Source organism: Pseudonocardia cypriaca (assembly GCF_006717045.1).
Classification (GTDB): domain Bacteria; phylum Actinomycetota; class Actinomycetes; order Mycobacteriales; family Pseudonocardiaceae; genus Pseudonocardia; species Pseudonocardia cypriaca.
In genome coordinates, this window is sequence record NZ_VFPH01000002.1 from 170,212 (window position 1) to 1,092,957 (window position 922,746).

Here is a 922,746-nt window from a genome sequence, read left to right on the forward strand (position 1 = left end):
TGTCCGCCGCCGCCGTGATTCCGCTTCCCACCCCGCTTCGGACTATGTCGACTCCAGCGCTGGAATCGGAGTTGTTGGGTTTGGCCGGGCACATCGCCGCCGCGGAATGCCGGTTCCTGCACCTGCTCGCCGAGTTCGACGACCGCGGCGGCTGGTGCGGGGACGGGATCCGCTCCTGTGCGCACTGGCTGTCCTGGCGGGCCGGGATGAACCTGCGCACCGCCACCGAACACCTCCGTGTCGCCCACGCCCTGCAGAGCCTGCCCCGCATCGCCGACGCCTTCGCCGCCGGGCGGATCTCCTACTCGAAGGTCCGGGCGATCACCCGCATCGCGGGGTCCGATGTCGCCACGCTGACCCGGATGGCGGCCGAGATCGCCGCTGCGGAACCGGAACTGCGCCACACCGCGGTCGCGGACCCGGAGACCGCGGAGCGGGTGCTGCTCAACGTGGCGTTGTCCGGTACCGCCAGCCACGTGGAGACCGTGGTGCGGGCGGTGCGCCGCCGCCACACCCCACCCGAAGACACAGCCGCCCGCCGATCCCTGACCTGGCACTGGGACGAGGACGGCTCCCTGATCCTGCGCGCCCGACTCACCCCCGACGACGGGGCCGCGCTCATCGCCGCCATCGAGGCACTCGCGCCGCCGAACACCCCGGCACGTCATCCCATCCAACCGGCACCGAAAGACCTGGACCAGCAAGCGCAGGAGCACGAACCAGGCCCGGCCGCCGACCGAGAAGCCGCCCGGCGCGCGGATGCCCTGCTCACCCTCGTCAGCCGGGAGGGTGGAGAGGAAAGCGGTCCGGTGGTCGAGCGCGGGCAGGCCCAGGTGATCGTGCACCTGGACGCCACCACCGGTACCGCCCGCCTGAACGACGGCCCGGAGCTACCCGATGCCACCGCGCAGCGGCTGGCCTGCGACGCCCGCGCCCAACTGCTGCTCAACGATCGGGAGGGCAACCGGCTGTACCTGGGCCGCTCCCGCCGGCTGGCCACCCCCGCCCAGATCGCCGCGCTCACCGTGCGCGACGGGGCGGGCTGCCGGTTCCCCGGCTGCACCCACACCCACTACCTACACGCCCACCACGTCCAGCACTGGCTACACGGCGGCCGCACCGACATCGACAACCTGGTCCTGATCTGCAGCTTCCACCACCGCCTGATCCACGACCACGGCTACCACATCCGATGGACCTCCGCCGGCTGGGTGTTCAGCCGCCCCGACGCCACCCCGATTCCCACCGTCGCGCCGGTGTTGACCGGTAGCAGCGAGAGTCTGATCGAGATGCACACCCGCGCCCGGCTACGGATCACCCGCACCACCCTCACCCCCGACTGGTACGGCGAACGGCTCGACCCGCAGCCGATCCTGGACGCCCTGCTACCCCACCGGATCAAGTCAGCGGCCTGACCCCACACCGCGTTCAGCGGAACGCGGGGTCCGGGGGTCGCCGAGTCGCTCCCAAGGCGACCTGCCGCGCTCACCCTGCGAGAACCGAAACGGCACCACAGGACAGTCCCCGCCCACCCGGCAGCGACCGGCTCGTCCGGAACAGCCGTGCCCCCGCGCCGGGGACGGCCGTCAACGCAACCACGAAGTTCGGTAGTGAACCCAACCCGGCCACGACGAGAACGGGCCAGGTCGACACGACCGGGATGAATGCACCGGAAGCCTGGATCACGGGGTGGCGGCGGGCGCAGCAGGGTGCCGGGAACGGCGCGCCAACCGCAGCGATCACCCAAGCAGGCGGCCTCAGCGCCGGGCTGCCAGCAGGCGCTCGATGGCCGTGGCGACGTCGGGGAAGCTCTCGACCGGCTCGGCGGTCACGCGGTCGCGCAGCACGGGCGCGCCGCCGTCGAGGTCGACGGTCAGCAGGTACAGGTCGCTGTCGCCCAGCACGAGGTAGTCCTCCCGGCCCGGCACGTCGCGCCACAGCTCGTTGGCCGCGACGAGGCCCTGCCAGAACCCGCCCGGCCCGCGCGCTTCCGGGCTCTGCCGGCTGCCGTAGAGGACCAGGCCGTCCACGTCGACACCGTCCTCGCGGCGCAGGAACTCGGCGTACGCGTCGGGCAACGACGCCCCGAACTGCGCTCGCAGGCGTTCCCGCACCGCCGCGATCGCGGCCTCGTCGGCGCCGGGCTGGACCGGCTCGTCGATCGGTGACCGCACGCGCACGACCTTAGGACCCATCCCGGCCGCTACGACACCCAGATCGGCGACGACCACGCCATCTCGCCGTCCACCTGGAACACGCGCGCGTAGTAGAACGCCGACACGGTGGAGTCGTCCACGAGGGGAACCTCCAGCTCCCGCACGCCGAGGCCCAAGAGCGCACCGACCGCCGGTTGCAGCGCGAGCTCCCCCGGCAACCGGTCGTCGAACACGACGCCACGCGCCGCAAGCTTCGCGAGCTCGACGGAGACCGCGCGGCCGGCGCACTCGACGTGCACGACCGCATCCGGGGGCCCGCAGACGCTCACCTCCACCCCGCCGCGCTGCGCGCCGTACGGCTCGCCGAAGCTGCGGGTCACGTGCTCCCAGGTGACCGACTCCTCGTCCATCGCCACCACCTCGGGACCGACGAACTCCGGCAGCAGCAGGCGGCCACCGGACACCCGCAGCCGGCCGTCCCAGCACGTGGTGACGTCGGCCTTGCCCCACTCCACCCGCAGGTCGACCCGCATGTGGCCGAGCGGGAGCTCCGGTTCGCCGCGCACGGTGTGCACGACCTCCCCGTCGCGCAGGATGTCGATCCGGGCCAGGTCGGTGTAGCCGAGGGCGTGGACGGTGAGCGGGCGCGGCCCGTTCCAGATGACCTCCGAGCCCATCAGGTGGGGGCCGAGCCGCAGGTCGGCGACCACCCCGCGCGTGGTGGACGCACAGGTGCGGCGCGACCACAGCCCGTCGAAGACGTCCGCGCGGGAGAGCGAGCGGGCGAGCAACCCGACGTAGCTCGCGCCGTGGCCGTGGTCGGAGGACGCGATCAGCCCGAAGCGGTGGCCGCGGCGCAGCCCGTCGAGCATGAACGTGCCGCCCGCGGTGCCGTCGGAGTACTGGCGGAAGCAGCTGTCCGACTCGTAGTTGCCGCGGCACGCCTGGAACACCTCGACCAGGCGGCTGTAGCGCGGGTCGTGGTAGTCCCAGTCGTTGTGCACCATGGCCGAGCCGGGGTGGTGCGGGATCGTGATGGCCGGGTGGTCGGGGTGCTGCGCCAACGCCTCCCACAACCCGTCCGGGGTGGTCGTGCCCGCGGCGAACGCCGAGAAGATCGGGGCGCCGCGCGCCACGTCGCCGTAGATCACGTTCTGGTGGCCGGTGTCGGCCGAGGTCCACTCGAAGCCGTACAGCGGAACGAACCGGCCGGGCACGTGCAACAGGTCCGCGATCTTCTGCAGGCTCCACCACTGGTAGGCGGTGGAGTTCTCGGCGTGGTCGGTGGCCGCCCAGAAGTCGTAGGAGTTGACGTCCCACGCGTAGCGGTAGAAGTCCTCGAGCGATGGCTCGTCGCCGGAGGTGCAGCGGCTGACCAGCGAGTGCCGGTGCAGGTCACCCCAGTACAGGGTGTAGCCGGAGGCCTCGTACCGCTCCGCTCGCTCACCGGTGACCCACCGCCGGTCCTCGGTGCGCCCGTCGGAGCTGATCACGGCGGCCCGCTCGCCGGCTACCGCGGCCGGCCCCGCCGACTCGACGTTCGCCAGCACGACCTGGCCCGCGCCGTGCACGCCGTGCCAGATCACCGCACCGTGGTGGTCGGCGAGGTAGGGGCACTCGCGCCCGCCGAACCCCTCGGTCCAGCCGAGCGCGCGGTCCAGCCGGCCGTCGGACTGGGTGACGAGCACCCCGTCCGCGAGCGACACCTCCTCGAGGGTGGCGTCGGTTCCGGTGAACGTCGTCGGGGGCAGCCAGCCGTCCGGGCCGAGCACCTGCGCGGCGGCCTCCCAGTAGTAGGTCATGAGCGGCAGCTGGCGGTGCACCCGGTAGCCGACCACCAGGCCGCCGTCCGCGGTGGCGTGCAGCCGGGGCAGCGCCGACGGGACGACGTTCAGCCCGGGCGCGAGCTCGCCGGGCGGCGTGACGAGGTGGTCGCCCTCCACGCACACGACCCGGATGCCGGCGCTCACCTCGGGCAGCAGCTCCGGGGGCACGCTGTCCCCCGGTTCCCGCATGCCGGCGAAGGTGTCCCTGCGCTCGCGGGGGCGCAGCCGCGTCGGGCCGCTGCCACCGTGCCCCTGCACGGTGATCACGTCGAACGCGCACCACAGCCTGCCGTCCGTGGTGCCGGCGAGGCTCGGGTGCAGGGCGTAGTCGCTGCCGCCGGTGAGCCGCCGGAGCGCGACGCCCCGGCGCAGCACGATCGCGTAGCTCCCGCCGTCGTACTCCGACCAGGCGTAGGCCATCCCGTCCGGCACGGCGGCCAGCGTCGGGTCCCACGCGTTGCCCGCTGCGCCCTCGCTCACCCACCGGGGTTCCTCCCAGCCGCCGGCGAACCGGCGCGCGAAGATGCCGAAGCGGTCGTCGACCCGACCCTGCCAGCAGACGTGCAGGCTGCCGTCGGCGTGCGCCAGCACCTCCTGGTTGAACGACGGCCCTTCGGTGGTGCTCACCAGCTCCGGCTCGGTCCACGTGGCGCCGTCGAACCGGCACGCCCACACGGCGACCCGGGCGTCGATCGAGCGGCCGAACAGCAACCACGGCGTCCCGTCGGCCGTGATCGCCGCGGTGGGCCGGAACAGGTCCTCCGGGCCCTCGACGACGACTGCGATAGCGCCGTCCAGCTCGGCGACGAGCCGGTCGCCCCGGTCGGGCACCCACTCCAGCCAGGCGACGAGCATGCGGCCGCCACCCGTCGCGACCGTCGGCCGCGCGGCGTTGCGACTGCCCGGCAGCGGCCGGGCGGCCCCCCGGGTCTGACCGGCCAGCCGGGGCGCGGCATCCAGCACGGCCGCCGCCCCCTCCAGCTGGGCCGGGATGCGGCCGGCACCCTCGTCCACCCACATGTAGCGCAGCGGGTCCGGGTCGAGCGCGGCGATCGTGTCCGTGATGTCGACGCAGTCCTCCACCGCGTGCGCGAGGCGGTGGTTGAACGCCAGCACCAGGTCCAGATCGGCCCGCTGGCGGTCGGTGTACTCACCGCGGTGGTGATCCGCGGTGCACCCGTGCCCGTGTCCGTGTCCGTGCCCCATCCTCAGTTCCCCCTCCACACCGGCCGGCGTCGCTCGGCGAACGCCTTCGCCCCCTCCAGCTGGTCCTGCGAGCCGTAGAGCTTGGCCACCGCCGGGAACTCGCGGTTCCCGATCCGGCGCATCGCCTCGGCGAAGGTCAGCCGCTGGCTCTCCCGCTGCACCTCCTTGATCGCCGCGAAGACCAGCGGCGGCCCCTCCGCCAGCCGGGCAGCGACCTCCAGGACCCGGTCGGCCAGCCGGTCGGCCGCGTGCACCTCGTTGACCAGTCCCCAGCGGTGCGCCTCGGCCGCGTCCATCCACCGGCCGGTGAGCAGCAGCTCCATCGCGACGTGGTGCGGGATCCGGGTGGGCAGCCGCAGGGTCGCGGCGTCGGCGAGGGTGCCCGCGTCGATCTCGGGCAGCGCGAACATGGCCGTCTCGGCGGCGTAGATCAGGTCGGCGGACAGGGCCAGCTCGAAGCCGCCGCCGACGGCCATCCCGTCGACGGCCGCGAGCACCGGCTTGTTCAGCCCCGGCAGCAGCTGGATCCCGCCGAACCCGCCCTCCCCGTAGTCGCCGTCCACCGGATCGCCCGCCGCAGCCGCCTTGAGGTCCCAGCCTGCGCTGAAGAACCGGTCGCCGCCGGTGCGCAGCACCGCGACCCGCAGCTCCGGATCGTCCCGGAAGCCGGCGAAGACGCGGCCCATCGCGCGCGACGTGGCCAGGTCGATCGCGTTCGCAGGCGGGCGGTCGAGGGTGACCTCGAGGACGGCGCCGAGCCGCCTGGTCCGCAGTGGATCTGTCACTCGCCCTCCCCGACGACGGTGACCAGCGCGTCGCAGGCCCACGCGCCGCTCGGGGTGACGACCAGCGGGTTGATCTCCAGCGAGACCGTGTGCACTAAGATCGGGTTCAGCGCGGTCCCGACGATCCGCCCCACGGTGGCGACCAGCCCGTCCAGGTCGGCGCCCTGCGCACCCCGGTGGCCGGTCAGCAGCGGGGCGCAGCGCAGGCCGAGCAACGCCGACCGGATCTCGGCCGGATCGGCCGGCAGCATCACGTGGGCGACGTCGCGCATCAGCTCGGTGAGGACTCCCCCGGCGCCCACCGTGAGCACCGGGCCGAACACCGGGTCCGGCTCGATGCCGATCAGCAGCTCGGCGATCACCCCGGGCACCATCCGCTCCACCAGCACCGCGGGGAACCGGGCAAGCAGCTCCGCGGCCGCACCGCGCACCTGGCGCGCGCCGCGCAGACCGAGCCGGACGGCCCGCTCGTCGGTCTTGTGCGCCGTACCGAGCGCCTTCACGGCAACCGGCGCGGCGATGCGAGCGGCGGCCCGCACGGCGGCGGCTGCACTCGTGCAGACCTCGCCGTCCGGCACCGGGACCCCGCGGCGGCGCAGGAGCGCCTTGCCCTCGGCCTCGTCGAGCACCCGCGGGGTTCCGGTGTCAGCATGGCCACCTTCATGACTCCTGGCGTCATGAAGGTGGCCATGCTGACATCCGGTGCGCCCCACCACCGGAGCCGGGAGTGGGGCAGCCCAGGAGCGGCCGATCGTCGCGGCTGCCTGCACCGCCTCCATCGCGACAGAGGGCGGGGCGAGGACCGGCAGCCCGCGCCGCACCCACTCCGCCGCCCGGGGTCCGACCAGGTTGCCGGCCATCGCCGCCACGAGGGCGCCCCGCGCCCCCGCTCCCGCGCACGCCCGCGCGAACGCCTCGATGGCGCGCACCCAGTCGTCGTCGGCGCAGCGGTCGGTGCGGGGCAGGTCGGCGAAGAGGAGGGTGAGGTCGGCCGGGCCGCGCACCATGGCGTCGAACGCGGCCGTCATCGCCTCCGCATCGCCCCAGATGTAAGTGTGGAAGTCGAGCGGGTTGGCGAGCGCCACGCGTTCCCCCAGCACCGCGCGCAGCCCGGCGCGTTGCCGCCCGGTCAGGTCGGGGAACCGCGCATCACGGCCCATCGCGGCGTCGCCTATCAGAGCGGCCTCGCCGCCGGAGGAGCTGAGCGAGCACAGCCGGGCGTCCGGTAGCGGGCCGCCGCAGTGCAGCAGGCACAGCGCGCCGAGCAGCGCGTCGATCGAGGTGACCTCGCCGATCCCGGCGCGGCGCAGGAACGCCGAGGCGACCGCCGCGTCGCCGGCCAGCGAGGCGGTGTGCGTCTGCACGGCCCGACGGGCCTGCTCCCCCCGGCCCAGCACCAGCGCGACGACCCCGACGCCACGGTCCCGGGCCGTGGCCGCCAGCCGTTCGAGGCCCCGTACGTCCGCGAGCGTCTCCACGATCATGCCGACGGCCGAGGTGCGCTCGTCCGCCAGCACCGCGGCGGCGGCGCGCGCTGCGGAGGTTTGCGCCCCGTTGCCGACGGTGACCACGTAGCCGAGCGGCAGCCCGATGTCCGTCATGGTCACGCTGATCGCGATCGAGGACGACTGCGACACGATCGCCACCCCGCGCTCGCCCGGCCGGAGCGGGACGCCGCCGTGCTGGTCGGGCCAGATCAGCACCCTGTCGAGGTAGTTGATCATGCCGTAGCAGTTGGGTCCGAGCAGCGTCATCGCACCGGCCGCCTCGACCAGCTCCCGCTGCCGGGCGGAGCCGTCGGGGCCGGTCTCGGCGAAGCCCGAGCTGTAGACGACCGCCGCGCCGCACCCCACCGCGGCCAGCTCGGCGACCACCCCCGCACAGGCCGGGGCCGGGACCGCCACGAACGCCGCGTCCGGCACATCGGCCAGGTCCGCGACCCGGGCGACCGCGCGCTCCCCGGCGATCACCGCCCGCCGCTCGTGCACCGGCCGCACCGGCCCGCCGAACCCGATCCTGCGGTTCTGCTCGATCACCCGCGCCGACGCCCGCGAGTCGCCGATCACGGCGATGCTGCGGGGGCGCAAGAGCTCATCCACCGTGTGCTCGCAGCAAGGCCCGCGAGACGATGTGCCGCTGGATCTCCGAGGTGCCGTCCCAGATCCGCTCCACCCGGGCGTCGCGCCAGATCCGTTCCAGCACGAGCTCGTCCATCAGGCCCATGCCGCCGTGGATCTGGATGGCCTCGTCGGCGATCATCGCGAGGGCCTCGGTGGCGTGCAGCTTGGCCATCGCGATCTCGGCGTCGGCGTCCCCCAGGTCCGCGAGCCACGCCGCGCGCCAGGTCAGCCAGCACGCCGACTCCAGCGCCACCTGCATGTCGGCGAGCTTGAACGACACGCCCTGGTTGCGCCCGATCGTCCGGCCGAACTGGCTGCGGGTGGCCGCGTGCCGCACGGCCAGGTCGAGGGCCCGCCGGGCCCGGCCGAGGCAGCTCGCGGCGACCTGCAGCCGGGTGGTGCCGAGCCACGTGGTGGCGACGTCGAAGCCGCGTCCCACCTCGCCCAGCACCGCCGCTCCCGGCACCCGGCAACCGTCGAAGGCGAGCACCGAGTTGGTGTAGCCGCGGTGCGAGACGCTTCGGTAGCCGGGCCGCACGGCCAGGCCCGCGGCGTCGGTGTCGACGAGGAACGAGGTGATCTCCGCCCGCCCGGCCCGGTCCTCGCCGGTGGCGGCGAACAGGATGACGAAGTCGGCCTCGTCGGCGTGGCTGATGAAGTGCTTCGTGCCGGTGATCACCCAGTCGGCACCGTCGCGGACGGCCCGGGTGCGCATGCCGCGCAGGTCGGACCCGGCCTCCGGCTCCGTCATCGCCAGGCACTCGACGCGCTCGCCCGCCACCGCCGGCAGCAGGTACGCCTCCCGTTGCGGTCCCTCGCAGGCCAGCAGGATCCGGGACGGGCGGGCCACGGCGAGCATCTGCAGGGCGTAACCGGTGTGCCCGAGCTCGCGCTCCATGAGCATCCAGGTGAGGGTGTCCAGCCCACCGCCGCCCACGTCCTCCGGCATGTTCGCGGCGTACAGACCGGCCCGGATCGCGCGGCCGCGCAGCCGGCGCACCAGGTCGGGTTCGAGCCGCCCGGTGCGCTCCACCTCGTCCTCGTGCGGCACGAGCTCGCGGTGCACGAACGCCCTGGTCGTCTCCATCACGGCCCGCTGCTCGTCGGACCACTCCAGGTGCACCGGCGCTCACCCCACCGCGATCCGCCGGGAGGCGTGCTCCGGCACCGGCACGCGCATCGCCTCGACGCGTTGCCGCAGCTCCTCGGGGAACGGGCTCGACCGGCCGGCCCCGGCGTCGACGTGCACGGCGAGGACCTCCTCCGTGGCGCGCAGCCGGCCGTCGGACCACATCTCGTGCCAGAGCCAGAGCAGCTTGGCGGTCACCCCGATCACCGAGGTCCGCACCTCCAGCCGCGCCCCGGGCGGCACCTGGTCGAGGTAGCGGACGTGCGCCTCAACCGTGTAGAGCGAAGTGCCGGTGACGGCCGGGTCGATGCCCAGCCCGAAGATCACGGCGTCGGTGGCGTGCCCGAACACCAGCACGTAGTAGGCCTCGGACAGGTGGCCGTTGTAGTCGATCCACTCCGGCCGGACGTCCTCGGTCCAGGTGGCCGGCTCAGATACCACCGGGCACCTTCCCGAGCACCCGCAACATGTCGACGAGCCGGCGGTCCCGCTCGCGCACCAGGTCGGCGATGGTCCGCCCCGCCGCCTCCTCCTCGGTGCCGGCCACGACGGCGTCGCGCAGCTCCGGCGTGAGCTCGGGCGCGTCGAGGCGCGTCCACGGCGAGAGCAGGGACGGCCCGAAGTGGTCGAGCATGTGCGCCATCCCGCCCGGGCCACCGGCCAGGTGGAACGTGAGCATCGGCCCGTGGAAGGCCCAGCGCAGGCCCGGCCCGTCGGTGATCGAGGCGTCGATCTGGGCCGGGGTGGCCTCGCCGTTGGCCACCATGTGCAGGGCCTCCCGCCACAGCGCCTCCTGCAGCCGGTTCGCGATGAACCCCGGCACCTCCTGGTCCATGACGATCACCGACTTGCCGACGTGCCGGAGGAACGCGGCAGTCCAGGTGACGACGTCGGCGGCGGTGCGCTTGCCGCCGACCACCTCGACCAGCGGGATCAGGTACGGCGGGTTGAACGGGTGCGCGACGACGAGGCGGTGGCCGGACACGGCGTCGACCGCCATCTCGGTCATCCCGTAGCCGGAGGTGGAGGAGCCGATGACGACGTGCTCCGGGGTGACCGCGTCGATGTCGGCGAGCAGCCTGCGCTTGAGGTCGAGCTGCTCGGGGGCGCTCTCCTGCACGTAGTCGGCGCCGGACACGGCATCGGCCAGGTCGGCGGTGACCGTCAGGTCGTCCGGGCTCGCGCCGGGGGCGAGGCCCAGCTCCGTGAGGGCGGGCCAGGCCGCCTCGACGAGCGCGCGCAGCCGGGACTCGGCGTCCGGTGCGGGGTCCCAGGCGCGCACGCGGAACCCGTTGGCCAGGAAGTAGGCCACCCAGCCGCCGCCGATCACCCCGGCCCCGATGCACGCAATGATCCGAACCCCGTCGGGAGGAACGCGGTCGGTCATGCGCGGGGCCGCAGGGAGAGGATCTCCCGCGCCTCGTCCGGCGTGGCCACCTCGGCGCCCATCGCCTCGATGATCGTGACCGCGTTGGCGACGAGCGCCGCGTTGCCGACCTTGTTGCCGCGCCCGAGGTAGAGGTTGTCCTCCAGCCCGACGCGGACGTGCCCGCCGAGCAGCACCGACTGCGCCACCCACGGCATCTGCATCCGGCCGATCGCGAAGGACGCCCACACCACGCCGGGCGGGATCTGCGCCACCATCGCCGCCAGCAGCGCCGGCTCCGCGGGCGCGCCGTAGGGAATCCCCATGCACAGCTGGTACATCCCGGGCCGGTCGATCAGGCCCTCTTCGAGGAGCTTGTTGGCGAACCAGAGGTGCCCGGTATCGAAGATCTCCAGCTCGGGACGGACGCCGAGCTCCTGGATCCGCTTGGCGCCTGCGCGCAGCATGTCCGGCGTGCTGACGTAGACCAGGCTGCCCTCGCCGAAGTTCAGGCTGCCGCAGTCGAGCGTGCAGATGTCGGGCAGCAGATCCTCGACGTGCGCGAGCCGCTCGATCCCGTTGACCAGGTCGGTGCCCTCGGCGAACCCGGACGGGTCCTCGGGGTCGAGGAATAGGTCCCCGCCCATGCCGGCCGTCGTGTTGATCACGACGTCCACGTCGCTCTCCCGCAGCCGCCGCACCACCTCCCGGTACAGCGCCACGTCGCGCGATCCGGCGCCGGTCTGCGGGTCGCGCACGTGGACGTGCACGACGGCCGCCCCCGCCCGGGCGGCCTCGATCCCGGACTCGGCGATCTGCTCCGGGGTGACCGGCACGTGCTCGGACTTCCCCACGGTGTCCCCGGCACCGGTCAGCGCGCAGGTGATGACGACCTTGCGGTTCAACGTGCCCCCCTCAGCCGACGGCCGGCGAGTTGCCGATCAGCCGCTTCGTGTACTCCTGCTTCGGCGAGTCGAGCACCTCGACCACGAACCCCGACTCGACCAGCTCGCCACCGTTGAGCACCTGCACCCGCGCCGCGATCGAGCGGACGAGGGCCAGGTTGTGGGTGACGAACAGCATGCTGATCCCGCGGCTCTGCCGGAGGTCGTCCAGGAGCGCCACGATCGAGCCCTGCACCGACACGTCCAGCGCCGAGGTGATCTCGTCGCAGACCAGCAGGTCCGGCTCGGCGGCCAGCGCCCGCGCGATCGCCACCCGCTGCCGCTCGCCACCGGAGAGCCGGTCGGTGCGCAGGTCGAGCACGGTCGGGCCGAGCGCCACCGCGTCCAGGAGCTCCACCACCCGGTCCCGCACCGCCTTGCCCTTCGCGATGCCGAACAGCTCCATCGGGCGGGCCACGATCTGGGCGATCGTCAGGCGCGGGTTCAGCGAGAGGTACGGGTTCTGGAAGATGTACTGGATCCGCTTGCGGTCCTCCACGCTGCGGGCCCGCGCGCCCTTGGCGAGGGCGCGCCCGTCGAACCTCACCTCGCCGCTCCACTCCTTGTGCAGGCCGCCGATGCACCGCGAGATCGTGGTCTTGCCGCTGCCCGACTCCCCGACCAGCGCCACCACCTCGGCCCTCGCCACGTCGAAGCCGACGCCGTGCACGACCTCCTTGTGGCCGTAGAACACGTGCAGGTCCTCGACGGTGAGGACGATGTCCCGCTTCTTGTTCGGGTCGGTGTCGTGCGTGTTGCCGCGGTTGATGTCCCAGGTGCCGATCTCGCCGACGCGGATGCACTTCGCCGTGTGGTCCGGGCCGACCTGGACGTCCGGCGGGTCGATCTGCGTGCAGCGGTCGCGGACGTACTCGCAGCGGTCGTGGAACCGGCAGCCGGCCGGGCGGCGCCCCGGGCCCGGCGTGCTGCCCGGGATGCCGGTGAGCGCACGGGCCCGGGACAGGTGCGGGATGGCGTCCAGCAGCGCCCGCGTGTACGGGTGTGCCGGCTGGGAGAACATGACCTCGCGCGGGCCGAGCTCGATGATCCGTCCGGCGTACATCACGGCGACCCGGTCGGCGATGTTCGCGACGACGGCCAGGTCGTGGGTGACGTACAGCGCCGCCACCCGGTAGCTGCGGCACAGCTCGGCCATCGTGCGCAGCACCATGCCCTGGGTGGTGACGTCCAGGCCGGTGGTCGGCTCGTCGAGGACGAGCACCTTCGGCCGGGGCAGGAACGCCATCGCCAGTGCGACGCGCTGCACCTGGCCGCCGGACAGCTGGTGCGGGTAGCGGGCGAGGAACTCGTCGTCGTCGGGCAGGCCCACCTCGCGCAGCCCTGCCCTGGCGCGTTCGAGGCGCTCCTCGGTGGTGCCGATGCCGTGCAGCTCGAGGAGCTCGACGATCTGGCGCCCGATCCGGATGGCCGGGTTGAGCGCGGCGCCGGGGTCCTGCGGCACGTACGCGATCTTCATGCCGCGGATCGGGCGGACCTGCTCCCACGGCATCGCCAGGATGTCCTGGCCCTCGAACAGGAGGCTGCCGCGCTCGATGAACGCTCCCTGGCGCGCGTAGCCCAGGATCGCCGTGCCGGCCGTGGTCTTGCCGGAGCCGGACTCGCCGACCAGCCCGACCACCTCACCGGCGCGCAGCTCGAGGCTGATCTCGTCGACGACGTCGACCGTGTCGTCACCCGGGCGTCCGCTGAGCGCAACCCGCAGGTCGGAGAGCGTGCACCCCGCCCCTGCATCGTTCACCGTGGTGGTCATCGATCGCCCCGTCCCGCGAGCTGTGCGATCCCGTCGGCCATCAGGTTGGTGCCGACGGTGAAGATGCCGATCACGATCACGGGCGCGAGCACGCCCCACGGCTGCACCAGCAGCGCCAGCCGGTTCTCGTTGATCATCTGCCCCCAGTCGGCCGCGCCGGGGTTGGCGGCGAACCCGAGGAAGCCGATGCCCGCGACCATGCCGATCGAGTAGGTGAGCCGCAGCCCGGCCTCGGCGAGCAGCGGGGCGTTCATGTTGGGCAGGACCTCGGCCAGGATCACCCGCAGCCGCGACTCCCCCAGCGCCTCGGCGGAGTGCACGAAGTCTCGGGACACGATGCCCAGCGCCACCCCGCGGGCCACCCGCGCCACGCGCGGGGCGTGCGAGACGCCGACCAGCAGCACGATCATCCACCATGCCGGCTGGTCGACGGCGGTGAGCACGAGCAGCGCGAGCAGGATCTGCGGGAACGCGAGCGCGACGTCGTTCACCCGCATGATCGCCTCGTCGAGCCAGCCGCCCGCGTAGGCGGCGACGACCCCGATGATGATCCCGAGCACCATGCCGAGCGCGGTGGCCAGCACCGAGATCGCGAGGATCGACCCACCGCCGGCCAGCACGCGGCTCCACACGTCCTGGCCGAGGTAGTCGGTGCCCAGCCACGAGCCCTCCATCGTGAAGGGCTTGCCGACGATCTCGTTCTCGCCGTAGGGGGCGAGCCACGGCCCGATGATCGCGACCAGCGCGACCACGAGAGTGATCACCAGACCCGTGACCAGCCGCCGTTGCCGCCCGATCCGGCGGGTCGTGGTCATGATGCTCATGACGTGATCGCCGTCCTCGCTCGCGGGGTGAACAGGATGGACAGGACGTCGGCGAGCAGGTTGACCCCCACGTAGACCGCGGCGATCACCATGGCCAGCACCTGCACCATCGGGAAGTCGGAGTTGCGGACGGAGTCGACGAGGCTCGCCCCGATCCCGGGGTAGGAGAACAGGTACTCGACGATCACGATGCCGCCCGCTAGCCACGCCAGCTGCAGCGCGATCACCTGGATGCCCGGGACGATCGCGTTGAGCAGGGCGTGCTTGCGCATGACGATGCGCTCGGGCACGCCCTTGAGCCGGGCCAGCTCGACGTAGTCGGAGTCGAGCACCTCCAGGAGGCTGGAGCGCACGATCCGGGCCACGTACGGCGCCACCGCGATCACCAGCGTGAGGACCGGCAGGATCATCGACGCCGGGACGAACCAGGGTGGGGCGCCACCGCCCGCGATCGTGACAGCGGGCAACAGGTGCATGACCGTGGTGGAGAACAGCGCCACCAGCAGGATGCCGACCACGAACTCGGGCAGCCCGGCCAACGTGATCATCACGATCTGGATCACGCCGTCGGTGCGCTTGCCGCGGTTGTTGGCCGAGACCATCGCGATGCCGAAGGCCACCGGGATCATCACGATCGCCGACACGATCACCAGCACCGCGGAGTTGACGATCCGGTCGCCGACCAGCTCGCCGACCGGCAGGCCGTTGGCGACCGAGTTGCCGAGGTCGCCGGTGAGCAGCCCGCCCAGCCACTCGAAGTACCGGACGATCACCGGCCGGTCGAGGTGCAGCTCGGCCTGCAGGGCGGCCACCCGTTCCGGGCTGGAGGCGTAGTCCTTGCCCAGGATCGCCCGCACCGGGTCGCCCAGCGCCGCGGTGGCGAAGAAGACCAGCACCGAGCACAGCCACAGCGTCAGTACGGCCAGGCCGATGCGGCGGGCGAACCACTTGAGCCAGGCGGAGCCGGCCCGGGCGGGGGGCCTGACCGGGGTCTCGGTCGCCTGGTCGGACGTCAGGAGGTCGGTCACGCCCACTCCTCGCTTGCGCTCGTCGCGGGCGTGCCCGGCGGTGCTGTGTCGAATGATGACCTCGCAAGCTCGGTCATGTCTGCCTCACGAAGGATGCTCGGGAGAACCGGAAGTTGGAGCACGGCAGGTACCGGTGCGGTTCGAGGCCCTGGACCAGGTTGGAGTAGGCGTCGAGCTGGCGCTTGAAGCCCCAGATGATGTAACCGCCGGTCTCGTACTCGATCACCTGTGCGTCGTGCAGGAGCTGGGTGCGCCGCGCCGGGTCCGGCTCCCGCTTGGCCTGCTCGATCAACGCGGTGAACGTCGGGTCCTCGAAGTGGGTCTCGTTGTAGGTGGCGCCCTTCACCGACGAGGTGGCCACCTGCGGGATGTAGTTGCGGGTGTTCCAGAAGTCCTGGGCGAAGTTCCAGGACAGGTACCGGTCGCCGTAGAAGACGTTGGCGTCGGCCTTGTTCAGCCGCACCGTGACGCCCGCCTTGCGGGCCTGCTCGACGAACAGGTTGGCCGACTCGACCGCGCCTGCGCCGACGGCGCTGGAGGTGACCAGCTCGACGTCGAGGTTCTCCTGCCCGGCCTGCCGCAGCAGCGACTTCGCCTGGTCGATGTCCTGCACGCGCTGCGGCAGGTCGCTCGCGTACGCCGGGTCGAACGGGGCGTACAGGTCGTTGCCGAGGATGCCGAAGCCGTTGAGCGCCTGGTCGATCATCTGCTGCCGGTCGACGATGAGCCGCAGCGCCTGCCGCACCCGCACGTCGGAGAACGGCGCGACGTCGACCCGCATCGTGAACGGCACCCACGCCCCGGTCTCGGAGACCAGCGGGGAGGCGCCCTGCTGCTCGATCGTGCCTGCGAGGTAGTTGGGCAGGTTGTCGATGCTCTGCACCTGGCCGGCGAGCAGGGCGTTGACCTTGGCCGCGTCGTCGGCGAAGTCGTAGATGAACAGCTCGTCGACCCACGCCGGGCCGTCCCAGTAGTTCTCGTGCCGGACGAACTGGGAGAGCTGGCCCGGGACGAAGTGCTTGTAGGCGAACGGTCCGGTGCCCACCGGGCGGGAGACGTCGAAGTCGGTGGGGATGATCCCGACGGTGTACTCGGCGAGCAGCTGGTCGAGCACCGCGTACGGGGAGTTCAGCTGCAGCACGATCGTCCGGGGATCGACGACGGTGGAGTTGTTCAGCTCGAGGACGGTGGCGAGCTCCGTGCCACCGGAGCCGGTGTTGTTCGGGTCGGTGACCGTCGCCAGGCTGTGCATGACGTCCTCGGCCGTGACCGTCTTGCCGTGGTGGAACTCCACGCCCTCCCGGATCCGGATCGTCCACTGCGTGTTGTCGGCGTTCGGGGTGACCGACTCGGCCACGGACGGCTCGATCTCGTAGTTCGGGTCCCACCGCAGGAGCGGCTCGTACAGCTGCATGCAGCGGCTGATGTCCGGGTTCGTGACCGGGAAGTACGGCTCGAGCGTGTCCTTCAGCCCACCGCCGGTTGCACCGTGGCTGTACACCCCGCCGCGGACCGGCGGCGTGCCCGGATCCGGCCGGCTCGGCACGGCGCTGCAACCGGGCAGGCCGGCGAGGGCGGCCCCGGTGAGCAGGCCGAGCTTCAGCACATCTCGACGGGACGCCGTTGTCTGTCGCATGATGCGAACCCCCTCGGAGTAATGTGAACGTAGTCACACGGGGGTGGACCGTCAATGCGGGTGATCAGGATGTTGCGTCGTGGAAACACGTGAGCCGGCGGCGTCCGTCCGGATCCAGTCGGTCGACCGTGCGGTGGACCTCCTGCTCGCCGTGGCGGCCGCGCAGCCGGAGGCGGCCACCGTCCCGGCGCTGGCGCGCGCGTGCGGGCTCAACCGGGCCACGGCGTGGCGCCTGCTCAAGACCCTGCAGGTACGCGGCCTGGTGGCCGTGGACGGGTCGACCGGCCGCTACTCGATCGGGCTCACCACGATGGAGCTCGGCAACGCGGCCGGACCGGACGCGCTGATCGCCGCGGCCCGCCCGATCCTCGAGCGGATGTGCGAGCAGACCGGGGAGACCGCCTCCCTCGCCGTGCCGGGGATGGGCGGGCTGACCTACCTCGACGAGGTCACGCCGACCGCCGTGCTCACCGCGAGCTGGCTCGGTCGCTCGGTGCCGCTGCACGCCACCTCCACGGGCAAGGCGCTGCTCGCCTTCCTGCCCGCCCCGCAGGTGCGCCGTGTGCTGGCCGGCCCGCTGACCCGGTTCACCGACACCACCATCACCGACGCCGACGCGCTGGCCGCCGAGCTGACGGTCACCCGCGACCGCGGGTACGGCGTGTGCGCGGGCGAGCTGGAGTCGTCGCTGTACGGCGTGTCCGCACCGGTGCTCGACCGGAACGCGCGGCCGCTCGCCGTGCTCTCCGTCTGGGGCCCGCGCGACCGGGTCACGCCGGAGCGGTTCGCCGAGCTGGGGCACGTGGCCGTTCGGGCGGCAGGAGAGATCGGCTCGGCCCGCCACGGCGGTGGTGGACACCACCCCGGAGCCCCGATCGTGGCGTGACCCGTTGGGTTGCGTCGCACCAGAGGGCGACCGAGGTGACGTCCGGCGGCAATGGACGGGACCTCCGTCCCTGCCGATGCCGACCACGCTCGGCGCACGCTGGACGGGAGCCCACCTCTGGAGGACCCATGTCGGCCGCCCGGCAACTCGCAGCGCCATCCGTGAGTCGGTCATGACGCGCGCCGTCGTCGCATGCGCGGACCGGTCGCCCGCCGGTCTGCGCGCCTTGCGCTGGGCAGGTGCGGAGGCCCGGCGCCGCAGGCTCCCCCTCACGGTGGTCGCCGAACCGCAGCAGGCGCGGCGCGGGCGGCAGTCCGCGTTCGCCGGCGCGCTCGCCGCCGTCCGGGCCGCCGTGCCGGCACTGCCGGTGCTGAGCGGGCCGTCGGGCGAGTCCCTGCCCGCGACGCTGCGCCGGCTGTCCATCGGCGCCGCAGCGCTGGTCGTGCCTGCGACGCTGGCCGGACTCGCGACCGTCGTTGCCGACTCCTACTGCCCCGTCGTCGCGGTGCCCGCCGACGATCCGTCGCCGAAGACCGTGCGCGGCCCCGTCGTGCTCGGTGCGGCGCCCTGGACCGCCGTGCCCGTCCTCGAGCTCGCCTTCCAGGAGGCGGCCGACCGCGGGGCGACGCTGCACGCGGTGCGGGCCTGGTCGGACCCGCGCATCGACATCGGGTGGCTGCGACCCGACCGCATCGCCGAGTGGGACTGCGCGGAGGAGCGCGCCCGGTGCGAGCTCGAACACGCGCTCTCCGCCTGGCGGATCATCCACCCCGGGGTCCCCGTCGAGACGATCGTCGTGGAGGACCGCCCGGCCGACCTGCTGGTGGCGCTCTCCCACCACGCACAGCTGCTAGTGCTCGGCCGCTCCTCGCGCGGTGCCCTGCTCGCCGGCATCGCCGGATCCCCCGTGGACGTCCTGCTGCGCAGCGCCGCCTGCCCCGTCGTGGTCGTGCCCGACCGGGAACCGACCCGTATGGCCTGGCTCCCGACCCCCGGTCGGGCGCGAGCGCTGACCGGGCCCTGACGCCACGCCCCGCCGAGGCCACCTCCCACCGGGCCTTCGGTGGCGCCGCGCATCGTGCGGGGCCGCCGAAGGCCGGTCTCACGACCATGATCACGGCCTCGGTGCGAAAACGGCGAAAACAAGCCGGGAACGCGCCGAACCGCCGATCATGGAGCGGGAGCCAGGTCGCGGCAGCCTGATCGGCGAGAGGAGCACACCAGGGTCGCGGGCGAGGCCGTCGTGTACTGCTCGGGGGCGATCGGCAAGGTTCACGCACTCGTTCTCGGCCCACGCTGCCCGTCGACCGGGTGCGTGGACCGACACGGGGGTGCGCGAGCCCAGACCCGGTGCGCGAGGGCAACCAGATGCGCGACACCGGCCTCCTGGCGGCGCCGCGCACCCAGGAGGGCAGGCCCTTGGGCCTGCCCGCGAAGCGGGCCTGAAGGGGTCGCAGAGGCTCGCAGGTCAAGGGTCGCGAAGCGATCGCGCAGCGACGCCGAAGGCGCCCTTGAGCTGTGAGGGGCGGCCCGGCACAATGCGCGGCGCCGCCAGGAGGCCCTGAGAAGGCACACCTCGAGACAGAGAGCCTTAAGACAGAAGGCCTTAACCCGGAAGGCCTCAAGACAGGAGTCCTGACCCCAGCCGCAGATGCGCACCCCGTCGCCGTACACCCCGACGACGAGGTGGTCATCCCGCGGCAGCAGACTCCGGCCGGACGACCGCGACCGGGCAGTGCGCGCGCTGCAGGACGGCGTGGCTGATCGACCCGAGCAGCAGGCCGACGACCCCGCCCCGGCCCCGTGTGCGACCACGACCAGCTGGGCGCGCATCGACTGCTCGACCAGGGCACGCGACGGCCGGTCGCGCATCACGAGGCGCTGCGGGTTCCGCGGCCGGCAGCGGCTCCGGTCCTCTTGTCGGGGGCCTTCCGACCCGAGATCCGGCTGCAGGAGGTCGCGGGAGCTGTTGTGCGCGTCGACCGGGCCGAGCAGCATGGGAGCGCGGGCGGGGCCGGCCTATGGCGGCGCCCGAGGAGGCGAGGTAGGGCGAGCGGTGTCTTCCGAGGACCGGGCTGCGAGGGCCGACGGGAACGAGCGGGGACAGGACGGCAATGGCCAGTACGCCCAGGGCCTGGTCCGCCGCGACGTCGACGAGTCCCACCATGGCGAGCTGACGTTCCCGGACCTGCCCCGGATGGAGCTCGACCAGCTGCTCACCCAGCTCGTGGAGCGGGCGCAGGAGGTGATTGCGACCCAGGGCAGGCTGCGCGGGTTGCTGCGGGCCAACCAGCTGGTCATCGGCGGCCTGGACCTTCAAGCGGTGCTGCGCCGGATCGTGGACGCGGCCCGGGAGCTCGTCGGCGCGCGGTACGCCGCGCTGGGGGTGATCGCCCCGGCAGGCGGGCTCGCCGAGTTCGTCCACACCGGGATATCGGAAGACGCGGTCGAGCGCATCGGTCATCTGCCCCAGGGCAAGGGGCTGCTCGGCGCCCTCATCGACGACCCCCGCCCGATCCGGCTCGCCCGGATCACCGATGACGAGCGCTCCTCCGGATTCCCGCCGGCCCATCCTCCGATGACGAGCTTCCTCGGCGTGCCGATCCGGATCCGGGACGAGGTCTTCGGCAACCTCTACCTCACCGAGAGCACGCGGGGCGAGTTCAGCGCCGAGGACGAGGAGCTGTGCACGGCCATCGCCGCGACCGCTGCCGTCGCGATCGAGAACGCCCGCCTCTACGAGGCCGCCCGCAGCCGCGGTGAGTGGCTGCAGGCATCCGCCACGATCACCCGCCAGCTGCTCTCGCCCGACGAGGAGCACGCGCACGCTCCGCTGCAGCTGATCGCGCGGCGCTGCCTCGACGTCGCGGACGCGGACCTGGTCACGGTCGCACTGCCCGACGGCGGCGAGCTGCGGATCGAGGAGGTGGCCGACTCCGGTGAGCAGTACCTGCGCGGGGTCCGCCTGGCAGTGGCGGGCTCGCTGCTCGGTCGCGTGTTCACGACCGGCCGACCGGTGCGGATGCCGCACCTCGACGACGGTGCCGAGCGAGCGGCCCTGAGCGCCGGTCATCTGGACGTGGGGCCGGTACTCGTGGTGCCGCTGCTCGGCGCGGCCGGTCCGCGCGGAGTGCTGGCCGCGGTGCGGGAGCACGGCAGGATCGGGTTCACCGACACCGACCTCGACATGGCGAGCAGCTTCGCCAACCACGCGGCCATCGCGGTCGAGCTGGCCGAGGCCCGCGCCAAGCAGCAGCGCGCCGCGATGCTCGACGAGCGCGACCGCATCGCGGCGGACCTGCACGACCAGGTGATCCAGCGGCTCTTCGCTGCGGGGCTGTCGCTGCAGAGCGTGGCCATGAGCTTGGGACAAGGCCGGACCACGGACCGGATCCTCGCGACGGTGGCCGACCTCGACGCCACGATCAGCCAGATCCGCACCACCATCTTCGAGCTGCACGACCAGCGCTCGAGCGGACCCGACGGACTCCGGGCCCGGCTGGTCGACGTCGCGACCGACGCCGCGAAGGCCCTCGGCTTCGACCCGTCCGTCCGGTTCGACGGCCCGGTCGACACCGTCCCGTCCGAGACCGCGGACGACCTCGTCGCGGTGTTGCGCGAGGCGCTGACCAACGTCGCCCGCCACGCCCGCGCGCGCAGCGCGTCCGTCGAGCTCTCCGTCGGCCGCGAACAGGTGAACCTCTGCGTCCACGACGACGGGATCGGGTTCACCGCCACCTCGCGCGCGAGCGGCCTGGCCAACATGCACCGCCGGGCAGAACGCCACCAGGGCGAGTGCCAGGTCGTCCAGCGCAGGCCGAGCGGAACCACCGTGCGCTGGACGGTGCCCGGCAGCTGAGGCTGCGCGGGGCGCGACCGGTCACGCCACCATCCGCGACGCCTCAGCGCGGATGGTCCGAACCACCGCCCGAGCGGCCGCCGATGGCGACTCCGCGGTCACGATCTCGACCGACCCCTGTGCGCTCGTGGCCGGGTCCAGGACGGGGAGCCATCGCACGCCGTGCGGGACCGACTCCGCCGCGAGTCCCGGGACCCGGGTGATCCCCATGCCGGCCGCGACCAGTCCGAACCGGGTTGGCCAGTTCCGCACCGCGTGGCCGATCCGCGGCCGGTCGAGCCCGGGCCACGGCCCGAACTGCGGCTCGCCGGCCGGGCCGGTCCCCACGATCCACGTCTCGTCGGCCAGGTCGGCGACGGCGACGGCATCCTGGTCCGCCAGCCGGTGGCCGCTCGCGACGGCGATCCCGGGGCCGCGCGGGATCTCCACCGCCTCGTGGCGCAGCCCGGCCAGGTGCTCCTCCGGCACCACCTCCCCCGTGGCCACCAGCGCGACCTCGGTCCGCCCTGCGCGCAACCGGCGCAGCTGGACCGGGCTCGCCGCCTCCTGCAGCTCCACCTGGAGATCGGGATGTCGCTGCCGGAGCAGGGCGATCGCGCGTGGCAGCAGGACCGCTGCGGCGGCGGGGAAACCGGAGACCACCATGCGGCCGGCCAGCCGGTCGCGCACCCCCGAGACCTCCTCCAGCGCACCGTCGACCTCTCCGAGGATCCGTGCCGCGCGCCGCGCCAGCACCTCCCCCGCGGCCGTCGGCCGCACACCCCGGGCGAGGCGCTCGAACAGCGTGGTGCCGGCGGCCGACTCCATGGCCCCGACCTGGCGGGACACCGCGGACTGCGTGTAGCCCAGCGCGACCGCCGCGGCGCTGAACGAGCCCTGCCGGGCGACCTCGTGCACGACCCGGAGCCCCGCGAGCGTCATCTCGGCCACGACCCGATGGTATGCGCTCCACTCATGGGATGCGTGCGAAAGCATCGCTTGTCGCACACCTCGGGGCGACGCAACCTGGATGCATGGCAACGAACGAGAAGGTCTGGTTCATCACCGGCGCGTCCCGCGGCTTCGGCCGCATCTGGACGGAGGCGGCTCTGCGGCGGGGAGACCGGGTCGCCGCCTCCGCCCGCGACCCGCGTTCCCTCGACGACCTCGTCGCCACCCACGGCGACGCGCTGCTCCCGCTCCGACTCGACGTCACCGACCGGAACTCGGTGTTCGAGGCGGTCGGCCGGGTCACCGAGCGGTTCGGTCGGCTCGACGTCGTGGTGAACAACGCGGGGTACGGGCACTTCGGCGCGGTGGAGGAGCTCACCGAGGCCGAGATCCGCGCCCAGATGGAGACGAACTTCTTCGGCGCGCTCTGGGTCCTTCAGGCCGCTCTGCCGATCATGCGGGAGCAGGGCTCCGGGCACCTGGTGAACGTCACCAGCGAAGGCGGGGTCCGGGCCTACCCCGGCATCGGTGCATACCACGCGTCGAAGTGGGCGGTGGAGGGTCTGAGCGAGTCCCTGGTCAAGGAGGTGCGCGACCTCGGGATCCGGGTGACCAACATCGAGCCCGGACCGTACGACACCGACTGGCTGGCCGTCGGGTCCCGGCACAGCACGCCGATCGCCGCCTACGACCGGTTCCGGGCCGACGCCGACAGCTTCGAGATCGGCGACCCCGCGGCGACGGTATCGCCGCTGTTCGCCGTCGTCGACGCGGAGGAGCCGCCGCTGCGGGTCTTCTTCGGCAAGTCGTTCGAGCCGGTGCGCGCCGAGCACCTGGCGCGGATCGCCGAGTGGGAGCGCTGGCAGGACGTCGCGCTCTCGGCGTTCGGGCCGGTCGCCGCGCCACGCTGACGACTCCGGCTCGGGTCGCTCCTTAGTCCTGCGCGAGCGCGCCGACCGGAGCAGACTCTGGCGGATGAAATGGCGTCGAGTGCTGCCACTGGCCGCCGCAGCCGGGGTCGCCGCGCACGACCTCGCACAGCGCCGACACGCGTTGCTCCGCAACTTCCCCGTGATCGGCCACGGCCGCTACCTCCTCGAGAGGATCGGGCCGGAGCTGCGGCAGTACATCGTCGCGGGCAACGACGAGGAGCGCCCGTTCAGCCGCGACCAGCGCCGCTGGGTGTACGCCTCGGCCAAGCTCGAGAACAACTACTTCGGCTTCGGCACCGACAACGACGTGGAGCACACACCGGGCTACGTGATCGTGAAGCACCGGACGTTCGGCGGCGCGGTGCCCGCGTCGAGTCCCCACGTCGGGCAGGAGGCGTTCATCCCGTGCGCCAAGGTGCTCGGTGCGGCCCGCGGGCGCAGGCGGGCGTTCCGACCGGAGTCGGTCGTGAACATCTCCGGGATGAGCTTCGGGTCGCTCTCCGGCAACGCGGTGGCGGCGCTGAACAAGGGCGCGGCGCTCGCCGGGTGCATGCAGAACACCGGAGAGGGCAGCGTGTCGCCCTACCACCTGCTCGGCGGGGAGCTGGTGTGGCAGATCGGCACCGGCTACTTCGGCTGCCGCGACGAACATGGCCGATTCGACCTCGGGCGGCTGAAGGACGTCGTGGCAGCGGCCCCGATCCGTGCGCTGGAGGTGAAGCTCAGCCAGGGTGCCAAACCCTCGCTGGGCGGGCTGCTGCCGGGCGTCAAGGTCTCCCCCGAGATCGCCTCCACGCGCGGGATCCCCGTGGGGCGCGACTGCGTGAGCCCGTCCCGGCACGCCGAGTTCACCAACACCGACGAGCTGCTGGACTGGGTGGAGATGCTCGCCGAGGAGACCGGTCTCCCCGTCGGCATCAAGTCCGCGGTGGGCGACATGACCTTCTGGGACGAGCTCACCCGCCTCATGGCCGACACGGGACGCGGTGTCGACTTCGTCAACATCGACGGCGGCGAAGGCGGGACGGGAGCGTCACCGCTGGTCTTCACCGACTCCGTCTCCCTGCCGTTCCGGATGGGCTTCAGCCGGGTCTACCGGACGTTCGCCCGGCGCGGGTTGCACGAGCAGGTCGTGTTCGCCGGAGCGGGGAAGCTCGGGCTGCCCGACAACGCCGTCGTCGCGTTCGCGCTCGGTGCCGACCTGGTCTACGTCGCGCGCGAGGCGATGCTCGCGGTCGGCTGCATCCAGGCCCAGAAATGCCACACCGACACGTGCCCGACCGGCGTGGCCACGCAGAACCGCTGGCTCGCCCACGGCCTCGACCCGGAGCTGAAATCGGTGCGGGTGGCCAACTACATCCGGACCCTCCGGCGCGACCTCCTCAAGGTGGCCGAGGCCACCGGCGTCGAGCACCCGGCCATGATCGGCACCGACGACGTCGAGATCCTCACCGGGCAGACGGTTGGCACGCCGCTGCGCGAGATCTACGACTACGAACCCGACTGGGGTCATCCGTCGGCCGCCGACCAGGCCGAAGTGGCGAAGCTGATGGCGGGCACGGCGTCGAAGGGTGGGTCGGCCGCGCCCTCGCCGACCGCCGCCGGGCGGTCCTGACCGACCCGGTGCTCGTCGAGGGCGGTTCCTCACGACCGTCCCCATTGCCTCGTCAGCGGGGGAACCGGGTGGTTGGCCCGGATCACGTCGTCGGGGTCGACGGCGGTCTTGATCTCCCGCAGGCGCTGGTAGGCCTGGGCGGGGAAGACGGGTACGGCGGGACGGCGCTCGGCGAAGTTGAGGTACGTGGAGTCCGCGGCCCATGGGGCGAGGGCGGCACGCAGCCCGTCCAGGGCCGCCCGGGCGGCGACGACCGAGTCCCGGTCCGGTGTCAGGTCGGCCGAGAAGACCCCCGCGGCTCCGGCGAGCTCGGAGACCGCGCCACCGCTGCCGCGGCCGCTGGTCAGCGCGCCGCCGAACTGCCGGATCTCGGTGCTCAGCATCGTGAAGTCCGGCGCGGTCGTCACGGACAGGTACGCGTCGAGGGTCTCGCGGGTCAGCTCCGCGAGCTGGACACCGTCCCCGGTCGCCGGGACCGGGCCGGGCGGGTCCATGTGCAGGTCGGCGAGCTCCGTAACGGGGATGCGCCGGACGGTCTCGATCTCGGGGTCGAGCTTCCACAGGGGGACGAGATGCCCGTCGGTGGCCTCCTCGTCGAGCTGCGAGGCCAGCTCGACGACCACGAAGGACCGGCCGCGCAGGGGTTCGGGCACCTCGGGCAGCGGCGGGAAGCGCAGCAGTCGCGCGACGGTTGTGATCTCGTCCGGGACGGCGGGCAGCCACTCGCGCCAGGCCTGCAGCACTTCCGACGCGTACTCGATCGGCCAGAACATGGCGCCCGCGGTCACGTGGGTGATCGGGAACAGCCGGAACTCGAGGGCGGTCACGACGCCGAACGAGCCGCCACCGCCGCGGATCGCCCAGAACAGGTCGCGGTCGTGGTCCTCGTCGACGTGGCGGAGTTCGCCGTCGGCGGTGACGACGTCGGCGGCGACCACGTGGTTCGCCGCGAGCCCGTGGGAGCGGGCGAACCAGGACAACCCGCCGCCGAGCGTGTAGCCGACGACGCCGACGTCACGGGCGGAACCGGCCAGCCCGGCCAGACCGACCTCGGCCGCCGCCGCGGACACCTCGCCCCACACGACACCGGCCTGCACGCGGGCGGTGCGGCGCTCCGCGTCGATCTCGATCCCGCGCATGCCGGACGTGCGTAGCAGCACCGTGTCGCCGAGCGGGCCGAGCGGGCCGAGCGGGTTGGCGTTGTGGCCCGTGCCCTGCGCCGCGACCCGCAGGAAGCACGCCCGCGCCGCCCGGACGGTCGCGATCACGTCGTGCTCGGACCCGGCGAGCACGACAGCGGTCGGCCGCTGGTCCACGGCGAGCTGCCACGGCGTCCGGGCCTCGTCCCAGCCGGCGTCGGCTGCGGTGACCACGCGCCCGTCGAACCAGTCGCGCCCGTTGAGCAGGCGCCGGACGAACCAGGAAGCGTGGGTGTGGCGCGCCACGTCGGCCGGTGGCTCGGAGGTGCGTGGGTCGTCCATGGTCTCTCCCCCGTGATGCGGACGTGGCCGGGCGGTCGCCCCGCCACGTACGGGATCAGCTCGCGACACCGTCACCGAGGTAGGCCGCGCGCACGCGCGGGTCGGCCAGCAGCTGCGCCCCGGTGCCGGACAACGTGGTGCGGCCCAGGTCGATCACGTAGGCGAAGTCGGACAACGACAACGCCGCCAGCGCGTTCTGCTCCACCAGCAGCACGGTCGTGCCCGAGTCCCGCAGCTCGCGGACCGTCTCGAGGATCTTCCGGGTCATGATCGGCGACAGCCCCATCGACGGCTCGTCGAGCATCAGCAGCTGCGGGCGCGACATCAGCGCCCTTCCGATGGCGAGCATCTGCTGCTCGCCGCCGGAGAACAGCCCGGCCTTGTCCCCGCGGCGCTCGCCGAGCACCGGGAACAGCGCGTAGATCCGCTCCAGGTCGCTCTTGATCCCGGGCTCGTCGCGCCGGGTGTAGGCGCCGAGGCGCAGGTTCTCCTCCACCGTCATCCGCGCGAAGAGCCGCCGCCCCTCCGGGCTGTGCGCCACGCCGCGGGCGAGGATCTCGTGCGCGGGCAACCGGTGCAGCGGCTCGCCGTCCAGCAGGATCCCGCCCGACACGGGCCGCAGCAGACCGGAGATCGTGCGCAGGATGGTGGTCTTGCCCGCGCCGTTGCTGCCGATCAGGCTGACGATCTCGCCACGGCCGACGACGAAAGACACACCGCGCACCGCCTGGATCGCGCCGTAGGCGACCGTGAGGTCGCTGACCTCGAGGAAGCTCATCCGCGCCGCCCCCCGCCGACCTGCTCCGGCGGCGTACCCAGGTACGCCTCGACAACCCGTGGGTCGCCGCGCACCTCACCGGGCCGGCCCTGCACCAGCACCTCGCCGCGCACGAGCACCACCACGCGGTCGCACAGGCCGAAGATGAACTTGGTGTCGTGCTCGATGACGACCACCGAGATCCCGAGGCGGCGGATCGCGAAGACCAGCTGCCGGGTGGCCTCCGTCTCCTGGGCGTTCATGCCGGCGGTCGGCTCGTCGAGCAGCAGCACTGCCGGATCGGTCGCGAGCGCCCTTGCGATCTCGAGCCGGCGCTGGTCGCCGTAGGGCAGGTTGCGGGCCAGCTCCTCGGAGAACCGGGACAGCCCGACGAACTCCAGCAGCTCGGCCGCTCGTCCGGCGGCCTCCGCCTCGCTGCGCCGGAACGCCCGCCCGTGCAGCAGCGACGACAGCGGGCCCTGCTTCATCCGGACGTGCCTGCCGACCAGCACGTTCTCCTGCGCGGTCATGCTCGGGAAGAGCCGGATGTTCTGGAACGTCCTGGCCACCCCGCGCTCGGTGACCCGCGCGGGGTCCTGCGGCAGCGGCAACCCGCGCAGCGTCACCGAACCCGACGTGGGCGTGTACAACCCGGTGAGGCAGTTGAACAACGTGGTCTTGCCGGCCCCGTTCGGTCCGATCAGGCCGATGATCTCCGCTCGGGCGAGGGCGAACGACACCTCGCTCAGCGCGGTGAGCCCGCCGAACCGCATGGACACGCCGGCCGCTCGCAGGATCGGTTCGCCGTGCACCAGCGGGGGACCGAGATCGTCTTTCGGCCGCTCCGGCATCAAGGGGCCACCTTCGCCGTGACCACCGGCAGCACGACCGTGGCCGGTTCCGCGTCGGGTGCGAGCTCCGCCCGCCGGTGCGCGTCGGACACCAGGCCCTGCGGCCGGAACCGCATGATGAGGATCAGCGCGATCCCGAAGAGCAGCAGCCGGTAGTCGGAGAACTCCCGCAGCTTCTCCGGCAGCACGAAGAGGATCGACGCGCCGAGCACCGCCCCCGGGACCGTTCCCATCCCGCCGAGGATCACCGCGGCGAGCAGGGTGACCGACTCGATGAACCGGAAGCTCTCGTACGACACGGTTGCCGTCTTGTGCGCGAAGCACGCGCCGGCCAACCCGGCGAGCACCGCGCCCGCGAGGAACGCGAGGATCTTGATGGGCCCGGTGCGGACGCCCATCGCGCGTGCCGCGTCCTCGTCCTCGCGGATCGCGATCCACGCCCGCCCCAACCGCGAGTCCTTCAGGTTGGCGAAGACGAGCATCGCGCCGGCCACGACGAGCACGATCAGCACGTAGTAGAGCACCCCTGGCGGCAACCGGACCTCCCCGACGACCAGCTGGTCGTCGAAGCCCTGGCCGAACATCGACAGCGGCGGAACCCCCGGAATGGCGTTCGAGCCCCCGGTCAGCCCACCGATGTCGTTCTGGGCCGCCCGGACGAAGATCTCCCCGAAGGCGAGCGTGACGATCGCGAGGTAGTCGCCGCGGACCCGCAGCGTCGGCGATCCGACGATCGCACCGAAGATCCCCGCGACCACCGCGCTGATGACCATCACGAGCGGGAACGGCAGCTCGATCCCGATCCCCGACGCCGCGGCACCGGAGAGGTTCGCCGCGACGAACGCCCCGATGCCCAGGAACGCGACGTAGCCGAGGTCGAGCAGCCCGGCCAGGCCCACCACGATGTTCAGCCCGATCGCCGTGGCGGCGTACACGCCGATGTTCGCCGCGACCGTCATCCAGTACTCGGTGCCGGCGTCGGTGAGCGGCAGCGCGAGCGCGCAGAGCAGCAGCACACCGACGCCGAACCCCCGGTGGCGCTCCGACAGCTCTCCCACCCACGACAACAGTCCCGACGCGTGGAGCGCCCCGATCCCGGCCCCCGCAGCAGCGAGGAACGACAGGAACACCGCGCCCGCGTACCCGTTCGCCGCACCGCTCTGCCCGCCGCTGGTGAGCAGCGCTGACACCAGGATCAGCAGCAGGACGAACACGCCCAGCAGCACCAGCCGCTCCCACCACGGGCCGAGCCGCCACCGCCACTGCGGAACCGGCTCTCCCGCGGCCCTGGCCGCCAGGATCAGGATCCCGCCCGCCAGCGCGACGGGAGCCCCGAACGCCACGTCGCCCTCGGACATGGTGACGGCTCCGAGCCCGCCGCCCTCGACCGCGATCCACAGCCCGTTGACGACGCTGACGGCGACGACGCCGACACCCAGCGCGCGCAGGATCCGGTCCCGCCCCGGAACCGCCACGAGCGCGAACACCACCGCGAGGACCCCGAAGACCAGCAGATGCAGCCGGTACCCGACCACCCCGAACGGCTCCGTGAAGAACTCGAGCGTCGCCTTCGCCGGGTACGGGCCCCCGTTGAGCACGAAGGTCGCCCAGGGCAGACCCGTCCCGACGATCGTGAGCACGCCGCCTGCCGCCCGCAGAGCGTTCATGCGCGCACCCGCTCCGTCTCCCCGAAGAACCCCTGGGGCCGGAACACCAGCACCGCGATCAGCACCACGAAGATCCAGACGTAGTCGTAGGCCGTTCCGCCCGGCAGGTACTGCCCCCCGAGCGCCTTCACGAGCCCGACCACCAGGCCGCCGACCACTGCGCCCCGGATGTTGCCGATACCGCCGAGCACGGCGGCGGTGAAGGCGAAGATCCCGGTCTGGAAGCCGATGTCGATGTTGACGAAGCCCAGGTCGGCGCCGTACAGGATGCCGGCGACGCCCGCGAGCACCCCGCCGAGGGCGAACGTCGCCACGATGACCCGATCCGGGTCGATACCCATCAACCGCGCCGTGTCCCGGTCCTGCGAGATGGCGCGCATCGCCCGTCCCAGCCGCGAGTGGTCGATGAACCGCTGCAACGCGACCGCCAGCACGACCAGCACGACGATGATCAGTGCGCCGGTGTAGCGGACGGGCACGCCGTCCCCGATGGGGAGCACGTAGGCCCCCTCGACGAACACCCTGGGGAACGGCAGCGGCGAGATCGCCCCCGGGTAGAAGACGCGCACCGCCTCCTGCAACGCGACCGACACCCCGAGCGCCGTGATCAACGGTGCCAGCCGCGGCGCGTCACGCAGCGGCCGGTACGCGAACCGCTCCATCGCCACCGCAACCGCCACCGAGACCACGGCGCCGCCCACGAGCAGCAGCGGTAGCGCGAAGTACCACTGCTGCTGCACGAACCCGGGGAGCAGGTAGGTGGACATCGCCAGCCCGCCGTACGCGCCGACCATGAAAACCTCGCCGTGGGCGAAGTTGATCAGCTGGATGATGCCGTACACCATCGTGTAGCCCAGCGCGATCAGCCCGATCAGCGAACCGAGCACCAAACCGTTGACCGTCTGGGAGAGCAGTGTGGACAAGGTGGTTCAGTTCGACTGCTCGAAGACACCGGTCTCGAGGGGCTCGAACTCGCCGTCCTTCACCGTGGAGACCGTCAGGACCTTGTTCGTCGTGTCGCCGAACTCGTCGAACGCCACCGTCCCGCTGGCCCCGGGGAGGTTGGTCCGCTGCACTGCTTCGACGAGCCGCTGCCGGCTGGACTCCTCGAACGGGCTGTTCCGCACGAGCCCCGCGAGCGCCCCGATGATCACGTTCGTCGCGTCGAAGGTCATCGGCCCGTACGCGCTGGACGGCTCGGGGTAGCCCGCCGCCGCGTAGGCGTCGACGAACGCCCGCGCGCTGGACAGCGACTCCACCGGGGCGCCGATGTTCGTCGCGAAGTCACCGGGCCGCCCACCCAGCTCGATGTACTGCGGATCGGCGATGCCGTCGCCGCCCATCAGCGGGACGTCCAGGCCCGCCTCCGCGAGCTGCCTCGACAGCGGGCCGGCAGCCGGGTACTCGCCGCCGTAGTACACCGCGTCCGGCCGGCTCGAACGGATGGCGGCGATCGTCGACGAGAAGTCGGTGTCCTTCTCCCCCACCTTCTCCCGGGCCACGATGCGAGCACCGAGGCGCTCGGCCTCCTTCACGAAGTTCTCCACCAGCCCGACGCCGTAGGTCTTGCCGTCGTCGATGACCGCGATCTTCTTCTTGCCCGCCTCCTGCACGAGGTAGCGCGCACCGAACGGGCCCTGCACGAGGTCGTTGGCCGCCACCCGGAAGTAGGTCGGGAAGGGACGCCGCGGCTGGGTCGCGGCCTTCTCCCCCCTCGTCAACGCGGGCCCGGTGTTGGCGGGGGAAACCTGCACGATCGACCGCTGCGCCAGGATCGGGGCGGCCGACTGCGCCGTGGAGGAGTTGTACGTCCCCACGACCGCCGCCACGTTCGGGTCCGAAGCCAGCTTCGTCGCCGCCTGCGCCGCGATCTGCGGGAGGCTCTGGTCGTCCTCGGGCTGGAAGACGAGGCGGTAGCCCGGCACGGTGCAGTTCTCGTTCGCCTGGTCGATCGCCAGGTCCGCGGAGTTGCGCATCCCGAGGCCGAACGCCGAGACGCCGCCCGACATCGGCGCGATCATCCCGATGACCAGCGTGCCCTTGCTGGTGTCGCACGACGAACCACCGGCGGCGTCGCCCTCCGAACGGTTCGTCCCGCATGCCGAGAGCAGAGCCGCGGCGACCAGGACCACCCCGGTTGCGGCGACCGCATATCTGCGACTCATCGCTGTTGCATCCCCCATCACGTCCCCGATCGGGCGTGGAGCCCGACGCCGGCGTGACGCTAAACGGGTGAACAGCTGCGGTCGTCCCACTCAGATGGCAACCACAGCTACCCCGAAAGGGGTAGCTGCCACTACCCACTACCCCGAACGAGGGATCCGTGGCGAGGCGGGCTGAACCAACCCGGTCTCGTACGCCACCACGACGGCCTGCGCACGGCTGGTCAGCTGGAGCTTCGCCATCATGCGCTTCACGTGCGTCTTCACGGTGGCCTCGCTGAGCACCAGCCGCTGGGCGATCTGGCCGTTGGTGAGGCCGTTGCCGACCAGGCGCAGGATCTCCGTCTCCCGCGGGGTCAGCTCGGACAGGTGGGCGTTGGCCGCCGCCGCGGTGCGGTGGTGCTGGGCGTAGGCCTCGACCAGCCGGTGGGTGATGCGCGGCGTGATCAGTATGTCGCCCGCCGCCACGGTGTGCACGGCGGAGATGATGCGGTCCGGCGGGGTGTCCTTGAGGAGGAAACCCGACGCGCCTTCACCGAGTGCGGTGTAGACGTACTCGTCGAGGTCGAAGGTGGTGAGCACGACGACCCGCGGCGGGTCCTCACCAGCCGCCGCCAGGATCCGGCGGGTGGCCGAGATCCCGTCCAGCACCGGCATCCTGATGTCCATCAGGATCACGTCGGGGCGGGTCTCGGCCGCGAGCGCGACGGCCTCGGCGCCGTCGACGGCCTCGCCGACGACCTCGAGCCCCGGCGCCGCGTTGAACAGGGCGACCAGCCCACCGCGGATCAGTGCCTGGTCGTCGACGACGAGTACGCGAATCATGGTCGGTCCTCGCTGATCGGCAGGCGCAGGATCACGGCGAACCCGCCCTCCTCACGTGGTCCGGCGGTGAGGACGTCGCCGTAGAGCTCGGCACGCTCCCGCACACCGCGGATACCGTGCGAATCCGCGGACGGCCGCCCCGGCGCGGACCCGGTCCCGTCGTCGCTCACCGAGAGGGTGAAGGTCCTCTCACCGTAGACGATCTCGATCCGCGCCGTCGACGGACCGGCGTGCTCCAGGACGTTCGGAGGGAGCGGCCGAGCGGAGGGCAGACGGACCACGCCGTGGTGCGGCACGATGGCCGCCACGGCCGATGGGCCCGGTCTGCACCGGGTGGTGGCGGCCCTACGCGCCGCAGGTGTCGCCCGACCCGAGGAGTGAGCTGCCATGACGGAGCCGAACCGCGACATCAGGACCGACGTGCCCGGCGCGGCCCGCATCTGGAACTACTGGCTCGGCGGCAAGGACAACTACGAGGCCGACCGGCTCGCCGCCGAGGCCGCGCTGAAGTTCTACGACATGGCCACCTTCGCCAGGCAGTCGCGCCAGTTCCTCACCCGGGTCGTGCGTTTCCTGGCGGGCGAGGCCGGGATCCGTCAGTTCCTCGACATCGGGACCGGCCTGCCCACCATGCAGAACACCCACGAGATCGCGCAGGCGGTCGCGCCGGAGTCCCGGATCGTCTACGTGGACAACGACCCGATCGTGCTCCTGCACGCGCGGGTGCTGCTGAGGAACACCACGCCCGAAGGCGTCACCGACTACATCGAGGCCGACTACCACGACCCCGACCTCATCATCGACCGGGCACGTCGCATCCTGGACTTCGAGCAGCCGATCGCGGTCATGTTCATGGGCGTGCTCGGCCACGCCAAGAGCTTCGAGGCATCGCACGCGACCGTTGCGCGCATGGTGGACGCCGTGCCCTCGGGCAGCTACCTGGCCATCTGGGACGGCAACGACACCAACCCCGATCTCAACGCGCTCGCCGAGAACTACGCGAAGTCCGGGGGCGTGCCCTACATCCAGCAACCCGTCGAGCACATCCGCGGCTACTTCTCCGGGTTGGACATGGTCGAACCCGGCCTGGTCACCGTCACCGAATGGCGGCCGGACGCCGCCGAGGTCGGCGACGTCGAGCCCCTGCCGGAGACCACGTGCGGGGTGGCGCGCAAGCCCTGACACCAGGCCGGCCATCCCGGCGCCGGCGGAGCACCCCTCGGCACCGCGGCCCCCCACCCCTCCGGAGGGCTCGCCGGCCGAGGGGCGTTCCGGCCGGGACATCGGTCAGACGCGGCCGGCCGACGACCGGGACACCGACCGCCGCTGCATGGCGGGCAACCGGGCCGCCTGGTACAGCGCGGACAGCCCGACGAGCGCGTAGACGAGGCGGGTGACCACGTTCGTCTCGCCGAACGACAACCCGAATATCGCGGCCACCAGGTCGAACTCGGCGAGCGCGACGAGCCCCCAGTTGAGCCCACCGATGATCAGCAACACCGCGGTGACAACGTCAGCGATCTTCACTGTCCTACCTCCGTCCAGAGACTGTCCAGATAAGGTAGGTCGCGCCGCCGCATTTGTCAAAGGCTTGTCCAAGGTTCGTCCGCGCGGGCCGCCCAGCTGCTCGCGCGTCGGGTATGCGTGAGCCGGAGAACGCGTCCGCTCAGGCCGACGCCCGCTCCGGCTTCCCCAGCCCCTCCAGCGGAACGCGGTAGGTCTCGCGCATGGTGAGGGCGGCGATCATCGCGACGAGCGCCGCGCCGGATCCGAGCATCGCGACCGGCACCCAGTTCTCCAGCTGCGGGCCGGCGAGGGCTGCGGCGATCGACGGGGCGAAGCCGCCGAGCGCGAAGCCGAACTGCGTTCCGACCGCCACCCCGGACATCCGGACCCGGGTGTCGAACTGCTCGTTCCACAGCGCGAACGCGGCCCCGCTGTACGCGCTGTAGACGATCCCCGACTGCAGGATGCCGAAGACGAAGACCAGTGCGATGTTCTGCTGGCTGATCGCCCAGATGAAGGGCCAGATCAGGATCGCCGGACCGAGGGCGCCGACGACGTAGACGGGCTTGCGGCCGATCCGGTCGGCGAGCATCCCCCACAGCGGGATCGCGCCGAGCGCCACGACGTTCGCGAGGGCGACCATCCAGAGCATGCTCGTGCGGGACAGTCCCATCGTGTTGACGCCGTAGGTCAGGGCGTAGATCGAGAAGAGCGTGCTGATCACCGAGACGAGGGCCGCGAAGAGCACCTTGAGCACCTCGGGCGTGTAGTTGCGGAACAGCACCGGCAGGGGGGCCCGGCGCACCTCCTGGCGTTCCTTCTCCTCGACGAAGACGGGGCTCTCCTGCAGGGCACGCCGGATCCACAGCCCGACGAACATCACGATGGCGCTCAGCAGGAACGGGATCCGCCAGCCCCAGCTCAGCAGCGCGTCCTCCGGGAGCGCGCCGACCGGGATGAACACCAGCGTGGCGAGGATGTTGCCGCCCTGCGTGCCGGCGAGGGTGAAACTCGTGTAGTAGGCGCGGCGGTCCTCCGGGGCGTGCTCCAGGCTGGCGGAGCTCGCACTCGACTGCTCACCCGCAACCGCGAGGCCCTGCGCCACGCGCAGGACCAGCAGCAGGATCGGTGCGGTGATGCCGATCTGCTCGTACGTCGGCAGGAGCCCGATCAGGAACGTCGCCAGACCCATCCCGACCAGCGTGATCACGAGGACGTTCTTGCGCCCGATGGTGTCACCGAGGTGCCCGAGGATGAACGAGCCGACCGGGCGGGCCACGTAGGCCACACCGAACGTCGCGAGCGAGGCGATCGTGGCCGCGGCCGGGTTGCCCGTGGGGAAGAAGATCTTCGGGAAGACCAGCGCCGCGGCCGTGCCGTAGATGAAGAAGTCGTAGTACTCGAGGGCGCTGCCGATCCAGGAGCTGATCGCAGCCTTCCTCGGCGTCTTCACGTGCTTCAGGGACTCGTCCATGTCATCCCCTCTGATGACCTCGGACCGCCGATCTAATGTACCGAACGGTGAGGTACCAGATGGTGAGTTAGCTCCCCGGCCCTGTCAAGCCGAGCGCCCTCAGGCGCGGCCGACGTGAGCGGTCAGGTACTCGAGGACGAGATCACCGATCATGCGCCGGTGGTGGTCGGCCGACCGGGGATCGAGCATGTCGCGGCCGAAGATGGCCTGGAAGGTGTGCCGGTTCGCGATGCGGAAGACGCAGAACGAGCTGATGATCATGTGAACGTCGAGCGCGTCGACGTCGTCGCGGAAGAGCCCGGCCGTGCGACCGCGCTCGAGGATGCGGCCCAGTACGTCGACCGCGGGTGCCGCGAGGCTGGACAGCACCGGCGATGTCCGCAGGTGCTCGGCGTGGTGGATGTTCTCGATGCTCACCAGGCGGATGAACGCCGGGTGCGACGCGTGGTGGTCGAGGGTCAGCTCGGCGAGCGCACGCATCGCGCGGGCCGGGTCGAGGTGCTCGACGTCGAGCCGCTGCTCCAGGGAGCGGATCTGCGCGTACGCGCGCTCCAGCACCGCCACGTAGAGACCCTGCTTGCTGCCGAAGTAGTAGTAGATCATCCGCTTCGTCGTGCGGGTCTTCGCGGCGATCTCGTCGACCCGGGCCCCGGCCAGGCCGCGCGTGGCGAACTCCTCGGTGGCGACGTCGAGGATCTCGGCACGGGTGCGGTCGGCATCGCGCTGCCGCTGCCGCGTGCTCTCCGTCCCCGTTGCCACGTCGCCTCCTCCGATGCGTGATCCGACACTAGGTCAGCGGCCTCGGCCTCGCCCGCACGCCTTCCGGCGGCCCCCGATTCGGGGTACAACTAACTATCCAGTCCGTTCTCTCGGGAGTCACGTGAGCATCGACGCCAGCACCGCCGACCTCCTCGTGGGGCTCATCGGGTCCGGCATCGGCCCGTCCCTGTCGCCGGCACTGCACATGCGGGAGGCCCGGGAGCTCGACCTGCGCTACCGCTACGTGCGGCTCGACCTCGATGTCCTGAAGGTGCCGCCCGAGGCGATCGGCGACCTGGTGGAGCAGGCGCGGGCCGCGGGGTACCGCGGGCTCAACGTCACGCACCCGTGCAAGCAGCTCGTCATCCCGCACCTGGACGCGCTCGATCCCGCCGCGGAGGCGATCGGTGCGGTCAACACGGTCGTCTTCGACGACAGCGATCGTCGTGGCGGCGCCATCGGGTACAACACGGACTGGACGGGTTTCCGCGACGGTCTCCTGGACGGGCTGCCGGACGCACGGCTCGGCCGTGTCGTGCTGATCGGCGCAGGCGGCGCCGGTGCGGCCGCGGGCCACGCACTGCTGTCGATCGACGCCGGCACGGTCGACGTCCTCGACGTGGACGCCGCGCGCGCCGTTCGCCTCGCCGCCGCGCTGACCGACCGCTTCGGACCGGGCCGAGCCACCGGCGGGGGCACGAACGACCTCGTCGCCCGGCTGGAGGCGGCCGACGGGCTGGTGCACGCGACCCCCATGGGAATGTCCGAGCATCCGGGCCTGCCGGTCCCGCCGACGCTCCTGCGCCCCGAGCTGTGGGTCGCCGAGATCGTCTACCGCCCGCTCGACACCGAACTGCTCCGTGCGGCTCGCGCAGCGGGCTGCGCCACGCTGGACGGGGGCCGCATGGCGGTGCACCAGGCCGCCGAGTCGTTCCGGCTGTTCACCGGGCTGCACGCCGACGTAGACCGGATGCGCCAGCACCTCACCGAGCTGGTGCGCAGCGAGCCGGGAGGGGGAGCTGGTCGTGTCGCATGAACGCTCGATCGCGACGGTCTGCCTGTCGGGCACGCTCGAGGACAAGGTCGCCGCCGCGGCGGCGGCCGGGTTCGACGGGATCGAGGTCTTCGAGCCCGACCTCGTCGCATCGCCGTGGACGCCCGCCGAGCTCGCGGCCCGGTGCGCCGACCTCGGCCTGACGATCGACCTCTACCAGCCCTTCCGCGACCTCGACTCGACCGATCCCGACCGCTTCGCGCGGAACCTGCGCCGCCTCGATCGGAAGCTCGACGTCATGGCGCAGCTGGGGACGTCGACGCTGCTCGTGTGCTCCTCGGTCGCGGCCGACGCCGTCGACGACCGGGGACGGCTCGCGGAGCAGCTCGCCGCGGCCGCCGACCGGGCCGCCGCCCACGGGCTGCGGATCGCGTACGAGGCGCTCGCGTGGGGCCGGCACGTCGGCACCTGGGAACGCTCGTGGGACGCCGTCCGCCGCGCCGACCACCCGGCGCTCGGGCTGTGCCTGGACAGCTTCCACGTCCTGTCCCGCGCCGGCGACCCCGCCGGGTTCGCCGACATCGCACCCGGCAAGATCTTCTTCCTCCAGCTGGCCGATGCCCCCCACCTGCAGATGGACGTCCTGCAGTGGAGCCGCCACCACCGCCTCTTCCCCGGCCAGGGCGCCTTCGACCTGCCCGGCTTCCTCGCGCGCGTCCTCGACGCCGGGTACACCGGGCCGCTGTCGCTCGAGGTCTTCAACGACGTCTTCCGGCAGGCCGACCCGGCACGCACCGCCGTCGACGCCATGCGCTCCCTGCTGTGGCTCGAGGACCAGGTGGCGGGCGAGCGACCCGACCTCGGCCTGCCCGCCCGTCCGGCAGCCCCGCGGCTCAGCGGGTACTCGTTCGTCGAGCTGGCCGTCGACGGGGTCTCCGGACCCCGGGTCGGCGACGTGCTGGCCCGCCTCGGGTTCACCCACGCCGGGCAGCACCGCAGCAAGCCCGTCCAGCTGTGGGTGCAGGGGGACGCCGCGCTGCTGCTCAACGCCTCGGTCGTACGGCCCGCCGAGACCGGGGTGGCCGAGGTCGCCGCACTGGGGTTGGAGAGCGAGGACCCGACGGGCTCGGCGCTGCGGGCCACGTCGCTGCTCGCCCCCGTGCTCCCCCGCACCCGCGGCGTGGCCGAGGCCGACCTCTCCGCCGTCGCGGCCCCCGACGGCACCCAGCTGTTCTTCACCCGCACCGTCCCCGACGGCTGGCCCGCCGACTTCCTCCCCACCGGCGCGACCGGCGACGGCGGCGCCGGGATCACGCGGACCGACCACGTCGGCCTCACCCAGCCGTTCGACTCCTTCGACGAGGCCACCCTCTTCTACCGGGAGGTACTCGGGCTCGGCCCCGAGGAGGTCACCGAGATCCCGGCACCCTTCGGCCTGGTCCGCGACCGCGCCGTGACGAACCCCGAGCGCTCCGTGCGCCTCAGCCTGACGGCCGCCCTGCTGCGGCGGGGCGAGTGGTCCCCGGGTGTCCCGGCACCCCAGCACGTCGCGTTCGGCACCGAGGACATCGTCACCACGGCTCGTGCGCTGCGCGCGGCGGGCGCACCGCTGCTGGAGGTCCCCGCCAACTACCACGACGACCTCGACGCCCGCTTCGACCTCGACCCGGTCCGGCTCTCCACGATGCGCGAGCTCGGCGTCTTCTACGACGAGACCGCCGACGGGGCGTACCTCCACCTCTACACGGAGGTGCTCGGCGGACGCGTGTTCTTCGAGGTCGTCCAGCGGATCAGCGGCTACGACGGGTACGGAGCGGCCAACGCGCCGGTCCGGATGGCCGCCCACCGCCGAGCTCGCCTCGCGACGCCTTGAGCGAGCCGATGTGGGTGCGGCCGCGTCACCGGCCTGCCGACCGTTCCAGCGCGATCGCCACGAACTCCTGGACGAGCCGGCTGCGGCGGGAGGCGTCCCAGGCCAAGCACACGTGGTTGGGTCCGAGGTCGCGCACGGCAGCGTGAACGACGTCGGGGCGGGTGTAGAACGTGGCCGTCGACAATGGCAGCACCACCACCCCGCGCCCGGCGGCGACGTGCTCCAGCTTCTCCTCGACCGTGCGCACCTGCGGCTGCGGCACCCGCGTCCCGGTACGCAGCTCGGTGGCGATGTCACGCCACTCCGGGACGGCGTCGGGGTCCTGCAGGAGGTGCTCGTCGGCCAGGTCCGCGACCGCGACCGACTCCTTGCCCGCCAGCCGGTGGTCGGCCGGCAGTACGACGACCCGTGGTTCGGTCAGCAGCGGCCGCATACCCAGCCCGCGGGTCTCGACCGGTAGCCGCACGTAGCTGACGTCGGCCCGGCCGTCGTGGATCACGTCGGTCTGGTCGTCCCAGCTGGTCCGCAGCACCTTCACGTCGAGCTGCGGGTGCCGAGCGAGCAGGGTGCGCACCGCGGAGGTGACGACCAGGCCCGGCATGAACCCGATCGTGAACGTGCGCTTGCCGGCGGCTGCCTCGGCGACCCGGCGGCGCAGCGCCTCGGCCCCGGCGAGCAGGGGGCGGGCGTCGGCGAGCAACTGCTCCCCGGCTTCGGTGAGCGAGGTGGAGCGGCGGTTGCGGTCGAACAACGACACCTTGAGCTCGCCCTCCAGAGCCCGGATCTGGCGGGAGAGCACCGGCTGCGCGATGTGCAGCGCGTCCGCGGCACGGCCGAAGTGCAGGTGTTCGGCCACCGCGACGAAATAGCGCAGCTTGCGCAGGTCGACGTCCATCACAGCCCCACCTGCGCTCTCCCACCAGCGGTAAGACCTCAAGGGTATGACAGCGGGGCCAGAAGGTCTTGGACGGCCGACCCGAGCCGGGCCCACCGTGGACGTGTCCCCAAGACGAAGGAGCTTCCACGATGGACCTCGAAGGTTCACGCGTCGTCCTGCTCGGCGGCACGTCCGGCATCGGGTTCGCGACGGCGGAGGCCGCCGCGGAACGCGGCGCCGAGGTGACCGTCGTGTCCGGCAACCCGGCGAGTGTCGAACGCGCGCTCGCAGCACTGCCGACCGGCACGCGTGGGCATGCCGTCGACCTCAACGACCCGGCACAGGTCCAGTCCCTATTCGCCGGGCTCGATCTCGACCACCTCGTGTACACGGCGGGCGAACCGCTCGCGCTCATGCCGGTGGCCGAGCTCGACCTCGACAGGGCGCGGGCGTTCTTCGGCCTGCGTTACTTCGGCGTGCTCGCAGCGGTCCACGCCGCCGCCCCGCACATCCGCGCGGGCGGTTCGATCACCCTGACGACCGGCACCGCATCGGTCCGCCCCGGGCCGGGCTGGTCGGTGGCGGCGAGCATCTGCGGGGCCGTGGAGGCACTGACGCGGACGCTGGCCGTCGAGCTCGCGCCGATCAGGGTCAACGCCGTGCAGCCCGGCGTCATCCGGTCGCCGCTCTGGTCGGGCATGTCCGAGGCCGGCCGGGAGCAGATGTACCGCGAGGTCGGCGCGTCCCTCCCGGCAGGACGCGTCGGCGAGGTCGAGGACATCGCCGCGGGCTACCTGTCGCTGATGACCCAGCCGTACGCCACCGGCACGATCCTCACCCTGGACGGCGGGACGCTCGTCGCCTGACCCGCGCAGCGAACCCCGACCCGCTAGCGGGTCGCCTGCCCGAGCGCCAAGAGGTTCCCCTCGCTGTCCCGGAAGAAGGCCCCCCGCTCGCCGCTGCCCTTGCTGGGGTAGTTGTCGGGAACGGCGACGATGTCGTCCTCGACTTCGAAGCCTGCGATGTCGAACGGCTCGAACCGCACCCCGCGCGCCCGTAGCTCGGCCACGGCCGCATCGATGTCCTCCACCTCGAAGCCGATCTGCGTCGACTCCCCCGAGGCGACCCCGGACGACTGGAACAGGTGGAACTCCGTCGCCCCGCACACGTAGCGCAGCCCGCCCTCGCGCTCCTCGACGGCCTCCAGACCAAGGCGATCGCGTTAGAACCGCCGCGCCCGGTCCAGGTCCTGCACGGGGAGCTTGGTGACGGCGCGTGCGGAGTCGAGCGGCCCAGCCATACGGGTTGCCTCCCTCTTGGTGATGATGCCGAACAGTCACGCGTGGAGACCGTGCCCGGCACGGAAACTCATCGGTCCTCGAGTGCCGGGGGATCTGACGCGTGTCCGCGGGCGAACCGCTGATCACGGCGCTCGGGTGCGTTCCGCGGAACGCATTTCGGTGCCGTCGTGGTCTAACCAACACGGCGCACCATGATCCGAACTGGCGGTTGCCCATGGCTGCGGCCACGACCACGGACGCCCGATACACCGGATCATGCCCACCAAGATCGCGAGTATCGGTTGCCCATGGCTGTGGGTACAGCCATAGCGAACCGCTACTCCGGATCATGACCAGCCGGTCGAATCTGTCGCCTCGCCACCACCACTTCCGGTGATCATCCGGGGATATGCGCCGACCGGGTGATCCGCCGCGCGCATCGTGTCCGCCGGCGCACCCCGTCGACGGGTCGCGGGGCCACGCACCAGCCGCGCCGGCCGGCACGAGGTGCGTCGCCGCGCCTGCTCATGCCGGCGCGGAGTTGGGCCGCAGATCGGCGACATGATCACGATCTTCGCGGTAGTACTAGACCACGCACTCCGCGTCCAGCCCTCCTACCTGCGACTCCGCCGCTGGACGGCTCGCTCTGGTCCAGCCCGGTCGGCTCCTGGTCTATTGCCGGACGAGGCGGTCTCGCTAGCGTCCGCGGGCAAGCCGCGAGGAGGTGGCAGATGGCGTTCCCCGGAAGGTCCAACGACCGCGCGGCCGAGGCCAGGGCCCGCCTCCTCGACCTGATCCAGACGCTGGAGACCGGTGAGCGGATCCCGGCCGAGCGTGAGCTCGCGCTGCGATGGGGCGTCGCCCGGATGACGCTGCGGAAGGCGATCGACCGGCTCGTCCTCGACGGTTTGCTCGAGCGCCGCAACCGGCTCGGCACCTACACGAGCAGGCCGCGGGTTCCGCGGCACCTGTCCATCTCGTCGTTCACGGAGGAGATGACCCGCCGCGGCATCCGCCCCCCAGCAGCCGGACCCTCGGCCTGCGTCGCATGAAGGCGACCACCGCCGTCGCGAGACGGCTGCGGCTTCCGGTCGGCGACCCCGTGATCCGGTTCGTGCGCCTGCGCCTCGCCGACGGTGAGCCGATGGCGGTGGAGACGAACCACGTGCCCGCCGCGATCGTGCCCGGCCTCGTCGAGGCCGACCTGGCCGGCTCGTGGTACGCCCTGCTCAGCGAGCGCTACGGGATCGAGATCAGCTCCGGTGTCGCCAACCTCGAACCGGCGATGCCGGACGAGCGGACCGCCGAGCTGCTCGCGATCACGACGGCGCAACCGTGCTTCCGGGTCCGCACCATCGTCTGGGACCGCGGCGGCCGCGTCGTCGAGTCGGGCGAGTCGGTGTACCGCGGCGACGACTTCACCCTCACCGTCGAGCTCCTGCCGGCCGCCGGTGCGGCCGCCCAGGCGCGCCCCCGGCGACGAGCCACCTGACCGTCAGGAGGAACCCCATGGTCCGACACCACCGGTTGGCCGCCGCTGCCGCCGCCGCACTGCTCGGCACGGCCCTCGCAGCGTGCGGTTCGTCCGGCGACGACAACGCCGCGGGCGGACCCGTCACCGTGACGTTCTGGACGCACACCCACCCGCCGATGGTCGAGCTCAACGAGACGATCATCGCGGAGTACGAGGCCGCGCACCCGAACGTGCGGATCGAGTACCAGACCGTGCCGAACACCGAGTTCGGCACGAAGATGCTCACCGCGCTGAGCACCGGCAGCGGCCCGGACGTCATCAACATGGACGACGGCGCGCTGCGCGGCGAGTACATCGCGAAGCGGCTGGTCACGCCCGTCGACCCGGCGGCGCTCGGCAAGGCGTCCGCCGCCGAGGTCGAGGCCGGGTACGTACCGGGCACCCTCGACGGCGCCAAGGGCCCCGACGGGCAGCTGTACGGGCTGCCGAGCGAGTTCAACGGCACGGTGTTCGCGATCAACAAGGAGCACTTCGCCGACGCGGGGCTCGACCCGGCGAACCCCGCCGCGAACGTGGCAGCAGGTGATCGACGCCGGCAGGGCGCTCAACGCAGCGGGCCACGAGCAGGCGTTCAACTTCCTCTACCTGCACTCCGGCTGGTACGCCCAGTGGTTCCAGACCCTGGCCAACCAGACCGGGGGAACGCCGCTCTCCCCCGACGGCCGCACCGCGCAGCTCGACTCCCCGGGCAACATCGCTGCCCTGCAGCAGTGGGTCGACCTGGCGAGGTCCTCCGGGATCTCCGATCCCCGCACGTCGTCCCGGGACGCCACCTCACCGTTCCAGGACCTCGCTTCGGGCACCCAGTCGATGGCGGTCACCTACCCGTGGGCGCTCGAGCAGATCCGCGAGTCGAACCCGGACACGTACCCGCAGCTGGAGGTCGTGCCGCTCCCCCGCGTCGACGCCGCGCAACCCGCGGTCAACCGCCTTTACGGGTACTTCTGGGCCGTCAACAGCGCGAGCGAGCAGCAGACCGAGGCCTGGCGCTTCATCGCCCACCTCGCGGCCCAGCACGAGCGCTGGCTCGGGGACGTCAACTTCGTCCAGCCGGTGGTGGGCTGGGACCAGAGCCCGGCCGCGAAGGCGATCCCGTTCATCGACGTCATCGCCGACGCCTACGCGAGCGGGCGCTACGACCAGGTGGGCCCGCACTGGAGCGAGGTGCAGGACGCGATCCGGACCGCCGTCGACAAGGCCGTCTTCGACGGGGTGCCACCCGCCGACGCGCTCCGCGAGGCGAACGCGTCCGCGCAGCGCAGCATCGGCTGACCGTGGCGGCACCGACACTGCCGGTCGCGGACCGCACCGTGCACCACCCGCCGTCGACCCGCCGCAGACGCCGTGGGGTGGAGCCGCGGCGCGACCTCGTCGGTGCGCTCCTGTCGCTCCCGGCACTCGCGTTGTTCGCGCTGTTCGCGATCTACCCGGGCCTGCGGGTGTTCTACCTGAGCCTCTACGACTACAGCCTGACCGCGCCCCCGGAGTTCGTCGGCCTCGACAACTTCACCTACCTGGCGTCCGACCCGCGGTTCCTCGCGGCCCTGCGCAACACGGTCTTCTACACGGTGGCCACCTACCTCCCCGCGCTCGTGCTGGCCCTCCTGCTCGCCATGGGGTTGCGCAGGCGGTTGGCGGGGTTCGGGCTGGTCCGGCTGCTCTACTACCTCCCCGTCGCCACCAGCTGGGTGGCGATCGCCGTGGTGTGGCGGCTCGTGCTGCACCCCGACGGCCTGCTGAACCAGGCACTCGGCATCGACGTCGACTGGCTCACCAGCTCTGCCGCGGCCCGCTGGGCGTTGGTGGTGATGGGGGTGTGGAAGGAGACCGGCTTCTTCCTCATCCTCTTCCTCGCCGGACTGTCCCGGCTGCCCGGCGACGTCTTCGAGGCGGCGCTGGTGGACGGCGCGAACGCGTGGCAGCGGTTCCGGCACATCACGTTCCCGCTGCTCAAGCCGATCACGGCGGTCTGCTGCGTGATAGCGGTGATCAGGGGCTTCCAGGCGTTCAGCCCCCAGGTCGTGCTCACGGGAGGGGCCTTCGACACGGAGGTCGTCAACCTCTTCGTCTACAAGACCGCGTTCGAGAGCGCCCGGATGGGGCGGGCGAGCGCGGTGGCGGTGCTGATGTTCGCGGTGCTCCTCGTGGTCACGCTCGTCCAGCTGCGGGTGTTCCGGAGGGAGGACGCATGACGACGAGCCAGACCCGGCGGCGGCTTCCGAGCGCGCTGCTGTGGCTCGTGCTGACCGCGGGCGGGGTCGCCTTCGCCGCCGTGCTCACCTACGCCGTCGTGTCGGCCCTCAAGGAGCCGGGGGACGTGCTGACCGTGCCGCTCTCGTGGTGGCCGGACCGTCCGATGTGGGGCAACCTCGTGCTGCCGTTCACCGAGACACCCTTCGCGCGCTACTTCCTCAACAGCGTGGTCGTCGGCGTCGCGGTCACGCTGCTCAACGTCGTGACGTGCACGCTCGCCGGGTACAGCTTCTCGAAGTTCTCCTACCCCGGCCGGGACACGGCGTTCGTGGTGGTGCTCGCGACGCTCATGGTGCCGCTGGAAGTGATCTACGTGCCGCTGTACGCGCTGGTCTACGACCTCGGCTGGGTGAACAGCTTCGCGGGGCTCATCGTCCCGGCCGGCACCAGCGCGTTCGGGATCTTCCTCATGCGCCAGAGCATCGACGCGGTACCGGACGAGCTGATCGAGGCGGCGCGCCTGGACGGGGCCGGGGTGGTGCGCACGCTGCTGCAGATCGTGGCACCGCTGCTGCGCGGGCCGGTGGCCGCGCTCGCGCTCTTCATCTTCCTCATGAACTGGGACAGCCACCTCTGGCCGCTGCTCGTGGGCAGCGACGACGAGCACCGCACCCTGCCGGTCGGTCTCGCGGCCATGCAGGCGAACAACCTCGGCGCGAGCGGCCTGCCGATGATGATGGCCGCGGCGGTGCTCGCCCTCCTCCCGACCGTGTTGCTGTTCGTGTCGCTGCAGCGCCGGTTCGTCGAGGGGCTGACGATGAGCGCGGGCATCCGGTGAGCGTCCACGTTGGCGTCGACGGCGGACAGTCGGAGCTGCGCCTGACGATCGCGGGCTCCGGACGCGTGCACACCGGCCCGGGCTTCGTGTACGGCTGCGACGTCGTGCCGGGCACCGTTGCCGCGGTGCGGACCGCGTGGGCGCAGGTGCACGGGGCACCGCAGGTGGCGAGGGCGGTGCTGGGCCTGACGGGGCTGCCGGTCACCGCCGAGGGCCGGGAGCGCCTCGCGGTGGCGGTCGCCGAGCTGGTGGGAGCCGAGGAGGTGCTCCTGTGCGCCGACTACGTGACCGCGCACGCCGGCGCACTCGGCGCCGGGCGCGGGGTGGTGCTGGCGGTGGGAACCGGCGTCGGCTGCCTCGCCGTCGACCCGGACACCGGGACGTGCCACAAGGTCGACGCGTGGGGGCACCTGTTCGGCGACGACGGCAGCGCGTTCGCCATCGGCCGGGCCGGGATCGCCGCGGCCCTGCGCGCCGTGGACGGGCGCGGGCGGGCGACCGTGCTCGTCGAGCTCGCCGAACGCACCTTCGGGCCCGTCGGCGAGCTCGCGCAGCGGCTCTACACGGCACCGAGCGTGGTCGACGAGACCGCCCGGTTCGCGGTGCAGGTGGCGAGCGTGGCGGGCAGCGACGAGGTCGCAGCTGCCCTCCTGCGCACGGCGGCCGCGGAGCTGGCCACGACCGCCGCGGCCGCCGTCGCCGCCATCCCCGACGCCGGGTCGGTGCCGGTGGCGTGCACCGGGCGGCTCGTCGACTCCACTCCAGCGCTGCGCGAGGGCTTCCGCGCCGAGCTCTCGGCCCGCTGCCCGCAGGCGCGGCACATCGCCCCCGCCGGCACCGCGCTCGACGGTGCCTGCCTGCTCGCGGGCCGGCCGGACCCCGGCGCCTACCGCCCGCTCGTGCACGTCCACCGGCGCCGAGGTGATCGATGATCCCGTTCCCGAGGGGCTCGCTCGTGGTGTCCTGCCAGGCGGGCCCGCGGAGTCCGCTGCACGGGCCCGACGCCATGGCCCGGATGGCGCGCGCCGTGGCGTGCGCCGGTGCGGCGGGGATCCGGGCCAACGGGCCGGCCGACGTCGCCGCCATCCGCGCCGCGGTCGACCTGCCGATCATCGGCATCCACAAGCTCGGCGACCCGAGCGGGGTCTTCATCACCCCGACCGCAGCCGCCGCGGCCGAGGTGATCGAGGCGGGTGCCGATCTCGTCGCCGTCGACGGCACGCTGCGCCCGCGCCCGGGAGGCGGCACCCTCGCCGCGCAGATCAGCGCGATCCACGACGAGTTCGGGGTACCGGTGATGGCCGACGTCGACACGCACGCGGCCGGGGTCGCCGCACGGGACGCCGGGGCGGACATCGTGGCGACCACCCTCTCCGGCTACACCGGCGGCCCCGTGCCGGCCGGCCCGACCTGGAGCTGGTGGCCTCACTGGCGGCTGAACTCGACTGCCCGGTGATCGCGGAGGGACGCATCACGACACCGGAGCTGATGCGTGCGGCGTACGACGCCGGCGCGCACGCCGTCGTGGTCGGCGGCGCGATCACGGACCCCGGACAGATCACGCGGCGGTTCCTCGAGGCGGTCCCGTGACCGGCGCGCTCGCGGTCGGGTACGGCGTCGCCGAGCTACCCGTGCCTGCCGGCACCGAGCTCGGCGGCTACGCCGACCGGCCGGGTCCCTCCACCGGGGTTCTCGACGAACTCCAGATCGCGGCGCTCTCCATCCGCTCCCACGGCGGCCGGTTCGTCTGGGTCGTGGCCGACCTGCCGTGCGTCAACACCGACCTCGCCGCCGCGGTGCGGGCCGCGGTCCGGACGCAGGTGCCCGACGTGCCGGCCGAGGCCGTCTGGGTCTCCGCCACGCACACCCATGCCGGCCCGGAGACCGGATGCACCCCGGGGGGCGGCGACACCCCCACCGCGTGGCTGAACGCCGTACCGTCCGCCGCCGCGCGCGCCGCAGCCGCTGCCGTCGCGACCGAAGTGCCCGGAACACTGCAGCTGCGCAGGCTCCGCCTCGCCGGGGTCGGCGGGCAGCGCTCCGGTGCCCGGCCCCGGCGGACCGTGCCGGTGGAGTTGATCTCGGTGCACCGCGGCGCCCAGCGGCCCGCGGGCGTGCTCGTCGTGCTCCCCGTCCACCCCACCGTGCTCGCCGCCGAGAACCGGCTCGTGAGCGCCGACCTCGCCGGTGCGACGCGGCGGGCCATCGGCGCGCACCCCGCGTTCGCGGGAGCGTTCGCGACGGTCGTCACCGGTGCCGCGGGCGATGTCAGCACGCGCACGCACCGCAGGTCCCAGACCCCCGCCGAGTGCGACCGGCTCGGCTCGGTCGCTGCGGACGCGGCCGCCGCGGCGATGCTCCGGCCGCCCGAGCTGGTCGTGGCGGCCGGACGGCTGCGCACGGCGAGCACCACCGTGCGGCTCGACCCCCGACCGCCCGCCGCGCCACCACTCGGCGAGCTGGCCGCGGCGCTCGCCGCGGCCGAACGCCGCGGCGACCCGGTGGGAACGCGCACCGCGTACACGGCGCTGCAGGCCGCCCGCCTCGCCGACGGGGCCGCACGGCGGGAAGAGCGGCCTCGCGCCGTCGAGTGCGCGGTGGGAGCCATGGCGCTCGGCCCGCTGCGCCTGCTCGCGATGGGGGCCGAGCCGTACCTGGCGCTCGCGGGCGCCGCCGCGCCCGCCGTGCTCGTCGGCTACACGAACGGCTACCTCGGCTACCTGCCGACCCACGACGCCTACCGCCGACCGACCTACGAGGTTCTGCGCACCCCCGTGGCGCGGGGCGGCGCGGAACGCGCCCTCGCCGCCGGGCTCGCCCTCCTCGCCCTGGCGCGCTGACTCAGCCCCGATGAGAGGAACCCGTGACCGACTCGACACTCGACCAGGCCCTCGAGGTGCTCCAGAACGCCATGGACCGGGTCGTGCGTACCCAGTACGACGGGATCACCAGCGCCGCGCGGCTCGCCGCCGACGCGCTCGCGGCGGGTGGTGTTCTCCAGGCGTTCGGCACCGGCCACTCCCGCGCGTTCGCCATGGAGCTCACCGGGCGCGCAGGCGGACTCATCCCGACCAACCAGCTGTCGGTCAAGGACCTCGTGATGTTCGGCGACGCCGACCCCGCCGAGGTCCTGGACCCGATGTGCGAGCGCGACCCCGGGCTCGCGCCCCGCATCCTCGCCCACCACCGCGTCCGGCCGGAGGACCTGTTCCTCATCGCCTCCAACTCCGGCATCAACGGCACCGTCGTCGAGATGGCCCGGGTCGCGCGGGCGAACGGCAACAAGATCGTGGCGGTCACCTCGTTGTCCCACTCCGCCGCCATGGCGTCCCGGCACCCGTCCGGCGAACGCCTGCACGACCTGGCCGACGTCGTCATCGACAACTGCGGTGTGCCCGGCGACGCGGCGTACCCGCTCCCCGGCGGGGGCGCGATCGTCGCCACCTCGACGATGACCACCGTCCTCGTCGCGCAGCTGATCACGGCCGAGACCTGCGCGGAGCTCATGGCGAGAGGCATCGATCCGCCCGTCTACCGGTCCAACAACATCGAAGGGGGCGACGCGCACAACGCGGCCCTGCTCGCGTCCTACCGGGACCGCGTCCGGGCGATGGAGCCCTGACCCGAGCAGCCGCCGAGCCGGTGCGAGCAACCGCTGTCAGGCGACACCGGGTCGTGGAACCGCGCATCCGAGTCGGCGGAGCTCCGCGCGGCCCTCGTCCGCCCGATCCGGCAACAGCACGAGGGCGCAGGCGCGTTCCGCGCGGGCGCCGATCCGTTCGAAGCCCGCGGCCGCCGCCGCGATGGCGGCCGGATCACCGTCGAGCCGCCCGCGAGCCCGAGCCAGACAGGCAGCGGCCCAGTCGTTCTCCGGGCCGTGGTGCGCGGCCGCCGCGAGCCGGTCCGATGCGTCCGGCAGCGCCGCAGCGACGGCCAGCTCGGCACCGGTGACCCGGGCGTAGCTCTCGTGCCAGCGACGCCGGAAGCCCGCGAACGCCCGATCCACCAGCCGAGCCGCGTCCGCGAACCGGCCGGCGTGGATCGCGACCCGGGCGTCGACGAACGCGGAGAACGCGGCCAGGTACCGGGACGCGGCCGGGTCGTCCACCCGAGCCAGCTCGCACGCGCGCGTCCGCCAGACCTCGAACTGCTCCAGGTCGCCCAGCATGCCGTGGGCCAGCGCGGCTGCGGCCGCGTGCGGCGAGAGCCACTCCTGCACCGGGCTGCCGTTCCGCCGCCAGTCGTCCCACATCGTGGTGGCCCGCTCGATGGCCTCGGGGAACCGCCCCGACAGGGCCAATGCCTGGACGCTCTGCAGCCCGAGGTACGGGTGCTCGCCGAGCGGGTCGGTGACACCGGGCCGCTGTCCGACGGCGAGCGCGGCCGGCAGGTCCCCCGCGCACAGGGCGTAGACGGCGGCGACGTAGTGGGCGTCGACCATCTCGACCGCGACCGACGGTTCGTGATCGGGCAGGGACTCGACGATGCGTAGGCGGTCGGTGGCGATCCGATGCGCCTCGCGCATCCGCCCCGTCCGGGTGGCCGCGATCCCGAGCGCGTCCAGCGCAGCCGCGACGAGATGGGGTTCACCGACCCGCTGCGCCGCGTCGACGGCCATCCGGGCCAGGTCCGGGTCGACCTCGTCCGCACCGCGCTCCCAGGCCCGCGCGGCAGCGAGCATCGCCGCGGCACGGAGGTCGGACGGATCGGCGGCGGCCGCTGCCTGCTGGAGCAACACCGAGGCCCGCCCAGGTGGCACGGCTGAGGTGAGACCCACGCTGAAGCGGTGCGTCACGATCACCGCCTCGGCGAGCGCGACCGCGTGGAGGTCGTCGGCACCGGCCGCCTCGGCGAGGGCGGCGGCGTCGAGCAGCAGCTGGAAAGCCGCGACCTGGTCCGAGACCGCGATCGCAGTGGCAGCGGCCCGGCGCAGCTCGGCGACCGCCGCCCTCGGGTCGCCCGCCCGGTCGGCAGCAGCCCGGTAGTGCTCCCGCGCCTCGACGAACGCCCGTTTCGCGAACGTCAGGTGGGCGAGCGATCGCGCCAGCCGGTAGGCGGTGGGATCGGGAGCCGGGCCGGCCGACGCCGACGCCGCCCGGAGATCGTCGACGACAGCGTCGAACTCCGACCGCCACTCGCCGCCGATGCGGTCCTCCAGGTCGGCCGCGGTCTGCGCGGCCCACGCCAGCCGGCGCCTGCCGACGTCGTCCACCTCCCCGGCGCCTGCCAGCTCGTCGCGGGCGAAGGCGCGCAGGATCTCCAGCATGCGCCATCGGCTCGTCGCCGCCTGCCGGTGGTGGACGACCATGCTCTTGTCGGCCAGCCGGCCGACGAGGTCGGCGACCGTGCTGCGGCTCATGCCTGCGCTCACCGCCACCGCGGCGTCGAGGTCGAACCCGCCGACGAAGACCGAGAGGCGTCGGAACAGCGAGCGTTCGTCGGGGTCGAGGAGCTCGTAGCTCCAGCCGACCACCGCGCGCATCGACCGGTGTCGCGGGTCGTGGTGCCGGCCGCCCGCCAGGAGCCGGAGCCGGTCGTCGAGTGCGGAACGCAGCCCGTCGACGCCGAGTGAACCGGCGCGCGACGCGGCCAGCTCGATCGCCAGCGGCATGCCGTCCAGGTCGGCGCACAGCTGCGAGACCGCCGACGGATCGGCTTCGAACTCCGGGTCGACGGCACGCGCCCGGTGCGTGAACAGCCGCTCGGCGTCGGAGGCCAGGGGCAGCGGTGGGAGCCGGATGACCCGTTCCCCGGGAACGGCCAGGCGTTCGCGGCTGGTCGCGAGGACGAACAGGCCCGGAGAGCCGGCGAGCATCTCGGCGACGAGCGCGCCCACCTCGTCGACCAGCTGTTCGCAGTTGTCGAGCACGAGCAGGGCCCGCCCGGCCGAGAGACGGTCGAGCAGGGTCCGTACCAGCGGCGTCGGCGGCCGCTCGACGACCCCGAGCGCATCGGCGACGGCGTGGGCGACGAGCCCGCTCCCGACCGGCACCAGGTCGACGAAGGCTCCCCCTGCCGGGAAGCTCGCCGCCGTCCCGCCGGCAACCACGGCGGCCAGCCGGGTCTTGCCCATCCCGCCCGGGCCGACCACCGTCACCAGCCCGGGCTCGCCGAGCGCCGCCAGCACCGCGTCCCGCTCCCGCTCCCGGCCGACGAAGCTCGTCGGGCTGGCCGGGATGCCGAGGATCGGACGGGCCGAACGCGGCGACGCGGCGTCGGGGGCGTGGGCCACCAGCTCGCGCCGGTTGGCGGCACCGTACTTGCGCAGCAGCGACGAGACGTGGCTCTCGACGGTCCGTACCGAGATGTGCAGCCGGTGGGCGATCTGCACGTTCGACAGGTGCTCGCCGATCGCGGACAGCACCTCGGACTCCCGCTCCGAGACGTCCACCCGCGGTGCGCCGTGCACCCCCACATCATGTCCGATCGGGACCGCACCGGACGTCCGGGAAGCCGAACGTCGCGACGAGCGCCGGGTCGTGGAACTCGACCACGCGGGAGACTCCGGCGGCGGTCACGGCCAGCACCACGATGCCGTGTGCGCGGAGCACGCCGTCCGGGTGCCGGTTGTACACGGCGGCGGCGGGTTGGCCGTTGGCCGTGGTGGCGGTCATCCGCCAGTCGCCCGGCGCGCCCAGCACGTACGCGTCGAGCACGTGGATGCAGTGCACCCGGCCCGCGTACCACTCGCGGAACGGCGTCGCCTCCAGCGTGGCGTCCGCGCGCAGCACGCGTTCCAGCAGGACCGCGTCGGAGCGTTCGAACGCCGCGATGTAGCCGTCGAGCAGCGCACGCGCCCGTTCATCGGTCGGTTCGAGCAGTTCCTCGGGCGCCTGTTCGAGCTCGCCCAGCCGGGCGCGGGCGCGCTGCAGGCCGCTCTTCACCGCCGCCGTGGTGGTGCCGAGGATCTGTGCGGTCTCGGCGGCGGAGAACGCCAGCACCTCGCGCAGGATGAGGATCGCGCGCTGGCGGGCGGGCAGGTGCTGCAGGCTCGCGATGAGCGCCAGCCGCAGCGACTCGCGCGCGACCACCGTCGCGGCCGGATCGTCGGCAGCCGGGCCGACCCACCGGTCCGGGAACGGCTCCAGCCACGAGACGTCGCCCGGCGCAACGTGACTCGGCGGGCGATCGGATCCGTCATGAGGACCTGACAGGCCCGATGGCAGCACCCGGATCCGGCGCGGCTCCAACGCCGACAGGCAGACGTTGGTGGCGATCTTGTAGAGCCAGGACCGGACCGACGCACGGCCGTCGAAGCCCGCGTAGGAGCGCCACGCCCGGAGGTACGTCTCCTGCACCAGGTCCTCGGCGTCGTGCGCCGAGCCGACCATGCGGTAGCAGTGCGCCAGCAGCTCGCGGCGGAACCGCTCGGTCTCGGCGGCGAACCGGTCCGTGCCTGCCATGCGCTGCTCCTCGTCCGGACCGGTCCCGCCAGTCGGGCCCGCCTACCCCGTTACGACCGGGACGCCGTTGCGAAGGAATCGAACCGCAGGTCAGCGCGCACGCACCCGGTGGGCCGGTCGTCAGGGCAACAGCGCCAGCTTGCCGACGGACGCCCTGGACCCGAGCTCCGCGAGGGCCTTCGGGCCGTCGGCCAGCTCGTAGGTGGTGGGGCGAGCTGGCGCGAGGACACCGGCGGCGACGAGTGCGGACAGCTCACCCATGACCTCGCCGAAGATCCGGGGGGCGGCCTGGATCAGCACGCCGATGTTGAGGCCGATGAGGTGGACCTGGTGCTCGTACACCAGCTGCCAGTTCGTGACCGGGGCTTCGCCGCCCGCCACGCCGTAGACGACGACCCGGCCGGTGACCCGCTTGGCGGCGGCCAGGCCGGCGGCGAAGGTGGCCCCGCCCGCCGATTCCAGCACCAGATCGGCACCGGCACCACCGGTCAGCCGCAGCACCTCGGCGGCGAGGTTTCCGTCGAGGGAGTCCAGGACGTGGTCGGCGCCGAGTGCCAGCACCGTCTCGTGCTTGCGCGGCGAGGCGGCGGCGATGACCGTCGCGCCGTAGTGCTTGGCCATGGTCACCGCAGCCTGGCCGGTCGCGCCCGCCGCGGCGTGGACCAGCACGGTCTCCCCCGCGGCGAGGCGGCCCAACGGTTTCAGCGCGGCAAGCGCGGTGGGCCGGTTCACGACGAGGCCCAGCGCCTGCTCGGCCGTCCAGCCGGGCGGCACCGGCATCGCCGCGCCCGCCGGCAGGACCATGTACTCGGCGAAGGCCCCGTACCCGACACCGACGACCTGGCTTCCCGGCCCGGGAACGGTCACCGAGCCGCCCACCGCCACGACCTCACCGGCGGCCTCGAAACCCGCCAGGTAGGGCGGCTGCGGGCCGCCCAGGAACGTGCCGTACGCCCTGGAGATGTCGGCGAAGTTGACACCGGCGGCGGCAACCCGGATCAGGACCTCGCCCCGGCCGGGGCGGGGTACCGGCGCGTCGGTGATCGAACGCATGTCCTTCGGACCCTCCAGTGACGTCTGCTGCAGGGCGCGCATGGTGGCGGGGATGTTCACGGCGATCAGCTCTTCCTCGGCCGGCCTCAACACGGTCGGCCATGTAGACCCCCGCCACCGCCGGAAGGAATCGACAGCCGTCCGCCCGCCACGGTCAGCGCGGCCGATAGCCGCGCACCGCGCCGACCTCGCCGATCTTCGGGTAGTCGGCAGGCTCGCGATCCGGGCCGGTCGGGAACTCGAACAGGTCGATCATCAGCTGGAGCGGGTACGCCAGACCCTGCGGCACGACCCGGACCACCTCGTCGTCGACGAAGAAGCGCGTCTCGTCGGCGGTCCAGGCCGCGGCGTAGGTGTGCCAGCGGGTCGCGTCGATGTCCAGCGCGAGGTCGGCCATGTCCGTCGTCAGACGGGGATCGTGGTGTGCCTTGACGCCCGAGCGCACCGTCGAGCCCCCGGGGCCGACGGCGTGGCCGTACAGCTCGGCGATGCAGATCTCGCCGGACTGGTCCGGAGAGGTCTCCTCGACGGCGACGAGCCAGACGGCGAGCATGCACGTCGGCTCGGGGGTGGCGCGGAGCCGGGCCTCGACCAGGCCGCCGCTCGGCGTGTAGAGGCGGCGAGTGGGCGTCGCGGTCCGCACGCGCAGGTCGGGACGGTGGCGGTGCGTTCCCCGCGACGAACCGACCGGCCCGGAGAAGCACGCCGTCTGGATGTTGGAGACCCGCAGCTCTCCGTCTTCGGGCCGCCAGGCCGGCTGGTCGGCGTCGATCCGCAGCCGCAGCGTTCCCGGTCGCAGGTCGTACCGCGCCCCCGACCGCTCAGGGGTCGTCCAGTGCGGGAGGTAGTGGTCCACCCACTTGCCGGCATCGAGCTCGGCACCGGTGAAGTCCTCGTCGAAGACGAGTTCGTATCCGGAGCGATCCAGCCGTCCGATTCCGTCGCTGCCCATCGCGGAGATCCTTCCAGGGATCGCACGCTGCGCTCGGCGCGGCTAGCGTGAGCGCACCTTGCTCGGCCAGGACGGGGGGTGGGCCGGTGAACCTCGAGAAGGTCGTGTTCGGCTTCTTCGTGCTGCTCGCGGCCACGCTCAACTTCGGTTTCTTCATCGGCGACATCGCCGACCCGGCGCTGCACAACATCTACGAGCTGTTCGCGGCCGTCGTCGTGAGTCTCATCGCGACCGTGCTGAAGTTCGGCGACCGCACCCAGATCGGCGCCGTCCACCTCGCGACGAGCCTGGTGGCCGACCTGCAGCTGATCACCGCGGCGATCGCGTGGACCTATGCAGCGCACATATCCGCCGACGGCCTCACGCCCGCCGCGATGGCCAGCGTGGTCTCCCTCTCGGGTGGCGCACTTTTCGCCAACGTCGTGTCCGTGGTGCTGCTCGTCGTCGAGACCGTCTCGTTCCACCGCCGTTAGGGGGCGAGGGTGAGCAATCCGCTCCTCGCATTCTGGTTCCGGCTGTTCGGCCCGGACGACGACCGGACCTCCCCCCGGATGCGCAGCCGCGTTCCGGTCGTGTCCGCCGCGCGGGCATCGGCGACGATCTTCCTGATCCTGCGCAGGATGCGCGCGCCGTTGATCGTCCTCATCACGATCTTCGCGATCAGCGTCCTCGGTCTGACCCTCGTCCCCGGCCACACCGAGGACGGGCAGCCATGGCGGATGTCGATCTTCGACGCCTTCTACTTCATGAGCTACACGGCGTCGACGATCGGGTTCGGGGAGCTCCCGCAGACGTTCAGCGACGCGCAGCGCCTGTGGGTCACGGTCTCGATCTACCTGACGGTGATCGGTTGGGCGTACGCGATCGGGTCGCTCCTCGCACTCGTGCAGGACCGTGCGTTCCGGCAGGCGCTCGCGCTGCAGCACTTCATGCGCACGGTGTCCCGCCTGCGTGAGCCGTTCCTGCTGATAGCCGGGTACGGCCGTACCGGCGAGCTGCTGGGTGAGTCGTTCGATGCGCTCGGCAAACGGTTCGTCGTGCTCGACGCGGACGAGGACCGCATCGAGGCCCTCGAGCTCGCCGCCTACCACGCGGACGTGCCCGGGCTGGTGGCCGACGCGCGCGATCCCGGCCACCTCGCGGTGGCCGGCCTCGCCAACCCCCACTGCGAGGCGGTGCTCGCGCTCACCGACGACGACGAGGTCAACCTGGCGGTGGCGATGGCGGCCGCCCTGCTCCGGCCCGACCTACCGGTGATCGCGCGCACCATGTCACCGGCGGTCGCCGAGCGCATGGCCGCGTTCGGCACGCCGACGGTGGTGAACCCGTTCGACCGGTTCGGCGACCACCTGCGGATCGCGCTCCGCGCACCGGCGTCCTACCAGCTGATGACCTGGCTGGAGAGCGGGCCCGGGGCCGAGGTGCCCGCCAGGGGCGATCCTCCCGGAGAGGGTCGATGGGTGGTGTGCGGGTACGGGCGGTTCGGGCGGGAGCTGATCCCGGACCTGCACGCGGAGGGCATCGACGTCACCGTCGTCGACCCGGTCGCCGACCAGGCGGGGCACGGAAGCGGGATCGTCCGCGGACACGGGTTCGAGCCCGAGGTGCTGCAACAGGCGAACGTTGCGGACGCCGTCGGGTTCGTCGCGGGCACGGACAACGACACCACCAACCTCTCCCTCGTCGCCGCCGCTCGTCGGGTCAACCCGGGGCTGTTCGTGGCGGCCCGGCAGAACCGCCCGTCCAGTGCCCCGCTGTTCGCGGCGATGAACGTGGACTCCTTGCTCGTACCGACAGAGGTGCTGGCCCACGAGGTGTTCGCGCAGCTCAGCACCCCGCTGCTCTGGCGGTTCCTCCAGGAGGTGCCCGCGCGTGGCGACCAGTGGGCGGCTCGCCTCGTCGACTGCATGACGCGCAGGTGTGGTCGCCACCTCGACGCGCTGTGGAAGGTCCGGATGAGCCGCGCCGATGCTCCGGCCCTCGTCCCGTGGATCGACAGCGGTGGGGCCCGTCTCGGTGATCTCCTGCGCGACCCGGACGACCGCGACGTCCAGCTACCCGTCGTCGTGCTGATGGTCGCCCGCGACGGCGAGTGCGTGCTGACGCCCGACGACGACTTCGTGTTGGCCCCCGGCGACGAGCTGCTGCTCTGCGGTCGCCACGCAGCTCGTCGCGCCCTGGACACCACGATGGTGGTGGAGGCCGCCCGGGAGTACGTCGTCTCCGGCCGGCACGTACCGGTCAGCTGGATCTGGCGGCGGTTCTCGGGTGCGGCGTGAGGTGAGGACGTCGATCGTCCCGCGGCGAGGCGGCACGACCGGGCCATCGGCCGACCTGTCACCCGATCCCTAGCGCGGCTCGAGGATTCGCTTGATCGAAGCCAGGTCGTTGTCGTTGGCGCGCCGGACCGCGGCAGCCATTACCGGTGCGATGATCTTGCCGAACCCGGCGGGTTCACCCCGGTTGCGCAAGGTCATGCGGGTACGACCCTCCCCCACGGACGTCCACGTGTAGGTGGTCTCCATGGGGAACGGGCCCTGGGCCGTGCGCATCACGAGCCTCTCGCCAGGCAGCCACTCGACGACCTCGTAGGTGTAGGCAAGCCTGCGCCCCAGGAACCTGGCGACGAAATCGAGCCGGGAGCCCACCACCAGCGGCGGCGGTGTACGCCACACCACGGACTCGATGTTGGCGTACCACTCCGGGGCGTTCGACGGATCCGATGCGTACCCGGCCACCTCGTCGCGTGGGCGCTCGATGACGACCTCGGTGCAGACGTCGACAGCCATGTACGCCTCCGGTACCCGTCCGATCCGGCGGATCGTAAGGGTGGCAGCTTCCCCGCTGGACCGACGAGCTCGCGGCAGCCGGTCACCCGGGCCTTTCCCCCGGGTGACCGGCCGGTGCCGTCAGTCCAGCAGATCCTCGATCGTGATCGGGATGTGCCGGACGCGGATGCCGGTGGCGTTGTGGACGGCGTTGGCGACGGCGGCGGCCATCCCGACCGTGCCGATCTCGCCCACACCCCTGGCGCCCACCGGGTTGTGCAGCGTGTCCGGGTGCTGCACGAAGTGCACGTCGACCTCGGGGATGTCGGCGTTGACCGGGAGGAGGTACCCGGCCAGGTCGGCGTTGGCGAGCCGGCCGTTCTCCTCGATCTCCAGGGCCTCGTGCAGCGCCGCGGAGACGCCCCAGATCATGCCGCCGATCATCTGGCTGCGGGCGGCCTTCTCGTTGATGATCCGGCCGGCGTCGAACACACCCAGCATGCGGGACACGCGCGCCTCGCGCGTCCACCTGTGCACCCGAACCTCGCAGAACTGGGCGCCGAACGAGGCGAACGAGTGCTTGGTCAGCTCCTCCCCCGGGGCGGACGAGCCGCTGGCCGAGATCGACTCCCGGCCGAGGGCGGTCAACAGCTCGCCGAACGTCAACGACCGGCCGCCACCCAGCAGCCGCCCGTCGGCGTACGTCACGTCCTGGCCGGCGAACGGTGCGCCCGGCGCGCTCGCCACGGCCTGGAGGTCGTCGATCACCGCCGACGCGGCGACCATGATCGCCGAGCCGACGCTGGCCGTGGCCGTCGAGCCGCCGGACAAGCCGCCGGGCGGGTACGCCGAGAGGCCCAGCCGGGGCGTGATCCGCTCCGGTGCGATGTCCAGCGACTCCGCACCGATCAGTGCCATCACGGTCAGCAGGCCGGTTCCCGGGTCCGCACCGCCGACCGAGATCACCGCCGTGTCGTCGGCCCGCAGCGTGATCTCGGTCGTGGCCGGGAACCGGAGGGCCGGGAACACCGCCGTCGCCATGCCCATCCCGACCAGCCAGTCACCGTCCGCGCGACCGGTGGCCGACCGGCGGGACCAGCCGAAGCGCTCGGCGCCGATCCGGTAGCAGTCCTCGAGGTACTTGCTCGACCACTGCAGGTCGCTGCCGACGGGTCCGATCGAGCCGTTGCGCAGCCGCAGCTCGATCGGGTCCATGTCCAGCGCGACGGCCAGCTCGTCCATCGCGCTCTCCAGCGCGAACGAGCCCGGCGCCTCGCCGGGCGCACGCATGAACGTCGTGCGCGGGATGTTCAGCGGCACCACCTTCTGGCTGACGGCCAGGTTCGGGGTGCGGTACCACTCCTTGGACGTGGCGTGCGAGGTCTGCTCCACGAACGACAGGTCGGTCGCCGCGCTGCACCACGAGTCGTGGCGCACCGCGATCAGCGTTCCGTCCCGGTCGGCGCCCAGCGCGATCTCCTGCAGCGTCTCCGCGCGGTTCGCGGTCGCGGTGAAGACCTGCTCGCGGCTCAGCGCCGCTTTGACCGGCCGTCCCAGTACCCGGGACGCGGCCGCCGCCAGGAACGCCGGGGTCGACGTACTGCCCTTCCCGCCGAACGCGCCGCCGACGAACGGGTTGACCGTGTGCACCGAGGACGGCTCCACCTCGAGCGCGGCCGCCATGTCCGCCTGCTGGAAGCTGGCCCCCTGGTTGCCGCTGTAGATGGTCAGGCCGTCGTCGTCCCAGTGCGCGACCGCGGAGTGCGGCTCCATCGCCGCGTGGTTCTGGGCTGCGGTGTAGTAGGTGCCCTCGACCACGACCGGGCTCGCGGCCAGCGCCTCCTCGATGGACTCCACGCCCGGGGCGAGCACCACGTGCGTCGGCGGGGCGCCGTCCATGGCCGGTGGCCCGTCCTCGGCCAGGTCGAGGTTGGCGCGGAGCGACGTGCGGGCCGGCCGCTCGTCGTAGGACACCTCGACGAGCATCGCCGCGTCGCGGGCCTGCTCGTAGGTCTGCGCCACGACGAAGCCGATCGGCTGTCCGTAGTGGGCGACGTCGCGGTCCTGCAGCGGGACCCAGGTCTCGCCGAGGATCGGGCTGTTCGGCTTCCGCAGCGTCAGCGGGTCGAACGGCGAGTAGACGGCCACCACGCCGGCAGCGCCCTTGGCAGCGGTGACGTCCATCGCGACGATCTCGCCGTTCGCGATCGTGCTGGTGATCACGTAGCCGTGGAGCATGCCGGGGAAGTTGTGGTCCAGCCCGTACCGCGCACGGCCGGTGACCTTCAGTGGACCGTCGATCCGACTGGTCATGCGGCACTCCCTTCGGTCAGCTCCAGCAGCGCCCTGACGATCGTCCGCCGCAGCAGCGGCAGCTTGAAGCCGTTCCCGGACAGCGGTGCGGCGCCTTCCGTCGCACGGGCCGCGGCGTCCTCGAAGGCCGCCTGGGACACCGGCGCACCGCGCAGGGCCTCCTCCACCCCGTTCAGGCGCCACGGCACCGTCGCCACGCCGCCGACGGCCACCCGGGCGTCGACGACGCGGGAGTCGCGCACCTCCAGCGCGACCGCGGCGGAGCACAGCGCGAACTCGTACGACTGCCGATCGCGCACCTTGACGTAGGTGGAGTTGGCCGCCCAGTCGAGCCGCGGCACGACGACCTCGGTGATCAGCTCCCCGGGCCGCAGATCGTTCTCCACCTCCGGCGTGTCGCCGGGCAGCCGGTAGAAGTCGGCGAGCTCCACCGTTCGCGTTCCGTCAGCGCCGGCCAGCGTGACCCGGGCGTCCAGCGCGACCAGGGCGACCGCGACGTCGCTCGCGTGCGTCGCCACGCACGAGTCGCTCGTTCCCAGTACGGCGTGCATCCGGTTGGCGCCCGAGCGGGCCGGGCAGCCGCTGCCCGGTACCCGCCTGTTGCACGGCATCGCGACGTCGCGGAAGTAGGTGCACCGCGTGCGCTGCAGGAGGTTCCCGCCGATGCTGGCCATGTTGCGCAGTTGCTGCGACGCGCTCTGCTGAAGCGCCTGGGACACCGCGGGGTACACGCCGGGGTGCCGCGCGATGTCGCTCATCCGCTCCAGCGCGCCCAGCCGCAGCCCGTCGCCGGTGTCGATGCCGCGCAGGGGAAGCGCGTTGATGTCCAGCACGTGCTGCGGCGTCAGCACGTTGAGCTTCATCAGGTCGACCAGGGTGGTGCCCCCGGCGAGGAACGTGCCCGGCTCGGCGAGCGCGTCCTCGACGGTCGTGGGGGCGGTCAGCTCAAACGGACGCATCGGACCGCCTCGCCTGGTCGATCGCCGCCACGATGTTCGGGTAGGCGGCGCAGCGGCAGATGTTGCCGGACATGAACTCCCGCACGTCCGCCACGTCCTGCTCCACCGCGGCGACGGCGGACATGATCTGGCCGGAGGTGCAGAACCCGCACTGCAGCGCGTCCTGGTCGACGAACGCCTGCTGCACGGGGTGCAGCTCGCCGTCGGTGGCGAGCCCGTCCACGGTGGTCACCGGCTCCCGGACGGTCGCGGCGAGCGTCAGGCACGACAGCACCGGGCGCCCGCCCACGTGCACCGTGCACGCGCCGCACTGGCCGCGGTCGCACCCCTTCTTGGGACCCGTGATGTCCAGCCGCTCACGCAGCGCGTCGAGCAGCGTGACGCCGGGTTCGACGTCGAGTGTCTCGGTCCTGCCATTGACTCTGAGAGAGATGTCCACGGGACTTCTTCCCCGGCGGTCGCCCGCACACGGACGATCGCACGGCATCGTGTGGTGGTGGTGGGGCTCGTCGAGCTCGTAGGATGGAACCGGATAGACATCCGGTACACGCCGTCACCGTAGCGGATAAAAATCCGCTCGGCAATGTCCAAAGGACCCTGGCGTGGATTACCGTTCAGCGGGACCCAGCCAGGAGGTGACGACGGTTGACGACGGGATCGGTGAGCCCGAGGCGCGCGGACACGCGGCGCAACCACGAGCGCATCCTCGCCGCGGCGGGCATGGCGCTGGCCCTGTCGGGTGAGGTCTCGTTCAACGCGATCGCCAAGGCCGCCGGGGTCGGCGTCGGCACCGTGTACCGGCACTTCCCCACGCCGGAGGCGCTCGTGCTGGCGGCCTACCAGCGCGAGGTGCAGCACCTCGTCGACGTCGTCCCCAGCCTGCTGCGCGACAGCTCCCCCGAGGAGGCGTTCCGGGTGTGGACCACCGACCACCTCGCCCGGTACATGATGACCAAGCGCGGCCTCGTCGAAGCCCTGAGCGCCGCCACGAGCTCACACGAGGACATCGCCCGCAAGGCCTACGAGGCCATCGCCGGCGCGGTGTCCACCCTGCTGGCGGCGAACGTCGAGGCGGGCACCGTCCGCGCCGACCTGGATCCGGCGACCGTGCTACGGGGGCTGAGCGGCCTGTTCCACCTCGACCCGCGCGGCGACTGGCACAGCCAGTCCGAGGCGCTCACCGACCTGCTGTGGCGCGGCATGTCGCACCGGCGGGACTGACGGCGCTCTCAGGCCGATGCGCGAGGGTGTGAGGTGAGATATCCGCCCATGTGCGGGAAGAAGTCGGCCGCGTCGAACTCCCTCCCGTCGTCGGTGCGCACCCGCTCGATCACGACACCCCTGCTGCGCCCGCGCCGGGCCTCGGCGCCCGCGACGATCACGACGCCGCTCCCCCGCCGGATCACGATCCGCCCGGGCGTCCCGCCGATGGCGTCCTCGGTGACGCGGGCGCGCAGGACCCGCAGCCGCTCGGCACCGTAGAAGCAGTAGGCGTTCGGGTACGGGTCCACCTGGGCGCGCACGAGGTTGAAGACGTCGCGCGCCGGCCAGGTCCAGTCGATGCGGTTGTCCTCCTCGCAGCGGCGGTGGAAGTAGGAGGCCTTCGTCCGGTCCTGCGGGGTCCCGTCGCGATGCCCGGCCGCCACCCGCTCGAGCGCCTCGACGGTGATCGGGCCGAACATCGCGAGCGTGCGGTCGAACAGGTCGACGACCGTGTCGTCGTCCGAGACCGGGGTGGACCACTGCAGGATGATGTCGCCCGCGTCGAACTCGGCGTTCATCATGTGCGCGGTGACCCCGACCTCCGGCTCGTCGTTGATCAGCGCCCAGTTCAGCGGGGCGAACCCGGCGTAGGCGGGTAGCAGGGCGTCGTGGACGTTGACCGTGCCGAGGCGCGGGAGCGAGTACACCTCGGGCGGCAGCCAGGTGCGCCAGTTCGCGACCACCATGGCGTCGGCGTCCGCACCCGCGACCGCGTCCCGCACCTCGGCGTCCTCGGCGCGGTTGCGGACCAGCAGCGGGATGCCGTGATCGGCGGCGAGCTCGGCCACCGACTCGTTGAAGATCTTCTCGTAGGCGTTGTCACCGTCGGGGTGCGTGACGATCAGCGCCACGTCGTGACCCGCCTCGAGCACCGCCTCGATCGTCCGCCGACCCCACGTCATGTATCCGAACACCACAACCCGCATCCGCGATCCCCTCTCCGACAGCGTTCGTTGGCCGAGCCCTACTGCGCGCCGCGCTCCATCTGCTCCACGAGGCTGCGCGGCCGCATGTCGGACCAGTTGGTCTCGATGTGCTCGAGCACCTCCTTGCGGGGGCCGGGACCGTGTACGGCCGTCCAGCCGGCCGGGATCTCGGCGAACGCGGGCCAGAGGGAATACTGACCCTCGTGGTTGATCAGCGCGAAGAACTCGCCGTCCTCGTCGTCGAACGGGTTGGTGGACATCTGTTACCGCACCTCCATGTCAGCCAGAACACTTGCGATCGCCGGGAACCACCGGCCGATCACCTCGGGATCGAGAAGCTCCGAATGCGCGCAGTCGATCGGCACGACCTCCAGGTCGCCGGTGACGTGCGCGCGCCACCGCTGTGAACCCGTGCCGGTGAAACCCTGCTCGGGCACGGTGGCCTCGACGAAGACGACATCGCTCGCGACGGGGGCGAGCTCGGCGTGCTCCATCATGTGGTCGGCGGCGAGGTAGTTCTCCACCACGCGCGCGATCCCGTCGTCGTCGAGCACGGAGATCGTGCCGCCGTTGGCGCGCACCACCGCGACCGCGTCCGCCACCGTCATCCCACCGGTGTGCTCCGGGGGAACCGGGTAGCCGAGCTCGGTCAGCAGTCCCTCGACCGCCGCGGAACCGTCCCACCCGTCGAGCTGCCGCGGCCCGTCGGGCAGGTGGGTGTCGAGCATCGCCAGCAGACCGATCCGGCGGCCGCGCGCCGCGAGCTCCGCCGCGACCTGGTGGGCCACCGCACCACCGAACGACCAGCCGACCAGCTGGATCGGCCCGTCCGGCGCGAGGCGCGCCACCTCGTCGGCGTACCGCTGCACCGTCTCGGCGAGGGTCATCGGCGCGGTGTCCGGGTCCTGCAGGCGCGGCGACTGCAGGCCGTAGAGCGGGACCTCGGCCGGCAGGTACTGCTTCAGCCCGGCGAACTGCCAGCTCAGGCCGCTCGCCGGGTGCACGGCGAAGAGCGGTGGCCACCCGGCGCCCTCGTTCAGGACGAGGACCGGCGCCAGTCCCCCGGTCTTCTCCCCCGTACCGGCGATCCGGCGGGCCAGCGCCGTCACCGTCGGGGTGGCCATCAGCTCGTGCACGGCGATGTCGACGTCCAGGTCGCGCCGCAGCGCGGTGGCGAGCTTCACGAGCAGCAGCGAGTGCCCGCCGAGGACGAAGAAGTCGTCGTCGCGGCCGACGCCGTCCACGCCGAGGACGTAGGTGAAGATCGCGCAGAGCCGACGTTCGAGGTCGGACTCCGGGGCGGCGCCGGAACCGGTCGTCGCGACCTCGGGTGCGGGCAGCGCCGCGCGGTCGATCTTGCCGTTGGGAGTCTGCGGCAGCGCTTCCAGGACCGTGACGATCGACGGGACCATGTAGGCGGGCAGCCGTTCGGCGGCCGCCTCGCGAGCGATCGCCTCGACGTCGGCGGAATCGGCCGCCAGGTAGGCGACGATCCGGTCCTGGTGCGCCGCAACCGCAGCGCGCCGGACGCCCGGGACGGTCTCGAGCACGGCCTCGATCTCGGCGAGCTCGATGCGGAAGCCCCGCACCTTCACCTGGTGGTCGCTGCGGCCCAGGAACTCGAGGGTCCCGCCGCCATCGGTACCGGCAGCGGTCCAGCGGACCAGGTCGCCCGTGCGGTACAGCCTGGCCCCGCTCCCGAACGGGTCGGCGACGAAGCGGGTGGCGGTGAGCCCGGCCCGGTTCAGGTAGCCGCGGGCGACCTGCGGTCCCCCGAGGTACAGCTCGCCGACCACCCCGGGCGGCACCGGCCGCAACGTCTCGTCCAGCACGTGCGCGGTGGTCCCGGCCATCGGCCGCCCGATCCCGGTCTCCCGGCCGACGGCGGCGCTCGTGGCCCAGACGGTGACCTCGGTCGGGCCGTACATGTTGGTCAGCCGGGCGGCGCGCCGCCCCAGCTCGGCGGCCAGCCGCGCCGGCAGCGCCTCGCCGCCGACCAGCGCGGTGACCCGTCCCAGGTCCGGGTCGGCGGCCTCCAGCAACGCCGTCCAGAGCGACGGCGTCGCCTGCATCGCCGTGACCGACCCCGTGATCGAGTCCGTGATCGACTCGGCACGGAGCACGTCCGCGAGCAGGCTCGGGTCCCTGACCTGCTCGGTCGAGGCGAGCACCACGCACGCCCCGGCGGCGAGCGGCAGCATCAGCTCGAGCACCGCGATGTCGAAGGACAGCGTGGTGACCGCGAGCAGCCGGTCCTCCGGCGTCAGCGGCAGGGTGTCCCGGGCGGCGGCGAGGAAGGCGGCCAGGTTGCCATGCTCGACCACCACGCCCTTGGGGCGCCCGGTCGAACCGGACGTGTAGATCACGTACGCCGCGGTCGCGGGATCCGGTTCCCGGAGCGTCACCGCGCCGGTGCCGGCGAGCTCGCCGACGGTCAGCAGCTCGGCGGCGCACCCGTCGAACAACCCGCGGGTCCCGTCGTCGACGACCACCACCGCAGGCTCGGCGTCCGACACCACGTACCGCAGCCGGGCGGGCGGGAACTCCGGGTCCAGCGGCAGGAACGCGGCACCGGTCTTCGCGATCCCCAGCAGCGCGACGATCATGTCGGCCGATCGCGGCAGGGCAAGGCCCACGATCGTCTCCGGCCCGGCACCGCGCGCCACGAGACCCGCGGCGACCGCGTCGGACGCGGCGTCGAGGCCGGCGTAGGTCAGCGTCGTCCCACCGGAGCGGCAGGCGACCGCGTCCGGGGTACGGGCGGCCCGCTCGGCGAACCGCAGGAACCACGCGGGCTCCGTCGACGCCTCGCCGCCACGCGACCAGCGCGCGATGGCCTGTGCGTCGTCGTCGGTCAGCAGGTCGAGGGTCGGGTACGGGGCGTCGGGGTCGGCGAGGGCGCTGCGCAGCAGCACCTCGAAGCGGGCCGCCAGCGACCGTGCGACCTCGGCCGTGCAGCGGGCAGCGTCGTACTCGACGGACAGCTCCACCGGCCGCCCCGCCCCCGCGTCGACGACGGTGAACGTGAGGTCGACCTTCGGGTCCGCGGTGAACGACGGGGCCTCCGCGACGGGCAGGCCGAACACCTCGCCGCTCCCCTCCGGCCGCCGGTGGTAGCCGAGCAGCACCTGGAACAGCGGGTTGCGGCCCGGCACGCGAACCGGGTTGACCGCCTCCACGACCTGCTGGAACGGCAGGTCCGCGTTCTCGAGCGCGGCCAGCCCCGTCTCCCGCACGCGCTCGAGGAGCTGCGCGAACGAGGGCGCGCCGGTGAGGTCGGTGCGAACGACGACCGTGTTGACGAAGAAGCCGACCAGCTCGTCGAGGGCCGCGTCGCCGCGGCCGGAGGTCGGGCTGCCGATCGGGATGTCGGTGCCGGCGCCCATCCGGGACAGCAGCATCGCGAGCGTGGCGTGCAGGGCGAGGAACACGCTCGACGACGACGCCCGGGCCCGTTCCCGCAGGCGGTCGACGAGGTCGGCGTCGAGCTGGACGGAGACGGTCCCGCCACCGGTCGCACCGGTCGCGACGGTGGGCAGCGCCAGCTCCTGGGGCACTCCCGCGAGCTGCCGGACCCAGAAGTCGCGCTGCCTGCTGTACCGGCTGTCCGGGTCGTCCGGCGATCCGAGGAACTCCCGGTGCCACAGCGCGTAGTCGGCGTACTGGACGGGCAGCTCGCCGAAATCGGGCGCTGAGCCGGTTCGGCGGGCGCAGTAGGCGGCGTCGAGGTCGGCGAGCAGCGGGCGGTCCGACCACTCGTCGACTGCGATGTGGTGCAGCACGAGCACCAGCACCGTGTCGCCGGTGTCGGTCTCGCGGATCAGCGTGGCGCGCACCGGGATCTGCGACGACAGCGCGAACGGCCGGGCGATCGCGGCGGCCACGATCGCCTCGGTGTCGCCGCTGATGGCGTCCCGGACCTCGACCTCCGGCACCGCGTCGTCGAGGATGCGCTGCTCGGGGCCGGGCAGCACCAAGGTGCGCAGGACCTCGTGACGGCCGACCACGTCCGTCAACGCCGCGTTGAACGCCTCGGCGTCGACCGCGCCGCGCACGCGCAGCAGCAGCGGGTAGTTGTAGGCCACCGACTCCGGGGCGAGCTCGTGCAGCAGCCACAGCCGTTCCTGGGCGGGCGACAACGGCAGCCGCTCCGGCCGCTGCTTTCGTGCCACCTGCGTCGGCGCCGGCGCCGACCCGCCGACCACCCCCGCCAGCCGTTCCGGCGTGGGGTGGTCGAACAGCTGCCGCAGCGAGACGTCGGCGCCCAGCTCCTCGCGGATGCGGCCGATCACGCGGGTCGCCAGCAGCGAGTGTCCGCCGTGCTCGAAGAAGTCGTCCTCGACGCCGAAGGGACCTCCGAGGGCGTCCGCGAAGATGGCGACCAGCGCGCGTTCGGTGTCGGTCGCGGCCTCGCGGCTGTTCATCGAGACGGTGCGCGGCGCGGGCAGCGCGGCCGTGTCGAGCTTGCCGTTGACGGTCAGCGGCAGCTCGTCGACCACCGCGTACGCGCTCGGCACCAGGTAGGCCGGCATCCGGTCGCGCAGGTGCCGCCGCACCTCCTCGATCAGCCGATCTTGATCCGCGGCAGGCTCCGCCGGGATCAGGTAGGCGACCAACCGCTTGCCACCGGCGCCGTCGGTGTTGTCGCCGGCGGCGGCGACCACTGCGCTCCGGCGCACGCCGGGTGCCGCGGTCACGTTCGCCTCGATCTCACCGAGCTCGACCCGGTAGCCGCGGATCTTCACCTGGTCGTCCGTGCGGCCGAGGAAGTCGATGTTGCCGTCGGGCCGGACCCGCACCAGGTCACCGGTGCGGTACAACCGCGTGCCGGAGCCGGTCGGGTCGGCGACGAAGCGCTCCGCGGTGAGCGCGGGCCGGTTCAGGTAGCCGCGCGCCATCCCGACGCCCGCGATGTACAGCTCCCCCGCCATCCCGGCGGGCACCGGGCGCAGCCACTCGTCGAGCACGAGGGCACGGGTGTTCCAGATCGGGGTGCCCACCGTGGCGGTGCGGCTGTCCGCGGTGCCCCCACCAAGGGTGTTGATCGTGTACTCGGTCGGGCCGTACAGGTTGTAGCCGAGCACGCCGTCCGCGTCGCGGAGCGTGGCCCAGAGGCTCTCCGGGACCGCCTCCCCGCCGAGGAGCACCAGCGCGGGCCGGTGCCCGTCCAGCAGGCCGACCTCGACCAGGTGCTGGGCGTAGGTCGGGGTCACGTTGACCACGTCGATCAGGTGGCGATCGCAGTACTCCACCAGGGCGCGCGCGTCCCGCCGCAGGTCCTCGTCGCAGACGTGCACGTGGTGGCCCTCCACGAGCCACAGCAGCTCCTCCCACGACATGTCGAAGGAGAACGACACGGTGTGCGCGATCCGCAGCCCCCGCCCGGCGGCGGCGACGGTGGGTCCGAAGATCGCCTCCCGGTGGTTGAGCAGCATGTTCGTCAGCCCGCGGTACGGGGTGACGACGCCCTTCGGGCGCCCGGTCGAGCCGGAGGTGTAGATGACGTACGCCGGGTGGTCCAGCCGTCCGGGGGTGCCCGGCGCGAAACCGACCCGTGAGTGGATACGAGTGCTTGAGCCCTCGTCTCCACTCACGACCTCGGGGGAGTCCACACGGATCGTCGGCACGCCCCACCCGGCCAGGCGCGGCGCCACCGCCGTCGTGGTGAGCAGCAGCGCCGGTTCGGCGTCGTCGACGATGGTCCGCAGGCGCTCGTCCGGGTGGTCGAGCTCGAGCGGCAGGTAGGCCGCGCCCGCGCGGAGCACCGCGAACAGCGCCGTCACCATCTCGATCGACCGGGGCAGCGCGAGCCCGACGATCGTCTCCGGCCCGGCGCCGCGGGCGATCAGGACCCGGGCCATCCGGGAGACCGCGCCGTCCAGTTCCCGGTAGGTGAGCGTGGTGGAGCCGAAGGTCAACGCGGGAGCGTCCGGCGTCGCGAGCGCCTGCCGCGTGAGCAGCTCGGCGATCGTGACGTCCTCGAACGGGTGCGCGCGGGCGGCGTCGGCCGCCTCCAGCTCCGCCACCTCGGCCGGGGTCAGCACCGGCAGCGCGGCGACGGGGCCGCCGATGTCGTCGGCCAGGCGGTGCAGCAGGTGCTCCAGCCGCGCGAGCAGCGCAGCGGCCTCCGCCTCGCCCACGACGTCCGGCCGGTACTCGAGCTTCACCCACAGCCGCTTGCCGGGCATCACGACCCAGGTCAACGGGTAGTGCGTGGCATCGACGCTGCGCACCCCGACGATGCCGTTGCGGGTCTCGAGATCGGAGAAGGTCTCGTCGTCGAGGAAGTTCTGCAGGACGTACAGGCTGTCGAAGAGGGGACCCCGGCCCGCCGCACGCTGGATGTCGCCGAGCCCGAGGTACTCGTGCGGCATCGCGTCGAGGCGGTGCGCCTGCGCCTGCCGCATCGTCTGCTCAACCGTGCCCGCCCGGTCCAGGCGGATACGGGCGGGCACGGTGTTGAGGAAGACACCGACGACGTCGTCGATGTCGTCGAGGTCGCTGGGCCGGCCGGCCACGGTGGTGCCGAAGACGACGTCGTTGCTGCCGGCTGCGTGCCCCAGCACCACGGCCAGCGCCGTGCTGATCAGGGCGTTCATCGTCACGCCCGCGGCACGCACCTGCTCGGTGAGCCGGGCGGTGACGTCCTCGGGGATCTCGGCCGAGATCCGTTGCGCCAGCACCGGCTCGGTGCCCACCGCCTGCGGGTACAGCAGGGTCGGCGCGGCGAGATCGGCGAACGCCGACCGCCAGAACCCGGTGGACTTCCCGACGTGCTGGCGCCGCAGCCAGTCGAGGTAGTCGACGAAGCTCCCCCGCGGCGGCCGGGGCGGCTCCCCGCGGTAGGCGTCGAAGAGCTGGGTCAGCACCAGCTCGCGCGACCAGCCGTCCCACAGCAGGAGGTGGTAGGTGAAGAGGAGGTGGTCGCCCCCTTCGGGGCGGTGGATCACCGTCATCCGCGCCAGCGGGGGTTCCCGCAGATCGAAGGGGGCGGCGCGGTCGGCGTCGGTGATCTCGGCGATCCGGCGCTCCACGGCGGCCGGGTCGAGGTGCGACAGGTCGACCTCGGTCATCCGGCACCGCAGCCCGCCGCCGACGAAGGCCACGGCGCGCCCGTCACCGATCGCGGTGAAGCCCAGCCGCGTCGCGGTGTTGGCGGCCAGCACCTGCTCGAAGGCGGCGGCCAGCCGGTCGGCGTCGAGCCTGCGGTCGAAGTCGAACCCGTTCTGCGCGAGGTAGACATCGGCATCGGCGGCCAGCTCGGACTGGAACCAGATGCCCTCCTGCAGCGGGGACAGCGGCCACACGTCCTCGACCGCTGCCGTCGTCGATGCCGTCACGGCGTCGAGCTCGGATGCGGTGAGGTCGGGGTGGTGCACGTCCGCGGGGCTCAGGCGACCGTCGCCGGCCCCCGACTCCGCGAGCTCCCGCAGCGCTCCGGCGAAGGCGTCCCGCAGGGAGCCGAGCTCACCGTCGCCGAGCCATCCGTCGGCGTAGGTCAGCACCACCTGCAGTTCCGGCCCGGTCGGGGTGTCCTCGCAGTAGGCGTTGACCTCCAGCAGGTACGGGGTGCCCATGTCCGGCGCGGGTCCCACGCGCAGGGCGGAGGACTCCGGAGCCGACTGCCACGCCTCCGAGCCCGGCGCTCCGAAACGCCCGAGGTAGTTGAACAGCACCTGCGGCTGCCCCAGGCGGGCCAGTGCGGCTGCGGTGCGGGCGTTGCAGTAGCGCAGCAGGCCGAAACCGCAGCCGCCGTCGGGCGCGACGCGCAGCCGGTCGCGCACCTCGCCGACGCGGGCGTGCAGATCGCCGGTCGCCACCGGTAGCCGGACCGGGGCGATCGAGGTGAACCACCCGACGGTGCGCGAGAGGTCGGCTATGTGGGATGGGTCGCGGGACAGGTCCTCGCGCCCGTGCCGTTCCAGGTCGATCGTGAGGTCCCCGTCGGCGAGGCCGCGCGCCTCCCGCCAGCGGGACACGGCGACGCGCAGGCCCGTCACCAGCGTCTCGGTGACGTCGGCCCGCGCCGCGGCGGGCACCGTGGTCAACAGCGGCAACGTCTCGTCCGCGGTCAGCCGGAACCGGTGCTCCCGGGTGTCGCCGACCGTGCGGCCCACCACGACCTGGGCCGGGTCGAGCTCCGCGCCCGGTGCGAGCACCTCGCTCCAGTGCGTGAACTCGGCGAGCCTGCCGTCCTGCGCGGAGGCCTCGTTGAGCAGCCGGGCGTAGGTCCGCAGCGACGTCGCGACCGGTTCGAGCGGGACGCCCTCCCACGCCGCCCGCACGTCGTCGAGCAGGATCCGCCACGAGACGCCGTCCACCGCGAGGTGGTGCACCACCAGCAGGAGGCGGCCCGGTTCGCCGCCGCGGTCGAAGAACACCGCGCTGACCAGCCGGCCCTCGTCGGGACGCAACCGGTCGGCCGCCGCGTCGGACTCGACGGCCAGCAGCTCGGCGAAGGCGGCCTCGTCGGTCCCGCGGGCGTCGACGACGGTGAACACCTCGTCGAGCGCGGGCAGCTCCCGCACGGTCTCCAGGGCCCAGAGCATCGGCGCCGGCCGGGACAGGCGCAGCCGCAGCGCGTCGTGCCGCTGCAGGAGCGCGGTGACGACCGCACGGACCCGCTCCGCCGTCGCCCCCGCGGGCGTGAGCAGCAGCTCGGACTGGTTGAAGCGATCGATGCTGCCTCCGAGCTCGGCGAGCCGGTGCACGATCGGCGTCAGCATCACCGAGCCGATCGCGTCCGGGTCCTCCTCGGGGACGGCGGGTGCCGCGGGGGCCGCCAACGCGGCGAGCGCCTCGGGGGTCCGGTGGGTGAACACCTCGCGCGGGGTGACGCGCAGCCCGAGCCGCTTCATCCGGTTCACCAGCTGCAGCGCGATTATGCTGTCGCCGCCGAGGGTGAAGAAGTCGGCGTCGACGCCGGGCGTCTCGACGCCGAGGATCTCGCCGAACAGCGCGGCGAGCGCCCCGGCCGAGACGCCTGCGGGTGCCGCAGGCGGGGTGACCGGGCGCGGCTCGGCGATCGCGGGCAGGGCGTCGCGGTCGAGCTTCCCGTTGATCGTGAGCGGCAGGCTCTCGACCACGGCGAACACCGCCGGAACCATGTGCCCGGGCAGCACGGTCGCCGCGTGCCGGCGAACCACATCGAGATCGACCTCAGCGCGCGCGACGAGGTGCGCGACCAGCCGCGGCCGCCCCTGGGCGTCGCGCTGCACGCTCACCGCGGCGCCGTCGATCTCGTCGAGCTGGAGCAGCGCGGCCTCGACCTCGCCGGGTTCGATGCGGTACCCGCGCAGCTTCAGCTGGTGGTCCGAGCGGCCGAGGTACACCAGCTCCCCGGTCTCGGTCCACCGGGCGAGATCGCCGCTGCGGTAGAGCCGCTCCCCTCCGGGGCCGGCGACGAACCGCGAGGCGGTGAGGCCCGCGCGGTCGAGGTAGCCGCGCGCCAACTGGGCTCCGGCGACGTAGATCTCGCCGGTGACCCCGACCGGCACCGGCTGCAGGTACCGGTCGAGGACGTGCACCGACAGCCCGGCGAGCGGCGTGCCGATCACGCTGTCGGCGCGCGCCGCGTCGCCGCGGGTGAGGGCCCGGACCGTGACGTGCACGCAGGTCTCGGTGATCCCGTACATGTTCACGAGCGCGATGTCGTCGTGCCGCGCGAACCACGGCTCCAGCCTGCGCAGGTCGAGCGCCTCGCCGCCGAAGACGACGTAGCGCAGCGCGAGCGGCGCCGTGCTGTCCCGGTCGGCGGCGATCAGCGAGTAGAACGCCGACGGCGTCTGGTTGAGCACGGTGACGGCCTCGTCGGACAGCAGCGCGCGGAACCGCTCCGGATCCCTCGCCACGTCGTGGTCGACGACCACCAGCCGCCCTCCGTGCAGCAGCGCTCCCCAGATCTCCCACACCGAGAAGTCGAAGGCGTAGGAGTGGAACAGCGTCCACACGTCGTCATGGCCGAAGTCGAAGTCGGCGGCCGCGCCGGCGAACAGCGCGGTCACGCTCCGGTGCGGTACGGCGACGCCCTTGGGCAGTCCGGTGGAGCCGGAGGTGTAGATGACGTAGGCGTCGGAGGCGGCGTCCCCGGCGACCCGCACCGGGCCGGCTGCCGGCCCCGCCTCGTCGAGCCGCAGCACGGCCGGGCCGTCCGCTGGCAGCACGTGCGCCGTCTCGGGCACCGCCAGTACGCATTCCGGGGCTGAGTCGTCGAGGATGTAGGAGATGCGGGCCGTCGGGGAGCCCGGGTCGATCGGCACGTAGCAGCCGCCCGCCTTGAGCACCCCGACGATCGCGACGATCAGGTCGACCGAGCGCGGCAGCACGATCGCCACCCGCGACCCGAGCCGCACCCCCTGCGCTGCGAGCCGACCCGCCAGCGCGTCCGACCGCGCGTCCAGCTCGGCGTAGGTCAGCTCGGTGCGCCGGTCGCGCACGGCCACCGCGTCCGGACGTTCGCGCGCGACCTGCCGGAACCGGTCGGCCAACGTGCGGTCGTCGGCGTCGGACACCGACGGACCCGTGACCGTCGGGGCTGTGACCATCGGGGCGGGGGCCACGCGGAGCCCGGCGACCGTGATCGCGGGGTCGTCGGCGAACTGTTCGAGGAACAGCGCCATCGCCTCGACGAGCCGCCGGGCGAACGCCACCTCGACGAGCCCGGTGTCATAGGTGATCTTGAGGCGCAGCCGTTCGTCCGGGTGCACCACGAGGGCCACCGGGTAGTGGGCGGCGTCGGTCCCGTCGATCCACTCCGCCGTCGGGAGCCCGTCGGCCGGCGCCTGCGGGTCGGAGACCGCGAAGTTCTCGACCACGACGATCGTGTCGAAGAGCTCGCCGACGCCGGCGATCCGGGCCAGCTCCACGAGCCCCAGGTGCTGGTGGTCGAGCACGGCCAGCTGCTGGTCCTGCAGCCGCGCGAGGACGGCGTCGAGGGGTTCGTGCGCCGCCCACTCCATCGGCACGGGCACGGTGTTGATCATCGGGCCGACGATCTCCTCGATGCCGGCCGTGTTGCCCGCCCGGCCCGACACCGTGGAACCGAAGACCACGCGCTCCCGGCCGAGGGTGCGGCCCAGCAGCAGGCCCCACGCCCCGTGCACGGCGGTGGACAGGGTCACCCCGGCCGCCCGGGCGCGCTCGGTGAGCCGCGCCGTCACCGCGGGCGAGAGCTCCCGCTCCACGCCGGCGTGCGACCCGACCTCGGCTCCCTGCGGGACGTCGACCAGCTTCGTCGGGCCGTCGACCCCGGAGAGCGCCTCGGCCCAGACGGCCCGGGACGCGTCGGTGTCCCGGCCGGCGAGCTGCGCGACGTGGTCGGCGAAGGTGACGGCGGGCGCGGGCAGGTCGGCCCGGCCGGTCCGCACGAGCTGCCGGTAGGCGGCCATGACGTCGTCGAACATCAGCGGGTACGACCAGCCGTCGGCCAGGATGTGGTGCATGGTCTGCATCAGCCGGTGCCGGTCGTCGGCGAGGGTCACCAGCGTGTAGCGCAGCAGGGGTGGCGCGGTGAGGTCGAAGACGGTGCGGAACCGCTCGGCCGCCAGGTCGGCGAAGTCCTCGGGACGATCGCGGAGATCGACCACCGACCAGTCGAGGGACACCTCGCCTGCGATCACCTGCACGACCCGGCCGTCGGCGAGCTCCCGGAAGCCCGCGCGCAGCACGGGGTGCCGGTCGACCATGGCCTCCACCGCCCGCCGCAGCAGGTCCGGGTCGACCGCGCCGCGCAGTTCGAGGACGTGCTGGATCACGTAGGGGTCGCGGTCTGCCAGATCCGACAAGACGGCCTGCGCCGAGTGGAAGTACATCCCCTGTTGCAGCGGCAGCAGCGGCAGGACGTCCGCGGGGCCGCCGGGGATCGTCGCCTCCAGCTCGGCGACGTCGTCCATCGTCATGCCGACCAGCGGGAAGTCGGACGGCGTGTGCCCGGCCAGCTCGGCGCTGCTGGCGATCGCCCGGAGCGCCTCCTCCCACAGTCGTGCCAGCTGCTCGATCTCGGCGCGCGACATGATGCCCGTCGGCCAGGTGAGCATCGCCGAGAACTCGGGGCCGGCCGTGGTGTCGTGCGCGATCGCGTTCACCGACAGCGCGCGTACCTCGGAGCTGGGGTCGACGCCTTCGCCGAGCGCGTCGTAGTCGGCGACCGGTTCCCAGTCCGCCTCCGTGCCGGCGCCGAAGCGGCCCAGGTAGTTGAAGAGGATCTGCGGCTCGACGTCGGGCAGGTCGACGCTCGTGTCGAGGTCGTTCAGCACGCCGTAGCCGATGCCGCGGGCTGGCACCCGCAGCTGCTCCTTCACGGCCTTGACGGCGCGGGCCAGACCCGGCCCGGCCGCGGCGACCTCGGCCCAGCCCGACACGCCGGGGTCGAGGCGCACCGGGTGGAGGGAGGTGAACCACCCCACGGTCCGCGAGAGGTCCAGCGGCGTGCCGGTCTCGAACGGTTCCGGCTCGCGGCCGTGCCCCTCGAGGCTGAGCAGCACCGCAGAGGATTCGGCCTGCCCGCGGGTGCGGCGCCAGTGCGCCACCGCGAGCGCGAAGCCGCTGAGCAGGACGTCGTTGACGCCACCGAAGATCGCGGCGGGCACCGTCGACAGCAGCGGGCCGGTCACGTCGGCGGGCAGGCGCAGGGTCACGGTGTCGGTGGTCGCGGCGACGTCGACCGACGGGTCGAGCGTTCGGGAACCGAGATCGGGGTCCGGTGTGGTCACGATGTCGCGCCAGTACTCGACCTCGCCGCGGAAGGCGCCGCGGTCGGCTGCCGACCGCACCTGTTGCGCCCAGGTGCGGAAGGACGTGGCGACCTCGTCGAGCTCGGGCGCCCGTCCGGCCCGCACCGCCGACCAGGCGTGGGCGAGGTCGGCGGTGAGGATGCGCCAGGACACGCCGTCGATCACGAGGTGGTGCACGACGAGCAGCAGGCAGCCGGAGCCGGACTCGTCCCGGAACCAGTGCGCGCGGACCATCGTCCCGCCGCGCGCGTCCAGAGCGGCGGCCGCGGCGCGGGTGGCGGCCGCCATCTCCTCCGGGCTCGGACGGCCGGTGCGCTCGGTGACCGCCAGGAGGCGGGCGACGTCCGTGGTGCCGGCTTCCGGTACCGACAGGTGCCAGGGGCCGGCCCCGTCGACGCGGGCCCGCAGCAGGTCGTGCCGCTCGAGGATCGCGCCGAGCACCGTCTCCAGCTCGGCACGGGTCATGCCGGCCGGGGTGCGGACCACCATGGACTGGTAGAAGTTCTCCAGCGGCATCCGTTCGAACGCCGCGAGGATCGGGGTGTTCGGCACGGCGCCGACGCCCACGTCCCGCGCCGCCCGCGGCCGGGCGCTCTCGACCGACAGTCCGGCCGCCATCGCCTGCACCGTCCGCTTGCGGAAGACGTCGCGCGGGGCGAGCTCGAGACCTGCTTTTCGGGCCCGCCCGCACAGCGTGATCGAGGAGATGCTGTCGCCGCCGAGGGTGAAGAAGTCGTCGTCGACGCCGATCTCGTCCACGCCCAGTCCGACGACCGACGCGACGATCTCGACGAGCACCCGCTCGGCCTCGGAGCCGGGTGCCCGGCCGCCACGGCGCGCCACCGGACGCGGCTCGGGCAGCGACGCGGTGTCGAGCTTGCCGTTGACGGTCAGCGGCAGGTCGTCGACCACGCCGTACAGCGCCGGGACCATGTAGTCCGGCAGCACCCTCGCCAGCGCCGCCTGCAGCGACGGCGGCAGCTCGGCCCGGTCCACCCCGGCGTCGGGCACCACATAGGCGGCCAGCCTCTTGATCTCACCGTCGGAACGGGCGATCACCGCCACGCGTCGCACCCCGGGCTGCCCGGCGAGCACCGACTCGATCTCGCCGAGCTCCACGCGGTAACCGCGGATCTTCACCTGGTCGTCGGTGCGGCCGAGGAAGTCCAGGTTGCCGTCGGGGCGGCGCCGCACCAGGTCGCCGGTGCGGTACATCCGCCCGCCGGGCGTCCACGGGTCGGCGACGAACCGCTCGGCGGTGAGCGCAGGCCGGTCCAGGTAGCCGCGCGCCAAGCCGGAACCGGCGATGTAGAGCTCGCCGACCACGCCGACGTCCACGGGCCGCAGCCAGCCGTCGAGCACGTGGGCGCGGGTGTTGAAGATCGGGTGCCCGACCGTGGACGTCGCGCTCTCCCCGGTGCCCGCGCCGAGGGTGTTGATCGTGTACTCGGTGGGACCGTAGAGGTTGTAGCCGAGGGTGCCGCTCTCGCGCAGCGCGGTCCACAGGCTGTCCGGCACCGCCTCGCCGCCCAGCAGCATCAACGCGAGGGGGTGCCTCGTGACGAGCCCTTCCTCGATGAGGACCTGGGCGTAGGACGGCGTCACGTTCACGACGTCGATCCCGTGGCGCTCGCAGTAGGCGACGAGCGCGCGGGCGTCGCGGCGCAGTTCCTCGTCGCAGACGTGGACCTCGTGCCCCTCGACGAGCCAGAGCAGCTCCTCCCAGGACATGTCGAAGGAGAACGACACCGTGTGCGCGATCCGCAGCCGGCGGCCCCCTGCCGCGGCGACCGTCGGGTCGAAGATCTCCGCGCGGTGGTTGAGCTGCATGTTGGTCAGCCCGCGGTACGGCGTCACGACGCCCTTGGGGCGTCCGGTTGAGCCCGAGGTGTAGATGACGTACGCGGGGTGGTCGAGGCGACCGGGCCGGTCCGGCGCGAAGGCGCCGAGGTCGTCGGCGCTCGGGGCCGCCGCCGGGTAGGCGCCGAGGTCGAGGGTGTCGAGGTCGGTGACCGGGGCGGCCGTACCGGCGAACCGCGACGAGACCGCAGAGGTGGAGAGCAGCAGCATCGGCCGCGCGTCGGCGATCATGCCCGCCAGCCGCTCGTCGGGGTACTCCAGGTCGAGCGGCAGGTAGGCCGCGCCGGTGCGCAGCACCGCGAACAGCGCCACGACCATGTCGATGGACCGCGGGAGGGCGAGGCCCACGATGCGTTCGGGCGCGGCACCGGCGGCGAGCAGGTGGTGCGCCAGCCGGTTGACGCGCGTGTCGAGCTCGTCGTAGGTGAGCCGGGTGTCGCCGAACACCAGCGCGGTCTCGCCCGGCACGGCGGCGGCCCGCTCGGCGAGGAGGTCGGCGATGGTGGCCGACCCGATCGGCTGCACCGCCTTCTCCCACTCGGCCCGCAGCGCGGCGTCGTCCGACGGGGTCTGCAGATCGAGCTCGCCGACCGGCTGCCCGAGACCATCTGCGAGCCCGAGCAGCACCTGCTCGAGCCGTGCGAGCAGGGTGGCGGCGGTCTCGCGGGGCACGACGTCGCTGCGGTACTCGAGCTTGATCCACAGTCGCGTGCCCGGGTAGACGACCCAGGTCAGCGGGTAGTGGGTGGAGTCGACGCCGTTCGCGGCGATGATGCCGTGCTCGGCCTCGAGGTCGGTGAAGGTCTCGTCGTCGACGAAGTTCTGCAGGACGTAGAGGTTGTCGAAGAGCTGCCCCCTGCCCACGGCGCGCTGGATGTCACCGAGGCCCAGGTACTCGTAGGGCATCATCTCGATGCGCTGCTCGTGCATGCCGAGCACGGCGTCGGACATGGCGACGCTCGGGTCGAGGTGCACGCGGGCCGGGATGGTGTTGAGGAAGACGCCCACCACCGACTCGATGCCCTCGATCTCGGTGGGCCGCCCGGCGACGGTCATGCCGAACACCACGTCGTCGGTGCCGGCTGCGTGGCCGAGCACCAGGCCGAGAGCGGTACCGACGACCGAGTTCAGGGTGACGCCGAGCGAGCGCGCCTGCTCGGACAGGCGTGCGGTCACCTCGGGGGTGAGCTCCACGGACATGCGGGTGGCGATCACCGGGTCGGTGCCGATCGCCTCGGGGAAGAGGATGGTCGGGCCCGTGACGTCGGCGAAGGCACCCGACCACGCGGCCGCGGACGCCTCGTCGTCCTGCTCGGCGACCCAGGCCAGATAGTCGGGGAACGCCGCGGCAACCGGCGCGGGCAACGCGTCTCCACGGCGCACCGCCGCGTAGGCGCCGAACAGCCTGCGCAGCACCAGCTCCCGCGACCAGCCGTCCCACAGCAGGAGGTGGCGGGTGAGGAGCAGGCGGTCCCGCCCGTCGCCGCGCAGCACCGTCAGCCGGACCAGCGGTGGGCGCGTGAGGTCGAACGGGGTGCGCCGGTCCGCCGCCATGATCGCCTCGGTGCGCTCGGCGCGCTCCTCTGCCGTCAGCCCGGAGAGGTCGATCTCGGTGATCGACGGCGCCACCCGGGCGGCGAGTACGGCGACGGGACGGTCGAGCCCGATGTCGGTGAAACCGAGCCGTAGCGCGGAGTTCTGCTCCAGCAGGTGCGCGCACGCCCCGGTCAGGGCGTCGACGTCGAGCCGCGAGTCGAAGTCGAACGTGTCCTGCGCCAGGTAGACGTCGTCCTCGCCGGCGATCCGGGCCTGGAAGAACAGTCCCTCCTGCAACGGCGACACCGGCCAGATGTCGGCGATCGGCACCGTCGTGGCCGCCTCGATCGCCTGCACGTCGTCGAGGGAGAGGTCGACGAGCGGGAAGTCCGACGGCGTGTGCCCGCGCAGCTCCGGGCAGCCGGCGAGGGCGCGCAGCGCGTCGACCCACAGGGCCGCCAGCTCGGTGAGGTCGGCCGCCGGGAGGATGCCGGTCGGCCAGGTCAGCGTGGCCCGGCCCTCCCCCATGACGTTGATCTCGAGCGCGTCGACGGGCGAGCGCGGGTCCAGCCCCGAGCCGACGGTGGTGAAGCCCCAGTCCTCACCGGGGCCGCCGGTGCCCCGGCCGCGGTAGTTGAACACGATCTGCGGGGTGACCGCCGGCAGGTCGGCGTCCGCGTCGAGGTACCGCAGCACGCCGTAGCCGACGCCGGCCGATGGCACCCGCAGCTGCTCCTTGACGAGCTTCGCCGCCCGCGCCAGCTGCGGACCGGCCGCCTCCACGTCGGTCCACGACAGCTCGCCGGGGTCGAGCCGCACCGGGTAGATGCTCGTGAACGACCCGACGGTGCGGGACAGGTCGACGTGCCGGCCGAAGAGGTCGCCCTCCCGGCCGTGCCCCTTCACGCGCAGCAGCACCTGCGAGCCCGCGTCCACCCCGCGGCCGCGCCGCCACTGCTGCAGCGCGAGGGCGAACCCGGTGAGCAGGATGTCGTCGACGCCGCCGTGGATCGCCCGCGACAGGTTCCCGAACACCTCGGCCGGCAGGTCGACGTCGAGGGTCGCGGTGGTCGCGTCGACGTCGATCCCCGGGTCGAGGGCCCGCTGGCCGAGGACCGGATCGGGCGTGTCCAGCACCTCGCGCCAGTACCCGAGCTCGGACCGGAAGCGGCCGGTGTCGGCGGCCTGCCGAAGCACCTGCGACCACGCCCGGTACGACGTCCCCACCGGCTCCAGCTCGGGCTCGCGTCCGGCGGTCAGCGCCTGCCATCCGGCAGCCAGGTCGGCGGTCAGGATGCGCCACGAGACGCCGTCGACGACGAGGTGGTGTGCGACCAGCAGCAGGGAACGCGCGTCGCGGAACCAGTGCGCCCGCAGCAGGATCCCGCGGCGTGCGTCGAGCAGGGCGGCCGCGTCGAGGGTCGCGCGCTCGACCTCCTCCGGCGACGGATCGGCGGTGCTCTCGGTGATCGGGACGGGAGCGTCGGCGGCCGGGGGCACGTCGAGCACCCACGCACCGGTCGTGTCGACCACGGCCCGGAGCAGGGCATGCCGGTCGACGACCGCCCGCAGGACGCGTTCCAGGTCGTCCCGCGTCATCGACGCGGGCGTGCGCACCAGCATCGACTGGTAGAAGTTGTCGAGCGGGATGCCGTCGTGCGCGACCTCGGCCATCACGGGCGTGAGCGGCACCGGCCCGACGCCGTCGTCGGCTGCCGGGGCGGGAGCCGGTTCGAGCTCCTCGCCCAGCCCGGTCACCAGGGCCTGCACGGTGCGCAGCCGGAAGATGTCGCGCGGCGTGATCCGCATCCCGGCGCGGCGGGCCCGGCCCGAGACCGCGATCGAGGTGATGCTGTCGCCGCCGAGTGCGAAGAAGTCGTCGTCGATGCCCACCCGGTGCAGGTGCAGCGCGTCGGCGAACAGCGAGCAGAGCCGCGCCTCCCGCTCGGTGCGGGGCCCGCGGTCGGACACGAGGCTGCCGAAGTCGGGGTCCGGCAGCGCCTTGCGGTCCAGCTTGCCGTTGGGGGTGAGCGGGAACGCGTCGAGCACCACGACCATCGAGGGCACCATGTGCTCGGGCAGGACCTGCGCCACCCGCTCGCGCAACGATTCCGGGTCGACGGATCCGACGACGTAGGCGACGAGGCGGCCGTCCCGCACGACCACCACCGCACGGGTGACCCCGTCGGCGGCGACGAGCGCGGCCTCGATCTCCCCCGGCTCGATCCGGAAGCCGCGCACCTGCACCTGGTGGTCGCTGCGGCCGAGGATCTCCAGCACGCCGGTGTCGTCCCAGCGGGCGAGGTCGCCGCTGCGGTACATCCGCTCACCGGGCACGAACGGGTCGGCGATGAACCGCTCCGCCGTCAGCCCCCGCCGGTCGAGGTAGCCGTACGCCAGCTGCACCCCGGCGATGTAGAGCTCACCGGGCGTGCCGGGCGGCACCGGGCGCAGCGCGCCGTCCAGCACGTAGAGCCGCGTGTTGAAGACCGGGCGTCCGACGGGCACCGACCGCTCGACGGGCCGCTCCGTGGTGTCCCAGCCGGTGACGTCGATGGCGGCCTCGGTGGGGCCGTAGACGTTGTGCAGCTCGCAGCCGCGGAGTTCGGCGATGCCGCCGAACCGGGCCACGACATCCGCGGGCAGCGCCTCACCACCGCAGATCACGCGCCGCAGCGACGTGCACCGGCGCACCGAGGGCTCCTCGAGGAACACCGAGAACATCGACGGCACGAACTGGGCGGTCGTCACCTCGTGGGCCTGGATCAGCTCGGCGAGGTATGCCGCGTCCTTGTGCCCCTCCGGCTTCGCGATCACCATCATCGCGCCGGACATCAACGGCCAGAACAGCTCCCGCAGCGACGCGTCGAAGCTCGACGGCGTCTTCAGCAGCGTCGGCTCGCCCGGCTCCAGCCGGTACGTCTCCTGCATCCACGACAGGAAGTTGCCGGCGGCCCCGTGCGGCACGACCACGCCCTTCGGGCGGCCGGTGGACCCCGAGGTGTAGATGACGTACGCGGGATCGGCGGGTGTGACCGGCACGTCCGGGTTCGACGCCCCGAATTCCGACGAGCCGTCGGTCGGGAAGACCGCCGGGTCATCGATCACGTGGGCGGGCCGGGCGTCGTCGAGCACGAAGGCGATCCGCTCGGCGGGGTAGCCGGGATCGATCGGCAGGTACGCCGCACCCGCCTTGTGCACCGCGTACAGCGCGACGATCAGCTCCACGGAGCGCTCGAGGGCGACCGCGACCACGGACCCGCGCGTCACGCCCTGCGCGATGAGGCTGTGCGCCAGCCGGTTCGCGCGCCGGTTCAGCTCGCCGTAGCTGACCGCCTCACCCTCGAACACCACCGCCGTCGTGTCGGGGGTGCGCTCCGCCCAGTGCTCGAAGCGGTTGCGGAGCGTGGGCACGCCGACGTCGTGGCGGGTGTCGTTGAAGGTGTCGAGGACCTGCGTCCGCTCGGCCGGGTCGATCAGCTCCAGCCGGCCGACCGGGACCGCCGGATCGGCGGCGAGCTGGGCGAGGATCCGCGTCACCTGCCGCAGCAGGCGCCGGGCACGCGGCTCCTCCACCAGCCCGACGTCGTACTTCACCTCCAGCCGCACCCGCTCCCCCGGGAAGGCGACCAGCGACAGCGGGTAGTGCGAGAAGGTGGTGGAGGTGAACCCGCGCACCGACAGCCCGTCGTCCGCCGGGGCGTAGACCTCGGGGAAGTTCTCGACGATCACGAGCGTGTCGAACAGGGTGCGCACGCCGCGGAGGCGGGCCAGGTCGGCCAGCCCGGCGTGCTGGTGGTCCAGCACCGCGGTCTGCTCGTCCTGCAGGCGGCGCAGCACGGCGCGTACCTGCTCGGTCCTCGACCACGACATCGGCACCGGAACGGTGTTGATCAGCAGCCCGACCACGGAGTCGACCCCCGGCACGGACTGCCCGGCCCGCCCGGACACCGTCGACCCGAAGACGACGGAGTCCTCGCCGAGGGTGCGGCCCAGCAGCAGCCCCCATGCCGCGTGCAGCACGGTGCTGAGGGTGACGCCGAGGTCGCGAGCGGTCCGGGTGAGCGCCGCCGTGACATCGGCCGGCAGCTGCTCGGCGACGATGCGGTGCTCGCCGACGGCGGCCCCCGGGTCGGCGTCGACCAGCAGGGTGGGTTCGTCGACGCCGGCCAGCGCGTCGGCCCACACCGCGTTCGTCTCGTTCGCGTCGGCGCGGGCGATCGCGGCGATGTGCTGGCCCAGCGCGACGGCGGGCAGGCCGCGCAGCGTGCCGCGGTAGGCGTCCACGATGTCGTTGAACATCAACGGGTACGACCACCCGTCGGCGATGATGTGGTGCATCGTCTGCACCAGCCGGTGCTCGGTCGGAGTCAGCGACACCACGCTGTAGCGCAGCAGCGGCGGCTCGGCGAGCACGAAGGGCCGGGCCTGTTCGGCGGCGGCCACCCGCTCCAGCTCGGCCACGGCGTCGGCGTGGGAACGGTCGGTGAGGTCGACCACCTGCCAGTCGAACTCGACGTGCCCGCTGACCACCTGGACGATCCGCCCGTCGGCGAGGTCGCGGAACCCGGCGCGCAACGCCGGATGCCGGTCGACCATCTCGGCGACAGCGCCCTTCAGCGCGTCCGCGTCGAGCGGGCCGGTCAGCTCGGCGATCTGCTGGATGCGGTACGCGTCGACCGTGTCGCCGTCGGTGTCGTCATCGGTGCCGCCGCCGTAGTTCGCGTGGAAGTACATGCCCTGCTGCAGCGGGAGCAGCGGAAGCACGTCCTGCAGGTCGGGGACCTCGCGCTCCAGCTCCTCGACATCCGCCCGGTCGAGCTCGACGAGCGGGAAGTCCGACGGCGTGAAGCCCGCGACCGCTTCGTCGGTGGCGATGGCGCCGAGCGCCCGCAGCCACAGCTCGGCGAGCCTCCTGACCTCGTCCTCGTCGAGCACGGCCGCCGGCCAGCTGAACCGCGCCGACAGCACCGGTCCGGTGGCGGTGTCGACGGTGACGGCGTTGATCTCGAGCGCGCGCGGCAGCGGCATCCGCGGGTCGCGATCCTCGCCGACCTCGGCGCCTTCGGCGAACCGGCCGAGGTAGTTGAACAGCAGCGCGGGCGCCACCGCGAGACCCGGCGCACCCGCGAGGTAGCGCAGGGCGCCGTAGCTCAGCCCGCCCTGCGGCACAGCGCGCAGCTGTTCCTTGACCGACTTCACCACCTCGGCCACCCCGCCGGTCGGGACCTCGACGGCGACGGGGTAGAGCGTGGTGAACCAGCCGACGGTGCGCGACAGGTCGAGGTGGTCGCCCGGCAGCAGCTCGGCCTCCCGCCCGTGCCCCTCCATCTCCAGGAGGAGCCGGCGGCCCGCCGACTCGTCGCGCCACTCGATGACGGCGAGAGCCAGCGCCGCCACCAGCACGTCGTTGACGCCGCCGTGGATCGCGGCGGGCACGGCGCCGAGCAGCGGCTCGGTGAGCGCGCCCGTCAGCGTGACGGCCAGCTCCCGCTCGGTCGCGACCGTGTCGACGGCGGGATCCAGCGCCCGGCGGCCGATCACCGGGTTCGGAGCGGCCGCGACCTCGCGCCAGAACGGCAGGTCGTCGTCGAACGCTCCCGCCCCGGCGGCCTCCCTGAGCGCCAGCGCCCACCCGCGGAACGAGGTCGGCACCGGTTCGGGGGTGTCTCCTGCCCACAGCTCCCGCAGGTCCTCGGCCAGGATGCGCAGCGACACGCCGTCCACCACCACGTGGTGGACGACGATGACCAGCCGGCCCGGCAGCTCACCCCCGCGGTCCAGCCACACGAACTCGACCATCCGGCCGGCGCCTGCGTCCAGCCGCGCCGCGGCGGCCGCAGTCTCCTGCTGCACACGGTCGTCGACGTCGTCGTCCGCGCCGATCCGGACGTGCGTGATCGACGGCGCCGGGACCTCCGCGGGCACCGTGACCGTCGGCCGGCCGTCGGCGCCGGTGCCGACCACCGCGCGGAGCATCTCGTGGTGCCGTACCAGCGCCGCGGCCGTCTCGGTGAGCCGGTCGAGGGTGAGCGCGGCCGGGCTGCGCACGGTGATGGACTGGTAGAAGCCCGCCGACGGCCCGGTCTCCCAGAGCCACTCGACCACGGGGGTGGCGGGCAGCTCGCCGACCGGGTCGACGACCGCGGCGCGCTCGGCCGATTCGACCTCGCCCGCGGCCAGCGCCAGGGCCGCCGGCGTACGCAGCTCGAACAGCTCCCGCGGCCGCAGGACGAGCCCGGCCCGCCGCGCCCTGCTGACCACGCCGATCGCGACGATGCTGTCGCCACCGTGCGCGAAGAAGTCGTCGTCGGCACCGACCTCGGTGAGCCCGAGTACCTCGGCGAAGATCGCGCACAACGTCCGCTCGCGCGGGGTGCGCGGAGCCCGCCCGCCACTGCCCTCCCGTCGCGGTTCGGGCAGGGCGTTGCGGTCCACCTTCCCGTTGGGCGTCAACGGGAACGCGTCCAGCACCGTGAAAGTGCTGGGGACCATGTACTCGGGCAGCCGGTCGGCACACCACCGGCGGAGCTCCTCCTCCGCCACGGCGGTGGCGAGCGCGTACCCGGCCAGGTACTTCGCGCCAGCGGTGGACTCGCGCGCCGTCACGACCGCCTGCCGGACACCCGGGTGGGTGGTCAGCACCGCCTCGACCTCCTCGAGCTCGAGGCGCATGCCGCGGATCTTCACCTGGTTGTCGGCCCGGCCGAGGAACTCCAGCGACCCGTCGGGGTGCCACCGCGCGAGATCGCCGGTGCGGTAGAGGCGGGAACCGTCGTCGGCGAACGGGTTCGCGACGAACCGGGCGGCCGTCAGCCCCGGCGCGTTGACGTAGCCCCTGCCGAGCAGGAACCCGCCCGCGTAGAGCTCGCCGCCGACGCCGACGGGGACCGGACGCAGGTGCTCGTCGAGCACGTAGAGCTGCGTGCTGGGGTTGGGCCGCCCGATCGAGGTGGCGATCCGCTCCGCGTTGTCCCGGTAGATCACGTGCGAGACGCCGATCGTGGCCTCGGCGGGCCCGTACCCGTGGTACAGCGTCGTGGTCAGCCGGCTCCGGAACCGCTCGAACAGCTCCGGCGTCAGTACTTCGCCGCCGCACCAGACGTGCTTCAGCCCGTCGAGCTTCGCGGTGCCCCGCGACATCTCCAGCAGCACGTCGAGCATCGAGGAGACGAGGTAGACGAACGTGACGCCCTCGGTGGCGATGAGGTCGAGGAGGTACTGCGGGTCGCGGTCGCCGCCGGGCTCGGCGACGACGACGTAGCCGCCGGATACGAGCGGCAGCAGGATCTCGTTGACCGAGATGTCGAACGACAGCGGCGCCTTGAACAGCGAGGCGTCCCCCGGCCCGAAGCCCAGGATCTTCTCCACCTGCCACTGCAGCCGGTTGCAGATCGCCTCGTGCCGGATCATGGCGCCCTTGGGCTTGCCCGTCGACCCGGACGTGAACATCACGTAGGCGAGGCGTCCGGGCTCGATGCGCACCGCGGGTTGCCGGGTGGGCAGGTCCCCGTACGACCACGCGTCCAGATCGACCACCGCCACCGGCACGAGCGGCTGGGCGTCGGCCGCACCGGTCACCATCAGCACCGCGCCTGCGTCGTCGAGCACCTGCCTGCGGCGCTGCTCGGGCCACTCCGGGTCGACCGGCACGAATGCGCCGCCGGCCACCATGATCGCCAGCACCGATACGACCATCTCCGCCGACCGCGGCAGGTGGACGGCGACGACCTGCTCCGCGGTGAGCCCGCGGTCCAGGAGGTGGTGCGCGAGCTGGTTGACCCGCTCGGCCAGCTCACCGTAGGTCAGCTGCGTCGAGCCACCGCTCCCGGCGACCAGCGCCAGCGCGTCGGGATGCGCGCGCACCGCCCGGTCGAACATCTCGGCGACGGTGGTGGTGTTCGACGGCGACGTCGAGTCGTTCCACGCGGCCAGCGCCTCGAGACGCTCGGCCAGGGTGTCCACTCCTGAGTCCCGCTCGATGGTCATACCTCTCCCACCAGGTCCTTCCGCCAGATGTCTTCGGCGAGCTAGTGATCGGCCGTGGCCCGTGACCGCCACGCGCCCCAGAGCTGGGCGTACCGCCCACCGGTCGCGAGCAGGTCGGAATGGGCGCCGGCCTCGACGATGCGTCCGTGTTCGAGCACGATCACCCGGTCGGCCGCCGCGGCCTGGGTGAGCCGGTGGGCGACGATCAAGGTCGTGCGGCCGGTCGTCGCGGCCGCGGCGGCCTGCTCCAGCCCGCGCGCCCCGAGGCTCCCCGCCTCGGCGGTTGCCTCGTCGAGGATCGCCACCGCCGGATCGCGCAGCACCAGCCTGGCCAGCGCGAGCTGTTGCGCCTGGGCCGCCGTGAGGGCGCGACCCCCCTCCCCCACCGGCGTCTCGACGCCCTCGGGCAACGCGTCCACCCAGTCGAGCGCGTCGACGCGCCCCAGCGCGGCGCGCACGTCGTCGACCGTTGCGTCCGGGCGGGCCAGCCGGAGGTCCTCCACCAACGGCCCGGCGAAGACGTGCACCTCCTGGCTGACGATCGCCACCTGCCTGCGCACCTGCTCGGCGGTGAGCTCGCGCAGCGGTACCCCGCCCAGCCGGACCGAGCCCGCGGACGGGACGAGCAGCCCGGCGGCGATGGCCGCGAGGGTGGTCTTCCCCGCCCCGGTGGAACCGACGAGGGCGACCCGTTCCCCCGCCTCGACCCGCAGGCTGACGCCGTGGAGCACCGGGACGCCGGGTTCGTAGCCGAACTCGACGTCCGTCAGCTCGAGCGAGGAGTCCGCCGGCACGCGGGCCACCTTCAGCGCGGACGGGGCCTCCTCCCGGATGCCCAGTACCCCGACCAGCCGAGCCAGGCCCGCGCCCGCCGACTGCACCTCGTCGAAGCTGTGCAGCACCGTGCCGACCGGGTCGAAGAGCCGGTGGAAGAGCAACGCGGCGGCTGTGGCCGCACCGACCGTGACCATTCCCCCGCGGACCAGCACGAACCCGACGACCAGGATCACCGCGAGGCCCACGAACTCGGCCCGGTTGGTGCGCCCCACGAAGCGGGTGAACAGCGTGACGATCGAGATCGACAGGTCCCGCGCGCGGACCGCGGCGGCGTCGATCTCGGTGAGGTGCCGCCGCTCCAGGCCGTAGGCGTGCACGGTCCTGGCCCCGAGCATGCTCTCCATCAACGCCTGGGACCGCGCCGCGACCGCCTTGCGCTGGTCGGCGTACATGGGGGCCGACCGCGGCAGGTACCAGCGCAGGCCGAGGACGTACAGCGGGACCGCGGCCAGCCCGGCCAGCCCGAGCCGCCAGTCCAGTCCCGTCATCGCGACGATGCCGAGCACCGCCACCAGCAGCGAGGAGATGACCTTCGGCAGCACGTCGGTGACGGCGCGGCCGATCGTGTTGACGTCGTCGCCGATGCGCGACAGCAGATCGCCCTTGCCGGCCTTCTCGATCATCGCGGTCGGCAGCGTCAACGCCCGCTGCACGACGCGCTCGCGCAGCGTGGCCAGCACCCGCTCACCGAGGCTGCTGGTGAGGTACGTCGCCGCCCCCGAGGAGATGCCGCCGACGACCGCGGCGACGAGCAGGACGACCGAGATGGTGACGATCGACGACGACGGCTCCTGACCACGGACCCGGTCGACCAGCTCGCCGAAGACGTACGCCGGCAGCACGGCGGCGGCCGCCGCGACGACCCCGACGCCGAGGGTGCCCGCCGCGAGCGAGAGGTGGTTGCGCAGCTCGGCGAAGAGCCACGACCAGGACTCGCGCGCCCCGGCGATGGGTAGCAGGTCCATCAGCGCAGCACCGCCTTCCGGTACTCGCCGTCGCGCTCCACCAGCTCGTCGTGGGTGCCGGTGGCGCGAACCACGCCGCCGTCGACCACGACGACCCGGTCGGCGGTGGCGAGCAGGATCGGGCTGCACGTCACCAGCACCGTGGTGAAGGTGTGCTCCGGGCCGTGCCGCTGTGATCCGTGCCGCAGCGCGGACAGCCCGCGCGCGATGGCGTGCTCGGTGACCGAGTCGACAGCGGTGGTCGGGTCGTGCAGCACCAGTACCGGCGGCCGGGCGTGCAACGCCCTCGCCAGGGCCACCCGCTGCCGCTGGCCACCGGACAGGCTGGCACCCCGTTCCGACACCGCGGTGTCGAGCCCGCCGGCGTGGGTGTCCACGACGTCGGCAGCGGCCGACGCCCGCAGAACGTCGTCGAGGAAGGCGCGATCGGCCGGCGGGTCGTCCACGAGGATGTTCGACGCCGCTGTGATGTTCGAGAGCACGGTGCCGGTGAAGATGTCGGTGTTGTGCGGCTCGACGAGCAGTGCCGCGCGCGCCTCGCCGTGCTCGACGGACGCCAGGTCGGTGCCGCCGACCGCGATGGTGCCGCGGTAGTCGTCCGGCGGCAGCTGCCCGGACAGCACCGTGACCAGCGCCTCCGCATCGGCGGCCTGCGGCGCGACGACACCGACGAGCTCCCCGGGCGCCACCGAGAGGTCGAGCCCGTCGATGCTCCCGTAGCGCAGGTCCACGATGTCGAGGCCGTGGGGCGGGGCGTCGAGCGAGCGCTGCCCCTCCGGCACGAGCGCCGGGGCCGACAGCACCATCGCGACGCGGTTGGCCGATGCCCTGGCCTCGGCGACCCAGCTGGGCACGACGGTGAGCTGGGCGAGCGGCTCGATGAGGAACTGGGCGAGCCCGATCACCGTGACGAACTGCCCGACGCTGATCGCGCCGTCCAGCGCCAACCAGCCCGCGGCGATGGCGATCCCAGCGGCCAGCAGGTTGCTGATCGTCGCGGAGGCCCCCTCGAAGCCGCGTTGGGTGCGGGCCGCACGGAGCGTCGCCCGCAGCGAGCGCCTGCTCACGTCCCGGTAGCGCCGGGCGGCTGCCGTCTCCGCCCCGATACCGCGCAGCGGTCGCAGGCCCGAGACCAGGTCGGTGGCCACGGAGGCGGCCCGCCCGGCCGTCTCCTGCTGGTGCTGGATCCGGCGCGTGATGAGCGGAGCGCTGAAGTGCAGGAACAGCAGCACCAGCGGCGTTCCCAGCACCACGCCGAGCCCGAGCGGAACGTTGATCGTCAGCAGGGCGACGGCGCACACGGTCGTGGCCGTCAGGGAGGCGACGATCCGGGGGATGTAGTCCAGTAGGTAGGAGGCGTTGTCGGCGTCGCTGCTGGAGATCGTGAGCAGTTCGCCGGACCGCAGATCGGTGCGTATGCCGCGCGGCTGCAGGATCTTCCCGGCGACCTCCACGCGCAGCGTGCAGCCTTCGCCCGCCTCCGCGTAGGTGAGCAGCCGAGCGCCGAACCGCCACATCAGCGACAGCACCACGAACAGGACGGCCAGCACCGCGATCCACAGGACGAGCGCTGCGACGTCACCCGTCGCCACCGCTCGGTCGATGATCACGCCGATGACCACCGGGACCAGGGCCTCGCAGATCTGATGCGCCCCGTACATCGCCGACCCGAGCGTGAGCCACCGTCGGTTGCGGACGATCCCGCCGATCAGGACTCGTGAACCAGTGATCTGCATCGGTGGCTACGCGGAGTCCCGGGCCGGCAGCAGCGAGTCGGTGATCGACTCCAGGATCTCGGCGGAACGCACGGCGATGTTCGACAGCAACGAGGAGCTCAGGCCGTGGGTGTGTTCCGTGCCGCCCTGGAGGTAGATGCCGCCCGAGAGCCGTTCCGAGGCCTGCAGGCGGTAGTCGCGCGTGACGTGCGGCTCGTCGTCCAGCTGGTCCGGGTCGCAGACGTCCGCGAGGAGGCCCCGGAGCGGCATCGGGTCGAATCCCGTGGCGTACACGACGGCGTCGCAGTCGAGCGCCGTCACCGTCCGGGTCGGGTTGTGGACGATCTCCACGCGCACGCCGTCCGGCTCCTCCTTCACGGCGCTGACGCTCGATGCGCCGTGCAGGAAGAGCCGCCGCTCACCGGAGACCAGCTCGGCGTACTCGCGCTGGTACAGGCTCTGGATCAGCGGCAGGTCGACGCACGAGTAGTTCGTGGACCGGTGGTAGTCGAGCAGCTGCCTGCGCACGGCGGGATCGGCTGCGAAGAAGTCGTCGACGGCCGCGGGGTCGAAGACCCGGTTGGCGAACGGGCTGTCGTCGGCCGGGCTGTAGCCGTAGCGGGCGAAGACCCCGTGCACCTCCGCAGCGCCGAAGCGGTCGTGCAGGTACTCCGTGACCTCTGCCGCGCTCTGACCCGCACCGAGCACCACGAACCGCTGGTGTCGCAGCTCGGGGAGCTCGTCGAGGTGGTCGAGCAACCGGTGGTTGTGGAACTGGCGCACCGAGGGCTCGACCCCGCTCGGCAGCCGCGGTGTCAGGCCTCCGGCGAGCACGACGTTCCGGGTGCGCAGCACGGCCGGGCCATCCGGTCCGGCCGTCTCCACCTCGAGCCACCGGCCGGTGTCCCGCACCGCGACCGCCTTGGTGCCGTACCGCACGAGGGCCGACACCGACTCAGCCGCCCAGAACAGGTAGTCGTGGAACTCGAGCCGGGTCGGGAAGAAGGTCTGGTGGTTGATGAACTCGGTGAGCCGGTTCCGCTCGGCGAGGTAGTTGACGAAGCTGTAGCGGCTGCGCGCGTTGCGCTGGGTCGCCAGGTCCTTCAGGAAGGAGATCTGCATCGTGGTGCCGGGAAGCAGCATCCCGGTGTGCCACCCGAACCGTTCCTTGGCTTCGACGAACTCGGCTCGGACGGGCCGCGGGCTCGCCGCGTTGTGCTCCTCGATCGCGATGGCGAGGCCGAGGTTGGACGGCCCGAAACCCACCCCGACGACATCCAAGGGCTCGTCGCCCTCGCCCTCTGACCCTGCGATCCCCGGAGGCAGCGTCCCCTCGGACATGACGAGCGACATGATCACCTTTCGCCGAGTTGATCTTAGGATAGCCTAGCCTAAGAACGCGGCCCGTCAACAGCAGTGCTCCACATCACTGCGGCCGCCATTGGCCCGGAGCCTCGGACCGCTACACACTGCCTACCTCGTCCTGCGAGGTAATGCTAGCCTCAGCTAACTTTTCCGAAGGAGCGTTGATGCGACCGAGTCACCCGGGCCTCTCCGGCAGAGACAACAGGAAGTTCCCGGGCAGCCGGGTCCGGTTGGGCACCGCACTCGTCGCACTGCTCGTCGCCATCGTCACGGTGACCGGCTGCAGTTCGGCCACGACCACTGCACCCTTGCAGGAAACGGTCACCATCTCGCACAAGTTCGGCGAGACGAAGGTACCGAAGGATCCCGCTCGGGTCGTCACCGTCGGCTGGAACGACCAGGATTTCGTGCTCTCGCTCGGCGTCGTCCCGATCGTGACGCGAGCCTGGTTCGACAGTTACAACAACTACCCATGGGTTCAGGAGGCCACCGGCGGAAAGGGGGTCGCCACCATGGGCGGAGACGGGATCGACTACGAGGCCGTCGCCGCGGCGAAACCCGACGCCATCTTCGCCGTCTACGAAACGGTCGACCAGCCCACCTACGACCGGCTCTCGCAGATCGCGCCGACGGTGATCCAGTCCGCCGAGTACCCGGACGAGGAGACCCCGTGGCACGTCCAGCTGCTGCTCACCGGTAAGGCCCTGGGCAAGGAGGCCGAGGCGCAGGCCCTTCTCGACGAGGTGAACGCCAAGATCGACGCGGCCAAGGCAGCGAACCCGGCCTTCGCCGGCAAGGTCCTCGTCGAGGACTTCGGCCCGGAGAACGGTGGTCACTACCTCATCGGCAAGGGCGATCCGCGGCGCGCGCTGTTCGACGCACTCGGATTCGATGCGCAGGAGCACACGGGCGACCTCAGCGAAGAGCGGCTGGCGCTGATGGACCGCGATCTGTTGTTCGTGAACGGGGCCACCAAGGAGCAGATGACGGCGTCCCCGGTGTTCGCCCGGCTGAACGTCGTGCAGAGCGACCGCGCCCTTTACACAACGTTCGATTCCAACCTGAGCGGCGCGCTGTCCTACAGCGGCCCGAAGGCCCTGTTGTACGCACTGGACCAGCTGGTGCCGCAACTGTCGAACGCCGTCAACGGAAAGCCGGTCGCCGACCTGTCCAACGCCTGAGAGGCGTCCGGACGGGATGGATGCCCGCGCCGACTTTCAGAGATCCATACGTCGGCTCCGTCAGATCCGCCCGAGGAACTCCACGATCCGCTCGGTCAGCAAGGTGGTCGCTGCGGCGTCGTACGACGCGAGTGAGCTGTCCTCGAACAGGTGCTCGTCGCCGCGGTAGAGGTACAACTCGGCAGCCGCGCCGACCTCGTCCACGATCTCTCGGGCTGCGTCGATGTCGCCCTCGCCTGCGAAGTACTCGTCGGCGTCCATCCCGTGGATCTGCACGGGGACGCCCTCGGGCCAGGGACCGACCGCCCACTCGCCGGTGATCGGCAGGCAGGACTCCATCAGGATCGCGCCGGCCGCCCCCGTCCGCGTCTGGGCCAGCCGCTGGGCCTGCACGACCCCCCAGGAGATTCCGGCGTAGACGAGCGTGGACGGGAGGTCGGCGGCTGCGGCGTTGGCCAGCGCGGCGAAGTCCGGCGCCACCTCGCCCTGGCTGAACGCCGCGCCCTCCTCGATCGAGGGGAAGGTGCGGCCGCCGTAGAGATCGGGGGTGTGGACGGTGTGACCGGCGGCGCGGAGACGGTCGGCGAGCTCGACGACACCGGGCGTGAGTCCCTGGACGTGGTGGAACAGCAGGACTTCGACCATGGCGAGGCTCCTCCGCCGATCGGCAACCTCTGGGCATTCTGGACCAGTTGTACCCCGGGGCGGCGTTCAGACGGTGTCGGCGGCGCGGCCTCGGCCGAGGAGCACCCCGAGGGCGATCATGCCGATGGCCAGGGCCAGGTGCAGCCAGTTGTCGGCGGTGTTGACCGGGACGAAGTTGGCGGCGCTGTCGTGGTCGATCACCAGTCCGTAGACCCACAGGACGGCGTAGACGACGCCGCCGTAGATCAGGAAGTTGCGGGCACCGCCGAAGGTGCGGGCGAGCACGAGCCCGGCGACGCCGAAGCCTGCGTGCACGATGTTGTGCAGGATCGACACCGCGAACAGGCCCAGCAGCAGCGCGCCGGATCCGTGGCCGGCGAACGACAGCTGGTCGTAGCCGGCCGTCACGCCGGGGACGAACCCGAGGATGCCGACCAGCAGGAACACCCCGCCCACGATGGCCGCGGCGAGCTGGACCGGGTGACGGCTGGCGCGGACGCGCGAGCCGGGAGTTTGCGACATGAGTGTGCCTCTCTTCGATCTGGTATCAAATCTTCCGGTGTTCATCGCCGATCACGATGCGATTCGGGAGAACTGGAGCCGGCAGGGGCGGCCCGTTGAAATCGACCGCCCCTGCGCGGGTTTCGTGCGGGATTCACCGATCCCGCTCACAAGGCGGTCAGCCTGCGGGCATGAGGACCTTGTCGATGACGAACACGGTGGCGTTGTCGGTCGGGATGTTGCCGCACAGGACGTTGGCGGTATTGCCCTGACCGTCGGTGATGGTGGGGGCCGCGGCGGTGCCACCGATGGTGACCTGCCCGCCTGCCAGCTCGGTCACCGTCTTGGCCTCGGCGAGGCCTTCGGCGTCGTAGCGCTTGGGCACGACGTGGTAGGACAGCAACCCGCCGAGCTGCTGCTGGTCACCCAGCAGTTCGTTGAACGCCCTGTTGCCCAGCGCCTTCTTGACCTCGTCGAACGCGCCGTTGTAGGGGGCGAAGACGGTGATCGCCTCCTGCGAGTTGAGGGTGTCGGCGAGCCCGTCGACCTTCCCGACCGCGGTGACGAGCGTGGTGAGCAGCGGGTTCGTGCTGGCGGCGCTGGCCACCGGCTGCGGGCCCATGTTGTTCAGCGACCCGGGCGCCTCCCCCTGTGGGAGCTGGGAGCAGGCGGGGCCGAACACGTCCTCGTTGGTGGTCACGCCGTCCGCGGCGGCTGCGGCCGGCGCCGGGGTCATCGGCGCGGCCGGTGCACCGGATGCCGTTCCCTCCGCACCGCCGCCGCAAGCAGCCAGGGTGAGGGTCAGTGCGGCCAGGGCGCCGAGAGCGCCGACTCGGTTGATGCGCACAGAAATCTCCTTCGGAAAAGCATCCCCGGATGGGCCGGGCTCGTAGAGCGTTCGGTGCCGCGATCCGAACGGTTCACCGATACCGGTAACGGATCGATAACGCGAGCGGCGGCTGTTCCGACTCACCCATCGGAATTCGATCGCGCGCGGATATCAGGCGGTCGTGAAGATGGTGGCGGGCCAGCCGGAGGCGCCGTCGGGGATCGGGTCGGCGCGCTGTTCGGTCTGGGTGACGCCGTTGCGATCGGTGGCGCGGGTCTGCACGGTGTGGCTGCCGGGGGTCAGTTCGAACTCGGTCCGCCACATCCGCCAGGTGTCGCCACCGACCTCGGCCGAGAGCTCCGCCCCGCGCCACGGGCCGCCGTCCATCCGGACCTCCACCCGGCTGATGCCGGTGGGCTGGGACCAGGCGATCCCCGCCACGGTCACGCGGCCGGCGGGGACGGTGGCGAAGCCGCGCGGGGTGTCGATGCGGGACTGCACCTTGATCGGTGCCTTCTGCGCCCAGCCGCGTTCGAGCCAGTAGCCGGGTGCGGCGTCGAAGGTGGTGACCTCCATGTCGACGACCCACTTGGTGGCCGAGACGTAGCCGTAGAGGCCGGGCACGACCATCCGCACCGGGAACCCGTGCTCCGGCGGCAAAGCTTCGCCGTTCATGCCGATCGCGAGCAGGGCACCGCGGCCGGGTTCGAGCAGCACGTCGGTGGGCGTCCCGGTGTACCAGCCGTCGATGCTCGTGGTGAAGACCTGATCGGCCCCCGGCCGCACCCCGGCTTCGAGCAGCAGGTCCCTCAGCTCGACCCCGACGAAGTTCGCCGTCGAGATCAGGTCCCCGCCGACCGGGTTGGACACGCACGTCATCGTGATCGTGCGCTCGACCAGCGGCCGGGCGAGCAGGTCGTCGAACGTCAGCGTGAACGGGTTGTCGACCATGCCGTGGATCGGCATCGACCAGTCCTGCGCGCGCTGGGCGGGCACCCGCAGCGCCACGTCGATCCGGTAGAAGTCCCGGTTCGGGGTGATGAAGGTGGGGGTGCCCAGCTCGGGGAACGCCGCCCCCGCGGGGATCGCCGGCGCCCGCTCGACCAGCCGCAGCCGGGCCAGCTGCTCGGTGACCCGCTGCCGCGAGTCGCCCACCCCACTGAACAGCAGCCCACCCGCGCCGGCGCCGAGCGATGCCACGGTGACCGCGGCCGATGAGCCGATCAGCACGCTGCGCCGTGACGGTCCCGCACCGGCACCACCGTCGGTGCGGGCGCCGGGGTCGACCGGCCGGTAGGAGCGCACGGCGATCGCATGCAGCCCGGTGAACACCGCCGAGCCGACCACCAGCGCGACGACCGGCGCGACGAGATCAGCTGGGGCGAACACCGGGGCGGACACCACCGCGGCGAGGGCGAGCACTCCCAGGACCGCGACCACGACCACGCCCGGGGTGCTGCGGCGGCGGGACGCGAGCCCGGCGCCCGCGGCCACGGCCACGATCACCACTGCCATCCCGGCCAGCAGGATCGGCTTGTCCGCCACCCCGAAGGTGGTCTTGGCGAACTCGGTGAGGGTCCGTGGGGAGAACCGGATCACCGTGTCCCCCACCGCCAGGAACGGTGACGACGCCGGCGAGACGACCCCGGCCACCAGATGCCCGAAGCCCACCGCCGCGGCCACCGCCAGCACCCCGACCACCGCGGCCGGGAGGCGTGGGACCCCCGCTCCCGGTGGGGCGGGCTCGGACCGGGTCACGGTGGCGCTCATGCACGGTGTTCGCGGCACGCGCGCTTTCGGTTCGATCCTCCGCCGAATCTGCTCGGACGGTCGCCGGCGGCGGACCGGTGGTCAGCTCTGCACCTGACCGCTGGCCACCACGATCGTGGGTGCGGCCGGTGCGACCCGGCCGGGCTCGAGCGAGACCGCATAACCGATGAACGGCTGTTCCCCGGCGGCCGGACCGAGCTGGTGCACGCCGGGGCCGGGTGCACCGTCGGCGACGTCGAACGTGCCGATCGGCTCCGGGGCGGCGTCGGTGCTCACGCCCCACAGCACGTAGATGCTGGTGGCGGCGTCGTTGGCCGGCAGACCCGCGGTGACCACCGTCCGCGCGGACGTGCCCGCGACGACTGCGCCGACCGGCCGGCCGTCGCTGGTGCTCAGCGTGGCGTGGCTGGTTCCGGGGCGATCGACCTGGGTGAGCACGTCGGCCAGGGCCTGCGACTGCGCGATCTGCGCGTCGCGCTGTTGCTGCAGCTGCACCGTGTACGCCGCGAGCCCACCGACGCCCGCCACGGCCACCACCGCGACCAGCGCGAGCGCGGCCACCACGAGCCGGCGCCTACGTCGTCCCGGGCCGCTCGTCCCGCGCCCGCGCTGGGGCTCGGCACCGGCCTGCGACCGCCGAGGACCAGAACCCCCGCCCGACCGGGTTGCCGATCGGGCCGGGTCGGTCGGGGGGCGAGCTCCGGCGACGTCCTGCCCGGCGGGACGGCGGTAACCGGTGGAGTAGGTCGCATCGGGTGTGGGATCGCGGCCGGTCTGGGGGGTCCGCGCCGCCTGGGCGAGGATGTTCCCGCGCAACCTGGCCGGCGGGTCGACCTGCTCGACCGCTGCGGCCAACGCGGCGGCGGTGAGCTCGGTGTCGGCGACGGTCGCCCGGCACGACGCGCACCCGGCGAGGTGTTCGCGCAGCGCTGCTTCCTCGTCGGGTTCGAGTGCGTGCAGCGCGAACGCCACGGCGTCCTCGCTACGCCGGCAGGTGTCGTCCACGCCGCTCACCACGACCCCCGAGCATCCTGCACATCATCGGCGTTGCCGGCCGGGTCGTCGAGCGAAGGCCCGAGCAGGTCCCGCAGCCGCCGCAGACCGGTGAACATGCGCGACTTCACCGTCCCCACCGCCACGCCGGTCATCAGCGCGACCTCGCTCTGGGTGTAGCCACCGTAGTAGGCCAACGCCAGCGCTTGGCGCTGCGGGCCGGACAGCTGCGCGAGCGCGTCCCGGACCTGACCGGCCGCGACGGCGTCGATCGCGGCCTGGTCGGCGCCCGGCGCGACCGACTGCCCGGTCGCGGGGTCGTCCTCGACCCGCTCCCCCCTGCGGCGAGCCGCGCTCTCCCGTCGTACCGCATCCACCGCCTTGTGGTGCACCAACGTCAACAGCCACGTGCCGAAGCTGCCCCGCTCCGCGTCGAACCGGCCGGGATCGCGCCACACCGCCACGAACGCCTCCTGCACCACGTCCTCGGCCAGGCCCTCGTCCGCGCAGACCCGACGAGCCAGCGAGTACGCCCGCTTCCCCCATCGGTCGTACAGGTCGGCGAGAGCCGACGACGATCCCGCGGCCACCCCGCGGACCAGCTCCACGTCGGTCACGTCACCGGGCGGGCGCGGTGACCCAACGGCAGCGGACCTCGACGGAGGCGGCTCCCGGCGGTTGCGCCCACCTTGTGCGTCGGCACCAACCACGAGGCTCCTCACACACGGTCTTCGCCGCGACTCAGCATCCGGTTCACATCAGTCTTCCCGGAAGGTTCCTGGAAGGCGAGCGTGACGAGCAGGGCCGGGTGGTCGGTGGCTCCGCGCATGTCGATCGTGCGGGAGCTGTCGACGACGAGCTCGGGCGTCGCCACGACGTGCTGCACGCCGCCGTCGTCGGCGTCCGCGGAACCGGCCGGCAGGCAGGACTCGAGGTCCGGGCTGCTGCCGGAGCCGAGGTTCAGGTCACCTCCCAGCACCACCGGCGGGGCCCCGTCCCGCGCCCGCACCTGCGGGATGATCGTGCCGAACAGGTACCTGCACTGGGCACCCGCCACCTCCCGCTCGGAGTGGGCCAGATGCGTGGTGCAGACGGCGACGGCCGAGGTGGCGACGCCGTCCAGACACAGCCATGCCCGCCCCTCCGAGCTCTGCTCGTCCTGGATCGGGTAGATCCCCCCGCCGGCGGCCGCCCCGGACGGGGTCGGCCATCGGGAGACCATCCCGATGCCGTACTCCTGGCCGTTGCGGCAGCGGACCGCCTCCCCGGTGGCCCCGTCGAGCGCCGCGTGGAATGCGGAAGTGACCACGCCGCCGGGCACCACGTCGGCGAGCGCTCGCTGCAGCACCGGCACGTCGCCGTGGCAGACCTCGTTCAGGGTGACCACGTCGGGCCGCTCGACGTGGATCACCGCCGCCGCCTCGGCCGTCGAACGGCCGGTGTAGCAGCCCGCGAACCCGCTGCCGCAGAGGTTCAACTGCAGCACCTGCACGTGCACCGGCGCTGCGACGGCCGGGGCTGGCGGACGAAGCGCGGGCTCGCCCGCGTCGAAACCGCTCGCCACCGTGGCGCACCCGACCAGGCACGCGATCAACGCCGCCCCCATCGCTCGGTACCACCGGTCGGCGGGGCCGCGTCTCGCCGGCCCACCGTCCGGGTCGTCCGCCGACGCGCCGCGGTCGGCCGACCGCTGCACCACGTCCTCGGCGGTTGTGCCCACCTCGGGCGTCAGGCCCGAGGCCGCAGGCGGACCGGGAATCAGCGACAGGCTCACACCGGCGTGTTCGCAAGCCGACCGTCAACGGTTCGACCCCGTGCGCGGTCCCGCTACGGACCGACCCGGACCTCCAATCAGGACGTCGCCGCCTCGAGGAACTTCTCGAGCTCGGCACCCGGGTCAGGTCCGCAGGGCTGGAACACGAGCTCGGTGACCCCGTGGGAGGCGAGCTCGTCGAGGCGGCGCCGGACCCGATCGCGGGTGCCGCTGATCGTCACGTCCTGGAGCATCGCGTGGCCGCCCGCGTCCCACGCCGCCCGGTCGGCCTCGTTGAGGTGGACGCAGTGACCGGTGTGGACCGCCAGGTGCCGTTGCTCGAGGGGCGCCTTCTCCACGACGCCCATCCACTCCTCCCCACCCGGGAGCGTGCGCACGGCGTCGGGGCCACCGAACTCGTAGGCGCCGTGGTAGGCAAGGGCCCAGCCGGGGCCGCCTGCGACGCGAGCGTGGTCGGAGTCCGACGCCTCCCCCTCGTCGAGCACCGTGCCCCACGCCAGGTAGGGCACCCACGAGTACTCGCTCATGAACTCCGGGAGCTGCAGCGTCACGTAGAGCCCGTCACCTAGCTCGCGGGCGACCTCGTGGCCCTTGGGTCCGAGCGCGCCGACGAGAACGGGGACGTCGACGGGCCGGGCGGGGGCGTGCCCGTCGGGATGCAGCATCTGCATCTGCGCGCCCTCCCACTCGACGACCTCGCCGCGGAGCAGCCCCCGGTACGCGCGGATGTAGGACTCCATGTACGACCACGTGATCGCGCGGTACCCCATGGCCCGGCGCCCGGTGAAGCCCGTGCCGAATGAGACGGCGACCCGGCCGGGGGCGAGGGCGGCGAGGGTGGCGGTCGCGGCTGCGTTCACCATCGGGTGGCGCAGGCTCGGGACCAGGACGCCGGGGCCGAGCCCGATCCGCTCGGTCCGTTCGGCCGCCAGCGCGAGGGTCATCCACACGTCGGGGCTCTGCTGAGGCGTGTCGTAGACCCAGGCCCGGGCGTAGCCGAGGCGTTCCGCCAGAACGATGTTGTCCGGCGAGTCGAGTGCGGTCGGGAAAGCGCAGGACACCTCCATGGTGCCTCCTGTTCGCGGACGGATCGGTCGGGGTCAGGGCAGCCCGGCGTGCGGGACGTCGACGTGGACGGCCAGCAGCTGGGCCTCGCGGACGGGCCTGCGTTCGTGCTCGGGGAACGAGGGTGCCGCGCACAGGAACAGGGTGCGGCCGTCGTCGCCGCCGAGCATGCAGGCGAAGACCCCGGTCCCGGGGGCGATCTCGTCGATGATCTCGCCGCCTTCGCGGACCCGGATCACGCGGGAACCGACGGCGTCGGCCACCCAGATCGCACCCTCGGCGTCCGCGCAGATTCCGTCGGGAGCGACCTGGAGCCGCTGCACGGCCTCCCCGACGTCCTCGGTCTGCGGGGCCTCCCCGAACTGCGCCCACACCCGCCGGTTGCGCAGCCCGCCGTCCTCGTCGATGTCGAAGGCGGTCAGCCGCCCGGCGAAGGTCTCGGCGACGACCAGGACTCCCCCGTCGAGGATCACCATGCCGTTGGGGAACCCGAGGTCCTCGGCCACGGTGCTGACCGTGCCGTCCGGGTCGACCCGGGTGAGCGTGGTGTAGCGCAGGGCGGCGCCGCCCATGAGGTCGAAGCCGAAGTTGCCCACGTAGGCGCGACCCCGCTCGTCCACGATCATGTCGTTGAGCACTCCGGTGACGGCGCCGGACAGGTCGGCGTGCTCGGAGAGCCCGCCCGACCCGCTGCGCACGAGGATGCGGTGATCGCGCATCGACACGATGAGCGCCCGCCCGTCGGGCAGGAAGCCGAGCCCGGACGGCTGGCCGGGCACCTCGGCAACGACCTCGGTGGTGCCGCGGCAGTCGGTGGCCACGACCTGGTTGGTGTAGAAGTCCGAGACCCACAGCCTGCCGTCACGCCACCGCGGGCACTCCAGGTAGGAATACCCGTCCAGCACGACCGTCGGCTCGCCGGCCGTCAACCGTCCTCGCCCCATCCTGATGCTCCTTCGTCGTGGTCCTAGACCGATCCGGGCACGGATGCCGCGCCGGCGCGATCGTGGTTCCGCTCGCGACGCATGGCAACCGCGAGCGCGGGCACCAGTGCGAGACCGACGCAGCCGACGGCGACGATGACGTAGTACGGCGCGATGAGGCTGCCGGTCTCCTGTTCGACGAGCCCGTAGACGTAGGGGCCGACGAACCCGCCGGTGATCCCGACGGTGTTGATGAAGGCGAGCCCGGCCGCCGCGACGAGGCCCGACATGCGAGCCATCGCCACCGACCAGAACAACGGCAGGGTGCCGAGGGCGAAGAAGTTCGCCAGGAAGACCAGGCCGACGCTCAGCACCGGGTTGGTGGACAACAGGAGGCCGGTCATGACCAGCACGCCGGCGCCCGCGCACACCCCGATCAGCACGACCTCGCGGTGGTAGCGGCGCGCCAGCCACGGGAAGAACAGGACACCAGCGAGCCCGGCGATGCCCCCGCCGCCCGCCACGACGCCGATGAGGAACGGGCTCTTCAGGCCGAGCGACTGCAGCAGCGCCGGGAAGTTGAACCCCACCCCCGAGCTGATCGCCTGGTTGATGACGTAGATGCCGGCGAGCAGGAGAACCGCGGGGCGGCCGAACGCCAGGCGGAGCCGGCTGTGCCCGCTCTGCGACGAGGCCGCGTCGCCTGCGGCCCGCTCCGTGAGCGCCGCCGCTTCCTCCTCGGTGAGCCATTTGGCGTCGACCGGCCGGTTGGGCAGCGCGAACCACACGACGGCGCCGACGACAACGGTGGCGAGGCCCTCCACGAGGAACATCCACTGCCACCCCTGCAGGCCGCCCAGGCCGTCCAGCTCCATGAGCGCCCCACCGATGGGCGACCCGATGAAGATCGCGATGCAGGGTGCGGTGTAGATCAGCCCGACGACCGTGACGCGGTGCTTCTGGGAGAACCACACCGTGACCAGGTACATCAGGGCGGGGAAGAGCCCCGCCTCCGACGCCCCGAGCAGCAGCCTCAGCAGGTAGAAGGACCACTCGTCCTGCACGAACATCATCGCGGCCGAGACGGCGCCCCACGTCACCGCGATCCGGCTGATCCACAGCCGGGCACCGACCCGGTAGAGGACCAGGTTGCTCGGCACCTCGAGGAGTGCGTAGCTCAGGAAGAACAGGCCTGCACCCAGCCCGTAGGCCGCCGCGCTGAGCCCGATGTCGGCTTCCAGAGCCGTCTTCGCGAGCGCGATGTTGGTGCGGTCGACGTAGGACATGAAGTACGCGATGCCGAGCACCGGCAGCAGCCGTACCACGGCTTTCCTGGTCGCGGTCTCGTGCAGCAGGTCCTTCGCGTTCGTCATCGAACGGTCCTCCGCTTCGAGGTGTGGTCGGCGAGGTCTACTGCTGACTAAGCGCATAGTCATCTGAGAGAGTAGGTGTGTCAAGGCGCACACCGGGCCCACCGCCGCCGACCACCCCTTCGTCGCCGGAGCCGGCGCCCGCCCGGAGCTAGGATCGGCCCGGAAGGGCAGGAAGGGACGTCTCGGCATGGCGAAACGGCAGGCCCGCTTCACGCCCCAGGAGCTGGAGGACGACCCCCGGCTGCAGGACCACTCGCCCGACCTGTGGGGCGACGAGTTCGGGGACGTCCCCCGTCGACTGCTGACGTCGGCGGTCCGCTGCTTCGCCGCCAACGGGTTCCACGCGACCACCACCCGCGACATCGCAGCGGGGGTCGGGCTGAGCCCGGCCGCGCTGTACGTGCACTTCCCATCGAAGGAGCTCGTGCTCCACGAGATCGTCCGGATCGGCCACGAGCGCGCACTCGCCCACGTGCAGGGGCCGGAGATCGACTCGGTGGCCGGGGCGGCGGAGCGGCTGCGCGTCCTCATCGCCAGGTACACGGCCTGGCACGCGCGTCACCACGTCGCCGCGCGCGTCTGCCAGTACGAGCTCAACGCACTGGCCCCCGACCACTACGACGAGATCCGCGAGCTGCGGCACCGCACCAACGAGGTCTTCCGCGCCGCCGTCGCCCGCGGCGTCACCGACGGCACGTTCGCGCCGGTGGACGTGAACCGCGTGGTTCGCGGCATGTTGTCGCTCGGGATCGACCTCGTCCGCTGGTACCGGCTGGACGGCCCCGACTCGCCCGAGCAGCTCGGCGAGTTCTACGCCGGTCTCGCCCTGAAGATGGTGCTCGACACGGCGCCGGACGGGCACTCCGGCGACTCGTCCGCCCGTCCCACCCTCACGGCGAGCGCATAGGGGCCGGCGCTGGCACCGTGATCGGCCCGCGCGCGGTGTCGTCTGGCGGCGCACCCGGTCGACGGGGCGCGTGGCCGCACGCCGGTCGCGTCGGCCGGCACGAGGTGCGTGGCCGCCAGCAGCGCTCCGGGCTTTGTGCGTTCCGCGGAACGCAGCCTGTGCCCTGGGCTCTTGTGCGTTCCGCGGAACGCAGCCGGTGCCCTGGTGGTGCCGTTGTGGTGGCCAGCGGTTTCGGCGGGCGCGCCGTCCCCGGCTCGGGCCTCCCTGCCTCACCTGTCCGCCCGCGGCTGCTGGTGTGGCGAGCCGATTCGCCCCTCCCCACCCCTCGTGGAGATGGCTGGGTTGGGTCAACTACCGAATTCTGTGGTTGCTCGGGCGGCCGTCCCCGACGCGGGGCACGGCGGTCCCGAAGAGCGCCCGACCTGGGTGCCAGGCAACCGGCTGTGGTCCCGTTCCCACTCCGAGCAACCCCTGCCAATCGGGCATGATCACGGGAATCGGGACATGAGCCGCACCCATGCACCTCAGGTCCCATTCCTGCCCATCATGGACCTCAACGCGGACCGCCTCGTCCCTGTTGGTCTCGCCTGACCGTGCGGGCGTGAGCTGGGGGTGAGGGTCGGGACCACCGCCGGTTGCGTGGCACCAGACCGCGGCGGTCTCGTCCCCCACCGCCGTGCCCCCGCGTCGGGGACGGCCGCCCACGCACCACGGAACTCGGTAGTTGACCCAACCCGGCCACCCCCCACAGCCGAATGGGCCGACGAGAACCCGGGCGAACACGCGAGATGCCGGCAACGGGGGCGAGCGCCGAGAGGCCCGAGCCGGGAACGGCGCGCCCACCGGCAGGTTCTCCGACCCTGCCGACCCGACGGGAACCGATCAACAGAAGCCGGGACCCGCGCCAGTCGGACGACCATGATCCGAACTGGCGGTTACCCATGGCTCTGCCGGCAACCTTGGACGCCCGATACAGCGGATCATGCCCACCAAGATCGCGAGTATCGGTTGCCCACGGCTGTCACCGCAGCAGTAGGGAACCGATACTCCGGATCATGCTCGCGACCCGGAACGGGCCCGGTGACAGCACGCCACCCAGCCGCGGTAAGGGCCGAACTCGATCTAGTGCCGGGGTCCCGGCGGCCGCCGTGCACACCTTCCCGGCACGAAACACGCCGCCGGCCATGTGCACCGACGCCCCACGGCGTGCACGCCCGTTACTCGTCCAGCCCACCGGGCGGCTCGCCGGCCCACGCAGCGCGCAGGAGTGCCGCGACCCCGTCCGCGGTGACCGGCGCCGGGTTGGCGTAGGGGTTGGCGACCACCTGCTCGGCGATGCGGTCGATGTCGGCCTCGGCCATACCGAGATCCACCAACGCGCGTGGCGCTCCGAGCCGGCCGGCCAGGTCCCAGAGACCGCGGGCCGGGTCGGCGGAGTCGATGGCGCGGCCGATTGCGGCCGCCGCCTGCGGGGCCGCGTGCTGGTTGTAGGCCAGCGCGTGCGGGAGCACGACGGCGTGCGTGGGGGCGTGCGGTAGGTCGAGGGTGCCGCCGAGGGCGTGGCAGAGCTTGTGGTGCAGCGACATCGTCGTCGCGCCGAGGCAGGCGCCGCACAACCAGGCCCCGTAGAGCGCCTCCGTGCGCGCATCGAGGTCGGTGCTGTGATCGACGAGGGTCGGGAGCGCGCCGGTGAGCGCGCGTATCCCCTCCTGCGCCATCAGCGAGATGATCGGCGAGGCATCGGGCGCGTACAGCGCTTCCACCGCGTGGGCGATCGCGTTGAGCCCGCTGGTCACCGTCACCCCGACCGGCAGTCCCACGGTCAGCTCGGGGTCGTAGACGACGGCGGCCGGGAGCACTCGCGGGTCCCTGCCGGTGCGCTTCCGCCCGTCCTCGGTCAGCCCCCACACCGGCGTCATCTCCGAGCCCGCGTAGGTGGTCGGCACTGCGACGACGGGCAGGCCGTGTTCGAGCGCGATGGCCTTGCCCAGACCGACCGCCGAGCCGCCACCGACTGCGACACAACCGTCCGCGCCGAGCTCGACGGCGCGCTCGCGCGCGCGGCGGGCGACCTCGACCGGAACGTGCATCCGGGCCTCGGCGTGCACCCCGGCCGACAGCTCACCGAGGGTCTCGGCGATCAACTCGCCCGTCCCGGTCTGCTCGGGAGAACACAGGACCAGCACCCGCCGCAGACCCAGGCGGGCGACCTCCCCCGCCAGCGCGCTCACGGACCCCGCACCGAACCGCACCCGCATCGGGAGCGCGTCATAGGAGAACGACCGCATGACCCGGGATCACGCCTCGCCGTCGTCGCCGGCCCGGAGCCCGACGTCGAAGTGGACGGTCCGGAACGGGTTGGGCAACCCCACCTCGGCCGCCCGCTCCGGATCATCGACCGTGGGGAACTCGCGAACGAGGCTCTGCTTCACGCCGAAGACCGCGTCGGAGTCGATGTAGGGCGTTCCCTCGACGAACAGGTGCGTCGTCAGCGTCCGCAACCCGGGCGCGGTCACCTCGAAGTGCATGTGGGCGGGGCGGTACGGGTGTCGCGACGTCGCCTGCAGGAGCCGGCCGACCGGGCCGTCGACCGGGATCGGGTAGAAGCGCGGCACGATCGTGCGGAACCAGAACCGGCCCTCGTCATCCGCGGTGAACAGCCCGCGCAGGTTCAGCTCGGGCTGCACGCCGGGCTGCTGGACGTCGTAGAAGCCTTCGGCGTTGGCCTGCCAGACGTCGACGAGAGCGCCCGGCACGGGGGTCCCGCCCGGTCCGGTGACCGTGCCCGTCACCAGGCACGGCTCCCCCTTGCCGTCCTCGGCGATGTTCACGCCGAGCTCGCGCCGCGGGGACTCGACCATGTGGAACGGTCCCTCGACGGTCGACTCCGTCACCGTCCCGCCGGCCCGGTTGTTGATCGTCTCGACCAGCATCGAGGCGCCGAGGACGTCGGAGAGCAGGATGAACTCCTGCCTGGTGCCGGAGCACATCTTCCCGGTCGCGGTGAGGAACGCGATGGCCTTCGCCCACTCGGCCTCGGTCAGTTGGACGTCCTTGACGAACCCGTGGAGGTGCTCGACCAAGGACACCAGGATGGTGCGCAGCCGCGGGTCGGGCGTGTCGGCGAAGCTGGCCGCCACGACCTCGGCGGAGCGCTCCTCGCTGAACAGCTCGGAAGCGCGGCCCGGCCCGGGTCCGGGTTCGTCGAAGGGGCCGCCGTTCCCGCTGTCGGGTTCGCTGACGGTTCGCCGTGGCTGGTTCATGCCCATCGTCCTCTGCTGGCGAGTCGAGACCTACCGACCGGACCGGTGTACACCGCCGGGCGGCAGGACGGTCGGTTGGTAGGCCAGCAACCGCCAGTCCCCGTCGGCGCGCACCCACACCGCGAGCGAGCGGTTGGCGAGCGTCTTCTCGACCCCGCCCACCGTGAGCTCGGAGTGCATCTCGCCGATGACGACCGCGGTGTCGCCGGTGACGACGATCCGGTCCACCGGGTGGTCGATGCGGTGGTAGACGTAGTGGCCGGAGCGGCACTTGGCCAGGTAGGAGTCGAGGTCGTCGAGCTCGCCGTTCGAGTGCGTGTAGGCGAGCTCCGGGTGGGCGAGCGCGGCGAAGGCGTCGAAGTCGCCGGAGACGACGGCGGCGTAGCGCCGGTCCTCCAGCGCGCGCACCCGCTCGGCATCGGACGTCATGGGGCCATCCTCCCGGTTTGCGCGCGCAGCGCGGTGAGCACACGTGCCATGTCCTGCTCGGCGAGCCCGGCCGCGGCGGCGCCGTCGAGCCCCGCGGCGACGGACTCGGCGACCGGCAGCTGCAGGTCGTGCGCGGCGGCGAGGTCGAGCGCGAGCCGCACGTCCTTGCGGATCAGCGACACCGGGGCGGCGACCCCGGCCGCGTCGGGCGCGAGGAACGCCTCCCGCTTGTACTCGACGTACGGGGCGCCCGCCGCGCTGGTGCGCAGCACGTCGTAGAAGACGCCCGCGTCGAGCCCGCCGGCCTCGGCCAGCAGCATCGCCTCCGCCACCGCGTGGTTGAGCGCGGCGAGCACGGCGTTGACGGCCAGCTTCGCCGCCTGTCCCGAACCGACCGCACCGGTGTGGTGCTGCAGCCGGGTCATCGCCGCGAGCACCGGCCGGACGTACGCGAACTGCTCGGCGGTGCCACCGACCATCGTGGTGAGCTGCGCGGACCCGGCGTGGGCCACGCTGCCCGACACCGGGGCGTCCACGACGACCGCGCCCCGCCCGGCCGCAGCGGCTGCGAGCGAGCGGACCGCGTCCGGCCCCACGGTCCCCATGACGACGTGCACGTGCCCGGGCTCGACGGCCGGGAGCAGGTCGTCGACGAGCAGGCCCCGGGTCGCCGCGGCGTCGGGCAGCATGCTGATGGACAGCGCGGCGCCCGCCAGCTCCGCCGCCGACCCGGCGGCCCGCACGCCGTCGGACGGCGCGGCAACCGGGTCGAAGCCCAGCACGGTGTGTCCGGCCCGCGCGAGGTGGGCGGCCATCGGCCCGCCCATCCGCCCGAGCCCGGCGAATCCGATCAGCACGGGCTCAGGCGTTCAGCGCGGCGACGAACTCGGACGGGTACCGGTCCCCCGCTGCCGCTCCCGGCGGGGCGGCCGCGTCGATCGCGGCCAGGTCGGCACTGGTCAGCTCGATCGCGACCGCCTCGGCGTTGCGCTCGAGGTTCGCGGTGCTGCGCGTACCCGGGAGCGGGATCACGTGCTCGCCCTGGTGCAGGAGCCAGGCGAGGGCGAGCTGCGGCAGCGTCACCCCGCGGTCCTGGGCGATCGGGGCGAGCGCCCGGGTGATGCGCAGGTTCGTGTCGAGGTGGGCCTCGCCGAAGCGCGGGGCGCCGCGGCGCCAGTCGTCGGCCGGTAGGTCGGCGCTGCTGGTGATCGCGCCGGTCAGCGCTCCGCGCCCGAGCGGGCTGTAGGCGACGAACGCGATGCCCAGCTCGCGGGTGAGCGCGAGCAGCTCGCGCTCGGGCTCGCGGCTGAACAGCGAGTACTCCGTCTCCAGGGCGGAGACCGGGTGCACGGCGTGCGCGCGGCGGATCGTGTCCGGGCCGGCCTCGGAGAGCCCGATGCGCCGGATCTTGCCCTCCGCCACGAGCTCGGCCATCGCGCCCACGGTGTCCTCGATCGGCGTGTCCAGGTCGACGCGGTGCAGGTAGTAGAGGTCGACGTGGTCGACGCCGAGCCGCCCCAGGCTGGCCTCCAGGAAGCCGCGGACCCGGTCCGGCCTCCCGAGCGCCGCGCCCGGCTCGGTGGGGCCGCCGCCGAACTTGGTGGCCAGCACGGCCCGGTCGCGCCGGTCGGCGAGCGCGCGCCCGACGAGCTGCTCGTTGTGGCCGTCGCCGTAGACGTCGGCGGTGTCGATCAGGGTGACGCCGAGGTCGAGGGCGCGGTGGATCGTGGCGATGCCGTCGTCGTCGGCGCTCGGGCCGTAGACGCCGGACAGCCCCATCGCGCCGTAGCCGATGGCGCCGACGGACGGGCCGCCCCGGCCCAGGTGACGTTGCTGCACGGGATGCTCCTGCTCGTGGTGGCGTGCGTCAGTCGAGGCGCACGGTGATGGTCTTGGTCTCGAGGAACTCCTCGATGCCCTCGCGGCCGCCCTCCCGGCCCACACCCGAGGCCTTGTAGCCGCCGAACGGGGTGCCGGGGGTGAACACGAACGGGCCGTTGATGCCGACGGTGCCGGTGCGCAGGCGGCGTCCGACGCGCAGCGCCCGCCCCACGTCGCCCGTGTAGACGCCCGCGGACAGGCCGTAGGCGGAGCCGTTGGCCAGGCGCACCGCCTCGTCCTCGTCGTCGAACGGGATCACCGCGAGCACCGGGCCGAAGACCTCCTCGTCGGCGATCGGCATCCGCGGGTCGACGTCGGCGATCAGGGTCGGTTCCACCCAGTTGCCGCCAGCGGCGGCACCCGGCGGGGTCGCCGGTCCGCCGCCGGTGAGGAGCCGGCCCCCGTCGGCCACGGCGCCGTCCACGAGCCGCAGCACGCGCTGCGCCGCGGCCGGGGTGACGATCGGCGCCGACGTGGTGGCCGGGTCGAACGGGTCGCCGTAGCGGACGTCCGCGGTCTGGGCGCGCGCGGACTCCAGGAACGCCTCGTACACCCCGCGCTGCACGAGCGAGCGGGTCTGGGTCGAGCACACCTGGCCCGACAGGCCCATCGACACGAGGCTCATCGCGGTGCGGGCGGCCGCGTCCAGGTCGGGGACGTCGTCGAACACGATGCTCGGGCTCTTGCCGCCCAGCTCCAGCGCCACGCTGCGGGTGCCGGCGCCGGCCACGACCCGCTCCCCCACCTCGCGGCGCCCGGTGAAGGTGATCTTGTCGAGTCCCGGGTGCCCCGCGAGCGCCGCGCCGGTGTCGCCGAGGCCGGTGACGAGGTTGAACACCCCCGGCGGCAGGTCCAGCTCGGCGATCAGCTCGGCGTAGCGGTGCGCCACCCCGGACGCGAACTCCGACGGCTTGACCACGACCGTGCAGCCGGCCGCCAGCGCGGGCGCCACCTTCTGCGCGAACTGCAGCACCGGCCCGTTGAACGGGGTGATCGCGCCGACCACCCCGATCGGCTCCTTGAGCACGAGCGCCTGGGTGGGGGTGTCCGCGCTGAACGGGGGCGGTGCCGCGCCGCCGAGCTTGTCGATCCAGCCGACGTGGTACTCGACGATGTCGGCGGCCATGCGCGCCGACATCCGGTAGGAGCTGCCGAACGTGATCGGGATGCCGTTGTCACGGGTCTGCAGGTGGTGCAGCTCGTCGGCGTGGGCGCGCAGCAGGTCCGCGAGGGGGCGCAGGGCGAGCTTGCGCTCCCGCGGCGGCAGGTGCGGCCACGGCCCCTCGTCGAACGCCCGCCGGGCCGCGCGCACCGCCCGGTCGACGTCCGCGGCCGACGCGATCGGCACCGTGAAGTCGGCGCGCCCGGTCGCCGGGTCGACGTGCTGCCAGGCCGCGGCGTCGGGTTCGACGAACCGGCCGTCCACGAAGTTGCGGACCGGCGCGGTCGGGGGTGCCGGGAGGTCGAGGGCGGTCACGGCACGACCGCCACGCGTGCGACGTCGCCCCGGTCGGCGGCGCGGAAGGCCTCGTCGATCTCGGCGAGCGGGAACGGCGCGCTCGTGACCTCGTCCCACGGGTAGTCGTCGCGGGTGCGCGAGAGCAGCCCGAGCGCCCGTTCGAGGTGGACGGGCTCGTAGTAGAAGTTCGCGTGCACGGTGGCGTTGCGGAACACCAGCTCGCTGACGTCCACCGGCACCGTGGTGCCCGGGTGCAGGTTGCCGATCTCCAGGTAGCGGCCGGTGCGACCGAGCATGGCGATCCCTTCGACGAAGGCGGACGGGTGCCCGGCCACGTCGACGACGACGTCGCCGCCCCAGCCGTCGGTCAGCTCGCGCACCAGCGCGGTGCGCGCCGCGGCCTCCGGCAGCTCGGTGAGGCTGATCGTGCGGTCCGCGCCGAAGCGCTGGGCGAGCTCCAGGCGTTCCTCGTGCGCGTCGACCACGATCACCTGCCCGGCGCCCAGCTCGCGCGCCACCGCGGTGGCGAACAGGCCGAGGCCGCCTGCCCCCTGGATGACGACGTGCTCGCCGGCCTGCAGCCCGGTCTCCGCGAAGCCGCCGACCACCTGGCTGAGCGCGCAGTTGACCCCGGCGACGACGGCGTCGGGCAGGTTGTCGGGCACCCGGAACAGCGACGTGCCCGGGCGGACGTAGTAGTAGTCGCCGAACGCGCCGTTGAAGTGCGGCGGGTCGGTGCACGGCGCCCGCAGGTAGCCGCGCGCCTCCGGGCAGGCCCGGGTGACGCCCTTCAGGCAGGCGCGGCAGTGCCCGCACGGGGTGAAGTAGCGGAACACCACCCGGTCCCCGACCGCCAGCGGGGCGCCCCCGCTGTCGCGGTCGACGCCGTCGCCCAGCGCGAAGACCACGCCCGTCATCTCGTGCCCCAGCACCTGCGGGTAGGGCCGCCCGAACGCCGTCACGTCGAACTCGCCGCGCCACTGGTGCAGGTCGGTGCCGCAGACGTTGGCCACGAGCGTGCGCACCACCACGGCGCCGGGCTCGGGCTCGGGAACCGGGTACTCCAGCAGCTGCATCGGGCGCCCCGGCCCGGTGAAGGCCGCCACCCGCCCGCTATCCACGGGCGGCCGCCCGCTCCGGGTCGGGCGCGGCCGTGGCGTCCCAGCCGTAGGGCTCCTCGTCGAAGACGCCGCACTCGCCCAGGCGCACCCGCAGCCGCTCGGTCGCCTCCGCGTCGAGCGGGAGGATCGGCAGCCGGGTCCGTCCGACCGGGCGGCCCATGATCTCCATGGCCGCCTTGATCGTGGCCGGGTAGCCGGGCTGCAGCAGGAACCACAGCTCGGAGATGCGGTGCTGCAGCGGCAGCGCGGCCGCGAAGTCGCCCGTGGACACGGCGTCGTAGAGGGAGCGCAGCAGCCGCGGCGCGATCATGCCCGTCGCCGAGAACGAGCCCGCGCCACCGACGGCCATGTTCGGCAGCAGGTACTCGATGCCCGTGAACACCGAGAAGTCCGGCCGGAGCGCGGAGGTGACGCGGCAGAGCTCGGTGAAGCTCTGCATGTCGTAGCTCGCGTCCTTGGTGCCCCGGTAGTTGGGCAGCAGCTCGATCAGGCGGGCGGCGAGCGCGGCGTCCACCTCGACCTGCATGGCGTCCGGGTAGCTGTAGGTCAGCAGGTCGATGTCGATCGCCTGCCCCACCGCGGTGAAGTGCGCCTCCAGCGCGTCGGGCGTGGAGCGCCAGTGGTAGGGCGTGGTGACGACGACGCCGTCGGCGCCGACGCTCTGGGCGTGCCGGGACAGCTCGATCACGTGGTCGGTGCCAGGAGCGCTGGTGTGGATGGTCACCGGCACGTCGCCGCCCGCGGCGTCGACCGTCAGCTTGGCGAGCTCGGTGCGCTCGTCCACGGACAGGTTGAGCGACTCCGCGAGGTGCATCGGCCAGCACAGCGCCGAGATCCCGGCGTCGACCATGAAGCGGACGTGCTTCACGTACGCGTCCCGGTCGACCTGCAGGTCGTCGTCGAAGGGCGTGAGCGGGGTGCCGAAGAACCCGCGGAAGCGGCCGGTGCTACCGAACAGACCCATCGGTCCCCTCCTCGGGCCAGACGTAGGTGGGCGGCTCGACGTCGCCCGCATAGGTCTCGATCACCACGCCGCCGAGCACGCCAGGCGCCTCGAGGTACTGGTAGGACAGGTTCTTCCCGACGCTGCCGCCCATCGAGACGGCCATGCCCGCGCCGACCAGGCGCTGGTTCAGGGCCTCGGTGCCGTCCGGCGAGGTGCACAGGACGTGGTGCACGCCCTCGCCGTGCTTCTCCAGGAACTCCTCGTAGATGCTCGGTCCGCGCAGCGGCTCGATCAGCTCGTAGTCGATGCCGTCCACGGTCGTGACCGCGATCTGCATCGCGTAGTCGCTCGGCTCGCCGTGCAGGTGGGTGTGGTGGTGGCGCTCGCCGTCGAGCACGAAGACCGACCACGGTCCCCAGCCCAGCGTGCGGTGGTACTCCTCCATCGCCGCGCGCATGTCGCGCACGACCACTCCGATCTGCACGATCCGCGCCGGTGGCGGCAGCGATCCGGTGTGGGGTCCGCTCATGTCAGTCCTTCCTCCTCGAGCTGATGGCTGTGCGGATCCGCGCGGCGTAGCCGGAGAGGATCACCGACAGCAGCAGCGCCGTTCCGTTGAAGACGTACTCGACCCACGACTCCACCCCGAGCTGCTGCAGGCCGGTGACGCCTGCCGCGAGCACGTACACCGCGATCACGGTGCCCCAGACGTTGAACCGGCCCGGGGTGACGGTGGTGGCGCCGAGGAACGCGCCCGCGTAGGCGGGCAGCAGGTACGAGGGCCCGACCAGCGGCTGGCCGCTGCCGAGCTGAGCCGCGATCGCGACCCCGGTGGCGGCGGCGAGGCAGCCGCAGATCACGAACGCGGTGAGGATCGCGCGGGACGTGCGCACCCCCGACAGCCGGGCCGCCTCGCGGTTGCCGCCGGTGGCGACCAGGCGTCGGCCGAGCGTGGTGCGGGCCAGCACGAACCACAGCACCGCCGCGACGCCGAGCGCGTAGAGCGTGACCAGCGAGACCCCGCCGACGTCGGCCTGCCCGGCCGAGAGGAACACGGGTGGCAGGTCACCCTGGATGACCTGCCCGCCGGAGTAGGCGAGCGCGGCGCCGCCGAGCAGGGTCTGCGTGCCGAGCGTGGCGATGAACGAGCTGACCCCGAACCGGGTGATCAGCACGCCGTTGAGCACGCCGATCAGGCACCCGGCGGCGATCGCGACCAGCACCGCCGCCACCACCCCGAACCCGGAGTGCACGAGCAGCCCGACCACGAGCAGCTGGCAGAACCCGAAGATCGCCGCGACCGACAGGTCGAACTCCCCGACGAGCAGCGGCACCAGCACCGCCAGTGCCAGCAGCAGCGTGATCGCCTGGTTGCCCAGGATCGAGGTGACGTTGAGCCACGTCGGGTAGGTCTCCGGGCGCAGCACCGAGAACACCACGACGACCAGCACGAACACGCCCAGCAGCGCGTAGCGCGCCACGAAGTCACCCAGGCCGCCGTGGCGGCTCACCGGCTCCTCGAGCACCGGCGCCGGCTCGGCGAGCGCCGCCTCGGCGGGCGCGTTCATGCCGCCGTCCCGCCCATCGCGGCCGCCGCGACCCGCTCGACGGTCACCTGCGCGCCGGCGAGCTCCTCGCGGACCGTGCCGCGGCCGAACACCAGCACCCGATCCGACATCTCGCAGACCTCCTCCTCGTCCGAGGACGCGAGCACGACGGCGAGACCCGCCGCGCAGGCGTCGTTGATGAGCCGGTAGAACTCCGCCCGGGCGCCGACGTCGACGCCTGCCGTGGGTTCCTCCAGCAGCAGCACCCGCGGCCCGGCCTCCAGGGCGCGGGCCAGCACGACCTTCTGGGCGTTGCCGCCCGACAGCGTGGACACCAGCCCGTCCGGGCCGGGTGCGGCGATGCGGTAGCGGCGGATCAGCCGCCCGGCGCTCGCGCGCTCGCGCCGCGGGGAGACGCGCCAGCCGCGCTGCGCGGTGTGCCGGGGGTTGAGCAGCAGGTTCTCGGCGACGCTGAGCGGGCGCGCGACCGACTGCCCGCGGTCGCCGCCCACCCAGGCGACGCCTGCGGCGAGCGCGTCGGCCGGGGACGCCGCCCGGTAGTGCGCGCCGCCGACCTCCGCCGTCCCGCGCCAGTCGCACAGCCCGTAGAGCGCCCGCCCGAGCGCCCCCTGCCCGGCACCGCGCAGTCCGGCGCAGCCGAGCACCTCGCCGGCGCGAACCTCCAGGTCCAGCGGACCCGCGCCCTCGGCGACCAGCCCGCGCACCCGCAGCGCCACCTCGGGCCGCGGGGCCCGGCGCTCCCGCTGCGCCCGCACCACGGCCGCGCCCATGATGCTGGCCGCGAGCTGAGCCTCCGAGGTCTCCTCGGGCCGCACGGTGAGCGCCGCGACCCCGCCGCGCAGCACGGTGATCCGGTCGGCGAGCGCCCGCACCTCCGCGAGCCGGTGGCTGACGTAGAGCACCCCGACGCCGCGGTCGCGCAGCCGGCGCAGCGCGGCGAGGAGCCGCTCGACGTCGGCGGCGGGCAGGCTGGCCGTCGGCTCGTCGAGGACGACGGCGCGGGCGTCGAGGTGCAGCGCCCGCGCCACCGCGACGAGCGTCCGGTCGCTCACCGGGAGCGCCGAGACCGGGGTGCGCGGGTCGATCGCGACCCCGAGGGCGGCGAGGCTGGCTGCGGTCTCGCGCTGCAGCCGGCGGTCGGGGACGACCACCCGGCTGCCGAACCCGGCGACCAGGCCGAAGTTGTCGGCCACGCTCATCGACTCGACGAGGCCGAGGTCCTGGTGGATGAACGCCAGCTGGTGGCGGGCGCGGGCGAGGGGTTCACCACCCACCTCGACCACGCCCGAGTCCGGATCGTGCAGCCCGGAGAGGATCTTGATGAACGTCGACTTGCCGGCGCCGTTGCGCCCGACGAGCGCGTGGATCTCGCCCGGTTCGAGGGTGAGGTCGAGACCGGCGAGGGCGCGGGTCGCGCCGAAGTCCTTCACGACGCCGACCGCCCTGACGAGCGCGCCCATCAGTGCATCACCATCCCGCCGGAGACGTTGAGCGCCTCGCCGGTGATCTCGCCCGCCTCGTCGGAGGCGAGGAACAGCACGGCGGCGGCGACCGCGGACGCGGGCTGGAACCGCCCCAGCGGCACCTCCGCCAGCCAGCCGTCGCGGACCTCGTCGGCGCTGCGGCCGCGGGCGTCCGCCTGCGACCGGACCTGCTCGGTCACGAGCTCGGTCTCGACGATCCCGGGGCAGACCGCGTTCACCCGGACCGCGGGGGCCAGCTCGAGGGCGAGCGCCCGGGTGAACCCGATCTGCGCGGCCTTCGCCGCGCAGTACGGGGCGATGTTGGCCACGCCGCGCTTCCCGGCCTGGGACGCGACGGTGACGATCGAGCCGCGGGCACCGGCCTGGGCGGCGAACGCCCGGCTGCACAGGAACGCGCCCTTGAGGTTCACGTCGACGACCCGGTCGAAGTCGCGCTCGGACAGCTGCGCCACCGGCGAGACCGTCGAGATCCCGGCGTTGTTGACCAGCACGTCGACCGGCCCGAACCGCTCCGTGGCCAGCGCCATCGCGGCGGCGACCTGGTCGGCGTCGGTGACGTCGCAGGCCACCGGCACGACCCCGGCGGCCGGATCCCCGTCGGCGGTCAGGTCCGCGGCCACCACCGCGGCGCCCTCGCGGGCGAAGGCCGCCGCGATCTCACGTCCCAGGCCGCGAGCCGCGCCCGTGACCAGCGCGACCCGCCCGGCGAAGCGCCCCATCAGGACCCGCTCGCGCCGGCGGCCTGGCCGCTCCAGATGCGCTGGTAGTGGGTGCGGAAGTCCAGCTGCACGAGGTCCTCGACGGTGCCGGTCTCCGGGCAGCTCTGAGGGGTGGCGAGGAAGTGCGGCACGTAGCCCGGGTCCACCGGCGGAGCGCCCTCCACCACGCGCAGCAGCTGGTCGACCCCCGCCCAGGCGTGCCAGCTCACCAGCGAGGCGCCGAGCACGTCCACGTCGCCGCTGCGGCAGTTGCGGGTCTGCTGCTCCTGGCTCTCGAAATCGGCGAGCTTGACGTCGTCGCGGCCCAGCGCGCGCAGCGCCGGCACGGTGAACGACTCGGTGGCGCCGTAGGGCGACACGACGTACTGCAGCTGCGGCCCGAAGCGGTCGCTCGCCGCCTTGATGATCTGCCCGATCCGCGGCGAGAGCGCCTCGGTGTAGACGATCTGCTGCTCGTCGAGGATCTCGCAGCCCGGGCACTTCGCCAGCTCCGCCACCAGCGCGTCGGAGCGCTCCTTCACGCCCGCGAACTCGTCGTTGCGGATCACGAAGACCTTCGCCGTGCCGCCGCTGTCGCGGGCGATCCACTTCGCGATCGCGGCACCCTGCGCGGCCCACGGCAGCGGCGCGACCGCCGAGACCAGCGGGTCGGCGGTGCTCGTGTCGGACTCGCTGACGAACGGGATGCCCTGGTCGCGGGCCAGCTGCAGGGCCGGCCGGATCAGCGCGGGCGGCACCGAGACCGCCATGATCCCGTCGACGCCCGAGGCGACGGCGCTGCGCACGCACTGGTCGTAGACCGCCGGGTCGCCGCGGCCGTCGCACACCTGCGCGTTCCAGCCCAGCGCCTGCGCCGCCTCCACCGCCTGCGCCACCGCGAGCGAGGTGCCGTCCGACGCCTGGCTCGACGAGATGATCGACACCGTGCGGCCGGGGGTCGGCCGGGGCGCCTCCTGCGGCCCGGGCCAACCGGCCGTCGGCGGGGTGATCAGCTGCTGCAGCTCGCCCTCGATCGACGCGAGGTACGCCGCGGACTCGGCGGGGTCCGCTGCCGACTCGCCGCCACCCGCGCCGCCGCCGCAGCCGGCGAGCAGGGCGGCCGCGGCACCGACGGCCGCGAGAGACACCCGCATCCTTGCCTTCATCGCTTCGCCTCCTGTGGGCACCGCGCTCCGTTGCCGTGCCGTCGGGAGGAAGATTGCGCTGGTCGGAGCCTCGGAGTCCAAGACCCGTGGCGATAGCCTGCGGGCATGGATGCCGACCTGCGCCAGCTGCGGTACTTCGTCGCGGTCGCAGAGCGGCTGAGCTTCAGCCGCGCCGCCGAGGACCTGCACATCGCCCAGCCGTCGCTGTCCAAGCAGATCCGCCAGCTGGAGCGCGGGATGCGGGTGCAGCTGTTCCGCCGCTCCAGCCGGCACGTCGAGCTCACCGGCGCGGGCGAGCTGCTGCTGCGCGAGGCGCGGGAGCTCCTCGCCGCGTGGACGGCCGCGCTCGCGTCCGTGCGCGACGTCGCAGCGAGCGAGAGCCAGGTCCTGCGCGTCGGGTTCGCGGCGAGCGCGGCCAACGAGATGACCCCGCTCATCCTGCGTCGCTTCGGCGAACGTCACCCCGGCTGGCGGGTGGAGATGAGCCAGACCGACTGGCAGGACCCCACCGCGGGCCTCGCAGGCGGGGCCGTCGACGTGGCGCTGCTGCGGTTGCCGGTGCCGCTGGACGACACGTTCGGCGTGCACGTCCTGCTGGAGGAGCCGCGCTGCCTGGCGCTCGCGAGCACGCACCCGCTGGCCGGCGCCGACGTGATCCGCCTCGACCAGCTGCTCGACGAGCCGTTCGTGGCGCCGCCGGAGGAGTCGGGCCTGTGGCGCGACTACTGCCTCGCCGTGGACGCCCGCGACGGGCACCCGGTGCGGATCGGCGCGGTGGCCAAGCGGCCCGACGAGTGGCTCATCGCCATCGCCACGGGTCTGGGCGTCGCCTTCACCCCGTCGGCGACGGCCCGCTACTACCAGCGCCCGGACATCGCCTACCGCCCCGTCGAGGGCGTGAGCGGCAGCCAGGTCGGGGTCGTGTGGCCGCGGGCGAGCACCGCGGAGCCGGTCGTGGGGTTCGTGCGCGCCTGCGTCGACACCGCGAGGGAGGCGGGACGGGCGCTGCCGGCCAACGTCTGAGCACCCGGCACGTCTCCCGTTCGATAGCCATCGGCTCTCACCACAGGTCTTGGACATCCCGGTGGTGTGCGCGTGATCGTCGGCCCCGGGACTCGACCACGAGGAGGCAGACGATGCACGGCAGACTCATAACAGCGGTCGGCGCCGCAGCGCTCATCGCGCTCGCCGGGTGCGGCACGACCACGAGCGCCGGACCGCCGACCGCAGGACCGGCACCGCAGGCGGCGGCGCCGTCCCCCGCGGTCGGGCCCGAGCTGGGCGAGGCCCATCGCGGCGCGCTCGCTGCCGCCGACCGCCTCACCACGGCGCTCAACGCCGGCGACGAAGCCGGTGTCCGCGCCGCCTTCGCCCCCGACGCGCGGTTCGACAGCGTCGGGCGCATCTACCCCGACCGCGAGGCGATCATGAGCCGGTTCCTCGTGCCGGAGGTGTTGCGGGTCGGCGGCACCTACCGGACGGTCGCGGTCACCCCCGGGAACGACGACCGCGTCGTCGTCGAGTACGAGTTCACGACGTCGAGCGGCGGCCGGGAGCGGTTCACCTACGACTACCTCGTCGTCGACGGGACCATCAAGGACGTCGTCGGGCGCTACCTGTGACGGCCGGACCGCTCAGCCGAAGGAGCGGCCGACGGCGCCGAGCACGCGCAGCAGCAGGTCCTCCTGGTCCCGCCGCACGCCGGCCGGCCACGGGAGGGTGACGAGCAGTTCGTCCTGCGTCTCCGTGAGCTCGCCGAGACGGTCGGTCACCGCCGCCTCGTCGCCCCCCACGACGAGCGCGTCGATCAGCTCCGGCGACGGCTCGCGGTCCTCGCCCGCGGGCAGGCCCGCCGCCGCAAACATCGCGGCGTACTGCGCGTTCTCGGCGAACGGACGCAGGGCATCCCGGCCGGCGGCGAGGAACTCCGCCCGGTCGCACCCGGCGATGACGTTCACGTGCGTGATGACCGGCGGCGCCGGACGGGACGCGGTGGCGGCACCGCGGGCGACCGCCGGACGGGCAACCGCGTCCACGTGGGCGAGCGGCACGTTCCAGGTCATCGCGGCGTCGGCCACCGCGCCTGCGGCCTCGAACATCCGCGGGCCGAGCGCCGCGAGGGACACGTCGATCTGCGCCGGGTGGGGCAGCTCCGCGTCCACGGTGTAGAACTCGCCCGCGCGTCGCGCCTCGCCGGTGCCGATCGCCGTCCGGACGATCTCGACGTACTCCCGCACGCGGGCAGCCGGCCGGGCGATCGGCGTCCCCAGCTCGTTCGCCGTGGCCGCGAGGTTCCCCGTACCCACACCGAGCCGGAACCGGCCCGGCGCCAGCTCGTCGAGCGTGATGGCCTGGGCGGCGAGGTTGAGCGGGTGCCGGGTGAACGCGGGGACGATCGAGGTCCCCACCTTGATCCGTGCGGTCCGGGCGAGCGCGGCCGCAGCGACGATCGGCGTGTCCCACCCGAGCGGGTGCATCACCATCCACGCCGTGCCCACACCGGCGCGCTCGGCCCGATCGATGAGGTCGACGGCGGCCGGAGCGCCGCTGAGGAAGAAGCCGATGCCGATCTCGGCGGAGCGCCTCTCGGATGTCATGGCGATCACCGTGCCTGCACTCGAAGCCGGGTTCGAGTGGCCCGGACGCCACAATGCGCGAAGATCGGGCCATGAAGGCCGCAGTCCCGCACCGCGCAGCCCCGCACCGCGTCGCCGTCCTCGCGCTCCCCGCCGTGCTCCCGTTCGAGCTCAGCATCCCCGGCCGGCTCTTCCGGGCCGCCACCGATTCCGCCGGGAAGCCGCTCTACGAGGTCGTCACCTGCTCGATGGACGGCGGCCCCGTGCCGACCGCCGAGGACTTCACCGTGGTCGTCCGGCACGGGCCGGACGCGCTCAGAAACGCCGACACCGTGATCGTCGCGCCCGTCGATCCCGCTTCCGGCGACGAACGCGCGCTCGCCGCGGCCGCCGCCGCGCTCGGCGAGATCGGCAGCGGAGCGCGGATCGCCTCGATCTGCACCGGCATCGACGTACTCGCCGCGGCCGGCCTGCTCGACGGGCGCCGCGCCACCACGCACTGGAAGCACGCGGTCGAGTTCCGCCGCAACCACCCTTCGGTCCGGCTCGACCCGGACGTCCTCTACGTCGACGAGGGCGCGATCCTCACCTCGGCGGGCGCCGCGTCCGGCATCGACCTGTGCCTGCACATCATCCGCGCCGACCACGGCGCGGAGGTCGCCAGCCGCGCGGCGCGCTCCTGCGTCGTCCCGCCCTACCGTGACGGCGGCCAGGCGCAGTTCATCGACCACCCCGTGCCGGTCGAGCCGGCGACGTCGACGGTCGCCACCCGGATGTGGGCCCTCGAACACCTCGACCACCCGCTGAGCCTCGCCGACCTCGCGCGCCGGGCGTCGATGAGCAGGCGCACGTTCACCCGCCGCTTCCGCGACGAGGTCGGGCTGAGCCCCAACCGCTGGCTCACCCAGCAGCGGATCGAGCTGGCGCGCCGGCTGCTCGAGACGACCGACCTGCCGATCGACCAGGTGGCGGCCCGGGTCGGCATCGGTAGCGCCTCCTCGCTGCGGCTCCACCTGCGCGGTGCCCTCGGTGTCCCGCCGAGCGCCTACCGCCGGACCTTCCGGTCCCGCGAGGAACGCGAGAGCGCCTGATCTCCCCCGACGAGCCCACTCCGCGAGTGGCGGATCCGGGCCCGCCGATCAGGCGGGTGCCGTCTCCTGACCACTGAGCATCTGGTTCTCCACCAGGCGGGCGTACGTGCCGCTCGCGGCCAGCAGCTCCTCGTGGGTGCCCGTCTCGACCACCCGCCCCTGTTCCAGAACGACGATCTTGTCGGCATCGCGCACGGTGCTCAGCCGGTGAGCGACCATGACGACCGCGCAGTCCAGCTGTCGCAGGGTGTCCTGCACGGCCCGCTCCGTCACGGCATCGAGGTGGGACGTCGCTTCGTCGAGGATGAGGCAGGCCGGGCGGCGGGCGACGGCGCGTGCCAGGACGACCCGTTGGCGCTGTCCGCCGGACAGCGCGGAACCGTTCTCCCCGACGATCGTCTCGAAGCCCATCGGCCAGCCGGCGATGTCCTCGTCCAGCCGCGCCAGGTGGGCGGCGCGCCCGACGTCGTCGAGCGGCAGGTCGGGGTCGTCGAGCGCGATGTTCGCGCGGACGGTCCCGTTGAAGAGGAAGGCGTCCTGCAGGACCACGCCGAACCGCTTCCGGACCGAGGTCAGCGAGACACCGGCGAGGTCGATCCCGTCGAGCAGCACCCGCCCCTCCGACGGAGGCTGCAAGCCCGTGATCAGGTTCAGCAGCGTGCTCTTGCCAGATCCCGTCCGTCCGACGATGGCCACCTTCTGCCCGGGGGCGATGCTGAGGTCGACGTCGCGCAGCACCCACGGCCCGTACCGGTCGTACCGGACACCCGCACCGCGGAGCTGCAGGTGGCCGGCGCCCCCGGGGTGGTCGGGCAGCGCCTCGTCCCGCTCCTGCCGTTCGACGAGCAGCTCCATCACCCGCCTCATCTGGCCCGCGACGAGCTGGAGCTGCTGCGCCGCTCCGAGCACGCGCGCGATCGGGAGCAGGAACAGCCCGGTCAGGGAGACGAGGGCGAGCATCGTGCCGAGACCGAGGAAGCCGTCGAGCACCATCCACGCGCCCAGCCACAGCGCGAGGACCGGTCCGAAGAGCGCAGCGGTCGCGCTCGTCGCGGTCGTGACCCCGCCGAGCAGGCCGCGGCGGGTGGCGTCGCGCATCGAGCGGGAGAACAGGTTCTCCCAGCGCACCAGGGCCGCCTCCTCCGCGCCGTTCGCCTTGAGGGCGGCCATGCCCCGCAGCGCCTCGACGAGGAACGCCTCCGACGCCGCGGCGGAGGACAGCTCGTCGCGGATGCGTTCCCTCATCGGGCGCATGAGCGGCAGGACGACCACGGCGTGTGCCAGTGCGACCAGCAGGGCCACAGCGGCGAATGCGGGCGACACGAGGAGCAGCACGGCGCCGACGGTGACGGCGGTCATCCCGTCGAGGAGCATCCCCATCGTCTGGGTTCCGAGGATCTCCCTGATCACCGTGTTGCTCGTCATGCGCATCAGGAGGTCGCCGCTGCTCCGCCGCTGCAGCGACGGGTAGGGGAGCCCGAGGACGTGCCGGAAGAACCCGCCCATCACCGCCACGTCGACCCGGGTGCGCAGCGCGACCAGCACCCGGTTGCGCAGCAGCTGGACCGCGGCGAACAGCCCGGCGAGCAGGAGCAGGAGCGCGCCGATCGCCCACAGGAGCCGATGTGAACCGCCTGGGAGGACCTGGTCGACGACCACCTTGGTGAGCAGCGGGCCGATCAGCGTGATCACCTGGATCGCGATCCCGGCCAGCAGGATCCGCAGGAGGCACGCCCGCATCCCGGGGATCCGCCCCAGCGCCCGGATGTACTCCGGCCACGGCCGGCGTTGCTCGGGCAGTGCCTGGAAGTCCGGCAGCCGGCGAGGGGCCAGCACGACGCCGGTGAACCCGCGGCCGAACTCGCTCGCGTCGATCCGCCTGCGCCCGATCGCGGGATCCACGACGTGGACCACCGAGCCGACGATGCGTTCCACCACGAGCCAGTGCGAGAAGCGCCAGTGGACCATGACCGGCAGCTCGAAGGCGGTCGGGAGCCTGTCCGCCACCCGGAAGGCCCGCATGTCCAGGCCGAGCCCGCGGCCCGCGCCGATGATCGCCTCCGCGGTGCCGCCGTCGCGACCGACGTCGACGAGCTCCGACGCCTGCCGCAGGCTCGTCGGCAGGCCGAGGGCGCACGCGAGCATGGTGAGGCACGCCACGCCGCAGTCCAGGGCGCCTTCCTGCAGGACCACCGGCACGCGGCCCCTCGGCCACCACGGTGACGGGATCATGCGCACGGCGCGACCACCACGCACCAGAGCGGCCAGGACGCCTCGACCCGGACCCGCACACCGCCGGGTGGCAGCCGGTCGGGCAGCGTGACCCGCTCCCAGCGGGTGTGGGGGCCGTCGACCCGACCGGACGCGCAGGCTCCGGGAGCAGGAGCGGGGACGCCCGAGCGAGGGTCGAGACGGAGGTCCGGGTCCGCCGCGCCGAGCACGACCCGGACGTCCGTCACCTCGGCCGGCTCCGCGAACGGGAGGCAGGTCGAGAGCGATCGGTTGCCGGGGTCGTAGACGGCGTCGACGAACCGGTGCGCAGGTGCGGGCACGAACGCCAGCACGCCGGCCGTGAGGGCCGCCAGTGCGGAGATCGTCGCCGTCAGCCGCGGGGTGGACGGCGTCAGGACGTGAGGCGCGGAGTCCGCGGTTCCCGAGTCCGCGTAGTGCTGCTGGGCCTCGATGCGGAAGAGCTGTCCGTTGTTCACCGCCGGCAGAGCTCCATGACGAGCGGCGAGGGCAGATCACGTCCGTGCTGGATCCGCAGGATCCCGTAGCCGAGCCCGGCGACCCCCGTCATCAGCGCGGGCGTCGGCATCCTGCTGTGCTCGTCTCCGCCTGCCCCTTGGTCGAGGATCCGCTCGGCGACGACGTCCAGGCACGCCAGCGCGTGGTTCCGCACGGCGGGGTCGTCGGCCGCGGCCACCGTGAGGCTCTCGATGTTGCCCAGGCCACCGTGGCACAGCCCGACGTGGCTCGTCTCGCATCCGGTCACGGTGTCGAGCAGCAGCTGACGATGCGCATGGCCGATCGCCCCGGTCGCGATGGCGTGCCCGAGCACGATGCCGGGGGCGCCGTGGCACCACGCCACCATCTCGGGCGGTCCGACGACGCCGTGGCGCAGGTCGTGCCAGCCACCGAGTGCGACGTCGAAGTGGTCGTCCTCCCAGGCGATCGCTCGCGCGGCCGCCTGCCGGTAGGCGTCGTCCCCGAAGTACGCGTGCAACCTGCCCAGCGCCGCGGCGACGCCCGCGTTGCCGTGCGCGAAGCCCGTCATGCCGAGCTCCGGATGCTTCCCGACCGGCCACGAGACGCCGTTCCCATCGGCCCGCATGCCGAAGAGCAGCCGGCGGCCCGCGAGCCCCGCGACCTCCTCGAACTCGCGGTACCCGCGTTCGGCGAGGGCGGTCGCGCACAGCGCGATCCCGGCCGAGCCGCTGATGACGTCGAAGAACTCGTCGGGCTTGGCCGGTGCGGCGAGGACCCTCGCGCACCGGGCGAGGACCTCCCGCGGTGGCTCGGTCTCCAGCAGGTCGAGCGTGGCCACCAGGCCCCACGCGATGCCGCTGAGGCCCTCCCACGCGCTGGGGGGAACCCGCCGCAAGCCTTCCTCGTCGGTCGCCGCGAGGGCGTCCACGACGGCACCCGCGATCGATCCGGCGTCCGCGCGCGCCCGGCGGTCCCCGGTGTACCGAGCGGCGGCCGCGAGGAAGAGCGCGATGCCGATCCGGCCGTCGTAGAGCGTCTCGCCCACCAGGTCGGGGACCCGCAGCTCCCCGCTGTTGCGCATGCCGAACCAGATCGGACCGCGGCTGGTGCGGATCTGGTGCTCGTGCAGCCAGCCGAGGGCGGACTCGACGATGCGCTCCGTCGGCGGTGCCGTCGCCGATCCGGCCGGTGGACGTCCGCCGGGCGATGCCGGACGGGTGGGCCGGGGACGGCTTCCCGCGGTGCGCAGTGCTGCCTCGACGGCCCACTCCTGAGCGCGCAGGTCCTGCTCGGACAAGGCCGCGATGTGCGACTCGAGCATCTCCGACGGCGTTCTCGGGAAGAAGTCGGCGTGGACGCGGCCTCGCGAGTCGGTGAGCGAGCGGTCGTCCAGGCGGAAGGAGAACACCGGGATGTCGAGGTCGAGGAGGTCCTCGACCTCGCTGCTGACCAACCGGCGATGCGGCCCGGAGTGCCGTCTGCCCCACAGGTGTGACAGGTACAGCTCCCGCTCCGCCGCATCCGTCATCAGGCCGGGGTGCGTGGACTGCTCGAGGGCCTGCGCGTAGACGCGCGTCGGACGGACGATGTAGCGCAGGGGCCCGGCCCGCAGCTGCCCGAGCAGGGCGCCGTCGGCCGCGAGGAGCTCGTCCTTCCTGCGCAGGATTCCCCGGTAGGCGTCGCGGAACCCGGCCAGGACCTCGTCGAGGTGGTCGACCGGGTCCACCGTGGTGCCCTCAGCGGTCCGCGGGCGGTTGTCCCACGCCGGCAGTGGCGCCGACCGAGCCGCGAGCCGAGGCGCATCGGTGTCGAGCCCGATGACGGAGGTGGTCGTGATCGTGCCGGCTGCGCCGCCGCTGATGGCGGACAGGTCGAGGCCGTCGGTCCACTGCGGCGTCGGTAGGAGCATGCTGAGCAGGACCGAGTGCTCGGCGTTCGTCTCGTCGGCCTCCGCGGTCCCGTCGAGGGCGGGGGTGGTGAGCACCGGATGGGCGGTCGTCTCGAGGTCGACGAGGACCGGGTGCGCCCCGGCCGCGACGAGGTTCTCGGCGTGCAGGTCGATCATCGAGAAGACGTGGGCGACGGCGATGATCCAGCCCGTGCGGCGGTAGAACGTGGCGAGCTCGGATGCGTCGCCCACCGCCGACGGCTCGATGCGCTCCTGCCATCCCCATCCGTCGCGGGCCAGCACCCGAGGCGCGCGGATGCCGGGGCTCCCCTCGATCCGGTCGAGGGCGGCGGCGAGCGCCGAGTACCACTGCTCGCCGGTGAGCGGGCGCGGCTTGTAGACGACCGCGGACCCGTCGGAGAAGCGCAGGGAGCGCACGCTCTGCCCGCCGCGATGCGGATCACCGAGCGGTCCGGTGATCGACAGGAGGCGCCCGACGGCTGCCGAACCCGTGACGGTGGCCAGCGCGGGGTGGTCGTGGTCCAGCCTGGCGAACAGGGTGCGGATCTCCCGGCTCCAGCGGCGCGCCTCGTGGCGCCACAGCGCGTCCAGCACGGGGTAGTCGGCGAGCAGGTCGTCGAAGCGGTCTGTCGTAGCCAGGTCGGCCGCGAACTCCCGGGCCCGCGACCGCGGCTCGGCGGAGGTGAAGTCCTCGCGCAGGCGCCGGGCGTTCACCTCCGTGACGAGGCAGCGGATCGCGATGCGGCGGAGCCGCTCGGCGAGCTCGCGGGTCAGCTCGCTCTCGAGGCGGTCGACCTCCGAGCCCGGCCACCACGGCGCCGACCGCCAATCCCGGGCGCCGGCCGCGAGCAGGTCGTGCACGTGCGCACGCGCGATGGGCTTGAGGAACCACGTCGGAGTGTCATCGGGATCGTCGTCGTGCAGGGCACGGCGGTGCTCCGGTCTCCCCACGGTGGCGCCGAGTCCGGGTGCGACCGCTCCCAACGCCTCGCGGAAGGCCGCCTCCGGGATCTCGCGCACGGCCAGCCACTCGGAAAGACCCTCCCGGAACCACGGAGCGGCGTGCCACCGTCGCCACTGCTGGTCGGCCCTGGCCGGGTCCACGGCCCACCGCGTGCGGTGGCGCAGCCGGTCACGCACGCTCAGAGCGGAAACTGGGCTGGACACTGGATCGGAACCTCCGCGTCGTCCGGGGTGGATCTCGTTGCGGTGCCGGCGGGGCGCCCCGTGCTCGGGGCGCCCCACCGGTCACTTCTCAACCGGGAGCGCTGCTCACGCCTCGCAGTCGCTCGGGTTGCTCGACGTGCACCCGATCGTGTAGATGGGCCCGGGGCGGATGCAGAGGAACACGATGATGGTCCCGCCCGCGACCCAGTGGAGCTCGTCCTCGGTCAGCTCGACGGCGCCGGCGGGCCCGCCGGCGGACTCCTGGGCATCGACGTAGGACGGCGGCGACCGCCAGCCCTGGATCGTGTCCTCGATCGATTCCTTCACCTGTTCCTCCTCGCCGGCGGGGTCTCCGCCCTCTCCCGACCGATCACCTTCTGGCGATCGGGCCCTACCGTGACGCCGTCCCACGCCGAGCGAAGCCATCGGCGAGGTCCGTTGTTGCGCCACGCGCCTGTCGGTCAGGTCCGCAACCAACCGCGACCGGCACCCGGGCTCTCGTGGAGCCAGGGCCGGGCGAGGCGGCGGACCGGCCGGTCCGACGACCGCACGGGGCCGTCACCGCCCGCGAGCCGGCCGCTCCTGCCGGAAGCGGGCGGCAGGCCCCTCCTGTCGCTACCGGGCGACCACCGAGGGGGTCCGGTCGCCGTTCGCAGAACGACGAGGCTCCGCCATCGCGCTGTCCATCACTTTCCGATGACTGCCGGACCGCACATCCTCCGCCGCATTCTGGTTGTGACTCAGGTTGTTCGCGCCGAACCGTCGGTAGCGCACGTCCATGTGATTCACCTCTGAGCCGGATGCACGTTCGGGCATACGCCGGGAAGCTCGGGAAGCACTGCTCCGCCGACCCGGGGGAACCTTTGTGACGACGGTAGGCCGGAGCGGGCCAACATCCGCTGTAGGCGCTCCACCGGCCAACGGCACATCCCTGGCATGCCTCTGACCTGCATAGATGCGCAGAACGACCTACCCACAGCGCGCTGCACCGGCAGAACTTGAGGCAGATACCCGTACTTCCCCGGAACGGAATCACGCCGATTGGACATCATCTGCACCCCGCCCGGTGACGCCGCCGAACATGCGATGCTCACGCGCATACGCGGCAACCGCGACCATCGTGCGAACGCGGCGGCGTGGGTATGCTGCTCGAATTCACTGCTCGGATTCCCAGCACTCCGGACGGAAGGCCGTCGCCGTGTCCCTGCTGATTCCGCTCTCCATCGCCGACCTCGCATCGGTCGCTCACGGCGAGAGCATTCGCGAAGGCCTCGATGCGAGCGTCACGCTCGCGCAGCGTGCGGAGCGGTGGGGTTTCCGGCGGATCTGGTACGCCGAGCACCACGCGGTCCCCTCGATCGCCTCGTCCGCCACGAGCGTGGTGGTCGGGCACGTCGCGGCCCACACTGAGCGGATCACCCTGGGAGCAGGCGGCGTCATGCTGCCCAACCACTCACCGCTCGTGATCGCAGAGCAGTTCGGCACCCTCGCCACGCTCTTCCCGGGACGCATCGAGCTCGGCCTCGGCCGCGCGCCGGGTGGCGACCCCCGCACGATCGCGGCACTGCGGCGCGACGAGTCCGCCGCGGACCGGTTCCCCCAGGACGTCGTGGAGCTACGCGCGTTCCTCTCGGACGAGAGCGCTGTGCCGGGCGTCGAGGCCTACCCGGGCAAGGGCACGAACGTGCCGCTCACCATCCTCGGGTCATCGCCGTACGGGGCGAAGGTGGCTGCGGCCCTCGGGCTGCCCTACGCCTTCGCGTCGCACTTCGCCCCGGACGCGCTGGAGCAGGCGGTGGCGGTCTACCGGCGCGAGTTCCGGCCATCCGCCCAGCTCGCCACCCCCCACGTGCTGGCGGCCGTGAACGTGATCGCCGCCGACACCGCCGAGGAGGCGGCGGAGCTCGCCGACGCCGTCCTGATCGATCGCGTCAAGCGGTCCCTCACGCGCAAGGGCCGTCCTCTCACCGACGACGAGGCCCGGGCCGCCCTCGACACGACCCAGGGCAGGCAGGTCCGTGCGGCAACCCGGTGCACGGCGTCCGGTACGCCCGACGTCGTCGTGCGGCGGCTGGAGGAGTTCGCCACGCTGGCCGATGCCGACGAACTGATCGTGGCGTTCCCGCTACTCGACCGGCCACGCTGGTTCCGGTCGGCGGAGCTGCTCGCCGAGCAGTTGCGGCCCGCGCCGGCCGGAGCTCGCTGATCGTCGTCCATCGGGGGGTGGAGAAGACCGTGACGAACGGCGGAGGGGATCTTCCAGCAGGCGTTCGGACGTGGCTGCGCTCGGAGCTGGCGCGCGCCGCGGGCGTTGCGGAAGACGAGTACGACCCGGCGGAGCGGTTCCGCCACTACGGCATCGACTCGGTGACGGCCACCGCGATCATCGGGCGGCTGGCGACCCGGCTGGGGCGCGAACTGCCCGCGACGCTCGCCTGGGAACACCCCACGCTCGACGAGCTGGCCGACCACCTCGAGAGCAGGCCCGACACCGCTCCGGCAGCGCCGTCCGGCGGCCGGAGCGCTTCCCGTGCCGCACCCGACGAGCCGATCGCGGTGGTCGGGATGGCGTGCCGGTTCCCGGGTGGGGCCGACTCGCCCGCCGCGTACTGGAGGTTGCTGTGGGACGGCGTCGACGCGGTCCGGGAAGTGCCTGCTGACCGCTGGGACGTCGAGCGCCACTACGACGCGGACGTGAGCGCGCCCGGCAAGATGAGCACCCGCTGGGGCGGGTTCCTGGACCGGGTCGACGGCTTCGACGCCGCCTTCTTCGGCATCTCGCCGCGCGAGGCCACGCAGATGGACCCGCAGCAGCGGCTGGTCCTGGAGCTCGCCTGGGAGGCGCTGGAGGACGCGCGGCGGGCGCCACGCTCCCTGCGAGGCACGCGGACCGGGGTCTTCCTCGGCGCGATGTGGAGCGACTACGCGCGGCTCGGCGCCGACGCGCTCGCCGACGTCGACCCGCACACGGCGACCGGCCAGGACACGAGCGTCCTGGCGGGGCGCATCTCCTACGCGCTGGGCCTCGGGGGGCCGAGCCTGACCGTCAACACCGCGTGCTCGTCCTCGCTGGTCGCGATCCACCTCGCCTGCCAGAGCCTGCTGCGCGGGGAGTCGACGATCGCCCTCGCGGGCGGGGTCAGCCTCATCCTGTCGCCTGCCAGCACGGTGGCCATGTCCAAGTTCGGCGCAATGGCCCCCGACGGGCGCTGCAAGACCTTCGACGCGCGCGCCAACGGCTACGTGCGCGGCGAGGGCGCCGGCATCGTGGTGCTCAAGCCGCTCTCGCGCGCGCTGGTGGACGGGGACGACATCGTCTGCGTCATCCGGGGCAGCGCGGTCAACAACGACGGCTTCAGCAACGGTCTCACCGCCCCGAACCCGCACGCTCAGCAGGCGGTCCTGCGCGCGGCGTACGAGGACGCGGGCGTCGACCCGGCGCGCGTGCACTACGTGGAGACGCACGGCACCGGCACGGTCCTCGGCGACCCGATCGAGGCGAACGCGCTGGGGGCGGTGCTGAGCGCGGGCCGGGATCCCGGCCGGCCGCTGATCCTCGGGTCGGTCAAGACGAACATGGGGCACCTGGAGGGTGCGGCGGGCATCGCCGGGTTCATCAAGACCGCACTCGCCGTGAAGCACCGCGTCGTTCCGCGGAACCTGCACTTCGAGACCCCGAACCCCCATGTCGCGTGGGACGAGCTGCGCCTCGAGGTCGCGCGGGAGCGGCGGCCGTGGCCGGGCCCGCGAGAAGCTCCCCTCGCGGGGGTGAGCTCGTTCGGCTTCTCCGGGACCAACTGCCACGTCGTGCTCGAGGGCCTCGTTCACGAGGCGCGGTTCTTCCCGCTCTCGGCGGACGGGCCCGCCGAGCTCGACCGGCGCCTGCTCGACCTGCTGCCCACGGTCACCCGCTTGGCCGAAGGCACCCCCGCCCTCGCCGAGCTCAGCCGGACGCTGATGACCGATGCCGGCGACGGTCTCTGCCGGACGGCGGTCGTGGCCCGCGACGACGAGGAGCTGCTCGACGCGCTGGTCACCCGGATCAAGCGGCCGAGCGAGCCGGCCGGCACGACGCGTCCGCAGGTGGTCTTCGTCTGCCCGGGCCAGGGCGCGCAGTGGCTCGGCATGGGCCGGTCGCTGCTGCACACCGAGCCGGTCTTCCACGCCGAGATCCGCGCCTGCGACGCCGAGGTGCGGAAGGTGGCCGGCTTCTCGGTCCTCGAGGAGCTCGTCGCGAGCGCCGATCGTTCCCGGCTCGACGAGATCGACGTCGTGCAACCGGTTCTCTTCGCCGTCCAGGTGGCCCTGGCCGCGCTGTGGCGGTCGTGGGGCATCCGACCGGACGTCGTCGTCGGCCACAGCATGGGCGAGGTGGCGGCCGCGCACCTGGCAGGCGTGCTCCGGCTCGACGAGGCGGTGCGCGTCATCTGCGCGCGCAGCCGGCTGGCGAAGGGCCTCGCCGGCAAGGGCGGCATGGCCGTGGTCACGATGTCGGCGGACGAGGCCGACGCGCTGGTCGAGCGGCACCGCGAGCGGGTGGCGGTCGCGGCGTACAACGGACCCTCCTCCCAGGTGCTCTCGGGCGAGCTGGGACCGGTGCTGCGCGAGCTGGAGGAGCGGCAGGTCGAGGTCAGCCGGGTGAACGTCACCTTCGCCTCCCACTGCCCGCAGGTGGAAGAGCTGTCCCGGCCGCTGACCGATGCGCTGGACGGCCTCTCGCCGTCCGCGGCGCACGAGCGACCGCGGATGGTGTCGACGGTGACGGAACGCGAGCTGGCCGGCCCGGAGTGCAACGCGGGCTACTGGGTCCGCAACCTCCGCCACCCGGTCCGCTTCGCCCAGGTCGTGCACCGGCTCGCGACCGAGCGGGCGACCGTTCTCGTCGAGCTGAGCCCGCACCCGGTCCTGGTCCGCGCCATGACCGAGACGCTCCGGGCCGTGGCCGACCCACCGGGACGCAGCATCGCGCTCGGCTCGCTGCGGCGGGACGCGGACGAGCGGTACGCGCTGCTGGAGACCCTGGCCGCGCTCCACGAGGCCGGCGTCCCCCGCGAGCCCGCGCCGCCGGCGCAGCCCGTGCCCGTGCTCCTGTCGGCGCAGAGCGAACCGGCGCTCCGTGCCCAGGCCGGGCGGCTGGCCGAGCACCTGGCGGCGCGCCCCGAGCTCGAGCTGGTGGACGTCGCGTACTCGCTCGCCACCACGCGCACGCACCTCGAGCACCGCGCCGCACTCGTCGCGAGCGACCGCGCCGAGCTACGCGCTGCGCTCGACGAACTGGCCGGAGGGCGGCAGGCGGCGGGTGCCGTGATCGGGCGAGCGGGCCGCGGGGGTGGCCGGGTGGCCTTCGTCTTCCCCGGCCAGGGCTCGCAGTGGGCCGGCATGGCGCGCTCGCTGCTGGCCACCTCGCCCGTATTCCGCGACGAGCTCGAAGCCTGCGCCCGCGCGCTCACCCCGCACGTCGACTGGCCGGTCATGGCGGTGCTCCGCGGCGACGAGGCCGCCGCGTCCCTGGAACGCGTCGACGTCGTCCAACCGGCCCTGTTCGCCGTGATGGTGGCGCTGGCCGCGCTGTGGCGGAGCATGGGCGTCAGCCCCGACGCGGTCGTCGGCCACAGCCAGGGGGAGATCGCCGCCGCCTGCGTGGCGGGCGCGCTATCCCGGGACGACGCGGCGAAGGTGGTGGCGCTGCGCAGCCGCGCGCTCACCCGGCTGGCCGGAGCAGGCGCGATGGCCGCGGTGGAGCTCGGCAGCGACGAGCTGGAGCAGCACCTCGCCCCGTTCGGCGACCGGCTGTCGATCGCCGCGGTCAACAGCGCGACGTCCACGGTGGTCTCCGGCGAGGTCGGGGCGGTCGACGCGCTGGTGCGCGAGCTCACCGCCCTGCAGGTCGTGGCGCGCACGGTGCGCGTCGACTACGCGGCCCACTCCCGCCAGGTGGAGCTGGTCCGCGACGAGCTCGTCGGCCGCCTGGCGGACATCACCCCGCGCTCGTCCACGCTGCCGCTCCACTCCACGGTCACCAGCGCCCTGCTCGACGGGCGCGAGCTCGACGCCGCCTACTGGTACGAGAACCTCCGCCGGACCGTCCGCTTCTCGGACGCCGTCGACGGCCTCGTCGGTGCCGGGCACCGCTTCTTCATCGAGGTCAGCCCGCATCCGGTGCTGACCCGGGCCGTGGCGGGCTCCGGGCGCGAGGCGGTCGCGGTCGGCTCGCTGCGGCGCGAGGACGGCGGACTGACGCGGATCCTGGGGTCGCTCGGCGAGCTCCACACGCGCGGTCTCGCGCTCGACCGGGAACACGTCCTCCACGGCGGGCACCGCGTCGCCCTGCCGACCTATGCCTTCCAGCGCGAGCGGTTCCGGGCCGTGCCGGCGGCGGCCCGGAGTTCGGACGCCGCGTCGCTGGGGCAGACGCCGCTCGACCACCCGTTCCTCGGCGCCGCCGTTGCGAACGCGGAGGGCGGGGACGTCGTCCTGACCGGTCGCCTCTCGCTCGGGGAGCACCCGTGGCTGGCGGGTCATGCCGTCTTCGGCCAGGTGATCCTGCCCGGTGCGGCGGTGGTCGACCTCGCGCTCGCGGCCGCCCACCACGTCGGCCTCGACCGGGTCGACGAGCTGGTCGCGGAGTCCCCCGTCACGCTGCCCGGCCGGGGGGCGCTGCTGCTGCAGGTCCGGCTGGGCGGCCCGGACGGGGCGGGCGGCAGGTCATTCGCGCTGCACACCCGCCGGGAGGACGCGCCGGACGACGCCCGATGGACCAGGCACATCACAGGCAGCCTCACCCCGGCCACCGGGGCGACGCCCGCCGACCTGCGGGCGTGGCCGCCGCCAGGAGCGACCGCGGTCGAGCTGGACGGCCTCTACCAGCGGTTGGCCGAGTCGGGCCTGCACTACGGTCCCGCCTTCCAGGGCCTGCAGGCGGTGTGGCAGCGGGGGAACACGCTCTTCGCCCAGGTCGCCCTCCCCGCGGCGCACGAAGCCGGCCGGTTCGGCCTCCACCCCGCGCTGCTCGACGCGGGGCTGCACGCCCTCGCCGCCACCGACGACGCTCCCGCGGTCCGGCTCCCCTTCACGTGGACGGGGGTGACCCTGCACGCCTTGGGCGCGTCGACCGCGCGAGTGCGCCTCGAGCGCGGGCCGGGCGGCCGGGTCGCGGTGTCGCTCGCCGACGCAACCGGCGAGCCGGTCGCCGCGGTGGAGGCGCTGCTCACCCGGCCGGTCTCGCGGGACGACCTCCGGGCCGCTGTCTCGCACCACTCGCTCCAGCACGTCGTGTGGGACGAGGTCCCGGTCGAGCCGCTCCGGTCGCCGTCCCGGGTGCAGCACTACGCCGACCCGGCGGCCCTGCGCGCCGCCATCGAGAGCGGCACCGCGTTGCCCGAGGTCGCCGTCGTCCCCGTGGCGGCCCGCCCCGGGACCGGCGTCGCAGAGGCCGCCCGCGAGGCCACTGTGGACGTGCTCGCCCTGCTGCAGGCCTGGCTGGCCGACCGGCGCACGCTCTCGGCACGGCTCGTCCTCCTCACCAGCAGCGCCGTCGCGACGCACGGCGACGACGCCCCCGGTCTCGCCCACGCACCGGTCTGGGGCCTGGTCCGCTCCGCCCGGATCGAGCACCCCGACCACGCCATCACCCTCTGCGACACCGACGGGAGCGCGGCGTCGCGCGCCGCGCTCCACGGCGCCGTCCTCGACCAGCCGGAGCTCGCGCTCCGCGACGGTCGTCGGCTCGTTCCCCGGCTGACGCAACCGAGCCCCGCGCCACCGGCAGGCCGGCTCCTCGATCCCGAGGGCACCGTCCTGATCACGGGCGGCACCGGAACGCTCGGTGCGCTGTTCGCGCGGCACCTCGTTCACCGCCACGGAGCCCGGCACCTCCTCCTCGTCTCCCGGCGGGGACCGGCTGCGGACGGAGCGGCGAAGCTCGCGCGCGAGCTGGAGTCCGAAGGCGCCACGGTCACCGTGGCCTGCTGTGACGTGGCGGACCGGGACGCGCTCGCCGCGCTGCTCGCCTCGGTCCCGGCCGTGCACCCGCTCACCGCCGTGATCCACACCGCGGGTGCGCTCGACGACGGCGTCGTAGCCACCATGGACGCAGAGCGCATCGCCGCGGTCTTCGCAGCGAAGGTCGACGCGGCGGTGCACCTCCACGAGCTGACCGCCGACCACGACCTCGCGGCCTTCGTCCTCTTCTCCTCGGTGGCGGGCACCCTCGGCAGCCCTGGCCAGAGCAACTACGCGGCCGCCAACGCCTTCCTCGACGCGCTCGCCCACCACCGCAGGCGGCGCGGGCTCACCGCATGCGCGATCGCATGGGGTTACTGGGAGGAGCGCAGCGGCCTCACGCGCCACCTCACCGACGCCGACACCCTGCGGATGCGCGGCCGGGGGCTGGGCGCGCTGTCCCCCGACGACGGTCTCGGCCTCTTCGACGCCGCACTGGCCCGGCCGGAGCCGGCCCTCGTCGCGGCGCGGTTCGACGCCGTCGCGGCCGCGCGGGCCGTGGCCCGCAACACCGCGCCGGCCGTTCCGCTCACCCAGAGGCTGAGCGCGCTCGCCCCGGCCGACCGCGAGCGCGTGGTCCTCGAACTCGTCTCGGGCGAAGCTGCCGCCGTCCTCCGGCTGGGCTCGGTCGCTCCCGAGCGCCCCCTCCAGGAGCTCGGCCTCGACTCGCTCATGGCGGTCGAGCTCCGCAACCGCCTCGCCGCCGCGTCCGGCACCCCCCTGCCGGCCACGCTCCTCTTCGAACACCCCACCGCAGCGGAGCTCGCCCGGTTCCTCACCTCTGAGCTCCTCGGCGGCGTCCCGGAGCCGTCGCCGGAGGAGCCCGCGCCGCAGGTCCTCGACGACGACCCGATCGCCATCGTGTCCATGAGCTGCCGGTTCCCCGGTGGTGTGCGCTCCCCCGAGGACCTGTGGGCGCTCCTGCTCGCCGGTGACGAGACCGTCTCCGGCTTCCCGGACAACCGCGGCTGGGACCTCGACGCGCTCTACGACCCCGATCCCGCCGCGCCGGGCAAGAGCTACGTGCGCCACGGCGGGTTCCTCCACGACGCCGACCACTTCGACCCCTCGTTCTTCGGGATCAGCCCCACCGAGGCGTTGACGATCGACCCGCAGCAGCGCCTGCTCCTCGAGCTCGCGTGGGAGGCCCTCGAGCGCGCCCGGATCGTCCCGGCGACGCTCAGGGGCAGCGCGACCGGCGTCTTCGTCGGCGCCATGTACCAGGACTACGGCGCCCGCCTCGCCGGCACGCTCGACCGTCCCGAGCTCGAGGCGGCCATCGGGATCGGCAGCGCGGGCAGCGTCGCATCGGGCCGCATCGCCTACACGTTCGGGCTCGAGGGACCGGCCGTCACCGTCGACACCGCGTGCAGCTCGTCGCTCGTCTCGCTGCACCTCGCCTGCCAGGCCCTTCGGCAGGGCGAATGCGACCTGGCCCTCACCGGCGGTGTCACCGTGATGGCCACGCCCGCCCCGTTCGTCGAGTTCAGCCGGCAGCGGGGCATCTCGCCCGACGGACGGTGCCGCAGCTTCTCGGCCGACGCCGACGGCACGGGATGGGCGGAGGGCGCGGGACTGCTCGTCCTCGAACGCCTGTCGGACGCCCACCGCAACGGCCATCCGGTCCTCGGCGTCGTCCGGGGCTCCGCGGTGAACCAGGACGGCAGGAGCCAGGGGCTCACCGCGCCCAACGCCCGGTCGCAGGAGCGGGTCATCCGCCAGGCTCTGGCCGCCGCACGCCTCTCGCCGGGCGACATCGACGCGGTCGAGGCACACGGGACCGCGACCACCCTCGGCGATCCCATCGAGGCGCGCGCGCTGTTCGCGACGTACGGGAAGGCGCACTCGGTGGAGAAGCCGCTCCGGCTCGGTGCGCTCAAGTCCAACATCGGCCACACGCAAGCGGCGGCGGGGGTCGCGGGGGTCATCAAGATGGTGCTCGCGATGCAGCACCGGCAGCTGCCCCGCACGCTGCACGCCGGCTCACCGTCCCCGCACATCGACTGGTCACCGGGCACCATCCGCCTCCTGACCGCGCCCACACCGTGGGAACCCGACGGCCGCCCCCTCCGCGCAGGCGTGTCCTCCTTCGGCGTCAGCGGGACCAACGCGCACGTGGTGCTGGAGGAGGCTCCGGTCGCACCGTCCGAGCCCGCTCCCCCTCCGCGGGAGGCGTACCTCTTCCCGATCTCGGGCGCCACGGAGCAGGCGCTGCGCGCCCAGGCCGCCCGCCTGCACTCGCACGTCGAGTCGGGCCGGGCCACCGAGCTCGCCGACCTCGCCCACTCGCTCGCGGTGACCCGCACGCACTTCGACCACCGCGCCGTCGTCGTGGCCCGCGACCGCACCACGCTCGCGTCCGGCCTCTCCGCCGTCGCGCACGGCCGGCTCGCACCCCACGTCACCCCCGGCACGGCCGTGCCGGCCGGCAAGGTCGTCTTCGTGTTCCCGGGGCAGGGCTCGCAGTGGCCCGCCATGGCCCGGTCGCTCCTCGCCACTTCGGACGTCTTCCGAGAGGAGGCCGAGGCGTGCGCGCGGGCGCTGTCGCCGCACGTGGACTGGTCGCCACTGGCGCTCCTGCGCGGCGACACCGGCAACGCCCCGTGGGACCGCGTCGACGTGGTGCAGCCCGCCCTCTTCACCGTCATGGTCGCGCTCGCGGCGCTCTGGCGCTCGCTCGGCGTCGAGCCGGACGCGGTCGTGGGCCACAGCCAGGGCGAGATCGCCGCCGCGTGCGTCGCGGGCGCGTTGTCGCGGGAGGACGCCGCCCGGCTGGTCGCCCTGCGCAGCCGCGCGCTCGCCGGCCTGGCCGGGAAGGGCGCGATGGCCGCGGTCGAGCAGCCGGTCTTCCCGCTGGAGCGCAGGCTGGCGCGCTTCGGCGAGCGGCTCTGGGTGGCCGGTGTCAACGGGCCGCACTCCTGCCTGGTCGCCGGCGAGCCGGGCGCGGTCGACGAGCTGGTCGCAGAGCTCGCCGGTGACTCCGTCTTCGCACGCAGGATCCGCGTCGACTACGCCTCGCACGGGCCGGCGGTCGAGGAGATCCGGGACGAGCTCGCCGCGAGCGTGGGTGGTGTCGCCCCGCTGACGGGCACGCTGCCGATCTACTCCACCGTCACGGGCGACGGGATCGAGGGCCGCGAGCTCGACAGCGCCTACTGGTTCGAGAACCTGCGCCGCCGCGTGCGGTTCGACGAGGCGACGCAGCGGCTGCTGGCCGACGGCCACCGGTGCTTCGTCGAGGTGAGCCCCCACCCCGTGCTCGGGCTCGTCCTGCGCGAGGCGCTCGACACGGCCAGGACGCCGGGCGCGGTCGTCGGCACGCTGCACCGGGACGACGGCGGCGTCGAGCGCGTCCTGCTGTCCCTCGGCGAGCTGCACGCCCAGGGGCACCCGATCGACTGGCCGGCCGTCCTGCCCGGCGCACGGGCGGTCGGCCTTCCGACCTACGCCTTCCAGCGCGACCGGTACTGGCTCGATCCCCCGCGCCCACGCACGCCCGCTGCGGAGCGAGGCTTCTGGAGCGCGGTCGAACAGGCGGACCTCGACGCTCTGGTCGAGACGCTCGGCGTCGGTGATGGCGAGCGCGGCGCACTGGCCAGTCTGCTCCCGGCGCTGGCCCGGTGGCGGACGGCACAGGAGGAGACGGGAGACGCCGCGCCCGCTGCGGCGGGGGCACCGGCCGATCCGGTGCCCGCACCCGCCCCGGCGGCGTCGCCGGCGCAGCTCCACCCGCGGCCACCCCTCGACACGGCCTACGTACCGCCCACCACCGACCTCGAACGCGTGATCGCAGAGGCGTGGCAGGACGTCCTCGGCATCCGCGGGATCGGGACCCAGGACGACTTCTTCGCGCTCGGCGGCAGCTCGCTGCAGGCGGGCCAGGTACTCACCCGGCTGACGACGTCCTTCCCCGCCGAGATCCGGTTCGACCTCTTCTTCGGCAACCCGACGATCGCCGCGCTGGCACCGCTCGTCGAGGACGCGCTCGTCGCGCACGTGGCGGAGCTGCCCGACGACGAGGCCGAACGGCTGCTCGCCGGCCTGAACCCGCCCTCCTCCGACACGTGACCCGCGAATCCCAGGAGACGACGATGGCGCAGCCAGAACCCCGGTCCGGCCCCGACGAGATGTCCCCCGCGAAGCGCGCCCTCCTGGAACGGTGGAAACGCGGTCAGGCGCAACCGCCGGTGACCACCGTTCCGCGCCGGGCCGACCGGGGCGAGGCGCCGCTGTCGTCCACGCAGGAGCGCGTCTGGTACATCGAGCAGCTCGTACCCGGGACCCCGGCCTACAACTTCTCCGTCGCCTTCCGGCTCACGGGCCACCTGGACCGACCGGCGCTGCAACGCGCGCTGACCGAGGTGGTCCGCCGCCACGAGAGCCTGCGGTCGGTGTTCCCGGCCGTCGACGGGCGCGCCAGGCAGGTCATCAGCGCGCCGTTCGAGCCGGTGATCGGGTTCGACGACCTGTCCGGCGCCGCGGCGGCGCGCGTGGAGGAGCTGATGCGGGACGAGGCCCGCCGGCTCCTCCCCCTCGACCGGGGCCCGCTGTTCGCCGCCCGGCTGCTGTGCACCGGCCCTGGCGAGCACGTCCTGCAGCTCACGCTCCACCACATCGTCTGCGACGGGTGGTCCCTCGGCGTGCTCAACCGGGAGCTCGTGGCGCTCTACGGCGCGTTCACCCGCGACCGGCCCAGCCCGCTGCCCGAGCTGCCCGTCCAGTACGGCGACGTCGCCGCGTGGCAGCAGCGCCGCCGTGCCGAGGGCGCGTTCCGGTCCGATCTCGACTTCTGGCGGCGGGAGCTCGCCGACCTGCCGACCCTCTCGCTCCCGACCGACCGCCCGCGGCCCGCGATGCAGCGCTTCCGCGGCGCACGCCACGATCTCACCCTGCCGGAGCCGCTCACGCGCGCGATCCACGACGCGTGCCGGCGCGCCGACGTCACCCCGTACATGTTCTTCCTGGGGGCGTTCACGGCGCTCCTGTCCCGCTACACCGGCCAGGACGACGTCGCCGTCGGCTCGCCGATCGCGAACCGCTCGCCCGTCGAGACCGAGGGGTTGGTCGGCTTCTTCTCGAACACGATCGTCCTGCGGACCGACCTGTCGGGCGATCCGTCCTTCCAGGAGCTGCTCGCCCGCATCCGGCAGCGGACGCTCGCCGCGTACGGGCACCAGGGCCTGCCGTTCGAGGAGCTCGTGAACGAGCTCGCTCCCGAGCGGGACACGAGCCGCAACCCGCTGTTCCAAGTGATGATGGTCGTGCAGAACGCGCCACTCGAACGGATCCCGTTCGCCGGGCTCGGGACCACCGTCGAGGAGGTCTACACGGGCACGTCGAAGTTCGACCTCTGGCTGCAGCTCATGGCGGTGGACGACGCCTGGACTGCCACGTTCGAGTACGACACCGACCTCTGGGACCACGCCACCGTCGCCCGCATGGCGGGGCACCTCACCAGGGTGCTCGCGTCCGTGACGGCCGACCCCGGGCTCCCGGTGTCGGCGATCCCCCTGCTCGGCGACGAGGAGCGCCGTCGGGTGGTCGTCGAGTTCAACGACACCGCTGTGGACCACGGCCCGCCGCGCCTCCTGCACGAGCACGTCGAGGACCAGGTGCGGCGCACGCCCGACCGGGTGGCGGTGTCCTTCGAGGGCGAGGAGCTGACCTACCGGGCGCTGGACGAGCGCGCCAACGGGCTGGCCCACCGGCTCGTCGGGGCCGGTGCCGGCCCCGACGTGCTGGTCGGGGTCCACGCCGAGCGGTCCCTCGACCTGGTGGTCGCCCTGTTGGCGGTCCTGAAGAGCGGGAGCGCCTACGTGCCGCTCGAGCCGTCGTACCCCGAGGAGCGCCTCGAGCACATGGTCCGCGACACGGCCGCACCGGTGCTGCTGACCGATCGTCCCCTGCCCCCGCGGGTGCGCAACCTCGCGCCGCACGTCATCCACCTGGGCGGCGAGCCCGAGGGGAGCGTGGCTCCGCCTGCGATCGGGATGCCGGCGGACCGGCTGGCGTACGTGATCTACACGTCCGGGTCCACCGGGCTGCCCAAGGGCGCCATGAACAGCCACCGCGCCATCGGCAACAGGCTGCTCTGGATGCAGGACGCGTACGGGCTGACGCCCGGCGACCGCGTCCTGCAGAAGACGCCGTTCAGCTTCGACGTGTCCGTCTGGGAGTTCTTCTGGCCGCTCATGACCGGTGCGACGCTGGTCGTCGCCCGACCGGACGGGCACAAGGACCCCGCCTACCTGATCGACACGATCCGGCGGGAGCGCATCACGACCGTGCACTTCGTGCCATCGATGCTCCGGGTCGTGCTCGACCAGCCGGGCCTGGCCGACTGCTCGTCGCTCGTGCGCGTGATCTGCAGCGGTGAGGCGCTGCCCGCGGGGTTCCGGGACCGCTTCTTCGCGCGTCTCCCGCGAGCGCAGCTGCACAACCTCTACGGGCCGACCGAGGCGGCCGTCGACGTGACCGCGTGGCAGTGCCACCCGGACGACACGTCCCCGGTCGTGCCGATCGGCAGGCCCATCGCCAACACGCAGATCTACATCCTCGACGGCCGCGGCGAGCCGGTGCCGATCGGCGTGCCGGGGGAGCTGCACATCGGTGGGGCGAACGTCGGGCGCGGATACCTGCGCCGGCCCGAGCTCGACGCCGAGCGGTTCCTGCCCGACCCGTTCAGCTCCACGCCGGGGGCGACGGTGTACCGGACCGGCGACCTCGCCCGCTGGCTGCCCAGCGGGGACGTCGAGTTCCTCGGCCGGCTCGACTCGCAGGTGAAGGTGCGCGGTCTGCGCATCGAGCTCGGCGAGATCGAGTCGGTCCTGCGCAGCCATCCGCGGGTCGCGGACGCCGCCGTGGTCGTGCGCACCGACCGGGAGGTCGTCGGCGGCGAGCGCGGCGGCGAGGAGCGCAAGCAGCTCGTCGCCTACGCGGTGCCGGCCGCGGATGCACGGAAGGGCGGGACCTCGCGCCGCCAGGGTCTGTTCGACGCGTACATGAAGGCGGACGCTCCCGCCCAGCCCGGCGCGTCCGACCCGTCGTCCGCTCCCCCGGGCCGCATCTCGATCCCCGAGCTGCGCGACCACCTGCGCGAGAAGCTGCCCGACTTCATGATCCCGCACGCCTTCGTCGTCCTCGACCGGCTGCCGGTGTCATCGAGCGGCAAACTGGACCGCCGGGCGCTGCCGCCGCCTCCGTCCCCCGGTGCGGCCGACGAGGCCGGGGAGGCACCCCGCACCGCGGAGGAGCGGACCCTCGCGAGGATCTGGGCAGACGTACTGGGCGTCGAGCGGGTCGACGTCGACGCCAACTTCTTCGCACTCGGCGGTGACTCGATCGACAGCATCCAGCTCGTCGCCCGCGCCACCGCAGCGGGGCTGCGCGTGACCCCGGCCGACGTCGTCCGCCACCCGTCCGTCCGCCGGCTGGCCGCCCATATCGTCGCCGCCGAGCCGGGAGGGGTGGCGGCGGCCCCCTCGTCGAGCGTCACCAGCGTGATCGGCCCCGACATCGAGGACGCCTACCCGCTGTCCACCTACCAGTCCGAGATGCTGCGCCGCAAGCGCACGGGCGGCCCGGCTTCTCTCTACGTCCAGAGCGTCGTCACCCGGGTGCGGTCGCTCTCGGGAGAACCGCTCGACCTGGACGCGCTCGACGCCGCGTGGCAGGCGGTCGTGGGCCGTTACCCGGTGTACCGCAGCGCCTTCCGGTGGGAGGCGGTGGACGAGCCGGTCCAGGTCGTGCACCGGACGTGCGAGATCACGGTCGAGCGCCACGAGTTCTCGGGGCTGGACGACGTCCACCGCTGGGTCGAGTCCAGCCGGCGGCACGGCTTCGTCCTGGACCGACCGGGGCACCTGCGGGTCGGGTTGTTCCGGGTCGGCCCTGACGAGCTGGTGATGGCCTTCCTCTACAACTACATGTTCGCCGACGGCTGGAGCCTGTCGTTCGTCATGGCGGACCTCCTCGCACTCCTCCACGGGGGTGGCCGGGCCGACCTGGCGCCCGTCATCCCCTACCGCCATTACATCGACCACCAGCGATCGCAGGACCGCGAGGCCCACGAGGCGTACTGGCGACGTGCCATGGCCTCCTTCGAGGTCACACCGCTCGTGGCGGCGCTGGGGGGCACCGCCCGCCCGCTGCAGGAACGCGGCGGCTACCGGCGCAAGGACGCCGTGGTGTCGGCCGCCGCCACCCGCGCCCTCCGCACCGTCGCCCGGAGCGCGAACCTCACCCTGAACCAGGTGCTCCTCGCCGCGTGGGCGCTGCTCCTCGCGCGGTGGACGGGGCGCTCCCGGGTGTCCTTCGGCTCCATGATGACCGGCCGCTCCGCCCATCTGCCCGGCTACGAGCGGATGGTCGGGATCTTCACCAGCGTCCTGCCGATGCAGCTCGACATCGCACCGGACGAGACGTTCCTCGACTGGGTCGAGCAGGCCCGCCGGATCCAGCTCGAGCTCGACGCCCACCACCACGCCTCGCTCCGCGACATCCGGCACTGGGCGGGGCGCCCCGAGGACACCGACCTGTTCGAGTCCTGCTTCGTCTTCCTGAACTTCCCGTTCAGCAGCGACGGGGAGGACGCGATGCGGAGGACGGAGCTGCGGATCGTCGAGGGGCAGACCCAGACCGAACACCCGCTCCGGGTCGCCGTGTTCGCCTTCGGGGAGACCCTGGACCTGCAGTTCTTCTACTACGAACGGCAGCTGCCCGAGCCCGCCGTCGAGCAGCTGGTCAGCGCGACGTGCGAGCTCCTCGAGCGGTTGGCGGACGCCGCGACGGAGCAGGTCGGGCAGGTGCTCTCGTCGATACGCAGAGGTCCGTGACGAGCGGCCGTTCGCCGCGGACGCCGTCGGACGAGCTCGCGGCACGGCCCGAGCCCGTGCGGGCGGCCCGGCGACACACCGGCCGCGCCGCCCGCCCGATACGGCTCGGGCGCCGTCACACGGCTTGCAGCGGCACCGATCGCTGCTCGCCGACCGGCGGCGCCGAGAGCACCGCCCACCAGCGGTTGGCCTGGTCCTTCCAGGAGCGGGCCGACCACGTGTCACCCTCGCCGTTCGCGATGTCGCTCAACGTATCGAGTACGAGCGCCTGACCGAAGACGTCGCCCCGTGCCTCGCACACCGACAGCGCCTCGAGGAGCCGCGCGCGCATCTCGCCGCCCCGGCCCTCGAGGAGCCGCGTCACGGCGAGGGCCCGGGCGGCATAGGCCGCGCGCCACGCTTCTCCCAGCTTCTCGAGCTCGGTCATCGCGTGCTCGAAATGCCCGTCCGCGATGTCGAACCGCCCGGCCATGTGCGCAGCCATGCCCGCGGTGACGAGCGCCATGGCCGCACTGCTGCTGTCCCCGGACGTGCCGTAGAGGACCGCGGACCGCTCGCACTCCCTCACGGCGCCGACCAGGTCTCCCGCGCCGAGCAGCTCCTGACCCCGGGTGTGGTGTCCGGCAGCCGCGTACTGCAACGCCGCGCGGATGGGGGCGGCACGGCGACCCGGTGCTTGAGCGGGTACCTCCTCGGCCAGGATCTGGCCGTACAACCGATGAGCATCCGGTCCCGGCTCGATGCCGAGCTGGTCGACGAGGCGGGCCCGGAGGTCGGCGAACACGGCGATGGCGTCCGCCCGCCGCCCCGCACCGGCCAGCGTTCGCATGAGCAGGATGTGCAGGGGTTCGTCGAGGGGCTCGGCGTGCGCGACCACGCGCAGGCGTTCGGCTGCGTGGTCCTCGTGCCCACCGGCGATGGCCAGCTCGGCGAGGATCTGAGCAGCACCCACCCGACGACGGGAGATCGAGACGGCTGCCGGATGGTGAGCGAGCCGGCCGCTGATGCCGTCGACGACAGGGCCGCGCCACAGGTCGAGCGCCTCGCCGATCTCGGCCTCGGCTCCCGCCGGGTCACCAGCCTCCCGCCTCGCCCTGGCGGCGGCGACCCGCTCGTCGAAGGAGAGGACGTCGAGCTGCGTGGCATCGGCCTCCAGGACGTAACCGGCTCCTGACCACCGGATCCGGGGGGCGCTCCGGTCGTCGAAGAGGGTCCGCCGCAACCGCGTGACATGTGTCTGGAGGATGCTCCGGTAGGTCGCTGGCGGCTCGTCCTCCCAGACGTACTCGACGATCTCGTCGAGGGACACCACGCGGTTCGCCAGCAGCGCCAGCAGCGCGAGCAGCGCGTGGATCTGGGGTGACCAGCTATCGGTGGACCGTTCTCCGCTTCTCACGATGAGCGGACCGAGCGCCTCGATCCGGACGCCGGCACCGATCCCCGGATCGGACATGATGTCGACGAACTCGCTGACCGGCAGATCCAACGCGTCGGCGAGTCGACGCACCGACGCCGTGCGCGGGCGCGCAACCCGCCCTGCCTCGATGTCGCGAAGCGCCCTGAGCGAGATGCCGGCTCGCGCCGCCAGCGCGCCCTGCCCCCAACCCAGGTCTGTTCTTCGGCGGCGCACGAGAACTCCGAGCCGACCGCCTCTTCTGTTCGCCATGGTCTCCCCCCGACGGGACGCCGATGTCCTACCGACCGCGCAACGCTTCGGTCACCCGGCCGAGCAACTTGCCGGTTTTGAATTCCGTGGGCGGCCGGACCGTGATTCCCGAGTACCCCCTTCCCCTCCCCGCCGCCCGTTGCCGAAAGAGTGTGCGACGCCCGTCCGAGTCCTCGGTGCGGACACTCCGGGCTGCGACGATGCCCAACGGTCTCGGCGCACATCCGGAGGACCTCCGAGCATCTCGTGTCGGCACCGCCCTCTCGTTGTAAGTTGCGCTCGGCACCCGAGAGGTTGACCCGCTACGCCAACTTTCTGCGAACTTTTCTACGTTGCGGGGCCGGAGGAAGGTGTACCGCCGCTGCAACAGGATCTGCCCACCAACCGGCGAGTTCCGCATAGGCGGCGGAGCTGCGCCGCAGCGATTCGTGGGTTCCCGTGGCGTTGCTCGCGGTGCCGTCCAGTACCAGAACGTTATCGGCCCGCATCGCCGAGCTCATGCGGTGCGCGATCACCACCAGAGTGCCGCCGCGCTCCGCGAACGCCTGCTCGACGACGGCCTCGCTGACCGGATCGAGGTGGCACGTCGCTTCGTCCAGGACGATCACCGGGGCCGGGGACAAGTGGGCCCGCACGAGCGCCACGAGCTGCCGCTGCGCGGCATCGAGATCAGTTGCGACGATCTTCGCGTCGATTCCCTCGTCGATTCCCCCGCGCACGCGCAGCAGGCACTCGGCGCCCAGCAGGGTGACGGTGGCCGCCACCTCGCGGTCGGTCGCGTCAGGACGCAGGTAGCAGAGGTTCTCACGCAGGGTGCCGTCGAAGACGTAGGACTCCTGCGGCACCACGGTGATGAGGCGCCGGTGGTCGGTCAACGCCACGCCGCCGATCGTGAGGCAGCCTTGTTGCGGCTGGTCGAGGCCGCCCAGCAGCCCTGCAAGCGTCGACTTGCCGATCCCGCTCGGGCCGACGACCGCCCAGTGCGAGCCGGCGGCCAGGCGGAGGTCCAGTGCGCGGATGACCGGCTCGACCTCGGGCCCGTACGCGAAACTCACGCTGCGCAGCTCGACATCGGTGCCGCGCGGCGGCGCGGATCGCGTCGCCGGTGGCAGGGGAGCCCGCTCGACGGCCTCCGAGGTCTCGGCGATCCGGTGCAGCGCCACCGCGAGCCGCAGCGCGGACCCGCCGACGGTGAGCGTCAGGGCGCGCAGCGTCGGCTCGACCGTCCCGACCAGGTAGGTGACGGCGCCGACGAGCGCCCCGGCCGTGACCCCGCGCTCGCCGAGGGCCGGCGCCAGCGCGAGCAGCACGACGACCGGGACGTAGGCCCCGAGGGCGACGGCTGTGGTGCGGGCCGATGTCAGCGCCGCCAGCCGGTGAACAGCGGACCGGTGCTGCTCGAACGCCTCGCCCGCCAGCTCGACGACGTGGTCCTCGGCACGGAACGCGGCGACGTCCCGCAGTCCTACCACCACCTGGCCGGTCACCTCCGCCACCCGCTCCTCGGTCAGCACCTGCGCCCGGTGGCGCCGTACCAAGGGTGTGAGGAGCAGGACGAACACCGAGAGCACCACCACCAGCGGAGGCACCACCGCTGCCAGCAGCAGCGGCTCGAGCACCGTCAGACCGATGACCGCCGCCAGTACGGCGAAGACCGTCCGGCGGGCGATCACGAGCAACCCCGCCAGGACGTCGCGCGCGGTCTCCACCTGCTGCGTCATCCGGCTGACGACCGAGGTGTCGACCGCCGCCCGGCTCGTCGCGGCGCCGGACAGCAGCCCGGTGACGACCCGCGTCAGCAGGCCGTCCCGCACCGCTTCGGCGAGCTCGCCGACCAGCGGGTAGATCCGCCGGGTCGCCTGGCCCGCCACGATGTGGGTCCCGGCGACCAGCGCGAGGTATCCGAGCCCGACCAGCGGGAGGTTCCGGGCGAAGCCCTCGTCGATCGCCAGAGCGAGGAACGCCCCCGATGCGAGCGAGGGCAAGGACTCCACCAGCGACCAGCCGGCCAGGGCGGCGAGGGTCGCCGGCCGGGACCGCAGGTACGGCGCGACGACCGCCCACGGGGTCGGACGGTGAACCCCGACCGCGGTCATGCGCCGACGGGGACGGGTGCGGACCCGAAGACGGCGCGGTACGCGGGGTCGCTCCACAGCTCGGTGTGCGGGGCGACCTGGCGCAGCCGTCCGCGGTCCAGCCAGGCCACGAGGTCGCACCGCGCCGCGGTGCCGAGCCGGTGTCCGACGACGACGGCGCTCCGACCACCGCGTTCCTCGGTGAGGACCTTGCTGACGTGCACCTCCGTCGCGGTGTCCAGGCTCGACATCGCGTCGTCAAGGACGAGCACCCGGGACGGCCGGGCGAAGGCACGCGCCAGACCGAGTCTCTGCAGCTCCCCGCCCGAGAGCGGGGCGTCGGCGAGGTGGGTTGCGTACCCCTGCGGGAGTCGCCGGACGAACCGGTCGGCGTGTGCGGCGGCAGCCCCCGACTCGACCTCGCGATCGGTGAGCGCCGCACCGAGGCGGAGCGCATCGGCGACGGTCCGGCCGATGAGGTGCGGGCGGGCGAACGCGGAGCTCACCAGGCCGCTCGCGGCCCTGGCGGAGAGCTCTCGCAGCGGGACGCCGTCGACCAGCACCTGCCCCGCATCGGGCTCGATCAAGCCTGCGATCGCACCGGCGAGGGCCGAGGCGCCCGACTCGGCGCCGCCCACGAGGGCGATCGAGGTGCCGCCCGGCACGGTCAGGTCGATCCCGTCCAGCACCGTGCGACCGCCGGAACGTATGGTCAGCCCCTGCACCAGCACGGTGCCCGTTCCCTCCGGGGCCGGCCTGCTGCCGCTCGGGCGCACCGGCAGCTGCAGCACCTCGATCACCCGCGCGGCGGCCGAGCGGGCGCGCACTCGCTGGGTCGCGATCTGCGCCAGGCCGAGGACGCCGAGCGCCATCGACGCGTAGGCGGCGGCCGCCAGCATCTGCCCGGGCTGCGTGCGGCCGGTTGCCACACCGAAGCCGACGATCGTGAGGACGCCGAACTGGACGGCGGGGAGCAGTAGTCCGAACTGCCAGCTCACCTCGCCCTGGGCCCGCCAGAAGCGGTGGCCGGCGCGCGACAGGTGCGGGAGCGGCCGGAGGATGCGCCTGACCTCGGGCTGCACCGTTCCGGCTCCGGCGATCGTGCGGATGCCGGAGAGCGCGCCGACGGCCCGACCCGCGATGGCCCCGTAGGCGTCGAAGTACGTGCGCATGTCCGAGGCTGTGTCGGCCACGAAGCGCCTGGCCAGCACGTACCCCACGGGGGCGGCGGCCAGCACCACGAGAAGGGTCCAGGGGGCGATGGCAGCGAGACCGAGCAGCCCGGCCGCCGTGGCCACGCCCATGCTCACGGACGCGGTCCAGACCGTGAGCTCACCGGCTGTGGTGGCGGTGTCGGCGGTGACCCGGCTGACGAGGTCGCCGGACCCGATCCGGCCGGCGTCCGCCGGGCCCACCCGTGCCAGGTGAGCGATGACCTGGCGTCGCAGGCGCTGGGCGATCACCGCGGCGCCGGTCGTGACGAGGTACTGCGCGCCGACCTCGGCAGCCAGCAGACCGGCGAGCACCAACCCGAGGACCAGCACCGCCACCGACACCCGTTCACCGGCGAGCACCGCGTTCACCGCCACGGCGAGCACCGCGGGCAGCACCGCGGCGAGCACGTCACCGATCGCGGACGCCGACATCGCCGCGACGGTCCACCACCCTCCGGCCCGGACCGCGCGACGGGCGTACCGGCCGCTGCCCGACATGCCTCCCCCTTCTGTATCCATGGAAACGGTGGCAGGCGTGATCGGTGCACCGATCACGCCGCCTCCTTCGACGAGCACCTACCGCACGCAGGAGATGCTGAGGGTGCTGTTCGGGCACGGCCAGGACCAGCTGACGGTGCTGACGTGGCCGGGCTCGGCATGAGCGGGCGCCGCGTCCATCTGCTGGAGTTCCAGGATCCTGTGCATGTCACCTCCTCTCGGGGTCGCCCGTGATGCGCACCGAGCCGCTCAGGGCATGGGCCAGCAGACATGAATGCTGAGCGAGCTGTTGGGACAGGGCAGCGAAACGCTGATCGTGCTGAACGGCGTGTTGTCGGCGTGCCCAGGACCCGCCGATCCCGTGCTCTGGAGTTCCAGGATCCTCTTCATCGTTCACCTCCTCCGCCGTCGTCCTGTCATACAACGCGGGCTACCCGCAAACGGTCACGGGGTACAAAGCGAAAGGCTGATGGTGCTGGTCAGGCATATCGCGCCGATACTGAACGTGCTGTACGGGAGGCTGTCCGGGCCCCCGTCAACGCGTACGGGAGCAGCCATCCCCATTTCCTGGAGCCCCAGAATCTGGTTCATTGTTCACCTCCTTCCACTCGGATACCGACGCGGAGTTCATTCCGCCGACTTGTAGCAAAGCCCGGGAATCAGGCTCAGCGTGCTGCCGCAGATGTAAACGCTCACGGCACTGATCTGCGGAGTGACCGCTCGTGGAGCGCTCGCCTGCAGGTCGAGGACTGCCTTCATCGCTGCCATCCGATCTCTCTGGTCAGGGCGTCTTGTCGTCGAATTGGAGACACAGCGACGTCGATATCGTGCTGACGCACCCGACGATGCTCCACAGGCTCCACTGCGGAGTCGGATCGTTCGCCGCATCCAGGGTCTGCAGGTCGAGCACGCTCATCGCTCGGCCCCGTGGTCGTCACGGCCGTCAGGGCGCATGCAGAAGATGATGCTCACACCGCTTCCACACATGGCCGGGCTCACCGTGCTGATCGCCTGCGAATCGACTCCATGGTCCAGCGCCTGGAGCTCCAGAACACGTTCCACCGTTCTCACTTCCCTTCCGCGAATGGGTTCTCACTTTTCCGATCCGGCCGTCGCGATCACGGCCCTTCCGGCTCCTCGACGAGGCAGAACAGGACGCTCCACGTGCTGCCACAGGTGAGCGGGACTGCGCTGATGGTCGACAACTGCGCTCCGACACCGTCGTCGGAGGGCGCCTCCATCTGCAGCCGCAGGACTGGTTCCACATCCGTTCCCTTCTCTTGACCCTAGTTCGCGTCTCTGGTCAGCACGCGAACACGCTTGCCGAGCTGGTGCAGAATGCATAGCTGAGGAAACTCACCTTCAGCTCCGCCCGTGCGCTCGACTCGACGACGGATTGCAGGTCGAGAACCGCTCTCATACTCACCTCCTCACGGGCATCGTTGCGGGGCGGCGGTGTCACACCGCCGCCACGACCGCGGCCGGTGCCGCGGGGACCATCGGGGCGAAGCCGGGCACGGCAAGGCGTCCGCCGCGGGCGGCGCGCAAGGCGAGCAGCACACCGGCCGATCCGGTGGAGAGGTCCATCGAGATGCGCAGCAGACCGTCGCCGGGGAACGCCACGTGCCCGTCGACGTCCAGCGCGTGCCAGGCCAGCCTGCTCACCAGCCGACGCACGATCGGGTCCATGACCTCCGCAGGCCGCTGTCCCGACTCGCGCAGGTGCGCGAGCAGCGCGATCAGCCCCGAACGTCCGTTGAAGAGCCCCGGGAGGATCACGAACTCCGGCTCCGCGGCTCGCCGGATCGGGTCGATCGCCTCCTCGAACCGCGGCACACGCTCGTACCGCAGGTGATCGGCGAGGACCAGCGCGATCCCGGCACTCCCAGTGCCCAGGTAGGGCAGCACGCGGAACCCCTCGTCCAGCTGCAGCGTCCCGTCCGGGACGTCGACGCACGCGTCGAGGTCTCGCTCCAGCTGGATCCGGGACAGGTCGAGGAGGTCCGAGTTGCCGTCGCGCTCGTACCGTCGCTGGAAGAACATCGCGCGACCGGCCGCACCGCGCACGAGCCCGTTCAACCGGGTCGTACCGCCCGGAACCGGGCGCCGGGCGAAGTCCGCCAGCCGGTCGGTGACGTCGTCGGCCAGCGCGGCGAACCGGCTGTCGCCGGTCGCGTCCGCGAAGTGCAGCATGTTGATGCCGATCCCGGCCATTCCGCCCTGCAGGCCGGTCGGCACCAGGTCCAACGGATGGGCCATCACCCGCTCCAGCACCGCGAGCGCACGCTCCCGACGGCCGAGCTCGTCCAGGACGTACGCCACCCCGTGCAACCCGTTGAACAGGCCCACCGGATGGTCCGCCGCCACCCGGTCCACCGCACGCGAGAGCCAGTCCACGTGCGCTTCCGGCACGTCGAACCCGCAGACGTGCAGCGCATGCAGCACCCCTGCCGCACCCCACGCCAACCCGAGCGAATCCTCCAGGAACACGTGGATGTCGCCCGGGAACAGGCGGTCGAGCCGATCCGGGGTGGCGCTGGCCAGGATGCCGTCGGCCACCGACCTGCTCAACGGGTCGATCACGTCACGCCCGGCGTCGAGATCCTCCAGCAACGGGCCAGTCGCACCCCGCTGTGTCGTGCGCACCCCCGCCCGACCGGGGAGCGTCAGCTCGCGCAACATCACGTCGAGGAACTCCGGCGGGACGGGGAACCGGGTGCCGATCGCCCGGACCACATCGCCGACCTTGGTGTCGTCCAGCGGCAGGATCGAGTTGAGCGGGAAGAAGGCCGCGATGCGCAGACACCCCATCGCGTACTCGTCACGGGCGAAACCGGTGACCTCGGGCGGCGCCATGTACCCCGGCGCGCCCAGACCGACCCGCTCGTCCTGGTCCACCGAGGCGATCTCGAAGTCGACGAAACACACCTCGCCGTCGGGGCGGACGATCACGTTGTGCGGATGCAGGTCTCCGAAGACGACGCCGCGCTCGTGCAGGAGGTCCAGTGCGTCCCGGATGTTCTGCAGGGTCGCGAGCGCCCACGCCGTGTACTCGGCGATCTCCTCGTCGCTCGTCTCGGGGTGGATCAGGGGATAGCGCCCGACGGTCTCCTTGCTGAAGGTGCGACCCTCGATGAACTCCTGCACGAGGAACTCGTGTTCCCAGCAGGTGAAGCTGTCGTAGAGCTGGGGCACGCACGGCAGGCCGGCCAGCAGCTCGAGGATCTCCGCCTCCCGGCGGACCCGCGTCACCGCGTCCCGCCCGACCGCGTCCAGTCCCGCATGCGGACGGCCCTCGCGCAGCACGACCGTCCGCCCGTTCCGGTCGATCACCTTGTAGATGCCGCCGCCGTTGGAGAAGTGCAGCGGCTGCTCGACGGTGAACGGGAAGTCGATGCTGTCGTCGTTGCGGGCCGCGAGGTCGGGGGCGAGGAAGTCCGGGATCCGCGCCCACGCCGGTGGTGCGAAGGTGGGGTCGCGCCGGTCCTCCACCAGCTCCCCGTCGGGCGCCTCGATGGCCGGAACCGGCTCCCCGTCGGCCGACCGCAGGAAGCGCCGGGCGAACCCGCCGTACCGGACGAAGAGCGGTCCTGCGCCGATGCGGAGGTCGGAGAGGATGTACGGGCCCTCATGCCCGGCGAGCGCCGGCCGCAGATCGGTGACGAGCTGTTCCAGCTGCTCGTCGTCCGACGGGTAGACCGTGACGAACTTCCCGCTCCCACCGCGGTCGGCGTACTTCGAGTTGCGTGCAACCAGTTCCGCCTGGCTCGGTACGAACTTGAACGGGATCCGGCGGGACACGCAGTGGTCCCAGACGACGTCGAGGATCGCGGGAGCGTTGTCGGGGCACGCGCTCACGTGCAGTTTCCAGCCTTGGTTGCGCAGTCGCGCATCGACCGGGATGAGCATGGTCCACTCGGAGCTCTCGGAGACGTGCCACCCGTCCGGAATCGTTCTCCCGACGAGCAGTCCGTTCTCCTCGGAGACACCATTGCGAACCGGTTCGTAGAACAATCGGTGCGCCATGCAGAACGCCTGATAACGCATGTCCATGCTGTTCACCTCTGAGCCGGGGCGACTGAGCGTCCAACGCAGAACTTTTCCGGCGGTGGCACTTCGACCACCTGGAAGAACCTGCTTGATATGAAGGTAGACGCAGGTGACCAACGACCACTGTTGATCTTCAATGGCCTCCGGCCGAGCTGGCGTGACACTGCCTGAGCACTGGTTATGTTCGCGTGACCGCTCGCCGAAGCCGCGGGAACCGGCAGTATGTGGGCAGTACCGGTTCGCGTTCCGGACAACCTGCGCGGTTGCCGCCGACGAGAACAACACAGGCCGGGGTCGAGAATCCTTGGCCGGATTTCCGGGGAAGTGTTCACGCCGACATCGGCGTCGCGACTACGGCGACCGGGGCGGAAGGTGCACGATCGCCAGGTCGTCACTGCCGAGGTCGAGTGGGATCTCGACGTCGGGCCACCACACCACGACTATTCGGGTGCGGGCACCGTCGGGCGTTCCGTAGTGGTGCACCTCGCTCAGGATGCCGCTGAGCCCGTGCCCTCCAGGCCGCTCGATGAAGATCGGCTTGCCTCGGTGTCCTGAGTGGAGCTCACCGAGGAAGATCGATCTGGGCTCCTGGTCCAACCCGTCCCCGACCTGTCCGCCGCCAACGTGGGTACGGCCGTTCACCGTAGTGGGTGACCGTTCGTCCGATGTGGGTACCTGCTGGTCGCGCGGGCCCCGCCCCTCGACGCGCGGGACGTACGGGTTCTGGTCGGACCGTAGATCGTGATCGTCAGCCGTGGAATCCGTCGCGGGCGTGGCCGCGCAGGTGCTCCAGATCGAACTCGATCCCCAGACCCGGCCCCGGTGGCAGCTTCAACCGGCCACCACCGTTGTCCAACGGCGCAGTCAGGAACCGGTTGTAACTACTCAGGTCATGGCGGCTGGACTCGATCCGGTAGAAGTTCGGCACCGTCACCATCACCTGCCCACCCGCCACCAGATTCACCGGCCCCGCCGCGTCGTGCGGCGAGACCGGCACGTAGTACGCCTCCGCCATCGTGGCGATCTTCTTCAGCTCCGAGATCCCACCGGTCCACGTCACATCCGGCATCACGAAATCCGCCAACCGGTTCTCCAAGACCGGCACGAAGTCCCACCGCGTGTGCAGCCGCTCCCCCACCGAGATCGCCACCCCCACCCGATCCCGCACCTGCTGAAGCGCCCGATAACTCTCCGGCGGCACCGGCTCCTCATACCAGTGGATACCACCCACCTCGTCCAACGCCTGACCGATCCGGATCGCCGTCGGCACATCGAACCGGCCGTGCGCGTCGATCAACAACTCCACATCCGGGCCCGCCGCCTCCCGCACCAGCGCGGTCAGCTCCATCGCCTGCCCCACCTCGGCCCGGCTCATCCCGTCGTCGAGATACCGGTCATCAGCCAACGACACACCCGGCTTGTTCGGGAACGGGTCGAACTTGATACCGGTGTGGCCCGAGTCGACGATCCCCCGGATCTCCTCCACCACCCCGTCCCGGGTCGCGAACCGGCGCTGATCCGGATGCGTGTAGATCAACAGGTCGTCCCGGACCCGGCCACCCAGCAGCTCGTGGACCGGCAGGCCGAGGACCTTCCCGCGGATGTCCCACAACGCGATGTCCACCGCGCTCACCACGTTCGTGCCCGCCCCACGACTGCCCATGTAGGTGAACGCCCGGAACACCTTGTGCCAGATGTCCTCGATCCGAGCCGGATCATCCCCCACCAGCAGGTCACTCACCTGCCGCACCATCCCCGCCACCGCCCGGTTCGCCGTCGGCGTCGTCGTCGTGATCTCACCCCAGCCGCTGACGTCCTCGTCCGTGCGCACCTCCACGAACAGGTACTCACCCCAACCGGTGCCCTCCGCCCCGACCAACCACGGAACCACCTCGACGATCTTCATCAGGTCTCCTCACCATCGTCCTCGAGTGCGAACTCGAGGCGAACGCGCTCACCGGCGGCCACCGGTACCGGCTCGCCGCGGCGGAACGGTCCGACCGCCCGTGGGCAGCGCACCACAACCGCAGCGTCGACGTTCGATCGCAGGACGACGTGGGCGGTCGACTGCTCCAGGTCCCAGGCCAGCTCGGCCACGGTGACCCGGTTCCGGCAGCGGACCCCGCTGACCCGCCCGCGGGCCCACCGCCCCGGCAGCGCGGGGAGCAGCTCCACCACCCCGGGGAGGGAGTCGACCAACGCCTCGATGACCACCGCCGGGATCGCGTGCGCGGCATCGGCGTTGTAGACGTCCAGGCCCGGGTTGTGCGAGGTCATCAGCGACCGGAACACCATGTCGTTGCCGAGCACCTTGCCCAGGTTCGCCTCGACGAGGCCGGGGTCCTTCAGCCGGGCCGCGCACAGGGCCCGGTGCAGGCTCCCGTGCGCCGAGAGGTTCTCGTCCCCGCGCAGCACGAGCGCTCGATGCGCGGCGGCCGCCAGCTCGGGCGTGTCGTCCGGGGTGATCTCGTGCAGCGGCCAGACCGGGTACAGGTGGCTGACGTGCCGGTGGTCGTCCGGGGTCACGAGCCCGGGCCACGCCCATTCGGCCAGCGCGCCGCGGGAGTCCACGACGTAGGGCGGCAGCTGCTTCAGCAGGGTCTGCCAGCGCGTGACCGACGCTTCCTCGATGCCGAGCCGGGTGCACGCCTCGACGGCCGCGGACAGCGCGTGCCGGGCGGCGGCGATGTCCATCGTGGCGTTCACGGCGGCGGCCCCGGTGGACCCGGCCGGGCCCACCTCCGGCGAGTACGACGGAACGAGCACCAGGGAGCCGTGCTCGTCCTCGCGCACCAGGAAGTCCTCGAAGAACAGCGCTGCCTCGACCAGCCACGCCGCCAGCGGATCGGCCAGGAACTCGTCGTCACCGGTGATCTGCCAGTGCTCGACGAGCGGGAACAGGAGCCAGTCCGCGCCCGCGACCCACATCGCCCACGGCCAGTCGGCGTCCAGGTGGAACAGGCGGCCGTGCTCGCCGTCGGTGCGGCTGGGCGCGAGCAGTCCGCGCGCCCCGAACACGGCCTCGGCGTTGGCTCGCCAGTCGTCGATCTGGTCGGCGATCAACGCCCCCAGACTCTCCACCACTTCGGGGAGCGCGCCGATGCCGGCCCCGGCCAGCTGCAGGTTCAGGTTCGCGTCGGTGGTGAAGTCCCCCGACCACGCCGCGCCCCACTCCCCCAGCCACAGCCCGGTGAGCCGCGGCGGCAGCACTCCGGACGAGCTGATCAGCAGGTAGCGCCCGGCGTGGAACATGGCCTCGAGCAGCGCGGGCGTCGGCGCCTCGGCCCGGCGCTGAGCTGCGAGCAGCTCCCCGACCGGCTGCTCCCGCTCGTCGGCGGGCACCCCGAGGTCGAGCTCCACCCGCTCGTACATGGGCGTGTGCAGTGCGGTGTGGCGGCGCAGCAGCGTCAGGTACTCGGCGGGCAGCGCCGCCAGCCGCTCCCGCAGCGGCTCCTCGTCGACCGGCCCGTCCGCCCGGTCGAGCACCGTCAGCAGCAGGAGCCGCGACGCTCCGCGCACCACCGCGACGTCGCCGTCCAGCCGCACGGGCCCGTCGACCGCGACGAGCCGGGTGATACCGGCGAACCCGTACGCGCCGAGGCCGGGCGGGTAGGTGCCCCGCACGGTGAGCAGGGCATCTCGCGGGCCGCCGACCTGGGTCAGAGAGGAGTACCCGACGCCCGCGGGCCGCCCGGGCAGATCGCCCGAGAGCCGCACCGCCAGGTCGAGGGCGGGCCCGGCCAGCTCGTACACCAGCACCCGGTCGGCGCGCGAGACGAAGCCGCGGCTGCGCCACACCCCGCCGATGTCCGTCCAGGTGGCGCTCACCTCACCGGTGCGGAAGTCGGTCTCCCTGCGGTAGTCGCGCGCCGGAGGCGGGTTCGAGCGATCGACCTCGATCACGAAGCCGGGGTGGAACGGCTGGGTCCAGGCCAGCCGCCTCCCGTCGGTGAACGCGCGCTGTGCCGCCTCCGCCTCACCCGCGAGCACGAGGTCCCGCACCTCGTCGAGCCGATCCGCGACCGCGGGCGGCCCCAGGTGGCGGGTCCCGTTGGGCAGCACGAACCGGTGGTGGTTGACGATGAGGCGTTCCGCGGCCGGATCACCGAGGGCCACCAGGCCGTACTCGCCGTTGCCCGACAGGAACCCGTCCTCCCATCGCGCCGCGGGCACGGTGTCGTGGATGCCGTGGCGGGGCCCTCCGTCGCGGACGCTCACCCCTTGAAGGCCCCGTCCAGGATGCCGTTGACCATCTTGCGCCCGACGAACACGAACAACACCAGCAGCGGGAGCGTGGCCAGGAACGAACCGGCCATGGCCAGGCCGAGGTCGATGTCGAAGCTGTTCTGCAGCGCCTTGATGGCGATCTGGGCGGTGAACCGCTCCGGCGACTTCAGCACGATGAACGGCCAGAGGAAGTCGTTCCAGGCCTCCACGAAGCCGAACAGGCCGAGCACGAACGCCGCCGGTCGGACGATCGGGAACGCGATGCGCCAGAAGATCTGCCAGGTGCTCGCCCCGTCGATCCGGGCGGCCTGCAGCAGCTCGTCACTGAGGGTCGTCACGATGTGCTGGCGCATCCAGAAGATGCCGAACGCACTGGCCAGCCCCGGCACGGCCACCGCCTGCAGCGTGTCGACCCACCCCAACCAGGAGACGATCATGTACTTCGGGATGACGGCGAGCTGCGTCGGCACCGTCATCGTGAGCACCACGACGAGGAACAGCACGTCCCTCCCGCGGAAGTGCAGCTTCGCGAACGCGAACCCGCCCAGCGCGCACAGCAGCGCCTGACCGACGCCGATCGTGAGGGCGATGACCAGGCTGTTGATGATCGACTGCAGGAACGGGACCGTGTCGAAGACCTTGCCGGCCAGCTCGAAGAAGTTCTCGCCCGGCAGGATCTCCGGGGGCATCTGCGTCGCGGTGGCCGAGTCGGTCGAGGAGACGACGAACATCCAGTACAGCGGGAACACCGAACCGAACGCGGCGATACCCAGCAGCAGGTAGGTCCACCACCGCACGCGGCCCAGTCGACCCCCCGCCCGGCTCCTGCGGGCGGCGGGCGGCGCGCCGGTCAACGTGGTGCCGATCGTCGTCGCGGCGGTCGCGTCGCTCATCGCCGCCCTCGCCGGCGCTCGGGCGACCGCTTCGCGGACGCGCTGTGCCCATGATTCGCTCGCTGTCGCTCGCTCATCGTCCCTCTCCTCGGATCCGGGTGGAGAGCAGGTAGTTGACCGCGGCGATCAGGATGATCATGAGGAACAGCGCGACGCCGATCGCCGAGCCGTAGCCGAACTCGTACCGGCCGAAGCCCTGCTCGTAGAGGAACAGCGTGAGCGTCTGGCACTGCCGCACGGCCCCGCAGGTGAGGTTCGTCGTGCGGGCGACCAGCAGCGGCTCGGTGAAGATCTGCAGCCCGCCGATCGTCGAGGTGACGATCGTGAAGATGATGATCGGTCGCAGCGCCGGGACGGTGATGTGGCGGAACTGCTGCCACCCGCCTGCGCCGTCGATCGACGCCGCTTCGTAGACGTCGCGCGGCACCGCCTGCAGCGCCGCCAGGTACAGCAGGGTGTTGTAGCCGAACCAGCGCCACGCGACCATCACGGCGATCATGAGGTGGCTGCCCCACACGGTCTGCACGAAGTCGATCGAGGAGATCCCGACCAGTCCGAGCAGCCAGTTCAGCAGCCCGTAGTCGCGGTCGAACATCTGCGCGAAGACGATCGCGGTGGCCGCCACCGAGGTGATGAAGGGGACCAGGATCGACATCCGGAAGAACACCGCGGCCCGCAGCCGGGCGTGGTTGAGCACGTGCGCCAGCACCAGCGCGATCGCCAGCTGCGGGATGGTCGACAGCAGCCAGATCCTGATCGTGTTGCTCGTGGCGTTCCAGAACCGCGGGTCGGCGAGCATCCGGGTGAAGTTGTCGACGCCGATGAAGGTCTGGTCGCCGATCGGGTTCCACTCGAACAACGCGATGTAGAACGTGGCCAGGAACGGGACGAGCCCGAACACCCCGAAGATCAGGAAGAACGGCGCGACGTAGGCGTACGGCGCGATCCGCTCGCGGAACGGGAGGGTCCACCCCCCGGCGCGCTTGGGCGCGCCGGGGGACGGAACCTGCTTGGCCGGCAGGGTCGCGGTCACGAGACCCCCACACGGTCGCGACGCATCGGCGTTACTTCCCGATCGCCGTGCGGATGTTGTTCACGGCGTCGTCCCAGGCCGTGGCCGGGTTGCCGGAACCCTGCTCGACGTTGGTGAGGGCGTTGAGGAACTCCGAGCCGATGGTGGCGGTGTCGGGCCCCATGTGGAACGGCTTGATCCCCAGCACGGCCTGGGTGTAGATCTGCCCGGTCGGCGCGCCGGAGAAGAACGGGTCGGCCTGGCCGGTGAGCTTCGGGTCGTCGTAGACGGCGGGCGTGGTGGGCAGGGACCCGACGTCGAGGAAGTGCTCGAGCTGGCGCTGCGGCGACTGCATCTCCTTGATGTAGTTCCAGGCCGCCTCGGGGTTCTGGGCCCGGGCCGGGATCGCCAGGTAGCTGCCGCCCCAGTTGCCCGCGCCGCCGGGGATCGTCGCGACGTCCCACTTGCCGCTCGTGTCGGGCGCCGCCCGGCGGATCTGGTCCAGCATCCACGCCGGCGCGGACACGACCGCGAAGTCGCCGCGAGGCAGCGCGGCGTTCCAGGCGTCGGCGCCGAAGGAGATCTTGGCCGAGATGCCGGCCTCGAGCGCCTTGAGCGTGGTGTCGAACGCCGCCTTGACCTCCGGGTTCGTGTCGTAGATCAAGTTGCCCGCGTCGTCGTAGTACTTCTGCGAGACCTGGTTGACGGCCTGGTAGAACACGCTGGTCGGCGCGTTGTCGACGAACGGCTTGCCGGTCGCGGCCACGTACTTCTTGCCGGTCTCGATGAACGCGTCCCACGTCGGCCACAGCTTGGAGACCGACTCCCGGTCGGTGGGCAGGCCGGCCGCGGCGAAGAGGTCCGTGCGGTAGACGACGGCCATGCCGCCGACGTCGGTGGGGATCCCGATGATCTGCCCTCCTTCCGCGGTCGCCTGCTCCATCACCCAGTCCAGGTAGTCGCCCTTCATCTGGTCGGCGCCGGACTCGCGCAGGTCGCGGAAGTTCTGCGGCTGCTGCACGAACTTGGGCATGTCGTCGCCCTGGATGAGCACCAGGTCGGGCACCTTGCCCCCGGCGATGGCGGTGGTCAGCGCCTGCGCGGTCTCGGTCGTGCTGCCGACCTCGGTCAGCTTGACCTGGAGGTCGGGGTGGTCGCGGAGGTAGACGTCGACGTCGTGCTGCTGGTCGATCCCGCTGAACGACCAGAACTCGAACGACTTCGGATCCCCGCCGCCCCCGGACGCGGATCCCGGCGAGCATGCGCTGATCACCACGAGCGCGGCTGCGGCGAGCAATGCGAGCGGCGGGCTGGTGCGGAGTCTCACGGCGGTGTGCCTCCTGTTCGGACACGGTGAGCGGCGTGGCACTGACGAGCCGCTCCGCGTCCGAAACTTTCAGACTCGGGACCGGAAGAGCGGCGGCGTCGGCACACTGTCGGGCTTAGTGGCGGACACGGTATAACGTCAAATCTCCGCTGGGAAGCCTCAGCTCTGCGGCAATTGATTCGAAACTTTCGGATCCGCGAGGATCGAGGAAGGATCTCCATGCCAACGTCCAGCGCGCGCGTGGTCGTCGATCTCGACGTCACCGGCCCGACGATCAGCAGGCACCTCTACGGCCACTTCGCCGAACACCTCGGTCGCTGCATCTACGGCGGGTTCTGGGTCGGGGAGGACTCACCCGTCCCTAACGAGGGGGGCCTGCGGCTCGACGTCGTCGAGGCCCTTCGCGCGCTGGACGTCCCCAACCTGCGCTGGCCGGGCGGCTGCTTCGCCGACGCCTACCACTGGCGCGACGGCGTCGGCCCGAAGCCCGACCGCCCGGTCATGGTCAACACGCTGTGGGGCGACGTCGAGGAGAACAACCACTTCGGCACCCACGAGTTCATGGCGCTCTGCGAGCTGCTGGGCGCCGACCCGTACGTCAACGGCAACGTCGGCTCGGGCACCGTCCAGGAGATGAGCGAGTGGGTCGAGTACCTCACCCGCGACGGCGACTCGCCCATGGTCCGGCTGCGCAAGGCCAACGGCCGCGACGCACCGTGGAACGTCCCGTTCTGGGGCATCGGGAACGAGGCGTGGGGCTGCGGCGGGAACATGCGGCCGGAGACCTACGCCGATCTCGCCTGCCGCTACGCCACGTTCCTGCACGACCACGACGGCAACCAGCTCTACCGGATCGCCGCCGGCGCAGCGGACGACGACCTCGCCTGGACCGAGGCGCTGATGAAGGCCGTCAGCTGCTTGGGGTGCACCCGGACGCCGCGCAACGTCTTCCAGGGGATCTCGTTCCACTACTACACGTTCGCGGGCGACGGGATCGCCAAGAGCCCGGCCACCGAGTTCAGCGACGAGCAGTACCACCGCACGATGGCGAAGGCGGCCGACATCGACCGGGTCATCGCCGCGCACAGCGCGGTGATGGACGCCTACGACCCGCTGCGCCGCGTCGGCCTGGTCTGCGACGAGTGGGGCACCTGGTGGGAGGCCGAGCCGGGCACCAACCCTCGCTTCCTGCAGCAGCAGAACACGCTGCGCGACGCGCTGGTCGCGAGCCTGCACTTCGACATCTTCCACCAGCACGCGGCCCGCCTGCGGATGGCCAACATCGCCCAGACCGTCAACGTGCTGCAGGCGATGATCCTCACCGAGGAGAGCGGCGACGGACTCGTGCTCACCCCGACCTACCACGTGTTCGAGATGAACAAGGGCCACCAGGACGCGACCTCCGTGCCCGTGCACCTGGTCGACGGACCGGACGCGGTGGCCGTCGGCGACGACCGGTTCGACCCGCTGTCGGTCTCCGCCAGCACGAAGGACGGCACGGCGCTGCTCTCGTTGAGCAACCTCGCGCTCGACACCGACACGACCGTCCGGCTGGACCTGCGCGGCCGCGGGGCCACGGTGACGCGCGCCCGGATCCTCACGGGCGACAAGCCGCAGAGCCACAACACGGTCTCCGCCCCGGACGCCGTGACACCGGCCGAGCTCGCCGTCGCGCTCCGGCCAGGAGCGCTCGGTTCCACGGAGCTGACCGTCGTGCTGCCGCCGCACTCGTTCGCCACCGTCGAGCTGCACGTGGACTGACCCGCCACTGCCACCCCGTCATGCTCGCCGGGTGGTCTCCCGTTCCACGATCCGCGCCTCGGGCATGACCACCCGGGCCGAGACGGGAGCGGGCCGTGACGCCATCCGCTCGAGCAGCAGTGTGCAGACCGCGTCCGCCATCTCGGCGTTCCCCGGCTCGACGGTCGTCAGCGACGGAACCGTGAACCGGCCGTCGTCGAGGTTGTCGAACCCGACCACCTGGACGTCCTCCGGCACCTTCCGTCCGGCCTCGGCCAGCGCGCGCAGCGCACCGATCGCCGCCGAGTCGGTCAGGGCGAAGATCGCGTCGAACAGCACGCCCCGACCGATCAGATCCCGAACTGCCTCGTACCCGTCCTCGACGCCGAACCCGCAGGAGACGATCAGCTCGTTGCCGACCGCGGTGCCGACTGCCTCGTGCGCATCCCGGTAGCCGCGGGTCCGCAGCCCTTGCATGGACCCCTCGGCGACGCGGACGCCACCGAGCAACGCGATCCGCCGCGCACCGGTGCGGATCAGGAGCTCGGTCGCGAGCCGCGCGCCCCCGACGTTGTCCATGAGCACGTGGTCGAACCGCGCCGGAACCGCCCGTTCACCGATCAGCACGACCGGCGCATCGACGCTGAGGTGATCGAGGTCGGTCACGTCGCCCGCCACCACGCTGAGCACGAACCCGTCGTAGCCGCTCAACCGCGACGCGGTGAGGGCATCGAGCTCGGCCGACCGGCTCGCACCGGTCCGCTCCACCGCCAGCCGCAACCCGTGCGCCGCGAACCGGCTCGCCAGCCGGTCCGCGAGCTGGGCGTAGTACCCCGGCGCGAACCCCGGCACCGCTAGGCCGACCGCCCCGGTCCGGCCCATCCGCAGGTTCCGGGCGGTCAGGTTGACCTGGTAGCCCAGCTCGGCGATCACCGAGAGCACCCGCCGCTTCGTCGGCTCGCTCACCCGCTGCGACCGTCCGTTGATCACGTTCGAGACCGTCATCGTGGAGACACCGGCCCGACGGGCGACATCGGTCATGGTCACCCCCGCCCGCCGGCGTCGTGGGGCTGTGTCCAATCTCCACCTTCTCATCCGGGCCGTGCGGCACAGACTACGCATCCGAACCCGGCGGACAGCTCGGTGCGAGCACCACCCGGCCGGCTACGGCCGCGGCCGGTGCGGCCATCGGACGAGCATCACCTCGAATCCACCACCTGTGCGTGATCATCGAGCGACACAGCGTGACGGCTCGGCTTCCTCGTCGTTGTCCCGGGAGAACGACGGGGCGGGCGGTGCGCACGGATCGACACAGCGACGTCGCCTGGTGAGTTCGAATCCGATGAGGAGTGATGCAACATGATGTTGTCCTGGCCCGCCCCGCTCACCTGGCAGTACGCGCTCGCGACGGCCGGCATGATCCTGTTCTGGACCATGGCGATCTTCGCGGCGATCGTCCTCGTCCACTACCTCGGCCGGGAGCGCCCGGCCACGGTCGCGGTCGGACGGACCGATCGGACGGTCGTCCCGATCACGAGCGCGACGAAGGCGAGCAGGACGTCCCGACCCGACGACGCGGTCGGCGGCGAGGACGTCCTCGGACCGCTTCAGGTGCATGCCGACGGGCTCCCGGGCGGCGATCGCCTCGGCAACGTCCACGTGCTCGGGTTCGGTCGCCGCCGCGTTCCGGGCGTGTTCGTGGAGCCGGTGCACGTGGACATGGCTTCGCAGCCGAGCGAGCGACTCGCGTAACCACGGGTGCGGCTGCCGCCTCACATTCCGCGGTGCTGCCTCGTCGGATCTTCAGAGACGACCACCATCGCCGAAGGAGACCGACACGTGGAACCCGTCAACGCCGCGATCGTCTACTACAGCGCCACCGGCACCGTGCACGCACTGGCGCGGGCCGTGGCCGAGGGCGCGGAGAAGGCAGGCGCCGAGGTGCGGCTGCGGAGGATCGCCGAGACCGCGCCGCAGGCGGCGATCGAGGCCAACCCGGCGTGGGCGCAGCACCTGCAGGAGGCCGCCGACATGCCGGTGGCCGCCCTCGACGACCTGGGGTGGGCCGACGTGGTGCTGTTCGGCACCCCCACCCGCTTCGGCAACCCGGCCGGCCAGCTCAAGGCGTTCATCGACTCGGCCGGTCCGCTGTGGTTCTCGGGCGCGCTCGCCGGGAAGGTGTACTCGGCGTTCACGGCCAGCAACACCGCTCACGGTGGGCAGGAGTCCACGATCCTGGCGCTGAGCAACGTCTTCTACCACTGGGGCGGGATCATCGTGCCCCCCGGCTACACCGACCCCGTCCAGTTCCGGTCGGGCAACCCCTACGGCACCTCCCACGTGGCCGGTGACGGCCCGCCCGGCGAGGTCGCCGTGGAGGCGGCCCGCTACCAGGGCCGGCGCGCCGTCGAGACCGCGGCCGCGCTCAAGGCCGGCCGCGCGGCGTAGGGGACGGACATGGGGAACACGCCCGAGAACGAGGTCGCCGCGCTGCTCGACGAGCGGGTCGAGGCCTGCCGCGTCAAGGACATCGACCGGCTGATGGCGCTCTACTCCCCCGACGTCGTCTACTTCGACGTCGTCCCCCCGCTGCACTTCACGGGGACCGACTCGGTGCGCCGGAACTTCCGGCGCTGGTTCGACGAGTACGAGGGCCCGATCGGTCTCACGACCGTCCACCAGCAGGTCGCGGCGAGCGGGGACGTCGCGTTCGCACACATGATCCACCACGACACCGGCCCGCTCGACGCCGAGAGCGCGACGCACGAGCAGGTCGAGGACCGCAGCCTGTGGCTGCGCTCGACCGTCTGCCTCCGCAGGACCGAGCAGGGGTGGCGGATCACGCACGAACACATCTCGCTGCCCGTCGACCTCCGGACCATGCAGGCCGTGCTGGACCTCACGCCCTGACCGTCGGCCGGCGGTGTCACACCTGCAGCTCGTCGGGCAGGTACGCCTTGTGCGCGGCGAAGAGATCGTCGACCATCGCCCGGATCCGGTCGAGCGTGAGCAGCGCGGAGGTGAGCGGGTCGGCCATCACCGCGTGGTAGACGTGCTCGCGCCGACCGGTCAGGGCCGCCGTCACGGCCAGTTCCTGCACGTTGACACCCGTCCGGTTCACGGCGGCGCACTGCGGCGGGAGCGCGCCGAACACGGTGGGCTGCACACCGTTGCCGTCCACGAGACAGGCCACCTCCACGCAGCAGCCGTCGGGCAGGTTCGTCACGAGCCCGGTGTTGGGCACGTTGCCGTAGATGACGCTCTCCCGGCCGGTCTCCATGCTGTGCACGATCGCGGCCCCGTACTCCACGGAGGGAGCGAGCTCGCGCTTCAGGTCCTCCAGCAGCCGGTCGGTCTGGCCCTGCTCGTCGTGCGCGGAGCAGATCTCGTAGTAGTCCCAACGCTGCGGGATGAACTCCCGCACGAGCTCGGGCGACTTGCGGAAGTAGGGCAGGTACTCCGAGGCGTGGTGGCTGGACTCGGTGTGGAAGTAGCCGAAGGCGTCCATGATCGCCGTCCGGACCCGCTCGTTGCCGCCCTCGTACACCGACGCGCCGCGGTCGGCACCGCTGTGGTCGCCGTGGTCGTCCGCGAGCCCGTCGCCGGATGCCCCGTGCAGGTGCCGCCGCGTCATGACCTGCCGCAGCCGCGGGTACAGGTCCTCGGCGCCGCGGCGGAAGTCGGTGAACCAGGACTGGTGGTTGATCCCGGCCGCCCGGAAGGTCACGTCCTCGTACGGGACGCCGAGCTCGCGGGCGAGCATCCGCGAGGTGCCCTGCACGCTGTGGCACAGGCCGACGGTCCGCGCGCCGAGCGCGTTGAGGTACCAGGTGGACATCGCCATCGGGTTGGCGTAGTTGATCACTTGTGCGCCGGGGGCGACCTCGGCCAGATCGGCGGCGATCTCGCGGTACGCCACCACCGAGCGCAGGAAGCGGAAGACCCCGCCCGGGCCGAGCGTGTCACCCACCGTCTGGTCCACGCCGTAGCGGCGCGGGATCTCGACGTCGTCGCGGAAGGCGTCGATCCCGCCCACCTGGAAGGTGATGATCACGTAGTCGGCGCCGGCCAGCGCGGTGCGCCGGTCGGTGGTGCTCTCGACGACGGTCGGGAAGCCGTGGTGCGCGACGAGCGCACGCGTTGCGGCCGCCGTCCGCTCGAGCCGACCGGCGTCGATGTCCATCAGGGCGAGCGTGCTGTCGCGCAGCGCCGGGTAGCTCAGCAGGTCACCGACGAGCCGGAACGGGAACACGTACCCACCGGCACCCACAATGGTGATCTTCGCCATGGTGGAGCTCCTTCGATCGACGTCCGGTCCGTCCACGCTAGGAGCTGAGGCGCCTAGGATCGGTACGCCAACGTCGGGCGGAGTTCCAGGATCCTCAGGTGCCAGCGGCCGCGAGCATCACCGAGCAACCATCGGGGCTGGCGTGCTGGCAGGGCCGCGGCCACGCCATGGCGAGCGCGCACCGCCACGACGACCTCGAGGTCAACCTCGTCGACGACCAGCCCCTCACCTACCTCTTCGGCGGCGCGCTGGTGACGATCCAGCCCGGCCACGCCGCGCTGTTCTGGGCCGCGGTGCCGCACCGGCTCATCGACACCCCGCAGAACTGGCAGGCCCGCGTGGCGTGGCTGCACGTCCCGCTCGCCCGCGTGCTCGACTGGGGGCTGCCGGGCCGGGCGATCGCAGATCTGTTGCAGGGCACCCCGCTCATCACCCGGCACTCCGGGCACCCCGGCCGCGAGGCGTTCACCCGCTGGTCGGCCGACCTCACCAGCACGTCGGCCGATCTGCGCGCGATCGCCGTGCTGGAGATCCAGGCCGGTGTCCGCCGGCTGCTGCGCACCGCGGCACCGGCGGGCGACGAGGCGCGGGCGGTGCCCGACGCCGTCCGCCACGTCGTCGCGATGGCGCGCTACATCACCGAGAACTTCCGGGAACCGGTCCAGGTGGCGGACGTCGCCGCGGTCGCGCACCTGAACCCGAACTACGCGATGACGCTGTTCCGGCAGGTGCTCGGCACGACCGTGCACACCTACCTCACCGATCGGCGCATCGCCGAGGCCCAGCGGCGGCTGCTGACCAGCACGGCGACGACGCGCCGGATCGCCGAGGACACCGGCTTCGGCTCGCACAGCGGGTTCTACGCCGCATTCACCCGGGCCTGCGGCATGCCGCCGGGCCGCTACCGCCGGCTGCACCGCGGCGCAGCACCGGGCGGCTGAACCTCGGAGCGCCTCACCTGCCGTCGCACACCGCGACCCCTTCGACGTATCAGGCTCCGGTCACCGGACCTCGTCCGACCGAGCCGCGCCCCCGGGTCGGGCGGGGACGAAGGAGACGCGGATGGAACGCGCTCTGCACAACGGGGTCGTGCCTCGACGGAACCGGCCGGCTGCCGGCATCCGACGTCCCGCCCCCGATCCGGCGCCGCCGCCGACCGGGCTCGACGTGGCGAAGGTCGTCGAGTACGTCAGCCTGGTCGCCGCACCGGCAACGCTCGTCAGCGCGCTGGTGTACTGGCTGGGCTTCGAGCTCGTCGACGCCCGCTCGGCCTACTTCGGCATCGGCACCGGCGTGCTCGGCTACTCCGCCACGGACTACCTCCTCCGCGGCGCCGAAGCCGGCGTGGTGCCGCTCTTCGTGCTGTTCACCGCCGCGGTTGTCGTGATCCTGCTGCACGCCGCGGTCACGGCGCTGGCAGCGCGGGTGGGCGGTGCGACCTGGCTGCACCGAACGGCGACGGGCGCCGTCATCGCCGGCGTCCTGGTGTTCGGCGTCGGGCTGATCGGCCTCTTCTCCCCGCTGCCGCCGCCGCTGGACTGGTACCTCCTGCGACCCGTTCTCCTGGCGGGCGGACCGCTCATCGCGATCGAGGCCGCACGCATGATGCGGACCCGGCTGCGCCCGCATCACGCCCGGATGGCGGGCGTCGCGGTGGCGGGCCTCGTGGCCCTCAGCGCGTTCTGGGCCATGTCGATCTACGCGGACGCGCTCGGCCGCGGCCGGGCCATGGCGCTCGGCGCGGACGTCACGAAGGCCCTCCCCGCGGTGAGCGTCTACAGCGAACGATCGCTCGGCGTCCCCGACACCTTGGCGCGTGCCGACCGGGTGACCGGGCCCGACGAGCGCTACCCCTACCGGTACCGGGGCCTGCGGCTCCTGGTGATGTCCGGCGGCAAGTACTTCCTCGTGCCCGATGGATGGACCCGCGCGAGCGGCGCCGTGCTCGTCATCCCCGACAACCCCGACATCCGCGTCGAGTTCTCTCCGGGAGGCTCCTGATGGGCCTGTTCACGCGCGTCCTGCCGCTGCTCGTGGTGGCCGTCACCGGCGCGTGCGCCTCGCCTTCGACCGGCGTCACCGAGGACCGGTCGGGGAACGCCGCGGCCACGATCACCTCGTCGCCGTCCTCCCCGGGGGACGGCGACGGCGCGGACGGCTCACCCGGTGTCGGCGTCGACGGTCAGGATGGTCAGGACGGACAGGACGGGACGAGCGGCCGCGGGGATGACGCCGACGGGAGGGACGGGAACCCACCCACGTCCTCCCGTGGCCCGGACGGCAGCTCCTTCTCCGCGACCACCAACGACGTGCTCATCGGTCCGAACTTCGCGCGCGAGCAGACGGTGTCGTTCGGCTCCACGTCGCCCGGGTCCACAGTGACGAGGGCGGTCGAGCTCGTGGGTTTCGGCGGGGCGACGGTGTCGTCGGTGAGCTTGACCTCCGAGAGCGGCACGTTCCGCCTCCTCAACAACAGCTGCCCGGGCACCGGGCCCTCGTGCGGGGTGAGGGTCATCGCCTCCCCACCGACCGAGGGCGAACACGAGGGCACCCTCTGGGTCAGCTACACGACCGCCGACAACAAGCCCGGAAGCACCGGGGTGGAACTGACGGTCAGCGGCGAAGGAGGCGGTTCCGAGCTGAGGTCGTCGGAGGTCGGGACCACCGAGCCGGAGGTGCCGGAGGAGAGCGCCACCGAGAGCCCACCGACCACCTCGGGCTGAGGCGCCGACCGTTCGGCACAGCACGAATGCACCGCTCCGCCTGGGGCTCAGATACTCCCGGGCGCGGTGACGAGCACGGTGGACTGGGCGCGATCGACCGACAACCGCTCCTGCTGGATCCGGTCGATCAAGCTCTCGGCACGCTCCATCGACCCGATCAGCGCCAGGAGCGCGCCCTTCTCGGTGGCCGGGATGTCTCCGGCGTCGATCACCCGCCAGCGCATGGCCTCGAACTCGGCCTGACCGAGTGCGGCCGGCAGGCCCATGAGCGCATCGGTTCCGGGGCCGGCGGCGGCGGTGAGGGCCGACAACTTCTGCTCCAGATGACCGAGGCCCTCGCCGAGGATGGTCTCCCCGGCGGGGCTGAACTGCTCACGCCGGACCCGCCGGGCGATCTGGTGCAGCGACTCGCTCAGGGAGCCGGTGAAGTCGGCCTCCTCGATCATGCTGGCCACCAGGTCCATCTGTTCGCGCGACAGGTCCTCCTTGAACAGCTGCGCCGAGTACGCGCGGATCTCGCGGGACAGTGCGTCGAGCGACTCGTGGAGCTCGGCGGGCTTCTTCGGCGCACCCTTCTTGTCCCGTGCGATGTCGAGGAACACCTGCCCGGCTCCCAGTGCGCGCGCCACTTCCTGGCGCATCGCGGGAACCGCCCGGTTGAAGTCCTCCAGCGCCCTGCGATCGAGGTACTTGGGCACCGAGTAGTCCTCCAGGTCCTCCTCGGTGGTGTGCCCGATGCGCTTGAGCACCCGCTCGAAGACGTTGACGAAGGGGAACAGCAGCAGCACGTTGAAGACGTTGAAGAAGATCGAGAACAGGCCGACGGCGACCGGGACCAGCGGGAATGTCTCCTGCCCGTCCACCACAACCGGGACCCCCGGGTCACCGCCGAAGAAGCCCATCACCCAGGTGAGGACCCCGATCGCCGGGAAGAAGAGCGCCAGCACGACGCACACGCCGATGAAGTTGAACCCGATGTGCGCGTAGGCGGTGCGCTTCGCGTTCTTCGACAGGTTCAGCGAGGCGATCCACGACGTGATGGTCGTCCCCAGGTCCGCGCCGATCGCGAAGGCGATGGCGGTCTGCCAGTCGAGCACGCCCGCTGCCCCGAGGCCCATGACGATGCCGATCGTCGCGGACGAGGAGTGGATCAGCGCGGTGATGAGCGCGGCGATCAGCGCGCAGGAGACCACTCCGACGAACGTCGAGGAGTCCAGGCCCGAGATGATCGCCATCACTTCCGGTAGCTGGCGAAGCGGCTTGAGGCCGCCGGTCATCAGGTTGAGGCCGTAGAAGATCAGCGCGAACCCCATCGCCGCGAGGGCGATGTTCTTGAGCCGGTCGGTCTTCGCGAAGCAGTACACGGTGGCGAAGATCCCGCCGAACAGCAGGCCGAGCGGACCCAGCGGCAACGCGATCAGGCCGTTGCCGAGCGTGGTGCCGATGTTGGCACCCATGATCACGCCGATGGCCCCGCGCAGGCCCAGCACCCCGGTGTTGACCAACCCGACCGTCATCACTGTCATCGCGGTGGACGACTGGATGACCCCCGTGATGACGGTCCCGGCGACCACCCCCTTGAGCGGGCTACCGGCCATCCTGGCCAGCAGCGCGCGCATCTTGTTCACCGACAACGACTGGATGCCCCGGTCCATGAACTCCAGGCCGAGCAGGAAGATGCCCAGACCCCCGACGACCGGGACCAGGATCTCCTTGAAGACGTCGACTTCCATCCCACTTCCTCTCGGCGAGGGGTATCGATCCGGTCAGGCGCCGGGCGTGAGCGCGGTCGCGGAGTAGGCCTGAACCGCTTGCGCGGCCGCGGGAGGCAACGGCAGGTAGCCCAGGTCCTGGGCGGCGCCGTCGTACTGCTCCATCACGAATGCGAGGTAGCGCAGCGTCCGCTCGGTGTCCTGCCGGAACTGCGGACTGCGCTTCACGACCGCGTAGATGGCCGCCGTGATCGGATAGGCCTGCGGGTCGTCGGCCGTGCTCAGCGGTGTGACGTAGTCGTCGCGGCCGGACCAGTCGTGGCCGGCGACCGCGGCCGACATGGCGGCTGCGCCGGGCACCGTGAACCGACCGGCGGCGTTGCGCAGCGCGGCGACCCGCAGGCCGGCACGCTGGGCCTGGCCCTGCTCGACGTACCCGATCGCACCGGGAGTGCCGCGGACGGCCTCGATCAACCCTCCGGTCCGCTCGGCACCGGTTCCGGTCGGCCGGCTGATCGTGTTGCTGGTCCCGGGGCCTGCCGCCCAGTCGGGGCTCCCGGCGCTGAGGTAGCCGGTGAACCCGTGGGTCGAGCCTGAGCCGTCGCTGCGGTGCACCGCGGTGATGTCGAGGTCCGGCAGCGTGAGGCCGGGGTTGAGCGCGGCGATCGCCGGGTCGTTCCACCTCGTGGTCCGGCCCAGGTAGATGCTCGCCACGGTGGGGGCGTCCAGCTGAAGGGCCTGCCCGGCCGGCAGGTCCAGGTTGTGCACGACCGCCACGGCGCCCAACGCGATCGGCAACTGCACCGCCCCGAGCTGGGCCAGGCCATCAGCCGAGAGCGGGTAGTCCGACATCGCGAAGTCGACCTCGGGGTCGGCCAGCCGCATGATGCCGCCGAGCGAACCGACCGGCTCGTACTGGATCCCCGAGCCGTCCAGCACCCAGTCGTTCCCGGTCTGGGCCGCGCGGGACGGGTTGTCCGCGGCCTGGACACTGCGGAACGCCGCCGCCGACCGCTCGATCAGGGGCTGCGCCAGCGTCGACCCGGCCCCGATGATCTGGGTCTGTTGGCCGCGGCCGGCCAGCAGCAGCGCCACGAGCCCGACCACGGTCAGGATCAACAGCGGCATCAGGATGCGACGCAGGCGCGCACTGCGCGTGCGGAGCACCGGGACACCATCATCGGCCGAGCCAAGCACGAGGTCCCGCCTCTCAGTACCCACTCGAGTGACGGCGATGAGCCGTCCGGGGTATGAGTACTGGGCGGTGGTGAACGCCGTGCAGCCGCCGCACCGTCCTAATGGGAACGGCGCATTTACACGCGCTGCCGGCCGCTCACCCTCCGGTGGGCAGCGGGTCCAGGTGGGTCGTCGTGGGCGGGCCCGGGGTGCGGCCGGGCGGCGGGTACTCGCAGTCGAGCTGGCTCACGTCGACATCCCGGCCTTCCCCGTAGTCCTCACCCTCCTGCGCGGTGTAGACGAACGTGCAGGCACGGCCGTGGGCGTCGGTGAAGCTGCTGACGTAGATCTCGTCGTTGGTGGCGCATCCGACGAGGGCGAGCGCGGCCACGGCGAGGCCTGCGCCGCGGAGGAGCTGCTTCGACGCGTTCACGGCGGGAGTCAAGCAGACAGCGGTGGCGGGCGGATGAACATCGACCGACGCGGGGTCGTCGACGCAGCGCGCACCCGGGCCTCCCTCGGGCACCGGCCGCGGCGTCGTGCCTCACCCGGAGGCCGGCACCGGCGCCGACCGGGTCGGGCGCCGCCCGCCGCTCACCTGCCGGAGCAGCGTGATGGCCTCCTCGGATGGCGACCCGGCCGGCGTCGTGCAGACGATCAGCGACTGCTCCGGTGAGCGGGCGATCGCCAGCGTCTGCTGGGTCACCGTCACCGCACCCACGACGGGGTGGTGCAGCTCGTACGAGGCGGCGTCGCACGGGGTCACGCGGTGGTCCCCCCACAGCGCGACGAACTCAGGGCTCTTCATCGTCAGCTCGCCGATCAGCCCGGCGAGCAGCGGGTCCTCCGGGTGGCGGCCGACGGCGATGCGCAGGTTCCCGACGACGGCGCGCACCTTGCGGTCCCAGTCGGCGTACAGCTCCCGGCAGTGCGGGTCGAGGAACAGCATCCGGCTCATGTTCGGCCGGTGCGCCGGGTCCTCCGGGCTGAACGGGTGCAGGTGCCCGGCCAGCAGGGCGTGCCCGAGCGCGTTCCAGGCCAGCACGTCCGTGCGCCGGCCGAGGACCAGTGCGGGGACGCCGTCGAGGGCGCGCAGGAGGTCGCGCGTCTCGTCGGCGAGCTTCTCGGGCCGGGGACGGCGCACCCGGGGCGCCCGCCGGGACGCGTCGGCGAGCCGCTCGAGGTGCTCGCGCTCGTGGTCGTCGAGCCGCAGGGCGCGCGCGATGGCGTCGAGCACCTCGGCGGAGGCGCCGCGGGACAGGCCCTGTTCGAGCCGGGTGTAGTACGAGACGCTGACGCCCGCGAGCTGGGCGAGCTCCTCCCGGCGCAGCCCGGCCACGCGCCTGCGGGGCCCGAGGTCACGCAGGCCCACGTCCTCGGGCCGCAACCGCGCCCGCCGAGCCTGCAGGAAGTCGCCGAGTGGGCCGGGTCCGTCCATCCCTCCAGTGTGCGGTCCGGTGACCGGCCCAGCCACACCCGGCGAGGGGTACGACAACGCGGGTGTGGTCCGTCCGGGGTCGCGTGTCCAGGCTCGGCCGCATGGACCAGACCCCGGATCAGATCGTCCTGGGCGACGTCACCGTCACCCGCATCAAGGAGTACTACGGCTCGGCCGGGATGAGCCCGGCCCAGTTCTTCCCGGAGAGTCCCGAAGACGCGTGGCACGAGCACCGCGACTGGCTGGCGCCCGACTTCTGGAACCCCCACGAGGACGAGGTCCACGTGGCGATCCAAACCTGGCTGCTGCGCAGCGAGGGCCGCACGATCCTGGTGGACACCGGCGTCGGCAACCACAAGGACCGGCCGTACGCGCCGGTCTGGAGCCGACTGGACACCGGGTTCCTCGACAACCTGGCGGCCGCCGGGGTGCGACCCGAGGACGTCGACATCGTGGTCAACACCCACCTGCACATCGACCACGTCGGCTGGAACACCCGACTCGACGGCCGCACCTGGGTGCCGACCTTCCCGAACGCCACCTACCTCATGCCGCAGCGGGACTTCGAGTTCTGGGACCCCGCGGGCGACCACCGGCCCGTGCTCGGCCGCGGCAACCAGAACGTGTTCGAGGACAGCGTCGCCCCGGTGCACGAGGCCGGGCTGACGCAGCTGTGGGACGGGTCGTACCGGATCGACGCGAACCTGCGGCTCGACCTCGCTCCCGGGCACACGCCCGGCTCGTCCGTCGTCGTGCTGGAGTCCGGCGGCGACCGCGCCCTGTTCGTCGGAGACCTCGTGCACACCGCGCTGCAGCTCGTACAGCCGGACACGAACTCCTGCTTCTGCGAGGACCCGGCGCAGTCCCGCGCCACCCGGCACGCGCTGCTCGGCCGAGCCGCCGAGGACAACGCGCTCGTCTTCCCCGCCCACCTCGGCGGCCAGGGTGCCGCCGAGGTCGAGCGCAACGGCTCGACGTTCGCAATCAAGCAGTGGGCGGGCTTCTCCCGCATCGCCTGAGATCCCTCACGGAGAGGAAGCACCACCGTGCCCCAGCACGCAGATCCGGTGGTCGAGACGCCGGCGGGTGCCGTGCGCGGCGTCCGCGACGGGTCCGGAGAGCGCTACCGCGCGATCCCCTACGCGGCGGCCCCGACCGGCGCCGGCCGCTTCGCACCGCCAGCGCCGCACCCGGGCTGGTCCGGCGTCCGCGACGGCACGCGGCCCTCGCCGACGGCCCCACAGCCGGCGCGCAACTTCGGCCGGCTGGACATGACCCCCTACTTCGGGCCCGGCTGGGTCCGGGGCGACGAGTACCTGACCGTCGACGTCCGCACGCCGGCCGCGGACGACGGCAGGCGGCCGGTCATGGTCTTCGTACACGGAGGTGGCTTCGTCACCGGCTCCACCCGCGCCGCCCTCTACGACGGCAGCGCATTCGCCCGCGACGGCGTCGTCCTCGTCACCGTGAACTACCGCCTCGGCATCCCCGGGTTCCTCGACATGGAGGGCGCGCCCGCCAACCGCGGCCTGCTCGACGTGCTCGCCGCCCTCCGCTGGGTGCGCGACACCATCCCGGCGTTCGGTGGCGACCCGGACGCCGTCACGGTCTTCGGCCAGTCCGCGGGCGCCACCCTCACCGGCGCGCTGCTCGCCACACCCGACGCCAAGGGCCTGTTCCGACGGGCGATCATCCAGAGCGGCAGCGGCACCGGCGCGTTCACCCCCGAGCAGGCACGGCGCGTCACCTCCGCAGCGGCCGCCACCCTCGGCATCGAGCCGACCGCCGAGGCCTTCGCCGCGATCCCGGACGAGCGCTTCCTGGAGACCCTTCCCGCTCTCACCGGGCTCGACCTGCGCACGACCACCGCCACCGACCCGCTGGTCGGCCTCAGCCCGTTCAGCCTGGTGCTCCCGGTCCAGCCCGCCGAGGCGCTCGCCGACGGGCCGGCCGCCGACGTCGACCTGCTGATCGGCACCAACACCGAGGAGGGACACCTGTACCTGGTGCCGCAGGACCGCTTCGAACTCTCCACGGAGACGGACGTCCTCGCCCTCGCCGAGCAGGTGCACGACGCCCCCGAGGCCCTGGTCGCCGCGCACCGGGCGGCACGGCCGGACGCAACGCCGGGCGAGCTGCGCTCAGCCGTGCTCGGGGAGGCACTGTTCGGGGCGGGAACGGCGCGCATGGCCGACGCACACGCACGGATCTCCGGCGGGCGCACCCACGTCTACTCGTTCGCCCACCGCTCCACGGCCCTGGACGGGCGGCTCGGCGCCACCCACACCGTCGAGCTGCCCTTCGTCTTCGACCTCGCCGACGAGCCGTGGCTGCACGGCGACACCGGCCTGCTCGGCCCCACCCCCGCGCCCGCCGGGCTCGCCGCCCGGGTGCACGGCGCCTGGGTCGCGTTCGCCGCCACCGGGGATCCCGGCTGGGCCTCGCACGACCCGCAACGACCAGCGACGGAGGTCTTCGGAGGCTGAGCGCCGGAGCGGGTGCGGCAGCGGAGTCGGACGTGCATTGGCCGGCCGTGCTACTTTCTGACCGTGCGGCCAGAAAACAAGGCGCCCGGTCAGAAGGCCGCCTCCTTCATCGAGGAGGCCCGCCGTGCCCAGATCATCGAGAACGCCATCGAGACCTTCGGGGAGCTGGGCTACACGAACACGTCGCTGGCCCGCATCGCCGAACGCGCCGGCATCAGCAAGGGCGTGATCTCCTACCACTTCGCCGGCAAGAGCGAGCTGATCGAGCAGATCGTCGATCACGTCTACCGCGACATCACCCGGTTCGTCCTGCCTCGGGTGGAGGAGGAGACCACCGCGACCGGCGCGTTGCGGGCGGGCATCCGCTCGGTCGCCGAGTACATGCGCGGCCACCGAGCCCAGCTGCTCGCTCTCGGCGAGATCTTCAACAACGTCCGGACCGCCGACGGACGGCGGCGCTACGGCGTGGCCTTCAACGAGCCGATCCACGAAGCGCGGGCCGAGATGTTCCGCCGGGGTCAGCAGAACGGCGAGCTCCGCTCGTTCGACCCTCGCGTGATGGCCGTGACCGTGCAGGCCGCGATCGACGCGATGTTCGCCTACTGGGTGGCTCACCCCGACCACGACCTGGAAGCGCACGCGGACGAGCTGGCCGACCTGTTCGAGCACGCCACCCGGGCCGAGCGCCCTCGAGGAACGGCAGACCGATGACCCGACCCGTCAGCGAGCCCGTTGCGTCGCCCACCACCTACCCCCGGCTGTTCTACGTCGACAACCTGCGCACCGCCCTGACGGTGCTCGTCGTGATCCACCACGCCGCGATCGGCTACAGCAACATCCAGGCCTGGTACTACGTGGAGCCGCCGACCGACTCCTCCGCGACGCTCCTGGACGTCCTGGTGCTGCTCAACCAGGCGTTCTTCATGGGGGCCTTCTTCCTCATCTCGGCGCTCTTCGTGCCCGGCTCCTACGACCGCAAGGGCGCACGGCGCTTCCTCGGAGAACGCCTGCTGCGCCTGGGGGTCCCGCTGCTGATCTGGCTGCTGGTGCTCCGCCCGCTGGTGACCGTCGGCGACTACGTCGGGGAGCGAGAGGCCGCGATCCGACAGGGCACCGACCTGACGTACTGGCAGTACTACGTGCTCTCGTTCTCACCGGGTCCGATGTGGTTCGTCGAGGTGCTGCTCGTGTTCAGCGCGCTCTACGTCCTCTGGCGGCGCCTGACCGGCCATGGCCGGCACGCAGCGGGATCGGCCCTGGCCCCGGGCCGAGCGCCCGGTGCTGTCGCGATCATCGGGTTCACCGTCGGGCTGGCGCTGGCGACCTACCTGTGGCGCATCGTGGTGCCGATGGACCTCCACGTCTTCGGCATGCCCACACCCGCCTACCTGCCGCAGTACGCGGCGCTCTTCACCGTCGGGCTGGTCGCGAGCCGGCGTGGCTGGCCGGCCGGCCTCTCCCCCACCGCCGGCCGGGCCGGGTTCGCCACCGCGGCCGTCGCCGCGGTGGCGATCGTTCTCGTCCTGCTCTCCAGCGGCGACGCGATCCTGGGCCACGGCACGTGGGCGTCCCTGGTGATGGCGTGCTGCGAGCAGGCGCTCGCCGTCGGCCTCACCCTCGGCCTTCTCGTGCTGTTCCGGGAACGCCTCGACCACCAGGGACGCCGTGGCCGGTTCCTCTCGGTGCACGCCTACGCCGTCTACCTCATCCACCCGCTCGTGCTGGTCGCACTGGGCTACGCCCTCGGCGGTCTCCAGGCGCCCGCCGTCGCGAAGTTCGCGCTCCTGACCGTCCTCGCCGTGCCGCTGTGCTGGATGGCGGCGTTCCTGGTCCGCGCCCTGCCGGGCGCTCGCAAGGTGCTCTAGTGCCCCGCCCCGGAAGGTTGGCGCGTAAATCGGTGGATCCAGGCGTTCGCGCGAGCTGGCGCCGCACGAGCCTCGTACCGGGCGTACTCGGCTCGTGCGGCAACGCGGCCGGCGGACGTCTGGGCCGCCGAGTTACGTGGTGAACCTTTCGGGGCGGGGCACTAGCTCATCGCGGTCGGCGGTAGGCGCGCAGGAAGGCGTCCACCCCGTCCGTGACGATCTCCTTGATCTCCGGCCTGTCCAGGGAGCCCGCCGGGTCCTGGTCGATCGCGTCGAGGACGAGGCGCATGGTCAGGATGCTGAAGTGCTGCACGGCACGGCGCGGATCGCTCACCTCGAGCTCGCCGTTGGCCGCGAGCTGCGCGAACCGTTCCTCCAGCACCCGTTCGGGCTCCTCGCTCGACCCGCCCGGCTGCCGTGGCACGGACGCCGCTCGGGCGTTCAGCCGCCGGAAGGTGGCGTAGGTCGACGACGGGATGGCCTCCGTCATCAGCCGCTGTATGAACGCGAGCAGGGCATCGCGGAGGTCCCGCCCGTCGGTCAGCTCCTGCTCGGTCGCGGCGCGCACGGTCGCGACCAGGGCGTCGTTGACGCGCGCGAGCACGCTCCGGAACAGGGACTGCTTGTCACCGAAGTGGTCGTAGACGGTGCGCTTGGACACCCCGGCCCGCGCCGCGATGGCGTCGACGCTGGTGAGCTCGTACCCGGAGGAGACGAACAGCTCCTCGGCCGCGTCGAGGATGACCGCCCGCTTGGCCTCGGCCTGCCGGCGCCGGCCCGGTGTCTGCCAGGTCGGTCTCGGGGTCGCCACGATCTGATCGTATTCCTCAACGGTGCCACACTGCACGGTTCAGTTTTACCTGGGGCCTCGCCGGCCGGTCGCCGTCAACGAGCGAGGAACCTGCGCCTGGCCAGGAAAGGTCCGATGCCCGATCGCCACCACGGCAGCCAGGCGGAAGGCCGGCGCAACACCGCCTGGATCAGCGGACCCGAGTCGAAGAAGGAGTCCCGGCGGAGGATCGAGCCGGTCGGCGTGAGCCACAGCTTGTCCACCGCCCGGAACTCCAGGGGTTTCCCGCCGAGGGTGGCGCTGATCCGGAGCTCGATGAACATGAGGTCCTCGTGGCCCGCCCAGCTCACCACCTCGCCGCGGATGTCGGGGAGGAGCGTCACGAGGCGCTGCGCCTCGTCGTGCCACGTGCTCCGGGTCGTGCCGGGCTGCAGCAGCGGTTGGTTGAGCTCGATGTTCTCCGCCATGAAGTTGTCCCACGCATGCGGTTCGGGCGTGTCCCAGCCCTTGGCGAACGCGGCGAGGACCCGTGCGTGGACCCTGGACCAGGCAATTGGCGCGAGATAGCTGCGGACATCGTCTTCGGTGGTCACCGCGTTCTCCTCGGAACTGGTCGGGCGAGCGAGGCTCACAGGAACCTACCGCGGCAAGGGCGACGTCATGATCCGCGGTGCCACTTGATCGATCATCGTCCGGTCGGCACTCACCTGCGGAAACGGGCGTTCTACCCCGAACCTGCGCCTTCAACCGCGCCTACCTGGCCCTGCCGGTCCCCCGATCAACAGCACCTGCCAGCGGCCACATCGGTGGCCACGAATCTGCTGACATGAATGTCGGGTCCGGGATGCAGCCCGGAGCCGAAGTGACCGGAATCCTTCGGAGGGAGTCGTTTTGTCGAACTGGTTCGTCACCGGTGCAGGTCGAGGGCTGGGCGCGGAGATCGCCCGCGCTGCGCTCGCGGCCGGTCACCACGTAGCGGTCGGTGCCCGTCGGGTGGAGTCGTTGCCGGACGACCTGAGCGGTCACGAGCGGGTCGTGCCGATCGCGGTCGACGTCACGGACGCAGCGGCGTTGCCCGGCGCCGTGGAGAATGTCATCGCCGAGCTCGGCGGGATCGACGTGCTCGTCAACAACGCAGGCAAGGCCCTGGTCGGCGCGCTGGAGGAGGTCAGCGACTCCGAGGCGAGGTCGCTGTTCGACGTCAACGTGTTCGGCCTGATCAACCTGACCAGGGCGGTGCTGCCGACGATGCGCGCCCAGGGCCACGGGAAGATCGTGAACATCGGGTCGCGATCGGGCTTCGAAGGCGAGCCCGGCGTGAGCATGTACTCGGCGTCGAAGTTCGCCATCGCGGGGATCAGCGAGGCACTGGCGGCCGAGCTGGGCGCCTTCGGGATCCAGTGCATGGTCGTGGAGCCCGGGGTGTTCCGCACCGACTTCCTCGACCCGAGCTCCCTCGCGCTGTCCGCGGAGCGCATCGACGCCTACGACGGCACCCCGGCCCACGACACGCGGGACTGGACCGAGACCGCCAACCACACGCAGCTGGGCGACCCGGTCAAGGGTGCCGCGCTCATCGTCGAGGTCACCGACACCGAGAAGCTGCCCCCGCACCTGCTGGTGGGACGCGACGCCTACGAGCGCTACGCGGTGAAGACCGACGCCATGACCGACGCCATGGCGCAGTGGCGGGACAAGTCGTTCGCCACCGCCCACGTCGACTGATCGGGGCAGTCACCGACCGGTGTGTTCAACAACGCCGGGGTTCAGCTGCTGTCCGGCATCGACGAGCTCCGGGTCGACGATTGGCAGCGCCAGATCGACCTCAACGTCAGCGGTGTGATGAACACCGTCGCGGCGTTCCTCCCGGCACTGACCGCGGCGGCCGAGGCCGGTCGCCCCGCGGATCTGATCAACTCATCCTCCATCGTTCATGGCGGCCCTGCCCCGGCACGTGAACCTCACGGAGATCACCCTGTTCCCGACGGCGCAGGCCGCGTGAGCGGACGGGGTCACCGACCGTCGGGTAGCGGCAGCTGATCGACCCCGCTCCCGGCCGCCGGGGTCCGGAGCCGGGCAGCTCCGTCCGACGCGGGTTCCGCCTGCAGGTGGTGCACGTCCGCGCTTCCGTCCCCGGCCGGCTCGGCCGTCGCCACCTCGTCCGCGGTGTGCCGGAGCAGCTCGAGCGCCGCGGCCGACGGCGAGCCGGGTGCGACGCCGTACACGTACAGCGTCTGGTCGGGATCGGAGTTCACGGTCAGCGCCTGGTAGGAGATCGTCACGTCGCCGACCAGGGGGTGCCGGTAGGTCTTGCTGCCCGTCGTCCGGCGGTGGACGTTGTGCTGCGCCCAGATCCGCGCGAAGTCCGGGCTCCGTACCGTCAGGTCACCGACCAGCTCGGTCAGGAGTGCGTCGTCGGGGTGCCGCCCGGCGTCGAACCGCAGGAGGGCGGCGACGTCGGCGGCGACGCTCTCCCAGTCCTCGTACAGCTCGCCCGCGTCCGGGTCGAGGAACACGAAGCGGGCGATGTTGCGCTCGGTCGCGGGTTTGGCCGTGAAGTCGGTGATGAGCCGGGCCGCGATGTCGTTGTCGGCGAGGACGTCCAGCCTGCGCCCCAGGACGAACGCGGGCCGGCCCACGGAGTCGAACGTCTTAAGAAGATCGAGCGTGGCGGGATCGACCTGCTGACGGCGGGCGGCGCGGCTCCACGACGCCGGTGGCGGCGCGGCGAGGTCGTGCAGGTGCTGGCGCTCGACCTCGTCGAGCTCCAGCGCCCTGGCCAGCGCCTCGATCACCTCGGTGGAGGCCGTCCGGTTCCGGCCCTGCTCCAGCCGCGTGTAGTAGTCCACGCTCACACCGGCGAGCCGGGCGAGCTCCTCCCGGCGCAGGCCAGGGACCCGCCGCCTGCGGGCCGTGGCGTCGATGCCCTCCGGCGGGTCGACGCGTGCACGGGCGGCACGCAGGAAGTCGGCCAGCGCCGATCCCGACCCACGATCCACTGCCACGACCGGCGCTCCCAACGACGAACTCCACACCGCGCTCGGTCGGACCTGGCGGCAGCAGGCAATCTATTCGCGCCGACCACGCCCCGCACCTCGCCGCCGAACCGCGGGCGTGCCCTACGCGGCCCGCGATCAGAGTGGTCGGCGCGCCAGGACGTAGAGGCGGTCGGTGGGCGCCTCGACGTCGCGGAGTGGCGAACGCAGGTACCACTCGACGTCCACCAGCCCGGCGGCGGTGACGGCGGCGACCACCTCGGAAGGGTCGTGCAGCACGAACTCCAGGTCGACGGGGGCGCCGAAGAGCTCGTCGACGTGGTGCACCTCCTCCCCCACGTGCAGGGCGAACGCCAACCGACCGCCGGGGACCAGCACGCGGGCGAGCCCGGCGATCACGGCCGGGAGCTCGGAGGTGGCCATGTGCACGAACGCGTACCACGCGGTGATGGCCGACCATCCCGCCGCGGCGCGCGGGCGCAGCAGGTTCGTCAGGTCACCCACCTCGAACTCCAGGTCCGGAAAGAGCCTCCTGGCCTCGTCGATCATCGCGGGCGACAGGTCGACACCGACCACGGAGGCCCCGGACGCCGCGAGACGGGCAGCAACGTGTCCCGGCCCGGTACCGACGTCCGCGACCGGTCCACCGTCGGCCTCGCCTGCGATGCGGTCGAGCAGCCAGCGGTCGAACGGCTTGTGCGCCAGCTCCGCCGACAGCTCCCGCGCATAGCCGGCCGCGGCGGCGTCGTACCCGGCGAGCACGCGGGCGTCGCGGACTTCGGTGCCCGCGGCGATGACGACGTCCCGATCAACGGGCGGGGGTGGGGCTGCCGCTTCCGGTAGCGGGCCGAGCAGATGCGCCCACCGGTGATCCTGCTGACCCGGCCGGCGTTCCAACTCGACGACCAGGGGCTCGGACAGCTCGGCGAGCCCGCGGAGCGTGGCCTCCACCTCGGCGCGGTCCTCGAACGGATGGAGCCGCGCGGTCCGGGTCCGCAGCTCGCCGGGGGTCTGCGGCCCACGCAGCAACAGCACGGTCAGCACCGCCACCTCGGGCTCACCGATCCCGAGGTGCTCCTCGAGCCGCTGGTGGAACTTCACCACCCGGGATCCGGCGCCGGACCACACCGGCCGGACCAGCTCGCGGTCCCTGAGCTCCTTCAGCGTCGCCTGCAGCAACGAGTCGTCGTAGTCGGTGACCGGATCACGGCTGCTCGCCTGGTTGCAGGCGGTGCGCAAGGAGTTGAGGGTGAGCGGGTAGCTCGCCGGGACCGTGCGTTGCTTCTCCAGCAGCGCACCGAGCACCCGCTGCTCGACGGCGGACAACTGCGGTCGTGACTCGGCCACGCCGGGAGCGTAGTACGCCCCCAGCATCATGATCATCACCGTCGCGATCAAGGGCACGACCGTCAACGCCCGGACCCGGTCTCCGGGTGGTGCAGCAGGGGCAAGGCCAGCCGGAAGCAGGCGCCCTCCCCCAGATCCGTCTCCAGTTCGACGTCGCCGTCGTGGGCACGGGCGAGCGACCGGGCGATGGCCAGCCCCAGCCCGGCGTTGGCGCCGCCGGAGCGGGTGCGGGAGCGGTCGGTGCGGTAGAAGCGGTCGAAGACGCGGTCGGCGTGGTCGGCCGTCATACCCGGGCCCTCGTCGGTTACCTCGAGCACCGCGCGGCCGTCCGCGGTTCCGACACCGATGCGCACCGGCGTACCCGCCGGCGTGTGCGCGGCGGCGTTGCCCACCAGGTTGGCGATGATCTGACGCAGCCGATCCTCGTCGGCGTGCACCGGGGCGGGACCCGGCGGGCCGATGCCGCCCGGGCCGGTCAGGTCGACGGGCCGGGAGGGGTCCAGCGCCCGCAGGTCGTGGCCGGCGTCGGTGGCGAGCGTGCGCAGGTCCATCGGGGCCCGTTCGAGGTGCCCTTCCGCGGCGTCGTCGAGCTGGGCGAGCAGCAGCAGGTTCTCGGTGAGGGCCGTGAGCCGGGTGGCTTCGCGATCGATGCGGTGCATCGCCTCGTCGACGTCGGCGCGTTCGGTCAACCCGCCCATCCGGTACAGCTGGGCCGATCCCTTGATCACGAACAGCGGTGTGCGCAGCTCGTGGCTGGCGTCCGAGACGAAGGTCCGCATCCGCGCCTCGGAGGCGGCCCGCGCGGCGAAGGCCCGTTCCAGCTGGCCGAGCATCACGTTCAGCGATGACGCGAGGTGCCCGATCTCCGTAGCGGGCGCCGCGACCACGGGCACGCGCCGGCTCAGGTCGCCCGACGCGATGGCGGCCGCCGTGTGCTCGATGCGGCGCAACGGCCGCAGGCCCCGGCCGAGGGCGTACCAGCCGGCCGCCGTCAGCAGCACGAGCAGCGCGACGCCGCTGATCACGGTGGTGGTCCGCAACCGGGCCACCAAGGCGTCGATCTCGGCCAGCGGCGCGGCCGCGACCACCGTGCCGTCCCGCCCGACCGTGGGTCGGGCGACAGCGCGCCAGCGGGACCCGTCGGCGGCGCCGAGGTCGGTGGCCGTGCCGTCGGCGGGGATCCCGCGCAGCGCTTCGCCGGTCGGCAGGGCGGCCTCGTCCAGCCGGGACGAGTGGACACCGCGCGCCACCGCGCCACCGGCGTTCAGGAACGCCAGGTACGGGGTGCCGATCAGGTCGAGGGCCGGATCGAACATCGCGAGCGACGCGGTGTCCGGAACGTCGGGCCGGAGGACCGGTGCCTGCGCCAGCAGGGCGGTGAAGGACCTCAGCTGGGTGTCGAGCCGGTTCAGCTGGTAGCGCTGCAGCTGATCGGTCACGACGGCGCTGACGATGCTCAGCCCGGCCAGCAGCAGCGCCGCGGTGAGCAGTAGCAGCCGCAGCCGCAGCGACAGCAGATGCAGCGGACTCCTCATACCCGGGGCTCCCGCATCACGTAGCCCACGCCGTGCACGGTGTGGATGAGCTTGGGCTCCTCGACGTCGACCTTGCGCCGCAGGTAGGAGATGTAGGTGTCGACGATGCTGGCGTCACCGGCGAAGTCGTAGTGCCACACGCGGTCCAGGATCTGCGCCTTGGACACCACGTGGCCGGCGTTCTCCATCAGGTAGCGCAGCAGCCGGAACTCGGTGGCGGTCACCCGCAGCGGCCGGCCGTCCCGGGTGACCTGGTGCCCGTCGGGGTCGAGCGCCAGCGTGCCCACCGTCAGCACACCGGTGTGGTGGCCCGCGGTCCGCCGCAGGATCGCGCGGATCCGGGCGATCAGCTCCTCCAGGTCGAACGGCTTGGTGACGTAGTCGTCGGCGCCGAGGGACAGCCCGGTCACCTTGTCGGCCTGCCGGTCGCGGGCGGTGAGGAACAGGACCGGCACCGGCCCGCCGCGGCCGGTCACCCGCAGGTCGCGCAGCCGCCGGACCACCTCGAAGCCGTCCATGTCGGGCAGCATCACGTCGAGCAGGACGAGGTCGGGTGGGTGCCGGGTGGCCGCGGCGACCGCCTCGCCCGCGGTCGCGGCGGACGTCACCTCGAAACCGGCGAACCGCAGCGTGGCGGAGAGCAGCTCCCGCACGGTCGCCTCGTCCTCCACCACGAGCAGCCGCGCGCCGCCGGTCCGGCCGTCATCTCTCACGTGCTACTCGCATGCGGATCACGATACGAACACCGCGTCACACGTCGCGGCGCTCGAACACCACGAACGCGACGGCGAGCAGGGCGACGACACCGGCACCCATGCCGACGAGGTTCAGCCAGGGCTGCGGGAAGTCGGGGTTGGGCACGGTCGCCAGGACGGCGGCTCCACCCAGCGTCGGCCAGAGGTCGAGCAGGCCGTCGAGCCACGACGGGAAGATGCCCTCAACGGCCGGTATCAGCAGGACGATCCCCACCAGGGTGGCCAGGGCGCCCGCCGTGGCGCGGATGATCGTGCCGAGGGCCACCGCGAGCAGCGCGATCACCGCGAGGTAGAGGCCACCGCCCACCACCGCGGAGAGCGCACGCGGATCGTCGAGGGTCGCGTGCGGGACCCCGGCTGCTGCGAAGCCGGCCTGCCCGATGAGGAAGGCCGCGAACATCAGCGCCTGCCCGGCCACCAGCGCGACGGCCGCGACCACCGCCACCTTCGCGCCCAGCAGCCGGTGCCTGCGCGGCGTGGCGCTCAGCGACGTCCGCATCAGGCCGGTCGCGTACTCGGACGTGACCACGAGGACCCCCAGCACCCCGATGATCAGCTGGGCGACGAAGTACATCATCAGGCTGCGGTACGTCGGGTCCCAGTCCTGCCGTTCCTCGGCCGTCCCGGTGACGTACGACTGCCCGGCGGGGTCCATGGACAGGAGCGTGAGGCCGAGCCCGACCACGACGAGGCCGGCGAGGGTGAGCCAGGTCGAGCGCAGGCTGCGGAACTTGATCCACTCGCCGCGCAGCGTGTCGGCGAAGGCGGGGCTGGTGCTCATGCCGTGGCTCCCTGGTACTCGACGCTGTCACTGGTCAGCTCCATGAAGGCGTCCTCCAGGGAGGCGTGCCGCGGCGCGAGCTCGCTGAGCGCGACGCCGTGGTAGGCGGCGAGCTTGCCGATCTGCGCGCCGGTCATGCCGGAGACGACCAGGGACGAGTCCGCCCCTTCCCGGACGGTCGCGCCCGCGGCCGACAGCCGGAGCGCGAACGCGGCGGCATCGTCGGTGCGCACGAGCACGGTGCCCTCCCCGTTGGCCCGCATGAACTCGCTCATGCCCGTGTCGGCGATCAGCCGGCCGCGCCCGATGACCACCAGGTGGTCGGCGGTCTGCGCCATCTCGCTCATGAGGTGGCTGGAGACGAGCACCGCCCGGCCCTCGCGGGCGAGCGACCGCATGAAGTCCCGGATCCAGCGGATGCCCTCCGGGTCGAGGCCGTTCACCGGCTCGTCGAAGATCAGCACCCGCGGGTCGCCGAGCAGCGTCGCCGCGATCCCGAGCCGCTGCCGCATGCCGAGCGAGAACTCCCCGGCACGGCGACGGGCCACCCCGTCCATGCCGGTACGGGCCAGCACCTCGGCGACCCGGCGGCGCGGAAGGCCGTTGCTCGCGGCCAGCGCGAGCAGGTGGTCGTACGCCGTCCGGCCACCGTGCACCGCACCGGCGTCCAGCAGCGCGCCCACCTCGGTCAGCGGCACGGGCAGGTCCCGGTAGCGCCGGCCGCCGATGGTGACCGAACCCCCGCTCGGGGCGGCCAGACCCATGATCATCCGCATCGTGGTGGACTTGCCTGCGCCGTTGGGACCGAGGAACCCGGTGACCTGCCCGGCGGAGACGGTGAACGACAGGTCGTCCACCACGGTCCGGGGCCCGTACCGCTTGGTCAGCTTTCTCACTTCGATGCTCGCCACAGCCGGGATCGTGGCGGCCCGCGCCGGCCGGTTCCTGGGAGCTTCTGTGCGAACCCTGTGAATCCACGGCTCCGAGCCCGCCCCGCGGGCCCCTCAGCCGCGGGACTCACAGGAAGGTCTCCGAGAGGTGTTCGGAAGGAGGGGTTGCATCCGAGCGGAGCGACGACCTAGATTTTATCAAATGTTTGACACGACTGAGGCCTCCGAGCTCCCGCTCTCCGGAGTGCGGGTCGTCGACGCGGCGACGATCTACGCCGGCCCGATGATCGCGACCCTCCTCGGGGACTTCGGCGCCGACGTGGTCAAGGTCGAGCACCCCCGCGGCGACGGCCTGCGCTCCTGGGCGTGGCACAAGGACGGCGAGTCGCTGTGGTGGGCCCTCGTCGGGCGCAACAAGCGCGCGATCACGCTCGCGCTGTCCGATCCGCGCGGCGCGGACCTGCTGCGGCAGCTGCTGGCCGAGACCGACGTCTTCGTCGAGAGCTTCCGCCCGGGCACGCTCGAACGCTGGGGGCTCGCCCCCGACGACCTGCTGCGGGTCAACCCGCGGCTCGTGGTCGTGCGCGTCTCCGGGTTCGGCCAGACCGGCCCGTACCGGACGCGACCCGGCTTCGGCACCCTCGCAGAGGCGATCTCCGGCTTCGCCGACACCAACGGGCAGGCGGACGGGCCGCCGGTACTCCCCCAGTGGCCGCTCGCCGACGGCGTCGCCGCCCTCGCAGGCGCGTTCGCGACGATGACGGCCCTGCGCCACGCCGAACGCACGGGCGAGGGGCAGGTCGTCGACCTGTCGATCTACGAACCGCTGTTCTGGATCCTCGGCGCCCAGACCACCGCCCACGACCAGCTCGGCATCGTGCCGAGCCGCCAGGGCAGCCGCACCGCCTTCAACGTGCCGCGCGAGTGCTACCGCACGCGGGACGGGCGCTGGGTCGCGCTGTCGGGTGCGACCGCCGCCACCGGACGGCGGATCCTGCGGGCGGTCGGACGCGACGACCTCGCCGACGCGCCGTGGTTCGACGAGATCACCGGGCGCATCGCCCACCGCGACGAGATCGACGAGGCCATCGCGAGCTGGGTCGCCGAGCGCGACAACGACGACGTCCTCGCGACGTTCGAGGCGGCGGGCGCCACCGTGGGGCCGGTCTACTCCATCGCCGACATCGCCACCGACCCGCACTTCGACGAGCGGGGCAGCATCACCACCGTCGAGCACCCCGCACTGGGCCCCCTGCGGATGCAGGGCCTCATCGCGAACCTCACCCGCACCCCTGGCCGCATCCGCAGCACCGGGCCGCTCTTGGGCGAGCACAACGACGAGATCCTGCGCGACCTGCTGGGGTGCCCGCCCGACGAGCTCGCGCTGCTCGAGTCCGAGAGCGTCGTCGGGCCGACCGGCACCCGGCGGGAGGCCCCGTCGCCCGAACCCGCCCCGGACGCACCCCCCGTCCGCACGAGCTGACCGAACGGCATCGCATCTCAAGGAAGAGGACACCCCGGATGTCGACAACAGCCCCACCCGAGCCACGGCAGGTCCGCCGCGTCGCCCTCGCCAGCGGCATCGGCACGATGCTCGAGTACTACGACTTCTACCTCTACGGAGCGCTCTCGGCCACGATCTTCGGTTCGCTGTTCTTCCACAGCACCGACCCGGCGGTCGGCACCCTGCTCGCACTGGCCACCTTCGGTGTCGGCTTCGTCGCCCGCCCGCTGGGTGGGGTGATCGCCGGGCACTTCGGGGACCGCGTCGGGCGCAAGTCGGTGCTGATCGCCACGCTGGGGCTGATGGGTGCCGCGACCGTCGGGATCGGCCTGCTGCCCACCTACGAGACCATCGGCATGGCCGCTCCGATCCTGCTCGTCACGCTGCGCCTCCTGCAGGGCCTCGCCCACGGCGGGGAGTGGGGCGGGGCGGCGATCATGACGGTCGAGCACGCCCCCGAGGGCCGGCGCGCCTTCTACGGCACCTGGCCGCAGATGGGCGTCTACGCGGGGATCGTCGTGTCGAACCTCGTGCTCGGCGCCTTCCTGCTCCTCCCGGAGGACCAGTTCCGATCATGGGGCTGGCGCGTCCCGTTCCTGCTCGGCTTCGTGCTCGTGGTCGTCGGGCTGTACCTGCGTCGGTCGATCACGGAGTCACCGGAGTTCACGCGCGCCGCCGCCGAGGCCCGGGAACCGGTCAAGGTCCCGATCGTCGAGGCCCTGCGCACGAGTGGACGCGGCGTCTTCGTCACCTTCGGCGCCAAGGCGGCCGAGACCGGCACGTTCTACCTGATCACGGTGTTCGCCCTCACCCTCGCGAACCGCGAGTCCGGGCCCGGCCAGAGCGTCGCGCTGAACGGCGTGCTCGTCGCGAGCCTCGCCGCGATCTGCACCGTGGGCCTGTTCGGCGTGCTCGCCGACCGCGTCGGTCGCAGGCCGGTGTACGTCTTCGGCGCCGCGTTCATGGCGGTGTTCGCCTTCCCCTTCTTCTGGCTCGTCGGCACCGGTTCCTCCGGTGCGCTGTGGGTCGCGCTGGTCGTCGGGCTCGCGGTCGGCCACGCCTCGATGTACGGCGCCCAGACCCAGTACTTCTCAGAGCTGTTCCAGGCGCGCGTCCGCTACAGCGGCGCCTCGCTCGGCTACCAGCTCGGCGCGGCGCTCATCGGCGGGTTCACCCCGCTCATCGCCGCCGCCCTGATGCTGCGCTCGGGCGGCGAACCCTGGCCCGTCGCGCTCTACATCATCGGACTGTGCCTGGTGACGGTCCTGGTCATCACACTGTGGGGCCGGGTCCGCACCCGCACGACGACGCCGGCACCCGCGGCCGGCGCACCCACCGCGTTGTGAAGGAGATCCGGCAGATGACGACCATCCCCGACCACACGCTCGCGGCGGTCGTCCGCGCGTTCGGCGAGCCGATCGGTATCGAGGAGGTGCCGGTGCCGCCCACGGTCGAGGCGGGCGGCCTGCTCGTCGAGGTCGTGGCGTGCTCCCTGTGCGGCACGGACGTGCACTGCTGGGAAGGCTCCTTGGCCCTCGACATCCGGCTGCCCCTGATCCTCGGGCACGAGATGGTCGGGAGGATCGTCGCGATCGGCGAGGGCGCGAACGTCGACTCCGTCGGCCAGGACCTGCGGATCGGCGACCGCGTGATCTGGACGCACTCGTTCTGCGGGCGCTGCGAGATGTGCACGCGCAAGCGGCCCGCGATGTGCCTGAAGCGCACCGCGTACGGCCACGTCTCGATGCAGGAGTGGCCGTACCTGATGGGCGGGTTCGCCCGGCACTCCTACGTGCTGCCGGGATCGGGCCGGGTGCGCGTGCCCGATGCGATCCCGGACGCGCTGGCCAGCATGGCCAGCTGCGCGCTGCGCTCCGTGGTCAACGCCGTCGAGCAGGCCGGCCGGGTCGGCCCGGAGCACACCGTGGTCGTGCAGGGGGCGGGCCCGCTCGGGATCCTCGCCACCGGGCTCTTCGCCCAGGCAGGCGCGGGGCGGGTCGTGACGGTCGGCGCGCCCGCAGCACGCCTGCAGCTCGCGACGGAGTTCGGCGCCGACGAGGTGATCTCGCTCGAGGACACGCCCGATCCCGCCGACCGGCTCGCGCGCGTCCGCGAGGCGACCGACGGGCTGGGGGCCGACCTCGTGGCGGAGTTCTCCGGGCACCCGGCCGCCTTCGCCGAGGGGGTCGAGATGGCCGGTCTCGGGGCCCGCTACCTCGTGGTGGGCCAGCTCGGATCCGGCACCACGCCGATCGCACCCGGCACGATCACGAAGAAGAACCTCACCGTGATCGGCTCGTTCTCCGGCGACGTCTCGCACTACCACAAGGCGCTCACGGTGCTGGAGCGCTACGCCGACCGGCTGCCCTTCGACCGGCTCATCAGCGGGCAGTACCCGCTCGAGCAGGTCAACGACGTGATCTCGCGCATGCAGGCGTTCCAGGAGATCAAGCCCGTCCTGCTGCCCGCCGCCACCTCATGACACCACGCACCATGACACCACGCACGTTCGCAGGAGGTTCTCCTCGATGACCGTCCAGGACCGGATCGAGACCGGTACCGACCTCGTCGCCACCCTCGCCTCGACCGCGCGGTCCGGCGCCGGCACCGGGGGTCCCGTCGCCCTGCCGATGCTCGTCGGTGGGCAGTGGACCGGCGCCGTGGACGGGGCGGTGTTCGACTCGTACGAGCCGCGCAACGGCGGGGTCTGGGCCACGCTCCCCCGGTCGTCGGCCGCGGACGTCGACCGCGCGGTCTCCGCGGCCCGCGGGGCGTTGACCGGCGCGTGGTCGCGGGTCAGCGCCGCCGACCGGGCCCGGTTCCTGATCCGCATCGCCGCGGTCGTCGACCGGCACCGCGAGGAGCTGGCCGTGATCGAGTCGCGCGACAACGGCAAGCCGCTGCGGGAGGTCCGCGCCGAGATCGACGCGATCGTGCGGTACTTCGAGTACTTCGCAGGCGTCTGCCAGACCGTCCTCGGCGAGACGCACCCACAGCCGGCATCGGCGTTCAGCTACACCCGCCGCGAGCCCGTCGGGGTGGTGGGCGCGATCGTGCCGTGGAACTCCCCGCTGCTCATGCTGGCCTGGAAGCTCAGCCCGGCGATCGCGGGCGGCAACACGATCGTGCTCAAGCCCGCCGAGGAGACCTCGGTGTCCTCGATCGCCTTCGCGCACCTGATCGCCGAGGTCGGGCTGCCCGACGGGGTGTTCAACGTGGTGACCGGGTTCGGCGAGTCGGCGGGAGCCGCACTCGTGGCACACCCGCAGGTCGACAAGATCGCCTTCACCGGGTCGACCGAGGTGGGCAGGCAGATCGCCGCCACGGCCGCGGCCGACCTCAAGCTCGTCACGTTCGAGCTGGGCGGCAAGTCCCCGACGCTCGTCTTCGCCGACGCCGACCTCGACGCGGCCGTGCACCGCACCGCGTACGGCATCTTCTCGGCGGCGGGCCAGACCTGCCAGGCGGCTTCGCGCATCCTCGTGCAGGACTCCGTGCACGACGAGTTCCTCGACCGGTTCGCCGCGCTCGCCCGGCGGATCCGGGTCGGGGACCCCCTGGCCGAGACGACCCAGATGGGCTCCCAGATCTCCGCGCAGCACCGCGACAAGATCGCCGGTTACGTGGAGAGCGGCACGCAGGAGGGCGCGACGCTCGTGTGCGGCGGCTCCCGGCCCACCGAGCCTGCGCTCGCCGACGGCTACTACTTCACCCCGACGATCCTGGACGGCGTCGACAACTCGATGCGGATGGTCCGCGAGGAGATCTTCGGACCCGTGACCGGGGTGATGACCTTCACCGACGAGGCCGACGCACTGGCGAAGGCCAACGACACCGAGTACGGCCTCGCCGGGTCGGTCTGGACCCGCGACGTCGCCAGGGCCCACCGGGTCGCCGCCGGCATCGAAGCCGGGCTGATCTGGGTCAACACCACCCGGACGATCAACCACCTCGTGCCGTTCGGCGGCTACAAGCAGTCCGGCTACGGCCGCGAGGGCGGCCTGCAGGTCATGGAGCACTACACCCGGGTCAAGTCGGTGTGGGTGGACATGCAGGACGAGCTGCCGAACTGGTACGCGGACTGACGATGGGAGCGAGGAACCCCGCGCACCTGCGGCTGCGCACCCTGCTCTTCGTGCCCGGCGACCGCCCGGACCGGATCCCCAAGGCCGCCGCGGCCGGCGCCGACGGGATCGCGATCGACCTCGAGGACGCGGTCGCCCTGTCGCGCAAGGACGCGGCCCGTCGCTCGGTCACCGAGGTGCTCGGGGCCCTGCCGCCGAGCGGGCGGGTCGTCACGGTGCGGATCAACGCCGTCGACAGCGGCCTCGCCGAGGCGGACGTCGACGCGCTCGAGCCGGTGCTCGACCGCGTCCACCTGGTGATCGTCCCGATGAGCTCCAGCCCGGACGCCGTCCGCGCGGCGGCCGCCCTCCTCGGTAAGGCCGAACGCCGGGCGGGCCTGGAACCGGGCCGCACGGGGATCATCCCGCTGGTCGAGACCGCGGCCGGGATCGCGGAGGCGCGCGACATCGCCGCCGCCGACGAGCGGGTGCACACGCTCGCCTTCGGCCCGGCCGACCTCTCCCGGGAGCTCGGGGTCACCCCCACCGCCGACGGCGAGGAGCTGTTCGTCGCGCGCTGCCAGCTGGTGCTGGCAGCGGCGGCCGCCGCGAAGCCGCAGCCGATCGACGGGCCGCACCTCGACCTCGACGACGCCGATGGCCTCGCGCGGTCCGCGGCGAAGGCGAGGCGCCTGGGGTTCGGGGGCAAGCAGGTGCTCCACCCCCGCCAGATCCCCGTCGTCGCCTCGGCGTTCGCCCCCGCCACCGGGGAGCTGCGGTGGGCGCGGCGCGTCGACGAGGCCTTCCGCGCGGCGGAAGCGGCCGGTGTCTCCTCCATCCGCCTCGACGACGGTACGTTCGTCGACTACCCGATCGCCCACCGTGCCCGGGCCCTCCTCGCCGAGGACGACCCGCAGCACGGCCACGAGCAGAGCCCGAGGAAGCCCCCCGCATGAGCCCCGACTCCCCGCGCATCGTCGTGACCCGCGCCCTTCCGCCCGCCGCGCTGGAGCCGCTGCACTCCGTCGGTCAGGTGTGGGTCTCTCCGCACGACCGGCCGCTGTCCGTCGCCGAGCTGCACCAGGCCGTCGACGGTGCGAGCGCGATCATCAGCATGCTCAACGACAAGATCGACGACGACGTCCTCGACGCGGCGGGCCCGAACCTGCGGATCGTCGCGAACACGGCCGTCGGCTACGACAACCTGGACGTGCCGGCGATCACCCACCGCGGGGTGCTCGCGACCAACACGCCCGGCGTGCTGGTCGACGCCACGGCCGACCTCACCATGGCCCTGCTCCTGGACGTCACCCGGCGGGTGTCCGAGGGCGACCGGCTCGTGCGCTCCGGGGCGGCGTGGTCGTGGGACATCTCGTTCATGCTCGGCTCCGGGCTGCAGGGCAAGCAGCTGGGCATCATCGGGATGGGGCACATCGGCCAGGCCGTGGCCGCGCGCGCCGCGGCGTTCGGGATGGACGTCGCGCACCACTCCCGGCGGCCTGTCGAGGCGGGCGGCTCCCGCCGGCTCCCCCTGGACGAGCTGCTGGCCACGTCGGACGTCGTGTCGCTGCACTGCCCGCTCACGGCGCAGACCCGCCACCTCATCGACGCCGAGGCGCTGCGGTCGATGAAGGGCAGCGCCTACCTGGTCAACACCGCCCGCGGCCCGATCGTCGACGAGGCGGCGCTCGCCGCGGCCCTCGCCGGCGGCGAGATCGCGGGCGCCGCCCTGGACGTCTACGAGAACGAGCCCGAGGTGCACGACGGCCTGCGCGCGCTCCCCAACGTCGTGCTGGCCCCGCACCTCGGGTCGGCCACGGTCGAGACGCGGACCCGCATGGCCGAGCTGGCGGTGGAGAACGTCGTCGCCACGCTCCTCGGAAAGGATGCACCGACCCCGATATCGGTACCGTCCACCTGACGCGAGGACATACCAGGAAGGGGCTCGATGCCGGGCAAGCGGGATCGCGGTTCGACGACCAAGGCCGAAGAGGCCTTCACCGCGATCCGACGGCAGATCGAACGGGGGCAGCTCCCCGGCGGCGCGAAGCTGACCCTGCAGAGCCTTTCGGACGAGATGCAGATGAGCCTGACGCCCATCCGCGAAGCGCTGCGGATGCTCCAGGCGCACGGTCTCGTCGAGTACCGCCCCCACCACGGACACGTCGTCACCCGTTACTCGATCCCCCGCGCCGAGGAGATCTACCTGCTCCGCGAGACGCTCGAGCCGCTGGCGACCCGCCTCGCGGCGCAGCGGGCGTCCGAGCGGGAGCTCGAGGAGATCCGCGGGCTGCACGAGGAGTTCCGCGCCGCCGCCGAGAAGGAGGACGGTGAGCAGGGGGTGATCGTCGACCTCAACGCGCTGTGGCACCGGGCCGTGTACGAGGCCGCCCATTCCGGGTTCCTCGACGACTTCATCGACCGGCTCTGGACGGGCGTGCCGTACCAGGCGATCTGGTTCATCCACCGCCGCCACCGCTCGGTGCTCGACCACTCGGCGGTCACCGAGGCGCTGCTCGCGCACGAGGCCGACGCAGCGGGCTCGGCGATGCTCAACCACATCGAGCGGGGCAAGAAGGCCACGATCGAGCACCTGCGCGCCATCGGTGCTCCCGAGACCTGACGCTCGTAGGTGCCGGCCACGGACCGCGGAGGGCCGGCACCCTTGCCGAACGGGTGGCGCGGTCAGACGCCGCGGGTCCAGAACTCCTGCGCCGACCCCGTGAACGGCGTCGGGTCGCCTGCGAGGAAGAACTCGTCCCACGCCGGTCCGTCGGAGAGCTCCCAGTGCTCCACAGCCAGTCCGTCCACGAAACGCCACGCGCCCATGCCGACGCGCGTCCAGCTCCATTCACCGCGTGACGTGCGGAAGGTCCCGTGGATGACGCCGTAGTGGTCGTCGGCGAGGATCTGGTCGATCTCGAGGGGTTGGACGTTGGCGTCGGCGAGACTCGCCCGCCGCTCGACGTAGCGGCGCAGGAAGTCCATTCCCCCGGTCGCCGCCAGGCGCACGCCACCGGTGTGGATCACCATGTCCGGAGACATCCGCTCCATCACCTCGATGACGTGCTCCTGTTGCCGCCGGAGCCGCTCGTCCTCGCTGAGCCTCGGATCGGTCGCGATCGCCGCACCGCCCCGGTACATCGCGGCCAGCCACAGGGCGTTCGGATGACTGTCGGACAGCATGACCTCTCCTCTACTTCACGCTGTGGGGACGCGAGGTCGTGCCACGGCCGTTGGTCTGGTGCGGGAGCGGACCCGCGCTGGGCGACTCCTCGCTGACCAACTCGACGATGTAGTGCGTCACCGGGTGGTCCTCGAGGTTGCGGATCCGGTGCGGCGGCAACGGGCCGTCACGTCCGACGGTCCTGAAGAAGGCGAAGCCACGCTCCGCCTCCTGCGCCACTCGCCAGTCGGTCTCCCCGTACTCCTGGCCCTGCGACCTGCCCGGCTCCGGCCACAGGACGAGGTGGTCGAAGTGGTGCTGGTGGAACTCGCAGGCCTCGCCGCCCTCGAGGGTCATCGCCCACACCCGCACCCGGTCGTTCGCGAACACCAGCTCGTTGCCGGGGTCCGACGAGAAGCTCGGAGGGACGGGGCCGGATCGAGACATCGAGGACTCCTCCTGATCGGGGGGCGGCGCGTGGAGCGGGCCGGCCGCGCGTCGAGGCCCGTTGCGATTGAACCATAGTACTCTCTCATCTGAGAATGTCGTCTCACTCGAGAATGAGGTCGCTCATCGTGTTCATCTCCGCAGTCACGGACAACCTGTCCGTCACCGCCGGCTGGGAGCGCACGGCGCCGGACGACATCCGCCGCCTCGGCGAGGTGCCCACCGCCAACGTCGGCGACGCCCTTGCCCGGATGACCGTGATCGACGGGATCCGCCTGGTCACCGAGCGCTGCGAGCTCCTCGGCAACGCCCTGACCGTCGACGTCCGGGCGGGGGACAACCTCGCCATCCACCGGGCGCTGGACGACGCGCATCCCGGCGATGTGCTCGTCGTCAACGGGCACGGGGACACCACCCGCGCGCTGATCGGCGACCTGATCGGCGAGATCATGATCTCGGCCGGGGTCACGGGCGCGGTCATCGACGGGGCGGTGCGGGACGTGCGGGCCCTGTCGGAGCTGGGCCTCACCGTCTACGCCCGTGCGGTCACCCCGGCCGGTCCGTTCAAGGACGGTCCCGGCTCGATCGGTGTCCCGGTGGCGGTGGGAGGCGTGGTCGTCGCACCCGGTGATGTGATCGTCGGGGACGCCGACGGCGTCGTCGTCGTGCCACGGCGCCGGGTCGAGGAGGTCCTCGGCTCGGTCGACGGCATCGTCGCGAAGGAAGAGGCCCTGCGGCAGGCCGTCCTCGCCGCTCGGAGCGGCCGTGCGGCGACCGGTCGATGACGCCTCTACCCGGGTCGCCCGCGAGCTCGCCGAGCGGGGCGTGCTGGTTCGCGCCGGCGCCGAGTGCGGGCCCTCGGGCGAGGGGCACGTGCGGATCTCGTTCGCCGCTTCGGAGGACGACCTGCGCACCGGGCCGGCTCGCATCGTCCGTTACGTCGAGGACCAACTCGAATATCTCAAATGAGATATCGTTCCCAGCGGGTCATGGCGAGTCCGAGGAGATCGAGTGAGCGGTCAGCAGGCGTCGCAGGAAGCGCGCAGGCTGCGCAGCGACACCCGCCGCAACCGACGACGGCTCCTCGAGGCAGCCGGCCAGATCGCCAGGGAGTCGCCGGACCAGCTGACCATGAAGGACGTCGCGAACCGCGCCGAGATCGGACCGGCAACGGCCTACCGCTACTACTCCACGATGGACGACGTCCTGGCGGCGTACGTGCTCGGCGTCGTGGAGGAGCTGCGGGACTTCAGCGCCTCCTGCAGCGCCGCGGGCCGCCCGCTGTTCGACGCGGTCGTCGACCGGTGGCTCGACCTGCTGGCCGAGCACGGTCCGGTGATGGTCCAGCTCCGCTCCCGGCGCGGCTTCCTCGAACGGCTCCACGACGGCAACGAGACGATCGTCGCGGTCCGGGACGCCTGGAGCCGTCCCGTCGAGGGGCTACTGGCCGATCTCGGACTCCCGGCGCAGATGCTCGAGCACGCGTTGTTCCTCCACAACATGATGTACGACCCGCGGGAGATCCACGACCTCCTCCAGGAGACCGGCATGTCCCGCCGCGAGGTCGTCGTCCGCCTGACCGAGGCCTACCTCGGCGCGCTACGCGGGTGGGTGAGGGCGGGCTGACCGCTCGCCCCCCATCCCGAGATCATCCGACCGGAACGCTCCCCCGCCGTCGCTGCCGTGCCTTGATGGCGAGACGCAGCACCACCGAGCGAAGTGCCTCGACGGGACGGCTCGACGGCACGAACATCTGCTGCTTCAACCGTGCGATCCGCTGGTGCTTCGTGATGAAGGGGCGCAGCCGCGACTCCCAGGCGGACAGTGCGGCGTCGAGGTCGTCCGGGTTGTCCCGCAGCGCCCTGCCCAGCTCGGCGCCACCTCGGAGGGCGGATGTCGCCCCCATCCCCGAGTAGAGGTTCGGACACCACGCCGCGTCGCCGAGGAGCACGACCCGTCCGCTGCTCCACCGGGGCATCTTCACCTGGTGCACCGAGTCGAACAGGAACTCGGGAGCCTCCTCCAGCGAGTCGAGGGCGTGCCGCACCACGGGGTCGTCCATGCCGGAGAAGACGGTGCGCAGGCGCTGGACCGGAGATCCGGTGAACTGGCCGGCGACGTCATCGGTGCGGTAGGTCAGCAGGACGGTCGGGGCCCGGTCGGCCAACCCGAACACCCACACGGCACGGCCCGAGCGGGCGCTGATGATGCTGTCCGCCGCGGCGAAGGAGGGCACCTGCTCGGGGAGCTGGAACGCGCAGATCATCGCGTTCCACGTCGTCATGTAGTCCTCGTGCGGGCCGAAGACCATCCGGCGGACGTTCGACCGCAGCCCGTCCGCGCCGACGACCAGGTCGACGCTCTCCCGGTACTGCGCGCCGGTACGGGCATCCGCGAGCAGCACCTGGACGTCCACGCCGGTGTCGACGATCTCGACGGGCGTCGTCTCGAACCGCACCTCGACCGGTTCGGCACCCGCTCCGTCCCCGGAGACGGCCTGCCAGAGCGCGGCTTCGACGTCCCCGCGGAGCACTGCTGCGGGATCGCCCGGCTGGTGCAGGAACCCCATACCCGGCTCACGGGTCCCACGACGGGTCAGCGACCACGCGTTCCCGCCATCGGGTGGGTTGCGGGTGTGCAGGTGGCCGTCGATGCCCAGGTCGACCGCCGCCTGCCGCCCCTCCGGCATCAGCCCGACGAAGTAGCCACCCCGTCGGCGCTCCGGCGCCCGCTCGATGATCACCGGCGTCCATCCGGCCTGCCGGAGCCCGATCGCGGCGGCCATGCCGGCGATCCCCAGCCCGATGACCAAGGCTCTCTTCTGCACGGTGCCCTCCTCGTTGTGTCTCGAACCGGCGCGATCAGTCCGGGACGACGACGGCTCGGGTGCGTCCCTGGTGCGCCCACGCCTCGCCGATGCGGCTGAGCGGGTAGGCGGTGTACGGCGCGTCGAAGGTGCCGTCGGCGAATCGGGCCAGGACCTCGGGAACCTCCGCGATCATCTGCGCCTTCGAGACCGAGCCGACACCGCTCCCGGTCACCCGGATCCGCCTGCTGCGCAGCAGCGCGGCGGGCAGGGCCGCCTCGGTTCCGGCGAGCGAGCCGATCTGCACGTACGCGACGTCGGAGGTCTCGTCGTCGCTCGGGCCCGTGCCCGCCAGCGCGGCGAAGGCGGCCTCGGCGACGGGGCCCCACACGAAGTCGAGCACGAGTGCGGGCGGCGCCTGGGCGACGGCAGCTCCGAGGGCGGCCGCCCACGCGGCAGGCTCGCGGTGCGCGAGCGGAACGGTCGCGACGTCGACACCGTGCAGCCGCTCCAGCGCCTCGTGGTCGCGGCCGCTCGCGATGACCCGGTCAGCGCCGAGGGCCAGCGCCGCCCGCACGGCCAGGCTGCCCGACATGCCGGTCGCCCCGAGCACCAGCACGGTGCCGAGCGCGCCCACCTCCTTGCGGCGGGCGATGAGCGGCATCCAGCCCGACATGCCCGGGTTCATGCCGGCGGCCACCGCGAGCGGATCGGCCCCGGCGGGCAGCTCCACGTCGAACGGCGTGACCATGCGTTCGGCCATCGTGCCCCACGGCGACCGGGGAAGGCCCGTGTAGACGAGGCGCCCGTCGCGGGTCCGGGCCACGGCGTCGATCCCCGGCACGAGCGGGAACGCCCTGTTGCTGCCGTAGTGGCGGGCGGAGGCGAGCCCCCGGACGACGTGGTGCAGACCGGCACCCACCAGCTGCAGCGGCTCCCGGTCGGGGTGCTGCTGCGGGTCCGGGAACTCCGCGTAGACGGGTGTCGCGTCCGGGGTGCCGACGACTGCAGCGCGCATCAAAGACTCCTTAACTAAGTTCAGCTCTGCCGGTACCCACCGTGCCTGAACTTTGTTAAGGTGTCAAGCATGGCGAAGGGCATCTCCCGGGAACGGATCGTGGCTGCGGCGCTCGAGCTGCTCGACGAGAAGGGCATGGACGCCCTCACCGTCCGTGCGCTCGCTGCCCGGCTCGGCGTGCAGGCCCCCGCGCTGTACTGGCACGTGCGCAACAAGCAGGAGCTGCTCGACGAGATGGCCACCGTCGTCATGCGCCGCGTCACGGGCGCCATGTCGGAGATCCCTCCCGGCGGCGGCTGGCAGGCCGACCTCGCCGCCTACGCCCGCGTCCTGCGCGCGGAGTACCTGCTCCACCGCGACGGGGCCCGCATCTTCAGCGGCACGCGCATCTCCGACCCCGAGGTGGTGCGGGCGAAGGAGCCATGGCTCGCACGCCTGACCGAGGCCGGGTTCACCCTCGCCGGGGCGGACGACGCCACCGATCTGGTCACCGCGTTCGTGGTCGGCTTCGTCATCGAGGAACAGGAGCGGGGGCAGTCAGCGGAGACCGACCCCGGGAGGTACTCGCTCACCGGGCGCGACGCATGGCTGGGCGAGGACGCCGAACTGGTCAAAGCTGCCGGGCACCTGCGCGACGACGGTGACCAGCGGTTCGAACGGCATCTCGGCATCGTTCTCGACGGGCTCGCAGCCCGGCTGGGCAGCTGACGGCCATGGCCTACACCGTGCTCGTCGCCGACGACGACCGCGCGATCCGCGAGTCACTCGGCCGGGCGCTCGAGCTCGAGGGATACCGCGTGGTCGGGGTCGACGACGGCGTGCAGGCGCTGACCCGTGCTCGTCGTGAAGCCTTCGACGTGCTCGTCCTGGACGTGATGATGCCCGGCCTCGACGGGCTCGGGGTCTGCCGGGTCCTGCGCGCGGACGGGAGCCGGGTCCCGGTGCTGATGCTCACAGCGCGGGTCGAGACGCCGGATCGGGTGCTCGGTCTCGACGCGGGCGCCGACGACTACCTGCCGAAGCCCTTCGAGCTCGACGAGCTACTGGCCCGGCTGCGGGCGCTACTGCGCCGGGCCGCCCCGCCGGACGGGGAGCGCGAGCCCAGCCTGTCGGTCGGCGACCTGCGACTGGATCCGGCGGCCCGGCGCGTGTGGTGGGCGGCCACCGAGCTGACGCTGACCAAGACCGAGTTCGACCTGCTCGAACTGCTCATGCGCAACGCGGGGGTCGTGCTCGAGCACACCCAGGTCTACGAGCGGATCTGGGGCTACGACTTCGGCGTCGACTCGAAGAACCTGGCCGTCTACATCGGGTACGTGCGGCGCAAGCTGGCCGCCGCGGGCGCCCCGCCCGTGATCCGGACGATCCGCGGGGTCGGCTACACGGTGCGCCGGTCGTGAACCTCGGGACCCGGCTCGCGCTGGCCTTCGCCGCCGTCGCCGCCGCCGTCGCCGCAACGGTCGGGGTACTCGCGTTCTACTCGGCGGTCGACCGCGTCGACGGCGAGGTGGACCGCGCCCTGCAGACCGCAGCGACCGCGGTCGTCGACGGGTACGAGGATGTGCTCCACGCCCCGGTCGCCGAACTCCCCGATGGCTCGCCGGACGGGGGCGACGACCGGTCCCGGCCGCTGATCGCGCAGCGCATCGCACCCGATGGCACCGTCACGCCTCTCGGTGGGCGGCCGGTGACCCTCCCCGTCGGACCCGCGGACCGCGCGCTGGCCTCCGGAACCGTGCGGGGCGCGACGAGAACCACCGAGGTGGCCGTCGGCGACGCCAGTCACGTCGTGGCCTACCGGGTGCTGACCACTGCCCTCGGCGGGGGGCGCGGAGCGGTGCAGGTCGGCATCGACATCAACCTGTCCCGGCAGGTGCTGAGCGGGCTCGCGAAGGAGGTCACCCTTCTCGCCCTGCTGGTGACGGTGGTCGCGGCGGGGCTCGGCTGGCTACTGGCGCGCCGGATCGCCCGGCGGCTGGTCCGGCTGACCGCGATCGCCGAGGACGTCAGCGCGGCGGGATCGGGGGGCGGCGACGTGCCGGTGGAAGGGCGCGACGAGGTGGCCCGGCTGTCGTCCTCGTTCAACACGATGCTGCGACGGCTCGCGGAGTCGCGAGAAGCGCAGGAGCGGCTGATCCAGGACGCCGCGCACGAGCTCCGCACCCCGCTGACGAGCCTGCGCACCAACGCCCGCGTCCTGCGCCGCCTCGACCGGCTCGACCCGAGGTCGCGCGAACGGCTGCTCGCCGACGTCGAAGGCGAGACCCGGGAGCTGTCCCACCTGGTCGAGGAGCTGATCACCCTGGCACTGGCCCGTGGCACGGACGAGGAGGAGGACGACGTCCAGCTCGCCGCGGTCGTCCGAGCGGCCGCCGACCGGACCCGGCGGCGGACCGGACGGGTGATCGGCATCGACTCCGACCACACCTGGGTGCGCGGGCGGCGTCAGGCGCTGGAACGTGCGGTCGGGAACCTGCTGGAGAACGCGGCCAAGTTCGACACCGGCGGTACCGGGCCGATCGACATCTGGGCGCGCCGAGGCACGATCACCGTCTCGGACCGCGGCCCGGGGCTCGCGGCCGGCGACGTCCACCGGGTCTTCGACCGGTTCTACCGGGCGGACGCCGCGCGATCGCTGCCCGGCTCGGGACTCGGTCTGGCCATCGTCGCCGACATCGCCCATGCGCACGACGGCACGGCGTTCGCGCGCAACCGGCCGGGTGGCGGCGCCGCGATCGGGATCGAGATCGGCGCGAGCCGTCTCTTACCGGATTCCGACCCGCATCATGATCACGGTTCACCGGTGCCCGAGACAGTGGTGTGGAGCTGATCCCCCGCGCCATCCAGGAGTGCCCGTGCCCGCCCCCGCTCCCCCTCTCGAGGACTCCCCCGCCCGGCCGACCACGACGAGCGCACCCGGGACCGGGCTGACCGCCGCCCAGGTGGCCGAGCAGCGCCGTGCAGGTGCCACCAACGCCCCGGTGACGGGCACCACCCGCAGCTACGCGGGGATCGTGCGGACGCACGTCCTCTCCACCTACACCACGATCCTGTTCTCGATCGGTGTCGTACTGCTCGTACTGGCCCGCCCGGGCGACGCCCTGACCAGCGTCGGGATCGGCCTGGTCAACGCGCTGATCGGGGCGGCGCAGGAGTGCCGCGCCAAGCGCAAGCTGGACCGGCTCGCACTGCTGGACGACGCCGCCGTCCCGGTCCTCCGCGACGGCGCCGAGGTCGTCGTCCCCAAAGCAGAGGTCGTCCGCGGCGACCTGGTGCGCGTGCGCGCCGGTAGGCAGATCGTCGTCGACGGGCCGCTGGTCGCGGGGCACGTCGAGGCCGACGAGTCGCTGCTGACCGGCGAGTCGGACCCGGTCGCCCACGGCGTCGGCGAGACCCTGCTGTCGGGCAGCCACTGCGTCGCCGGGAACGGATGGCAGCGCGCCGAGCTCGTCGGCGCACGGAGTCACGCGGGCCGGCTCACCGTCGAGGCGCGGACGCTCGCGGTCGAGCGCACGCCGCTGCAGCGCCAGATCGACGGCGTCGTCCGCCTGACCATGGTCCTCACCGTCGCCCTCAGCGTGATGGTGCTGGGGCAGGCCGTCCTCGGGGGAGAGTCGTTCCTCGGCATCGTGCAGATCACCGCGGTGCTCGTCGGACTGGTGCCCTACGGGCTGTTCTTCCTCGTCGCCGTCGCCTACGTCCGGGGGGCGACCCGCATCGCGCCGCACGGCGCCCTGGTGCAGCAGGTGAACGCCGTCGAGTCGCTCAGCCACGTCGACGTCGTCTGCACCGACAAGACCGGCACCCTGACGACGGGCCGGCTGACGGTCTCGGAGCTCCGGCCGCTCGGGAACGACCGCTCGCTCGACCTGCGCGCCGTGATCGCCGGCTACGCGGCCTCGGTGACCCACCCGAACCTCACCTGCACCGCGCTGGCGGCCGAGCTTCCCGGCGAGGCGTGGCCGCTGCGCGACGAGATCGCCTTCACCTCGTCGCTCCGCTGGTCCGGGCAGGTCACCCGGGACGGAGCGGCGTGGGTCCTCGGCGCACCGGAGGTGCTCACCCCGCACCTGGTCGCGGAGATCGACGACGAGGTCGTCGCGGACCGCGCGAACCGCGGGCTGCGGGTCCTGCTGCTGGCGCGGGCCACGCGCCGGGGTGCGCCGCTGCGCGACGACGACGGCCGGCCCGCACTACCTGCCTTGGCGCCGGTGGCGCTGGTCGTACTCGCCGACGAGCTGCGCGGCGAGGTCGTGGAGAGCGTTCGCCGCTTCCGCGAGAAGGGGGTGGCGATCACGGTGCTCTCCGGCGACGACCCGCGCACGGTCGCGGCGCTGGCGACCCGGGCCGGGATCGAGGCCGACACCCCGGTCGCCGGCCCGGTCCTCGACACCCTCGACGACGACGCGCTCGACGATCTGGTGGACCGCACCACCGTGTACGGGCGGGTCACGCCGGAGCAGAAGGAGCGGGTCGTCGCCGCGCTGCGCCGCCGCGGGCACCACGTCGCGATGCTGGGCGACGGCGTCAACGACGCACGCGCGTTGAAGCGGGCGCACGTCGGCGTCGCGATGCGCTCCGGCAGCCCCGTCACCCGCGACGTCGCCGACATCGTGCTGGTCGACGACTCGTTCGCCGCGTTGCTGCCCGCCCGCACCGAGGGCCGTCGGATCATCGACGGGCTCTCGACCTCGCTGTACGTGTTCCTGCCCCGGGTCGCCGTGCAGGCACTGGTCATCCTGATCACTGCGGCGCTGGGGCTTGCGTTCCCCTACACCCCCGCCCAGGGTGGTCTGACCGCGCTGACGGTGGGGATCCCGGCGCTGTGCCTGACGATGTGGGCGCGCCCGACCGCCCCCGACCCGCACCTCCTCAGCAGGCTCGCCCGCTTCGTCGCCCCGGTGGCCGTCGTCACCGCGGCGTTCGGCACGCTCGTCTACGCGGTGCTCCTCGCCTGGCTCCCGGCCAGGCTCGGCACGGGCGCGACGGCGGCGGGCGAGTTCGCGAGCTTCGAGGCCGGCACCGGTGTGTCCCGGGGCGAGCCCCGGTTCGTCGAGGCCGCGGCCACCCTCGGTGCGCAGACCGGCATGTCCGCCTTCGTCACGCTCGCGTCGTTCCTGCTGCTGCTCTTCCTGAAGCCGCCACACCGGTTCTTCGCGGCGTGGACCGCGCCGGTCCCCGACCGGCGGCCCGCCTGGCTCACCGCCCTGCTCACGGTGACGTTCCTGATCGTGGCGGCGGTGCCGGTGCTCTCGTCCTCCTTCGGTCTCGCGGTCGTGCCCGAGGTGTTCGTGATCGCCGTACCCGCGGTGCTCGGCTGGTACGTGGTGCTCGGGGCCGCCTTCCGCTTCCGCCTCGTCGACCGGCTGGTCGGGCTCGTCCCGCGGCAGCCGCGACGTACCGCCGACCCGGCCACGCGGTGACGGGCGTCGAGGCCGCGGTCATCACGGCACTGGCCGACGATCCGCTGCGGGCGGTGCTCCTCGTCGTGGTCGGCGCCCTGCTGGAAGGTCCGGTCGTGACGGTCGCGGCGGCTGCCCTGGCCGGCGCGGGCGTGCTGACGTGGTGGAGCGTGTGGCTGGCCGCCGTCTCGGCCGACGTCATCGCGGACACGCTGCTCTACGCGCTGGGCCGGCACGGCGACCGGGGCCGGCCGCGGCGGGTGCTGGCGCGACTCGGGCTGACCGACGAGCGCCGCGACACGCTCACCGGCGAGGTCCACGCGCACCTGCCCCGGGTCGTCATCGCCGCCAAGCTCGTCGACCTCGGCGCGGTACCGGCGTTCCTCGCGGCCGGGCTCGCCGGGGTGGGCCTCCGGCACTTCCTCGCGTGGGTGGTCCCCACCACGATGGTGCGGTCGGGCGTCCTGGTCGGCATCGGGTTCCTCGCAGGCGACCGGTTCTCCGAGGACCTGACCACGCGCCCGTGGCTGCTCGCCGTCGGGGGCCTCGCCACCGGAGCAGTGCTGCTCGCCGGTCGGGCGGTGGTCACCCGGCTCACGACGCGGAGCCACCAGTGGTCGACAGCCCGATGAGAAATAGGCTCGGTGAGGGGCCGGAACACCGGTGGACCGAACAGAGGGGCGCCGGGTGGAGCAGCAGCTGAGCCGGAAGATCAACGGGCAGCAGATCGCCTACCTGGAGAGCGACGCCGACGACGGCAACCACGACGGTCGTGCGGTCATCTTCGTTCACGGCAACTCGTCTTCGGCCAGGACCTGGCTCCCGGTGATGACCGGCGAACTCGGCCGGCGGTTCCGCTGCCTCGCGCTGGATCTGCCGGGCCACGGGCAGTCGGAGCCGGCCGGGGACCTCGATGACTACTCGCTGCCCGGACACGCGGCCGTGCTCACCGGCTTCGCGCAGGAGCTCGATGCCCGCGATGCGATCATCGTCGGCTGGAGCATGGGCGGGCAGATCGCCCTGGAGGCCGCGCCGATGTTGCCGGACGCGAGCGGCTTCGTCATCTTCGGCGCGGCGCCGGTCGCGTCACCTGCACAGTTGGCGGAGGCGTTCCTGCCGAACCCGGCGATGGGCGCCCTCTTCAGCGCGCACGTCACCGAAGCCGAGGCGGCGCTGGCCGCGGAGAGGTTCACCGCGCCCGGTTCACCACTCGACACAGGCGAGTTCGTGTCCGACATCCTGGCCACCGACGGCGCAGCGCGCACCGGGCTGCAGTCCAGTGTCGGGGCGGCCCGGTTCGCCGACGAGATCGCGATCGTTGCGGAGCTCCGCCGGCCGCTGGCCATCGTGCAGGGCGGCGACGAGCAGCTGGTCAGCCTCGACTACCTGCGAAAGCTGGACGTCCCTTCGCTGTGGCGCGGCGAGGTCCAGGTGATCCCGGGCGCCGGACACGCTCCCCACCAAGAGGCACCCCAGCAGTTCGCCGCCCTGCTGGCGGAGTTCATCGGCGATCTCGACCACGGACGGTGAGCGGCACGTCGCCCGCGGAACCGGCCGGTCACCTGGACGTGGCATCCTCCCGGCATGAGTGACGACGAGGTCCGGGGCACCGGCATCGACACGAGCGTCCCGCACTCGGCGCGCATCTGGAACTACTGGCTCGGCGGCAAGGACAACTACGCCGTCGACCGCGCGGCGGGCGACGAGTTCGTGAAGGTGATGCCGGACATCCTGACCGCGGCCCGTGAGACGCGCGCGTTCCTGATGCGCGCGGTCGGCTACCTCGCCGGCGAGGCGGGCGTCCGTCAGTTCCTCGACGTCGGCACGGGCCTGCCCACGGCCAACAACACCCACGAGGTCGCCCAGGCCGTGGCGCCGGATGCGAACGTGGTCTACGTCGACAACGACCCGCTGGTACTGGCCCACGCCCGGGCGCTGCTGACGAGCACGCCGCAGGGGCGCACCCGCTACCTGGACGCCGACATGAACGATCCGCAGACCGTGCTCCGCGGCGCGTCCGAGGTGATCGACCTCGACCGGCCGGTGGCCGTGCTGTTCTTCGGCGTCCTCGGCCACGTCGCCGACACCGCCCACGCCCGGGGCCTGGTGCAGTCGCTGCTCGCAGCGGTGCCCTCCGGCAGCTACCTCGCCCTCTCCGACGGCGTGCCCACCGAGCAGGCCACTGCCGCGCACGACCAGTACGCCGAGACCGGCGCGGTGCCGTACCAGCTCCGCACGCCCGACGAGCTGCGCAGCTTCTTCGACGGCCTGGAGTTCGTCGAGCCCGGTTTCGGGCCGGTTCCGCTGTGGCGACCCGAGCTCGCCGCCACCCCCGACGTGCCGGTCATCGGGCAGCCGGCAGCGGTGCCGGACGCTCCCTGGGGCGGCGTCGCCCGCAAGCCCTGATCGCGAGCGGCTTCCTCGGCCACGAAGTGATCTCGTGGCCGGTTGGCCGGTCACGCGAGCCGGGCGATCTCCTCGGCCACCCGTACCGGCCGGTGCGCGTGGAGATCGTGGTCGCCGCCGCGGAACTCCACGAGCTCCGCGTCGGCCAGGGCGGTGACCGCCTCGGTGAGCTGTTCGCGTTTCCGGGCCGGGGTGGCGTCGCCGGTCGCCGCGAGCAGCAGCACGCTGCAGCGCACCGACGGGTAGAGCGTCCGCGGCCGGTGCCGGAGCAGGCTGCCGATGATCGCGCGGTGCCGCTCGCGCTCCAGCCGCGGCGTCACACTGCCGTCGGCGCGCTCGCGGAGGTTGCCCAGCACCCCTTCGACGGCCGCGTCCGACCAGTCCGGGTGGCCTGCGTGCAAGCTGGCGCGCACCGCCGCCGAGGTCACGCCGTCGAACCGCGGTGGCGCCAGCACGGACCACGCGGCGTCGAGGTCGGGGAACTGGTCACCGAGGTGCAACCACCCACCGTCGACGAGCGCGAGCCCGTGCACGAGCCCGGGACGGTCGGCGGCGAGCTGGAGCGCGATGTTGCCACCCCATGCGTGCCCGGCGACGACGGGCGCGCTCCACCCGAGGTCCGCGCAGGCCGCGGCGAGGTCCTCGGCGGCCAACCGGGTGGGGTCGGTCGGAGCCGCGTCGAGGTCGTCGGTGTCCGTGTCCGGGACGTCCTCGGACGAACCATGACCGCGCAGGTCCACTGCGAGCACCGGGTGCCCCGCCTCGGCGAGCCTCGCGGCGACGCCGTCCCACAGCTGGGCGTTGGACGACAGGCCGTGCACCAACAGCACCGGCCGGCCACCGCCACCGCGCCAGGAGCGCGCGCCCAGCCCCGCCGGTCCGACCTTGACGACCTCGGGCATCAGCACCTGGAGAGCCTAGGGGCGGCCGGGCGGAACCGGTTCGCCGCGGCTCCTTTCGGGACCGACCGTCATCCTCGACGCCCGACCCGCGTGCCCGGCCGGGTTGGCCACGAGGTGCCGGTCAACCCTCGCCGACGCTCGCCCACTCGTGGGCGTGGTCCCGGACGAACTCGGCGAAGGTGCGGGGCGGGCGGCCGGTCAGGTCCAGCACCGCGGTGCTGACCTGCTCTTCCCGACCGGCCTCGATGTCGGTCTCCACGGCGGCGAGGGCAGCCGCGAACGCGGCCGGCATGCCGGCGGCCCGGTAGTTGCCTGCCAGCTCGTCGGCCCGAATGTGTCGCACCCGGATCGGCCGTCCGGTGCGGGCCGTGATGATGGCCGCCGCGTCCCCGTAGCTCAGCGCCCTCGGGCCGGTGAGCAGGTAGTCGGGCGCGACGTCGCGGTTGCCGTCGGGTTCGGTCAGCAGCGCGAAGGCGGTGGCCGCGATGTCCCGCGCGTCGATCCAGCCCAGCCGACCGGCACCCGCGGCGGTGTGGATCTCGCCGTGCCGCCGGATCCGCTCGCCCAGTGGGTGTGCGCCCAGGAAGTTCTGCATGAACCCCGACGGGCGCAGCACCACCCACCCGGGCCGGCTCCGCACCCGTGCGGCCAGTTCCAGCGCGCCGGGTGCGTTCGGCAGCACGATGGCGGAGCCGAGCAGCACCACACGGCGCACACCGAGGCGTTCGGCCTCGGCGAGGAACGGTCCGACCAGCGGCATCGGATCCACGGTGAGCAGCGGAGGCACCAGGTAGACCCGGTCCATCCCGCGCAGCGCAGTGGGATGGCTCGCCGGGTCATCCCAGTCGAACCGGGTGGCGTCCGGATCGCCGGCCGACGGGTTGCGGCTCGCCACCCGGACCGGTACTCCGCTCCCACGCAACAGCTCGGCCAGGGCGCTCCCCGTCTTCCCGGTGCCGCCGGTGACGAGCACGCCGGTCATCGGGTGTCCCCCGGGCGCAGCGAGCCGAGCAGGTCGGGCAGCGTGCCGGCGGCCGAGGCAGCGGCCAGCGGGTTCCAGTAGTCCCGGTAGTGGACGATCTGGCCGTTCCGGACGGTGATCACCGCGATGTAGTCCAACCGGTAGGGCTCGCCGGTGCGCACCGTGCGCCCGTGCGCGGTGAACTCCACGATGACGGTGTCCGGTTGTCGCGTGTGGTGCACGGTGACCACCGGAACGGAATGCACGTCCATGAGGTCCGGATAGCCGGCCAGGTAGTCACGGACGGCCTCGCGCCCGGCCAGCCGCCGGGGCGCGGTGCCCTCGGCGAACGGGAACTCGGCCGTGCCGTCTTCCGCCCACAGGTCTGCTACGGCGTCCATGTCCTTCTTCAACAGCAGGTCCAGCAGCAGGCGGAACGTCTCTTCGGATGTGCGTGGCACGGCGGTCCTTCGATGTCGCGCTGGATATGACCGCACCAGGTTGGGCGCGGGCGCACGGCCACGGAACGGACAGGTGATCCCCGGACCACCGGTCCGTGGATGAGGTGGCGTCGCCGTGCAAACCTGAGCCGTGAGCAAAGGGGAACTGGCAGACTTCCTGCGCCGCAGGCGGGAGGCACTGCGCCCGGACCAGGTGCACGGCGCGCACCCGCCCGGCCGGCGGGCCCGGCGCACCCCCGGGCTGCGCCGGGAGGAGGTGGCCGCGCTCGCCGGGATGTCCACCAGCTACTACGAGCGACTGGAGCAGGCCCGCGGGCCGCGCCCGTCGCCGCAGGTGCTGGCCGCGCTGGGGACGGCATTGCGGCTGACCACCGCGGAGCGTGAGCATCTGACGCGGCTGGCCGGGCAGGTGCCGACCAGCACGGACGCCGATCGCACGCGTCTGCCCGCCGACGCCCGCCGGTTGCTGCACCGGCTCGGGCCGATACCCGCCTACGTGGTCGACGAGCGAGAAGACATCGTGGCGTGGAACACCGCCGCGGCCGCGTTGATCGTCGATTTCGAGCAGTTGCCCGCCGGCGAGCGCAACACCGTGCGGCTTTCCATCCGACTGGGCGACACCCTCTGCTCGGCACCGGCCGGCGCGGAGGGTGAGTTCGCCCGGCAGATCGCTGCCGAACTGCGCTCGACCAGCGCCCGCTACCCGGCGGAACGCGCGCTCGGCGAGTTGGTCAACGAGTTCGCCGCGCACAGCCCGGACTTCGCGGCCGGATGGCGCAGCCACGACGTACGACCCCGACCGACGCTGCGCAAACACCTGCACCACCCCGAGCTCGGCGAGCTCGAGCTGGAGTGCCAGACCCTCCTGCTGCCGGGCACGGACCTGCGGCTGGTGCTCTACACGGCGGACCCCGGCAGCCCGAGCGCCGCTGCACTCGCCCGTCTGGGCAGCACCTCCGGCGGGGCGACGGGCCGGCGGGGCACGTGAGGACGAGCGCGACCCCGCATCAGCTCGTCCGCGCCTCGGTCGAGCGCGGCTGAGCGGTCGGCGGCAGAACGGTGCTGCGGGACGGGAACTCCGGTCGGCGGCGTTCGGCGAAGGCGGCGAGACCTTCGCGGGCGTCGGGTGAGGTGAAGGCCTTCTGCCCGTAGAGGGCCTCGCTGTGGAAGGCCTGGTCCTGCGGGAGGTCGCCGAGCCGCAGCACCGCCTCCTTGATGGTTTCGAGCGCGGTGCCGCTGCGGGCGGCGAGGCGGTGGGCGAGCTCGAGGGCGGTGTCGAGGAGGTCGGCCGCGGGGACGACGTCGTTGAGCAGGCCGTAGCGCAGGGCTTCTGCGGCTGGGATCCGGTCACCGAGCAGCATCAGCTGCATCGCCCAGACGTAGGGGATCTGGCGGGTGAGACGGGTCAGGGTCCCGCCTGCGGGGACGACACCGACGCCGCTCTCCGGGAGCCCGAACTCCGCGGTGTCGGCGGCGATGCGGATGTCGGTGGAGAGCATGATCTCGAAACCACCGCCGAGGCACAGCCCGTTGACCGCCGCGATGACGGGCTTGAAGAGCGTGGTGTGCTTCTGGTGGGCGGGGTCCCACGCCGAGATGTCGAAGCGTCCGTCGGCGAGTGCCGGGATCGACTCGGTGAGATCGGCGCCCACGCAGAAGGCCCGGTCCCCCGTACCCGTCAGGATCGCCACGGCCACGGAGGCGTCGTCGCGGACCTCGGCGAATGCGTCGCCGAGCTCCTCGTACATCGCGAGGGTGAGTGAGTTCAGCTTCTCGGGGCGGGCGAAGCGGATGATCGCGACGGCACCGTCGCGCTCCAGGTCGATCCCCGCCATCAGATCGCTCCTCGCGCGCGGAGGGCCGCGAGCTGCGTGTCGTCGAGGTCCGCCAGGGCGCGCAGGAGCATCTCGGTGTGCTCTCCCACCTTGGGAGCCAGCCCTCGTGGGTTGGTGGGGGTGGCGTCGAGCTTGATCGGCGAGCCGAACATGCGCAGCTCCCCGAAGTCCGGGTAGTCGACGTCGACGACCATGTCGCGCGCGGCGATCTGGGGGTCCTCGACGACCTCGCCGATGTCCTTGACGGCGCTGAGCGGCACCTGGTCCCCGGCCAGCTCCTCGAGCTCGATCTTGGTCCGGTCGGCGAACCACTCGTGCAGCAGCGGCCGGATCCGGCGCTCGTAGACCTCGGGTGTGAAGCGCTTCGCCATGGTGTCGATCTCGGGGTCGTCGGCGAGCTCGGGCCGGCTGAACATCTGGCAGGAGAGGCGCCAGAACTTGTCGGTGTAGCCGCCGAAGAAGACGTAGCCGTCCTTGCAGGGGTAGAGCTCGTACGGCTTGACGAACGGGTGCTCGTTGCCCAGCGGGGCGGCGACCTTGCCGTCGACGGTGTAGGAGACCACCGCGTTCTCGGTGAGGCTCAGCACGGAGTCCTGCTGGGAGACGTCGACCAGCTGGCCGTGGCCGGTCTGCTCGGCGTGCCGGAGCGCGGCGAGCGTGCCGATCACGGCGTAGAAGGTCGCGGAGAGGTCACCGATGATGGTGCCGACCCGCACGGGTGGGCGGTCGGCGTAGCCGTTCATGGACCACAGCCCTCCCGTGGCCTGGGCACTGTTGTCGTAGGCGGGCTTGCGGCGGTACGGGCCGGTCTGGCCGTAACCGGAGATGGCGGTGTAGACCAGCCTCGGGTTCACCTTCTTCAGCTCCGCGTAGCCGACCCCGAGCTTGTCCATCGTGCCGGCGCGGAAGTTCTCGACCAGGACGTGCGCGCGGGAGGCCAGCGTGCGGAGCAGGTCCTTGCCCTCCTCGGTGGACAGGTCGATCGTCAGGCCCAGCTTGTTGCGGTTGTACTGGGCGAAGAAGGCGCTGAACTCCTCACCGGACTCCGCGCGCAGGGTCGGGGGGAAGGCGCGGGCGTAGTCGGGCTCGTTCGGGTTCTCGATCTTGATGACCGTCGCGCCGAGGTCGGCGAGCAGCATGGAGCAGAACGGTCCGGCCACGACGCGGGTGATGTCCAGTACGACGACGCCGCGCAGGGCCCCCGCAGGCAGGCCGGCCGGGTGGAGCGCGCCGAGCGCGTCGATGCCGTGTGGGGACATGCAGATCCTCCGTGTTCGCCGTCGGTCGGTCAGGCCGTCGTGGTCGGTGCGGTCTCCACCCGGATCCGCGTCTCGAGCAGGGTGCCGCACGTGGGGCCGTAGAACTCGTCGATGAGGACCCGCGGGCCGTCGGCGCGCTGCCGGACGAGCACCCCGTGCTCGTGGAGGCGGTCGGCGGCGACGTGGGTGATCTGGAGGGCGTGCGGCCGCCAGTCGGGGCCGGTCCCGAGCCGCGCCCCGCTCGCAGGGCAGTACCAGCCGTCTCCGTCGCGCTGTGGCGCGGAGGCGCCGGCCGTCGCACCGGCGGCGGTCTCCTGGCTCGGGTCGGCGCCGAGGCGGGAGCGGCGGATCCGCGCACGAGCCCGGGCGGTCGCCGCGGCGTCGACGCCGTCGTCGCCCAGGACGACGCCGTAGGTGGATTCGGCGGTGGCCGCGGAGACGTAGCCGTCGGCGACGTCCGCGGCGACCCGCTCGGGATCGCGCAGCAGCGGGTCACCGTAGCCACCGCCGCCCGCGATCCACTGGACGAAGACGTCGCCCGTTCTGATCGGGACCGACTGCTGGTTGATCGCGAGCAGTTCGGTGCTCTCGGCGACGAGGTCGGCCCGGGTGGGGACGGTGCCCCCGGCCAGCAGGGCGGCGACGTTCGCGCCACGGTGGACCTCGTGCCCGCTGCCGCCTGCGGGCAGCCCGCCGCCGAACCCGTCCGCGGTCACCTGGGCGCTCGGGGCGAAGACCGTCTGGGTGACCTCCTGGGCGCCGTGCAGGGTCCAGGCGAACTCCAGCCCGAGGCCGCCGCGCTGCGCCCCGTGCCCGGCGCTGTGGATGTTGAGCTGCTTCCACAGGTACAGCACCGGGTACAGCATCTCGTTCATCTCGACGTCCGGCAGCATGTTGTTGACCTGCGTCATCATGCCCGCGCAGTCGAGGCCGTCCGCCTCCGGCTGGGCCCCTGCGCCCATGCCCCCGCCGTCCATGTTGAACAGCACGAAGTACTCGCCGTCCTCGGTGGTGCCCGCTGAGATGCCACCGGTCCACGAGTCGGCCCACACGCCCTGGGTGCGGGCGCGGATGTCCTCGTCGGCGCTGGTGCGACAGGCCTCGTTCATCAGCTTGGTGACCAGGCGGCTCACCCGGGCGCCGGTGGTGAGGTGCCCGTTGCTGATCGGGGCGGGAGGGGTCGGGTTGACGATGGAGCCGGACTCGGCGATGACGTCGAAGGCCGTCATCACCCCTTCGTTGAACGGGACGTCCCAGGCGAGGATGGGCACGACCGCACTGGCGACGCTGCCCACCAGCGCTCCGTAGCTGCAGTTGACGAACCCGCCCGTCTGCTCGCTGGAGCCGGTGAAGTCGAAGGTGATCTGGCTGTCGCGCTTCGTCATGGTGCAGGCCACGCGGTAGAGGTCGTCGTCGTGCCCGTTGTGCTCGGTCCACTCCTCCGCGCGGTAGCTGCCGTCGGGGATGGCGGCGATCCGTTCCCGGACGATCTGCTCCGCGAGCTGGAAGGACAGGTGGGTGTACTCGCGGAACTGCTCGATCCCGAACTCGGCAATGGTGCCCAACAGCCGCCGGATGCCGGTGTTGTTGCTGGCGACAAGGCTGCGGACGTCGTTCCAGAACAGCGCGGGGACGCGGACGTTGTTGAGCAGGATCCGGCGGACCCACTCCACCGGCTCGCCCTTGTCGAAGATCTTCACCCCCGGCGGCAGGCGCAGGGCCTCTGCGTAGCAGTCGCGGGCACCCGGGGCGAAGCCACCGGGGGTCATGCCGCCCACGTCCACGAGGTGGGCCTGGGACTGGGCCCACCCGATGAGCTCGTCCTCGTGGAAGATCGGGGAGATCACGTTGGTGTCGGGCGGGTGGCTGGCCCCGGCGGTGTGCGGGTCGTTGCTGATGAACGCGTCGCCAGGCGACAGCGGCTCGCCCTCGATCGCCTTGACCAGGTTCTGCACCGCCACGCTGCCGGAGCCGATGTGGAACTGGACGTAGTCGGAGTAGGCGTAGATGCGGCCGGTCGGGTCGAACAGCGCGGTGTTGAAGTCGCCTGCCTCGGTGATGACCGGGGACCCCGACGAGCGGATCATCGCGATGCCCATCTCCTCGACGATCGAGTCCAGGCGCATGCGGATGACTTCGAGGGTGACGGGGTCGTAGCCGGCGGGCAGCGCCGTGGTCGTGCTGGGCATGATCGTCCTGGGCATGATCGTCTCCTTCGACGGTCGTGGGAGGGCGGCCGTCAGAGGCCGGCGTCGAGGCGCATCAGGAAGTGGCCGTCGTCGGTGAGCTCGACCGTGGCGCCGCTGGGGACGTAGACGGTGGTGTCCGGCTCCTCGAGCAGGCAGGGACCGGCGGCCCGGCCCGGCCCGCCGAAGCCGCGGTGCACGTCGACCTCGGTGCGCTTGCCGGTGAGGGGCTCGATGATGCTGCGCCTGCTGATCTCGTGGGTCTCCGCGTCCGCCCCGTCGACCAGGTGCACCTGCTGCACATCGCTGCGTCCGATCGCCCGGACCCGGGAGTTGACCAGCAGGATCTCCGTCTCGGTCCAGGCGGTGCCCGCGCCGAACTCGTCCTCGTAGTCGGCGACGAACCGGGCCCGCAGCTCGTCCTTGTCCGCCTCGGTGAACGTGCCGGCCGGGAGCCGGGTGGTGACCTCGAAGATCTGCCCGACGAACTTCATGTCCGCCTCGCGGTAGAGCTCGCGGCGCTCGGTGGGGATGCCCTCGGCCTCGAACCAGGCCTGGGCCCGCTGCTCCAGCCCGGCGAACTCCTCGTCCAGCTCGGCGGCCGGCTGCTGCATCGTCCACGGGCTGGTCCGGACGGCGGAGAACACCGAGTCGGCGTGCATGAGCCCGTACGCGGAGAAGACCGCGGCGTTGCGCGGGATGACAACCTCCTGCACCCCGGCCTCCGCGGCGATGCTCGCCGCGAACAGACCGCAGGCCCCACCGAACCCGACGAGGGTGAACTCGCGCGGGTCGTGGCCCCGGTTGACGGTGATCTTGCGAAGGGCGTTGGACATCTGCGAGGTGGAGAGGCGGTAGATGCCTTCCGCGGCGGCCTCCTCGGTGATCCCCAGCGGGTCGGCGACGTGCTTCCGGATCGCCGCGCGGGCATCGTGTTCGTAGAGGGCCACGGTGCCACCGAGGTAGAAGTCGGCGTTGATCAGCCCGAGGACCAGCGCCGCGTCGGTGACGGCGGGCCGGGTGCCGCCCTTGCCGTAGCACGCCGGGCCGGGGGTGGAGCCCGCGCTGTGGGGGCCGACCCGGAGCAGGCCGCGGCCGTCGACCCAGGCGAGGCTGCCGCCGCCGGCTCCGATCGTCTCGATGTCGACGGCGGTGAGGCTGGTCGGCAGGCCGCCGATCTCCGCGCGCGGGAGCAACCTGAACTCGTCGTCCATGATCGCGGCGGCGTCGAGGCTGGTGCCGCCCATGTCCGCGGTGAGGACCCGCCTGCGGCCGAGCTGCTGCCCGAGCAGCCGGGCGCCGGTGACGCCGCCGACCGGGCCGGAGTTGAACATCGAGATCGGGGCCTTGCTGGTCTCCTCCACCGAGAGGAAACCGCCGTGCACCTGCATGATCTGCACCCGCGTCCTCAGGCCGCGGGAACGCAGCTCCTCGGCGAGGTGCTCGAAGTGCGACGCGACGATCGGCTTGACCGCGGCGTCGAGCGCCGTTGTCACCATCCGCTCGTACTCCCGGTAGACCGGGGTGAGCGCGCTGGACAGGGTGAACGGGAGGTCCGGGTGCTGCGCCTGCAGGTAGTCGCCGATCGCCTGCTCGTGGACCGGATTGCGGAACGACCACAGCAGGCAGACCGCGACGGCCTCGACACCGGTGGCGAGCAGCGCGTCGACGGCGGTCGCGATCCGCTCCTCGCTCAGCGGGACCAGAACCTGCCCGTGCGCGTCCACCCGCTCGGCGACCTCGACGATGCGGCGCCGCTCGACGATGTCCACGGGGGCGCTCATCTTGTGGGGGTCGCGCTCGTCGGTGCGCGCCGAGCGCGCGATGCGCAACGTGTCGCGGAACCCTTGCGTGGTCAGCAGCCCGACGGCCGCGTACTTCTGCTCGTCGACCGCGTTCGTCACGATCGTGTTGCCCAGGACGAACCGGTCCACCGACGAGAAGAACTCCGCCTCGCCCATGCCCGCCCGCTCCTGCAGGACCTGGAGGGCGCCGAGGATCCCGGTGGTCACGTCCTTGGTCGAGAAGGCCTTCCCGCGGATCGCCCGGCCGTCGACGAGCGCCACGGCGTCGGTGAACGTCCCACCGACGTCAATGCCCACGTGAAGCGTCATTCCGCTGTCTCCTTCGACTGCGTCGGGTCGTAGCGACGGGGCGCCCGCTGGTCAGGGGCACGCTAGAGCCGGCGTGGTCCAGCGCACATGGGCCAGCGGTCACCGATAGGCTCGGTGAGGGTGTACCGACGGCCCATGCCGGTGGATCGGCGGCGTCGGAGTGCTGGACCTGGCGGCACAGCAGGCCCGGCACCCGGAGGTGTGTGAGGTCCGCCCATCAGAGGCGCGGTGAAGATGGTCTTGTGGCCCACCCGGATCCGGAGGCGAGTCGATGAGCAACGACGTCCACTCCATCCCGGTCGACACGGTGGTCACCCTGCTCGAGGCAGCTGCGGCCGATCGGGACGCCGACGACGCCGAGATCCGGGACCTCCTGGCGGGTCTGGATCTCCCGGCGGACGCGGCGGCGCGGGTCAGCGACGGCGTCCGCCAGCTGCGCGTCGGGTCCGAGCGGTGGCGGCGCCGCGGACAGGAGCTCTCCGCCCTGTTCTCGAGCGCCCGGGAGCTGGCGCAGCTCCGCGATGTCGACAAGCTGCTGGAGCGGCTCGTCGAGCGGGCCCACGACCTGGTGGGCACCGACGTGACCTATCTGTCCGAGTTCGACATGCGCACCCGTGAGCTGCGGGTGCGCACGACCCTCGGCACGGTCGCCCCGACGTTCCTCGGGCTGCGCGTACCTCCCGGCATGGGGCTCGCGAGCCTGGTGGTGCAGCGGCGGCAGCCCTGCTGGACCTCCAGCTACTCCGGCATGACGCAGGCCCCGCACGACGCCCACATCGACGCGACCGTGGCCGCCGAGGGCCTGGTCTCCCTCCTCGGCGTCCCCCTGCTCGCGGGCGAGGAGGTGATCGGCGTGCTGTTCGCCGCGAACCGCGTCGAGCACTCCTTCTCACCGGAGGAGATCTCGCTGCTGTCGGCGTTCGCCGATCACGCCGCGATCGTCCTGCAGACCGCACGCCTGCTCGCCCGCACCCAGGACGCGGCCGAGGAGACCCGCCGCGCCTACGGCCAGCTGGCCCGTCACGTCGAGGCCATGGAACGCGCCAGCGGCGTCCACTCCGACCTGACCACGCTGGTTCTCCAGGGCGGGGACACCACCGCGGTCGCAGGCGCGCTCGGGAAGGCCCTGCGCTGCCGGGTCACCGTCCTCGACGCCGACCTCCACCCGACCGCATCGGCAGCAGGCCCGACCGCCGACGCCCCGGCTCCCGTGGGAAGCGGGCGCGACCGCGAGGACGGGCCCCGGAGGGACGAGATCCGGCGGGCCGTGGACGAGAGCCGTCGTAGCGGCCGGTGCGTGACCCTCGGCAGGCCCGGGCACGAGGTGGTCGTCGCGGTCGTCGCAGGCCAGACCTTCCTGGGCGCCCTCGTCCTCGAGCCGGGGACCGTCGAGTTCGGACCGGTCGAGCACCGCACCGCCGAACGGGCCGCTCAGATCACCGCCCTGCTCAGCCTCAAGCAGGAGGCGCTCATCGAGGCCGAGCAGCGGGTCCGCGGCGACCTGCTCGCCGACCTGTTGTCCGGGGATCCGCGACGGCGGGCAGGCGTCGCGCAGCGCGCGCAGTCCCGCGGCATCCGCACCGCCGAGCTCCGCACGCTCGTGGTCCTGTCGCTCCCGGCCGAGCACCGTCGCCTCGCGGCACGCGCGGCCGGACGCGCCGCCGGCGGCGGGCTGATCGGCGAGCACGCGGACCAGGTCGTCGCGCTGACCTGCGAGTCCGACCCGGCCGCGGCGGCGACCCTGATCCACACGGCGGTGCGCCGGGCGATCGACCACCCGACGCTGGCAGTGGCCGCAGCGCTCGGCGACGTGCCCCGCGACGTGCGCGCACAGCTCGAGGCCGCCACGGCGTGCGCCCGGGTGCTGCCGGTACTCGGGATCACCGACTCGGCCGCGACCACCGACGAGTTCCTGCCATACACCGCGCTCTTCGGCCCCGGTGAGACGCGCGTCAGCACCTTCGTGCACAACCTCCTCGGCCCGCTCCTCGAGTGGGACGCCACCCGCGGCGGGAACCTGCTGACCACGCTCGCCGTATACCTGGACAGCCGCCTGAGCCCGGTCGCCGCCGGCCGCGCGCTGCACCTGCACAAGAACACCGTGCTGCAGCGGCTGGAGCGCATCACCGAGCTGCTCGGGGACGACTGGCAGGAACCGGACCGGCTCTTCCGGATCAGCGTCGCTGTTCGGGTGGCGCGGCTCTCCGCCACCACGCTTCGCGACCTGTAGTGGACCAGCAGCCCACGCCCGTAGCCACGTCTGTGGTCGGTTGACACATCCCCTCTCCCCCAAGTGCTCACTAGCGTTCCAACGCGGACGAGAAGCCACGCCGAGGTGGGAGAGGCGATGACGCGCACCAGTCGCATTCAGGGTCTTCGGGACCTGTCCGTGGAGGCCCGTCGCAAGACCGTCGCGGAGTCGGCCGGGCTCGACGTGGAAGGGCTCGCCGCGTTCGCGCCGGAGCGTGGGATCGGGGTCGGGCTGGCCGATCACATGATCGAGAACGTGGTCGGGGTGATGGGGCTGCCCCTGGGGGTCGCGACCAACTTCATCGTCGGCGGCCGCGAGGTGCTGGTGCCGATGGCCACCGAGGAGGCCTCGGTGGTGGCAGCGGCCTCGAACTCGGCGAAGGTCGCCCGGATCCACGGTGGCTTCTTCACCTCGTCGACCGCGCCGATCATGCAGGCCCAGGTGCAGATCATCGGGGTGCGCGATCCGGAGGCGGGACGGGCGCGGCTGCTCGAGGCCCGTCAGGAGCTCATCGACCTGGCCGACGCCCAGGACCCCAAGCTCGTGGAGTTCGGCGGCGGGGTGCGCGACATCGCCGTACGCGTGGTGGAGTCGCGCGCCGGCACCTACGTGGTGGCGCACCTGCAGGTCGACGTCCGGGACGCGATGGGGGCGAACGCGGTCAACACGATGGCCGAGGCCGTCGCCGATCGGGCCGGGCAGATCGCAGGCGGGCGGACGCTGCTGCGGATCCTGACCAACAAGGCGGATCTGCGGCTCTCCCGGGCCCGTGCGATCTTCGACAAGGAGGCACTGGGTGGGGACGCCGTCGTCGACGACATCGTGCACGCCGCGGCACTGGCCGAGGCCGACCCGTACCGGGCGGCCACGCACAACAAGGGGATCATGAACGGGATCACCGCGGTCGTGCTGGCCACCGGCAACGACACCCGCGCGGTCGAGGCAGGCGCCCACTCCCACGCGATCTCCCCGGCGGGGCGGTACACCTCGATGTCGCGGTTCGAGAAGGACGCGGACGGCAACGTCGTCGGAACCCTGGAGCTACCGATGCCGGTCGGCCTCGTCGGCGGCGCCACCAAGGTGCACCCGGTGGCGCAGGCCGCGATCGAGCTGCTCGGCGTGCGCACGGCCGCCGAGCTCGCCGAGATCATCATCGCGGTCGGGCTCGCCCAGAACTTCGGCGCGGTGCGGGCTCTGGCCACCGAGGGCATCCAGCGCGGGCACATGTCCCTGCACGCCCGCAACATCGCCTCCACCGTCGGCGCCACCGCCGACGAAGTGCCCGCCGTCGTCGCCCGGCTCATCGCCGACAAGGCGGTCCGCGCCGACCACGCCGAACGCGTCCTCGCCGAGCTCCGCGCCGAGAACACGTGAACCACTACGGGGTCGAACCGCTGCCCGGCCTACCCAGCAGCGTCACCATCTGCGAGGTCGGCCCTCGCGACGGGCTGCAGAACGAGGCCGACATCGTGCCGACCGAGGTCAAGGTCGAGCTCATCGAACGCCTGGTGGCGGCCGGGCACACCGTCGTCGAGACCACCAGCCTCGTCCACCCGAAGTGGGTGCCGCAGCTCGCCGACGCGGAGGACGTACTGCGCCGGCTCGATCGCAAGCCCGGGATCCGCTACCCGGTGCTGGTCCCCAACCGACGCGGGCTGGAACGCGCCGTCGACCTCGGTGTCACCGACATCGCCGTCTTCGGCTCGGCCACGGAGAGCTTCGCCAAGGCCAACCTCAACCGCACGATCGCCGACTCGCTGGAGATGTTCGCGCCCGTCGTCGCCCGTGCCCGGGAAGCCGGTCTGCGCGTCCGCGGATACCTCTCCATGTGTTGGGGCGACCCGTGGGAGGGCCACGTCCCCATCCCCCAGGTCGTCTCCGTGGCATCCCGGCTCATCGGGCTGGGCTGCACGGAGCTGAGCCTCGGCGACACCATCGGGGTAGCCACCCCGGGCCGCGTCAACGCCCTGCTCGACGCGATCCTGGCGACCGGCGTCCCGATCGACCGCATCGCCGTGCACTTCCACGACACCTACGGCCAGGCCCTGTCCAACACCCTCGTCGCGCTCCGGCGCGGTGTCACCACCGTCGACGCCTCCGCCGGCGGTCTCGGCGGCTGCCCGTACGCGAGGTCGGCCACCGGGAACCTGGCCACCGAGGACCTGATCTGGCAGCTCGACGGCCTCGGCATCCGCACCGGGGTCGACCTGGACCAGCTCGCCGAGACCAGCACCTGGCTGGCAGCCCGGCTCGGCCGCCCGAGCCCGGCGCGCACCGTGCGCGCCATGGCCAGGACCTAACCCATGGTCAGCCGACCCCGGCCAGGAGGATCGACGATGTCCAACCCCCAGTCACCTGCGGATGTCCGTCGACGGCGGGCCGTTGCGGGCGCGTTCGTCGGGACCGCGATCGAGTGGTACGACTTCTTCATCTTCGGCACCGCCGCCGCGCTCGTGTTCGGCCGCGTCTTCTACCCCGACGCATCGCCGGCGACGGCCGTCCTCGCCAGCTTCGCGACCTTCTGGGTCGGCTTCCTCGCACGTCCGATCGGCGGTGTGCTCTTCGGTCACCTGGGAGACCGGTTCGGCCGCAAGAACGTGCTCGTCACGACGCTGTTCCTCATGGGGACGGCGACGACGCTCATCGGCCTGCTGCCGACGCACGCGCAGGTCGGGGCGCTGGCCCCGGCACTGCTCGTCCTCCTGCGCGCCGCGCAGGGACTCGCGGTCGGCGGTGAGTGGGCCGGAGCCACGCTCATGGCCACCGAGAACGCGCAGCAGAGCAGGCGCACGATGGCCGGAACCTGGGTACAGCAGGGCTCACCGGCCGGGTCGATCCTGGCGACCCTCATGTTCCTGATCGTCGGCAGGTTGCCGGACGAGCAGTTCACGACGTGGGGATGGCGCATCCCGTTCCTGTTCTCCGCGGTGCTCGTGGTCGTCGGCCTCGTCATCCGGTCGAAGGTCGAGGAGTCGCAGGACTTCCTCGACGCCAAGGCGCACCACGACGTCGTGCGGGTGCCCGTCGCCGCCGTCTTCCGCACCGCACCCCTGATCGTCTTCTGCGGGGTGGCGGCGAGCACCCTCGGCATCGCCGCTGCGTTCTTCCAGAACACCTTCCTCGTGTCGTGGTGGACGAACGAGCTCGGACAGTCCCGTGCGGCCATCCTCAACCTCGGCTTCGCCATCGCCGTGTGGCAGTTCGTCTGGCAGCCGATCGCCGCCGTGATCGCGGGCCGCATCGGCCGCGACCGCGTCATGGTGCTCGGCGTCGTCCTGTCGATCGCCGTCACGGTCCCGTACTTCCTCGCCATCCTCAGCGGCGACATCTGGCTCGTCGGCCTGGCCCAGTTCGTCCTCATCGTGGGCGCGGCCGGTTACTACGCGATGCTCGCCGGCTTCCTGGCGGAGGCCTTCCCCGCGAACGTGCGGTACACGGGCGTGGCGCTCGCCAACGGACTCTGCGCGATGATCATCGGTGGCTCGACGCCGCTCATCGCGCAGTCGATCCTCGGCGTGGCCGGCCCATGGGGTGTCGCAGCCTTCTTCGTGCTGCTCTCGGTGCTGACACTCGTCGGCATCATCGGAATGCGCACGGTCCAGCGCCGTTCCCGGGCGGTCGGTACCGCCGAGGTGAGCGCGTGAAGGTCGACGCCCTCTTCGAGAACGGCCGGATCTGGACGGGCGACGCGACCCACCCCGAAGCGACGACCGTCGCCGTCCACCACGGCAGGATCGTCGCGGTCGACGACACCGACGGCCTCCGGGCGAGCCGGGCGCACGACCTCGGCGGGGCGCGGGTCGTCCCCGGTCTGCACGACGCGCACCACCACCTGGGACTGACCGGCAACCGGCTCGCGAACGTCGACGTGCGGCCGAGCAGGGTCGCGAGCCTCGCCGACCTGTACGACGCGCTGGCCGCGCGCGCCGCCGAGCTACCGCGGGGCGCATGGGTCAAGGCGAGCGGCTACGACCAGAACTTCCTCGGCGGCGCGCACCCGACGGCCGACGCGATCGACCGTGCCGTCGACGGGCGACCGTGCGTCGTCGAGCACGTCTCCGGTCACATGGTCGTCGCCAGCACCAGGGCCTTCGAGCTCGCCGGCTACCCGGACCGCGCCGGCTACCCGGACATCCCCGGCGGCCGGGTCTTCCGCGGCGCCGACGGGCGGCCCGAGGGGCTGCTGCAGGAGACCGCGATGCACCCGGTGCGCAACGCCGCCGCCGTGGTGACCGACGAGGAGATCGCGCACTCCCTCGGGCTCGCGAGCGAGCAGGCCCTCTCCTACGGGCTCACCAGCATCACCGAGCCCGGGGTCGTCGTCGACGGCAGCATCGGGCGTGGCGGCGCCGCCATGCACCACTACCTCACCGCCGTCTCCGACGGCACGATCGGGCCGCGGATGACCGTGATGCCGTGGCACAACGCGCTGCACCCGCTGGCGGACGGACCCGACGGCTGGCAGACCCTCGACTGGGGCATCCGCACCGGCCTCGGTGACGACCGCCTGCGCATCGGCCCCGTGAAGATCGTCTCCGACGGCTCGCTCATCGGCCGCTCGGCGGCGGTCCACGAGTGCTACTGCGGCGAGCCGGACAACCTGGGCGTCCTGCAGCTCGGCCCGGAGGAGCTGCACACCGCCCTCGTCACGTACCACCTGGCGGGCTGGACGGTCGCCACGCACGCGATCGGCGACCGGGCGATCGACCACGTCCTCGACGCGATCGCCGAGGCCCAGCGCCGCCACCCGCGCGAGGTGCGCCACCGCATCGAGCACTTCGCGATCGCCTCCGACGAGCAGGTGCGCCGGTGTGCCGACCTGGGCGTCATCCCCGTCCCGCAGGGGGCGTTCATCTCCGACTTCGGCGACGGCATCCTCGAGGCGATCGGCCCGGAGCGCTCGGCGGGCACCTACCGCATGCGCTCCCTGCTCGACGCCGGCATGGTCGTCCCCGGGTCCACCGACTCCCCCGTTTCCGACGCGAACCCGCTCGTCTCGATCCACGATCTCGTCAACCGGGTCACCAGCGGAGGGCAGGACTTCGCGCCCGCCGAGCGCGTGAGCGCGGCGGAGGCGCTCACCGCCTACACCTACGGCTCGGCGTTCGCGGTCGGGCGGGAGGCCGACCTCGGCCGGATCACCCCCGGCCGGCTCGCGGACTTCGTCGCGCTGAGTGACGACATCCTCGAAGTCGACCCGGCCGGGATCAAGGACCTGCACGTCACGACGACGGTGATCGGCGGCGAGGTCGTCTTCTGACGGGTCGGCGTGGCTCTCCGCATCGGCTGAGGTCGGGCCCGCGCGTCCTGTCAGACTCGGCCGCGTGGACCTGCGTCAGCTCGAGTACTTCCTCGCCGTCGTCGAGCACGGCGGGGTGCACCGGGCAGCGGCAGCACTGCGGGTCGCGCAGCCGTCGCTGAGCCAGTCCTTGCGCCGGCTCGAGAAGGACCTGCAGACCGATCTCTTCCACCGCGTCGGGCGCGGACTGGTGCTGGCGCCCGCCGGCGAGGCGCTGGTCGGGCCGGCCCGCCAGATGCTGCGCACCGTCGGCTCCGCCTACGACGCGGTGCGCGAGGTCCGCGACCTCGAGGCCGGGCGGATCGACGTCGCCTCCCTCGCCGACCTCTCTGCCGACCCGGCCGCGATCTGGGTCGCCCAGTTCCGGGTCGCCAACCCGCGGGTGAGCGCGCGCATCGAGGAACGAGGAGAGGTCTCGCAGGTCGCCGAGCTGGTGGCCTCCGGCGAGTGCGAGGTCGGGGTCAGCGTGCTGCCCCATCCCCGGGACGGGCTCGTGCACGAACGGCTGCTCACCCAGCACTTCGTGCTCGTCGCCCCACCCGGGACCGACGAGGGGTTCCCCGGCACCGTCCGGCTGGCGGACCTCGACGGTGTCCCCCTGGTGCTGGGCGAGCGGCACGCCACCACCCGCGAGTGGATCGAGGGGACGTTGCGGGCCGCCGACGTCGAGCCGCTGGTCTCGGTCGAGGTGCCGCAGCGGGGCTCGGTCCTGCCGATGGTCCTCAACGGTGGTGGCGCGGCGATCGTGCCGCTGCGCCTGGCGCTGGACGCGCACCTGCGCGACGCGGTGGTCCGGGAGCTCGACCCGCCACTGCGACGCGACATCGGGGTCGTCTACCGGTCGGGCCGCATGGCCGCGGCGACGGCGGCGTTCCTGGAGTTCACCCGGGACCGGGTGCGGTCATGGGAGCGTGCGATCGAGCAGCGGATGGCGGCCGGGCTCGGGCGGGTGCAGGCCGCCGCGGACACCGACCTCGCCGTCCGCCGACGGCAACGCGCCGAGTTCGCCGAACGCTCCCCCGTGGCGCGGATCCCCGACCGATCGCCCACCGACCGATAGGCAGGAGCAATCAGTTTGCGTGGTTTCACGTCTTTGACGCTGTCGATCCGGACGCATTGACTGGTGCCCGGACCGATCGCGGGAGACACCATGGCAGAGACGCCACGAACCGAGCCTCCGACGGCGGGGACGACGCCGGCCGGAGCCGCAGGCCTGCGACGGGGCGCGTGGACGGCCACCTTCCTCGCCTTCGCCTTCATGCTCCTGAACTTCGCCGACAAGGCCGCGCTCGGGTTCGCCGGCAGCGCGCTCATGCGGGACCTGGGCATCACCCCGGCCGAGTTCGGGGTCCTGCAGAGCTCGTTCTTCTGGCTGTTCGCCGTCGGGGCCCTCGTCGTCGGCGCGCTGAGCACCAGGATCTCGGTCCGCGTGCTGCTGCCCACCCTGATGGGCATCTGGATCCTGACGATGGTCCCCCTGCTGTTCCCGGTCGGCTTCGGCCTGTTGCTGGTGTGCCGCGTGGTCCTCGGGTTCGCCGAGGGACCCGCGTACGCGCTGGCGACGCACGTCGTGCACTCCTGGTTCCCGCCCGAGAAGCGCGCCCTGCCCGCCGGCGTGATCAGCGCGGGGAGCTCGGTCGGCCCGCTGATCGCGGCACCGGTGCTGACGCTGGTCATCGCCACCTGGGACTGGCACGCGGCGTTCCTGGTGCTGATCGTCGCGGGCCTGGTCTGGCTGGTCACCTGGTTCCTGCTGAGCCGGCCCTCGCCCGAGGAGGCGGCGACGCGCGCACCGGGGACCGACGGGACCCGGCGCGGGCACACCGGAACGGACTGGCGGCTGCTGGTCCGCCAGCTGCGCACGCCGACGATCCTGGGTGTCGCGCTGCTGGCGTTCGTCGGCTACTGGACCACCACGCTGCGGGTGTCCTGGTTGCCGCTCTACCTCGAGCAGGGACTCGGCTACGACGCCCTCGCCGCCGGGCGGCTGGTGACGGCGCCCTACGCGGTGGCGGCGGTCGCCGCCGTCGGCGCCGGGTACCTGTCCAACCGGATGATCGCCCGCGGGGTGTCCCGGCGCTGGGCTCGCGGCGGGTTGTCCGTGGCCTTCGTGGTCGCGGGCGGCGTGAGCATGTACCTGTTCACCGCGGTACCCCCGGGCGCGGTGCAGGTGGTCATGGTCGCCCTCGCGTTCTCGCTGAACTCGGCCGCGTACGGGGTGGCGCTGACGATCGTCTCGGACCTCGTCCCGCCCGGCCACCGGGGTGCCGTCCTGGGCTGTCTTGTCGCCTTCTACAGCATGGCGGGGGTCATCGCGCCCCTCGTACTCGGCTTCTCGATCGGTGACGGTGCCGACGTGAGCACCGGCTACGGGCACGGCTTCGCGATCAGCGCGGTGGTCATCGTCGTCGGCAGCCTGCTGTCGCTGGTCCTCATCAACCCCGAGCGCGACCTCGGCCGGCTCGACGAGCACGGGCACGGGGAGGTGGCGCCGGCGTGGAGCGGCCGCTGACCGGGGTCCGGGTCGTCGACTTCGGGCAGTTCATCGCCGCGCCGGCGGCCGGTGCGGCGCTGGCCGACATGGGCGCCGACGTGATCAAGGTCGAGCCGCCCCGCGGCGACTCCGCCCGGCAGATCGGCGTCTACGGCCAGGCGATGATCCGCACCTACAACGGGGGCAAGAGGTCGCTGGCGGTGGATCTCCGCACGGCCGAGGGGCGTGCCGTGGCCGGACGGCTCGTCCGGGACGCCGACATCGTCCTGCAGAACCTGCGCACCGGCGTGATGGAGGCCTTCGGCCTCGGCCCGGCCGACGTGCGCGCGATCAACCCCGGCGTGGTCTACGGGTCGGTCAGCGGGTTCGGGCGCCACGGTCCCTCGCGGAACCGCCCGGGGTTCGACATCGCCGCCCAGGCGGAGAGCGGCCTGATGTCGGTCACCGGGGAGGCCGGGCGGGACCCGCAACGGGTCGGGGTCCCGGTGGTCGACGCCGCGGCCGGGCACGTACTGGCCGAGGCGGTGCTCGGCGCGTACATCGGGCGGCTGCGGTTCGGCACCGGTCGCGACGTGGAGGTCTCGCTGCTCGACGTGGCCATCCACCTGCAGGGCACCACGTGGGGCGAGTACTTCCTCACCGGCCGGGTGCCCGAGCGCAAGGGCAACGGGCAGCCGACCGTCGCCCCGGCGGCCGACGTCGTGCCCACCGCCGACGGGGCGATCGTGCTGTCCGCCTACACCCCGGCCCACTTCTCGAAGCTCTGCGCGCTGGTCGGGCGCCCCGAGCTGGCCGTCGACCCGCGGTTCGCCACGAACCCCGACCGGGTCGCCCACCGCGCCGAGCTGCTCGCCGAGCTCGCCCCGGCGTTCCGCGAGCTCCCCAGCGAGAAGGCGCTCGAGCTGCTGGTCGGCAACGGGATCGTCGCCGGCGCCATCAACACCTACGAGCAGGTCGCGGCGCACCCCGACGTCCGCGCCTCGGGGACCTTCGTCGAGGTCGTCGACGACGGGGAGCCCTACACGGTGGTGCGCTCGCCGTGGCGGAGCGGCGAGGAGCCCGCACGCACGCCCGCACCGCGGGTCGGCCAGCACACCCGCGAGATCTTGGCCCAACTCGGCTACCCCGCGGCCGAGGTCGGCGATCTGGTCCGGCGCGGGATCGTCGGCACCGGTGAGGACTGAGCGCCGCACCCGGCGGCTGGAGGAGGCGACGTGCCAGCAGGCGTGGATCGCACGGACGGCGACGGCATCACGACGCTGGCGCTGCGCAACGAGGGCCGCCGCAACGCGTTCGCGGTCGACCTGCTCGACGACCTGGACCGCGCACTGGGCGAACTGGAGAGCGATCCCGGCACCCGGGTCGTCGTGGTCACCGGACACGGGTCCGCGTTCTCGGTGGGCGCGGACCTCGCCGCGCCGCCCGCACGCCGCACACTGCGCGGCGACTCGGTGGACGCGGACCTGGCCCGGCTGCGCCGGGTCGGCCGGATCACCGAACGCCTGCACCGGCTGCCCCAGGTCACCCTGGCGGCCGTCAACGGGGCCTGTGCCGGCGCAGGGCTCTCCCTCGCGTTGGCCTGCGACCTGCGGATCGCGGCCGAGGCGGCCGTGTTCAACACCGCGTTCCTCGGGGCCGGCCTGTCCGGCGACCTCGGCGGCATCTGGTTCGCCACCCGCATCCTCGGCCAGGCACGGGCCCGCGAGCTGTTCCTGCTCCCCGGGCGGCTTCCCGCGCGGGAGGCGCAGGCCGCCGGCCTGGTCAGCAGCGTGAGCCCCGACGAGTCCTTCACCGCCGACCTCGCCGCGCTCACGGCCCGGCTCGCGGCGAGCGCCCCGCGGGCGGTCCGGGCGATGAAGGGCAACCTGCGCGACGCCGACCGGATGTCCCTGGCCGACTACCTCGACGTCGAGAGCGAACGGATGGTCGCCACCTTCCACACCGACGACGCCCGCGAAGCGGCACGCGCGTTCCTCGAACGCCGGGAACCGGTCTTCACCGGCAGGTGACACCGGGCGAGCCCAACCACCTGCGCGACGACATCGCCGATCTCACCGATCGGCGAAGGCCTTCACGAACGACGTGACGCAGATGTCCGGCGTGGTGAGTGACGCGACGACGTGCCCGTCGATGGTCAGGGCCGGGTCGAGCGGGATCGCGCGGACGCGGCGTGACCCGAGTCCGGCGAGCTGTTCGGCGGGCAGCACTGTCCAGGCGTGTCGATCGGCGCCGATCTCGATCAGGACGTTGACCACGGTGCCGCTCGGAGGCCGGACCGACGGGCCGACGCCGGCCCGGCCGAGCGCGGACACGATCGCGTCGTGCAGCGGCGGGTCGACCTCGCGCGACGGCAGACGCAGAGCGGTGTGGTCCAGGTCGGCGAGCGCGGCGGTGGGTAGGCCGGCCACCGGGTGGCTCTCGGACACCACGGCCCACAGCGCCTCGGACCACGCACGGACCACCCGGACACCGGTCGCCGCCACCGGCCCGCGCACGAGCGCCAGATCCAGGTCGCCGTCCCGAACGGCGTCGAGCCGCGCCGGCATGGGCAGGTCCACGAGCTCCGGCTCGGCGGGCCGCTCCGCCACGCGCAACAGCGCCACCCCGCGTTCCAAGCGGTCGGTGAGCCCCGAAGCCACCCCGATCCGCAACCTCGCGGCGGACTCCCCGGCGACCACTCGCACGCGCGCCGAGGCGGCGAGGGTTTCCCGAGCAGCCTCCAGGACCCGGGCGCCGGCCTCCGTGAGCCGGACGTGCCGGGGCGACCGATCGATGAGGCGGACCCCGAGCTCGCGCTCGAGCCGAGCGATCTGCTGGCTGACGGCGGACTGCACGATGTTCAGCCGCTCGGCCGCCCGCCCGAAGTGCAGCTCCTCGGCGACCGTCACGAAGTACTGCAGGGCGCGCAGCTCCACATCCCCTCCACGATCACAAAATGTGATTGCTGCGGAGCGTAACTGGGCCTGGTTCCCGCCGGCTCGGAGGACTGGAATCTCGATCGTGCGAATCGGAACCAGCCTGATCAACCCGGCCGCGCCAGACGACGTGGTGGCGGCCGCAGCCGACGCCGCGCGCCGCGGCCTCGACAGCTTCTGGACGAACCAGAACCCCGGCAGGTGGGATCCGCTCGTCCTGCTGGCCACTCTCGGCGAACGGCCGCCCGAGATGGGCACGGCGATCCTCACGACCTATCCCCGCCACCCGGTGACCACCGCGACCGAGGCCCTCACCGTGCAGGCCGCGACCGGTGGAGGGCTGACGCTGGGGATAGGGCCGAGTCATGCCTGGTACATCCAGGACCAGCTCGGAATCCCCTACACCTCGCCCCTGCGGCACACCCGCGAGTACCTGACCGTCCTACGCCCCTTGCTGCACGGCGAACACGTGCGGCACTCGGGAGAGTTCTTCACCGTCGACACGAAGCTCGACGTCACCGCCCCGCCCCCCGCGCTGCTGATGGCGGCACTCGGGCCACGCATGCTCGAACTGGCCCGGGAGCTCACCGACGGCGTCGTGACGACGTGGGTCACCCCCGAGCTCATCGCAGAGCACGTTGCGCCGCGCGTCGGAACCGACATCCGCATCGTGGTGCAGGTCATAACGCTGCTGAGCACCGAACCCGACCGTGCCCGCGAGGCCCTCGCCCGTGACTTCGGCGCAGTCGGCGAGATGCCGGCGTACCGCGAGTCGCTCGGCCGTGCCGGGCTCTCGAGCCCGGCCGACACCGTCGTCATCGGCGACGAGACGGACATCGTCGACGCCTTGACCCGGTTCCGCGACGCCGGAGCCACCGATGTCGTCCTCTCGCCCCTCGGGACTCCTGCCGACAGAGAGCGGACCCTCGACCTCATCGACGCCTTCTCGTCGTGAAGTTGTGAGGCCGCCGTCGTCGGGCTCGTCGCGCGCGGACTACCCCGATCGGCGCATTCCTCGGAACGGTGGCGACGCCGGCCCGCGATCGGGTACGTCGGCCGTGTCGCGCGCGAGGAGCACGCAGGCGAGCGCCATGAGCGCCGGTGTCCCCATGCTGAACAACCCCACGATGACGGCGCTCTCCTGGATGTCGGCCACCAGGAAGGTCCGCCCTGCGACTGCCACCGCGTCGGTGGGATCCGCCGACACGCCGGTCACGAAGGTGCCGACGCTGGGCAGGTAGACGGCGAGCCACACGACCGGCGGCAGCACCGAGGCCGGGCCGATCCGCCGCGCAGGCGGCGCGAGCAGCGCGAAGAGCTGGAAGGCCACCCAGCCCGTGACGACCCAGCCCAGGAAGTTCGTCAGCGGCACCCCGAACAACCCGCTCGGATCTCCGTAGCTCCACTGGCGCCCCACCGTGGCACCGCCCGGGTCGATCACAGCGTCGTAGCCCGCGAGCACCAGCGCGGCCACCGGCGGGACCACGAAACGCGCCGAACCGATCAGGCGGCCGGGTCGGTCACCGACGATGACCAGCCGGGCGATCGACCACGCCACGTAACCCGCCACGGCGTAGACGACCGGGACCGTGGGCGGGACTCCGAGGATGTGCAGGCCGGGGCTGTTGTGGGTGAAGAAGCCGAAGGGGAAGCCCGTCGCGATGGCCAGCGCCTCGAACGCGAACGCCACCGGGTACACGCAGAGCAGGAAGTCCACCGCGCCGCGCCGGCCGTAGGTCAGGCTGCCGTGCACGACCAGGAAGAGGATCAGCCCGAGCATCCCCAGCGACATCGGCGGGCTCGAACCCGGCACGAGCAGCGGCGCGAGCCCGGCAGCCACGACGATGCCCGCAGCGCCCCAGGCGGCGGCGACGGGCCTCGTCAGCATGCTGCGCTCCCTGCGTTCACCTGGCTCGACGTGGGCATCGTCGTCACCGCGTCGTGCCGGACAGGGCCGGAGCCTGCGGTGCGGTGGCCTCCGCTTCCAGCCGGCGGTGGACGACCTTGCGGATCAGTTCGAGGACGCCCGAACGCAGCACCTCGGTCACACGGTTCGACGGGACGAACCGCTGCTGCTTGATCCGTGCCTTGCGCTGCTCGGCGGTGATGAAGGGACGAGCGCAGCCCGTCCGCGCCGACGACCAGGTCGAAGCTCTCGCGGTACCGGGCACCGGTGCCGGCGTCCTCGAGCAGGACCTGCACCTCGGCGGAGCCTTCGGTGATCTCGATCGGAGTGGTGGCGAACCGCACCTCGACCGGGTCCTGGGCACCGCCATCGACCCCGTCACCGGTCACGTCGCCGGTGATGCTCCGCCACAGCGCGACCTCGATGTCCCCGCGCAGCACCGCTGCCGGCCCGGGCTGGTCCAGGAACCCCAGAGCCGGCTTCCGGTTGCCCCGACGATCCAGCGCCCACGTGATCCCGCCCGGCTCCCAGTCCGGGTTGCGGGTGTGCAGGTGACCGGCGATGCCCAGGTCGACCGCGGCCTGCCGGCCCTCCGGGAACAGGAAGATGAAGTAGCCCCCCGTCCGACGCTCCGGCGCCCGTTCGACGATCACGGGCGTCCAGCCCGCCCGGCGCAGCCCGATCGCCGCGGACATCCCCGCGATCCCGAGCCCCACCACCAGCGCCCTCTTCCGCATGGTCGTCACCGCGCCGCGCCGGACAGGGCCGACGATGCGGTGTACTCCGCCGTCAGCCGGCGGTGGACGACCTTGCGGATCAGTTCGAGGACGACCGAACACAGCACCTGGACCGGACGGCTGGACGGGACGAACCTCTGCTGCTTCACCCGTGCGGAGCGCTGCTGCCTGGTGATGTAGGGACGCAGGCCGGTCTCATAGGCGTCCAGAGCGGCGGCGAGGTCGTCGGGGTGCTCCTGAAGGGCTGCGCCCAGTGCGGCGCCGCCGCGCAGCGAGGACGAGGAGCCCATGGCCGAGTAGGTGTTCATGCACCAGGCCGCGTCCCCCACCAGCACGACCCGCCCCGTGCGCCACCGGGGCATCTTCACCTGGTGTATCGAGTCGAACACGTGGTCGGGGGCCTCGTCGAGGGAGGCCAGCACGTGGCGCACCACGGGGTCGTCGTCCATCCCGGAGAAGGCCGCGCGCACCTGCTCGATCGACGACCCGGCGAACCGGTCCGGGATGTCCTCGGTGCGGTAGGTCAGCCACGCGCAGGGCGCGTGGTCGGCGAGCCCGAACACCCACATCGCACGCTTGGGGCGCGAGACGATGATGCTGTCGCTCGCCTCGTAGGAGGGCACCTGCTCCTTCAGCTGGAACGCGCAGATCATCGCTTTCCAGTTCGCCATGTAGTCCTCGTCCGGACCGAACACCATCCGGCGCACGCTCGAGCGCATCCCGTCCGCGCCGACCACGAGATCGAAGTCCTCGCGGTACTGCTTCCCGGTGCCGGCGTCCTCGAGCAGGACCTGCACCCCGCCGGTGCCCTCGGTGATCTCGACCGGGGTGGTCGCGAACCGCACCTCGACCGCGTCCTCGGTCCCGCCGTCGACCACATCGCCGGTGATGCTCTGCCACAGGGCGGCCTCGATGTCCCCGCGCAGCACCGCTGCCAGCCCGCTGGGCGCGTCCAGCAGTCCCAGAGCCGGCTTCCGCCTGCCCCGGCGATCCACCGACCACGAGTTCCCGCCCGGTCTCCATTCCGGGTTGCGGGTGTGCAGGTGGTCGGCGATCCCCAGGTCGGCCGCGGCCTGCACACCCTCCGGGAACATGAAGATGTAGTAGCCCCCCGTTCGACGCTCGGCTGCCCGTTCGACGATCACCGGCGTCCAGCCCGCCCGGCGCAGCCCGATCGCCGCGGACATCCCCGCGATCCCGAGCCCCACCACCAGTGCCCTCTTCTGCATGACTTTCCCCTCTCCGATCACGTACTTCTGGATGGACGGCTCAATCCGGCACGACGACGACGCGGCTGCGCCCGGTGTGCGCCCACGCCTCACCGGCCCGGCTCAGCGGGAACGCGGTGTAGGGCAGGTGCAGGGATCCGTCGGCGAACCGGGCCATGACCTCGGGTGCCTCGGCGAGCATCTCCTCGTGGGACACCGATCCGGCGCCGCTCCCGGTGATCCGGATCCGGCGGCTGCGCAGCAGGTCAGCCGGCAGCGACGCCTTTTGGCCCGCGAGCGAGCCGACCTGCACGTAGGCCGTGTTCGCCTCGGTGTCCTCGCCGCTGCGACCCAGCACCTCGAAGGCCGCCTCGGCGACGGGCCCCCACAGGTAGTCCAGCACGAGACCGGGCGAGGTCTCGGCCACAGCATCGGCCAGGGCGTTCTCCAGGCCGTCGGGCCCGTCGTGGGCGAGCGACACGGTCGTCGCTCCCGCGCCGCGCAGCCGCTCCAGCGCCTCCGGATCGCGGCCTCCGGCGATGACCCGCTCCGCCCCGAGCGCCAGCGCTCCCTGCACGGCGAGGCTGCCCGACATCCCCGTGGCGCCCAGCACCAGCACGGTGCCCAACGCCCCCACTTCCTTGCGCCGCGCGGTGAGGACCACCCAGCCCGACAGGCCGGGGTTCATGCCCGCGGCGATCGCGAGCGGATCCGCCCCCGCCGGAACCTCCGCCTGGAAGGGAGCGAAGAGCCGCTCGGCCATCGTGCCGAAGGGCGGACGCGCGTAGCCGGTGTAGACCAGGCGCCCGTCGCCGGTGCGGGCGACCGCGTCGATGCCCGGCACCAGCGGATACGTCATCTGGCCGCGGCCGTAGTGCAGCCCGGTGGCCAGCCCGCGAACGATGTTGTGCAGGCCGGCTCCGACGAGGTGCAGCGGCTCGTGACCGGGCGGGACCGTCGGCTCGGGGAAGTCGGCGCAGACGGGTGACGCATCGGGGGCGGTGACTACTGCAGCACGCATCAGGGTCTCCTTAACTAAGTTCAACGATATGGTCAGCATCCCTGAACACCGTTAAGGTGTCAACCATGACCAAGGGCATCACCCGGGAGCAGATCGTCACGGCAGCGCTGGAGCTGCTCGACGACAAGGGCATGGACGGGCTCACGGTCCGCGCGCTCGCCTCCCGGCTCGACGTCCGCGCCCCCGCCCTCTACTGGCACGTGCGCAACAAGCAGGAGCTGCTCGACGAGATGGCCACCGAGGTCATGCGCCGCGTGACCGGCGCCCTCGCCGCGGTCCCGCCCGGCGACGGCTGGCGCGACGACCTCGCCGCCTACGCCCGCGTCCTGCGCTCCGAGTACCTGCTCCACCGCGACGGGGCCCGCATCTTCAGCGGCACCCGGATCACCGACCCGGACGTGGTCCGCACGAAGGAGCCGTTGTTCGAACGCTGGACCGCGTCCGGCTGGAAGCCCGCCGACGCCGACGACGCCGTCGACGTGGTCACCGCCTTCGTCGTCGGCTTCGTCATCGAGGAACAGGAACGACGCCAGGCCGCCGAGACCGATCCGACGCGCTACTCGGCCACCCGGCGCGACGCCTGGCTGGGCGAAGGCGCGTCACTTGTCAAGGAGGCCGGCCACCTCCACGACGACGGCGACCAGCGGTTCGAACGGCATCTCGGCATCGTGCTGAACGGGCTCGCCACTCTGCCGGACGCGTGATTCACCCGCGCCTGCGCACCAGCGCCGTCGCGAGCACCGCGGCCGCGACGAGCGCCGCGCCACCCATCAGGATGTAGAGCTGCACCCCGGCCAGCGAGTTCGCGGCGACTCCTGCGACGAGCGTGTCGGTGGCCGTCGCGTTGAGCAGCATCACGCCGACGAAATTGAGCACGACCGACCCGACGCAAAGCACGACCGCCACCAGGCTGCCGATCGCACCGTGGTTCTCGGGCGGTGTCATGACGGTCGCGAGGTTGAAGCTGGAGGCGATGCCCGCGCCGGCGGCCACCCCGAGCAGGGTGGCGCAGACCAGCCCGATCGGGAGCACCGAGATGCCCACGAGCATCCCGAACGTGGCCAACAGCCCCACCGCGATCCCGGCGAGCAGCGTGCGCGCCGGACCGATCCGGGACGCGAGGACACCCGACACCGGACCACCGATCATGATCCCGACCGCGGACAGCATGAACAACGCGAGCACCACGTCGCCACCGCCGAGGCCGTAGCCGAGGCCGAGCTCGGGCGGCACTTCCGCGACGAGGCTCTTCAGCTGCAGCATGCTCTGGATCGAGCCGGCCGTGAGCGCCACCGCTCCCAGCGTCAACGCCAGCGACCCGCTGTGCCCACGCAGGTCGACGATCGGCTCGGGGACCCGCAGCACGTGCCGCACCCCGGCGGCCAGCGCGATGACGCCGCCGACCAGCGCGGCCAGCAGACCCGGGTTCGCCAAGCCCAGGTCCGGAGCCATGCTGACGCTACCGAGCACCGCGACCAGACCGGAACCGAGCAGCAGCGCCCCGACGAGGTCGACCGACCCGCCGGAGCGGATCGGCGGCTCCGGGATGAACAGCCGCACGGTGACCGCGCAGACAATCGCGAGAGCGATGGCGACGACGAAGACGCTCCGGTAGCCGAACGCGTCGATCGCCGGGTTCAGCAGGAACAGCGCGGGGATCCCCAGTACCGATGCGCCTGTGGTCACGACGCCGACGGCGGCCATCCCGACCCGTGGAGTGCAGACCTGGCGGGTGATCGCCACCGTGAGCAGGACCGCTCCCATGGCCGCGCCCTGCAGGAACCGCCCGAGCACGAAGACGACGACGTTCGGCGCGACCAGGCAGATGAGCGATCCCGCGAGCGTGACGAGCATGGTGACGACGAGGATCCGGCGCTTGCCGTGGATGTCGGCGTTGCGGCCGAGCAGCGGCGCCCACATCGCGCCCGCCAGCATCGCACTCGAGTTGAGCCACGCGGCCTGGTCGGTCTGGAAGTGCCGCATCATGTCCGGCAACGCCAGGAGCGGGGCGACGATGACCAGGTCGGCCAACAGGTTCGCCCCGACGAGGATCACCAACCAGCCGACCAGCCGACCGCTCCACCTGTCCTCCGCGACGCCCGACGGGCGCGCTACCGACGTGACTTGCACCATGAGTTCTCTCCAGGTGGCGGCGGCCGGGAACACCCGACCGCCTCGAGGGTTTCTCTCTCCGGTTCCGGAGAGCGGTCCGTCCGCAGGGGCGCTACACCACGCCCGCGACGCGACGGCTGACGCGCACCCGGGCGGAGCCGCGTCGCACGTCGGCGTACACGTCCTCGAACGCGTCGAGCGTCGCGTCGAGGTCGTGTGCCGCGGCCGCCTCCCGGCCGGCCGCGCCCATCCGCGCTCGGGCCGTCGGATCGCGGAGCAGGGCGGTGAGCGCCGCGGCGAGCCCGGCCACGTCTCCTGGCCCGTACAGCAGGCCGTTGCGCCCCGGGTGGACGAGGTGCGGGAGCGCGACGGCGTCGGCAGCCACCACGGGCCGCCCGGCCGCCATCGCCTCCAACGTCACCAGGCTCTGCAACTCGGCGATGCCCGGCATGCAGAACACGCTGCACCGCCGGTAGGCCGCGGCGAGCGCGTCGTCGTCCACGGCGCCGCGGAACCGCACCCGGCCCGCCTGGCCGAGGTCCCGGGCCAGCGCGCTCCACCCGGCGCGGCGGGTGCCGTCACCGATGATCTCCAGCCGGGCCGGGCCGGGCACCAGCGTGAACGCCCGGATCAGCTCGTCGACCCGCTTCTCCCGCTCCAGCCGGCCCACGAACAGCACCGTGGGTTCGGGTTCGGATCCGGGTTCGGCGTCGCAGGCACCGAACCGGCTCAGGTCGATGCCGCAGGACACCGCGTGGCCCGAGAGCCCCGTGCGGGCGCCGAGCAGCTCGACGGCCCGCGGGGTGGGCGCGGTGACCGCATCGGCGTTCGCGTAGACCCGGGCGAGATCCCGCCAGGCCCATCGGGACACCCGGTCGGCGAGCACGTCCGGCACCCGGGCGTGTTCGAGCATGTTCTCCGGCATGAAGTGGTTCGTGGCGACGGTCGGGTACCCGGCGCCGGACGCGGCCGCGAGCAGACCGCGCCCGACCTGGAAGTGCGACTGCACGTGCACCACGTCCGGGCGCACCGCCCGCAGCACCCGCTGCGCCCCCGCGGCGGCCGGGCCGGGCAGGCAGGCGCGGAACCGGTCCTGGCCGGGGACGCGGTAGGAGCGCAGCCGGTGCACCGCCGGCACGCCGTCCCCCTGGACCGGGGACGAGGCGGCGCCGGCGTCGGACGGCGCCACGACGTGCACCTCGTGCCCTCGCCGGGCGAGGCCTGCGGCCAGTCGCGCGGTGAACCGGGCGGCGCCGTTGATGTCGGGTGGGTAGGTGTCGGCGCCGATCAGGACGCGCAGCGGACGGTTCACGGTCGGTCCCTCGGGAGCGGGGCACCGCGGTCGGCGCCTGCGGGAAGCGGAAGGCGGGCGGCCGGGGCGCCTGCCGTGACGACGAGCCGGGCAACGGCCGTCCGGGCCGCGATCAACAGTGTTGCGACGGCGAGGCCGGTGACGGCGAGCAGCCACGGGCGCGTGGTCATGTGCTCGGCGAACCGGTCGCCGGCGAGGATCCCGAGGCCGACGAGCAGACCCAGGCGCAGCACCGTGGCGACACCGGCTGCGAGCGGCCGGATGGGGCGGAAGTCCTCGGCACGGGCGGCGAGGGCGGGCACGGTCACTCCTGGGGCGGTCGGGGATCGGTTCCCCACCACGATCTCGGCCCCGGGTGAATCGCGATCATGACGCAGTTCGGAGTTCGGTAAGAGACGCTGCCGCTCTCGGCCGGCGTAGGCGCCGCTTGACCCCTTAACAGAGTTCAGGCATGCTGAACCAACCCACCGAACGTTGTTAAGGGCGGTCTTCATGCGCGCTGCAGGTGTCCGCACCCCCCGTCGCGCGCGACCCCGGGACCGGCGGGTGCTGACGTTGGCCGTCCAGGGCCGCGCGCGGATCAGCCCGCACTTCGTGTCGATCACACTGGGCGGGGACGACGTCCGGTACCTCGAGCGGTCCGGGTACGACCAGGCGGGCCGCCTGCTCTTCGCCGGCCCCGGACAGGACCGGCTCGCGCTCCCGAACAGCGCGAAGTGGATGCTCCGGTACACCCTCCAGCCGGCGGGACAGCGTCCCCGAACCAGGGCGTACACGATCCGGCGCTTCAGGCCGGACAAGCGCGCGTTCGACATCGAGATCGCCGTCCACCAGGACGCCTCGGGTGGGTCCGCTGCCCCCGGAGCCGCGTGGGCGCTGACGGCCCGGCCCGGTGACGAGGTCGCCTTCGTCGACGGGGGATACACCTACGCGCCCACCCCGGCCGCCACCTGGCAGCTGCTCGTCGGCGACGAGAGCGCACTGCCGGCGATCCTCGCGATCCTGGAACGCTCCAGCCACACGCTGCCGGCCGAGGTCTTCCTCGAGGTTCCCGACGAGGACGACGTCCGCCGCGACGTCACCACGCCGGCAGGAACGAGGATCCACTGGTTGCCCCGCAACGACCCCGCCACGAGGCCGGGCACGCTCGCCCTGCGGGCCGTGCGGGACGCACAGCTCCCTCACGGCCGCTTCTACACGTGGACCGCGGGCGAGGCATCCATGTCCACCGGGATCCGCAGGCACCTCGTCACCGAGCGCGCCGTGCCGAAGTCCGACATCACCTTCCGCGGCTATTGGAAGTACGGAAAGCCCAGCCCCTGACCACGGCACTGTCCGCCGGCGCAGTACCCGTCCCGCTCCCTCCGCGACACGAGGAAACCGCTGTGACCACCTCCGCCCCCACCGCGCGCGGGTTCGCCCTTTCCGTGCTGACCATCGTCGTCGGCGCCGGGATCCTCAACACCCTCATCGCGGTCGCCGCGCGAGCTCTCGGCGCGGACACCACCGCCGTCCCCGGCCTCACCGCGCCCGCCTACCTGACGTTCACCGTGATCGGCACCGTCCTAGGCACCCTCGGCTGGAGCACCGTGCGCCGCTGTGCCGCCTCCCCCAGCCGGGTGATGTCCTGGTTGGTGCCGCTGGTCATCGTCGTCTCACTGGTTCCCGACGTCCTGATCGCGGTTTCCGCCGGCCCGGTGGCCGGCATCGCGCTGGGCCTGATGCACCTCGCGGTCCTCGCCGTGGCCCTTCCCACCTTCCGGCACTTCCTGCCACTGCCCCGCTGACGGCGGACCGGGCGAGCTCGATCCCCTCGTTCCGCACGAGGGGATCGAGCAGATAGCGCTGGCTGGCGGCCGGGTCAATGGACGGCGGGCGTCGCGGCGGGAGCCGGGCCGCGGACGAAGAACGCGCCGCCGATCGCGAACAGCGACAGGGTGGCCGCCACCAGGAACGCCGCGCGCACCCCGCCCGCGGTCTGCTCCACCAGCGGGAGGCCTTCCGCCGCGAGCGCCGACGAGCGCACCGACAGGACGCTGACCAGCAGCGCCACCCCGGCTGCACCGGCCAGCTGCTGGGCGGTGCTGAAGATCGCGCTGCCGTAGGAGTACAGCTTCGGCTGCACCGCTCCCAGGCCCGCGGTGAACAGCGGCGTGAACACGAACGCCAGCCCGAGCAACAGGAGCACGTGGAAGCCCACCACCTGCAGCAGCGAGGTGTCGGCGGTGAACAGCGTGGTGGACCACAACGCCGCACTCGTGGCGACCGTGCCGGGCACCAGCAGCGCCCGCGCTCCGAAGCGGTCGTACAGCCGTCCGACCACCGGCCCGAGCACGCCCATGAGCACGCCGCCCGGCAGGAGAAGCAGGCCCGTGACGAGTGGCTCGAGCATCAGCACGTTCTGCAGGTAGATCGGCAGCATGGTGCTCGTGCCCAGCAGCGTCGCCATCATCAGCATCATCAGCGCGCTCGCGGCCGTGAACGTGCGCGAGGTGAAGGTGCGCAGGTCCAGCAGCGCGCGATCGGACCGCTGCAGCACCAGCTGCCGGGCGACGAACGCCGCCAGGCCGACGACGCCGATCGCGAACGCGACCCACACCACGACCGGTGAGGCGCCGCCGACGGCATGACCGATGCTGCTCAGGCCGTAGACCAGCCCGCCGAACCCGAGCGCCGACAGCACGACCGACACCACGTCGATCGGCGCGGCGGTGGGCTCACCGATGTTCGTGAGGCGCCGCATCCCCAGCACCAGCACGGTGAGCGCGATCGGCAGCACCAGCCAGAACATGTAGCGCCAGCCCAGCAGGTCCAGCACGATGCCAGACACGGTGGGCCCGATCGCAGGCGCGACCGAGATGACGACCGAGAGGTTGCCCATCAGGGCGCCCCGGCGGCCCGGGGGCACGAGCGTCATCACCGTGGTCATCAGCAGCGGCATCATGATCGCCGTGCCGCCGGCCTGGACCACCCGGCCGGCGAGCAGCACGCCGAAGCCCGGCGCGACCGCCGCGAGCAGCGTGCCCGTGCTGAACAGCAGCATCGCCGCGGCGTACAGGGTGCGGGTGGGCACCCGCCGGATCAGGAATCCGGTGATCGGGATGACCACCGACATCGTGAGCAGGAAGCCCGCGGTGAGCCACTGCCCCACGCTCGCGCCGACCTGCAGGTCGGCCATCAGCACCGGCAGCGCCACGCTCATGATCGTCTCGTTGAGGAGGACGACGAACGTGGAGACCAGCAGCACCCCGATCATGGCGCGGTCGCGGGCGCCGAGCTGCCCGGAGGCGGCAGGAAGGCTTGCTTTCCCGTCGAGCGTGTCCGACGAGCCGATCGTGACCCCGGGCGCGCCGGTCATGAGAACGACGTCCCGGACGAACGAGCTACCGCGGCGATCGCCACCAGATCCTGCAGCACCCACGAACGACCGAGACCCGCCGGCTCGGCGGTGCGCGGCCCGTTCCGGAGCGCACCGGTCTCGCGGACGCCATACGCGAAGACACCCATCGCAACCCTCCATAACTAAGTTAAAGGCTGCGACCAGCATTACTGAACGCTGTTAAGGTGTCAAGTGAGACCGGCCCCTGCCCGCGAGCGCACACCCGCCGGCGGATGGTTCGGGCTCGGCCGCGTCGAGGAGTGACACCGCTCCACCCGCGACCGAGTGCATCCGGCAGGGGTCGAGTCACCGGCGGCCGATCCCGGGTGAGGACGGTGGATGTGATGGCGGATCCGATCGAGCTTCCGGCGTCCGGCAGCGAGGACGCGCTCGTCGACGCGATCGCCGCCGCGACGGCCGGCGACGCGCCACTGCACCTCGGGCCCGGCGTCCACCTCACGAAGCGGGGCCGCCGGAACCTGATCCCGATCGGGGCGCACGGCCTGAGCATCGCCGGGCAGCTCTCAGCCCAGGAGCCGGTCACGATCAGGAGACCGGACGACTCGATCGACCTCGGAGAGCCCGACTGGAATTTCGGACTGTTCTTCGTCCCGGAACGGCCTACGCCTGACGAGGAAACCCAGCTCACGTGGCGGCCCGGCTCCGACGCCGAGGGACCCATCGAGTTCGACGTGATCATCCGCGGCCGGATCACGATCGACGGCCTGCGGATCGACTGCAACATGGGCAACCAGGGCCTCGCTCCGTCGCCGCCGGCGCCGAACGTGGCGGAGCACTCGACCATGCTCGGCTTCCGCGGGAGGGCGTTCACCCTGAGCGGCCCCGGCGAGGTTCCTCGGCGGATCGCCTACGTCGGGTTCGAGTCCGTCGAGCTGACCGACCTGGTCATCGAGAACGGCGGTTTCTCCGGTGACGTCTGGATCTCGCGTGGCGGCTTCTACCCCAACATCGTCGACTTCGTCGTGGACCGGGTGAACTCGACCCCACGGGTCAACCAGAAGAGGGCCGCCCTCGACTTCTCCGGCCTCTGCCGCACCGTGGCGATCACGCGCAGCCGCGTCGCCAGCATCGGCCTGGAGCACACGACCGCGATCACGTACGACCGGCTCCCCCGCGTGGAGCCGGACTTCGTCCCGTCGGCATGGCGCATCGTCGATGTCGCGACGGACGGCGTCGACATGGGAGCCAGCGGCTTCGTCTACGAGATCGAGGCCACCCACCTGACCACTCGCCGGTTCTACTACGTCGACCGGGCCAGTGGCACCGTCTCCGACTCGAACCTCGTCGTCGACACGCGTCGCCGGATGAACCGGCTACCCGGGTTCGAGTTCCACCGGGTGCTCTGGACGCTCCCGCCGGATGCAGGCGGCCACGTGAAGGGACTTCGACCGACGTCGTTGCTGGGTCAGCCCTGCCGGGTGGCGTTCATCGACAACACCTTCAGGGCCCCGGGAGCCGCGACCGGCGAGATCCTCGACAGCGAGTACTCCGCGAACACCGACAACTCCGTCGACGTGACCGCGCTCGGTTGCACCTACCCGGACGACTTCGGCACCGACCCGGCCCGCCCGATCGCCCGTGTGAACGAGCGCGGAATCTGGCGCTTCGCACAAGCCGACCTCGGCACGCTCGACCCGGACGTGGCGCTGCCGAAGCACCCGGAGCCGGACGTCAACCGGCTGATCGTCTGGCTCGACCGGCCCACGGGACGATCAGGTCGGCCGGTAGGGAAAGGCGGGAGACCGGGCGGCCCATTCACGGATGTCGGTCCCGGTCGCGAGCGCCCGCGCGACGGAGGCGTCGTCGACGAGGCAAGGAGCGCTGGAACTCGCCGGGCACAGGAAGCCTGCGAGTGCGTGGAACGCGAGCGGCCGCGACTCGTCCTCCGCCACGACGATCTCGGTCCGCCACTCGCCGTCGTTCTGCAGGCTGGTGCCCCGGGACGCGTACCGGAGCCGCGGGCCGGTGCCGACCGGTCCACCGACGGGTGTGCCGTCCGCCGGCTGCGCCACCACGAAGATGTACGTCTCGGGCGCCCCGTCCATACCGGCGAGAACGCCGAAGACCTGCAGCCGGCGTTCGCCGCCGCCCGATCCCGTCTCCGTGATCGTGGTGATCTCGATCCGCGGCGGCGCGGCCGGGGCCGCAGTCTCGGCGGGCGGGTCGTCGCGGAGCAGGGCGAGGGTGACGGCGAGAGCGGCCACGGCGAGGGCTGCGATCCCGATCGCGGGCACCACCGTGGCGGCAGACGGCCACCGCCGACGGTGGTGCCCGGTCATCGCGCCTCCCCGGGGGTCAGTTCCAGCCCCCGTTGGGCGTGCTCTGCCAGGTGTGCCAAAGCCCCCGGTCCGTCCCCGTGACGAAGGCCTCGAGCCTGCCGTCGGCGTTGCGCGAGACGACCGGCCCGCCGATGAGTCCACCGCTCAGCGTCTGCCAGGTACCCCAGCTGCCGTTCGGGGTGAGCTGCCAGATGTGCCACAGCGCATCGTCGGTCCCCCGGGCGAAGACCTCGAGCCGACCATCGGCGTTGCTGACGACGAAGGGCAGGTCGATCCCGCCGCCCAGCGACGCCCATCCGCTCCAGCCGCCACCCGGGCTGTTCTGCCACTGGTGCCACAGGGCGTCGTCGGTACCGCAGACGAAGACCTCGAGCCTGCCGTCGGCGTTGCTGCCGATCACGGGTGGGCCGACGAGCCCACCGCCGAGCGACGACCAGCCGCCCCAGCCACCGCCGGCGCTGAGCTGCCACTGGTGCCACAACGCGCCGTCGGTGCCGCGCACGAACACTTCGAGGCGGCCGTCCCGGTTGCGCCCGACCGAGACCTTCGACGTCAGCTGTCCGCCGCGGGACGCCCAACCGCCCCAACCGCCACCCGCAGCGGTCTGCCAGATGTGCCAGAGCGCGCCATCGGCGCCTTGCGCGAAGACCTCGAGCCGGCCGTCCGCGTTCACCGAGGCGACCGGGTTGACGATCCACCCGCCGAGCGAGGACCAGTCGCTCCAGCCGCCGTTCGGGGCGACCTGCCACTTGTGCCAGAGCGCGCCGTCGGTCCCGCGGGCGAACACCTCGAGCCGGCCGTCTCGGTTCCGGGTGACGGTGGGGGCACCCTCGATCACGCCGCCCTGCGAGTTCCAGCCGCTCCAGCCGTTGTTGGGCGCGGTCTGCCAGATGTGCCAGAGCGCGCCGTCAGTGCCGCGGACGAAGGCTTCGAGCCGCCCGTCGGCGTTGGCGGCGACCACCGGGTCGAAGACGACCCCGGAGAGCGACGCCCACCGGAACCGGGCACCGTAGATGGAGCGGATGCCCTCGATGTCGTCGGTCGTGAGCTCGCGCCGCGGACCACCGTAGAACGCGAACATCACCGCCGACGTGTCTGCCGAATGGTTGAGGCCGAGTCCGTGGCCCAGCTCGTGCAGTGCGACGGTCGGGAGATCGATGCCGGTCGGTGGCAGGTTCGTCGACCACGTCTCGGCCTCGTCGAAGTGGCAGTCGCCTGCGACGTCGCCCCCGTTGGGCGGTGGGAAGAAGCAGTGTGCAAGCGTCCCGCCGGGCCCGTCGAAGGCGTTGGCGGCCCCGTCCCCGTGGTTGCTGCTGAAGAAGCCGATGCGCATGTCCCCGCCGGCCGGGTTCTCCACGAAGTTCAGCGGCGTCACAGCGCCCCAGCGGTTGAACGCCCCGCGCAGCGCGGCACGCACCTCGGCGACGGAGAGATCGGGGGTGGTGTTCGTGTGCGAGTAGCTCACGGCCGGCCCGGGCCAGCGATTCCCCTGCGCCACGAAGCTCGCCACGTCGTCGTCGACGACGTTGTCCGGGAATCCGCACCGCGGCCGCTGCATCACCTCGACCGTGTCCTGGTCGATCTCCCCCGTGGGGCTCAGCCCGTTCGCCCGCTGGAACAGCTCCACCGCCTTCTGGAGGTGTTCGTCGTACACGCTCGGGTCCGGCGGTTCGAACGCCATTGCCGGGCGCCAGTTGGGATAGCGGCGGGCGAGACTCCGGTTCGGGAAGTACCCGTACTGCTTCAAGTACTCGTAGGTCCGCTCGACCTGCTCGCTCTTGTCACCCCGGGCCGTGGTCTTCTGCGGCGCGATCGGTTGACGCGTGGGCGCCATACCGGCGGCGGCATCCGCCCTGTCGATCTCGTCGGACATGCTCGCGACCCCTCTCGTCGACGTGGCCACGGGGAGGAGGGTCGATTCACGCTGCGGCGTACTGCGCAGAACTGCGTACGTCCGATCCGGATCGCCATCGGCCGGTCCCGACTCCGTCGGCGGCGAGGATGGCGCGCACCTCACGCACCGCGCGCCGCGGATCGACCCGCGTCGGCTCCCCGTCCTCGACCACGACGCCGCCGTTGACCAGGACGAGTCGAGCCCGGGTGGACAGCCCGGTGAAGATCAGAGCAGCCACCGGATCGTGCACACCGGCCCGATCGACCGAGTCGAGGTCCCAGCACGCGATGTCGGCGGCCATGCCCACCGCCAACGAGCCCAGATCGTCGCGACCCAGACACGCCGCCGACCCGCGAGTGGCCGCGGAGAGGAGCTCACGCGCTGACGGCCACTCGGCCGGAGCCGTGCGAAGCGCCCTGTGGGCCAGGGCGGCGACGCGGAGGTCGCCGAGAAGACCGGCCCCGTCGTTGGTCATCGATCCGGTCGTACCGACACCGACCGGGATGCCGGCGTCGAGGTAGCGACGCAACGGTGCAAGACCCCACCCGAGCTTGAGGTCGGCGGCGGGGATGTGCGCGATACCGATCCCGGCAGCGGCGTAGTCGGAGATCTCCTCCACCGGTGGCGTCGTCGCATGCGCGACCCAGACGTTCGGGCCTGCGAAACCGTTGTCGACGAGGATCCGCCATGGCGACGTCCCGTACCGGGCGCGCGCGAAACGGGTGTCCTCGTGGTGGTGGAGGTGCGTGTGCAACCGCACGGTGGGGTGACCGGCCGCGAGATCCGCGAACTCCCGGAAGATCTCCGGAACGTCGCTGACGACTCCCGACGGGGCGAGAACCACCCGCGTCATGGCGAACCGGTTCGGGTCGTGGTGGTCGGCGATCAGCCGCTCGGCGTGCGCGAGGACCGCATCCAGCGGCTCGGCGAACAGGTCGTCCACCATTCCACCTCTGGCCCGGCCGAAGGTGACGCTGCCCCGCCCGGCGTGCAGCCGTACCCCGACCTCCGCCGCGGCCTCGACTGTCGCCTCCACGTACGGCTCGGGACGCTCGCCGGGGAACACGGTGTGCTGGTCGGCGACCGTCGTCACCCCGCCGAGCACCGATTCGGTCAACACGGCACGCGCGGTGGCCCGCACCGCATCAGCGGTGAAGCGCCCCTCACGCCACCGCCTGGCGACCAGTGCATCCTGGGCGGCCAGGAACTCGGGCATGCCGGAGCGCTCCAGCTCGGGGAGCGTGCGCATGGACGCCTGGTACAGGTGCTGGTGGGCGTTGATGAGACCGGGTAGCGCCAGCAGCCCGCGCCCGTCGATCACCCGGTCGACGCCGTCGGTGGCGAGGTCCTCGCCGATCGCCGCGATCCGCGGCCCCTCGACGAGGATGTCCGCATCCCGGAGCTCACGGTCCTCGGCGTCGAACGTTGCGACATGAGCGAGCTTGCGCAGGAGAACCTTCATCGGACGCCCTCCAGATCCAGTAAACGTCCGTTCGCAAACGAACGTACGCAACGAGGCCAGGCGAGTCAACGAAAGTATGCAAACGGGCGTTGTCCTGGGTTTGAGGATGGTGGCCTGCACTGCGGCCCGTGTTCCCCGAGGACCCGCAGGACGGGCCGGCAGACACCAGGTCGCCGGCCCAGGGAGCTAGAGGAGCTTGCGGAAGTAGGTCGCGCTCTCCTCGTAGCCGATGGCCAGGTAGAAGTCAGCCGCTCGACGGGTCGCGAGGGCAACCAGCTTCGCGCCTGCCTCGAAGGCTCTGCGCTCGAACTCCTCGATGAGCAACGCCCCGATGCGCTGCCGCCGCTGCTCGGGCCGGACCGCGATCTCCTCGACCCACGCGACCCGGCCGTTGGCGTAGAAGGCGGGGTGCGTGAAGCCGAGGACGTAACCGCTGACCTCGCCGTCGGTCTCCGCGACGAGCAGCACCGCGTTGCCGGAGGCCAGCAGCTCGCCGAGGCTGCGCCGGAAGCTCTCCCGCTCGACGACGAAGCTGGTGGCCATCTCCGCGGCCAGCGAGTGGACCGCTGGTTCGTCCGTGAGCGTGGCCGACCTGATGATGGTCTGTCGTGCCGTCACGGCGCGACGCTAACGCCTCCGGAGATCGGCATCCGCCCTCGAGGCGCAGGCCAGCAGGCCTCAGCTGTCGGTGAGCTTCCCCGGGTTGAACCACGACGGCTTGTGCCCCGACTCCGTGCACTCGACCGACAGGCCCACGAACGCCGTGAGCAGCGCCGTCGTGTCGACACGGTCGTGTGCGCGGAACGCCTCGGCTGCGGCGACGAGCCGGCCGCCTTCGTCGGCGATGCCCGGGCTCGCCGCGTCGAGCACGCCCTCGCCGACGCGGGTCACCGCGGAGACGGCGTTGACCATCTGCTGGAGGTCGACGTCCATGCTCTTCTGCCCGCTCGCACCGCTCATCATGGGCACGACGAACGTGTCGTAGAGGGTGCCGCCTCGGGCGTCGAGGTCCACGCACACCTTGCGGTCGGCGTCCACCGCCACGGTGGACTGCGCCGACGCAGCGGGCAGCGCCGGGCCGGCGGAGCCGGGCACCATCCGAGCCGAGCACCCGGTCAGCACCACGAACGCGAGCACCCCGCTGATGATCGTCGCCGTCGCCTCGGTGCCCACGTCACACCTGCCCGACGAAGATGGCCGGCTTGCCGAGGAAACCGTGGGAGACCTCGAGCTGCAGCTCGCCCACGGCTTCCCCGAGGGACAACGCGACGGTGAACGTGGTCGACTTGCCGGGCAGCACCGTCCCGGCGGGGTTCTCGCTGCCACCGTTCGCGCTGTCGTAGATCCTCGACACCTGGCGACCACCGTGCGTGGCGTTCACCATCGTCATCACGGCGTCGTACGGCTCGCCGGACCCGTTGACCACGGTGATCGCGATGTTGACGGCGCGGTCACCGTCGTGGCCCGCCGCATACCGGCTCGGCTCGTACAGCTGGGGTGCGGTGACCTCGACGGCGAGCCCGTCGTCGAAGGTGACCCGCTGCCCGAACCCCGCGGTCACCGCCCCGGCCGCGGCGGCCGGCTGCTCCGCCTCGACGGCGGGCTGCTGCCCAGCGGGGCGGGGCACCACCGGAGCGGCGACCGGTGCCGGGCCGGACAGGTCCTCGGCGAGCTGGTCCACCGCCGCGAACACGATGGTGATCCCCCAGACACCGAGCGCCAACGCGCCCGCCCCCAGGACCAGACCGGTCATCGCGGTCTTCCCGTTGGTTGCCCTGCCCCTGCGGACCCGGGACCAGCCGACGAGGGCGAGCGGAATGGCGACCAGGGCGCAGATCACGGCGACGAACCCGGTCAGCGGGACGAGACCGAACAGGACGCCGATGGGTGCGAGGATCGCGGCGGCCAGTCCCGGGCCGTTCCTCACCGCCGGAGCGGCGGGCTGCGTCAGCGGAGGGACGTGATCGTACGGCGACTCGGGCCAGTACGGGTCGGCCACGACGGGGCCCTGGGCGTCCGCTTCGGCGACGTCCCGCTCGGCGCGCATCCGGGCAACTGCGGTGTCAGCAGCCGCCCACTCCTCGGACGTGAGCCCCTCGGGCAGCTCGTACGGCTGCTCCGAGCCACCGTACGAATGCTTGGGCGAGTAGTTCGGGTCCGACATCGCGGTGTCTCCTGTCTGGATGGTCGACGCCGCCCTCGCGGCGCATCGTCGAGCCGGGTACGCGTTCACCTCGCCGTGGCGGGACGCTCCGAACCGGTGACGGACATCGCGACCGGGACATCGCGACCGCGGCGGTCCGGCCGAGGCAGCGGCGGGCGATCAGGACTGCCCGAGGGGCAGGACACCACCGGCCGGGACGGGTTCTTCGGTCGGCTTCTCGGTGGTCGGTTCGGTGGTGGGATCCGGCCGCGGTGGTCGTGTCCTCAGCGGCGGTTGCGTGGGCCGCGGGGGCGTCGTGGTGACCGTGCCGTCCGCCATGCAGATCAGTTGGATGCCCGATCCGTGCTCGGCCGGCTGAACCCGGAACTCGACCGCCTCCTCGACGGGCTGAGCGGCGGAAACGGCGGCATGGGCGGTGCCCCCCACGACCACGCCTGCGGCGACGAGGGCACCGGAGACGGCCAGAACACGAGCAGGACGGGGCACGCGCAGAACTCCTTGCGAGGAACGGCGGCCGTCTCGGGGAGCTCTCGCGGCGCCGCACGGGGCTGGGGGGCACACCCATGCTCGCCGGACGATCCTCGGTCGTTACGGCTGACGTGCTCGCCGACGTGGCACGGAACCCGGAGCCGTCGTGAACCGGCAGCCCCGGCCCGCCGTGTCGTTCTTGGAGCCTGCCCTCGTCGTCGCGGGCGCCGCGTACGCCGCCGGCTCCTCCCCATCGGCGACGCGAACCGCACGACCCGGGACACCACCACGCTCGCCGTCACCGTCTGGATCGGAGCCCGACGTTGCCCGACGCCCCGCTCATCGCCACCCCGCAGGCCTACCCGCTCCTCTGCATCAACGAGCTCGACATGTGCTACTTCGTGGTCGGATGGACCGCCACGGGTACGCCTGTCGGGGTCCCCGAGTCCGCGCTCGCGGCCATGGGTCACACCACCTCCGACGCCAAGGAGATCAAGGGCGGCGGCAAGCTCACCTACGAGATGCCCAGGATGAACGTCTCCACGGCGGAACTCTGACCACCACGGGCGGGCCGGTGCGGTGCTGGAGGAGCACCCCGCCGTCCTGCCGCGGTCAGTACGCCCCGGCGGCGCCGTTGCGCCGCGGGTCGGCGCACGACCGCAGCACCCCCGCGCCGGCGTCCACGGTGACGGCCTCGAAGTTGCCGGTCAACGAGTGCCACGGCCCGAGGTCCTTCAGCCACCGGCCGCGCTCGGTGCAACGCTTGCGGAACTCCCGCTCGACGGCCGGTGCGAACCCGTGCTCGAGGGTCACCCCGGGCAGCCAGCCCGCCGCCGGCTCGTGCGGCCGCACCCCGAACCGCGGCAGCGCCACGACCTGCTCGATGGGCAGGCCGAAGTCCAGCAGGTGGACGAGGTTCTGCAGCACGCAAGCGACCAGGGATACCGACGGCGAACCGGACGCCACGACCGGCACCCCGTCGCGCAGCACGATGTTCGGCGCGAGGTACACCGTGGCCCGCTCCCCCGGCCACGGCATGCCACGCTGGAAGAACGACCCGCCGCCGGAGAGCTGGAAGCCCTCGGCGAACAGGCCGTTCACCCACGGCGAGGCCATGTGCGAGTGCGTGAGCGAAGCGATGTTGCGGTGCTCGTCGACGACCGTGACGTGGATCGTGCCCGGCGTGGGCACCGCGGCCGGCCCGGGTGGGGTGCCCAGCCGTGCCACCCGCCTCGCGGCGTGCTCCTTCGACAACAGCGCCTCGACGTCCGTCGAGGCGGTGCGCGGCGGCGCGTAGTACACCTCGTTGTGCACGGCCACCAGGAGGTCGAGCGTCTCCACGGACTCGTGCGCGGGGCCCCACGCCGGGAGGTCGAACAGCTCCAGCAGGTTCAGCGCCTCGATGAGCTGGCCGCCGCCGTCGTCGGGTGGGGCGGCGGCGAGGATCTCCGCTCCGCGGTAGGTGCCGCGCAGCGGCGCGGACCACATCGCCCGGTACTCCTCGAAGTCGGCCGGGGTGATCACCCCGCCGCCGCGTCCGCACTCCGCGGCGAACGCACTGGCGAAGTCGCCGAGGTAGTAGTCCATGTCGTCGTCGCGCAGCCGCTCCAGGGTGCGCGCCACCCGCTCCTGGCGCAGGATCTCCCCCGGCCCGACGAGACTGCCGGACGGTAGGAACACCTCCCGGGACTGCTCGTGCGCGCCCAGCTCGGCCCGCCGGGCGTACATCTCGCCGAACAGGTACGGGTTGACCGCGAAGCCGTCGCGGGCCAGGTCGATCCCCGCCTGCAGCAGCCGTGCCCGGGGCAGCGCCCCGAACCGCTCGTGCGCCGCCCGGAACGCCGGCCACCAGCCGGGAACCGGCACGCCGCGGCCGGTGGTCAGGTCCGCGCCGGTGAACCCGGGCAGCGGCGCGAGCGGGGCCGCGACGTTGCCGTTGAGGTAGCTCGCCTCGCCGGTCCGTCCGTCCCGGTACAGCAGCGCCAGGCCGCCGGTCGGCGCGGTCATGTGCGGTTCCACGACCAGCTGGGTGGCCGCGGCGGCCAGTGCCGCGTCACCCGCGGTACCGCCCTCGCGCAGGACGTCGAGGCCGGCCCGCGTAGCGAGCGGGTGCGACGTCACCACCGCACCGCGCTCGCCCGCGACGGGAGCCTTCGGCCCGTACCGGGCGTGCCGGGCCAGTTCGGCCGCGGTCTGCCGGTCCATCAGCTCCTCGCGGGAGCCGTGCGACGGTGCTCGTCCACCGCGGCGGGCATCGCGAAGACCGCCACCAGGATCGAGATGACGCAGATGGCCGTCATGTACCAGCCGAAGGCCGCGTTGGTGCCGGTCACGCCGAACAGCCACACCGCGATCAGACCTGCCGTCGACCCCAGTGCGGTGGTGCCGATGTTGTAGTTCAGCGCCGACGCGCTGCCCCGCACCTCGGGCGGGAAGCTCATCACGTAGGCGGTCGTGAGCGGGGCCCCCACGAAGTTGTTGATGAACGTGAACGCCACGACCGCGATCACGGCCAGCGTCAGCGATCCGGAGCCGATCGCCAGGAACGTGGGCACCGTGAGCAGGACGAACAGGCCGTAGCCGACGATCAGCGGAACCCTGCCGCCGTAGCGGTCGGCGAGCTTGCCGCCCCACACCGCGGGGAACGGGCCGATCGCGTAGGTGAGCAGGGACGCCAGCAGGGCGTTCGACGCCCCGAACCCGGCGTTGATCATCGCGGTCACGAAGTAGGCCTGGATGACGAACGAACCGACCCGCTGCCCGGCGCCGAGCCCGATCGCCCGGAGCATGGCGCCCCAGTGCTCGCGCACGGCCGTGCGGAACGGGGTCTGCTCGACCTTGTTCTGCTCGGCGAGCGCGGCCATCTCCCTGAACTGCGGCGTCTCGTCGACGTGCCGGCGGATGTAGACGCCGATCAGCGCCATCGGGATGGCCAGCAGGAACGGGATGCGCCAGCCCCACGCGTCGAACGCCTCGGCCGGCATCGCCGTGATGAGCAGGAAGGAGACCAGAGTGGCGAGCAGCGGGCCGACCGACGTGGAGGCGACGCTCAGGCCGGCCAGGTAGTTGCGCCGGTTGCCCCGCTCGTGCTCGAAGATGAAGTTGGCCGCGGTGGTGTACTCGACGCTCGCCCCGATGCCCTGCAGCACCCGGCAGAACAGGACGAGGATCGGTGCCGCGATGCCGATCGCCGCGTAGGTGGGCATCAACCCGATGCCCGCGGTGCCGATGCTCATCACCACCAGCGTCAGGATGAGCACGAAGCGCCGGCCCTTGAGGTCCGCGAGGGGCCCCAGCACCATGCCCGCCACGGGCCGCAGCGCGTAGGCCAGCACCACACCGGCGTAGGCCGACAGCAGCCCGACCACGGGATCCCCGCTCGGGAAGAACTGGCGAGAGATGATCACCGCCAGGGTGCCGTAGAGGCTGAAGTCGTAGTACTCGACGACGTTGCCGAGCATCGCGGACAGGAGGACCTTGCGCCGCGCGCGCAGGTCCGGGCCCGGATCGCCGGCAGGCGCGGTCTCCCGGATGTCGTTGGTGGTCACAGTCTTCTCCTTGGCGCCGGGGCCGCACTGGCCCGCCGTCGGGGAACGGAAAGGGGTCAGCGGCGGAAGCGCTCGGGCCGGAAGGCCGCCAGCATCGGGTGCCGGGCACCGCTGAGGATCTCGTAGGACAGGAGCTCACCCGCGATGAGTCCGAGCGTGGCGCCGGAGTGGGTGAACGCGACGACACAACCGGGCAGCTCCGCGAGCTCCCCGAACACCGGCTCCCCGTCGCCCGGGATCGGTTTGCGGCCCAGCTTCCAGGAGGCGGCGGACAGCTCCTCGCCGCCCGCCAGCACGGCCGACGCCTCGGCCACGAGCTCCTTCACGACCGACTCGTCGATCGTGCACCCGTCGCCGGTCTCGACGATGCGGTCCTCGTACCAGCTGTGGTCGAGCGCGTAGGTGCCGCCGGGGTTGGGCCGCATCGCCACCCGGGGCGTGTTGAGGACCGATCGCATCCCGGTCCGCGCCGGCTCGGTGAGCACGAGCATGGACAGCGGCGAGCGGTCCGGGATGTGCACCCCGTGCTCGGCCACGACCGCGGGCGTGTCCGCTCCGCAGGCCACGACGACGGCGTCGGCGTCGAACCGGTGGCCCCTGGTCGTGGTGACGCCGCGCGCGGCACCGTGCTGCGCCACGACGCTCGCCCGGCCCGCCTGCCGGACCACGTCTCCGCCGAGCCGGGTGAGCTCGCCGATCAGGTGCTCGATCAGGTGCGGCAGCGACACCCAGCCCTCGCCGGGGTTGTGCACCGCAACCTCACCGATCGCCGCCGGGGCGACGCCGGGGACCCGCTCGGCCGCCTCCGCGGGCTCGGCGAGGTGCGAGTCGTAGCCGTGCGCCACCTCGTGGCGGTGCCGGTCCTCGACCTCGGCGCGCCTGCCGGCCGCCGCCCAGGAGAGGCCGCCGTCGAAGTGCAGCCACTCCCGGTCCGGGTCGGCGGCGAACAGGGTGCGGTAGCGGTCGATGCCGGCCATCCGCAGCGCGTGGTAGGGCTGCGACCGGGCGCCCGCGGAGTTCAGCCACGACAGCGACCGCCCGGACGCTCCGTCGGCCGGCTCGCCCTCGGTCACCAGCACGACCGAGGCCCCGTCCCGCTGCAGGTGCGTGGCCGTGGAGACGCCGATGATGCCGCCGCCCACCACCACGACGCGCTTCGCGGGTCCGTCGGCTCGGGACATGGGTAGATCCACCTCTTCCTCGTAGGTCGGGGTCAGCGCTGCGCGCAGCGGCCGTGGGCCCGCTCGATGATCTGCAGGACGGTCACCGCGTCCCGGGGGTCGACCGGGAGCTCGCCATCGCCGGCGAGCGCGGCGGCGAGCAGCCGGTAGAACTGCCCGTAGTCACCCCGTTCGGGCTCGACCCGCCGGGTGTCGCCGGGGACGCCGAGCGTGCCGCGGTTGTCCTGCGGCTCACGGCCGAAGTCCGGGTCGCTCGGCCACCCACCCGCGACGAGCGCCGCCTCCTGCGGGTCGAGGCCCCACTTCGTGTAGCCGGCCCGGGAGCCGAGGACGTGGAACCGCGGCGCGGGCGCCGCGGCAAGGCCGGACATGTACAGCCGCGACCGGCTGCCGTTCGCGTGCCGCAGGACGACCATCGTGTCGTCGTCGCCGTCGCCCTCGTGGCCGGGCGCCCGGCGAACGACGTCGGCCCACACGTCCTCGACCGGCCCGAGCAGCACGCATGCCTGGTCGATCAGGTGGGTGCCGAGGTCGAACAGGATCCCGCCGCCGTCGGCGATGCGGGTGGTGGCCTTCCAGCCGCGGAAGCCCTGCGGCTTCCACCACTCGAACCGGGACTCGAACGTGTGCACGTCGCCGAGGTCACCGCCGTCGACGAGACGGCGCAGGGTGCGGAAGTCACCGTCCCAGCGCCGGTTCTGGAACACGGTCAGCAGGCGCCCGGCCGCCCGGGCGTGCTCGATCAGGGCGGCACCCTGCGCGCTCGTGGGCGCGAACGGCTTGTCCACCACCACGTGCAGGCCGTGGTCGAGCGCGGCCGTTGCGAGCGGGACGTGGGTCTGCGGCGGCGTCGCGACGACCACGAGGTCGACCTCGCCCGCCCGGGCGAACAGCTCCGCCGGATCGGCGAGGACGGTCGCGCCCGGGTGCGCCTGCTGCGCCTGGCGGGCCCGCTCCGGGTCGCCGGTCACGATGTGGTCCAGCGAGTACGACTCGTCGCAGGCGAGGAACGGGGCGTGGAAGACCCGCCCGGACACGCCGAAGCCGATGACGGCGGTACGCACGGGCGTCGAGCGGCCGCTCACGGCGCGATCCCGTAGACGGTCCTCGCCGTCTCCGCCGAGATGCGGCCCTCGGCCAGGTCCCGGCGCACCTCCTCGGGATCCCGGTCGGCGGGCGGGCCGTAGCCGCCGGCGCCGGCCGTGCACACCGAGACCCGGTCACCGGGCTGCAGGCGGGTGTAGCCGTGGGAGATCGGCTGCGCCCCGTCGGAGAGCTCAACGCCTGCAGAGGCGCCGGGCCCGCCGCCGTCCAGCCCCCACGGCTGCGAGCGCTGCCGCGACGTGTCGAGCCAGAAGTGCACATCGCGCTCCTCGACGCGGACGGTGCGCCGGATGCCCATGCCGCCGCGGGTGCGGCCGGTGCCCCCGGAGTCGTCGATGAGCGCGTACTCCTCGACCACGAGCGGGTACTCGGTCTCCAGCGCCTCCACCGGCAGGTTGCTGGTGTTGGTCATGTGCACCTGGACGCCGTCCATGCCGTCCTTGCCGAGCCGGGCCCCGCAGCCGCCGCCGATCGTCTCCAGGTAGACGAAGTAGCGACCGGTGCGGCTGTTCACCCCGGAGAAGTGCACGCCGGTGTTCGCCCCGTTGCTGGCCGCGGTGACGGTTTCCGGAACCGCGCAGGCCAGCGCCCCGTGGATCAGGTCGACCACCCGCTGGCAGGTCTCGCTGCGCCCGTTCACCGCGGCGGGCTCGACGCAGTCCAGCACCGAGCCGCGCGGTGCGCTGATCGTCACCGGCCGGTGCAGCCCGGCGTTCGGCACGATGTCCGGGTCGACCAGCGTCTTCAGCGAGTAGTAGACGGCCGCGTGCAGCGCGGTCCACACGACGTTGACGCTGGCCCGCACCTGCGGCGGCGCGGTGAAGTCGAAGGCCACCTCGTCGCCGCGCACGGTGACCGTGACCCCGAGCTCGAGCTCCTCGTCCAGCTCCGGGCAGTCGAACAGGTCGGTGAACGCGTAGCGGCCGTCCGGAACCTTCGCGATCGCGGCGCGGGTCCGGCGCTCGGTGTAGTCGAGCAGCGCCTCGCCCGCCGCGACGAGCGTGTCGCGCCCGTACCGGTCGCACAGCTCGGCGAACCGCGTGCACGCCAGGCGGTTGGCCGCGATCTGGGCGCGTAGGTCGGCCTTGCGCTCGTGCGGCACCTGGCAGTTGAGCAGGATCAGCTCGAACAGGTCGGTCTGCAGCTCGCCCCGACGCTCCAGCCGCACCGGCGGGATCCGCAGGCCCTCCTGGAAGATGTGCGCGTGCCCGCGATCGCCGAAGTCGGCGTGGTGGGCGAGGTTGGCCACCCACGCGGTGATCTCACCGCCAACGAACACCGGCGACACCAGCACGATGTCCGGCAGGTGCGAGCCACCGCCGGTGAACGGGTCGTTGCCGATGAACGTGTCCCCGTCGTCGATGGTCTCCAACGGGTAGCGCCGGGTGATCTCGTCCACGATGCCCATCAGCGAGCCGAGGTGCAGCGGCGAGCCGCCCTCGTCCTGGGCGAGCATGCGGCCGCGGGCGTCGAACACCGAGGCCGTGCAGTCGCGGCGCTCCTTGATGTTGGTGGAGTAGGCGGCGCGCACGAGCGTCTCGCCCATCTCCTCGACGATGGACGACAAGGCCGAGCCGATCACCTCGATCAGCACCGGGTCCTGCATGGTCTTCCTCTCGTTGTCCGCGCTCATGAGCCCACCGCCACGACCAGGTTGCGGAGCTCGTCGACGGTGGCCACGTCGCCGGGCAGCAGCAACGTGGTGGTGTCCATCTGCTCGATGACGGCCGGGCCTGCGATCCGGTGGCCGGGCGCGAGGCGTCTCCGGTCGTACACCGGGCACTCGGTGTGCCCGCCGCTCTCCGGCAGGTAGACCTGCCGCGTCGCGCGCACCGCGGCCGCGGCGTCGCTTCCACCGAGCGGGACGCGGTCCAGCTCCGCCCGCGCCACCTGACCGATGGCCCGCAGCCGGAACGTGACGACCTGGACCTCCTCCTCCTGGGCGGAGTAGCCGTACATCCGCTCGTGCTCCGCGGCGAAGCGCTTGGTCATCTGGTCGACGGTGGCGGCGGTGATCTCGCCGTCCGGCACCTGCACCGGCAGCTCGTAGTTCTGCCCGACGTAGCGCATCTCGGCCCAGCGCTCGATCAGGCGCCGCTCGGCGGGCACGTTCTCCTCGGCCAGCCACGCCGTCGCCGAACCGGCCAGCCCGGCGAACACCTCCGTCACCTCGGCCACCGCCGTCTGCGCCGCGGCCAGCGGGACGATGCGGGTGCGCAGGAAGTCGGCCCGGATGTCGGTCATGAGCAGGCCGGCGGCGCACTGCGCACCGGGCGTCTCCGGCACGAGCACGGTGCGCATGCCCAGCTCGCGGGCGAGGCGCACGGCGTGCAGCGGGCCTGCGCCGCCGAAGGGTACGAGCACGTAGTCCCGCGGGTCGTAGCCCCGCTGCACGGAGATGACCCGGATGGCCCGCGCCATGTTCGCGGTGACGACCCGCACGATGCCCTGTGCCGCGTCGAGCACGTCCAGCCCGAGCGGCTCGGCCACGCCGGCCACCGCGCGCCGCGCCGCCTCGGCGTCGATCCGCATCTGACCGTCCAGGAGGTACTCCGGGTTGAGCACCTGCAGCACGACGTTCGCGTCGGTGACGGTCGGCTCGCTGCCGCGCCCGTAGCACGCGGGCCCCGGGTCGGCCCCCGCGCTGGCCGGGCCGACCTTCAGCGCGCCGCCCGCGTCGATCCAGGCGATGGATCCGCCACCCGCGCCGACGGTGTGGATGTCCAGCATCGGGGCGCGGACCGGCCGACCGTCGATCTCGGTACCGCTGGTGATCTTCGGTACGCCGTCCTGGACGAGCGAGACGTCCGACGAGGTACCGCCGACGTCGAACGTGATGATGTCCGGGTAGCCCGCGGCCCTCGCGATCTCCGCCGCGCCGACCACGCCGGTGCTGGGGCCGGACAGGACCATCCGGGAGGGCATCCGCTCGGCCGCCTCGAACGGGATGATCCCGCCGTTGGACTGGGTGACGTGCGGCACCGCACGCAGCCCGAGCTCGGACAGCCGGGTCCGCAGGCGGGCGAGGTAGCGCGCGACGACCGGCCCGATGTAGGCGTTGACGACCACGGTGGACAGCCGCTCGTACTCGCGGAACTCCGGCAGCACGGCGGAGGAGACCGACACGTACACGCCGGGCAGCTCCTCGGCGAGGATCTGCTCCACCACCCGCTCGTGCTCGGGGTGCACGAAGCTGTAGAGGAAGCACACCGCCACCGCCTCGACGCCGTGGCCGCGCAGTCGAAGCGCGAGCTCGCGGACCTGCGCGGGATCGACCGCCCGCTCCACCCGCCCGTCGTGGCGGACCCGCTCGTCGACCTCCAGCCGCAGGTCGCGGGCGACGAGGGCCGCGGGCTTGTCGGCCTGCAGGTCGTACAGGGCGGGGCGCCTGCCGCGCCCGAGCTCCAGCAGGTCGCGGAACCCCGCGGTGGTCAGCAGGCCCGTGCGGGCGCCGCGCTCGGTGAGCAGGGCGTTGGTCCCGACCGTGGTGCCGTGCGCGAAGTAGGTGACGTCGCCGAGGTCGCGCCCGCCCACGTCGTCGAGGATGCGGGAGACGCCGTCGACGATCGCCCGAGCGGGGTCGTCGGGGGTGCTCGACACCTTGCGCACGTGGAGCCGTCCGGTCCGCTCGTCCAGTGCGCAGACGTCGGTGAACGTGCCACCGGTGTCGACGCCGATCCGAAGTGTCATTCCGCGAGCCCATCCGTGGTTGAGAACCTTCTCAGTGCTGCTGGGCGAGAAGGTTCTCAGTCCGTAGTAGGGTGCGTCAAGGGATCGCGCAGAATCCGCGGCGGTCCGGGACCGCCACGGGGGGAGAGCCGCACATGACGACGCACCGGGCGGCCTCACCGTCCCTGATCGACGTGGCGCGGGCGGCGGGCGTGTCCACCGCAACCGCGGGGCGCGCCCTCGGCGGGTACGGGCAGGTGCGCGCCGGCACCCGGGAGCGGGTGCTCGCCGCTGCCGCCGAGCTGGGGTACCGGACCAACGGCCTCGCCCGCAGCATGATCACCGGCAGCACGCAGACCATCGGCGTGGTCGTCACCGACGTGGCCAACCCGTTCTTCGCCACCGCGCTGCGCGGCGTCACCGACGTGGTCCAGCCCGCGGGCTTCGAGGTGCTGCTCGCCAACACCGGGAGCGCGGTCGAGGCCGAGCGCCGGGCGATCACCGTGATGTCGGAGAAGCGGGTCGACGGCGTGATCGTCGCGGCCGCACAACCCTCCCAGGGAGCCCATCTCAAGCACGCGATCGACCTCGGCGTGCCGATTGTGCTCCTCGACCGGCAGGTGGCCGGTGTGGCCGACGCCGACAGCGTCACGATCGACAACGAGCAGGCCGCAGCGGATGCGGTGGCGCACCTGCTCGAGCTCGGCCACCGGCGGATCGGCGTGGTGACCGAGGCGGGCGACCGGCTCGCCGGGCTGCGCGGGGCGGGCAACCGGCGCAAGGGGCTGTTCCCGAGCGCGGTTCGATTGCGCGGCTACCTGCGCGCGATCGGCGCCGCCGGCCTGGAGATCGACGAGGGGCTGATCGGGTCGGCGCGCTACGACCGGGACTCCGCCTACGACGCCACCATCCGGCTGCTGGCCCGGGACGACCCGCCGACCGCGATCCTGTGCACCGACAACGTCCTCGCCTCCGGCGCGTTCCGCGCGGCCCAGGACCGCGGCCTGCGCATGCCCGACCAGCTGTCGCTGGTGGGGTTCGACGACGAGCCGTGGACCACGCTCGTCCGGCCGGAGCTGACGATCGTCGAGCAGCCGACGTACGACCTGGGAACGCGGGCGGGCCGCCGGCTGCTCGACCGGATCACCGGTGCCCGCGACGGCCGCACCGTCCACGTGCAGCTGCAGGCGAAGCTGCTGGTGCGCGGCTCGACCGGCGCGCCGGCCGCCCGCTGACGGCACCGGCGGCGAGGTCCTGCACGAGCGACTCCCCTACGCCACCATCAGCGCATGCCGAAGTACCGGGTCAACGACGCCGCGGTCGACCACGCCCACCACCTCATCGACGCCCGCCGCTACGTCCTGCGGAGCCGCTGGGGAGACGTCCAGCCCTCCGCCGCCGACGGCACCCGCTACCTCAAGACCCACACCTGGGACGAGTACGGCGCCTGGCACCTCGGCCTCACCGACGGCGCGGCCGAGGACACCAAACGGCGCTACGCCTTCGTCTTCGGCGACTACACGCGCATCCATCGGATGGGGATCATCTCCTGCCACTACCGAGCCGCCGAGTGGGGCCACAAGGACATCGAGCTCGCCGCGCACGAGCTCCTGCAGTACCTGGACGACTCCCGCAGATGACGATCAGCAGGCCGTGCGTTCCACGGTGAGCTCGACGCTCCCCCGGTTGTTCGAGTACATCCCCCACGCGTCGTTGGCGAAGGCGTAGAGGTAGCCCTCGCCCCGTACCCGCAGCGTCCGCGGCCCCCGCCCGACCCCCAGCACCTGGTGCGGGAGCTGGTTGCCGGCGCCGTCGAACCCGCCGTTCGCCACCACGACGACCAGCTGCATCCACCGCGCCCCCGGCCCGTCGAACCTCTTCGAGAGCGGCAGCTCGGCGAGCGGGTTCTGCGTGAGGGTGCGCAGCTGCACCTCGATCGAGTCCGCGACGGCGCCGAGGCCGTAGGCCATCCGCCCGACGAACGACGGTTCGTCGATCCCGTCGGGGCCGGCCACCTCGTCCTTGTCGATCCACTCACCGCAGGCGGTGAGCCGGTAGGTGCAGCCGTCTCGGACGTAGACACCGGTCTCGCACCACGGCAGGTGCGCGAAGATCTCGGCGGTGCGCCGCTGACCCGGTTCGAGCTCGACGGAGGGGCGGTACGGATCCTGCCGGGCGGGCGGCTGCAGGCAGCGACGCAGCGCCGAGTCGTGCACCCGGTCCGACTCCGGCCGGATGCGGGGCACGCTGCGGGGTGTCGGGCTGATCCGCTGGTACGGGCCGACGCAGCTGTCGTGCAGCACGTCGAACGGATCGCCCTCGATCTCCTTCGCCTGCGACGAGAACGCGAGCGAGGTGTGCGCGCCCGCCTCGTCGATCATCCACCGCAGCGCGCCGTCGGACAGCCCGCTCTCCCGGTAGCCGCCGCCGACGTCGCTGTGGCAGCCGGGGAACCACAGCTGCTGCACCCGATCGGCGTCCTGGAGGGGCTGGCCGCTCGGTGTGGTCCAGAGGGTCGGCGCGAACGGCCCGCGCCGTTCGTCCAGTGCCACCGCGTGTCGGGCGCACCGCACCCCGGGGTTGAGGTGGGTGTCGTGGAAGGCGTAGCCGGCGTCGTCGTCGGCGAGGTTGAGGAGCCCGAAGAAGTCCGGGATCCCGAGCGAGCCGACCGTGTCCCACACCCCGAGGAACTCGATCCTGGCGCCGAGCGCCGCCCGGTCCGCCGCGTCGGCGGGTGGGCCGAAATCGGGGAAGAACGTGGTGCCGGCGTGCCAGGCCCGGTCGCGTCGCCCGACGCCGGGCACGTAGCCGTCCTCGTAGACGCGGCGCACGACGTCCCACGCACCTCCCGGCGCTCCGCTGCCCGGTGCCGCGACCCGCGCCAGCCCGCACGACGTCAGCATGGCGACGAGGCTGCGCACCGTGTAGGCACCGCGGCTGAAGCCGACGACCGAGATGAGGTCGCCGGGCTCGTAGGTGTTCGCGAGCCAGAGGTAGGCGTTCATGATGTTGCGGGACAGCCCGCGCCCGGTCCCACCGTCGAAGGTGCGCGACAGCAGCGAGCCGTCGGCACCGACCCCGGAGAAGTACCGTGCGACCTGCCGCGTCCCGTCCTGGGCGGTGTCGGCGAGCAGGTTGTGGAAGACCCGGACGTTGGTCGGGGTCGGCACGCCGTCCCTGGCCTGGTCCGCCCGGTTCCACGTGCCGTCGCAGCAGACGACGATGTGCCTCATCGCGGTTTCCCCTCGCCCGTCCCCCCGGGCTGGTTCGACGATGTCTTCACACCGGTCCCTGATACGAGTTGCCGGGCCGTCGAATCAGACCTGCCGGGCCGGGTAGGCGCGAAAACCTCAGCGCCGGCCCTGACGACATGAGCGGTCGGCAGCGCCGATGATCCGCTCGTCAGTGACGCGTGGCGTTCCCCGGCCCGTCGCCCTGGTGCCGGCTGCCGGTGCTGGGTCCGGACGCCGCCCAGCTGGCGAGGATGTCCATGGCCCGCCGTGAGGGCGAGTCGGGTTCGGTGGTGTAGACGAACAGGGTCGTGTCGGGGTCGCCGGGCAGGGTGAGGGTCTCGTACTCGACGGTGAGATCCCCGACGAGTGGATGACGCAGGCGTTTCGAGCCGTGGGTGCGTTGGTGGACCCGGTGCTGCACCCACCACTGGTCGAACTCGCGACTGTGTTCGCGCAGTTCGGCCACGAGCTCGTTGGTGGCGCGGTCGTCGGGGTCGCGGCCGACGTCGAACCTCAGGTTCTCGACCGCTGCTCGAGCTTGATCGCCCCAGTCCACGAACAGCGACCGGGCGTCCTCGTCGAGGAACATCCAGCGGGCGTAGTTGCGCCGGCCCGGCGGCAGGAGGTCGAAGTCGGTGAACAACGCCCTGGCCATCCGGTTGGCGGCCAGGACGTCGGTGCGGCGTCCGAGGATCAGGGCGGGTTCGCCGTCGAGGGCGTCGAGCAGCTGGTAGAGCCCGGGGCGGACGCGCTGGACGGCACGGGAACGTCGACGAGCCGGTGCTGCGCTCAGCCCGATCAGGTCTTCCAGGTGCGCTCGTCCCGCGTCGTCGAGACCGAGGGCACGACCGATGGCCTCGACCACGGCCGGTGAGGGCGTGATGCGCCGCCCCTGCTCGAGGCGGGCGTAGTAGTCGGTGGACACCCCGGCCAGCAGCGCGACCTCCTCGCGGCGCAGGCCCGGCACGCGACGCACGCGCCCGTCCGGCGGCAACCCGGCACGTGCTGGGTCGCCCTGGCTGCGAGCCCGCCGCAGGAAATCGGCGAGTTCCCGGTTCGTCCCTGCCACAGAGCTCATTCTCCCCGATGTCCCCTCCCCGCAACTGGACCTGTGCGTCCTAGGTTGCCGAGTCCGAGGCCGCGCAGGGCGCGAGATGAGCCCCCGGAAGCAACTCCCGCAAGCGAGTCTGGAGCCACGCCCAAAACCCCTTGAGGCGCCTCCAGTGAATAGGAAAGGACGACCATGAGCTTCCCGTCGAATCGACCGGCAACCTGGTTCGTGACCGGCACCTCCCGCGGCCTGGGCATCGAGCTGGTCACCCAGCTGCTGCAGCGCGGCGACCACGTCGCGGCGACGACGCGCTCCACCGAGCGGCTGCTGTCGGCGCTCGACGGCCGCGTCGACACGTCGCGGCTCCTCCCCCTGACCGTCGACCTGCGTGACGAGGCGGCCGTCGAGCAGGCCGTCCACCAGACCGTCGAGCGGTTCGGCGGCCTCGACGTCGTGGTCAACAACGCCGGGTACGGCTTCCTGGCCGCGGTCGAGGAGACCAGCGCCGCCGAGGTCCGCGACATGCTCGACGTCCAGGTCGTCGGCGTGTGGAACGTCCTGCGCGCCACGCTGCCGCTCCTGCGCGAGCAGAAGAGCGGGCACATCGTCAACGTCTCGTCGGTCCTCGGACTGACCGCCGTTCCGGGCTGGGGCCTCTACTGCGCCGGCAAGTTCGCATTGGAAGGTCTCAGCGAGGCGCTCGCCACCGAGGTCGCCGAATTCGGTGTCGAGGTCACCATCGTCGAGCCGGGCTACTTCCGCACCAGCTTCCTCACCAGGGACTCCCTCGCGCTGCCCACCCGTGCCACCGACGCCTACCCGGGCATCCGCGAGATGACCGAGAACCACCTGAAGCTGCAGGGCGCCCAGCTCGGCGACCCTGTCAAGGGAGCCGCGGCCATCATCGACGAAGTCGTGCGTGGTGAGGGCCCGCTGCGCCTGCTGCTCGGATCGGACGCGCACGCCTACGCCACCGCCAAGGTCGACGCCCTGCGCGCGAACCTCGACGCCACCGCGGAGACCGCACCCACCACCGACCACGCCACGGTCTGATGTAGATCGACACTCTCTGCACCGCCGTTCCGGACAGGCTCGTCGGGTGGGCCGGATCACTCTCCGTACGGCTCACGATGCCCGGCGCTGCCCCGTCCTGAAGTCGTGGACATCGCTGCAGTCGCACGGAACACCGGCCCACCGACCTGGCCACGGGCAGGCGATACGTTCCCCTCCCGCGTCACACCGTGAACACCGTTTCTTGGAGTGCCATGCTGTACGGGCGTCAGGTGGAGCTGTCCGTCGTCGCCGAGTTGTTGGAAGGCCGCTCCGGCGCTCTGGTGGTACGTGGCGTGGCGGGCATCGGCAAGTCGGCTCTCCTGGCGTCCTCCGCGGCGGGTGCGCACGCGCGGGTGCTGCGGGTCACGGGTGTCGAGTCCGAGGCGGATCTGCCGTTCGCCGCCTTGCACCTGCTGCTGCGCCCGGTTCTCGAGCACCTCGAGGCGCTGCCGCAGCAGCAGGCGGACGCGCTGCGCGGTGCGCTCGGCCTCGGCGGCGCCACCCGGGGAGACCGGTTCCTCGTCGGGCTCGCGACGCTCAGCCTGCTGGTGGAGCTGTCGGCCGCAGGTCCGGTGCTCTGCCTGGTCGACGACGCGCAGTGGCTGGACGGCGAGTCGGCCGACGCGCTGCTGTTCGCCGCGCGCCGCCTGCATGCAGAGCCCGTCACCGTGTTGTTCGCCGCGCGGGAGGGCGCGTTTCCCGCGAGGGGGTTGCCCGAGTTGCGGCTGGGTGAGCTGGACGTCGAGGCCGCCCACAAGCTCCTCGCCGAGCGGGTGGCCGACCTGCCACCTGCCGTTCGCGACCAACTCGTCGCCGAGGCCGGGGGCAACCCGCTCGCGCTGATCGAGTTGCCCCGCATGCTCACCCCCGAGCAGCGCAGGGGCGCCCTCGTCCCGCTGTCCTTCTCCCTCGGTACGGCACAGCCGGTGACCGACAGGGTGCTGACCGGTTTCCGCGAGCGGATATCGGACCTCCCCGACGCCACCCGCGCCTGCCTGCTGGTCGCGGCCCTCGACGATCACGACGAGCTGGATGTGCTCGCACGCGCGCTCGGTCTGCTCGGTGCCTCGCTGGACGACTTCGCCGAAGCCGAGCGCGCCGGCCTGGTCCGGGTGGGCCCGGGGGGCGTGGCCTTCCACCACCCGCTGGTGCGCACCGCAGTACTGCTGGCCTGCGACATCGCGGCCCGGATGGCCGCGCACCGGGCCCTGGCGGAGACGGTCGACGACGACCGGCGAGCCTGGCACCTGGCCGCCGTCACCCGGCAACCCGACGAGGAGGTGGCCGGCAGGCTGGAGAGCCTGGCGCTGCGCGCGCGGCTGCGCGGTGGGCAGATGGCGGTGTCGGCGGCCTACGCACGCGCCGCCGAACTGTCCGCCGACCCCGGCCATGCCGTGCGCCGGTGGACGGCCGCTGCCTCGGCCGCGGCCGAGGCCGGCCTGTGGCAGCGCGCTGCGGAACTGGTGGAAAAGGCGCGCCACCGCACCGAGGCGACCCCGGCAGGCGCCGTCATGGCAGATCTCGCCCACGTGCGCGCGATGCTGGAGGTGGAGGCGGGTCGGCCGCTCCACGGCGTGCGGCTGCTGCACGAGGGAGCCGAGGCGGCCGAGGACCAGCCGGCCAGGCTGTCACTGCTCAGCTTGGCCTGCTACTACACCTGGGCCAGTGTCAACCACCCCGACCAGCTGGCACTGGCCCGCCGTACCGAGGAGCTGTGCCCGGACGGCGACGAGCCGGCCGTCATGCTGCGCACCTTCACCCACGCCTTCCGCCTGGTCCTCGAGGGCGACGCCGCCGTGACCACGCTGACCTACCGGATGCCGGACGACCCCCAGCGCATACCGTTCGAGCTGCGCGTCCTGCTCGCCCACCAGTGCGTCGTCAGCGCCGATCTCGACGGCATGCTGGACGGCTCGGCCCGGCTCGTCGAGGACTGCCGGGCGGAGGGACGCCTGGGACGGATGCCTCAGGCCATGACGATCCTCGCCATCGCTCAGCTCGTCAGCGGACACCACCGTTCCGCACGAGCCACCGTGACCGCGGGCCTGGACCTGGCCGGCGACGTCGGCCGGCCGCAGTGGCGCAGCTACCTGGCGGGCGTGCACGCGTGGCTGTCCGCGGTCGCCGGCGCGCAGGAGGAATGCCGGGCGATGGCCGCGCGAGCCATCCAGGACGGCGACCACCGCAAGTGGATGCCGGGAGCCTGGTGGGCCGAGTTCGCCCTCTCGGCTCTGGACTTCGGGCTGGGCCGCCACGACGCGGTGCTCGACCGGATCGACCGGGCGATGTCCGGGCCCACGCGCCACGCCTTCCTGTGGCGGTGTTTCTGGCCGGACTACATCGAGGCCGCAGTCCGGGTCGGGGATCCGCGGCGTGCCGAAGTCCATCTCCGTCGCTACACGGAGTGGGCCGAGGCGACCGGCCGGTCCAGGCCGCTCGCGGTGTTGCACCGGGTCCGCGCGCTGCTCGCCCCGGACGGCGAGGCCGGGGACCTGTACGAGCGGGCGATGGCCCTGCACGCGGAGGGCAGGCAGCCCTTCGACGAGGCACGCACCCGTCTGGTCTACGGCGAGTGGCTGCGCCGCCACCGGCGCCGCGCCGAGGCTCGCACCCAGCTCCAGGCCGCCATGGAGGCCTTCGCCCGGCTCGGTGCGGTGCCCTGGACCGACCGCGCCACCGCCGAGCTGCGCGCCACCGGGCTCTCCCTGCCCGATCGTTCCCGCACCGGAGATCCGCTGGCCGTGCTGACACCGCAGGAGCTCCAGGTGGTACGACTGGCCGTCACCGGTGCGTCCAACCGGGAGATCGGCGCGCAACTCTTCCTGAGCCCGCGCACGGTCGCCTCCCACCTGTACAAGGCCTTCCCGAAGCTGGGTGTCTCCTCCCGCGCCGAGCTGATCAGGCTCCCGGGCGTGGCCTGAGGGCAGGTCGCGCCTGCTCGTCGCCAGCGCCAGTAGGCAGCCGTTCACGACGGCGAAGCTGGGCCGAGGCCCTCGCGGATCGCCTCCGTCGCGTGACTGAAGCGCCCCGGATACCCATCAGTCACGTGACGGAGGCGGCCAGGACGGCGAGATTCCTAGGTTCGCGGCCATGACAAATCGACCGGAGCCGGACTCGGCGATCCTCCCGGCGATCGCGACGGGGGCGCCGGATGCCTCCGCCAGGCGCGCCGGGACCGCCGCCGCCGATGCGGCCGGTCGCGCCACATTCCGCAGGCATCGTGCCACCACCTGTTGACGTTTGCGGCCGGATGTCCTACCGTTTGCCTACAAACGTTGACCAACAAGCGTTGCCAAGCTCTGGAGGGACGCATGCCACCCACTGTCACCAACACCGATGTCCTGGTCGTGGGTGCCGGACCGACCGGACTACTGCTGGCCGGCGATCTGGCCGAGGCGGGTCTGTCGGTCGTGCTGGTCGAGCGCCGCCCGCACAAGGTCAGCAACCTGTCCCGCGCGCTGGTCGTACACGCCAGGGTGCTGGAGCAGTTCGACGCCCGCGGCATCGCCGAGGAGGTCGTGGCGACCGGGCACCCGATCAGCCGGCTGGCGCTGTTCGAGGCGGCCAGGCTCAATCCCTCGCGACTGCCCACCCGCTACCCGTTCGTCCTGTTCACCCCTCAGTACGAGGTGGAGAAGGTACTGGAGCGCAGGGCCCGCGAGGCCGGCGTCGCCTTCGTGTACGAAACCAAGGTCGTCGCGGTGGAGCAGGACGCCGACGGCGTCACGGCCCACACCCAGGACGAGCACGGGCAGCCGGGCGCCACGCTCCGCGCGTCCTACCTGGTCGGCGCCGACGGCGTGCACAGCGCGATCCGGCCTGCCATCGGCCAGTCCTTCCCCGGTGAGACGATCCTCAGCTCGCTGATCCTGGCCGACGTCCGGCTCGCCGAGGCACCGGATCTGCCCTTCGTCGTGAACGCCGTCCCAGACGGGTTCGCACTGCTCACCGAGATGGGCGACGGCCTGTACCGGGTGACCGGCTGGAACCGGCACCACCAGCTCCCCGACGACGCGCCGCTGGAGGCGGACGAGGTCGAGGAACTGCTCCGGATGAACTTCGGCACCGACTTCGGCATCACCGAGATCCCGTGGATGTCCCGGTTCCACAGCGACGAGCGGCAGGCCCCGGCCTACCGCGTCGGGCGGGTCTTCCTCGCCGGTGACGCAGCGCACGTGCACTCCCCCGCGGGTGCCATGGGCATGAACACCGGCCTCCAGGACGCCGCCAACCTGAGCTGGAAGCTCGTGGCCGTGCTTCGTGATGGCGCCGACGACCGGTTGCTGGACACGTACCAGGCCGAACGGCACGCGGTCGGCAAGCTGGTGCTGCGGATGAGCGGAACGCTGGTGCGGGCCGCCCTGCTACGCGGCTACGCCGCCCGGCTGCTGCGCCGCGCGGCCGGAACGGTCATCAGCAACTTCCGACCGCTGGCCGACAAAGCGGCGTCCATGATCACCGGGATCGGCATCGCCTACAAGGCCCCACGCGGCGCGCACAAGCTGACCGGACGGCGCGCCCCCGACTTCGAACTGGCCGAAGGACGGCTGAACGAGCTCCAGCGCGGCGGCAGGTTCGTGCTGATCACACCGGCCGGTCAGGACGCGGACGTGCCCGGCCACGTCGTCCACGCGCGCTGGAACGGCGACCGACGCACCACGGCCCTCGTCCGTCCCGACGGCTACTTCGCCTGGGCGACCGACCGCCCCGACGAGGAGGGGCTCCACGCCGCCGTGGCCACCTGGGCGGGAACCGCGTCCACACGGGCCTGAAGGGGTCAGGGGCAACCCTCGTCGATACCGAAGGGATCAATCATGTCGAAGACAGTGCTGGTCACAGGCGCTTCCACCGGAATCGGTCGCGCCACTGCCCTCCTGCTGGCCCGCGAAGGCTTCACCGTCTACGCCGGAGTCCGCAAGGACATCGACGGCGAGGCCCTCGGCCCGACCGTCACCCCGATCAAGTTGGACGTCACCGACGCCGGCCAGATCGCGGATGCGGTCACGCGGATCGGTCGCCTGGACGCCCTGGTCAACAACGCGGGCATCGGCGTCACCGGCCCCGTCGAGTTCGTCTCCCTGGATGCGCTGCGCTGGCAGTACGAGGTCAACGTGTTCGGCCAGATCGCGGTCACCCAGGCCATGCTGCCGCTGCTGCGCGCATCGAAGGGCCGGCTCGTCACCATCGGCTCGGTCGGCAGCTGGATCACGCTGCCCTTCGGCGGCCCGCTGTGCTCGTCCAAGCACGCCATCCGCTCCCTCAACGACGCCCTGCGCATGGAGCTCGAGCCGTTCGGCGTGGCGGCGGTCCTCGTCGAACCCGGCTCGACCCACACCGACGCGGTGGACAAGCTGGAGGACGAGGTCGAACCGCGACTGGCCGCCATCGGCCCCGAGGGCAGGCGGCTGTACGGCGCCGCCTACCGGACCATGGTCACGAGCAGTCTCGAAGAGGAACGTTCGGGCTCCAGTCCCGACGTCGTCGCCCGCGCCGTCCTGCACGCCCTGACGGCGCGCAAGCCGCGGGCCCGCTACCCCGTCGGCAAGAAGTCGCGGCTGATGAGCACGCTCGGCCGCGTCGTCCCCCAGTACACCCTCGACGCCCTGCGCCTGCGCGCGCTGGGCCTGTCCTGAACGGAGCACATCATGCCCCAGCTCGCCGGCGCCGACGCCCTGACCGCGCTCGACCCCGTCTTCGCCCAGTTCGCCGTCGGCGCCGGGCACAACCTGTGGGGCCTGGAACACCTGACGACGCGCGAGAAGGCCTTCGTCTGCCTGACCGCCGACCTGTGCCACCCCCACCTGGACCTCCCCCTGGCCATGCACGTGCAGATGGCCCTGTCCAACGGTGTGGACGCCGAGTCGATCAGGGAGCTCTACCGCCACCTGGCCCCGTACGTGGGCTATCCGATCCTCGTTCCCGCCTTCCAGCGCCTGGCCGAACTCGGCCTGCCCGAAGCGGAGGACACCGAGCAGGTCGAACCGGTGCCGCTGACCGGAGCACTGGCCCGTGCCGTCCACGACCTGGAGGCCGTGGATCCGGGGCTGGCCGCCTTCACCGAGGACCAGCTGGCCCAGCGCTGGGCCCGCCCGTACCTCACCGTGCGCGAGCGGGCCATCGCCTGCCTGGTCGTGGACGCCTTCTACCAGACACTGGGCGAATCCCTGCGTCTGCACGCCGCGGTGGCGCGGGCCGCCGGGGCCACCGAGGAGACCTTTCGCGACCTGATCCGCGGCATCGCCGAGTTCGGGCTCGCCCGATCCTGGGCCACCGCGGCGGCTCTACTCCCACAGCCCGTGACTGCCGACGGGCCGGTCCGGGCAGGTCAACCGCTGTAGGCCGACACCGCAGGTGTCGCTCTGCGGGATCTCTTCCACCTCGTTGGATGTCGCGGGAGCGGCGCCGGCCGGTGGAGCATCACCAGGCACGCCACTGGTGGCCACCGCCTCGCTGGACATGGGCGCCAGACGCTGCAGGACCATGGGGAAGCCCAGGACGGGAGCGTCAGCGATGGAGCCCTACTTCGATCTCGGCACCTACACGCGCGGTACGTCGACGGCCTCGACGAGCGCCAGAACGTGGTTCGACCGCGGTCTCGTGTGGTCCTACGCGTTCCACCACGAGGAGGCGATCCGGTGCTTCGAGCGCGCGGTCGAGTACGACCCGGGCTTCGCACTGGCCCACTGGGGGATCGCCTACGCGATCGGTCCGAACTACAACAAGCAGTGGGAGGCGTTCGACCCCGTCGACCTCGCCGCGTCGCTGGAGAAGGCGTGCGACGAGGTCGCAACGGCGCGCGCGTGCGCCGACCGCGCCGCGCCGGTCGAGCGGGCGCTCGTCGAGGCGCTCGGGAGCCGCTACCAGGCCAACGACCCGTCGGCCGACCTCGTCGCGTGGAACGCCGACTACGCCGAGGCGATGCGTGCGGTGTACCGCGCCCATCCCGACGATCTCGACGTCGCGGCGCTCTTCGCCGACGCGCTGCTGAACCTGACACCGTGGGCGCTGTGGGACCGCTACACGGGCCTGCCGTCCGAGGGTGCGGCGACGCTCGAGGCCAAGGAGGTGCTCGAGCGCGCGCTCGCCCGGCCCGGTGGCCGCAAGCACCCCGGAATGACGCACCTCTACGTGCACCTGATGGAGATGTCGCCGTTCCCCGAGCGCGCGCTGCCGGTCGCCGACCGGCTGCGCTCCCTCGTCCCCGACGCGGGCCACCTGGTGCACATGCCCACGCACATCGACGTGCTGTGCGGCGACTACAAGAGCACGCTCGAGTCGAACCTGCGCGCGATCGAGGTCAACGAGAAGTACGTCGCGCGCGAGGGCCGGGTCGGGTTCTACGCGCTCTACCACGCGCACGACCGCCACTTCGCGATCTACGCGGCGATGTTCCTCGGCCGCTCGCAGGTCGCGCTGGGCGTCGCCGCCGATCTCGAGGCAGCGCTGCCCGAGGACCTGCTGCGGATCGAGCAGCCGCCGATGGCCGACTACCTCGAGGCGTTCGTCCCCATGGGACTGCACGTGCTCATCCGCTTCGGGATGTGGGAGGACATCCTCGCGCAACCGCTGCCCTCCGACCCCGGGCTCTACTGCACCACGACGGCGATGACGCACTACGCGCAGGGCGTCGCGTACGCCGCGACCGGGCGCATGGATGAAGCCGAGGTGGCACGCGAGGCGTTCCTCGCAGCAGTTCAGCGCGTACCCGACTCGCGCTACCTGTTCAACAACACGTGCCAGGACATCCTCGCCGTCGCCGGGGCGATGCTCGACGGCGAGCTCGACTACCGGCGCGGCCGGTTCGACGCGGCGTTCGAGCACCTGCGCCGGGCGATCGCGCTCGACGACGCGCTGCCCTACGACGAGCCGTGGGGCTGGATGCAGCCCACGCGCCACGCGTACGGCGCGTTGCTGCTCGAGCAGGGTCGCGTCGACGAGGCCGAGACCGTCTACGCCGAGGACCTGGGCTACGACTCGTCGATCCCGCGCTCGTCCTGGCACCCCGGCAACGTGTGGAGCCTGCACGGCTACCACGAGTGCCTCGTTCGGCTGGGAAAGGCCGAGCCGGCACGGATCGTCGCGCAGCAGCTCGATGTGGCCCTCGCCCGCGCCGACGTCCCGATCGAGTCGTCGTGCTTCTGCCGCTCGGCACACCGAGCAGGCGGTGGTCCGTAGTTCCTCGTGGGAAGGTGCGTCACCGGGTACGCCGAGCGAGCTCCACCGTGTCGCCCCGTGCGACGGTGCGCAGTCGGTCGTCGTGCCCGCGGCTGCGCATCTCCACGACGAAGTGTTCCAGCGGGCTCCGGAACACGCGGTAGTCGTCGTAGTGCACGGGGACGACGGTGGCGGGCTCGATCAGCTCGACCAGATCCGTGCCCTGCCGGCCGTCCATCGTGACGAGCACGCCGAGCACCCTCGTGCCGCCGAGGTGCGTGATCATCACGTCGATGTCGGGGAAGCGCTCCCGGATCGCGCGCAGCTCGGGGACGCGAAGCGTGTCGCCGGTGACGTACGCCCGCAGCACCCGGAGGTCGCCCCGCTCGAGGTCCACGATGCTGCCCATCACCGGCGGCAGCAGACGGTGGAACCCGACCGGGCCGTGCCGAGCGGGCACCGCGGTGACGCGCAGGCGCTCGTCACCGCGCACGAGCTCCCAGTCGTCCCAGGTCGCCAACCCGGTCGCGGCGCCGAAACCCCAGCGCTGCAGCCGCCGGGCAGCGTGCCGGGTGGTCACGACGGGCGGCTCGCGGGGCAGGTCCCGCTTCGCCACCCGGTCGAAGTGGTCGCCGTGCAGGTGCGACAGCAGCACGGCATCCAGCGGTGGCAGCTCCGAGATCGGCAGCGCGGGGTCGGAGAGCCGCTTCGCGGTCAACCCGTACCCCAGGTGCACCCGCTCACCGCGCCGCACGAAGTTCGGGTCGGTGAGCACGGTGAAACCGCCCAGCCGCAGCACCGTGGTCGCGGTCCCCACGAACGTCAGCGAACCCCCGTCGCCCGCAGCCCCCATGCAGCCGCGATTACCCCTTGGCGCTCGCCCGACACGTCCCTCCGCCGCCCCCGATCCCCCGAGCGGCTCCGCGGGTTCGGTACCAGGTCGCGAACAGCGCAACGGCGAGTGCGACCTCGGCGAGGTCGCCGCCGTAGTACATCAACTGCGCGGCCGCCCGCACCTGGTCGGGATCGGGCGAGCCGCCCGGCGGGAGTTCGGGCGCTCGGGCGTAGAGGAGCTTGGCGAGGTACGCGTGGGCGGCGCCTGCGGCGACGAGCACCAGGGCTCGGAGGGTGATCGGCGGGCGGCGAGGCGCGGGGTCGGGGCCGGCGATCGACCAGGTGAACAGGCAGCCTGCGAGCAGGACGTGCAGGTTCACGACGTGGTGGGCGAGGACGTTCGTGGTGGTGAGGGCGTACAGCGGGGTCAGGTAGAGCAGGTAGAGCCCGCCTATGTCCAGCGCGGCCGCCGTGGCCGGGTGGGCGAGGCCGTGCAGGGCCCGGCTGCGCAGCAGGCCCCGTGCCGTGCCGCGGGCGGCCACCGGCAGCACGCCGAGCAGCAACGTGACGGGGGCGGCGAGCACGAGCGCGAGTGGCGCGAACATGCCCAGCAGGAGGTGCTGGACCATGTGCCCGCGCAGGTCGTGCCGGCCGAGCGCGTGCAGCGCCGGAGACACGGCCAACCCGACCAGCACCAGCCCGATGACGAAGGCGGCCGTTCGCCGGGCGGGCCAGCTCCGGCCTGCGAAGCGCCGGGCACGGGCCGCGCGGAGGTAGGCGATCGACGGGACCAGTACGAGCAGCGCGACCAGCAGCCAGCCGGCGGCATCTGCGCCGCCGGATCCGTGGGCGCCGTGGACGAGCGGCACGGTCGGCGTCACCGCTCCTGGATACGCGGTGCGGCACTACCTTCCGTTCGGCTCCCCCACGCGAGCCCGGCTCCGATCAGCAGCAGGATCGCGGCAGCGGCGTTCCAGGCGAGGTCGTAGGCGAACAGGTCGACGCCGTAGCGGACCTGGTGGAGCCGGAGCAGTTTGTGGTCGACGATGCCGTCGAAGAGCTGGAACGCCCCCGACCCGAGGAAGAACCCGGACCAGGCGGACACCGGGGCGAGGGCACGGCGGCGCCGGAGGTCGGCGAAGGCGAAGAACCCGGCGACCAGGACCACGATCTCGGCGGTGTGCAGCAGGCCGTCCGACAGCAGGCCGATCTGCGGGCTCGAGCGGTCGTAGAAGTGGTGCCACCCGAGGATCTGGTGGAACACGATCTCGTCGACCGCGGCCATGAGCCCGACTCCGATGGCGGCGGCGACGAACATCGATCGGCGGCGTTGTGGACGTGGAGCGGGTGCCGGGTCGGGCTGCTCGTGCCCGGTGGTCGTCCCATCCCTTGGCGCGTCCACGCGAAGGCAGTACCCGCTCGTCGGCTCGACCAACAACGGAAGTGGCCGGCGCGTCCGCGTACGCGGCCGACCCGCACGTCCCGCGGAGTCACCGTGCCGGACGTAGCCTCGGTGACGTGAGCATCGCACTCCCACCGACCGTCACCCTCGACGGCCGCTTCGCGCGCGAGCTCCCGGAGCTGGCCCTTCCCTGGCAGGCGCAGGAAGTGCCCGACCCCCGGCTGCTCCTGCTCAACGAGCCGCTGGCCGCCGAGTTGGGCCTCGACACCGCTGAGCTGCGGTCCCCGCAGGGGTTGCGGCTGCTGGTCGGCAACCACGTCCCCGAAGGGGCCGTGCCGGTGGCGCAGGCCTACGCCGGGCACCAGTTCGGCGGGTACAGCCCCCGGCTCGGCGACGGGCGCGCGCTCCTGCTGGGCGAGCTCGTCGACGCCGGCGGCGAGCTGCGCGACCTGCACCTCAAGGGCTCGGGGCGCACGCCCTTCGCGCGCGGTGGCGACGGGCTGGCCGCGGTCGGCCCGATGGTGCGCGAGTACGTCGTGAGCGAGGCGATGCACGCGCTCGGGATCCCCACGACCCGTGCCCTCGCCGTGGTGGCCACGGGGAACCCGGTGCACCGCGAGACGCTGCTGCCGGGGGCCGTGCTCGCGAGGGTCGCGCGCAGCCACCTGCGCGTCGGCACCTTCCAGTACGCCCGGGCCTTGGGTGACGTCGCCCTGCTGCGCCGCCTCGCCGACCACGCCATCGCCCGGCACCACCCCGCCGCCGCCGACGCCGAGAACCCCGGTCTCGCGCTGTTCGAGGCCGTCGTCGCGGCGCAGGCGGCGCTGGTGGCCCGGTGGATGCTCGTCGGGTTCGTCCACGGGGTGATGAACACGGACAACATGACGATCTCGGGCGAGACGATCGACTACGGGCCGTGCGCCTTCCTGGACGCCTTCGACCCGGCCACGGTCTTCAGCTCGATCGACGAGGGCGGGCGCTACGCGTACGCCAACCAGCCGCTCGCGGCGGAGTGGAACCTCGCCCGGTTCGCCGAGGCCCTCCTCCCCCTGCTGCACGACGACCAGGAGCAGGCCGTCGCACTGGCGGTGGAGGCGCTCCAGGGGTTCCGCCGGCAGTACAGCGCCGCGTGGTCGGCCGGCATGCGGGCCAAGCTCGGCCTACCCGACGGGCTGGCCGACACGGTCGCCGATCCGCTGGTCGACGAGCTGGTCCGGCAGCTGCAGGAGAGCCATGTGGACCACACGTCCTTCTTCCGCGCCCTCGCCACCGCCGCCCGTGGCGACGCCGAGCCCGCTCGCGGCCTCTTCCTCGACCTCCCGGCCTTCGACGCGTGGCTGCAGCGCTGGCGCGCCCTTGGTCCGGACGCCGACGCGATGGACCGGGTCAACCCCGTGTACATCCCGCGCAACCACCTCGTCGAGGAGGCACTCACCGCCGCGACCGCGGGTGACCTGGAGCCCCTCGGCCCGCTGCTGGACGCGGTGACCAGGCCCTACGAGACGCGTCCTGGCCTGGAGCGATTCGCCGAACCCGCGCCGCGGGACTTCGCCGCCTCCTATCGGACCTTCTGCGGGACCTGATGCCCCGGCGGCGTCACCCCGGTCCCACGCCTCAGGCCGCCGGGCGGGGCAACGGCGCGTTCCACCTGCGCCACAGCGCCACCACCCGGAGGGCCGCAACGAGCACCGCCGCGCCGACGGCGACCGGGGTCGGGGGCAGCCCGAGCCGGTCGCCCGCCACGACGACGACGGCACCGATCACGGCGGCGAGCGCGTAGATCTCGCGGCGCAGCACCGTCGGGACGTCGCCTCGCAGCACGTCGCGCAGCACGCCGCCACCGACCCCGGTGATCACTCCGACCAGCACCGCGGTGACGGCCGGAGCGCCCACCCCGATCGCCACGGTGGTCCCGGTGGTGACGAACAGGGCGAGGCCCAGCGCATCGGCCAGCTGTACGCCACAGCGCAGCCGTGCCACAGCCGGGTGCCAGCGGAACACGAGCAGCGCGACGACGACGGGCACCGCGAGGTAGGGCCACTGGCGCAGCGTGCTGGGCGGGGTCACGCCGAGCAGGACGTCGCGGAGGACGCCGCCACCGAGCGCGGTGACGGCCGCCAGCACCATCACGCCGAACACGTCCAGACGAGCGTGCACGGCGGCGAGCGCGCCGGACGCGGCGAACACCGCGACGCCCAGCAGGTCGAGCACGAGCAACATCGTCGAAGACTACGGAGCCGGGACAGCCCTGTCCCCGACGAACGGGTGGTCAGCGGCTGGTCTCCCGCCGCTCCCCCCGCTGCAGCAACGGCAACCGCTCCACCGCGCCCGACGCGCCGGACAAGACCCGGTCCAGGGCCGAGACCGCCGCGGTCAGCCGGCCGCCGGTCAGCTCGTCGAGCCGTTGCAGGTTGTCCCGTACCCGGTCGAGGACGGTCAGGGGCAGGGCGGACAGGGTCTGACCGGGCGGGCGGCGGGAGACGACCGGATGGGCCCGGGTCGGGGACACGCGGCGCACCAGCTCCCACTGCAGGCCCAGCACCTGGAGCCGGCGGCGGGTGAGCACCTGCTGCAGCCGCGGCAGCAGCTCGTCCTCCTCGGTGCGCACGTCCTGATCGAGGACGCTGAGGGTGCGGCGCAGCAACGCGGCGTGCCCGGGGTCGGTCGGGGACGACCGGTCGAGCCGCGCCACCAGCTCGTCGACCTCCTGGTGGTCCTCCTCGATCGCCAGGGTCAGCGGGTCGCCCTCGGGCAGCGCGCGGCGGGCGGCCGGGAACAGCACGGCCTCCTCGGCGAAGGCGTGGGTGAACACGAGCCGCGCGAGCGCACGCAGCGCCGCGGCGTGCTCGCGTCCGCCTCCCGCCTCGGTCGCCCGGACGCGCTCCATCAACCGGGCGAGCCGCTCGTGGTCGGCGCGCTGCCGGGCCAGGATGCTCGCGCGCCCGCCGAGCTGCTCGACGGTCTGCTCGGCGATCGAGCGGTGCCTGCTCGGACCCGTCATGCCACTCCCTCCACCCGGCGACTGCCCCTGGTGGTTCCCGCCGCCATCGGGTTGAACCGCTCGAACCGCGGCGCTCGCGGGCGACAGCACCAAGGCTCCGCCGATCGGTTCCGGACACCTTTGCGGGGGTACCGAGCGCACATGAGTCGATTCGCCCCGTTCGGGCGACGAGCCGCGGGTGGCCCGTTGCGACCCTCCAGGTTGCGGCGGCGGTACCGGGAGCATGAGCCCACTCGGCGCGTAGGACGCGGCCGCTTCGGCTGGTGGGGCCCCATCCCCTACTACTCGACCCGGACCCGGCGAGGAACCGAGGTCTCGGTGGGAGGGTGCGGTTGCTGTCTCCCGATCCCGCTCATCGTCACCCTCAGCACCTTGGTGGGGCTCCGAGCGCTATGGAACCGGGTTCACCGAGGCTCGTCGACGGCGCTATGACCGAGGTGCCGACGGCGCGCGAATCCCGGCCCGCTGGCGGCATCCGAAATCGACTCCCGTGTGCACGCAGTCGTCCGCCACAGCGCGGCGGCCTTGACGCAACTCGACACCGACGGAGCAGGCTCACACCCGCTCTGCGCCGTGCCTGACGGTCAATCCCGATGCTCGGAGTATTCCGCGCGTCACACCGACTAGAACCTGACATTGATGTCATGGATTAGTTTCGCGTCATCTCGGCCGAGCGCCGGACGAGGATGACGAAGGAGAAATCTGCGATGAGCACGGCCTTGGGGTACCGGACTTTCGGTGCCGCCGACGTCCAGGAGTTCTTCGACCGGCCCGATCCGTCGCCCGGTCCTGGCGAGGTCCTCATCCGCGTCGCAGCCGCGGGAGTCAACCCGCTGGACCACCTGCTCCGTTCCGGACACGTCCGCGAGATGAACGGCCATCTGCCCTTTCCCCAGGTCCTGGGGATGGAGGCGGCCGGGACCGTCCTCGCGGTGGGTGACGAGGTGACCGGCCTGGCCGTCGGCGACCGGGTCACCGGGTTCGCCCTGACGGGTGCCGGCACGTACGCGGGGACGACCGTGCTGCTCGCCGAGTCCACGGCCAGCATCCCCGACGCGCTGCCGGAGACCTGGGCGGCGACCATCCCCGTCGCCGGCACCACCGCGCTCGACGTCCTCGACCAGCTCGCGTTGCCCGCCGGGGCGTCGCTGCTCGTGAACGGGATCGGCGGTGGCGTCGGAATCGCCGTGGCCCAGATCGCGCGGGACCGCGGCCTCGTCGTCGTCGGCACGGGCAGTGCGGCCAAGCGGGATCTCGTGACCAGGACCGGGGCGACCTTCGTCGACTACACCGCCGGCGATCTCGTGGACCGGCTCCGGGCGCGGGCCCCGGACGGCTTCGACGCCGTGGTCGACACGGTCGGGGGTGACTCCATGCGTGGCGTCGCCCCACTGGCGGCGAAGCCGGACGCGCTCGTCTCCGTCGGGGACCCGTCGGTGACCGAGCTCGGCGGCGTGTCCGTCCATCGCCGCGTCGACCGGAGCGGCCTCGAGCGCGTCGCCGAACTGATGGTCACCGGGCGGCTCGATCCGAACATCACGGCGACCTATCCGCTCGCGCGGGCGGAGGAAGCACTGGCACTCGTCGAGTCCAAGCACGCGTCCGGCAAGGTCGTCATCGACATGAGGCTCTGACATCGATGCGTGGTCGCGACGGGCTTCAACAAGAGCCGGGATCGCTTTGGCTCCCGCCGAGCCGGTACCGGGTGTTCGCCTCGATCAGCGCAGCGAGGGCGTCCCGGGTCTCGATCAGCCGGGTGATGTCGGCGGTCAGTCGGTCGTGTTCCCTGACCATCGTGTTGTAGGCCTCTTCGGCGACGTCAGCGTCGTCGTCGCCGTCCACGCACGGCAGCAACTGGGCGATCACCTTGCTCCCCAGCCCCGCGTCGAACAGCCGCCGGATCATCTCGACCCGCGCGACCTCCGTCGCGGCGTAATGCCGCTGCCCACCGGCGGACCGGGTGCTGTGCACCAGTCCTTGCTGCTCGTAGTACCGCAATGATCGGGCGCTGACCCCCGTGAGTCGAGCCAGTTCGCCGATCCGCATCGTGGCAGGGGGAGCCGTCGCTGCCGACGTCACCGAGCACGGGATGGGACCTGCAGGAGGCGGCATCGATCTTCGTGGATCAGTACGGCTAGCCGTCGCCCCGGGCCATGCCGATCGCCTCTGCGCACTCGAGGAGGGCGGTCAGATGCGGGTGGCGCGGGGGGAGGGCCTGCTCGGCGTCGTACATCGCCGCGCGGAGCTCGTTGATGGCCGACTCCATGTCGCCGGCCGCGGCCTGGGCGCGGACCATGCCCATCCGGGAGGTGAGGGTGTCCGGGTGGGCCGGGCCGAGCACTCGCGCGCGCTGGGCGGCGACACGGGCGGACAGCTCGACGGCGTCGTCCACGTCACCGGCCAGCCGGTAGGCCACCGCGAGCGCGTCGAGGCCCGTCAAGGTGCGTGGGTCCTCGTCACCGAGCACCCGGGAGCGGTCAGCGAGGTTCGCCGCGATCAGGCCGATGCCCACGCGGCGCCGGCCTGCCGAGACGCGGGCCACGCCGAGGTTGCCGGCAACGGTCAACGTGGCGAGGTGGTCGCGGCCGAGCATCGCCAGGCAGTCGCGGAGGGCGCCCTCGAACAGCTCCATCGCGTCCTTCGCGTTGCCGCTGCTGAACAGTGCTGCGGCCCGAGCGTTGCAGGCGGCGACCTCGTGGATGTTGGTTCGTACCGAGCCTCGCGCATCCTCTGTTCTGACGGAGGCGTGGTCGCCCTCTGCATGGGACCACCAGGACATCCGAACCCCCTCATTTTGCACATCGATGTCAGGACTGTGCCGACATTCACTGGATCAAGGAGGTCCAGTAGACCGGAGGATCCACCAAAAATCAACGATGCATGCGGTAAGCCAACTAACTCCACCGCAGCCCTCGGACTACCCTTATGGAGCAGTTATCTGATGTCTACCGTCATCCATGAGGTGTAGCGCGATAACCCCCCGTCGATTGAACCTTCACCATCACCTGCGGGCGACCAAGGGAGATGCCGAGCGAATACAAATACCTCCGCGGTGAGTCAAGGCCGGTCAATCAGCGGATACCTTTCGACGCCGTGGTCGATGAGCTCCCGCACCTGCACGACAAGCCACTAGTCGCGGTGTGGCCGAGGAGCCCTCAGCCACGCGCGGCCATTCGCAGCGGCACGCCCGAATGCGCAGGCCTCGTCCCCCACAGGTACGTCAGGCACCCCGGCTCGTGCGCTCGATGGGTGCCGATGGCTGCGCAGAGGTGGGATCCGCCGGCCGTCGCAGCTGCTGGAGGCCGGGTCCGTAGCGGGCACGCAGCTCTTCGGGGAAGTCGGCGTAGATCTGCTGCACGTCGAGGTCGTGCCGGATGAAGCCCTTGACGAGCGCGGTGAACAGCGGGTCGGCGGCGACGGCCGCGTCCCAGTCGCTCCCGTTCGGTGCGAGCGCCCACAGGGCGTCCGTGCTGTCCACGACGACCGCGAGGTGACGGGCCTGGTGGTGCCGGTACACCATCCCCTCGGTGCTGGCGTGCTGGAGCATGCGCCCTCGGGGCACCGTCACCTTGCTCGAGCCGAAACACAGCAGGTCGAACTCCACGCCGCGGGCCTGCGCGTCGGCGATGTCCGCGTCGAACCGGGCGAGCTGTTCGGCGTGCGTCGACAGGTAGACGTGCCGGCCGGCCTGCCGCAGCATGTCCGCTGCGCGCGTGGCGATGGAGTCCCAGTCGGTCAACGAGGGCAGCACGTGCGCACGTTGCGCCGAGCGCTGATCGATCTCGGCGAGGCTCTGCTTCGTCCCGATGACGCGGGCGCGGAACTGCGCGTCGACGGTCGAGAGGAGCTGTTCAGCAGGCACGGCGACGAACCGGGCCGGGTCGTCGCCGACGCGGCCCACCGCGTTCTTGGCCTCGAGCCGGCGCAACGTCTCGTAGACCTTCGGCTGCGGGATCCCGGTCCGGTTGGCGAGGGCGTACCCGGTCATCGGCTCGGCCCCGAGCAGCCCGACGTACGCGCGTGCCTCGTACTGCGAGAACCCCAGCTCGGTGAGCTGCTCGACCGCCCTGCCGACTCCGTCCACAGCCACCCCCCGACGTAGTAACGACTGTCGTAGTTAGGCTACCGCGGCTCAGAGTTCGAGCACGCGCTCGGCATTGCCGTGGAACACGTCGGCGAGCACGTCGTCGGCGTAGCCGAGCTCCTCCCACTCCCGGAAGATGCGCTCGTAGGGGAGGCTGGGGTGATCGCTCCCGAACATGATCTTATGGCGCAGGCGCCCGCGGATGTCCTTCTTGAGCTGGTCCGGGAAGTACTTCGGGGCCCAGCCCGAGAGCTCCCAGTGGACGTTGCCCTTGTGCAGGGCCACCGCGGTCATCTCGTCGACCCACGGCCACCCCGGATGGGCGGCGATGATCGTCATGTCGGGGAAGTCGGCGGCGAGGTGGTCCACGGCGATCGGGTGCGCGTGCTCGATCCGGGATCCGAGCCCGCCCGGCATACCCGCCCCCATGCCGGTGGTGCCGACGTCCACCATGACCGGTACGCCGAGCTCGTTGATCGTCTCCCACAAGGGGTACAGCTCCCGGTCGTCGACCCGGTATCGGCCCATGATCGGGTGGAAGTGGAAGCCGAGCACGCCCAGTTCGGTCACGGCCCGCTTGGCCTCGGCGATCGCCTGCTCGCCCTTGTGCGGATCGACCGCGCCCCAGCTGTGGATGACGCGCTCGGGGTACTTCGCACGCAGCGAGGTGACGTAGTCGTTGCTGCACGGAGGCGCCCCGATGACGGACTCGATGTCGAAGGCGACCAGCACGACCTCGACACCCGCCTCGTCGAACTTCTCGATGACCTGTTCCTCGGTCTCCGCCTCCCACGCGCGACCCCAGTACTGGCCGAGTGCCTCGACGAACACACCTTGTGAGTCGATCCACGGCTGCGTGCCCGGGTACGCGTGCAGGTCGATACGACGCACTGTTCTCACCCTTCAGTCACGGAAGCGACGAGGTCCTTCTTGGACACCTTCCCGATCGGGGAGAGCGGGAGCTCGTCGAAGAATTCGAGGCGTTCCGGCAGCTTGTGCTTGGCGATCTCGAACGCCAGCAGGAAGTCGCAGAGCTCGCCGAGCTCGAGCTCCGTGCCGGGCCGCAGCACGACGCAGGCGCACATCCGCTCGCCGAGGACCTCGTCGGGCACCGGCACGCAGGCGACGTTCGCGACGTCCGGGTGGGCGAGGATCAGGTTCTCGACCTCCTCGGCGCTGATCTTCTCCCCACCCCTGTTGATCAGGTCCTTCTTGCGGCCCTCCACCACGTAGTTGCCGGACGGGTGCAGCCGCATCAGGTCCCCGGTGAGGTAGTAGCCGTCCGGGGTGAAGGCCTTGGTGTTGTGCTCGGGCGCACGGAAGTACCCGCGCAGCGTGTACGGACCGCGTACGCACAGCTCGCCGACCTCACCCGGGGGCACGTCCCGACCGTCGTCGTCCACGAGCCGCACCTCGTCGTCGGGACAGATCGGGCGCCCGCACGTCTCCCGGCGCACGTCGTCCGGATCGTCGAGGCGGACGAACATCAGCAGTCCCTCTGCCATCCCGAAGTTCTCCTGCACGACGGCGGTGGGGATCAGCCGGCCGGCGCGCTCGCGGACCTCGGGCTGCAGCCGTTGGCCGCCGCTCTGCAGGACCCGCAGCGACGACAGGTCGTGGCTACCGATGCCCGGGTCGGCGAGCCACCGGATCAGCAGCGACGGGACCAGGTGGATGTGGGTCACCCGATGCCGCTCGACCAGGTCGAACACGTCGGCAGGCCGGGTGGAGGTGCTCAGCACCACCCGTGCGCCGCGCAGCAGGAATCCCTGCAGGCCCGGGCAGGCCAGCGGCAGGTTGTGCTCGATCGGGAGCGCGAGCAGCAGCGCGTCGTCCGGGCTCACGTCGCACACCGAGACGGCCAGCCGCGAGTTGAACACGTAGTCGTTGTGGCTGCGCGGGATCAGCTTCGGCACGCCGGTCGTCCCACCGGACAGCAGGAAGACCGCGGGGTCGTCCGGGTCGATCTCGACCGACGCCAGCGCCTCCTCCGGCGCGTCCGGCTTCCGGAGGAGCAGCTCCTCCAGCGCGACGAACCGGTCGTCCAGAGGATCGTCCGACCCCTGCACCAGGCCGAGCAGCTGCCGCTCCTGGTCCTTGCCGATCCGGCGGACCATGTCGGGGAACGAGAAGTCCCCATCCCTGGAACTCCTGTGGCGCGCGGGGACGGCGCACGCGACCGCGTCGGTGAGGGACACGCAGTGCGCGATCTCCCGGTACCGGTGCGACGGCAGCGCCAGCACCGGGACGGCACCGAGCTTCTGCAGCGCGAAGTAGAGGTAGACGAAGATCGCCGTGTTGGGCAGCTGCACGACCACCCGGTCGCCTGCCCGCAGCCCGAGGTCGACGAGGTTGCGGGCGAGGTGGGTGGATCGCTCGTCCAGCTGCCGGTAGGTGATCTGCTCGGGCCCGTCGACCACCGCGATGCGGTCGGCGTACGTGTGGAACACGTCGTCGAACTCGGCCCGCAGCGGCCGGTCCCGCCAGTAGCCGCGCGCCCGGTAGCGCGCTGCGAACTCGGGAGGGAAGGGGACGACTCCGTCGATCATCGGGCGAGCTCCTCGAGGGTGCGCTGCTTGGTCTCCACGCCGTGGCGGAGGAAGACGACCAGCCCGACGACCAGCACGGCGCCGAAGAGGGCGAACATCCAGGCGATCCCCCCGGCCCGGCCGACCAGCAGGCCGAGCACGATGGGTGCGATCACCGCGGAGCCGCTGCGGAACGTGCTCCCGACCATCGTGGCCCAGGCCCGCATGCGCGTCGGGTACAGCTCGGCGGTGTACATGTAGATCAGCGGCGCGTTGATGTTGACCCCGACGAGCAGGGTGGCGCTGGCGATGAACAGGACCACCCAGCCGGACGCCCCGGCCACGCCGAACGCGATCACGCCGAACGCGGCGCCGACGAGGGCCAGGAGGTAGCCGGCGGTGAACCAGAACCGGCGGCCGAGCCGGTCCAACGTCGCCGCCGCGAGGTAGACCACGAGCATGTCCCCGACCGTGACGGCCGCGGAGAGCAGCGACGCGTGCGACTGCGACACCCCGGCGCGCACGAGCAGGGTGGGCAGGAACGTCGTGAGGCCCCAGAGCGCGAAGTAGGTGGTGAACCACGTGCACCACAGCATCGCCGTGCGGTTCCGGTAGGCCGGCGCGAACAGCTCGCCGAAGCGGGTGCGCGGCTCCTTGACCGCTGGCACCGGGACGGCCACGTCGTCGCCGGTCGGCGCGGGCTTGCCGATCGCGCGGCTCGCCTCCATCTCCTCGACGGTGCGGCGCGCGGTCTCGAGATCCCCCTTGTGCACCAGGTGGCGGGGCGACTCGGGCAACCGGAAGTAAGCCCAGATCGCGGCCAGGGCCGGCACCGCGCCGATGGCGAAGAGGTAGCGCCAGGCGTCGTGCGGCGGGAACACCGCGAGGAGCAGCCCGCCGACAAGCGAGGCGGCGAGGATCCCCCAGATGAACAGGCTCTCGTAGATCAGCACGATCTTGCCGCGGGCCCTGGCGCGCACGAACTCGTTGAACATCGCGGCGGCCACCGGAACCTCGGCGCCCAGCCCGATGCCCTGGACGAGCCGGAACACCAGCAGGCTCTCCACGCTCCAGGCGAAGGCCGCGACCAGCGACAGCACTCCGAACAGCGCGGAGGACGCGATGAACGCGCTCTTGCGGCCGTACCGCTCGCTCACGAAGCCGAACCCGATCGCGCCGACGATCTGGCCCACGTAGCCCGCGGCGATCAGGAAACCGGCGGTCTCCACGCCCGCCCCGAACGTGCCGAGGATCGCGGCCATCGTCACCGCGACGGCCAGCGTGTCGAACGAGTCGAAGAACGTGCCCACCCCGAGGATCGAGGCGACCCTCAGGTGGAACCGCGTGAGCGGGACGCGCTCCATGCGGCCGAGCAGCGCGGCTCCCTCGGCGGTGCGGTCGTCGGCCGGGGCGGCGGGGGGCGGTGGTCTGTCGACGGTCATGGCCCTCTCCTTTGAGGCGGTACCGATCCTTCGAGGCCGGTCACTCGGCGAGCGTCAGCCGCCGCGCGGTGCTGTCGATCACGTCCTTGTCGATCACGTCGAGCCGGCAGCCCCGCAACAGCTCGGCCAGCCGGTCGACCTCCTGCCGGCGCGGACGGGGCATCGGCGGCCGCATGAGCGGGCTGCCGATCAGGCCCCTCAGCCAGGCCGCGGTCTTGTAGCGCACGTGGAGCCGCCCGAAGTCGGAGAACACGTACTCCTGCAGCTCCGAAAGGCCCGAGTTCCAGATCTCCGTGGCGCGCCGGACGTCGCCCTGCCGCCACGCCTGGATGTGGTCGAGCATCGGCTCGAGCGCGTAGTTGAAGGTGCCGGTCGCCGTGCCCTCGAAGGCGTCGTTCGCCAGGTTCTCGTGGAAGTACTTCCCGACCGCGCCAAGGATCGCGACGGGCCGGTCGAGCTCGCGCAGCGTGCGCGTCACCGCGCGGTAGCCGTCGTAGTTGTAGGTCATCTTCCAGCCGACGACCTGCGGCACCTCCTCGCAGATCCGGCGGACCGCGGCGGGCGGCAGTCCCACGCCGTACGCGGGGGTCGTCCTGCCGACCGGGTGGACGACGATCGGCAGGTCCACCGCATCGGTGATGGCGTGCAGCAGGTCGACAAGCACCTCGGGATAGGCCTCGGCATCCCAGGACTGGGTGATGTCGCCCGCGCCGATCGGGGGGAACACGAAGAGACCGTCGACGCCCAGCTCGGCGGCGTCCCGCGCGATCTGCACCGCCCCGGTCGTGGTCACGTCGACCACGCCTGCGAGCACGGGCGCCCGGCCTGCGGTCTCCTCGAGCGCCATCCGGACGACCAGTTGGCGTTCCTCCCGGTCGAGGGTGAACAGCTCGCCGGCCTCGGGGTTGGCGACCAACGCGAGACCGGCGTCCAGCGCGGCCGGGGTGAGGAAACGGCGGAGGAAGGCGCGGTAGCCGGGCTCGTCGATCGTCCCGTCGTCGCCGAAGGGCAGGACGGGGGTGGCGAAGAGGCGGTGGAAGGGCTCGTAGGGCATCTGGGTCACCTCAGGTGGTCACGCGTCAGGTGGTCGCGGTGTAGCCGCCGTCGATCACGACGGTCTCGCCGTTGACGAAGGGGTTGCTGATGGCCAGGTTGACGATCGTCGCGGCCACGTCGTCCGCGGTGACGCAGCGACGCAGCGGGGTCCGCTTGGCGCGGCGCGCCATCAGCGACTCGTAGTTGTCGCCGAGGGCGTGTTCCATCCACTCCCCCTCCATCCAGCCGGGGGCCACCGCGTTCACCCTGATCTCCGGGCCGAGCGCGCCGGCCAGCGTGCGGGTCAGGTTCACGATCGCCGCCTTGCTCGCCGCGTAGGGGAACGGCTGTGGCCCCGGCCGTACGCCGACCACGCTGGCCAGGTTGACCACCGATGCCGGCGCCGACCTGCGCAGCAGCGGCACGCAGGCGCGGGTGACCTGGAAGGTGCCGCGCACGTTGACCGCGAAGATCCGGTCCCAGTCGTCCATCGACAGCCCGTCCAGGTCGGACGGCGGGGTGTCCGTGGTCGTTCCCGCGTTGTTGACGAGGACGTCGAGGCGACCGAAGTGCACGCCGACGGCGTCGGCCATGGCGCGCACCGCCGTCTCGTCGGCGACGTCCGCCTTCACCAGCAGCGTCTTCGCGCCCGCGCGCTCGGCCTCCTCCGCGACGGCTCGCGCGGCGCTCTCGCTGCGGCTGAAGTTCACGGCCACGTCGAAGCCCGCCGTCGCGAAGGCGAGTACCGCACTGCGGCCGATGCCACGCCCCGCGCCCGTGACCAGAACGGTCCGCCGGACCGCCGTCTCTGCCATGGATGACCTCCGCGTCGAAGTAGTAACTACCTTAGTAGGTAGTACGCTGGAGACACAAGGACGTCGAGGAGGACCCGTGCCAGAAGCCCTCGTTGTGACCGGAGTGCGCACCCCCGTCGGCCGGTACGGCGGGGCACTGTCCACCGTGCGGCCGGACGACCTCGCCGCCGAGGCGATCCGCGCCGTGCGCGAGCGCGTGCCCACCGCCGCACCGGACGCGATCGACGAGGTGATCCTCGGCTGCGTGAACCAGGCAGGCGAGGACAACCGCAACGTCGCGCGCATGGCCGCGCTCCTGGCCGGGCTGCCGGAGTCGGTCCCCGGCGCCACCGTCAACCGGCTCTGCGCGTCGGGGCTGGAAGCGGTGGCCGCAGGCGCGCGGGCGATCCGGTGCGGCGAGGCCGACGTCGTGATCGCGGGTGGCGTGGAGAGCATGAGCCGCGCGCCGTACGTGATGGCCAAGGCGGAGACCGCGTTCTCCCGCACACCCGAGGTCCACGACTCGACGATCGGGTGGCGGTTCGTCAACCCGCGCATGGAGCAGCGGTACGGCGTCGACCCGATGCCGCAGACTGCCGAGAACGTCGCCGCGGAGTGCGGGGTCTCCCGCGCCGACCAGGACGCCTTCGCCCTGCGCTCGCAGTCGCGGGCGGCCGCGGCCCAGGAGAACGGCCGCTTCGACGCCGAGATCGTGCCGATCGAGGTTCCGAGACGGCGCGGCGAGCCGGTCGAGGTCGCCCGCGACGAACACCCTCGGCGGACCTCTGCCGAGGCGCTGGCCGCGCTGCGCCCGATCGTCACCGAACACGGCACCGTCACCGCGGGCAACTCGTCGGGCGTCAACGACGGGGCCGCCGCACTCCTGCTGGCGTCGGAGGCGGCCGTGGAGCGGTGCGGCCTCACCCCGCTGGCCCGCGTGGTCACCAGCGCGGTCGCCGGGGTGGCTCCGCGGGTGATGGGCCTCGGTCCCGTTCCCGCCACCCGGAAGCTCCTCGACCTCACCGCGCTGTCGATCGGCGACCTCGACGTCATCGAGCTGAACGAGGCGTTCGCCGCCCAGTCCCTCGCCTGCCTGCGGCAGCTGGGGCTCCCCGACGACGCCGAGCACGTCAACCCGAACGGCGGCGCGATCGCGCTCGGCCACCCGCTCGGCATGAGCGGCGCCCGGCTGGTGCTGACCGCCGCGCTCGAACTGGCCCGGCGCGACGGGCGCCGCGCGATGTGCAGCATGTGCATCGGGGTCGGGCAAGGCATGAGCCTGCTCCTGGAACGCGTGTCCTGAGCCACGCACCGGCCCCCGTCCGGCGGTGGCGGTCGGCCGCCGCCTAGAGGTTCAGGACCAGTTCCTCCACCGGCTCCTCGTCGCGCCGGTGGACGTCGACGGAGAGCAGCTGGCCCGACAGCGGGCAGTGGTGCGCGGTCATCGCCAGGTCCTCGTGCAACCGGATGCGGTGCGCGCTGGGATCGACGCGGCGGCTCACGGCGCCCGCACGCCAGCGGGTCGACCCGCGGGACAGAACCGCGCCTGCGGTGGACCGGACCTCGACGGTTCCGTCCACCCGCACCAGCCGCAACGCCGGGCCGAGCGCGTGCCCCGGAGCGTCGGGATCGGGCTCGGCCGAGGGCGGCGCGCCCAGCCGCTCCGTGCGGATGGCGAGCCGCCGCTCGCGGGTGCCGTCGATGTCGAGGGCGCCGTCGCCGAGCACGACCCCGTACACCTGCGCGGCGTGCTGCGCCGACACCACACCGCGGGCGACGTCGGCGGCGACGTCGGCGGGGTCCCGGAACAGCGGATCACCCCACCCGCCGCCGCCCTGCCACGACACCGCGAAGAGGTCCCCCGGGCGCATCGGGATCTCGCCCGGCTTCGGGCCGAGCTCCCGCCACGTCGGCTCGGTTCCCGCGAGGTGCTCCCGGAGGAGGTCGGTTTCCGTGCCGCCCTCGGCCGTGGCGAAACGCTGCCGGACGGTCGAGCCGGGCCAGCCGCCGAACAGGCCGACGGAGTTGGGCACCTCGGCCCCGTGCGTCATGACCAACGCGGTCGCACCGGGCACACCGCGCAGGGTCAGGCCCATCTCGCCGGACTGCCCGCCCCGGGAGGTGCCCGCCCCCGCCGTGTCCGGGCGCAGGCGCCGGTACAGGTACAGCAGCGGGGAGACCTGCTCGTTGGACTCCACATCGGCGATCGCGGGCGCCGGCACCGCGACCGGTCCGCCCGCGTCGACGCCGTCCCGGCAGGCGAACGCCCCGGATCCGCCCGCGAGCGGGTCGAGCGAGTGCAGCCCGAACCGTTCCCCGAACTGGTTCACGCCGCCGAGGTTGAAGGTGGCCATGGTGCCGGAGCTGACGGCCTGCGCCCGGTCGGCGTACTCCGGGGAACAGGCGAGCAGCAGGTTGAGCGCCCGCTGCACGACGTTCGTGACCGTCCAGATCGTCTCGACCGTCGCGCTGCCGACGGGCGCGGGATGCTGCGCGGTGCACACCAGCCCGTCCGGCGCGACGATGTCGACCGGGCGCAGCAGGCCCTCGTTCCACGCCAGCCCGAATCCCAGCGTCGGGATCAGCGCACCGGTGACGCCGCCGCGCAGGCCCGCCCGGGTGGCATTGATGAAGCCGGGGGCCTGCTGGCTCGACCCGCTGAAGTCGAGCGTCAGCTCCTCGCCGGACTTCGTCGCGACGAGGTCGACGGCGTAGAGCCGGTTGGCGTGGCCGTCGTGCTCCAGGAAGTCCCGCACGTGCACCCGGCCGTCGGGGAGCTCGGCGAGCCGCTCCCGCGTCCGGCGCTCCGTGGTGGCGATCATCCGCCGCATCGCCTCACCGACGACGTCGGCCCCGTAGCGGGCGAACAGGCTCTGCAGCCGTTCCGTGGCGACGTTGAGCGTCGCGATGAACGCTCGGATGTCCAGGCCGAGGGCGGCGGGGAGGCGGCTGGCCGACACGATCATCTCGAGCACGTCGTCGCGCAGCTCACCGGCGTCCACCAGCTTCACCGCCGGGATGCGCAGCCCCTCCTGGTACACCTCGGTGGCCGCCGGGCACCACGAGGCGAAGTTCATCCCGCCCACGTCCGTCTCGTGCGCCATCACCCCGGCCCATGCGACGAGCCGGTCGCCGTCGAAGACGGGCCCGGTCATCTGCACGTCGTTCTGGTGCAACGCGCCGACGTACGGGTCGTTGCCGATGAACATGTCGCCGGCGCGCGGAGGCTTCCGGTGGCTGTTGATGTGCCGGATCAGCGCACCCACGGGCGGCGCCTCGTGGGCCACCTGGAACCCCATGGTCGCGAACTCCCCGTCGGGCAGGTACAGCCCGGTGAAGAAGTCGGACGCCTCGGTCACCGTGGGCGAGCCGGACACGCTCTGCAGCGCGATCCGCATCTCCTCGGTCACCGCCAGGAGGCGGTTGCGGATGATCTCGTACTGGATCGCGTCGATCATCGCGTGCCCTCCTCGGCGAGCGTGACCACGAAGTTGCCCAGCTCGTCGGTGCGGGCGCTCGCACCGGGTGGGACGACGAGCGTCTGGCCGGGGAACACGACCAGGCACGGACCGGCGACAACCTGGCCCGGCGCCGGGAACGCCGTCCGGTAGGCGGGACACTCCACCGGCTTCGCGGGGTCGTCGAAGACCACGTCCCGGATGTCGTCGGCCACCAGCTCGTCCCGCGCGGTCGGGCGAACCGCCCCGTCGAGGGCGCGGGCCGCGATGACGCGGAGGCCCAGCAGCTCGAACCCGGCCTCGCGGAACGCCGATCCCGCCCCGTACAGGGCTTCGTACCGCTCCTCGAACTGCCGCAACGTCTTCTCCAGCGCGGCCGGTGACCCCAACCCGTCGATGATCGGGACGTCGAGGTGGTGCGCCTGGCCGCGGTACCGGATCGCGGCGGTCCGCCGGATCGCGAGCCCGCCCTGCGCGGGACCGCCTGCCGAGGCCGCTTCCGCCTCGGCCGTCATCGCCGCCAGGGCCGCCGCCAGCGGCTCGACATCGCGCACCGCGATCCGGTCCGCGCTGGGGAGCCGCAGGTGGTGCGGGCGGCTGATGGTGCGCTTGAGCTCGCACGTCCCCGTTCCGAACGCGGACTGCCCGGTGGCGGTCGGGGTGACGACGAACGTGCGGATCCCGAGGTCCCGGCACAGCGCCCAGGCGTGCGACGGGCCCTGTCCACCGCCCGCGAAGAGCACGAACTCCCGCGGGTCGTGGCCCTTCTCGATCGTGACGCTGCGCAGGAGGTCGGCCATCCTGGCGTCCAGCACCTGGCGGATGCCCCACGCCGCTTCCACCACGCCGAGGCCGAGCGGTCGGGCGATGCGCTCGGCGATGGCGGCGGCTGCCGCGGCCCGGTCGAGCCGCATCGTGCCGCCCGCGAAGCCGTCCTCGTCGAGCACGCCGAGCACGAGGTCGGCGTCGGTCGCGGTGGGTTCGCTACCGCCGCGGCGGTAGCAGACGGGGCCCGGCCGGGCCCCCGCGCTGAACGGCCCGACCGTCAGCGCGCCGTCGCGCACCCGCGCGATGCTCCCGCCGCCTGCGCCGATGGTGGCGACGTCGATCGCCGGCCGCTGGATGTCCGCACCCCCGACCGTGAGCTGGTCGCGCAGCAGCGGGTTCCCGCGCACGACCGTGCCCACGTCGAAGCTCGTGCCGCCGACGTCCACCGTGAGCAGGTGCTCCTCGCCGAGCCTGCGGCCGATCTGCTGGCAGGCGATCACGCCGGCGGCCGGCCCGGACATCAGCACGGACACCGGCTGGTCGCTCACCACGTCCGCCGAGACGACGCCGCCCTCGCTGGTCATCACGACCATCGGCACCCCGAGCCCGCGCCCGCGCAGCGCCTCGTCGAGCCGGGCGAGGTAGGCGCTCATCACCGGTCCGAGCGCCGCGTTGACCGCCGTGGTCGACATCCGCGCGTACTCCCCCACCGCGGGCGCGATCTCGTGCGACAGGCTGACGAACAGGTCCGGGAACCGCTCGCGCACCGCCGCGCCGATCCGGCGCTCGTGCTCGGGGTTGGCCACCGACCACAGCGTGGCGACGGCGACGGCCTGGACGCCGGCCCCGCCGACCCGGTCGAGGACGCGGTCGATCTCGGGTCGGTCGAGCGGCACGACGACCTCACCGGCGCGGTCGATCCGCTCCGCGATCTCGAACACCAGGGTTCGCGGCACGACGGGCGACCACCGGCCGCGGTTGCGGTAGTCGCCGATCTCCAGCTCGGTCAGCCCGGCCAGCTGCCGCTTGAGCCTGCCGATCTCCAGGGTGTCGCCGAAGCCGGCCGTGGTGATCAGCGCCGTGCGCGCCGCGGAACCCGTCAGCAGCGCGTTGAGCCCGGCGGTCGTCCCGTGCCCGAACCGGTCGACCGACGAGCAGAACTCCTCGACCGACAACCCGAACCGGCCGGCCGCGAGCTCGATCCCGTCCATGATCCCGCCGATGATGTCGGCGGTGGTCGGCGCCTTCAGCACCGCCTGGCGGCCGTCGTCGGCGTACACCCACACGTCGGTGAACGTGCCGCCGACGTCGGTGCCCACGCGGAACCTCACGCCCGGCCCTCCCGCTCCATGCCGTCGAGCCAGCTCAACGCGTCCTCGGCCCAGTGGATCTCGGTGCGGGCCCGGGCGATGTTGCCCTGCATCGCCAGCACCTTGAGCCCGGTGATCATCGGGTGGGCGCTGGCCGGCCGCGAGGCCAACCGCTTCACCAGCCGGGGGAAGACGCCCTGGTGCAGCTCCCGCAGCTGCTGGGAGTAGACCGCCAGCAGGTCCTCGTGGTGCTTCCGGTGGTCCTCCAGGTGCCGCCGGACCACGTCGATCGGGGCGCTGTCGAGGAACACCAGCTTGAGGCGCTCGACGTCGCGCATCGGCGCGTACTCCGTGGGCTGCTCGAGCCAGGACCGCAGCTCGGCCGCACCGGCCTCGGTGAGCCGGTAGGTCCGCTTCTGCTTGCCCGGGTTCCCCGTCGACGTCGTGCTCTGCACCAGGCCCTGCTCCTCGAGCCGCCGCAGCTCGGGGTAGATCTGGCTGTGCGAGGCGTACCAGAACCAGCCCAGCGACTCGCCGAACTCGCGGGCCAGGTCGAACCCCGACGCGGGTTCGGTGCTGAGGAACCCGAGCAGCGCGTGCTTCAGCGACATCGCTCAACCGACCGCGGCCGGCGCGCGGAGCCCGAGCATCTCCCGGGCCTCGGCCGGGCTGGCCGGCTCGAGGTTCAGCTCGCGCAGGATCCGGACCATCCGCTCCACCAGCTCGAGGTTGGTCGCCGGCCGGCCGCGCGCGTAGTAGATGTTGTCCTCCAGCCCGACCCGCGCCTGCCCGCCGAGGATCACGCTGTGTACCGAGGCCGGCAGCTGCGCCGGGCCGATGCCGCTGACGCAGAACACCGAGTTCTCCGGCAGGTCCTCCACGAACCGCTGCAGGTTCTTCGGCGTGTACGGGGTGGCACCGGACATCAGCTTGTGCGTGCCGAGCACGATGTTGATGTAGTACGGCGGCTCGTCGTAGCCCAGAGCGATGAGCTCGTTGACCCACACCAGGTCCGAGAGCGACATCAGCTCCCACTCCGGCTTGATGCCGCGGTCCTTCATCGCCTGCGCCAGCTCCAGGCACCGGCTCCACGAGGTGTCCATCAGCAGCTCGAGGTCGTCCCCGTTGTCGAGCACGCGGTGCATGCACTGCACGTGCGGGTCGAAGGTGCACATCTCGGCCCCCGCGAGGGTGCCCTTGATGCGCTGGTCGAACGCGATCTCCCGGCGGCCGTCCGCGAGCTCGGCGATCATGTCGCCGCTGATCCCACCGCCGGTGCTGTTGTTGATGATGATGTCGGACCGGGAACGGATCAGCTCGTTGATCCGCCCGTAGATCTCCGGATCGCAGGTGGCCCCGTCGTCCGGGCGGCGGGCGTGCACGGCGACGATGCTCGCGCCCGCCTCCCAGCACCGCACCACGTCGTCCGCGATCTCCCGCGGCTGGGTTGGCAGGTGGGGTGTGACCGACTTGTCGGCCATCCCACCGGTCGGCGCGATCGTCAGGATCACTTTCCGGTCAGCCACAGGACCCTCCGTTGGGTGCGATCTCTCGGCTACGTGACCGGGGACGCTAGGGACGAGCCACCCTAAATGTCAAGGTTGACATATAGGACGCCCGCTCCGCTGAACGAACGGCGGGATGATCAGCAGGAGCTCGTGCGAGGGCAATCGCGAACCACCTCGCCATGGTTGCTGATCATGGGGTTGCACGAAGTGCGCCACAACTGCCGCTGAACCAGAAGGAATGTCACTCTTGACGTTCGATGCCGGCCGCCGCTTGGAGATCGCCCGGTACGTCACGACGGTCGGGCCCGGCCTGACCGTCGAGCGCCTGGTCCCGCGGCCTGAAGGGACCGAGTCGCTCCTCCGCTACGGCCGCCGACCGTTCGCCTCCTGCCGGCCGTGACCGCTTCCGACGGGCGCGGTGAAGGTCCGGCGGTACGAGCCCGGCGACAGTCCGATCGTGGCGTGGAGGTGCTTGCGGAGCAGCGTCGCACTGCCGAACCCGGTGACGGTGGCGATCTGGTCGACGGTCAGATCGGAAGTCTCGAGCAAGCGGCGCGCCGCGTCGACCCGTCGCTGGATCAGCCACTGCGCCGGGGTCTCGCCGACCTCGGCCCGGAAACGGCGGGAGAAGGTCCGCACGCTCATGTTCGCGTGCCGCGCGAGGTCGGCGAGACCGATCGGCTCGTCGAGGTGGGCCAGCGCCCAGGTCCGGGTGGCCGCGGTCGACGACTCGGGGTCGATCGGCAGCGGGTGGTCGATGAACTGGGCCTGGCCGCCGTCCCGCCAGGGGGCGACGACGCATCGCCGTGCCGCACCGTTGGCCACCTCGGCCCCGTGGTCGCGCCGGACCAGGTGCAGGCACAGATCGATCCCCGCGGCACCGCCGGCCGAGGTGAGCACCTGGCCGTTGTCGACGAACAGCACGTCGGGATCGACCCGTACCTGCGGGAAGAGGTCCGCAAAGGCTCGGCACAGGGCCCAGTGGGTCGTCGCGGACCGGCCGTCGAGCAGGCCCGCTGCAGCGAGCACGAACGCCGAGGTGCAGAGGCTGACGATGCGACCGGACGGTGGGACGAGCGCGAGCGCCGCGGTGAGCTCGTCGGGAAGGGCACCGGTGGCCAGCAACTCGGGCGTCGGTTCCTGCGTCGCGATCACGACCGTGTCCGCCCGTGCGAGCAGGCGCTCGTCGTGCTCCACCACGACGACGAAGTCCTGGCTGGTGCGCACCGGTCGCCCACCGAGCGAGCACGTGGACACGCTGTAAAGGTTCCGGCCGTGCCGATCGAGGGCCTCCCGGAAGACCCGGGCCGGGATACCCAGGTCGAACGGGATCACCCCGTCGAGAGCCAGAACGGCGACGCGATGGGGCATGGCCAGAATGTTACGCACGATGTCTTTCTAGCCACTGCCCTGCGTTCTCGAGTCGGACCAGGCTGGACGCATGCCCGAACAGATCAACACCATGCGTGCGGTCGTCCAGCACCGCCTCGGTGGTGGCGAGGTGCTCGCCGTCGAGACGCTCCCGCGGCCCGTGCCACTGCCCACCGAGGTTCTCGTCCGCGTCCACGCCGCCGGGGTGAACCCCGTCGACTGGAAGACGCGGCAAGGACACGGGATGGCCGGTGTCCTCGGCGAACCGCCCTTCGTCCTCGGCTGGGACGTGGCGGGCGTGGTCGAGGAGGTCGGTTTCGGTGTCACGACCCTGGCCGTGGGAGACCGGGTCTTCGGCATGCCGTGGTTCCCGCGCGCAGCAGGTGGCTACGCCGAGTACGTCACCGCGCCGGCGCGCCAGTTCACCCACTCACCGACCTCGCTGAGCGATGCGCAGGCCGCGGCGGTGCCGCTGGCGGCGCTCACGGCATGGCAGATCCTCGTCGACACCTTGCACGTGCAGCCGGGACAGCGGGTCCTGATCACGGCGGCGGCCGGGGGTGTCGGCCACTTCGCGGTCCAGTTCGCCCGTCATCTCGGCGCGCACGTGGTGGCGACCGCGAGCACCGCGAACCACGAGTGGCTGCGCGAGCTCGGCGCGAACGAGGTCGTGGACTACCACGAAGCCGGGTACGAATCGCTGATCGAGGACGTCGACAGCGTCGTCGACCTGGTCGGCGGGGGCGAGGACCTGCGGCTGGTCGCCACCCTGCGCGAGGGCGGGTCGATCGTCGCCGTGCCCGGCGGGGTGTCCGAGGCGCTCGCCGCAGCGGTCGAGACCATCGGCGGCCGCGCGTCCGCGTTCCTCGTCGAGCCCGACGGCGCCGCGCTCGCGCGCATCGCCGAACTGATCGACGCCGGCGACGTCCGGGTCGAGGTCGCACGCACCTTCCCCCTCGAACAGGCCGCCGCCGCGCACGCCCTCGGCGAGACGAACCGCACGCGCGGCAAGATCGTCCTGGCCGTCGGCTCCTGAGGAGACCACATGTTCTACGAGATCCGCCGCTACCAGACCCGCCCCGGACGCCGGGACGACTGGGTCCGCTACATGGAAGGCACCGTCATCCCGTTCCAGCAGGCCAAGGGGATGACCGTGATCGCCTCGTTCATCGACGAAGAGGACGAGGACGGCTACGTCTGGATCCGCCGGTTCGACGACGAGGACGACCGCGTGACGCGCTACGCCGCCGTCTACGAGGACCCCGAGTGGCGCGAGCGCATCGGCCCGGCGGTCCGCGAGCTGCTGCTCATGGATCGCATGGTCGTCACCCGGGTGCAGCCGACGCCCGCGTCGGCGATGCAGTGAGCCCCGTTACGTCCAGGAGGAGACCGGCATGACCGGCAGCGGCAACGCCGACCAGGACCGCCGGGCCGCCGAGAAGGCCCTCAGCTCCCTCGGGTTCGACCTTCCCGACTGATTCCGCACCGCGCCGGACCCTCGCAGTCCACCGGCGTCAACCACCCAGCCGGTCTCGCCACGCCACCCAGGCGCGGACCGTGGACAGGTCGAAGTCGGGTCCGTGCACCTCCATCGTGAACGTGGTGACGCCCTGCTCCAGCAGCGCGGAGCCGTTCACATCGGGGTCGCCGCTCACGCCTGCCGACAGCTCGATCTCACCTGGATCGCGACCGAGCTCGGCGCAGTGCTCGGCGAGCACCTGCTTCTTGCGCGTGAACTCCGAGCCGGACGAGAACCAGTGCCAGATGTCGGCGTGCCTGGCCACCAGGCGCAACGTCTTCTGCTCGCCGCCACCTCCGATCAGGATCGGCACCTTGTGGGCGGGCGGCGGGTTCAGCTTGGCGAATCGCTGCTCGATCCGGGGCAGCGCATCGGCCAGTCGCTGCACCCGGCTGCCGGGCGTGCCGAACTCGTAGCCGTACTCGACGAAATCTGTTTCCATCGCACCCGCGCCGATGCCGAGGATCAGCCTGCCGCCGCTGATGTGGTCGACGGTGCGGGCCATGTCTGCGACGAGGTCCGGGTTGCGGAAGCTGATGGCCGTCACCAGCGGACCCAACTGCACGCGCGAGGTCTGCTCGGCCCAGGCGGCCAGCATGGTCCAGCATTCGAAGTGCTTGCCGTGCGCGTCGCCCGAAATGGGCAGGAAGTGGTCCCAGTTGAAGATCATGTCCACGCCGATGTCCTCGACCTGGGCAACGACACGTCGGAGGGCTGAGTAGTCGACGTGCTGAGGAGCGATCTGGACACCGATCCGAACCGGGCGGGAGCGTGGGGTTGGCATGATCGGCACTCTAGGCTCGTCGTCACGAGCGTCGGAGTGGCTGTTTGCGTCGTGCGACGTCAGGGGCGGAGCGCCACCAGGAGATCGACCACGTAGGTCTCCTCCACCTCCTGACGAGGGAAGACCCTGCCCGTCCGCTCACGCTCCTCGACGAAGAACGCCTGACGGTCGGCCTCGTCGAGGACCAGGAACGCCGAGCGGCTGCCGATGTTGGCCAGATGCACGTCCAAGCTGACGGTGCGACTCCAGCGCACCTGACGGCGCGCCACCCGCAGACCCGTCAGCCCCGCCAGCCGGATGGCATCGCTGTCCGAAGGGCTCCCGGCAGGCCTTGGCCTTCCCCGCAGTGGTGCGCAATGCGTTCGTGCTGCTCGCGGATCCACGGCACGTCGAAAGGTGGGTAAGAAGGCCTGCTCGCTGCGTACTGAGCCGCGGCGACGTCGAAGGAGTGAGCGCGAGAGCTGACGTTCACACCTCACATCATCGTCTCTCCGAGCAGGTCCGAGCGGCCATGCGGTTGGGGCGCCTGGCCGTAACGGTCCTACCCCGTGGGCCCGAGCCTGCTGACGCATGACACCTCGGGTCCTTGGTGGCACGTCACCTCGAGACGATCAAGGCGCGGCCCTGGCACGGAATGTGCAGATGAAGGGTCGTCACGGTGATGCTCACCCAGCGGAGGCCGACATGCCGGCACCGGGCACGGTTGCGATGGGTTGGTCGATGGCCGCGCAGCCCGGCCAGCGGTTGGAGCACCGGATCGGGCCGGCGCAGCTGCTGCTGAGCGAATTGCTCGCGCTGCCGGCGGCCGGCCTCGAAGAGCGGATGACCGTCGAGCTCGACGCGAACGCCGCCCTCGAGCTGGCCCCGGCACCGATGTGCGCGAGATGTGGTCGCCCCGCCTGGGGCGCCGACTGTCCGTTCTGCAGCCGGTCGTCGTTGCAACGGCGCCGTGAGCGAGTCGATCTGCCCGATCCGGTCGATCGCGTCGCGGCCCCGACAACCTCGCGCGAGTCGCTCCTCGCCGATGCAGCACATGGCCTGCGCCCGGCCGAACAACTCGTCGCCGCGCACCTGCTCGCCGAGGTCGACGACCTCGGGCTGCTCGCCGAGCCGGTGTCGGTCGTGGCGGCCAGGCTCGGCGTGCCCGTCGGCGCGCTGCAGCGGGTGATCGACGTCCTGCGCGCCTCCGGGTCGCCGGGAATCTGCGCTCCCGGGCTGGCCGAGCGCCTGCGGCTGCAGGTGTCCGCGCTGGCTGAGGTCGGCGTCGTCCCGCACGAGGTCTTCGCCCTCGTCGAACATGGGCTCGGCCACCTCGTCGACGGGTCGGCCGAGGACGTGGCCACGGTGTGTGGTCTGGGTCCGGACGAGGTGTGTTCGGCTCTCGGCTGGATCCGCGCACGTGTCGAGGCCGACCTGTTCGTCCGCGATGACGCCGCGGCATCGGGCGTCGTCGACATCGTGGTGCGGTGGGAGGAGGACCGGCTCGTCCTCGACGTGGCACCGGGGCCGTGGTCCGGGCTGCGGGTCGCCGAGTCCTATCGCGCGGCCACCGGTGATCCACGCGTCGACGAGGACATCGCGCGGGCCCGGAGGTTCATCGACGGCATCTCCCGCCGGGCGAGCACGATGCTGCGGGTCGCCCAGGTGGTCCTCGCCCGCCAGTCGCGCCGGATCGTGGAAGGACCCCGGGCTCATCTACCGCTGCTGCGTCGCGACGTCGCGGAAGAGATCGGCGTCCACGAATCGACGGTGAGCCGCGCGGTGGCCGGGAAGCACCTCCTGCTTCCCTCCGGCGAGACGGTCGCGTTCGGCGCGCTGTTCGGCGCGGCCCGCGGCGTGCAGCACTGCCTCTGCGATCTGGTCGCCTGCGAGACGGTGCCGCAATCCGACGTGGAGCTGATGAACGCGCTCGCGGAACGGGGGCACCGGATCGCCCGGCGGACGGTCGCGAAGTACCGGGCCGTCCTCGGGATCCCCCCGCAGCGCCTGCGCTGATCCGCGCAGGGAGAAACCGCGTTCGCCGCGCACCGAACGGCGGTTCGCCTCCTGTGGAGCTCACCGCCGGAAACACCGGGAAGCGCAGCTGTCCCACAAGGCGGCGGGCGCGGCACGGAACTTGCAGCAGCTGGGTGAGAACCCATCCCACCGGGGCGAAGGAGGCCGCTGTGCACGATCTGGATCGAGCCATGTTCGAGTCCGAGAGATCGGACGGTGAGACCGCGGAAGCCGAACAGCAGGAGTTCCTCGAGACCCTCGGCGAGCTCGTGCACTCCGAAGGGGGCCAGGCGCCGGACTGGGGCCGGGCCGAGTTCGAGACGGGATGCGGGACCGGGATACCGGGTGGTCGCGCAGCCCGGGAGATCGCCATGGCGTCCGAGTTGCTCGAGGTGCAGACCGAGGCCGAACTGGACCGGTTCCTCGGCGGCGTGCTGCGTCGGGCGGCGGGCGCCGCTGGCGACCTCGCCGCTTCGGGCGCAAGCCGCGCACTCCGCGGCGTCCTCAAGAACGCCGCCGGCCGTGCCCTCCCCACCATCGGCCGCGCAGTGGGTGCGCGGATCGGGTTCGGCGACATCGGCGAACGGGTCGGCGCGTCGGCGGGCTCGCTCCTCGGACTCGAGCTCGAGGGACTGTCCGGCGAGGACCGCGAGTTCGAGGTGGCCCGCGCGTTCGTCCGGTTCGCCGACGCCGCGGCCAACGAAGCGGCTGCGGCGCCGAGCAACCTGGCGCCGGCCGACGTCGCGAATGCGGCGGTGACCAACGCGGCCCAGCAGCACATGCCCGGGCTGCTGACGTCGCAATCGGACGACATCACGCGGCCGCCGGCGTCCGGCGGCCGGTGGGCCCGACAGGGCAAAACGATCATCATCTACGGCGCCCCGCGCCCCGAACGAGGAGAACCGCGATGAGCCGCTACGAAACCCAGGAGTGGGAGTCGCTCGAGTTCGAGGGCGGCGAGCTGGAGTCGGAGGAACGCGAGGGCGAATGGGAGTCCCAGGAGTGGGAGTCCGAATCAGAGGAGATGGAGTTGGCCAACGAGCTCCTGGAGGTGACGAGCGAGCAGGAGTTGGAGCAGTTCCTCGGCAAGCTGTTCCGCAAGGCCGCCAAAACCGTCGGCGGCGCCATCAAGTCGCCGGTGGGCCGAGCGCTCGGTGATGCCCTGAAGGGCGTCGTCAAGACGGCACTGCCGATCGCGGGTGGCGCGGTGGGCACCTTCCTCGCGCCCGGCGTGGGCACCGCGATCGGCTCCCAGCTCGGCTCCATGGCGGGGAAGATGTTCGAGCTGGAGCTCGAGGGGATGGACGAGCAGGAAGCCGAGTACGAGGTGGCCCGCCGCGTCGTCCGGCTCGCCAGCACGGCCGCCCGGCAAGCCGCGCGCGCCCCCCGCTCGGCGCCACCACGGGCCGTCGCCAAGGCGGCGCTCACCTCCGCGGCCAGGCGGCACGCTCCCGGCCTCATGCCTTCCGGCGCGGGCGGTCGGAAGGGGCAGCGCCGCCCACCCGGCCGGCGGCGGCAGCGGCAGCGGCGGGGTCAGCAGGCGTACGGCGCCCCCTCGTACGGCGGGTACGGCTTCGACGGATCGGACGACGACGGCCGGCCGACCGATCAGGACACCGACGGCGACGACGGCGGCTACTTCGGCAGCGGCGGCGGGGCCGGCGGTGACTCCGATGGGCGCGAAGCATCCGGACGGTGGTCATGGGAGGACGGCAAGATCGTCGTCCACCTGAAGTCCTGAACGCCGGCGCCATGACACCCACCCCCGCGGCCGTGTTCCTCGACCACGAGGCACGCGCCCTGCTCACCCGGCTGGACCGGGTGCAGCCGTTCGTGGTGCACGAGACCATGGTCACGGCGGCCGCGCCGACCCCCGCTGCCCTGTCCGCCGTCGACCGGTTCCTGATCGACGGTCGCCAGGTGCTCCGGCAGCAGGTGACGGGATACCGGGAGTGGCTCACCGGGCCGGGGGCCGAGGTCGCACCGAGCGAGCAGCAGAGGCGGTTCACCGTCATCCGGCTGGCGTTCAACGAGGTGCTGGCGCAGTTCGACCTGTTCACCGAGGCCGTCACCCAACGCAGCGAGCACCGCACCGGCGTCTGGCTGTCGGGGCTCGACATGCTCGCGGCCGACGGGCTGCGGCTGCCGGGAGGCTTCGTCGTGGCGCCACCGGTCATCTGCTACCTCGCGCGTGGTCCCGGCGCGGCCATTCGCCGGGCCCGGACCCGCCTGCCGGGCGGGGCGCCGAACCCGGTTGCGTTGATCCGGGTGCCGCGGGAACGCATGGTGGGCCACGGCATCGCCTCGTCGTTGCTGCACGAGGTGGGTCATCAAGGGTCGGCGTTGCTGTCGCTGGTGGAGTCGCTGCGCCCGGCGTTGTCAGCCGAGCAGGATCGTGCCGCACCGCAGGACCGGCCCGCGTGGGCGTGCTGGCAGCGGTGGATCTCCGAGATCCTCGCGGACGTCTGGTCGGTGGCCAAGCTGGGGATCGGATCGACTCTCGGGCTCGTCGGGGTCGTCAGCCTGCCGCGGTGGTTCGTGTTCCGTCCCAGCGGCGACGACCCGCACCCGATCCCGTGGATCCGGGTCCGGCTGAGCTGCGCCATCGGCAACGCGCTCTACCCGGCCTCCCAGTGGGGGGAGCTCGCGACCTTGTGGGCCGCCCTGTACCCGCCGCAGGGGGCACCCGAGGCGATGCGCGGGCCACTCGCCCGGCTGGAGGCCCAGATCCCCGGGCTCGTAGACGTCGTGTTGGAGCACCGGCCACCGTTGTTGTGCGGGGAGCGGCTCGGCGACGTGCTGTGCCTGCCGAACCGGCGACGAACCGCGCTGCTGGCGCGCCATGCGTCATGGCGCGACTCCCCCGCCGAGCTCCTGCAGGCCCCACCGGCGCTGGCCTTCGCAGTCGTCGGCCAGGCCCGGTTCGCCGGGCTGATCACACCCGAGCGGGAGAGCGAAGTGCTCGGCGACCTGCTCACCGCCTGGGCGGTCCGCAGCAGTCTCGACACCTCGCTGCTGTGCGGCCGCAGTGCCGTCGCCCCCGCCACCGCCTGAGTCGACAAAGGAGACAGAGCCATGTCCTTCACCATCAGCGGAATACCGAAGCAGCCCGTTCAGGCCGGCGCGATCGTCCGCCTCGAGGCAACCCTCACCGGCCTCACGGGACCGGAGCTGGAGAGTGCGAACACGATCACCTGGAACGTCGTCGGACCGTTCTCCACGGACCGGGAGGCGGTCGAAGGCGGGTGGCAGTTCGACCTCGACACGGCAGGCCGCAGGTCAGGGGCCTACACCGTGTACGCCGTTCGGGCCCCGAAGGGGGGCGTCATCGAGGGCGGAGCCGGGGATGCGGTGCCGGCGGGGACCCCCGCCGGGGCGAGCAGCATGCCCGTCGCGGTCCGGACCAACACCCCTGAGTTCGAGCAGCGCATCGACGTGGCGGCCGATGGCACCCGGAGCAACGACTTCAACGTGACCGTGCTCGCGGCCGGCTCCGTCAGCCCGGAGGGCATCCTCCCGGTGAGCCTGCAGCGCACCCAGGTGGCCGGCACGCCCGATCAGGTGTTGTGGACCTTGATCCGCAACCGGACGAACGCCATCTCGTTCCGCCGCTACCGGGAGTTCATCGACGGTGTGATGTGCCGAGGCCTCGACGTGCGGCACCCGGCGGGCACCGGCAAGGCGCTCAACTTCAGCGGCACGCAGGCGTACGAGGTGCTGAAGCAGGCCACCGACACGTTCCTCATGCAGGAGTGCGGGGTCGTGGACCCCGACGCAGGCGATGCGTGCGTCAGCCCGGTCGGTTTTCTCGACCCGGACCTGATGGAGGACGAGCTGACGGACGCGGCGACCGCGGGCGCATTCCTCGAACAGGAGGCCCGTCGCTACGGACGGCCGGGAACCCCGGTCACCGTTGACCAGCTCCGCGAGCTGCGGGAGGTCTACTACGAGGACCTGGCGCAGGAGAACCACGTCACCCTGCCCTACCTCAAGATCATCAGCGATCGGTTGAGCGACATCCCGCTCAAGAGCCCGACCGACGTCAACGGGAACTGCTACGGAATCCTGCGTTCGAAGCTGACCGGCCCGCTGGCGATCGAGCTCTTCTGGTCCTACTGGCACGAGGAGGGAATGCTCGCGCAGAGCCTCAACGCCATCCTCGGCCGGTTCCAGAACCGGCGGCTCCGCGACAACGGACCCGATCCCCTCGCGCGATTCGACCTGGACCCGCTCCGCCCGCTGAACAACCTGTTCTGGGGTTGGGCCGAGGACGAGTTCCACCGGTTGACGGTGCGCCGCCGGGCATTCGAGTACGACCACGAGTACGGGCTGACCCTTCTCGGCCGTGCCGTCAACGAGCGGCGCACCGTCGACACCAGGTCGAACTTCATCCAGTCGTTCCACACGCTGCTCAACCTCTGCTACGGGTTCTTCAAGGAGGACGACGACACCACCGTCATCGCTGACGGGTTCCCCCTGCTGAACGCGCTGCGCGAGACGCACCTGATCCTCGCCGAGGGCGCGCACAACCAGTTCGGAGACCTACCCTCCACAGCCCGATCCGAGATGCTGATCATGCAGTGGCTGCTGGCGCGACCCGAGATGAGGGAGTTCCTCGGCGGGCGGGTGATGGTTCCCTACGAAGAGCCGTGGATGGACCGCGTCGACACGATGAAGCAGATCCAGGGCTGGACCGACGTGAGCGTCACGCACTTCCGGGACATGGGCGTGTTCGGCGAACAGCTGGTGCTGTCGATGCGCTACGGCAACTGGAGCGTCGTCAACGACCCGCAGCAGGCGGCGAACTGGGCGCGCTACTGGCGGCCGGAGATCCAGCGCTACACCCACGCCTACCGCGCCGCTACCGGGGTGGACCTCAACCAGGAGGTCGACGCGACCTCGCCGGCCCACCTGCTCCGGCGCAGGCTCAGATCCCGCCGGCCGGCGCGGCGCTGAACGGCCATGTGCAGCGATGGCGGACTTCACCTCGTCGCTGTATCTCGGGATGCGCCACGCCAGCGCGGAGCTGCCGCCCTGGTCCGCGCTCACCACCGGGCGGCCGAGCGCGCTCGGGCGCCCGATCGTGGCCGAAGCGGTCGCCACCCTGCTGGCGGGCCTGCAGGGAGCGGACCGAGCGATGCTCGTGCGCTCGACCCTGCACGCGTTCTCGGACTGCCTCGACGTGCTCGCCGGTACCGGATCGGCGCTGGTGGTCGATGCGGCGCTGTATCCGGTAGCGCGGTGGGCCGTGCAACGGGCGGCGGGCCTCGGTGTCCCGGTGGCGTCGGTCGCCCACCACGATCTCGGCGGCCTGAGGCGCGTGCTCGATGGCCTTCGGCGGCGCGGGCTTCGCCCCGTGGTGGTGGCCGACGGCATATGCGGCGGGTGTGCGCGGCCGTATCCGCTCGAGGAGGCAGCGCGACGGACCCGGGCGCACGGCGGAGTCCTGGTCATCGACGACACCCAGGCACTCGGCCTCTTCGGGGGGTCGGGCGGTGGTCCGTTCGGCCACGGAGGCGGCGGGTCCGTTCGACGGGCCGGCATCACGTTCCACGACATCGTCGCCGTCGCGTCGCTGGCCAAGGCCTTCGGCGCTCCTGTGGCCTCCGTCGCCGGCCCGGCCGAGATCATTCGACGGGTCGAACGCCTCGGCGGCTCCAACCAACACTCCAGCCCACCGTCGATCGTCGACGTAGCTGCGGCAGCACGAGCGCTGGAGCGCAATGCCGCCGACGGTGATCGGCTCCGGTGCCGGCTCGCGATCCGGGTGCGACTCCTGCGTCGGCGTTGCGCCGAGCAGGGCCTGCACCTCGCCGGAGGCCTGTTCCCGGTGCAGGCCACCCCCGAGGTGGGCGTGGAGACCGGACTGAGGTTGCTGGACCGGCTGGCCAGCCACGATCTACGGGCGGTCCTGCGCCGGGACTGTGCAGGCGGCAGCGCTGTCGCCCTCGCCCTGACGGCGACACATCGCTGCGCGGATGTGGCGGCCGCAGCCGACATCCTCGCCGCCGCGTGGTTCGCGGATCGACCCAGAGGTGCGAAATGACCATCGTGGACTGCCACTGCCACGCCGGCACCGGCGATGGCCTCACCGGCCCCTGGGACACCAGCGCGCCGCTCCGCTCCTACCTTCGTCGAGCCGATGTCGCCGGCATCGACCGCACCGTCCTGTTCGCTCCGTTCCACTCGGACTACGCGGTGGCCAATCGGGAGGTCGCCCGGATCGTGGCGACCGACCCGCGGTTCCTGGGCTTCGCGTTCGTCCATCCCGAACGGGACCGCGGCCGGGTGGCCGCGATGGTCGGCGAAGCCGTGTCCGTACACGGCTTCTGCGGGATCAAGGCCCATCGCCACGACGGCCGGCTGACCCGTGAGGTGTGCGAGGTCGCCCTCCGGTACCGGCTCCCGCTGCTCTACGACGTGATGGGCGACATCGCACCGCTCGAGCTGTACGCCACCGAGTACCCGGGGGTGGCGTTCGTCGTCCCGCACCTGGGCAGCTTCGCCGACGACTGGCGCGCCCAGCGCGCGTTCCTCGACCTGCTCGCCCGGCATCCCAACGTGCACACCGACACCTCGGGGGTTCGACGGTTCGACCTGCTCGTCGAGGCGGTGCGCCGGGGTGGCGCCCGCAAGGTGCTGTTCGGCTCGGACGGGCCGTGGCTGCACCCGGGCGTCGAGCTCGCCAAGGTCCACGCGCTCGGGCTTCCTGATCACCAGGAACAGCTCGTCCTCGGCGGGAACCTGCTGCGCCTGGTCTCCCGGGTTCGCCGGTCAGGCCCCCGGCGTCCGGTACCGGACGACGGCACCGGGGAGCTACCCGCCGCCACCGACCCCTGGACAACACAAGCTCCGGCGTGAACCGCCGTCGACCCGAAGGAGAACGCGATCATGCGAAGCACCGTCGACACAGAGACAGCCAACACAGAGACGGTCGACACCGAGTTCGAGCAGTTCCTCGGCGATCTGTGGGGCCGGTTCACCGACACCGGCTCCGCGGATGCCACGATCGTGGACCGCACCTCGCTGACGCCCAAGAACCTGCGGAAGGGCACGCGGAAGAAGGTCTACGCCCTCGTCCTCCACCAGATGGCGTTCAACCGGGGCAACGACCGGGGCAGGTACGACACCGTCCCCGCGCATTTCGCCATCCTCCAGGACGGGACGATCCTGCAGTTGCACCCGGAAGCTGCACTCCTCTGGACCTCCAACGGCTTCAACGCCGGCAGCGTCGGGGTGGAGTTCGCGGGGAACTTCCCCAACACGAAGGGCCGGTGCTGGAACTCGAAGGAACACGGCTGCCACCAGGTGACGCCCGAGCAGATCGCCGCCGGCCGCCGCCTCGTGCGGTACCTGATCAAGAAGATCGGCCTGACCCACATCCTCACCCACCGGCAAGCCCACCACGACCGGGAGAACGACCCGGGGCCCGACATCTGGGCCGGGGTCGGCCAGTGGGCGGTGGACCAACTCGGACTGAACGACGGCGGCCCCGGATTCAAGATCGACAGCGGCAACCCGATCCCGGACGAATGGCGGACGTGGAAGGTCACCGCGAAGAGCAAGGAATCGGAGGTCACCTACGCGCCGGGGCGCGGCTCCTACGCCCCGTCCGGCACCGAGGACGCGACGGTGCGCGCGGCGATCCGGGGCGGCGTGACGAGCGAGAACGCGCTGACCGACCTGGTGTTCTTCCGGCGCTACCCCGGCCGGGCCGGCCGGCCCATCTCGCGGGGCGAGCCGGGCTACGCACAGCTCAGCCAGGAATGGCTCCGCATCCGCGACACGTTGGTGCGACCCATTCTGCGCGGCGCACCGTCGGCCCCCTCCCCTGGACCGATCCCCGCACCGGCTCCGGGTGTCGGTGTCACACCGGGGACGCCGGACGTGGTCACGGTGCGCGGGATCACCGTCGCGAGGAAGATCGCGTCGCAGGTCCAAGCGCTGCTCGCCGCGGCCGAGGCGGACGGTGTCCGGCTCGGCGGCAGCGGCTTCCGCTCCCCCACCCGCCAGATCGAGCTGCGGAAGCAGAACTGCGGCACCAGCCAGTACGACATCTACGAGAAGAGCGCGTCGCTGTGCGACCCGCCCACCGCACGCCCCGGTACCTCGATGCACGAGCAGGGTCTCGCACTCGACCTCCAGCACAACGGCGCAAAGATCAACTCTCACCAGAACCCGGGGTACCAATGGCTGGCGGCCAACGCGGCGCGCTACGGGATGTTCAATCTGCCCAGCGAGCCGTGGCACTGGTCGGTGAACGGGAAGTAGACCTCTCTGCCCACCCCATCGCGGAGGTGTCGTCCCGCGCGAGCGCACGGCGCTGCTCCAGCATTCGTCGGGTCACACCGAGCTGCCGCGCGGCGACCATCAGGTCACCGCCCGCCGACTCGACGGCCAGCCGCACCGCCGCCTCGCCAGCAGCGTTGCGGATGTCGCGGTAGCCACAGCCGTCCCGCAACGCGGCCGCCACCACCTGGTCCACCAGCGGCGCCCCGACCGCGCTCTCGACTGCGCTCTCTACTGGGGCTAGACCCGCGGCCGGCCGTTCCTCGTCCGGTACGTCGCCCGGCGTCACCGGCCCGGCGCCGACATGCCGCACGGCAATTCGTAGCGCGAGCTGCCGCAGGTCGCGCACGTTACCCGGGTAGTCGCGGCGCTCGATGAACTCGGCGACCGCGGGGTGCAGCTCCAGATCCGAACCAACGGCCTCGGCCAGGAAATGCGTGAACAGCGGCAACACATCACCGGGCCGCTCGCGCAGCGGTGGGAGCCGGACGACGTTCGCCGCGAGCCGATGGAAAAGATCGAGGCGGAACCGCCCGGCCGACAGCTCCGCGGCCAGATCGCGGTTCGTCGCACACACCAACCGGAACCGGGTGGTCCGCCATCGGTCCGAGCCCACCCGCTTGTACGTGCCTTCCTGGACCACACGCAGCAGCTCGGCCTGCATCACCAAGGGCAGCTCGCCGACCTCGTCGAGGAACAACGTTCCCCGATCGGCGGCAGCGAACGCCCCTTCGCGCGCGCTCATCGCGCCGGTGAATGCGCCCCGCTCGTGACCGAAGAGCTCGCTGCCCGACAGCGTCGGGACGATGGTCGTGCAGTCCACGACGATCAGATCGCCCTTGTCACGGCGTGGGTCGAGGTGGTGGAACAGTCGGGCCGCGAGCTCCTTGCCGGTGCCGCTCTCGCCGACGAGCAAGAGCGACGACGTCGCGAAGTAGGCGATCTCGACGGCCCGCCGTAGCGCGGCCAGCCATGCGCTGCTCCGGCCGACGAGCTGTTGACGCACGAACGGCGCGGCGACGGTCTCGTCGATCTGGCTCCACCGCTCCAGGCGGGACCGCACCGCAGCACCCGGCTGGTCCTCGGGCCGCCACGACATGATGTCCGAGGCTCCGTGGGACAGCAGTTCCCAGGTCAGTCCGTGGGACGGCGGGCACGGCCCGACGACGACGAGGACCCGACAAGCGTTCCGGGCGAGTTGAGCCACCGTCTTCGGCGAGTTCTCGTCGGGCACCGCGCACACGAAGAGGGTGGGCGCCTCGGGGGGCGCGCCGCCGGAGATGTCGGCGACGATGACACCACGCCGGGACAGGTCCTGCGCAACACACCCGGCCAGAAGGGCGTCGCCCGGACCGCCGGCGTGCACGGCGCACGTCAGCTCTGCGTCGCCCACAGGCACGCCCCCCTATGACAGTTCCAGGGGAGCGACGGCCAGCGTAGTGGTCGCCTGAAACGCACGGGTCGTACGAACGGCCCCTCTTGCGTTCGCCGCCGCGGGGGCGTAGACCGGTGCACGACGCGGGAGGCCGTGCAGTCGGTGCGCGTCGGCAAGGATTTCCAGATGCGCGCGACCAGCCGCGTCGCCACGGAGAGGGCCCGGACCGGCCCCCGTGCCCGACGCAGGCAGGAACGGGGCGCCTCGTCCCGAGGCCGGCGCATCCCTCCGGCTCGTTCCTCCCTCACATTGGACCGTTCTCATGTCCGAACTACCCCAACCGGTGGCCGCCGCTCTCGGCGAGATCGAGGCCGACCTCGCCACAGTCACCCCCGCCGCCGACGCCGCGCGCCTCGTCCTCGGGCACCAGGTAGCCACCTATCTGCAAGGACGGCTCGACGACGACCCGATCGCCCTCGCCCTCCTGTCCCGACCGGCGATCTTCGCGTGGTGCCTGGAGCGCGCGGTCCAGGAGACCGAGGCCCCGCCACCGGAGCTGAGCTCGAGGTCGGTGCGCAAAGCCGAACCCCTGCTCGGCGGCAGCGGAGCCGCCGTGCCGGCCGAGGAAGCCACGACGCCGAGCACATCGACCACCCAGGACCCGCCGAGCAAGTCGCGCGACGGGGGCAAGAAATGACCCGGCCCGGCCGCTACCCGTCACCTCGACAGGTTGCCACTCGCGTCCTCGCCATCGTCGAGGCCCAGCTTCGGCCCAGGTTCGTCGCCGCGCTCGCACGTCGCACGTCGGCGCATTACAACCTCGACGCCACGGAGGAGGAGACCGCGGCCGTGACGCGCGAGCTGCCCCGCGCGGTCGCCGGGCGGGCTCCCGAGGATCTCGACCTCGTGGTCGCCGAGATCGTCGCCGATCAGCGGTCACGGACCGCGGCCGACCGGGAGCACCAGAGCATCCTCGCCCGGTTCGGCGCGCGGGCGCGACCGGGCGCCGTGGCTGCCGGTGCCCCACCGGGGGCCGCCACCTCCGGCGGCACAGCGCAGCCACCGCGCCCGACGGCGCCACCCGCGGTGTCGCTCAGCCGTGGCGCACCGTCCGGCGTCGACACCGGTCGAGCGTCCTGGCGGTCCGGCCGGTGCAGCGATCCGTGCGCCGCCGCCGGCGTCGACCTCGACATCCCCGAGGTCGGCGATGTCGACGAACTCAGCAACGACGAGGACGTCACGGCCGCCGCCGTGCTCGCCGTCGTCTACCAGTACGGCGACCGGATCGGGTTCTTCCGCGCGATCGACCGCGCCGTCCAGCAGCTGGACAGCGACCAGCTGTGCGTCGAGGACCACGACCTCCTGAATGCCCTCAGCTGCTGGGCGGAGATCGACTACCGAGTCACCGCGCCGGAGCGCGCCCGCCTGGTCGCGAAGGTCCTCGGGCTCAGCGATCCGCACCTACCTGAGGGCATCGTGCCCGACCCGGGGATCCAGGTTCTGCTGAACGACCTGCTCGACGCGATCAACGCCAACTGCGACCCCGGTGTTTTCCGCGATGAGCCGACCTCGTTCGATCGAAGCGCATTGCATCGGGCGTCCCGAGCCGTACGGGCCCGGATCTCGTCGTCCATGACGACGTTCTCCATATTGAAGATCAAACAGCTGCAGGTCCAGTTCGAGCGGGCCCAGTACATCCTGGCCGGGCTGGCCCCCTACGTGCGCGGGCGATGCCGGGCGACGCAGTACACCGACGCGGTCGCCGCCCCTGAATGGATCGCCGTCAGCGCACTACTCGGAGACCGGCTGCCGGACGGAACCGAGCTGGTGTCCGCGGCCACCACGGCCGACGCCTGGCGGGTCGTCTTCGAGCACCTGGCCGACGACCGGCTGGTCGACGAGGTGGAGGAGGACGACGAGATCTGCCAGGCTGCAGCCCTGCTCCGCCCGACGAAGGTGTCGTGCTCCGGATCGCGCGGCAGGGGGAAGGTCGACAACGCCGACGCCTGTCGCTGAGCGGTCCCACCCAGCTCAGATCAACCCGAGCGCCCTCGCCCGCCGGACCGCGTCCTGCCGGGTGACCACGCCGAGCTTCCGGTAGAGGACCTTCGTGTAGCCCTTGACCGTGTTGATCGACAGGTACAGGGCGGCGCCGATCTCCCGCTGGGTCGCATCGCTGGTCAGCGCGCGCAGCACGGCCTGTTCGCGGTCGGTCAGCTCCTCGATCAGGACACCGGTGCGGCGGGCGACCTGCACCGCGCTGCGCCCGGCCCGCCGCTCCACGTCCTCGAGCAGCCGGACGAAGTGCGGCAGCACGGGCTCGGTATCGACGATCTCGCGGGCCTCCAGCAGCGCCGTTCTGGCGGCGGCGCCGTCGCGATCGTCGAGCTCCACACCTGCCAGCGCGATCAACGCCGCCACCAGCGCCGGGGTCTCGCCGAACGGGCGGGCGAGCTCGGCGGCGCGCCGGAGCTTGGTGCGGGCGGTGCCGAGGTCGCCGTCCCGGTGGGCGAGTCGACCCTCGGCAGTCCGCAACCGGACGATCCCCGGTGCCGTCGCACTGCCCCACCGGTCCTCGGCCGCCTGCACCGCGGGCCCCACGTCCGCGAGCAGGCGGCGGAGCCGGTGGACCTGCCCGGTCTCGGAGAGCGCAGCGGCGAGGATGCTGGCCGCCTGCAGGCCCAGCAGCGGCGGTAGGTCGAGCGCCCTGGCGCGAGACCACGCATCCTCGAGGAAAGGGATCGCCTCGTCGGTCCGCCCGGCGAAGCCGAGCATCGCGCCGAGGACCGTCCGCGCAACGGCGTAGCCCGCCACCGCGGGGTCGGACTCCAGCTCGACGGCCAGAGTTGCCGCCGCAAGTGCCGCCTCGGCGTCGGCTCCGACCACGCCGACCTCGACCGCGCGCAGCGTTGCCCACGCCCCGCGCAGCGTGTGCCAGCCGTCCAGCTCGATGCTGTCGTCGCCGATCAGCGGCTCGCTCGCCTCGAGCCATGGACCCATGCGCGAGAACTGTCCGCTCAGTCCCGCCGCCCATGCCAGGGACACGCACAGCCTCGGGTCGTGCAACACCCGCGCCGAAGGCAGCCGCCGGCCCAGGTGGAGGTACGCGGACAGGGCGCCTCGCTCGAGGAACACGGGCACCGTCGAGCACAGGAGCTCCGCCGCGCCGTCCTCGTCGCCCGCGCTGATGCGGAGCCCGACCGCCTCGACGACGTAGTCGCGGGCCAGGAACCAATCGGCGGCGCGGACGAGCACGCGGGCTGCCTCCGTCGGGTCGCTCGCCTCCAACCGGCGCAGCAAGGCGTCTCGGAAGAGACGGTGGCACCGGTACCACTCGCCTCGCGAGTCGAGGGGCACCACGAACAGGTCGGCGCGTGCGAGGTCGTCCAGGATCGCGGCCGAGCCGTCCCGGCCGAGCACCTCGTCGCACAGCGCCCCCGACAGCCGTTCGAGGACGGACGTCCGCACCAGCAGGTCGCGATGCTCGGCCGGTAGGTCGCGGATGACCTCGTCGGAGAGGTAGTCGAGGATGTGCCGGTCGTCGCCCTGGAGCGCTGCCGCTGCGGCCGCGGGGTGGGGCGAACCCCGGATCGTCAGGGCGGCGAGCTGCAATCCGGCAGCCCAGCCCTCGGTGCGCTCGCACAGCATGGTCGTGGTCACCGCATCGAAGTCGGTGTCACCGACGGCGGTCAGCAGCGCGGTCCCCTCTTCCACCGTGAAGCGGAGATCCACGGCCCTCAGCTCGGTGAGCTCACCCCGCGCTCGGAGCCTGGCCAGCGGCAGCTGCGGGTCCGAGCGACCGGCGATCACCACGCGCAGCGCCGCGGGCAGGTAGGTGAGGAGGAACTCCATGCCCTCGTGGATGCCCTGATGGCCGAGCAGGTGGTAGTCGTCGAGAACCAGGACGTGCTCGGTGTCGAGCGCGGAGAGTTCGTTGAGCAGCGCCGGCAACGCGAGGTCGACCGGGTCGAGCCCGGGGGCGAGCAGGCTCGCCAGCGGCGCACCGGTCAGCCCGGCGACGTCGCGGTGCAGCGCCGTCAGGACGTAGGTCCAGAACCGGACCGGGTCGTCGTCACCCTCGTCCAGCGACACCCAGGTGACGCCGCGCGGCATCGCCGGGTCCCGTCCCCACTGTGACAACAGCGTCGTCTTGCCCCAGCCCGCCGGCGCCACGACGATCGTGAGGCGGGCATCCAGCCCGGCGTGCAGGACGGCGTGCAGCCGCGGTCGCGGCACTGCTGCGGGGCGAACCGGCGGGATCGCCTGCTTCACCGCGATCAGCGGTACCTCACGACGAGTCGGCATGCTCGGGCCCCCGGCCGGCCTTCCACTGTGGCCCACAAGTGTGGCAGGTGCGCGATGCCCGGTAACCGCCGTTCGCCCGGTCCGCGCCCCGGTCAAACGGGTTCGCCGGATCTCATGCCGTGATCCGGAGAAGGCGCACGTCGCCACCCGCATCCCACACCAGGTTGAGCAGGGCCCGCGCGGCCGCCTGATCGGCGATCAGACCCTCCAGCACCGTCAGTCCCGGTGCCGACCCGATCGTCACGTCCCCGAACCGGGCGCGGATCAGTTCCGGCACGGATCGGGGAAGCGGACCCCGGAGAGCCAGGTGATACCTCGACACCACGGTCGCCTCCTCTGGTCGCCTCCACCCTGGCTCCGCACCGCCGGGTCGCACACCACCCCCCGCCGGCATCCACCCGGGTGGATCCCGGGGTGGGTGGTGCGGGCCCACCCGGGTCGCCGCGACTCTCCTCCGTGTCGCCTCGGAGACGTGCGAAGACGGAGGGCCGCGATGGCTGCGATGGAGAAGGCGGTGCTGGGTGAGGCCCTCGGGGCCGACCGCAACCACGTCCCCGTGCCGGTGCGGCACCGGGTCGCGCCGAACGTCCTGCTGCACGACGACATGGCGGCGAGGCCGTGATCACCGACGTCCCCGTGCCACGGCCGGCCGTCGGGTCACCCCGGACGTGGCTGCGGTTCCTCGCAGGCTTCGCAGTGCTGTACGGCGTGCTCGCGGTCGCTGCGGCCGGCGATCCCAGCGGGCGGTGGCACCTCGTGATCGCGGCGGCGGTGCTGCTGACCGCCGTGATCGTCGAGCGGGTCCTGCACCCGGCACCGATCAGCGGGTTCCTGCGTCGCTGCTGGGGGCTCGGCCGCCCGGCCGGGCGCCCGCTGGCCGCCGCCGTGGGTGTCTCGACCATCGTGCTCGGCGTGTACCCGCTGTTCGCGGCGGTCAGCGGGTCGGCATTGGCGTTGCGCCCCGACTGGCCGTGGCTGCTCGTCGGCGTGTTCGCCTTCCACGGGCTCGCCGAGGAGCTGGTCTGGCGGGGCTACGCCTTCCGCCGGCTGCGCGAGGGCCGCTCGTTCCGGTCGGCGGTGCTGTGGACCATGCCGCTGGTCGCCGCCACCCACGTACCGATCGTGCTGACCATGGGCCCGGCGGTCGGCATCGGGGCGATGGCCGTCGCAGCGGTCACATCGCTGCCGTTTGCCCACCTCTACGAGGCCGGACACCGGACGCTCTGGGCGCCCGCCGTGCTCCACACGGCGATCGACAGCTTCAAGCTCTTCGTCGTCCCGGCGGCCGCCGCGACGACCTTCTCGCTACTTCTCGTCTCTGTCAGCCTCGTCGTCCCGCTGCTCGTCCTCGCGGTACCGCGACCGGTCGCCGTTCCCGCCTCGACGGACAAGGCCTTCTCATGATCACCGACACCGACCCGGAAGGACAACCACGATGATCGCCGAGATCGGCCTGGGGCTGAGCGTCGTCGCAGCCGGGCTGTGGTCCGGGTTGCTGCTGACTCTGACCACGATCCTGCACCCCATGTACGCGGCGCAGAACGCGGGCGGTTTCGCCGAGGACATGCGCCGGTTCCTGCCGATCGCCCGCCGGTCCCCGACCAACTACGTCCTCGTCATCGCGTTGGTGCTGGCGCCAGCCCTCGCACTCGTCGGCCTGGGCGGGCAACCGACGAGTGCCGCATTCGTCCTGACCGCGCTCGGGCTGACCGCCACCATCGTCGGCCCGCTGCTGATCTCCACCTTCCTCGCCGAACCGAACTACAAGGTCATCCTGGGTTGGAACCCCCTGCGACCGCCCGCCGACTGGCGCGTGGCCCGTACCCGGTACTTCCGCCTGAACTGGGCCCGGGCCGGACTGACCTGGTCGGCGTTCGCCCTGTTCGTCGCGGCGGCGTACGTCCACTTCAGCTGAACCCCACCGTCCCACCATCCGAGGAGTGTTCCGTGAAGGACACCGATGTCATCGTTGTCGGCGCCGGTCCGACCGGCCTGATGCTCGCGTGCGAGCTCGCTCTCCGGGGTGTTCGCTGCCGGGTGGTGGAGCGGCGCGCCGAGCAACCGAACATCACGCGTGCGTTCGCCGTGCACGCCCGCACCCTCGAGCTCCTCGACGCGCGGGGACTGGGCGACGACCTGGTACCCCGCGGGGTCGTGGTGCGCGAGGTCGGGCCGGCGCCGGGCGCCAACATCGACCTGAGGGAGCTGGGCACCCGGTACCCGATGATCCTCATCGTGCCGCAGAGCGGCACCGAGCAGCTGCTGCTCCAGCGTGCCCGTGAGCTGGGTGTGGACGTCGTCGAGGGCGCCGAGATCGTCGCGCTCCGGCAGGACGCGGACCAGGTCGTGGTCGAGCTCGCCGACGGGAGCGCGCAGGCCGCGCGGTACGTCGTGGGCTGCGACGGGGCGCACAGCACCGTCCGCGGCCTGCTCGGGGTGGACTTCGTCGGGACCCAGTACGAGACCCACATCCTGCTCGCCGACGTCCGGTTGACCGACCCGCCGGAGGACGCGATGTTCGCGAGCAGCAACAACAACGGCGCGGTCGTCGTGGTGCCGTTCGGCGACGGCTGGTTCCGGGCCATCGCCTGGGACCGGTCCCGCGAGCAGGTGCCCCTCACCGAGCCGCTGCCGATGGAGGAGATGCGCGCCGCGTTCGGCCGCATCGCCGGCACCGACTTCGGGATGCGCGAGCAGCGTTGGAGCTCACGGTTCCTCAGCGAGCGGCGGCAGGCCCGGCACTACCGGATCGGCCGGGTGTTCCTGGCCGGCGACGCCGCCCACGTGCACTCCCCGCTCGGCGGGCAGGGCATGAACACCGGCATCCAGGACGCGATGAACCTCGGCTGGAAGCTCGCCGCCGCCGTGCACGGCCGGGCACCGTCCTGGCTGGTCGACAGCTACCAGGACGAGCGGCACCGCGTCGGCGCACAGGTCCTCGCGCTGACGGACGGGTTCAACCGGCTCATCCTCGGCCGCTCCGCGATCGGCAGGGCGGTTCAGTCGAGGGTCCTCCGGCTGATCGTGGGGTTCGGCCCGACCCGCAGGGCCATGGCCGGGCGTCTGACCGGCATCGGCATCACCTATCCCGCCACGGGGCCGGGCCGGCACCCGTGGGCCGGCCGCCGCATGCCCGATCTCCCGTGCTCAGGCGGGCGGCTCTACGAGTTCCTGCGCGACGGACGGTTCGTCCTCCTCGACACCACCGAAGGCGGCGCCGGCGCCGAGGCCGCGAGCGCGGGCCGGGGGCAGGTGAAGATCGCGCGCTGCGAACGCTCGGCCGCGGCAGCCTTGCCCGCGATGGTCCTGGTCCGTCCCGACGGCTACGTCGCCTGGGCCGGTGACGACCGTTCAGACCTGGCTCACGACGCCCGGTCCGCAATGGCGCACTGGTGCGGCACCAGCGCATATGCCGAGGCCGGCGAGGGCCCACGAGCGTCAGCGTGAGAACCGCCGACCACCACTTCCGATACCCACCGCACGCGGCTGTGCGTGAGATCTAGCTAGGAGGTGCGGGTCTCGACGGGCTGCGGGGCCGGGGTGCGGGCCGCGACCAGCAGTGCCACCAGCGCGGCGGCGGCCGCGACGAGGAAGATGATCGTGTAGGCCGAGCCTGCCGGCAGCAGGTGGCCGTCCACCTGGACGACCAACAGCCCGCTCACCGCCGCCGCCACAGCCGTCACGGTGGAGGTCCCGAGCTGGCGCATCAGTGTGTTGAGGCTGTTGGCGGCGGCGGTCTCCGTCTCCGGGACCGCCCGCATGATCAGGAGCGGGAGGGCGGAGTAGGCGAGGGCCGCGCCGACGGCACCGACGGTGGCCGCGACCACGACCAGCCACATGGTTGCGGGGAGGCTCGCGATGCCCGCGTTGCCGACCACCAGCAGCGCCGACCCGGCGATGACCGTGACTCGCGGCCCGTGCCCTCGGGAGATCCGGGCGGACACCGAGGAGAAGATCATCATCGCTCCGCCGATCGGGAGCAGCAGGACACCCGCGGCCAGCATCGACAGCCCGAACCCGTAGCCGGTCGCCACGGGCGCCTGCAGGACCTGCGTGGCGAGGGCGAACGCCGCGAACATCGAGAACCCGAGCAGGACGGAGGCGACGTTCGTGCGCAGCACCGCCGGACGCGCCGCGACCCGCAGGTCGACCAGCGGTGACGACCGCCGCAGCTCGAACCACCCCCACACCGGCAACACGGCGACCGAGGCCGCCAGCAGCCCGAGGACGGCAGGACTCGCCCAACCCCACTCCGAGCCCTTCGAGATCCCGAGCAGGAGGCACACCAGCCCGGCGGCCAGCCCGACCGCGCCGACGGTGTCGAACCGCCCGCCGCTGCGCAGGCCGGACTCCGGCACCATCCGCAGCACGACCACGAGCAGGCCGAGGGCGCCGAGGGCCACGGCGACGAACAGCAGCCGCCACCCACCGTGCTGCGCCAGGATCCCCGTCACCGGCGGCCCGATCGCGCCGCCGACCCCGAGCGACGAGCTCATCAGGCCGACCCCACCCGCCACCTTGGCCGATGGCAGGACGTCCCGCATGAGGCTCATCCCGAGTGCGATCACCCCGAACCCGACGCCCTGCATGGCACGCGCCACGAGGAGGACGGCGAAGTTGGGCGCGACCGCGGCGAGCACCGCGCTCACCAGGATGATCCCGAGGGACAGCACCAGCATCCGGCGCTTCCCGTACATGTCACCGAGGCGCCCGAGCACCGGCGCCGACACCGCGCCCGCGACGAGCGTTGCGGTGAGCAACCAGCTGGCGGACGAGGAGCTCACCGACAGCAGGGCCGGGAACTGCGGGATCAGCGGGACGATCGCGGTCTGCAGGAGCGATACGAGCAGTCCGCTCGATCCGAGGGCGACGATGGCGCCGGTGGCGCCGTGCCTGCCGGTCACGTCGGGAGTGTCGGAGCTGGACAGGACAGGACGGACGGATGCCGGGACGGCGGTCACTGAGGCGCTTCTCCTCGATGAAGGGGCGACTTCAGAGGACCACAGCCCGTTAGCTTCGACAACTATTTTGTTGTCATTGCGAAGTTAATCACCGGGACACCGCTCGTCCGCGACCCGGCCGCGCTCGCGAGCGCCATGGCCGACGACGACCGGGGTGCCTACCTGCAGGACATCGGGGACACAGCGCGCTGCCCGACTACGCGCACCTACGTCTGCCATGCAGGTCGAGGTTGCGGGCGAGCAGGTCCCTCATCGACACGCCGTACAGGCGGGCCGGCCGATCGCTCGCAGCCCACACCGCCACCGGCATCAGAACCAGTGAGCTCGACCGCCTACAGCGCGCCCGGTGCGTCCGAGAACCAGGAGGACAACTCCCACGATGAGCAGAATCGCGCCGACGTAGTAGAGCAGGCTTATGCCGGCGACGTAGCCGATGATCAACAGAATAACACCGAGAATGATCATATTGCCCCTTTCGAAGGAGGATCGGCCGCAGCGTATGACGCAGGGGTCTCACCGGCATGAAGCGAGACTTGATCGTTATAGCAAGATCGGGGGATCGAGCCGGCCTTTGTCGGATTTGGGCACGGAGGCACGGATCGAAGGGTCGAGCAGCTGCGGCACTGCTCGGCGTCGGTGCGTCCGCGGCTCCGCCCGCCCGAACGCCTGGGCGGGTTCGTCGGCGGTTTGTGACTCAGTGCAGAGCACCATCGCCGTACTCGACGGCAAGACGCTCGACGAGGCGCTACTGGTCCCCTCCTGCCTGTGGCTCCCCTGCTCGGTGCGCTTCGGCGGGGGTATCCCCTACACCGAGTCGGCGGGCTTGCCGTGATGTGGTCGCCGTCCCGTTCAGGAGACCGTCAACGCATGGAACCAATCCCCCTCGTGCGGTGTCTCATCGCTGGGTGTGTCGCGCTCGTTCTCGCAGGCTGCAGCTCCACAGTTGCCCCAGCGTCAGCGACGTCGACGCCATCAACGCCGTCGGCGTCAGTCCGAGGCGACGTCGTGTCGATCACCCCGCTCGAACAGCTGGACGCGCCTGCCGTCGTCGCGCGCCTGGGCGAGTTCGGGATCGACGCGGGCCGGGTGGTGAGCGGTGTGCAGGCGTTCCGCGTCGTGTACCGCACGATCGCCCCCGACGGTGCCCCGACCACCGCAAGCTCGCTCGTCGCGGTGCCGCAGACAGCACCCGGCGGCAGGCTGCGGCTGGTGTCGTGGCAGCACGGCACGAGCGTCTACAAGGCCGGGGCGGCGTCCATGTCCGCCGAGAGCTCCGACCGCGCCGTCGCGTACTTCTTCGCCGCGGCGGGAGACGTCGTCTCGGCACCGGACTACCTCGGCCTCGGGGTCGGGCCGGGTACCCACCCCTACGACCACCACGAGTCGGCCGTCACGGCGTCGGTCGATGCGTTGCGCGTCGCGCGTTCGGTGCCGGGAGTCGTCGACAAAGAGCTCGACCCGAAAGTGCTGATCACCGGCTTCTCGCAGGGCGGGCCGGTCACGATGGCGTTGGGCAAGGCGCTGCACGATGGCGCGGAACCAACGTTCCGAGTCGGGGCACTCGCGCCGATCGCCGGTCCCTACGACTTCAGCGGAACGGTCGCCGCGGCCAGGTCGGGAAAGATCGCGCACGCCACGGGATATCTCGCGTACCTGACCGTCGCGTGGAACCGGATCCACCACCTCTACGACGACCCCGCCGAAGCGTTCCGTCCGCCGTACGACCACTCGGTCGAGGCCCTTTTCGACGGAACGCACCCGTACGAGGAGATCGGTTCGACGCTCCCGACAACGCTGCCGGAGCTGTTCACCCCGACGTTCCTGGACCAGCTCCAACACCCGACGGGTGCGCTGCACGAGGCGTTGAGCGCAGCAGACGCGACCTGCGACTGGGCTTCGAATGTGCCGGTGCGGATCTACCACGCTTCCGGCGACCTCGATGTCCCCGTCGCCAACGCCGAGTTCTGCCGACGGGCGCTCGCTGAACACGGCGCGGTGGCCGACGTGGTGCAGCTCGGCGAGATGGAGCACGGTGATTCCATGAGCGCGGCCCTGCCACTGGTGATGGACCAGTTCGCAGCCGGCTGAACCGCACCCGCCGCGAGCAGCCCACATCGAAGTACTCGGCGACAATCGCACCCCCGGGCGACAGCACCCGCGACGGACGGGCCGCCCGCCTGTGGTGACCCGCAGAAATGTTGGGTGCACCTCGTCCATCTCATGGATGACGGACCGAGTCGCCTTGCCTTCCGGGAGCCCTGAGCCCGGCGAGGATCGCCCGTGCCCGCCTCTGGTGCGGCGTCGCCGACTCCGTACCGTCGCGCGCCTGCAGGGCGCGGCCGAGGGACTCCAGCGCCCGTGCCTCCCCGAGCAGGTACCCGATCTCGTGGTGCAGGTCGAGCGCGCGTTCGGCATGGTCCACAGCCTGGAGGAGCTGCCCGCAGGCGGTGTGCGCGTCCGCCAGCGCCGAGAGCGCGTTGGCCTCCCACATGCGAAAGCCGCTGCCCCGGGCGCCCTCGAGCGCTGCCGTGCCGGCGGCGAGCGCCCCTTCCAGGTCACCGAGCCCGCCCGATGCGACCGCGAGCCCGGTGAGGGCCTCGACCTCGGCCCGCCGGAACCCGGTCCGTGCCGCGAGCTCCCTGGCCCGCTCGTGTCCGTCGACCGCGTCGCTGAACCTTCCCTCCAGGGCGTCGACCGTGGCCAGCGTGTTCAGGGCGTTCGCCTCGGTCCGGCGGTCGCCGGTCTCGCGGGCGGTCGCCAGCGACTGCTCCGCGTCGGTGCGCGCCGCCGCGCACCTCCCGGCGTCCCGGTGGACCACGGCGGCGGAGTACAGGGCCGACGCCTCGTGGTAGCGCGTGCCGAGCTCGCGGTAGCGAGCGAGGACCTCCGCGTGCAGGCCGAGCGCCTCTGACCAGTGCCCGAGGGAGGCGTAGACCATCCCTGTGCAGTGCAGGGCCAGCGCCTTGCCGTACCGGTTCCCGGTCCGCTCCGCAAGATCGAGGGCGCACCGGTCGTGATGCAGCGCGTCGTCCCACCGGGCGAGGTCGTCGTAGACGATGCCGAGCCCGATGTGTGCGCTGGTCTCCCCGAACGGTTCCGCGACCTCCCGGTACGCGGCCACCGCACGGCTGAGGTTCGCCACCGCCTCGTGGAGGCGACCCAGCAGCCAGCCCGCGAGCCCGGACCACTTCATGATCTCCGCCTCGACGCGCCGGTCGCCGAGCCGCCGGCTGAGCGGGAGGGCGCGTGACGCGAGGTCGAGGGCCCGCTCGTACGCACCGAGGCAGAAGTGGGCGTCGGCGTGGCTGAGCAGCATCACCATCCGGCCGCCCGGGTCGTGGGCGGCGTCCGCGGCTTGCAGGCCCAGGCGCGCGGTCTCCAGCCAGTCGCCCCCGTTCATCCGGAAGTAGAAGCAGGAGCGCAGCGCGTGGGCCAGGTGCCAGGCGAACGGGTGGGGACCGTGCTCCGCCGTGTGCCGGACGGTGGCAACCAGGTTCGTGCGCTCGGTGTCGAGCCACCCGACCGCATCGCCGCGGTCGCTCGGACACAGCGGTTCCACCTCTGGTTCTCGGGGTGCGTCGGGCAAGCTCGCCACTTCCGGGTAGAGCAGCCGGGCCGCCGCATCCGCGCTGTCCAGGTAGAAGGTGTGCAGGCGGCGCAGGGCGCCGTCGCGCTCCGCTTCGCTGTCCTCGCACCGGGCTCGGTCGGCCGCGTAGAGCCGCAGCAGGTCGTGCAGTTGTGCCCGTCCCGGCGTCGGTCGTTCCACGAGGTGTGCCGCGGTCAGCTCGCCGAGCAGCAGGGTGGCCTGCCCGAGCGGCACACCGCCGAGCGCCGCGGCCGCGCGCGGCTCGGTGTCCGGGCCGGGGGCGAGCCCCAGCAACCGGAACAGTCGCGCCGCGGCCGGCCGCAGCGCGCGGTAGGAGAGGTCGAAGGACGCGCGTACGTCCCCGTACTGGTCGTCGTCGAAGCCGAGCCGATCAAGCCGGTCACTGCCTGCCAGCTCGGCCACGTGGGCGGCGACCGGGCGTCCGCGATCCCCGCGCAGCTGCGCGGCTGCGATGCGCAGCGCCAGGGGGAGGTGCCCGCACAGGCGGACCAGCTGCGCCACGGCATCGGGCTCGGCGGCCGCGCGGTCCGGGCCGATCGTCCTGGCGAGGAGGGTTTCGGCGTCCTGGTCGGGCAGGACGTCGAGGATGATCCGGCTCGCACCGTGGGTGGCCGTGAGACCGCCCGTGTCCCAGCGGGTCGTGACGAGGACCGCGCAGGTGGGACTGCCCGGCAGGAGCGGTCGGACCTGTTCGGCGTTCCCGGCGTTGTCGAGCAGGATCAGCACGCGCTTCCCTGACACCAGCGACCGGTACGACGCGGCCTGCTCTTCCGGGTCGACGGGGATCTGGTCCTGGGGCACCCCGAGCCCGCGCAGGAAGCGGGCGAGCGCCTCGCCCGGCTCGACGGCCGCCGTCCGCGCGCTGCCGCGCAGGTCCACGTACAGCTGCCCGTCCGGCCACCGCTGCGCGGTCCGGTGCGCCCAGTGCAGTGCGAGCGCTGTCTTGCCCACTCCCCCGACGCCTTCGACCACCGCGACGGGCACAGCGCCGGTGGATTGCGGGGGTCGCAGCAGCAACGCGTCGAGCTCCGCGAGGGGGCCGGCCCGCCCGGTGAAGTGCGCCACGTCCGATGGCAGCTGCCGGGGGACCGGCGGTCCCGCGGTGGGGGCGGGCTGCCGGGCGATGACGGCGTCGCCGGACAGGACCCGCCGGTGGAGCTCCTGCAGCGCGGGGCCGGGCCGGACGCCCAGCTCATCGTCGAGAAGGCGGCGGACCTCCTGGTATGCCGCGAGCGCCTCGGCCTGTCGGCCGCAGCGGAACAGCGCGAGCACCAGTTGTTCCCGCAGCCGTTCGCGCAACGGGTGAGACGCGATCGCCGCTCGCAGCTCCGGTACGAGCTCGGCGTCGGCCCCCAGCTCCATCCGGAGCGCGATGTACTGCTCGAACGCGGTGACCTGCTCCTCGTCGAGCACCGCGGCCTGTTGCGCGAGGCGACCGGGGAGCCCGTTGAGTGCCGGACCCCGCCAACGGGCCAGCGCCGATGCGAGCGCCGATGCGGCGTCGCCCGCGCGGCCGGCCGCCGCGGCCGCCCGGGCCGATGTGACCTGCTCCCGGAACAGGTCCAGGTCCAGCTCGCCGGGATGAACGACCAGCTGGTAACCGCCGGGACGGGTGAGGATGCGCGGGGTGTCGCTCGGCTCGACGTCCGCGAATGCCCGCCTCAACCTGCTGACGTAGGTGTGCAGCGCGGCCGCGACGGCGGAGGGTGGCTCGTCCTCCCACACGCTGGCGATGAGCCGGTCGTGCGAGACCGTCCGGTCGCCCTCGAGGGCGAGCGTCGCGAGGAGCATGACGGGCCGCCGCCCGCCGAGCCGGGCCTGCCCGCGCGGGCCGCGCACCTCGACCGGCCCGAGGATCCGGAACTCCATCGTTCCAACCTCCTACCCAGGACGGACCGAAACTGCGGGAGCCGGAACGGTCCTGACTGAGGAGACCGGCGGGCACGCCGGAACTCATCGGTCGGCACGCCCCTTGCACGACGAGCACGTCGTCGGCCATCCAGGGAGGCTTGTCGCCGTGGTCGGCGACACGCCGGACAGCCATGCGCCGACCGCTCGGCGAAGACGCTGCTGCCACATGCGTCTGTGCCCGCGTACGGCGGAGGGCCCGCCCGGCGCCCCGCGCACCGGTGATCGCCGTTCACGGTGGCGGCACAGCGAGGGGACCCGACCTGCCTCGCGACGCGGTGCAGGCCGTGCTGCAAGGCGGCGTACAGGCGATGTTCAGGGCGCACCGGCAGGCTGCTGCGACCGGATGCGACGAGGTGGCGACGAGGGATGCGAGCGGGCGGTCGATGGGGGCGGTGGCGATGACGCGGGCGGTGGTCGTCGACGGCGTCGGGGTCGCGTGGGCGGCCGTTGCGTTGCCGATGATCGGGACCGCTCCGCCACAACGGCGATCCGGCGACCGGCGCAGCCCTGTCGTTGACACGGCCGGACGGCCGCGACCGGCCCGGTGCCAGCCGTGAGCGCAGAGGCGGATCTGGGCCGCGACGGGTCGGTGGGGCGGGAGCGAGCGGTGGTCGCGGCGGTGGCGGGCGCTCCGCTCGTGGCGTTCGCAGCGTTCCCGATGCCGATCCCGGCGTTGCCCGCGATCAGTGCCGAGCTCGGCGTGGGCACGGCCGAGCTGCAACTGCTGGTGAGCGGGTACGCCCTGGGCCTCGGCACGCTCCTCGTCCTCGCCGGTGTGCTGGCCGACCGCTCGGGCGCAGTCCGGGTGTGGGTCGTGGCGATGTCGGCGTTCGGGGTGTGCTCGCTCGGCTGCGCGGTTGCGCCGGCGGTACCCGCCCTGATCGCCGGGCGGATCGGGCAGGGGGTGGCGGGCGCAGGGCTCCTGGCCGCGTCCTTGGCGCTGGTCGCGACGGCGGTGCCGGCCCCCCGCCGCCCTGGTGCCGCGGCCTTGTGGGGCGCCGCCATCGGCGCGGGGCTGGCCGGTGGGCCCCTCGTGGGTGGCGTGTCCCTGGAGTTCGGGCAGTGGCGGCCGGTCTTCGCCGGGCTCGGCCTGCTCGCGCTGCTGGCCGCCGGCGCGGGGTGGCTGCTCCTGCCGGCGGTCGTGCCGGCGGGTGGTTCCGCGGCCCGGCTGGAACCGTTCGGTCCGCTGACATTGGCCGGAGGGCTCGCAGCGCTGATCCTGGCGGTCAACTGGGCCGGTGCGGGCGACTGGACTGCGCCGCGGGTGCTCGGCGGGTTGCTCGTGGCCGCGGCGCTGCTCGGATGCTTCGCGCTGGTCCAGCGCCGCGCCCCCGAGCCGATGCTCGACCTCGCGGTGCTGCGCAACCGGCAGTACCTGGGCGGTTTGGTGGCCGGTCTGGCGCTTGCGCTGTCGGCGCTCTCGATGATGGTCGTGATCGGTCCGTACCTGCAGGTCGTCGTCGGCGCGTCCGCGCTCGTGCTCGCGCTGTGGTTCCTGCCGTTCAGCGGTCTCGCCTTCGCAGTTGCGCTGCTGGCCGCACGGCTCTCCCCACGGCTCTCACTGCGCGCGCGGCTGGTGGCCGGGCTGGGCGCGGCTGCGGCCGGGATGGCCGCGCTGCTGCCGATCGCACCCGGCTGGACCTGGCCCGCGCTCGTGCCCGGGATGGCACTGACCGGTGTCGGCGTCGGGCTGGCGAACCCGGCCCTGGCGATCGCCGCCGTCGGTTCGGTGCCACCGGAGCGCAGTGGCATGGCAGCCGGCGTGGCGAACACCGCCCGTCAGATGGGCAACGCCCTCGGGATCGTCGTGCTGGCCATGGCGATGCAGGTCGCCGCGATCGGCGCCGCCCGGGCAGCCGGCGCGGGCGTCGACGCCGCTGTACTGATCCGGATCGCCGGCGGTGACCTGCCCGGGGCACGAGCGCTGAGCCCGGATCCGGAGCTCGTCACCCGGCTCTACGCCGCCGCGCAGACCAGCGGTGTCCGCGTTGCCCTGCTCGTCGCCATCGCGACGTGCCTCGCGGGGCTCCTCGCGACCGCCTGGCTGATGCGACCGGATCGACGCCCCGACAGGAGCTGAGCGCACCCCCGATTCGGATACGACGAAGGCCGAACAGCCTGAACCGGAAGGAGAGCCCATGGCCCCGACGAGCAAGATCCTGATCATCGTCACCAACACGCCCGAGTACGAGACGGCCGGTTACCGCACCGGCCTGTGGCTCGGCGAGCTGACGCACTTCTACGACTGCGTGCATGAGCACGGGTTCGCTACCACCATCGCCAGCCCGCAGGGCGGTTACGTGCCGATCGACCCCGTCAGCCTGGCACCTGAGCACATGGACGGAACGACCGGGCAACGCTACCGCGACCGTCGCTTCATGGATCTCCTCACGAACACGGTGAAGGCCGCCGACGCCGATGTCGAGGACTACGTCGCCATCTACTTCGCCGGCGGGCACGGGGTGATGTTCGACTTCCGCGGTGCCGACCTCGCCGAACTCACCGCGGCGTTCTACCAGTCCGGGCGGGTGGTCGCCGCCGTCTGCCACGGCCCCGCCGCCCTGCTGGACGTCCGGCTCGGCACCGGCGACCCGCTGGTCGACGGCAAGGACGTAACCGGGTTCTCCTGGCCGGAGGAGGAGATCGCCGAACGCGCCGACGCCGTTCCCTTCAGCCTGCAGGACGAGCTCGTGAACCTCGGCGCGAACTACAGCACCGCGGCGCCTTTCGCCACCCAGTGGTCGAGGACGGGCGCCTGATCACGGGACAGAACCCCGGTAGCGCGCGGGCGGTGGCCGAGAGGGTGGTCGAGCAACTACACGCACAGCGCTAGTGGGACACCGGCGTCCCTGGGGGACCTTGCAGACGCGGCTCGGGTCACCGGCATGTGCGTTGAGCCGGTCCGTACGGGCTTTCGCGGAGGAGCGCCGAACGCTTCCGGCCCCAACTCGTGCTCGACACGCGCGTGATCCAGGACACAGTCATCTCCGTGTCGATGCCCGCCTCGCTCCTTCGCCGCACAGGTAGGGCACCGGCTACGCGGATCCGGTGACGAGCGAGAGGACGAGTAGGCATGACCGAGCACAGCGATACGACGGTGTCCCGGGCATCGCAGGCCCAGATCGACCTCGCGACCGGCACGAAGCAGCAGGTCGAGCGTCGGGTCGTCGGTTGGGCGAGCGTGTCGATGGATGGTTTCACCAGCGGTCCCGGTGGCCCCGCGCATGACCAGTGGCTCTACGAGCACGCCAGCCAAGAGCAGACCCAGTCCTACTTCGAAGGGATCTGGCGGGGGGCCGACACGGGGCTGCTCGGCCGAACCAACTACGAGGGCTTCTACTCGGTGTGGCCCGGCATCACGCGCGATCCGGCGATGCCGGCCCGCACCCGCGAGCTCGGCGCCTGGCTCGACGACGTCGAGAAGGTGGTGTTCTCGCACACGCTGACCGACCTCGCCTGGTCGAACGCCCGGCTCGCAACCCGCCCACTCGAGGACGAGGTGAAAGCGCTCAAGGCTGCCCCCGGCCGGGATATCCTCGTGATCAACAGTGCCACCATCATCCACCAGCTCCTGCGCGCCGACCTGGTGGACGACCTGCGGTTCGCGATCGTCCCCGTCATCGTCGGCGGCGGCCTGCGTCTGCTCCCCGAGGGGCTCGTCGAATCCCGCTGGCAGTTGATGGAGTCCGCGACGCTCGCCCACGGGGCGGTAGCCGTCCACTACCGGCGTCGGCGGTGACCCTGGTGTGCCGCCAGAGGCACGATGTGCTGGGCGTTGTCCCGACAGGGACCCGTCCGCGACGCGGTCACCCACCACACTCCGAACACCCGACCGGCCGACCAACTGTCCTCACCCGACTGCACCAATCGTGGTGACTTTGCGTACGGCCTGTAACGGCCAGGGACGCGACAGCGAGCCCTACTGCGCTGTTCTCGTGAGCGCGCCGTCCGGAGATCGTCGCCCACAGTGACAACGGCGTCGCCGTGTGGCCCGCTCCCGGTGTTCGACTCCGGCCTGCGCGTTCGGCTCCCCGTCAGCTCAGCCGCGGAGGATGCGGATGCGTCGCTCGGTCTGGAGATCTGCCGTCAACCTCGTACCGCACGGGTACGACCTGTCCGATTCGGACTGGCAGCGCCGGCACCGGCTCATGCTGGTCGTGCTGGCGGTGCACGTGCCCGGTCTCCTCGCCTTCGGCCTGTTCCTGCACCGTCCGCCGGACGCCGTCGTGCTCGCGGTCGCGGTCCCCGCCGCCTGCCTGCTGGGCGGCCGGTTGTTGCGGCGGCATCGTCGGGTGGCATCGGTGGCGGTCACCGCCGGGCTCGTCTGGAGCTCGGCGGCGCTGGTCGGCCTCACCGAGGGCACCATCGAGGCCCACTTCCACTTCTTCGTGATCATCGGCTTCATCGCCTTGTACCAGGATTGGGTCCCGTTCCTGTTCAACGTGCTGTTCACCGTGGCGAGCCACGGCGTGGGATCGGCCTGGCAACAGACGCTGATCTTCAACCACGCGCCGGCGCAGTCGAACCCGTGGCTGTGGTCCCTGATCCACGGCGTCGCGGTGCTCGTCGCCTGCGTGGGGATGGCGCTGTTCTGGCGGGTCACCGAGGACTCGCAGCGGGAGAAGGACGCGTTGGCGCAGCAACTGGCCGACGCCGAGATCAACCGGCGGCAGTTCGCCTCCGACCTGCTGGTGAACCTGGCCCGGCGCAACCAGAGCATGCTCTACCGGCAGCTCGAGATCATCAACCAGCTCGAGGAGGCGGAGCGGGACCCGGACGCACGCGCCGAGCTGTTCAAACTCGACCACCTCGCCACCAGGGTGCAGCGCAACGCCGAGAGCCTGCTCGTGCTCGCCGGGGAGGAACCGGCCCGGATCTGGCGGGATCCGGTCGCGCTGCGCGACGTGGTGCGCGCGGCCATCGCCGAGACAGAGGACTTCCAGCGCGTGTCGGTGCTCGTAGACGGGCGCTTCACGATCGCCGGCCGCAGCGTCACCGACGTCACGCACCTGATCGCGGAGCTCATCGAGAACGCGGTGCGGTTCTCCCCTCCCGACAGCGTGGTGCGGATCCGCATGCGCCCCGATCGGCAGCACCCCGCCGACGAGCTGCTCGTGATCGAGGACTGGGGCGTCGGGATGCCTCCCGAGGATCTCGCGACCGCCAACGCGATCCTGACGAAGGCCATCGACGTCGACCTCTCGGTCGCCAGGCGCCTTGGATTCCACGTCGTCGCCCGGCTCAGCGCGCGGCACGGCATCCGGGTCACGCTCTCCCCGACGCCCGGGTCCGGCACAACGGCGGTGGTCGCCCTGCCGACCACGCTGTTCGAGGACGATGCCGGCCGCTACGGGCGCGGGGGCGACACCGTCCGTGCTGCGACCACGGGCCAGGCCGCGCCCTCGGCCATCGGCACCGCCGTGCTGGCACGTTCCCAGGGCAGCGGGGGTGCGCACCGGCTCCACCTCGACGGCGACGGCACCCTCCCGGACAGGCGGGGAACGCACGAGCCCCCGGCCGACTCGGCGGTCCCGGCCCAGCGCGCCCGACCGGCGTGGGTCGACGACGACGCAGGGCAGTCCGTCGGCCTGCGCCGCCGGGTGCCGCAGTCCCACCTCGCCCCGGAGCTGCGGGCGACCCGATCCGCGGACCCCGACCGCCCCGCGCTCCCGCCCGCCCACGCGACGGGCGCAGCACGAGCGCTCCCGCGCTTCCACTCCGGCCGGCCCGCCGCCGACGATCGTGATGACGACACGTGGCCCAGAGGCGCGGGCGCTGCCTGGTTCGAGCCGGCTCCCCGCGACGCGGAGCTTGAACCGGGGACGGGGCGGTGAGGGGGAGCTGACACGATCGCTCCCCGCTCCGAGCAAGAAAGGAACTTGCGTGAAGATCACCGTACTGGGCCGAGGCAACGTCGGAGGCGGCCTCGCCGACCTGTGGACCGCGGCCGGGCACACCGTCACCTCGCTGGGCCGCGACGGCGGCGACTGCACCGACGCCGATGTCCTCGTGGTCGCCGTCCCCGGCGACAGCGTCGCCGACGCACTCGCCCGCGTCACCGGCATCGCCGGCAAACCCGCGATCGACGCCACCAACGTCTACGGCCCCCGCGACCCCGGCCACGAGTCCAACGCGCACCTCGTCCGGTCCCTCACGGGCGGCCCGGTGGCGAAGTCGTTCAGCGCCAACTTCGCGTCCGAGTACGCCAAACTGAGGGCTCAGCCGACCCGCCCGGGCAATCTCGTGGCCGCGGAGCCGGAGATCCGCGAGCTCGTCGACCAGCTCAACCGCGACGCCGGTTTCGAACCGGTCCACGTCGGCGGGCTGGAGATGGCCCGCAACATCGAGGACATGGCCCCACTGCTGATCGGGATCGCCCAGAACGGGACCGGCCCGTACTTCTACCGGGTTTCGCCGACCACGGCGTAGCCGCTCCGCCGAAGCTCACCGCTCGACCTCACGACGTCAGAGGTCGAGATTCGGCGTGGATCAGCCGTGGAACCCGTCGCGGGCGTGGCCGCGCAGGTGCTCCAGATCGAACTCGATCCCCAGACCCGGCCCCGGTGGCAGCTTCAACCGGCCACCACCGTTGTCCAACGGCGCAGTCAGGAACCGGTTGTAACTACCCAGGTCGTAGCGGCTGGACTCGATCCGGTAGAAGTTCGGCACCGTCACCATCACCTGCCCACCCGCCACCAGATTCACCGGCCCCGCCGCGTCGTGCGGCGAGACCGGCACGTAGTACGCCTCCGCCATCGTGGCGATCTTCTTCAGCTCCGAGATCCCACCGGTCCACGTCACATCCGGCATCACGAAATCCGCCAACCGGTTCTCCAAGACCGGCACGAAGTCCCACCGGGTGTGCAGCCGTTCCCCCACCGAGATCGCCACCCCCACCCGCTCCCGCACCTGCTGAAGCGCCCGATAGCTCTCCGGCGGCACCGGCTCCTCATACCAGTGGATACCCCCGACCTCGTCCAACGCCTGACCGATCCGGATCGCGGTCGGCACGTCGAACCGGCCGTGCGCATCGATCAGCAGCTCCACATCGGGCCCGGCCGCCTCCCGCACCAGCGCGGTCAGCTCCATCGCCTGCCCCACCTCGGCCCGGCTCATCGCCCCGTCGAGATACCGGTCATCAGCCAACGGCACACCCGGCTTGCTCGGGAACGGATCGAACTTGATACCGGTGTGGCCCGAGTCGACGATCCCCCGGATCTCCTCCACCACCCCGTCCCGGGTCGCGAACCGGCGCTGATCCGGATGCGTGTAGATCAACAGGTCGTCCCGGACCCGGCCACCCAGCAACTCGTGGATCGGCAGGCCGAGGACCTTCCCGCGGATGTCCCACAACGCGATGTCCACCGCGCTCACCACGTTCGTGCCCGCCCCACGACTGCCCATGTAGGTGAACGCCCGGAACACCTTGTGCCAGATGTCCTCGATCCGAGCCGGATCATCCCCCACCAGCAGGTCACTCACCTGCCGCACCATCCCCGCCACCGCCCGGTTCGCCGTCGGCGTCGTCGTCGTGATCTCACCCCAACCGCTGACGCCCTCGTCCGTGCGCACCTCCACGAACAAGTACTCACCCCAACCGGTGCCCTCCGCCCCGACCAACCACGGAACCACCTCGACGATCTTCATCTGTCTCCTCACTCGGTTCAGACCACTGACGTCGTGACATCGGCCGTCCGCTCGAACGCCGGATCGAGCGCGACACCCCAGCCCGGGGAGGTCGGCGCCGGCACCGCGCCGTCGACGACCTGCAGGACCGGTTCGTAGACCCCCCGGGTCCACGGGGTGTGCTCGATGCTCCATTCCTGGTGCTGGGTGCAGGCGGGCATGGCCGCTGCCAGGTGGAGGGTGAACACCTGCATCAGCGAGTCGTTCGCGCAGTGCGGGGTGCACGGGATACCCGCCGCCTCGGCGAGCACGGCCACCTTGCGGGCGCGCGACACACCGCCGATGTAGCCGATGTCGGGCTGGACGATGTCGACGGCACGCTGGGCGATCATGCGCTGGAACTGCGGCAGCGAGATGTCCTGCTCCCCACCCGACACCGGGATGTCGAGCGCCGCCGCCACCTGCGCGGTCTGTTCCAGCTCCGGGAACGGGCACGGCTCCTCGTAGTGGAAGTAGCCGTGGTCCTCCAGCATCCGGCCGACCCGGATCGCGCGACCGACGGAGAAGCCGCCGTTCGCATCGGCCGAGATGGCGACGCCGTCACCGAGCACCTCGCGCACGTGCGGAACGATCCGTTCGGTACGCCCCGGCGCCGCGTCCGCGTCACGGCCCATCGCCGCCCCGACGCGGATCTTCACAGCGCGGAAGCCCCGTTCGGCCACGAGGCCGGCGAGCCGCTCGGCCTCCGCCTCCGGGGTGATCCCACGCTGCATGCTGGAGGCGTACATCGACACGGACTCGCGGGCGTGCCCGCCGATGAGCTTCGCGACCGGCTGCCCCGTCACCTTGCCCAGGACGTCCCACAACGCCGTGTCGACCCCGGCGAGCGCGCGGTGCAGGAAGCTGCTCGGGAACTTGTAGTGCACCCGCACGCATTCGTCGACGAGCGTCTCCACGTCCCACGGGTCCTTGCCGAGGAACAGCGGCGCCACCATGGTGTGCAGCACGTGAGCGCTGATGGCCGCTTGGTAGGGCGCGGTCTGGCCGATACCGACCACTCCGTCGTCCGTGGTCACCCGGACCACGGCGAGCTGCTCCCGGACCAACGTCTCGATCCGTTGGATCTTCACGAGGCTTCCCCCGATCTCGGTTCGACTAGGATCCCCGGGTGGCGAAGGACCGGGTGACCATCCGGGACGTGGCGGCCCGAGCGGGCGTCTCGGTGGCAACGGCCTCGAAGGCGCTCAACGACCGCTACGGGGTCGCCTCGGACACCGTTCGCCGGGTCCGGGAGGCGGTCGCCGAGCTCGGCTACGAGTCGAGCCTCGTCGCCCGCAGCATGCGCATCGCGCGCACCGGCGTGATCGGCGTCCTCGTCTGGGACATCGGGCCCTACAGCGCCGAAGTGCTCAAGGGCGCGGCCGCCGCTGTCCGCGACACCGACTACGAGCTGCTCGTCTACGCCGCGGTGGGGCGAAGCGCCGACCGCATGGGCTGGGAACACCGCTACCTGCCCCGACTGTCCGGCACGCTGATCGACGGCGCCGTGCTCGTCACACCCACCGTCGAGACCACGCCCGGCTCCACGCCCGTCGTCGCCGTCGACTCCCGCATCGGCGGCGAAGGTCTGCCCGCGGTCGACTCCGACAACTTCGCGGGCGCCCGCCTGGCCACGGACCACCTGCTCGGGCTCGGGCATCGTCGGATCGGCTTCCTCGGCCGCCCGCCGCGCGAGCTCGCGTCCGCGCAGCAGCGCGAGCACGGCTACCGCGCCTCGCTCGCCGCCGCCGGTGTGCAGTTCGACCCGAGCCTGGTGCACGCCGGCGGCTACGGCGCCACCGACCACCAGGACGCCGCCCGCGCGCTCCTGGAGCTGCCGGACAGGCCGACGGCGATCTTCGCCGCCAACGACGTGTCGGCGATCGCCACCGTCGACGTCGCGCTCACGCTCGGCCTGGACGTGCCGCGTGACCTCTCGGTGGTCGGGTTCGACAACGTCCCGGAGAGCGCGCTGTGCCGGCCGGCGCTGACCACGGTCGAGCAGCCCTTGCAACTGATGGGGCAGCGCGCGGTGGAGATGGTCCTCGCCCTGCTCGCGGGCGACCGGCTCGCCAACCCGCACCTGCGCCTCCCCACGCGCCTGATCGTCCGCGGTTCCACGGGCGCTCCGGCACCGGCGACGCCCGACGACGCCGCGGGCGTTCACGCTCGACCCGCCTCCTGACGGACCACGTGGTAGGGCTGGTTCGCCAGCGTCTCGTCCAGTCCCGGCACGATCCAGGCGTCCCCGTCCGCGTGCCTCATCGTGAAGAAGTACGCCAGCGGGTAGGGCGAGTCGGTGTAGTCGCCCGGCACGGTCGCGGTGAGCCGCCCGTCGCCGCCCATCTCGACCGTCCGGTAGTGCTCGCCCTGGTTGAGGTGGCGGTAGTGCAGCACGACGGTCCCGTCGAACGGGCCGTCCGGCTCCGCCGTCAGCACCACGTCGGCAGCCGGGCGGAACGCGGCAGGCGGCACGTGGCGCAACCCCGGCCGGGCGACGGCCGGGATCGCCGCCACGCGGACCGCGACCCCCTCGGCGGGCGGTGCGGCGAGGGCGGCCTCGTGCTCGAGCTCCAGCGCGGCGAGGTCCTCCTCCACCGCGGGCACCCGATCCGCCCAGTGCCCGTGCTCGGCAACGCGATCACCGAAGGTGAGGTCGGGGCGGTAGACGCCGGTCGTCACGTCCGCCACGGCGGCGAACGCGTCCCGGGCCGCCCGGTACGCCCCGACCGCGTCACCCAGGTGCTGCGGGTCCTTCGTGCGCTGGAAGAGCGCGTACGCCAGACCGGCGCGCATCTTCCCGGCGAAGAACCGGCCGAGCCCGGCCTGTGCGGTCACGTCCACCGCGACCCGGCGGAACGCCGGTGCGTTGGCGTCGGGGCTCACCGCAACCGCCTGCTGCAGCGCACGCTCGGCGTCGTCGGAGAGCCGCTCGAGCCACGTCGCCACCTCGGACGGCCCGTACCGGCCGCTGCGCCGCCCGGCGAGCAGGTCGTCGGCGTGGTCGTCGATGCGGTCGAAGAGAGCGGGATCGAAGGGGCTGGCAGCACCGAGGGTGCCGGGCTCCGGGGTGTCGAAGTGGTAGTGCCACGAGCTCGTCCCGCCGGCCAGCGGCATGTTGAGGTACATCTCGGGCCAGTAGTAGTTGTTCGACGCGCTCGGCCCGTGTGCGACGGTGACCAGCGGGAGCACGCGGCTCGCCGCCCCCAGCGCCGCCTCGAGGTCGGACGCGGCCGCCCCGTACTCGTGCTGCAGGAACCGCCGCCACACCGCGGGGTCGGCGTCGGGGTCGTAGAGCAGTCGGCCCCACAGGCGGTAGGTGTAGCGGTACTTCGTCCAGGGGTCGCCTGCCAGCCGCAGCTCGGGGTCGAGGTACGGATCGCGCCCGCCCGGCTCACCACTGGTCTTGCGGCCCTTGAACGACAGCGGCTCGCACAGCTCCGCACCCAGCGCGCCGCCGATCGTCGAGAGGCGGCCGAACCCGGCCGCCAGCACCGGGTCACCCCACAGCAGCAGGCGCTGGGTGCCCGGCCAGATCCGGAAGAGCAGGTCGTAGTCGCGGTCCTCCCGCAGGAAGTCGCCGTAGCCGTAGCGCGTGAACCGCCGCTGGTGCCGGGTGATCGACTTCAGCCCCGTACCGGGTTCCTCCGTCGGCTCCTCGAGCGATCGCACCGAAACCTGGTGGTAGGGCAGGCCGAGGTGCTCGGCCCAGTACTTCGCCGACACGACGACCGACGCCCCCGTCCCGCGGGCCACGTCGACCAGCCCCGCGTCGACCCCCTTGGCGTGCATGTCGATCTCCAGTGGGCGCCCGACCCGCGACACCGCCCCCATCACCGTGCGCCAGAAGTCGTGGCCGGGCTCGGGCACGCCGCCCTCGTAGTGCACCCGGAACGTGAGCCCGTCGATCGCGGGGCAGGCGCGCAGCAGGGCCTCCAGACCGGCGGAGGCGTACGCGGCGTGGTTCTCCGGCGTCACCCCGATGATCGGGTACCGGGGTTGCGGGCTCTCCGGCATCTCGTAGGCGTGGTTCCAGAGCCCGAGCTGGAAGTGGATGCCGCGCCGCTCCGCCTCCGCGCTCACCCACTGCAGGGTCTCGAGGTTGCGCGCGCGCTCCTCGTCCGAGACGCCGCCCGCACGCACGTCGTAGCCGGGGACGTCGACGAGGAACGGGTAGGCGAAGCAGAGGTAGTTGTCCCGGACGTTCAGGTCGTAGGAGTAGTTGTACTGCATGCCGAAGGCGAGCTGCAGCCGGTTGACCCGGTGCGTGGCCAGCTCGGTCAGATACTCGTCCCAGAACGCGCGGTCGTGCAGCCACGGCGTGTCCTCGACGTCGCTGACGAAGATGCGGCTCACGCTCCGCACCGGCGTCGCCGGGACGCCTTCCTCGGGCGCGGTGGCGAGCAGCGCCTCGAGCGGGTCGGCGGCGAGTGCCGCGACGTCGGCGAGGTCGAGCACGGCGTAGGCGAGGCCGCGCCCGTCGCTGCCCGCCACGCCGATCGTCCGGGGTCGGTCAGCGGGGCGCGTGACGGAGAACGACTCCCGTGTCCCCGACGCCCCGCTCCCGCCGAGGGCGAGCGAGATCCGCAGCGGCTCGCCGGGCACGCCGCGCCCCACCGGCTCCCGGACCACGGCGATCCCGCGCCGGGTCAGGACGTCCACCAGGTGCTCGACGGCCCAGCGTCCCGTCGGGCTGGCGCCCACGTCGTCCCCGGCCTCGATGACGACCGGTGCTGCGGAGTGGTGCTCGTCGGGCTGCTCGCCCATCCGTCTCCTCACTTCCCGGGCGGGCGCTCAGCCCTCGAGCCCGTCCACCGTGATGCCCTGGATGAAGTAGCGCTGGGAGATGAGGAAGATCAACGGCCCGAACAGGTCGTTCCAGGTCCCTCGACGAGCGACGTTGAAAACGTTTTCGCACTGGATGAGCACGCGCACGACGGCGGACACGAAGAGGTTCCTTCCGACAAGCGGAAAGCTGGTTTCGACAGACGGTAGGACTCGTGAGCGAGACGGTCAAGAGCGAAGGGGCCGGCCTGCACCCCCGCACTTCACCGCCGGATCCGACGTCGGGTCGGGGTGGTGCGAGACGATCCTGAGATCGGCGATGCCGCTTCCCACGGCTGAGCGCTCAGCGGCAGCGGAGCGCCTCCTCGGCACATTGTGCGTACCACCGGATCCCGCAAGGGTGAATCGGCACCGCCGCCTGCCGCCACGAGCATCCGGCACAGTGCCCCGTGCCGTCGTCGACGTGCAGCCGCAGCAGCTCGGCGACGAGCGCCGGCCGTTGCTCCATGAAGTCGATCACGTCGAATGTCCCCCCAGCGGTCACACGCTGATCTTGGATGCCCCGAGCCACGCGGCGATGTCCCAAAGCAACGATCCCTCGATCGAGTGACACGGTCACTGGGCCGGGGGTTGCTTCGGGTGCCAGTCGAGGCACACGACCGTGGCGTCGTCGCTGATCTCGCCGTTGCACGACTTGGTGACGGCCCGGGTGATGTGTCGTACGAGCTCGGGAGGCGCGAGCTCGTGGTGCTCCGCGAGCAGCGCGGCCAGCCGGCGATAGCCGAACTCCTGCTCACCTCGCTGATGGGCCTCGGTGATGCCGTCGGTGAGCAGCAGCAACCGGTCCCCCGGTTGGAGCGCGATCGGGTGAGTCGGGTAGTGCGTGGCGCCGAGCAGCCCGAGCGGCAGCTCGGGCGGAACGAGGAGTTCGCTCACCGCGCCGTCCCGCACCAGCAGCGGCGGCGGGTGACCGGCGTTGAGGATCGTCCCGACGCCGGTGTCGACGTCGAGTTCGAGGATGAGGCCGGTGACGAAGTCAGGGCCGGGGAACTGCTCCACCAGGTGCCGATTCGCGGTCTCGGCCTGCTCGACGATCGAGCAGTGCGCGCGGCGGGCGTTGCGCATCGCCGTGCAGGAGAGGCTGGCCAGCAGCGACGCGCGCAGCCCGTGGCCGGCCGCGTCGCTGACGGCCACGGTCAGACAATGGGCGCTGACGGCGTAGTCGAAGTTGTCCCCGCCGATCTCGTACGCGGGCTCCAACGCGCCCGCGATGGAGAACGCCGGCAGCTCGAAGGCCAGGCTGGGCAGCAGCTCCCATTGGATCTCCGCAGCCAACCCCAGCTCACGCCTGCGGCGCAGCATCTCGAACCGGTCGGTGTAGCGGCGAGCGCCTGTCAGCACGTGCCCCAGGACGCGAGCGACATCCTCGAGCACGTCCAATGTTGCCCCGCCGACGTCGTCACCGGGCAGGGTGACAGCGAGGACCCCCAGACGCTCGGCACGGACCGACACCGGGAGGTAGACCACAACCGCGGGCCCGGGCGCACCACGATCAGCAGCACCGACCGCGGCAGTATCAGCGGAACGTTCCACGACGGCGGTGACGCGGCGCTGCTCCCGGTAGGACACACCCGCAGCGCTGTGCACCAAGTCCTGGGACAGGATCGGCGCAGTGGCGGGGTCCACCGCCACCGGCTCCAGACTCGCCTCGGCGTAGTCCGACAGCAGCACGACGCAGCCCTGCGCCGACACCCGCCGGGCCAGCCATCGTGAGCAGACATCAACCAGCTCGCTCGGCGGCGCTCGATCCAGATCTCTCAACAGCGCGCCGACGCCGGGCCGAGCAGTCGCCGCATCCCTCATCACCGCGGCCACCCTGCCACCCCCGCCACCGTCACGCGACGGCCCACAGCGAGTCACCGCGTCGACCTGTCCCCGGCCCGCTGGAGCTCGAGCTGTCACAGCCGGCCGCACCGAGACCTCAGCGATGCTTGCCGTTCGCGGTTCGCGTGTGGGTCCGCGCACGTCGGGTATGTCCAACAGACCCCCGACCCGCCCTCGGGCCGATACCCGGGCCGAGATCCAGATCATGGCTGCGAGAGCCCGAGCAGGCTTCACCGGCGTGGTCATGTTGCACAGATCGTCACGACATCCGCCCACGTCGATCACGACAGAGTCGTCTCGCCGTAGGCGCCAGGAGGAACGTCATGGGAATATTCCGCTACGCGGTCGCGGCCGGAATCGGCTACTACGCGGGTCAGCCCGAGGGACGTCGACAGCTGACGACGTTGCGACGGCGAGCAGCCGAGCTCGCTCGCAGCCCCGAGGTGCGACGGCTGCGCGAACGCGGGTGGGACCTGGCCGGTGACGCGGCGCTCGCCACGAGGAACGCCGCCGCGAAGGCGCGGCGGGCTCGCCCCGATTCGGCGGCGACCGCCGATCCCGGCGCCGGGACGGAGCCGGCCGACCTGGACAGGCCGGTCGGCTTCAACGGCACGACGGTCGCCGAGGACTCCAAGGCCGTCACCCTCGGACTCTCGGCGCCCCCGCTGGCCGCCCGCACCGGGCCAGCGGCTCCGCCGGAGGACCGGGTATGAGTGCGATCGACCGCCCGCGATCCTCGGCTGTCACCCACCGCAGGCGCTGGCATTCGTTGTAATCGCGGTATCGACAGAATCCGCTCTCCGCCGGCGGTTGGGTTCCGGCTTCGTCGGCGCCGGCCCGCAGGTGGGCGTCAGCGGCGAACTCGACCGGCACCGTGGCCCACCTCGTCGAACGGGCCGACGTCCACCATCAGCCGGTCCGGATACGACACGAGTTGATGGCGGGGCACCTGGTCTGCGCCTCCGGGCCGGTCGTAATCTGTCGCCCGAACGACCGTGGGGTGGCAACGCCACCGCCGGTACGGACACTGAGGAGAGAACATGCCCGAGGGCACCGTGAAGTGGTTCAACGGCGAGAAGGGCTTCGGCTTCATCGCCCCCGACGACGGCGGCAAGGACATCTTCGTCCACTACTCGGCCATCGCCGGCAGCGGATACAAGTCGCTGGAGGAGGGCCAGCGGGTTTCCTTCGAATCCAGCCAGGGCCAGAAGGGGCCGCAGGCGGACAGCGTCCGCCCCATCTGACCACGAGTTTCACTCGACATTCCCGGCCGGCCGCGCGCTTCGGGCGGCGGACCAGTACTGCCCGCTCACCCCGGCGTCCTGACGGTCGATGCCCCGCTCACCTGGTGCGTTCCCGTGAGGAGGGCACGCACCTGCGCCCCGATGACGAGTTCCTCGCGGCTGTGGACCACGAGGGTGCGGGCGGGGGCCGTGCCGGTGCTGACGTCGGTCTCGCCGTCCGGATCGGCGGCGGCGTTGGCGTGCTCGTCGACGGCCAGGCCGAGGAAGCCGAGCCCTTCGACGGCGCGCCGACGCAGATCCGGGGCGCGCTCGCCGATGCCACCGCTGAACACGAGCACGTCGAGCCCGCCCAGGGCGGCCGCCATCGCCGCGACCGCCGCGCGGAGCCGGTGCAGCCAGACCTCGACCGCGAGCGTGGCATCCGGTCGCCCGGCCCGCTCCCCCGCCAGCACGTCGCGCATGTCCGCGCTGCCGGCGAGCCCGGCCAGCCCGGACTCGCGGTCGAGCGCCCCGGCGACGTCGGCGGCGGCGAGACCGGCTGACTCCACCAGCCACGACGGGACCGCCGGGTCCAGGTCACCGCTGCGGCTGCCCATGACCAGGCCGGCGGTCGGGGTGAAACCCATCGTCGTGTCCACCGACCGGGGCCGGTCCCCGTCCCACGCCACCGCGCAGGCCGAGGCGCCCGACCCGAGGTGCGCGACGACCGTCCGCAGCCCGGGACCCGCGAGGACGGCGGCCCGGCGCGCGGCCCACTCGTGCGCCAACCCGTGGAACCCGTAGCGGCGCACCCCGAGCTCGTCGCGCCACCGGGCCGGGATCGCGTACGTCGAGGCCGCGGCCGGCATGCCGGCGTGGAAGGCGGTGTCGAAGCAGGCGACGGCCGGCACCTCCGGAAGAGCCGACCGGGTCGCGCGGAGCGCGGCCAGCGCGGGTGGCTGGTGCAGCGGGGCGAGCGCGGCCAGCTCGTCCAGCTCCGCCAGGACCGCGTCGTCGACGAGGACCGGTCCGTGGCGGTGCGGGCCACCGTGCACCACCCGGTGGCCGACGGCGTCGATCCGCCCCAGCCCGTCGAGGGCCTCCTCCAGCGCCCCGGGCTCCGGCCGCCCCCGGTCGGCGGAGAGGTCAGTCCGGTGGACGAGCGCGTCGCCGTCGAGCAGGCGGACCTTGATGCTGCTCGATCCGGCGTTGACGATCAGGACCCTCATCGGGCGGTCCACTCCCAGTTCCGGACGTCGGGGGCGTCCTCGCCGGTGTGGCGGGTGTGGTCGCGGCAGCGCAGCCGTTCGTCGAGCATGTGCTGGCGCAGCGCCGCGTACCGCACCCCGAGGCCCGGTACCCGGTCGATCACGTCGGCGACCAGGTGGAACCGGTCGAGGTCGTTGAGCATCAGCATGTCGAAGGGCGTGGTGGTGGTGCCCTCCTCCTTGTAGCCGCGCACGTGGAGCCGCTCGTGGTTGTGCCGGCGGTAGGTCAGGCGGTGGATCAGCCACGGGTATCCGTGGAACGCGAAGATCACCGGCGTGTCCGGCGGGAACAGCAGGTCGTACTCGCGGTCCGACAGCCCGTGCGGGTGCTCGGTCGGCTCCTGCAGGCGCATCAGATCGACCACGTTGACGACCCGCACCCGCAGCTGGGGCAGGTGCTCGCGCAGCAGGCTCACCGCGGCGAGGGTCTCCAGCGTGGGCACGTCACCGCAGCAGGCCAGCACGACGTCGGGTTGCTCACCGGCGTCGCTGCTCGCCCAGTCCCAGATCCCGATCCCGCGGCGGGCGTGCGCGACGGCCGCGTCCGGGGCGAGCCACTGCGGCGCCGCCTGCTTGCCGGCGACCACCACGTTGATCAGGTCGCGGCCACGCAGGCACTCGTCCATCACGGCGAGCAGCGTGTTGGCGTCCGGCGGCAGGTACACCCGCACGATCTCGGACTTCTTGTTCACCACGTGGTCGATGAACCCGGGGTCCTGGTGGGAGAACCCGTTGTGGTCCTGGCGCCACACGTGGCTGGTGAGCAGGAAGTTCAGCGCCGCGATGGGGCGCCGCCACGGGATCCGCCTGCTCACCTTGATCCACTTGGCGTGCTGGTTGACCATCGAGTCGACGATGTGGATGAAGGCCTCGTAGCAGGTGAACAGGCCGTGCCGGCCGGTGAGGAGGTAGCCCTCCAGCCAGCCCTCGGACAGGTGCTCCGAGAGCACCTCCAGCACCCGCCCGTGCGGGCTCTGGTGCTCGTCGGTGGGCAGGATCTCGCCGGCGAAGAGCCGATCGGTCACCTCGAACACGGCCTGCAGCCGGTTGGACGCCACCTCGTCGGGCCCGACCAGCCGGAAGTTCGACGGGTTCGCGCGCACGACCTCGCGCACCCACTCGCCGAGCACCCGGGTGGCCTCCGCGGTCACCGCGCCGGGCCGCGGGACGGCCACCGTCTGCTCGCGGAAGTCGGGCAGCCGCAGGGGCTGCAGCAGCTCCCCGCCGTTCGCGTGCGGGCTCGCGCTCATCCGGCGGGTACCGGTGGGCGCCACGCCGTCGAGCTCGGTGGCCGGGCGGCCCTCCGGGTCGAAGAGCTCCTCGGGCCGGTACGAGCGCAGCCACTGCTCCAGCTGGGCCAGGTGCTCGGGGTTGTCCCGCACGGCCGCGAGCGGCACCTGGTGCGCCCGCCAGGTGCCCTCCACCGGTAGCCCGTCGACCGTGCGGGGACCGGTCCAGCCCTTCGGGCTGCGCAGCACGAGCACCGGCCAGCGCGGCCGCTCCGCCGGCTCCCCACGGACCGCGCCGGCGCGGATGTCGGAGATCCGGTCGACGACCCGGTCCATCGCCTCGGCCATGCGGGCGTGCGCGGCCATGTGGTCCGAGTCGGCGTCGACGTCCACGACGAAGGGCTCGTGGCCGTACCCCTCCAGCAGCGCCAGCAGCTCCCGCTCCGGGATCCGCGACAGCACCGTCGGGTTCGCGATCTTGTAGCCGTTGAGGTGCAGGATCGGCAACACCGTGCCGTCGGAGACCGGGTCGAGGAACTTGTTCGCGTGCCACGACGCGGCCAACGGACCCGTCTCCGCCTCACCGTCGCCGATCACGCACGCCACCAGCAGGTCGGGGTTGTCCAGCGCCGCCCCGTAGGCGTGGGCCAGCGAGTAGCCCAGCTCCCCGCCCTCGTGGATCGAGCCCGGCGTCTCAGGAGCCGCGTGGCTGGGGATCCCGCCCGGGAACGAGAACTGCCGGAAGAGCCTGCGCATCCCGGCGCCGTCCCGTGAGACGTCCGGGAACCTCTCCGAGTAGGCGCCCTCCAACCACGCCGACGCGACCACGGCGGGCCCGCCGTGCCCGGGCCCGGTGACGAACATGGCGTCGATCCCGCGCTGCACGATCACCCGGTTCAGGTGCGCCCAGAGGAACGTCAGACCCGGGGTGGTCCCCCAGTGCCCGAGCAGACGCGGTTTGACGTGCTCAGGACGCAGCGGCTGCGCCAGCAGCGGGTTGTCGAGCAGGTAGATCTGCCCGACGGACAGGTAGTTCGCCGCGCGCCACCACGCGTCGAGGCGGTCGAGCTCCGCCTCAGAGGCCTGCTCGGACGTCGCGGCGGTGCCGCCGCCTGCTGTGATCGTCATGCGAGGAGCTCCCGGGATAGGCGGACGTCGCTCGGCTCCAAGCCAAACAGATCATGGCCGTCCCGGCAGGGCCGAACGGCCCGCGATCGAACGCCGATCGCCGCCGACGACCTCGCGTGCTCGTCGCTTCGCCGACGGCGCAGGGTCCAGGCGGACGCCGGAGACGAACGCGGCCATCCCGCGTCCGAGTACCGCGCCGATCGCGACGAGCAGCACCGCCACCGCCGAGAACGCCAGCAGGGCGATGCCCAGTAGCAGACCGCAGACGATCGAACCTGCACCGCTCACCCGCCACATCACACGCCACCTCCGGTGATCCGTCGCCGGGATCCGTCCCTCCGGTCCTCGGCTGTTCCGCTTCGCAGCGGTCCACCGAGGCTCGCCCCGATGGCCGGCCCGGCGTCAGGTGCGCACGACCCTCGCTCCCCCGGCCGTTGGACCCCGACACACGCAGCGAGCACAGTCCGACCGCGTCCTGGCCGGCGAGGATGCGCCCCGGTCCCGCGCGCACCTCCGCTACGTCGCGCTCGAGGTCGTGAAGGCCGCCGTCCTCGTGGCGCTGGGGCGCTGAGCGCGCTCGCCTGATCGGGACCAAGGTCCCGAACCGATCGGCCCATCCGTCCCAGCGGATCAAGGACCCGTCCGCCCCGGTGACGGGCCCGTCGTCCCTGCCGGAGATCCACCGGTCCGGGCGACGCTGGGTACGAGCCGGGCGATCCGGTCCGCACGCAGCCGGAGGAGCCATGACCCTCGACCTCGCACGGTGGCAGTTCGCCGTCACCACCGTGTACCACTTCCTGTTCGTCCCGCTGACGATCGGGCTGTCGGCGCTCGTCGCGGGGATGCAGACCGCGTGGGTGCGCACCGGCGACGAGCGGTACCTGCGCATGACGAAGTTCTGGGGCAAGCTCTTCCTGATCAACTTCGCGATGGGCGTGGTCACCGGCATCGTGCAGGAGTTCCAGTTCGGGATGAACTGGAGCGACTACAGCCGCTTCGTCGGCGACATCTTCGGCGCCCCGCTGGCCATCGAGGGTCTGCTGGCGTTCTTCCTGGAGTCGACCTTCCTCGGCCTGTGGATCTTCGGCTGGGACCGGCTCCCGAAGCGCGTTCACCTGGCCTGCATCTGGCTCGCCTCGATCGGCACGATGCTCTCGGCCTACTTCATCCTCGCCGCGAACTCCTGGATGCAGCACCCGGTCGGCCACATCGTGAACGACGCCACCGGCCGCGCCGAGCTGACCGACTTCGGCGCCGTGCTGACCAACTCGACCGCCGTCGGTGCCTTCCTGCACACGATCACGGCCTGCTTCCTCACCGCCGGTGTGTTCGTGCTCGCGATCAGCGCGTGGCACCTCGGGAAGGGCCGCCACACCGACACCATGCGCCCATCGATCCGGCTCGCGCTGGTCACCACGCTGATCGCCGCAATCGGCACGGTCGTCACCGGTGACCTGCAGGCCCGCCTGATGACCGAGCAACAGCCGATGAAGATGGCCGCCGCCGAGGCCCTCTACGACACGGTCGCCCCCGCGTCGTTCTCGCTCTTCACCGTCGGCACCCTCGACGGGTCGCAGGAGCTGTTCAGCGTCCGGGTCCCGCGCGTGCTCTCGTTCATGGCCACCGGCTCGTTCGACGGTCGCGTCGAGGGCATCGACGACCTGCAGGCCGCCGCCGAGCAGACCTACGGCCCGGGCGACTACCGCCCGAACATCCCGGTCTCCTACTGGACGTTCCGCCTCATGATCGGATTCGGGGTGCTGGCCGGGCTGATCGCGGCGGCCGGGCTGTGGTTCACCCGCCGCAGGGCCCGACGGCCCGTCCCGCGCTGGTTCTACCCCGCCGCACTCGCCACCCTGGTCACCCCGTTCGCGGCCAACAGCGTGGGCTGGATCTTCACCGAGATGGGTCGCCAGCCGTGGCTCGTCTTCGGGGTGCTGCGCACGGCGGACGGGGTCTCCCCCGAGGTCGGCACCGCGAGCGTCCTCACATCGCTGATCGTGTTCACCCTGCTCTACGGCCTGCTCGCCGTCGTCGACGGCGTCCTGATGGTCCGCTACGCCAAGGCCGGTCCCCCACCCCCGGCGTCGAGCGACGACAGCGCTGTGGGATCCGACGAGCCGCGGCCGCTGGCCGTCGCCTACTGACGAGGACGCGTCATGGCACTCACCGACATCTGGTTCCTGCTCATCGCGGTCCTCTGGACCGGCTACTTCGTCCTCGAAGGCTTCGACTTCGGCGTCGGGACCCTGCTGCCGCTCGTCGGCCGCACCGAGAACGACCGCCGCGTCGCGATCAACACGATCGGGCCGGTCTGGGACGGCAACGAGGTGTGGCTGCTCGTCGCGGGCGGCGCCACCTTCGCCGCCTTCCCCGAGTGGTACGCGAGCCTGTTCTCCGGGTTCTACCTGGCCCTGCTGATCATCCTCGTCGCGCTGATCCTGCGCGGGGTCGCGTTCGAGTTCCGCGGGAAGATCGACAGCGACCGGTGGCGGCGCAACTGGGACCGCGCGATCGTGTTCGGCTCGCTCGTCCCCGCGCTGCTCTGGGGCATCGCCTTCGCCAACATCGTCCAAGGGGTCCCGCTCGACGCCGACCACCGGTTCACCGGCACCCTGCTCACGCTGCTCAACCCGTACGCGCTGCTCGGCGGGCTCGCCACGCTGCTGCTGTTCACCCTGCACGGCGCGGTGTTCCTCACCCTCAAGACCGAGGGCCCGGTCCGTGAACGCGCGGTGGACATCGCCCGCCGCGGGGGCCTGCTCGCCGTGGCCGTCGGCGGCGCCTTCCTCGTGTGGACCGAGCTCGCCCACGGCGCGGGCTGGACCCTCGCCGGCGTCGTCGCAGCCGCGGGCGCCCTCCTCGGGGCCCTGTGGCTCGTCAACCGCCGCGACGGGTGGGCGTTCACGCTCACCGCCGTCGCGATCGTCGCGGTCACCGTCACGCTCTTCGGCTCGCTCTACCCGGACGTCCTGCCCTCCACCACCGACCCGGCGTTCAGCCTGACCACGACGAACGCCGCCTCCACCCCGTACACGCTCACGATCATGACGTGGGTGGCGGTCGTGTTCACCCCGATCGTGCTCGCCTACCAGGCCTGGACCTTCTGGGTGTTCCGCAAGCGCATCCGGCCCGGCGACATCCCCCCGGCCGCGGGGCTGGCCGCCCGCTCGGCTGCAACGGCTCGATGAAGCCGCTCGACCCGCGCCTGCTGCGACACGCGGCGGCAGCCCGACGGTTCGTCGGGTTGGCCGCCGCGGTCGCGGTGGCCACGGCCGTGCTCGTCCTCGTCCAGGCACAACTGCTGGCCGACACCATCACGGCCGCGTTCCTCGGCGGTTCCGCGGTCGCCGAGCTTGCTGCACCGCTCGCCGGCCTGCTCGCCGTGGTCGCCGCCCGCGCCGCGCTCGCGTGGGCGGGCGAGGCCGCCGCGCACCGTGCGGCCGCGACCGTGATCGGGCAGCTGCGCACCCGGCTCGTCGAGCACGTGCTGCGGCTCGGGCCCCGCCACCGGGACCTGCCACCCCGCGGCGAGCTCGCCACCATGGCCACCCGCGGCCTGGACGGGCTGGACGGCTACTTCGGCCGCTACCTGCCCACGCTGCTGATCGCCTCGGTCGTGCCCGCGGTCGTCGCGGCGCGGATCCTCGCCGCCGACTGGGTCTCCGGCCTGGTCGTCGCCGTCACCGTGCCGCTCATCCCGATCTTCATGATCCTCATCGGGCTGCACACCGAGCGCTCCACCCGCCGCCAGTGGCGGGCCCTCGCCGTCCTCGGCCACCACTTCCTCGACCTGGTCGCCGGCCTCGAGGTGCTCGTCTCCTTCGGCCGGGCCCGCAGGCAGGCCTCCCGGCTGCGCACGCTCGCCGACGCATACCGCGCCGCGACGATGCGCACCCTGCGGGTCGCGTTCCTGTCCGCGCTCGCGCTGGAGCTGCTCGCCACGCTCTCGGTCGCACTGGTCGCCGTCTCCGTCGGGCTGCGCCTGGTCGAGGGCCGCCTCGACCTCGCCACCGCGCTGCTCGTGCTCGTCCTCGCCCCCGAGGTCTACCTCCCGCTCCGAGCGGTCGGCGCCCGGTTCCACGACTCGGCGGAAGGCCTCGCCGCCGCCACAGTGGTCTTCGGCGTGCTGGAGACCCCCACCGCAGACCACGAGGACGGCCGGGTCCCCGCCCCCGACCCCTCCCGCCTGCCCGTGGCGCTGCACGCCGTCACCGTCGAAGGTCGCGGCGGCCCCGTGCTCGACGGGCTCGACCTGGTGCTCCCGCCCGGCACCGTGCTCGGCGTCCGCGGCCGCAGCGGCGCGGGCAAGACAACCCTGGTCGACCTGCTGCTCGGGCTGCGCACCCCGGACGCGGGCCGGGTCACCGTCGGCGGGGTCGACCTCGCCGACATCGATCCCGACGCGTGGCACCGCCGGGTCGCCTGGGTCCCCCAGCAACCCGTGCTGCTCGCCGGCACCGTCGCCGACAACATCCGGCTCGCCGATCCCGCCGCGCCGCTCGACCGCGTCGCGGCAGCCGCCCGTGCGGCCGGGCTCGACGTCGCTCTCGACACGCCCGTCGGTGAGGACGGCAACGGCCTGTCGACCGGGCAGCGCCGCCGCGTCGCGCTCGCACGCGCCGTGCTCGCAGACCGCCCGCTCCTCCTGCTCGACGAGCCCACCGAAGGCGTCGACGCCGACACCGAGGCCGCGATCATCGACGCGCTTCCCGGCGTGCTCGCCGGGCGTACCGCGATCATCATCAGTCACCGCGACGCCGTGCTCGTGCACTGCGACCGGATCCTCGACCTCACGCCCGGTGCGGCGCCGGTCGCCGCCGCACCGGCGCGCCGGACCGCCGCCGTGCGGACGATCGGCGCCCCCACGGCCACGGCGCCGCGGGAGGCACCGCCGGCCGTCCCGCGCCCGGCCCGGGCCCTGCGGTGGTCGCTCACCGCCGCACGTGAGCAGCACGGCCGCCTCGCCCTCGCCGTGCTGCTCGGCGGCCTCGCCCTCGGCTGCGGGGTCGCGCTCACCGCGACGTCGGCGTGGCTGATCTCCGCCGCCGCGCTGCACCCGCCCGTGCTCACGCTGATGGTCGCCATCGTCGCGGTGCGCACCTTCGGCCTCGGCAAGGGCGTGCTGCGCTACGCCGAACGGCTCGCCTCGCACGACGCGGCGCTGCGCGCCTCGACCGACCTGCGCGTACGGATCTGGACCGCGCTGGTCCGGCTCGGCCCGGCCGACACCGCCCGGCTGCGCCGGGGCGAGCTGCTGGCACGCCTGATCGGGGACGTCGACGCCCAGCAGGACCTGCTCGTGCGGGTCGTCGTACCGGCCGCCGCTGCCGCGCTCGTCGGGCTCGCCACCGCCGTCGGGCTCGGCCTGCTGCTCCCCGCAGCGGGCCTCGTCACCGCGCTCGGCCTCGTGCTCGCCGGCGTCGTCGCCCCCGCCGCCACCGCCTGGGCCGTCCACCGCACCGAGCGCCGCGCCGCCGCTGCCCGCGGCGACGTACTCGCCCGCACGGTCGAGCTGCTCGACGCCGCCCCCGACCTGCTCGTCTTCGGCGCCGCCGAGCGCTACCGGGTCGCGCTGGGCAACGCCGACCGCGCCCTCACCGGGCTGCTGCGGCGCGCCGCCACCGCCCGCGGCCTCGGTTCCGGCCTGGGGGTGCTCGCGATCGGCGCCACGTCCGTCGCCGCGCTCGCCGTCGCCACCTCCGCGCTCCGCGGCGGGGTCCTCCCCGGCCCGGCGGTCGCCGTGCTGGCACTCACCCCGCTCGCCCTCGCCGACGTGGTCGCCGGCCTCCCCGACGCCGCAGTCCGCCTGCTCTCGGCGGTACCAGCCGCCGCCCGGCTCGCCGAGCTCGAACGGCGCCCCGCACCCGTCTCCGATCCGGCCGACCCCGCCGACGTCGGCGTCCCGACGGGCCTCGCGACCGAGGGCCTCGCCGTGCGCTGGCCCGGTGCATCGCGCGACGCGGTACGCGACGTTGAGCTCGCCCTACCGCCCGGGACGCGGCTCGCCCTGACCGGCCCGTCCGGGTCCGGCAAGTCGACCGTGGTGGCCGCCCTCCTGCGCACCCTCGCACCCCGCGCAGGCCGGGTGCTCGCCGACGGCACGGACACCCGGCAGCTCACCGGTGACCGAGTGCGGGCCGGCATCGCATGGTGCGGAGCGTGGACCCACCTGTTCGACAGCACCCTGCGCGCCAACCTCCAGCTCGCCGCCCCCGACGCCGATGACGCCGAGCTCGTCGCCGCATTGCGCCGCGCCCGCCTCGGCGACTGGTTCGACGCGCTGCCCGAGGGCCTCGACACGCCGATCGGCGAGCACGGCGGGACGGTTTCCGGAGGCGAGCGCCAACGCCTCGGCGTCGCGCGCGCCTTGCTGGCCGACCGGCCGGTGCTCCTGTTCGACGAGCCGACCGCGCATCTCGACCCGGCCACCGCCGACGCGCTCGCCGCCGAACTGCTCGCGGCCACCGACGGACGCTCCGCCCTCGTCGTGACCCACCGTCCCGACCACACCCCCGGGCTCGCCGAGGTCCGGCTGATGACGAGGACGCGGACCTTCGGTCCTGTCCGGTCCGTCGGCATCGGCGCATCGTCCCGGGAGACCGCCTCGGGCACCACCGTGTTAGCTGCTTTCGCAGTTGCTAATGTGTGCAATTATGTGGCGGTGGCCGTCGATGGGCGGCATCGAGGTCGGTCAGCGGGCGATCGGGGTTGACGCCATGGGCAGCGGACGCACCCGGGTCGAGGTCAGGGGGAGCCGGTGAGCAGGCCGCTGTACCAGCTGAAGGCGGAGTTCTTCAAGACGCTGGGGCACCCGGTGCGGATCCGGGTGCTCGAGCTGCTGAGCACCCGTGAGCACGCCGTGTCGGAGCTGCTGGGCGAGATCGAGATCGAGCCGGCGAACCTGTCCCAGCACCTGGCCGTGCTGCGCCGGGCCGGGCTGGTGACGACACGGCGCGAAGGGGCGGCCGTGTACTACTCGCTCACCGGCCCACGTGTCTCGGAGCTGCTCGCGGTGGCCAGGTCCATCCTCACCGGGGTTCTGTCCGGTCAGGTGGAGCTGCTCGAGGACCTGCGTTCGTCCTGATCGAGCTGAGTGGAGTACGGGTGTGTTGAGGTTGTGGCGGACGATCCGCGCGATCGGGCGGGTTGCCGAGCCCGCTCCGGCGGCTCCGACGGCCGCCCCCGCTGCGGCAGACTTCGAGGGCTCGGTGCAGATCCGGCACGTCGACGCGGGCTCGTGCAACGGCTGTGAGATCGAGATCGGGGCGGCGTTCGGGCCGGTCCACGACGCTGAGCGGTACGGGGCCCGGCTGGTGGCCTCGCCCCGGCACGCGGACGCGCTGCTGGTCACCGGCCCCGTCACGCGGAACATGGCCGAACCGCTGCGAAGGACGTTCGAGGCGGTGCCGCGGCCACGGGTCGTGGTGGCCGTGGGCGACTGCGCCTGCGACTGCGGCGTGTTCGCGGGGGCGTACGGCGTGGTCGGGCCGGTGCGGGAGATCGTGCCGGTGGACGCGGAGGTGGCCGGGTGCCCGCCGCGACCGGAGGCGATCGTCGAGGCGGTGCGAACGCTGACCGGCCGATGAACCCGGTGCAACTCGGGCTCGTCGCCGCGGTCGCCGTCGGGCTCTCAGGTGCGCTCGCGACCACCGTCGTGCCGCGCAGGATCCGGCCCGCCGTGGCGGGAGCGAGCGTGGTCGGCACCGGCGCGTTCGGGACCGTCGCCGGGGTGACGGCGATGGGCGGCGAGACGTGGTCGGCTTCGCTCCCGTGGCTCCTGCCGCTCTCGGGGGTCGAGCTCGCGATCGACGGCCTGAGCGGGCTGTTCATCGCCGTTGCCGGGGCCGTCGCGGTGGCGGCGGGGGTGTACGGGGTCGGCTACACCCGCCACGGGCTCGACGGCCGGGTCGTGCAGGCCACCGCGCCGCTCTTCGTGCTGTCCGTGCTGCTCGTGCCGGCCGCCGGGAGCATCGGCACGCTACTGCTCTTCTGGGAGCTGATGGCGCTGACCTCGCTGCTGCTCGTGCTCGCCGAGCACGGGCGGCACGCCGATGTGGTGACGGCCGGCCGCTGGTATGCGGTGATGACCCACCTCGGGTTCGTCGCGCTCCTGATCGGACTGCTGGTGCTGGTCGTCGACGACGGCTCCTTCGGCGCCATCCGCGCCGCGGAGCACCCGCCCGCGGTGGCCGGGCTGGGTTTCGTGCTGTGCCTGGTCGGGTTCGGGTCCAAGGCGGGGATCCTGCCGCTGCACGCCTGGCTCCCCCGCGCCCACCCGGAGGCGCCGAGCCACGTGTCGGCGTTGATGTCCGCGGCGATGGTCAACCTCGGCGCGTACGGGATCGTCCGGGTCGGGTTCGACCTGCTCGGCGGCGGACCGGGCTGGTGGTGGCTCGCGGTGCTGGTGATCGGGGCCGCCTCGGCTGTGTACGGGATCCTGCAGGCCGCCGTCCGCACCGATCTCAAGCGGCTGCTGGGCTACTCGACGACCGAGAACATGGGCCTGGTGCTGGTCGGGGTCGGCGCGAGCGGGCTCTACGCCGCGGCGGGTGACCCCGTCCTCGCCGCGCTGGCGCTCACCGCGGCGTTGCTGCACGTGCTCACGCACGCCGCGTTCAAGACGCTCCTGTTCCTGGCAGCCGGCTCGGTGGTGCACGCGACCGGCGTCCGTGACCTCGACGCGCTGGGCGGGCTGCGCACGGTGATGCCGGCGACGACGGCGGCGTTCGGGCTCGGTGCGCTCGCGGCGTCCGCGCTGCCGCCGGGGCCGGCGTTCATGAGCGAGTGGTTGCTCCTGCAGTCGTTGATCCACGGCGCGGGCACGGCACCGGAGCTCGACGTGGTGGCCTCCATCGTGCTGCCGCTCGCGGTCGCCGCCGTGGCGTTGACCGCCGGGCTCGCGGTGGCCACGTTCGTCAAGGCGTTCGGGGTGGGGTTCCTGGCCCGCCCGCGCAGCGACGCGGCGGCCACGGCGCGGGAGAGCTCCCCGTCGATGCTGGCGGGGATGGGCATCGCCGGGGCGGCCTGCACCGCCCTCGCGCTCGCCCCGACGGTCGTGATTCCCGGCGTCGCCGGCGTGGCCGCGGGCGTGCTCGACGCGCGCCCCGCGGTGCTGGGGGCCCTGACGATCGAGCTGACCGGGGTGGAGGGGGCGATGTCGCCGCTGCTCCTGGCGGCCGCGCTCGCTGTCGCGATCGCGACGGTGGTCGGAGCACTCCGGCTGCTGACGGCCCGGCGCGATGCGGGGGGATGGAAGCCGGTGGGGCCGGCGGGGCGGGTGAGGACAGCCCGACCGTGGGACTGCGGCGGCGGGCCGATGTCGGCGCGCACGGAGTACACCGCGACCTCGTTCGCCGAGCCGCTGCAACGCGTGTTCGACGACGTGCTCGACCCGGTGCAGGACGTCGACGTCACCCACCACCAGGAGTCGCGCTACCTGGTGGCGGCGGTCGCCTATCGGCGCAGCTTGCCCGACAGGATCGAGACCCGCCTCTACGCCCCGGTCCTCTCCGCCGCGGCCGCATGGGGCCGGGCCGGGCGCCGCCTCGCCACGGGCAGCGTGCACCGCTACCTGGGCTACGGCTTCGCCACCCTCTGCGCGTTGCTCCTCGTGCTGGTCGTGACCCGATGACCGGCCTCGGCGTGGCCGGTGGGCTGCTGCAGGCGGTTGTGATCGTCGGCGGGGCGCCGCTGCTGCTGGGGCTGATGCGGCAGGTCAGGGCGCGCATGGAGGGCCGGGCCGGGCCGGGCGTCGGGCAGCCGTGGCGGGACCTGCGCAAGCAGCTGCGCAAGGAGTCGATCACCCCGCGCGGCACGAGCGAGATGTTCCGGGTCGCCCCGGTGCTGACGGTGGCGATGACACTGGTGGTGGCCGTGGTCGCGCCGTTCGTCACGGTGGCGTCGCCGCTGCCGGGCGTGGCCGATCTGTTCGTGGTGGTCGCGCTGCTGGCGCACGGCACCGTCGTCATCGCGCTCGCCGGACTGGACACCGGCACCGCGTTCGGCGGGATGGGCGCGAGCCGGGAGGTCACGATCCTGGCCCTGGTCGAGCCGACGGCACTGGTGGCGATCTTCGCGTTGTCGGTGCCGGTGGGCTCCACCGCGTTGCCCGCGATCGTCGGTTCCGCCGTGGACGATCCGGCGCGCGTCCTCTCCCCTGCCAGCCTGCTCGCCGCGGTCGCACTCGCGATCGTGATCGTCGCCGAGACCGGACGGCTGCCCGTGGACAACCCGGCCACCCACCTCGAGCTGACGATGGTGCACGAGGCCATGGTGCTGGAGTACGCAGGTCCGCGCCTCGCGCTGATCGAGCTCGGCGCGGCCCTGCGGCTCGCCGTCTACCTGGGGCTGCTGGCCACGCTGTTCGTGCCCTGGGGGATCGCCACCGACGCGGGCGTCGTCGCGCTCGCCGTAGGAGTCGTCGCGTTCGTGGTGAAGGTGGGCCTGCTCGGGGGCGCGCTGGCGGCCGCCGAAGTGTTCCTGGCCAAGCTGCGACTGTTCCGCGTGCCCGAGCTGCTGGCCGGGTCGTTCCTGCTCGCGCTGCTCGCGGTCACGGCCGCGTTCGTGCTGGCGTGACGATGGTCGAGGTGCTCAACATCGCCGCGGGCGCGCTGCTGCTCACCGCGGTGCTGGTGCTGTGGCGGCGCGAGATCGCCGTGATCGTGCGGGTGTTCGCGCTGCAGGGTGTGGCGCTGGCGGGCCTGGTCGCCGTGCTCGCTTGGGACGAGGGTTCGGCCGAGCTCGCGGCGGTGGCCGCCGGGCTGCTGGTGCTGCGCGGCGGCGTGCTGCCGTGGCTGCTGCGCAGGGCCATCGCAGGGGCGGCACCGGGCCAACGGGAGAGCCGCCCCGTGCTGAACGTCGCCGCGTCGCTGCTGGCCGCCGCAGCGCTCACCCTGCTGGCGCTGGCCGTGTCGGCACCGCTGGTGGCGCTGTCACCCTCACCCGCTGCACGGGCGGTGCCGATCGCCGTGGCGGTGGTGCTGATCGGCTTCCTCGTCCTCGTCACCCGCCGGCACGCGGTGTCACAGCTGGTCGGGTTCCTCCTGATGGACAACGGCATCACGGCGGCAGGCTTCCTGACCACATCCGGGATCGGGCTGCTCGTCGAGGTCGGGGTGGCGCTCGACGTGCTGCTGGTGGTGCTGGTGCTGCAGGTGCTCACCGGACGGATGCGGGAGACCTTCGGCGACACCGACCTGGACGAGCTGCGGGAGCTGCACGACTGATGGACATCATGCTCGCGGTGGCCCCGATCGTGATTCCCGCGCTCGGCGCCGCGGTGTACGCGCTCGCCGGTTGGCGGCGCGCCACGACGTCGGTGGCCACGGTCTCGGCCGCACTGTCCCTGCTGGCCGCGGCGCTGGTGGCGGGCCGGGTCGTCGCGAACGGCCCGCTGTCCGTGGCCGGCCTGCTGCGGGTCGACGCGGTCGGCGCGTTCATGCTGCTCGTGATCACCGCGATCGCGGTGCTCGTCGCCGTTGCCACGCCCGCCCACCTCGCCGCGGAGCTCGACGCGCGGCGGATCAGCATCCGCACCGCCACCTGGCACGCGACGCTCGTGCAGGCGTTCCTCGCGGCGATGGCACTCGCGGTGACGGCAGCCGACCTCGGGGTGCTGTGGGTCGCGTTGGAAGCGACAACGATCATCACGGCGTTCCTGGTCGGGCAGCGCCGCACGCGCGCCGCGGTCGAGGCCGCGTGGAAGTACGTCGTGATCTGCTCGTCCGGGATCGCGCTGGCGCTACTGGGGATCGTGGTGCTGGGCCACGCCTCCGCCCACTCCGCCACGGGCGCCGGCCTGGACTGGGCCGCCCTCGCGGGCGCCGCGCCGCAGCTCGACCCCGGGGTCACCCGGATCGCGGTCGTGCTGCTGATCGTCGGCTTCGGCACGAAGGCCGGCCTCGCGCCGCTGCACGCCTGGCTGCCCGACGCGCACAGCCAGGCGCCCGCCCCGGTGTCGGCCCTGATGTCGGGGGTGCTGCTCTCGGTGGCGTTCTACGCGGTGCTGCGGGTCAAGGTGATCGCCGACGGCGCGCTGGGCGCCGGGTTCGCCCGTGCGCTGCTGATCGCGGCCGCGCTCGCGTCGCTGCTGGTGGCGGCCTCGCTGCTCATCGCGCAGCGGGACTACAAGCGGATGCTCGCCTATTCCAGCATCGAGCACATGGGCCTGCTCGCACTCGGCGCCGCGGCGGGCGGCCCGCTCGCCACCGCGGCCGTCCTGCTGCACGTCCTCGGCCACGGCCTGGCCAAGAGCGTGCTGTTCCTCGGTGCCGGCCGGATCCTGCAGACGACCGGCACCAGCCGCATCGACGGGGTCCGCGGCCTCGCCACCCGCCAACCGGCCCTCGCCGGTGCCGTCGGTGCGGGGGTCCTCGCGTTGCTCGGGCTGCCCCCGTTCAGCCTGTTCGCGAGCGAGCTCGGGATCGTCCGCGCCGGGTTCGCCGCCGGCATCGGCTGGGCGACGGCCGCCGCGACGGCGCTCGTCGTGGTCATCGGCGCCGCGCTCGTCACCCACACCGGCCGGATGCTCCTCGGGACCGCACCGGAGGGGCCCGGCGCGGCCCCGGCCCCCCGGCCACTCCCCCGCTGTACCGCGACTGCCCTGATCATCGGGATCGTCGGATGCGCGGTGCTGGGCACGACCACCGGGCCGTTGACCGTCCTGCTCGAGCACGCGGCCGCAACCCTCGGGGGCACCCCATGACCTCCACCACCACCTCGACCGTCACCACGACCATCGACCCCGACGACCTGCCCGCCCGGGCGGCGGAGCTGCTCGCCGGCGGTGCGCGGCTCGCACTGGTCGCCGGCCACGACGACCGCCCCGCCGGGGCGGGGCTGCGCGCCGTGTACCTGTTCACCGAGGCGCGCACGGGTGGCCGCACCGAGCTCCACGTGCCCCTCGACCCGGCACACCCGAACGTGCCGAGCCTCGCCGCGCTGTCGTTCCCGGCCGGCCGCTTCGAGCGTGAGATGCGCGACCTGTTCGGCATCGTGCCCGACGGGCACCCGCTCCCCCGCCGACTCGTCCGGCACTTCCACTGGCCGCAGGGCTGGTACCCGATGCTCGCCGACGCCGGCCCCGCCCCGACCTTCGGCGACGTCGACGGCCCCTATCCGTTCCGCACCGTGGAGGGCCCGGGCGTCTACGAGATCCCGGTCGGCCCGGTGCACGCAGGCATGATCGGACCCGGGCACTTCCGCTTCTCCGTGGTGGGCGAGACCATCCTCAAGCTCAAAGCCCGCCTCTGGTTCGTGCACCGCGGCGTCGAGAAGCTCGTGCAGGGCCGCCGACCCACCGACGCGCTCCCGGTGGCCGAGCGGGTCAGCGGCGACACCACCGCCGGTCACACGCTGGCGTTCTGCCAGGCCGTCGAGGACGCGCTCGGGATCACCGTCGACGAGGACACCTGCCGGCTGCGCGCGATCGTCGTCGAGCTCGAGCGGCTCTACAACCACATCGCCGACATCGGAGCCCTCTGCAACGACGTCGGCCACTCCGTGCTCAACTCCCACGCCGGCCGCATCCGCGAACGGCTGCTCCGCCTGAACGAGGACGTCACCGGGCACCGGCTGCTCCGCGGCGCGATCGGCATCGGCGGCGCCACGGTCACCCGGCTGCCCGACCCGGCCGAGCTCGCGGCTCTAGCCGCGGACGTGGAGGACGTCGTCGACCTCGCCCTCGGGCACAGCGTGGTGCGCGACCGGTTCACCGGCACCGCCGTGCTCACCCGCGAGCAGGCCGCCGATCTCGGCACGCTCGGCTACGTGGCCCGCGCGAGCGGCCTCGACGTCGACGCCCGCCACGACCACCCCGCACTAGCCACGGTGTTCTCCCGCCCCGCGCACCAGCACACGGGCGGGGACGTCCTCGCCCGCTTCTGCCTGCGGGCCGAGGAGATCGCCGAGTCGGCCGGCATGATCACGGTGCTCGTCGACCACCTCGGCGCCGTGCCCCCGATCGCGGCGTCGGCGGTGCCCGCGACCGCGACGCCGCGATCGGGGGTGGGCATCGTCGAGGGCTGGCGCGGCACGATCGTGCACCGCGTGGAGCTCGCCGCGGACGGCACCCTGACCCGGCTCAAGATCGTGGACCCGAGCTTCTTCAACTGGCCCGCCCTGCCGGTCGCACTCGCCGACACGATCGTTCCCGACTTCCCGCTGGTCAACAAGAGCTTCAACCTCTCCTACGCCGGCAACGACCTCTGAACGACGCCGTCTCGGCCGGTCGCGTGCCCGCACACCCCCGACGGAGCGGCGGAGCACCGGCGGACGGCGGACCGAGTTCCGCTCGCGCCTGGTTCAGCGGCGACCCGGTGGGGTCAGGCATCTTTTCCGGTGCCGGAGTTCCCGGTGTCGGAGCGGACGACGGCGACGGGGCAGTGCGAGCGGTGCAGCACGGCGTGGCTGACCGAACCGAGCAGCAGCCCTTTGAAACCGCCGCGTCCCCGCGAACCGACGACGACGAGCTGGGCGCGCCGGGACTGCTCGACCAGCGCATGGGCCGGCCGATCCTTCGTGACGATCCGCTGCAAGGGCACGTCGGGGTACTTCTCGCCCCATCCGGCGAGCCGTTCGGCCAGTACTTCGCGTTCCTCGGTCTCGAGGGCGTCCCAGTCCAGCAGGGGGGCCACATCGAGGTCGCCGACCACCTCGCTCCACGTGTGCACGGCCACCAGGGGCACCCCGCGCGCAGCCGCGGCCTCGTACGCGTACGCCACAGCAGCCTCGCTGAGCGGGGATCCGTCCACGCCGACGACGACCGGCGCCGCGGGATCGGGGTCTGCGTCGTCCCCGCGGACGACGACCAGCGGAGATTTCGCGTGCGCACCCAGGCCGGCAGCGACGGAGCCCAGCAGGAGCCCCGACACGCCCCCGAGCCCGCGATCGCCGATCACCACCAGCTGGGCCTGCTCGGACTCGGCGGCGAGCACGGCGATCGGGAACCCGGCGACGAGCTGGTTCTCCACCTCGATCCCTTCGACCGCGCGTGCAGCGACTGCGGTCGCGTCGGCGAGGTTGCGCCGCGCCTGGTTCAGCATGATGTCCCGGTAGCTCGCCCCGAGCTGGATCTCGCCGATCGCGTGGTTCTGGGTCCAGTCGAAGGCCATCACCACGCGCAGGGGGATCCTGCGCCGGGCGGCTTCCGCCGATGCCCAGCGCACCGCGCGCAAGGCGCTCTCCGACCCGTCGATCCCGACCACCACGGTTCGACCGCTGTGTGCATCCATGCTGACGACGCTCCCCTTTGTCGGGGCGCTCGGGCAGGTGCACCCGGCCCTGGATCGCGGGCCGTTGGGCCCGTACCCGGGCAGGTTGCTGCCCGCAGCCACCGCCGGACGTTCCGCCATGTCCAGATCGTTCGCCGGAAGGCCCTTGGTCCTGAGTCGGCGGGGCTTGAAGGACCGTGGACGGCACGGCGCCGCGGCCCGACGATTGAGCGATGAGCGCACCCCGCTGGTCCGGTATCGGTACGGGGCTGCGGCCGGGACTGGCGGCCATCCGTCACGGCGACCGCCCGGGCGTGCGGGCCGACACCGTCGCCGGGATCACCGTTGCCGCCTATCTCGTACCCCAAGTGCTCGCGTACGCGCAGGTCGCGGGGCTCGCTCCGGTGACGGGTCTGTGGGCCGCGGCCGCCGCGCTGGCGGTGTACGCCGTCCTCGGATCGTCGCGCCAGCTGTCGGTGGGCCCCGAGTCCACCACGGCGTTGATGACCGCGATCACCATCGCACCGCTCGCCGCAGGCGATCCGCACCGCTACGCCGCCCTCGCCGCCGCGCTCGCCCTGCTGGTGGGTGGCATCTGCCTGCTCGGGCGCACGGCCCGGCTGGGCTTCCTCGCCGACCTGCTCTCACGCCCGGTGCTGGTCGGCTACCTCGCCGGGATCGCCCTGATCATGATCTCCGGCCAGCTCGAGAACGTGACCGGCGTTCCCACCGAGGGCGACACCTTCCTGGCGGAGCTGGTCTCCTTCGTCGGCGGCATCGGTGAGGTGCACGTTCCGACGCTCGTGCTGTCGATCGCCGTCCTCGCCTTCCTGCTCGCGGTCGGGGCGCTGCTCCCGCGCGTGCCCGGCCCCCTGCTCGCGGTGCTGCTGGCCGCCGCCGGCACCGCGCTGCTGTCGCTCGACCGCCTCGGGGTGCAGGTCGTCGGGGCGGTGCCGAGCGGACTACCCGTTCCTGCGCTACCTGCGGTCAGCGCCGCGGACCTCGCGAACCTGCTGCTCCCGGCGCTCGGCGTCACGATCGTTGCCTACTCCGACAACGTCCTCACCGGCCGTGCCTTCGCGACGAAAGGCGGTTACCCGGTCGATGCGAACCAGGAGATGCTCGCGCTCGGAGGGGCGAACGTCGCGTCGGGTCTGCTGCACGGCTTTCCGGTCAGCAGCAGCGGCAGTCGAACGGCGATCGGCGACTCGTTGGGCGCGCGCAGCCAGCTGAGCTCGGTCATCACGGTGCTCGCGGTCCTGGTCGTGCTCGTCGTCGGCGGACCGGTTCTGGCCACGTTCCCGATGGCGGCCTTGGGCGCTCTGGTCGTGTACGCAGCCCTACGCTTGATCGACGTCGCCGAGTTCCGCCGGTTCGCCCGCTTCCGCCGCTCCGAGCTGGCCCTCGCCCTCGTCAGCGCCGCCGCGGTCCTGACCGTCGGCGTCCTCTACGGGGTGCTCGCCGCCGTGGGACTGTCGATCCTCGACCTGCTGCGCAAGGTCTCCCGCCCCCACGACGGCATCCTCGGCTTCGTCCCCGGCCTCGCCGGGATGCACGACGTCGACGACTACCCGGACGCGACGACCGAGCCGGGGCTCGTCGTCTACCGGTACGACGCCCCGCTGTGCTTCGCCAACGCCGAGGACTTCCGGCGCCGCGCACTCGCCGCCGTCGACACCGCCGATCCGCCCGCCGAGTGGCTGGTGCTCAACACCGAGGCCATCATCGAGCTCGACGTCACCGCTGCCGACGCGCTCCACGCGCTCTGCGATGAGCTCCACCGTCGCGGCGTGGTGCCCGCACTCGCACGCGTCAAGCAGGACCTGCTCGTCTACCTGGACGGGAGCGGGCTGCGCGAGCGGATCGGCGACGACCGGATCTTCCCGACGCTCCCCACGGCCGTTGCCGCCTTCCGCGAAGCACAGGCCCCCACCCCGGCAGACCCGTCCTGACAGCCGCGACACCAGCGCCGGTGTCGGCGGCTGTCGTCAGCGAACGACCCGGTCACGGCCGGGAACGTGCCGCTGCCCCCGCAGCGACGCGGCGTCGCCCCGTGCCACCACGCGCAGCACGTCCCGGCGGGAGACGATGCCCACCAAGCGGCCGTCCTCGGTGATCGGGATGGACCTGATCCCGGCGTCGAGCATCGCCGACACCACGTCGGCGAGGTCGTCGTCGGGCCCCATGCAGACGGGCGCATGCGTCATCACGTCCGCCACCGCCGGCTCCGGCCGCTCGTCCGCGGTCCAGCCGTCCGGGACGAACCGGCCACGCACCAGGTCCGCCTCGGTCGCGATCCCACGACGAGACCGTCGTCGTCCACCACCGGCGCAGCGGTGTACCCGTGCGCGACCAGCAATGCCGCTGCGACATCGGCCGGCACGCGCGGCCTCAGGAAGATCACCGGGCTGCTCATCACATCGCGTGCCTTCATGACCGCCTCCTCGGTTGCGCGGACCCACCGCTCCGAGCGACCAGGGTCTGCCAGCGCCTTGCCCCTGCCCCAGAGGCGATGGACCCGGTGAGGACCCGACAGCGCTCGGGACTCCGGGGACCTGCGTCACCCGGTCCCAGGTGAACGATCACCGAGGAGTACCGGCCCGAACGCGCGCACGCACACCGGTGATGGTGAGCGCGCCTGCGGCGGCCGCGGTGAGCGCGAGCAACACGTACCCGAGCGAGTAGTCGTCGAAGACCCCGTAGGTCAGGCCCATCACCAGCGGCGGGAAGAAGCCACCGAGCCCACCGGCGGCGCCGACGAGGCCGGTCACCGCACCGACCCGCTCCGGCTCGACCAGCCGCGCGACGAGGGCGAACACGGCACCGGTACCGACACCGAGAGCGGCGGCGAGTCCGAGGAAGGCGACGGTCCCGACCGGGATGAGCGGCAACTCGACCGCGGCCAGGACGGCCAGCCCGGTCACCACGACGTAGGAGCCCGTCAGCACCCGAACCGGGTCGTAGTGGTCGCAGAGCCAGCCGCCCACCGGCCGCATCGCGACCGCCAGCACCACGAACCCCGCGGTGCGCAGCGCGGCGTCGCCGCGCTCCAGCCCGAAAGCGGTGGTCAGGTAAGAGGGCAGGTAGACGCTGAACGCCACGAACCCGCCGAACGCCACGGCGTAGAGGAAGGACAGCTGCAGCGCCACCGGCATCCGCAGCGCGGCAGCGAGCCGGGCGAGCACCGACCCCGACGGGACCGGCCGGTCGGGGGGGTCGCGCAGCAGCAGGAAGGCGATCGCCGCGAATACCACGAGCACGACCGCGACCAGGTCGAAGGGGAAGTTCGTCCCGAACGCGGCCGCGAGCTGCACGGTGGAGAACGCCGAGATCGCCGTTCCGCCCATCCCGGCGCCGAAGACGCCGAGGGCGAGACCGCGCCGCTCCGGCGGGTACCAGGAGTTCACGAACGGGACGCCGATGGCGAACGTGGTGCCGCCGAGGCCGAGGAAGAACCCACCGACGAGATAGCCGGCCAGTGAGTCGGCGAAGTGCCCGAGGTAGAGGACCGGCAGCACGGTCAGGAGGGCGACGGTCGGGAACATCCGGCGCGCCCCCAGCCGGTCGGTGAGAGCACCGACCGGGATCCGGCCCAGCGAACCGACGATGACCGGCACGGCCACCAGCAGCGACTGCTGGAACGCGGTGAGCGAGAGCTGCTCGCGCAGGGTCGCCCCCAGCGGTGAGAGCAGCGCCCACGCCCAGAACGTCACCGCGAAACCTGCCGTCGACAACGCCAGCGCCCTGCCGGCCCCACCACCGCCCGGCCCGCCCGGCAGCCGTTCTCCCCGGGAACGCGTGGGCGGGTCCGCCCGCGAGTCACGTTCGGCCATCGGTGTTCCTCCGTCTCCTCCCGCGTGGCCGGCTGCCCGAGCCTCGCCCTCGCACCCGATTGCGTCACGGGAGCCCGACGCGGGACAGGGTCGTTGCGACCGAGTTCCCGGGACCTTCGGTATGGGTGAGGACTGTTCCGCCGTGGTTGGCTGCGATCAGCCGCAGGTGTGCACGGTCCCGACGACGGGCAGGGAGCATCGCGATGGCCGAACCGGCAACGCCCACCACCGCCTCGACCAGCGGGTTCGATGGCCCGGCGGCCGACGTCCTGCTGCGGACGGGCCGCTTCTTCACGCGGCGAGAGACCTCGGACGACCTGCGATCGGTGTACCGGGAGGGCGGCCGCGAGGGCGACGTCTTCTACCGCGACCGCTGGAGCCACGACAAGGTCGTCCGCTCCACGCACGGCGTGAACTGCACGGGCTCGTGCTCCTGGAAGGTCTACGTCAAGGACGGGATCATCACGTGGGAGAGCCAGCAGACCGACTACCCGTCGGTGGGCCCCGACTCCCCCGAGTACGAACCGCGCGGCTGCCCGCGCGGCGCGGCCTTCTCCTGGTACACGTACTCCCCCACGCGGGTCCGGTACCCGTACGCCCGCGGTGTGCTGCTGGAGATGTACCGGGAGGCGAAGGAGCGGCTCGGAGACCCCGTCCTGGCCTGGGCCGAGGTCACGACCGATCCGGAGAAGCGCCGCCGCTACCAGCGCGCCCGCGGCAAGGGTGGGCACGTGCGGGTCTCATGGGACGAGGCCGTGGAGATGATCGCGGCCGCCCACGTCCACACCGTCAAGACCTACGGGCCGGACCGGATCGCCGGGTTCTCGCCCATCCCGGCGATGTCGATGGTCAGCCACGCGGCCGGGTCGCGGTTCATCGAGCTGGTCGGTGGCTGCATGACGTCGTTCTACGACTGGTACGCCGACCTCCCCGTCGCCTCGCCACAGGTGTTCGGTGACCAGACCGACGTGCCCGAGTCCGGCGACTGGTGGAACGCCTCCTACCTGCTCATGTGGGGCTCGAACGTCCCGATAACCCGCACGCCGGACGCGCACTGGATGGCCGAGGCACGTTACAAGGGCCAGAAGGTCGTCGTCGTGTCACCGGACTACGCCGACAACACGAAGTTCGCCGACACCTGGCTGCCCGCCCAGCCAGGCACCGACGGGGCGATGGCGATGGCCATGGGCCACGTGATGCTCAAGGAGTTCTTCGTCGACCGGCGGGTGCCGTTCTTCGTCGACTACGTGCAGACCTACACCGATCTGCCGTTCCTCGTCTCGCTGGAGGAATACGGCGGCGGGCACGTCCCGGGCAAGTTCCTCACCGCCGCCGACCTCGGCGACACCGGTGAGGGCGCGGAGTGGAAGACCGTGCTCATCGATGGGAAGACCGGCGAGCCGGTGGTGCCCAACGGCTCGATGGGCTATCGCTACACATCGTCGGGGGCCGGGAAGTGGAACCTCGACCTCGGCGACGTCTCACCCCAGCTCACGCTGCTGGACGGCGAGACCGCCGAGGTGCTGCTCCCCCGCTTCGACTCGATCGACGGCACCGGCGGCATCCTGCGCAGAGGCGTCCCGGTGCGCCGGGTCGGCGGAAAGCTCTGCACCACCGTCTTCGACCTGATGCTCGCCCAGTACGGCGTGCACCGGCCGGGGATGCCCGGCGTGTGGCCGACCGGCTACGACGACGCCGCGCAGCCCTACACCCCCGCCTGGCAGGAGTCGATCACCTCGGTGCCCGCCGAGCAGGTCGTGCGGGTGGCCAGGGAGATGGCGCGCAACGCCGAGGAGTCCGAGGGCCGCACGATGATCATCATGGGCGCGGGCATCTGCCAGTGGTTCCACGGTGACGCCACCTACCGGGCGGTGCTCTCGCTGCTGCTTCTGACGGGCTCGATGGGCCGCAACGGTGGCGGCTGGGCCCACTACGTCGGACAGGAGAAGTGCCGCCCGATCACGGGATGGGCGACCATGGCGATGGCCACCGACTGGTCCCGCCCGCCGCGGCAGATGATCGGCACCGCGTACTGGTACACGCACTCCGACCAGTGGCGCTACGACGGCTACCGCGCCGACGCCCTCACCTCGCCGTTGGCGCAGGGGCATCTCGCGGGCATGCACACGATCGACACGATCGCACTGTCGGCCCGGTTGGGCTGGATGCCGTCCTACCCGCAGTTCGACCGCAACCCCCTGGACGTGGCGGACGAGGCAGGGGACGGCGACGTCGCGGCCCACGTGGTGGACCAGCTGCGGTCCGGGAAGCTGAAGTTCGCGATCGAAGACCCGGACGCGCCGCAGAACTGGCCGCGGTGCCTCACTCTGTGGCGGGCGAACCTGCTGGGCTCCTCGGCGAAGGGCGACGAGTACTTCCTCAAGCATCTGCTCGGCACCCACAACAACCTCATGGCCGACGAGACGCCGGCAGACCGCAGGCCGCGGGACGTGGTGTGGCGCGACGGCGACCCGCCGGAGGGCAAGCTCGACCTGCTGCTCGCCCTGGACTTCCGGATGACCAGCTCCACGCTGCTCGCAGACGTCGTGCTCCCGGCCGCCACCTGGTACGAGAAGCACGACCTCAACACCACGGACATGCACCCGTTCGTCCACGCCTTCACCCCGGCCATCGACCCGCCGTTCGAGACGCGCACCGACTTCGCCGCGTTCGACGCGATCGCCCGCCGGTTCTCCGAGCTCGCCCGCACGCACTTGGGCGTCCGGCAGGACGTCGTCGCCGTCCCGCTGCAGCACGACACGCCCGGCGAGACCGCACAGCCCGGCGGCCGGGTGCGGGACTGGCGGACCGGCGAGGTGGAGCCCATCCCGGGCAAGACCATGCCGAACCTGGTCGTGGTCGAGCGCGACTACACCGCGATCGCCGACAAGATGGCGAGCATCGGGCCGCTGCTCGACCGGCTCGGCATGACGACCAAAGCCATCACCTACCACCCCGAGGAGGAGCTCGCCCACCTCGCGGCGAAGAACGGCGTGATGCTCGGCGGTGCCGGTGACGGCCGCCCGGCGATCGACACCGACGCCAAGATGGCGGAGGCGATCCTCACCCTCTCCGCGACGACGAACGGCCGGCTCGCCGTCCAGGGGTTCCGTGAGCTGGAGCGCCGCACCGGCACTCGCCTCGTCGACCTGGCCGAGGGCAGCGAGGAGAAGCGGATCTCCTTCGCCGACACCCAGGCCCGGCCGGTGCCGGTGATCACCAGCCCGGAGTGGTCGGGAAGCGAGACCGGCGGCCGGCGCTACGCCCCGTTCACCGTGAACGTCGAGCGGAGCAAGCCGTGGCACACGCTCACCGGCCGGATGCACTTCCTGCTCGACCACGACTGGATGCACGAGTTCGGCGAGACGCTGCCGGTCTACCGGGCCCCGCTGGACATGCAGCGCCTCTTCGGCGATGCCCGACCGGGGCAGCTCGGTGACGACGGCCGGTCGGTGACCGTCCGCTACCTCACGCCGCACTCGAAGTGGTCGATCCACTCGGAGTACCAGGACAACCTGTTCATGCTCTCGCTGTCGCGCGGCGGCCCCGTGGTGTGGATGAGCGAGCCGGACGCGAAGTCGATCGGGGTGCGCGACAACGACTGGGTCGAGGGCGTCAACCGCAACGGCGTGCTCGTCGCGAGGGCGATCGTCACGCACCGCCTGCCGGCGGGCGTCGTGTTCGTCTACCACGCGCAGGAGCGGGTGGTGAACGTGCCGAAGTCGGAGACCACCGGCCGGCGGGGCGGCATCCACAACTCGCTCACGCGGATCCTGGTGAAGCCGACCCATCTCATCGGCGGCTACGCCCAGCTCTCGTTCGCTTTCAACTACCTCGGCCCCACCGGCAACCAGCGCGACGAGGTCACCGTGATCCGTCGGCGCTCGCAGGAGGTGAGTTATCAGTGATCGCAAAAGGACCCCGTCATCCAACGGAACCTCAGGGGAACGTGACGGCGGGTGACCACGATCAACCCACTTTCGCGACGTGCGTACCCCGCGCAACCGCAGTAGAGGTTCCGGGGAGGCGGGAATGCGCGTGATGGCCCAGATGGGCATGGTCATGAACCTCGACAAGTGCATCGGTTGCCACACCTGCTCGGTCACCTGCAAGCAGGCGTGGACCAACCGCAGCGGCGTCGAGTACGTCTGGTTCAACAACGTCGAGACCCGCCCCGGTCAGGGCTACCCGCGTCGCTACCAGGACCAGGAGCAGTGGAAGGGCGGCTGGGTGCGCAACAAGCGCGGCCGCCTCACACTCAAGGCGGGCGGGCGGTTCCGCAAGCTGCTCACGATCTTCGCCAACCCCGTCCTGCCCAACATCCGCGACTACTACGAGCCCTGGACCTACGACTACGAGAACCTCACCGACGCCCCGCTGGGCGACGACTTCCCCGTCGCACAGCCGAAGTCGCTGCTCTCCGGTGAGCCGATGGCCGTGGAGTGGAGCGCCAACTGGGACGACGACCTCGGCGGCGCCCCCGAGCACGGTCCGCGCGACCCGATCGTCGAGCGCATCCGCCGCGAGTCCGAGGACAAGGTCAAGTTCAACTACGAACAGGCCTTCATGTTCTTCCTCCCGCGCATCTGCGAGCACTGCCTGAACCCGTCCTGCGTGGCGTCCTGCCCGTCCGGGGCGATGTACAAGCGGGCCGAGGACGGGATCGTGCTGGTCGACCAGGACCAGTGCCGGGGCTGGCGGATGTGCGTCACCGGCTGCCCGTACAAGAAGGTCTACTTCAACCACCGCACCGGCAAGGCCGAGAAGTGCACGTTCTGCTACCCGCGGGTCGAGGTCGGGCTGCCCACGGTGTGCAGCGAGACCTGCGTCGGGCGGCTGCGCTACATCGGGCTGTTCCTCTACGACGCTGACCGCGTCACCGCGGCGGCGTCCGTCGAGGACGAGCACGACCTGTACGAGGCACAGCTCGACCTGCTGCTCGACCCGCACGACCCCCGGGTGATCGCGGCCGCGCGCCACGGCGGCATCGCCGACGACTGGATCGCGGCCGCCCAGCGCTCGCCCGTGTACAAGCTGGCGATGGACTACCGAGTGGCGCTGCCGCTCCATCCGGAGTTCCGGACCATGCCGATGGTCTGGTACATCCCGCCGCTATCACCCGTCGTCGACCGGCTCACCGAGACCGGCCACGACGGCGAGGACGCCGGCAACCTGTTCGGCGCGATCGACGCGCTCCGCATCCCCGTCGAGTACCTCGCCGAGCTGTTCACCGCGGGCGACGTCGAGCCGGTCCGCTCCGTCCTGCAGAAGCTGGCCGCGATGCGGTCGTACATGCGCGACGTCACCCTTGGCCGCCCGCGCCACGAGTCGATCGCCGCGTCGGTCGGGATGACCGGCGCCGAGATCCTGGAGATGTACCGGCTGCTCGCAATCGCGAAGTACGAGGAGCGCTACGTCATCCCCAGCGCCCACGAGGCGCAGGCCCACGACCTCGAGGAGATCGGTTGCAGCCTCGACGTCGACGGCGGCCCCGGGATGCTGGTCGGCAGCGGCCCGTTCGGGGAGGCGTCCGGGCGCCCGACGCCGGTGTCCGTGGAGACCTTCCACGCCCTGCGCGACCGCCAGACCAGCGACACCTTCGCCGACCCCGGCGATCGTGGTGCCCGGATCAACCTGCTCAACTGGGACGGCAAGGGCCGCCCGCCGGGGCTCTTCCCGCCGCCACGGGAGGCGCCACCGGAGCCCGGTGACATCACCGGCCACAGCCGGCCGGATCCCGCGCCGGCGCCGGCGCCGGGGACCGAGCGATGAGCGAGCAGGCGGTCGTCCTCCAGGCGGCGTCGGTCTGCCTGCAGTACCCCGACGAGCGGATCCGGGAGATGTTCCCGCTGGTCCGGAGCGCGGTGGACGCCCTGCCGCCGGGCCGGCCACGCGAGCGGCTGACAGCGTTCCTGGACCACCTCGAGGACACGGCGCCCGGCGCGCTCGCCGAGCACTACGTCGAGGTGTTCGACCGGCGCCGCCGCTGCTGCCTCTACCTCACGTGGTGGAGCGACGGCGAGACCCGCCGCCGAGGCGGAGCGCTCGCCACGCTCAAGCAGCGCTACCGCGCCGCCGGGGTCGAATGGGACAGCACCGAGCTGCCCGACTTCCTCCCCGCGGTACTCGAGTACGCCGCAACCACCGACCTCGTCGACGGGCTCACCCTCCTGCAGGAGCACCGCGCCGGCCTGGAACTGCTGCGGCTCGCCCTCCTCGACGCCGGCACGCCCTACGCCGCGCCGATCGAGGCGGTCTGTGCACTGCTACCCGGCCCCTCACCCGCCGACGTCGCCGCCGCGAAGGCACTCGCGCGCAGCGGCCCACCACGCGAGCAGGTCGGACTCGAACTCGCCCCGTTCCCGGCAGGAGGAGCACGATGAATGCGCTGGACGTCCTGCTCTGGGGCGTGCTGCCCTACGTGACGATCGCGATCCTCGTCGCCGGCACGATCTGGCGGTACCGATACGACAAGTTCGGATGGACGACCCGCTCATCCGAGCTGTACGAGTCGAAGCTGCTGCGCATCGGCAGCCCGCTGTTCCACTTCGGCATCCTCGTGGTGGTCATCGGCCACGTCATCGGGTTGGTGATCCCGAAGAGCTGGACCGACGCAGCGGGTCTGTCCCAGGAGGCCTACCACGTGCAGGCGCTGCTGCTCGGCGGGATCGCCGGCTTCTGCACCCTCGTCGGGGTCGGGATCCTCGTCTACCGCCGCCGCACCACCGGGCCGGTCTTCATGGCCACCACGAAGAACGACAAAGCCATGTACGTGGTGCTGGTCGCCGCGATCGTCGTCGGGCTGGCAACCACCCTCCTCGGCGCCGCCGGCGGCGAGGAGCACAACTACCGGCTGTCGGTCGCCCCCTGGTTCCGGTCACTGTTCGTGCTGCAGCCCGACATCGAAGCGATGGCCCACTCCGGCCTCGCGTTCCAGCTGCACACACTCATCGGCATGCTGCTGTTCGCGATCTGGCCGTTCACCCGGCTCGTACATGCCTTCACCGCGCCGATCGGCTACCTGTTCCGGCCCTACATCGTCTACCGATCCCGAGGCGGCGGGCCGGCGTCGCGACAGCCGCGACGTGGCTGGGAACGGGTCTGAGCACGATGCAGAAGCTGTCGCTGGACGCGCTCGCCCGCGAGCAGCTCGACGCCGCCCGGCGCAGCCCCGCCGGGCGGGCGGCGCACACCGCGGTGGGTGGGCACGAGCACGTGATGCGCCAGACCGTGATCGCGTTGCTGCGCGGCCGGAGCCTGGCCGAGCACGTGAACCCGGGCGAAGCCACCGTGCACGTCCTGCTCGGCCGCGTCCGCCTCGTGAGCGGCGACAACGCGTGGGACGGCAGGCGTGGGGACCTGCTGATCGTTCCGCCCGCGTCGCACAGTCTCGAGGCGCTGGAGGATGCCGCTGTGCTGCTCACCGTGGCGAAGCGAAGCAGCCACACATCCTCACTGTGAGCAGCCACGGTTGCGACTGGTCCCACCCGATGGCGGACCTTCGGCACGTGGGCGCTCCGGCGAGTCCCGCCTGGGTTCTCAGGCGGTGCTGGTGGCGGCGGTGGCGGCACGGGCGACATCGGCCCCCCACGCCCGTGCCCGGTCGAGCTCGCCCTCGAGCAGCGGCCCCTGTGTACCGGTGACGCGGAACGTCTCGGGGCGGGCGACGAGGTCGTAGCCGAGGTGGCGCAGCTTGCGGGCCGCTCCGGCCGCTGCGGAGCCGGGCAGCCGCGGGCGATCCATCCGCGTGTCGAACGCCGCCGCGCGCACGCCCGTCGGCGCCTGCGCGAGAGCGGCGAGCCACTCCCGCAACCCGGTCTGCGCCGGCTGCGCGCCGGCACCCGCCTGCTCGGCCGCGGACCGGCGGGTCGACATCCGCGTCATCGCGAACGCGTGGGTCGGGCCACCCACGACGAGGAGGTCGACGCCGTCCAGGGGCTCCGGGGAGTGGCTGACGTCCGCGACGCGGACCTGCCCGGACTCGCCCAACCCCCGAGCCAGCCCGTGGGCCACCTCCTCGGCGATCCGCCGGGTGTTGCCGAACATCGACTCCACCACCACGAGCGCGCACATCCGCCGTCTCCTGTCTCTGGGTTCCAGCTCCCAGCTTCATTCGCGGAACGGGGGCGGCGGCAGGGCTGCAGCTCCCCGTCCGGCGGGACGTCCGCGGGGGCCGGTCAGGCCGAAGGTCCCGCCCGGTGCCGCGACCACCACTTCTCGACCGCGACGACCGGCACGACGACCGCGCCCGCGGCGGCGGCTAGGAGCCACTGCCCCGGCGTGAGATCCGCGGTGCGGAACACGGCCTGCATGAACGGCAGGTGCACCCCGCGGCTGAACAGGAAGGGCGATCGCGACGGCGGCCATGAGCGCGCCGATCCAGACCGTGCGCATGACGACGAACCGCGACAAGAGCGGCTCGTCGCCCGGGACGAGGTGCTCGGCCGCTGTCTGCGTCCACTGGCCGTCCCGGCGCATCCTGGCCAGTTCCGACACCAGCCGGGCCAGCGCCTGGATGGCGTGACCGGCGCGGTACTCCTCCACGAACCCGATCAGCGCGTTGCACGATCCGCAGATGACCGCTCCCGAGTCCGATCCGTCGCGATCGACACTCCCGGGGCGACCGGCGCCCTCCCCAGGGCCGGACGTCCCGCGAACACGGACTTTCGGCCCGGCTCGGTGGCCGGTCAGCCGGCGGGCTGGGCCTGGATGGCGGTGATCGCGACGGTGTTGACGATGTCGGTGACGGTCGCGCCCCGGGACAGGTCGTTCACCGGCCGCGCCAGGCCCTGCAGCACCGGCCCGATCGCCACAGCGCCCGCGCTGCGCTGCACGGCCTTGTAGGTGTTGTTGCCCGTGTTCAGGTCCGGGAAGATCAACACCGTCGCCCGGCCCGCGACCGCGCTCCCGGGCAGCTTCGTGCGCGCCACCCCGGGGTCGACGGCGGCGTCGTACTGGATCGGACCCTCGACCGGCAACCCGGGCGCGCGTTCGCGCACGAGCGCCGTGGCGCGTCGCACGTGCTCGACGTCGCTGCCGGAACCCGACTCCCCCGTCGAGTACGACAGCATCGCCACCCGGGGCTCGATCCCGAACAGGCCGGCCGTAGCGGCGGCGGAGATCGCGATGTCGGCGAGCTGCTCGGCCGTCGGGTTGGGCACGACCGCGCAGTCGGCGTAGACCAGCACCCGGTCGGACAGGCACATGAGGAATGCGCTGGACACCAGCGACACCCCCGGCCCGGTCCGGATCACCTCGAACGCGGGCCGGATGGTGTGGGCCGTCGTGTGCGCGGCACCCGAGACCAGGCCGTCGGCGCGGCCCTGGTGCACCATCATCGTCCCGAAGTAGGTCGCGTCGGCCATCAGGTCCAGCGCCACCGGCACCGCCACACCGCGGTGCCGGCGCAGATCGGCGTACACGCGGGCGAACGGCTCCCGCCACGGCGAGGTCGCCGGATCGACGAACCGGGCCGCCGAGACGTCCACCCCCAGCGCGGCGGCCCTCGCGCGCACTTCGTCCTCGCGACCGAGCAGCGTGAGGTCGGCGACGCCCCGCAGCAACAGCTGCTCGGCGGCCTGGAGGATCCGGTCGTCCTCGCTCTCCGGCAGCACGACGTGCCGCCGGTCGGCGCGCGCCCGCTCCAGCAGCTGCTGCTGGAACATCAGCGGGGTCGTCCGCGTCGGGCGGGCGACGGCGAGCTGCTCGCGCAGCCGCTCGTGGTCGACGTGGTCCTCGAACATGGCGATCGCCGTGGCGATCTTGCGCGCACTGTCGACACCGATCGCGCCGCGCACCTCGCGGACGGCCGCGGCCGTCTCGTACGTGTCGGCGTCGACCGCCAGGATCGGGATGCCGGCGACGTCGAACCCGGGGGCCAGCCGCCGGACCGGCTCGGCGACCATCCCGCCCGAGAGCAGCAGCCCGGCCACCGACGGGTACCCGGCGGATGCGCGCGCGGCCAGGATCCCCGCGATGATGTCGGCGCGGTCCCCAGGGGTGATCACCAGATCCCCGTCGGCGATGCGGTCGAGGAAGGCCGGGAGGCCCATCGCGCCGACGATGACCCGCGCGACCTCGCGCGGGGCGGCCGGGGCGACGACCGACCGGGCGCCCAGCCGGTCGGCGATCTCCGCGACCGTCGGCGCCGCCAGCAGCGGCACCTCGGGCAGCACCCCCCAAGGCAGCTCCCCCACAGCCGCGGGCATCCCGTCCCGCACCGCCTCCACCTGGTCGCCACCGACGCGGTTGCAGACCACGCCCAGCACCGCGCACCCGCGGTCGGCGAGCACCGCGACGCCCTGGTGCGCTGCCTCGAGCACCTGGTCGGCGGAGCGAGCGCGGCCGCCGACCACCAGCAGGACGGGCGCGGCGAGGTTGCGCGCAGCGTCGACGTTGAGGTCCAGCTCGACGACGGGCGATGCGGACGTGAAGTCGCTGCCCTCCAGCAACACGACGTCGGCCTCCGCGCCCACGCGCGCGCACCCGTCCAGCACGCGGGCCAGCAGGCGCTCGTACCCGTCCCGCCGGTCCGCGTCGTGCAGGTCGTCGGCCGTGAGCGCGAACGAGCTGGAGTAGGACTGCGGCAGCCCGTACCGGCAGCGGACGAGCTCGACGTCCGGGTCCGGCGGGTCGGCGGCGGCGACCAGCGGCCGGAACAGAGCCAGCCGTCCGGCATGCCGGGACAGCACCTCCGCCAGCCCGAGCACCACCGCCGACTTGCCGGTGCCGGCCTCCATCGCCATGACGTACACGTGCCGGGTCACGGCACCATCTTCGACGGCCCGGCGACGGACCGCAGGCGCGGTCCCGCTCAGGCCGGCCTGCCGCGTCGAACGGCTCCCGGGCAGCGCGGCGCGGGGGCGATCGGCATCCTCTTCGCCCTGCCGTGAGCCGCTCGCCCCATGATCCGCCGTCTCGGTTGTCCATGGCTGCGGCGACAGCAGCGGGTCGACGGTGGCCTCATCGCGCTGCGTTCGTCGAGTGGGTGGCCTGCGCCACCGGCGCCGGGACCGGCGGGGTGACGACGACCGGGCAGGGGGCGAACTCGACCAGCGCGCGGCTCGTCGAGCCGAGCCTCGTGCCCTGTGTGAGCCCGTGGCCGCGATGTCCGACGACCAGCATGCGGGCGTCGTCGGCCCATCGCAGGAGCGCTCGCAGCGCGGTGTCGTTCACGAGGTCGCGCCGGATGTCCAGGGCGGGTCGGGCCTCGGCCGCTGCCTGGATCTCCTCCGCGAGCACCGCGCCACCCTGTTCGGCGAGCTCTGCCCAGTCGTCGTGCCTGCGACGCAGGCCGCCGCCGCTCTCGGCGACGTCGGACCAGGCGTGCACGGCGATGAGCGGAGCACCCACCGACGCTGCGACGTCGACGGCGAGCAGTGCGGCGGCGTGCCCGGTCGCGGATCCGTCGACGCCCACGACGACCGGACCGTTGCGGGGCGGAGCCACCCGCGGCGCGGCGCCCCGCACCACCGCGACCGGGCACGGCACGGTCCCGGCCAGCGCGAGCGCGACGGCGCCGGCGAGCATCCCGGACCAGGCACCCTCACCGTAGCTGCCCAGCACGAGCATCCTGGCGCGGTCGGCCCGATCGGCGAGCAGCTCGACGGTGCCGTGCGGCACGACCTCGACGCGACTCGGGGCGGCACCGGCGTTCTCGGCCGCATCGGCCAGCTCCCGCAGCCAGGCGGGCTGTGCCTCCTGCGCGGGTGCCTCCCCGGGCACGGCGTGCAGCAGGTGCAGCGGGGCACCCCACGCCGCGGCGAGGTCACCGGCCCAGACCGCTGCGGCGCGCGCCGAGTCCGAGGCGTCCACTCCCACCACCACGGGCCGCTCATCGTGTCTCTCCACGGTTCCTCCCTCCGGCCTCGGGGCGCTGATGTGCGCGGCTGGGCCACCTCTCACTCTGCGGCCGCGCCGGCGGCTCCACCAGGGTCGACGGACCCGCCACCCGCGCGAGAGTGGGCCGGCCGGCCCCGCGACCGCGGGAGCGACGAGGATCGTCATCCCGGTTCCCCGGTGTCGGGCCGCACGACTGCGACCGGGCAGTGCACACGGTGCAGGACCGCGTGGCTGACCGACCCGAGCACCAGACCCGCGACACCACCACGGCCGCGGGACCCGACCACGACCAACTGCGCCCGCTGGGACTGCTCGACCAGGGCACGCGCGGGGTGATCCCGCCTCACGAGGCGCTCGATCGGCACGTCCGGGTACTTCTCCCCCCATCCGGCGAGCCGCTCGGCGAGCGCCCGGCGCTCGTCGTCCCCGATGGCGTCCCGGTCCAGCAGCGGGGCCAGTGACGGATCCACGAGCAGGTCCCACCACGTGTGCACCGCCACCAGCGGCACCTCCCGCGCCGCGGCGGCCTCGAAGGCGAACGCCAGCGCCGCCTCGCTCGTCGGCGAGCCGTCCACCCCGACCACGACCGGCGCCGCAGAGTCGGGCGTCTCGGCCTCATCGCGTACGACGACCGTGGGGCAGTCCGCGTGCGCACCGAGCGCGACGGCGACCGAGCCGAGCAGCAGCCCGGTCACCCCGCCGAGACCACGATCACCGATCACGACCAACTGCGACCGCCGCGCCTCCTCGGTCAGGACCGCGATCGGGAAGCCCACCACCAGCTGCGACTGCACCTCGAGCGTCGGCTGCTCGTGCTGCGCCATCCGAACCGACTCGGCCAGCTGCCGGCGGGCCACGCCGAGCATGATCTCCCGGTAGCTCTCCCCGAGCCCGACCTGCCCGATCGGCCGGCCGAACAACCACTCGAAGGCCGTCACCACCCGCAGGGGCACCCGCCGACGCCCGGCCTCCTGAGCCGCCCACCGGACGGCGCGCCGGGCGGGCTCCGATCCGTCCACGACGGCCGCTCGTCCCGCGATGCCGCGCCGTAGGTCGGTCCACCAGGCCGTCCTCGGCGTGACCTCCGGCGGCGCACACGGGCCGTCCGCCCCTGCCAGGCGCGGCCGGCAGGCGAGACGCTGAAGCCGTCCCGACCCGAGGGGAGCAGGCGATGAGGGCAACGGATCATCGGCGGACAGATCGCCGGGGCCTGGCAGCACCACCAGAGGCTCGCGACGAGGACCCGCCGGTGAAGACCCTGATGACGCAGCGGCTCGTCGGGATAACCGCGGACGTGAGCCTGGCGACCGCGCTGCGCCTGATGGCGGAGGGTGGGATCCGGCACCTGCCCGTGTTCGACGGCAGCTGGTGCTGCGGGCTGCTCGTCGAGACCGACGTCGTGGGCCACCTCCTGGCCGGCGTCCCCGAAGAACGGTCGGCGACGTCGGTCGCCCATCTCGTCCGCCCCGCGCCCGCGGTGACCGCTGCTGCCCGGCGGTCGGTCGCCGCACGCTCGATCCAGATCGGCGGGCTCGACGCCGTGCTCGTCATGGAAGGGGACCGGCTGGTCGGGATCGTGACGACCACCGACCTCATCCGCTCGCTCGCCGGACGTCCGGACAGCATCGACGCGGGAACGGCGCCATGACCGGTCCGGTCGTCGTGCGAGCTTGAGCGGAGCTACCGAGGCGGGGGGCCCACGTGGACGAGGCGAAGGCCGAGCAGGCCGCGGCGCTGCACGAGACGCACATCGGCGTCGTGCTGCTGCTCGGCGACCGGGCGTACAAGCTCAAGAAGCCGGTCCGCACCGCGTTCCTCGACTTCAGCACTCCGGAGCAGCGGCTCACCGCGCTGCGCCGCGAGCTGGAGCTCAACCGCCGGCTCGCGCCGGACGTCTACCTCGGGCTCTCCCGGGTGTCGGCGCCGTCCCCCACCGGGGAGGACGTCCCTTCCGAGGACCGTCGCGGGGAGCCGGCCGAGCACCTGCTCGTGATGCGCCGGATGCCGGCCGAGCGGCGGCTCTCGACGCTCGTGCGCGAGGGGGCCGACGTGGAGGGCGCGCTGCGCGCGCTCGCCCGGCAGGTGGCCGCGTTCCACGCCGGCGCCGACCGCGGCCCGGGGATCGCGGCGGAGGGCGGCCGGGAGGCCCTGCGCGCCCGCTGGGCCGCGAACACCGTCGAGCTGCACCCCTACGAGGGCACGGTGCTCCCGACGTCGACCCCCGCTGCGATCGACCGGCTCGTCACCCGCTTCCTCGATGGCCGCGGCCCGCTGTTCGCCCGGCGGATCGCCGAGGACCGGATCGTCGACGGGCACGGCGACCTCATCGCAGCGGACGTGTTCTGCCTCGACGACGGTCCGCGGGCGCTGGACTGCCTCGAGTTCGACGATCGCCTGCGGTTCGTCGACGGCCTCGACGACGTCGCCTTCCTGGCTATGGACCTGGAGCGCCTCGGGCGACCGGACCTCGGCGAGGCGTTCCTCGACTCCTACGTCGAGTTCTCCGGCGACCCGGCACCGATGTCGCTGCGCCACCACTACATCGCCTACCGGGCAGGTGTTCGGGCCAAGGTCGGGTGCATCCGCCACGCGCAGGGCGACCCGACCGCCGGTCCCGAGGCCGCCCACTACGCCGCGATCGCCTTACGCCACCTTCGGGCGGGGGCTCCGCGCCTGGTCCTGGTCGGTGGGCTGCCCGGCACCGGGAAGTCGACGCTGTCGGGTGCACTCGCCGACCGGTTCGGCGCCGTGGTGCTGTCCAGCGACCGCGTCCGCAAGGAGCTCGCCGGGATCGATCCGGCGCGTCCCGCCGGCGCCGCGTTCGGTCAGGGCATCTATGCCCCCGAACGCACCGAGGAGCTATACGCCGAGCTGCTGCACCGCGCGGAGGGGCTACTGGGGCGGGGCGAGTCGGTCGTGCTGGACGCCTCGTGGACGTCGGCGCCGCACCGGGCGACCGCGGTGGACCTCGCCCGGCGCACCAGCAGCGAGCTGCTGCAGCTGGAGTGCCGTGCCGGCGCCGGGACCACGGCCCGCCGCATCGCCGGCCGTCACGGCGACCCGTCCGACGCGACCGTGCCCGTCGCCACGCTCATGGCGACCGTCGCCGACCCGTGGCCGGACGCCGTTCCCGTCGACACGGCGGGGCCGGTCGGGGTCGCGCTGGAGCGCGCCGCGGCGCTCTGGCGGGACGCGGCCGGTTGACCGGCCGGAGCTGTACGCCGGCAGGAGCAACACGGACAGGGCCTTTCGGCCCGCTTTCGCAGGCCGACTGCGGCTCGCCGGAGCGAATACCCGGATCTACCGTTCACCGTGTTCCCAGCCGAGCGAAAAGGTGAAAGCCGTGACGATCTCCGTGTTCCTCCTCGACGATCACGAGATCGTCCGACGCGGGATCGCCCAGCTGCTCGACGGGGTGGACGACATCACCGTCGTCGGCGAGGCGGGCACCGCCGCGCAGGCGTTGGCCCGGATCCCCGCCCTCCGCCCCGACGTCGCGATCCTCGACGTCCGCCTGCCCGACGGTGACGGCGTCACCGTCTGCCGGGAGATCCGCTCGGCCGTCGCCCCGCCGCCTGCCTGCCTGATGCTCACCTCCTACGCCGACGACGAGGCGCTGTTCGGCGCGATCATGGCCGGTGCCTCGGGCTACCTGCTCAAGCAGGTCACCGGTATCGACCTCGTCGGTGCCGTCCGGACGATCGCGGCCGGCGGATCGCTACTGGACCCCAAGGCCACCGCCGTGGTGCTGGAGCGGCTGCGCAAGGGCGACCAGCCGGCCGACCCCCGGTACGCATCGCTGAGCCCGCAGGAGCGGCGCATCCTGCACCTCATCGCCGACGGCCTCACCAACCGTCAGATCGGCGCCGAGATGTTCCTGGCCGAGAAGACGGTGAAGAACTACGTGTCGTCGCTGCTGCACAAGCTCGGCTTCGCCCGCCGCACCGAGGCCGCCGTCTACGCCGCGGAGCTGCGCAAGGACGACAGCACGCGCTGAGGCGCAGTCAGCTCGAGGGCACCCGCCGGCTCACTCGGGTGCCACTCCCGTTCCCCGCCCCGACCCGCAGGGAGCCTGCGCACTCCCGCGCCCGCTCCTCGATGTTGCGCAGGCCGCCGCGCACCACGCCAGGGTCCATCCCGCCGCCGTCGTCGACGACTTCGACCAGCAGCTCGTCGCCCGCCGGACAGGCCCGTAACCCTCGGCGGCCTCCGCGGCCGCGCCCAGGAGGTGGCGCCGCAGCCCGCCTTCCGCCCCTCGCCGGCGGTGTGCAGGTCGAAGATCGACGTCCGGATCTCCCCCACCGTGTCGTCCAGGTCCTCGACCGGACGCCGGGCAAGCCGGTCCGATGTCCGTAGCGTGACGGGCCCTTCGCCCGTACCGCACTCCCGGGCCGCGCCAGGAGAGTGGTCGGGCGAGCACGGACAGCCGGTCCGGGTTCCGAGCGCCAGCTGGACGTGACTGATGATGACCACATTCCCCGAGGCACTGGGCCTGGCTCCCGAACAGGTCGAGGCACTCCTCGTCGCAGTCGGGCAGGCGCCGTCGCTGCACAACGCGCAGCCCTGGCGGCTGCGGCTCGGCCGGGAGGTCGTCGAGCTGTACGCCGATCCGGACCGCAGGCTCCCAGCAGCGGACCCGGACGACCGCGAGCTGCGCATCGGCTGCGGCGCCGCCCTGTACAACCTGCGGCTCGCGCTTCTCTGCAACGGCATCCGGCCGCTGGTCACCGTCCTCCCCGACGTGGACCGGCCGGAGTTGCTCGCGGTGGTTCGCCGCGGCGGGCGCAAACCGCCCACCCCCGAGCAGCTGCAGCTGCTGCGCGCCGTGCCGCTACGCCGGACGAACCGCCACCCGTACGCGGACGAGCCGGTCTCCCGGCCCGAGCAGTCGGCCCTGCGCCGCGCGGCGCTCGACGAGGGTGGCTGGCTGGAGATCGTCGACGATCCCGGCCTGCGCGTGGCTCTGCGGGACATCGCGGCCCGTGCCCACCGCGCCCAGATGGCCGATGCCGCATTTCGCGGAGAGTTCGCCCGCTGGACGGGCCGCACGGACGGCCAGGCCGACGGCGTACCCGCCATCGCGGGCACGCCCGCCGAGCCGCAGGACCGGTGGGTGCTGCGCGACTACACGGGCGGGAACCGGCCCGCACGCCAGCCCGGCAAGGACTTCGAGCCCGAACCACTCATCGCGGTGCTGACCACGCACTTCAGTGGACCCGCGGCCGAAGTGCAGGCCGGGCAGGCGTTGCAGCGGGTCCTGCTCACCGCCACCGCCGAGGGACTCGCGACGTCATTTCTCTCCCACGTCGTCGAAGTGCCGCAGGCGCGCGAGGAGGTGCGACGCCTCATCGCCGGCACCCGGCCACCGCAGGCGGTGCTTCGCATCGGCCACGGCTGGGCGGTTCCGCCGACCAGCCGGCGCGCCCCTGCGGACCTCATCGGGAAGCAGATGGGGACGACGTGACGCGAGCTCGACGGGGCGCAGGCGTCGCTCATGTCGGTCCCGCCGAGCGCGTCGCGCCGACCGTGGGGCCGACCGCGCCCGACCGCGCCACCCGCCCGGCGCCGCAGCGAGATCGGCCCCGGAATCAGAGGGTGGTGCGCCGCCAGTGCGGCTCCACTCGCGCCCAGTCCCGCTCCCACCGCCGGGAGTTGGACCGCCAGGTCAGGCCGCGGACCCCGAACCACGTCGCGAGGAGAGGCGTCGCACCTGCGCACAGCACGCCGATCGCGGCCACGATCCCACCGATCATGGCATTCGCCGAGTGCCCGGGGCACGAGGTGATCTCGCCCGCTGCATCGATCCACACCTCGACCTCGGCGCCGGCGGGCTGCGAGCGCATCGCCGCGATGACGCCTACGTGCTCCCGCCCGACGCGGTCGGCCCAGCGCGCCCGGACCTGCGCGGGCGCGCTTCCGAACTCCCCGGACACCACGTGCGCGTCCTCGAGCAACACGGCGCGCGTCTGCGACGCCGACCTGCTGTTCAGCTCCGCGCGTTCGGCTTCCCGGCCGTGCACGGTGACCCCGGTCAGCACAGCGAAGACGATCACCAGCAGGGCAGCCCCCGTCAGGAGCCACGCAACGAGGTCCTCGACGCGATCAGTCGAGCGGCGCGGAAGCCGCCCCGGGTCAGGTCGCATCGCGATCCCCTCCCTCCTCCGTGCAGCCACTGCCACCGGGCACTCGGCCCGGTGCACCAGAGCGTTTCCGACCGTCCAACACGTGGCCGGTCACGCGGAAGCGCCCAGAGACCCGGCTCGCAGAGGCGAGAGTCCTTCCCGGTACGGGACCACCGCCGCTGGTCGTGGCGGCACCGCGCGGGGATGGTCGGTGGCGAGCGGGAACGGAGGGCCTCCGCTCCGCCGTCCCGAGGAGCAGGAATGATCATCGACGACGTCGACCACCGCACCGTGATCAGTGCGCTCGAACCGGCCGTCCGCGCCCCCTCGGTGCACAACAGCCTCGGCGGCTCCCTCTGCCCGCAGCTGCTGCTGCAGGTCGGCTGGGCGCCGCTCGGTCCACAGCTGCCGGCGACTCCCCGCCGCCCGATCGCGCTGACGGTCAAGCGCGTCCGGGACCGATGACGAGGAAGCGGGCGAGATGACCACAGCGATGACCACGGCAACGAGCACCCTCGAGATCCCGGGCGTCCCCCGGCCCGGCACGCCGTCGCGACGACCCGGTAGAGCGCTCGTCGTCGTCGGCGACGAGATCCCGGGCTGGGCCGTGCGCTGGTGCGACCGTTCGGCTCGGGAGATCCGTCACCGACTCGTCCCCGGCCCGGCGGATCCCGCGTGCGCGGAGCGGGTCGGCGCGATCATGGAGATCACGGCCGACGCGGCGCGCCGCGGGGACCCGGTGCTGGTCCTGCCCGTGCTGCACCGGACGTACGCGAGCCCGCCCCGGGTGGTCGCCGCCGTGCGGTGCTTCCCGGACGACGCGCAGCCCCTGACCGAGGCGGTCGCATGCGCCGGACACATGGGGGCGGACCTCGTCGTGGCGCACGGGCTCCCCACCTCGTTCGGCGAACGGAGCGTCGGACTCGACCGCGCGGTCCAGAACGCCACCCGGCTCCTCGACGCCGCCGTTCGGGCAACGTCGAGCAGTGTTCCCGGTCTCCGTGTGCGGCCGTGGCTCGCCCGGGTCCGGGCCGACGAGCTCGTGGGCGAGCCGCTGGACGCCGATCTGCTCGTTCTGGGTGGCCCGCGTCCGGATCCGTGGGGAGGGCTCGGGCTGGTCGCACGCAGCGCGCTGTTCCACGCCCCGTGCGCCGTCCTGATGATCCCGCGGCCCGCGCTGTCGACGTCCGGGCCGTGGTCACCGACGTTCGGCGAGACAACCGACCCGATCCCAGCAGCCGGTGGCCGACCGTGACGACCACCACGCGACTCGCCGAAGCCGTCGAGGACGCCCTCCACGCACCGTCGGTGCACAACAGCCAGCCGTGGCGTTGGCGGATCGGCTCCGACGAGGTGCACCTGCACGCCGACCCGCAACGCCACCTGGCGGCCACCGACCCGGACCGTCGCGACCTCGTCCTCAGCTGCGGCGCGGCCCTGCACCACCTGCGCGTCGCACTCGCCGCGCGCGGTCTCTCCGCCGATGTCCGACGCATTCCCGACCCCGAGGACACCACCCACCTCGCTACGGTCGCGGTCTGGCCCGGGGGCGAACCGGCCGACGCGGCGTTGTTCCCGGCGACCGCGCGGCGCAGGACCGACCGCCGCCGCATGAGCCGCCGGGCGGTCCCGGCCGAGCACCTGCGCACCCTCGTCGAGCTGGCCGCCCGCAACGGGGCGACCCTCGTCCCGGTCACCCGGCCGGCGACGCGGCAGCGGCTCCTCGCGGCGATCGTCGCCGCCGAGCACCTCCAGCGCGAGGAAACCGGGTACGCAGCCGAGCTGCGGATGTGGACCAACCGCCTCCCCGGTGGCCGTGACGGTGTGCCGGCCGCCAATGTCGCCGCGCCGCCGATCGATACCCTCGACCCTTCACCGCTGCGCCGCTTCGGCCGGGCAGAGCTCGCCCAGGCAGCACAGGCTCCCGGGCACGGCCGCGGTGACGACGCCGCCGAGCTGCTCGTCGTCACGACCGGTGCGGACGAGATCCTGGACCGCCTGCGCGCCGGCGAGGCGACGAGCGCCGTCCTACTGGCGGCGACGCGGATCGGGCTCGCCACCACCCCGCTCAGCCAAGCCCTGGAGATCGACAGTTCCCGCCTGCGGGTCCAGCGGGACGTGCTGGGAGTACCCGAGCACCCGCAGCTCGTGATCCGCGTCGGGTGGCCGGCCTCGGGTGCGCCCACCCTGCCGGCGACACCGCGCCGCGAGCTCCGCTCCGTTCTCCTGCCATGAGTGATCCTGGCCCGCAGGGCTGACGCGGATGCCGGCCCGAGGGTGCGGGTCGGCGGTGGCCGTGACCGCGACAGCCGGGACTTCCGCCGCGATGCCCGGGCCTTCCGGCGCTGCCGCGACCGCCCCGGTTGCCGAGATCCTCGACGTGGGGCCGCAAGCGGCGGCCCGAGGACGAGGAGTACGACCATGACAGCACCCGGGTCTCGGATCGTGGTCGACGTCGACCGCCTGCTCCAGGCGCGCTACCTGGCAGCGGTGGCGAAGGAGCTCGAGGCTCTCCCGGTGCCGGTGGACGCCGTGGTCCTCAACGGGCCGGGACGACCGGGCGGCAGGGTCGTGCTGCGAGACCAGGGGGCCACCGCGGGCCGGCCGTGGCCCTCGTCCGCCCGGTGGAACGGCGGCCGGTGCTGGACACTCGTGTTCCCCGGCGCCGGTGGCCGCGTGCGGCGGCACCGGCTGCGGAGGCGCCGACTGCCCGCGCCGCAGGAGGTCGCGCAGTTCGTCGCCCGGTTCGCCGGCGAGCGGCAGCCGGCGCGCGCCACGGTCGTCGTGGCCGGTGCCGTCACGACACCCCGAACGGGCCGATCGTCGGCGTCCGTCCCAGCACGCGAGCCTGCCTCGACCGAGTAGGACGCAACCCACGGCAGCGCGCGAGGAGGACGACCGTAGCGGCAGGGGTGCGCCCGGATACCTCGATCCGGACGCACCTCGCCGCGCCGATGCCACGCCCGGGCCATCCCCCAGCACCCGCGCGCCACACCTTCCCCTCAGCCCGAGGACGTTGCCGTGCCCTCGCCACCGAGGATCGCCCATCGGGCCGGGATCTCCTCAGGGCCGAAGGTCCCGACTACGGGGGACCCCGGCACCCCCGCGCTCGGCGCAGGCGAGCGAGCGATGCCGGGTGCTCGCCCGTCGTCACGGCAGTCGTCGATGTGATCGCACGACCCACCTGACGAGGACCTTCGGCCCTGTCGACCGGCCTCGGCGCGGCGGATCGTCGGTGGTTCGACAACGAAGGAGAGCAGCAGTGACAGCCGCAGATCGAGCGGCGATCGTCGAACTGGTGGAGCTCGACGAGGCCGAGTGCCTCCGCCTGCTCACCAAGAGCGAGATCGGCCGCGTCGTGTTCACCGACGCCGCCCTCCCGGCGGCTCAGCCGGTCACGTACCTCCTCGACGGCGAGGAAGTCGTCTTCCGCACCGCAGGCGGGAGCAAGCTGGCCGCCGCCACCCGAGGCGCGGTCGTGGCCTTCCAGGTCGACGAGATCGACCCGCGCACCCGAACCGGTTGGGCCGTGCTCGGCATCGGCGAGGCCTACGAGGTGCTGGTCCCCGACCGCCTGGCCGACCTGGCCACCCGGATGCCGCAACCATGGGCACCGAACCGCACGGCCCACACCATCGCCGTGCCCCTGCAGCGACTCACCGGGCGCCGGCTAGTCGCGGCTCCCGCGGACGCCGGGGAGGGACGGGCATGAGGGCGCACCTGGCCGACGTCTTCGCGCCGCACGCCGCCGGCCGAACCCGCGTGGTGACGGAGACCCGCAAGCTCGACGAGATCAACACGATCTTCGCGGACGTCCTCGCCGGCCGGGTCCGCGTCGTCCTCGAGTTCTGACGGACGGCGACACCGTGACCGATCAGGTGGCGAGGAAGGAGCGGAGCACCACCGCCGCGACCGCGCGCCGGATCTCGGCCGTGGTGACGCTCGTCGCCGCCACCGCCCTCCTCCTCGGGGGCTCGGCGATGTGGTTGATCGAACGCGAGGAGCCGAGCCGGACCGTCGACTCATGGGGCGATGCGCTCTGGTGGGCGGTGACGACCTTGACGACCGTCGGATACGGCGACCACATCCCGGTCACGACGACGGGCCGCCTGATCGCCGTTGCGCTGATGGCGGTCGGCGTCGCCGTGCTCGGCGGCGTGGCGGCCGTCGTCGCCCTCGTCGTCGCGCAGGCCGTCGCCGCGGCCGAGGAACGCGCGCTAGAAGCAGAGACCGAAGCGGTCGAACACCGCATCGAGGCCCGGCTGGACGCCCTCGATGCGCGGCTCGCCCGGATCGAGGACCGCTTGCGGCTCGTGGCAGAGCGCGCCGAAGCGGACCGGCGGTGAGCCATGCGGGCGGACCGGAGCCGACCGGTCGATCGGCTCCGGATTTCAGGTGTGCGCGTCGATCCGCTCGGCAGCACCTCGTGCAGCCGGTCCATCGTGCGCAGGACGGCCGGCTCCCGCAGCCGGACGGCCCGATGAAGGCCGTCACGGCGCGGGCGGCATCTTCAGCGTGACGTCCTCGACCGCGAGGAAGTCCCCGCGGTAGACGATCTTCGTCGCCGCGGGTTCAACGCTTGACGGCCGGGCCGGACCTGCCGTGCAGCGTGTCCAGGCGCTGGCAGTACTCCTGCTCGTCGATCTCCCCGCCGGCGAACCGCTCGGCCAGCAGCTCCTCGGGGGTGGCCCGCTCCTCCCGTGGGCGGTCGCCCGTCGTCTGCAGGTACCGGATGACGGCGATCAACCCGAGGATGATCAGCGCCCAGAAGAGGATCATGCCGATGCCCATGAGGGCCATGGCCCATCCGCCCGTACCGGGGCCGTACCACCACATCATCTGGATCTCCTCCTCGGATCAGTGGGCCGAGTGCCCGGCCCTGCTCCCGGCCAGCCGCGTGCGGGCCAGTTTCCGCCAGCGCGCGCCCGACGCCACGGCGAAGGCGGCTGCCGCGGCGCCCCACGTTCCGCGGAACGCTCCTCGGTCCACGATCGCGACTGCGGCGCGTCCGAGCACGAGTCCGGTGGCGGCCATGCCGCGCGAGTCCTGGACGAACGGCACGCTGCCGCGCACCAGGTAGCCGATGTGGGCGACGACGATCGCGGAGACCAGCGGGGGCGCGACCCCGTCCCTCCAACCGATCCTCATCCGTCCACCTCCGCCACCGAGCGTGCTCGCCGTCGCGTGCTGCCGGCACGGCCTTCGGTCCCGTGCCGTTGGCCCGTTGGTCATCGGCTCGTGGGGCGCTGCGCGGGATGCGCTGCTCGGGGCCGTCTCCGTGCCTGCGGGCCGAACGGTTGGTCAGCATCCGGTTCCTCGAGGACCTCGTGCCCCTACGGCGTGCAGCGGTCATGGCGCACCATCGGGCCATGGCGGCGAGAGCAGCAGTGCCGGGCGGCGATCGCTCCGAGCTGCATGACGCGCTCGAACGCTGGGTCGCGCGCGGTCTGATCAGCCCTGAGCAGGCGGAGCGCATCCTGGCGGACGAGCAGGGGTCGATCGAGCGGCGGGCGCGGCGAGGGCCGCTGGTGGCGGAGGCGCTCGGATACGTCGGAGGGGTGCTGATCCTCGTCGGGGCCGTGGCGGTCGCTGAACGCTACTGGTCGGACATCGGCCTCGGCGGACGGCTCGGGGTGACCTTCGGGGCCGCCGGGCTCCTGCTCGTCACCGGCCTCTGCGTTCCCGCCCGACGCGTCGACGTGGCGCGCCGACTCCGGAGTGTGTGCTGGCTGCTGTCAGCGGTCCTGCTCGCCGCCGGCCTGGGCCGGCTGGGGACCGAGGTGCTGGAGCTCGACGGGGACACCGTCGCGCTGCTGACCTCCGGCGTCACCGCCGCCTACACCGCGGTGCTGTGGTGGCGCCACCGCACCGTCCTCCAGCAGGCGGCACTGCTCGTCGCACTCACCGCGACAGCCGCTGCCGCCGCAGCGCACCTCCCGCACGGCGCGGACCACGTGACCGGGCTCGCGGTCTGGGGCGTCGGCGCGGGGTGGCTGCTGCTCGGCTGGGGCGGCGTGATCACCGCCCGGACCGGCGCATACGTCCTCGGGGGTTCCGCGACGGTCCTGGGCGGGCTGCCGACCGTCGAGGCCGGCTGGGGCGCCGCGCTCGCAATCGGTTCCGCCCTCGTCCTGGTGGCCGCCGGTGCGTGGCTGCGCGACCTCCTGCTGCTCGCCGTCGGCTCGATCGCCACGCTGCTGACCGTTCCCTCGGTGCTCGGGCAGTACTTCCCCGACACCCTCACCGTGCCCCTCGCACTGGTGGGCTGCGGGGTGCTGCTCGTCGCGGGAGCCGTCCACACCTCGTACCGCCGTCGACTCGGCCCGCCCAGCACCCGTCCGGGCGTCGGCAACCGGGCGGCCGCCATCGGTGCCGCTGCCACCGTCGCGGTGGCGGTGACCGTCGCAGTGCTCGCCCTCGCCTGGTGACGCCGAAGACGGGGCGTGCGGCGCGCCGGCACCGCCCTCGTCACGGCTGCGTGCGAGGCCCCTCCGGCTCGTTCGACGGAGGCGCACCGGGTTCCGGGCGCTCGCGCCGGACCCGGTTACCGATCTCCCCGACGCTGGCGTCGACCGCGGCGGACAACCCGGTCAGCGCGCGGCGCGCGCCCTCCTGGACCTCGGGGGCACGGAGCCGATCGCCGAGCCCGGTCAGCGCCGCGTCCACCGACTTCAACGATGGTCGCTTGCTCGGGCCCTGCGTCGCCTCGGGCTGCGTGGGCGCCTCCCCGTGGGCCTGTTTCGGGCGCAGCTCCGCCGCAAGGGCCTTGAGCTCGCCGCCGACCGCGGTCCAGGCCTCCTTCGCATCGCCTGCGGGAGGCGGGTCCATCCGAGACCGCGGCTGCGCGTCCTCGGCCGCCTGGGGAAGCAGCACCCACGCCACCAGGTAGGCGAGCACCGCGGCACCGCCGGAGACCAGCCCGACCAGCACCACCGCGATGCGCACGAGCACGGGGTCGACCCCGACGCTGCGGGCGATCCCCCCGCACACTCCCCCCAGGACGCGGTCGGAACGGCTGCGCTCGACCCGAACCGGCTGCTGCCGGCGCTCGCCCGGTTCCGGATTGCTCGGTTGGCTCGTCGTCATGGGACCACCGTCGCCCTGTTCGTCGGCAGTGGACAAGGGCCGAAGGGCCCTGCGGGCGAGCCGGCGACATGGTCGAGGGCACGCGAGTCGTGGTCAACCGACCCTGGAATCTGTCGACCGTCGCTCCGTACCCGTGCAGCACGAGAACGGCCTTGCTACCGCGCCAGGCCGGGAGACGTCGAGGTCGGAAGCGTGTCGGCTGAAGATGCCCACGAGGCCCACGGCAGGACCTTCGGCCCTGGTCACTCGCAGCGCCGATCGGTCACGCTCCGGGGCGATACGTCACCCGATCCCGTCCTGGAGAGTCCATGTTCAACGAGCCTCCGGCCGAGCCCGCAGGCCACCACGATCCGGCTGTCGTCGCGGCTATCGCCCGGCTGTCCGCCGAATTCGCCGAGAACGTGCGGCCGGCCGTGATCAGCCGAGTAGTGGTGGGAAGCCGGCGCGACCTCAGCGGGGCGCCGGTTCCGGCCATGCCCGAGTTCGTCGAGCGGCTCGCACGGCAGCGCCTGCTCCAGTCGGCGGCTCGCTGACACCAGCACCTTCCGGCGAACCATCTGAGGCAGGCCACCGCAGAAGCCGAGACCACACCCGTCGAGGCCGACCTCGAGGTCGACCGGGTACGCGCGGCGCCAGCGGCAAATGACGCGTTCCCAGGTGCACGCCCGACCGACGACGGCGCCGCTCCCGCTGGATACCGTCGCCGTACCGGGAGAACTCGGAGGTGGCCGTGACGGACTGGGCGAGCGTGCTCCTGGACCCGACGGGCGCGGCGGAAGGTGTCGAGGACCGCGCCCTCTCCCCGCGGCTCACCACCCTGCACGGGGCGACCCTCGGCCTGCTGGACAACGGCAAGCCGAACGCGGCCCTGCTGCTCGAGGAGGTCGGCAGGCAGCTCGGCGAGCGGTTCCGGCTGCAGGACGTGAAGGTGTTCACCAAGGGCTACTTCGGCACGCCCGTGGAGCAGACCCAGGTCGAGCGCATCGTCGCCACCTGCAACTTCGCCGTCACGGCGGTCGGTGATTGAGGCTCGTGCAGCGCGGCCAGTCTGGCCGACGGGATCCTGCTGGAGCGTGCCGGCATTCCGGCCGTCAGCATCTGCACCGAACCGTTCCGCCTCGCCGCTGACGCGATGGCGCGCTCGTACGGCTTCCCCGGCTTCCCGTACGTCGTGACGGAGCACCCGGTGGCGAGCCTCTCGCGGGACGAGGTGCGCGAGCGCGTGACCGCGATGCTCCCGCGCATCCTCGCGCAACTGGGGGTCGAGGCATGACGGTCGAGGACACCCGCGCGCTCGCGGACGCCATCGTGGACGCGATCGAGTACTGCTACGACCAGGAGTGGAGCGACGGGCTCCCGGTGGTCCCGTGCACCGCGGAGCGGCTCGACGCGTTCCTCGCGCAGACCGAGCGCGCGCCGCACGAGGTCCTGCTGGCCATGCCGCAGATCGGCCGCGAGTGCACGGTGCGGCTGGCGGCGCTGAACGCGGCGATGGCCGGCTGCCGCCCGGAGTACTTCCCGGTGGTCCTCGCGGCGTGGGACTCGCTGCGCGCCGAGGGGTACGCCGGGCGGGGCATCTGGCAGAGCACCACGGGCACCGCGCCGCTGCTCCTGGTGAACGGGCCGGTACGCGGGGAGCTCGGCATCAACTGCCGGGGCAACGTGTTCGGCTCGGGGTTCCGCGCGAACGCCACGATCGGTCGGGCGATCCGGCTCGCGGCGCTCAACGCGTTCGGTCTCCGCCCGCACGCGCTCGACCAGGCCACCCAGGGCACTCCGGCGAAGTACACCTGCTGCATCGGGGAGAACCAGGAGGAGAGCCCGTGGCCGGCGTTCCACGAGGAGTTCGGGTTCTCCACTGACGAGAGCACCGTCACCGCGATGACGATCCGCGCGGTCGCCCACATCGAGGCGCGGCACACCTCCGAGGCGGCGCAGCTGCTGCGTGACCTGGCCGGGACGATCGCCCGCACCGGCGCCTTGCTGCACCGCACGACCTCCTCCTGCCTCGTGCTCAGCCCGGAGCACGCCCACCTGCTGGCCGGGCAGGGCTTCGACAAGCCGGCCATCCGCCGGTTCGTGTTCGAGGAGGCCGTCCTGCGCCGCGAGGACCTCGACCGGGCCGGCAAGACCGCGGTCTCCCGCACCACGTCGTGGCGGCTGCCCGCCGATCACCCCGAGGCGGTGCCCGACGAGCGCATCGACCCCTCCACCGGGACGTTCCACGTGCTCACCTCGCCCGACGCGGTGCAGGTCGTGGTGGCCGGCGCGTCGAACTCCGGCGTGTCGGCGGTGGTCGACACCTTCGGACCGCGGGGCGACCGGCCCCCGCTCGTCCCGGTGTCCGGCCCTACCGGGAGGAGCTGACGGCCCCGAGTGCCGCGTCGAGGATGTCGAGGCCGGCGTGGAGCTCCTCGTCGCTCGCCGTGAGCGGCGGGGCGATCCGGAAGATCCCGCCCATCCCCGGCAGCTGGACGATGTTGACGTGCAGCCCCCGGTCGAGGCAGGCCGCGGTGACCGCGTGGCCGAGCGCGTCGGCAGGGGCCTTGCTCTCCTTGTCGGTCACGAGCTCGATGCCCTGCAGGAGCCCACGGCCCCGGACGTCGCCGACGACCTCGTGGTCGGCGCGCAGCCGCAGCAGCCGCTCCGTGAGCTGCTCGCCCAGCTTGGCGGCACGTTCGACGAGGTTGTCCCGCTCGATGACGTCCAGGACGGTCAGCGCGACCGTTGCCGCGAGGGGATCGGAGACGTGGGTGGTGAAGAAGAGGAAGCCGCGGTCCCGGCAGACCTGCTCGATCTCGCCGCTCGTCACCACGGCCGCGACCGGCAGGCCCGCGCCGAGCGTCTTGGACAGGGTGAGGATGTCGGGCACGACCCCGTCGCGCTCGAAGGCGTACATGTGACCGGTTCGCCCGAGACCGGTCTGCGCCTCGTCGAGGACGAGCAGCATGCCGCGCTCGGCGCACATCTCCTTCAGGCGGGCGAGGTAGCCGGGCGGCAGTTCGATGACCCCGCCCGACGACAGGATCGGCTCGACGAGACACGCGGCCAGAGCCCCCGTCGACTGCTGGTCGACCAGGGCGAACCCGTACTCGAGCTCGGCCTCCCAGTCGTAGGAACCATCCGGCCCGCGGAACGGCGACCGGTAGGCGTTGGGGGTCGGGAGCGTGAAGTTCCCCGGCAGGGTCGGGCCGTACCCGCGGCGCCCTGCGGAGAAGGTCGCCGCCGCGGCTCCGGACGTCATCCCGTGCCATGACCGGTCGAACGAGACGATCTCGTACCTGCCGGTGTACAGCTTCGCCATCTTGACGGCGGCCTCGTTGGACTCCGCACCGGTCGTCAGCAGCAGCGTCTTGGTCAGGGGTTCGGGCAACGTCGCCGACAGCCTTCTGGCCAGGTCGACGACCGGGCGGCTCAGCATCCCGCTGAACAGGTGGTCCAGTGAGGCGACCGACCGGGAGACCGCTCGGACGACATCGGGGTGCGAGTGCCCCAGCACCGCGCTCATCTGCCCGGAGGTGAAGTCGAGGATCGCCGCCCCGTCACTGTCGTAGACGTAGGAGCCCGCGGCGCTCTCGATGATGCGCGGCGTGAAGGCCGCGCCGTACCGGACCAGATGACGCTCGGCGTCGTCCCAGAAGGTGTCCGCGCTCACCGGCTCTCCTGTCTCATGGCGCCTGATCGTCGCACGAAGTGTGGAGCTCATCGACCGGCAGCGCCCGGATCCGCCCGGACGACCGCGACGGGGCACGGTGCGTGGTGCAGCACCGTGTGGCTGGTGGAGCCGAGCACGAGGCCCGCCGCGCTGCCTCGGCCGTGCGACCCGACGACGACGAGCTGGGCGGCGATGGCGGTCGCCTGCTCGATCAACGCGTGCGCGGGCCGGTCGCGCACGAGCGCTCGCTGCACCTCGACATCGGGATACTTCCCGCCCCATCCCGCCAGCCGCTCGGCGAGTATCCGACGCTCGTCCGCCTCGATGGCGTCCCAATCCAGCAGGGGCGCCACCGAGGCCTCGAACACGGTGTCGTGCCAGGCGTGCACCGCCACCAGGGGCACCTGGCGCGTCGCCGCCGCCTCGAACGCGAAGGCCAATGCCGCCTCGCTGATCGGCGAGCCGTCGACGCCGACCACGACCGGGCCTGCGTCGGAGGATCGTTCACCGCGCACCACGACGATCGGGCATGCCGCCCGAGCGGCCATCCCGACCGCGACCGAGCCGACCAGCAGACCCGTGAACCCGCCGAGGCCGCGGTCACCGAGGACGACCAATCCCGCGCGTCGCGACTCGGCGACCAGCAGCGGCACCGGGAACCCGTCGACGACGCGCTGCGAGATCTCGATGCCAGGAGCGACGGCCGCGGCCGCCTCGGCGGCCGCCGAGACCTCCTCGCGGGTGCGTGCCAGCATCGTCTCGCGGAGGTGAACGCCCAGTCCGTGGTCGTGGAGGTGCCTCGTCTCGACCCAACCGAAGGCGCTGATCAGCTCCAGGGTGACCCCGCGGCGCACTGCCTCCCGCGCCGCCCATCGGGCCGCGTCGAGCGCCGACGGCGACCCGTCGACGCCCACGACGACCGGAAGGCTTCGCTCTCGGCCACTTCCCACGTCCCGCTCCCTCCACTCACGGACGGTCCGTACTTCCCAGCCGGACCGGAAGCCTCCTGCCGGCGCCCCCAGGGTGGACAAGGCAGGGCAGCGATGCGTGACAACCTGCGGTCAGGTGCTGGTCAGCACGCCTCGGAGCTTGTTGCGCGAATCGACGTCGAGCTTCGTGAACACCTTCCGCAGGTGCCATTCGACGGTGCGGGGGCTGATGAACAGCTCAGCGCCGATCTCGGAGTTCGTCAACCCGTCGCCCGCGAGCCGGGCGATCTGGGCCTCCTGTGCCGTGAGTGCCTCACGTGCCTCGACCGCCGCGCGCCGGCGTACCGACTCGCCGGTCGCGACGAGCTCGCGGCGGGCGCGCTCGGCGAACGCCTCGGCACCGAATCCGCTCAGCATCTCGTGCGCGGTCCGCAGCTGTCCGCGAGCGTCGAGGCGGCGGTTCTCGCGACGCAGCCACTCGCCGTACACCAGGTGGGCACGAGCGAGGTGGACCGCGACCCGGCTCCGCCCGAGGCGCTCGATGGCCTCTCGGTAGAGCGACTCGGCGGCGGGGCCGTCGCTGAGCAGCGCCTTCGAGCGGGCCAGGACGCCCAGAGCCCACTCGGTGCCGCTCGCCTCGGTCCGCTCCTCGAGTCGCTGCAGGGCAGCACGGGCCGCGGCGAGGGCACCACCCCGAACGCCTGCCTCGACGAGCTCGACGAGCGCGAACCCGACGACCCCCAGATCGTCGTACTCGCACGCCCGCTCGGCGGCGGCCACGGCGTCCTGGTAGCGGCCGAGGCCGTTGTACAGCACTGCCCTCAGGTGGTCGGCCGCGCTGATCGCTCGTCCCTCACCCCAGGAGATCCCGTCCTCGACATCGGACCGGAACGGCACCGACGCCGCCGGCACCTCCCCGCGCCAGGCGACGAGCGACAACTTCGTGTACCGCATGGGTGCGTGGCCGGTGGCCTCCGTCATCGCCTCGCACTCCTCGACCAGCTCCGAGGCCGCGGTGAACTCCCCGGCGTGCAGGTGCACGGCAGCACGGTGGGTCAGGGCCAGCGGGAGGACGCTGAGCGCGCCGGCCTCGCGAGCCAGCCGTACCGCGGACGTGGCCAGCTCGTGCCACGTCTCGTCGTCCCACATGTCGCCTGCGACGAGCCACGGCAGCCAGAACCAGCGCATGACGACGTCGTCGTTGCGTCCGGAGTCCTGCCGGAACGCCTGCAGCGCCCGCTTCAGCGGCGGCGCACCCGTGACGTGGCCCCCGGTGAACCGCGCGACCAGTCCGTCCAGGAGCATGTCGATCAGCTGCGGTGGCCCCGATGCCGGCCGCGCTGCCCTGGCGGCCTCGGCCACCTTCCGCAGTCCGTCCGGACCGAGCAGGCGACCGGCGAAGACCGCCGCTCCCAGCGACTCGAGGTAGGCCTCCCTCGCCTGTCCGTCGCCGAGCCGCTCGAGCCGGTCGGCCGCATCGACCAGGAACGGCACGGCACCGCGGCCGCGCTCACGGACGAAGACGATCTGGGCCCGAAGCCGGGCCAGCCGCGCGTGCTGCAGCTCGTCCAGCGGACCCAGCTCGGCCGCCGCGAGGAGCTCGGACGCCGCCTCCGACGACCCGGCGTCGACGCTTGCCTGCGCCGCGGCCAACGCCCGCGCGGCTCGCCTGGCAGGCTCGGGCGTCAGCTCGGCCGAGTGCTTCAGGAGGGCGGCCGCAGCCGCGATGCCGCCCCGGGCCTGGGCCCGGTCGGCCGAGCGCTCCAGCTCACCTGCCACGGCCTCGTCCGGTTCCACCGCGGCGTGGGCACGATGCCATGCCCGCCGATCCGGGTCGGACTCCGGATCGGTCACCTCGGCCAGCGCGCGGTGCACGTCCTGGCGATCCCCGGCGCTCGCCGCGCGGTACGCCGCCGAGCGCACCAGCGGATGCCGGAACCGCACGCGCACCCCGATCTCGACCATTCCCGCCGCTTCGGCCGCAGCCGCCGCGTTCGGCTCGATGGCGAGCCGCTCGGCCACCCGGCGGAGCAGCGAGACGTCCCCCAGCGGGTCGGCGGCCGCGGCCAGCAGCAGGCGTTGCGCCGCGACCGGGAGCGACTCGATGCGTCGCAGGAAGCTCTGCTCGATCTGGCTCGCCAGCGGCCGCGCGTCCGGACGTGCGAAACCGCCGGCCAGTTCCGCCGCCGTCAACCCCCGCGGCAGCTCCAGCAGGGCCAGCGGGTTGCCGCGGGTCTCGGCGACGATCCGGTCCCTGACCCGCTCGTCGAGGCGGCCCGGCACCACCGAGTCCAGGAGTGCACGCGCATCGCCGTCGCGCAGACCCCGGACGACTAGTTCCGGCAGCCCCGCCAGCGGGTCGCCCGGACCGAGCGCAGGCTCACGCACCGCGAACACCAGCGCGATCCGTTCCGCCAGCAGCCGGCGCGCGACGAAGGCCAGCGTCTGCGCGGAGACCCGATCGAGCCACTGCGCGTCGTCCACCACGCAGACCAGTGGCTGTTCCTCGGCCGCCTCGGCCAGCAGGCTGAGCACCGCCAACCCGACCAGGAAACGATCCGGCGCGCTCCCCGTGCTCAGCCCGAACGCGACGGCCAACGCGTCGCGCTGCGGACCGGGGAGGAGATCGAGATGCCCCATCATCGGCATGCACAGCTGGTGCAGCCCCGCGAACGCCAACTCCATCTCGGACTCGACGCCGCCGGCGCGCGCGATCCGGCAGCCGGCAGCGCTCCCCACCAGGTAGTCCGCCAACGCGGACTTGCCGACCCCCGCCTCACCGCGCAGGACAAGCACCTGGCTCCGACCGGCACGCAGACCCGCAACGAGCCGACCGAGTGCCTCGCACTCACCGCGCCTGCCCAGCAGCCTGCGTCGAGGAGCGCCGCTCGACATCCACCACCACCGCGCAGGTCAAGGAGGCCCGGCTCCGATCAAGCGCGGGCCGTCCCATGATGCCCTCGGTGGGAAGGTGGCAGCCATTGTCGCAGCGTGTGACGCAGATCCGCGAGAACCTGCTCCGGACCGGCCTACCGGTCCCGGGTGCCGCCCAGTGTGAGCAGGTCCGCCAGGCCGAAGTCCGGCCCGGCGGCGGGCAGGGTCGGCTCCCAGCCCGGTTCGAGGCTCAGGTAGCTCGTCGGGTCGGCGCGCAGCAACCCGATCAGCACCTCCGCCACGATCCGGCCGCCGACCGGGCCGAGCCGGTCGCCGCCGCAGCGGTGCTCGGCCTCCTTCAGGATGTAGAACCACAGCGGAGTGCCGTTCGGCCAGCTCTGCTCCAGCTCGTCGGCGGTCAACGGCGGCACCTCCATGAGACCGGCGACCGCCTCGCCGCTGGGCAGTTCGGTCGTCTCGCCGCGCAGCAGGTCGCGGACCGCGAGGGACCGGTATGCGACGTCGGTCGAGCCGGTGACCTGCTCGGGCAGGCCGATGAGGCTGGTCGCGAGCCGGCCGTCCAGACGTTTCGCGCGCTGCGCCGGCGGGCGGCCGGGCAGGTCGAAGACCTGTGCGAGGTCCAAGCGCCTGCCGGCGGGTTGCGGGCCGAACCCGACGAGGTCGGGGAAGAGCGGCACCGCGGGACCGCCGTCGAGGAGCCGGTAGGTGTGCCTGATCTGCCCGTGGCCGTAGCGGAAGGCAGCGTCGGCGAACTCCAGCGGGATGTACGCCGACGACGCGGGCGGTGTGAACCACCGGCAGCCCTCGGCGAGCACCCGCTCGACCAGGCTCCTGCCGACGAGCCGCGGCAGGAAGTCGTGCACCACGATCCACTGGTAGTGCCAGGTGAGCGTGATCCGCGCCCTGTCGAATACCTCGGCGTCGGGCACCCCTGCCTCGCGCAGCAGCTCGACGATGCGGTTGTGCGCGTGCAGCAGTGCGACGTGCAGGGTGAGGGCGAACAGGTGCACGTCGTTGCGCGGGTCGCCGATCAGGGCCACGCCCTGCTGGTTGCGCGGCACGTCGGCGCCGTCCGGGCCGAGCAGGAACGTCGCCGGGTCCCCGAGGTCGAACAGGTACGGCGAGCCGATCGGGCCGTCCGAGTAGAGCATCTCCAGGTTCAGCTTCGGGGCGCGGGCGTTGCGGAGCGCGTCGGGCGCGACCTCGCCCGCGATGGCCGAGCGGTCTGCGGTGATGTCGTGCGCGACGAGCTGGCCGAAGAACGGCCACCCGGCAGCTTCAGCTGCGTCGTCGTCGCCGGGGCCGAGCCCGCCCAGCACGGCTGCGGCGTCGCAGACCCCGCCGTTGCCACCCGCGCGCATCAGCAGCTGCGGGTCGGTGCCCAGCGGGTCCAGGCCCGGGAACATGCGCCCGTAGCGCGCCATCCCGGTGGGCCGGTCCACGGCCCGGACCAGGCTGAGGCAGTGGTCGCGGGCGGCCAGGTGGCTGCCGTGGGGGTGCGAGGGGGCGGACTCCATCGCTTCCACCGCGCCGAGGAGGTTGCGCAGCCCGATCTCCTCGCGCTGGACGTCCACCGGGTCGAACAGCCACTCGCCGATCGGTACGCCGTTGATCTCCTCCGCCGGTTCGCTCGCCTCCGCCCGGCGGAGCTCTGCCCTGACGTCCTGCTCCAGCTCGTGCAGGAAGCCGTCGTCGCCGGTCGGGGTGCTCATCGTTCCTCCAGGTACGTGGGGTGGCGTCGGGCCCGCGGAGGGTGGGGGACGATCATGCGGCAGCCGTCGGCCGCGACGCACCGGATCGAGCCGCTGACCGTCCCCCGCGCTCACCCCGCCGCTCCGACGGCGTCGAGGATCGTCGCGGTCACCTGGTCCGGCGCGCCGATGCTGATGGCGTGCGATGCGCCTGCGACCTCGCGGGTGCCCTTCGACCCCGCGCGCTCGGCCATGAACCGCAGCGCCTCGGCGGGGATGTTGAGGTCCTGGTCGCCGAACACGAACCACGACGGCAGCTGCCGCCACGCCGGCGTGTCGGTGGGCAGGCCTTCGGCCAGCGCCGCCTCGGTGACGGGGCGCTGGGTCACCGCCATCAGCTCGGCCTCGGCCGCCGTCCCGTCGGCGACGAACTGCTGGTGGAACGCCTCCGGTCGGATCCGGAACTCGTTGCCCCCGCCTGCGAGCGGGGAGGGCGCGATGGCCGCACCGAGGGTGCTGCCGGGGAACCGGCTCGCCAGCTGGAGCGCGCTCTCGCCGTGGTCGGGGGCGAACGCGGCGGCGTAGACGAGGCCCACGACGGCGTCGTTGCCCGCTGCCGCCTCGGTGATCACCATGCCGCCGTAGGAGTGGCCGGCGAGCACGACGGGCGCGCCGATGCCCGTGATGACGTCGCGCAGGTAGGCGGCGTCACCGGAGACGCTGCGCAGCGGGTTGGCCACCGCGACGACGTCGACGGACTCGGCGCGGAGCCTGGAGATCACCGGGTTCCAGCTCGCGGACTCGGCGAAGGCCCCGTGGATCAGGAGCACGGTGGGGTTCTGTGTTGACATTCCTTCTCCCATGATCGGATTCCCCTCAGGGCCGCGGTGCGCGGCGGGGGCGGCGTTCCTCGAGCTCCTCCGGGCTCACCGGCACGAGCATCGGCCGGCCGGGCACGCAGAACATGGTCACGACGAACCGGGTCCGGGCATCGGCGAGGTTGTTGCCGTCCTGGTAGTGGATGACGTCGCCGCCGGGCTCCCAGAACGTCTCCCCCGCGCGCACGACGCGCTCGGGCTCGCCCTCCAGTTCGAAGATCATCTCGCCCTCGAGCACGTATCCGAAGGCCGGACCGCTGTGCCGGTGCGGCGGGGTGCCTGTACTCCCCGGCGGCAGCGTGACGAGGACGGTCATCGCCTCGGACGGGTCCGGCACGGGCGGGGTCGGCACCGAGCCGACGACGGTGAACTGCGGCGGGGGCCCGGTCGCGCCCGGGTCGTCGATGTGGTGCGCGTGGTGGTCGACGGACATCAGGTCTCCCAACTGTTCGGCTGTGCAGCGAGGACAAGGCAGGCCGCGGAGTTGTGACGGCCTGCCGCCGGGCTCGCGGTGTCACGGATCGGGTGCACGTCCGGTCCTCCCTGGGGCAGGGCCGCAGGGAAGACGAGACGACGATCGGGAGATGGCGAGATGGCTCTCTCAGAGCACCGCGTGGTGGACGAGCGCGGGACCGGATCCATCGGCTGGTACGCCTCGACCGGCGAGGACGTCCTCGCCCGCCTGTCGAGTGATCGGCGGGGGCTGAGTGCGGACGAGGCTGCGCGCCGGCTGGCCGAACACGGCCCGAACCGGCTCACCCGCCGGCAGGGCCCCTCGGCGTGGGCGGTGCTGGCGCGGCAGTTCGCCAGCCCGCTGATCTACGCGCTGCTGATCGCGGCCGTCGTGGCCTTCGCGGTCGGGGACCTCGCGGACGGCGCCGTGGTGCTCGGTGTCGTGGTGCTGAACGCGCTGATCGGGTTCGTGCAGGAGTACCGAGCGGGTCGGGCGATCCAGGCGCTCGCCCAGCTCGTGTCGGAGCCGGCGACCGTGCTGCGGGACGAGCGCTGGACGCAGGTGGACGCGGCGGACCTCGTTCCGGGGGACGTCGTGTCGGTCGTGGCGGGAGCGCGGGTCGCCGCCGACCTGAGGGTCCTGCAGGCCCACGGCCTGCGCGTGGACGAGTCCACGCTCACGGGGGAGTCGGTGCCGGTCGACAAGTCGGCCGCGCCGGTCGGTCGCGGCGCAGAGCTCGGCGAACGACGGTCGATGCTCCACGGTGGCAGCCTCGTGACAGCCGGCGCGGCCGTGGCCGCCGTGGTCGAGACGGGGGACCGCACCGAACTGGGACGGATCTCCGGCCTGCTCGAGGGGGTCGAGAAGACCCAGACCCCACTGACCCTCGGCATCGCCCGGCTCGGATCGGCGATCACCAAGATCATCGGAATGGTGGCGGTGATCCTGCTGGGGGTCGCGCTGCTGCGGGGGTTCCCGGTCGCCGACGCCGCCCTGGCCGCGATCACGCTGGCCGTCGCGGCGATCCCCGAGGGGCTGCCGGCGATCGTGACGATCGCCCTGGCGATCGGGGTGCAGCGGATGGCCCGGCGGCGGGCGGTGGTCCGCGAGCTACCGGCCGTGGAGACCTTGGGATCCACCTCCGTGGTCTGCACGGACAAGACGGGCACGCTGACCCGCAACGAGATGGTGGTCCGCCGCGCGTGGACGCCTCATGGCGACGAGGCGGAGTTCGAGGGCGTCGGGTACGAGGCCGCCGGCCGGGTCGTGGTCCGGGGTCGCACCGGGGACCGGGTCACCGGTCCGCTGCGGGAGCTGCTGACCGGCGCCGCCCTGGCGAACGAGGCCCGGCTGGACGGTGCCGGCGACCGGCGGACCGTGCTGGGCGACCCGACCGACGGCGCGCTGCTCGTGGCCGCCGAACGGGCGGGCGTGGTGCTCGACGAGCTGTTCCGGGACCACCCGCCGCACGCGGTGCTGCCGTTCGACTCGGAGCGCAAGTACATGGCCAGCACCCCCGGGCCGAGCACGGACGGGGTCACGTACTTCAAGGGCGCACCGGAGGTCCTGCTCGCCCACGTCGACGCGGCGGAGGCCGACGCGGCACGCACCGTCCTCGACGCCTACACCGCCGACGGGATGCGGGTTCTCGCCGTGTGCCGGCGGCGTGACCCGGACGGCGATGTTGTTCTCGACGGCCGTCGGCTCGAGCTGCTCGGCCTGGTCGCGTTGATCGACCCGCTGCGGCCCGAGGTGGTGGACGCCGTGGACGCGTGCCACCGCGCAGGCGTCGGCGTGAAGATGATCACTGGTGACCACGCCGCGACCGCGGCCGCGATCGGTCGTGACCTCGGCATCGGCCGGAACGGGCCCCCGATGACCGGCGCCGAGATCGCCGAGCTCTCGGAGGACGAGCTGCGGCACCGGGTCCGGACCACCGACGTGTTCGCGCGCGTGGCTCCCGAGCACAAGCTCAAGCTGGTACGGGCGCTCCAGGCCGGGGGCGCGGTGACGGCGATGACCGGTGACGGGGTCAACGACGCACCGGCCCTGCGCCAGGCCGACATCGGGGTCGCGATGGGACTGGCGGGCACGGCGGCGGCGAAGGAGGCAGCCGACATCGTGCTCGGCGACGACAACTTCGCGACGATCCGGGCAGCCATCGAGGAGGGGCGCCGCGTCTACGACAACCTGGTCAAGGCGCTGGCGTTCGTGCTGCCGACCAACGTCGGCGAGGCGCTGATCATCCTGGTGGCGGTGCTGGCGTTCCCGGTGGTCGGCGGGTCGCCGGTCCTGCCGATCGAGCCCGTGCAGATCCTCTGGATCAACCTCGTGGCGACGGTGTCGTTGGCCCTTCCCGTCGCGTTCGAGGCCCAGGAGCCCGACGCGATGCGCAAGCCGCCCCGTGATCCGGACGAGCGGCTGCTGTCGCGCTTCGTCGTCGTCCGCACCGTGTACGTCGGCGCGCTCATGGCGGCGGTCGCGATCGCGCTGTTCCTGGTCGCGTGGCCGGCGACACCGATCGCGCAGGCCCAGACGCTCGCGGTCACGTCCGTGGCCCTCTTCCAGATCTTCTACCTGCTGATGTGCCGGACGCTGACCGCACCGGTGCACACCATCGGCTGGACGTCGAACCGGTACGTCTTCGCCGGGATCGCGGTGCTGCTGGTGCTCCAGACCGCGGTCGTGCACCTGCCGTTCCTCCAGGCGGTCTTCCACACCGAGGACCTGACCGTCGGGCAGTGGGCGCTCGCAGCAGCGGCCGGTGCGGTGGTGGTTCCGGTGGTCGCGGTGGAGAAGTGGTGGAGGCGGAGGGCGCTCACGCCGTGATCGTCGTGCCGGCCGTGCCCGCGAACAACGCGCCGGTCCCGATGACGGAGCCGGCCACCAGCGCCGAGGCCGTGCCGACCCCGAAGCGGCGGCCACCGCCCGGCTCCGCCGACGGGCCGGCCGAGCCGGTGGGTGGGGTAACCCGGGTCAGGTGGATCGCCGCACTCCTTCCCGTCCGGCGCGATTCTGCGGTGGTTGCATGTCTTCCTCGCCGTCATTCCTGGCGCAGCACGGCCTCGATCTCGATGGCGATCTGCACCTTGTCGCTGACGACGACACCGCTGCCGTCGAGCGGCATCTTGATGTCGACGCCGAAATCGTTGCGATCGATCGTGGTCGAGGCGGAGAAGCCGATGCGGGTGCCGCCGCCTGCGTCCGGTCCGATGCCGCCCACCTCCACGGCCAGCGGCACCGACCGGGTCACGCCCTTGATCGTGAGCTGCCCGTCCACCACGAGGTCGTCGCCGTCGACGCGCACGCCCGTCGAGCGGAACGCCCAGGTGGGGTACCTCTCGACGTCGAAGAAGTCGGCCGAGCGGAGGTGCCGGTCGCGCTGGCCGTTACCGGTGTCGATCGAGGCCGCGTCGATCGACGCGGTGACGGACGAGCCCGTCAGGTTCTCGCCGGTGACGATCTCCCCGGAGAAGGTGCCGAACCGGCCTCGCACCTTGCTCACCATCATGTGGCGCACCGTGAAGGAGACGTCGGAGTGAACGGGGTCGATGTCCCAGGTACCCGCGAGGTAACCCGGAATTGCGGTAGTGGCAGTGGTCATCTGATCTCCCAGGGTTTCGGACGTCTCAGCGAGGACCGGGAGGCCGCTCGATCCGTGACATCGGTATCGGGAGTTCCTCCGTCCTTTTCCACGCGCAGCGCGGGCCCGGACGGTGGTGTCACGGATCGGGCCGCCGTCCGGTCCTCGTTGGGGAACGCACCCGGCGCCGTGGCGAGGAAGGTGGACCATGAGGTTCGGCGAGTGGCCGTCCTGCGAGACGCGCCCCACCACGACGGGCGGCAACGGGACGAGCCCACCGTTGTCGGGCCGGACGGCCGTGGGCCCGGAGCCTGCCGGCCTGGGCGCCCTTCCCCGTCCCGTCGCGGCGGTGGTGGGTGGCGGCGGCGTGTTCGGCGCGGCGCAGGTCGGCGTCGGATACGCGCTGGAGCAGCGCGGATTCGTCCCGGATCTGATCTTCGGAACCTCGGTCGGCGCCCTCAACGGGGCGATCGTGGCCGCGCACCCCGGCACCGCCGCGTCATGGCTGGACCACGTGTGGACCAGGCTGCGCCGACGTGACGTGTTCCCGCTCGGCTACCCGTCCTCACGCGTCAGCGTCTTCGCCGATCACGGCCTGCGCCGGCTGATCGCCCGTGCCGGGCTGCCGTCGCGGATCGAGCAGCTGGCGATCCCGTTCAGCGCGGTCGCCATGGACCTGGTCAGCGGGGCTCAGGTGTTGCTCGACCACGGTGATCTCGAGTCGGCGCTGCTGGCCAGCGCCGCCATTCCCGGCGTCCTGCCCCCGGTGCTGCGCGCCGGCCGGATGCTCGTCGACGGCGGGGTGATCGCCTTCGTCCCGGTGCGCGCAGCCCACCAGGCCGGAGCGGCCAGCGTCGTGGTGCTGCCGACCGGGCCGGCGAGCTGGCCGCTGCGCCCGACCATCCCGCGCAGGCGGGCCGGTGCGATCGCCGCCCGGGCCGGGCTGCTGATGTGGCACCACCAGATCGAGCGCGACCTGCACGAGGTGTCCGAGCACATCCCGACCGTCGTCCTGCCGACCGGCATCGAGGCCTGGCCCTCCCCGTGGGACTTCGGCCACTCCGGGCGGTTGATCAGCACCGCGTCCTCAGCGGCGGCGCGCTTCCTCGACCGGTTGCAGATCAGCGGGCCCGGCCTGTACCGGGCGGAGCACCCCCCGGCGGCATCGGCAGGTCCGGCCGGGGCGGCGACCCCCTCCCTGTCGGGGGCGGACCGATGAGCACCATCGCGTTCCTCAACATCGGCATGCACGGGCGCGTCAACCCGACGCTGCCGGTCGTGGCCGAGCTCGTGCGGCGCGGCCACTCCGTCACTTACCACGCCACGCCCGCCTTCCGGGAGGAGATCGAGGCCACCGGCGCGACCGTGCACCTCTACCCCGGGGGCGACCAGCCGCTCCCCGACCCGCCGACGCCGGTCACGCTGGTGGAGGGGCTCGCGCGCACCACGGTCCGCGTGCTGCCCACCGTGCTCTCCGAACTGCGTCACGTCCGGCCCGACCTGATCGTCCACGACAACGCCTGCCCGTGGGGCGCGGTCGCCGCCCGCGAGCTCGGGGTGCCGGCGGCGTCGTCGTTCACCACGTTCGCGTTCGACCGGCACGTGCCCAGCCCCACCCGCGCCTCGCGGGACCTGCTCGCCGAGGCGGCGGCTCGCCGCCGCAGCCTCCTCGGCTACCTGCGATCGCGCTGGGAGCTGCACCGGCGCTTCGACACGCGCGGGTTGCCGCTGATCGACCTGGGGAACATCCGCCAGCCGCTCAACCTGGTCTACACCTCGCGGGTCTTCCAGCCCGCCGTCGAGTACTTCGACCAGTCCTACCGGTTCGTCGGACCGAGCATCGGCGCCCGCCCGGCCGACCCGTCGTTCCCGCTCGATCGGCTGCGGGACCCCGTGCTGTACGCCTCGCTGGGCACCGTCTTCAACGCCGACCCGCAGCTGTTGCGCGGCTTCGCCACCGCGCTCGTCCCGCTGGGCGGCACCGTGGTCGTCTCCACCGGGCAGACCGATCCCGCCGCGCTGGGGCCGTTGCCGGCGAACGTCCTCGCCCGCCGCTCCGTGCCGCAACCGGAGGTGCTGGCCCGCGCGGCGCTGTTCGTCACCCACGGCGGGATGAACAGCGTCAACGAGGCCACGTACGCCGGCGTTCCGATGCTGGTGGTCCCGCAGGGCGCTGACCAGCCGCTGGTGGCCCGTCGCGTCGTCGAGCTGGGCGCCGGCCTGTCGATCGGCACCCGGGATGCGGCCGTGGACCGCGTGCACGCCCTCGCGCGGCGTCTGCTCGACGACCCCCGCTACCGGGCGGGCGCAGTCGACCTGCAGGTCGCCCAGCGCCGGGCCGGCGGCTACCGGCGCGCCGCCGACGAGATCGAGCGCTACCTGCACCCGGCCGGTCCGGTCACCCGGACGACCCCTGCCGATCCGCTACGACGGCACTGACCGATGTCGCCTGCCGTCGTCGTCCTGCTGCTGTTGGCCGGGCTGTCCGAGGCACTCGGGCGCCTGCTGCCCGTGATAGCTCGCCGGTCCGGCACGTCGCGGAGCGTCGTGGCCGGGCTGCTGTTGACCGGTGCCGTGGTCGAGGGCACCGTGTTCGCACTCTGGCCGCTCACCGCGTGGTCCCTCGCCCGGCTGGTGCAGCCCGCTCCACCTCCGGACGTGGTCGTGCCGGCCTGGACACCGGGCCAGCTCGCCCCACTGGTGCTCGCCGCCGTCCTCGCGTTCCCGCTGCTCGGGCCCCTGCTGCACCTGCTGCTCCTGGTGGCGGTCGGGGCGGGCCTCGCCGGCCCACTCGGCGCGGCGACCGGGCTGGGCTGGTGGGCCGCCGCCGGCTGCGTGGCCGTCGCCGGACTCGGGCTGGCCCTCGCCGTCGAGGCCGTTCGGCGCCTCGTCGGGACGATCGGCGCCACCGGGGCGGCGGAGCCCCAGCCATGAGCGAGCTCCTGCTCCTGCTCTTGGCCGGCGGGGTCGGGCCGGTCCTGCTCGCCGAGGCGCTCCTCGCCCGGTACGAGGTGCTGGCGTACACGGCCGGCTGGCGGGCTCCCACCACCGAGCTCCCGGAGGGCATGCCCCATGCCCTCGGCGCGGCCGCCGACCGTCCCCCGGACGCCTACCTGGTGTACCTCGACGGCATCGGGAAGCGCCGCTTCCGCGACAGCCGCGACGGCGGCCGGCTGGTCAAGACGCTGATCGCCGGGGCGCCGGAGCTGCGGGTGCTGGGTCAGGTGCTGCCCTACTCGCCGCTGGCCGATCCGCTCGCCGACCGGCCGGTGTGGGCGTGGCTACGCCGGCACGTCGGGCTGCTGCTGTTCCTGCACAACGTCATGCAGATCTTCGTAGCCGCCGACCGCCGGTACCGCCCCCTCTACAACCGCGCCGTCGGCACTCAGATCGCCACCCAGCTCCGGCTCGCGGGCTACCGGCCCGGCAGCGGCATCCCGGTGGTGCTGCTCAGCTACAGCGGCGGCGCCCAGGTCGCCACCGGCGCAGTCGACGAGCTGCACGCGCAGCTGCGCTCCCCGCTCCTGCTGATCACCCTCGGCGGGTTCCACAACGGCGCCAACGACCTCACGCACGCCCGGCACCTGCACCTGCTCACCAGCGCCGAAGACCGGATCGAGCGGGTCGGCACCTGGATCTTCCCGCAGCGCTGGCGGTTGTTCCGGCGCAGCGGGTGGAACCGGGCCCGACGCGCCGGAAGGGTCACCGTGCACCGGCTCGACCCGGCCACCCACGTCGGGCCCCGCAGCTACATCAGCCCCGAGGCCCAGCTGCCGGACGGCCGCAGCCACCTCGACCGCACCGCCGACACGGTCATCTCGCTCATCCGGGCGGAGCGCAGCGCCACAGCGGCGACGGAGGACGAGCAGCACCAAGGCCCTCGACAAGGGCGGCACCCGGGCAGGACGGACCGGCCCGACGGGTGAGCCCGATGTTCCCTCCGCAGCCCGAAGCGGTCAGGGCGCGAAGCTCATCCGACACAGATCGGCGAGCTCGACCATCCCGACGAGCCGCCGGCCCTCGACGACCGGCAGGTGCCGGATGCCGTGGGACAGCATCAGCCGGGCCGCGTCCTCGGCGACGGCATCGGCTCGGACCGTCACCGGCTTCGCCGTGACGACCTGGCTGACGCGCGTGTCCTCGGGGCTCCGACCGTGGGCCACCGCCCTGGTGATCTCGGCGGCGGTGATCATCGCGACGGGTTCGCGGGTGTCGTCGTCCACCACCACGAGCGCAGGGTCGTGGAGGTGCTCGATCATGTAGGCGGCCGCGGCGAGGTGGGCTTCCGGTTCGATCGTCGCGGGCGGTCTCATGACCTGCCCGACGGTCCGCCTGCGTGAGAGGTGGGCCGTTGCGGTTTCCACCGGTGACGGGGAACGAGTGCTCATGATGATCCGTCCTGGTTCTCGACGTTGGGTGTCGGCACGTCCAGATCGCCTCGACGGAGGCGGTACACCTCGAGCGTGAGGTCGTAGTACTCGTCCGTCACGCCGCCCGCATCGTCGCGATGTCGGGCACCCGCTCCACCGCCGGCGCGAGCCATCTCGACACGTCGCCGGCACCGTAGACGGCGAGCGCGGCATCGGCGTCGTCGAGGATCCACGGCCGCAGGAGGAGCCGGGCCGTGCGGATGCACTTCCCGTCGACGGACAGATCGTGCTTCCCACCGGGTGCCATCACGGGCTTCTCTGCCCGTTCGGGGAGAGGACGCTGGACGGTGTCACGTCCAGCCCCTTCCGCAGGATGAAGTTCCCCTGCTCCCTGGCGTCTCCGGTGAGGATCAGTCCATAGCAGTTCCTGACCTGCTCGTGGAATTCCCGGTGCGGAACTGCGGCGATCGAGCACCGGAACCCCAGTGCGTCATCGACCTCGACCTGCACCGCACGTCGCACCTCGCACGACGGTCCCGACTCGGCGTGTTCCACCTGCCTGACGGGATCGGCGACGAAGCTGGTGTCGAGCTGCACCGCCGACAGGACGGCACGCACCGCCTGCAGGATGTCGGCGCCGCCCATCTGCACCACCGTGCCGCGCAGCTGTCCGTCCTGGCCGACGAGGTAGCACGAATCCACCACGGCGACCTCGTCGCCGTGCCCCATCGCCCACAACAGGAACAGCACGTCGGGCGGAAGGCGGGGATCAACGCTCCTGATCATTCGGACCGGCCCTCATCCCGCGACCGGGACCCGTCCGCCCTCGGCGGCCACCCCGTGGATGACCGAGACCTTCGGTTGCTCCATGGGTGTCTCCTTCGACTGCGACGGTGTGCGTGATCGGTGTGCGCCCGCCGCCGGCGGCGGGTGCCGCCGGCGGCAGGCTCGCGAACTACTGCCGCTGGGCGAGCCACGTGCGGAGGGTGATCTCCCCGAGCTGGGCGTCCGGGCCCGGGAGGAGCGTCCGCTCGCTGATCCGCGCGCCGGAGTAGCTGGCCTGCTCATCGGTGACGACCTCGCGAGGGTCGTCGGCCGCCGCAAGTGCCTTGCGCACCAGCTCGTCGAGCCGGAACTGCTCGGGGCCACCGATCTCGCGGATCCCGTTCAGCGGTTCCCCCACCGCGACGCGGCCGACCCCGGCGGCGACGTCGTCGGAGGCCATCGGCTGGAACAGGACCGGCGGCAGGTGGACCTTCCCGTCCACCGTGCTCAGGTCCGCGATGCCCCTGACGAACTCGAAGAACTGGGTGGCGTGCACGATCGAGTACGGCCGGCCGGAATCGCGGATCAGCTTCTCCTGCTCGATCTTCGCGCGGAAGTAGCCCGACTCCGACAGCCGGTCCGTGCCGACCACCGACAGCGCCACGTAGTGCCCCACCCCGGCCTTCGCCGAGTACTCCAGCAGGTTCGTGGTCGAGGTCCGGAAGAACTCCATCACCGCGTCGTCGGCGAACGACGGCGAGTTCGAGACATCCACCACGACCGCCGCGCCGTCGAGCGCCTCCGCGAGCCCTTCACCCGTCAACGTGTTCACGCCGGTGTTCGGGGCCGCCGACACCGCCTCGTGGCCGTGCTCGCCCAGCTTGGTCACCAGCTTCGACCCGATCAGCCCGGTACCACCGATCACAACGACCTTCACGACGCATCCCTTCGTCCGAGCCCGCTCTCGTACGGAGCGGCGCCGGAAGCGAGGACAGGACAGCCGTCGGATTCGTGACGGCCAGGTCCGCCACGGTCACGGTGCCGGTCCTCGTGTCACGGCCGGGGCGTCCATCCGGTCCTACTGGCGGCACACCCGCACCCGAGGAGGACACATGGACCCGACGCCCCTGATCGAAACCGCGCGGGCGCACGTCGAGTGGGCGCGGGCGGCGGCTCACGGCCGCAGCACGCACACCGTGCACGGCGGCCACGACCGCGCGCTCCGGCAGGCCGTGGTCGCCCTGAGAGCCGGCACCACGCTGCACGAGCACCACAACACGCGGGAGGCGACGTTGCAGGTGCTCGCGGGCCGCGTCCGGCTGACCACCGGCACGCAGGTGGTGGAGGCCGTGACGGGCGACCTCGTCACGGTGCCCACCGAGGCCCACACCCTCGACGCGGTCGAGGACTCCGCGCTGCTGCTCACCGTCGCCCTCGGTGCGCTCGACACCGTCGCCGTGGTGGGCAGCGCCGGCCCGGCCTACTCGTGGCAGGAGGACTGGGCGTAGCCATGCCGCAGCTCCGGATCCCGATGACGGCGCGCAGCGTCGACGAGCCGCACCGAGCGGCGACGCAGCTCGAGCTCCTGTTCGACCTGACGTTCGTGGTGGCCGTGGCCGCGGTGGTGGCGCAGCTCGGCCACGCGGTGGCCGACGGGCATGCGGCGCAGGCCGTGAGCCCGTTCCTGCAGGTGTTCTTCGCCATCTGGTGGGCCTGGATGAACTTCACCTGGTTCGCTTCGTCCTACGACACCGACGACGTGCCGTACCGGCTGCTCACCCTGCTGCAGATGGGCGGGGTTCTCGTCCTGGCCGCCGGCGTGCCGGCCGCGTTCGCGGCCGCCGACTACCGGGCGATCACCCTCGGCTACCTGGTGATGCGCGTGGGCCTGTTCGTGCTGTGGCTGCGGGCCGCGCGGGAGCACCCGGAGGGCAGGCGCACCGCCCTCCGGTACGCCGCGGGCATCGGCATCGCCGAGGTCCTCTGGCTCGTCCGCCTCCTGCTGGCCGAGCTCGGTGTGCTCACCGGCGTGGTGCTCGTGGTGGCGTTCGTGGCCCTCGCCGGCGTCGAGCTGGCCGTGCCGATGTGGGCCGAACGCAGCCGGGGCACGAGCTGGCATCCGCGCCACATCGCCGAGCGGTACGCACTCTTCACGATCATCCTCCTGGGCGAGAGCGTCCTCGCGGCGTCGATCGGGATCGCCGACGTCGTCTCGGAGGGCCTGCACTGGTCGCTCGTGGTCGTCGCCGGCTCCGGGCTGGTGCTGCTGTTCGCGCTGTGGTGGCTCTACGAGCTGGAGCCGAGCGGAGACGGGCTGTCGAACCGCCGGAGCCGCTCGTTCCTGTGGGGCTACGGCCACTACGGGATCTTCGCCTCGCTCGCGGCGCTCGGGGCGGGCCTCGAGGTCGCCGTGCGGCAGACCGGGGCCCACGGCGCGCTGGACCCGCGCGGCGCGGGGTACGCGGTGGCGATCCCCACCGCGCTGTTCCTGGCGCTGCTGTGGGCGAGCCACTCCCCGATCGTGCCGAGGTCGCGCGTCCGGCCGTCCGTCCTGTTCGGGGCGGCCGCTCTCGTGCTACTGGCCCCGGCGGTGGGCGCCGGAGCCGGGGTGGGCGCGGTCGTCGCCCTCGTCGCGCTGGCCGCCGCCGCGGCCGTCCTCGTGACGATCCTGCGCACGACGGCACCGGAATCCGCACACCCGCTCACCACGGTCCGGTCCGCCCGATGAGCGCGCCGGAGCGGCGGCTCGCGACCTCCGTCCTGATCATCGGGACCGGTGGCTCCGGCCTGCGGGCCGCCATCCAACTGGCCGAGCGGGGCACCGACGTCCTCGTGGTGGGCAAGCGGCCGAGTGCTGACGCGCACACCACCCTCGCGGCGGGAGGCATCAACGCCGCCCTCGGCACCATGGATCCAGGAGACTCCTGGCAGCAGCACGCGGCGGACACGATCAAGGAGAGCTACTTCCTCGCGGACCCGACCACCGTCCGGATCGTCACCGAGGGCGCGGCGCGTGGCATCGCCGACCTGGACCGCTGGGGCATGCCGTTCGCCCGCGAGGCGGACGGCCGCATCTCGCAGCGGTACTTCGGCGCGCACACGTTCCGGCGGACCGCCTTCGCGGGGGACTACACCGGCCTGGAGATCCAGCGCACCCTGGTGAACCGCGCCCGGCAGCTCGACGTCGCGGTCATCGACACGGTGTACGTCACGCGGATCCTGACGCGGGACGGCGTGGTGTTCGGCGCCTACGGGTTCGACATCGGAGACGGCACCCGGTACGTGGTCCACGCCGACGCGGTGATCCTGGCCGCGGGCGGTCACACCCGGATCTGGCGGCGCACCTCGTCCCGCCGCGACGAGAACACCGGCGACGCGTTCCGGCTCGCCGTCACCGCGGGAGCCCGCATCCGGGACCCCGAGCTCGTGCAGTTCCACCCCTCGGGCCTGCTCGGGCCCGAGAACGCCGCCGGCACGCTCGTGTCCGAGGCGGCCCGCGGCGAGGGCGGCGTGCTGCGCAACCGGCTCGGCGAGCGGTTCATGCAGCGCTACGACCCCGTCCGGATGGAGCTCTCCACCCGGGACCGGGTGGCGCTGGCCGCCTACACCGAGATCAAGGAGGGCCGGGGCACCCCGGACGGCGGCGTGTGGCTCGACGTCTCCCACCTGCCCCGGGACACGATCACGAAGCGGCTCCCCCGCGTCTACCAGACGCTGATCGAGCTGCAGATGCTCGACATCACCACCACGCCGATCGAGATCGCGCCCACCGCCCATTACTCGATGGGCGGGGTCTGGGTGCGGCCGGAGGACCACGGCACCGGGATCGCCGGCCTGTACGCCGTCGGCGAGGCCGCCAGCGGGCTGCACGGGGCCAACCGCCTCGGCGGCAACTCCCTGATCGAGCTGCTCGTCTACGGCCGGATCGTCGGCGACGCCGCCGCTGACTACTCCGCCGACCTCGACGCGCAGCCGCGCAGCGCCGCAGCGGTGGCGCAGGCGCGTGACGAGGTGGACCAGGTGCTCGCGGCGGACGGGCCCGAGAACGTGCGCTCCCTGCAGCGGGCGCTCCGCGACGTCATGACCGAGCACGCGGGCGTGGTGCGAGACGAGACCGGCCTGCGGGCGGGCCTCGCACGCCTGGACGACATCGAGGCGGCCGAGAAGAGTATCGGGGTGCATCCCGACCTGGCCGGCTTCCAGGACCTGGCCCACGCGTTCGACCTGCGATCCTCGCTCGTCGCCGCTCGCGCGACGGTGGAAGCGGCGCTCGAGCGCCGCGAGACCCGCGGTTGCCACAACCGCTCCGACTTCCCGGACCTGGACGAGTCGCTGCGGGTCAACCTGGTCTGGTCGGGGCCGGGGCAGGTCGTCGGGGAGCCGGTGGCGGAGACACCGGTCGACATCGCCGCGCTCATCAAGGAGGTCTCGAGCATCGGCAAGCTCGTCGAGTGACCCTCGTTCTACGACGAACGGCCATGACCCTTGACCCGATCGGCGTCTGGCCGCCCCGGATGGCGCGGTCGATAAACTGAAAGCCCTTTCGAACAGCGGCGGTGGGGGATGTCGAGCAGGGGTCCGCAGGGTCTGCGCGGGCGCCGCCGTGAATGCCACGAGCTGGACCAGCTCCTGACGAGCGCCCGCGAGGGGCGGAGTCGCGTGCTCGTCCTGCGCGGCGAAGCCGGGATCGGCAAGACCGCGTTGCTGGAACACCTCGCGAGCCGCGCCGAGGGGTGCCGCATCGCGCGCGCCGCGGGGGTGGAACTCGAGATGGAGCTCCCTTTCGCCGGGCTCCACCAGCTCTGCGCACCGTTCCTCGACCGGCTCGAGCGGCTTCCCGGCCCTCAGCGTGACGCGCTCAGCACCGCGTTCGGCTTGCGCAGCGGCAACCCCCCGGACCGCTTCCTGATCAGCCTGGCGACCCTGAGCCTGCTGTCGAACGTCGCCGAGGAGCAACCCCTGGTCTGCCTCGTCGACGACGCCCAGTGGCTCGACCAGGCCTCGGCGCACACTCTCACCTTCGTGGCCCGGCGCCTGTTGGCGGAGCCGGTCGCGCTGGTGTTCGCCACCCGGACGGTCGGCGAGGACCAGACGTTCCGGCAAGTCCCGGGGATGCAGGTCACCGGCCTGAACGACACCGACTCGCGCGCGGTGCTCAGGACGGCACTGCGCGGCCCGCTCGATGCCGCCGTATTCGACGAGATCGTCGCCGAGGCGCGGGGCAACCCGCTGGCGCTCCTGGAGCTGCCGCGCGGGCGCACACCTGCAGAGCTCGCGTTCGGGTTCGGGCTCGCGCACACGATCCCGTTGGCCAGCCGCGTGGAAGAGGAGTTCGTCCGGCGGCTCCGGCCGCTTCCCGCGGACACCAGGAAGCTCCTCCTCGCGGCTGCGGTGGAACCGGTCGGAGACGTCACCGTGCTGTGGCGCGCGGTCGAACTGCTCGAGATCAAGCCTGACGCGGCGGCTCCAGCGGAGGCGGCCGGGCTGATCGATCTCGGCACGCGCGTACGGTTCCACCATCCGCTCGTGCGCTCGGCCGCGTGGCGCGCAGCCGGGGTGCACGATCTGCAGGAGGTGCACGGCGCGCTCGCGGAGGTCACCGAGCTCGATCCCGACCGCCGGGCGTGGCACCGCGCCCAGGCGAGCGCCGAGCCGGACGAGGAGGTCGCCACCGAGCTCGAGCGCTCGGCCGACCGTGCCCGTTCCCGAGGCGGGTTCGCGGCGGCCGCCGCCTTCCTCGAGCGGGCGGCCGAGCTCACCTCTGACGAGGCGCAGCGGACGGGCCGCATCCTGGCCGCGGCGCAGGCCAAGCTGCACGCCGGTGAGTTCGACGTGGCGCGGAACCTGCTCGCGGTCGCCGAGGCGGGGCCGCTCGACGAGCTCGGGCGGGCACTGGCCGATCGGCTGCGTGCCCAGATCGCATTCGCCTCGAACCGCGGCAACGAAGCCCCTCCCCTGCTGCTCGCCGCCGCCGAGCGGCTCGAGTCGCTGGACGCCGAGCTGGCCCGCGACACCTACCTGGACGCCTTCTCCGCTGCGATGTTCGCCGGCCGCCTCGCGGGCACCGCCAACACGGTCCACGTGGCGCGAGCGGTCCCGCGCACACATGCGGATGGAACGGGCAAGGGCGACATGCTGCTGGAAGGGCTGGCCTCGCTGTTCACGGATGGCTACTCGGCGGCGATGCCGCTGGCCCGGCGAGCGCTGCAGGCGTTCTCCGCCGAGGACCTCTCGATGTCGGAGGGACTCCGGTGGCTCTGGCTCGCGTCGATCATCTCGGTGGACGTGTGGGACGACGAGTGCTGGCAGGTTCTCTCCGCCCGCCACGTGAGTCTCGCTCGGGAGGCCGGCGCCCTCGGCGAGCTCCTCCTCGCGCTCAACTCGCGCGTCATGGCGCAGGTCTTCGCCGGCGAGCTGACGGAGGCCGCACCCCTCGTCGATGAGGCGAACGCGGTGGGTGAGGCGACCGGAAGCAGTCTGGCTCCGTGCGGAGCCATGGCGCTCGCCGCGTGGCGCGGTCGCGAGGAGCAGGCGCGCGCCCTGATCGAAACCAGCATGAACGAGGCCGTGGCCCGTGGCGAGGGGATCGCGGTGACCATCGGGCACTGGACGAGCGCGTTGCTCCTCAACGGGCTGGGCCGGTACGAGGACGCCATGGGCGCGGCCCGCCAGGCCGGCTTGTTCCCCACCGAGCTGTGCGCGGCGAACTGGGGGTTGGCCGAGCTGGTGGAGTCGGCGGCCCGTACCGGCGCCACCGAGGACGCGGCCGAGGCCCTCGAGCAGCTCTCCGCGATGACCCGCGCCAGCGGCAGCGACTGGGCGCTCGGCGTGGAGGCGCGCTCACGCGCGCTGCTGAGCGATGGCGAAACCGCCGAGCGGCTCTACCAGGAGGCGATCGAGCGGCTGGGCCGAACCCGGGTCCGGGGCGAGCTCGCCCGGGCCAGGCTGCTCCACGGCGAATGGCTCCGCCGAGAAGGCCGACGCCTCGACGCACGCGAGCAGCTGCGGGCCGCTCACGAGCTCTTCATCGCGATGGGCGCCGAGGGGTTCGCCGAACGGACCCGCCGCGAGCTGCTCGCCACCGGCGAAACGGCACGCAGACGCACTTCCCGCACACGTGACGAGCTCACCGCGCAGGAGGCGCAGATCGCCCGGCTCGCCGCGCACCGGCACACGAACTCGGAGATCGGCGCCCAGCTGTTCATCAGCCCCCGCACCGTCGAGTGGCACCTGCGGAAGGTGTTCACCAAGCTCGGCGTCAGCTCCCGCAAGGAACTGTCCGAGGCCCTCCCGACGCCGTAGCAGCCGGGACGTCACGATCCGGCGCGCTGCCTTGTCCTTGTTCGTGAAGGGCACCCGGCCGAGCCGCGAGGTGAGAGCGGGAACACCGGGTTTCAGACGGCTCCCAGCGGAGTACGCGTCAAGCAGAGCGTGGCTGGTCCCACCCGCCGCCGGGCGCCGCACGCGTGCCCGCCCCCCCGGCCGATCGGCCGCTGCGGTGGGCCGTCCTCCGCGGCGATGCCGGCACGGGCGTGGCTGCGTTGCCGCATTCGCGGCGTTCACCGGGCTGGACGTCAGCTCCCCCGAGGGGCTCGTCGCGGCTGCCGAGCCCGTCCGGGCCACCTCTCCCGCCACAGCAGGCCCGGGCGACGGGCGCACCTCCCCCGGGACCCTGGCCCCGCGCCCAGGGGTACACCCGGGGCCACCAAGGGCGCGACCGGGCCCCGGGCCGAACGACGGTGGTCCCATGCCCATCGACATCGCGTCCGCAACGGCCGAGGAAGCAGCGGACTTCCAGAGCGTCCGTCCACGTCTGTTCGGGATCGCGTACCGGCTGCTCGGCCGGGTCGCCGACGCCGAGGACGTCGTCCAGGACGTCTGGGTGCGTTGGCAGGGCGCAGACCGAGCACAGGTGCACGACCGGGTCGCATTCCTCGTGAAGATCACGACGCGGCTCGCGCTCAACGTCGCCGTCTCCGCACGTGCGCGCCGCGAGGTCTCCGTCGACAGCTGGTTGCCGGCGCGGATCTCGACCACCGAGGACCCGACGGTGGCTGCCGAGCGGTCGGCGGACCTGGAGCAGGGGGTCCTGCTCCTGCTCGAGCGGCTGTCACCGGTCGAACGTGCCGTCTTCGTACTCCGGGAGGCGTTCGACTACCCGTTCCGCGACATCGCCGAGGCGCTCGGGATCAGCGAGGCCAACGCGCGACAGCTCGGGCGACGGGCCCGGATGCACCTCGCCGAGGCCCGGCACGCGCCCGTTCACCGGGTGGCTCGTGACCGGTTCCTGCGGGCCTTCCTCGACGCCGCTCAGGCCGGCGCCGTGGCGCGCCTGGAACAACTGCTCGCCGCTGACGCCCTGCCGCCGCCCGGGCGCGACCGAGCAGTGGCGTGACCGACCCGAGGAGAACGTCATGGAGGAATCCCCGAGTACGGCGCCGTGGAGTCCTCTCGCCGACGAGGCCCATCTGTTCGCGGTCGTGCACGGCCGCGAGAACTGACCCACGAACGATCCCGAGAGGAACGCCGGACCATGAACCGCCAGGAGCAGCGCGCGCTGCGCGCCATCGAGAGGAACCTGGCCGTGGAGGACCCGAGACTGGCCGAACTGCTCCGCACGTACGGGAAGAGCCGTTGGAACCGGGTCGCCCACTACGCCGGATGGATCGCCGTCCCGTTCACGCTGCTGGGATTCGTGCTGGGAGACGGCCTGCTCCTGCTGACCGCTGCGCTCCTGGTGACCGGCGCCGTTCTCGGGTGGAGCCTGCGGCCCGATCAGGGGCCCGGGTCCGGTGGTTCGACGAGGCGGAACCGGTAGGTCTGGCAGTCGCGCGGCTGACGCTCCACGAGCCGAGCCGACTTCTGGCGGATCGCCCTCGGGTTCCACGCCGACGCGACGGGGCGACCACCCGCCGACCTGCGCGCCGCGCTCCCTCGCGGTGAGGGATCGTCGTCGGGTTCGAACCCGGCCGGTGCAGATCGAGAAGACCGGCGGCTGTAGCTCATGGCGTGAATGACAACCGCCGGATGACTGGTCGCGCGGCGTTTCCGGCATCGGCGCCGATTCCGGCCGGCAGCGCGCCGCCCACCCACAGGTCGGCGAAGCCGTGGACGATCGACCAGGCGGCCAGCTCGGTGGTTTTCGTGAGCGATGTCGAGAGCACCGCGGTGAGTGCCTGGCCGGCGCGCTCTTGCGCGGCGATCAGTTGTGGGTCGTCGGCGTTGTGCAGTGCGCGGTGAAACATCACTTCGAAATGCGCCGGATACTCGGCTGCGAACCTCACATATGCCACGCCTGCGTCGACAAGGCCACCATCTGCGGCGGTCAGGGCTTCGGCCAGCAGGTCGTATCCCTCGGCCGCCAGGGCGGCGAGCAGGCCGGGCTTGGTGCCGAAGTGATGGTTGAACGCCGCATGCGAAACTCCGACGCGGCGGGCCACCTCGCGCATGCGGAGCGCAGCAGTCCCACCGTCCTGTTTGATGGCATCGACGGTCGCGGCGAGCGCGGCCCGGCGCAGGTCTCCGTGGTGGTAGGGCCGATCGGTCATGGTCCGAACCTCACCATCGACGCATTTCAGGTAAGGCATCTCCTCAACAGATGCTTCTCCGACGATCAGACGCCGTTGCTCGACGAGCTGAGCGCGGTTCCCGGCCTGCCAATGCGTTCACGTACAGCGGAGCCACGCCCGGGCTGCGTCGCATGCGCACCAGCCTGCGCGCCGAGCCGGCGGAGATCGTCAACCTCAGGTCGTCGGCCGCTCCACCGAAATGATGAGATCGGACCAGCTGGGAGGAACGAGCCCGTTCCCCCACGCGAAGATCACCGCCTGCACCCCTCGGGGAGGAAGAGGTGGTGGAACGGCCCGATCAAGCGTGGTGCGCGACTTCACCGGCCACGGCATCGGCCGCTCCTTCCACAGCGGGCTGGTCGTCCCGCAGTTCGAGCACACGGTCCTCGTCACGGCGGACGGGGTGGAGATCCTCACGTTGCCGTCGTGACTTCGGTCGGCACGCGTCCGGGCCGTCCGCGGTGACGGGCCCGCGGGGCGTCAGGGGGGCGCGCCGTCGCAGCCGGGACGCGGATCACCGGCTGGGAACTGCGTTGGTGGGCGGCCGCGGCGCACCTACTGTCGGGCCATGGCCAAGGTGTACGACGGGATCGACGCCCGGATGGCGGGGTGGATCGAGAAGCAGCCGCTGTTCTTCGTCGCCACAGCGCCGCTGGCCGCAGACGGGCTGGTGAACCTCTCACCCAAGGGCACGATGGGCACGTTCCGGGTGCTCGACGAACACACCTTCGCCTACCTGGACATGACCGGCAGCGGGGTGGAGACCATTGCCCACCTGCGGGAGAACGGGCGCATCTGCGTGATGTTCTGCGCCTTCGCGGGCCGCCCCACCATCGTGCGGCTGCACGGCACCGGGCGTGCCGTGCTGGCGGACGACCCGGGCTACGAGGCGGAGCTCGCCCCGTTCGGGGAGGCGGCCGAGAGCAGGCGGCGGTACCTGCGGGGTGTGGTGCGCGTGAACGTGACCCGGGTGTCGGACTCGTGCGGGTACACCGTGCCGCGGATGGACCTCGTGACGGAACGCGAAGCGCTCGACGCGGTGTGGCGCAGCCGCGACGACGAGCGCATCGCGCGCTACCACGCGGAGCGCAACGCGACGAGCCTGGACGGGCTGCCGGGCCTCACGGCCGGGTGAGCTGCGCGGCTGTGCCTCCCTGTGGGCCGCCCGCCAGGCCGTCATCCGCAGCCGCTTCGTGTACTCGACGACCCCGCCGCCGGTGGCCGCGCGGAACAGGGCCCTGGCGCACCGGTTCCGTGCGCTTCGGGCCGCCCGCCACCAGCATTCGCGGCCAGCTGGGCCAGCAGCGACCACCCGGCCCCCGCGGCCGAGATCACGCTCACAAGCGTCTCGTCTCGCTCCGAGGACGCTCAGGTTCGAGCGCGCCGGCTCGATCCTCGGCGTCAGCGGCGCCCCAGCCGCTCGTCGAAGACGTAGACCCACGCCTGAGGTCCTGAGATGAGGGGCACCCGGATGCGGACGTAGTCATCCACCTCGTACCGGTCGGCCGCGTCTCCGTCCAAGCGGGCGACCGGCGCAACGCCGCGTCCTCGTGCTCGCGAGCGGCAGCGCGGGCCTACCCGCCGGCGGAGGTGCGGGCGCGGCTGCACGTGCGGGTGGCCGCCGTAGGCTCGCCGCATGGACACCCCGATGGAGACGCGGAAGGCGCAGCGGCTCGGCCGTGAGGTCGGGGTCGTGGGGCTGGGCTGTTGGCAGCTCGGCGGCGACTGGGGCCGTGTGGAGGACGCCGACGCGCTCGCCCTGCTGCACGCCGCCGCCGACACCGGGGTCACGTTCCTCGACACCGCCGACGTGTACGGCGACGGGCGCAGTGAGGCCCTCGTCGGCCGGTTCCTGGGCGAGCGCGGGGACGACCGGCTCGTCGTGGCCACGAAGATGGGCCGCCGGGTCGAGCAGGTGCCGGAGAACTACACGCGGGACAACTTCCGCGCCTGGAACGACCGCTCGCGCGCCAACCTCGGCCTCGACACGCTCGACCTGGTGCAGCTGCACTGCCCGCCCACCCCCGTCTACTCCCGGGACGAGGTCTACGACGCGCTCGACGAGCTGGTGGCCGAGCAGCGCGTCGCGGCGTACGGCGTGAGCGTCGAGACCGCCGACGAGGCGCTCACCGCGATCGCCCGGCCGGGCGTGGCGAGTGTGCAGATCATCCTGAACGCGTTCCGCCAGAAGCCGCTCGAGCGCGTGCTGCCCGCGGCGGCCGCAGCGGGTGTCGCGATCATCGCGCGGGTGCCGCTGGCGTCCGGGCTGCTGTCCGGCCGCTACAGCGCCACCACCGAGTTCCCGCCCGACGACCACCGCACCTACAACCGCCACGGCGAGGCGTTCGACGTGGGCGAGACGTTCGCCGGCGTGCCGTTCGAGGTGGGTCTCGCGGCGGTGGAGCGGCTGCGGCCCCTGGTGCCCGCCGGCGCGACGATGGCCCAGTTCGCGCTGCGCTGGATCGTCGACCAGCCCCAGGTCACGGTCGTGATCCCGGGTGCCCGGTCGGCGGAGCAGGCCAGGGGCAACGCGGCCGTGGCCGACCTGCCCCCGCTCGGCGCCGAGGTGCACGCGGCCGTGCGCGCGGTCTACGACGAGCTGATCGGTCCGCACGTGCACGCACGCTGGTGACGGAGCACGCCGCCATGAGCGACCTGCGACGCACCTTCCGCGGCCGCAGGCCCTGAACGACCGTGCGCGGTACCGGCACCGCGTCAGGCGCGCAGCCGGCGGGCGACCGCGGGGATCACGATCGCGGCGGCCACCAGGTGCGTCGCCATCAGCAGGACCTTGGTGCCGGTGGCGGCGTCGGCGAGCACGTCCGGCACCAGGGACAGCACGGTCAACGCGATCGTGGTGCGGATCCAGGTGGTGCGCGGGTGCCGGGCGAACCGGCGCAGGCCCACGGCGATGAGCAGGCCGATGACCGAGAAGATGACGGTCAGCGTCGCGAACCCGGAAGCCGGGATCGACGCACCCGCGACGTCGAGGCTGATCCCCACCGCCGAACCGGCGACGGCGACGGCCGCGGTGGCGACCGCGGCGACGACGGTGGCGACGGCCCCGTCCCGCAGCAGCGATCCGACCGTCGGGACGGACGACGTGGTGGTGGCGATGGTGGCGGACACGGTGGCCTCCGGTGGTGGGTCGACCGGCGCCGTGCCGGTCGCTCACCAGATCAGACCGGCGACCCGGCCGGAACTCATCGCAGCCCGACGGGACTCACCGGAGCCGCGGGTCCCGTTCGACCTGCGAGACTCTTCGCGTGCGCCCGCCACAGCCCATCGTCCTGACGGGAACCCGTGCTGGGATGGCCGGCATGCTGCGGCACGGCGAGGCACCCGGCACCCGCGCGCGACACCGCCGGGGTGCGCCGTGACACAGGGCACGGGGCGGGACACGGTCAGCGTCCGCCGGCACAACCTGCGCACCGTGCTGCGCCACCTGCACGTGCACGGACCGACCACCCGCACCCAGCTCGGGACGATCACCGGGCTGACCCGCAGCGCCGTCGGCGACCTGGTGGCCGAGCTGGCCGGGCGCGAGCTCGTGAGCGAGTCCGGGGTGGTCGCCGAGTTCGGCCGCGGTCGCGGCCGCCCCTCCCTCCTCGTCGCCCCCCGGGCCGACGTGGCGCGCGTGCTCGCCGTGGTGATCGGCGACGACGCGCTCCGCGCCGCATGGGTCGGGCTCGGCGGCGGTGTCGGCACCGTCGCCCAGGCGCCGCACCACTACGTCCCCGGCGATCCCGGGCCCAGCCTCGACCAGCTGGCGACCCTGCTGCGCGAGCAGCTGGCCGACCCCGGACACCCGCCGCTCGCGATCGGGGTGGCCGTGCCGGGCCTGGTGCGGGCCACCGACGGCGCGGTCGCGCTCGCCCCGCGCCTCGGCTGGCGGGACCTGCGGCTCGTCGACGAGCTGCGCCGCCGGATCGACGTCGACGCGCCGCTGGTGACCGGCAACGACAGCAACCTCTCCGCGCTCGCCGAGCACCTGCGCGGGGCCGGTCGCGACCACGACCACATGATCTACCTGACCTGCGGGCTCGGCGTCGGCGGCGGCATCATCGTCCACGGCAGGCTGCTCGAGGGCGGGCACCCCGGCTACGCGGGCGAGGTCGGCCACATGGTGATCGGGGGCGGCTCCGGCCCCTGCTACTGCGGGGGTCACGGCTGCTGGGAGACCGAGGTCGCCGCCGACGCCCTGTTCCGGCACGCCGGGATGACGGTGCCGGACGGGCCTACCCGCAAGGCCGCCCTCTCGCAGCTGGTGGCGCGGTCGGAGCAGGGCGACCCCGAGGCCCGGGCGGCGCTCACCGCCCCGCTCCCGGCCTTCGCGGCCGGCATCGCCACCCTCGTCTCGCTGTTCAACCCCGGCCGGATCATCCTCGACGGCGTGTTCGCCCATCTGCTGCGGCACGCCGGGCCGGAGCTGCGCGACGCCGTCGCGCACCTCCGCCCGGCCCTGTCGAACGGCCCGGTCGACCTGGTCCCCGCGGAGCTGGGTGCGCAGGGTCCGCTGCTGGGCGCCGCCGAGGCGGCCGTCGACGCCTTCCTCGCCGGCCTCCGGACCGGGTCGGCGGACGCGCCTGCCGCCGCCCGGGGAGCCGCCCGCTGACGCCCGTCACGAGGTGAAGCGGATGACCGCCTTGATCCGGTCGAGCCCCGTGTCGAACGCCGCTCGCCAGTCCTCGAGGGGCACGCGGTCGGTCAGCAGGCCGTCGAGCCACTCCCGATCCGCTCGGCGGAGCGCGGTGTGCGCCGCGTCGAAGTGCCGGCGGTTGGAGTTGACGGTGCCCAGGACCGTCCGGTTCCCGGAGATCAGCAGGCGCGCCAGGTCGGCCAGCTCCAGCGCTCCCGCGGAGCGGGCGTCACCGACACCGACGAGGCAGGCGGCCCCGGCAGGAGCGGTGCGGTCGATGGCCTCGGCGACGAGCGCACCGCTGCACTCCACGACGGCGTCGAACGCGCCGACGAGGGACTCGGTCGACGAGTGGTAGGTGGCACCGATCCCGGCGACCTGCCGCGGCTTGGGGCCGTGTGCCACCCGGTCCACGACGTGGACGTCCAGGCCGCGTTGCGTCCCGAGGAGGGCGGCGAGGAGACCGATCGGGCCGGCCCCCAGCACGAGGGCCCGCCGCAGCGGCCGGCGCACCGCGTGGTCGAGCTGCTCCCAGGCCTTGGCGACCACGCTGGCGGGCTCGAGCAGCACGCCGGCGAGCCCCAGGTCGGGGCTCACCCGCACGGCGTACTCCGGCTCGAGCCGGAACCGCTCGGAGCCGAACCCGTCGCGGCCGAGGATGCCGCGCTCGGTGAAGCGCCCGTTCTCGCACAGGTCGGACCGGCCCACGGCGCAGAACGCGCACGGGACCGGGTCGGGGTGCCGCACGAGACCCACCACGAGGTCACCGGGGACGACGCCGCATCCGGCCGGAGCATCCAGGACCCGGCCCAGTGACTCGTGACCGAGGACCAGCCCGGCGCGGCCGGGCGGTGCCAGCCGCGGCCCCCTCGCGACGATCTCCCGGTCGGTCCCGCACACGCCCAGGGCGAGCGCCTCGACCAGGAGCGCCCCGTCCTCCGGCGCGGGCTCCGGGACGTCGTCGAGCACGAGCGTGCCGCCGTCGGCGCCCGGATGGACGCAGAGCGCCCGCATCACCCGCGGTTCAGAGGCCGGAGTCCGCGAGCGTGTAGCGCAGGCGGGGCCGGTTCATCTTCAGCTGGTGCCAGTAGGGGTACGGCAGCGGCCGGGCGCTGACCCGGTCCAGCAGCGCCACCTCCTCGGCGGTGAGCTCCCAGGACGCGGCGTCGAGGTTGTCCGACAGCTGCTCGGTGGTGCGGGCCCCGATGATCACCGACGTGACGCCGGGACGGCGCAGCAACCAGTTGATCGCGACCTGCGCGATGCTGACCCCGCGCTCGCGGGCGATCCCGTCGAGCGCCTCGACGACGTCGAAGCCCTGCTCGGCGTCCATGGTCCCGGTGTCGCCCGTGGTCTCGCGCCGGCTGCCCGCGGGCGGTGCCTCGCCGCGGCGCTGCTTGCCGGTGAGGAAGCCGCCGGACAGCGGGCTCCAGACGAGCACGCCGACGCCCTGGTCCTGAGCGGCCGGCAGCAGCTCGTGCTCCAGCTCGCGGCCGACCAGGCTGTAGTAGGCCTGCAGCGAGACGTACCGCTCGAACCCGCGCCGCTCGGACACCGACAGCGCCTTCACCAGGTGCCACGCCGAGTAGTTCGAGCAGCCGATGTAGCGGACCTTCCCCTGGCGCACGAGGTCGTCGAGGGCGCGGAGCGTCTCCTCCATCGTCGTGCGCTCGTCGACGGAGTGCACCTGGTACAGGTCGATGTGGTCGGTGCCGAGCCGCCGCAGGCTCGCCTCGCACGCCGCGATGATGTGGTGGCGGGACTGCCCCCGGTCGTTCGGGCCATCGCCCATCGGGCCGTTGAGCTTGGTGGCCACGAGGACGTCATGGCGCCGCTTGCCGAGCGCCTGTCCGAGGATCTCCTCCGACAGCCCCTGCGAGTAGACGTCGGCGGTGTCGAAGAAGTCCACGCCGCGCTCGAGGCACATGTCGACCATGCGCGTCGCCTCGTCGACCTGCACCTTTCCCATCGGCGCGTGCCGGCCGGCACCGCCGAAGGTCATCGTCCCCATGGTCAGCACGGGCACCTGCAGGCCGCTGGCGCCCAGGAACCTGGTCTCGATGGTCATCAGGCCACTCCTGTTCGTCCCGCCCGCAAGGGGCGGAGCCCGATCGGCCGAGCCCTGCTCGGCACGATCACGGTCAGTTCGGGGTGATCTCGTTCGGTCAGCGCCACTGCGCGCGAGGGATGGCCCGAGTTGCGCTCGAACATGTCCCAGTGCATCGGGACGAGCACCTCGGCTCCCGCGCCCACGGCCAGCCCGACCGCCTCCTCGGCGGACATGTTGCCGACGATGCCGCGGGCCTCCCGCTCGGCGTCGCGGCCGTTGACCGGCAGCAGCACGACGTGCGCCTCCAGCCGGGCGAGCTCCTCGGCCAGTCCGGGGTAGGCCAGGCAGTCGCCGGAGTGGTAGACCCGCGTGCCGGCGAGATCGACGACGTAGCCGAGGAAGCGCACCAGCCCGCCCGACAGCTCGGCGCCGGTGCCGTACGCATCGGTCATGTCCACGCCGTGGTGGGCCGGCAGCGGGTCGACCCGCACCGACCCGATCGTGAGCGGCCGCCCGGGCTGGGCCGGTTCGATCAGCTCCCGGCGGATCCCGAGGGACGCGACCCGGTCGACCACCGGCTCCGGCACCACCCACCGGGCCGTCGAGTCGGCCTCCGCGAACGCCTCGGCCACGTGGACGTCGAGGTGGTCGCCGTGCTCGTGCGTCACCAGCACCGCATCGACCCCGGCGGCGTCAGCGGCGGGGAACGGCGGCGGGAACCGGCGGTCCCCGGACGGGACCAGGTAAGGGTCGACCAGCAGGGTCGTCCCGCCGCCCCGCAGCAGGAAGCCCGCCTGCCCCAGCCACCACACCAGCACCTCGCCATCGCCGAGCGGCACGCCGGCCGCCTCGGCGAACGACCAGGGCTCACTCATGCCGGCGTGGGAGCAGCCGGCGCCACGAGACCCTGGTCGCGCAGCGCCGCCCACAGCTCGGCGGGGACGTCGTGGTCGAACGCCGCGAGGCACGACTGCGCCTCACCGGCGTCCTTCACCCCGGCGATCACGGCTGCGACGGCCGGGTGCCCGAGCGGGAACTGCACCGCGGCCGCGGCGAGCGGCACGTCGAACGACGCGCACACCTCCTGCAGCCGGCGGGCCCGCTCCAGCTCCTCCGCGGCCGCCTCCCGGTAGTAGTAGGTGGCGCCCGGCGCGGGTCCGGTGGCCAGGATCCCCGAGGCGAACACCTGGCCGATCACGACGCCGACGCCGCGCTCGGCGCAGCGGTCCAGCTCCGCGAGCCCGCCCTGCTCCATCAGCGTGTACGGGCCGGCGACGAGGAACAGGTCCGGGTCGAACAGGTCCAGCCAGTGCGACACGAGCCCGATCTCGTTGATCCCGAAGCCGACGCCGCGGATCACGCCCTGCGCCTTGAGGTCCTGCAGCGCCGCCCAGCCCGACCGCAGCAGGTCGGCGCTGTGCGCGTCCATCCGGGCCTGCGGACCGAGGTGCACCAGGTCGAGGTCGTGCACGAGCACGAGGTCGATCGCCGAGACGCCCAGCCGCTGGAGCGAGTCCTCGATCGAGCGCAGGACGCCGTCGCGGCTGTAGTCGTAGTGCACCTCCCACGTGGCCGGGTCGCCGATCGCGGTCCGCTCCGCCGGCCGACGAGCGGCGCGGGAGGGACGGATCAGGCGCCCTACCTTCGTCGAGAGCACGAACCGCTCCGCGCACCGCCCGCCGAGGAAGCGGCCCAGCCGCTGCTCGCTGATCCCCCGCCCGTAGAACGGGGCGGTGTCGAAGTAGCGCACCCCGCCGGCCCAGGACGCGTCGAGGGCGGCCGCCGCGTCGTCCTCGGGGTACTGGGAACGGGGCAGCTTGAGCGCGCCGCCGCCGAACCCGAGCTGGGTGACCTCGACCCCCGTGCGTCCGACCTCCCGGGTCGCTGCCGGCTTCATGCGCCTCCCTCCACCGATCGCCTCACGGGACCGGTGTCGTGGCCTGGCCCGTCGAGAACCAGGACCGGATGTTGTCGATCATGCACTGGTCCATGTCGGCCCGGGTCTCGACCGTGTTGCTGGCGATGTGCGGGGTCAGCACGACGTTCTCGGCCTCGACCAGCGCCTGCGGCACGTTCGGCTCGTCGTCGAACACGTCGAGCCCCGCCCCGCCGATCGCCCCGCTCACCACCGCGTCGACCAGCGCCGCCTCGTCGACGAGCCAGCCGCGCGCGATGTTGACGAACACGCCCTCCGGGCCGAGCGCGGCGAGCACGTCGGCGTCGACGAGGTGGCGCTGCCCCGGGCCACCGGCCGCGCAGAGGAACAGGAAATCCGACTCGCGCGCGAGCTCGAGCCCCGTGCGGTGGAGCGGGTAGTCGACGTCGGGCGCCGGGCGCGGGTCGTAGTAGGCGATCCGCATGTCGAACGCCTCCAGGCGCTTGGCGAGCATCCGGCCGATCCGGCCCAGCCCGAGGATCCCGGCGCGCTTGCCGGAGAACCGCCTGCCCGCCCCGGCGTGCCCACCGGCGGCCCACCCGCCCGCGCGCACCCAGCGGTCCCCGCTGGTGATCCGGCGCGAGACGTCCATCGCCAGCGCCACAGCGGTGTCGGCCACGTCCTCGTAGAGCACGGGCGTGGTCGTGACCACGATCCCGCGCTCGCGGGCCGTGCTGAGGTCGGTGCGCTCCAACCCGACGCCGAACAGGGCGACGATCTCCAGCTTCGGCAGCGCCTCCATCACCTCGGCCGAGAGCCCGACCATCGGGTTGGACAGCGCGCCGCGGACCCGCTCCGCCGCCGGACCCAGCGCAGCCGCGACGTCGTCCCCGGGCGCCACCTCGTGCAGCGTGAACTCGGCGCCGAGCGCCTCGATCACCGCCGGTCGCTGCCGTCCGATCACGGCGAGCTCGACGCGTTCGGTCGTGGTCATCGGTACCTCCTCGATCGCCAGCCGTCCTGCATCAGGCGTACTGCTCCCTTCGACCCGACCCGGACCTCCCGGCCGCCCTGCCAATGACCTCTCTCCCCTGCTGCTCGTGAGCGGTTCGGAGATGGCCTGGCGGCTCAGGTGAAGAAGTCCTGGTCCTCGGGACGCAGGTGGGCCCTCGCGGCCTCGCGGTCGAACTCGACGCCGAGCCCGGGCCGGTCCCACACGTCGACGAAGCCGTCGACGACGATCTGCTCGGGCAATCCGGTGACGATCGAGTACCACCAGTCCGGCTTCGCGACGGGGTACTCGAACGCGATGAAGTTGTCCGGCAGCGTGGCGCACACCTGCACCAGCGCCGCGAGCCCGAACACCCCGTCCAACACGCCGTGCGGAGCGATCTGGACGCCGTGCAGGTCGGCGTACTCGGCCACCCACTTCAGCTCGGCGATGCCGCCGACGTCGCAGGGGTCCGGCCCGACCACGCGCACGGCCTGGGTGGAGATCAGGTCCTTGAAGTTCTGCCGCAGGTAGATCTGCTCGCCGGTGTGGGTCGGGGTGCTCGTCGAGATCGTGACCTCGCGGTACTGGTCGGCGTGCACCCAGGGCACGTAGTCACCGGTGAGCAGGTCCTCCACCCACAGGAGGTTCAGCGGTTCGAGGGCCCGCAGCAGCCGGATGGCGTCCGGCACTGTGAAACCCGGGCCGGCGTCCAGGGCCAGGCCGACCTCGTCGCCGAGCACGTCCTTCATCGCCTCGACGCACGCGATCGTGTGCTTCAGGCCGCGCTCGGTGAGGGGGCCGCGGTTGGGGTGCCGCGGCCCCGTGCGCAGCTCACCGAGGGTGAACTCCGGGGTGTTCACGGCCATCGGCCCGTGGAAGGCGACCCCCTGCTTGATCAGGGTGAAGCCCTCGAGGGCGGCCTTCATCTCCGCCATCGCGGCGGCGTAGTCCTCCGGACGGTGCCCGCGCAGCTGCGGGCGCACCCCGCCGTTGTAGACCCGCACGCGGTCGCGGACCTTGCCGCCGAGCAGCTTGTACACCGGCAGCCCCGCGGCCTTCCCCGCCACGTCCCAGAGCGCGATCTCGATCGCCGACACCGCCGCACCCCACGGCTTGAACCCGGCGAAGCGGCGGATCTTCAGCAGGCACCGCTCGACGTCGGTGGGGTCCTCCCCGACCAGGAAGTCGCGGTACATCTCGACCACCGGCCGCATGTACGGCTTCGAGGACTCGATCTCCCCGAACCCGTCCACGCCCTCGTCGGTGACCACGCGGACGATCGGGCTCTCGCCGATCACGGCGCACCTCAGATCGACGATCTTCATCGACCGCGCCTCCCGTCGAGAGCACCCTGGGGTGGGAGCACGGGGACGAGAGTATGTAAGGCCCGGATACAAAACAAGGCTGAGCGACTGCCCCCGGGCGCCGGCGCGGCAGGGTGCAGCCGGGCCGCGTGGACGCGGTGGTCGATGTGGACCGACCTGGCCCGGCCCGGATCAGATGACGTCGCCCCGATCGAGCCTGCGCCGGTCCAGACTGATCGGGCCGGGCCCGATCACGAACAGCAGGAGGAACACCCAACTGTAGAGAGCGGGTGGCTCCCCTCCGTTGTCCAGCCAGTTCCAGCCGTTCGGCAGGTGTATGAAGAAGAAGGCGAAAGCCATCATCCCCGACAGGAGGAACGCGGCGGCTCGCGCGTGGAACCCGACGGCGACGAGCACGATCAGGACGATCTCCACCACGGAGACCGCGACCATGAATCCGCCCCATGACTCGCCGCCCAGCAGCCCCAGCGCGGTGAGGGGATGCAGCACGAACAGGACGGCCACCGCGCAGCGGAAGGCCAGCAAGGTCCACGGCTGCGCTCGGACCAGGAACTCTCGGGTGGATGTCGGCGAGACCGCTGTCGTCGTCTCAACTGGTTGGGACATGCGGACCAATCTGCCGATTCGTACACATATCCGCCAACGCGTGATTCGGATACCCGCCATTCGTCTCCCGCATGGTCGTCAGCGCTGGGGAAGCGCACATGGCCGAGCCCGCCGAGGCTCCGCCGGGGCGACCAGCGCATACGTTGACGGCACACTATGCACGTGCCGCATAGCGATCTCGGGCTGCTCCACGACCTGCGCGCCCTGTCCGTCCTGCTCGAGGAGCGCAACGTGACCCGGGCCGCCCTGCGCTTCCACTTGAGCCAGCCGGCGATGAGCCGCACCTTGCAGCGGCTGCGTGGGCTGTTCGACGACGAGCTGCTGGTGCGGTCCGGCGGTGACTACGAACTGACGCCCCGCGCGCGGGCGATGCAGCACGAGCTCGCCCTGCTCCTCCCGCGACTGCAGAACTTCGTGGCCGGCAAGGAGTTCGACCCCACGACGGCAACCGGGACCGTGCGCATCATCGGCACCGACTACACCACCTCGACGCTGGGCCCCCACCTGCTGCCCAAGCTGTTCCTCGCCGCTCCCGACCTGGAGGTGCGGATCGAGTCGAGGGAGCACGACAGCTACGCAGCCCTCGAAGGGGGGCGGGCCGACATCGCGCTGTCCGTGCTCCGCCCGCCCGCCCCGCTGCGCTGGGAGCAGCTCTTCACCGACGACCTCGTCTGCGTGGTGGACCGGGACCACCCGGAACGGAACCGATTCTCGCTGGCCGGCTACACCGCGGCCCGGCACGTGGCCGTCACCGTCATCGACCAGGAGCAACCGATGATCGAACGGTGGCTGCAGACCCGCGGGCACAGCCGGACCGCCGCGGTCCGGGTGCCGCACTTCGTGTCGGCGCTCGCCGCCCTGCCCGGCACCCCCCTCGTGGCCACGATCCCCCGCAGGCTCGCGGAGCTGCAGGCCGCCGCTGACCCACGGGTGCGACTGGTCGAGGCCCCGGAAGGTCTCGACCCCTTCCCGTACGGCATGGTCTGGCATCCGCGACTGGAAACAGAGCCGACGCACACCTGGCTGCGCGGCATGATCCGCGCAGCAGCACTGGACCTCACCGAATCGTCCAGCGGGGAAAGAACATTCTGAGGATTTCCTGAATCCCTTCACACCGATTACATGAGAGGGGGGTCGACAGCCCCTGTATAGGCGCCCGGTTCGACGCCACCATGGCGGACGCCTGCCGATCCGACTGAACGCCCGTCGTGCGGGCACGCCTTTCGGATCGCTTTCGCCGACATCCTGGAGCAACCCGATGCCACGGTTCATGAGACGACCGACCCGGAAGAACCATCCGAGCGGATTGTCTCGCCGACAGTTCATCGGCGGTGCCGGCGTCGTGGTCGCCGGCGCGGCGGCGGTCGCCGTGCCGGTGGCGGTGAATCGGTCCTCGACCCCGACGGTGACGACGCCGGGCGAGAACCTGGTGACCGTCGGCCTGCGGGTGAACGGGGAGAGCACGCGCCTGGAGACGGACCCGCGGTCGACGCTGCTGGACACCCTGCGCGAACGCCTGGGGCTCACCGGCACCAAGAAGGGATGCGACCGCGGGCAGTGCGGCGCGTGCACCGTCCACGTCGACGGGCAGCGGGTGCTGTCGTGCCTGACGCTGGCCGCATCCCTCGACGGGGCCGAGGTCACCACGATCGAGGGACTGGCCGACGGGGAGCAGCTGCACCCGATGCAGCAGGCGTTCATCGACCACGACGGCTTCCAGTGCGGATTCTGCACCTCGGGGCAGATCATGTCGGCCGTCGCTCTCGTCCAGGAAGGCCACGCCGGGTCCGACGAGGAGATCCGGGAACACATGTCCGGCAACATCTGCCGCTGCAGCGCCTACCCGTTCATCACCGACGCGATCAGGGACGCCCGCGAGGTGATGGCCTGATGCGCGCGTACGACTTCACCAGGCCCGGCGCCGTGGACGTGGCGCTGCGCGACGCCCGCGACGGCAGCGCCTACCTCGCGGGTGGCACGACGCTGGTCGACCTGATGAAGCTCGAGGTGATGACGCCGTCGCGCGTCGTCGACATCAACCGGCTACCCCTGCGCGGCATCAGCGTCGACCGGGACGGACTGCACATCGGGGCGCTGGAGCGGATGAGCGACGTCGCCCGGCACGACGACGTCCGGTCCCGCTACCCGATGATCAGCCAGGCACTGGAGCTGAGTGCGTCGCCGCAGCTGCGCAACATGGCCAGCATGGGCGGCAACCTCCTGCAGCGCACCCGGTGCAGCTACTTCCGAGACCTGTCGACACCCTGCAACAAGCGCACGCCCGGCAGCGGCTGCGCGGCTGTCGCCGGGCACAACCGGATGCACGCCGTCCTCGGCACCAGTGACGCGTGCGTCGCCGCCCACGCCAGCGACGTCGCGGTCCCGCTGGTGGCGCTGGACGCGCAGGTGCACCTCACGGGGCGGGACGGCCCGCGGACCGTCCCGATCGGCGAGTTCTACCAACTGCCCGAGCAGACGCCGCACATCGAGAACCAGCTGCGCGCGGGTGAGCTCGTCACCGGGCTGACCGTGCCGCCCCTGCCGTGGGCGAGCCGCTCGGCGTACCTCAAGATCCGAGACCGGCAGTCCTACGAGTTCGCCCTCACCTCGGTCGCGATCGCGCTCGACGTCGGGGGCGGCGTGATCCGCGATGCGCGGGTCGCCGCGGGTGGGGTCGGCAGCCGACCGTGGCGACTTCCCGCGGTCGAGCAGGCACTGGTCGGCCGGCCCGCGACGGCCGAGACGTACGAGGCCGCCGCCGCGCGTGCCACGGACGGCGCCCGTCCCCTGACGCACAACGCGTTCAAGCCCGCGCTGCTGCGCCGCACGCTGGTGCGCGCACTCACCGGGCTCGGTGAGATCCGATGACCACTCCCCTGGGTTCCGACGTCCCCCGCGTCGACGGCCGGCTCAAGGTGACCGGCGCCGCCCGCTACAGCGCCGACCACTCCGAGGACCACTGGGCCGGCCGGCTCGCGTACGCCCACGTCGTGCTGAGCACGGTGGCGCGGGGCAGCGTCCGTTCGATGAACGTCGACGCGGCGCGCGGTGCTCCCGGTGTGCTCGCCGTGTACACGCCCTTCGAGCCGTTGCGGATCTACTCGGCGTCCCGGGGCGAAACCTACGCGCCGCTGCAGGACCGGGACGTCCGCTTCCGGGGTCAGGTGATCGGACTGGTCGTCGCCGAGACGATCGAGCAGGCGCGGGAGGCGGCCGCGCTCGTCTCCGCCGAGTACGACACCGTCCCGGCCCGGACCACCCTCGCCGCCGGCATGCCGGGCGAGCCGGTCGAAGGGGACGCCGAGTTCCCGGCGCAGGCCGCGCCCGTGCTCGCTCCCGGCGTGGCCTCGATCGACGACGCGCTGCGCGCGAGCGCGGTCACGGTGGACATCACCGTGACCCAGCTGCCGCAGAGCCACGTCGCCATGGAACCGCACAGCACGACCGCGGTCTGGCAGAACGACCACCTGACCGTCTACAGCGGATGCCAGGGGCCGGCGAACTACGCGAACACGCTCGCCGAACGCGTCGGGGTGAGCCGGGACAACGTCCGGGTGATCAGCCCCTTCGTCGGCGGCGGCTTCGGCAGCCGGGTACCGACCTGGGGTGACGGGCCGCTCGCTGCCGTGGCCGCGCGGGCGCTCGGCCGCCCGGTCAAGCTCACGCTGACCCGCGAGCAGGCCTTCGTCCTGACCGGGCACCGCCCCCTCATCGAGCAGCGGGTCCGGCTCGGCGCCTCCCGGGACGGCGTGCTCAACGCCGTCAGCCACCAGTGCTGGTCCGAGATGCCCGTCGCCGGGGGCTGGAACGAAGCACCCGCAGGGGAGACCACGACGGTGCTGTACCGCACGCCGAACCTCGCGATCGAGGAGCGGCTGGTGCCGATGGACACCCCGGCCACCTGGGCTATGCGGGCACCCAACGAGGCACCGGGGATGTTCGCGCTGGAGACGGCCATGGACGAGCTGGCCGTCGCGCTGGGGATGGACCCGGTCGAGCTCCGGCTGCGCAACGACGCGACCACCGTTCCCGGCAGCGACCGCGGCTGGACCAGCAGGCGGCTCGCCGAGTGCTACCGCGTCGGCGCCGAGCGCTTCGGCTGGGCCGACCGCAACCCCGTCCCCGGCTCCCGGATCGACGGCGAGTGGCTCGTCGGGCACGGGACGGCCACCGCGATCTACCCCGCCAACCGGTCCGACGTGCCCGTACGCCTGACGCTGCGGGACGACGGCACCGCCGTCGTGTCGACCTCGACCCCGGACATCGGCACCGGCACGTACACGATGGCCTCGATCGTCGCGTCCGATGCGCTCGGCATCCCACTGGATCGGGTCGTCGCCGAGCTGGGCGACTCGGCGCTGCCGGCGGGAACGGCCGCCGTCGGTTCGCGGGCCGCCGGCACCCTCGCCCCGATGATCCAGGACGCCGCCCGCACGCTGATCGGGGAGATCACCGCACTCGCCGTCCGGACCCAGCGCTCCCCGTTCCACGGGCTCGACCCCGCATCGCTCACCTACCGTGAGGGTCGCGTCGAGGGCAACGGCCGGGCTGTCACCTTCGCCGAGATCATCGACATGGCCGACCTGCCGCACCTCGAGGTCACCACGGAGGGCGGGGCGGGCGGACCCGGCGGCGGCGGGGCTCCGGAAGGCCCCGTGGCGCACGGCTTCGGCGCCCACTTCTGCGAGGTGCGGGTCAACCGGTTCACCGGCGAGCCGCGGGTCAGCCGCTTCACCACCGTCGTCGACGTCGGGCAGGTGATCAGCGCCCGGACGGCCCGCAGCCAGCTGGTCGGCGGCGTCGTCTTCGGCATCGGCGCCGCACTGCTCGAGACCAACCCGATCGAGGAGGACAGCGGCCGCTTCGCCGGCGCGAACCTCGCCGACTACCTCGTGGCCGTCAACGCCGACATCCCCCCGATCGACGTCAGCTGGATCGACTACGCCGACACCGCCTTCAGCTCCGCGGGAGCACGCGGACTGGGCGAGCTCGCGACCGTCGGAAGCTCCGCCGCGGTCGGCAACGCCGTCTTCAACGCGACCGGCATCCGGATCCGGGACCTACCGATCACCCTCGACAAGCTCATCACCTGAGCGCGGGAGCAACCTCTGGGTGCCCACGACGGCGAGCAGCTCGAGCTTCGCGACCGAGTCGGTGCCGACCGCCGGGGTGAACCACAGCAGCCGCTGCGTGCCGTCCTCGCTGAACAGGCTCAGGCAGTTCACCTCGAGCAGACCGAGCTCGGGGTGCACGATGCGCTTGCGGTCGTGGCGGCGGAACCCGACGTCGTGGCGTGCCCAGTGCTGCTCGAACTCGGGGCTGCGCGCGGTCAGGTCAGCGATCAGCGCGGCCACCTCGGGGTCGGCGCCGCCGCGGCGGGCCATGGCCGCGCGGAGGTCGGCCACGAACGAACGAGCATGCTCGTCGTGGTCTTCCGCGGGGTAGATCGCGCGCGACGCCGGGTCGGTGAACCACCGGTACAGGAAGCTCGCGGTCCACCCGGTCGTGGTCGGCGGCGGGCCGAGCAGCGCGGCAGCCAGCCGGTTCTGCACCAGCATCACGCGCAGGTCGGTGACCACCTGCGCCGGGGTGCCGTCCATCCGGTGCAGCAGGTCGAGCATGCCGGGGTGGACGTGGTCGGCCGGGCCGCCGGGCGCGGGAAGCGGGCGTCCGGCGAGGGAGAAGAGGTGGTCGCGCTCGTCGCGGCTCAGCCGCAGGGCCCGGGCCAGCGCGGCCAGCATCTGCTCCGACGGCTGGGCGCCGGCTCCACGTTCCAGCTCGATGTAGTAGTCGACCGACGCACCGGCCAACTGGGCCACCTCGTCACGACGCAGACCGGGCACCCGACGGCGTGGGCCGGCCGGCAGGCCGACGTCCCCCGGCCGCACCCGGTCCCGGCGCGACTTGAGGAAGGCACCCAGCTCGACGAGGTTCACCTCCGCCACTCTGCCGGGGGCCTGGGTGCGCAGCCAGGGGGTGCCGGCCCCTGGCGAACACCCACCGGTTGCCGCTGAGCTGCGACCGGTGGTTGCTCGTCGGAGAGGCTGCACGAGGGCCGGCCCTCATCCCTCGCGCAGCCTCGGCCGTCCTGGAACCGTCAGGTCGAGGTCGAGGTCGCGGTCGCCGCTCGGTCGACATCGTCCTCTGATCGTGCCGGCTGGAACTCGACCTGCGCCCGAGCCCGGGGAGCCGCTGCGATGACGAGGCCGCAGACCACAGCAGCGAAGATCACGTAGACCGCGATCGCCGAGGAGGAACCGAACTCGGACAGCAGCAGGGTCGCGACGATCGGCACCGGAGCCGCCGTGACCGCACCACCCAGGTGGTAGGCCACCGATGAGCCGGTGTAGCGCGCCCGCGGCGGGAACAGCTCGGCGGTGAAGGCCGAGATCGCGCCGTAGACCAGGGCGTGCAGGACGGGAAGGGCGAGCAGGTAGGCCGCGAACACGCCGGCAACGGTCCCGGTGTCGAACAGGAGGAAGACGGGGAACGCGCCGACCGCGACGGCCACGCACCCGGCCATGAGGAAGTTCCTCGTGCCCGTCCGGTCGGCGACGATCGCGAACAGCGGCAGGGTCACCACCTGGATGGCGGCGGCGACCAGCAGCGCGACGAGGACGAGGCCCCGACTCAGCCCGAGGTGAACGGGGCCGTAGTTCAGGAAGAACGTGCTGGCCAGGTAGAAGATCGTGTTCGGGGCGAGCATGCAGAGCATCCCGACGACCAGCGCCCTCTTGTACGAGGCGAAGACCTCGGCCGCCGGGACCTTGACGACGTCTCCGCGCTCCCGGAGCGCGAGGAACTCGGGCGACTCCGTCACGCGCAGGCGGATGTAGAGGCCGACCACGATCAGCAGCGCCGAGCACAGGAAGGGGATGCGCCACCCCCAGGAGAGCAGTTGCTCCTCGGGCATGAGGGTCACGAGGAAGAACGCGCCGCTGGACAGGAAGGTCCCGGCGGGCACGCCGGCCTGGGGGAAGCTGGCGTAGAAGGCTCGGCGGTGCGCCGGCGCGTGCTCGAGGGACATGACGACGGCGCCGCCCCACTCGCCGCCCACGGCGAAGCCCTGGACGAACCGCAGCACGACCAGCAGGACCGGCGCCCAGGTCCCGATCGTCTCGTAGGTCGGCAGCAGCCCGACGGCGAACGTGCCTGCGCCCATCATGACCACGGAGAGCACGAGCATCTTCTTCCGCCCGATCCGGTCACCGAAGTGCCCGAACACCAGCCCACCCAGGGGGCGCGCGAGGAAGGCGACGGCGATCGTCGCGAACCCGGCGAGGGTGCCTGCCAGTGGGTCGAGCGCGGGGAAGAACAGCGGGTTGAACACCAGGACGGTGGCCGCGCCGAAAACGAGGTAGTCGTACCACTCGATGGTGGTTCCGATGAAACTCGCCACGGCGACCTTCGCGGCCGACGGCTTCTTGTGGGCATGCGGTTCGGAACGCATCGTTGCCATCCCTATCTCCCTGATCCGGGACTACTGGATACTGCGGCCGCCGTCGATGTCCAGGCAGACGCCGGTGAGGAAACCGGCCTGCTCGGACGCGAGGTAGAGAATGCTGTTGGCGACGTCCTGGGGGGTTGCGGTGCGCGCCATCGGAATGCCTGCGACCCAGGTCGAGCGGAGGTCGTCCGGCAGGGCATCCGCACCGGTGAAGCTCTTGACGAAACCGGTCTCGGCGATGACCGGGTTGACGGCGTTGACGCGCACGTCGGGGGCGACCTCGACGGCAAGGCCGCGGGTGAGCGTGATGACCGCACCCTTCGTCGCGTTGTAGACGGTCAGGCCCGGGCGAGGGCGTTTCGCCGCGATCGAGGCGACGTTGACGATCACGCCCCCTCCCCTGCGGCGGAGCGCGGGCACCGCGTGCTTGCAGCCGAGGAACACGCTGCGCACGTTCACGGCGAGCTGCCGGTCGACCGTCGCGACGTCGAGGTCGACGAGGGCTCCGGCTCGATGGGGCACGCCTGCGTTGTTGACCATGACGTCGATCCCCCCGAACGCCGACTCGGCGGCGTCGACGAGGCCTCGCACGGCGTCCTCGTCGGTGACATCGGTGGTGATCGCGATCGCCGACGGCAGGTCGGCGGCGACCTTCTCCGCGCCGACCGTGTCGACATCGGAGACGACGACGTGGGCTCCGGCGTCGGCGAACGTCCGCGCGGTCACCGAGCCGAACCCGCCTGCGGCCCCGGTGACGACGACGACCTTGTTCTCGAAAGACAGTTCCATGACAGCTCCTGTGTGGGCTGGGGTTTCTCGGTACCGGGGCTTCGCGACGGCCGAAAGCCGCCGCTCCACCACGCGTCAACCGACGCCGGTCATCCGCCGCGGGTCGAGCAACTCGGAGAGCTCGTCCTCCCGCAGGTCCGTGCGCTCGCGGGCCACCTCGCGGATCGTACGCCCGCTGGCGCGCGCCTCGCGGGCGACGGCGGCCGCCTCGTCGTACCCGATGCGGGGGGAGAGCGCGGTGACCATCATCAGAGTTCGCTCGACGGCCGCCGGTCCCGCCGACGTGGCCCGGATCCCGCTGATGCACCGGTCGGCGAACACGACGGCCGTGCCGGCCAGTAGCTCGATCGACTCCAGCAGGCTGAACGCGACGACCGGGGTCATCACCGTGAGCTCGAAGTTGCCGCGGCCGCCTGCCACGGCGATCGTCGCGTCGTTGCCCATCACCTTGGCCGCGACCTGGCACACCGCTTCCGCGACGATCGGGTTGGTCTTCCCCGGCATGATCGACGAGCCCATCGAGAGGCTGGGCACCTCGATCTCGCCCAGTCCCGCGCGGGGCCCGCTGTTCATCCAGCGGACATCGTCAGCGATCTTCAGGAGGCTGGCGGCCGCCGTCCGCAGGGCGCCCGAGGCGAACACGACGGCGTCGAGGTTGTTCTGCGCCTGGAAGTGGTTGTCGGTCTCGCGCAGCTCCACACCGAACTCGGCGGCCAGTGCCGCGACGACCCGACCGGCGAACTCGGGGTGGGTGTTGAGGCCCGTGCCGACCGCCGTGCCGCCGAGGGCGACCTCGGCGAGGCCGCGCTGCGCCGCGCGGAACCTGTCGATGCTGCGCTCGATCTGTCCGGCGTGGCCGAGGAACTCCTGCCCGAGCCGGATCGGCACCGCGTCCTGCAGATGGGTGCGGCCGGGCTTGACGATCCCGTCGGTGGCCACGGCGATCACGCGAAGCGCGGTCTCCAGATGGGAGAACGCAGGCACCAACCGGTGGGTGATCCCCGTCTGCGCGGCCAGGTGGACGACCGTGGGCGTGACGTCGTTGGAGGACTGCCCGAGGTTCACGTGGTCGTTCGGGTGCACCGGGTGTCTGGTCCCCAGCGGCATGCCCAGCAGCTGGTTCGCCCGGTTGGCGATCACCTCGTTGGCGTTCATGTTCGTGTTGGTGCCGCTGCCGGTCTGGAACACGTCGACGCGGAAGTGGTCGTCGAGGAGACCGTCGGCGACCTCGCCGGCCGCGGCCACGATCGCTTCGGCGAGCGCCGGGTCGAGCCGCCCCAGATCGGCGTTGGCCCGGGCGGCCGCTCGCTTGAGCGCTCCGAGTGCGCCGGTGTAGCGCCGCGGGAGGCGCAGGTCGCTGATGGTGAACGTCTCGATCGCGCGCTGGGTCTGCGCACCCCACAGGGCGTTCGCGGGGACGATCACGGCGCCGTCGAAGTCGTTCTCCTCCCGGTACGCGGACGGCCGGGCGGGGCCGCGCAGACCGGCGCCGGGCGTGATCGGCTCGGCACTCACCGGTCCACGTCCAGCGCCACGTACTTGACCTCGAGGTACTCCTCGATGCCGAGCCTGCCGCCTTCCCGTCCCAGGCCGGACCGCTTCACGCCTCCGAACGGGGCGGCCGCGTTCGAGACGAAGCCGCGGTTGAGGCCGACCATCCCGGTCTCGAGACCCTCGGCGAGGCGGATCGCCCGACCGATGTCGCGGCTGTAGACGTAGCTCACGAGGCCGGACTCGGTGTCGTTGGCGGCGCGGAGCACCTCGTGCTCGTCGGTGAAGGTCGAGATCGGCGCCACCGGCCCGAAGATCTCCTCCCTCGTCATGCGCGCGGAGGACGGAACACCGGTCAGCACGGTCGGCGGGTAGAAGTAGCCGGGTCCGGACGGTGCCGTGCCTCCCGTGTGCACGCGAGCGCCACGGCTCACGGCGTCGTCGACGAGCGCGGCGACCTTGTCACGCTGGACGGCGTCGATCAGCGGGCCGACCTCGACCCCCTCGTCGACACCCGGACCGACCACCATCTTGCCCATCCGGGCCGTCAGCTTGTCGGTGAACTCCTCGACCACGTCCGCATGCACGTAGAACCGGTTGGCCGCGATGCACGCCTCACCGATGTTGCGCATCTTGGCGATCATCGCGCCGTCCACCGCTGCGTCGATGTCGGCGTCCGCGCACACGATGAACGGGGCGTTTCCCCCCAGCTCCATCGACGTCCGGAGCACCTGGTCCGCCGAACTGACGATCAGTTTCCGGCCCACCTCCGTGGACCCGGTGAACGACAGCTTCCGCAGGCGGGTGTCGTGGATCAGAGGCGCGGCGACCGCCTCGGGGTCGGACGTGGTCACGACGTTGAGGACCCCGTCGGGAAGACCCGCCTCGGCCAGTACCGACGCGAGCAGCAACGCCGTCAGCGGAGTCTGCTCGGCCGGCTTCAGGATCATCGTGCAGCCCGCGGCGATCGCCGGGCCGATCTTGCGCGTCGGCATCGCCAGCGGGACGTTCCACGGCGTGATCAGCAGGCTCGGTCCAACCGGCTGGCGCATCAGGACGACCCGCCCCGAGCCACCGGGCTCGACCGTGAAGTCGCCCTGGATGCGCACGGCCTCCTCGGAGAACCAGCGGAAGAACTCGGCTCCGTACGCGACCTCGGCGCGCGACTCGGCCAGCGACTTGCCCATCTCCAGCGTGATCAGCAGCGCGATCTCCTCGGTCCGCGCCACCAGGAGCTCGTAGGCGCGCCGGAGGATCTCGCCGCGCTCGCGGGGCGGCGTCGCCGCCCAGGAGCTCTGCGCCGCCGAGGCCGCGGTGAGGGCGTCGACAGCGTCCTCGGCCGAGCCGTCCGCGACCTCGCACAGGGTCGCCCCGGTCGCCGGGTTCTCCACCGCGAAGGTCCGTCCGCCGGCCGCGGGACGGAAGCGCCCCCCGATCAGCAAGCCCTTTTCGATTCCGCCCAGCAACTCGATTTCGGAAAGCGTTCCGCTCATTTGCCTCGGAGTCCTCGTTCTGCCTCGGTAGCCGACCGGCCGCTACTGTGCAGCGTCGGACTCCTCGTTGTCACCAGCGGCGACGAGCAGCGCCCTTTCGCCGGGACAGCGGGTCGTCAATCCGTACGTCACCGCCTGCTCGTATTCACGAACGAAGATCACCTATTCAGTTCTGGTCACCCCGCTGTTCCGGATCGGATGTCGCGGCTGCCACGAGTTCGCACTGGCGCGTCGAAGGCGAAGTACGATGCCGGAATGCTCTCGCCGTCGTCGACCGTCGCGTCGGATCTGATGCCGAGGCTGATGCTGCTGCACGCCATGACCGAGCGCGGTCACCTGAGCGCCGCGGCGGAGGCGGTCGGCGTGCCCCAGCCCACCGCAACGCGCTGGCTCTCGGCGCTGAGCCGGACCGTCGGTGTCGCGCTCACCCACCGCGTCGGCAGGCGGATCGAACTCACCCGGGCAGGCGTCGCGCTCGCCGAGTCCGTGGGGTCGGCGCACACCACGTTGGCGATGGGTGTGGCGCGAGCCCACGAGGCCGCCGACCCGGGGCGGGGCCAGGTCGTGTTCGGCTTCCTCCGGACGATGGGAGCGAGCCGAGCTCCCGAACTCCTGCGTGACTACCGCGCCACGCGGCCCCGCGTCCGGTTGGCGCTGGTGCAGGCCGCTCACGAGGAGCTGATCGAGAAGCTCCACGACGGAACGATCGACATCGCCATGAGCTCGGTGCGGGAGAGCGACGTCGACATCGTCGCGACGGAGCTCTTCCAAGAGCCGTTCGTCCTCGTCGTTCCGGCCGATCACCGCCTGGCACGCCGCGAGTCGGTCCGCCTGTACGACTGCCGCGACGAGACCTTCGTCGGGCTCTCCGTGGGGATCGCCCTCCGCCGCCGGGTCGACGAGCTGTTCGGCGCGGCCAGGGTCCGGCCGCGCTACGGGTTCGAGACCGACGAGGTCGAGACCGTGCGGGGGCTCGCAACTGCGGGTGTCGGGATCGCGGTCCTGCCCGCCCGCCACGGCGGACCTCTTGCCGGCTCCGCCGAGGTGCCGATCGTGCCCCGGCACTATCGGAACATCGGGCTGCTCGTCTCGACGCGCCGTCCGCTCGAGCCGACCGCTGAGGGCTTCCGGCAGTGGGCCTCCGCGCACAGCTGGACCCGGTCGCTCGGGGCCCGGCGAACGTCCGGCAGGGTGTGACGGAACGTTCGGTCGCGCGCTGAGGCTGTGCGCGCGCGGTTCGCGGATATCAGGCCCACCCTAATTCCACTTAGCGTTCGTCCATGACCGAACGCACGTACAACGGGGTACAAGAGGCACGTCCGGTCGACGGAGCCCGGATGCGGGCGGTCCTCGGCCATTTCGCCTCCGGTGTCGTGGTCATCACCGCATCCGGACCGGACGGGCCACTCGGCTTCACGTGCCAGTCGTTCAGCTCGCTGTCCCTCGAACCGCCGCTGGTGTCGTTCTGCCCGGCCGGGACCTCGACGACCTGGCCGAGGATCCGCGCGGTCGGCAGGTTCTGCGTGAACGTGCTGGCTGCCGACCATTCGGACCTGAGCACCGCGTTCGCCCGCTCCGGAACCGACAAGTACGCGGGCGTCCGGTGGAGGCCCGCTCCCTCGGGCGCTCCCGTCCTCGACGGGGTCGCCGCCTGGATCGACTGCACCCTCGAGCACGAGTACCCGGGAGGCGACCACACCATCGTCGCCGGGCGGGTGCACGACCTCGCAGCGGACGAGACGCGGGAACCGTTGCTGTTCCACCGTGGCGCCTACGCGGTCACCGCGCCGTCGGCGCGGTGACCGGCTGTCAGCCGGTGTGCTCGTTCAGCACCAGGACGTGCCCCATCCGTTCTTGTTTGGTGCGCAGGTAGCGCATGTTGTGGGGGCTGGGAGTGGTGGCCAGCGTGACGCGGTCGAGGATGTGCAGGCCGTAACCGTCGAGACCGCCGTGTTTGGCGGGGTTGTTGGTGATCAGTCGCAGCCGGGTGATGCCGAGGTCGGTGAGGATCTGGGCGCCGGTGCCGTAGGAGCGGGAGTCGACGGGCAGGCCCTGCACGGTGTTGGCGTCGATCGTGTCCAGGCCGGTTTCCTGCAGGGCGTAGGCGCGGATCTTGTGGGCAAGCCCGATCCCGCGCCCTTCGTGGCCACGCAGGTAGACGACGGCGCCGGCGCCTTCGGCGGCGATCGCGCGCATGGCTTGTTCGAGCTGGGCGCCGCAGTCGCAGCGCAGCGAGCCGATGATGTCGCCGGTGAGGCACTCGCTGTGCACGCGCACCAGCGCGCCGCGGGGGCTGCGGGAGGCGGCGGCGGCATCCCCGTGGACCAGGGCGAGGTGCTCCGTGGCGTCGATGGTGGAGCGGTAGGCCACCGCCCGGAACTCGCCGAACACGGTCGGCATCGCCGATGTGGCCACGCGTTCGACGAACCGCTCTGTCGCGCGCCGGTAGCGGACCAGATCCGCGATGGCCAGCACCGGCAGGTCGTGCTCGTCGGCGAACGCCCGCAGTGTCCGGCCGCGGGCCATCGAGCCGTCCGCCGCCACGATCTCGGCGATCACTGCGACCGGATCCTGGCCGGCCATGCGCAGCAGGTCCACCGCGGCCTCGGTGTGCCCGGCCCGGGCCAGTACCCCACCCTCGCGGGCTCGCAGCGGGAACACGTGCCCGGGGCGGCGCAGCTGCTCGGCGCGGGTGGCCGGATCGGCCAACGCCCGCAAGGTGGCAGCCCGGTCGGCCGCCGACACCCCCGTCCCGGTGCTCGTGTGGTCGACGGTGACGGTGAACGCCGTGCCGTGCGCGTCGGTGTTCTCGGCAACCATCAGCCCCAACCGCAGCACGTCCGCGCGCTCGGCCGGCATCGGCGCGCACACGATCCCCGTCGTGTGCGCCACCACGAACGCCACCTGCTCCGCGGTCACCGACCCCGCGGACAGCACCAGGTCCCCCTCGTTCTCCCGATCGGCGTCGTCGGTGACGACCACCATCCGCCCCGCTGCCAACGCCGCCACCGCGCGCTGCACCGCCGACGCCCCCGGCAGCCCGGAGACGTGGACGCTCGGGTTCCCGGCGGAGTGCGGCATCGTCGGCTCCTCACGGTCGCGTTGACCCCGGGCTCGGCGTGGAACGATCGGGGTCCGGCGACGGTACGAGGGCCGACCCGGCACGAGCTATCCGCGCACAGCCGTCACGTAGCCACAGAGCGCAGCGGCCGGGAGGGCGCGCGCCTCACCAGCTCCGGCTGCGCAGCGTTTCCCGCGGCAGCTCACCGAACCGTTCCCGGTACTGGTGCGCGAACCGGCTCTGGTGGAAGAAGCCCCACCGCAGGGCGACATCCGTGACCCGGGTCGACCTCGGGTCGCATCGCAGGAGTTCGGCTCGAACGTGGTCGAGTCGGATGCGACGCAGGTAGCTCATGGGTGACTCGCCGAGCTCCTGCTGGAACGTCGCGTGCAAGGTCCGGACGCTCATGCAGCCGATCCGGGCGAGCTCCTGCGGGCTCAGTGGTTCGTCGGCGTGCTCTTCGATGTAGCTGATCACCGGTCGCAGCCGGCTCGACCGGACCGGATCGGCGGGAGCGGTCAGGGCGTCGGTGTACTGGTGCCGGCCGGCGTGCAGCAGCTGGGTCATCACGAACGCCTCGAGCTGCTCGCGGGCGATCGGCATGTCGGCGAGCCCGCCGGGTCGGTTCAACTCACGGGCGAAGAACTCGACCGAGGCGAGCAGCGAGCTCCCGGCGGGCGTCGTCAGATCGATCCCGAAATCGAAGTCCAGCACACCGTTCACCGGCAGGTGGAGCTGCTCGCTCAGGTGACCCTCCAAGCTCTCCCGGGAGATCTTGAGGATGAACTGCCCGGCATCCGGTGACCACCGGACGGTGGTCTCCTGGTCCGGGAGGAGCACGAGGCCGCTCGACATGGCCCGGGTCGTCGCACGGGCGCCGTCCGTCCGGTGGGCCTCGGTGCGTCCCTCGACGGTGAGGTTGATGTGGTAGCAGTCCTCGGTCGGGGGCATCACGAGCTTCGCGCTGGACTGGTACGTGAGGTAGCCGATGGTGAACCGGCGGTTCGGCGCGGCGTTGAGCGTCGCTTCCAGCCGATCCTCCGGTGCCGACAGCGCGTGGTCGAGGTACACGCGGCTGACGATGTGGCGGGCCTCCTCGAGACTGCGCGTGTCCATGATCGAGTACCGCGACAGCCGAGCTGCCGGAGCGGCGGGGCCCGATGGCGTCGAAAGATCCATGGCCCGCCGCCTCCTCGAGTTCTCGCTCGTCCGGGATCGGCCGAGCCGGTCCGCACGAGTCGGCGTCACCATCCCGAGAGGTAGGCCACAGTATGGGGCCCGCGGAGCCGCTGAACAGCCGATGAGCGCACCGCGCCAGCCGCGGAGCGCGGCTCGGCCTCGCTGATGTCCGAGATCCGGCTCGCGTGGAACGGCTCTGCCGCTGCGTTCCGCGGCTATCGACGGGCGTCGGGCCGTTCCTATGGTCAGCCTCCATCCGCTGCGCGGTCGGCGCACCGAAGGCCGGACGGAAGGAAGATCGATGACGACATCCTTGGAAGAGCTGAAACTCTTCATCGGCGGCAAGCCGGTCGACGCCCGCTCGGGCCGCACGTTCGAGTCGCAGAACCCCTACACCGGCCGGCCCTGGGCACGCCTCGCCGATGGCGGTCCGGAGGACGTCGACGAGGCCGTGGCCGCCGCCCGCTCCGCCTTCGAGGGCGAGTGGGGACGGATGACGGGTTTCCAGCGGGCCGCGATCCTGCGCAGGTGCGGGGACGCGATCGCCGCGAACGCCGAGCGGCTGGCCCGGCTGGAGGTCAACGACTCGGGCAAGCTGCTGCGCGAGATGCTCGGCCAGCTGAACAGCCTGCCGCAGTGGTACTACTACTTCGCGGGGCTGGCCGACAAGGTCGAGGGCCGCACCGTGCCGCCGGTCAACCCGAACTACTTCGGCTTCACCACTCGGGAACCGATCGGCGTCGTCGGCGCGATCACGCCGTGGAACTCGCCGCTCCTGCTGCTGACCTTCAAGCTCGCCCCCGCGCTGGCCGCCGGTTGCACGATGGTGGCCAAGCCGTCGGAGCACTCCCCCGCTTCTACCGTCGTGTTCGCCGAGATCCTGCACGAGGCGGGTCTCCCGGCGGGCGTGCTGAACGTCGTCACCGGTTTGCACCGCGCGACCGGCGAGGCGCTCGCCTCGCACCGGGGTGTGGACAAGATCGCGTTCACCGGGTCGACGGCCACAGGTGCCAAGGTCGCGCAGGCCGCGGCGGCGAACCTCAACCGGGTCACCCTGGAGCTGGGTGGGAAGTCGCCGCAGATCGTCTTCCCCGACGCCGATCTCGACGCCGCCGCCAACGGCCTCGTCGCGGGGGTCTTCGCCGCTACCGGCCAGACCTGCATGGCGGGCTCGCGCCTGATCGTGCATGCCGCCGTCCACGACGCGCTGATCGAGAAGGTCGTCGCCCGCGCCAACTCGATCGAGCTGGGCGACCCCACCGCCGCCGAGACCGAGATGGGCCCGGTGGCCAACCGACCGCAGTACGAGAAGGTCCTGTCCTACCTGGAGGGCGCGGCCGCCGAGGGGGCCACCTTCGCCTGCGGCGGTGAGCCCGACGCCGAGCGCGGAGGCCTGTTCGTCAAGCCCACCGTCGTCACGAACGTGACCCCGGAGAACACCATCGTCCGCGAGGAGGTGTTCGGCCCCGTGCTCGCCGCTTACACCTTCCGAGACGAGGACGAGGCCCTCAAGCTCGCCAACGACACCCCCTACGGCCTGGCCGGCGCTGTCTGGACCAAGGACGTGCACCGGGCCCACCGGGTCGCCGCGAAGCTCCGCGCCGGCACCGTGTGGATCAACGCGTACCGCGTGGTGTCCCCCGCCATGCCGTTCGGTGGCTTCGGCGCGAGCGGCATCGGGCGCGAGAACGGCATCGACGCGATCAACGAGTACACCGAGAACAAGTCCGTGTTCGTCGAGCTCACCGGCGGCACCCGCGACCCGTTCCAGCTGGGCTGAGCCCCCTCGTCGAAGGAGACGACCATGACCGCGACCGCCAACGAGCGCCTCGGGCTCGCCCCCACGGACCCGCGCCCCGCGAGCGAGACCCGCCCCCTGCAGGACCGCAGGGAGACCAACCCGCTGTTCGGCGACCAGAAGATGAAGCTGGGGCTGTTCGGCATCAACTGCTCGTACGGGCTGATCATGAGCCACGCCCCGTCGTCGTACCGGGTGACGTGGGAGCACACCAAGGAGATCGCGCAGCGCGCCGACCGCATCGGCTTCGACGTGCTCGTGCCGGTGGCCCGCTGGAAGGGGTTCGGCGGCTCCACCAACTTCAACGGCAACTGCTTCGAGACCTACACCTGGGCCGCAGGCATCGCCGAGGCGACCGAGCGGATCGGCGTCGCCGCGACCTCCCACCTGCCCACCGTGCACCCGATCGTCGCCGCCAAGGCCGCCACCACGATCGACCACATCTCCGGGGGCCGGTTCGCGCTCAACCTCGTGATGGGATGGGTGCCGCCGGAGATGGAGATGTTCGGCGGCGAGCAGCGCGAGCACGACGAGCGCTACGCCTTCGGCCAGGAGTGGATCGACTACGTCACGAGGCTGTGGACCGAGCCCGGCTCGTTCGAGGTCGACGGGGAGCACTTCCAGGGCGCCCTGCTCGAGGCGTACCCGAAGCCCCACCAGGCGCCCCGGCCGGCCCTGCTCAACGCCGGCAACTCGCCGGCCGGCATCGAGTTCTCCGCCCGCAACGTCGACATCAACTTCGCCTCGCTCGACACTCTGGAGAACATCAGGGCCTACACCGACAAGGTGCGGTCGAAGGCCCGCGACGACTACCAGCGGGAGATCCAGGTCATGACATACGGCCTGGTCGTGTGCCGCGACACCGAGGACGAGGCCGAGCGCGCGTTCCAGCAGGTCGTCGACGAGGGCGACTGGGGGGCTGCCGGCAACGTCATCAAGATCGCTGGTTCCGGCGCGAGCCAGTCCTTCGACCACGCGGTCAAGAAGATGCAGGAGCGCTTCATCGCCGGCTGGGGCGGCTACCCCGTCGTCGGCACCCCGGAGCAGGTCACCGAGCAGCTCGCCGCCCTCAACGAGGCCGGCATGCAGGGCATGATCTTCGGGCTCATCGACTACAACGAGGAGCTCGAGTACTTCGGGCACAACGTCATGCCGCTCCTGAAGGAGCTGGGTCTGCGCCACTGACCCGGGCATCGGAACTGCGTCCTGGAGGTTGGACGATGACCTCGACCGATGGTCGGTCCCCCTTCTCCCTGCTGCTGCATCTCGCGGGCGACGAGGAGCAGCTGGGGATCTTCTCGAAGCAGAGCTTGATCGAGAGCTGGCTCGCCGCAGAGCGGGCACTGGCCCTGGCTCAGGCCGAGCACGGCGTGATCAGCCGGGACGACGCCGACGCGATCGTCGCCGCCGCCCGGCTGTGCAACGTCGATGACGAGACCCTCTGGAAGACCGCCCGCAGGGTCGGCTACCCGATCCTGGGTCTGGTCCGCGAGGTCTGCGCGGGGCTTCCGGCCGGTCCCGACGGCCGCGTTCACTTCGGAGCGACCACCCAGGACATCATGGACACGGGTCTCGCGCTGCAGATGGCGCGGTCGCTGGCCGCCCTCGACCGGGCACTGGGGCGGCTCGGTGACGCTCTCGCCGGGCGGGTCGCCGAGCACGCGGGAACGGTGATGGCTGCCCGCACCCACGCCCAGCAGGCGGTCCCCACCACGTTCGGCGCCACGCTGGGCACCCTGCTCGCGCAGTTCACCCGCCAGCGTGAACGCCTCGCACAGGCCGCTCCGAGGATCGCGCTGGTGTCGCTGTTCGGCGCAGGCGGCACCGCGGCCGCGCTCGGCCCTCGCTCGGCGGAGATCCGCGCGACGGTGGCCGACCTGCTCGGCCTGCACCACACCGACGTCCCCTGGCACGTCGACCGCGACGGCGTCGCCGAGTTCGGCTGGCTGTGCACGACGGTCACAGCCACCTGCGCGAAGCTCGCCCGCAACGTCGTGGACCTCTCCCGCACCGAGATCGGCGAGGTCTTCGAGCCGTTCGAGAGCCACCGCGGCGCGTCCTCCACGATGCCGCAGAAGGTCAATCCGATCTCCTCGGAGATCGTCATCGGGCTGGCGGGCACCGCCGGAGCCCTCACATCGTCGCTCGCCCGACTCCAGGAAGCCGGACACGAGCGGGCGGCCGGCGAGTGGCAGATCGAGTGGCAGGTCGTCCCGCAGCTCGCAGTGCTGGCCGGGACGGCACTGTCCGAGACGCTGATCATCGTCGAGGGGCTCCGGGTCGACGCGGGGCGCATGCGCGCCAACCTCGAGCTCGACGGCGGGCTGGCGATGGCGGAGGCGCAGATGATCTCCCTCGCGGAGGCGATGGGGCGCGAGCACGCGCACGACCTCGTCTACGAGGCCGCGATCCGCGCCCGGACGACGGGCCGCACCCTGGCCGAGGTGCTGCCGGAGGTAGCCGACGAGAAGGGCAAGCGGGACGTGTTGCCCAAGACGCTGATCGACGCCGACGCCTACGTCGGTGAGGCCGGCCGGATCGCCGACGCCGCGGTGCGCGGCTGGTCGGCCGTCCCGGCGCTCTCGCTCGTCGACACCCCGTTGCCGGAGCTCGCGTCGCGAGCCCCCTGAAGGCTGCGTCGTCCTTGCGACCATCCGACATGGCGACGACGGCACGTGGATGTGATGCGTCCGCCCCTGGCCGCTGGGAGTCGCTCGGAGAAGAACGACAACGAGTCCGAGATGAAGATCTTCCCGTGCTCGTCGTCCTTCGCGGCCCGGTCGCCGTCGATGGCGTCGACCGGGCATTTCGGCTGGCAGGCGCCGCAGTCGATGCATTCGTTCGCGTTGATGTAGCTCTTGCGCTTGCCGACGTAGATGCAGTCGACAGGACAGACGGGCTCTTGCCGATGTCTGATTCTGAACCCTGGGCTCTCACATGCAACTGCGATGGGCGATCATGCCGGGTATGCAGCAGTGGACCGAGCTCATCGGGGTCGTGATTTGGCCGATCGTGGTCGTGTTCAGTGCTGTGCTGTTCCGCAGGGCGGTCCAGGACGTCCTCACCAGGGATGATGTGTCCTTCAGCGGACCTGGTGGGATTGCGTTCAGTGCCCGCCGAGCTACCGGTGCACTGCTGGATGCGGAGGAGGACAAGAACCGCAGCGCGGCCGGCGACACTCCGGGCCGTACATCTGGGGAGAGGGATGGTGCCGGTCGTCCGTCATCGGCGGTAGACGCCGCGGACCAGGTGCGCGCGGTCGGGGCCGCGGTGCGGCGGCTCGGCCGCACTCCTCGCCTGCTCTGGGTCGACGACAGGCCGAGCAACAACCGATATGAGCGCTCGGCCCTGGAGAACATGGGCATGATCGTGGACCTCAGCACGTCGACCGGGGACGCCCAGCGCAAGCTCCAGCGCGGCGGCACGTACGACGTCGTGATCTCCGACATGGCACGCCCTGAGGACCCGCGCGCCGGCTACGTTCTGTTGGACTGGATGCGAAAGCGGGGCGACAACACCCCGTTCGTCATCTACAGCTCTTCGAACAGCGCCGACCATTACGACGAGGCCGTGCGTAGCGGCGCAATCGGGAGTACAGGACAGCCGGCCGAGCTGATCGACATGGTGCTCCGGTCTCTGCGCGACGTCCAGCCCCGCAGCCGCTGGTGGCACATGGGCTAGCGGAAGTTCCTCCTTGAGTAGTCACCTCCGGATGGGGGTCCTCCCGCACGGAGGTTGTCGAGGTGGAAGACCGTCGCCCACATGTGCTGGACCGGCGCCGACGCGGCCGGACGCGTAGATCGACGTGGACCGACATGTCCCGACCGGGCCCTCGTCACGCACGATCACGACGTCCTCGAGGTGTGCGTTCCGGCCCGGCGATAAAGAGGCTCAACCGTCTTGCGGCGCACGACGCCTTCGGCGGTGAGTACGGACCGTTCCAGCACGTCTGATCTGGCTTTCAGGGACAGGCTCCTGCTGGTCAAGCCGAACAGCCCGAGCTGTATCTGCGCGGGTGGCCCACTTCTCAGACTAGGAGCAGGGTTCCCCGATCGGGAAGGACGACCATGTCCGGTCCCAGCAGCCGGGATGGCCACGGCGACGACGCGAACGGGCGTGTCGTCGCCACGCCGAGTCAGCCGACGGGTCCCGCCGTCGTCGTCCCAGCGGCTAGCAACTACGGCCGGTCTGAACGCACGGGATTCACACCCGCCCGCGGCCGAGCCGGGGCACACGGAGGCAATCGAGGAGGCCTGGACGAAAACGTGCCCGACGTCATGTGGGGCCCTCCCCCATGGACGTCGTGGCGGGAAGGGGCGATGACGCGGGCGACGGAGTTGCAGACCCTGCACCAGAGCCTCTGCGGGCGGTCTGGCGACGACATCGACAAGGCCATCTCCCGACACCTCAAAACAGCAATCGACGCTGTCTGGTACGACAACAACTGGTGGCGCTGCTTCACAGGGGGCGGCGTTCGAGCGAATAAACAGCAACTGCGACGCGGCGGAGGCGGACCTGCTCCGCATCGCACCGGAGGAGTACCTCATCGGCCAGATGCCCAGCCTCGTTCGGCACGTCAAGCGCCACCTACCCGCGCCCGACGAACGGGCGCAGGGGCTGCTGAGCATCGCGGCCGAGCTCGCCCAACCTCACCGGCAACGGACATGGCCGTCATGGCGGGGGCCCAGGGCGCACACCCACATCGGCGACGTGGAACGGAACCGGATCGTGGCAGCCGTGCGGGCCGCGAGCTCGGCGGCCGGTCGGGAGTTCGTCACCGTCCGGAGCTTCCGGAACGTCCTCATCGCCACCACCGTGGTGCTCACATTGCTCGCGCTCGCCACCGCGGTGTTCGGATTTCTCCGACCGACCGCAATACCAGTTTGTTTTACCCCCGACGTCGGCGGGCAGATCTTCGTCGTCTGCCCGACGGGTGCCACGAGGCTGCTCCCGGGCGACGACATCGACGAGGTGATCGGCAAGACCGTGAACAACGTCGACCTCATAGTCGTGCAGCTCGTCGGGCTCGTCGCGGCCTCGGTCGCCTCCGCCGCCGCACTGCAGCGGCTGACCAGTACGACGGTTCCCTTCAGCCTGCCGGTCGCGGTCGCGGTGCTGAAACTGCCGACGGGCGCGCTGACCGCGTTCGCCGGGCTCCTGCTGATGCGCGGGGCCTTCATCCCCGGTCTGAGCGCCCTCGACTCGTCCGCCCAGATCCTCGCCTGGGCCCTTGTCTTCGGCTATGCCCAGCAGATCTTCACCCGGTTCGTCGACCAGCAGGCGCACGCCGTCCTCGACCAGGTCCGTGGACAGGAACTACGCGACGGCACCGCCCCGACCCGCACCTCCTAGCCTCCGAGTAGCTGCCCCAGGTCCACGTGGTGGAGCGGCTCGCAGGGTCTTGATCGCCTATGAATGGCTTCCGCCGGCGCTGGGCAGTACAGGTTGATCGGATGCCACGTGCCTGACATGACGCGATGACCAATTCGCAGGCGAGGATGCGCGAGCGTCAGTCGATCAGGTCGAGCGGTCGCGTGATCTCGATGGCGACCACGCCGGGATCGCGGTCGAGGTCGCTCAAGCCGGCGGGCTCTGTCGTCCCGGTGAGTACCGTGTCGGTGATCCCCGAGCGAACCTCCAGGCCGGGAGGGCGGTAACCGGGCTCCGCGACCTCGACGACGACCTGCACGGGCCGGTCTGCCGCGACCAGATCGTCCATGCTCAGCGCGGCCGGTGAGCGGACCTTGTGAAGGGCGCCGAGCGCGCCTGCAGCCGGCTCGATCTCGAGCGAGCCGGGTGCGGGGTCTTCGCGCTTCTTGTCGTTCACGTTCCTCAGACGAGCTTCTGCACGGCGCGCACCGCGTCGGCGGCGGTGGCCCGCCCGTGCCCGTAACGCGGGTCCCACCCGCCGGCCGCGGGCGGGTTGTTGCGGGCGGTGTCCATCACGACCTGTCTCACCGTATCAGCGTCCAGCACCTTTCCCAGTGCCCTCGCCTCGGCAAGCGCCAGCGCGACGATCCCGGCGACAGCGGGGGCCGCCATGCTGGTGCCGGACTTGCGGACCACTCCGGTCCGGGTGCGCGAATGCGCGGCCAGGACGTCGTGGCCAGGGGCACTCACCTCGGGCTTCTCCCTGCCGTCGCGGGTCGGTCCGGCGCTCGAGAAGAACGACAGCGGAGTGCTGGCGCGGTGCGCGTCGTAGGACCCCACGACGATGCTCGACCGCCCGCAGGAGATCGAGCCCAACGTGTGGCTGCTGTCGTGCGGTGCCACGAACGAGGTCTGCGACAAGTCGTTGCGTTCGATCCAGGCGTGGTAGGCGCATCCGTCCGTGCCGACTTGGTCGGCGCGCAGGCGGATCGTCCATGTGCCCGGTGGCATCCGTTGCTCGAGGAAGACGCCGATCGTGTTGTCGCCGTTGAGCGGGTCGGGTCCGCGGTGGCCGATGAACAGCACGGTGTTGCCGTCGTCGTCCATGAGCCGGGCGTTGGAACCGAGCGGCACCGACCCCAGGCTTGTGCCATCGGGGCCGATGATCTCGGCAAGCAGGCGGTCGTCGCCCGGGTACCAGATCTCGAGCTCGCTCTGGCCAACGACGCCGGCTGGTATCCGCCAGCTCACGTCGTCGGACCCGCCGGCGGGCACCCGCCCCGCTGCATGGATGCCGTCGTCGAACGAGTTCGACGCGGCGATCACCACTGCCCGATTCGGACGCTGCGCGAGAATGGCGTCGATACCCCGCTCAACCAAGCTGGACCCGTCATGCGGTCCACCGTTTGTGCCGAGGCTGATGTTGACGACGCAGGGCCGCTGGCCCGCCTCGTCGAACAGGAACCGGATGGCCTCGAGCAGCTGCCCGGAGTCGCCGAACGAGGAGAAAACCGTGGCGGGCCCGATCCACGTGATGTCCGCGACGGCGGGGTCGACGAACAGGATGGTGGAGGCCGGCGCTACGCCGGGCTGTCCTGACCCGCCGCCGCTACCCGCGGCGATGTCGGCGACGTGGGTGCCGTGGGAACCGCGTCGAACGGGGCTGTCGGGAGCCGGGCCGTATCCGAGGGCGGTATACGGGTCGGAGCGCGTCAGCGCGGTCTGGATGTCGGCCTGTCCGTGCCGGCGTCCGAAGCCGAAGGGGCTCGCCGCGGTCGTGGGACCGGACTGGTCCCAGATCGCCTCGATGCGCGTGCGACCGTTCGCGTCCACGAAGTTCTGGTGCGCCATATCCAGTCCGGAGTCGACGAACCCCACGACGACGCCGGCTCCGCCCGCGGCGAGCGAGTTGGGCGGGAGGGCGGCGGGTGTGGCTTCGAGCTCCGCCAGAGTCGCCGTCAGGAGCGGCCGCAGCGGCTGGACCGCCTTCAGGCTGACCACGCCGTCCGCCTGCCGGATCTGCTCGAGCCGCGACAGCGGCACGCGGGCAGTCACGATCGTGCCGCCGTCGGTCGGCCCGATCTCCGCGCCGACCCGGACGTCGGTCCGCTCGGCGAAACTCGTCACGGACGTCACCAGCGCGATCACGCCGATCTCGCTGGCGTCGCTGGAGGCGGTGGCGACGGTCGTGAAGCCGCTGTCGCGCCGATCCGCGGCGTATTGCAGGCGAGGGTCCATCGCCGGATAGATGTCGGTCTCGTCGAGCTGCATCGGTTCCTCCCAGGGTAGGACCAGCAGGAGCCCGACCAGCCACGCATTGATACCCACCGCGGCTCGGGCCGCGCCCCCATCACCCACTTGCGCAAGCGACGGGCGGGCCCTGGGCCCGGACGGGCAGGAGACCGCGCGTCGACTTCTGCTCCGCATGGTCGGTATCGGCACCGGCGCCGAGCACACCCGCCGCCGAGCTGCGAAGCGAGTCAACACCGTGAGCGCGCCGGAGGCGTTCGCTCGGGCCGGACTGGCGCGCGTCGGTACGCCGCTGAGCGGCAACAACAGCGCCGTCGCCTCTCCCCCGACGGCGCCGCCGTGGTCACCACGGGGTTCGACGGGAGCCTTGGCTCCTCAATCGCCCGCGCCTTGGGAACGGAGCATCCGGCGATACTCCTGTGGCGACACACCGAGCGCTCTCGTGAAGTGTTGGCGCAGGTTCCCAACGCTGCCCAAGCCGCTGCGCCGGGCGATCTGCTCGACAGATCCCTGACTCGATTCCAGGAGCTCCTGGGCGAGACGAACCCGTTGCGCCAACAGCCATTGCAGCGGTGATGTGCCCAACGCTGCGTGGAACCGTCGAGACAGTGTCCGCGGGCTGAGCCCCGCAATCTGCGCCATGTCCGCGAGGGTGAGCGGCTCGGCGAGCCGGCCGGACGCCCATTCCAGGACGTGAGCCAGGCCGTCGTTCGTCTCGCTGAGCGGCGCGGCCACGAACTGACGATGATCGCCCGATCGCTGCGGAGGAGCGATCATCCACCGTGCGAGGGAATTGGCCACGGCTGCGCCGCGGTCTCGTCGGATCAGTTCGAGGCCCAGGTCGAGAGTTGCGGCAGCACCGGCCGCAGTGAAGATTCCGCTGTCCTCGACGTAGAGCGCTTGGTCGTCGACGACGACGTCCGGGTGGCGGCGACGCAACTCCTCGCAGATCGACCAGTGGGTGGTGGCACGCATGCCGGTGAGTAGCCCAGCGGCGGCAACCACGAATACGCCGGCACCGAGGGCGACAATCCGAGCGCCGCGTGCGTGTGCCGCTCGCAAAGCCTGCAGTACCGTCTCGGACGGGTCGGGTGGAACCCGCGGTCCGGCCACGACGATGACCGTGTGTGCGCCGGTAAGCATGTCCAGCCCATAGGACGTCCCGGTCGTATAGTTTTGAGCCAGTCGCCCCGTTTGGTCGGTTTCCGGGACACACAGCAACTGCTCATACCATCCGCTCGCGCTTCCTGCGTGGAGATGTGAGGACCCGAAGAGCGCGGTCGTGATCCCCAGGTCCATGGCCGAGGCGCCGTAGACCACGAGCGTGGTCACGACGTGAGGTGGCTCGGCCTCCGATCCGCGTCCGTCTCGTCGTAATGCTTCAGTGGGCACCGCGTGCAGGCTGCGCTCGCCGCGGTCCTGGACATCCCGGGCGCGCTGACCTCTCCACTCCGCAGAGCTAGACGGCGACGCCAACGTGCACCGCTCCAAGCCCTGATGCGTTGTGACTGCTGATCATTTTCACAGCGTGAATGTCCGACACCAACCCTTGACGAGTCCAGGTCATCGATCCGGGTATTCACCGGACAAGATCCGGGCATTTCGGTTCCTAGTGCCCCGCCCCGGAAGGTTGGCGCGTACATCGGTGGATCCAGGCGTTCGCTGGTAAGGCGCCGCACGAGCCTCGTACCGGGCGTACTCGGCCAGCGGGCGTCTGGGCCGCCGAGTTAGGTGGTGAACCTTCGGGGCGAGGCACTAGGTTGCCCTGGATGTTGCGCCGGTCGATGCAGGCGGCGGTCGCGGCGTACTGCTCGTCGTAGCTGCGGTGATCGGTGCCGCTCCGAGCTACGTAGTGCAGCGCGGCGGCGCTCAGCCCGAGCATCCGCAGTAGGGCGGCGCCTCGAAGAGCTCACCCCAGGTTGACAGTCAGCCGCTGTGCAAGACCTCGCGCGCGTGGCTCGCGCTCGTCGCCTGTTCCCGTTCGGCCTCGGCATCGAGTCGCTCGAGATGCGAGCGTATCGCCGCTGTGGTCGTCTCGGGCTCCTCCGTGCGGGCCGAACCCAACGCAATCAAGATCGATAACGCCCGACGCCAGTGCGCACGGGCCTGTTCATGATCTTCGAGCGTGGAGTGGGCGTGCGCGAGGCCGTCATGTGCGCGTGCTTCCTCCGCCGCCTGGCCGAGGCTGACTGCGAGATCGAGCGCCCGCTGGTGGAGAGCGAGCGCCTCGCGGGGGCGCCCGGCGTCGTTCTGGAGCCGGCCGCTGCCGTGCAAGGCCTCGAACTCGTAGTTGCGGCTGCCGACCTCGCGCGCAACCCGCACTGCCCGCTCGTACATCACGCCGGCTTCCTCGAAGCGGCCGAGAATCCGCTGGAGGGAAGCGATCCTGATCAGAGCCTCGAGCTCGCCGGGCTGCTCGCCGGCGGCGCGCGCAACTCGCATCGCCTGCTCGAACAGCGACATGGCCTCGCCGTGTCGGCCGCCCAGCCGGTGGGAGAGCCCGAGCGCGGTCAACGCACGTACCTCCGCGGTTGAGTGCCCGACCGCGCGAGCGAGCTCGACTGCCCGCTGCAGCTCGGCGACGGCCGGATCACCCTGCGCTACTCGTACCCACCCGAGGCCGAGGAGTGCTTCCAGCTCACGGCCCCGACAGCCGATACGCACCGCGGTGCTGCGGGCCGCCCCGAAGCTGCCCACGGCCTCTGTGTAACGACCCTGCATGAGATGCACCTGGCCGATACCGATGAGCGCGTTCAGGTCGCCGTGCTGATCGCCGGTAGTCCGGGCAGCGCACCGGACTTCGGCGAACAGGGCGATCGCATCCGGGAAGCGGCCCTGGAGCCGGCGCATGTGTCCGAGATCGTTGAGCGCGTCCAACTCTGCCAACCGGTCGCCGATCTTGCGAGCGGTGCATACCGCTCGCTCGTGCAAGTCCGCCCCGTCGCTGTACCTGCCGCGGGTCCGCAGGTGACGGTGGAGCAGGGCTGAGAGCCGCAGAGTGCCCTCGGGCCATCCGTTCAGGTCTGACGACTCCGCCACCGCCAGCAGGTTCGTCAGCTCGGTTTCCACCCACGTGGCCGCGCGAGCTGGATCTTCGACTGCCAGAAGGTTTTCGTCCGCGTCCCCCGCGCGACGCCGGTTCTCGCGTTCGTACGGGTAGAGCAGGTCGACCGCCGAGCGCACCGCTCGGCAGTAGTGCTCGGCCAACCGCACCAGCGCATCACGCCGATCCGCCTGGCCCTCCTCGACCCGAGCAACCTCCATCGCATGCGCTCGGATGAGATCGTGGAACCGATAGCGCCCGGGGACGTGCTCCTGCAGCAGGTGAACCTCGAGCAGATGGTCGAGAAGCGGCTCCACCTTCGTCGAGCGCTGCCCCATGAGCGTCGCAGCGGCGTCGACGTCGAAGTCGAGGCCGGGGTGCAGCGCCAGCATCCGGTACCCGTAGCGCAGGTCCGGCTCCAGATGCGCGTACGAGAGGTCGAGTGCCGCTGTGACGCCCCGATCGCCGGCCTCGAGCTCGGCGAGGCGGTGGCGGAAGCAACGAAGCCGCTCGTTGAGGTGGAGGAGGCTCCAGGACGGGCGGGATCGCAGTCTCGCCGCAGCGATCCGTACCGCCAGCGGGAGGAACCCGCACAACTCGGCGGTCTCCATGAGCTGGTCACGCTGATCCGCGGGTGACCCGCTGCGGCCAGAACTTCGCACGAGCAGGTCCACCGCGTCGTCCGCGGCCAGGATTCCGAGCGAGTGAGCGTGCGTGACATCCAGTCCGGCGAGCCGACGTCGACTCGTGATCATCACGAGCGATCCGCCCGAACCGGGGAGCTGCGGAAGCACTTGGGCCTCGCTCGCCGCGTTGTCGAGGAGGACGAGCACCGTGCGATCGGCCAGGCAGCTGCGGTACAGGGCGGCGCGGTCCTCGAGGTCGTCGGGGATCTGCCCGCCGGGTACGCCGATGGCCCGCAGGAGACGGCCCAGCGCGTCGCGGGGGTCGACCGGACGCACTCCGCGGGTGTAGCCCTGGAGGTCGAGGAAGAGCTGCCCGTCCGGGTAGCGGCTGGACCAACGGTGTGCGACGTGTGCGGCAAGGGCCGTCTTGCCGATACCGGCCATCCCGTCGATGGTGACGACAACGGGCCCGGGCCCGGATTGCTCGATGATCTGATCGAGGTATGCCACGTCGGCCGACCTGCCGGTGAACAGAGGTGGTGCCGCCGGAAGTTGGTGGAGCGACCTGTCGTGGCGCGGTGGGCTCTCCGGAACCGAGCGGTGGCCCGAGACGGCGATCTCGGAGATCTGTGGCGCCGGCGCCGGGCGGGCCGCTTCGATCAAGAGTTCGCGTTCCGTGGCGTCGAGGCCGAGGGCTACGGCGAGGCGCTGCAGGGAAGTGCTGTGCGGCCTGCCGCTTCCGGCGCCTCGTTCGAGTCGCCGGATCGTGCGCACGTGCAGCCCTGTTCGATCCGCGAGCTGCTCCTGCGTCAGGAGCGCGCGTTCCCGCCAGGTCTGCAGGAGCGTTCCGAGATTCGCTGTCATGCTCCTACCACCGACCTCGCTCGCCTACTTCGCTGACGGTGGCTCGGCGACGAGCCGGGAAGCTGGGGGTCTCCGGCAGGGGCCCAGTTTCCTGGGAGTTGCGTTCGGCCTGCGCCTTCGAATCGGCCATCGAGGGCCATGGAGTCCACCACCTCGCTCCTGAACTGGTCTTGACTGGCTCTGCGGGCTAGGCGTTCCCCTCGGCACCGCGATGCCCGGCGGCGGGGGCGACGCAACGGTCGATCGCCCTGCCGGGCACATCGAGCACGACGAGCACGCCGACGCACGCGAGTACGGCCACTTCGGTCATCCCCGCCGCGAACCGGCACCGAACTCCTCGGCCGACCCGTGCCCGCCCACACCCGCGAAGACGGCGACGGTGGCCGAGGCGCCGAACACCCACCGAAGATCCTCAGCGTCGGTCCACACGGCGAGGTTCGCTCGTCGATGTGGATCAAGGCGTCAGCGGAACCTACCGATGCTCTCCGCCCTCGCACACCTCATGGCGAGATTCATGGGAAACCTGTCGTTCCTCACCCACTTACCGCCTGCCGCGACCCGGCTCCGGCTTCGCAGCCGGACCGCGGCCACTGCCGCCCCGACGCCGGGTCGGCGAGCAGGTCGCGGGCCGCGGCCTCGGCTCGCTCCGCGAACCGGGAGCGGACGGCCTCGTACTCGACGGCGTCCATCCGGAACACGGCGGCGCGGCCTCGGCCATCCCCGGCAGGTAGCCGTAGAGCTTGTCCAGGTGCGTGTACCGCACCCACGTCTCGATCATCTGGTCGCTCATCGCCGTCCCTCGTGGCGCGCGGTCGGGGCGAACGGCGCCATGCCCGCGAGTAGGCCACCGTCGACGGTCACCGTGGTGCCGGTGACGAACTCGGCACCCGGGCCGCAGAGCCAGACCGCCGCGGCCGCGACCTCCTCGGGTGACCCGAGCCGGCGCGCCGGCACGGTCGCGGCCACGGTCCGCTGGGCGTCGGCGCCGGCGCGGTGCAGTTGCTCGGTCAGGATCGGACCGGGCGCGAGCGCGTTGATCCGGATGCCTGCGGCGGCGTAGTCCAGGGCAGCGGTCCGGGTCATACCCTCCAGCGCGGCCTTGGCCGTGACGTAGCCGGCGAGGCCGCCCACCGGGCGATGCGCTGCGGTGGAGGACATGTTGACGATCGCGCCGCCGCCGCCCTGCAGCATCGCGGGAATCTCGTACTTCATGGCGAGGAACACCCCGCGGAGGCTGACCGCGATCGCGCGGTCGAAGTCCCCGATCGAGACGTCGGCCAACGGGGTGGGGCGGTGCCCGTTGTCCGCGGCGCAGTTCACGGCGACGTCGAGTCGCCCGTAGGCGCCGACGGTCTGCTCGACGAGGCGGCACACCGACTCCGGGTACTGCACGTCGGTGGGGATGGCGACGGCGCAGCCACCGCGCCCGGAGATGTCATCGGCGAGCGCGTGCAGCGCGTTCTCGTCCCGCGCCGCCAGCACCAGCTTTGCGCCGGCCGCGCTGAACGCACGGGCAGTCGCGGCGCCGATGCCTCGGCTCGCACCGGTGACCAGGGCGACGCGACCCTCGAGTGCCGGCCCGGTGGGCATGGCGTGCTCGCTCATGCGTTCGCGGCCGGACGGCGCTTCGGCAGCAGCACCGCCGCGGCGATGAGCCACAGCAGGCTTCCGAACCTCCCGACGGGCACCACGGCGATGGCGCCGTCGACCAGGAGCACGAGTGTGGCCAGCTCACACACGGCGGCGATCGCCAGGCCGGCGATCGCGACCCAACGCGGCAGGAGACCGGCGAGCAGCCCCGGAACCGCGATCCCGGCGACCAGCAGCCCCAACGCCACGACGTGCCCTGGCCCGCCGGTCATGAACGTGAGGCCCTGCAGCGCATGCACGACCGGCGGCTCGCCGGCGATCTCCGGTCGGGACAGCACCCAGCTGAGCATCCCCGAGAGGCAGAGGAACACCGCCGCGACGATCCCGCCGACCAGGGCGATCGTGGCGCCGGGATTGCGGATCCCGAGGTTGCGCAACCGGGCTGAGGCCGTGGCCGCGTATATCGCGAGCGGGACGCCGGACGCGAACGTGGAGAACGCGGTGACCGCGACCGCGGTGCGGTTGTTGCGGAAGTAGGACTCGACGACGTCCGCCGGCGCGAACGGGGCAGGGAAGGTCTCACCGGCCAGGGCGGTGCTGACGATCAGTCCGGCCACCAGCAGGCCGGTCGAGACGATGGCGAGGATCACCAGTGGTGGCCCGGCATCGGCCCGGTAGCGCCGCCGGGCATCGGGGGTCTCGGTCCTGGTCATGATCGCCTCCTGTCGGTGTTCCTGCTGGTACCGACGCTAGGGACAACGCCGCGCAGGCGAATCAGCGAAATCGCCGGTCGTGTCACCGGCGGGTGCAGTTAGCCTCCGGGCATGCTGCACGGGCGGGTCGGCGAGCAGACGAGGATCGACGAGCTCCTCGAGCAGGCCCGCGAGGGGCGTGGCGGCGCCCTCGTCCTGCGCGGTGAGCCGGGGATCGGCAAGACCGCACTGCTGGAGTTCGCCGCCGAGCAGGCGACCGGTATGCGCGTGCTGCGCACCGCCGGCGTCGAGCCGGAGCAGGACATGGACCACGCAGCACTGCACCGCGCGGTGCAGCCCATCCTGGACATGATCAGCGGGCTGCCCCCCGTCCAGGCCGAGGCCCTCGACGCCGTGTTCGGACGGGCGCGGGCACCGGTCGCCGACCGGTTCCTGGTCGCGCTGTCCACGCTGACCTTGCTGACCGACGCGGCACGCACGCGGCCGCTGCTGTGTCTCGTCGACGACGGGCAGTGGATCGACCAACCCTCGCTCGACGTGCTCGCCTTCACCGCGCGACGGCTGGCGGCCGAACCGGTCGCGGTTCTGTTCGCCACCCGCCCGGAGGCGCGGGCCGCAGCCGTGCTCGCCGGGCTGCCGGAGCTCCCGCTCGCCGGGCTCGACCGCACCTCGGCTCGGCTGGTCCTGCGGGAGCGCGGCATCGCCGCCGACGACGAGGACCTGCTGCTGCGCACCGCCGCCGGGAACCCGCTCGCGCTCGAGGAGCTCCCGGTCCGTGTCCCGTCGGCCGGCCCGAGGGACGAACCGCTCCCGCTGGTCGAGCGCCTGCAGGAGGCGTTCCTCGCCCGCCTGCCACCCGCCGCCGACGCCAGGCGGCTGCTCCTGCTGGCCGCGGCCGACGGCACCGGGCGTCGCGACGTCCTGCAGCGGGCGCTGCCGTCGGCGGCGGAGCTGGACGGACTCCACGACCTGATCCACGTCGACGGCCCCACGGTGACGTTCCGCCACCCGCTCGTCCGGTCGGCCGTGTACCACGCAGCCAGCCCCGCGCAGCGCCGCGCCACCCACCGGGCGCTCGCCGCCGCCCTCGAACCCGAGCCGGCCGAACACGACCGGCGAGCATGGCACCTCGGGCAGGCTGCGGACGGACCCGACGAGGCGGTCGCGGCGGAACTCGAACACTCCGCCGAGCGGGCCATGCGCCGGGGCGGTGCGGCCGCGGCGGCCGATGCGCTCACCAGGGCCGCTCAGCTGACCCCGCCCGGCCCCGACCAGGCACGCCGTCTCGTCGCGGCCGCGTCGGCCTCCTGGCACGGCGGGGATGCCGCCGGTGCCGTCGAACGGCTCGACCTCGCCGAACGCGTCGACCTCCGCGCCCCGCCGGCCCACGTCGACGCCATCCTGCTCCGGGCCCTGATCGAGCTGAGGACCGGCAACCCCGCCGACGCCCTCCGGCTGCTGCGGCCCGCCCTCGCGCACGCCCTGAACGGCAGCCCCGACACCGCGATCGAGCTGCTCATGCTCCTGGGCGAGGCCGGCTACCACGCTGGCGACGCAACGTCGTGGCGGGAGGTCTCCGAGGCCGTCGAGCGACTGACGTTGACCGGTGACGACCCGCCGGTCGTGCTCCTGCGACTCACCCGCGCCGTCGCCCGGGTCCGCCGCGGTGCGCCGAGCCGGCTGACCGCGGAGGACCTCGCCACGATCGAGCAGCTGACCGAACCCGGGCGGCTGTGCTGGGCCGGCGGGATGCTCTACGGCCTCGGCGATCGTGCTCGGGGGCGTTGGCTGCGGCGCAGGGCGATGGAGCGCGCACGCGCGGTCGGCGCGGTCGGGACCCTGGCCTGGGTGCTCGAGTACGTGGTGCTCGACGAGATGGGCGCGGGCCGCTATCGCGCCGCCGAGGCGTACGCCGACGAGGGCAACCGGTACGCCGCTGAGACCGGGCAGAGCACCCTCAGCTGCTGGTACCGCAGCACGCTTGCCGTCCTCGCCGCGGTGCAAGGCTGCGATTCCGACAGTCGCGAGCTCGCCGAGAGCGTCCTCGCGGCGACGGCCGGTCGGCAGCTGCTGGCCGCGACGACCCAGGCACGTCGAGCGCTCGGGCTGCTCGACCTCGCCTCCGGGCGGTTCGAGCAGGCCGTCGGGCACCTGCGGCCCCCCGAGGGCCCCGACGGCGCAGCACATCCCGGCCTCGTGCTGCAGAACGTCCCGGAGCTCGTCGAAGCGGCCCAGCACCTCGGCAGACCGGAGCTGGCGGCCGAATCGCTCCGGTGCTTCACCGACTGGGCCGACGCGAGCGGATCACCCGACCTGCTGGCGCTCGTCGCCCGCTGCCGAGCACTCACCGGCGAGGGCGACGTCGAGGGCGCGTTCCGACGTGCCGTGGCGCTGCACCCGCCCACGGATGGCCCACTCGAACTGGCCCGAACCCAGCTGCTGTACGGCGAGCACCTCCGCCGGGCCCGCCGCCGCTCCGACGCCCGGCCGCTGCTGCGCGCCGCCCTGGAAACCTTCGAGATCATCGGCGCCACGACATGGGCCCGCCGCGCCCGCGACGAGCTCCGCGCCACCGGCGAAACCACCAGCAACGCGACCGACGACGCGCTGGCCGCGCTGACTCCTCAGGAACTGCGCATCGCCACCGCCGTCGGGAGCGGCGCGACCAACCGGGAGATCGCCGCACAGCTGTTCCTCAGCACCCGCACGATCGACTACCACCTGCGCAAGGTGTTCCAGAAGCTCGGCATCAGCTCACGCGTCGAACTCACCCGTTTCCAGCTGGTCGACGGCGGGCTGGACGCGACCGACGCGCTGGCCGACCGAGCTGATCGATACGGGACCGAGACATCGGAAATCGACTGAAAGCCTGCCAGGAGCGGCCCATTTGGGCTACGAGGCGGCTCTGGCACTCCTCCGCTCGACAGATCCGCCGACGGCGATCTTCGCCATGTCCGGCTACTCGGCGCTCGGCGTGATCGGGGCGTACCGCGACAACGGCCTGATCGTGGGGCAGGACTTCGCGCTGGTCGGCTACCACGACATCTCGATCTCCGCGCAGCTGAGCATCCCCTCACGAGCCTGCGGTCGCCACTGGACGAGCTCGGCGTGCAGGCGACGAAGGTTGCTCCTGAGCCGGATGGCGGGCGAGGAGGTCGAGTCCGTCCGGCTTCCCCCGGTCCTCCAGGTGCGCGACTCCCGCAGCCGCCGCTGGCGGTCCTGACCGGGAGCTCGTTGGCTGTCCGCGCTGACGCGGCCATCGAGCGCCCGTTCCCGGCCTCAGAACACCAGCACGATCTTCCCGTCGAGCCGGCCACGGGCAAAGCGTTCGTGGGCCTCCCGCACCCGGTGGACGGGATGGACCGAGTCGACGCGCAGCCGCAGCACACGATCGTCCACCAGCTTCACCAGGTCGACCAGCCGGGCGCCGTCCTCGACGATCTGGATGTTCGTGGTGGCGATGCCGCGCCCGGACAGGTCCGGCACGGGACCGGCCTCGGTGGCGACCGAGGCGAGCCTCCCCCCGTCCCTGACCGCGCCGTCGGGGCGCACGCCGGCGGTGTCGAGCACCCCGTCGTAGTGGCCCCGCCCGAGCTGCGCGACGTCGGTCACGACCTCGGTGGCCCCGAGCGCGAGCGCCTGCTCCCGCTGGGCGTCGCGGGAGACCAGCGCATCGACCACGACACCTGCGTGGACGGCCAGCTGCACCGCCATCCCACCGACGGCACCGATCGCCCCCGTGACCAGCAGCCGCTGCCCCGGCGACAGGTCCAGCCACTCCACCGCCTGGGACGCCGTGAGCCCCGGCAACGGAAGCGTCGCGGCCTCGACGAGGCCGGCCGCCGCCGGCGCGGGAGCGAGCACGCGTTCCGGCAGGGCCACGAGGTCCGCCCACGTCCCCCGCCCGGCGGCCAGCTGCGCCGACATGCCGACCACCCGGTCACCCACCTCGAACGAGCTGGCCCCGGGATGCACGACGATCCCCGCGAGATCCCAACCGAGGATCATCGGCAGCTCCGGCACGCCACCCCTGATCAGGTCGGCGCGGGTCTTGGCGTCCACCGGGTTGATGCTGCTGGCCACGACCCGCACCAGCACCTCGCCGGATGCCGGCACCGGGTCGGGGACCTCCTGGACGGCGAGGACCTCGGGGCCGCCGAATCGGTCGATGCGCACAGCGCGCACGGATACCTCCCTGTTCGTGGGGTGAGTCGATGGGTGAAGGGCGTCAGCGGGCGACCATGCCCGCGCCGGGTCGGTGCCGGCGACACGGACTGCCGGCGTCGCGGTGACCGCGGTCGCACCTCATGCTAAATGATCATGTGTCCGGAGACGGCGGGTACGACGAAGGCCTTCCGGGCTTGTCGTGGGGACCGGACGCCACTCAGGTCTCTTCGCTCTTCTCGCCCGTCGCACGCTGGATGAGGAGAGCGGCGAGGATGATCGCGCCGTTCGCGGCGTCGATCCAGAACGTCGAGATCTGCGACAGCGTGAGGATGTTGGAGATGACGCCGAGCAGGAGGACGCCCAGCAGCGCCCCGAGGACGGAGCCGCGGCCGCCGTTGAGGCTGATCCCCCCGATCACGGCGGCCGCGAAGACGGTGAAGATCATGTTCTGGCCCTGGCCCGCCGTCACGGCGGCGAGCCGGCCCGTGAGCAGCAGACCGGCCAGTGCCGCGAGGACGCCTGCGACCACGAACACGGCCAGCACGGTGCGCGACACCCGGATGCCGGCAGCGTGCGCGGCGACGGGGTTGCCCCCCACTGCGTAGATCGCACGCCCGTGCCGGTGGTAGTTCAGGAACAGGTGCACCCCCGCGAACAGCACCGCGGCGATCCAGACCGTGAAGGGCAGCCCGACGAAGCTGGTGCTGCCGAGGTAGGTGAAGGCGGGCGGGAGGTTCGCCAGTGTCCGTCCGTCGGCGACTCCCAGTGTCGCGCCGCGCAGCAGGATCAGCACCGCGAGGGTCGTGATGAACGCGTTCAGCCGGAGCCGGGTGACCATGAGCCCGTTCAGCAACCCCACCGCGGCGCCCACGCCGAACAGGACGATCAGGCCGGTGGCTGCGGGGATCGCCTCGGTGCCACCGAGCACGCTGGGCAGGACGAGCCAGGCAGCGAGCATCGGGGCGAACCCGACGACCGACTCCAGCGACAGGTCGAACTTCCCGGTCAGGAGGATCAAGGTCTCCGCGATCACCAGGATGGCCAGCTCCGCGCTCTGCTGGAGCACGTTGAGCAGGTTCCCCGGGGTGAGGAACGCGTCGCTGACCAGGGCGCCGATGACGATCGCCGCGACGACGGCCGGGATCATCCCGAGCTGGAAGGACAGGCGTTTACCCGCCATGCGCGGTACCTGCGGCCGGGAAGGTGCGGTGGGTGGCTCAACGAGCGGCACTGTGCCTCCTTTCGACATCGTGCGTCCCTTCGATCTCGCTGACGAGGTCCCGGTCGTCCCATCCGGCCGGCAGTTCGGCGGCATTGCGGCCGTGCCGCACGACGACGACCCGGTGGCAGATGCGGAGGTCGTCGAGGTCGTCGGTGCAGACCAGGACCACCGCCCCCTGTGCGGCGGCCCGGGCGAGCGCGCCGAGCAGCACCGTCTTGCTGGCGATGTCGACCCCGGCGGTGGGCTCGACCGCGACGAGGACCCGTGGCGACGTGGCGAGCGCACGGCCGAGCACGAGCTTCTGCTGGTTGCCCCCGCTGAGCGCCTTCGCGGGCAGGGTCCGGCGAGGGGGACTGACACCGAGGTCGGCGATGAGCGCGTCGGCATCAGCACGGCGAGCACCCGGCAGCGCGATGCCCAGCCGGCCGGGTCGCAGGTGGGCGGCGGCCAGCGTCAGGTTGTCCTCCACCCGCATGCCTGCCACGAGGCCCGCGCGGTGGCGATCCCGCGGTACGAGCGCGATGCCGTGGGCGAGCGCCCGGTCCACCCGGCCGAGCGGCACGGGCACCCCGTCCACCTGCACGAGCCCGCGTGCGGGTTCGAAACCTCCGATCGCCTCGCCGATCTGGGAGCGGCCGGAGCTGACGAGCCCCGCGATCCCGACCACCTCCCCCGCCGCGGCCGCGATGTCGACGTCGTGGAACCGCCCGCCGGACAGGCCGCTGACCACCAGGCGCGGTGGACCCGGCTCCGGCCGTGCCGACGCGACGACCTCGGTCGGCGGTGCGTCGCCGATCATCTCCTCGACCAGCTGGGCGGGCGTTGTACGGGCGACGAGATGGGTACCGACCCGCCTGCCGTCGCGCAGGACCGTGACGTCGTCGCACACGTCGAAGACCTCGTGCAGGTAGTGGGAGATCAGCAGGAACGTCGCACCGGTTTCCTGCAGCCGGCGCACCGTCGCGAAGAGGCGGGCAGCGGCACCCGCGTCGAGACGGGCGGTCGGCTCGTCCAGCACGATCAGTTCGCTGCCGTGCGACAGCGCCTTCGCGATCTCCACGAGCTGCGCCTGCTCGACGTCGAGCTCCCCCGCGGCAGTCGTGGGTGCGACGTCGACGCCCCACTGATCGAGCAGCTCCGCCGCACGCCGCCGGGTGGATCGCCAGTCGATCCGGCCGTTGCGGTGAGGCATGCGGCCCATCAGCAGGTTCTCCGCGACCGTGAGGGACGGGACGAGCATCGGATGCTGGTAGACACAGGCCACGTGCCGACGCCACTGCTGCGGCGCGGCGTACGGCGGCGTCCGTCCGTCGAAGGTCAGCGACCCGCGGTCCGGGCGGTGGAGACCGGTGAGCACGCCGACGACGGTGGACTTGCCCGCCCCGTTGCGGCCCACCAACCCGTGACTCCGCCCGCGGTGCACCGCGAGGTCGATCCCGTCGAGGGCGACGGTCGCACCGAACCGCTTGGTGACCGCCGTCAGCTCGGCGACGGGGGCGCCACCGGGCGAACGAGCTGCAGGTGGGGAGGACGAGAGCGGCATCCCCCTCACCCGGCCTGGTTGGCCCAGAGGGCGGCGTCGTCGACGTTCGCCGCATCGACGACGAGGGGCGGGAACAGGTCGGCCGGGTAGCCGTCGCCCGTGAGCTCGACCGTCGACCCGTGCCCGGTGGGTCCGACCGCGATCTCGCGCTGGTCCGCGAGGGCCTGCAGGTACTCGAGTCCCTGCAGCACGAACTGGTCGGCCGGCTGGCTGACCGACGCGTCGAGCTCCCCGGCGCGGATGGCGTCGAGGGCGGCCGGAGTGCCGTCCACGCTCACCGTCCAGACGTGGTCGGGCGCGTCCGGCGCCGTCACCCGCCCGCGCTGCTCGAGAACCTGGTGCACGCTCGGCTGGTAGCCGTCGCTGTGCAGGAAGATCCCGCGGATGCCCGGGTCCGTGCTGAGCGCTCCGGCGGTGGATTCGGCGGCCTTCGCCGGGTCCCAGCGCCCGCCGGTCTTCGTCAGCACCGTGATCCCGGGGTAGTTCGCGGTCATGCAGGCGTCGAACCCCTGCTGCCGCTTCTGCGCGTTCGTCGAGCGCATGTCGCCCTGCACCTGTAGGACGGTGCCGGTACCGGCGAGCTTGGCACCCAGGTACCGGCAGGCCTGCTCGCCGATCTGGGTGTTGTCGACCTGCATGCTGACCGTCGTGGGGCCGCCGCTCGGCCCGAGCATCAGGGTCACGACGCGCACACCGCGCTCGGTGGCGTACCTGATCGCCGGGACGACCGCCTGCGGATCGGCCGGGATGACGAAGAGGCTCTTCGCGCCGGCGTTGACCAGGTTGCGGATGTCGGCGTCCTGCTTCGAGGCGTCGCTGTTCGCCGACGTCGGGGAGAGGGTCTGCAATCCGCGGCGCTGCGCCTCGGACTCGAAGATCCGGACCATCGCCGACTGGGCGGGGTCCTGCAGGAACAGCGCGCTGTACCCGACGGGTTCGACGGCGGTTCCGGCTGAGGCGCCGCTCGCGGCGCCGGTGGGCGAGGTCAGGCCGCATCCGGCCAGCGCCGCAGCGGCGAGGGCGGCGAGGGTCACGACGAGGGTGGGACGATGTTTCGGGCGAGCGTTCCGCATGTCCTGCTCCAATGGAGGACGGGGGGGGAGGGTGGTCGAGGCGCGTCCCGTGGAGGCGCACACCGGTGTCGAGTCGCGCCGGGGCCCCGTCCCCGGCGCCGGGCGAGGCCTAGGCGGACCCCAGCTGGACGTCGAGGGTGGTGACGAAAAGCTCCGCACCGTCCGGGCCGCCGACGAGGTCCACCCGGCTGCCGAGCCCGACCGCCATCGCCCGGCCCTCCGGCATCGGCGTGTCGGTGTCGCCGATCCGGGCGGTGACCGAGCCGGACATCACGAACACCGCCGACTCCGCGCCGTCGCCGACGATCGACTCGCGACCCCCGGCCGGGATCGCGATGCGGCGGAACTCCCGCCACGGGCCGGCGAAGACGCCGTCCGCGCGGAGGGTCTGTCCGGTCTGCAGAACAGTGACGAGCCCGGCCATCACTCACTCTCCTCGATCGTCGCCTGCTGGCTCAGCTGGTCGGGCTCCTCGGTGGGGCGGCGAGGTGGTAGGACACCGCTGACCGCGGGCGGGAAGACCTCGATCACCACGAACTCGAGCCGCTCGGTGCCTGCGTTCCAAACCGCGTGCCTGCTGTGGTGCGGGGTGAGGACGAGTGAGCCCGGCCCGACCTCGTGCCGCTCGCCGTCGAGCTCGACGACACCGCTGCCCTTGAGGAAGAACCAGATCTCTTCGGTGTGGCTGTGCTCGTGCAGTCCGGCGCGGGCACCGGGCTCGAAACCCACCCACTCGATGCCGTCCCACTCGCCGTAGAGGTGCGACCCGGTGGCGATCCGCAGCCACCACATGGCTCCTGCGCCGCCGTGGACGCCGAGCACCTGGCCCGGTGAGCGGGTGTCACCGACGATGACACTGGACATGGCGATTCCCTTCTGAGACGGGTGGGACCGGACTGCTCGAGGTGCTCATGTCGGGCCGTGCGCCCCGGTCATCAGCTCCGCGAGGTCCTCCGGGTGCAGGAAGGACGGCGGCGGGGGCGGTCCCCACAAGTAGAGGCCCTTGGCCCCCTCCCACACCTGCGGCGACCACAGCGCGTCGTCGACGACCGTGTCCATGTCGCTGTAGTACTCGACGAAGTTGCCGGCGGGGTCGCGCAAGTACCAGAAGAAGTTGGCCCCGATGCAGTGCCGGCCGAAGCCCCAGACGTGCCGGTTCGGATCTGCCTCGAGCAACTGCATGGCCCCGCGTCCGACCTCGTCGGCGTCCTCGACCTGCCACGACGTGTGGTGCAGGAAGTCGACCGGTGCCCGGTGGATGAGCAGGTTGTGGTGGTCGGTGGAACAACGCAGGAAGACGGCGGCGTCCTTCACCTCGTCGCTGACCTTGAACCCGATGCCCTCGACGAAGAACCGCCGGACGGTCTCGGGTTCGGAGGTGCCGAGGACGCAGTGGCCCAGCTTGCGCGGTCGCACGGGACCGCTGCGGTGCACGACGTCCGCCCGCTCGGTCGCGCGCTCGATGCGTCCCGGGCCGTTGTAGACCGGGGCCGGGGCCGCCGGCTGCAGCAGGCGCGGCGCGACTCGCACCGTCACCTGCGTGCCCGTGACCTGCTCGACGGTGTGCAGGGCATCGGCGGCCGGCCGCACCGGTGCTCCGAGCCTGCCGAGCGCGGTGGCGACGCGCGCGAGGTCGTCGGCGTCGTCCGCGCCGACCACCAGCTCCAGCAGGCGCCGCCGCGGCGCCGCGACGATTCGCAGCTGCTCACCGACATCGGCGGTGCCGAAGGCGTGCCCGCCGGTCGTGGACGACGCCCCTGGGAGGGGCTGCAGGCCGAACTCGCGGTAGAAGGCCGCGGTGGCAGCCGGATCAGGAACACCGACCGTGACCGACTGGAGTGCGTGGAGTGCCATGACGACCGCCTTTCACTCGGGCCGGAGCGATCAGATGAGCGAGCGGACCGTGCCGCCGATGTCGAAGGCCGAGCCGTTGATCCGGCCGGTGCGCGGGGAGACCAGGAACGCCACCATGTCGGCCACGTCCTCCGGATCGGCGATGCCGAAGGTCAGCTGCCGGTCCTTCAGGTAGCGGGCGAGAGCGGTGTCACGGTCCGTCCCGTACTCCGCGGCCAGCAGGTCGACCAGGCCGCCCGGACGCGACCACAGTCCCGTCCACACCGGTCCGGGGAGCACTGCGTTCGTCCGCACGGCGGGCGCGTACCGCAGCGCCAGCACCTTCGTGAGGTGCAGCACCGCGGCCTTCATCGCGCCGTAGTCGGCCGGGACGACCTCCGGCTGCTTCGCGAGATCGGAAGCGATGTTCACGACGGCGCCGCCGCCCATGCGCGGGAGCAACGCCCGGGACACGCGGACGTAGCTCATGAAGTTGGTGTCGAACGTCCGCTGCCACCCCGCGTCGTCGATGTCGGCGAAGTCGCGGCTGACCGCGACACCGACGTTGTTGACCACGATGTGCGGTGGCCCGTCGAACCCCGCGAGGGTGCTCTCGACCGCGGATGCCACTCCCTCCGCCGTCGACAGGTCCACGGTGATCAGCAGCGGCGGCCGCCCGTCCACCGTCCACCGCTCGTCGTTCTTGTGCAGGAGGTCGCCGTCGATGTCCGCGACGGCGAGGCGGACCCCCTCCGCGCAGAGGCGGTCGGCGATGGCCAGCCCGATCCCCTGTGCCCCACCTGTCACGAACGCGGTCGTGCCGTGCAACTGCAGGTCCATCACGCAGCCCCTTCGGTCAGGTCGGCGGAACCACTGCGGCCGCCGATCTCCAGCAGCACCTTCGGCCTGCTCCGCCGCCCGCCGGCGAGCGCCGTCAGCGCGTCACCGGCCGAGGCGAGGGGCAGGACCCCGTCGATCAGCGCACCCAGGTCGACGTGTCCGTGCACGACGAGCCGCAGCAGCGCGTCCCACTGCTCGATGCCCGAGAGCACCCCGTGCACCTCGAGGTTCTTCATCACCAGCTGCGCCGATGGGAACGCCGGGACCGGGCCGTGCGGCACACCGAGGAAGGCGAGGCGCCCGCCGGGCGCGACGAGCCGCGGCGCCAGGGCGATGGCCGGCTCGGCGCCCGTCGCCTCGATCACGGCGCCGTACGCGTCGTCCTCGGCCTCCTCCGGCCGGAGCACCGCCTCTGCTCCGAGCTCCCGGGCCAGCGCCAGCCCCGCGGCCTCGACGCCGACGGCGGTGACCCGCGCACCGGTGCTCCGCGCGATCTGCACGGCGGCGAGCCCCAGCGTCCCCGTGCCGAGCACCGCCACCGCATCGCCCTCGCGCACCCCCAGGCGGGCGACCGCATGAGCCGATGCCGTCGCCGGCTCCAGTACCGCGGCCGATCGGAGGTCGAGCGAAGCAGGCAGCGGCAGAAGCGTCTTCGCCGGCATGCAGATGTACTCGCTCGCGACGCCCGGACAGGTGCCGAGCACCCCGATCTCGGTGCGGTTGCGGCAGTGCAGCCTCCGCCCGGAACGGCACCGGTCGCAGGCGTCGCAGGTCACCACGTTGTGCCCGGCGACGGGATCGCCCACCGCGAACCCCTGCACACCCGTGCCGACCTCGACGACGGTGCCGCTCCACTCGTGCCCGACGACGAAGGGGTACCGCTTCAGGCCGTCACGCAGGTACCCGCTCGATCCGTCGTAGAACGCCAGGTCGGTGCCGCAGAGACCGACGTAGGCCACCCGGACCAGGCAATGGCCGGGCTCGGTGACCGGTACGGGCAGCTCGGCCACCTGCCACTGCCGCGGCCCGGTGAGCAGCAGGGCTCGCATCGTCGATCCCGGGGAGCCGGTCATCGCTCGCCCGGTGCCGTCGCGGCCACCGGCCGCCGACCGGCGGGGGTGGGTGCCGCGACCGGGTTCGACAGCAGCCCGACCTCGTCGATCTCGACCTCCACGACGTCGCCGGCCCGCAGCAGGACGGGCGGGTTGCGCTTGAACCCGACCCCGGCCGGGGTTCCGGTCGCGATGAGGTCACCCGGTTCGAGCGTCATCGCCTGGCTGAGGTACGCGACGAGCTCCGCGACGCCGAACACCATCTCCGCGGTCGAGCTGTCCTGGACCACCGTCCCGTTCACGCGGGTCCGCATCCGCAGATCCGCGACATCCGCGATCTCGTCGAGGGTGACCAGCCAGGGGCCGCACGGGCCGAACGTGTCCACGGACTTGCCGAGCGTCCACTGGCTCGTGGCCAGCTGCAGGTCGCGGGCGCTCACGTCGTTGAACACCGTGATCCCGGCGATGTACCGGTGGGCGTCGGCCACCGGGATTCCCTTGCCGCGGCGGCCGATCACGACCGCGAGTTCGGCCTCGTAGTCGACCCGCTCGACCTCGTCGGGGAGCACGATCTCGTCCGACGGGCCGATCAGGCAGTTGCGGAACTTGGCGAACACCATCGGCTCGGTCGGCAGGTCGAGGCCGGCCTCTGCCGCGTGGTCGCGGTAGTTCAGGCCGATGCAGAGGATTTTGTCGGGATCGGGAACCGGCGGCAGCAGGCGCAGCTCGTGCTCCGGGATGCCGTTCCCGGTCGCCGCCAGCCGGGCCGCGGCCTCCGCGACGAGGTCGTTCGGGTGCCCCGCTGCGAGGTAGTCGCGCACCGACAGGAGGCCGTCTGCCGGCGCCGGCAGACCGGCGAGTTCCACGGCGGCCGCGAGGTCGACGGCGACACCGGCGCTGAGCACGGCTCCGCGCGATCGGCCGTTCTTGGCATGACTGAGCAACCGCATGCGTACCTGCCCCTTCGACTGGAGTGCGGCGCGGCGCCGCGAGGGTGTGCGAGGTGGCCCGGCCGGTGGCTGCGGGCTGAGGAAAGGCGTGGGGGAGCCCCGGCGGCGGGTGCTAGGTCAGCCGGAGACGAACTGGACGGTGGCCCGCTGGGCCACCATGACGCTGGTGAAGGTGCGCACCACGTCCTGGTGGGCCGGGTGGTCGAGGTAGGTCGCCACCGCGGCCGCGTCCGGCAGCTGGGCGAGCACACCGAAGTCGGCGTTGCCGGCGCGCAGACCGAGGTCCGGACCGAACCGGTACGACGCCAGCTCGGGGATCTGCGCAGGCAGTGTTGCGAGCGCGGCGCACAGCCGTTCCACGTCCGCGGGGTCGACGTCGTCGTGCCAACGGAAGACGGCGAGGTGACTGATCATCCGGCCCTGCTCCTTCCGGGACGCTCCACTGCGTCCGCGTCTCCGCGGTCGGGGCCGCGGCACCGCAAGAACGTCGCACGCCAGTCTTCGACGAGTCAAGAGACTCTCGAAATTTTGCTACTCATTCGGGATTCTGGTATCCATGACCGATGGCGGGTCGGGGGAAGACGATCAACGGTGCGGCGTACGACCGACTCCGCGCCGACATCCTGAGCGGACGACTCCGGCCCGGGGAGCGCCTCAAGTTCGCCGGCTTGTCCCAGCAGTACGAAGTGAGCATGAGCGTGCTGCGCGAGGCGCTCGCCAAGCTCAGCGCGGAAAAGCTCGTCGTGGGCGCGCCTCAGCAGGGCTTCCGCGTCGTCCCGCTGTCCACGGAGGATCTCGAGGACCTCACGGCCGTCCGTTGCGACGTCGAGGGGCTCGCGTTCCGCTACTCGATCGAGCGCGGAGACCTGGTGTGGGAGAGCCGCGTGATCGCTGCGCACCACACCCTCGAACGGACCCCGATGATGGTCGAGGGAGATCCGCAGCTGTTCAGCGAGGCGTGGGCCGCGGCGCACTCGGACTTCCACCTCGCGCTCTTCGAGGGCTGCGGATCACCACGCCTCATCGGACTCGCGTCCTCGCTCCGCGACAGCGCCGAGCTCTACCGCCGCTGGTCACGCCCCCTCGGCGATCCCGGCCGGGACATCGCCGCGGAGCACCGCGCACTGCGCGACGCGGCACTCGACCGCGACGCGGACGCGGGCGTACGCCTGCTCAACGCCCATATCAGCCGCACGACGTACAAGCTGCTCGACGCCGTCGCGCGATGAAGATCTTGCGCATCGCCGCTCGGCATGGGGCGGACGATCTGGGGGGAAGTGAATGAAAGTACGGTTCGCTCGGTGGCTCGGAATCTCCTTCATGGTCGCCGGCGTCGCCGCCATCCTCGTCTGCCTCGGAATCGCGTTCAGCGGTATGCCGGAGGTCGGGCTCGTCGTCGGCATCGTCTTGGGCCCGGGGTTCATCGCGTTCGGCTGGCTCTACCTCGACCGCCTTCCGTACTTCATCCTCACCGACGCCAATCTCGTCGTTCCCATCCAGCCGGTCCACAGCAGGGCTCTGAACGGCGGCCGGCTCACCGTGGACGGCGTCCGGCTGGTGATCGTTCGTCCCGGCGAAGAACCCGAGAAGCTCCCGGTCTACCGCTGGTACGCCCACCCGGACGACTGGGCCAAGGTGGTGGCGACGATCACGCAGGGCGGGCTGCGGCACTGACCCGCGCCGTGGGGAGCCGCCGGTCCACGATCTCCTTCACACCCGACTTCCGCTGCGACCCGGACGACGCCGTCGACGCCTTCCTGGACGAGGCCATCCGTGCCTGACGAGGCTCGCCGCCCTCGACCGGATTCGGTGGCTGGCGTCAGCTCCGTGCGGGGAGCTTGCGCGCCGCGGCCGTGGCGAGCTCGGCGGCTGCCCGGCAGAGTTCGGCGTCCGTGCCCGGGCCCTCGTAGATCAGCTGCACGGTCTCGCCAGGCCCGCAGACACCGCCATGCTGTGTGCCCGGACCCATACCCCGGCTGCGGTGGCAGATCGCGCCAGCGACAGCCCGTGCACAGCACGAACAGGATCCCTTCCAGTGCGGCCCGATCGTCGATCCGCGGACGTCTACCCGGTCCTCGTGTCGGGGCCGGGCGGGCAGGAGGGGTCGGATCAGTTCCAAAGGCGTTCGTCTATGAGTTGCCGCTGCCGCAGCGTCACGGCCGAGAAGGATCACCGACCCCGACCATCAAGATCACGTCCGACGCGAGTTTGAGACCAGGTCTAAGCCGCCTGGCGCAGCAACGCCCGGGTGCGAGCGCGCTCTTCGTCGCCAGGGCCGAAGATGTGCGCAGCGAATTCGGCGACCCCGGCGGCCCGGATCTCCTCCAGCCGGGCACTGACCGCGTCCTCATCGCCGATGAGCGCCACGTCGGCGGGCCCCTGCGCACCTTCGCGGGCAAGCATCGCCTGGTAGGACGGCAGTGTCCCATACAACGCATAGGTCTCGGCTGCTAGCTCGCGGACCTTGGCGGCGTCGTCGGTGACGCAGATCGGCAGTGCCGCGACGACCTCGGCTTCCCGACCCGCTTCCTCAGCGGCGGCACGAAGAGTGGGCACCACGTGGTCGGCCAGGGTGCGCGGACCGGTCAGGAAGGTGATCGTACCGGCGGTGCGCCGACCGGCGATGCGCAGAACCTGCGGCCCCATCGCGGCCACGTACACCGGCGGCGCGGTGGCTCCGGCAACGCGTACATTGCCCCGGGTGGTGTAGATCTCGCCGGTCGCATCCGCCTTCTCGCCGGCCAGCAGTGGCTGCAACCCGTCGAGGTACTCGTTGAGCCGCCGGACCGGACGGTCCCATGGCACGCCCCACATGCCGTCACAGATCAGTGCGTGGGTCAGGCCAATGCCGAGCCGGAAGCGGCCGCCCCCTATGAGGTTCAGGGTGAGCGCGGCTTGGGCGAGCGACATCGGCTGGCGCAGCTGGATCGGCTGCACGCCGGTGCCGAGCGTCATACCTTCGACCTCCCGCAGGGCGATGCCCAGTGTGACCAGAGCGTCCGGATCCCAGGGCAGCTGCACAGTCCACGCGTGACTGAACCCCTCGTCGCGGGCCGCACGAAGGTCGTGCACGTAGTCGTCGACCGGCGATGCCCGCAGGCTGTCGTGGAAGTAGGTGAACAGGCTGGTGCGCATGACTGCCCTCCGAACTGAGCCGGTCCGCCGCCGGCCGCTACTCGCCGCCATTCAGTTCAGGCAACCGAGGATCCGGTTGTCGACGCCACGTCGGGCGCTACCGGATGCGTCACCCCCGGAACCGCGGCTGGACCAGGCTCACCGTGGCCCGCCCCGTGGTCGCTGGGAACAGCAGACAGCGGCCGATCGGCGAACGGTGGGTAGTTGGGTCCGCATGGCGCAGCCTGTGTACTACTTCGGCAGTTGCGGGCCATCCACCGCTCGATGTGAGCGAAGATCAGCTGCGGTGGGACTGTGGAAGGTCTTCAAGAAGATCACGCGGTGGCCTGTCGAACTTGTCTACGCCACTGCTGGACGCCACTCGGCATCTTCGTCTGCGGCACACGTTGTGCGGTCTGGCTACACACGTGGCTGACGTGCTTTCTCCCCGGACATTGGCACGCAGATGACGCGGCCTGATAGGTCCCGGAACGGCGCTCGCGCATCCCTTTACATGATGACTCGGCACCGCCCCATCGCGCTCCGCTATCGATGCCTCCAGCGCCGACCTATGGCTGGGCGCTACGTCGACGCCGGACCGGGATGAAGACCCAACGAAGTACCCGCCCCCATCCACACTGCACTGCCCGGAGCGAAGCCGGTTCCGCGTGCAGCCGCACCACTCTGCTCGAAGCGCAGGCACGCTGCCACGACGAAGCCGACGACGCGACCCCTTGACAACAGCAGTCCGCGACGACGACAGCCAAGACGTCAAGCCTCCAGCCCGTCCCGAACCGATCAGAACTACACCGCGGTCCTGGAGCAAACCCTGACCCCTTTCGCGGCGCCAGACGGCTTGCTCCAGATTTGCTCCAGTCGGGCGCGCAACGGCGTGCCGAACTACCAGAACCAGATCGTCCTGAGCCCCGCCTCAGATCTCCAGCATCGACGTCCTTGCAGCTAGAAACGCCGATGGGCGGCTCCCTCGTGTTGAAAGAACCGCCCATCGTGCCGTCGGGACGACAGGATTTGAACCTGCGACCCGTTGACCCCCAGTACGGTCAACGGGTCGAGCCGACCTGGCAAAATAGAGGATCCCCTGCTTGGCCTGGTGCAGTACGACGCAACTCGGCGACCTTCAGGCCCGCTCGGCGCGATGCCGTGCTCCACATTCGCTCCACCCCAGCCGTCAATGACCTCGCCGCGGGACAGGGCGGCCAACGCGCTCGGCCCCGAGGAAGGGCGACCACCGGCTCGTATCCCAGTTCCCGTTGGTGCCGATCAACGTGCGTACCGTCGCGCCAAAGCCTCCACCACGGTTGCCATGTGTTCGCGCAGCTTCGGAGGGCCGAGTACCTCCGCGTCAGCACCGAGGCGGAGCAAATCCGTCACGGCCTGCTCCGCCGGCTCGACGGGAATGGTGACTTCGACCCAACCGGCTTCGTCCGGCGGGCCCGCAGTGCGGCTCGCAGCGTCGGCCACAGCGGGCTCCAGCAAGTGCGGCAGGCGCTCGGCGCCCTGTGGCGAGATGCGTAGCGTCGCCGTGCCCCGGAATCGGTCGTGGTCGAACCGCTCCAGCTGGTCCGCCCAGTACGCGGCAAGATCGAAGCCGGGCTCGCGTTCGAACTCGTCGGCGAGCACGTCGACGCCGAGTAGTCGCGATACCCGGTAGGTGCGCATCTCGCGCTCGGCAGCCCGCGCCACGAGGTACCAGCGTCCCCCCTTGAGCACGATCCCGTGCGGCTCGACGGTGCGTACGATCTCCTGCGGCTGCTCCCACCGCAGGTACCGGATCGTGACGGTCCGCTGCTGCCACGCCGCACCCGCAACCGCAGCGAGGTGGGGCACCCGGTCGGCGTCGTGGTACCAGGATGGCGTGTCGAGGTGGAAGCGCTGGGCGCTGCGGTCGGCGCGGACCCGGAGCTCCGCGGGCAGTGCGGCGAGCAGCTTCACCTGGGCGGCCGCAGCGGTGGACCCCATACCGAGCTCGTCAGCCGCCGCAGGCAGCGATGCGAGGAACAGCGACTCGGCCTCCGGCGCGGTGAGCCCGGTCAGCCGGGTGCGATAGCCCTCGACGAGCCGATATCCACCTTCGTGGCCCGGCTCTCCGTACACGGGCACGCCGGCCGCACCGAGGGATTCCACGTCGCGATAGACGGTGCGGACCGAGACCTCCAGCGCCGCAGCGAGCTCCCGCGCCGTCATCCGCTCCCGCGTCTGCAACAGCATCAGCAAGGACACGAGCCGGCTCGCGCGCACCACCTCAGTCTGCCGGAGTCCACTGACACAAGATGGCAGCAGACCAGCCATAGCGTCCGGGTCATGGGAATCACCGATGACACCGCCGCCTTCGTCCGCCGCTACGTCGACGTCTGGAACGAGCCCGACGCCGATGAGCGGCGCGCGACGGTGGCTGCGCTGTGGGCCGAGGACGGCATCGAGCACACCGACGCGAACACCTACCACGGCCACACGGAGATCACCGCGCGTGTGACGGGCGCATACGAACAGTTCGTGCGCGACGGCGGATTCAGGTTCACCCTCGGAGACGAGCCGGCCTGGCACGACGGTGCTGTCACGTTCACCGTGCAGATGGTCAAGGCGACTGGAGGCGGGCCGGTGTGGGCTGCCACCATCCTCACCGTCCTCGACGCCGACGGTCGCATCCGCGCCGACCACCAGTTCGCCCGGGCAGCACCGTCCAACGCCGACACCCGCGCCACCGCCGAGGAGCTGCTGCGCCGGATCGGCGCAGGCAACCCGGACGAGGTCGCGGAACTGTTCGCCGAGAAGGTCGACTGGCGGCTCAGCTGGCCGGCCGAGGGGCACCCGGCCGTGCCGTGGATCCGGCCGCGGAACACCCGCGCCGACGTCGCCGACCACTTTCGCGAACTGCGGGACGCGCACGTGCCGCAGCACGAGTTCCCGGACCCGACCGTGCTCGTCGACGGAGCCGGTGCCGTAGTGCTCACCGAGATCCGCCAGACGCCGCGAGCCACCGGCGTGCCCTACACCGCGCTCTGCGCGCTGCGACTCACCATCGAGGACGGACTGATCACGGCCTACCACGTGTACGAGGACAGCCTGTCGGTCGCGAACGCCCTCGCCGCCTCAGGAGTCCAGGACCTCCAGCAAGAGAGCGTCTAGAGCAAGAGCACGACTCGCTTCGACGGCCGCCGCTCGTTGGCATCGTCGCGAGGAGCGCGTCGACCTTCCATCAGCGACGACAAGGACGCCGATACGTCACACCCGAGTGCGACGCCGAAGCGGCCGCATCGCGACGCCGCGCCCCACCTGTGACGCCCTTTACTCAGACTGGTCGACGAGAACGGTGTGGCCAGCCGACCGAGTACACCGCCGCGGCGTTGCCGCTCGCTCAGATCGACGTCGGAACTTGTCGAATCTGCTGGACCCGTCCGACGTAGAGGTGTACGGACGAAGCGACCGAGATCAAGAGGAGACCGTCATGGCCCAGTACGCGGTGCTGATCTACGCCAACGACTCCGCCCACGCGCCCGACGCGACGTCGGATGAGCTGGAGGGAAGCACTGATCACGCGGAGGACCTGGCTGGCCAGGGATCGATGGTGGCCGCGTACGCGCTGACCCCGCGGGACATGGCGACGTCCATCCGCGGCAACTCCATCACCGACGGCCCGTTCCTGGACTCCAAGGAGGTCGTCGCCGGCTTCTACGTGCTCGAGGCGCCCGACCTCGACGCCGCCCTGGCGATCGCGCGTACCAACCCGGTCGTGCACGAGGGCGGCGGCGTAGAGGTTCGCCCGGTGCACAGCGGCGGCCCCGTGGAGCGCACGGAAGAACCCGCTCGGTGACCGATGTCGCGGCTGTGGAGGCGGCGGTAGCCGGTACGCATCGTCACGAGTGGGCCCGGGTGCTCGCCGCGACGGTGCGTGTTGCGCGTGATCTGGATCTGGCGGAGGAGTGCGTGCAGGACGCCTACGCCGCAGCGCTCAAGCGCTGGGTCGACGTCGGCATCCCGGACAACCCGGGCGCTTGGCTCGCCACAACGGCGCGGCGGCGTGCGATCGATGCAATCCGTCGAGACCGGGTGCTGCGGTCCCGGCTGCCCCTGCTGATGACGCCCGAGGAGGCCTCCGGGCCGGAGGAGAACGAGCTAGAACCCGCTGACGACGCCGTGCCGGACGGCAGATTGCGTCTGATCTTTTTGTGTTGCCACCCGGCGCTGGGCCTGGACGCGCAGGTTGCGCTCACGCTGCGGCTCGTCTGCGGGGTCCCGGTCGCGGACATCGCGCGCGCATTCCTGGTCTCCGAACCGACCATGGCGGCGCGGATCACCCGCGCCAAGAAGAAGATCGCCACCGCGCGGATCCCGTTCCGGGTGCCGAGCCCCGGGGAGTTGCCCGAACGGCTGCCGGCCGTGCTCGGCGTCATCTATCTGCTCTTCACGACCGGGCACACCGCGCCCACGGGCCGGGCGCTGGTGGGTGCTGAGCTGGTGGACAGAGCGGTGCATCTGTCCGGGATGCTCCGCGAGCTCATGCCCGGCGAGGCCGAGGTTGCTGGGCTGCACGCGCTGCTCCTGGTGACCAAGGCGCGGCAGGCGACACGGGTTGACGACGACGGCCGCCTTCTGCGGCTGAAAGACCAGGACCGGTCGCGGTGGGACCGGGCGACGCTGGCCGAGGCCCACGACATCATCATGGGGGCCCTGCGGTCCAAGCCGCCGGGGCGGCTGCTGTTGCAGGCCGCGATCGCCTCCCTGTACGCCGATGCGCCGTCCTACGAGGAGACCGACTGGCCGCAGATCCTCTCCCTGTACGACCGGCTGGTGCCGCTGTGGCCGTCACCGGTCGTGCGGCTGAACCGGACGGTGCCGCTGGCCATGGTTGCCGGCCCGGCGGCCGCACTCGCCGAGATCGAGCGGTTGGAGGGGGACGACCGCCTGGCGGCGTACCAGTACCTGCCGGCGGTCAAGGCTGAGCTGTTGAGCCGGCTCGGCCGGCGCGGCGAGGCGGCCGTTGCCTATCGACAGGCGTTCGCGTTGGCCGTCAACGAGGCCGAGCGGGCCTTCCTCGCCGGGCAGATCGCCGATCACACTCTCCTGGGCTGACATAGCCCGGCCCGCAGGTGGCTGCGCAGCGCGGAAGCCGAGGCACTCAGTCCACGAGTGGCAGTCGGTGCTGCCACAGAGACCCCCATCACGGGCCTTTGACCACGACCGTCGATCTCCGAGCAAGCGGGGGAACCTCAGGACCCGCCCTGTGGAGGGAACAGCCAGGACAGGCTGCGTTGCGCCGCACGCAGATATGCGGCGCGACCGCTGGCCTGGCCGTAGGCAATGTCTTCGAGGGCGGCGCAGCGGGCGAAGAAGGTGATCCGGCCGCGGAAGTCTGCGCTGTCGGTGCCGTAGGCGAGCAGCGCTTGGTCGAGGAAGGTTGGTCCGAAGTCGCGGTAGAGCCGGGTGAAGTCGAGGGCGGGGTCGGTGATGGCGGCATCGGACCAGTCGATGATTCCGCTCAGCTCGCCGTCGTGCTCGAGGATGTGTTCCGCGCCGAGGTCGGCGTGGGTCAGGACGAGATCTTGGGCCGAGCGCGGACGCTGCGTGTGCACGATCTGCAGCAACTGCGATGGGCCCGTGAGGTCGTCCAACCACTCGTCGGGCAGGGCCGGGTCGACTGGCACGCATTCTGCGACCTCAGAAGGATCGACATCGTGCAAGTCGCGAAGCAGCCGGCCCAGCCGGGTCGCCAGCCCCCGTGGGGGCTCCCGGTCCAGCAGCGGCCGGCCCGGGAGCAGGCGGTAACCCAGGGCGCCTCGCACCGGGTCGGCGAACACCGGTGTCGGCACCGGAACCGACACGCGCCTGTTGAGCAGCTGCAGCAACTCGGCCTCGGCGAGCACCGCCGCGGGTGAGGCGTGGTCGGCGAGGCGTACGACCAGGTCGCGTACGAGGAACGCGCGGTGGTCCAGCCCGCTACCCAACTCTCGTAGCTCGGCGTCGCCGTACTCGGGAGCGTGGGCGAGGACGGCGCCGAAGGCACGTTCGCGCGGCGTCTCAATGCGCACGTTCGCCCCCGCGGTCGGTGCTGCTGTCGTCGGCGGGGGTGGCGGGGACGATGCGGCACAGCAGGGTGGCGATGGCGCCGGTAACCACACCCACCACTGTGCCGACGACCAGACTGGACATCGTTGCGGCCGTGCGCATGGCGGCCTCGGGCACGGATGAGTCGATCCCCGCGGGGAACGCCGCGTCCCACAGCAGCTGATGACCCACCGCGAGGAACACCCCGTACATCGCACCGATCACCACGACGGTGACGAATGGCCGGCGAGGACGCTTCCACAGCACCGCCGCCACCCAGCACGCAGGCGGGACGAACACGAACAGCCCGTTGACGAACGAACCCTCCTCGATGATCCCCGGGTCGTGCAGCACCACCCTCGGGGCGGCCAGCGCAGCCAGCCCGACCAGCACCGGCCAGGAGAACCCCAGCATCGGTTTCCCGCGGCTCATCGCAGCGCCCCCGCACGCCCGGCGGCCCCGCTGGCCCCGTTGTGCCCGTTGCTGGCCAGCGTCCTCATCCGAACCCAGCGCAGCAGCGCCGTGAGCGCCAACGCAGACGTCACCGCACCGCCGGCTAGACGGACCCAGTGCCCGGCCACGAACTCCTGCGCCACCTGACGCAGGTACTCGGGAGAGTGCGTACCCACGGGATCCACGAACATGATCTCGTTGCGCGGCCAGAAGAACAGCACCGAGAACAGGAACTCGCACGCGATGAACACCCCGGCCGCGGCCATGATCCACCACCGCAATCGCGGCTCGCGCAGCGTGAACGCAGTCGCTGTCAGACATGTCAGCACCACCGTGGCGCCCAATGGCGGGAAGTAGTCGCTGGGGCCCCCTGCCACCAGGAATTCGCGGGCGCGGTCCAAGGACGCCGGAGCGTCACCGAAGATGTTCGGATACAACATCACCGTTTCTGCGGCCACCCCGCCGAACGACATCATCGACGACCACACCAGCACGATCAGCACCGCCGTGGTCAACGTGCTTCGCGATATCTGCACGGTCTCCTCCACATCGATCCTCGACAACCCAGCCACCAGGGCTGCTATCACCCGACCGACGCTAGATCCGCCCACCCACCCCGACAGCCGCCTCACAGCGCGGCCCACAACGCTTCTCGACGTACGTCGTGCCCTCGCAGTCACGCGTCTCGGCGACAGCCCTGGTGACGCACTCGGCGCTAACCTGCGTCATCGTGCAAGCCGGCCGTCCCACCCGTTCCGATGCGCTCCTGGCCCTCGCGGTGTTCTGTCTCATGGCGGCGGCGGTCGTCACCGACGCTGGACCGGCTGGACGCGCGGTGGTCGCCTACGCCTTCGCAGCCGGTTTCGGCGCGCTGATCCTGGCGAGCCGACGGTGCCCGGTCGGGGCACTGGCCGCGACCGCCGCCGGCCTCGTCGTCTACTACTCGTTCGACCTACCCCCGGTCGGCTTGGCCGCTCCGGTGGCAGCCGCGCTCTACGCGGCGGCATACCACGGCCGGCCCTTCACCGCGGCGGGCATCGGCGCGGCGCTGCTCCTCGTGTCGGTGAGCTTTCGACTGATCGAGGGTGACGACGTCTCCTACGTCTTGGGAATCGCCCTAGGCTCGGACGCCGTCCTGATGGTCGCCGTCATCGCGCTGGGCGATGCCACGCGCAGCCGCCGCGCTCTACGGGCGCAGATGGCCAGTCAAGCCGCAGCGGCGGCAGACGAGCGACGCCGGGAAGCTGCGCGGCAGGTCGACATCGAGCGGATCCGCATCGCCCGCGAGTTGCACGACACCCTCGGTCACACGATGTCGGTGATCACCCTGCAGTCCGCGGTGGCGGAGGAGGCCCTCGACGCCGGTTCGGCAGCCGACGCCCGCAGGGCGGTCACCACGATCGGCGATGCCGCCAGGAGCGCGATGTCCGAGCTCCGCGCCACCCTGGGCACCTGGCTCGGCCGTCCCGGAACTCGCGAACCGCCACCGGGGCTCGATCGGCTCGGTGCACTCACCGACAACGTAACTCGCAGCGGACTGCCGGTCGACCTGAAGATCACCGGGGATGTGAAAGGTGTTCCCACAGTCGTCGGCACCACCGCATACCGCGTCGTGCAGGAGGCGCTGACGAACGCGCTGCGACACGCCGAGGCGTCCCAGGTCACCGTCCTCGTCCGCGCGGCGGCTACGGAATTGAACCTGGAGGTTCGCGACGACGGTCGTGGCGCACCGAACGGTCGGCTCATCGAGCCCGGTCACGGGCTGCGCGGCATGACCGAGCGGGTCACCCTGCTCGGCGGCACCGTCCACGCCGGCAACGTGGACGGAGGTGGCTTCCGCGTGCAGGCGCACCTGCCCCTCAAGAGGGCCGCCCGATGAGCTCTCAGGAGCACGACCCGGTGAGCGAGATCCGCGTCGTTCTCGTCGACGACCAGCACCTCGTGCGCGCCGGACTGCGCGCACTGCTGGAGCGCGCACCAGACATCGGAGTCGTCGGCGAGGCCGGCGACGGGGCGACCGGAGTCGCCGTCGTGCGCACCCACCGCCCCGACGTGGTGCTGATGGACGTGCGCATGCCCGGCACCGACGGGCTGCAGGCCACACGCCGCATCCTCGACGATCCCGCGCTGGGCGACGTCCAGGTCATCATGCTGACCACCTTCGACGACGATGAGTACCTCTTCGAGGCCATCCGCGCGGGTGCTGCGGGATTCCTCCTCAAGGACACCGCACCCGACGCCCTCCGCGACGCCGTGCGCATCGTCGCCGGTGGCGACGCCCTCCTCTCGCCCGCCGTCACCCGTCGAGTGCTGGAGGCGGCAGCCCGTTCCGCAGCGGCGCAGCCCGAGCGCCTCGCCGGGCTCACCGACCGTGAACGGGATGTCCTCGCCCAGGTCGGAGCCGGCCGGTCGAACGCCGAGATCGGAAAGGTCCTGCACATCAGCCCGGAAACAGCCCGCACCTATGTCGGCCGCCTCCTGGGCAAGCTCGACGCACGCGACCGCTCCCAACTCGTTGTGATCGCCTACGAGAGCGGGCTCGTGCGACCCGGCGAGCAGTAGCGCGGTCGGCCCCGATGGCTCGGCTGTCGACCCGCGAACCGGCCATCAGCTCTGCCCCTGCATGCGCTCCTGCTCGACGAACGGCACGGCCTCGATCAACGGTGCCCGTTCCTTCCATGAGCGCCGTGGACGATCAGCGCGGCCTGCCAGCGGGCGTTGAAGGCGAGGATCCAGGCGGCCGCGGCTGCGGCTGCTCGCCGTTCGCGCTCGGAGAGCCGCTGCCCCCGCACTTCCTCGTAGTCGCGGAAGAAGGCAGCGACCTCTTCCGGGGTCGACAAGCCGCCACCGCCGGGGCCGTCGCATCGCACCCCGCGTCGATGCGGCGGGCCGGCTCCGGGAGGTCCAGGCGCTACGCCTGCCACACCGTCTTGATGTTGACGAACTCGCGGATCCCCACGCCGGCCAGCTCCCGCCCGTAGCCCGAGTCCTTGACGCCGCCGAACGGCAGCTGCGGGAACGAGGAGGTGAACCCGTTGACGAACACGCCACCGGTCTCGAGCCCGGTGCTGAACAGCTCGATCTCGGCGGGGAACCGGGTCCAGACGCTGGCCGAGAGGCCGAAGTCGGATTCGTTGGCCTGGCGGAGCGCATCGTGGGCGTTCTCGGCCGGGAACAGGCAGGCGACCGGGCCGAAGCACTCCTCGCGCGCGATGCGCATGTCCGGCGTCACCCCGGAGAGCACGGTGGCCGGGTAGAACCACCCGGGACCGTCGGGGAGCTCGCCGCCGGTCAGGACCCGGGCGCCCTTCGCCCGGGCGTCCTCGACCAGCTCGTGCACCTCGCGTCGCACCGCCTCGGTCGCCATCGGCCCGAACGTCGTCTTGTCGGCGAACGGGTCGCCGTACACCGTCGCGGCCATCGCGCTGGTGAACCGCTGCTCGAACTCGTCGTACACGTCGCGGTGCACGATGAACCGCTTCCCCGCGATGCAGGACTGCCCGCTGTTGCCGACCCTGGCGTTCACCGCGACCGGCACCGCGGCGTCGAGATCGGCACTGGGCAGCACGACGAAGGCGTCCGCGCCACCCAGCTCGAGCACCGACTTCTTGACGTTGCGACCGGCGGCGGCGGCGACCGCGGCACCCGCGCCGACCGAGCCGGTGAGCGTGACGGCGCGGATCCGGCGGTCGTCGAGCAGCGGCAGGACCTGCCCGCCCTCGACGAGCAGGGTCTGGAAGGCGCCTTCGGGGAACCCGCCTCTCGCGAACAGCTCCCCGAGGTACAGGGCGCTCTCGGGCACGTTCGAGGCGTGCTTGAGCAGTCCGGTGTTGCCGGCCATCAGGGCCGGCGCGGCGAACCGCATGGCCTGCCAGATCGGGTAGTTCCACGGCATGACCGCGAGCACCGGCCCGATGGGTTCGTAGCGCACGGCGATCCGGCTCGCACCTACCTGGTCCGGCCGTACGGGAGCCTCGGACGCGAGGTAGGTCGCGGCGTGGTCGGCGTAGTGGCGCATGCCCTTCGCCGACTTGTGCGCCTCGAACAGCGCGCTGGCGAAGGTCTTGCCCATCTCGGTGGAGATCGTGCGGGCGACCTGCTCGGCCTCGGCGTCCAGGATGTCGGCGGCACGGTGCATCCACCCGGCCCGCTCCTCGAAAGAAGTCCTGCGCAGGGTCTCGAACGCGGCGGTGGACGCGGCCAGGGCCGCCTCGATCTGCTCCGGCGTGTGGGCCGCGTACTCCTTCTCCACCTCGCCGGTCGTCGGGTTGTGGACGGCGATGGGCATGGGTGTCCTCCGGTTTGGTCGGATGTTGGTGGTGGGCTCGGCGAGTCAGCGGGCCGGGACGGCACGCGCGTCGAGCAGGCGCGCCAGGTTCTCGGCCTGCCGCAGGACGAGCGCCACGATGGTCAGCGTCGGGTTGGCGGCGGCACCCGTGGGGAACACGGAGCCGTCGGAGACGAACAGGTTCGGGACGTCGTGGGCCTGCCCGAACTCGTTGACCACCCCCTCGGCGGGGTCGGCGCTCATCCGCGCCGTTCCGAGGTTGTGGCCCGACGGCATGGGCGGTGAGGTGAGCACGCGCTCCGCACCGGCGGCGCGGAAGATCGCTTCCGCCCGGCCGGTGGCGTGGTCGCGCATGGCGACGTCGTTGGGGTGGTCGTCGTAGTGGACCTCGGGTGCCGGCAGTCCCAGCCGGTCGACGAGCGTCGAGCTGAGGGTGACCGCGTTGCCCTGCTGCGGCATGTCCTCGCCGCAGATCCACAGCGACGCGGTGCGGGTGTAGGCCTCGATGACCTCCGTGTACTCCCTGCCCCACGCCCCGGGGCGGGCGAAGGTGACGAACGACGGCAGCCCCTGCGAGATGATCTCCAGGTAGTAGCCGCCGACGAAACCCCGCGCCGGGTCGTGCCGCGCCTCGTCGCGCAGCAGGCCTGCCATGTTCTCGCCGCGGTAGTGGTGGACCGGCCGGGCGAACTGGCCGTGCACCACGCCCGTGGTGTGGCGCATGTAGTTGCGGCCCAGTTGCCCGGACGAGTTCGCCAGGCCGTCGGGGTGCCTCCGCTCCGCCGACAGCAGGAGCAGCCTCGGGGTCTCGATCGAGTTGGCCGCCACCGCAACGACGGAGGCGCGCTGGCGGTGCAGCGAGCCTGCCGCATCGGCGTACACGACGCCGTCGGCGAGGCCGTCGGCGCCGAGGGTGATCTGCACGGCCTGGCTCTCGGTCCGCAGCTCGACGTTGCCGGTGGCGATCGCGCGCGGGATCTCCCGCACGAGCGGGCTCCACTTCGAGCCGGTCCGGTCGCCCTGGGAGTTGAAGCCGTCCTGGATCGACGCCGGGCGCCCGTCGTAGGGCTCCGCGTTCCCGGCGTACGGGCCCGTCGCCACGTGGCGGTACCCGAGCCGCCGCGCCCCGGCCGCCAGCACCTTGTAGTTGTTGTTCGCCGGCAGCGGCCGCTTCCCGTGGCGGTGCGTGACGCCGATCGCGCGCTCCGCCTCGTCGTAGTACGCGTCCAGGTCGGCGCGCCCGAGGGGCCAGTCCTGCAGGGTGGCGCCGGGGACCGGCCCGTAGGTGCTGAGCGCCCGGAACTCGTGGGCGTGGAAGCGGGGGCACAGCCCGGTCCACAGGACGGCGGTGCCCCCCACGCACCGGCCGTTCCACGCCGGGAGCGATGGGAAGTCGGTGGCGAGCGTCCAGCTCCCGGTGGCCAGCCGGGGGTCGAGCCAGCTCAGCTGCTCGAACGCCTGGTTGTCGTCGTTGACGAACTCCTCGTTGCGGATCCAGGGGCCGGCCTCCAGGACGACGACCCGGTACCCACGCAGGCCGAGCTGGTGGGCCAACGTGGCACCACCCGGGCCCGAGCCGATCACGATGACGACCTCGTCGTCCAGGTCGTAGGTCCTCACGGTGCTCTCCGATCGGCGGTGGCGACGGGGTAGGGCAACGGGCCGAGCTCGACCAGCGGTTCGTCGGGCTCCTCGACGGGCGGGTCGGGCAGCCAGTCCAGGTCGTCGAAGCCCCGGTGGAGGTATCCACCGAGGTCCGAGGAGGGGCCGGGGTAGCCGATGTGCGCCCGTACCTCGGGGTCGTCGTAGAGGTGACGCGCGACGAGGGGGCGCAGCGTCCGGAACAGCTCCCCCTCCTGGATCGCTGCCAGCTCCGCAGTCACGGACTCCAGGTCCGCGCGGCCCTCGAGGGCCACCGCCAGATCCGCGAGCCCCCTGTCCAGCACGAGCCCGACGGCGGGAACAGCGGCAGCCGTCGCGAGTACCGCGTCCGCGACCCGCTCGTAGGGCCCGTCCCCCAGGCCCGGGTGCGGGTAGAGCGCGCGGGCGATCGGCACCACCAACGCGGCCTCCCGCTCGCCGATCGGGCCGCCGCCACCACCGCGCCGGAGCGCCTGCTGGGCCGCGTTCGCCAGGTCGGTCACGGCATCTCCCGTGCGACCCACGCCTGCGGGAACCCGGGCAGGTCCTCCCCGCCGAAGCGGGCCGAGTGCACGTCGGGCATCCGCGCTCGACGGCGTGCCGGTCGAGGAAGGCCAAGTTGTCGGACCGCGGCCCCGAAGCACCGCTTCGGCTGCGGCAGCGGCGGCGCGAAGATGTTCGTGTACACCGGCACGATCGGCAGATCCGCCTCCGGCCGCAGCGTGATGATCGGGCACGTGATCGAGTGATCGATCCGCAGCTCGTTGGAGAACGCCAGGTCGAACCCGGCATCCAGACCCTCACGCAGGATGTAGGCCGACAGGTCCTCCTGCCCCTTCAAGACCATGCGCGGCAGGCCGAACTCGCGTTCCTCGTTGTACCAGTTGGCGTCATACACCGGCGCCTTCCCGACCAGGAACTGCGGCATGTTGTCCAACCACAACTGGTGAAAATGATCGGACCCCACCATCACCAGCACATCGGGCCGGGCCCGGGTGAGCGTCTCCCGGAACGCCTCCACCTTGCGCACCCACTCGTCCGCGAACGGCGGCCGGTCCTCACCGGTCGAGGTACTGGCGCGGTAGTAGAAGGGATGGTGGGTGGAGGCGATCACCGCCACCAGCTCAGCCACGCGGACCTCCCGGTGCTCGAACGTTGTCTCGACATGATCTGCAACCGTCGCGACTCGGGTTGCTGGTGAGATTTGCCGCGACCAGCACACCGGTCGGACCGTCGAGTCAGAAGGTCTCGTTGGGCATGACGCCATTCCGGGCAGGCATCGGACAGATCGAACCGGCTGCCCCTTGCCGCCTGGAGGCTGCTGATGACCAGGACGGATGGAGCGCACGGTCACGTCGCGACGTCGCGGCAGGTTCGGACTTCGCCAGGTGCGCCCGCGGGTTCCGTTCTGGTACGCCATCCCCAGGTCCCGGACGATTCCATATTTGTCACGCGGTTGTAGACGCGCTGCGGGTCGTCATGCTTGCGCGCGGCGAACGCGGCTTCGTTGCGGCAGCGTCCGGGGTAGAGAACTGATGACCGCTTGGGCGGCGGTGACTGCCGTGTCGTGGGCGAGGTCGATGTTGGTGAGTTGTGATCGCACTCGGTTCGGTGGTCGTGGTGGAACCTTCTCCGCGGGCCCTGGAGACCGGCGTGGACGCTTCTCCGGCCCCCGCCGGCGGCGCGCCTCGAGGAGCGGCCCGGGGATGAGGCCCGCGGGCGGACCGGTGTGGCCGTGGCGTCAGGCACCGCTCAGCAGTAGCGCGCCGAGCACCCCGGTCAGGATCAGCAACACGGGCGGCGCGAAGGCGTCGCTGCGACGGGTGCGGCGGCCGTAGTCCCCCGCTCGGGCGTGGTAGCCGATCGCTCCGGCCAGGAGCAGGACGATGCCGACCGTTGCCGCCACCCCCGCAACCGGGTACCAGATCCCGACCGTCATGCCGATCGCGCCCAGGATCTCCAGGGTCCCGATGAGGCGGGTCAGCCCGTGGCTCGCGCCGAGGCGACGCATGTTCGACGTGACCGTGCGGAGCAGCAGGACCTTCTGGAGCCCCGCGGCCAGGAAGACGAGCGCGAGCAACCCGGTGATCGTGGTGATCACGACAGGCATGACTTCTCCCTCAGATCGAGAATGAACGTTCCTTCAGCCTGCGTCCACCGTCGTGACTGTGTCAAGAAGGAATGCTCGTTCTAGGATCGCCACCATGGCCCGCATGCCCCAGGAACACCTCGATGCCCGGCGCCGGCAGATCCTGGACGCCGCCCGACGCTGCTTCATCCGCAACGGCTTCCACGCCACGTCCATGCAGGACGTGCTGGCTGAGGCCGAGCTGTCCGTCGGCGCGGTCTACCGCTACTTCAAGGGCAAGGACGACATCATCGCGGCGATCGCCGCGGAGGCGCTCGCCGAGGTTGCCACCGCGTTCGACACCCACGATGCCGACGAGCCGCCCCATTTGGACGACATCGTCGACCTCGTCCTGCAGGTGGAGAAGCCCCCGTTGGCGGGCTCGCCGGAGTCGGCCCGTTTGCTGGTGCAGATCTGGTCCGAGGCGCTGCGCTCGCCAGGGCTGGCCGCACAGCTGACCGAGGTGATGGCAGCCACCCGCGGGGTTGTCGGCGGCCTCGTCGCCCAGCACCAGAAGCGCGGGCTGCTACCCGATGACGTCCCCGCAGAACAGGTGGCAGCCGTCCTGATCGCCTTCGTGGACGGGTTCATGGTGCAGCGGGCCGTGCACGGCCACGCTGACGCCGCCGCCTTCCGCAATGGCCTCCACGCGCTCATGTCCGGACCTCGACGCGACGACCACTGACGGGCGAGCCCCTCTCTTGACCGGCCACCGCAGGCGTGCTTCAGTGAAAGAACGAGCATTCGTTTTTGGAGGCTGTCATGGCGACGGACAAGCAGGTCATCATCGTGGGCGCCGGCCCGACCGGTCTCGTGCTGGCGGCCGAACTCGCGCGGCGGGGCGTCACACCCCGGGTCGTGGATGCGGGCGCGGAGGACGTCAGGGAGAGCCGCGCGGTCGCCGTGGTGGCAAGATCACTCGAGCTTCTGGACGATCTCGGAATCGCCGCGGCCGCGGTCGAGCAGGGCATCCCACTGCGGGCCCTGAACTTCTACCAAGGCACCACGCTGGTGGCCGAGCTGGACACCACCGCGGTGGATTCGCCCTTCCCGATGGACCTGTGCATCGCTCAGTGGCAGACCACCGACCTCCTGCGGGAACGGGTCCGGGAGCTGGGGGTCGACATCGAATGGAACACGCGGCTGGCCTCCTACGACGCGGACGAGACCGGTGTCTCGGTGGACCTCGTCCACGAGGACGGCCGCCTCGAGCGGTGCAGCACGAGCTGGCTGGTCGGCTGCGACGGCTCGCACAGCACGGTCCGCGACGCGGCGGGCATCGGCTGGGAGACGGCCGACCTGCGCCGCGGGTTCATCCTCGGGGACGTCACGACCCGGTGGGATCTGGTGCGGGACCGCTTCCACGTGTGGTTCGCGCGCGGCGGGCTCCTGGCGGTCTTCCCCATGCCGGGCGGGTACTGGCGGATTCTGGCCAGCACGCCCGACGACCAGCCGCCCAGGCCGCCCGAGCTGCACCACTTCGCGGCGTCGGTCGCCGAGCGGACCCCGTTGGATGCACAGCTCAGCGACCTGAGGTGGAGCTCGGCCTTCGTCGCGCGGGAAGGGCTGGCCGACCGATTCCGCAAGGGCCGGGTGCTACTGGCAGGCGACGCCGCGCACAGCCACAGCCCCATCGGTGGCCAGGGGATGAACACCGGCATGCAAGACGCCTACAACCTGGGCTGGAAGCTCGCCATGGTCGCCTCCGGACAGACCGACGACACGCTCCTGGACAGCTACGCCGCCGAGCGCCGACCGGTCGCCGAGGCCGTCGTCGACGCCACCTCCACCGCCACCCGGGTCGCCACCGGCAGCGCGCTGGTCGCACGCCGGGCCCGGCGGCACGCCCTGCGCCTGCTCAGCCAGCTCAACACCGTCCAGCAGAAGTTCTCCAACGCCATCGGCGAGCACCTGGTGAACTACCGCGACAGCGCGCTCGTCTCGGAGCAGTGGTCCTACCTCCGGCCAAGGGCGTGGAGCAACGGCACCGACACCGGCCCTGAAGCCGGGGAGGTGCTGCGCGACGCCTACCTCGAGTCCCGCTCCGGACCGGTGGCGCTCCGGCACCTCCTGCGGGCCCTCGGACACCACCTGGTCCTGTTCGCGGCCGACGAGAGTGACCCCGGCACCCTCGCCACCTGGAAGGTCGAGGCCGAACGCGTCATGGCCGGGCACGGCCAGGTCCTGATCATCACTCGTGGCCACCTGCCGACGACTCCCACGGACGGAGTCTTCGCCGATGTGCGGAGCGAGGCACACAACCGCTACGGCGTCCGCCGCCCGAGCATCTACCTGATCCGACCGGACAAGTACATCGGCCACCGCAACGACGACATCGACTTCCCGCCCGTGCTCGACTACTTCCGGACACTCGTGGGAGAGCCCGGACGCAGCGCTGCGCGAGCTGTCGGATAGCGATCCGCGACGGCCTCGGCCTGACGGTCGCCTGGAGCCCGACCGGGCCGCCCTGGCCTGCACCGTCGTGCCGAGCGAGACCGACCGGTGGTGCCGGCGCTGCGGCGCTGAAAGCTAGCCCCGCGGCGACGACTTCACCGACCAGGACATCGAGTGCCTACGCCGGCAACCACGACGGCCAGCGTCGGTCGCCTTCGCTGCGGCACTGCACGAACAGATGGGGAACAGCGTCCGCTGCGTACCCGGCTTCGCGCTCGACGTCGCGCACCCCACCACCGTCGGGCTCGGCGACACGTTCGTCGGCGGCTTCCTCGCCGCGCTCGCCCGGAAGGATCGCCGATGAGGGTCGGGACAGCGCCCCGCCGACCAGCTCGACACGGTCTACCGCGGCGCCGGCCGGATCGCCCAGCTCCGCAACGGTCGAGCTGCGGAGCAGCGGCTCGATCAACCGCACGCTGTGCTCGTCGGTCGTCCCCGAGGGTTCAGAGCTCCCGTCCGTTGGCGCGCTGCCTGCGCCCCGGCAACCCGTACGGGTAGTCCCCGACGATCGGATCGCTGGCCTCGTCCAGCACTCGCGTCTCCTCGTCGGACAGGTGCAGACCAGCCGCGGCCAGGTTGTCGTCGAGCTGCTCGACCGTGCGGGCGCCGAGGATCACCGAGGTGACCGCCCGCCGGTCCGCGGTCCAGGCCAGTGCGACCTGTGCCATCGACACGCCCCGCGACTCGGCGATCTTGCCAACGGCGTCGATCACCTGCCACGTCCGCTCCTGTGCGTTCCGCGGCGCGTAGGCCTCCATGCCACGCTCAGGGTCGTCGCCCAGCCGGCTGGGTCCCGTCGGGACCTCGTCGCGGCGGTACTTGCCGGTCAGCCAGCCCCCGGCCAGCGGCGACCACGGCAGGATGCCGATGTTCTCGTTCTCGCAGACGTCGGTGAGCTCGAACTCGATCTCGCGGACCAGGAGGTTGTACTGCGGCTGGAGGGTGACGATCGGTGCCAGGCCGAGGAACCCGGTGAGCATCGCGGCCTTCTGCAGCTGCCAGCCGAGGAAGTTGCTCACCCCGGCGTAACGGATCTTGCCGGCCCGCACGGCGTCGTCCATGAACCGAAGCGTCTCCTCCAACGGTGTCAACGCATCCCATGCGTGCGCCTGGTAGAGATCGACGGAGTCGACCTGGAGCCGCCGCAGGCTCGCCTCCAGCGCGCGGGTGAGCGCTACCCGGCTCAGGCCGACGTCGTTGGGCCCCTCGCCCATCGAGAAGCGGCCTTTCGTTGCGATGACGACCTGGTCACGGATACCCGGCCGCTTCGTCAACCAGCGCCCGATGATCTCCTCGGAGACTCCCCGGGAGTAGACGTTGGCGGTGTCGATGAAGTTGCCACCCCGTTCCACGAACCGGTCCAGCTGCGCGTGCGACACCTCCTCGACACACTCGTTGCCGAACGTCATGGTGCCCAGGCACAGCGACGACACGACCGTTCCGGTGCCACCGAGCGTGCGATATTCCATTCCGCTGTCCCTCCACGGGGTCGCTGCTGGGGTCGCGACCACACCTCGGACATCCTGTCGCCCGAGTCAGCCGGTGGTGGGTGATCTCTGCCACCGCCCGGCCGTTCCGCCGCGCGCCGGTAACGCTTGCCGATCACCGATCGAGCCTTCGGGCAACCCGCCACCAGAGACGAGGGGCCGCCGGTGCCCGACTTCATCGTGATCAAGTCGCAGGACTGCACGTCCGACCAGGAGTCGGACATCACGGTGTCGCTGATCTACAACGGCGGGGCGACGGTCACGCTGATGCTCGACGCCGTCGGGGCGCTGATGACCGGGACGGGCGCCGACGTCGAGACCGCGCTCTCCTACGTCGGCAACGGGCTGGACCAGGTGGTCCTCGCCTCCGACGAGCCGCTCTCCGGCTGGGCCGGCGCGGACGTGCTCGAGGTGATGTGGGGCGTACAGGCCCTGCTCAACCCGGAGGTCGCTGCGGCGTACGCGGATCCCCCGGACGTCGACCCCGACTGGCGGTTCGGCGGCGACTGCACCGCGGGTACGTCGTGAAGCCGCTGCGGCCGCTGCTCGGCCGCGTCTACGTGGTCCTGGTGTTCGTCGAAGGGCCCGGCTCCGCCGCGATGGACGAGGCCACCAGGATCGGGGCCTACACGGAGTGCGCCGCCGGGCAAGGCGAGCTGGGCAACCTCGGCGCCGTCTGGGGCGCCCGGCAGAGCCCGTCCGTCCCGCAACCGTGCACGTTCGCCCTAAGCGGCAGGCGGGTGCAGATCGGCGTGGACCCGCGGTCACTGCCGGCGCGCACCGGGAACAGGGGGCTCGACTGGTCGCGCGGATCGACCGGATCTGGCTCGACGCGGCGCTCACCGCGCTCGGTGTACCCGTGGGCGGCGACTTCGACGACCGGATGCGCCAAGTGGCCGCTGGGCTCGCCGTGGCGGGCTGGACCTGGCTCGCCATCGACGACGTGGTGCCGGTGTTCGTGACCAACTACCCGACCCACTGGTACGCCTACGCCGACGGGTACCGGCGCTACGCCACGATCAACGTGCCCGAGACGTGGTCGAAGTACCCGTCGACCAGGCATCGGGTGTTCGCGCACGAGCTCGGGCACGTCTTCGGCGCCCCGGACGAGTACCCGGACTCCACGTGCACCGTGGCCGACACGGCCGGCCCGTTCGGCACCCCGAACGCCAACTGCACGTTCGTCAGCCGCGTGCCGCCCATCCCCAACCCGCTCAGCGGCGCCTGCCTGATGAACCACAACAGTGGCGTCGTCTGCGCGTCGACCGAGTTCATGTGGGGCTGGCTGGACTCCGACGGGAACGGGGAGGCCGATCTCGCCGCCTACCCGAGGGTCACCGACGTGGAGCCCCGCGCCGTCCAGGCCGGGCAGCCGATCACGTTGATCGGGCGCAACCTGTGGGACGTCACCCAGGTCGACTTCAACGGCACGGTCACCTCGGACATCAGCTACATCACGCTCGACGGCAACCTCCACCCGCTCGAGGCAGCCGATCCCATGCAGAAGTACCACCTCGACCAGATCATGGTGACCGTCCCGCCGTCGCTCGATGGGATCCAGCAGATCCAGGTCCGCGCCCGCGGCGGCTGGTCGCCGCAGGCACCGCGGGACGCGTGGGTGCTGGTGACGCAGCCGGGGTCGGCGCCGGTCCTCACCGAGCCGGCGGTTCTGCTGCTGGACCCGGCTTCGGGGCCACCCGGGACGAGCGTGACGATCACGGGCGCGAACCTCGTCCACACCACGGCGGTGACCGTGGGCGGCGTGCCCGCGACGGACGTCGAGCCGCTCAGCAACCAGTGGGTCGTGTTCACCGTGCCGCCGCTGCCGCCGGGCCCGGCCGACGTGGTGGCGACCACCCCTTCGGGTTCGTCGTCGCCCTGGCTGTTCTCGACGTTCACGGTGACGTGAACCTGCTCGACGCCGTCGGCGCGCGCGCCCCCGCCGTCGCGCTGTCGACGCCGCTGCGCGCGCTGCTCGCGGCGCTGGAGATCCACGGCGAGACGGTGACGGGGCGCGTCGACCGGATGCCGTTCGGGCTGCTGCACCTCGACCTGGCGCCCGGCGGGCCGGCGGTGCCGTACCGGCTGACCACCGCCGGCGACGGTTTCGCCCTGGACCTCCTGCTGAGCCGGGTCGATCCGCTGCCGGCGGCGCTGACCGATCCCACGAGTTTCCTGCGGCCCGCCACCCGGCACACCGACGCCACCGGCGCCTGGCTGGAGCCCGCCGCCGGTGCGGTGCGGGTGCAGGCCGACCTGGCGCTCCGGATCGCGGGCACGCCTGCGCAGCCGGCGGAGGCGCGCCTGCTGCCGCTGATCGGGCCGGAACCCGCCGAGGCCGTGCTCGAACTCCGGCTGACCACCCCGTACGTGCTGTTCGGCGACACCGGCTTCGGGCTCGGCCTGCCGAACGGCCTGGTCCTCGACGACTCCGCGACCGCGCCGACCGGCGCCGCGGCGTGGCGCGGCGCCGTGCTGCGCGGGGCGGAGCTGTACGTGCCGCGTGGGATACCGCTGGTCGGGGGGACGGTCGCCACCTTCGACGTCGCGCTACAGCGCGCGGGCGGCATCGACGCGGTGGTCACCGTGCCCGTGGACCGCGGCCAGGTCGAACTGGAATGGCACGATCCGGCCGCGACCGGCCTGGCCGACCTGCTGCCGACCGTCGTGCAGGTGACCGTGAACCTCCCGGTGCGCGGCCGGACGGTCGACGGCGGACAGGGCTCCTTCACCCTCGGCGGGGCGGACCCGCTGCGGCTGCGCGGCAGGTTCGCCCGCGACCTGCGGGCCTCCCCGCCGGTGATGTCCTTCGACCTGGCCGTGGACGGCGGTGAGCTGGTCACGGTCAGCGCCTCGACCGCCCCTGGGAAGGTCGTCGTGACCGCCGCCGCCCTGGCCACCGCGCTCGTCGCGGAGAGCCGCCTGCAACCGGAGCCGCCGCCATCGGGCGACGAGACCGGGCCGTGGCTGTCCGCGCTGCTCACCGCGGCCACCGCCGCCACCACCTTCTTCGACGACACGGGGACGGTCGTCATCGAGGCGGTACGGCTGCACGGCACCACCTCGTCCACCGAGTCCGTGCTGCAGCTCGAGGTCGACTACGTCGTCGACGTGACCGTCCGACCGGTCGAGGCGGGCCCGTTCGCCATCTGGATGGACGGCTCCCAACCCATGCGGATCCGCTACCGCGGTGTGCGGGTCGAGGCGGACCCGCGCAAGCCCGGAATCTCCGGCCTGGCGGTCTCGTTCGCGCAGGCCGGTATGGACCTGGAGGACCCCGGCGGCTGGCGGGTGCGGTCGCCGGGCTCGGTGCTCGACGTCATCGGTACCCGCTCCGGCCGCGGCTCGGTCTGGTTCGACGTCGACCTGCGGTTCACCCTCGACCTCGGCCCGGTCACCGTGTCCGACGCGACCGTGCGGATCACCGTGGAGAACCCGGGCCCGCCGCCGCAGCTGACCCTGGAGCTGCGCGGGCTCGGCGTGCGGCTGGAGGCGGGCCTGCTCACCGCGCACGGCGGCGCAGTCCTGACCGACGGCGGCTTCACCGCCGAGCTCGACGCCACGCTCGGTGATCCCGTCGGCGTCAGCGCCCGGGCGCAGCTCACGCACACCAGCGAGTCCCTCACCGTGGAGGTCGAGGGCTCGCTGCCCGGGCCGATCCCGCTGGGCCCGACCCTACTCGGGCTCTACGGCTTGGGCGGCACGGTCGGGCTGAACGCGCGGCCGGTGCTGCCGCCGGGCGACGATCTCGTCGAGCAGCAGCTGAGCTGGACACCGAACCACGTCGAGGACGATCCCGGCTCGGTGATGCTCGGGGCGCTCGTCTCGATCGGCACGCTCCACGACTGGGGGTTCACCTACAGCGGCCACGGCAGGCTGCTGGTGACCCTGCCCGACCCCTCGCTGCGGATCGCGACGAAGGTGCGCATCCTCCAGCCACGAGCGGGCAGCATGGCCGAAACGGCACCGTTGCGGGGGATCCTCGTCGTCGACGAGGACGGGATCACCGTGGGCGCGCGCGGCTCCCTCACGATCGACCACCTCCTGGACCTGCAGATCCCGGTGGGCGGTCGACTGCCGTTCCACGACCCCGGGAGCTGGTACCTCGACGTCGGCACCGACGGCTACGGGGACCGCAAGCCCGGCCCGGTGACCGCGAAGGTGCTGCCGGACATCCTGGACCTGGGCGGCTCGGCCTACCTGATGCTGCACGGCGCGGGCCTGCCGCACCTGGGCGGCGTCGAGCCGGACATCTCGCTGCCGGGCCCGGCGATCGGGTTCGGGGTGCAGGCCCGGTTCACCCTCGGGATGCCCTCGGTGTGCTGGGTGTCCGTCGGGCTCACCCTCCGGGCCGGGACGTCGACGAACCCGTTGTTCCTGTCCGCCACCGGCCGCCTCGACGGCGCGCTCCACCTCGGCCCGTTCTCACTCGGCGCCCACGCCGACCTGGCCCTGCGCGTAGGCCCCGGCGACGACGTCCGGGCGAGCTTCCGGATCTGCGGCAGCATCGACCTCTGGTTCACCGAGATCGAGGGCTGCGTCGACATCGAGCTCCCACCCGGCGCCGCGAGCACGCCCGAGGTCCCGATCCCGGACACCTGGCCGGACCCCCTGCTGGTGCTGTCCGACCGCGACTATCGCGCGCTGGACACGCCCGAGGTGCTCCCGGACGTCCTGCCGATCCTGCAGTTCCCGCTCGGGCCCGCGGCTGAGGCCGTCTCGACACCCTTCACGATCACCGGTGGCGCCAACGCCGGCGACGGCCGCACCGGCAACGACCTGCTCTCCTACACCTACACCCTGGAGAGCGTGCGGCTCACCGCCGCCGACGGCACCGCGGTGGGCGGCGACGCGGCGTGGCAGCAGCCCAAGCACGCGCTCGGCCCCGGTTCCGCGGCCACGCCCGGCGCGCGCGAGCTGGCGCTGCTCACCTACCGCACCGACCTCTGGGCGGCCCGCCGCAGCGACGGCGGGAAGGGGCATCCGGCCGATCCCGTCAAGGCCGCGCAGCAGGGCTGCCACGACTCGCACCGCGCGAGCACCGGCTGGGCGCTCGGCGCCGGGGCGTCGGTAACCGAGCGCGGCGCGCACCTGCCCGCGGACCCCGTGCGACCCGGCCGGCACCCGTCGGTGTTCACCGCGGAGCTGGAGCTCGACCGCTACCACGCGCTGCCGCTCACCGAGATCGGCGTCGCGCCGCTGCTGGTGCCTGCCGGGTTCCTCGGCCTGCGGGCCGCGCCGTGGGAACCTCCGACGGAGGTTCCCGGTAGCGACCACCTCCCGTTCGCGGGCGTCGTGCGGCTGCCGTGCTTCACCGGCACGGCGGAGGTGCTCGAGCGCACGCAACCGTTCGCGGAGGAGCCGTGGCTCAGAGCCGCCATCACCCCGTCCGACGAGCTGGTCGACGCCACGCTCTGGGTCGCCTCGCGGGGCGAGGTCCAGCTCGACGACCGGCCGGGCCGGATCGTGTCGTCCCTGCCGGACGGCACTCCGGTGTGGGTGTTCCCCGTCGGCGCGATCGCCGGCCCGCTGCGCCTCAGCTGGTACGTCGGCGCGGAGGTGCTGGTACTCGGACTCCAAGGGGTCACCCGGCAGGCGTCGGACGACGCGGCCGCGGTGGCCGTGCACACCGCCCGAACCCAGCAGACGATCACCGCGAAGCGGGGCCGGCGGCCACGCGAGCGCACCCCGATCGCGTTGCGCCCGGACACCCGGTACCGGATCGACGCCGAGGTCCGGGCCGTGGGCACGCTCGCCGGCACCTCCCGGGACTTCGAGCCCCGGCCCGTCAGCCACTGGTTCACGACCGCTGCCCGGCTCGATCCGGCCGCGCTGACCCGGTACCTGAGCGGCTACACCCCGGGCGACCGCACCCTCGGCTGGTACCTCGATGACCCGCTCGCCGCGCACTTCGCCCACGACCACGTGCCCGCGCTGGCACAGGCGTACGGCTTCGGCATCGACCTCGCCCTGCGCCGCACCGACGATCCACCACACCGCCCCGCCGCACCACCACCCGGCTGGCTCGCGCTCGGGGCGACGGTCACCGAGCTGCTCGAACCGGGCGTCCTGCCCCCGTGGCTGCGCCGGTACCTCGACGAACCCGCCGCCTGCCCCGTGCCGCCGGCCGGCCTGTCGGTACAGGCCGACCCCGGCCTGGCACCGCGGGCCACCTACGACCTCGCGGTCGCGCTGATCGGCCCGGGCTCGCCGCGGCTGCCCGGGATCACGTTCACCACCTCGCGTTACCGGAACCCGGCCGCGCAGCTGGCCGAGCTGGGCTTCCCCGGCACCGTCACCGGGCACCTGCCCGTCGATCCCGCGGTCCTCCCCCACACCGGCACCACGTCCGATGCCGCCCTGGCCACCGTTCTCGAGACGGGCATCCGGTGGCCCGGCGTCGAGCCGGAGGAGCAGGCGTGGGCGCCGGTCGGCGAAACAGGACGCAGCACCGCGCTCTGGGCCGCCGACGGGGTCGACGGGGCGGGGGGCGTGATCGGGATCCTGCTGGAGTCGCCCGAGCCGCTGTTCCGACCCGGGCGGGCGGAGCTCACCGGCCTGGCCGGGTTCCCCGTCGCGGTCCGGGACCGCTCCGGGTGCCGGGTGCTGTTCTGCACCCGAGCTCCGCTCCCCGGCCCCCGGACGGTGATGCTGAGCCGCACCGAGCGCGGCGTCGCGAAGACGGACCTGCCCTGCGCGCTGCCGGAGGGCTGGCGATGACGGCCGGGAGGAAGGCAGAGGTCTACACCCCGGAGAGCTTGTTGCGGCTCTCCTCGTTGGCGGAGTCGCCCGCCGCGCACCTGCGGGCATGGGTGTCTCCCGCTATCGGCTTCCCGCTGCACCCGCTGATCTACTGGCGGGTGCCGGTCCCGCAGATCGAGGAGATCCGCGACATCCTCTGGTGGACGCCGGCGCCGGACGGACCCCGCGAGCTACAGCCGCCGATCGACCTGGACGGGATCGACGGGCCGGTCTTCGCCGAGCTGCGCGACGCGGGCGGCAGCGACTTCGCGGCTCGGTGGTGCTGGGTGGCCGTGGACGTCGCCGACCCCCACGTGCCGCTGACCGTCGCCGTCGCAGACGGCGGGGCGGGCACACGCACGCTGCTGCAGCGCAGCGCCTGGCCGTACACGCTGGGCGCCTCTCGGATCACCCGGCTGCGGATCACCGGCCACGGACAGGTCGTCGGCGTGCGCGGGGTCGACGCCACCACGTTCACCGCCGAGCGCGCCCTGGTCGGGCTGGTGTCGGCGCTGCCCGTCCCCGACTCCCGCTGGTACACCGGGGGGATCTCACCGGACGAAGCGCTCGACCGTGCCGCCCAGGCGGGACCGACCCGGACCGGACCGCTGGACCGCGGGGTCGACGTGCAGCTCGGGTACGACGACGAGTTCACCCGCGTTCGCGCCCTCACCGGCATCGATCGGACCGGACCGCACGCCCTGCTCCAGGCCGCGCACCTCCACGGCGACCTCCCGGCTCGGCACCGCACGCAGGTCGACCTCCCCGACGACCGCCGCCCCGCGCAGGCCCGGTTCGCCACGGTGGAGGCGTTGCTCACCGGAGCCGCCGACCCGGGCGTCGCGCGCTGGCTCGGGCTGCTCGCCACCGATCGGGTCGACGAGGACCTCGACCCCGAACGCCCCTACGCCTGGGTGTCGGCCGGGTACTGGGCGCTGGACCCGGACCGCCCTGTGACCAAGGCGCCGCGGACCGCCCTCGGCGACGTCCTCGCCACCATGGCGGACCCCTACTCCTACCCACCGTGGACATCGCAGTGGACCCGCCTGGTCCGCGCGGCGTTCCCCGACGTGGCACGCGTGCTGGCGGAACTGCCCGGGCACGTCGTCGTGCAACCGATGGTCGCGCCGGTGGGGCTGGGTGCGGTGTCGGACCCGCCCGCCACCCCGGATCCGGTGCTCGCCGGACCCGCCACCTGGGAGGACCGCGACCACTACGGTCGCCGGCTGCGGCTGCGCGGCCCGACTTCCGGGGCGGTCGCGTTCGCCCGCGGCTCGCTCGGGCTCAACGAGCGCATCCTGACCGGCGGGCCCGGGCTCGACGAGCGCGGACTGATCCTGCTCCCCGGCCGCGCCGACGGACCGGGCGGGACCGAGGGCGCACTCGCCGACACGGGCATCCCCGCCGACGAGCCGGTGACCTGGCTGGTCGCGACCGCGGACGAGTTCGGTCGCTGGAGCGAGGACGGCCGGGTGTCGGCCGAACCGCCGGACCGCCCCGAGCTGCCCGCACCGGTCGTCGAGGCCGCGTTCGTGCCCGCGACCGAGCTCCCGCCCACCGGGTCGGTCGTTCCCGGGACGGTGTCGGTGCAGGTCGCCGTGCCCACCGCGCTCGGCCCCGGCACGCTGCCCGTGACGGACGTGGAGGTCGTCGTCCACGGCCGACCGCCGGACCACGTCGCCCCCGCCGAGCTCGTGGCGGCGTCCTACGACGCGCCGGAGACCGGGGTCGGCGGAACGGTCCGGGTGCCGGTCACGGTCCGGTTCCACGACGAGCGGGGGCCCGGCCCGGCCACCTCGACCACTGTGAGCGTCCGCGATCCTCGCCGCCCGGCGCCGCTGGTCGTCGGGCCGGCGGTGCTGTGGGCCGCCCGCCCCGACCCGACCGGCACCGCGGAGCTCGCCCTTCGCCTGCCCGCCCAGCAGGCGGGGTGGACCTACCACGTCTACCTGGCCGAGGAGACGGCGCTGCGCCGCACGCTCGGTCTCCCCCTGGACCGCGACCGCAACCGCGCGCAACGTGCGAAGGAGATCGCCGACGCGGCCGGGCGGATCGGCGACCGCAGCCCGTTCACCCTGGCGGCGACGGTGACCGGCGTCCGGTTCGCGACGGCGCTCCCGGGGGCGGTGCGCACGCTGCGGTTCGTGCGCGCGGTCCCGGTGACGCCGGCCGGCCGGGAGGCGGACTTCGCGGCCTGCCCGCTCGTCCCCGTCGCCGTGCCGGGACCGGACCGGCCGCCCTCACCCGCCCTCACCGTGGCGGCGAACGGGCCCGACCTGCGGCTGGTGCTCACCGTCCACGGGATCGACCGGCGGACCCTCGACCGCCTCCATCCCGGCGCACCCCCGCGGTACCGGCTGCGCCGCGCCACGGCAGGCACCGGAGATCCGCTCTACGTCCCGGTGACGGACACCGGCGAGCTCGCTCCAGCGGCCGACGGCGCGTGGACGGCCGTGGTCCCGGCACGCGGGCTCGCCCCGTTCGTCCGCTACACCTGGCAGGCCGAGGCGTGCCTCCCCCCGGAGATCGCGCTCGCCGCCGCGCCCCGGCCCAGCACCGTCCTCCCGGAGCGGGGCGAACCAGGAGATCCGGCACCCAGCCCGTGGAGCACGCCGTCCGTCCCGGTCCAGGGGATGGTGACCGCGCCGATACCGCCGCTCGACGCCCGCGCCACCCTGCCCGGTCCGACGCTCACCCTGCGCGCGGCCCCTGTCGCGGCTCCCGACGCCGTCGGGGCCTGGCGGCTGCGCGTGTGGCGGCGGGGCGCTGATGGCGCGCTCACCCCGCTAGATCCCCCGAACGGGGATGGCTGGGCGGTGACCTCGTCGGACTTGACACTGACCGACCCCGGCTGGGCCGGCGAAGCGTACGCGCTGCAGCTCGTCGATCCGCTGGGCCGGACGGGCCCGCTCACCGAGGTGCCCTCACCGCTGGTGCGGACGACCACGGCACTGCTCGTCGAGGAGGCGCTGACCGCCTCCGGGGTCGACGGGGCCTGGCTCACGGGGATCGTGACCGCCGACAGTCCCGCTGCCACCGACACCACCCCGACCGGCACCGTTCGATTCCGCACCGGGGACGGGATCGTCCTCGGCGAAGCCCCACCGAGGACGGCACTGCACGTCGGATTCGGGCAGATCCCGTTCTGGGGCGGCCGCGCGGCCGCCGACTACCTCGGTGACGCCTTCCATGCCCCGTCGACTTCGGACGCCCGTCCCCTGCCCGAGGGCCCCGAGCTCGGACAGCCACCCGACATCGAGCGCTGAGTCCTCGCCACGTCGGACACCCTGTGATCGGCGGCTCTCCCGCCGTCCACGTGCCCGACCTCTCCGGGCAGCACGTCCAGGGCGCGCACGAAACCGGCCCGTCTCCACCAGGGAGCAGGGCCGGTTTTCGAGACCATTGCTTCGGGATGCTGTGGCAAACGCCGGCACGGCGCTTGTCACCGAAGTTCGCACAGAGCCGGATGCAGACCGATCCCTCGGGCCCGAAGGCGCGCCCGTCCGGCGGACGCCCGGTCATCCCGACTCTCGCCGATCCGGCCCGTCAGCGGGGTCGGCGGTCGGCTGCCGACGGCAACGGCGGGATGGCGGTGCTGGGCTCGGAGAGAGATACCAGTACGCAGTCGTCGAGATGTCGTCCTGCCGTTCGAACAGGCCGTGGTCCCACGCCCCGATCTGCTGGACGGTGACCTTCAGCCGCTCCTCGAAGTAGATCGGGGCGGGGAGGTGCCACCGGTAGAGCCCGTGGGAGGGGGGCATCGGCGTCGCGAACGGCGACGCCCGGGTGGTGTCGCGCACCGAGTAGAACGGGTAGCCGGAGTACGGGGCGCTGAACGTGACGACCTCCGGATCCGGACGCGAACGCAGCTCGTCCTGGAACGCCCACTCGGTTGCGAGTTCCGCGCCATCGCAAACGCGAGGTTGGCTCTGACTCTGAGCGGGTGGCATCAGGTGCGCGGAGTCGCCGAGCCCCGTTGGCCAATGCTCCGCATCTCGTCCTCACACGTCGACGACGATCTCGCCGTCCTCCTCCCGCACCGGATAGGTCCGGACGGCCAGATCGCCGTTCAGGCAGGCACCGTCGGACAGGGAGAACGCGTAACCGTGCAGCGGACAGACGATCTTCATGTGGTCGATCTGGGCGTCGGCGAGCGGGCCGCCCGCATGTGGGCAGACCGCGTCCAGCGCTCGGATGCCGCTGCCTGCTCGCGGCCGGAACACCGCGATCTGCCTCCCGTCGACGGCGAAGGCGCGTCCTTCCCCCACCGGGATGGCGTGCGCCGGACCAAGACGATGGCTCGACACTTCCGGGGCGCTCATGCCCCCGACTCCGTCCGATCAGCCGTTCCGGCGCCGCTCGCGAAGGGCGCGGCCGCCGCGGGCAGACCGCCGTTCGAGGCGACGCTCCCGTTCCGCACCGGTACCCGGGGTAGTGGGACCAGCGGCAGCGAGTTGGCGAATTGGCCGGACGTGACGGGCTCGCGGCCCTCCCGCCACGGATCGCGGTAGGCGTCGGTCGCCACCTGCATCCGCTCGTCGAGCCCGGCGACGATGCCGTCGCGGTCGTCGACGAGCAGCGCCTTGAGCTCGTCGAGCCCCACGCGCGGCACGAAGTCGTAGGTCCGTTCCAACCAGCGCGCGTTCTCCCGGTAGTACTGCATGAACGTCCCGCACAGCCGCAGCGCGGTGTCGCGCCCGGTCACCGTGGCGAGCAGGTCACCCTTCCGGACCGACGCCCCCGCCGCCCCGCCCACGTACACCTCCCACCGGTCTTCGCCGACCGCCACCACCCCGACGTCCTTCACCAACGCCTCCGAGCAGTTCCGGGGGCACCCCGCGACGGCGAGCTTCATCTTCGCCGGGCTGTCGAGGCCCTGGTAGCGCTGCTCCATGTCGCGCCCGAGCCCGGTGGAATCGCCGAGCCCGAACCGGCAGAAGTCGGTGCCCACGCAGGTCTTCACCGTGCGGAACGACTTGCCGTAGGCGTAGCCCGAGGGCATGTCCAGATCGGCCCAGACCCCGGGGAGGTCCTCCTTGCGCACCCCGAGCAGGTCGATCCGCTGTCCCCCGGTGATCTTGATCATCGGGATCGCGTACTTGTCCGCGACGTCGGCGATCCGCCGCAGCTGCTCGGCGTTCGTGACGCCGCCCTTGATCTGCGGCACCACCGAGAACGTGCCGTCCCGCTGGATGTTGGCGTGCACCCGGTCGTTGATGAACCGGGCATCGCGCTCGTCGACGTACTCGTCGTTCCACAGCACCTTGAGCAGCGACGCGAGCGCCATCTTCGACCCCGCGTCCTCCCCGTCCGGCGCGAGCTCGGAGAACACCGCCGACACCGACCTGAGCCCACGCTCACGGCACGCGGCCATCAGGGTCGGTTTGTCCATCGGGATCGACGGGACGTACCAGCCTGCGCTCACATCGACCTCGACATCCCCGCCCGTCGCCCAGTCGACGATGTCGCAGACAAGGCCCTTGCACGCCCCGCAGCCCTTGCCGGCCCTGGTCGCGGCCATGACGCCGCTGACGCTCCTCGTCCCGTTCCGGACGCACGCGACGAGGTCGCCCTTCGAGACGCCGTTGCAGTTGCAGACCTGCACCGAGTCGTCCATCTCGGCCGCGCCCTGCTCGCCGGAGGGTCCGGCAAGCTCGAAGAGCAGCTCCACCCGTTCCTCGGGGAGGGGAAGGCCGCGGTCGAAGCTCTGGGTGAGGAACGCGACCTTCCCGACGTCGCCGAGCAGGGTGGCACCAACCAGCTTGCCGTCGCGGATCACCACCGACTTGTAGACGCCGCGGCGTGGCTCGGAGAACCGGACGAACTCGTCGTCCTCCTTTTCCGGGTGCTTGAGACCCATCGATGCCAGGTCGACGCCGGCGACCTTGAGCTTCGTGGCGATCCGCGAGCCGTGGTAGGCCGCCTTCGGGTCGGCGCCGGTGATGTGGTCGGCGAGCACGGTGGCCTGTTCCCACAGCGGCGCGACCAGCCCGTACACCTCGCCGCGGTGCTGCGCGCACTCCCCGACCGCGTAGATGTCGGGGTCGTCGACCGCCCGCATCTGGTCGTCGGTGACGATCGCCCGTTCCACGGTGAGGCCGGAGACGACGCCCAGGCCCACGTTGGGCCGGATGCCCGCGGTGAGCACGACCATGTCGCAGTCGATCGACGAGCCGTCGCCGAACAGGACCCCGCTGACCGTGCCGGCGCTGCGCACCGCGGTGGTCCGCTTGCCGAGGTGCACCGTGATGCCCAGCCGCTCGACCACCCGGCGCAGGATCGCGCCGGCCTCCTCGTCGAGCTGCTGGTTCATCAGCACCGGCCCGGACTGCACGACGTGCACCTCGAGCCCGTGCTGCTGCAACCCGTACGCCGCCTCCAACCCGAGGAGCCCACCCCCGATCACGACCGCCCGCCGGTGCTCCTGCGCGTACTCCAGCATCGCGTTGGTGTCGTCGAGGGTGCGGAAGCCGAAGACGCCCGGCGTGAGCGTCTTGTCGTCGACCCACATGCCGTCCATCGGTGGGAAGAACGTGCGGCTCCCGGTCGCGATGATCAGCTTGTCGTAGCCGAGGATCGTGCCGTCGTTCGCGAAGACCTTGCGGGAGAAGCGGTCGATCCGCACGACCCGCACGCCCGCGTACAGCGTGATGTCGTTGTCGGCGTACCAGCCCAACGGGTTGAGGTAGATCTCCTCGGCGTCCTCGCCTGCGAGGACGTGGCTGAGCATGATCCTGTTGTAGTTGCCGTACGGCTCGTCACCGAACATCGTGATCCGGAACCGCTCGGCGCCGCCGCGCTCGAGGATCTCCTCCACCGCGCGGGCACCTGCCATGCCGTTGCCGATCACGACCAGGTGCTGGCGCCCGTCGTCCGGGAGCAGGTCCACCATCGTCACACCTCCACCAGCCCGAGGTCGACGACGACGGTGCCGGCGAGACCCTCCGGTGCGGCGAGCTGCAACTCGAGCACCGTGCCGTCCTCGATGTCCTCGACCACCGCGAGCGCGACGTGCGTGTCGGACTTCGCGCCGATCGGGAAGTAGCGCATCGGAGCGCCGTCGCGGACGAGGACGACCGTGATCAGCTCGGCGGTGCTGTTGCCGCCCCGGAAGTACAGCGGTTGCGTGGTGATCCCGGCCGGGACCGTGTACGTGAGGCCGTCGTGCAGCAGCACCGGCTTGTCCACCCCCTGACCTTCGAACGGGAAGATCCCCTGGAGGAAGCGGGGCGAGCTGTGCATGGCGTCTCCTCGGGTGCTGGGCCGTCAGGCGGGAAGGTTGGCGGTGCTCTGTTGTTCAAGGCGGTCGTCCGACGTGGTAGCCGGTTCGACGGCCACCGGGCACGTCTTGAACTCGGGCATCCGCGAGATCGGGTCGAGAGCGTCGCTGACCAGCACGTTCACTCGCGACTCACCGGCCCAGTGGAACGGCACGAACACCGTGTCGCGCCGGATGCCGGGGGTGCACCGAGCCCGGAGCACGGCGCTGCCGCGCGGGGTGCGCAGCCGCACGAGCTCGCCGTCGGCGACGCCGAGCGCGCCGGCGAGCTCCGGGTGCAGCTCGGCGTAGGCCTCGGGCACTGCCGCCTGCAGCGTCGGGCTGCGGCGGGTCTGGTTGCCGGACTGGTAGTGCGAGCGGGACCGGCCGGTGGTCAGCAGGTACGGATACTCCTCGTCGGGGCGATCTGCCGCGGCTCGCGGTCGCACCGCGACGAAGCGGGCCCGCCCGTCCGGCGTCGGGAACGTGTCGAGGAACATCCGTGGCGTTCCGGGATGCGACTCGTCCGGGCACGGCCAGAACAGCTGCTCGCCCGCGGCCAGGCGCTCGTAGCTGATCCCGGCGTAGTCGGCGGTGCCGCCCGCGCTCGCCCTGCGCAGCTCGGCGTAGACGTCGGCAGGGTCGGTCGGGAAGAGCTCGCCTCGCCCGAGCCGGTCGGCCAGCGCGTGCAGGATCTCCAGGTCGGTGCGCACCCCCGGCGGCGGGTCGACGGCCTTGCGGCGCAGCAGCACCCGGCCCTCCGGGTTGGTCAGCGTGCCGTCCTCCTCCGCCCACTGGGTGGTGGGCAGGACGACATCGGCACGCTCAGCGGACTCGGAGAGGAAGAAGTCGGTGACGACGAGCAGGTCGAGCGCGTCGAGCCGCTCGACGACATGGCGCGCGTTCGGAGCCGACACCACCGGGTTCGACGCGGCGAGCAGCAAGACGCGGACCCCGCCCTCGGTGCCCAGCCGGTCGAGCATCTCGTAGGCGGAGACGCCGGGGCCCGGCAGCTCGTCGGGATCGATGCCCCACACCGCTGCGACGTGCGCCCGGTCCGCCGGGTCCGCCAGCCTCCGGTAGCCGGGCAGCTGGTCGGCCTTCTGCCCGTGTTCACGCCCGCCCTGCCCGTTGCCCTGCCCGGTGATCGTGCCCCAGCCGGAGCCGGGGCCCCGTCCGGGCAGGCCGAGGGCCAGCGCCAGGTTGATCCACGCCTGCACCGTGTCCGTGCCGTCCGCGTGCTGCTCCGCACCGCGGGCGGTGAGGATCATCGCGCTACGAGCACCGGCAAGCGCATGGACCGCCTCGGTCATCTCCGCGACGGACACACCCGTCGTCCGCTCGACGCGGTCGGGCCAGTACGCGCGGACAGTGCGGCGAACGTCCCCGAACCCGCTGGTCCGGCTAGCGACGTATGCCTCGTCGACAAGCCCGTCCCGGATCGCGATGTGCAGCATCCCGCCGGCCAGTGAGAGGTCGGTGTTCGGCACGGGCTGCAGGTGCAGCTGCGCCAGCTCGGCGGTCGCGGTGCGCCGCGGGTCGACGACGATGTGCCGCGCACCCCGCTCCCGCCCCTCCGCGAAGAACCGCATCGCGGGCGGCATCGTGTCGGCCGGATTGCTTCCGACCAGCATGACAACCTCGGCCAACGGGATGTCCTCGAACGGAAACGGCAGCCCCCGGTCCATCCCGAACGCCCGCGTCCCGGCCGCGACCGCCGACGACATGCAGAACCGGCCGTTGTAGTCGATCTGCGAGCTGCCCAGCGCGACCCGCACGAACTTCCCGAGCTGATAAGCCTTCTCGTTGGTGAGCCCACCACCACCGAAGGCCCCCACCGCATCCGCGCCGTAGCGGGCCTGCGCGTCCCGAATCCCGGCCGCGACGCGGTCCAGCGCCTCGTCCCAGCTCGCCACCCGCAGCGGCCCACCGCGCCGATCTCGGACGAGCGGGGCGGTCAGCCGCTCCGGGTGGTCCAGCAACTCGGCTGCTGTGACGCCCTTGATGCACAACCCGCCCCGGTTCACCGGATGATCCCGGCCGGTCAGCTCGATCGCACCGTCGTCCCGACGGGCCAGATCGATCCCACACTGCAACGAGCAGTACGGGCAGTGCGTCGCGATCGGCCCGGCACTCACCTCCGCCAGGATGCGCGGCTGCTATTACCGACCCGTTGTGGACAGATGAAAAGGTGCGTGATGTGCGGGCGGAGGGCGGGGCCAGAGGCCCTGGTCGGGCGGAAACGCGGCCAGCCGCCCCGCCGTCGCCGGCGGGCGCCGAGGGCGATTTCGTGAGCCGGAACTCGAACTCGGCCTGTCCGCCACTTGGCCGGATCCTGATGTCCAGCTCGGTCTGCAACCGGGTGACGAGGCGCCGAGCACCGTCTCGACGCTCATCCGGTCGTCCTGGGGAGAGGATCGGCGACGACGTGCTGGTGGGGGTGGCGGTGTCCGGGGCGAGCAGCGCGTGTTCGAGCAGCGCGCGGGCCGACGCCGACCGCGCTGGAGTGGTCGTTCAGAGCGGCCATGGGGTCGACCGTCGAACCGACCATCTCAAGCAGCGACGCGACCAACGGAGGCACGACCGTCGAACGGTGACGCCAGGCATCCGATCCGGCACGACCTGGTGGCGCTCGGGTCGACGGGATCTGGCGATGCACGAAGGGGGGCACGTCTGGGCGCGGCGTCTCGCACACTCCGATCGGTCACCAGCTCTGATCTGCAGCGCGGACGAATACCTCGTTAACGGCCACCCTCCGGTTGCTGGTGACCACGTAGGCGACGGAATCGGCGATGTCCTCGGGCTGCAGCTTCTCGATCGACCGGACCTGCGCCTCCACGCCCGCACGCAGCTCGTCGCGAGTGTGCGAGGTGAGTTCGGTGTCGACGTTGCCGGGCTCGATGACGCTGACCCTCACGCGCAGGGGCCGCATCTCCTGGCGGAGCGCTTCGCTGAAGCCGTTGACCCCGAACTTCGTCAGGTTGTAGACCGCCGTGCCTGCCCGGGCGACCCGCCCGGCGGACGAGCTGATGTTCACCAGATCCGCTGTGCGCCGCGGCTCCCCCGCGGCGGCCTTGATCAGGTGAGGGAGAGCGGCCTTGGCCATGTAGAGCAGTCCCAGCACGTTCACATCGATCATTCGCTCCCACTCGCCCTCCGGCGCATCGGCGAACGGACCGACCAACATGACCCCCGCGTTGTTGACGACCGTGTCGAGCCGGCCGAACGCGGACACCGCTTGTTCCACGGCGGAGTCGGCGCCCACCCTGCTCGTGATGTCCGCGACCACGGGCTGCGCCGCGCCGCCCTCTTCCGCAATCTCACGGGCGACCTCCGCGAGCCGGTCGCCGCGCCGAGCGACCAGGGCCACCGACGCGCCGTCCCGTGCGAGCCGACGCGCGGTCGCGGCGCCGATACCGCTGCTCGCGCCGGTGACCACTGCCACCGTGCCTGCGAGTTCCTTCGCCATGTCTCTCTCCTTGTTCCGCGACCCACTTTTCGGAGCCGGCTCCGGTTACAGTAGCGCAAACGGAGTCGGGTCCGCTTGAGCTGCGGCGTGTGGTCCGGGCGGCGAGGACCCGAGGGGCAGACGGCGTAGCGACCAGATGACTGGCATCCCGCCTCCGTCAGTGGGACGGACCGCGACCGCGTTGGACTCGATGTCGATCGGCGTCGATCGGCGCGGTCAGTGCGCCGCCACGCCGAACCCTTCGGCGTCGTCGGGCTCCAGGCTCGCGCGGTGTGTCGCGGGAGACCCGGCTCGGGCCTCCTAGATCGAGGATGCGCTCGCGCGAGGGGCGATGAGGCCGTCGAGCAGCAGGGAGACCAGCCGGGAGGCGAGATCGCGCTGGTGCTCGTGGCCGCTGATGAGGGTGATCCCGCCGAGTGCCATGAGTACGTCGGAGGCCGCGACGTCCGCACGGAAGTCACCCGATGCAATGCCGGCGTTCAGCAGTACCGCGACTGCCTCGCCGAGCGCCTCGCGGCTGTGCAGGCGGAGCGCGTCACGGGACGCGAGGATCGCCGGCAGTGCGTCGGCCATGCCCTGCTTGGTCAGCATGTAGTCGACGAAGCACTCCATCCAGACTCTGAAAGCGTCCGTCGGCGAGTGCCTCCCCAGCAGCTGCGGTGCCGACTCGCACAGGCGCCTCGTCTCGTTCCGGTAGGTCGCCTCGATCAGGTCCTCGCGCGTCGGGAACCTGCGGTAGAGCGTTCCGATCCCGACCCCCGCCTCCGCGGCGATGGCCTTGAGCGAGGTGTCCGCTCCCTCGCGGGCGAAGGTGCGGGCAGCCACCTCCAGCAGGCGCTCGTAGTTGGCCTGTGCGTCAGCGCGAAGTCCGCGCGGCATGAGCCCTCCTTGCAATCGGACCCAGCTCCGCTACGCCGAAGCATGTAACCGGATGCGAGTCCGATTAACCCTAGACGAGTAAGTCCTAAAGGCGCGGTGGCCGTAGACGCAGCAGGAGGGCGTCCAAGATCAGTTTGTGACGACCGACCTGAACTCGCAGGCCCGCTGGCTGCGGTCGTCCCGCGCGCGCCGCCCAGCGCGTTCCCCTACCTGCCCGGGCAGTCCGGCTACAACAAGCGGCTCCGCTCCGCGCTGTCGCTGATCAAGCACGTGATCCGGATCCTGGCCACCGACACGACCTGTCCGGGCGGCGCGCGATCTCCACCGCAGGAGCAGGAGGCCTGGGCCACAAGCAGCCCGTGCACTGGCTCCGCCGACGTTGCCGAAACTCACCCGTGCCACAGTCCGAACCTATGTGTCGTCCGCCCCAGGCCTCCGTCAGCTGCGCTCCGCGACGGTTGACGAGGGTGGGTTCCGGAACACCGCACTAGCGGTGAGGACGGTCTGCCCCCGGCTGTGCAGGCGCGCCGACACGAAGGTCACCGTCCGGGTCGCGCGATCGACCGCGGCCTCGCCGAACAACAGCTCGCCCCCGCGAGCCGGCGCGAGCATCGAGCACGAAAGCTGAAGTGTGACCGGGTGGCGATCGGCGGCCACGCCGAGGAACGATTCGACGGTTGCGCCGAGGGTGATGTCGAGCAGGGTCAGCAGGAACCCGCCGTGCGCGGTGCCGTTGGGGTTCAGGTGGTGGGGGGCCAGCAGCAGGCAGGTGTCGGTCCGGTCGGCTCTGCGTTTCCAGGTGATACCGCCGACATGACCGAGGAACGTGTCCTCCTGGCCGATCGGGACATAGCCCTCGGGGGCCCGGATCTCGGTCATGCCTCCTCCACCAGCACGATCCAGGTGGCCACCAGGGCGGGCCGATCGTGGTTCCTCCGCTCCAGCAGGCATCCGAGGTCGAGACGGGTGGTCCCGGCCGGTTCCGGTGCCGCGTCGTCGAGCGTCAGCCGCAGGCGGAACTCGTCACCGGGGAACACCGGCGCGGTGAACCGGAGCCGTTCGAGGCCGTAGTTGGTCCACCTGCGCGCCCGGCGGACGGTGTAGCACTGGCCGCCCAGCGCCGTGATCAGCGAGAGCACGAGGAACCCATGGGCGAGGAGGCCGTCCAGGCCGACCTCGGCACGAGCTCGGTCGGGGTCGGTGTGGATCCAGTGCCGGTCCCCGGTCAGCTCGGCGAACCCGAGGACGTCGGCCTCCTCCAGTGCGGCCCACCCGCTGATGCCGATCTCGTTGCCGACGTGCGCCGTGAGCTCGCCGGCGCGGTCGACGACCAGTGATGCCGCCGGGTCGCCAAGCTTCACAGCGCCACGCCCTGTCGGCTGTAGAGCTGCTCGATGAGCGGCGCGCGTCGACGGAGCACGGCGTCGCGAACGAGCTGCCCCTTGCTGCTCACCTCGTCCCCCTGCGGCTCAGGGGTCAGCAGTGCCCCGTCGAGCAGCCTGGTGCTCGGCCGGGCCTGCTCACGGTTGTGGTCGCTCAGCACCACGCGCAGGTCCTCCTCCTCGAAGGGTTCCGGGGAACGGCCGTCCGGCCAGACCAGCACGCACAGGGCGGACCGGTCGGCGCCGACGACGAGTACGTCCCGCAGCCGGCCCCCGCTGCGGGACAGCAACGACGCACGGATCCTGCTGCTGTCGACCCAGGTGCCGTTGGCCAGCTTGAAGTCGTCGGCGATACGGCCTGCGAAGCGCAGACCGCGTTCCGGGGCGGAGGGATCGACCAGCTCGCCGGCGTCACCCGAGCGGTACCACCCGTCCGCGGTGAACGCGGCCCGGCTCTGCTCGGGGTGCCGCCAGTACCCCGGGGCGACGCACGGCCCGCGGACGAGGAGCTCGTGCTTGCCCGCCACCGGGCGCAAGGCGATCTCGACGCCCGGCAGCGGGGTGCCGATGCAGTCCGGACCGACGCCGTGCGCGTGCACCATGGTCGCTCCCGGCCCGACCTCGGTGGACCCCCATCCGGTGACGATCGGGACGTGGGCCCCGCGCACACTCGCCGACAGTTCGGACAAGCGCCGGAAGACGTTCGGGTGCATCGCCGCGCCCGCGCTGAACAGGACGTCGAGGCGGCCGAAGAACGCCCCGCGGAACTCCGCGTCGGCCTCCAGCGTGGGCAGGAGCGCTGCGAAGCCGGCGGGAACCGCCCCGTGGAAGGTCGGCCGGAAGCGGCGGAGGTTCTCGATCGTCGTCCCGATCCGCTCCGGCCGGCCCGCTGCCTCGTCGACGTGCAGGGTGCCACCCCGCGACAGCACGAGGTTGAGGTTGGCGTTGCCGCCGAACGCGTGGTTCCACGGCAGCCAGTCGACGAGGACCGGCGGGTGGTCGTCCAGGAAGGGCCAGACGTCGATCGTCATCCGCACGTTCGTCGTCATCATGGTCTGGGTGTAGGCGACCGGCTTGGGCCTGCCGGTGGAGCCCGAGGTCAGCAGGATCTTCGCCGGGGCCGCCGGGTCCAGGTCCTCCGGACACGGACGGGCGGTGGTGTCGTCGATCGTCTCCGCGAGGGCGGTCACGGCCGCGGGTCCGACGAGGACCGGGGGTGAGTGGGCGACCGATGCCGCGGTCACGACGGCGGCCTGCGCGGCGGTCTCCACCCACATCAGGGCGGGTTCGAGCATCTCGAGCAGGCCGGCGAGCTTGTTGCGCTCGGCGTCCGGGCCGGCGTACTGGGATGCGATCGGGACGGCCACTCCCCCGGCCAGCATCGTGGCGAGCCCCATGGTCAGGTGCTCCACCGAGTTCGCTCCCAGCACCATCACGCGGTCCCCGGGACGCAGTCCGCGCGCGGCGAGCGCGGCGGCCACCCGGGTCACTTCCTCCCATGCCTCGGCGTAGGTCCAGCTCCGTCGGCCGGCGCCGGCGGACACGGTGAGCAACGCGGTGTCCGGGGACTGCGCGGCGTAGTGCCGCAACCAGTGCAGGATCGTGGGGGTCGCCCGGCCCAGCGGGACGCGGGAACGCAGCACGAGCGTGCCGTCCGGTTCGCGGCGGCACTCGACCGAGGGCGGCGTGAACAGCGTCGTCATGCCCCTGCACCACCCGGTTGCTCGGTGGGACGGTGCAGCGACAGCGCGTCCACCACCGCCGCATCCCGGGCGGCGAGGACCTCGCTGATCGACCGGCCACCGAGGATCTCGTCGGCCGCCGCGACGAGCCGGGCGCGGACGTCGTCGTCGAGATGCGGGGTGCCGAGGTCGGACCACCACTCCTCGATCGTCGACGCGAACGAGCGCATCGCGCCCCGCATCCCGTCGGGGCCGCCCGCCAGCGCCAGCGAGGTGAGCGGGCCACCGATCAGGAAGCGCGGGGTGATGCCGTGCACCACCGCGTCCTCGATCCCGCGGGCGTCCACGACGCCTTCGGCGAGCAGGTGCACGGCTTCGCGGAGCATCGCGAACGTCAGCCGGTTGGTGAGGTAGCCCGGCATCTCGCGGTGCAGCAGCACCGGGCGCTTGCCGAGCGCGGTGAGGTGCGCGAGCACCGCGGAGACGACATCGGGCGCGGTCGACTTGCCTACCAGGACCTCGACGAGGGCCAGCGCGTACACGGGGCTCTGCGGGTGGGCGACGACCAGTCGCTCGGGGTGGTCCATGCACGCCTGGAGCTGGGTCGGCATCAGCCCGCCGCTGCTCGACAGTATCGGGACGTGCGGCGCGACCACGGCCTCGACGCCGCGGTACGCCTCCTGCTTGGCGTCGAGGGACTCGGGCACGTTCTCGTGCACCAGGCCGACCTCGCCGAGATCCTCGATCGGGACGAGCCTCAGCAGATCCGCGGGGACCGAGGCGGGCGCGTCGGGCACGGTCCGGCGGACCGACGGCCACACCGTGTCCAGGTAGGCCGTCACCCTGTCGAGGGCGGACGCCGCCGGGTCGACCACCAGTACCGGTCGCCGCCGCACGAGGTAGGTGGCGGCCCATCCGCCACCGATGGTTCCGGCGCCGAGCAGGCCGACCGGTGCGGCGCTCCTGTCCTCGGGCATGGCAGACCTCCCTGTCTGTGTCGGTGTCGGTGTCGCTCAGGTCGATGCGGGTGCGGCGGCGTCCTCGCGCAGCGCGTCCATGTCGGGCACCGGCCCGGAGCGGGTGATGAGGGCCTTGCGGCGGAGGAAGCGCAGCATCCCGTTCGGCCCCATGCGGGAGCCGCCCAGCCCGGACATGCCGTAGGAGGTCTTCTCGACGTCACGCATGATGGTGATCGTCAGGGAGGTGTCCATCAGGCTGACGGCGCCGGCACGGATGCGCCGCCCGATGGCCATGGCTTCCTGCTCGTCGCCGGCGATGACCGCGGCCGAGAGCCCGTAGTCGCTGTCGTTGGCGAGCCGGACCGCCTCGTCCACGGTGTCGAATGCCTGCACCGGGACGACGGGACCGAACGTCTCCTCACGCATGATCGTCATGGTGTGGTCGACCCCGGTCAGCACCGTGGCCCGCATGTAGCGGCCACCGTCGAGGGTCTCGCTGGGGCCGCCGCAGCGCACGACCGCACCGCGGGCCACGGCGTCGGCCAGGTGGGCGTCCACGATGTCGGCCTGCCGGCCGAGGATGAACGGGCCGAGGTGCCCGCGGGTGACGTCGGGGTGGTTCAGCTCGAGCCGCCGGGCCTGAGCGACCAGCTCCTCGACGAACTCGTCGTGCACGCTCCGGTCGACGTAGACCCGTTCGGTCGCGAAGCACACCTGGCCGGTGTTGTGCGCGGCTCCCTTGAGGACCGCGGCAGCGGCACGCCGCAGGTCGGCCGAGGCGGTCACGATGGCCGCGTCCTTGCCGCCGAGCTCGAGGAAGGCCGGGATGAACCGGCGGGCGCACGCCTGGGCGAGCGCGCGGCCGGTGGGCACGCTGCCCGTGAAGCACAGCGCGTCCACCTGGTCGACGATGGCCTGTCCGGTCTCCGGGCCCCCGACGACGTACCGCAGCACGGCGGCGAGCTCGGGCACCTCGGCGATGCTCGCCGCAACCGGTTCGACGAAGCGGGGCGTCACCTCGCTCGGTTTGACGATCACCGCGCAGCCGGCGAGCAGGGCGGGCACCGCGTCGAGCGTCGAGAGCAGGAACGGATGGTTCCACGGGCTGATCACGCCGAGCAGGGGGTACGGGTCGAGCTCTGTGTCGTAGCCGACCGTCTCGGTCACGCTCGACACGCCGTGGAGGCGAGCCCGGTCCAGGATCGCGGGGGCCGCGTCGCACCAGCCGCGGATGGCGGCGACCACCATGTGTGGCACCTCGTGGGACACCCGGCTGCGCCCCGTGTCGACCGTCTCCGCGTCTCCGATCGCCGCGGCGTTGGCCTCCACCACGTCGGCCCAGCGGCGCATCACCGCCACCCGGTGACCGATCCCTGCCTCGTTCCACGCGACCTGGGCGCTGCGGAGGGCGGTGCCGAGGCCGGCGATCTCCGCCGGTCGCGGCGGGTGGATCCAGTGGTCCACGCGCCCCGTACGGGGGTTGCGCACCGGCAGGACGTCGGTGGCGGCCGCCGTCGCGCTGTCGAGGTGATGGCCATTCGAAGGCCGGGTCTCGGTCACTGGAGGCTCCCTTGCCGGGTGTCGAGCTGTGCGTGGGTCGTGCGCGAACGCGTGTGGAGTGTCGCCCGCGTCAGACGCCGACGTGGGCGTCCTCGGCCAGGAACGCGAGCACGAGTTGGTTGAAGCGGCGGTGCTGCTCCCACTGCGGCCAGTGGCCCGCGCCCTCGACCAGCTCGAGGCGCCCGTTCGGGAGCCGCTCCGCCATACGCAGCCCGACGGCGGCGGGTCCCGACGGGTCGTCGCTGGTCCAGATCACGAGGGCGGGCGCGTGGATTCCGGCCAGCTCCTCGTCCGTGATCATGTTGCGGGCCCGCACCTCGCCGTCCTGCAGGCACATGATGTTGCGCATCGACTCGGCGAAGGCCGGCTGCGCGTAGATCGTGCGCCGGACGTCGACCAGTTCCTGGGTCACGCTCGCCGGATCGGCCATCAGCCAGCTCACCCGGGCGCGGATGCGCTCGTCGCTCGGGTCGTCCGCGGCGCCCTGGGACAGGGTGCGGATGCGCTCGCGCACCGCCGGATCGGACAGCGCGCCCCCGGGGGTGTTGAGCACGATCCGGCCGACCCGCTCCGGGTGCGCGTAGGCGGTCTTGACGGCGATCCACCCGCCGAGGGACTCCCCGTTGAGGTGGGCGCGTTCCACGCCGAGCACGTCGAGCAGCCCGAGCAGGTGTGCCACGTAGTCCGGCAGCTCGAGCGGCTTGGCCGTCGCTGTGGTCAGGCCGTGGCCCGGATAGTCGTAGGCGATGACGCGATAGTGCTCGGCGAAGGCGGGCACGTTGCGCGCGTACGCCTCCAGGTGCCCGCCGACACCGTGCATCAGTACGACGGTCTCCGGACCGGAGCCCGCCTCCAGCACACGGGTGCTCCACTCGCCGACCTGCACGTGGCGGATCGTCAGGTCCTGGCCCAGCAGGGCCGTCCAGATGCTCGGCTCGGCTGTCACGGGGCTGGGGACGGTCACGCGCTCCTCCGGGTCTCTGCTGTGGTGATGCCGAAGCCGGCGATCCACTCCGGGATCGGGCGGTAGAAGCTGCTGCGCACGGTGTAGGGGCCCGCGGCACCGAGTGCCGCGTAGCAGGCCAGCCAGGTGCGGACCTCGTGCGCGGAGTTGCCCGCCTCGGCGGTGATCCAGTCGTTCGTCCACGTGTCGGCGGCCGCGAGCCTGCACTCGGCCAGCAGGTCGAGGAAGGCTCGGTCCCAGTCCGGGTTCAGTCGCGGTCCGGGCTCCCCCGCCACCACGGCCAGGCCGGCGTCGCGGACCCGGGCCTCCCGTGCGGCACGTTCCTCCGGCGTCGGGTTCCGGCCGGCGACGAGCCGGGCGGCGACCTCGGGCGGCGCCCCCTCCAGGGTGGGCAGAGGCGGATCGTGGGAGAGCCCGCCCGAGCCGAGCAGCAACACCCGACGGTCGAGCGCCACGAGCGCGCGACCCAGTGCCTCGCCGAGCAGCCGCGTACGGCGGATCGGGCCGAAGGGCACGGCCAGCGAGTTGACGAAGACCGGCACGGTCGGGACGGCGTCGATCGCGCCGAACAGCAGCTCCAGAGGCTGCGCGAACCCGTGGTCGACGATCATCCGCTCGGACATCGCCAGGTCGATCCCGGTCGCGAGCAGTTCGCGTACGACGTGTCGGGCGGCGGCGCGGTCGACGTCCAACGGCCCGGCGCCCGTCCCGTAGTCGCCGACGGCGTCGGCTGCGGTGCCCACGCAGAACGGCGGCATCAGGTCGTAGAACATGCCGTTGTAGTGGTCCGGCGCGACGACGACGACCAGGTCCGGCCGGAAGTCCGCCGCGAAGGCACGCGCCTGGGCGAACGCGGCGTCGACCGCGGCGCGGGTGTCACCTCGCGGCTCGACGGTGTGCATCAGCGGCGTGTGCGACGCGGTGATCGCGGCGAGCGGCATCCTGACCTCCTCGGCGGGCGGGGACACCACGACGCTATGTCCGGCCGTTCACATAGGTCCATGTGAAAGTTCGACGCAGCGACTTAGCATTTCGGCTATGAGTACTCCGTCGCCGGCGCCGGACAACCGCATCTCCCTGCACAAGCTCGAGGTCCTCTGCCGCGTGGTGGAGCGCGGCGGCGTCCGGCTCGCCGCCGAGGACCTCTTCGTCTCCCAGCCCGTCGTCAGCGCGCACCTGCGCTCGCTGGAGGAACGTCTGGGGGTCAAGCTCTTCCGACGCGAGGGCCGGGGCATGGAGCTGACCGAGGCGGGGGCCGAGGTGCACCTGTGGGCCACGGAGGTGCTGCGCGGGCGCACCGAGCTCGACCGCAGCCTGCGGGACATCTCCCGCGGGGCCGCCGGCCGGGCGTCGATCGGGTCGAGCATGTCCGTCGGCAACTACGTGCTGCCCCCGATCCTGGTGGACTTCCGCCGCCGTCACCCGCACGCGGCGATCTCGCTGAACCCCTCCAGCGTCGAGATCGCCCTCGAACGCACGCTCGCGGGCCGCTACGACTTCTCGGTACTGGCCACGGACGCCGTCCTCGACACCAACTCCTTCGAGGCGGAACTGATCGCCCGGCCACCATTCTGCCTGGTCGCGGCGATCGACGAGGAACGGGTCGGAGACGCGGCGTCGGTCGCCGAGCTGACCGGGCTGCCCTTCGTCTGCCCTCCTGCGGGGATGGCGATCCGACGCAGCCAGGACTCGGCGCTGGCGGCGATCGGGGTCGTCGACCGGCGCGTGGAGATCGAGCTCGGGAGCGCCGAGTCCATGAAGGTGGCGGTGCAAGGGGGACTGGGGGTGGCCTTGCTCTGGCGGGAGTCGGTGCGCCGCGAGCTGGAGGCGGGCCTGCTGCGCGAGGTGCGGATCGCGGGCCACGACCTGCACGACAAGCTGTACCTCGTGCAGCGCCGCGGGAAGCGGCTCACGGCCTTCCAGTCCACGTTGACCGCGGTCCTCCGCGACGGCATCCGGGCGCGGCTCGGCGAGGACCGATAGCCATATGGCTCATTCGAGCCATGTGAATTCGTCATAGTGCTATTCGTGCAGGACGCCTAGCTTTCCCGGCATGTCCGACCTCGCACCCTCCGCGCCGGCCGCTGCCGCCCGGCCGGGAGCCCCCGCGGCCACGCCGCCCGGTGGGCTGCGGCGGCTCATCACCGTCGCCGTCCTGGCCCAGGCCGTGGAGTACTTCGACTTCTTCGTCTACGCCACCGCCGCCGCGATCTTCCTCGGGCCGCTGTTCTTCTCCGGGCTCGGGGACACCGCCGCGACCCTGGCCTCCTTCCTGACCCTCGCGGTCGGGTTCGTTGCCCGCCCGCTCGGTGGCGCGGTCGCGGGCCACTACGGCGACCGGTACGGCCGCAAGCCGATGCTGGTGGCCTCGACCGTGATCATGGGCGTCGCCACCTTCCTGATGGGCCTGCTGCCCACGGCCGCCACGGTCGGCTGGGTCGCCCCGGCGCTCCTCGTGGTACTGCGGCTCCTGCAGGGCTTCGCACTGGGCGGGCAGTGGGGCGGTGCGTCCCTGCTGCTCACTGAGAGCGCCCCGACCGGGCGCCGCGGCTTCCTCGGCAGCTTCGTTCAGGTCGGCGCGCAGCTGGGGCTGATGGGTGGGATCAGCGCCTTCCTCGTGCTGTCGTTCGTCTTCTCCGACGCGCAGATGTCCGCGTGGGGATGGCGGATCCCGTTCCTGTCCGGACTGGTCATGATCGGCGTCGGGCTTTACATCCACCGCGCGGTGGAGGACACCCCCAAGTTCAAGGAACTGCAGGCCACGCGGCCGGAGTCCGACGCGCCGGAGCAGCCGCCCCTCGCGAAGGTGGTGCGCGAGCACTGGCGGACGATCCTGCTGGCCGGGGGCGCCTTCGTGCTGCCGAACGCCGTCGCCTTCATCATCGTGTCGGGGATCCTCGACTACGGTGTGCGCTCGTTGCACCTGCCGAGGGGTTCGCTGCTCGGCGTCATCCTCGCGGCCGGAATCGCGCCGCTGTTCTTCCTGCCGTACTTCGCCCACCTGTCCGACCGCGTGGGACGGCCGCGGCTGTTCATCATCGGGGCGATCGGCGTGGCGGCCTGGGCGTGGCCGATGTTCGCGTTGATCGACACCGCGAACCTGTGGCTGATCTTCGTCGCGCTCCTCGTCTGCTTCACCGTCCACTCGATGATGTTCGGGCCGCAGGTGGCGCTCTACTCCGAGCTGTTCAGCACCGACGTGCGTTTCTCCGGGGCGTCGCTCGGCTACCAGGTCGGATCGATCTTCGGGGGCGGGCTGGCCCCGCTGATCACCGCCGCGCTGCTCGACGCGACGAGGGCCAGCTGGTCCGTCGCCGCCTACATGACGGTGCTCGGCGTGATCAGCCTGCTTTCGATCATGGCCCTGCGCCGGCGCGCGAACGCGGCGGGCCGCGAGGAGCTCGCGTGAGCAGGCGGACGGTCCGGTACGTCGTCGACACCCATCACCACGTCGGCGCCCTGTCGATCGGCGCGGCCGAGGAACGGACGGCCACGCGGGAGGCACGCGAGCCCGTCGAGGCCCACCACAAGATGCTCGACCGCTTCGGCATGACGGCCTGCGCGGTGATGCCGGGGCTGCAGTACGAGCGCCCGCACGGCATCGTGAACACCCGCGAGATCAATGACGGCATCGCCGCCTACCGGGACCGCTCGCCGCGTTTCCTCGCCGCGCTGGGGACCGTCGAGCCGTTGCACGGGATCGCGCTCTGCCGCGAGGAGCTGGACCGGATGACCGCCGAGCTCGGCCTCGACGGGGTCGTCTGGCACACGCGCTACCAGGGCGTGGCCGTGTCCGACCGGCGGATGCACGCCCTGGTCGACGAGGCGACAGCCCGCGGCCTGCCCTGCTACGTGCACATGTTCGCCGAGTCGAACCTCGAGGCGCCCTGGATGTTCGCCGATCTCGCCCGCAACCACCCCGACGCGACGATCGTCGCGCTCGACGGCTTCTCGGGGTCGACCCAGATCCAGTACGTGATGGACCTGGCCGACCGCTTCGGCAACGTCCTGTTCGACACGGCGATCTGCTTCCCGCTGCTCCGCCCGCTCGACGCGTTCGTCGCCCGGTTCGGTTCCGAGCGGCTGTTGTTCGGCACGGACTCCTACGCCGACCCCGTCAGCTACAACGTGCCCGCCGTCATGGAGGAACTGCTCGCGTCCGACATGGACGCCGAGCACCTGGAGAACATCTTCTGGCGCACCTTCTGCCGGGTCTTCCCCGCCGCTGGCAAGGCACTGGACGCGCTCGACGCCCCCGAGGAGATCCGCTGATGCCCGCCCCCTCCCACCACTCCGTGATCGTCGTGGGTGCGGGCCCGGTCGGCCTGACGCTCGCCGCCGAGCTCGGCACCCGCGGCGTCGACACCCTCGTGCTCGAGCAGAACCGCGGCACCACGGACAACCCGCGCTGCAACACCACCAACGCCCGGTCGATGGAGTACTTCCGCCGCCTCGGCGTCGCGGACGCGATCCGGCGGGCCGGGCTGCCCCTCGACCACGCCACGGACGTCGTCTACTGCACGACGCTGACCAGCTGGGAGCTGACCCGCTTCCGGTTCTCCTCGGCGCAGCAGATCCTCGACGGCTCCGCGCCCGAGCTCGCCGAATGGCCGACACCCGAGCCCCAGCACCGGATATCGCAGATCTTCCTCGAACCGATCCTCGAAGAGCACGTCCGCGGCTACCGGTCCGTCGCGATCGCCCGCGGACACCGGGTCGTCGGGGTCGTCGAGCGCGGCGAGACCGTAGAGGTCCGGGTCGAGGCGGACGGGGTCGAGACGGTGCTGACCGCCGACTACTTCGTGGGATGCGACGGCGGCGCCAGCACCACCCGCCGCGCGATCGGCGCACGGCTCGAAGGTGATTCCCGTGCCGCGGAGAACCGGCTCTCGATCTACTTCCGCTCGGCGGAGCTGGCCCGCGAGTTCGCCGCAGCGGAGCGACCGGGCTGGATGTACTGGTGGTACGGCCCGCACCTCAAGGGCTCCTTCGTGCAGCTCGACGGCGCGGGGCTCTACCTCTGCCACGCGCGGGTTCCGGAGGGCGTCGCCCCGGAGGACCTCGACGAGGACGAGGTGCTGCGCGCCGCGCTGGGCCGCGAGATGGAGCTGGAGAAGATCCAGGTGGTGCGGTGGACACCGCGCAGGCTCGTGGCCGATCGGTTCCGCGACGGCCGGATCCTGCTGGCGGGCGACGCCGCGCACCTCTGGCTGCCGCTCGGCGGGTTCGGCATGAACACCGGTATCGCCGACGCGGTGGGACTCGGCTGGCGACTGGCCGCACTCCTCGCAGGCTGGGGCGGCCCCGAACTGCTCACGGCCTACGAGGTCGAACGGCGCTCGGTCGGCGAGGCCACCTCCCGCGCCGCCCTGAAGATCGACCGTGACATGGCGACGATCGCCCGCGACCCGGCACTGCACGGCGACGACGCCGAGGGCGCCCGGCTGCGCGCCGAGGTCGGTGCGCTCATCGCCGAGATCGACCGACAGCAGTGGCACAGCCAGGGCGTCCAGTTCGGTTCCCGCTACGCCGGGTCCCCGGGGATCGTCGCCGATCCCGCGTCCGGCCGCGGGGCGATCGACCGGATCGACCGGTACGAGCCGACTGTCACGGCCGGCTCCCGGTTCCCCCACGTCTGGCTGCCGGACGGGCGGTCGGTGTTCGACCTGCTCGGGCGGGACTTCACCCTGGTCCGCGCGCACGGCGACGTCGACCCGTTCGTCGACGCCGCGGCCCGACTCGGCGTCCCGCTGACCGTGCTCGATCTCGATGGGACCAGCCTGCCCGGCGAGCCGAGCCGACTCGTACTGGTGCGCCCCGACATGTACGTCGGCTGGAGCGGGGACACCGCCCCCTCCGACGTGGACGGGCTGTTCCGCGCGCTCGCCGGGACACGCCAGGCAGGCCCCCGGATTTCCAGCGCCGCGTCCTGACCGGCGAGGTCCACACACCCTGCAACGGCTGCAGTGTGAAGGAATGCCATGACCGACCACCTGACCACCCTGTACTCCGGGTTCAGCGAGCGCCTCCCGCGCACGCCGGACATGGCGATCGACGCGATGCGTGACCTCCGAGGCCGAGCTCACGGTCGTCACGTGCTCCAGGCCGTCCTCGGCCCGTTCGACCGCTCACGCGCACCCCGTTCCTGACCGCCGACAGCCTGTGGCTGGAAACCGATCCGACGGCGAGATCCACGGACGCACGCTCGTGCAGATCAGGTTGCAGGCCAACGCATTGCGCGTCATGGTCACCCCTTCCTTCGAGGACACGTGAGGCCGGCATCGTGCGAGCGCGACTGCGCCGAGGAGGTCGCGCAGGCCCTGCAGAGTCAACGATCAGGCAGCGGTCGGGGCGGAGGCGCCGGCGGCCGGCACCTCGACGATCCGCTCACGGTCCGCTAGGGCGCGGCCGGCGGTGGTGACGGCCTGGAGCACCGCGATGCGGGCGTCGAGAAGCGCGGCTGCGGCGCGGCGGGCGCCCGTGTCGGTACTGCCGAGCCGTGCCGCGTCGTCGACGGCTGCGTTCAGTGCGCTGAGCAGGAGCTGGGTCGCCTCTACGATCTGACGGCTGGCGCCCATCGCGTAGAGCCGGGGCTCCGAACACGACGGGAGGCAGTCGATGGTGGCGCGTTCGGCGTCGCACGGTGCGGCGGTCATGGCGGACCCCGGCCTTCCTTCCTACCTACTGCGGGACTTGTCTGAACGTAGGTACGACCCCCGACAGTTCCGGGGCCTCCCACCACCCCGACCACTGCATCGCCCGAACGGACCAGCGAAGAGCGATTGAGCCACTCGGCCCGGGCCCTCGTGATCCCACAAGCACACGCAGGTGGGCCGCCCGGGAGCCGCTCGCTGAGTACGTGGCCGCCCCCCATGCCGGCCACGCGACCAATCAGGCCCGGATGTGGGACCGGCTGCTGCGCCGCGCGCCGTGACCCACCGCCGCGAGCAGGTCGATACACCTCGGGTCCATTCCTGCCCGGTGCTGCCGCCGCAGCTCGCGCTCGAGCGGTTCGCCGATGGGCGACGGGGGCAGGGCCGAGGCGATATCTGAGCCGCAAATGGGACGCCCGAGACCGAGATCCAGCCTTACCGGATCACCGGAACGCTCCGTCGGTGCAGGTTCGCCGGCGGCTGCGTCCTCAGAGGTGGTGTACGAGTCCCTCGCTGGTGAGCGGCGTGGCGTCGTGATGTGAGACGGCCACCGCGTGATCTTGATGAGTACCGACCAAGGAACTCACCGAGAGGATCACCACGATGGCCGCACCGCACCATATCGAGGTCACCGAACTGTTGGAGCAGCAGCTGCAGGGCGCGTCGCCGGATCTACTCCGGCAGATGATCGCCTCGCTGGCGAACGCGATGATGTCCGCCCAGGCCGACCAGGCCTGCGGCGCCGACTACGGCGAACGCAGCCAGGAGCGGGTCAACCGGCGCAACGGGTATCGGGCCCGGGAATGGGACACCCGCGCCGGCACCGTCGAGCTCGCCGTGCCCAAGCTGCGCGAGGGCTCCTACTTCCCCGACTGGCTGCTGACCCACCGCCGCCGCGCCGAGCAGGCCCTGGTCACCGTCGTGGCCACCGCCTACCTACTCGGCGTCTCCACCCGCCGAGTCGAGCGCCTCGCCGAGCAGCTCGGCGTCAAGTCGCTGTCCCGATCGCAGGTGTCGGAGATGGCCACCCACCTCGACGCCCAGGTCACCGCGTTCCGGCAGCGCCCCCTCGATCACGGGCCCTACACGTTCGTCTGGGTCGACGCTCTCGTGGTGAAGGTCCGCGAGGACGGCCGCGTGGTCAACGTGCACGCGCTCGTGGCGACCGGGGTGAACGCCGATGGCCATCGGGAGATCCTCGGCCTGGACGTCGCCAGCGCCGAAGACGGCGCCGGCTGGCTGGCGTTCCTGCGCGGACTGGTCGCCCGCGGCCTGTCCGGGGTGCAGCTGGTCATCTCCGACGCCCACCCCGGCCTGGTCGCGGCGATCGGCTCCGCGTTGCCCGGCGCGGCCTGGCAGCGGTGTCGCACCCACTACCTGCGCAACCTGCTCACCCGCGTCCCGAAGAGCGCGCAGCCGCACGTGGCCACCCAGGTGCGCACCATCTTCGACCAGGCCGACACCGACGCCGTGCACGCCCAGTACGACCGCGTCATCCACGCCCTCGAGCCCCGCTTCCGCGACGCGGCCCAACACCTCGAAGCGGCCCGCGCCGAGCTACTGGCCTTCACCAGCTATCCACGCGAGATCTGGCGCCAGATCTGGTCCAACAACCCGCAAGAGCGGCTGAACAAGGAGATCCGCCGCCGCACCGACGTGGTCGGGATCTTCCCCGGCCGCGACGCCCTGATCCGCCTGGTCGGCGCCGTCCTGGCCGAGCAGAGCGACGAATGGACCGAAGGCCGCCGCTACATGGGCCTGGAACTGCTGGCCAAGTCCCGCATCCGCATCATCACCACCGAACCCGACCCGGCCACCAGCGAGCCGCCGGTGACAACCGAGGCGCTCACCGCATAACCTTCACCAAGATCACGCGGGGGCGATCTTGTACACCACCTCCGCGGACGTGGCCTCGCCGGCAGGCGCCGCGAGCGCCCTGGTCTCTGGGGTAGTCGCGATGCCGCGTCTGGGTGTAGGCACTGCATGAGCCAGGTCCGGCCATGCCGGGAGGTGTCGGATGGAGCCAGGCGGAGTACTGCCAGGCCGAGGTCCACCTGCTCGGGCCGAAGTCCTGCACGAGAGCGAACGCACGCGCGTCACCCGGCTCTTCCTCTCCGGACGCACGATCATCCGCAAGGAGCCGTTGGGACCGGACGCAGACCGTCGGCTCGGGCACGAGCTTGCGATTCTCGATCGGCTGCGCGGGCTCGCCGGGGTCGCGCAGTTACTTGATGCCCCACGGTATGCCGGATCGATCGTGATGGCTGACGTCCGTGGCACGAGCCTGGCCAGATCGGCGACGCCGCTCGCTGTCAGTCCTCTGATCAGGCTCGCCGTGGAGTTGGCTGAGGCCGTCGCGGGGATGCACCGCCGGGGTGTGATGCACCGCGACATCGCTCCCGCGAACATCGTGATCTCCCGCGAGGGCGCCCCCTGCGTGGTGGATTTCGCATTGGCGACGCCGTTGGCCGAAATTCGTCCAGAGTTCAGCCACCACACGGAGATCGTGGGCACGTTGGCGTATCTGGCGCCCGAGCAGACCGGGCGCACTGGGCGGTCGGTGGATCAGCGTGCCGACCTGTACGCGTTGGGGGCGACGCTGTACGAGCTGGGGACGGGCGAGCCCCCGTTCGGCACCGGCAACCCGTTGCGGCTGGCGCATGATCATTTAGCGCGGGTGCCGGTACCGCCGAGTGAAGTGAATTCGGCTGTTCCGGCGGCGCTGTCAGAGATCATCATGCATCTGCTGGAGAAGGAACCGGACAACCGGTACCAGACCGCCGAGGGCGTGATCTACGACCTGAATCGGTTGCGGGACGCCCAGACAGATCCGGCGGCGGGTCCGGTACGCATCGGTGAGCATGATCTTCCGCTGTGGCTCCTGCCGCCCTCGCGGCTGGTGGGGCGCGATGCCGAGATGGTGATGATGCAGGCGGCGTTCGAGGACGCGCTGGCGGGCCGGTCTCGTGGCGCACTGGTCAGCGGCGCGCCCGGAGTGGGCAAGACGACGTTGGTCGACGAGCTGCGGCCGGTGGTGACCGCCGTGGACGGCTGGTTCGTGGCCGGGAAGTTCGACCAGTATCGGCGGGATCTGGAGTTCGATGCCGTCTATCAGGCGTTTCGCACGTTGGGTCGGCTCTTGCTGGCCGAGCCGGAGGACGAGCTGGCCGAGGTCCGCGAGCGGATCTTGCGGGGGGTCGGGCCGAACGCGGGTCTGCTGACCGCGACGGTGCCGGAGTTCGCGGCGCTGCTGGAGGTGCCGCCCGATGCCGGGGATCCGCTGACCGCGCAGGTGCGGGCACAGCAGAACGCTGTGAAGGTGCTGCGCGCGGTCGCCTCGCGGAAACGGCCGGTGGTTCTGTTCCTCGATGACCTGCACTGGGCCGGGCGCACCCCGCTCGGCTTCGTCGACCTGGTGCTGGGCGAGGAGCCGATCGAGGGTCTGCTGCTGGTGGGCGCCTACCGCGAAGACGGCGTGGACGCGGTGCATCCGCTGGCGGCGGCGCTGTCCCGCTGGCGGGACCAGGCCTCAGTGCGGCACCTGCGGCTGGCCAACCTGTCGGAATCCGGGTCTGTCGCCTTGATCTCCGAGATGCTGCACGTCGACCCCGCCGCGGCGGCGGGCCTGGCGGAGGTGATCGGTCCGTGCACGTCGGGTAATCCGTACGAGACGGTTGAGCTGCTCGACGCGCTGCGTCGGGACGGCTTGCTGACCGCGACGGCCGCCGGTTGGCGGTGGGAGGCGGCGGCCGTGCACGCCCACTTGGGCCGCTTCGAGGTCGCCGCGCTGCTGCTGGCGCGAGTCGAGGCCCTGCCGGCGCCGTCCCGGGCGGTTCTGGAGGCGATGGCGTGCCTCGGCGGGCGGGCCGAGCTGAGCCTGCTGCCAGCCGCGACCGGCGAGCCGTCCGTCATGGTGGAACAGGCGCTGGCGCCCGCCCTGAAGGAGGGTCTGCTGGTGGCCGAGCCCGGGCCGAACCAGGCAGTGCGGTTCCGCCACGACCGGCTCCGCGAGGCGGTCATGGGCGGGCTGGACCCACGGCGGCGGCACGCGTTGCACCTGGCCATGGCGCGGCGGCTGGCCGCCGTGCCGGAGCTGTTCGCGGCCGCGGCCGGCCAGTACCTGCCAGTGGCCGGCACAGTGGACGATGCCGCAGAGCGGCGGCTGGTGGTGGAACTGCTACGGGCCGCAGCCGACCAAGCCGCGCTGATCGGGGATCACGCCCTGGTGAACGAGCTCTTCGCCGCCGCACTACATCTGATCGGCGCCGATGACAGAGCCACGCTGATCGCAGCGCACACCGGCCGGCACGCCGCCCTGTACGGCCTTGGCCGCTTGGAGGAGGCGGACGAGGAATACAGCGCGATCAGGAGGCTGTGCACGACCACGACGGAGCACGCCGGCGCGACGGCGGTGCAGGTGAGAAGCCTCACCTACCGGAGCCGATTCGCGGAGGCGATCGCTCTCGGCATCGAGTCGCTGCATGAGCTCGGCATCGCCGTCCCGGCCCCCGGTCGGCTCCTCGCCGACCTCGACCGCCAGTTCGGGCATCTGTACCGGTGGCTGGACCACACGAGCGCCTCCGACGAGCTGGCCCGGCCGGACATCACCGACCCCACACTGCTCGCCACCACCCACCTGCTCAACGCAATCCTCCCGGCTTGCTACATCACCGACCACGCCACGCTCGCCTGGCTGAGCCTGGAGGCGCTGCGGATCTGGATCGAGCACGGCCCGGCGCCCGGTCTGCTCGGCCCAGCGAGCCACGCGCCCTTCGTCGCTGTGACGCTGCGCGGGGACTACGACGCCGGGTACCGCGGGTTGCGGCGGGTCCTGGCGCTGGCCGAGTCCCGCGGCTACGAACCCTTCACGTCGCAGGCGCTCTCGCTGTTCGCCATGCTCGCCTGTTGGTTCGAGCCGATCGAAGACAATGTCGATGCAGGTCAGCGGGCCCGGGAAGGGCTGAGCTTCGGGGGCGATCTCGCCAACGCGGGCTACACCTACCACCGAACCGTGACGGGCCTGCTGGACTGCGCGCCAGCGCTGGACACCTACGCAGCCGAGGTGGAGGCGGGGGTGGCCTTCGTGCGCCGAACCGGCAACGAGCAGGCCGGGCAGTGGCTCGACTGCTACCGGTGGCTCGTTCATGTGCTGCGGGGTGACGGCTCCGCCGCGGCGGAGGCGGTCCCCATCGACAGGTATGCCGGCAACCCGTTGGCCCAGTTCCACGCGCACCTCACGCGCGCGATCGTCGCAGCCATCTTCGGCGATCCGGCCGGCCTGGCGCGGCACACCGCGGCGGTGATGCCGCTGCCGCCGGCCGCCTTGGGCATCTACTCGAGCGCCGTGGCGCAGGTGTTGCGCGGGGTGGCAGTGGCCGGGCAGGCCCGCACGACGGGCGACGAAGGCGGCCATCTGCTGTCCGAGCTGGACGATGTGACGCGATGGCTGGCCGCGCGGGCTGCGGACGCGCCGGACAACTTCCTGCACCTGCAGCGGTGGCTCGAGGCCGAACGTGCGTGGACTGTCGGGGACTTCCGCGCCGCCGCCTTCGGCTTCGACGCCGCGCGGCGGGAGGTCGCTCAGCGTCGGCGGCCGTGGCATCGAGCTCTGATCGCCGAACGCGCGGCCCGCTTCTACCTCGCACACGGCCTCGAGCACTCTGGTTACGAGCTGCTGGCCCAAGCCCGCCGGCACTACGTCGCATGGGGCGCGTCCGCGAAAGCCGGTCAGCTGGACTGGGCCTACCCAAGTCTGCAACCGCACCCTGACGTGATCACCGAGCAGAGCGCTGACCAGCCCAAAGGTGTTCTTCATCAGCGGGTCACCGTCACGTCGGGAACCCTTGATCTGCTCGGCATCCTGTCGGCGTCGCAGGCGCTGAGCTCCGAGACCAGTGTCGAGCAGCTGCACGCCCACGTGGCAAAGGTGCTCGGCACGATGACCGGTGCCACCGGCGTCCAGCTGCTGCTGTGGGGCGACGACAGCCAAGATTGGCTGCTGCCGGCACCGGGCGGCCGCGCCGTCCCGATCAGCGGCACCGGGAACGAACGCGCGATCCCGATGTCCGTGCTGCGCTACGCCCAGCGGACCGGTGAACCGCTGGTCGTGGACGACGCCACCCGCGACGACCGCTTCGCCCGCGACCCATACCTCGCCGGCGTCGACCACTGCTCCCTGCTGGCCCTGCCCATCCTCAGCCGCGGCACCCTGAGGGCCGTGCTGGTGCTCGAGAACCGCCTGATCCGCGGCGCGTTCAGCACCGAGCGGCTCGACGCCGTCCGGCTCATCGCCGGCCAGCTCGCCGTCTCCCTCGACAACGCCCAGCTGTACGCCGAGCTCACCACGTCGCGGGCGCGGATCGTCACCACAGCCGACCAAACGCGCCGGCGCATCGAGCGGGATCTGCACGACGGCGCACAGCAACGACTGGTCTCCCTGGCCATCCGAGCGCGCACCGCCCAGGCCGCGATGCAGACGGTGGCGCCGCCGGAGGCCGACGAGCTGGCGGCCCAGCTGAACGATCTGGCAGTGGAGGCGACCAGCGCCCTGGACGAGCTGCGCGAGCTGGCCGGCGGCATCCACCCGGCGATCCTCGCCGAGGCCGGGCTGCGCCCGGCGCTGAAGGGTCTCGCCCGCCGTTCTCCAGTTCCGGTCGAGCTGACAGTGCGCGTCGACGGGCGGCTACCGGAGCCGATCGAGATCGCCGCCTACTACCTGGTGGCGGAGGCGCTGACCAACGCGGCCAAACACGCCGACGCTTCTGTCGTCCACATCGAAATCAACACCGACACCGCCGAGGACGACGCCGGCAACGGCGGCGACGTGCTGCGGGTGTCAGTGCGCGACGACGGCCGCGGCGGTGCCGACCTCGCCGGCGGCTCCGGCCTGGTCGGGCTCAAGGACCGCGCGGAGGCACTCGGCGGCCGGCTCCGGGTGCGCAGCCCACTCGGTGCGGGCACCGCCCTGCAGGCCGAGCTCCCGCTGGGTCCTGCCCGCCCGGTCCCGGGGTGACGAGCCGAGCGGGGATAGCATCCGCCACTTCGTCGAGCTGGCGAAGCAGTTCCACTCGGGCAACGGGGAGCCGGTTTCGCGATTCTGCCCCGACCCGACAAACCCGAGCCCGATCGATCGTGCGCTCACTCGGCGCCCTCACCGCAAACTTGGATTTCTCACGCCAGGCGGCGGGTCCCACGGCCGCGGCGTCGGTGGCCTGGCCCACCGAGATGGCCTACGACGACGCGAAGAACGTACTCCACAGCAATCTACTCAGCGCGTTCCTGGTGATGAAGCACTTCGCGCCGCTGATGCCCACCGCAGGAGGCTCGTTCGTCTGCGTCAGCTCACGGCTCGGCATGGTCGCCAAGCCCGAGGAAGTCATGTACTCCGCCGCGAAGGGAGGCCTGATCATGCTCAACAAGGGCGCGGCGATCGAATGGGCGCCGCGCAACATCCGCGTCAACGTCGTCACTCCGGGCCCGACCGCCACCCCGATCATCGATGCATCTATTCGGCGCAGCCCCGACCCCGAGGCCTACCGCCGCGAGCGCGAAGCCCAGATCCCGCTCCACCGCCTCGCCACCCCCGAAGAGGTCGCCGACGCGGTCCTCTTCCTCGCATCATCGGAATCGACGTACATCACCGGAGCGGTCCTCCCCGTCGACGGCGGATACACCGCCTTCTGAGCGGACACCTTGATCAGCCGGGGAGCCGCGCGGGCAGCCCCAGGGCCGGCGGGTCGCGGGAGCGAATCAGCACTGTGCGCGAACCTGATGGCCGCTGGCCGATCTGGTCACCTCGACGGGCCGGGACGCGACCGCAACAAGATCAACGAGCCAGGAGCTTCAGCAACCGGCACGCACGCTCTGTAATGCATCAGCTAGGCATTCATCAGATCGTGAACCAAACGAAACCAGCCCAGCCCAGCAGTCGTTGCCAAGCCAGAAGGACACCCGGAGGTGGACGGCGCTACCCGAAGGAAAGGCTTTCCACATGGAAGACCCATCGCCGATATTTACGGAACTGATCGAACTCTTCAGCCAGCGCGCGATGTTCGAGCGCTCCGAGGCGACGACATCAAGCTATGCCGACAGCGAGGCCCCTACCGCCGCAATTCCAATCGGCGGTGAACTCGTTTCCGAGTGACGACGCCCAGTTCGCCTGCCGGTCACCAGCCGATTCCCAGCCAGTGGGCCTTTGCCAACCTGCCGGACGGGCAGGTCAGGGCCGCTCTGGCGTGGCGTACGGAGTAGCGGGCCTGCAGAGCACGCGAACGACATGGCCACCACGGCGGTGACGAGCAGGACTGCTGGGCGCGTTCGCGCCGGGCGCATGTCGGCTTCGAGCGACAGCTACGCGCGGACGGGCCGTTCGTGCTGCCGGGACCCGACGTGGCCGGCGGAGGCCCGGAAGGTGCGGCGGTACTCGGTGGGCGGCACCCCGACGTGCAGCGCGAACTGGCGGCGGAGGTTGTTCGCCGTGCCCAGCCCGCTGCGCTCCCCGACGAGCTCGATGGGCAGGTCGGTGGCCTCCAGCAGCGCCTGAGCGCGGGCGAGCCGCTGGGTGAGCAGCCACTGCAGCGGGGTGCGTCCCGTGGTGGACCGCACGTGCCGGTGCAGCGTCCGCGTGCTCAACCCCGCCCGCCGGGCGAGGTCCTGCACGGTCAGCGGACGGTCGAGGTGCTCCACCGCCCACTGCAGCACCGGCGCGACCGGGTTGCCGTCGTCGACCGGGATAGCGAGGTCCACGAACTGCGCCTGCCCGCCCGCGCGGTGCGGCGGGACGACCAGCCGGCGCGCCAGTTGGTTGGCCACGTGGGCTCCGAGGTCGCTGCGCACGATGTGCAGGCACAGGTCGAGTCCGGCCGTGACACCGGCGCTGGTGAGCACGTCCCCCTCGTCGATGTAGAGGACGGAGGGGTCCACGCGCACGGCCGGGTGGCGGCGGGCGAGCACCGGTGCGTGCATCCAGTGGGCCGTGGCCCGCCTGCCGTCGAGCAGACCGGCGGCGGCGAGGGCGAACGCCCCGGTGCAGAGCGCGACGATCCGCGCGCCTCCGGCGTGGGCGGCACGGAGCGCGTCGATCAGCTCGGGCGGGACCTCGCGGTCGCCGTGGACGCACTCTTCGGGCATGCCCGGCACGACGACGGTGTCTGCCCCGGGCACGTCGGCGAGTCCGTGGCGGGTGCGGAGTCCGAACCCGGGCGCGGCGCCTGGCGCGTCGGACTGCACCGCGCACAGGCGCATGTCGTACCAGGGGTCGGCGAGATCGGGCTGCGGGATCCCGAACACGAGGCAGGCGATGCTCAGCTCGTAGAGGTCCCACAGCGGGATGTCCCGGTCGTCGACCACGACGACGGCGACGGAACCGGGTGCGCCCACGCTGCTCCCCGCCACGCCTCGAGCGTACGGCAGGAATCTGGTGGGTCGTGTCGGTCCTGCCAGTGTCGGCGTCGCCGCCCATGGCGTGGACTGCCGGTATGAGCACAACGACCCCGAACGGCCGTTCGGATGTGACGGTGATCGGCCTCGGACTGATGGGCAGCGCCCTGGCGCGGGCATTCCTGCGGGCCGGCCACCGCACGACGGTGTGGAACCGCTCGCCCGCGAAGGCGCGGCCGCTCGTGACCGAAGGCGCGGTGCTCGCCGGGTCGGCCCGCGACGCGGTGGCCGCGAGCCCCCTGCTGGTCGTGTGCGTGCGCGACCCGGATGCGGTGCGCGAGGTCCTGGAACCGGTCGCGGGCGAGCTGGCCGGCCGCGCACTGGCGAACCTCACGTCGGGCTCGTCGGAGCAGGCCCGCGCTCTCGCCGGTTGGACGGCGGGCCACGGCGCGGACTACCTGGACGGGGCGATCATGATGACCCCGCCCGGCATCGGCGCCCCGGACACGCTGATCCTCTACGGCGGGCCGCGTGGCGCCTTCGACGTGCACGAGCCCGTCCTGCGGGCGCTGGGCGGAGCAACCACGCACCTGGCGACCGATCCCGCCGTCCCGTCCCTGTACGACAGTGCCCTGCTCGGGCTGATGTGGAGCAGCCTGACCGGGTTCCTGCACGCCCTGGCGCTCGTCGGCACGGAGGGCGTCACGGCGACGGAGTTCCTGCCGTTCGCCACCGGCTGGCTGCGCGCGGTCGGCTCCTTCATGCCGGGCATCGCCCAGCAGGTGGACGCGGGTGCCTACCCGGGGGAGGAAGCGACGCTCGAGACGCAGCTGCCGCCCGCCCGGCACCTGGTGCACGAGAGCGAGCTGCGGGGCGTCGACGCCACGCTGCCGCGGTTCACCCGCGACCTGATCGAGCGGGCCGTCGACCGGGGCCACGCCGGGGACAGCTACGCCCGCCTCATCGAGCAGCTGAGAGCGCCGTGAGGACGACCGGCAGCGCGAGCGCCCGGGAAGACGCCCCGATCCTCGTGCTCGGTGGCACCGGCCGGACGGGCCGGCGGGTCGCCGACCACCTGGGGCGCCGCGGCCGGCGGGCACGGGTCGCCTCTCGGTCGGGTCCCGTCCGCTTCGACTGGGACGACCCGGGCACCTGGGGCCCGGCCCTCGCCGGCGTCGGCGGGGTGTACCTGATGAGCGCAGGGGCGGGAGAGGCGGTACCGGCGTTCCTGGACGTCGTCCGCGCGAGCGGCGCGCCGCGGGTTGTCCTGCTGTCGGCCCGCGCATGGGAGCGCGCCGGCGACGGCGATCTGCTCGCCGTCGAGCGATGGGTGCGGGAGCACGCACCGGGATGGACCATCCTGCGCCCGACCTGGTTCGCGCAGAACTTCGACGAAGAGCCGTTCCTGCGCGACATGGTCGCTACGGGCACAGTCACGCTCTCGGCTGGGAACGGGTTGGTGCCCTTCGTCGACGTCGAGGACGTCGCGGAGGTGGCGGCGGCGGTGCTCACCGAGCCAGGCCACGTGGGACGAGTTTACGAGTTGTCCGGGCCCCGGCTGCTCGGCTTCGGCGACGCGGTGGGGGAACTGGCGCGCGCCCGCGGACGGTCTGTGCGGTACGACCCCGTTTCCTCCCGCCGCTGCGCGGCGCGGCTGCGGGAGATCGGCTGCTCCGCGGAGGTCGCCGCGTTCGTGGACCGCATGCTCGGCTGGGTGGCCGCCGGCGCCGAGGCACACCTGTCCGACGGCGTCCACCAGGTGCTCGGCCGGCAGCCCCGCGACTTCGGTGAGTACCTGCGCCGCGGACGGTGCCTCCCCGGGGGGCGGACTCAGTGAGCCTTTGCCAGCCTGCCGGACGGGCAGGTCAGGGCGCTCTGGCGTGGCGTGACCTCGCAGCACACGCCCGCCAGCGCGGACCGGGTGAGCGGGCCAACGCCGAGCTGAAGAACTGGAAGATCCTACGCAAGATCCGGTGCTGCCCGAGCCGGGCAGCCGAGCTCGTCGCCGCAGTCCAGACCCTGATGATCGCCAGCCGCATGACCAGGTTGGCAAAAGCTCAGTGCAGACCCAACAGTCGACCCGGAGACCGGCGACCACGACCTCAGCCTGTCTCGCGCTGGTGCCCATCGGAGCAACTGCTGGGAACCGCCGAACACGCCCTGACCTGCCCCTTCGACAGGTTGACGAAAGCTCAAATGGGCTGAATCTCGCGGGGCGTAGTTGCACACCCGTAGGGTCCGCCGGGCTCGCTCGAGCGGGGCTGCAGGTCGGCTCCCGACCATCCCCGGGTACTTGCTCTGGTGCGCCGCTACCCGCATTCAGAGGTGAGGCGTGGTGCGTGCCGCTTGGATGGTATATGGATGGGGCCCTCTATGAGTTCGGGGCGAATGTCCTCGGTCGGCTGGAACCAGGGTCGGCTGGCCCATTCTCCGCGTTCCTGCGAGTCGGTCGGCGCGGTCCCGGTCAAATTCTGGTCAAATTTCCATCGGGCGGGGAGCCGGACGCCGACCGGATACACGGTCAGCCCGTCCGGGTTGACGCGGAGTCGTAGGAAGTTCTTGTAGCTCTCGTTCGCGCAGGCCGCGTACAGCTCGTTGCTGTTGACCTGCCAGTGGTCGGCAATCCAGAGATACACGGCGACCATGAGCGGGCCGAGCATGGCGCCGACGGCCCCGCCGAGGACGGCGCGCATCCACGGGTCCGCCGCGGCGACTCCGCTGATGTGAAGGAGCAGGTCGACGACAGCGATCACAACGCCCAGATGCAGGACGGTGTGCAGCGCGGCCAGGGCCCGCTTACGACCGGGGGAGGCCTGCGAGCCGGCGGTGAAGGCGTACAGCGCAGCGAACAGGCCCAGCGCCGTCAGCGTGACCGGGAGCAGAGCCGCCACCGCCTCCAGCCATCGTCCGGTGGGACGGTCGAAGACCCGATCAGCCGGGACCGCCATGGCCACCAGACCGTAGACCGCCGCCGTGACCAGGAAGAAGCCCCGGTTGTGGTAGATCTGCCCGAAGATCCGCCGGCGCAACCGTCGTGACTCGCCGGTGGCCGGGAAGACCCGCTCGAGCCCGAACACCTTGGGCTGCTCCTCGGGTACAGCCTCCGACAACTCCGGAGCCGGCAGTTGGACCGGGGTCGGCAGGTGGTGAGTGGGTGACAGGTAGGCGCCCCCACCCCCTGCAACGATCTTGCTCTCGCCATCGGCGGTCGTGTAGCGGGCGTAGAAGTGCAAGTCACCGGCCAGGGTGAGCCGCAGCTCGGCCCGGGCACCGATCACCGTCCGCTGGAAGTACTCCAGCACGTCGTGCGCTGCCGGGTCCTGGCGGGTTGCGGTCCAGGTCGGCTTGGCCGCGCACAGCACGATCTGTGCCCCCGGTTCCAGCGCGCGGGCCCGCTCCTCGAAGTAGTCGAGCTGCCCGGTGTCGATATCGGTGGCGAGCGCCACGTCCACCGCCCACAGGTGCCAGTTGTGCGGCAGGGCCAGCGCGAAGTAGCTGCGGGTCTGGCAAGTCTTCCACCCGCCGATCCAGCGGCCCTGGCAGAACTGTTTCACGAAGCTGGCCAGGCCGTCATACCAGTCGTGGTTGCCCGGGATGGCGAACAGCCACCGCGGATGCCAGGTCCACGGCAGCGTCGACCGGAACGGGCCGACCAACCGGTTGCGATACTCCTCCATCGTCGCGAACGGGTACGCCTGGTCCCCGCCCAACACCAGAATCGCGCCCGCCCGCGTGAAGTGCTCGCCCGTCGGGCCGGGCAGGGTAAGGCTCTCGCGGGCCACCAGCGCGGCGATGGTGGTGGTCGCGTCGAACCCGTCCCCGGAATCGGAGACGTAGTCCAGCCACAACTCCTCGGCACCCGTGAAGTCATAACCGCCAACCGTCTCCACCAGGCTCCAGCGATCCCCGCCGGCGTGTGTCGCATCGGGGAGTCGAGTCGCCAGGACGCCGGTGTGGGCGTCGCGCCGGTCGAAGAACTCCGCGAACTTCGTCGACAACGCAACCTGCACCCCGATCAGCACCAACAGCTTCGGCACCAGCCAGCGGGTCGGCTCCTGCGGCGCGAATTCGATCTGCGCGGGCGCGCCCGAAGTGGGCCGCGTCGAGGGCGGCACCCCCGGCGCCGGCATTCGCACCGGCTCCCCCGGCCACTCGCCCGCGCCTCCAGCCCTCTGCGGCCCATCCGCACCGGGGGCGGCCTCACCGCCGTGCATCACGTCCACAATCACCCCAACACCGCGTCACAACGCTGTGGCTCGCACCAGCGCAGCCGGCGTTACCCCGACCCCACCGGTCACGACGGCCGGTCTGCCAGCGTCGCACTTCCTGTGCTGACGCCGACCAACCCCCGAGAGCACATCGGTGACCTTCGCTCGGCCTGTCGTCGCCCCAGAGCGCCACTTCCCTCAACGCCGGGACCGGCAAGACCGTCAATCTGACCTGCCCGTGGACCAGGAACCGCCTTACGACAAGGCTCTGCTCGTTGGGGTCGGGGTGCTCAGGGGTGGCGATGTAGAGGCGCGCACCGGCGGTGCCGCCGGCGACCTGGTGCCAGCGCTTCATGCAGCGAGCGGAAGCTCCGCGGCGTTGGGCGGCGAGAAGGCTCAGGTGTCTCTGAAGGAAGGGCGGACCATCACGCGTAGCGCGTTGGCCTCCAGCGTGATCTGCACGGGCGTGCGTCCGCGGATCTCGCCGTCGATGTCGAGGTCGAGGGGCGGATCGGTTTCCAGCCACAGCTTGTCGGCGGTCAGGAACGGGCTGCGGGCCAGCGGCCGGTACGGGCCGTAGAGAGCCTGGCGCACGGTGGCGGCGGTGAGGCGGAGCCGGTTGGCGTCACCGAGCCGGTAGACCACGAGCAACCGGTCGTCGACGCCGGCGTCGGCGGCGATCGCGCGGCCGGCGTGGAAGCTGCCATTGGCGATGTTCAGCTGGTGGGTGGCCAGCTCGTACACCTCGCCGTCCACCCTCAGCCGGGCACGGAACGGCTGGTGGCGGGGTAGCAGCGCCAGCGCGGTCAGCGGGTAGGCGGCCCGGCCGAGGAGCCGTTTCAGTCCGTGCGGGACGTGTTCGGCCACCAGGACCGACACCCCGAGGCTGGTCAGATTGGCGAAATGGCGACCGGCCGCGTGGCCGAGATCCACGTCGGCCACCTTGCCCTCGGTGAGGGTCCGCACCGCCTCGGAGAGGTTCAGCGGCAGGCCGAGACTGCGAGCGAAATTATTCGTGGTCCCCAACGGCAGCACGCCCAGGCACACGTCACGATGGGCGAGCTGATGGCAGGCCTCGCTCAACGTGCCGTCCCCACCGCCGACCACCACCAGGTCAGCGCCGCACGTGGCCGCCGAGGCGAGGCGCTGCGGCAGGTCGGCGGGATCACTGACCGGCCAGACGCCCATGAGGTCCAGCCCCGCGGCCTGCAACCGCTGCCGAACCTCCGCGAAGTGCCTGCGCCCCCGGCGGGATCGAACGTTGACGACCAGCGCGGCACGCCCCTGCGCCCGGATGACCGTCGTCAACGCCGCCTTCGTGCGGATCTCCACAAGCTCACCTCCCGCGTCGCCCAGTTCAGCAAGGGCATCGCTGTCGCCATCCTCCGAGTAGAACCGCACATGTGCGCGGAGAGACTCCCTCAAGTTGCAGTTGAGTTTGCTGTTGCAGGTGCAGCTCGTACGGCCGTGGGTGCCGCCCGCTCGATGGTGCTAGGGGTATCCGGCCCACCAGCCGCGCGAGCATCCCTCATCAAGCGAGCGCACCCGTAGGTAGGCGTACGTGGTGGCAATGTCAGGGAGGCGCCCGGTGTGATTGCCATGCCGCCCATGGGCAGGACCTGCGCCATTGCAACGCGGCGAACGAGTGCGTCGAGGCCGGGGGGGTTACGCCGATGAGACAGCCGGCCGCCGCAGCTCCACCGGCGACAGCTACGCGCGTCGGCCGCGCCTGAGACCCGACCTCCGTTGCGCGCTCCGACGCCCCTTGCCCTTCGGTTCACACCGCGTCCGGATTCTGCCGCCCCCGCAGCGCGTCGTCGCCGCCCTACCCTGGCCTGGGTGGGACGGATGCGCGGGATCGCGGAACGCCCGGAAGGGCTCTCCTACCACCCCGACGTGCTCTTCCCCCACGAAGAGCAGGACCTGCTCGCCGTCGTGGAGTCGCTGGACCTGCAGCCCGTGGAGATTCGCGGACAAGTCGCCCGCCGTACCGTCAGGCACTTCGACCTCGAGTACGGCTACGAGTCGTGGCTACTGCAGCCCGCGCCACCGCTCCCCCGCGAGCTCGAACCCCTGCGCGAGCGGTGCGCCCAGCTCGCCGGACTGGCCCCGCAGGACCTGGCGCAGACGCTCGTCACCCGGTACCCACCCGGCGCAACCATCGGCTGGCACCGGGACGCACCCGTCTTCGGCCCGATCGTCGTCGGGGTCTCGCTGCTGTCCGGCTGCGTGATGCGCTTCCAGCGGCGCGTCGGCGGCGAGCGCCAGGTGCACGAGGCGGCGCTCGCGCCGCGCTCGGTCTACATCCTGAGCGGCAGTGCCCGGTCCGCCTGGCAGCACAGCATCCCCGCCGTGCCCGCCCTGCGGTACTCCATCACCTTCCGCACCCTGCGCCGGCCGGTAGCGCGGTGAGTGCAGGACCGCCCGCGATCGAACTCCTCGTCCTTGAACCGCTCGTCGTCGTGTTCGCCGTTAGCCGGCGTCATTCGGCGAGACGGTGCACGGCCTCCGCGGCGATGCCGGCGGGGACGGTGTGGCCGCCGTCGAACTCGTGCACCTCGACGGGGATGCCCGCCGACCGCAGCCTCGGGACGATGCGTCGGGTCGTCCGATCGATCGGCAGCACGTCGTCGGCCCGGCCGTGGGAGACGTACACGCCGGGCGTGCGGGCTGGGCGCGCGGGCACGACGAACCCGGGCGAGAACGCGAGGATGTGGGTGAACAGGTCGGCGTTGGCCAGTCCGAGCGAGAGCGCGTAGGACGCCCCGTCGGAGAACCCGCTGATGGCGAGCCGCCGTGGGTCGAGTGGATAGGACGCGAAGACGTCCTTCAGCGCCTCGTCGATACGGCGGACGTCCGGTCCCCAGCCACCCACGATGACGTCCCATGTCCTGTCCTGCGATGTCGGGGCGAGCACGAGGAGCCGATGCGTCTCGGCCAGCGGGACGAGCGGGCCGAGCCCGGCGCGCGCGTCACCGCCGGCACCGTGCAGGCTGACCACCAGCCGTGCCGGCGTACCGACGTCGATTCCCGCCGGTACGTGCAGCAGTACCTCACGCCCTTGACCGAGGTCCACGGCGCGCAGCCCGGGCCGCTGACCCGTCCGATCCGGCGGGGTCGCGGGCGGCCGGGCGGTCAGCCGTGAGGGGTCGTTCCCCGTCTTCCCCATGTCGGACGTTCCTCCTGCACAGCCGGCGCCGGCCGCGACGGTGATCCCGCCGAGCAGAACCGCTCGCCGGGACACCTCGGACCCGAAGGCAGCCAATGCGGCCCCCGTGACGATCACACCCGGTCAGGACATCGCGGACGACGCCGGGTCGGGGCGGCTCGGCGGCAACCCGGTGGGATCGCCCTGGAAGCCCTGCGGTCGCAGCTGCTCCTCGGCTGCGGTGGGCACCCGGTGCAGCAGCTCGTCACGGTCATCCTGGCGGTACTGACCGGTCTCGACCAGCGGCGGCGAGTAGGCATGGATCGTGACGGTCAGCTCGGCCCTCGGCTCCCGCCGCATCCGGTGGATCACCGTGCCGTCGAAGCAGAACCCCTCCCCCGCCCACACCGGCCCCCCGACCGGCCGCGCCCCCAGCCGCAGGTGCTCGTGCCGGATCACCCCGCGCGCCACATGAACCGCACCACAGGAGCTGCCGTGGTCGTGGTACCCGGTGTCGTGGTCGTCGGCGTTCCAGCAGATCACCCACACCCCGAGATGCTCGCTGGTGAACACCTCGTTGTAGGTCCGCTTCCTACGGTCGTGGTCCAGATCGTCTTCCCACAACCGCGGGTGCTCGGCGATGCAACGCGCGATCTCAGCGAGCTCGTCCGGTCCCACCGGCCCGTCGGATGGCGCAAAAGGCAGGTCCATGTGGACCTGCTACCCGTTCCGCGCCGGATCAGGCCCAACGGGTCCACTCTGGATTGCGGCGACGCGCTGCGGACCGGCCCGTCGGGACCTGCTCGCCCATCGGGAGCCGACGGTCGGCGAGATCGGGGCCCCAGCGCCGCGGCCGACGACCTCGTCGCCCGAGCCAGGCGGCAGGGCGACGAGCGGGTGCTGTACGTGGCGGCGATCGGAGCCATGACCCGCGGAGATACCTCGATCACGGGCCCTACACGTTCATCTGGGTCGATGCCCTCATGGTCAAGGTTCGTGAGGACGGCCGGGTGGTCAACGTGCGCGCCCTGATCGCGGCCGGGGTCAACGCCGACGGGCACCGCGAGATCCTCGGCCTGGACGTGACCTCGGCCGAGGACGGGGCGGGCTGCTTGGCGTTCCTGCGCGGGCTGGTCGCCCGCGGCCTGTCCGGGGTGCAGCTGGAGTGACGGTCGCAGACCCCGGGCGGGTGGTGGACTGCGTGGACGACGGCCGTGACGGGGACACCGTCACGCGTCGGGACCGAGAACCTGCACGTTGGATGCAGTGTGCAGCGTGTCCATCGGTCCGACGCTCACCGCGACCCGTCGAGGATGCCCTGTCTTGGGCACGTGTGCGGTGCCGGTCGGTGCAGGTCGAGGTGCCAGCAGCGCCGTTCAGTCGTCGATGGTGCTCCACTGGTCGTAGTCCGGGTCGGCGAGCAGCGCCTGCAGACGACGGCGGCGAAAGGCGATGTTGCCGCCGCTGAACAACGGATAGGCGAGGGCGTCCTGGAGCAGTCCCGCGAGCGGCAGGTGATGTCCGTAGGACTCCACCCCGACCACGCGCATGAGGTCGACGAGCGACTGCACCGCCGCCTCCGAGCCGAACACCTTGGCGTGCACCGACAGCTCCTCGGCCCCGGGCGATCCCCGGTCGAGCGCGGCGCACGCGCGGTAGGTCAGGCTGCGAACCGCCTCGATGCGGGTCTTCACGTCGGCCAGGACGAACCCCGCCCCCTGATGCGCGACGACCGGGACCCGGCCGCCGCGGCGGTCGGTGCGGGCGAAGCGCAGCGCGACGTCGAAGGCGACGCGCATGACCCCCGCCGCGCACGCGCCGATGAGGGCCCCGCCGAACGCGGCACCGACGATGCCCAGGCCCGCGCCGACCTCACCGACGAGGTTCGCGGCCGGCACCCGGACGTCGACGAGGGAGAACCGCGGGAGCAGGTGCGCCCGATGACCGAGCGGGTCGATGAGCTCATCGATCCGCAACCCGTCGATCGGGCCGGCGGCCAGCAGCACGGCCAGCGACTTCCGCGGATCGGGGTCGTCGCCCGCCCGGCACACGACCGACATCACGTCGGGCCCGGTGCCGTCCCAGCCGGTCGCGTGCGAGACCCACTGCTTGCGCCCGTTGATGACCCAGCCGTCGCCCTGCCTGCGTGCAGTGGTCTGCAGGCCGACGGCCTGCCCCTCACCGGGATCGCGCTCGTCGAGGTTGGCCGTCCCACCCGGCTCGCTCAGCGCCAACGACGCGAGTGGCGCGCCGGACGTCGCGAGGAAGGCCGGCAGGTACCTCTCCCGCTGCTCGGCGCTGCCCGCCCGAAGCAGTGGTGCGAGCCCCAGCCCCGTCGAGAACAGGTTCAGCGCGACGCTCGGATCGCCCGCGATGAGCTCCTCGGCCAGTACCGCGGCCGCCGAGGCACCGGTGCCGTCCCCGCCCAGGGCCTGCGGGACGAGCCTGCGGAGGAACCCGGCCGCGACCAGCTGTTCGTAGAACGGCCGAGTCGCGCGATACCGCTCGGTCGCCGTTGGCAGCGGATCGGTCACTTCTCGCGCCCGCGCGAGGACGTCGCCGGCGAACTCCCGTGCCGTGGCGCGCAGCGCCTTCTGCTCGGCGAGCAGAATGTTGGTGGGCATGCCGCTCAGTGCCCCGCGCTCTGGCCGCCGTCGACGTGCAGCGTCTCGCCGGTCACGAACGCGGCGGTCTCGAGGTAGAGGACCCCGTGGACGATCTCCTCGATCTCACCCATCCGCCCCATCGGGTGCAGACCGGCGTAGGCGCCGTGCGCCTCCACGGGATGCATCGGCGTCTTGATGATGCCCGGTGAGACGGCGTTCACCCGCACCCCGGAACCCGCGAGCTCGATGGCCAGCGAGCGGGTGGCGGCGTCGAGGCCACCCTTGGTCAGCGACGCGAGCACCGACGGCACCGCGCTCAGCGCGTGGTCGACGAGCGAGGTCGTGACGGTGATGACGTGCCCGGAGCCACGCTCGACCATCGCCGCGACCGCGCGCCGGGTGATGCGGAAGAACCCGGTGAGGTTGAGCCCGACGGCCGCCGCGAAGTCCTCGTCGGTGTAGGCGGTGAACGGCTTGGCCACGAAGACCCCGGCGTTGTTCACCAGTGTGTCGATCCGGCCGAACCGCTCCAGCGCCGCGTCCACGACCCGGTCCGCGGTCTCCGGGTCGGTGAGGTCGCCGGCGACGGCGAGCACCTGCGGGTCGTCCGAGGCCGTGATGGAGCGGGACGTCGTAACCACGGCGTAGCCGTGCTTGCGATAGCCGTCCGCCACACCGGCACCGATGCCGCGCGACGCTCCGGTGACGATCGCGACCTTCTGCGCGGACGTGGTCATGCCTGCCTCCTGGGTATGTCCACAATGGCCTGTCGAGTTGCGGTCGTCCCCGGCGGGATCGACGAACGGTCGATCAGCCGGTTACCCGACGCGGAGCGCGTCCCGGCACGTGGTCGCCGTTCCCCGGCGTCGGGAGGGCTGCGGCCCGGTCACGGCGGCCTGACCGGCGGATCTCCGTCGCCGTCATGCCGAACTCCGCCTTCAACGCGCGGCTGAGGTGCCCCGAGTCGGCCATCCCCCAGCGCGCCGCGACGGCAGAGACGGTCCGCCCCCGCAGCGACTCGTCGGCGAGATCGCGGGCGATGTGCTCCAGCCGCTGCGTCCGTATCCAGGCCGACAGGGTGATGCCGCGCGGGGCGAGGGCCTTGTGGAGGTACCGGATCGACACCGCGTGCACGCGAGCAACCGACTCGACGGTGAGGCCGGGGTCGGAGAGATGCGACAGGCAGTGCGCGAGCACGCGGTCGGCGAGGTCGTCACCCACACCCTGGGGTGGTATGTCCACCAGCTCGGCGATGGCCAGCGAGACGATCGCGTCCGCGAGGTACTCCTTGCTGCAGCTCGCATCACCCGCGGTGCAGTCGTCGATCTTCGCGGCGAGCGTCGCGAACAGCGTTCCCACGACGTCCCGCGGACCGCTGTCGGTGCTGACCGCGACGGCCGTGCGCGCTGCGAGGGTGTCCGCGTGCGAGCCCAGCGCAGCCAGTGGCACCGTGACGACGACCATCTCGTAGGGCTCCCAGTACGTCACCTCGTACGGTCGAGAGGTGACGTAGTTGACCAGGCCGCCGGGCCCGAGCAGACAACGACGACCGTCCTGCTCGACCATCGCCCGTCCGGTCCGCGGCAGGGCGATGATCAGCAGCGCGGGATCCTTCGTTCCGATCAGATCGGGGCCGCGGGTGACGACGCACGGGCTGCCACTCACCACCGAGACCCGGACGTCGCCGGCCACGGCACTGCGCAGCGCGCTGTGGAACGCACCTTCGGTGAGCGACCGCACCCGGACCGGGGCGGACACCTCCGCGAGGAGCGTCGCGAACCGCGCCCGGTCGCCGGTATCGGCCACCGCGACGAGGTGCAGCTGCGGCTGTACGGACACCAGCGGACGATGCGAGCCCATCCGCCACCTCCGGGTTCCGGATCTCGTCGGTCCCATCAGCGAGGACTGTATGTGTCTGCGGCCACCCACAGCCGCCAGTTCCAGCACCGACGTACGCCAGTTCGTGCACCGACGGCCGGCCGGCAACCATCTGCCGCTCGACACTGGGCGTCAGCGACATGCACCTCCTGAGCGTCGAGGTCGACGGCCGGCGTGCCCCCGGGAAGAAGGTGGCTTCTTGGCGAGGACTCGCGACGACCGCGGGACAGCCAAGGGCGGGTTGTCGACCCGCAAACCGGACATCGACGCCACGGCGAACATGACCGCCCCATGCCGCGGCCGCCCCCGACCCACCCGTGCCCGCCCCCGGAGCGCACGGGTCAGGCGGGGAGGTGACGGCCCATCGACCTGGTGGAAACGACGTCGTCACAGAGCCGCCCCACGCCCGTCACGGGCGCGATGTTTCCTCTGAGGCGACACCGATTCCCCCTGCGACACAGCCTGGAGTGGCGATGGACGCCGCAAGTACCGCATGGATCCTGGCCGCGACGATGGGCGTGAGCCTGATGGTGCCCGGGCTCGCCCTCTTCTACGGCGGCATGGTCGGCGCCCGCAGCATCCTCAACGTCGTCATGATGACCTTCGGCGCGGTCGCGGTGACCGCGTTCGTGTGGACGCTCTTCGGCTACTCCGCCGTGTTCGGCGACTCCTACGGCGGCGCAGGCCTGCTCGGCGACGTCGCCGCGTATCCCGGGCTCGGCGGCGTGATCGTCGAGGACCCGGCCGCGACGCTCCCACCCGCGCTGGTGGCGGTCTTCCAGGCGCTCTTCGCCGCCATCACCGTCGCGATCATCTGCGGCGCGGTCGTCGACCGGGTGCGGTTCGGCCCGTGGCTGGTGTTCAGTGCGGCCTGGGTGACGCTGGTGTACCTGCCGATCGCGCACTGGGTCTTCGCGTTCGACTCCGCCGACGGCGCCGTGCGCGGCGGCTGGATCGCCAACACCCTCGCGGCCGTCGATTTCGCAGGGGGCACGGCCGTGCACATCAACTCCGGGATCGCCGCCCTCGCGCTGATCCTCGTGCTCGGAAAGCGCATCGGCTGGCCCGGCCAGCCGCGCCCGAACAGCGTGCCGTTCGCCGCGCTCGGCGGCGGCATCCTCTGGTTCGGCTGGTTCGGCTTCAACGGTGGCTCGGCGCTCGCCGCCGGCAACAGCGCCTCGGTCGTGCTGCTCACCACGTTCAACGCCGCCTGCGCCGCCATGCTCGGCTGGCTGCTCGTCGAACGGATCGTCGACAAGCACGCAACCACACTCGGCGGCGTCTCCGGTGTGGTGGCCGGACTCGTTGCGATCACGCCCGCGTGTGGTGCCGTCTCCCCGCTCGGCGCGCTCGCGATCGGCCTCGCCGCCGGCGTGGCCTGCGCGTCCGCGGTGCGGCTCAAGTACCGCCTCGGCTACGACGACAGCCTCGACGTCGTCGGCGTCCACCTGGTGGGCGGCGTGCTCGGCACCCTCCTGATCGGCCTGCTCGCCGACCCGGCAGCGCCGAACGGGCGCACCGGCCTGCTCTACGGCGGCGGGTTCGAACTGCTCGGGGTTCAGGCCATCGCCGTGATCGCGGTCCTCGCCTACTCGTTCGTCATCACCTGGGTGCTCGCGAAGGTCCTCGACCGCACGATCGGCCTGCGGCTGCCGCGCGAGGTCGAGGAGGAGGGCGTCGACGTCGTCGTGCACGGCGAGCGCGCCTACGACCTCGACGGGCACGTCCACGCGCCGCTGGCCGGCATCGCCGCGCGGGAGCAGGAGGTCGTCGCCTCCGCCGAGGCCGTGATCACCGACGTCCCCACCGCCGCCCGCGACTGAAGGAGATCCGCATGATCGGCAAGGTCGAGAAGGGTTACGAGAACCTGCCGTCGATGAACGAGCCCGGCTGCGAGGCGTTCATCGGGGACGCGTTCGCGAACCCCGACGGGGCGGTGTTCTGCTCGGGGTTCTTCGAGCTGTTCCATTCGGAGCCGCTGGTCTACGAGTACACCTACGACGAGACCAAGTTCGTGGTCGAGGGCGAGTTCGTGCTCACCGACATGACGTCCGGGCAGGTCGTGCACGCCCGCAAGGGGGACGTCCTGTTCTTCCCGAAGGGCACGACAGTCAAGTTCGAGACGCCGGACCGGGCGCTCGGCTTCTACGCCGGCCATCGCAGCTTCGCACCCTGATGGGAGCCGCGCACACCAGCGTGCCGCGCTGGCCGACCACCGACCCCGGGGTCGACCGAGCGGGCCGGGCGTTCGCGATCATGGCGTTCGGGCCGGACGCCGCGCCGGTCGGCGAGCACTGGCACCGCGAGGTCGCCCGGCTCGGCCGGCCGGTGTGGGTCCGGCGCGTCGAGGGCGCGGACGAGGCGGTGCTCGCCGAGCTCGGCGAGCAGCTGGCCGCAGCGCGCGTCGGGTGGCGGCTCATGCTTGCCGGTCCACAGGCCGACGTGCTGGCCGCCTACGCGGCGGCGACGCGCGCGGGAGTGCTGGCGGCGGAGATCGCCGTGCTGGTGACCGACGACCGGCATCGGCGCGTGTGGTGCGCGCACTGCGACACCACGTCAGTGGCCGAGGTCGCCACCGGCGAGGTGACCCCGTGCCCGGGCTGCGGCCGGTCGTTGCTGGTCTACCACCACGTGTCGCGCCGGTCGGCGTCCTACCTGGGATTCATGGCCGATGCCGAGGAACGCCCATGACCCTGGATCTGGTGGTCGGCAAGACCGAGGAGATCGCCCCCGGCATCCGCGAGCTGACGCTCGTCCGGCCGGACGGGCGGCTACCCCCGTACCCGGCAGGCGCCCACGTCGTCGTCGAGTGCGGCCACGGCCGGCGCAACGCGTACTCGCTAACGGGCTGTGGCGTCGAGCCGGACGCGTACCGGATCGCCGTCCTGCACATTCCCGACGGCGACGGGGGTTCGGCGTACGTCCACGGCCTGCGGGTCGGCGACCGCGTGCGGGTGTCACGCCCGCGCAGCGCATTCCCGCCGGTCGCCACGGCGCGCCGGCACCTGCTGGTCGCCGGGGGTATCGGGATCACCCCGATGCTCGCGCACGTCCGGGCCGCGCTGCGGTGGGACCGGCCGGTCGAGCTGCTCTACGTGCACCGGCCGGGCGTCGCCCCGTACGCGGAGGAGCTCGCCGGGCTGCTCGGGGACCGGCTCGTCGAGTCCACCGACCCCGACGAGTTCGGCCGGCTGCTGCAGGCGGCCCTGCGCGAGCAGCCGATCGGCACGCACCTCTACGTCTGCGGCCCCGGCCCGCTGATGGACCGGGTGCTCACCGACGCCGCCGCGGCGGGCTGGCCGCCGGAGCGGCTGCACCTGGAGCGGTTCGTCCCCGCCGCCCTCGACCCGGGCCGGGAGTTCGTGGCCCGGCTGGCCCGCTCGGACCGGGACGTGCACGTGCCGTCCGGGACGAGCCTGCTCGACGCGCTGCACGCCGCGGGCGTCGCCGTGCCGAGCATGTGCCGGCAGGGCGTGTGCGGCGAGTGCCGCGTACCAGTGCTCGCCGGACGGCCGCTGCACCGCGACGAGTTCCTCGCCGCCGACGAGCGCAGCGACGCCGTCATGTGCTGCGTGTCCCGGAGCGAGACCGACGCGCTGGAGATCGACCTGTGACCCGGCGACTGGCCCGCTTCCCGTTCCCCTTCCGCGCCGACACCTACCGCTACTCGACGAACGTCGAACCGGCCCGCGTGCCGGTCGAGACCGAGGCCGGCAGCTGGGGCACCGGCATCCTCGACGTCGACGACGAGTACGGCCCAGAGCTGGCCGAACGGGCCGCGGTGCTCGACCGGGACCCCGCGCGGCTCCAGGTCCTGTCACACATGCGCCCCGCGTGCTGGGACGCGCTGCACACCGTGCTCGGCGAGCTCGCGGCCCAGCACCCTGACCGGATGTCGCTCGAACGCACCGGGCCGGATCTCGTCTGGCGCAACGCTCTCCTCGGCATCGAGCAGCGGTTCACCGACGGCGACGACGCGAGCCTCCCCGGCGGCCCGCTCGGATTCCTCGGCAGCCAGGTCCAGGACGACATCGTGCTGCTCGACCAGCGCGAAGGCTCGCTGTGGGCCGACGCGGGCATCGTCACCTTCGCCGCCGACTGGTCCATGCGCTTCGACGTCGGGATGCGGTTCCTCGAGGTGCACGGGCCGGTGCCGCGCGTCCACGAGGAGGGCATCATCTCGCGCGCCGAGCGCTTCCTGATGCGGCTGCAACCCGGCCAGGAGTACCGGCGCACGAACTGGACGATGTCGGTCGACCGCCGGCTCGACCAGTCCACCGAGATCTACCCGGAATGGGGTCCCGACCGGCGCGCGATCGCCGACGCGGACGGCGACGAGCTCGCCCGCCGGCTGCACCTGCGGGTCGAGGTGCAGCACCTCGTCCGGCTCGGCCACTCCGGCGCGGTCATGTTCTTGATCCGCACGTACCTCGCCTCGCTGGCCGAGCTCGCCACCGTGCCCGCCTGGCGGGAGCGCTTCGGCCGGGTGCTGGCGGAGCTCCCCGAGGACATGGCCGACTACAAGGGCCTCGACCGCTTCCGCGGCGCCGCCGCGCGCTGGCTCCTCGCGAACTGACCTCTTCCCTGTTTCCTGTTCAGTAACTAAGTTTCTTACTGAGATACCCACGAGAGGGGTCCCGATGGCGACCACCGACCTGGCCGCGCGGGCCGAGGCCGACGGGGTGCGGTTCCTGCTCGCGCTGTTCGTCGACCTCGCGGGCAAGCCGTGCGCCAAGCTCGTGCCCGTCGAGGCGGCCACCGAGCTGCAGCACGAGGGCGTCGGGTTCGCCGGCTACGCCGTCGGGGCGATCGGTCAGGTGCCGAGCGACCCCGACCTGATCGCCATCCCGGATCTCGCGAGCTACACGCCGCTGCCGTGGGTGCGCGATGACCTGGCGCTGGTGCATTGCGACCCCCACGTCGAAGGCGAGCCGTGGCACTTCGCGCCGCGGGTCGTGCTCAAGAAGCTCATCGCCGAGGCCGCCGCGCGCGACGTCGCGCTGTTCGCGGGCGCCGAAGTGGAGTACTTCCTCGTCCGGCGCGACGACACGGGCCGGCTGGTACCCGCCGACGCCAAGGACGACGCCGCCCGGCCCTGCTACGACGCCCGCGGCCTGACCCGCATGTACGAGCACCTCACCGGGGTGTCGGCGGCGATGAACGCGCTGGGCTGGGGCAACTACGCCAACGACCACGAGGACGCGAACGGCCAGTTCGAGCAGAACTTCGCCTACGCCGACGCCCTGACCACAGCCGACCGGGTGATCACCGCCCGCTACCTGATCTCGGTGCTCGCCGAGCAGCGCGGGATGATCGCGACCTTCATGCCCAAGCCGTTCGCCGACCGCACCGGCTCCGGGATGCACCTGCACCTGTCGCTGTGGCGCGACGGTGCCGCGCTCTTCCCCGACGCGGGCGACCCGCGCGGGTTCGGGCTGGCCCCGCTGGCGTACCAGTTCCTGGCCGGGATCCTCGACCACGCCCCCGGCCTGCAGGCCGTGCTCGCGCCGACGGTGAACTCCTACAAGCGCACCGGGGCGACCTCCACCCGCTCCGGCGCCACCTGGTCGCCGCGGCGCGCCACGTACGGCGGTAACGACCGCACCCACTTCGTCCGCATACCCGACCAGCACCGGATCGAGCTGCGCGGCGGCGACGGCTCGGCCAACCCGTACCTCGCGGTGGCCGCGGTGCTCGCCGCGGGCCTCGACGGGATCGACCGCGACCTCGACCCCGGCGACCCCGGCACGAGCGCGGACACACTCCCCCGGCCCGAGCTTCCACCCACGCTGCTGCACGCGGCCGACGCGCTCGCCGCCGACAAGGTCGTCTCGGCCGCCCTGGACGCCGCGGGCCCGGGCGTCGCCGAGTACTTCACCGCCCTGAAGCGGGAGGAGTTCTTCGACTGGCACGGCACGGTCGGCTCGTGGGAGCACGACCGCTACCTGACCGCCTTCTAGGGAAAGGAGACGGCCCGTGTGCGGGATCGTCGGACTCCACCTGCGCGACCCAGCGCTGTACCCGCGGCTGGGCCGGCTGCTGGAGAGCATGCTGTGCCAGGTCGTCGAGCGCGGCCCGGACTCCGCGGGCGTCGCCGTCTACGGCGACCGCCGCCGCTGCCCGGAAGGGCACGCCGCGGTGTCGGTGCTCGACGCGCCGCCCGACCTCGCCGCCCGGCTGCCCGACGCGCTGGTTACGGCGGCGGGCGACACCACGGTCGTCGCCGCTCCGCTCTCCGTCGACGCCCTCGTCGACGCGGTCCGGGCCGCCGCGCCGGATGTCACGGTGGTCGGCTCCGGCACCGACCTCACCGTGTACAAGGGCACCGGCCACCCGCGGGCGCTCGCCGCCACCTACGACCTGGCAAGCGCCGAGGGCTGGCAGGGCCTCGCCCACACCCGGATGGCCACCGAGTCGGCGGTCACCCCAGAGGGCTGCCACCCGTTCTCCGTCGGCCCGGACCAGTGCCTGGTGCACAACGGCTCGTTCGCCAACCACGCCACGATCCGCCGGGACCTGCGCCGCGACGGCGTCGTGTTCGACTCGGAGAACGACTCCGAGGTCGGCGCGCGGTTCGTCGCGTCGCGGCTGGCGCAGGGCGAGGACCTGGACAAGGCGCTGCGGCTGCTCTGCGAGCGCTTCGACGGCTTCTACACCCTGCTCGTGACCAGCGCGGACGGGTTCGCCGTCGTCCGCGACGCGATCGCGTGCAAGCCGGCGATCATCGCCGAGACCACCGGATGGGTCGCGATGGCCTCGGAGTTCCGCGCGCTCGCCGAGCTGCCCGGCATCGAGGACGCACGGATCTACGAACCCGAGCCGGAGAAGGTGTACGCATGGGTGCGCTGACGGTCGACCTGCAGGCATCCTCGGTTCGGGAGCTGAACGCCGAACTGCACACCCCCACTGCGACCTCCTACGAGGTGCTCGATCCCAAGGGCGCCCACGCGATCGCGGCGGGCGTCCACCACCCGATCGACGTCCAGGTCCGCGGGCACGCCGGCTACTACTGCGCCGGCATGAACGACGGTGGCGCGATCACCGTGCACGGCAGCGTCGGCACCGGCGTGGCGGAGAACATGATGTCCGGCACCGTACGGGTGCGCGGCGACGCCTCGCAGTCCGCGGGCGCGACCGCGCACGGCGGCCTCCTCGTGATCGAGGGTTCGGCGTCGATGCGGTGCGGCATCTCCATGAAGGGCGTCGACATCGTCGTTGGCGGCGACATCGGCCCGATGAGCGCGTTCATGGCCCAGGCAGGTCGGCTCGTCGTCTGCGGCGACGCCGGCGACGACCTCGGCGACTCGATCTACGAGGCGCGCATCTACGTGCGGGGCAAGGTCGGCTCCCTCGGCGCGGACTGCGTCGAGAAGCCGGTGCGCGACGAGCACCGGGCCGAGCTGGCCGAGCTGCTCGCCGCCGCGGGGCTGGATCACGAGCCGGGCGAGTTCCGCCGCTTCGGCTCGGCCCGGCGGCTCTACCACTTCGCCGCGCACAACACGTATTGAGGAGCCCGATGACCGACCCTGCGCTCCGCGAGCAGCACCGATTCGACTCGCTTCGCGAGTCGGCGACCTTCGACCGCGCCACCATCGCCGCCATCCAGAACGCCGCCGACACCGGCGTCTACGACATCCGCGGCTGGGGTGCGAAGCGCCGCGTGCCGCACTTCGACGACCTGCTGTTCCTCGGCGCCTCGATGTCCCGCTACCCCCTGGAGGGCTACCGGGAGCGCTGCGACACCGACGTCGTGCTCGGCGACCGGAACGCGAAGTACCCACTGCACCTCGACATCCCGGTGACGATCGCGGGGATGAGCTTCGGCGCCCTCTCCGCGCAGGCGAAGGAGGCGCTCGGACGGGGAGCCAGCGAGGTCGGCACCTCCACCACCACCGGCGACGGCGGCATGACTCCCGAGGAGCGCGGCCAGTCCAAGCACCTCGTCTACCAGTACCTGCCCTCCCGCTACGGGATGAACCCTGCCGACCTGCGCAAGGCCGACGCCATCGAGATCGTCCTGGGCCAGGGCGCCAAGCCCGGCGGCGGCGGGATGCTCCTCGGCCAGAAGATCTCCGACCGGGTCGCCGCGATGCGCAGCCTGCCCGCCGGCATCGACCAGCGCTCCGCGTGCCGGCACCCGGACTGGACCGGCCCCGACGACCTCACGATCAAGATCCTCGAGCTGCGTGAGATCACCGACTGGGAGAAGCCGATCTACGTCAAGGTCGGCGCCACCCGCACCTACTACGACGTGAAGCTGGCCGTCGCCGCAGGTGCTGACGTCGTGGTCGTCGACGGGATGCAGGGCGGCACCGCCGCCACCCAGGAGGTGTTCATCGAGCACGTCGGCATCCCGACGCTCGCCGCGATCCCGCAGGCCGTGCAGGCGCTGCAGGAGCTGGGGCTGCACCGCACGGTCCAGCTGATCGTGTCCGGCGGTATCCGCACCGGCGCCGACGTCGCCAAGGCCATGGCCCTGGGCGCTGACGCGGTGGCGATCGGCACCGCCGCCCTGATCGCGCTGGGCGACAACCACCCCCGCCACGCCGCCGAGTACGAGCAGCTCGGCTCCGCCGCCGGCTTCTACGACGACTACCAGGACGGGCGCGACCCGGCCGGCATCACCACCCAGGACCCCGAGCTCGCCGCACGGCTCGACCCGGTCGAGGGCGGCCGCCGCCTCGCCAACTACCTGCGCGTGCTGACCATGGAGGCCCAAACCATCGCCCGGGCCTGCGGCAAGGCGCACGTGCAGCACCTCGAACCCGAGGACCTCGTCGCGCTCACCATCGAGGCCGCCGCGATGGCCCGCGTGCCGCTCGCCGGCACCGACTGGATCCCGGGGACGTCCGGTGGCTGACGTGGTGATCGTCGGTGGCGGGATCGAGGGGTGCGCCGCCGCATGGGCGCTCGCCGAACGCGGCGTCACCGACGTTGTGATCGTCGAACGCGCCACCGTCGGCTCCGGCGGCACCGGCAAGTCGTCCGGGGTGGTGCGCTGCCACTACGGCGTCTCCTCGCTCGCGGCGATGGCGAACGCCGCACTGGACGTCTTCGAGAACGCCGCCGAGATCCTCGGCGCGGACGTCGGGTTCCACCAGACCGGCTACGTCGTGGGCGTCGGCGAGCAGAACCTCGACGCGCTGCGTGCCTCCCTCGCGAACCAGCGGGCCGTCGGCGTGCGGACAGAGGAGATCGGCCACGCCGAGGTCCGCAGGCACTGGCCGACCGCGTACCTCGACGACTTCGCCGCGTTCGCCTGGGAGCCCAGGGGCGGGTACGGCGACGCGTACCAGACCGCGCAGGCATTCGCCGCCGCCGCCCGCCGCGCGGGGGTACGGCTGCGGCAGGGCAGCACGGTCACCGAGATCGTGGCCGAGAACGGACGGGCCACGGGGGCGCGGCTCGCGGACGGGTCAACGATCCCAGCCGGCGCCGTCGTCGTCGCCGCGGGCCCGTGGTCGGTGCCGCTGCTCGCCGCGCACGGCATCGACCTGCCGATCACGGTGCACCGCGAGCAGATCGTGCTCGTCGATCCCGGCGTCGACCTGGGGCCGGTCCCGGTGTTCTCCGACCTCGTGTCGCTGCAGTACGTGCGGCCGGAGGCGTCGGGCGAGATCCTCTTCGGCAACTCCGACCTCGCCGAGCTGGAGCCCGCCGACCCCGACCGCTACTCCAACCAGGCTTCCGAGGCGTTCCTCGACCTCGCCGTCGAGAAGGTCGGCACCCGGTTCCCCGGGCTGGAGAACGCCTCGGTCTCGTCGACGTATGCCGGCTGCTACGACGTCACCCCCGACTTCAACCCCGTCATCTCCCCGACCCCGGTCGACGGGCTCGTCGTGGCCGCCGGCTTCTCCGGGCACGGCTTCAAGATCTCCCCGTCGGTGGGGCGGCTGGTCGCGGACCTCGTGGTCGACGGGACGAGCTCCGACCCGCACGTCCCCGACTCGGACTTCCGGCTCTCCCGCTTCGCCGAGGGGGCGCTGCTGCGCAGCCCGCACCCCTACGTCGGGGCAGGCGAGATGCGCTGACGCGCCGGGAGAGGATGTGCAGATGGCCGACACCATCGATCACGGCCCCGCCGCGCGCGAGATCGACCGGCCGGCCGCGCAGGAGGGCCGGCTCGAACGCGCGATCGCCGCGCAGGTGCGGCGGATCCGGCACGCATCGGGGGCGACCCTCGCCGAGCTCGCCGAGCGGACCGGGATCTCGAAGCCGATGCTGTCGAAGATCGAGAATGCGCAGACCTCCTGCAGTCTTACCACGCTCGCCCGGCTCGCCGACGCGCTCGACGTGCCGGTCACCACGCTGTTCCGCGGCGCCGACGCCCCGCGAGAGGCCGTGTTCACCCCCGCGGGGACCGGCGCCCGCATCGTGGCCCGCGGCACCCGTGTCGGCCACGACTACACCCTCCTCGGCGCGCTGCGCGGCCCGCACAAGCGCATGGAAGCCCACCTCGTGACGCTCACCGAGCGCAGCGAGGAGTTCCCGCTCTTCGAGCACCCGGGCACGGAGCTGCTGTACATGCTGGAAGGCGAGATGGTCTACGGGCACGGCGACTCGAGCTACACGATGCGCCCGGGTGACGCCCTGCAGCTCGACGGCGAGGGCACCCACGGCCCCCAGGCGCTGGTGCAACTGCCGATCCGGTTCCTCTCGGTGGTGGCCTACGGCGAGGTGCATGATCAGGTCCCATGAAGGAGGGAAGGTTTTCGCACGCGTGCGGAAACCGCTCGGAAGCGGAAGGCCGCCCAACACGTGCCCCAGAAGGCTTCTACCGACTCCCTGTCGCGCTCCGGGACACCATGGCGAAGTGGGACGCGGTACCGGACTAAAACCCGCAGGAGGTCGTGCCCAACCCCGAGTGCAACAAGCTGCTGGGCGAGCTGCTGACCCTGACGGCGACGGCATCCGGAGGCGCCTCGCGGTGATCGCCGGCCAGGTCGGCCGCCGCCGCGCTACGCGGTCGCGATCCGCTCCAGCAGTGGCGCCACGCGGTGCTCCACGAGCGTGCGCATGACGAGCGAGGTGGTGGTGCGCTCGACGCCCTCGGTGGCGAGCAGCTGTCCGGCGATCCGGTAGAGGTCGTCGGCGTCGCGGGCAGCGACGCGCACCAGCAGGTCGCTGGGCCCGGAGAGCCCGAGCACCTCGAGCACCTCCGGCACCTCGCGCAGCGCGGCGGCGACCTCGGCGAGCAACCTCTGGGTCACCTGGACCATGACGAACGCGCTGAGCGGGCAGCCGAGCGCGGCCGGGTCGATCCGCCGCTCGAACGTCGTGACGACGCCCCGCGCCTCCAGCCCGGCGAGGCGCGCCTGCACGGTGTTGCGGGACAGTCCGGTGCGCTCGGCCAGCGCCAGGACGGTGGCCCGCGGGCTTTCGGCGAGCGCGAGCAGCAGCCGCGCGTCCGTGGCGTCGACGGTCTCCGGAGTGCGCACAATGACTCCCTCCGCTCCGGTCCTCCCACCGAGATTGAGCATAGTGCTCAGGACGACCGGTGAGGGTTGCGCAGACTTCGCACCGATGCTGCCATCGGAGTGCAGAGTGGCACGAGGAGGATCCTGATGACGACGGTCGCACGGCAGCCGGAGGCGGCGGCGCCGCCGGTGGAGGTGCTGCGCCAGGTCGAGCGGCGGGTGCTGTGGCTCGCCACCTCGATCGTGCACCACGCCAACCGGGTGCGGCCGAACCCGAGCGGGCTGAAGGTCGGCGGCCACCAGGCCTCCAGCGCGTCGATGGTCACGATCGCCACGGCCCTGTGGTTCACCCACCTGCGCGCCGAGGACCGGGTCTCGGTCAAACCGCACGCCTCGCCGGTGCTGCACGCCGTCAACTACCTGCTCGGCGAGCTGGACGAGCGCTACCTGCCCACGCTGCGCGCGTTCGGCGGCCTGCAGGCTTACCCGTCCCGCGCCAAGGACCCGGACCCGGTCGACTACTCGACCGGTTCGGTGGGCATCGGGGCAACCGCCCCGATCTGGGGAGGGCTCGCCCGCCGCTACCTCGCCTCCAAGGGCGCCGACGTGGGCAGCGGACGCCAGTACTCCCTGGTCGGCGACGCCGAGCTGGACGAGGGCGCCTGCTGGGAGGCGATCCTCGACCCGATGGTCGCCGAGCTCGGAGAGGTTGTCTGGATCGTCGACGTCAACCGCCAGTCCCTGGACCGGGTCGTGCCGAACATCGGTGTCCCGCGCCTGCAGGGCATGTTCGCCGCGGCGGGCTGGCAGGTGCTCACCGTCAAGTACGGCCGGGTGCTCGACGAGGTGTTCGCCCGGCCCGGGGGCGCCGCGCTGCGCCGCCGCATCGACGAGATGTCCAACCCCGAGTACCAGCGGCTGCTGCGCTGCGACCCGGCGCAGCTGCGGGAGCGGCTGCCCGCGGGCGACCGCGAGCTGGCCGCGCTCGTCGCCGGGCTGGACGACGCGACGCTGCACACCGCCGTGCGCAACCTCGGCGGCCACGACGTCGCCGCCCTCGTCGACGCCCTCGCCGCGATCGACGACACCCGGCCCACCGTGATCTTCGCGTACACCGTGAAGGGCCACGGCCTCCCCACGGAGGGCCACCCCCAGAACCACTCCTCGCTGCTCACCACGCAGCAGATGGCGCACCTCGCCGAGTCGCTCGGCGAGTCGGTCGACCGGCCGTGGTCCCGGTTCCCGGACGGCACGGAGGCCGCCCTGCTCTGCGCCGCCACCGCCGAGCGGCTGCGGCGCCGACCGGCACCGTCCACTCCCCCACCGGCGATCCCCACCGACTTCGGCCGCACCCCCGGCGGCACCGCCACCACCCAGGCCGCGCTCGGCCGGGCGCTGCTCGACCTCACCCGCTCCGCGCCGGACGCGGCCGGGCGGGTCGTGACGCTCTGCCCGGACGTGAGCTCGTCGACCAACCTCGCCGGCTGGGTCAACAAGGTCGGCGTCTGGTCCTCCCGCGAGCGCACCGACTGGTTCGCCGACGACCCCGAGACGATCCTGCACTGGCGGGAACGCCCCACCGGGCAGCACGTCGAGCTCGGCATCGCCGAGACCAATCTCGTGGGGTTGCTCGGCGAGCTCGGCGCCACCTGGAGCCGGTGGGGCGAACCGCTGCTGCCGATCGGGGTGCTCTACGACCCGTTCGTCGAGCGGGCCCTGGAGCCCTGGTCGTTCGGCATCTACGCGGGAGGGCAGTCGATCCTCGTCGGCACCCCTTCGGGGGTGACCCTCGCGTCCGAGGGGGGAGCGCACCAGTCGGTCACCACGCCGTCCGTTGGGCTCGAGCAGCCCGGGTGCACCACCTACGAGCCGGCGTTCGCGGTCGACGTCGAGTGGACGCTCCTCGCGTCCCTGGCCCGGCTCGGCAGGCCCGACGGCGGCTCGGCGTACCTGCGCCTGTCGACCCGGCCCGTCGACCAGACCCTCGCCGCGGTCCCGCCCGACCCGGCGGCCCGCGAGCACCGCCGCCGCCAGGTGGTGGCGGGCGCCTACCTCCTGCGCCGCTCCGCGAGCCCGCCCGCGGTCACCCTGGCCGCGATGGGCGCGGTCGTCCCCGAGGCACTCGCCGCCGCCGAGCGGCTGGACCGCACGGGCGTCCCCGCGGACGTCGTCTGCGTCACCAGTCCCGGCCTGCTCTTCGACGCGCTCCACGCCCGCAGCGGGCGCACCGACGGCCCGACCTGGATCCTCAACGCCGCCTTCCCCGCCCACCGCAGCGCACCGCTGGTCACCGTGCTCGACGGGCACCCCCACACCCTGGCGTTCCTCGCCGGCGTCCACCGCGTCCGGGCCGCGTACCTCGGCGTCACCCGGTTCGGCCAGTCCGGCGACCTCCAGGACGTCCACCGCCACCACGGCCTCGACGCCGACGCCATCGTCGGCGCCGCCCTCGGCCTCACCCCGTGACGTCCAGCGCGGGCCGCGCCGACCGGTCGGATCAGCGCATGTGGGTGTCGAACCACTCCAGCATCCGCCCGGGGTCCGACCTTGCCCAGCTACCGAGGTCAGGTGTGTCCGCGCGGCTCGCGGTGGCAAGATCCAATCGACTTCTGTCGCTGATGGGCTTTTGTTCATTCAGACGCTGTCGCATCATCGGCGCCGACTGGCACTGCAGAACGCAGGGCCAGTGTCAGAAGACAGAGGAGACTGCCGACCTGAAAGTAGCGAATGCCCCGTGCGGTCGACCATGCAGAGCGTCCTTCGAGATCAGGCGAGGTCGTTCCTGCTGCTCAGACCCAGTTCACATGGTCGACGGTGATTGGTGAGGCCATGCACTGATCGGCAGTAACCGTGGGAGCGATCATGCGCCGCACACACTGAGCCTTTTTCAACCTGAGGTCAGCTGGCGAGGATCAGGGTCTGGACGGCCTTGACCAGGATGTTCGCCCGACTGGGGCTCGAGCGGATCTTGCGAAGGATCTTCCAGTTCTTGATCTCGGCGTTGGCCCGCTCACCCGGCCCACGACGGCGGGCGTGGGCCGTGTTGACCTCCTTCTGCGTATGGGAGAGTCGCTGGTAGCGGCCGGTGTCCGGGTCGAGGCGTCGCCGCCGCTGCGGAACCCGGATTGTGGGTCCGCCGCCCTGGTAGGCGGTATCGGCCAGCGTCTGCACTCCGGCCGCGTTCAAGGCGTCGATGATCCCGTGCTCGCGGGCAGCGCCCATGTCGTGCCGTGCGCCGGGCAGCACCGGGGAAATCCAGATGAGCCGCCCGGCCGGGTCGGCGATGACCTGCACGTTCACGCCGTGGCACTTGTGTTTCCCGGAGTAGAACGGACGGTCCCGACCACCGGCCATGCCGACCCGGTCGATGCGCAGCAGCGTCCCGTCCAGGATGACGTGGGCCTTCCCGCGGGCGACCTCGATCGCCTGGTCCAAGGTGGGGGCGAACGCGGCGAGCAGGTCGAGGGCCTCGCACAGGTAGCGGTAGACCGTGGTCGTGCCGATCCCGAACCCGACCGCGAGGTCGGCGTAGGTCTCGTTCTTGCGCACGTGGGCCAGGGTCAGCCGGGCCTGGCCGCCGGCGTCGAGCCTGCGCCATCGGGTGCCGAGTTCGGTGCGACGGTGTCGGATCAGGTCGGAGAGCATGATCAGCGCTCGGGTGGACACCGACATCGCGGACGGGTATGACAGCAACCGAAGCTCCTGGTCTGGACGAGTTGATCTAGTGAATCGCCCGTCTACCAGGAGCTTCACCCATCCGTGGCGCTGACACGCCGAGCCCGTCCAGAGCCCGCCAGCCAGGTTGGAAAAAGCTCACTGGTACCGTGCAGCGCGATGCTTTCGGTCAGCTCGCTGCGGCTTGACCGACCGCGGGGAGCGCGAGGACCGGCTGACACCGACGTGCTCGAAGAGAACCGGCGGCTGGCCAGGGAGATCCCGAGCCCGTGAAGCGCCGGTGCGAGCATCGGAGGCCCGGAGCCTACGTCCCGCTGTCCGGCGGCGCGATCCGCGGCGCCGTCCGCTCGACCCATTGACGTTCCGACGGATTGCGCGCCGACGCCTCCAGCCGCCGGAAGTGGTAAGCACGCTCGCGACCGATCGCGTCCAAGGCCTCCGGGATCGCGTTCCTGTCACGCGACCAGGCCGCAAGCAAGTCCGAGGTCTCCCCCTCTGACGGCAGCGCGGCGATCACGTCGAGGGCCCGTTGCACTCGAACGCGGGCTTCGCTGTCCTTTGGCAGTGCCGCCATAACGGCGAACGCACGCCCATGAGCCGTGAGAATCTGGTGGACGAGCCCCCGCCGAGCGTCCCAGTCCTTCAGGAACTCTTCGTTCAGCTCGAGCCCGTACCCGTTCGCGCTCTGCCCAGCCTCGGCGAGATGCTCGGCGAGGCGATCACAAAGCTCGATACCCGCCTCGGCTGTTTTCTGGCGTGCTCCGACACCCGCCGCGTAAGCGGTACCGGTGCGCTGCACGAGCGCTGCCAAGACGGCAGCGAGGGCAGCGATCGCAGCCACGATCAGAGCGATGTCCACGGCCGCGCACAGTAGCGCGTCGACCATGGCCTCCTGGACCCGGGTTCACGCATGCGGGGAGAAGGGCAAGCCGGGCGACGGGTTGCTCTGCGGGTTCAGGTCAAGGCGCGATCGATACTGCTGGCCTTACAGGCGGCCATCGAAGACGAAAATCGCCCCGACATCCAGCTCCACACCCGGTCCGGAACGACCGGCCGGTAATCGATGGGCTTACTCGACAGCTGCCCGAACCAGCTGGACGGGATGGACGGCGGCCAGGGGTGGCCCACTGCAGCCGGGGTCAGCAGGGCGGCGAGCTCGGCGCGCGCCGGTCACTCGCCACGACTCAGCGGCACCTGCACCCGGACCGACAGCCGGTCACCGAAGCTGCCGCTCTTCTGTCGCTACACCTCCGCGGGTCCCAGATGGGTCCCAACCGGGACTCGGTATAGATCATGGACGAAATCTTGTCCGGGAAAGACAAGGCCCGGTGAGCTGCACTAACACCAACTCACCGGGCCTCGCCCGTGCCGTCGGGACGACAGGATTTGAACCTGCGACCCCTTGACCCCCAGCACGGTGAACGGATCGCGGTGATCTGCGAAAACTGGAAATCGGCCGCTTGACGCGGTGCAGTACGACGCGCCTCAGCGCCCTCCAGACAGGCTTGGCGCGATGCCCTGCTCCACATTCGCTCCACCCCGACCAGTCAATTGGTCGCCGGCACGGAGTTGCTGTGGCTCGTGAACCTACCGATTCCTGATCGCGATGCACGCTGACGACGGTTGAGATCCCGTCACTCCCCGTACCGCTAGGTGAGCAGGCGTCGTGCCACCACGGCCGCCGCGAGCAGCGCCGCCCCGCCGGCCACGACGAAGCCCCATGCGGAGCCGGCCACCGCACAGACCCAGCCCAGCAGCGGACCGCCGAGCGGCGTGGTCCCGAGGTTGAGCAGACCGTGCAGGGCCATCACGCGGCCCTGCATCTCCGGCGCGCTGCGCAGCTGCAGCAGGCTGCGGGCCATCGTGTTGAAGGCGATGTTGGCGACGCCCACCGCGACCAGGCCGGCCAGCGCGAAGGCGAGCTGTCCGGCCAGGGCCATCAGCAGGTTCGTCGCGCCGAGCGCCAGGGTGCACGCGAACAGCCTCCGCCCGGTCACGGTCACGCTCGACGCCGCGCCGACGGCGCCCAGCACGGCCCCGAGGCCGAGCGCGGACGTGAGGTAGCCGTAGGTCGCCGCGTCGCCGCTGAGCACCTCGGCGGCGGTCACCGGGAGGACCACGCGGAAGTTCTGGCTGAACAGGCTCACCACCGCGACCAGCAAGAGGCAGGCACGCAGCTCCCGGTGGCCCCACGCGTAGCGCAGCCCGGCCATCGCCTGTCCCCTGCCCGACCCCGCCTTCACGGTTCGGTGCAGCGCCGACCGGTCGATGCGGGCGAGCCCGACCAGCACGGCGGCGAACGAGATCGCGTTGAGCGCGAACGCTTCGCCCGCACCCGCGGCCGCGATCACCAGGCCGGCAACGGCCGGCCCGACCAGCCGGCCGGTGTTGTGGATCGTGGAGTTCAGGGCCTGCGCATTGACGTAGTCGCCGGGCGGCACCAGGTCGGTGACGAACGTGTGACGGGCCGGGGAGTCCACAACGGTCACCAGTCCGAGGAGCGCCGCCATCACGTAGACAAGGCCGAGCGTCGTGGCGCCGAGCAGAGTGGTGACGGCGAGGACCCCGGCGAGGACGGCACTCGCCGCCTGGGTGGCGACGAGGAGCTTCCAGCGGTCGAGCCGGTCGACGAGCACCCCGCCCCACACGCCGAGGAGAAGCATCGGCAGGAACTGCAGGGCGAGCGCCGTGCCGACGGCGACCGGGTCGCCGGTGAGCTCCAGCACGAGCCAGTCCTGGGCGACCCGCTGCATCCAGGTGCCGACGATGCTCAGCGCGTGCCCGCCGAGGTAGCGGCGATAGTTGGGGTGTCGCAGCGAGCGGACGGTGCGGGCGAGGAGACCGGCCGGCGCTCCCGGTGCTGGAGGCTCGACCATAGGTCTGACACTAGACCATTATGTTCGCCATCCACATCGAGGAGATCGCGATGACACACACCTCCGCCCGCCCACCCGTCCCGCCCGGAGTGGGAGTGATCGGGCTCGGCGCAATGGGCGCCCCGATCGCTCGGCACCTCGCCACCTCCGGAATCCCCACGACCGTCACGGATCTCGACGAGGTCGCGGTCGACGCCGCCACAGCCCACGGGGCGGTCGCAGCCGCCGACCCGGCCGCGGTGGCCGTCGCGGCCGGCGTCGTGATCGTCGTCGTCGCCACGGACACACAGCTGCGCGACGTGCTCACCAGGCCGCGGGGCGTGTTCGCAGGCGCCCGCCCCGGCACGGTCGTCCTGCTGTCCAGCTCCGCCCTGCCGGACACCTGCCGCGAGCTCGCCGCGGCCGCGCCGGAGGGCATCGACGTGCTCGACGCCGCCCTCACCGGTGGGGTCCGCTCCGCAGAGGCGGGCCGGTTGACGTTGCTCGTGGGCGGCGATCCCGGGGCACTGGACGCCGCCCGACCCGCCCTTCGGCCGTGGACGGCCGCGGTGCACCTGCTGGGCGACGTCGGAGCCGGCCAGGTGGGCAAGACCGTCAACAACCTCGTGCACTGGGCCCAGATCTCCGCAGTGGCGCAGGCCCTGGAGCTGGGTAGACGCCTCGGCGGCGACGTGCAGAAGCTGCGGATGGCGATGCAGGACAGCCCCACCGACAGCCGGACGCTGCGCGAGATGGACCAGATGCGCTTCACCTGGTTCGAGAAGGACATCGCGAACGCCGAGAAGATGGCAGCGGGCACCGGCGCCGATCTGTCGATGGCGCGCACGGCTCTCGCCTTCATGCGGACGTTCGACATCGACGCAGCCCTCCGGCTGCTCGCCGGCGAGGACCCGGGGCTTTACAGCGCGCTGTGAGGCGAGCTACCTTCCTGCGCACCAATGGTCAGTCCGTTAGTCCTCTCGGGTTGACCCTCCCGAGCTGCACCGCCGCACCTCCTGGAGACAACATGTCACGACGATCGGCGCTCGCCGGCCTCGGCGCAGCGGGCCTGCTGCTGCTCTCGGGCTGCGGTGGCGCCCCGACGTCCGGCCCTGCACCAGGGGCCGACCAACCCACCGCCGCCGAAGCCGTTTACGCCGAGGTCGGCGCCCTCACAGGAAGCGCGCGCCACGACCGCCTGGTCGAGCTCGCCGCGCAGGAGGGCAACACGCTGTCGGTCTACACCTCGTTGAACGCCGACATCGCCGACATCGTGGTGCCGCAGTTCGAGCAGGCAACGGGCGTCCAAGTGAACCTCTACCGCGCCGACTCGGAGACGGTCCTGCAACGCACCCTCCAGGAGGCGTCGGCGGGCTTCGCGGGGGCCGACGTCGTCGAGACCAACGCCACGCAGATGGCGATCATCGCCGCGCAGGGGCTCACCGGGGACTACGAGGGCGAGCAGCGGAACAAGATCAACGAACAGTTCAGGTACGACGGCTGGACACCCACTCGCTTCAACATCTTCGCGCCCGCGTGGAACACGAACCTCGTGCGCCCGGACCTGGTCCCCCACCGGTGGGAGGACCTCGCCGACCCGAAGTACGACGGCATCCTGTCCCTCGAGGTCAGCGACTACGACTGGTACATGACGCTCTACACCCACTTCCGCCAGCAGGGCATGCCCGACGCCGACATCGACCGGCTGTTCGCCGACATGGTGAAGGGCTCGAAGGTCGCGAAGGGGCACTCCGGCCAGGTCGAGCTGCTCTCGGCGGGCGAGTTCGGCGTGGTTGCGGCCTCGTACACCTACCTGACGGACAAGGCGCGGACGAGCGGTGCGCCGGTCGACGACCAGCCGTTCGTCGAACCCGTCGTGGCGCGCGCCAACGGCGGCGGACTGCTGCGCAGCAGCAAGCACCCGGCAACCGCGATGCTGTTCATGGACTGGATGTTGAAGGACGGGCAGCAGGTCGTCCTCGACAACGGCCTGACCCCCGCCGTGATGCCGGACGGCACCGACCCGCTCGCCGGCCACCAGGTCCTCCCGGTCGACGTGCAGCAGCTCATCAACGAGGGCAACGACTGGTCCGCCCGCTACGACGAGGTCGTCCGCGGCGGCGAGCAGCTCCCGGAGAAGTGATGGCCACGCTCACAACCCGGATGCGGCAGCCGGGAGCCCTCGCGCGATGGCGCGAGGTGATCCTGCGCCCCCGCACCCTCGTCGCGGTCGCGATCACGATCGTGGTCGGCTACCTCGCCCTGATCCCGCTGGTCTACCTGCTGTGGACCACCTTCTCCGACGCCCAGGGCTTCAGCCTGGGCGGCTTCGCGCGCGCCTACGGCGACGCCCGCATCGGGGAGCTGGTCGGCAACTCGCTGTGGTTCGCGGCCGGTGCGGCGCTGCTCTCCCTCGCGGTCGGCACGGCGCTCGCCTACTTCAACGTGCGCACCGACGTACCGTTCAAGGCGCTGTTCTTCGCCGCGTCGATCATCCCGCTGATCATCCCGGGGATCCTGTACACGATCGCCTGGATCTTCCTGGCCAGCCCCACGATCGGCCTGCTCAACAGCCTGCTCGAGCCGGTCTTCGGGCCGGGCACGTTCGACGTCTTCACGGTGTGGGGGATGATCTGGGTCGAGGGGCTGCACCTGTCCCCCATCGCGTTCCTCTTCATGGTGGCCGCGTTCCGCTCGACCGACCCCTCACTCGAGGAGTCGTCGCTGATGAGCGGCGCAACCCGCGTGCAGACCTTCCGGCGGGTGACCCTCCCGCTGGTCCGCCCGGCCCTCCTCTCCGCCGCCCTGATCATGGGAGTGCGCAGTCTGGAGAGCTTCGAGGTGCCGGCGCTGCTCGGCCTGCAGAACGGGATCTACGTCTTCACCAGCCGCATCTACCAGGTGCTGCGCAGCTTCCCGGTCGACTTCGCGGGGGCCGGCGCACTGGCCGTCGGGCTGCTCGCCGTAGCGGCGCTGGGCATCTGGCTCTCGAACGTGCTGAGCCGGGGCCACGCCACCGGCACCATCACCGGTAAGGGCTTCCGCCCGCGCCCGATCGACCTCGGCCGCTGGAAGCCGGTCGTCGGCAGCGGCATCCTGCTCTACTTCTTCGTCACCGTGCTGGCCCCGCTGATGGTGCTGCTCTACACGGCACTCCTGCCCTACTACCGGCCCCCGTCGGCCGAGGCGTTCGCATCGATGAACCTCGACAACTTCGTCGCCGTGTTCAACCTCCCCTCGGTCCCCACGGCGCTGAGGAACTCGCTCCTCCTGGGCGGTGGAGCGGCGACGATCGTGATGGCCCTGATGGCGGTGGCCGCCTGGGTCGTGGTGCGTTCCGGCATCCCGGGTCGCCAGATCCTGGACCACATCGCGTTCTCGCCGCTCGTCATCCCGGGGCTCGTGCTCGGCGTCGGGATCGCGTTCGTCTACCTGCGCAGCCCGCTCCCGATCTACGGCACGCTGGTCATCCTGCTGATCGCGTACTGCACCCGGTACCTGCCCTACGGCATGCGCTACGCGGTGACCGGGATGCAGACGATCTCCGCCGAGCTCGAGGAGTCTGCGCAGGTCAGCGGAGCCGGGTGGTGGGCCACGTTCCGCCGGGTGCTGCTGCCGCTCATCGCGCCGGCGCTGCTCGCCGGCTGGGTCTACATCTTCGTGGTGAGCTTCCGCGAGCTCTCCTCCTCGATCCTGCTCTACACCCCGGGCAACGAGGTGCTGTCCATCTCGATCTGGGAGCTGTACGCGAACGCGCGCTTCGGGGAGCTGTCCGCGCTCGGCGTGATCATGGTGCTCATCCTCGCCGTACTGGTGGCGGTCGCCTACAAGGTCGGCGCGCGCGTCGGCCTCAAGTCCTGAACGGAGGGTGGGCTCACCCATGTTGACGATCAGCAACCTCGTGAAGAGCTTCGCCGGGGAGGCGAGCAAGCGGCGGGCGACGGCGGGACGGGTACTCGCGGTCGACGACGTCAGCCTGGAGGTCGGCGAGGGCGAGATGTTCACGCTGCTCGGCCCGTCCGGCTGCGGCAAGACCACCACGCTGAGGTCGGTGGCCGGGCTGGAGCGCCCCGACTCCGGCCGGATAACCGTCGGCGGCCGCGTCCTCTTCGACGGCGGCCGCCTCAACGTCCCGGCCAACCAGCGTGGCCTCGGCATGGTGTTCCAGTCGTACGCGATCTGGCCGCACATGACCGTGTTCGACAACGTGGCGTTCCCGTTGCAGGTGCGCAAGCGCTCGCTCCGGCCGGGCAAACGGGAGATCCGCGAGCGCGTGGCCAAGGTGCTCGAGACGATGGAGCTCGGTCACCTCGCCGACCGGCAGGCCACCAAGCTCTCCGGCGGTCAGCAGCAGCGCCTGGCGCTGGCCAGGGCGATCATCATCGAGCCACCGCTGATGCTGCTCGATGAGCCGCTGTCCAACCTGGACGCGAAGCTGCGCGAGTCGCTGCGCTACGAGCTCAAGCGCCTCCAGCGCGAGCTGGGCATCACCTCGATCTACGTCACCCACGACCAGATCGAGGCGCTCGCGCTGTCGACGACGATCGCGGTGATGAAGGAGGGCAACGTCCTGCAGACCGGGCGCCCCCGCGAGGTGTACGAGTCCCCCAACTGCAAGTTCGTCGCCGAGTTCATCGGCACGTCCAACTTCCTGCGCGGCAAGGTCGTCGGGCGGGACGGCGACTGCGTCGACGTCGACACCGAGGCCGGGCGCGTGCGGCTCGAGTCGGCGGCCCGGGTCCCGGTCGGCGAGGAGGTTGTCGCCGCGGTCCGCCCGGAGAGCCTCGAGATCAGCACCACCGGCTGGGGCAACCGCGTCAACGAGTGGCCGGGCACGGTGACCAACCGGGCGTTCCTCGGCGATGCGATCGACCACATCGTCCGGGTGGGCCAGGGCAGCCTCCGCGTGCGGGGCAACCCGTCGGTCTCGATCAAGCCGGGTACGGAGATCTTCGTGGCGACGGAGCCGAGCAAGGTCACGCTCGTCCCGGTGGGCTGATGCACTGGGCACGACTGCTGCACAACCGGGACTTCCTGCTCTTCTGGTCCGGTGTCGTCCTCTCGCAGATCGGGACGAGGGCGACGGTGGCCGCGAGCCTGTGGCAGGTCTACGAGCTCACCGGCTCGATCGCCGCCACCGGCCTCGTCGGCGGCGCCCAGGCGGTGGCGCTGGTCGTGCTGAGCCCGCTCGGCGGGGTGCTGGCCGACCGCTGGGACCGCCGCCGCCTGCTGCAGGCGAGCCAGGCCGTCGCCATGGTCGTGGCGCTCGCGATGGCCGCCGTGTCGCTGACCGGTGCCGCGCAGGCCTGGCACGTGGTCGCAGGCGTGCTGGTCACCACGGCAGCGGCGACGTTCGACCAACCGTGCCGGCAGGCGCTGGTGCCGGCCCTCGTCCCCCGGGACGTTCTGCCCGCTGCGATCGCGCTGCTGAACCCCTCCCGCGAGGTCGCCGTGCTCGTCGGGCCCGCGATCGGCGGCCTGCTCATCGCCGTCGACGGCCCGGGACTGGTGTACCTGCTCGACGGGATCTCCTACGCGGCTCTGGTCGCCGTGCTGGCCGCGGTCCGGGTCCCGCCCCTGCACCGCGAGGACGGGCCGCGCTCGATCCGGGCGGACATGGCCGAGGGCATCCGGTACGTGCGGCGGCGGCCGATCATCTGGTCGCTGTGCGGGCTGGACCTGCTGCTGACCGTCTTCGGCGCCTACCGGGTGCTGCTGCCGGCCTTCGCCGACCGCCTCGACATCGGGCCGGCCGGGTACGGGCTGCTGTCCGCGACGCCCTCGCTCGGCGCGCTGCTCGCGACGTACGGGATCGTCCGGCTGGTCTCCCGGTCGCGCAGGCTGGGCCGTGCGCTGCTGGCGGCCACGATCGCCTACGGGGTGGTCGCGATCGCCTTCGCCCAGGTCTCGCTGCTGGCGGCCGTCCTGCTGTTCGCGCTGCTCCTGGGCTCCTTCGACGCCGCGGCGACCACCATCCGGCACGCCGCGGTGCAGCTCGAGACGCCCGACGAGCTGCGAGGCCGGGTGCAGTCGCTCTACCAGATCACGTCCCGGGGCGGGCCTGCGCTCGGCGACGTCGTGATCGGCGTGGCCGCCGGCCTCGCCGGCCCGGTCGCCGCGCTCACGGCGGGCGCGGCGGTGCCGGTGCTGGCCGGGATCGCGCTCCTCCTGCGGCCGAACACCGTGCGCGACTACGCCGGGATCGCTGCCCAACCGAAGGGAACACCCGCATGACCGCCCGCCACCAGGTCGTCGTCGTGGGTGGGGGCCCGGTCGGCGTCGGGCTCGCCCTCGAACTGGGGCTGCGCGGGATCCGGTGCGTCGTCGTCGAGCAGCGCACGGAGCTCTCGATGATCCCCAAGGGGCAGGGCCTGTCCCAGCGCACGATGGAGCACATGTGGCGCTGGGGCGTGGCCGAGCAGATCCGCGCCGCCCGCACGATGCCTCCCGGGTACCCGATCGGCCAGGTCACCGCCTACGAGAACCTCATGGGCGAGTTCTGGGCGGCCCCGCCGGCGCGCGAGCTCGTGCAGCCCTACTACTCCCAGGCGAACGAGCGCCTCCCCCAGTACCGCACGGAAGAGGTGCTGCGCCGCCGGCTCGCCACCCTCCCGCACGTCGACGTCCGACTCGGCCGGCGGGCGATCGCGGTCGAGCAGGACACCGACGGCGTGCGCGTCACGGTCGAAGGGGACGGCGAGCGCGAGCTGCTGACCGGCGACTACGTCGTCGGCTGCGACGGCGGTCGCTCGCTCGTGCGCGAGCAGGCCGACATCCCGCGCAGCGGCACCGACTGGGACGAGCTCGTCGCGCTCGTCGTCTTCCGCTCCCCCGAGCTGCACCGGGCGCTCGCCCGGTTCCCCGACCGCTCCACCTACCGCGTGCTGCACCCGGCCCTGAACGGCTACTGGATGTTCTTCGGGCGCGTCGACGTCGGCGAGAGCTTCTTCTTCCACGCCCCGGTCCCGCGGGACGGCCGGGTCGGCACGTACGACTTGACGTCGCTGCTGCACCGCGCCGCCGGGTTCACGTTCGACTGCGACATCGAGCACGTCGGGTTCTGGGACCTGCGGGTCCAGGTGGCCCACACGTACAGGGCCGACCGCGCCTTCATCGCCGGGGACGCCGCCCACACCCATCCGCCCTACGGCGGGTTCGGCCTCAACAACGGCCTGGAGGACGCGGTCAACCTCGGCTGGAAGCTCGCCGCGGTGCTGCAGGGCTGGGGCGGCGAGGACCTGCTCGACTCCTACACCCTCGAACGGCAGCCGGTCTTCCGCGAGGTCGGGGAGGACATCATCGGCGGCTGGATCCGCGACGACCGCGAGTTCCTGCAGACGTACGACCCGAAGGCCGACCGCGCCGCGTTCGAGCAGCGCTTCGCCGAGGCCGCCGCCGGGTTCGGGAAACGGCTGCGCGACTTCGAACCGCACTACGAGGGTTCCCCCATCGTCTGCGGCCCGCCCGGTGGCACCGTCAGCGCGCACGGCGAGCACACCTTCCGGGCGCGGGCCGGTCACCACCTCCCCCCGCTCCCGCTATCGTCCGGCCGCAAGGCCTTCGAGGCACTCGGCGAGGGCTTCACCCTCCTGGCCCTCGACGCCGACCCCGGCGGATGGGCGGAACTGCCGGTGACGGTCGTCCAGGACACGTACGCGGGTGGTCGGGAGGCCTACGGCGCCCGCCTGATCCTGGTCCGCCCCGACCAATACGTGGCCTGGGCGGGCCACTCGGCACCGGCCGACCCGGAGGCCCTTCTCACGAGAGTCGCCGGTCGCACATGAACGTCGGCGCCTGCAGGTGACTGCTGTGGATGCTGACGGTCAACCGCATGCCTGCCGCCGCGCTGTACCTCCGCTCCCCCGACGACAAGTACCGGCTGTTGAACATCGCGGTCCTGCACATCGTCGCCGGGTCCAGCGCACCCGCCGCCACCGTGAGCACGTCAAGCACGATTTCGACGTGGCCTTACGAGCCGAGCATCTGGCCCGTGCTCATCGCCTCGTCTCGTACCGGTTCAGCACGACGCCACCGGGAAACGTCCGCGTCTCCACCAGGTTCAGATTCACCCAGCTGTCCAGCGCCGTGAAGAACGGCGTGCCGGCACCCACCAGGACCGGGTAGGTGGCCAGGGCGTACTCGTCGATCAGCCCGGCACGCATGGCAGCCCCGGCGAGCGTTGCGCCGCCGATGCCCATCGGGCCGCCGTCCTCGGCCTTGAGCCGGGTGATCTCGGCGACCGCGTCGCCGGTGACCAGGCGGGTGTTCCAGTCGACCTCGTCGATCGTCGAGGAGAACACCACCTTCGGCGTGTCCCGCCAGTTCCGCGCGAACTCGATCTCCGCCGGGGTGGCGTCGGGCTGCTGGTCGCCGGTCGGCCAGTAGGAGCTCATCGTCTCCCACAGCTTGCGCCCGTACAGCGACAGATCGCTCGCCCGCTCCTGGTCGAGCCACCACTGGAACAGCTCGTCGCTCGGCGGCCCGCTCCAACCGATGTCGTCGCCGATCGCGGCGATGTAGCCGTCCAGGGTCACGTTCATGCCGAAGATCAGCTTCCGCATCGTGCCAGCCTCCCGTGAGTCGATCTCACACGTACGGACGGGCGCGACGCGGAAACCTGATCTGTGCGCGATCTGCGGCCCCAGGTAGTCCGCGCGTTCCGGACTCAGCATGCTCAGGCTGACATGCGCCGCCCGCGGTGGGGCTCAGGCGCGCACGGTACTCGCCGTGCCAAGGAAGGACCTACGTCGTGCGCAGGTACTCGCGGATCTTCTCCGCGTCCAGGACGACCGACGGGTCGTACTCGGGCGCGTCCTCGATCTGCTCCAGGTCGTTCAGGCCGCACTGCTTGTAGATCCGGTTGATCGCCGAGATCAGGCGGGCCGGGCGGTGCGGGTCGGCGTTGAAGTGCTGGTGGATCGTGTTCGGGGGCACGTAGATGACGTCGCCCGCCTCCCACTCGAAGCGCTTGACCTCCTCCTGGGGCTTCCAGAAGTAGGTGTCGGTGATCTCGACGTCGCAGTCCTGGTGCAGGTCGTAGCCGCGGCCCTCGAGGACATAGAGACACTCCTCGGCCAGGTGCCGGTGCTTACCGGAGCGGCTCCCGGCCGGGATGATCTGCATGTAGGCGTCGACCGTCTCCATGCGGGTGTTGAGGTCCTCGTTGATCAGGTGCTTGAGCAGCCCCTGCCGGGACATCTCCCACGGCATGTCCGTGGGTTTGAGGATCTTGCGGCGTCCGGCGTTGCGCTGGGGGGCTTCGGTGGCGTCCTGCAGGAGGTTCGCGTAGAGCGGCGCGTTGTCGGTGCCCGCGACCCACGCCGCGGTCTCGGACCAGGCCATCAGTAGCCCTCCCGCGGGTGGTTGAAGTCCTCTTCCTCCTCGCGCACGACGAACCCGACGCCCTCCGGCGTCGGCTCGGTCTGGCGGGGCTCCACCTGCTTCTGGAAGAGCATGTTCATGAACATGTACATCGGCTTGGTCTTGATGACGAGAGCGCGTGCCGGCCGCTCGGGGTCGGCGTTGAAGTGCTGGTGCACGCAGTTGTTGTGCACGATCGCGACGTCGCCCGCCTCCCAGTCGTAGCGCTCGCCGTCGTGGATCTCGTAGCCGCGGCCGTCGAGGATGTAGAACGCGGCCTCGTTGACGTGCCCGTGCTTCTGCGACTTCCCGCCGGGGCCGTACTCCTCCAGGTGGAGGTGGAAGGTCTGGGTGATGCCGTCCTTCGGCTCGACGTAGTGCCGGCTGTACGCCTGCGGCCCGTCGACGAACTTGATCTCGCTGGCCTTCTGGACCCGCGGCATCGATCGCAGCCGCTCGAGCTCGGCGTTCAGCCCGTAGTCGCCCTGGACGGCGCGGACGAACGTGCGGTTCTTGTTGCTGTGGTAGAGCTGCGGGGGCGCGTCGTCGTCGGGCGGCGGCATGCCGGCCTCCTCCATATTGGACTGATAGTTTTACCTTAGTACATGCCGGTCAGCAGTTCGCGGTACTGCGGGGGCGCGGTGAGGATCCGCTGCACGAGGCCGTCGAGCTCGGCGCCGCCGAGGAAGGAGAGCTCGCGCTCCTGCTGCTCGGCCGTGGCGAGGAGGTCCGGGTTCGCCATGACCGTGGCCATCGCCTCCCGCCAGCAGCGCTTGGCCGCATCGTCCATCCCGGGCGGTCCCACCAGCGGGCGGCCGATCTCGATCAAGGCCAGGTGCGCGTCCACCAGGGCCCGCTGCTCGTCGGTCATCGGGACGTCGTGGACCCAGGGGACGTCGTCCCGCAGCCACGCCGGCGACTGCTCGCCCATGCGCAGGACCGGGGTCTGCGTGGCCTCCTCGATCGCCTGGCGGCGGCTGCCGGGGTTGCCGGACATGCCGTCGATGGCCCCTTGCAGGATCGCCAGCTCGGTCTCGCCCGAGCCGGGAAACCCGGTCACGACCTGGGCATCGATGTCGAACACCTTGGACAGGAGCGAGGCGGTGACGTAGTCCTCCGCGCCCGGACCGGTGGATCCCCAACGGAAGCCGCGGGCGGCTCGCACCGCGTCGAACGTCTGGTACGGCCCGGTGGCGCTGGTCACGATCAGCGGGGGCTCGCTCACCACGCGTCCGATGTAGGTGAAGTCGTCGAGGGCGAACTGGGCACCGTCGGCCCCGGCGAGCGACGAGCCACCGGCTCCGACACCATTCATGATCGCGATCGTGGTGCCGTCGGCCTTCTCGGTGTGGAGGTTGTTCAGAGCGAGCAGGCCACCCGCACCGGGCTGGTTCTGCACGGCGATCGTGGTGCCGGTCCGCTCCTCCAGGTACGGGGCGAGCAGCCGCACGTAGGAGTCGTAGCCTCCGCCCGGTTCGTAGGGCACGACGAGCGACACGGTCTCCCCGTCGAGCGAGGAACAGGCCGGTAGCGCATCACCCGCGGCCTGGGCGCCGCTCGCGCACCCCGCCAGCACCCCTGCCCCGACACCGAGCGCCACCACTGCACTGAGGCCACGCCGACGGTCAGCCATCATTCTCCCTGCGTTGTTCGGAGCTGCGATCAATCGACGAGCAGGCCGGACGGCGTAGGGACGCCGAGCGCCAGCTCGAATGCCACGTAGAGCAGGACTGCGGTCACAACGGCGTAGATCACACTGAAGATCCATGTCCGCTTGCCGGCGAACCTGAGGTACAGCAGGGAGAAGACCGGTGCCGTGACGTACAGGCCGCTGAGGTAGAGCAGCACGAAGAAGGCGGCCACCCAGCCGAGGGCGGACGCCCACCGCCGCGCGCCGGCCGTGCGGAAGACGTACTCGACGTCGTCGGAGTCCGCGTCGCCGGCCTCGGGAGACGGGGTCGGGCGCCGCAGCCGCAGCACGGCCTGCACCAGGTGCAGCGCGGTGAGCACGACACCGGCACCTGTGACGAGGCGCGGGAACAGCGCCGCCCGGAACGACCACTCGCCGGCCTCGATGAAGGCCCAGGCGAAGAGCACCAGCAGCAGCACCGTCACGACGACGTCGACCACAGCCTCGGGCGAGGGGCGTCGACCGTTCAGGAAAGGCACCTCGGCAGGGGCGCGCGCGGTCATACCGTCTCCTCGCTCGTCGGGCCCGGTGCCCGCTGCCGGGCACGCAGCCTCCGGATCGTCGGGAGCAGGATGGCGACCGCCATCGCCGCCGCGATCACCAGGACGATCGGCCGGGTCAGCCACGTCCACCCGAACAGCGAGTGGGACAGGAAGAGGTAGCGCTCGGCCAGCGACCCGAGCACGACCGCGAGCAGGAACGGCACCCGCGGCCAGTCGTACCGGATGCACATCACGCCGACGGCCGCTGCCCCGATCATCACGAGCACGTCGGAGAAGGAGTTGCTCGACGTGTAGGCGCCCAGCGCGAGGAGCAGCAGCAGGAACGGCACGAGGAGCGGGCCGGACACGAACGTGAGGCGGGTGAGCGGCTTCAGGAGCAGGAACGCGGCCACCACGGCGACGGCGTTGGCCAGCACCGTCACCCAGATCATCGAGAAGGTGACGTCGAGGGACGTGGTCAGCATCTCTTTGCCGGGGTTCAGGCCCACGATGAGGAACGCGGACAGCAGCACGGCACTCCCGGCCCCGCCGGGGATACCGAACCCGATCGTCGGGATCAGCGACCCGCTGTCCTTGGCGTTGTTCACCGCGCCGGCCGCGATGACGCCCTCGATCGACCCCTTGCCGAACATCTCGGGATTCTTGGAGCTCTGCTGGGCCGCGCCGTAGGCCATGAACTGGGCCACGGTGCCCCCGAGGCCGGGCACGATGCCCACACCCGTGCCGATGGCGCTGGAGCGGATCACGAGGGGCCAGTGGCGGAAGACGTCGCGGACGCCCTGCCCGATGCCCGCGAGCGAGGCCTCCGTGCTGTCGGTGCGGGCGATGCTGCGCCTGCTGAGCATGATCTGGAGCACCTCGGCGCCGCCGAAGAGGCCAACGACCAGCGGGACGATCCCGATCCCGTCCCAGAGGTAGAGCAGGTCGAACGTGTAGCGGGGAACGCCCTCCTGCGGGTCCAGGCCGACCAGCGCAACGAGCAGGCCGAGGCAGGCCATGACGAAACCCTTGAGCAGCCGGCCGCCCGACAACGCGACGACGAACGTCAGGCCGAGCACGGTCAGGGCGAAGAACTCGGGCGGGCCGAACGCCAGCACGACGGGGCGGATGATCGGGATGGACAGCGCGAGCACCAGCGCCCCGAACACGGCGCCGAGCGCGGAGGACAGCAGTACGGCGCCGAGCGCCCGGCCACCCTCTCCCCGCTTCGCCATCGGGTGCCCGTCGAGCACCGTGGCCGCCGAGGTGGCCTCGCCCGGGACGCCGAAGAGCACCGAGGTGATGTCACCGGTGGTCGACGTGACGACCCACATGCCGAGCAGGAACGCGAACGCCTCGACCGGCTGCATGTCGAACGTGAAGGGCAGCATCAGGGCGAGCGTCACGGCCCCGCCCAGGCCGGGCAGGATGCCCACCACGAAGCCGATGGCCACCCCGAGGAGCATCAGCATCAGGGGTACCGGCTGGAACACCGCCATGAGACCGTTCAGGGCGTCGGTCAGCATTCGGGGTCCCACTTTCGCGACGGTGCGGTGGTCCACGGCACGGCTGGTAGTTTGGCACAACCATAATACCTTTGATGCTGCCGATCGGAGCACAGTGAGTGCCGTCGCGTGACCCCCTTTCGCGCGACGCCGTCGCGTCGGCGGCCGGAGCCGGGATCTACTCCGTGTCCCTCGGTGCCGCGGGCGTCGCCCTGCCACTGCTCGCACTGCAGACGGGCTACTCCGCATTCGACATCGGGGCCCTGACCGCGACCTCCGCGGTCTCGCAGATGCTGGTTCGGCTGGCCCTGGCCTGGGCGATGCGCCGGTGGGCGGACTGGACGCTCATCGCCGGCGCCGTGATCACGCTCGCAGCCAGCTGCCTGCTCGTCACCCTGTCCAGCGCGATGGTGCCGTTCGTCATCGCCCAGCTCCTCCAGGGCGCCTCCCGGGCCTGCTTCTGGACGGGCAGCCAGACCCACGTGGTTCGCGGCACCGGCCGGGCGGCGGGCGCGCTGGCCCAGGTGAACCTCGTGGCGTCGGTCGGCCTGCTCTGCGGCCCGCTGCTCGCAGGCGTGCTGTCCGAGATCGCGCCGGAGCTCGCGCTGGGAGCGGCCGCGGCGGTCGCGCTCGCCGGCCTGGTCCCCACCCTGCTCCTCGACCGCCTGCCGCCGTTCACGCCGCCGCCCGACCGCCCGCCGGGACGGCTGTGGCGCCGCCCCGGGGTCGACGTCGGCTGCTGGGCGGGAGTGTCTGCGGGCGCCTGGCGCGCCCTGCTCACCTCCTACGTCCCGGTGGCGCTCGACGCGGCCGGCCAGTCGGCCACTGCCGTGGGCGCCCTGATCTCGGTCGCGAACGGAGCCCAGCTGCTCGGCACGGGACTCGCCGGACGCATCCGTTCGCACCTGACCGGCCGCGCGCTGCTGTCCGGGATCGTGGCAACCGGTGTGGCCACCGCCCTGACGGCCGCCGTGGCCGGCAACACCCCGCTCGCCGCCGCTGTGCTCGCGGTCAGCGGCGTGGCGGCCGGCGCCGTGCAGGTGCTGGGCCCGGCGCTCGCTGCCGAGTCCGTACACCCCGAGGAACGCGGCGAGGCCATCGCGGCCACCGGCACGTTCCGTGCGGCCGCGCTGTTCGCCGCACCGCTGGCCGTCGCGGGCATGGTGGTGCTCGTGCCGCTCGCGCCCGCGATCGCCGTGGTCGGTGCGGGGATGACCCTCCCGGCCTTCGCCCTGCGCGGACGCGACGCCACTTCCCAGTAAGTCTTGCCTTTGGCATAATGGTAAGTCCATTCCAGTCGGAAGGGGCGCCCCATGCCGCAGACCACGTCCACCGGGACGCTGGTGATCGGCGCCGGCCAGGCCGGCGTCCACCTGGCCGGGTCGCTGCGACAGCTCGGTGACGCGCGCCCGATCACGCTGATCGGCGCCGAACCCCACGCGCCGTACCAGCGACCGCCGCTGTCCAAGGAGTTCCTCGCCGGTTCCGCCGACGCGGAATCGCTCGCCTTCCGCACCCCCACCTGGTACGCGCAGCACCGGATCGAGCTGGTCGGGGGCGAGCGGGTGGCCGACCTCGCGCTTCCCACCGGCGGCCGCCCGGGGCTCGCGCGGACGACGGTCGGGCGGACGCTGCCCTTCGCGCGCCTCGCCCTCACGGTGGGCGCACGGCCGCGGCGGCTGGACGTGGCAGGCGCCGACCTCGACGGCGTCCACTACCTCCGCGGCCTCGACGATGCGATCGGGCTGCGCCACCGCCTGGCGGTCGCCTCCCGGGTCGTGGTCGTCGGGGGCGGCTTCATCGGCCTCGAGGCCGCGGCGGCGGCCCGCGCCCAGGGCAAGGAGGTCACCGTCGTCGAGGCGGCCGACCGGCTCGTCGGACGAGCGGTGGCGCCGGTCGTCTCCGAGTTCCTCCGACAGGCCCACGAGCGCCGCGGCACCACGGTGCTGCTGCCGGCCGAGGTCGTGAGCTTCGGCGGCACGGGACGGGTCGAGTCCGTCCGGCTGGCCGACGGTCGCGAGCTCCCGGCCGACCTCGTCCTGGTAGGTGTCGGCGTGGTCCCCCGCACCGAACTCGCCGAGGAGATCGGCCTCGAGTGCGACCGTGTCGTCGGCGGCATCGTGGTCGACGCCACCGCCCGTACCAGCCACGAGGCCGTGGTGGCCGCCGGCGACTGCACGGCGCTCCCGCACCCCGTGACGGGTGTCGGCCGCGTCCGGCTGGAGTCGGTCCCCGGCGCCGTGGCGCAGGCCGGTGTCGCCGCGGCCACATTGCTGGGCCGGACCTCGGACACCCGCAACGTGCCGTGGTTCTGGTCGAACCAGGGCGATCTCCGGCTGCAGATCGCCGGCCTGTCCGCGGGCTACGACCACTACGACGTGCGTGGCGAGCCCGACAGCGAGCGGTTCGCCGTCCTCTACTACCGCGACGGCGCACTCATCGCGGTCGACGCCGTGAACACCCCGACCGACTACCTGGTGGTCCGGAAGGCACTTACCACCGGCCGGACCCTGCCCGCCGACAAGGCGGCCGATCCCAGGATCCCGCTCAAGAGCCTGCTCGCGGGCTGACCAGCCCGCACTAGATCACGAACTCCTCGGTGGCCTCCGGGGCGAACAGCTCATCCGGCGCGTACCGGCGCCGGGACAGCCCCTGCTCGTGGTGGTAGCGGAGGAAGGTGGACAGCGTCTCCTCGTTGGCCGCGAGCCCGTAGGACCAGTAGTCGGCCCCGAGCAGCGATCGGGCCTCCTCCACCCCCTGGATGAGCCAGGGCAGCGTGAACCGCAGCGCGGAGGAGTCGTAGAGGTTTTCCATGGCCGCCTTCTTGGCCAGGTGCAGCGCCTTCGTGAGCGACTGCGCGACCCAAGGGTGGCGCTCGTAGACGTCGCGGCGGACCACGACCACGTGCATGATCGGGAAGATGCCGGTGGCCGCGAAGTACTCCTTCTCGGCCGCCACGGGATCGTCGAACAGCCGCCGGACCGGGCCGCCGGGGCGGAACGAGGAGGGCACCCGCGGGCTGTAGAGCGCGTCGATCCCGCCGTCGGCGAGCATCGCCGACAGGGTCGCGCCCTCCGGAACGGGCTCGATGCGGACCCGCCCGCCGAGGTCGACGGCGGCCTTCTCGATCCGCCCGGGCGTCTCCTGCCCGCCGGTCCGGTACTCCACGGCATCGATCGGCACGTCGTGCCGGTCGGCGAGGATGCCGCGGATCCACACCCCCGCCGTGAGCTGCCACTCGGGTGTGCCGACCACCTTGCCCCGCAGGTCCTCCGGCTTCTCGATGCCGGACGCCGCGTTCACGAAGATCCCGCCGTGCCGGAACATCCGCGAGGGGTAGACCGGCAGCGCTACGAACGGCGACGGGTCGAGGTCCAAGGACTTCACGTAGGACGACAGCGACAGCTCCGCCACCTCGAACTCGCGGTGGCGCATCATCCGGAAGAACGTCTCCTCGACGGGGAGCCGCAGGTAGGTCAGGTCGATCCCGTCCGGCTGGACGGTGCCCTCGTAGAGCGCCCGCGTGCGGTCGTAGTCGCCGCACGCGAACGCCAGCCGCAGTCGTGACACGTCCCTACCTCCCCGCAGCCCGCAGCCGCGCGTCCAGCCGCGGGTACACGCGCCGCGCGTTCTGTTCGAAGATCTGGTGGCGCTGCTCCTCGGCGAGGCCCAGCTCGTCGATGTAGGACTTCGTGTCGTCCCACTCGACACCGGTGTCGGGGTCGGTGCCCCGGACGGCCCCGAGCATCTCCGACGCGAAGAGGATGTTCTCGATCGGGATCACGCCGGTGAGCAGGTCGATCCCGGGCTGGTGGTACACGCAGGTGTCGAAGAAGACGTTGGACAGCAGCGTGGCGGGATCGGGCCGGCCCATGCGGACCGCGAGCCCGCGGTAGCGGCCCCAGTGGTACGGGATCGCGCCACCGCCGTGCGGGATGACGAAGCGCAGGGTCGGGAACCGCGTGAACAGGTCGCCCTCCAGGAACTGCATGAAGGCCGAGGTGTCGGCGTTGAGGTAGTGCGCGCCGAGGGCGTGGAAGTTGGGGTTGCACGAGGCGGAGACGTGCACCATCGCCGGCACGTCCAGCTCGACCATCGCCTCGTACAGCGGGAACCAGTACTCGTCGGTGAGCGGCGGCGAGGTCCAGAAACCGCCGGACGGGTCGGGGTTCAGGTTGCACCCCACGAAGCCCGCGGCCACGCACCGGCGCAGCTCGGCGACGGAGTCGTCGAGGGCGCCACCCGGCGTCTGGGGCAGCTGGCAGACCGCGGCGAAGTGGGCGGGGTACAGGTCGACGACCCGGGCGACGAGGTCGTTGCTCGTGGCCGCCCACGCCCGCGCGGTGGCCGGGTCCGGCACGTGGTGCGCCATCGACGAGGCGCGCGGCGAGAAGAGCATGAGGTCGCCGCCGCGCTCGCGCAGGATCCGCAGCTGATTGCCCTCGACGCTCTCCCGGATGGCGTCGTCGCCGATCTCGGCCGGCGACGGCGCCGGCAGTGTCGGGTCGTCCAGCGCGGCCAGCTGGGCGTCCCGGAACTCCTGCTGGGCGGCCGGAACGGTCGTGTAGTGACCGTGGCAGTCGATGATCACCCGGCATCCACGTAGGTCAGGCCCTTGGCGCCGAGCGCCTCGCGCATCGAGGAGACGTCCAGGCTCAGCTCACCCTTCGCGTAGCGCTCCCGGGAGCGGGCCTCGCGCTCTTCTCGCTCCCGCGCGGCGGCGATCACGTCGGCGGCCCGGGCCCTGGGCACGACCACGACCCCGTCGTCGTCGGCGACGACCACGTCGCCGGGCTCGATCCACTGCCCGGCGCACACCAGGCCGACGTTGACGTCGCCGAGCGTCTCCTTGACGGTGCCGAAGGCCGACACGTGCCGGGACCAGACCGGGAACCCCATCTCCCGCAGCTCGGCGACGTCGCGGCAGCCGGCGTCGATCACGAGGCCGCGGACCCCGCGGTAGGCCAGCGCGGTGGCCAGCAGCTCACCGAAGTACCCGGCCGACGAGGGCGTCGTCGGGGCCACCACCAGCAGGTCACCCTCGGCGCACTGCTCGACGGCGACGTGGATCATCCAGTTGTCGCCGGGCGGGACGCTGACCGTCACCGCGGTGCCGGCCGCCCGGGCGCCCGACCAGATGGGCCGCAGGGCCGGGTCGAGCAGGCGCGCACGGCCCTGGGCCTCGTGGATCGTGGACACCCCGAACTCCGCGAGGCCCTCGACCAGCGCCCGGTCGGTGCGGGGCGGATTGCGAACCACCACACTCACGCTTTCTCCTTCCACGGCAGCAACGAGATGTGGATCGCATCCTCCCCGGTCTCGCCGGCGAGGGCCCGGATGGCGTGGTCGACCTGATCGAGACCGAAGCTGTGGGTGGCGAGCCGGTCGAGCGGGAAGCGCCCCGAGGCCAGCTGCTCCAGCGCCAGCTCGACCGCCCGGAAGCCGTGCCCGCGCGCGCTGGCGAGCGTGATCGACTTCTCGGTCAGCTTCTTCAGCGGGAAGTCCGGGAACGCCGCCACCTCACCCTGGGTCACCATGATCCCCTCGCGACGCTTCAGGGCATCGATGCCGAGCAGGACCGGCGCGGTGCCGGCCCCGGCGGTGCAGTCGAGCACCGTGTCGACGCCCCGGCCGCCGGTGAGCTCCAGCACCCGCGCGAGGGGATCCTCGCGCTGCACGTCGATCACGGCGTCGGCACCCAACCCCTTGGCCAGGTCGAGCCGGGCGGCGTCCCGTGCCGTTCCGGTCACGATGATCAGCGAGGCACCGGCCTGCTTGGAGGCGACCACCTGGGACAGCCCCTGCTGCCCGGGCCCCTGGATGAGCACTGTGGACGCGTAGCCGACCTTCCCCGCGTTCAGTGCCCACTCGATGCCGTTCGACAGCGGCGTGACCAGGCCCGCCAGCTCGGCCGACACCCCTTCCGGCACCTTGTGGACCACCGCGTTCCAGGGCAGGTACATGTACTGCGAGAAGCCGCCCCACAGCCGGCCGGGATTGTCCGCGGAGGTGTAGCCGTAGCGGCGGGCGTCGGGGTTGGTGCGCCAGTCGGTGAGCTCGCAGTGCCGGTACTCCCCCGCGTGGCACCACTCGCAGTGGAAGCAGCCGACGTAGTGCTCGACGAAGACCCGGTCACCTTCACGCACACCCTTGCGTTCGGTGAAGCCGCGCCCCGCGTGCGAGATGACTCCGACGTTCTCGTGCCCCATGATCACGGGCGAGGTCGAGGGTGGCTTCGCGTACATCTTGACGTCGGTGCCGCAGATCCCGGCCACCTCGACCTCGAGCAAGGCGCTGTCCTCGTCGATTTCGGGCATCGGGAACTCGCGGAGCTCGGTCACACCCGGACCTGTCCGCACGGCCGCCAGCACCTGATCGGGCATCGACCCGCCTCCCCGTTTCTGGTCTATTGGTCATACCATAGACTATCGGTGAGCGACCAGAGGGGATCGACATGCAGGAACCCGGGCCCGTACTGCGGACCGTCACCCGCACGCAAGGTGCCAACGAGGCGTTGAAGTCCGGAGAGGTGACTCCCCACGGGTTCCACTTCGAGTTCGAGGAGGTGCGGGTCCTCGTCTCGGCCTTCCGCCGGATGGTGCGCGAGCTGGAGTACGACGTCAGCGAGATGGCGCTGACCACCTACCTCGTCGCCAAGGAGCACGGTGTCGAGTTCACCGCGCTGCCCGTCTTCCTCGCCCGCGGGTTGCACCACGGCGTGATCCAGGTGGCCTCCGCGGGCGGCATCCGGCACCCGAAGGACCTCGAGGGCCGCCGGGTCGGGGTGGACCGGGGCTACACGGTCACGACCGGGGTGTGGGCCCGCGCGATCCTGCGCGACGAGTACGGCGTGGACCTCGACAAGATCACGTGGGTGCTGTCGGGCGACGAGCACGTGGCGGAGTACCGGCCCCCGGCCAACGTCGTCCCGGTCAAGCCGCCGCGCAGCCTCGAGGACCTGCTCCGCGGCGGGAAGCTCGCCGCGGTGCTCGGCGCTCGCATCCCCGCCCCGGACGTCGTGCCGCTGATCCCGAACGCGACGGAGGCGGCCCTCACCGCGCTGCGGGAGCGCGGCCTCTACCCCATCAACCACCTCGTGGTCGTTCGCGACGACGTGCTCCGGCAGCATCCGGACATCGCCGCCGACGTCTTCGACGCGTTCGCGCGCGCCAAGCAGCTCTACGTCGAGCGGCTGAGCAACGGGAAGATCGAGTCACCCGACGCCAACGACCGGTTGTACCGGCAGGTGTTCGAGCTGACCGGGGCCGATCCCCTGCCGTACGGGATCGACCCGAACCGCGAGGTGCTGGAGCGACTGGTCCGCACGTGCGTCGACCAGAAGATCCTCTCGCGTCCGGTGGAGCTGGAGACCGTGTTCGCCGCGAGCACGCTCCGGCTCGAGGCGTAGCCGTCCGGCATGCGCATCGCGATCGCCGCCGACCACAACGGTGTGGCGCTGAAGGCCGGGCTCGTCGCGATGCTGCGCGGGAGCGGCCACGACGTGACCGACCTCGGAGCGCACGGCGCGCAGGAGGTGGACTACCCGCCGCTCTGCGCCGAGCTGTGCCACCACGTCGTCGACGGCCGCACCGAGCGCGGGATCGTCGTCGGCGGGAGCGGGCTCGGCGAGACCGTGGCCTGCAACAAGATCCGCGGCGTCCGGGCCGGGCTGTGCCCCGACCTCTTCCACGCGCGGATCTCGCGCGGCAACAACGACGCCAACGTGCTCGTGCTGGGGGCCAAGGTCCTCGCACCCGACCTGGCCCGCGAGATCGTGACCGCCTGGCTGGAGACGCCGTTCAAGGGCGGCGTCCACCAGCGCAGGATCGACCAGATCGCGGCGCTCGAACGCGGTGAGAGCCTTCAGTAGCTGGCCACGATCATCTGCCGGAACTCCTCGGGAGCGGTGAGCACGTCGCTCACCAGCCGCGCGGTCTCCGGCCCACCGAGCGGGTCGAGGGGCCGTTCCTGTTCGTCGAGGGCGGCGACCAGGTCCGCGTTGCCGATGGCGCACCCGAACGCCGCGCGGAGCGCCTCGACGCGGTCGGCCGGCATCTGCGCCGAGGCCATCAGGGCGCGCCCGGTCTGCCCCAGCGCCACGAGGTTGTCGATCATCACCTTCGCGCGGTCGTCGGGCGGGGCGGCCTCGTAGACGGTGGGGGTGTCGGGCAGGGACGCGTCCCGTTCCCCGTCGATCGTGACGATGGGGCGGACGTCACCCGACTCGATAGCCGGCAGCTGGCTGTCGATCGGGAGGACGTGCGCGTCGGCGTTCCCGGCGACGACCGCGGCTCGCGCCTCGGGAGCGCCCGCGAACCCGCTGACGATCTCCATGGGGAAGCCGTAGGCGGCACCCAGGATGTTCGGGGCGATGTAGTCGTTCGATCCCGGTCCCGTCGTCACGAACTTCACCGGTCGCCCCGCGTGCACGAGGTCGGCGAGGCTCTGGATCGGGCTGCCGGTGGCGACCACCATCACGCTCGGCGGTCCCGCGATCCGGCCGATCCAGTTGAGCTTCTCCAGGTCGAAGCGCACCCCCTCGGCATGCGCGATCTGCGCCGAGACGAGGCCGACGGTGTTCACGATCTGGATGCGCTTCTCCTCGGCACCTGCTGTGGACGTCCGGTTGGTCGCGACCAACCCTCCCGCACCCGGCTCGTTCCGCACCACGACCGTCGCGTCGAGGCAGTCCTCGAGGTAGGGCGCGAGCGCCCGGGCGTAGGCGTCGTAGCCGCCGCCGGGCTCGTAGGGGACGACCAGGTCGACGTCCTCGCCGGCGAAGGGACCGGCCTTCTCCCCGCTCGCGGCGCCGCTCCCGCACGCTGCGAGCGCGGCGAACACGACAGCGGCCGCGGCGGCACGCAATGGCTTCGATGATGGCCTCATCGCCATCTGCTCCTCACTGTTCGTCGAGGAACTCCAGGACCCGGGCAGGAGCGGTCTCCCGCGTCTGCCCGGCCACCGGGACGTCCCAGTACTCCACACGCGGTAGGCATTCCTGCAGGTAGCGCGCAGCGGACGGGGCGTGCGACTCGTCCTGACCGGGGACGATCAGCGCCGGGACGTCCAGCAGCAGCAGGTCCTCCGGTTCCGCGCCCGGCACGGTGTCCCGGTCGAACATCAGCCGTGCGGTGCCGCCCACGACGAGGGCGTAGCGGTCGACGTCCTGCTTCGCGTATGCGTCGGCGAAGCTCTGGTCGGCGCGGATCACACTGTTCCACGGACCGACCCGCGGGTCGGCGGAGAAGCCGGCGTCGGTCGCCCGCACGAGCGCGACGACCCCGTCGACCCCCTGCGCCTGCACGTACGAGAGGTGTCGGGCGAAGCGCTCGTGCTGCCGCATCCGGTACTTGACGCCGCCCGCCGGGGAGAACAGCACCATGGACCGCACGCGGTCGGGATGGGCCACCGCCATGGCCGCGGCCGTCGAGCAGCCCACGCAGCCACCCATGAGGTGGGCCCGCTCGATGCCGAGGTGGTCGAGCAGCCCGATCGCCTGCGCGACGTAGTGACTCCAGGACAGGCGTTCGACGCGGCCGCCGGAGCGGCCGGACTCGCGGCGGTCGAACGTGATGCAGGTGTAGCGCGTCGCGAGCTGTTCCAGGAGGGCGAGTCGGCGGTAGACCCCGACCGTCCGCCAGCTCTCGAGCGTGGAGTCGAAGCCGCCCGGGGAGAACATGAGCAGCGGGGGACCCGATCCCGCCACCTCGTAGCGGGTGGGGATCCCGTCGGCGAGGGCGGTGGGCACGGTCACCGCCCGCCGGGGAGCTGCCGGGCGCCGCGGACGTCGTCGGCGTACCGCGTGAGCGCGTCGAGGGTGGTCCGCGCGACGTGCGCGTAGGTCCCGGGTCGGTCGTCAGCCGGATCGTCGACCGTCGACTCCGCGTAGCCGATGGCGGCGTGCGCCATGCGCATCCGGCCGTCGAGCCACGGCCCGCCGCCGAAGCCGCCGAGCACGGGGACCGAGGCGGCCTTCGCGACCGCGGCGCCGACCACCGGCCCCGAGTTCGTGAAGTTCAGCAGCACCGCGCCTGCCTCCTCGAGGCGTCGTGCCGTGTCGATCATTTCGCCGGTCAGGTCCTCCGGGATCTGGTCGGCCGCGGACGGGGTGGCGGAGTACTCGACGCCGTAGCGCAGGGCGGTCTGCGGCGTGATGCCGAACTGCGCGAACACCGGGATCCCGGCGCGGGTGATCGCCGCGACGGCGTCGAGGTGGTCCGCCGCCCCGTCGACCTTGACCAGGTCCACGCCGGCTTCCTTGACGAACCGGATCGCGGCGCGCACGGCCGCGGCCGTGCCCTCTTGGACCGGGCCGAACGGGAAGTCGGCGGACACCAGCGCCCGCGACACGCCCCGGCGCACCGCCCGCGCCACGACGACCATCTCGTCCATCGTGATCTCGAACGGGCTCGCGTGACCCCAGAGGTTGACGCCGACGGTGTCCCCGACCGAGACGATCTCCGCACCGGCGCGGTCGGCGATCCTGGCGATCTGGTAGTCCCACGCCACGACGCCGACGATCTTGCGGCCCTCGTCCTTCATCCGCTGGAGGCCACGAAGGGTCGTCCTGCCGTTCATGCGCGCCCTTTCATGCTCGTAGGGCCGTGAGCAGGTCGACGACATCGCTCTCGTCCGCGCCGGGGAGCAGCACGCGGGCGTGCGGCCGCAGGGCGGCAACGGCGCGGTCCGCGGCGTCGTCGTCGGAGACGACCAGGCCCGCGGTCATGATGCTGCGCTGCCAGCAGGCCTTGCCGATCGTGTGCGCGCAGCCCGCCCCGCCGTCGTCCGTCGCGATCATGACGACGACGTCGGCGCTGGCGAGCTCGTCGGCCAGCGTGGCCGGGTGGCCCTCGATCCCGCGCAGGGTGACCGTGCCGTCGATCGACTCGCAGGCGTAGAAGCGGGCGTTGGCCCACTGCAGCGCCGCGGCGCGGCGGACGATCTCCACCGCCCCGCCGTCGAGGGCGATGATCCGCGGCGCCCGGGCGGGCGCGACCGGACGCTGGATGCGGTAGCGGGCCTCGGCCGCCGTCGCCGCGCGGGCGCAGCTGCTCGGAAGGTTCGGGTCGACGAACGCCTGGGTGGCCATGGGTCTACACCGACGCGATCGGCATGCCGGGGTTGACGCGCACGTCGTCCTTGCAGGCGTCCAGGAAGGCCTCGGCCTGCGGCAGCACGACGGCGGCCGAGCGCACGCGGTGGTGCTCGGGGTCCACCCCGGGTGGGGTGGTGCCGTGGTCGCGCAGCGCGATGGCGGCCTTGCGCAGCTTCTGCCGCGCCTTGATGATGCCGGCGTCGGCGGGGACGAGCCGCTCCTTGGTGCGGTCGGCGATGGGCCCCATGCTCTCCTGCAGGGACGCGTCCTGGATCGCGATGCCCTTGATGCCCGAGTAGTACTCCCCCGCCCGCTGCTTCTCGCGGTCCATCAGGTAGTCGTTGTCGCGGTTCGCAAGGGGCCGGTAGGTGCCGGGGATGTTCTCGCTGTGCACGCCGTGGCCGTCGATCATCGCCTGCCGCTCGGCGGCGGTGAGGGCGCGGACCGGGTGGTAGTCGAAGCTGTAGGCCCAGCAGTTCTCGTCGTCGATCGGGATCCAGAAGTGCCCGTGGATCGGGTGGTCGCCGCGTGGGGGGACCATCGTGAAGCACGGCATCACCCACGGCGTGATCCGCCAGTAGTACTTGCCGTCCTCCGCGTTGCGCCGGGCGCCGACGAATAGCCCGCCGTCGGAGTCGGCGACCTCGAAGAAGGGCTTCTTGTCGTTCTGGTTGTACTCGTTGCCCTTCGCGCCCTTGAACAATGGGTCGTTCTTCAGGCCTCCGGAGTGCAGGAACGTGACGTGGCTGGAGTCGATGCCACCCTCGAAGGCCTGCAGCCAGTTGCACTGCTGCAGGCGTTTCGACGTGTAGGTCTGCTCCGGCGGCACGAGCGCGAACTCGAACTCCGGCAGCGGCGGCTGCTCGGCCGGGTCGCCCATGAACGTCCAGAGGATGTCGCCGATCTTGACGAGCGGGTACGCGGTGAGCTTGACGTTCTGGCAGAAGCTCGAGTTGTCCGCCTCCGACGGCACCTCGACGCACTGGCCGGTGACGTCGTACTTCCAGCCGTGGTACGGGCAGCGCAGCCCGCCGTCCTCGTTGCGGCCGAACCACAGGGAGGCGCCCCGGTGGGCGCAGAACTCGTCGATCAGCCCGTAGCGACCGTCGCTGTCGCGGAAGGCGATGAGCCGCTCGGACAGCAGTTTGAGTCGCACCGGCGGGCAGTCGTTCTCGGGCAGCTCCTCCGCGAGGCAGGCCGGCATCCAGTACTGCCGGAACAGCTCACCCATCGGCGTGCCCGGGCCGGTGCGGGTCAGCAGTTCGTTGATGTCCTGACGAAGCACGGGCGTCTCCCCTCGAGCGTGTGGACTAACCGTAATACCTATCGGGTGCCCTCACGGCTGCACGGGGGGCACATCGACCGTCAGCCCGTCGAGCTCCGGCCTCACTTCGAGCTGGCAGGAGAGCCTGCTTCCGTCGCGCCGCTCGGACACCGCGAGATCGAGGAGGTCCTCCTCCATGTCGTTCGGCAGACCGACCGCCGACGCGAACTCCTCACGCACCCAGACGTGACAGGTAGCGCACGAGGCGTTGCCCCCGCACTCGCCGACGATGCCGGGTACGCCGTTCTTCACCGCGGTCGCCATCACGGACTCGCCGACCACCGCATCGACGGCCATCTCCTGACCGTCGTCGCCGACGTAGATCACCTTCGGCACTGTTGCAACGTCCTCTCTCCGTTGGTCTGTCCATTAGACCACGCTGCTTGTTCGAGGACCAGCACCACGATTCGTGACGTTCGTGCCCGGTCGTGCCACCCGAGCCGACTGTCCGTAAGGGCATACAATTCGTGAGTGACGAGGCCGGGAACCACCTCCCCAGTGACGGACGGCGGCACCGCGCCGAACAAGGGTGACCTGCTCAGCAAGGTCAGCGTCGGTCGGATCTCCGAGGTCATCGTTGATCAGATCCGCCTGCTCATCCGCTCCGGACAGCTCACTGCGGGTGACCGGCTGCCGAGCGAGCGGGAGCTGTGCGAGCGGTTCGGGGTCAGTCGCGTCACGGTCCGTGAAGCCCTCCGCGTACTGGAGGCCAACGGCCTCGTCGACATCCGCGTTGGCGCCCGTGGCGGCGCGTTCGTCACCGCGCCGAGCAGCCGCATGGTCGGCGAGGGCATCGCCGACCTCATCTCGCTGTCGAGCCTCTCCGCCCTCGAGGTCACCGAGGCGCGGATGATCTTCGAGCTGGGCCTGGTGCCACTCGCGTGCGAGCGCGCCACCGAGGAGGACATCGCGGCGCTGTACGAGATCTGCGACCGCAGCAGCGCGGCCCTCGAGTCCGACGACTACCCGCTCACCCTCTCCGCCGAGTGGCACTCCCGGTTCGCCCGCTGCGCCCACAACCGCGCCATCGCACTGCTCGCCGAGTCACTGCACGACCCGATGATCCGCTCGCTCCAGGAGGCCCGCTCCACCGCGCCGGCCCACGGCCGCCACGGCGCCGAGGAGCACCGCGCCCTCGTCGACGCGCTCGCCGAGCGCAACGTGGAGCGCGCCACGGAACTGATGAGGGTCCACCTCACGCGCACGGCGTCCCGGGTGTCGGGCTCGGAGGATGCCGACTGAAGACGAGCGACTTGATCGTCACCGGCACCGTGTTCGACGGGTACCGCACGCGGCCGATGTCGACGTAGTCGAAGTCGCGCAACGTCAACCCGTCGACCACCAGGACCTCCGTGGCGACGGCCAGCTCCTCGCGCAGGAGCCGGCCCAGCGTCATGGCCACGTCGCCGTCGAGCACCACGTACACCGGCCGGCCCCCGCGGATCCGGTCGGCGAGGCCGTCCTTGATCCCGAGCGCGAAGGCGAGCAGTCGCTGGTAGCGCGGCGACCCGGACCAGGACATCGCCAGCGCGACGTCCGCGGTCCCGGCGTCGAGCGCGGCGAGGTGGCGGCGGATCGCGGACGCGACCGCGGCACTGTCGACCGTCTCGCCGAGCTCGTACCCGGGGCGGAGCACCTGCATGTTCCGGCGGGGCAGCAGGACGTCCGGCTCGGAGATCCAGCAGGTGTTGCCGCTGAGCTGGACGCTGTACTCCGACGCGCCCAGCGCGGTGGCCCGGATGCACTCGCCCGCGGGGAGGAGGGGCCACGGCAGCGCACCGGTGTCGGCGCGCTGGCGCAACGCCCGGCCGAGGGGATGCCCCAGGTCGCCGAACCGCGCCTCCTCGCGGCCGTAGACGTACTCCGCGACACCGCCGGAGAACATGACGCCGTCGATCCGCCCGAGGTCGCCCAGCGGCTCGGTGAGGAAGAAGCCGGCCGTGTCCGGCCCACCCGTCACGGCGGCGACCACGACGTCCGCCATCCCCTCGGCCACCCGCACCAGGTCGTCCTCGCCGGCCTGGTCGCCGAGCTCCCACCGGTGACCGGCCCTCTCGGCGTGCTCGCGGCCGGCCGGCTCGATGCGCACGATCGTGCCCGCCTCGTCGACGACGTGAAGCCGGCCGCCGACGTGCACGGCCGCGGTGGCGAGGATGCGCCCGCCGTCCAGCACCGCCAGCTTCGTGGTCCCGCCGCCGACGTCGATGTTCAGGATGCGCGCGCCCGTGTCGTACGACGCCTGGGCCGCTCCGGAGCCGTAGGCGGCGAGCATCGCCTCCATGTGGTGGCCCGCCGTGGCGGTCACGAGCGCGCCGCCGCGGTCGGCCAGGATTCCGGCGATCACCTCGGCGTTGCGTCGGCGCAGCGCCTCGCCGGTGAGGATCACAACTCCGGTGTCGATGTCCTCCGGGTCGACGTGCGCCTCGGCATAGGCCTTGTCGATGATCGTGCCGAGCGCTTCCGCGTCGATGTTCTGCCCGCTCGCGTACGGCGTGAGCGCAACCGGGGACCGGTAGACCGTCTCGCGCCGGACCACCACGTACCGGCTGGTCAGCTCCTCGCCGATCCGCCGCAGGTGCAGCCGGGAGAACACGACCTGGGTACCGGAGGACCCGATGTCCATCCCGACGCTCGCCAGTCGGACGTTGTCCTGCTGCCAGATCGGGTTGTCCTCGATCGGACCCAGCGGCTCGTCGTCGTGGTCGTGGTCGTGCCCGGGGACGTGAGCGGAGTAGACCGTCTGATCGGACACTAGACCGCGACCGTCTCCTGCGGCTTCGGCGGAAGTGTCGCGAGCTCGGCCTCGTAGGCCGCGTCCATCTTGGGCTCGAGGCCGACCTTCGCCAGCGCCTCGCGGAACGTCTCGCGCACCACCGGCGCCTCGTCGGCGTAGTCGATCTGGTCGCCGCCGACGCGCTTGCTGATCCACGCCTTCGGCACGCCCTGCGCGTTGCGCACGGACACCACCTCGTGCTTGAAGGCGAGGTAGCGCGCGGGCTGCGTCCCGCTGTTGAAGTGCTGGTGGAACCACATGTTCGGCGGGACGATCAGGGTGCCGGGACCCCAGTCGTAGCGGCGCGGCTCCTCGCCCTCCGGCCACATGAGGCTGTAGCCCTCGCCGGACAGGATGATCACGTGGGCGCCCGGTCCGTGGCGGTGGCCCTTCTTGTACGTCGCCGTGGGGAACTGCGAGATGTGGCTGTTCATCGACCCCTTCGCCATCGCGAAGCGGATGTGCCCGCCGCCGGCACCGCGCTCCTTCGCCTCGATCAACGGCAGGTTGACCGCGTCCGCGACGAAGTTGGTGTCGAGCAGGAGACCCTTCTGCTCGCCCTTCGGGGCGAAGTAGTCCGGTTCTCCGGCGAAGCGGCTCGGGAAGTCGTGCGCCGTGCCGAACACGAAGTCGACGTCGTCGTAGAGGTTGAGGACGGGCGGGAGGTTCGTGGAGGCGACGAACCGCGCCGCCTGCTGCCCGGATCCGTTGAAGTGCTGGTGGTGGGCGTTCAGCGGGATCGCGAACAGCGAACCGGGCCCCCACTCGAAGCTCACCTCGGCTCCGGCGTCGTTCCACACGCGGGTCGAGCCGTGCCCGTCGAGGACGAGGATCATCTCCTCGAACAGCTGCCGCTGCGGGGCCAGCTCGCCGCCGGCGGGGATCTCGCAGACGTAGCAGTCGTTCGACGTGCGGGTGGCCTCGTGGTTGATGAACACACCGCTGCCGCCGCGGCGCGCCCACGGCTTGAGCTCGACGGTGCGCAGGTCGGGCACGTAGTGCGCGGCGATGATGTCCAGACCCTCCGCGGCCACCCAGCGCGTGTACGGCGAGTCCTTCTCGGTGGCGAACTTGACGGCGAGGTCATTGGTGACGAGGGCGTCCTTGGCCATGGGACGGGACAGTAGCAAGCTTGACAGCTATTGGTCTAACCACTAGACCTTACTCGTCGATCGGCGCCGAGGAGGCCACCGTGGGTGAAGACGGACGCGTGTTCGTGCGCGGCCTGGAGTCCGACAAGTACGAGCTCGAGGCGTTCCGGCGCGAGCAGCTCGCGCGGCCACGGGTCCGGGACGAGAAGGTCGTCACCGACCACGGCGAGGCCGTCGCCCACTCCGGCAGCAACAAGGAGTCGCGGACCTGGTGGCGGATCGGCCCCGGGGACGAGGAGTTCCTGACCCAGACGCTGCAGGTGCACTTCGTCGAGATCGACGGCCACGGCAGCAACCGCGGCCACGGCCACCAGAATGAGGCGGCGTTCTACATCCTCGAGGGCGCCGGCTACGAGATCCACGACGACCAGCGCTACGACTGGAAGACCGGCGACTTCGTCTTCGTCCACACCGACTCGGTGCACCGGCACTTCAACCCGTACGACGAGAAGGCGCTGACCCTCGTCGTGAAGGCGAAGAGCAGCTGGATGTTCCTGGGGCTGCTGCAGCAGGGCCGCGGCGGTCCGGTGGAACGACCGGACGAGTTCGGCCCGCGAGCGGACTGGTCGGCCATCTGGACCCCCGGCGTGCTCGATCGCACGAAGGTGATCAGCCCCGAGGACACGGTCTGGCAGGACACCGAGCTGGGCCGGATCCGCGTGATGACCAGCCCGAAGACCGACCACGCGCGGCTGTTCAGCGTGGACGCGTTCGAGTGGGCGATCGAGGCCGGTGAAGCCACCCCGCGCTACTGGAAGATGGCAGACGAGGTGCTCTACGCCCTCTCGGGCGACGGCTACTCGCTGCACTGGGAGGTGCAGGCCGAGATCGCCGAGAAGTACTACGCGCACATCGCCAAGGAGCCGACCCACCACGAGTTCAAGCAGGGCGACGTCCTCTACGTCCCGCAGAACACGGTGGCCCAGCACTTCGCGGCGGACGGCACGCCACTTCGACTGCTGAGCTTCCAGAACCGGCTCTTCAAGCACCTCGGCTACGACAACGTGAAGGTCCTCGAGGGGTGACGGAGCAGCCTCTCGGGTTCACGCCCGGCCCGGCCGGCTACGGCAGTGACCTGGTCGTGGACCTGCTGCGCGCACTCGGAACCCGCTACGTCCCGCTGAACCCGGGCTCCTCGTTCCGCGGGCTGCACGACTCCCTGGTCAACCACGGCGGCAACACCGACCCGCAGCTCCTGCTGTGCCTGCACGAGGAGATCGCGGTCTCCCTCGCCCACGGCTACGCCAAGGGCTCCGGACAGGTGGGCGTCGCCGCGGTGCACGACCTCGTCGGGCTCATGCACGCCTCGATGGCCGTCTACGACGCGTTCTGCGACCGGGTGCCGCTGCTCGTCCTCGGCGGCAGCGGCCCGGTCGACCCGGCGCTGCGCCGCCCGATCGACTGGGCCCACTCGGCCACCACGCAGGCCGAGCTGGTGCGCGACTTCGTCACGTGGGACGCCGAGCCGGCCACGCCCGCGGCCTTCGTCGCGGACGTGCTGGCCGCCCACCGGCGGGCGGCGAGCGTCCCACGCGGTCCGGCGTACGTCTCCCTCGACGCCGGGGTGCAGGAGGCGGCGCTCACCGAGCCGGTCCCGCTCCCCGACCTCGTGCTCCACGCCCCCGCCCCGCCGCCGGCCGCCGACGAGGCGAGCGTGGAGCGGGCCGTCGACGTGCTGCTCGGTGCGCAGCGCCCGGTCGTCACCGCCGGGGCGCTGAACTGGGACCCGGCGGCCACGCCCGTCCTCGTCGAACTGGTCGAGCTGATCGGCGCCGCCTACGTCGAGGACCGCAACAGCGTCTCCTTCCCGACCACCCACCCGCAGAACGGCACCGGGGACCCGAGCTGGCTCGCCGACGCCGACGTCGTGCTCGCGATCGGCCTGCCCGACGTGGCGGGCCGGCTGCGCCGCCGCGGCCGGGGACGCACGAGCGCGCCCGCCGCACAGCAGGCGATCGTCGACGTCTCCACCGGGCACCTGGACCAGCGGTCGTGGAGCAACGCCTTCGCCACCCCTTTCCCGCGGACGGCCCAGCTGCTCGCCGACCCGCTGACCGGCGCCCGCCAGCTGCTCGCCGCGCTGCGTGAGCGCCCGCCGGATGCCTCGGTGCGCCGCGAGCTGGTGGTGGCGCACGTCCGCGTGCAGCGCGAGCGGACCGCCGCCGCGCGGCAGGAGCGCTGGGACGCGCGCCCGATCACCCCCGCGCGGCTCGTCGCCGAGCTCTGGTCCGTCGTGCGCGACGTCCCGCACCTGCTGTGCCTGCGCAACACCCGCAGCTGGCCCGAAGCGGTGTGGGAGCTGCCGGGCGCCGGGAGCTACCTCGGCCACTCCGGCGGCGGGGGCGTCGGGTACGGGCCCGGGGCGTTCGTCGGGGGTGCCCTCGCCGCCCGCGACCGCGGCCTGCTCGGTGTGGGGATCGTCGGCGACGGCGACCTGCTGATGGCGGCGGGCGCACTGTGGACCGCTGCCCACTACCGGATCCCGGGCCTGTTGGTCGTCAACGACAACGGGTCGTTCTACAACGACGAGCCCCACCAGGCCGCGGTCGCCCGCGAGCGCGGGCGTCCGGAGGCGAACAGCTGGATCGGCATGCGGATCGCCGATCCGGCCGTCGACATCGACGCCCTCGCCGCGTCGTACGGGTGCTGGACGGCCGGCACCGTCTCGGAGCCGGCAGATCTCGCCGGCGCCCTCGCCAAGGCACTGGCCGCAGCCCAGGACGGCCAGCTCGCCGTCGTGCACGTGAGGACGGAGCCGGCATGACTCGGGTGTTGGGGAACGTCGGCCGCGGCAAGCCGCCGGTGCACGCCCGGATGTCGATCGGCGGGCAGTGGCGCGACGCCGACTCCGGCGCCCGGCTGGACTGCATCGACCCCACCACGGAAGAGCTGCTCGGCACCGTGCCTGCCGGGGGCGCCGCCGACGCCGACCTCGCCGTCCGGGCCGCGGAGGAGGCCTCCGGGGCATGGCGGGCGCTGGGGTGGACCCGGCGGGCCGCGCTGCTGCGCGACCTCGCCGCCGCCGTCGCCGAGGTCGCCGAGCCGCTCGCCCTGCTCGACGTCCTGGACAGCGGCAACCCGATCGCCGGCATGCGCGGCGACCTCGAGTCCACCGTCAGGGAGCTGCACTACTACGCAGGGCTCGCCGGGCAGACCCACGGCGCGAGCACGCCCACCGGCGCCGAGACGGTGTCGTTCACCCAGCGCGAGCCATACGGCGTCGTGGTGCGGATCGTGCCGTTCAACCACCCGTTCAAGTTCGCCTGCGGCAAGGCCGCGGCCGCGCTGGCCGGGGGCAACTCGGTGATCGTGAAGCCGGGCGAGCAGACATCGCTCTCCGCGCTCGCGCTCGCCGAGGTGGCCGAGGCCGTGCTCCCGGCGGGCGTGCTCACCGTCCTGACCGGCACCGGGGCCGAGCTCGGCGAGGCACTGGTCTCGCACCCGGGCGTGCAGCGGGTGGCTTTCACCGGCTCGGTGCCGACCGGGCGACGGATCCTGGCCGCCGCCGCGCAGAACCTGGCGCACGTCACCCTCGAGCTCGGCGGCAAGAACCCGCTGATCGTCTGCCCCGACGTCGACCCCCGGAAGGCCGCCCGCGACGCGGTGGCCAGCATGAACATCGCCCGCAGCAACGGGCAGTCATGCGGGTCGACCTCCCGGCTCTACGTGCACGAGAGCATCCGCGCGGCGTTCACGGATGCGCTGCTGGACCGGGTCCGCGAGCTGCGCGTCGGTGACCCGTGCGACGAGGCGAACGAGGTCGGGCCGGTCGCGTTCGCAGCGCACCACGCGCGCGTGCTCGACCACATCGAGCGGGCGAAGGCGTCGGGCGCGACCGTCGCCGCGGGCGGGTCCCGCCCGTTCGGGCTCGACCGCGGCTACTTCGTCGAGCCGACGGTGTTCACCGACGTCACCGACGACATGCCGATCGCCCGCGAGGAGGTGTTCGGGCCGGTCATGGCGGTGCTTGGCTTCTCCGACCTCGACGACGCCGTCCGGCGGGCCAACGACACCGACTTCGGGTTGACCGCGAACGTCTACACCCGCGACCTGCGCGTCGCGCACCGGCTCGCCGACCGGCTGCAGGCCGGCTACGTCTACGTCAACGGGACAGGGCGCCGCCCGCCCGGCTCTCCCTTCGGCGGCTGGAAGCACAGCGGCCTCGGCAAGGAGAACTCGCACGAGGAGCTGCTCTCCTACACCCGCGAGAAGACGATCACGATCACACTGCCGGCCGACGACCCCGACTGGAGCTGGCCCCGATGAGCAACCACGCGCCGTACGACAAGCCGGTCTGGGGCTCCGACGTCATGGTCGACGCCCTGCGCCGCCTCGACCTGCCCTACATCGCGCTCAACCCCGGCTCCTCGTTCCGCGGCCTGCACGACTCGCTCGTCAACTACGCGGGCGACGAGATGCAGATCATCGAGTGCCCGCACGAGAAGATCGCGGTCGCGCTGGCGCACGGGTACGCGAAGGCGACCGGCCGCGCAATGGGCGTGATCCTGCACGACCTCGTCGGCCTGCTCCAGGGCACGATGGGCGTCTACTACGCCTACATCGACCGCGCCCCGGTGCTCGTCCTCGGCGGCTCCGGGCCGGCCGACCACGAGCGGCGCAGGCCCTACATCGACTGGATCCACTCGGCGAACGTGCAGGGCCAGGCGGTCCGGGAGTACACGAAGTGGGACCACGAGCCGCGCTCGATCGAGGCGGTGCCCGGGGTTCTCGCGCGCGCGTACCGCATCGCGACGACCGGCCCGGCCGGGCCGACCTACGTCGCCCTCGACGCCGGCCTGCAGGAGGATCCGGTCGAGGAGCCGGTGCCCGTCGACGACGTCGTCGCGCTCGCAGCCGCCCCGGCGCCGGTGGCTCCGCACCCGGGCGCGCTGGGTGCGCTCGCGCGCGAGCTGTGCGCGGCGAAGCGCCCGGTCATTGTGCTCGGCTACCCCGGTCGCGACCCGGAGTCGTTCGGGCACCTGATCAACTTGGCGGAGCAGGTCGGGATCGGAGCGGTCGACACGCATTGGCGGCTCAACTTCCCGACCCGCCACCCGCTGTGCGTGAGCGACACCGACATCGTCGACGAGGCCGACTGCGTTCTGTTCGTCGACGTCAAGGACATGGTCAAGCCCACGCACCGCACCGACCGGCTGGCGCGGCGGAACGTCTCCCGGCTGGCGCCGGACTGCCGGGTCCTCTCGGTCGGGTTCGGCGACATGGGCACCTCGTCCTGGAGCGAGGACTACGCCCAGCAGATCCCGACGGACCACGCCGTCGTCGCCGACACCGCGGTCGCGCTGCCGCTGCTGCTCGAGGAGTGCCGGGCGCTGCTCTCCGAGGACGACGAGCGGCGCACGGCCGAGCGTGCGGCGTGGACCCGGCGGCTCACCGAGCTGCACGAGAACACCTGGGCCGGCTGGGCCCGGCACGCCGAATCGGTCGCGGGTGAGACTCCGGTGGCGACGGCGCAGCTCGCGGCGTCCGTCTGGAACGTCGTCGAGGAGCACGACTGGGTGCTCACCGCCGGCACGGCCGCGGAGTGGGCGCTGCGCCTCTGGGACTTCGACGCCCCGCACCGCCACCCCGGCAAGCAGCTGGGCACGGCCACGCAGATCGGCATCTCGCTCGGGGTGGCGCTCGCGCACAAGGGCACCGGGCGCCTCGTCGTCGACCTCCAGCCCGACGGCGACCTGATGTTCGACGTCGGCGCACTCTGGGTGGCGAGCCGCTACCAGCTGCCGCTGCTCGTGGTGATGTTCAACAACCGCGCCTACTACAACGACTGGGAGCACCAGGAGAAGCTCGCCGCGCAGCGCGGAACGCCGGTGGAGCGCGCGCACATCGGCATGGCGATTTCCGACCCGGCGCCGGACTTCGCCACCGTCGCGACCGGCTTCGGCTGGTACGCCGAGGGGCCGGTCACCGACCCGTCGCAAGTGGAGGACGCGGTGCGACGCGCCGCCGCGCACGTGCTGGCGACCGGCGGACCGGCGCTGGTGGACGTGGTCTGCCAGCCGAAGTAGCCCGTCAGCCGCCTGCTCGGCAACGGTGGCGCGGTAGGCCCCGGGTCGCTGGTGGCCGGAGTACCTTCTTTCGCGCGCGGGCGCACGATGCGCGGGCACGGCACGAGGTGTGCCCGACGGCGCACGGAGATGTCGGGTGGTGACGGGCAGGGCGGTTTCGGGCCACGATCCATCCGCTCGGGCACACGTGCTGCACCAGAGCGAGCGCACGCGCGTCACCCGGCTGTTCCTCTCCCGGTACACCGTCGTCGGGAAAGAACCGCTGGGCCCGGACGCGGAACGGCGGCTGCGCCACGAGCGGGAGATGCTGGAGCGGCTGCGCGGCGTTCCGGGGGTCGCGCAGCTGGTGGACGAGCCGCGGTACCCGGCGTCGGCGGCCGTCAGGAGCGTCGCGAGGTGAGCGTCGAGCTGACTGAGGCGCGAGGCTTGACGCATGCAAGTCTCGGCAATCTCGGTTGTGGCCGCTTCAGCGTGCTCCCCGTGCACCGGGGTTCCAACCCGGGGACGGCGCCGCCGGCCCGGTCGACATCCCTCGGGCGACCAGGTCGGTGCAGCGGTCAGTCCGCGCGTTCCCGGGTCCCACCTGATTCGACCTTGTACTGTACGCCCGTCCGGTGATACGGGGAGGCTGCGGTGACGGACGGCGGAACGCCGGAGGACGCGGAGCGCAGGGACGCCGCGACCGACCTCGGTGTCCTCGCCGGCCGGTTGCTGTTCTCGGTGCAGGGCGAGCTCTTCCGGCGGCTCCACCGGGAGGGCTTCGTCGACATCGCCCCCCGCCACGGCGCCGTCCTGGCCTACCTGCGCCTGGACGGGATCCGCGCCACCGAGCTGGCCCGCCTGTCGGGCCAGCACAAGCAGGTCATCGGCAAGAACGTCGACGAGCTGGAGGCGCTGGGTTACGTCGAGCGCCGGCCCGACCCCGACGACCGGCGCGCGAAGCTCGTGATCCCGACCGAACGCGGCCGCGCGCAGATGCGGACGGCGGACGCGATCATGGCCGAGATCGCCGAGCGGCACCGGCGCTTGCTCGGCTCGGACACCTACGACCGGTTCCTCGCGGACTTCCGCTTCGTGGTGGAGCAGCAGCGCGCCGTCGAACGGGACGACGTGCCCGCGGCCGAGGAGCCCTGAGCCGGAGCCACCCGTTCACCCCGGCACGAGCACCGGCTTGATCGTGGTGCCCGCCTTCATGGCCTCCGCCGCCGTCTCGACCTCCTCCAGCGGGAAGGTGCCCACGAGCCGTCCCACCGGCAGCCGGCCCGTCGCCACGAGCTCGGCCAGCCGGGGCAGGAAGACCGGCGGGTTGCTGCGCCCCTCGACGACACCGACGACGCGCTTGCTGCCGTTGACGAGGTCGGCCACGTCGATCGCAGCGGTGATGCCGAACGGGGGCACGCCCACGACCGCGCCGGTGCCGCCGATCCCGAGGCTGCGGATCGCCTCGGCCAGCACCGCGGGCACCCCACTGCTCTCGACAACGTACTGCGGGCCTCCGCCGGTGAGGCGCGTGACCCGCTCGCGGGCGTCCTCGGTTCGGGAGTTGACGACGTCGGTGGCGCCCAGCGCGCGGGCCAGGTCGAGGCGCGTGTCCTGCACGTCGACGACGACGATCCGCCCGACGGGCAGCATCGCCGCCGCCATCACCGCCGACAGCCCCACCACACCCGCGCCGAAGACGGCCACCGCGCTGCCCGCCTCGGGGGCCAGCACGTTCAGCACCGCTCCCGCGCCGGTCTGCACACCGCAGCCCAGCGGCGCCAGCACCTCGGACGGCACGTCGGACGCCACGTCGGGGACCCGGACGGTGTTGCGCTCACGGGCCAGCGCGTAGCTCGCGAAGGACGACTGGCCGAAGAAGCTGCCGTGCACCGGCGTGCCGCCGTCCCACAGCGTGGGCGAGCCGTCCGGGCGGGCGCCGTTCGTGAAGTTGTGGGCCACGAACCCCAGGCAGCGCGACGGCTCCCCGGACACGCACCACACGCAGTGCCCGCACGAGTCGAAGGTCAGCATGACCCGGTCGCCGGGGCGCACCGAGGTCACCCCCGCCCCGACGGCCTCGACCCGTCCGGCGCCCTCGTGGCCCGCGACACCCGGCAGCGGGAACGGGAACTCCCCCGCCCGCACGGCGAGGTCGGCGTGGCACATACCGACGGCCTCGATGCGGACGAGCACCTCGCCGGCGGCGGGGTCGTCGATCGTCAGCTCCCTGCGGGTGAACGTCGCACCCGCTGCGCTGATCGTCATGGCGGTGGTCCTGCGGCTCATCGTCGCGCTGCTCCAGGTTCTGTGAGCTGGCCGGGGCGGGGTCGGGCGGATCAGCTCTCGCGGACGGCCTGGAGCTCCAGGGTGATCTCCGTCGTGTCCCCGACTAGGAGCGGACCGCCCGTCGCGGAGACGTTGCCGTTCACCCCGAATGCGGACCGCGACACGCGCCCGGAAGCCGTGAAGCCCACGCGGAAGGCTCCGGTGTGGTCCTCGCCGTCGCCGGTGAACCGCACCTCCAGCTCGACGGGCCGGGTCGCGCCCCGGATGGTCAGGTCGCCGGCCAGCAGGAACCGGTCGCCGTCCTCGACGACGCCGGTCGAGGCGAACGTGGCCACCGGGTGGTTCGCCGTGTCGAAGTAGTCGGCCGACCGCAGGTGGTCGTCGCGGGCGCCGACGCCGGTCGACAGGGTGGTGAGGTCGATCTGCACCTGGACGGAGGACTTCGCCAGGTCGTCCGCGATCTCCAGGGCTCCGGACAGCCCGCCGAAGGTCCCCCGCACGCGCGCGGCCACGAAGCGGGCGGAGAACTGGAGGGACGAGTGGACCGGGTCGAGGGCGTACCGGCCCGCGGGGATCTCGATGCTCATGGCTGCTCCTCCACGCCGGAACACCCCGACGTTAGTAATCGTTCGTGACTGTATGATTTAGTGACTATAGGGCGGTGAGCGGCCCCGTCAAGCGGCGGAGCCACTGCGCCGGGCGTTCGCCGCCCTGCCCAGAACCGACGGTTTCCGGAGGATCCGTGAGCGACACCAAGTTCACCGAACGCCTGACGCGGGACAACGCCGCGCTCCTGTTGGTCGACCACCAGGTCGGCCTCTACAGCGGGGTCCGCGACATCCCGCTCGCCGAGCTGAAGCACAACGTGGTCGCCCTGGTCAGGGCCGCGCGGGTGCTCGGCCTGCCGATCATCGCCACCACGACGGCCGCCGACAGCATGTGGGGGCCGACCATCCCCGAGCTGGCCGCGGTGCTGCCCGCCGACCTCACCGTCATCGACCGCTCCACCGTGAACGCCTGGGACGACCCGCGGGTGGTCGAGGCGGTCCGCGCGACGGGGCGCCGGAAGCTCATCGTCACCGGCATCTCGACCGAGGTCTGCCTGGCCTTCCCGGCGATCAGCGCCACCGCCGACGGCTTCGACGCCTACGCCGCGATCGACGCCTCGGGCACCTTCTCGCAGACCAAGCGCGAGGCCGGGCTGCTGCGGATGCAGCAGGCGGGCGTCATCCCGGTCGACCACGCCACCGCGATCGTCGAGATCCTCGCCGACAACGCCGACCCGCTGGCCGGCGAGGTCTACGGGGCGCTGGACATGCCGTTCGCCGTGCTGGTCGGCCAGATCGCCCAGGCCCTCACCAAGGCCTGAGCCGGAACGGAGCGAGGAGAGCTGGCAATGTCCGTCATCGAGCTCACGACGTTCGACGTCGCCGACGACCGCACGTCCGACATGCTGGCGGCGCGCCACGCGATGATCGAGGCGTTCCGCACGGACCGCCGCGGCTTCGTGGCCGCCAAGCTGATCCGGCTGGGCGAGCGGACCTGGCTCGACGCCGTCGAGTGGACCGACGACGCCGCCTACGACGAGTCGACGGCGAAGGGCGGCAACCGCCCGGAGATCGCGGCGTTCTTCGCGACGATCGACGCGCTGGTCGAGGTCAGCCGCGGCACGCGCTACGACGACGCCGAGGACGGGCCGCGCGCGGTGCGCACGGTCGCCTACGGGCCGCACCCCTCGCAGGTGGGCGAGCTGTACCTGCCCGCGGGCCCCGGCCCCTTCCCGGGGGTGGTGCTGTTCCACGGCGGCTTCTGGGCCGCGATGTGGGACCGCAGGCAGATCCTGCCGGTGGTCGTCGACCTGCTGTCCCTCGGGATCGCGGTCTACAACGTCGACTACCGCCGGGTGGGAGAGGACGGCGGTGGGTGGCCGGGCACGTTCGCCGACGTCGCCGCGGCGGTGGACACGATGGCCGGCATCGATCCGGCCGTTGACGCGGAGCGGATCGTGCTGGTCGGCCACTCGGCCGGGGGCCACCTCGCGACGTGGGCCGGGCTGCGCGCTGGGCTGCCGGCGGGCGCGGTCGGCGCGGACCCCCGCGTGCGGCCGGTCGGGGTGGTGTCGCTGTCCGGGGTGCTCGACCTGGTCGCAGCGGACGGCGAGAAGTTCGGCACCGACCTCGCGGACACCGACGCCGAACCGATCTGGGGCGCCCCGCCCCCCGCCCGGCCGCAGGTGTGGCCGGCGGTCGCCGCGATGGTGGCCGACGGGATCGTCCCGTTGCTGCTGGGCGCGCACGCCGACGAGGACCCCGAACGCCTCGCCGTCACCTCTCCCGCGCAGATGCGCGACGGCGGGGTGCCGGTGCTGGCCGTGCACGGCGACGCGGACGAAGCGGTCCCCGCGGGATACAGCCGCACCTTCGCCGAGTCGATCACGGCGCAGGGCGGCCGAGCCGAGTTCGTCGAGTACGCCGGGGCACGCCACTTCGACACCGTCGACCCGGCCAACCCCGTGATCTGGCCCGCGGTCCGCACGTGGATCACCGAGCGCATCGGGACCACGCCGCCGCCGGACGCCGGCTGACACCGGGGCGGCCGGGCCGGGCGCGAGGGTGCGCCCGGCCCGGCCGGGTCGGATCCGCCGGCCCGCGCTCACGACCGACCCGACGGTCCCCCGTGCCGAACGTGCTGGCGCACCTCGCGGTAGTGGTGGATCTCGTAGGCCACCAGCGCGCAGAGGACGGCGGCGAGGATGCCGAGGGACACCATCGCCGGGAGCGCCGCGACCAGCGGAATCGCGAGCAGCAGCACCGCCCCGACGACCAGCCGGACCGGGTTGACCGTGCCCAGGACGTACCGGGTGAAGCCGACGTGCGCGACCACGTACAGCACCGCCCCGCCGTAGAGCGCCGCGAGCGGGATGCCGTAGAGCGGGTCGAGGAGCGAGTGCCCCTCACCGCCACCGATGTAGAGCAGGGCCTTCTTCAGCCCGAGCGACATCAGGATGATCCCGCTGACCATCGGCAGGTGCAGGTAGGTGTACCCGCCGCGGGCCATGCGGATCTGCCGTTCCCCGCCGGCCCCGGTCAGCGCGTGCTCGGCGCGCAGCGTGACGACGTCGAAGTAGAGCCACCACAGCGCACCCGCCACGACCAGGCCCAGCGCGCTGCCGGCGATGATCGGCCAGGAGATCGGCAGCTCTGCCACCCCGATGCCGATGGACACGATCGACTCGCCCAGCGCCACGATGATGATCAGCCCGTGGCGCTCGGCGAAGTGGCGGGCCGAGTTGAGCCGCCAGGAGGCGCCGGCCACCGCGGTGCCGACGTAGTCGCCGACGATCGCCGCCACCCAGAACGCGGTCTGCACCCAGCCCTCGGTCTGCGACGCCACCAGCAGCAGCACCGTCCCGAGCACCGCGGACGGCACGACCCGCACGATCTGCCCGCGCAGCTGCGCGTCCTCGCCGCTGCACACCCAGTACATCGCCAGGTGCACCACCCGCACGCAGAAGTACGCGACGGCGAACACCACCGGTCCCGACAGCCCGCCCGGCAGGTCGTGGAACGCCTCGGGGATGGTGATCGCCCCGACGAACACCGCCACCATCGCGAGGAACACGCTGAGCCGGATCACCCCCTCGTCGGCCTTCGCGACGTTGCCCAGCCACGAGTAGGCGACCCACGCCCACCACAGGACGATCAGGATCAGCACGCCGCGCAGCACCGCCTCGGCCGAGGTGTCCTCGGCCATCCAGTCGGTGACGCGGGTGAGCGCGAAAACGAACACCAGGTCGAAGAACAGCTCGAGCGTCGTGACGGTGGCGCCCTCGCTCACCGTCTCGAACCGCCTGCGGCGCGGGGCGGCCATGCTCCTTCTTCCTCTGGTCGTCATGCGTCGATCTCGACCACGACCCGGCCGGCCGCGCCGGTGCGCTCGGCGGCGTCCTGCGCGTCGGCGGTGCGGTCGAGCGGGAAGCGCGCCGCGATCGGGTAGCGCAGGTCGCCCGCGGCGAGGGCCGCGGTGAGGTCACGAGCGGCGTGCTCGTTGGCCGGATCGGGGAAGTCGTCGTTGCTGAGGAACTGGATGGTGATATTGCGGAACGCGAGCGGCCAATACGGCAGGGACGCGCCCGGGTCGCCCGTCGCGTAGGTCGCGATCGTGCCGCCGACCGAGAGGATCTCCACGTCGAGAGCGGCGTTGCCGGCGAGGTCGATCTCGGCGACGCGGTCCACGCCGTCGGGTGCGATCGCGCGGATCTGCCGTGCGGCGTCCGCTCCCAGCACGACGACGTGGTGCGCGCCCGCGGCGAGCACCTCGTCGACTTGCTCGGCGCGGTGACCGGTGATGCCGGGGATGCCGACCACGGCGGCCTGCTCCCAGCCGACCCCGTCCGGGAGCCGCACCGCATGCCCGGCGGGCACCACCGTGTACTCGGCGGCCGTGCCGAACGGGCGATAGGACTGCGCGAGATAGACCCAGACGCGTTCGCCGACGCGCGCGGGGTCGACCCCGGGCCCGACCGCGTCGACGGTGCCCGCGCCGTCGCCGTGCGGGATCACCCGGGGGTAGGTCATCGTCGAACCCCAGTAGCCGCGCCGCTTGCCGACGTCGCCGACGTGCACGCCGGACACCGCGACCCGCACCCGGACCTCGCCGGGGCCGGGCTCGGGTGTCGGCACCTCGCCCACCCGGACGACGTCGTGCGCGGGGCCCTGCTCCTCGTAGTAGGCGGCGCGCATCAGCGACCCGCCTCCTCGAGCGCCCGGCCGCCCGGGGGCGCGGCCACCGGCACCGCGGGCGGGTTCGGCGGGAACAGCGTGCCCGCCACGAGCGCCACGACCGAGCGCACGGCGATCGCGCCGACCAGGACCGTGACGGCGGCCAGCACGACCCACGACCAGGCGAGATAGCCGGGCGGGGTCGTCGTGACCAGCCAGTGCAGCACGACCGACGCCACGGCCGCCCATGCGAACGTGAACGCCCAGAAGCCGATCGAGAACCTCAGCCGGAGGAAGACGGGCAGCAGCCGCAGCTGGGCGAGGACCATCAGCACGCCGTAACCGGCCAGGAACTGCGCGACCGCGTCGACGGCGCCGCCGTGCAGCGCGAACCAGGCCAGGCTCGCCACGGCGGCGGGGGCGACCTCGATCGCGAGCGTGGGCGCGAGCGCGGGCGGGAGCGCCGGGCGGAAGAACAGCCGGGCCAGGATGATCGAGCCGAGCACGAGCCAGCAGACCGTGCCGTAACCGAGCATCACCTGGCCCAGCGCGGGCTGCCCCACCTCGGCGGCGCTCGTGGCGGCGACCAGCCCGCCGGCGACGGTCGGCAGGAAGTAGCCGGGGTGCACCTGGTCGAGCGCGTACTCGCCGTAGATCATCTGCCCGGTGAACCACGCCCCGTGGAGCACGGTGAGGACGATGAACAGGTCCGTCAGCACGGCACCGGCCGTGGGGGCGAGCGGGGCGAGCCCGGCCGAGGCCAGGATCATCGGCGTGATCAGGGCGAGCGACAGGAACGGCGACAGGACCGGGTGGGTCAGGTCGGCGCGGAGCGATCCGGCGGGCCCGAGCGCCCAGCCGAGGTAGCCGGCGAGCACGGCCAGCCAGGCGACCGCGGCGACGGCCAGCAGCGCCTGCGCGATCCACGCCGGCGCGAGCCCCGCCTCGGCCGCCACCGACCAGGTGCCCGCCAGCCCGCACAGCCCGAACGCCGCGCCGAAGGTGTTGGGGGGTATCCGGACCATCACTCCCCCGCGGTCCGCAGTGCCGCGGCACGTCCCGGCCCCACGCGCTCCCGGACCGCGGGCGCGACCTCCTCGGCGAAGAGCCGGATCTGCCGCTCGTCGGCCCGTTGCGGCCACAGCACGAACGTCGTGAACGGCTGCTCGGTGGCCAGGCGGGTCACCAGCTCGACCCAACCCGCGACGCCGGCCCGGACCGGATCGTCGCCCGACCGCCCGAGCGGCCCGCTCGCCACCGCCCCCACCTCGACGGTTCCCACGAGCTGTGCGATCCGCCGGACGTCCGCGGGATCCCGGCCGGCCCCGCGCGCCGCCCGGTCCAGTGCCTCGTTGCTCCCGGCCCACCGCTCGTAGGGCAGGTACGACGGGATCGGAGCGGCCCAGCCGTCGGCGAGCCGTCCGGTCAGCGCGAGGCTGCGCGGGCCCTGCGCCCCGACCCAGATCTCCACGCCGCCAGGCCCCGGCTCCTGACCACCGACCCCGTGCACCCGGTAGAACTCGCCGTCGTGGTCGACGCGTGTGTCGGCGCGCCACAGCCCGCGCACGATCGCGACCGCCTCCTCCAGCGCGCGCAGCGCCTCGGGCGGGGTGCGCCGGGCCGCACCCATCGACTCGATCGCGTCCCAGTAGCCGCCCGCGCCGAGGCCGAGCTGGAACCGGCCCCCGGACACCCGGCTCAGCGCGCTCGCCGTCCGGGCCAGTACGGCGGGCGGGCGGAGCGGCAGGTTGGCCACATCCGGGAACACCTGGATGCGCTCGGTGCGGGCGAGCAGGTCGCCCATGACGACGAACGCGTCGAGGTAGCGCGCCACGTAGGGGTGGTCCTGGACGCCGATGTACTCCATGCCCGCCTGCTCGGCCACCGCCGCCAACCGGCGGGTCGCGTCGAGATCGCGGATGGGGACCAAGGAGACGCCGAACCGCAGGTCCGTCACGGGGTTCTCCTCCTCACGAGGCCGGACGGGGCGCGGTGGCCGTGCCGGTCCGGACAAATCGTCACTCAATATGACTATCAAGTTAAGTGACTATACGCAAGCTGTCCCGGGACGAGCGAGCACCCGGGCCTCGCACGCCCGATCCGGCCCATCGGTACGGTCCTACCGTATTTTCATACCGATCCGGCCGGTGAGCCGGGTCGGCAGCCCGAGCGGGCCGGCCGGCGCAGACCTCGGCCCGCACACCCCGGCCACACCCGCACGTCCGGCGGCGACGCCCCCGATGCCGCCCGCGGTCGGCAGCACCGGCCCGCGCCCGCACCGCCGGACGACCAGAAAGGCGCTGACATGCTTCCCCCTCCCGCGTCCTCCTCGCTCGCGTCCGTCAGCGGGCCCGTCCTCTTCCCCGGCGACGCCGGTTTCGCCGACGAGGCGTCCGTGTTCAACACCTCCGTCGCCCACCGCCCGCACGTGATCGTCGGCGCCACCGACGTGGCCGACGTCCAGGCCGCCGTGCGCTTCGCCGCGGACCACGACCTCCCCGTCGCGGTCCTCAACACCGGCCACGGCCCCTCCGTGCCCGCAGCCGCGAACGCCGTCATGATCACCACCCGCCGCATGACCGGGGTGCGCATCGACGGCGCGACGAGGACCGCCCGCGTCGAGGCGGGCGTCCGCTGGGGACAGGTGGTGGAGGAGGCCGCGAAGGCCGGACTGGCACCGCTCGCCGGTTCCTCACCGGGGGTCGGCGTCGTCGGGTACACGCTCGGCGGCGGGGTCGGCGTGGCCCTGGCCCGGGCGTTCGGTTACGCGGCCGACCACGTGCGGGAGATCGAGGTCGTGATCGCGGACGGCGAGCTCCGCCGGGTCACGGCGGAGTCCGACGCGGACCTGTTCTTCGCCCTCCGCGGCGGCAAGGGGAACTTCGGCGTCGTCACCGCGATGGAGTTCGACCTGTTCCCCGTCACGGAGGTTTACGCGGGAGCGTTGCATTTCGCGGGCACCGACGCGCGGACCGTGCTGGCGGCCTACGAGCAGTTCACCGCGAAGGCGCCGGACGAGCTCACCTCGTCGATCGTGTTCCTGCGCGCACCCGACCTGCCCTTCGTGCCCGAATTCATGCGGGGCCGACTCACGGCATCCATCAGGATCTCCTTCCTCGGCCCGGCTACCGACGGCGAGGAACTCATCGCGCCGTTGCGAGCGGCTGCACCCGTGCTCGCCGACACGGTGGCCACCATTCCGCACGCGCAGATCGCGTCGATCACCAACGACCCGAGCGAACCGGCCGCCGCCGTGGAGCACTTCGCCGTGCTCGACGAATTGTCGCCGTCGGCGATCGACGCGATCCTCGACGCCACCGGATCCGATTCCGGCTCCCCCGTCACCATGGTCAACCTGACCCATCTGGGCGGCGCGCTCGGGCGGGCGCCGGAGGTGGCGAACGCGGTGGGACGGCGTGACGCCGCGTTCGCCCTCTTCGCGTTCACAGTGGTGCCGCCCGGCCAGGTGGGCCTGGGCGCCGGCACCGACGAGGGCCTGGAACTGGTGCGGAGGCTCACGCCTCCCGGGGGCGGGCGGAAGCACCCCGGCTACCTCTCACCTGCGGACGCCTCCGCCGAGAGCGTGCGCCTGGCGTACGACGAGCCGACGTACGCGCGCCTCCAGGTGGCGAAGACGAGCTACGACCCGCACAACATGTTCCGCTGCAACCACAACATCCCGCCCCTCACGTAACCGCCAGGACGGGTCCGATCACCGGTTTGACCGCCATCCGGCACGGCTATACGGTACGGTCGTGCCCACGACGAATTCGTCGGCCGCACTTCGAAAGCGGCGTGCCGGTGGCGGAAAGCGGATCCTCGTCCTGGACACGGTGGCCGAAGTGCTCGCCGAACGCGGATACGAGAACACGCGATTCGCCGACGTCTCGGCGGCCAGTGGTGTGGCGATCAGCACGCTGCAGAACTACTTCGGCTCCCGCGCGGACATGGTGGTGGAGGCCATGGAACTGGCGACCACCCGGGAGGTGGACGCGCTGGAATCGGTGGCCGCCGCCGAACACGATCCGTGGGCGCGGCTGGTCGCGCTGGTCGACCGGAGCCTCGACAACGCTTACCGCTCCCAGCAGATGCTCGTCGAGTTCTGGCGGTCCGCCATGCGCGACGACGAACTCCGCGAGTTCGGCACCGAGGTGTGGGAGCGCTACCGGGCACCCTTCCTGGCCGCGGTGTGCGAAGGCCGCGAGCAGGGTGCGTTCACCCCCACCGCCGGCCCCGACGACGTCGTGGACCTCGTGTTGTCCGCACTGGCCGGTGCCACCGTCTTCCGCGTCGTGCACCACCCCGCGCCACCCCCCGCTGGCTTCCGCGGCGTCCTGCTCGCCCAGCTCCGGTCGATGCTGGGTCTCGGGGTTGCCGCCCGGTGACCCGAATCAGCGGGCGGAACCGGGGGGCTGGCTCGGGACGGCCACTACTCACGGACGCCCGGGCAACGGGTCCAGCGCCGGCGATAGCGACGCCGGTCCCGGGGAACCGGTACTGCGCAGTGATCTCGGCTTGGTGAAACCGTGTGCACGGGGGAGCATGCTGAAGCGGTCACGAGCGGTGTTCCAGGTTGTGGAACGTCATGGACGGACGGAACCCGGGAGCCGGCATCGTCGACTACGACTTCTTTCACTATGACGCTTCTGGAATCGTCGCGACGGCTTCGCCGGCGATGGTGAGCAGCGTTGCCCCGGGCCTTGCGTCGATGTGGACGATCAGGTCGAACACCGGTCACCTCCAGGGCAGCAGCCATCGACGTGGCCGATGTACTGCATGCTCCACGAGCGGCCGGTTGCGCATGATCAGCGCGGTCGGCGCCACGCGCGGGTGGACGCAATCCACTCGAGGGTGGCGCGAGGGTCCTCGCCCAGCTCCCGGGACAGTCGCATGATCGCCTCACCGGCGATGGCAGTGACCTCGATCAGCACGTGCTCGGCATCGCTGCTGGCGGTGACCGCGTCCATAAGGGCTGCGAGGTCCATGTGTTCCGCCGTGGGCTGCTCATCGGCACGGCCGGTGAGCGCATCCTCGATCTCCGCGGCCACGAGCCGGCGAGCCAAATCGGCCCATCGATTCTCGTCTTCGGTGTTCACCACCTGCATCACCCTCTCGCGCCCCTGGCTCAGATTCCGATTCCCACACCGAGCCCCAGCCAACCGACCGTGGCACGCGTATCAAGACCAGCGAAGGGGCTACTCGGTGACTCGCGCGGGATCAGCAGCCGAACCGCGGCACCTTTTCCTGATCAGCACACCCGCCACCCAACGGCGGATCTTTCCCGCTCGCCGCGGCCGCGACCCGCTGCTGAGGGCCCTCCCGGCGTCGTGGGGCAGTGTCGGCCGCATCACCCCCGGAGGGCGAGTTGCAGCTCGCTCCCGGGGTATTCGGTAAGGGACCAGCGGCGAGGCCAGCGCCGCCGACCGGTCGCCGTTCGTACAGCACCCCGGACAGACGGAATCCACCGATGGTCCGGGCCGCACACCACCTTTGCACCGGCTGTGCCCGGATCTGGGCTCGGGCTGGCATCCACGCCTGACAAACGAGGACAACTCTGAGCATGACGACTTCGACGCACGGGACAACCGCCCCCGGCGCCACGAGACCCGCGCTCGATCGGAGGGCCGGCGTCGCCAAGCCGGTACTCGACGGGCGACGACCTCCCGGTGAGAGCGCACTGGTCTATTTCTTCACCCTCGTCCCGATGCTGGCCCTGGTTGCAGCCGTTCCGATGGCCTGGGGCTGGGGACTGAGCTGGCTTGACGTCGGGCTCGCTGTCGGCTTCTACCTGCTTTCCGGCCTCGGGGTGACCGTCGGGTTCCACCGCTACTTCACCCACCGCGCCTTCAAGGCAAACCGGGGCCTGCGCAACGGCCTCGCGATCGCCGGTAGCACGGCCTTGCAGGGCGATGTGATCACGTGGGTCGCCGACCACCGCCGCCACCACGCCTTCTCCGACAAGGAGGGCGACCCGCACTCCCCGTGGCTGTTCGGCACCACCCCGGGCGCGCTGGCCAAGGGCTTCTTCCACGCCCACCTCGGCTGGCTGTTCGGCCGGAACCGCACCAACGCAGCTCGCTTCACCCCAGATCTGCTCGCCGACCGCGACATCACCCGCATCGGCCGGCTGTTCCCACTGTGGACAGTGCTCAGCCTGCTCACCCCCGCACTGCTCGGGGGCCTGATCAGCATGTCGGTCTGGGGTGCGGTCACGGCGTTCTTCTGGGCCGGGCTGGTCCGCGTGGCGGTGCTGCACCACGTCACCTGGTCGATCAACTCGATCTGCCACATGATCGGCGAGCGTCCGTTCGCCGGTCAGGGCAAGGCCACCAACGTATGGCCGTTGGCGATCCTGTCCATGGGCGAGTCCTGGCACAACCTGCACCACGCCGACCCGACCTGCGCCCGCCACGGCGTACAGCCCGGGCAGGTCGACATGTCCGCGCGCATCATCTGGCTCTTCGAGAAGCTGGGCTGGGCACACACCGTGCGGTGGCCCACGCCCTCCCGCCTGGCCAAACTCGGTGCCCACGCAGCCAGACCGTCCACCACGACGATCCGATGACCTCCAGGGCTGCCGACAAGGGAATCGTTGAGCGCGCTACAAGTCCGGCCTGCGGCGCTGACGGCGCAGGTGCCGACCGGCGCGGTGAGACCGGGACCCCGTTCGACCGGATCGTCCTGATCTACAACCCACAGAGCACCGGCGACGCGCCGCGGCTGGCCGAGGAGCTGCACGCCGATCTGACGAGGCGGTTGCCGCAGGTCCCAGTGGTCATGCGGCCAACGGAACATGCAGGTCATGCCCGATATCTAGCCAGGGAAGCTGCGCAGACCGGCCATCCGCTCATCGTGTCGGTCAGCGGCGACGGGGGCTACAACGAGGTCGTCGACGGTGTCATGCAGGCCGGCAACGAGCACGCGGTCTGCGCGGTGAAGGCAGCGGGCAACGCGAACGACCACCGCAGAGCCACCGCCGAGCGCCCACTGGTCGATGCCGTCGTCGCCGGCAAGATCCGCCGGATCGACCTGCTCCGCCTCACCATCGGCGACGGCGACGACACGCGATCGCGGTATGCCCACTCCTACATCGGCATAGGCCTGACGCCGGTGGTGGCGATCGACCTGGAGAAGGGCGGCAAGGGATCGTTCAAGGAGATCGTGTCCGTGATCCGAACCTTCGCCAAGTTCCGGCCCTTCACGATCCAGCTCGAGGACGGCGGCCGGCGCAGGTTCGACAGCCTCCTGTTCGCGAACATCGCCGAGATGGCCAAATACGCCACCCTCAGCGAGTCCGGCCGCCCCGACGACGGCCGGTTCGAGGTGATCACCCTGCCGCACACCGCGAAGTGGCGGATCCTCGGCGTCGCCATCCGAGCGGCGACCCGCGGCCTCGGCCCGCAGCCCACCGCCGAGCATTACGCCTTCACCACCCTCAAACCGACCCCCCTGCAGCTCGACGGCGAACTGCTGACCCTCGACCCCGCCACCTCGGTTCGCATCGACATCGCCCCCCACGCCCTGGCAACCGTGGGCTGAGCAAACGCCAGGCACTCGCGCGGCGCGGGGTCAGGGGCCGGGTCCACGATCCGAGCCTCAGCACCACCGCGACCGGCTGACAACCCTTCCCGCAGCAGATTCGAGAGTCCCCGATGGTGACCCTGCCGGCCGCTGCCTGAACCCCCGCACGGGAGCCATCCATGTCGACGATCTCGGCACCCAGCTCGCTCCGCCCACGCCGACGATCGAGCGTCCTACTGCGGCAGGCCTACGCCGCCCCCGTAACAAGGCGGGAGATGCTGCTGCACGGCCAGCGAGTAACGTTCCTGGAGGCTGGCGCTGACAGCGGCGGCCCGGTCGTCGTGTTGCTGCACGGCCTGGCCAGCAGCTCACAGACCTGGTCATCGGTCATGCCGCTCCTAGGCCGCCACGCCCACGTCATCGCCCCGGACCTGCTCGGTCACGGCCATTCCGCGAAGCCCCTCACCGGCGACTACTCGCTGGGCGCCTACGCGGCCGGACTGCGCGACCTCCTGGTCACGCTGGGCCTGGATCGGGCCACCGTCGCCGGACACTCCTTCGGTGGCGGGGTGGCGATGCAGTTCGCCTACCAGTTCCCGGAGCTGACCGAGCGCCTGGTCCTGGTGGCGAGTGGCGGCCTCGGCCAGGGCGTCACGATCGCCCTGCGTGCCGCCACGCTGCCCGGCACCCCGTTCGTCCTCCAAGCCCTCGCCACGCTCACCCCGCCGTGGCTGGCCAGAGTCGTCCACCGAGCCGTGCGGGCCGTGCCGGTGCTGGACGGGCCGGACCTCGAAGGGCTGGCCAGCGCGTTCACCTCCTTCACCGACGGCGGGGCGCGCGGCGCCTTCGCCCAGACCGTGCGCGGCACGTTGAACTGGTCGGGCCAGCGCCTGGAGGGCACCGAGCGGCTCTACCTGCTCGCCGAGGTCCCGGTGTTGCTCGTGGGTGGCAGCCGGGACTCGGTCATCCCGATCGAGCACACAGTGGCTGCTCACAACCTGCTGCCGGGCAGCAGGCTGCAGATCTTCGAGGGGGCGGGGCACTTCCCGCACGCCGAGCAACCGGCTCGGTTCGCCGAGCTGCTGACTCACTTCCTCACCGACACCAGGGCGGCGCAGTCGGACCTGCACTCACTGCGCCGCCGCCTGCAGTCCTCCGCAGGCCTGCACTCCCCCGCGGACGTCCCTGTCGCCTGACGAGCACGGTCCGAGGGCCCTGCCCGTCGACCCTGCCCGCCGGCCCTGCTCGCCGTAGCCACGGTCGCGTGCCAGGGGCACGATGACAGGCAAGCGGTAGAGCCAGCCCGACGACGTGGGTCGCGATCGGGCGATGTGTGAGCAGTATTCGCCTCACCCGGCGTCTTGAATCCGTAACGCCTGAGCCGAGAACGCCGACGACCACGCCCGGCATGTGCACATGCTGCACGCACCGACCTCGCCGACCTCTCGGCCGACGGTGGCGGCGCGGAAGCCGCCAGGCGGTCGATCAGGTGATCGGCGAGCCACCGGTGACGCCGACGACCTCCGAAGTGATGTAGCTCGACTCCTGGGACGCGAGGAAGACATAGATCGGCGCGAGCTCGGCGGGCTGGGCCGCCCGCCCCAGCGGCGCCTGCTCGCCGAACGACTCCACCTTCTCGGCCGGCATCGTCGCCGGAATCAGCGGCGTCCACACCGGCCCCGGTGCCACCGAGTTGACTCTGATGCCCTTCTCGGTGAGGTTGCTGCCAAGCCCCTTCGTGAAGTTGACGATCGCCGCCTTGGACGTCGCATAGTCGAGCAGGTGCGGCGAAGGGCTGAAGGCCTGGACCGAGGACGTCGTGATGATCGTGGAGCCCTCCGGCATGTGCGGGATCGCCGCCTTGCACAGCCAGAACATCGCATAGAGGTTGGTCTTCATCACCCGGTCGAACTGCTCGCTGGTGATCGCATCGATGCCGCCGTCCTGGGACATCTGGTACGCCGCATTGCTGACCAGGACGTCGATCTGCCCGAACTCCTGCACAGCCCGCTGGACAACGGCGCGGCACTGCACCTCGTCCCGCAGGTCACCGGGTACCGTCACAGCCCGGCGTCCGGCATCTTCGACGTGGCGCACCGTCTCCCGCGCGTCCTTCTCCTCGTCCTCCAGGTAAGAGATGAGCACATCGGCGCCCTCGCGGGCGAAGGCAAGAGCCACGGCTCGCCCGATCCCCGAGTCGCCACCTGTGATCACGGCCTTCTTGCCTTCGAGCCGTCCGCTACCCCGGTAGGTCCCTCGCCGTGGTCGGGCTTGACGTCGAGCTCGCCCGTGCGGCCGGGGTAGTCCACTGTCTGGCGACCGCTGCCCGGGGCAGCGTGCTGCTCGGTCGGGTCCTGCTGGGTGAACTGGTCCTGCCCCACTGATCGTCTCCGTCCGACGGCCGCTCGTGGCCATCGCGTTACCCCACAGCCGAAGGGCGAACCCTCGGATCTCCCGCGCTGTGTCCTGCCGATCGGTTCCGGCCCGCTGTATCGCCGCGCACGCGCTGCAGTCGTGCCCGCTGGACGTCGTGCACATCCTGGTGCTCGCCGCGGTCATCGCAACGCTCCGCGCCACCCGGGCCCCCGGTATCGCCACGGCTGACCTCGTCGCGACCGCCGCCGCCGGCCGAGCGGGCGCGTGCACTGCGACAGGTAATTGTCCTGCTCAAAGCCACCACCCCACTCCTGTCCGCGAGGACCTGTTCGTGGCGTCCTGAGGGCTATCCGGTCTCCGGTGTCCGCGTCCGCAGCGCGGACCGGTTTCGACTCGCAGAGCCCCGCTGGCGCAGGTAGACCGAGAGCACGGCAATCGACCCGACGGCCAGCATCCCGGACTGCCTGGAACACCGAGCCGTCGGTGAAGTTCGGGTGCGCCCGCGGACGCGGGGGTGGCTGGGAAGCCGGCGCGATCTCAGCGGGCCGCCGACCGGAGCCGCTGTTCGCGCTGCGTGCCGGACCGCCACCACACCCCCGGCGCTAAGCACCGAGTTGTGCTCGCGACGTTGCAGTCACCACTGCGGTCTTCCTGTACCGAGCCGAGGCGCGGAAGCGCCGGAAGGATCACGGGGATCCGCCCGATCGCCATGCCGGTGTGTCGGAGCTGTGCCCGCGGTGTGCGCGAGCCACTGCGCGCGGGCGTCGTCGACGGCCTGCAGCTCCGCAGCGCGGCCGTCGAGGGTGTCGGCCAGGGCGTGGTCCTGCGCGGATTCGGCGCGCAGGCGATCCCGCTCGGCAGGATCGGTGGCCTCGTCGGCCTCGGCGGCGCGCAGAGCGGCGGTCTGGCGGTGGGTGGCGGCGGCCTGGTGGGTGCCGGCGAGTTCGTTGCCCACGTAGCGGGGCGCCCACGCGGCTTCGCGCTCGTGCGCGCGGACCCGCACGCGAAGCTGCCCGTCGGACAGCTCCAGCTCCTCCCGGTCGATCTCCGGTCAGCCGAGGGCACGCCACGCGGCGCGGTAGGCGGCGTACTGCTCGACCTGCCCCGGCTTCGGCGCCGGACCGAGCGCATCGACGCCCTGCTCGTCGTGGCCGGCGAGTTCCCGCACCGCGGCGACCGATCCGGCGTGGCGCTCCCAGGCGCGCCGGTCGTCGGTGTCGGTCGGTACGGGCCCGAGCGCCTCGACCGCCCACGGTGCCGCCTGCGCGGCCGCCTCCCGGCCCGCCGCTGATCGGCTTCCTGGGCAAGGGTGGCGAGGTAGTCACGCCATTCCGGGTTGTCCACGCGCGGCGCCCAGTCGGCGAACGACTCCCCGACCGGATCGAGCCGGTCGCGGTACTCGTTGCGGATGCGGCTGTAGACGACGTTCGACAGGTTGCGAGCCCCGTCGAACGGCCGACCCGCGACCGCGTCGTGCAGGACCTGCCGCGGGTCGTGGCCGGCGAGTTCGGCGCGGCGCAGGATGCGAGTCAGGGACGCGGCGCCATCCTCGGCGGCGATCCGAGCCCGCTCATCCGGCCGGATCACGCCAGCGTGGGTGAGCTGGTCGAGCCAGGTCGCGGTGCGCTCGGTCGCGGCCAGCTGGGCGGCGTCGGCGAGCAGCTCCGCGGCCGTCCGCACGCTCCCGGCCTGCGCGGCGGCCTCGGTCGCCGTCGCGACCGCGGAGCGGTTCGCGGCCTCGGCCTGCACGGTGGCGTCGAGCGCCCGGGCGAGCACCGCAACCGGGTCGCGGTGCAGCGTGTGCTTCTCCTCCCGGCCCTGGGCTGGGTCGTCGACCCCGGTCAGGGTGGCGACGTGCGCGGTGTTGACCTCCCGCCCGCGCGACATCCCCACATACAACCCGCCCGGCCCGGTCCGGCCGGTGACGACGGTGTGCGTGGTGTCGACGGTGGTGCCCTGCGCAGCGTGCACCGTCGAGGCGTAGCCGAGCGCCAGGTGCTCGGCCACGTAGCAGGGCGGCAGCACCAGCCGTTCGCCCAGCACGTCCCCGTCCGGGGTGCGGCCCTCGACGACGGCGACCTCCAGGCCCCCGTCGGGCCGGACGGCCTGGACGCGGTAGTGCTCGCGGTTGATCGCGTGCCGACGGTTGCCCTCGTACCCGGCGATGCTCCAGTCCAGTTTGCGGGCCTCCACGAGATCCCCGACGCCGGCGACGGTGCCCTGCAAGCCGAGCGCCACCCCCGACTCCTGCACCTGGCCGAGCCGGACCAGTTCCGCCCGGACCTGTGCGGAGACGCGGGCGGCCTGCTCGTTGCTGTCCACAATCAGCAGCGACCGCCGCCCGGCCAGGGTGTCACCCAGCCACGCCCGCGCCGCGGACGCCTCGGCGTCCTCGGCGGTGCCGGAGTCGAGCAGGCGGCCGTGCTGGTGGTAGGTGCGCAGCACCGTCTCGTCCCCGGCCCGCAGCCGCAGCGACGCCTCCCGCTCCCACTCGTGGGTGAACCGGCGGGCCTCGGCCAGTTCATACCGGGCGCCGGACGCGGCGATCAGGTCCATGCCGCCGCCGGCGCCCACCGCGCCGAGCTGCTTGTGGTCCCCGACGAGCAGCAGCTTCGCCCCGGCGGCATCCACATGCAGGTGGATCGCGGCGAGCGCGGCGGTGTCGGTCATCGCGGACTCGTCGACCACGACGAGGTCGCCGGCGTGCAGCCGCAACGCCTCGTCGCCCTCCATCGGGCGTGGCCCGCCCGCGCCCGGACCGGCGGACAGCCGCTCCTGCGCGGCCAGCCACGCCGCCATGTTCGCGCGAGGCAGGCCTTCAGCCATGAGGAACCTCGGTCGCGATCGGCGACGTGGCGAGCCCGAATCCCCCCGCAGGCGTGGTCGCCGCAGGCGGTGATCGAGACCGCGCTCGCCGTGATGCAGGCTGGCTGGACCGAGTCCGACCTAAGCCGTGCGGTTTACGCGGACCGACCCCTCGGATCTGCAGATCACATCGTCCAAGCCGCGCCCCCTTGACTACGGCCGGGACACCGGACACACACTGGGGCCGACCGAGGCGCAGCCCACCTCGTACCGAGCTGAACCAGCCTGAAGTGACCGAAACCACATCGACGAGCTGGAGCAGAACGTGACCCCATTTCGGCCCGCCCGACGCCGTGCTCCAGATTTGCTCCAGTTGGCCGTGATTCAGTGTCCGCCAGGCCGACAAGCAAGATCATCAGTGAGCGTCAGCAAGATCGACTAGCGAGCTGTTCCCGCAGGTAGAAACGCCAATGGGCGGCTCCCTCGTGGTGAGGGTGCCGCCCATTGTGCCGTCGGGACGACAGGATTTGAACCTGCGACCCCTTGACCCCCAGTCAAGTGCGCTACCAAGCTGCGCCACGTCCCGGCCACCCCCCGCGGGGGCGGGATCAGCGTACCCCATGACCGATCAGCCCCGACCGGCCGGTCGTGGCTCCCCCCAACACGCCTGGTAGCCGCACCTGACCGTCCGCGCGCCGATGGCCCGGCGCAGCGGAGGCATCAGTCTCCGCAATGGCGGCGGCGTTGACCACCGTCGTCGGTAGCTCTTCGGGGGCGACTTTGGTAGGTACTCGGCGGTAGCAAGGACGTTACGTCCCGTTCGCCCGATCAGGGGAGCGCCGGCTCCTGGTCGGGGGCCTGCGTCAGGGGGGCCGGGGGTGCCGGTTCGAGCGGGAACGTCGCTCGCACCGCGAATCCGCCGTCGGGTCGTGGGAGGGCGGTGAGGCAACCACCGGCGGCGGTCACCCGCTCCGTGAGACCGGTGAGCCCGGCGCCACCACCGGCGTCGGAACGGCGCAGGGCGGCGGGGGCCGGGCCGTTGCGCACCTCCACGACCAGCTCGCCGGGCCGCCACTGCAGGTGGACCGAGACCGGGGCACCTGCGGCGTGCCGGGCCGCGTTGGTGAGCGACTCCTGCACCACGCGGTACACCGCGCGGCCGGTGCCGGGTGCGACCTCGACCGGGTCGCCGCACTCTTCGAACTCGACGGCCACACCCGCGGCGCGGGAGCCGGCCACCAGTGCGGTGACCTCCGTGAGACCCGCCACGTGCTCGCTGCCGTCGAGCAGACCGAGGGCGGCGCGCATCTCCGCGAGCGCGCGCTTGGCCAGCACCCGCAGCTGCTCAGCGCCGCGGCGGGTCTCCTCCTCCGTCGTGGAGGCGGCGATCGCGGCGGCGCCGACGGCGATCAGCGTGGCGTGGTGGCCGACCGCGTCGTGGATCTCCCGGCCGATCCTCGCCCGCTCCTGCGCCCGCGCCGCGTCCCGGGAGGCGGCGAGCGCCTCCTCGCGGGCGCGCTCGAGCTGCCGCAGGCTCTCGGTGAGGCGGGCCCGCGTGCTCACGAGCAGGCCGAGCGCGGCCGGCGCTCCCGCGTAGAGAGCGACGAACGCGACCGTCAGGACGATGCGGCCGACCGGGAGGTCCTGCGTGAGCAGCACGGGCGTGATGGACACCGCGACGGTGGCCACGAGCCACGGAACCAACGTGACGACCCGCCGGCAGCGCCGGCCGAGCGTGTAGAGCGCGACGATCGCAGGCGGCCAGCCGAGCCCGCCGGCGAGCGCCCAGAAGGAGCCGAGCAGCCCCAAGGGGGGCCACAGGTGCCGTAGCGGCAGCAGGACGCACGCGACGAGCGCCGCGACCACCGACCACTCGAACGGTGGGACGCCGAGCAGCACCGCGATCGCCGGGAGCACGACGGCGGCCAGCTCGACGAGCGCCCGCCGCAGCGGTGCGGGGATCATGGTCATGACAGTCCCCATCCCTGGGCGAGCAGCGCGGCCTGCACGCGGTTCTCCGCGCCGAGCTTGACGAGCAGCGCGGACACGTACTTCTTGACGGTGGCCTCGGCCAGCCCGAGCCGCTCCCCGATCGCGGCGTTCGAGTCGCCTGCGGCGAGCCCTCGCAGCACCTGCATCTCGCGCGGCGTCAGGTCGGCGAGCCGGGACGGGCCGGGACGCGCGGACCCGGCGGCGAGCCGCGGCAGGAGCCGGGCGGTGATCCGCGGGTCGAGGACGGCCCCGCCTGCCGCCAGGTCGAGCACGGCGCGCACCAGCGTGTCCGGCTCGGCGTCCTTGAGCAGGAACCCCTGCACGCCGAGCCGCAGCGCCTCGGCGACGTAGTCGTCGAGGTCGAAGGTGGTGAGCACGGCGGCGGGCGGCGCATCAGGACGGGCGCACAGCACGCGCAGCGCCTCGAGCCCGCCCACCCGCGGCATCTGGACGTCGACCAGCACGACGTCCGGCCGGTGCGCGTCGACCGCAGCGAGCATCGCGGCGCCGTCCTCGGCCTGCCCTACCACCTCGACGGCGCCGCCGGCCTCGAGCACGGTGCGCAGTCCGGCCCGCATCAGGGGTTCGTCGTCGGCGAGCACGACTCGGACCGGCACCCGTCCAGGGTAACCAGCTTCCCCCTGATCAGCCCTTACGGCCGCGCTTCTCCCGCACGCGCACCGAGATGCGGATGGGCGATCCGGCGAACCCGAACTCCTCACGCAGCCGTCGCTCCAGGAACCGCCGGTAGCCGGCCTCCAGGAATCCGCTGCTGAACAGCACGAACGTCGGCGGTCGGGTCTGGGCCTGCGTGGCGAAGAGCACCCGCGGCTGCTTGCCGCCGCGCACCGGGGGCGGGGTCGCGGCGATCACGTCCGCGAGCCAGCCGTTGAGCCGGCCGGTCGGGATCCGCTTGTCCCAGGACGCGAGCGCGGTGCGCAGGGCGGGGGCGATCTTCGCGACGGCCCGGCCGGTGAGCGCCGAGACGTTGACCCGCTCCGCCCACGGCACGCGCACGAGGTCGCGCTCGAGCTCGCGCTTCATGGCGTGGCGGCGGTCCTCGTCGACGAGGTCCCACTTGTTGAACACCAGCACGAGCGCCCGCCCGGCCTCCTCCACCATGGTGATCACGCGCTGGTCCTGCTCGGCGATCGGCTCGCTCGCGTCGATCAGCACGACGGCCACCTCGGCGGCCTCGATCGCGGCCCGCGTGCGGAGGCTCGCGTAGTACTCCATGCCGCTCGCGGTCTGCACGCGCTTGCGCAGACCCGCGGTGTCGACGAACCGCCAGACCTCGCCGTCGAGCTCGACGAGCGAGTCGACCGGGTCGACGGTGGTGCCCGCGACGTCGTGCACGACGGAGCGCAGCTCGCCGGAGACGCGGTTGAGCAGGCTGGACTTGCCGACGTTCGGCTTGCCGACGAGCGCGACGCGCCGCGGTCCCGTGCCGCCCGCGCCGAAGTCGTCGCGCGGAGTCTCCGGCAACGCGGCGAGAACCGCGTCCAGCAGGTCGCCGGAGCCGCGCCCGTGCAGCCCGCTGACGGGGTAGGGCTCCCCCAGCCCGAGGCGCCAGAGCGCCGCGGTGTCGGACACGAGCCGGTCGTCGTCGACCTTCGTGGCGGCGAGCAGAACGGGCCGCTCGGAGCGGCGCAGCACCCGCGCCACCGCCTCGTCGGTCGCCGTGGCACCGACGCTCGCGTCGACGACGAGCAGCACCGCGTCGGCAGTCTGCATGGCGAGCTCGGCCTGTGCGGCGACGGCCGCCTGCAGGCCGGTGGCGTCGGGTTCCCAGCCCCCGGTGTCGACGAGCGTGAACCGCCGTCCGTTCCACAGCGCGTCGTAGGCGACGCGGTCCCGGGTGACGCCGGGGATGTCCTGCACGACCGCCTCGCGGCGGCCGATGAGCCGGTTGACCAGCGTCGACTTCCCGACGTTCGGCCGCCCCACGACGGCGAGCACCGGGGCGGGCGGTGCCGCTCCGGTGTCCTCATCCGCTGGGGCGCCGGGGCTGTCGGGTGCCCCGAACTCGTCGGGGTCCAGTCCCAGCGCCGCCATGGCGGCGCGGTCGTCGGTTCCGTTCACGTCTTGCTCCGTATGTCATCAAGTTCGCGGACCATGGTGGCCAGCTCTGCCCGCACGGTCTCGGTGGCGGCCACCAGGCCGGCGCGCCCGCCACCGGCAGGGACGGTCAAGGGCTCCCCCACGACGATGTCGACGCGAGGCCGCCATCGACGACCGGAGCCGTCGGGAGGCCGGGTTCCCCGCGACACGACCGGGAGCACGGTGGCCCCGCTGGTGCGGGCCAGCCATGCCGCTCCGTGCTCCGCAGCCGCGACGTCGCCGCTGCCGCGGGTGCCCTCCGGGAACACGCCGACGAGGCCACCGCCGCGCAGCACGCCTATCGCCGCCGTCAGCGGCCGCCGGTCGGCCACGCCGCGGCGCACCGGCAACTGCCCGATCCGCCGCAGGCCCCAGCCGGCGACACCGCTGAACATCTCCTGCTTCACCCAGAACACCGCACGGCGCCCGAGTAGTCCGAAGAGCAGCGGTCCGTCGACGAACGCGCTGTGGTTGGCGACGACGACCACGGGACCGTGGGCCGGGATCCGCTCCCGGTGGTGGATGTGGACCCGGTAGAAGGGGAGGAACATCCAGGACCCCAACCAGCGGCCGAGGTCGTGCATCCACGGCCACGCGCCCGGCGGGAGGTCGGGAGAGTTCACGCGACCATCCCGCGGTCCTTCACCAGCCGCAGCAGCTCTGTGAGCACGTCCTCGACGGACAGCTCGTCGGTGTCGAGCACGAGCGCGTCCGGGGCGGCGTGCAGCGGGGAGGTCTTGCGGGTGGAGTCGAGCTGGTCGCGGCGGCGGACGTCGGCGAGCACCGCGTCGTGGTCGGCGAGCCGGCCGGCCTTGCGGTCCTGCGCCTCCCGGCGCGCGGCCCTGATGTCCTCGGACGCGGTGAGGTAGACCTTGAGCGGCGCGTCCGGGACCACGACGCTCCCGATGTCGCGGCCCTCGACGACGATGCCGCCGCAGCCCCCGAGCGCGTCGTCGATCAGGGCGCGCTGGCGTTCCACGAGTGCGGCCCGGACCCCGCGGATCGCGGACACCGCGCTGACCGCCGCCGTGACGGCGGCGCCGCGGATCTCGGACTCCACGTCCTCGCCGGAGAGGCGGATCGCCGGGGCCGCCGGGTCGGTGACCGACTCCAGGTCGGCAACGGCGGCCACCGCGACCTTCTCGGTGTCCGACTCGGTGCCGTCGAGCCCGGACCGCAGCACGGCGAGCGTGAGCGCGCGGTACATCGCCCCGGTGTCGAGGTAGGCGGCACCGCAGGCGAGAGCCAGCCGTCGCGAGACGGTGGACTTCCCCGTCCCGGACGGTCCGTCCATCGCCACGACCCCGTGCAGCCGCCCGGTCACCGCATGCCCCCTGGTTCTCGGGCCCTGGTGGCCCGTCCTGCCGCGCGCCTCCGCGGGCCGCCGACCATCATGCCTTGTCGCACGTGGCGGCCCGGCGCCCGGGCGGTTCCCTTGCGCGGTTCCTACTGGGGCAGGTCGGTGCGCAGGGCGGCGGCGCCGCGCAGGTAGACGTGGCGCAGCTCGGACCTCGCCAGCGGGGTGTCGACGTGGGCGAGCAGCCGCAGGGTGCGGGGCAGCGCGCCCGGAACGGCGATCTCCGACGCGCACAGCAGCGGCACGTCGGTGAGGCCGAGCAGCCGGGCGGCGTACGCGGGGAACTCGGCGGTGAGGTCCGTGGTGGCCGTGAAGACGATGGAGATGATGTCGTCGGCCGTGAGGTCGTTGCGCTCCAGCACGGCGGTGACGAGCTCGGCGGAGCCCTTTAGGATCTCCTCGCGGGTGTCGCCGTCGACCTGGATGGCGCCGCGGATCGCGCGAACCGGCACTACATCCCCACGGAGCGGTAGAGCGAGCCGACCTCCGCGCGGGTGAGCGGCCGGAAGCGACCGGGCCGCTGGTCGCCCAGCCGGACGTCGCCGATCGCGGTGCGCACGAGTCGCTGCACCGGGTGCCCGACCTCGTCGAGGAGCCTGCGCACCACGTGCTTGCGGCCCTCGTGGATCACCAGCTCCACCAGCGACCGCCCGGGCGTGGAGTCGACCAGCTTGAACGAGTGCACCCCCACCGGGCCGTCGTCCAGCTCCACGCCGTCCCGCAGCCGCTTGCCGAGGTCGCGCGGCACCTGGCCGATCACCTCGGCGAGGTAGGTCTTCTCGATCTCGTAGGAGGGGTGCATGAGCCGGTGGCCGAGCTCGCCGTCGTTGGTGAGCAGCAACAGGCCCTCGGTGTCGGCGTCGAGGCGTCCGACGTGGAACAGCCGCGCCCGGGGTGATCCGGTGAAGTGCTCGTCGACGATGCCGCGCTCCACGACGAGGTCGCCGACGCAGGGGCGCCCCCGGTCGTCGTGCATCGTGGAGAGGATGCCGCGTGGCTTGTTCAGGGCGAGGTGCACGAGATCGTCCTGGAGGACGATCCGGGAGCCGTCGACGTGCACGACGGCCGTCTCGGGGTCGATGCGGCGGCCCATCTCGCGCACGACCTTGCCGTCGACGCTCACGCGGCCGGCCGCGATCAGCTCCTCGGCGGCACGCCGGGACGCAACGCCGGCCTGGGCCAGCACCTTCTGCAGGCGGACGCCATCGGTTCGCGCGCCTGTGGTCATGTCATTCATTCCGGAGATCTCACAGTTCGTCGATCGCATCGACGTCGGGAAGCAGGGGGGCGAGCGGGGGCAGCTCCTCGAGGGACGAGAGCCCCAGCCGCTCGAGGAACAGCTCGGTGGTGCGGAACAGCGTGCCCTGGGTGGCGGGATCGACGCCCGCCTCCTGCACGAGACCGCGGGTGAGCAGGGTGCGCAGCACGCCGTCGCAGTTGACGCCGCGGACCGCGGCCACCCGGGCCCGGGTGACCGGCTGCCGGTAGGCCACCACGGCCAGGGTCTCCATGGCGGCGCGGGTGAGCCTGGCCCGCTGGCCGTCGAGCAGGAGGCGCTCGACGTACCGGGCGTGGACGTCGCGGGTGTAGAAGCGCCAGCCGCCACCCGCGTGCCGCAGATCGATCCCCCGCTGCTGTGCCGCGTACAGCGCGGACAGGCGCAGGAGCGCCTCCCGCACCCGCGCCACGGGCTGGTCGAGGGCCTGCGCGAGCGTCTCCTCGTCGGTGGGCGCGTCGACCACCAGCAGCAACGCCTCCAGCGCTGCGTCGAGGGCGGCGTCGTCGGCGAGCTCGTCGGAGCCGGGCTCGTCGACGGCGAGCCCTGGGCCGAGCTCCTCGGGCGCGACGGGGACGAGGTCGAGTACGGCGGCGGCGAGGTCGGACGGGGTGTCAGTCATCGGTGCTGGGAGCCTGCTCGGGCTGTTCGTGAGCGGATGGTGTCCAGCGTACTGTCAGCTCTCCGAACGGTTCCGGCTGCTGCAGCTCCACCGAGCGGTCCCGGTACAGCTCGAGCACCGCGAGGAACCGGGCCACCACCTCGAGGGGGTTCGCGCAGTCGGCGGTGAGGTCGGCGAACGTGGCCGCGCCCAGCTCGGCGAGCCGCTCGCGCAGGATCGCGGCGTGCTCGGCCACCGACACCGGCACGCCGTGCAGGTGGTCGATCCCGACCGTCGGCGGTGGCTTCGGCCGGAACACCGACGCGGCGAGCGCGGCGAACGCCTCCGGGTCGACGCCGAGCAGCACCTCCGGCAGCAGCGCCGAGAACCTCTCCTCCAGCGCGACCGAGCGCGGGAACCGCCGCTGCGCCCCGGCCTCCAGCTCGACGAAGAGCCCGGCCACCTGCTTGTAGGCGCGGTACTGCAGCAGGCGGGCGAAGAGCAGGTCGCGGGCCTCCAGCAGCGCGAGGTCCTCGGCGTCCTCCACCTCGGCGTTCGGCAGCAGCCGGGCGGCCTTCAGGTCCAGCAGCGTGGCCGCGATCACCAGGAACTCGGTGGTCTCGTCCAGGTCGGCGTCGTCGCCCAGCGCGGCGAGGTGCGCGATGAAGTCGTCGGTGACGGTGTGCAGCGCCATCTCGGTGATGTCGAGCTCGTGCTTGCCGATGAGCTGCAGCAGCAGGTCGAACGGACCCTCGAAGTTGTGCAGCCGCACCTGGAAGCGCGGGCGCGCCGGTGCGACCACCGGCACGTCGTCGTCGACGACCGTCACCCGCCCGGACCTCGCTGTGCTCGGAACGGCGATCGACCGGGGCCGCGGTACGCGCCGGGCTCGCTCACGGGCTCGCTCACCGCGCGAGCACCTCACGGGCCAGCAGCCGGTACGACTGCGCGCCGTTCGACGCGGGTGCCCACGTGGTGATCGGCTCCCCGGCGACGGTGGTCTCGGGGAAGCGCACGGTCCGGTTGATCACGGCCTCGAACACGAGGTCGCCGAACGCCTCGATCACCCGCTGGCGCACCTCCTTGGTGTGCAGCGTGCGCGGGTCGAACATCGTGGCGAGGATGCCGAGGATCTTCAGGTCCGGGTTGAGGCGCTGCTGGACCTTGTCGATGGTGTCCATCAGCAGCGCGACCCCGCGCAGGGAGAAGAACTCGCAGGCCAGCGGGATGAGGATGGCTTCGGCGCAGGCGAGCGCGTTTATCGTGAGCAGGCCGAGCGAAGGCTGGCAGTCGATGAGGATGACGTCGTAGCGGTCGAGCACCGGCTTGATCGCCCGCCCGAGCGCCTGCTCCCGGCCGACCTCGGTGACGAGCTGCACCTCCGCCGCGGACAGGTCGATGTTGCTGGGCAGCAGGTCCATGCCCTCGACGTTCGTGGGCCGGATGATGTCGTCGATCTCGGCTCCCCGCTCCATGAGCAGGTTGTAGATCGTGGTCTCCAGCTCGTGCGCCTGCACGCCGAGGCCGACGGACAGCGCACCCTGCGGGTCGAAGTCGACGAGCAGCACCTTGCGCCCGTACTCCGCGAGCGCCGCCCCGAGGTTTATGGTCGACGTCGTCTTGCCGACGCCGCCCTTCTGGTTCGCGACCGCGATGACCCGGGCCGGGCCGTGCTCGGTCAGCGGAGCAGGTTCCGGCACCTTCAAGTGCTGTCTCCCCGCGGAGTCGGCGGCGGCGGCGTCCAGCTCGCCACCCTCGTAGTCGCCATACTGTTCGTCGCCGTTCGTCTCGTGGTCGAGCGGCTCCGGGCGGGGGGTGAAGGGCCGCGGCGTGTTCATGCGGTCTCCGGTCTCTGGCGGGCGGCCCAGTAGGGGCCGATTCGCGCAGCGTAAGAGTCCGGGTGGACGACCGCCAACGCACCCCGCCGCGTGTCGGCCGACCTGTCGGCCGGATGTGGCCGACGCAGCCGGAACGTTACCGCCCGATGGCCGGGAGGTTCGGGTGCCCTCCGTCCGTGGGCGTGTCGCGGGCGGCTAGGCCACCACCTGGACGCCTGCCGCCAGCAGTTCGCGCATCGCCGGAACGTCCGGGTCCGCGTCCGTGACCAGGCCCGTGACGTCGTCGAGCGGCAGCACGGCGAACCGCGACGCCGCCCCGACCTTCTCCGCGCTCGCGAGCACGTAGGTGTCGGCGGCGCGGCGGGAGAGGGCCCGCTTCATGGCGGCCTCGTCGGCGTCGCCGGTGGTGAGGCCGGCCTGGTGGTGCACGCCGGTGACGCCGAGCAGGAACACGTCGGCCGTGACGGACTGCGCCGCCTCGACCGCGGCCGCGCCGCACGTCACGAGCGAATGCTTGAACAAGCGCCCGCCGAGCAGGAACACCTCGACGTCGCGGTGGTCGACCAGCGCAGCCGCCACGGTCGGGCTGTGCGTGACGACGGTGGCGGCGAGGTCGAGCGGGAGCGCCCTCACGACGGCCAGCGCGGTGGTGCCCCCGTCGATGATCGCCGTGCTCCCCGGTGCGACGAGCCGGGCGGCCACGGCGGCGACCCGTTCCTTGCTCGCCGGTTCCACGCGTTCGCGCCCGGCGTGGTCGGCGATGGCAGGCGAGACCGGGAGCGCTCCGCCGTAGACGCGCTGGCAGAGCCCGGCGGCGGCGAGCTCGCGCAGGTCGCGCCGCACGCTGTCCTCCGAGACGCCGAGCTCCGCTGCGAGGTCCTTCGCGACCAGGCGCCCGTCGACGCGGAGGCGTTCGAGGAGGAGGTCCCGGCGCTGGGCGGCGAGCATGCACGTTCTCCCTTGTTCTTTCCGACTTCTGCACATTACTCTGCCGAGTCGTGTCGACTCCACTGATGGTCCTGATCGCCGGCCCCTACCGGTCCGGCACCGGCGACGACCCCGAACTCATGGCCGCCAACCTCGGCCGGCTGGAGGAGGCGGCGTGGCCGCTGTTCCGGGCCGGGCACGTACCGATGATCGGCGAATGGGTCGCGCTCCCCGTGCTGCGCAGCGCGGGCGCGACCGGCGTCACCGACCCCCTGGCCGAGCAGGTCATGTACCCGACGGCCGAGCGGCTGCTGCAGCACTGCGACGGCGTCCTGCGGCTCCCCGGCGAGTCGAAGGGTGCCGACCAGGACGTCACGATCGCCCGCGAGCGCGAGATCCCGGTCTGGCACCGGCTGGAGGACGTGCCCGGCTGCGGGTGACCCCGCGAGTCGCGGTTCGAGTGCGCGCGAGTTGCGGTCTCAGCGCAGGGCGCGGGGGTGGGAGGTGGCGTAGACCTCGCGCAGCGTGTCCACCGTTACGTGGGTGTAGACCTGCGTCGTGGTCACCGAGGCGTGGCCGAGCAGCTCCTGCACGACCCGGACGTCCGCCCCGCCGGCGAGCAGGTGGGTCGCGAAGCAGTGCCGCAGCGTGTGCGGCGAGACCTCGGCGGTGAGCCCGGACACCTCGGCCGCCCCGCGCAGGACGTGCCACGCGCTCTGCCGCGACAGGCGCCCCCCGCGCGCGTTCAGCAGCAGTGCCGGGCTCCCCCGCCCGCGGGTCGCGAGCGCGGGCCGGGCCCGCACCAGGTATGCGTCGACGGCCGCGAGCGCAGGCCGCCCGACCGGCACCAGGCGCTGCTTGCCGCCCTTCCCGCGCAGCAGCACGGTGCGGGCGCCGGTGTCGAGGTCGTCGAGGTCGAGGCCGACGGCCTCCGAGATCCGGGCGCCGGTCGAGTACAGCACCTCAAGGAGGGCGCGGTCGCGCAGCGCGACGGGGCCGTCGCCGATGCAGCCGGCCAGCAGCTGCTCGACCTGGTCGACCGACAACGCCCGCGGCAACCGCGCCGGCAGCGCGGGAGGCGCGACGTCACGGGCGACGTCGACGGGCACGAGGTCGTCCCGTACGGCGAACCGGTGCAGCCCGCGCACCGCGGCGAGCGCCCGGGCCGCCGAGGACGCGGCGAGGTTCAGCGGTGGGCTGCGCAGCGCCGGGACGAACGCCGCGACGTCGGCCTCGTGCACCGCAGCGAGGTCGTCGATGTCGCGGGCGCGCAGGTGGTCGAGGTAGCGGGTGAGGTCGGCGCGGTACGCGGCGAGCGTGTTGGCCGCGCTCCCCCGCTCCACGGCGAGGTGGTGCAGGAAGGCCTCGACGACGTCCCCCGGCCGCGCACCCACGAACCGATCCTCCCGGACCATGCACCCGAGCGGGTGGCGGCGCGCCGGTCCCGAACGTCAGCAAAGCCACTTTCATGTCACGTGACGTCATGAAAGTGGCTTTGCTGACATCGGGTCAGCGCAGCGCCGGGATCACCTCACGCTCGAACAGCTCGATCCCCGACTGGTCGTACGCCGACTCGTGGAAGTTGAAGATGCCGTAGGTCAGGCCCAGCTCCCGGAACTTCCCGAGCCTCTCCACGATCTGGGCTGGGGTGCCGACGGTGGGGCTCTCCCCGTTCAGCGTCCACTGCGCGATGGAGTTCTCCGCCTTCTCGGCCCCGACGTAGGGCTCCAGGCGGGCCTTGGCCTCCTCGATCCGCTTCTGCACGTCCGCCTCGGTCTCGCCGATGAGGACGTTGAAGTTGGCGGACCGGACGATCTTGTCGTAGTCGGTGCCGACGGTGTCGCAGTGTCCCTTGAGGATCTCCGACTTGCGGGTGAAGACGTCGGCCGTGCCGATGAAGTTGGTGTACTGCGCGTACTTCGCCGCGATCTTGAGGGTGACCTGCTCGCCGCCGCCCGCGATCCACAGCGGGATGCCGCCCTCCTGCAGCGGCAGCGGACGCACGATCGCGCCGTCCACCTGGTAGTGCTTGCCGTCGAGGGACGCCTTGCCCTCGGTCCAGGCCTGCCGCATGATCTGCACGCCCTCGTCGAGCATCCGCAGCCGCTCCCGGGCGACCGGGAAGCCGTAGCCGTACGCGCGCCACTCGTGCTCGTACCACCCGGCGCCGATGCCCATCTCGATGCGGCCGCCCGAGACGTGGTCGCAGGTGGCGGCGACCTTCGCGAGGTAGACGGGGTTTCGGTAGCTCATGCACGTGCACATCTGGCCGAGCCGGACGCGCTCGGTGACGGCGCCGAGGGCCGACATGAGCGTCCAGGCCTCGTGCGTGGCCTCGTCGGTGGGGGCGGGGACGGTGTGGAAGTGGTCGTAGACCCAGATCGACTCCCAGGGCCCGACGTCGGCCCGCTGGGCGAGGGCCTTCATCGTGGGCCATTGGTCCTTGGCGTCGATGCCGACGAGGTCGAGGCGCCAGCCCTGGGGAACGAAGATTCCGAAGCGCATTCCGGTCACGGACCCTCAGCGTAGACCACTTGTCTGACGAGTGCGCAGCTGTGCACAGTGCACTGTCGCCCCGATCCGACCGAGCACTCTGCCTCGTGACCACCCTCTGACCAGCGCCTACGGTTCCGCAAACGGCCCGAGGAGGTCATCGTGGCAGCACATGTGGGTGTCGACGACTACGCGCTCACCCGCGTCCCGGCCGCAGCACGCCATTCCTGGTGGACCGTCGCGGTGCAACGGTTCGGGCAGGTCTCGGCGCTGAGCCAGTTCCTGCTGGGCTCCACGCTCGGGTTCGGGATGGGCTTCTGGGACGCGTTCCTCGCGTTCACGTTCGGCGCGGTGATCCTCGAGCTGGTCTCGATCGGGGTCGGGATCATCGGCAGCCGCGAGGGCCTGCAGACCTCGTTGCTCACCCGCTGGACCGGGTTCGGCCACGGCGGCAGCGCCGTGGTCGGGGTCGCGATCGGGATCTCGCTGATCGGGTGGTTCGGCATCCAGTCCGGTGTCTCGGCGCAAGGACTGGTCAGCCTGATCGGCGTGCTGCCGTTCTGGGCGTGGTCGCTGCTCTTCGGGCTGGCGGTCACGTTCATCGTGCTCTGGGGCTTCGCCTCGATGAAATGGGTGGCCTACCTGACGGTGCCGTCGTTCCTCGTGCTGGTCGCGTGGTCGATCGGCAGCGAGCTCTTCGACCACGACTTCGGCACGCTCGTCGCCTCCGCACCACCCGGGCCGAGCCTCTCCCTGCTGGAAGGCACCACGCTCGTCGCGGGCGGCTTCATCGTCGGCGCCGTGATCACCCCCGACCTGACGCGGTTCAACCGCAGCGCGGCCGACGTCGTCAAGCAGACGGTCGTCGGGTTCACCGTGGGTGAGTACCTCATCGGGATGTCGGGCGTGCTGCTGGCCCACGCCATCCGCTCCGACGACATCATCGCGATCGTGACGTCCTCGGTCGGCTGGGTCGGCACGCTCGTGATCATCCTGGGGACGCTGAAGATCAACGACTGGAACCTCTACAGCTCCGGGCTCGGCGTCGTGAACTTCGTCGGCACGGTGTTCGGCAAGCACGTCAACCGCGCGATGGTGACCCTGGTCCTCGGCGTGGTCGGCAGCGTGCTGGCCGCCGGCGGGATCCTCGACAGCTTCATCGGCTTCCTCACCGTGCTCGGCGTGGCCTTCCCGCCGATCGCCGGGATCATGGTGGCCGAGTACTTCGTGGTGAAGCAGTGGCGGCCGGAGCTGGAGCGCTCCCGCGCCGCGGGCACCGTGCCCGAGACGGCCCCGACCTGGGTCCCCGCCACACTCGTCATCTGGCTCGGCGCCGCGCTGATCGGCCACTTCGTCAGCTGGGGCCTGCCCAGCATCAACTCGCTCGCCGCCGCGTTCGTGCTCTACGTCGTGGCGGGCAAGCTCGGCCTGGTCCGCGGTGTCGGGGTCAGCCGCACGATCGACAGCTTCCAGCCCGTGGACCAGAAAGAGAGCGTCTGAATGCGGATCGGGATCGACGTCGGGGGCACCAACACCGACGCGGTGCTCATGGACGGCGACCGGGTGCTCGCCGCGGTCAAGGCGGCCACCACGCCCGACGTCACCTCCGGCATCGTCACCGCGCTGGACGGGCTGCAGGCCGGGCACCCGTTCCCGCCGGCCGACGTGCAGGCGGTGATGATCGGCACCACGCACTTCATCAACGCGCTGGTGCAAGCGCGTGATCTCGCCCCGACGGCGGCCCTGCGCCTCGGCCTGCCGGCCACGGCGTCGCTGCCGCCGATGGTCGACTGGCCGGGTCGCCTCGTGGAGGCGATCGCCGGACGCGCCTACCTCGCGCACGGCGGCCACGAGTTCGACGGCCGCCCGATCTCCGCCCTCGACGAGGACGAGCTGCGCCGCCACGCCGCCGACATGGCCGCGAACGGCGTCCGCTCGGTGGCGATCTCGTCGGTGTTCTCCCCCGTCAACACCGAGTTCGAGGTGCGAGCCGCCGAGCTGGTCGCCGAGGTCATCGGCCCGGACGTCCCGGTCTCCCTCTCGCACGAGATCGGCCGGGTCGGCCTGCTCGAACGCGAGAACGCCACGATCATCAACGCGGCACTGCGCGAGCTGGCCGCCGGCATCGTCGACGGGCTCGCCGCCTCCATCGCCGGTCACGGCATCACCGCGCCGCTCTACCTCAGCCAGAACGACGGCACGCTGATGGACGTCGAGTTCGCCCGCCGGTACCCGGTGGCGACGTTCGCGTCCGGCCCGACCAACTCGATGCGCGGCGCCGCGGTGCTGTCCGGGCTCGGCACCTGCGCCGTCGTGGACGTCGGCGGCACCACCACCGACGTCGGCGTGCTCACCGGCGGCTTCCCGCGCGAGGCCACGGTCGAGGTCAGCGTGGCCGGCATCCGCACCAACTTCCGCATGCCCGACGTGCTGTCCGTCGGTCTCGGCGGCGGCAGCCTGGTCCGGGGTACCGGCACCGACACGACCGTCGGGCCCGACTCGGTCGGCTACCGCCTCACCGAACAGGCATTGGTGTTCGGGGGCAACGTCCTGACCGCCACCGACGTCGCCGTCGCGACGGGGCGGGTTGAGATCGGCGACCGCTCCCTGGTCGCCGGTCTCGACCCGGCCGACGTCGCGGCGGCCCTCGAACGGATCGCCACGGACGTCGCCGACGTCGTGGACCGGATGCGGATCTCCGCCGACCCGCTGCCGGTCGTGGCCGTCGGCGGCGGCTCGGTGCTGCTGCCGGAGTCCTTCCCCGGCCTCGGCGCGGTGCACCGGCCGGAGCACTTCGCCGTGGCCAACGCCATCGGCGCGGCGATCGCGCAGGTGGGCGGGGAGGTCGACCGGGTGTTCGCGATCGCCCCCGGCAGGCGCGACGCCGCGGTCGACGAGGCCCGCCAGGAGGCCGTGGACCGCGCGGTGGTGGCCGGCGCCGACCCCGCCACCGTCGAGATCGTCGACTTCGACGAGGTGCCGATCCCCTACCTGCCCGGCAACGCCACCCGCATCCGCTGCAAGGCCGTCGGGGACCTGCGGATCGAGCAGGCGGCGGGACGGCGCGCGTGACCGGGGTGATCACCGATCGGCTCACCACGATCGGCGCGGACGACCTCGAGGCACTGGCCCGCGGCGCCGCCGTCCTCGGCACCGGAGGCGGTGGCGACCCCTACATCGGGCGGCTGCTCGCGGCGCAGGCGCTGCGCGAGCACGGGCCCGTCCGGCTCGTCGACCCCGCCGACCTGCCCGACGGCGCCGTCGTCTTCCCGGTCGCGATGATGGGCGCGCCCACCGTGATGGTCGAGAAGACCCCGTCGACGGAACGGATCGGGGCCGCGGTCGCCGCGCTGGCGGAGTTCCTCGGCGTCACCCCGACGCACATCGCCTGCATCGAGGCCGGCGGCGTCAACTCCACGTTCCCGCTGGTTGCGGCCGCGCAGCTGGGTCTACCGGTCGTCGACGGCGACGGGATGGGCCGCGCGTTCCCCGAGCTACAGATGGTGCTGCCGACACTGTCGGGCATCCCCTGCACCCCCATGTCGATCGCCGACGAGAAGGGCAACATCGGCGTCCTGAACACGGTGGACAACCACGCGGCCGAGGCGCTCGCCCGCTCCCTGACGATCACGATGGGCTGCGCGGCGATCATCTCCAACTACGTGATGAGCGGCGCCCAGGCCCGCGACGCCCTCGTGCCCGGCACGCTGAGCCTCTGCACCCGGATCGGCCACCGGCTCGACCGGGTGCGCGCCGTGCACGGCGACGCCGTGGCCGCAGTGGCCGACGAGCTGGGCGGGCGGGTGCTGCACACCGGCAAGGTCAGCGACGTCGCCCGCCGGACCCTCACGGGCTTCGCCCGCGGCACGGCGATCATCTCCGGTGCCTCGCCGATGGCCGACCCTGCGAGCAGGTCGGCTGCGGGCGACCTCACTCTGGAGTTCCAGAACGAGCACCTGATGGCGGTGCGCGACGGTGTGGTCGAGGTGACCACGCCGGACCTGATCGTCGTGCTCGACACCGACACCGGCGAGCCCGTCACCACCGAGGCGCTGCGCTTCGGCCACCGCGTCACGGTGCTGGCCGCCCCGACCGACGAGCGCTGGCACTCCCCCGGCGGGATCGCCCTGGTCGGCCCGCGCTACTTCGGCTACGACACCGACCCCGTCCGCTTCGACGCCCGGGAGCGCCCATGACGTGGCAACTGAGGCCGGAGGACCTGCCCGACCTCGCCCGCGGCGCTGCGCTGCTGGGCACCGGTGGCGGCGGCGACCCGCACATCGGCCGGCTGATGGTCGAGGCCGCCATGCGCGAGTACGGCCCGGTGACCGTGCTCGACCCCGACGAGGTCGCGGACGACGCGTTCGTGGTTCCCACCGCGATGATGGGCGCACCGACCGTGATGGTGGAGAAGATCCCCCGCGGTGACGAGGCGGTCCGCGCGCTCCGCACCCTGGAGACGCACCTCGGCCGGCGGGCCGACGCCACGATGCCGATCGAGTGCGGCGGGATCAACTCGATGATCCCCCTGGTGGTCGCCGCCACCGCGGGCCTGCCCGTGGTGGACGCCGATGGGATGGGCCGGGCGTTCCCCGAGCTGCAGATGGAGACGTTCGGCGTGTACGGGGTGCCCGGGTCGCCGATGGTGGTCTCGGGCGACCACGGCGAGACCGTCACCATCGACACCGGCCCGGACAACGAGCGGATGGAGTGGCTCGCCCGTGGCGCGGCCATCCGGATGGGCGGTGCGGCGCTCATCGCGGAGTACGCGATGTCCGGAGCCGACGTCAAGCGCACCGCGATCCCCCGCACGCTCTCCCTCGGCCTCGCGGTCGGGAGGGCCCTGCGGGAGGCCCGCGAGCAGCTGCGGGATCCGATCTCGGCGCTCACCGAGGTGCTGGCCCCCACCCTGTACTCGCACCTGCGCGTGCTGTTCGCTGGCAAGGTCGCCGACGTCGAGCGGCGCACGGTCGACGGGTTCGCCCGCGGCAAGGCCAGGTTCGTCTCCTTCGACGGGACCTCGACCCTGCGCACCGAGTTCCAGAACGAGACGCTGGTCGCCGAGGTCGACGGCGTGGTGCGGTGCATCGTCCCGGACCTGATCTGCGTGCTGGAGGCCGAGTCGGGCGAGCCGATCACCACGGAGACGCTGCGGTACGGCCAGCGGGTCGTCGTGATCGGCATCTCGACGCCGGAGATCATGCGCACGCCGGAGGCCCTCGCCGTGTTCGGGCCGTCCTGCTTCGGGCTCACCGAGGAGTTCCGCCCCGTCGAGGACGCCGTTCCGGTTCCCTGATCTGCGACCATTCGCGGATGGCGGGTGTCCGGCTCGGAACCGCCGACGTCGACCCGCTCGTCGTCGGGCTTCAGCTGCTCGGCTCTGGCGGAGGTGGCGACCCGCTGCCGTTCCGCCACGGCCTGCGCCGCGCGCTCGCGGCGGGCGGTGTGGAGCTGCACGACCCGGCCGATCTCGGCGACGCTCCGGTCGTCGCGGTCGGGATGCTCGGCGCCACCAGGGTGTTGGCCGAGAAGCTGCCGAGCGGGCAGGAGATCACGCGGGCGGTGCGGGCCCTGTCCCGCTGGACCGGCGTCACGCCCGCCGCGCTGATGCCCTACGAGGCGGCCGGCCAGAACGGCGCGCTCGCCGTGGTGGCGGCGGGCGAGCTCGGGCTCCCGTTGGTCGACGCCGACCTCATGGGTCGCGCCCTCCCCCGCCTGGACCAGCTCACCCGCGCCGTCGCAGGCGGGGCGCTCACCCCGTACGCGCTGGCCGAGGCGAGCGGTCAGATCGTGCTCGTCGACGACGCCGACGCGGTCGCGCTGGAGCGGGTGGCCCGCACGGTGGTGGCCCAGGGCGGCGGGTGGGCCGGCGGGGCGCTGGCGCCGGTGCCTGCCCGGCTCCTCGTCACCGACGCCTGCGTCGGCACCCTCGCCAGGGCGCTCGGGTTGGGACGCGCGCACGCGGGGCTCGTCCGGCCCGGCCCGGCCGAGGTGGCCGCGGCGCTCGGCGGCCGGGTGCTCGCCGCAGGCCGCATCGTGGAGATCGCCCGGCATCCCTCCTCCTCCTTCGGCCGGGCCGGCGTCACGGTCGTCGACGACGGCGGCGGTGTGCTGCGCGTCGAGGCGGAGAACGAGTACCTGCTCGCGATCCTCGACGGCGAGCCGGTCGCGAGCTGCCCGGACCTGCTGTGCCTGCTCGACCGGCGCACCGCGGCCCCGATCCCGGTGGACGGGCTGCGCATGGGCGACGACGTCCTCGCCGTGGCGCTCCCGGGCCCGCCGTGGTGGCGCGCCACCCCGGAGCGGCTTCGGCACGTCGACCCGCGCGCGTTCGGGCTCGACTGCGACGCCGTACTGCTCCCCGAGCCGGTCCGGGGCGCGTCGTGACCGACGCTCCGCTCGTCCTGCAGGCGCTGCTGCGCCACCCCGACTGGGCCGCCGTCAGCGTGCTCGCCGTCCCCGGCGGCGGGCCGGACGGGGTGCCCGTCCGGGGCGTGCTCACCGTCGCCGACCTCCGGGCGGAGGTGGTCACGGCCCCCGACGCCCTGCTCGCCGTCGCGCTGTCCGGCGACCGCGAGGACTGGCACCTGGACGCGCTGCTGCGCCGGGCAGCCGCGGCGGAGGCGGCGGCGGTGTTGCTCCCCGGCGGGGAACCGCTGCGGGTGGCGAGCCGGCTGCTCGCCGAGCGGGTGGGGCTCACCGTGCTCGGGGCTCCGGACCCGCTCGCCGCCGCGATGGCCGCCGCGCGCCTGCTGCGCGAGTCCGACCAGGTGGTGGCCGCGCTCGTCGCGACCACGGCCGCGGTGTGCTCGGCCACCGGCGGCGGCGTCGACGAGCTGGTGGCCGCGCTGGCCGCGGCGTGGCGCCGCCCGGTGTGGCTGCTCGACGGCGCGGGCGACCGGCTGGCCGGCCCCGAACCGGGCCCCGCCGACCCGCGAGCCCTGCTCACCCGTCCCGTCGGCACGGGACGCAGGCCCACGGTGCTGGCGGCCGCCGTCCCGCCGGGGATCCCCGCGGAACTGGCTGCCGTGCGGGCCGCGCTGGGGGTGGCGACCGGGGCGGTCGGGCAGCGCCTGGCCGAGAACCGGCTCGCCGTCGAGCGGGACGCCCGGCTACGGATGTCGCTGCTGGCCGAGCTCGTGCAGGCCGAGCCGGACCCGGGCACGCGCCGTCGTGCTCTCGACGCCGGCTGGCAGCTGGACGGCTGGCACGTCGGGATCCGCATCGACGTCCCGGACACCGTCGACCCGCTGGCCATGCGTCCCGAGGTGCTGCGCGCGTTCGGGACGGCGCACCTGCACGCGCTGGTCGTCGAGCAGGGTCGCGGGTGGAGCGCCTGGACGACGTTCGCCGAGGAGCCGTCGGCCACCGAGCTGCACCGCCACGCCGCCGCGGCCCGCCGCGCGCAGTGGCTCCTGCGATCCACCCTGCCCAGCGCCATGGGCGTCGGCCGGCTGTACCGCGACGCCACCGGCCTGGCCCGCACCCTCGGCGAGGCAGGCGACGCCGCCCGCCTGGCGGCCACCCGCTCCGCGAGCGGCTACTTCGTGCACGTCGACCGGCTCGGGCTCGGCCAGCTCCTGCTCGCCTGGACCCGCACCGACACGTTCCTCCCCGCCGCGCGCTCCCTGCTCGAACCGCTGCGGGACCAGCCCGGCGACCTGCTCGCGACCCTCACCGCCTACCTCGACGCCGAGTCCTCGCTCACCGAGACCGCCGCGGTGCTGGGGGTCCACCGCAACACCGTCGCCACCCGCATGGCCAAGGCGCAGGAGCTGCTCGGCGTGGAGCTCACCGACCCCGACGAGCGGCTCGCCCTGCACCTGGCCTGTCGCAGCGTGCTGTTCCACAGCTAGCGGCTTGACGGGTAGATTCAGCAGTGCCTTAATTAAGGCCCACTGCAATCAGGAGGGCCGATGAACGACACCGACCCGGTGAGGCTGTTCCAGCGGGCGACGGCCCGGGCGTCCACGATCATGGACGCGGTCGCCCCGGAGCAGCGGACGGGAGCGACACCGTGTTCGGAGTGGTCCGTGCAGCAGCTCATCGACCACATGACGGGGTCCACCGACTACCTGCTCGCGGCCGTTGCCGGAGAGCCGCCGTCCGTCCGCCGGGGAGCGACCCCGGACGACTACCGGGCCGGTGTGGCGGCGGCGCTCGAGGCGCTCGCCCGCCCCGGCGTCCTGGACCGGCGGTGCGCGTCACCGCTGGGCTTCGAGTGGTCGGTCGCCGAGGCGACGGCAGGCACGTTCATGGACAACCTCGTGCACACCTGGGACCTCGCCGTCGCAACCGGGCAGGACCCGACGCTGGACGTCGACCTCGTCGAGGCGTGCGTCGCGATGTTCCTCCCGGACATGCCCGAACGCGGCCGGGCGGGCGGGATCGTCGGGCCGGCCGTCGCCGTCCCGGTCGACGCCTCGCCGCAGGACCGGCTGCTCGGGGCGATGGGCCGCAGACCGTGACCCCCGCCGCCGGCCCGTCGGACGATCCGTCGGACGAGGCGATCCGCGCCATCGCGCACCCGAGCCGGCGGACGATGCTGCGCCTGGTGTGGGACCGCGAGCGGCCCGCATCGGAGCTGGCGGACGCGGCGGGCCTGTCCCGGCCGGCCGCGAGCCAGCACCTCAAGCAGCTGCGGGAGGCGGGGCTCGTCACCGTGCGGGTGGATGCGAACCGGCGGCTGTACCGCGCCGATCTGGGGCGGATCGCCCAGGTCGCGTCGTTCCTCGACGACTTCTGGTCCGAGCCGCTGCGCCGCCTGACCGCCGCGGCCGAGGCGAAGGCGGGGAACCCGGACGCCGGCGGGCAGGCGCCGTGAAGCTCGTCGCGCAGGAGCTGGTGATCGCCGCGCCGGCGGACGTCGTCTACGAGCTGCTCACCGACCCGGCGGAGTTCGTGAGGTGGATGGCGGAGGAGGCCGTCCTGGACGCCCGCCCGGGTGGCGCCATCAGGTGGACCCACGCCAACGGCGACACCTGTTCCGGGACCTACGTCGAGCTCGTCCCCGGGCGGAGGGTGGTCTTCACCTACGGCTGGGAACGCCCGGAGGTCGAGATCCCACCCGGCTCGACCACGGTCGAGATCGACCTGACGCCCACGGTCGACGGCGGCACGCTGCTGAAGCTCGTGCACCGCGGCCTGGCAGCACCGGCCGCGGACGCGCACGACGGCGGTTGGCACCACTACCTCGGCCGACTGGGCAGGCTGGCAGCCGGAGACCCGCCGGGCCGGGACGCGTTCGCGTCCCGCCGGGTCCCGACACCGGCCGAGTTGGCGCAGCCGTGATCCCCGCTCAGCGTCTGCCTCTGCCGCCGAGCCTGAGGAAGTCGCGTTCGGCGTCGGTCGGTGCCATGGTGGCCGCGCGTTCGTAGGCGTCCGCGGCCTCGCTGTCGCGGCCCAGCCTGCGCAGCAGGTCCGCCCGGGTGGCGTGGAAGGCGTAGTAGTGGCCGAGGTCGAGCTCGTCGACCAGGGTGAGCGCGGCGGCGGAGCCGTGCACCTCGCCGACGGCGATGGCCCGGTTGAGGGCCACGACGGGGGTGGGTGCCATGGCGAGCAGCTGGTCGTACAGGGCGAGGATCTGCGGCCAGTCGGTCTGCTCGGCGGTGGCCGCGTCGGTGTGCACGGCGTTGATCGCCGCCTGGATCTGATAGGGGCCGGGACGGTCCCGGCGCAGGCATCCGCGCACGATTGCCTGCCCCTCCTCGATCAATGCGCGATCCCACCGGGAACGGTCCTGCTCGCCGAGCACCGCGAGGGAGCCGTCGGGGAGCGTGCGCGCGGCGCGCCGGGACTCGATCAACAGGACGAGCGCGAGCAGGCCGGCCACCTCGGGCTCGTCGGGCATGAGACCGCTCAGGATCCGCGCGAGCCGGATCGCCTCCGCACACAGCTCCGGGCCGGCGAGCCCGGCGTTGTGGACCCCGGCGTTGTAGACGAGGTAGACGACGGCCAGGACGGATCGCAGCCGGTCCGGCAGCTCCTCGTCCTCCGGCACGCGGTAGGGGATGCGGGCGGCCTTGATCTTGCGTTTGGCCCGGACGAGCCGTTGCGCCATCGCCGGCTCCGCCATCAGGAAGGCCCTGGCGACCTCCGCGGTCGACAACCCGCCGAGCAGCCGGAGCGTGAGCGCGACCCGTGCTTCGGCCGACAAGGCCGGGTGGCAGCAGGTGAAGATGAGGCGCAACCGCTCGTCGGGCACGGCTCCTCCCCCCTCCGGACCATCCGGTTCGGCGAGTGCCGCCACCTCACCGAGCAGGATCCGGCCCCGAGCGTCGCGGCGCAGCCGGTCGATGGCGCGTTTGCGGGCGGTCGTGGTGATCCACCCGCCGGGATTGGGCGGCACCCCGACGTCGGGCCATCTGCGCAGCGCGATGGCGAACGCCTCCTGCACCGCGTCCTCCGCGACATCGATGTCACCGCAGAACGCGATCAGGGCGGCGACCGATCGGCCGGACTCCTCGCGGAAGATCCGGCCGATCAGGGGCGCGTCGACCGCCCCGTCAGGCGCGTGGTTCATCCGCGAAGCCGGCCAGCGGACGGACCTCGATCGGCACCCCGATGGCCGCGGTGACCTTCGCCGCCCAGCCGAGTGCGGCGTCGAGGTCGGCGGCCTCGATCAGGTAGAAGCCGCCGAGGTGGTCCTTGGACTCGGCGAACGGACCGTCGGTGGTGAGGACCTCGTCGCCGGACATGCGCACGACCGTGGCGGTGCCCGCCTCGTGCAGGCGCGCGGAGAACACCCACGCGCCCTCCGCCGCCATCTCCCGCTCGATGACGCCGAGCTGCGCGTGGGACCGCTGCATCTCCTCCTCCGTCGGCGGCTCGCGCACCTCACCCTCTCGGCTGTGCACGGACAACATGTATCGCGCCATGCCGGTCCTCCTCCTGGTCGGCGGGCACATCCCGCATTCTCACCCCACTACGAACGGGGTGCGCCCGTATCGACACCGGACCGGGAGAATCTCGCTGCGGGCACACGCCGCGTTCCACGCAGACCCCGCCCGGGAGCGGTACCGTCGATGGCGTGAGCACGCCATCGGTGCGCATCGGCAACGTCGAGCGTGAGGCGGCGGTCCGCGAGCTGGGCGAGCACTACGCCGCAGGCCGGCTCGACGCCGCCGAGTACGAGGAGCGCACGAGCGCCGCCTACGCCGCCCGCACGGCCGAGGACCTCGCTCCGCTCTTCGTCGACCTCCCGCGGGACCAACCCACCGTCGCGATGGCGCCGCAGCCGACGGTGGCCGTCCCCGCACAGGCCGGCTACGACCTGGAGGCCCCGTACGGGCGGGATCCGGTCACGGGCCGCCCGTACTCCGACCGCCTCAAGGTGATCGCGGCCCTCCTGCAGCTGTTCCTGCCGTTCGGTACCGGGCGCTTCTACACCGGCCACACCGGGATCGCGGTCGCCCAGCTGGTGCTGGTCCTGTTCGGGGTCGGGGTGGTCTGGTCGTTCATCGACGGGATCGTGATGCTCGCCGGGGACCCCACCGACCCCGACGGGCGCCTCCTGCGTCCCTGACGACGGCATCCGACGACGATGACCGGATCCCAGCTGCCGCCCGACCTGCCCGTTCCGGAGGACGACGGCGCGGCCGCCCACCTGCCCGGCACGGCGGTGCCGCCCGTGGAGCTGCGGGCCACCGACGGTGCGACGGTCCGCCTCGACGCGCTCGGCCCGGACCGGACGGTGATCTACGCCTACCCGCTCACCGCGCGCCCGGGCACGGAGCCGCCCGACGGCTGGGACTCGATCCCCGGCGCGCGTGGCTGCACCCCGGAGGCCTGCGGCTTCCGGGACCACCACCAGGACCTGCGCGCCGCAGGTGCGGTCGACGTGTTCGGCCTGTCGAGCCAGGACGTCGACTACCAGCGCGAGGTCGTCGAGCGGCTCCACCTGCCGTTCCGGATGCTCTCCGACCCCACCCACAGCCTCGCCGGCGCCCTCGGGCTACCGACGTTCGACGCCGGCGGGCTCACGCTCTACAAGCGGCTGACCCTGATCATCCGCGACGGCGTGGTCGAGCACGCGTTCTACCCGGTCTTCCCGCCGGACCAGCACGCGCACCAGGTTCTGACCTGGCTGCGAGGTCAGCGCACCTGATCCGCCACCCGGTCCGCGAACCGCGTGGGCCGGTCCGGCCACGGCGCGTCGGCCGCGCGCGCGGCCGTCGGCGCGACCGCGAGGGCGTTGGCCGCCAGCACGCCCGCCACCGTGGTGCTGTTGACGATCGTGCCCGAGAGCACCATGCGCACCGCGACCGGCAGCGACACCCACCGCGTGGTGAGGTCGGCCTCCTCGTCGCCCTCGACCGCCGGGCGACCCACCTCGGTGAGCCCGCGGGCGAGGTAGACCCGCACCGCCTCCTCGGTGAAGCCCGGCGAGGGCGCGAGGTCGACGAGCGTGGACCACTCGCTCGCCGCGAGGCCGGTCTCCTCCGTCAGCTCGCGCTGCGCGGTGACCAGCGGGTCCTCGCCACGCACGTCGAGCAGCCCGGCCGGGAGCTCCCACAGCCGCCTGCGCAGGGCGTGCCGGTACTGGTGGATCATCATGAGCCGGTCGTCGGCGTCGAGGGCGGCGATCGCGACGGCTCCGGGGTGCTCGACGATCTCCCGCACGGCCAGCCCGCCACCGGGCATGACCACCTCGTCGGCCCGCAGGGCCATGACCTTGCCGACGTAGATGTCCTTGGACGCCTCGACCGTGAACTCGTGCCGGGGCGCCGTCACGATCCCGCCCCGTTCACGGCCGCCTTCACGCCGGCCGTCGCGGGCTCGCGGGGCGGCAGCTCCACCGGGAGCCGGTCAGCGGCCCGGTAGGCCAGCGCGGCCTTGACGAACGCGCTGAACAGCGGGTGCGGCCTGGTCGGGCGGCTCTTGAGCTCGGGGTGGGCCTGGGTGCCGACGAAGAACGGGTGCGTGTCGGCGGGCAGCTCGATGAACTCGACGAGCTTGCCGTCCGGCGAGGTGCCGCCGAACACCAGCCCGACCTCCTCCAGCCGGGTCCGGTAGGAGTTGTTCACCTCGTAGCGGTGCCGGTGCCGCTCGGACACCTCGCGGGCGCCGTATGCGGCGGCCACGACCGAACCCTTCTTCAGGACGGCCGGGTACGCGCCGAGCCGCATCGTGCCGCCCATGTCGCGCTCGCCCGCCACGACGTCTCGCTGGTCGGCCATCGTGGAGATCACCGGGTGCGGGGTGCGCTCGTCGAACTCCGACGAGTTGGCGTCGGCGAGGCCGGCGAGCGACCGCGCGGCCTCGATCACCATGCACTGCAGGCCGAGGCACAGCCCCAGGGTGGGGATGCCGCGGGTGCGGGCGTGGCGGATCGCGCCGAGCTTGCCCTCGATCCCGCGCACGCCGAAGCCGCCGGGGATCAGCACGCCGTCCATGCCGTCCAGGTGCGCCGCGGCCCCCGCAGGCGTGCGGCACTCGTCCGACTGCACCCAGACGATCTCCACGCGCCCCCGGTGGGCGAACCCGCCCGCGCGCAGCGCCTCGGTGACCGACAGGTAGGCGTCCGGCAGGTCGACGTACTTGCCGACCAGCGCGATCCGCACCGTCTCGTCCGGGTGGTGCACGCGGTCGAGCAGGTCGCCCCACACCGTCCAGTCGACGTCGCGGAACGGCAGCCCGAGGCGGCGCACGACGTACGCGTCGAGGCCCTCGCGGTGCAGCACGCGCGGGATGTCGTAGATCGACGGGGCGTCAGGGGCGGCGACGACGCCGTCGGTGTCGACGTCGCACATCAGGCTGATCTTGCGCTTCATGCCGTCCGGGATCTCCCGGTCGGCGCGCAGCACGAGCGCGTCGGGCTGGATGCCGATGTTGCGCAGCGCGGCGACGGAGTGCTGGGTGGGTTTCGTCTTCAGCTCGCCCGACGGCGCCAGGTAGGGCACCAGCGAGACGTGCAGGAAGAAGCAGTTGTCCCGGCCGACGTCGTGGCGGACCTGCCGCACCGCCTCCAGGAACGGCAGCGACTCGATGTCGCCCACCGTGCCGCCGACCTCGGTGATCACGATGTCGGGGACCTTGCCGTCCTCGTCCGGCTCCGCCATCGCGCGGATCCGGTCCTTGATCTCGTTGGTGATGTGCGGGATGACCTGGACGGTGTCGCCGAGGTACTCCCCGCGGCGTTCCTTGGCGATCACCGACGAGTACACCTGACCCGTGGTGACGTTCGCCCGGCCGTTGAGGTTCCGGTCGAGGAACCGCTCGTAGTGGCCGATGTCGAGGTCGGTCTCCGCCCCGTCCTCGGTGACGAACACCTCACCGTGCTGGAACGGGTTCATCGTGCCCGGATCCACGTTCAGGTACGGATCCAGCTTCTGCATGATGACCCGCAGGCCGCGGGCGGTGAGGAGCTGGCCGAGGCTCGAAGCCGTGAGGCCCTTGCCCAGCGAGGACGCTACCCCGCCGGTGACGAACAGATGACGCGTCGCGCGAGGCTGCACGGGTCTTCAGGGTACATACGAACCAGCCGGCTCGGCGAACTCCCCCGCGTGTCGCACGCCCGGCACCCGATCAGGCGGCGGGCGCCGCTCCCCCGGTGGCCGTGGCCGACGTTCCGTAGCTGCCCGCGCGCCCGTCGAGCTGCTCGCGCAGCGCGAGCACGGCCGAGACCTGCCCGGCCCCGGTCTGCACGTCGTCCACGGTGGAGATCCGCTCGACGATGCCCGGCTCCGCGCGCGCCACACCCACGGCACCGGTGGCGTCCGCCGAGCCGGTGCGGCCGGCCAGGACGGCGCCGCCGCCCGCCAGGTCGAGCTGGGCGGCCAGCCGCGCGGTGACGGCGGCGGCGTCGGCCGCGTCGACGCCCTGCAGCGCGCCACCGGTGAGCACGAGCACGACGTTCCCGGGCTGCGGCCGCTGGCCGGGCGCGACGAACCCGGCGGCCGCGAGCCCGGCCAGCACGGCGTCGGCCTGCTGGGCCGCGATGGGCTGCACACCCTGCTGGCCGGCCGGGGCGAGGACGATGCCGCCGAGCAGACCGCCGACGAGGCTGCCGGTGTCGGTGGCCGCCGGCAGCTGGGCGCCGGTGGGCAGGAGCTCCGCGGTCAGCGCGCGCAGCTGGTCGCCGCGCGCCGGGTCGCCGACGGCCGGGGTGAGCGCCACCTCGCCGCCCACGGCGGCCCCGGCCTGTTGCAGGAGCGCAAGCACGGCGTCCCGGTCGGCGGGGTCGGCGCCCGAGGTCACCAGCGTCACGGTGCTGCCGCGGAGCAGCCCGCGCACGGCGGCGGGGCCGACGCGCCGCGCGAACTCGTCGGACGCGCGCTGGCCGGCGGCGAGGCCGTCCCGCTCCGCACGCAGCGTCTGGACCTGGCCCGCGAGGTCGTCGGCCTGGTGGGAGACGGCCGACAGCAGCCGGTCCGACACCCCGGCCGACCCGAGCACGATGCCGACGGCCAGCGCCAGGAACACCGCGGCGATCGACACCAGGTGGTAGCGGAAAGAGATCACGAGAACAGTCCCCCGGTCACGTCCCTGATCTGCTGCACGAGGCCCACGAACACCTGGGAGATCCACGCCAGCACGGCCTCGCCCGCGTCCGACACGAGCAGCGCGGCCAGCACCGCGACCAGCGCCGACGCCGCCATCAGCAGGATCGCGCCGACCGAGATCCGGCTGCGGTAGAGCGAGGCGATGACCCGCCCGTCCACGAGCAGCCCGCCCAGCTGCAGCCGGGTGAGGAACGTCGAGGCGATGCTGCCCGAGCGCCCGCGGTCGAGGAACTCCGCCATGCTCGCCGAGAGCCCCACCGTGACCACGAGCGATGCGCCGCCATGCGCGGCGATCAGCAGGGCGAGGTCCTCCGGGTTGGCCGAGCTCGGGAACGTCACGGCGCCCACGCCGAGGTCCTGCACGCGGTGCAGTCCGGGCGCGTGCCCGTCGGCGAAGGCCGGGACCACCACGTCCGCGCCGCAGGTGAGGGCCTCGCTGGAGATCTCGCTCGGGTCACCGACGATGAGCTGCGGCCGGTGCCCGGCCTTGATCAGCGCGTCCGCGCCCGCCCCCACGCCGACCAGCACCGGCCGGTACTCGCGGATGAAGTGGGCGAGCTGCTTGAGCTCGGCCTCGTGGTCGTAGCCCGTCGCGACCACGAGCACCTGGCGGTCGGCCAGCCGGACCTCGACGTCGGGCACGCCTGCACCGTCGAGCAGCATCGAGCGTTCGCGGCGCATGAACTCGATGGTGTTGGCGGCGAACGCCTCGAGCTGGTGGGTGAGGCCGGACTTCGCCTCCACCATCGCGTCGGCCACGGAGTCGGCGTTCTGCTCGACGCCCCTCGCCAGCTCCAGCTCGCCGGCGTAGACCACGCCTTCGTGGATGCGGATCCGGCTCCCGTCCTTGATCACCCGCAGGGCCTCGGCGCCGACGTCGTCCACCAGCACGATGCCGGCGGCGACGAGCACCTCGGGCCCCAGGTTGGGGTACCGGCCGGAGATGGACGGCGCCGCGTTGACGACGGCCGCCACCTGCGCCGAGACGAGAGCCTCTGCGGTGGAACGGTCCAGGTCGACTTGGTCGATGACGGCGATCTCGCCCGCCTTCACGCGGCGGAGCAGGCCGTCGGTGCGCCGGTCGACCCGGGCGACGCCGAACAGCCCGGGCAGCGCCGTACGCGAGCGGTGCAACAGGCCGGACAGCTTCATACACGCACTGTGACACTCGACGCGCGAGTTGCTGGGAAGGCACGCCGGACGGTCACCGTGGGTTCACGCCCCGAACTGTCGGAGTCATCCGGGACCCTCGGGCCATGACGCCGCAGATCCCCGGCTTCGACCTCCACGACGTGTCGCAGGCCGCGGGTCGCCTGCGCGTGGCCACCGGGGGCGCGGGGCCTCCCGTGCTCCTGCTCCACGGCTTCCCGCAGACCCACCTCGCGTGGCGGGCGGTCGCCCCGCTGCTCGCGGAGCGCTTCCGGGTCGTCTGCCCGGACCTGCCCGGTTACGGCGCCAGCGCGCCGGCCCCCGGCTACGCCAAGCGCACGACCGCCGCCACGATGGTTGCGCTCATGCGCGAGCTCGGCCACGAGCGGTTCGCCGTCGTCGGCCACGACCGCGGTGCACTGGTCGCGTTCCGGGCCGCGCTCGACCACCCCGGTGCCGTGGAGCGGGTGGCCGTGCTCGACGTCGTCCCCACGACCGACATGTGGGCCGCGCTGCAGGGCACGGGCGGCGTGCCTTCCACCTCTACCTGCTCGCCCACCCCGCCGACCTCCCGGAGCGGATGATCGCGGCCGACCCCGACACGTTCTTCGGCCACTTCCTCGACATCTGGTCGCGGCGCCCGGCCGCGATCCCCGCCGAGGTCCGCGCCGCCTACCTCGACGCATGCCGCCGACCCGAGGCGATCCACGCGATCTGCGAGGACTACCGCGCGAGCGCCACCGTCGACGTCGAGCACGACGCGGCCGACCGGCAGGCCGGCCGCCGCATCGAGGCGCCGGTGCTCGCGATGTGGCAGGACCCTGGTGAGCTGGTCCTCCCGTTCGACCCCGAGGAGGTCTGGTCGAGCTGGGCGCCCGACCTGCGCACCCGCGTACTGCCCGGCGGCCACTTCCTGCCCGAGGACTGCCCGGAGGAGGTGGCTGCCGCGGTCATCGAGCTCGTCGCAGGCTGATCGAGCAGACATGGCCGCCCAGAACCACCCGCGGATAGAGCAGTCCGCGTCTTGTCCAGGCCATCCTCTACCAGGCCTTCAGCGGCGCCTCGTATCTTCGAGGCCCGCCTCCACCTGGCCTTCGTTGGCGCCGCGCATCATGCGGGGCCGCCCCTCACGCCTCAAGGGCGCCTTCGGCGTCGCTGCGCGATCGCTTCGCGACCCTTGACCCGTGAGCCTCTGCGACCCCTCTTGGGCCCGCTTCGCGGGCAGGCGTGGGCCTGCCCTTCTTTGCGCGCGGCGCCACCGAAGGCGGTCTCACCACCATGATCAGTGTTTCGGCGCGTTTCCCGACCCGTGACGTCGGGAAACGCGCCCAACCGCCGATCATCAGCCACATCGGGGCGATCTCCGCCGCTCACACACCCCTTCTCAGGCCACGCGGCCCGTCAACGGGATGCATGGGCCGACTAGAGGTGCGTGAGCAGTGACCGGGTGCGCGAGGGCAAGGAGATGCCCGACTTCGGCCTCCTGGCGGCGCCGCGCGCCAAAGGGGCAGGCACGGGGCCTGCCCGCGTAGCGGGCCTCAAGGGTCGCAGAGGCTCGCAGGTCAAGGGTCGCGTCAGCGATCGCGAAGCGACGCGCAGCGCCCTTGAACTGTGAGGGGCGGCCCTGCACACTGCGCGGGGCCGCCAGGAGGCCCTGACGAGGCAAGACCTCGAGACAGGAGACCTCAACCCCAGGAGGCCCCACCGAGAAGCCTGCGACACAGACCTACGGCACTGTCTCGATACGGGCCGCCGCTGGGGCGTGATCTCACCCCGCCGCGGCCGAGGCCTTCCGGCGCTTCTTCTGGCCTGCCACCGACCCGTTCGCCGCGGCCGCCCGGTCGGCCTCCCGATGGGCGCGGGCCGCGGCGAGGAGCTCCTCGGCGTGGGCGCGGCCGGTGTCGGTGTGTTCGAGGCCGGCGAGCATCCGGGCGAGCTCGACGATGCGGTCGGCCTCGGGCAGGGTGCGCACGCTGCTGCGCACCCGTCCCGTCCCGCCCGCGCCGTTCTGCCCGGCCGACGACTTGTCGACCACGAGGTGCCGGTCGGCGTAGGCGGCCACCTGCGGCAGGTGGGTCACCACGATCACCTGGTGGCGCGCTGCGAGCCGGGCGAGCCTGCGGCCGATCTCGACGGCTGCGCGGCCGCCCACCCCGGCGTCGACCTCGTCGAACACCATCGTGGGCACCGGGTCGGCTCCGGCGAGCGCCACCTCGAGGGCGAGCATCACGCGGGAGAGCTCGCCGCCCGAGGCGCCCTTGTGCAGCGGCTGCGGGGTGGCACCTGCGTGGGCCACCAGCCGCAGCTCGACCTCGTCGACGCCGTCAGTGCCGGCCGCCAGCAGCGCGCCGCCGACCTGCAGGGCGTCGGGGGCGTCGCGGCCCGCCTCCCGCGGTGTGACCGACACCTGCAGGCGCGCGTCGCGCATCGCGAGGCCGGCCAGCTCGGCGGTGGCGCCCTCGGCGAGGCGCGCGGCGGCCTCGGTGCGCGCCGCCGTGACGACCTGCGCGTGGCGGGCCAGCTCTGCGGCGAGCTCGTCGCGGCGGGCGGCGAGGGCGGCGAGGGCCTCGTCGGAGGTGTCGAGGCCGGCGAGGCGCTCCCGAGCGGCGGCTGCCCAGGCGAGCACGCCGTCGATGTCGGCGGCGTACTTGCGCGTGAGCGCCTTCAGCTCGGCCTGCCGGGCGAGCACCTGCGCGAGCCGCTCGGGATCGGCGTCGAGCCGGTCGAGGTAAGCGGTGAGCTCCGTGCCGACGTCGCCGAGCAGCGCGAGCGCCTCGCCGAGCCGGGCGTCCAGCCCGGAGAGCTCGGGATCGCCTGCGGCGGCGAGCCGGTGCCGGGCATCGCCGATCAGCGCGAGCGCGGCCGGGGCGTCCGGGTCGAGCTCGTCGGCGCCGACGAGGGCGGCCTGCGCGGCCGTGGCTGCCTCGCGCAGGTCGTCGGCCGCGGCCAGCCGGCGCGCGAGGTCGACCAGCTCGACGTCCTCCGCCGGCCGGGGGTCGACCGCCTCGATCTCGGTGAGACCGTGGCGCAGCATGTCGGCCTCCTGCGCGAGGCGCCGGGCGCCGTCGCGGCGCTCGGCCAGCTCCGCGGTGACCCGCTGCCACTCCGCCCGCACGGCGCGGTAGCGCTCCAACGGCCCGGCGACGGCGTCACCTGCGAAGCGGTCCAGCAGCGCCCGCTGCTCGGCCGGACGCAGCAGGCGCAGCTGGTCGTTCTGCCCGTGCACCGCGAGGGTCGCCTCCGCGAGCCGCGACAGCACCCCCACCGGTACCGACCGGCCCCCGAGGTGCGCCCGCGACCGCCCGTCGGCCGACACGGTGCGCACGGCGATGAGGGTGCCGTCCTCGTCGGCGTCGGCGCCCACCTCGTCGGCCACGGCGAGCGCCGCCGGGTCGGCGGTGAACCTGCCCTCCACGACCGCACGCCGGGCGCCGCCCGCCACCCGGGACGCCTCGGCCCGGCCGCCGCCGAGCAGCGAGAGGCCGGTGACGACCATGGTCTTGCCCGCACCGGTCTCGCCGGTGAGGACGGTGAGCCCCGGGTCCAGCTCGAGCGTCGCGTCGTCGATCACGCCGAGGCCCTGGATCCGCATCTCGGCCAGCATGGGCCGAAGCGTACGGCGCCACCCGGACAGGCAGTCCTAGTGTGGGGTCCCGGGCGCGCCGCGCCAGCCCCGCACGGGCAGGTCGAACTTGCGGACGAGGCGGTCGGCGAACGGCTGCCCGTCCAGGCGCACCATCCGCACCGGGTTGTCGCCGCGGGCCAGCTCGACCCGCGATCCGGGCGGCAGCGCGAACGTCCGGCGCCCGTCGCACTCCAGCACCGCGGGCGGCCCCGTCGGGTCGACCTCGACCGCCACCTCGCTGTCCGGCGCGATCACCATGGGCCGGGCGAACAGCGCGTGCGCGTTGCTCGGCACCAGCAGCAACGCCTCGACCTGCGGCCACACCAGCGGCCCGCCCGCGGAGAACGCGTACGCGGTGGAGCCGGTCGGCGTGGCGCAGAGCACGCCGTCGCAGCCGAACGCCGACACCGGCCGCCCGTCCACCTCGAGCACCACCTCGAGGATCCGCTCCCGGCTGCTCTTCTCGACCGTGGCCTCGTTGAGCGCCCAGGTACGAGCGATCACGTCCCCGTTGGATCGGGCGACCGCGTCGATCGTCATCCGCTCCTCCACCGAGTAGCTGCCCTCGACGACGGCGTCCAGCGCCTCGTCGAGCGACTCCTGCTCGGTCTCGGCGAGGAACCCGACCCGGCCGAGGTTCACCCCGAGCAGCGGCACCCCGACCGGCCGGGCCATCTCCGCGGCGCGCAGCAGGGTGCCGTCGCCACCGAGCACCAGCACGACCTCCGCACCCTCGGCGCAGCCGGGCCTGCCCTCGACGATCCGCGGGGTGAGCGCAGTCGGGAGGTCTCCGTCCTGCACCTCCGCCCACTCCTCACCCAGCACCCGCAGCCGGACGTCGGCGGCGGCTAGCCGGTGCGCGACGGCCGCGGCGGTGCGGCGGTTGGTGGCGCGCCCCGAATGCAGGACGACCAGGATCTCCCGCGTCACGGCCCCTCCTCGACAGCGGTGGCCAGCACGCCGTCGCCCGCGTCGGGACCGGAGCGGGCGAGCCGCAGGAAGTACTCCACGTTGCCCGACGGGCCCGGCAGCGGGCTCGCGACGGCCCCGCGCAGCACCAGGTCGAGCGCCCGCGCCGCCACCGCCACCTCGGTGAGCGCCGCGAGCCGCAGCTCCTGGCTGCGCACCACACCTCCCGCACCCAACCGCGCCTTCCCCACCTCGAACTGCGGCTTGACCATCGGCAGGAGCTCTCCGTCCTCCGCCGTGCACGCGACGAGGGCCGGCAGCACGGTGCGCAACGAGATGAACGACAGGTCGGCGACCGTGAGGGCCACATGGCCCCCGATCGTCGCCGGTTCGAGCGCGCGGACGTTGGTGCGGTCGTGCACCCGCACGCGCTCGTCGCTGCGCAACCGCCACACGAGCTGCCCGTACCCCACGTCGACGGCCACCACCTCGGCCGCTCCGCGGTCCAGCAGCACGTCGGTGAACCCTCCGGTGGACGCGCCCGCGTCCAGGCAGCGCAGGCCGGTGACGTCCACGCCGAACGCGTCGAGTGCGCCGATCAGCTTGTGGGCTCCCCGCGACGCCCACTCACGCTCGTGGACGCGCTGCACGACGACCGGGGTGTCGCGGTCGACGACGGTGGCGGCCTTACCCGCAGGCACACCGCGGACGACGACGCGGCCCTGCTCGATCAGCTCGGCCGCCTGCTGCCGGGAGCGGGCCAGCCCGCGCCGGACGAGCTCGGCGTCGAGACGGGATCGGGTGACCACCGCGGTCACGCGCCGCCCGAGGACCCGGCGGCGAGCGCGTCGGACAGCGCCGTGTGCACGCGCTCGTACGCCTCGACGTGCTCGCCGAGCGGCCGGTCGGCCAGCCCTTCGAGGGCGGACACGGCCTGCTGGACGGCGTCGAGGGGGTCGGCCGTGCGCGGTGGCGGCCCCGGCATGGGAACTGTCATCGGTCGGCTCCCCCCGTCTGGTCGTGCTTCCCGACTCCCGCCACGGTAGCCGAGTCGACCACGTCGAGACCGAGGCCGCCCAGCGCGGCGGCCGCGTCGTCCCCGTCTGCGGTGACGTGGACGGGCCCGCCACCGGCCGCCCAGTGGGCGGCGCACAGGGCGCGCAGCGCGTCCACCGGGTCGGCGCCCGAACCGGACAGCACGACGGTGCCCGGCTCGGGCACGCGGACGTCCCAGCCCGGCCGCGGCCCGAACGCGAGGTCCTCGGGGCGGGCGGTGAGTCCGTCCAGGTCGGCGGCCACGTAGTCGGGCCGCAGCTGCGGCGGCGCGGCCAGCAGCTCCGCCGCGTCCGAGATACCGGTGAGCACGAGCAACGTCGCCATGTCCGCGGCGCGACCGCCCTCGATGTCGGTGTCGAGACGGTCACCGATCATGAGCGGGCGTTGTGCCCCCGTGCGCCGCGCCGCCTCCAGGAGCAACGCGGGTCCGGGCTTGCCGGCGACCTGCGGCTCGCGCCCCGTGGAGAGCCGCACGACGCCGACCATCGCCCCGTTCCCGGGCAGCGGCCCGCGCTCGGTGGGCAGGGTCGCGTCGAGGTTGCACGCCACCCACAGCGCGCCCGCGCGCACCGCGACCGTGGCCTCGGCGAGCTGCGCCCAGCCCGTGTGCGGGCTGTGTCCCTGCACCACCGCGTCGGCCTCGCCCGCCGTGGTGACGACCCGCAGCCCGCGCGCGGTGACCTCCGCGGCGAGGGCCTCGGCGCCCACGACGAGCACCCGGGCGCCCGCCGGCAGCTGCTCGGCGAGCATGGTGGCCGCGGCCTGCGAGCTCGCGACGACGTCCTCGCTGCTCGCCGCGAACCCCAGCTCGGCGAGGTGCTCGGCCACGGACGACGGGCTGCGCGACGCGTTGTTGGTGACGTACACCGTGCGCACGCCCCGCTCCGCCGCGCCGCGCACGGCTTCCACCGCGCCCGGCACCACGGACGGCCCGCGGTAGAGCGTGCCGTCCAGGTCGGCCAGCAGCACGTCGTGGCGGCTCAGCAGGTCGTCGCTCACCCGGAGGCTCCGCGATCGCGCTCCTCGTCCGCGCCGCCTTCCACGCCCGAGTCGGCAGCCTCGGTGTCGCTCGCCTCGGCGTCCGCACCATCCACCGGACCGGTCTCGTCCGAAGGTTCGGGCTCCGGGTCGGAGCCGGCAGCCTCGACACCATCGGGTTCGGTCGTGGGCGCATCGGTCCGCGCGTCCGTCGCGGAGGCCTCGCCCGCAGTGCCGCCCAGCTCCGGGTCGGCGTCCGCCGGCTCGGACGTCGAGGAGTCCGGGCCCGGTCCCCCCTCCGCTGTGTCGACGGCCGAACCCGCAGGCTCGGCCTCGACGTCGTCCGTGGCGGAACCCGCGTCCTCGCCCTCGGCGTCGGCCGGAGAGTCGTCCTCGACGCCGAGGTCGAAGTCGTCCTCCGGCAGCGGCTCACCGGTGAGCTCGGCGATCCGCAGGGCGGCGTCGGTCTCGCCGTCGTCGTCGACGTCGGCGGCGTGCACGAACCACTGCAGCGCGTCCGACTCGCGGCCGGCGGCGAGCAGGTTGTCGGCGTACGCGTAGAACAGCCGAGCGCTCCACGGGTCGCGGCGTGCGGGATCCAGCTCCGGGATCTGCAGGCTGACGACGGCGGCGTCCAGCTCACCGAGGTCCCGCCGGGCTCCGGCGGCGACGATGGCGAGCTCGATGCTCTCCGCCCGGCCCAGCTCACGCGCCTCGGGACCGCGGCCGAGCTCCAGTGCGCGCTCGGGCCGGCCGAGTGCACGCTCGATGTCGGCCATGACCGCCAGGTGCCCCGGTCCGCCCCCCATGCGCCGTGCGGCACGCAGCTCGCCGAGCGCCTCGGCCCATTCCCCCGCGTGGTAGGCGACGATGCCGGCCGCCTCGCGCACGACCGCGATCCGGGACGCCCTCGCCCGCGCGAACCGGGCGTGCTCGAGCGCGAGCTCCGGGTCCTCGTCCACCAGGCGGCCTGCCGCCACCAGGTGGCGGGCCACGGTGTCGGCGGTGTCGCGCTGCAGGCCGCGCAGGTCGCGCCGCACCTCGGCGTCGAGCTCTCCGGCCGTGATGTCGTCGGTCAGTGCGGGCTCGGGCACCCTCGGGGTGGTGTGGGCGGCCACGCCGTCGGGCCGCTGCTGCCGGTGCGGCGCGCCGGAGGACGAACGGGTCTCCTCGCGACGGTCCGGCCGCCGGTCGCCACGACCGGAACCACCCGCCGGCCGGCCGGTGGAGCTGGGGCGGCCGGTCGAGCTGGGGCCCCGCTCGTACCCGCCGCGTTCGCCCCTGGACCGCTCGTCCGAGCGGCCGCGCGACTCGTCACGAACCCGGTCGTCGCGACCACCGCGGGCGTCGTCACGGCCCGCCCACGGCCGCCGATCCCCGCCGGCACGGTCGTCGCGCCGACCCCCGGCGGCGCCGCGGTCGGCCCACGGCTTCCGCTCGCCACCGGAGCGGTCGTCGCGACCGCCGCGGGTGTCCCGGCGCTCCGTCCACGGCTTCCGGTCACCGCCCGAGCGGTCGTCGCGGCCGCGCGCGTCTCCGCGATCGGACCAGGGCTTCCGGTCACCGCCGGAACGGTCGTCGCGAGCACCCCGGTCCACCCACGGCCGACGCTCACCGGCAGGGCGGTCGTCCCGCCGACCCCGGCTGTCTCCGCGGTCGGCCCACGGCTTCCGGTCACCGCCCGAACGGTCGTCGCGAGCGCCGCGATCCACCCACGGACGGCGCTCGCCACCCGAGCGGTCGTCCCGGCCACCCCGGGCATCCCCGCGATCCGACCAGGGGCGTCGATCGCCACCACCGCGGTCATCCCGCGTTCCGGCCCCGGGTCGTCCGCCGCCGTAGGGACGGCGCTCGCGCCCAGGGCGATCGTCGCGCCCGGCCGGACCGTCCTCGCGGCGCCGGTAGCCGCGGTCACCGCCTCTGTCGTCGCGCCCGGCACGGTTGTCGCGCCCGGCACGGTCGTCCCGGCCGCCGCGGAAGTCCCCGCGCGGCCTGTCGCCTCGTGCTCCCCGGTCGGTGCGCTCGCCGTCGTTCCGGCGGGCCCCCGGTCGGGAGTCGCCCTGCCGGCCACCACGCCCGCCGGTCTCCCGGCCCGCTCCTCGGTCGCCGGAGGTCCCGCGGTCGTCCCGGCCGGCCCAGGGCCGTCCCTCACGACCGCCGCTGGCGCGATCCGGGCGGCCTTCCCGCCGCTCCCGCTGCTCGTACGGCCGCCGATCGTCGCGGCCACGCCGATCGTTTTCGCCCTGCCGGGCGCCGCCGCGGTCGTTCCAGCCGGATCCGACCCGCGGCGCGCCTTTTCCACGGCCGCGTTCGTCGCCCTGCCGGCCTCGTGCCGCGCCGCCTACGGGTCGGCTCTTTCGATCATCGGTTCCACGGCCGCTGTCGCGATCTTCTCGCGGGCGGTCATCGCCGGAACCATCCGCGATACTCACCTACAGAGGATACAAAAGTGGGCCCCCGCCTGCTGGCGGGGGCCCACTGAACGTTGAATGTCGGCGGCGACCTACTCTCCCACACCCTAACGAGTGCAGTACCATCGGCGCTGGAGGGCTTAGCTTCCGGGTTCGGGATGGGACCGGGCGTTCCCCCTCCGCCAAAACCACCGACAACACTATCAAATTATATGAAACCATAGTGGATGCGCCAAAATGAACGTAGCTGTGCGCTCAGGGTCGCATAGTGGATGCAAACAACTTGCTGTGAACAAGCCCTCGGCCTATTAGTACCAGTCAACTCCACCCATTGCTGGGCTTCCATCTCTGGCCTATCAACCCAGTGGTCTGCTGGGGGCCTTAACCACGCAAGGTGGTGGGAGACCTCATCTTGGAACGAGCTTCCCGCTTAGATGCCTTCAGCGGTTATCCCTTCCGAACATAGCCAACCAGCCATGCCCCTGGCGGGACAACTGGCACACCAGAGGTTCGTCCGTCCCGGTCCTCTCGTACTAGGGACAGCCTTCCTCAAGTCTCCTGCGCGCGCGGCGGATAGGGACCGAACTGTCTCACGACGTTCTAAACCCAGCTCGCGTACCGCTTTAATGGGCGAACAGCCCAACCCTTGGGACCTACTCCAGCCCCAGGATGCGACGAGCCGACATCGAGGTGCCAAACCATGCCGTCGATATGGACTCTTGGGCAAGATCAGCCTGTTATCCCCGGGGTACCTTTTATCCGTTGAGCGACACCCCTTCCACCAGGAGGTGCCGGATCACTAGTCCCGACTTTCGTCCCTGCTCGACCTGTCAGTCTCACAGTCAAGCTCCCTTGTGCACTTACACTCGACACCTGATTGCCAACCAGGCTGAGGGAACCTTTGGGCGCCTCCGTTACACTTTGGGAGGCAACCGCCCCAGTTAAACTACCCACCAGGCACTGTCCCTGAACCAGATCATGGCCCGAGGTTGAGACACCCAATTCGACCAGAGTGGTATTTCAACAACGACTCCACCATCACTGGCGTGACAGCTTCACAGTCTCCCACCTATCCTACACAAGCCGAACCGAGCACCAATACCAAGCTGTAGTAAAGGTCCCGGGGTCTTTCCGTCCTGCCGCGCGTAACGAGCATCTTTACTCGTAGTGCAATTTCGCCGAGTCTGTGGTCGAGACAGCGCCCAAGTCGTTACGCCATTCGTGCAGGTCGGAACTTACCCGACAAGGAATTTCGCTACCTTAGGATGGTTATAGTTACCACCGCCGTTTACTGGCGCTTAAATTCTCCGCTTCGCCCCGAAGAGCTAACAGGTCCTCTTAACGTTCCAGCACCGGGCAGGCGTCAGTCCGTATACATCGTCTTGCGACTTCGCACGGACCTGTGTTTTTAGTAAACAGTCGCTTGGGCCTGGTCTCTGCGGCCGGCTGCCCCTAGCCCGCAAAGGGCTTCAGAGCCTCCGGCCCCCCTTCTCCCGAAGTTACGGGGGCATTTTGCCGAGTTCCTTAACCACAGTTCACTCGATCGCCTCGGTATTCTCTACCTGACCACCTGTGTCGGTTTAGGGTACGGGCCGCAACAGCACTCGCTAGAGGCTTTTCTCGGCAGCATGGGATCATCCTACTTCGCCTCAATCGGCTACGCATCACCTCTCACCCTTGATGACATGCGGATTTACCTACATGTCGGGCTACAGGCTTACACCAGGACTACCACCGCCTGGCGGGACTACCCTCCTGCGTCACCCCATCGCTTGCCTACTACCGGATCGGGCCCCACGCTCCCCCAACAAGCCAGCCCGAAGGCCAGCAAGCGGGTTCGGATGGTTAGCATCACCGGCCTCGGCACGGGCGCACTGTCACGGGCACGGGAATATCAACCCGTTGTCCATCGACTACGCCTGTCGGCCTCGCCTTAGGTCCCGGCTCACCCTGGGCGGATTAACCTGGCCCAGGAACCCTTGGTCATTCGGCGGCAGAGGTTCTCACTCTGCATTCGCTACTCATGCCTGCATTCTCACTCCCACACCCTCCACGACTCCCTCACAGGGCCGCTTCACCGGATGCAGGACGCTCCCCTACCCAACACCACGACTACACAACTCCTCCGAAGAGGAGAAGCGGATCTAATGTGGCATTGCCACGGCTTCGGCGGTGCGCTTGAGCCCCGCTACATTGTCGGCGCAGGACCACTTGACCAGTGAGCTATTACGCACTCTTTAAAGGGTGGCTGCTTCTAAGCCAACCTCCTGGTTGTCTGGGCGATCCCACATCCTTTCCCACTTAGCGCACGCTTAGGGGCCTTAGCCGGTGATCTGGGCTGTTTCCCTCTCGACTACGAAGCTTATCCCCCGCAGTCTCACTGCCGCGCTAGAAATACCGGCATTCGGAGTTTGGCTGAGTTCAGTAAGCTTGTCGGCCCCCTAGCCCATCCAGTGCTCTACCTCCGGCATCCACCACGCGACGCTGCACCTAAATGCATTTCGGGGAGAACCAGCTATCACGGAGTTTGATTGGCCTTTCACCCCTACCCACAGCTCATCCCCCAGGTTTTCAACCCTGGTGGGTTCGGGCCTCCACGACGTCTTACCGTCGCTTCACCCTGGCCATGGGTAGATCACTCCGCTTCGGGTCTACACCCCGCGACTACACGCCCTATTCAGACTCGCTTTCGCTACGGCTACCCCACACGGGTTAACCTCGCCACGAAGCATAACTCGCAGGCTCATTCTTCAAAAGGCACGCCATCACTTCGAAAAGCTCTGACGGCTTGTAGGCACACGGTTTCAGGTACTATTTCACTCCCCTCCCGGGGTACTTTTCATCTTTCCCTCACGGTACTAGTCCGCTATCGGTCATCAGGGAGTATTTAGGCTTACCGGGTGGTCCCGGCAGATTCACAGCAAATTCCACGAGCTCGCTGCTACTCGGGAACAACGTCCATGACACGTGCGGCGTTTTCGCGTACGGGGCTCTCACCCACTACGGCGACCCTTTCCAGAAGTCTTCCACTAACACCACACAACACCATCTGGAGCTCGGCAGAACCCCAACGACGAAATCCCACAACACCCCAGCCGCAACGCCTGCCGGCTTGACACGACCGAGGTTTAGCCTCATCCGCTTTCGCTCGCCACTACTCACGGAATCACGGTTGTTTTCTCTTCCTGTGGGTACTGAGATGTTTCACTTCCCCACGTTCCCCCTCATACCCTATGTATTCAGGCATGAGTGACACCCCATGACGGGTGCCGGGTTTCCCCATTCGGAAATCCTCGGATCACAGCTCGGTTGACAGCTCCCCGAGGCCTATCGCGGCCTCCCACGTCCTTCATCGGCTCCTGATGCCTAGACATCCACCATGTGCCCTTAAACACTTATTCACAACAAGATGCTCGCATCCACTATGCAACACTCAACGCACAACCACACCCCAACCCTCGCCGACCACCACCACCCCGACGAGCGGAGCGTTAGGCGATCGAGGCCAGGGGCCAGAAGAAACACCCCGAACAGGGTGTCCCCTCAGGACCCAACAGCGTGTCGAACCCCCGAACCTAGATCCGGAGAACCATGAATCGGACTCTATGTTCCACCCAGCCACACCCGCACCACCCCCGAAGGAGCAGCCCGAGCATGGAATCAAGGAAAAGGAGAACCAACCCCGAAGAACAGGATCGGCCAACCCCACCACACGGCGAGACTCCTTAGAAAGGAGGTGATCCAGCCGCACCTTCCGGTACGGCTACCTTGTTACGACTTCGTCCCAATCGCCGGTCCCACCTTCGACGACTCCCTCCCACAAGGGGTTAGGCCATCGGCTTCGGGTGTTACCAACTTTCATGACGTGACGGGCGGTGTGTACAAGGCCCGGGAACGTATTCACCGCAGCGTTGCTGATCTGCGATTACTAGCGACTCCAACTTCACGGGGTCGAGTTGCAGACCCCGATCCGAACTGAGACTAGCTTTAAGGGATTCGCTCCACCTCGCGGTCTCGCAGCCCTCTGTACTAGCCATTGTAGCATGTGTGAAGCCCTGGACATAAGGGGCATGATGACTTGACGTCATCCCCACCTTCCTCCGAGTTGACCCCGGCAGTCTCCCATGAGTCCCCGGCATAACCCGCTGGCAACATGGAACGAGGGTTGCGCTCGTTGCGGGACTTAACCCAACATCTCACGACACGAGCTGACGACAGCCATGCACCACCTGCACACCAGCCACAAGGGAACGCCTATCTCTAGACGCGTCTAGTGCATGTCAAACCCAGGTAAGGTTCTTCGCGTTGCATCGAATTAATCCACATGCTCCGCCGCTTGTGCGGGCCCCCGTCAATTCCTTTGAGTTTTAGCCTTGCGGCCGTACTCCCCAGGCGGGGCACTTAATGCGTTAGCTGCGGCACAGAGACCGTGGAATGGCCCCCACACCTAGTGCCCACCGTTTACGGCGTGGACTACCAGGGTATCTAATCCTGTTCGCTCCCCACGCTTTCGCTCCTCAGCGTCAGTGTCGGCCCAGAGACCCGCCTTCGCCACCGGTGTTCCTCCTGATATCTGCGCATTTCACCGCTACACCAGGAATTCCAGTCTCCCCTGCCGAACTCAAGTGATGCCCGTATCGACCGCACGCTCAGGGTTAAGCCCCAAGTTTTCACGACCGACGTGACACACCGCCTACGAGCTCTTTACGCCCAATAATTCCGGACAACGCTCGCACCCTACGTATTACCGCGGCTGCTGGCACGTAGTTGGCCGGTGCTTCTTCTACCGGTACCGTCAGTTTCCCTTCGTCCCGGTCGAAAGAGGTTTACAACCCGAAGGCCGTCATCCCCCACGCGGCGTCGCTGCGTCAGGCTTTCGCCCATTGCGCAATATTCCCCACTGCTGCCTCCCGTAGGAGTCTGGGCCGTATCTCAGTCCCAGTGTGGCCGGTCGCCCTCTCAGGCCGGCTACCCGTCGTCGCCTTGGTAGGCCATCACCCCACCAACAAGCTGATAGGCCGCGGGCCCATCCTCAGCCGAAAAACTTTCCACCCGCTGTCATGCAACAGCAGGTCATATCCGGTATTAGACCCAGTTTCCCGGGCTTATCCCAGAGCTGAGGGCAGGTCACCCACGTGTTACTCACCCGTTCGCCGCTCGTGTACCCCCAAAGGGGCCTTACCGCTCGACTTGCATGTGTTAAGCACGCCGCCAGCGTTCGTCCTGAGCCAGGATCAAACTCTCCAACAAAATCTGGCTCTAGCAAGACCTGCGACGGGGTCGCAGGTCGAAAACAAACTGGCATAAAACCAATTCATGATAAAGCTCGACACACTGTTGAGTTCTCAAGAGACACCCGCACACCATGCGATCCTCGCGGACCGGGCCGGGGCAACTTTCACACGGTACGTGGTCCTGGGCGCGGAGTCAAGCTCCGCCAGGCCCACTCCTTCAGGCTAGCACCGTGGTGCTCGGCCTTCCGGGGCGGCCGCCGTGATCCGGGGGCTGACTCTGGGCCGGAGATTCCGTCCCGGTCTGTCGTGCTGCCCGCCGTGGCGACGAGGAGAAAGTTACACACCCCCGTCGGAGGCCCTTTCACCGGGGGGTCCCTTTAGGGTGTTCCCGCAGGTCAGAGGCCGTTTGGGCGCGATGCTCGCTCCACCCGTGTCCAACGCGCGGGGACGGGCTCGTGTTCCCGTCCCCGCGCGGAGGGCTCAGCTGGCCCGGACGCCGGCGAGGTTGCGCTTGCCCCGGCGCACGACGGCCCACCGCCCCGCGAGGAGATCACCTTCGTCGAGCGTCCAGTCCTCGTCGGGAACCTTGGCGTTGTTCACGTACGCCCCGCCCTCGGCGACCGTGCGCCGGGCGGCGCTCCTGCTGTCCGCCAGCCCGGTGGAAAGCAGGAGGTCGACGATCGTCGGGCGCTCGCCGACCGAGACGTCGGCACGCGGCACCTCCGCTAGGGCGGCATCGAGCGTGCCGGCGTCGAGCTCCCTGAGATCACCCCTGCCGAACAGCGCCGAGCTGGCCGCGATCACCTGCTCCGTGGCGCGTCTCCCGTGCAGGAGCGTGGTGAGCTCCCCCGCCAGCCTTCGTTGGGCGGCGCGCGCATGCGGCCGTTCGGCGACTTCTCGCTGCAGCTCGTCGATCTCCTCCCGCGAGAGGAAGGTGAAGTAGCGCAGGTAGCGGATGACGTCGGCGTCGGCCACGTTGACGAAGTACTGGTACCAGGCGTACGGGGAGGTCATCCCCGGGTCGAGCCATATGCTGCCGCCGCCGGTGGACTTGCCGATCTTGCGGCCTTCGGCGTCGGTGACGAGCGGCGTGGTGAGCGCGTGCACGGCAGCGCCCTCGACCTTCCGGATCAGGTCCACCCCGCCGACGATGTTGCCCCACTGGTCGGACCCGCCGATCTGGAGCCGGCAGCCGTGCTCGCGGTACAGGTGCAGGTAGTCCTGGCTCTGCAGGAGCAGGTAGCTGAACTCGGTGTAGGACATGCCCTCGCCGGCGAGCCGCCGTCTGACCGTCTCGCGGTTCAGCATCACGTTCACCGAGAAGTGCTTCCCGACGTCCCGCAGGAACTCGAGCGTGGTCTGCCCGCCGGTCCAGTCGAGGTTGTTGACGACGAGCGCCCCGTTTGGGCCGTCGAAGTCGACGAACCGCTCCAGCTGGCCCCGGATCCGGTTCGCCCAGTCGAGCACCGTGTCGGCGCTGTTCAGCGCCCGCTCCCCCACGTCACGCGGGTCACCGATCATCCCGGTGGCACCGCCGGCGAGGACGATCGGCCGCGCCCCCGCCTGCTGGAACCGGCGCAGCGTGAGCAACAGCATCAGGTTGCCCGCGTGCAGGCTGGGCGCCGTGGGGTCGAACCCGGCATAGAGGGTGAGCACGCCGTCCGCCAGGTCTCGGCGCAAGGCGTCGAGGTCGGTGCTCTGCGCGATCAGGCCGCGCCACTCCAGCTCGTCGAGGATGTTCGTTCCCACACGTCGATCCTCCCCCACCGTGACTAGGGCATTTCAGCCGCCCAGACGCGCGGCGAACTCGGCCGGCAGCTCGTCGAGCAGCGCGGGGAGGCTGAGCACGCTGCTGAACGAGAGCGCGACGCCCTGCTCCTCGGTGAGCTCCACCACACGACCCTCCCGGGCCACGCGCAACGCGGCCGCGCCGGTCTGCTGGGAGATCCCCGGGTTCGGCGTGCCGGGGATCGTGATCCACCCCACGAGGTCGTTCTGGTCGAGCAGGCCGAGCTGCTCGCCGCTGATGTCGGCGTAGAAGTCGCCGGCGGCCAGCTCGTCGAACTGCGCGGGCACGGTGAAGCCGAGTGCGGTGAGGAAACGCCCGCGGTTGTCGTCCGAGGTCCACACGAAGTAGTGACCGTTGCCACTCGAGCTCGCCGCGGCCACCGCGGCCCGCTTCCCGCCGAACTGCGGGTACTGCGCGCGAACCGCGGCGAACCGCGCCTCCAGGTCGGCGACGAGGCGCTCGGCCTCGGCCGCCTTGCCGAGCGCGGTGCCGATCAGGCGGGTCGCGTCCTGCCACGCGGTCTGGTACGCGTCCGCGCCGGGCGGTTGCGTGATCGTGGGCGCGATGCGCGAGTACGTGGCGTACTGCTCCTGGGTCAGCCCGGCCGACACCGCGACGATGAGGTCGGGCCGAAGCGCCGCGATCGCCTCCGTGCTGACCTCACCCGTGAGCACCTGCGGCTGCCCGCCCTGCAGGCGGTCGCTCGCCCACGGCCAGGTGGCCGCCGGCCGGTTGCCGGTGAACTCGCGGATGGCGACGGGCACCACACCGAGCGCGAGGATCGTGTCCTGATCGGTATATCCGAGCGACACCACGCGCTGCGGCGCAGCCGGAACCTCGGTCGAGCCGAGCGAGTGCTGCACCGTGACCGGGAACGCGCCATCTGGCCCCGCAGCCGGCGGCGCCTCCGCCCCGGGGGCGGATCCACCTCCCCCGCACGCGCTGATCAGGACGGCGGCAGCCAGGAAGGCCACGAAGGCACGCAGGCGGACGATCACGCGCGAAGGTTAGGTTGCCCTACCCTGCTCGTCCAGTCGAAGTGATCGGCGCGCCACGACCGGGCCGGTACTGGCTCACCGCGGGCGAGCCGTCCAGCCAGAACCGCCACGGCAGCTCGTGGGCCGCCGCCACCCCGACCCGCGGGCCCGTGCGCACGAGCGCGCGGTCGACGGGCGGCGCGGCCAGGAGCCGCACCGGGGACGTGGCATCGGTCACGTCGACGCCGTTGTGCTCCCGCCCCAGCCCGAGCAGCGACGCGAGCCGGGCCGGACCCTTGGCGAGATCGTCGTCACGCCGTGCCGTCGGCCGCCGCACGTGGGCGACCGCGAGGTCCGACACGACCTCGCCCGCGCGCAGCAGCACCGCGCCGGCCTCTCCGTCCTCCAGCGCGCTGATGTTGGCGCAGAAGTGCATGCCGTAGACGAAGTAGACGTACAGGTGCCCGGCCGGCCCGAACATCACCGCGTTGCGCGGCGTGCGCCCGCGGAAGCTGTGCGACGCCGGATCGTCGGCGCCGCGGTAGGCCTCCACCTCGACGAGCCGGACGGCTACCGCGCCCTCCGGCGTGTCCGAGACGACCGTGCAGCCGAGCAGCCGCACGGCCGCCTCGACGACGTCGACGGCCAGCTCCTCCCGCGGGAGGAGGTCACCCACGTTCGGCCAGCGCCAGCCGCACGCACACCGCCACGCCCTCCATCGCCTTGCGCACCTCGGCGAGCACGGGGAACGTCGGCGCGAGCCGGATGGTGCTGTCCTGCGGGTCCTCGCCGTACGGGTGCGTGGCGCCGGCGGGGGTGAGCGCCAGGCCGGCCTCCTTGGCGAGCCGGACGATCTCGGTGGCGGTGCCCTCCGGCACGGTCAGCGTGACGAAGTAACCCCCCACCGGCTTCGACCACTCGACGCCGGGGGTGCCGGCGAACTCGCGCGTGAGCACCTCGTCGACCGCCGCGAACTTCGGGGCGATGATCTCGCGGTGCTTGCGCATGTGCTCGCGCAGGCCGTCCGCGTCGCGGAGGAACCGCACGTGGCGCAGGTGGTTGGTCTTGTCAGGGCCGATCGTGCGCTTGGAGGTGAGCCGGAGCCACCAGTCGATGTTCTCCGCCGAGGCGCCGAGGAACGCCACGCCCGCGCCGGCCAGGGTGATCTTCGACGTGGAGCCGATGACGAAGGGGCGGTTCGCGTTGCCCGCCTCGGTGGCGAGCGCCAGCAGGTCCGCGATCTCCACCTCGTCGTCGGTGAGGTGGTGCACGGTGTAGGCGTTGTCCCAGATGATCCGGAAGTCGGGTGCCGCCGTGGGCATCGAGGCGAGCCTGCGCACCGTCTCGTCCGAGTACACCGCGCCCGTGGGGTTGGAGTACTTCGGCACGCACCAGATGCCCTTGATCGTCGGGTCGGTGGCCACCAGCTCCTCGACGACGGCCATGTCGGGACCGTCGGCGGTCATCGGCACCGTCACCATCTCGATGCCGAGCCGCTCGCACACGGAGAAGTGCCGGTCGTAGCCGGGGACGGGGGCGAGGAAGACCACCCGCTCCTCGTCGGCCCAGCGCCGTTCCGCTCCGGGCAGGGGGCTGAGCATCGCGTGCACGAGCGTGTCGTGCATGACCTCGAGGCTGGAGTTGCCGGACGCGACCAGCTGCTCGACCGGCACCTGCAGGAACGGCGCGAAGAGCGCCCGCAGCTCCGGGAGGCCGTGCAGGCCGCCGTAGTTGCGGGTGTCGGTGCCGTCGGCGGCGCGGAAGTCGGCTGCGCCGAGCAGGCTCAGCATCGGGGTGGCGAGGTCGAGCTGCTCGGCCGACGGCTTGCCCCGGGTGAGGTCGAGCTTCATGCCCTCGGCCCGGAGCTTCTCGTAGGCGGTGCGGGCGTCCTCCAGCCCCGGCGTGGTCATGCTGATCCTCCAACTCGGATGAGGGCCTGCCGCGCGGTGGCGGCGGTGGCGCGCAGGTCGGCGAGCTGCTCGGCGACCCGCACACCGGCGGTGCCACCGCGGGCGGCCCGGGACGCGATGGAGCCTGCCACGGTCAGCACGGCACGCACGTCCGGGGTCAGGCTCGGGTGGACGGCGGCCAGTTCCGCGTCGGTGAGGTCCGCCAACCCGACACCGCGGGCCTCCGCCGCGCGCACGCAGCCGCCCGCGGCCTCGTGCGCCACCCGGAACGGCACGCCCTGGCGGACCAGCCATTCGGCGACGTCCGTTGCGAGGGTGAAACCGGCCGGGGCCAGCTCGGCGAGCCGGTCGGTGTGGAACGTGAGCGTGGCCACCATCCCGGCGACGGCCGGGAGCAGCAGCTCCAGCTGCTCGACCGAGTCGAACAGCGGCTCCTTGTCCTCCTGCAGGTCGCGGTTGTAGGCGAGCGGGAGGCCCTTGAGCGTGGCGAGCAGCCCGGAAAGGTTGCCGATGAGCCGCCCGGCCTTGCCGCGTGCCAGCTCGGCGACGTCCGGGTTCTTCTTCTGCGGCATGATCGAGCTGCCGGTGGAGAAGGCGTCGTCGAGCGTGACGTAGCCGAACTCCGCCGTGGCCCAGAGGATCACCTCCTCGGCGATCCGGGACAGGTCGACGGCGACCATGGCCAGCACGAACGCGGCCTCGGCTGCGAAGTCGCGCGACGCGGTGCCGTCGATCGAGTTGGCCGACGACGAGTCGAAACCCAGCTCCGCGGCGACGGCCTCGGGGTCGAGCCCGAGCGACGAGCCGGCGAGCGCGCCCGACCCGTACGGCGAGACAGCCGCCCGGCGGTCCCAGTCGCGCAGCCGGTCGACGTCGCGCAGCAGGGCGTGCGCGTGCGCGGCCAGGTGGTGCGCGAGCAGGACGGGCTGGGCGTGCTGCAGGTGGGTGCGCCCTGGCATGGGCGCGTCCGGATGCGCCCCGGCCTGGGCGACGAGGGCGTCGACGACGTCCAGCACACCGGTGCCGACCCGGCCGGCGGCATCCCGCAGCCACATCCGGAAGAGCGTGGCGACCTGGTCGTTGCGCGACCGCCCGGCCCGCAGCTTGCCGCCCAGCTCCGGCCCGGCCCGCTCGATGAGGCCGCGCTCCAGCGCGGAGTGCACGTCCTCGTCGTCGGGGGCCGGGCCGAACGCGCCCGACTCGACGTCGGCCGCCAGCTTGGCGAGGGCGTCGAGCATCCCGGCCAGCTCGTCGTCGGTGAGCAGGCCGGCCCGGGCGAGCACGCGGGCGTGCGCCATCGAGGCCCGCAGGTCGTACGGCGCGAGGCGCCAGTCGAACTGGGTGGACTTCGAGAGCGCGGCGAGCGCGTCGGCGGGCCCGGAGGCGAACCGGCCACCCCACAGGGCCATCAGTCGGTACCCGCTTCCAGCGCCGCCTCGTCGAGGGACTTCTCCGATTCGCGCTCGGCGGCCTCGTCGGCCGTCGCGATCCGGTCGAAACCGCCTGCGGGCAGCTCGCCGAAGAGCGTGCCGTGCTCGACGAGCACCGTGCCCTGCTCGTGCGGCTGTCCGGCGTAGGCCTCCAGCTTGGCGCGGGAGTCGGCGATGTCGAGGTTGCGCATGGTGAGCTGGCCGATCCGGTCGGTCGGCCCGAAGGCGGCGTTCTCGACCCGCTCCATGGACAGGCGCTCCGGGTGGTAGGAGAAGCCGGGTCCGTCGGTGTCGAGGATCGTGTAGTCGTCGCCGCGGCGCAGGCGCAGCGTGACGGTGCCGGTCACCAGCGATGCGACCCAGCGCTGGATCGACTCGCGCACCATCAGGGCCTGCGGGTCGAGCCAGCGCCCCTCGTAGAGCAGCCGGCCGAGCTTGCGGCCCTCGACCTGGTAGTTGGCCACGGTGTCCTCGTTGTGGATCGCGTTGAGCAGCCGCTCGTAGGCGGCGAAGAGCAGCGCCATCCCGGGCGCCTCGTAGATGCCGCGCGACTTGGCCTCGATGATCCGGTTCTCGATCTGGTCCGACATGCCGAGGCCGTGGCGTCCGCCGATGGCGTTGGCCTCCCGGACGAGGGCGACCTGGTCGGCGAACCGCCTGCCGTTGATCGCCACCGGGTACCCGGCTTCGAAGGTGATCGCGACGTCCTCGGTCTCGATCTCGACCGAGGGGTCCCAGAACTTCACCCCCATGATCGGCTCGATGGTCTCCAGCGACACGTGGAGGTGTTCGAGGGTCTTGGCCTCGTGGGTGGCACCCCAGATGTTCGCGTCGGTGGAGTACGCCTTCTCGGCCGCGTCCCGGTAGGGCAGCCCGTGGGAGGTGAGCCACTTGCTCATCTCGTCGCGGCCGCCCAGCTCCTGGACGAACTCGGCGTCGAGCCACGGCTTGTAGATGCGCAGCTCGGGGTTGGCCAGCAGGCCGTAGCGGTAGAACCGCTCGATGTCGTTGCCCTTGAAGGTCGAGCCGTCGCCCCAGATGTTCACGCCGTCGGACTGCATCGCGCGCACCAGCAACGTCCCGGTGACGGCGCGGCCGAGCGGTGTGGTGTTGAAGTACGTCCGGCCCCCGGACCGGATGTGGAAGGCGCCGCACGCCAGCGCGGCGAGGCCCTCCTCGACCAGCTGCGGCTTGATGTCGACCGCGCGGGCGATCTCGGCGCCGTACTGCTTCGCACGTGCGGGGACACCGGAGATGTCCGGCTCGTCGTACTGGCCGAGGTCAGCGGTGTAGGTGCAGGGGATCCCGCCCTTGTCGCGCATCCAGGCGACCGCCACGGAGGTGTCGAGGCCTCCGGAGAAGGCGATGCCGATGCGCTCGCCCTTGGGGAGGGAGGTCAGGACCTTGCTCACGAGTTGGATGCTCCTTGCTCTACAGCTCGCGCAGGCGCGCGACGAGTTGGGCGCCGGTGAGCGGCTCGCGGGCCACCACCAGGAGGGTGTCGTCGCCTGCGATCGTGCCGACGACGTCGTGCAGGGCGGCGCGGTCGAGCGCGCTCGCAAGATAGTGGGCGCCACCGGGCGGGGTGCGCAGGACCGCGAGGTTCCCACTCGCGTCCGCGGAGACCAGCAGGTCCCCCAGCAGCTTGGCGAGCCGCGCCGTGCCGCCCTCGACCCCGCGCACCGGGCTGCCGTCGTCGGGGACCACGTACGCGCCGCGGACCTTGAGCGCGCCCAGCTCGTCGAGGTCGCGGGAGAGCGTGGCCTGCGTGGTGGCGATGCCCTCGGACTCCAGCAGCCCGAGCAGCTCGGTCTGGCTGTGCACGGCCCGGTCCCGGATCAGCTCCACGATCCGAGCCTGGCGGGCCGCGCGCGTCCCCGTGGTCATGCCTGTCGGAGCAGCCACGAGAGCATTGCCTTCTGTGCGTGCAGCCGGTTCTCGGCCTCGTCCCACACGGCGCTGGCCGGGCCGTCGAGCACCTCGTCGGTGATCTCGTCGCCGCGATGGGCGGGCAGGCAGTGCAGGACGATCGCGCCGTCGGCCGCCCGTTCCAGCAGGGCCCCGTTGACCTGCAGCGGCCGGAACGGCGCCGCCCGGTCGAGGCCGTCGTGCTCCTGGCCCATCGACACCCAGGTGTCGGTGACGACCACGTCCGCGCCGTCGACCGCGGCGTGCGGGTCGGCGACCAGCTCCACGCCCCCACCGGTGTCGGACGCCCGGTCCTTCGCGTCGCGCACCACGCCGCCGTCGGGCTGGAAGCCCTCGGGGGCGCAGATCCGGACGTGCATGCCGGCCGTGGCGCCCCCGAGGAGCAGGGAGTGCGCCATGTTGTTGGCCCCGTCGCCGAGGTAGGTGAGCGTGAGGCCGGCGAGGCGGCCGAACCGCTCGCGGACCGTCTGCAGGTCGGCCAGTACCTGGCACGGGTGGAACTGGTCGGTCAGCGCGTTGACGACCGGCACGGACGATCCGGCGGCCATCTCCTCGATCCGGGACTGGTCGCCGGTGCGCCACACGATCGCGTCGACGTAGCGCGACAGCACGCGGGCGGTGTCGCCGATCGTCTCGCCGCGGCCGAGCTGGCTCGCCTGGGCGTCGACGATCAGCGGGGTGCCGCCGAGCTGCGCGATCCCCACCTCGAACGAGATCCGGGTGCGGGTGGACGGCTTGTCGAACAGCACGGCGACGGCCTTCGGCCCTTCGAGGGGGCGCTGGGCGAACCGGTCGGCCTTCATCGCGTCGGCGAGGTCGAGGACCTCCCGCTGCTCGTCGGGCGTCAGGTCGTCGTCGCGCAGGAGGTGCCTAGGCATGTCCGGCGTCCAGGAACGTCGGGAAGGCGGCGAGGAACTCGTGGGCCTGGGCCTCGGTGAGGACGAGCGGCGGCACCAGCCGGACCCGGTCCGGCACCGCGTTGTTGACGAGGAACCCGCCCGCGCGGGCGGCGGTGGCCACGGCGGCCGACACCGGCTCGTGCAGCCCGATGCCGATCAGCAGGCCCGCGCCGCTGATGTCGCGCACGAGCGGGTGGCCCATCGCCTCGATCGAGGTCGCGATCTCCTTGCCGATGAGCGTGACGTGCTCCAGCAGACCGTCCTCGGCGATCGTGCGCAGCACGGCCAGCGCGGCGGCCGCGCACACCGGGTTGCCCCCGAACGTGCTGCCGTGCTGGCCGGGGCCGAACAGCTCCCCCGCCGCGCCGAGCCCGATGCAGGCGCCGATCGGCATCCCGCCCGCGAGCCCCTTCGCCAGCGTGATGACGTCTGGCACCACGCCGGCCTGCTGGAACGCGAACCAGGATCCGGTGCGGCCGATGCCGGTCTGCACCTCGTCGAGCACGAGCAGGGCGCCGCGCTCGGCGGTGATGCGGCGGGCGGCCTGCAGGTAGCCATCGGGCGGGGTGATCGCGCCTGCCTCGCCGAGGATCGGCTCGAGGAACACGGCGGCCGTGTCGGCGTCGACCGCCGCGTCGAGCGCGGCCACGTCCCCGAACGGGACGTGCTCGACGCCCGGCGTCAACGGGTAGAACGGCGCGCGCTTGGGCTCCTGGCCGGTGAGGGCCAGCGCGCCCATCGTGCGGCCGTGGAAGGCGTTCTCGCAGGCGATGATCTTCGATCGGCCGGTGCGGCGGGCCATCTTGAACGCGGCCTCGTTCGCCTCGGTGCCGGAGTTGCAGAAGTACACCCGGCCGGGAGCGCCGATCAGCTCGAGCAGCTTCTCGGCCAGCTCGAGGGGCGGCTCGGTGATGTAGAAGTTGCACGCGTGGCCAAGCGTCTGCAGCTGCCGGGTGACCGCCTCGACGACGGCCGGGTGGGCGTGGCCGAGCGCGTTGACCGCGATGCCGCCGACCAGGTCGAGGTAGCGGTTGCCCTCGGCGTCCCACACCTCGGCGCCGCTGCCGCGCACGAGCGTGAGCGGCGGGGTGCCGTAGTTGTCCATCATCGCGGCCTGCCACCGCTGTGTCAGGTTCTCGCTCACGGCGTCACCATCGTTCCGACTCCCTCGCTGGTGAAGACTTCGAGCAGCACCGAGTGCGGCATCCGCCCGTCGATCACGTGGGCCTGCGGCACGCCACCGCGCACCGCCCGGAGGCAGGCCTCCATCTTGGGCGCCATCCCGCTCGCCAGGCCGGGCAGCATCGGCTCCAGCTCGTCGGCGGTGAGGGCGCTGATCACCGACTCCGGGTCGGGGTAGTTCGCGAACAGCCCCGCCACGTCGGTGAGCACGACGAGCTTCGCCGCGCCGAGCGCCGACGCCAGCGCGGCGGCCGCGCTGTCGGCGTTGATGTTGTAGACGGTGCCGTCGACGTCCGGGGCGACGCCCGCGACCACCGGGATCCGCCCCGCGCTGACGATGTCGAGCACCGCGTCCGGGTTGACGTGCACGACGTCGCCGACGAGCCCGATGTCCACCGCCTCACCGTCGACGAGCGCGGTGCGCTTCTCGGCCGTGAAGAGCTTGGCGTCCTCGCCGGACAGGCCGACGGCGTACGGCCCGTGCTGGTTGATCAGCCCGACAAGCTCCCGCCCGACCTGCCCGACCAGCACCATCCGGACGACGTCGATCGTCTCCGGCGTGGTGACGCGCAGGCCGCCGCGGAACTCGCCCGGCAGCCCGAGGCGGTCGAGCATCGCGGTGATCTGCGGGCCGCCGCCGTGCACCGCGACGGGGTGGATGCCGGCGAGCCGCAGGAACACCATGTCCTGGGCGAAGGCCTGCTTGAGGTCCTCGTCGATCATCGCGTTGCCGCCGTACTTGACGACGACGATCTTGTCGTGGAACCGCTGCAGCCACGGCAGCGCCTCGGCGAGGACCCCCGCCTTCTCGCCTGCGCGCTCCAGCCGGGCCTCAAGAGGAGTACGCACTGTTCTCCTCCACGTAGCCGTGCGACAGGTCGGTGGTGAGGATCTCCGCGGTGCCGTCGCCGAGGCCGAGCGCGATCTCGACGAGGATGTCCGCGCCCTTGAGGTCGGCGGCGGACCGGTCGCCGGCGGCCACGCCGCCCTGGCAGAGCAGCACGCCGTTGATCGTGACGTCGATCCGGTCGGGGTCGACGGCCGCGTCGGCGTACCCGACGGCGGCGGCGATGCGGCCCCAGTTCGGGTCCGAGCCGAACAGGGCCGTCTTGACGAGGCTGTCGCGGGCCACGGTGCGGGCGACCGTGACGGCGTCGTCCTCGGAGGCGGCGCCCGTGACGCGCACGGTGATCCGCTTCGTGACGCCCTCCGCGTCGGCCTGCATCTGCCGCGCCAGGTCCTTGCACAGGTCGGTCAGCGCGGCGGTGAACGCCTCGGTGTCCGGGACGACCCCGGACGCACCGGAGGCGAGCAGCAGCACCGTGTCGTTGGTGGACATGCAGCCGTCGATGTCGAGGCGGTCGAAGCTCATGCGCACCGCTGCGCGCAGGGCCGCGTCCAGGACGGGCGCGTCGACCACGGCGTCGGTGGTGACGACCGTCAGCATCGTGGCCATCGACGGCGCGATCATCCCGGCGCCCTTGGTGAAGCCGCCGAGGCGCCAGCCTGCTGCGTCGGCGTGCGCGGCCTCCTTGGCGACGGTGTCGGTGGTCAGCACGGCGGTGGCGGCGGCCAGGCCGGCCGCGGCGTCGGCACCGAGCGCGTCGTGCGCGGCGACGACACCGGCGAGGACGTTGTCGCGGGGCAGCTGGGAGCCGATCAGGCCGGTGGAGCACACCGCGACCTCGATCGCGCCGCACCCGAGCAGCCGGGCGGCCTCCTCCGCGGTGGCGTGGGCGGTCTGGAAGCCCTCCGGGCCGGTGCAGGCGTTGGCGTTGCCGGCGTTGAGGACGACCGCGCGCAGCCGGCCGGTGGCCAGGACCTGCTGCGACCACAGGACGGGAGCGGCCTTGACCTTGTTGCGGGTGAAGACACCGGCGGCGGTGTGCTGCGGTCCGTCGTTGACCACGAGGGCGAGATCGGGCCCGTCGCCCGTGCGGATGCCGGCGACGACACCGGACGCCCGGAAGCCCTGGGGGCTCGTCACGCTCACGGGGCCACCCCCGTCACCGGCAGGCCGGTGGTCTCGGTGAGGCCGAGCGCCAGGTTCATGCACTGGATCGCGCCGCCGGCTGTGCCCTTGGTGAGGTTGTCGATCGCGGCGACGACGACCAGCCGGCCGGCGTCCGGGTCGACCGTGACCTGCAGCAGGACGGTGTTGGCCCCGAGCGTGGCTGCCGTTGTCGGCCAGGTGGCATCGGGGAGCAGGTGCACGAAGGGCTCGTCGGCGTACGCCTTCGCGTAGACCTCGACCGCCTCGGCCGCCGGCACGCTCGTGCGCGCGGTGCAGGTGGCGAGGATGCCGCGGGGCAGCGGGGCGAGGACGGGCGTGAAGCTCACGGTGACCGGCGCGCCGGCCGCGGCGGACAGGTTCTGCACCATCTCCGGGGTGTGCCGGTGCACTCCACCCACCCCGTAGGCGGACAGCGAGCCCATCACCTCGGCACCGAGCAGGTGCGGCTTGAGCGACCTGCCCGCGCCCGACGTACCCGTGACGGCCGTGACGACGACCTCGGGTTCTGCGATGCCGGCGGCGAAGGCCGGGGCCATCGCCAGGTTCACCGCCGTCGGGTAGCAGCCGGGGACGGCGACCCGCTTCGCACCCCGGAGCGCGTCCCGGGCACCGGGCAGCTCGGGCAGGCCGTACGGCCAGCTACCGGCGTGCGTGCCGCCGTACCAGCGCTCCCACGCGGCCGGGTCGGCGAGCCGGTGGTCGGCGCCGCAGTCGATCACGACCGTGTCGGCACCGAGCTGCGCGGCCAGCTCGGCGGACTTCCCGTGCGGCAGCGCGAGGAAGACGACGTCATGGCCCGCGAGGGTCTCGGCTGTGGTGTCCTCCAGCACGCGGTCGGCCAGCGGGAGCAGATGGGGCTGGTGCGCCCCCAGGCGCGTGCCCGCGCTCCCGCCCGCTGTGAGTGCCCCGATCTCCACGTCCGGATGCCCGAGCAGCAGCCGGAGGAGCTCTCCCCCGGCGTACCCGCTCGCGCCTGCCACCGCTACCCGCGCCATGCGCATGACTATGCACGGTGACGCAAGCTGATGCAAACGAGTATGAGCGGCGCGACAAGGCCTCCGTGTGCCGATCGTTCAGCCGCCGATGCCCGGGTACACGGTGAGGATGAGCGAGCACCGCACGGACTCCCCGGAGCCCTCCGAGCACGACCAGGACTCGGAGCCGACCATGACCGCGCCACCCGGGGAACGACCTGACGCCGGTGCGTCGGAGCTCAACCCCGAAGGACGCGGGGACAGTCCGGACGTGGTCGACACCGACGACGAGCAGGACGAACGACCCCGGTAGCGCCGGTGGCGCGCGAGATCCGCACCTACCCCATCGTCTTCTGGCCGTCGAGGGACTCGCGGATGATGTCGGCGTGCCCGGCGTGCTGGGCCGTCTCGGCGACGATGTGCAGGAACGCCCGCCGGGCCGAACGCCGGACGCCCTTGGGGAACCACGGCGCCTCGGGGAGTGGGTGGGAGAGGTCCAGGTCGACGGTGGCCACGAGCTCGTCGGTGCGCCGGGCGACCTCCTCGTAGCGGGCGAGGACGCCGTCGAGGGTCTCGTCGGGGAGCAGCTGGAAACCCGCCCGGAACTGCTCGATCTGCTCCGGGGTCGGCTCGCTCCAGTCGGTGCCACCGCCCATCGACTCGGGCCCGTCCACGACGAAGTCCGCCCACCCCTTCTCGACCTCCGCCACGTGCTTGATCAGCCCGCCGAGGGTCAGCTCGCTCGCCGTGCTGCGCTGCCGGGCCTGGTCGTCGGTGAGGCCCTGGACGGTGTGGCGCAGGAACTGCCGGTGCACCGTGAGGGTCTCCAGGATGTCGGCACGCTCTCCGGTCAGCGCGGTGGTGGTCATGACAGGGGCCTCCTGGGTGCTGGTCATCGCGTCTCGCCTCTCCCGTATCGCTGCTGCTGAGGACTACGTTATTCCTCGCTGGTGCCACTTTCTGACCTCAATTCAGGGCAGCCTGGAGAACATGGCCAACACGAGCTCGCGGACGCTGCGGCTGCTGTCGCTGCTGCAGACCCACCGGTACTGGCCGGGGCCCGAGCTGGCAGTACGGCTCGGCGTCTCGGTGCGGACGCTGCGGCGCGACATCGACCGCCTCCGCGAGCTCGGCTACCCCGTCGAGGCGAGCCGCGGCGTCGACGGCGGGTACCAGCTCGCCGCGGGCGCCGCCCTCCCGCCGCTCGTGCTGGACGACGAGGAGGCCGTCGCCCTGGCGGTCGGGTTGCAGGCCGCCGCCCACGGCGGGGTGGCGGGGATCGCCGAGTCGTCGGTGCGCGCGCTCACCAAGGTCGTGCAGGTGATGCCGCCCCGGCTGCGGCGCCGCGTGGACGCGCTGCGGGCCATGACCGTCCCGGTGACCTGGGGCAGCGCGGCACCCAGCACCGACCCGGCCGTGCTCACCGCACTCGCCCAGGCCTGCCGGGACACCGAGCGGCTCGAGTTCGGCTACACCGCGAGGTCCGGGGAGCGCACCGACCGGCACGTCGAACCGCTGCGGCTCGTGTCGCTCGGCCGCCGCTGGTACCTCGTCGCCTACGACCTCGGCCGCCACGACTGGCGCAGCTTCCGCGTCGACCGGATCGACGCACCGCGGACCACGGGCGCCCGGTTCCTCCCCCGCTCGCTGCCGGCCGAGGACGCCGCCGCATTCGTGCGCGCGTCGACGGACCAGGTACCCGGCTGGACCGTGGAGGTGCTGGTCGCCGCCCCCACCGCGCGCGTGCGGAAGATGGTGGAGCGCTGGGGCACCGTCGACGACGCGGGCGACGGCCGCTGCCGGCTGACCATGCGCGTCGACTCGCTGGACTGGCCGGCCATGCTGCTCGGGGCGATCGGCGCCGACTTCGAGGTGGTCTCCCCGCCCGAGCTGCTCGACCACGTCCGCGGCTGGGCCCGGACGTTCGAGCGCGCCACGGGACCTGCCTGAACCGGGGCCGTACGGTGCCGACGTGCACGAGATCGTCGAGCGACTGAGGGCCGACCTCGCCGCGAACGCGAACCCGGCGGCTGCCGTTGAGATGCAGCGGTACATGAAGTCGGCGATGCCGTTGCGCGGGGTCGCGAAGCCGGCGCGCGAGCAGCTGCTCGAGGCCGCGGTCACCGCGCACCCGCTCGCAGGCCCCGCGGAGCTGGACACCGTCGTGCGGGAGCTGTGGGACGGCGCCGAGTTCCGGGAGGAGCGCTACCTCGCCCTGTCGCTCGCGGGGCACCGCCGGCACGTGCCGTGGCTCGACCCGTCGTGGGTGCCGCTGCTGCGGCACTGGATCGTCACGGGCGCGTGGTGGGACTTCACGGACGAGATCGCGAGCCGCCGGATCGGCCCGCTCCTACGGGTCCACCCCGCGGCGCTGCCCCCCGTGATCCGGGGCTGGATCACCGACCCCGACCGCTGGCTGCGCCGCACGTCCGTGATCTGCCAGCTGCAGGCCCGCGACGCCACGGACACGGCGCTGCTCACCGAGGCGATCGAGGCCAACCTCGCCGACCCCGACTTCTTCCTCCGCAAGGGCATCGGCTGGGCCCTGCGCCAGCACGCCCGCGTCGAGCCGGATTGGGTCCGCAGGTTCGTGGACGAGCACCCGGACCTCTCCCCGCTCTCCCGCCGCGAGGCCCTGCGCCGCCTCGGCGGCTGACGCACCTGGTCGCGCACCTCGCTCGCGCCTGCGCACGCCTCCGGCGCTCACGTACATCTACTTGTGTGTATATATATCGTCGAGTATGTTCAGTGGCATGGCCGCCACCGTGCAGCAGCGACTGGCGACGATCTCGGAGCCGAACCGGTTCCGGATCGTCGAGCTGCTGAAGGACGGGCCGCAGCCGGTCGGCGGCATCGTCGATGCGCTCGGCCTGGGCCAGCCGCAGGTGTCCCGACACCTGCGGCTGCTCGCGGAGGCGGGCGTGGTCGAGGTGACCAAACGGGCCCAGCAGCGGATCTACCGGCTGCACCCCGATGCGATGCATGTGATCAGCGACTGGGTGCAGGGCTTCGCAGCTCTGTGGGCGGAACGGATGGATCGCCTCGGCTCCCTCCTCGACGACGACCGTGCACCCGAGCCGAACCCGTGAGGAGGTCGACCGTGCCCGACGGCATCGTGATCGACAGGACGAACAACACCGTCCACATCAGCCGCACCTACGCCGCCGGCGTCGACCGCGCCTGGTGGGCGTGGACCGACGCCGAGGCGATCCCTCGCTGGTGGGGGCCGCAGGGCTGGATGGCCACCGTGTACGAGATGGACGTGCGGCCCGGCGGCCGCTGGCGGTTCCAGATCGCGCCGGTGGACGGCTCGGCAGCTGCGGTCCGCAGTGTCGCCACCTACAAGGTGGTCGTTCCGCGTGCCGAACTGGCCTACGACGACGCGTTCGCCGACGAGGCATGGCGGCCCGATGGCACCGACACCTTCCCCACCACGGTCACCTTCGCCGCTGCCGGCACCGGCTGCACCGTCGACGTCGCGGCGAGCTTCCCCGACGGCGCAGCGCTGCAACGGGCCGTCGAGCTGCAGATGACCGATGGCTACGCCGAGGCGCTCGACCGGCTCGGCAGCGTGCTGGACACCCAGGACAACCCCGCTGGAGGAGAACAGACCATGTCCACCCTCACCTCGGCCGACGGCACCACGATCGCCTACGAGCAGACCGGTTCGGGCCCCGCGATCATCGTGGTCAGCAACGTCGCGGAGGACCACACCAGCGTCGCGGGCCTGGTCACCGCGTTGGCCAAGGACTTCACCGTGATCAGCTTCGATCGTCGCGGCCGCGGCGCCAGCGGTGACCCGCAGCCCTACGACCCGGCACGCGAGATCGACGACATCTCGGCACTGATCGACGTCCTCGGCGGTTCTGCGGCCCTGACCAGCGGGTCCGGCGGATGTGGGCTCGCACTGGATGCGGCCAGCGCACTGGGCGACAAGGTCAGCGGCCTCTACCTCTACGAGCCTCCGTTCATCGTCGACGGCTCCCGACCGCCCGTCCCTGCCGACTCCGTCGAGCACCTGGAAGCGCTGGTCGCGGCCGGCAAGCGCAGCGAGGCCAGCGAGTACTTCATGACCGAGGTGGTCGGTGTCCCCGCCGAGTACCTCCCGATGATGAAGGCGGACCCGTCGTGGGCGGAGATGGCGGCCTATGCCCACACCTACGCCTACGACGGCCGGATCTGGCGCGGCCTCCAGGACGGCACGCCACTGCCCACCGACCGCTGGACCATCGACGCGCCGATCGCCGTCGCCGTCGGCGGCAACGGTGAGGCGTTCATGCGCACCGGCGCCGAGGCGCTGGCCGCGATCTTGCCGAACGTCACCGTGCTGACCTTGGCAGGCCACGACCACTCCGCGTTCTGGACGGCCCCCGAGCCCGTCGCCGAACAGGCCCGCACGTTCCTGCTCGGCTGACCGACCCATGAGCCTTTCCCAGCCGGGCAGAAGCTGACCGCCGAGCAGCGAACCGTCAACCGGCGGTGAATTGCGCGGAACGGGCCCGGAGCACCTGGTGGGCTGGTTACGGTCGCCACGTGTGGCGGGTCCTGGCGTACGCGGTGGTGGCCGCGCTGGTTGTCGGCGTGCCGGGATGCACCACCGTCGTCTCCGGTTCGGCCGGGGCCGCCGGCTCGCGCATCGACGGCCTCGTCGCCGACGTCCTGGCCGACGAGTGCCTGCTCACCGCGACGGAGCTCGGCGAGCTCGTGGACCTGCCTGTGGAGCCTCCTGCGCAGGGCACGGTCGACCGCGGCGACGGGTCGCGCAGCGCCGCGTGCGTGGTGACGGCCGGGGCGGAGCCGGTGGCGCTGGTCAACGTGTACGCAGTGCGGTCGGGTTCGCCATCCGACTACGTCCGCGCCGCGGGCGTGGGGGGACGGCGGGAGCTGCCGGACGTGGGGGCGGGAGCCGCGGTGATCGGCACCGCGGCGGGCCCCACGCTGCAGCTCGCGGGCGAGCGCTACCTGGTCACGGTCCTGGTCTCCGGCAGCGTGCCCTCCGACGAGGAGTGGCGCGCCGCCGCCGAGGCGGCGCTGTCCCGCATCCCCGGATGACCGGTCATGACGGCGGGGCCCCTGCGGGGAGCGCTACCCGCGCAGCTGCGCCGCGTGCCGCTTGGCCGCCAGTGTGACCGCCGCGTCGCGGGCCTCGTTGGCCTCTTCGCTGGTCAGCGTGCGGTCGGGCGCGCGGAACCGGAGCGTGAAGGCCAGCGACCGGCGCCCGGCACCGACCTGCTCACCCGTGTAGACGTCGAAGAGGCGGACGTCTTCGAGGAGGTCGCCGCCGCCGTCGTGCAGGGTGTCGGCGATGTCCGCCGCCGGCACGGCGGCGTCGGCCACCAGCGCGACGTCGACCGCGATCGGCGGGTACGGCGACACCTTCGGCGCGGGCCTGTGGTCGGTCAGCGGGATCGCGTCGAGGTCGAGCTCCATGGCGCAGGTGCGCTCGGGCAGCCCGAGCGCCTCCACGACCTTCGGGTGCAGCTCGCCCGCGTGCCCCACGACCCAGTCGCCGACGCGCAGCGCGGCGCATCGACCGGGGTGGAACGGCGGCAGCGTGGCGGCGGTGACCCGCAGCTCGACGCCCGCCGCCTGTCCGACCAGCCGCGCGGCCTGCACGGCGTCGGCCCACCCGGCGGTGCGGCCCGGCCCCCACCAGCCGCGCTGCTCTCGCTCACCGGCGAGCACCGCGGCCACGTGCAGCGGCTGCGCCGGCAGGGCGGCCTCGATCTGGGCCAGCTCGGTGTCCGACGGCCGGCCGGTGACAGCCGGGTCGGGCATGGGCACCGGCTGGGCGTGCGGCAGCACCACCTGGCCGACGTGGAAGAGCGCGAGGTCGGCAGCCCCGCGGGAGCGGTTGCGCACCAGCGTGTCCAGCAGGCCCGGGAGCAGGGTGGTGGCGAGCTCGGCGCGCTCCGCGTCGAGGGGGTTGAGCACGTGCACGGTGCGGCGGCGCACGTCGTCGGCAGCCAGTCCGAGGGCGTCCCAGGCGGTGGGTCCGACGAACGGGAACGGCTCCACCTCGACGTACCCGGCCTCGGCGAGCGCCCGCGACACGGCGCGGCGCCGCCCCTGACCCGGCGTGAGCCCGCGCCCGGCGGGCGCGGCGGGCAGCACCGACGGGATCTTGTCGTAGCCCTCGAGGCGCAGCACCTCCTCCACCAGGTCGGCGGGCTGTGTGAGGTCCGGCCGCCACGACGGCGGGAGGGCCACCACGCGCGCGCGACCGTCGTCGCCGGTGACCAGGTCCACGGCGCACCCGATCTGGGTGAGCCGCCGCACGGTGGCCCCCGGTGCGTACGAGACGCCTGCGACCTCGTCGGGCAGGTCGATCGGCATCCGCACCGGCGTCTGCTGCGGCGCGGCGCCCGCGTCGGTGCGGCCGGCGGCGAGCGTGCCGCCACCGTGCTCGACGAGCAGCTGGGCGGCCCGCTCGGCCGCCACCGGCGGCAGCTGCGGGTCGACCACCCGCTCGAACCGCTTCGAGGCCTCCGACGGCAGCTTGTGCCTGCGGGCGGCCCGCGCGATCACGGTCTGCTCGAAGTGGGCGGCCTCGATGAGGACGTCGATGCGCCCGTCCTCGCCCGGCCCGGCGATCTCGGTCGACGCGCCACCCATCACCCCGGCGAGCCCGATGGGGCCCGAGTCGTCGGTGATGAGCAGGTCGTCCGGGTCGAGGGTGCGCTCGACGTCGTCGAGGGTGACCAGCTTCTCCCCCGCCCGTGCGCGACGCACGACGATCGGGCCGGACACCCGCGCGGCGTCGTAGGCGTGCAGCGGCTGCCCGAGTTCGAGCATGACGTAGTTGGTGACGTCGACGATCAGCGAGATGGGCCGCATCCCGGCCGCGAGCAGCCGGCGCTGCATCCACCACGGCGACGGTGCAGCGGGGTCGACGCCGTCGACGCGGCGGGCGACGAACCGGGCGCAGCCGGGGTCGGCGAGCTCCACCGGCCAGGCGTCGCCGTCGGCGGCGGGCACGTCGACCCGGGCGGCGGGGTCGGGGAAGTCGATGTCGAGGGAGCAGGCCAGCTCGCGGGAGAGCCCGCGCACCGAGAAGCAGTAGCCCCGGTCGGGGGTGATGGCCAGCTCGACGACGGGGTCCTCGAGCCCGAGCAGCGGCATCGCGTCGGCGCCGGGCTCGGCCGTGCCGGGCGGGAGCACCATGATCCCGGCGTGGTCGGAGCCGATGCCCAGCTCGCGGGCGGAGGCGATCATGCCGTCGGAGACGTGGCCGTACGTCTTGCGGGACGAGATCGGGAACGGCCCGGGCAGCACGGCCCCGGGCAGCGCGACCACGACGAGGTCGCCCGCCGCGAAGTTGGCCGCGCCGCAGATGATGCCGTGCACCTTCTCGCCGACGTCGACCTGGCACCAGCGGATGGGCTTCTTCAGGCCTTCGAGGACCTCGAACTCCAGCACCCGGCCGACGACGAGCGGGCCGGTCAGCTCCGGGGGCCGGTGGACGTCCTCGATCTCCAGCCCGACGCGCACGAACGCGTCTGCCGTCTCGTCGGCCGGCGGGAGCTCACCGAGGTGCTCGGCGAGCCAGGACAGGGGAACACGCACTTCTGGCCCTCCCGGGCAGACTCAGACGCCGAACTCGCGGCTGAAGCGGACGTCGCCCTCGACCATGTCGCGCATGTCGGGGATGCCGTTGCGGAACTGCAGCGTGCGCTCCAGGCCGTGGCCGAACGCGAAGCCGGAGTAGACCTCGGGGTCGACGCCGCAGGCGCGCAGCACGTTGGGGTGCACCATGCCCGAGCCGCCCCACTCGATCCAGCCCGGTCCGCCCTTCTTCTGCGGGAACCACAGGTCGGTCTCGGCGGACGGCTCGGTGAACGGGAAGTACGACGGGCGCAGCCGGACGCGCGCATCGGACCCGAACATCGCGCGGGCGAACGCGTCGAGCGTGCCCTTGAGGTGGGCCATGGTGAGGCCCTTGTCGATCGCGAGCCCTTCGACCTGGTGGAACACCGGCGTGTGGGTGGCGTCGAGCTCGTCGGTGCGGAACGTGCGGCCCGGGCACACGACGTAGACGGGCAGGTCGCGCTCGAGCAGCGCGCGGATCTGCACCGGCGAGGTGTGGGTGCGCAGCACGGTGCCGGACGTCTCGGAGTCACCGAGGTAGAACGTGTCCTGCATGGTGCGCGCCGGGTGGTCCTTGCCGAAGTTCAGCGCGTCGAAGTTCAGCCAGGACGACTCGACCTCGGGCCCCTCGGCCACCTCCCAGCCCATCGCGACGAACACGTCGGCGATGCGCTCGGCGATCTGCGTGATCGGGTGGCGGGCGCCGCGCGGGACCCGGTCCCACGGCAGCGTGACGTCGACGGCCTCCTCGGCGAGCACACGCGCGTCGCGCTCCTCGACGAGCACGGCGCGGCGGGCGTCGAACGCCTCCTGCGCCTGCTGGCGGGCGGCGTTGACGCGCTTGCCTGCGTCGGCGCGCTCCGGCCCGGGCAGCGAGCCCAGCTCGCGGCGGGCGAGGAGGATCGGGGCGCGGTCGCCGAGGTGCGCGGGACGCACGGCGGCGAGCTCGGCGAGGTCGGACGCCTCGGCGAAGGCCCGCTCGGCGGCTGCGACGGCGGCCTTCAGCGCGTCGGGGTCCAGCAGGCTGGTGACATCGCCGGGGACGTCGAGGTCCGTGCTCTCACTCATGGTGCAGCGATCCTAACGGCGACGTGCCGCGGCACTCGCGTAGAGGCAGACGGCGGCCGCGGTGGCCAGGTTGAGGCTCTCCGCGCGGCCGTGGATGGGGATGCGGACGCGGTGGTCGGCCCGCGCCGCGAGGTCGGCGGGCACACCGTGCGCCTCCTCGCCGAAAATCCAGGCCACGGGCCCGGCGAGCACCGGCAGCGCAGCGGGTTCGTGCAGGTCCAGCTCGCCCGCCGCGTCGGCGGCGAGCAGCGCGAGCCCGGCGGCCGCGCACGCGTCCAGCACCGCGATGGCGTCGCGCTCGCGGGCGAGGGGCAGGTGGAAGACGCTCCCGGTGGAGGCTCGCACCGCCTTCCCGTTGTGCGGGTCGACGGAGTCGCCCGCGAGCAGCACGGAGTCGGCGCCGGCGGCGTCGGCCACCCGGATCACGGTGCCCGCGTTGCCCGGGTCGGTGATGCCGGCGCACACCGCCACGAGGGACGGCCGCTCGCCGAGGGCCGCGGCGACGGGCACGTCGAGCAGGTCGCAGACGGCCACCAGGCCCTGTGGGGTGACGGTGTCCGACAGCGACGCCGCGGCCTTGTCGGTGACGAGGCTGATCCGCGCGCCTGCGCCGGCGGCGGCGTCGACCAGGTCGGAGTGCCGATCGGCGGCCCCGTCCGTGACGAACAGCTCGCGGACCTGCGCGTACCGGACGGCCTCGCGGACCGCCTGCGCCCCCTCCACGAGGAACCGCCCGGCCCGATCGCGGCCCGCGCGGCGCAGCAGCTTGCGGGCTGCGACCACACGCGGGGTGCGTTCGGTGCCGGGCGGTTCGGCCTGAACTGCGATCAGGCGGCGCTCCCGTCCTGGGCGGGGACGTTGGCGCGGGCGAGCTCGACGAGCGCGGTGAACGCGGCCGGGTCGCTGATGGCGATCTCCGACAGGATCTTGCGGTCGACCTCGACACCCGCGGCCTTGATGCCCTGGATGAAGCGGTTGTAGGTCATGCCGTTGGCGCGGGCGGCAGCGTTGATGCGGGTGATCCACAGCTGCCGGAAGTCGCCCTTCTTGGCGCGCCGGTCGCGGTAGGCGTAGTTGAGCGAGTGGAGCATCTGCTCCTTCGCCTTGCGGTACAGGCGCGACCGCTGCCCGCGGTAGCCGCTGGCCAGCTCGAGGGTGGTGCGACGCTTCTTCTGAGCGTTGACCGCGCGCTTCACGCGTGCCATGAGGGTGTTCCTTCGTGTCGGGCCGGCGGCGGGGTGGCCGCGCGCCGGTCAGGCGGGAGGGGAGGTCGGAAGCGTCAGCGGCCGAGCAGCTTCTTGACGCGCTTGACGTCGGCCTTGCTCACCGGCACGACACCGGACAGGTCGCGCGTCTCCTTGCTCGACTTGACCTCGAGGCGGTGCCGCAGGCCGGCCTGCTGGCGCAGCAGCTTGCCCCGGCCGGTGACCTTGACCCGCTTGGCGATCCCGCTGTGCGTCTTGTTCTTGGGCATGACAGTTCCGTTCACCGGTGACGCCCCCTGGGGCAGGGACGTCGAGCTTGTCGTACTGGGCGTTCCGTGGAGCCGTCAGCCCTGCGTCGCGTCTGCCGACTCCGCGGCGGGAGTGGTGGCGCGCGGGCGAGGTGCCGGCTTCTTGTTCGGAGCGATCACCATCGTCATGTTCCGCCCGTCCTGCTTGGGTGCGGCCTCGACCGTACCCAACTCCGCCACGTCCTCTGCGAGGCGCTGCAGCAGCCGGAAGCCCAGCTCGGGGCGGGACTGCTCGCGGCCGCGGAACATGATCGTGACCTTGACCTTGTTGCCACCCTCGAGGAAGCGCACGACGTTGCGCTTCTTGGTCTCGTAGTCGTGGGTGTCGATCTTCGGTCGGAGCTTCTGCTCCTTGATCGTGGTGAGCTGCTGGTTGCGGCGGGACTCCCTGGCCTTCTGCGCGCTCTCGTACTTGAACTTGCCGTAGTCCATGAGCTTGCAGACGGGCGGGCGGGCTTGGGCGGCGACCTCGACGAGGTCGAGCTCGGCCTCCTGCGCCAGCCGCAGGGCGTCCTCGATGCGCACGATGCCGACCTGCTCCCCGTTGGGTCCGACCAGGCGGACCTCGGGAACGCGGATGCGGTCGTTGATGCGCGTCTCTGTGCTGATGGGGTCTCCTCGTATCGACGTCGTGGGTGCGACGGAGCGAAGACCCGATGGTCGAGCCGGCGAACCGTACGGCTCGCCGGCGGACCGGACCCGGACACCTCGGCGGTGGCGGGTGGGAGCGGGGCTCCGCTTTTGTCGCCCTGACGCGCAGCACAACGCGCGACAGGGTGGTCGCATTCCGGAGGGTACCAGGGCTGCCGCTGACCCGCGTGCCCCGGCCCCTGTCAGCGGGATGTCGGCGCACTGTCAGCGCCGCCCCGCAGCCTCGTGGCATGGACTATGTCATCCAGGCCGATGGCCTGGTCAAGAGGTTCAAGGAGACGACGGCGCTCGCCGGCGTCGACTTCGCCGCCCGGCGCGGCACCGTGCTCGGCCTGCTCGGCCCGAACGGCTCGGGCAAGACCACGTCGGTGCGCGTCCTCACCACCCTCCTGCGCCCCGACGGCGGGCGCGCCCGCATCCTCGGCCACGACGTCGTGCGGGACGCCCCGGCCGTCCGCAGGATGATCGGGGTCACCGGCCAGTACGCCGCCGTCGACGACGCCCTGTCCGGCACCGCCAACCTCGTGCTCGTCGCCCGCCTGCTGGACATCCCGCGGGCCGCCGCGCGGGCCCGGGCCGCGGAGCTGATCGAGCGGTTCGGCCTCACCGAGGCGGCGGGCCGCCGCGTCCGCACCTACTCGGGCGGCATGCGGCGCAGGCTCGACCTCGCGGTCAGCCTCGTCGGCCGCCCGGACGTGCTGTTCCTGGACGAGCCGACCACCGGGCTCGACCCCCGGCACCGCGGCGAGGTGTGGGACGCGGTGCGCGCGCTCGTCGCCGACGGCGTCACGGTGCTGCTCACCACCCAGTACCTCGAGGAGGCCGACCAGCTCGCCGACGACCTCGTCGTGCTCGACCGAGGGCGGGTGATCGCCGCGGGCACGCCGGCCACGCTGAAGGCCGAGGTAGGTGGCCAGCGGCTGCACGTGCGGCCGCTGCACCGCGAGGACCTCCCCCGCGTCGCCGCACTCGCCGCCGAGTCCGCACGGGACATCGAGCCGATCGTCGACCCGGCGGGCGAGCTCGTCCTGCCCGGTGCCGGCACCGCGTTGCTGCACCGGCTCGGCGCGCAGCTCGACGAGAGCTGGATCCCGATCGCCGAGCTCGGGCTCCGGCTACCGAGCCTCGACGACGTCTTCCTGACCCTCACCGGCCACGCCGCGGCCGGCCCGGAGACCGACCCCGAACAGGAGGCCGCATGACCGCCACGACCCCGGAGGCCACGCGTACGAGCGCGGCCGCCAACCCACCCCCGCTTCCGACCGCGCCCCGCGCATCGTCGGCGCTGCGTCGATCAGCACTGCAACACGGCGCCACGCTCGCCTGGCGCGGCATCGTCAAGACGATCAACTCGCCGGAGGCGCTGCTGGACGTCACCCTGCAGCCGGTGGTCTTCCTGCTGCTGTTCGTCTACGTCTTCGGCGGCGCGATCGCCGGCGACACCAGCACGTACCTGCAGTTCGCGCTGCCCGGTGTGCTCGTGCAGACGTTCGTGTTCGCCTCCGCCGGGACGGGGGTGGCGCTCGCCGACGACCTCAGCACCGGGATCTTCGACCGGTTCCGCAGCCTGCCGATCGCCCGGTCGGCGCCGCTCCTCGGCGCGATCGCGGCCGACCTCGTCCGGTACCTGACGTCCGGGGTGATCATGCTCGGGCTCGGTCTGCTCCTCGGGTTCCGCTTCAGCACGAACCCGCTCGCGGTGCTGGCCGGGCTCGGCCTCGTGACCGTGTTCGCGTTCGGGCTCTGCTGGGTGTTCACCGCGCTCGCGATGGTGGTCCGGCAGCCCCGGTCCGTGCAGGGGCTCAGCGCGCTGATCATGCTGCCGATCACCTTCGGCAGCAACGTGTTCGTCCCCGCCGCGACGATGCCGTCCTGGCTGCGCGGCTTCGTCGACCTCAATCCGGTGTCGAAGCTGTCCGACGCCGTGCGCGGGCTGTTCACGGGCGGGCCCGTTGCAGGGCACGCGACGGCGGCGCTGCTGGCGTCCGGCGTGCTCATCGCGATCTTCGCGCCGCTCGCGGTGGCCCTCTACCAGCGCCGGACCTGACCGGCCGGGCCGCAGGCGTACGCGACGAGGGCGGCGAGGCCCTCGTCCCGGGGCAGCTCCCGGCCGCTGCGCACCGCATCGTCCGCCGCCCCACCGAGCGCGGCCCGCACGCGGTCGTGCGCGGCGAGCACCTCCGGGTTGCCGACGTCGGTCGCCCCGCGCTGGCTCGTGGCGACGCCGAGCATCAGGGCGGCCGTCCGCGGGTCGCCCTCGTCCAGCGCGAGCGCAGCAGCCACCTCGGCGACCGCGGCGGCCACCGGCCCGTCGGCCGTGTCGGCGGCCGCCTTCGCCGCGCTCGCGAGGTGGGCCCTGGCTGCGGCCCGATCGCCTGCCGCCAGTTCGACGGCGGCTTTCGCGGCGATCAGGGTCGTCCGCCATTGGGGCCGGTCCGGTCCATCGGCCGGGCGGGCGACGGCCAGGTGGCGCCGGGCCTCGTCGAGGTTCCCGGCCATCCGCTCGACGTGGGCGAGCCAGATCCGCAAGGCGGAGTCGTCGCCTGCCCCGCGGAGGGCCAGCGCCTCGTGGAGGCAGGTGCGCGCGGCTTCGAGATCGCCCCGCCGTGCGGCCAGCAGCCCGCGGCGTGCCAGGAACTGCGGTAGGTCGTCGTCGTTGCCCAGCTCCGTGGCGAGCGCGATGGACTCCTCGTACGCCTGCTCGGCCGCGTCGTAGTGGCCCGCGATGTCCTCCACCTCGCCGAGCGAGTGCACCACGATGCCGAGACCGAAGCGGTCGCCGGTGGCCCGGAACGCCTCGTGGGCGGCGCGCAGCAGCTCACGCTGCTCGTCGAGCTCGCCGTTGTTCTCGGCGACGAGGGAGAGCGCGCTGAGCGCGAACCCGCGCACCCACGGATCCTCCGTCTCGACCGCCAACCGCCGGATGGGCCGGTCGTCGGAGCCGACGAAGAGCGTGTGGATCGGCCCCGCCAGCTGGAGCGTCGGGTGCAGCGGGGGCGGCAGCTCCTCGACCAGCGCCAACTCGGCCGTGACCGCGTCGAGCTCCCCGCCGATGTCGCGCCTGCCCGCGCGCTGGAGCGCCTCGTAGGCCCAGTTGACCGCCCGCGCCGCGGCCGGCGCAGGCCCGTCCATCGCCAGCACGGCACCGAGCCAGCGCGTGGCGTCGCCGAACAGGCCGCGGATGATCCACGACCACGCCATGCCGGCCACCAGCCGGTGCGCACCCGCCGCGTCCCCCGCTGCCACGGCGCGGCGCAGCGCGACGTCGATCTCCTCCGCCTCGGCCCGCAGCCGGGCGAGCCACGGCAGCTGGTCGGCGCGGCGCAGGTGCGGCTCGGCGGCCTCGACGAGCTCGAGCAGCACGGCGAGGTGCGCCGCCTCGGCGGCCGCCCGCTCCCCCGCCTCGTCGAGGCGCTCGGCGGCGTACTCGCGGATCGTCTCCAGCATCCGGTAGCGGGTGGGCGCGCCGTCGGGCTGCTGCACCGCGACCACGATCGACTTGTCGACCAGCGACGCGAGCAGCTCGAACACGTCCCCGGCCACGGGCGGGCCCGCGCAGACCCGCTCCGCCGCCTCGGCCGTGGCGCCACCCGCAAACGCCGCGAGCCGGCGGGCCACCGCCCGCTCCGGCTCAGTGAGCAGGTCCCAGCTCCAGTCCACCACCGCCCGCAGGGTCTGGTGTCGCGGAAGGGCGGTGCGGACGCCTGACGTGAGCAGGCGGAACCGGTCGTCGAGGCGCGCTGCGATCTCGGCCGGGGTCAGCGTCCGCAGCCGCGCCGCGGCCAGCTCGATCGGCAGCGGCTGGCCGTCGAGCCTGCGGCAGATCTCGGCGACGGCGGGCGCCACCTCGGGGCCGAGCGCGAACCCGGGACTGACGGCGGCGCCGCGGTCGGCGAACAGGCGCATCGCGTCGTCCGGGGCCAGCGCGTCGACGGGGTGCAGCACCTCGCCCGCGATGCCGAGCGGTTCCCGGCTCGTGGCCAGCACCCGCAGCCCGGGGCAGGCCTGCAGCAGCGACTCGACGAGGGTGGCGACCGCCTCGACCAGGTGCTCGCAGTTGTCCAGCACCAGCACCACGCGGCGCCCGGTGAGGGCCGCGACGAGCCGTGCGGTCGTGTCGGGCTCGGGTGCCTCACCGGAGCGGACCACGAGCTCCGGCTCCCCGACGGCGGAGAGCACCGCGGCGGGGAGCTGGTGGGCGTCGGTCAGCGCGGCGAGCTCGGCCAGCCGGAACTCGCCCGCCCCCACGACCGCCTCCCGGGCCAGCCGGGTCTTGCCCGCGCCGCCGGGCCCGATGAGCGTGCCGAGCCGGACGGTGGCGAGCAGCTCGCGGACCCGCTCCACGTCCCGCTCGCGGCCCACGAAGCTGGTCAGCGCCGGAACCGGTGCCGGAACCGGCCTGCGCACCGGGGCCGCGGCACCGCGCAGCACGGCGAGCCGGGCCTCCTCCAGCTCCGCGCCCGGGTCGACGCCCAGGTCCTCGACGAGGCGGCGGCGGGTGCGGTCGAGCACCGCGAGCGCGTCGGCCTGGCGGCCTGCCGCGTGCAGCACGCGGGCGAGCAGGGCGGCGGTCGTCTCGCGCAGGGGTGCGGCGTCGAGCTGGGCGGTGAGCGCGTCGATCTCCGCCGCCGGCTCGCCGAGCAGCAGCGCCAACCGCGCCCGCTCCTCCACCGCCGCCGCCCGCCGCTCGGCCAGCCGGTGCGCAGCGGGCTCCGCGAACGGCAGCTCCCGCACGTCGGCGAGGGCCGGGCCACGCCAGAGCCCGAGCGCCTGCCCGAGCAGCGCGTGGGCCGAGCGCGGGTCGCCCGCCCCGCTCGCGGTGGTCGCCAGCTCGCCGAACCGCGCAGCGTCGACCGCGTCCACCGCCACGGCGAGGCGATAGCCCCCGCCCACGGTGGCGACCAGGTCCGCCCCGACGGCGCGGCGCAGCCGGGACACCAGCGCCTGCAGGGCGTTGGCGGCGCTACCCGGCGGCTCCTCGCCCCACAGGTCGTCGACGAGCGTGGACACCGCGACCGGATGCCCGGCGTCGAGGGCGAGCCGTGCCAGCAGCCCGCGCACGCGCAGGCCGCCCAGCGGGACGGCGGCACCATCCCGCCGCGCCTCCACGGCACCGAGCAGCCCGATCAACACGGTCCGAGTCTGCCCCGGCACCACCCGCGGCATCACGCGCAACTTGACTTGGCACCACGCTGGTGCCATTGTGGCACCCATGGATCTGACGCCGCATGTCGAGCGCCTGCGCTACGAGCTCGGGATCGCCGCCGCAGCGGGTGGCGAGGATGCCAGGACGCTCGCCGAACGGCTCACCGCTCCCCTGGAGTCCGCCGTCCGGCTCGTGCTGCTCGACGCCCTGTCCGAGGCGGCCGACGAGATCACCCGGGAGCTGGCACCCGGATCCGTCGAGATGCGGCTGCGCGGGCGGGAACCCGGCTTCGCCGTCACCCCACCCCCGGCCGACGACGCATCCCCGGCCTCCGACCACGACGCCGCCGGCGCGCTGGGGGGTGGCGCCGGCGGCGTCACGCCCGATCTCGACGAGGGCGCGATGACCCGGATCAACCTGCGCCTGCCCGACACGCTCAAGGCCCGGGTCGAGGAGGCCGCGGGCCGCGAGCGCCTGTCGGTGAACGCGTGGCTGGTCCGCGCGGCCACGGCGGCGCTCACACCCCACACCCGGGGCACCACCCAGCCCGCCGCCGGCAGCACCGGGCGCGGGAGTCAGAGCCTCACCGGCTGGGTCCGCTGACCCGGCCGTTCTCCGGCAACTCCGGCCCGTTCTCCGGGCCGGCATCCCACGAATCGACGAAGGAAGGCTTTGCCATGCCCACGTTCGCCACCCCGGAACCGATCACGGTCACGCTCACGCTCACGCTCGCCGACGTCCGGCTGCGGGCGAGCGAGCGCACCGACACCGTCGTCACGGTCGGACCGCGCGACCCGTCCAACGCCAAGGACGTCCAGCTGGCGGAGCAGACCCGCACCGAGTTCGCCGACGGCCGCCTGGAGATCCACGCTCCGCAGCCGTGGCGCGTGCTCGGCCCGTCCCGCTCGGCCGGCAGCCTCGACATCGAGATCGAGCTCCCCACGGGCTCCGCCCTGCACGGCGAGGCGTGGATCGCCGACCTGCACACCACGGGCGAGCTCGGACGCTGTGACTTCGCCACCTCGATGGGCGACCTCACCGTCGAGGGCACCGGCCCCGCGAAGCTGGCGACGAACGGCCGCGTGACCGCGCGCCGGATCGGCGGGACCGCCGAGATCAAGTCCGCTGGCGCCGTGCGCATCGACGAGACCGGCGGCACCACGACGATCAAGAACCTGAACGGTGTCACCCAGGTCGGCCGCGTCGAGGGCGAGCTCACCTGCCGGTCCGCGAACGGGGACATCACGATCGACACGGCGCTGGCCGCGATCACGGCCGCCACCTCGAACGGCGACATCCGCATCGACGAGATCGTGCGCGGCGACATCTCGCTCAAGACCGCCAACGGCCACGTCGAGCTCGGCATCCGCCCCGGTACGGCCGCGCGGCTGGACGTGCAGACGAAGTTCGGCCGGATCCGCAACACCCTCGAAGCGGCCGAAGGCCCGGACGAGTCCGACGAGGTCGCCACCGTCAGCACCCGCACCTCCTACGGCGACATCGTCATCCGGCGCCCCGAACCCCGCACGGCCAGATGAGGAGACCCGGGATGTCCGTCCCACCGGCCGTCACCGTGCGCGGGCTGCGCAAGGCGTACGGATCGAAGGTCGTGTTCGACGGCATCGACCTCGACATCGCGACCGGCTCGATCTTCGCCCTGCTGGGGCCGAACGGTGCCGGCAAGACCACGATCGTCAACATCCTCTCGACGCTGGTCCCCGCCGACGGCGGGAGCGTGCGCGTGGCAGGCCACGACCCCGCCCGCGAGCCCGACGCCGTGCGCGCCGCCATCGGCGTGACCGGCCAGTTCTCCGCCGTGGACGGCCTGCTCACCGGCGAGGAGAACCTCCTCCTGATGGCCGACCTGCACCACCTGGACCTTGCGGACGGCCGGCGCCGGGCCCGCGACCTGCTCGAACGCTTCGACCTGCTGGAGGCCGCCCGCAGGCCCGCCGCCACCTACTCGGGCGGCATGCGCAGGCGCCTCGACCTGGCGATGGGTCTCGTCGGCCACCCCGCCGTGCTCTTCCTCGACGAACCGACCACCGGGCTCGACCCCCGCACCCGGCGCGCGCTCTGGGAGCTGATCCGCGAGCTCGCAGCCACCGGGGTCACCGTCCTGCTCACCACCCAGTACCTGGAGGAGGCCGACCAGCTCGCCGACCGCATCGCGGTGCTCGACCACGGCCGCATCGTCGCCGCCGGCACGGCCGACGAGCTCAAGAGCCTCGTGCCCGGCGGGCACGTCCGCCTGACCTTCCCGGACGCGGCCGCGTACGAGGCGGCCGCCCACGTGCTCGGCGGGGCCGTCCGGGACGACACCGCGCTCGCGCTTCAGGTGGCCAGCGGCGGCAGCACCCACGAGATCCGCGACCTGCTCTGCCAGCTGGACCGCCTCGGCGTCACCGCCGACCGGCTGACCGTGCACACCCCCGACCTGGACGACGTATTCCTCGCCCTCACCGGGCGACCGGCCCCGGCGGAGGCGTCGCGATGACCACGACCACGACAGCGACCCTCGCCCTGCGCGACTGCGCCACGATGCTCCGCCGGCAGCTGCGGCACGTGCAGCGCTACCCGTCGCTGACGCTGATGCTCGCCGGGATGCCGGTGGTCTTCCTGCTGCTGTTCGTGTACGTCCTCGGCGGCACTCTGGGCGCCGGGCTCGGTGGCGACCGCGGCGACTACGCCACCTACGTCGCCCCCGGGATCCTGCTGATGACCGTGGGCACCGCGGTCAGCGGCACCTCCGTCGCGGTGGCGATGGACATGACAGAGGGCATCGTCGCCCGCTTCCGCACCATGGCGATCTTCCGGCCGTCCGTGCTCACGGGGCACGTGCTGGGCAGCATGCTGCAGACGATGCTCTCGGTCGGCGTGGTCGCCGTCGTCGCGGTCCTGGTGGGCTTCCGCCCGGCCGCAGGCGTGGGCGGGTGGCTGGCCGCCCTCGGGACGATCGCCGCGTTCGCCTTCGCGCTGATCTGGCTCGGCGTCGCGCTCGGGATGAGCGCGCGCAGCGTCGAGACCGCGAGCAACACGCCCATGCCGCTCATGCTGCTGCCCTTCCTCGGCAGCGGGTTCGTGCCCACCGACTCCATGCCGCCCGCGCTGCGTTGGTTCGCCGAGCACCAGCCGTTCACGCCGGTGATCGAGACCGTGCGCGGCCTGCTCATGGGCACCCCGGTCGGCGGCGCCGCCATCGCGGCTCTCGCCTGGAGCGCCGCGATCGTCGCCGGCAGCTACCTCTGGGCGATCCGCCGCTACAACCACATCTGAAACGGAACCCGAACATGCGCGTCACGACGCTCCCGACCCTCCGCCACCCGGACCGCCCCTTCGACCCACCCACCGAGCTGGCCGGGATCCGCGAACGGCACCCGCTGGTCCGGATGACCTACCCCGACGGACACGACGGCTGGCTGGCCACCGGCTACCAGGCCGTGCGCACGATCCTCGGCGACCGCCGCTTCAGCAGCCGCTACGAGCTGGTGCACCTGCCGATGGAGGGCGCGCCGCCCGAGCTGCCGCCCGCCCCGCTGGGCGACCTCACCGGGATCGACCCTCCCGAGCACACCCGTCTGCGGCGCCTGCTCGTCGGCTACTTCACGGTGCGCCGCATGCGCGCGCTCAGCGAGCGCGTGGAGGAGATCACCGCAGCACAGCTGGACGCGATGGAGCAGCAGGGCCCGCCGGTCGACCTCGTGACCGCCTTCGCGGCGCCCGTCCCCGCGCTGGTGATCTGCGAGCTGCTCGGCGTGCCGTACGCCGACCGCGACACGTTCCAGCGCCACGTCCACACGCTGACCGCCATGAGCGGGCCCGAGGCGATGGCCGCTGCCTGGACCGCGCTCCACGAGTACCTGCTCGGCCTGGTGCGGGCCAAACGCGCCGACCCCGGCGACGACATCCTCAGCGCGCTGACCGAGAGCGACCTCACCGACGACGAGCTCGCCGGCACCGGCGCCTTCCTGCTCGGGGCCGGCCTCGACACGACGGCGAACATGCTCGGCCTCGGCACGTTCGCGCTGCTGCGCCACCCCGACCAGCTCACCGCGCTGCGCACGGACCCCGCGGTCATCGGCGCTTGCGGGCCGGCGTCGTCCTGCGGGGGAGGCGCGCAGGGAGCGAGGAACGAGCGACTGAGCACCGGAGGAGCAGGACGACGCCTCGAGGGCCCGCAAGCCCGCCGGAGCGGAGCGGAGGCCATCGACACGGCCGTGGAGGAGCTGCTGCGCTTCCTGACCATCACCCACACCGGCATCCGGGCCGCTCTCGAGGACGTCGAGGTGGAGGGGCAGCTGATCCGGGCGGGCGAGACCGTGACGCTGTCGATGCAGGCCGCCAACCGGGACCCCGCGCAGTACCCGGACCCCGACACCCTCGACCTGCGCCGGCGCGCCACCGGCCACCTGACCCTCGGCCACGGCATCCACCAGTGCCTCGGCCAGCAGCTGGCCCGCGTGGAGATGCGGGTGGCGTTCCCCGCGCTGCTCACCGGCTTCCCGACGCTGCGGCTCGACTGCGACCCCGCGGACGTGCCGCTGCGCACCGAGTCGAACATCTATGGCGTGCACCACCTCCCGATCGCCTGGTAGCCCAGCGTCCCGTGCTTGCCTTCGAGCGCGCTCGAAGGCCTAACGTCGTGGACATGACCGCATCGGTGGACGCCGCACTGGACCGCCTGAAGAGGCAGGACGCCGCGGTACCCGCCCCGGACGACACGCTGACCATCGCGGAGATGGCCGAGCGCACCGGGGTGTCCGCCCACACGTTGCGGTACTACGAGCGGATCGGGCTGCTGTCGGTCGCCCGCGACGCGGCGGGATACCGGGTTTACACCGCAGGCGACTACGCCCGCGTGGTGTTCCTCAACCGGCTGCGGATGACGGGGATGTCGATCCGCGATCTGCAGGGCTACATCGCCCTCGTCGCCGAGGGAGAGGCCACCGTGCCGGAGCGGCTGCAGATGATGCTCGCGCACCGCGAGGCGGTCCGGGCGCAGATCCAGGAGCTCACGTTCGCCCTCGAGACGATCGAGTTCAAGATCGCCGCCTACGGCGGGCACGCGCAGCCATAGCCCACCGCTCGTCCGTTCCACTTCCCCCTCACCTCAGGAGACACCTGTGTCCCTACCCACCCGTGCCCTCGGTCCCCTCTCCGTGAGCGCGCTCGGCCTCGGCTGCATGGGCATGAGCTTCGCGTACGGCTCGGCCGACCCCGGTGAGGCGACCGCAACCCTGCACCGGGCCATCGACCTCGGTGTCACGTTCCTCGACACCGCCGACATGTACGGCGGCGGGGCCAACGAGGAGCTGCTCGCCACCGTGCTCGCCGACCGGCGGGACGAGGTCACCCTCGCCACCAAGTTCGGCATCCTGACCGGCGACGACGGCTACCCGAGCGGCGTCGACGGGAGCCCGGCGTACGCGCGCCGCGCCTGCGACGCGTCGCTGCGCCGGCTCGGCGTGGACCACATCGACCTGTACTACCTGCACCGGCCCGACCCCGAGGTGCCGATCGAGGAGACCGTCGGCGCGATGGCCGAGCTCGTCGCGGCCGGGAAGGTGCGGCACATCGGGCTCTCCGAGAGCTCCGCCGAGACGATCCGCCGGGCCGCGGCCGTCCACCCGATCGCCGCCGTGCAGTCGGAGTGGTCGGTGTTCAGCCGCGACATCGAGCGGGCCGTCCTCCCGGCGTGCCGGGAGCTCGGCATCGGCCTCGTGCCCTACAGCCCGCTCGGGCGCGGCCTGCTGACCGGCACGCTGCCCACCGAGTTCGCCGACGACGACTTCCGCCGCAGCCTGCCGCGGTTCCAGCGCGAGAACCTCGAGCGCAACCTCGCAACGGTCGAGGCCGTCCGGGAGATCGCCGCGGCTCACGGCGGCACGCCCGGGCAGGTCGCGCTCGCGTGGCTGCTGGCGCAGGGCGACGACGTCGCCCCGATCCCGGGCACGAAGCGCGTCCGGTACCTGGAGGAGAACGTCGGCGCGCTCGACGTCGCCCTCACCCCGGCCGACCTCACCCGCCTCGACGCGCTGGAGCCCGCGGGCGACCGCTACCCCGACATGGCCTGGGTGGAGCGCGATACCCCCGATGCAGCACTCCGTTGAGGCCACCGAGGACGAGCCGGTAGCAACCCGTCCGGCTCGCCCCGGGATGCAACCCGGGACGACCCGGACGCCCCCTCGCCGGCTACCGACCCGTCCTCGCCCGGCCGGTGGTCAGGCCCGTGATCGGGGCGGCTGACCCGGGCGACGTTCGTGCAGGCGCCCGGGGCGGTCGCCCGGCCGACGCTCGAGGCGATCGGCACAGGGCGGCGGACCGGGGCGACGTTCGTGCCGGAGCTCGGGCCGGTCACCCGGCCGGTGCCGCTCGGCACACGGCGCGGGTCGATCGCCGGGCGGAGGACCGGGAGGACCCGGAGGGCCAGGAGCCGGCGCGGCGGCGGCCACCCCTGCCAGTCCCCCGGTGAGCGCGCCGGCCACCAGCGCCGACGCCGCGAACGTTCGGATCCGCACGAACATCTCCTTCGGTTGATCCGGGTGGATCGGACGGAACCGAGTAGAGCGTGCGCCGGGTTGCCGGAACGTATCCGGTTTTCGATATGCCGACGATATGCACCGGCCGGTCCGTCACGATCCACGAGACCCGCGCCGGTCGCAGGGTGGATGCGGGCTCAGATCGACCCGAGCACCCGGATGCGGTCGGCGACGGCGCGCCGTGCCACGTCGGAGTCGAAGGCGATGGAGTCGAACTCGTGCGGGGCGCCGGGATGCAGGTGGAACTCCACCGGCACGCCTGCGCGGCTGAGCTTCGTCGCGTAGGCGGTGTCCTCGTCGCGGAAGACGTCGAGCTGGCCGACCTCGATGTAGGCCGGGGGCAGGCCCGTCGCGTCTTCCAGCCGGGCCGGTGCCGCTGTGGCCGGAACGTCGGGGCCGCCGGCGGCGTCACCGAGCAACGCCGGCCACGCGGTGAGGCTGTCGTCGTAGGACCACACCAGGTAGGGCGCGATGTGCGGATCGGGCGTGGTGGTGCGGTCGTCGAGCATCGGCTCGAGCAGGATCTGGCGGGCGATCTTCGGACCGCCGCGGTCGCGGGCGAGGATCGTCATAGCCGCCGCCATGCCGCCCCCGGCGCTGTCGCCCATCACGCCGATCCGGTCGCGGTCGACGCCCAGCTCGGCGGCGTGTTCGTGCAGCCACAGCAGCGCGGCGTAGGCGTCCTCGAGCGGCGCCGGGAAGGGGTGCTCGGGGGCGCGGCGGTACTCGACCGACAGCATCGGCACGCCGCTGGCGGACACGTAGCGGGCGACCGGCCCGTCGAACAGGTCGATGTGGCCGAAGATGTAGCCGCCGCCGTGGAAGAACAGCACGGCCGAGCCCGGCGTCGCGCCGTCCTTGACGTACCAGCGCATCCTGACCTGCGCACCGTCGTCCGCGGTCGCGTGGTGCTCGCTGGTCGTCACGTCGGCCGGCATCGGCTGGGCCGTTCCCGCCGCGCCGATGATCGGCTCCCAGAGGGCGCGGCGCGCCGCCACGTCCCCCACCGCCGGCGGTGTGGCGTCCGCCATCGCGCCGGCCATCGGGGCCAGCGCCTCGGCGATCTGGGGGTCCAAGCTGAGTGGCACGGTCTTCGCCTTTCGGGGTTGGGGTGGGTTTCAGGCGGTGGGTGGGAGGACGACGACCTTGCCGGCCAGCGTGCCCGCGGCGGCCTGGGCGTGGACGGCCGGCAGCTCGGCCAGCGGTACCCGCTGGGCGACGTCGACGCGCAGCTCGCCGCTGTCGATCAGCGCTACCAGCCGCGACAGCTGCTCCGCGTCGCTGCGGACGTAGAGGTCGATGCCGCGCACGCCGCGCTCCTCGTCGGTGGGCGCGGGCATCCACACCGTCGTGTTCACCACGACGCCGCCCTTGCGGACCAGGCCGGCCAGCGCGGCGAGCTCGGCCGGGTCGATCGGCGCGAGGTTGAGCACGACGTCGACCGGCTCGGTGACCGCCTCGGTCACCCCGGTGACGGTGTGGTCGATGACCTCGTCGGCGCCTGCGGACTCGACCGCCTCGCTGCTGCGCGGGCTGGCCGTGGCGATCACGTGCGCCCCGGCTCCCTTGGCCAGCTGCACCGCATAGCCGCCGACCGCTCCGCCTGCGCCGTTGATCAGCACGCGTTGCCCGGCCTGCAGCTCGCCGTGGTCGAACAGCGCCTGCCACGCGGTGAGGCCCACCACCGGCAGCGCTGCGGCGTCGGGAAGCGGGACGCTCTTGGGCGCAGGCGCCAGGACATCGGCCGGCGCGAGGACGTACTCCGCAGCGGCGCCGGTGCCGTCCATCGGCAGGAAGCCGACGACCTCCTCCCCGACCTCGATGCCGTCCACGCCCTCGCCCAGCGCGTCGACCGTGCCGGCGACGTCGAGGCCGGGCGTGTGGGGCAACACCACCGGGATGGGGCCGCGCATGAAGCCCCCGCGAATGTTGCCGTCGACGGAGTTGAACGACGTCGCAGCGACGCGGATCCGGACCTCACCGGCTCCGGGGACCGGCTGCTCCACGTCCTCGTAGCTCAGGACACCCGGGTCGCCGTACTCGTGGAAACGCACTGCCTTCATCGGAGCTCACTCGCTTTCGCTCGGAGTCATCTGCTTCGAACTCGAAGCAACTACCAGTCACGCTACTACTGCTTCGAACTCGAAGCAAGTGACGTCGCTCACCGCCCGCGAGAGCTGTTCGGGCAGCCGCCGATCAGGAAGGAGCGTGCGCCCTCGTCCGCGTGGTGGAACGGTCAGCCGGCGCGTTCACGTCGTTGATCCACATGGGCCCCAGGATCGCGGCCACCGGCTCGGTCAGCCTGGGCCAGGTTGGCCCACCCGGACGACGGCCGGCTTGCCGGGGACGCTGACGAGCTCGCCGAGCCGCGCCGCGTCGGTCGAGCCCGGTGCCGCGGTGAGGACGACCGCCATCAGATCGTCCCCCGGCACCTCGAGCAGATTGCCGTCGAGCGTGATGTCGGTGCCGTCCGGATGACGGAACACGGCACGGTTCTCATAGGCACCGACCGTCGTCGGCGTGCGCCACAAGGTGTCGAACGGCCGGCTCGTGCTCCTCAGCTCGTCGACGAGCTCAGCGAGCGAGGCGTCAGTCGGGTAGCGCAGGTACGTGCTGTGCAGTCGGGCGACGAGCAATGCCTGCATACCGGCCGCACGTTCCTCGGTTCGGCTGATCCCGCCGAGTGCACTGCGGAACGTGCGCCACGCGACGTTCCAGTCCCGGGCGTGCCCGGTCGGAGCCCCACATTCCAGCGCCAGCCACGCCCCGTTGACGGCGACCACGTTCCACGCCGCGTCGCACAGGAAGACGGGGGTGTCGTCGAACCGATCCAGCAGCCGCATCGAAGCCGCCCCGGCCTCGCGCGGCACCTGCCCGGCCGCCGCGGCGTATCCGGCCAGCGCACAGAGCCGCTCGTACTCCGCCCGTCCGACCCGCAACGCACGGGCGATGGCGTTCACCACACCGGCAGACGGGTGGCTGCGTCCCTGCTCCAACCGTCGCACGTAGTCCGCCGACACCCCGGCGAGCTCGGCGAGCTCCTCCCGCCGCAGCCCGCGAACCCGCCGCCCACCGTCCGGCGGTGCGCCCACCGGCAGCCCGACTGCGGCGGGCTCGGTGTTCTCGCGCAACGAGCGCACCGCCGCCCCGAGATCGCGCAACGCCACGGCGCGAGTCTGCACCACCCCGGGGGTGTCCGCCTTTGCGATCAGCTCGCGGCGGCGGCCTTCTTGCGCCGACCCGCCTTGGGAGCGGCCGGCTCCTCCGGCGTGACCAGGGTCTTCAGGAACTGGCCGGTGTAGCTCGCCGGGTTGCCGGCGACCTGTTCGGGGGTGCCCTCGGCGATCACCGTGCCGCCACCCGAGCCGCCCTCCGGCCCCATGTCGATGATCCAGTCGGACGTCTTGATCACATCGAGGTTGTGCTCGATGACGATCACCGAGTTGCCCTTGTCGACCAGCCCGTTGATCACGTCGAGGAGCTTGCGGATGTCCTCGAAGTGCAGGCCGGTGGTGGGCTCGTCGAGGATGTAGATCGTGCGCCCGTTGGAGCGCTTCTGCAGCTCCGAGGCGAGCTTGACGCGCTGCGCCTCGCCGCCGGACAGGGTGGGCGCGGGCTGCCCGAGCCGCACGTACCCCAGCCCGACGTCGACGAGCGTGCGGAGGTAGCGGGAGATCGAGGTGATCGGCGCGAAGAACTCGGCGGCCTCCTCGATCGGCATGTCGAGCACGTCGGCGACCGTCTTGCCCTTGTAGTGCACTTCCAGGGTCTCGCGGTTGTACCGGGCACCCTTGCAGACCTCGCACGGCACGTAGACGTCCGGCAGGAAGTTCATCTCGATCTTGATGGTGCCGTCGCCGGAGCACGCCTCGCAGCGCCCGCCCTTGACGTTGAACGAGAACCGGCCCGCCTGGTAGCCGCGCACCTTCGCCTCGGTGGTGGAGGCGAACAGCGTGCGGATCTTGTCCCACACGCCCGTGTACGTGGCCGGGTTGGATCGGGGGGTGCGCCCGATCGGCGACTGGTCGACCCGCACCAGCTTGTCGAGCCCGTCGAGCCCGGTGATCCGGGTGTGGCGGCCCGGCACCTGGCGGGCGCCGTTGAGCTTGTTGGCGAGCACCGTGGCGAGGATGTCGTTGACCAGCGTGGACTTGCCCGAGCCGGACACGCCGGTGACCGACACCAGGACACCGAGCGGGATGTCGACGTCGATGCCGCGCAGGTTGTGCTCACGCGCTCCGACGATCGTGAGCTGCCGCTTCCGGTCGCGCGGGCGGCGGATGTCCGGCACCGGGATGGAGCGCCGGCCCGACAGGTAGGCACCGGTGAGCGAGGTGTCGTGCGCCTCCAGCTCGGCGACCGGGCCGCTGTGGACGATGTGGCCGCCGTGCTCCCCGGCGCCGGGGCCGATGTCGACGGCCCAGTCGGCGGCACGGATGGTGTCCTCGTCGTGCTCGACGACGATGAGGGTGTTGCCGAGGTCGCGCAGGCGCGTGAGGGTCTCGATCAGGCGCCGGTTGTCGCGCTGGTGCAGCCCGATCGACGGCTCGTCCAGCACGTACAGCACGCCGACCAGCCCGGACCCGATCTGGGTGGCCAGCCGGATGCGCTGGGCCTCACCGCCGGACAGGGTGCCCGCGGCGCGGTCGAGCGAGAGGTAGTCGAGCCCGACGTCGAGCAGGAAGCCCAGACGCGCCTGCACCTCCTTGAGGACCCGGCCCGCGATCATCGCCTGCCGCTGGTCGAGCTGCATGCCGTCGAGGAACTCCGAGCACTCCGCCACCGACATCGCGGAGACCTCGGCGATGGACCGCTCGCCCTGCGTGCGGTGGGCGAGCGTGACGGCCAGTACCTCCGGCTTGAGCCGCGCCCCCTTGCAGGCGGGGCACGGCACGTCGCGCATGTACCCCTCGTACTTCTCGCGCGCGTACTCGGAGTCGGTCTGGTCGAGCCGCCGCTCCAGGAACGGGACGACGCCCTCGAAGTTGGCGTAGTAGGAGCGCTCACGGCCGTACCGGTTGCGGTAGCGGACGTGCACCTGGTCCTGGGTGCCGTGCAGCACCGCCTTCTGCGCGGCGGCGGGCAGCTTGCGCCACGGGGTGTCCATCCGGAAGCCGACCGCGCGGGACAGGCCTTCGAGGAGCCGCCCGAAGTACTCGGCGGACTGCCCGCCAGCCCACGGCGCGATCGCGCCGTCGGCGAGCGACTGCTCCGGGTCGGGGACGACGAGGTCCGGGTCGACCTCCTTCTTGATCCCGATCCCGGTGCACTCGGGGCACGCACCGTACGGCGAGTTGAAGGAGAACGTGCGCGGCTCGAGGTCGTCGAGCGACAGCGGGTGGCCGTTGGGGCAGGCCATCCGCTCGGAGAACCGGACCTCGCGGTGCGGGTCGTCGTCGGGCAGGTCGACGAAGTCGAGCACGACCAGCCCGTCGGCCAGCCGCAGCGCCGTCTCGACGGAGTCGGTGAGCCGCTGCTTGGCCGACCCCTTCACCGTGAGCCGGTCGACCACGACGGAGATGTCGTGCTTCTCCTGCTTCTTGAGCTTCGGCGGGTCGGTGAGCTGGTGGATGGTGCCGTCGACCATCACGCGCGAGTAGCCCTGCGCCTGCAGGTTGGAGAACAGGTCGACGAACTCGCCCTTGCGCGTGCGCACCACCGGAGCCAGCACCTGGAACCGGCTGCCCTCCTCCATCGCGAGGACCTGGTCGACGATCTGCTGCGGCGTCTGCTTCTCGATGACGTGCCCGCACACCGGGCAGTGCGGCACGCCCGCGCGGGCGTAGAGCAGGCGCAGGTAGTCGTAGACCTCGGTGATGGTGCCGACCGTGGACCGCGGGTTGCGGTTGGTGGACTTCTGGTCGATCGAGACGGCGGGCGACAGACCCTCGATGAAGTCGACGTCGGGCTTGTCCATCTGCCCGAGGAACTGCCGGGCGTACGCGCTCAGGGACTCGACGTACCGGCGCTGGCCCTCGGCGAAGATGGTGTCGAACGCCAGGCTCGACTTGCCCGAGCCGGACAGGCCGGTGAACACCACGAGGCTGTCGCGCGGCAGGTCGAGGTCGACGCCGCGGAGGTTGTGCTCGCGGGCGCCGCGTACTACCAGACGGTCGGCCACGGTGGGGAAGCCTCCTGAGATGCGGGTGGAGGGCCGAGAGCGGCCCCCGATCCATGCTAGGCGCGGCCACCGACAGATCCGGCACGACGGCGGGCGACCCGGCGAGCGGCTGCCCCGGGGAGCCGGACAGCTGGAACGAGGATCGCACACACGTTCGAACTGCCGCGCACCGACCCCGGGACCGACACTACGGCTCCGTGGTGCTGGCTGGACGGCGTCGGAACAGCACTACGACTCCATGCTGCGCCGGCGGGGCGCCCAGCGTTCGACGGCGATACCTGCGGCGATGATCCTTCCCAGGTGGCCGGACATCGCCCGGCGGGGCAGGGTCGCCAGGCGCGGGGCCAGGTCGGGGAGTCGCCGGTGCGCGCCCTCGGCCACCGCGTGGGCGACGTGCAGCGCCGCGAGCGGATGCGTGTCGAGCGCGCTGTGGCCGAGGCCGGGCAGCGGCACGAGCACCGCGTCCGGCGCCAGCTCGACGACCCGCTCGGCCACCGGGCGTGGCGTGCGCACGTCCCGCTCGCCCGAGACGACGGCGGTCGGCCAGTGGAACGCACCGAGCGCCGAGACGAGGTCGTAGGGCTCGCCCGTGAACGGTGGGTTCCGCGCGGCTGCGGCCACGTACATCACCTGGGGGTCGAGCGGCTTCCCGTCCGGGGGCGCGCCGTAGTGCAGCTCGCCGTAGCTGATACCGGCGACGAGGTCGGTCTCCGCCACGAACGGCGTCCCGGCGCCGTCGATCTCGCGGCCGCCCGCGCGCTCGCAGAACTCCCACGCCCGCCTGCGGCCCTCCCGCACCCCGGCGAGCAGCCGCGCGAGCACGCGCGGACCGGCGAACTCGTACACGAGCGGTACGACCGCCCCCGTGCGTTGCGACGTGACGATGCCGTCGGCCACGAGCGCGCGCAGCAGTGCCGCGGGCCGGGCGGTGTCGGGCGTGGCCCCGTCCCAGAGCAGCGCACGCAGGTGCGCGCGCTGCAGGGCGAGGTCGCGCGGGCCGAGCAGCGGCGAGTCGAGCACCATCCCCGCGACGCGGTCCGGGTGCCGCAGCCCGAAGCCTTGCGCGAGGTAGGTGCCGTAGGACGTGCCGTAGACGAGCGCGCGGCTCACCCCCGCGTCGTCGAGGACGGCTGCCAGGTCGGCCACCACCTGCTCGATCGTGACCGCGGCCAGTGGGAGGTCGCGGCCGGCGTCGTCGTGGCGGGACAGCCCGACCCCGCGGTGCTCCACCATGATCACGTCGAGGCCACGGCCCGCCGCCAACCGGCGCAGCGCGCGGTACGGGAGCACGGACGCGATCCCCGGCCCGCCCGGAACCACCAGCACCGGTACGCCGCCGCGCGGCCCCGTGCGCAGGTACGTCAGGTCGAACTCCGCCGTGCCGTCCGGCGTGACCGGCCTGCGCACCCGGTGCCCGTCCGGTGGCCCGGCGAGCCGCCGCGCCACCGCCCCCAGCCGAATCCCCACACGTGATCGACGTCTGCGGACGCCGCCGGGTTCCCGCGGGGGATCTAGGCTGGCAGGGTGGGAGAACCGAACGTCTGGTCGGTCGCATGCCTGCCGACCCCGGAGAGCGACGCAGCCGACCTGACCGTCAACGGGTTCGAGCTGAGCTGCGCCGTGCCCGACGGCACCGGGGCGGAGCCGCCGGGCGCCACCCCGTTCGGCCTGCTCGCGGCGTCCCTGTCGGCGTGCACGGCCATGTCGGTGCGCACGTTCCTGCAGCGCTGGCACATCGACCCCGGCGCCGTCACGGTGCGGGTCGGTGTCCATCCGAGCACCCCGCCGATGCTCGACCGCCGGGTCACGGTCGACGGCGAGGTCGGTCAGGACCTGCGTGAGCAGCTCGCCGGGGTGGTCGACAGCACGCCGGTCACGGTGCTGCTGCGCGATGCCGTGACGATCCGGACGGTGCTGGCGACGGGTCAGGACGAGACCGCCCGGTAGGTGTGCCGGTGCGGCACGGTCTCGTCGTGCTCGCCGTCCACCAGCGGGAACGGGGAGCGCTCCCCCGCCGCGGCGAGCGCAGCGAGTCCACGTGCGATCGCCGGCTGCTCCCGGCTGCCCCGGCGCACGCACGTCAGCACCGTCCGGGACGGGACGAGTGCGCCGCGCAGCGGGATCCGCACGACGCGGTGGTGGGCCGGGATCGGCGCGAGCCGCGGCATCAGGCACACCCCGAAGCCGTGCGAGACCAGCGCGATCACGGAGTTCCAGTTCTCCGCGCCGTGCGCGATGCGCGGTGTGAAGCCCGCCGCGCTGCACGCCGCCATGACGATCGCCGAGTCGTCGCACCGGTCGGCGCCGACCCAGGCCTCGTCGGCCGCGTCGGCGAGCTCGACCGCCTCCGCCGTCGCGAGCCGGTGGTCGGCGGGCACCACCAGGTCGAACGGGTCGTCCAGGAGCGGCTGCTGGTCGAAGCGCGGGTCGTCGCGGGGTGGCACGTCCGGCGCCGGTAGGACGACGGCGACGTCGGCGGCGCCCGCGAGCAGGAGCGCGAAGCACTCCGCGCTGCCCGCCTCCCTGATCTCGACCTCCGTGGTGCCGCGCAGGTCGGCCGCGGCGGGCGCCACCAGTGCGGCGAGCGCGGTCGGGAACGCGCAGATCCGCAGCGCACCCCCGCCCGGAGCAGCCGTCACCTCGGCGAGCACGCGTTCCCAGTCGGCGTAGAGCCGGTCGGCGTGGCCGAGCAGGACCCGGGCCGGCGGGGTGAGCCGCACGCCACGGCCCACCCGCTCGAGGAGCTCGACGCCGAGGTCGCGGCCGAGCAGCCGGATCTGCTGGGACACCGCTGACGGCGTGAGGTACAGCGCCGCCGCTGCCGCCGTGACCGTGCCGTGCTCGTCGAGCATCCGCAGGACGTGCAGCCGCCGGAGGTCGATCATTCAGCCAAGGCTACAAGGAACTGCTGAGAAAATTGCAGCTGGACGTTCAAGGAATGCGGTCGCAGGGTGGATCTCGTGTCCCGCGCCCCGCTGCTCGTGCTCGCGAGCGTGGTGAGCGTCCAGGTCGGGCAGGCGTTCGGGAAGCGCGCGTTCGACCTGCTGGAACCCGCCGGCGTCGTCACGCTGCGGCTCGGGCTCGCCGCGCTCGTCCTACTGGCGGTCCTGCGGCCCCGGCCGCCGACCGATGGCCGCGGACTCGGGCTGGTCGTCGCGTTCGGCACGGCCATCGCCGGCATGAACCTCGTCTACCCGGCGATGCGGTACCTCCCGCTCGGTGTCGCGATGTCCCTGCTGCTCCTCGGTCCGCTCACGGTGGCCCTCGCGGGATCCCGCCGCCCCCTCGACGTCGGATGGGCACTGGTGGCCGGTGCGGGCGTTCTCCTGATCGGCGACGGAGGCGGGCCCCTCCCGGTCGCGGGCGTGCTGCTCGCGCTCGGGGCGGGCGTGGCCATGGGCTGCTACTTGCTGCTCAGCAGGCGCGCGGGCACCGCCGCACCCGGCACCCTCGCCCTCGCCGTGGCGTGGGCGGCCGTCCTCTCGCTCCCCTTCGGCATCTCCGCGTCCGGCACCGACCTGCTCCGGCCGTCCGCGCTCGCGACGGGGTTGCTCGTCGCCGTCCTGTCGGCGGTGCTCCCCTACTCGCTCGACCTCGCCGCGCTGCGCAGGCTGCCGCCGCGCACGGTGGGCGTGCTGCAGAGCCTGGAACCGGTCGTCGGCGCGCTGGCCGGCCTCGTGCTGCTCGCCGAGGTGCTGGACGGGTGGCAGTGGGTGGCGATCGCCTGCATCACGGCCGCCTCGGCCGGCGCGGTGTTCACGCCACCCCGAGCAGGCGGTACGCGGTGTCCGGATCGCGGCGGAACTCGGGGGTCGGCACCCGGTGCACGAGCACGCCCTTCTCCATCACCGCGATCTCCCCGGCCACCGCGAACGCCAGGTGCAGGTCCTGCTCCACGAGGAGCACCGCCACCCCCTCGTCGCGCAGGGTGCTGACGACCCCGCCGATCTGGTCGACCACGGCGGGTGCGAGCCCCTCGGACGGCTCGTCGAGCAGCACCAGCCGGGGGTTCGTCAGCAACGCCCTCGCGACGGCCAGCATCTGCTGCTCCCCGCCGGAGAGCTGGCCCGCGTAGTGCCTGCGCCGCTCGGCGAGCCGCGGCAGCAGGTCGAGCACGGTGTCCACGGTCCAGGTACCCCCGCGGGACCGGGACGAGAGCGCGAGGTGCTCGGCCACCGTGAGCGTCGTCCACACGCGCCGGCCCTGCGGCACGAGCGCCACGCCGGCGCGCGCGATCCGGTCCGGCCGCGCGCCGGCCAGCTCGCGGCCGTCGAGCAGCACCGAGCCCGCGCTCGGCGACACGAGCCCGGCCAGCGTCATGACCAGCGTCGACTTGCCGACGCCGTTGCGCCCGAGCAGCCCCAGCACGGAACCGGCGTCGAGGTCGAGGTCGACACCGTGCAGCACGACGCCCCGGTCGTACCCGGAGACGAGGCCGCGGACCTGGAGGAACGTCATGCGTGGAACAGCTCCTCACGGCGTCCGGCGCCCAGGTACGCCTCCCGCACCGCATCGCTCGCGCGCACCTCGTCGGGCGTGCCGGAGAGCAGCACGCGCCCCAGGTGCAGCACGGTTACGGAGTCGGCGAGGGAGAACACGAGGTCGAGGTCGTGCTCCACGAACAGCACGGTGATCTCCTCCGGCAGCGCGGAGAGCAGCGTTAGCAGCCGGGCGCTCTCCGCGGGTGACATGCCGGCCGCCGGCTCGTCGAGCAGCAGCAGCGACGGGCGGCAGGCCAGCGCGAGCGCCACCTCCAGCTGCTTGCGCTCGCCGTGCGAGAGCGCAGGCACCGGGACGTCGCGGCGGTCGGCGAGCCCGACCTCGGCGAGCAGCTCCTCGGCGCGCGCCCGCACGGCCGGACGCCGGCGCGGCAGCGGCGAGATCCGCCCGCCCTCGTGCCTCGCCGCGGCCAGAGCCACCGTCTCCGTCGCAGTCATCGAGCCGAACAGGCTCGCGTGCTGCATCGTCTGGCTCATCCCCAGCCGGCAGCGCGCCACCTCGGACAGCCGGGTGACGTCGCGGCCCGCCAGCTCCACCGTGCCCGCGTGCGCCCGCATCGTGCCGGTGACCAGCTTGAACAGCGTGGACTTCCCGGCGCCGTTCGGCCCGATCAGCGCGTGCCGGGCGCCCGGCTCCACGGCGATGTCGACGCCGTCGACGGCCCGCAGCGCCCCGAAGGACCGGGTGAGGCCGGTGCAGCGCAGCGTCATGACGACCTCCGGCCAGGCAGCCGGATGCCCGCCGCCCCACGCGGAAGCAGGTACACCACCAGCACGAACACCGCCCCGAGCACCAGCGTGCCGTGACCGCCGAGGCTCGGCCCGAGCGCATCCCTGACGACGATCACCAGCGCCGCACCTAGGCAGGCGCCCCACAGCGACCCGGCTCCACCGATGACCACGGCCAGCAGCGCGAAGGCCGCCGTCGCGAAGCCCAGGTCGGGCAGCGCGACGAACCGCGCCTGCGCCGCGAGCAGCGATCCCGCGAGCCCCGCGACGCCGCCCGCGAGCACGAACACCGCGTACTTGTAGAGCGACGTGGGATAGCCGATCGCCCGCATGCGCCGCTCGTTGTCGCGGATGCCGCGCAGCGCCGCGCCGAACGGCGACCGCGCCACCAGCCAGACCAGCGCGAACCCGAGCAGGAAGACCGCCAGCACGTACCAGTAGGTGAACCCCGCATTGGCCAGCGGCGCCCCTGCGACGCGCACGGACGGGATCCCGGTGAGCCCGTTCGCCCCACCGGTGACCGACTCCCACGCGTTGCCCAGCTCCTGCACCACCTCGCCGATGGCGAGCGTCAGCATCAGGAAGAACACGCCTGCGCTGCGGACCGTGATCCACCCGGTGAGCGCAGCGGCCACCGCCCCCGTCGCGGCGCCGACCAGCAGCGGCACCGGCGCCTCCGCCGTCACGTGGATCGAGACCCAGCCCGCGGCGTACGCACCCGCGCCGAAGTAGGCCGCGTGCCCGAGCGACGGCAGGCCCGTGACGCCCACGAGCAGGTCGAGGCTCACGGCGAACAGCGCGAACACCAGGATGCGGGTGAGCGTGGTGGTGGCGAACGGGGCGAGGAAAAGCGGCACCGCAGCGAGCACGACGACCACGGCCACGGCGCCGAGCCACGCCCGCCCGCGCGGCGCCCGCGGGGTGACCGCGGCCGCGCCACCCGGAACAGCGGGCGCCTCCACGGCCGTCACCGGGCGCCCACCGCCGCAGGCCCGCCGAACAGGCCCTGCGGCCGCAGCACCAGCACCAGCGCGAGCGCCGCGAACAGCAGGAACGAGGCCAGTCCCGGCAGCAGCACCCGGCCGAGGGTGTCGGCCTGCCCGATGATCAGCGCCCCGACCAGCGCGCCGCGCACCGAGCCGAGCCCGCCGATCACGACGACCACCAGCGCCAGGATGAGCACGGTGGCGTCGAGGCCCGGCCGGGCGCCGTAGATCGGCCCGCCGAGCACGCCTGCGGTGGTGGCGAGCAGCGACCCGACGGCGAAGACCGCGGTGGTGACGAGCCGGTTGTCGATGCCGATCGTCGCGACCATGTCCCGGTCGGCCACGGTGGCGCGCACGAGCGCGCCGACCCGCGTGCGTTCCACGACCAGGTACACCGCGATCGCCAGCACCGCGCCGACGCCGATCAGCACCAGCCGGTAGGCCGGGTACACCGCGCCGAACACGGTCACCGAGCCGTCCAGCGCGGGTGGCGCCGCCGCCGACAGCGGGTCGTCCCCGAACGCGATGATCAACAGCTCGGCGACGACGAACGCCACCCCGAGCGTGAGCAGCGCCTGGTCCAGGTGCGAGCGCCGCCGCAGCGGGCCGGTCATCAGCGACAGCAGCGCCCCGGCGAGGAGCCCGCCCACCGCGGCGATCCCGAGCGCGGCGAGGAAACCGCCCCAGCTCCCGGAGAACGCGGCGCCGAGGTAGGCACCGCCGAGGAAGAGCGCGCCGTGGGCGAGGTTGAGCACGTCCATCATCCCGAACACGATCGACAGCCCGACCGCGAGGATGAACAGCAGGAACCCGATGGCGAGCCCGTTGAGGACCGAGACGAGCATCAGACCGCCGCTGGCTGGCTCTGCTGGCCGAGGTCCTGCACCACGGCGTTCACCAGCTTGCCGCCGACGTTCTCGACCTTGCGCAGGTAGATGTTCTGCCGCGGCGTCTGGTTCTCGAACGTCCACGGGCCGCGGGGGCTGTCGTCGACGTTGCCGATGCCGCCGAGCGCGGCGGACAGGCCGTCACCGTCCAGCGCGGTCGCTCCGCGCAGCGCCCGGTTGAGGACGTTCGCCGCGTCGAAGGTGGCCATCGAGAAACAGCTCGGCGCCTCGCCGTGGGCCGCGGTGTAGGTGTCGACGAAGGCCTTGTTGGCCGGGTTGTCCAGCTGGTCGGTGTAGTGCAGCGTGTTCTGCACGCCGAGCGCGGCGTCGCCCTGCTGGGGCAGCACGTTCCCCTCGGTGAGGAAGCCCGAGCCGTACAGGGGGATCGAACCGGCCAGCCCGAACTGCGCGTACTGGCGCACGAACGTGATCGCCTCGGAGCCGGAGTAGAAGCAGAACGTGGCCCGCGCCCCGGAGTCCTGGATCCCGGTGAGGAACGGCTGGTAGTCCGACGTCTTCCCGAACGGGGTCTTCACCTCGCCGACGACGCGCCCGCCACCCGCTTCGAACGCCCGCTTGAAGTGCGCGATCACCTCGGTGCCCGCGGCGTAGTCGGGCGCGATCGCGTAGACGCCCTCCGAGAACCCCGACTCGGCGAGGTGCTTGCCCATCGCCGCCGCGATCTGGCCGTTGGTGAACGAGGTGCGCCAGATGTACGGCGACCTCTTGGCACCGGTGACGTCCTCGGCGCCCGCGTTGGTGACGACCAGCAGCTTGCGCGCCTCGGTGACGGCGTCCCGGACGCCGAGCGCCGTGGCCGAGTTGACCAGGCCGACGACCACGTCGACGCCGTCGTTCTGCAGCACCTTCTGCACCGCGGGCACACCGGTCTGCGGGGTCTCGCCCTCGTCCGCGGCCACCGTCTCCACGGCGTAGTCGCCGAACTTGCCGCCGTTCTGGTCCAGCCACAGCTGCCAGCCGCGTTGCATGTCCGTGCCGAGCGCCGCGTAGACGCCGGACTGCGGCACCACCAGCCCGACCTTGACCGTGCCGCCGCCACCACCGGCGGCGGTGCCGCTCTCCGAGCCGCCGACGCTGCTGCCGCACGCCGAGAGGACCGGCACGGACGCCGCCGCGCCGAATAGACCGAGGAGCCGTCGTCGGGTGAGCAGGTGGGGGTCCATCGCGGGTGGCTCCTCGTCGAACTCGTCACGCCCGGGATCGAACGTCGACGGATCGTTGTCGAGCCTGCGACATGCTGTCAACGATTCGGGTGAACCGCGCATCTCACCGCGATCCGATCGTGACGGACACGCACCACCACTAGGCTGTCGGGGTGGACGTCCTCGACAGCTACTCCGGCCATGTCGACCCGGGCGGCGCCGCCATCCGCCGCGACCTCGACGCCCTCACCATCACCAAGGTGTCGGTGGGCCCGATGGACAACAACGCCTACCTCCTGGTGTGCCGCGCCACCAACGAGGCGCTGCTGGTCGACGCCGCGAACGAGCCGGACCGGCTCGCCGACCTCGTCGGCGCCGACGACGGCCGCCCCGAGCTGAACCACCTGGTCACCACCCACCGCCACCAGGACCACTGGCAGGCACTCGGCGCGGTGGCCGGCATGTTCCAGACCCGCCAGATCGCCCACCCGCTCGACGCCGCCGAGCTGCCGATCCCCATGGACGAGCTCGTCGAGCACGGCGACACCGTCCGCTTCGGGGAGATCGAGCTCGAGGTGGTGCACCTGCGCGGCCACACCCCCGGCTCGATCGCGCTCGTCTACCGCGACCCGGCCCCCGGCGGGCACCCGCACATGTTCACGGGCGACTCCCTCTTCCCCGGCGGCCACGGACGCACAGCCACCCCGGAGGACCACATCCAGCTCATGGACGACCTGGAGGAGCGGATCTTCGGGGTGCTGCCGGACGAGACGTGGTTCTACCCCGGCCACGGGGACGACTCCACGCTCGGCGCCGAGCGCCCGCACCTCGGCGAGTGGCGCGAGCGCGGCTGGTGAAGCCGGGGTTACCCGGAGCGATCGCCGCGCCGAACCGCACGACAGCGCTGCGATGATCGCCTTGGTGTGCTGCCCGGCAGGATCTCGGGCGCTCGGCGAGCAGTGGCGCAGATGATCCGCTGTTTCGGTTCGCCATGGCTGTGTCGGCAGCAATGGGCAACCGATACACGCGATCTCGGTGGGCAAGATCCGATTCATCGGGTGTCCATGGTCGTCGGGGCAGCCGTGGACAACCGCGAGTTCGGATCATGGTCGCCCGACCGGTGCTTTCCTTGCCTCCTGCTGATCAGTTCCCGCCGAGTCGGCCTGGTCAGGAAACCGCCAGTGGGCGCGCCACCACAACGGCGTCACACCGGCGTCTACTGCGTTCCGCGGAACGCACCCCGAGGCCGTGATCAGCGGTCGTGGAACCGCCCGTCGTCGGCGGGAAGCTCCGCGCGAACCTCACGTCCCGCTACGAGCCGTGCTGCCTGGGCCGGATCGCAGTCCGCGGCGATGGCCTGGACAGGACTTGCTCATCCAGACCCCAGCTCCTCCTGTACGACGTCGACCAGCACCGCGGCATTGCTCGACGCCGGGTCCCTGGTCGCCGTCAGCAGCACCACCCCGCTGGTCCGGGCCAGCTCACCGAGCCGCTCCACGGCGTTCCGGCGCTCCGGCTCGTTCAGCTCCTCGCGGTAGCGACGGCGGAACTCCGCGAACCGCCCCGGCTCGTGGCGGTACCACTTCCTCAGCTCCGCCGACGGGGCCACGGCCCTGAGCCATTCGTCGAGCGCAGCCGCGTCCTTGGCCACGCCACGCGGCCACAGCCGGTCGACGAGCACCCGGGCCCGTCCGTCGCCCGCGGGCGGGTCGTACACGCGGCCGATCGCGACGCGTCCCGGGTCGGCGTCTCGCACGGGGCGATTGTGGGAGCGCCGCACGGACACCGCAACGCGATCTGCAGCAGCCGCCGAGCGTCAGTCCACCACGAGGCAGAAGGGGTGGCCGGCCGGGTCGAGGTACACCCGGAACCGGTCCGGCGCGGGCTGCGTCTCGTGCTTGCGGGCCCCGATCGCCAGTACCTCCCGCTCCCCCTCGTCCAGGTCGGGCACGTCGAAGTCGATGTGCAGCTGCTGCGGCACGTCCTGGCCGGGCCACTGCGGCGGGCGGTACCCGGACGACACCTTCTGGAACGCGAGCGCGGCGCCCCGGCCGTCGGGCGGGTCGAGCTGCACCCAGCGGTCGTTCTCCCCCTGCGGGTCGAGCGGCCAGCCGGTGAGGGCGCTGTAGAAACGGGCCAGAGCGATGGGGTCGGGGCAGTCGAGCGCGACGACACCGAACCGGGCGATGCCGCCCCGCGGGTTATCGGAAGTGGTCACGCGCCGACGGTAGAGGCCGCCGCCGACACCCGCCGGGGGCGGCGATCACCCGCGCTCCGTCAGCCGCCGAGAGCAAGCCGGTTGACGGTGGCGATCCGGCAGTCCGCCGGCCCCGGTTGTGCCCGCCCGCTCACGGTTCCGCTCGCGTCCGCGCCCGACAGGACCACGCTCTGGCCGGGTGCAACGGCGGTGGCGATCGCGTTGATCTCGCCGACGCGGGGGCCGTCCATGTCGTTCACGGTGATGTTGATGTTGTACGACTGGCGCGTGTCGGTGCGGTTCGTGATCTCGATCGTGGCCTCCGCCGTGACCTCGCCGCCCCGCCGGCTGACGGTGCAGTCGCGCAGGGCCACGTCCTGGGAGGCGACGTCGCCGACCGCGTCCTCGCCGTCGGGCCGCGCCACCTGCGCGGTCGTGGCGACGGCGATCGCCGCGGCGCACAGGGCCGCACCGGCGCCGGCGAGGACCTTCCGCGTGCCGACGAGCGCGATCGCCCCGAGGAGCGCGCCGACCGCGGCGAGACCGATCGTGAGGTACTTCAGGACGAGCACGTCCGTACCGAGGACCGCGGAGGCGACACCACCGACGATGCCGAAGATCCCGAGGGTGAGCGCCGTCCAGGCCAGCGCCTCGAACCGCTTCCTCCGCACGAACATCGGCGCTGCCGGCACCGCGGGGAAGCCGAACGGCGCCGACTGCGCCCGGAGGAGCTCTTCCTCGGCGGCGCTCCGGGGGGGCCTCTCGTCCGGCTGGCCGGGCAGCCGCTGCCCCTGTGGCGGGTAGCCCTGCTGCTCGGGGTTCACCGGCCACGGCCGCAGGTGCTGGCCGGGCGCCACCGGCGGGCGTACCGGCTGGTTGGGCTGCTGCTGGTGGGGCTCCTGCGGGTACGGCCGTTCGGCAAAGGCCGACCTCCGCGGGGACGAGTGGTGGGGAGCGGTCATCACGAACGTCCGTTCTGCGTTGTGCTCTTGTCGTTCATGGATCTCTGCCGGGCTGCTAGGAACGGACACACCCCAGCGCGAACGACCGCGCCGAACTCCCGCGTGACGAGCTCCGCATTCCTGCTCTCCCCCCTGCCTCGACGTGAAGTAGGCGGCGACACTAGCGCGTTGATCATGGATCAGTCACCGAACGTGTGATGACACGTGGCAAACGTGCTGTGACGTGCACCGTTCGGAGCAGTCGGGGCCTACATCCGGTGACTACAGTGGACGCGGCCGCAACGGCGGCCGAGCAAGCCCCGGGCGGTCGCGGCACCGGTCCAGGCGCAGGGCGACCGCAGTTACCCGGAGTGCACACATGGATGCAAGACGCACGATGCGCGCGGCGGTCCGCGTCGTCACCGCACTCGCGTCGGCAGCCGCGCTCATCGCCACCGGGTTCGTCTGGTCGCTGCAACAGCAGGTCGACACGACGGTCGTCAGCAGCACCGCGGCCATCCCGACCCCGCGCCCCACGCCGCCGGGCGAGTCGTTCACGGCGCTGCTGGTGGGCCTGGACGCGCGGACCGACGCCCAGGGCGAGCCGCTCCCCCGTGAGGTGCTCGACGCGCTGCACGCCGGTCCCGACGAGGGCCAGCTGCACACCGACACGATCATCCTCGTTCACGTGCCCGCGAACGCGGGAGAACAAGCTGTCGCCATCTCCATCCCGCGCGACTCGTACGTGCCGATCGCGGGCGGACACGGGACCCACAAGATCAATTCTGCGTACCGGCGCGGGATGCAGGACGCCGAGGACGCCCTGCGCGCGCAGGGCATCGACGGCGCCGAGCTCGACCGGCGCGCCCGCGAGGCCGGCCGGCGCACCCTGGTCGCCACGGTGGGACAGCTCACCGGGGCGCAGGTCGACCACTTCGGTGAGATCGGCATGGCCGGGTTCGTCGAGCTCACGGAGGCGCTCGGCGGGATACCGGTGTGCCTCAACGCGCCCGTCCGCGACTCGTACTCCGGAGTCGACCTGCCGGCGGGCCAGCACCTGGTCAGCGGACCTGGCGCGCTCGCGTTCGTGCGGCAGCGGCACGGGCTGGAGGACGGCGACCTCGACCGGATCGCCCGCCAGCAGGCCTTCGCGGCCGGCCTGGCGCAGCGGGTCCTCGCGCCGGGCACGATCACCGATCCCGTGCGGCTGCAGCGCCTCGTCGAGATCGCCACGCGCTACGTCGTGCTGGACAGCGGGTGGGACCTCCGCCAGGCGATCTCCCAGCTGCGCCAGGTCTCCGCACAGGCGTTGACCTTCCACACCATCCCGACCGGCCGCCCCGACCTGCGCACCCCCGCCGACGGGATCGCCGTGCAGATCGACCGCGACGCCGTGCGGACGTTCGTCGGATCGCTGCTCGAGTCCGCCACGACGCCCCCGACGGTGGCGGTGGCGCCCACTTCGGAGCCGTCCGCGCCCTCGTCGACGCCGCCCACCACGGCCCGCCGCGTGGCCGACGACGACCCGATCAACGTGCACCCGGCGGACGCATCCGAGGTCGGCGGCACTCCCGTCCCGACGACGAGCGGCCACCCGGTGATCACGGCGGATGGCGTGCCCTGCGTCGACTGACCGGTTTCCAGGGGCACACTGACCTCCCGTGACCGACAGCTTTCCGCGCAGGCAGGCCCGCACCCGTCGCTTCACCCTCGGTGCCCCGCGTGGCATCACCGTCTCCCCCGACGGGGAGCGGGTGGTGTTCCTGCGCAGCCGCGGCGGCACCGATCCCCTCACCTGCCTGTGGACGCTGGACCTCGCCACCGGCGAGGAGCGGCTCGTGGCCGACCCGCGGGAGCTCGAGGGGTCAGGTGACGAGGAGGACCTGCCGCCCGAGGAGAAGGCTCGCCGCGAACGCAGCAGGGAGCAGGCGGGCGGCGTGGTCGGCTATGCCGCCGACCGGCCGGTCACCATGGCCGCGTTCACCCTGTCCGGCCGCCTCTACCTGGCGGACTTCGCGGGCGGCCTCACCCCGCGCCTGGTGGACACCCCGGGCGGCGTGATCGACCCGCGCCCCGACCCGCACGGGCTCAAGGTCGCCTTCGTCCGCGCAGGGGCGCTGCACGTCCACGACGTCGCGTCCCGCATCACCACGGCCCTCGCCGAACCGGACGCCCCGCACGTCACGTACGGCCTCGCCGACTTCGTGGCGGCCGAGGAGATGGGCCGCATGCGCGGGTACTGGTGGTCGCCCGACGGCGACTCGCTGCTCGTCTCGCGGGTGGACGACGCCGAGGTGCGGCGCTGGCACATCGCCGACCCGGCCAACCCGGACCGCGAGCCGGCCGTCGTGGCCTACCCCGCAGCGGGCACCCCGAACGCCCGCGTCACGCTCGAGGTGATCGCGCTCGACGGCACGGCGGTGCCCGTGCGGTGGGACACCGAGCGCGACGAGTACCTCGCCGATGCCGTCTGGGACGGCCACGGCCTGCTGATCGTCGTGCAGCCGCGCGACCAGCGGGCCCTTCGGGTGCTCCGCGTCGATCCGGCCACCGGCGCGACGACCCCCGTGCACGAGCAGACCGATCCGGCCTGGGTCGACATCGTCCCGGGCGTGCCCGCGCACACGGCGTCCGGTGCGCTGGTGACGGTCGGGAACGTCGACGGCGCCCTGCGGCTCGTCGTCGACGGGGAACCGGTGACGCCCGCGTCGATGCAGGTGCGCGACGTCGCGGACGTCGACGGCGACGTGGTGCTGTTCCGCGGGAGCGAGGACCCGACCTCGATCGGCCTCTGGACGTGGGGTCCCGACGGCCTCACCGCCGTCGCCGCGGGCGCGGGCGTGCACAGCGGGCGGCTCGTGGCGGGCACCCTCGTCGTGGTCCGGCAGGACCTCGACAGGGACGGCACGACCACCACGGTCAACCGGGAGGGGGCCGAGCGCACGATCGCGTCGTTCGCCGACCTCCCCGGCCTCACCCCACGGGTCACGCTGCTCACCGCGGGCGAGCGTGCCCTGCGCACGGCGGTGCTGTTCCCGGCCGATCACGAGCCCGGCACCCGGCTGCCGGTCCTGATGGACCCCTACGGCGGCCCGCACGCCCAGCGCGTGCTCGCCGCCCGCGCCGCGCACCTCACGAGCCAGTGGTTCGCCGACCAGGGCTTCGCGGTCGTGGTCGTCGACGGGCGCGGCACGCCGGGGCGCGGGCCGGAGTTCGAACGGGCCGTGCACGGGGATCTCGCCGAGCCGGTGCTGCAGGACCAGGTCGACGCGTTGCACGCCGCGGCCGAGCGGTACCCGGACCTCGACCTCACCCGCGTCGGGATCCGCGGCTGGTCCTTCGGCGGCTACCTCGCCGCGCTCGCCGTGCTGCGCCGCCCGGACGTCTTCCACGCGGCGGTGGCCGGGGCCCCCGTCACCGACTGGGCGCTCTACGACACCCACTACACGGAGCGCTACCTCGGCCGCCCGGACACCGACCCCGAGGCCTACGAGCGCTCGTCGCTGATCGCCGACGCGCCGTCGCTCACCCGGCCGCTGCTGCTCGTGCACGGGCTCGCCGACGACAACGTGGTGGCCGCCCACACCCTGCGCCTGTCCTCGGCCCTGCTCGCGGCGGGGCGGCCGCACAGCGTGCTGCCGCTGTCGGGCGTCACGCACATGACGCCGCAGGAGGTGGTGGCGGAGAACCTGCTCCTGCTGCAGGTCCAATTCCTGAAGCAGGCCCTCGCCACCTCCGCCACGGCGGCGCCAGCGCACTGACACCCCGAATCGCCCACACCGAGACCGCGACCTGCGGTCCCCGCGAGTCGCGGTCTGGGTGCACGCGAGTCGCGGTGCGCTGCCCTCAGCCGTGGGCGGCGTGGTCGTAGTTGTGGGTCTCCTCCTCGGTGCAGCGGCGGCGCGCCGCGCGCTCGTGCCGCAGGTCCCGCACGGCGATGACGAGCGCGGCCGCCACCGAGAGCACCGCGCCGCTGAGCGCCGCCGCCGCGGCCAGCGCGTGGTCCTGGCCGGTGGCGCCGAGCACCATGTAGTACGCGCCGGGCAGCGCGGCGGTGCCGATCGCAGCGCCGACCCGCTGGCCGGTCTGCAGCGCGCCACCTGCCGAACCGGCCATGCGCACCGGTACCTCCCGCAGCGTCAGCGTGATGTTCGGGGAGATCACCAGCCCGCCGCCGAGCCCGGCCACCAGCAGTGGCGCGGCGAGCGCCCCCGTCAGCGACTCCGCCGGCACGACGAGCACCGCACCGATCGTCCCGACCAGCCCGGTGAGCACGGCGGCCAGCCCGATGACGGTCAACCTCCGGCCGTAGCGCTCGACGAGCCGGCCACCGACCGCGGCCGACACGGCGGACCCCAGCGCGAACGCGGTGACCGAGAGCCCCGAGTGCAGCGGGGTGTAGCCCAGCCCGGACTGCAGGAACAGCGCGAACACCAGCCAGACACCGGAGAAGCCCAGGAAGTAGACCGTGCCGAGCGCGGCACCGGTGGCGTACCCGCGGGTGCTGGACAGCAGCCGCAGGTCGAGCAGCGGGGCGCCGTGACGGCGCATCAGCCGCCGCTCCCACCGGACGAACATCGCCACCAGCGCGATGGCGACGAGGAACAGCCACCAGAGCCGGGCGAGGCCGCCTGCGTCGGCCTCGGCCAGCGGCAGCAGCACGGCCAGCACGGCGCCCCCGAGCAGCAGGCCACCGACGACGTCGATGTGCCCGGTGCGACCGGGCGCGGTCCGCGGGATGAGCCGGGCGGCGAGCACGAGCGCGACCAGCCCGATCGGCACGTTGACGAGGAAGATCCAGCGCCATCCGTCCGGGCCGCTTGCCACGGCGAGGATGAGCCCGCCGACCACCGGCCCGACGGCCGTGGAGATCCCGACGGTCGCGCCGAACATGCCGAACGCCCTCCCGCGCTCGGCGCCGCTGAACAGCTGCTGGATCAACCCCGAGTTCTGCGGAGCGAGCGCGCCTGCCGCGAGGCCCTGCGCGATCCGGGCCGCGACGAGCAGCCCGATGCTCGGGGCCGCGCCGGCGAGCCCGCTGAACAGGACGAACCCCGCCAGCGCGCCGAGGAACATCCGCCGCCGCCCGAGCGCGTCACCGAGCCGCCCGGCCGGCACGAGCGCGAGGCCGAACGCGAGCGCGTAACCGGAGACGACCCACTGCACGGCCGCCGGCTCCGCGCCGAGGCTCTGCTGCAGGGACGGCAGCGCCACCGAGACGATGCTGACGTCGAGCAGGCTCATGAAGCCGGCGACGAGGGTGACCGACAGCGCCCGCCACCGGTTCGGGTCCGGGGCGTCGGCTTCGGCGTCCGATCGACGGACATCAGGCCTGGCCACGAGCCCTGTCTACTCCGCGCCACCCCGTCTGGCACGCTGAGCGCGTCCACCCTCAGGAGGAAAAGAACGTGGCACTGCAACGACCCGACGTCGACCCGCACGACGGCCCCGCCCCCGCTGACCTGCTGGTCGAGGACCTCACCCCGGGCGACGGCGCCGAGGCCACCCCGGGCCGCACCGTCGAGGTGCACTACGTCGGTGTGGCGCATTCCACCGGCGAGGAGTTCGACGCCTCCTGGAACCGCGGCTCGACGTTCCGGTTCCCGCTGGGCGCGGGACGCGTCATCGCGGGCTGGGACCGCGGCGTGGCCGGGATGAAGGTCGGCGGTCGCCGCCGGCTGGTGATCCCGCCGCACCTGGGCTACGGCAACCGCGGCGCGGGCGCCGCGATCAAGCCGGGCGAGACCCTGATCTTCGTGGTCGACCTGGTGGGCGTGCACTGAAGCTGCTGCTGATCTCCGACACCCACCTGCCGGTGCGGGCGAAGGACCTGCCCGCACCGGTGTGGTCGGCGGTCGACGCCGCCGACGTGGTGATCCACGCGGGCGACTGGGTGTCGGTCGACCTGCTGGACGCGCTGGAGGCGAGGGCACGCCGGCTCGTCGGGGTCTTCGGCAACAACGACGGCGCCGCGCTGCGGGCCCGGCTGCCCGAGGTCGCGCGCGTCGAGCTCGGCGGGGTCCGGTTCGCGGTGGTGCACGAGACCGGCGCCGCGACCGGCCGCGAGAAGCGGTGCGCCCGGGCCTACCCGGACGTCGACGTGCTGGTGTTCGGGCACAGCCACATCCCGTGGGACACCACGGCGGACACCGGGCTGCGCCTGCTCAACCCCGGCTCCCCCACCGACCGGCGGCGTCAGCCGACCTTCACCTGGATGACCGTGGACGTCGCCGACGGGACGGTTCGCGACGTGGAACTGCACCACCTCGATCGCCGCTGAGATGGTCCGGCCGCCGCGGCCGTGGTAGGAGTGCCCGGTGAGCCGTGCCAAGACCGTCGAGACGCGGGACGGGGTCGAGCTGACCAACCTCGACCAGCCGCTCTTCGACGGCGCCGACGCCACCAAGCGCGACCTCGTCGACTACCTCGACGCGGTGCGCGATCGGATCCTGCCCGAGCTGCGGCAGCGGCCGCTTTCGGTGATCCGGATCCGGCCGGGCCAGGAGCCGTTCATGCAGAAGAACGTGCCCAAGTACACGCCGGACTGGATCGAGACGACGACGGTGTGGGCCGAGGCGTCGCGGCGCGAGGTGCACTACGCGCTCGCGAACGACCGGCGCACGCTGCTGTGGTTCGCCAACCAGCGCTCGGTGGAGTTCCACCCGACGCTGATGCGGGTGGGCGAGTCGCACCCCACGCACCTGATCCTCGACCTCGACCCACCGGAGGGCGACGACTTCGCCCACGTGGTGCGGGCGGCGCGGCTCGTGCGCCAGGCGCTGGAGGACAGCGGGCTCGAGGGCATCGTGAAGACGAGCGGTTCGAAGGGGCTGCACATCTTCGTGCCCCTCGACGAGGGCGTCGGCTTCGAGGACGCCGCGGCGGCCACCCGCGCGCTCGCGGCGCGGGCCGAGCGCGTCGACCCCGACGTCGCCACCACCGCGTACATCAAGGAGGACCGGGGCGGGAAGGTGTTCGTCGACTCCACCCGATCGGGCGGGGCGACGGTCGTGGCCGCGTACAGCCCGCGGGTGCGGCCGGGGGTGCCGGTGTCGTTCCCGGTGGCGTGGGACGACCTGGACGACGTGGCGCCCCGCGACTTCACCGTCCGCACGGCCGTCGACCTGCTCGACGGGGCGGACCCGTGGCACGAGCGCATGCCTGCGGCCCAGCGGCTCCCCGCCGACCTCCTGGAGGAGGGGCACGCGATCCCGATCGCGCGGGTCGCGGCCATGCACGAGGGGAAGCGGCGGGCGCGGGCCCGGCGGCAGTAGCTCACACCACGACCACCGCGCCGCACCGTCGTGCGTCCGCTGCGCCGTCCAGGACGCCGGTGGCGGTGTCGCGCCGGGCGGCCTGGCACCCGCCGAAGAACAGGTTCGGTGCGGCGAAGGGCGTCACGGGGTAGCCGGCGCTCTCCAGCGCTGCGACGTCGATCCCCGGTTCGGCGTACGCGACCCCCCGCTCCACGTGCAGCCGCGGCGCATCCACCGCGTGCTGCGGCGACTCGCCGCGGTCGAACACGTTCACCAGGGCCTGCAGGAGGGCGCTGCGGATCCGGCTCGAACCCGCGGAGCCCACCACGAGCTCGGCGACGCCGTCGTGGCGGACCACCGTCGGGGCCATCGCCGACGACAGCCGCTCACCGACGCCGCGGGGGACGAACAGGTCGTGCTCCCCGAGCATGTTGTTGAGGTGGATGCCCGTTCCCGGGACGGTCACCCCCGAGCCGGTCCCGTTGGAGCAGGTCACCGAACAGGCCCAGCCTTCGACATCGAGCACCGAGACGTGCGTGGTGGCACCCGGCCCGTCCAGTGACGCCGCCGGGGCGAGCACGTCGCGGACCCCGGCCTCGAGGGCCGCGGCGATCCCGAGCACGTCCGGGGTGCGGCCGGTGGCCTCCAGATGGGCCAGCGCGCGGACGAGCCGGCTCCCGCCCGCGCTGGGCGGGGGGTTGGTGAAGACCTCGCGTCCGCGGTAGGTCACGCGCAGCGGGTCCCGTGGCACGACGCGGTAGGCCTCGAGATCGGCCCGGGTCAGCACGCCACCGCGGGCGCACACCCAGTCCGAGACCGCGGCGCCAATGTCACCGGTGTAGAACGGCGCGGCCCCCTCCGCCCCGAGCCGGTCGAGCGCGTCGGCCAGCTCCGGGTCCCGCAGTAGCTCGCCCTCCCGCGGCGGGCGCCCGTCCACCGTGAACCGCGCGGCAGCCTCCGGGGTCGAGCCGACGACGTCCACCAGCAGCTCGAACACGTACGCCTGCATCGCGTTCAGCCGCACCCCGGAGCGGGCCAGGCGGGCGGCAGGAGCGGTGAGCTCGGCCAGCGGCATGTGGCCGAACCGCTCCACCGCCGCCACGACGCCAGCGGGCACCCCGAACGTGCCGCACGAGGACGCCCCGACCTCGAACACCTGGGTGGCGCCCTCGAACGTCACCAGGACTTCGGTCATCGGCGCGGGGCGCGCATCCGCGCCGCGGCCGGGGGTCTCCACGAAGAAGTCGAGGAGCAGCGGGGGCTGCCCGGGCGGGGCGACGAGCAGGTAGCCGCCCGCGCCCAGGCCGGTGAGCAGCGGCTCCGCCACGAACGACGTGAGAACGGCGGCCACCGCCGCATCCACAGCGTTGCCGCCTGCCTGCAGGGCCGCTGCCCCTGCGGCCGCCGAAGCCGGATGCCCGGCGGCGACCACGCCCCGTTGCGCCACGACCGTTCCTTCCCGAACAGCCGTCCCCCGGTCGGGCGAAACCTGGCGCGGCGCGCCCGACGTGTCAGGAGGTCGGCGGTTCGTCCTCGCCCGACTCCTCCGCGGCATCGGCTTCTTCCTTCGTGCGGTGCACGGCTCCGTCGGCGTGCTCCGGCGGACCGTAGACGGTGTACAGGACGAGCGGGTTCGGGCCGGTGTTGACGAAGTTGTGCTTCTTGCCGGCCGGCACGACGACCAGGTCGCCGGCCGCCACGCTCTTCGTCCTACCGCTCACGCGCGCCTCGCCGGTGCCGCTGACGAATGTCAGGATCTGGTCGATCCCCTCGTGCACCTCCTCGCCGATCTCCCCGCCCGGCGGAATCGTCATGATCACGAGCTGCGTGTGATCACCGGTCCAGAGAACTCGGCGGAAGTCGTCGCTCTTCTCCGCGACGGTGGCGATGGTGAAGTGCTCCATGCCCGATCTGTGCCCCGATCACCGTGGTTCCACGCGTGCGAGGATGGCCACATGGTCCTGGAGATCGCCGACATCACGATCCTGCCCGGCACCGGCGAGGAGTTCGCGGCCGCGGTCCGCGAGGGCATCCGGTACGTCTCCGACACGCCCGGATTCCGCAGCGCCCGCCTCACCAAGGGCATCGAGACACCCGGCCGCTTCGTGTTGATGATCGAGTGGGACAGCGTGGAGGCCCACACCGTGGGGTTCCGGCAGTCGGAGAACTACGGGCGCTGGCGCGGCCACATCGGCCCGTTCCTGGACGGCGACCCCCGCGTGGAGCACTTCGACGAGGTCACCCTCCCCGGTCCGGCAGCGGGCTGAGAACGCACTGAGGGCATCACCGAGAGGCACCCCGTAACGTCGTCCCGTGCACCCCGTCCGCGGCCGTCTGCCGTCCCTCGCGCTCAGCGTCGTGCTCGCCGTGGTGGCCGGCATCGTGCTGACGGGTGCCGCCCCCGCCGATGTCCGGGTCACGGAGGAGCGGGTCGCCACGGCCGAGGACGTCGAGCTGGACACCTCGCTCTACCTGCCGGCCGTCACCCCCGCTCCCGCGGTGCTGGTGGCCCACGGCTTCGGCGGGAGCAAGGCATCCGTGGACGCCGATGCCCGCGCGCTCGCGGCGCGCGGCTTCGTGGTGCTCACCTGGTCGGCGCGCGGGTTCGGCACGAGCACCGGCCAGATCGCGCTCGACTCCCCCGACGCCGAGGTGGCCGACGCGCGGGCACTCGTCGACCGGCTCGCCACGAGCCCCGAGGTGCAGCAGGACGGGCCGGGTGACCCCCGGGTGGGCGTCACCGGCGCCTCGTACGGCGGCGCGCTCGCGCTGATGCTGGCAGGGTCCGACCTGCGCGTCGACGCCCTCGCGCCGGTGATCACCTGGAACGACCTCGGCCAGGCGCTGTTCCCCAACGCAGCGGCGGCGGCACGACCCCCGGCCGCCACCCCCGCGGAAGGCATCTTCGCTCCGGACGGCGTGTTCAAGAGCGGCTGGGCCGGGATGCTGTTCTCCGCGGGCAGCGACCAGGCCGACCAGGCGCGGGGAACCGGGGCCGACCCGTGCGGCCGGTTCACCAGCGAGATCTGCGTCGCGTGGACCGAGGCCGCCACCACCGGCCGGATCTCCCCCGCCACGGCCGAGCTGCTGCGCCGCTCGTCACCCGCCGCCGTCGCAGGCAACATCACCGCGCCGACGCTGCTGGTGCAGGGCGAGCAGGACACGCTGTTCGGCCTGGACCAGGCCGACGCCACCGCCCGGCAGATCGCAGCAGCGGGCGGCCGGGTGAAGGTGGAGTGGTTCGCGGGCGGTCACGACGGGGCCGCACCCGACGACGCCGTCCGCGACAGCATCGGCGACTGGTTCGACCACCACCTCGCCGGCGAGGGCGACGACCCCGGCACCGGCTTCTCCTACGCCGTGCAGAGCGGGGTCCGGGCCGGTGCGAACACGCCCACCAGCCGAGTCGTCTCCGTCCCGGCCTACCCCGGCCTGCCTGGCGCCGCCCCGCTCGTCACCACGCCGCTCCCCCTCGAAGGCGACCCGCAGCAGGTCGTGCACCCGGCGGGTGGCAACCCGGCGGCGATCACCTCGCTGCCCGGGATCGGCGGCGCGCTCGGCTCCCTCGCCGGGCGGCTGTCCGCATCCGCCGACCCGCCCGGCCAGTCCGCCACCTTCCGCACCGCGCCGCTCGCGGCCCCGCTCGTGGCCGTGGGCACCCCGCGGGTGCAGGTGACGATCTCCCGGGTGCCCGGCCTGCCCGCGCCGGACGAGGCCGTGCTGTACGCGCGCATCACCGAGCTGTCGGCGGACGGGCGGCGCATCCTCCTCGGCGGCGGCGTCGCACCGATGCGCGTACCGGTGCCCGCCGACGGCACGCCCGCGACGGTCACGGTGGCGCTTCCGGCCGTGGTGGCGCCCGTCGAGACCGGCAACCAGCTCGCCGTCTCGGTCGGGACCACCGACCAGGCCTTCACCGGCCCGGTCGAGCCCGCGGTCTGGCAGGTGGGCGTGACCGGCGATCTCACCGTGCCGGTGGTGCCGGCCGACAGCGCCGCCACCGCCTCCACCGTGCCGCCCGGGCCGCTCCTCGGGCTCGTCGGCGTGCTGGCCGTCGCCGCGCTCGGCTGGCTGATCGCCCGGCTGCGCCGCAGGCGGGTCACGGCGCACGCCGCGTCCGACGACGGTCCTCCGCTCCACGTCACCGGGCTGGCCAAGACCTACTCCGGCGGCTTCCAGGCGGTGAAGGACGTCTCGTTCACCGTGGAGAAGGGGATCGTGCTCGGCCTGCTCGGGCCCAACGGCGCCGGCAAGACCACCGTGCTGCGGATGCTCATGGGCCTGGTGCGCCCCACGGCCGGCAGCATCAGCGCGTTCGGGCAACCGGTCGGCCCCGGCGCGCCGGTGCTGGCGCGGATCGGCGCGTTCGTCGAGGGCCCCGGGTTCCTCCCGCACCTGTCCGGCCGCGACAACCTGCGCCTGTACTGGGCCGCCACCGGCCGCCCCGCCGAGGACGCGCACGTCGAGGAGGCCCTCGAGATCGCCGAGCTCGGCGCGGCACTCGACCGCCGGGTGGGCACGTACAGCCAGGGCATGCGCCAGCGGCTGGCCATCGCGCAGGCGATGCTCGGGCTCCCCGACCTCCTGGTCCTCGACGAACCGACCAACGGGCTCGATCCGCCCCAGATCTCGGCGATGCGCGAGGTCCTGCGCCGCTACGCCGCGCGCGGCCGGACGGTCGTGGTGTCGAGCCACCTGCTCGCCGAGGTGGAGCAGACGTGTTCGCACGTCGTCGTGATGCACCGCGGCGAGGTGGTGGCCGACGGCACGGTCGAGGAGATCATCGCCGGTGGCGGCGCGGCCACGTTCACCGTCGACGCCCCGGAGCGCGCGGCGTCGGTGCTCTCCGACCTCGCGGGCGTCCGCTCGGTCGAGGTGATCGACGGGGGCGTGCACGTCGAGCTGAACGGCACGCCACGTGCCGAGGCCGTGCGGGCGCTCGTCACCGCGGGGGTCGGGGTGACGGCGGCCGGCCCGCGCCGCCGCCTCGAGGACGCGTTCCTGCAGCTGGTCGGGGAGGACCGCACGCCATGACCCGACCGGTGACCACTCCGTACCGGCCCGAGCGCACTCTTCCGTTGCGCGTCGAGCTGGAGCGCCAGCTGCGCCGCCGCCGCACCCAGGTGGTGTTCGGCCTGGTCGTGCTGCTGCCGGTGCTGCTGTGGGTGGCGTTCCAGCTGGCCCCGGACGGCCCACCCACCGGCTCGCTCACGCTCGTCGACCTCGCGACGCGCAGCGGGCTGAACTTCACCGTGTTCGCGATGTTCGCGTCGTCCTCGTTCCTGCTGGTCGTGGTGGTGGCGCTGTTCTTCGGCGACACGGTGGCGGCCGAGGCGTCCTGGTCGAGCCTGCGCTACCTGCTCGCGGCGCCGGTGCCCCGGGCCCGGTTGCTGCGTCAGAAGGCGGTGGTGGCGGCGCTGCTGTCGCTGGCTGCGCTGCTCCTGCTGCCGATCGTGTCGCTCACCGTCGGCACCCTCGCCTACGGCGCGGGTGACATGGTGAGTCCGACGGGCGTCTCGCTCGACTACGGGCCGGGCGCCGTCCGGGTGCTGTCCGGGGCGCTGTACCTCGCGGTGCACCTGAGCTGGGTGGCGGCGCTGGCGCTACTGCTGTCGGTGTCCACCGACGCCCCGCTCGGCGCCGTCGGCGGGGCGGTCATGGCGTCGATCGTGTCGCAGATCCTCGACCAGATCACCGCGCTCGAAGGCCTGCGCGACTACCTGCCCACGCACTTCGACGACGCCTGGTCCGGCCTACTCGGCGATCCCGTCGACTGGGGCGGCATGACCCGGGGCGCGCTGTCTGCCTCGATCTACGCCCTGGTGCTCGGCGCGGCCGCGATCTGGCGGTTCCAGCACAAGGACATCACGAGCTGAGCAGGGCGGACAGCAACAACGACGCGCCCGCCACGAGCAGGACGACCCCGACCGGGACCACCAGCAACGCTCCCCGGCGAGCCGTCTTCTCGACCACCATCACGGCCGTGAGGCCCACCATCCAGACGAGGCTGCCGACACCCGTCGCGAGCATCACGACCATCAGCGCCCAGCAGCAGCCCAGGCACGACAGCCCGTGCCGCACCCCCAACCGCCAGCCGCCAGCCGCGCCTCGGCTGTAGTACTGCCAGAGGAACCCGACCGGGTTGCGGCACGCCGTCAGGCAGGCGTTCTTCAGCGGGCTGAACTGGAACCCGCCTGCCAGCACGAGCGTGGCGCCGAGCACGAGGTCCGGCCGGGCCGCGAGCCACGCCCACGCGGCCACCAGCGCTTGAAACGCCTGGTCGGCGAGCAGCGCGAGCACGGCGAACGCGGTCCACACGGCGAGGTAGCCGGCCAGGAAGGACAGCCGCGCGGCCGTCGGGCCGGGGGCCCGCGCGGTCACAGCGCCGAACAGCCGCACCATCGGCACGACGGTCGGCAGCATCATCGCGCCGATCATGACCAGCCAGACGGCGAGGAACGCCCCCAGCCGCAGCGGCTCCGCAGAGCGTTCGAGCACGGTGCCGTGATGTCCCACCGCTCCCGCGCCGACGACGAGCCACCCGGTGCCGGCCCAGCAGACGCCCGCCACGACCCAGAGGGCGACCCCCGGGTCGCGGCGGGCGCGTACCGCCGCCGAAGCGATGCCCGGCACGGTCAGGCCGTGAACCGGAACAGGCCCTGGATGGCGTTCTGCCCGGTGACCGCCACGTCCGGCAGCCCGTGCCGGCTGCCGTCGCGACGGAAGCTCTCGGCCTTGCCGACGTAGGCGGGTGCGCCGGGAATCGTGGAGAACGCCGAGTCGTGCAGCGTGGTCGGGTTTCCGGTGGCGCCCATGAACTGCACGAGCCGGGCCTCGGCGACGTCACCGATCCTCAGGTAGCCCTTGCCCTCCACGACGTCGAACGTGATCGGTACCCGCTCGACCGCCACCACCTCGCCGATCAAGGCGGCGAGGTCGGCGACCGCGCCCCCGAGCTGCCCGGTGAAGACGTTCAGGAGGGCGGCCTGCTGCTCCTCGCTGCACCGGTCGTCCACCAGCACGGCGACCTTCCAGTTGCCGGCCAGGACGTTGCCCGGGATGTGCGTCGACACGCAGATGCACCGGTCGGACACGTCCACGCCCTGCACGGCCCCCCGGTCGACGTACCAGCCGAGGACCGAGTCGCACGTCTGGTAGTCGGGGTCCTCACCCACCCAACAGGGGCAGAGGGTGTTGCACGTGCAGACCTCGAGCAGCCTGCCTTCCACGTCATAGGTCGTCGCCACGGTCTCCGCCGTCATGGCACCCCCTCCAGGTGAGGATGCGCAGAGTAAGGACGGCGGGCCGGGAGCGGTATTCGCAGAACTGCGTAGGCCGATTCAGCACGCTGTGCCGTTCGGGGTTGGTACGGATGGCTGGCGGGGCTTGTCGTCGTCGTCTGGATCGGTAGCGTCATCTGGTCGTGGAAGCCTGGAGGGCGTGAGCCGGTGCTCCGTCCGGGAGTACCTGTGGTGAAGACGGCGGTTCCGCGACCGCCGCAGAGCTGCGTGCCGCGCCCCCGGCTGCTGGCCGCGTTGGACGAGGCGGCCGACGGGCAGGTCACGCTGGTCAGCGCTCCGGCCGGCTACGGCAAGACCCTGCTGCTGGCCGAGTGGGTGGGGCAGCGGCCCGCGCTGACGGCGTGGGTCTCCCTCGACGAGGACGACAACGCCGACCGCCGCTTCTGGACCGCGGTACTCGCCGCGCTCGACTCGTGCGCGGCGGTACCCGCGGACAACCCGCTGCACGAGCTCACCGTCCCCGGTCTCCCCAGCCGCGATCCGGAGTTCCTCGCCCGCGTCGCCGACGCCGTCGCGGCGGTGCCCGGGCCGCTGCGGCTCGTCCTGGACGACGTCCACGAGCTCACCGCACCCGACCCGCTGCACGGGCTGGCGTCGCTCGTGCGGGACCGGCCGCCGGGCCTGCACCTGGTGCTGTCGGGCCGCACCGATCCACCGCTGCCGCTGGCCCGCATGCGGCTGGCCGGTGAGCTGTCCGAGGTCCGCGCCGATCGGCTGCGGTTCTCGCTGGCGGAGGCGGGCGCGATGCTCGCCGCCGCGGGCATACCCGCGCGTCCCGACCAGGTACGCCTGCTCGTCGAGGAGACCGAGGGCTGGCCGGCGGGACTGCGGCTGGCCGCGTTGTCGCTGCGCGAGGCCGAGGATCCCGACAAGTTCCTGGCCGGTTTCGTCGGCAGCGGCCGAGCGGTCTCGGACTACCTCGTCGGCGAGATCCTCTCGCGGCTCGCGGTGGAGACCCGAGAGCTGCTCGACGCCGTCAGCATCTGCGACCAGCTGCCCGCCCCGCTGGCCGCAGCCCTGTCGGGCCGGGAAGATGCCGGGGCCGTGCTCGACTCCCTGGAGCGGGAGACCTCGCTCGTGCTCACCACGGGCGCCGATCGCCGCTGGTACCGGGTGCACCCGTTGCTCAGGTCGCATCTGCGGGCCGACCTGCAGCGGCGGCGTCCCGACCAGATCCTGCGGCTGCACCGTCGAGCCACCGCCTGGTACGCGGCCGCCGGGCAGCCGGTCCCGGCCCTCGCGCACGCGCGCCTGGGCGGGGACTCCGAGGAGGTCGCGCAGTTGCTGCGCCGGCAGGCGACCGCGCTCATCGCGGACGGCGAGCACGAGGCGGTTCGCGAGGCACTCGAGCTGCTCGACGACGTCCAGCTCGCCAACGAACCCCGGTTCGCACTGATCGCCGCGTTGATCACGACCGAGCGTGGGGAGACCGCGGCGGCCGACGGCCACCTCGCCGATGCTGCATCGTGGTGGCCGCCCGACCCACCGGCCGACCTGCTCGCGCTGCGCGATCTCGTCCGGTCCCGGCGGGCGATCGTCGCGGGCGATCCGAACGTCCCTCCCGCGAGCGCCGACGACACCGGTTCCGGTGCTGCGGCGCACCTGGGACTCGGGCCGATGGCGATGGTGCACGACGCCCTCGACCTGCTGGCCGATGGCCGGCACCAGGAGGCGCGTGACATCGCCGAGACCGCGCTCGTGCAGGCACGGCACCAGCACCACGTCTACCTCGCCGCGCTCGGGCTCACCGTGCTCGCTGCGGTCGCCGCCGCCGAGGGCGACTACCGGCGGATGACCGCGCTGGCGGCGGCGGCCGACGCGGAGCTCGCCGACCCGACGTGGCGGGCCACCATCGCCGGTGCGTGGTCGGACACGATGCGCGCGTACGGGGCGCTGCTGCGCGCCGAACCGGCCACGTGCCTGGCGCTCGCTCCCACCGACGCCGCCGGCGGATCGGCTCCGCAGCTCTCCGACCAGCTGATCGTGCTGCGCACCGCGCTGCGGGGAGCCGCGCTGTCCGACATCGGTCACGGCGAAGAGGGCCTGAACGAGCTCCGGGAGGCACGCACGGTGGCCGCCGGTCGACCGGGCGCGGCCGAGATCCCCGCGATCGTCGCGGTGCTCGAGCACCGGGCCGCGACGTCGCAAGGCCGCAACGAGGTGGCCCGCAGCATCCTGCGATGGGCCGAGGACGAGCTGGGACCGGTCGGCGAGGTGCTCCTGCTGCGCGCCTGGCAGCTGGCCGCGCTCGGCCGTCCCGGTGCGGCGAGCGATGCCCTCGTCCACCTGCTGAGCGGCGCGGCGCCGGTGGTGCTGCCCTGGACACTGGTGGAAGGCAGGGTGCTGGAGTGTCAGCTCGCGCTGCGTGGAGAACGCCGCCCGCGTGCACGTCGCGAACTGGACCACGCACTGGCGCTGGCGGAGAGCATGGACGTGATACGGCCACTCGCCACCGGCCCACCGGACGTCATCGAACTGCTGACGAGGCACCTGGGCAGCTTCGGTGACCGGGAGCCGACTGCGCTGCGGGTACTCGCGGCGCGCACCGCGCTCGGCGCCGACGCCACGCCGGTGCCGCTGACGGAGCGGGAGCGCGCGGTGCTGAGCATGCTGCCCACGCAACGGTCGTTCGACGAGATCGCCCGCGACCTCACCGTGTCGCACAGCACGGTGAAGACCCACGTCCGGGCGCTCTACGGGAAGCTCGGCGTCGGCTCCCGGCGCGACGCGGTGGCCGCGGCGCGCCGGCGCGGCATCCTCGGGCCGGACGGGGCCTAGGTCGGCGGTGCTGGTGGTCGCCGACCCGCCTCAGCGCTCCGAGTCGGCGACCTGGTTCACGGACACGACGCGCAGGCCCAGGTTCTGGATCAGCGCCAGCACGCCGTGCATGTGGGAGTCGTCGATGACCTCACCGCGGATGATCGTCTCCGGCGGGGCGTCGAGCACCGTCATGTCCGGGAACGCCCCGCGGGTGTGCTCCGACAGTCGCCCGGCCACCCGGAACTCGTACCGTAGAGGTGTCACGCTGCGACTCCGTCCGCGCGGTGCGTTCGGCGGCGCACTGGTTCCACGGTCGTCGGGCCGGTGTGCGCTCGGCATCGTCCCCAGGGGATGAGACCGGTTCCGGCATCGGGGTGCGGGTGAGCCCGCGAAGCCGCTGGACGTGCCGCTTCCGACGAAGGGCGCCCCCCGACCCCATCCGGTGCGGGGGAGGCCCCGGGTCCCGTCGCACGAGCACACTCCGGCCACGACGTCCCTCCGCCAGAGGAGAGCCCGTGTCCACGCCGACGTCCACGCCATCCGAATCGCACGACGCGACCCACGCGGACGGCGCCACATCGCGCGCGACCGGGCGGCGCGCGTCGTACGGCAGCCGGTTCGGGAACGGTAGCCGGCCCGTCCTGCTCGTCGTCGGGATCATCACCGTCTTCTACGGGCTGCTCGTGATGAGCCTGCGGCCCGTCGCCATCGCCACGATCGCGGTGCTGGCCGCGTTCGGGTTGCTCATCGCCGGTGTCGCGCAGCTGCTGCTCGGCGGCAACCTCGACCTCCCGTGGCGCTGGTTCGCGTACGCGGGCGGTCTGATCGCGATCCTCGCGGGCATCGCCGCGTTCGTGTGGCCCGGTGTCACCCTGGTGGTGCTCGCGTTCATCACCGCGTGGACGTTCGTGGTGAACGGGCTGGTCCGCCTGGTGAGCACGCTCGCGCAGGAGAAACGCGACCTGTGGTGGATGGGGCTCGTGATCGGTGCCAGCGAGCTGCTGCTCGGCCTGTGGGCGGTCGGTGCGCCCGGCCGCGAGGTCCTGCTCCTGGTCAACGTGATCGGGATCTTCCTCGTCCTGTCGGGCGTCGACTCGATCTTCGGCGCGTTCGCAGGCCGCTCGGCACGCCGGCCCTGAGCTGTGTCCGTCCGCCCTGGAGGCCGAGCAGCGACGACCGCGATCGGTGAACCGGGGCCGCCGGTGGTGGCCGCGCCGCGCGGGCCGCGGGCGCTGCCACGGGCGTTCGTCATCCTCGTCGGTACCGCGGCGGCCACCATCGTGGCAGCCGGCCTCCACGCGACCGCCTGGCTGATCGGTCCCGCGTTCCTGGCACTCGTCATCGTCATCGTCGTCAGGCCGGTGGATCAATGGTTGCGGCGCGTCGGGGTGCCCGGGTGGCTGTCGACGGCCGTCCTGCTGCTGCTCGTGTACGCGGTCGTCCTCGTGCTGGCAGGCGTGCTCCTGGTCTCGGCGTCCCGGCTGGCGACGCTCCTCCCCCAATACACCTCGTCGGCGAACGCGCTCGTCGGCGCAGGCACCGGGGCGCTGCGTGAGCTCGGCGTGGGTCCGGAACAGCTGCGGGGGCTCGCGGGCGAGCTGGACCTGCGAAAGATCATCGCGCTCATCGGCGGGCTGCTGGCCGGGCTGGCGGGCCTGGCCGCGAACCTCGCGTTCCTGCTGTCCCTGATGCTGTTCCTCTGCATCGAGTCGTCAGGGGCCGGGGCGCGGATGGCGACGATCGGCCGGGATCGCCCGCACATCGCCGAGGCGCTCGGGCGCTTCACGGCCGGGACGCGGCGCTTCCTGGTCGTCACCACGATCTTCGGGCTCGGGTTGGCGGTTCTCGACACGATCGCGCTGGTCCTGCTGGGCATCCCGCTCGCGGTGCTGTGGGGGCTGCTGTCGTTCATCACGAACTACATCCCTTATGTCGGGTTCTTCCTGGGAGTCCTGCCGCCCGCGATCCTCGCGCTGCTCGCCGGTGGCTGGCGGCTGATGCTGATCGTGGTCGGGATCTACACCGTGCTCAACTTCATCGTCACCTCCCTCGTCCAGCCGCATTTCATCGGCGACTCGGTCGATCTCTCGGTCACCATCACCTTCATCGGGCTGGTGTTCTGGGGCTGGCTCCTCGGCCCGGTCGGCGCCGTACTCGCGATCCCGCTGACCCTCCTGGCCAAAACCCTGCTGGTGGACACGGATCCGCGCGCGGGATGGGCGAAGGCCCTGCTGTGCTCGGCGGGCAGCGTTCGCGCCGACCGGGACGCCGCGCACGTCTCCCCCGCCCCGGACGAAGTCGAGCAACTCCGGGATGCCGCACCGTTCTCGCCGTGACCGACGCCGTCACCCGCCGGGCCGTCCGCGAGCCGTCGCTCGCCGATGCCGTCATCCCGCTGGTCGCGCTGGTGGTGCTGATCGGCGGGTCGCTGGCGCTGTTCGGCCTCGACGCGCTCGACGGTCCGATCCAGGTGGCGCTGGTGCTGTGCGCGATGGTCGCCGCCCTCGTCGTGCTCAAGAACGGGCACCGCTTCGAGGACGTCCAGGCCGCCGGCCAGCGCGCGGTCTCCTCGGTGACCAGCGCGATATTCATCCTGCTCGCCGTCGGCGCGCTCATCGGCACCTGGAACCTGTCCGGCACGATCCCGACCCTCGTCTACTACGGGATCCAGGTCCTCTCGCCCACCTGGTACTACGCGGCGAGCGCGCTCATCTGCGGGATCATCGCGATGTCGATCGGCAGCTCGTGGACCACCGCGGGCACGATCGGGGTCGGGCTCGTCGGGATCGCGGTGATGCTCGGCATCTCACCGGGGATCACCGCAGGCGCGGTGATCTCGGGGGCCTACCTCGGCGACAAGCTCTCCCCGCTCTCGGAGACCACCGTCCTCACCGCGCAGATGGTCAAGGTCGACGTCTACGAGCACATCAAGCGGCAGGCGTGGACGTCGGTCCCGGCGTTCGGGATCGGGTTCGTGCTCTTCCTCCTGATCGGCCTGTTCTGGGGGCCCGCGGCGACCGACGTCGGCGACACCGGCAGCGAGCTGAGCGCCCTCGGCGACATCTACTGGATCACCCCGCTGAACCTGCTGCCGCTCCTGCTGCTGGTCGTGCTCTCGGTCCGCAAGGCCCCCGCCTCCCTCGCGCTGATGGCCGCGTCGCTCTTCGCCGGGGCACTGGGGGTGTTCACCCAGTACCCGGTGGTGCGCGACTTCGTCGCCGATCCGGGTCTCGACCCGGTACGCGCCGCAATCACGGCCGTGTGGCAGTCGATGGCGACCGGCTTCGCGATGGACTCGGGCATCGCCGACATCGACCAGTTGCTCTCGCGCGGCGGCATGGACAGCATGCTGCTCACGCTGTGGCTCATCATCGGCGCGGTCACGTTCGGCACCCTGCTCGAGGAGTTCGGGTTGATCAGCCGCCTGATCGACCCGATGATCCGCGCGGCGAAGGGCACCGGGCGCCTGTTCCTGACGGTGTTCACGTGTGCCTTCGGGCTCAACGTCATCGCCGGTGACCAGTACATCGCCCTGGTGCTGCCCACACGGGTGTTCCGCGCCGAGTTCGCCCGCCGTGGGCTGGCCCCGACGAACCTGTCGCGGCTCGCGGCCGACAGCGGCACCGTGACCTCGCCGCTGGTCCCCTGGAACTCCTGCGGAGCGTTCATGGGCGCGGTGCTCGGCGTCCCGACGCTCGTCTACCTGCCGTTCTGCTTCTTCAACATCGCCAGCCCGCTGCTGAGCGTGATCTACGGATTCACCGGCTTCAAGGTCGAGAAGGTCGAGAAGGCGGAGCCGGCCGACGCATGAGCGGAGTCATGAGATGACCACCACCGACGTCAAGGCGTCGCAGAAGATGCCGCTGATGACCCTGACCGCCATGGTGGTCGGGTCGATGGTCGGCGCAGGCGTCTTCTCCCTGCCCCGCAACTTCGGGCAGGCCACCGGCGTGCTCGGCGCCGTCGTCGCGTGGGTGATAGCGGGCGTCGGCATGCTCATGCTCGCGTTCGTGTTCCAGACCCTCGCGGTCCGGAAGCCGGAGCTCGACGCCGGGGTCTACGCCTACGCGAAGGCGGGCTTCGGCGAGTTCCCCGGCTTCTTCTCCGCCTTCGGGTACTGGGCCAGCGCCTGCGTCGGCAACGTCAGCTACTGGGTGCTGATCAAGTCGACGCTCGGCGTAGCCGTCCCCGGGTTCGGGGAGGGCAACACGCTGCTCGCGGTGGCCGTCTCGGCGGTGGGGGTCTGGGCCTTCCACTTCGTGATCCTGCGCGGGGTCAAGGAGGCGGCCGCGATCAACCGGATCGTGACGATCGCCAAGCTCGTCCCGATCCTGGTGTTCGTCGTCGTGCTCGCCGTCGCGCTGCGCGCCGACGTGTTCGCCGCGAACCTGTGGGGCGACGACCGGTCGTTCGGCGGCCTGTGGGAGCAGGTTCGGGCGACGATGCTCGTGACGGTGTTCGTCTTCCTCGGCGTGGAGGGGGCGAGCGTCTACTCCCGGTACGCGCAGAAGCGCTCCGACGTCGGCCGCGCGACCGTGCTCGGCTTCCTCAGCGTGCTCGCCCTGTTCGCCTCGGTGACCCTGCTGTCCTACGGCAGCCTGCCCAAGAGCGAGCTCGAGCAGCTGCGGCAGCCGTCGATGATGGGCGTGCTCGAGTCGGTCGTCGGGCCGTGGGGCTCGGTCTTCATCGGCCTCGGGCTGATCGTCTCGGTGCTCGGCGCCTACCTGGCCTGGACGCTGATGGCGGCCGAGGTGCTGTTCGTCGCGGCGAAGGACGACGACATGCCGCGCTTCCTCCGGCGCGAGAACGCGCACGGCGTGCCGGTGGCCGCGCTCGTCATGACGACGATCCTGATCACCGCGGTGCTGGCGGTCACGGTGTTCTCCGACGACGCGTTCACGTTCACGCTCAAGCTCTGCAGCTCGCTGTCGCTGATCCCGTACCTGCTGGCCGCCGCCTACGCGCTGCAGATAGGCGTGCGCGGGGAGACCTACGACACCGCTCCGGAACGCCGCCGCAGGGAGCTGACCTTCGCCGCGGTCGCGGTCGTCTACACGGCGTTCCTCATCGTCGCCGCCGGTCTGGAGTTCCTGCTGCTGTCGTTCATCATCTACGCCCCCGGCACGATCCTGTTCGTCATGGCGCGCCGCGAGCAGCACCGGCGCGTGTTCTCCCCGGCCGAGCTGCTGCTGTTCGTCGTCGCCGTCGTCCTGGCCGTCCTCGGAATCGCCGGACTCGCCACGGGCCTGATCACGATCTAGGAGGAGCTCTGCCATGGCCGACCCGATCCCGACTCCCGGCCCCTCGACGGACCTCGGTGTCCATTCCGAGGTGGGAACGCTGCGCAAGGTGCTCGTCTGCGCGCCGGGGCTCGCCCACACCCGCCTGACGCCGACGAACTGCGACAGCCTGCTCTTCGACGACGTGATGTGGGTGCAGAACGCCCGGCGGGACCACTTCGACTTCATGAGCAAGATGCGCGAGCGGGGCGTCGACGTCGTCGAGCTGCACAACGTGCTCGCCGAGACGATGGCGATGCCCGAAGCGAGGACGTGGCTGCTCGACCGGAAGATCGTCGCCAACGAGGTGGGGCTCGGCCTCGTCGACCACACCCGCGCCTTCCTCGACAGCCTCGACGAGCGGACGCTGGCGGAGTACCTGATCGGCGGCCTGTCCACGGTCGACCTGCCCGACGGCTTCCGGCCCGGCTACATCGCGCTCGCCCGCGAGTCCAGCGGCGTGCCGGAGTACCTCATGCCGCCGCTGCCCAACACGCTCTACACGCGGGACACGACGTGCTGGCTGTACGGCGGCGTCACCCTCAACCCGCTCTTCTGGGCCGCCCGGCACGACGAGACGCTCCTGATGAAGGCGATCTACACGTTCCACCCCGACTTCGCGGGCGCGACGATCTGGTGGGGCGACCCCGAGCGGGACTGGGGCCTGGCGACGCTCGAGGGCGGCGACGTGATGCCGGTCGGCAACGGCGTGGTGCTGGTCGGGATGAGCGAGCGCTCCTCGCGGCAGGCGATCACGCAGCTCGCAGCGGATCTCTTCGCGAACGGGGCCGCCGAGCGCGTGATCGTCGCGGGGATGCCGAAGCTGCGCGCCGCGATGCACCTCGACACGGTCTTCACCTTCGCCGACCGCGACTGCGTGACCGTCTTCCCGAACATCGTCGACGGCATCCACACCTTCTCGTTGCGTCCGCACGACCGGGATCCGGTCGAGGTCACCGAGGAGAAGCTCGCCTTCGTCGACGTCGTGGCCGAGGCGCTCGGCCTTCGCGCGCTGCGCGTCATCGAGACCGGCGGCGACGCCTACGCGACCGAGCGCCAGCAGTGGGACAGCGGCAACAACCTCGTCGCCGTCGAACCGGGCGTGGTGTTCGCCTACGACCGCAACACCTACACCAACTCGCTCTTGCGCAAGGCGGGCATCGAGGTCATCACGATCGTCGGCGCCGAGCTCGGCCGCGGCCGCGGTGGCGGGCACTGCATGACCTGCCCGCTCGTCCGGGACCCGGTGGCCTTCTAGCCGGGTGCCCCCGTGAGTGGATACGAGTGCTCGAGCACTCGTATCCACTCACGACCTGTCAGAGGTGGGTCCGGATCGCTGAGATGACCTCGCCGGGGGCCTCCATGTGGGCCATGTGGCCCGCCTCCACGCGGGTCAGCTCCACCCCGTCCGGCACCGGGACAATTCGGTCGGACGCACCCCACACCACCGTCAACGGCACGTCGACGCCCTCCAGCAGCGCCGGCGTGTCGAGGGCCTGCCGGTCGCCGTCGAGCAGGGTGCCGAGCACGGCGGTGAGCGCCTTGTCGACCCCGTCGAGCCGCTTGTAGCGCAGCAGGTCGTCGACGAGCCGGCGCGTGACCAGCGCCTCGTCCGCGAACAGCCGCCCGACCAGCGGTTTCAGCTCCCTCCTCGACGACGCTGCCGCGAACCCGCGCAGGTACTCCACATCGGCCTCCGGCGTGAACCCGGCAGGCGAGATCAGCGTCAGCGACGCGACCTTCCCGGGCGCGGCCTTCGCGACGGCCGCCACGACCGCTCCGCCCAGCGAATGCCCGACCAGGTGGGCGCGATCGATCCCGAGCGCGTCGAGGAAGCCGCTGACGGTGTCGGCGAGGGTCTGGAGCGACCCGTCCCCCACGTCCTTGCCGGACGCGCCGTGCCCGGGCAGGTCGAGCGCGACCGCCCGGCGGCCCTCCTCGGCGAGCGGTTGCTGCACGAACAGCCAGGAGTTCTTGTCCCCGCCGTAGCCGTGGACGAGCACGACCGCGTCACCGTCCTCGGGCCCGAGCGCCAGGTACGAGATCGTCCGCCCGCCGACCTCGACGAGCTGCGGCTCCGGCTCGTCGTCGGCTTCGAGCGCTCCGGAGGCGACGGCGGCCTTCGCCTCCTCGACGACGGCGTCGATCTCCGAGTCGGGCACGTCCGCAGGCGCGACGACGGCGAGCACCGCCCCGACCGGCAGGTCCGCCCCGGCCTCGGCCACGATCCGCCGCAGCGGTCCCTCGACCGGCGACTCCAGCGTGCCGGCGATCTTGTCCGTCTCGATGTCGACGATGTCGTCACCCTTGGCGATCGTGTCCCCTTCCGACACGAACCAGTCGACGATCTTGCCCGTCTTCATCGACAGGCCCCACTTGGGCATCGTCACCCGCTGGATGCGGTCATCGGTCATGTCAGGCCTTCCAGTCGACCGCTGTCTTCACCGCGCCCGCGATCTTCGCCGCGTCCGGGATGAACAGGTCTTCGAGGGAGTCGGAGAACGGCACCGGCGTGTGCGGGCCGGTCACCAGCTGGATGGGCGCGCGCAGCGACCCGAACGCGTCCTGCGCGACGGTGGCCCCGATGTCGGTGGCGAGCGAGCAACGGGGATTGGACTCGTCCACCACGACCAGCCGCCCGGTGTTCTCCACCGACTCCAGGATCGTGTCGACGTCGAGCGGGCTGGTGGTGCGCGGGTCGATCACCTCGGCCTGCACCCCGGAGCCGGCCAGCTCCTCCGCCGCTTCGAGGGCGGTGTGCACCATCCGCCCGATCGCGACGATCGTGACGTCGCCACCTTCCCGCACGACGTTCGCCTCGCCGAACGGGATCGCGTAGCTCTCCTCCGGCACGTCCGCCGCGGTGTCGTAGAGCATCTTGTGCTCGGCGAAGATCACCGGGTCGTCGTCGCGGATCGCCTGGATCATCAGGCCCTTGGCGTCGTAGGCGTTGGACGGCGCCGCGACCTTCAGGCCCGGGACGTGCGTGAACACCGACAGCAGCGACTGCGAGTGCTGCGCGGCGGCCCGTAGCCCGGCACCCCACATCGTGCGGATCACGACGGGCGTGACGGCCTTGCCGCCGAACATGTACCGGAACTTCGCCGCCTGGTTGAAGATCTGGTCGAAGCAGACGCCCATGAAGTCGATGAACATCAGCTCGGCCACCGGCCGCAGCCCGCCGGTCGCGGCCCCGATGGCGGCGCCGATGAACGCGGACTCCGAGATCGGCGTGTCCAGCACCCGGCCGGGGAACTTCCCGAACAGCCCCTTCGTGACACCGAGGACCCCGCCCCATGCGTCCTGCTCACCGGGCGAACCCTCGCCACCGGCGTTGTCCTCGCCCATGACGATCACGCGCTCGTCGCGCTCCATCTCCTGCGCCAGCGCCTCGTTGATCGCCTCGCGGTAGGTGATCGTGCGTGCCATCTCGATTCCCTCCGATCAGTACGAGACGTAGACGTCGGTGAGCAGGTCGTCCGGGCCGGGTTTCGGGGCCGCCTTCGCGGCTTCGACGGCCGCGTCGATCTCGGCCGCGACCTCGGAGTCGATCCTGTCGAGCTGCTCGGCGGAGAGCTGGCCGCTCTCGGTGACCCGGGCCCGGAAGCGCTTCAGGCAGTCGAGCCGCTCGCGGGCCTCAGCCACCTCGTTGGCGCGGTAGAGCTGCTGGTCGCCCTCGAAGTGGCCGAAGTAGCGGGTGAACTTGACCTCGATCAGCGTCGGGCCGCCGCCCTCCCGGGCCCGCGCGATCGCCTCGCCCGCGGCCTCGTGCACCGCGAAGAAGTCGAACCCGTCGACGATCACGCCGGGCATCCCGAACGCGGCGGCCCGGTCAGCGATGTCGTCGCTCGCCACCGACCAGCTCGACGACGTGCTCTCGGCGTAGCCGTTGTTCTCCGCCACGAAGATCGCCGGCAGGTTCCAGACCGTCGCGAGGTTCAGCGACTCGAGCGTGGTGCCCTGGTTGGAGGCGCCGTCGCCGAAGAACGCGACGGCCACCCCACCGTCGCCCTTGTGCTTGGACGCCAGCGCACGGCCGCAGATCAGCGGCGGCCCGCCCCCGACGATGCCGTTGGCGCCGAGCATGCCCTTGGACAGGTCGGCGATGTGCATCGAGCCGCCCTTGCCCCGGCACGAGCCGGTGACCTTGCCGTAGATCTCGGCCATCATCGCGCTGACGTCCACCCCCTTGGCGATGCAGTGACCGTGGCCGCGGTGCGTCGAGGCGATGGCATCCCGCTCGTCGAGGTGGGCGCACACCCCGGCCGCGGACGCCTCCTCACCCGCGTAGAGGTGCACGAAGCCGGGGATGTCACCGCCCGCGAACTCCTCGTGCACCCGCTCCTCGAAGTCGCGGATCGTGCGCATCACGCGGTAGGCGGCGAGGAGCTGGTCGGCTGTGAGCTCCTGGGACGCGGCGCTGGACAGGGTCTCGGTCATGACAGCTCCTCCTTCGGCGACACGAGGATCTTCACGTTCTCCTCCTTGTTGTCGATCAGCTCCCGGAAGCCGCGATCGACCAGGTCGGCGAGCCCGATCCGGCCGGTGATGAACTGCTCGGCGTCGACCGTCCCGTCGCGGAGCAGGGCGATCGTGTCGGCGTGGTCGCCGCAGTACGCGAGCGAGCCGATGACGGAGACCTCGGAGAACACGAGCTCGTTCACCGCCACCCGTGGCACGTGGCCCCAGATCGCCACGTTCACGACCGTGCCGCCGGGGCGTACCGAACCGATCGCGGCGGCCAGCACGGCGTCGACGCCCGCGCACTCGAACGCGACGTCGGCGCCCGCGCCGGAGGTGAGGTCGCGGATCGCGTCGGGCACGGCGGTGCCGCTCGGGTCGATGACCTCGTCGGCGCCCGCCCCCGTCGCCTTGGCCTTTCGCGCGCCCGCGGGCTCGACCACGATCACCCGGCCGGCACCGGCGGCCTTCAGCGCCGCAGTCGTGACGAGGCCGATCGGCCCCGCGCCGAACACCGTCGCCGTTCCTCCCGGCCGCAGGCCGGACAGCCGCACGGCGTGGTAGCCGACCGCCAGGGGCTCGACGAGCGCCCCGACGTCCGTCGGGAGGTCGCCCAGCGGGTGCACCCAGCGCCCGTCCACGACGCACCGCTCCGCGAACCCGCCGTCCTGCCCGGACAGCCCGACGAAGCCGAGCTTGCGGCAGATGTTGTAGCGGCCGGCCGCGCACGCGACGCACTCGCCGCAGACGTAGTACGGCTCGACGGCGACCCGGTCGCCCTCCTGCACGCCGCTCACCCCGGAACCGACGGCCGACACGACGCCCGCGAACTCGTGCCCCATGACGACCGGCAGCTCCGACCCGGTGATCGGGTGCGGCGCTCCCCTCGGCGGGATGAAGATCGGGCCCTCGAGGAACTCGTGCAGGTCGGTGCCGCAGATCCCGCACCAGTCGACGCTCACCTCGACCTGGCCCGGGCCGACCTGCGGGTCGGGCACCTCCTCGACGCGGATGTCGCCCCTGCCGTGGAACCGTGCCGCTCTCATGATCGGACCTCCTGCGTGAGCGCATCCGGGTCGAGCAGCCGCCGCTGCGCCGCGGCGGCGAGGACGGTGCGCACGTCGAGCACCCGCGGCCCGTCCGGCGCGAGCGTGACGGTCACGGGCGTCGAGGGACCGAACTCGATCTCCCGCTCGCCGTCCACGGCGACGGTTCCGCGCGCGAGACCGACCGGATGCGGCCGGCCGGCGGCGAGCGGCCCGGCGTGGTGCACGCCGATCGGCGCGACGACGCCCGGCGCGATCGGGGCGAGCACGGTCTGCGGGGCGGCCTCGACGCCCGCCAGTCGCACGACGACCCCGTCCGGATCGGTGCGGGCGACCGGGTGCAGCAACCCCGCGATGCTGGACAGGCCGATGGCGTGCGGCTCGGCGAAGGCGCAGTACAGCTCGCGCAGGGTGGCCGGCTGCCACAGCGCCCGCGACCCGACGTGCGTCACCGTCGAGACGCAGACGTCGACGAGGGCGAGCTCGTGTTTCGCGCCCGCGGCCACGTGCAGGGCCTTCGCCCGGTAGCTCGCCTCGCCGACGGGCAGCCGACCGGTGGCCACGAGCCCGGCCGCCGTGCCCGCGACCGTCGCCTCCCACATCTCCGGGAAGGCGTTGTTGGTGCCGGTCGACAGCGGCAGCAGCGCGACGTCCCCGCTCGCCGCCGCGGCCGCGCGTACCGTGCCGTCCCCGCCGAGCAGGACGATCACCGACGCCCCTGCGGCGACCATCCGGCGCACCAGCACGCGGGTGTCCTCGGCCGTGCCGGAGATCGTGTCGAGCTCGACGAACTCCAGCTCCGGCCACCGCGGGGCCCCGGGACGACGCTTGTCGCGCGCCCGCAGCACCCCGGCCGCGACGCCCATGCCGTCGGTCGACATCAGCACGCGGTCCACGCCGGTGGCAGCGGCCGCGGCGACGAGCCGCAGCGCCATGTTCGTCTTCTCCGCGTTCGGGAAGACCGAGGCCTGCGCGACCAGCCGGCGGATGTCACGCCCCGACATCGGGTTGGCGACGACACCGATCGCCGAGCCCGGCACGACCGGCAGCCCCGTCGGCCCGGACGGCGGCACCCGCCCGTTCGACCCGCCCTGCTGCACCCGCGCCTCCGGCCAGTCCGCGAGGCCCCGGCGCCTCGCACGACCCATTCCACGCCGGGAGAGCGGATGAGACAACGGTTGCACCGGAGTTGCACCGGGTTGCAGCCGGACTCGCGCGAGCACCACGGCCGCGGGTCCGGCGTCTCGCTGGGTGAGTCCGGCGTCGCGCGCGCCGGGCTGCCTGGAAGCCGGTCAGCGGCCGCCGGCGAGGCGCCGGACACCGGGCGCCGTGGAGCGGCGGAGCAGCGCCGACGTCGCTGGGTCGGGCGCGGACACCTCGACCTCGGGGGCGATCCGGTAGGGCCGGGCGAGCAGCAGGCCGCCCAGCGACCTGCGCAGCCGCGACATCTCGGCCCGCACCGTGACGAGGTGGTCGCGGTCGCCGTAGAGCGCCGCCGACAGCGCCCCCGCGCCCATCCCGGCCGCGCCAGCGGCCGCCAGCAGGACGAGCACCTCCGCATGCCGCGTGGACAGCGGGTGCACCCAGCGGGCCGACCCGTCGACGACGGCCCGCGGCGGGCGCGCGTCGAGGTCGAGGGTGAGCCGGATGCGGGCGGTGTCCTCCACCCGGAGCAGCCAGCCGCCGGGTACCGGCTCGGGCAGGAAGACGCCGACGCCGTGCACCGAGACCGGCCGGTCCCCCCGGGGAACCGCAACCCGTTCGACGCTCGGCATGCCGGTCACGGCCGCGACCCAGCCGTGCTCGTCGACGACGAGACCCGCCCCCTGCACGCGGGAGAGGATCGGGGCGGCGAGCCCGCGCAGCGCCTCGATCCGCCCCTCGTGCTGGCGCCACAGGCTCGCCTCTGCGAGCTTCACCGCGGTGGCGACGAGAGCCACCGTGGTGGGGTGCACGGTGTGCGCCGGGCCGCTGACGTCGACCACACCCAGCAGCTCACCGGAGCGCGGGTCGTGCACGGGACATGCGGTGCAGGTCCAGACGTGGTGGGACCGCACGAAGTGCTCGGCCGCGAACATCTGCACCGGCGCCGCCTCGGCGAGGGCGGTGCCGATCGCGTTGCTGCCGACGCTGCCCTCGGACCAGTCGGCGCCCTCGGTGAAACCCAGGCGGTCGGCGCGGCGGCGCACCTGGGCGGATCCCTCCCGCCACAGCAGCCTGCCCTGCGCATCGGTGATGACCATGATGTGCGAGGCGTCGTCGGCCACCGACGTGAGCGCGGCACGCAGCTCGGGGAGCACCCGCTGCAGTGGGCTCTCCACCCGGCGCCGCTCCACCTCGACGGCGGGCAACGGCCCCACGGGGTGGCCCAGATCGGGATCGACCCCCTGCGCCTGCACCCGCTCCCAGGACCGCGCGATCAGACGCCGCGGCGTGGCGGGCGGCCGGTCCCCGGAGAGCAGCGCGTCGTGGACGCGGGCCAGCATGCGGGCGTGCCGAACGATGTCCGTGCCGGGCCGGACCGCGCAGACGCCCTCGTCCGCTGTCATGAGCATCACCCGGGGACGACACTATGCAGGCACAGCACCCTTCGTCGATACCGCGACCGGCGCGGGCTTCGGCGTACCGAGCAGCACGCCGCCCACGATGACGGCGGCGGCCACCAGCTCGAGCACGCTCGGCCGCTCCCCCAGCAGGGTCGCGGCCAGCCCGATCCCCACCACCGGCACGAGCAACGAGTACGGCGCCACCACGCCCGCCGGGTACCGCCGCATCAGCCCCACCCAGATCCCCGACCCGACGAGGGTGCCGAGCACCGCGATGTACCCGAGCGCCGCGACGCCGGGCAGGCCGTCGGGCGTGACGGCGGCGCGCAGGGCCTCCCAGCCGGCCGCCGGGCCCTCCCAGACCATGGACATCGCCAGCAGTGGGATCGGCGGCACGACCGACATCCACAGCGTGAGGTGCAGCGGGTTGGGCGCGGCGGCGAGGCGGCCCGCGAGGTTGCCGAACGCCCAGCCCAGCGCCCCGAGGAGGGTGAGCAGCACCGGGAGCACCGCGGCGACCTGCGCCCGCGACACCGCGATCGCCGCGAGTCCGAGCATCGCGATCGCGATGCCGATCCCCTGCGGGGCCGAGATCCGCTCGCGCAGCAGCAGCGCCCCGAGCAGCACCGTGAACGGGGCGGACGCCTGCAGCACCAGCGATGCGAGCCCCGTCGGCATCCCGATGTCCATGGCGATGAACAGGAAGATGAACTGGACGGTGCCGAACCCGAGCCCGAACCCCAGCAACCAGCGCAGCGGCACCTGCGGCCACGGCACGAGCAGGACCGTCGGCACGGCGAGCACGAGGAAGCGCAGCCCGCCGAGGAACAGCGGGGGGAAGTGCTCCAGGCCGATGTGGATGGCGATGAAGTTCCCGCCCCAGAGGACGGCGACGAACGCGGCGAGCAGGCGGTGGCGGAGGCTCACGTCTTCCGAGTCTTCGGCCAGATGACCTCGAAGACCAGCGAAATGTTCTGAAGAGACTCTTTAGGATCGCTTCATGGACGTTCAGCGGCTGCGCGTGCTGCGCGAGCTGGCCGATCGCGGCTCGGTCACCGCCGTGGCCACCGCGCTCTCGTTCACCCCGTCCGCGATCTCCCAGCAGCTCAAGGCGCTCGCCGAGGAGGTGGGCGTGCCGCTCACCGAGCCCGCGGGACGGGGGCTGCGCCTCACCGACGCCGGACACGTGCTCGTGGCCGAGGCCGAAGGGGTGCTCACCGCGCTCGCCCGCGCCGAGGCCGCGGTGGAGCGGCTGCGCACGGAGCCACGCGGGCTGGTGCGCGTCGCGCTCTTCCCGTCCGGCGCGCGGATGCTGCTGCCCGGGCTGCTCCGGCGGCTGGACGCCGTGCCCGGCATCAGCCTGGTGTGCCGGGACGTCGACATGACGCCCGCCGACGTACCCGCGCTCGCGGCCGACTTCGACGTCGTGGTCAGCCACCGCGACGAGACGGCGCCCCCGCCGCCCACCGACCGGTGGGTCGTCGTCCCGCTGCTGCGCGAGCCGCTCGACGTCGCGCTCCCGCCGGGGCATCGGCTCGCGCGGCGCAGGCGGCTGCGGCTCGAGGAGCTCGCGGACGAGGAATGGATCAGCGTGGGCGTCGGCTGGCCCGTCGACGACGTGCTGCGCTCGCTCGCCGTGTCCACCGGCGCCACCCCGCGCGTGGTGCAGCGGATCAACGACTTCGCCGTCACCGAGGAGCTGGTGGCGGCCGGGCACGGGATCGCGCTGCTACCCCGCTACTCCACCGACGACCGGGGCGGCCGGCGGCTCGTGTGCCGCCCGCTCGCCGGCGTGCGTGCCGGGCGGCTCGTCGAGGCGGTGCTGCGAACCAGCACCGCGGAGCGACCGGCCGTCCGGACCGTGCTCGACGCGCTGCGCGCCGAGGCGCGCACGCTCACTGAAGGCAGAACTCGTTCCCCTCGGGATCGCTGAGCACGATCCACCAGCCGCTCTCCTCCTGCATCTCCCGCTGGACGGTGGCGCCCGCGGCGACGAGCTGCGACATGTGCGACCGCACGGCCGCGCGGCGGTCGGTGCCGCCGTGCCCGGCGTTGACGTCCAGGTGCACGCGGTTCTTCAGGGTCTTCGGCTCCGGCACGCGCTGGAACAGGATCCGCGGCCCGATGCCCGCGGGGTCGACGATCGCGGTGTACTGCTCCTCACGCGCCCCGTCGCCGCTGCGTACGAGGTACCCGGGCCGCGGCGGCTGCAGCACGTACCCGAGGGCCACCGCCCAGAACGCGGCGAGCCGCCGGGGGTCGCGCGCGTCCACGGTGATCTGGATGGGGATCGCCATGGCTGCAGTTTGCCGCGTTCATCCCCCGAACGGGGGAAGCTACGGGCGAAGTCGCTTCGGCAACTTGGCGACGATCGCGTCGTAGGACTCGTCGACGAGCTCGCGCAGCTCCTCGTCCGGGATCGTCCCGTCGACCCGCACGCTGTTCCAGCCGTGCCGCCCGATGTAGGGCATCACGGTGGCGTGCTCCGGGTAGCGGTGGCGCAGCTCGGCGGCCTCGTCCGCGGTGGCGCCGCACTTGACGCCGAGACCACCTCCGCCGAGGAACGCGAAGATCTTGCCCCCGACCTTGGCCACGACGTCGCCCTCCCACGGCTCGTCCTCGACCGCGCCGGGCTTGGCCAGGCAGTAGGCGACGAGCTCGTCGTGCGTCACCCCGTCCTCGGCGCTCGGGCGGGCTTCGGCCAGGACCTCCGCGCGAACCACAGCAGGACGATCAGCAGCACGGTGAACCAGACGTAGGTGCCGTCGACGAGCTGCTGCAGCGGCGTCCACGTCAGTTCCTGCTCCCCGCCGCGCGGGTGGACGAACTGGTGCGGGGCGACGACGAACACCGCCGCCATCGCCACCGTGGCCGCCGTCCACACGGCCGAGCGCTTCGCCCACGCGGTGGCCGCGGCGACGAGCAGCGCGGGCGCCACCCACACCCAGTGGTGCGACCACGACGTCGGGGAGACCAGCAGCCCGACGGCCGCGAGCGCGACGAGTGCGAGCGGCGCGGGCGCCCGCCGGATCGCGGGCGCCGCGAGCGCGAACAGCCCGGCCGACAGCAGGAGCCAGGTGGCGGTCCGCGCCGTGCCGTCGACCCCGGCCCGCACCAGCATCGCCTCGAACGTCTGGTTGCTGAAGAACGGCGACCCGCTCACCCCGCCCGCGGGGTCGGACCAGAACTCCCACGACTGCGCGGGCGCCACGACGAAGCCGATCACCGTGGCGACCGTGCCGGAGACCGCGGCCGTGGCGGCGGCCCGGTAGTCCCGTCGCAGGAGGAAGAAGAGCACGAAGACCGCGGGCGTCAGCTTGATCGCGGCGGCGATGCCGATGAGCATGCCGCGGGGCCACTTCGTCCTGGGTACGAGGCAGTCGAGGGCGACCAGCGCCATCAGCACGAGGTTGATCTGCCCGAACTCGATGGTCTGCAGCACCGGTTCGAGCCCGAACGCCGGCCGGCCCGGGACCGGGTGGTCGAAGTCGATGGCCCGGCCCGGCTCGACGGCCAGTGCCAGCGGCAACGCGATGGACGCCACCGACAGCGCGCCGGCCCGCCCGACGGACGGCCACAGCCGCCGTGTGAAGACGTACAGCGTGACGCCGAGCGACAGCGCCGAGAGCCCGAGCAGCGCCACCCAGGCGACGAGCCACGGTACGACCGCGAGCGGCACCATCAGCAGCGCCGCGAACGGCGGGTAGATGAACGGCAGCGCGATGTGGCCCGAGGTCTCGGGCAGCGACCCGTAGAGGTCACCGCCGGCCAGCCAGGCCTGCACCCCGAACCGGTAGACCTCCAGGTCGATGTGCCGGCCGCCGGTGTGGGCCACGAGCCCGGCCAGCGCGAGCGCCAACAAGGGCACGGTGACCGGCAGCACGCGCGACGGCGTGCGGAGGACCTGGAGCAGCCGCGGAGCGACCGGCGTGCGTGCGGTCGACGCGCGGACAACCGTCACGCTGGTCTCCCTCCCCTGCCTCAGCTCCCCCGCCACGGTAGCCCGACCGGGGGGCCGGACGACCGCCACCCCTGTCGCCCGGCACCGCGCGAGCGAGGCGCAGAGCTCAGCGGATCCCGGCCGCGTCCATCCCCCGCAGCTCCTTCTTGAGATCGGCGATCTCGTCGCGCAGCCGGGCGGCGAGCTCGAACTGCAGGTCGCGGGCGGCGGCGAGCATCTGGTCGGACAGCTGCTGGACCAGGTCGGCCAGCTCGGCGCGGGGCATGTTGGCGGTGTCGCGCCGCGCGACGATGCCCGAGCTGGCGGCCGGGGCGCGGCCGGGCTCGCCCGCGGCCCGCTTGCCGCGGGACTGGTTGCGCCCGGACCCTCCGACCGGGACCTCCTCGGCCTCGCGGTAGACCTGGTCGAGGATGTCGGCGATCTTCTTGCGCAGCGGCTGCGGGTCGAGCCCGTTGGCCTCGTTGTAGGCGACCTGCTTGGCGCGGCGGCGGTCGGTCTCGTCGATGGCGTACTGCATCGAGTCGGTGATCTTATCGGCGTACATGTGCACCTCGCCCGAGACGTTCCGGGCGGCGCGGCCGATCGTCTGGATGAGCGACGTGCCGGAGCGGAGGAAGCCCTCCTTGTCGGCGTCGAGGATCGCGACGAGCGAGACCTCGGGCAGGTCGAGACCCTCGCGGAGCAGGTTGATGCCGACCAGCACGTCGAACTCGCCGAGCCGCAACTGCCGCAGCAGCTCGACGCGGCGCAGGGTGTCGACCTCGGAGTGCAGGTAGCGCACCCGGATGCCCAGCTCGAGCAGGTAGTCGGTGAGGTCCTCTGCCATCTTCTTGGTGAGCGTGGTGACCAGCACCCGCTCGTCGCGCTCGCAGCGCTCCCGGATCTCGTGCACCAGGTCGTCGATCTGACCCTTGGTGGGCTTGACCACGACCTTCGGGTCGACGAGACCGGTGGGCCGGATGACCTGCTCGACGAACTCGCCACCGGTGCGGGACAGCTCGTACGGGCCGGGGGTGGCCGAGAGGTAGAGCGTCTGGCCGATCCGGTCGGTGAACTCCTCCCACGTCAGCGGCCGGTTGTCGACCGCGGACGGCAGCCGGAACCCGAACTCGACGAGGTTGCGCTTGCGCGACATGTCGCCCTCGTACATCCCGCCGATCTGCGGGACCGTCTGGTGGGACTCGTCGATGACCAGCAGGAAGTCGTCGGGGAAGTAGTCGATGAGCGTGGCGGGCGCCGAGCCGGGACCGCGGCCGTCGATGTGGCGCGAGTAGTTCTCGATGCCCGAGCAGAACCCGACCTGGCGGATCATCTCGATGTCGTACTGGGTGCGCATGCGCAGCCGCTGCGCCTCGAGCATCTTGCCCTGCCGCTCGAACTCGGCGACCCGCTCCTCCAGCTCGGCCTCGATGTCGCGCACGGCGCGCTCCATCCGCTCCGGGCCCGCGACGTAGTGGGTGGCCGGGAAGATGCGCACGTCGTCGACCTGGCGCAGGACGTCGCCGGTGAGCGGGTGCAGGTAGTACAGCGCCTCGATCTCGTCGCCGAAGAACTCGATGCGGATCGCGAGCTCCTCGTACGCCGGGATGATCTCGACCGTGTCGCCGCGCACCCGGAACGTGCCGCGGTTGAACGCGAGGTCGTTGCGCGTGTACTGCACGTCGACCAGCGCGCGGAGCAGCGCATCGCGCTCGACGCTGCCGCCCACCTCTAGCTTGACCGAGCGGTCGAGGTAGGACTGCGGCGTACCGAGGCCGTAGATGCACGACACCGAGGCGACCACGACGACGTCGCGCCGCGACAGCAGGTTCATCGTGGCGGAGTGGCGCAGCCGCTCGACGTCCTGGTTGATCGAGGAGTCCTTCTCGATGTAGGTGTCGGTCTGCGCGATGTACGCCTCGGGCTGGTAGTAGTCGTAGTACGAGACGAAGTACTCGACGGCGTTGTTCGGCAGCATCTCGCGCAGCTCGTTGGCCAGCTGCGCCGCGAGGGTCTTGTTGGGCGCCATGACGAGCGTGGGCCGCTGCAGGCGCTCGATCAGCCACGCGGTGGTGGCCGACTTGCCGGTGCCGGTGGCACCGAGCAGCACGACGTCCTGCTCACCCGCCTTGATGCGGCGCTCCAGCTCGTCGATCGCGGCCGGCTGGTCACCCGCCGGCTGGTACGGGCTGACCACCTCGAAGCGGCCGCCCGTGCGGGGGACGTCCCCGACGGGACGGAACTCCGAGTGCGCCACCGGCACGTCAGGGAGCGCCGCGCTGCCGGGAACCTCAGTCGCGAATGCCACGCCGTCCAGGGTACGAGCTGCCCCCGACAAAGACTGGCAGCATCGTTCCCCGTGCACCCGCCGAAGACCGTGACCTTCGACGTCCCGGCCCGTGTCAACACCGATACCAAGGGAGTCCGGCGCCCGGTCGACGAGTACCGCGAGACACCGTTCGGCCTCTACATGAGCCGCGCGATGGTCAACCGGCCGACCGCGCATTGGGTGGAGTCATGGCTCCTGCCCGACCTCGGCCTGTGCGTGACCGACTGGTGGTGGAACCCGGGCCACGCGCGGGAGCAGGACTTCTACCTCGACATCTGCCAGATCGTCCGGGACGGCGGGAGCTGGGTGCTCACCGACCACTACCTGGACATCGTGGTGCGCACCGGACGCGACGCCGCCGTGCTGGACGTGGACGAGTTCGTGGCGGCCGTCACGCTCGGCCTGCTGGCCCCCGCCGCCGCCGAGTCGGCGATGCACACGGCCTACCGGGCCGTGGACGGCATCGCGAGCCACGGCCACGACCTGGACGCATGGCTCGCCACGTTCGGGATCGCGCTGACCTGGAAGGAACGCGGCGGCGTGGGCGAGGACCCGGGCTAGGAGGGTCCTGAACAACTCCGGCCGTAGCGAGCGGCGTCCAGGTGGTGCCATCGCAAGGCGGACGATCGGGCCGATACCGCTGTTGTATCGGTGCGATCGTCCAACGCGGCGAGGGCGCCGCCTGGGCGTCGCGCAGTAGGTCGGAGTTGTTCAGGGCGCTCCTAGGAGGTCGGCGGGTCCGGGTCGGGCTCGGCGGTCGGCCTCGTGTCCGTGGTTGGCTTCGGCTCCGTCGTCGGCTTCGGCTCCGTGGTGGGCTTCGGCTCCGTCGTCGGCTTGGTGGGCTTGGTGGGCTTCGTGGGCCTGGTCGGCTTCTCGTCCTCGTCGCCCTCGTTGTTGCTCTGCGACTTCCGGGTGGTGGTCACCGGCGGCGGCGGTGGTGCGGTGGTGGGGAGCGCGGCCGGCGGCGGGGCCGGCGGGAGCGGCGCGGCGAGCGCGGGATCCGGGGCGGGCTGGACCGGCTCCTCGACGGGCGCCGGGAACTCCGACGTCGGCTCGTCCGTGTAGGAGGGGTACTCGTCGCCGAGGGGCAGCGACGCGCCCGCTCCGACGCGGCTGGTGCGGTCTGCGCCGGCGGAGACCGAGGCGGCCGGATCGACCGCCGGGCTCACCGCGCTGACCTGGGCGACCGCGGTGGTGGCGCCGAGGGCACCGACGGTGAGCACGGCCGCCGCGGCCGCGGTGCTCGCCCGGTTCAGCGTGCTCGCGCGGCGCAGGACGGTGTCCACCGACGGGAGCGTGACAGCGGCCGCCAGCTCGTCGTCCAGGCGGCGGAGCTCGTCGGTGATGCGTTCGTAGCCGTCCGTCACCGACGACCTCCCTCGTAGTCGTGGGCGTCGGGATCGTCGAGCCCGTAGTCGTCGGATCCCCCGGCCCCGGGACCGTCGAGCCCGTAACCAGGGGCGTAGCCGGTGGCAGCGGCGTCACCGAGCACGTCGGGGAGCACGTCGGCCATCCCCTCCGTCACGACGTGGCGCCCGCGCGTCAGCCGGGCGTGGACCAGCGTCTCGGAGGCCTGCTCGATCGCCGCGATCTCCCCGACCGTGGCACCGGCCATGTGGAACAGGACGACGGCGCGCCGCTCCGCGGGCGAGAGCCGCGCGAGGGACCGGAGGATCGCCCGGGTGCGCTCGTCGACGCCGGAGCCGATGGCCCGCGGGCGGCCGATGCCGAAACGCGCGAGCGCGCCGCGCCAGCTGCGGATGGTGGAGCGCACCGCCACCCGGCGGATCCACGCGCTCGGGTCGGGCGTGCGCCCGATCGCCGCCCAGCTGCGCCACGCGCGCGAGTAGGCGTCCTGCACGACGTCGTGGGCCTCGCCCGGGTTGAGCGTGATGGCGTACAGCTGCGCCACCAGGCGCTGGTAGTTGGCCTCGAGATGAGCCCCGAAGTCCACGCGCAGCTCGGCGGCGGTGCCCAGCCTGGGCCGCTGCACCTGCTCGGCGCCGTCCGACACGTCGCCGGGGTCGGTGCGCTGGGAGACCGAAGTGGTCACTCCTCGGCCCTCCCCGACAGCTCGTCCTTCACCCGAACGGAGATGCTCTGCCTCCTCCATCGCCGCACTACTCCGCTCCGTTACCGGCAGCGTCCTCCGTTCAGTCCAACGACGGGACCCATGCGGAAGTTGCGGCCCAACCTTCGGCTCGCCCGATCGCGGCATCGAACCAAGGTTCTTTCACCTCGACGTACCGCTCCGCATCGGGGTCGCCCGCGTAGCGTCGGGCCGCGGACCGCTTCACGGCGAGGTACTCGGCGCGAGCCGCGGAATCGGCGCGGAGCCAGTCGCGCACGAGCAGCGCGTAGCGCCACCCGGGCGAGCCGACCTCGCGGATGTGCAGGTGCACGACCCGGCCGGGGTCCGCGCTGCCGTGGAACCGCTTCGGCCACACCGGCGAGCCGGGCGGCTTCGGGTTGTCGTGATCGATCCGCGGGACCCACGGAAAGCCCGAGTCCTGCAGGGCGTCGCGCACCGCGTCGGCATCGGCGAGCGTCTCGACCCCGAGCTGCAGGTCGATGACGTCCTTCGCGGGGAGCCACGGCACCGCCGTCGACCCGATGTGCGCCACACCCCGGCCGCGCTCACCGACCGCGGCGGCCACCCGCGCCCGTAGGCGCTCGGCCGCGGCCGGCCAGTCCGGGTCCGGTTCGACGAGCCGGGGAGCGCCCGCGCCGACCGGCCTGCGTTCCCGCAGGTTCGCCTCGAACGGGACCAACCGCCGCTCCCACAGCGCGTCCACGGCGGCCCCGAGGTCGTGCTCGTCGCCGGAGTTGTCCAGCCACACGTCGGCCGCGGCCCGGCGCGCCTCGTCGCTCGCCTGGGCTGCGATCCGGGCCCTGGCGTCGGTCTCCGGCAAGCCGCGCAGCACCAGCCGCCGCACCCGCTCCTCCGCGTCCGCGTGCACCACGACGACCAGCGGGAGGAGCGGCGCCATCCCGCTCTCGACGAGCAGCGGGACGTCCTGCACGACCACGGCATCGGCGGGGGCGGCAGCGATGAGCTCCGCCGACCGCTCCCGCACCCGCGGATGGACGATCGCGTTGAGCCGCTCCCGGGCGGCCGGGTCGTCGAACACGACGGCGGCCAGTGCCGGCCGGTCGAGCGCCCCGGACGCGTCCAGCACGCCGTCGCCGAACGCGGCGGCGATCTCGGCTAGCCCGTCGGTGCCGGGGGCGACGACCTCGCGGGCCAGCACGTCGGAGTCGACGAGGACCGCACCGCGCGCGACCAGGCGACGCGCAACGGTCGACTTACCCGATCCGATGCCCCCGGTGAGTCCGACGCGCAGCACGGCCGGAGGTTACTGGATCATCGCGAGGCGCCGGCCTGCGATACCGGCTCGCCGAGCGGGGGCGGCGGGGGTGCGGTCGACGGATCGGTCGAGACCGCCGGGAGCACCCGCAGCGCGAGGTCGACCAGCGCGTCGACGCGCGTCTTCCCGCCCGGAAGCGGCTGGTCCGGCAGCACGAGCGTGAGGTTGCTCGTGGAATGGGCCACCATCAGCACGGCTTGGCCCCGCTTCTCGAACACCACAGCTGGCGCGCTGCCGAGCGGCATGTCCCGCCGCTCCCCCGACTCCGCCTTGACGTTCACCTGCCACTGGGCGGACGCCGCCGCGGGGTCGCGATAGGCGGTGGCGTTGATGTCCAGGAGCGCCCTGCCGCCGCCGTCGCCCGCCCGGGTGTAGCGGCACGAGACCCGCTCGGTGCGGCCCACGGCGGGCTGGGGCACGCCGACGGTGGTGCGCACGGCCACCGAGCCGAGCGGGAGCCCCATCACGGCCTCGAGATCGGGAGCGGCGAGGATGCGGCCGCAGTCGACGGGGATGACGCGCCCGTCGTCGGCCGCCGTGGCGGCCGGGCCGGACCCATCCGCCGTCGGGAACGTCGGAAGGGCCGTCGGCTCGGCCTCGGAGGTGCCGCACGCACCGATCGCCAGCGCGAGCGCGGCGGCGAGCAGCGCCCGCGCGGCGCGCCCGCCTCCCGCCCCGCGCATGGTTCCCACGTTAGATCGGAACAGATGGGTAATCACCCCACGCGGCCGCTCGCTCACCGAACCGTGACAATCCTTCCCCCGAACGCGGGACGGCCCCGGTGACCAGAGGTCACCGGGGCCGCCCCAGCGATCTGGCGATCAGGCTCCGCCGGACAGCTTCTCCCGCAGCGCGGCCAGCTGCTCGTCGCTCGCGAGGGAGCCACCGGTCTGCGCCGGAGCCGCCTCACCGCCGGACGAGTAGTTGGCAGCCCCGCCGTCGGCGGCCGCCTCGGCCTCCGCCTCGGCGGTCTTGCGGATCTGCGCGATGTGCTGCTCGTAGCGGGAGTGCGCCTCCGCGTACTCCTTCTCCCAGGCCTCGCGCTGGGACTCGAAGCCTTCCTTCCACTCGCCGGTCTCGACGTCGAAGCCCTCGGGGTAGATGTAGTTCCCCTGGTCGTCGTACTCCGCCGCCATGCCGTAGCGAGTGGGGTCGAACTCGGTGTCGACCGTCATGCCCTCGTTGGCCTGCTTGAGCGACAGCGAGATGCGGCGCCGGTCGAGGTCGATGTCGATGACCTTGACCATGCAGTCGTCGCCGACCTGCACGACCTGCTCCGGGATCTCCACGTGGCGCTCGGCCAGCTCGGAGATGTGCACCAGGCCCTCGATGCCCTCCTCGACGCGCACGAACGCACCGAAGGGAACGAGCTTGGTGACCTTGCCCGGCACGATCTGACCGATCGCGTGGGTGCGGGCGTACAGGCGCCACGGGTCTTCCTGCGTGGCCTTGAGGGACAGCGAGACGCGCTCGCGGTCCATCTCGACCGACAGCACCTCGACCGTGACCTCCTGGCCGACCTCGACGACCTCGCTCGGGTGGTCGATGTGCTTCCAGGACAGCTCGGAGACGTGGACGAGGCCGTCGACCCCGCCCAGGTCGACGAACGCACCGAAGTTGACCACCGAGGAGACCACGCCCTTGCGGACCTGGCCCTGCTTGAGCTGGTTGAGGAACTCGCTGCGGACCTCGGACTGGGTCTGCTCCAGCCAGGCGCGGCGCGACAGGACCACGTTGTTGCGGTTCTTGTCGAGCTCGATGATCTTGGCCTCGATCTTGCGGCCGACGTACGGCTGCAGGTCGCGGACCCGGCGCATCTCGACCAGCGAGGCGGGCAGGAAGCCACGGAGCCCGATGTCGAGGATCAGGCCGCCCTTGACGACCTCGATGACCGTGCCCTCGACGGGCTCGTCGGCCTCCTTGAGGGCCTCGATCGTGCCCCAGGCGCGCTCGTACTGCGCGCGCTTCTTGGACAGGATCAGCCGGCCTTCCTTGTCCTCCTTCTGGAGGACGAGGGCCTCGACGAACTCACCGACCGACACGACCTCGGCAGGATCGACATCGTGCTTGATGGACAGCTCGCGCGAGGGGATGACGCCCTCGGTCTTGTAGCCGATGTCGAGCAGGACCTCGTCACGGTCGACCTTGACGATGGTGCCTTCGACGATGTCACCATCGTTGAAGTACTTGATCGTCTGGTCGATGGCGGCGAGGAAATCCTCCTCCGACCCGATGTCGTTGACGGCGACCTGCGGCGTGGTCGGGGCGGCGGTGGTGTCGGTGGACATGTAGTGGGGTGCTCCGGTGGTGGATGGTCTGGTGGTGCGGTCTGTGTGCGGTACGTCTCGTGACGTGGTGCTGTCACCCTTGCTCGTGGATCGTGGATTGCGTCGCGATGCGTGGCCGGATCGAAGCGCGCGTCGTACCCGCGACGTTGACCACACCGCGAGTATGATGCTACGCGCCGCCCGATCAGCAGGGCAATGCGGGTACCCCCTGGTCAACTGCTCTCGGCACGTGAAGATTCCCAGGTGAGCGAGCGACAGCGAGCGAACCATCGATACAGCGCGTGCGCGAAGCGCCGGCCGAGCGCCAGCGAGGCCGTGCAATGAGCGCTGAAGAGCTGTTGGGTACGGCCGGAGTGGCCCGCCGGACCGTCGACGCGGCCGAGTCGGAGCGCGCGAGCCGGCTCTGGTGGGACGCCGACGCCGACGACTACCTGGCCGAACACGGCCGCGACATCGGCGAGGCCGACTTCGTCTGGTGCCCGGAGGGCCTGCGCGAGGCCGACGCCCGGCTGCTCGGCGACCCCACCGGGCTACGCGTGCTGGAGGTCGGTTCCGGCTCGGCGCCGTGCGCGCGGTGGCTCGCCGCGCAGGGTGCGCACCCGGTTGCGCTCGACCTCTCCTCCGCGATGCTGCGCCACGCCGCCGCGCTCGGCACCGCCACCGGGTTGGCCGTACCGCTCGTGCAGGCGGGCGCCGAGCACCTGCCGTTCGCCGACGCCTCGTTCGACGCCGCCTGCTCCGCGTTCGGCGCCGTGCCCTTCGTCGCCGAGCCGGAGCGCGTGATGCGCGAGGTCGTGCGGGTGCTGCGCCCGGGCGGCCGCTGGGTGTTCGCCGTGAACCACCCCATGCGCTGGATGTTCTCCGACGACCCCGGCCCCGACGGCCTCACCGTCCAGCAGTCGTACTTCGACCGCACCCCGTACGTCGAGATCGACGGCGATGGCCGCGCCACCTACGTCGAGCACCACCGCACCCTCGGTGACCGGGTCCGCGACCTCGTGGCCGCCGGCCTGGTGCTGGACGACCTGGTGGAGCCGGAGTGGCCGGAGGACAGGGAGACGGTGTGGGGCCAGTGGTCCCCGCTGCGTGGTCGGCTGTTCCCCGGGACGGCGATCTTCGTGACGCACAAACCGCACCCGTGATCGTTCCGACGAGCGGCGCGTTCGTCGGATAGGTTCCGACGAACGCGCCGTTCGTCGGAACCGGTCAGGGCCCTGTGCTGGGATCGGCCCATGAAGGTCACGTGGCGGCAGGTCGTGCGGTGGCGGTTGCGGCGGCAGCTCCTGGTGGAACCCGCGGCCGACGCGCTCGCCGTGGCCCGGCGGGTCTGCGGGCTGCACGCCCAGGTGGCGTCGTGCACGGAGCTGATCGCCGGCATCCGCAGCGCCGCACCGCCCGACCTCGACACGGCGCTGTGGCGCGACCGGTCGTTCGTGCGCACCTGGGCCATGCGCGGCACGCTGCACCTGCTCCCCGCCGACGAGCTCGACGTGTGGGTGGGCGCGCGCACCGAGTACGAGTCGCGGCGCCGCTTCCCGCCCTCGTACGAACGCGAGCACGGCGTCACCGGGGAGCAGGTGCACGCCATCACCGAGGCCGTCGGCGAGGTGCTCGGCGCCGAGCCGCTCAGCAGGGCCGAGCTCGCCGCCGCGATCGCCGCCCGGCTGGGCGACCCGGCACTCGCCGGCCCGCTGTCCACCGGCTGGGGCGCCGTGCTCAAACCGGCGGCGAGCCGCGGGCTGCTCTGCTCCGGGCCCGCCACCGACGGGGCGGTCTCGTTCGTCAACCCGGCGGCGTGGCTCGGGCGGCCGCTGCGGCCGGTCGACCCCCCGGCGGCCAACCGGGAGGTGCTGCTGCGCTTCCTCGCCGCCAACGGCCCGGCCACCGCCGTCGACGTCGCACGCTGGTGGGGCGACCAGCCGGCCCCGGCGCGGCGCTGGATCCGGGAGAGCTCCGACGCGCTCACCGCCGTCGAGGTCGACGGGGAGGCGGGGTTCGTCGTCCGGGTCGAGGACGCCGACGAGCTGGCGGCCGTCCCCGACGCCCCGGCGGGCGACGTCGTGCTGCTGCCCGGCTTCGACCCGTGGGTGATCGCCCCCCGTTCCCACCGCGAGCGCGCGGTTCCGCCCGACCGCGCGGCGGAGGTCTCGCGCACCGCGGGCTGGATCTCCCCCGTGCTCGTCGTCGACGGCGCCGTCGCCGGGGTGTGGGAGCACGAGCGGCGGGGCGACGCCCTGACCGTCACCGTCCGCCCGTTCGCCCCGCTCCCCGCGCCGGTGCGCGACGCGGTGCAGGTGCAGGCAGCGCGCTACGCCGACCTGCTCGGAGCCGCCGACGCCCGCCTCGGATGGGGCTGACATAAAGTGCCGGCATGCCCATCGACCCGGCCGAACTGGCGCTCCCCGACGCCCCCGAGCAGCTCCAGAAGCTGATGGGCATCGAGCTCGTCTCGCTGAGCCTCGACGAGGTGGTCGGGACCATGCCGGTGGCGGGCAACCGGCAGCCGTTCGGGCTGCTGCACGGCGGCGCCAACGCCGTGCTGGCCGAGACGCTCGGCTCCACGCTCTCGGCGCTGCACGCCCTGCCCGACCGGTTCCCGGTCGGCCTCGAGCTGGCGTGCACCCACCACCGCTCGGCCACCGAGGGGCTCGTCACCGGCGTGGCCCGGCCGCTCCACATCGGCCGCAGCACGTCCACCACCGAGATCGTGATCACCGACGCCGCGGGCAGGCGCACCTGCACGGCCAAGCTCACCTGCCTGCACCGGGACACCCGGCCGTCCGGGTTCTGACCCGGACGGCCGAGCGTCGGTGCCCGCTGTTCGCTCCGCAGGCTGCGGTCAGGCCACGCCCAGGTAGGCGTTGCGCACGGCAGGGTCGTCGAGCAGCTGACGGCCGGTGCCGTGCTGCACCACCCGCCCCGTCTCCAGCACGTACGCCCGGTGCGCGAGCGCGAGGGCCTGGCTCGCGTTCTGCTCCACCAGCAGCACCGTGGTGCCGCGATCGGCGTTGATGTCGCGGATGATCCGGAAGATCTGCTGGATGATCTGCGGCGCCAGCCCCATCGACGGCTCGTCGAGCAGCAGCACCCGGGGCCGCGCCATCAGCGCACGGCCGATGGCCACCATCTGCTGCTCGCCGCCGGACAGGGTGCCGCCCGCCTGGTTGCGCCGCTCCGCGAGCCGCGGGAACAGCTCGAACACGTGGTCCAGGTCCTCGCGGTACGCGGCCGTCCGCCGGTCCTTGCGGCTGTAGGCCCCCATGTCGAGGTTCTCCAGCACCGTGAGGCCCGGGAACACGCCGCGACCCTCCGGCGCCTGGCAGATCCCGCGCCGGACCCGCAGGTCGGCCCGCATCCGGGTGATGTCCTCGTCCTCGAAGACCACCCGGCCCGCGCTCAGCGGCAGCAGTCCGGAGATCGCGCGCATCGTGGTGGTCTTGCCGGCGCCGTTCGCGCCGATCAGCGCGACGATCTCGCCCGCCTCAACCGTGACCGACACGTCCGAGAGCGCCTGGATGCGCCCGTAGTGCACGGCCACGCCGTCCAGCTCAAGCAGAGCCATCGTCGGGAACCCCCAGGTAGGCCGCCACGACGGCCGGATCCTCGCGGATCGCTTCCGGCTCGTCTTCTGCGATCTTGCGTCCGAACTCGAGGACGACGATGCGGTCGGTGACGCCCATGACGACCCGCATGTCGTGCTCGATGACGAGCACGGTGTACCCGTCCTCCCTGATCTTGCGGATCAGTGCGACCAGGTCGTCCTTCTCCGCCGGGTTGAAGCCGGCGGCCGGTTCGTCGAGGCAGAGCAGCTTCGGCTCGGTGGCAAGCGCCCTGGCGATCTCCAGCCGCCGCTGGTAGCCGTAGGGCAGGTTGCGCGCCTTCTCAGCGGCCCGGTCGGCGATCCCGACGAACTCGAGCAGTGCCATCGACTTCTCGACGCCCGCCCGCTCCTCGGCGTAGTGCCGCGGGAAGCGGAAGACCGCCCCCGGCACGCTCGTCTTGTGGCGGGCGTCGGTGCCCACCATCACGTTCTCGAGCGCCGTCATCTCGCCGAACAGCCGGATGTTCTGGAACGTCCGCGCGATCCCGAGCCGGGTGATCTGGTGGCGGTGGCTGCGAGCGATCGAGCGCCCCTCCAGCAGCACATCGCCCGACGTCGGGCGGAAGACGCCGGTCATGGCGTTGAAGCAGGTGGTCTTCCCGGCGCCGTTCGGGCCGATCAGCCCGAGGATCTCGCCCCGCTGGATCGAGAACGACACGGAGTCGAGCGCCGTCAGGCCGCCGAAGCGCATCGTGAGGTCGCGCAGCTCGAGCAGCGTGTCGCCGACGCCGACGGCGATCTCCCGATCCGTCGCGGCGGCCGCGGCCACCTCCCTGTCGTGCGCCGCCCGCTCCTGCGGGGTCATCCGCTCCAGCTCGGCGACCAGCCCGCCCTCGGCCTGGTGGATCTCCTCGGTGGGCGGTTCCTGCGGGTTCACCGGAGCACCCCTTCCTCGTGCTTGCCCAGCGCACTCTCGCTGCTGATCTGCTCCCCCTTGCCGATCAGGCGCTGGTAGGCCTGCCTGCCGTAGGTCAGCAGACGCTGGCGGGCGCCGAGCAGGCCCTGCGGACGGAAGATCATGAGCACGATGATGGCAAGTCCGAAGATCAGGAAGCGGTACTGGGCGATCACCTGGAACCGGTCCGGGATGTACACGATGATGAACGCGCCGAGGATGACCCCGACCTTGTTGCCCGAACCCCCGAGCACCACGGCGGCGAGGAACAGGATCGACGTGATGATGTCGAAGCCCTGGCTGTTGATGAAGCCGACCTGCCCGGCGTAGATCGCGCCGGACAACCCGCCGACGGTGGCGCCCATCGCGAACGCCCACAGCTTGAACCGGAACGTGGGCACGCCCATCGACTCCGCAGCGTCCTCGTCCTCCCGGATGGCCACCCACGCCCGGCCCACGCGGCTGCGTTCGAGGTTGCCGACGAACATGAGCACGATGATGATCACGGTGACGGTCAGCCAGTACCACGGCGTGCCGTCCGTGGAGGTGAAAACCTGCGAGCCGTCGGCGCGGGTGACCTCCGGGCCGGGGATGGCACCGAAGCCGCGCTGGCCGCGCAGCGGGTCGAGGTTGTCGGCGAGCAGCCGGACGATCTCGCCGAACCCGAGGGTGACGATCGCGAGGTAGTCGCCGCGCAACCGCAGCGTCGGGGCACCGAGGAGGAGCCCGGACACCGCCGTGACGAACATCGCCAACGGGATGCAGGCCAGCCACGGGTAGTCGGTGGCGAGGAACGAGTCGGGGCTCGAGAACACCGCCGTGGTGTAGGCGCCGACCGCGAAGAACCCGACGTAGCCGAGGTCGAGCAGGCCCGCCTGCCCGACCACGATGTTCAGCCCGATCGCGATCAGCGCGATCCGGGCCGCGTTGAACAGCGTGATCTGGAAGTCGGTGCCCGGCTCGGTGGTGAGCAACGGCGGGTTGAGCACCGGCAGGAGGTAGATCAGCAGGACCGCCGGGATGAGGACCGCCCACTGCTGCCACCGGTCCAGCGATCCCCACCAGTCCCGCAACCGCGTGCCGAACGGGACCTTTGCCGCGGCGGCGTCCGGGGCGTTCATGCGCGTGCCTTCGCGAGCGACTCGCCGAGGATGCCGGTGGGCCGGAACATCAGCACGACGATCAGCAACACGAACGCGATGACATCGCGCCACTCGCCGCCGAAGAACGACTGGCCGTAGTTCTCGACGACGCCCAGCACCAGCCCTCCGAGGAGGGCGCCGCGCAGGTTCCCGATCCCACCGAGCACCGCGGCGGTGAACGCCTTGATGCCGAGCAGGAAGCCGCCGTTGTACACCGCTGCAGCCGGAATGGTCATGATGTAGAACAGCGCAGCCGCGCCGGCCAGTACGCCGCCGAGCAGGAACGTCAGCATGAAGACGCGCTCGCGGTTGACACCCATCAGCGTGGCCGTCGCCGGGTCCTGGGACACCGCCCGGACGCCCCTCCCGAGGCGGGTTCGGTTGACGAACGTGTCGGCGACGACCATCAGCACGATCGCCGCCACGACCGTCATGATCTGGATGTTCGTGACCCGCGCACCGAAGATCTCGAACACCTCGGTCGGGCGCAGGAGCCGGATCGTCGGCTGCGAGTTGGCGCCGAGCGTGATCAGGAAGATCTGCTGGATGGCGAACGACGCGCCGATCGCGGTGATCAAGAAGACCAGCGGTGGAGCGCCGCGCTTGCGCAGCGGCCGGTAGCAGACCCGTTCCAGCAGTACGGCGGATCCGCCCGACACCGCCATCGCGACGAGCCCGGCGACCAGCAGCGAACCGATCAGCACGAACAGCCCCAGCTGGGGCGACTCGCCGGGGACGAACCCCAGCGACGCGAACGTGAAGTAGGCGGCGAAGACGCCGATGACGAAGATCTCGCTGTGCGCGAAGTTGATCAGGCGCAGCACACCGTAGACCAGGGTGTACCCGATTGCCACCAGGGCATAGATGGAGCCGTAGGACAGGCCGTCGATGGTGTTGGCCCAGAACCGGTCGACCAGCAACTGGAAGTTGAAGTCGATCAGCGGGTCCTGCGCGAGCACGCTCGTGACGTGGGTGATCACAGGGTGTTTCCCGTCTTCACGTGACTACGGCGCGGTCCCGGGGCTTGTCCCGGGACCGCGCTCGTCGCCACCGCTTACGTTGGCGCCTGACGCGTGTTGCTAGTCGATCGGCGACAGCCGCTGGATCTGGCCGTCCTTCACGACGTAGCTCCACACCGGGGTCTCGTTCAGCTCGCCCTGTGCGTTCCACGCGAATGCCTTGGTGAGGCCCTGCCCCTTGTAGTTGCGCACGTGCTCGAGCAGCCCGGCCCGGTCGGAGATGCCCTGGTCGAGGCCGCGCAGCAGGATCGTCGTGGCGTCGTACGCCTCGGCCGAGTACGTCTGCGGGTCGACGTTCCAGCGGGCCTTGTAGGCGTTCGTGAACTCCGGGAACACGTCACCCGGCAGGCACGGGCAGGTCATGTAGACACCGTCGGACGCCTCACCGGCGTTCTGGACGAAGATCGGGTCCTTCACACCGTCCGGCACCACGAGGTCCGCCTCGATGCCGGCGTCGCGCAGCTGCTGGGCGAGCGGGGCGCCCTCGTCGTAGTAGCCGGCGTAGAAGATCGCGTTCGGGTTCGCCGACTGGATGGTGCCGATGGCCGCGGAGAACTCCCGCTGACCGGTCTTGACCTCCTCCTGGCAGGTGGCGGCGCCACCCAGGGCGTTGGTCAGCTCGGTGGCGAGACCCTGCCCGTACGCGCTGTCGTCGCGGATCACGCAGACGCTCTGGGCGCCGAGGGTGCCGGTGATGAACCGGGCCGCAGCGGGACCCTGCACCGCGTCGTTGCCCAGGCCGCGGAAGAAGTGCGTCCAGCCCTTCGTCGTGAGGTCGGGCCGGGTGGCCGACGGGGTGACCGAGACCAGGCCCGCCTCCGTGAGCGCCGGGCCGACGGCCTCGGACTCGCCGGAGAACGGCAGCCCCACGACCCCGAGGATCGACGGGTCGTTGATGGCGGCGACCGTGGGAGCGAGCGCGGTCTGCGGGGAACCGCCGGTGTCGAACTCCTTGTAGGAGACCTGGCAGCCGGCGTTGGCCTGGTTGTGCTCCTCGATCGCGAGCTCGACCGCCTGCTTGATCGCGATGCCCAGCCCCGCGTTCGCGCCGGCGATCGTGCCGACGTAGGCGATCGACGGGTTGCCGCTGCACTGCCCCTGACCGTCGCCGGCCGGGAGCACGGCGTCGGCCGGCGGGCTGAACGGCGCCTGCGTCGGCTCTGCGCGCTGCTGGGTCGGGGCGGCACCACCGGTGTCACCACCGCCACCGCCGCCACACGCCGCGAGCACCAGGGCTCCGGCCAGTGTCGCGGCGACCGCGAGCACCATCCGCTTCCGACTCATGTCCATGTCCTTCCGTACCGCCCCCGGACTCCCCGCGGGACCGTCCACGCTCGCCCCCCGATCCGGGAGACGGGCGGACGTTAAGGGAAAGCGACTGACAGAGTCATCATCAGAGGCCGGTCCTTTACCGGACCGCAACGTTCATGAGCCTCAGGACTTCGGCGCGGCCAACCCGTCGACGATGGCCTCCGCGACCGCCTTCATCGTGGTCCTGCGGTCCATCGCGGTGCGCTGGATCCAGCGGAACGCCTCCGGCTCGGTCATGCTCTGCCGCGTCATCAGCAGGCCCTTGGCCCGGTCGACGATCTTGCGGGTCTCGAGCCGGTCGGTGAGCGTGGCGACCTCGTCCTCGAGCGCCCGCTTCTCGGCGAACCGGGACACCGCGAGCTCGATGGCCGGCACCAGCTCGTGCCGCGCGAACGGCTTCACCAGGTACGCCATCGCGCCCGCGTCCCGCGCCTGCTCGATGAGGTCGCGCTGGCTGAACGCGGTGAGCATGACGACCGGCGCGATCTTCTCCTCGACGATCGACCCGGCCGCGGCGATGCCGTCGACCTTGGGCATCTTCACGTCCATGATCACCAGGTCGGGGCGCAGCTCGCGGGCGAGCTCGACGGCCTGCTCACCGTCGCCCGCCTCGCCGGCGATGACGTAGCCCTCCTCGGTCAACATCTCCGTGAGGTCGAGGCGGATCAGTGCCTCGTCCTCGACCACGAGCACACGCAGACCGGTGGCCGGTCGGGCCTCGTCCGCGGACTTCTGCTCGGACACCTGCTGGCTCACAGGGCTGCTCTCCTTCGCCGGAGGGTTGTACCGGAAGGATTCAGAATACCGGCGGACCAGGCGGCCGAACTGTGATCCCGCCGATCGTCCCGGGCCGACGGACAGCCGCGGTGCCGTCGCGATAGAGTTCCCGGAGCCGCCCCCGTAGCCCAATTGGCAGCAGGCAGCGCTCTCAAACAGCGTCCAGTGTGGGTTCGAATCCCACCGGGGGCACCCGGCCGTCATCGGAATCGTCAGGGGCGGACGCGACACTGGGTACGTGTACGACGCCGAGGTGCGCGAGGCTGCGCTGGCGGCTGTCCGCTCCGGCCAGAGCATCTCCGCTGTCAGTCGAGCCACCGGAATCAGCCGGTCGGCGGTGCGCAGCTGGCGCGACGGAACTCATCGATCTCGTAGCTCCGAGTGCCCTCGCTGCGGTCCGGATCCGAGTTCGCCCGCGACCGCAACGGAGTACGCCTACCTTCTCGGCCAGTACCTTGGCGACGGCACCCTCAGCCGCGGGCGCGGGAACGTGTGGTCGCTGCGCATCGCATGTGCCGACGCATGGCCGGGGATCATCGCCGAATGTGCCGCCGCGATCCGCGCGATTCGGCCGGACAACACGGTGAGCCGCCTGCGGCGGCAGGGATGCACATCCGTGACTGCGCGCTGGAAGCACTGGCCTTGCCTCTTCCCCCAGCACGGCCCGGGCATGAAGCACACCCGCGCGATCGTGCTGGAGCCGTGGCAGGAGGAACTCGTCGCCGAACACACGGGAGAGTTCCTCCGCGGCTTGTTCCACTCAGACGGCTGCCGGATCACGAACTGGACGCCCCGCAAGACGGCTGGAGACACCCGGCGCTACGAGTACCCGCGCTGGCTCTTCAGCAACAAGTCCACCGACATCCTCGGGCTCTGCAGCACCTCGCTCGACCGGCTCGGCATCGCCCACCGCTTCCCCCGCCCCGACACGATCTCGGTGGCCCGCCGGGAGGCAGTGGCCACGTTGGACCGGGTCGCGGGCCCGAAGCACTGAGCCGGGCCCATACCGATCAGCCCGAGAGGTCCTGCAGAGCCCGCTGCGCCGCGTCGAGCTCGGCCCGCAGCCGCTCCACCCGCTCGATCTGCCGCTGCCGGGCCGCCACCAGCGACGACTCGATCGCCTCTGCGACGGCAGGCGGAAGGGAGCGGGCGGCCTTGGCCACCTCGGCCGGCTGCACCGGGGTGGGCCGGACCGTCCGCTTGCGGCCGGTGACGACCTCCACGGTCCACTCGCCGTCGGCGGTGCTGCTGAGCGTGACGGTGACCTCGGTCGGCCGGGCGGCGCCCGGGCGGGGGCGGCTGGACCGCCGCTCGGGGACGGCGGGCGGCGGCGTGCCCGCACGCTCGGCGGTGCCGTTCCGCTCCACCGTGTCGCTGCGCTCCACCACCTCCTTCGGCCGCCGCTCCGGCTGCTTCGCCGGCGCCGCCGCCACGGGCGCCGGCGGAGTTGCCGGGGGTGGCGGCGCGGCCTGCCGGGCCCGCTTGCGGGGCGGGCGGGTGCTCGTGAGCTCGTTCGGGGAGCAGAACACGGTGTCGCGGCTGCCGGTGGGCCGGACCTCGACGAAGTCGCCCTCGGCCGGCTCGCCGACCGACACGATCTTCGCCGACCCGCCCACCGGGACGCCGACGGCGGCCGCGGTGAACCAGACCGGGAACGGCCGGCCCTCCGCCAGCTCCGCGCGCGCTGCCGCCAGGTCCTGATCCGACAGCGCTGCCGGTGCGTCCGTCATCGATGGCTCCCCTCACTCGACCGGGGGCATCATGCACGGGCCCACCGACAGTGATCAGTTCGCCCAGACCCCGGTCGGCGCGACCCGCGCCACCCAGTCCTCGAAGGAACGCGCCGGACGGCCCAGCACGTCCTCGACCCCGGACGTGGGGGCGGCGACCTGCCCCTCGCGCATCAGTTCGAGCAGGCCGCCCAGCAACGCGACCCACTCCTCCTCGAGGCCTGCCGCGCGCAGCTCGTCCGCGTACGCCGCGGGGGTGAGCTCCTCGAACCGGATCGGCCGGCCGGCCGCGGCCGCGATGGTGGCCACCGCCTCGGCGTACGTCAGCGCGGCCGGACCCGACACCTCGACCGTGCGGCCCGCGTACTCGTCGGACGTGAGCAGCCTCGCCGCGGCCGCGGCGACGTCATCGAGGTCGACGAGCGGCTCGGGCACCCCGCCGGTGGGCAGGGCGAGCCTGCCGGCCAGCAGCGGCTCGTACCAGAGGTCCTCGGTGAAGTTCTGCATGAAGTTGTTGGCCGCCAGGATCGTCCAGCTCAGGTCGCTGCCCCGGACGGCGTCCTCGGCCGCCGCCATCGCGTGCCCGAAACGGTCTCCCCACGCCTCCCTCGCCCGGCCCGAGAGGAGCACGACGCGCTTCACGCCGGCCTCCTGCACGCGGTCGACGAACTGTCGCACCGGGGCGGGGTCGTCCGGGGCGACGAGGTAGAGCGCGCCCGCCCCGTCGGTCGCAGCGGGCCAGGTGGTCGGGTCCTGCCAGTCGAAGCGGACCTCCGAGGTCCGGGACGCGGCCCGCACCGGGTGCCCGGCGGCCCGCAGCGCCGCGACCACCCGGCGGCCGGACTTGCCGCTCGCGGCCAGCACCGAGATGTCTGTGTTCATGGCACCCAGTTGATCTCGTGCAGGTCGCGGCGGCCATGCTCGCACGTCTGTGACGGATGCGTTCGCGTCTATGCTGCGTGATCGTGACGGTCCTGGAGACCTTGCTGCGTGGGATCCGGACCCAGGAAGGCGCCATGCTCCGCGCCCGGCTCGCCCCTGGCGAGGAGTACGCCGTCCCCGTGGGCTCACCGCTGGTGCTGTGCGCGGTCGTCGCGGGCGAGGTCGCGGTGGCGGGCGAGGTGCTGCGGCCCGGTGCGGCCGCGATGCTCCAGCCAGGGGCCTCGGTGACCGTCCGGGCGGGCGACGCGGGCGCGTCCCTGCTCGTGTGCGGGTACAGCACCCGCGGCGGCGGCACCCGGCTGATGGGCGCACTGCCTGCGGTCGCCACCGTCTCGCCGGACGACCCGGACTGCGTGACGCTGCTGGAGCTGCTCGACCGCGGGTGCAACGGGCCTGCTGTGGTGCAGGACCGGCTGCTGGACTGGCTGCTCACCTGCACGCTGAACGCCTGGTTCGACCAGCGGGCACCCGAGCGGCCCGGCTGGTTCGCCGCGCTCGCCGACCCGGTGGTCGGGCCCGCCCTCGAAGCGGTGCACGCCGCCCCGGCCCGGCACTGGACGGTCGAGGAGCTGGCGGCGCGGAGCGGATCGAGCCGGGCGGCGTTCGCCAAGCGGTTCCGCGAGCTGGTCGGGTCCGCGCCGCTGGCGTACCTGCGCAGCTGGCGGATGACCCTGGCCGCCGAGTACCTGGCCGATCCGGACGTCACGGTCGGGGCGGTGGCGCGCCGGGTGGGGTACTCCGACGCGTTCACGTTCAGCGCTGCGTTCAAGCGGGAGCGGGGTGTGGCACCGAGCACGGTCCGGGCATGAACGCGACGGCCCGCGTGTTGGGCGAGGTGATTGCAGATGCAACTACCGGAGGCAGGGAACGAGATGGAGATGCAGTTCGGCGTCTTCTCCGTCGGTGACGTCACGCCCGACCCGACGACCGGCCGCACGCCCACCGAGGCGGAGCGGATCAAGGCGATGGTCGCCATCGCCCTGAAGACGGAGGAGGTGGGCATGGACGTCTTCGCGACCGGTGAGCACCACAACCCGCCGTTCGTGCCCTCCTCCCCCACCACGCTGCTCGGCTACGTCGCCGCGCGCACGAAGCGGCTGCTGCTGTCGACCGCAACCACGCTGATCACCACCAACGACCCGGTGAAGATCGCCGAGGACTACGCGATGTTGCAGCACCTCGCCGACGGGCGCGTCGACCTGATGCTGGGGCGCGGCAACACCGGGCCGGTCTACCCGTGGTTCGGCAAGGACATCCGCGACGGCATCTCCCTCGCCGTCGAGAACTACGCGCTGCTGCGCAGGCTGTGGCGCGAGGACGTGGTCGACTGGGAGGGCAGGCACCGCACACCGCTGCAGGGCTTCACCTCCACCCCGCGGCCGCTCGACGGGGTGCCGCCGTTCGTCTGGCACGCCTCGATCCGCAGCCCGGAGATCGCGGAGCAGGCCGCCTTCTACGGCGACGGCTTCTTCCACAACAACATCTTCTGGGACGCGGGCCACGTCCGTCGGATGGTGAACCTGTACCGGCGGCGGTTCGAGCACTACGGCCACGGCCCTGCCGACCAGGCGATCGTCGGGCTGGGCGGGCAGGTGTTCATGCGGAAGAACTCCCAGGACGCGGTGCGCGAGTTCCGGCCGTACTTCGACAACGCCCCCGTCTACGGCCACGGCCCGTCGCTGGAGGACTTCTCGGAGCTGACGGCCCTCACGGTCGGCAGCCCGCAGCAGGTCATCGACAAGACGCTGTCGTTCCGCGAGTTCGCGGGCGACTACCAGCGCCAGCTGTTCCTCATGGACCACGCGGGGCTGCCGCTCAAGACGGTGCTGGAGCAGCTGGACATCCTCGGCGAGGAAGTGATCCCGGTGCTCCGCAAGGAGTTCGCGGCGCGGACGCCCGCGCACGTCCCGGACGCCCCGACCCACGAGAGCCTGAAGGCGGCCCAGGAGGTGCTCGCATGACGCGCAAGATCACAGTTGTGAGCGCCGGGATCGGCGTCCCGTCCTCCACGCGGCTGCTCGCCGACCGGCTGGCCGCGGCCACCACCGCGGCGCTGGCCGAGCACGGCCCGGAAATCGGTGGCGACGTCGACGTCCAGGTGGTGGAGCTGCGCGAGCACGCCCACGAGCTGGTGGACGCCGTGCTCACCGGCTTCGTCGCGCCGGGCCTGCGCCCGGTCCTGGACGCGGTGGTCGGCGCGGACGGGCTGATCGCGGTCACGCCCACGTTCTCGGCGTCCTACAACGGCCTGTTCAAGCTGCTCTTCGACGCGCTGGAGGACGGCGCGCTCGACGGGAAGCCCACGCTGATCGGCGCGACCGGCGGCACCGGCCGGCACTCCCTCGCCCTCGAGCACGCGGTGCGCCCGCTGATGGCGTACCTGCACGCGGTGGTCGTGCCCACCGCGGTGTTCGCGGCCCCGGAGGACTGGGCGGGCGGGGCCGCGGGGGTGCCGGCGCTGGACCGCCGGATCGCGCGGGCCGCCGGCGAGCTCGCCGACCTGGTGGCGGCCCGCCCGGCCGGGGCGGCGCCGGACCCCTTCGAGGATCCGGTGCCGTTCGAGCAGCTGCTGCGGGGCGAGTGAGCATCCAGCACGACGAGTTCGCGGCGCTGGTGGAACCCCACCGCCGCGAGCTGCGCGTGCACTGCTACCGGATGCTCGGCTCGTTCGACGAGGCCGAGGACCTGGTGCAGGAGACGTTCCTGCGCGCCTGGAAGGCCGTCGACGCGTTCGAGGGCCGCTCCAGCGTGCGCGCCTGGCTGTACCGGATCGCCACCAACGCCTGCCTCGACGCGCTCGGCGGCCGGGCCCGGCGGGTGCTGCCGCAGGACCTGCGCCCGCCGTCGGACGCGAGCGTAGACCTCCCGCCGCGCACCGACGTCCCCTGGCTGCAGCCGTTCCCGGACCGGCTGGCACCCGACGACACGGAGCCGGGCGCGGCGGCCGTCGCGCGGGAGACGATCGAGCTGGCCTTCCTCGTCGCCGTCCAGCACCTGCCGCCCCGGCAGCGGGCGGCGCTGCTGTTGCGCGACGTGCTCGGCTGGCGGCCCGGGGAGATCGCGACCGTCCTCGGCTCGAGCACCGCGTCGGTCAACAGCGCGCTGCAGCGGGCGCGGGCGACCCTGCGCGAGCACCTCCCCGCCCGTCGGGCCGACTGGACGGCCTCCCCGCCCACGGCCGAGGAACGCGAGGTGCTGCGCCGCTACATGGCCGCGATGGAGAACGCCGACCCCGGCGCCGTGGCCGCGGTGCTCGCCGAGGACGTGCGCACCGCGATGCCGCCGTGGCCGATGTGGTTCCGGGGCCGCGACACGGTCGTCGCCGCGCTACGCGCGAGCTGGGACCCGGCGGGACCGGGCCGCCGCTTCCGGATGCTGCCGATCGGGGCGAACCGGCAACCGGCGGTGGCCACGTACGTCCGGGACGGGTCCCGCTTCCGCGCGTTCGCGATCTCGGTGCTCCGGATCGAGCGGGGCCTGGTCGCCGAGGCGACGGCGTTCCACGAGACGCACCTCTTCGCCGCGTTCGGCCTGCCGCTGCTGCTCACCGATGACGTCCCGGGCGCCGCGTCGTCTCCATGACATGGCGAAACTCCTGTACTCGGTCACGATGTCGCTGGACGGCTTCATCGCGGGCCCCGGCGGGGACATGTCCTGGCTCACCCCGTACCTCGGGCCGAACCCGCTGATCGACGAGCTGGTCGCGCGGGTCGGCGCGATCCTGGTGGGCGGCCGGACGTTCCGCGGGGACGACCCGCACAAGGGCACGGCTGCGGAGGGCGAGGTGTTCGGCGGCGGCTGGGAGGGGCCGCAGTTCGTGCTGACCCGCACACCCCCGGCCGAGCCGGTGCCCGGCCTGACCTTCGTGTCCGACCTCGGTGAGGCGGTCGCCGCCGCTCGCGCCGCCGCCGGCGCCGGGTACGTCAACGTCCTGGGCGCGGAGACGGCGCGCGGCTGCCTGGAGGCGGGCGAGCTCGACGAGGTGCTCGTCTGCATCGCCCCGGTGCTGCTCGGCGACGGGGTCCGGCTCTTCGACCATCCGGGGGGCACCCACGTCCGGCTGGAGCGGATCGAGCTCGGCGCCGCGCCCTCCGCGACGAACGTCTGGTTCCGCGTCGCGGGCCGGGACGGCTAGGCCCCGTCCACAAGCCCGTCGACCGGCGCTGTCGATTTCCCGCCTCGCCGTTCGACGTACCGCCGGAGGACGACAGCCTGGAGGAGCCGATGCGCGAGCTGAGTGTCGATCTGTTCTGCACCGTCGACGGGTACGGCGGCGGTGGGCCGCGACCGGCGCCGTACTGGGGCTACGGCGGGCCGGGTCTGTCCGGGTGGATCGACGCGCGGCTCGCCGAGGAGCACGTGTTGCTCATGGGTGGGACGACGTACCGGCTGATGGCCGAGATCGTCGCGAACGGCGGCGACCCGACGTTCCCGAGGATGGCGGAGCTTCCCAAGATCGTCTTCTCGGGCACGCTCGAACCGCCGGCGAGCTGGGCGAACACGACGATCGTCCACGAGCCGGTCGAGACGGCCGTGCCCGCCCTGAAGGCCGTGGCCGACGGGCTGCCGATGCGCACGATCGGCAGCCCGTCGCTCGTCCGGAGCCTCTTCCGGCTCGGTCTGGTCGACCGGCTCCGGGTGCTGGTCTTCCCGATGATCCACGGCGTGGCCGGTGAGGAGCCGGTGTTCGCCGAGCTGCCGGACGCCGAACTGGACCTCACCGGGACGACCGTGCTCGACGACCGTCTCGTCCTGCTCGACTACCGCGTGGTGTGATCGAGGGGTGAGCACCACCGCGATCCTCGCCTTCGCCCTCGTCGCGCTGCTGGGGGTCGTGACCCCCGGCCTCGACACGATGGTCGTGCTCCGGCACGCACTGCTCGGCGGGCGCAAGGTGGGGATCGCGGTGGTGCTCGGCATCTCGCTGGGCTGCCTGGTGTGGGGCGCGGCGAGCACGCTGGGGCTCACCGCGCTGCTCGTCGCGTCGGAGACGGCGTACCGGGTGGTGCAGCTCCTCGGTGCCGCGTACCTGATCTGGCTCGGTGCCTCGGGGCTGTGGCGGTCGCTCCGCCGTGGGCGTGGCGGTGCCCTGGACGTCGAGGTGCGGGTGGCAGGCGCCGGGCGCGGGTTCCGCGCGGGACTCGTGACGAACCTGCTCAACCCGAAGGTCGGCGTGTTCTACATGAGCCTCCTGCCGCAGTTCCTGCCGGTCGGCGGGCACATCGGGTGGGGCGCGCTGCTCGTCGCGATGCACATCGCGATCGGGCTGGCGTGGCTCGGTGCGCTCGTCGTGCTGGCCGGCCGGGCGCGGCGGGTGCTGTCGCGCGTGAGCGTGAAGCGCTGGCTCGACCGCGCCACGGCCGGTGTGCTGCTCGGTCTCGGCGCGGCCATGGTGGCCGACGCGCGCTGAGGGCCTAGGCGGGCGGGCCGAGCAGCAGCCCGCCGTTGACCTCGAGGGTCTGGCCGGTCACCCACCGGCCGTCGTCGGAGGCGAAGAACGCCACCGCGTCGGCGATGTCGGCGGGCTGCCCGTGCCGGCCCAGTGCGGTGATGCCCGCGACCGCGCGGGCGGCGTCGGCGCTCTCGGTCAGCCAGCCGTTCATGTCGGTCTCGGTGATGCCCGGCGAGACCGTGTTGACGGTGATCCCGCGCGGCCCCTGGGTCTTCGCGAGCGAGCGGCTGAGCACGTTCAGAGCGCCCTTCGACATGCCGTAGACGACCTCGGGGGTGGCGAACCACGTGACGCCCGACGAGACGTTCACGATCCGGCCGCCGTCCGACATCAGGGGCAGGGCCCGCTGGATGACGAAGAGCGGGGCGCGGACGTTCACCGCGAACAGCCGGTCGAAGGTCTCCGGGGTGGCGCCCTCGATGGTCGCCGAGTAGTCGATGTAGGCGGCGTTGTTGACGAGGATGTCCAGCGGGCGCCCGGCCAGGCCTTCCTGGAGGCCGGCGAACAGGGCGTCGAGCTCGGCGGTCTCGGCGAGGTCGGCGCGCACGGCGAAGGCCTGCCCGCCGGCCTGCTCGATCGCCGCCACGGTCTCCTTGGCGGCCGTCTCGTTGCTGCCGTAGTGCACGGCGACGAGCGCGCCGTCGGCGGCGAGCCGCTCGGCGATCGCGCGGCCGATGCCGCGGGAGGCGCCGGTGACGAGGGCGGTGCGTCCGGTCAGGTCGGTCATGCTGGGACTCCTTCTGTCTGCTGGGTGGAAGCGGGGCGGAGCGCGGCGGTGGCCCACGCGGCGGGCAACGCCACCGCGGTGACCACGAGGCCGGTGATCAGGGGGCCGCCCGCGCCGTAGGCGTCGAGCGTCCAGCCGCCCGCGAGCGCGCCGAGCGCGATGCCGGCGTTGAGGGCCGATGCGGGGAGGGTGGCGGCGAGGTCGCGACCCGGGCCTGCGAGCTCGAGCACGCGGTATTGCAGCGATGGCACGAGCCCCATCCCGACGACGCCCCAGACCACCAGCACGATCGCGACGAGCACCGGGATCGCGGCGACGAGGTGCAGGAGCCCGAGCGCGACCACCAACGCGGCGTTGCCGAGCACGAGGGTGCGGGTGGCGCTGCGATCGGCGGCCCACCCGCCTGCGAACACCCCGACCGCGGTGGCGACGCCGAAGGCGAGCAGGAACACGCTCACCGCGGCGCTGGAGACGCCGGTGCGTTCCTGCAGGAACGGCGTGATGTAGGTGAGCACGGCGTACTGGCCGCCGAGGATCAGCAAGCCGGTCCCGAGCACGGCCAGTACAGGCGGCGCGAACGCGTGCCGGGCCTGCACGGATGCCCGGCCGCCGCCCGTCGCGGTGACGGCGGGCACGACGCGCAGCAGCGCGAGCAAGGCTGCCAGCCCGAACACGGCGACCCCGACGAACCCGGTCCGCCAGCCCGATGCCTGCCCCACGAGCGTGCCCAGCGGCACGCCGATGGCCGTGGACACCGAGATCCCGCCGAGCACGATCCCGATGGCACGCCCCGTGCGTTCCGGCGGGACGAGCGCGCCTGCGATCGCGAACGCGACGCCGATGAACAGCCCGTGCAACGAGCCGGCGGCGAACCGGGCCGTCAGGAAGAGCGCCGCGCTCGACGTGGCCAGCGGTGCGGCCGTGGCCACCACGTACCCGGCGAGCGCCCACACCAGCACGGCGCGGCGGCCGCGGCGGATGGTCAGCGCCGTCAGCACGGGCCCGCCCGCGGCGATTCCGAGCGCGTACGCGGTCACCGCCGCGCCTGCGGTGCTCACGGATATCTCCAGGTCGGCGGCGATGAGGTCGATCACCCCGACGACGAGCAGCTCGGCGCTGCCCATCACGAACGCGGCCGCGAACAGAGCCGCCAGCGCCGGACCGGATCGGGTGTTCATGACCCGCCTCCTCGAATGTTAGGGATCGTTCCCTATCGGGAACGTAAGCGCGCTCCGGCCCGGCGGCAAGGAGGTGTGACGCAGGACGCTAGGGAACGGTCCCTAACATAGTAGGATGGCGGCATGACCAGGGTGGGAACGCGTCGTAGCTCCGCGGAGACGCGCGAGCACGTCCTGCAGGTGGCCCACGGCCTCTTCTACTGGCAGGGGATCCGCGCCGTCGGTGTCGACCGGATCGCGGCGGAGGCCGGGGTCGCCCCCACCACGCTCTACCGGCTCTGGGCCTCGAAGGACGACCTCGTGGCGGCCTACGTCGAGCGGGCGGACCGCCACTACCGCGAGTGGTTCGACGGCGCGCTCGGTCCCGGGAGCCCGCGGGAGCAGATCCTGTCGCTGTTCGACGCGCTCGCCGTGCAGACCCAGCCGGACCGCTGCCGGGGCTGCCCCTTCCAGATGGCGCTGACCGAGTTCCCGGACCCCGAGATCGCGGTGCACCGCCACGCCGCCGCCAACAAGGCCTGGGTGCGCGCGCGGCTGGGCGAGCTCACGGCGGGCTTCCCCGGCCACGAGGCGCTCGCCGACCAGCTCGCGATCCTCATGGAAGGGGTCTACGCCTCCGCGCAGGCCCTCGGGGCCGAGGGGCCCGCGCGGAGCGCACGCACGCTCGCGGAGGCGCTCCTGCCACCCGCTTAGGGGTCGTGGCACGGTGGTCGTCGTGGACACCACGCGCGACCGCGACCCGGCCGGACGCCCCCGCAACTCCCGCCCCCGCGACGCGGCGGGAAGGCCGCTCCCCCACGGCGCCGAGGGCGTCGAGCGGGTACCCGAGGACCTCGTGCTGAGCCCCGACGAGAGCGTCACCGAGGCGCAGCGCCTCCTCGACGAGGGTCTGCCGTTCCCGGCCCACGACGTGCTGGAGGCCGCCTGGAAGGCCGCACCCGACGGGGAGCGCGAGCTGTGGCGCGGGCTCGCCCAGCTCGCCGTCGGGTTGACGCACGCGCAGCGCGGCAACGCCCGCGGCGCCGCCGCGCTGCTCGACCGCGCCGCCCACCGCATCGGCTGCTGGGCCGCGCCCGCACCGGCCGGCCTGGACATCGCCGGGCTGCAGGCGCACGCCGAGGCGCTCGCTCGGCGGATCGAACGGGACGGGCTGGCCGGCCTCTCCGAGGCCGACCTACGACCCCGCCTGCGCGGCTCCTGAGGCTTCCGCCACCCCGCGCACGGCGAGCCGGTCGGCGCGCTCGTTCTCCGGGTGCCCGGCGTGGCCCTTCACCCAGAGCCACTCGACCTGGTGCGGCGCCGCGGCCTCGTCGAGCCTGCGCCAGAGGTCGGCGTTCTTCACCGGCGTCCGGGCGGAGGTCGTCCAGCCGTTCGCCTTCCACCGGGGCAGCCAGCTGAGGATCCCGTTGCGGACGTACGTGCTGTCGGTGTAGATGCGGACCGTGACGGGCCGGGTGAGGGACTCGAGCGCCCGGATGGGCGCCATCAGCTCCATCCGGTTGTTCGTGGTGGGGCCGGCGTCACCGCCGTGGAGCTCCTTCTCGACGGTGCCGTAGCGCAGCACCGCACCCCAGCCGCCGGGGCCGGGGTTCCCACTGCACGCCCCGTCGGTGTAGATCTCGACGACGCGCTCCGGCACCGGGCCACAGTAGCGATCGCGGCTACCGGTCCCGGAACAGGCGCGCCAGCGCCGCCTCCAGGTCGGGGAGGCCGGACGTGTCGATCAGGAACGTCTCCTCGAGCTCCTCGCGGATCTCCGCGGGCGACTCGAGGCTGCGACGCTCGGTGGGGCCGTCGAGGTGGTGCACCGCGAGGCTGGTGCTGCTCAACGCGTAGCGGCGGTCGGGATCGGGGCGGGCGACCATGATCCCGCTCAGGAAATGCGAGCGCGGGTGGTGGCAGAGGTACCAGTTGGACACCTCGTAGTCGGCGACGAGCTGCTCGGTGAGGTCGAACCAGTACAGCGGCCGCCACTCACCACCCACCCGCGCCTGCACGACGTACCCCGACCGCTCGGCCGGGAGCAGCCGGAACGTCTCGTGCGGGGTGGCCTGCTCGACCTCCGGTTTCAGCGCGAGCACACCGGTGAGCGTGAGCCCGCCGAAGCCGACGTCGACGAGGTGCGGCCCCTCCGGCAGGTCGACGCGCAGCAGCATGTGGCTGCGCGGGCTCGGCGGCGCCTCGGCCGGGCGGCTCCACAGCACGCGCGCGGCGAGGCTGGTGGTGCGGTAGCCGACGGCGTCGAGGGCACCGCGCAGCAGCAGGTTCTGCTCGAAGCACCACCCGCCGCGGCCGCCGCGCACGAGCTTCGCGCTGAGCGCGTCCGGGTCGAGGGCCACCTCGCGCCCCGTGAACGCGTCGAGGTTCTCGAACGCGATCGACCGGGCGTGGCCTGCGACGATGCGCCGCAGCGACGGGAGGTCCGGGCCGGTGACGCTGGCAACGCCGATCCGGTCGAGGTACGCGGCGAGGCCGGTGTCGGTCGCGGCAGCGGTGCTCATGCGCCCATCCTCCCGGACGCGGCACCCGCGTCGCGCAGTTTCGTGAACAGGTCGCCGAGGATCGCGTCCCGGTCGAGCTGCCGCATCTCCCGGATCAGGTGCCGCCGCGGGTCGTGGCTCCAGGTCCCCTCGGAGGTGAGCACGGGGCTGTGCACCCCGTTCCGCCGGAACTCGGTGGGCGGGCCGGGGTCTCGGCCGCGATCATGGGCGGGTGCGAGCGCCGACACTGACCGATGGGGTGGTGACCCTGCGGGCCCACACCGCCGCCGACGTGGACGGCCTGCTGGCGTTCGCCCGGGATCCGGAGACCGCCCGCTGGACGCGCGTCCCGCAGCCCTACGGCCCGGCCGACGCGCGGCGGTGGATCGAGGAGACGGTTCCCGCGGGGTGGCGCGACGGCACCGCGGCACGCTGGGTGGTGGAGGCGGACGGACGGTTCGCCGGCAGCGTGGAAGTCCACCGTGGCACGCCACCGTTCGTCGGTTTCGGGCTCGTCCCGGCGGCGCGCGGGCGCGGTCTCATGTCGATGGCGCTGCGGCTGGTGGCCCGCTGGGCGTTCGAGCAGGCCGGGCTGCCGGTGCTGCACTGGTGGGCGCACGCAGGCAACCTCGCGTCGTGGCGGGTGGCGCACGCCTGCGGCTTCACGTTCGAGGGCACCCGGCGTATGGCCCTGCCCCGCCGCGACGGCCTGGTCGACGGCTGGTTCGCCTCCCTCACCCCGGACGAGGACATGACGCCCCGCACCACCTGGTGGCCGGTGCACGAGCTCGTGGGCGAGCGGGTGCGGCTGCGCCCGCACACCGATGCGGACGTGCCGCGCATCGTCGAGGCGTGCACGGACCCGCGTACCCGGCACTGGCTGGCCACCCTGCCGCACCCGTACACCGAGGCCACCGCGCGCGACTTCGTGCTCGGCTGCCGGCTCGGCGAGTCGCTCGGGCAGAAGGTCACGTGGGCGGTCGCCGACCCCGCCGACGACCGGCTGCTCGCCAACATCTCCATCTTCCGGCTCGACGACCCGATGAACCCCACCGGCGGGGAGATCGGCTACTGGGCCCACCCGGACGCGCGCGGGCGTGGCGTCGTCGGCGAGGCCGTCGACCTCGTCGTCGCACACGCGTTCACGCCTGCGGACGAGGGCGGGCTCGGCCGCAACCGCCTGCAGATCGGAGCATCCCGGGACAACCGGGCGAGCCGGCGCGTGGCCGAGCAGGCGGGATTCGCCCTGGTCGGGGAGGTGCACCAGGATGGCGTCGTCGGCGTCGGCGCGGACCGCACGCTCGACGACGGTGTCTGGTACGAGCTGCTGGCACCCCGGACGTCCTGACGGTCGGGCCGGCTTCGCCGGGGATTTCGGTGGCGCCACCCGACTGCCGATCACGCCGCCCGGAGCGCCACTACGACCGACTTCACACACCCAGCACCCACTTCGCACAGAGCCGGCCCTGTGTGAAGCGGACACTGGGTGTGCGAAGTGACCATCCGCGGGCAGAGGGCAGCCCCGTGGCCGAGCGCGCCGTCGGCACCCCGGAGACCGACGCGGCTATGCCCCACCGGGGTTGAGCGTGACCTGGAGGGGCTGGTAGCCCGTGCCGGTGACGTCGACGCCCTCGCCCTTCAGCTGGTCGAGGGCCCGCTGGACGTAGGTGTTGGTGTGGGCCTCGGGGTCCGGGTCGCGGGTGAGCACCGTCTGCCCGTCGGCGTTGACGGCGGTGCGGGCCACCTGCACGGTCTGCGCCCACGCGGCCTCGTCGATCAGGCCCGCGCCCGCCGGGGCCGGCCAGATCAGCTTGTTCACCTCGTTGACCTGCCACAGCTGGTGGCTGGCGCCGAGCGTGGAGCCGGCGGCGACGATCATGTCCCGGCAGGACTCGACGTTGTCCCGGCAGTAGGCCCAGCCCTCGAGGGAACCGGCGATGAACCGGGTGGTGAGGTCCTGGTACGCCGGGTCCTGCAGGCGCTCGGTGCTCGCCCAGATCGCGTCCTGGAGCATCGCGGTGCCGGTCTCGTTCCAGTCGATCACGGAGAAGTCACTGGGCTGGTAGAGCTGCCCGGTGGCCGGGTTGGTGGCCTCCAGCACCTGCGCGTACTCGTTGTACGACATCGCCTGGGCGGCGTCGATCTCCCCGGACAGCAGCGCCTGCATGTCGAACTGCTGCTGCACGAGCGTGACGTCCGTGGCCGGCGTGAGCCCGGCCTTCGTCATCCCGGCGAACAGCTCGAACTCGTTGCCGAAGCCCCAGTTGCCGACCTTCTTGCCCCTGAGGTCGGCCGCTGACCTGATCCCCTTGTCCGCGAAGGACACCTGGTAGGTGCCCGACTTCTGGAAGACCTGGGCGACGTCGGTGATCCCGGCGCCCTGTTCACGCGACGCGAGCGCCTTGGGCACCCAGGCGATGGCGAAGTCGGCCTGGCCCTGCGCGAGCACGGTCTGCGGGACGATGTCGACCCCGCCCTCCAAGATCTGCACGTCCAGCCCGCGCTCGGCGTAGAAGCCCTGCTCGACGGCCGCGATGTAGCCGGCGAACTGGCCCTGCTTGAACCACTGCAGCTGCAGCCGCACCTGCTGCGGGCCCTCAGCGGGTGGGGCGCTGCCGCCGCCCTGCGGCGTGACGCTGCAGGCGGTGACCGCCACGAGGAACGCAGCCACGAGTGCGAGGCGGCGGAAGGCGGAGCGAGGCATGGGGACCTCCGGGGTTCAGGCGGTTCGACCGCGGGTCACCAGGCGCTCGATGAGCAGCCCGGCAAAGTGGAACAGCAGCCCCAGTGCGATCGAGGCGGCGACGAAGGCCCACGCACGCGCGTAGGCGGTGTTGGCGGCGGCCGCGGTGATGCGGCTGCCCAGCCCGTTCTGCAGGCCGCCGAAGTACTCGGCGACGATCGACGCGATCACCGACGCCGGGGCGGCGAGCCGCAGCCCCGTCATGATGTACGGAACGGCACCGGGCAGCCGGACGAACCGGGCGTGCTGCCACGGGGTGGCGGCGAGCGCCGTCATGAGCTCGGCGTGCACCGGCAGCACCTGCCGCAGCCCGCGGGCGGTCGCGACGAAGACCGGCACCGTGACCACCACCGCCACGACCAGCCTGCGCGGTGTCTCGGTGGCCGAGCCGTACATCGTGGTGAACACGGGCGCGAGCGCGACGATCGGCACGGCGCTCGCGGCCAGCACGATCGGGGTGGCCAGCTCGCCGAAGATCCGCGACCGGGCGGCCAGCAGCGCCAGCGCGACGCCGAGCACGAACCCGGCCACGAGGCCGGCGAGCGCGTTGCCGCCCGTGACGGCGGTCGTGGAGAGGAGCACCGGGAACTGGGCGCCGATCTGCTCGGCGATCGCGCTCGGTGCGGGGAGCAGGAACGCCGGCACCCGGGCGACCCGGACCACCAGCTCCCACAGCACCAGCACGCCCACCCCGAACGCGACCGGCGGCCACACGTTCCCGAACCCGCGCGGGCCCCGCCGCGGGCCGGCGTCGACCCCGGTCGCGCCGGGCACGGCCCGCGTCACGGGTGCCCCTTGCGCAGCGCCTCGCGCACGGCCGTGATCGCGGCGAAGAACGCGCTCGACTCGCGGACGTCGTCGACGTCCTGGTCGGCGCCGGGCCGTTCCCCCTTGACCACCTCGGTGATCCGGCCGGGGCGCGGCGACATCACGACCACGCGGTCGGACAGCACGACGGCCTCGGGGATGGAGTGCGTGACGAACAGGACGGCGGCCTCGGTCTCGCGGGCGATGCGCAGCAGCTCGGCCTGCATCCGCTCGCGCGTCATCTCGTCCAGCGCGCCGAACGGCTCGTCCATCAGCAGGAGCCGGGGGCTGGGCGCGAGCGCGCGGGCGATCGCCACGCGCTGTTGCATGCCACCGGACAGCTCGCTCGGCCGGGACCCGGCGAAGTCGGCGAGCCCGACCAGCTCCAGCAGCTCCGCGGCCCTCGCCCGGCGCTTCGCCTTGTCGACCCCGTGGACGTGCAGGGGCAGCTCGACGTTCTCGACGACGCTGCGCCACTCCAGCAGGCCTGCCTGCTGGAAGGCGATCCCGTAGTCCTGGTCGAGCCGCGCCTGGTGGGGGGTCTTGCCGCCCACCTGCACGGTGCCCGAAGTGGGGTGCTCCAGGTCGGCCACCACGCGCAGGAGCGTGGACTTGCCGCACCCGGAGGGCCCGATCAGCGAGACGAACTCGCCCGCGCCCATCTCCAGGTCGATGCCGTCGAGCGCATGGACGTCACCGAAGCGCTTCTGCACGGCGGAGAGCAGCACGGCGGTCATCGGACACTCCCCCGGTAGCGGCGCAGGCCGACGTCCAGCAGGCCGACCGCGCCCGCGGCGAGCAGCCCGAGCGCGGCGGCGCCGAGGATCGCGGTGTAGAGGCGCGACGGGTCGCCGGTGGCGGACTGCGCGTACTCGATGATCAGGCGGCCGATCCCGCCGCGGGTGCCGGTGGAGATCTCCGCGACGATCGCCCCGACCACCGCCGCGGCGGCCGCGAGCCGCACCGCGGGGAGCAGGAACGGCACCGACGCGGGCAGCCGCAGCCGCAGCAGCGTGGTCCACCAGCCGGCCGCGAGGGTGCGGAACAGCTCGACGTCGGCCTTCGCAGGCGCGTTCAGGCCGCGGAGCATCCCGACCGCCACCGGGAAGAACGCCAGGTACGACGAGATCACCATGACGCTCGCCCACGGCTGCCACGACCACCCCATGATCGCGATCTTGCCGCCCCACCCGGCGACGAGCGGGGCGATCGCGATCAGCGGCACCGTCTGCGACGCGACGACGTAGGGCAGGGCCGCGCGCTCCAGCAGCGCGAACCGCTGCATGGCCAGTGCCAGCAGCATCCCGAGCACCCCGCCGAGCACCAGCCCGCCCAGCGCGAGACCGAGGGTGAACAACGCCCCGGACGCCACGGCCGTCCCGACCGTGCGCGTGGCGGCCGCGCCCGCCACCTCCGGCTCGAAGAGCCGCCCGAGCACCGTCCAGACGTGCGGCATGGCCGAGTCGTCGGCGCGGGGCAGGATCCGGGTGTCGCCGATCAGCACGCCGTTGTCGGGCAGCAGGAGCTTGGCCAGCTCCCACAGCACCACCAGCAGCACGAACGCCACCACCGTGGCGACCACCGTGCGTGCCCGACCGACCATCCGCTCTCCCTCTCGTGACCGGGTGATCCTCTGAGCAGGGGATGACGGTAGCGTTACGAACGCGTTCCCAATAGGCCATGCACTCCGGGTCAGCCGCTGGTGCCGGACCGTGTCCAGCCGTCCGGGAGGCCCTCGACGGTGGCCTCGCCGCCCGTCGCGGTGATGTCCGCGGTCACCGGCCCGAGGCGCAGCTGGCGCAGCCGCAGCCGTCCCCACCTGGGCGGCAGGTGCGGTGCCACGGTCAGCGTGCGGTGCGGGACGTGCGGCTGCAGCCCGAGGAACGCCCGCACCAGCAGCAGCGGCGCCGCAGCCGCCCATGCCTGCGGCGAGCAGGACGTCGGGTACGGCACCGGCGGGCTGAAGCCGGACCGCGAGAAACCGCAGTACAGCTCCGGCAGCCGCCCGCCGAACGCGGCCGCCGCGTCGAGCAGCCCGTCGGCGAGCCGCTGCGCGAGCTCCACCGCGCCGGGCACGTGCGCGTAACGCAGCAGGCCCGCGACGGCGATCGCGGTGTCGTGCGGCCAGACCGAGCCGTTGTGGTAGCTCATCGGGTTGTAGGCGCCCATGGACGTGGCGAGGGTCCGCAGGCCGAACCCGCTGTCCATCTCCGGCCCGCCGAGGCGCTCCACGAGCACGGCGGCGTGCTCGTCGCTCGCGATACCCGACCACAGGCAGTGCGCCGCGTTGCTGGTCAACGCATCGACCGGGGCCTTGTCCCCGTCGAGCGCGACGGCGTACCAGCCGCGCTCGGCGAGCCAGAACGCCTCGGCGAACCGCTTGCGCAGCTCCTCGGCCCGCTCGCGGTGGCCCGCGGCGGCAGCCGGATCCCCGAGTGCCTCGGTGAGCTCGGCGAACGCGAGACGGGCCGCATAGGCGTATCCCTGCACCTCGCAGAGCGCGATCGGGCCCTCGGCGAGGCGGCCGCGGGCGTCGTTGATCCCGTCGAAGCTGTCCTTCCAGCCCTGGTTGACCAGGCCGCGGTCGGTCCCCCGGCGGTACTCGACGAACCCGTCACCGTCGCGGTCGCCGTACTCGTCGATCCACCGCACCGCCGCCTCGGCGGCGGGGAGCAGCGCGCGGACCATCGCCTCGTCGGCACCCCAGCGCCAGCACTCGGCGAGCAGCATCACGAACAGCGGGGTGGCGTCGGCGGTGCCGTAGTAGTGGTTGCCGCCGAGCACGCGCGCGCTGTCCGGGCCCATGCGCAGCTCGTGCAGGATCCGGCCCGGCTCCTCTTCGGTGAACGGATCGACCTCGCGGCCCTGCAGCTCGGCGAGCGTCTGCAGGGTGCCGAGCGCGAGCCCGACGTCCAGCGGCAGGGCCATCCAGGCCGTGAGCAGGCTGTCGCGCCCGAACAGCGTCATGAACCACGGCGCGCCCGCGGCGACGAACGGCCTGCCGCCGCGGGCGGGGTCGTGGATCTGGAGTGCGCCGAGGTCGCTCTCGGTGCGCCGCAGCACCGCGGTGAGGGCCGGGTCGTCGACCTCGACCTCGGTGCTGGCGCTGCGCCACGCCTCGATCTTGCGCGCCGGGCCGGTGCTCTCGGCCAGCTCGCCGCGCCGGAACTGCGGCTCGACCAACCGCCCGGCGAGCGTCGGCTGCACCATGATCTCGGTGGTCCAGCGCCCGCCGGCGGGCACGACCACCCGCCAGGTCAGCGCGCCCGGGACGACCTCGGGCTCGGCCGACGCGCTGACCGACAGCCCTCGGATCCCATCGGAGCGGTCGCGCAGCAGCAGCTCGGTGCCGGCGGCGGTCGCGTCCGCCCCACCGGCCGCCGCCCGGCCCTCCTTGACGGCGAACAGGTCGGCGAAGTCGGCCTCGACCCGCAGCTCGAGCCCGACGGCGGTGGCCTCCCGGCCCAGGTTCTCGAGTGTGATCGTCTCCCGCAGACCGTCGCCCACGAGCCGCTCGCGCACCACGAGCAGCGTGCTGTCGGCCTGCCCCGGTTTCGGTGGGCGGCGCAGGACGAACCGGGCCGTGAACGCCTCCGGCGTGATCACCGAGAGCGCGTGCGGCACCCGGCCGTCCAGCCGCAGCTCCCACCGCGACAGCATCCGGGCGTCGCGGAAGAAGAACCCGTGCGTGGTGCCGGAGCGGACGTCGCCCGCGCCGTCGGACAGGCAGAACGTGCTGCCCTCGACGAGGGAGACCGTGCCGCCCGCATCGGTGATCAGCGCGGGTTCACCGGCGTTGAGGGCGGCGGGCGCCTCGCTCACGACCGGCCGCCGGAGACCGGGACGGCGGGACCGTCGTGGTCGTCGTTCCCGTAGTCATCGCGGTCGGACAGCGCGGAACCGAGCGAGTCGAGGTCCGAGTCGAGCGCCGGGTAGTCGCGGCGCAGCAGGTCGAGCGAGCTGCGCACGCCCGCCGCGGTGGCCCGCTCGGCGCCCAGCGCCCTGCGGTAGGCCGTCTCGTACCCGGCGGCGAGCCCGTCGACGTCGAAGTGCTCGGCGACGTGGCGCCGGCAGTCGGCCGGCGAGATCGCGCGCACGTCGTCGAGGGCCTGGACGAGGTCGGCGGGGTCGTCGCGCACGATGCCGGTGACGCCGTCGACGACCACCTCGGGCACGGCGCCGGATCCCAGTGCCACCACGGGGGTGCCGCACGCCATCGCCTCGATCATGACCATCCCGAACGGCTCCTCCCACTGGATCGGGAAGAGCAGGCAGCGCGCGTTCGCGAGCAGCTCCCGCTTGGCGGTGGCGTCGGCGACGCCGAACACGTGGTCGCGCTCGGTCAGCCGCGGGCGCACCTCGCGGTCGAAGTACTCCTTCTCGATCGGCTCCGCACACTTGCCGGCGAGCACCAGGCGCAGGCCGGCGGCGTGCGCGGCGTCCAGGGCCAGGTGAGGGCCCTTGTCCGGGTGGAACCGGCCGAGGAAGAGCGCGTAGTCGTCCTTGCGCTCCCGGAACGGCCAGTCGGCGAGGCGCAGCGCGTTGTGCACCGTGGCCGTCCAGTTCAGCTCGGGGGCCAGCGCGCGCTGGCGGTCGCTGATCGCCACCAGGTGCACGTCGTCGCCGAGCTCCCGGTAGTAGCGACGCAGGTCGTCGTCCACCGGGCCGTGGACGGTGACCACGGTGGGCAGTCCGAGGCCCGCGTACGCGGGGGCGTTGAGCGGGCCCGCGAACGTGTGGTCGTGCACGACGTCGACGGAGCCGGTGAGGGCGAGGCGCTCAACTGCGCGGCGGGTGGCGATGGCGTGCATGACCTCGGGGTACGGCTCGCCGAGGCGCTCGGGCACGGTGCGCTCCCACAGCGGGACGAAGCGGGCGGCCGTCCCCGGCTTCCCGGCGCCGATGACGGTGACCGTGTGCCCGCGGACGACGAGGGCGTCGGCCAGGTCGGCGACGACGGCCTCGACCCCGCCGTACGCGGCGGGCGGGACGTCGAAGTAGGGCGGGGCGACCAGTGCGACCCGCAGCGGGCGGGCGGTGGGGAGAGGACGATCGAGGGTGGCACCAGCGGACGGCACCCGGTTCAAGGCTTCCTCCCGAATCTTCCGGAACCGGTTCGAGTAGCACTCTCTGGTCAAGAGTGCTAACAACCGCCGCCCTCCCGATCAAGGTGATCCACGCCACGGGTCACCGCGGCATGCGCCGCCAGAGCGCTCGGGGCGCGTGCCCCAGCACCGCGAACACGGGCCGCAGCACCTTCGGCACCCACACCTCCCCGCGCCCCGCCTTCAGGGCGGCGACGGTGGCGTCCGCGACCTGGTCGGGCGTGGACGAGAACGGGGCGGGCTTCATCCCGTCGGTCATCCGGCCCACCACGAACCCGGGCCGGACCAGCAGCAACCGCACACCGCTCCCGTGCAGCGAGTCGGCGAGCCCGCTCGCGAACCCGTCGAGACCGGCCTTCGCCGAGCCGTACACGAAGTTGGCCCGGCGCACCCGCGCCCCGGCCACGGAGGAGAACACGACCAGCTGTCCGTGCCCCTGTTCCCGCAGGATCGCGGCCAGGTGCAGGAGCACGGCCACGTGCGCGACGTAGTCGGTGTGGACGATCTCCACGGCGTGCGCCGGGTCGCGCTCGGCGCGGGCCTGGTCGCCGAGGATCCCGAACGCGACCACCACGACGTCGAGCCGGCCGTGCCTGCGCACCACGTCCAGCAGCACGGCGCGGTGGGCGTCCAGGTCGTCGGCGTCGAACTCGACGCGGTCGACGGCGGCCGCGCCCGCGTCGCGCAGCGCCTTCTCCTCGGCGTCGAGATCGGCGCTGCGCCGCGCCGCGAGCACGACGGTGTTGCCGGCGGCGAGGCGCCGGGCCACCGCCAGTCCGATCTCGCTGCGTCCCCCGAGCACCAGGACGGTCTCTGCCATGCGGTGAGCCTGGCACAGCTGGTCCGCGCGCATCCTGCGGTCCTCGCAAGGTCAACGGGCCCTGCGAGGACCCGGCTCGGCGAGCGGAGATACTGGCGGGCATGCGTGCCGCAGTGCTGGGGAGTCCGGTGGCCCACTCGCTGTCGCCGGTGCTGCACTCCGCCGCGTACGCGGCGCTCGGGCTCGACGGGTGGCACTACGACGCGCACGAGTGCGACGAGACCGGCCTGGCTCGCTTCGTCGACGGGCTGGGACCCGAGTGGGCGGGCCTGTCGCTGACGATGCCGCTGAAGCGGGTGGCCCTCGACGTCGCCCGGGACGTCTCCCCGCTCGCGGCCGCCGTCGGCGCGGCCAACACGCTCGTCCTCACCGAGGGCCGCCGCTACGCCGACAACACCGACGTCGCGGGGATCGTCCACGCCGTGCGCGGCGCGCCACCGGCCGGGCGCGCGGTCGTGCTCGGCGCGGGCGGCACCGCGCAGGCCGCGCTCGCAGCGCTGCGCGAGCTCGCCATCGGCGACGTCACGGTGCTGGTCCGATCCACCGCGCGGACGGGTGAGCTGCGGGCCACCGCCGACCGGCTCGGCGTCGCCCCGGAGATCACGGACGGCCTGCTCGACCCCGCCCGCGCGCGGGCCGCGCTCGCCGACGCCGACGTGGTGGTGTCCACGCTCCCCCGCGGCGCCGCCGACGGGCTCGACGGGGTGCGGCCCGGTGCGGTGGTGCTCGACGTGGTCTACGCGCCGTGGCCCACCGCCTTCGCAGCGGCCGCCGAGGCCGCGGGCGCGCACGTCGTCAGCGGGCTGGAGATGCTGCTGCACCAGGCCGTCGCGCAGGTGGAGCTGATGACGGACCGCACACCGCCGATCGAGGCGATGCGCGAGGCGCTTGACGCGGCGGTGGCCGCCCGGGCCTGAGGATTACGATCCGCCCTATGGAGGGCAGGCGGGGCACCAACCTGCCGCGGATCGCCGACTTCAACCAGGCCGTGATCCTGGACGCGGTCCGGCACGCTCCCGACGGCCTGTCCCGGGTGGAGCTCGCCGAGCTCACGGGCCTCTCGGCGCAGGCGGTCTCCAACATCACGCGGCGGCTGCTGGACCGCGACCTGATCACGGAGGCCGGCACGCTGCTCCCGGTCGGCCGGGGCAAGCCGCGCACGCTGCTGCGCCTGCACCCCACCGGGGGCTTCGCGATCGGCGTGCACGTCGACCCGACGGTCACCACGGTCGCGCTGCTCGACCTCGTGGGCGACGTCGTGGCGTCGGTCCGCACGCACCCGGCGTCGGCGATGTCCCCGGCCGAGCTGGTCACCGCGGTCACCGACGCCGCCACGGGACTGGTCCGGTCCACCAGCGTCGACGCGGGACGGGTGCTGGGCATGGGGATCGCCGCGCCCGGGCCGTTCGACCCGGGCACCGGGGTCGTGCTTGAGCCGCCGCTCCTGCCGGACTGGACCCGGGTCGGGCTGCGCCAGCTGCTGCACGAGGCCACCGGCTACCCCGTGGTGCTGCACAAGGACGCGGCCGCAGCGGCGCTCGCGGAGCTGTGGCGCGGGTCGGCCACCGGCCTCGCCGACTTCGCGTTCCTCTACCTGGGCACCGGGCTCGGTGCGGGGTTCGTGATCGGCGGCGAGCTGCTCGGCGGGAGCACCAACAACGCCGGCGAGATCGGCCACCTGATGGTCGACGCGAACGGGCCGCGCTGCAGCTGCGGCCAGCGCGGCTGCGTCGGGCCCGCCTGCATGCCGCGCCACCTGGTGGCCGAGGCGGCCGGCGCGGGGCTGCTCCCCCGGCCGGCACGCGACGCGGGCGACCGCGAGATCGACGAGCTGTTCACGGTGATGTGCCGGCTCCCGGCGGCCCGTCCCGTCCTGGAGCGGAGCGCGACGCGGCTGGCCCGCGCCGCGGCCACCGTCAGCAACCTGCTCGACGTGCGCGCCGTCGTGTTCGGCGGGCCGATCTGGGACCGGGTCAGCGACGTGTTCCTGCCGATCCTGCGCGACACGCTGCTCACCACCACCGAGGCCCGCCAGGTGCACCCGGTCGCGGCGCTGGGCAGCTCGCTCGGCCCGGACGTCGGCGCGATCGGCGCCGGGTGCCTCGTGCTCGAGCACTCCTTCTCCACCCGGCCGTCCACCCTGCTGCTCGGGCCGCGCGACGATCAGGTGGCCGCGGTTCCCTGAGAACGTGTTCGAGAAGCGCGGAGCGGGCCGTCCAGGCCAGCCGCGACCTGCAGGATCACCGCGCCGTCGGCGGCCCACATGCGCGCTTCTCGAACACGTTCTGATCGCGCCGGTGCACCGCCACGACGTAGTCGCCGCCCGCGTACGGGTCGCGTTCCCAGGTGGCGAACCGGTCCTCCGGCACGGCCCCCGCCGCGGCGCACCAGTCGTCGTAGTCGTCCGGTGTCGGCCAGCTGGGCCGCAGCCGGAAGCCCGCAACGAGGCGGCCGCCGGGCACGAGGTGCGCCACGCAGGCGGCCACGGCCCTGCCCCGCTGCGCGGGGGCCACGTACGGCACGACGTTGCCGGCGAGCACCACCACGTCGAACCGCTCCGGGCGGTCCAGGTCGGCGAGGTCGGCGGTCACCCACTCCAGCTCGGGCGCCTTCCCGCGTGCTGCGGCGATCATGTCGGGGTCGGCGTCCACGCCGAGCACCGCGATGCCCCGCCGGGCCAGCTCGATCGCGACGCGTCCCGTGCCGCACCCGGCGTCGAGCACAGCGGACGGCGCGTAGGAGGCGACGAGGTCGGCCTCGCCGTGCGGGTTGCGCCCCGCCTCGGCGAGCCGCCGGAAGCGCTCGTCGTAGCGCTCGAGGTCCTCCTGCGCGCGCCAGCTGTGCCAGTCGTCGGGGAGGTTGGGCATACCGGCCAGGCTAGGGAACACACTCGGGGCACCAGCGGTTGACCTGCGCGTGAAGGTGGAGATCTGGTCGGACGTCGTCTGCCCGTGGTGCGCGGTCGGGAAGCACCGGTTCGAGAAGGCCCTCGCCCGGTTCGCTCACCGCGACGAGGTCGAGGTGAGCTACCACAGCTTCGAGCTGGACCCCTCCGCTCCGCGCGAGCAGCAGGGCGACATCCACGACCACCTCGCCGCCAAGTACGGCATGAGCCGCGCCGAGGCCGAGGCCAAGCACCGGCAGATGACGGCGATGGCCGCCGAGGACGGCTGGGACTTCCAGTTCGACCGCGCCCGCCGCGGCAACACCTTCGACGCGCACCGCCTGCTGCACCTGGCCGCCGAACGCGGCGTGCAGGACGCGGTGAAGGAGCGCCTCTTCCGCGGCTACTTCACAGAGGGCGAGCCGATCGCCGACCACGCCACCCTCGTCCGGCTGGGCGCCGAGGCCGGGCTGGACGCCGACGAGGCCCGCGAGGTGCTGGCGTGCGACCGGTACGCCGACGCCGTGCGCGCCGACGAGCGGCAGGCCCAGGCGTACGGGATCACCGGCGTGCCGTTCTTCGTGGTCGACCGCAAGTACGGCGTGTCGGGCGCCCAGCCGCCGGACGCGCTGCTGCAGGTGCTCGACACCGCGTGGGCCGATGCACACCCGCTCCAGGTCCTCACCCCGGCCGGTGGCGACGAGGCCTGCGCGGACGGGTCCTGCAGCATCTAGCCGACCTGTTCAGGACGGCACGCGATAGGTCACGTGCGTGGCGGTAGGGCGGATTCTCGCCCCACCAGCCGTTCCACTCCCGGTCCCACTCGCCGCGCACTCGTCCTCCTCGCGGTGGGCTTCCTGTCGAGGATCAGCCTGGAGCAGGCGGGATATGACGTCCAATGCCAATCCGGCCGGGTTTCCATTGATATCGTTGATCTGTGCTCAACATGGTCCACCTCAAGGTCCTGGCCGCGGTCGCGCGTCACGGCTCGGTGACCGAAGCGGCGAGGGAACTGCACTACTCCCAGCCGTCGGTGAGCCACCACCTGTCCCGCCTGGAGGCGGCCACCGGTGCCAAGCTCGTGCAGCGGGTCGGGCGCGGGATCCGGCTGACGCCGGAGGGGCAGCTGCTGGCCAACCGGGCCGCCGAGATCCTGGGACGGGTCGACGCGGCGGCCAACGAGCTGGCGGCGCAGGTCGGCCTGCAGGCGGGGCGGGTCCGGCTGGCCGCCAACGCGTCCACGCTGAGCACGATCGTGCCGAAGGCGGCCGCCTCGTTGGCCCAGGCGCACCCGGGGCTCGAGCTGAGCCTGTTCGACCAGCACCCCGTCGAGGCGTTGCAGATGCTGCGGCACGGCGAGATCGACGTCGCCATCGTCTTCCGGTACGCCGACGCCCCGGTCGAGGAGGAGGGACTCCGCCTCGTCCACATCGGTGACGACCCGATCCACCTCATCAGCAGGCGGCCCGACGACAGCCTCGCGAACCACCGCCACTCCGCCTGGATCGGTGGTTGCGCCCGGTGTCAGAACGAGCTGACCGCCATGTGCCGGTACGAGGGCTTCACACCCCGCATCGCCTCCCACAGCGACGACATGGTCGTCGTGCAGGCCCTCGTCGCCGCCGGCATGGGCGTCACCACGCTGCCCGGCCTCGCGCTACGGGCCCACCGCCGGCCCGACATCCACGCCACCGTGCTCACCAGCTTCCACCGCCAGATCTACGCCGCCACCTACGGCGAGCCACCCGACCCGCCCGCCGTCGCCGCCGTGCTGGCCGCGCTCACCGAAGCGGGCCTCTGACGCCCAGGGACTTCAGCGCAGACCGCTCCCTGCGCCGCGGAGCCCGCATCCCGCGGGCGGCGGCGCCTCGAGGCCCGGTGTGACCTCCGCGCTGCGTGGCTGGAGGTTCGTCACCGATGCTCCTCGGGGACGGCGCTGGGCACGGCGCGCGCATCCTCCCGCTCGTGCCGGCGCCCGACCACCATGACCACGATCCCCGCCATCACCATGAACCCGGCGACGACGAACATGCCCGCCTCGTTGTTGCCCGTGAGGTCGCGCAGCCACCCGGTCATGTACGGCCCGGCGAAGCCACCGATGTTGCCGAACGAGTTGATCATCGCGATCCCCGCGGCCGCGCCCACACCCGTGAGGAACGTGCTGGGCAGCTGCCAGAACACCGGGATCGCCGAGTTGACCCCCGCGGCGCAGAGCGTCATCGCGGCGATCACGAGGTACGGCGAGTCCATGAACAGCGCCGACGCGACGCCCACCGCTCCGATGAAGGCCGGGACCGCCACGTGCCACCGCCGCTCGCCGGTGCGGTCCGAGTGCCGGGCGTTGAGGATCATCACGACGCACGTGATCGCGTACGGGATCGCGGTGATCAGGCCGATCTGCACGAGGGAGAACTTGATCGCGAACGTCTCCTGCAGGTCCGAGACGACCTGTGGCAGGAAGAACGCCAGCGTGTAGTTGCCGAACACGATCCCGAAGTAGACGAGCGACAGTCCCACGACGCGCGAGTCGCGCAGGCCCTCCCGCACTCCGGTGGTGTGCGGCACGTGCGCCGCGTCCTCGTCGGCGATCTTCTTCTCCAGCGCGTCCCGCTCGTCGGGCGACAGCCAGCGCGCATTCCGCGGCCGGTCCGGCAGCAGCAGGAGCACCAGGAAGCCGACGAGGATCGAGGGCAGGCCCTCGACGAAGAACATGAACCGCCAGCCGGCGTCGAAGCCCCACGCCCCGTCGCCGTACTGGATCAGCAGCGTGGAGATGGGCGAGCCGACCACCGACGAGATCGGCACGGCCAGGAAGAACAGCGCCACCACCTTGGCCCGCTGCACGCGGGGGAACCAGTAGGTGAGGTAGAGGATGATCCCGGGGAAGAAGCCGGCCTCGGCGACGCCCAGCAGGAAGCGCACGATGTAGAAGCTGACTTCGCCCTGCACGAACGCGGTGGCCGAGGCGATGATCCCCCAGGTCACCATGATCCGGGCGATCCAGAGCCGGGCGCCGACCTTGTGCAGGATGACGTTGCTCGGCACCTCGAAGAAGAAGTAGCCGATGAAGAACAGGCCGGCGCCGAGGCCGTACGCCGCCGCCGACAACCCGAGGTCGGCGTTCATCGTCAGCGCGGCGAACCCGACGTTGACGCGGTCGAGGTAGTTCAGCAGATAACACAGCCCGAGGAACGGCAGGAGCCGCCACATCGCGCGGCGCACCGCGCCCTCCACCACCTTCTCCTGCCCGGTCCCCGCGTCGGCCATCGGCTCCTCCTCGAGCTCATCAGAGGACTACACCTAAGCGTCCGGCCGGCCGGAGATCAACATTTGATCCCGGAACGACGAACGGCACTCCGTCCGCCAGCGTCGGACAGGAGTGCCGTTCGTGCAGAGTGGATCAGTCAGTCGCGGCGCCCGCGACCCCCCGCCGTGGCGAAACCGCGGTCGCGGCGGATGTTGGTGCGCCGCCCCTTCAACGTGGTGCCGCCGCGGAGGCTGCGCAGCACGTCGTCGGCCGCGTGCTCGGGGATCTCCACGAGCGCGTGCCGCTCGTGGATCTGGATCGCGCCGATGTCGCGCCCGGACAGGTTCGACTCGTTGGCGAGCGCACCCACGATGTCCTGGGGGCGCACGCCGCTGGACCGGCCCGCGTTGACGAACAGGCGCGTGGTGCCGGCCCTCGGCGGGCGGGTGCCAGCGGCACCGCCCCGGCCGCGGGGTTCGCGGCGCTCGCCGGGACGCGGGGGCGCGACCACCGGGATGTCGTCGGCGTCGTCGGGGGCGCCGGTGGCCGCCTGCAGCAGCCGGACCGCAGCGGCGGCGACGTCCGCCGGGTCGAACTCCGCGGTGAGCCCCGCCAGCATCTCGCGGACGCCGTCGCCGGACTCCTCGTCGCGCAGGTCCTCCACCAGGCGCTCGCGCAGGGCGGCGCCGGTGCGCTCCAGCCGGGCGGCCCGCAGGTCGGCGGCCGTCGGCACCGGGGCGAACTCGATCGGCTGCCCGGTGAGCCGCTCGACGGCGCGCATGGCGTGCACCTTCGACGGCGGCACGAGCGTGATGGCCACGCCCTCGCGCCCGGCCCGGCCGACGCGGCCGATCCGGTGCACGTACGCCTCCGACGACTGCGGCACGTCGTGGTTGACCACGTGCGTCAGCAGGTCGATGTCGAGGCCGCGAGCGGCCACGTCGGTGGCCACGAGCAGCTCGGTGCGGCCGCTGCGCAGCCGCTCGACCACGCGGGTGCGGTGCTCCTGGTCCATGCCGCCGTGCAGCGCCTCGGCGCGCAGGCCGCGGGCGGTGAGCGTCTCGGTGACCGCGTCGACGTCGAGCCGGGTGCGGCAGAACACGATCGCCGCCGTCGGCCGCTCGGCCTCCAGGACGCGCCCGAGCGCGGCCGTGGTGTGGCTGCGAGGCACCAGGTAGGCCGTCTGGCGCACCTTCGGGGCCTCGCCCTCGGGCACCGCCTCGCGCTGGATCCGGACCGTGACCGGCTCCCGCAGGTACTTCTGGGCGAGCGTCTCGATGCGCCGCGGCATGGTGGCCGAGAACAGGACGGCCTGCCGCGTGTCAGGGGTGGCGTCGAGCAGCGTCTCGATGTCCTCGACGAAGCCCATGTCGAGCATCTCGTCGGCCTCGTCGAGCACGACGGTCTCGAGCTCGTCGAGGCGCAGGGAGCCACGGGTCAGCAGGTCGATCGCCCGGCCGGGCGTGGCCACGACGATGTCGACGCCCTGCTGCAGGGCCTTCCACTGCGGGCCGACCGGCGCGCCGCCGTACACGGTGACGACGCGAGCGCCCAGGCCGCGCCCGTACCGGGTAACGGCCTCGGCCACCTGCAGGGCGAGCTCACGGGTGGGGGTGAGGACGAGCCCGAACGGCGCGTCCCCCCTCGCCTGCTCCGGCCGCTGCTCGGCGAGGCGCTGCAGCAGTGGGAGCGCGAACGCGGCGGTCTTGCCGGTGCCGGTGGCGGCCTGCCCGAGCAGGTCGCGGCCCTCGACCAGGGGAGCGATCGACTGGGCCTGGATGGGACTGGGGTGCAGGTAGCCCAGCTCCTCGACCTCGCGCAGCAGTTCCTCGCGCAGCGGGAGGTCGGAGAAGCGGGGCAGGTCGAGCTCGTGCTCGTTCTCGATCAAGAATCGTCTTCCGTCGCAGGGACGGGAGCACCGACGGCGCTCCCGCGGGGTGAGCCCGCGGGGCCATCGGCACAACAACTACCCGGCCGGTGCGGTCTCAGGTGGTCCAACACACCACCGACCACACATAGTCCCAGGTGACGGCGGTCACCCGCACACCGCCCCTACCGCAGTGCCGGGAGCACGTCCTTCTCCCACGACGTGAAGAACCCCTCCATGTCGTGGCCCATCTGCGAGACGTAGACCTCGTCGACGCCTGCATCGATGTACTCGCGAACCTGCGCGACCTGCTTGTCGACGTCGTCGCCGCAGGCCACGGACTCGGCGATCATCTCGGGCGTCACGAGCGTCTGCGCGTCCATGAAGTCGCGGGGCCGCGGGAGCGTCTGCGCGAGCTGGCCCGGCAGGCCCTGGTTGCCCCACGTGCGGTGCGCGATCTCGACGGCCCGCTCGGCGTCGCGGTCCCAGCACACCTTCGTGCCCGCCTGCACCGGCTTGCCCTCGCCCCCGGCCTCCCGGAACACCCGGATGAGGTCGGCGTCGGGCATGGTCGTGACGTAGCCGTCGCCGATCCGGCCGGCCAGCTCGGTGGCCTGCGGACCGAACCCGGACACGTAGATCGGCACCGTCTCCGCCGGCAGCGTGTAGATCCGCGCGTCCTGCACCTCGTAGTACGTGCCGTGGAAGCTGATCTCCTCGCCCTCGTGCAGCGTCCGGATGACGTCGATGGCCTCCTCCAGCATCTCCAGCCGCACGCCGACGGAGGGCCACTGGTCGCCCAGCACGTGCTCGTTGAGCGCCTCCCCGCTGCCGACGCCCAGCACGAACCGGCCGTCGAGCTGCACGGCCGCGGTCGCCGCCGCCTGGGCGATGATCGCCGGGTGGATGCGGACGGTCGGGCAGGTCACGGCCGTGGTGACCGGGAGCGACGTGGCCTGGGACAGCGCGCCGATGACACCCCAGACGAAGGGGCTGTGCCCCTGCTCGTCGTTCCAGGGGTGGAAGTGGTCGGAGATCCAGAGCTTCTCGAAGCCCGCCGCCTCCGCGCGCCTGGCCTGGTCGATGAGCTCCTTCGGGCCGAACTGCTCACAGGACAGGAAGTAGCCGATGCTCGCCATGTCCCGAGCGGTACCCGCGATCCGCCACACTCACGCGGTGCCTGATCACCTGGACGGATTGCGAGCGGCCTGTGCCCGCGTGGACGAGCGGATCCGGACGGAGCCCGCCTACTCCCACACCTCCCACCTGCTCGTCGAGGTCGGCGGGCAGGTCGTGGTGGACACGCACTACCGCGGGCCGGAGGTCGCCGACGTCTTCTCCGTCACGAAGTCGGTGCTCGCCACGCTCGTCGGTATCGCCGTGCAGGAGGGGCTCGTGCCCGACCTGGACGCGCCCGCCGGTGACCTGCTCGGCCTCCCGCTGCCAGGTCAGACCCTGCGCCACCTGCTCACGATGACCCGTGGCTGCGCCACCGACGGCCCCTTCGACATCGACGCCGTGATGGCGCTGCCCGGCGGCTGGCTGGAGCGGATCGCCGCCGCTCCAGCCGTCACCGCGCCCGGCACCGCGTTCCGCTACGACAACGGCGGTGCGCACCTGCTCGCTGCCGCCCTGGAGCGACTGGTCGGCGCCCCGCTCGCCGAGTACGCGGACCGCGCGTTGTTCGCGCCGCTCGGGATCACCGACCGGGAGTGGCCGCGGGACCCGGACGGGCACCACCTCGGCTTCGGGCACCTGCGCCTGTCCGCGGGCGCGCTCGCCGCGCTCGGCAGGCTGTGGCTGCGGCAGGACCGCCGGCTGCTCGATCCGGACTACGCCGCCGCCATGGTCACCGCCCACTCCCCCGGCGGCCCACCCGAGCAGCGCCCGTACGGCTTCCTGATCTGGATCGACCCGGCGGGCCCGCTCGCGGGCGGCTGGGCGGGCCAGCACGTGCACGCCGTGCCTGCGGCCGACGCCGTGGTCGTCACGACCGGCGACCCCGGATTCGACCCCGGCCCGCCGCCGACCGACCGGCTCGCGCCCGGCTGGCGTCCCGCCCACGATCTGGTCGTCGAACACGTCCTGCCGGTGTTGACCGGGCAACCGGATTAGCCATTTAGCTAATCGTCGCACTATGCTTCGCCCGTCGTCGACCGATCGAGGGGATGAGATGAGCGCGTTGGGAACCGCGGAGGAGCGACTCACCGAGCTGGGGCTGGAGCTGCCGGATCCACCCGCGGCGGCCGCGGCGTTCGAACCGGTCGTACGGGCCGGGAGCACGGTGTACGTCAGCGGCCAGGTCGCGACCCGGGACGACGAGCTCGTCGCCACCGGTCACCTCGGCGCCGACCTCGACGTCGCGGGAGGCCAGGAGGCGGCACAGCAGTGCGCGCTCAACCTCCTCGCCCAGCTCCGGGCGGCCGCGGGCGGCCTCGACGGCGTGGAGCGACTGGTGAAGGTCACCGTGTACATCGCCTGCACCCCGGACTTCGCGGCCCAGTCTCAGGTCGCCGACGGCGCCTCCCGACTCCTCGTCGACGTGCTGGGCCCGGCGGGCGCGCACGCCCGCGCCGCGATCGGGGTGGCCGCGCTGCCCATCGGGTCGCCGGTCGAGGTCGAGGCCGTCGCCCTGCTCCGGGAAGACGCCGCGTGATGGGCGCATCGACCGGGGTCGCGATCGGCCGGGCCGAGATCAGGCGCGTCCACGAGGTCGTCCGGCCGCACCTGCGACGGACACCGGTCGTGCAGGTCAAGCCCAACGCGCTCGCCGGCACCCCGCTGGCCCTGAAGCTGGAGCAGCTGCAGCGCTCCGGCTCGTTCAAGGCGCGGGGCGCGTTCGCGAACCTCCTGCTCCGCGACGTCCCGGAGGCCGGGGTGATCGCGGCGTCCGGCGGCAACCACGGCGTCGCGGTCGCCTACGCGGCCCACGAGCTCGGGATCCCGGCGCAGATCTTCGTGCCGACGGTCTCGGCTCCCGCCAAGGTCGAGCGCATCCGCAGGCTCGGCGCCGACCTCGTGGTCATCGGCGACCGGTACGCCGACGCGCTCGCCGCGGCCGAGGCGAGCGCCGCCAGGTCCGGCGCGCTGGCGGTCCACGCGTTCGACCAACCGGAGACCATCCTCGGCCAGGCCACGCTCGGCCTGGAGCTCGCCGAGCAGGCGCCCGAACTGGACACGGTCCTGGTGCCGGTCGGCGGCGGCGGGCTGATCGCCGGGGTCGCGGCCTGGTTCGGCGACGCCGTCCGCGTGGTCGGGGTCGAGCCGACCGATGCCCCCACCCTGACCCGGGCCCGTGCCGCCGGCGCCCCGGTCGACGCTCCGACCGGCAGCGTCGCCGCCGACGCACTCGCACCCCGCCGCGTCGGCGACCTCGTCTTCCCCATCACCCAGGCCCACGTCGACGACGTCGTCCTCGTCGACGACGACGCGATCGTCGACGCCCAGCGGGCGCTGTGGGACGAACTGCGCCTGGTGGCCGAGCCGGCCGGCGCGGTGGCGATGGCCGCACTGCGATCGGGTGCCTACCGGGCCGAGCCGGGAGAGCACGTCGCCGTGGTCCTCAGCGGAGCGAACACGACCGGGATCGGGACCTCGCAACCGCGGGTCTGAGAGTCCGGCGTCCGGGCGGGGATGGCAGGGGTTCAGGTGGGTACCCGGCCCGGCATGGTGAACCGTTCCGAGCTCCCGGTGCCCGACTACGACCACCTGCCGCTCGGCAGCCTCGAACATCGGATCCGCGCCCTCGACGCGGACTCCCTGGCCACCCTGCTGGACCACGAGCGGGCGCACGGTGACCGCGCGCCGGTCGTCCAGGTCCTCTCCACGCGGCTGGACGCACTGCGGTCCGGGCGCGCCGAACCGTCCGGCGGGGACCCCGCCGCCGCCCAGCCCGAGCACGCCCCCGCTCCGGACGGCGGCGCCGCCACCGCCCCGGGCAACCAGACCGACACCAACCAGCCCCTGCGCCACGGCGTCGCGGGCCAGACGCCGAACCGCGAGATCCGGTCCGGCGGCTGAGCCCACGAAGCAGACGGGAGGGAGATGTCGATGCGGGCGATGGTGTACCGGGGGCCCTACAAGATCCGGGTCGAGGAGAAGGACGTCCCGCGGATCGAGCATCCGAACGACGCGGTCGTCCGGGTCACCAGGGCGGCCATCTGCGGCTCCGACCTGCACCTCTACCACGGGATGATGCCCGACACGCGCGTCGGGACGACGTTCGGCCACGAGTTCGTCGGCGTGGTCGAGGAGGTCGGGCCATCGGTCCGGACCCTGTCGCCGGGCGACCGGGTGATGGTGCCGTTCAACATCTACTGCGGGTCGTGCTGGTTCTGCGCGCGCGGCCTGTACTCCAACTGCCACAACGTCAACCCGAACGCGACCGCCGTGGGGGCCATCTACGGGTACTCGCACACCTGCGGCGGCTACGACGGCGGCCAGGCCGAGTTCGTGCGGGTCCCGTTCGCCGACGTGGGCCCGACCGTCGTGCCGGAGTGGATGGACGACGAGGACGCCGTCCTGCTCACCGACGCGCTCGCGACCGGCTACTTCGGGGCGCAGCTCGGGGACATCGTCGAGGGCGACGTGGTGGTGGTCTTCGGCGCAGGCCCGGTCGGCCTATACGCGGCGAAGTCGGCGTGGCTGATGGGAGCAGGCCGGGTGATCGTCATCGACCACCTGGAGTACCGGCTGGAGAAGGCCCGCACCTTCGCGCACGCCGAGACGTACAACTTCGTCGAGCACGACGACATCGTCGTGCACCTCAAGCGCATCACCGACCACCTCGGCGCGGACGTGGCCATCGACGCAGCCGGCGCGGAGGCCGACGGCAGCTTCATGCAGCACGTCACCGCCGCGAAGCTCAAGCTGCAGGGCGGCTCGCCGATCGCGCTGAACTGGGCGATCGACGCGGTGCGCAAGGGCGGCACCGTCTCCGTCATCGGTGCGTACGGGCCGATGTTCAGCGCCGTCAAGTTCGGCGACGCGCTCAACAAGGGCCTCACCCTCCGGATGAACCAGTGCCCGGTGAAGCGCCAGTGGCCACGGCTGTTCGAGCACATCCGGAACGGCTACCTCAAGCCCAGCGACATCGTGACGCACCGCATCCCGCTCGAGCACATCAACGAGGCCTACCACATCTTCTCGGCCAAGCTGGACGGCTGCATCAAGCCGCTCATCGTGCCGAACGCCGCGTGACGGAGGACCGACGCCCATGGCATACACCCGGCAGCGACCCTCGACCGGCGAGTCGCCCGACGAGCTGCGCGCCCGCATCCCCGGCTGGGGCGCCGACCTGGACCCGGCCGACCGGCCGTCGGTCCCGAAGCTGCAGCTGCACGACGTACCGGGCGTCGACTGGGACTTCCCGGAGCGGCAGCCGGAGCACCAGCCGCGCGAGCGGTCGATCGAGCACGCGTTCCTCACGCCGGTGTTCGGCACGACCTGCCCGCCCCGCGGCCTGTCCGGCGCGGTCCGCAGGCTCGCGTACCGGCGCTACAGCGAGGGCCGCGCCGCCCACTGGCTCCTGCTGCTGGCCGCCGACCGCGTCGACGCGTGGGAGAACCACCTGCGCTCGTTCGCGACCCTGCGCCCGGACAACCCGATCACCGAGACCGGGGTGAGGAGCGAGCTCACCCGCGGCGGGTGGTCGTCCCGGTTCGGGCGCAAGCGCGCCGACACCGCGCACCAGCTGCTCGACCCGGTGATCGTCGCCGGGCCGTGGGTCGCCGTCGCCGCCGCCGCGCTCGTGGCCGCGAAGCGAGCGCGCCGCCGCTGACTCGTCCGGGGTGAACGCTTCTCCGCCTCCCGGTCGCACACCGACTCCAGCGCTGGCACACCGACTGCAGTCGGTGTGCGAGTGCAGAAATCGGTGTGCAAGCAGCGAATTCTCTCATTCGGCCGCGGGAGGAGCCGCGGTCTCGGCATGCTCGCCGGGTGGACAGACCGCGCCTACTCCTGCGGCGAGAGCTGATCGCCTCCGGCTGGAGCGATCAGGAGCTGCGCAAGCAGCGGCGGGCCGGCGAGCTGCACAGGTTGGGCCGGGGAGCATACGTGGCAGCGCCGGGGGCGCCGCCGGAGTTCGAGGCCCGGCACGCCCTGCTCGCGGCGGTACGCGACGAGCGCCACGCCGCTGACGGCGTGCTGAGCCACGTTTCGGCCGCGGCGCTGCACGGGCTCTCGACGTGGGGGCTGCGGTTCGACCGCATCCACCGCACCCGCGATCGGCGCACCGGCGGACGCGTCGGCAACGGCGTGCACCTGCACGCCGCGCCACTGGCGCCGGACGAGGTGGACGAGGTCGACGGGCTGCTCGTCACGTCCGTGGCGCGTACGGTCGTCGACCTGGCCCGGACCGTGGGGTTCGACGCCGCGGTCGCGGTCGCCGACAGCGCCCTGCACAAGCACCTCGTGGACCCCGACCGGCTGGCCCGCGCCGCCCGCCGCTGCGCCGGATGGCCAGGTGCGCCCCGGGCTCGCCACGTCGTCGCGGCTGCAGACGGCGGCAGCGGCAGCGTCGGGGAGTCCCGGAGTCGGCTCGCGATCCTGCGGGCGGGGCTGCCGGCGCCGATCCTGCAATGGCCGGTGCAAGGTTTCGGCCGGGTTTTCGAGGTCGACTTCGCCTGGCCGGAGCTCTGCACCGTCGGCGAGTTCGACGGGCTGGTCAAGTACGGACGGCTGCTGCGGCCGGGCCAGGACCCGGCCGAGGTCATGGTGGCAGAGAAGCTGCGCGAGGACGAGGTCCGCGACCGCGGCCTGCGGGTGGTTCGGTGGATCTGGGCCGACATCGACCAATTCGACCCGGTGTCCGAACGCCTCTGCCGCGCATTCGCCGCCTCCCCGTCCGGCGCCCGCTGGCGCCGCTGACGGCGCTCACACACCGACTTCTGCACTCGCACACCGGCTGCAGTCGGTGTGCGAGTACCGAAATCGGTGTGCGAGCGGGCGGTCAGCGCTTGCCGTCACCGCCGGCGAGCCCCGCACGGCGCAGGGCGTCGGCCATCGCGCTGTTCGCAGGCGCGGCAGCACCCTGGCGCTGCGCGCCGCCCCTGCGGTCGCCGCCGCGGCCGCGCTGGTCGCTCTGCTGGTCCCGGCGGCCCTGCTGGTCCCGACGGCCCTGGCCGCCCTGCTGGTCCCGGCGACCCTGGCCGCCCTGGCCACCCTGCTGGTCGCGGCGCCCGCCGGGCTTGCGGTCGCGCGGTTCGCCCTTGCGGTCCCGGTTCTGGTCCCGACCCTGCCGCGCGCCCGCGGCGGGCTCGTCCTCGAGCCGCAGGGTGAGCGAGATGCGCTTGCGCGCCTCGTCGACCTCCAGGACCTTGACGCGCACGACGTCGCCGGACTTGACGACGTCGCGGGGGTCGGACACGAACTGGTTCGACATGGCGGAGACGTGGACGAGCCCGTCCTGGTGGACGCCGACGTCGACGAACGCGCCGAACGCGGCCACGTTCGTGACGACGCCTTCGAGGAGCATCCCCGGCCTCAGGTCGGAGATCTTGTGGACGCCCTCGGCGAACGTGGCGGTGCGGAACGCCGGGCGCGGGTCGCGGCCGGGCTTCTCCAGCTCGGCGAGGATGTCGCTGACGGTCGGCAGCCCGAACCGGGCGTCGACGAAGTCCTGCGGCTTGAGCGACTTGATCTTCTGGGCGTTGCCGATCAGGGCGTCGATGTCGGTCTTGGCGCGCTCCAGGATCCGGTGCACCACGGGGTAGGACTCGGGGTGCACGCCGGAGACGTCGAGGGGGTTGTCGCCGCCGCGGATGCGCAGGAAGCCCGCGCACTGCTCGAACGCCTTCGGGCCCAGCCGCGGCACGTCGGCGAGCGCGGTGCGGGTGCGGAACGGGCCGTGCGCGTCGCGGTGCTGCACGATCTGCGCTGCGAGCCCCTCGGTGATGCCGGAGACCCGGCGCAGCAGCGGTACCGACGCCGTGTTGACGTCGACGCCGACCGCGTTCACGCAGTCCTCGACCACCGCGTCGAGCGACCGCGACAGCGACGACTCCGGGAGGTCGTGCTGGTACTGGCCCACGCCGATCGACTTGGGGTCGATCTTCACCAGCTCGGCGAGCGGGTCCTGCAGCCGCCGGGCGATGGAGACGGCGCCGCGCAGCGAGACGTCGAGGTCGGGCAGCTCGGCCGAGGCGTAGGCCGACGCGGAGTACACCGACGCCCCGGCCTCGCTCACCATCACCTTGGTGAGCTTGAGCGCGGGGTTGCGGGCCACGAGCTCGCCGGCGAGCTTGTCGGTCTCCCGCGACGCGGTGCCGTTGCCGATGGCGATCAGGTCGACGTCGTGGGCCGCGGCGAGCTTCGTCAGCTTCGCCAGTGCCCCCTCCCAGTCGTTGCGCGGGGCGTGCGGGTAGATCGTGTCGGTGGCAACGACCTTGCCGGTGGCGTCGACGACCGCGACCTTCACGCCGGTGCGCAGGCCCGGGTCGAGGCCCATCGTGGCGCGGCTGCCTGCGGGGGCGGCGAGCAGCAGGTCGCGCAGGTTGGTGGCGAAGACGCCGATGGCGCCCTCCTCTGCGACCGTGCGCAGCCGCACCCGGATGTCGATCGACAGGTGCAGCAGGATCCGGGTGCGCCAGGCCCACCGGACCGCGTCGGAGAGCCACTTGTCGGCCGGCCGCCCCTGGTCGGCGATGCCGAAGGCGGCCGCGATCGTGCGCTCGTAGTCGGTGACGACGCCGGGCTCGACGGGCTCGGCCTCCGGTTCGAGGGCGACGTCGAGCACCTCCTCCTTCTCCCCGCGGAACGCCGCGAGGATCCGGTGGGAGGGCAGCTTGGTGAACGGCTCGGAGAAGTCGAAGTAGTCGGCGAACTTCGCGCCCTCGGTCTCCTTGCCCTCCCGCACCTTCGTGACGAGCCGGCCGCGCGTCCACATCCGCTCGCGCAGGCCACCGATCAGGTCGGCGTCCTCTGCGAAGCGCTCGACGAGGATCGCCCTGGCGCCCTCCAGTGCGGCGGCGGCATCGGGGACCTGCTCGTTGAGGTAGCCCTCCGCGACCCCGGCCGGGTCCTGGGTCGGGTCGCCCAGCAGCGTGTCGGCGAGCGGCTCGAGACCGTTCTCCCGCGCGATCATCGCCTTGGTGCGCCGCTTCGGCTTGTACGGGAGGTAGATGTCCTCCAGCCGCGCCTTCGACTCCGCGGCCATGATCCGCGCCTCGAGGGCCTCGTCGAGCTTGCCCTGCTTGCGGATCTCCTCCAGGACGACGGTGCGCCGCTCCTCCAGCTCCCGCAGGTACCGCAGCCGCTCCTCGAGGGTGCGCAGCTGCGCGTCGTCGAGCGCCCCGGTGGCCTCCTTGCGGTACCGGGCGATGAACGGCACCGTGGAGCCGCCGTCCAGCAGGTCTACCGCGGCCGTCACCTGGTTCGGGCGCACGCCGAGCTCGTCGGCGATGCGCTGCGGGATCGACTGGGCCACCGACTGGGGCTGCTGGGCCTTGGACTGCTGCGGGGTCGAGAGCGACGTGCTGGTCACCCGCACATCGTCCCGCTAGCCCTCCCGCGCCGCACCGAGGGGTGGGCGCACCGCCGCCGCGACCGCGAGCTCCTGCTCGACGAGGCGCACCGCCTCCGCCGTGCCGCCCTGCTCACGCAGCTCCCTGCGGATCTCCGCGCTGCGGGCGGCCACCTCCGCCGAGCCCGTCAGCTGCAGCAACGCCGCGCGCAGCTCGCCGGCCGTGACCGTGGCCGAGTCGACCCGCCGGGCAACGCCCGCGGTTACCAGCGCGTCGGCGTTCGCGAACTGGTCGACGGCCTGCGGCGCGGCGATCATCGGCGTGCCGGTCCACAACCCCTCCGACGAGCCGCCCATGCCGGCGTGCGTCAGGAACGCGTCGGCCTGCTCCAGGATCGCCAGCTGCGGCACCCACGAGTGCACCTCCACCGACGCCGGCACGTCCCCGAGCACGGCGGGGTCGACGTACTTGCCGATCTGCAGGACGACGTGCCAGCCGGGCAGGTCGCCGAACGCCTCGACGCACCGGCGGTAGAAGTCCGGGTGGTCGGTGAACGCTGACCCCAGCGACACCAGCAGCACCTTCTCGGCACCGGCCGGCCGCGTCCACTCCCCCTGCTCCGGCCGTGGCGCGATGCAGGGTCCGACGAACGTGTACTGCGGCCCGACGCGGTCGGCGTTCGGCTGCAGCGCCCGGGGTACCAGCACGAGCGACCGCTCGGGCCGGCCCATCCAGCCTTCCACCGGCGGCTGCCCGTTCGCGGCGAGCCACTCCCGTTCGACGCGGTACATCTCCGCGCCCCGCGGGTCGGCCTTCATCGCGTCCGTCGTCTCCCGCATGTCGTCCTCGTAGCCCTCCCAGGCCACGAACGTGGACGAGAGCTGGACGGCCGGGATCCCCCACTGTGCGCCGAGGATGCGGGCCGGGGCACCTGCGATGTCGTAGAGGAACAGGTCGGGCCGGTCGTCCTCGTAGGCCGCCCGCAGCTGCGGCAGCATCGCGATCGCATCGTCGAGGAAGAGCCGCAGCGCGTCGATCGCGTCGCCGCCCCATCCGTCGTCGTCCTGCACGGGGAGCGTCGTCCGGTACGGCACGAACTCGGCGCCGACGGACCGCACGGTGTCGGCGAACAGCGGGTCGTTGGCGTACGTCACGCGGTGGCCGCGGCCCACCAGCTCCCGGATGATCTCCAGGCTCGGGTTCACGTGCCCGGGCGCCGGGATGCTGACCATGGCGATGTGCGCCACCGGACCTCCTTCGATCGGAACGAGACGGCTCGTCTCGCCACCCGAGGATGCAGGAGTCGCCTTCCCGCTGTCAAGACGGTGCGTATCGTCTCGTTTGTGAGTAGGATCGCCCCGTGCCCCCCGACGCGTCCCGGCGCAGTGAACGTTCCCGCCGGGCGATCCTCACCGCCGCGGCCGACCTCGCGCACGAGGTCGGCTACCGCAGGCTGACGATCGAGGCGATCGCCGCGCGGGCAGGCGTCGGGAAGCAGACGATCTACCGGTGGTGGCCGTCGAAGGGCGCCGTGGTGCTCGACGGTTTCCTCGCCGCCGTGAACGAGGACCCCGACGACCTCTCGCTCCCCGACACCGGCGACATCGCCGCGGACATCGGCGGCGTCGTGCGCGCGATCGTCGCCGAGCTCGCCGACCCGAAGCTCTCGGGCACCACCCGCGCGCTGATGACCGAGATGCAGGAGGACGCCGAGTTCGCCGACATGGTGCGCGAACGGTTGCTGGGGCCGCAGCTGCAGGCCATCGCCGACCGGCTGCGCGCCGCCCAGGAGGCCGGGCAGCTGCGCGCCGACCTGGACGTGCCCGTGGCCGTCGAACTGCTCGTGGGGCCGCTCTACCACCGCTGGCTGCTGCGCACGGCTCCGCTCACCGAGGCCTACGCGGACACGGTCACGGAGCTGGCCCTGCGCGCGCTCTCCCCCTGATGGAGCAACGCGTTTCGTCCTGAATGGCGCTCAACGGCACGGAGGGTCAGCGCATTCACCCGACCGTGACACGGCGGACACGTGACCTGCTCACGCTGCTCAGAGGTAGCCCTACGCCTCGACCACGGAGCCGCCATGACCGCCGCACCCACCGCCGGCCCGCACGCCGGCGCCCCACTCCCCGACGGCCGAGACCCGTCGACACAGCCCGACCGCCTCTCGGGCGGCGCACTCGGTCTCACGTCCGTCCTGTTCTGCATCGTCACCGGCGCCGCCCCGCTCGCCGCGATGCTGTTCAACGTCCCCGTGGCGACGCTCGGCGCTGGTTACGCCTCCCCGGCCGCGTTCGCCGTCGCCACCGTCGCGCTGACGATCTTCTCGGTCGGCTACATCGCGATGTGCCGGCGGGTGACCTCGGCCGGCGGCTTCTACACGTTCGTCACCCGCGGTCTCGGGCGCGTGCTCGGGCTGGGCTCCGGCCTGCTGATCGCCCTCTGCTACATGGTGTTCACCGCCGCCGTGACCGGCACGATGGGCTACTTCGCCTCGACGACCGTGGCGAGCCTGACCGGCCTCGAGCTGCCCGCATGGGTCTACATGATCGTCGGGCTCGGCCTGATGACCGTGTTCGCCCTGTTCCACATCGAGCTCACCGCCAAGGTGCTCGGGGTCGCGCTGGTCGCCGAGGTGGTCGTGCTCGCGGTGCTCGCGATCGGCGTATTCGCGAGCGGGGGCGCGGAAGGGTTCTCGCTCGCCCCGCTCAACCCGCTCGCCATCTTCGACAACCCGGCCGCCGTGCAGGTCTTCGGCGCGGGTGCGTCCGGCATCGCGCTGTTCGCGGCGTTCTGGTCGTGGGTCGGCTTCGAGATGGCCCCCAACTACGCCGAGGAGACCCGCGACCCGCACCGGATCGCCCGTACCGCCACGTACGGCTCGGTCATCGGGCTCGGCGTGCTGTACGTCATCATCTCCTACGTCTACGTCACGGGCTGGGGTCTCACGGGGGCGACCGAGGCCGTGCAGGCGCAGTACGCGGGCGAGATCGCATCGGCGTTCTACCCGCTCACCGACCGCTACGTGGGCGCGTGGGCCACGGTCCTGATGGAGATCCTCATCGTCACCGGCTCGTTCGCCTGCGCGATGGCGTTCTACAACACCAGCGCCCGCTACCTGTTCGCGCTCGGCCGCGAGGGCGTGCTGCCCACCACGCTCGCCCGCACGTCCCACCGGCACAGCCCGGTGACCGCCTCGATCACGGTCACCGCCCTCGTCGGCCTGTACTGCCTCGCCTTCGTGCTCTACGACCCGAGCAACGAGGGCGCGCTGCTCAAGCTCGGCACGTGGTCGCCGCTGCTCGGCGTGCTCGGCATCCTCGGCGTGCAGGCGCTCGTCTCGATCGCGATCATCCGCTACTTCCGCACCACCGCGCGCGACGGCTTCCGCTGGTGGTCCACGCTCGTCGCCCCCGTCCTCGGGTTCGCCGCGATGGCGGGCGCGTGCACTCTGCTCGTCGTCAACCGCTACGACCTCGCAGGCGCGAGCGACGCCGCGTTCATCGTGCTGCTGCCCTGGGTGGTGCTCGCCGTGTTCGTCGCGGGCCTCGTCCTCGGGCTGGTGCTGCGCAGCCGCTACCCCGACCGCTACGCCCGCATCGGACAGTTCGAGGTGACCCCGTGACCGCCGTAGAAGAACCCGTCGTCACCACTCGATCGATTCGAGGGGCCCACCCGCTCGAGCCGCTCACCGCGGACGAGATCAGCACCGCGGCCGCACTGCTGCGCGCCGAGCGGGGCCTGGGCGACTCCGCGCGCTTCGTGTTCGTCACCCTGCACGAACCGCCGAAGTCCGCCGTCCTCGGCTGGACGCCGGACGCCGCACCGCTGCCGCGGGAGGCGCACGTCGTGCTCTACGACCGCGCCACCCGCACGACGTACGAGGCCGTGGTCTCGCTGACCGACCGGACGATCGTGTCCTGGACGCCGGTGGACGGCGTGCAGCCGCCGATCATGGCCGAGGAGTTCACCTCCTGCGAGGCGATCGTCCAGGCCGACCCGCGCTGGCAGGAGGCCATGCGCAAGCGGGGGATCGAGGACTTCTCGCTCGCCATGATCGACCCGTGGGCGTCGAGCTGGACCGGGCCGGAGGACGACCCGTCGGCCCGCCGCATCGCCCGCCCGCTCACCTGGGTGCGCTCGGCACCCGGCGAGCACGGCTACGCCCGGCCGGTCGAGGGCCTGGTCGTGGTGGTGGACCTCGACGCGGGCGAGGTGGTGGAGGTCGCCGACCACGGCGTCGTGCCGCTGCCCGGCCGGCCGGGCAACTACGAGGAGCCGTGGCTCTTCGAACCCGGCAACGTGCCCGCCGTCGAGGCCTACCGCACCGACGTCGCCCCGATCTCGATCACCCAGCCCGACGGCCCGAGCTTCACCGTCGACGGGCACGCGGTCACCTGGCTGGGCTGGCACCTGCGGATCGGGTTCACCCCGCGCGAGGGCCTCGTCCTGCACGAGGTCGGCTACGCCGGCCGGCCGATCGTCTACCGCGCCTCGCTCGCGGAGATGTACGTCCCCTACGGCGACCCCGCACCCACGCACCGGTTCAAGAACGTGTTCGACCAGGGCGAGTACGGCGTCGGGTGGCTGGCCAACCCGCTCACCCTCGGCTGTGACTGCGTCGGCCACATCCACTACTTCGACGGCACCGTCAACGACAACGACGGCGACCCCGTCACCATCCCGAACGCCGTCTGCATGCACGAGGAGGACGCCGGGATCGCCTGGAAGCACACCGACTTCCGCACCGGCGCGGTGCAGGTGCGCCGCCGCAGGAGGCTCGTGATCTCGACGATCGTGACGGTCGGGAACTACGAGTACGGCTACTTCTGGTACCTCTACACCGACGGCACGATCGAGTACGAGGTCAAGCTCACCGGCGTGATCTCCACCGGCGCCGTGGCCCCCGGCGAGGTGCCGGCGCACGGCACCCTCGTCGCCCCCGGCCTCTACGGGCCGCACCACCAGCACTTCTTCTGCGTGCGGCTGGACATGACCGTGGACGGCACGGCCAACACCGTGGTGGAGGTCGACTCGGCGCCGAGCCCGCCCGGACCGGCGAACCCGCACGGCAACGCCTGGCAGACCCACCGCACGGTGCTGACCGGGGAGGCCGCGGCCCAGCGGGACGTCGACGCCTCGAAGGCCCGGTACTGGAAGATCGAGAGCGCCGAGCGGACGTCCGCGCTCGGCGCCCCGACCGCGTACGCGCTGATGCCGGGCGCGAACGTGCCGCCGATGTACTCCGCGGACGCGGTGTTCGCCCCGCGGGCCGGGTTCACCCAGCACCAGCTGTGGGTCACCGCGGCCGACGACACCCAGCGCTACGCCGCGGGCGACTACCCCAACCAGCACCCCGGCGGGCAGGGCCTGCCCGCGTACGTCGCCGGTGACCGGCCGTTGGAGGGCCGGGACGTGGTGGTCTGGTACACCTTCGGCGCCCACCACGTGGTGCGACCGGAGGACTGGCCGGTGATGCCGGTCAGCACCGTCGGCTTCATGCTGAAGCCGAGTGGCTTCTTCGACGGCAACCCGTCGCTGGACTTCCCGCCGTCGGCGCCGCACTGCCACGGCGGCTGAGGACCTCAGGCCGCGCGGACCGCCGCCACCGCCTCGATCTCGACCAACGCGCCTTCGGGCCCGAGATCGGACACGAACGCGACCGTGATCGCGGGCGGCGGCGCTTCCTGCGGCCAGATCTCGCCGTACGCGGCGAGGCCCTCCTGCACGTCGGTGCCCTCGACGGCGAGGATCGTCCACTTCACGACGTCGGGCAGGCCGGCTCCGGCGGCCTCGAGGCAGGTCCGCAGGTTCAGGAACGCCTGCCGGGTCTGCTCGAGGACGCCGGGGCCGACCACGACGCCGTCCGGGCCGACGCCGTTCTGCCCGCCGACGAACACCAGGTCGGCGCCGGCGGGCACCCGGACCGCCTGGGTGAACCACGGGCTGCGGTGCAGGGACTCGGGGTTGATGTGCGTCGCTGTCGTCATGGCTCGAAGTGTAACCAGTTAGACTGGTTACATGGAGCTGGGATCCGCCGCCGATCTGCGCAGGCGCTTCCGCACCGGGCGCCCGTGCCTCGACCTCGTGCACACCGGCGGCGATGGCGAGCTGGCGCGGTGGGAGATCGTGCACGCCCCGGCCGACCTGGGCCGCCTGCTCGGGGTGATCCTCGGGCTGCCCGCCCTTCCCGCCGAGGAGTCCGACCTCGCCGCGATGCGGCCGCTGCGCGCCGCCGTCACCCGCATCGCCTACGGGCTCGCCCTTGCCGCCGAGCCGCCTCCCGGCGCCGACCCCACGCCGGCGCACCCGGTGCGTGTGGAGATCGTCCGCATCGCCTCCGCGGTCGCGGGCGGCTCCACGCCCCGTCCCGCCGACGTCGCCGTCATCAACGAGTTCGCCGCCAACCCACCGCTGGTGCGCGCGCTCCGGCCAGGGGGCGGCTCGACCGTCGTCTCACCGACGGTCGCCGCCGCGCTCGCCACCGTCGCCCGCGACGCCGTCGACCTGTTCGGTGGGCCGCTCGCCGGGCGCGTTCGCATGTGCGCCGCCGACGACTGCGGCCTGCTGTTCGTCGACACCTCCCGCCCGGGAGGGCGCCGGTGGTGCTCGATGGAGCGCTGCGGCAACCGGGCGAAGATCCGCACGCACCGGGCACGGCGCGGGGAGCCGCCTACTTGATCGCCCCGCGCGTCACGCCGCTCAGCACCCAGCGCTGCGCGAGTACGTAGACGATGATCGACGGGGCCAGCGCCATCAGGTAGGAGGCGAACGCCACGTTGTAGTTCGTGGAGAAGGCGAGCTGGAAGACCTTCTGCACGACCGGGATCGTCTGCATCCGCTGGTCGGCGGTGATCATGGACGGCATCATGTAGTCGTTCCACGACGCGAGGAACGCGAAGATCCCGACGGTCGCGTTCATGGGCCCGAGCAGCGGGAAGATCAGTTTCCAGAACACCTGCCACGTCGATGCGCCGTCGAGCCGGGCGCTCTCCTCCAGCTCGAGCGGGATCGACCGGAGGAACGCCGTGTAGAGCAGCACGCTGAACGACATCTGGAACATCACGTGCAGGATCGCGACGCCGATCGGGTTGGCCAGCCCCAGCGTTGCCGTGAGGGTGACCTGCGGCAGCGCCACCACCGGGAACGGGATGAACATCGCGCCGAGCAGGTAGAGGTAGGCCAAGCGGAACCCGCGGCGCTGCCAGTTGCGGGCGATCGCGTAGCTCGCCCACGACGCGAGCACGAGCGTGCCCGCCACCGTGACCGCGCTGACGAACACCGAAACCGCGAACGCCCGCGGGAAGGAGGTGAGCGTCCACGCCTCGGCGAAGCTGGCGAGGTTCGGCGGCCACGGGAAGTCGAAGCCGGCCCCGCGCACCGCCTGCTCCGACGTCTTCAACGACATCGCGAGGGCGAAGTACAGCGGCACGACGACGGTCAGCGCGGCGAGCCCGAGCAGGACCGTGAGCCCCCAGCGGCCCGTCCGGCGGTTCACAGGCTCACCCCCCGGCCGCGGACCAGCCTCAGCTGCACGACCGAGACGGCCAGCAGGACGACGAAGAACACGACCGCGTTGGCCATCTGGTAGCCGTAGTCGCCGGATCCGAAGCCGTTGAAGATGGTCATCGCGATGCTCGTGGTCGACGCGCCGGGGCCGCCGCCGGTGAGGCCGACGATGATGTCGTAGGCGTTGAAGAAGTTCTTGAGTCCGAGCACGCTGCTGATCAGCACGTACCCGGCGATGAGCGGCAGGGTGATCGAGCGGAACCGGCGCCACGCTCCCGCCCCGTCGATGGCCGCCGCCTCGTAGACCTCCTCCGGCACGGCGAGCAGCCCCGCGAGGTAGATGATCAGCGCGCTCGGTACGGCCTGCCACGCGGTCACGATCACCACGCCGATCCACGCGGTCTCCGGGGCGGCGAGGATGCTCTCCTGCAGCCAGCCGGCCCCGAGCGCCGCGCCGACGGCGGGCGCCGACGTGGAGAACAGGTAGTTGAAGACGTAGGCGATCACGATGCCGGACACGACCATCGGCACGACGAACACGCCGCGCAGCACCGTCCGGCCGGGGATCCGCGCGTTCAGCCCGAGCGCGAGTGCCAGCGCCACCACGTTCGTGACCACGACCGTGACCAGCGCGAACCCGAACGTGAAGGCGTACGAGCCGAGGATGCGCGGGTCGGTGACCAGCGAGCCGTAGTTGGCCAGTCCGATGAACCGGAACTCGCCGAAGCCCATGGAGTTGGTCAGGCTCGCCACGAACCCGACCAGCGCCGGCAGCGTCACGAAGAACGTGAAGAGCACGATCGCGGGCAGCAGGAACAGGTGGTAGACGCCGTCGGCCCGCCTGCGCCGGGCCGCGCGCGCCGACACCGGCGGCGCGACGGCCGGGGTGCTCTCGATGATCATCGACGTCCTCCTCACGCGGAACGGGCGGCGAGCCGCTGCCAGTCGGTGTCCAGGCGGTGCAGGAACGTGGCGTCGTCGCCGGTCTGCAGCGCCTCCTGCAGGTAGCTGCCGAGCGGGATCGCCTCGGTGACGAACGTGCTCGCGCCCGGCTGGATGCGGTTCGCCTCGATCGCGGGCCGGAGCCCGGCCAGCCGCGGGTCCGGCTGCGCGGGCGCTCCCCGCAGCGGCGACTGGGCGAGGTTGGCCGCGTTGTAGGAGTTCACGACATCGGGGCGGAACAGGTAGGACAGGAACGCCCGGGCCGCCTCCTGCTTGCGCGTGGAGCGCGGGATCCACACGCCGAGGTCGACGTTGACCCGCGCGGTGGTGAGCGCCGGATCGTCGGTGGCCGGCAGCGGGAACGTGGCCACGGGCGCGTCCGGGTTCACCTTGGCGATCTCGCCGAGCGCCCACGGCCCCTGCAGGTACATCGCAGCGCGGCCGTCACCGAAGGCCAGGTTGCCGTCGTAGTAGGTGCGCGTGTCGGCGTCCGGGTTGAGCCAGCGCCGCAGCTCGATCATCCGCCGCGCCGCGGGGGCGAACCCGGTGGTGAAGGGCGCCGAGACGGCGGGCCCGGCCGCGATCAAGTTGCGGAAGAAACCGGCGACGTCGAGCGTGCTGCCCGCGACGTAGTCGAAAAGGCCCTGGGTGAGCGGCCACAGCCCCTCGGCGCGGTGGGTGCTGTAGAGCGGGGTGATCCCGGCTGCAGCGAACGTCTCGCAGGCCGTGACGAGCTCGCTCCACGTTCGCGGCACCGCGACCCCGTGCTCGGCGAACAGCCGGGGGTTGTAGATCGTGCCGGCCGCCGTGATCGAGAACGGCAGCACACTCGTCTCGTCGCGGTAGGTGCCGTAGCTCGCGGCGAGGTCCCGGTAGGCGGGGGCGATCTGCGCGGCCTCCGGCATGTCGCCCAGGTCGGACAGCACGCCCTTGGTGGTGAACAGCGCCGCCTCGGCCCGGTAGTTGTAGCAGGCGATGTCCGGCGGCTCACCGCGCGCGAACTGCGGGACGATCGCCACCGGGGTCGTGTCGAGCACCACGCGCACCGCCTGCTGGCTCGCGTTGAAGTCGGCGACCATCCGGGCGAACTGGTCCACGACCTCCGGCTTGTTCATGAGGAACCGGATCGTCGTGCGCCCGTCGGACGCGCCGCAGCCGACGAGCGGTGCCACCGCCGCGGCGACTGCGCCGGCGCCAACCGCGCGCAACACCCGTCTGCGGGTGACCCCACCCTCGCCACCAGGACACGAGCGCATGCGGAACTCCCCCCGCTCCCCGACCAGCGCGGCGGTCCAGACGCCTGCGGCTGGGTGCCTGACGCTACGCCCTCGAGCCCCTCGGCGCCGGGGTCGCGCTCACCCGCGCGTCAGCAGGGCGACGCTCTCGAAGTGGTGGGTCATCGGGAACGCGTCGAAAGCCCGCAGCTCGGCGAGGCGGTAGCCGCCGGCGGTGAAGAGCGCCAGGTCGCGGGCCAGCGCCGCCGGGTCACAGGCCACGTGCACCACGCGGTCGGGGCCACGGTCGCACAGCGCGTCGACAAGCTCGCGGCCCAGCCCCCGCCGCGGCGGGTCGGCCACCACCACGTCGGGGCGGCCGTCCAGCTCGGGCAGGACGCGCTCGACGCGGCCCACGTGCCAGCCCACCTGCTGCAGGTCGGCCAGCGCCGCCCGCCCGTCGGCGACGGCCCGGGCCGACGACTCGACGACGACGACCTCGCCGTCCGGGCCCACCTGCCCGGCGAGCACCGCCGCGAACAGGCCGACCCCGCCGTAGAGGTCCCACGCCGCGCCGCCTGCCGGCGCGTCCGCCCACTCCGCCACCACCGACGCCAGCGCGTCCGGGAGCGCCGGGTGCACCTGCCAGAAGACGCCCGGCGAGAGCAGCCACTCGCGCCCGGCCGCACGCTGCACGGCTGGCCCACCCCCGGCGTGCACGACGCCGTGGGCGTCGACGACCACCTCGACCTCGCCACCCGGCGCGAACCGCCGCTCCAGCACGGGCGGCAGCGCGCCTGCCGGGGCGATCGGGCAGTCCACGATCGGCAGGACGTCGTGGCTGCGGTGCGCGCGCAACCCGGGCTGCCCGTGCTCGTCGACGGCGAGCCGCACGCGGTGGCGCCAGCCGAGCGCCCCGCCGGGCAGCTCCTCCACCTCCACCGCCCGCTCGATCCCCGCCAGCCTGCGCAGCTGCTCGGCGAGCACGGCGGCCTTGAGCTCGCGCTGCAGGGCCGGGTCGGCGTGCTGGAAGTCGCAGCCGCCGCACCCGCCCGCCCGCGCCCACACGCACGGCGCGGGCACCCGGCCCGGCGCCGCCTCCCGCACCGCAACGGCGTCGGCCCGGCAGAACCCGCCGCCACCGTCCTCGACGACCACGGCGAGCACCCGCTCCCCCGGCAACGCGTGCCGGACGAACACCACCCGCCCCTCGTGGCGGGCGACGCAGTGCCCGCCGTGCGCGACCGGGCCGACGTCGAGCTCCAGCACCCGATCGGTCCAGTCGAGCTTCGGCTCCGAGACCGCAGACGTCATGGCCTGCGCTGCCCGACGGTCGCCTTGGCCGGAGCCGCTCCGTCGTCCTGCGCCACCGGCTCGTAGCCGCGCCTCGACGACCCCGGTGGGGTCTCCGGCCGCCGGACGACCCGCTCCGAGGAGCGCAGCTGCCACGGCACGCTCGTGACCATCACCCCGGGCTGGAACAGCAGCCTGCCCTTGAGCCGCAACGCGCTCTGGTTGTGCAGGATCTGCTCCCACCAGTGCCCCACCACGTACTCCGGGATGAACACGGTGACGACGTCACGCGGGTTCCTGCTGCGGATCCGCTTCACGTAGTCGAGCACCGGCTTGGTGATCTCCCGGTACGGCGACTCCACGACCTTGAGCGGCACCGGCAGCTTGCGCTTGTCCCAGTCGCGCATCAGGCGCTTCGTGTCGGCGTCGTCCACGTTGACCGTGACCGCCTCCAGCACGTCGGGCCGGGTGGCGCGGGCGTAGGCGAGCGCGCGCAGCGTCGGCTTGTGCAGCGTGGAGACGAGCACGATCGCGTGGTTGCGCGAGGGCAGCACGGCGTCGGACTCGCCCGCGACGAGCTCGGCGGCGACCCGGTCGTAGTGGCGGCGGATCGCCTGCATCATCACGTAGAACACGGCCATCGCCGCGATCGCGATCCACGCGCCGCGGGTGAACTTCGTGATGAGCACGACGACGAGCACGAGGCCGGTCATCACCGCCCCGAAGCCGTTGATCATGCGCGCGCGCAGCATCCTCCGCCGCGCCGCCGGGTCGGTCTCGGTGGCGAGCAACCGGTTCCAGTGCCGCAGCATGCCCGACTGACTGAGCGTGAACGAGGTGAACACACCCACGGTGTAGAGGGCGATCAGCCGAGTGACCTCGGCCTGGAACCCGACCACGAGCACGATCGCCACGGCCGCCAGCACGACGATGCCGTTGGAGAACGCGAGCCGGTCGCCGCGGGTGTGCAGCTGCCGGGGCAGGTACCGGTCCTGGGACAGGATCGATCCCAGCACCGGGAAGCCGTTGTAGGCGGTGTTCGCGGCCAGTACCAGGATCAGTGCCGTCACGATCACGACGAAGACGAACCCGGCCCGGAAGTCGTGGAACACCGCATCGGCGAGCTGGGCCACCAGGGTCTGCTGCACGTAGCCGGGCGCCGCCGCCACGATCTGCGTATCAGGGTGTTCTGCGACCTTCGCCCCGGTGAGGTGCGCGAGCGCGATCAGGCCGGAGAACATCGACACCGAGATGACCCCGAGCAACAGCAGGGTCGTGGCCGCATTCCGGGACTTCGGCTTGCGGAAGGCCGGAACGCCGTTGCTGATCGCCTCCACCCCGGTGAGCGCCGCGCACCCCTGGGTGAACGACCGCAGGATCAGCAGCGCGAGGGCGAGCCCGGTGAACGCATCGCCTTCTGCCAGGAGGTCGACGTCGGCGCTGGGTGCCCGCACCACGTCGCCGAACAGCAGGATCCGCGTCAGACCCCAAATGATCATGGAGCCGACGCCGAGTATGAACAGGTAGGTCGGGACCGCGAACGCGACGCCGGACTCCCGCACGCCGCGCAGGTTGATGGCGGTGAGCACGACGATCGCGGCCACCGCGAAGGCGACCTTGTGCTCACCGACGTACGGGATCAGCGCACCGACGTTCGCCGCGGCCGCGGAGATCGAGACCGCGACGGTCAGCGTGTAGTCGACCAGCAGCGCGCTCGCAACGGCGATCCCCGCCCGTCGGCCGAGGTTGACCGTGGCCACCTCGTAGTCGCCGCCGCCGGACGGGTAGGCGTGCACGACCTGCCGGTAGCTCGTGACGACCGTGAGCAGCACGACCACGACCGCGAGCCCGACCCACGGCGAGAACGCGTACGCCGAGATCCCCGCGACCGACAGCGTCAGGAAGATCTCCTCGGGCGCGTAGGCGACCGAGGACATCGCGTCGGATGCGAAGACGGGCAGCGCGATCCGCTTGGGGAGCAGGGTGTGGGCGAGACGGTCGCTGCGCTGCGGCCGCCCGACCAGTACGCGCTTGAGGGCGGTGCCGAGCCTGGTCACGGGGAAAGCCTATGCGGTGCGGCGACCTGCCACGCGATAGCGTTCGCGCGACCCCGGGAGGCCAGTGCGGTGTACGTCGTGATCATGGGATGTGGGCGGGTCGGAGCGGCCCTCGCAGCCGGGCTGGACCGGCTCGGCCACGAGGTCGCGGTGATCGACCGCAACCGCCAGGCGTTCCGCAGGCTGAGCCCCGACTTCCGGGGCAAGCAGGTCGTCGGTGAGGGCTACCACCGCGAGGTGCTCGTCGAGGCCGGGGTCGAGGGTGCCCAGGCCTTCGCCGCCGTGTCGAGCGGCGACAACTCCAACATCATCTCCGCGCGTGTCGCCCGCGAGACGTTCGGCGTCGACCGCGTCGTCGCCCGCATCTACGACGCCAAGCGCGCCGCCGTCTACGAGCGGCTCGGGATCCCCACCGTCGCCACCGTCCCGTGGAGCACCGACCGCTTCCTGCGGATGCTGCTACCCGATGGGGTGGCGTCGGCGTGGCGCGAACCCACCGGCACCGTCGCGATACTGGCGTTGCCGGTGCACGAGGAGTGGGTGGGCCACCCGATCCGCGACCTGGAGGCGGCGACGGGTTCCCGCGTCGCGTTCATCGTGCGGTTCGGCACCGGGATCCTCCCCGGCCCCGACACCGCCGTGCAGGCCGAGGACACGATCTACGTCGCGGCCGTGTCGGGCACCGTCAGCGACGTCACCGCGGCGGCCGGCGCGCCGCCCCAGGAAGGCTGAGTCGGATGCGCATCGCGATCGCAGGAGCCGGGGCCGTCGGCCGCTCCATCGCGTTGGAGCTGGTGGAGAGCAAGCACCAGGTGATGCTCATCGAGCGTGAGCTCGCCAACATCGAGCCCGAGTCGGTGGAGCGCGCCGAATGGGTGCACGCCGACGCCTGCGAGCTGGCCTCCCTGGAGGAGGCAGGCCTCGAGAGCTGCGACGTCGTCATCGCCGCCACCGGCGACGACAAGGTCAACCTCGTGGTCTCGCTGCTCGCCAAGACCGAGTTCGCAGTGCGGCGGGTGGTGGCGCGGGTGAACGACCCGCGCAACGAGTGGCTGTTCTCCGAGAACTGGGGCGTCGACGTCGCCGTCTCCACCCCGCGGCTGCTCGCCGCGCTCGTGGAGGAGGCCGTCGCCGTCGGCGACCTGGTCCGGCTGATGACGCTCCGCCAGGGTCAGGCCAACCTCGTGGAGCTCACGCTTCCCGAGGACACCCCGCTCGCCGGGCGGCCCGTGAGTTCCCTGCAGCTCCCCACCGACTCGGCGCTCGTGGTGATCCTGCGCGGCGGACGCGTCATCGTGCCCCAGGCCGACGACGCCCTCGAACCGGGCGACGAGCTCCTGTTCGTCGCCACCACCGCGGTCGAGGAGGACATCCGCGACGCGCTGGGCGTCTAGCAGCGGCGAATCCAGGGATACGACCGCTCACGAGCGGCTCAGGCCGGGGCCGGCTCCCGCCCCGCCCGCCGGACCGCCCAGATCGTGCCGAGCAGCGCGAGCCCGACGAGCGGGAAGCCCATCGCCAGCCGGGCGACGCCGAGCCACGTCTCCTCGTCGGCCTTGTAGAGCCAGCCCTGCACCACCACGCGGGAGGCGAAGACGACCGTCCAGAGCGCGGTGGCGAACGTGTACGCGCGCAGCAGCCGGGGGTCGGACCGCCACGTCTGCCCGTTGCCGTTCACCGCGTGCCAGATCACGCCGGCGAGAGGCCACCGGACCACGATCGACACCAGGAACGCCAGCCCGCAGGCCGCGCTGAAGAGCAGGCCGGGCAGGTAGAAGCCGCGTGCCTCGCCGGTGCGGTAGGCGATGAACGCCGCGACGCCCACGCCCAGCAGCCCGGACACGGCCGGTTGCAGCGCCTGCTTGCGCACGATCCGCCACACCGCGATCGCGGCACCGGCCGCCAGCGCCGAGATCAGCGCGGGCTGGAGCCCGAACACCACGTTCACGACGACGAACACCGCGACCGGGATGGTGGACGCGACGACGCCCTGCACGCCACCCATCTGTTCGAGCAGGGTGGGGAACTCGCGCTCCTGCGGCGGTGGGCCGGCGGCCGGACCGTCGGTCCGGGACTCAGGAGGGGGGCCTGGGGTCGGGCCGGGGGTCGGGCCGTGGGTCACGGTGCTCCTAGCGCCCCGGACCGGCGGCCCGGTGCATGTCTCGATGCTGCTGAGCGTGCCGGCGGACCGGCGTCGCCGAGGGTACCCGGCCGGGTCCCGACCGTGTCCGCAGGGAAAACGGCGCAAGGGATCGGCGCCGTCCGATCAGGAGGTGCTGGCGGAGCAGATCTCGTAGAACGGGTTGTAGAGGACCTTGCGCCCATCGCGCAGGGCGAGCCGCCCCCGCACCCGCATCGTGCGCCCCGGCTCGATGCCGGGGATGCGGCGCCTGCCGAGGAAGATCAGGGTGACACCGTCGGTGCCGTCGAACAGCTCGGCCTCCAGGGACGCCTCGGCGTCCCGCGGCCGGAACTCCACGCTGCGCAGCCGGCCGAGCATCGTGACCTCCTGCCCGCAGGCGCAGTCGGACGCGCGCTGCGCGCCGGACTTCTGCGCACCGGCCTCGAGGTCATCGGCGTCCAGCTCGTCCGCATCGCTGGTCAGCCGGCGAAGCATGCGGCGGAAGGCACCGCCATCGGTGCTGGTCATCTCTCCCCCAGCTCGCTCGGCGCCCCCCATGCGGGGCCCGATATGTTCCCAGCGTAACCCGCAAGAAACCATCTTCGTCGACCTCAGCCGCCACCTTCTCGCCAGGTCACGGCGAGCGGTCGGCAGGTCGCGCCGTCCGGGCCGTCGTACTGCCCGGCTCCGGGTCGGATGACCGTTTCGTCCGGTCCGCGTTCGGGCCCGCGCTCCGGGAGCGGGGACTGGCCCTGGATGCGGTGGCGCCCCGGTCGGGTGCGGACGTCGTCGCCGGGTACCGGGCCGCGCTCGACGCCGCGGCCGAGCGGCCGGGACCGTTCCTCGTGGGCGGGATATCCCTCGGCGCGCACGTCGCCACGGCGTGGGCCGCCGAGCGGGCGCGCGGTGGGCTCGCCGGCGTGCTGGTGGCGCTGCCCGCGTGGACGGGCGCGCCGGACGGCGCACCCGCAGCGGCGGCGGCCCGGATGACGGCCGCACAGGTCCGGTCGGGCGGTCTTCGGGCTGCGGTGGCGGCAGCCCGGGCGGGCGCTCCCGCGTGGCTGGCCGACGAGCTCGCCCGCGCGTGGGCCGGCTACGGGCCCGGCCTCGCCGACGCCCTCGACGCCGCCGCGGCCCAACCGGCCCCCGACCCGACCGCGCTCGGCTCGCTGGCCGTCCCGGTGGGGATCGCCGCCCTCGTGGACGACCCCGTGCACCCCCTCGCCACGGCACGGACCTGGGCTCGGGCGATCCCGCGAGCGGCGATCCGCAGCACCACCCTCGCCGAACTCGGCGCCGACCCGGCCGTGCTCGGGCGGGTCGCCCTGCGGGCCTGGCAGGAGGCGGCCCGCGCCGGAGGATGACGTCAGCGGCGGTGGCGGCGCCTCGGGCGGTTCGGGTCGAGCTCCCCGAGCAGCGTCTGGAGACGGACCGTGGCGTCGCTCGCACCGGAGTGCCGGCCGCCGTCGCGCCGCTCCGCGTAGTCGTCGAGTGCGGATGTCCAGCCGGGATCCTGCTCACCGGTCTCGATCAGGTACTCGGCACCGAGGGTGCGACGGGCGCTCCCCTCCGGCGGGCCGTCGGGCGCGTAGAGCCAGGGCTCGGTCTGGGATCCGTCGCGCACGGGTGGCGGCTCCGGCTCGCGCAGGCGGCGCCGCCCGCCGGCGCCGGTGAGCAGGTCCTCGCCCGCACCGGGATCGGGACGTCGACGGCCGCCCGGCCCGTCGTCCCACGGCTCCCGCAACCGTCGCCTGCCGGATGCCGACACACCGGTGTCAGCCGCAGACCGCGGTCCGTCCGAGGGCTCGCGCAGGCGCCGCCGACCGGACGCGGAGGCTCCGGTTTCGGCGGCTGGTCGGGGCTCGCCGAACTGCTCCGGCCCGCGACGTCCGCCCGGTCCGTCCAGCGGTCCCGGAGCCGGCTCGAGGGGACCTGCACCCGGCAGGCCGTCCCACGACTCGCGCAACCGCCGCCGACCGGTCCCGGAGACGCCCGTGTCCGCGCCGGGCAGTTCGGCCGGCTCGTCGAGCCGTCGCCGTCCACCCCGCCCGTCGAGTGCGTCGAGGCCCGCCTCCCGCGGCCGCGGGCCATCGTCCGGGCCGGCCTCTTCCCACGGTTCCCGCAGCCGCCGGCCTGTGTCGACCACCGGGGCTGCCGGTTCCCACGGTTCCCGCAGGCGCCGTCGACCGGACGCGGAGAGACCGGCGTCCGCCGCACCCGGTGCCGCGTCCGCGGCGGGCGGGTCGACCGGCCACCGGGGATCCAGCGCGTCGATACCTTCGGGGCCGGGCTCCCGCAGCCGTCGGCGGCCCGTGGCGGACACGCCCGGGTCGGCCACGGGCGCGGCCGGTTCCCGCAGGCGTCGCCTGCCGGCGGAGGACACCCCCGCGTCGGGCGCGGGCGGCGCCTCGTCCCATGGCTCCTGCGGGCGTCGCCTGCCGATCGCCGGCACCCCCGGGTCGGCAACGGGCTCGCGCAGCCGGCGCCGCCCGTCGGGTTCGCCGAGGTCCCACGGCGCCGTCGCACCGACTGCGCCGTGCGGCTCCGGGGGACGCCGCCGCCCGCTCTCGGGAACCTCCGGGTCGCGGTACCGGGCTCCGGGGGGCGGCAGGTCGGCCGCGGGCTCGCGCAGCCGGCGCCGCCCGTCGGGGTGGGACGGCTCGCCCAGCGGATCCTGCAGGTGGCGGCGTCCCCCGGACGGGGGCGGAGCGGGTTCGCCCAACCGGCGCCGCCCGCCGGTACCGGGCTCGACGACACGCAGCGCCTCGGTGGGAGGTGCAGGTTCGGTGGGGGGCAGGCCGGCCCGGGCCGCGGGGAACGCCTGGGTCACGGGCGGGTTCTCGAACGGGCGCGCGACCGGCAGCGCCTCCGTGGGCGGGGGCGCCTCGCTCTCCGGCACCACGGGGCGCTCGCGCCAGGAGGCGGCCGCGGCCCGGCGCGCGGACGGCGCCTGCTCGTGCAGCGGAGCGTCCGGTTCCGGCCCGGTGGGGATCGTCCCCGGGACGGGGTGGGACCGGCTGCGCCCGGCACGCGCCGTGTCCGGGCGTTCCGCGGCGTCGGGCCCGTCCTCCGCGGCGTGCTCGGCCAGCGCCTTCGCTGCCGCCTTCAGCGCCGCCGCCGCGGCGGCCTTGCGCGCGGCCGCTCGGCGCGCGGCGGCCTTCTTGGCGGCGGCGGTGGCCGCGTCCGAGTTCGGGGGTGCCGTCTTGCCGGGTGCGGACTTCCCGGGCGCCGCCTTGGTCTGCGACCTCTTCCTGGTGCCGGCCGCGGGCACCGCAGGGGTCTCCCCCGCCTCGGCCGCGAGGTGTTCGGGCACGGTGAGCGGCAGGATGGTGCGCACCGGGTAGGGCTGCTTACCGCGCTCCACCACGGTGCCCCGCAGCATGCGGCGCAGCTCGGAGTCGAGGAGCTCGGAGTGCGCGCTCGGGCCGGTCGCGACCCCGTAGAGCATCCAGCGCGGCCCGTCCACCCCGACGAACACGGACGTGGCGTCGCCGGACGTCGCGTGCAGCTCGCGCCCCCAGCTCCCGCGGAACGACCGCACCCGGGCCCCACCCTCGCGCAGCGAGGCGTCGATCTCGTTGGCCAGCTCCGGCCACAGCTTGGAGCTCTTCGGGGCGGCGAGCGCGCTCACCGACAGCCGACCCTCCGGCATCCTGATGTGGACGGCCTGCATCCGGCCGCCCGCCGTGGGCTCGACGGTGACGGTGCCCTCCGGGGGCACGGGCACGCGGATCGACCCGAAGTCGACGAGGCCGGCCGCCTCGGTGACCTCGGGGTCGAGGTCCGCGCTGTCGTGCGGGCCGGTGGGCGGGATCGGGCTCTCGGTGTCGAGGGCCAGCCCACCCCCGTGCAGGTCTGCGTCGCCGTCCGGGTCGAGCTGGACGGCCGTGGTCCTCCGAACGCGTCGCGCCACTACGGCTCGTCCCCGCTGCGCAGCCGCTCGTGCCCGCCGGTGGAGCCGTGGCCGCCCGCGCCGCGCTCGGAGGCGGGCAGCTCGGCGACCTCGACGAACCGGGCGTGCTCCACCTTCTGCACCACCAGCTGGGCGATCCGGTCGCCGCGGCGCAGCCGCAGCTCGTCGCGCGGGTCGAGGTTGATCAAGCAGACGAGGATCTCGCCACGGTAGCCCGCGTCGACGGTGCCCGGCGCGTTGACGATCGACAGCCCGGCCCGGGCGGCCAGCCCCGACCGGGGGTGGACGAACCCCGCGTACCCCGGCGGGAGCGCGATGGCGACGCCGGTGCCGACGACGGCCCGCTCGCCGGGCGCGAGCACGACATCGGTGGTGCAGTGCAGATCCGCGCCCGCGTCACCGGGCCGCGCGTAGGACGGCACCGGGAGCCCGGCGTCGAGCCGGGTGATGAGGACCTCCACGGTGGGGGTCGCGACGAGCGGTGCGGTGAGCGGCTCGCGCTGGGGAGCATCGACGGGGCCGGGCACGACGGGCGAGGCTACCCTCGGGTGCCGTGAGCGAGCACCCGTCGGCCACCCCGTCTGCGACGTCCGGCACCCCTCGGTTCGACGAGCGGTTGTCCGTGCCGTTGTGGTGGTACCTGCCGGCCGTCGGCCTGGCTGTGCTGCTCGGCGCAGAGATTCACATGGGCTACCCCGGCGTCCGCTCGTGGATCGGCTACGCGATCACGATCCCGCTCTGCATCGGGGCGTTGGTGTGGCTCGGTCACGTCCGGGTGCGGGTGACGGGTGACAAGGCCGACGGCGAGCTCCGGGCGGGTGCGGCTCGGCTGCCGCTGCGCTTCGTGGGGCACGTCGACGTGGTGCCGCGCGAAGGCAAGCAGGAGGCGCTGGGCCCGGAGCTCGACCCCACCGCCTTCCTGATGCACCGGGCGTGGATCGGCCCGGTCGTCCGCATCGAGGTGACGGATCCCGGCAGCGACACGCCGTACTGGATCGTCAGCACCCGCGATCCGGACGCCCTGGTCAAGGCGCTTCGCTGACCGGTACTGGCCGCTGGTCGGGGTTCCCCGAACACGACACAGCCCCGAACCGGCGTGCGGTCCGGGGCGGTTTCGCTCCCCCTTGGTCGGTTTGCTCAGGCCGCGCAGTCGCGGCAGATGTACTGTCCGCCGCTGCTGGACGCGAGCCGGCTGCGGTGGTGGACGAGGAAGCAGCTCGCGCAGGTGAACTCGTCCGCCTGCTTGGGCAGCACCTTGACCGTGAGCTCCTCGCCGGACAGGTCGGCGCCCGGCAGCTCGAAGCTCTCCGCCGTGTCCGACTCGTCGACGTCCACGACCGACGACTGGGCCTCGTTGCGACGGGCCTTCAGCTCGTCGAGTGAGTCCTCGGCCATGTCGTCGGTCTCGTTGCGCCGCGGCGCGTCGTAGTCGGTCGCCATCGTTCCCACCCTCTTACACACATGTAGTCGTCGTGCGGCTGGACAACGCCCTAGGGCCGGGGTTTGTGCCCGGCATTTCTGTGACGCACGTCTCAACCCAGCCCCGCTCGCGGCCGTGATGCGCTATCGCGCCCGCGCATTTGGAGCTCCCCCTCGGGGCGCAGAAGGGTAACCCAGCGCTCCGCCGCCCACACCCCTGGCCGTGTCGCCCAGAGGTGGCGTCCACATGCGCGGTTAGGGTTCGCGGCGTGGCTGTCCCTCCCGAGCGCGACGATCGCGCGCGCAACGGCCCCGGCCCGGCGCCCGGAGCCGATCCGGTGGCCGTCGGCGCGTGGCTGGCCGCCGTGCTCGGTGACGAGCGCTGGCGCGGCTGCACGCTGCGGCCGATCGGGGCGGGCCGGTCGAACCTGACCTACCGCGTGGACAGCCCGGCGGGCGCCGTCGTGCTGCGCCGCCCGCCGGTGGGCCGGGTGGCGGCCACCGCGCACGACATGGGCCGCGAGCGGCGCGTGATCACGGCCCTGGCCGGCACCGCGGTCCCGGTGCCGCGCGTACTGGCGGCCGCGGACGGCGGGCCGCCCGTGGACGCGCCGTGCTACGTGATGGAGCTCGTCGAGGGCGTCGTGCCGCTGCGGGAGCTACCACCCGGATGGGCGAGCACGGAGGGCGAACGCCGCCGCGCGAGCACGGCGCTCGTCGACGTCCTCGTGGCACTGCACTCCGTCGACCCGGACGCGGTCGGGCTCGGCGGCTTCGGGCGCCCGGAGGGCTTCCTCTCGAGGCAGGTGCGGCGCTGGGTGACGCAGTGGGAGCAGGCCCGCGACGGCGTGCCCGCTGACGCGGCCACGGCGGCCGAGCTGTCCCGGCTCGCCGAGCGGCTCGCGGCCACCGTGCCGGCCACCCGGCGGCACACGATCGTGCACGGCGACTACCGCTTCGACAACTGCCTCTTCGACGCCGACGAGCCGGGACGGATCCGCGCGGTGCTCGACTGGGAGCTCTCCACGCTCGGCGACCCCCTCGCCGACCTGGGCCTGCTGCTCGTCTACTGGCAGCAGGACGACGAGCACCCGGTCTGGCGGGCCGCGCAGTACCTGCCGAGCCCCACCCGGCTGCCCGGCTTCCTGCGCCGCGACGAGGTGGCCGCCGCCTACGCCGCCGGTTCAGGCGCCGACCTCACCCCACTGCCGTGGTACGTCGCCTTCGGCGCGTTCAAACTGGGCGTGGTGCTCGCAGGCATCCTCGCCCGCGTGCAGGCGGGGATGGTGCCGGCGTCGATGGCCGCCGGGCTCGACGGCAGCCTCGCGCCGCTCGTAGCGCTCGGCCACCACGTGCTCGCGGAGGGACTGGACCGATGACTGCTGCCCGTAGCCGCCCCTACCAGCGCCGCAGGCGCGGCCCGGTGCTCGTCGTGGTCAGCGTGCTGGCAGTGCTGGCGATCGTCACCTGGACCGTCGTGCTCGTCAACGCGGGCGGCGCCTCGAGCGCGTCGTCCTGCCCGGTGCCCAACCCGCCCGCGGGCGACGTGCTGCCCAGCGGTGCCCTCGACCCGGTGGCGCCGGCCCAGCCGGGCGCGGTGGAGGTGCGCGTGCTCAACGCGGGCGGGCAGCGCGGGCAGGCCAGCCTGGTGGCCGCGCAGCTGCGCGACCTCGGTTTCGCCGTCAACGGCACGGGCAACGACCCGCTGTTCCCGAACGAGAACCTGGAGTGCTACGGCCAGCTGCGCTTCGGGGCGGCCGGTGAGGCCGCGGCGAGCACGCTCACGCTCGTGATGCCCTGCGCCGAGCTGGTGCGCGACGGCCGCCAGGACGCCGGGGTGGACATCTCGGTCGGCACCGGCTTCGGCGACTTCAACCCGACCCGCGCGGCACGCGACGCGCTCGACCAGCTCACCGAGCCCGGTGGTGGGAGCGACGGCGCGGCCAACGCGGACCCGAACGCCGCAGACGCGGCCCCCACCCAGCCCACCGTGAACCCGGAGCTCGTCGAGGAGGCGCGCAACGTCAACTGCTGACGGGCGCGCGGCGCGCTCGCACACCGGTGGAGAGGTCAGACCTCCGCTGCGCCGTGCTCGCGGGCCAGCGCGGCGAGCTCGTCGGCGATCGCGGGCGTCGCGGCGAAGACCGCGTCGGCGCCGAGCCCGTCGTCGGGGGGCACGCTGCCCGTCGGCCCCGGCGTGCGCACGAGCGCGCCCGCCTCCTGCGCGATCAGCGCTGCGGCGGCCCAGTCCCACCAGTTGAGGCCGTGCTCCAGGTAGGCGTCCACCCAGCCGGCGGCCACGGCGCACAGGTCGAGCGAGGCGACACCGGCCCGGCGCACGTCCCGCACGTGCGGGAGCATGGCGCCGATCATGCGCACCTGCCGCTCCCGCCGCTCGGCGCGGTAGGAGAACCCGGTGCCGAGCAGCGACAGCGACACGTCGGTGGCACCCGACACGCGCAGCGGCCGCCCGTCGCAGGTGGCGCCCGCGCCCGCCGCGGCGCTCCACAGCCGCCCGGAGGCCGGTTCCATCACTGCGCCGGCCACCGACACGCCGTCGCGGACGGCGGCGACCGAGATCGCGTACCAGGGCATGCCGTACAGGAAGTTCACGGTGCCGTCGATGGGGTCGACCAGCCAGACGGTGCGCGACTCGCCCGCCGTGCTGCCGTGCTCCTCCCCCACCACGACGTCGCCGGGCCGCAGCACGCCGAGCCGCTCGCGGATGAGCACCTCGACCGCGTGGTCGGATGCGGTGACGACGTCCGTGGGGGTGCTCTTGGTCGCCACGCCCGTGCCGCCGCGCTCGTCCCACGGCCGGGGCAGCGACGCGAGGTGCTCGGCGGCCTCGGTCACGAGGTCCTCCGCGATGCGGCGCAGATCGGCGGGCTCGTCGCCGGCGAGAACGGCCGGGTGAGCGGGAGTGGTCGGAGCGGTGGGACGGGCCTCGTTCACGGTGACCATCCGACCACATCGCACCGCCGGCGCGCGCACGCCAGGCCTGCGGACCAGCCACTGGGCGCAGCTTCGGACGTGCGGAGCACGCGCAGTTACAATGGTGCGGTACCCCGATGCGGGATGGGCTTCACGAGCTCCATATCGAGCGCCATCCGTCGAGGTAACCGAACAACATCTCGTCCAGCAGCCGGAGCTCGACGTCTCCCGGCGCACCATAGAGCGCACGCAGCGAGAGGGCCTAGTGGCAGCCGCAGACTCCGCAACCCGTATCGACCCGACCGTCGACGAGGCGGCAGGTCCCGCACCTGCTCGCCGATCCGGCAAGCGGCCGAGCGCACCCGCCAAGACCGGCACCACCCGGTCCCGCGCGGGTGCCGCGAAGGGTGGGGCCGCCAAGACGGCGGCCAAGTCCACGAAGAAGGCCGACCCCGCCGCCGAGGGCGAGCCCACCGACCTCGAGGGCGAGGTCGATCTCGCTGACGCCGAGGTCGGCGAGCTGGAGGACGTCGAGGTCGAGCTCGACACCGATCTCGCGGACGACGTGCCCGAGGTCGTTGCCGACGACGAGGACGAGGAAGCCGAGGAGGACGACGAGGAGGACGAGCCCGCCAACACGGGCGCCAACCGTCGCGCCCCCACCACGCGCAGCTCCCAGCAGAAGCAGTCCGCCGACTTCGTCTGGGACGAGGAGGAGTCCGAGGCGCTGCGGCAGGCCCGCAAGGACGCCGAGCTCACCGCGTCCGCCGACTCCGTCCGCGCCTACCTCAAGCAGATCGGCAAGGTCGCGCTGCTCAACGCGGAGGAGGAGGTCGAGCTCGCCAAACGGATCGAGGCCGGCCTCTACGCCGCGGAGCGCATGCGCCGCGCGATCGACGCGGGCGAGAAGGTGTCGCCGCAGATGCGCCGCGACCTGCGCTGGATCGTCCGCGACGGCGAGCGTGCGAAGAACCACCTGCTGGAGGCGAACCTCCGCCTGGTCGTGTCGCTGGCCAAGCGCTACACCGGCCGCGGGATGGCGTTCCTGGACCTCATCCAGGAGGGCAACCTCGGCCTGATCCGCGCGGTCGAGAAGTTCGACTACACCAAGGGCTACAAGTTCTCCACCTACGCCACCTGGTGGATCCGGCAGGCGATCACCCGCGCGATGGCCGACCAGGCCCGCACCATCCGCATCCCGGTGCACATGGTCGAGGTCATCAACAAGCTCGGCCGCATCCAGCGCGAGCTGCTCCAGGACCTGGGCCGCGAGCCCACGCCGGAGGAGCTGGCCAAGGAGATGGACATCACCCCGGAGAAGGTGCTGGAGATCCAGCAGTATGCCCGGGAGCCCATCTCGCTCGACCAGACCATCGGTGACGAGGGCGACTCCCAGCTCGGCGACTTCATCGAGGACTCCGAGGCCGTCGTCGCGGTCGACGCGGTGAGCTTCACGCTGCTGCAGGACCAGCTGCAGTCGGTGCTCGCCACTCTGTCGGAGCGCGAGGCGGGTGTGGTGCGGCTGCGGTTCGGTCTCACCGACGGCCAGCCGCGCACGCTGGACGAGATCGGCCAGGTCTACGGGGTCACCCGGGAGCGGATCCGGCAGATCGAGTCGAAGACCATGTCGAAGCTGCGCCACCCGTCGCGGTCGCAGGTGCTGCGCGACTACCTCGACTGAGAACGGTTCGAAGGAGGCCCTCCACGCCATGGCGTGGGGGGCCTTCTTCCTACTCCCAGCCGATCGACCCGTTCCACGGCACGTCGTGCTCGGAGGCGTCCGACCGCAGCGCCGCGAGCTCGGCCGCCCGCTGCAGATCCGTCGTGGCGATGACGCCGACCACCCGGCCCCCGTGCTGCACGACGATCTCGCGGCACGGGCCGTGGGGGCGCCGCAGGACCTGCTCGAGCGGCATGCCGGAGTCGACGACGAGCTCGGGTGGCACGGGACGCGCGACGTCGGCGACGGTCGTCGTCGCGCGCGCGTCCCGGTCGATCGCGCCCAGCTCGGCGAGGTGCAGGCGCCCGAGCAGGCGGCCGTGGACGTCGACCACCGGGAACACCCGGTACCGGGGCCCGTCGGGGCCGAGCAGGTGCTCGACGAGGGCCTGCACCGTCCACCACCCGGGCGCCAGGTAGGGCCGGGGCGTCATGACGTCGGCTGCGACCAGCCCGTCGAGCCGCCCGGCGAGCGTTCCACACGTTCGGATGCGCGCCCGGCCGGTGCCCGGCAGCACGGAACGCAGCAACGCGGCACCGGCCCGCACGATCGACACCGCCTTCACCACCTGCTTCCGCAGTCGCTCGGCGACCGGCTGACCGCCGGCTCTCGGCCCCTCCCGGATTCCCGCTACACCGCGTCCCGACACCGGACCTGCACCAGCAGCTCGGAGGCGAGTCCGGGGCCGCGCAGCCGTTGCTCCCCAGCACGGCTGTACGGCCCCGGACCGGCCGGAGGCGCCCCGTTCCGACCCCTCCCACCCGGTCCTGGGCGCCGGGCCCGCCGCGCCGGCCACGTCCCCCCGTTGGCCCTCAGCGGCTGCAGGCTGCCCGTTCCTCCGACGGGTATGAGCGTCGCGCATCGGGCGGGCGGGCGGACAGGGTCGAAGGGCCTGAACGCGAGAGGGCAGAACGGCGGCTCGGAGCGCGCGTCCGGGCGAACCCGACGGCACCGTGCCTCCGGCCCTACTGGTTCTCCAGCACCCAGAACCGCTCGCCCCGCGACTCCTCCAGCCGGCCGAGGAGCTCCAGATGGATCTCGCGGACCCGCTCGGCCGTGATCGCCTCGGCGGGGTCGACCTCCTCGATCCGCACGCTGGTCGGGTCCTCGTACAGGTGCTCCCCCGCGAGGCGGCCGCGCTCGTCGTACGGCCAGACGAAGGCCTGGCGGCTGGAGACGTGGTAGAGCCGGTCCGGGTCAGGGACGTCGTCGTATCCGACGGCGCGCAGGTCCGAGCCCCTGGCCAGCTGGTGGAAGGTGAGCTCGTCGGCCACGCCCCAGTCGGCGACGGCGATGCGGTCGTCGGAGTTCCACAGCACGGAGTTCCCGACGCTGTTGTAGAAAGCGACGACGCCGTCCTTGCCCTCGATCACGGCCGGGTGGGCGCCCCAGGTGACCCGGTACACGGGATGGTCCACCATCATGTCGGGCGCGACGATCTCGTCGAACCGGCCCGATCCCTCCAGGTGGACGTGCCGCCAGAAGTTCAGCAGGATCGCCCGGTGCAGCGGCTCGGTGGTGCGTTCGAGCAGCTCGGCGGTCGGCGTCATCGTCTCGTACAGGGCCTTCTCGAAGCGGTTCATGGCCGTCCTCGTGGTGGGGGTTGCGTCCGGGCAAGGCTGACCAGGCGCCACGAACCCTGTCCAGGACGGCGAAGAGGCTGTTCCCCCGAGAACGGGTCCCGTGCACTGCAGGCCGTCTACGACCACTTCACAGACCGAGCCCCGGCTTCACACAGGGCGGGCCGTGTGTGAAGTGCCTACTGGGTGTGTGAAGTCGCCGCGCCCAGCGCCGCGGCCAGCAGGGCGGCCACGTCGGCGTCGACCGCGGTGTAGTGCACGAACGTGCCGTCCCTCCGGCCCCGGACCAGGCCGGCGAGGCGCAGCTTCGACAGGTGCTGGCTGACCGCGGTGGGAGTGGCGCCCACGAGCTCGGCGAGGCAGGCCACCGACGTCTCCCCCTGCGACAGCGCCCAGAGGATCTTCACCCGCGTGGGGTCGGCGAGCAGCCGGAAGCGCTCGGCGGCGGCCTGGGCCTCGTCGTCGCCGGGCATGTCGAAGTCGGGCAGGGTGCCGTGCACGTTCCGAGGGTAGCGGAGGCCACAACTACCTGACTGCCTTTGAACCTTCGCATATGCGCAGCTATTGTTCCTCGCCGTGGTCACCCTGGAACGTCCTGCCGCGCTCCCGGCCCGTCGCCGCGCACCGATCCACGCGATGCCGGAGGTGCGGTGGGCCGCGGCCTCGCTCGCGCTCTTCGCCGCCGGCTGCGCAGCCCAGCTGGCCGGCACCCCCGCGCCGGTCTGGTGGACCCTGTACCTCGCCTGCTACGCGGCAGGCGGCTGGGAGCCCGGGCTGGCCGGGCTGCGCGCGCTGCGCGAACGGACGCTCGACGTCGACCTGCTGATGGTCGTGGCCGCGATCGCCGCCGCCGCCATCGGCCAGGTCTTCGACGGCGCCCTGCTGATCGTCATCTTCGCCACCTCCGGCGCGGTGGAGGCCGTGGTCACGCGGCGCACCGAGGAGTCCGTGCGTGCGCTGCTCGACCTCGCCCCCGAGCGCGCCACGCTGCTGCGGGACGACGGCACGGAGACGAGCGTGCCGGTGGCCGACCTCGCCGTCGGCGACATGGTGCTCGTCCGGCCCGGTGAGCGGGTGGGCGCCGACGGGGTCGTCGTCTCCGGGACCAGCGAGGTGGACCAGGCCTCCATCACCGGCGAGGGCCTGCCCACCCCGAAGCGGCCCGGGGACGAGGTCTTCGCCGGCACGGTGAACGGCACCGGCGCGTTGCGGGTCGTCGTCCAGCGGGTGGCGGCGGAGTCGGTGGTGGCGCGCATCGCCGCGATGGTGGAGCAGGCCTCGGCCGCCAAGGCGCGCACGCAGCTGTTCATCGAGCGCGTCGAGCAGCGCTACTCGGTGGCCGTGGTGGCCGGCGCGCTCGCGCTGGTCGCGATCCCGCTCGCCTTCGGCGCGGCCTTCGAGCCCACGCTGCTGCGCGCGATGACGTTCATGATCGTGGCGTCCCCCTGCGCGGTCGTCCTCGCGACGATGCCGCCGCTGCTGGCCGCGATCGCGAACGGCGGTCGGCGCGGTGTGCTCGTGAAGTCGGCGGTGGCGATGGAGGCGCTGGGCCGCACCGGCGTCGTCGCGTTCGACAAGACCGGCACGCTCACGGAGGGCAGGCCGCACCTGGAGTCGGTGACGCCGCTCGGCGGGCTCGACGAGGACGCCGTGCTCGCGCTCGCCGCGGCCGCCGAGCGCCCCAGCGAGCACCCCCTCGCCGCCGCGATCGTGCAGGCCGCCCACCGACGCGGGCTGCCCGTCGCCGAGGCCACGGGGTTCAGCTCCGTGCCCGGACGCGGCGTCCGCGCCACGGTCGGCGGGACGGACGTCGTCGTCGGCTCACCGGCGGTGCTGGACGGTGTCCCGGAGGTCGCCACATTGGAGGCGGGCGGCGCCACGGTGGTCGCCGTGATCGCCGACGGCCGTCCGGCCGGACTGCTCGCGCTCGTCGACCGGCTCCGCCCGGACGCGGCCGGCACCGTCACCCGGCTCACGGAGCTCACCGGCACGGCGCCCGTCCTGCTCACGGGCGACAACGCGGCCGCCGCGCAGCGGGTCGCCGACGCCGTCGGGATCACCGACGTGCGGGCCGGTCTCCTCCCCGACGCCAAGGCAGCCGCGGTGCGTGAGCTGCAGGCCGCAGGCCGGCGGGTGCTGCTCGTGGGCGACGGTGTGAACGACGCCCCCGCGCTCGCCACGGCCGACGTCGGGGTGGCGCTCGGCGGGCGGGGCATCGCGCTGGCGGTCGAGACGGCCGACGTCGTGATCGTGCGCGACGACCTCACCACCCTGCCCAACCTGCTCGGCCTCTCCCGCCGCGCCCGCCGGGTGGTCGTGGCCAACGTCGCGATCGCGGCCACGGTGATCGCGTCGCTCGTGACGTGGGACCTCGTTGGCACCCTGCCGCTCCCGCTCGGCGTGGCCGGGCACGAGGGCTCCACGGTGGTGGTCGCGCTCAACGGCCTGCGCCTGCTGCGCGCGGCCGCGTGGCGGCGTGCCGGCTAGCGGCCCAGGTGAGCCGCGGCCACGCTCTTCGGCACGACCATGCGCCAGGCGTCGACGACCAGCTCGCGCATCTCGTCCTCGTCGAGCGCGGCCGTCCACGCCTCCACCCAGTGGTACCGCTGCTCGGAGAACCGCGGTAGGTGGAACTTCGTGGGGTCGGACGCGATGAGCGCGTCGCGCTCCTCCTTCGGGTACGCGAAGCCCATCACCGACTCGTCCCGCGAGAACGCGATGTAGACGATCTGCTTCACCCGGAACTTCACGCGGTCGTGGATGAGGTGCTCGGTGGTGCGCGGCAGCGACAGGGCCAGCCGCCGCACCTCGTCGACCGTGACCATCCACCGAGTATGGGCTCGGGGCCTGACACTTTCCGACGAGCGGGGCGTTCGTCGGTACCTATCCGACGAACGCGCCGCTCGTCGGGATCGGGGTCGGTGCCGTGAGGCGACTCACCGCTCTCTGGATCGATTCTGGAGCAGCTTGCGGGGATGCTGGAACGAGGTGCCCGCCGTCGCCGCGCCATTGACCGGACGAAGCCGACGAACTCGTGGAACCGGATCCCCGATGCCTTTCCCCCTCGATCCCGCACGCCTGCAGATCCGCCGCAGGTCGACCCCTCCCCCGGTGCGCAGGCACCGGATCGCCGCCACCGTGCTGTTCACGGTGGACGGGGCGGTCTTCGGCTCGTGGGCCTCCCGCATCCCCGACGTCGCAGCCGGCATCGGCGCAGGCCCGACGGCGCTCGGGCTCGCCCTGCTCTGCGTCTCCCTCGGCGCGCTGGCCAGCATGCAGCTGACCGGTGCGCTGTGCGCCCGCCTCGGGCCCGGGCTGGCCGGAGTCGCCGCCGCGATCGCCACCTGCGCCGCGCTCGCCCTCCCCGGCCTCACCGGCTCGGTACCAGAGCTCGCGGTCGCGCTGCTCGTGTTCGGCGCCGCCACCGGCACGCTGAACGTGGCGGCGAACGCCATCGGCGTGCAGGTCGAGGCCGTGGCCCACCGGCCCGTGCTGCCGTCGCTGCACGCCGGGTTCAGCTTCGGCGGGCTCGCCGGGGCCGCGGCAGGCGGGGCGGTCGCGTCATTCGCCCCACCCGCCGTGCACCTGCTCGTCGTCGGTGCGCTCGGGGTGCTCGCGACGACGACCGTGGCGCCGGTCCTGCTGGCCGCCGACGGCCGGCCCACGCGGGACGGCGACGAGCCGGCGCTGCGCGGCACCACCCGCGGTCTCGTCGTGCTGCTGGGCGTGATCGCCGGGTCCACCGCGTTCGGCGAGGGCGCCGTCACCGACTGGGGAGCGCTGCACCTGAAGGAGATCGGCGCCACCCCGGTGCTCGCGGCCGCGGGCTACGCCGGGTTCTCCCTCGCCATGGCCTGCGGCAGGCTGGCCGGGAACGCCCTCGTGCACGCGCTGGGCCCCACCCGCGTCGTGACCGGTGGAGCCCTGCTCGCCACCGCCGGGGCGCTGCTGGTCGCGGCAGCACCGGCCGTCGACATCGTGCTCGCGGGCTTCGTGCTGATCGGGCTCGGCCTGGCCAACGTCTTCCCGATCGCGATCGCCCGGGCCGGTGCCCACGCCGGGGCGGGCGGGGTCGCCCTCGCCTCGACCGTCGGCTACACCGGGCTGCTCGGCGGGCCGCCGCTGCTCGGGATCGTCGCCGAGTCGGTCGGGCTGCACGTCGCCTTCGCGGCGGTCGCCGCGCTCGCCGCCGTGGCCGCGGCGCTGGCCGTGCCCGCCCTCGGCGGCGGCGAACGCGTGCTCGCCGGCATTTCCGCCGCCCTCCGCCGGCACACCGCGCAGCTCGGCGCGCTCCACGCCCAGCTGAGCGGACCCACCACCGACCGGCGGCCGTACCCGGGCCTCGAAGCCCTCGCCACCTGACGACAGGAGGCCTCACATGGACGCTCCCACGCTGACCCACCCCACCTCGATCCCGCGGTTCGCCACGATCCACGGCAAGCTCATGCAGGGCGTGAGCTACGCGATCCCGTTCGTCGTCACCGGCGGCGTGCTGCTCGCGCTCGGTTACGCACTCGGCGGCCCCACGGTCGCCGCCGCCCCACCGGTGACCGCCGGCTTCGACTGGCTCGCCCCCACCAGCTGGGCGGCGCTGCTGCACCAGCTCGGCACCCTCACCTTCGGGCTCCTCGTCCCGGTGGTCGGCGGGTACGTCGCCCACGCCATCGGCGACCGCCCGGCGCTGGTGCCCGGGTTCGTCGGCGGCAGCGTCGCCGTCCAGACCGGAGCCGGCTTCCTCGGCGGGCTCGTCGCCGGGGTCGTCGCAGGCGTCGTGGTCGAGTGGGTGGCCCGCTGGCACCCTCCGCGCGCCGTCGCGGGGCTACGTCCGGTGCTGGTCCTGCCGCTCGCCGGCACGCTGGTCACGGGCGCCGTCATGTGGCTCGTCGTCGGCACCCCGCTGGCCGCCCTGACCGGTGCGCTGACGAGCAGGCTCGCCGACCTCTCCACCGGCAGCCTCGTGGTGGCCGGTGCGGTCGTCGGCCTGATGGTGGCCGTCGACCTCGGCGGGCCGATCAACAAGACGGCCTACACGTTCGCCGTCGCCGGGCTGGCCACCGGCGCCCCGGAGGCACAGACGATCATGGCCGCCGTCATGGCCGCTGGGATGACCCCACCGCTCGCCATGGCAGTCGCGAGCACCGTCGGCCGCCAGTGGTTCACCCCCGCCGAGCGGGAGAACGGGCGCGCGGCCTGGCTCCTCGGCGCGGTGTACGTGACCGAGGGCGCCATCCCGTTCGCCGCCGCCGACCCCCTGCGGGTGCTGCCGTCCCTCCTGGCCGGCTCGGCGGTGACCGGTGGGCTGTCGGCCGCCTTCGGGGTGGCCGCCGCCACCCCGCACGGTGGGATCTTCGTGCTCCCGCTGGTCGGCAACCCGCTCGGCTACCTGGTCGCGATCGTCACCGGCACCCTCGTGTCGGCCGCGGCCGTCCTCGCCCTGAAGGCCACCGCGCACCGGCGCACGGAGAGCGAGCTGTAGCTCCTCCGACCCGACGCCGGGAAAGGTGGGAGCGGGAATCCCGGTCCCGCGATCCCCTGTGCCACGATCCGTGACCAGGACGCAGCGGGGGGTCACGTGACGCGGCACGAGGGTTCCATGATCCGGCGTCGGGTGCTGGCCAGGCAACTGAAGCTGCTGCGCGAGCAGTCCGGCCTCACCCTGGAACAGGCCGCGCCGCAGCTGGACTTCTCGGTGAGCAAGCTCAGCCGGGTCGAGAACGCCCAGGTCATGATCGACGTGCACTGGGTGAAGAGCATGCTCGACATCTACGACGCCGGGGGCACCCGGTGGAACGAGCTGCTGGACCTGGCCCGGGAGGCCCAGCAGCCCGGGTGGTGGCGGGCCTTCGGTCTGGGCAACAACAGCTACATCGCCTTCGAGACCGAGGCGAGCCGCGTCCAGATCTTCACCCTCGGCTACGTGCCCGGTCTGATGCAGACCGCCGACTACGCCCGGGCGTTGATGCGTGCGGTGCCGGTGCGACGCACCGAGGAGCAGCTCGACAACGAGGTTGCCGCCCGCATGTACCGCCAGCAGCGTCTGTCCTCCGCCGACAATCCCCTCGAGCTGGTGGCGGTGATCGACGAGTCCGTACTGCACCGCCCGGTCGGCGGGCCGGACGAGCTACGCAAGCAGCTCGACCACCTGATCGCGCTCACCGGGCTGGACACCGTCACCCTGCACGTGCTGCCGACCGCCGTCGGTGCCCACGCCGCGCTGGCCTCCGGATTCAGCATCCTCCACTTCGGAGAGCTCGATGAGCCGGACATGGCCTACATCGAGCACACCGTCGGAGCGCTGATGATCGACAAGGCCGGGGAGGTAAGCCGGGCTAGGCTTGCGTTCGAGCGCGTGCTGTCAGATGCGCTCGACCCGGCCGAGTCGCAGGCGCTGATCCGCCGGCTGGCCGGGGGGTGAGCCCGTCCGAAGGAGAAGGCCGTGGGCGACGACGAGCTCCGCTGGTTCACGAGCAGCTTCAGCGGCGGCAACGGTGACTCATGCGTCGAGGTGGCGTTCCTCCCCACCGCGGTAGCCGTGCGCGACACGAAGAACCGCGCGCTGCCCCCACACCGCCACACCGAGTCGTCGTGGACGGAGTTCCTGGCAGCCGTCCGCGCGCGCGAGTTCGACCGGGCCGACGCCACTTCACAAACCCAGTAGGCACTTCACACAGGGCGGGCCCTGTGTGAAGTTGGTACTGCCTTTGTGAAGTGCGGCTCAGCCCTCGCGGGCGAGGGTCGGCCGGCGCGCCGCGAACGCGGCGGTCAGCTCTTCCAGCGCGGGCAGGGCGGCCAGCAGCGCGCTCGCGGTCTCCGCGGGGAGCTGCTCGACCACCGCGAGCAGGGTCGCGGTGCGGCGCTCCATGATCCGCGTGCTCTTCTCGCGCCCCTCGACCGTGGCCTCGGCGACCACACCGCGCTGGTCGGAGGTGGCCGAGGAGCGCTCGATCAGCCCCTTCTGCTCCAGCACACCCATCACGCGCGAGAGCATCGTCGGGTTGACGCCCTCGAGGTCGGCCACCGCGGAGATCCGGATCGGGCCGCGCGCGACCACCACCCCGAGGACGGACGCCTGGGTGGGGGTGAGCTCCTCGCTCGACGCCGACTCGTTCATCGAGCGCGCGAGCTTGCCGATCACGCGCCGCAGCCGCACCGCGGCCTCGGTGTCGAAGGCCGCGCCCAACCCTCCGCCCTGCATCTGCCCATGAAACCAGGGCGGACGGCAGCACGAGCGGACACCCGAGTGTTAGATTGCTTGCCGTCAAGCAACTAGCGGGAGGGATCCGGTGACCGTGACCGTCGATGCCGCACCGCGCCGGGCGCTGATCCGCTGGCTGGTGTTCGCCACCGTCGTGCTCGCGATGCTGATGCACGCCATCGACCAGACCTCGGTGGCCACGGCACTCTCGGCCATGCAGAACGACCTCGGCGCGAGCCTCGCCTGGACGGGCTGGACGATCACGATCTACTCCGTCGGGCAGATCCTCGTCCTGCCGCTCGCCGGGCCGATGGGCGACCGGTTCGGCGCCCGGCGCGTGTTCCTGCTCGCCGTCGCCGCCTTCACGGTGGCGTCGGTGCTCTGCGGGCTCTCCTCCGGCACGGCGCAGCTGATCGTCTTCCGGTTCCTGCAGGGGCTCGCGGGCGGCGCGCTGCTGCCGGTGGCCACCGCGATCGTCTCCGCCGAGTTCGGGCGCGACCGCGACCGCGCGATCGCGCTCTTCAGCACGGCGTTCCCGATCGGCGCGATCCTGGGACCGCTGGCAGGCGGCCTCATCCTCACGTTCGCGTCGTGGCGGGAGATCTTCTTCATCAACGTGCCGGTCGGGGTCCTGCTGATCTGCCTCGGGCGGGTGCTGATCCGCGAGACGCCCCGCACGGCGCCTGCCCGCGTCGACGTCGGCGGGATCGCGTGGCTCACCACGCTGCTGCTGTCCGGGATGGTGGCGATCACCCGCATCGGTTCGTTCGGCGAGGGGTGGACCGGACCGGCGTCGGTGGTGGGCGCCGCCGCCGTCGCGCTGGTGGCCGGGCGGTTCCTGCTGCGGCACCTGCACCGGCACCCCGACCCGATCGTCTCGCCCCGGCTGCTGACCGGGCAGCGGCTGGGCCTGATGAACGTCATGAACGTCCTGTTCGGCGCCGCGGTGATCGGGTTCTCCGCGCTGCTGCCGCACTACGCCCAGATCCGCTACCAGATGACGCCCATCGCCTCCGGTGGCCTGCTCACGGTCCGGGCCGTCTTCATGATCGCGCTGTCCGCGCTGGCCGTCGGGCTGCTGCGCCGGCTCGGACACCGGCCGCTCCTGCTCGCCGGGATGGCCGCGATCACGGTCTCGCTGCTGATCACCGGCCTCCCACCCGTGCACACCGGACCCGAACTCTGGCTCTCGCTCGGCGCCGCGGTGATGGGGTTCGGGATGGGCCTCGCCGCCCCGTCCTCGGCCAACGCGGGGATGCACCTCGTGCCGGAGCAGGCCGCGGCGGTCTCGGGCCTCCGGGTGCTGTTCCGGCAGGCCGGGGCGATCATCGCGGTCTCGGTGGTCACGGCCGTGACCTCGGCCGCCACCGACCCCGCTGCGGCCAACACCGCCGCGTTCCTCGTCCTCGCGGCGGTGATGGGTGGCGCCGTCGTCCTGGCGATGCGGATCCCGAACCAGCGGGGTCGCTGGTAGCCGCTCGGCTCGATCAGGCCGGATCGGCCGGCGTGCCGGTCGTCGTCCTCCGGGAGGTCCTCGGGCGCGCGAAGAGCCACATGAGGATCGCGCCGAGGATCGCCCCGCCGACCAGCGCGATGACGACCGTCAGCGGTGCGGCCTGGCCGCTCCCGCCCGCGGTGTTCTCGATCGCGACCTGGCTCGGCTCGTTGGCCGGCGCGGCGGCTCCCGGCTGGGGGGCACCCTGCCCGAGGAAGTCGCGCAGCATCCCGGTGTCGGTGATGACGTTGAAGTTCTGACCGAGGAACGGCACGGTCATCTGGCTGTTGATCCCGAGGACCTCGCCGCGCGCGTTGATGGTGGGCCCACCGGAGATGCCCTCGGCGAGGTCGGCGTTGATCTGGTAGACCGCGACGCCCTGGCGGAACTGCCGGGCGGTGATCGTGCCGCTGGTGTTCACCGGCTGGAGCCGGGAGTCCTGCAGCACCTCGGCGGGCGTCTTGCCGCCGCTCACGAGCCCCTTGACGTCGACGCCGTCGGTGGAGTCGATGTTCAGCCCGGGGAACCCGATCGACGTCACGGTCTCCCCGAGCTGCGGCTCGTCCGGAGCGATCGGCAACGGCTTCGCAGGCGGCAGGCCGTACATCTCGAGCTTGGCGGTGTCGCCCTCGTCGGCCGAGCGGAAGCTGTCGACCCGGACGATGACCGGCGCCGTGATGACGGCACCCTGCATCTCACGCGGCTGGAACGCCCAGACCGTGCGCTTGGGCTCCGCGCGCGCGGGCTGGTTCGCCGCAGGCGCACCGGTGGTCGGGTCGATGGCCGGGCCGCTGCGACTGTCGAGCGCCTGCCGGCCCTCCTTCGGGTCGACGCAGTGACCGGCCGTGACGATCGTGGTCGGGCTGTCGAACCAACCGGTGCAGATCGTCATGACGGGCAGCTCGTCCTCGCCGGGCGCAGGCGCGGGCGCCGGGGCGAGGGCGAACGGGTCCTGGGGCTCCTCCCAGATCACGACCACGCCCACGATCGACTGTTGCACCGACTGCAGCAGAGCCGGGTCGATGAGGCCGTTCAGCGCAGGCGGCGGGGGCGCCGGCTCGTCGGCTCTCGCCGCGCCGGTGAGCAGCACGGATGCCACGATGGCAGCCAGCGCCACCAGCGCCCCGGTCGACACCTTCCGAACGGATCTCACGCTGCAGTTCCCCCCAAAGCCTCGATGATGCCCCCGAGTGTGCCCCTCGCCAGGCCGGCGCGCACGGGTTCCGCGACATTCGTGACCGGCCTGCGGCTCCGTACTACGCGCACCTCATGGGGACTTCACACAAGACCCGCTTCGTGTGAAGTCCGTACTCGATGAGTGGAGTCAGTAGTCCTTGACCCGCATCGAGTCGTGCAGGCGCAGGCCTTTGTCGTTGGCCTTGGCGATGGCGCGGCCGATCGCCGTGGGCAGGGCCGACATCAGGCGCGCACCGCCCACCACCGCCCGGACGCCCAGTGCCGAGTTCGGGATGAGCGTCCTGGCGACGCCGCGGGCGAACGCGCGGCTGCGCCGGACCAGCTCACCCATCTCCCGCTCGTAGGCGGGGTAGGCGCGCTCGTGGTCGCCGCCCGCGAGGGCCAGCTCGCCTGCGAGGACGTAGGCGCCGAGGACGGCGAGGCTGGTGCTGCCGCCGACGGCGGGTCCCGGGCAGTACGCGGCGTCGCCGACGAGGGTGACGCGGCCGCGTGACCAGGGGTCGAGCTGGAGCTGGGTGATCGAGTCGAAGTAGAACGCCGGGGTGACCGCCAGCTGGTCGAGCCACCGGTCGACCTCCGGGTGCATCCCGGCGAACGTCTCGCGCAGCACCTCCTTCTGCCGCGGCGCATCCCGGTGGTGGTAGTCGAGCTCGTGGTCGCGACGGAACAGGAAGGCGGCTCGCGCGTCGGTCAGGTGCTGCGCGGTCTGAACCACGGCCGCGCGCCCGGGGCCCGTGTGCATGCGCATCTCCCCGGCCCGGCCGAACTCCTTCGGGACCGACGACACGGAGATGTAGGCGCCTGCGAGGTGGACGTGACGGGCCTCGTCACCGAAGACGAGCGTGCGCACCCCGGAGTGCAGGCCGTCGGCTCCGATCACGAGATCGAAGCGGCGGTGCCCACCGTTCTCGAAGGTGACGGAACCGTCCGGGTCGATCGCGGTGATCCGGTCGCCGAAGACGTACTCCACGTCGTCGCGGGCGGCGTCGTAGTAGATCTCGCTCAGGTCGTCGCGCATGATCTCGACATGGCGGTCGGAGGCCGCGCCGAACAGCTTGCCGAGGTCGATCTCGACCGGCCCCGCCGCACCTTCCCGGGTGACGACCAGCCGCTTCGTGCCGGTGACCAGCTCCTCGATCCGAGGGAGCACCCCCATCCGCTCGGAGATCTCCATGGCCGGGCGGAACAGGTCGACCGGATGCCCGCCGGTCTTGCGCAGCGTCGGGGCGCGTTCGACCACGGTGACGGGGTAGCCGTAGCGGCTGAGCCAGTAGGCGAGCACCGGACCCGCGATGCTCGCGCCCGACACGAGGATCCGCGGCCTCGGGCCTGCTCCGCCTGCGCTCGCCGATCCGAGGCTCACTGATGGCCCTCCTCGCCGTGCCGTCCCCGGACGGTAGCGGGTGGAGGGCCCTCCCCTATCGCCGCCGGCCGGGCAGCGCCTCCTGGAGCTTCGTCTTCACGCCCTCGACGACCAGGTGGAACGCCTCCGGGTCGCCCTTCAGGACGGCCTGGGCCGCCTGCTTCGCCTGCTCGAACGTGGCGTGCGGCGGGATCGGCGGGACCTCCGGGTCGCAGTACACGTCGAGGACGGCCGGTCGGTCGGCGGCGAGCACGCGGTCCCAGGCCGGCCCCAACTCGTCCGGGGAGGTGACGGTGACGGCCTCAAGGCCGAGGCCGCGCGCGAAGTCGGCGTAGGAGACGTCCGGCAGCTCCTGCGACTCCGTGAACTTCGGCGAGCCGCCCATCGCCCGCAGCTCCCAGGTGACCTGGTTGAGGTCGTTGTTGTGCAGCACGCACACGACGAGGCGGCGATCGGACCAGCGCTCGGCGTAGCGGGCGATCGTGAGCAGCTCCGCCATCCCGTTCATCTGCATCGCGCCGTCCCCGGCGAGCGCGATCACCGGCCGGTCCGGGTGGGCGAACTTCGCCCCGATCGCGTACGGCACCGCGGCGCCCATCGTGGCGAGCGTCCCCGAGAGCGAGCCGCGGATGTCGCCGCGGATGCGCAGGTGGCGGGCGTACCAGTTGGCGGCCGACCCCGAGTCGGCCGTGACGATCGCGTGGGGCGGGATGCGCTCGGACAGCTCCCACACGATCCGCATCGGGTTCACGGGATCGGCATCCACCATCGCCTCGCGCTGCATGGTGTCCCACCAGCGCGCCACGTTCGACTCGACCACCTCCCGCCAGGCCCGGTCGGTCGGCCCGGCCAGCAGCGGTAGCAGCGCACGCAGCGTGGCGCCCGCGTCGCCGACGAGGTTCACCTCGGTCGGGTACCGCATCCCGATCATCGTGCCGTCGAGGTCGATCTGGACGGCCCGCGCCTGCCCGAACTCGGGCAGGAACTGGCTGTAGGGGAAGTTGGAGCCGACGATCAGCAGCGTGTCGCAGTCGCGCATCAGCTCGTAGCTCGGGCGGGTGCCGAGCAGCCCGATCGACCCGGTGACGAACGGCAGCTCGTCCGACAGCACGTCCTTGCCCAGCAGCGCCTTGGCCACGCCTGCGCCGAGGACGTCGGCCACCTGCTCCACCTCGGCGGCCGCGCCGCGCGCGCCCTGCCCCACGAGGATGGCGACCTTCTGCCCGGCGTTGAGCACCTCGGCGGCACGGGCGATCTCCGCCTCGGCGGGCACAACCGTTGGCGCCACGATTCCCGGCTCGCTGGAAGGCACCTGCTTGAAGGCGTGCTGCGGCGGTGCGTACGGCTGCGTCTGCAGGTCGCTCGGGATGATGATCGCCGTCGGCGCGCGGCGGGTCAGCGCGGTGCGGAACGCGCGGTCGACCGCGTTCGGCAGCTGCTCCGGGACGTTGACCTCCACGAGGTACTCGCTGGCCACGTCCTTGAACAGGGCCTGCAGGTCCACCTCCTGCTGGTAGGACCCGCCCATCGCGCTGCGCTCGGTCTGCCCGACGATCGCGACCACCGGCACGTGGTCCAGCTTCGCGTCGTACAGGCCGTTGAGCAGGTGGATCGCCCCCGGACCCGAGGTGGCCATGCAGACGCCTACCCGGCCGGAGAACTTCGCGTACCCGACCGCTTCGAAGGCCGACATCTCCTCGTGCCGCGACTGGATGAACCGCGGCCGGTCGTCCGCCTTCCCGAACGACGCCACCAGGCCGTTGATCCCGTCCCCCGGGTAGGCGAAGACCTGCTCGACACCCCACTCCCGCAACCTCCGCAGGACGTAGTCAGCCACTGAGTCGGCCACGTGCACTCGCCTCCACTGCTCCTCGCTCACGGCTCGTCCCCCACCGGCTACCCCGGACCGCGCGCGCGACACCGTTTGCCCTGGCCCCGTCGGGGGATCCCCTCCGGCATGCGAGTCGTCGTCGTGGGCGCCACCGGGAACATCGGCACCAGCCTCGTCCAGGGACTCGTCGCCGATCCCGCCGTCACCTCCGTGCTCGGGCTCGCGCGGCGCCTCCCGGACTGGCGACCGGACGGAGTCGAGTGGGCCACCGCCGACATCGCCTCCGACGACATCGTGCGCCACCTGCGCGGCGCGGACGCGGTCGTGCACCTGGCGTGGCTGTTCCAGCCCACGCACGACCCCGTGCTCACCTGGCGGGTCAACGCGCTCGGCGGGATCCGGGTGTTCCGGGCCGCGGCGGAGGCCGGCGTCCGCGCACTCGTGTACGCGTCGTCGGTGGGCGCGTACTCGCCGGGCCCGAAGGACCGGGAGGTCGACGAGAGCTGGCCGACCGACGGGTGGCCGACCGCCGGCTACACCCGCGAGAAGGCCTACCTGGAGCGGGTGCTCGACGGGCTCGAATCCGAGCACCCGCAGCTACGGGTCGTGCGGATGCGCCCGGGCTTCGTCTTCAAGCGGGAGGCGGCCACCGAGCAGCGCAGGCTGTTCGCCGGCCCGCTGCTGCCGAACGCGATCGCCCGGTCGAGGTTCATCCCGGTCGTGCCGGACCTGCCGGGGCTGCGCTTCCAGGCGCTGCACTCGTTCGACGCCGCCGACGCCTTCCGGCGGGCCGTGGTGCGCGACGTGCGCGGCGCGTTCAACATCGCCGCGGACCCGGTTGTCGACGCGCACGAGCTGGCCCGCCTGCTCGACGCCCGCGTCGTACGGCTGCCCACCCCGGCCGTCCGCGCCGCCCTCGCGGCCGCGTGGCAGCTGCGGCTCGTCCCGGCCTCGCCCCACCTGTTCGACGCCGTGCTCCGAGTGCCGATCATGAGCGTCGCCCGCGCCCGCACCGAGCTCGACTGGCAGCCGCGGCACACCTCACTGGCCGCCATCGGCGAGTTCCTCGCCGGCCTGCGCGACGGGGCCGGGATGGACACCCCGCCGCTCGCCCCGGCCACCAGCGGGCCGCTGCGCGCCCACGAGGTGGCCACGGGCGTCGGCACGCGGCCGTAGACCGAGCTACTCGGGCAACGAGATCGCGAGCTCCTCCAGGATGTCGTACCCGGCCTGCGCACCGGCCTCCATGCCCGAGGCCAGCAGCGCGTCCCGGTCCTCCTTCGAGGCCATCTCGGTGAGCAGGCGAAGCGTAGTGCGCCCGTCCTCCTCGATGAGGTCGTAGCTGCAGAGCGCGGGCGCGCTCCCGCCGGGGACGCCCTCGTAGATCTCCGTGCAGACGAACCGCTCACCGGGGACGACCTCCCGGTACTCGCCGTGGAAGCCGACCTCGTGGCCGTCGGCCGTCATGACGTAGCGCCAACGGCCACCGACCCGGAGGTCGACCTCGGCGATGACGACCTCGCCGAAGCCACCGCTCCACCACTTCTTGATCAGCTCCGGCTCGGTGAGGACCCGGAAGACCGAGCGCCGAGGCGCCGCGAACTCGCGGGTGATCAGGATCTGCGTGTCGGTCGGGGTCGTCACGACCGCCGTGCCCTTACTGCCCAGACCGCTCTTGCCCAGACCGCTATCGCTCAGTGCCACCATCGTCGTCCTCCAGTTCCATCAGTACCTCGTCCATGCGCTCGAAGCGCCGCTCCCACGTCCAGGCGAACCCGCCGACCCACTCGTGGATCGGCCGCAACGGCCCGCCCTCGAGCCGGTAGAGCCGCTGCCGCCCCTCCTCGCGCACCCGCACCAGACCGACCTCGCGCAGCACCCGCAGGTGCTTCGAGACCAACGGCTGCGCCAGACCGAGCGCTGCGACGAGATCGCTCACGGACCGCTCCCCCGCGGCGAGGATCTCCAGGATCTGCCGCCGCCGGGGCTCGGCCACCGCGTTGAACGCGTCGGTCGTCGTCGCCGCTCGAGCCATGTGACAAACATATACCCATATGGGTATGCGATGGAAGAGCCAGTTCTCGGGTCGATCCGGTGATCACGGGTGCGGGCGCGTTCCGCGGAACGCAGTCGGTGCCGTTGGTGCCGTCGTGGGCGGGAACCGTTCGGTGGGCGCGCCGTCCCCGACTCGGGTCACCCGGATCATGCCCGTCAAGATCGCGTATAGCGGTTGCTCATGGCTGCCGCAACAGCCATAGCCAACCGATACCGCGGATCACGCCCGCAGCCACGGCAGACTCAGAGATCCAACTGGAGTGCTAGACGCGGAAGGCCTGGATGTCGATCTCGACGCGCAGGGACCGGCCGACGGCGAGCACGCCGGCCAGCACCGGCTGGTTCCAGCTGATCGCGAAGTCGTCGCGGGACAGCTCGGTGGAGGCGGAGAACGCCACGCGCGTGCCGCCTGCGAGGTCCGGGCCGGTGCCGCCGTGGACGACGTGCAGTGGCACAGCTGCGCTGACGTCTTTCAGGGTGAGGACGCCGTCGAGCGTGAAGCGCTCGGCGTCGACGCGCCGCAGCCCTTCGCTCTTGTACCGGATCTCGGGGTAGCGGGCGACGTCGAGGAAGTCGGGGCTGCGCAGGTGGGCGTCGCGGTCGGGTTCGGCGGAGTCGACGGCGGCCGGGTCCATGGTGACCTCCACCGAGCTGCCTTCGAACGGGTCGGCCACCTCGATGTGGCCCGCGAAGCGGGGCAGCCGGGCGTGGATGCGGCTCATCCCCAGGTGGAGGGCGCTCACGCGGATGCTGGAGTGCTGCGGATCGATCGTCCAGGTGCCCGGCGCCGGCAGGACGAGGCCACCTTCCGGGGCGAGCTCCAGCACGCCGAGCGGGGTGATCCGGTCGTCGGCCACCGTCACGGTCCTGGCGCGCGGCTGCCTGCCGGGCGCGGCGACCACCAGCGTGTAGCCACCCGCGGGCAGCCCGTCGAGGAGGAAGTGCCCGTCGTCGCCGCTGGTGGCGCGGGCCGCCTGCCCGCCTGCTGCGTCGACAACGGTGAGCATGCCGGCGAGCGGGCCGCCGTCCGGGGAGGCCAGCCGGCCTGCCACCGCGCCGCCGCTCATCGCACACGCTCGACGGACGGCGGCACCAGCTCCACGACCGCGGTGGCCACCGTCCCGGCCGCGACGTGCACGACCTGGGCCACGGGGTCGTAGCCCCGCGCGGTGAGGGTGTACGTGCCTGCGGGCAGGTCGGCGAACTCGAACGCGCCGTCGGCCCCGGTGATCGCGGACGCCACCACGGCGCCGTCGGAGTCGACGAGCGTGGCGAGGGCGTGGTCGACGACGGCGCCCGTCGCGAGGACGGTGCCGCGCACCGCGGCGCGGGCCGGCAGTGCGAGGTCGCGCTCGGTGTACCTGCCCTGGTTCAGCCGCACGCTCACGGCCAGCGGCGGGTGACCGGGCGCGGCGGCGGCCAGCGTGTACCGGCCCTCCGGCACGCCGGGGATGCGGAACCTGCCGCTGCCGTTGCTCCGGGTGGCACCGGCGACGGCGCCCTGCGCGTCGATGAGGGTGACGGACGCGTCGGGAACCGGAACGCCGTCGCCGGTGACGAGGCCGTGCACCCCGCTGCCACCGGAGAGCACGATGTCGTGCCGGACCGGCCGACCGTCCACCGGCACCAGGGCGGCATGCGGCTCCAGCGCGCCGGAGGCGGCGACCACGAGGAAGGTGCCGCCGGTCGGCAACGTGACGCGGTAGGTCCCGTCGCGCCCGGTGGCCGCGCTCCCCTCCTGCCGCCCGCCGTGGTCGGTGACCGTGACGACGGCCCCGCTGACCGCAGCGCCGTCGGCGCGGGAGACGGTGCCGTGGACGGCGGGGCCAGGCGGGGTCTGGCGCGGCCGCGGGGACGGCCGCGGCGGCGCGACGGCCGCGACCTCCACCTCCGGAGGCCGGTGGCCGTTGCTGCCGTTGCCGTTCGGCGAGACGGCCTCGGCCTCGGCGCGTTCCATGCCCGTCTCGGTGCGCAGCGGCACCTCGCGGATGGCCAGGACGGACAGGAAGGTGATGATCGCGAGGGCGCCGGCGATCATGAAGATCCAGGCCGTCGCGTCGCCGTATGCCGCGCGGACGATCGCGGCGATCGCGGCCGGCAGCTCGTTCAGGCTGCCGATGCCGACCTCGCCGGACCCCGCGGGCACGGCCACCCCGGCGGTGGCGAGGCCCTGGTCGGTCAGCTCGGAGACCCGGGACGCGAGCACGGCACCCAGCACCGAGACGCCGACGGTGCCGCCCATGGAACGGAAGAACGTGACGGTGGAGCTGGCGGCCCCGAGGTCGGCGGCGGAGACGGAGTTCTGCACGGCCAGCACGAGGTTCTGCATCGACATCCCCATGCCGAGGCCGAGGACGAACAGGAACGCCCCGAGCAGCGCCATGTTCGTGCTGTGGTCGATCGTCGAGAGCAGGCCGAACCCGACTAGCAGGAAGACCGCGCCGAGGACCAGGTAGATCTTCCACTTGCCGTAGCGCGTGATGAGCATTCCGGAGCCGGTCGCCGCGATCATCGACCCGAGGATCATCGGCAGCGTGAGCAGGCCGGCGGTGGTCGGCGAGTAGCCGCGCGCGATCTGGAAGTACTGGCCGAGGAAGACGGCGCCGCCGAACATGGCCACGCCGACGGCGATGCTCGCGAGGGTCGCGAGCGTGGTGGTGCGGTCGCGGAACAGGCGCAGCGGGATGATCGGCTCCTTGGCCCGCGCCTCCACCACGAGGAAGAGCACGATGAGCACCGCACCGAGGCCGGCGAGGGCCAACGAGGTGGTGGAGCCCCATGCGAACTGGTTGCCGGCGAGCGTCACCCAGATCAGCAGGGCCGAGACGCCGCCCGCGATCAGCGCCGCGCCCAGGTAGTCGATGCTGACCTCGCGCTTGACGACCGGGAGGTTGAGCGTGCGCTGCACGACCACCAGCGCGACCGCGGCGAGCGGCGCACCCACCCAGAAGCACCACCGCCAGCCCAGCCAGTCGGTGTCGACGATGAGGCCGCCGATCAGCGGTCCGGCGACGGGGGCGACCGACATGACGGTCGAGATGATCCCCGTGTAGCGGCCGCGCTCGCGCGGGCTGATCATCGCCGCCATCACGATCATGATCAGCGCCTGCAGCCCGCCGAGGCCTACGCCCTGCAGCACCCTCCAGCCGATCAGCGTGCCGACGGAGTGGGAGAACCCCGCGAGGATCGAGCCGACCGTGAAGATCGTGATCGCCAGCTGCACCAGCAGCTTCTTGCTGAACAGGTCGGCGAGCTTGCCCCAGATCGGCGTGGTGGCCGTGGAGGCGAGCAGGGTGGCGGTGACCACCCACGTGTACTGGCTCTGCGTGCCGTGCAGGTCCGTGATGATCGTCGGCAGCGCGTTCGACACGATCGTCGACGACAGGAACGCCGTGAACATCGCGAGCAGCATCCCGGAGAGCGCCTCCAGGGTCTGCCGGCGCGACATCCGTCCGCTGTCCGCTGCAGTCGGACGGTGGACGACGGCGGCCTGGACGGGCAGCGTCTCCTCCGCTGTGGTTGACACTTCTTCTCCTCGGGCCGATGCGCGGGCACGGGTGGTTGTGGAGGTCATGACGGCACCCGCACGGCCGGTCGCTGGTGGGCGGCGATCGCGCAGTGCAGGTCGCCGACCAGCTGCTTCAGCCGCGTGACGAGGTGGGCGACCTCGGCGTCGTCCCAGCTCCGGAGGGCCTCGGCTACCCACTGGGCCCGCATGGCGAGGTACCCGTCACGAGCGGCGAGCCCCGCCGGGGAGATCGCGAGCAGCTGCGCGCGGCGGTCCGCGGGGTCGGGGCGCCGCGTGACGAAACCGAGCTGTTCCAGCATGGCGACCTGGCGGCTGGCCACCGAGGGATCGACCTCGAGGTGCGCCGCCACCTGGCCGAGGCGCTGCTCCCCCTCCCTGGCGAGCAGGCCGAGCACGGCGAACTTCCAGCCGGGCATGTCCTCCGACTCGGGGCCGAGGCGCGCCGTCCGGTTCGCCCGCATGATCGCGCGCAGGAGCTCGAGCAGCTCGTCCGCCGTTCCCGGGGTGATCACAGGAGCCTCCAGTTGGTTGCTACCAACAACTATAGCTAGGTTAGTTGGCCTCTACAACTGTTTTGCTGTGGCGCCGGCCACCGCCCCCCAGGCGGGAGGGTCAGAGGCCGCCGCCGACGCGCAGCACCGCGCCCGTGACGTAGGACGCTTCGTCCGAGAGCAGCCACAGGACGGCCGCGGCGATCTCCTCCGGCTCCCCGATCCGCCCCATCGGCACCCGAGCGACCACTCGTTCCGGCCGCCCGGGATCCCCCGCCGCGGCGTGGATCCCGGTGTGGACGGTGCCGGGCGCGACCCCGTTGACCCGGATCCCCTGCGCCGCGACCTCCTTGGCCAGGCCGAGCGTGAAGGTCTCCACCGCCGCCTTGCCTGCCGCGTAGTGCACGTACTCACCCGGCGAGCCGAGCGTGGCCGCCGTCGAGGACACGTTGACGATCCGCCCCGCCGTGCCCCGCACCTCCCAGCGGCGCACCGCCTCCTGCGCGCAGAGCATCGTGCCGAGGACGTTGACCTCGAGCACCCGCCGCAGCGTCGCGACCGACGCGTCCACGAACCGGCCCAGCCTCCCCGTCACGCCCGCGCTGTTGACCAGCGCGGTGACCGGGCCGAACGCCTCCTCCGCCGCGTCGAAGAGGGCCACCGCGGAAGCGGGGTCGGCGACGTCCGCCCGGACGGTGACGACCCCGGGCAGGTCGGAACGCAGCCGGTCGGCCGCCGCGTCGTCACTCGAGTACGCGACGCACACCGCATACCCACGCGCGTGCGCCGCCCGCGTGACCGCGGCGCCGATCCCCCGGCTGCCGCCGGTGACCACGAGCACCTCTTCCGCTCGACCGGACCCGGCCGTAGGCAGCGACATGGGGTCGAGCCAATCAGAGCGAGTCGAGGAACCGCTCCGCGACCTCCCGGACGGCCTGCGCCCCGTCGTCGATCTCCGCGGTGTAGTACTCGCCGGTCGCGTGGGCGAGGAAGACCGCGTTCCCGGCCCGGGTCACGGCGATGCGGGCGCCGTTGCTCGCGTACTCCGGCGCCACGAACGTGGACGCGGCGAGGAAGCCCTCGTCGCCGAGGTCCGGGGTCTCCGCGGTGACCCACGTCCACCGGGCGCCGCCCGGGAGCTGCCCGGTGCGGCAGGCGGCCAGCACCCGCCGGAAGCCGGCGAGCACCTCGGCCGCCACGTCGGCCGTCGGGTAGACCCCCAGCTGCCGGGCGTCGAACGCCTCGGGACCCTCCCGGCTCACGGTGCGGAACCCGACGCGCTGCCGGTCGGTCGGGTACGCGGTCGGCAGGCACGGATCGAGCAGCCACGGCCGGTCGAGCGCAGGGTCGGTGATCCAGTCGGTGAACTCGACCACCGTGCTGCGCCTGCCCTCGTCCGGGAGCGGTGGCATGTCCGGCACGGTGGGGGTGCTGGTCGGCGCGGGACCGCTCACCGGCGCGGCTCTTGCCGCGCAGGAGGCCAGTACCAGCAGCACGACCAGGGCAACTACCGCTCGTGACGTGCGCATCGCGCCCCCGTTCTCCGTACCAGGAGGGACGTCCGGGAGGCAGTGGCGTTGCTCGCGAGACGATGGGCACGTGGCAACGCCCATCGAGCCCGTGCTGGCGGACCCGCCGCCGCTGCCCCGCCCGCACCTGCTCTCGCAACGCTGGCTCGACGTGGCGTTCCTGCACTGGGCCGTCGACCCCGGCGCCGTGCGGCACCTCCTCCCCGCCGGCGTGGCGCCGGACGTGCTCGACGGGCGTACCTATGTGGGGCTGGTGCCGTTCCGCCTGGTCGGCACGGCGTTCGCGGGCGGCCCGCCGGTGCCGTGGGCCGGCACGTTCCTGGAGACGAACGTCCGGCTGTACTCGGTGGACGCCACCGGCCGCCGCGGGGTCGTGTTCCTGAGCATGGCCGCGGAGCGCGCGGCCGCGGTCGCCGCAGGGCGGGCGGTGTTCGGGCTGCCGTACCGGTGGGCCCGCATGGGGTTCCGCCACGAGGGCGAGCTGCGGACCTACGCCGCGCGGCTGCTCCCGCCCGGTCCGCCGGTGCGCAGCCGGGTGTCCGTCCGGCCAACCGGCCCCGCGATCGACGGCGCCCTCGAGCGGTTCCTGACCGCACGCTGGGGTCTGCACGTCGCCCACCTCGGGCGCACGTGGTACCTCCCCAACACGCACGTCACGTGGCCGCTGCGCCGGGCCGAGGTGCACGAGCTCGACGACGGGCTGCTCGCGGCCGCCGGTCTCGGCGACCTGGCCCGGCGCCCGCCGGACCACGCCGCCTTCAGCCTCGGGGTGGCCGCGACGTTCGGCCGGCCCCTGCTCGCCTCCACCCCGCGACCGCGACCCGGGGATCGACTGTTCCGCACGGGCTGGACCTTGGGCCGCTTGCCGCAACCGATCTGCTCCGTTCGGCGAGCACCGTCCGAGTGAGAGTGGTTACGCACGGTCACGTCCTCGCTTTTGGTAGCCACTCCAGCGCGGACCGTGAGGCGATGTAGTACTGCTCCATTCGGAGCGAAGATCGCCGGGGGACTGCGTGGCGAACGGACGCGTGCGCCGGTGAACGGTCCTCCTCCGACGGTGAACGGCCCACGGCTGCCATCGGAGGCTGATCAGGTGACACGCGACGAGCGGGCGAACAGCGTCTGGCCGTCCGTTGTGGGGCCCCGGTAGGAATCACCATCAGACCCACTTGGACCTGCACGAACGCCACCCGGAAGACGTGACCTGTGGAATCGCCCGCCCGTTCGCACGGCCCGCGCCCCGGTACGACCGGGACGGTCACCGTCGCAGAGCTGCTCGCCCGCTGCGCGGGGGTGCCCGCCCCTCCCCCGCGCCGGACGGGGCCGGCGGGCGCGGTGTCGGTCGCGGCGCTGCTGCGCCGCGAGGGACGCGGCCCGCACGTCGCGGACCGGCCGCTGGTACCCCGCGGGCACTCCCGGTTGGTGCCGCCTCCACCGGACCCGCCCCGCCACAGCGCCCGGAAGGCGGCGGTCGCCGCCGGCGCGCTGTTCGCCGCAACCGCCGTCCTCGGACCTTCGGTGGTGCAGGACTCGGGCGCTCCCTCCATCACCGGTCGGGGCACGGCCCTCCCGCTGCCGCCGACGGACGCCCCGCTCTCCGCGGACTACGACTGGTTCAGCGACGCGGCATCGGCGGGCCGCGAAGAGATGGTGTTCGCCGCGATGCGGCAGGTGTTCGCGGAGGGCCTCCCGTCCGAGGTGGGCAGCACGACCTACGACCGGCTCACCGAGCCATCCGCCGGCGGCCAGCACCTGGCCGTCAGGCGCGTCCAGACTCCGGACAAGGCATCGACCGGGTCAACCGACCCATCGGTCGCGCCCGAGTCCGGGACCGTCCCGCCCGGCGGAGCCGGCACCCCGCCGGGCGGGATCTGGTCACCTCCTCCGTCCCTGGGACGCAGCGATCCCGGTGGCGGGCCTCCGCACGAGGCGCCGACCGGCGCGCGCTCCCACGGCAACGGGCAGGCCAACGGGCACTCCGCCGACAAGCCGGGCAACGGACCGCCCAGCAGCCCGCCCGCCGCCGCGAAGTCCGAGGACGGGCACCGAGACGCGCCACCCGACGACACCCCGGGGAACGGACCACCCAGCAGCACCCCGGCCAGCACGAAGGCCGCCGCTGGCGGCCGAGGTGCCGACCGATCGGCGGCCGCCGCAGGTGAGCACCGCGGCGACCCGCAGCGCAAGGGCGCCCAGCGCCCGGACCCGCCGGCCCGCAAGACCGAGGAAGCCGGCTCCGAGCGGTCCGCCCGCGACAACGGCAGCTCTCGTGAGAAGAACAGCCACAGCCGCGCCACGAGCGACGACGACGAGTCCGACGCCAGCGGCAAGAAGGGCGACCGGGCATCTCGCGAGCGAAGCGCCGACAAGGGCGACGAGAGCCGCGGTGGCTCCGACAGCAGGAAGAGCAGCAAGGGCGACAACGACAACGGCAAGGGCACCGACAACGGCAAGGGCACCGACAACGGCAAGGGCACCGACAAGGCGTCCGACAAGGCGTCCGACAAGGCGTCCGACAAGGGCAGCGACAAGGCGTCCGGCAAAGGCGGCGGCAAAGGCGGCCGCGAAGGCGAAGGCGAAGGCGGCGGCAAGGGCGGCGGCAAGGGCGGCGGCTCCGCCGACGACTGACCCACGCATTGCTTCACAGACCGGGTAGGTGCTTCACACAGGGCGGGCCCTCTGTGAAGTGGGTGCGGGGTGTGTGAAGTCGGCGTGTCGCACACCTCCCGCATGAGGGCGAGCGAGCGCCGAACTACCCTTTCCGCCGTGGTCACCGTTCGCCGCGACGTCGGCGCCCCCGTGGACGCCGTGTGGGCGGTCCTGGCCGACGGCTGGCTGTACCCGTCGTGGGTCGTCGGAGCCAGCCGGATGCGGGAGGTCGACCCGGCCTGGCCCGGCGTCGGCACACAGCTGCACCACTCGGTCGGCACCTGGCCGCTCGTCCTGGACGACACGACCACCGTGCTGGCGTGCGTCCCCAAGCGGGAGCTCGTGCTCCGCGCCCGCGGGTGGCCTCTCGGCGAGGCCGAGGTGCGGCTGACGCTCGACGAGCGCGCGGACGGCTGCGAGGTCGCCCTGTCCGAGGACGTGCGCAGCGGCCCGGGAAGACTGCTGCCGCCGCCCGTCCGGTCGGCCTTGATCGGCCCGCGCAACGCGGAGTCGCTGCGCCGCCTCGCCTACCTCGCCGAGGGCGAGTCCCGGTAGACCAGCTCCAGCGCCGCCGACACGACGCGGCGCCGGAGCCCCCCGAGCAGCCCCTGGTCGGCGAGCGCGGCACGGGCTGCGAGCCAGCCGCACACGCCGTGCACGCCCCCGCCGGGATGCGCCGAAGCGCTGCCCAGGTACAACCCGTCGACCACCGTCTCCGCCCGGCCGAGGCCCGGCACCGGCCGGAAGACGAGCTGCTGGTGCAGCTGCATCGTTCCCCCGCCCACCGCGCCGTGCACGAGGTTCGCGTCGGCGGCCTGCAGGTCCCGCGGCAGCTGGACCATCCGGTGCAGCACCCGCTCCCGGAAGCCCGGCGCGAACGCCTCGACGACCTCGTCGACCCGATCCGCCAGCCCGCCTGCCGCGGCGTCGTCGGCGAGGTCGCGCGGGAGGTGCGTGTAGGCCCACGCGCTCTCCGTGCCGGCCGGGGACCGCGTGGCGTCGGTGGTGGTCATCTGCCCGAGCAGCAGGAACGGCGTGGCCGGAACGGTGCCCGACTCGATATCCGCCGCCCACCGCGTGATACCCGGTCCGTCAGCGCCCACGTGCACGGTGCCCGCCTCGCCGACCCCGGGGTTGACCCACGGGATCGGCCCGTCCAGTGCCCAGTTGACCTTGACGACGGGCGTGTCCCATGCGAAGTGGTCCAGGTCGGCGCGGAGCCGCGACGGCACCGCGGCCGCCGGAAGGAGGTCGCGGTAGAGCGTGGGCGCCGCGACGTCGGCGATCACGGCTCGCCGGACCCGCACGGTGCGGCCGGTCGCGCAGTGCACGGCCACGGCCCGGCCGCCGCGCACGTCGATCCGCTCGACCCGCTCCCCGGTCCGCAGCGCGGCACCGGCGGCCCGTGCGCGCCGGGCGAGCGCGGTGACGAGCTCCCCCGCCCCGCCCACCGGCACCGGGAAGCCGCCGTGCTGCCCCAGCATCGCGAGCAACCAGCCGAACATGCCGCTCCCCGCAGCGTCCGGCGGGATGTCGGCGTGCGCGGCGTTCCCGGCGAGCAGCAGCCGCGCGCGCTCGCCGGCGAAGAGCTCCTCCCCCATCCGCCGCACCGGCAACGCGAGGAACCGCGCGAGGCGCAGCGCGTCCGCCGTGCCGATGCGGCGCAGGAGCTGCAACGGCCCGCGCACCGGCGGGAAGGCGGTGAACAGCGAGCGGAGCACCGCCTCTCCGACGGCGTCCCACTGCTCGCAGAGCCGCAGCCACGCCTCACCGTCGCAGGGCTCCAGCGCAGCGGCCGTGCGCTCCCGGTCCCGGTGCAGGACGGCGGCCGGGGCGCCGTCGGAACGGGCCGGGTGGGCGAGGACGGACGGGGCGTGGGCCCAGCGCAACCCGCAGCTGCCGAGGTCGAGGGCCCGCAGCACCGGCGAGACCGCCGCGAGCGGGTAGAAGGCGCTGAACAGGTCGGCGGTGAACCCGGGATGCAGCTCGGCCGAGCGGACCGCGCCGCCGAGCACATCGGTGGCCTCCAGCAGGCACACGTCCCAGCCGGCGTCGGCCAGCACCGCCGCCGCGACGAGGCCGTGGTGCCCGCCACCGATCACGACGGCATCGGCGATCTCCATCCCGCCACTATTACCCCTCACGTCATCGACCAAGCGCGGGCCCGCGATCCAAGCTGGTCACGTGAACACACGAGAGACGGTCGACGAGCTCCTGCGCCGCGTTGCAGCGGGCGACCCGGAGGGGATCGGGCAGCTGTTCGCCGACGAGGTCGACTGGAAGCTGGACTGGCCCGACGGCGACTACGCGCAGACCGTTCCGTGGATCCGCCCCCGCAGCACGAGGGCCGACGCCGCCGACAACTTCCGGGAGATCGCCGAGCACCACGTCCCGGGCGAGAGCGACGCGCGCGTCCACGCCGTGCTCGTCGACGGGGCGGACGCCGTGGTGCTGGGCGAGGTCGCACACACCGCCAAGCCGACCGGCCGCAGCTACGTCGCCGCGTTCGCGCTCCACCTGACCGTCGTGGACGGGCTCGTCACCCGCTACCACATCTACGAGGACAGCCTCGCCGTCGCGCAGGCGTTCGGGGTGGCGTGAGGGGGTGGCGACGGCCGTCGTCGCGGGGGCGGCACAGGCATACACCTACCAGGCCTTCAGAGGCGTCGCGGCCGTCCGGGAATCCCACGCTGGGCCTTCGGAGGCGCCACACCCGTCCAGGCATCCCTCACCAGGCCTTCCGTGGCGCCGCGCATCGTGCGGGGCCGCCCCTCACGCCTCAAGGGCGCTCCGCGTCGCTGCCGCGACCCTTGACCCGCGAGCCTCTGCGACCCCTGAAGGGCCCGCTTCGCGGGCAGGCCACAGGCCAGCCCCTTCGGCGCGCGGCGCCACCGAAGGCCGGTCTCACCACCATGATCACGGCTTCGGCGCGAAAACCGACCAAAACAGTCCAGAAACGCGCCGAAACGGCGATCATGAACCGCTCCGACGAGTGTGACCGGGCCCGAGCAGTACTATCCGGTCGCGGGCAGGACCCTCGTGTGCTGCTCGGGTGATCTTCGGACAGTCACGCACCCGTTCCCGGCCCACGCACCCCGTCGACCGGCTGCATAGACCGACAAGGGGTGCGCGAGCCCAAACCAGGTGCGCGACGGCAACCAGATGACCGACACCGGGCCTCCTGGCGGCGCCGCGCACCAAGAGGGCAGGCCTTTGGCCTGCCCGCACTACTTGCCCTCAGGGGCCGCAGAGGCTCGCAGGTCAAGGGTCGCGCAGCGATCGCGAAGCGACGCCGCAGGCGCCCTTGAGCTGTGAGGAGCGGCCCCGCACAATGCGCGTCGCCGCCAGGAGGCCTTGAAAGCCACGGCCCCCGCGAACCCCTAGAAGACGATGTCCGCCGGCTCGATCCCGGCTTCCTTGCAGTAGTCGGTGTAGCGCTTGAGCTTCGTCTCGGCCGTCTCGACGTAGGCGAGGTTGCCGTCGGCGTCCATGTACTCGATGGGGCCGTGGATGGAGAACAGGGTGAGCATCGGCTGTGACTCGTCCTCGACGTCGGCGACGAGCGTGTGCACGTCCCCGGGCGGCTCGTAGACGTACGCGCCGGGCGATGCCTGCCAGTCGTGCTCGATGTAGTGCCACTTGCCCTGCAGCACCCAGCCCTCGACCTCTGCGAGGTGGCGGTGCCGGTTCACGACACCGCTCCTGGCCACCTTCAGCAGGTTGACCCAGGTGCCCTTCTTCAAGTTGATCCGGATCGGCTTGAACCAGACGTTGTTCGAACCCTGCGGCACCCAGGGCAGGTCGGCGGTCTGCACGAGGAAGTCGGGCGCATGCTCGGTCATCGCCCGGTTGTACCCCGCCCGCGGCGGTCCGTGAACCGCGCTTCTCGGATGCCAGCATCAGAGTCACTGATCGTGCGCCCGGCATCCCGCACTCGTAGGGTCCCGTGGCATGCGGCTGGAGTGGCTGGTCTCGTTCCTCGCCGTGGTCGACACGGGCAGCTTCGTCGCCGCGGCGGAGGCCACCCACCGCTCCCAGCCGCGGATCAGCATGCACGTCGCCGCGCTGGAACGCGGCGTGGGCATCCCGCTGTTCAACCGGCGCAAGCGGCCCGTCGAGCTGACGGAGGCGGGCAAGGCGCTCGCCGACCACGCCCGCTCGATCCTGCACGAGGTGGAGGCCACCGAGGCCGCGATGGCGGCGTGGCGCGGCGGCGCCCGCGGCGTCGTCACGCTGGGGAGCCACCCCAGCGCCAGCGCGGCGTTCGTGCCCCACGTGCTGCGCGAGGCCGCGCGCACCAGCCCGGACGTGCGGGTCGTGCTGGTCGAGCGATCCACCATCGAGCTCGACGAGGCGCTCGCCGCCGGTGAGCTGGACCTGTGCATCCGGCCGGTGAGCCCGGCACCGGCCAGGGCGAGCGTGCGCCGCCACGTCCTGTGGGCAGAGCCCCTCGTCGCGCTCCACCCGCCCGGGCACCCGCTGTCCGAGCTGCCCGATCCGTTGCCGGTGGCCGAGGTCGCAGCGCACCCGCTGCTCTCGATCGGCCGCCTGGACGCGCCGGAGACCGGCGAGTTCGAGTCCTACCAGCGCTTCCGGGAGTGCGGGTACGAGCTGGAGCCGGTGCAGGCGACCAACCAGCCGCAGACCCTCATGGCGTTGGTGCGCCACGGCCTCGGGGTGGGCATCACCAACTCGCTCGCCGCGCAGGTCACCGACACGTCCGGCGTCTGCGTGCGCAGGCTGGAGGGCGGCGCGGGTCGCCGGGTGGCCGTCCACTGGGACTCCGCCCGCCACCTCACCGCCGCCGCCCGCACCCTCCTGCAGCAGGTCGTGCGGCAGCCTCGCCCCGAGGGGACGGAACCGGCGCCCGATCCGGGATCCGAATAGGCCCATCCGGAAGTCGCTCTTCACCGCCGCATCCGGCCGCTCCTACGGTCGGGCCGTGGCCCCCACCTCCCCCTTCTCCCTGGACGGCCGGCTGGCGATGGTCACCGGCGCCGGGTCCGGGATCGGCCGCGCGATCGCGCTCGGCCTCGCCTCGGCCGGCGCGGACCTGCTCCTGCTGTCCGACCGCGACAACCTCGGTCCCGTGGCCGAGGAGGCGCGGGCGGCGGGCGCGGTGGTCACCACCGAGCTGCTGGACCTCTCCGACCGGCCCACCCGCCGCGCGGCCGCCGAGCGCCTGCTCGACGCCCACGCCGTCGACATCCTGGTGAACAACGCCGGCCTGATTCGCCGGGCCCCGGCCACCGAGTTCCCCGACGAGGACTGGTACGACGTCATCGAGGTGAACCTGAACGCCGCGTTCGAGCTGTGCCGCGCCGCCGGGCGGCGGATGGTCGCCCGCGGCTCCGGGAAGATCGTCAACGTCGCGTCGATGCTCAGCTTCCAGGGCGGGCTCCTCGTCCCCTCGTACACGGCGAGCAAGCATGCACTCGCCGGGCTCACCCGCGCCCTCGCCAACGAGTGGGCGCCCCACGGCGTGAACGTCAACGCGATCGCGCCCGGCTACGTCGCCACCGCCACCACCGCGGCGCTGCGCAACGACCCCACCCGCAGCGCCGAGATCCTCGCCCGCATCCCGGCCGCCCGCTGGGCCGATCCCGAGGACGTCGCCGGCTCCGCGGTCTTCCTCGCCTCCCCCGCCGCCGACTACGTCCACGGCCACGTCCTGGCCGTCGACGGGGGCTGGCTCGCGCGTTAGCGCCTGCTCAGCGCGGTCGCCTCGGTGAGGGCGACGAAATCGGCTGCGATCAGCTGCAGGGTCGTGCCGCGGCTGCCCGCCGTCACCCGCAGGAAGGCGAGCGCCTTCTCCGGCGAGCAGTTCTGCTCGGCCATGACGATGCCGATCGCCTGGTCGATCGCCGATCGGGAGACCAGCGCCTGGCGCAGGCGGGCGGACAGCGCGGTGTCGTCGTAGCTGCGCATCGTCCCCGTGACGGCCACCGTGGCGAAGCCGGCGATCCGGTCGGCCAGCGTGCGGTCCGCCGGGTCGAACGCGTCCGGCGCGGTCCCGTAGACGGTGAGCACGCCGATCGGGGCGCCGTCACGGACGAGCATCGGGACGGCCCGGACCGCGAGAACACGGGCGCCGGCTGCGGCGTGGGCGAACGCGGGCCAGCGCCGCTCGGTCCTCAGGTCGGCGGCCTCGACCGCGCACGCCGCCTGCAGGGCGTCCAGGCCCGGGCCCGCGCCGTGCTGCCGTTGCAGCGCCTCGAGCAGGGCCGCCCGCTCGTCGACGGCGATGGCGTGCCCGCTCCACGCCGGGGCCGTGACCGCCACGCTCGCGGACACCGCTGCCGGCACCGCACCGGCCGTGAGCTCGGCGATCCCCACGAGGAGCTCGTCGAGGGATGCCGTCGTCACCACCAGCGCCGCGAGCTCGACCCCGACGTCCACCTCTGCAGTTGTCCGCCCCACCGACGTCCCCTCGCTCACCCACCCCGGCAGGCGGGCGGTCGCCGCCCGTCCCTCAACCGTTACGGGGTGCGATACACGCGAGGACGGCATCGGCGGTGCCGGGGACGACGTGCTCGCCAAGGCCGATCAGCCGGAGCCCCTCGACGACCCGCTCGTTCTCGGCGGCGACGTGCAGCTGGGTGCCGCAGTCGGTGGCCGTGGCGCGCAGGGCGCGCAGCTCGATCCCCACCCGCAGGTCCAGCCACGTCACCGAGGTGAGGTCCAGGATGACGTGGGGCGCCCGGTGCAGCTGCTGCCGGACCCGCACGGCCAGTGTCGCGCCGCTGCGCCCGTCCAGCGGACCGATGACGCGCACGATGACGGTGTCGGGCGACGGCGCGTGCAACCGCACGTCGAGCGGCTCTTCCGGACCGGGGACGGCACGGGGATGGCTCTCCGGCCGCGGGGATGGCACGAACGCCGACACGTCCACCGGCGCCGGTTCCGGGTGGAGCAGCGCGCTGCCCGTGCCGGATCTCCATTCGGTGCTCATCATGCTGTTTCACCGGCGCCGGACCGGACCGCGCCCCGGTGCAGGGCCGCCTGGTACATCGTGAACAGGTCCAGCAGCGAGGCTTCGTACCGCGCCGCCGACGACGAGTCGTGCCCGACCGTTCGAAGCCATCCGTTGCGCCGCGTCAGCTGCCGTCCGGCGGCCGCGAGCGCGGCGTTCGTGGTGGGCGCGACCTCGCCCGCCGCGCTGAGGTCCACGAGTACGAAGCGCGCGCCCGCGATCAGCAACCCGTCCACCCTCTGCCGCAGCTCGGCGACGCCCTCCTGGCCGCAGGCGCCGATCACCTCGACGAAGGCGTGTTCCCGATCGGGCTGAACGGACATGATCCGCAGGCCCGCTGGTTCAGGATCAGGAGCGACGTACTGCTCCGGCTGCGCGGTGTCGCGCATGCTTTCCCCTCTGCTGCCGTGGCTCGACTCGTGAGCGCGTGCCGAGGATCGGTGCCGCGGGACAGGACGGGGGATTCAGGACCGCGACGATGCCCGCACGTGCGCTCACGCACCGGCTGTCGGTCCAACCGCCCCCGGATGCTACGAGAGGCCCGTCGGGAACGGCAACTCCCCGTTGCGGTGCACCCACCATCCGTGCAACTCGGCCACGCCCGCCGATCGCGGTGTTCCACCCGTTCGCCTGCCGCTGTGGACGGCGCTGTTCCGTGCCAGGCTGTGCAGTGACCCAGCGACGTCGACCGGCGCATTCCGGTGGAGCGCGGACGGGCAGAGCGATGGCAGAAGGTCCGGATCGGGACGACACAGCGGCCGAGCTGGCGGCGCTGTTGCTGTCCACGGAGTCGTTCGACGACCTGTTGCGTGCTGTGGCTCAGCTCGCCGTCCAGCTCGTCGACGGGGCGTCGACGGCCAGCATCACCCTGGCCGAGCGGGGCCGGGTGATCACCGTGGCCACGGCCGACCCGCGGGCCACCCGCATCGACCAGCACCAGTACGAGCTGGGCACCGGACCGTGCCTGGACGCCCTCCGCAGCGCCTCCGTGGTGCACGTCGCCGACGTGCGCCGGGAGCGGCGGTGGAGCGGGTTCGACGCGGTCATGCTGAGCCACGGCATGCGGAGCGCGCTCGCCGTTCCGCTCGTGGTCCGCGACGGCGCCGTGGGCGTGCTCAACCTCTACGCGAGCGCACCCGGCGGGTTCGACGAGCCCGACCAGCAGCTGGCGCGGGCGCTCGCCGCCCATGCCGCGGTCGCGCTGACCGCGGCCCTGCGCACCTACGACCAGGTCAGCCTCACCGACAACCTGCGCATCGCCCTGTCGTCCCGCTCGGTGATCGACCAGGCGATCGGGATCGTGATGGGCCGCCAACAGTGCTCGGCCGACCAGGCCTTCGACGTACTGCGCAAGGTGTCGCAGCAGCGCAACACCAAGCTGCGCCACGTCGCCACCGAGCTCGTCACGGCGGTGACCCGTGCCGCCGGGGAGGACGGGCGCTGACGGGGGGCTCGCTAGGCTGCCGGGGTCCCCGACACCCAGGAGGTCTCCCGCCGGTGGCTGCGCCGTCCGTCCGTTCGCGCGTGGCCCGGAGCCTGGCGACCGGCACCTTGGCCTGCGCGCTGGCCGCGTGCAGCGTGGTCCCCGCCGACGCGCCCCAGGAGGGGGCGCGCGAGGAGGTGGCCCGCAACGTCATCCTGATCCTGGCCAGCGGTCTCGGGCAGGCCCAGCGCGACTTCCTGCAGCTGGCGATCGCGGGCCCCACGGGTCGGCTGGCGATGGACCGGCTCGGTTCCGGCGGGACGCTGTCGCCCGTGGATCCGGTTTCCGACGCTGCGGCGGGCGCCACGACCCTGTCCACGGGCATGCCGACGGCACCCCGCGCGATCGGGGTCGACGCCGACGGCGAGCCGCTCGCCACGGTGCTGGAACACGCGCGGGACGCGGGCAAGGCCACGGGCCTCGTGACCACGGCGGAGGTCACCGACCCCACGCCGGCCGCGTTCGCCGCGCACGTCGCTCCCGGGCCCGTCCTGCGGGACCCCGACGAGCAGGAGAGCGAGGTCGCGAGCACGATCGCGCGCCAGTACCTGGAGGAGACCCGGGTCGACGTGATCCTGGGCGGCGGGGCGGCCCGGTGGCCGGACCTCCTCGGGGAGGCGCCCTCGCTCGGCTACAGCACCGTGTCCGACGCCGCCGGGCTGCAGGCTGCGTCGGCGGACCGGCTGCTGGGGCTCTTCGCCGACGGGCCGATGTTCGAACCGGGCCGACCCGGGTCCGGCCGCTACACCCCCGCCGTACCGCTCCCCGACATGACGCGCGCCGCGCTCACGGCCCTCGACCGGCGCGAGGCAGGCTTCTTCCTCGTCGTCGAGGAGGCGGGCATCGACGCGATGGCCCGCGCCGGCAACGGCGCGCTCGTGCTGGAGGCGGGCCGGGCGCTGGACGCCACCGTGCAGGCGGCGCTGGAGTTCCAGGCGGTCAACCCCGGCACCTTGATCGTCGTCGCCGGGGACCACGAGACCGGCGGCATGAACCTCGTCGTCACCGAGCCGGGGCCGGTGACCGCCGGCTCGGACGGCCCGTTCCAGGCCACCGACTCCGACCAGCAGATCTGGCTCCGCTGGACGCGTTCGGGCCTGACCAACGGGGCCGTGCCCGTCACGGCCGGCGGGCCCGGCGCCGACGAGTTCCACGGCGGGATGGCCAACACCCAGCTCTTCCCGAAGCTGCTGGAGGCGATGAGCCTCAGGGCGTGACGCGCTGGGTGCGGAGCGCCGCGGCGGCGCGGGCGCGCTCGGCGATCGCGTCCCAGCGGCCCTCCGTGATGTCGGAGCGCGGGGCGATCCAGGTGCCGCCGACCGCGAAGACGTTGGGGAGCGCGAGGTACTCCGCCACGTTCTCCGGCCGCACGCCACCGGTGGGCATGAAGCGCGCGCCCGTCCAGCCGAACGGGCCGTCGAGGGCCTTCAGCGTGGAGATGCCACCGTAGGCACCGGCCGGGAAGAACTTGATGTGCCGCGCGCCCGCCTCCAGGCAGGCACCGACCTCGCTCGGGGTGACCGCGCCGGGCACGAACGGCAGCCCCGCCTTCTCCGCGGCGTCGAGGCAGGTCCTCGAGTACCCGGGCGACACGCCGAACCGAGCACCGGCCTCGGCGGCCGAGGCGACCATGTCCGGGAGCACCAGGGTGCCCGCGCCGAGCAGGAAGTCCGGCAGCTCGGCGGCGATCGCGGCCACGGCGTCGCGGGCCGCGGGGGTGCGGAAGGTGACCTCCACGACCGGCAGGCCCGCCTCGGCGAGGGTGCGGGCGAGCGGCACGGCCGTGGCAGCGTCGTCGATCTCGACGACGGGCACGACGGCGAGCGCCTCCACAGCGGTGAGAACATCGGACTCGGGGGCCATCGGGCCACTACACCACACGGGGAGGCGAGCGTGATGAACCGCTTCGAGGGACGCCGGATAGCCGTCGTCGGCGCCACCGGCGGGATCGGGCTGGCGATCTGCGAGAGCCTCGCCGCGCAGGGCGCCGAGGTCCACGGGCTCGACCTGAAGGGCCTCGACTCGCTCCCGGCAGGCGTCAGCGGCCATCCGGTCGATGTCACGTCGGAGGAGTCGGTGGTCGCCGCCGTCCGCGCGCTCTACGCCGACGACGACCGGCCCGTCGACCTGGTGAACAGCGCCGGCATCGTGGAGAACGTCGCGGCCGAGGACATGCCGCTCGCCGAGTTCGACCGGATCCTGTCGGTGAACCTGCGCGGGGTGTTCCTCACCTGCCGCGAGTTCGGCCGCGAACTGCTCGCGCGTGGCGGCGGTGCGATCGTCAACATCGCCTCGATGTCGGGCAACGCGATCGTCAACCACCCGCAACGCCAGTGCGCCTACAACACGTCGAAGGCGGGCGTCAGCGCCCTCACCCGGTCGCTCGCCGTCGAGTGGGGGCCGCGCGGGGTGCGCATCAACGCTGTCTCCCCCGGCTACGTGCAGACCCCGCTCACCATGGCCAAGACCGACCTGCACCCGCAGTGGATGCGCGAAACCCCGCTCGGCCGGTTCGCACAGCCGGAGGAGATCGCGAAGGCGGTGGAGTACTTCCTCAGCGAGGACTCGGCGTTCTGCTGCGGCACCGAACTGCTCATCGACGGGGGCTTCGCCCTGCGCTGATCGACCCGTGAGTGGATACGTGTGCCGGAGCACTCGTATCCACTCACGGCCTACCGGAGGTGGCGCAGGGCGGAGTGGGTGAACGCCTCCGGGTTGACCACGTGCTGCGGACGCCTGCCGTCCCGCACGTCGAGCACGGCCCGGATCGCGCTGGTGCCGTTCGTGAGCGCGAGCTCGTCGGTCCAGCAGGTGGCGTGCGGGCTGAACAGGGTGTTCGGCGCCGAGAGGATGGGGTCGTCGGGCGCGGTCGGCTCGTCGCGGAACACGTCCAGGGCCGCCCCGGCGATGCGGCCCTCCGTGAGGGCGGCGGCGACGGCGTCCTGGTCGACGATCGGTCCGCGGGCGACGTTGACGAGGAACGCGGAGGGCTTCATGCGCGCGATCGCCGCGGCGTCGACGAGGTTGCGGGTCTCGTCGGTGAGGGCTGCGGTGACGACCACGAAGTCGGCACCGGCCAGCACGCTGTGCAGGTCCCCGAGCTCGACACCGACCTCCGCGGCGGCGGCGGGGTCGGCGTAGGGGTCGTGCGCGGTCTGGTGCATGCCGAGCGGGGCGAGGAGGCCGCTGATCGTGCGGCCGACGTTGCCCCAGCCGACGAAGGCGACGGTGCGCCCCGTGAGGCCGGTGCCCATGAAGTCGAGCCGGTCCTGCCAGCGGTGCTCGCGCACGAGCCGGTCCTTGTCGAGCAGCCGGTGCGAGATGCCGAGCATCAGGGCGAGCGCGGCCTGGGCGACCGGCCGCGCCACCGCGTCGCGGGTGATCGTGAGCAGGGTGCCGTGCGCGGTGAGCGCGGCGACGTCCACGTTGTCGTAGCCCACCCCGAACCGGGCGACGACCCGCAGCCGGTCGGCCTCCTCCAGCGACCGCGCCGTGACCCTCGGCAGGAGCCCGATCAGCGCGTCGAGGCCGGCCAGCTGTTCGGGCGGGATCTCCCCCGCCGTGACGTCCAGGAACCGGTGCTCGACGCCCGGCGCGTCCGCGAGCAGCGACAACCCGATGTCACCCCAGCCGATCCGCCCGTCCGGGGTGAGGAAGTCCCCGGTGAGCCCGACCTGGAACGTGCTCGCCATCAGCTGGTCCTCTCGATGGTGACGGGTCGCGGGGACCGTAGCGAGGGCCTCGGAAATTGGTCAACCGGTTGCTAGGTTGGACCGGTACTCGACGGCGAGAGGAAGGCGGAGACCCGTGACCCTGCCCGTGATCGCGAAGGCCAGGTCGGGCGAGCTCGCGCTCGGCACGTTCGTGTTCGAGTTCGCGACGAACGGGATCGGCCGGCTCGCCGCGCACGCGGGTGCCGAGTTCGTCCTCTACGACGCCGAGCACACCGGCTGGGGCTGGGAGACGCTCGGCGGGCTCGTGGCGACCACCCGCCCCACCGGCGTCCCGGCGTGGATCCGGATCCCGTCGGCGTTCGACCGCACCTTCGTGAGCCGCGCCCTCGACGTCGGTGCGAGCGGGATCATGGCGCCGATGGTCGGCTCGGCCGAGGTGGCGGCGCAGCTCGTCGACTGGGCGAAATACCCGCCGGACGGCAGCCGCGGCGCCGCCTTCGGCGTGGCGCACGACGACTACCGCGCCGGCGACAACGTCGCCACGATGCGCGCGGCCAACAGCGACAACGTGGTGATCTGCCAGATCGAGACGGTCGCGGGGCTCGAAGCCGTCGAGGAGATCGCGGCGGTGCCCGGCGTCGACGTCGTGTGGGTCGGGCACTTCGACCTCACCAACTCGATGGGCATCCCCGGCCGGTTCGACCACCCCGACTACCTCGCCGCGCTCGACCGCGTCGCCAAGGCGGCCGCCGACACGGGCACCATCGCCGGGTTCATGCCGACGTCGGTGGAGCAGGCCACCGACCTGATCGCCCGCGGCTTCACGCTGCTGGCCTACAACGGCGACCTGTGGCTCTACCAGCAGGCGCTCGCGTCCGGGCTCACGGCGATCCGGTCCGCCGCGAAGGGGTGAGGGTGGTCGCCGACACCGGCGGCCCGGCGCCGATCCGCCGGGACAGCCCGGTGAGCCAGGTCGCCCGCCGCCTCCTCGACGAGGTGACGGCGGGCGGCCACCGCGCCGGCTCCCGGCTGCCGTCCGAGCGGCGGCTCGCCGAGTCGCTCGGGGTGGGGCGGTCGGCCATCCGCGAGGCGATCGCCGTGCTCGAGGTGCTCGGGCTCGTCGAGGTGCGCGTCGGCTCGGGCACCTACGTGCGGGGGACGATCTCCGACCTGCTGCCCCAGGCGATCGACTGGGGGCTGATGCTCGGCGAGCGGCACACCCGCGACCTCGTCGAGACCCGCCTGCACCTGGAGGCCGTCACCGCCCGGCTGGCCGCGCAGCGCGCCACCGACGACGACGTCGCCCGGCTGCGCGCCCGGCTGGACCGGATGCGGGAGACCGCGGAGGCGGTGGCCGAGTTCACCGAGGCGGACGTCGACTTCCACCTGGAGGTCGCGCGGATCGCGGGCAACACCGTGCTCCGCGACATCCTGCACAGCGTCCGTGCCCTGCTGCGGGTGTGGATCCAGCGGGCGGTCGGGGCCGACGGCGACACGGCCGCCACCCTCGCCGAGCACGTCGCGGTGTTCGAGGCGATCGAGCTGCGCGACCCGGACCGGGCCGCGACGGCGATGGGGACCCACATGAAGTCGGCGAGCGCAAGGCTGGAGCGCTCCCTGAGCACTGGCGCCTGAGGGGCGTACCCGAGCGACAGCAAAGTGGCTTTACCGACACAGGAAGACAGACAGCAAAGCCACCTTGCTGTCACGTGGCGGCGGCGCCTCCCGGGCGCACCACGGCCTTCACGCACTCCCGGTCACGCAGGGCCGCCAGCGCGTCCGCGTAGTCGTCCAGGGCGAACGTGTGCGTCACGATCCCGTCGGTGGCGACCCGGCCGGTGCGGATCGCCTGCAACGCGCGGTCGAAGCTGTACGCCTGGCTGAACGAGCCCTTGATCACCAGCTCGCGGCGGAACACCTCGTACGGCGACACGGTGAGCCGGTCGTTCTCGTCGGTCATCCCGTAGACGAACACGGTGCCGCCGTCCCGGGCGAGCGGCACGCACAGTTCGAGCACGCCGACGGCGCCGGTGGCGTCGACGACCGCGTCGAAGCCCTCGGGGGCGAGCTCCCGCAGCCGGGCGACGGACGCGTCCGGACGCTCGCGGTCCACCCGCACCGTCTCGTCGGCGCCGTGGCGGGCGGCGAGCTCCAGCTTCGCCGCGGTCGGCGCGGCCACCGTGACCCGGTTCGCGCCCGCATGGCGCAGCAGCTGGGCCAGCAGCAGCCCGGTGGGGCCTGCGCCGAAGACCACCACGTCGCTGCCCGGCGGCAGTTCGAGCACGTCGAGGCCGTGCATCACGCAGGCGGTGGGCTCGGTGAGCACGGCGGCCTCGGGCGCGAGGTCGTCGGCGGGATGGCACTTGCCGGCCGGCGCCACGATGTACTCCGCGAACCCGCCCGGCGCGTTCACACCCTGCGCCACGAGCACGCGGCAGAACGCGGGACGGGCGCGCCGACAGCTCGTGCACACCCCGCAGGACTGCATGTTGTCGAGCACCACGCGCTGGCCGGCCCGCAACCCGGTGACGCCGTCGCCCACCTCGTCGACCTCGCCGACGATCTCGTGGCCCGGCGTGAGCGGGTAGACCGGGTCGAACTGGCCGTCGTGCAGGTGGGCGTCGGTGCCGCACACCCCCGCGAGCACCACCCGCAGCCGCACCTCCCCCGGGCCCGCGTGCGGGTCCGGCACCTCGGTGACGGTGAAGCTGCGGGGCTGGTCGTAGACGACGGCCTTCACGGCCGGAAGCTACCAAGCCGTGCCCTCAACTGATCAACGACGGGCGCGCTCCGCCTTGCCGTCCAGGCCCAGCATCGCCAGCATCTCGGCGCATTCGGCGACGTCGATGGCCCGGCCTGCGACCACTCGGGCGGCCCGGCGGTTCTGCTCGACGTGCACGGCATCCGCGGCGGCCTGCGCCATCGCGAACCTGCTGTGATCGTCGGTGCGGGAAGGGTGTCCGGTCCAGCTCATGTGTCCGTGCTCCCTCAATCGTCCCGCCGAAGGCCACCCGGTGCGGGGGCGGCTCGTGTGGCGCGACCGTGCGTCAGGCGGCGATCTGCACGAGGCGCACACGGAGTGCCCGCCCGACCTGACCCGATGACCATACCCCGCGACGGGCGGCATCGCCGATCATGCGAGGCGGCGCATGCGCCCGGACGCCGTGCTCATACGCTGTCCGGCATGGTGGGGGAACCAGCGGCGGGCCCGTCGCTGCTCTACGCCGTCAAGCAGGTCGAGCTGGCCGTGCGGGCCCACCTCGACGAGCTGCTGCGCCCCACCGGCACCACCGCGCTGCAGTACACCGCCCTCACCGTCCTCGCCCGCCGCGACGGCCTCACCAGCGCGGAACTCGCCCGCAACGCGTTCGTCACGCCGCAGTCGATGGGTGACCTCGTCACCGCGCTCGAGCGCCGCGACCTCGTGGCCCGCCACCGCGATCCCCGCCACGCGCGCCGCCTGCTGATCAGCCTGACCCCGGCGGGGCAGGAGCTGCTCACGCGCGTGGAGGCGCAGGTTCGGGCCCTGGAGGAGCGGATGCTCGCCGACCTCACCGCGGACGAGCGCGCCGACCTGCGCAACTACCTCAACCGCTGCCGCAGCGCACTGGCCGACGGCCCCGCCCGCTAGTGCCCCGGGTCAGCTGCGGCCGGCCTCCTCGTCGGGGATGACGTCGAGCGCGGCCACCGCCTCCCGCGCCCGCGGGTCCAGCTCGGCGTAGAGCGCGCGGAACAGCCGCCACGCCGGCTCGGCGGGCCACCCCGGCGGGAGGTGCTGTGCGGGCAGGCGGGGGTCGCGGCGGATCACCTGCAACCACTCGGTCTGCAGGACGAGCTGGGCCGCCAGCGCGTCGGGGAGCTCGGGGCGCCGCCGCGGGTCGGACCACCGGTCCAGGAAGCCCTGGTAGCGGCCGGCGATCGCGTCGAGGTCCCACGCGTCCCGCACGAGCGCGTCGACGTCGGTGGGCGGCAACGCCCTGGCCGCGAACACCTTCACGTGCGCCGCCGCCTCCAGCCCAGCACCGATCACGGTGAAGTCGACGGGCGACGGGGCGATCCACAGCCCGCCCTGCAGCGGCCCGAACCCGGCCCAGAGCAGCCGGGAGCGCAGCTCGTGCCGCTGCCGCTGCCAGGAGTCGGGCAGGGTGAACGACAACAGCGTCCATGTGCCGTCCCACCCGTCGTGCACGGCCTCCGTGCGCCAGATGCGCACCTCTCCGTCGTGGAGCACCTCGCGCGAGCGCGGCGTGAGCCCGAGGTAGACCTTGCGCCCCCGGCGCACCCGGCGCAGCAGGTCGCGGCGCGCCATCCGGGAGAGCGTGGAGCGGGTGGCGTGCTCGGAGACGCCGACCCGGTCCAGCACGTCGATCACCGCGCTCGTCGCCACGTGGACGCCGCGGCCCAGCAGGTACCCGCCGAAGAACGTGAGCAGCAACGGCTGCGGCCGCTCGGCGGGGGAGGACATGGGACAAGCCTAGAGACTGATGTTGGGCAGATCGTTGGCCGCCGTGACGAAGCTGCCTACATTCGCCCGCAGCGGACCGCGGCAAGGAGGCCCCCGCATGACCGGACCACGCTCCCGCACCCAGCTTCGCCGCGCTGTGGCATCGAGCTACCTCGGCAGTCTCATCGAGTACTACGACTTCCTGCTCTACGCCACGGCGTCGGCGGTGGTGTTCAACAAGGTCTTCTTCTCATCCCTCGACCCGCTGGTCGGCACGGTGGCGAGCTTCGGCACCCTCGCCACCGGCTACCTCGCCCGGCCGCTCGGCGGAGCCCTCTTCGGTCACTACGGCGACCGCATCGGCCGCAAGCGGATGCTCATCCTCACGATGGCCCTGATGGGCGTCGCGAGCGTGCTCATCGGCCTGCTCCCGACGTACGGGCAGATCGGAGCCCTCGCACCGGTGCTGCTCATCGTGCTGCGCATCGCGCAGGGCGTGGCGGTCGGCGGCGAGTGGGGCGGGGCCGTGCTGATGTCGGCCGAGCACGCCACGAGCCGCCGCGGCCTGTGGGCGAGCTTCACCAACGCGGGCGCGCCGAGCGGGATGGTGCTCTCCACGCTGGTGCTGGCGCTCGCCGCGGGAGCCACCGGCGAGGAGCAGTTCCTGGCTTGGGGCTGGCGGATCCCGTTCCTGCTCAGCGCCGTGCTGCTGGCGGTCGGCCTGTTCGTGCGCGCCAAGGTGGAGGAGACGCCGGTGTTCGCCGCCTCCACCGCGCCGGAGCGGCCCCCGCTGATGGAGGTGCTCACCCGGCACCCACGCGCGCTGCTGCTCTCGATCGGCGTCGGGTTCGGGGCGTTCGTCGCGCAGGGCACGCTCACGGTGTTCGTCATCTCCTACGCCGTGCAGGCCGGCTTCCCGCGGCCAACCGTGCTGAACGCGCTGACGGTCTCCTCGGTGGTCGCCGTCCTCGGGATCATCGGGTTCTCGGCGCTGTCGGACCGGCTGGGCAGGCGCCCGGTCGTGCTCGCAGGCGCGATCGCGATGGCCGGCTGGGCGTTCCTGATCTTCCCGCTGATCGACAGCGGCTCCACCGCGCTGCTCGTCCTCTCGGTCGTGGTCGGGCAGGGCGTGGTGCACGCGTCGATGTACGGGCCGCTCGCCGCCCTGTACAGCGAGCTCTTCCCCACGCGCTCGCGCTACACCGGCGCCTCGCTCGGCTACCAGGTCGCCGGCATCGGAGCCGGGCTCGCGCCCGTCGTGTTCGCCTCGGTGATGGCCGGATCGGCGAGCTCCACGGCGGTCTCGACGATCATCGCGGCCTGCTGCCTGGTGAGCGTCGGCTGCATCCTGGTCCTGGGAGAGACGTCCCGCCTGGACCTCACGAGCGAGCCCCAGGCGCGCGCACTCCCCTGACCCTTCCGACGAACGGCGCGTTGGTCGGAACCTATCCGACGAACGCGCCGTTCGTCGGGATCGGGCTCGTCGGGAGCGAGCGGAGATCGGCCTCCGCCACCGCGACCGTGGCGGCACGGCCGGGCTCCAGACCGCCGGCATCCGCCGCGAGGCAGGTGAGGGTGCCCGCCGCCGTGTCCACGTCCACGCGGGTGGTCCCGCCCAGCGGGATCACCCGGCGCACGGTGCCGGGGACCCGCAGCCCGGTCCCCTCGCCGACCGTGCAGTTCTCCGGGCGGGCGACGTGAAGCTCCGGGCGGCCGGTGACGGCGGGCGGCAGCACGTTGGTGAACCCGACGAGCCGGGCGCAGTCGGCGTCGACCGGCCGGTCGAGCACGTGCCCGGTCGGCCCGAGCTGGCGGATCCGCCCGGCGACGAGCAGCGCGGTGTGCCCGGCGAGCGCCACGGCCTCGTGCCGGTCGTGCGTGACGAGCACGGTGGCGGTGTCCAGCCCGGCCAGCACGGTGTGTAGGTCGGCGAGCAGGTCGGCGCGGGTGGTGGCGTCGAGCCCGGCGAACGGCTCGTCGAGCAGCAGCACCCGCGGCGTCACGGCGAGCGCCCTGGCGATGGCGACCCGCTGCGCCTCGCCGCCGGACAACGTCCGCGCGGAGCGCGCCGCGAGGTGGCCGACGCCCAGCGCGTCCAGCCAGGGCGCCGAGCGGCGCCGCGCCTCCGCGCGCCCGACCCCGCGCAGCCGCAGGCCCGCCGCGGCGTTCGCCGCCACCGTGCCGCGGCGCAGGATCGGCCGCTGCAGCACCGCCGCGACCGCGGCGCGCAGCTCGCGGGCCCCGGCCGGTTTTCCGTCGAGCAGTACATCGCCGCTGCGATGCATACCCCCGGACCGGATCACGAGGTGCCCGAGCGCGCGCAGCAGCGTCGACTTCCCCGCGCCGTTGGGCCCGAGCACAGCGAGCACCTCACCCGCGGCGACGTCGAGTACCGGAACGTGCAGCAGCTCCCTGCCGTGCCCGCGCACCCGCAGGTCCCGGCAACCGATCCGCGAGCTCACCGCTGCCCGGCGAGCGTCACGACGAGGTTCACCGCGAACGCGAGCAGCAGCAGGACGAGCCCGAACGCGATGGCGAGCCCGAACTCGCCGCGGCTGGTGGCGAGCACGGCCGCGGTCGTGAGCACCCGGGTCTGCCCTGCGATGTTGCCCCCGACCATCTGCGCGGCGCCGACCTCGCTGACCACGGCACCGAACGCCGCCATCGCCGCGGCCAGCAGCGGCAGGCGGGCCTCCGCCCCGAGGGCGAGCAGCGCCCGCACCCGGGTGGCGCCGAGCCCCTGCATCTGCACGAGGAACTCCGGGTCGACCTGCTGCAAGGCGGCCGCCACCAGCGCCACGACCACCGGCGTCGCGATCACCGCCTGGGCGATCACCATCGCGGTCGGCGTGTACAGCAGGCCGAGCCCGCCGAGCGGGCCGCTGCGCCACAGCAGCACGGTGACGACGAGCCCCACGACCACCGGCGGGAGCCCCATCCCGGTGTTCGCCGCTGCCAGCAGCACCCGGCGCCCGGGGAACGACCCGAGCGCGATCGCCGCGCCGAGCGGCACCCCGACGAGCGCCGCGACCAGCGTGGCGCCGAGCGAGACGCGCAGCGTGAGCAGCGTGATCGCCCAGGTCTCGGCGTCGCCGGAGAACAGCAGCGAGAACGCCTGCGCCACGCCGTCGAGCAGGACGTCCATCAGGGACCGGTGGGATCGGGCTCACCGGCGTCCGGCACGAACAGCGGCTGCCCGTACTCCTCCCGGCCGAACTCCCCGATCCGCCGCTGCGCATCCGGGCCCGTGATCCAGTCGGCGAAGGCCGCCGCGGCCTCCGGCTGCACCCGCTCGCCTGCCCGCTTCGTCACCTCGATGACGTGGTAGACGTTGAACAGCCCCGGGTCGCCCTCCACGAGCAGCGCGAGCCCACCGGGCTGCGTGAGGTAGGTGCTCCGGTCCGAAAGGGTGTAGCCGGCCTTCTCCGCGGCCACCCGCAGCGTGGCGCCCATGCCCTGCCCGGTCTCCTGGTACCAGGGCGCTCCCGGTGCCACGCCCGCCTTCTCCCACAGGGACTTCTCCCGCGCGTGCGTGCCGGAATCGTCCCCGCGCGAGACGAACACCGCCCCGGCGGCGGCGATCCGGCGCATCGCCTCGCTTACGGTGGCGCCGCGGACGCCCGCCGGGTCGGCTTCCGGCCCGAGCAGCACGAAGTCGTTGTGCATGACGAGCAGGCGCCGCCCCGCCGTGCCCTCCGCGACGTAGTCCTCCTCGGCGGCGGGCGAGTGCACCAGGAGCACGTCGGCCTCGCCGCGCCTGCCCATCTCGATCGCCTGCCCGCTGCCGACGGCAACGGGTTTCACGGCCCAGCCGGTGGCGGCGGTGAACGCCGGGAGCAGGTCGTCGAGCAGACCGGAGTCCTGCGTGCTCGTGGTCGTCGCGAGGACCAGCGACCGCTCGGCGGACGGCCCCGCCGCGGGCGACCCGCACGCCGCGAGCACCAGCAGGACGATGGCCACGATCGCTGCTCGCATCTGTGCTCGCACAGATCGGGACTATAGGCTCCGCAGCCGTGACGCGGTACCGGGAGATCGCCGCCGAACTGGCGGGCCGGATCGGCGCGGGCGACCTCGCCGAGGGTGCCGAGCTGCCCGGCGTGCGCGAGCTGGCGCAGCGGTTCGGCACCACGGCGTCGACGATCGGGCGGGCCGTTCGCGCGCTCGCGGACGCGGGCGTGATCGTCACCGCCGACCGGCGCCGGACCCGCGTCGCCCCCGGCGGAGCCGTCGCCGCCCGCCGCTTCCTGCACGGCGAGCGGGTGTTCCGGCTCGCCGGCAGCGACGACCCGGCCCTCGACGTGGTGCTGCGCGGGCTCGGCCGCGCCGTCCGGTCGATCGGCACGGAGGGGAGCTTCGGCGGGCTGCGGGCCGTCCGGCAGGGCCGCGCCGACGGCGCCGCCGTGCACCTGCTGCACCACAGCGGCCGCTACAACGCCCCGTTCGCCTGCGGGCTGCTGCGCGGACTACGACCGCACCTCATCCACCTGTGGCGCCGCGAGCAGGGCCTGCTCGTGCCACCGGGCAACCCCCGCGGCCTCGCCTCCGCCGCCGACCTGGCTGGGCTGCGCGTCGCCAAGCGCCGGTTCGGCACCGGTACCCGCGTGCTGCTCGACCGGCTCCTGCGCGACGCGGGCCGGGAGCCCGACGCCCTGGCCGGCCCGGAGACCGGCTCGCACCTCGAGACGGCGCTGTCGGTGGCGGCGGGCGTGGTCGACGCTGGCCTCGCGGTCCGCTCGGTGGCCGCCGACCTCGACCTCGACTTCGTGCCGCTGGTCTCCGAGGAGTACGACGTGGTGCTCCCGGGCGACGCCCTCGACGCGGCAGCCCCCCTCGTGGCCACCCTGCTCGACCCGGCCACCCGCGCCGCGGTCACCGCCCTGGGCGGCTACGACGCCTCGGAGGCCGGGAAGGTGGAGGACCTGGACGCCTGACCGCGACTCGCGTACATCCACACCGCGACTCGCGGACAAGGTGAAGCCCACCTTCCGCGAGTCGCGGTCTGAGTGCGGGCGAGTCGCGGTCTGGGGTACGCGAGTCGGGGTCTGGGGGTACGCGAGTCGGGGTCGGCGTTCAGGTCTGGGGCGTGCCAGAAGCCCAGGCCGACAGGCGCGGGGCCAGGGCGGCGTAGACCGCGGGGTCCGTGCCCATGCCGGTGTGGCTGCTCGCGACCTCCACCCACTCGGCCTCCGGGTCCTGGCAGGACCGCCAGCCGACCACGCCGTCGTCGCGGGAGTAGATCGAGACGGCGGGCACCGGCAGCGGCGCGGCCAGGCCGACCGCGGCGGCCGCGCTGCACGGCCCGGTGAGGCAGTCGTCGTCGACGAGGCCGCGCACTCCGAGCTCGGACAGGCGCACGACGGCCGGCAGCACGACGGTGGCGAGCCCGCCGGCGTCGAGCGGGTCGAGCACCGGGCTGCCCAGCATCGCGAGCCCGCGCACCAGGTCGGGCCTGCGGACGGCGATGATGCGCGCCAGCATGCCTCCGCGGCTGTGCCCGACGAGGACGACCGGTCCCCCGGTGCGCGCGGCGTGGTCCGCGACGCGCCGCTCGAGCCGGTCGACCAGCTCCTCGGTGCAGCCGACGTTGATCCCCAGCCCGGCGCCGGTGGGGATGTACCCGCGGCGGGCGAGCCAGCGGCGCAGCATGCCCATGGACGCGTCGGCGCCGGCGAAGCCGGGCGCCACCACCACGCCGATGCCGCCACCGTCGGCCCCGGCCGCCCGCCAGACGGGGTGGCGCACCAGGGCAGGCGCGGTCAACCCGAGCGCGGGCGGGAGGGAGCGCCCGACGTGCCGGACGATGCGCTGCACCGCGGGCCACGGGAGCGCGGGCAGGTCGACCGTCACCGGCTCACACCCCCCGCTCGGCGCGCAGCAGCCCGCGCTCGACGGCCTTGACCAGGGCGGCGTGGTCGGCCTCGGTCTGGTCGGCGTAGGCGCGGGCGAACCGGCAGAGCGCGTGGTCCAGGTTGTCGGACCCACCGACGTATCCGGCGATCATCGACGCGCCGCTGGTACGCGCATGGCCCTTCGCGAGCAGATGTCCGAGCACACCGGCATAGTCGGCGAGCGCCCCCGCATCGATAGCATCGAGCGGCACGGTGCCCTTCATGTCCCGGAACTGCCGCACGTAGTACTGGCGCTCCCCCACGGTGGCCCAGCCGAGGAGCGGGTCGCTCACCGTCTGGAGCGCCTGCTGGTACTCGACCACCCGCTGGCCCTGGTGGGCGTGCCATGCCGACTCGCCGTGCACGTGCCGCGCCAGCACCGACCGGCGGGCCTGCTTGAGCTGCAGGAACACCACGTCGTCGGGCGAGGAGCCCTCGAGCAGCGCCACGTACGCCCGCAGCCCGACGCTGCCGACGCCCACCACCTTGTGCGCGATGTCGACGATCGTGTAGCCGCCGAGCGCCCGCCGCCAGTGCGAGGCGAGGGTGAGGAGGTACTCGTCCAGCGCCGCGGCCAGCTGCTCCGCCTCTGCGTCCGGCACGCGCGTGATGAGCGGGGGCTCCTCGACGATCCGGCGCCTGTCCCCGACCTTCTGGGTGAACCGGGGCAGTGCACGGTCGCTGGTTCGGTTGCGGGCCCGCCTGGCGGCCCGCTCGATCTCGGCACGCAGCGGCTTCGAGCTCTCCTGGGCGAGCCGGTCGACGTCGAGCCGCTGGTAGGAGCGGGAGAGCAGCGGCTGGTCGGCGAGGAAGCGCACCTCGTCCCGGTACGCGGCGCAGCACGCCATCACGGACGAGCCGCAGGCGTCCTCGCTCGCGCCGTTCTGCCGCCCGGCCACCCAGATGCTCGCCACGAGCCGGCGCAGGTCCCACTCCCAGCTGCCGGGGTGGGCCTCGTCGAAGTCGTTGAGGTCGATCACGAGGTCGCGTTCGGGCGAGGCGTAGAAGCCGAAGTTGCCCAGGTGGGCGTCGCCGCAGACGACCGGCATGATCCCGGTGGCGGGAAGGCGTGCCACGTCCTCGGCCATGACGACGGCGGTGCCGCGCAGGAAGCCGTACGGCGACTCGATCATCCGTCCGACCCGCACCGGGACCAGCCGTTCCACCCGGCCGACGTGGCTCTCCATGATCAGGCGGATCGGGTCGGAGCGGCCGGTCGACGGGCTCCAGTCCGCGAGCGACGAGCGCGGCACCCGCTTGCGCAGCGCCTTGCCGAGCGCGTAGCGCTCGGCCCGCTCCACGGGTCGCTGCCGCAACGACGAGTAGGGCGTGCCGTCGGCGTCGGCGAGAACGGTGTGGCCGCGCACCGTCGCCTGAGCAGGGCCTGTCACGCCGTGATGTTACGCCCAGGGGTTCGCTAACCCCGGACGACGCCGATCGCAACGGCGAGCAGGGCGCCACCGGTCACGGCGTCGACCGCCCGCCGCACGCGGCTGCGAGCGAGCGCGGCCCGCCCCCTGGCGGCGACCGCGATCACCACCGCCCACCACAGCATCGACGCCACCACCGTGGTGCCGGCGAGCAGGAGCAGCTGAGCGGTGACGGTGGGTCCCGGCACGACGAACTGCGGGATGAGCCCCAGGAAGAACAGCAGCGCCTTCGGGTTGAGCAGGTTGCTCGCGACGCCGTCCAGGTAGGGACGCGGGCTGTGCACGCGGGCCGACACCGCCTCCGGGTCGCGGGTGAGCGCGGCCCGCAGGGCGTGCGCCGCCAACCACACCAGGTACGCGGCGCCGGCGAGGCGGATCGCCGTGAGCACGTCCGGCAGGGCCGCGAGCACGGCGGAGAGCCCGACCGCGGCCGCTGCGGTGTGCCCGGCCAGCCCGGTCACGATCCCGGCTGCGGCCCGCACGCCCCGGCCCGGACCCGCGAGCGCGTGCCTCAGCACCACGGCGAAGTCCGGGCCTGGCGTGCACAGCACCACCAGCAGGACGCCGACGAACGCCGTCCAGCGCTCGAGCGTCACGGCACCGGCTCCGGGACGGGATCGGTCAGGGCGGGCAGGTGCCTGGTCAGCCTGCGGACCGCGTTGCCGGACCCGAGCAGCGCGATGGCGTGCACCCCGATCTCGGCGGTCGGGGTGCCGGCCACGGCCGCGGTGTAGTCGGCGTAGGTGGGCGAGGCCTGTGCGAGGTCCGGGAAGGCGAGCGCGGTGACGCCTGCCTCCTGCGCGGCGGCGCGCAGTGCGGCGAGCTCGGCGGGCGATGCGGCGAGGACGGGAACGACGATCTCCGCGATCCCGGCCCAGTGGCCGCCGGACGCGTCGGTCAGGTCGGGCCCGAGCGCGGCGGCGCCCGCGGCACCTGCGGACGCGCCGAGCACGGCGGCGGCGTTGGCGATCAACCAGCGGGGGGAAGCGGGGTCGAGGACCAGGACACAGCGGGGAGGCATCCCCTGATTCTCGGAGCACATCCGGAACGCAGCAACCAGGTCCGGATATCGTCCGGGCCATGCCACGTGAAAGCACCCTTGATCCGGTCGACTGGCGAATCCTGCAGCAGTTGCAGGACGACGCGTCCATCACCAACAAGGAGCTGGCGGCCCGGGTCGGCCTACCCACGTCGTCGTGCCACGAGCGGGTGCGGCGGCTGCGGGAGCTCGGCGTGATCATGGCAGTGCGGGCCGTCGTGGACCCCGCCGCCGTCGGGCGCGGCCTGCAGGCATTCGTCGCCGTGCAGCTCCGCCCGCACCGCAGGGAGCTGGTGGAGGCGTTCACGGCCGCCGTGCTGGCGCTCCCGGAGACGCTCGCGCTCTACACGGTGTCCGGCCCGGACGACTTCTTCCTCCACGTCGCGGTCGCCGACAGCGGCCACCTGCACCGCCTGATCGTCGACCACCTCACCACTCGCCCGGAGGTCGGCCACGCCCAGACCCACCTGATCTTCGACCGGCCGATGACGGCTCCGGTACGACCCACCCGCTGATTCAATACAGAGCAGTACTGTATCGTAACTACCGTGCCCGGTCGTCCTCGAAACCCCGGAGCGGATGCCGCCATCCTGGCGGCCGCGCTCGACCTGCTGCTCGAACGCGGCATCGCGGCCACGAGCATCGAGCAGGTGGCGCGGCGCGCGGGGGTCACCCGCGCCACCGTGTACCGGCGCTTCCCCGACCGGACGCAGCTGCTCATCGCCACCATGGAGGCCGCGTACGGCGACCCGCCCGCGGCGCCGGAGATCCGTGACGTGGAGCAGCTGCTGAGCGGCTGGGCCCACGCGCTCGCCGACCCGCGCCAGCGCCGCCTGCTCCGCCGCCTCTACGGCGCGCTCGACGAGCTCCCGGAGCTCGCCGAGGCGTACCAGGCGCGCTTCGGGCAGCACCGCGACGCCGCCCGCCGCCAGGTCCTCGCCGACGCCCGCGACCGCGGTCAGCTGCCGGCCGACACCGATCCCGAGGTGCTGCTGGACGTGCTCACCGGGGCCGTCTGGCAGCACCTGGCGTCCCGCCCGGACACGAGCACACCCACCGAGGTGGAGCGGTTCCTGCGCTCCGTGCTGCACCACGCCGGCTACCGCCGAGAAGGAGATCGAGATGGAACCCGCTAGCCCCGAGGCACAGCGGCGCACCCGGGCGTTCGCCCGCGTCATCGGCCCGTACGTGGCCACGTTCGGGATCGTGTACGCGATCCGCCTGCCCGATCTGGGCGGCCTGGTCGGCGACCTGTTCGCCCAGACCTTCAACGTGCTGATCCTCGGCGCGCTGATGCTCGCCGCCGGGTTGCTGATCATCGGCCTGCACCGCAGCTGGCGCGGCCCGCTCGCCGTGACGATCTCGCTCTTCGGCTGGTTCGTGGCGATCCGCGGGTTCCTCCTGATCGCCGCGCCGTCGACGATCGAGGCGGGCGCCGGTGCCACCCTGCTCTCCCCGACCGCGACGGTCGTGGCCCGCGTGTTCTTCGCAGCGCTCGGCGCGCTCGGCCTGGTGCTGGCCTACGCCGGCTGGTTCACGAAACCGAACCACGAGGTAATAGCCGGAGTGAGCTAGTTCGGGTGGAGGAGCGCTCGGCCCGTCGACGGGTCGAAGACGTGGGCGCGGCGGGCGTCGAGGAGCAGCTGGGCGTGCGCTCCCTTCCGCAGCGACGTGCCGCCGGGGATGCGCGCGAGCAGCCGGGCGCCGTCGGCCTCCCCCGGCAGGCCGACCTCGGCGCTCACCACGGCGTCGCGGCCCGGCCGCTCGACGCTGCGAACCGAGACCGGCACCGCGACGGAGCCCGGATCGGCGTCGGGCCCCGCCTCCGTGACGTCCTCGGCACGCAGCCCCAGCAGGACGGGCGAGTCGACGCGCGAGGCGAGCGCGTCGGGCACCGGCCCCCACAACGGAATGGTGCGCTCGCCGACCCGGAATCCGGCCGAGCCGCCCGACGTCACCAGCCGGGCCGGGAGCAGCCCGATCCCGGGGCCCCCGACGAACTCGGCGACGAACGTGTCGGCGGGCGCCTCGTACACCCGGCGCGGCTGGTCGACCTGGCGGACCCGGCCCTCGTGCAGCACGGCGAGCCGATCCCCGACGGCCATGGCCTCCGCCTGGTCGTGGGTGACGTAGAGCGCGCCGACGCCGGTCTTCCGGACGGCCTCGACGATGGTGCGGCGGGTGCGGGAGCGTTCGGCGGCGTCGAGGTGGGCGAGCGGCTCGTCGAACAGGAACGCCCGCGGCGTGCGGACGAGCGTGCGCCCGATCCCGGTGAGCCCGGCCTCGCCCGCGGAGAGGGTGTGGGGCAGCCGGGGCAGCAGGCGGACCAGCCCGAGCAGCTTGCTGCGCGCCACGACCCGCTGCGCAGCCTCCGGCGCCGGCACCCCGAACGCGCCCGCCGACCGCGTGAGGTTGGCGGCCACGTCGAGGAACGGCACGAGCGTGGTGGAGCGGAAGACCATCGAGATGTCGCGCTGGGCGACCGGGACACCCGTGACGTCGCGCCCACCCACCAGGACCCGCCCGCCGCGCAGCTGCTGGAGCCCGGCGACGGCACGCAGCGCGGTGGTCTTGCCGCTCCCCGACGGCCCGACGACCGCGAGCACCTCACCGGCCTCGGCCAGCAGGGTGACCCCGCGAAGGGCGGGGTCTCCGCCGTAGGTGACCGTGACGTCCACGAGCCCGGTGCGTCGCCCCATACCGGTGTCCACGTCAAGGAACGGTAAGCACTGCCCCTGACAATTGTCATGCGAGTTCCGCCGAGGACCCCGCCCGTTCGTCGGGTCAGGTCCGGCCGGCCGGTGCGCGGTCCAGCTCCCGCTCGTAGCAGACCGAGAGCTCCGAGTCGGCGTAGTGGCCGAAGTTGGGGATCCGCCGGTAGCCGTGGCGCTCGTAGAAGGCCATCGCGTCCGGCTGCTCGGTGCCCGTCTCCAGCTTCAGGAGGATCCAGCCGCGGCGTGCGGCTTCGTCCTCGAGGGCCGCGAGCACGGCGCGGGCCACGCCCGTCCGCCGCCGGGAGGGCACCACGTACATGCGCTTCACCTCACCTGCCCCGTCCCCGAGCGCGCGGAGCGCGCCGCACCCGATCGCCCGGCCGGCGGCGTCGCGGGCGAGCAGGAACACGGTCGTGTCGGCGGCGGTGGGGGCGGGACCGGGCTCGCTGTCCGGGGTGCCGTAGCGCTCGGTGAGCTCGGCCCGCTGCGCGGTGCGCAGCGCGACGGCGTCCGGATGATCGAACGGGACGGCCTCGACGTGGAGATCGGCAACCACGCCGTAGACGCTACGGCCGCGAGGTCACACAGCGGCTGCAGTGCTCGCACATCGACATCGGTCGGGTTGTGAGGGCCTCAGGCACGGGCCGGGGTGCGCTCCAACCGCCGCTCGGCCTCCGCCCAGGCGTGCTCGTCCCCCCGCGGCTCGTAGCGCGTGAGCGGTTGCGTCGCGCGCAGGAGGGCGCGCAGCGCCGCGAGGTCGCCCTGCACCGCGCCGAGGGCCCGGGCCTGCACCAGGACGTTGCCCAGCGCCGTGGCCTCCACCGGGCCCGCGACGACCGGCAGGCCGCACGCGTCGGCCGTGAGCTGGCAGAGGAGGGCGTTGCGCGCCCCGCCGCCCACGACGTGCACGACCTCGACCTCCCGCCCCGAAAGCGCAGACGCCTGTCGCACGACGCGCCGGTGGGCGAGCGCGAGGCTCTCGAGCACGCAGCGGACGATGCCGCCCCGGCCGGCCGGCGCGTCCTGGCCGAGCCTGCGGCACGCGTCGGCGATGCGTTCCGGCATGCCGCCGGGGGCGAGGAACTCCGGGTCGCCCGCGTCGACCACCGCCCCGAACGCCGGAGCGGCGGCGGCCTCGTCGAGCACGGTGAGCAGGTCGGCGTCCGGCCAGGCGCGCAGGCACTCCTGCAGCAGCCACAGCCCCATGACGTTGCGCAGGTAGCGGACGGTGCCGTCGACGCCCAGCTCGTTGGAGAAGTTCGCGGCGCGGCTCGCCTCGGTGAGCACGGGCGCGGGCAGCTCCACGCCGACCAGTGACCACGTGCCGCAGGAGATGAACGCGAACCGCTCCCCCTCGGCGGGCACGCCGACCACGGCGGACGCCGTGTCGTGCGAACCCACCGCGATCACCGGGACCGGCCCGCTGAGGCCGGTCTCGGCCAGCACGTGCGGTGACAGCTCCCCGATCCGCTCCCCCGCCTCGATGAGCGGCGCGAACACGGCGGGGTCGACGCCGACGCGCCGCGCGACGTCGTCGGACCACCTGCGCGCGCTGACGTCGAGCAGCCCGGTGGTGGACGCGTTGGTCACCTCGGCGCGGCGGACGCCGGTGAGCCAGTACGCGAGCAGGTCGGGCATCAGGAGCAGGTCGCGGGCAGCGGCGAGCTGGGGGGTGCCGAGCGCGGCGACCAGCTGGTAGATCGTGTTGATCGGCATCACCTGCACGCCGGTGGCCGCGTACAGGTCGGCGGGCGGGACGATCCCCTTCACCCGCTCGGCCACACCCTCGGTGCGGCGGTCGCGGTGGTGCACCGGGTTGCCGAGCAGGCCGCCGGTGGCGTCGAGCAGGCCGTAGTCGACGCCCCACGAGTCGATGCCCACCGCGTCCAGCTCGGGGCCTGCGGCGTGCAGGCCCTCCAGGATGCCCCGGTACAGCGCGAGCACGTCCCAGTGCAGCGTGTCGCGCAACCGGACGGGCCCGTTGGGGAACCTCGCGACCTCGGTGAGCTCCAGGCGGTCGGCGCCCACCTCGGCGACCATCACCCGCCCGCTGGACGCCCCGAGGTCGACAGCCGCAACTCTCATACCCGGACCTGCACGAACTCGAGCCCGAGCAGCTCGGCCACGGCCTTCAGCTCCGCGGCGCGGTGGCCGGTGCCGAGCGCCCAGTGGTGGTCCACGCCGGAGGCGCTCCACGCGTCTGTCCACTCACCGGGGTCGCAGCCGAAGTCCACCCGCGAGGTCGTGTTGCCGATCTTCAGCAGCGGCCCGGGCACGACCGTGCCCTCCGAGGCGACCATGACGTAGCGGCCGTCGCGGCGCTGCCCGATCCCGAACGTGGTGACGGGTCCCTGCGTCACGTCGAACTCGACGGACACGCCCCACCCGCGCTTGCCGTGGTAGACCCCGAGGCCGCGCAGCAGCGGCTTGCGGGAGCTGATGGCCAGGTGGGCGGGTCCGTCGTGCCCCATCTCCACGACGTCGTCGACGAAGTTCAGCGCCTGCAGCTCGGTGAACGACCCGCCACCGCCGAGCCGGTCCATGATCAGCATGGCGATGGAGTTGCGCAGCTCGTACTCCCCCGCGGCCGGGACCCCGCGAGCCGTGAGCAGCGAAGCGCCGAGGATCATGCCCGCGCCGAGCTTCTCGTGCTGCTCGCCGTTCAGGCCGCGGTGGTAGTAGGCGAGCGAGTCGATGGCGAAGTCGTCGACCAGCCGGTCGAGGCCAACCGAGACCCGGGCGCCCCATTCGAGGTCGTCGGGGTTGACGGTGTCGTCGAGCTCGAACACGTCCTTCGCGAGCTCCACGCGCTCGCGCACCTGCGCGTCGGTGACGTCCTCCACGCGGACCCGCAGGTCGTCGAACTCCAGCACCTCGACGTGCCCGCCGAGCTGCGTCGACACCGACGTGAGGTCGGTGGAGACGTCGAGCATCCCCGGGTAGAGGTGGCCCATCAGCCCGTGCCGGCCGTGGCGCAGCGCCCCACGCACCCCCGCGGCCTTGACCCAGCGCTCGATCCGGGCCCACGCGCGCTCGTCCTCGAGGTAGCCCGACACCGACCGGAACTCCACGCCCGCCCGCTCGAACGCGTTCGCCATCTCCGGCAGCGGGCAGGCGCCGCAGTAGGCGAGCCAGGCGCCGGTGTCGAACGTGTCGTGGTCCATCCGCTCGGTGGGCTGCAGGTTGATCAGCAGCACCGGGGCACCGCTGCGCTGGGCGACCGGCAGCAGCATCGACGCGGTCATGTACGTCGTGAGGAAGCCGACGATCAGGTCGCAACCGGCGCTCCGCAGCTTCTCGGCCGCGACCGCGCCCTCGGGGGCGTCGGAGATGAAGCCGACGTCGACGACGTCGATGTCGCCGACCTGCTTCAGCCGCTGCGAGACGCGGGCCGCCGAGCGCTGCAGCTGCGGGAGCAGGTCGGGGAACTGCGGCCAGTAGGCGCCGAGCCCGCCTGCGACGAGCCCGACGGTGGTGCGGCGCGGCGTGACGCGGCGGAGGGCGGTTGGGCTCTCGAGCAGGGACGTCATCGTGCCTCCGATCGCTAGCGCAGGAAGGCCGCCGCCACCCCGGCGTCGACCGGGATGTGCAGGCCCGTGGTGTGGGTCAGGTCGCCGCCGGTGAGCGCGAAGACCGCCGCGGCGACGTGCTCGGGGAGCACCTCCCGCTTGAGCAGCGTGCGCTGGGCGTAGAACTTGCCCAGCTCCTCCTCGGGCACGCCGTAGACGGCCGCGCGCTGGGCGCCCCAGCCGCCCGCGAAGATCCCGGAGCCGCGCACGACGCCGTCCGGGTTCACGCCGTTGACGCGGATGCCGTGCTCGCCCAGCTCGGCGGCGAGCAGCCGCACCTGGTGGGCCTGGTCGGCCTTCGCCGCCCCGTACGCCACGTTGTTGGGGCCGGCGAAGACCCCGTTCTTGCTGGAGATGTAGACGATGTCGCCGCCCATGCCCTGGGCCAGCATCGCCTTTGCGGCGGCGCGGGAGACGAGGAACGAGCCCTTCGCCATGACGTCGTGCTGGACGTCCCAGTCGGCGTCGGTGGTCTCCAGCAGCGGCTTGGAGATCGACAGGCCGGCGTTGTTGACCACGAGGTCGACGCCGCCGAACGCGAGCGCGGCGGCGTCGATCGCCGCGGCGACGGCCTCGGAGTCGGTGACGTCGACGGTGACCGGCACGGCCACGTCTGCGCTGCCGAGCTCGGCGGCGACCGCGGCGGCCGCATCGCCGTCCCGGTCGGCGACGACGACGCAGGCGCCCTCCGCGGCGAGCCGCTGCGCGATCGCCTTGCCGATGCCCGACCCACCGCCGGTGACGAACGCGATCCGGGTGGCGAGCGGCTTGGGCTTCGGCATCCGCTGGAGCTTGGCCTCCTCGAGGGCCCAGTACTCGATGCGGAACTTCTCCGACTCCGGGATCGGGGCGTAGGTCGAGACCGCCTCGGCGCCGCGCATCACGTTGATCGCGTTGACGTAGAACTCGCCCGCCACGCGCGCGGTCTGCTTGTTGGCACCGAAGCTGAACATGCCGACGCCCGGTACGAGCACGATCGCCGGGTCGGCGCCGCGCATCGGAGGGCTGTCCGGGCCGGTGTGCCGCTCGTAGTAGGCGCGGTAGTCCTCGCGGTAGGCGGCGTGCAGCTCCTTCAGCCGGGCGACCGCCTCGTCGAGCGGCGCGGTGGCCGGCAGGTCGAGCACGAGCGGCGCGACCTTGGTGCGCAGGAAGTGGTCGGGGCAGCTCGTGCCGAGCGAGGCGAGCGGCGCGAGCTTCTCGCGGGACAGGAAGTCGAGCACGACGTCGGAGTCGGTGAAGTGGCCGACCTGGCGGCGGTCGGTCGACGCGAGACCCCGGATCACCGGCGCGAGCGCGGCGGCGCGGGCCCGCCGCTCGTCCTCGGGAAGGGCCTCGAAACCGGGGCGCAGCGGCCCGAACGGCTCCGCCGCTCCCCGGGAGTCGATGTAGGCCTGGGCGGTGCGGATGATGTCGAGCGAGTTGCGCTCGCACTCCTCGCTGGTGGCGCCCCAGGCCGTGATGCCGTGCCCGCCGAGGATCACGCCGATCGCCTGCGGGTTGGCCGCCTTCACCGCCGCGATGTCCAGGCCCAGCTGGAACCCGGGGCGCCGCCACGGCACCCACAGCACCCGGTCGCCGAAGATCTCCTTGGTGAGGGCCTCCCCGTCGGCGGCGGTCGCGATCGCGATGCCGGCGTCCGGGTGCAGGTGGTCGACGTGGTCGGCCTCGACCAGCCCGTGCATGGCCGTGTCGATGGACGGTGCCGCGCCACCCTTGCCGTGCAGGCAGAAGTCGAACGCGGCGACCATCTCGTCCTCGCGTTCGATGCCCGGGTAGACGTCGACGAGCGCCCGCATCCGGTCCAGCCGCAGCACCGCGAGGCCCTTCTCGGTGAGCGTGCCGAGGTCGCCGCCGGAGCCCTTCACCCAGATCAGGTCGACCGGTCGCCCGGTGACCGGGTCGGTCTCAGAGCCCTTGGCCGACGTGTTGCCACCGGCGTAGTTCGTGGTGGTCGGATCGGCCCCGAGCCGGTTGCTCCGGTCGATGAGCTCCTGGACGACGGCGTTGGTCATGATCCCTTCCGGGGGTCGAGGGGTGTCAGCAAAGCCACTTTCACGACGTCTGGCGTCAGTAAAGCCACTTTGCTGACACCAGGGCGAGGCCTACGCGCCCCAGCCTGCCTGTTCGCCGCCCACCCGCTCGGCCACGATCTTCTCGGCGTAGCCGGACCTCGCGTACGCGGCCATCGGGTCGGGGTCGAGGCCCATCTCCTCGCGCAGCTCGCGCAGCAGCGGCCGCACGTCGGTGTTGTAGGCGTCCATCAGCGCGGCGTTGGCGCCGAGCACGTCACCGGCCCGCTGCGCGGCGGCGAGCGCGTCGGCGTCCACCAGCAGCGCCTTGGCGGTGGCCTCCTGGACGTTCATCACCGACCGGATGATCGCGGGGATCTTGGGCTCGATGTTGTGGCACTGGTCCAGCATGAACGCGATGCCAGCGTCCTCGCCGAGCGCGTCGGCCGAGACGATCTCGTGCATGATCCGGAACAGCTGGAACGGGTCGGCGGCGCCGACCATCAGGTCGTCGTCGGCGTAGAAGCGGGAGTTGAAGTCGAACGCACCCAGCTTCCCGGCCCGCAGCAGGAACGCCACGATGAACTCGATGTTGGTGCCCGGCGCGTGGTGGCCGGTGTCGATGCACACCGTGGCCTTGGGGCCCAGCTCGATGCAGTGGGCGTAGGAGGTGCCCCAGTCCGGCACGTCGGTGGTGTAGAAGGCGGGCTCGAAGAGCTTGTACTCCAGCAGCATGCGCTGGTCGTCGCCGAGCCGGTCGTACACCTCGCGCAGTGCCTCGGCGAGGCGGTCCTGGCGGGCGCGGATCGAGTCCTGGCCGGGGTAGTTGGTGCCGTCGGAGAACCAGAGCTTGAGGTCGCGGCTGCCGGTGGCGTCCATGATGTCGACGCACTCGAGCAGGTGGTCGGTGGCCTTGCGGCGCACCGCCGGGTCCGGGTTGGTGACCGACCCGAGCTTGTAGTCGTCGTCCTGGAAGACGTTGGCGTTGATCGCCCCGATCCCGACGCCCTGGTCGGCCGCGTACTTGGCGAGCGCCGCGTAGTCGTCCACCTTGTCCCACGGGATGTGCAGCGCCACCGTGGGCGCCACCCCGGTGAGGCGGTGCACGACGCCGGCGTCGGCGATCTTCTCCTCCGGGTTGCGGGGCACCCCGGCCTGGGCGAACACCTTGAAGCGGGTGCCGGAGTTGGCGTAGGCCCACGACGGGGTCTCGATGCGCTGCTGCCGCAGGGCGGCCCGGACGTCTCTCACCTGTGGTTCTCCGTTCGGGACAGCTGGTCCTCCAGGTGGAAGACCTCCTCGAGGACGAGGAACCCCTCGTCCGGGGCCCGGCCGTCGAGGCCGGTGAAATACTGCGCCATCTCGGCCTGCCAGCGGGCGTTGACGTCGGTCTCGGCCATGGCGCGCTGGGCGGCGGCCAGGTCGTCGCACTCGACGTACCCCACGAGCAGCCCGTCCTCCCGGACGTGCAGGGAGTAGTTCCGCCAGCCGGTGTCGCGCAGTGCGGCGAGCATCTCCGGCCAGACCTGCCGGTGACGCTCCTTGTACTCGTCGAGGCGGTCGGGCCGCACCTGGAGCAGGAAGCAGTAGCGCATCGGCGCTCGGTCCCCCATACGACGACGGTGGCGACGGAATGAAACCTTTCAATCCACTCTAGGAGACGCCGTCGGGGGCGTCAACGGCCGACGTGCGGCCACTCGGGCCGCAGAGGAGCGTCGGACGCCGCGTAGACGGGGCGCGATGAACCGCTCCGGATCCCGCTCGAAGCTGGGATGATCACAAGCAAGATTGTTATGATTCGGTCTTGATGGCCGTCCGCCTCGTCGCTAGCCTGCCGCCTTAATACGTTTCAACCGCCCGCAGGACCGTCGACGAGGACGAGGAGAGGTCATGGCCGCACCCGATGCCGTGGGGGTCGAACCCGGCGGGGACGAGAGCACGATCACCAAGCAGCAGTGGAGGTGGTCCGTGCTCGCCGCGATGGCGTCCTACCTCGACGCCGGCTCGATCGTGGCACTGGGAGCCGGGCTCACGCTGTTCCAGGCCGAGCTGGGTCTCTCCAGCGTCGGGGTCGGCGCGCTCGCGGCGATCGGGCCGAACGCCATCGGCTGTGCGATCGGCGCGTTCGTCGGTGGACGGCTCGGCGACAAGCTCGGCCGCAAGCGCATCTACAAGTGGGACCTGCTGGTCTACGCGCTGGGCATCCTGCTGATCGCGTTCGCGGTGGACCCGGTCATGCTGTTCGCCGGCACGTTCATCGTCGGCGTCGCGGTGGGCGCGGACGTGCCGACGTCCCTCGCGCTGGTCGGCGAGTTCGCGCCTGCGAAGGGCCGCGGGAAGCTCATCGGCCTCACCCAGGTGGCCTGGAGCCTCGGCCCGGTGGTCGTGCTGGTCCTGGCGCTGGTGCTGAGCCCGCTCGGCCTGCTCGGCACCCGCATCGTGTTCATCCACCTGGCGCTCGTCGCTCTCGTGACGTGGGCGCTGCGGCGAGGCATGGTCGAGTCGGCGCGCTGGACGGCGGCCCGGGAGCGGACGGTCCGGCTGGCGGAGCTCTTCCGCGGGCCGAACCTGCGCGCGCTCGCCTGGACGGCCTCGATCTACACCTTCTGGGGGCTCGCAGCGGGCACGGCCGGCATCTTCACGCCCTACGTCATCGAGACGCTCGGGGCAGGCACCCAGGCGGCCGGCATCGCGCTGTCCTGCGTCGGCTTCGTGATCGGCATCGCCTCCTGCGTCTTCGTGTTCATGCCCTACAACGACCGCAGCTACCGCACCCGCCGGATCATGTGGGGCGTCGGGGCGCTGCTGCAGATCACGGCGTACGCGCTCTACCTGGTGCTGCCGTTCACGGTGCCGGTCGTGATCGCCAACATCGTCCTGTTCGGCATCGGCTCCTCGCTCGCCGGTGAGCCGACGTACAAGGTGTTCAGCCAGGAGCTGTTCCCGACGATGCTGCGCGGCACCGCGCAGGGCTTCACGTTCGGCGTGGCCCGCACGCTGCTGGGTGTCTGGTCGTTCTTCGTGCCGGTGCTCGCCGCGGTGGAGATCGGCCCGGTCGCGCTGCTGCTCACGGCGTTCCTCCTGATCAGCGGGGTCATCGGGTTCTTCTGGATGCCCGACACCGTCGGCAAGTCGCTCGAACAGATCGAGGCCGAACGGGCCGCGGCATGACGGCCGGGGTCGAGGACCTGCTCGCCCGGTTCACCGACCCCGGCCCCCGGTACGGCCCCTTGCCGATCTGGTGGTGGAGCGGCGCGACGGTCACCCGGGAGCGGCTGCGCTGGCAGATGGAGCAGCTCGTGGCGGGCGGCGTCCGGCAGGCCGTGGTGCTCTGCCTGGCGCCGACCGGGCCGATGTTCGGCTCGGTGGCCGACGACCCGCCGTTCCTCTCCCCGGAGTGGCTGGAGCTGTTCGACGGCGCCTGCGCCGACGCCGACGAGCTCGGCTTCACGCTCTGGCTCTACGACCAGATCGGCTTCTCCGGCGCGAACTTCCAGGGCCGGTTGATCGCCGCCGAGCCCGGGTTCGCCGGGCAGGCGCTGTACCGGACCGAGCGCGAGGGCACCGACGTGTCCGTCACCGCTCCGGCCGGGCACGATCCGCTCGCCGCCTACGCGATCCTCCCGGACGGCGAGCGGGTCGCCGTCCCCCTGGAAGACGGCGCTGCCAGGTGGGCGGGCACGCAGGCCAGCGTCACGCTCGTCCACGCGGGCACGAGCGGGTTCGACTACTTCTCGAGGCAGGCCTGCGCGGCCCTGCTGGACCAGGTCCACGGCACCCTCGAGAAGGCGGTCGGACACTGGTTCGGGCGCTCCATCGGCGGGTTCTTCCAGGACGAGCTGCCGCCGATGCCGACGTGGGGCCGCGACTTCGCGGCGACCTTCGCCGAGGAGCACGGCTACGACCTCCTCCCGCACCTGTGGGCGCTCTGGGAGCCGGACCCCGCACCCGAGGCCGCCCGGGTGCGGCGGGACTACCACGCCCACCGCGCAGCGCTCGCCCGCCGCGGCTTCTTCGACCAGCACGACGCGTGGTTCGCCGAGCGCGGGCTGGTGTGCGGGTTCGACCAGGCCTCCCCCGCCCGGGAGGGCGACCCGGTCGGCGGCGTGCACACCTACGGCGACTACCTCGGCCTGCACCGCGGCTACGGCGCCCCGGGGAGCGACCACTGGGGCGACGCCAAGGTCCACAGCTCGCTCGCCCACGCCAACGGCCACGAACGCACCTGGATCGAGGCGTTCCACTCGTCCGGCTGGGGCGGCACGCTCGAGGAGACCTACGACTGGCTCTCGGCCTTCCTGCGCCGCGGCGCCACCCTCTACGACCCGCACGCCGTCTACTACGCCACCGTCGGCGGCTGGTGGGAGTGGGCGCCGCCGTCCACCTGCTGGCGCCAGCCGTACTGGCCGTCCTACCCGGTGTTCGCCACGGCCGTCTCACGCCTCTGCTCGGTGCTGACGGCGGGCGAGCACGTGGCCGACGTCCTGCTGCTCTCCCCCACCACCACCGCGCAGGCGCACGTCACGCTCGCCGGGCCGCTGCCGGACGCCGAGCGCGTCAACCGGGTCTTCCGGGAGCTGAACGGCGTGAACTCGTGGCTCTCCGAGCGACGCGGGGCGCTGGAGCGCGCGGGGATCGACCACGACGCCCTCGACGAGGCCACCGTCGCCGGCGGTGAGGTGCTCGCGGATGCGCTGCGGGTCGGCGCGGAGACCTACCGCACGGTCGTGCTCCCCGCGGTGTCCGCCCTGCACGGCGACGTGGCGGAGCGGCTGCTGGAGCTCGCCGCCGCGGGCGGGCGGGTGCTGTGCGCCGAGCGCGCACCGGAGCTCTTCCTCGGCGGCGGCACGGGGATCGGCGAGCGGTTCGCGGCCGCCGTCGCGGACGGGACGATCACGGTCGTCCCGAACGCCGAGGACGTCCCGGCCGCCGTGCGGCGCGGCCCGGTCCGGGTGGACGCCGACGCCCCGTTCCTGCTGCGACGCCTCGATCCGGGCACGCACGTCCTCGCGCTCACGGCCCACGACGACCACACCGGCACCGAGGCACCGATCCTCGACCTGCACGGGTCGTGGCTGGAGAGCGGCTTCACCTGGCAGGGCTACAACGACGCCCTCCGCACCGCCGGGTACCGCTTCCGGCCGCCGGGCGACCGGGTCGCCCGGGTGCGCGTGACGGGGGTCGAGCGGCCGCGGGCGCAGAGCTGGTCGCCGGGCACGGGTCGCCGCACGGAGCTGGAGGTGACGGCCGCGGAGGAGGGCTGGGAGTTCGCGGTGCCCTTCGACGACGGCGCGGTCGCCCTCGTCGTCCTCGGCCCCGAGCTGCCGGAACCGACCGCCGAGCCGCTCGGCGCGGTCGTGGGGACGATCCCCGTGGACGGGCCGTGGCGGGCGCTACCCGAGTCCACCCTGGACAACCGGTGGGGCGACCTGGCGGCCGCCGACCGCCACGGGACCATCCCGATCGAGGCCTGGCGCCTGGAGCACGCGGTGGACCCCGACGGGACGTGGGCGCCGGTCACGGCGGGCTTCGGGCCGTTCGCCGAGGTCCGCGAGCCGGGTTCGGGGTGGCGGCCCGCCGAGTGGTCGCTCTCGCGCGGCATCCGCAACGACCCATCGCACGCCGAGACGCTCGGCCCGAAGGGCCACGTGCCGGAGGAGTTCCTGGACTGGCGGCACGTCCGTGCGGGCGAGCGGGTGGCGGTGCGCACCCACCTGCCCCTGCCGGACCGCCCCGGCCTGCTGCTCGCCGTCGGCGCCGGTGCGCCCCGCCGCGTGCTCGTCGACGGCGTCGAGGCGCCGGTCGAGGGCACCGGGCACCTGTCGTTCAGCCCGCTCCCGGCCGGCCGCACGGTGGCGGTGGAGATCGAGCTGACCGCCGAGCGGGACGGCCCGCTGCGCGCGGCGTTCGCGGTGGTGACGGACGCGGAGGCCTACCGGCGACCGGAGTGGATGCTCCCCGGCGGGGACGTGGTGGTGGGCGAGTCCGCCGATCTCGTGCTGGACCTGCCCCTCGACGCGGTCCCGGCGGAGGCGCTGGTGCACGTGGGCTCGGACGGGGCGTGCCAGGTGCTCGTGAACGGCACCGAGGTGGGGCGCCAGGGCGACTTCCAGCCCTATCCCGACCACCGCGAGGTCCGGGTGCACGCCTACGACCTCGGCCCGCACCTGCGCGCAGGTGCCAACGAGGTGGTCCTGCGCGTGACCAACCAGGGTGGCGAGCCGACCGCGGCGACGCTGGACTCCCCCGACCTCGGCGTGTGTAGCGGACCCGCCTGGACCGCCCGCCGCAACGGGGTGCCGGTGCCGCTGGTGCTGCGCCGCCGCCATCCGCTCGACCCCGCGTTCGTGTGCGCGCGTACCCGACCGCACCCGCTGCCCGGCGCGGCGTGGCTCGACCCCGCCGCGGCAGGCGGCGACGTGGTGCTACCGGTCGTGCCGGACGCCCACCCCGGCCCGGAGCGCACCGAGTGGCTGCGGCTGCGCGTCCCGCCGGGGACGGTGGCCCTGCGCGTACCGACCCCGCTGCCGGTGGTGGCGCAGGTCGACGGCGCGGAGATCACCCCCGTCGACGGGACCGTGGGGCTGCCCGCGCACCACGGCCCCGACGTACTGCTCCGCGTCACCGCCCGGGACGGACGACGCGGCGGCGCGCTGCTGGACGGCCCGGTCGAGCTGGAGGTCGCCGAGGCCGAGGTGCCGCTCGTGCCGTGGGAGGAGCTGGGCCTGCGCGCGCTGGGCGGGCAGGTGACCTACCGGACCGGCGTGACCGCACCCGAGGGCGGCCGCACCGTGCTCGACCTCGGCACCGTGCGCGGAACCGCCGACGTCCGGGTGAACGGCACGCTCGCCGCCCGGCTGGTGTGGGGACCATGGCGCGCCGAGCTCACCGGCCACCTGCGACCCGGGGAGAACGAGATCGAGGTGGTCGTGCGCGGAACCCTGGCCGGCTACCTGGACGACGCCTCCCCCACCGCGGGCGTCTACGCTGGTCAGGTACGCACCGGCCTGCTCGGCCCGGTCGTGCTGCGCCGGCACGACAGCTCCCGGTGACGTGATCGGTGGAGCACTACACTCCATCCGTTTGACCGCTCCCGGGAGGCAATGGCCGTGACAGCGGGGACGAGCCCACGGGGCGCCCCGAGCATGAAGGACGTGGCGCTGCGCGCCGGCGTCTCGCTCGGCACCGTGTCCAACGTCCTCAACCGGCCCGAGCTGGTCAGCGAACGCACCCGGCAGCGGGTGCAGGCCGCGATCGTCGAGCTGGGTTTCGTGCGCAACGAGTCGGCCCGCCAGCTGCGGGGCGGGGGCAGCCGCACGCTCGCCTACGTCGTGCTGGACACGTCCAACCCGTTCTTCACCGACGTCGCCGAGGGCGTGCAGGAGGCGGCCGACGGAGCGGGGCTCGCGCTCTTCCTCTGCAACAGCGCCGAGGACAGCACGCGGCAGGCGAGCTTCCTCGACCTACTCGAACAGCAGCGGGTGGAGGGCGTGCTGATCACGCCGGTCGACGCGGCCGACCCGCGCATCACCGCGCTCGCGGGCCGCGGCACGCCGGTCGTGATCGTGGACCGCGGCGCGGGCCCGGAAGGCTGCTCGGTGACCGTCGACGACGTGCTCGGCGGCGACCTCGCCGTCACCCACCTCCTCGAGACGGGGCACCGGCGCATCGCGTTCGTCGGCGGGCCCCGCGCCATCGGGCAGGTCGCCGACCGGATCACCGGCTCCGAGAAGGCGGCGGCCCGCGCTCCGGACGCCGACCTCGTCATCCTGGAGACGGCGGCCCTCAACGTCGCCGAGGGCAGGCGGGCGGGCGAGCGGATCGCGGGGATGCCGGCCGCGCGGCGCCCCACGGCCGCGTTCTGCGCCAACGACCTGCTCGCGCTCGGGCTGCTGCAGCAGATGGTGCGCCTCGGGCTACGGGTTCCGGACGACCTCGCGATCGTCGGCTACGACGACATCGAGTTCGCCGAGGCCGCGGCCGTACCGCTGACGTCGGTGAGCCAGCCCCGCCAGCTGCTGGGGCGCACCGCGGCCGAGCTGCTCCTGGAGGAGGCCCGCGCACCGGAGCAGCACCGGCACCAGCAGGTGGTGTTCGCACCCGAGCTGGTGGTTCGCGCGTCCACCCGCCTGCGCCCGCCCTGATCGCAGCTCATCAGACGTGATCACGTTCCCGGGACCGGCGTCGAGCAGCCACGGGGACCTCGGTACCGTCTGACTCCACCAATCGGGGGAAGGGGTCGGGGCGATGGCGTGGTGGTCGCGTGATGGACGCGATCGCGGTTCCACCCGCCGGCGGGACGAACAGGACGCCGCCGCGCTCGCCGCGCTCAACGCCGAGGGCGTCAGCTACTTCGCGGTGGGCCGCGCCGCCGACGCGATCCCCCGCTTCGCCGACGCGTACGAGGGGTGCCTCGACACGCTCGGCGCAGACCACCCCCACACGCTCACCACCGCCGGCAACCTCGCTGCGGCGTGCGTGGCCGCCGGCAAGTGGCTGCCCGGGCTGGATCTGATGGCCGCGAACCTGGCCGCCCGGGCGCGCCTGTTCGGCGACGACGACCCGCGCACGCTGGCCGCCGCCGACGCCCTCGCCTCGGCCTACCGCCTCGCCGGGAACGTGAAGGACGCGGTGGCGATGGCCGACCGCGTCACCGCAGAGCGCAGGCGCCTGCTCGGTCCCGCCCACCCCGACACCCTCGTGTCCCGGCTGGGCATGGCCCTCGCCCGCGCCGCCGCCGGAGACGTCGTGGCGGCCCTCACGCTGCTGGAGGTCGCGCTGCACGACTCCGAGCAGGCCCACGGCGCGCGCAACCAGCACACGATCGCGCTGCGCGCGAACGTCGCCGACTGCCTGGCCACGCTCGGCCGTGGCGACGAGGCCGTCGCGGTCTACCGGCAGGCCGTCGGCGACTCGACCGCGCTGCTGGGTGCCAACCACCCCGACACGGTCGCGCTGCACGAGGAGATGCAGAACCTCGTTCAGGCCCCGCGCAGGGCCGCGAGCAGCTCCGACTCGATCTCGGCGAAGCGCGTCGACGTGATCAGCTCCACCTGACGGGGGCGGGGCAGGTCCACCGCCACCTCCCGCAGCACCCGGGTGGGCCGCGGCCCGAGCACGATGACCCGGTCGGACAGGAACGCGGCCTCGCGGATGTCGTGGGTGATCAGCAGGACCGTCCAGCCGAACCGGGCGCGGACCTCCTCCAGCCAGGCCTGCATGTCGGTGCGGGTGAGCGAGTCCAGCGCACCGAACGGCTCGTCGAGCAGCAGCAGCGCGCGGTCCTGCACCACCGTGCGCAGCAGCGCGGCCCGCTGGCGCATCCCGCCCGACAGCTCGTGCGGCCGCGCCGACTCGAACCCCTCGAGGCCGAACGGCGCGAACAGCGGGCGGGCCCGCTCCCGCGCCGCCCGCCGCGACAGGCCGGCCACCTCCAGGCCGAGCGTCGTGTTGTCCAGGACCGTGCGCCACGGGAACAGCAGGTCCCGCTGCGGCATGTAGGCGACGTGGTCGACGCGGCCGGTGGCGTCCTCGCCGTCGACGAGCACGCGGCCCGCATCCGGGGGCTCGAGCCCGGCGATCACGTTGAACAGCGTGGACTTGCCGCAGCCGCTCGGCCCGATGACCGAGACGAACTCGCCGGGCGCCACGTCGAACTCAACCCCGTCCAGCACCGGGAGCGGGCCGGGGAAGGCCTTGTGCAGCCCGTCGAGGACCAGCTTGTGCTCAGCCACGCCGCCACCAGGGGATCACGAGCCGCTCCACGGCGTAGGTGAGCAGGAACAGCGTCACCGACAGCAGCGCCGTGACCAGCACGGCCGCCAGAACGAGGTCGGTGCGGAAGGAGTTCTTCTGCAGGCTCATGAAGATCCCGAGCCCGGCCGTGGCGCCGACGTACTCGGCGAAGATCGCGCCGGTGACGGCGTAGGTGATGCCGATGCGCAGCGCCGTGAAGAACCGGGGCATCGCGCCGGGCAGGCGCACGTAGCGGAACTGCTGCCAGCGGGAGGCGCCCATGCTGCGCAGCAGGCTGGTGGCCTGCCGGTCGGTGGCGGCGAACCCCTCGATCAGCCCGACGGTGATCGGGAAGAACGTGACGAGGGCGATCACCACGACCTTCGGGAACAGCCCGAACCCGAACCAGATGATCAGCAACGGGGCGATCGCGATGATCGGCAGCGTCTGCGAGGCGACCAGCAGCGGGGTGAGGGCGCGGCGCAGCCACGGCGAGAAGTCGACCGCGATCGCGAGCGCCCAGCCCAGCGCCAGCGACACGGCGAACCCCACCGCGGTGACCTGCAGCGTCGGCACCGTGTTGGCCCAGATCTGGGCGCGGAACGCCCAGCCCTGCTCCAGCACGCGCAGCGGCGAGGGCAGGACCTGCGGCCGCACGTCCGCCGCGGTGACGTACCACTGCCAGGCCGTCAGCCCGGCGGCCACCAGCACGACCGGCGGCCCCACCCGCCCCCACACCCGCGAGTCCGACGCCCAGGCACGGCGGGTGGTGCGTTCGAGCACGGGCTCAGGCGGGCGGTGCGAGGTAGTCATCGGTGAACCACGTCGTGAAGTCGGGGCGCTGGGTCAGGGGCGCCCCGTCGGGCCCGGTGAGCACGCCCGAGTCGAACACCCAGCCCGAGTAGCCTGCCCACCTCTCGGGCGTCTGGGTGCCCACCCGGCCGTTCTCGTCGCGCAGGAACCGCTCGGCGAGCATGTGCTGGCTGCGCGTCACGAGCTCCGGTTCGCTGAACGCGCCGGGGTTCGCGTCGATCAGGAGCTGGGCCGCACGGTCCGGGTCGTCGGCCGCGAGCTGGTAGCCGCGCTGCGCCGCCTGCACGAACTTCGCCGCGAGGTCGGGGTGGTCCCGCAGCCATGGCGAGTTGCCGATGAGCAGCACGTTGTAGGCGTCGGGGAAGCCGTAGTCGGTGTAGGAGAACGTCTTCAGCGGCTGCCCGCGCAGCTCCGCCTCGATGCCCTCCCACGCGACGAACGGCTCGGTGAAGTCGACCTCGCCCGCGTAGAGCGCCTCGTAGGCGGCGGTGCCCAGCACGACGGTGCGGAACGTGCCCGTGCCACCCGCGTCCTGGATGACGGCCCGCATCTTGGGCTCCTCGTACGCAGCGCCGAACCCGCCGTACGTCTTGCCGTCCAGGTCGCGCGGCGAGGTGATGTCGGCGCGGTCGGCCCGCACCGCGATCTGCGTCGCCCAGTGCTGCAGCACCGCCATCACGGACGTGATCTCGGCGCCGGCCGCCTTCGAGAACGTGAACGAGTCCTGGAAGGAGATGCCGAACTCGGCCGCGCCGGAGGACACGAGCGTGTCCGGCGACGTGTTGTTGTACGGCAGGAACTGCACGTCGAGACCGGCCTCGCGGAACCAGCCCTCCTGCTGTGCCACGAACAGGCCGGTGTGGTTGGTGTTCGGGGTCCAGTCGAGGGCGATGCGCACGGTCTGCTGCCCACTGCTGCCCCCTCCGCAACCGGCCAGCAGCAGCGCCAGCACTGCGCCGAGGACGGCCGCGATCCGGGGTGCGCGTACGGGTTTCACCAGTTCCTCCCTACGCCGGTACTAACCGGGTCAGGTACGAACGGTCGGCGGCCGGTCCTGCCGCCCTCTCAGCCTCGGAACGCGAGGCTCCCGTGGGTCGGGAGGAGGATACGTCCTGTTCCCGCCAGGCGCAGTCGGCCTCCTCACACAGGTGGCTCTCCCCGAATCTCGCCGGGGTGCCCCGACGGCGGGCGCTCCAGCTCCTCCCGGCCGGCGCCGCGGCCGCGGCGGGAGCCGGTGTAGGCCCACGCGCGCAGGCGGCGCAGCGGCCGGGCCGGCTGCAGCTCGGGATGGGAGTTGCGCATCGGGTCGAACGCGATCGCGTCCTCGCCGTGCGGCGCCTCCAGCACGAGCCGTCCGATGGGGCGCCGGGGGCGGTGGCGTTCCCGCTCGGTCAGCGTGAACGCCAGCGGGGTGACGGCCGCGGTGGGATCGGCGGGCGCGGCCTCCTGCGGGTCCTCCGGCTCGAGGCCGAGCACCACGCGGCTCCCGGCGGCCGCGTACGGCAGCAGCGTCGTGTACGGCCGCCTGGCCCACCCACCGGACGGGACGAGGAACCGGTTCCCGCTGGTGAACAGCACGTCGAGGACGTGCCCGCCCACCTCGGTGCGTACGGCCACGCCGAGCAGGTCCGGGAGCCCGCCCGGCGTGCCCGCGCCCTTCGACAGCCGTACGAGCGCGGGGCGCTCGCCGGTTCCGCCGAGCGCGGTGGCCGTCGCGGAGGCGCGCTCGGTGAGCGAGACGTGGGCGTCGAACAGCTCGCCCCGTGGGTGGAAGGCGCGGGCGGCTCGCCACCGCGCGAGCTGCGTGAAGGCGGCGGAGACCAGCTGGCGCATACCGGGCACGGTGGTGGCGTTCCCGCCCGGCTATCGCGCCACTCGTTCCCGCTGGAAGACGGTGAAGAGGAACACGAGCGACGGCACCAGCAGCAGGGCGCCGATGCCGAGCACCCACAGCACCGCGGAGAGCACGGCCGGATCGCCTGCCGCCGCCGGGACGCTCAGCCCGGGCAGCACCTGCGGGTACTGCGCGGCGCCCCATCCCCAGATCACGGCGGCGACGGCCAGCGCGGCGGTCACCCGGACCAGCACGTACCTGCGGGCGATCAGCAACCCCAGCGACGCCACCCCGGCGAGCACGCTGGTCAGCGCGATCGGCAGGGCGCGGCCGGTCAGCCCGGCGACGAGTGCCGGCGCGTCCGCCCGGACGACGAGCGGTGCGGCCACGGTCGCGACACCGACGACCACGCCCGTCACGAGGGCCCGCCGCCGGAAGCCCTCGGCGAGCCGCTCCTGCCCGGCGCGACGGGCGTCGGCACACAGGTAGACGGCGGCCAGGTACGCGCACGCGCCGACGGCCAGCAGCCCGACGGTGACGGACGTGGGGTTCCACCAGCTGCCGAGGACGTCCCCGTCCTCGATCCGCGCCGGCACCCGACCGGACGCGACGGCGCCGGCGATCGCGCCGAGGAAGAACGGCGTCACCACCGACGAGAACGCGAACGCGGCGCCGAACAGCCGCTGCAGCCACAGCTCCTCGCTCGCCTTGCGAAAAGCGAAGGCCGCCCCGCGGGCGATGATGCCGAGCGCGGCGAGGGTGAGCGGGATGTAGAGGGTGGCGGCGAACGGGGCGAATGCCGTCGGGAACGCCGTCCAGAACAGCGTGATCACGAAGATCAGCCACACGTGGTTGGCCTCCCAGACCGGGCCGATGGAGTGCTCGATCAGGTCGCGCTGCGGGCGCCCGCGCTCGGCGCCGCCTGCGAGCAGGTCCCACAGCCCGGCTCCGAAGTCGGCACCACCGAGCAGCGCGTACAGGGTGAGCCCGATCCACAGGATCGCGAGCAGCGCGTCCGCGGCGCTCATCGGGCGTCCGTCCGCTCCTGGGGCGCCACCGGCCCGCGGCGGGCCAGCCGGCGCAGGACGGCGACGGTCGCCACCGTCAGCACGGCGTACACGGCCAGCACGGTCAGCAGGCCGGCGACGAGCCCGGGGTGCGGGTTGACCGCGTCGCGGGTGAGCAGGACGCCGTAGACGACCCATGGCTGGCGGCCGACCTCCGTGACGACCCAGCCGGCCTCCAGCGCGATGGCCGCGGCCGGCCCGGCGAGCACGGCGGCGCGCAGGAACCACGGCGAGCCGGGCAGGTCCCGGCGCCGCCACCAGCTCCACGCCAGCCATGCGCCGAGCGCGACCAGCGCGAACCCGATCCCGACCATGATCTGGAAGCTCCAGTGCACGACGTTGACCGGCGGGCGCAGCTCCGGCGGGGCCTGGTCGAGGCCGAGCACCACCGCGTCCGGATCCCAGTGGGCGAGGAGCGAGAGCGCGTTCGGGATCTCCAGCGCGTAGCGCAGCTCCCCGTCGACGAAGATCCCGCCGAGCGAGAGCGACGCGCCTGCGGTGGTCCGCGAGAGGCCCTCGATCGCGGCGAGCTTCAGCGGCTGGTACTCGGCGAGGAAGCCCGCGGCCCAGTCCCCCACCACCACCTGCACGGGCGCGAGCACGGCGGCCACGGTGAACGGGACGAGGAAGCCGAGCCGGTGGTGGCGGTCGCGCCGCCCGCGCAGCAGCCCCACGGCGTAGACCGATGCCATCCCGAACCCGGCCACCATGAACGCCGCGATGATCATGTGGACGGTCTGCGGCGGCGTCGCCGGGTTGAACATCGCCTCCCACGGCCGCACGCCGACCACGTCGCCGTCGACGAGGTCGAAGCCCCGAGGCTGGTTCATCCACGCGTTGGCGGTGACGACGAAGAACGCCGAGGCCACCCCCGCCACGAGCACCGGGACGCCGGTGAGCACGTGGATCCGCGGCGGCAACCGGTCCCACGCGTAGAGCCAGATCCCCAGGAAGATCGCCTCGATGAAGAAGGCGAACCCCTCCAGCGCGAACGGCAGCCCGATCACGTCGCCGAACGGGCCCATCAGGCCGGGCCAGAGCAGGCCCATCTCGAAGCTGAGGATGGTGCCCGACACCGCGCCCACCGCGAACAGCACGCCCATCGCGCGGGCCCAGGTGCGGGCGAGCACGTCCCAGGCCGGGTCGCCCGTACTCAGCCCGCGCCACTCCGCGAAGACGGCGAGGCCAGGCATGCCCACCCCGAAGCAGGCGATCACGATGTGCCAGCCGAGGGAGAAGGCCATCTGCACCCGCGCCGCCACCAGGTCGCCCGGGGTCGCGGCCGCCGCCACCCACGCCGTACAGCTCACGCGAACCCCCCGTCGTCGCGGCAGGGCTACCCGCGGAACAACTCGTCGCACCAACCCGTTGGGCTGATGAGTGATCAGTGCGAGGCATCACAGCTGCCGGAACATCCGCGACGGCGCGGCCCCATCCGGAGCCCAGAACCTGGAGAAATGGAACGTAATGGCCATCCGGATCGCCGCCCGTAACCCGCGCCGGACACAGCGTGACCACTAATCTGAGACGATCTCAGGACACGTTGAGATAGTATTTGTCGCGTAGGGTTCCACCGGCGAACAGCCGGTCAGCGGTAGGAGTTACGACCGACCTCGACTCCCGGTGGCGGGGGCCGTCCGGCGGGGGCGCAACACCGGACGACTTCATCGGGAGCTGGCAACGGCCGCACCGAGGATCGGCTTGACCTGCACTGATGTGCTCGAGCACCCGATCGCCCACGGGGTGTTCGCACGCCGCGTGCCCGGTCGATGACGACCGAGGGGTCGAACTGATCTCCGCGGACGACGACGTCCGGCGCTCCGCTATGCCATCGGATCCGAGGCAAACCATGCCTGTCCTCGGATCGCCCGTCAAGAGGGGAATAAACGTGAAGAGCAGGATTTTCATCATGGGTTCCGGTGTCGTGGGCGCCGCGACCGGTGAAGGCTTCCTGAAGGCCGGCCACGACGTCACGTTCGTGGACATCAACGAGGTGCGGGTCCGCGAGCTGCGCGACCGCGGCTGGGACGCGCGCACCGGGATCGACCTGGCCGACGAGCCCGAGTCGCTGATCTTCCTGACGCTGCCGACCCCGAACGACGGGCACCGCTACGACCTGTCGGCGTTCACCGCCGGCACCGCCGCCGTCGGCCGCGCGATCGCGAACGCATCCGCCAAGCACATCGTCGTCGTCCGCTCCACCGTGCCCCCGGGCACCACGGAGGGCCTGGTCAAGGACACCCTGGAGGAGGCCTCCGGGAAGGTCGCGAACGAGGGCTTCGGCCTGGCGTCCAACCCCGAGTTCCTGCGCGCGGCCTCGGCCGCGGAGGACTTCGCCAACCCGTGGATGACGATCATCGCCAGCCGCGACCCGCAGAACGTCGAGCGGCTGCGCGCCCTGCTCTCGCCCTTCGGCGGCGAGCTGCGCACCTTCACCAACCCGGCCGAGGCCGAGTTCATCAAGGCCGCGCACAACATCTACAACGCCACCAAGATCAGCTTCTGGAACGAGATGTGGCTGGTCGCCCAGAAGATCGGCCTCGACCTCGACCCGATCGCCGCCACCGTCGCCCGCTCCGCCGAGGGGTCCATCAACCCCGAGTACGGCATCCGCGGCGGCGCCCCCTACGGCGGGGTCTGCCTGCCCAAGGACACCCAGGGTTTCCTCGGCTTCGCCGGCACCGTCGGCGTGGACATGCCGCTGCTGTCGGCCGTGGTGGAGGTCAACGACCGCCTCGCCGCGATCGTCGACCACGAGATCGAGAAGGTGGCTCACGCCGACGCCAGCGAGCTGCGCGGCCAGAGCGGTGCGGCCCCGGTCACGGAGCGCGAGTCGGCATGAACCTGCCGATCTACTACTACGTGCTGGGCACCCCGCTCGGGGTGCTCGGGCTGATCCGGTGGGGCGCCTGGCTCATCCGGCGGATCCCCGCGGTGCTGTACACGCCGGTGCGCAACGACCACCGCCTGCCGATGTCCATCGTGGTGCCGGTCTACCAGGAAGACCCGAAGATCTTCGCGACGGCGATCGAGTCGTGGCTGGCCAACGACGTCGAGGAGGTCATCCTCGTCATCGACGCCTCCGACACCACCTGCCAGGACGTCGCGGCCCGCTACCCGGTCACCGTCGTCATCACCGACGTCCCCGGCAAGCGCGACGCGCTGCGCAAGGGGTGGCGCGCCGCCCGCACCGAGCTGGTCGCCCTCGTCGACTCGGACACGATCTGGGCCGACGATGTCGCCGTCGAGGTGAGCAAGCCGTTCGCCGACCCGCGCATCGGCGGTGTGGGCACCCGGCAGTCGGTATACGGGTCGGAGGGTTTCCTCGCCCGGATCACCGACATGTTCCTCGACCACCGCTACTTCGACGAGAACGCCAGCCAGAGCCTGCTGGGCAAGGCCGTCTCGTGTCTGTCCGGGCGCACCGCCGTCTACCGCCGCGAGCTCCTGCTGGAGATCGAGGACGACTTCATGAACGAGACGTTCTGGGGTGTCCAGTCGCTCTCCGGTGACGACAAGCGGCTCACCACGCTGATCCTGGAGCGGGGCCACCTCACCTACATGCAGCGCACCGCCGAGGTGTGGTCCACGTTCCCGGACCGCTGGCGCACGTTCTTCCGCCAGCGGCTGCGCTGGGCCCGCAACACGTGGCGCTCGGACCTGCGGGCGCTGTCCAAGCCGTGGGTGTGGCGCCACCCGTTCCTCGCCTACACCATGATCGACAAGGGCCTCAGCGGTTTCACGCTGCTGCTCGGTCCCCTCGCGATGGTGTTCGCGCTGGTCACGCAGAACTGGATCCTCGCCGGTGTGCTGCTGCTGTGGTGGCAGGTCAGCCGCGCGGCCAAGCTCGCGCCCCACATCCGGCGGCGGCCGTCCAGCTTCTTCTTCGTGCTGGGCTACGTCGCCGTCTCCTGGCTGATGGCGATCATCAAGATCACCGCCCTGGTCACCATCCGCAAGCAGGCCTGGCTCACCCGCCAGGTCGCGGTCGAGAACGGCGAGGTCGTGCGCACCACCACCGGCAACGACGAGGCCGATCCCCTCGACACCCTGCGCTCCCCCGACGAGCACCACGACAACGTCATCCCCCTGCGGAGGGCCGCGGCATGAGCACCGGCACCACCAGCAGGCGGTGGGTGGGGCGGATCGTCGCCGCCGGCATGACCACAGCCGTCGGTCTCGGGCTCGCCGCGGGCACCGCGGTCGCCGCACCCGCGGTGGCGCCGGCCGCCCACACGGTGACCCAACCGGCAGCGGCAGCCCAGCCCGCGGTGGCAGCCCAGCCGGCGGCCCGGCCGACCCAGGTGATCACGCCCGATACCGCGGCTTCCGTGCGCAGGGCGTGGGAGGCGCGCGGTCGCCCCCACCGGATGGCGGTCGTGCGGGACTTCCGCATCGACCTCGCCACCGACGGCCGGGTCACGCGCCAGGTCGGCCTCTCCGGCGGCACGGTGACCATCGCCGACCTCGCACGGGTACTGCCGGCGAGCTGGCTGAAGGTCGACGACGGCACCGCGACGCTCGACGCGACCCTCGTCCTCACCCACAGCGTCGCGCTGCAGCTGGGCGGCCCCCGCAGCTCCGTGAGCACCCTGCAGCTCGCGGGCGGCGCCACCCCGGCCGACGCCGCCTCGATCCACACCGGTGGCGGCAGGCTCGCCCTCAACGGGATCACCGTCACGTCGGTCGACCCCGCCACCGGGCAGCCGCTGCCCGCCACCGCGAAGGGCCGCCCGTCGATCGTCGCCTCCGGCGGCGGCCGGCTGGACGTCACCGACGCCACGATCAACGACCTCGGCGCCGTCTCCGACGGTGCGCCCGGCGCCGACGAGCACACCAGCGCCGCCGTGGAGTTCCGCACCGGCAGCACCGGCTCGCTCGTGCGGACCACCGTGGCGCGCGGGAGCGTCGGGGTGGAGCTGTCGCGCTCCCAGGGCGTCCACCTGGAGCAGCTCACGGTCTCCGACTCGGCGGAGGACGGCCTCCTGCTCGCGGGCGACCAGGACACCTCGATGACCGGGATCCGCGCCACCGGCAACGGCGGCAACGGGGTTCTCGTGTCCGGGGCGAGCGGCGGCCGCCCGATCACCGGCATCACCACGAACGCCAACGGCGCCTTCGGCGTCGCCGTGGTCGGCGAGACCGGCACGCAGGTCTCCGCGGTCGACACCACCGCCGACCAGGCGGGTGGGCTGCGGATCTCCCGCTCGACGAACATCACGGTCACCGGCTACACGGCCACCGACCAGCGCATGGGCGTGTTCACCCACGTCCACAGCTCGGGGATCGTGCTCGACGGCGTCCAGACCGTCGGGGGCGCGCGCGGGCTGGTGGTCGAGAAGAGCACCAGCACGCTCGAGGCGAAGAACTCGACGTTCAGCGGCGCGCGTGTGGCGGGCGTGGCCCTGAACGGCAACGACATCGCGCTGAGCGGCGTGCACGTCTCCGAATCCCGGTCGGCGGTCCGGGTCGACCGCGGGGCGAACAACATCCGCCTCGCCGGGCTCACGATCGACGGCGGGCGCGACGGGCTCGTCACCGCTGCGGGCACCACCGGCCTCGTCGTCACCGACCTCACCGTCAACAACGTCACGTCCGACGGCGTGCGCAGCTTCACCCCGGACGCCCGCATCACCGGCGCGCACATCACCGGCGGCGGCACCGGCCTCGACCTCGCGGCCGGTGCGACGATCACGAACTCGACGATCACGGCAGCCCGGGAGGGCATCCGCTCCCGATCCCCCGAGTCCGTCTACGCGTCCGGGGTCACCGTCGACGCCACCCAGCTGGGCATCAACACCGCCGCGGGCAGCCCGTTCACGCTGGTCGACTCCAACGTGCACGCCCTCGAGTCGGTGCGCGGCGTGATCAACCAGCAGGGTCCGAACGACCTGAGCCTGCCCCCGCTCAACCTGCTCGGCGCGATCGGCGTCCCGCTGATCGTGCTGGCCGTGGTGCTGGAGGAGCTGCACACCTTCCGCCAGCGCCGCCGCGGTGGCACCACCCGGCGCCGCCGCCCGCCGCTCCCGGTGGAGGCGTGATGAGCACGTTCCGTCGCGTGGTACAGGCCGTCGCCGTGGGCGCGGTCGCCACGGTCCTCCTGGCGGGGTGCGGTGCACCCGCACCGCCGCCGCTGGAGCCCAGGCAGGTCGCCGCACCCGTGGTCGACGACCCCGCGCAGCCGTGCGTCCGGGAGGCACCGGCCGCCGACGCGGGCGTCGCGCCGCCGGCCGCCCCGATCGGCCTCGACGTCCGGTTCGACCGCGCCACCAACGTGATCGACGTCGTCGGCGGCACCGGGGTGACGCTCCCGGCGATCGCCGCCGAGGTCGGCGATCCCGCCGCGCTGCGCGAGGTGAACCCCGGCGAGTGGCTGCTCGGCGCCGACCTCGTCGTGCGCGGCGGGGCCGAGCTGCAGATCACCACCCCCGAGGTCCGCTGGCTCAAGCTCAGCAGCGAACCCGGCCGGTTCGTCTCGGTGGACGCGCTCGGCGGGAAGCTCGACGTCACCGGCTCCTGCGTCACGTCCTGGAACGACGCGCAGGGCAGCGTCGACACCGCCTACGACGACGGGCGCAGCTTCCTGCTCGCCCGCGACGGCGCCCAGATGACGATCGACCACGCCGAGCTGCACTACCTCGGCCACGGCGACGTCGAGTCCTACGGGCTGTCCTGGCGCACCGCCGGCACCGGCGGGGGGATCACCGACAGCATCGTCTCGAACCTGTACTACGGCCTCTACACCTACGAGGTGAGCGGGCTGTCGGTGCTGGACAACGAGTTCCGCAACAACGTGCTGTACGGCATCGACCCGCACACCGGGTCGGCGAAGCTGGACATCGAGCGCAACGTCGTGCACGACAACGGCAAGCACGGGATCATCCTCGCCGAGGACTGCGTCGACAGCGTCATCCGCGACAACCTCGTCTACCGCAACGCCCACCACGGGATCGTGCTGTACCTGCGCTCCGACCGGAACCTCGTCGAGGGCAACGAGACCTTCGACAACTCCGCCCAGGGCATCAACATCAACGAATCCGGCGCCAACACCCTGCGCGACAACAAGGTGTACGACAACGGCGAGACCGGGGTCGGGGTCACCCAGCTGGCACAGGGCAACGTGGTGGAGGGCAACCAGCTGCGCGGCAACCAGCAGGACGGCCTGCGGGTGGTCAGCGAGTCGGCGGCCACCACCGTCCACGACAACGTCATCGCCGGCAACGCCCGGTACGGCCTGTACGTCGACACCAGCGGCGCCGTCGAGGTCGCGGGCAACACGATCACCGACAACGCCTCCGGCATCATGTCGACCGGCGCCCCGGTGGCCCCGGCGAACGCCAACGACGTGAGCGGCAACAAGCAGGCCGACGTGGTGGAGGACAAGGGCTAGGAACAGCCCTGGAAGTCCGGGGGCAGGGTCATGAGCCACTCCACGGGCATGCTCGGTGCGAGCAGTACTACCCGGTCGCAGGCAGGACCCTCGTGTGCTGCTCAGGGTGATTCTCGGACAGTCACGCACCCGTTCTCGGTCCGGGCTGCCCGTCGACCGGTTGTGTGGACCGACAAGAAGTGCGCGACAGCAAAGAGATCGCCGACGCCGGCCTCCTGGCGGCGCCGCGCACTAGGAGGGCAGACCCTTGGGCCTGCCCGCGAAGCGGGCCTGGGGGATGTGACGGCTCGCTAGACCGCGCCCAGCACCGGCTCGAACGCCAGCTCGGCCGCCCCGACGAGCTTGGCGTCACGTCCGAGCGGGCTGGTCTCGATGCGGGTGCCGCCGACCGCCCGGCTCACCAGGCTCCGCTCGTGCACCTGCGTGCGGACGTGGTCGACGACCGCGGGCGGGAGCGCGGTGAACAGGTCGCCGAGCACCACCAGGTCCGGGGCGGTCACGTTGACGACCGTGACGAGGCCGGTGGCCAGCCACTCGGCGAACTCGTCGAGCGGGCCGGGGAGCGGGGCCGTGGCGAGCGAGCGCAGCTCCGCCACGATCACGCCGCGCGGGGTGTCCTCGGGCAGCCCCAGCGCCCGGCACAGCGCGGCCTCCCCCACCTCGGTCTCCCAGCAGCCGCGGTTGCCGCAGTAGCAGTCCCGCCCGCCGGGCCGGACCACGAGGTGCCCGATCTCCCCCACGTACCCGCGGGTGCCGCGCAACGGCCGGCCGGCCGCGATCACACCGCCGCCGACACCGCGGTCGGCGGAGATGTAGACGAGGTCGTCGACGCCGTGGGCCTCGCCGCGGACGTGCTCGGCGAGTGCGCCGAGCTCGGCGTCGTTGGCGACCTGCACCGGGATCCTCAGCACCGCAGCCAACCGGGTGCCGAGCGCGACGTCGCGCCAGCCCAGGTTGGGCGCCTCGTGCACGAACCCGTCGTCGCGGCGCACCACGCCCGGTACGGACACCGCCGCCCCCCGCGCCGAGACGGCGAGCTCGTCGGCGAGCAGCTGCGCCGACTCCGCGATGTGCGTGATCACCTCGCCGGGTGCCCGGGTGCGGTGGTGCAGGTTCCAGCTGTGCCGTCCGAGGACCTGTCCCCCGATGCCGACCATCGCCATCGCGACCTGCTCGACGCGCACGTCGATCGCCAGCACGACGGCCGCCTCCGGCTCGGGCAGCACCATGAGCGACGGGCGGCCCGCGCCGTTGCGCTGCGCGGGCACCGCCTCGGTGACGACGCCGGCCTCGGCCAGCCCGTCGACCACCGCCTTGATCGTGCTGCGGTTGAGCCCCAGCTCCGCCGCCAGCGTGGCGCGCGTGCATGGTCCGGCGACGTGCAGGCGGCGGAGCAGCGCGGCGCGGTTGTGCCGGCGGGCCTCGTCCGGCCGCGCACCTGCCGTGCCGGCGGGTGCACCACCCCCACCGTCACCGCCCCACGCGCGGCTCACCTGCCGGCGACCGCCGACCGCCGTCGCGACAGCACGTCCACGCCCGCGGCGAGCAGGAGCACCAGGCCGTTGACGAGGAACACCACCGACGCGGGCTGGCCGAGCAGGCCGAGGCCGTTGTTCACGGTGGCGAGCACCGCGCCGCCGATCACCGCGTTGCTGACGCGCCCACGCCCGCCGAACAGCGATGTGCCGCCGATCACCGCCGCGCCCACCGCGAACAGCAGCGTGTTGCCGCCACCCGCGGCCGGGGACACCGAGCCCACCTTCGAGGAGTAGACGATCGCACCGATCGCAGCGCACGCCGCGCCGATCACGAACACCGTGGCCCGCACCCGCGTGACGTCGATGCCGGCCCGGCGGGCGGCCTCCCGGTTGCCGCCGACCGCGTAGACGTGCCGGCCGAAGCGGGTGCGGTCGAGCACGTACGTGCCCGCGACGAGCAGCACGAGGACGACCGGCACCACGTACGGCACGCCTGCGATCGGCGTCGTGCCCGGCGAGCGGTCGAGCGTGAGCAGGAACGTGGCCACCGCGGCGAGTACGACCACCGCGCCGACCTTCAGCAGCACGAGCCCCGTCGGCTGCGCAACCAGCCCGAGCTTGCGCCGCGACCGCTGCCGGTTCAGCAGCACGGCCGCGTAGCCGCCCGCGGCGATCACGAACAGCAGCCAGCTGGCGAGCGTCGACAGGTTGCCGTTGGCCACCGCGATGATCACGGGGTCGCGCAGGCCGAGCGTGCCGCCGTCGCCGATCAGCTGCAGGATCACGCCCTGCCACGCGATGAACAGCGCCAGCGTCACCACGAACGACGGCATCCCGAGCTTCGCGACCGCGAAGCCGGTGAGGCAGCCGATCGTCACGCCCACGCACACCGCCAGCAGCATCTCCAGCCACGGGTTGGGTGGGAACCCGACCAGCATCAGCACGAGCGCCACCGCCGAGAGCGCGGCCCCGAACCAGATGCGCAGCATCAGCGCGAGCGCGATGGCGACCACCGTGATCACGAGGAACAGCACGAACACCGTGGTGCCCATGCCCCCGAGCAGGTTGCCGCTGCTCACCAGGTGCAGCGCCATCACCGCCGCCGCGAGGCCGGACGCGGTGCCGGCGGCGAGGTCGATCTCGCCGGTCAGCAGCACGAACACGAGACCCATCGCGATGATCGTCTGGCCCGCGCCCTGCTGCAGGAGGTTGGCCAGGTTCAGCAGGCTGGGGAACGTGCCGCCCGAGTCGAGCACCGTGAACAGCACGAACAGCGCGGCGAGCCCGAGCAGGGCGGGCAGCGCGCCCAGGTCACCGTTGCGCAGGTTGCGCAGGTAGGCGCGGATGGCCTCCTCGGTGCTCCGGGCAGTGGTGTCGATGCCGAAGTCGGCCGCGCGGGCCGACGCGGGCGCGGCGCGCTCCGCCGCACTCGCGGCGCCGGCCGTCTTCTCCACCTGGGTCTCCTCCGTGTGCGCCTTCTCGGCGCTGATCTTCGGTGGGCTGGTCTTCTCGGGAGGCATCAGACGGCCACGCTCTCCGGGCGCTGCAGGCCGAGGTCACCCGACCGGCCCGCGGTGATCAGTTCGACGACCTGGCCGTGCGTCACGTCCTTGGTCTGCACCTGCGCGACCATCCGGCCCAGGTACAGCGTGGCGACCCGGTCGGCGACCTCGAACACGTCGGCCATGTTGTGGCTGATCAGCACGACGCCGAGGCCCTGCTCGGCCAGCCGGCGGACCAGGTCGAGCACCTGCCGGGTCTGCGCGACGCCCAGGGCGGCCGTCGGCTCGTCCAGCAGCACGACCCGGGAGTCCCACAGCACGGCCTTCGCGATGGCGACGGTCTGGCGCTGCCCACCCGACAGCGCCGCCACCGGCATCCGCACCGAGGTGACGGTGCGCACCGACAGCGACGCCAGGGTGCGGCGCGCCGCCTGCTCCATGTCGGCCTCGTCGAGCAGCCAGGGCTTGCCCCGCTCCCGCCCGAGGAACATGTTCTGCACGATGTCGAGGTTGTCGGCCAGCGCGAGGTCCTGGTAGACGACCTCGATGCCCAGGTGGGACGCGTCGGTCGGGCCGTGGATCGCCACCGGCTCGCCGGCGAAGCGGATCTCGCCGCTGTCGATCGGATGGATGCCCGCCACGCACTTCACCAGGGTGGACTTGCCCGCCCCGTTGTCGCCGACGAGCGCGGTGACCTCACCGGCCCGCACGTCGAAGTCGACGTCGTGCAACACCTGCACGGCGCCGAAGCTCTTGTTCACCCCGCGCAGCTGCAGGATCGGCTCACTCATGGTCACCTCCCGGTACTCGTGAGTGGATACGCGTGCCGCCGCGACTCCCGGGGCACGCGTATCCACTCACGACCGTCGATTCGTCAGCTGGCGCTGATTCCCAGTTCCTGGCAGGCGGCGGTGGTCTCGGCGACGCAGATCTCGGAGCCCTTGACCTGGCCGTCGTCGATGACCTTCTTGACGTTGTCCCGGGTGATCAGCTGCGGCTCGAGGAGCACCGACTTCACCTCGCGGTTGCCCTTCGAGTCGGCGACCGAGGCGGTGGCGAGCGCGTCGGCGGCGGCGGTGTCGCCCTTGGCCAGCGCGGCCGCGAGCTTCGCGGCCCCCTCGGCCTCCTGCTTGATCGGCTTGTAGACCGTCATGTACTGGTCGCCGCGCAGGATGGCCTGCAGGCCGTCCGGGGTGGCGTCCTGGCCGGTCACGACGACCTTGCCGTTGAGGCTGTACTTCCCGAGGACGGTGATGATCGCGCCCGCGAGCCCGTCGTTGGCCGCGACGACGCCGTCGACCTGGCCCCCGTTGCCCGTGAGGATCTGCTCGAAGGTGGTGCCGCCGATCTGGTTGTCCCAGTCCTCGATCTTCTGGCTGCCCACGAGGGTGTACTGGCCCGCCTGGTACTTCGGCGCGAGCGCGCGCTGCTGGCCGTTGTAGAACAGCGTGGCGTTGTTGTCGGTCGGCGCACCCTCGATCTCGATGACCTGCGCGTTGGTCTTGCCCGCTGCGTCGAGGCCCTGCACGAGGCCCTCGCCCTGCAGCTGGCCCACCTTCTCGTTGTCGAACGAGACGTAGTAGTCGCTCGAGCCGCCGAGGTTGAGGCGGTCGTAGTCGATGGTCGGGATGCCCTGCGCCTTGGCCTTGGCGGCGACGGCCGAGCCCGACTCGCTGCTGATCGAGGCGATCACGAGCACCTTGACGCCGCTGGCGAGCATGCTGTCGGCCAGCGTGGAGAACTTCTGCTCGTCGCCGAGGGCGTTCTGGATGTCGGCGTCGAGGCCCTCGGCCTGCATCGCCTGCTCCAGCAGCGGCTTGTCGAAGCCTTCCCAGCGGGCGGAGCTCTCGGTCTCGGGGAGGATCACCCCGACCTTGATCCCGCCGGCGGGCGCCTGGCTCTGAGCGGGCGCCGCGGGAGCGGCAACGTTCTGACCACAGGCGGCGAGTACGAGGGCGAGCCCCAACCCGGCGGCCGCGAGCGCGGTTCTCCTGATGCGCATGGTCGTCCTTCCACAGCTGCGGGGAATGTTGTGACCGACAACGTATGGCCCCGATCCCCGTGGCGCCAAGCACACTGAATCGTTAAAGTTCCCCTCGTACGGTCACATTTCGGTCTCACGGGTGGGTATTTGTTGCGACGACCCACCCGCGGCAGCGCAGGCGGGGCGTGCGGCGCTCGGTGCAAATGCACGCCGCCGGGGCCCTCGGAGATCGTCGGCGAGTTCACCCGACCGTCTCGCCATCACTCGATCAGGCGGAACTCCATGACGGATCGTGAAACCCCTGACCGCTACCGAGAGTGCTCAGCCTCCCGTTCGGCCCACCGCTGCCGGGGTGTCCCCGTCGCGGGACCGGAGCGACACGGCGGCCACGACGGCCGCGATGCCGAGGAACTCCAGCACGGTCGGGACCTGCGCCAGGCCGATCAGCCCGACGACCGTCGCCGTCGCCGGCAGCAGGGCGAGCAGGACGGCGAACCGCGCCTGCCCGAGGCGGCGCAGCACGACCTGGTCGAGCACGTACGGAACGACGCTCGACAGCATCCCGACACCAACCGCGAGCACGAGCACGACGGGGTCCGCGAGCGCGGCGAGGGCCCCCGTCCCGCCCGCGAAGAGCAGCGGAGAGAGCACGACGGCGGCCACCACGAACCCGACCGTCATGTCGTCCAGACCGTTGCCGCCAGACGCCACCCGCTTGCCGAGCACGATGTACGCGGCCCACATCGTGGCTGCTCCGAGGGCCCACAGCACCCCAGAAGGGCTGCCTGACCAGCGCACATCCGCGATGAGCAGCACGCCGACGGCGGCGAACAGCACCGCCGCGACGTCCCGCGGGCGGCGCGACGCCACAGCGGCGACGGCCACCGGGCCGCAGAACTCGATCGCCACGGCCGTGCCGAGCGGCAACCGGGCGATGGCCTCGTAGAACGCGATGTTCATCAACGCGGTGGCGAGCCCGAACGCCGAAGCCCGCCAGAACCGGGCCCCACGCCACGCCGACCGCGGCGGCCTGCGCCACGCCAGCAGCACCAGCGCGGCCCCGAGGAGGCGCAGCACCGCGACCGCCGTGGGCGGCAACCGCGTGAACAGCCCGACCGCCAGCGCCGCGCCGACGTACATCGAGACGGCGCCGACGACGAACAGGACGGGCGCCGGGACCCGCGTAGCCACACCACGCACGTGTGCTCAGCGTAGTCAGCCTGTCAGAAGTGTTTACACGGGTCGTGTTGCGGCATCCCGTGGGGGCACGCATCATTCACACGTAGTCAACTGGATCTGCAAGAGTCACCGCAGCGCCACCGCGATGACAGGTCGCTCACTCGGTAGAGCGTGATGTCCGTCGCGACGCGCCACGGGAACACGTGCAGGGGTTCTGAACGTCTGGGAGAGTGGGCGCACCGCGCAAGCGGTCGTCACAGCAAGCGACACCGGGTCCTCCGCCCGGTGTCGAGACGGAGGGAGACCGCTATGCAGCCAGGAACCCTGACCCGGCCCGCGTTGACCGCCGCTGACCGCTGTGACCGGTGCGGAGCGGCCGCGAAGGTCCGGGCCGTGTTGCCGAAGGGCGGCGAACTGCTGTTCTGCGGTCACCACGCGCGGGCCCACGCCGACAAGCTCCGCGAGCTGGAGATCGACGTGCAGTCAGGCAGTTGACCAGGCCGGCTCCGGCCGGCCATCGATGACGCCTCGACGGGGCGGGGACCACGGTCCCCGCCCCGTCGGCGTATCCCCACCCCACACGCGCGAGTCGCGGTGTGAGTGCGCGCGAGTCGCCTCAGCGCCAGGAGCGGAGGGTGGCGATGCGCTCCTCGAGCTGCTCGATGTTGGCCATGGCGGTCGGCGGGCCACCGCAGGACTTCCGCAGCTCGTTGTGGATCACGCCGTGCGGCTTGTTGGTGCGGTGGTGGTACAGGGCCACGAGGGTGTTGAGCTCCTTGCGGAGCTTGTTCAACTGCTCGCGAACGGTCAGCTGGGGGCGTTCTGCGGGCGGTGGGGGCACGGCGGGGGCGTTCTTCTGGCCGCGGCTCATCCACTCCTTCTGCCGCTGGTTGAGCAGCGTGCGCACCTGCTCGGGCTCCAGCAGCCCGGGCAGGCCCAGGTAGTCCTCCTCGTCGGCGGAGAACGAGGTGCCCTCGTAGATCAGCTGGTCCAGCTCGGCCTGCGCGCCGAGGGCGGTGAAGGACTTCTCGTCCTCCCCCGGTTCGTCCTCCTGGCGCTGGGCGCGGGCGAGCAGCTCGTCGTCCCACTGCTCGTCGGCGCGGTGCGGCTTGCCGAGCACGTGGTCCCGCTGGGCCTCCAGCTCGCTCGCCAGCCCCAGGAGCACCGGCACGCTGGGCAGGAAGACCGAGGCCGTCTCCCCCTGCCTCCTCGACCGCACGAACCGGCCGATGGCCTGGGCGAAGAACAGCGGGGTGGATGCGCTCGTGGCGTACACGCCGACGGCGAGCCGCGGCACGTCGACGCCCTCGGAGACCATCCGGACCGCGACCATCCAGCGGTCCTCGGACTCGGAGAACTTCGCGATCCGCGCCGAGGCGCCGGCCTCGTCGGACAGCACGAGGACCGGAGGGGTGCCGGTCACGCGCGTGAGGATCTCGGCGTACGCGCGGGCCGTGGTCTGGTCCGTGGCGATCACGAGCCCGCCCGCGTCCGGCATCCCGCCGGTGCGGTGGGCGGTGAGCCTGCGGTCGGCGGCCGCGAGCACCGCGGGGATCCACTCGCCGGCCGGGTCGAGCGCGGTGCGCCAGGCCCGGGCGGTCTGCTCCGCGGTCATCGGCTCCCCGAGCCGGGCGCTCATCTCCTCGCCCGCGCTCGTGCGCCAGCTGGACGTGCCGGAGTAGGCGAGGAACACGACCGGCCGCACGACGCCGTCCGCGAGGGCTTCGGCGTAGCCGTAGGAGTGGTCGGCGCGGCTGCGCAGGCTGCCGTCGGGGTCCGGGAGGTAGTCGACGAACGGGATCGGGTTGTCGTCGCTGCGGAACGGCGTACCGGTGAGGGTGAGCCGCCGCGTGGCGCCGTCGAAGGCCTCCTTGACCCCGTCACCCCACGAGCGCGCGTCGCCCGCGTGGTGCACCTCGTCGAGGATCACCAGGGTGCGCCGGTTCTCGGTGCGGGCGCGGTGCAGGAGCGGGTGGGAGGCCACGCCCGCGTAGGTGACGGCGATGCCCCGGTAGTCCGACGAGGTGGCCCCCGTGGAGTTGCGGAAGTCCGGGTCCAGCGCGATCCCGACGCCTGCGGCCGCCCCGGCCCACTGGTGCTTGAGGTGCTCGGTGGGGGTGACCACGGTGATCGCGTCGATCAGCCGGTCGGCGATCAGCTCGGACGCCACCCGCAGCGCGAACGTCGTCTTACCGGCTCCGGGCGTCGCGACCGCGAGGAAGTCCTTCGGTGCGGCGGCGAGGTAGCGGGCTAGCGCGCTGCGCTGCCAGGCGCGCAGCGGTCGTGCGGAGGGAGCGATCTGCTGGGCCTGAGGGGTCGGCGCGGACACACATCTCCCTGACGTCTCGACTACTCACCGAACGGCCCGGCACTGGGGGACCCGCGGCGTCACCGTTGAGGGCGCGGGGCGGCTGCGGGGCGTCGACCAGGTTAACGCTCGCCGCGCGGGGGGCCGGTGGGACCCGCCGATGGTGCATCCTGGGGAACGGGCGCCGGCGCCCCCCTGACCGGGTGAGCCAGTCGTGCCCGCGGGGCCGAGCTGGGACGATGCTCCGGCAGCCCCCTGCCGGTACCGAGGAGCCGTGA

At 72.5% G+C, this 922,746-nt stretch carries 808 protein-coding genes, 2 tRNA genes, 3 rRNA genes, 11 pseudogenes and 1 riboswitch (1 of these 825 only partly in view); of the genes and pseudogenes, 357 read left to right on the forward strand and 467 right to left on the reverse strand.

The window, feature by feature from the left end; all coding sequences use genetic code 11:
* The first annotated feature begins 80 nt into the window (after positions 1-80).
* On the forward strand, positions 81-1,415 hold the full coding sequence (locus tag FB388_RS18655) for an HNH endonuclease signature motif containing protein (RefSeq protein ID WP_170225722.1): 1,335 nt from the start codon (positions 81-83) through the stop codon (positions 1,413-1,415).
* Between the two features lie 342 nt (positions 1,416-1,757).
* Here the strand turns inward: FB388_RS18655 and FB388_RS18660 are convergent, their stop codons facing one another.
* The 12 genes from FB388_RS18660 to FB388_RS18715 form a co-directional block, all read right to left on the reverse strand.
* On the reverse strand, positions 1,758-2,174 hold the full coding sequence (locus FB388_RS18660; protein WP_142103488.1) for a YrhA family protein: 417 nt from the start codon (positions 2,172-2,174) through the stop codon (positions 1,758-1,760).
* 29 nt (positions 2,175-2,203) lie between these two features.
* Positions 2,204-5,188 carry a DUF3604 domain-containing protein gene (locus tag FB388_RS40890; RefSeq protein ID WP_142103489.1) on the reverse strand — a complete coding sequence of 995 codons (2,985 nt, stop codon included), beginning with the start codon at positions 5,186-5,188 and terminating at the stop codon, positions 2,204-2,206.
* Between the two features lie 2 nt (positions 5,189-5,190).
* A complete protein-coding gene (locus FB388_RS18670) occupies positions 5,191-5,973 on the reverse strand; it encodes an enoyl-CoA hydratase-related protein (protein ID WP_142103490.1) in 783 nt (260 codons plus the stop codon).
* Entirely contained in the window at positions 5,970-8,072 is a 2,103-nt protein-coding gene (locus FB388_RS18675; protein WP_142103491.1) for an acetate--CoA ligase family protein, read from the reverse strand. The genes FB388_RS18670 and FB388_RS18675 overlap by 4 nt, the downstream gene beginning before the upstream one ends.
* Positions 8,065-9,216: an acyl-CoA dehydrogenase family protein gene (locus tag FB388_RS18680; protein WP_142103492.1), complete on the reverse strand. Its 1,152-nt coding sequence runs from the start codon at positions 9,214-9,216 to the stop codon at positions 8,065-8,067. The genes FB388_RS18675 and FB388_RS18680 overlap by 8 nt, the downstream gene beginning before the upstream one ends.
* 6 nt (positions 9,217-9,222) lie before the next feature.
* Positions 9,223-9,663 carry a thioesterase family protein gene (locus tag FB388_RS18685; protein ID WP_142103493.1) on the reverse strand — a complete coding sequence of 147 codons (441 nt, stop codon included), beginning with the start codon at positions 9,661-9,663 and terminating at the stop codon, positions 9,223-9,225.
* On the reverse strand, positions 9,653-10,609 hold the full coding sequence (locus tag FB388_RS18690) for a 3-hydroxyacyl-CoA dehydrogenase NAD-binding domain-containing protein (protein WP_142103494.1): 957 nt from the start codon (positions 10,607-10,609) through the stop codon (positions 9,653-9,655). Before FB388_RS18690 ends, FB388_RS18685 begins: the two co-directional genes overlap by 11 nt.
* Positions 10,606-11,493 carry a beta-keto acid cleavage family enzyme gene (locus FB388_RS18695; RefSeq protein ID WP_142103495.1) on the reverse strand — a complete coding sequence of 296 codons (888 nt, stop codon included), beginning with the start codon at positions 11,491-11,493 and terminating at the stop codon, positions 10,606-10,608. The genes FB388_RS18690 and FB388_RS18695 overlap by 4 nt, the downstream gene beginning before the upstream one ends.
* A gap of 10 nt (positions 11,494-11,503) precedes the next feature.
* Positions 11,504-13,303, reverse strand: coding sequence for an ABC transporter ATP-binding protein (locus FB388_RS18700; RefSeq protein WP_142103496.1), 1,800 nt, complete (start codon positions 13,301-13,303; stop codon positions 11,504-11,506).
* Positions 13,300-14,127, reverse strand: coding sequence for an ABC transporter permease (locus tag FB388_RS18705; protein ID WP_246122172.1), 828 nt, complete (start codon positions 14,125-14,127; stop codon positions 13,300-13,302). Before FB388_RS18705 ends, FB388_RS18700 begins: the two co-directional genes overlap by 4 nt.
* Positions 14,124-15,155, reverse strand: coding sequence for an ABC transporter permease (locus FB388_RS18710; protein WP_142103497.1), 1,032 nt, complete (start codon positions 15,153-15,155; stop codon positions 14,124-14,126). Before FB388_RS18710 ends, FB388_RS18705 begins: the two co-directional genes overlap by 4 nt.
* A 73-nt stretch (positions 15,156-15,228) precedes the next feature.
* The gene (locus tag FB388_RS18715) at positions 15,229-16,791 is read right to left on the reverse strand and encodes an ABC transporter substrate-binding protein (protein WP_142103498.1); all 1,563 of its coding nucleotides are present in this window, start codon (positions 16,789-16,791) and stop codon (positions 15,229-15,231) included.
* Between the two features lie 79 nt (positions 16,792-16,870).
* Here FB388_RS18715 and FB388_RS18720 point away from each other — a divergent pair, with 79 nt between their 5' ends.
* Together FB388_RS18720 and FB388_RS18725 are read left to right on the forward strand one after the other, a co-directional pair.
* On the forward strand, positions 16,871-17,677 hold the full coding sequence (locus FB388_RS18720) for an IclR family transcriptional regulator (protein ID WP_142103499.1): 807 nt from the start codon (positions 16,871-16,873) through the stop codon (positions 17,675-17,677).
* A gap of 172 nt (positions 17,678-17,849) precedes the next feature.
* Positions 17,850-18,701, forward strand: a complete 852-nt coding sequence (locus FB388_RS18725; RefSeq protein ID WP_142103500.1) for a universal stress protein — start codon at positions 17,850-17,852, stop codon at positions 18,699-18,701.
* Positions 18,702-19,367: 666 nt separating this feature from the next.
* Here FB388_RS18725 and FB388_RS41210 read toward each other — a convergent pair.
* Positions 19,368-19,844: a universal stress protein gene (locus FB388_RS41210; RefSeq protein ID WP_425468566.1), complete on the reverse strand. Its 477-nt coding sequence runs from the start codon at positions 19,842-19,844 to the stop codon at positions 19,368-19,370.
* On the opposite strand from FB388_RS41210, the gene FB388_RS18735 reads away from it, so the two are divergent.
* Positions 19,734-21,536: a sensor histidine kinase gene (locus FB388_RS18735; protein ID WP_211362097.1), complete on the forward strand. Its 1,803-nt coding sequence runs from the start codon at positions 19,734-19,736 to the stop codon at positions 21,534-21,536. The two genes, FB388_RS41210 and FB388_RS18735, sit on opposite strands and share 111 nt — an antisense overlap.
* Positions 21,537-21,557: 21 nt before the next feature.
* Here the strand turns inward: FB388_RS18735 and FB388_RS18740 are convergent, their stop codons facing one another.
* Positions 21,558-22,457, reverse strand: coding sequence for a LysR family transcriptional regulator (locus tag FB388_RS18740; RefSeq protein WP_281290504.1), 900 nt, complete (start codon positions 22,455-22,457; stop codon positions 21,558-21,560).
* Positions 22,458-22,549: 92 nt separating this feature from the next.
* Here FB388_RS18740 and FB388_RS18745 point away from each other — a divergent pair, with 92 nt between their 5' ends.
* Together FB388_RS18745 and FB388_RS18750 are read left to right on the forward strand one after the other, a co-directional pair.
* A complete protein-coding gene (locus FB388_RS18745) occupies positions 22,550-23,377 on the forward strand; it encodes an SDR family NAD(P)-dependent oxidoreductase (protein ID WP_142103503.1) in 828 nt (275 codons plus the stop codon).
* 64 nt (positions 23,378-23,441) lie between these two features.
* Positions 23,442-25,013, forward strand: coding sequence for an FMN-binding glutamate synthase family protein (locus FB388_RS18750; RefSeq protein ID WP_142103504.1), 1,572 nt, complete (start codon positions 23,442-23,444; stop codon positions 25,011-25,013).
* Between the two features lie 29 nt (positions 25,014-25,042).
* Here FB388_RS18750 and FB388_RS18755 read toward each other — a convergent pair whose 3' ends face one another.
* The 8 genes from FB388_RS18755 to FB388_RS18790 form a co-directional block, all read right to left on the reverse strand.
* Positions 25,043-26,494 carry an FAD-binding oxidoreductase gene (locus FB388_RS18755; RefSeq protein WP_142103505.1) on the reverse strand — a complete coding sequence of 484 codons (1,452 nt, stop codon included), beginning with the start codon at positions 26,492-26,494 and terminating at the stop codon, positions 25,043-25,045.
* Positions 26,495-26,549: 55 nt separating this feature from the next.
* A complete protein-coding gene (locus FB388_RS18760; RefSeq protein ID WP_142103506.1) occupies positions 26,550-27,272 on the reverse strand; it encodes an ABC transporter ATP-binding protein in 723 nt (240 codons plus the stop codon).
* Positions 27,269-28,102 (reverse strand): ABC transporter ATP-binding protein, encoded by an 834-nt coding sequence (locus FB388_RS18765; RefSeq protein ID WP_142103507.1) that lies wholly within the window; start codon positions 28,100-28,102, stop codon positions 27,269-27,271. The genes FB388_RS18760 and FB388_RS18765 overlap by 4 nt, the downstream gene beginning before the upstream one ends.
* On the reverse strand, positions 28,102-29,769 hold the full coding sequence (locus tag FB388_RS18770) for a branched-chain amino acid ABC transporter permease (protein WP_142103508.1): 1,668 nt from the start codon (positions 29,767-29,769) through the stop codon (positions 28,102-28,104). The genes FB388_RS18765 and FB388_RS18770 overlap by 1 nt, the downstream gene beginning before the upstream one ends.
* Positions 29,766-30,692: a branched-chain amino acid ABC transporter permease gene (locus tag FB388_RS18775; RefSeq protein ID WP_142103509.1), complete on the reverse strand. Its 927-nt coding sequence runs from the start codon at positions 30,690-30,692 to the stop codon at positions 29,766-29,768. Before FB388_RS18775 ends, FB388_RS18770 begins: the two co-directional genes overlap by 4 nt.
* Positions 30,693-30,698: 6 nt before the next feature.
* The gene (locus tag FB388_RS18780; protein WP_142103510.1) at positions 30,699-31,934 is read right to left on the reverse strand and encodes a branched-chain amino acid ABC transporter substrate-binding protein; all 1,236 of its coding nucleotides are present in this window, start codon (positions 31,932-31,934) and stop codon (positions 30,699-30,701) included.
* A 138-nt stretch (positions 31,935-32,072) separates the two neighbouring features.
* The gene (locus FB388_RS18785; protein ID WP_142103511.1) at positions 32,073-32,756 is read right to left on the reverse strand and encodes a response regulator; all 684 of its coding nucleotides are present in this window, start codon (positions 32,754-32,756) and stop codon (positions 32,073-32,075) included.
* The gene (locus tag FB388_RS18790; RefSeq protein ID WP_142103512.1) at positions 32,753-33,064 is read right to left on the reverse strand and encodes an ATP-binding protein; all 312 of its coding nucleotides are present in this window, start codon (positions 33,062-33,064) and stop codon (positions 32,753-32,755) included. Before FB388_RS18790 ends, FB388_RS18785 begins: the two co-directional genes overlap by 4 nt.
* Positions 33,065-33,143: 79 nt before the next feature.
* On the opposite strand from FB388_RS18790, the gene FB388_RS18795 reads away from it, so the two are divergent.
* On the forward strand, positions 33,144-33,938 hold the full coding sequence (locus FB388_RS18795) for an SAM-dependent methyltransferase (protein WP_142103513.1): 795 nt from the start codon (positions 33,144-33,146) through the stop codon (positions 33,936-33,938).
* A gap of 105 nt (positions 33,939-34,043) precedes the next feature.
* Here the strand turns inward: FB388_RS18795 and FB388_RS18800 are convergent, their stop codons facing one another.
* The 3 genes from FB388_RS18800 to FB388_RS18810 form a co-directional block, all read right to left on the reverse strand.
* Positions 34,044-34,283, reverse strand: coding sequence for a DUF378 domain-containing protein (locus FB388_RS18800; protein ID WP_142103514.1), 240 nt, complete (start codon positions 34,281-34,283; stop codon positions 34,044-34,046).
* A 139-nt stretch (positions 34,284-34,422) separates the two neighbouring features.
* On the reverse strand, positions 34,423-35,736 hold the full coding sequence (locus FB388_RS18805; RefSeq protein ID WP_142103515.1) for an MFS transporter: 1,314 nt from the start codon (positions 35,734-35,736) through the stop codon (positions 34,423-34,425).
* A 99-nt stretch (positions 35,737-35,835) separates the two neighbouring features.
* Positions 35,836-36,495, reverse strand: coding sequence for a TetR/AcrR family transcriptional regulator (locus tag FB388_RS18810; RefSeq protein ID WP_142103516.1), 660 nt, complete (start codon positions 36,493-36,495; stop codon positions 35,836-35,838).
* Positions 36,496-36,616: 121 nt separating this feature from the next.
* On the opposite strand from FB388_RS18810, the gene FB388_RS18815 reads away from it, so the two are divergent.
* The gene (locus FB388_RS18815; protein ID WP_246122173.1) at positions 36,617-37,531 is read left to right on the forward strand and encodes a shikimate dehydrogenase; all 915 of its coding nucleotides are present in this window, start codon (positions 36,617-36,619) and stop codon (positions 37,529-37,531) included.
* On the forward strand, positions 37,521-39,362 hold the full coding sequence (locus FB388_RS18820; protein WP_142103518.1) for a bifunctional sugar phosphate isomerase/epimerase/4-hydroxyphenylpyruvate dioxygenase family protein: 1,842 nt from the start codon (positions 37,521-37,523) through the stop codon (positions 39,360-39,362). Before FB388_RS18815 ends, FB388_RS18820 begins: the two co-directional genes overlap by 11 nt.
* Positions 39,363-39,387: 25 nt before the next feature.
* Here the strand turns inward: FB388_RS18820 and FB388_RS18825 are convergent, their stop codons facing one another.
* Positions 39,388-40,257, reverse strand: coding sequence for a LysR family transcriptional regulator (locus FB388_RS18825; protein ID WP_142103519.1), 870 nt, complete (start codon positions 40,255-40,257; stop codon positions 39,388-39,390).
* Positions 40,258-40,388: 131 nt separating this feature from the next.
* Between FB388_RS18825 and FB388_RS18830 the strand changes: the two genes are divergently transcribed.
* Entirely contained in the window at positions 40,389-41,105 is a 717-nt protein-coding gene (locus FB388_RS18830; protein WP_142103520.1) for an SDR family oxidoreductase, read from the forward strand.
* 23 nt (positions 41,106-41,128) lie between these two features.
* On the opposite strand, the gene FB388_RS18835 is transcribed toward FB388_RS18830, so the two are convergent.
* Positions 41,129-41,446 (reverse strand): VOC family protein, encoded by a 318-nt coding sequence (locus FB388_RS18835; RefSeq protein ID WP_342787946.1) that lies wholly within the window; start codon positions 41,444-41,446, stop codon positions 41,129-41,131.
* A gap of 804 nt (positions 41,447-42,250) precedes the next feature.
* On the opposite strand from FB388_RS18835, the gene FB388_RS39470 reads away from it, so the two are divergent.
* The 10 genes and pseudogenes from FB388_RS39470 to FB388_RS18885 all read left to right on the forward strand — a co-directional run bounded on the left by FB388_RS39470 (position 42,251) and on the right by FB388_RS18885 (position 49,706).
* Positions 42,251-42,571 carry a GntR family transcriptional regulator gene (locus FB388_RS39470; RefSeq protein ID WP_170225724.1) on the forward strand — a complete coding sequence of 107 codons (321 nt, stop codon included), beginning with the start codon at positions 42,251-42,253 and terminating at the stop codon, positions 42,569-42,571.
* Complete coding sequence (locus FB388_RS18845; protein ID WP_170225725.1) at positions 42,568-43,011, forward strand: GntR family transcriptional regulator; 444 nt, start codon at positions 42,568-42,570, stop codon at positions 43,009-43,011. Before FB388_RS39470 ends, FB388_RS18845 begins: the two co-directional genes overlap by 4 nt.
* 158 nt (positions 43,012-43,169) lie before the next feature.
* A pseudogene (locus tag FB388_RS41215) lies at positions 43,170-43,529 on the forward strand (ABC transporter substrate-binding protein); the annotation flags it as partial.
* Positions 43,530-43,563: 34 nt separating this feature from the next.
* A pseudogene (locus tag FB388_RS40485) lies at positions 43,564-44,325 on the forward strand (extracellular solute-binding protein); the annotation flags it as partial.
* Between the two features lie 2 nt (positions 44,326-44,327).
* Positions 44,328-45,245 carry a carbohydrate ABC transporter permease gene (locus tag FB388_RS40490; protein WP_246122175.1) on the forward strand — a complete coding sequence of 306 codons (918 nt, stop codon included), beginning with the start codon at positions 44,328-44,330 and terminating at the stop codon, positions 45,243-45,245.
* On the forward strand, positions 45,242-46,084 hold the full coding sequence (locus FB388_RS18865) for a carbohydrate ABC transporter permease (RefSeq protein WP_142103524.1): 843 nt from the start codon (positions 45,242-45,244) through the stop codon (positions 46,082-46,084). Before FB388_RS40490 ends, FB388_RS18865 begins: the two co-directional genes overlap by 4 nt.
* Positions 46,081-47,016, forward strand: coding sequence for a BadF/BadG/BcrA/BcrD ATPase family protein (locus FB388_RS18870; RefSeq protein ID WP_142103525.1), 936 nt, complete (start codon positions 46,081-46,083; stop codon positions 47,014-47,016). The genes FB388_RS18865 and FB388_RS18870 overlap by 4 nt, the downstream gene beginning before the upstream one ends.
* Positions 47,017-47,099: 83 nt before the next feature.
* Positions 47,100-47,674 (forward strand): annotated as a pseudogene (locus tag FB388_RS18875) (N-acetylmannosamine-6-phosphate 2-epimerase).
* Complete coding sequence (locus tag FB388_RS18880; protein WP_142103526.1) at positions 47,671-48,924, forward strand: hypothetical protein; 1,254 nt, start codon at positions 47,671-47,673, stop codon at positions 48,922-48,924. Before FB388_RS18875 ends, FB388_RS18880 begins: the two are co-directional and overlap by 4 nt.
* Positions 48,925-48,947: 23 nt before the next feature.
* Complete coding sequence (locus FB388_RS18885; protein ID WP_142103527.1) at positions 48,948-49,706, forward strand: sugar isomerase domain-containing protein; 759 nt, start codon at positions 48,948-48,950, stop codon at positions 49,704-49,706.
* A gap of 36 nt (positions 49,707-49,742) precedes the next feature.
* On the opposite strand, the gene FB388_RS18890 is transcribed toward FB388_RS18885, so the two are convergent.
* The 4 genes from FB388_RS18890 to FB388_RS18905 all read right to left on the reverse strand — a co-directional run bounded on the left by FB388_RS18890 (position 49,743) and on the right by FB388_RS18905 (position 55,492).
* Positions 49,743-52,493, reverse strand: coding sequence for a LuxR C-terminal-related transcriptional regulator (locus FB388_RS18890; RefSeq protein WP_170225726.1), 2,751 nt, complete (start codon positions 52,491-52,493; stop codon positions 49,743-49,745).
* A gap of 7 nt (positions 52,494-52,500) precedes the next feature.
* Positions 52,501-53,487, reverse strand: coding sequence for a sigma-70 family RNA polymerase sigma factor (locus tag FB388_RS18895; protein ID WP_142103529.1), 987 nt, complete (start codon positions 53,485-53,487; stop codon positions 52,501-52,503).
* Positions 53,488-53,607: 120 nt separating this feature from the next.
* Positions 53,608-54,633: a zinc-binding dehydrogenase gene (locus FB388_RS18900; protein WP_246122176.1), complete on the reverse strand. Its 1,026-nt coding sequence runs from the start codon at positions 54,631-54,633 to the stop codon at positions 53,608-53,610.
* Positions 54,634-54,694: 61 nt separating this feature from the next.
* Positions 54,695-55,492: a glycoside hydrolase family 16 protein gene (locus tag FB388_RS18905; RefSeq protein WP_142103530.1), complete on the reverse strand. Its 798-nt coding sequence runs from the start codon at positions 55,490-55,492 to the stop codon at positions 54,695-54,697.
* A gap of 86 nt (positions 55,493-55,578) precedes the next feature.
* Between FB388_RS18905 and FB388_RS18910 the strand changes: the two genes are divergently transcribed.
* Positions 55,579-55,965 carry a DUF6394 family protein gene (locus tag FB388_RS18910; protein WP_142103531.1) on the forward strand — a complete coding sequence of 129 codons (387 nt, stop codon included), beginning with the start codon at positions 55,579-55,581 and terminating at the stop codon, positions 55,963-55,965.
* A gap of 9 nt (positions 55,966-55,974) precedes the next feature.
* Complete coding sequence (locus FB388_RS18915; RefSeq protein ID WP_211362100.1) at positions 55,975-57,771, forward strand: potassium channel family protein; 1,797 nt, start codon at positions 55,975-55,977, stop codon at positions 57,769-57,771.
* 69 nt (positions 57,772-57,840) lie between these two features.
* Here FB388_RS18915 and FB388_RS18920 read toward each other — a convergent pair whose 3' ends face one another.
* From FB388_RS18920 to FB388_RS18935, 4 genes are all read right to left on the reverse strand, one after another.
* Complete coding sequence (locus FB388_RS18920) at positions 57,841-58,281, reverse strand: SRPBCC family protein (protein WP_142103532.1); 441 nt, start codon at positions 58,279-58,281, stop codon at positions 57,841-57,843.
* A gap of 120 nt (positions 58,282-58,401) precedes the next feature.
* Complete coding sequence (locus FB388_RS18925; protein ID WP_142103533.1) at positions 58,402-60,573, reverse strand: xanthine dehydrogenase family protein molybdopterin-binding subunit; 2,172 nt, start codon at positions 60,571-60,573, stop codon at positions 58,402-58,404.
* Entirely contained in the window at positions 60,570-61,532 is a 963-nt protein-coding gene (locus tag FB388_RS18930; protein WP_142103534.1) for an FAD binding domain-containing protein, read from the reverse strand. Before FB388_RS18930 ends, FB388_RS18925 begins: the two co-directional genes overlap by 4 nt.
* Entirely contained in the window at positions 61,519-61,971 is a 453-nt protein-coding gene (locus FB388_RS18935; protein WP_142103535.1) for a (2Fe-2S)-binding protein, read from the reverse strand. Before FB388_RS18935 ends, FB388_RS18930 begins: the two co-directional genes overlap by 14 nt.
* Before the next feature lie 206 nt (positions 61,972-62,177).
* Here FB388_RS18935 and FB388_RS18940 point away from each other — a divergent pair, with 206 nt between their 5' ends.
* Complete coding sequence (locus FB388_RS18940; RefSeq protein ID WP_142103536.1) at positions 62,178-62,753, forward strand: TetR/AcrR family transcriptional regulator; 576 nt, start codon at positions 62,178-62,180, stop codon at positions 62,751-62,753.
* Between the two features lie 8 nt (positions 62,754-62,761).
* On the opposite strand, the gene FB388_RS18945 is transcribed toward FB388_RS18940, so the two are convergent.
* From FB388_RS18945 to FB388_RS18970, 6 genes are read right to left on the reverse strand one after another with little or no spacing between them, the layout of a single operon-like run.
* A complete protein-coding gene (locus FB388_RS18945; protein WP_142103537.1) occupies positions 62,762-63,721 on the reverse strand; it encodes a methionyl-tRNA formyltransferase in 960 nt (319 codons plus the stop codon).
* Positions 63,722-63,759: 38 nt separating this feature from the next.
* A complete protein-coding gene (locus tag FB388_RS18950; RefSeq protein WP_142103538.1) occupies positions 63,760-63,981 on the reverse strand; it encodes an MbtH family protein in 222 nt (73 codons plus the stop codon).
* 3 nt (positions 63,982-63,984) lie between these two features.
* On the reverse strand, positions 63,985-87,837 hold the full coding sequence (locus tag FB388_RS18955; RefSeq protein ID WP_142103539.1) for a non-ribosomal peptide synthase/polyketide synthase: 23,853 nt from the start codon (positions 87,835-87,837) through the stop codon (positions 63,985-63,987).
* Between the two features lie 41 nt (positions 87,838-87,878).
* Positions 87,879-89,639: an ABC transporter ATP-binding protein gene (locus tag FB388_RS18960; protein ID WP_142103540.1), complete on the reverse strand. Its 1,761-nt coding sequence runs from the start codon at positions 89,637-89,639 to the stop codon at positions 87,879-87,881.
* On the reverse strand, positions 89,639-91,375 hold the full coding sequence (locus tag FB388_RS18965) for an ABC transporter ATP-binding protein (protein WP_142103541.1): 1,737 nt from the start codon (positions 91,373-91,375) through the stop codon (positions 89,639-89,641). Before FB388_RS18965 ends, FB388_RS18960 begins: the two co-directional genes overlap by 1 nt.
* Positions 91,376-91,381: 6 nt before the next feature.
* The gene (locus tag FB388_RS18970; protein ID WP_246122177.1) at positions 91,382-92,695 is read right to left on the reverse strand and encodes a lysine N(6)-hydroxylase/L-ornithine N(5)-oxygenase family protein; all 1,314 of its coding nucleotides are present in this window, start codon (positions 92,693-92,695) and stop codon (positions 91,382-91,384) included.
* 254 nt (positions 92,696-92,949) lie between these two features.
* Between FB388_RS18970 and FB388_RS18975 the strand changes: the two genes are divergently transcribed.
* Complete coding sequence (locus tag FB388_RS18975) at positions 92,950-93,900, forward strand: ABC transporter substrate-binding protein (RefSeq protein ID WP_246122179.1); 951 nt, start codon at positions 92,950-92,952, stop codon at positions 93,898-93,900.
* A 60-nt stretch (positions 93,901-93,960) separates the two neighbouring features.
* Here the strand turns inward: FB388_RS18975 and FB388_RS18980 are convergent, their stop codons facing one another.
* From FB388_RS18980 to FB388_RS19025, 10 genes are all read right to left on the reverse strand, one after another.
* Positions 93,961-94,545, reverse strand: a complete 585-nt coding sequence (locus FB388_RS18980; RefSeq protein ID WP_142103544.1) for a dienelactone hydrolase family protein — start codon at positions 94,543-94,545, stop codon at positions 93,961-93,963.
* Positions 94,546-94,611: 66 nt separating this feature from the next.
* A complete protein-coding gene (locus FB388_RS18985) occupies positions 94,612-95,067 on the reverse strand; it encodes a DUF4383 domain-containing protein (RefSeq protein ID WP_142103545.1) in 456 nt (151 codons plus the stop codon).
* A gap of 157 nt (positions 95,068-95,224) precedes the next feature.
* On the reverse strand, positions 95,225-95,893 hold the full coding sequence (locus tag FB388_RS18990; protein WP_425468567.1) for a fasciclin domain-containing protein: 669 nt from the start codon (positions 95,891-95,893) through the stop codon (positions 95,225-95,227).
* Positions 95,894-96,046: 153 nt separating this feature from the next.
* Positions 96,047-97,633 (reverse strand): molybdopterin-dependent oxidoreductase, encoded by a 1,587-nt coding sequence (locus tag FB388_RS18995; protein ID WP_246122181.1) that lies wholly within the window; start codon positions 97,631-97,633, stop codon positions 96,047-96,049.
* A gap of 93 nt (positions 97,634-97,726) precedes the next feature.
* Positions 97,727-98,650, reverse strand: coding sequence for a zf-HC2 domain-containing protein (locus FB388_RS19000; RefSeq protein ID WP_170225915.1), 924 nt, complete (start codon positions 98,648-98,650; stop codon positions 97,727-97,729).
* 5 nt (positions 98,651-98,655) lie between these two features.
* Complete coding sequence (locus tag FB388_RS19005; protein WP_142103548.1) at positions 98,656-99,255, reverse strand: sigma-70 family RNA polymerase sigma factor; 600 nt, start codon at positions 99,253-99,255, stop codon at positions 98,656-98,658.
* A 101-nt stretch (positions 99,256-99,356) separates the two neighbouring features.
* Positions 99,357-100,412 carry an endonuclease/exonuclease/phosphatase family protein gene (locus tag FB388_RS19010; RefSeq protein WP_142103549.1) on the reverse strand — a complete coding sequence of 352 codons (1,056 nt, stop codon included), beginning with the start codon at positions 100,410-100,412 and terminating at the stop codon, positions 99,357-99,359.
* A gap of 77 nt (positions 100,413-100,489) precedes the next feature.
* Positions 100,490-101,479, reverse strand: a complete 990-nt coding sequence (locus tag FB388_RS19015) for an LLM class flavin-dependent oxidoreductase (protein ID WP_142103550.1) — start codon at positions 101,477-101,479, stop codon at positions 100,490-100,492.
* 33 nt (positions 101,480-101,512) lie between these two features.
* The gene (locus tag FB388_RS19020; RefSeq protein WP_142103551.1) at positions 101,513-102,421 is read right to left on the reverse strand and encodes an SMP-30/gluconolactonase/LRE family protein; all 909 of its coding nucleotides are present in this window, start codon (positions 102,419-102,421) and stop codon (positions 101,513-101,515) included.
* A gap of 23 nt (positions 102,422-102,444) precedes the next feature.
* Positions 102,445-103,773, reverse strand: coding sequence for an MFS transporter (locus FB388_RS19025; protein WP_142103552.1), 1,329 nt, complete (start codon positions 103,771-103,773; stop codon positions 102,445-102,447).
* A 187-nt stretch (positions 103,774-103,960) separates the two neighbouring features.
* On the opposite strand from FB388_RS19025, the gene FB388_RS19030 reads away from it, so the two are divergent.
* On the forward strand, positions 103,961-104,680 hold the full coding sequence (locus tag FB388_RS19030; protein ID WP_142103553.1) for a TetR/AcrR family transcriptional regulator: 720 nt from the start codon (positions 103,961-103,963) through the stop codon (positions 104,678-104,680).
* A 1,217-nt stretch (positions 104,681-105,897) separates the two neighbouring features.
* Here the strand turns inward: FB388_RS19030 and FB388_RS19035 are convergent.
* From FB388_RS19035 to FB388_RS19095, 13 genes are read right to left on the reverse strand one after another with little or no spacing between them, the layout of a single operon-like run.
* Positions 105,898-106,968, reverse strand: coding sequence for a maleylacetate reductase (locus tag FB388_RS19035; RefSeq protein WP_142103554.1), 1,071 nt, complete (start codon positions 106,966-106,968; stop codon positions 105,898-105,900).
* Positions 106,969-106,977: 9 nt separating this feature from the next.
* The gene (locus FB388_RS19040) at positions 106,978-107,943 is read right to left on the reverse strand and encodes a dioxygenase family protein (protein ID WP_142103555.1); all 966 of its coding nucleotides are present in this window, start codon (positions 107,941-107,943) and stop codon (positions 106,978-106,980) included.
* Between the two features lie 30 nt (positions 107,944-107,973).
* Entirely contained in the window at positions 107,974-108,372 is a 399-nt protein-coding gene (locus FB388_RS19045; protein ID WP_142103556.1) for a nuclear transport factor 2 family protein, read from the reverse strand.
* On the reverse strand, positions 108,369-109,229 hold the full coding sequence (locus FB388_RS19050; RefSeq protein WP_142103557.1) for an NAD(P)-dependent oxidoreductase: 861 nt from the start codon (positions 109,227-109,229) through the stop codon (positions 108,369-108,371). Before FB388_RS19050 ends, FB388_RS19045 begins: the two co-directional genes overlap by 4 nt.
* Positions 109,230-109,233: 4 nt before the next feature.
* On the reverse strand, positions 109,234-110,211 hold the full coding sequence (locus FB388_RS19055; RefSeq protein ID WP_142103558.1) for an aldo/keto reductase: 978 nt from the start codon (positions 110,209-110,211) through the stop codon (positions 109,234-109,236).
* A 28-nt stretch (positions 110,212-110,239) separates the two neighbouring features.
* Positions 110,240-111,730 carry an aldehyde dehydrogenase family protein gene (locus FB388_RS19060; RefSeq protein ID WP_142103559.1) on the reverse strand — a complete coding sequence of 497 codons (1,491 nt, stop codon included), beginning with the start codon at positions 111,728-111,730 and terminating at the stop codon, positions 110,240-110,242.
* A complete protein-coding gene (locus tag FB388_RS19065; RefSeq protein WP_211362102.1) occupies positions 111,727-112,818 on the reverse strand; it encodes a zinc-binding dehydrogenase in 1,092 nt (363 codons plus the stop codon). Before FB388_RS19065 ends, FB388_RS19060 begins: the two co-directional genes overlap by 4 nt.
* 7 nt (positions 112,819-112,825) lie before the next feature.
* Positions 112,826-113,797: a dihydrodipicolinate synthase family protein gene (locus tag FB388_RS19070; protein ID WP_170225728.1), complete on the reverse strand. Its 972-nt coding sequence runs from the start codon at positions 113,795-113,797 to the stop codon at positions 112,826-112,828.
* The gene (locus FB388_RS19075; protein WP_142103561.1) at positions 113,781-114,308 is read right to left on the reverse strand and encodes a VOC family protein; all 528 of its coding nucleotides are present in this window, start codon (positions 114,306-114,308) and stop codon (positions 113,781-113,783) included. The genes FB388_RS19070 and FB388_RS19075 overlap by 17 nt, the downstream gene beginning before the upstream one ends.
* Position 114,309: 1 nt before the next feature.
* The gene (locus tag FB388_RS19080) at positions 114,310-115,347 is read right to left on the reverse strand and encodes an ABC transporter permease (protein WP_142103562.1); all 1,038 of its coding nucleotides are present in this window, start codon (positions 115,345-115,347) and stop codon (positions 114,310-114,312) included.
* On the reverse strand, positions 115,344-116,807 hold the full coding sequence (locus FB388_RS19085) for a sugar ABC transporter ATP-binding protein (protein WP_142103563.1): 1,464 nt from the start codon (positions 116,805-116,807) through the stop codon (positions 115,344-115,346). The genes FB388_RS19080 and FB388_RS19085 overlap by 4 nt, the downstream gene beginning before the upstream one ends.
* Positions 116,807-117,550, reverse strand: coding sequence for an SDR family NAD(P)-dependent oxidoreductase (locus FB388_RS19090; RefSeq protein ID WP_142103564.1), 744 nt, complete (start codon positions 117,548-117,550; stop codon positions 116,807-116,809). The genes FB388_RS19085 and FB388_RS19090 overlap by 1 nt, the downstream gene beginning before the upstream one ends.
* Positions 117,550-118,677 (reverse strand): sugar ABC transporter substrate-binding protein, encoded by a 1,128-nt coding sequence (locus FB388_RS19095; RefSeq protein ID WP_211362103.1) that lies wholly within the window; start codon positions 118,675-118,677, stop codon positions 117,550-117,552. The genes FB388_RS19090 and FB388_RS19095 overlap by 1 nt, the downstream gene beginning before the upstream one ends.
* A gap of 123 nt (positions 118,678-118,800) precedes the next feature.
* On the opposite strand from FB388_RS19095, the gene FB388_RS19100 reads away from it, so the two are divergent.
* Both FB388_RS19100 and FB388_RS19105 read left to right on the forward strand, forming a co-directional pair.
* Positions 118,801-119,718 carry a LysR family transcriptional regulator gene (locus tag FB388_RS19100; RefSeq protein ID WP_142103566.1) on the forward strand — a complete coding sequence of 306 codons (918 nt, stop codon included), beginning with the start codon at positions 118,801-118,803 and terminating at the stop codon, positions 119,716-119,718.
* 113 nt (positions 119,719-119,831) lie between these two features.
* Positions 119,832-120,317, forward strand: a complete 486-nt coding sequence (locus FB388_RS19105) for a nuclear transport factor 2 family protein (RefSeq protein ID WP_142103567.1) — start codon at positions 119,832-119,834, stop codon at positions 120,315-120,317.
* 12 nt (positions 120,318-120,329) lie between these two features.
* Here FB388_RS19105 and FB388_RS19110 read toward each other — a convergent pair whose 3' ends face one another.
* Positions 120,330-121,292, reverse strand: coding sequence for an LLM class flavin-dependent oxidoreductase (locus FB388_RS19110; protein WP_142103568.1), 963 nt, complete (start codon positions 121,290-121,292; stop codon positions 120,330-120,332).
* 71 nt (positions 121,293-121,363) lie between these two features.
* On the opposite strand from FB388_RS19110, the gene FB388_RS19115 reads away from it, so the two are divergent.
* Positions 121,364-122,362 (forward strand): GlxA family transcriptional regulator, encoded by a 999-nt coding sequence (locus FB388_RS19115; RefSeq protein WP_142103569.1) that lies wholly within the window; start codon positions 121,364-121,366, stop codon positions 122,360-122,362.
* Positions 122,363-122,410: 48 nt separating this feature from the next.
* Here the strand turns inward: FB388_RS19115 and FB388_RS19120 are convergent, their stop codons facing one another.
* From FB388_RS19120 to FB388_RS39475, 5 genes are all read right to left on the reverse strand, one after another.
* Positions 122,411-124,561, reverse strand: coding sequence for a peptidase domain-containing ABC transporter (locus FB388_RS19120; RefSeq protein ID WP_211362104.1), 2,151 nt, complete (start codon positions 124,559-124,561; stop codon positions 122,411-122,413).
* A gap of 29 nt (positions 124,562-124,590) precedes the next feature.
* On the reverse strand, positions 124,591-125,070 hold the full coding sequence (locus FB388_RS19125; RefSeq protein WP_142103571.1) for a hypothetical protein: 480 nt from the start codon (positions 125,068-125,070) through the stop codon (positions 124,591-124,593).
* Positions 125,067-128,120: a type 2 lanthipeptide synthetase LanM family protein gene (locus tag FB388_RS19130; RefSeq protein WP_170225730.1), complete on the reverse strand. Its 3,054-nt coding sequence runs from the start codon at positions 128,118-128,120 to the stop codon at positions 125,067-125,069. The genes FB388_RS19125 and FB388_RS19130 overlap by 4 nt, the downstream gene beginning before the upstream one ends.
* 132 nt (positions 128,121-128,252) lie before the next feature.
* A complete protein-coding gene (locus FB388_RS19135) occupies positions 128,253-128,474 on the reverse strand; it encodes a hypothetical protein (protein ID WP_142103573.1) in 222 nt (73 codons plus the stop codon).
* Between the two features lie 288 nt (positions 128,475-128,762).
* Positions 128,763-128,927, reverse strand: coding sequence for a hypothetical protein (locus FB388_RS39475; RefSeq protein WP_170225731.1), 165 nt, complete (start codon positions 128,925-128,927; stop codon positions 128,763-128,765).
* Between the two features lie 424 nt (positions 128,928-129,351).
* Between FB388_RS39475 and FB388_RS19140 the strand changes: the two genes are divergently transcribed.
* The 3 genes from FB388_RS19140 to FB388_RS19175 are packed head-to-tail and all read left to right on the forward strand — an operon-like array spanning position 129,352 to position 144,982.
* Positions 129,352-130,353, forward strand: coding sequence for an LLM class flavin-dependent oxidoreductase (locus tag FB388_RS19140; RefSeq protein WP_142106118.1), 1,002 nt, complete (start codon positions 129,352-129,354; stop codon positions 130,351-130,353).
* Positions 130,354-130,382: 29 nt separating this feature from the next.
* On the forward strand, positions 130,383-140,216 hold the full coding sequence (locus tag FB388_RS39990; protein WP_211362105.1) for a type I polyketide synthase: 9,834 nt from the start codon (positions 130,383-130,385) through the stop codon (positions 140,214-140,216).
* 23 nt (positions 140,217-140,239) lie between these two features.
* Entirely contained in the window at positions 140,240-144,982 is a 4,743-nt protein-coding gene (locus FB388_RS19175) for a non-ribosomal peptide synthetase (RefSeq protein ID WP_142103574.1), read from the forward strand.
* A gap of 115 nt (positions 144,983-145,097) precedes the next feature.
* Here FB388_RS19175 and FB388_RS19180 read toward each other — a convergent pair whose 3' ends face one another.
* The 13 genes from FB388_RS19180 to FB388_RS19230 all read right to left on the reverse strand — a co-directional run bounded on the left by FB388_RS19180 (position 145,098) and on the right by FB388_RS19230 (position 161,944).
* Positions 145,098-146,648: a BTAD domain-containing putative transcriptional regulator gene (locus FB388_RS19180; RefSeq protein WP_142103575.1), complete on the reverse strand. Its 1,551-nt coding sequence runs from the start codon at positions 146,646-146,648 to the stop codon at positions 145,098-145,100.
* A gap of 302 nt (positions 146,649-146,950) precedes the next feature.
* Positions 146,951-148,744 (reverse strand): ATP-binding cassette domain-containing protein, encoded by a 1,794-nt coding sequence (locus FB388_RS19185; RefSeq protein ID WP_142103576.1) that lies wholly within the window; start codon positions 148,742-148,744, stop codon positions 146,951-146,953.
* Positions 148,741-150,435: an ATP-binding cassette domain-containing protein gene (locus FB388_RS19190; RefSeq protein WP_170225733.1), complete on the reverse strand. Its 1,695-nt coding sequence runs from the start codon at positions 150,433-150,435 to the stop codon at positions 148,741-148,743. Before FB388_RS19190 ends, FB388_RS19185 begins: the two co-directional genes overlap by 4 nt.
* A gap of 78 nt (positions 150,436-150,513) precedes the next feature.
* The gene (locus tag FB388_RS41220; protein ID WP_142103578.1) at positions 150,514-150,642 is read right to left on the reverse strand and encodes a SapB/AmfS family lanthipeptide; all 129 of its coding nucleotides are present in this window, start codon (positions 150,640-150,642) and stop codon (positions 150,514-150,516) included.
* Between the two features lie 574 nt (positions 150,643-151,216).
* On the reverse strand, positions 151,217-151,351 hold the full coding sequence (locus FB388_RS19200; RefSeq protein ID WP_142103579.1) for a class III lanthipeptide: 135 nt from the start codon (positions 151,349-151,351) through the stop codon (positions 151,217-151,219).
* A gap of 202 nt (positions 151,352-151,553) precedes the next feature.
* The gene (locus FB388_RS39485; RefSeq protein ID WP_170225735.1) at positions 151,554-151,700 is read right to left on the reverse strand and encodes a hypothetical protein; all 147 of its coding nucleotides are present in this window, start codon (positions 151,698-151,700) and stop codon (positions 151,554-151,556) included.
* Between the two features lie 193 nt (positions 151,701-151,893).
* Complete coding sequence (gene lanKC / locus FB388_RS19205) at positions 151,894-154,488, reverse strand: class III lanthionine synthetase LanKC (protein WP_142103580.1); 2,595 nt, start codon at positions 154,486-154,488, stop codon at positions 151,894-151,896.
* Positions 154,489-154,836: 348 nt separating this feature from the next.
* Positions 154,837-154,968 (reverse strand): hypothetical protein, encoded by a 132-nt coding sequence (locus FB388_RS40900; RefSeq protein WP_281290435.1) that lies wholly within the window; start codon positions 154,966-154,968, stop codon positions 154,837-154,839.
* Between the two features lie 265 nt (positions 154,969-155,233).
* Positions 155,234-156,391, reverse strand: coding sequence for a mandelate racemase/muconate lactonizing enzyme family protein (locus tag FB388_RS19210; protein WP_142103581.1), 1,158 nt, complete (start codon positions 156,389-156,391; stop codon positions 155,234-155,236).
* Positions 156,391-158,703, reverse strand: a complete 2,313-nt coding sequence (locus FB388_RS19215) for a glycosyl hydrolase family 95 catalytic domain-containing protein (protein ID WP_142103582.1) — start codon at positions 158,701-158,703, stop codon at positions 156,391-156,393. Before FB388_RS19215 ends, FB388_RS19210 begins: the two co-directional genes overlap by 1 nt.
* The gene (locus FB388_RS19220; protein ID WP_142103583.1) at positions 158,700-159,605 is read right to left on the reverse strand and encodes a carbohydrate ABC transporter permease; all 906 of its coding nucleotides are present in this window, start codon (positions 159,603-159,605) and stop codon (positions 158,700-158,702) included. The genes FB388_RS19215 and FB388_RS19220 overlap by 4 nt, the downstream gene beginning before the upstream one ends.
* Before the next feature lie 73 nt (positions 159,606-159,678).
* The gene (locus FB388_RS19225) at positions 159,679-160,638 is read right to left on the reverse strand and encodes a carbohydrate ABC transporter permease (protein WP_246122183.1); all 960 of its coding nucleotides are present in this window, start codon (positions 160,636-160,638) and stop codon (positions 159,679-159,681) included.
* A 31-nt stretch (positions 160,639-160,669) separates the two neighbouring features.
* Entirely contained in the window at positions 160,670-161,944 is a 1,275-nt protein-coding gene (locus FB388_RS19230; RefSeq protein ID WP_142103584.1) for an ABC transporter substrate-binding protein, read from the reverse strand.
* Between the two features lie 219 nt (positions 161,945-162,163).
* Between FB388_RS19230 and FB388_RS19235 the strand changes: the two genes are divergently transcribed.
* Positions 162,164-163,705 carry an alpha-N-arabinofuranosidase gene (locus tag FB388_RS19235; RefSeq protein WP_142103585.1) on the forward strand — a complete coding sequence of 514 codons (1,542 nt, stop codon included), beginning with the start codon at positions 162,164-162,166 and terminating at the stop codon, positions 163,703-163,705.
* Positions 163,706-163,723: 18 nt separating this feature from the next.
* On the opposite strand, the gene FB388_RS19240 is transcribed toward FB388_RS19235, so the two are convergent.
* Positions 163,724-164,806, reverse strand: a complete 1,083-nt coding sequence (locus FB388_RS19240) for a substrate-binding domain-containing protein (RefSeq protein ID WP_142103586.1) — start codon at positions 164,804-164,806, stop codon at positions 163,724-163,726.
* A 237-nt stretch (positions 164,807-165,043) separates the two neighbouring features.
* Here FB388_RS19240 and FB388_RS19245 point away from each other — a divergent pair, with 237 nt between their 5' ends.
* The 3 genes from FB388_RS19245 to FB388_RS19255 all read left to right on the forward strand — a co-directional run bounded on the left by FB388_RS19245 (position 165,044) and on the right by FB388_RS19255 (position 166,594).
* The gene (locus FB388_RS19245) at positions 165,044-165,436 is read left to right on the forward strand and encodes a hypothetical protein (RefSeq protein ID WP_142103587.1); all 393 of its coding nucleotides are present in this window, start codon (positions 165,044-165,046) and stop codon (positions 165,434-165,436) included.
* 87 nt (positions 165,437-165,523) lie between these two features.
* Positions 165,524-166,132, forward strand: coding sequence for an NAD(P)H:quinone oxidoreductase (gene wrbA, locus FB388_RS19250; RefSeq protein ID WP_142103588.1), 609 nt, complete (start codon positions 165,524-165,526; stop codon positions 166,130-166,132).
* A 9-nt stretch (positions 166,133-166,141) separates the two neighbouring features.
* Entirely contained in the window at positions 166,142-166,594 is a 453-nt protein-coding gene (locus FB388_RS19255) for a nuclear transport factor 2 family protein (RefSeq protein WP_142103589.1), read from the forward strand.
* A 16-nt stretch (positions 166,595-166,610) separates the two neighbouring features.
* On the opposite strand, the gene melA is transcribed toward FB388_RS19255, so the two are convergent.
* A complete protein-coding gene (melA, locus tag FB388_RS19260; RefSeq protein ID WP_142103590.1) occupies positions 166,611-167,972 on the reverse strand; it encodes an alpha-glucosidase/alpha-galactosidase in 1,362 nt (453 codons plus the stop codon).
* Positions 167,973-168,070: 98 nt separating this feature from the next.
* On the opposite strand from melA, the gene FB388_RS19265 reads away from it, so the two are divergent.
* From FB388_RS19265 to FB388_RS19275, 3 genes are all read left to right on the forward strand, one after another.
* On the forward strand, positions 168,071-168,913 hold the full coding sequence (locus FB388_RS19265; protein ID WP_142103591.1) for a helix-turn-helix domain-containing protein: 843 nt from the start codon (positions 168,071-168,073) through the stop codon (positions 168,911-168,913).
* Positions 168,914-169,034: 121 nt separating this feature from the next.
* Positions 169,035-169,973, forward strand: a complete 939-nt coding sequence (locus FB388_RS19270) for a hypothetical protein (RefSeq protein ID WP_142103592.1) — start codon at positions 169,035-169,037, stop codon at positions 169,971-169,973.
* Positions 169,973-170,695: a hypothetical protein gene (locus tag FB388_RS19275; protein WP_142103593.1), complete on the forward strand. Its 723-nt coding sequence runs from the start codon at positions 169,973-169,975 to the stop codon at positions 170,693-170,695. The genes FB388_RS19270 and FB388_RS19275 overlap by 1 nt, the downstream gene beginning before the upstream one ends.
* A gap of 47 nt (positions 170,696-170,742) precedes the next feature.
* Here the strand turns inward: FB388_RS19275 and FB388_RS19280 are convergent, their stop codons facing one another.
* The 4 genes from FB388_RS19280 to FB388_RS19295 all read right to left on the reverse strand — a co-directional run bounded on the left by FB388_RS19280 (position 170,743) and on the right by FB388_RS19295 (position 175,021).
* A complete protein-coding gene (locus tag FB388_RS19280) occupies positions 170,743-172,428 on the reverse strand; it encodes a Na/Pi cotransporter family protein (protein WP_142103594.1) in 1,686 nt (561 codons plus the stop codon).
* Positions 172,429-172,461: 33 nt separating this feature from the next.
* On the reverse strand, positions 172,462-173,574 hold the full coding sequence (pstS, locus tag FB388_RS19285; RefSeq protein ID WP_142103595.1) for a phosphate ABC transporter substrate-binding protein PstS: 1,113 nt from the start codon (positions 173,572-173,574) through the stop codon (positions 172,462-172,464).
* Positions 173,575-173,740: 166 nt separating this feature from the next.
* Entirely contained in the window at positions 173,741-174,016 is a 276-nt protein-coding gene (locus tag FB388_RS19290) for a hypothetical protein (RefSeq protein WP_211362106.1), read from the reverse strand.
* A 111-nt stretch (positions 174,017-174,127) separates the two neighbouring features.
* Positions 174,128-175,021, reverse strand: coding sequence for a helix-turn-helix transcriptional regulator (locus FB388_RS19295; protein ID WP_142103596.1), 894 nt, complete (start codon positions 175,019-175,021; stop codon positions 174,128-174,130).
* Positions 175,022-175,122: 101 nt separating this feature from the next.
* On the opposite strand from FB388_RS19295, the gene FB388_RS19300 reads away from it, so the two are divergent.
* From FB388_RS19300 to FB388_RS19315, 4 genes are all read left to right on the forward strand, one after another.
* A complete protein-coding gene (locus FB388_RS19300) occupies positions 175,123-176,040 on the forward strand; it encodes an MBL fold metallo-hydrolase (RefSeq protein WP_142103597.1) in 918 nt (305 codons plus the stop codon).
* Positions 176,041-176,067: 27 nt separating this feature from the next.
* On the forward strand, positions 176,068-177,507 hold the full coding sequence (locus tag FB388_RS19305; protein ID WP_142103598.1) for a carboxylesterase/lipase family protein: 1,440 nt from the start codon (positions 176,068-176,070) through the stop codon (positions 177,505-177,507).
* Between the two features lie 63 nt (positions 177,508-177,570).
* Positions 177,571-178,218 (forward strand): TetR/AcrR family transcriptional regulator, encoded by a 648-nt coding sequence (locus FB388_RS19310; protein WP_142103599.1) that lies wholly within the window; start codon positions 177,571-177,573, stop codon positions 178,216-178,218.
* A complete protein-coding gene (locus FB388_RS19315; protein WP_142103600.1) occupies positions 178,215-179,372 on the forward strand; it encodes an acyltransferase family protein in 1,158 nt (385 codons plus the stop codon). The genes FB388_RS19310 and FB388_RS19315 overlap by 4 nt, the downstream gene beginning before the upstream one ends.
* A gap of 166 nt (positions 179,373-179,538) precedes the next feature.
* Here FB388_RS19315 and FB388_RS19320 read toward each other — a convergent pair whose 3' ends face one another.
* Both FB388_RS19320 and FB388_RS19325 read right to left on the reverse strand, forming a co-directional pair.
* Positions 179,539-180,183 carry a TetR/AcrR family transcriptional regulator gene (locus tag FB388_RS19320; RefSeq protein ID WP_142103601.1) on the reverse strand — a complete coding sequence of 215 codons (645 nt, stop codon included), beginning with the start codon at positions 180,181-180,183 and terminating at the stop codon, positions 179,539-179,541.
* 74 nt (positions 180,184-180,257) lie between these two features.
* On the reverse strand, positions 180,258-180,755 hold the full coding sequence (locus FB388_RS19325; RefSeq protein ID WP_246122185.1) for an ester cyclase: 498 nt from the start codon (positions 180,753-180,755) through the stop codon (positions 180,258-180,260).
* Positions 180,756-181,053: 298 nt separating this feature from the next.
* On the opposite strand from FB388_RS19325, the gene FB388_RS19330 reads away from it, so the two are divergent.
* A complete protein-coding gene (locus FB388_RS19330) occupies positions 181,054-181,887 on the forward strand; it encodes an SDR family NAD(P)-dependent oxidoreductase (protein ID WP_142103602.1) in 834 nt (277 codons plus the stop codon).
* Positions 181,888-181,908: 21 nt separating this feature from the next.
* Positions 181,909-182,202 (forward strand): SDR family NAD(P)-dependent oxidoreductase, encoded by a 294-nt coding sequence (locus tag FB388_RS19335; protein ID WP_211362107.1) that lies wholly within the window; start codon positions 181,909-181,911, stop codon positions 182,200-182,202.
* Here the strand turns inward: FB388_RS19335 and FB388_RS19340 are convergent.
* The 6 genes from FB388_RS19340 to FB388_RS19365 form a co-directional block, all read right to left on the reverse strand.
* Positions 182,175-183,167 (reverse strand): helix-turn-helix transcriptional regulator, encoded by a 993-nt coding sequence (locus FB388_RS19340; RefSeq protein ID WP_342787921.1) that lies wholly within the window; start codon positions 183,165-183,167, stop codon positions 182,175-182,177. The two genes, FB388_RS19335 and FB388_RS19340, sit on opposite strands and share 28 nt — an antisense overlap.
* A 129-nt stretch (positions 183,168-183,296) precedes the next feature.
* Positions 183,297-184,556 (reverse strand): DUF480 domain-containing protein, encoded by a 1,260-nt coding sequence (locus FB388_RS19345; RefSeq protein ID WP_211362108.1) that lies wholly within the window; start codon positions 184,554-184,556, stop codon positions 183,297-183,299.
* Between the two features lie 11 nt (positions 184,557-184,567).
* Complete coding sequence (locus tag FB388_RS19350) at positions 184,568-186,040, reverse strand: HAMP domain-containing sensor histidine kinase (protein WP_246122187.1); 1,473 nt, start codon at positions 186,038-186,040, stop codon at positions 184,568-184,570.
* Complete coding sequence (locus FB388_RS19355; protein ID WP_142103603.1) at positions 186,037-186,753, reverse strand: response regulator transcription factor; 717 nt, start codon at positions 186,751-186,753, stop codon at positions 186,037-186,039. The genes FB388_RS19350 and FB388_RS19355 overlap by 4 nt, the downstream gene beginning before the upstream one ends.
* A 37-nt stretch (positions 186,754-186,790) precedes the next feature.
* Entirely contained in the window at positions 186,791-187,576 is a 786-nt protein-coding gene (locus tag FB388_RS19360) for an ABC transporter permease (RefSeq protein ID WP_142103604.1), read from the reverse strand.
* Positions 187,573-188,487 carry an ABC transporter ATP-binding protein gene (locus FB388_RS19365; RefSeq protein WP_142103605.1) on the reverse strand — a complete coding sequence of 305 codons (915 nt, stop codon included), beginning with the start codon at positions 188,485-188,487 and terminating at the stop codon, positions 187,573-187,575. Before FB388_RS19365 ends, FB388_RS19360 begins: the two co-directional genes overlap by 4 nt.
* A gap of 181 nt (positions 188,488-188,668) precedes the next feature.
* Between FB388_RS19365 and FB388_RS19370 the strand changes: the two genes are divergently transcribed.
* Genes FB388_RS19370 through FB388_RS19400 form a run of 7 tightly spaced genes read left to right on the forward strand, consistent with a single transcriptional unit; the run spans position 188,669 to position 196,657 of the window.
* The gene (locus FB388_RS19370; RefSeq protein ID WP_142103606.1) at positions 188,669-189,949 is read left to right on the forward strand and encodes a CaiB/BaiF CoA transferase family protein; all 1,281 of its coding nucleotides are present in this window, start codon (positions 188,669-188,671) and stop codon (positions 189,947-189,949) included.
* A gap of 38 nt (positions 189,950-189,987) precedes the next feature.
* The gene (locus FB388_RS19375; protein WP_142103607.1) at positions 189,988-191,316 is read left to right on the forward strand and encodes an MFS transporter; all 1,329 of its coding nucleotides are present in this window, start codon (positions 189,988-189,990) and stop codon (positions 191,314-191,316) included.
* A gap of 14 nt (positions 191,317-191,330) precedes the next feature.
* A complete protein-coding gene (locus FB388_RS19380; RefSeq protein WP_142103608.1) occupies positions 191,331-192,452 on the forward strand; it encodes a zinc-binding dehydrogenase in 1,122 nt (373 codons plus the stop codon).
* 46 nt (positions 192,453-192,498) lie between these two features.
* A complete protein-coding gene (locus FB388_RS19385) occupies positions 192,499-194,055 on the forward strand; it encodes an aldehyde dehydrogenase (protein WP_246122189.1) in 1,557 nt (518 codons plus the stop codon).
* 2 nt (positions 194,056-194,057) lie between these two features.
* Positions 194,058-194,990 carry an HpcH/HpaI aldolase/citrate lyase family protein gene (locus FB388_RS19390; protein WP_142103609.1) on the forward strand — a complete coding sequence of 311 codons (933 nt, stop codon included), beginning with the start codon at positions 194,058-194,060 and terminating at the stop codon, positions 194,988-194,990.
* Positions 194,987-195,955 carry a 2-hydroxyacid dehydrogenase gene (locus FB388_RS19395; protein WP_142103610.1) on the forward strand — a complete coding sequence of 323 codons (969 nt, stop codon included), beginning with the start codon at positions 194,987-194,989 and terminating at the stop codon, positions 195,953-195,955. The genes FB388_RS19390 and FB388_RS19395 overlap by 4 nt, the downstream gene beginning before the upstream one ends.
* Positions 195,956-195,982: 27 nt before the next feature.
* Positions 195,983-196,657 carry a GntR family transcriptional regulator gene (locus FB388_RS19400; RefSeq protein ID WP_142103611.1) on the forward strand — a complete coding sequence of 225 codons (675 nt, stop codon included), beginning with the start codon at positions 195,983-195,985 and terminating at the stop codon, positions 196,655-196,657.
* 62 nt (positions 196,658-196,719) lie between these two features.
* Here FB388_RS19400 and FB388_RS19405 read toward each other — a convergent pair whose 3' ends face one another.
* Entirely contained in the window at positions 196,720-197,220 is a 501-nt protein-coding gene (locus tag FB388_RS19405) for a hypothetical protein (RefSeq protein WP_142103612.1), read from the reverse strand.
* Between the two features lie 10 nt (positions 197,221-197,230).
* Positions 197,231-197,647: a hypothetical protein gene (locus tag FB388_RS19410; protein ID WP_142103613.1), complete on the reverse strand. Its 417-nt coding sequence runs from the start codon at positions 197,645-197,647 to the stop codon at positions 197,231-197,233.
* 128 nt (positions 197,648-197,775) lie between these two features.
* On the opposite strand from FB388_RS19410, the gene FB388_RS19415 reads away from it, so the two are divergent.
* Genes FB388_RS19415 through FB388_RS19425 form a run of 3 tightly spaced genes read left to right on the forward strand, consistent with a single transcriptional unit; the run spans position 197,776 to position 199,273 of the window.
* The gene (locus FB388_RS19415) at positions 197,776-198,432 is read left to right on the forward strand and encodes an RraA family protein (RefSeq protein WP_246122191.1); all 657 of its coding nucleotides are present in this window, start codon (positions 197,776-197,778) and stop codon (positions 198,430-198,432) included.
* Entirely contained in the window at positions 198,413-198,616 is a 204-nt protein-coding gene (locus FB388_RS19420; protein WP_211362388.1) for a hypothetical protein, read from the forward strand. The genes FB388_RS19415 and FB388_RS19420 overlap by 20 nt, the downstream gene beginning before the upstream one ends.
* Before the next feature lie 42 nt (positions 198,617-198,658).
* Entirely contained in the window at positions 198,659-199,273 is a 615-nt protein-coding gene (locus FB388_RS19425; RefSeq protein ID WP_142103615.1) for a TetR/AcrR family transcriptional regulator, read from the forward strand.
* A 22-nt stretch (positions 199,274-199,295) separates the two neighbouring features.
* On the opposite strand, the gene FB388_RS19430 is transcribed toward FB388_RS19425, so the two are convergent.
* Together FB388_RS19430 and FB388_RS19435 are read right to left on the reverse strand one after the other, a co-directional pair.
* A complete protein-coding gene (locus FB388_RS19430) occupies positions 199,296-200,474 on the reverse strand; it encodes an FAD-dependent monooxygenase (RefSeq protein ID WP_142103616.1) in 1,179 nt (392 codons plus the stop codon).
* A 34-nt stretch (positions 200,475-200,508) separates the two neighbouring features.
* Complete coding sequence (locus FB388_RS19435; protein ID WP_211362109.1) at positions 200,509-201,471, reverse strand: zinc-binding alcohol dehydrogenase family protein; 963 nt, start codon at positions 201,469-201,471, stop codon at positions 200,509-200,511.
* 69 nt (positions 201,472-201,540) lie between these two features.
* Between FB388_RS19435 and FB388_RS19440 the strand changes: the two genes are divergently transcribed.
* The 7 genes from FB388_RS19440 to FB388_RS19470 are packed head-to-tail and all read left to right on the forward strand — an operon-like array spanning position 201,541 to position 209,279.
* On the forward strand, positions 201,541-202,179 hold the full coding sequence (locus FB388_RS19440; protein ID WP_142103617.1) for a TetR/AcrR family transcriptional regulator C-terminal domain-containing protein: 639 nt from the start codon (positions 201,541-201,543) through the stop codon (positions 202,177-202,179).
* 5 nt (positions 202,180-202,184) lie between these two features.
* A complete protein-coding gene (locus tag FB388_RS19445) occupies positions 202,185-202,871 on the forward strand; it encodes a response regulator transcription factor (RefSeq protein ID WP_142103618.1) in 687 nt (228 codons plus the stop codon).
* Entirely contained in the window at positions 202,868-204,301 is a 1,434-nt protein-coding gene (locus FB388_RS19450; RefSeq protein ID WP_142103619.1) for a HAMP domain-containing sensor histidine kinase, read from the forward strand. Before FB388_RS19445 ends, FB388_RS19450 begins: the two co-directional genes overlap by 4 nt.
* 25 nt (positions 204,302-204,326) lie before the next feature.
* Positions 204,327-206,894, forward strand: a complete 2,568-nt coding sequence (locus FB388_RS19455) for an HAD-IC family P-type ATPase (protein ID WP_246122193.1) — start codon at positions 204,327-204,329, stop codon at positions 206,892-206,894.
* Positions 206,891-207,505 (forward strand): DedA family protein, encoded by a 615-nt coding sequence (locus tag FB388_RS19460; protein WP_142103621.1) that lies wholly within the window; start codon positions 206,891-206,893, stop codon positions 207,503-207,505. The genes FB388_RS19455 and FB388_RS19460 overlap by 4 nt, the downstream gene beginning before the upstream one ends.
* Positions 207,506-207,560: 55 nt before the next feature.
* Positions 207,561-208,403 (forward strand): alpha/beta fold hydrolase, encoded by an 843-nt coding sequence (locus tag FB388_RS19465; protein ID WP_170225737.1) that lies wholly within the window; start codon positions 207,561-207,563, stop codon positions 208,401-208,403.
* Between the two features lie 54 nt (positions 208,404-208,457).
* Entirely contained in the window at positions 208,458-209,279 is an 822-nt protein-coding gene (locus FB388_RS19470) for an SAM-dependent methyltransferase (protein ID WP_142103623.1), read from the forward strand.
* A gap of 50 nt (positions 209,280-209,329) precedes the next feature.
* On the opposite strand, the gene FB388_RS19475 is transcribed toward FB388_RS19470, so the two are convergent.
* The 3 genes from FB388_RS19475 to FB388_RS19485 form a co-directional block, all read right to left on the reverse strand.
* Positions 209,330-210,181, reverse strand: coding sequence for an alpha/beta fold hydrolase (locus FB388_RS19475; RefSeq protein ID WP_246122583.1), 852 nt, complete (start codon positions 210,179-210,181; stop codon positions 209,330-209,332).
* Positions 210,182-210,302: 121 nt separating this feature from the next.
* Entirely contained in the window at positions 210,303-211,163 is an 861-nt protein-coding gene (locus tag FB388_RS19480; protein ID WP_142103625.1) for an NAD-dependent epimerase/dehydratase family protein, read from the reverse strand.
* Positions 211,160-211,603 (reverse strand): nuclear transport factor 2 family protein, encoded by a 444-nt coding sequence (locus tag FB388_RS19485; RefSeq protein ID WP_142103626.1) that lies wholly within the window; start codon positions 211,601-211,603, stop codon positions 211,160-211,162. Before FB388_RS19485 ends, FB388_RS19480 begins: the two co-directional genes overlap by 4 nt.
* Before the next feature lie 130 nt (positions 211,604-211,733).
* On the opposite strand from FB388_RS19485, the gene FB388_RS19490 reads away from it, so the two are divergent.
* Positions 211,734-212,591 (forward strand): helix-turn-helix transcriptional regulator, encoded by an 858-nt coding sequence (locus FB388_RS19490; protein ID WP_142103627.1) that lies wholly within the window; start codon positions 211,734-211,736, stop codon positions 212,589-212,591.
* Positions 212,592-212,610: 19 nt separating this feature from the next.
* On the opposite strand, the gene FB388_RS19495 is transcribed toward FB388_RS19490, so the two are convergent.
* The 4 genes from FB388_RS19495 to FB388_RS19510 are packed head-to-tail and all read right to left on the reverse strand — an operon-like array spanning position 212,611 to position 218,997.
* Positions 212,611-213,438 carry an enoyl-CoA hydratase/isomerase family protein gene (locus FB388_RS19495; protein WP_142103628.1) on the reverse strand — a complete coding sequence of 276 codons (828 nt, stop codon included), beginning with the start codon at positions 213,436-213,438 and terminating at the stop codon, positions 212,611-212,613.
* Positions 213,438-214,697, reverse strand: a complete 1,260-nt coding sequence (locus FB388_RS19500) for a CaiB/BaiF CoA transferase family protein (RefSeq protein WP_142103629.1) — start codon at positions 214,695-214,697, stop codon at positions 213,438-213,440. Before FB388_RS19500 ends, FB388_RS19495 begins: the two co-directional genes overlap by 1 nt.
* Positions 214,698-214,726: 29 nt before the next feature.
* On the reverse strand, positions 214,727-216,901 hold the full coding sequence (locus tag FB388_RS19505; RefSeq protein ID WP_246122195.1) for a hydantoinase B/oxoprolinase family protein: 2,175 nt from the start codon (positions 216,899-216,901) through the stop codon (positions 214,727-214,729).
* A gap of 35 nt (positions 216,902-216,936) precedes the next feature.
* Positions 216,937-218,997 carry a hydantoinase/oxoprolinase family protein gene (locus FB388_RS19510; RefSeq protein ID WP_142103630.1) on the reverse strand — a complete coding sequence of 687 codons (2,061 nt, stop codon included), beginning with the start codon at positions 218,995-218,997 and terminating at the stop codon, positions 216,937-216,939.
* Between the two features lie 271 nt (positions 218,998-219,268).
* Between FB388_RS19510 and FB388_RS19515 the strand changes: the two genes are divergently transcribed.
* The 9 genes from FB388_RS19515 to FB388_RS19555 all read left to right on the forward strand — a co-directional run bounded on the left by FB388_RS19515 (position 219,269) and on the right by FB388_RS19555 (position 231,050).
* A complete protein-coding gene (locus FB388_RS19515) occupies positions 219,269-221,227 on the forward strand; it encodes a helix-turn-helix domain-containing protein (protein WP_142103631.1) in 1,959 nt (652 codons plus the stop codon).
* 117 nt (positions 221,228-221,344) lie between these two features.
* On the forward strand, positions 221,345-222,622 hold the full coding sequence (locus FB388_RS19520; protein WP_142103632.1) for a hydroxymethylglutaryl-CoA reductase, degradative: 1,278 nt from the start codon (positions 221,345-221,347) through the stop codon (positions 222,620-222,622).
* A complete protein-coding gene (locus FB388_RS19525) occupies positions 222,619-223,548 on the forward strand; it encodes a hydroxymethylglutaryl-CoA lyase (protein ID WP_142103633.1) in 930 nt (309 codons plus the stop codon). Before FB388_RS19520 ends, FB388_RS19525 begins: the two co-directional genes overlap by 4 nt.
* A gap of 36 nt (positions 223,549-223,584) precedes the next feature.
* A complete protein-coding gene (locus tag FB388_RS19530; RefSeq protein ID WP_211362111.1) occupies positions 223,585-224,892 on the forward strand; it encodes an MFS transporter in 1,308 nt (435 codons plus the stop codon).
* Positions 224,889-226,508, forward strand: a complete 1,620-nt coding sequence (locus FB388_RS19535; RefSeq protein WP_142103635.1) for an amidohydrolase — start codon at positions 224,889-224,891, stop codon at positions 226,506-226,508. The genes FB388_RS19530 and FB388_RS19535 overlap by 4 nt, the downstream gene beginning before the upstream one ends.
* Positions 226,509-226,572: 64 nt before the next feature.
* Positions 226,573-227,607 carry a LysR family transcriptional regulator gene (locus FB388_RS19540; RefSeq protein WP_142103636.1) on the forward strand — a complete coding sequence of 345 codons (1,035 nt, stop codon included), beginning with the start codon at positions 226,573-226,575 and terminating at the stop codon, positions 227,605-227,607.
* A 90-nt stretch (positions 227,608-227,697) separates the two neighbouring features.
* Positions 227,698-229,059, forward strand: coding sequence for an MFS transporter (locus FB388_RS19545; RefSeq protein ID WP_142103637.1), 1,362 nt, complete (start codon positions 227,698-227,700; stop codon positions 229,057-229,059).
* Positions 229,044-230,225 (forward strand): CaiB/BaiF CoA transferase family protein, encoded by a 1,182-nt coding sequence (locus tag FB388_RS19550; RefSeq protein ID WP_142103638.1) that lies wholly within the window; start codon positions 229,044-229,046, stop codon positions 230,223-230,225. The genes FB388_RS19545 and FB388_RS19550 overlap by 16 nt, the downstream gene beginning before the upstream one ends.
* 30 nt (positions 230,226-230,255) lie before the next feature.
* Entirely contained in the window at positions 230,256-231,050 is a 795-nt protein-coding gene (locus tag FB388_RS19555; RefSeq protein WP_142103639.1) for an enoyl-CoA hydratase-related protein, read from the forward strand.
* Between the two features lie 42 nt (positions 231,051-231,092).
* On the opposite strand, the gene FB388_RS19560 is transcribed toward FB388_RS19555, so the two are convergent.
* Positions 231,093-231,956: a LysR family transcriptional regulator gene (locus FB388_RS19560; RefSeq protein WP_142103640.1), complete on the reverse strand. Its 864-nt coding sequence runs from the start codon at positions 231,954-231,956 to the stop codon at positions 231,093-231,095.
* A gap of 85 nt (positions 231,957-232,041) precedes the next feature.
* Here FB388_RS19560 and FB388_RS19565 point away from each other — a divergent pair, with 85 nt between their 5' ends.
* Positions 232,042-232,911 (forward strand): TIGR03564 family F420-dependent LLM class oxidoreductase, encoded by an 870-nt coding sequence (locus tag FB388_RS19565; protein ID WP_142103641.1) that lies wholly within the window; start codon positions 232,042-232,044, stop codon positions 232,909-232,911.
* Positions 232,912-232,950: 39 nt separating this feature from the next.
* Here FB388_RS19565 and FB388_RS19570 read toward each other — a convergent pair whose 3' ends face one another.
* Genes FB388_RS19570 through FB388_RS19585 form a run of 4 tightly spaced genes read right to left on the reverse strand, consistent with a single transcriptional unit; the run spans position 232,951 to position 236,828 of the window.
* Positions 232,951-233,844 carry a carotenoid biosynthesis protein gene (locus FB388_RS19570; protein ID WP_142103642.1) on the reverse strand — a complete coding sequence of 298 codons (894 nt, stop codon included), beginning with the start codon at positions 233,842-233,844 and terminating at the stop codon, positions 232,951-232,953.
* Positions 233,838-234,599 carry a Rossmann-fold NAD(P)-binding domain-containing protein gene (locus FB388_RS19575; RefSeq protein ID WP_211362112.1) on the reverse strand — a complete coding sequence of 254 codons (762 nt, stop codon included), beginning with the start codon at positions 234,597-234,599 and terminating at the stop codon, positions 233,838-233,840. Before FB388_RS19575 ends, FB388_RS19570 begins: the two co-directional genes overlap by 7 nt.
* 5 nt (positions 234,600-234,604) lie before the next feature.
* Positions 234,605-235,828, reverse strand: coding sequence for an FAD-dependent monooxygenase (locus tag FB388_RS19580; protein WP_142103643.1), 1,224 nt, complete (start codon positions 235,826-235,828; stop codon positions 234,605-234,607).
* A gap of 40 nt (positions 235,829-235,868) precedes the next feature.
* A complete protein-coding gene (locus tag FB388_RS19585) occupies positions 235,869-236,828 on the reverse strand; it encodes a quinone oxidoreductase family protein (RefSeq protein ID WP_142103644.1) in 960 nt (319 codons plus the stop codon).
* A gap of 65 nt (positions 236,829-236,893) precedes the next feature.
* On the opposite strand from FB388_RS19585, the gene FB388_RS19590 reads away from it, so the two are divergent.
* Positions 236,894-237,532 carry a TetR/AcrR family transcriptional regulator C-terminal domain-containing protein gene (locus FB388_RS19590; protein WP_142103645.1) on the forward strand — a complete coding sequence of 213 codons (639 nt, stop codon included), beginning with the start codon at positions 236,894-236,896 and terminating at the stop codon, positions 237,530-237,532.
* A 1-nt stretch (position 237,533) separates the two neighbouring features.
* Here FB388_RS19590 and FB388_RS19595 read toward each other — a convergent pair whose 3' ends face one another.
* From FB388_RS19595 to FB388_RS19605, 3 genes are all read right to left on the reverse strand, one after another.
* Positions 237,534-238,961, reverse strand: coding sequence for an MFS transporter (locus tag FB388_RS19595; protein ID WP_142103646.1), 1,428 nt, complete (start codon positions 238,959-238,961; stop codon positions 237,534-237,536).
* Positions 238,962-239,052: 91 nt separating this feature from the next.
* Complete coding sequence (locus FB388_RS19600) at positions 239,053-240,252, reverse strand: glycosyltransferase (protein WP_211362114.1); 1,200 nt, start codon at positions 240,250-240,252, stop codon at positions 239,053-239,055.
* Positions 240,249-240,554: a hypothetical protein gene (locus FB388_RS19605; protein WP_142103647.1), complete on the reverse strand. Its 306-nt coding sequence runs from the start codon at positions 240,552-240,554 to the stop codon at positions 240,249-240,251. Before FB388_RS19605 ends, FB388_RS19600 begins: the two co-directional genes overlap by 4 nt.
* Before the next feature lie 244 nt (positions 240,555-240,798).
* Between FB388_RS19605 and FB388_RS19610 the strand changes: the two genes are divergently transcribed.
* On the forward strand, positions 240,799-241,575 hold the full coding sequence (locus FB388_RS19610) for a siderophore-interacting protein (RefSeq protein WP_246122197.1): 777 nt from the start codon (positions 240,799-240,801) through the stop codon (positions 241,573-241,575).
* A 62-nt stretch (positions 241,576-241,637) separates the two neighbouring features.
* Positions 241,638-242,039 carry a DUF6069 family protein gene (locus FB388_RS19615; RefSeq protein WP_142103649.1) on the forward strand — a complete coding sequence of 134 codons (402 nt, stop codon included), beginning with the start codon at positions 241,638-241,640 and terminating at the stop codon, positions 242,037-242,039.
* Between the two features lie 74 nt (positions 242,040-242,113).
* Here FB388_RS19615 and FB388_RS19620 read toward each other — a convergent pair whose 3' ends face one another.
* Positions 242,114-243,610: a DHA2 family efflux MFS transporter permease subunit gene (locus tag FB388_RS19620; protein WP_142103650.1), complete on the reverse strand. Its 1,497-nt coding sequence runs from the start codon at positions 243,608-243,610 to the stop codon at positions 242,114-242,116.
* 365 nt (positions 243,611-243,975) lie between these two features.
* Between FB388_RS19620 and FB388_RS19625 the strand changes: the two genes are divergently transcribed.
* Positions 243,976-246,012, forward strand: a complete 2,037-nt coding sequence (locus tag FB388_RS19625; RefSeq protein ID WP_142103651.1) for a hypothetical protein — start codon at positions 243,976-243,978, stop codon at positions 246,010-246,012.
* Here FB388_RS19625 and FB388_RS19630 read toward each other — a convergent pair.
* From FB388_RS19630 to FB388_RS19655, 6 genes are all read right to left on the reverse strand, one after another.
* Positions 245,948-247,804, reverse strand: a complete 1,857-nt coding sequence (locus tag FB388_RS19630) for a DUF8189 domain-containing protein (protein WP_142103652.1) — start codon at positions 247,802-247,804, stop codon at positions 245,948-245,950. The genes FB388_RS19625 and FB388_RS19630 overlap by 65 nt on opposite strands.
* Positions 247,805-247,850: 46 nt before the next feature.
* Positions 247,851-249,356: an amidohydrolase family protein gene (locus tag FB388_RS19635; RefSeq protein ID WP_170225739.1), complete on the reverse strand. Its 1,506-nt coding sequence runs from the start codon at positions 249,354-249,356 to the stop codon at positions 247,851-247,853.
* Between the two features lie 117 nt (positions 249,357-249,473).
* A complete protein-coding gene (locus FB388_RS19640; RefSeq protein ID WP_211362115.1) occupies positions 249,474-249,905 on the reverse strand; it encodes a GNAT family N-acetyltransferase in 432 nt (143 codons plus the stop codon).
* 60 nt (positions 249,906-249,965) lie between these two features.
* A complete protein-coding gene (locus tag FB388_RS19645) occupies positions 249,966-250,460 on the reverse strand; it encodes a hypothetical protein (protein WP_142103654.1) in 495 nt (164 codons plus the stop codon).
* Position 250,461: 1 nt separating this feature from the next.
* On the reverse strand, positions 250,462-251,451 hold the full coding sequence (locus FB388_RS19650; protein WP_142103655.1) for a DUF4190 domain-containing protein: 990 nt from the start codon (positions 251,449-251,451) through the stop codon (positions 250,462-250,464).
* A 159-nt stretch (positions 251,452-251,610) separates the two neighbouring features.
* Positions 251,611-251,937: a hypothetical protein gene (locus FB388_RS19655; protein WP_142103656.1), complete on the reverse strand. Its 327-nt coding sequence runs from the start codon at positions 251,935-251,937 to the stop codon at positions 251,611-251,613.
* A gap of 305 nt (positions 251,938-252,242) precedes the next feature.
* On the opposite strand from FB388_RS19655, the gene FB388_RS19660 reads away from it, so the two are divergent.
* Positions 252,243-252,476 (forward strand): hypothetical protein, encoded by a 234-nt coding sequence (locus tag FB388_RS19660; RefSeq protein ID WP_142103657.1) that lies wholly within the window; start codon positions 252,243-252,245, stop codon positions 252,474-252,476.
* A 55-nt stretch (positions 252,477-252,531) separates the two neighbouring features.
* Here FB388_RS19660 and FB388_RS19665 read toward each other — a convergent pair whose 3' ends face one another.
* Genes FB388_RS19665 through FB388_RS19690 form a run of 6 tightly spaced genes read right to left on the reverse strand, consistent with a single transcriptional unit; the run spans position 252,532 to position 261,442 of the window.
* Positions 252,532-254,124 carry a gamma-glutamyltransferase gene (locus tag FB388_RS19665; protein ID WP_142103658.1) on the reverse strand — a complete coding sequence of 531 codons (1,593 nt, stop codon included), beginning with the start codon at positions 254,122-254,124 and terminating at the stop codon, positions 252,532-252,534.
* Positions 254,124-255,467, reverse strand: coding sequence for an MFS transporter (locus FB388_RS19670; protein ID WP_142103659.1), 1,344 nt, complete (start codon positions 255,465-255,467; stop codon positions 254,124-254,126). The genes FB388_RS19665 and FB388_RS19670 overlap by 1 nt, the downstream gene beginning before the upstream one ends.
* 56 nt (positions 255,468-255,523) lie before the next feature.
* Positions 255,524-256,648, reverse strand: a complete 1,125-nt coding sequence (locus tag FB388_RS19675; protein ID WP_142103660.1) for an NAD(P)/FAD-dependent oxidoreductase — start codon at positions 256,646-256,648, stop codon at positions 255,524-255,526.
* A 32-nt stretch (positions 256,649-256,680) separates the two neighbouring features.
* A complete protein-coding gene (locus FB388_RS19680; protein ID WP_142103661.1) occupies positions 256,681-257,733 on the reverse strand; it encodes a Gfo/Idh/MocA family protein in 1,053 nt (350 codons plus the stop codon).
* Positions 257,730-259,385: a hydantoinase B/oxoprolinase family protein gene (locus FB388_RS19685; RefSeq protein ID WP_142103662.1), complete on the reverse strand. Its 1,656-nt coding sequence runs from the start codon at positions 259,383-259,385 to the stop codon at positions 257,730-257,732. Before FB388_RS19685 ends, FB388_RS19680 begins: the two co-directional genes overlap by 4 nt.
* Positions 259,382-261,442: a hydantoinase/oxoprolinase family protein gene (locus FB388_RS19690; RefSeq protein ID WP_142103663.1), complete on the reverse strand. Its 2,061-nt coding sequence runs from the start codon at positions 261,440-261,442 to the stop codon at positions 259,382-259,384. Before FB388_RS19690 ends, FB388_RS19685 begins: the two co-directional genes overlap by 4 nt.
* A gap of 134 nt (positions 261,443-261,576) precedes the next feature.
* On the opposite strand from FB388_RS19690, the gene FB388_RS19695 reads away from it, so the two are divergent.
* Both FB388_RS19695 and FB388_RS19700 read left to right on the forward strand, forming a co-directional pair.
* Positions 261,577-262,656 (forward strand): LacI family DNA-binding transcriptional regulator, encoded by a 1,080-nt coding sequence (locus FB388_RS19695; protein ID WP_142103664.1) that lies wholly within the window; start codon positions 261,577-261,579, stop codon positions 262,654-262,656.
* A 54-nt stretch (positions 262,657-262,710) separates the two neighbouring features.
* Positions 262,711-263,061 carry a hypothetical protein gene (locus FB388_RS19700; RefSeq protein WP_142103665.1) on the forward strand — a complete coding sequence of 117 codons (351 nt, stop codon included), beginning with the start codon at positions 262,711-262,713 and terminating at the stop codon, positions 263,059-263,061.
* Between the two features lie 3 nt (positions 263,062-263,064).
* On the opposite strand, the gene FB388_RS19705 is transcribed toward FB388_RS19700, so the two are convergent.
* Both FB388_RS19705 and FB388_RS19710 read right to left on the reverse strand, forming a co-directional pair.
* A complete protein-coding gene (locus FB388_RS19705) occupies positions 263,065-264,654 on the reverse strand; it encodes a DUF2235 domain-containing protein (protein ID WP_142103666.1) in 1,590 nt (529 codons plus the stop codon).
* A 169-nt stretch (positions 264,655-264,823) separates the two neighbouring features.
* Positions 264,824-265,723, reverse strand: a complete 900-nt coding sequence (locus tag FB388_RS19710) for a helix-turn-helix transcriptional regulator (RefSeq protein WP_142103667.1) — start codon at positions 265,721-265,723, stop codon at positions 264,824-264,826.
* 210 nt (positions 265,724-265,933) lie between these two features.
* On the opposite strand from FB388_RS19710, the gene FB388_RS19715 reads away from it, so the two are divergent.
* The 6 genes from FB388_RS19715 (at position 265,934) to FB388_RS19740 (ending at position 274,933) form a co-directional block, all read left to right on the forward strand.
* The gene (locus tag FB388_RS19715) at positions 265,934-266,758 is read left to right on the forward strand and encodes an SDR family NAD(P)-dependent oxidoreductase (RefSeq protein WP_246122199.1); all 825 of its coding nucleotides are present in this window, start codon (positions 265,934-265,936) and stop codon (positions 266,756-266,758) included.
* Positions 266,759-266,970: 212 nt separating this feature from the next.
* Positions 266,971-269,679, forward strand: coding sequence for a LuxR C-terminal-related transcriptional regulator (locus FB388_RS19720; protein ID WP_142103669.1), 2,709 nt, complete (start codon positions 266,971-266,973; stop codon positions 269,677-269,679).
* A 390-nt stretch (positions 269,680-270,069) separates the two neighbouring features.
* Positions 270,070-271,530 carry an FAD-dependent monooxygenase gene (locus FB388_RS19725; protein WP_142103670.1) on the forward strand — a complete coding sequence of 487 codons (1,461 nt, stop codon included), beginning with the start codon at positions 270,070-270,072 and terminating at the stop codon, positions 271,528-271,530.
* 42 nt (positions 271,531-271,572) lie between these two features.
* Positions 271,573-272,391: an SDR family oxidoreductase gene (locus tag FB388_RS19730; RefSeq protein ID WP_142103671.1), complete on the forward strand. Its 819-nt coding sequence runs from the start codon at positions 271,573-271,575 to the stop codon at positions 272,389-272,391.
* A gap of 12 nt (positions 272,392-272,403) precedes the next feature.
* Positions 272,404-273,096, forward strand: a complete 693-nt coding sequence (locus FB388_RS19735; protein WP_142103672.1) for a carboxymuconolactone decarboxylase family protein — start codon at positions 272,404-272,406, stop codon at positions 273,094-273,096.
* A gap of 172 nt (positions 273,097-273,268) precedes the next feature.
* On the forward strand, positions 273,269-274,933 hold the full coding sequence (locus FB388_RS19740; RefSeq protein ID WP_142103673.1) for a tetratricopeptide repeat protein: 1,665 nt from the start codon (positions 273,269-273,271) through the stop codon (positions 274,931-274,933).
* A 19-nt stretch (positions 274,934-274,952) separates the two neighbouring features.
* On the opposite strand, the gene FB388_RS19745 is transcribed toward FB388_RS19740, so the two are convergent.
* Genes FB388_RS19745 through FB388_RS19755 form a run of 3 tightly spaced genes read right to left on the reverse strand, consistent with a single transcriptional unit; the run spans position 274,953 to position 277,148 of the window.
* Entirely contained in the window at positions 274,953-275,729 is a 777-nt protein-coding gene (locus tag FB388_RS19745) for an MBL fold metallo-hydrolase (RefSeq protein ID WP_246122200.1), read from the reverse strand.
* A 46-nt stretch (positions 275,730-275,775) separates the two neighbouring features.
* Positions 275,776-276,627: a cytochrome c oxidase assembly protein gene (locus FB388_RS19750; protein WP_142103675.1), complete on the reverse strand. Its 852-nt coding sequence runs from the start codon at positions 276,625-276,627 to the stop codon at positions 275,776-275,778.
* A complete protein-coding gene (locus tag FB388_RS19755) occupies positions 276,624-277,148 on the reverse strand; it encodes a DUF2243 domain-containing protein (protein ID WP_246122202.1) in 525 nt (174 codons plus the stop codon). The genes FB388_RS19750 and FB388_RS19755 overlap by 4 nt, the downstream gene beginning before the upstream one ends.
* A 116-nt stretch (positions 277,149-277,264) precedes the next feature.
* On the opposite strand from FB388_RS19755, the gene FB388_RS19760 reads away from it, so the two are divergent.
* Positions 277,265-278,731, forward strand: a complete 1,467-nt coding sequence (locus tag FB388_RS19760) for a protein adenylyltransferase SelO (RefSeq protein ID WP_142103676.1) — start codon at positions 277,265-277,267, stop codon at positions 278,729-278,731.
* 31 nt (positions 278,732-278,762) lie between these two features.
* On the opposite strand, the gene FB388_RS19765 is transcribed toward FB388_RS19760, so the two are convergent.
* Together FB388_RS19765 and FB388_RS19770 are read right to left on the reverse strand one after the other, a co-directional pair.
* On the reverse strand, positions 278,763-279,368 hold the full coding sequence (locus tag FB388_RS19765) for a trimeric intracellular cation channel family protein (RefSeq protein ID WP_142103677.1): 606 nt from the start codon (positions 279,366-279,368) through the stop codon (positions 278,763-278,765).
* Between the two features lie 49 nt (positions 279,369-279,417).
* Positions 279,418-280,149: a hemerythrin domain-containing protein gene (locus FB388_RS19770; protein WP_142103678.1), complete on the reverse strand. Its 732-nt coding sequence runs from the start codon at positions 280,147-280,149 to the stop codon at positions 279,418-279,420.
* Positions 280,150-280,856: 707 nt separating this feature from the next.
* Between FB388_RS19770 and FB388_RS19775 the strand changes: the two genes are divergently transcribed.
* Positions 280,857-281,783: an NADP-dependent oxidoreductase gene (locus tag FB388_RS19775; protein WP_142103679.1), complete on the forward strand. Its 927-nt coding sequence runs from the start codon at positions 280,857-280,859 to the stop codon at positions 281,781-281,783.
* Positions 281,784-281,808: 25 nt separating this feature from the next.
* Here the strand turns inward: FB388_RS19775 and FB388_RS19780 are convergent, their stop codons facing one another.
* From FB388_RS19780 to FB388_RS19815, 8 genes are all read right to left on the reverse strand, one after another.
* Positions 281,809-282,195: a MerR family transcriptional regulator gene (locus tag FB388_RS19780; protein ID WP_142103680.1), complete on the reverse strand. Its 387-nt coding sequence runs from the start codon at positions 282,193-282,195 to the stop codon at positions 281,809-281,811.
* Positions 282,196-282,283: 88 nt separating this feature from the next.
* Positions 282,284-282,928, reverse strand: coding sequence for a tetratricopeptide repeat protein (locus FB388_RS19785; protein WP_211362117.1), 645 nt, complete (start codon positions 282,926-282,928; stop codon positions 282,284-282,286).
* A gap of 441 nt (positions 282,929-283,369) precedes the next feature.
* Complete coding sequence (locus FB388_RS19790) at positions 283,370-284,239, reverse strand: TrmB family transcriptional regulator (protein ID WP_142103681.1); 870 nt, start codon at positions 284,237-284,239, stop codon at positions 283,370-283,372.
* A 42-nt stretch (positions 284,240-284,281) separates the two neighbouring features.
* Complete coding sequence (locus tag FB388_RS19795; RefSeq protein ID WP_142103682.1) at positions 284,282-285,124, reverse strand: amidohydrolase family protein; 843 nt, start codon at positions 285,122-285,124, stop codon at positions 284,282-284,284.
* Positions 285,125-285,129: 5 nt separating this feature from the next.
* Complete coding sequence (locus FB388_RS19800) at positions 285,130-286,782, reverse strand: (2,3-dihydroxybenzoyl)adenylate synthase (protein WP_142103683.1); 1,653 nt, start codon at positions 286,780-286,782, stop codon at positions 285,130-285,132.
* Positions 286,779-288,203 carry an MFS transporter gene (locus tag FB388_RS19805; RefSeq protein ID WP_142103684.1) on the reverse strand — a complete coding sequence of 475 codons (1,425 nt, stop codon included), beginning with the start codon at positions 288,201-288,203 and terminating at the stop codon, positions 286,779-286,781. The genes FB388_RS19800 and FB388_RS19805 overlap by 4 nt, the downstream gene beginning before the upstream one ends.
* Before the next feature lie 40 nt (positions 288,204-288,243).
* Positions 288,244-289,257 carry a dihydrodipicolinate synthase family protein gene (locus tag FB388_RS19810; protein WP_142103685.1) on the reverse strand — a complete coding sequence of 338 codons (1,014 nt, stop codon included), beginning with the start codon at positions 289,255-289,257 and terminating at the stop codon, positions 288,244-288,246.
* A 25-nt stretch (positions 289,258-289,282) separates the two neighbouring features.
* Positions 289,283-290,053, reverse strand: coding sequence for an SDR family NAD(P)-dependent oxidoreductase (locus FB388_RS19815; protein ID WP_142103686.1), 771 nt, complete (start codon positions 290,051-290,053; stop codon positions 289,283-289,285).
* Positions 290,054-290,129: 76 nt separating this feature from the next.
* On the opposite strand from FB388_RS19815, the gene pcaF reads away from it, so the two are divergent.
* A complete protein-coding gene (pcaF, locus tag FB388_RS19820; RefSeq protein WP_142103687.1) occupies positions 290,130-291,335 on the forward strand; it encodes a 3-oxoadipyl-CoA thiolase in 1,206 nt (401 codons plus the stop codon).
* Positions 291,336-291,378: 43 nt separating this feature from the next.
* Here the strand turns inward: pcaF and FB388_RS19825 are convergent, their stop codons facing one another.
* The 5 genes from FB388_RS19825 to FB388_RS19845 all read right to left on the reverse strand — a co-directional run bounded on the left by FB388_RS19825 (position 291,379) and on the right by FB388_RS19845 (position 298,447).
* Positions 291,379-293,490 carry a hydantoinase B/oxoprolinase family protein gene (locus tag FB388_RS19825; protein WP_142103688.1) on the reverse strand — a complete coding sequence of 704 codons (2,112 nt, stop codon included), beginning with the start codon at positions 293,488-293,490 and terminating at the stop codon, positions 291,379-291,381.
* Positions 293,487-295,577: a hydantoinase/oxoprolinase family protein gene (locus FB388_RS19830; RefSeq protein ID WP_142103689.1), complete on the reverse strand. Its 2,091-nt coding sequence runs from the start codon at positions 295,575-295,577 to the stop codon at positions 293,487-293,489. The genes FB388_RS19825 and FB388_RS19830 overlap by 4 nt, the downstream gene beginning before the upstream one ends.
* A gap of 8 nt (positions 295,578-295,585) precedes the next feature.
* Positions 295,586-296,179 carry a PadR family transcriptional regulator gene (locus FB388_RS19835; RefSeq protein WP_142103690.1) on the reverse strand — a complete coding sequence of 198 codons (594 nt, stop codon included), beginning with the start codon at positions 296,177-296,179 and terminating at the stop codon, positions 295,586-295,588.
* A 3-nt stretch (positions 296,180-296,182) separates the two neighbouring features.
* A complete protein-coding gene (locus FB388_RS19840) occupies positions 296,183-297,094 on the reverse strand; it encodes a beta-keto acid cleavage family enzyme (RefSeq protein WP_142103691.1) in 912 nt (303 codons plus the stop codon).
* A 345-nt stretch (positions 297,095-297,439) separates the two neighbouring features.
* Positions 297,440-298,447: a GlxA family transcriptional regulator gene (locus FB388_RS19845; RefSeq protein WP_142103692.1), complete on the reverse strand. Its 1,008-nt coding sequence runs from the start codon at positions 298,445-298,447 to the stop codon at positions 297,440-297,442.
* 91 nt (positions 298,448-298,538) lie between these two features.
* Between FB388_RS19845 and FB388_RS19850 the strand changes: the two genes are divergently transcribed.
* Together FB388_RS19850 and FB388_RS19855 are read left to right on the forward strand one after the other, a co-directional pair.
* The gene (locus tag FB388_RS19850; protein WP_142106132.1) at positions 298,539-299,483 is read left to right on the forward strand and encodes an NADP-dependent oxidoreductase; all 945 of its coding nucleotides are present in this window, start codon (positions 298,539-298,541) and stop codon (positions 299,481-299,483) included.
* A 9-nt stretch (positions 299,484-299,492) separates the two neighbouring features.
* Positions 299,493-299,813, forward strand: coding sequence for an NIPSNAP family protein (locus FB388_RS19855; protein ID WP_142103693.1), 321 nt, complete (start codon positions 299,493-299,495; stop codon positions 299,811-299,813).
* 148 nt (positions 299,814-299,961) lie between these two features.
* On the opposite strand, the gene FB388_RS19860 is transcribed toward FB388_RS19855, so the two are convergent.
* The gene (locus tag FB388_RS19860) at positions 299,962-300,750 is read right to left on the reverse strand and encodes an LLM class F420-dependent oxidoreductase (protein ID WP_142103694.1); all 789 of its coding nucleotides are present in this window, start codon (positions 300,748-300,750) and stop codon (positions 299,962-299,964) included.
* 59 nt (positions 300,751-300,809) lie between these two features.
* On the reverse strand, positions 300,810-300,980 hold the full coding sequence (locus FB388_RS39995) for a hypothetical protein (protein WP_211362118.1): 171 nt from the start codon (positions 300,978-300,980) through the stop codon (positions 300,810-300,812).
* A 454-nt stretch (positions 300,981-301,434) separates the two neighbouring features.
* Between FB388_RS39995 and FB388_RS19870 the strand changes: the two genes are divergently transcribed.
* The 8 genes from FB388_RS19870 to FB388_RS19905 are packed head-to-tail and all read left to right on the forward strand — an operon-like array spanning position 301,435 to position 311,016.
* Positions 301,435-302,745: an RNA polymerase factor sigma-54 gene (locus FB388_RS19870; RefSeq protein WP_170225740.1), complete on the forward strand. Its 1,311-nt coding sequence runs from the start codon at positions 301,435-301,437 to the stop codon at positions 302,743-302,745.
* 53 nt (positions 302,746-302,798) lie between these two features.
* Positions 302,799-303,656, forward strand: coding sequence for a hypothetical protein (locus tag FB388_RS19875; protein ID WP_142103696.1), 858 nt, complete (start codon positions 302,799-302,801; stop codon positions 303,654-303,656).
* Positions 303,653-304,486 (forward strand): hypothetical protein, encoded by an 834-nt coding sequence (locus tag FB388_RS19880; RefSeq protein ID WP_142103697.1) that lies wholly within the window; start codon positions 303,653-303,655, stop codon positions 304,484-304,486. Before FB388_RS19875 ends, FB388_RS19880 begins: the two co-directional genes overlap by 4 nt.
* An 11-nt stretch (positions 304,487-304,497) precedes the next feature.
* On the forward strand, positions 304,498-305,799 hold the full coding sequence (locus FB388_RS19885; RefSeq protein ID WP_142103698.1) for a hypothetical protein: 1,302 nt from the start codon (positions 304,498-304,500) through the stop codon (positions 305,797-305,799).
* A 21-nt stretch (positions 305,800-305,820) separates the two neighbouring features.
* On the forward strand, positions 305,821-307,701 hold the full coding sequence (locus tag FB388_RS19890) for a hypothetical protein (protein WP_142103699.1): 1,881 nt from the start codon (positions 305,821-305,823) through the stop codon (positions 307,699-307,701).
* 16 nt (positions 307,702-307,717) lie between these two features.
* Positions 307,718-308,791, forward strand: coding sequence for an aminotransferase class I/II-fold pyridoxal phosphate-dependent enzyme (locus tag FB388_RS19895; protein WP_142103700.1), 1,074 nt, complete (start codon positions 307,718-307,720; stop codon positions 308,789-308,791).
* A complete protein-coding gene (locus tag FB388_RS19900) occupies positions 308,788-309,606 on the forward strand; it encodes an amidohydrolase family protein (RefSeq protein WP_142103701.1) in 819 nt (272 codons plus the stop codon). Before FB388_RS19895 ends, FB388_RS19900 begins: the two co-directional genes overlap by 4 nt.
* Positions 309,607-309,636: 30 nt before the next feature.
* Positions 309,637-311,016: an N-acetylmuramoyl-L-alanine amidase gene (locus FB388_RS19905; protein WP_142103702.1), complete on the forward strand. Its 1,380-nt coding sequence runs from the start codon at positions 309,637-309,639 to the stop codon at positions 311,014-311,016.
* On the opposite strand, the gene FB388_RS19910 is transcribed toward FB388_RS19905, so the two are convergent.
* On the reverse strand, positions 310,970-312,433 hold the full coding sequence (locus FB388_RS19910; protein ID WP_170225741.1) for a sigma 54-interacting transcriptional regulator: 1,464 nt from the start codon (positions 312,431-312,433) through the stop codon (positions 310,970-310,972). The two genes, FB388_RS19905 and FB388_RS19910, sit on opposite strands and share 47 nt — an antisense overlap.
* A gap of 298 nt (positions 312,434-312,731) precedes the next feature.
* On the opposite strand from FB388_RS19910, the gene FB388_RS19915 reads away from it, so the two are divergent.
* Positions 312,732-313,106 carry a hypothetical protein gene (locus FB388_RS19915; protein ID WP_142103704.1) on the forward strand — a complete coding sequence of 125 codons (375 nt, stop codon included), beginning with the start codon at positions 312,732-312,734 and terminating at the stop codon, positions 313,104-313,106.
* Positions 313,103-314,425 (forward strand): hypothetical protein, encoded by a 1,323-nt coding sequence (locus FB388_RS19920; protein ID WP_142103705.1) that lies wholly within the window; start codon positions 313,103-313,105, stop codon positions 314,423-314,425. Before FB388_RS19915 ends, FB388_RS19920 begins: the two co-directional genes overlap by 4 nt.
* Before the next feature lie 15 nt (positions 314,426-314,440).
* Here FB388_RS19920 and FB388_RS19925 read toward each other — a convergent pair whose 3' ends face one another.
* Positions 314,441-316,714 (reverse strand): winged helix-turn-helix domain-containing protein, encoded by a 2,274-nt coding sequence (locus tag FB388_RS19925; RefSeq protein WP_142103706.1) that lies wholly within the window; start codon positions 316,712-316,714, stop codon positions 314,441-314,443.
* A gap of 112 nt (positions 316,715-316,826) precedes the next feature.
* Entirely contained in the window at positions 316,827-316,991 is a 165-nt protein-coding gene (locus tag FB388_RS19930; RefSeq protein ID WP_211362119.1) for a hypothetical protein, read from the reverse strand.
* Between the two features lie 216 nt (positions 316,992-317,207).
* On the opposite strand from FB388_RS19930, the gene FB388_RS40905 reads away from it, so the two are divergent.
* The 4 genes from FB388_RS40905 to FB388_RS19945 are packed head-to-tail and all read left to right on the forward strand — an operon-like array spanning position 317,208 to position 320,161.
* Entirely contained in the window at positions 317,208-317,336 is a 129-nt protein-coding gene (locus FB388_RS40905) for a DUF6653 family protein (RefSeq protein WP_281290438.1), read from the forward strand.
* Positions 317,333-318,118, forward strand: a complete 786-nt coding sequence (locus tag FB388_RS19935; protein WP_142103708.1) for a CPBP family intramembrane glutamic endopeptidase — start codon at positions 317,333-317,335, stop codon at positions 318,116-318,118. Before FB388_RS40905 ends, FB388_RS19935 begins: the two co-directional genes overlap by 4 nt.
* A 31-nt stretch (positions 318,119-318,149) precedes the next feature.
* Positions 318,150-318,629 carry a hypothetical protein gene (locus tag FB388_RS19940; RefSeq protein WP_142103710.1) on the forward strand — a complete coding sequence of 160 codons (480 nt, stop codon included), beginning with the start codon at positions 318,150-318,152 and terminating at the stop codon, positions 318,627-318,629.
* A 32-nt stretch (positions 318,630-318,661) separates the two neighbouring features.
* Positions 318,662-320,161, forward strand: coding sequence for an FAD-dependent monooxygenase (locus FB388_RS19945; protein WP_142103712.1), 1,500 nt, complete (start codon positions 318,662-318,664; stop codon positions 320,159-320,161).
* A 56-nt stretch (positions 320,162-320,217) separates the two neighbouring features.
* Here FB388_RS19945 and FB388_RS19950 read toward each other — a convergent pair whose 3' ends face one another.
* Positions 320,218-321,618, reverse strand: coding sequence for an MFS transporter (locus tag FB388_RS19950; RefSeq protein WP_170225742.1), 1,401 nt, complete (start codon positions 321,616-321,618; stop codon positions 320,218-320,220).
* A gap of 366 nt (positions 321,619-321,984) precedes the next feature.
* Positions 321,985-322,140 (reverse strand): DUF6131 family protein, encoded by a 156-nt coding sequence (locus FB388_RS40495; RefSeq protein ID WP_246122204.1) that lies wholly within the window; start codon positions 322,138-322,140, stop codon positions 321,985-321,987.
* Positions 322,141-322,372: 232 nt separating this feature from the next.
* Here FB388_RS40495 and FB388_RS40910 point away from each other — a divergent pair, with 232 nt between their 5' ends.
* Together FB388_RS40910 and FB388_RS19955 are read left to right on the forward strand one after the other, a co-directional pair.
* Positions 322,373-322,507 carry a hypothetical protein gene (locus FB388_RS40910; RefSeq protein WP_281290439.1) on the forward strand — a complete coding sequence of 45 codons (135 nt, stop codon included), beginning with the start codon at positions 322,373-322,375 and terminating at the stop codon, positions 322,505-322,507.
* Positions 322,508-322,680: 173 nt separating this feature from the next.
* The gene (locus tag FB388_RS19955; protein WP_211362120.1) at positions 322,681-323,763 is read left to right on the forward strand and encodes an alpha/beta hydrolase family protein; all 1,083 of its coding nucleotides are present in this window, start codon (positions 322,681-322,683) and stop codon (positions 323,761-323,763) included.
* Between the two features lie 130 nt (positions 323,764-323,893).
* Here FB388_RS19955 and FB388_RS19960 read toward each other — a convergent pair whose 3' ends face one another.
* Positions 323,894-327,151 (reverse strand): AfsR/SARP family transcriptional regulator, encoded by a 3,258-nt coding sequence (locus tag FB388_RS19960; RefSeq protein WP_142103714.1) that lies wholly within the window; start codon positions 327,149-327,151, stop codon positions 323,894-323,896.
* A gap of 595 nt (positions 327,152-327,746) precedes the next feature.
* Between FB388_RS19960 and FB388_RS19965 the strand changes: the two genes are divergently transcribed.
* From FB388_RS19965 to FB388_RS19985, 5 genes are all read left to right on the forward strand, one after another.
* Positions 327,747-329,273, forward strand: coding sequence for an MFS transporter (locus tag FB388_RS19965; protein WP_142103715.1), 1,527 nt, complete (start codon positions 327,747-327,749; stop codon positions 329,271-329,273).
* A gap of 58 nt (positions 329,274-329,331) precedes the next feature.
* Positions 329,332-329,952: a type 1 glutamine amidotransferase domain-containing protein gene (locus FB388_RS19970; RefSeq protein ID WP_211362121.1), complete on the forward strand. Its 621-nt coding sequence runs from the start codon at positions 329,332-329,334 to the stop codon at positions 329,950-329,952.
* Between the two features lie 314 nt (positions 329,953-330,266).
* Entirely contained in the window at positions 330,267-330,932 is a 666-nt protein-coding gene (locus FB388_RS19975) for a dihydrofolate reductase family protein (protein WP_142103716.1), read from the forward strand.
* A 319-nt stretch (positions 330,933-331,251) separates the two neighbouring features.
* Positions 331,252-333,027: an ATP-binding protein gene (locus tag FB388_RS19980; protein ID WP_170225743.1), complete on the forward strand. Its 1,776-nt coding sequence runs from the start codon at positions 331,252-331,254 to the stop codon at positions 333,025-333,027.
* Positions 333,028-333,076: 49 nt separating this feature from the next.
* On the forward strand, positions 333,077-333,622 hold the full coding sequence (locus FB388_RS19985; protein WP_142103719.1) for an NADPH-dependent F420 reductase: 546 nt from the start codon (positions 333,077-333,079) through the stop codon (positions 333,620-333,622).
* 60 nt (positions 333,623-333,682) lie between these two features.
* Here FB388_RS19985 and FB388_RS19990 read toward each other — a convergent pair whose 3' ends face one another.
* Positions 333,683-334,840, reverse strand: a complete 1,158-nt coding sequence (locus FB388_RS19990; RefSeq protein WP_142103720.1) for a mandelate racemase/muconate lactonizing enzyme family protein — start codon at positions 334,838-334,840, stop codon at positions 333,683-333,685.
* A gap of 17 nt (positions 334,841-334,857) precedes the next feature.
* The gene (locus FB388_RS19995; protein ID WP_142103722.1) at positions 334,858-335,949 is read right to left on the reverse strand and encodes a mandelate racemase/muconate lactonizing enzyme family protein; all 1,092 of its coding nucleotides are present in this window, start codon (positions 335,947-335,949) and stop codon (positions 334,858-334,860) included.
* A 38-nt stretch (positions 335,950-335,987) separates the two neighbouring features.
* On the opposite strand from FB388_RS19995, the gene FB388_RS20000 reads away from it, so the two are divergent.
* Positions 335,988-337,043 (forward strand): LacI family DNA-binding transcriptional regulator, encoded by a 1,056-nt coding sequence (locus FB388_RS20000; protein ID WP_246122206.1) that lies wholly within the window; start codon positions 335,988-335,990, stop codon positions 337,041-337,043.
* On the opposite strand, the gene FB388_RS20005 is transcribed toward FB388_RS20000, so the two are convergent.
* From FB388_RS20005 to FB388_RS20015, 4 genes are all read right to left on the reverse strand, one after another.
* The gene (locus FB388_RS20005) at positions 337,022-339,625 is read right to left on the reverse strand and encodes a hypothetical protein (RefSeq protein WP_142103724.1); all 2,604 of its coding nucleotides are present in this window, start codon (positions 339,623-339,625) and stop codon (positions 337,022-337,024) included. The genes FB388_RS20000 and FB388_RS20005 overlap by 22 nt on opposite strands.
* Before the next feature lie 27 nt (positions 339,626-339,652).
* Entirely contained in the window at positions 339,653-339,805 is a 153-nt protein-coding gene (locus tag FB388_RS39490; protein WP_170225744.1) for a hypothetical protein, read from the reverse strand.
* 181 nt (positions 339,806-339,986) lie between these two features.
* Positions 339,987-340,187: a hypothetical protein gene (locus tag FB388_RS20010; RefSeq protein ID WP_142103725.1), complete on the reverse strand. Its 201-nt coding sequence runs from the start codon at positions 340,185-340,187 to the stop codon at positions 339,987-339,989.
* A gap of 71 nt (positions 340,188-340,258) precedes the next feature.
* Positions 340,259-341,395 (reverse strand): PP2C family protein-serine/threonine phosphatase, encoded by a 1,137-nt coding sequence (locus FB388_RS20015; RefSeq protein WP_170225745.1) that lies wholly within the window; start codon positions 341,393-341,395, stop codon positions 340,259-340,261.
* A 455-nt stretch (positions 341,396-341,850) separates the two neighbouring features.
* Here FB388_RS20015 and FB388_RS20020 point away from each other — a divergent pair, with 455 nt between their 5' ends.
* Positions 341,851-342,240, forward strand: coding sequence for a hypothetical protein (locus FB388_RS20020; RefSeq protein ID WP_142103728.1), 390 nt, complete (start codon positions 341,851-341,853; stop codon positions 342,238-342,240).
* 327 nt (positions 342,241-342,567) lie between these two features.
* The gene (locus FB388_RS20025) at positions 342,568-342,771 is read left to right on the forward strand and encodes a cold-shock protein (protein WP_142103729.1); all 204 of its coding nucleotides are present in this window, start codon (positions 342,568-342,570) and stop codon (positions 342,769-342,771) included.
* A 65-nt stretch (positions 342,772-342,836) separates the two neighbouring features.
* Here FB388_RS20025 and FB388_RS20030 read toward each other — a convergent pair whose 3' ends face one another.
* Genes FB388_RS20030 through FB388_RS20040 form a run of 3 tightly spaced genes read right to left on the reverse strand, consistent with a single transcriptional unit; the run spans position 342,837 to position 346,663 of the window.
* The gene (locus tag FB388_RS20030; protein WP_142103731.1) at positions 342,837-343,979 is read right to left on the reverse strand and encodes an acetate/propionate family kinase; all 1,143 of its coding nucleotides are present in this window, start codon (positions 343,977-343,979) and stop codon (positions 342,837-342,839) included.
* Complete coding sequence (locus FB388_RS20035; protein WP_142103732.1) at positions 343,976-346,375, reverse strand: phosphoketolase family protein; 2,400 nt, start codon at positions 346,373-346,375, stop codon at positions 343,976-343,978. The genes FB388_RS20030 and FB388_RS20035 overlap by 4 nt, the downstream gene beginning before the upstream one ends.
* A 51-nt stretch (positions 346,376-346,426) precedes the next feature.
* Positions 346,427-346,663: a hypothetical protein gene (locus FB388_RS20040; RefSeq protein ID WP_142103734.1), complete on the reverse strand. Its 237-nt coding sequence runs from the start codon at positions 346,661-346,663 to the stop codon at positions 346,427-346,429.
* Positions 346,664-347,118: 455 nt separating this feature from the next.
* On the opposite strand from FB388_RS20040, the gene FB388_RS20045 reads away from it, so the two are divergent.
* The 10 genes from FB388_RS20045 to FB388_RS20090 are packed head-to-tail and all read left to right on the forward strand — an operon-like array spanning position 347,119 to position 360,586.
* On the forward strand, positions 347,119-348,522 hold the full coding sequence (locus tag FB388_RS20045; protein WP_142103735.1) for a cytochrome ubiquinol oxidase subunit I: 1,404 nt from the start codon (positions 347,119-347,121) through the stop codon (positions 348,520-348,522).
* A gap of 12 nt (positions 348,523-348,534) precedes the next feature.
* Complete coding sequence (gene cydB / locus FB388_RS20050) at positions 348,535-349,566, forward strand: cytochrome d ubiquinol oxidase subunit II (RefSeq protein ID WP_142103736.1); 1,032 nt, start codon at positions 348,535-348,537, stop codon at positions 349,564-349,566.
* Positions 349,563-353,090 (forward strand): thiol reductant ABC exporter subunit CydD, encoded by a 3,528-nt coding sequence (gene cydD / locus FB388_RS20055; RefSeq protein WP_142103737.1) that lies wholly within the window; start codon positions 349,563-349,565, stop codon positions 353,088-353,090. The genes cydB and cydD overlap by 4 nt, the downstream gene beginning before the upstream one ends.
* A gap of 45 nt (positions 353,091-353,135) precedes the next feature.
* Positions 353,136-353,462 (forward strand): ArsR/SmtB family transcription factor, encoded by a 327-nt coding sequence (locus FB388_RS20060; RefSeq protein ID WP_142103739.1) that lies wholly within the window; start codon positions 353,136-353,138, stop codon positions 353,460-353,462.
* A 22-nt stretch (positions 353,463-353,484) separates the two neighbouring features.
* Positions 353,485-353,964 (forward strand): NADH-quinone oxidoreductase subunit B family protein, encoded by a 480-nt coding sequence (locus FB388_RS20065; RefSeq protein WP_211362122.1) that lies wholly within the window; start codon positions 353,485-353,487, stop codon positions 353,962-353,964.
* Positions 353,961-356,009, forward strand: coding sequence for a proton-conducting transporter transmembrane domain-containing protein (locus FB388_RS20070; RefSeq protein WP_142103741.1), 2,049 nt, complete (start codon positions 353,961-353,963; stop codon positions 356,007-356,009). The genes FB388_RS20065 and FB388_RS20070 overlap by 4 nt, the downstream gene beginning before the upstream one ends.
* Positions 356,006-356,953, forward strand: a complete 948-nt coding sequence (locus tag FB388_RS20075) for a respiratory chain complex I subunit 1 family protein (protein WP_142103743.1) — start codon at positions 356,006-356,008, stop codon at positions 356,951-356,953. The genes FB388_RS20070 and FB388_RS20075 overlap by 4 nt, the downstream gene beginning before the upstream one ends.
* Positions 356,954-356,955: 2 nt before the next feature.
* Positions 356,956-357,603, forward strand: a complete 648-nt coding sequence (locus tag FB388_RS20080; RefSeq protein WP_142106137.1) for a hypothetical protein — start codon at positions 356,956-356,958, stop codon at positions 357,601-357,603.
* Complete coding sequence (locus tag FB388_RS20085; RefSeq protein ID WP_142103744.1) at positions 357,603-359,081, forward strand: proton-conducting transporter transmembrane domain-containing protein; 1,479 nt, start codon at positions 357,603-357,605, stop codon at positions 359,079-359,081. Before FB388_RS20080 ends, FB388_RS20085 begins: the two co-directional genes overlap by 1 nt.
* Positions 359,078-360,586 (forward strand): hydrogenase large subunit, encoded by a 1,509-nt coding sequence (locus FB388_RS20090; RefSeq protein ID WP_142103745.1) that lies wholly within the window; start codon positions 359,078-359,080, stop codon positions 360,584-360,586. Before FB388_RS20085 ends, FB388_RS20090 begins: the two co-directional genes overlap by 4 nt.
* Before the next feature lie 113 nt (positions 360,587-360,699).
* Here the strand turns inward: FB388_RS20090 and FB388_RS20095 are convergent, their stop codons facing one another.
* Positions 360,700-361,608, reverse strand: a complete 909-nt coding sequence (locus tag FB388_RS20095; protein ID WP_142103747.1) for a universal stress protein — start codon at positions 361,606-361,608, stop codon at positions 360,700-360,702.
* 212 nt (positions 361,609-361,820) lie between these two features.
* On the opposite strand from FB388_RS20095, the gene sulP reads away from it, so the two are divergent.
* Complete coding sequence (gene sulP / locus FB388_RS20100; RefSeq protein ID WP_142103748.1) at positions 361,821-363,539, forward strand: sulfate permease; 1,719 nt, start codon at positions 361,821-361,823, stop codon at positions 363,537-363,539.
* Positions 363,540-363,575: 36 nt separating this feature from the next.
* On the opposite strand, the gene FB388_RS20105 is transcribed toward sulP, so the two are convergent.
* From FB388_RS20105 to FB388_RS20115, 3 genes are all read right to left on the reverse strand, one after another.
* Entirely contained in the window at positions 363,576-363,863 is a 288-nt protein-coding gene (locus tag FB388_RS20105) for a CBS domain-containing protein (protein WP_246122208.1), read from the reverse strand.
* A complete protein-coding gene (locus FB388_RS41225) occupies positions 363,794-364,021 on the reverse strand; it encodes a CBS domain-containing protein (RefSeq protein ID WP_142103752.1) in 228 nt (75 codons plus the stop codon). Before FB388_RS41225 ends, FB388_RS20105 begins: the two co-directional genes overlap by 70 nt.
* 148 nt (positions 364,022-364,169) lie before the next feature.
* The gene (locus tag FB388_RS20115) at positions 364,170-365,420 is read right to left on the reverse strand and encodes an MFS transporter (protein WP_142103753.1); all 1,251 of its coding nucleotides are present in this window, start codon (positions 365,418-365,420) and stop codon (positions 364,170-364,172) included.
* 203 nt (positions 365,421-365,623) lie between these two features.
* Between FB388_RS20115 and FB388_RS20120 the strand changes: the two genes are divergently transcribed.
* The 5 genes from FB388_RS20120 (at position 365,624) to FB388_RS20140 (ending at position 372,881) form a co-directional block, all read left to right on the forward strand.
* On the forward strand, positions 365,624-369,328 hold the full coding sequence (locus tag FB388_RS20120; RefSeq protein ID WP_142103754.1) for a nitrate reductase subunit alpha: 3,705 nt from the start codon (positions 365,624-365,626) through the stop codon (positions 369,326-369,328).
* 124 nt (positions 369,329-369,452) lie between these two features.
* On the forward strand, positions 369,453-371,192 hold the full coding sequence (gene narH, locus FB388_RS20125) for a nitrate reductase subunit beta (protein WP_142103756.1): 1,740 nt from the start codon (positions 369,453-369,455) through the stop codon (positions 371,190-371,192).
* Entirely contained in the window at positions 371,189-371,803 is a 615-nt protein-coding gene (narJ, locus tag FB388_RS20130; RefSeq protein WP_142103758.1) for a nitrate reductase molybdenum cofactor assembly chaperone, read from the forward strand. Before narH ends, narJ begins: the two co-directional genes overlap by 4 nt.
* The gene (narI, locus tag FB388_RS20135) at positions 371,800-372,525 is read left to right on the forward strand and encodes a respiratory nitrate reductase subunit gamma (RefSeq protein ID WP_142103759.1); all 726 of its coding nucleotides are present in this window, start codon (positions 371,800-371,802) and stop codon (positions 372,523-372,525) included. Before narJ ends, narI begins: the two co-directional genes overlap by 4 nt.
* 5 nt (positions 372,526-372,530) lie before the next feature.
* The gene (locus FB388_RS20140; protein WP_142103761.1) at positions 372,531-372,881 is read left to right on the forward strand and encodes a cupin domain-containing protein; all 351 of its coding nucleotides are present in this window, start codon (positions 372,531-372,533) and stop codon (positions 372,879-372,881) included.
* 78 nt (positions 372,882-372,959) lie between these two features.
* Here FB388_RS20140 and FB388_RS20145 read toward each other — a convergent pair whose 3' ends face one another.
* The 5 genes from FB388_RS20145 to FB388_RS20170 form a co-directional block, all read right to left on the reverse strand.
* Entirely contained in the window at positions 372,960-373,493 is a 534-nt protein-coding gene (locus FB388_RS20145) for a flavodoxin family protein (RefSeq protein WP_142103763.1), read from the reverse strand.
* Positions 373,494-373,597: 104 nt separating this feature from the next.
* Complete coding sequence (locus FB388_RS20150; RefSeq protein ID WP_142103764.1) at positions 373,598-373,747, reverse strand: cation transporting ATPase C-terminal domain-containing protein; 150 nt, start codon at positions 373,745-373,747, stop codon at positions 373,598-373,600.
* A gap of 360 nt (positions 373,748-374,107) precedes the next feature.
* A complete protein-coding gene (gene pta / locus FB388_RS20160) occupies positions 374,108-376,186 on the reverse strand; it encodes a phosphate acetyltransferase (protein ID WP_142103766.1) in 2,079 nt (692 codons plus the stop codon).
* 196 nt (positions 376,187-376,382) lie between these two features.
* Positions 376,383-377,270, reverse strand: a complete 888-nt coding sequence (locus tag FB388_RS20165) for a universal stress protein (RefSeq protein WP_170225746.1) — start codon at positions 377,268-377,270, stop codon at positions 376,383-376,385.
* A gap of 152 nt (positions 377,271-377,422) precedes the next feature.
* Positions 377,423-378,280, reverse strand: a complete 858-nt coding sequence (locus FB388_RS20170) for a universal stress protein (protein ID WP_246122211.1) — start codon at positions 378,278-378,280, stop codon at positions 377,423-377,425.
* 230 nt (positions 378,281-378,510) lie between these two features.
* Between FB388_RS20170 and FB388_RS20175 the strand changes: the two genes are divergently transcribed.
* From FB388_RS20175 to FB388_RS20190, 4 genes are all read left to right on the forward strand, one after another.
* Positions 378,511-378,909 carry a CBS domain-containing protein gene (locus tag FB388_RS20175; RefSeq protein ID WP_170225747.1) on the forward strand — a complete coding sequence of 133 codons (399 nt, stop codon included), beginning with the start codon at positions 378,511-378,513 and terminating at the stop codon, positions 378,907-378,909.
* Positions 378,910-378,962: 53 nt separating this feature from the next.
* Complete coding sequence (locus tag FB388_RS20180) at positions 378,963-380,465, forward strand: bifunctional aminoglycoside phosphotransferase/ATP-binding protein (RefSeq protein WP_142103770.1); 1,503 nt, start codon at positions 378,963-378,965, stop codon at positions 380,463-380,465.
* 139 nt (positions 380,466-380,604) lie between these two features.
* The gene (locus FB388_RS20185; protein WP_142103772.1) at positions 380,605-381,258 is read left to right on the forward strand and encodes a response regulator; all 654 of its coding nucleotides are present in this window, start codon (positions 380,605-380,607) and stop codon (positions 381,256-381,258) included.
* A 468-nt stretch (positions 381,259-381,726) separates the two neighbouring features.
* On the forward strand, positions 381,727-382,725 hold the full coding sequence (locus tag FB388_RS20190) for an Acg family FMN-binding oxidoreductase (protein WP_142106139.1): 999 nt from the start codon (positions 381,727-381,729) through the stop codon (positions 382,723-382,725).
* A gap of 124 nt (positions 382,726-382,849) precedes the next feature.
* Here FB388_RS20190 and FB388_RS20195 read toward each other — a convergent pair whose 3' ends face one another.
* Positions 382,850-383,404, reverse strand: coding sequence for an Rv1733c family protein (locus FB388_RS20195; RefSeq protein WP_142103774.1), 555 nt, complete (start codon positions 383,402-383,404; stop codon positions 382,850-382,852).
* A 240-nt stretch (positions 383,405-383,644) separates the two neighbouring features.
* On the opposite strand from FB388_RS20195, the gene FB388_RS20200 reads away from it, so the two are divergent.
* The 7 genes from FB388_RS20200 to FB388_RS20225 all read left to right on the forward strand — a co-directional run bounded on the left by FB388_RS20200 (position 383,645) and on the right by FB388_RS20225 (position 387,729).
* Entirely contained in the window at positions 383,645-383,848 is a 204-nt protein-coding gene (locus tag FB388_RS20200) for a hypothetical protein (RefSeq protein ID WP_142103775.1), read from the forward strand.
* Positions 383,849-383,864: 16 nt separating this feature from the next.
* On the forward strand, positions 383,865-384,638 hold the full coding sequence (locus FB388_RS40500; protein WP_246122212.1) for a universal stress protein: 774 nt from the start codon (positions 383,865-383,867) through the stop codon (positions 384,636-384,638).
* Positions 384,635-385,618 carry an Acg family FMN-binding oxidoreductase gene (locus FB388_RS20205; RefSeq protein ID WP_246122215.1) on the forward strand — a complete coding sequence of 328 codons (984 nt, stop codon included), beginning with the start codon at positions 384,635-384,637 and terminating at the stop codon, positions 385,616-385,618. Before FB388_RS40500 ends, FB388_RS20205 begins: the two co-directional genes overlap by 4 nt.
* Positions 385,619-385,804: 186 nt before the next feature.
* Positions 385,805-386,248 carry a hypothetical protein gene (locus FB388_RS20210; RefSeq protein WP_142103778.1) on the forward strand — a complete coding sequence of 148 codons (444 nt, stop codon included), beginning with the start codon at positions 385,805-385,807 and terminating at the stop codon, positions 386,246-386,248.
* A 397-nt stretch (positions 386,249-386,645) separates the two neighbouring features.
* Positions 386,646-387,095, forward strand: a complete 450-nt coding sequence (locus FB388_RS20215) for a pyridoxamine 5'-phosphate oxidase family protein (protein WP_211362123.1) — start codon at positions 386,646-386,648, stop codon at positions 387,093-387,095.
* A complete protein-coding gene (locus FB388_RS20220; RefSeq protein WP_211362124.1) occupies positions 387,092-387,235 on the forward strand; it encodes a hypothetical protein in 144 nt (47 codons plus the stop codon). Before FB388_RS20215 ends, FB388_RS20220 begins: the two co-directional genes overlap by 4 nt.
* A 14-nt stretch (positions 387,236-387,249) precedes the next feature.
* A complete protein-coding gene (locus tag FB388_RS20225) occupies positions 387,250-387,729 on the forward strand; it encodes a potassium channel family protein (protein ID WP_142103780.1) in 480 nt (159 codons plus the stop codon).
* 226 nt (positions 387,730-387,955) lie between these two features.
* On the opposite strand, the gene FB388_RS20230 is transcribed toward FB388_RS20225, so the two are convergent.
* Together FB388_RS20230 and FB388_RS20235 are read right to left on the reverse strand one after the other, a co-directional pair.
* Positions 387,956-388,222: an SHOCT domain-containing protein gene (locus FB388_RS20230; RefSeq protein WP_142103782.1), complete on the reverse strand. Its 267-nt coding sequence runs from the start codon at positions 388,220-388,222 to the stop codon at positions 387,956-387,958.
* 18 nt (positions 388,223-388,240) lie between these two features.
* A complete protein-coding gene (locus FB388_RS20235; RefSeq protein WP_142103783.1) occupies positions 388,241-388,531 on the reverse strand; it encodes a hypothetical protein in 291 nt (96 codons plus the stop codon).
* Positions 388,532-388,752: 221 nt separating this feature from the next.
* On the opposite strand from FB388_RS20235, the gene FB388_RS20240 reads away from it, so the two are divergent.
* Complete coding sequence (locus tag FB388_RS20240; RefSeq protein ID WP_170225748.1) at positions 388,753-389,811, forward strand: DUF2157 domain-containing protein; 1,059 nt, start codon at positions 388,753-388,755, stop codon at positions 389,809-389,811.
* Positions 389,812-389,851: 40 nt separating this feature from the next.
* Here FB388_RS20240 and FB388_RS40000 read toward each other — a convergent pair whose 3' ends face one another.
* The gene (locus FB388_RS40000; protein ID WP_211362125.1) at positions 389,852-390,469 is read right to left on the reverse strand and encodes a PspC domain-containing protein; all 618 of its coding nucleotides are present in this window, start codon (positions 390,467-390,469) and stop codon (positions 389,852-389,854) included.
* A gap of 308 nt (positions 390,470-390,777) precedes the next feature.
* Here FB388_RS40000 and FB388_RS20250 point away from each other — a divergent pair, with 308 nt between their 5' ends.
* The 3 genes from FB388_RS20250 to FB388_RS20260 all read left to right on the forward strand — a co-directional run bounded on the left by FB388_RS20250 (position 390,778) and on the right by FB388_RS20260 (position 392,836).
* Positions 390,778-391,002, forward strand: coding sequence for a three-helix bundle dimerization domain-containing protein (locus FB388_RS20250; protein ID WP_142103785.1), 225 nt, complete (start codon positions 390,778-390,780; stop codon positions 391,000-391,002).
* 215 nt (positions 391,003-391,217) lie between these two features.
* Positions 391,218-391,742, forward strand: a complete 525-nt coding sequence (locus FB388_RS41230; protein ID WP_425468583.1) for a UGSC family (seleno)protein — start codon at positions 391,218-391,220, stop codon at positions 391,740-391,742.
* Positions 391,739-392,836, forward strand: coding sequence for a hypothetical protein (locus FB388_RS20260; RefSeq protein ID WP_142103789.1), 1,098 nt, complete (start codon positions 391,739-391,741; stop codon positions 392,834-392,836). Before FB388_RS41230 ends, FB388_RS20260 begins: the two co-directional genes overlap by 4 nt.
* On the opposite strand, the gene FB388_RS20265 is transcribed toward FB388_RS20260, so the two are convergent.
* The 6 genes from FB388_RS20265 to FB388_RS20290 form a co-directional block, all read right to left on the reverse strand.
* The gene (locus FB388_RS20265; RefSeq protein WP_211362126.1) at positions 392,820-394,175 is read right to left on the reverse strand and encodes an aspartate aminotransferase family protein; all 1,356 of its coding nucleotides are present in this window, start codon (positions 394,173-394,175) and stop codon (positions 392,820-392,822) included. The genes FB388_RS20260 and FB388_RS20265 overlap by 17 nt on opposite strands.
* Positions 394,172-395,074, reverse strand: coding sequence for a universal stress protein (locus FB388_RS20270; RefSeq protein ID WP_142103793.1), 903 nt, complete (start codon positions 395,072-395,074; stop codon positions 394,172-394,174). The genes FB388_RS20265 and FB388_RS20270 overlap by 4 nt, the downstream gene beginning before the upstream one ends.
* Before the next feature lie 111 nt (positions 395,075-395,185).
* Entirely contained in the window at positions 395,186-397,948 is a 2,763-nt protein-coding gene (locus FB388_RS20275) for a helix-turn-helix transcriptional regulator (RefSeq protein ID WP_142103794.1), read from the reverse strand.
* 134 nt (positions 397,949-398,082) lie between these two features.
* A complete protein-coding gene (locus tag FB388_RS20280) occupies positions 398,083-399,660 on the reverse strand; it encodes a peroxidase family protein (RefSeq protein WP_211362127.1) in 1,578 nt (525 codons plus the stop codon).
* Between the two features lie 110 nt (positions 399,661-399,770).
* On the reverse strand, positions 399,771-400,490 hold the full coding sequence (locus tag FB388_RS20285) for an alpha/beta fold hydrolase (RefSeq protein WP_142103796.1): 720 nt from the start codon (positions 400,488-400,490) through the stop codon (positions 399,771-399,773).
* Positions 400,491-400,515: 25 nt separating this feature from the next.
* A complete protein-coding gene (locus tag FB388_RS20290; RefSeq protein WP_142103797.1) occupies positions 400,516-400,950 on the reverse strand; it encodes a cupin domain-containing protein in 435 nt (144 codons plus the stop codon).
* 159 nt (positions 400,951-401,109) lie between these two features.
* Between FB388_RS20290 and FB388_RS20295 the strand changes: the two genes are divergently transcribed.
* Entirely contained in the window at positions 401,110-403,800 is a 2,691-nt protein-coding gene (locus FB388_RS20295) for a cation-translocating P-type ATPase (protein WP_142103799.1), read from the forward strand.
* 214 nt (positions 403,801-404,014) lie between these two features.
* Here FB388_RS20295 and FB388_RS20300 read toward each other — a convergent pair whose 3' ends face one another.
* Entirely contained in the window at positions 404,015-404,575 is a 561-nt protein-coding gene (locus FB388_RS20300) for a YceI family protein (protein WP_142103800.1), read from the reverse strand.
* Positions 404,576-404,762: 187 nt separating this feature from the next.
* On the opposite strand from FB388_RS20300, the gene FB388_RS20305 reads away from it, so the two are divergent.
* From FB388_RS20305 to FB388_RS20320, 4 genes are read left to right on the forward strand one after another with little or no spacing between them, the layout of a single operon-like run.
* Entirely contained in the window at positions 404,763-405,773 is a 1,011-nt protein-coding gene (locus tag FB388_RS20305; protein ID WP_142103801.1) for a patatin-like phospholipase family protein, read from the forward strand.
* Complete coding sequence (locus FB388_RS20310) at positions 405,770-406,993, forward strand: macrolide family glycosyltransferase (RefSeq protein ID WP_142103802.1); 1,224 nt, start codon at positions 405,770-405,772, stop codon at positions 406,991-406,993. The genes FB388_RS20305 and FB388_RS20310 overlap by 4 nt, the downstream gene beginning before the upstream one ends.
* A gap of 3 nt (positions 406,994-406,996) precedes the next feature.
* Entirely contained in the window at positions 406,997-407,488 is a 492-nt protein-coding gene (locus FB388_RS20315; protein ID WP_142103804.1) for a hypothetical protein, read from the forward strand.
* Positions 407,485-408,480 (forward strand): hypothetical protein, encoded by a 996-nt coding sequence (locus FB388_RS20320; protein WP_211362128.1) that lies wholly within the window; start codon positions 407,485-407,487, stop codon positions 408,478-408,480. Before FB388_RS20315 ends, FB388_RS20320 begins: the two co-directional genes overlap by 4 nt.
* 30 nt (positions 408,481-408,510) lie before the next feature.
* Here the strand turns inward: FB388_RS20320 and FB388_RS39500 are convergent, their stop codons facing one another.
* The 4 genes from FB388_RS39500 to FB388_RS20335 all read right to left on the reverse strand — a co-directional run bounded on the left by FB388_RS39500 (position 408,511) and on the right by FB388_RS20335 (position 410,626).
* On the reverse strand, positions 408,511-408,867 hold the full coding sequence (locus FB388_RS39500; protein WP_170225751.1) for a CBS domain-containing protein: 357 nt from the start codon (positions 408,865-408,867) through the stop codon (positions 408,511-408,513).
* A 172-nt stretch (positions 408,868-409,039) separates the two neighbouring features.
* Positions 409,040-409,231, reverse strand: a complete 192-nt coding sequence (locus FB388_RS39505) for a GNAT family N-acetyltransferase (protein WP_170225752.1) — start codon at positions 409,229-409,231, stop codon at positions 409,040-409,042.
* A complete protein-coding gene (locus tag FB388_RS20330; RefSeq protein WP_142103807.1) occupies positions 409,231-409,710 on the reverse strand; it encodes an RbsD/FucU domain-containing protein in 480 nt (159 codons plus the stop codon). The genes FB388_RS39505 and FB388_RS20330 overlap by 1 nt, the downstream gene beginning before the upstream one ends.
* A 169-nt stretch (positions 409,711-409,879) precedes the next feature.
* Positions 409,880-410,626 (reverse strand): SDR family oxidoreductase, encoded by a 747-nt coding sequence (locus FB388_RS20335; RefSeq protein WP_142103809.1) that lies wholly within the window; start codon positions 410,624-410,626, stop codon positions 409,880-409,882.
* Positions 410,627-410,801: 175 nt separating this feature from the next.
* Here FB388_RS20335 and FB388_RS20340 point away from each other — a divergent pair, with 175 nt between their 5' ends.
* The 6 genes from FB388_RS20340 (at position 410,802) to FB388_RS20365 (ending at position 418,507) form a co-directional block, all read left to right on the forward strand.
* The gene (locus tag FB388_RS20340) at positions 410,802-411,197 is read left to right on the forward strand and encodes a cupin domain-containing protein (RefSeq protein WP_211362129.1); all 396 of its coding nucleotides are present in this window, start codon (positions 410,802-410,804) and stop codon (positions 411,195-411,197) included.
* A 2-nt stretch (positions 411,198-411,199) separates the two neighbouring features.
* Positions 411,200-412,417 (forward strand): low temperature requirement protein A, encoded by a 1,218-nt coding sequence (locus FB388_RS20345; protein ID WP_246122217.1) that lies wholly within the window; start codon positions 411,200-411,202, stop codon positions 412,415-412,417.
* Positions 412,414-414,144, forward strand: a complete 1,731-nt coding sequence (locus tag FB388_RS20350; protein WP_142103811.1) for an L-aspartate oxidase — start codon at positions 412,414-412,416, stop codon at positions 414,142-414,144. The genes FB388_RS20345 and FB388_RS20350 overlap by 4 nt, the downstream gene beginning before the upstream one ends.
* A 108-nt stretch (positions 414,145-414,252) precedes the next feature.
* Entirely contained in the window at positions 414,253-416,991 is a 2,739-nt protein-coding gene (locus tag FB388_RS20355; protein WP_142103812.1) for an ATP-binding protein, read from the forward strand.
* Between the two features lie 445 nt (positions 416,992-417,436).
* Positions 417,437-418,084, forward strand: coding sequence for a sigma-70 family RNA polymerase sigma factor (locus tag FB388_RS20360; protein ID WP_142103814.1), 648 nt, complete (start codon positions 417,437-417,439; stop codon positions 418,082-418,084).
* Between the two features lie 138 nt (positions 418,085-418,222).
* Positions 418,223-418,507 carry a DUF3040 domain-containing protein gene (locus FB388_RS20365; protein WP_142103815.1) on the forward strand — a complete coding sequence of 95 codons (285 nt, stop codon included), beginning with the start codon at positions 418,223-418,225 and terminating at the stop codon, positions 418,505-418,507.
* A 184-nt stretch (positions 418,508-418,691) separates the two neighbouring features.
* Here the strand turns inward: FB388_RS20365 and FB388_RS20370 are convergent, their stop codons facing one another.
* Positions 418,692-419,237 (reverse strand): TetR/AcrR family transcriptional regulator, encoded by a 546-nt coding sequence (locus FB388_RS20370; protein WP_142103817.1) that lies wholly within the window; start codon positions 419,235-419,237, stop codon positions 418,692-418,694.
* 325 nt (positions 419,238-419,562) lie between these two features.
* Here FB388_RS20370 and FB388_RS40915 point away from each other — a divergent pair.
* The 3 genes and pseudogenes from FB388_RS40915 to FB388_RS20385 all read left to right on the forward strand — a co-directional run.
* Positions 419,563-419,688: pseudogene (locus FB388_RS40915) on the forward strand (hypothetical protein); the annotation flags it as partial.
* A 138-nt stretch (positions 419,689-419,826) separates the two neighbouring features.
* Positions 419,827-420,393, forward strand: a complete 567-nt coding sequence (locus FB388_RS20380; protein WP_142103818.1) for a pyridoxamine 5'-phosphate oxidase family protein — start codon at positions 419,827-419,829, stop codon at positions 420,391-420,393.
* A 513-nt stretch (positions 420,394-420,906) separates the two neighbouring features.
* On the forward strand, positions 420,907-421,890 hold the full coding sequence (locus FB388_RS20385) for an aldo/keto reductase (protein WP_142106143.1): 984 nt from the start codon (positions 420,907-420,909) through the stop codon (positions 421,888-421,890).
* Positions 421,891-421,973: 83 nt separating this feature from the next.
* On the opposite strand, the gene FB388_RS20390 is transcribed toward FB388_RS20385, so the two are convergent.
* The gene (locus FB388_RS20390; RefSeq protein WP_142103820.1) at positions 421,974-422,387 is read right to left on the reverse strand and encodes a DUF6069 family protein; all 414 of its coding nucleotides are present in this window, start codon (positions 422,385-422,387) and stop codon (positions 421,974-421,976) included.
* A gap of 247 nt (positions 422,388-422,634) precedes the next feature.
* Between FB388_RS20390 and FB388_RS20395 the strand changes: the two genes are divergently transcribed.
* Positions 422,635-423,873 carry an ROK family protein gene (locus tag FB388_RS20395; protein ID WP_211362130.1) on the forward strand — a complete coding sequence of 413 codons (1,239 nt, stop codon included), beginning with the start codon at positions 422,635-422,637 and terminating at the stop codon, positions 423,871-423,873.
* A 6-nt stretch (positions 423,874-423,879) separates the two neighbouring features.
* Here FB388_RS20395 and FB388_RS20400 read toward each other — a convergent pair whose 3' ends face one another.
* From FB388_RS20400 to FB388_RS20430, 7 genes are all read right to left on the reverse strand, one after another.
* Positions 423,880-424,911 carry an alcohol dehydrogenase catalytic domain-containing protein gene (locus FB388_RS20400; RefSeq protein WP_142106144.1) on the reverse strand — a complete coding sequence of 344 codons (1,032 nt, stop codon included), beginning with the start codon at positions 424,909-424,911 and terminating at the stop codon, positions 423,880-423,882.
* A gap of 10 nt (positions 424,912-424,921) precedes the next feature.
* On the reverse strand, positions 424,922-425,965 hold the full coding sequence (locus FB388_RS20405) for an aldo/keto reductase (RefSeq protein ID WP_246122219.1): 1,044 nt from the start codon (positions 425,963-425,965) through the stop codon (positions 424,922-424,924).
* Positions 425,965-426,822 carry an MBL fold metallo-hydrolase gene (locus tag FB388_RS20410; protein ID WP_142103823.1) on the reverse strand — a complete coding sequence of 286 codons (858 nt, stop codon included), beginning with the start codon at positions 426,820-426,822 and terminating at the stop codon, positions 425,965-425,967. Before FB388_RS20410 ends, FB388_RS20405 begins: the two co-directional genes overlap by 1 nt.
* Positions 426,819-427,844, reverse strand: coding sequence for an aldo/keto reductase (locus FB388_RS20415; RefSeq protein ID WP_142103825.1), 1,026 nt, complete (start codon positions 427,842-427,844; stop codon positions 426,819-426,821). The genes FB388_RS20410 and FB388_RS20415 overlap by 4 nt, the downstream gene beginning before the upstream one ends.
* Positions 427,845-427,866: 22 nt before the next feature.
* Positions 427,867-428,817: a 2-hydroxyacid dehydrogenase gene (locus tag FB388_RS20420; RefSeq protein WP_142103827.1), complete on the reverse strand. Its 951-nt coding sequence runs from the start codon at positions 428,815-428,817 to the stop codon at positions 427,867-427,869.
* Between the two features lie 134 nt (positions 428,818-428,951).
* Positions 428,952-430,142: a mandelate racemase/muconate lactonizing enzyme family protein gene (locus tag FB388_RS20425; RefSeq protein WP_142103829.1), complete on the reverse strand. Its 1,191-nt coding sequence runs from the start codon at positions 430,140-430,142 to the stop codon at positions 428,952-428,954.
* 171 nt (positions 430,143-430,313) lie between these two features.
* Positions 430,314-430,748 carry a DoxX family protein gene (locus FB388_RS20430; protein ID WP_246122221.1) on the reverse strand — a complete coding sequence of 145 codons (435 nt, stop codon included), beginning with the start codon at positions 430,746-430,748 and terminating at the stop codon, positions 430,314-430,316.
* Between the two features lie 162 nt (positions 430,749-430,910).
* Here FB388_RS20430 and FB388_RS20435 point away from each other — a divergent pair, with 162 nt between their 5' ends.
* From FB388_RS20435 to FB388_RS20450, 4 genes are all read left to right on the forward strand, one after another.
* Complete coding sequence (locus FB388_RS20435; RefSeq protein WP_170225753.1) at positions 430,911-431,840, forward strand: LysR family transcriptional regulator; 930 nt, start codon at positions 430,911-430,913, stop codon at positions 431,838-431,840.
* A gap of 214 nt (positions 431,841-432,054) precedes the next feature.
* Positions 432,055-432,639, forward strand: coding sequence for a (2Fe-2S)-binding protein (locus FB388_RS20440; protein ID WP_246122223.1), 585 nt, complete (start codon positions 432,055-432,057; stop codon positions 432,637-432,639).
* Entirely contained in the window at positions 432,639-433,616 is a 978-nt protein-coding gene (locus FB388_RS20445; protein ID WP_142103833.1) for an FAD binding domain-containing protein, read from the forward strand. The genes FB388_RS20440 and FB388_RS20445 overlap by 1 nt, the downstream gene beginning before the upstream one ends.
* On the forward strand, positions 433,613-435,841 hold the full coding sequence (locus FB388_RS20450) for a xanthine dehydrogenase family protein molybdopterin-binding subunit (RefSeq protein ID WP_142103835.1): 2,229 nt from the start codon (positions 433,613-433,615) through the stop codon (positions 435,839-435,841). The genes FB388_RS20445 and FB388_RS20450 overlap by 4 nt, the downstream gene beginning before the upstream one ends.
* Here the strand turns inward: FB388_RS20450 and FB388_RS20455 are convergent.
* From FB388_RS20455 to FB388_RS20475, 5 genes are all read right to left on the reverse strand, one after another.
* On the reverse strand, positions 435,809-436,684 hold the full coding sequence (locus FB388_RS20455) for an MmyB family transcriptional regulator (RefSeq protein ID WP_142103837.1): 876 nt from the start codon (positions 436,682-436,684) through the stop codon (positions 435,809-435,811). The two genes, FB388_RS20450 and FB388_RS20455, sit on opposite strands and share 33 nt — an antisense overlap.
* A 161-nt stretch (positions 436,685-436,845) precedes the next feature.
* Positions 436,846-438,198, reverse strand: a complete 1,353-nt coding sequence (locus FB388_RS20460; RefSeq protein WP_142103839.1) for an MFS transporter — start codon at positions 438,196-438,198, stop codon at positions 436,846-436,848.
* Between the two features lie 30 nt (positions 438,199-438,228).
* Complete coding sequence (locus FB388_RS20465; RefSeq protein WP_211362132.1) at positions 438,229-438,984, reverse strand: SDR family oxidoreductase; 756 nt, start codon at positions 438,982-438,984, stop codon at positions 438,229-438,231.
* Positions 438,985-439,059: 75 nt separating this feature from the next.
* A complete protein-coding gene (locus FB388_RS20470) occupies positions 439,060-440,499 on the reverse strand; it encodes a class II fumarate hydratase (RefSeq protein WP_246122224.1) in 1,440 nt (479 codons plus the stop codon).
* Complete coding sequence (locus FB388_RS20475) at positions 440,496-441,968, reverse strand: NAD-dependent succinate-semialdehyde dehydrogenase (protein WP_142103840.1); 1,473 nt, start codon at positions 441,966-441,968, stop codon at positions 440,496-440,498. Before FB388_RS20475 ends, FB388_RS20470 begins: the two co-directional genes overlap by 4 nt.
* A gap of 255 nt (positions 441,969-442,223) precedes the next feature.
* Here FB388_RS20475 and FB388_RS20480 point away from each other — a divergent pair, with 255 nt between their 5' ends.
* A complete protein-coding gene (locus FB388_RS20480; protein ID WP_170225754.1) occupies positions 442,224-443,165 on the forward strand; it encodes a LysR family transcriptional regulator in 942 nt (313 codons plus the stop codon).
* 83 nt (positions 443,166-443,248) lie between these two features.
* Positions 443,249-443,770 carry a flavin reductase family protein gene (locus FB388_RS20485; RefSeq protein WP_211362133.1) on the forward strand — a complete coding sequence of 174 codons (522 nt, stop codon included), beginning with the start codon at positions 443,249-443,251 and terminating at the stop codon, positions 443,768-443,770.
* A gap of 7 nt (positions 443,771-443,777) precedes the next feature.
* On the opposite strand, the gene FB388_RS20490 is transcribed toward FB388_RS20485, so the two are convergent.
* Positions 443,778-445,049 (reverse strand): bifunctional 3,4-dihydroxy-2-butanone-4-phosphate synthase/GTP cyclohydrolase II, encoded by a 1,272-nt coding sequence (locus tag FB388_RS20490; RefSeq protein ID WP_142103843.1) that lies wholly within the window; start codon positions 445,047-445,049, stop codon positions 443,778-443,780.
* A 145-nt stretch (positions 445,050-445,194) separates the two neighbouring features.
* Positions 445,195-446,208, reverse strand: coding sequence for an AraC family transcriptional regulator (locus FB388_RS20495; protein WP_142103844.1), 1,014 nt, complete (start codon positions 446,206-446,208; stop codon positions 445,195-445,197).
* A 301-nt stretch (positions 446,209-446,509) separates the two neighbouring features.
* On the opposite strand from FB388_RS20495, the gene FB388_RS20500 reads away from it, so the two are divergent.
* Genes FB388_RS20500 through FB388_RS20510 form a run of 3 tightly spaced genes read left to right on the forward strand, consistent with a single transcriptional unit; the run spans position 446,510 to position 450,636 of the window.
* Positions 446,510-447,988 (forward strand): aldehyde dehydrogenase, encoded by a 1,479-nt coding sequence (locus FB388_RS20500; protein ID WP_142103846.1) that lies wholly within the window; start codon positions 446,510-446,512, stop codon positions 447,986-447,988.
* Between the two features lie 24 nt (positions 447,989-448,012).
* Entirely contained in the window at positions 448,013-449,191 is a 1,179-nt protein-coding gene (locus tag FB388_RS20505) for an LLM class flavin-dependent oxidoreductase (protein ID WP_142103847.1), read from the forward strand.
* 35 nt (positions 449,192-449,226) lie between these two features.
* Positions 449,227-450,636 (forward strand): lyase family protein, encoded by a 1,410-nt coding sequence (locus FB388_RS20510; protein ID WP_142103849.1) that lies wholly within the window; start codon positions 449,227-449,229, stop codon positions 450,634-450,636.
* Between the two features lie 158 nt (positions 450,637-450,794).
* Here the strand turns inward: FB388_RS20510 and FB388_RS40920 are convergent.
* Positions 450,795-450,956: pseudogene (locus FB388_RS40920) on the reverse strand (4Fe-4S binding protein); the annotation flags it as partial.
* 17 nt (positions 450,957-450,973) lie between these two features.
* Here FB388_RS40920 and FB388_RS20520 point away from each other — a divergent pair.
* Both FB388_RS20520 and FB388_RS20525 read left to right on the forward strand, forming a co-directional pair.
* Positions 450,974-451,687: a response regulator gene (locus tag FB388_RS20520; RefSeq protein ID WP_170225755.1), complete on the forward strand. Its 714-nt coding sequence runs from the start codon at positions 450,974-450,976 to the stop codon at positions 451,685-451,687.
* A gap of 873 nt (positions 451,688-452,560) precedes the next feature.
* Entirely contained in the window at positions 452,561-453,358 is a 798-nt protein-coding gene (locus FB388_RS20525; protein ID WP_142103852.1) for a hypothetical protein, read from the forward strand.
* 157 nt (positions 453,359-453,515) lie between these two features.
* On the opposite strand, the gene FB388_RS20530 is transcribed toward FB388_RS20525, so the two are convergent.
* The 7 genes from FB388_RS20530 to FB388_RS40005 form a co-directional block, all read right to left on the reverse strand.
* Positions 453,516-453,833, reverse strand: coding sequence for a hypothetical protein (locus tag FB388_RS20530; protein WP_142103854.1), 318 nt, complete (start codon positions 453,831-453,833; stop codon positions 453,516-453,518).
* A gap of 5 nt (positions 453,834-453,838) precedes the next feature.
* Positions 453,839-455,647, reverse strand: coding sequence for a S8 family serine peptidase (locus tag FB388_RS20535; protein ID WP_142103856.1), 1,809 nt, complete (start codon positions 455,645-455,647; stop codon positions 453,839-453,841).
* Positions 455,648-456,001: 354 nt separating this feature from the next.
* Positions 456,002-456,958, reverse strand: coding sequence for a GlxA family transcriptional regulator (locus tag FB388_RS20540; protein ID WP_142103857.1), 957 nt, complete (start codon positions 456,956-456,958; stop codon positions 456,002-456,004).
* 594 nt (positions 456,959-457,552) lie between these two features.
* Positions 457,553-460,159, reverse strand: coding sequence for an ATP-binding protein (locus tag FB388_RS20545; protein WP_142103859.1), 2,607 nt, complete (start codon positions 460,157-460,159; stop codon positions 457,553-457,555).
* 533 nt (positions 460,160-460,692) lie between these two features.
* Complete coding sequence (locus tag FB388_RS39510; protein ID WP_170225756.1) at positions 460,693-460,848, reverse strand: hypothetical protein; 156 nt, start codon at positions 460,846-460,848, stop codon at positions 460,693-460,695.
* Positions 460,849-460,945: 97 nt separating this feature from the next.
* On the reverse strand, positions 460,946-461,764 hold the full coding sequence (locus tag FB388_RS20550) for an SDR family NAD(P)-dependent oxidoreductase (RefSeq protein ID WP_142103861.1): 819 nt from the start codon (positions 461,762-461,764) through the stop codon (positions 460,946-460,948).
* Entirely contained in the window at positions 461,761-462,462 is a 702-nt protein-coding gene (locus tag FB388_RS40005; RefSeq protein ID WP_211362134.1) for a DUF4386 domain-containing protein, read from the reverse strand. The genes FB388_RS20550 and FB388_RS40005 overlap by 4 nt, the downstream gene beginning before the upstream one ends.
* Positions 462,463-462,573: 111 nt before the next feature.
* Here FB388_RS40005 and FB388_RS20560 point away from each other — a divergent pair, with 111 nt between their 5' ends.
* Together FB388_RS20560 and FB388_RS20565 are read left to right on the forward strand one after the other, a co-directional pair.
* Positions 462,574-465,327 (forward strand): ATP-binding protein, encoded by a 2,754-nt coding sequence (locus FB388_RS20560; protein ID WP_142103863.1) that lies wholly within the window; start codon positions 462,574-462,576, stop codon positions 465,325-465,327.
* Positions 465,328-465,349: 22 nt separating this feature from the next.
* Positions 465,350-465,685 carry a substrate-binding domain-containing protein gene (locus FB388_RS20565; RefSeq protein WP_170225757.1) on the forward strand — a complete coding sequence of 112 codons (336 nt, stop codon included), beginning with the start codon at positions 465,350-465,352 and terminating at the stop codon, positions 465,683-465,685.
* 56 nt (positions 465,686-465,741) lie between these two features.
* Here the strand turns inward: FB388_RS20565 and FB388_RS20570 are convergent, their stop codons facing one another.
* From FB388_RS20570 to FB388_RS20620, 11 genes are all read right to left on the reverse strand, one after another.
* Positions 465,742-466,647, reverse strand: coding sequence for an NADP-dependent oxidoreductase (locus tag FB388_RS20570; protein WP_142103866.1), 906 nt, complete (start codon positions 466,645-466,647; stop codon positions 465,742-465,744).
* Between the two features lie 199 nt (positions 466,648-466,846).
* Positions 466,847-467,809 (reverse strand): ABC transporter permease, encoded by a 963-nt coding sequence (locus FB388_RS20575; RefSeq protein ID WP_142103868.1) that lies wholly within the window; start codon positions 467,807-467,809, stop codon positions 466,847-466,849.
* 37 nt (positions 467,810-467,846) lie between these two features.
* Complete coding sequence (locus FB388_RS20580; RefSeq protein ID WP_142103870.1) at positions 467,847-469,394, reverse strand: sugar ABC transporter ATP-binding protein; 1,548 nt, start codon at positions 469,392-469,394, stop codon at positions 467,847-467,849.
* A gap of 5 nt (positions 469,395-469,399) precedes the next feature.
* On the reverse strand, positions 469,400-470,428 hold the full coding sequence (locus FB388_RS20585) for a sugar ABC transporter substrate-binding protein (RefSeq protein WP_170225758.1): 1,029 nt from the start codon (positions 470,426-470,428) through the stop codon (positions 469,400-469,402).
* Between the two features lie 148 nt (positions 470,429-470,576).
* The gene (locus FB388_RS20590) at positions 470,577-470,891 is read right to left on the reverse strand and encodes a hypothetical protein (protein WP_142103873.1); all 315 of its coding nucleotides are present in this window, start codon (positions 470,889-470,891) and stop codon (positions 470,577-470,579) included.
* On the reverse strand, positions 470,891-471,331 hold the full coding sequence (locus FB388_RS20595) for a cupin domain-containing protein (RefSeq protein ID WP_142103875.1): 441 nt from the start codon (positions 471,329-471,331) through the stop codon (positions 470,891-470,893). The genes FB388_RS20590 and FB388_RS20595 overlap by 1 nt, the downstream gene beginning before the upstream one ends.
* A gap of 45 nt (positions 471,332-471,376) precedes the next feature.
* On the reverse strand, positions 471,377-472,321 hold the full coding sequence (locus FB388_RS20600) for a VOC family protein (RefSeq protein ID WP_142103877.1): 945 nt from the start codon (positions 472,319-472,321) through the stop codon (positions 471,377-471,379).
* Positions 472,322-472,351: 30 nt separating this feature from the next.
* Positions 472,352-473,140 (reverse strand): SDR family NAD(P)-dependent oxidoreductase, encoded by a 789-nt coding sequence (locus FB388_RS20605; RefSeq protein WP_142103879.1) that lies wholly within the window; start codon positions 473,138-473,140, stop codon positions 472,352-472,354.
* Positions 473,140-474,189 (reverse strand): zinc-dependent alcohol dehydrogenase, encoded by a 1,050-nt coding sequence (locus tag FB388_RS20610; protein WP_170225759.1) that lies wholly within the window; start codon positions 474,187-474,189, stop codon positions 473,140-473,142. Before FB388_RS20610 ends, FB388_RS20605 begins: the two co-directional genes overlap by 1 nt.
* A gap of 20 nt (positions 474,190-474,209) precedes the next feature.
* Positions 474,210-475,097: a fumarylacetoacetate hydrolase family protein gene (locus FB388_RS20615; protein WP_211362136.1), complete on the reverse strand. Its 888-nt coding sequence runs from the start codon at positions 475,095-475,097 to the stop codon at positions 474,210-474,212.
* A 162-nt stretch (positions 475,098-475,259) separates the two neighbouring features.
* Positions 475,260-475,556: a Dabb family protein gene (locus FB388_RS20620; protein ID WP_142103884.1), complete on the reverse strand. Its 297-nt coding sequence runs from the start codon at positions 475,554-475,556 to the stop codon at positions 475,260-475,262.
* Positions 475,557-475,705: 149 nt separating this feature from the next.
* Between FB388_RS20620 and FB388_RS20625 the strand changes: the two genes are divergently transcribed.
* Positions 475,706-476,371 (forward strand): GntR family transcriptional regulator, encoded by a 666-nt coding sequence (locus tag FB388_RS20625; protein WP_142103885.1) that lies wholly within the window; start codon positions 475,706-475,708, stop codon positions 476,369-476,371.
* A 52-nt stretch (positions 476,372-476,423) separates the two neighbouring features.
* A complete protein-coding gene (locus tag FB388_RS20630; protein WP_142103886.1) occupies positions 476,424-476,816 on the forward strand; it encodes a hypothetical protein in 393 nt (130 codons plus the stop codon).
* A 251-nt stretch (positions 476,817-477,067) separates the two neighbouring features.
* Here FB388_RS20630 and FB388_RS40505 read toward each other — a convergent pair.
* From FB388_RS40505 to FB388_RS20645, 3 genes and pseudogenes are all read right to left on the reverse strand, one after another.
* Positions 477,068-477,211 (reverse strand): annotated as a pseudogene (locus FB388_RS40505) (transposase); the annotation flags it as partial.
* A gap of 151 nt (positions 477,212-477,362) precedes the next feature.
* The gene (locus tag FB388_RS20640) at positions 477,363-478,277 is read right to left on the reverse strand and encodes a TIGR03564 family F420-dependent LLM class oxidoreductase (RefSeq protein ID WP_142103887.1); all 915 of its coding nucleotides are present in this window, start codon (positions 478,275-478,277) and stop codon (positions 477,363-477,365) included.
* A gap of 1,260 nt (positions 478,278-479,537) precedes the next feature.
* Positions 479,538-480,566 carry a helix-turn-helix transcriptional regulator gene (locus FB388_RS20645; protein ID WP_246122226.1) on the reverse strand — a complete coding sequence of 343 codons (1,029 nt, stop codon included), beginning with the start codon at positions 480,564-480,566 and terminating at the stop codon, positions 479,538-479,540.
* A 12-nt stretch (positions 480,567-480,578) separates the two neighbouring features.
* Here FB388_RS20645 and FB388_RS20650 point away from each other — a divergent pair, with 12 nt between their 5' ends.
* The 3 genes from FB388_RS20650 (at position 480,579) to FB388_RS20660 (ending at position 483,347) form a co-directional block, all read left to right on the forward strand.
* Positions 480,579-481,403 (forward strand): nuclear transport factor 2 family protein, encoded by an 825-nt coding sequence (locus FB388_RS20650; RefSeq protein ID WP_142103888.1) that lies wholly within the window; start codon positions 480,579-480,581, stop codon positions 481,401-481,403.
* Positions 481,404-481,722: 319 nt separating this feature from the next.
* A complete protein-coding gene (locus FB388_RS20655) occupies positions 481,723-482,088 on the forward strand; it encodes a YciI family protein (protein ID WP_142103889.1) in 366 nt (121 codons plus the stop codon).
* Complete coding sequence (locus FB388_RS20660) at positions 482,085-483,347, forward strand: RNA polymerase sigma factor (RefSeq protein WP_142103890.1); 1,263 nt, start codon at positions 482,085-482,087, stop codon at positions 483,345-483,347. Before FB388_RS20655 ends, FB388_RS20660 begins: the two co-directional genes overlap by 4 nt.
* A gap of 137 nt (positions 483,348-483,484) precedes the next feature.
* On the opposite strand, the gene FB388_RS20665 is transcribed toward FB388_RS20660, so the two are convergent.
* Genes FB388_RS20665 through FB388_RS20675 form a run of 3 tightly spaced genes read right to left on the reverse strand, consistent with a single transcriptional unit; the run spans position 483,485 to position 485,359 of the window.
* Positions 483,485-484,303 (reverse strand): phosphotransferase, encoded by an 819-nt coding sequence (locus FB388_RS20665; protein ID WP_170225760.1) that lies wholly within the window; start codon positions 484,301-484,303, stop codon positions 483,485-483,487.
* Entirely contained in the window at positions 484,293-484,751 is a 459-nt protein-coding gene (locus FB388_RS20670) for a hypothetical protein (RefSeq protein ID WP_142103892.1), read from the reverse strand. Before FB388_RS20670 ends, FB388_RS20665 begins: the two co-directional genes overlap by 11 nt.
* Entirely contained in the window at positions 484,748-485,359 is a 612-nt protein-coding gene (locus FB388_RS20675; protein WP_246122228.1) for a DUF1772 domain-containing protein, read from the reverse strand. Before FB388_RS20675 ends, FB388_RS20670 begins: the two co-directional genes overlap by 4 nt.
* Before the next feature lie 143 nt (positions 485,360-485,502).
* Between FB388_RS20675 and FB388_RS20680 the strand changes: the two genes are divergently transcribed.
* Both FB388_RS20680 and FB388_RS20685 read left to right on the forward strand, forming a co-directional pair.
* Positions 485,503-486,651 carry a sensor histidine kinase gene (locus FB388_RS20680; protein WP_142103893.1) on the forward strand — a complete coding sequence of 383 codons (1,149 nt, stop codon included), beginning with the start codon at positions 485,503-485,505 and terminating at the stop codon, positions 486,649-486,651.
* Positions 486,648-487,334 (forward strand): response regulator transcription factor, encoded by a 687-nt coding sequence (locus tag FB388_RS20685; protein WP_211362138.1) that lies wholly within the window; start codon positions 486,648-486,650, stop codon positions 487,332-487,334. Before FB388_RS20680 ends, FB388_RS20685 begins: the two co-directional genes overlap by 4 nt.
* Positions 487,335-487,429: 95 nt before the next feature.
* On the opposite strand, the gene FB388_RS20690 is transcribed toward FB388_RS20685, so the two are convergent.
* From FB388_RS20690 to FB388_RS20715, 6 genes are all read right to left on the reverse strand, one after another.
* Positions 487,430-487,612 (reverse strand): hypothetical protein, encoded by a 183-nt coding sequence (locus FB388_RS20690; protein ID WP_142103894.1) that lies wholly within the window; start codon positions 487,610-487,612, stop codon positions 487,430-487,432.
* Between the two features lie 71 nt (positions 487,613-487,683).
* Entirely contained in the window at positions 487,684-489,060 is a 1,377-nt protein-coding gene (locus tag FB388_RS20695; RefSeq protein ID WP_142103895.1) for an aldehyde dehydrogenase family protein, read from the reverse strand.
* 45 nt (positions 489,061-489,105) lie between these two features.
* A complete protein-coding gene (locus FB388_RS20700; protein ID WP_142103896.1) occupies positions 489,106-490,680 on the reverse strand; it encodes a GMC family oxidoreductase in 1,575 nt (524 codons plus the stop codon).
* Positions 490,677-491,204 carry a hypothetical protein gene (locus tag FB388_RS20705; RefSeq protein WP_142103897.1) on the reverse strand — a complete coding sequence of 176 codons (528 nt, stop codon included), beginning with the start codon at positions 491,202-491,204 and terminating at the stop codon, positions 490,677-490,679. The genes FB388_RS20700 and FB388_RS20705 overlap by 4 nt, the downstream gene beginning before the upstream one ends.
* Complete coding sequence (locus FB388_RS20710; protein WP_246122230.1) at positions 491,201-491,923, reverse strand: DODA-type extradiol aromatic ring-opening family dioxygenase; 723 nt, start codon at positions 491,921-491,923, stop codon at positions 491,201-491,203. Before FB388_RS20710 ends, FB388_RS20705 begins: the two co-directional genes overlap by 4 nt.
* Positions 491,924-492,442: 519 nt before the next feature.
* Positions 492,443-492,811, reverse strand: coding sequence for a DoxX family protein (locus FB388_RS20715; RefSeq protein ID WP_142103898.1), 369 nt, complete (start codon positions 492,809-492,811; stop codon positions 492,443-492,445).
* A 94-nt stretch (positions 492,812-492,905) separates the two neighbouring features.
* Here FB388_RS20715 and FB388_RS20720 point away from each other — a divergent pair, with 94 nt between their 5' ends.
* Together FB388_RS20720 and FB388_RS20725 are read left to right on the forward strand one after the other, a co-directional pair.
* Entirely contained in the window at positions 492,906-493,514 is a 609-nt protein-coding gene (locus tag FB388_RS20720; RefSeq protein ID WP_142103899.1) for a TetR/AcrR family transcriptional regulator, read from the forward strand.
* 77 nt (positions 493,515-493,591) lie between these two features.
* Entirely contained in the window at positions 493,592-495,244 is a 1,653-nt protein-coding gene (locus FB388_RS20725) for an FAD-dependent monooxygenase (protein WP_142103900.1), read from the forward strand.
* Positions 495,245-495,401: 157 nt separating this feature from the next.
* On the opposite strand, the gene FB388_RS39515 is transcribed toward FB388_RS20725, so the two are convergent.
* Together FB388_RS39515 and FB388_RS20735 are read right to left on the reverse strand one after the other, a co-directional pair.
* Complete coding sequence (locus FB388_RS39515) at positions 495,402-495,698, reverse strand: hypothetical protein (RefSeq protein WP_170225761.1); 297 nt, start codon at positions 495,696-495,698, stop codon at positions 495,402-495,404.
* A gap of 28 nt (positions 495,699-495,726) precedes the next feature.
* On the reverse strand, positions 495,727-496,752 hold the full coding sequence (locus tag FB388_RS20735; RefSeq protein WP_142103901.1) for an aldo/keto reductase: 1,026 nt from the start codon (positions 496,750-496,752) through the stop codon (positions 495,727-495,729).
* Positions 496,753-496,935: 183 nt separating this feature from the next.
* Here FB388_RS20735 and FB388_RS20740 point away from each other — a divergent pair, with 183 nt between their 5' ends.
* From FB388_RS20740 to FB388_RS20755, 4 genes are all read left to right on the forward strand, one after another.
* A complete protein-coding gene (locus FB388_RS20740; RefSeq protein WP_142103902.1) occupies positions 496,936-497,298 on the forward strand; it encodes a hypothetical protein in 363 nt (120 codons plus the stop codon).
* Positions 497,299-497,629: 331 nt separating this feature from the next.
* Positions 497,630-498,679: an IPT/TIG domain-containing protein gene (locus FB388_RS20745; protein ID WP_142103903.1), complete on the forward strand. Its 1,050-nt coding sequence runs from the start codon at positions 497,630-497,632 to the stop codon at positions 498,677-498,679.
* Positions 498,676-503,490: a hypothetical protein gene (locus tag FB388_RS20750; RefSeq protein WP_142103904.1), complete on the forward strand. Its 4,815-nt coding sequence runs from the start codon at positions 498,676-498,678 to the stop codon at positions 503,488-503,490. The genes FB388_RS20745 and FB388_RS20750 overlap by 4 nt, the downstream gene beginning before the upstream one ends.
* Positions 503,487-506,777, forward strand: a complete 3,291-nt coding sequence (locus FB388_RS20755) for a hypothetical protein (protein WP_142103905.1) — start codon at positions 503,487-503,489, stop codon at positions 506,775-506,777. Before FB388_RS20750 ends, FB388_RS20755 begins: the two co-directional genes overlap by 4 nt.
* 252 nt (positions 506,778-507,029) lie before the next feature.
* Here the strand turns inward: FB388_RS20755 and FB388_RS41235 are convergent, their stop codons facing one another.
* From FB388_RS41235 to FB388_RS20785, 7 genes are all read right to left on the reverse strand, one after another.
* Positions 507,030-507,461 (reverse strand): DUF2961 domain-containing protein, encoded by a 432-nt coding sequence (locus FB388_RS41235; RefSeq protein WP_142103906.1) that lies wholly within the window; start codon positions 507,459-507,461, stop codon positions 507,030-507,032.
* 51 nt (positions 507,462-507,512) lie between these two features.
* Positions 507,513-507,833 carry a Rieske (2Fe-2S) protein gene (locus FB388_RS20765; protein WP_142103907.1) on the reverse strand — a complete coding sequence of 107 codons (321 nt, stop codon included), beginning with the start codon at positions 507,831-507,833 and terminating at the stop codon, positions 507,513-507,515.
* Positions 507,830-510,403, reverse strand: coding sequence for a nitrite reductase large subunit NirB (gene nirB / locus FB388_RS20770; RefSeq protein ID WP_142103908.1), 2,574 nt, complete (start codon positions 510,401-510,403; stop codon positions 507,830-507,832). Before nirB ends, FB388_RS20765 begins: the two co-directional genes overlap by 4 nt.
* A gap of 2 nt (positions 510,404-510,405) precedes the next feature.
* Positions 510,406-510,753, reverse strand: a complete 348-nt coding sequence (locus tag FB388_RS39520; protein WP_170225762.1) for a molybdopterin oxidoreductase — start codon at positions 510,751-510,753, stop codon at positions 510,406-510,408.
* A gap of 24 nt (positions 510,754-510,777) precedes the next feature.
* A complete protein-coding gene (locus FB388_RS20775) occupies positions 510,778-512,907 on the reverse strand; it encodes a molybdopterin oxidoreductase family protein (protein WP_170225763.1) in 2,130 nt (709 codons plus the stop codon).
* A gap of 566 nt (positions 512,908-513,473) precedes the next feature.
* Positions 513,474-514,238: an SDR family NAD(P)-dependent oxidoreductase gene (locus FB388_RS20780; protein ID WP_142103909.1), complete on the reverse strand. Its 765-nt coding sequence runs from the start codon at positions 514,236-514,238 to the stop codon at positions 513,474-513,476.
* 300 nt (positions 514,239-514,538) lie between these two features.
* Complete coding sequence (locus FB388_RS20785) at positions 514,539-515,117, reverse strand: TetR/AcrR family transcriptional regulator (protein WP_142103910.1); 579 nt, start codon at positions 515,115-515,117, stop codon at positions 514,539-514,541.
* A gap of 154 nt (positions 515,118-515,271) precedes the next feature.
* Here FB388_RS20785 and FB388_RS40510 point away from each other — a divergent pair.
* A pseudogene (locus FB388_RS40510) lies at positions 515,272-515,414 on the forward strand (IS982 family transposase); the annotation flags it as partial.
* Between the two features lie 141 nt (positions 515,415-515,555).
* On the opposite strand, the gene FB388_RS20795 reads toward FB388_RS40510, so the two are convergent.
* From FB388_RS20795 to FB388_RS20825, 7 genes are all read right to left on the reverse strand, one after another.
* The gene (locus FB388_RS20795) at positions 515,556-515,996 is read right to left on the reverse strand and encodes a PaaI family thioesterase (protein ID WP_142103911.1); all 441 of its coding nucleotides are present in this window, start codon (positions 515,994-515,996) and stop codon (positions 515,556-515,558) included.
* The gene (locus tag FB388_RS20800; RefSeq protein ID WP_246122235.1) at positions 515,993-516,478 is read right to left on the reverse strand and encodes a MaoC/PaaZ C-terminal domain-containing protein; all 486 of its coding nucleotides are present in this window, start codon (positions 516,476-516,478) and stop codon (positions 515,993-515,995) included. Before FB388_RS20800 ends, FB388_RS20795 begins: the two co-directional genes overlap by 4 nt.
* Complete coding sequence (locus FB388_RS20805) at positions 516,475-518,202, reverse strand: AMP-binding protein (RefSeq protein WP_142103912.1); 1,728 nt, start codon at positions 518,200-518,202, stop codon at positions 516,475-516,477. The genes FB388_RS20800 and FB388_RS20805 overlap by 4 nt, the downstream gene beginning before the upstream one ends.
* The gene (locus FB388_RS20810) at positions 518,199-519,158 is read right to left on the reverse strand and encodes a 3-hydroxyacyl-CoA dehydrogenase NAD-binding domain-containing protein (protein WP_142103913.1); all 960 of its coding nucleotides are present in this window, start codon (positions 519,156-519,158) and stop codon (positions 518,199-518,201) included. The genes FB388_RS20805 and FB388_RS20810 overlap by 4 nt, the downstream gene beginning before the upstream one ends.
* 36 nt (positions 519,159-519,194) lie before the next feature.
* Complete coding sequence (locus FB388_RS20815) at positions 519,195-520,700, reverse strand: aldehyde dehydrogenase family protein (protein WP_142103914.1); 1,506 nt, start codon at positions 520,698-520,700, stop codon at positions 519,195-519,197.
* A gap of 70 nt (positions 520,701-520,770) precedes the next feature.
* Complete coding sequence (locus FB388_RS20820) at positions 520,771-521,664, reverse strand: alpha/beta fold hydrolase (protein ID WP_246122237.1); 894 nt, start codon at positions 521,662-521,664, stop codon at positions 520,771-520,773.
* Entirely contained in the window at positions 521,661-522,605 is a 945-nt protein-coding gene (locus FB388_RS20825; RefSeq protein ID WP_142103915.1) for a 3-carboxyethylcatechol 2,3-dioxygenase, read from the reverse strand. The genes FB388_RS20820 and FB388_RS20825 overlap by 4 nt, the downstream gene beginning before the upstream one ends.
* Before the next feature lie 97 nt (positions 522,606-522,702).
* Here FB388_RS20825 and FB388_RS20830 point away from each other — a divergent pair, with 97 nt between their 5' ends.
* The 5 genes from FB388_RS20830 to FB388_RS39525 all read left to right on the forward strand — a co-directional run bounded on the left by FB388_RS20830 (position 522,703) and on the right by FB388_RS39525 (position 527,813).
* Positions 522,703-523,647, forward strand: a complete 945-nt coding sequence (locus tag FB388_RS20830; RefSeq protein WP_142103916.1) for a LysR family transcriptional regulator — start codon at positions 522,703-522,705, stop codon at positions 523,645-523,647.
* Between the two features lie 70 nt (positions 523,648-523,717).
* The gene (locus FB388_RS20835) at positions 523,718-525,073 is read left to right on the forward strand and encodes an MFS transporter (protein WP_142103917.1); all 1,356 of its coding nucleotides are present in this window, start codon (positions 523,718-523,720) and stop codon (positions 525,071-525,073) included.
* Complete coding sequence (locus FB388_RS20840; protein ID WP_142103918.1) at positions 525,070-525,936, forward strand: amidohydrolase family protein; 867 nt, start codon at positions 525,070-525,072, stop codon at positions 525,934-525,936. Before FB388_RS20835 ends, FB388_RS20840 begins: the two co-directional genes overlap by 4 nt.
* Positions 525,936-527,597, forward strand: a complete 1,662-nt coding sequence (locus tag FB388_RS20845) for an FAD-dependent monooxygenase (protein ID WP_142103919.1) — start codon at positions 525,936-525,938, stop codon at positions 527,595-527,597. The genes FB388_RS20840 and FB388_RS20845 overlap by 1 nt, the downstream gene beginning before the upstream one ends.
* Before the next feature lie 48 nt (positions 527,598-527,645).
* Positions 527,646-527,813 carry a hypothetical protein gene (locus FB388_RS39525; RefSeq protein ID WP_170225764.1) on the forward strand — a complete coding sequence of 56 codons (168 nt, stop codon included), beginning with the start codon at positions 527,646-527,648 and terminating at the stop codon, positions 527,811-527,813.
* Positions 527,814-527,999: 186 nt separating this feature from the next.
* Here the strand turns inward: FB388_RS39525 and FB388_RS20850 are convergent, their stop codons facing one another.
* Entirely contained in the window at positions 528,000-528,320 is a 321-nt protein-coding gene (locus FB388_RS20850; protein WP_142103920.1) for a hypothetical protein, read from the reverse strand.
* A 600-nt stretch (positions 528,321-528,920) separates the two neighbouring features.
* Between FB388_RS20850 and FB388_RS20855 the strand changes: the two genes are divergently transcribed.
* The 4 genes from FB388_RS20855 (at position 528,921) to FB388_RS39530 (ending at position 536,460) form a co-directional block, all read left to right on the forward strand.
* Complete coding sequence (locus tag FB388_RS20855; protein ID WP_142103921.1) at positions 528,921-530,174, forward strand: IS256 family transposase; 1,254 nt, start codon at positions 528,921-528,923, stop codon at positions 530,172-530,174.
* A gap of 160 nt (positions 530,175-530,334) precedes the next feature.
* Positions 530,335-535,329, forward strand: coding sequence for an AAA family ATPase (locus tag FB388_RS20860; protein ID WP_142103922.1), 4,995 nt, complete (start codon positions 530,335-530,337; stop codon positions 535,327-535,329).
* A 119-nt stretch (positions 535,330-535,448) separates the two neighbouring features.
* Positions 535,449-536,000 carry an SDR family NAD(P)-dependent oxidoreductase gene (locus tag FB388_RS20865; RefSeq protein ID WP_246122239.1) on the forward strand — a complete coding sequence of 184 codons (552 nt, stop codon included), beginning with the start codon at positions 535,449-535,451 and terminating at the stop codon, positions 535,998-536,000.
* A gap of 307 nt (positions 536,001-536,307) precedes the next feature.
* The gene (locus FB388_RS39530; RefSeq protein ID WP_170225765.1) at positions 536,308-536,460 is read left to right on the forward strand and encodes a hypothetical protein; all 153 of its coding nucleotides are present in this window, start codon (positions 536,308-536,310) and stop codon (positions 536,458-536,460) included.
* 206 nt (positions 536,461-536,666) lie between these two features.
* On the opposite strand, the gene FB388_RS20870 is transcribed toward FB388_RS39530, so the two are convergent.
* Positions 536,667-537,665 carry a GlxA family transcriptional regulator gene (locus tag FB388_RS20870; protein ID WP_425468584.1) on the reverse strand — a complete coding sequence of 333 codons (999 nt, stop codon included), beginning with the start codon at positions 537,663-537,665 and terminating at the stop codon, positions 536,667-536,669.
* Between the two features lie 128 nt (positions 537,666-537,793).
* Here FB388_RS20870 and FB388_RS20875 point away from each other — a divergent pair, with 128 nt between their 5' ends.
* The 3 genes and pseudogenes from FB388_RS20875 to FB388_RS20885 form a co-directional block, all read left to right on the forward strand.
* A complete protein-coding gene (locus FB388_RS20875; RefSeq protein WP_142103925.1) occupies positions 537,794-538,681 on the forward strand; it encodes an NAD(P)-dependent oxidoreductase in 888 nt (295 codons plus the stop codon).
* Positions 538,678-539,532: a Rossmann-fold NAD(P)-binding domain-containing protein gene (locus FB388_RS20880; protein WP_142103926.1), complete on the forward strand. Its 855-nt coding sequence runs from the start codon at positions 538,678-538,680 to the stop codon at positions 539,530-539,532. The genes FB388_RS20875 and FB388_RS20880 overlap by 4 nt, the downstream gene beginning before the upstream one ends.
* A gap of 59 nt (positions 539,533-539,591) precedes the next feature.
* A pseudogene (locus FB388_RS20885) lies at positions 539,592-539,717 on the forward strand (IS5/IS1182 family transposase); the annotation flags it as partial.
* Positions 539,718-540,004: 287 nt separating this feature from the next.
* On the opposite strand, the gene FB388_RS20890 reads toward FB388_RS20885, so the two are convergent.
* Complete coding sequence (locus FB388_RS20890) at positions 540,005-541,924, reverse strand: hypothetical protein (RefSeq protein WP_170225766.1); 1,920 nt, start codon at positions 541,922-541,924, stop codon at positions 540,005-540,007.
* Positions 541,925-542,299: 375 nt separating this feature from the next.
* On the reverse strand, positions 542,300-543,235 hold the full coding sequence (locus tag FB388_RS20895) for a diacylglycerol/lipid kinase family protein (RefSeq protein ID WP_211362139.1): 936 nt from the start codon (positions 543,233-543,235) through the stop codon (positions 542,300-542,302).
* A 516-nt stretch (positions 543,236-543,751) separates the two neighbouring features.
* Between FB388_RS20895 and FB388_RS20900 the strand changes: the two genes are divergently transcribed.
* Positions 543,752-544,315 (forward strand): alpha-ketoglutarate-dependent dioxygenase AlkB, encoded by a 564-nt coding sequence (locus FB388_RS20900; RefSeq protein WP_142106159.1) that lies wholly within the window; start codon positions 543,752-543,754, stop codon positions 544,313-544,315.
* Between the two features lie 70 nt (positions 544,316-544,385).
* On the opposite strand, the gene FB388_RS20905 is transcribed toward FB388_RS20900, so the two are convergent.
* Positions 544,386-545,072: an alpha/beta hydrolase gene (locus tag FB388_RS20905; protein WP_142103928.1), complete on the reverse strand. Its 687-nt coding sequence runs from the start codon at positions 545,070-545,072 to the stop codon at positions 544,386-544,388.
* 123 nt (positions 545,073-545,195) lie between these two features.
* Positions 545,196-545,762 (reverse strand): cupin domain-containing protein, encoded by a 567-nt coding sequence (locus tag FB388_RS40925; RefSeq protein WP_142103929.1) that lies wholly within the window; start codon positions 545,760-545,762, stop codon positions 545,196-545,198.
* A 224-nt stretch (positions 545,763-545,986) separates the two neighbouring features.
* Here FB388_RS40925 and FB388_RS20915 point away from each other — a divergent pair.
* A pseudogene (locus FB388_RS20915) lies at positions 545,987-546,214 on the forward strand (transposase); the annotation flags it as partial.
* A 213-nt stretch (positions 546,215-546,427) separates the two neighbouring features.
* Here FB388_RS20915 and FB388_RS20920 read toward each other — a convergent pair.
* The 3 genes from FB388_RS20920 to FB388_RS20930 all read right to left on the reverse strand — a co-directional run bounded on the left by FB388_RS20920 (position 546,428) and on the right by FB388_RS20930 (position 549,496).
* A complete protein-coding gene (locus tag FB388_RS20920) occupies positions 546,428-547,675 on the reverse strand; it encodes an acyl-CoA dehydrogenase family protein (RefSeq protein ID WP_142103930.1) in 1,248 nt (415 codons plus the stop codon).
* Between the two features lie 5 nt (positions 547,676-547,680).
* Positions 547,681-548,394: an SDR family NAD(P)-dependent oxidoreductase gene (locus tag FB388_RS20925; RefSeq protein WP_142103931.1), complete on the reverse strand. Its 714-nt coding sequence runs from the start codon at positions 548,392-548,394 to the stop codon at positions 547,681-547,683.
* A 73-nt stretch (positions 548,395-548,467) separates the two neighbouring features.
* Positions 548,468-549,496 carry an AraC-like ligand-binding domain-containing protein gene (locus tag FB388_RS20930; protein WP_170225767.1) on the reverse strand — a complete coding sequence of 343 codons (1,029 nt, stop codon included), beginning with the start codon at positions 549,494-549,496 and terminating at the stop codon, positions 548,468-548,470.
* 512 nt (positions 549,497-550,008) lie between these two features.
* Here FB388_RS20930 and FB388_RS20935 point away from each other — a divergent pair.
* The 11 genes from FB388_RS20935 (at position 550,009) to FB388_RS20980 (ending at position 560,233) form a co-directional block, all read left to right on the forward strand.
* Entirely contained in the window at positions 550,009-551,358 is a 1,350-nt protein-coding gene (locus tag FB388_RS20935; RefSeq protein WP_142103933.1) for an ammonium transporter, read from the forward strand.
* 11 nt (positions 551,359-551,369) lie between these two features.
* Complete coding sequence (locus tag FB388_RS20940; RefSeq protein ID WP_142103934.1) at positions 551,370-551,711, forward strand: cupin domain-containing protein; 342 nt, start codon at positions 551,370-551,372, stop codon at positions 551,709-551,711.
* On the forward strand, positions 551,711-552,226 hold the full coding sequence (locus FB388_RS20945) for a dimethylamine monooxygenase subunit DmmA family protein (RefSeq protein WP_142103935.1): 516 nt from the start codon (positions 551,711-551,713) through the stop codon (positions 552,224-552,226). Before FB388_RS20940 ends, FB388_RS20945 begins: the two co-directional genes overlap by 1 nt.
* Positions 552,223-553,149 carry a PDR/VanB family oxidoreductase gene (locus tag FB388_RS39535; RefSeq protein ID WP_170225768.1) on the forward strand — a complete coding sequence of 309 codons (927 nt, stop codon included), beginning with the start codon at positions 552,223-552,225 and terminating at the stop codon, positions 553,147-553,149. Before FB388_RS20945 ends, FB388_RS39535 begins: the two co-directional genes overlap by 4 nt.
* Positions 553,146-554,111: a heme-dependent oxidative N-demethylase family protein gene (locus tag FB388_RS39540; RefSeq protein WP_211362142.1), complete on the forward strand. Its 966-nt coding sequence runs from the start codon at positions 553,146-553,148 to the stop codon at positions 554,109-554,111. Before FB388_RS39535 ends, FB388_RS39540 begins: the two co-directional genes overlap by 4 nt.
* Positions 554,112-554,175: 64 nt before the next feature.
* Complete coding sequence (gene glnT / locus FB388_RS20955; RefSeq protein WP_142103936.1) at positions 554,176-555,495, forward strand: type III glutamate--ammonia ligase; 1,320 nt, start codon at positions 554,176-554,178, stop codon at positions 555,493-555,495.
* 16 nt (positions 555,496-555,511) lie between these two features.
* Positions 555,512-556,384: a class II glutamine amidotransferase domain-containing protein gene (locus FB388_RS20960; protein WP_142103937.1), complete on the forward strand. Its 873-nt coding sequence runs from the start codon at positions 555,512-555,514 to the stop codon at positions 556,382-556,384.
* Positions 556,372-557,043 (forward strand): GltB/FmdC/FwdC-like GXGXG domain-containing protein, encoded by a 672-nt coding sequence (locus FB388_RS20965; protein WP_142103938.1) that lies wholly within the window; start codon positions 556,372-556,374, stop codon positions 557,041-557,043. Before FB388_RS20960 ends, FB388_RS20965 begins: the two co-directional genes overlap by 13 nt.
* 8 nt (positions 557,044-557,051) lie before the next feature.
* Positions 557,052-558,395 (forward strand): FMN-binding glutamate synthase family protein, encoded by a 1,344-nt coding sequence (locus FB388_RS20970; RefSeq protein WP_142103939.1) that lies wholly within the window; start codon positions 557,052-557,054, stop codon positions 558,393-558,395.
* Positions 558,388-559,566, forward strand: coding sequence for an NAD(P)/FAD-dependent oxidoreductase (locus FB388_RS20975; protein ID WP_142103940.1), 1,179 nt, complete (start codon positions 558,388-558,390; stop codon positions 559,564-559,566). The genes FB388_RS20970 and FB388_RS20975 overlap by 8 nt, the downstream gene beginning before the upstream one ends.
* Positions 559,567-559,588: 22 nt before the next feature.
* Positions 559,589-560,233, forward strand: a complete 645-nt coding sequence (locus FB388_RS20980; protein ID WP_142103941.1) for a helix-turn-helix domain-containing protein — start codon at positions 559,589-559,591, stop codon at positions 560,231-560,233.
* A gap of 260 nt (positions 560,234-560,493) precedes the next feature.
* Here the strand turns inward: FB388_RS20980 and FB388_RS20985 are convergent, their stop codons facing one another.
* On the reverse strand, positions 560,494-560,973 hold the full coding sequence (locus FB388_RS20985; protein ID WP_246122243.1) for an Lrp/AsnC family transcriptional regulator: 480 nt from the start codon (positions 560,971-560,973) through the stop codon (positions 560,494-560,496).
* Positions 560,974-561,099: 126 nt separating this feature from the next.
* Between FB388_RS20985 and FB388_RS20990 the strand changes: the two genes are divergently transcribed.
* Positions 561,100-563,418, forward strand: coding sequence for a transketolase-like TK C-terminal-containing protein (locus FB388_RS20990; RefSeq protein ID WP_142103943.1), 2,319 nt, complete (start codon positions 561,100-561,102; stop codon positions 563,416-563,418).
* A 432-nt stretch (positions 563,419-563,850) separates the two neighbouring features.
* Here the strand turns inward: FB388_RS20990 and FB388_RS20995 are convergent, their stop codons facing one another.
* From FB388_RS20995 to FB388_RS21005, 3 genes are all read right to left on the reverse strand, one after another.
* Complete coding sequence (locus FB388_RS20995) at positions 563,851-564,645, reverse strand: transposase family protein (protein WP_142106161.1); 795 nt, start codon at positions 564,643-564,645, stop codon at positions 563,851-563,853.
* A gap of 286 nt (positions 564,646-564,931) precedes the next feature.
* Positions 564,932-565,486 (reverse strand): hypothetical protein, encoded by a 555-nt coding sequence (locus tag FB388_RS21000; protein WP_142103944.1) that lies wholly within the window; start codon positions 565,484-565,486, stop codon positions 564,932-564,934.
* 790 nt (positions 565,487-566,276) lie between these two features.
* On the reverse strand, positions 566,277-567,503 hold the full coding sequence (locus FB388_RS21005) for an MFS transporter (RefSeq protein WP_142103945.1): 1,227 nt from the start codon (positions 567,501-567,503) through the stop codon (positions 566,277-566,279).
* Positions 567,504-567,553: 50 nt separating this feature from the next.
* Here FB388_RS21005 and FB388_RS21010 point away from each other — a divergent pair, with 50 nt between their 5' ends.
* From FB388_RS21010 to FB388_RS21035, 6 genes are all read left to right on the forward strand, one after another.
* A complete protein-coding gene (locus FB388_RS21010) occupies positions 567,554-568,417 on the forward strand; it encodes an NAD(P)-dependent oxidoreductase (protein ID WP_170225769.1) in 864 nt (287 codons plus the stop codon).
* Between the two features lie 92 nt (positions 568,418-568,509).
* Positions 568,510-569,625: an ABC transporter substrate-binding protein gene (locus tag FB388_RS21015; RefSeq protein ID WP_142103947.1), complete on the forward strand. Its 1,116-nt coding sequence runs from the start codon at positions 568,510-568,512 to the stop codon at positions 569,623-569,625.
* Positions 569,625-571,343, forward strand: coding sequence for an ABC transporter permease (locus FB388_RS21020; protein WP_142103948.1), 1,719 nt, complete (start codon positions 569,625-569,627; stop codon positions 571,341-571,343). The genes FB388_RS21015 and FB388_RS21020 overlap by 1 nt, the downstream gene beginning before the upstream one ends.
* 19 nt (positions 571,344-571,362) lie before the next feature.
* A complete protein-coding gene (locus tag FB388_RS21025) occupies positions 571,363-572,481 on the forward strand; it encodes an ABC transporter ATP-binding protein (protein WP_142103949.1) in 1,119 nt (372 codons plus the stop codon).
* Positions 572,481-573,716 (forward strand): MFS transporter, encoded by a 1,236-nt coding sequence (locus FB388_RS21030; protein WP_142103950.1) that lies wholly within the window; start codon positions 572,481-572,483, stop codon positions 573,714-573,716. The genes FB388_RS21025 and FB388_RS21030 overlap by 1 nt, the downstream gene beginning before the upstream one ends.
* Positions 573,713-575,266, forward strand: a complete 1,554-nt coding sequence (locus FB388_RS21035) for an FAD-dependent monooxygenase (protein WP_142103951.1) — start codon at positions 573,713-573,715, stop codon at positions 575,264-575,266. Before FB388_RS21030 ends, FB388_RS21035 begins: the two co-directional genes overlap by 4 nt.
* 210 nt (positions 575,267-575,476) lie before the next feature.
* Here the strand turns inward: FB388_RS21035 and FB388_RS21045 are convergent, their stop codons facing one another.
* The 6 genes from FB388_RS21045 to FB388_RS21070 all read right to left on the reverse strand — a co-directional run bounded on the left by FB388_RS21045 (position 575,477) and on the right by FB388_RS21070 (position 580,552).
* Positions 575,477-576,043 carry a dihydrofolate reductase family protein gene (locus FB388_RS21045; protein WP_142103952.1) on the reverse strand — a complete coding sequence of 189 codons (567 nt, stop codon included), beginning with the start codon at positions 576,041-576,043 and terminating at the stop codon, positions 575,477-575,479.
* A gap of 181 nt (positions 576,044-576,224) precedes the next feature.
* On the reverse strand, positions 576,225-576,824 hold the full coding sequence (locus FB388_RS21050) for a cupin domain-containing protein (protein WP_142103953.1): 600 nt from the start codon (positions 576,822-576,824) through the stop codon (positions 576,225-576,227).
* The gene (locus FB388_RS21055) at positions 576,824-577,405 is read right to left on the reverse strand and encodes a cupin domain-containing protein (RefSeq protein ID WP_142103954.1); all 582 of its coding nucleotides are present in this window, start codon (positions 577,403-577,405) and stop codon (positions 576,824-576,826) included. The genes FB388_RS21050 and FB388_RS21055 overlap by 1 nt, the downstream gene beginning before the upstream one ends.
* Positions 577,406-577,440: 35 nt before the next feature.
* Positions 577,441-578,475: a Bug family tripartite tricarboxylate transporter substrate binding protein gene (locus FB388_RS21060; protein WP_170225770.1), complete on the reverse strand. Its 1,035-nt coding sequence runs from the start codon at positions 578,473-578,475 to the stop codon at positions 577,441-577,443.
* Positions 578,476-578,504: 29 nt separating this feature from the next.
* The gene (locus tag FB388_RS21065; RefSeq protein ID WP_142103956.1) at positions 578,505-579,035 is read right to left on the reverse strand and encodes a tripartite tricarboxylate transporter TctB family protein; all 531 of its coding nucleotides are present in this window, start codon (positions 579,033-579,035) and stop codon (positions 578,505-578,507) included.
* On the reverse strand, positions 579,032-580,552 hold the full coding sequence (locus FB388_RS21070; RefSeq protein WP_211362143.1) for a tripartite tricarboxylate transporter permease: 1,521 nt from the start codon (positions 580,550-580,552) through the stop codon (positions 579,032-579,034). Before FB388_RS21070 ends, FB388_RS21065 begins: the two co-directional genes overlap by 4 nt.
* A gap of 86 nt (positions 580,553-580,638) precedes the next feature.
* Between FB388_RS21070 and FB388_RS21075 the strand changes: the two genes are divergently transcribed.
* Both FB388_RS21075 and FB388_RS21080 read left to right on the forward strand, forming a co-directional pair.
* Positions 580,639-581,781 carry an MFS transporter gene (locus FB388_RS21075; RefSeq protein WP_142103957.1) on the forward strand — a complete coding sequence of 381 codons (1,143 nt, stop codon included), beginning with the start codon at positions 580,639-580,641 and terminating at the stop codon, positions 581,779-581,781.
* A gap of 51 nt (positions 581,782-581,832) precedes the next feature.
* Positions 581,833-583,089 (forward strand): NAD(P)/FAD-dependent oxidoreductase, encoded by a 1,257-nt coding sequence (locus FB388_RS21080; protein ID WP_142103958.1) that lies wholly within the window; start codon positions 581,833-581,835, stop codon positions 583,087-583,089.
* 10 nt (positions 583,090-583,099) lie between these two features.
* On the opposite strand, the gene FB388_RS21085 is transcribed toward FB388_RS21080, so the two are convergent.
* Genes FB388_RS21085 through FB388_RS21100 form a run of 4 tightly spaced genes read right to left on the reverse strand, consistent with a single transcriptional unit; the run spans position 583,100 to position 586,860 of the window.
* Positions 583,100-584,089: a type 2 periplasmic-binding domain-containing protein gene (locus FB388_RS21085; protein WP_142103959.1), complete on the reverse strand. Its 990-nt coding sequence runs from the start codon at positions 584,087-584,089 to the stop codon at positions 583,100-583,102.
* A 4-nt stretch (positions 584,090-584,093) separates the two neighbouring features.
* Positions 584,094-585,110, reverse strand: a complete 1,017-nt coding sequence (locus FB388_RS21090) for an amidohydrolase family protein (protein ID WP_142103960.1) — start codon at positions 585,108-585,110, stop codon at positions 584,094-584,096.
* Positions 585,107-585,787: a 4-carboxy-4-hydroxy-2-oxoadipate aldolase/oxaloacetate decarboxylase gene (locus FB388_RS21095; protein ID WP_142103961.1), complete on the reverse strand. Its 681-nt coding sequence runs from the start codon at positions 585,785-585,787 to the stop codon at positions 585,107-585,109. The genes FB388_RS21090 and FB388_RS21095 overlap by 4 nt, the downstream gene beginning before the upstream one ends.
* Entirely contained in the window at positions 585,784-586,860 is a 1,077-nt protein-coding gene (locus tag FB388_RS21100) for a zinc-dependent alcohol dehydrogenase (protein ID WP_211362144.1), read from the reverse strand. Before FB388_RS21100 ends, FB388_RS21095 begins: the two co-directional genes overlap by 4 nt.
* A gap of 113 nt (positions 586,861-586,973) precedes the next feature.
* Here FB388_RS21100 and FB388_RS21105 point away from each other — a divergent pair, with 113 nt between their 5' ends.
* Together FB388_RS21105 and rpiB are read left to right on the forward strand one after the other, a co-directional pair.
* The gene (locus tag FB388_RS21105; RefSeq protein WP_142103963.1) at positions 586,974-587,927 is read left to right on the forward strand and encodes an ABC transporter substrate-binding protein; all 954 of its coding nucleotides are present in this window, start codon (positions 586,974-586,976) and stop codon (positions 587,925-587,927) included.
* Positions 587,928-587,936: 9 nt separating this feature from the next.
* Positions 587,937-588,389 (forward strand): ribose 5-phosphate isomerase B, encoded by a 453-nt coding sequence (rpiB, locus tag FB388_RS21110; RefSeq protein ID WP_211362146.1) that lies wholly within the window; start codon positions 587,937-587,939, stop codon positions 588,387-588,389.
* Here the strand turns inward: rpiB and FB388_RS21115 are convergent.
* From FB388_RS21115 to FB388_RS21140, 6 genes are read right to left on the reverse strand one after another with little or no spacing between them, the layout of a single operon-like run.
* Positions 588,383-589,405: a tripartite tricarboxylate transporter substrate-binding protein gene (locus tag FB388_RS21115; protein ID WP_170225771.1), complete on the reverse strand. Its 1,023-nt coding sequence runs from the start codon at positions 589,403-589,405 to the stop codon at positions 588,383-588,385. The genes rpiB and FB388_RS21115 overlap by 7 nt on opposite strands.
* 13 nt (positions 589,406-589,418) lie before the next feature.
* Positions 589,419-590,273: an alpha/beta fold hydrolase gene (locus FB388_RS21120; RefSeq protein WP_211362148.1), complete on the reverse strand. Its 855-nt coding sequence runs from the start codon at positions 590,271-590,273 to the stop codon at positions 589,419-589,421.
* A complete protein-coding gene (locus FB388_RS21125; RefSeq protein ID WP_142103965.1) occupies positions 590,270-591,097 on the reverse strand; it encodes a 3-methyl-2-oxobutanoate hydroxymethyltransferase in 828 nt (275 codons plus the stop codon). The genes FB388_RS21120 and FB388_RS21125 overlap by 4 nt, the downstream gene beginning before the upstream one ends.
* 10 nt (positions 591,098-591,107) lie before the next feature.
* Complete coding sequence (locus tag FB388_RS21130; RefSeq protein WP_142103966.1) at positions 591,108-591,608, reverse strand: 3-methyl-2-oxobutanoate hydroxymethyltransferase; 501 nt, start codon at positions 591,606-591,608, stop codon at positions 591,108-591,110.
* Positions 591,609-591,612: 4 nt separating this feature from the next.
* A complete protein-coding gene (locus tag FB388_RS21135) occupies positions 591,613-592,899 on the reverse strand; it encodes an aromatic ring-hydroxylating dioxygenase subunit alpha (protein WP_142103967.1) in 1,287 nt (428 codons plus the stop codon).
* Positions 592,900-592,950: 51 nt separating this feature from the next.
* Positions 592,951-593,274 carry a 2Fe-2S iron-sulfur cluster-binding protein gene (locus tag FB388_RS21140; RefSeq protein ID WP_142103968.1) on the reverse strand — a complete coding sequence of 108 codons (324 nt, stop codon included), beginning with the start codon at positions 593,272-593,274 and terminating at the stop codon, positions 592,951-592,953.
* A gap of 135 nt (positions 593,275-593,409) precedes the next feature.
* On the opposite strand from FB388_RS21140, the gene FB388_RS21145 reads away from it, so the two are divergent.
* Entirely contained in the window at positions 593,410-594,180 is a 771-nt protein-coding gene (locus FB388_RS21145) for a FadR/GntR family transcriptional regulator (protein WP_211362149.1), read from the forward strand.
* Here the strand turns inward: FB388_RS21145 and FB388_RS21150 are convergent.
* Both FB388_RS21150 and FB388_RS21155 read right to left on the reverse strand, forming a co-directional pair.
* Positions 594,134-595,690 carry an ethanolamine ammonia-lyase reactivating factor EutA gene (locus FB388_RS21150; protein ID WP_142103969.1) on the reverse strand — a complete coding sequence of 519 codons (1,557 nt, stop codon included), beginning with the start codon at positions 595,688-595,690 and terminating at the stop codon, positions 594,134-594,136. The genes FB388_RS21145 and FB388_RS21150 overlap by 47 nt on opposite strands.
* Positions 595,690-596,823: a cupin domain-containing protein gene (locus FB388_RS21155; protein WP_142103970.1), complete on the reverse strand. Its 1,134-nt coding sequence runs from the start codon at positions 596,821-596,823 to the stop codon at positions 595,690-595,692. The genes FB388_RS21150 and FB388_RS21155 overlap by 1 nt, the downstream gene beginning before the upstream one ends.
* An 80-nt stretch (positions 596,824-596,903) precedes the next feature.
* Here FB388_RS21155 and FB388_RS21160 point away from each other — a divergent pair, with 80 nt between their 5' ends.
* The 6 genes from FB388_RS21160 to FB388_RS21185 all read left to right on the forward strand — a co-directional run bounded on the left by FB388_RS21160 (position 596,904) and on the right by FB388_RS21185 (position 604,022).
* Positions 596,904-597,887, forward strand: coding sequence for a cupin domain-containing protein (locus FB388_RS21160; protein WP_142103971.1), 984 nt, complete (start codon positions 596,904-596,906; stop codon positions 597,885-597,887).
* A complete protein-coding gene (locus FB388_RS21165; protein ID WP_142103972.1) occupies positions 597,884-599,626 on the forward strand; it encodes a thiamine pyrophosphate-binding protein in 1,743 nt (580 codons plus the stop codon). Before FB388_RS21160 ends, FB388_RS21165 begins: the two co-directional genes overlap by 4 nt.
* Complete coding sequence (locus FB388_RS21170; protein WP_142103973.1) at positions 599,623-601,128, forward strand: aldehyde dehydrogenase family protein; 1,506 nt, start codon at positions 599,623-599,625, stop codon at positions 601,126-601,128. Before FB388_RS21165 ends, FB388_RS21170 begins: the two co-directional genes overlap by 4 nt.
* Positions 601,125-602,888, forward strand: coding sequence for a thiamine pyrophosphate-binding protein (locus FB388_RS21175; protein ID WP_142103974.1), 1,764 nt, complete (start codon positions 601,125-601,127; stop codon positions 602,886-602,888). Before FB388_RS21170 ends, FB388_RS21175 begins: the two co-directional genes overlap by 4 nt.
* A gap of 187 nt (positions 602,889-603,075) precedes the next feature.
* On the forward strand, positions 603,076-603,288 hold the full coding sequence (locus FB388_RS21180) for a hypothetical protein (protein ID WP_142103975.1): 213 nt from the start codon (positions 603,076-603,078) through the stop codon (positions 603,286-603,288).
* 233 nt (positions 603,289-603,521) lie between these two features.
* Entirely contained in the window at positions 603,522-604,022 is a 501-nt protein-coding gene (locus tag FB388_RS21185) for a MarR family winged helix-turn-helix transcriptional regulator (RefSeq protein ID WP_142103976.1), read from the forward strand.
* Positions 604,023-604,037: 15 nt separating this feature from the next.
* Here the strand turns inward: FB388_RS21185 and FB388_RS21190 are convergent, their stop codons facing one another.
* Both FB388_RS21190 and FB388_RS21195 read right to left on the reverse strand, forming a co-directional pair.
* Positions 604,038-605,156, reverse strand: a complete 1,119-nt coding sequence (locus tag FB388_RS21190; RefSeq protein WP_142103977.1) for an NAD(P)-dependent alcohol dehydrogenase — start codon at positions 605,154-605,156, stop codon at positions 604,038-604,040.
* A 50-nt stretch (positions 605,157-605,206) separates the two neighbouring features.
* Positions 605,207-605,743 carry a YceI family protein gene (locus FB388_RS21195; RefSeq protein WP_142103978.1) on the reverse strand — a complete coding sequence of 179 codons (537 nt, stop codon included), beginning with the start codon at positions 605,741-605,743 and terminating at the stop codon, positions 605,207-605,209.
* Between the two features lie 155 nt (positions 605,744-605,898).
* On the opposite strand from FB388_RS21195, the gene FB388_RS21200 reads away from it, so the two are divergent.
* Both FB388_RS21200 and FB388_RS21205 read left to right on the forward strand, forming a co-directional pair.
* On the forward strand, positions 605,899-606,525 hold the full coding sequence (locus FB388_RS21200) for an isochorismatase family protein (RefSeq protein ID WP_142103979.1): 627 nt from the start codon (positions 605,899-605,901) through the stop codon (positions 606,523-606,525).
* 27 nt (positions 606,526-606,552) lie between these two features.
* A complete protein-coding gene (locus tag FB388_RS21205) occupies positions 606,553-607,740 on the forward strand; it encodes an alpha/beta hydrolase family protein (RefSeq protein ID WP_142103980.1) in 1,188 nt (395 codons plus the stop codon).
* Between the two features lie 68 nt (positions 607,741-607,808).
* Here the strand turns inward: FB388_RS21205 and FB388_RS21210 are convergent, their stop codons facing one another.
* From FB388_RS21210 to FB388_RS21225, 4 genes are read right to left on the reverse strand one after another with little or no spacing between them, the layout of a single operon-like run.
* A complete protein-coding gene (locus tag FB388_RS21210; protein ID WP_142103981.1) occupies positions 607,809-609,026 on the reverse strand; it encodes a low temperature requirement protein A in 1,218 nt (405 codons plus the stop codon).
* A 20-nt stretch (positions 609,027-609,046) separates the two neighbouring features.
* Complete coding sequence (locus FB388_RS21215) at positions 609,047-609,898, reverse strand: alcohol dehydrogenase catalytic domain-containing protein (protein ID WP_142103982.1); 852 nt, start codon at positions 609,896-609,898, stop codon at positions 609,047-609,049.
* Positions 609,898-610,902 carry an SLAC1 family transporter gene (locus tag FB388_RS21220; RefSeq protein ID WP_142103983.1) on the reverse strand — a complete coding sequence of 335 codons (1,005 nt, stop codon included), beginning with the start codon at positions 610,900-610,902 and terminating at the stop codon, positions 609,898-609,900. Before FB388_RS21220 ends, FB388_RS21215 begins: the two co-directional genes overlap by 1 nt.
* The gene (locus FB388_RS21225; protein ID WP_142103984.1) at positions 610,902-611,834 is read right to left on the reverse strand and encodes an LLM class flavin-dependent oxidoreductase; all 933 of its coding nucleotides are present in this window, start codon (positions 611,832-611,834) and stop codon (positions 610,902-610,904) included. The genes FB388_RS21220 and FB388_RS21225 overlap by 1 nt, the downstream gene beginning before the upstream one ends.
* A gap of 348 nt (positions 611,835-612,182) precedes the next feature.
* Between FB388_RS21225 and FB388_RS21230 the strand changes: the two genes are divergently transcribed.
* Both FB388_RS21230 and FB388_RS21235 read left to right on the forward strand, forming a co-directional pair.
* Complete coding sequence (locus FB388_RS21230) at positions 612,183-613,571, forward strand: FAD-binding oxidoreductase (protein ID WP_142103985.1); 1,389 nt, start codon at positions 612,183-612,185, stop codon at positions 613,569-613,571.
* A 61-nt stretch (positions 613,572-613,632) separates the two neighbouring features.
* Entirely contained in the window at positions 613,633-614,262 is a 630-nt protein-coding gene (locus FB388_RS21235; RefSeq protein ID WP_142103986.1) for a TetR/AcrR family transcriptional regulator, read from the forward strand.
* A 420-nt stretch (positions 614,263-614,682) separates the two neighbouring features.
* On the opposite strand, the gene FB388_RS21240 is transcribed toward FB388_RS21235, so the two are convergent.
* The gene (locus tag FB388_RS21240) at positions 614,683-614,982 is read right to left on the reverse strand and encodes a hypothetical protein (protein WP_211362151.1); all 300 of its coding nucleotides are present in this window, start codon (positions 614,980-614,982) and stop codon (positions 614,683-614,685) included.
* 455 nt (positions 614,983-615,437) lie between these two features.
* Here FB388_RS21240 and FB388_RS21245 point away from each other — a divergent pair, with 455 nt between their 5' ends.
* The 3 genes from FB388_RS21245 (at position 615,438) to FB388_RS21255 (ending at position 618,594) form a co-directional block, all read left to right on the forward strand.
* On the forward strand, positions 615,438-616,442 hold the full coding sequence (locus tag FB388_RS21245; protein ID WP_142103988.1) for an acyl-CoA desaturase: 1,005 nt from the start codon (positions 615,438-615,440) through the stop codon (positions 616,440-616,442).
* On the forward strand, positions 616,370-617,416 hold the full coding sequence (locus FB388_RS21250) for a diacylglycerol/lipid kinase family protein (protein ID WP_246122245.1): 1,047 nt from the start codon (positions 616,370-616,372) through the stop codon (positions 617,414-617,416). Before FB388_RS21245 ends, FB388_RS21250 begins: the two co-directional genes overlap by 73 nt.
* Positions 617,417-617,673: 257 nt before the next feature.
* Positions 617,674-618,594 carry an alpha/beta fold hydrolase gene (locus tag FB388_RS21255; protein ID WP_281290445.1) on the forward strand — a complete coding sequence of 307 codons (921 nt, stop codon included), beginning with the start codon at positions 617,674-617,676 and terminating at the stop codon, positions 618,592-618,594.
* Positions 618,595-618,883: 289 nt separating this feature from the next.
* Here the strand turns inward: FB388_RS21255 and FB388_RS21260 are convergent, their stop codons facing one another.
* The 14 genes from FB388_RS21260 to FB388_RS21325 form a co-directional block, all read right to left on the reverse strand.
* Positions 618,884-619,576: an SDR family oxidoreductase gene (locus FB388_RS21260; protein WP_342787922.1), complete on the reverse strand. Its 693-nt coding sequence runs from the start codon at positions 619,574-619,576 to the stop codon at positions 618,884-618,886.
* Positions 619,577-620,311: 735 nt separating this feature from the next.
* Positions 620,312-622,600: an AAA family ATPase gene (locus FB388_RS21265; RefSeq protein ID WP_246122249.1), complete on the reverse strand. Its 2,289-nt coding sequence runs from the start codon at positions 622,598-622,600 to the stop codon at positions 620,312-620,314.
* A gap of 491 nt (positions 622,601-623,091) precedes the next feature.
* A tRNA-Pro gene (locus FB388_RS21270) sits at positions 623,092-623,165 on the reverse strand.
* Positions 623,166-623,407: 242 nt separating this feature from the next.
* Positions 623,408-624,550, reverse strand: a complete 1,143-nt coding sequence (locus FB388_RS21275) for a sensor histidine kinase (RefSeq protein WP_246122251.1) — start codon at positions 624,548-624,550, stop codon at positions 623,408-623,410.
* Positions 624,547-625,188, reverse strand: a complete 642-nt coding sequence (locus FB388_RS21280) for a response regulator (RefSeq protein ID WP_142103990.1) — start codon at positions 625,186-625,188, stop codon at positions 624,547-624,549. The genes FB388_RS21275 and FB388_RS21280 overlap by 4 nt, the downstream gene beginning before the upstream one ends.
* 28 nt (positions 625,189-625,216) lie before the next feature.
* On the reverse strand, positions 625,217-626,626 hold the full coding sequence (der, locus tag FB388_RS21285) for a ribosome biogenesis GTPase Der (protein ID WP_142106168.1): 1,410 nt from the start codon (positions 626,624-626,626) through the stop codon (positions 625,217-625,219).
* A 23-nt stretch (positions 626,627-626,649) separates the two neighbouring features.
* A complete protein-coding gene (locus FB388_RS21290; RefSeq protein WP_142106169.1) occupies positions 626,650-627,255 on the reverse strand; it encodes a lysophospholipid acyltransferase family protein in 606 nt (201 codons plus the stop codon).
* A gap of 35 nt (positions 627,256-627,290) precedes the next feature.
* Positions 627,291-627,995: a (d)CMP kinase gene (cmk, locus tag FB388_RS21295; RefSeq protein WP_425468568.1), complete on the reverse strand. Its 705-nt coding sequence runs from the start codon at positions 627,993-627,995 to the stop codon at positions 627,291-627,293.
* A 122-nt stretch (positions 627,996-628,117) separates the two neighbouring features.
* A complete protein-coding gene (gene aroH, locus FB388_RS21300) occupies positions 628,118-628,480 on the reverse strand; it encodes a chorismate mutase (protein WP_142103991.1) in 363 nt (120 codons plus the stop codon).
* A complete protein-coding gene (locus FB388_RS21305; protein WP_142103992.1) occupies positions 628,480-629,256 on the reverse strand; it encodes a pseudouridine synthase in 777 nt (258 codons plus the stop codon). Before FB388_RS21305 ends, aroH begins: the two co-directional genes overlap by 1 nt.
* 19 nt (positions 629,257-629,275) lie before the next feature.
* Complete coding sequence (gene scpB / locus FB388_RS21310) at positions 629,276-629,926, reverse strand: SMC-Scp complex subunit ScpB (RefSeq protein ID WP_142103993.1); 651 nt, start codon at positions 629,924-629,926, stop codon at positions 629,276-629,278.
* A complete protein-coding gene (locus FB388_RS21315; RefSeq protein WP_142103994.1) occupies positions 629,919-630,734 on the reverse strand; it encodes a segregation and condensation protein A in 816 nt (271 codons plus the stop codon). The genes scpB and FB388_RS21315 overlap by 8 nt, the downstream gene beginning before the upstream one ends.
* A 76-nt stretch (positions 630,735-630,810) precedes the next feature.
* On the reverse strand, positions 630,811-631,743 hold the full coding sequence (locus FB388_RS21320; protein WP_142103995.1) for a ParA family protein: 933 nt from the start codon (positions 631,741-631,743) through the stop codon (positions 630,811-630,813).
* 195 nt (positions 631,744-631,938) lie between these two features.
* Positions 631,939-632,691: a DeoR/GlpR family DNA-binding transcription regulator gene (locus FB388_RS21325; RefSeq protein WP_142103996.1), complete on the reverse strand. Its 753-nt coding sequence runs from the start codon at positions 632,689-632,691 to the stop codon at positions 631,939-631,941.
* A 50-nt stretch (positions 632,692-632,741) separates the two neighbouring features.
* Here FB388_RS21325 and FB388_RS21330 point away from each other — a divergent pair, with 50 nt between their 5' ends.
* On the forward strand, positions 632,742-633,110 hold the full coding sequence (locus FB388_RS21330) for a DUF4406 domain-containing protein (RefSeq protein WP_246122257.1): 369 nt from the start codon (positions 632,742-632,744) through the stop codon (positions 633,108-633,110).
* A 39-nt stretch (positions 633,111-633,149) separates the two neighbouring features.
* On the opposite strand, the gene xerD is transcribed toward FB388_RS21330, so the two are convergent.
* Positions 633,150-634,064: a site-specific tyrosine recombinase XerD gene (gene xerD / locus FB388_RS21335; protein WP_246122259.1), complete on the reverse strand. Its 915-nt coding sequence runs from the start codon at positions 634,062-634,064 to the stop codon at positions 633,150-633,152.
* Between the two features lie 115 nt (positions 634,065-634,179).
* Positions 634,180-635,175 (reverse strand): LLM class F420-dependent oxidoreductase, encoded by a 996-nt coding sequence (locus FB388_RS21340; RefSeq protein ID WP_142106172.1) that lies wholly within the window; start codon positions 635,173-635,175, stop codon positions 634,180-634,182.
* A gap of 150 nt (positions 635,176-635,325) precedes the next feature.
* Here FB388_RS21340 and FB388_RS21345 point away from each other — a divergent pair, with 150 nt between their 5' ends.
* The 9 genes from FB388_RS21345 to FB388_RS21385 are packed head-to-tail and all read left to right on the forward strand — an operon-like array spanning position 635,326 to position 644,454.
* Positions 635,326-636,663: a purine-cytosine permease family protein gene (locus tag FB388_RS21345; RefSeq protein WP_142103998.1), complete on the forward strand. Its 1,338-nt coding sequence runs from the start codon at positions 635,326-635,328 to the stop codon at positions 636,661-636,663.
* Positions 636,664-638,235 (forward strand): hydantoinase/oxoprolinase N-terminal domain-containing protein, encoded by a 1,572-nt coding sequence (locus tag FB388_RS21350; RefSeq protein WP_142103999.1) that lies wholly within the window; start codon positions 636,664-636,666, stop codon positions 638,233-638,235.
* Entirely contained in the window at positions 638,232-639,359 is a 1,128-nt protein-coding gene (locus FB388_RS21355; RefSeq protein WP_246122261.1) for an S-methyl thiohydantoin desulfurase family protein, read from the forward strand. Before FB388_RS21350 ends, FB388_RS21355 begins: the two co-directional genes overlap by 4 nt.
* On the forward strand, positions 639,356-640,459 hold the full coding sequence (locus FB388_RS21360) for an S-methyl thiohydantoin desulfurase family protein (RefSeq protein WP_142104000.1): 1,104 nt from the start codon (positions 639,356-639,358) through the stop codon (positions 640,457-640,459). The genes FB388_RS21355 and FB388_RS21360 overlap by 4 nt, the downstream gene beginning before the upstream one ends.
* 17 nt (positions 640,460-640,476) lie before the next feature.
* Positions 640,477-641,550, forward strand: a complete 1,074-nt coding sequence (locus tag FB388_RS21365) for a DUF917 domain-containing protein (protein ID WP_142104001.1) — start codon at positions 640,477-640,479, stop codon at positions 641,548-641,550.
* On the forward strand, positions 641,547-643,019 hold the full coding sequence (locus FB388_RS21370; RefSeq protein WP_246122263.1) for a PucR family transcriptional regulator: 1,473 nt from the start codon (positions 641,547-641,549) through the stop codon (positions 643,017-643,019). Before FB388_RS21365 ends, FB388_RS21370 begins: the two co-directional genes overlap by 4 nt.
* 60 nt (positions 643,020-643,079) lie before the next feature.
* Positions 643,080-643,631: a TIGR03086 family metal-binding protein gene (locus FB388_RS21375; RefSeq protein ID WP_142104002.1), complete on the forward strand. Its 552-nt coding sequence runs from the start codon at positions 643,080-643,082 to the stop codon at positions 643,629-643,631.
* Positions 643,628-643,987 carry an ArsR/SmtB family transcription factor gene (locus FB388_RS21380; protein WP_211362153.1) on the forward strand — a complete coding sequence of 120 codons (360 nt, stop codon included), beginning with the start codon at positions 643,628-643,630 and terminating at the stop codon, positions 643,985-643,987. The genes FB388_RS21375 and FB388_RS21380 overlap by 4 nt, the downstream gene beginning before the upstream one ends.
* Complete coding sequence (locus tag FB388_RS21385; RefSeq protein WP_142104003.1) at positions 643,984-644,454, forward strand: SRPBCC family protein; 471 nt, start codon at positions 643,984-643,986, stop codon at positions 644,452-644,454. Before FB388_RS21380 ends, FB388_RS21385 begins: the two co-directional genes overlap by 4 nt.
* A gap of 7 nt (positions 644,455-644,461) precedes the next feature.
* On the opposite strand, the gene FB388_RS21390 is transcribed toward FB388_RS21385, so the two are convergent.
* Positions 644,462-645,685, reverse strand: a complete 1,224-nt coding sequence (locus FB388_RS21390; RefSeq protein WP_142104004.1) for an RNA polymerase sigma factor — start codon at positions 645,683-645,685, stop codon at positions 644,462-644,464.
* On the reverse strand, positions 645,669-646,040 hold the full coding sequence (locus tag FB388_RS21395) for a YciI family protein (protein WP_142104005.1): 372 nt from the start codon (positions 646,038-646,040) through the stop codon (positions 645,669-645,671). Before FB388_RS21395 ends, FB388_RS21390 begins: the two co-directional genes overlap by 17 nt.
* Positions 646,041-646,192: 152 nt before the next feature.
* Here FB388_RS21395 and FB388_RS21400 point away from each other — a divergent pair, with 152 nt between their 5' ends.
* Together FB388_RS21400 and FB388_RS21405 are read left to right on the forward strand one after the other, a co-directional pair.
* Entirely contained in the window at positions 646,193-646,687 is a 495-nt protein-coding gene (locus FB388_RS21400; protein WP_142104006.1) for a DUF1707 domain-containing protein, read from the forward strand.
* An 18-nt stretch (positions 646,688-646,705) separates the two neighbouring features.
* Positions 646,706-647,269, forward strand: a complete 564-nt coding sequence (locus FB388_RS21405; RefSeq protein ID WP_142104007.1) for a peroxiredoxin — start codon at positions 646,706-646,708, stop codon at positions 647,267-647,269.
* Here the strand turns inward: FB388_RS21405 and FB388_RS21410 are convergent.
* The 4 genes from FB388_RS21410 to steA all read right to left on the reverse strand — a co-directional run bounded on the left by FB388_RS21410 (position 647,257) and on the right by steA (position 651,818).
* Positions 647,257-647,895 carry an NUDIX domain-containing protein gene (locus FB388_RS21410; RefSeq protein WP_142104008.1) on the reverse strand — a complete coding sequence of 213 codons (639 nt, stop codon included), beginning with the start codon at positions 647,893-647,895 and terminating at the stop codon, positions 647,257-647,259. The two genes, FB388_RS21405 and FB388_RS21410, sit on opposite strands and share 13 nt — an antisense overlap.
* The gene (locus FB388_RS21415; protein WP_142104009.1) at positions 647,892-649,619 is read right to left on the reverse strand and encodes a CTP synthase; all 1,728 of its coding nucleotides are present in this window, start codon (positions 649,617-649,619) and stop codon (positions 647,892-647,894) included. Before FB388_RS21415 ends, FB388_RS21410 begins: the two co-directional genes overlap by 4 nt.
* Before the next feature lie 70 nt (positions 649,620-649,689).
* Positions 649,690-650,625 carry a copper transporter gene (locus FB388_RS21420; RefSeq protein WP_142104010.1) on the reverse strand — a complete coding sequence of 312 codons (936 nt, stop codon included), beginning with the start codon at positions 650,623-650,625 and terminating at the stop codon, positions 649,690-649,692.
* Positions 650,622-651,818 (reverse strand): putative cytokinetic ring protein SteA, encoded by a 1,197-nt coding sequence (gene steA, locus FB388_RS21425; protein WP_142104011.1) that lies wholly within the window; start codon positions 651,816-651,818, stop codon positions 650,622-650,624. The genes FB388_RS21420 and steA overlap by 4 nt, the downstream gene beginning before the upstream one ends.
* A gap of 104 nt (positions 651,819-651,922) precedes the next feature.
* Here steA and FB388_RS41090 point away from each other — a divergent pair, with 104 nt between their 5' ends.
* The gene (locus FB388_RS41090; protein ID WP_342787923.1) at positions 651,923-652,399 is read left to right on the forward strand and encodes an alpha/beta fold hydrolase; all 477 of its coding nucleotides are present in this window, start codon (positions 651,923-651,925) and stop codon (positions 652,397-652,399) included.
* Positions 652,396-652,788, forward strand: coding sequence for an alpha/beta fold hydrolase (locus tag FB388_RS41095; protein WP_342787924.1), 393 nt, complete (start codon positions 652,396-652,398; stop codon positions 652,786-652,788). Before FB388_RS41090 ends, FB388_RS41095 begins: the two co-directional genes overlap by 4 nt.
* A gap of 795 nt (positions 652,789-653,583) precedes the next feature.
* Here the strand turns inward: FB388_RS41095 and recN are convergent.
* Genes recN through FB388_RS21460 form a run of 6 tightly spaced genes read right to left on the reverse strand, consistent with a single transcriptional unit; the run spans position 653,584 to position 659,477 of the window.
* Positions 653,584-655,419: a DNA repair protein RecN gene (gene recN / locus FB388_RS21435; RefSeq protein ID WP_142104012.1), complete on the reverse strand. Its 1,836-nt coding sequence runs from the start codon at positions 655,417-655,419 to the stop codon at positions 653,584-653,586.
* A gap of 36 nt (positions 655,420-655,455) precedes the next feature.
* Positions 655,456-656,370: an NAD kinase gene (locus FB388_RS21440; RefSeq protein WP_142104013.1), complete on the reverse strand. Its 915-nt coding sequence runs from the start codon at positions 656,368-656,370 to the stop codon at positions 655,456-655,458.
* Positions 656,367-657,158: a TlyA family RNA methyltransferase gene (locus tag FB388_RS21445; RefSeq protein WP_142106176.1), complete on the reverse strand. Its 792-nt coding sequence runs from the start codon at positions 657,156-657,158 to the stop codon at positions 656,367-656,369. Before FB388_RS21445 ends, FB388_RS21440 begins: the two co-directional genes overlap by 4 nt.
* A 5-nt stretch (positions 657,159-657,163) precedes the next feature.
* Positions 657,164-657,346, reverse strand: coding sequence for a hypothetical protein (locus FB388_RS21450; RefSeq protein ID WP_142104014.1), 183 nt, complete (start codon positions 657,344-657,346; stop codon positions 657,164-657,166).
* Positions 657,343-658,404, reverse strand: coding sequence for an HAD-IIA family hydrolase (locus FB388_RS21455; RefSeq protein ID WP_142104015.1), 1,062 nt, complete (start codon positions 658,402-658,404; stop codon positions 657,343-657,345). Before FB388_RS21455 ends, FB388_RS21450 begins: the two co-directional genes overlap by 4 nt.
* The gene (locus tag FB388_RS21460) at positions 658,401-659,477 is read right to left on the reverse strand and encodes an ICP22 family protein (RefSeq protein ID WP_142104016.1); all 1,077 of its coding nucleotides are present in this window, start codon (positions 659,475-659,477) and stop codon (positions 658,401-658,403) included. The genes FB388_RS21455 and FB388_RS21460 overlap by 4 nt, the downstream gene beginning before the upstream one ends.
* Positions 659,478-659,489: 12 nt before the next feature.
* Between FB388_RS21460 and FB388_RS21465 the strand changes: the two genes are divergently transcribed.
* Positions 659,490-660,872, forward strand: coding sequence for a hypothetical protein (locus tag FB388_RS21465; RefSeq protein ID WP_142104017.1), 1,383 nt, complete (start codon positions 659,490-659,492; stop codon positions 660,870-660,872).
* A gap of 1 nt (position 660,873) precedes the next feature.
* Here the strand turns inward: FB388_RS21465 and rrf are convergent.
* The 15 genes from rrf to argC form a co-directional block, all read right to left on the reverse strand.
* A 5S ribosomal RNA gene (gene rrf / locus FB388_RS21470) occupies positions 660,874-660,990 on the reverse strand.
* 92 nt (positions 660,991-661,082) lie between these two features.
* A 23S ribosomal RNA gene (locus FB388_RS21475) occupies positions 661,083-664,195 on the reverse strand.
* A gap of 328 nt (positions 664,196-664,523) precedes the next feature.
* Positions 664,524-666,044: ribosomal RNA gene (locus tag FB388_RS21480) — 16S ribosomal RNA — on the reverse strand.
* The 16S, 23S and 5S rRNA genes sit together here, the layout of an rRNA operon.
* A 464-nt stretch (positions 666,045-666,508) precedes the next feature.
* Positions 666,509-667,777 (reverse strand): tyrosine--tRNA ligase, encoded by a 1,269-nt coding sequence (gene tyrS / locus FB388_RS21485; RefSeq protein WP_142104018.1) that lies wholly within the window; start codon positions 667,775-667,777, stop codon positions 666,509-666,511.
* Between the two features lie 33 nt (positions 667,778-667,810).
* A complete protein-coding gene (locus FB388_RS21490) occupies positions 667,811-668,815 on the reverse strand; it encodes an iron-siderophore ABC transporter substrate-binding protein (RefSeq protein ID WP_142104019.1) in 1,005 nt (334 codons plus the stop codon).
* Between the two features lie 19 nt (positions 668,816-668,834).
* Entirely contained in the window at positions 668,835-669,470 is a 636-nt protein-coding gene (locus tag FB388_RS21495) for a DNA-3-methyladenine glycosylase (RefSeq protein ID WP_142104020.1), read from the reverse strand.
* Positions 669,463-670,704, reverse strand: a complete 1,242-nt coding sequence (locus tag FB388_RS21500; RefSeq protein WP_142104021.1) for an aspartate aminotransferase type Ic — start codon at positions 670,702-670,704, stop codon at positions 669,463-669,465. The genes FB388_RS21495 and FB388_RS21500 overlap by 8 nt, the downstream gene beginning before the upstream one ends.
* Positions 670,701-672,113 carry an argininosuccinate lyase gene (gene argH / locus FB388_RS21505; protein WP_142104022.1) on the reverse strand — a complete coding sequence of 471 codons (1,413 nt, stop codon included), beginning with the start codon at positions 672,111-672,113 and terminating at the stop codon, positions 670,701-670,703. The genes FB388_RS21500 and argH overlap by 4 nt, the downstream gene beginning before the upstream one ends.
* Positions 672,113-673,546: an argininosuccinate synthase gene (gene argG / locus FB388_RS21510; RefSeq protein ID WP_142104023.1), complete on the reverse strand. Its 1,434-nt coding sequence runs from the start codon at positions 673,544-673,546 to the stop codon at positions 672,113-672,115. Before argG ends, argH begins: the two co-directional genes overlap by 1 nt.
* 19 nt (positions 673,547-673,565) lie before the next feature.
* Positions 673,566-674,021 carry an arginine repressor gene (locus FB388_RS21515; protein WP_142106177.1) on the reverse strand — a complete coding sequence of 152 codons (456 nt, stop codon included), beginning with the start codon at positions 674,019-674,021 and terminating at the stop codon, positions 673,566-673,568.
* On the reverse strand, positions 674,018-674,941 hold the full coding sequence (gene argF, locus FB388_RS21520; protein WP_142104024.1) for an ornithine carbamoyltransferase: 924 nt from the start codon (positions 674,939-674,941) through the stop codon (positions 674,018-674,020). The genes FB388_RS21515 and argF overlap by 4 nt, the downstream gene beginning before the upstream one ends.
* Positions 674,934-676,106, reverse strand: coding sequence for an acetylornithine transaminase (locus tag FB388_RS21525; protein ID WP_142104025.1), 1,173 nt, complete (start codon positions 676,104-676,106; stop codon positions 674,934-674,936). The genes argF and FB388_RS21525 overlap by 8 nt, the downstream gene beginning before the upstream one ends.
* Positions 676,103-676,993: an acetylglutamate kinase gene (gene argB, locus FB388_RS21530; protein ID WP_142104026.1), complete on the reverse strand. Its 891-nt coding sequence runs from the start codon at positions 676,991-676,993 to the stop codon at positions 676,103-676,105. Before argB ends, FB388_RS21525 begins: the two co-directional genes overlap by 4 nt.
* Positions 676,977-678,137 carry a bifunctional glutamate N-acetyltransferase/amino-acid acetyltransferase ArgJ gene (gene argJ / locus FB388_RS21535; RefSeq protein WP_142104027.1) on the reverse strand — a complete coding sequence of 387 codons (1,161 nt, stop codon included), beginning with the start codon at positions 678,135-678,137 and terminating at the stop codon, positions 676,977-676,979. The genes argB and argJ overlap by 17 nt, the downstream gene beginning before the upstream one ends.
* Positions 678,134-679,159: an N-acetyl-gamma-glutamyl-phosphate reductase gene (gene argC, locus FB388_RS21540; RefSeq protein WP_142104028.1), complete on the reverse strand. Its 1,026-nt coding sequence runs from the start codon at positions 679,157-679,159 to the stop codon at positions 678,134-678,136. The genes argJ and argC overlap by 4 nt, the downstream gene beginning before the upstream one ends.
* A gap of 103 nt (positions 679,160-679,262) precedes the next feature.
* Between argC and FB388_RS21545 the strand changes: the two genes are divergently transcribed.
* Positions 679,263-679,445: a hypothetical protein gene (locus FB388_RS21545; RefSeq protein WP_142104029.1), complete on the forward strand. Its 183-nt coding sequence runs from the start codon at positions 679,263-679,265 to the stop codon at positions 679,443-679,445.
* Positions 679,446-679,470: 25 nt separating this feature from the next.
* Here the strand turns inward: FB388_RS21545 and FB388_RS21550 are convergent, their stop codons facing one another.
* A complete protein-coding gene (locus FB388_RS21550) occupies positions 679,471-680,028 on the reverse strand; it encodes a DinB family protein (protein WP_170225774.1) in 558 nt (185 codons plus the stop codon).
* Between the two features lie 94 nt (positions 680,029-680,122).
* On the opposite strand from FB388_RS21550, the gene FB388_RS21555 reads away from it, so the two are divergent.
* From FB388_RS21555 to FB388_RS21580, 5 genes are all read left to right on the forward strand, one after another.
* On the forward strand, positions 680,123-681,082 hold the full coding sequence (locus tag FB388_RS21555; RefSeq protein ID WP_142104030.1) for a helix-turn-helix transcriptional regulator: 960 nt from the start codon (positions 680,123-680,125) through the stop codon (positions 681,080-681,082).
* Between the two features lie 22 nt (positions 681,083-681,104).
* Positions 681,105-681,788 carry a DNA alkylation repair protein gene (locus tag FB388_RS21560; protein ID WP_246122267.1) on the forward strand — a complete coding sequence of 228 codons (684 nt, stop codon included), beginning with the start codon at positions 681,105-681,107 and terminating at the stop codon, positions 681,786-681,788.
* A 97-nt stretch (positions 681,789-681,885) separates the two neighbouring features.
* Entirely contained in the window at positions 681,886-682,221 is a 336-nt protein-coding gene (locus FB388_RS21565; protein WP_142106180.1) for an ArsR/SmtB family transcription factor, read from the forward strand.
* Positions 682,222-682,232: 11 nt separating this feature from the next.
* Positions 682,233-683,546 carry an alpha/beta fold hydrolase gene (locus tag FB388_RS39545; RefSeq protein WP_170225775.1) on the forward strand — a complete coding sequence of 438 codons (1,314 nt, stop codon included), beginning with the start codon at positions 682,233-682,235 and terminating at the stop codon, positions 683,544-683,546.
* A 119-nt stretch (positions 683,547-683,665) separates the two neighbouring features.
* On the forward strand, positions 683,666-684,184 hold the full coding sequence (locus FB388_RS21580) for a hypothetical protein (RefSeq protein ID WP_142104031.1): 519 nt from the start codon (positions 683,666-683,668) through the stop codon (positions 684,182-684,184).
* Between the two features lie 33 nt (positions 684,185-684,217).
* Here the strand turns inward: FB388_RS21580 and pheT are convergent, their stop codons facing one another.
* From pheT to infC, 6 genes are all read right to left on the reverse strand, one after another.
* The gene (gene pheT, locus FB388_RS21585) at positions 684,218-686,698 is read right to left on the reverse strand and encodes a phenylalanine--tRNA ligase subunit beta (RefSeq protein WP_142104032.1); all 2,481 of its coding nucleotides are present in this window, start codon (positions 686,696-686,698) and stop codon (positions 684,218-684,220) included.
* Between the two features lie 21 nt (positions 686,699-686,719).
* Entirely contained in the window at positions 686,720-687,787 is a 1,068-nt protein-coding gene (gene pheS / locus FB388_RS21590) for a phenylalanine--tRNA ligase subunit alpha (protein ID WP_142104033.1), read from the reverse strand.
* A gap of 12 nt (positions 687,788-687,799) precedes the next feature.
* Positions 687,800-688,570, reverse strand: coding sequence for a TrmH family RNA methyltransferase (locus FB388_RS21595; RefSeq protein ID WP_246122269.1), 771 nt, complete (start codon positions 688,568-688,570; stop codon positions 687,800-687,802).
* A 44-nt stretch (positions 688,571-688,614) separates the two neighbouring features.
* Positions 688,615-688,992, reverse strand: a complete 378-nt coding sequence (rplT, locus tag FB388_RS21600) for a 50S ribosomal protein L20 (protein WP_142104034.1) — start codon at positions 688,990-688,992, stop codon at positions 688,615-688,617.
* 74 nt (positions 688,993-689,066) lie between these two features.
* Entirely contained in the window at positions 689,067-689,261 is a 195-nt protein-coding gene (gene rpmI / locus FB388_RS21605) for a 50S ribosomal protein L35 (protein ID WP_142104035.1), read from the reverse strand.
* A 75-nt stretch (positions 689,262-689,336) separates the two neighbouring features.
* Positions 689,337-689,924, reverse strand: a complete 588-nt coding sequence (gene infC, locus FB388_RS21610; protein WP_142106183.1) for a translation initiation factor IF-3 — start codon at positions 689,922-689,924, stop codon at positions 689,337-689,339.
* 257 nt (positions 689,925-690,181) lie between these two features.
* On the opposite strand from infC, the gene FB388_RS21615 reads away from it, so the two are divergent.
* Together FB388_RS21615 and FB388_RS21620 are read left to right on the forward strand one after the other, a co-directional pair.
* Positions 690,182-691,153, forward strand: coding sequence for an ATP-binding cassette domain-containing protein (locus FB388_RS21615; protein WP_142104036.1), 972 nt, complete (start codon positions 690,182-690,184; stop codon positions 691,151-691,153).
* Positions 691,150-691,998 (forward strand): ABC transporter permease, encoded by an 849-nt coding sequence (locus FB388_RS21620; protein WP_142104037.1) that lies wholly within the window; start codon positions 691,150-691,152, stop codon positions 691,996-691,998. The genes FB388_RS21615 and FB388_RS21620 overlap by 4 nt, the downstream gene beginning before the upstream one ends.
* Here FB388_RS21620 and FB388_RS21625 read toward each other — a convergent pair.
* Positions 691,980-695,084 carry an AfsR/SARP family transcriptional regulator gene (locus FB388_RS21625; protein ID WP_170225776.1) on the reverse strand — a complete coding sequence of 1,035 codons (3,105 nt, stop codon included), beginning with the start codon at positions 695,082-695,084 and terminating at the stop codon, positions 691,980-691,982. The genes FB388_RS21620 and FB388_RS21625 overlap by 19 nt on opposite strands.
* 79 nt (positions 695,085-695,163) lie before the next feature.
* On the opposite strand from FB388_RS21625, the gene FB388_RS21630 reads away from it, so the two are divergent.
* From FB388_RS21630 to FB388_RS21660, 7 genes are all read left to right on the forward strand, one after another.
* On the forward strand, positions 695,164-695,700 hold the full coding sequence (locus FB388_RS21630; protein WP_142104039.1) for a hypothetical protein: 537 nt from the start codon (positions 695,164-695,166) through the stop codon (positions 695,698-695,700).
* Positions 695,701-695,774: 74 nt separating this feature from the next.
* Positions 695,775-696,635 carry a DUF4097 family beta strand repeat-containing protein gene (locus tag FB388_RS21635; RefSeq protein WP_142104040.1) on the forward strand — a complete coding sequence of 287 codons (861 nt, stop codon included), beginning with the start codon at positions 695,775-695,777 and terminating at the stop codon, positions 696,633-696,635.
* 11 nt (positions 696,636-696,646) lie between these two features.
* Positions 696,647-697,594: an ATP-binding cassette domain-containing protein gene (locus tag FB388_RS21640; protein WP_211362154.1), complete on the forward strand. Its 948-nt coding sequence runs from the start codon at positions 696,647-696,649 to the stop codon at positions 697,592-697,594.
* Positions 697,591-698,373: an ABC transporter permease gene (locus FB388_RS21645; RefSeq protein WP_142104042.1), complete on the forward strand. Its 783-nt coding sequence runs from the start codon at positions 697,591-697,593 to the stop codon at positions 698,371-698,373. The genes FB388_RS21640 and FB388_RS21645 overlap by 4 nt, the downstream gene beginning before the upstream one ends.
* Positions 698,374-698,387: 14 nt before the next feature.
* Positions 698,388-699,692: a cytochrome P450 gene (locus tag FB388_RS21650; RefSeq protein WP_142104043.1), complete on the forward strand. Its 1,305-nt coding sequence runs from the start codon at positions 698,388-698,390 to the stop codon at positions 699,690-699,692.
* A gap of 53 nt (positions 699,693-699,745) precedes the next feature.
* Positions 699,746-700,174 (forward strand): MerR family transcriptional regulator, encoded by a 429-nt coding sequence (locus FB388_RS21655; protein ID WP_142104044.1) that lies wholly within the window; start codon positions 699,746-699,748, stop codon positions 700,172-700,174.
* 46 nt (positions 700,175-700,220) lie between these two features.
* Positions 700,221-701,207, forward strand: a complete 987-nt coding sequence (locus FB388_RS21660) for an aldo/keto reductase (RefSeq protein ID WP_281290448.1) — start codon at positions 700,221-700,223, stop codon at positions 701,205-701,207.
* 566 nt (positions 701,208-701,773) lie between these two features.
* Here FB388_RS21660 and FB388_RS21665 read toward each other — a convergent pair.
* The 5 genes from FB388_RS21665 to FB388_RS21685 form a co-directional block, all read right to left on the reverse strand.
* Positions 701,774-702,724, reverse strand: a complete 951-nt coding sequence (locus FB388_RS21665) for an alpha/beta hydrolase (RefSeq protein ID WP_142104045.1) — start codon at positions 702,722-702,724, stop codon at positions 701,774-701,776.
* A 30-nt stretch (positions 702,725-702,754) separates the two neighbouring features.
* Positions 702,755-703,699: an NADP-dependent oxidoreductase gene (locus tag FB388_RS21670; protein WP_142104046.1), complete on the reverse strand. Its 945-nt coding sequence runs from the start codon at positions 703,697-703,699 to the stop codon at positions 702,755-702,757.
* A 234-nt stretch (positions 703,700-703,933) separates the two neighbouring features.
* Entirely contained in the window at positions 703,934-704,803 is an 870-nt protein-coding gene (locus tag FB388_RS21675; protein WP_142104047.1) for an MmyB family transcriptional regulator, read from the reverse strand.
* Positions 704,804-704,844: 41 nt separating this feature from the next.
* On the reverse strand, positions 704,845-707,757 hold the full coding sequence (uvrA, locus tag FB388_RS21680; protein WP_142104048.1) for an excinuclease ABC subunit UvrA: 2,913 nt from the start codon (positions 707,755-707,757) through the stop codon (positions 704,845-704,847).
* A 228-nt stretch (positions 707,758-707,985) separates the two neighbouring features.
* Positions 707,986-709,224 carry an alpha/beta fold hydrolase gene (locus tag FB388_RS21685; RefSeq protein ID WP_211362156.1) on the reverse strand — a complete coding sequence of 413 codons (1,239 nt, stop codon included), beginning with the start codon at positions 709,222-709,224 and terminating at the stop codon, positions 707,986-707,988.
* 57 nt (positions 709,225-709,281) lie between these two features.
* On the opposite strand from FB388_RS21685, the gene FB388_RS21690 reads away from it, so the two are divergent.
* The gene (locus FB388_RS21690; RefSeq protein WP_142104049.1) at positions 709,282-709,704 is read left to right on the forward strand and encodes an OsmC family protein; all 423 of its coding nucleotides are present in this window, start codon (positions 709,282-709,284) and stop codon (positions 709,702-709,704) included.
* Here FB388_RS21690 and FB388_RS21695 read toward each other — a convergent pair.
* Complete coding sequence (locus FB388_RS21695) at positions 709,683-710,642, reverse strand: LysR family transcriptional regulator (protein WP_142104050.1); 960 nt, start codon at positions 710,640-710,642, stop codon at positions 709,683-709,685. The two genes, FB388_RS21690 and FB388_RS21695, sit on opposite strands and share 22 nt — an antisense overlap.
* 66 nt (positions 710,643-710,708) lie before the next feature.
* Here FB388_RS21695 and FB388_RS21700 point away from each other — a divergent pair, with 66 nt between their 5' ends.
* Positions 710,709-711,692 (forward strand): EamA family transporter, encoded by a 984-nt coding sequence (locus FB388_RS21700; RefSeq protein ID WP_246122271.1) that lies wholly within the window; start codon positions 710,709-710,711, stop codon positions 711,690-711,692.
* A 55-nt stretch (positions 711,693-711,747) separates the two neighbouring features.
* On the opposite strand, the pseudogene FB388_RS40525 reads toward FB388_RS21700, so the two are convergent.
* The 5 genes and pseudogenes from FB388_RS40525 to FB388_RS21725 all read right to left on the reverse strand — a co-directional run.
* A pseudogene (locus tag FB388_RS40525) lies at positions 711,748-712,215 on the reverse strand (ABC transporter ATP-binding protein); the annotation flags it as partial.
* Positions 712,212-712,967, reverse strand: coding sequence for an ABC transporter ATP-binding protein (locus tag FB388_RS21710; RefSeq protein WP_142104052.1), 756 nt, complete (start codon positions 712,965-712,967; stop codon positions 712,212-712,214). The pseudogene FB388_RS40525 and the gene FB388_RS21710, both read right to left, overlap by 4 nt.
* Positions 712,964-713,956, reverse strand: coding sequence for a branched-chain amino acid ABC transporter permease (locus FB388_RS21715; RefSeq protein WP_142104053.1), 993 nt, complete (start codon positions 713,954-713,956; stop codon positions 712,964-712,966). Before FB388_RS21715 ends, FB388_RS21710 begins: the two co-directional genes overlap by 4 nt.
* The gene (locus tag FB388_RS21720; protein ID WP_142104054.1) at positions 713,953-714,816 is read right to left on the reverse strand and encodes a branched-chain amino acid ABC transporter permease; all 864 of its coding nucleotides are present in this window, start codon (positions 714,814-714,816) and stop codon (positions 713,953-713,955) included. Before FB388_RS21720 ends, FB388_RS21715 begins: the two co-directional genes overlap by 4 nt.
* Positions 714,816-716,042, reverse strand: coding sequence for an ABC transporter substrate-binding protein (locus FB388_RS21725; protein ID WP_170225777.1), 1,227 nt, complete (start codon positions 716,040-716,042; stop codon positions 714,816-714,818). Before FB388_RS21725 ends, FB388_RS21720 begins: the two co-directional genes overlap by 1 nt.
* A 152-nt stretch (positions 716,043-716,194) precedes the next feature.
* Here FB388_RS21725 and FB388_RS21730 point away from each other — a divergent pair, with 152 nt between their 5' ends.
* Positions 716,195-716,878: an MBL fold metallo-hydrolase gene (locus tag FB388_RS21730; RefSeq protein ID WP_142104056.1), complete on the forward strand. Its 684-nt coding sequence runs from the start codon at positions 716,195-716,197 to the stop codon at positions 716,876-716,878.
* 515 nt (positions 716,879-717,393) lie between these two features.
* Here the strand turns inward: FB388_RS21730 and FB388_RS21735 are convergent.
* From FB388_RS21735 to FB388_RS21745, 3 genes are read right to left on the reverse strand one after another with little or no spacing between them, the layout of a single operon-like run.
* Positions 717,394-717,777, reverse strand: coding sequence for a DUF488 family protein, N3 subclade (locus tag FB388_RS21735; protein WP_142104057.1), 384 nt, complete (start codon positions 717,775-717,777; stop codon positions 717,394-717,396).
* A gap of 60 nt (positions 717,778-717,837) precedes the next feature.
* Positions 717,838-718,239: a VOC family protein gene (locus FB388_RS21740; protein WP_142104058.1), complete on the reverse strand. Its 402-nt coding sequence runs from the start codon at positions 718,237-718,239 to the stop codon at positions 717,838-717,840.
* A 59-nt stretch (positions 718,240-718,298) separates the two neighbouring features.
* Complete coding sequence (locus FB388_RS21745) at positions 718,299-719,180, reverse strand: DUF981 family protein (protein WP_142104059.1); 882 nt, start codon at positions 719,178-719,180, stop codon at positions 718,299-718,301.
* Between the two features lie 358 nt (positions 719,181-719,538).
* On the opposite strand from FB388_RS21745, the gene FB388_RS21750 reads away from it, so the two are divergent.
* The gene (locus tag FB388_RS21750) at positions 719,539-720,792 is read left to right on the forward strand and encodes an LCP family protein (RefSeq protein ID WP_142104060.1); all 1,254 of its coding nucleotides are present in this window, start codon (positions 719,539-719,541) and stop codon (positions 720,790-720,792) included.
* Between the two features lie 28 nt (positions 720,793-720,820).
* On the forward strand, positions 720,821-722,920 hold the full coding sequence (locus FB388_RS21755) for a S9 family peptidase (RefSeq protein ID WP_142104061.1): 2,100 nt from the start codon (positions 720,821-720,823) through the stop codon (positions 722,918-722,920).
* Between the two features lie 85 nt (positions 722,921-723,005).
* Here the strand turns inward: FB388_RS21755 and FB388_RS21760 are convergent, their stop codons facing one another.
* A complete protein-coding gene (locus tag FB388_RS21760) occupies positions 723,006-724,499 on the reverse strand; it encodes an MFS transporter (protein ID WP_281290449.1) in 1,494 nt (497 codons plus the stop codon).
* A gap of 68 nt (positions 724,500-724,567) precedes the next feature.
* Between FB388_RS21760 and FB388_RS21765 the strand changes: the two genes are divergently transcribed.
* Genes FB388_RS21765 through ligD form a run of 3 tightly spaced genes read left to right on the forward strand, consistent with a single transcriptional unit; the run spans position 724,568 to position 726,433 of the window.
* Entirely contained in the window at positions 724,568-724,942 is a 375-nt protein-coding gene (locus tag FB388_RS21765; RefSeq protein ID WP_142104062.1) for an FKBP-type peptidyl-prolyl cis-trans isomerase, read from the forward strand.
* On the forward strand, positions 724,939-725,439 hold the full coding sequence (locus FB388_RS21770; RefSeq protein ID WP_142104063.1) for a metallophosphoesterase family protein: 501 nt from the start codon (positions 724,939-724,941) through the stop codon (positions 725,437-725,439). Before FB388_RS21765 ends, FB388_RS21770 begins: the two co-directional genes overlap by 4 nt.
* A gap of 37 nt (positions 725,440-725,476) precedes the next feature.
* Entirely contained in the window at positions 725,477-726,433 is a 957-nt protein-coding gene (ligD, locus tag FB388_RS21775) for a non-homologous end-joining DNA ligase (RefSeq protein WP_142104064.1), read from the forward strand.
* A gap of 1 nt (position 726,434) precedes the next feature.
* On the opposite strand, the gene FB388_RS21780 is transcribed toward ligD, so the two are convergent.
* Both FB388_RS21780 and FB388_RS21785 read right to left on the reverse strand, forming a co-directional pair.
* On the reverse strand, positions 726,435-727,862 hold the full coding sequence (locus tag FB388_RS21780) for a gamma-glutamyltransferase (protein ID WP_211362158.1): 1,428 nt from the start codon (positions 727,860-727,862) through the stop codon (positions 726,435-726,437).
* Positions 727,863-727,926: 64 nt separating this feature from the next.
* Entirely contained in the window at positions 727,927-728,319 is a 393-nt protein-coding gene (locus FB388_RS21785; protein ID WP_142104066.1) for a cupin domain-containing protein, read from the reverse strand.
* 51 nt (positions 728,320-728,370) lie between these two features.
* On the opposite strand from FB388_RS21785, the gene FB388_RS21790 reads away from it, so the two are divergent.
* From FB388_RS21790 to FB388_RS21800, 3 genes are read left to right on the forward strand one after another with little or no spacing between them, the layout of a single operon-like run.
* On the forward strand, positions 728,371-728,682 hold the full coding sequence (locus FB388_RS21790) for an antibiotic biosynthesis monooxygenase family protein (protein ID WP_142104067.1): 312 nt from the start codon (positions 728,371-728,373) through the stop codon (positions 728,680-728,682).
* Between the two features lie 46 nt (positions 728,683-728,728).
* Positions 728,729-731,449, forward strand: a complete 2,721-nt coding sequence (locus tag FB388_RS21795) for an alpha/beta fold hydrolase (protein ID WP_170225778.1) — start codon at positions 728,729-728,731, stop codon at positions 731,447-731,449.
* A complete protein-coding gene (locus FB388_RS21800) occupies positions 731,446-732,291 on the forward strand; it encodes an ABC transporter permease (protein WP_142104068.1) in 846 nt (281 codons plus the stop codon). The genes FB388_RS21795 and FB388_RS21800 overlap by 4 nt, the downstream gene beginning before the upstream one ends.
* On the opposite strand, the gene FB388_RS21805 is transcribed toward FB388_RS21800, so the two are convergent.
* Both FB388_RS21805 and FB388_RS21810 read right to left on the reverse strand, forming a co-directional pair.
* On the reverse strand, positions 732,281-733,048 hold the full coding sequence (locus FB388_RS21805; RefSeq protein ID WP_142104069.1) for a DUF2182 domain-containing protein: 768 nt from the start codon (positions 733,046-733,048) through the stop codon (positions 732,281-732,283). The two genes, FB388_RS21800 and FB388_RS21805, sit on opposite strands and share 11 nt — an antisense overlap.
* 2 nt (positions 733,049-733,050) lie before the next feature.
* Complete coding sequence (locus tag FB388_RS21810) at positions 733,051-733,677, reverse strand: DUF1326 domain-containing protein (protein ID WP_142104070.1); 627 nt, start codon at positions 733,675-733,677, stop codon at positions 733,051-733,053.
* Between the two features lie 246 nt (positions 733,678-733,923).
* On the opposite strand from FB388_RS21810, the gene FB388_RS21815 reads away from it, so the two are divergent.
* Positions 733,924-736,494, forward strand: a complete 2,571-nt coding sequence (locus FB388_RS21815; RefSeq protein ID WP_142104071.1) for a helix-turn-helix transcriptional regulator — start codon at positions 733,924-733,926, stop codon at positions 736,492-736,494.
* Positions 736,495-736,524: 30 nt separating this feature from the next.
* On the opposite strand, the gene FB388_RS21820 is transcribed toward FB388_RS21815, so the two are convergent.
* Positions 736,525-736,740 (reverse strand): hypothetical protein, encoded by a 216-nt coding sequence (locus tag FB388_RS21820; RefSeq protein ID WP_142104072.1) that lies wholly within the window; start codon positions 736,738-736,740, stop codon positions 736,525-736,527.
* 251 nt (positions 736,741-736,991) lie between these two features.
* Here FB388_RS21820 and FB388_RS21825 point away from each other — a divergent pair, with 251 nt between their 5' ends.
* The 5 genes from FB388_RS21825 (at position 736,992) to FB388_RS21845 (ending at position 743,013) form a co-directional block, all read left to right on the forward strand.
* Positions 736,992-737,615, forward strand: coding sequence for an HdeD family acid-resistance protein (locus tag FB388_RS21825; RefSeq protein WP_142104073.1), 624 nt, complete (start codon positions 736,992-736,994; stop codon positions 737,613-737,615).
* A gap of 63 nt (positions 737,616-737,678) precedes the next feature.
* Positions 737,679-738,812 carry an AI-2E family transporter gene (locus tag FB388_RS21830; RefSeq protein ID WP_246122273.1) on the forward strand — a complete coding sequence of 378 codons (1,134 nt, stop codon included), beginning with the start codon at positions 737,679-737,681 and terminating at the stop codon, positions 738,810-738,812.
* Positions 738,809-740,287 (forward strand): Na+/H+ antiporter NhaC, encoded by a 1,479-nt coding sequence (gene nhaC, locus FB388_RS21835; protein ID WP_170225709.1) that lies wholly within the window; start codon positions 738,809-738,811, stop codon positions 740,285-740,287. The genes FB388_RS21830 and nhaC overlap by 4 nt, the downstream gene beginning before the upstream one ends.
* Positions 740,288-740,300: 13 nt before the next feature.
* Complete coding sequence (locus FB388_RS21840) at positions 740,301-741,737, forward strand: basic amino acid/polyamine antiporter (RefSeq protein ID WP_142104075.1); 1,437 nt, start codon at positions 740,301-740,303, stop codon at positions 741,735-741,737.
* A 13-nt stretch (positions 741,738-741,750) separates the two neighbouring features.
* A complete protein-coding gene (locus tag FB388_RS21845) occupies positions 741,751-743,013 on the forward strand; it encodes an arginine deiminase (protein WP_142104076.1) in 1,263 nt (420 codons plus the stop codon).
* A gap of 58 nt (positions 743,014-743,071) precedes the next feature.
* Here FB388_RS21845 and FB388_RS21850 read toward each other — a convergent pair whose 3' ends face one another.
* From FB388_RS21850 to FB388_RS21880, 7 genes are all read right to left on the reverse strand, one after another.
* Entirely contained in the window at positions 743,072-744,169 is a 1,098-nt protein-coding gene (locus FB388_RS21850) for an acetoin dehydrogenase dihydrolipoyllysine-residue acetyltransferase subunit (protein WP_142104077.1), read from the reverse strand.
* A 1-nt stretch (position 744,170) separates the two neighbouring features.
* The gene (locus FB388_RS21855) at positions 744,171-745,184 is read right to left on the reverse strand and encodes an alpha-ketoacid dehydrogenase subunit beta (RefSeq protein WP_142104078.1); all 1,014 of its coding nucleotides are present in this window, start codon (positions 745,182-745,184) and stop codon (positions 744,171-744,173) included.
* Between the two features lie 15 nt (positions 745,185-745,199).
* Entirely contained in the window at positions 745,200-746,195 is a 996-nt protein-coding gene (locus tag FB388_RS21860; protein WP_142104079.1) for a thiamine pyrophosphate-dependent dehydrogenase E1 component subunit alpha, read from the reverse strand.
* The gene (locus FB388_RS21865) at positions 746,192-747,262 is read right to left on the reverse strand and encodes a 2,3-butanediol dehydrogenase (RefSeq protein WP_142104080.1); all 1,071 of its coding nucleotides are present in this window, start codon (positions 747,260-747,262) and stop codon (positions 746,192-746,194) included. The genes FB388_RS21860 and FB388_RS21865 overlap by 4 nt, the downstream gene beginning before the upstream one ends.
* Complete coding sequence (locus FB388_RS21870; RefSeq protein WP_142104081.1) at positions 747,259-748,410, reverse strand: ATP-NAD kinase family protein; 1,152 nt, start codon at positions 748,408-748,410, stop codon at positions 747,259-747,261. Before FB388_RS21870 ends, FB388_RS21865 begins: the two co-directional genes overlap by 4 nt.
* 144 nt (positions 748,411-748,554) lie before the next feature.
* Positions 748,555-749,811: a GAF domain-containing protein gene (locus FB388_RS21875; RefSeq protein ID WP_142104082.1), complete on the reverse strand. Its 1,257-nt coding sequence runs from the start codon at positions 749,809-749,811 to the stop codon at positions 748,555-748,557.
* Between the two features lie 21 nt (positions 749,812-749,832).
* Positions 749,833-750,735, reverse strand: a complete 903-nt coding sequence (locus tag FB388_RS21880) for an EamA family transporter (protein ID WP_142104083.1) — start codon at positions 750,733-750,735, stop codon at positions 749,833-749,835.
* Positions 750,736-750,808: 73 nt separating this feature from the next.
* Between FB388_RS21880 and FB388_RS21885 the strand changes: the two genes are divergently transcribed.
* A complete protein-coding gene (locus FB388_RS21885; protein WP_142104084.1) occupies positions 750,809-751,741 on the forward strand; it encodes a LysR family transcriptional regulator in 933 nt (310 codons plus the stop codon).
* Here the strand turns inward: FB388_RS21885 and FB388_RS21890 are convergent.
* The 4 genes from FB388_RS21890 to uvrB all read right to left on the reverse strand — a co-directional run bounded on the left by FB388_RS21890 (position 751,704) and on the right by uvrB (position 756,056).
* Positions 751,704-752,105, reverse strand: a complete 402-nt coding sequence (locus FB388_RS21890; protein ID WP_142104085.1) for a VOC family protein — start codon at positions 752,103-752,105, stop codon at positions 751,704-751,706. The genes FB388_RS21885 and FB388_RS21890 overlap by 38 nt on opposite strands.
* A gap of 39 nt (positions 752,106-752,144) precedes the next feature.
* Entirely contained in the window at positions 752,145-752,480 is a 336-nt protein-coding gene (locus FB388_RS21895; protein WP_142106190.1) for an MmcQ/YjbR family DNA-binding protein, read from the reverse strand.
* Positions 752,477-753,769 (reverse strand): glycosyltransferase family 87 protein, encoded by a 1,293-nt coding sequence (locus tag FB388_RS21900; protein WP_142104086.1) that lies wholly within the window; start codon positions 753,767-753,769, stop codon positions 752,477-752,479. The genes FB388_RS21895 and FB388_RS21900 overlap by 4 nt, the downstream gene beginning before the upstream one ends.
* Before the next feature lie 106 nt (positions 753,770-753,875).
* A complete protein-coding gene (gene uvrB, locus FB388_RS21905; protein WP_142104087.1) occupies positions 753,876-756,056 on the reverse strand; it encodes an excinuclease ABC subunit UvrB in 2,181 nt (726 codons plus the stop codon).
* Positions 756,057-756,107: 51 nt separating this feature from the next.
* On the opposite strand from uvrB, the gene FB388_RS21910 reads away from it, so the two are divergent.
* Positions 756,108-756,638 carry a ribonuclease FAU-1 family protein gene (locus FB388_RS21910; protein ID WP_142104088.1) on the forward strand — a complete coding sequence of 177 codons (531 nt, stop codon included), beginning with the start codon at positions 756,108-756,110 and terminating at the stop codon, positions 756,636-756,638.
* A 161-nt stretch (positions 756,639-756,799) separates the two neighbouring features.
* Here FB388_RS21910 and FB388_RS21915 read toward each other — a convergent pair whose 3' ends face one another.
* The 5 genes from FB388_RS21915 to rpsA form a co-directional block, all read right to left on the reverse strand.
* Complete coding sequence (locus tag FB388_RS21915; protein ID WP_142104089.1) at positions 756,800-757,444, reverse strand: hypothetical protein; 645 nt, start codon at positions 757,442-757,444, stop codon at positions 756,800-756,802.
* Positions 757,441-758,130, reverse strand: a complete 690-nt coding sequence (locus tag FB388_RS21920; RefSeq protein ID WP_170225780.1) for an RNA polymerase sigma factor — start codon at positions 758,128-758,130, stop codon at positions 757,441-757,443. The genes FB388_RS21915 and FB388_RS21920 overlap by 4 nt, the downstream gene beginning before the upstream one ends.
* A gap of 100 nt (positions 758,131-758,230) precedes the next feature.
* Positions 758,231-759,424, reverse strand: a complete 1,194-nt coding sequence (coaE, locus tag FB388_RS21925; protein ID WP_142104091.1) for a dephospho-CoA kinase — start codon at positions 759,422-759,424, stop codon at positions 758,231-758,233.
* 17 nt (positions 759,425-759,441) lie between these two features.
* Positions 759,442-760,128, reverse strand: coding sequence for a hypothetical protein (locus FB388_RS21930; RefSeq protein ID WP_142104092.1), 687 nt, complete (start codon positions 760,126-760,128; stop codon positions 759,442-759,444).
* A 138-nt stretch (positions 760,129-760,266) separates the two neighbouring features.
* Positions 760,267-761,733 (reverse strand): 30S ribosomal protein S1, encoded by a 1,467-nt coding sequence (gene rpsA, locus FB388_RS21935; RefSeq protein ID WP_142104093.1) that lies wholly within the window; start codon positions 761,731-761,733, stop codon positions 760,267-760,269.
* A gap of 320 nt (positions 761,734-762,053) precedes the next feature.
* Here rpsA and FB388_RS21940 point away from each other — a divergent pair, with 320 nt between their 5' ends.
* From FB388_RS21940 to FB388_RS21950, 3 genes are all read left to right on the forward strand, one after another.
* Complete coding sequence (locus FB388_RS21940; protein ID WP_142104094.1) at positions 762,054-762,875, forward strand: class I SAM-dependent methyltransferase; 822 nt, start codon at positions 762,054-762,056, stop codon at positions 762,873-762,875.
* A gap of 90 nt (positions 762,876-762,965) precedes the next feature.
* Positions 762,966-764,090 carry a winged helix DNA-binding domain-containing protein gene (locus FB388_RS21945; protein WP_142104095.1) on the forward strand — a complete coding sequence of 375 codons (1,125 nt, stop codon included), beginning with the start codon at positions 762,966-762,968 and terminating at the stop codon, positions 764,088-764,090.
* 14 nt (positions 764,091-764,104) lie between these two features.
* Complete coding sequence (locus FB388_RS21950; protein WP_142104096.1) at positions 764,105-764,524, forward strand: PaaI family thioesterase; 420 nt, start codon at positions 764,105-764,107, stop codon at positions 764,522-764,524.
* Between the two features lie 48 nt (positions 764,525-764,572).
* Here FB388_RS21950 and FB388_RS21955 read toward each other — a convergent pair whose 3' ends face one another.
* The 6 genes from FB388_RS21955 to FB388_RS21980 form a co-directional block, all read right to left on the reverse strand.
* Positions 764,573-765,295: an ABC transporter ATP-binding protein gene (locus FB388_RS21955; RefSeq protein WP_142104097.1), complete on the reverse strand. Its 723-nt coding sequence runs from the start codon at positions 765,293-765,295 to the stop codon at positions 764,573-764,575.
* A complete protein-coding gene (locus FB388_RS21960) occupies positions 765,282-766,139 on the reverse strand; it encodes an ABC transporter ATP-binding protein (protein WP_142106191.1) in 858 nt (285 codons plus the stop codon). The genes FB388_RS21955 and FB388_RS21960 overlap by 14 nt, the downstream gene beginning before the upstream one ends.
* Before the next feature lie 68 nt (positions 766,140-766,207).
* Positions 766,208-767,350, reverse strand: a complete 1,143-nt coding sequence (locus FB388_RS21965; protein ID WP_142104098.1) for a branched-chain amino acid ABC transporter permease — start codon at positions 767,348-767,350, stop codon at positions 766,208-766,210.
* Entirely contained in the window at positions 767,347-768,348 is a 1,002-nt protein-coding gene (locus FB388_RS21970; RefSeq protein WP_425468585.1) for a branched-chain amino acid ABC transporter permease, read from the reverse strand. Before FB388_RS21970 ends, FB388_RS21965 begins: the two co-directional genes overlap by 4 nt.
* A 102-nt stretch (positions 768,349-768,450) precedes the next feature.
* Positions 768,451-769,674, reverse strand: coding sequence for a branched-chain amino acid ABC transporter substrate-binding protein (locus tag FB388_RS21975; protein ID WP_142104099.1), 1,224 nt, complete (start codon positions 769,672-769,674; stop codon positions 768,451-768,453).
* A gap of 150 nt (positions 769,675-769,824) precedes the next feature.
* The gene (locus tag FB388_RS21980; protein ID WP_142104100.1) at positions 769,825-770,457 is read right to left on the reverse strand and encodes an ANTAR domain-containing response regulator; all 633 of its coding nucleotides are present in this window, start codon (positions 770,455-770,457) and stop codon (positions 769,825-769,827) included.
* A gap of 138 nt (positions 770,458-770,595) precedes the next feature.
* Here FB388_RS21980 and FB388_RS21985 point away from each other — a divergent pair.
* A tRNA-Leu gene (locus FB388_RS21985) sits at positions 770,596-770,670 on the forward strand.
* A gap of 46 nt (positions 770,671-770,716) precedes the next feature.
* Positions 770,717-771,472, forward strand: coding sequence for a helix-turn-helix domain-containing protein (locus FB388_RS21990; protein WP_142104101.1), 756 nt, complete (start codon positions 770,717-770,719; stop codon positions 771,470-771,472).
* Positions 771,473-771,488: 16 nt separating this feature from the next.
* Here the strand turns inward: FB388_RS21990 and FB388_RS21995 are convergent, their stop codons facing one another.
* Together FB388_RS21995 and FB388_RS40930 are read right to left on the reverse strand one after the other, a co-directional pair.
* On the reverse strand, positions 771,489-772,208 hold the full coding sequence (locus tag FB388_RS21995) for a DUF6319 family protein (protein ID WP_142104102.1): 720 nt from the start codon (positions 772,206-772,208) through the stop codon (positions 771,489-771,491).
* Between the two features lie 54 nt (positions 772,209-772,262).
* Positions 772,263-773,090, reverse strand: a complete 828-nt coding sequence (locus tag FB388_RS40930; protein ID WP_142104103.1) for an NAD(P)H-binding protein — start codon at positions 773,088-773,090, stop codon at positions 772,263-772,265.
* An 83-nt stretch (positions 773,091-773,173) separates the two neighbouring features.
* On the opposite strand from FB388_RS40930, the gene FB388_RS22005 reads away from it, so the two are divergent.
* From FB388_RS22005 to FB388_RS22035, 7 genes are all read left to right on the forward strand, one after another.
* Positions 773,174-773,959, forward strand: coding sequence for an AraC family transcriptional regulator (locus FB388_RS22005; protein WP_170225781.1), 786 nt, complete (start codon positions 773,174-773,176; stop codon positions 773,957-773,959).
* 69 nt (positions 773,960-774,028) lie between these two features.
* The gene (locus FB388_RS22010; protein ID WP_142106193.1) at positions 774,029-775,111 is read left to right on the forward strand and encodes an LLM class flavin-dependent oxidoreductase; all 1,083 of its coding nucleotides are present in this window, start codon (positions 774,029-774,031) and stop codon (positions 775,109-775,111) included.
* Positions 775,108-775,734: an FMN reductase gene (locus FB388_RS22015; protein WP_142104105.1), complete on the forward strand. Its 627-nt coding sequence runs from the start codon at positions 775,108-775,110 to the stop codon at positions 775,732-775,734. Before FB388_RS22010 ends, FB388_RS22015 begins: the two co-directional genes overlap by 4 nt.
* Positions 775,731-776,732 carry a sigma-70 family RNA polymerase sigma factor gene (locus FB388_RS22020; RefSeq protein WP_342787925.1) on the forward strand — a complete coding sequence of 334 codons (1,002 nt, stop codon included), beginning with the start codon at positions 775,731-775,733 and terminating at the stop codon, positions 776,730-776,732. Before FB388_RS22015 ends, FB388_RS22020 begins: the two co-directional genes overlap by 4 nt.
* Before the next feature lies 1 nt (position 776,733).
* Positions 776,734-777,285, forward strand: a complete 552-nt coding sequence (locus FB388_RS22025; RefSeq protein WP_142104106.1) for a dihydrofolate reductase family protein — start codon at positions 776,734-776,736, stop codon at positions 777,283-777,285.
* 89 nt (positions 777,286-777,374) lie between these two features.
* Positions 777,375-777,926: a dihydrofolate reductase family protein gene (locus FB388_RS22030; protein ID WP_142104107.1), complete on the forward strand. Its 552-nt coding sequence runs from the start codon at positions 777,375-777,377 to the stop codon at positions 777,924-777,926.
* A 7-nt stretch (positions 777,927-777,933) separates the two neighbouring features.
* Positions 777,934-778,560: a LysE family translocator gene (locus tag FB388_RS22035; protein ID WP_142104108.1), complete on the forward strand. Its 627-nt coding sequence runs from the start codon at positions 777,934-777,936 to the stop codon at positions 778,558-778,560.
* Between the two features lie 4 nt (positions 778,561-778,564).
* Here the strand turns inward: FB388_RS22035 and FB388_RS22040 are convergent, their stop codons facing one another.
* Positions 778,565-779,329, reverse strand: coding sequence for an SDR family NAD(P)-dependent oxidoreductase (locus FB388_RS22040; RefSeq protein WP_142104109.1), 765 nt, complete (start codon positions 779,327-779,329; stop codon positions 778,565-778,567).
* Positions 779,326-780,507, reverse strand: a complete 1,182-nt coding sequence (locus FB388_RS22045; protein ID WP_142104110.1) for an MFS transporter — start codon at positions 780,505-780,507, stop codon at positions 779,326-779,328. Before FB388_RS22045 ends, FB388_RS22040 begins: the two co-directional genes overlap by 4 nt.
* A gap of 123 nt (positions 780,508-780,630) precedes the next feature.
* On the opposite strand from FB388_RS22045, the gene FB388_RS22050 reads away from it, so the two are divergent.
* Entirely contained in the window at positions 780,631-781,200 is a 570-nt protein-coding gene (locus FB388_RS22050; RefSeq protein ID WP_142104111.1) for a TetR/AcrR family transcriptional regulator, read from the forward strand.
* Between the two features lie 22 nt (positions 781,201-781,222).
* Positions 781,223-781,708 carry a DUF309 domain-containing protein gene (locus tag FB388_RS22055; RefSeq protein WP_142104112.1) on the forward strand — a complete coding sequence of 162 codons (486 nt, stop codon included), beginning with the start codon at positions 781,223-781,225 and terminating at the stop codon, positions 781,706-781,708.
* Here FB388_RS22055 and rnhA read toward each other — a convergent pair.
* From rnhA to FB388_RS39550, 3 genes are read right to left on the reverse strand one after another with little or no spacing between them, the layout of a single operon-like run.
* A complete protein-coding gene (gene rnhA, locus FB388_RS22060) occupies positions 781,682-782,146 on the reverse strand; it encodes a ribonuclease HI (protein WP_142104113.1) in 465 nt (154 codons plus the stop codon). The genes FB388_RS22055 and rnhA overlap by 27 nt on opposite strands.
* A gap of 22 nt (positions 782,147-782,168) precedes the next feature.
* On the reverse strand, positions 782,169-783,008 hold the full coding sequence (locus FB388_RS22065) for an arylamine N-acetyltransferase family protein (protein ID WP_142104114.1): 840 nt from the start codon (positions 783,006-783,008) through the stop codon (positions 782,169-782,171).
* The gene (locus FB388_RS39550; RefSeq protein WP_170225782.1) at positions 783,005-783,151 is read right to left on the reverse strand and encodes a hypothetical protein; all 147 of its coding nucleotides are present in this window, start codon (positions 783,149-783,151) and stop codon (positions 783,005-783,007) included. The genes FB388_RS22065 and FB388_RS39550 overlap by 4 nt, the downstream gene beginning before the upstream one ends.
* A 68-nt stretch (positions 783,152-783,219) precedes the next feature.
* Here FB388_RS39550 and FB388_RS22075 point away from each other — a divergent pair, with 68 nt between their 5' ends.
* A complete protein-coding gene (locus FB388_RS22075) occupies positions 783,220-784,335 on the forward strand; it encodes a GNAT family N-acetyltransferase (protein WP_142104116.1) in 1,116 nt (371 codons plus the stop codon).
* A gap of 216 nt (positions 784,336-784,551) precedes the next feature.
* On the opposite strand, the gene FB388_RS22080 is transcribed toward FB388_RS22075, so the two are convergent.
* The 7 genes from FB388_RS22080 to dprE2 form a co-directional block, all read right to left on the reverse strand.
* On the reverse strand, positions 784,552-785,691 hold the full coding sequence (locus tag FB388_RS22080) for an ABC transporter substrate-binding protein (RefSeq protein WP_142104117.1): 1,140 nt from the start codon (positions 785,689-785,691) through the stop codon (positions 784,552-784,554).
* 15 nt (positions 785,692-785,706) lie between these two features.
* On the reverse strand, positions 785,707-786,516 hold the full coding sequence (locus tag FB388_RS22085; RefSeq protein ID WP_211362160.1) for an ABC transporter permease: 810 nt from the start codon (positions 786,514-786,516) through the stop codon (positions 785,707-785,709).
* Positions 786,513-787,274 carry an ABC transporter ATP-binding protein gene (locus FB388_RS22090; protein WP_142104118.1) on the reverse strand — a complete coding sequence of 254 codons (762 nt, stop codon included), beginning with the start codon at positions 787,272-787,274 and terminating at the stop codon, positions 786,513-786,515. Before FB388_RS22090 ends, FB388_RS22085 begins: the two co-directional genes overlap by 4 nt.
* On the reverse strand, positions 787,271-788,140 hold the full coding sequence (locus FB388_RS22095; RefSeq protein WP_142104119.1) for an ABC transporter permease: 870 nt from the start codon (positions 788,138-788,140) through the stop codon (positions 787,271-787,273). Before FB388_RS22095 ends, FB388_RS22090 begins: the two co-directional genes overlap by 4 nt.
* An 89-nt stretch (positions 788,141-788,229) precedes the next feature.
* A complete protein-coding gene (locus FB388_RS22100; RefSeq protein WP_142104120.1) occupies positions 788,230-790,359 on the reverse strand; it encodes an amylo-alpha-1,6-glucosidase in 2,130 nt (709 codons plus the stop codon).
* Positions 790,356-791,615, reverse strand: a complete 1,260-nt coding sequence (locus tag FB388_RS22105; protein ID WP_142104121.1) for a glycosyltransferase family 4 protein — start codon at positions 791,613-791,615, stop codon at positions 790,356-790,358. The genes FB388_RS22100 and FB388_RS22105 overlap by 4 nt, the downstream gene beginning before the upstream one ends.
* A gap of 109 nt (positions 791,616-791,724) precedes the next feature.
* Complete coding sequence (dprE2, locus tag FB388_RS22110; RefSeq protein ID WP_142104122.1) at positions 791,725-792,462, reverse strand: decaprenylphospho-beta-D-erythro-pentofuranosid-2-ulose 2-reductase; 738 nt, start codon at positions 792,460-792,462, stop codon at positions 791,725-791,727.
* Positions 792,463-792,563: 101 nt separating this feature from the next.
* Here dprE2 and FB388_RS22115 point away from each other — a divergent pair, with 101 nt between their 5' ends.
* Positions 792,564-793,379, forward strand: coding sequence for a shikimate dehydrogenase (locus FB388_RS22115; RefSeq protein WP_142104123.1), 816 nt, complete (start codon positions 792,564-792,566; stop codon positions 793,377-793,379).
* Between the two features lie 17 nt (positions 793,380-793,396).
* Positions 793,397-794,647 carry an ROK family transcriptional regulator gene (locus tag FB388_RS22120; RefSeq protein ID WP_211362162.1) on the forward strand — a complete coding sequence of 417 codons (1,251 nt, stop codon included), beginning with the start codon at positions 793,397-793,399 and terminating at the stop codon, positions 794,645-794,647.
* A gap of 55 nt (positions 794,648-794,702) precedes the next feature.
* Here FB388_RS22120 and FB388_RS22125 read toward each other — a convergent pair whose 3' ends face one another.
* Positions 794,703-795,329, reverse strand: coding sequence for a class I SAM-dependent methyltransferase (locus FB388_RS22125; RefSeq protein WP_142104124.1), 627 nt, complete (start codon positions 795,327-795,329; stop codon positions 794,703-794,705).
* 49 nt (positions 795,330-795,378) lie between these two features.
* On the opposite strand from FB388_RS22125, the gene FB388_RS22130 reads away from it, so the two are divergent.
* Together FB388_RS22130 and FB388_RS22135 are read left to right on the forward strand one after the other, a co-directional pair.
* Positions 795,379-796,080 (forward strand): DsbA family oxidoreductase, encoded by a 702-nt coding sequence (locus FB388_RS22130; RefSeq protein ID WP_142104125.1) that lies wholly within the window; start codon positions 795,379-795,381, stop codon positions 796,078-796,080.
* A gap of 203 nt (positions 796,081-796,283) precedes the next feature.
* Positions 796,284-797,147, forward strand: a complete 864-nt coding sequence (locus FB388_RS22135; protein WP_142104126.1) for a LysR family transcriptional regulator — start codon at positions 796,284-796,286, stop codon at positions 797,145-797,147.
* 110 nt (positions 797,148-797,257) lie between these two features.
* Here FB388_RS22135 and FB388_RS22140 read toward each other — a convergent pair whose 3' ends face one another.
* From FB388_RS22140 to FB388_RS22150, 3 genes are all read right to left on the reverse strand, one after another.
* Positions 797,258-798,613: an MFS transporter gene (locus FB388_RS22140; protein ID WP_142104127.1), complete on the reverse strand. Its 1,356-nt coding sequence runs from the start codon at positions 798,611-798,613 to the stop codon at positions 797,258-797,260.
* A 137-nt stretch (positions 798,614-798,750) separates the two neighbouring features.
* Positions 798,751-800,481 carry a DEAD/DEAH box helicase gene (locus tag FB388_RS22145; protein ID WP_246122278.1) on the reverse strand — a complete coding sequence of 577 codons (1,731 nt, stop codon included), beginning with the start codon at positions 800,479-800,481 and terminating at the stop codon, positions 798,751-798,753.
* A 164-nt stretch (positions 800,482-800,645) separates the two neighbouring features.
* On the reverse strand, positions 800,646-801,599 hold the full coding sequence (locus FB388_RS22150; RefSeq protein WP_142104128.1) for an LLM class F420-dependent oxidoreductase: 954 nt from the start codon (positions 801,597-801,599) through the stop codon (positions 800,646-800,648).
* A gap of 37 nt (positions 801,600-801,636) precedes the next feature.
* On the opposite strand from FB388_RS22150, the gene FB388_RS22155 reads away from it, so the two are divergent.
* The 7 genes from FB388_RS22155 (at position 801,637) to FB388_RS22185 (ending at position 807,327) form a co-directional block, all read left to right on the forward strand.
* A complete protein-coding gene (locus tag FB388_RS22155; protein ID WP_170225783.1) occupies positions 801,637-802,575 on the forward strand; it encodes a serine hydrolase domain-containing protein in 939 nt (312 codons plus the stop codon).
* A gap of 58 nt (positions 802,576-802,633) precedes the next feature.
* Positions 802,634-803,116 (forward strand): RidA family protein, encoded by a 483-nt coding sequence (locus FB388_RS22160; protein WP_211362164.1) that lies wholly within the window; start codon positions 802,634-802,636, stop codon positions 803,114-803,116.
* Positions 803,116-804,072, forward strand: a complete 957-nt coding sequence (locus FB388_RS22165; protein WP_142104130.1) for a threonine/serine dehydratase — start codon at positions 803,116-803,118, stop codon at positions 804,070-804,072. The genes FB388_RS22160 and FB388_RS22165 overlap by 1 nt, the downstream gene beginning before the upstream one ends.
* A gap of 54 nt (positions 804,073-804,126) precedes the next feature.
* Positions 804,127-804,480, forward strand: coding sequence for a DUF8129 domain-containing protein (locus tag FB388_RS22170; RefSeq protein WP_142104131.1), 354 nt, complete (start codon positions 804,127-804,129; stop codon positions 804,478-804,480).
* Between the two features lie 30 nt (positions 804,481-804,510).
* Positions 804,511-805,659, forward strand: coding sequence for a zinc-dependent alcohol dehydrogenase (locus FB388_RS22175; protein ID WP_142104132.1), 1,149 nt, complete (start codon positions 804,511-804,513; stop codon positions 805,657-805,659).
* Positions 805,660-805,675: 16 nt separating this feature from the next.
* The gene (locus FB388_RS22180) at positions 805,676-806,239 is read left to right on the forward strand and encodes a hypothetical protein (RefSeq protein WP_142104133.1); all 564 of its coding nucleotides are present in this window, start codon (positions 805,676-805,678) and stop codon (positions 806,237-806,239) included.
* Between the two features lie 158 nt (positions 806,240-806,397).
* Positions 806,398-807,327, forward strand: a complete 930-nt coding sequence (locus tag FB388_RS22185; RefSeq protein ID WP_142104134.1) for a type IV toxin-antitoxin system AbiEi family antitoxin domain-containing protein — start codon at positions 806,398-806,400, stop codon at positions 807,325-807,327.
* An 82-nt stretch (positions 807,328-807,409) separates the two neighbouring features.
* Here FB388_RS22185 and FB388_RS22190 read toward each other — a convergent pair whose 3' ends face one another.
* Together FB388_RS22190 and FB388_RS22195 are read right to left on the reverse strand one after the other, a co-directional pair.
* Positions 807,410-809,884, reverse strand: a complete 2,475-nt coding sequence (locus FB388_RS22190; RefSeq protein ID WP_142106199.1) for a Tex family protein — start codon at positions 809,882-809,884, stop codon at positions 807,410-807,412.
* A gap of 72 nt (positions 809,885-809,956) precedes the next feature.
* Entirely contained in the window at positions 809,957-811,168 is a 1,212-nt protein-coding gene (locus FB388_RS22195) for a macrolide family glycosyltransferase (protein WP_142104135.1), read from the reverse strand.
* A 113-nt stretch (positions 811,169-811,281) separates the two neighbouring features.
* Between FB388_RS22195 and FB388_RS22200 the strand changes: the two genes are divergently transcribed.
* From FB388_RS22200 to FB388_RS22210, 3 genes are all read left to right on the forward strand, one after another.
* Positions 811,282-811,866 carry a TetR/AcrR family transcriptional regulator gene (locus FB388_RS22200; RefSeq protein ID WP_142104136.1) on the forward strand — a complete coding sequence of 195 codons (585 nt, stop codon included), beginning with the start codon at positions 811,282-811,284 and terminating at the stop codon, positions 811,864-811,866.
* A 135-nt stretch (positions 811,867-812,001) separates the two neighbouring features.
* The gene (locus FB388_RS22205; protein ID WP_142104137.1) at positions 812,002-813,543 is read left to right on the forward strand and encodes an APC family permease; all 1,542 of its coding nucleotides are present in this window, start codon (positions 812,002-812,004) and stop codon (positions 813,541-813,543) included.
* The gene (locus FB388_RS22210; RefSeq protein WP_142104138.1) at positions 813,540-815,498 is read left to right on the forward strand and encodes a primary-amine oxidase; all 1,959 of its coding nucleotides are present in this window, start codon (positions 813,540-813,542) and stop codon (positions 815,496-815,498) included. Before FB388_RS22205 ends, FB388_RS22210 begins: the two co-directional genes overlap by 4 nt.
* Positions 815,499-815,503: 5 nt before the next feature.
* Here FB388_RS22210 and FB388_RS22215 read toward each other — a convergent pair whose 3' ends face one another.
* The gene (locus FB388_RS22215; protein ID WP_142104139.1) at positions 815,504-815,908 is read right to left on the reverse strand and encodes a RidA family protein; all 405 of its coding nucleotides are present in this window, start codon (positions 815,906-815,908) and stop codon (positions 815,504-815,506) included.
* A 31-nt stretch (positions 815,909-815,939) separates the two neighbouring features.
* Here FB388_RS22215 and FB388_RS22220 point away from each other — a divergent pair, with 31 nt between their 5' ends.
* Positions 815,940-816,599: a CGNR zinc finger domain-containing protein gene (locus FB388_RS22220; protein WP_142104140.1), complete on the forward strand. Its 660-nt coding sequence runs from the start codon at positions 815,940-815,942 to the stop codon at positions 816,597-816,599.
* On the opposite strand, the gene FB388_RS22225 is transcribed toward FB388_RS22220, so the two are convergent.
* The 5 genes from FB388_RS22225 to FB388_RS22245 all read right to left on the reverse strand — a co-directional run bounded on the left by FB388_RS22225 (position 816,592) and on the right by FB388_RS22245 (position 822,933).
* Positions 816,592-817,416, reverse strand: a complete 825-nt coding sequence (locus FB388_RS22225; RefSeq protein ID WP_211362166.1) for a carbohydrate ABC transporter permease — start codon at positions 817,414-817,416, stop codon at positions 816,592-816,594. The two genes, FB388_RS22220 and FB388_RS22225, sit on opposite strands and share 8 nt — an antisense overlap.
* Positions 817,413-818,330 carry a carbohydrate ABC transporter permease gene (locus FB388_RS22230; RefSeq protein ID WP_142104141.1) on the reverse strand — a complete coding sequence of 306 codons (918 nt, stop codon included), beginning with the start codon at positions 818,328-818,330 and terminating at the stop codon, positions 817,413-817,415. Before FB388_RS22230 ends, FB388_RS22225 begins: the two co-directional genes overlap by 4 nt.
* A gap of 11 nt (positions 818,331-818,341) precedes the next feature.
* Positions 818,342-819,580 (reverse strand): ABC transporter substrate-binding protein, encoded by a 1,239-nt coding sequence (locus tag FB388_RS22235; RefSeq protein ID WP_170225784.1) that lies wholly within the window; start codon positions 819,578-819,580, stop codon positions 818,342-818,344.
* Between the two features lie 144 nt (positions 819,581-819,724).
* Complete coding sequence (locus tag FB388_RS22240; protein WP_142104143.1) at positions 819,725-820,897, reverse strand: class I SAM-dependent RNA methyltransferase; 1,173 nt, start codon at positions 820,895-820,897, stop codon at positions 819,725-819,727.
* Complete coding sequence (locus FB388_RS22245; RefSeq protein ID WP_142104144.1) at positions 820,894-822,933, reverse strand: APC family permease; 2,040 nt, start codon at positions 822,931-822,933, stop codon at positions 820,894-820,896. The genes FB388_RS22240 and FB388_RS22245 overlap by 4 nt, the downstream gene beginning before the upstream one ends.
* Positions 822,934-823,002: 69 nt before the next feature.
* Here FB388_RS22245 and FB388_RS22250 point away from each other — a divergent pair, with 69 nt between their 5' ends.
* Positions 823,003-823,665, forward strand: a complete 663-nt coding sequence (locus tag FB388_RS22250) for a potassium channel family protein (RefSeq protein WP_142104145.1) — start codon at positions 823,003-823,005, stop codon at positions 823,663-823,665.
* A 5-nt stretch (positions 823,666-823,670) separates the two neighbouring features.
* The gene (locus FB388_RS22255; RefSeq protein ID WP_142104146.1) at positions 823,671-824,327 is read left to right on the forward strand and encodes a potassium channel family protein; all 657 of its coding nucleotides are present in this window, start codon (positions 823,671-823,673) and stop codon (positions 824,325-824,327) included.
* 38 nt (positions 824,328-824,365) lie between these two features.
* On the opposite strand, the gene FB388_RS22260 is transcribed toward FB388_RS22255, so the two are convergent.
* Both FB388_RS22260 and FB388_RS22265 read right to left on the reverse strand, forming a co-directional pair.
* Positions 824,366-825,055, reverse strand: a complete 690-nt coding sequence (locus FB388_RS22260) for a DUF3159 domain-containing protein (protein WP_246122280.1) — start codon at positions 825,053-825,055, stop codon at positions 824,366-824,368.
* A 144-nt stretch (positions 825,056-825,199) separates the two neighbouring features.
* Positions 825,200-825,583 (reverse strand): OB-fold nucleic acid binding domain-containing protein, encoded by a 384-nt coding sequence (locus tag FB388_RS22265; RefSeq protein ID WP_142104147.1) that lies wholly within the window; start codon positions 825,581-825,583, stop codon positions 825,200-825,202.
* Positions 825,584-825,816: 233 nt separating this feature from the next.
* Between FB388_RS22265 and FB388_RS22270 the strand changes: the two genes are divergently transcribed.
* Positions 825,817-826,419 carry an alpha/beta hydrolase gene (locus FB388_RS22270; protein ID WP_246122282.1) on the forward strand — a complete coding sequence of 201 codons (603 nt, stop codon included), beginning with the start codon at positions 825,817-825,819 and terminating at the stop codon, positions 826,417-826,419.
* Positions 826,420-826,421: 2 nt separating this feature from the next.
* Here FB388_RS22270 and FB388_RS22275 read toward each other — a convergent pair whose 3' ends face one another.
* Positions 826,422-828,968 (reverse strand): DUF3710 domain-containing protein, encoded by a 2,547-nt coding sequence (locus FB388_RS22275; protein WP_142104149.1) that lies wholly within the window; start codon positions 828,966-828,968, stop codon positions 826,422-826,424.
* Entirely contained in the window at positions 828,968-829,429 is a 462-nt protein-coding gene (gene dut, locus FB388_RS22280; RefSeq protein ID WP_142106202.1) for a dUTP diphosphatase, read from the reverse strand. Before dut ends, FB388_RS22275 begins: the two co-directional genes overlap by 1 nt.
* 92 nt (positions 829,430-829,521) lie before the next feature.
* Between dut and FB388_RS22285 the strand changes: the two genes are divergently transcribed.
* Entirely contained in the window at positions 829,522-830,010 is a 489-nt protein-coding gene (locus FB388_RS22285; protein WP_142104150.1) for a DUF3093 domain-containing protein, read from the forward strand.
* A gap of 95 nt (positions 830,011-830,105) precedes the next feature.
* Here FB388_RS22285 and FB388_RS22290 read toward each other — a convergent pair whose 3' ends face one another.
* Positions 830,106-830,408 (reverse strand): DUF4193 domain-containing protein, encoded by a 303-nt coding sequence (locus FB388_RS22290; RefSeq protein WP_142104151.1) that lies wholly within the window; start codon positions 830,406-830,408, stop codon positions 830,106-830,108.
* A gap of 248 nt (positions 830,409-830,656) precedes the next feature.
* Here FB388_RS22290 and FB388_RS22295 point away from each other — a divergent pair, with 248 nt between their 5' ends.
* Complete coding sequence (locus FB388_RS22295) at positions 830,657-831,766, forward strand: phosphotransferase family protein (RefSeq protein WP_142104152.1); 1,110 nt, start codon at positions 830,657-830,659, stop codon at positions 831,764-831,766.
* On the forward strand, positions 831,763-832,422 hold the full coding sequence (cei, locus tag FB388_RS22300; protein WP_142104153.1) for an envelope integrity protein Cei: 660 nt from the start codon (positions 831,763-831,765) through the stop codon (positions 832,420-832,422). Before FB388_RS22295 ends, cei begins: the two co-directional genes overlap by 4 nt.
* Positions 832,423-832,457: 35 nt before the next feature.
* Here the strand turns inward: cei and FB388_RS22305 are convergent, their stop codons facing one another.
* Positions 832,458-833,351 (reverse strand): inositol monophosphatase family protein, encoded by an 894-nt coding sequence (locus FB388_RS22305; protein WP_142104154.1) that lies wholly within the window; start codon positions 833,349-833,351, stop codon positions 832,458-832,460.
* Between the two features lie 205 nt (positions 833,352-833,556).
* On the opposite strand from FB388_RS22305, the pseudogene FB388_RS22310 reads away from it, so the two are divergent.
* Positions 833,557-835,002 (forward strand): annotated as a pseudogene (locus tag FB388_RS22310) (RNA polymerase sigma factor); the annotation flags it as partial.
* A gap of 49 nt (positions 835,003-835,051) precedes the next feature.
* On the opposite strand, the gene FB388_RS22315 reads toward FB388_RS22310, so the two are convergent.
* From FB388_RS22315 to FB388_RS22325, 3 genes are all read right to left on the reverse strand, one after another.
* Positions 835,052-835,597 carry a CBS domain-containing protein gene (locus FB388_RS22315; RefSeq protein ID WP_142104156.1) on the reverse strand — a complete coding sequence of 182 codons (546 nt, stop codon included), beginning with the start codon at positions 835,595-835,597 and terminating at the stop codon, positions 835,052-835,054.
* A gap of 409 nt (positions 835,598-836,006) precedes the next feature.
* A complete protein-coding gene (locus tag FB388_RS22320; protein WP_142104157.1) occupies positions 836,007-836,624 on the reverse strand; it encodes a hypothetical protein in 618 nt (205 codons plus the stop codon).
* A gap of 176 nt (positions 836,625-836,800) precedes the next feature.
* Entirely contained in the window at positions 836,801-837,121 is a 321-nt protein-coding gene (locus FB388_RS22325; protein WP_281290456.1) for an ArsR/SmtB family transcription factor, read from the reverse strand.
* A 136-nt stretch (positions 837,122-837,257) separates the two neighbouring features.
* Between FB388_RS22325 and FB388_RS22330 the strand changes: the two genes are divergently transcribed.
* A complete protein-coding gene (locus tag FB388_RS22330; protein ID WP_142106204.1) occupies positions 837,258-839,108 on the forward strand; it encodes a heavy metal translocating P-type ATPase in 1,851 nt (616 codons plus the stop codon).
* On the opposite strand, the gene FB388_RS22335 is transcribed toward FB388_RS22330, so the two are convergent.
* A complete protein-coding gene (locus FB388_RS22335) occupies positions 839,105-839,446 on the reverse strand; it encodes an MmcQ/YjbR family DNA-binding protein (protein ID WP_142104158.1) in 342 nt (113 codons plus the stop codon). The two genes, FB388_RS22330 and FB388_RS22335, sit on opposite strands and share 4 nt — an antisense overlap.
* A gap of 226 nt (positions 839,447-839,672) precedes the next feature.
* Between FB388_RS22335 and FB388_RS22340 the strand changes: the two genes are divergently transcribed.
* The 4 genes from FB388_RS22340 to FB388_RS22355 all read left to right on the forward strand — a co-directional run bounded on the left by FB388_RS22340 (position 839,673) and on the right by FB388_RS22355 (position 843,279).
* Positions 839,673-840,983, forward strand: a complete 1,311-nt coding sequence (locus tag FB388_RS22340) for an MFS transporter (protein WP_211362168.1) — start codon at positions 839,673-839,675, stop codon at positions 840,981-840,983.
* Between the two features lie 16 nt (positions 840,984-840,999).
* Positions 841,000-842,097 (forward strand): PTS fructose transporter subunit IIC, encoded by a 1,098-nt coding sequence (locus FB388_RS22345; RefSeq protein ID WP_142104159.1) that lies wholly within the window; start codon positions 841,000-841,002, stop codon positions 842,095-842,097.
* A gap of 117 nt (positions 842,098-842,214) precedes the next feature.
* Positions 842,215-843,036 (forward strand): helix-turn-helix domain-containing protein, encoded by an 822-nt coding sequence (locus FB388_RS22350; RefSeq protein WP_142104160.1) that lies wholly within the window; start codon positions 842,215-842,217, stop codon positions 843,034-843,036.
* Positions 843,037-843,057: 21 nt separating this feature from the next.
* Entirely contained in the window at positions 843,058-843,279 is a 222-nt protein-coding gene (locus tag FB388_RS22355; protein ID WP_142104161.1) for a DUF397 domain-containing protein, read from the forward strand.
* 57 nt (positions 843,280-843,336) lie between these two features.
* Here the strand turns inward: FB388_RS22355 and FB388_RS22360 are convergent, their stop codons facing one another.
* A complete protein-coding gene (locus FB388_RS22360) occupies positions 843,337-843,816 on the reverse strand; it encodes a MarR family winged helix-turn-helix transcriptional regulator (RefSeq protein WP_142104162.1) in 480 nt (159 codons plus the stop codon).
* A gap of 88 nt (positions 843,817-843,904) precedes the next feature.
* On the opposite strand from FB388_RS22360, the gene FB388_RS22365 reads away from it, so the two are divergent.
* Positions 843,905-845,290 carry an MFS transporter gene (locus tag FB388_RS22365; RefSeq protein WP_142104163.1) on the forward strand — a complete coding sequence of 462 codons (1,386 nt, stop codon included), beginning with the start codon at positions 843,905-843,907 and terminating at the stop codon, positions 845,288-845,290.
* A 13-nt stretch (positions 845,291-845,303) separates the two neighbouring features.
* On the opposite strand, the gene FB388_RS22370 is transcribed toward FB388_RS22365, so the two are convergent.
* From FB388_RS22370 to FB388_RS22380, 3 genes are all read right to left on the reverse strand, one after another.
* Complete coding sequence (locus tag FB388_RS22370) at positions 845,304-846,464, reverse strand: trypsin-like peptidase domain-containing protein (protein ID WP_142104164.1); 1,161 nt, start codon at positions 846,462-846,464, stop codon at positions 845,304-845,306.
* A gap of 171 nt (positions 846,465-846,635) precedes the next feature.
* A complete protein-coding gene (locus tag FB388_RS22375; protein ID WP_142104165.1) occupies positions 846,636-847,871 on the reverse strand; it encodes an FAD-dependent monooxygenase in 1,236 nt (411 codons plus the stop codon).
* Positions 847,872-847,926: 55 nt separating this feature from the next.
* Positions 847,927-849,720: a thiamine pyrophosphate-requiring protein gene (locus FB388_RS22380; RefSeq protein ID WP_142104166.1), complete on the reverse strand. Its 1,794-nt coding sequence runs from the start codon at positions 849,718-849,720 to the stop codon at positions 847,927-847,929.
* A gap of 108 nt (positions 849,721-849,828) precedes the next feature.
* On the opposite strand from FB388_RS22380, the gene FB388_RS22385 reads away from it, so the two are divergent.
* Positions 849,829-850,878, forward strand: coding sequence for an NAD-dependent epimerase/dehydratase family protein (locus tag FB388_RS22385; RefSeq protein WP_142104167.1), 1,050 nt, complete (start codon positions 849,829-849,831; stop codon positions 850,876-850,878).
* Positions 850,879-850,884: 6 nt separating this feature from the next.
* On the opposite strand, the gene FB388_RS22390 is transcribed toward FB388_RS22385, so the two are convergent.
* The 7 genes from FB388_RS22390 to FB388_RS22420 form a co-directional block, all read right to left on the reverse strand.
* Positions 850,885-851,406 (reverse strand): SRPBCC family protein, encoded by a 522-nt coding sequence (locus FB388_RS22390; RefSeq protein WP_246122285.1) that lies wholly within the window; start codon positions 851,404-851,406, stop codon positions 850,885-850,887.
* Positions 851,390-851,737, reverse strand: coding sequence for an ArsR/SmtB family transcription factor (locus FB388_RS22395; RefSeq protein WP_142104169.1), 348 nt, complete (start codon positions 851,735-851,737; stop codon positions 851,390-851,392). Before FB388_RS22395 ends, FB388_RS22390 begins: the two co-directional genes overlap by 17 nt.
* Positions 851,738-852,020: 283 nt before the next feature.
* The gene (locus FB388_RS22400) at positions 852,021-852,824 is read right to left on the reverse strand and encodes a YceI family protein (RefSeq protein ID WP_142104170.1); all 804 of its coding nucleotides are present in this window, start codon (positions 852,822-852,824) and stop codon (positions 852,021-852,023) included.
* Positions 852,821-855,283 (reverse strand): MFS transporter, encoded by a 2,463-nt coding sequence (locus FB388_RS22405; RefSeq protein WP_246122287.1) that lies wholly within the window; start codon positions 855,281-855,283, stop codon positions 852,821-852,823. Before FB388_RS22405 ends, FB388_RS22400 begins: the two co-directional genes overlap by 4 nt.
* Positions 855,284-855,327: 44 nt before the next feature.
* Entirely contained in the window at positions 855,328-855,798 is a 471-nt protein-coding gene (locus FB388_RS22410; RefSeq protein ID WP_142104171.1) for a MarR family winged helix-turn-helix transcriptional regulator, read from the reverse strand.
* Positions 855,799-855,898: 100 nt separating this feature from the next.
* Positions 855,899-856,657, reverse strand: coding sequence for an SDR family oxidoreductase (locus FB388_RS22415; protein ID WP_142104172.1), 759 nt, complete (start codon positions 856,655-856,657; stop codon positions 855,899-855,901).
* A 13-nt stretch (positions 856,658-856,670) separates the two neighbouring features.
* Positions 856,671-857,306: a hypothetical protein gene (locus tag FB388_RS22420; protein WP_170225710.1), complete on the reverse strand. Its 636-nt coding sequence runs from the start codon at positions 857,304-857,306 to the stop codon at positions 856,671-856,673.
* 70 nt (positions 857,307-857,376) lie between these two features.
* Here FB388_RS22420 and FB388_RS22425 point away from each other — a divergent pair, with 70 nt between their 5' ends.
* The 3 genes from FB388_RS22425 (at position 857,377) to FB388_RS22435 (ending at position 860,510) form a co-directional block, all read left to right on the forward strand.
* Positions 857,377-858,213 carry a YqjF family protein gene (locus tag FB388_RS22425; RefSeq protein ID WP_211362170.1) on the forward strand — a complete coding sequence of 279 codons (837 nt, stop codon included), beginning with the start codon at positions 857,377-857,379 and terminating at the stop codon, positions 858,211-858,213.
* Between the two features lie 299 nt (positions 858,214-858,512).
* Positions 858,513-859,934, forward strand: coding sequence for a hypothetical protein (locus tag FB388_RS22430; protein ID WP_142104175.1), 1,422 nt, complete (start codon positions 858,513-858,515; stop codon positions 859,932-859,934).
* Positions 859,935-860,072: 138 nt separating this feature from the next.
* Positions 860,073-860,510 carry an SRPBCC family protein gene (locus tag FB388_RS22435; RefSeq protein WP_246122289.1) on the forward strand — a complete coding sequence of 146 codons (438 nt, stop codon included), beginning with the start codon at positions 860,073-860,075 and terminating at the stop codon, positions 860,508-860,510.
* Here FB388_RS22435 and FB388_RS22440 read toward each other — a convergent pair.
* Positions 860,483-862,078, reverse strand: coding sequence for a phytoene desaturase family protein (locus FB388_RS22440; RefSeq protein WP_142104177.1), 1,596 nt, complete (start codon positions 862,076-862,078; stop codon positions 860,483-860,485). The two genes, FB388_RS22435 and FB388_RS22440, sit on opposite strands and share 28 nt — an antisense overlap.
* 61 nt (positions 862,079-862,139) lie before the next feature.
* Here FB388_RS22440 and FB388_RS22445 point away from each other — a divergent pair, with 61 nt between their 5' ends.
* Positions 862,140-862,556 carry a nuclear transport factor 2 family protein gene (locus tag FB388_RS22445; protein ID WP_142104178.1) on the forward strand — a complete coding sequence of 139 codons (417 nt, stop codon included), beginning with the start codon at positions 862,140-862,142 and terminating at the stop codon, positions 862,554-862,556.
* 779 nt (positions 862,557-863,335) lie between these two features.
* Here the strand turns inward: FB388_RS22445 and FB388_RS22450 are convergent.
* On the reverse strand, positions 863,336-863,797 hold the full coding sequence (locus FB388_RS22450) for a 2,4'-dihydroxyacetophenone dioxygenase family protein (protein ID WP_142104179.1): 462 nt from the start codon (positions 863,795-863,797) through the stop codon (positions 863,336-863,338).
* Between the two features lie 109 nt (positions 863,798-863,906).
* Here FB388_RS22450 and FB388_RS22455 point away from each other — a divergent pair, with 109 nt between their 5' ends.
* Positions 863,907-864,842 (forward strand): LysR family transcriptional regulator, encoded by a 936-nt coding sequence (locus FB388_RS22455; RefSeq protein ID WP_142104180.1) that lies wholly within the window; start codon positions 863,907-863,909, stop codon positions 864,840-864,842.
* A gap of 55 nt (positions 864,843-864,897) precedes the next feature.
* Positions 864,898-865,659 carry an SDR family oxidoreductase gene (locus FB388_RS22460; protein ID WP_281290457.1) on the forward strand — a complete coding sequence of 254 codons (762 nt, stop codon included), beginning with the start codon at positions 864,898-864,900 and terminating at the stop codon, positions 865,657-865,659.
* Here FB388_RS22460 and FB388_RS22465 read toward each other — a convergent pair.
* From FB388_RS22465 to FB388_RS22475, 3 genes are read right to left on the reverse strand one after another with little or no spacing between them, the layout of a single operon-like run.
* Complete coding sequence (locus FB388_RS22465; RefSeq protein WP_170225785.1) at positions 865,656-866,375, reverse strand: ANTAR domain-containing protein; 720 nt, start codon at positions 866,373-866,375, stop codon at positions 865,656-865,658. The two genes, FB388_RS22460 and FB388_RS22465, sit on opposite strands and share 4 nt — an antisense overlap.
* Positions 866,376-866,427: 52 nt before the next feature.
* Positions 866,428-866,910 carry an STAS domain-containing protein gene (locus tag FB388_RS22470; RefSeq protein ID WP_142104182.1) on the reverse strand — a complete coding sequence of 161 codons (483 nt, stop codon included), beginning with the start codon at positions 866,908-866,910 and terminating at the stop codon, positions 866,428-866,430.
* Positions 866,907-867,317, reverse strand: coding sequence for a hypothetical protein (locus FB388_RS22475; protein ID WP_142104183.1), 411 nt, complete (start codon positions 867,315-867,317; stop codon positions 866,907-866,909). The genes FB388_RS22470 and FB388_RS22475 overlap by 4 nt, the downstream gene beginning before the upstream one ends.
* A gap of 335 nt (positions 867,318-867,652) precedes the next feature.
* On the opposite strand from FB388_RS22475, the gene FB388_RS22480 reads away from it, so the two are divergent.
* Together FB388_RS22480 and FB388_RS22485 are read left to right on the forward strand one after the other, a co-directional pair.
* Positions 867,653-868,372 (forward strand): GAF and ANTAR domain-containing protein, encoded by a 720-nt coding sequence (locus FB388_RS22480; protein ID WP_170225786.1) that lies wholly within the window; start codon positions 867,653-867,655, stop codon positions 868,370-868,372.
* A gap of 80 nt (positions 868,373-868,452) precedes the next feature.
* Positions 868,453-869,628 (forward strand): alkaline phosphatase, encoded by a 1,176-nt coding sequence (locus tag FB388_RS22485; protein WP_170225787.1) that lies wholly within the window; start codon positions 868,453-868,455, stop codon positions 869,626-869,628.
* Here the strand turns inward: FB388_RS22485 and eda are convergent.
* The gene (gene eda, locus FB388_RS22490) at positions 869,618-870,274 is read right to left on the reverse strand and encodes a bifunctional 4-hydroxy-2-oxoglutarate aldolase/2-dehydro-3-deoxy-phosphogluconate aldolase (RefSeq protein ID WP_142104186.1); all 657 of its coding nucleotides are present in this window, start codon (positions 870,272-870,274) and stop codon (positions 869,618-869,620) included. The genes FB388_RS22485 and eda overlap by 11 nt on opposite strands.
* Before the next feature lie 33 nt (positions 870,275-870,307).
* On the opposite strand from eda, the gene FB388_RS22495 reads away from it, so the two are divergent.
* Positions 870,308-871,033: an SDR family NAD(P)-dependent oxidoreductase gene (locus FB388_RS22495; RefSeq protein WP_142104187.1), complete on the forward strand. Its 726-nt coding sequence runs from the start codon at positions 870,308-870,310 to the stop codon at positions 871,031-871,033.
* Positions 871,034-871,083: 50 nt separating this feature from the next.
* Here FB388_RS22495 and FB388_RS22500 read toward each other — a convergent pair whose 3' ends face one another.
* Positions 871,084-872,103 carry an NAD(P)-dependent oxidoreductase gene (locus tag FB388_RS22500; protein WP_142104188.1) on the reverse strand — a complete coding sequence of 340 codons (1,020 nt, stop codon included), beginning with the start codon at positions 872,101-872,103 and terminating at the stop codon, positions 871,084-871,086.
* A gap of 115 nt (positions 872,104-872,218) precedes the next feature.
* On the opposite strand from FB388_RS22500, the gene FB388_RS22505 reads away from it, so the two are divergent.
* Together FB388_RS22505 and FB388_RS22510 are read left to right on the forward strand one after the other, a co-directional pair.
* A complete protein-coding gene (locus FB388_RS22505) occupies positions 872,219-872,998 on the forward strand; it encodes an HpcH/HpaI aldolase family protein (RefSeq protein ID WP_142104189.1) in 780 nt (259 codons plus the stop codon).
* 2 nt (positions 872,999-873,000) lie between these two features.
* Positions 873,001-873,720: a FadR/GntR family transcriptional regulator gene (locus FB388_RS22510; protein WP_246122291.1), complete on the forward strand. Its 720-nt coding sequence runs from the start codon at positions 873,001-873,003 to the stop codon at positions 873,718-873,720.
* Between the two features lie 70 nt (positions 873,721-873,790).
* Here the strand turns inward: FB388_RS22510 and FB388_RS22515 are convergent, their stop codons facing one another.
* Positions 873,791-874,825 carry a zinc-dependent alcohol dehydrogenase family protein gene (locus FB388_RS22515; RefSeq protein WP_142104191.1) on the reverse strand — a complete coding sequence of 345 codons (1,035 nt, stop codon included), beginning with the start codon at positions 874,823-874,825 and terminating at the stop codon, positions 873,791-873,793.
* Between the two features lie 33 nt (positions 874,826-874,858).
* The gene (locus tag FB388_RS22520; protein ID WP_142104192.1) at positions 874,859-875,059 is read right to left on the reverse strand and encodes a hypothetical protein; all 201 of its coding nucleotides are present in this window, start codon (positions 875,057-875,059) and stop codon (positions 874,859-874,861) included.
* A gap of 210 nt (positions 875,060-875,269) precedes the next feature.
* Here FB388_RS22520 and FB388_RS22525 point away from each other — a divergent pair, with 210 nt between their 5' ends.
* Positions 875,270-875,716 (forward strand): MarR family winged helix-turn-helix transcriptional regulator, encoded by a 447-nt coding sequence (locus FB388_RS22525; RefSeq protein ID WP_142104193.1) that lies wholly within the window; start codon positions 875,270-875,272, stop codon positions 875,714-875,716.
* Positions 875,717-875,725: 9 nt separating this feature from the next.
* Here FB388_RS22525 and FB388_RS22530 read toward each other — a convergent pair whose 3' ends face one another.
* Positions 875,726-876,550 (reverse strand): PaaX family transcriptional regulator, encoded by an 825-nt coding sequence (locus FB388_RS22530; protein ID WP_142104194.1) that lies wholly within the window; start codon positions 876,548-876,550, stop codon positions 875,726-875,728.
* Between the two features lie 97 nt (positions 876,551-876,647).
* Between FB388_RS22530 and FB388_RS22535 the strand changes: the two genes are divergently transcribed.
* Positions 876,648-877,943: an MFS transporter gene (locus FB388_RS22535; protein WP_142104195.1), complete on the forward strand. Its 1,296-nt coding sequence runs from the start codon at positions 876,648-876,650 to the stop codon at positions 877,941-877,943.
* A gap of 31 nt (positions 877,944-877,974) precedes the next feature.
* Here the strand turns inward: FB388_RS22535 and FB388_RS22540 are convergent, their stop codons facing one another.
* The 3 genes from FB388_RS22540 to FB388_RS22550 are packed head-to-tail and all read right to left on the reverse strand — an operon-like array spanning position 877,975 to position 880,504.
* Positions 877,975-878,991 carry an ABC transporter ATP-binding protein gene (locus FB388_RS22540; protein WP_142104196.1) on the reverse strand — a complete coding sequence of 339 codons (1,017 nt, stop codon included), beginning with the start codon at positions 878,989-878,991 and terminating at the stop codon, positions 877,975-877,977.
* The gene (locus tag FB388_RS22545) at positions 878,988-879,674 is read right to left on the reverse strand and encodes an ABC transporter permease (RefSeq protein WP_142104197.1); all 687 of its coding nucleotides are present in this window, start codon (positions 879,672-879,674) and stop codon (positions 878,988-878,990) included. Before FB388_RS22545 ends, FB388_RS22540 begins: the two co-directional genes overlap by 4 nt.
* Positions 879,674-880,504 carry an ABC transporter substrate-binding protein gene (locus tag FB388_RS22550; RefSeq protein ID WP_142104198.1) on the reverse strand — a complete coding sequence of 277 codons (831 nt, stop codon included), beginning with the start codon at positions 880,502-880,504 and terminating at the stop codon, positions 879,674-879,676. The genes FB388_RS22545 and FB388_RS22550 overlap by 1 nt, the downstream gene beginning before the upstream one ends.
* A gap of 38 nt (positions 880,505-880,542) precedes the next feature.
* Here FB388_RS22550 and FB388_RS22555 point away from each other — a divergent pair, with 38 nt between their 5' ends.
* A complete protein-coding gene (locus FB388_RS22555; protein ID WP_142104199.1) occupies positions 880,543-881,460 on the forward strand; it encodes a substrate-binding domain-containing protein in 918 nt (305 codons plus the stop codon).
* A gap of 139 nt (positions 881,461-881,599) precedes the next feature.
* On the opposite strand, the gene FB388_RS22560 is transcribed toward FB388_RS22555, so the two are convergent.
* From FB388_RS22560 to FB388_RS22575, 4 genes are read right to left on the reverse strand one after another with little or no spacing between them, the layout of a single operon-like run.
* Positions 881,600-882,376 carry a lysophospholipase gene (locus tag FB388_RS22560; RefSeq protein ID WP_246122293.1) on the reverse strand — a complete coding sequence of 259 codons (777 nt, stop codon included), beginning with the start codon at positions 882,374-882,376 and terminating at the stop codon, positions 881,600-881,602.
* A 4-nt stretch (positions 882,377-882,380) separates the two neighbouring features.
* Entirely contained in the window at positions 882,381-883,808 is a 1,428-nt protein-coding gene (locus FB388_RS22565; protein ID WP_142104200.1) for a DUF2252 domain-containing protein, read from the reverse strand.
* A 26-nt stretch (positions 883,809-883,834) separates the two neighbouring features.
* Entirely contained in the window at positions 883,835-884,443 is a 609-nt protein-coding gene (locus FB388_RS22570) for a LysE family translocator (protein WP_142104201.1), read from the reverse strand.
* Complete coding sequence (locus tag FB388_RS22575; protein WP_170225788.1) at positions 884,440-884,868, reverse strand: DUF2000 family protein; 429 nt, start codon at positions 884,866-884,868, stop codon at positions 884,440-884,442. The genes FB388_RS22570 and FB388_RS22575 overlap by 4 nt, the downstream gene beginning before the upstream one ends.
* 59 nt (positions 884,869-884,927) lie before the next feature.
* On the opposite strand from FB388_RS22575, the gene FB388_RS22580 reads away from it, so the two are divergent.
* From FB388_RS22580 to FB388_RS22590, 3 genes are read left to right on the forward strand one after another with little or no spacing between them, the layout of a single operon-like run.
* The gene (locus FB388_RS22580; protein ID WP_142104203.1) at positions 884,928-885,401 is read left to right on the forward strand and encodes an Lrp/AsnC family transcriptional regulator; all 474 of its coding nucleotides are present in this window, start codon (positions 884,928-884,930) and stop codon (positions 885,399-885,401) included.
* A 33-nt stretch (positions 885,402-885,434) separates the two neighbouring features.
* Positions 885,435-886,022, forward strand: a complete 588-nt coding sequence (locus tag FB388_RS22585; RefSeq protein ID WP_142104204.1) for a TetR/AcrR family transcriptional regulator — start codon at positions 885,435-885,437, stop codon at positions 886,020-886,022.
* A complete protein-coding gene (locus tag FB388_RS22590; RefSeq protein WP_142104205.1) occupies positions 886,009-886,461 on the forward strand; it encodes a hypothetical protein in 453 nt (150 codons plus the stop codon). The genes FB388_RS22585 and FB388_RS22590 overlap by 14 nt, the downstream gene beginning before the upstream one ends.
* Here FB388_RS22590 and FB388_RS22595 read toward each other — a convergent pair.
* The 7 genes from FB388_RS22595 to FB388_RS22625 all read right to left on the reverse strand — a co-directional run bounded on the left by FB388_RS22595 (position 886,458) and on the right by FB388_RS22625 (position 894,791).
* Positions 886,458-887,597: an ABC transporter ATP-binding protein gene (locus tag FB388_RS22595; RefSeq protein WP_142104206.1), complete on the reverse strand. Its 1,140-nt coding sequence runs from the start codon at positions 887,595-887,597 to the stop codon at positions 886,458-886,460. The two genes, FB388_RS22590 and FB388_RS22595, sit on opposite strands and share 4 nt — an antisense overlap.
* Before the next feature lie 73 nt (positions 887,598-887,670).
* Positions 887,671-888,156: a GNAT family N-acetyltransferase gene (locus tag FB388_RS22600; protein ID WP_142104207.1), complete on the reverse strand. Its 486-nt coding sequence runs from the start codon at positions 888,154-888,156 to the stop codon at positions 887,671-887,673.
* 77 nt (positions 888,157-888,233) lie between these two features.
* On the reverse strand, positions 888,234-889,685 hold the full coding sequence (locus FB388_RS22605; RefSeq protein WP_142104208.1) for a rhamnulokinase: 1,452 nt from the start codon (positions 889,683-889,685) through the stop codon (positions 888,234-888,236).
* Positions 889,682-891,130, reverse strand: a complete 1,449-nt coding sequence (locus FB388_RS22610; RefSeq protein ID WP_142104209.1) for an L-fucose/L-arabinose isomerase family protein — start codon at positions 891,128-891,130, stop codon at positions 889,682-889,684. The genes FB388_RS22605 and FB388_RS22610 overlap by 4 nt, the downstream gene beginning before the upstream one ends.
* A 14-nt stretch (positions 891,131-891,144) precedes the next feature.
* Positions 891,145-893,181, reverse strand: coding sequence for a bifunctional aldolase/short-chain dehydrogenase (locus FB388_RS22615; RefSeq protein ID WP_142104210.1), 2,037 nt, complete (start codon positions 893,179-893,181; stop codon positions 891,145-891,147).
* Between the two features lie 90 nt (positions 893,182-893,271).
* Positions 893,272-894,429, reverse strand: a complete 1,158-nt coding sequence (rhaI, locus tag FB388_RS22620) for an L-rhamnose isomerase (protein ID WP_142104211.1) — start codon at positions 894,427-894,429, stop codon at positions 893,272-893,274.
* Positions 894,426-894,791 carry an L-rhamnose mutarotase gene (locus FB388_RS22625; protein ID WP_211362172.1) on the reverse strand — a complete coding sequence of 122 codons (366 nt, stop codon included), beginning with the start codon at positions 894,789-894,791 and terminating at the stop codon, positions 894,426-894,428. The genes rhaI and FB388_RS22625 overlap by 4 nt, the downstream gene beginning before the upstream one ends.
* Positions 894,792-895,068: 277 nt before the next feature.
* Here FB388_RS22625 and FB388_RS22630 point away from each other — a divergent pair, with 277 nt between their 5' ends.
* The 4 genes from FB388_RS22630 (at position 895,069) to FB388_RS22645 (ending at position 902,235) form a co-directional block, all read left to right on the forward strand.
* Positions 895,069-896,349, forward strand: coding sequence for an MFS transporter (locus FB388_RS22630; protein ID WP_246122295.1), 1,281 nt, complete (start codon positions 895,069-895,071; stop codon positions 896,347-896,349).
* Complete coding sequence (locus tag FB388_RS39555) at positions 896,346-900,230, forward strand: hypothetical protein (RefSeq protein ID WP_170225789.1); 3,885 nt, start codon at positions 896,346-896,348, stop codon at positions 900,228-900,230. Before FB388_RS22630 ends, FB388_RS39555 begins: the two co-directional genes overlap by 4 nt.
* Before the next feature lie 51 nt (positions 900,231-900,281).
* Positions 900,282-901,322: a LacI family DNA-binding transcriptional regulator gene (locus tag FB388_RS22640; RefSeq protein WP_246122297.1), complete on the forward strand. Its 1,041-nt coding sequence runs from the start codon at positions 900,282-900,284 to the stop codon at positions 901,320-901,322.
* 103 nt (positions 901,323-901,425) lie between these two features.
* On the forward strand, positions 901,426-902,235 hold the full coding sequence (locus FB388_RS22645) for a tetratricopeptide repeat protein (protein WP_142104212.1): 810 nt from the start codon (positions 901,426-901,428) through the stop codon (positions 902,233-902,235).
* On the opposite strand, the gene FB388_RS22650 is transcribed toward FB388_RS22645, so the two are convergent.
* The 6 genes from FB388_RS22650 to FB388_RS22675 all read right to left on the reverse strand — a co-directional run bounded on the left by FB388_RS22650 (position 902,160) and on the right by FB388_RS22675 (position 907,937).
* Entirely contained in the window at positions 902,160-902,912 is a 753-nt protein-coding gene (locus FB388_RS22650; RefSeq protein WP_142104213.1) for an ABC transporter ATP-binding protein, read from the reverse strand. The genes FB388_RS22645 and FB388_RS22650 overlap by 76 nt on opposite strands.
* On the reverse strand, positions 902,905-903,726 hold the full coding sequence (locus FB388_RS22655; protein ID WP_142104214.1) for an ABC transporter permease: 822 nt from the start codon (positions 903,724-903,726) through the stop codon (positions 902,905-902,907). Before FB388_RS22655 ends, FB388_RS22650 begins: the two co-directional genes overlap by 8 nt.
* On the reverse strand, positions 903,701-904,723 hold the full coding sequence (locus tag FB388_RS22660) for an ABC transporter substrate-binding protein (RefSeq protein WP_246122299.1): 1,023 nt from the start codon (positions 904,721-904,723) through the stop codon (positions 903,701-903,703). The genes FB388_RS22655 and FB388_RS22660 overlap by 26 nt, the downstream gene beginning before the upstream one ends.
* Positions 904,714-904,827: riboswitch (TPP riboswitch) on the reverse strand. (Overlaps the previous gene by 10 nt.)
* A 39-nt stretch (positions 904,828-904,866) precedes the next feature.
* On the reverse strand, positions 904,867-905,559 hold the full coding sequence (locus tag FB388_RS22665; protein WP_142104216.1) for a hypothetical protein: 693 nt from the start codon (positions 905,557-905,559) through the stop codon (positions 904,867-904,869).
* A gap of 30 nt (positions 905,560-905,589) precedes the next feature.
* Entirely contained in the window at positions 905,590-906,588 is a 999-nt protein-coding gene (locus FB388_RS22670; protein ID WP_142104217.1) for a cytochrome d ubiquinol oxidase subunit II, read from the reverse strand.
* Positions 906,585-907,937 (reverse strand): cytochrome ubiquinol oxidase subunit I, encoded by a 1,353-nt coding sequence (locus tag FB388_RS22675; protein ID WP_246122301.1) that lies wholly within the window; start codon positions 907,935-907,937, stop codon positions 906,585-906,587. Before FB388_RS22675 ends, FB388_RS22670 begins: the two co-directional genes overlap by 4 nt.
* 599 nt (positions 907,938-908,536) lie before the next feature.
* Between FB388_RS22675 and FB388_RS22680 the strand changes: the two genes are divergently transcribed.
* The 4 genes from FB388_RS22680 to FB388_RS22695 are packed head-to-tail and all read left to right on the forward strand — an operon-like array spanning position 908,537 to position 914,017.
* Positions 908,537-909,469 carry a UDP-glucose/GDP-mannose dehydrogenase family protein gene (locus FB388_RS22680; protein ID WP_211362174.1) on the forward strand — a complete coding sequence of 311 codons (933 nt, stop codon included), beginning with the start codon at positions 908,537-908,539 and terminating at the stop codon, positions 909,467-909,469.
* Positions 909,466-910,737 (forward strand): glycosyltransferase, encoded by a 1,272-nt coding sequence (locus tag FB388_RS22685; RefSeq protein WP_142104219.1) that lies wholly within the window; start codon positions 909,466-909,468, stop codon positions 910,735-910,737. The genes FB388_RS22680 and FB388_RS22685 overlap by 4 nt, the downstream gene beginning before the upstream one ends.
* Positions 910,734-912,668 carry a right-handed parallel beta-helix repeat-containing protein gene (locus FB388_RS22690; RefSeq protein ID WP_142104220.1) on the forward strand — a complete coding sequence of 645 codons (1,935 nt, stop codon included), beginning with the start codon at positions 910,734-910,736 and terminating at the stop codon, positions 912,666-912,668. The genes FB388_RS22685 and FB388_RS22690 overlap by 4 nt, the downstream gene beginning before the upstream one ends.
* Positions 912,668-914,017 (forward strand): right-handed parallel beta-helix repeat-containing protein, encoded by a 1,350-nt coding sequence (locus tag FB388_RS22695; RefSeq protein ID WP_142104221.1) that lies wholly within the window; start codon positions 912,668-912,670, stop codon positions 914,015-914,017. The genes FB388_RS22690 and FB388_RS22695 overlap by 1 nt, the downstream gene beginning before the upstream one ends.
* A 290-nt stretch (positions 914,018-914,307) precedes the next feature.
* On the opposite strand, the gene FB388_RS22700 is transcribed toward FB388_RS22695, so the two are convergent.
* The 5 genes from FB388_RS22700 to FB388_RS22720 all read right to left on the reverse strand — a co-directional run bounded on the left by FB388_RS22700 (position 914,308) and on the right by FB388_RS22720 (position 920,121).
* Positions 914,308-915,510 carry an ROK family transcriptional regulator gene (locus FB388_RS22700; protein WP_142104222.1) on the reverse strand — a complete coding sequence of 401 codons (1,203 nt, stop codon included), beginning with the start codon at positions 915,508-915,510 and terminating at the stop codon, positions 914,308-914,310.
* The gene (locus tag FB388_RS22705) at positions 915,507-917,015 is read right to left on the reverse strand and encodes a sugar ABC transporter permease (RefSeq protein ID WP_142104223.1); all 1,509 of its coding nucleotides are present in this window, start codon (positions 917,013-917,015) and stop codon (positions 915,507-915,509) included. The genes FB388_RS22700 and FB388_RS22705 overlap by 4 nt, the downstream gene beginning before the upstream one ends.
* Entirely contained in the window at positions 917,015-917,788 is a 774-nt protein-coding gene (locus tag FB388_RS22710; RefSeq protein ID WP_142104224.1) for an ATP-binding cassette domain-containing protein, read from the reverse strand. Before FB388_RS22710 ends, FB388_RS22705 begins: the two co-directional genes overlap by 1 nt.
* A gap of 83 nt (positions 917,789-917,871) precedes the next feature.
* The gene (locus tag FB388_RS22715) at positions 917,872-918,999 is read right to left on the reverse strand and encodes a sugar ABC transporter substrate-binding protein (protein ID WP_142104225.1); all 1,128 of its coding nucleotides are present in this window, start codon (positions 918,997-918,999) and stop codon (positions 917,872-917,874) included.
* A gap of 303 nt (positions 919,000-919,302) precedes the next feature.
* Positions 919,303-920,121 carry an EamA family transporter gene (locus tag FB388_RS22720; protein WP_142106212.1) on the reverse strand — a complete coding sequence of 273 codons (819 nt, stop codon included), beginning with the start codon at positions 920,119-920,121 and terminating at the stop codon, positions 919,303-919,305.
* Between the two features lie 348 nt (positions 920,122-920,469).
* Here FB388_RS22720 and FB388_RS22725 point away from each other — a divergent pair, with 348 nt between their 5' ends.
* Entirely contained in the window at positions 920,470-920,655 is a 186-nt protein-coding gene (locus FB388_RS22725) for a DUF7455 domain-containing protein (RefSeq protein ID WP_142104226.1), read from the forward strand.
* Between the two features lie 121 nt (positions 920,656-920,776).
* Here FB388_RS22725 and FB388_RS22730 read toward each other — a convergent pair whose 3' ends face one another.
* Positions 920,777-922,489, reverse strand: coding sequence for a DEAD/DEAH box helicase (locus FB388_RS22730; RefSeq protein WP_142104227.1), 1,713 nt, complete (start codon positions 922,487-922,489; stop codon positions 920,777-920,779).
* A gap of 256 nt (positions 922,490-922,745) precedes the next feature.
* On the opposite strand from FB388_RS22730, the gene FB388_RS22735 reads away from it, so the two are divergent.
* Position 922,746, forward strand: a 1-nt sliver of a protein-coding gene (locus tag FB388_RS22735; protein WP_142104228.1) for a PHA/PHB synthase family protein. The gene runs 1,688 nt beyond the window's last position; only 1 of the gene's 1,689 nt is visible here; its start codon straddles the right edge of the window (only 1 of its three bases is visible, at position 922,746); its stop codon lies off the right edge, out of view.

Coding starts and splice junctions, on each gene's coding strand:
- FB388_RS40890 (WP_142103489.1), bottom strand. CDS start 5,188: ATGGGGCACGGACACGGACACGGGCACGGGTGCACCGCGGATCACCAC.
- FB388_RS18690 (WP_142103494.1), bottom strand. CDS start 10,609: ATGACCGACCGCGTTCCTCCCGACGGGGTTCGGATCATTGCGTGCATC.
- FB388_RS18700 (WP_142103496.1), bottom strand. CDS start 13,303: ATGACCACCACGGTGAACGATGCAGGGGCGGGGTGCACGCTCTCCGAC.
- FB388_RS18705 (WP_246122172.1), bottom strand. CDS start 14,127: ATGAGCATCATGACCACGACCCGCCGGATCGGGCGGCAACGGCGGCTG.
- FB388_RS18715 (WP_142103498.1), bottom strand. CDS start 16,791: ATGCGACAGACAACGGCGTCCCGTCGAGATGTGCTGAAGCTCGGCCTG.
- FB388_RS18725 (WP_142103500.1), top strand. CDS start 17,850: ATGACGCGCGCCGTCGTCGCATGCGCGGACCGGTCGCCCGCCGGTCTG.
- FB388_RS41210 (WP_425468566.1), bottom strand. CDS start 19,844: ATGGTGGGACTCGTCGACGTCGCGGCGGACCAGGCCCTGGGCGTACTG.
- FB388_RS18740 (WP_281290504.1), bottom strand. CDS start 22,457: ATGACGCTCGCGGGGCTCCGGGTCGTGCACGAGGTCGCCCGGCAGGGC.
- FB388_RS18745 (WP_142103503.1), top strand. CDS start 22,550: ATGGCAACGAACGAGAAGGTCTGGTTCATCACCGGCGCGTCCCGCGGC.
- FB388_RS18750 (WP_142103504.1), top strand. CDS start 23,442: ATGAAATGGCGTCGAGTGCTGCCACTGGCCGCCGCAGCCGGGGTCGCC.
- FB388_RS18755 (WP_142103505.1), bottom strand. CDS start 26,494: ATGGACGACCCACGCACCTCCGAGCCACCGGCCGACGTGGCGCGCCAC.
- FB388_RS18760 (WP_142103506.1), bottom strand. CDS start 27,272: ATGAGCTTCCTCGAGGTCAGCGACCTCACGGTCGCCTACGGCGCGATC.
- FB388_RS18765 (WP_142103507.1), bottom strand. CDS start 28,102: ATGCCGGAGCGGCCGAAAGACGATCTCGGTCCCCCGCTGGTGCACGGC.
- FB388_RS18770 (WP_142103508.1), bottom strand. CDS start 29,769: ATGAACGCTCTGCGGGCGGCAGGCGGCGTGCTCACGATCGTCGGGACG.
- FB388_RS18780 (WP_142103510.1), bottom strand. CDS start 31,934: ATGAGTCGCAGATATGCGGTCGCCGCAACCGGGGTGGTCCTGGTCGCC.
- FB388_RS18785 (WP_142103511.1), bottom strand. CDS start 32,756: ATGATTCGCGTACTCGTCGTCGACGACCAGGCACTGATCCGCGGTGGG.
- FB388_RS18795 (WP_142103513.1), top strand. CDS start 33,144: ATGACGGAGCCGAACCGCGACATCAGGACCGACGTGCCCGGCGCGGCC.
- FB388_RS18805 (WP_142103515.1), bottom strand. CDS start 35,736: ATGGACGAGTCCCTGAAGCACGTGAAGACGCCGAGGAAGGCTGCGATC.
- FB388_RS18825 (WP_142103519.1), bottom strand. CDS start 40,257: ATGGACGTCGACCTGCGCAAGCTGCGCTATTTCGTCGCGGTGGCCGAA.
- FB388_RS18830 (WP_142103520.1), top strand. CDS start 40,389: ATGGACCTCGAAGGTTCACGCGTCGTCCTGCTCGGCGGCACGTCCGGC.
- FB388_RS39470 (WP_170225724.1), top strand. CDS start 42,251: ATGGCGTTCCCCGGAAGGTCCAACGACCGCGCGGCCGAGGCCAGGGCC.
- FB388_RS18845 (WP_170225725.1), top strand. CDS start 42,568: ATGAAGGCGACCACCGCCGTCGCGAGACGGCTGCGGCTTCCGGTCGGC.
- FB388_RS18865 (WP_142103524.1), top strand. CDS start 45,242: ATGACGACGAGCCAGACCCGGCGGCGGCTTCCGAGCGCGCTGCTGTGG.
- FB388_RS18895 (WP_142103529.1), bottom strand. CDS start 53,487: ATGGCAGGCACGGACCGGTTCGCCGCCGAGACCGAGCGGTTCCGCCGC.
- FB388_RS18905 (WP_142103530.1), bottom strand. CDS start 55,492: ATGGGCAGCGACGGAATCGGACGGCTGGATCGCTCCGGATACGAACTC.
- FB388_RS18920 (WP_142103532.1), bottom strand. CDS start 58,281: ATGGCTGTCGACGTCTGCACCGAGGTCGTCATCGAGCGCCCACGCGAC.
- FB388_RS18925 (WP_142103533.1), bottom strand. CDS start 60,573: ATGACCAGTCGGATCGACGGTCCACTGAAGGTCACCGGCCGTGCGCGG.
- FB388_RS18930 (WP_142103534.1), bottom strand. CDS start 61,532: ATGCGTCCGTTTGAGCTGACCGCCCCCACGACCGTCGAGGACGCGCTC.
- FB388_RS18945 (WP_142103537.1), bottom strand. CDS start 63,721: ATGCGGGTTGTGGTGTTCGGATACATGACGTGGGGTCGGCGGACGATC.
- FB388_RS18950 (WP_142103538.1), bottom strand. CDS start 63,981: ATGTCCACCAACCCGTTCGACGACGAGGACGGCGAGTTCTTCGCGCTG.
- FB388_RS18955 (WP_142103539.1), bottom strand. CDS start 87,837: ATGACCATCGAGCGGGACTCAGGAGTGGACACCCTGGCCGAGCGTCTC.
- FB388_RS18960 (WP_142103540.1), bottom strand. CDS start 89,639: ATGGACCTGCTACCCATCGCCGGGGCGCGCGAGTCCTGGTCGTGGCTC.
- FB388_RS18965 (WP_142103541.1), bottom strand. CDS start 91,375: ATGCAGATCACTGGTTCACGAGTCCTGATCGGCGGGATCGTCCGCAAC.
- FB388_RS18970 (WP_246122177.1), bottom strand. CDS start 92,695: ATGTCCGAGGGGACGCTGCCTCCGGGGATCGCAGGGTCAGAGGGCGAG.
- FB388_RS18980 (WP_142103544.1), bottom strand. CDS start 94,545: ATGGTCGAAGTCCTGCTGTTCCACCACGTCCAGGGACTCACGCCCGGT.
- FB388_RS18985 (WP_142103545.1), bottom strand. CDS start 95,067: ATGTCGCAAACTCCCGGCTCGCGCGTCCGCGCCAGCCGTCACCCGGTC.
- FB388_RS19015 (WP_142103550.1), bottom strand. CDS start 101,479: ATGGAGGTGTCCTGCGCTTTCCCGACCGCACTCGACTCGCCGGACAAC.
- FB388_RS19020 (WP_142103551.1), bottom strand. CDS start 102,421: ATGGGGCGAGGACGGTTGACGGCCGGCGAGCCGACGGTCGTGCTGGAC.
- FB388_RS19025 (WP_142103552.1), bottom strand. CDS start 103,773: ATGACGAACGCGAAGGACCTGCTGCACGAGACCGCGACCAGGAAAGCC.
- FB388_RS19030 (WP_142103553.1), top strand. CDS start 103,961: ATGGCGAAACGGCAGGCCCGCTTCACGCCCCAGGAGCTGGAGGACGAC.
- FB388_RS19035 (WP_142103554.1), bottom strand. CDS start 106,968: ATGCGGTCGTTCTCCTATGACGCGCTCCCGATGCGGGTGCGGTTCGGT.
- FB388_RS19040 (WP_142103555.1), bottom strand. CDS start 107,943: ATGAACCAGCCACGGCGAACCGTCAGCGAACCCGACAGCGGGAACGGC.
- FB388_RS19045 (WP_142103556.1), bottom strand. CDS start 108,372: ATGACGTCCGATGCCGAGCGGGTGCGCGCGCTGGAGGACCGGCGCTAC.
- FB388_RS19070 (WP_170225728.1), bottom strand. CDS start 113,797: ATGGGTCTGTTCGGTAGCACCGGCCGCTTCCGCGGGTTCTTCGGCACC.
- FB388_RS19075 (WP_142103561.1), bottom strand. CDS start 114,308: ATGAGCGGACCCCACACCGGATCGCTGCCGCCACCGGCGCGGATCGTG.
- FB388_RS19080 (WP_142103562.1), bottom strand. CDS start 115,347: ATGAACGCGCCCGCCGAGGCGGCGCTCGCCGAGCCGGCGCCGGTGCTC.
- FB388_RS19085 (WP_142103563.1), bottom strand. CDS start 116,807: ATGGGCGCGCTCGTCAGGGCGGTCGGCGTCGTGAAGGACTTCGGCGCG.
- FB388_RS19090 (WP_142103564.1), bottom strand. CDS start 117,550: ATGGGGCGCTTCGCCGGGCGGGTCGCGCTGGTCACGGGCGCGGCTCGC.
- FB388_RS19100 (WP_142103566.1), top strand. CDS start 118,801: ATGGATGCCGACCTGCGCCAGCTGCGGTACTTCGTCGCGGTCGCAGAG.
- FB388_RS19105 (WP_142103567.1), top strand. CDS start 119,832: ATGCACGGCAGACTCATAACAGCGGTCGGCGCCGCAGCGCTCATCGCG.
- FB388_RS19110 (WP_142103568.1), bottom strand. CDS start 121,292: ATGACATCCGAGAGGCGCTCCGCCGAGATCGGCATCGGCTTCTTCCTC.
- FB388_RS19115 (WP_142103569.1), top strand. CDS start 121,364: ATGAAGGCCGCAGTCCCGCACCGCGCAGCCCCGCACCGCGTCGCCGTC.
- FB388_RS39475 (WP_170225731.1), bottom strand. CDS start 128,927: ATGGACGTGCGCTACCGACGGTTCGGCGCGAACAACCTGAGTCACAAC.
- FB388_RS19175 (WP_142103574.1), top strand. CDS start 140,240: ATGGCGCAGCCAGAACCCCGGTCCGGCCCCGACGAGATGTCCCCCGCG.
- FB388_RS19180 (WP_142103575.1), bottom strand. CDS start 146,648: ATGGCGAACAGAAGAGGCGGTCGGCTCGGAGTTCTCGTGCGCCGCCGA.
- FB388_RS19185 (WP_142103576.1), bottom strand. CDS start 148,744: ATGACCGCGGTCGGGGTTCACCGTCCGACCCCGTGGGCGGTCGTCGCG.
- FB388_RS19190 (WP_170225733.1), bottom strand. CDS start 150,435: ATGTCGGGCAGCGGCCGGTACGCCCGTCGCGCGGTCCGGGCCGGAGGG.
- FB388_RS41220 (WP_142103578.1), bottom strand. CDS start 150,642: ATGCACAGGATCCTGGAACTCCAGCAGATGGACGCGGCGCCCGCTCAT.
- FB388_RS19200 (WP_142103579.1), bottom strand. CDS start 151,351: ATGAGCGTGCTCGACCTGCAGACCCTGGATGCGGCGAACGATCCGACT.
- lanKC (WP_142103580.1), bottom strand. CDS start 154,488: ATGGACATGCGTTATCAGGCGTTCTGCATGGCGCACCGATTGTTCTAC.
- FB388_RS19210 (WP_142103581.1), bottom strand. CDS start 156,391: ATGAAGATCGTCGAGGTGGTTCCGTGGTTGGTCGGGGCGGAGGGCACC.
- FB388_RS19220 (WP_142103583.1), bottom strand. CDS start 159,605: ATGAGCGACGCGACCGCCGCGACGACGATCGGCACCACGTTGACCGGC.
- FB388_RS19235 (WP_142103585.1), top strand. CDS start 162,164: ATGCCAACGTCCAGCGCGCGCGTGGTCGTCGATCTCGACGTCACCGGC.
- FB388_RS19240 (WP_142103586.1), bottom strand. CDS start 164,806: ATGCGTAGTCTGTGCCGCACGGCCCGGATGAGAAGGTGGAGATTGGAC.
- FB388_RS19245 (WP_142103587.1), top strand. CDS start 165,044: ATGATGTTGTCCTGGCCCGCCCCGCTCACCTGGCAGTACGCGCTCGCG.
- FB388_RS19255 (WP_142103589.1), top strand. CDS start 166,142: ATGGGGAACACGCCCGAGAACGAGGTCGCCGCGCTGCTCGACGAGCGG.
- melA (WP_142103590.1), bottom strand. CDS start 167,972: ATGGCGAAGATCACCATTGTGGGTGCCGGTGGGTACGTGTTCCCGTTC.
- FB388_RS19270 (WP_142103592.1), top strand. CDS start 169,035: ATGGAACGCGCTCTGCACAACGGGGTCGTGCCTCGACGGAACCGGCCG.
- FB388_RS19275 (WP_142103593.1), top strand. CDS start 169,973: ATGGGCCTGTTCACGCGCGTCCTGCCGCTGCTCGTGGTGGCCGTCACC.
- FB388_RS19280 (WP_142103594.1), bottom strand. CDS start 172,428: ATGGAAGTCGACGTCTTCAAGGAGATCCTGGTCCCGGTCGTCGGGGGT.
- FB388_RS19295 (WP_142103596.1), bottom strand. CDS start 175,021: ATGGACGGACCCGGCCCACTCGGCGACTTCCTGCAGGCTCGGCGGGCG.
- FB388_RS19300 (WP_142103597.1), top strand. CDS start 175,123: ATGGACCAGACCCCGGATCAGATCGTCCTGGGCGACGTCACCGTCACC.
- FB388_RS19315 (WP_142103600.1), top strand. CDS start 178,215: ATGACCCGACCCGTCAGCGAGCCCGTTGCGTCGCCCACCACCTACCCC.
- FB388_RS19350 (WP_246122187.1), bottom strand. CDS start 186,040: ATGAGGAGTCCGCTGCATCTGCTGTCGCTGCGGCTGCGGCTGCTACTG.
- FB388_RS19360 (WP_142103604.1), bottom strand. CDS start 187,576: ATGAGCACCAGCCCCGCCTTCGCCGACACGCTGCGCGGCGAGTGGATC.
- FB388_RS19370 (WP_142103606.1), top strand. CDS start 188,669: ATGTTTGACACGACTGAGGCCTCCGAGCTCCCGCTCTCCGGAGTGCGG.
- FB388_RS19375 (WP_142103607.1), top strand. CDS start 189,988: ATGTCGACAACAGCCCCACCCGAGCCACGGCAGGTCCGCCGCGTCGCC.
- FB388_RS19380 (WP_142103608.1), top strand. CDS start 191,331: ATGACGACCATCCCCGACCACACGCTCGCGGCGGTCGTCCGCGCGTTC.
- FB388_RS19385 (WP_246122189.1), top strand. CDS start 192,499: ATGACCGTCCAGGACCGGATCGAGACCGGTACCGACCTCGTCGCCACC.
- FB388_RS19390 (WP_142103609.1), top strand. CDS start 194,058: ATGGGAGCGAGGAACCCCGCGCACCTGCGGCTGCGCACCCTGCTCTTC.
- FB388_RS19395 (WP_142103610.1), top strand. CDS start 194,987: ATGAGCCCCGACTCCCCGCGCATCGTCGTGACCCGCGCCCTTCCGCCC.
- FB388_RS19400 (WP_142103611.1), top strand. CDS start 195,983: ATGCCGGGCAAGCGGGATCGCGGTTCGACGACCAAGGCCGAAGAGGCC.
- FB388_RS19405 (WP_142103612.1), bottom strand. CDS start 197,220: ATGCTGTCCGACAGTCATCCGAACGCCCTGTGGCTGGCCGCGATGTAC.
- FB388_RS19410 (WP_142103613.1), bottom strand. CDS start 197,647: ATGTCTCGATCCGGCCCCGTCCCTCCGAGCTTCTCGTCGGACCCCGGC.
- FB388_RS19435 (WP_211362109.1), bottom strand. CDS start 201,471: ATGCGCGCTGCAGTCGTCGGCACCCCGGACGCGACACCCGTCTACGCG.
- FB388_RS19440 (WP_142103617.1), top strand. CDS start 201,541: ATGGCGAAGGGCATCTCCCGGGAACGGATCGTGGCTGCGGCGCTCGAG.
- FB388_RS19445 (WP_142103618.1), top strand. CDS start 202,185: ATGGCCTACACCGTGCTCGTCGCCGACGACGACCGCGCGATCCGCGAG.
- FB388_RS19470 (WP_142103623.1), top strand. CDS start 208,458: ATGAGTGACGACGAGGTCCGGGGCACCGGCATCGACACGAGCGTCCCG.
- FB388_RS19475 (WP_246122583.1), bottom strand. CDS start 210,181: ATGCCCGAGGTCGTCAAGGTCGGACCGGCGGGGCTGGGCGCGCGCTCC.
- FB388_RS19480 (WP_142103625.1), bottom strand. CDS start 211,163: ATGACCGGCGTGCTCGTCACCGGCGGCACCGGGAAGACGGGGAGCGCC.
- FB388_RS19495 (WP_142103628.1), bottom strand. CDS start 213,438: ATGGCGGGGATCGACCTGGAGCGCGACGGTGCCGTCGCGATCATCCGC.
- FB388_RS19500 (WP_142103629.1), bottom strand. CDS start 214,697: ATGTCCCCACACGGCATCGACGCGCTCGGCGCGCTCCACCCGGCCGGC.
- FB388_RS19505 (WP_246122195.1), bottom strand. CDS start 216,901: ATGCCCAGGACGATCATGCCCAGCACGACCACGGCGCTGCCCGCCGGC.
- FB388_RS19510 (WP_142103630.1), bottom strand. CDS start 218,997: ATGACGCTTCACGTGGGCATTGACGTCGGTGGGACGTTCACCGACGCC.
- FB388_RS19515 (WP_142103631.1), top strand. CDS start 219,269: ATGAGCAACGACGTCCACTCCATCCCGGTCGACACGGTGGTCACCCTG.
- FB388_RS19520 (WP_142103632.1), top strand. CDS start 221,345: ATGACGCGCACCAGTCGCATTCAGGGTCTTCGGGACCTGTCCGTGGAG.
- FB388_RS19530 (WP_211362111.1), top strand. CDS start 223,585: ATGTCCAACCCCCAGTCACCTGCGGATGTCCGTCGACGGCGGGCCGTT.
- FB388_RS19545 (WP_142103637.1), top strand. CDS start 227,698: ATGGCAGAGACGCCACGAACCGAGCCTCCGACGGCGGGGACGACGCCG.
- FB388_RS19570 (WP_142103642.1), bottom strand. CDS start 233,844: ATGCTGACGAGGCCCGTCGCCGCCGCCTGGGGCGCTGCGGGCATCGTC.
- FB388_RS19575 (WP_211362112.1), bottom strand. CDS start 234,599: ATGCGGAAGAGGGCGCTGGTGGTGGGGCTCGGGATCGCGGGGATGTCC.
- FB388_RS19580 (WP_142103643.1), bottom strand. CDS start 235,828: ATGCAGAAGAGGGCACTGGTGGTGGGGCTCGGGATCGCGGGGATGTCC.
- FB388_RS19585 (WP_142103644.1), bottom strand. CDS start 236,828: ATGCGTGCTGCAGTAGTCACCGCCCCCGATGCGTCACCCGTCTGCGCC.
- FB388_RS19590 (WP_142103645.1), top strand. CDS start 236,894: ATGACCAAGGGCATCACCCGGGAGCAGATCGTCACGGCAGCGCTGGAG.
- FB388_RS19595 (WP_142103646.1), bottom strand. CDS start 238,961: ATGGTGCAAGTCACGTCGGTAGCGCGCCCGTCGGGCGTCGCGGAGGAC.
- FB388_RS19620 (WP_142103650.1), bottom strand. CDS start 243,610: ATGACCGGCGCGCCCGGGGTCACGATCGGCTCGTCGGACACGCTCGAC.
- FB388_RS19625 (WP_142103651.1), top strand. CDS start 243,976: ATGGCGGATCCGATCGAGCTTCCGGCGTCCGGCAGCGAGGACGCGCTC.
- FB388_RS19630 (WP_142103652.1), bottom strand. CDS start 247,804: ATGTCCGACGAGATCGACAGGGCGGATGCCGCCGCCGGTATGGCGCCC.
- FB388_RS19650 (WP_142103655.1), bottom strand. CDS start 251,451: ATGTCGGACCCGAACTACTCGCCCAAGCATTCGTACGGTGGCTCGGAG.
- FB388_RS19665 (WP_142103658.1), bottom strand. CDS start 254,124: ATGGACCGGCAGACCGCGGCCGAACTGGCCCGGCACGCCCGGTACGGG.
- FB388_RS19675 (WP_142103660.1), bottom strand. CDS start 256,648: ATGTCCCGAGCCGACGGACCCGCGAAGCGCGTCGTGGTGGTGGGCGGC.
- FB388_RS19685 (WP_142103662.1), bottom strand. CDS start 259,385: ATGAGCGCGGACAACGAGAGGAAGACCATGCAGGACCCGGTGCTGATC.
- FB388_RS19690 (WP_142103663.1), bottom strand. CDS start 261,442: ATGACACTTCGGATCGGCGTCGACACCGGTGGCACGTTCACCGACGTC.
- FB388_RS19695 (WP_142103664.1), top strand. CDS start 261,577: ATGACGACGCACCGGGCGGCCTCACCGTCCCTGATCGACGTGGCGCGG.
- FB388_RS19700 (WP_142103665.1), top strand. CDS start 262,711: ATGCCGAAGTACCGGGTCAACGACGCCGCGGTCGACCACGCCCACCAC.
- FB388_RS19705 (WP_142103666.1), bottom strand. CDS start 264,654: ATGAGGCACATCGTCGTCTGCTGCGACGGCACGTGGAACCGGGCGGAC.
- FB388_RS19720 (WP_142103669.1), top strand. CDS start 266,971: ATGCTGTACGGGCGTCAGGTGGAGCTGTCCGTCGTCGCCGAGTTGTTG.
- FB388_RS19725 (WP_142103670.1), top strand. CDS start 270,070: ATGCCACCCACTGTCACCAACACCGATGTCCTGGTCGTGGGTGCCGGA.
- FB388_RS19730 (WP_142103671.1), top strand. CDS start 271,573: ATGTCGAAGACAGTGCTGGTCACAGGCGCTTCCACCGGAATCGGTCGC.
- FB388_RS19735 (WP_142103672.1), top strand. CDS start 272,404: ATGCCCCAGCTCGCCGGCGCCGACGCCCTGACCGCGCTCGACCCCGTC.
- FB388_RS19740 (WP_142103673.1), top strand. CDS start 273,269: ATGGAGCCCTACTTCGATCTCGGCACCTACACGCGCGGTACGTCGACG.
- FB388_RS19765 (WP_142103677.1), bottom strand. CDS start 279,368: ATGTTGCTCGTGCTCGACCTGCTGGGCGTCGCGGTGTTCGCCGCGTCC.
- FB388_RS19770 (WP_142103678.1), bottom strand. CDS start 280,149: ATGACGGGTCCGAGCAGGCACCGCTCGATCGCCGAGCAGACCGTCGAG.
- FB388_RS19775 (WP_142103679.1), top strand. CDS start 280,857: ATGAGCACGGCCTTGGGGTACCGGACTTTCGGTGCCGCCGACGTCCAG.
- FB388_RS19780 (WP_142103680.1), bottom strand. CDS start 282,195: ATGCGGATCGGCGAACTGGCTCGACTCACGGGGGTCAGCGCCCGATCA.
- FB388_RS19785 (WP_211362117.1), bottom strand. CDS start 282,928: ATGTCCTGGTGGTCCCATGCAGAGGGCGACCACGCCTCCGTCAGAACA.
- FB388_RS19800 (WP_142103683.1), bottom strand. CDS start 286,782: ATGATCGACGGAGTCGTCCCCTTCCCTCCCGAGTTCGCAGCGCGCTAC.
- FB388_RS19805 (WP_142103684.1), bottom strand. CDS start 288,203: ATGACCGTCGACAGACCACCGCCCCCCGCCGCCCCGGCCGACGACCGC.
- FB388_RS19810 (WP_142103685.1), bottom strand. CDS start 289,257: ATGCCCTACGAGCCCTTCCACCGCCTCTTCGCCACCCCCGTCCTGCCC.
- FB388_RS19815 (WP_142103686.1), bottom strand. CDS start 290,053: ATGGCAGAGACGGCGGTCCGGCGGACCGTTCTGGTCACGGGCGCGGGG.
- FB388_RS19825 (WP_142103688.1), bottom strand. CDS start 293,490: ATGATCGACGCGATCCAGTACGAGATCATCCGCAACCGCCTCCTGGCG.
- FB388_RS19835 (WP_142103690.1), bottom strand. CDS start 296,179: ATGTCGCTGAAGCACGCGCTGCTCGGGTTCCTCAGCACCGAACCCGCG.
- FB388_RS19845 (WP_142103692.1), bottom strand. CDS start 298,447: ATGCCCCATCGCGTCGCCGTTCTGGCTCTCGACGGGGTGATCCCGTTC.
- FB388_RS19850 (WP_142106132.1), top strand. CDS start 298,539: ATGCGTGCGGTCGTCCAGCACCGCCTCGGTGGTGGCGAGGTGCTCGCC.
- FB388_RS19855 (WP_142103693.1), top strand. CDS start 299,493: ATGTTCTACGAGATCCGCCGCTACCAGACCCGCCCCGGACGCCGGGAC.
- FB388_RS19860 (WP_142103694.1), bottom strand. CDS start 300,750: ATGCCAACCCCACGCTCCCGCCCGGTTCGGATCGGTGTCCAGATCGCT.
- FB388_RS19870 (WP_170225740.1), top strand. CDS start 301,435: ATGCCGGCACCGGGCACGGTTGCGATGGGTTGGTCGATGGCCGCGCAG.
- FB388_RS19880 (WP_142103697.1), top strand. CDS start 303,653: ATGAGCCGCTACGAAACCCAGGAGTGGGAGTCGCTCGAGTTCGAGGGC.
- FB388_RS19885 (WP_142103698.1), top strand. CDS start 304,498: ATGACACCCACCCCCGCGGCCGTGTTCCTCGACCACGAGGCACGCGCC.
- FB388_RS19890 (WP_142103699.1), top strand. CDS start 305,821: ATGTCCTTCACCATCAGCGGAATACCGAAGCAGCCCGTTCAGGCCGGC.
- FB388_RS19895 (WP_142103700.1), top strand. CDS start 307,718: ATGGCGGACTTCACCTCGTCGCTGTATCTCGGGATGCGCCACGCCAGC.
- FB388_RS19900 (WP_142103701.1), top strand. CDS start 308,788: ATGACCATCGTGGACTGCCACTGCCACGCCGGCACCGGCGATGGCCTC.
- FB388_RS19905 (WP_142103702.1), top strand. CDS start 309,637: ATGCGAAGCACCGTCGACACAGAGACAGCCAACACAGAGACGGTCGAC.
- FB388_RS19915 (WP_142103704.1), top strand. CDS start 312,732: ATGTCCGAACTACCCCAACCGGTGGCCGCCGCTCTCGGCGAGATCGAG.
- FB388_RS19920 (WP_142103705.1), top strand. CDS start 313,103: ATGACCCGGCCCGGCCGCTACCCGTCACCTCGACAGGTTGCCACTCGC.
- FB388_RS19925 (WP_142103706.1), bottom strand. CDS start 316,714: ATGCCGACTCGTCGTGAGGTACCGCTGATCGCGGTGAAGCAGGCGATC.
- FB388_RS40905 (WP_281290438.1), top strand. CDS start 317,208: ATGGCTGCGATGGAGAAGGCGGTGCTGGGTGAGGCCCTCGGGGCCGAC.
- FB388_RS19940 (WP_142103710.1), top strand. CDS start 318,150: ATGATCGCCGAGATCGGCCTGGGGCTGAGCGTCGTCGCAGCCGGGCTG.
- FB388_RS40495 (WP_246122204.1), bottom strand. CDS start 322,140: ATGATCATTCTCGGTGTTATTCTGTTGATCATCGGCTACGTCGCCGGC.
- FB388_RS19960 (WP_142103714.1), bottom strand. CDS start 327,151: ATGGAGTTCCGGATCCTCGGGCCGGTCGAGGTGCGCGGCCCGCGCGGG.
- FB388_RS19970 (WP_211362121.1), top strand. CDS start 329,332: ATGGCCCCGACGAGCAAGATCCTGATCATCGTCACCAACACGCCCGAG.
- FB388_RS19975 (WP_142103716.1), top strand. CDS start 330,267: ATGACCGAGCACAGCGATACGACGGTGTCCCGGGCATCGCAGGCCCAG.
- FB388_RS19980 (WP_170225743.1), top strand. CDS start 331,252: ATGCGTCGCTCGGTCTGGAGATCTGCCGTCAACCTCGTACCGCACGGG.
- FB388_RS19990 (WP_142103720.1), bottom strand. CDS start 334,840: ATGAAGATCGTCGAGGTGGTTCCGTGGTTGGTCGGGGCGGAGGGCACC.
- FB388_RS20005 (WP_142103724.1), bottom strand. CDS start 339,625: ATGGGCGAGCAGCCCGACGAGCACCACTCCGCAGCACCGGTCGTCATC.
- FB388_RS20020 (WP_142103728.1), top strand. CDS start 341,851: ATGGGAATATTCCGCTACGCGGTCGCGGCCGGAATCGGCTACTACGCG.
- FB388_RS20025 (WP_142103729.1), top strand. CDS start 342,568: ATGCCCGAGGGCACCGTGAAGTGGTTCAACGGCGAGAAGGGCTTCGGC.
- FB388_RS20030 (WP_142103731.1), bottom strand. CDS start 343,979: ATGAGGGTCCTGATCGTCAACGCCGGATCGAGCAGCATCAAGGTCCGC.
- FB388_RS20035 (WP_142103732.1), bottom strand. CDS start 346,375: ATGACGATCACAGCAGGCGGCGGCACCGCCGCGACGTCCGAGCAGGCC.
- FB388_RS20045 (WP_142103735.1), top strand. CDS start 347,119: ATGACCCTCGACCTCGCACGGTGGCAGTTCGCCGTCACCACCGTGTAC.
- cydB (WP_142103736.1), top strand. CDS start 348,535: ATGGCACTCACCGACATCTGGTTCCTGCTCATCGCGGTCCTCTGGACC.
- cydD (WP_142103737.1), top strand. CDS start 349,563: ATGAAGCCGCTCGACCCGCGCCTGCTGCGACACGCGGCGGCAGCCCGA.
- FB388_RS20070 (WP_142103741.1), top strand. CDS start 353,961: ATGAACCCGGTGCAACTCGGGCTCGTCGCCGCGGTCGCCGTCGGGCTC.
- FB388_RS20075 (WP_142103743.1), top strand. CDS start 356,006: ATGACCGGCCTCGGCGTGGCCGGTGGGCTGCTGCAGGCGGTTGTGATC.
- FB388_RS20080 (WP_142106137.1), top strand. CDS start 356,956: ATGGTCGAGGTGCTCAACATCGCCGCGGGCGCGCTGCTGCTCACCGCG.
- FB388_RS20085 (WP_142103744.1), top strand. CDS start 357,603: ATGGACATCATGCTCGCGGTGGCCCCGATCGTGATTCCCGCGCTCGGC.
- FB388_RS20090 (WP_142103745.1), top strand. CDS start 359,078: ATGACCTCCACCACCACCTCGACCGTCACCACGACCATCGACCCCGAC.
- FB388_RS20095 (WP_142103747.1), bottom strand. CDS start 361,608: ATGGATGCACACAGCGGTCGAACCGTGGTGGTCGGGATCGACGGGTCG.
- sulP (WP_142103748.1), top strand. CDS start 361,821: ATGAGCGCACCCCGCTGGTCCGGTATCGGTACGGGGCTGCGGCCGGGA.
- FB388_RS41225 (WP_142103752.1), bottom strand. CDS start 364,021: ATGAAGGCACGCGATGTGATGAGCAGCCCGGTGATCTTCCTGAGGCCG.
- FB388_RS20115 (WP_142103753.1), bottom strand. CDS start 365,420: ATGGCCGAACGTGACTCGCGGGCGGACCCGCCCACGCGTTCCCGGGGA.
- FB388_RS20120 (WP_142103754.1), top strand. CDS start 365,624: ATGGCCGAACCGGCAACGCCCACCACCGCCTCGACCAGCGGGTTCGAT.
- narH (WP_142103756.1), top strand. CDS start 369,453: ATGCGCGTGATGGCCCAGATGGGCATGGTCATGAACCTCGACAAGTGC.
- narJ (WP_142103758.1), top strand. CDS start 371,189: ATGAGCGAGCAGGCGGTCGTCCTCCAGGCGGCGTCGGTCTGCCTGCAG.
- narI (WP_142103759.1), top strand. CDS start 371,800: ATGAATGCGCTGGACGTCCTGCTCTGGGGCGTGCTGCCCTACGTGACG.
- FB388_RS20140 (WP_142103761.1), top strand. CDS start 372,531: ATGCAGAAGCTGTCGCTGGACGCGCTCGCCCGCGAGCAGCTCGACGCC.
- FB388_RS20145 (WP_142103763.1), bottom strand. CDS start 373,493: ATGTGCGCGCTCGTGGTGGTGGAGTCGATGTTCGGCAACACCCGGCGG.
- FB388_RS20190 (WP_142106139.1), top strand. CDS start 381,727: ATGACCACATTCCCCGAGGCACTGGGCCTGGCTCCCGAACAGGTCGAG.
- FB388_RS20195 (WP_142103774.1), bottom strand. CDS start 383,404: ATGCGACCTGACCCGGGGCGGCTTCCGCGCCGCTCGACTGATCGCGTC.
- FB388_RS20200 (WP_142103775.1), top strand. CDS start 383,645: ATGATCATCGACGACGTCGACCACCGCACCGTGATCAGTGCGCTCGAA.
- FB388_RS40500 (WP_246122212.1), top strand. CDS start 383,865: ATGACCACAGCGATGACCACGGCAACGAGCACCCTCGAGATCCCGGGC.
- FB388_RS20210 (WP_142103778.1), top strand. CDS start 385,805: ATGACAGCACCCGGGTCTCGGATCGTGGTCGACGTCGACCGCCTGCTC.
- FB388_RS20220 (WP_211362124.1), top strand. CDS start 387,092: ATGAGGGCGCACCTGGCCGACGTCTTCGCGCCGCACGCCGCCGGCCGA.
- FB388_RS20230 (WP_142103782.1), bottom strand. CDS start 388,222: ATGATGTGGTGGTACGGCCCCGGTACGGGCGGATGGGCCATGGCCCTC.
- FB388_RS20235 (WP_142103783.1), bottom strand. CDS start 388,531: ATGAGGATCGGTTGGAGGGACGGGGTCGCGCCCCCGCTGGTCTCCGCG.
- FB388_RS20240 (WP_170225748.1), top strand. CDS start 388,753: ATGGCGGCGAGAGCAGCAGTGCCGGGCGGCGATCGCTCCGAGCTGCAT.
- FB388_RS40000 (WP_211362125.1), bottom strand. CDS start 390,469: ATGACGACGAGCCAACCGAGCAATCCGGAACCGGGCGAGCGCCGGCAG.
- FB388_RS20250 (WP_142103785.1), top strand. CDS start 390,778: ATGTTCAACGAGCCTCCGGCCGAGCCCGCAGGCCACCACGATCCGGCT.
- FB388_RS20260 (WP_142103789.1), top strand. CDS start 391,739: ATGACGGTCGAGGACACCCGCGCGCTCGCGGACGCCATCGTGGACGCG.
- FB388_RS20265 (WP_211362126.1), bottom strand. CDS start 394,175: ATGAGCTCCACACTTCGTGCGACGATCAGGCGCCATGAGACAGGAGAG.
- FB388_RS20275 (WP_142103794.1), bottom strand. CDS start 397,948: ATGTCGAGCGGCGCTCCTCGACGCAGGCTGCTGGGCAGGCGCGGTGAG.
- FB388_RS20280 (WP_211362127.1), bottom strand. CDS start 399,660: ATGAGCACCCCGACCGGCGACGACGGCTTCCTGCACGAGCTGGAGCAG.
- FB388_RS20285 (WP_142103796.1), bottom strand. CDS start 400,490: ATGTCAACACAGAACCCCACCGTGCTCCTGATCCACGGGGCCTTCGCC.
- FB388_RS20290 (WP_142103797.1), bottom strand. CDS start 400,950: ATGTCCGTCGACCACCACGCGCACCACATCGACGACCCGGGCGCGACC.
- FB388_RS20295 (WP_142103799.1), top strand. CDS start 401,110: ATGGCTCTCTCAGAGCACCGCGTGGTGGACGAGCGCGGGACCGGATCC.
- FB388_RS20300 (WP_142103800.1), bottom strand. CDS start 404,575: ATGACCACTGCCACTACCGCAATTCCGGGTTACCTCGCGGGTACCTGG.
- FB388_RS20305 (WP_142103801.1), top strand. CDS start 404,763: ATGAGGTTCGGCGAGTGGCCGTCCTGCGAGACGCGCCCCACCACGACG.
- FB388_RS20310 (WP_142103802.1), top strand. CDS start 405,770: ATGAGCACCATCGCGTTCCTCAACATCGGCATGCACGGGCGCGTCAAC.
- FB388_RS20315 (WP_142103804.1), top strand. CDS start 406,997: ATGTCGCCTGCCGTCGTCGTCCTGCTGCTGTTGGCCGGGCTGTCCGAG.
- FB388_RS20320 (WP_211362128.1), top strand. CDS start 407,485: ATGAGCGAGCTCCTGCTCCTGCTCTTGGCCGGCGGGGTCGGGCCGGTC.
- FB388_RS39500 (WP_170225751.1), bottom strand. CDS start 408,867: ATGAGACCGCCCGCGACGATCGAACCGGAAGCCCACCTCGCCGCGGCC.
- FB388_RS39505 (WP_170225752.1), bottom strand. CDS start 409,231: ATGGCACCCGGTGGGAAGCACGATCTGTCCGTCGACGGGAAGTGCATC.
- FB388_RS20330 (WP_142103807.1), bottom strand. CDS start 409,710: ATGATCAGGAGCGTTGATCCCCGCCTTCCGCCCGACGTGCTGTTCCTG.
- FB388_RS20340 (WP_211362129.1), top strand. CDS start 410,802: ATGGACCCGACGCCCCTGATCGAAACCGCGCGGGCGCACGTCGAGTGG.
- FB388_RS20345 (WP_246122217.1), top strand. CDS start 411,200: ATGCCGCAGCTCCGGATCCCGATGACGGCGCGCAGCGTCGACGAGCCG.
- FB388_RS20350 (WP_142103811.1), top strand. CDS start 412,414: ATGAGCGCGCCGGAGCGGCGGCTCGCGACCTCCGTCCTGATCATCGGG.
- FB388_RS20355 (WP_142103812.1), top strand. CDS start 414,253: ATGTCGAGCAGGGGTCCGCAGGGTCTGCGCGGGCGCCGCCGTGAATGC.
- FB388_RS20360 (WP_142103814.1), top strand. CDS start 417,437: ATGCCCATCGACATCGCGTCCGCAACGGCCGAGGAAGCAGCGGACTTC.
- FB388_RS20365 (WP_142103815.1), top strand. CDS start 418,223: ATGAACCGCCAGGAGCAGCGCGCGCTGCGCGCCATCGAGAGGAACCTG.
- FB388_RS20370 (WP_142103817.1), bottom strand. CDS start 419,237: ATGACCGATCGGCCCTACCACCACGGAGACCTGCGCCGGGCCGCGCTC.
- FB388_RS20380 (WP_142103818.1), top strand. CDS start 419,827: ATGGCCAAGGTGTACGACGGGATCGACGCCCGGATGGCGGGGTGGATC.
- FB388_RS20385 (WP_142106143.1), top strand. CDS start 420,907: ATGGAGACGCGGAAGGCGCAGCGGCTCGGCCGTGAGGTCGGGGTCGTG.
- FB388_RS20400 (WP_142106144.1), bottom strand. CDS start 424,911: ATGCGGGCGCTCTGCGTCCATCCGGGCGCCGACGGCGGCACGCTCGTG.
- FB388_RS20405 (WP_246122219.1), bottom strand. CDS start 425,965: ATGACCATCGAGACCAGGTTCCTGGGCGCCAGCGGCCTGCAGGTGCCC.
- FB388_RS20410 (WP_142103823.1), bottom strand. CDS start 426,822: ATGAGTGAGCCCTGGTCGTTCGCCGAGGCGGCCGGCGTGCCGCTCGGC.
- FB388_RS20415 (WP_142103825.1), bottom strand. CDS start 427,844: ATGAAGCCGGCAGCGACCCGGGAGGTCGGACGCACGGGGGTCGAGGTC.
- FB388_RS20420 (WP_142103827.1), bottom strand. CDS start 428,817: ATGACCACGACCGAACGCGTCGAGCTCGCCGTGATCGGACGGCAGCGA.
- FB388_RS20425 (WP_142103829.1), bottom strand. CDS start 430,142: ATGAAGATCGTCGATCTGAGGTGCGCCGTGATCGGCGAGAGCCCGATC.
- FB388_RS20430 (WP_246122221.1), bottom strand. CDS start 430,748: ATGTCCCAACCAGTTGAGACGACGACAGCGGTCTCGCCGACATCCACC.
- FB388_RS20445 (WP_142103833.1), top strand. CDS start 432,639: ATGCGCGCGTACGACTTCACCAGGCCCGGCGCCGTGGACGTGGCGCTG.
- FB388_RS20450 (WP_142103835.1), top strand. CDS start 433,613: ATGACCACTCCCCTGGGTTCCGACGTCCCCCGCGTCGACGGCCGGCTC.
- FB388_RS20460 (WP_142103839.1), bottom strand. CDS start 438,198: ATGCGTTCCGAACCGCATGCCCACAAGAAGCCGTCGGCCGCGAAGGTC.
- FB388_RS20465 (WP_211362132.1), bottom strand. CDS start 438,984: ATGGAACTGTCTTTCGAGAACAAGGTCGTCGTCGTCACCGGGGCCGCA.
- FB388_RS20475 (WP_142103840.1), bottom strand. CDS start 441,968: ATGAGCGGAACGCTTTCCGAAATCGAGTTGCTGGGCGGAATCGAAAAG.
- FB388_RS20480 (WP_170225754.1), top strand. CDS start 442,224: ATGCTCTCGCCGTCGTCGACCGTCGCGTCGGATCTGATGCCGAGGCTG.
- FB388_RS20485 (WP_211362133.1), top strand. CDS start 443,249: ATGACCGAACGCACGTACAACGGGGTACAAGAGGCACGTCCGGTCGAC.
- FB388_RS20490 (WP_142103843.1), bottom strand. CDS start 445,049: ATGCCGCACTCCGCCGGGAACCCGAGCGTCCACGTCTCCGGGCTGCCG.
- FB388_RS20495 (WP_142103844.1), bottom strand. CDS start 446,208: ATGGATCTTTCGACGCCATCGGGCCCCGCCGCTCCGGCAGCTCGGCTG.
- FB388_RS20500 (WP_142103846.1), top strand. CDS start 446,510: ATGACGACATCCTTGGAAGAGCTGAAACTCTTCATCGGCGGCAAGCCG.
- FB388_RS20505 (WP_142103847.1), top strand. CDS start 448,013: ATGACCGCGACCGCCAACGAGCGCCTCGGGCTCGCCCCCACGGACCCG.
- FB388_RS20510 (WP_142103849.1), top strand. CDS start 449,227: ATGACCTCGACCGATGGTCGGTCCCCCTTCTCCCTGCTGCTGCATCTC.
- FB388_RS20520 (WP_170225755.1), top strand. CDS start 450,974: ATGCAGCAGTGGACCGAGCTCATCGGGGTCGTGATTTGGCCGATCGTG.
- FB388_RS20525 (WP_142103852.1), top strand. CDS start 452,561: ATGCCCAGCCTCGTTCGGCACGTCAAGCGCCACCTACCCGCGCCCGAC.
- FB388_RS20535 (WP_142103856.1), bottom strand. CDS start 455,647: ATGCAGCTCGACGAGACCGACATCTATCCGGCGATGGACCCTCGCCTG.
- FB388_RS20545 (WP_142103859.1), bottom strand. CDS start 460,159: ATGACAGCGAATCTCGGAACGCTCCTGCAGACCTGGCGGGAACGCGCG.
- FB388_RS39510 (WP_170225756.1), bottom strand. CDS start 460,848: ATGGACGCCGTCGAGTACGAGGCCGTCCGCTCCCGGTTCGCGGAGCGA.
- FB388_RS20550 (WP_142103861.1), bottom strand. CDS start 461,764: ATGAGCGAGCACGCCATGCCCACCGGGCCGGCACTCGAGGGTCGCGTC.
- FB388_RS40005 (WP_211362134.1), bottom strand. CDS start 462,462: ATGACCAGGACCGAGACCCCCGATGCCCGGCGGCGCTACCGGGCCGAT.
- FB388_RS20560 (WP_142103863.1), top strand. CDS start 462,574: ATGCTGCACGGGCGGGTCGGCGAGCAGACGAGGATCGACGAGCTCCTC.
- FB388_RS20575 (WP_142103868.1), bottom strand. CDS start 467,809: ATGGCGGGTAAACGCCTGTCCTTCCAGCTCGGGATGATCCCGGCCGTC.
- FB388_RS20580 (WP_142103870.1), bottom strand. CDS start 469,394: ATGCCGCTCTCGTCCTCCCCACCTGCAGCTCGTTCGCCCGGTGGCGCC.
- FB388_RS20590 (WP_142103873.1), bottom strand. CDS start 470,891: ATGGCCGGGCTCGTCACTGTTCTGCAGACCGGACAGACCCTCCGCGCG.
- FB388_RS20595 (WP_142103875.1), bottom strand. CDS start 471,331: ATGTCCAGTGTCATCGTCGGTGACACCCGCTCACCGGGCCAGGTGCTC.
- FB388_RS20600 (WP_142103877.1), bottom strand. CDS start 472,321: ATGGCACTCCACGCACTCCAGTCGGTCACGGTCGGTGTTCCTGATCCG.
- FB388_RS20605 (WP_142103879.1), bottom strand. CDS start 473,140: ATGGACCTGCAGTTGCACGGCACGACCGCGTTCGTGACAGGTGGGGCA.
- FB388_RS20610 (WP_170225759.1), bottom strand. CDS start 474,189: ATGCGAGCCCTGCTGCTCACCGGGCCGCGGCAGTGGCAGGTGGCCGAG.
- FB388_RS20620 (WP_142103884.1), bottom strand. CDS start 475,556: ATGATCAGTCACCTCGCCGTCTTCCGTTGGCACGACGACGTCGACCCC.
- FB388_RS20625 (WP_142103885.1), top strand. CDS start 475,706: ATGGCGGGTCGGGGGAAGACGATCAACGGTGCGGCGTACGACCGACTC.
- FB388_RS20630 (WP_142103886.1), top strand. CDS start 476,424: ATGAAAGTACGGTTCGCTCGGTGGCTCGGAATCTCCTTCATGGTCGCC.
- FB388_RS20640 (WP_142103887.1), bottom strand. CDS start 478,277: ATGCGCACCAGCCTGTTCACCTACTTCCACGACAGCCTGCGGGCATCG.
- FB388_RS20645 (WP_246122226.1), bottom strand. CDS start 480,566: ATGGCTGGTCTGCTGCCATCTTGTGTCAGTGGACTCCGGCAGACTGAG.
- FB388_RS20650 (WP_142103888.1), top strand. CDS start 480,579: ATGGGAATCACCGATGACACCGCCGCCTTCGTCCGCCGCTACGTCGAC.
- FB388_RS20655 (WP_142103889.1), top strand. CDS start 481,723: ATGGCCCAGTACGCGGTGCTGATCTACGCCAACGACTCCGCCCACGCG.
- FB388_RS20670 (WP_142103892.1), bottom strand. CDS start 484,751: ATGAGCCGCGGGAAACCGATGCTGGGGTTCTCCTGGCCGGTGCTGGTC.
- FB388_RS20685 (WP_211362138.1), top strand. CDS start 486,648: ATGAGCTCTCAGGAGCACGACCCGGTGAGCGAGATCCGCGTCGTTCTC.
- FB388_RS20695 (WP_142103895.1), bottom strand. CDS start 489,060: ATGCCCATCGCCGTCCACAACCCGACGACCGGCGAGGTGGAGAAGGAG.
- FB388_RS20715 (WP_142103898.1), bottom strand. CDS start 492,811: ATGCCTGTCGTGATCACCACGATCACCGGGTTGCTCGCGCTCGTCTTC.
- FB388_RS20720 (WP_142103899.1), top strand. CDS start 492,906: ATGGCCCGCATGCCCCAGGAACACCTCGATGCCCGGCGCCGGCAGATC.
- FB388_RS20725 (WP_142103900.1), top strand. CDS start 493,592: ATGGCGACGGACAAGCAGGTCATCATCGTGGGCGCCGGCCCGACCGGT.
- FB388_RS20735 (WP_142103901.1), bottom strand. CDS start 496,752: ATGGAATATCGCACGCTCGGTGGCACCGGAACGGTCGTGTCGTCGCTG.
- FB388_RS20755 (WP_142103905.1), top strand. CDS start 503,487: ATGACGGCCGGGAGGAAGGCAGAGGTCTACACCCCGGAGAGCTTGTTG.
- FB388_RS41235 (WP_142103906.1), bottom strand. CDS start 507,461: ATGCCACCCGCTCAGAGTCAGAGCCAACCTCGCGTTTGCGATGGCGCG.
- FB388_RS20765 (WP_142103907.1), bottom strand. CDS start 507,833: ATGAGCGCCCCGGAAGTGTCGAGCCATCGTCTTGGTCCGGCGCACGCC.
- nirB (WP_142103908.1), bottom strand. CDS start 510,403: ATGGTGGACCTGCTCCCGGACGACGGGCGCCAGCACCTGGTCGTGATC.
- FB388_RS39520 (WP_170225762.1), bottom strand. CDS start 510,753: ATGCACAGCTCGCCCCGCTTCCTCCAGGGGATCTTCCCGTTCGAAGGT.
- FB388_RS20780 (WP_142103909.1), bottom strand. CDS start 514,238: ATGGCGAAGGAACTCGCAGGCACGGTGGCAGTGGTCACCGGCGCGAGC.
- FB388_RS20785 (WP_142103910.1), bottom strand. CDS start 515,117: ATGCCGCGCGGACTTCGCGCTGACGCACAGGCCAACTACGAGCGCCTG.
- FB388_RS20795 (WP_142103911.1), bottom strand. CDS start 515,996: ATGACCGAGATCCGGGCCCCCGAGGGCTATGTCCCGATCGGCCAGGAG.
- FB388_RS20805 (WP_142103912.1), bottom strand. CDS start 518,202: ATGACGACGCTGTTCACGCCGCCCTCGGTCGAGTGCCGCCGCGAACCG.
- FB388_RS20810 (WP_142103913.1), bottom strand. CDS start 519,158: ATGCCCGAGGACAGGAGCGCCGCACCGGTCGGCCTGCTCGGCGCCGGA.
- FB388_RS20825 (WP_142103915.1), bottom strand. CDS start 522,605: ATGCCGCTCGCCGCGATCACCGCGTCGCACACGCCGCTGATGCACACC.
- FB388_RS20830 (WP_142103916.1), top strand. CDS start 522,703: ATGAGTACTCCGTCGCCGGCGCCGGACAACCGCATCTCCCTGCACAAG.
- FB388_RS20835 (WP_142103917.1), top strand. CDS start 523,718: ATGTCCGACCTCGCACCCTCCGCGCCGGCCGCTGCCGCCCGGCCGGGA.
- FB388_RS20845 (WP_142103919.1), top strand. CDS start 525,936: ATGCCCGCCCCCTCCCACCACTCCGTGATCGTCGTGGGTGCGGGCCCG.
- FB388_RS39525 (WP_170225764.1), top strand. CDS start 527,646: ATGACCGACCACCTGACCACCCTGTACTCCGGGTTCAGCGAGCGCCTC.
- FB388_RS20850 (WP_142103920.1), bottom strand. CDS start 528,320: ATGACCGCCGCACCGTGCGACGCCGAACGCGCCACCATCGACTGCCTC.
- FB388_RS20855 (WP_142103921.1), top strand. CDS start 528,921: ATGGCCGCACCGCACCATATCGAGGTCACCGAACTGTTGGAGCAGCAG.
- FB388_RS20860 (WP_142103922.1), top strand. CDS start 530,335: ATGGAGCCAGGCGGAGTACTGCCAGGCCGAGGTCCACCTGCTCGGGCC.
- FB388_RS39530 (WP_170225765.1), top strand. CDS start 536,308: ATGGAAGACCCATCGCCGATATTTACGGAACTGATCGAACTCTTCAGC.
- FB388_RS20875 (WP_142103925.1), top strand. CDS start 537,794: ATGAGCACAACGACCCCGAACGGCCGTTCGGATGTGACGGTGATCGGC.
- FB388_RS20900 (WP_142106159.1), top strand. CDS start 543,752: ATGCGCGGGATCGCGGAACGCCCGGAAGGGCTCTCCTACCACCCCGAC.
- FB388_RS20905 (WP_142103928.1), bottom strand. CDS start 545,072: ATGGGGAAGACGGGGAACGACCCCTCACGGCTGACCGCCCGGCCGCCC.
- FB388_RS40925 (WP_142103929.1), bottom strand. CDS start 545,762: ATGGACCTGCCTTTTGCGCCATCCGACGGGCCGGTGGGACCGGACGAG.
- FB388_RS20920 (WP_142103930.1), bottom strand. CDS start 547,675: ATGCCCACCAACATTCTGCTCGCCGAGCAGAAGGCGCTGCGCGCCACG.
- FB388_RS20925 (WP_142103931.1), bottom strand. CDS start 548,394: ATGACCACGTCCGCGCAGAAGGTCGCGATCGTCACCGGAGCGTCGCGC.
- FB388_RS20935 (WP_142103933.1), top strand. CDS start 550,009: ATGGACGCCGCAAGTACCGCATGGATCCTGGCCGCGACGATGGGCGTG.
- FB388_RS20940 (WP_142103934.1), top strand. CDS start 551,370: ATGATCGGCAAGGTCGAGAAGGGTTACGAGAACCTGCCGTCGATGAAC.
- FB388_RS20945 (WP_142103935.1), top strand. CDS start 551,711: ATGGGAGCCGCGCACACCAGCGTGCCGCGCTGGCCGACCACCGACCCC.
- FB388_RS39535 (WP_170225768.1), top strand. CDS start 552,223: ATGACCCTGGATCTGGTGGTCGGCAAGACCGAGGAGATCGCCCCCGGC.
- glnT (WP_142103936.1), top strand. CDS start 554,176: ATGGCGACCACCGACCTGGCCGCGCGGGCCGAGGCCGACGGGGTGCGG.
- FB388_RS20965 (WP_142103938.1), top strand. CDS start 556,372: ATGGGTGCGCTGACGGTCGACCTGCAGGCATCCTCGGTTCGGGAGCTG.
- FB388_RS20970 (WP_142103939.1), top strand. CDS start 557,052: ATGACCGACCCTGCGCTCCGCGAGCAGCACCGATTCGACTCGCTTCGC.
- FB388_RS20980 (WP_142103941.1), top strand. CDS start 559,589: ATGGCCGACACCATCGATCACGGCCCCGCCGCGCGCGAGATCGACCGG.
- FB388_RS20990 (WP_142103943.1), top strand. CDS start 561,100: ATGACGACGGTCGCACGGCAGCCGGAGGCGGCGGCGCCGCCGGTGGAG.
- FB388_RS21005 (WP_142103945.1), bottom strand. CDS start 567,503: ATGGTCGAGCCTCCAGCACCGGGAGCGCCGGCCGGTCTCCTCGCCCGC.
- FB388_RS21010 (WP_170225769.1), top strand. CDS start 567,554: ATGACACACACCTCCGCCCGCCCACCCGTCCCGCCCGGAGTGGGAGTG.
- FB388_RS21015 (WP_142103947.1), top strand. CDS start 568,510: ATGTCACGACGATCGGCGCTCGCCGGCCTCGGCGCAGCGGGCCTGCTG.
- FB388_RS21020 (WP_142103948.1), top strand. CDS start 569,625: ATGGCCACGCTCACAACCCGGATGCGGCAGCCGGGAGCCCTCGCGCGA.
- FB388_RS21025 (WP_142103949.1), top strand. CDS start 571,363: ATGTTGACGATCAGCAACCTCGTGAAGAGCTTCGCCGGGGAGGCGAGC.
- FB388_RS21030 (WP_142103950.1), top strand. CDS start 572,481: ATGCACTGGGCACGACTGCTGCACAACCGGGACTTCCTGCTCTTCTGG.
- FB388_RS21035 (WP_142103951.1), top strand. CDS start 573,713: ATGACCGCCCGCCACCAGGTCGTCGTCGTGGGTGGGGGCCCGGTCGGC.
- FB388_RS21045 (WP_142103952.1), bottom strand. CDS start 576,043: ATGCGGAAGCTGATCTTCGGCATGAACGTGACCCTGGACGGCTACATC.
- FB388_RS21050 (WP_142103953.1), bottom strand. CDS start 576,824: ATGGCCTGGTCCGAGACCGCGGCGTGGGTCGCGGGCACCGACAACGCG.
- FB388_RS21055 (WP_142103954.1), bottom strand. CDS start 577,405: ATGCCGCCGCCCGACGACGACGCGCCCCCGCAGCTCTACCACAGCAAC.
- FB388_RS21060 (WP_170225770.1), bottom strand. CDS start 578,475: ATGGCTGACCGTCGGCGTGGCCTCAGTGCAGTGGTGGCGCTCGGTGTC.
- FB388_RS21065 (WP_142103956.1), bottom strand. CDS start 579,035: ATGACCGCGCGCGCCCCTGCCGAGGTGCCTTTCCTGAACGGTCGACGC.
- FB388_RS21080 (WP_142103958.1), top strand. CDS start 581,833: ATGCCGCAGACCACGTCCACCGGGACGCTGGTGATCGGCGCCGGCCAG.
- FB388_RS21105 (WP_142103963.1), top strand. CDS start 586,974: ATGCAGGAACCCGGGCCCGTACTGCGGACCGTCACCCGCACGCAAGGT.
- rpiB (WP_211362146.1), top strand. CDS start 587,937: ATGCGCATCGCGATCGCCGCCGACCACAACGGTGTGGCGCTGAAGGCC.
- FB388_RS21115 (WP_170225771.1), bottom strand. CDS start 589,405: ATGAGGCCATCATCGAAGCCATTGCGTGCCGCCGCGGCCGCTGTCGTG.
- FB388_RS21125 (WP_142103965.1), bottom strand. CDS start 591,097: ATGAACGGCAGGACGACCCTTCGTGGCCTCCAGCGGATGAAGGACGAG.
- FB388_RS21130 (WP_142103966.1), bottom strand. CDS start 591,608: ATGGCCACCCAGGCGTTCGTCGACCCGAACCTTCCGAGCAGCTGCGCC.
- FB388_RS21155 (WP_142103970.1), bottom strand. CDS start 596,823: ATGGCCAAGGACGCCCTCGTCACCAATGACCTCGCCGTCAAGTTCGCC.
- FB388_RS21170 (WP_142103973.1), top strand. CDS start 599,623: ATGACTCGGGTGTTGGGGAACGTCGGCCGCGGCAAGCCGCCGGTGCAC.
- FB388_RS21175 (WP_142103974.1), top strand. CDS start 601,125: ATGAGCAACCACGCGCCGTACGACAAGCCGGTCTGGGGCTCCGACGTC.
- FB388_RS21190 (WP_142103977.1), bottom strand. CDS start 605,156: ATGAGCCGCAGGACCACCGCCATGACGATCAGCGCAGCGGGTGCGACG.
- FB388_RS21195 (WP_142103978.1), bottom strand. CDS start 605,743: ATGAGCATCGAGATCCCCGCGGGCCGGTACGCCCTCGACCCGGTCCAC.
- FB388_RS21205 (WP_142103980.1), top strand. CDS start 606,553: ATGTCCGTCATCGAGCTCACGACGTTCGACGTCGCCGACGACCGCACG.
- FB388_RS21210 (WP_142103981.1), bottom strand. CDS start 609,026: ATGGCCGCCCCGCGCCGCAGGCGGTTCGAGACGGTGAGCGAGGGCGCC.
- FB388_RS21215 (WP_142103982.1), bottom strand. CDS start 609,898: ATGCGCGCCGCCTACTACGAGGAGCAGGGCCCCGCGCACGACGTCGTC.
- FB388_RS21220 (WP_142103983.1), bottom strand. CDS start 610,902: ATGGTCCGGATACCCCCCAACACCTTCGGCGCGGCGTTCGGGCTGTGC.
- FB388_RS21230 (WP_142103985.1), top strand. CDS start 612,183: ATGCTTCCCCCTCCCGCGTCCTCCTCGCTCGCGTCCGTCAGCGGGCCC.
- FB388_RS21240 (WP_211362151.1), bottom strand. CDS start 614,982: ATGCAGGTGGTGAACACCGAAGACGAGAATCGATGGGCCGATTTGGCT.
- FB388_RS21245 (WP_142103988.1), top strand. CDS start 615,438: ATGACGACTTCGACGCACGGGACAACCGCCCCCGGCGCCACGAGACCC.
- FB388_RS21255 (WP_281290445.1), top strand. CDS start 617,674: ATGCTGCTGCACGGCCAGCGAGTAACGTTCCTGGAGGCTGGCGCTGAC.
- FB388_RS21265 (WP_246122249.1), bottom strand. CDS start 622,600: ATGGCTGAAGGCCTGCCTCGCGCGAACATGGCGGCGTGGCTGGCCGCG.
- FB388_RS21275 (WP_246122251.1), bottom strand. CDS start 624,550: ATGACCATGATCCCCGCACCGCTGCGGCGGGCGCTCGTCGAGCTGGCC.
- der (WP_142106168.1), bottom strand. CDS start 626,626: ATGGCGGCGCTGGGACTGGACCCCGACGAGTTCGGGGCACCCGACAGC.
- FB388_RS21290 (WP_142106169.1), bottom strand. CDS start 627,255: ATGCACGACCTCGGCCGCTGGTTGGGGTCCTGGATGTTCCTCCCCTTC.
- FB388_RS21305 (WP_142103992.1), bottom strand. CDS start 629,256: ATGACCACAGGCGCGCGAACCGATGGCGTCCGCCTGCAGAAGGTGCTG.
- scpB (WP_142103993.1), bottom strand. CDS start 629,926: ATGACTGACACCCCGTCCGACCTCGCCGCCGCCGTACTCGACCTCGTC.
- FB388_RS21320 (WP_142103995.1), bottom strand. CDS start 631,743: ATGAACACGCCGCGGCCCTTCACCCCCCGCCCGGAGCCGCTCGACCAC.
- FB388_RS21325 (WP_142103996.1), bottom strand. CDS start 632,691: ATGCTCGCCGCCCAGCGCCGGGACCTCCTCCTCGAACGCCTCCGCGTC.
- FB388_RS21340 (WP_142106172.1), bottom strand. CDS start 635,175: ATGCGCTTCGGAATCTTCGTTCCCCAGGGCTGGCGCCTCGACCTCGTC.
- FB388_RS21350 (WP_142103999.1), top strand. CDS start 636,664: ATGCGGATCGGGATCGACGTCGGGGGCACCAACACCGACGCGGTGCTC.
- FB388_RS21360 (WP_142104000.1), top strand. CDS start 639,356: ATGACGTGGCAACTGAGGCCGGAGGACCTGCCCGACCTCGCCCGCGGC.
- FB388_RS21365 (WP_142104001.1), top strand. CDS start 640,477: ATGGCGGGTGTCCGGCTCGGAACCGCCGACGTCGACCCGCTCGTCGTC.
- FB388_RS21375 (WP_142104002.1), top strand. CDS start 643,080: ATGAACGACACCGACCCGGTGAGGCTGTTCCAGCGGGCGACGGCCCGG.
- FB388_RS21390 (WP_142104004.1), bottom strand. CDS start 645,685: ATGAACCACGCGCCTGACGGGGCGGTCGACGCGCCCCTGATCGGCCGG.
- FB388_RS21395 (WP_142104005.1), bottom strand. CDS start 646,040: ATGGCGCGATACATGTTGTCCGTGCACAGCCGAGAGGGTGAGGTGCGC.
- FB388_RS21405 (WP_142104007.1), top strand. CDS start 646,706: ATGACCGGATCCCAGCTGCCGCCCGACCTGCCCGTTCCGGAGGACGAC.
- steA (WP_142104011.1), bottom strand. CDS start 651,818: ATGAAGCTGTCCGGCCTGTTGCACCGCTCGCGTACGGCGCTGCCCGGG.
- FB388_RS41090 (WP_342787923.1), top strand. CDS start 651,923: ATGACGCCGCAGATCCCCGGCTTCGACCTCCACGACGTGTCGCAGGCC.
- FB388_RS41095 (WP_342787924.1), top strand. CDS start 652,396: ATGATCGCGGCCGACCCCGACACGTTCTTCGGCCACTTCCTCGACATC.
- recN (WP_142104012.1), bottom strand. CDS start 655,419: ATGCTGGCCGAGATGCGGATCCAGGGCCTCGGCGTGATCGACGACGCG.
- FB388_RS21450 (WP_142104014.1), bottom strand. CDS start 657,346: ATGACAGTTCCCATGCCGGGGCCGCCACCGCGCACGGCCGACCCCCTC.
- FB388_RS21500 (WP_142104021.1), bottom strand. CDS start 670,704: ATGACCACGCCGGGGCTGGAGGACGCCCGCACCGCCTACGAGAAGCTC.
- argH (WP_142104022.1), bottom strand. CDS start 672,113: ATGGCCCTGTGGGGTGGCCGGTTCGCCTCCGGGCCCGCCGACGCGCTC.
- FB388_RS21515 (WP_142106177.1), bottom strand. CDS start 674,021: ATGACCACGGGGACGCGCGCGGCCCGCCAGGCTCGGATCGTGGAGCTG.
- argF (WP_142104024.1), bottom strand. CDS start 674,941: ATGCCTAGGCACCTCCTGCGCGACGACGACCTGACGCCCGACGAGCAG.
- argC (WP_142104028.1), bottom strand. CDS start 679,159: ATGCGCATGGCGCGGGTAGCGGTGGCAGGCGCGAGCGGGTACGCCGGG.
- FB388_RS21545 (WP_142104029.1), top strand. CDS start 679,263: ATGAGCGAGCACCGCACGGACTCCCCGGAGCCCTCCGAGCACGACCAG.
- FB388_RS21550 (WP_170225774.1), bottom strand. CDS start 680,028: ATGACCAGCACCCAGGAGGCCCCTGTCATGACCACCACCGCGCTGACC.
- FB388_RS21555 (WP_142104030.1), top strand. CDS start 680,123: ATGGCCAACACGAGCTCGCGGACGCTGCGGCTGCTGTCGCTGCTGCAG.
- FB388_RS21565 (WP_142106180.1), top strand. CDS start 681,886: ATGGCCGCCACCGTGCAGCAGCGACTGGCGACGATCTCGGAGCCGAAC.
- pheS (WP_142104033.1), bottom strand. CDS start 687,787: ATGAGTGAGAGCACGGACCTCGACGTCCCCGGCGATGTCACCAGCCTG.
- rplT (WP_142104034.1), bottom strand. CDS start 688,992: ATGGCACGCGTGAAGCGCGCGGTCAACGCTCAGAAGAAGCGTCGCACC.
- rpmI (WP_142104035.1), bottom strand. CDS start 689,261: ATGCCCAAGAACAAGACGCACAGCGGGATCGCCAAGCGGGTCAAGGTC.
- FB388_RS21615 (WP_142104036.1), top strand. CDS start 690,182: ATGGACTATGTCATCCAGGCCGATGGCCTGGTCAAGAGGTTCAAGGAG.
- FB388_RS21620 (WP_142104037.1), top strand. CDS start 691,150: ATGACCGCCACGACCCCGGAGGCCACGCGTACGAGCGCGGCCGCCAAC.
- FB388_RS21630 (WP_142104039.1), top strand. CDS start 695,164: ATGGATCTGACGCCGCATGTCGAGCGCCTGCGCTACGAGCTCGGGATC.
- FB388_RS21635 (WP_142104040.1), top strand. CDS start 695,775: ATGCCCACGTTCGCCACCCCGGAACCGATCACGGTCACGCTCACGCTC.
- FB388_RS21640 (WP_211362154.1), top strand. CDS start 696,647: ATGTCCGTCCCACCGGCCGTCACCGTGCGCGGGCTGCGCAAGGCGTAC.
- FB388_RS21645 (WP_142104042.1), top strand. CDS start 697,591: ATGACCACGACCACGACAGCGACCCTCGCCCTGCGCGACTGCGCCACG.
- FB388_RS21650 (WP_142104043.1), top strand. CDS start 698,388: ATGCGCGTCACGACGCTCCCGACCCTCCGCCACCCGGACCGCCCCTTC.
- FB388_RS21655 (WP_142104044.1), top strand. CDS start 699,746: ATGACCGCATCGGTGGACGCCGCACTGGACCGCCTGAAGAGGCAGGAC.
- FB388_RS21670 (WP_142104046.1), bottom strand. CDS start 703,699: ATGAAGGCAGTGCGTTTCCACGAGTACGGCGACCCGGGTGTCCTGAGC.
- FB388_RS21695 (WP_142104050.1), bottom strand. CDS start 710,642: ATGATCGACCTCCGGCGGCTGCACGTCCTGCGGATGCTCGACGAGCAC.
- FB388_RS21710 (WP_142104052.1), bottom strand. CDS start 712,967: ATGACGCTGCGCTGCACCGGCCTCACCCGGTCCTTCGGGGCGCTGCGG.
- FB388_RS21720 (WP_142104054.1), bottom strand. CDS start 714,816: ATGCTCGTCTCGGTCCTCAACGGGCTCGCCATCGGGTTCCTGCTGTTC.
- FB388_RS21725 (WP_170225777.1), bottom strand. CDS start 716,042: ATGGACCCCCACCTGCTCACCCGACGACGGCTCCTCGGTCTATTCGGC.
- FB388_RS21745 (WP_142104059.1), bottom strand. CDS start 719,180: ATGACCGCTCCCCACCACTCGTCCCCGCGGAGGTCGGCCTTTGCCGAA.
- FB388_RS21750 (WP_142104060.1), top strand. CDS start 719,539: ATGGATGCAAGACGCACGATGCGCGCGGCGGTCCGCGTCGTCACCGCA.
- FB388_RS21785 (WP_142104066.1), bottom strand. CDS start 728,319: ATGGAGCACTTCACCATCGCCACCGTCGCGGAGAAGAGCGACGACTTC.
- FB388_RS21790 (WP_142104067.1), top strand. CDS start 728,371: ATGGTCCTGGAGATCGCCGACATCACGATCCTGCCCGGCACCGGCGAG.
- FB388_RS21800 (WP_142104068.1), top strand. CDS start 731,446: ATGACCCGACCGGTGACCACTCCGTACCGGCCCGAGCGCACTCTTCCG.
- FB388_RS21810 (WP_142104070.1), bottom strand. CDS start 733,677: ATGACGGCGGAGACCGTGGCGACGACCTATGACGTGGAAGGCAGGCTG.
- FB388_RS21840 (WP_142104075.1), top strand. CDS start 740,301: ATGACCACCACCGACGTCAAGGCGTCGCAGAAGATGCCGCTGATGACC.
- FB388_RS21845 (WP_142104076.1), top strand. CDS start 741,751: ATGGCCGACCCGATCCCGACTCCCGGCCCCTCGACGGACCTCGGTGTC.
- FB388_RS21850 (WP_142104077.1), bottom strand. CDS start 744,169: ATGACCGATGACCGCATCCAGCGGGTGACGATGCCCAAGTGGGGCCTG.
- FB388_RS21855 (WP_142104078.1), bottom strand. CDS start 745,184: ATGGCACGCACGATCACCTACCGCGAGGCGATCAACGAGGCGCTGGCG.
- FB388_RS21860 (WP_142104079.1), bottom strand. CDS start 746,195: ATGACCGAGACCCTGTCCAGCGCCGCGTCCCAGGAGCTCACAGCCGAC.
- FB388_RS21865 (WP_142104080.1), bottom strand. CDS start 747,262: ATGAGAGCGGCACGGTTCCACGGCAGGGGCGACATCCGCGTCGAGGAG.
- FB388_RS21870 (WP_142104081.1), bottom strand. CDS start 748,410: ATGGGTCGTGCGAGGCGCCGGGGCCTCGCGGACTGGCCGGAGGCGCGG.
- FB388_RS21875 (WP_142104082.1), bottom strand. CDS start 749,811: ATGACAGCGGACGAGGGCGTCTGCGCGGTCCGGCCCGGCACGGACATC.
- FB388_RS21885 (WP_142104084.1), top strand. CDS start 750,809: ATGGACGTTCAGCGGCTGCGCGTGCTGCGCGAGCTGGCCGATCGCGGC.
- FB388_RS21890 (WP_142104085.1), bottom strand. CDS start 752,105: ATGGCGATCCCCATCCAGATCACCGTGGACGCGCGCGACCCCCGGCGG.
- FB388_RS21930 (WP_142104092.1), bottom strand. CDS start 760,128: ATGCGCGGGGCGGGAGGCGGGCGCGCCGCGCGGGCGCTGCTCGCCGCC.
- rpsA (WP_142104093.1), bottom strand. CDS start 761,733: ATGTCCACCGACACCACCGCCGCCCCGACCACGCCGCAGGTCGCCGTC.
- FB388_RS21940 (WP_142104094.1), top strand. CDS start 762,054: ATGAGCGCTGAAGAGCTGTTGGGTACGGCCGGAGTGGCCCGCCGGACC.
- FB388_RS21945 (WP_142104095.1), top strand. CDS start 762,966: ATGAAGGTCACGTGGCGGCAGGTCGTGCGGTGGCGGTTGCGGCGGCAG.
- FB388_RS21950 (WP_142104096.1), top strand. CDS start 764,105: ATGCCCATCGACCCGGCCGAACTGGCGCTCCCCGACGCCCCCGAGCAG.
- FB388_RS21955 (WP_142104097.1), bottom strand. CDS start 765,295: ATGGCTCTGCTTGAGCTGGACGGCGTGGCCGTGCACTACGGGCGCATC.
- FB388_RS21960 (WP_142106191.1), bottom strand. CDS start 766,139: ATGACCCCGCAGGAGCGGGCGGCGCACGACAGGGAGGTGGCCGCGGCC.
- FB388_RS21965 (WP_142104098.1), bottom strand. CDS start 767,350: ATGAACGCCCCGGACGCCGCCGCGGCAAAGGTCCCGTTCGGCACGCGG.
- FB388_RS21975 (WP_142104099.1), bottom strand. CDS start 769,674: ATGAGTCGGAAGCGGATGGTGCTCGCGGTCGCCGCGACACTGGCCGGA.
- FB388_RS21995 (WP_142104102.1), bottom strand. CDS start 772,208: ATGACGGACGCACCGGCAGCGCTGTCGGATCAGGACCTGGCGGCAGCG.
- FB388_RS40930 (WP_142104103.1), bottom strand. CDS start 773,090: ATGAACACAGACATCTCGGTGCTGGCCGCGAGCGGCAAGTCCGGCCGC.
- FB388_RS22010 (WP_142106193.1), top strand. CDS start 774,029: ATGCAGTTCGGCGTCTTCTCCGTCGGTGACGTCACGCCCGACCCGACG.
- FB388_RS22015 (WP_142104105.1), top strand. CDS start 775,108: ATGACGCGCAAGATCACAGTTGTGAGCGCCGGGATCGGCGTCCCGTCC.
- FB388_RS22025 (WP_142104106.1), top strand. CDS start 776,734: ATGGCGAAACTCCTGTACTCGGTCACGATGTCGCTGGACGGCTTCATC.
- FB388_RS22030 (WP_142104107.1), top strand. CDS start 777,375: ATGCGCGAGCTGAGTGTCGATCTGTTCTGCACCGTCGACGGGTACGGC.
- FB388_RS22040 (WP_142104109.1), bottom strand. CDS start 779,329: ATGACCGACCTGACCGGACGCACCGCCCTCGTCACCGGCGCCTCCCGC.
- FB388_RS22045 (WP_142104110.1), bottom strand. CDS start 780,507: ATGAACACCCGATCCGGTCCGGCGCTGGCGGCTCTGTTCGCGGCCGCG.
- FB388_RS22050 (WP_142104111.1), top strand. CDS start 780,631: ATGACCAGGGTGGGAACGCGTCGTAGCTCCGCGGAGACGCGCGAGCAC.
- FB388_RS22065 (WP_142104114.1), bottom strand. CDS start 783,008: ATGAGCACCGCTGCCGCGACCGACACCGGCCTCGCCGCGTACCTCGAC.
- FB388_RS22080 (WP_142104117.1), bottom strand. CDS start 785,691: ATGCCTCGCTCCGCCTTCCGCCGCCTCGCACTCGTGGCTGCGTTCCTC.
- FB388_RS22090 (WP_142104118.1), bottom strand. CDS start 787,274: ATGACCGCCGTGCTGCTCTCCGCCGTGCAGAAGCGCTTCGGTGACGTC.
- FB388_RS22095 (WP_142104119.1), bottom strand. CDS start 788,140: ATGGTCGGTCGGGCACGCACGGTGGTCGCCACGGTGGTGGCGTTCGTG.
- dprE2 (WP_142104122.1), bottom strand. CDS start 792,462: ATGGCAGAGACCGTCCTGGTGCTCGGGGGACGCAGCGAGATCGGACTG.
- FB388_RS22115 (WP_142104123.1), top strand. CDS start 792,564: ATGCGTGCCGCAGTGCTGGGGAGTCCGGTGGCCCACTCGCTGTCGCCG.
- FB388_RS22120 (WP_211362162.1), top strand. CDS start 793,397: ATGGAGGGCAGGCGGGGCACCAACCTGCCGCGGATCGCCGACTTCAAC.
- FB388_RS22125 (WP_142104124.1), bottom strand. CDS start 795,329: ATGCCCAACCTCCCCGACGACTGGCACAGCTGGCGCGCGCAGGAGGAC.
- FB388_RS22140 (WP_142104127.1), bottom strand. CDS start 798,613: ATGGCCGACGCGGGGACCGGGCAGGAGAAGGTGGTGGAGGGCGCGGTG.
- FB388_RS22150 (WP_142104128.1), bottom strand. CDS start 801,599: ATGGCGAGCATCGGCTACTTCCTGTCCTGTGAGCAGTTCGGCCCGAAG.
- FB388_RS22160 (WP_211362164.1), top strand. CDS start 802,634: ATGAGCGCGTTGGGAACCGCGGAGGAGCGACTCACCGAGCTGGGGCTG.
- FB388_RS22165 (WP_142104130.1), top strand. CDS start 803,116: ATGGGCGCATCGACCGGGGTCGCGATCGGCCGGGCCGAGATCAGGCGC.
- FB388_RS22170 (WP_142104131.1), top strand. CDS start 804,127: ATGGTGAACCGTTCCGAGCTCCCGGTGCCCGACTACGACCACCTGCCG.
- FB388_RS22175 (WP_142104132.1), top strand. CDS start 804,511: ATGCGGGCGATGGTGTACCGGGGGCCCTACAAGATCCGGGTCGAGGAG.
- FB388_RS22180 (WP_142104133.1), top strand. CDS start 805,676: ATGGCATACACCCGGCAGCGACCCTCGACCGGCGAGTCGCCCGACGAG.
- FB388_RS22205 (WP_142104137.1), top strand. CDS start 812,002: ATGACCGCCGCACCCACCGCCGGCCCGCACGCCGGCGCCCCACTCCCC.
- FB388_RS22215 (WP_142104139.1), bottom strand. CDS start 815,908: ATGACGACAGCGACGCACATCAACCCCGAGTCCCTGCACCGCAGCCCG.
- FB388_RS22220 (WP_142104140.1), top strand. CDS start 815,940: ATGGAGCTGGGATCCGCCGCCGATCTGCGCAGGCGCTTCCGCACCGGG.
- FB388_RS22230 (WP_142104141.1), bottom strand. CDS start 818,330: ATGATCATCGAGAGCACCCCGGCCGTCGCGCCGCCGGTGTCGGCGCGC.
- FB388_RS22240 (WP_142104143.1), bottom strand. CDS start 820,897: ATGACGTCTGCGGTCTCGGAGCCGAAGCTCGACTGGACCGATCGGGTG.
- FB388_RS22255 (WP_142104146.1), top strand. CDS start 823,671: ATGCGCATCGCGATCGCAGGAGCCGGGGCCGTCGGCCGCTCCATCGCG.
- FB388_RS22265 (WP_142104147.1), bottom strand. CDS start 825,583: ATGACCAGCACCGATGGCGGTGCCTTCCGCCGCATGCTTCGCCGGCTG.
- FB388_RS22290 (WP_142104151.1), bottom strand. CDS start 830,408: ATGGCGACCGACTACGACGCGCCGCGGCGCAACGAGACCGACGACATG.
- cei (WP_142104153.1), top strand. CDS start 831,763: ATGACTGCTGCCCGTAGCCGCCCCTACCAGCGCCGCAGGCGCGGCCCG.
- FB388_RS22305 (WP_142104154.1), bottom strand. CDS start 833,351: ATGGTCACCGTGAACGAGGCCCGTCCCACCGCTCCGACCACTCCCGCT.
- FB388_RS22320 (WP_142104157.1), bottom strand. CDS start 836,624: ATGAACCGCTTCGAGAAGGCCCTGTACGAGACGATGACGCCGACCGCC.
- FB388_RS22330 (WP_142106204.1), top strand. CDS start 837,258: ATGCCGGAGGTGCGGTGGGCCGCGGCCTCGCTCGCGCTCTTCGCCGCC.
- FB388_RS22335 (WP_142104158.1), bottom strand. CDS start 839,446: ATGGTCACGGTCGACGAGGTGCGGCGGCTGGCCCTGTCGCTGCCGCGC.
- FB388_RS22340 (WP_211362168.1), top strand. CDS start 839,673: ATGCCTTTCCCCCTCGATCCCGCACGCCTGCAGATCCGCCGCAGGTCG.
- FB388_RS22345 (WP_142104159.1), top strand. CDS start 841,000: ATGGACGCTCCCACGCTGACCCACCCCACCTCGATCCCGCGGTTCGCC.
- FB388_RS22350 (WP_142104160.1), top strand. CDS start 842,215: ATGATCCGGCGTCGGGTGCTGGCCAGGCAACTGAAGCTGCTGCGCGAG.
- FB388_RS22360 (WP_142104162.1), bottom strand. CDS start 843,816: ATGCAGGGCGGAGGGTTGGGCGCGGCCTTCGACACCGAGGCCGCGGTG.
- FB388_RS22385 (WP_142104167.1), top strand. CDS start 849,829: ATGCGAGTCGTCGTCGTGGGCGCCACCGGGAACATCGGCACCAGCCTC.
- FB388_RS22395 (WP_142104169.1), bottom strand. CDS start 851,737: ATGGCTCGAGCGGCGACGACGACCGACGCGTTCAACGCGGTGGCCGAG.
- FB388_RS22400 (WP_142104170.1), bottom strand. CDS start 852,824: ATGAGCGGCGGCGCGGTGGCAGGCCGGCTGGCCTCCCCGGACGGCGGC.
- FB388_RS22415 (WP_142104172.1), bottom strand. CDS start 856,657: ATGTCGCTGCCTACGGCCGGGTCCGGTCGAGCGGAAGAGGTGCTCGTG.
- FB388_RS22420 (WP_170225710.1), bottom strand. CDS start 857,306: ATGCGCACGTCACGAGCGGTAGTTGCCCTGGTCGTGCTGCTGGTACTG.
- FB388_RS22440 (WP_142104177.1), bottom strand. CDS start 862,078: ATGGAGATCGCCGATGCCGTCGTGATCGGTGGCGGGCACCACGGCCTC.
- FB388_RS22450 (WP_142104179.1), bottom strand. CDS start 863,797: ATGACCGAGCATGCGCCCGACTTCCTCGTGCAGACCGCCGACCTGCCC.
- FB388_RS22455 (WP_142104180.1), top strand. CDS start 863,907: ATGCGGCTGGAGTGGCTGGTCTCGTTCCTCGCCGTGGTCGACACGGGC.
- FB388_RS22470 (WP_142104182.1), bottom strand. CDS start 866,910: ATGATGAGCACCGAATGGAGATCCGGCACGGGCAGCGCGCTGCTCCAC.
- FB388_RS22475 (WP_142104183.1), bottom strand. CDS start 867,317: ATGCGCGACACCGCGCAGCCGGAGCAGTACGTCGCTCCTGATCCTGAA.
- FB388_RS22480 (WP_170225786.1), top strand. CDS start 867,653: ATGGCAGAAGGTCCGGATCGGGACGACACAGCGGCCGAGCTGGCGGCG.
- eda (WP_142104186.1), bottom strand. CDS start 870,274: ATGGCCCCCGAGTCCGATGTTCTCACCGCTGTGGAGGCGCTCGCCGTC.
- FB388_RS22495 (WP_142104187.1), top strand. CDS start 870,308: ATGAACCGCTTCGAGGGACGCCGGATAGCCGTCGTCGGCGCCACCGGC.
- FB388_RS22500 (WP_142104188.1), bottom strand. CDS start 872,103: ATGGCGAGCACGTTCCAGGTCGGGCTCACCGGGGACTTCCTCACCCCG.
- FB388_RS22520 (WP_142104192.1), bottom strand. CDS start 875,059: ATGAGCTGGACCGGACACCCTTCCCGCACCGACGATCACAGCAGGTTC.
- FB388_RS22525 (WP_142104193.1), top strand. CDS start 875,270: ATGGTGGGGGAACCAGCGGCGGGCCCGTCGCTGCTCTACGCCGTCAAG.
- FB388_RS22530 (WP_142104194.1), bottom strand. CDS start 876,550: ATGTCCTCCCCCGCCGAGCGGCCGCAGCCGTTGCTGCTCACGTTCTTC.
- FB388_RS22535 (WP_142104195.1), top strand. CDS start 876,648: ATGACCGGACCACGCTCCCGCACCCAGCTTCGCCGCGCTGTGGCATCG.
- FB388_RS22545 (WP_142104197.1), bottom strand. CDS start 879,674: ATGGACGTCCTGCTCGACGGCGTGGCGCAGGCGTTCTCGCTGCTGTTC.
- FB388_RS22550 (WP_142104198.1), bottom strand. CDS start 880,504: ATGCGAGCAGCGATCGTGGCCATCGTCCTGCTGGTGCTCGCGGCGTGC.
- FB388_RS22575 (WP_170225788.1), bottom strand. CDS start 884,868: ATGCCTCCCCGCTGTGTCCTGGTCCTCGACCCCGCTTCCCCCCGCTGG.
- FB388_RS22580 (WP_142104203.1), top strand. CDS start 884,928: ATGCCACGTGAAAGCACCCTTGATCCGGTCGACTGGCGAATCCTGCAG.
- FB388_RS22590 (WP_142104205.1), top strand. CDS start 886,009: ATGGAACCCGCTAGCCCCGAGGCACAGCGGCGCACCCGGGCGTTCGCC.
- FB388_RS22605 (WP_142104208.1), bottom strand. CDS start 889,685: ATGAGAGTTGCGGCTGTCGACCTCGGGGCGTCCAGCGGGCGGGTGATG.
- FB388_RS22610 (WP_142104209.1), bottom strand. CDS start 891,130: ATGACGTCCCTGCTCGAGAGCCCAACCGCCCTCCGCCGCGTCACGCCG.
- FB388_RS22615 (WP_142104210.1), bottom strand. CDS start 893,181: ATGACCAACGCCGTCGTCCAGGAGCTCATCGACCGGAGCAACCGGCTC.
- FB388_RS22625 (WP_211362172.1), bottom strand. CDS start 894,791: ATGGGGGACCGAGCGCCGATGCGCTACTGCTTCCTGCTCCAGGTGCGG.
- FB388_RS22630 (WP_246122295.1), top strand. CDS start 895,069: ATGGCCGCACCCGATGCCGTGGGGGTCGAACCCGGCGGGGACGAGAGC.
- FB388_RS39555 (WP_170225789.1), top strand. CDS start 896,346: ATGACGGCCGGGGTCGAGGACCTGCTCGCCCGGTTCACCGACCCCGGC.
- FB388_RS22640 (WP_246122297.1), top strand. CDS start 900,282: ATGGCCGTGACAGCGGGGACGAGCCCACGGGGCGCCCCGAGCATGAAG.
- FB388_RS22645 (WP_142104212.1), top strand. CDS start 901,426: ATGGCGTGGTGGTCGCGTGATGGACGCGATCGCGGTTCCACCCGCCGG.
- FB388_RS22655 (WP_142104214.1), bottom strand. CDS start 903,726: ATGACTACCTCGCACCGCCCGCCTGAGCCCGTGCTCGAACGCACCACC.
- FB388_RS22665 (WP_142104216.1), bottom strand. CDS start 905,559: ATGCGCCAGCTGGTCTCCGCCGCCTTCACGCAGCTCGCGCGGTGGCGA.
- FB388_RS22670 (WP_142104217.1), bottom strand. CDS start 906,588: ATGAGCGCCGCGGACGCGCTGCTCGCGATCCTGTGGATCGGGCTCACC.
- FB388_RS22680 (WP_211362174.1), top strand. CDS start 908,537: ATGGGTTCCGGTGTCGTGGGCGCCGCGACCGGTGAAGGCTTCCTGAAG.
- FB388_RS22685 (WP_142104219.1), top strand. CDS start 909,466: ATGAACCTGCCGATCTACTACTACGTGCTGGGCACCCCGCTCGGGGTG.
- FB388_RS22690 (WP_142104220.1), top strand. CDS start 910,734: ATGAGCACCGGCACCACCAGCAGGCGGTGGGTGGGGCGGATCGTCGCC.
- FB388_RS22695 (WP_142104221.1), top strand. CDS start 912,668: ATGAGCACGTTCCGTCGCGTGGTACAGGCCGTCGCCGTGGGCGCGGTC.
- FB388_RS22705 (WP_142104223.1), bottom strand. CDS start 917,015: ATGCCTCCCGAGAAGACCAGCCCACCGAAGATCAGCGCCGAGAAGGCG.
- FB388_RS22710 (WP_142104224.1), bottom strand. CDS start 917,788: ATGAGTGAGCCGATCCTGCAGCTGCGCGGGGTGAACAAGAGCTTCGGC.
- FB388_RS22715 (WP_142104225.1), bottom strand. CDS start 918,999: ATGCGCATCAGGAGAACCGCGCTCGCGGCCGCCGGGTTGGGGCTCGCC.
- FB388_RS22720 (WP_142106212.1), bottom strand. CDS start 920,121: ATGTACGTCGGCGCGGCGCTGGCGGTCGGGCTGTTCACGCGGTTGCCG.
- FB388_RS22725 (WP_142104226.1), top strand. CDS start 920,470: ATGCAGCCAGGAACCCTGACCCGGCCCGCGTTGACCGCCGCTGACCGC.